Origin of the sequence: Streptomyces sp. SirexAA-E, from assembly GCF_000177195.2 — a bacterium.
Classification (GTDB): Bacteria; Actinomycetota; Actinomycetes; order Streptomycetales; family Streptomycetaceae; genus Streptomyces; species Streptomyces flavovirens.
Genome location: NC_015953.1, coordinates 624,934 through 1,544,780, shown reverse-complemented (window position 1 = coordinate 1,544,780; position 919,847 = coordinate 624,934). Strand labels below are relative to the sequence as shown.

Annotated in this window: 797 protein-coding genes, 8 tRNA genes, 6 rRNA genes, 15 pseudogenes and 5 riboswitches (2 of these 831 only partly in view); of the genes and pseudogenes, 518 read left to right on the top strand and 308 right to left on the bottom strand. The window is 72.0% G+C overall.

Translation table 11 applies throughout. The features are described 5' to 3' along the window. The 4 genes from uvrB to SACTE_RS06780 form a co-directional block, all read left to right on the top strand. A protein-coding gene (gene uvrB / locus SACTE_RS06795; protein WP_014045287.1) for an excinuclease ABC subunit UvrB crosses the window boundary here: on the top strand, positions 1-546 show its 3' end. It extends 1,593 nt beyond the left edge of the window; 546 of the gene's 2,139 nt are visible here — the last part of the coding sequence; the start codon falls outside the window, past its left edge; its stop codon occupies positions 544-546. A gap of 132 nt (positions 547-678) precedes the next feature. After that, positions 679-1,257, top strand: coding sequence for a TerD family protein (locus SACTE_RS06790; protein ID WP_014045286.1), 579 nt, complete (start codon positions 679-681; stop codon positions 1,255-1,257). 122 nt (positions 1,258-1,379) lie between these two features. Further along, complete coding sequence (locus SACTE_RS06785; protein WP_014045285.1) at positions 1,380-3,374, top strand: TerD family protein; 1,995 nt, start codon at positions 1,380-1,382, stop codon at positions 3,372-3,374. A gap of 264 nt (positions 3,375-3,638) precedes the next feature. Further along, the gene (locus tag SACTE_RS06780; RefSeq protein ID WP_014045284.1) at positions 3,639-4,640 is read left to right on the top strand and encodes a TerC family protein; all 1,002 of its coding nucleotides are present in this window, start codon (positions 3,639-3,641) and stop codon (positions 4,638-4,640) included. A gap of 79 nt (positions 4,641-4,719) precedes the next feature. On the opposite strand, the gene SACTE_RS06775 is transcribed toward SACTE_RS06780, so the two are convergent. Further along, entirely contained in the window at positions 4,720-5,376 is a 657-nt protein-coding gene (locus SACTE_RS06775; RefSeq protein WP_014045283.1) for an MBL fold metallo-hydrolase, read from the bottom strand. 10 nt (positions 5,377-5,386) lie between these two features. Continuing rightward, complete coding sequence (locus tag SACTE_RS06770) at positions 5,387-6,076, bottom strand: maleylpyruvate isomerase family mycothiol-dependent enzyme (protein WP_014045282.1); 690 nt, start codon at positions 6,074-6,076, stop codon at positions 5,387-5,389. A 175-nt stretch (positions 6,077-6,251) separates the two neighbouring features. On the opposite strand from SACTE_RS06770, the gene uvrA reads away from it, so the two are divergent. The 14 genes from uvrA to SACTE_RS06700 all read left to right on the top strand — a co-directional run bounded on the left by uvrA (position 6,252) and on the right by SACTE_RS06700 (position 23,508). Next, positions 6,252-9,272 (top strand): excinuclease ABC subunit UvrA, encoded by a 3,021-nt coding sequence (gene uvrA, locus SACTE_RS06765; RefSeq protein ID WP_014045281.1) that lies wholly within the window; start codon positions 6,252-6,254, stop codon positions 9,270-9,272. 308 nt (positions 9,273-9,580) lie between these two features. Continuing rightward, a complete protein-coding gene (locus tag SACTE_RS06760) occupies positions 9,581-10,009 on the top strand; it encodes a Rieske (2Fe-2S) protein (protein WP_014045280.1) in 429 nt (142 codons plus the stop codon). Between the two features lie 70 nt (positions 10,010-10,079). Then, positions 10,080-12,173, top strand: a complete 2,094-nt coding sequence (gene uvrC, locus SACTE_RS06755) for an excinuclease ABC subunit UvrC (protein WP_014045279.1) — start codon at positions 10,080-10,082, stop codon at positions 12,171-12,173. Next, a complete protein-coding gene (gene rapZ, locus SACTE_RS06750) occupies positions 12,170-13,159 on the top strand; it encodes an RNase adapter RapZ (RefSeq protein ID WP_014045278.1) in 990 nt (329 codons plus the stop codon). Before uvrC ends, rapZ begins: the two co-directional genes overlap by 4 nt. Further along, a complete protein-coding gene (gene yvcK / locus SACTE_RS06745) occupies positions 13,156-14,190 on the top strand; it encodes a uridine diphosphate-N-acetylglucosamine-binding protein YvcK (RefSeq protein WP_014045277.1) in 1,035 nt (344 codons plus the stop codon). The genes rapZ and yvcK overlap by 4 nt, the downstream gene beginning before the upstream one ends. Then, positions 14,181-15,170, top strand: coding sequence for a DNA-binding protein WhiA (gene whiA, locus SACTE_RS06740; protein ID WP_014045276.1), 990 nt, complete (start codon positions 14,181-14,183; stop codon positions 15,168-15,170). Before yvcK ends, whiA begins: the two co-directional genes overlap by 10 nt. A 602-nt stretch (positions 15,171-15,772) precedes the next feature. Next, the gene (gap, locus tag SACTE_RS06735) at positions 15,773-16,783 is read left to right on the top strand and encodes a type I glyceraldehyde-3-phosphate dehydrogenase (protein WP_014045275.1); all 1,011 of its coding nucleotides are present in this window, start codon (positions 15,773-15,775) and stop codon (positions 16,781-16,783) included. 108 nt (positions 16,784-16,891) lie between these two features. Continuing rightward, positions 16,892-18,103, top strand: coding sequence for a phosphoglycerate kinase (locus tag SACTE_RS06730; protein ID WP_014045274.1), 1,212 nt, complete (start codon positions 16,892-16,894; stop codon positions 18,101-18,103). Between the two features lie 6 nt (positions 18,104-18,109). Beyond that, positions 18,110-18,886, top strand: coding sequence for a triose-phosphate isomerase (tpiA, locus tag SACTE_RS06725; protein WP_014045273.1), 777 nt, complete (start codon positions 18,110-18,112; stop codon positions 18,884-18,886). Positions 18,887-18,997: 111 nt separating this feature from the next. Next, positions 18,998-19,234 (top strand): preprotein translocase subunit SecG, encoded by a 237-nt coding sequence (gene secG, locus SACTE_RS06720; RefSeq protein ID WP_014045272.1) that lies wholly within the window; start codon positions 18,998-19,000, stop codon positions 19,232-19,234. 108 nt (positions 19,235-19,342) lie between these two features. Beyond that, positions 19,343-19,678: an RNA polymerase-binding protein RbpA gene (locus SACTE_RS06715; protein WP_078492600.1), complete on the top strand. Its 336-nt coding sequence runs from the start codon at positions 19,343-19,345 to the stop codon at positions 19,676-19,678. 162 nt (positions 19,679-19,840) lie between these two features. Beyond that, positions 19,841-21,493 (top strand): glucose-6-phosphate isomerase, encoded by a 1,653-nt coding sequence (gene pgi / locus SACTE_RS06710; RefSeq protein WP_014045270.1) that lies wholly within the window; start codon positions 19,841-19,843, stop codon positions 21,491-21,493. Positions 21,494-21,496: 3 nt separating this feature from the next. Continuing rightward, positions 21,497-22,000: a PH domain-containing protein gene (locus SACTE_RS06705; RefSeq protein WP_014045269.1), complete on the top strand. Its 504-nt coding sequence runs from the start codon at positions 21,497-21,499 to the stop codon at positions 21,998-22,000. Continuing rightward, positions 21,997-23,508, top strand: coding sequence for a PH domain-containing protein (locus SACTE_RS06700; protein WP_014045268.1), 1,512 nt, complete (start codon positions 21,997-21,999; stop codon positions 23,506-23,508). Before SACTE_RS06705 ends, SACTE_RS06700 begins: the two co-directional genes overlap by 4 nt. Before the next feature lie 39 nt (positions 23,509-23,547). On the opposite strand, the gene SACTE_RS06695 is transcribed toward SACTE_RS06700, so the two are convergent. Continuing rightward, positions 23,548-24,540 (bottom strand): helix-turn-helix domain-containing protein, encoded by a 993-nt coding sequence (locus SACTE_RS06695; RefSeq protein WP_014045267.1) that lies wholly within the window; start codon positions 24,538-24,540, stop codon positions 23,548-23,550. Positions 24,541-24,592: 52 nt separating this feature from the next. Here SACTE_RS06695 and SACTE_RS06690 point away from each other — a divergent pair, with 52 nt between their 5' ends. Continuing rightward, the gene (locus SACTE_RS06690) at positions 24,593-24,988 is read left to right on the top strand and encodes a cupin domain-containing protein (protein ID WP_014045266.1); all 396 of its coding nucleotides are present in this window, start codon (positions 24,593-24,595) and stop codon (positions 24,986-24,988) included. An 81-nt stretch (positions 24,989-25,069) separates the two neighbouring features. On the opposite strand, the gene pgl is transcribed toward SACTE_RS06690, so the two are convergent. The 5 genes from pgl to tkt (SACTE_RS06665) are packed head-to-tail and all read right to left on the bottom strand — an operon-like array spanning position 25,070 to position 31,655. Continuing rightward, positions 25,070-25,852 carry a 6-phosphogluconolactonase gene (gene pgl, locus SACTE_RS06685; protein ID WP_014045265.1) on the bottom strand — a complete coding sequence of 261 codons (783 nt, stop codon included), beginning with the start codon at positions 25,850-25,852 and terminating at the stop codon, positions 25,070-25,072. After that, entirely contained in the window at positions 25,849-26,880 is a 1,032-nt protein-coding gene (gene opcA / locus SACTE_RS06680; RefSeq protein ID WP_014045264.1) for a glucose-6-phosphate dehydrogenase assembly protein OpcA, read from the bottom strand. Before opcA ends, pgl begins: the two co-directional genes overlap by 4 nt. Beyond that, entirely contained in the window at positions 26,877-28,409 is a 1,533-nt protein-coding gene (gene zwf / locus SACTE_RS06675) for a glucose-6-phosphate dehydrogenase (RefSeq protein ID WP_014045263.1), read from the bottom strand. The genes opcA and zwf overlap by 4 nt, the downstream gene beginning before the upstream one ends. Before the next feature lie 5 nt (positions 28,410-28,414). Beyond that, on the bottom strand, positions 28,415-29,533 hold the full coding sequence (gene tal / locus SACTE_RS06670) for a transaldolase (protein ID WP_014045262.1): 1,119 nt from the start codon (positions 29,531-29,533) through the stop codon (positions 28,415-28,417). Positions 29,534-29,567: 34 nt separating this feature from the next. Continuing rightward, a complete protein-coding gene (gene tkt, locus SACTE_RS06665) occupies positions 29,568-31,655 on the bottom strand; it encodes a transketolase (RefSeq protein WP_014045261.1) in 2,088 nt (695 codons plus the stop codon). A 291-nt stretch (positions 31,656-31,946) separates the two neighbouring features. On the opposite strand from tkt (SACTE_RS06665), the gene SACTE_RS06660 reads away from it, so the two are divergent. Together SACTE_RS06660 and SACTE_RS06655 are read left to right on the top strand one after the other, a co-directional pair. Beyond that, entirely contained in the window at positions 31,947-32,894 is a 948-nt protein-coding gene (locus SACTE_RS06660; RefSeq protein WP_026359023.1) for a heme o synthase, read from the top strand. 95 nt (positions 32,895-32,989) lie between these two features. Next, positions 32,990-33,346 (top strand): hypothetical protein, encoded by a 357-nt coding sequence (locus tag SACTE_RS06655; RefSeq protein ID WP_014045259.1) that lies wholly within the window; start codon positions 32,990-32,992, stop codon positions 33,344-33,346. 90 nt (positions 33,347-33,436) lie between these two features. Here SACTE_RS06655 and SACTE_RS06650 read toward each other — a convergent pair whose 3' ends face one another. From SACTE_RS06650 to SACTE_RS06640, 3 genes are all read right to left on the bottom strand, one after another. Next, a complete protein-coding gene (locus SACTE_RS06650; protein ID WP_019992799.1) occupies positions 33,437-34,426 on the bottom strand; it encodes a COX15/CtaA family protein in 990 nt (329 codons plus the stop codon). Between the two features lie 82 nt (positions 34,427-34,508). Further along, the gene (locus SACTE_RS06645) at positions 34,509-35,276 is read right to left on the bottom strand and encodes an ABC transporter permease (protein ID WP_014045257.1); all 768 of its coding nucleotides are present in this window, start codon (positions 35,274-35,276) and stop codon (positions 34,509-34,511) included. Next, positions 35,273-36,199 carry an ABC transporter ATP-binding protein gene (locus SACTE_RS06640; RefSeq protein ID WP_014045256.1) on the bottom strand — a complete coding sequence of 309 codons (927 nt, stop codon included), beginning with the start codon at positions 36,197-36,199 and terminating at the stop codon, positions 35,273-35,275. The genes SACTE_RS06645 and SACTE_RS06640 overlap by 4 nt, the downstream gene beginning before the upstream one ends. Positions 36,200-36,403: 204 nt before the next feature. Here SACTE_RS06640 and SACTE_RS06635 point away from each other — a divergent pair, with 204 nt between their 5' ends. The 9 genes from SACTE_RS06635 (at position 36,404) to SACTE_RS06595 (ending at position 43,425) form a co-directional block, all read left to right on the top strand. Beyond that, positions 36,404-37,153 carry a metalloregulator ArsR/SmtB family transcription factor gene (locus tag SACTE_RS06635; protein WP_019992801.1) on the top strand — a complete coding sequence of 250 codons (750 nt, stop codon included), beginning with the start codon at positions 36,404-36,406 and terminating at the stop codon, positions 37,151-37,153. After that, positions 37,150-38,571 carry a Fe-S cluster assembly protein SufB gene (gene sufB / locus SACTE_RS06630; RefSeq protein ID WP_014045254.1) on the top strand — a complete coding sequence of 474 codons (1,422 nt, stop codon included), beginning with the start codon at positions 37,150-37,152 and terminating at the stop codon, positions 38,569-38,571. The genes SACTE_RS06635 and sufB overlap by 4 nt, the downstream gene beginning before the upstream one ends. 59 nt (positions 38,572-38,630) lie before the next feature. After that, positions 38,631-39,812, top strand: a complete 1,182-nt coding sequence (gene sufD / locus SACTE_RS06625; RefSeq protein ID WP_014045253.1) for a Fe-S cluster assembly protein SufD — start codon at positions 38,631-38,633, stop codon at positions 39,810-39,812. Position 39,813: 1 nt separating this feature from the next. Further along, positions 39,814-40,131 (top strand): bifunctional 3-phenylpropionate/cinnamic acid dioxygenase ferredoxin subunit, encoded by a 318-nt coding sequence (locus SACTE_RS06620; protein ID WP_014045252.1) that lies wholly within the window; start codon positions 39,814-39,816, stop codon positions 40,129-40,131. Positions 40,132-40,138: 7 nt separating this feature from the next. Further along, the gene (sufC, locus tag SACTE_RS06615; RefSeq protein WP_014045251.1) at positions 40,139-40,903 is read left to right on the top strand and encodes a Fe-S cluster assembly ATPase SufC; all 765 of its coding nucleotides are present in this window, start codon (positions 40,139-40,141) and stop codon (positions 40,901-40,903) included. Beyond that, the gene (locus SACTE_RS06610; RefSeq protein WP_014045250.1) at positions 40,900-42,168 is read left to right on the top strand and encodes a cysteine desulfurase; all 1,269 of its coding nucleotides are present in this window, start codon (positions 40,900-40,902) and stop codon (positions 42,166-42,168) included. Before sufC ends, SACTE_RS06610 begins: the two co-directional genes overlap by 4 nt. Before the next feature lie 26 nt (positions 42,169-42,194). Beyond that, positions 42,195-42,650 carry a Fe-S cluster assembly sulfur transfer protein SufU gene (gene sufU / locus SACTE_RS06605; protein WP_014045249.1) on the top strand — a complete coding sequence of 152 codons (456 nt, stop codon included), beginning with the start codon at positions 42,195-42,197 and terminating at the stop codon, positions 42,648-42,650. After that, positions 42,647-42,985 (top strand): metal-sulfur cluster assembly factor, encoded by a 339-nt coding sequence (locus SACTE_RS06600; protein WP_014045248.1) that lies wholly within the window; start codon positions 42,647-42,649, stop codon positions 42,983-42,985. Before sufU ends, SACTE_RS06600 begins: the two co-directional genes overlap by 4 nt. A gap of 74 nt (positions 42,986-43,059) precedes the next feature. Next, complete coding sequence (locus tag SACTE_RS06595) at positions 43,060-43,425, top strand: VOC family protein (RefSeq protein ID WP_019992803.1); 366 nt, start codon at positions 43,060-43,062, stop codon at positions 43,423-43,425. A 29-nt stretch (positions 43,426-43,454) separates the two neighbouring features. Here SACTE_RS06595 and SACTE_RS06590 read toward each other — a convergent pair whose 3' ends face one another. Beyond that, the gene (locus SACTE_RS06590; RefSeq protein WP_014045246.1) at positions 43,455-44,612 is read right to left on the bottom strand and encodes a membrane protein; all 1,158 of its coding nucleotides are present in this window, start codon (positions 44,610-44,612) and stop codon (positions 43,455-43,457) included. A 116-nt stretch (positions 44,613-44,728) separates the two neighbouring features. Between SACTE_RS06590 and SACTE_RS06585 the strand changes: the two genes are divergently transcribed. The 3 genes from SACTE_RS06585 to dapD all read left to right on the top strand — a co-directional run bounded on the left by SACTE_RS06585 (position 44,729) and on the right by dapD (position 46,729). Then, positions 44,729-45,049, top strand: a complete 321-nt coding sequence (locus SACTE_RS06585; protein WP_014045245.1) for a multidrug efflux SMR transporter — start codon at positions 44,729-44,731, stop codon at positions 45,047-45,049. After that, positions 45,049-45,600 (top strand): TetR family transcriptional regulator, encoded by a 552-nt coding sequence (locus SACTE_RS06580; RefSeq protein ID WP_014045244.1) that lies wholly within the window; start codon positions 45,049-45,051, stop codon positions 45,598-45,600. Before SACTE_RS06585 ends, SACTE_RS06580 begins: the two co-directional genes overlap by 1 nt. A 130-nt stretch (positions 45,601-45,730) precedes the next feature. Beyond that, a complete protein-coding gene (gene dapD / locus SACTE_RS06575; RefSeq protein WP_014045243.1) occupies positions 45,731-46,729 on the top strand; it encodes a 2,3,4,5-tetrahydropyridine-2,6-dicarboxylate N-succinyltransferase in 999 nt (332 codons plus the stop codon). Here the strand turns inward: dapD and dapA are convergent. Then, positions 46,726-47,619, bottom strand: a complete 894-nt coding sequence (gene dapA, locus SACTE_RS06570; protein ID WP_026359024.1) for a 4-hydroxy-tetrahydrodipicolinate synthase — start codon at positions 47,617-47,619, stop codon at positions 46,726-46,728. The genes dapD and dapA overlap by 4 nt on opposite strands. 154 nt (positions 47,620-47,773) lie before the next feature. On the opposite strand from dapA, the gene SACTE_RS06565 reads away from it, so the two are divergent. The 4 genes from SACTE_RS06565 to SACTE_RS06550 all read left to right on the top strand — a co-directional run bounded on the left by SACTE_RS06565 (position 47,774) and on the right by SACTE_RS06550 (position 50,178). Then, entirely contained in the window at positions 47,774-48,424 is a 651-nt protein-coding gene (locus SACTE_RS06565) for a DUF4232 domain-containing protein (RefSeq protein WP_014045241.1), read from the top strand. A gap of 82 nt (positions 48,425-48,506) precedes the next feature. Then, positions 48,507-48,842, top strand: a complete 336-nt coding sequence (locus tag SACTE_RS06560; RefSeq protein ID WP_019992805.1) for an antibiotic biosynthesis monooxygenase — start codon at positions 48,507-48,509, stop codon at positions 48,840-48,842. Positions 48,843-48,981: 139 nt separating this feature from the next. Continuing rightward, a riboswitch (cobalamin riboswitch) is annotated at positions 48,982-49,129 on the top strand. A gap of 36 nt (positions 49,130-49,165) precedes the next feature. Then, a complete protein-coding gene (locus tag SACTE_RS06555; RefSeq protein ID WP_014045240.1) occupies positions 49,166-49,387 on the top strand; it encodes a CbtB-domain containing protein in 222 nt (73 codons plus the stop codon). Positions 49,388-49,407: 20 nt separating this feature from the next. Next, positions 49,408-50,178: a CbtA family protein gene (locus SACTE_RS06550; protein WP_014045239.1), complete on the top strand. Its 771-nt coding sequence runs from the start codon at positions 49,408-49,410 to the stop codon at positions 50,176-50,178. A 170-nt stretch (positions 50,179-50,348) separates the two neighbouring features. Here SACTE_RS06550 and SACTE_RS06545 read toward each other — a convergent pair whose 3' ends face one another. Then, positions 50,349-50,939, bottom strand: coding sequence for a histidine phosphatase family protein (locus SACTE_RS06545; RefSeq protein WP_014045238.1), 591 nt, complete (start codon positions 50,937-50,939; stop codon positions 50,349-50,351). Between the two features lie 281 nt (positions 50,940-51,220). Here SACTE_RS06545 and SACTE_RS06540 point away from each other — a divergent pair, with 281 nt between their 5' ends. Both SACTE_RS06540 and SACTE_RS34230 read left to right on the top strand, forming a co-directional pair. Next, entirely contained in the window at positions 51,221-52,696 is a 1,476-nt protein-coding gene (locus SACTE_RS06540; RefSeq protein WP_014045237.1) for a hypothetical protein, read from the top strand. A 357-nt stretch (positions 52,697-53,053) separates the two neighbouring features. Next, the gene (locus SACTE_RS34230) at positions 53,054-53,284 is read left to right on the top strand and encodes a hypothetical protein (RefSeq protein ID WP_014156926.1); all 231 of its coding nucleotides are present in this window, start codon (positions 53,054-53,056) and stop codon (positions 53,282-53,284) included. Between the two features lie 160 nt (positions 53,285-53,444). Here SACTE_RS34230 and SACTE_RS06530 read toward each other — a convergent pair whose 3' ends face one another. From SACTE_RS06530 to SACTE_RS06520, 3 genes are all read right to left on the bottom strand, one after another. Continuing rightward, positions 53,445-54,674: a TerD family protein gene (locus SACTE_RS06530; RefSeq protein ID WP_181464308.1), complete on the bottom strand. Its 1,230-nt coding sequence runs from the start codon at positions 54,672-54,674 to the stop codon at positions 53,445-53,447. 87 nt (positions 54,675-54,761) lie between these two features. After that, the gene (locus SACTE_RS06525) at positions 54,762-54,995 is read right to left on the bottom strand and encodes a hypothetical protein (protein ID WP_026359025.1); all 234 of its coding nucleotides are present in this window, start codon (positions 54,993-54,995) and stop codon (positions 54,762-54,764) included. Between the two features lie 75 nt (positions 54,996-55,070). Then, positions 55,071-55,880 (bottom strand): NAD(P)-dependent oxidoreductase, encoded by an 810-nt coding sequence (locus SACTE_RS06520; RefSeq protein ID WP_014045233.1) that lies wholly within the window; start codon positions 55,878-55,880, stop codon positions 55,071-55,073. Between the two features lie 312 nt (positions 55,881-56,192). Between SACTE_RS06520 and SACTE_RS06515 the strand changes: the two genes are divergently transcribed. Together SACTE_RS06515 and SACTE_RS06510 are read left to right on the top strand one after the other, a co-directional pair. Next, a complete protein-coding gene (locus SACTE_RS06515; protein WP_014045232.1) occupies positions 56,193-57,152 on the top strand; it encodes a 5-dehydro-4-deoxyglucarate dehydratase in 960 nt (319 codons plus the stop codon). After that, on the top strand, positions 57,149-58,327 hold the full coding sequence (locus tag SACTE_RS06510; protein WP_014045231.1) for a hypothetical protein: 1,179 nt from the start codon (positions 57,149-57,151) through the stop codon (positions 58,325-58,327). Before SACTE_RS06515 ends, SACTE_RS06510 begins: the two co-directional genes overlap by 4 nt. A gap of 61 nt (positions 58,328-58,388) precedes the next feature. On the opposite strand, the gene SACTE_RS34885 is transcribed toward SACTE_RS06510, so the two are convergent. After that, positions 58,389-58,706, bottom strand: a complete 318-nt coding sequence (locus SACTE_RS34885) for a hypothetical protein (RefSeq protein ID WP_019992808.1) — start codon at positions 58,704-58,706, stop codon at positions 58,389-58,391. A gap of 613 nt (positions 58,707-59,319) precedes the next feature. Here SACTE_RS34885 and SACTE_RS06495 point away from each other — a divergent pair. From SACTE_RS06495 to SACTE_RS06440, 12 genes are all read left to right on the top strand, one after another. Then, the gene (locus tag SACTE_RS06495; protein ID WP_014045230.1) at positions 59,320-59,976 is read left to right on the top strand and encodes a GntR family transcriptional regulator; all 657 of its coding nucleotides are present in this window, start codon (positions 59,320-59,322) and stop codon (positions 59,974-59,976) included. Between the two features lie 50 nt (positions 59,977-60,026). Next, positions 60,027-60,929, top strand: coding sequence for a dihydrodipicolinate synthase family protein (locus tag SACTE_RS06490; protein ID WP_019992810.1), 903 nt, complete (start codon positions 60,027-60,029; stop codon positions 60,927-60,929). Beyond that, the gene (gene araD, locus SACTE_RS06485; protein ID WP_014045228.1) at positions 60,926-62,665 is read left to right on the top strand and encodes an L-arabinonate dehydratase; all 1,740 of its coding nucleotides are present in this window, start codon (positions 60,926-60,928) and stop codon (positions 62,663-62,665) included. Before SACTE_RS06490 ends, araD begins: the two co-directional genes overlap by 4 nt. 132 nt (positions 62,666-62,797) lie before the next feature. Beyond that, positions 62,798-63,736: a sugar ABC transporter permease gene (locus tag SACTE_RS06480; protein ID WP_014045227.1), complete on the top strand. Its 939-nt coding sequence runs from the start codon at positions 62,798-62,800 to the stop codon at positions 63,734-63,736. Next, positions 63,733-64,644: a carbohydrate ABC transporter permease gene (locus SACTE_RS06475; protein WP_014045226.1), complete on the top strand. Its 912-nt coding sequence runs from the start codon at positions 63,733-63,735 to the stop codon at positions 64,642-64,644. The genes SACTE_RS06480 and SACTE_RS06475 overlap by 4 nt, the downstream gene beginning before the upstream one ends. Then, complete coding sequence (locus tag SACTE_RS06470; RefSeq protein WP_019992811.1) at positions 64,641-65,828, top strand: Gfo/Idh/MocA family oxidoreductase; 1,188 nt, start codon at positions 64,641-64,643, stop codon at positions 65,826-65,828. The genes SACTE_RS06475 and SACTE_RS06470 overlap by 4 nt, the downstream gene beginning before the upstream one ends. Then, positions 65,825-66,652, top strand: coding sequence for a PmoA family protein (locus SACTE_RS06465; protein WP_014045224.1), 828 nt, complete (start codon positions 65,825-65,827; stop codon positions 66,650-66,652). The genes SACTE_RS06470 and SACTE_RS06465 overlap by 4 nt, the downstream gene beginning before the upstream one ends. Then, complete coding sequence (locus SACTE_RS06460) at positions 66,649-68,175, top strand: glycoside hydrolase 43 family protein (protein WP_014045223.1); 1,527 nt, start codon at positions 66,649-66,651, stop codon at positions 68,173-68,175. Before SACTE_RS06465 ends, SACTE_RS06460 begins: the two co-directional genes overlap by 4 nt. A gap of 99 nt (positions 68,176-68,274) precedes the next feature. Continuing rightward, positions 68,275-69,609 (top strand): sugar ABC transporter substrate-binding protein, encoded by a 1,335-nt coding sequence (locus SACTE_RS06455; RefSeq protein WP_014045222.1) that lies wholly within the window; start codon positions 68,275-68,277, stop codon positions 69,607-69,609. Positions 69,610-69,761: 152 nt separating this feature from the next. Then, a complete protein-coding gene (locus SACTE_RS06450; protein ID WP_014045221.1) occupies positions 69,762-70,592 on the top strand; it encodes a rhamnogalacturonan acetylesterase in 831 nt (276 codons plus the stop codon). Positions 70,593-70,696: 104 nt separating this feature from the next. After that, entirely contained in the window at positions 70,697-72,034 is a 1,338-nt protein-coding gene (locus tag SACTE_RS06445; protein WP_014045220.1) for a pectate lyase, read from the top strand. Between the two features lie 106 nt (positions 72,035-72,140). Further along, entirely contained in the window at positions 72,141-73,238 is a 1,098-nt protein-coding gene (locus SACTE_RS06440; RefSeq protein WP_014045219.1) for a pectinesterase family protein, read from the top strand. 232 nt (positions 73,239-73,470) lie between these two features. Here the strand turns inward: SACTE_RS06440 and SACTE_RS06435 are convergent, their stop codons facing one another. The 6 genes from SACTE_RS06435 to SACTE_RS06410 all read right to left on the bottom strand — a co-directional run bounded on the left by SACTE_RS06435 (position 73,471) and on the right by SACTE_RS06410 (position 78,776). Continuing rightward, the gene (locus tag SACTE_RS06435; RefSeq protein WP_014045218.1) at positions 73,471-74,313 is read right to left on the bottom strand and encodes a pectate lyase; all 843 of its coding nucleotides are present in this window, start codon (positions 74,311-74,313) and stop codon (positions 73,471-73,473) included. Positions 74,314-74,420: 107 nt separating this feature from the next. Continuing rightward, positions 74,421-75,122 (bottom strand): anti-sigma factor, encoded by a 702-nt coding sequence (locus SACTE_RS06430; protein WP_014045217.1) that lies wholly within the window; start codon positions 75,120-75,122, stop codon positions 74,421-74,423. Then, positions 75,122-75,694, bottom strand: a complete 573-nt coding sequence (locus SACTE_RS06425; RefSeq protein ID WP_014045216.1) for a SigE family RNA polymerase sigma factor — start codon at positions 75,692-75,694, stop codon at positions 75,122-75,124. The genes SACTE_RS06430 and SACTE_RS06425 overlap by 1 nt, the downstream gene beginning before the upstream one ends. Before the next feature lie 269 nt (positions 75,695-75,963). Continuing rightward, on the bottom strand, positions 75,964-77,415 hold the full coding sequence (locus tag SACTE_RS06420) for a penicillin-binding transpeptidase domain-containing protein (protein ID WP_014045215.1): 1,452 nt from the start codon (positions 77,413-77,415) through the stop codon (positions 75,964-75,966). 106 nt (positions 77,416-77,521) lie between these two features. Then, positions 77,522-78,001 carry a GNAT family N-acetyltransferase gene (locus tag SACTE_RS06415; RefSeq protein ID WP_014045214.1) on the bottom strand — a complete coding sequence of 160 codons (480 nt, stop codon included), beginning with the start codon at positions 77,999-78,001 and terminating at the stop codon, positions 77,522-77,524. 4 nt (positions 78,002-78,005) lie between these two features. Then, positions 78,006-78,776, bottom strand: a complete 771-nt coding sequence (locus SACTE_RS06410; RefSeq protein WP_019992813.1) for an IclR family transcriptional regulator — start codon at positions 78,774-78,776, stop codon at positions 78,006-78,008. A gap of 193 nt (positions 78,777-78,969) precedes the next feature. Here SACTE_RS06410 and SACTE_RS06405 point away from each other — a divergent pair, with 193 nt between their 5' ends. The 3 genes from SACTE_RS06405 to SACTE_RS06395 all read left to right on the top strand — a co-directional run bounded on the left by SACTE_RS06405 (position 78,970) and on the right by SACTE_RS06395 (position 82,281). Then, positions 78,970-80,490: an aldehyde dehydrogenase (NADP(+)) gene (locus SACTE_RS06405; protein ID WP_078492598.1), complete on the top strand. Its 1,521-nt coding sequence runs from the start codon at positions 78,970-78,972 to the stop codon at positions 80,488-80,490. Beyond that, a complete protein-coding gene (locus SACTE_RS06400) occupies positions 80,487-81,098 on the top strand; it encodes a DUF1349 domain-containing protein (RefSeq protein WP_086021259.1) in 612 nt (203 codons plus the stop codon). Before SACTE_RS06405 ends, SACTE_RS06400 begins: the two co-directional genes overlap by 4 nt. A 208-nt stretch (positions 81,099-81,306) precedes the next feature. Beyond that, positions 81,307-82,281 carry a polysaccharide lyase family 1 protein gene (locus tag SACTE_RS06395; RefSeq protein ID WP_014045210.1) on the top strand — a complete coding sequence of 325 codons (975 nt, stop codon included), beginning with the start codon at positions 81,307-81,309 and terminating at the stop codon, positions 82,279-82,281. 342 nt (positions 82,282-82,623) lie between these two features. On the opposite strand, the gene SACTE_RS06390 is transcribed toward SACTE_RS06395, so the two are convergent. Beyond that, positions 82,624-83,418, bottom strand: a complete 795-nt coding sequence (locus SACTE_RS06390; protein ID WP_014045209.1) for a serine/threonine protein kinase — start codon at positions 83,416-83,418, stop codon at positions 82,624-82,626. A 1,069-nt stretch (positions 83,419-84,487) separates the two neighbouring features. On the opposite strand from SACTE_RS06390, the gene SACTE_RS06385 reads away from it, so the two are divergent. Further along, the gene (locus tag SACTE_RS06385; protein ID WP_014045207.1) at positions 84,488-85,552 is read left to right on the top strand and encodes an aminotransferase class V-fold PLP-dependent enzyme; all 1,065 of its coding nucleotides are present in this window, start codon (positions 84,488-84,490) and stop codon (positions 85,550-85,552) included. Between the two features lie 40 nt (positions 85,553-85,592). Here SACTE_RS06385 and SACTE_RS06380 read toward each other — a convergent pair whose 3' ends face one another. Then, positions 85,593-86,180 carry a MarR family winged helix-turn-helix transcriptional regulator gene (locus SACTE_RS06380; protein ID WP_014045206.1) on the bottom strand — a complete coding sequence of 196 codons (588 nt, stop codon included), beginning with the start codon at positions 86,178-86,180 and terminating at the stop codon, positions 85,593-85,595. Between the two features lie 183 nt (positions 86,181-86,363). Here SACTE_RS06380 and SACTE_RS06375 point away from each other — a divergent pair, with 183 nt between their 5' ends. Continuing rightward, complete coding sequence (locus SACTE_RS06375; RefSeq protein ID WP_014045205.1) at positions 86,364-87,431, top strand: alkene reductase; 1,068 nt, start codon at positions 86,364-86,366, stop codon at positions 87,429-87,431. A 13-nt stretch (positions 87,432-87,444) separates the two neighbouring features. Here SACTE_RS06375 and SACTE_RS06370 read toward each other — a convergent pair whose 3' ends face one another. Genes SACTE_RS06370 through SACTE_RS06355 form a run of 4 tightly spaced genes read right to left on the bottom strand, consistent with a single transcriptional unit; the run spans position 87,445 to position 91,618 of the window. Continuing rightward, positions 87,445-88,479, bottom strand: coding sequence for a LacI family DNA-binding transcriptional regulator (locus tag SACTE_RS06370; RefSeq protein ID WP_014045204.1), 1,035 nt, complete (start codon positions 88,477-88,479; stop codon positions 87,445-87,447). 45 nt (positions 88,480-88,524) lie between these two features. After that, entirely contained in the window at positions 88,525-89,382 is an 858-nt protein-coding gene (locus tag SACTE_RS06365) for a carbohydrate ABC transporter permease (protein ID WP_014045203.1), read from the bottom strand. Further along, a complete protein-coding gene (locus tag SACTE_RS06360) occupies positions 89,379-90,305 on the bottom strand; it encodes a sugar ABC transporter permease (protein ID WP_014045202.1) in 927 nt (308 codons plus the stop codon). Before SACTE_RS06360 ends, SACTE_RS06365 begins: the two co-directional genes overlap by 4 nt. After that, positions 90,302-91,618 carry an extracellular solute-binding protein gene (locus tag SACTE_RS06355; RefSeq protein WP_014045201.1) on the bottom strand — a complete coding sequence of 439 codons (1,317 nt, stop codon included), beginning with the start codon at positions 91,616-91,618 and terminating at the stop codon, positions 90,302-90,304. The genes SACTE_RS06360 and SACTE_RS06355 overlap by 4 nt, the downstream gene beginning before the upstream one ends. 230 nt (positions 91,619-91,848) lie before the next feature. On the opposite strand from SACTE_RS06355, the gene SACTE_RS06350 reads away from it, so the two are divergent. Further along, the gene (locus SACTE_RS06350) at positions 91,849-93,894 is read left to right on the top strand and encodes a beta-galactosidase (protein ID WP_014045200.1); all 2,046 of its coding nucleotides are present in this window, start codon (positions 91,849-91,851) and stop codon (positions 93,892-93,894) included. Positions 93,895-93,943: 49 nt separating this feature from the next. After that, a complete protein-coding gene (locus SACTE_RS06345) occupies positions 93,944-95,506 on the top strand; it encodes an arabinogalactan endo-1,4-beta-galactosidase (protein ID WP_014045199.1) in 1,563 nt (520 codons plus the stop codon). 28 nt (positions 95,507-95,534) lie between these two features. Here SACTE_RS06345 and SACTE_RS06340 read toward each other — a convergent pair whose 3' ends face one another. The 7 genes from SACTE_RS06340 to SACTE_RS06310 form a co-directional block, all read right to left on the bottom strand. Next, positions 95,535-96,044 carry a MarR family winged helix-turn-helix transcriptional regulator gene (locus SACTE_RS06340; protein ID WP_014045198.1) on the bottom strand — a complete coding sequence of 170 codons (510 nt, stop codon included), beginning with the start codon at positions 96,042-96,044 and terminating at the stop codon, positions 95,535-95,537. A gap of 112 nt (positions 96,045-96,156) precedes the next feature. Further along, positions 96,157-97,170 (bottom strand): VOC family protein, encoded by a 1,014-nt coding sequence (locus tag SACTE_RS06335; RefSeq protein WP_019992816.1) that lies wholly within the window; start codon positions 97,168-97,170, stop codon positions 96,157-96,159. 157 nt (positions 97,171-97,327) lie between these two features. Further along, the gene (gene thpD / locus SACTE_RS06330) at positions 97,328-98,221 is read right to left on the bottom strand and encodes an ectoine hydroxylase (protein ID WP_014045196.1); all 894 of its coding nucleotides are present in this window, start codon (positions 98,219-98,221) and stop codon (positions 97,328-97,330) included. Positions 98,222-98,224: 3 nt separating this feature from the next. Then, the gene (locus SACTE_RS06325) at positions 98,225-98,623 is read right to left on the bottom strand and encodes an ectoine synthase (RefSeq protein ID WP_014045195.1); all 399 of its coding nucleotides are present in this window, start codon (positions 98,621-98,623) and stop codon (positions 98,225-98,227) included. A 64-nt stretch (positions 98,624-98,687) separates the two neighbouring features. Beyond that, the gene (gene ectB, locus SACTE_RS06320) at positions 98,688-99,950 is read right to left on the bottom strand and encodes a diaminobutyrate--2-oxoglutarate transaminase (RefSeq protein WP_014045194.1); all 1,263 of its coding nucleotides are present in this window, start codon (positions 99,948-99,950) and stop codon (positions 98,688-98,690) included. 142 nt (positions 99,951-100,092) lie between these two features. Then, entirely contained in the window at positions 100,093-100,623 is a 531-nt protein-coding gene (gene ectA, locus SACTE_RS06315) for a diaminobutyrate acetyltransferase (RefSeq protein WP_014045193.1), read from the bottom strand. A 341-nt stretch (positions 100,624-100,964) separates the two neighbouring features. After that, positions 100,965-102,071 (bottom strand): aminotransferase class V-fold PLP-dependent enzyme, encoded by a 1,107-nt coding sequence (locus SACTE_RS06310; RefSeq protein ID WP_014045192.1) that lies wholly within the window; start codon positions 102,069-102,071, stop codon positions 100,965-100,967. Positions 102,072-102,183: 112 nt separating this feature from the next. Between SACTE_RS06310 and SACTE_RS06305 the strand changes: the two genes are divergently transcribed. After that, positions 102,184-103,284, top strand: a complete 1,101-nt coding sequence (locus tag SACTE_RS06305; protein ID WP_014045191.1) for an amidohydrolase family protein — start codon at positions 102,184-102,186, stop codon at positions 103,282-103,284. 330 nt (positions 103,285-103,614) lie between these two features. After that, positions 103,615-104,658 (top strand): SCO1860 family LAETG-anchored protein, encoded by a 1,044-nt coding sequence (locus tag SACTE_RS06300; protein WP_019992818.1) that lies wholly within the window; start codon positions 103,615-103,617, stop codon positions 104,656-104,658. Between the two features lie 104 nt (positions 104,659-104,762). Here SACTE_RS06300 and cobC read toward each other — a convergent pair whose 3' ends face one another. Next, positions 104,763-106,307 (bottom strand): Rv2231c family pyridoxal phosphate-dependent protein CobC, encoded by a 1,545-nt coding sequence (gene cobC, locus SACTE_RS06295; protein ID WP_014045189.1) that lies wholly within the window; start codon positions 106,305-106,307, stop codon positions 104,763-104,765. Between the two features lie 154 nt (positions 106,308-106,461). On the opposite strand from cobC, the gene SACTE_RS06290 reads away from it, so the two are divergent. Continuing rightward, the gene (locus SACTE_RS06290) at positions 106,462-107,187 is read left to right on the top strand and encodes a ZIP family metal transporter (RefSeq protein ID WP_014045188.1); all 726 of its coding nucleotides are present in this window, start codon (positions 106,462-106,464) and stop codon (positions 107,185-107,187) included. A gap of 2 nt (positions 107,188-107,189) precedes the next feature. Here the strand turns inward: SACTE_RS06290 and SACTE_RS06285 are convergent, their stop codons facing one another. The 7 genes from SACTE_RS06285 to SACTE_RS06255 all read right to left on the bottom strand — a co-directional run bounded on the left by SACTE_RS06285 (position 107,190) and on the right by SACTE_RS06255 (position 115,733). Further along, positions 107,190-108,545 (bottom strand): cobyrinate a,c-diamide synthase, encoded by a 1,356-nt coding sequence (locus SACTE_RS06285; RefSeq protein ID WP_014045187.1) that lies wholly within the window; start codon positions 108,543-108,545, stop codon positions 107,190-107,192. Beyond that, positions 108,539-109,138, bottom strand: a complete 600-nt coding sequence (cobO, locus tag SACTE_RS06280; protein ID WP_014045186.1) for a cob(I)yrinic acid a,c-diamide adenosyltransferase — start codon at positions 109,136-109,138, stop codon at positions 108,539-108,541. The genes SACTE_RS06285 and cobO overlap by 7 nt, the downstream gene beginning before the upstream one ends. After that, a complete protein-coding gene (locus SACTE_RS06275) occupies positions 109,138-111,171 on the bottom strand; it encodes a putative cobaltochelatase (protein ID WP_014045185.1) in 2,034 nt (677 codons plus the stop codon). Before SACTE_RS06275 ends, cobO begins: the two co-directional genes overlap by 1 nt. Then, positions 111,168-112,847, bottom strand: coding sequence for a cobyric acid synthase (locus SACTE_RS06270; RefSeq protein WP_014045184.1), 1,680 nt, complete (start codon positions 112,845-112,847; stop codon positions 111,168-111,170). The genes SACTE_RS06275 and SACTE_RS06270 overlap by 4 nt, the downstream gene beginning before the upstream one ends. After that, entirely contained in the window at positions 112,844-113,818 is a 975-nt protein-coding gene (locus tag SACTE_RS06265; protein ID WP_014045183.1) for a cobalamin biosynthesis protein, read from the bottom strand. Before SACTE_RS06265 ends, SACTE_RS06270 begins: the two co-directional genes overlap by 4 nt. A gap of 128 nt (positions 113,819-113,946) precedes the next feature. Further along, positions 113,947-114,077, bottom strand: a riboswitch (cobalamin riboswitch). Positions 114,078-114,236: 159 nt separating this feature from the next. Next, a complete protein-coding gene (locus SACTE_RS06260; protein ID WP_014045182.1) occupies positions 114,237-114,458 on the bottom strand; it encodes a hypothetical protein in 222 nt (73 codons plus the stop codon). A gap of 12 nt (positions 114,459-114,470) precedes the next feature. Further along, positions 114,471-115,733 (bottom strand): inorganic phosphate transporter, encoded by a 1,263-nt coding sequence (locus tag SACTE_RS06255; protein WP_014045181.1) that lies wholly within the window; start codon positions 115,731-115,733, stop codon positions 114,471-114,473. A 259-nt stretch (positions 115,734-115,992) separates the two neighbouring features. Here SACTE_RS06255 and SACTE_RS06250 point away from each other — a divergent pair, with 259 nt between their 5' ends. The 3 genes from SACTE_RS06250 to SACTE_RS06240 all read left to right on the top strand — a co-directional run bounded on the left by SACTE_RS06250 (position 115,993) and on the right by SACTE_RS06240 (position 119,345). Continuing rightward, positions 115,993-116,652: a class II aldolase/adducin family protein gene (locus SACTE_RS06250; protein WP_014045180.1), complete on the top strand. Its 660-nt coding sequence runs from the start codon at positions 115,993-115,995 to the stop codon at positions 116,650-116,652. A gap of 80 nt (positions 116,653-116,732) precedes the next feature. Further along, positions 116,733-117,860 carry an alpha/beta hydrolase gene (locus SACTE_RS06245; protein WP_014045179.1) on the top strand — a complete coding sequence of 376 codons (1,128 nt, stop codon included), beginning with the start codon at positions 116,733-116,735 and terminating at the stop codon, positions 117,858-117,860. Between the two features lie 183 nt (positions 117,861-118,043). Then, positions 118,044-119,345, top strand: coding sequence for a hypothetical protein (locus tag SACTE_RS06240; protein WP_014045178.1), 1,302 nt, complete (start codon positions 118,044-118,046; stop codon positions 119,343-119,345). 154 nt (positions 119,346-119,499) lie between these two features. On the opposite strand, the gene SACTE_RS06235 is transcribed toward SACTE_RS06240, so the two are convergent. Beyond that, positions 119,500-120,387: a neutral zinc metallopeptidase gene (locus SACTE_RS06235; RefSeq protein WP_014045177.1), complete on the bottom strand. Its 888-nt coding sequence runs from the start codon at positions 120,385-120,387 to the stop codon at positions 119,500-119,502. A 234-nt stretch (positions 120,388-120,621) separates the two neighbouring features. Between SACTE_RS06235 and SACTE_RS06230 the strand changes: the two genes are divergently transcribed. From SACTE_RS06230 to SACTE_RS06220, 3 genes are all read left to right on the top strand, one after another. Next, positions 120,622-122,220, top strand: a complete 1,599-nt coding sequence (locus tag SACTE_RS06230; RefSeq protein ID WP_014045176.1) for an ABC-F family ATP-binding cassette domain-containing protein — start codon at positions 120,622-120,624, stop codon at positions 122,218-122,220. A 350-nt stretch (positions 122,221-122,570) separates the two neighbouring features. Further along, positions 122,571-122,792, top strand: a complete 222-nt coding sequence (locus tag SACTE_RS06225; protein WP_006123601.1) for a helix-turn-helix domain-containing protein — start codon at positions 122,571-122,573, stop codon at positions 122,790-122,792. Positions 122,793-122,939: 147 nt separating this feature from the next. Continuing rightward, entirely contained in the window at positions 122,940-123,731 is a 792-nt protein-coding gene (locus SACTE_RS06220; RefSeq protein ID WP_014045175.1) for an enoyl-CoA hydratase/isomerase family protein, read from the top strand. Positions 123,732-123,769: 38 nt separating this feature from the next. On the opposite strand, the gene SACTE_RS06215 is transcribed toward SACTE_RS06220, so the two are convergent. Further along, positions 123,770-124,465 (bottom strand): hypothetical protein, encoded by a 696-nt coding sequence (locus SACTE_RS06215; protein WP_014045174.1) that lies wholly within the window; start codon positions 124,463-124,465, stop codon positions 123,770-123,772. Positions 124,466-124,560: 95 nt separating this feature from the next. On the opposite strand from SACTE_RS06215, the gene SACTE_RS06210 reads away from it, so the two are divergent. From SACTE_RS06210 to amaP, 5 genes are read left to right on the top strand one after another with little or no spacing between them, the layout of a single operon-like run. Then, complete coding sequence (locus SACTE_RS06210; RefSeq protein ID WP_014045173.1) at positions 124,561-125,055, top strand: Asp23/Gls24 family envelope stress response protein; 495 nt, start codon at positions 124,561-124,563, stop codon at positions 125,053-125,055. A 30-nt stretch (positions 125,056-125,085) separates the two neighbouring features. Further along, a complete protein-coding gene (locus SACTE_RS06205) occupies positions 125,086-125,277 on the top strand; it encodes a hypothetical protein (protein ID WP_014045172.1) in 192 nt (63 codons plus the stop codon). A gap of 5 nt (positions 125,278-125,282) precedes the next feature. Further along, complete coding sequence (locus tag SACTE_RS06200) at positions 125,283-125,636, top strand: Asp23/Gls24 family envelope stress response protein (RefSeq protein ID WP_026359029.1); 354 nt, start codon at positions 125,283-125,285, stop codon at positions 125,634-125,636. After that, positions 125,633-126,328 (top strand): DUF6286 domain-containing protein, encoded by a 696-nt coding sequence (locus tag SACTE_RS06195; RefSeq protein WP_014045170.1) that lies wholly within the window; start codon positions 125,633-125,635, stop codon positions 126,326-126,328. The genes SACTE_RS06200 and SACTE_RS06195 overlap by 4 nt, the downstream gene beginning before the upstream one ends. Next, positions 126,325-126,912 (top strand): alkaline shock response membrane anchor protein AmaP, encoded by a 588-nt coding sequence (gene amaP, locus SACTE_RS06190; protein WP_019992820.1) that lies wholly within the window; start codon positions 126,325-126,327, stop codon positions 126,910-126,912. Before SACTE_RS06195 ends, amaP begins: the two co-directional genes overlap by 4 nt. A 21-nt stretch (positions 126,913-126,933) precedes the next feature. Here amaP and SACTE_RS06185 read toward each other — a convergent pair whose 3' ends face one another. The 6 genes from SACTE_RS06185 to SACTE_RS34525 all read right to left on the bottom strand — a co-directional run bounded on the left by SACTE_RS06185 (position 126,934) and on the right by SACTE_RS34525 (position 132,001). Next, complete coding sequence (locus SACTE_RS06185; protein ID WP_014045168.1) at positions 126,934-127,689, bottom strand: SDR family oxidoreductase; 756 nt, start codon at positions 127,687-127,689, stop codon at positions 126,934-126,936. Positions 127,690-127,693: 4 nt separating this feature from the next. After that, a complete protein-coding gene (locus SACTE_RS06180) occupies positions 127,694-129,487 on the bottom strand; it encodes a glycoside hydrolase family 15 protein (protein ID WP_014045167.1) in 1,794 nt (597 codons plus the stop codon). Positions 129,488-129,546: 59 nt separating this feature from the next. After that, a complete protein-coding gene (locus SACTE_RS06175; protein WP_014045166.1) occupies positions 129,547-130,341 on the bottom strand; it encodes an SURF1 family protein in 795 nt (264 codons plus the stop codon). A gap of 68 nt (positions 130,342-130,409) precedes the next feature. Then, complete coding sequence (locus SACTE_RS06170) at positions 130,410-130,643, bottom strand: hypothetical protein (protein ID WP_078492597.1); 234 nt, start codon at positions 130,641-130,643, stop codon at positions 130,410-130,412. A gap of 63 nt (positions 130,644-130,706) precedes the next feature. Further along, entirely contained in the window at positions 130,707-131,714 is a 1,008-nt protein-coding gene (locus SACTE_RS06165; protein ID WP_019992821.1) for a DEDDh family exonuclease, read from the bottom strand. Between the two features lie 29 nt (positions 131,715-131,743). Beyond that, positions 131,744-132,001, bottom strand: coding sequence for a hypothetical protein (locus tag SACTE_RS34525; protein ID WP_019992822.1), 258 nt, complete (start codon positions 131,999-132,001; stop codon positions 131,744-131,746). Between the two features lie 665 nt (positions 132,002-132,666). On the opposite strand from SACTE_RS34525, the gene SACTE_RS06155 reads away from it, so the two are divergent. Both SACTE_RS06155 and SACTE_RS06150 read left to right on the top strand, forming a co-directional pair. After that, positions 132,667-133,569, top strand: coding sequence for a sterol desaturase family protein (locus SACTE_RS06155; RefSeq protein WP_014045163.1), 903 nt, complete (start codon positions 132,667-132,669; stop codon positions 133,567-133,569). Beyond that, positions 133,566-134,249: a lysoplasmalogenase gene (locus SACTE_RS06150; protein ID WP_014045162.1), complete on the top strand. Its 684-nt coding sequence runs from the start codon at positions 133,566-133,568 to the stop codon at positions 134,247-134,249. Before SACTE_RS06155 ends, SACTE_RS06150 begins: the two co-directional genes overlap by 4 nt. 57 nt (positions 134,250-134,306) lie before the next feature. Here the strand turns inward: SACTE_RS06150 and SACTE_RS06145 are convergent, their stop codons facing one another. Continuing rightward, positions 134,307-135,836, bottom strand: coding sequence for a S8 family serine peptidase (locus SACTE_RS06145; protein WP_014045161.1), 1,530 nt, complete (start codon positions 135,834-135,836; stop codon positions 134,307-134,309). A 307-nt stretch (positions 135,837-136,143) separates the two neighbouring features. Here SACTE_RS06145 and SACTE_RS06140 point away from each other — a divergent pair, with 307 nt between their 5' ends. From SACTE_RS06140 to moaA, 3 genes are all read left to right on the top strand, one after another. Further along, entirely contained in the window at positions 136,144-136,509 is a 366-nt protein-coding gene (locus SACTE_RS06140) for a DUF485 domain-containing protein (protein ID WP_014045160.1), read from the top strand. Beyond that, entirely contained in the window at positions 136,506-138,140 is a 1,635-nt protein-coding gene (locus SACTE_RS06135; RefSeq protein WP_014045159.1) for a cation acetate symporter, read from the top strand. Before SACTE_RS06140 ends, SACTE_RS06135 begins: the two co-directional genes overlap by 4 nt. A gap of 150 nt (positions 138,141-138,290) precedes the next feature. Next, on the top strand, positions 138,291-139,280 hold the full coding sequence (gene moaA, locus SACTE_RS06130) for a GTP 3',8-cyclase MoaA (protein ID WP_014045158.1): 990 nt from the start codon (positions 138,291-138,293) through the stop codon (positions 139,278-139,280). Here moaA and SACTE_RS06125 read toward each other — a convergent pair. Next, positions 139,263-139,511, bottom strand: coding sequence for a hypothetical protein (locus tag SACTE_RS06125; protein WP_014045157.1), 249 nt, complete (start codon positions 139,509-139,511; stop codon positions 139,263-139,265). The genes moaA and SACTE_RS06125 overlap by 18 nt on opposite strands. Before the next feature lie 217 nt (positions 139,512-139,728). Next, positions 139,729-140,103, bottom strand: coding sequence for a DUF3099 domain-containing protein (locus SACTE_RS06120; RefSeq protein ID WP_226995147.1), 375 nt, complete (start codon positions 140,101-140,103; stop codon positions 139,729-139,731). A gap of 209 nt (positions 140,104-140,312) precedes the next feature. Here SACTE_RS06120 and SACTE_RS06115 point away from each other — a divergent pair, with 209 nt between their 5' ends. Next, positions 140,313-140,597 (top strand): GlsB/YeaQ/YmgE family stress response membrane protein, encoded by a 285-nt coding sequence (locus tag SACTE_RS06115; protein ID WP_014045155.1) that lies wholly within the window; start codon positions 140,313-140,315, stop codon positions 140,595-140,597. Between the two features lie 79 nt (positions 140,598-140,676). Here SACTE_RS06115 and tyrS read toward each other — a convergent pair whose 3' ends face one another. The 3 genes from tyrS to SACTE_RS06100 all read right to left on the bottom strand — a co-directional run bounded on the left by tyrS (position 140,677) and on the right by SACTE_RS06100 (position 144,999). Further along, on the bottom strand, positions 140,677-141,945 hold the full coding sequence (gene tyrS, locus SACTE_RS06110) for a tyrosine--tRNA ligase (RefSeq protein WP_014045154.1): 1,269 nt from the start codon (positions 141,943-141,945) through the stop codon (positions 140,677-140,679). A 53-nt stretch (positions 141,946-141,998) separates the two neighbouring features. Next, complete coding sequence (locus tag SACTE_RS06105) at positions 141,999-143,393, bottom strand: metallopeptidase TldD-related protein (protein ID WP_014045153.1); 1,395 nt, start codon at positions 143,391-143,393, stop codon at positions 141,999-142,001. A gap of 82 nt (positions 143,394-143,475) precedes the next feature. After that, positions 143,476-144,999 carry a TldD/PmbA family protein gene (locus SACTE_RS06100; RefSeq protein WP_014045152.1) on the bottom strand — a complete coding sequence of 508 codons (1,524 nt, stop codon included), beginning with the start codon at positions 144,997-144,999 and terminating at the stop codon, positions 143,476-143,478. Between the two features lie 252 nt (positions 145,000-145,251). On the opposite strand from SACTE_RS06100, the gene fabG (SACTE_RS06095) reads away from it, so the two are divergent. The 3 genes from fabG (SACTE_RS06095) to SACTE_RS06085 all read left to right on the top strand — a co-directional run bounded on the left by fabG (SACTE_RS06095) (position 145,252) and on the right by SACTE_RS06085 (position 147,294). Beyond that, positions 145,252-145,971: a 3-oxoacyl-[acyl-carrier-protein] reductase gene (fabG, locus tag SACTE_RS06095; protein WP_014045151.1), complete on the top strand. Its 720-nt coding sequence runs from the start codon at positions 145,252-145,254 to the stop codon at positions 145,969-145,971. Positions 145,972-145,976: 5 nt separating this feature from the next. After that, positions 145,977-146,744: an enoyl-ACP reductase FabI gene (fabI, locus tag SACTE_RS06090; protein ID WP_014045150.1), complete on the top strand. Its 768-nt coding sequence runs from the start codon at positions 145,977-145,979 to the stop codon at positions 146,742-146,744. Between the two features lie 181 nt (positions 146,745-146,925). After that, entirely contained in the window at positions 146,926-147,294 is a 369-nt protein-coding gene (locus SACTE_RS06085; protein WP_026359030.1) for a hypothetical protein, read from the top strand. 11 nt (positions 147,295-147,305) lie between these two features. Here SACTE_RS06085 and SACTE_RS06080 read toward each other — a convergent pair whose 3' ends face one another. Next, positions 147,306-147,980, bottom strand: a complete 675-nt coding sequence (locus SACTE_RS06080; RefSeq protein WP_014045148.1) for a FadR/GntR family transcriptional regulator — start codon at positions 147,978-147,980, stop codon at positions 147,306-147,308. 130 nt (positions 147,981-148,110) lie between these two features. Here SACTE_RS06080 and SACTE_RS06075 point away from each other — a divergent pair, with 130 nt between their 5' ends. From SACTE_RS06075 to SACTE_RS06065, 4 genes are all read left to right on the top strand, one after another. Then, on the top strand, positions 148,111-149,397 hold the full coding sequence (locus tag SACTE_RS06075; protein ID WP_026359031.1) for an MFS transporter: 1,287 nt from the start codon (positions 148,111-148,113) through the stop codon (positions 149,395-149,397). A gap of 26 nt (positions 149,398-149,423) precedes the next feature. Continuing rightward, positions 149,424-149,534, top strand: a complete 111-nt coding sequence (locus SACTE_RS35390) for an SGM_5486 family transporter-associated protein (protein WP_019992825.1) — start codon at positions 149,424-149,426, stop codon at positions 149,532-149,534. A 148-nt stretch (positions 149,535-149,682) separates the two neighbouring features. Beyond that, complete coding sequence (locus tag SACTE_RS06070) at positions 149,683-149,892, top strand: hypothetical protein (RefSeq protein WP_014045145.1); 210 nt, start codon at positions 149,683-149,685, stop codon at positions 149,890-149,892. Between the two features lie 86 nt (positions 149,893-149,978). Then, complete coding sequence (locus SACTE_RS06065) at positions 149,979-150,503, top strand: histidine phosphatase family protein (RefSeq protein ID WP_014045144.1); 525 nt, start codon at positions 149,979-149,981, stop codon at positions 150,501-150,503. A gap of 70 nt (positions 150,504-150,573) precedes the next feature. Here the strand turns inward: SACTE_RS06065 and serB are convergent, their stop codons facing one another. Beyond that, positions 150,574-151,830 (bottom strand): phosphoserine phosphatase SerB, encoded by a 1,257-nt coding sequence (gene serB / locus SACTE_RS06060; RefSeq protein ID WP_014045143.1) that lies wholly within the window; start codon positions 151,828-151,830, stop codon positions 150,574-150,576. Positions 151,831-152,156: 326 nt separating this feature from the next. On the opposite strand from serB, the gene SACTE_RS06055 reads away from it, so the two are divergent. Beyond that, on the top strand, positions 152,157-154,703 hold the full coding sequence (locus SACTE_RS06055; RefSeq protein ID WP_014045142.1) for an FHA domain-containing protein: 2,547 nt from the start codon (positions 152,157-152,159) through the stop codon (positions 154,701-154,703). Between the two features lie 148 nt (positions 154,704-154,851). Here the strand turns inward: SACTE_RS06055 and SACTE_RS06050 are convergent, their stop codons facing one another. Next, on the bottom strand, positions 154,852-155,598 hold the full coding sequence (locus tag SACTE_RS06050; protein ID WP_026359032.1) for a transglycosylase SLT domain-containing protein: 747 nt from the start codon (positions 155,596-155,598) through the stop codon (positions 154,852-154,854). 468 nt (positions 155,599-156,066) lie between these two features. Between SACTE_RS06050 and SACTE_RS06045 the strand changes: the two genes are divergently transcribed. Continuing rightward, positions 156,067-157,212: a GAF domain-containing sensor histidine kinase gene (locus SACTE_RS06045; RefSeq protein WP_014045140.1), complete on the top strand. Its 1,146-nt coding sequence runs from the start codon at positions 156,067-156,069 to the stop codon at positions 157,210-157,212. Continuing rightward, positions 157,205-157,849, top strand: coding sequence for a response regulator transcription factor (locus SACTE_RS06040; RefSeq protein ID WP_014045139.1), 645 nt, complete (start codon positions 157,205-157,207; stop codon positions 157,847-157,849). The genes SACTE_RS06045 and SACTE_RS06040 overlap by 8 nt, the downstream gene beginning before the upstream one ends. A gap of 54 nt (positions 157,850-157,903) precedes the next feature. Here SACTE_RS06040 and SACTE_RS06035 read toward each other — a convergent pair whose 3' ends face one another. Next, the gene (locus SACTE_RS06035; protein ID WP_014045138.1) at positions 157,904-158,683 is read right to left on the bottom strand and encodes a hypothetical protein; all 780 of its coding nucleotides are present in this window, start codon (positions 158,681-158,683) and stop codon (positions 157,904-157,906) included. Positions 158,684-158,816: 133 nt separating this feature from the next. Here SACTE_RS06035 and SACTE_RS06030 point away from each other — a divergent pair, with 133 nt between their 5' ends. The 4 genes from SACTE_RS06030 to SACTE_RS06015 all read left to right on the top strand — a co-directional run bounded on the left by SACTE_RS06030 (position 158,817) and on the right by SACTE_RS06015 (position 162,023). Beyond that, positions 158,817-159,617 carry an ABC transporter ATP-binding protein gene (locus SACTE_RS06030; RefSeq protein WP_014045137.1) on the top strand — a complete coding sequence of 267 codons (801 nt, stop codon included), beginning with the start codon at positions 158,817-158,819 and terminating at the stop codon, positions 159,615-159,617. Positions 159,618-159,684: 67 nt separating this feature from the next. Then, the gene (locus SACTE_RS06025; RefSeq protein ID WP_014045136.1) at positions 159,685-160,113 is read left to right on the top strand and encodes an NfeD family protein; all 429 of its coding nucleotides are present in this window, start codon (positions 159,685-159,687) and stop codon (positions 160,111-160,113) included. 128 nt (positions 160,114-160,241) lie between these two features. Further along, positions 160,242-161,171 (top strand): SPFH domain-containing protein, encoded by a 930-nt coding sequence (locus tag SACTE_RS06020; RefSeq protein ID WP_014045135.1) that lies wholly within the window; start codon positions 160,242-160,244, stop codon positions 161,169-161,171. A gap of 78 nt (positions 161,172-161,249) precedes the next feature. Continuing rightward, a complete protein-coding gene (locus SACTE_RS06015; RefSeq protein ID WP_014045134.1) occupies positions 161,250-162,023 on the top strand; it encodes a sulfite exporter TauE/SafE family protein in 774 nt (257 codons plus the stop codon). Positions 162,024-162,082: 59 nt separating this feature from the next. Here the strand turns inward: SACTE_RS06015 and SACTE_RS06010 are convergent, their stop codons facing one another. From SACTE_RS06010 to SACTE_RS06000, 3 genes are all read right to left on the bottom strand, one after another. Then, entirely contained in the window at positions 162,083-162,589 is a 507-nt protein-coding gene (locus SACTE_RS06010; RefSeq protein WP_014045133.1) for an HNH endonuclease, read from the bottom strand. Between the two features lie 141 nt (positions 162,590-162,730). Beyond that, positions 162,731-163,264, bottom strand: a complete 534-nt coding sequence (locus SACTE_RS06005; protein WP_014045132.1) for a YbhB/YbcL family Raf kinase inhibitor-like protein — start codon at positions 163,262-163,264, stop codon at positions 162,731-162,733. A gap of 77 nt (positions 163,265-163,341) precedes the next feature. Continuing rightward, positions 163,342-164,124 (bottom strand): sporulation protein, encoded by a 783-nt coding sequence (locus SACTE_RS06000; RefSeq protein ID WP_014045131.1) that lies wholly within the window; start codon positions 164,122-164,124, stop codon positions 163,342-163,344. Between the two features lie 86 nt (positions 164,125-164,210). Here SACTE_RS06000 and SACTE_RS05995 point away from each other — a divergent pair, with 86 nt between their 5' ends. From SACTE_RS05995 to SACTE_RS34515, 6 genes and pseudogenes are all read left to right on the top strand, one after another. Beyond that, positions 164,211-164,855 (top strand): DNA-3-methyladenine glycosylase, encoded by a 645-nt coding sequence (locus SACTE_RS05995; protein WP_026359034.1) that lies wholly within the window; start codon positions 164,211-164,213, stop codon positions 164,853-164,855. A 603-nt stretch (positions 164,856-165,458) separates the two neighbouring features. Continuing rightward, a 16S ribosomal RNA gene (locus SACTE_RS05990) occupies positions 165,459-166,984 on the top strand. A gap of 304 nt (positions 166,985-167,288) precedes the next feature. Next, positions 167,289-170,413, top strand: a 23S ribosomal RNA gene (locus tag SACTE_RS05985). Between the two features lie 133 nt (positions 170,414-170,546). Next, positions 170,547-170,663, top strand: a 5S ribosomal RNA gene (gene rrf / locus SACTE_RS05980). Together the 16S, 23S and 5S rRNA genes form the textbook arrangement of a ribosomal RNA operon. Before the next feature lie 108 nt (positions 170,664-170,771). Continuing rightward, positions 170,772-172,040: pseudogene (locus SACTE_RS35555) on the top strand (hypothetical protein); the annotation flags it as partial. A gap of 282 nt (positions 172,041-172,322) precedes the next feature. After that, positions 172,323-173,111, top strand: a complete 789-nt coding sequence (locus tag SACTE_RS34515; protein ID WP_014045128.1) for a tetratricopeptide repeat protein — start codon at positions 172,323-172,325, stop codon at positions 173,109-173,111. Between the two features lie 106 nt (positions 173,112-173,217). On the opposite strand, the gene SACTE_RS05965 is transcribed toward SACTE_RS34515, so the two are convergent. Further along, positions 173,218-174,519 (bottom strand): DUF1015 domain-containing protein, encoded by a 1,302-nt coding sequence (locus SACTE_RS05965; protein ID WP_014045127.1) that lies wholly within the window; start codon positions 174,517-174,519, stop codon positions 173,218-173,220. A 67-nt stretch (positions 174,520-174,586) separates the two neighbouring features. On the opposite strand from SACTE_RS05965, the gene SACTE_RS05960 reads away from it, so the two are divergent. Then, positions 174,587-175,615 (top strand): HAD hydrolase-like protein, encoded by a 1,029-nt coding sequence (locus tag SACTE_RS05960; protein WP_014045126.1) that lies wholly within the window; start codon positions 174,587-174,589, stop codon positions 175,613-175,615. A 206-nt stretch (positions 175,616-175,821) separates the two neighbouring features. After that, positions 175,822-176,625, top strand: a complete 804-nt coding sequence (locus tag SACTE_RS05955; protein WP_014045125.1) for an ABC transporter ATP-binding protein — start codon at positions 175,822-175,824, stop codon at positions 176,623-176,625. 18 nt (positions 176,626-176,643) lie between these two features. On the opposite strand, the gene SACTE_RS05950 is transcribed toward SACTE_RS05955, so the two are convergent. Continuing rightward, positions 176,644-176,991, bottom strand: a complete 348-nt coding sequence (locus SACTE_RS05950) for an SCP2 sterol-binding domain-containing protein (RefSeq protein WP_014045124.1) — start codon at positions 176,989-176,991, stop codon at positions 176,644-176,646. 42 nt (positions 176,992-177,033) lie between these two features. Between SACTE_RS05950 and SACTE_RS05945 the strand changes: the two genes are divergently transcribed. From SACTE_RS05945 to SACTE_RS05915, 6 genes and pseudogenes are all read left to right on the top strand, one after another. Next, positions 177,034-177,360 carry a hypothetical protein gene (locus SACTE_RS05945; RefSeq protein ID WP_019993935.1) on the top strand — a complete coding sequence of 109 codons (327 nt, stop codon included), beginning with the start codon at positions 177,034-177,036 and terminating at the stop codon, positions 177,358-177,360. Between the two features lie 7 nt (positions 177,361-177,367). Then, a complete protein-coding gene (locus SACTE_RS05940; RefSeq protein WP_014045122.1) occupies positions 177,368-178,183 on the top strand; it encodes a TlyA family RNA methyltransferase in 816 nt (271 codons plus the stop codon). Beyond that, a complete protein-coding gene (locus tag SACTE_RS05935) occupies positions 178,180-179,133 on the top strand; it encodes an NAD kinase (protein ID WP_014045121.1) in 954 nt (317 codons plus the stop codon). Before SACTE_RS05940 ends, SACTE_RS05935 begins: the two co-directional genes overlap by 4 nt. Positions 179,134-179,207: 74 nt before the next feature. Continuing rightward, the gene (gene recN, locus SACTE_RS05930) at positions 179,208-180,953 is read left to right on the top strand and encodes a DNA repair protein RecN (RefSeq protein WP_026359270.1); all 1,746 of its coding nucleotides are present in this window, start codon (positions 179,208-179,210) and stop codon (positions 180,951-180,953) included. 229 nt (positions 180,954-181,182) lie between these two features. Further along, positions 181,183-182,271: a glycosyltransferase family 4 protein gene (locus SACTE_RS05925; protein WP_014045119.1), complete on the top strand. Its 1,089-nt coding sequence runs from the start codon at positions 181,183-181,185 to the stop codon at positions 182,269-182,271. A 1,518-nt stretch (positions 182,272-183,789) separates the two neighbouring features. Beyond that, positions 183,790-184,035: pseudogene (locus tag SACTE_RS05915) on the top strand (transposase); the annotation flags it as partial. Between the two features lie 141 nt (positions 184,036-184,176). Here SACTE_RS05915 and SACTE_RS05910 read toward each other — a convergent pair. Beyond that, entirely contained in the window at positions 184,177-185,979 is a 1,803-nt protein-coding gene (locus SACTE_RS05910; RefSeq protein ID WP_014045116.1) for a glycoside hydrolase family 15 protein, read from the bottom strand. Between the two features lie 427 nt (positions 185,980-186,406). Here SACTE_RS05910 and SACTE_RS05905 point away from each other — a divergent pair, with 427 nt between their 5' ends. From SACTE_RS05905 to SACTE_RS05845, 13 genes are all read left to right on the top strand, one after another. Next, positions 186,407-188,077, top strand: coding sequence for a CTP synthase (locus SACTE_RS05905; RefSeq protein WP_014045115.1), 1,671 nt, complete (start codon positions 186,407-186,409; stop codon positions 188,075-188,077). Between the two features lie 76 nt (positions 188,078-188,153). After that, positions 188,154-188,780, top strand: a complete 627-nt coding sequence (locus SACTE_RS05900; protein ID WP_014045114.1) for an NUDIX hydrolase — start codon at positions 188,154-188,156, stop codon at positions 188,778-188,780. Between the two features lie 214 nt (positions 188,781-188,994). Continuing rightward, entirely contained in the window at positions 188,995-191,061 is a 2,067-nt protein-coding gene (locus tag SACTE_RS05895) for a tetratricopeptide repeat protein (protein WP_014045113.1), read from the top strand. Between the two features lie 143 nt (positions 191,062-191,204). Next, positions 191,205-192,320 carry an alanine dehydrogenase gene (gene ald, locus SACTE_RS05890; protein ID WP_026359271.1) on the top strand — a complete coding sequence of 372 codons (1,116 nt, stop codon included), beginning with the start codon at positions 191,205-191,207 and terminating at the stop codon, positions 192,318-192,320. Between the two features lie 369 nt (positions 192,321-192,689). Then, positions 192,690-193,808 carry a ParA family protein gene (locus SACTE_RS05885; RefSeq protein ID WP_014045111.1) on the top strand — a complete coding sequence of 373 codons (1,119 nt, stop codon included), beginning with the start codon at positions 192,690-192,692 and terminating at the stop codon, positions 193,806-193,808. Then, entirely contained in the window at positions 193,793-194,380 is a 588-nt protein-coding gene (locus SACTE_RS05880; RefSeq protein WP_014045110.1) for a hypothetical protein, read from the top strand. The genes SACTE_RS05885 and SACTE_RS05880 overlap by 16 nt, the downstream gene beginning before the upstream one ends. Before the next feature lie 108 nt (positions 194,381-194,488). Beyond that, on the top strand, positions 194,489-195,592 hold the full coding sequence (locus SACTE_RS05875; RefSeq protein WP_014045109.1) for a ScpA family protein: 1,104 nt from the start codon (positions 194,489-194,491) through the stop codon (positions 195,590-195,592). Then, on the top strand, positions 195,589-196,239 hold the full coding sequence (scpB, locus tag SACTE_RS05870; protein WP_014045108.1) for an SMC-Scp complex subunit ScpB: 651 nt from the start codon (positions 195,589-195,591) through the stop codon (positions 196,237-196,239). The genes SACTE_RS05875 and scpB overlap by 4 nt, the downstream gene beginning before the upstream one ends. Next, a complete protein-coding gene (locus SACTE_RS05865; protein ID WP_014045107.1) occupies positions 196,239-197,387 on the top strand; it encodes a pseudouridine synthase in 1,149 nt (382 codons plus the stop codon). The genes scpB and SACTE_RS05865 overlap by 1 nt, the downstream gene beginning before the upstream one ends. A gap of 127 nt (positions 197,388-197,514) precedes the next feature. Next, a complete protein-coding gene (locus tag SACTE_RS34510) occupies positions 197,515-197,937 on the top strand; it encodes a hypothetical protein (RefSeq protein WP_019993941.1) in 423 nt (140 codons plus the stop codon). Further along, positions 197,934-198,677 (top strand): NUDIX domain-containing protein, encoded by a 744-nt coding sequence (locus SACTE_RS05855; RefSeq protein ID WP_014045106.1) that lies wholly within the window; start codon positions 197,934-197,936, stop codon positions 198,675-198,677. The genes SACTE_RS34510 and SACTE_RS05855 overlap by 4 nt, the downstream gene beginning before the upstream one ends. Next, complete coding sequence (locus SACTE_RS05850) at positions 198,674-199,696, top strand: ADP-ribosylglycohydrolase family protein (protein WP_014045105.1); 1,023 nt, start codon at positions 198,674-198,676, stop codon at positions 199,694-199,696. The genes SACTE_RS05855 and SACTE_RS05850 overlap by 4 nt, the downstream gene beginning before the upstream one ends. Before the next feature lie 122 nt (positions 199,697-199,818). Further along, on the top strand, positions 199,819-200,454 hold the full coding sequence (locus tag SACTE_RS05845) for a hypothetical protein (protein WP_014045104.1): 636 nt from the start codon (positions 199,819-199,821) through the stop codon (positions 200,452-200,454). Here the strand turns inward: SACTE_RS05845 and SACTE_RS05840 are convergent. Continuing rightward, the gene (locus tag SACTE_RS05840) at positions 200,441-201,136 is read right to left on the bottom strand and encodes a nucleotidyltransferase domain-containing protein (RefSeq protein WP_014045103.1); all 696 of its coding nucleotides are present in this window, start codon (positions 201,134-201,136) and stop codon (positions 200,441-200,443) included. The genes SACTE_RS05845 and SACTE_RS05840 overlap by 14 nt on opposite strands. A gap of 114 nt (positions 201,137-201,250) precedes the next feature. Here SACTE_RS05840 and aroH point away from each other — a divergent pair, with 114 nt between their 5' ends. The 5 genes from aroH to der all read left to right on the top strand — a co-directional run bounded on the left by aroH (position 201,251) and on the right by der (position 205,716). Beyond that, positions 201,251-201,613, top strand: coding sequence for a chorismate mutase (aroH, locus tag SACTE_RS05835; RefSeq protein WP_014045102.1), 363 nt, complete (start codon positions 201,251-201,253; stop codon positions 201,611-201,613). Then, entirely contained in the window at positions 201,610-202,695 is a 1,086-nt protein-coding gene (locus tag SACTE_RS05830) for a prephenate dehydrogenase (protein WP_014045101.1), read from the top strand. The genes aroH and SACTE_RS05830 overlap by 4 nt, the downstream gene beginning before the upstream one ends. Positions 202,696-202,809: 114 nt before the next feature. Next, entirely contained in the window at positions 202,810-203,526 is a 717-nt protein-coding gene (cmk, locus tag SACTE_RS05825) for a (d)CMP kinase (RefSeq protein ID WP_019993942.1), read from the top strand. Next, positions 203,523-204,179: a lysophospholipid acyltransferase family protein gene (locus tag SACTE_RS05820; RefSeq protein ID WP_014045099.1), complete on the top strand. Its 657-nt coding sequence runs from the start codon at positions 203,523-203,525 to the stop codon at positions 204,177-204,179. The genes cmk and SACTE_RS05820 overlap by 4 nt, the downstream gene beginning before the upstream one ends. A 67-nt stretch (positions 204,180-204,246) precedes the next feature. Further along, entirely contained in the window at positions 204,247-205,716 is a 1,470-nt protein-coding gene (gene der, locus SACTE_RS05815; RefSeq protein WP_014045098.1) for a ribosome biogenesis GTPase Der, read from the top strand. 66 nt (positions 205,717-205,782) lie between these two features. Here der and SACTE_RS05810 read toward each other — a convergent pair whose 3' ends face one another. After that, entirely contained in the window at positions 205,783-206,088 is a 306-nt protein-coding gene (locus SACTE_RS05810) for a hypothetical protein (RefSeq protein WP_014045097.1), read from the bottom strand. 223 nt (positions 206,089-206,311) lie between these two features. Beyond that, positions 206,312-207,091 carry a hypothetical protein gene (locus SACTE_RS05805; RefSeq protein WP_014045096.1) on the bottom strand — a complete coding sequence of 260 codons (780 nt, stop codon included), beginning with the start codon at positions 207,089-207,091 and terminating at the stop codon, positions 206,312-206,314. Positions 207,092-207,391: 300 nt separating this feature from the next. Here SACTE_RS05805 and SACTE_RS05800 point away from each other — a divergent pair, with 300 nt between their 5' ends. Both SACTE_RS05800 and SACTE_RS05795 read left to right on the top strand, forming a co-directional pair. Beyond that, positions 207,392-208,675, top strand: coding sequence for a glycosyltransferase family 4 protein (locus tag SACTE_RS05800; RefSeq protein ID WP_014045095.1), 1,284 nt, complete (start codon positions 207,392-207,394; stop codon positions 208,673-208,675). Positions 208,676-209,083: 408 nt separating this feature from the next. After that, positions 209,084-209,299, top strand: coding sequence for an I78 family peptidase inhibitor (locus SACTE_RS05795; protein WP_014045094.1), 216 nt, complete (start codon positions 209,084-209,086; stop codon positions 209,297-209,299). Between the two features lie 67 nt (positions 209,300-209,366). On the opposite strand, the gene SACTE_RS05790 is transcribed toward SACTE_RS05795, so the two are convergent. Beyond that, on the bottom strand, positions 209,367-210,473 hold the full coding sequence (locus tag SACTE_RS05790) for a phosphatase PAP2 family protein (RefSeq protein ID WP_014045093.1): 1,107 nt from the start codon (positions 210,471-210,473) through the stop codon (positions 209,367-209,369). Between the two features lie 504 nt (positions 210,474-210,977). Between SACTE_RS05790 and SACTE_RS05785 the strand changes: the two genes are divergently transcribed. After that, the gene (locus SACTE_RS05785; RefSeq protein WP_014045092.1) at positions 210,978-212,717 is read left to right on the top strand and encodes an MFS transporter; all 1,740 of its coding nucleotides are present in this window, start codon (positions 210,978-210,980) and stop codon (positions 212,715-212,717) included. Between the two features lie 72 nt (positions 212,718-212,789). Then, complete coding sequence (locus SACTE_RS05780) at positions 212,790-213,998, top strand: acyl-CoA dehydrogenase family protein (RefSeq protein WP_014045091.1); 1,209 nt, start codon at positions 212,790-212,792, stop codon at positions 213,996-213,998. A 40-nt stretch (positions 213,999-214,038) separates the two neighbouring features. Here the strand turns inward: SACTE_RS05780 and sepF are convergent, their stop codons facing one another. Then, on the bottom strand, positions 214,039-214,479 hold the full coding sequence (gene sepF, locus SACTE_RS05775) for a cell division protein SepF (RefSeq protein WP_014045090.1): 441 nt from the start codon (positions 214,477-214,479) through the stop codon (positions 214,039-214,041). Positions 214,480-214,791: 312 nt separating this feature from the next. Here sepF and SACTE_RS05770 point away from each other — a divergent pair, with 312 nt between their 5' ends. After that, complete coding sequence (locus SACTE_RS05770; protein ID WP_176724319.1) at positions 214,792-215,979, top strand: DUF5685 family protein; 1,188 nt, start codon at positions 214,792-214,794, stop codon at positions 215,977-215,979. A gap of 15 nt (positions 215,980-215,994) precedes the next feature. Here the strand turns inward: SACTE_RS05770 and SACTE_RS05765 are convergent, their stop codons facing one another. Next, the gene (locus SACTE_RS05765) at positions 215,995-216,933 is read right to left on the bottom strand and encodes an ABC transporter substrate-binding protein (RefSeq protein ID WP_014045088.1); all 939 of its coding nucleotides are present in this window, start codon (positions 216,931-216,933) and stop codon (positions 215,995-215,997) included. Between the two features lie 445 nt (positions 216,934-217,378). Here SACTE_RS05765 and SACTE_RS05760 point away from each other — a divergent pair, with 445 nt between their 5' ends. The 8 genes from SACTE_RS05760 (at position 217,379) to SACTE_RS05725 (ending at position 227,255) form a co-directional block, all read left to right on the top strand. Further along, positions 217,379-218,245: an amino acid ABC transporter permease gene (locus tag SACTE_RS05760; RefSeq protein ID WP_014045087.1), complete on the top strand. Its 867-nt coding sequence runs from the start codon at positions 217,379-217,381 to the stop codon at positions 218,243-218,245. Next, a complete protein-coding gene (locus SACTE_RS05755) occupies positions 218,242-220,092 on the top strand; it encodes an FAD/NAD(P)-binding protein (protein ID WP_014045086.1) in 1,851 nt (616 codons plus the stop codon). Before SACTE_RS05760 ends, SACTE_RS05755 begins: the two co-directional genes overlap by 4 nt. A 95-nt stretch (positions 220,093-220,187) precedes the next feature. After that, the gene (locus tag SACTE_RS05750; protein WP_026359272.1) at positions 220,188-220,940 is read left to right on the top strand and encodes an amino acid ABC transporter ATP-binding protein; all 753 of its coding nucleotides are present in this window, start codon (positions 220,188-220,190) and stop codon (positions 220,938-220,940) included. 68 nt (positions 220,941-221,008) lie between these two features. After that, on the top strand, positions 221,009-222,082 hold the full coding sequence (locus SACTE_RS05745; protein ID WP_026359273.1) for an LLM class flavin-dependent oxidoreductase: 1,074 nt from the start codon (positions 221,009-221,011) through the stop codon (positions 222,080-222,082). Further along, entirely contained in the window at positions 222,079-223,368 is a 1,290-nt protein-coding gene (locus SACTE_RS05740; RefSeq protein ID WP_014045083.1) for an NtaA/DmoA family FMN-dependent monooxygenase, read from the top strand. Before SACTE_RS05745 ends, SACTE_RS05740 begins: the two co-directional genes overlap by 4 nt. A 4-nt stretch (positions 223,369-223,372) precedes the next feature. Then, the gene (locus SACTE_RS05735; protein ID WP_014045082.1) at positions 223,373-224,179 is read left to right on the top strand and encodes a DUF1684 domain-containing protein; all 807 of its coding nucleotides are present in this window, start codon (positions 223,373-223,375) and stop codon (positions 224,177-224,179) included. Between the two features lie 256 nt (positions 224,180-224,435). Next, positions 224,436-225,350: a S1 family peptidase gene (locus SACTE_RS05730; RefSeq protein WP_014045081.1), complete on the top strand. Its 915-nt coding sequence runs from the start codon at positions 224,436-224,438 to the stop codon at positions 225,348-225,350. 819 nt (positions 225,351-226,169) lie between these two features. Then, the gene (locus tag SACTE_RS05725; protein WP_014045080.1) at positions 226,170-227,255 is read left to right on the top strand and encodes a S1 family peptidase; all 1,086 of its coding nucleotides are present in this window, start codon (positions 226,170-226,172) and stop codon (positions 227,253-227,255) included. Positions 227,256-227,336: 81 nt separating this feature from the next. Here the strand turns inward: SACTE_RS05725 and SACTE_RS05720 are convergent, their stop codons facing one another. From SACTE_RS05720 to SACTE_RS05710, 3 genes are all read right to left on the bottom strand, one after another. Next, positions 227,337-228,692, bottom strand: coding sequence for a hypothetical protein (locus SACTE_RS05720; RefSeq protein ID WP_014045079.1), 1,356 nt, complete (start codon positions 228,690-228,692; stop codon positions 227,337-227,339). 170 nt (positions 228,693-228,862) lie between these two features. Continuing rightward, on the bottom strand, positions 228,863-229,168 hold the full coding sequence (locus SACTE_RS35550) for a hypothetical protein (RefSeq protein ID WP_309251019.1): 306 nt from the start codon (positions 229,166-229,168) through the stop codon (positions 228,863-228,865). A gap of 342 nt (positions 229,169-229,510) precedes the next feature. Beyond that, positions 229,511-230,566, bottom strand: coding sequence for a membrane protein (locus tag SACTE_RS05710; protein ID WP_014045077.1), 1,056 nt, complete (start codon positions 230,564-230,566; stop codon positions 229,511-229,513). 184 nt (positions 230,567-230,750) lie between these two features. On the opposite strand from SACTE_RS05710, the gene SACTE_RS05705 reads away from it, so the two are divergent. The 3 genes from SACTE_RS05705 (at position 230,751) to SACTE_RS05695 (ending at position 236,271) form a co-directional block, all read left to right on the top strand. Beyond that, positions 230,751-234,215 (top strand): DNA polymerase III subunit alpha, encoded by a 3,465-nt coding sequence (locus tag SACTE_RS05705; protein ID WP_014045076.1) that lies wholly within the window; start codon positions 230,751-230,753, stop codon positions 234,213-234,215. After that, positions 234,212-235,210, top strand: coding sequence for a helix-hairpin-helix domain-containing protein (locus tag SACTE_RS05700; RefSeq protein WP_014045075.1), 999 nt, complete (start codon positions 234,212-234,214; stop codon positions 235,208-235,210). The genes SACTE_RS05705 and SACTE_RS05700 overlap by 4 nt, the downstream gene beginning before the upstream one ends. Positions 235,211-235,359: 149 nt before the next feature. Further along, positions 235,360-236,271, top strand: a complete 912-nt coding sequence (locus tag SACTE_RS05695; protein WP_014045074.1) for an alpha/beta fold hydrolase — start codon at positions 235,360-235,362, stop codon at positions 236,269-236,271. A gap of 53 nt (positions 236,272-236,324) precedes the next feature. Here SACTE_RS05695 and SACTE_RS05690 read toward each other — a convergent pair whose 3' ends face one another. Together SACTE_RS05690 and SACTE_RS05685 are read right to left on the bottom strand one after the other, a co-directional pair. Further along, a complete protein-coding gene (locus SACTE_RS05690; protein WP_014045073.1) occupies positions 236,325-237,356 on the bottom strand; it encodes a lytic polysaccharide monooxygenase in 1,032 nt (343 codons plus the stop codon). A gap of 192 nt (positions 237,357-237,548) precedes the next feature. Beyond that, positions 237,549-239,123, bottom strand: a complete 1,575-nt coding sequence (locus tag SACTE_RS05685) for an alkaline phosphatase D family protein (protein ID WP_014045072.1) — start codon at positions 239,121-239,123, stop codon at positions 237,549-237,551. A 183-nt stretch (positions 239,124-239,306) separates the two neighbouring features. Between SACTE_RS05685 and SACTE_RS05680 the strand changes: the two genes are divergently transcribed. Further along, on the top strand, positions 239,307-240,461 hold the full coding sequence (locus SACTE_RS05680; protein ID WP_014045071.1) for a methyltransferase domain-containing protein: 1,155 nt from the start codon (positions 239,307-239,309) through the stop codon (positions 240,459-240,461). A 136-nt stretch (positions 240,462-240,597) separates the two neighbouring features. On the opposite strand, the gene SACTE_RS05675 is transcribed toward SACTE_RS05680, so the two are convergent. Next, entirely contained in the window at positions 240,598-241,545 is a 948-nt protein-coding gene (locus tag SACTE_RS05675; protein ID WP_014045070.1) for a GNAT family N-acetyltransferase, read from the bottom strand. A gap of 78 nt (positions 241,546-241,623) precedes the next feature. Here SACTE_RS05675 and SACTE_RS05670 point away from each other — a divergent pair, with 78 nt between their 5' ends. Next, positions 241,624-241,998, top strand: coding sequence for a GntR family transcriptional regulator (locus tag SACTE_RS05670; protein ID WP_014045069.1), 375 nt, complete (start codon positions 241,624-241,626; stop codon positions 241,996-241,998). 68 nt (positions 241,999-242,066) lie between these two features. Here SACTE_RS05670 and SACTE_RS05665 read toward each other — a convergent pair whose 3' ends face one another. Then, positions 242,067-243,161, bottom strand: a complete 1,095-nt coding sequence (locus tag SACTE_RS05665; protein WP_014045068.1) for a DUF5925 domain-containing protein — start codon at positions 243,159-243,161, stop codon at positions 242,067-242,069. Positions 243,162-243,434: 273 nt separating this feature from the next. On the opposite strand from SACTE_RS05665, the gene SACTE_RS05660 reads away from it, so the two are divergent. Then, on the top strand, positions 243,435-243,698 hold the full coding sequence (locus SACTE_RS05660) for a hypothetical protein (RefSeq protein WP_026359274.1): 264 nt from the start codon (positions 243,435-243,437) through the stop codon (positions 243,696-243,698). Between the two features lie 351 nt (positions 243,699-244,049). Here SACTE_RS05660 and SACTE_RS05655 read toward each other — a convergent pair whose 3' ends face one another. From SACTE_RS05655 to hmgA, 3 genes are all read right to left on the bottom strand, one after another. Continuing rightward, on the bottom strand, positions 244,050-245,279 hold the full coding sequence (locus tag SACTE_RS05655; RefSeq protein WP_014045067.1) for a type ISP restriction/modification enzyme: 1,230 nt from the start codon (positions 245,277-245,279) through the stop codon (positions 244,050-244,052). A gap of 198 nt (positions 245,280-245,477) precedes the next feature. Next, positions 245,478-246,254: a GntR family transcriptional regulator gene (locus SACTE_RS05650; RefSeq protein ID WP_202434206.1), complete on the bottom strand. Its 777-nt coding sequence runs from the start codon at positions 246,252-246,254 to the stop codon at positions 245,478-245,480. Positions 246,255-246,297: 43 nt separating this feature from the next. Further along, positions 246,298-247,617 carry a homogentisate 1,2-dioxygenase gene (gene hmgA / locus SACTE_RS05645; RefSeq protein ID WP_014045065.1) on the bottom strand — a complete coding sequence of 440 codons (1,320 nt, stop codon included), beginning with the start codon at positions 247,615-247,617 and terminating at the stop codon, positions 246,298-246,300. A gap of 162 nt (positions 247,618-247,779) precedes the next feature. Here hmgA and SACTE_RS05640 point away from each other — a divergent pair, with 162 nt between their 5' ends. From SACTE_RS05640 to SACTE_RS05630, 3 genes are all read left to right on the top strand, one after another. Next, positions 247,780-248,547, top strand: coding sequence for a TetR/AcrR family transcriptional regulator (locus SACTE_RS05640; RefSeq protein ID WP_014045064.1), 768 nt, complete (start codon positions 247,780-247,782; stop codon positions 248,545-248,547). Between the two features lie 183 nt (positions 248,548-248,730). Beyond that, entirely contained in the window at positions 248,731-250,125 is a 1,395-nt protein-coding gene (locus SACTE_RS05635; RefSeq protein ID WP_014045063.1) for an aldehyde dehydrogenase family protein, read from the top strand. A gap of 41 nt (positions 250,126-250,166) precedes the next feature. After that, complete coding sequence (locus SACTE_RS05630; protein ID WP_014045062.1) at positions 250,167-251,246, top strand: Zn-dependent alcohol dehydrogenase; 1,080 nt, start codon at positions 250,167-250,169, stop codon at positions 251,244-251,246. 69 nt (positions 251,247-251,315) lie between these two features. On the opposite strand, the gene SACTE_RS05625 is transcribed toward SACTE_RS05630, so the two are convergent. From SACTE_RS05625 to SACTE_RS05610, 4 genes are all read right to left on the bottom strand, one after another. Further along, positions 251,316-252,299: a hypothetical protein gene (locus SACTE_RS05625; protein WP_014045061.1), complete on the bottom strand. Its 984-nt coding sequence runs from the start codon at positions 252,297-252,299 to the stop codon at positions 251,316-251,318. Between the two features lie 63 nt (positions 252,300-252,362). Next, positions 252,363-253,352, bottom strand: a complete 990-nt coding sequence (locus tag SACTE_RS05620) for a DMT family transporter (protein WP_202434207.1) — start codon at positions 253,350-253,352, stop codon at positions 252,363-252,365. 44 nt (positions 253,353-253,396) lie between these two features. Next, a complete protein-coding gene (locus SACTE_RS05615; protein ID WP_014045059.1) occupies positions 253,397-254,122 on the bottom strand; it encodes a winged helix-turn-helix domain-containing protein in 726 nt (241 codons plus the stop codon). 14 nt (positions 254,123-254,136) lie between these two features. Beyond that, complete coding sequence (locus SACTE_RS05610) at positions 254,137-254,811, bottom strand: TetR/AcrR family transcriptional regulator C-terminal domain-containing protein (RefSeq protein WP_019993949.1); 675 nt, start codon at positions 254,809-254,811, stop codon at positions 254,137-254,139. A 65-nt stretch (positions 254,812-254,876) separates the two neighbouring features. Between SACTE_RS05610 and SACTE_RS05605 the strand changes: the two genes are divergently transcribed. From SACTE_RS05605 to SACTE_RS05595, 3 genes are all read left to right on the top strand, one after another. Next, the gene (locus tag SACTE_RS05605; RefSeq protein WP_014045057.1) at positions 254,877-256,028 is read left to right on the top strand and encodes an acyl-CoA dehydrogenase family protein; all 1,152 of its coding nucleotides are present in this window, start codon (positions 254,877-254,879) and stop codon (positions 256,026-256,028) included. A gap of 81 nt (positions 256,029-256,109) precedes the next feature. Continuing rightward, positions 256,110-256,400: a YiaA/YiaB family inner membrane protein gene (locus SACTE_RS05600; RefSeq protein ID WP_026359275.1), complete on the top strand. Its 291-nt coding sequence runs from the start codon at positions 256,110-256,112 to the stop codon at positions 256,398-256,400. Between the two features lie 85 nt (positions 256,401-256,485). After that, positions 256,486-257,109, top strand: coding sequence for a TetR/AcrR family transcriptional regulator (locus SACTE_RS05595; RefSeq protein ID WP_014045055.1), 624 nt, complete (start codon positions 256,486-256,488; stop codon positions 257,107-257,109). Here the strand turns inward: SACTE_RS05595 and SACTE_RS05590 are convergent. Beyond that, positions 257,100-257,561, bottom strand: a complete 462-nt coding sequence (locus SACTE_RS05590) for a MaoC family dehydratase (RefSeq protein WP_014045054.1) — start codon at positions 257,559-257,561, stop codon at positions 257,100-257,102. The genes SACTE_RS05595 and SACTE_RS05590 overlap by 10 nt on opposite strands. Positions 257,562-257,757: 196 nt before the next feature. Between SACTE_RS05590 and soxR the strand changes: the two genes are divergently transcribed. Further along, positions 257,758-258,291: a redox-sensitive transcriptional activator SoxR gene (gene soxR, locus SACTE_RS05585; protein WP_014045053.1), complete on the top strand. Its 534-nt coding sequence runs from the start codon at positions 257,758-257,760 to the stop codon at positions 258,289-258,291. 150 nt (positions 258,292-258,441) lie between these two features. Here the strand turns inward: soxR and SACTE_RS05580 are convergent, their stop codons facing one another. Continuing rightward, positions 258,442-259,050, bottom strand: a complete 609-nt coding sequence (locus tag SACTE_RS05580; RefSeq protein WP_014045052.1) for a hypothetical protein — start codon at positions 259,048-259,050, stop codon at positions 258,442-258,444. A gap of 222 nt (positions 259,051-259,272) precedes the next feature. On the opposite strand from SACTE_RS05580, the gene SACTE_RS05575 reads away from it, so the two are divergent. Continuing rightward, entirely contained in the window at positions 259,273-262,101 is a 2,829-nt protein-coding gene (locus SACTE_RS05575) for a penicillin acylase family protein (RefSeq protein WP_014045051.1), read from the top strand. 246 nt (positions 262,102-262,347) lie between these two features. Continuing rightward, entirely contained in the window at positions 262,348-264,576 is a 2,229-nt protein-coding gene (locus tag SACTE_RS05570) for a peptidoglycan recognition protein (protein ID WP_014045050.1), read from the top strand. 248 nt (positions 264,577-264,824) lie between these two features. Here SACTE_RS05570 and SACTE_RS05565 read toward each other — a convergent pair. Then, positions 264,825-266,098, bottom strand: a pseudogene (locus tag SACTE_RS05565) (DUF1343 domain-containing protein). Between the two features lie 172 nt (positions 266,099-266,270). On the opposite strand from SACTE_RS05565, the gene SACTE_RS05560 reads away from it, so the two are divergent. The 5 genes from SACTE_RS05560 to SACTE_RS05540 all read left to right on the top strand — a co-directional run bounded on the left by SACTE_RS05560 (position 266,271) and on the right by SACTE_RS05540 (position 271,981). Then, complete coding sequence (locus SACTE_RS05560; RefSeq protein ID WP_014045048.1) at positions 266,271-267,035, top strand: SDR family oxidoreductase; 765 nt, start codon at positions 266,271-266,273, stop codon at positions 267,033-267,035. Further along, on the top strand, positions 267,032-268,699 hold the full coding sequence (locus SACTE_RS05555; RefSeq protein ID WP_014045047.1) for an AMP-binding protein: 1,668 nt from the start codon (positions 267,032-267,034) through the stop codon (positions 268,697-268,699). The genes SACTE_RS05560 and SACTE_RS05555 overlap by 4 nt, the downstream gene beginning before the upstream one ends. 51 nt (positions 268,700-268,750) lie before the next feature. After that, positions 268,751-269,344 carry a TetR/AcrR family transcriptional regulator gene (locus tag SACTE_RS05550; protein ID WP_014045046.1) on the top strand — a complete coding sequence of 198 codons (594 nt, stop codon included), beginning with the start codon at positions 268,751-268,753 and terminating at the stop codon, positions 269,342-269,344. A gap of 110 nt (positions 269,345-269,454) precedes the next feature. Then, complete coding sequence (locus SACTE_RS05545; protein WP_014045045.1) at positions 269,455-270,486, top strand: N-acetylmuramoyl-L-alanine amidase; 1,032 nt, start codon at positions 269,455-269,457, stop codon at positions 270,484-270,486. Positions 270,487-270,670: 184 nt separating this feature from the next. Next, positions 270,671-271,981: a M28 family metallopeptidase gene (locus SACTE_RS05540; RefSeq protein ID WP_014045044.1), complete on the top strand. Its 1,311-nt coding sequence runs from the start codon at positions 270,671-270,673 to the stop codon at positions 271,979-271,981. A 40-nt stretch (positions 271,982-272,021) separates the two neighbouring features. On the opposite strand, the gene SACTE_RS05535 is transcribed toward SACTE_RS05540, so the two are convergent. Further along, on the bottom strand, positions 272,022-273,236 hold the full coding sequence (locus tag SACTE_RS05535; RefSeq protein ID WP_014045043.1) for an acyl-CoA dehydrogenase family protein: 1,215 nt from the start codon (positions 273,234-273,236) through the stop codon (positions 272,022-272,024). Positions 273,237-273,244: 8 nt separating this feature from the next. Continuing rightward, positions 273,245-274,267: a phosphotransferase family protein gene (locus SACTE_RS05530; RefSeq protein ID WP_014045042.1), complete on the bottom strand. Its 1,023-nt coding sequence runs from the start codon at positions 274,265-274,267 to the stop codon at positions 273,245-273,247. A 140-nt stretch (positions 274,268-274,407) separates the two neighbouring features. Between SACTE_RS05530 and SACTE_RS05525 the strand changes: the two genes are divergently transcribed. Together SACTE_RS05525 and SACTE_RS05520 are read left to right on the top strand one after the other, a co-directional pair. Beyond that, entirely contained in the window at positions 274,408-275,697 is a 1,290-nt protein-coding gene (locus SACTE_RS05525; protein WP_014045041.1) for a glucarate dehydratase family protein, read from the top strand. 88 nt (positions 275,698-275,785) lie between these two features. Beyond that, positions 275,786-276,721, top strand: a complete 936-nt coding sequence (locus SACTE_RS05520) for an NADP-dependent oxidoreductase (protein WP_014045040.1) — start codon at positions 275,786-275,788, stop codon at positions 276,719-276,721. Positions 276,722-276,749: 28 nt separating this feature from the next. On the opposite strand, the gene SACTE_RS05515 is transcribed toward SACTE_RS05520, so the two are convergent. The 4 genes from SACTE_RS05515 to SACTE_RS05500 form a co-directional block, all read right to left on the bottom strand. After that, complete coding sequence (locus SACTE_RS05515; protein WP_014045039.1) at positions 276,750-277,061, bottom strand: DUF202 domain-containing protein; 312 nt, start codon at positions 277,059-277,061, stop codon at positions 276,750-276,752. Then, on the bottom strand, positions 277,058-277,432 hold the full coding sequence (locus SACTE_RS05510; RefSeq protein WP_026359263.1) for a DUF202 domain-containing protein: 375 nt from the start codon (positions 277,430-277,432) through the stop codon (positions 277,058-277,060). The genes SACTE_RS05515 and SACTE_RS05510 overlap by 4 nt, the downstream gene beginning before the upstream one ends. Positions 277,433-277,506: 74 nt before the next feature. Beyond that, positions 277,507-278,034, bottom strand: a complete 528-nt coding sequence (locus SACTE_RS05505; RefSeq protein WP_019993887.1) for an NUDIX domain-containing protein — start codon at positions 278,032-278,034, stop codon at positions 277,507-277,509. Between the two features lie 253 nt (positions 278,035-278,287). Then, complete coding sequence (locus tag SACTE_RS05500) at positions 278,288-279,184, bottom strand: DMT family transporter (protein WP_176724331.1); 897 nt, start codon at positions 279,182-279,184, stop codon at positions 278,288-278,290. Between the two features lie 171 nt (positions 279,185-279,355). Between SACTE_RS05500 and SACTE_RS05495 the strand changes: the two genes are divergently transcribed. Continuing rightward, positions 279,356-281,011 carry an FAD-binding dehydrogenase gene (locus SACTE_RS05495; RefSeq protein ID WP_014045035.1) on the top strand — a complete coding sequence of 552 codons (1,656 nt, stop codon included), beginning with the start codon at positions 279,356-279,358 and terminating at the stop codon, positions 281,009-281,011. Positions 281,012-281,065: 54 nt separating this feature from the next. Here the strand turns inward: SACTE_RS05495 and SACTE_RS05490 are convergent, their stop codons facing one another. After that, positions 281,066-281,491: an ASCH domain-containing protein gene (locus SACTE_RS05490; protein WP_014045034.1), complete on the bottom strand. Its 426-nt coding sequence runs from the start codon at positions 281,489-281,491 to the stop codon at positions 281,066-281,068. A 244-nt stretch (positions 281,492-281,735) separates the two neighbouring features. Here SACTE_RS05490 and SACTE_RS05485 point away from each other — a divergent pair, with 244 nt between their 5' ends. Together SACTE_RS05485 and SACTE_RS05480 are read left to right on the top strand one after the other, a co-directional pair. Next, positions 281,736-282,698: a hypothetical protein gene (locus SACTE_RS05485; RefSeq protein WP_014045033.1), complete on the top strand. Its 963-nt coding sequence runs from the start codon at positions 281,736-281,738 to the stop codon at positions 282,696-282,698. A gap of 35 nt (positions 282,699-282,733) precedes the next feature. Next, on the top strand, positions 282,734-284,302 hold the full coding sequence (locus SACTE_RS05480; protein ID WP_019993886.1) for an APC family permease: 1,569 nt from the start codon (positions 282,734-282,736) through the stop codon (positions 284,300-284,302). Positions 284,303-284,385: 83 nt separating this feature from the next. Here the strand turns inward: SACTE_RS05480 and SACTE_RS05475 are convergent, their stop codons facing one another. Further along, the gene (locus tag SACTE_RS05475; protein WP_014045031.1) at positions 284,386-285,783 is read right to left on the bottom strand and encodes a gluconate:H+ symporter; all 1,398 of its coding nucleotides are present in this window, start codon (positions 285,781-285,783) and stop codon (positions 284,386-284,388) included. An 11-nt stretch (positions 285,784-285,794) separates the two neighbouring features. After that, positions 285,795-286,304 carry a gluconokinase gene (locus tag SACTE_RS05470; RefSeq protein ID WP_014045030.1) on the bottom strand — a complete coding sequence of 170 codons (510 nt, stop codon included), beginning with the start codon at positions 286,302-286,304 and terminating at the stop codon, positions 285,795-285,797. A gap of 130 nt (positions 286,305-286,434) precedes the next feature. Between SACTE_RS05470 and SACTE_RS05465 the strand changes: the two genes are divergently transcribed. The 3 genes from SACTE_RS05465 to SACTE_RS05455 all read left to right on the top strand — a co-directional run bounded on the left by SACTE_RS05465 (position 286,435) and on the right by SACTE_RS05455 (position 288,926). After that, a complete protein-coding gene (locus SACTE_RS05465) occupies positions 286,435-287,136 on the top strand; it encodes an FCD domain-containing protein (RefSeq protein WP_014045029.1) in 702 nt (233 codons plus the stop codon). Between the two features lie 75 nt (positions 287,137-287,211). Further along, positions 287,212-288,297, top strand: coding sequence for an S-(hydroxymethyl)mycothiol dehydrogenase (locus tag SACTE_RS05460; RefSeq protein WP_014045028.1), 1,086 nt, complete (start codon positions 287,212-287,214; stop codon positions 288,295-288,297). Then, positions 288,297-288,926: an MBL fold metallo-hydrolase gene (locus SACTE_RS05455; protein WP_014045027.1), complete on the top strand. Its 630-nt coding sequence runs from the start codon at positions 288,297-288,299 to the stop codon at positions 288,924-288,926. The genes SACTE_RS05460 and SACTE_RS05455 overlap by 1 nt, the downstream gene beginning before the upstream one ends. A 15-nt stretch (positions 288,927-288,941) precedes the next feature. Here the strand turns inward: SACTE_RS05455 and SACTE_RS05450 are convergent, their stop codons facing one another. Beyond that, positions 288,942-289,886 (bottom strand): pseudouridine synthase, encoded by a 945-nt coding sequence (locus SACTE_RS05450; protein WP_014045026.1) that lies wholly within the window; start codon positions 289,884-289,886, stop codon positions 288,942-288,944. Between the two features lie 92 nt (positions 289,887-289,978). Further along, positions 289,979-290,066 (bottom strand) — tRNA-Leu (locus SACTE_RS05445). Positions 290,067-290,273: 207 nt separating this feature from the next. On the opposite strand from SACTE_RS05445, the gene SACTE_RS05440 reads away from it, so the two are divergent. The 3 genes from SACTE_RS05440 (at position 290,274) to SACTE_RS35510 (ending at position 292,929) form a co-directional block, all read left to right on the top strand. Then, positions 290,274-291,608 (top strand): M20/M25/M40 family metallo-hydrolase, encoded by a 1,335-nt coding sequence (locus SACTE_RS05440; protein WP_014045025.1) that lies wholly within the window; start codon positions 290,274-290,276, stop codon positions 291,606-291,608. Between the two features lie 145 nt (positions 291,609-291,753). Beyond that, positions 291,754-291,987, top strand: a complete 234-nt coding sequence (gene chpH, locus SACTE_RS05435) for a chaplin ChpH (protein ID WP_014045024.1) — start codon at positions 291,754-291,756, stop codon at positions 291,985-291,987. Positions 291,988-292,125: 138 nt separating this feature from the next. Then, a complete protein-coding gene (locus SACTE_RS35510) occupies positions 292,126-292,929 on the top strand; it encodes a chaplin (RefSeq protein WP_019993883.1) in 804 nt (267 codons plus the stop codon). A 69-nt stretch (positions 292,930-292,998) separates the two neighbouring features. Here SACTE_RS35510 and SACTE_RS05425 read toward each other — a convergent pair whose 3' ends face one another. Beyond that, positions 292,999-293,187 (bottom strand): DUF5703 family protein, encoded by a 189-nt coding sequence (locus tag SACTE_RS05425; RefSeq protein ID WP_014045022.1) that lies wholly within the window; start codon positions 293,185-293,187, stop codon positions 292,999-293,001. A gap of 47 nt (positions 293,188-293,234) precedes the next feature. Here SACTE_RS05425 and SACTE_RS05420 point away from each other — a divergent pair, with 47 nt between their 5' ends. Continuing rightward, entirely contained in the window at positions 293,235-293,891 is a 657-nt protein-coding gene (locus SACTE_RS05420) for a hypothetical protein (protein ID WP_014045021.1), read from the top strand. 90 nt (positions 293,892-293,981) lie between these two features. Here SACTE_RS05420 and SACTE_RS05415 read toward each other — a convergent pair whose 3' ends face one another. Further along, positions 293,982-296,309: a helix-hairpin-helix domain-containing protein gene (locus tag SACTE_RS05415; RefSeq protein ID WP_014045020.1), complete on the bottom strand. Its 2,328-nt coding sequence runs from the start codon at positions 296,307-296,309 to the stop codon at positions 293,982-293,984. Then, the gene (locus SACTE_RS05410; protein ID WP_014045019.1) at positions 296,306-297,289 is read right to left on the bottom strand and encodes an aldo/keto reductase; all 984 of its coding nucleotides are present in this window, start codon (positions 297,287-297,289) and stop codon (positions 296,306-296,308) included. Before SACTE_RS05410 ends, SACTE_RS05415 begins: the two co-directional genes overlap by 4 nt. Before the next feature lie 146 nt (positions 297,290-297,435). On the opposite strand from SACTE_RS05410, the gene SACTE_RS05405 reads away from it, so the two are divergent. Both SACTE_RS05405 and SACTE_RS05400 read left to right on the top strand, forming a co-directional pair. Further along, positions 297,436-298,488 (top strand): LLM class F420-dependent oxidoreductase, encoded by a 1,053-nt coding sequence (locus SACTE_RS05405; protein WP_014045018.1) that lies wholly within the window; start codon positions 297,436-297,438, stop codon positions 298,486-298,488. A gap of 196 nt (positions 298,489-298,684) precedes the next feature. Further along, a complete protein-coding gene (locus SACTE_RS05400) occupies positions 298,685-299,473 on the top strand; it encodes a hypothetical protein (protein ID WP_014045017.1) in 789 nt (262 codons plus the stop codon). A gap of 6 nt (positions 299,474-299,479) precedes the next feature. Here SACTE_RS05400 and corA read toward each other — a convergent pair whose 3' ends face one another. After that, positions 299,480-300,466, bottom strand: a complete 987-nt coding sequence (gene corA, locus SACTE_RS05395) for a magnesium/cobalt transporter CorA (protein ID WP_014045016.1) — start codon at positions 300,464-300,466, stop codon at positions 299,480-299,482. A 63-nt stretch (positions 300,467-300,529) separates the two neighbouring features. Here corA and SACTE_RS05390 point away from each other — a divergent pair, with 63 nt between their 5' ends. From SACTE_RS05390 to mshC, 4 genes are all read left to right on the top strand, one after another. Beyond that, on the top strand, positions 300,530-301,252 hold the full coding sequence (locus tag SACTE_RS05390; protein ID WP_014045015.1) for a histidine phosphatase family protein: 723 nt from the start codon (positions 300,530-300,532) through the stop codon (positions 301,250-301,252). Positions 301,253-301,356: 104 nt separating this feature from the next. After that, complete coding sequence (locus SACTE_RS05385; protein ID WP_014045014.1) at positions 301,357-301,950, top strand: DUF3090 domain-containing protein; 594 nt, start codon at positions 301,357-301,359, stop codon at positions 301,948-301,950. After that, positions 301,911-302,774 carry an SCO1664 family protein gene (locus SACTE_RS05380; protein ID WP_014045013.1) on the top strand — a complete coding sequence of 288 codons (864 nt, stop codon included), beginning with the start codon at positions 301,911-301,913 and terminating at the stop codon, positions 302,772-302,774. Before SACTE_RS05385 ends, SACTE_RS05380 begins: the two co-directional genes overlap by 40 nt. Before the next feature lie 131 nt (positions 302,775-302,905). Continuing rightward, positions 302,906-304,135 (top strand): cysteine--1-D-myo-inosityl 2-amino-2-deoxy-alpha-D-glucopyranoside ligase, encoded by a 1,230-nt coding sequence (gene mshC, locus SACTE_RS05375; protein ID WP_014045012.1) that lies wholly within the window; start codon positions 302,906-302,908, stop codon positions 304,133-304,135. A 77-nt stretch (positions 304,136-304,212) separates the two neighbouring features. On the opposite strand, the gene SACTE_RS05370 is transcribed toward mshC, so the two are convergent. Beyond that, entirely contained in the window at positions 304,213-305,274 is a 1,062-nt protein-coding gene (locus SACTE_RS05370; RefSeq protein ID WP_014045011.1) for a PAC2 family protein, read from the bottom strand. Positions 305,275-305,503: 229 nt separating this feature from the next. On the opposite strand from SACTE_RS05370, the gene SACTE_RS05365 reads away from it, so the two are divergent. Both SACTE_RS05365 and SACTE_RS05360 read left to right on the top strand, forming a co-directional pair. Then, positions 305,504-306,862 carry an enolase C-terminal domain-like protein gene (locus SACTE_RS05365; protein WP_014045010.1) on the top strand — a complete coding sequence of 453 codons (1,359 nt, stop codon included), beginning with the start codon at positions 305,504-305,506 and terminating at the stop codon, positions 306,860-306,862. Beyond that, positions 306,859-307,632 (top strand): SDR family oxidoreductase, encoded by a 774-nt coding sequence (locus tag SACTE_RS05360; RefSeq protein WP_014045009.1) that lies wholly within the window; start codon positions 306,859-306,861, stop codon positions 307,630-307,632. The genes SACTE_RS05365 and SACTE_RS05360 overlap by 4 nt, the downstream gene beginning before the upstream one ends. A 24-nt stretch (positions 307,633-307,656) precedes the next feature. On the opposite strand, the gene SACTE_RS05355 is transcribed toward SACTE_RS05360, so the two are convergent. The 7 genes from SACTE_RS05355 to SACTE_RS05325 form a co-directional block, all read right to left on the bottom strand. Beyond that, positions 307,657-308,328 carry a FadR/GntR family transcriptional regulator gene (locus SACTE_RS05355; protein ID WP_014045008.1) on the bottom strand — a complete coding sequence of 224 codons (672 nt, stop codon included), beginning with the start codon at positions 308,326-308,328 and terminating at the stop codon, positions 307,657-307,659. 42 nt (positions 308,329-308,370) lie between these two features. Then, positions 308,371-309,495, bottom strand: a complete 1,125-nt coding sequence (locus SACTE_RS05350) for an LLM class flavin-dependent oxidoreductase (protein WP_014045007.1) — start codon at positions 309,493-309,495, stop codon at positions 308,371-308,373. After that, the gene (locus SACTE_RS05345; protein WP_014045006.1) at positions 309,492-310,499 is read right to left on the bottom strand and encodes an LLM class flavin-dependent oxidoreductase; all 1,008 of its coding nucleotides are present in this window, start codon (positions 310,497-310,499) and stop codon (positions 309,492-309,494) included. The genes SACTE_RS05350 and SACTE_RS05345 overlap by 4 nt, the downstream gene beginning before the upstream one ends. Before the next feature lie 139 nt (positions 310,500-310,638). After that, positions 310,639-312,249 (bottom strand): glycerol-3-phosphate dehydrogenase/oxidase, encoded by a 1,611-nt coding sequence (locus SACTE_RS05340; protein WP_014045005.1) that lies wholly within the window; start codon positions 312,247-312,249, stop codon positions 310,639-310,641. A 5-nt stretch (positions 312,250-312,254) separates the two neighbouring features. Beyond that, on the bottom strand, positions 312,255-313,793 hold the full coding sequence (glpK, locus tag SACTE_RS05335) for a glycerol kinase GlpK (protein ID WP_014045004.1): 1,539 nt from the start codon (positions 313,791-313,793) through the stop codon (positions 312,255-312,257). 43 nt (positions 313,794-313,836) lie between these two features. Continuing rightward, on the bottom strand, positions 313,837-314,628 hold the full coding sequence (locus SACTE_RS05330; protein WP_014045003.1) for an MIP/aquaporin family protein: 792 nt from the start codon (positions 314,626-314,628) through the stop codon (positions 313,837-313,839). Between the two features lie 273 nt (positions 314,629-314,901). Beyond that, on the bottom strand, positions 314,902-315,666 hold the full coding sequence (locus tag SACTE_RS05325) for an IclR family transcriptional regulator (protein ID WP_014045002.1): 765 nt from the start codon (positions 315,664-315,666) through the stop codon (positions 314,902-314,904). Positions 315,667-315,905: 239 nt separating this feature from the next. Here SACTE_RS05325 and metH point away from each other — a divergent pair, with 239 nt between their 5' ends. The 3 genes from metH to SACTE_RS05310 all read left to right on the top strand — a co-directional run bounded on the left by metH (position 315,906) and on the right by SACTE_RS05310 (position 322,208). Further along, a complete protein-coding gene (gene metH, locus SACTE_RS05320) occupies positions 315,906-319,418 on the top strand; it encodes a methionine synthase (RefSeq protein WP_014045001.1) in 3,513 nt (1,170 codons plus the stop codon). 139 nt (positions 319,419-319,557) lie between these two features. Then, a complete protein-coding gene (locus tag SACTE_RS05315) occupies positions 319,558-320,259 on the top strand; it encodes an HAD family phosphatase (RefSeq protein WP_014045000.1) in 702 nt (233 codons plus the stop codon). A 362-nt stretch (positions 320,260-320,621) separates the two neighbouring features. Further along, a complete protein-coding gene (locus tag SACTE_RS05310; protein WP_014044999.1) occupies positions 320,622-322,208 on the top strand; it encodes an ABC transporter substrate-binding protein in 1,587 nt (528 codons plus the stop codon). A gap of 65 nt (positions 322,209-322,273) precedes the next feature. Here the strand turns inward: SACTE_RS05310 and SACTE_RS05305 are convergent, their stop codons facing one another. Further along, a complete protein-coding gene (locus tag SACTE_RS05305) occupies positions 322,274-322,945 on the bottom strand; it encodes a response regulator transcription factor (RefSeq protein ID WP_014044998.1) in 672 nt (223 codons plus the stop codon). A 9-nt stretch (positions 322,946-322,954) separates the two neighbouring features. Beyond that, positions 322,955-323,800, bottom strand: coding sequence for a PD-(D/E)XK nuclease family protein (locus tag SACTE_RS05300; protein ID WP_014044997.1), 846 nt, complete (start codon positions 323,798-323,800; stop codon positions 322,955-322,957). Between the two features lie 170 nt (positions 323,801-323,970). Between SACTE_RS05300 and SACTE_RS05295 the strand changes: the two genes are divergently transcribed. The 3 genes from SACTE_RS05295 (at position 323,971) to SACTE_RS05285 (ending at position 327,022) form a co-directional block, all read left to right on the top strand. Beyond that, positions 323,971-325,221 (top strand): site-2 protease family protein, encoded by a 1,251-nt coding sequence (locus SACTE_RS05295; RefSeq protein ID WP_026359262.1) that lies wholly within the window; start codon positions 323,971-323,973, stop codon positions 325,219-325,221. Between the two features lie 75 nt (positions 325,222-325,296). Then, positions 325,297-326,205, top strand: coding sequence for a tRNA (adenine-N1)-methyltransferase (locus tag SACTE_RS05290; RefSeq protein ID WP_014044995.1), 909 nt, complete (start codon positions 325,297-325,299; stop codon positions 326,203-326,205). 229 nt (positions 326,206-326,434) lie between these two features. Beyond that, entirely contained in the window at positions 326,435-327,022 is a 588-nt protein-coding gene (locus SACTE_RS05285; protein WP_014044994.1) for a hypothetical protein, read from the top strand. A 103-nt stretch (positions 327,023-327,125) separates the two neighbouring features. On the opposite strand, the gene SACTE_RS05280 is transcribed toward SACTE_RS05285, so the two are convergent. Next, positions 327,126-327,437 (bottom strand): ferredoxin, encoded by a 312-nt coding sequence (locus SACTE_RS05280; RefSeq protein WP_019993877.1) that lies wholly within the window; start codon positions 327,435-327,437, stop codon positions 327,126-327,128. A 241-nt stretch (positions 327,438-327,678) separates the two neighbouring features. Here SACTE_RS05280 and arc point away from each other — a divergent pair, with 241 nt between their 5' ends. From arc to prcA, 6 genes and pseudogenes are all read left to right on the top strand, one after another. Next, the gene (arc, locus tag SACTE_RS05275; RefSeq protein WP_014044992.1) at positions 327,679-329,445 is read left to right on the top strand and encodes a proteasome ATPase; all 1,767 of its coding nucleotides are present in this window, start codon (positions 327,679-327,681) and stop codon (positions 329,443-329,445) included. A gap of 235 nt (positions 329,446-329,680) precedes the next feature. Beyond that, a complete protein-coding gene (dop, locus tag SACTE_RS05270; protein WP_014044991.1) occupies positions 329,681-331,192 on the top strand; it encodes a depupylase/deamidase Dop in 1,512 nt (503 codons plus the stop codon). Positions 331,193-331,321: 129 nt separating this feature from the next. Beyond that, positions 331,322-331,540 carry a ubiquitin-like protein Pup gene (locus SACTE_RS05265; protein ID WP_014044990.1) on the top strand — a complete coding sequence of 73 codons (219 nt, stop codon included), beginning with the start codon at positions 331,322-331,324 and terminating at the stop codon, positions 331,538-331,540. A 117-nt stretch (positions 331,541-331,657) separates the two neighbouring features. Beyond that, positions 331,658-331,832: pseudogene (locus SACTE_RS34870) on the top strand (endonuclease domain-containing protein); the annotation flags it as partial. Continuing rightward, positions 331,784-332,629: a proteasome subunit beta gene (prcB, locus tag SACTE_RS05260; RefSeq protein ID WP_026359261.1), complete on the top strand. Its 846-nt coding sequence runs from the start codon at positions 331,784-331,786 to the stop codon at positions 332,627-332,629. The pseudogene SACTE_RS34870 and the gene prcB, both read left to right, overlap by 49 nt. A 55-nt stretch (positions 332,630-332,684) precedes the next feature. Then, entirely contained in the window at positions 332,685-333,548 is an 864-nt protein-coding gene (gene prcA, locus SACTE_RS05255) for a proteasome subunit alpha (RefSeq protein WP_014044988.1), read from the top strand. 99 nt (positions 333,549-333,647) lie between these two features. Here prcA and SACTE_RS05250 read toward each other — a convergent pair whose 3' ends face one another. Then, positions 333,648-334,673 carry a LacI family DNA-binding transcriptional regulator gene (locus SACTE_RS05250; protein WP_014044987.1) on the bottom strand — a complete coding sequence of 342 codons (1,026 nt, stop codon included), beginning with the start codon at positions 334,671-334,673 and terminating at the stop codon, positions 333,648-333,650. A gap of 128 nt (positions 334,674-334,801) precedes the next feature. On the opposite strand from SACTE_RS05250, the gene SACTE_RS05245 reads away from it, so the two are divergent. The 12 genes from SACTE_RS05245 (at position 334,802) to SACTE_RS05190 (ending at position 346,817) form a co-directional block, all read left to right on the top strand. Continuing rightward, a complete protein-coding gene (locus SACTE_RS05245; RefSeq protein ID WP_014044986.1) occupies positions 334,802-336,061 on the top strand; it encodes an MFS transporter in 1,260 nt (419 codons plus the stop codon). A 9-nt stretch (positions 336,062-336,070) separates the two neighbouring features. Continuing rightward, positions 336,071-337,432: a Pup--protein ligase gene (gene pafA / locus SACTE_RS05240; protein WP_014044985.1), complete on the top strand. Its 1,362-nt coding sequence runs from the start codon at positions 336,071-336,073 to the stop codon at positions 337,430-337,432. Positions 337,433-337,563: 131 nt separating this feature from the next. After that, positions 337,564-338,502 carry an FKBP-type peptidyl-prolyl cis-trans isomerase gene (locus SACTE_RS05235; protein ID WP_014044984.1) on the top strand — a complete coding sequence of 313 codons (939 nt, stop codon included), beginning with the start codon at positions 337,564-337,566 and terminating at the stop codon, positions 338,500-338,502. Between the two features lie 43 nt (positions 338,503-338,545). Continuing rightward, positions 338,546-338,920 carry an FKBP-type peptidyl-prolyl cis-trans isomerase gene (locus SACTE_RS05230; RefSeq protein WP_014044983.1) on the top strand — a complete coding sequence of 125 codons (375 nt, stop codon included), beginning with the start codon at positions 338,546-338,548 and terminating at the stop codon, positions 338,918-338,920. A 114-nt stretch (positions 338,921-339,034) separates the two neighbouring features. After that, positions 339,035-339,988 carry a WYL domain-containing protein gene (locus SACTE_RS05225; protein ID WP_014044982.1) on the top strand — a complete coding sequence of 318 codons (954 nt, stop codon included), beginning with the start codon at positions 339,035-339,037 and terminating at the stop codon, positions 339,986-339,988. Between the two features lie 15 nt (positions 339,989-340,003). Further along, the gene (locus SACTE_RS05220) at positions 340,004-340,960 is read left to right on the top strand and encodes a WYL domain-containing protein (protein WP_014044981.1); all 957 of its coding nucleotides are present in this window, start codon (positions 340,004-340,006) and stop codon (positions 340,958-340,960) included. A gap of 37 nt (positions 340,961-340,997) precedes the next feature. After that, the gene (locus tag SACTE_RS05215; protein ID WP_014044980.1) at positions 340,998-341,273 is read left to right on the top strand and encodes a hypothetical protein; all 276 of its coding nucleotides are present in this window, start codon (positions 340,998-341,000) and stop codon (positions 341,271-341,273) included. 36 nt (positions 341,274-341,309) lie between these two features. Continuing rightward, positions 341,310-341,507, top strand: coding sequence for a hypothetical protein (locus SACTE_RS05210; protein ID WP_014044979.1), 198 nt, complete (start codon positions 341,310-341,312; stop codon positions 341,505-341,507). Positions 341,508-341,722: 215 nt separating this feature from the next. Then, the gene (gene tatA, locus SACTE_RS05205) at positions 341,723-342,016 is read left to right on the top strand and encodes a Sec-independent protein translocase subunit TatA (RefSeq protein WP_014044978.1); all 294 of its coding nucleotides are present in this window, start codon (positions 341,723-341,725) and stop codon (positions 342,014-342,016) included. Positions 342,017-342,065: 49 nt separating this feature from the next. Further along, positions 342,066-343,025 (top strand): twin-arginine translocase subunit TatC, encoded by a 960-nt coding sequence (tatC, locus tag SACTE_RS05200; RefSeq protein ID WP_014044977.1) that lies wholly within the window; start codon positions 342,066-342,068, stop codon positions 343,023-343,025. Positions 343,026-343,043: 18 nt separating this feature from the next. Continuing rightward, positions 343,044-343,934, top strand: coding sequence for a diacylglycerol kinase (locus SACTE_RS05195; protein ID WP_014044976.1), 891 nt, complete (start codon positions 343,044-343,046; stop codon positions 343,932-343,934). 51 nt (positions 343,935-343,985) lie between these two features. Then, positions 343,986-346,817 carry a DEAD/DEAH box helicase gene (locus SACTE_RS05190; protein WP_014044975.1) on the top strand — a complete coding sequence of 944 codons (2,832 nt, stop codon included), beginning with the start codon at positions 343,986-343,988 and terminating at the stop codon, positions 346,815-346,817. Positions 346,818-346,922: 105 nt separating this feature from the next. Here the strand turns inward: SACTE_RS05190 and SACTE_RS05185 are convergent, their stop codons facing one another. From SACTE_RS05185 to SACTE_RS05170, 4 genes are all read right to left on the bottom strand, one after another. Further along, the gene (locus tag SACTE_RS05185) at positions 346,923-347,366 is read right to left on the bottom strand and encodes an SPW repeat protein (RefSeq protein ID WP_014044974.1); all 444 of its coding nucleotides are present in this window, start codon (positions 347,364-347,366) and stop codon (positions 346,923-346,925) included. 103 nt (positions 347,367-347,469) lie between these two features. Then, on the bottom strand, positions 347,470-348,480 hold the full coding sequence (locus SACTE_RS05180) for an ADP-ribosylglycohydrolase family protein (RefSeq protein WP_014044973.1): 1,011 nt from the start codon (positions 348,478-348,480) through the stop codon (positions 347,470-347,472). A gap of 29 nt (positions 348,481-348,509) precedes the next feature. Continuing rightward, the gene (locus tag SACTE_RS05175) at positions 348,510-349,157 is read right to left on the bottom strand and encodes a fasciclin domain-containing protein (RefSeq protein ID WP_014044972.1); all 648 of its coding nucleotides are present in this window, start codon (positions 349,155-349,157) and stop codon (positions 348,510-348,512) included. Between the two features lie 88 nt (positions 349,158-349,245). Next, positions 349,246-350,817: a molybdopterin-dependent oxidoreductase gene (locus tag SACTE_RS05170; protein ID WP_202434253.1), complete on the bottom strand. Its 1,572-nt coding sequence runs from the start codon at positions 350,815-350,817 to the stop codon at positions 349,246-349,248. A 253-nt stretch (positions 350,818-351,070) separates the two neighbouring features. On the opposite strand from SACTE_RS05170, the gene SACTE_RS05165 reads away from it, so the two are divergent. From SACTE_RS05165 to SACTE_RS05145, 5 genes are read left to right on the top strand one after another with little or no spacing between them, the layout of a single operon-like run. Continuing rightward, on the top strand, positions 351,071-352,342 hold the full coding sequence (locus SACTE_RS05165) for an FAD-dependent oxidoreductase (protein WP_014044970.1): 1,272 nt from the start codon (positions 351,071-351,073) through the stop codon (positions 352,340-352,342). Further along, positions 352,336-353,064 carry a DUF1365 domain-containing protein gene (locus tag SACTE_RS05160; RefSeq protein WP_014044969.1) on the top strand — a complete coding sequence of 243 codons (729 nt, stop codon included), beginning with the start codon at positions 352,336-352,338 and terminating at the stop codon, positions 353,062-353,064. Before SACTE_RS05165 ends, SACTE_RS05160 begins: the two co-directional genes overlap by 7 nt. After that, positions 353,061-354,383: a cyclopropane-fatty-acyl-phospholipid synthase family protein gene (locus tag SACTE_RS05155; RefSeq protein ID WP_014044968.1), complete on the top strand. Its 1,323-nt coding sequence runs from the start codon at positions 353,061-353,063 to the stop codon at positions 354,381-354,383. Before SACTE_RS05160 ends, SACTE_RS05155 begins: the two co-directional genes overlap by 4 nt. Then, complete coding sequence (locus SACTE_RS05150; protein WP_014044967.1) at positions 354,380-355,753, top strand: cyclopropane-fatty-acyl-phospholipid synthase family protein; 1,374 nt, start codon at positions 354,380-354,382, stop codon at positions 355,751-355,753. Before SACTE_RS05155 ends, SACTE_RS05150 begins: the two co-directional genes overlap by 4 nt. Next, positions 355,750-356,556 carry a DUF1295 domain-containing protein gene (locus tag SACTE_RS05145; protein ID WP_014044966.1) on the top strand — a complete coding sequence of 269 codons (807 nt, stop codon included), beginning with the start codon at positions 355,750-355,752 and terminating at the stop codon, positions 356,554-356,556. Before SACTE_RS05150 ends, SACTE_RS05145 begins: the two co-directional genes overlap by 4 nt. Before the next feature lie 73 nt (positions 356,557-356,629). On the opposite strand, the gene SACTE_RS05140 is transcribed toward SACTE_RS05145, so the two are convergent. Continuing rightward, positions 356,630-357,385, bottom strand: a complete 756-nt coding sequence (locus SACTE_RS05140) for an anti-sigma factor (protein ID WP_014044965.1) — start codon at positions 357,383-357,385, stop codon at positions 356,630-356,632. Continuing rightward, positions 357,382-357,966 (bottom strand): sigma-70 family RNA polymerase sigma factor, encoded by a 585-nt coding sequence (locus SACTE_RS05135; RefSeq protein ID WP_014044964.1) that lies wholly within the window; start codon positions 357,964-357,966, stop codon positions 357,382-357,384. Before SACTE_RS05135 ends, SACTE_RS05140 begins: the two co-directional genes overlap by 4 nt. A 204-nt stretch (positions 357,967-358,170) precedes the next feature. Here SACTE_RS05135 and SACTE_RS05130 point away from each other — a divergent pair, with 204 nt between their 5' ends. Beyond that, positions 358,171-358,875: a DUF2470 domain-containing protein gene (locus SACTE_RS05130; protein ID WP_014044963.1), complete on the top strand. Its 705-nt coding sequence runs from the start codon at positions 358,171-358,173 to the stop codon at positions 358,873-358,875. A 7-nt stretch (positions 358,876-358,882) separates the two neighbouring features. On the opposite strand, the gene SACTE_RS05125 is transcribed toward SACTE_RS05130, so the two are convergent. From SACTE_RS05125 to SACTE_RS05105, 5 genes are all read right to left on the bottom strand, one after another. Next, a complete protein-coding gene (locus SACTE_RS05125; protein ID WP_014044962.1) occupies positions 358,883-359,974 on the bottom strand; it encodes an iron chelate uptake ABC transporter family permease subunit in 1,092 nt (363 codons plus the stop codon). After that, positions 359,971-360,966 carry an iron ABC transporter permease gene (locus SACTE_RS05120; RefSeq protein WP_258403228.1) on the bottom strand — a complete coding sequence of 332 codons (996 nt, stop codon included), beginning with the start codon at positions 360,964-360,966 and terminating at the stop codon, positions 359,971-359,973. Before SACTE_RS05120 ends, SACTE_RS05125 begins: the two co-directional genes overlap by 4 nt. Before the next feature lie 55 nt (positions 360,967-361,021). Further along, positions 361,022-362,074, bottom strand: coding sequence for an iron-siderophore ABC transporter substrate-binding protein (locus SACTE_RS05115; protein ID WP_014044960.1), 1,053 nt, complete (start codon positions 362,072-362,074; stop codon positions 361,022-361,024). A gap of 529 nt (positions 362,075-362,603) precedes the next feature. Further along, a complete protein-coding gene (locus tag SACTE_RS05110) occupies positions 362,604-363,446 on the bottom strand; it encodes a siderophore-interacting protein (protein WP_014044959.1) in 843 nt (280 codons plus the stop codon). A 103-nt stretch (positions 363,447-363,549) separates the two neighbouring features. Further along, complete coding sequence (locus SACTE_RS05105; RefSeq protein WP_037759489.1) at positions 363,550-364,458, bottom strand: 5'-3' exonuclease; 909 nt, start codon at positions 364,456-364,458, stop codon at positions 363,550-363,552. Positions 364,459-364,725: 267 nt separating this feature from the next. Between SACTE_RS05105 and SACTE_RS05100 the strand changes: the two genes are divergently transcribed. The 4 genes from SACTE_RS05100 to SACTE_RS05085 all read left to right on the top strand — a co-directional run bounded on the left by SACTE_RS05100 (position 364,726) and on the right by SACTE_RS05085 (position 369,938). Continuing rightward, positions 364,726-365,826 carry a glycine betaine/L-proline ABC transporter ATP-binding protein gene (locus tag SACTE_RS05100; RefSeq protein WP_078492593.1) on the top strand — a complete coding sequence of 367 codons (1,101 nt, stop codon included), beginning with the start codon at positions 364,726-364,728 and terminating at the stop codon, positions 365,824-365,826. Beyond that, positions 365,819-368,458 carry an ABC transporter permease/substrate binding protein gene (locus tag SACTE_RS05095; protein ID WP_014044956.1) on the top strand — a complete coding sequence of 880 codons (2,640 nt, stop codon included), beginning with the start codon at positions 365,819-365,821 and terminating at the stop codon, positions 368,456-368,458. The genes SACTE_RS05100 and SACTE_RS05095 overlap by 8 nt, the downstream gene beginning before the upstream one ends. A 212-nt stretch (positions 368,459-368,670) precedes the next feature. After that, on the top strand, positions 368,671-369,216 hold the full coding sequence (locus tag SACTE_RS05090; protein WP_014044955.1) for a helix-turn-helix domain-containing protein: 546 nt from the start codon (positions 368,671-368,673) through the stop codon (positions 369,214-369,216). After that, a complete protein-coding gene (locus SACTE_RS05085; protein ID WP_014044954.1) occupies positions 369,213-369,938 on the top strand; it encodes a helical backbone metal receptor in 726 nt (241 codons plus the stop codon). Before SACTE_RS05090 ends, SACTE_RS05085 begins: the two co-directional genes overlap by 4 nt. Here the strand turns inward: SACTE_RS05085 and SACTE_RS05080 are convergent. Continuing rightward, positions 369,874-371,028, bottom strand: a complete 1,155-nt coding sequence (locus tag SACTE_RS05080) for a TDT family transporter (protein ID WP_014044953.1) — start codon at positions 371,026-371,028, stop codon at positions 369,874-369,876. The genes SACTE_RS05085 and SACTE_RS05080 overlap by 65 nt on opposite strands. A 169-nt stretch (positions 371,029-371,197) precedes the next feature. On the opposite strand from SACTE_RS05080, the gene SACTE_RS05075 reads away from it, so the two are divergent. Next, positions 371,198-372,085 (top strand): LysR family transcriptional regulator, encoded by an 888-nt coding sequence (locus SACTE_RS05075; protein WP_226995218.1) that lies wholly within the window; start codon positions 371,198-371,200, stop codon positions 372,083-372,085. A gap of 21 nt (positions 372,086-372,106) precedes the next feature. Here the strand turns inward: SACTE_RS05075 and SACTE_RS05070 are convergent, their stop codons facing one another. Both SACTE_RS05070 and SACTE_RS05065 read right to left on the bottom strand, forming a co-directional pair. After that, positions 372,107-372,850 carry a gamma-glutamyl-gamma-aminobutyrate hydrolase family protein gene (locus tag SACTE_RS05070; RefSeq protein WP_014044951.1) on the bottom strand — a complete coding sequence of 248 codons (744 nt, stop codon included), beginning with the start codon at positions 372,848-372,850 and terminating at the stop codon, positions 372,107-372,109. Between the two features lie 115 nt (positions 372,851-372,965). Beyond that, positions 372,966-373,703 carry an FCD domain-containing protein gene (locus SACTE_RS05065; protein ID WP_014044950.1) on the bottom strand — a complete coding sequence of 246 codons (738 nt, stop codon included), beginning with the start codon at positions 373,701-373,703 and terminating at the stop codon, positions 372,966-372,968. 77 nt (positions 373,704-373,780) lie between these two features. On the opposite strand from SACTE_RS05065, the gene SACTE_RS05060 reads away from it, so the two are divergent. The 3 genes from SACTE_RS05060 to SACTE_RS05050 are packed head-to-tail and all read left to right on the top strand — an operon-like array spanning position 373,781 to position 377,369. Next, entirely contained in the window at positions 373,781-375,142 is a 1,362-nt protein-coding gene (locus tag SACTE_RS05060) for a glutamine synthetase family protein (protein ID WP_014044949.1), read from the top strand. A gap of 7 nt (positions 375,143-375,149) precedes the next feature. Next, the gene (locus tag SACTE_RS05055; RefSeq protein ID WP_014044948.1) at positions 375,150-376,544 is read left to right on the top strand and encodes an aldehyde dehydrogenase family protein; all 1,395 of its coding nucleotides are present in this window, start codon (positions 375,150-375,152) and stop codon (positions 376,542-376,544) included. A 6-nt stretch (positions 376,545-376,550) separates the two neighbouring features. After that, positions 376,551-377,369, top strand: a complete 819-nt coding sequence (locus SACTE_RS05050; RefSeq protein ID WP_014044947.1) for a 3-oxoacyl-ACP reductase — start codon at positions 376,551-376,553, stop codon at positions 377,367-377,369. A 15-nt stretch (positions 377,370-377,384) separates the two neighbouring features. Here the strand turns inward: SACTE_RS05050 and SACTE_RS05045 are convergent, their stop codons facing one another. After that, positions 377,385-377,900 (bottom strand): cupin domain-containing protein, encoded by a 516-nt coding sequence (locus SACTE_RS05045; protein ID WP_014044946.1) that lies wholly within the window; start codon positions 377,898-377,900, stop codon positions 377,385-377,387. Between the two features lie 139 nt (positions 377,901-378,039). On the opposite strand from SACTE_RS05045, the gene SACTE_RS05040 reads away from it, so the two are divergent. The 10 genes from SACTE_RS05040 to ssuE all read left to right on the top strand — a co-directional run bounded on the left by SACTE_RS05040 (position 378,040) and on the right by ssuE (position 387,981). Continuing rightward, positions 378,040-378,471 carry an Rrf2 family transcriptional regulator gene (locus SACTE_RS05040; protein ID WP_014044945.1) on the top strand — a complete coding sequence of 144 codons (432 nt, stop codon included), beginning with the start codon at positions 378,040-378,042 and terminating at the stop codon, positions 378,469-378,471. After that, the gene (locus tag SACTE_RS05035) at positions 378,468-379,379 is read left to right on the top strand and encodes a DsbA family protein (RefSeq protein WP_014044944.1); all 912 of its coding nucleotides are present in this window, start codon (positions 378,468-378,470) and stop codon (positions 379,377-379,379) included. The genes SACTE_RS05040 and SACTE_RS05035 overlap by 4 nt, the downstream gene beginning before the upstream one ends. 472 nt (positions 379,380-379,851) lie before the next feature. Continuing rightward, the gene (locus SACTE_RS05030) at positions 379,852-381,408 is read left to right on the top strand and encodes an ABC transporter substrate-binding protein (RefSeq protein ID WP_014044943.1); all 1,557 of its coding nucleotides are present in this window, start codon (positions 379,852-379,854) and stop codon (positions 381,406-381,408) included. Positions 381,409-381,460: 52 nt separating this feature from the next. After that, positions 381,461-382,489: an ABC transporter permease gene (locus SACTE_RS05025; RefSeq protein ID WP_014044942.1), complete on the top strand. Its 1,029-nt coding sequence runs from the start codon at positions 381,461-381,463 to the stop codon at positions 382,487-382,489. A 2-nt stretch (positions 382,490-382,491) separates the two neighbouring features. Continuing rightward, positions 382,492-383,382 (top strand): ABC transporter permease, encoded by an 891-nt coding sequence (locus tag SACTE_RS05020; RefSeq protein WP_014044941.1) that lies wholly within the window; start codon positions 382,492-382,494, stop codon positions 383,380-383,382. After that, the gene (locus SACTE_RS05015; RefSeq protein WP_014044940.1) at positions 383,379-384,269 is read left to right on the top strand and encodes an ABC transporter ATP-binding protein; all 891 of its coding nucleotides are present in this window, start codon (positions 383,379-383,381) and stop codon (positions 384,267-384,269) included. Before SACTE_RS05020 ends, SACTE_RS05015 begins: the two co-directional genes overlap by 4 nt. Beyond that, on the top strand, positions 384,266-385,129 hold the full coding sequence (locus tag SACTE_RS05010) for an ABC transporter ATP-binding protein (protein ID WP_014044939.1): 864 nt from the start codon (positions 384,266-384,268) through the stop codon (positions 385,127-385,129). Before SACTE_RS05015 ends, SACTE_RS05010 begins: the two co-directional genes overlap by 4 nt. Positions 385,130-385,156: 27 nt before the next feature. Beyond that, complete coding sequence (locus tag SACTE_RS05005) at positions 385,157-386,500, top strand: LLM class flavin-dependent oxidoreductase (RefSeq protein WP_014044938.1); 1,344 nt, start codon at positions 385,157-385,159, stop codon at positions 386,498-386,500. A 41-nt stretch (positions 386,501-386,541) separates the two neighbouring features. Then, positions 386,542-387,342: a hypothetical protein gene (locus SACTE_RS05000; protein ID WP_014044937.1), complete on the top strand. Its 801-nt coding sequence runs from the start codon at positions 386,542-386,544 to the stop codon at positions 387,340-387,342. Positions 387,343-387,426: 84 nt separating this feature from the next. After that, positions 387,427-387,981: an NADPH-dependent FMN reductase gene (ssuE, locus tag SACTE_RS04995; RefSeq protein ID WP_014044936.1), complete on the top strand. Its 555-nt coding sequence runs from the start codon at positions 387,427-387,429 to the stop codon at positions 387,979-387,981. A gap of 45 nt (positions 387,982-388,026) precedes the next feature. Here the strand turns inward: ssuE and SACTE_RS04990 are convergent, their stop codons facing one another. Beyond that, positions 388,027-389,229, bottom strand: a complete 1,203-nt coding sequence (locus tag SACTE_RS04990; RefSeq protein WP_014044935.1) for an amino acid deaminase/aldolase — start codon at positions 389,227-389,229, stop codon at positions 388,027-388,029. A 441-nt stretch (positions 389,230-389,670) separates the two neighbouring features. Here SACTE_RS04990 and SACTE_RS04985 point away from each other — a divergent pair, with 441 nt between their 5' ends. Together SACTE_RS04985 and mycP are read left to right on the top strand one after the other, a co-directional pair. Next, the gene (locus SACTE_RS04985; RefSeq protein WP_014044934.1) at positions 389,671-390,534 is read left to right on the top strand and encodes a hypothetical protein; all 864 of its coding nucleotides are present in this window, start codon (positions 389,671-389,673) and stop codon (positions 390,532-390,534) included. Beyond that, positions 390,531-391,715, top strand: coding sequence for a type VII secretion-associated serine protease mycosin (gene mycP / locus SACTE_RS04980; RefSeq protein WP_014044933.1), 1,185 nt, complete (start codon positions 390,531-390,533; stop codon positions 391,713-391,715). Before SACTE_RS04985 ends, mycP begins: the two co-directional genes overlap by 4 nt. Before the next feature lie 25 nt (positions 391,716-391,740). Here the strand turns inward: mycP and SACTE_RS04975 are convergent, their stop codons facing one another. From SACTE_RS04975 to SACTE_RS04965, 3 genes are all read right to left on the bottom strand, one after another. After that, positions 391,741-393,462 carry an MFS transporter gene (locus SACTE_RS04975; protein ID WP_014044932.1) on the bottom strand — a complete coding sequence of 574 codons (1,722 nt, stop codon included), beginning with the start codon at positions 393,460-393,462 and terminating at the stop codon, positions 391,741-391,743. A gap of 59 nt (positions 393,463-393,521) precedes the next feature. After that, positions 393,522-393,971, bottom strand: coding sequence for a MarR family transcriptional regulator (locus SACTE_RS04970; protein WP_014044931.1), 450 nt, complete (start codon positions 393,969-393,971; stop codon positions 393,522-393,524). A 75-nt stretch (positions 393,972-394,046) separates the two neighbouring features. After that, positions 394,047-394,931 (bottom strand): serine hydrolase, encoded by an 885-nt coding sequence (locus SACTE_RS04965; protein WP_014044930.1) that lies wholly within the window; start codon positions 394,929-394,931, stop codon positions 394,047-394,049. Positions 394,932-395,017: 86 nt separating this feature from the next. Here SACTE_RS04965 and SACTE_RS04960 point away from each other — a divergent pair, with 86 nt between their 5' ends. Continuing rightward, positions 395,018-395,746, top strand: a complete 729-nt coding sequence (locus SACTE_RS04960; RefSeq protein WP_014044929.1) for an SseB family protein — start codon at positions 395,018-395,020, stop codon at positions 395,744-395,746. A 67-nt stretch (positions 395,747-395,813) separates the two neighbouring features. Here the strand turns inward: SACTE_RS04960 and SACTE_RS04955 are convergent, their stop codons facing one another. Next, complete coding sequence (locus SACTE_RS04955; protein ID WP_019993655.1) at positions 395,814-396,179, bottom strand: DUF1844 domain-containing protein; 366 nt, start codon at positions 396,177-396,179, stop codon at positions 395,814-395,816. Between the two features lie 397 nt (positions 396,180-396,576). Between SACTE_RS04955 and infC the strand changes: the two genes are divergently transcribed. From infC to SACTE_RS04910, 9 genes are all read left to right on the top strand, one after another. Next, entirely contained in the window at positions 396,577-397,239 is a 663-nt protein-coding gene (gene infC, locus SACTE_RS04950; RefSeq protein WP_078492682.1) for a translation initiation factor IF-3, read from the top strand. 119 nt (positions 397,240-397,358) lie between these two features. Then, a complete protein-coding gene (gene rpmI, locus SACTE_RS04945; RefSeq protein WP_014044927.1) occupies positions 397,359-397,553 on the top strand; it encodes a 50S ribosomal protein L35 in 195 nt (64 codons plus the stop codon). A gap of 107 nt (positions 397,554-397,660) precedes the next feature. After that, entirely contained in the window at positions 397,661-398,044 is a 384-nt protein-coding gene (gene rplT, locus SACTE_RS04940; RefSeq protein ID WP_014044926.1) for a 50S ribosomal protein L20, read from the top strand. Positions 398,045-398,224: 180 nt separating this feature from the next. Further along, positions 398,225-399,064 carry an RNA methyltransferase gene (locus tag SACTE_RS04935; protein ID WP_014044925.1) on the top strand — a complete coding sequence of 280 codons (840 nt, stop codon included), beginning with the start codon at positions 398,225-398,227 and terminating at the stop codon, positions 399,062-399,064. Positions 399,065-399,209: 145 nt separating this feature from the next. Continuing rightward, positions 399,210-400,358: an ATP-binding protein gene (locus tag SACTE_RS04930; RefSeq protein ID WP_014044924.1), complete on the top strand. Its 1,149-nt coding sequence runs from the start codon at positions 399,210-399,212 to the stop codon at positions 400,356-400,358. A 117-nt stretch (positions 400,359-400,475) separates the two neighbouring features. Further along, positions 400,476-401,603: a phenylalanine--tRNA ligase subunit alpha gene (gene pheS / locus SACTE_RS04925; RefSeq protein ID WP_014044923.1), complete on the top strand. Its 1,128-nt coding sequence runs from the start codon at positions 400,476-400,478 to the stop codon at positions 401,601-401,603. Continuing rightward, the gene (pheT, locus tag SACTE_RS04920; protein ID WP_014044922.1) at positions 401,603-404,116 is read left to right on the top strand and encodes a phenylalanine--tRNA ligase subunit beta; all 2,514 of its coding nucleotides are present in this window, start codon (positions 401,603-401,605) and stop codon (positions 404,114-404,116) included. The genes pheS and pheT overlap by 1 nt, the downstream gene beginning before the upstream one ends. Positions 404,117-404,516: 400 nt before the next feature. Next, entirely contained in the window at positions 404,517-405,857 is a 1,341-nt protein-coding gene (locus SACTE_RS04915; protein WP_014044921.1) for a hypothetical protein, read from the top strand. Positions 405,858-405,944: 87 nt separating this feature from the next. Continuing rightward, positions 405,945-406,475 carry an NUDIX domain-containing protein gene (locus SACTE_RS04910; protein ID WP_014044920.1) on the top strand — a complete coding sequence of 177 codons (531 nt, stop codon included), beginning with the start codon at positions 405,945-405,947 and terminating at the stop codon, positions 406,473-406,475. A gap of 64 nt (positions 406,476-406,539) precedes the next feature. Here SACTE_RS04910 and SACTE_RS04905 read toward each other — a convergent pair whose 3' ends face one another. Next, positions 406,540-407,400, bottom strand: coding sequence for a 3-hydroxybutyryl-CoA dehydrogenase (locus SACTE_RS04905; RefSeq protein WP_014044919.1), 861 nt, complete (start codon positions 407,398-407,400; stop codon positions 406,540-406,542). A 198-nt stretch (positions 407,401-407,598) separates the two neighbouring features. Between SACTE_RS04905 and SACTE_RS04900 the strand changes: the two genes are divergently transcribed. After that, positions 407,599-408,861: a family 10 glycosylhydrolase gene (locus SACTE_RS04900; protein WP_014044918.1), complete on the top strand. Its 1,263-nt coding sequence runs from the start codon at positions 407,599-407,601 to the stop codon at positions 408,859-408,861. Between the two features lie 92 nt (positions 408,862-408,953). On the opposite strand, the gene SACTE_RS04895 is transcribed toward SACTE_RS04900, so the two are convergent. Both SACTE_RS04895 and SACTE_RS04890 read right to left on the bottom strand, forming a co-directional pair. Then, entirely contained in the window at positions 408,954-409,157 is a 204-nt protein-coding gene (locus tag SACTE_RS04895; protein ID WP_014044917.1) for a DUF1918 domain-containing protein, read from the bottom strand. Positions 409,158-409,199: 42 nt separating this feature from the next. Further along, entirely contained in the window at positions 409,200-410,231 is a 1,032-nt protein-coding gene (locus tag SACTE_RS04890) for a DMT family transporter (RefSeq protein WP_014044916.1), read from the bottom strand. Here SACTE_RS04890 and SACTE_RS04885 point away from each other — a divergent pair. The 4 genes from SACTE_RS04885 (at position 410,230) to SACTE_RS04870 (ending at position 414,063) form a co-directional block, all read left to right on the top strand. Next, a complete protein-coding gene (locus tag SACTE_RS04885) occupies positions 410,230-411,687 on the top strand; it encodes a PLP-dependent aminotransferase family protein (protein WP_026359214.1) in 1,458 nt (485 codons plus the stop codon). The two genes, SACTE_RS04890 and SACTE_RS04885, sit on opposite strands and share 2 nt — an antisense overlap. A gap of 46 nt (positions 411,688-411,733) precedes the next feature. Then, positions 411,734-412,171: a GNAT family N-acetyltransferase gene (locus SACTE_RS04880; RefSeq protein ID WP_014044914.1), complete on the top strand. Its 438-nt coding sequence runs from the start codon at positions 411,734-411,736 to the stop codon at positions 412,169-412,171. Positions 412,172-412,238: 67 nt separating this feature from the next. Then, positions 412,239-412,814 carry a histidine phosphatase family protein gene (locus SACTE_RS04875; protein ID WP_014044913.1) on the top strand — a complete coding sequence of 192 codons (576 nt, stop codon included), beginning with the start codon at positions 412,239-412,241 and terminating at the stop codon, positions 412,812-412,814. Between the two features lie 85 nt (positions 412,815-412,899). Further along, the gene (locus tag SACTE_RS04870; protein WP_014044912.1) at positions 412,900-414,063 is read left to right on the top strand and encodes an EstA family serine hydrolase; all 1,164 of its coding nucleotides are present in this window, start codon (positions 412,900-412,902) and stop codon (positions 414,061-414,063) included. A 131-nt stretch (positions 414,064-414,194) separates the two neighbouring features. Here SACTE_RS04870 and SACTE_RS34865 read toward each other — a convergent pair. The 4 genes and pseudogenes from SACTE_RS34865 to SACTE_RS04850 form a co-directional block, all read right to left on the bottom strand. Then, positions 414,195-414,407 (bottom strand): annotated as a pseudogene (locus SACTE_RS34865) (LuxR C-terminal-related transcriptional regulator); the annotation flags it as partial. 177 nt (positions 414,408-414,584) lie between these two features. Continuing rightward, positions 414,585-415,748, bottom strand: a complete 1,164-nt coding sequence (locus SACTE_RS04860) for an acyltransferase (protein WP_226995145.1) — start codon at positions 415,746-415,748, stop codon at positions 414,585-414,587. 4 nt (positions 415,749-415,752) lie between these two features. Then, positions 415,753-416,709 (bottom strand): alpha/beta hydrolase, encoded by a 957-nt coding sequence (locus SACTE_RS04855; RefSeq protein ID WP_014044909.1) that lies wholly within the window; start codon positions 416,707-416,709, stop codon positions 415,753-415,755. A gap of 175 nt (positions 416,710-416,884) precedes the next feature. Next, the gene (locus tag SACTE_RS04850; protein WP_014044908.1) at positions 416,885-417,691 is read right to left on the bottom strand and encodes a LysR family substrate-binding domain-containing protein; all 807 of its coding nucleotides are present in this window, start codon (positions 417,689-417,691) and stop codon (positions 416,885-416,887) included. A gap of 65 nt (positions 417,692-417,756) precedes the next feature. Here SACTE_RS04850 and SACTE_RS04845 point away from each other — a divergent pair, with 65 nt between their 5' ends. Beyond that, complete coding sequence (locus SACTE_RS04845; RefSeq protein ID WP_014044907.1) at positions 417,757-418,167, top strand: DUF5997 family protein; 411 nt, start codon at positions 417,757-417,759, stop codon at positions 418,165-418,167. Between the two features lie 225 nt (positions 418,168-418,392). Here SACTE_RS04845 and SACTE_RS04840 read toward each other — a convergent pair whose 3' ends face one another. The 4 genes from SACTE_RS04840 to SACTE_RS04820 all read right to left on the bottom strand — a co-directional run bounded on the left by SACTE_RS04840 (position 418,393) and on the right by SACTE_RS04820 (position 423,404). Then, positions 418,393-419,697 carry an MFS transporter gene (locus SACTE_RS04840; protein WP_014044906.1) on the bottom strand — a complete coding sequence of 435 codons (1,305 nt, stop codon included), beginning with the start codon at positions 419,695-419,697 and terminating at the stop codon, positions 418,393-418,395. Positions 419,698-421,496: 1,799 nt separating this feature from the next. Next, positions 421,497-421,769 (bottom strand): hypothetical protein, encoded by a 273-nt coding sequence (locus SACTE_RS34360; protein WP_019993663.1) that lies wholly within the window; start codon positions 421,767-421,769, stop codon positions 421,497-421,499. Positions 421,770-421,936: 167 nt separating this feature from the next. Then, complete coding sequence (locus SACTE_RS34860) at positions 421,937-422,149, bottom strand: helix-turn-helix transcriptional regulator (RefSeq protein WP_019993664.1); 213 nt, start codon at positions 422,147-422,149, stop codon at positions 421,937-421,939. Positions 422,150-422,336: 187 nt separating this feature from the next. After that, positions 422,337-423,404 (bottom strand): barstar family protein, encoded by a 1,068-nt coding sequence (locus SACTE_RS04820; RefSeq protein ID WP_014044904.1) that lies wholly within the window; start codon positions 423,402-423,404, stop codon positions 422,337-422,339. 313 nt (positions 423,405-423,717) lie between these two features. Here SACTE_RS04820 and argC point away from each other — a divergent pair, with 313 nt between their 5' ends. From argC to SACTE_RS04795, 5 genes are all read left to right on the top strand, one after another. After that, a complete protein-coding gene (argC, locus tag SACTE_RS04815) occupies positions 423,718-424,746 on the top strand; it encodes an N-acetyl-gamma-glutamyl-phosphate reductase (protein WP_014044903.1) in 1,029 nt (342 codons plus the stop codon). 124 nt (positions 424,747-424,870) lie between these two features. After that, positions 424,871-426,025, top strand: coding sequence for a bifunctional glutamate N-acetyltransferase/amino-acid acetyltransferase ArgJ (gene argJ / locus SACTE_RS04810; RefSeq protein ID WP_014044901.1), 1,155 nt, complete (start codon positions 424,871-424,873; stop codon positions 426,023-426,025). After that, entirely contained in the window at positions 426,022-426,945 is a 924-nt protein-coding gene (gene argB, locus SACTE_RS04805; protein WP_014044900.1) for an acetylglutamate kinase, read from the top strand. Before argJ ends, argB (SACTE_RS04805) begins: the two co-directional genes overlap by 4 nt. Next, on the top strand, positions 426,942-428,138 hold the full coding sequence (locus SACTE_RS04800; RefSeq protein ID WP_014044899.1) for an acetylornithine transaminase: 1,197 nt from the start codon (positions 426,942-426,944) through the stop codon (positions 428,136-428,138). The genes argB (SACTE_RS04805) and SACTE_RS04800 overlap by 4 nt, the downstream gene beginning before the upstream one ends. A 10-nt stretch (positions 428,139-428,148) precedes the next feature. Further along, complete coding sequence (locus tag SACTE_RS04795; RefSeq protein ID WP_014044898.1) at positions 428,149-428,685, top strand: arginine repressor; 537 nt, start codon at positions 428,149-428,151, stop codon at positions 428,683-428,685. Positions 428,686-428,692: 7 nt separating this feature from the next. Here the strand turns inward: SACTE_RS04795 and SACTE_RS04790 are convergent, their stop codons facing one another. From SACTE_RS04790 to SACTE_RS04780, 3 genes are all read right to left on the bottom strand, one after another. Continuing rightward, positions 428,693-429,394, bottom strand: coding sequence for a L,D-transpeptidase family protein (locus tag SACTE_RS04790; RefSeq protein WP_014044897.1), 702 nt, complete (start codon positions 429,392-429,394; stop codon positions 428,693-428,695). 64 nt (positions 429,395-429,458) lie between these two features. Next, positions 429,459-430,061 (bottom strand): pyridoxamine 5'-phosphate oxidase family protein, encoded by a 603-nt coding sequence (locus tag SACTE_RS04785; RefSeq protein ID WP_014044896.1) that lies wholly within the window; start codon positions 430,059-430,061, stop codon positions 429,459-429,461. A gap of 42 nt (positions 430,062-430,103) precedes the next feature. Next, positions 430,104-431,324, bottom strand: coding sequence for a hypothetical protein (locus SACTE_RS04780; protein WP_014044895.1), 1,221 nt, complete (start codon positions 431,322-431,324; stop codon positions 430,104-430,106). Between the two features lie 208 nt (positions 431,325-431,532). Here SACTE_RS04780 and argH point away from each other — a divergent pair, with 208 nt between their 5' ends. The 5 genes from argH (at position 431,533) to SACTE_RS04755 (ending at position 438,805) form a co-directional block, all read left to right on the top strand. Beyond that, a complete protein-coding gene (gene argH, locus SACTE_RS04775; RefSeq protein WP_014044894.1) occupies positions 431,533-432,966 on the top strand; it encodes an argininosuccinate lyase in 1,434 nt (477 codons plus the stop codon). Positions 432,967-433,027: 61 nt separating this feature from the next. Continuing rightward, positions 433,028-433,999 carry an aldo/keto reductase gene (locus tag SACTE_RS04770; RefSeq protein ID WP_014044893.1) on the top strand — a complete coding sequence of 324 codons (972 nt, stop codon included), beginning with the start codon at positions 433,028-433,030 and terminating at the stop codon, positions 433,997-433,999. A 208-nt stretch (positions 434,000-434,207) separates the two neighbouring features. Then, a complete protein-coding gene (locus tag SACTE_RS04765; RefSeq protein ID WP_014044892.1) occupies positions 434,208-436,598 on the top strand; it encodes an excinuclease ABC subunit UvrA in 2,391 nt (796 codons plus the stop codon). Between the two features lie 105 nt (positions 436,599-436,703). Continuing rightward, positions 436,704-437,255, top strand: a complete 552-nt coding sequence (locus SACTE_RS04760) for a TetR/AcrR family transcriptional regulator (protein WP_014044891.1) — start codon at positions 436,704-436,706, stop codon at positions 437,253-437,255. Further along, positions 437,252-438,805 carry an MFS transporter gene (locus SACTE_RS04755; RefSeq protein ID WP_014044890.1) on the top strand — a complete coding sequence of 518 codons (1,554 nt, stop codon included), beginning with the start codon at positions 437,252-437,254 and terminating at the stop codon, positions 438,803-438,805. Before SACTE_RS04760 ends, SACTE_RS04755 begins: the two co-directional genes overlap by 4 nt. 75 nt (positions 438,806-438,880) lie before the next feature. Here the strand turns inward: SACTE_RS04755 and SACTE_RS04750 are convergent, their stop codons facing one another. Further along, the gene (locus tag SACTE_RS04750) at positions 438,881-439,552 is read right to left on the bottom strand and encodes a lysophospholipid acyltransferase family protein (RefSeq protein WP_014044889.1); all 672 of its coding nucleotides are present in this window, start codon (positions 439,550-439,552) and stop codon (positions 438,881-438,883) included. A gap of 233 nt (positions 439,553-439,785) precedes the next feature. On the opposite strand from SACTE_RS04750, the gene SACTE_RS04745 reads away from it, so the two are divergent. From SACTE_RS04745 to SACTE_RS04735, 3 genes are all read left to right on the top strand, one after another. Beyond that, on the top strand, positions 439,786-440,940 hold the full coding sequence (locus tag SACTE_RS04745) for a glycerophosphodiester phosphodiesterase (protein WP_014044888.1): 1,155 nt from the start codon (positions 439,786-439,788) through the stop codon (positions 440,938-440,940). A gap of 104 nt (positions 440,941-441,044) precedes the next feature. Beyond that, positions 441,045-441,566, top strand: coding sequence for a sigma-70 family RNA polymerase sigma factor (locus SACTE_RS04740; protein WP_014044887.1), 522 nt, complete (start codon positions 441,045-441,047; stop codon positions 441,564-441,566). A 36-nt stretch (positions 441,567-441,602) separates the two neighbouring features. Then, positions 441,603-442,106, top strand: a complete 504-nt coding sequence (locus SACTE_RS04735) for a GNAT family N-acetyltransferase (protein ID WP_014044886.1) — start codon at positions 441,603-441,605, stop codon at positions 442,104-442,106. A 21-nt stretch (positions 442,107-442,127) separates the two neighbouring features. Here SACTE_RS04735 and SACTE_RS04730 read toward each other — a convergent pair whose 3' ends face one another. After that, positions 442,128-442,571, bottom strand: coding sequence for a hypothetical protein (locus SACTE_RS04730; protein ID WP_014044885.1), 444 nt, complete (start codon positions 442,569-442,571; stop codon positions 442,128-442,130). Positions 442,572-442,573: 2 nt separating this feature from the next. Then, positions 442,574-442,933: a hypothetical protein gene (locus tag SACTE_RS04725; protein WP_014044884.1), complete on the bottom strand. Its 360-nt coding sequence runs from the start codon at positions 442,931-442,933 to the stop codon at positions 442,574-442,576. A 616-nt stretch (positions 442,934-443,549) separates the two neighbouring features. Here SACTE_RS04725 and SACTE_RS04720 point away from each other — a divergent pair. The 8 genes from SACTE_RS04720 to SACTE_RS04685 all read left to right on the top strand — a co-directional run bounded on the left by SACTE_RS04720 (position 443,550) and on the right by SACTE_RS04685 (position 454,400). Continuing rightward, the gene (locus SACTE_RS04720) at positions 443,550-444,620 is read left to right on the top strand and encodes an ATP-binding cassette domain-containing protein (protein ID WP_014044883.1); all 1,071 of its coding nucleotides are present in this window, start codon (positions 443,550-443,552) and stop codon (positions 444,618-444,620) included. Further along, the gene (locus SACTE_RS04715; RefSeq protein WP_014044882.1) at positions 444,617-445,288 is read left to right on the top strand and encodes a methionine ABC transporter permease; all 672 of its coding nucleotides are present in this window, start codon (positions 444,617-444,619) and stop codon (positions 445,286-445,288) included. The genes SACTE_RS04720 and SACTE_RS04715 overlap by 4 nt, the downstream gene beginning before the upstream one ends. Before the next feature lie 69 nt (positions 445,289-445,357). Beyond that, positions 445,358-446,224: a MetQ/NlpA family ABC transporter substrate-binding protein gene (locus SACTE_RS04710; protein ID WP_014044881.1), complete on the top strand. Its 867-nt coding sequence runs from the start codon at positions 445,358-445,360 to the stop codon at positions 446,222-446,224. A gap of 140 nt (positions 446,225-446,364) precedes the next feature. After that, positions 446,365-447,012, top strand: coding sequence for a GNAT family N-acetyltransferase (locus SACTE_RS04705; protein WP_014044880.1), 648 nt, complete (start codon positions 446,365-446,367; stop codon positions 447,010-447,012). A gap of 122 nt (positions 447,013-447,134) precedes the next feature. After that, on the top strand, positions 447,135-448,361 hold the full coding sequence (gene cbiE / locus SACTE_RS04700; RefSeq protein WP_014044879.1) for a precorrin-6y C5,15-methyltransferase (decarboxylating) subunit CbiE: 1,227 nt from the start codon (positions 447,135-447,137) through the stop codon (positions 448,359-448,361). A gap of 331 nt (positions 448,362-448,692) precedes the next feature. Then, positions 448,693-452,025 (top strand): nicotinate-nucleotide--dimethylbenzimidazole phosphoribosyltransferase, encoded by a 3,333-nt coding sequence (cobT, locus tag SACTE_RS04695; protein ID WP_014044878.1) that lies wholly within the window; start codon positions 448,693-448,695, stop codon positions 452,023-452,025. A 266-nt stretch (positions 452,026-452,291) separates the two neighbouring features. Continuing rightward, positions 452,292-453,533, top strand: coding sequence for a uroporphyrinogen-III C-methyltransferase (gene cobA, locus SACTE_RS04690; RefSeq protein ID WP_014044877.1), 1,242 nt, complete (start codon positions 452,292-452,294; stop codon positions 453,531-453,533). Between the two features lie 42 nt (positions 453,534-453,575). Beyond that, positions 453,576-454,400, top strand: coding sequence for an RNA methyltransferase (locus SACTE_RS04685; RefSeq protein WP_014044876.1), 825 nt, complete (start codon positions 453,576-453,578; stop codon positions 454,398-454,400). Here SACTE_RS04685 and SACTE_RS04680 read toward each other — a convergent pair. Then, positions 454,387-455,742 carry a serine/threonine-protein kinase gene (locus tag SACTE_RS04680; protein ID WP_014044875.1) on the bottom strand — a complete coding sequence of 452 codons (1,356 nt, stop codon included), beginning with the start codon at positions 455,740-455,742 and terminating at the stop codon, positions 454,387-454,389. The genes SACTE_RS04685 and SACTE_RS04680 overlap by 14 nt on opposite strands. A 628-nt stretch (positions 455,743-456,370) precedes the next feature. Between SACTE_RS04680 and SACTE_RS04675 the strand changes: the two genes are divergently transcribed. From SACTE_RS04675 to SACTE_RS04660, 4 genes are all read left to right on the top strand, one after another. Continuing rightward, the gene (locus SACTE_RS04675; RefSeq protein WP_014044874.1) at positions 456,371-456,577 is read left to right on the top strand and encodes a hypothetical protein; all 207 of its coding nucleotides are present in this window, start codon (positions 456,371-456,373) and stop codon (positions 456,575-456,577) included. 218 nt (positions 456,578-456,795) lie between these two features. Then, positions 456,796-457,788, top strand: coding sequence for an aminoglycoside phosphotransferase family protein (locus SACTE_RS04670; protein WP_014044873.1), 993 nt, complete (start codon positions 456,796-456,798; stop codon positions 457,786-457,788). A 64-nt stretch (positions 457,789-457,852) separates the two neighbouring features. Continuing rightward, a complete protein-coding gene (locus SACTE_RS04665; RefSeq protein ID WP_014044872.1) occupies positions 457,853-458,137 on the top strand; it encodes a zf-TFIIB domain-containing protein in 285 nt (94 codons plus the stop codon). A 126-nt stretch (positions 458,138-458,263) separates the two neighbouring features. Further along, a complete protein-coding gene (locus SACTE_RS04660) occupies positions 458,264-459,616 on the top strand; it encodes an OFA family MFS transporter (protein WP_014044871.1) in 1,353 nt (450 codons plus the stop codon). 155 nt (positions 459,617-459,771) lie between these two features. Here the strand turns inward: SACTE_RS04660 and SACTE_RS04655 are convergent. The 5 genes from SACTE_RS04655 to SACTE_RS04635 form a co-directional block, all read right to left on the bottom strand. Next, positions 459,772-459,843: transfer RNA gene (locus SACTE_RS04655), tRNA-Val, on the bottom strand. A 22-nt stretch (positions 459,844-459,865) separates the two neighbouring features. Continuing rightward, a tRNA-Val gene (locus SACTE_RS04650) sits at positions 459,866-459,937 on the bottom strand. A 34-nt stretch (positions 459,938-459,971) separates the two neighbouring features. Then, a tRNA-Val gene (locus SACTE_RS04645) sits at positions 459,972-460,043 on the bottom strand. A gap of 1 nt (position 460,044) precedes the next feature. After that, positions 460,045-460,118 (bottom strand) — tRNA-Cys (locus SACTE_RS04640). A gap of 37 nt (positions 460,119-460,155) precedes the next feature. Beyond that, positions 460,156-460,228 (bottom strand) — tRNA-Gly (locus tag SACTE_RS04635). Positions 460,229-460,391: 163 nt separating this feature from the next. Between SACTE_RS04635 and SACTE_RS04630 the strand changes: the two genes are divergently transcribed. From SACTE_RS04630 to SACTE_RS04620, 3 genes are read left to right on the top strand one after another with little or no spacing between them, the layout of a single operon-like run. Next, positions 460,392-461,447: a chorismate-binding protein gene (locus SACTE_RS04630; RefSeq protein ID WP_019993668.1), complete on the top strand. Its 1,056-nt coding sequence runs from the start codon at positions 460,392-460,394 to the stop codon at positions 461,445-461,447. Then, complete coding sequence (locus SACTE_RS04625; protein WP_014044868.1) at positions 461,444-462,265, top strand: aminodeoxychorismate lyase; 822 nt, start codon at positions 461,444-461,446, stop codon at positions 462,263-462,265. Before SACTE_RS04630 ends, SACTE_RS04625 begins: the two co-directional genes overlap by 4 nt. A 50-nt stretch (positions 462,266-462,315) precedes the next feature. Continuing rightward, the gene (locus tag SACTE_RS04620) at positions 462,316-463,149 is read left to right on the top strand and encodes a GNAT family N-acetyltransferase (protein ID WP_014044867.1); all 834 of its coding nucleotides are present in this window, start codon (positions 462,316-462,318) and stop codon (positions 463,147-463,149) included. A gap of 11 nt (positions 463,150-463,160) precedes the next feature. Here the strand turns inward: SACTE_RS04620 and SACTE_RS04615 are convergent, their stop codons facing one another. After that, on the bottom strand, positions 463,161-463,676 hold the full coding sequence (locus SACTE_RS04615) for a DsbA family protein (RefSeq protein WP_014044866.1): 516 nt from the start codon (positions 463,674-463,676) through the stop codon (positions 463,161-463,163). 198 nt (positions 463,677-463,874) lie between these two features. On the opposite strand from SACTE_RS04615, the gene SACTE_RS04610 reads away from it, so the two are divergent. From SACTE_RS04610 to SACTE_RS34505, 3 genes are all read left to right on the top strand, one after another. After that, positions 463,875-464,330: a hypothetical protein gene (locus SACTE_RS04610; protein WP_014044865.1), complete on the top strand. Its 456-nt coding sequence runs from the start codon at positions 463,875-463,877 to the stop codon at positions 464,328-464,330. Between the two features lie 270 nt (positions 464,331-464,600). Continuing rightward, positions 464,601-465,641, top strand: coding sequence for a LacI family DNA-binding transcriptional regulator (locus SACTE_RS04605; protein WP_014044864.1), 1,041 nt, complete (start codon positions 464,601-464,603; stop codon positions 465,639-465,641). 132 nt (positions 465,642-465,773) lie between these two features. Further along, positions 465,774-465,929, top strand: coding sequence for a hypothetical protein (locus tag SACTE_RS34505; protein ID WP_014044863.1), 156 nt, complete (start codon positions 465,774-465,776; stop codon positions 465,927-465,929). A gap of 34 nt (positions 465,930-465,963) precedes the next feature. Here the strand turns inward: SACTE_RS34505 and SACTE_RS04600 are convergent, their stop codons facing one another. Both SACTE_RS04600 and SACTE_RS04595 read right to left on the bottom strand, forming a co-directional pair. Next, positions 465,964-466,521, bottom strand: a complete 558-nt coding sequence (locus tag SACTE_RS04600) for a CGNR zinc finger domain-containing protein (protein ID WP_014044862.1) — start codon at positions 466,519-466,521, stop codon at positions 465,964-465,966. A gap of 361 nt (positions 466,522-466,882) precedes the next feature. Then, positions 466,883-467,296 (bottom strand): SsgA family sporulation/cell division regulator, encoded by a 414-nt coding sequence (locus SACTE_RS04595; protein WP_003959770.1) that lies wholly within the window; start codon positions 467,294-467,296, stop codon positions 466,883-466,885. A gap of 190 nt (positions 467,297-467,486) precedes the next feature. On the opposite strand from SACTE_RS04595, the gene SACTE_RS04590 reads away from it, so the two are divergent. The 6 genes from SACTE_RS04590 (at position 467,487) to SACTE_RS04565 (ending at position 472,068) form a co-directional block, all read left to right on the top strand. Continuing rightward, positions 467,487-467,942, top strand: a complete 456-nt coding sequence (locus SACTE_RS04590) for a TIGR02611 family protein (protein ID WP_014044861.1) — start codon at positions 467,487-467,489, stop codon at positions 467,940-467,942. Positions 467,943-467,996: 54 nt separating this feature from the next. Beyond that, positions 467,997-468,068: transfer RNA gene (locus SACTE_RS04585), tRNA-Val, on the top strand. Between the two features lie 247 nt (positions 468,069-468,315). Beyond that, the gene (locus tag SACTE_RS04580; RefSeq protein WP_014044860.1) at positions 468,316-469,599 is read left to right on the top strand and encodes an extracellular solute-binding protein; all 1,284 of its coding nucleotides are present in this window, start codon (positions 468,316-468,318) and stop codon (positions 469,597-469,599) included. A gap of 9 nt (positions 469,600-469,608) precedes the next feature. After that, complete coding sequence (locus SACTE_RS04575; protein WP_014044859.1) at positions 469,609-470,586, top strand: sugar ABC transporter permease; 978 nt, start codon at positions 469,609-469,611, stop codon at positions 470,584-470,586. Then, a complete protein-coding gene (locus tag SACTE_RS04570) occupies positions 470,583-471,443 on the top strand; it encodes a carbohydrate ABC transporter permease (RefSeq protein WP_014044858.1) in 861 nt (286 codons plus the stop codon). Before SACTE_RS04575 ends, SACTE_RS04570 begins: the two co-directional genes overlap by 4 nt. A gap of 52 nt (positions 471,444-471,495) precedes the next feature. After that, the gene (locus SACTE_RS04565; RefSeq protein WP_050986389.1) at positions 471,496-472,068 is read left to right on the top strand and encodes a hypothetical protein; all 573 of its coding nucleotides are present in this window, start codon (positions 471,496-471,498) and stop codon (positions 472,066-472,068) included. Positions 472,069-472,255: 187 nt separating this feature from the next. On the opposite strand, the gene SACTE_RS04560 is transcribed toward SACTE_RS04565, so the two are convergent. After that, entirely contained in the window at positions 472,256-474,745 is a 2,490-nt protein-coding gene (locus SACTE_RS04560; RefSeq protein WP_026359216.1) for a hypothetical protein, read from the bottom strand. Positions 474,746-474,836: 91 nt separating this feature from the next. Between SACTE_RS04560 and SACTE_RS04555 the strand changes: the two genes are divergently transcribed. Both SACTE_RS04555 and SACTE_RS04550 read left to right on the top strand, forming a co-directional pair. Further along, positions 474,837-475,283, top strand: coding sequence for an SRPBCC family protein (locus SACTE_RS04555; RefSeq protein ID WP_014044855.1), 447 nt, complete (start codon positions 474,837-474,839; stop codon positions 475,281-475,283). 39 nt (positions 475,284-475,322) lie between these two features. Beyond that, a tRNA-Val gene (locus tag SACTE_RS04550) sits at positions 475,323-475,394 on the top strand. Positions 475,395-475,454: 60 nt separating this feature from the next. Here the strand turns inward: SACTE_RS04550 and SACTE_RS04545 are convergent. Further along, positions 475,455-476,180, bottom strand: coding sequence for an exonuclease domain-containing protein (locus SACTE_RS04545; RefSeq protein ID WP_014044854.1), 726 nt, complete (start codon positions 476,178-476,180; stop codon positions 475,455-475,457). Positions 476,181-476,469: 289 nt separating this feature from the next. On the opposite strand from SACTE_RS04545, the gene thrS reads away from it, so the two are divergent. Beyond that, positions 476,470-478,446, top strand: a complete 1,977-nt coding sequence (gene thrS, locus SACTE_RS04540; RefSeq protein WP_014044853.1) for a threonine--tRNA ligase — start codon at positions 476,470-476,472, stop codon at positions 478,444-478,446. Positions 478,447-478,475: 29 nt separating this feature from the next. Here thrS and SACTE_RS04535 read toward each other — a convergent pair whose 3' ends face one another. Continuing rightward, complete coding sequence (locus tag SACTE_RS04535; protein ID WP_014044852.1) at positions 478,476-479,153, bottom strand: potassium channel family protein; 678 nt, start codon at positions 479,151-479,153, stop codon at positions 478,476-478,478. A 66-nt stretch (positions 479,154-479,219) separates the two neighbouring features. On the opposite strand from SACTE_RS04535, the gene SACTE_RS04530 reads away from it, so the two are divergent. Next, complete coding sequence (locus tag SACTE_RS04530) at positions 479,220-479,792, top strand: HIT domain-containing protein (protein ID WP_014044851.1); 573 nt, start codon at positions 479,220-479,222, stop codon at positions 479,790-479,792. Between the two features lie 52 nt (positions 479,793-479,844). Here SACTE_RS04530 and SACTE_RS04525 read toward each other — a convergent pair whose 3' ends face one another. After that, entirely contained in the window at positions 479,845-481,509 is a 1,665-nt protein-coding gene (locus SACTE_RS04525) for a membrane protein (RefSeq protein WP_014044850.1), read from the bottom strand. 396 nt (positions 481,510-481,905) lie between these two features. Between SACTE_RS04525 and pgsA the strand changes: the two genes are divergently transcribed. From pgsA to SACTE_RS04450, 15 genes are all read left to right on the top strand, one after another. Further along, positions 481,906-482,571, top strand: a complete 666-nt coding sequence (gene pgsA / locus SACTE_RS04520) for a phosphatidylinositol phosphate synthase (protein ID WP_014044849.1) — start codon at positions 481,906-481,908, stop codon at positions 482,569-482,571. Beyond that, complete coding sequence (locus SACTE_RS04515) at positions 482,568-483,527, top strand: phosphatidylinositol mannoside acyltransferase (RefSeq protein ID WP_014044848.1); 960 nt, start codon at positions 482,568-482,570, stop codon at positions 483,525-483,527. Before pgsA ends, SACTE_RS04515 begins: the two co-directional genes overlap by 4 nt. Further along, positions 483,524-484,687, top strand: coding sequence for a glycosyltransferase family 4 protein (locus tag SACTE_RS04510; protein WP_014044847.1), 1,164 nt, complete (start codon positions 483,524-483,526; stop codon positions 484,685-484,687). Before SACTE_RS04515 ends, SACTE_RS04510 begins: the two co-directional genes overlap by 4 nt. Before the next feature lie 111 nt (positions 484,688-484,798). After that, positions 484,799-485,344 carry a hypothetical protein gene (locus SACTE_RS04505; protein ID WP_014044846.1) on the top strand — a complete coding sequence of 182 codons (546 nt, stop codon included), beginning with the start codon at positions 484,799-484,801 and terminating at the stop codon, positions 485,342-485,344. 166 nt (positions 485,345-485,510) lie between these two features. Beyond that, the gene (pdxS, locus tag SACTE_RS04500; protein WP_014044845.1) at positions 485,511-486,425 is read left to right on the top strand and encodes a pyridoxal 5'-phosphate synthase lyase subunit PdxS; all 915 of its coding nucleotides are present in this window, start codon (positions 485,511-485,513) and stop codon (positions 486,423-486,425) included. Positions 486,426-486,431: 6 nt separating this feature from the next. After that, positions 486,432-487,025 carry a pyridoxal 5'-phosphate synthase glutaminase subunit PdxT gene (gene pdxT, locus SACTE_RS04495; protein ID WP_014044844.1) on the top strand — a complete coding sequence of 198 codons (594 nt, stop codon included), beginning with the start codon at positions 486,432-486,434 and terminating at the stop codon, positions 487,023-487,025. Positions 487,026-487,086: 61 nt separating this feature from the next. Continuing rightward, the gene (locus tag SACTE_RS04490; protein ID WP_014044843.1) at positions 487,087-487,839 is read left to right on the top strand and encodes a YebC/PmpR family DNA-binding transcriptional regulator; all 753 of its coding nucleotides are present in this window, start codon (positions 487,087-487,089) and stop codon (positions 487,837-487,839) included. 130 nt (positions 487,840-487,969) lie between these two features. After that, a complete protein-coding gene (gene ruvC / locus SACTE_RS04485; protein WP_014044842.1) occupies positions 487,970-488,503 on the top strand; it encodes a crossover junction endodeoxyribonuclease RuvC in 534 nt (177 codons plus the stop codon). Beyond that, the gene (gene ruvA, locus SACTE_RS04480) at positions 488,500-489,126 is read left to right on the top strand and encodes a Holliday junction branch migration protein RuvA (protein WP_014044841.1); all 627 of its coding nucleotides are present in this window, start codon (positions 488,500-488,502) and stop codon (positions 489,124-489,126) included. Before ruvC ends, ruvA begins: the two co-directional genes overlap by 4 nt. Before the next feature lie 95 nt (positions 489,127-489,221). After that, positions 489,222-490,307, top strand: coding sequence for a Holliday junction branch migration DNA helicase RuvB (gene ruvB, locus SACTE_RS04475; RefSeq protein WP_014044840.1), 1,086 nt, complete (start codon positions 489,222-489,224; stop codon positions 490,305-490,307). Between the two features lie 168 nt (positions 490,308-490,475). Continuing rightward, on the top strand, positions 490,476-490,949 hold the full coding sequence (gene yajC, locus SACTE_RS04470) for a preprotein translocase subunit YajC (protein ID WP_014044839.1): 474 nt from the start codon (positions 490,476-490,478) through the stop codon (positions 490,947-490,949). A 147-nt stretch (positions 490,950-491,096) separates the two neighbouring features. Continuing rightward, entirely contained in the window at positions 491,097-492,848 is a 1,752-nt protein-coding gene (secD, locus tag SACTE_RS04465) for a protein translocase subunit SecD (protein ID WP_014044838.1), read from the top strand. Between the two features lies 1 nt (position 492,849). Next, positions 492,850-493,956 carry a protein translocase subunit SecF gene (secF, locus tag SACTE_RS04460; protein ID WP_014044837.1) on the top strand — a complete coding sequence of 369 codons (1,107 nt, stop codon included), beginning with the start codon at positions 492,850-492,852 and terminating at the stop codon, positions 493,954-493,956. After that, positions 493,953-494,507, top strand: coding sequence for an adenine phosphoribosyltransferase (locus tag SACTE_RS04455; RefSeq protein WP_014044836.1), 555 nt, complete (start codon positions 493,953-493,955; stop codon positions 494,505-494,507). The genes secF and SACTE_RS04455 overlap by 4 nt, the downstream gene beginning before the upstream one ends. Before the next feature lie 188 nt (positions 494,508-494,695). Continuing rightward, positions 494,696-497,404 (top strand): bifunctional (p)ppGpp synthetase/guanosine-3',5'-bis(diphosphate) 3'-pyrophosphohydrolase, encoded by a 2,709-nt coding sequence (locus SACTE_RS04450; protein WP_014044835.1) that lies wholly within the window; start codon positions 494,696-494,698, stop codon positions 497,402-497,404. Positions 497,405-497,763: 359 nt separating this feature from the next. On the opposite strand, the gene SACTE_RS04445 is transcribed toward SACTE_RS04450, so the two are convergent. Further along, positions 497,764-498,993 carry a DUF349 domain-containing protein gene (locus SACTE_RS04445; protein ID WP_014044834.1) on the bottom strand — a complete coding sequence of 410 codons (1,230 nt, stop codon included), beginning with the start codon at positions 498,991-498,993 and terminating at the stop codon, positions 497,764-497,766. 188 nt (positions 498,994-499,181) lie between these two features. Then, entirely contained in the window at positions 499,182-499,967 is a 786-nt protein-coding gene (locus SACTE_RS04440; protein ID WP_014044833.1) for a peptidylprolyl isomerase, read from the bottom strand. A gap of 149 nt (positions 499,968-500,116) precedes the next feature. On the opposite strand from SACTE_RS04440, the gene SACTE_RS04435 reads away from it, so the two are divergent. The 4 genes from SACTE_RS04435 (at position 500,117) to SACTE_RS04420 (ending at position 504,429) form a co-directional block, all read left to right on the top strand. Then, positions 500,117-500,803 (top strand): MBL fold metallo-hydrolase, encoded by a 687-nt coding sequence (locus tag SACTE_RS04435; RefSeq protein ID WP_014044832.1) that lies wholly within the window; start codon positions 500,117-500,119, stop codon positions 500,801-500,803. Positions 500,804-500,819: 16 nt separating this feature from the next. Beyond that, positions 500,820-502,082, top strand: coding sequence for a histidine--tRNA ligase (gene hisS, locus SACTE_RS04430; protein ID WP_014044831.1), 1,263 nt, complete (start codon positions 500,820-500,822; stop codon positions 502,080-502,082). Between the two features lie 295 nt (positions 502,083-502,377). Further along, positions 502,378-503,013: a vitamin K epoxide reductase family protein gene (locus SACTE_RS04425; protein ID WP_014044830.1), complete on the top strand. Its 636-nt coding sequence runs from the start codon at positions 502,378-502,380 to the stop codon at positions 503,011-503,013. Between the two features lie 42 nt (positions 503,014-503,055). Continuing rightward, positions 503,056-504,429: a replication-associated recombination protein A gene (locus SACTE_RS04420; RefSeq protein WP_014044829.1), complete on the top strand. Its 1,374-nt coding sequence runs from the start codon at positions 503,056-503,058 to the stop codon at positions 504,427-504,429. A gap of 9 nt (positions 504,430-504,438) precedes the next feature. On the opposite strand, the gene SACTE_RS04415 is transcribed toward SACTE_RS04420, so the two are convergent. Next, the gene (locus tag SACTE_RS04415) at positions 504,439-505,140 is read right to left on the bottom strand and encodes a DUF2470 domain-containing protein (protein ID WP_026359218.1); all 702 of its coding nucleotides are present in this window, start codon (positions 505,138-505,140) and stop codon (positions 504,439-504,441) included. A gap of 188 nt (positions 505,141-505,328) precedes the next feature. Between SACTE_RS04415 and rpsD the strand changes: the two genes are divergently transcribed. Continuing rightward, on the top strand, positions 505,329-505,943 hold the full coding sequence (gene rpsD / locus SACTE_RS04410; protein WP_014044827.1) for a 30S ribosomal protein S4: 615 nt from the start codon (positions 505,329-505,331) through the stop codon (positions 505,941-505,943). A gap of 17 nt (positions 505,944-505,960) precedes the next feature. On the opposite strand, the gene SACTE_RS04405 is transcribed toward rpsD, so the two are convergent. Further along, positions 505,961-508,219: an AAA family ATPase gene (locus SACTE_RS04405; protein WP_014044826.1), complete on the bottom strand. Its 2,259-nt coding sequence runs from the start codon at positions 508,217-508,219 to the stop codon at positions 505,961-505,963. Positions 508,220-508,439: 220 nt separating this feature from the next. Here SACTE_RS04405 and SACTE_RS04400 point away from each other — a divergent pair, with 220 nt between their 5' ends. The 13 genes from SACTE_RS04400 (at position 508,440) to nusB (ending at position 521,716) form a co-directional block, all read left to right on the top strand. Further along, positions 508,440-508,880, top strand: a complete 441-nt coding sequence (locus tag SACTE_RS04400) for a DUF948 domain-containing protein (RefSeq protein WP_019993675.1) — start codon at positions 508,440-508,442, stop codon at positions 508,878-508,880. Positions 508,881-508,887: 7 nt separating this feature from the next. Continuing rightward, positions 508,888-509,232: a DUF6167 family protein gene (locus tag SACTE_RS04395; RefSeq protein WP_014044824.1), complete on the top strand. Its 345-nt coding sequence runs from the start codon at positions 508,888-508,890 to the stop codon at positions 509,230-509,232. Continuing rightward, entirely contained in the window at positions 509,232-511,901 is a 2,670-nt protein-coding gene (gene alaS / locus SACTE_RS04390; RefSeq protein WP_014044823.1) for an alanine--tRNA ligase, read from the top strand. The genes SACTE_RS04395 and alaS overlap by 1 nt, the downstream gene beginning before the upstream one ends. A 7-nt stretch (positions 511,902-511,908) precedes the next feature. Then, positions 511,909-512,382, top strand: coding sequence for a Holliday junction resolvase RuvX (gene ruvX / locus SACTE_RS04385; protein WP_019993676.1), 474 nt, complete (start codon positions 511,909-511,911; stop codon positions 512,380-512,382). Positions 512,383-512,482: 100 nt separating this feature from the next. Further along, positions 512,483-514,279: an endolytic transglycosylase MltG gene (mltG, locus tag SACTE_RS04380; protein ID WP_014044821.1), complete on the top strand. Its 1,797-nt coding sequence runs from the start codon at positions 512,483-512,485 to the stop codon at positions 514,277-514,279. Further along, positions 514,276-515,106: a shikimate dehydrogenase gene (locus SACTE_RS04375; protein WP_014044820.1), complete on the top strand. Its 831-nt coding sequence runs from the start codon at positions 514,276-514,278 to the stop codon at positions 515,104-515,106. The genes mltG and SACTE_RS04375 overlap by 4 nt, the downstream gene beginning before the upstream one ends. Before the next feature lie 125 nt (positions 515,107-515,231). Next, complete coding sequence (aroC, locus tag SACTE_RS04370) at positions 515,232-516,416, top strand: chorismate synthase (RefSeq protein WP_014044819.1); 1,185 nt, start codon at positions 515,232-515,234, stop codon at positions 516,414-516,416. Next, positions 516,413-518,059, top strand: a complete 1,647-nt coding sequence (gene aroB, locus SACTE_RS04365; RefSeq protein ID WP_014044818.1) for a 3-dehydroquinate synthase — start codon at positions 516,413-516,415, stop codon at positions 518,057-518,059. The genes aroC and aroB overlap by 4 nt, the downstream gene beginning before the upstream one ends. After that, positions 518,056-518,499, top strand: coding sequence for a type II 3-dehydroquinate dehydratase (aroQ, locus tag SACTE_RS04360; RefSeq protein ID WP_014044817.1), 444 nt, complete (start codon positions 518,056-518,058; stop codon positions 518,497-518,499). Before aroB ends, aroQ begins: the two co-directional genes overlap by 4 nt. A 119-nt stretch (positions 518,500-518,618) precedes the next feature. Then, positions 518,619-519,461 (top strand): Pro-rich N-terminal domain-containing protein, encoded by an 843-nt coding sequence (locus SACTE_RS04355; protein WP_014044816.1) that lies wholly within the window; start codon positions 518,619-518,621, stop codon positions 519,459-519,461. Between the two features lie 86 nt (positions 519,462-519,547). After that, positions 519,548-520,654 (top strand): M24 family metallopeptidase, encoded by a 1,107-nt coding sequence (locus SACTE_RS04350; RefSeq protein WP_014044815.1) that lies wholly within the window; start codon positions 519,548-519,550, stop codon positions 520,652-520,654. A 61-nt stretch (positions 520,655-520,715) separates the two neighbouring features. Further along, the gene (efp, locus tag SACTE_RS04345) at positions 520,716-521,282 is read left to right on the top strand and encodes an elongation factor P (RefSeq protein ID WP_014044814.1); all 567 of its coding nucleotides are present in this window, start codon (positions 520,716-520,718) and stop codon (positions 521,280-521,282) included. A gap of 2 nt (positions 521,283-521,284) precedes the next feature. Continuing rightward, the gene (gene nusB, locus SACTE_RS04340) at positions 521,285-521,716 is read left to right on the top strand and encodes a transcription antitermination factor NusB (RefSeq protein ID WP_014044813.1); all 432 of its coding nucleotides are present in this window, start codon (positions 521,285-521,287) and stop codon (positions 521,714-521,716) included. Between the two features lie 153 nt (positions 521,717-521,869). Here the strand turns inward: nusB and bldD are convergent, their stop codons facing one another. After that, on the bottom strand, positions 521,870-522,370 hold the full coding sequence (gene bldD / locus SACTE_RS04335; protein ID WP_014044812.1) for a transcriptional regulator BldD: 501 nt from the start codon (positions 522,368-522,370) through the stop codon (positions 521,870-521,872). Positions 522,371-522,590: 220 nt separating this feature from the next. Between bldD and pyrR the strand changes: the two genes are divergently transcribed. The 14 genes from pyrR (at position 522,591) to SACTE_RS04265 (ending at position 539,305) form a co-directional block, all read left to right on the top strand. Further along, complete coding sequence (gene pyrR / locus SACTE_RS04330) at positions 522,591-523,175, top strand: bifunctional pyr operon transcriptional regulator/uracil phosphoribosyltransferase PyrR (protein ID WP_014044811.1); 585 nt, start codon at positions 522,591-522,593, stop codon at positions 523,173-523,175. 91 nt (positions 523,176-523,266) lie between these two features. Then, the gene (locus tag SACTE_RS04325) at positions 523,267-524,274 is read left to right on the top strand and encodes an aspartate carbamoyltransferase catalytic subunit (protein WP_014044810.1); all 1,008 of its coding nucleotides are present in this window, start codon (positions 523,267-523,269) and stop codon (positions 524,272-524,274) included. A 2-nt stretch (positions 524,275-524,276) separates the two neighbouring features. After that, on the top strand, positions 524,277-525,563 hold the full coding sequence (locus SACTE_RS04320) for a dihydroorotase (RefSeq protein WP_014044809.1): 1,287 nt from the start codon (positions 524,277-524,279) through the stop codon (positions 525,561-525,563). Further along, positions 525,560-526,138 (top strand): hypothetical protein, encoded by a 579-nt coding sequence (locus tag SACTE_RS04315; protein WP_014044808.1) that lies wholly within the window; start codon positions 525,560-525,562, stop codon positions 526,136-526,138. The genes SACTE_RS04320 and SACTE_RS04315 overlap by 4 nt, the downstream gene beginning before the upstream one ends. After that, entirely contained in the window at positions 526,135-527,277 is a 1,143-nt protein-coding gene (carA, locus tag SACTE_RS04310; protein ID WP_014044807.1) for a glutamine-hydrolyzing carbamoyl-phosphate synthase small subunit, read from the top strand. Before SACTE_RS04315 ends, carA begins: the two co-directional genes overlap by 4 nt. Continuing rightward, the gene (carB, locus tag SACTE_RS04305) at positions 527,270-530,578 is read left to right on the top strand and encodes a carbamoyl-phosphate synthase large subunit (RefSeq protein WP_014044806.1); all 3,309 of its coding nucleotides are present in this window, start codon (positions 527,270-527,272) and stop codon (positions 530,576-530,578) included. Before carA ends, carB begins: the two co-directional genes overlap by 8 nt. A 61-nt stretch (positions 530,579-530,639) precedes the next feature. Continuing rightward, positions 530,640-531,749: a quinone-dependent dihydroorotate dehydrogenase gene (locus tag SACTE_RS04300; protein ID WP_014044805.1), complete on the top strand. Its 1,110-nt coding sequence runs from the start codon at positions 530,640-530,642 to the stop codon at positions 531,747-531,749. Next, positions 531,746-532,585 carry an orotidine-5'-phosphate decarboxylase gene (gene pyrF, locus SACTE_RS04295; RefSeq protein ID WP_014044804.1) on the top strand — a complete coding sequence of 280 codons (840 nt, stop codon included), beginning with the start codon at positions 531,746-531,748 and terminating at the stop codon, positions 532,583-532,585. Before SACTE_RS04300 ends, pyrF begins: the two co-directional genes overlap by 4 nt. A 244-nt stretch (positions 532,586-532,829) precedes the next feature. After that, positions 532,830-533,153 (top strand): integration host factor, encoded by a 324-nt coding sequence (locus SACTE_RS04290; RefSeq protein WP_014044803.1) that lies wholly within the window; start codon positions 532,830-532,832, stop codon positions 533,151-533,153. A 38-nt stretch (positions 533,154-533,191) separates the two neighbouring features. After that, positions 533,192-533,809, top strand: coding sequence for a guanylate kinase (gmk, locus tag SACTE_RS04285; protein ID WP_014044802.1), 618 nt, complete (start codon positions 533,192-533,194; stop codon positions 533,807-533,809). A 102-nt stretch (positions 533,810-533,911) separates the two neighbouring features. Beyond that, positions 533,912-534,184 (top strand): DNA-directed RNA polymerase subunit omega, encoded by a 273-nt coding sequence (rpoZ, locus tag SACTE_RS04280; protein WP_003970369.1) that lies wholly within the window; start codon positions 533,912-533,914, stop codon positions 534,182-534,184. Between the two features lie 195 nt (positions 534,185-534,379). Then, entirely contained in the window at positions 534,380-535,582 is a 1,203-nt protein-coding gene (gene coaBC / locus SACTE_RS04275; RefSeq protein WP_014044801.1) for a bifunctional phosphopantothenoylcysteine decarboxylase/phosphopantothenate--cysteine ligase CoaBC, read from the top strand. A 237-nt stretch (positions 535,583-535,819) separates the two neighbouring features. Next, on the top strand, positions 535,820-537,028 hold the full coding sequence (metK, locus tag SACTE_RS04270) for a methionine adenosyltransferase (RefSeq protein WP_014044800.1): 1,209 nt from the start codon (positions 535,820-535,822) through the stop codon (positions 537,026-537,028). A gap of 132 nt (positions 537,029-537,160) precedes the next feature. Next, entirely contained in the window at positions 537,161-539,305 is a 2,145-nt protein-coding gene (locus SACTE_RS04265; protein ID WP_014044799.1) for a primosomal protein N', read from the top strand. Positions 539,306-539,364: 59 nt separating this feature from the next. Here the strand turns inward: SACTE_RS04265 and SACTE_RS04260 are convergent, their stop codons facing one another. Continuing rightward, complete coding sequence (locus SACTE_RS04260) at positions 539,365-539,919, bottom strand: hypothetical protein (RefSeq protein ID WP_014044798.1); 555 nt, start codon at positions 539,917-539,919, stop codon at positions 539,365-539,367. Positions 539,920-540,151: 232 nt separating this feature from the next. Between SACTE_RS04260 and fmt the strand changes: the two genes are divergently transcribed. From fmt to SACTE_RS04240, 4 genes are all read left to right on the top strand, one after another. Further along, complete coding sequence (fmt, locus tag SACTE_RS04255; RefSeq protein ID WP_014044797.1) at positions 540,152-541,084, top strand: methionyl-tRNA formyltransferase; 933 nt, start codon at positions 540,152-540,154, stop codon at positions 541,082-541,084. An 83-nt stretch (positions 541,085-541,167) separates the two neighbouring features. Then, entirely contained in the window at positions 541,168-542,601 is a 1,434-nt protein-coding gene (locus tag SACTE_RS04250) for a transcription antitermination factor NusB (protein ID WP_014044796.1), read from the top strand. 121 nt (positions 542,602-542,722) lie between these two features. Beyond that, on the top strand, positions 542,723-543,406 hold the full coding sequence (gene rpe, locus SACTE_RS04245; RefSeq protein WP_014044795.1) for a ribulose-phosphate 3-epimerase: 684 nt from the start codon (positions 542,723-542,725) through the stop codon (positions 543,404-543,406). A gap of 131 nt (positions 543,407-543,537) precedes the next feature. After that, positions 543,538-544,530, top strand: a complete 993-nt coding sequence (locus tag SACTE_RS04240) for a sugar-binding domain-containing protein (protein WP_050986357.1) — start codon at positions 543,538-543,540, stop codon at positions 544,528-544,530. Between the two features lie 89 nt (positions 544,531-544,619). Here the strand turns inward: SACTE_RS04240 and SACTE_RS04235 are convergent, their stop codons facing one another. Next, on the bottom strand, positions 544,620-545,654 hold the full coding sequence (locus tag SACTE_RS04235) for a terpene cyclase (protein ID WP_014044793.1): 1,035 nt from the start codon (positions 545,652-545,654) through the stop codon (positions 544,620-544,622). A 295-nt stretch (positions 545,655-545,949) separates the two neighbouring features. Here SACTE_RS04235 and SACTE_RS04230 point away from each other — a divergent pair, with 295 nt between their 5' ends. The 3 genes from SACTE_RS04230 to SACTE_RS04220 all read left to right on the top strand — a co-directional run bounded on the left by SACTE_RS04230 (position 545,950) and on the right by SACTE_RS04220 (position 549,592). Then, on the top strand, positions 545,950-547,416 hold the full coding sequence (locus SACTE_RS04230) for a GuaB1 family IMP dehydrogenase-related protein (protein ID WP_019993684.1): 1,467 nt from the start codon (positions 545,950-545,952) through the stop codon (positions 547,414-547,416). Between the two features lie 162 nt (positions 547,417-547,578). Then, positions 547,579-549,039 (top strand): aldehyde dehydrogenase family protein, encoded by a 1,461-nt coding sequence (locus SACTE_RS04225; RefSeq protein ID WP_014044791.1) that lies wholly within the window; start codon positions 547,579-547,581, stop codon positions 549,037-549,039. 97 nt (positions 549,040-549,136) lie between these two features. Beyond that, entirely contained in the window at positions 549,137-549,592 is a 456-nt protein-coding gene (locus tag SACTE_RS04220; protein ID WP_019993685.1) for an Lrp/AsnC family transcriptional regulator, read from the top strand. Here SACTE_RS04220 and SACTE_RS34855 read toward each other — a convergent pair. After that, positions 549,568-549,912 (bottom strand): hypothetical protein, encoded by a 345-nt coding sequence (locus tag SACTE_RS34855; RefSeq protein WP_019993686.1) that lies wholly within the window; start codon positions 549,910-549,912, stop codon positions 549,568-549,570. The genes SACTE_RS04220 and SACTE_RS34855 overlap by 25 nt on opposite strands. A gap of 104 nt (positions 549,913-550,016) precedes the next feature. On the opposite strand from SACTE_RS34855, the gene SACTE_RS04210 reads away from it, so the two are divergent. Both SACTE_RS04210 and SACTE_RS04205 read left to right on the top strand, forming a co-directional pair. Further along, entirely contained in the window at positions 550,017-550,814 is a 798-nt protein-coding gene (locus tag SACTE_RS04210; RefSeq protein WP_014044789.1) for a carbon-nitrogen hydrolase family protein, read from the top strand. A 79-nt stretch (positions 550,815-550,893) separates the two neighbouring features. Next, the gene (locus SACTE_RS04205; RefSeq protein WP_014044788.1) at positions 550,894-552,585 is read left to right on the top strand and encodes an NAD(P)/FAD-dependent oxidoreductase; all 1,692 of its coding nucleotides are present in this window, start codon (positions 550,894-550,896) and stop codon (positions 552,583-552,585) included. A gap of 40 nt (positions 552,586-552,625) precedes the next feature. Here the strand turns inward: SACTE_RS04205 and SACTE_RS04200 are convergent, their stop codons facing one another. Next, positions 552,626-553,336 carry a DUF5995 family protein gene (locus tag SACTE_RS04200; RefSeq protein ID WP_014044787.1) on the bottom strand — a complete coding sequence of 237 codons (711 nt, stop codon included), beginning with the start codon at positions 553,334-553,336 and terminating at the stop codon, positions 552,626-552,628. A gap of 198 nt (positions 553,337-553,534) precedes the next feature. On the opposite strand from SACTE_RS04200, the gene SACTE_RS04195 reads away from it, so the two are divergent. Continuing rightward, a complete protein-coding gene (locus SACTE_RS04195; RefSeq protein WP_014044786.1) occupies positions 553,535-553,966 on the top strand; it encodes a cold shock domain-containing protein in 432 nt (143 codons plus the stop codon). Positions 553,967-554,093: 127 nt separating this feature from the next. Here the strand turns inward: SACTE_RS04195 and SACTE_RS04190 are convergent, their stop codons facing one another. The 4 genes from SACTE_RS04190 to SACTE_RS04175 all read right to left on the bottom strand — a co-directional run bounded on the left by SACTE_RS04190 (position 554,094) and on the right by SACTE_RS04175 (position 558,866). Continuing rightward, positions 554,094-554,774: a 4'-phosphopantetheinyl transferase superfamily protein gene (locus SACTE_RS04190; protein WP_014044785.1), complete on the bottom strand. Its 681-nt coding sequence runs from the start codon at positions 554,772-554,774 to the stop codon at positions 554,094-554,096. Beyond that, positions 554,771-555,622 carry a metallophosphoesterase gene (locus tag SACTE_RS04185; protein WP_014044784.1) on the bottom strand — a complete coding sequence of 284 codons (852 nt, stop codon included), beginning with the start codon at positions 555,620-555,622 and terminating at the stop codon, positions 554,771-554,773. Before SACTE_RS04185 ends, SACTE_RS04190 begins: the two co-directional genes overlap by 4 nt. 257 nt (positions 555,623-555,879) lie before the next feature. Next, the gene (locus SACTE_RS04180) at positions 555,880-557,265 is read right to left on the bottom strand and encodes a solute carrier family 23 protein (protein WP_014044783.1); all 1,386 of its coding nucleotides are present in this window, start codon (positions 557,263-557,265) and stop codon (positions 555,880-555,882) included. A gap of 374 nt (positions 557,266-557,639) precedes the next feature. Next, the gene (locus SACTE_RS04175) at positions 557,640-558,866 is read right to left on the bottom strand and encodes an MFS transporter (protein ID WP_014044782.1); all 1,227 of its coding nucleotides are present in this window, start codon (positions 558,864-558,866) and stop codon (positions 557,640-557,642) included. A gap of 140 nt (positions 558,867-559,006) precedes the next feature. Between SACTE_RS04175 and SACTE_RS04170 the strand changes: the two genes are divergently transcribed. Next, positions 559,007-560,209: an ROK family transcriptional regulator gene (locus SACTE_RS04170; RefSeq protein ID WP_014044781.1), complete on the top strand. Its 1,203-nt coding sequence runs from the start codon at positions 559,007-559,009 to the stop codon at positions 560,207-560,209. 78 nt (positions 560,210-560,287) lie between these two features. Here SACTE_RS04170 and SACTE_RS04165 read toward each other — a convergent pair whose 3' ends face one another. Beyond that, positions 560,288-562,645 (bottom strand): chitinase C-terminal domain-containing protein, encoded by a 2,358-nt coding sequence (locus SACTE_RS04165; protein WP_014044780.1) that lies wholly within the window; start codon positions 562,643-562,645, stop codon positions 560,288-560,290. Between the two features lie 255 nt (positions 562,646-562,900). Continuing rightward, a riboswitch (FMN riboswitch) is annotated at positions 562,901-563,031 on the top strand. A gap of 161 nt (positions 563,032-563,192) precedes the next feature. Between SACTE_RS04165 and ribD the strand changes: the two genes are divergently transcribed. From ribD to SACTE_RS04115, 10 genes are all read left to right on the top strand, one after another. Then, the gene (ribD, locus tag SACTE_RS04160; RefSeq protein ID WP_014044779.1) at positions 563,193-564,293 is read left to right on the top strand and encodes a bifunctional diaminohydroxyphosphoribosylaminopyrimidine deaminase/5-amino-6-(5-phosphoribosylamino)uracil reductase RibD; all 1,101 of its coding nucleotides are present in this window, start codon (positions 563,193-563,195) and stop codon (positions 564,291-564,293) included. Then, the gene (locus SACTE_RS04155; protein ID WP_014044778.1) at positions 564,294-564,914 is read left to right on the top strand and encodes a riboflavin synthase; all 621 of its coding nucleotides are present in this window, start codon (positions 564,294-564,296) and stop codon (positions 564,912-564,914) included. Continuing rightward, on the top strand, positions 564,911-565,555 hold the full coding sequence (locus tag SACTE_RS04150; protein WP_014044777.1) for a nicotinamide mononucleotide transporter family protein: 645 nt from the start codon (positions 564,911-564,913) through the stop codon (positions 565,553-565,555). Before SACTE_RS04155 ends, SACTE_RS04150 begins: the two co-directional genes overlap by 4 nt. Next, positions 565,552-566,832, top strand: a complete 1,281-nt coding sequence (locus SACTE_RS04145) for a bifunctional 3,4-dihydroxy-2-butanone-4-phosphate synthase/GTP cyclohydrolase II (protein ID WP_014044776.1) — start codon at positions 565,552-565,554, stop codon at positions 566,830-566,832. Before SACTE_RS04150 ends, SACTE_RS04145 begins: the two co-directional genes overlap by 4 nt. Before the next feature lie 24 nt (positions 566,833-566,856). Beyond that, positions 566,857-567,342 carry a 6,7-dimethyl-8-ribityllumazine synthase gene (gene ribH, locus SACTE_RS04140; protein ID WP_014044775.1) on the top strand — a complete coding sequence of 162 codons (486 nt, stop codon included), beginning with the start codon at positions 566,857-566,859 and terminating at the stop codon, positions 567,340-567,342. 34 nt (positions 567,343-567,376) lie between these two features. Beyond that, positions 567,377-567,649 carry a phosphoribosyl-ATP diphosphatase gene (locus SACTE_RS04135; RefSeq protein WP_014044774.1) on the top strand — a complete coding sequence of 91 codons (273 nt, stop codon included), beginning with the start codon at positions 567,377-567,379 and terminating at the stop codon, positions 567,647-567,649. Between the two features lie 49 nt (positions 567,650-567,698). Beyond that, a complete protein-coding gene (hisG, locus tag SACTE_RS04130; RefSeq protein ID WP_014044773.1) occupies positions 567,699-568,547 on the top strand; it encodes an ATP phosphoribosyltransferase in 849 nt (282 codons plus the stop codon). Positions 568,548-568,582: 35 nt separating this feature from the next. Next, positions 568,583-569,044, top strand: a complete 462-nt coding sequence (locus tag SACTE_RS04125; protein WP_014044772.1) for a PH domain-containing protein — start codon at positions 568,583-568,585, stop codon at positions 569,042-569,044. A gap of 187 nt (positions 569,045-569,231) precedes the next feature. Then, the gene (locus SACTE_RS04120; protein ID WP_014044771.1) at positions 569,232-570,602 is read left to right on the top strand and encodes a hemolysin family protein; all 1,371 of its coding nucleotides are present in this window, start codon (positions 569,232-569,234) and stop codon (positions 570,600-570,602) included. After that, positions 570,599-571,702, top strand: coding sequence for a hemolysin family protein (locus SACTE_RS04115; protein WP_014044770.1), 1,104 nt, complete (start codon positions 570,599-570,601; stop codon positions 571,700-571,702). Before SACTE_RS04120 ends, SACTE_RS04115 begins: the two co-directional genes overlap by 4 nt. A 57-nt stretch (positions 571,703-571,759) precedes the next feature. On the opposite strand, the gene SACTE_RS04110 is transcribed toward SACTE_RS04115, so the two are convergent. Next, entirely contained in the window at positions 571,760-573,670 is a 1,911-nt protein-coding gene (locus SACTE_RS04110; protein ID WP_019993688.1) for an AAA family ATPase, read from the bottom strand. A 398-nt stretch (positions 573,671-574,068) separates the two neighbouring features. Next, positions 574,069-574,683: a hypothetical protein gene (locus tag SACTE_RS04105; protein WP_014044768.1), complete on the bottom strand. Its 615-nt coding sequence runs from the start codon at positions 574,681-574,683 to the stop codon at positions 574,069-574,071. Positions 574,684-574,886: 203 nt separating this feature from the next. Between SACTE_RS04105 and SACTE_RS04100 the strand changes: the two genes are divergently transcribed. Next, positions 574,887-576,251: a peptidase C39 family protein gene (locus SACTE_RS04100; protein ID WP_014044767.1), complete on the top strand. Its 1,365-nt coding sequence runs from the start codon at positions 574,887-574,889 to the stop codon at positions 576,249-576,251. A gap of 134 nt (positions 576,252-576,385) precedes the next feature. Here the strand turns inward: SACTE_RS04100 and SACTE_RS04095 are convergent, their stop codons facing one another. Beyond that, entirely contained in the window at positions 576,386-577,549 is a 1,164-nt protein-coding gene (locus SACTE_RS04095) for a glutathione-independent formaldehyde dehydrogenase (RefSeq protein WP_014044766.1), read from the bottom strand. Between the two features lie 406 nt (positions 577,550-577,955). On the opposite strand from SACTE_RS04095, the gene SACTE_RS33925 reads away from it, so the two are divergent. Then, entirely contained in the window at positions 577,956-578,099 is a 144-nt protein-coding gene (locus tag SACTE_RS33925; RefSeq protein WP_014044765.1) for an SCO1431 family membrane protein, read from the top strand. 114 nt (positions 578,100-578,213) lie between these two features. Here SACTE_RS33925 and SACTE_RS04090 read toward each other — a convergent pair whose 3' ends face one another. Continuing rightward, positions 578,214-579,503 (bottom strand): glycoside hydrolase family 18 protein, encoded by a 1,290-nt coding sequence (locus tag SACTE_RS04090; protein ID WP_014044764.1) that lies wholly within the window; start codon positions 579,501-579,503, stop codon positions 578,214-578,216. A 343-nt stretch (positions 579,504-579,846) separates the two neighbouring features. Between SACTE_RS04090 and SACTE_RS04085 the strand changes: the two genes are divergently transcribed. After that, positions 579,847-581,019, top strand: a complete 1,173-nt coding sequence (locus SACTE_RS04085) for an acyl-CoA dehydrogenase family protein (protein WP_014044763.1) — start codon at positions 579,847-579,849, stop codon at positions 581,017-581,019. Positions 581,020-581,473: 454 nt separating this feature from the next. On the opposite strand, the gene SACTE_RS04080 is transcribed toward SACTE_RS04085, so the two are convergent. Next, positions 581,474-581,872: a hypothetical protein gene (locus tag SACTE_RS04080; RefSeq protein WP_014044762.1), complete on the bottom strand. Its 399-nt coding sequence runs from the start codon at positions 581,870-581,872 to the stop codon at positions 581,474-581,476. Positions 581,873-582,075: 203 nt separating this feature from the next. Here SACTE_RS04080 and SACTE_RS04075 point away from each other — a divergent pair, with 203 nt between their 5' ends. The 4 genes from SACTE_RS04075 to fxsA all read left to right on the top strand — a co-directional run bounded on the left by SACTE_RS04075 (position 582,076) and on the right by fxsA (position 586,234). Continuing rightward, complete coding sequence (locus tag SACTE_RS04075) at positions 582,076-582,516, top strand: Lrp/AsnC family transcriptional regulator (protein ID WP_014044761.1); 441 nt, start codon at positions 582,076-582,078, stop codon at positions 582,514-582,516. A gap of 69 nt (positions 582,517-582,585) precedes the next feature. After that, on the top strand, positions 582,586-584,226 hold the full coding sequence (locus SACTE_RS04070) for an amidohydrolase (protein ID WP_014044760.1): 1,641 nt from the start codon (positions 582,586-582,588) through the stop codon (positions 584,224-584,226). A 547-nt stretch (positions 584,227-584,773) separates the two neighbouring features. Next, positions 584,774-585,541, top strand: coding sequence for a polyprenol monophosphomannose synthase (locus tag SACTE_RS04065; protein WP_014044759.1), 768 nt, complete (start codon positions 584,774-584,776; stop codon positions 585,539-585,541). A 93-nt stretch (positions 585,542-585,634) separates the two neighbouring features. Continuing rightward, complete coding sequence (fxsA, locus tag SACTE_RS04060; protein WP_014044758.1) at positions 585,635-586,234, top strand: FxsA family membrane protein; 600 nt, start codon at positions 585,635-585,637, stop codon at positions 586,232-586,234. A gap of 112 nt (positions 586,235-586,346) precedes the next feature. Here fxsA and SACTE_RS04055 read toward each other — a convergent pair whose 3' ends face one another. From SACTE_RS04055 to SACTE_RS04040, 4 genes are all read right to left on the bottom strand, one after another. Next, a complete protein-coding gene (locus tag SACTE_RS04055; protein WP_014044757.1) occupies positions 586,347-586,721 on the bottom strand; it encodes an RNA polymerase-binding protein RbpA in 375 nt (124 codons plus the stop codon). A gap of 264 nt (positions 586,722-586,985) precedes the next feature. Next, on the bottom strand, positions 586,986-588,344 hold the full coding sequence (locus tag SACTE_RS04050; RefSeq protein WP_014044756.1) for an MFS transporter: 1,359 nt from the start codon (positions 588,342-588,344) through the stop codon (positions 586,986-586,988). 48 nt (positions 588,345-588,392) lie between these two features. Beyond that, positions 588,393-589,166: a glycerophosphodiester phosphodiesterase family protein gene (locus SACTE_RS04045; protein WP_019993691.1), complete on the bottom strand. Its 774-nt coding sequence runs from the start codon at positions 589,164-589,166 to the stop codon at positions 588,393-588,395. Positions 589,167-589,171: 5 nt separating this feature from the next. Further along, positions 589,172-589,837, bottom strand: coding sequence for a membrane protein (locus SACTE_RS04040; RefSeq protein WP_014044754.1), 666 nt, complete (start codon positions 589,835-589,837; stop codon positions 589,172-589,174). A 99-nt stretch (positions 589,838-589,936) separates the two neighbouring features. On the opposite strand from SACTE_RS04040, the gene SACTE_RS04035 reads away from it, so the two are divergent. Then, the gene (locus SACTE_RS04035; protein ID WP_014044753.1) at positions 589,937-591,433 is read left to right on the top strand and encodes a PLP-dependent aminotransferase family protein; all 1,497 of its coding nucleotides are present in this window, start codon (positions 589,937-589,939) and stop codon (positions 591,431-591,433) included. Positions 591,434-591,468: 35 nt separating this feature from the next. On the opposite strand, the gene SACTE_RS04030 is transcribed toward SACTE_RS04035, so the two are convergent. Together SACTE_RS04030 and SACTE_RS04025 are read right to left on the bottom strand one after the other, a co-directional pair. After that, on the bottom strand, positions 591,469-593,088 hold the full coding sequence (locus SACTE_RS04030; protein WP_014044752.1) for a membrane protein: 1,620 nt from the start codon (positions 593,086-593,088) through the stop codon (positions 591,469-591,471). Positions 593,089-593,125: 37 nt separating this feature from the next. Continuing rightward, a complete protein-coding gene (locus SACTE_RS04025; RefSeq protein WP_014044751.1) occupies positions 593,126-593,320 on the bottom strand; it encodes a hypothetical protein in 195 nt (64 codons plus the stop codon). A gap of 342 nt (positions 593,321-593,662) precedes the next feature. Here SACTE_RS04025 and SACTE_RS04020 point away from each other — a divergent pair, with 342 nt between their 5' ends. The 6 genes from SACTE_RS04020 to SACTE_RS03995 all read left to right on the top strand — a co-directional run bounded on the left by SACTE_RS04020 (position 593,663) and on the right by SACTE_RS03995 (position 607,036). Continuing rightward, positions 593,663-594,055: an ankyrin repeat domain-containing protein gene (locus SACTE_RS04020; protein ID WP_014044750.1), complete on the top strand. Its 393-nt coding sequence runs from the start codon at positions 593,663-593,665 to the stop codon at positions 594,053-594,055. Between the two features lie 394 nt (positions 594,056-594,449). Beyond that, complete coding sequence (locus SACTE_RS04015; protein ID WP_014044749.1) at positions 594,450-595,868, top strand: hypothetical protein; 1,419 nt, start codon at positions 594,450-594,452, stop codon at positions 595,866-595,868. Between the two features lie 111 nt (positions 595,869-595,979). After that, positions 595,980-599,618, top strand: a complete 3,639-nt coding sequence (locus tag SACTE_RS04010) for a hydantoinase B/oxoprolinase family protein (RefSeq protein ID WP_014044748.1) — start codon at positions 595,980-595,982, stop codon at positions 599,616-599,618. Positions 599,619-599,675: 57 nt separating this feature from the next. Continuing rightward, positions 599,676-601,202, top strand: coding sequence for a hypothetical protein (locus tag SACTE_RS04005; protein WP_014044747.1), 1,527 nt, complete (start codon positions 599,676-599,678; stop codon positions 601,200-601,202). A 115-nt stretch (positions 601,203-601,317) separates the two neighbouring features. After that, entirely contained in the window at positions 601,318-602,229 is a 912-nt protein-coding gene (locus SACTE_RS04000; protein ID WP_014044746.1) for a hypothetical protein, read from the top strand. A gap of 82 nt (positions 602,230-602,311) precedes the next feature. Continuing rightward, the gene (locus SACTE_RS03995; protein ID WP_014044745.1) at positions 602,312-607,036 is read left to right on the top strand and encodes a hypothetical protein; all 4,725 of its coding nucleotides are present in this window, start codon (positions 602,312-602,314) and stop codon (positions 607,034-607,036) included. Positions 607,037-607,158: 122 nt separating this feature from the next. Here SACTE_RS03995 and SACTE_RS03990 read toward each other — a convergent pair whose 3' ends face one another. Continuing rightward, positions 607,159-607,614, bottom strand: coding sequence for a hypothetical protein (locus tag SACTE_RS03990; protein ID WP_014044744.1), 456 nt, complete (start codon positions 607,612-607,614; stop codon positions 607,159-607,161). A 473-nt stretch (positions 607,615-608,087) separates the two neighbouring features. On the opposite strand from SACTE_RS03990, the gene SACTE_RS03985 reads away from it, so the two are divergent. From SACTE_RS03985 to SACTE_RS03970, 4 genes are read left to right on the top strand one after another with little or no spacing between them, the layout of a single operon-like run. Further along, positions 608,088-610,817 carry a nitrate- and nitrite sensing domain-containing protein gene (locus SACTE_RS03985; protein WP_014044743.1) on the top strand — a complete coding sequence of 910 codons (2,730 nt, stop codon included), beginning with the start codon at positions 608,088-608,090 and terminating at the stop codon, positions 610,815-610,817. Then, positions 610,814-611,257 (top strand): roadblock/LC7 domain-containing protein, encoded by a 444-nt coding sequence (locus SACTE_RS03980; RefSeq protein WP_014044742.1) that lies wholly within the window; start codon positions 610,814-610,816, stop codon positions 611,255-611,257. The genes SACTE_RS03985 and SACTE_RS03980 overlap by 4 nt, the downstream gene beginning before the upstream one ends. 9 nt (positions 611,258-611,266) lie before the next feature. After that, positions 611,267-611,701, top strand: coding sequence for a DUF742 domain-containing protein (locus SACTE_RS03975; protein ID WP_014044741.1), 435 nt, complete (start codon positions 611,267-611,269; stop codon positions 611,699-611,701). Further along, on the top strand, positions 611,682-612,287 hold the full coding sequence (locus SACTE_RS03970; RefSeq protein ID WP_014044740.1) for an ATP/GTP-binding protein: 606 nt from the start codon (positions 611,682-611,684) through the stop codon (positions 612,285-612,287). The genes SACTE_RS03975 and SACTE_RS03970 overlap by 20 nt, the downstream gene beginning before the upstream one ends. 128 nt (positions 612,288-612,415) lie before the next feature. Here the strand turns inward: SACTE_RS03970 and SACTE_RS03965 are convergent, their stop codons facing one another. Both SACTE_RS03965 and SACTE_RS03960 read right to left on the bottom strand, forming a co-directional pair. Next, entirely contained in the window at positions 612,416-612,763 is a 348-nt protein-coding gene (locus SACTE_RS03965; protein ID WP_019993696.1) for a DUF962 domain-containing protein, read from the bottom strand. A 111-nt stretch (positions 612,764-612,874) separates the two neighbouring features. After that, positions 612,875-613,681, bottom strand: coding sequence for a M15 family metallopeptidase (locus tag SACTE_RS03960; protein WP_014044738.1), 807 nt, complete (start codon positions 613,679-613,681; stop codon positions 612,875-612,877). Between the two features lie 61 nt (positions 613,682-613,742). On the opposite strand from SACTE_RS03960, the gene SACTE_RS03955 reads away from it, so the two are divergent. Then, complete coding sequence (locus SACTE_RS03955; RefSeq protein ID WP_014044737.1) at positions 613,743-614,240, top strand: NUDIX domain-containing protein; 498 nt, start codon at positions 613,743-613,745, stop codon at positions 614,238-614,240. Here SACTE_RS03955 and SACTE_RS03950 read toward each other — a convergent pair. Next, positions 614,231-616,561 carry a glycoside hydrolase family 31 protein gene (locus tag SACTE_RS03950; protein WP_014044736.1) on the bottom strand — a complete coding sequence of 777 codons (2,331 nt, stop codon included), beginning with the start codon at positions 616,559-616,561 and terminating at the stop codon, positions 614,231-614,233. The genes SACTE_RS03955 and SACTE_RS03950 overlap by 10 nt on opposite strands. Positions 616,562-616,788: 227 nt before the next feature. Here SACTE_RS03950 and SACTE_RS03945 point away from each other — a divergent pair, with 227 nt between their 5' ends. Further along, the gene (locus tag SACTE_RS03945) at positions 616,789-618,765 is read left to right on the top strand and encodes an acetoacetate--CoA ligase (protein WP_014044735.1); all 1,977 of its coding nucleotides are present in this window, start codon (positions 616,789-616,791) and stop codon (positions 618,763-618,765) included. Between the two features lie 166 nt (positions 618,766-618,931). After that, complete coding sequence (locus tag SACTE_RS03940; RefSeq protein WP_226995217.1) at positions 618,932-619,798, top strand: hypothetical protein; 867 nt, start codon at positions 618,932-618,934, stop codon at positions 619,796-619,798. Positions 619,799-619,886: 88 nt separating this feature from the next. Here SACTE_RS03940 and ptsP read toward each other — a convergent pair whose 3' ends face one another. Further along, positions 619,887-621,557, bottom strand: coding sequence for a phosphoenolpyruvate--protein phosphotransferase (ptsP, locus tag SACTE_RS03935; protein WP_014044733.1), 1,671 nt, complete (start codon positions 621,555-621,557; stop codon positions 619,887-619,889). A gap of 94 nt (positions 621,558-621,651) precedes the next feature. Beyond that, positions 621,652-622,101, bottom strand: a complete 450-nt coding sequence (locus tag SACTE_RS03930) for a PTS glucose transporter subunit IIA (RefSeq protein ID WP_014044732.1) — start codon at positions 622,099-622,101, stop codon at positions 621,652-621,654. A 704-nt stretch (positions 622,102-622,805) separates the two neighbouring features. Here SACTE_RS03930 and SACTE_RS03925 point away from each other — a divergent pair. The 13 genes from SACTE_RS03925 (at position 622,806) to SACTE_RS03865 (ending at position 638,199) form a co-directional block, all read left to right on the top strand. Next, positions 622,806-624,331 (top strand): 16S ribosomal RNA (locus SACTE_RS03925). A gap of 304 nt (positions 624,332-624,635) precedes the next feature. Beyond that, positions 624,636-627,760: ribosomal RNA gene (locus SACTE_RS03920) — 23S ribosomal RNA — on the top strand. Positions 627,761-627,838: 78 nt separating this feature from the next. Further along, a 5S ribosomal RNA gene (gene rrf, locus SACTE_RS03915) occupies positions 627,839-627,955 on the top strand. Positions 627,956-628,135: 180 nt separating this feature from the next. Continuing rightward, positions 628,136-628,744, top strand: coding sequence for a CDP-alcohol phosphatidyltransferase family protein (locus SACTE_RS03910; protein WP_014044731.1), 609 nt, complete (start codon positions 628,136-628,138; stop codon positions 628,742-628,744). 109 nt (positions 628,745-628,853) lie between these two features. After that, positions 628,854-631,349 (top strand): mannose-1-phosphate guanyltransferase, encoded by a 2,496-nt coding sequence (locus tag SACTE_RS03905; protein ID WP_014044730.1) that lies wholly within the window; start codon positions 628,854-628,856, stop codon positions 631,347-631,349. A gap of 111 nt (positions 631,350-631,460) precedes the next feature. Continuing rightward, a complete protein-coding gene (locus tag SACTE_RS03900; protein WP_176724355.1) occupies positions 631,461-632,381 on the top strand; it encodes a DUF881 domain-containing protein in 921 nt (306 codons plus the stop codon). Then, positions 632,378-632,710: a small basic family protein gene (locus tag SACTE_RS03895; RefSeq protein ID WP_003970459.1), complete on the top strand. Its 333-nt coding sequence runs from the start codon at positions 632,378-632,380 to the stop codon at positions 632,708-632,710. The genes SACTE_RS03900 and SACTE_RS03895 overlap by 4 nt, the downstream gene beginning before the upstream one ends. Positions 632,711-632,715: 5 nt before the next feature. Next, positions 632,716-633,534 carry a DUF881 domain-containing protein gene (locus tag SACTE_RS03890; protein WP_014044728.1) on the top strand — a complete coding sequence of 273 codons (819 nt, stop codon included), beginning with the start codon at positions 632,716-632,718 and terminating at the stop codon, positions 633,532-633,534. Between the two features lie 61 nt (positions 633,535-633,595). Further along, entirely contained in the window at positions 633,596-634,516 is a 921-nt protein-coding gene (locus tag SACTE_RS03885) for an FHA domain-containing protein (protein WP_176724356.1), read from the top strand. 41 nt (positions 634,517-634,557) lie between these two features. After that, complete coding sequence (locus SACTE_RS03880; protein ID WP_014044726.1) at positions 634,558-635,298, top strand: MerR family transcriptional regulator; 741 nt, start codon at positions 634,558-634,560, stop codon at positions 635,296-635,298. 53 nt (positions 635,299-635,351) lie between these two features. After that, a complete protein-coding gene (locus tag SACTE_RS03875) occupies positions 635,352-635,825 on the top strand; it encodes a bifunctional nuclease family protein (RefSeq protein ID WP_014044725.1) in 474 nt (157 codons plus the stop codon). A gap of 167 nt (positions 635,826-635,992) precedes the next feature. Continuing rightward, on the top strand, positions 635,993-636,610 hold the full coding sequence (locus SACTE_RS03870; protein WP_014044724.1) for a MerR family transcriptional regulator: 618 nt from the start codon (positions 635,993-635,995) through the stop codon (positions 636,608-636,610). 71 nt (positions 636,611-636,681) lie between these two features. After that, positions 636,682-638,199, top strand: coding sequence for a DNA polymerase IV (locus SACTE_RS03865; RefSeq protein ID WP_014044723.1), 1,518 nt, complete (start codon positions 636,682-636,684; stop codon positions 638,197-638,199). On the opposite strand, the gene SACTE_RS03860 is transcribed toward SACTE_RS03865, so the two are convergent. Next, positions 638,121-638,492, bottom strand: coding sequence for a PRC-barrel domain-containing protein (locus SACTE_RS03860; protein ID WP_014044722.1), 372 nt, complete (start codon positions 638,490-638,492; stop codon positions 638,121-638,123). The two genes, SACTE_RS03865 and SACTE_RS03860, sit on opposite strands and share 79 nt — an antisense overlap. A 132-nt stretch (positions 638,493-638,624) precedes the next feature. Then, positions 638,625-638,721: riboswitch (glycine riboswitch) on the top strand. Between the two features lie 195 nt (positions 638,722-638,916). On the opposite strand from SACTE_RS03860, the gene gcvP reads away from it, so the two are divergent. Further along, positions 638,917-641,802 (top strand): aminomethyl-transferring glycine dehydrogenase, encoded by a 2,886-nt coding sequence (gene gcvP, locus SACTE_RS03855; RefSeq protein WP_014044721.1) that lies wholly within the window; start codon positions 638,917-638,919, stop codon positions 641,800-641,802. A gap of 73 nt (positions 641,803-641,875) precedes the next feature. Here gcvP and SACTE_RS03850 read toward each other — a convergent pair whose 3' ends face one another. Together SACTE_RS03850 and SACTE_RS03845 are read right to left on the bottom strand one after the other, a co-directional pair. After that, on the bottom strand, positions 641,876-642,082 hold the full coding sequence (locus SACTE_RS03850) for a DUF5999 family protein (protein WP_014044720.1): 207 nt from the start codon (positions 642,080-642,082) through the stop codon (positions 641,876-641,878). Positions 642,083-642,374: 292 nt separating this feature from the next. Further along, positions 642,375-642,989, bottom strand: a complete 615-nt coding sequence (locus SACTE_RS03845; protein WP_014044719.1) for a hypothetical protein — start codon at positions 642,987-642,989, stop codon at positions 642,375-642,377. A 489-nt stretch (positions 642,990-643,478) separates the two neighbouring features. Between SACTE_RS03845 and SACTE_RS03840 the strand changes: the two genes are divergently transcribed. Then, positions 643,479-644,984: a glutamate-cysteine ligase family protein gene (locus SACTE_RS03840; protein WP_014044718.1), complete on the top strand. Its 1,506-nt coding sequence runs from the start codon at positions 643,479-643,481 to the stop codon at positions 644,982-644,984. A gap of 209 nt (positions 644,985-645,193) precedes the next feature. Beyond that, complete coding sequence (locus SACTE_RS03835; RefSeq protein ID WP_176727655.1) at positions 645,194-645,961, top strand: type II CAAX endopeptidase family protein; 768 nt, start codon at positions 645,194-645,196, stop codon at positions 645,959-645,961. A 16-nt stretch (positions 645,962-645,977) separates the two neighbouring features. Here SACTE_RS03835 and SACTE_RS03830 read toward each other — a convergent pair whose 3' ends face one another. Next, complete coding sequence (locus tag SACTE_RS03830; RefSeq protein ID WP_019993860.1) at positions 645,978-646,799, bottom strand: PhzF family phenazine biosynthesis protein; 822 nt, start codon at positions 646,797-646,799, stop codon at positions 645,978-645,980. Between the two features lie 147 nt (positions 646,800-646,946). On the opposite strand from SACTE_RS03830, the gene SACTE_RS03825 reads away from it, so the two are divergent. Both SACTE_RS03825 and SACTE_RS03820 read left to right on the top strand, forming a co-directional pair. Next, a complete protein-coding gene (locus SACTE_RS03825) occupies positions 646,947-647,615 on the top strand; it encodes a HEAT repeat domain-containing protein (protein WP_014044715.1) in 669 nt (222 codons plus the stop codon). Between the two features lie 6 nt (positions 647,616-647,621). Beyond that, the gene (locus tag SACTE_RS03820) at positions 647,622-648,626 is read left to right on the top strand and encodes a HEAT repeat domain-containing protein (protein WP_014044714.1); all 1,005 of its coding nucleotides are present in this window, start codon (positions 647,622-647,624) and stop codon (positions 648,624-648,626) included. A gap of 76 nt (positions 648,627-648,702) precedes the next feature. Here SACTE_RS03820 and SACTE_RS03815 read toward each other — a convergent pair whose 3' ends face one another. Continuing rightward, positions 648,703-649,380 carry a TetR/AcrR family transcriptional regulator gene (locus SACTE_RS03815; RefSeq protein WP_014044713.1) on the bottom strand — a complete coding sequence of 226 codons (678 nt, stop codon included), beginning with the start codon at positions 649,378-649,380 and terminating at the stop codon, positions 648,703-648,705. A 67-nt stretch (positions 649,381-649,447) separates the two neighbouring features. Here SACTE_RS03815 and SACTE_RS03810 point away from each other — a divergent pair, with 67 nt between their 5' ends. Beyond that, positions 649,448-650,884, top strand: a complete 1,437-nt coding sequence (locus SACTE_RS03810) for an FAD-dependent oxidoreductase (protein WP_014044712.1) — start codon at positions 649,448-649,450, stop codon at positions 650,882-650,884. A 412-nt stretch (positions 650,885-651,296) separates the two neighbouring features. Here SACTE_RS03810 and SACTE_RS03805 read toward each other — a convergent pair whose 3' ends face one another. Beyond that, complete coding sequence (locus SACTE_RS03805) at positions 651,297-651,836, bottom strand: YbhB/YbcL family Raf kinase inhibitor-like protein (protein WP_014044711.1); 540 nt, start codon at positions 651,834-651,836, stop codon at positions 651,297-651,299. A 154-nt stretch (positions 651,837-651,990) separates the two neighbouring features. On the opposite strand from SACTE_RS03805, the gene SACTE_RS03800 reads away from it, so the two are divergent. From SACTE_RS03800 to SACTE_RS03780, 5 genes are all read left to right on the top strand, one after another. Next, positions 651,991-652,695 (top strand): GntR family transcriptional regulator, encoded by a 705-nt coding sequence (locus tag SACTE_RS03800; protein WP_014044710.1) that lies wholly within the window; start codon positions 651,991-651,993, stop codon positions 652,693-652,695. Positions 652,696-652,753: 58 nt separating this feature from the next. Next, on the top strand, positions 652,754-653,617 hold the full coding sequence (locus tag SACTE_RS03795) for a hypothetical protein (RefSeq protein WP_014044709.1): 864 nt from the start codon (positions 652,754-652,756) through the stop codon (positions 653,615-653,617). A gap of 278 nt (positions 653,618-653,895) precedes the next feature. Beyond that, complete coding sequence (locus SACTE_RS03790) at positions 653,896-654,678, top strand: TnsA-like heteromeric transposase endonuclease subunit (protein ID WP_014044708.1); 783 nt, start codon at positions 653,896-653,898, stop codon at positions 654,676-654,678. Then, positions 654,666-656,756 carry a Mu transposase C-terminal domain-containing protein gene (locus SACTE_RS03785; RefSeq protein WP_014044707.1) on the top strand — a complete coding sequence of 697 codons (2,091 nt, stop codon included), beginning with the start codon at positions 654,666-654,668 and terminating at the stop codon, positions 656,754-656,756. The genes SACTE_RS03790 and SACTE_RS03785 overlap by 13 nt, the downstream gene beginning before the upstream one ends. Beyond that, positions 656,753-657,772: an ATP-binding protein gene (locus SACTE_RS03780; protein ID WP_014044706.1), complete on the top strand. Its 1,020-nt coding sequence runs from the start codon at positions 656,753-656,755 to the stop codon at positions 657,770-657,772. The genes SACTE_RS03785 and SACTE_RS03780 overlap by 4 nt, the downstream gene beginning before the upstream one ends. A gap of 1,098 nt (positions 657,773-658,870) precedes the next feature. On the opposite strand, the gene SACTE_RS03775 is transcribed toward SACTE_RS03780, so the two are convergent. Then, positions 658,871-659,443 carry a DinB family protein gene (locus SACTE_RS03775; protein WP_014044704.1) on the bottom strand — a complete coding sequence of 191 codons (573 nt, stop codon included), beginning with the start codon at positions 659,441-659,443 and terminating at the stop codon, positions 658,871-658,873. Between the two features lie 332 nt (positions 659,444-659,775). Here SACTE_RS03775 and SACTE_RS32875 point away from each other — a divergent pair, with 332 nt between their 5' ends. The 4 genes from SACTE_RS32875 (at position 659,776) to SACTE_RS03755 (ending at position 663,373) form a co-directional block, all read left to right on the top strand. Next, positions 659,776-660,390 carry a PadR family transcriptional regulator gene (locus SACTE_RS32875; RefSeq protein ID WP_014044703.1) on the top strand — a complete coding sequence of 205 codons (615 nt, stop codon included), beginning with the start codon at positions 659,776-659,778 and terminating at the stop codon, positions 660,388-660,390. Between the two features lie 211 nt (positions 660,391-660,601). Further along, positions 660,602-661,144: a Clp protease N-terminal domain-containing protein gene (locus tag SACTE_RS03765; RefSeq protein WP_014044702.1), complete on the top strand. Its 543-nt coding sequence runs from the start codon at positions 660,602-660,604 to the stop codon at positions 661,142-661,144. A gap of 69 nt (positions 661,145-661,213) precedes the next feature. Beyond that, the gene (locus tag SACTE_RS03760) at positions 661,214-662,254 is read left to right on the top strand and encodes an EamA family transporter (protein WP_014044701.1); all 1,041 of its coding nucleotides are present in this window, start codon (positions 661,214-661,216) and stop codon (positions 662,252-662,254) included. Positions 662,255-662,413: 159 nt separating this feature from the next. Next, positions 662,414-663,373 carry a DMT family transporter gene (locus tag SACTE_RS03755; RefSeq protein WP_014044700.1) on the top strand — a complete coding sequence of 320 codons (960 nt, stop codon included), beginning with the start codon at positions 662,414-662,416 and terminating at the stop codon, positions 663,371-663,373. Between the two features lie 51 nt (positions 663,374-663,424). On the opposite strand, the gene SACTE_RS03750 is transcribed toward SACTE_RS03755, so the two are convergent. Continuing rightward, positions 663,425-664,126 carry a pyridoxamine 5'-phosphate oxidase family protein gene (locus SACTE_RS03750; protein ID WP_014044699.1) on the bottom strand — a complete coding sequence of 234 codons (702 nt, stop codon included), beginning with the start codon at positions 664,124-664,126 and terminating at the stop codon, positions 663,425-663,427. A gap of 36 nt (positions 664,127-664,162) precedes the next feature. On the opposite strand from SACTE_RS03750, the gene SACTE_RS03745 reads away from it, so the two are divergent. After that, positions 664,163-665,494, top strand: coding sequence for an aminotransferase class I/II-fold pyridoxal phosphate-dependent enzyme (locus tag SACTE_RS03745; protein WP_026359258.1), 1,332 nt, complete (start codon positions 664,163-664,165; stop codon positions 665,492-665,494). On the opposite strand, the gene SACTE_RS03740 is transcribed toward SACTE_RS03745, so the two are convergent. Then, on the bottom strand, positions 665,481-666,497 hold the full coding sequence (locus SACTE_RS03740) for a DMT family transporter (RefSeq protein ID WP_014044697.1): 1,017 nt from the start codon (positions 666,495-666,497) through the stop codon (positions 665,481-665,483). The two genes, SACTE_RS03745 and SACTE_RS03740, sit on opposite strands and share 14 nt — an antisense overlap. 73 nt (positions 666,498-666,570) lie before the next feature. Between SACTE_RS03740 and SACTE_RS03735 the strand changes: the two genes are divergently transcribed. Further along, positions 666,571-667,527: a LysR family transcriptional regulator gene (locus SACTE_RS03735; RefSeq protein ID WP_014044696.1), complete on the top strand. Its 957-nt coding sequence runs from the start codon at positions 666,571-666,573 to the stop codon at positions 667,525-667,527. 74 nt (positions 667,528-667,601) lie between these two features. Here SACTE_RS03735 and SACTE_RS03730 read toward each other — a convergent pair whose 3' ends face one another. After that, on the bottom strand, positions 667,602-668,645 hold the full coding sequence (locus SACTE_RS03730) for an NAD(P)-dependent alcohol dehydrogenase (protein ID WP_014044695.1): 1,044 nt from the start codon (positions 668,643-668,645) through the stop codon (positions 667,602-667,604). 95 nt (positions 668,646-668,740) lie between these two features. Here SACTE_RS03730 and SACTE_RS03725 point away from each other — a divergent pair, with 95 nt between their 5' ends. Beyond that, positions 668,741-669,328, top strand: coding sequence for a TetR family transcriptional regulator (locus SACTE_RS03725; RefSeq protein WP_014044694.1), 588 nt, complete (start codon positions 668,741-668,743; stop codon positions 669,326-669,328). Positions 669,329-669,347: 19 nt separating this feature from the next. Here the strand turns inward: SACTE_RS03725 and SACTE_RS03720 are convergent, their stop codons facing one another. Both SACTE_RS03720 and SACTE_RS03715 read right to left on the bottom strand, forming a co-directional pair. Next, entirely contained in the window at positions 669,348-670,433 is a 1,086-nt protein-coding gene (locus tag SACTE_RS03720) for a PP2C family protein-serine/threonine phosphatase (RefSeq protein WP_026359257.1), read from the bottom strand. A gap of 219 nt (positions 670,434-670,652) precedes the next feature. Beyond that, positions 670,653-671,141, bottom strand: coding sequence for a MarR family transcriptional regulator (locus tag SACTE_RS03715; protein ID WP_019993850.1), 489 nt, complete (start codon positions 671,139-671,141; stop codon positions 670,653-670,655). A 115-nt stretch (positions 671,142-671,256) separates the two neighbouring features. Between SACTE_RS03715 and SACTE_RS03710 the strand changes: the two genes are divergently transcribed. Then, positions 671,257-672,747 (top strand): MFS transporter, encoded by a 1,491-nt coding sequence (locus tag SACTE_RS03710; protein ID WP_014044691.1) that lies wholly within the window; start codon positions 671,257-671,259, stop codon positions 672,745-672,747. 49 nt (positions 672,748-672,796) lie between these two features. Here SACTE_RS03710 and SACTE_RS03705 read toward each other — a convergent pair whose 3' ends face one another. Beyond that, positions 672,797-674,764, bottom strand: coding sequence for an ABC transporter ATP-binding protein (locus SACTE_RS03705; RefSeq protein ID WP_019993849.1), 1,968 nt, complete (start codon positions 674,762-674,764; stop codon positions 672,797-672,799). A gap of 466 nt (positions 674,765-675,230) precedes the next feature. Here SACTE_RS03705 and SACTE_RS03700 point away from each other — a divergent pair, with 466 nt between their 5' ends. Continuing rightward, the gene (locus SACTE_RS03700; protein WP_014044689.1) at positions 675,231-676,577 is read left to right on the top strand and encodes an APC family permease; all 1,347 of its coding nucleotides are present in this window, start codon (positions 675,231-675,233) and stop codon (positions 676,575-676,577) included. Between the two features lie 19 nt (positions 676,578-676,596). Here the strand turns inward: SACTE_RS03700 and SACTE_RS03695 are convergent, their stop codons facing one another. Continuing rightward, positions 676,597-677,304: an MBL fold metallo-hydrolase gene (locus SACTE_RS03695; RefSeq protein WP_014044688.1), complete on the bottom strand. Its 708-nt coding sequence runs from the start codon at positions 677,302-677,304 to the stop codon at positions 676,597-676,599. Between the two features lie 94 nt (positions 677,305-677,398). On the opposite strand from SACTE_RS03695, the gene SACTE_RS03690 reads away from it, so the two are divergent. Beyond that, positions 677,399-677,944 carry a TetR-like C-terminal domain-containing protein gene (locus tag SACTE_RS03690; RefSeq protein ID WP_014044687.1) on the top strand — a complete coding sequence of 182 codons (546 nt, stop codon included), beginning with the start codon at positions 677,399-677,401 and terminating at the stop codon, positions 677,942-677,944. Between the two features lie 231 nt (positions 677,945-678,175). Here SACTE_RS03690 and SACTE_RS03685 read toward each other — a convergent pair whose 3' ends face one another. After that, positions 678,176-679,180, bottom strand: coding sequence for an endonuclease/exonuclease/phosphatase family protein (locus SACTE_RS03685; RefSeq protein ID WP_014044686.1), 1,005 nt, complete (start codon positions 679,178-679,180; stop codon positions 678,176-678,178). Between the two features lie 123 nt (positions 679,181-679,303). After that, positions 679,304-680,047 (bottom strand): zinc ABC transporter ATP-binding protein AztA, encoded by a 744-nt coding sequence (gene aztA / locus SACTE_RS03680; RefSeq protein WP_014044685.1) that lies wholly within the window; start codon positions 680,045-680,047, stop codon positions 679,304-679,306. 15 nt (positions 680,048-680,062) lie between these two features. On the opposite strand from aztA, the gene aztB reads away from it, so the two are divergent. The 4 genes from aztB (at position 680,063) to aztD (ending at position 684,440) form a co-directional block, all read left to right on the top strand. Next, the gene (gene aztB / locus SACTE_RS03675; RefSeq protein ID WP_014044684.1) at positions 680,063-680,917 is read left to right on the top strand and encodes a zinc ABC transporter permease AztB; all 855 of its coding nucleotides are present in this window, start codon (positions 680,063-680,065) and stop codon (positions 680,915-680,917) included. Between the two features lie 21 nt (positions 680,918-680,938). Further along, positions 680,939-682,174, top strand: a complete 1,236-nt coding sequence (locus SACTE_RS03670) for a hypothetical protein (RefSeq protein WP_014044683.1) — start codon at positions 680,939-680,941, stop codon at positions 682,172-682,174. After that, positions 682,171-683,148, top strand: coding sequence for a zinc ABC transporter substrate-binding protein AztC (gene aztC, locus SACTE_RS03665; RefSeq protein ID WP_014044682.1), 978 nt, complete (start codon positions 682,171-682,173; stop codon positions 683,146-683,148). Before SACTE_RS03670 ends, aztC begins: the two co-directional genes overlap by 4 nt. Before the next feature lie 89 nt (positions 683,149-683,237). Beyond that, complete coding sequence (gene aztD, locus SACTE_RS03660) at positions 683,238-684,440, top strand: zinc metallochaperone AztD (RefSeq protein ID WP_014044681.1); 1,203 nt, start codon at positions 683,238-683,240, stop codon at positions 684,438-684,440. A 156-nt stretch (positions 684,441-684,596) separates the two neighbouring features. Here the strand turns inward: aztD and SACTE_RS03655 are convergent, their stop codons facing one another. Both SACTE_RS03655 and SACTE_RS03650 read right to left on the bottom strand, forming a co-directional pair. Then, positions 684,597-685,154 (bottom strand): TetR family transcriptional regulator, encoded by a 558-nt coding sequence (locus SACTE_RS03655; RefSeq protein ID WP_014044680.1) that lies wholly within the window; start codon positions 685,152-685,154, stop codon positions 684,597-684,599. 24 nt (positions 685,155-685,178) lie between these two features. Further along, a complete protein-coding gene (locus SACTE_RS03650) occupies positions 685,179-685,757 on the bottom strand; it encodes a sugar O-acetyltransferase (RefSeq protein ID WP_014044679.1) in 579 nt (192 codons plus the stop codon). 86 nt (positions 685,758-685,843) lie between these two features. Between SACTE_RS03650 and SACTE_RS03645 the strand changes: the two genes are divergently transcribed. The 8 genes and pseudogenes from SACTE_RS03645 (at position 685,844) to SACTE_RS03615 (ending at position 694,394) form a co-directional block, all read left to right on the top strand. Continuing rightward, positions 685,844-687,052, top strand: a complete 1,209-nt coding sequence (locus SACTE_RS03645) for an MFS transporter (RefSeq protein ID WP_014044678.1) — start codon at positions 685,844-685,846, stop codon at positions 687,050-687,052. Between the two features lie 701 nt (positions 687,053-687,753). Continuing rightward, positions 687,754-688,524 (top strand): MerR family transcriptional regulator, encoded by a 771-nt coding sequence (locus tag SACTE_RS03640; protein WP_019993843.1) that lies wholly within the window; start codon positions 687,754-687,756, stop codon positions 688,522-688,524. 48 nt (positions 688,525-688,572) lie between these two features. After that, a complete protein-coding gene (locus SACTE_RS03635) occupies positions 688,573-688,908 on the top strand; it encodes a YnfA family protein (protein WP_014044676.1) in 336 nt (111 codons plus the stop codon). 110 nt (positions 688,909-689,018) lie between these two features. Then, positions 689,019-689,160: pseudogene (locus SACTE_RS35545) on the top strand (DUF4429 domain-containing protein); the annotation flags it as partial. 318 nt (positions 689,161-689,478) lie between these two features. Beyond that, positions 689,479-691,002 carry a Y4yA family PLP-dependent enzyme gene (locus tag SACTE_RS03630; protein WP_014044675.1) on the top strand — a complete coding sequence of 508 codons (1,524 nt, stop codon included), beginning with the start codon at positions 689,479-689,481 and terminating at the stop codon, positions 691,000-691,002. Then, complete coding sequence (locus SACTE_RS03625) at positions 690,999-692,336, top strand: pyridoxal-phosphate dependent enzyme (RefSeq protein ID WP_014044674.1); 1,338 nt, start codon at positions 690,999-691,001, stop codon at positions 692,334-692,336. Before SACTE_RS03630 ends, SACTE_RS03625 begins: the two co-directional genes overlap by 4 nt. 5 nt (positions 692,337-692,341) lie before the next feature. Next, positions 692,342-693,547, top strand: coding sequence for an aminotransferase class V-fold PLP-dependent enzyme (locus tag SACTE_RS03620; protein WP_014044673.1), 1,206 nt, complete (start codon positions 692,342-692,344; stop codon positions 693,545-693,547). 79 nt (positions 693,548-693,626) lie between these two features. Next, positions 693,627-694,394, top strand: a complete 768-nt coding sequence (locus tag SACTE_RS03615; protein WP_014044672.1) for a class I SAM-dependent methyltransferase — start codon at positions 693,627-693,629, stop codon at positions 694,392-694,394. Between the two features lie 42 nt (positions 694,395-694,436). Here the strand turns inward: SACTE_RS03615 and SACTE_RS03610 are convergent, their stop codons facing one another. After that, positions 694,437-694,925 carry a GNAT family N-acetyltransferase gene (locus SACTE_RS03610; protein WP_019993841.1) on the bottom strand — a complete coding sequence of 163 codons (489 nt, stop codon included), beginning with the start codon at positions 694,923-694,925 and terminating at the stop codon, positions 694,437-694,439. A 409-nt stretch (positions 694,926-695,334) separates the two neighbouring features. Between SACTE_RS03610 and SACTE_RS03605 the strand changes: the two genes are divergently transcribed. From SACTE_RS03605 to SACTE_RS03585, 5 genes are all read left to right on the top strand, one after another. After that, positions 695,335-695,556 (top strand): ferredoxin, encoded by a 222-nt coding sequence (locus tag SACTE_RS03605; protein ID WP_014044670.1) that lies wholly within the window; start codon positions 695,335-695,337, stop codon positions 695,554-695,556. Positions 695,557-695,706: 150 nt separating this feature from the next. After that, positions 695,707-697,293, top strand: a complete 1,587-nt coding sequence (locus SACTE_RS03600) for an ABC transporter substrate-binding protein (RefSeq protein WP_014044669.1) — start codon at positions 695,707-695,709, stop codon at positions 697,291-697,293. Further along, positions 697,290-698,240, top strand: coding sequence for an ABC transporter permease (locus SACTE_RS03595; RefSeq protein WP_014044668.1), 951 nt, complete (start codon positions 697,290-697,292; stop codon positions 698,238-698,240). Before SACTE_RS03600 ends, SACTE_RS03595 begins: the two co-directional genes overlap by 4 nt. Then, a complete protein-coding gene (locus tag SACTE_RS03590) occupies positions 698,237-699,097 on the top strand; it encodes an ABC transporter permease subunit (protein WP_014044667.1) in 861 nt (286 codons plus the stop codon). Before SACTE_RS03595 ends, SACTE_RS03590 begins: the two co-directional genes overlap by 4 nt. Continuing rightward, complete coding sequence (locus SACTE_RS03585) at positions 699,094-700,659, top strand: ATP-binding cassette domain-containing protein (protein WP_014044666.1); 1,566 nt, start codon at positions 699,094-699,096, stop codon at positions 700,657-700,659. Before SACTE_RS03590 ends, SACTE_RS03585 begins: the two co-directional genes overlap by 4 nt. A 75-nt stretch (positions 700,660-700,734) precedes the next feature. Here SACTE_RS03585 and SACTE_RS03580 read toward each other — a convergent pair whose 3' ends face one another. Then, complete coding sequence (locus tag SACTE_RS03580) at positions 700,735-702,399, bottom strand: (2,3-dihydroxybenzoyl)adenylate synthase (RefSeq protein ID WP_014044665.1); 1,665 nt, start codon at positions 702,397-702,399, stop codon at positions 700,735-700,737. A 276-nt stretch (positions 702,400-702,675) separates the two neighbouring features. Here SACTE_RS03580 and SACTE_RS03575 point away from each other — a divergent pair, with 276 nt between their 5' ends. The 10 genes from SACTE_RS03575 (at position 702,676) to SACTE_RS03530 (ending at position 726,044) form a co-directional block, all read left to right on the top strand. Continuing rightward, positions 702,676-709,284, top strand: coding sequence for a non-ribosomal peptide synthetase (locus SACTE_RS03575; protein WP_232793490.1), 6,609 nt, complete (start codon positions 702,676-702,678; stop codon positions 709,282-709,284). Further along, the gene (locus SACTE_RS03570) at positions 709,281-714,830 is read left to right on the top strand and encodes a non-ribosomal peptide synthetase (protein ID WP_014044663.1); all 5,550 of its coding nucleotides are present in this window, start codon (positions 709,281-709,283) and stop codon (positions 714,828-714,830) included. Before SACTE_RS03575 ends, SACTE_RS03570 begins: the two co-directional genes overlap by 4 nt. Further along, positions 714,827-715,978 carry a saccharopine dehydrogenase NADP-binding domain-containing protein gene (locus SACTE_RS03565; RefSeq protein WP_014044662.1) on the top strand — a complete coding sequence of 384 codons (1,152 nt, stop codon included), beginning with the start codon at positions 714,827-714,829 and terminating at the stop codon, positions 715,976-715,978. The genes SACTE_RS03570 and SACTE_RS03565 overlap by 4 nt, the downstream gene beginning before the upstream one ends. Then, positions 715,975-718,035, top strand: coding sequence for a Gfo/Idh/MocA family oxidoreductase (locus SACTE_RS03560; protein WP_014044661.1), 2,061 nt, complete (start codon positions 715,975-715,977; stop codon positions 718,033-718,035). Before SACTE_RS03565 ends, SACTE_RS03560 begins: the two co-directional genes overlap by 4 nt. A gap of 8 nt (positions 718,036-718,043) precedes the next feature. Then, positions 718,044-719,297: a cytochrome P450 gene (locus SACTE_RS03555; RefSeq protein WP_014044660.1), complete on the top strand. Its 1,254-nt coding sequence runs from the start codon at positions 718,044-718,046 to the stop codon at positions 719,295-719,297. After that, complete coding sequence (locus SACTE_RS03550; protein ID WP_014044659.1) at positions 719,294-720,175, top strand: alpha/beta fold hydrolase; 882 nt, start codon at positions 719,294-719,296, stop codon at positions 720,173-720,175. Before SACTE_RS03555 ends, SACTE_RS03550 begins: the two co-directional genes overlap by 4 nt. Before the next feature lie 49 nt (positions 720,176-720,224). Continuing rightward, positions 720,225-720,953, top strand: coding sequence for a class I SAM-dependent methyltransferase (locus tag SACTE_RS03545; protein WP_014044658.1), 729 nt, complete (start codon positions 720,225-720,227; stop codon positions 720,951-720,953). Then, a complete protein-coding gene (locus SACTE_RS03540; RefSeq protein ID WP_014044657.1) occupies positions 720,950-722,821 on the top strand; it encodes an ABC transporter ATP-binding protein in 1,872 nt (623 codons plus the stop codon). The genes SACTE_RS03545 and SACTE_RS03540 overlap by 4 nt, the downstream gene beginning before the upstream one ends. Beyond that, complete coding sequence (locus tag SACTE_RS03535) at positions 722,818-724,575, top strand: ABC transporter ATP-binding protein (protein WP_014044656.1); 1,758 nt, start codon at positions 722,818-722,820, stop codon at positions 724,573-724,575. Before SACTE_RS03540 ends, SACTE_RS03535 begins: the two co-directional genes overlap by 4 nt. A 62-nt stretch (positions 724,576-724,637) precedes the next feature. Next, on the top strand, positions 724,638-726,044 hold the full coding sequence (locus SACTE_RS03530) for a salicylate synthase (RefSeq protein ID WP_014044655.1): 1,407 nt from the start codon (positions 724,638-724,640) through the stop codon (positions 726,042-726,044). A 341-nt stretch (positions 726,045-726,385) separates the two neighbouring features. Here SACTE_RS03530 and SACTE_RS03525 read toward each other — a convergent pair whose 3' ends face one another. Beyond that, entirely contained in the window at positions 726,386-727,429 is a 1,044-nt protein-coding gene (locus tag SACTE_RS03525; RefSeq protein ID WP_014044654.1) for an NAD(P)-dependent alcohol dehydrogenase, read from the bottom strand. A gap of 86 nt (positions 727,430-727,515) precedes the next feature. Between SACTE_RS03525 and SACTE_RS03520 the strand changes: the two genes are divergently transcribed. Then, complete coding sequence (locus SACTE_RS03520; protein WP_014044653.1) at positions 727,516-728,094, top strand: TetR/AcrR family transcriptional regulator; 579 nt, start codon at positions 727,516-727,518, stop codon at positions 728,092-728,094. A gap of 345 nt (positions 728,095-728,439) precedes the next feature. Here the strand turns inward: SACTE_RS03520 and SACTE_RS03515 are convergent, their stop codons facing one another. Beyond that, positions 728,440-728,793, bottom strand: coding sequence for a hypothetical protein (locus SACTE_RS03515; protein ID WP_014044652.1), 354 nt, complete (start codon positions 728,791-728,793; stop codon positions 728,440-728,442). Between the two features lie 146 nt (positions 728,794-728,939). Further along, a complete protein-coding gene (locus SACTE_RS03510; RefSeq protein ID WP_226995143.1) occupies positions 728,940-729,221 on the bottom strand; it encodes a hypothetical protein in 282 nt (93 codons plus the stop codon). Positions 729,222-729,458: 237 nt separating this feature from the next. Between SACTE_RS03510 and SACTE_RS03505 the strand changes: the two genes are divergently transcribed. Continuing rightward, a complete protein-coding gene (locus tag SACTE_RS03505) occupies positions 729,459-730,430 on the top strand; it encodes a hypothetical protein (protein WP_014044650.1) in 972 nt (323 codons plus the stop codon). Positions 730,431-730,541: 111 nt separating this feature from the next. On the opposite strand, the gene SACTE_RS03500 is transcribed toward SACTE_RS03505, so the two are convergent. Continuing rightward, positions 730,542-730,742: a hypothetical protein gene (locus SACTE_RS03500; protein WP_014044649.1), complete on the bottom strand. Its 201-nt coding sequence runs from the start codon at positions 730,740-730,742 to the stop codon at positions 730,542-730,544. Next, a pseudogene (locus SACTE_RS32865) lies at positions 730,717-730,923 on the bottom strand (transposase); the annotation flags it as partial. The gene SACTE_RS03500 and the pseudogene SACTE_RS32865, both read right to left, overlap by 26 nt. Positions 730,924-731,268: 345 nt before the next feature. Here SACTE_RS32865 and SACTE_RS03495 point away from each other — a divergent pair. From SACTE_RS03495 to SACTE_RS03445, 9 genes are all read left to right on the top strand, one after another. Continuing rightward, positions 731,269-732,143 (top strand): IS5 family transposase gene (locus SACTE_RS03495; protein ID WP_106707907.1). Its coding sequence is split into 2 segments (ribosomal slippage): positions 731,269-732,064 and positions 732,064-732,143, totalling 876 coding nucleotides; the frame shifts between segments, so codons are not numbered across the junction. A gap of 733 nt (positions 732,144-732,876) precedes the next feature. Next, positions 732,877-733,787 (top strand): IS5 family transposase gene (locus SACTE_RS32850; protein ID WP_264371053.1). Its coding sequence is split into 2 segments (ribosomal slippage): positions 732,877-733,225 and positions 733,225-733,787, totalling 912 coding nucleotides; the frame shifts between segments, so codons are not numbered across the junction. 228 nt (positions 733,788-734,015) lie between these two features. Next, positions 734,016-734,900, top strand: a complete 885-nt coding sequence (locus SACTE_RS03475) for a HipA family kinase (protein WP_014044645.1) — start codon at positions 734,016-734,018, stop codon at positions 734,898-734,900. Continuing rightward, positions 734,897-735,280: a DUF3037 domain-containing protein gene (locus SACTE_RS03470; RefSeq protein ID WP_014044644.1), complete on the top strand. Its 384-nt coding sequence runs from the start codon at positions 734,897-734,899 to the stop codon at positions 735,278-735,280. The genes SACTE_RS03475 and SACTE_RS03470 overlap by 4 nt, the downstream gene beginning before the upstream one ends. Before the next feature lie 203 nt (positions 735,281-735,483). Further along, positions 735,484-736,245, top strand: coding sequence for a 3-oxoacyl-ACP reductase FabG (fabG, locus tag SACTE_RS03465; RefSeq protein ID WP_014044643.1), 762 nt, complete (start codon positions 735,484-735,486; stop codon positions 736,243-736,245). Positions 736,246-736,267: 22 nt separating this feature from the next. Then, entirely contained in the window at positions 736,268-737,023 is a 756-nt protein-coding gene (locus tag SACTE_RS03460; protein WP_014044642.1) for an SDR family oxidoreductase, read from the top strand. 118 nt (positions 737,024-737,141) lie between these two features. Next, positions 737,142-738,722 (top strand): ABC transporter substrate-binding protein, encoded by a 1,581-nt coding sequence (locus SACTE_RS03455; protein WP_014044641.1) that lies wholly within the window; start codon positions 737,142-737,144, stop codon positions 738,720-738,722. Between the two features lie 87 nt (positions 738,723-738,809). Next, positions 738,810-739,493, top strand: a complete 684-nt coding sequence (locus SACTE_RS03450) for a uracil-DNA glycosylase (protein WP_014044640.1) — start codon at positions 738,810-738,812, stop codon at positions 739,491-739,493. A gap of 116 nt (positions 739,494-739,609) precedes the next feature. Continuing rightward, positions 739,610-740,101 carry a hypothetical protein gene (locus SACTE_RS03445; protein ID WP_014044639.1) on the top strand — a complete coding sequence of 164 codons (492 nt, stop codon included), beginning with the start codon at positions 739,610-739,612 and terminating at the stop codon, positions 740,099-740,101. Positions 740,102-740,215: 114 nt separating this feature from the next. Here the strand turns inward: SACTE_RS03445 and SACTE_RS34850 are convergent. Next, positions 740,216-740,343, bottom strand: a pseudogene (locus tag SACTE_RS34850) (Mini-circle protein); the annotation flags it as partial. Between the two features lie 61 nt (positions 740,344-740,404). Next, positions 740,405-741,052 (bottom strand): TetR/AcrR family transcriptional regulator, encoded by a 648-nt coding sequence (locus SACTE_RS03440; protein WP_014044638.1) that lies wholly within the window; start codon positions 741,050-741,052, stop codon positions 740,405-740,407. Positions 741,053-741,139: 87 nt separating this feature from the next. On the opposite strand from SACTE_RS03440, the gene SACTE_RS03435 reads away from it, so the two are divergent. Beyond that, on the top strand, positions 741,140-742,369 hold the full coding sequence (locus SACTE_RS03435; RefSeq protein WP_014044637.1) for an FAD-dependent monooxygenase: 1,230 nt from the start codon (positions 741,140-741,142) through the stop codon (positions 742,367-742,369). A gap of 19 nt (positions 742,370-742,388) precedes the next feature. Next, entirely contained in the window at positions 742,389-743,294 is a 906-nt protein-coding gene (locus SACTE_RS03430) for a Gfo/Idh/MocA family oxidoreductase (RefSeq protein ID WP_014044636.1), read from the top strand. On the opposite strand, the gene lnt is transcribed toward SACTE_RS03430, so the two are convergent. From lnt to SACTE_RS03420, 3 genes are all read right to left on the bottom strand, one after another. Beyond that, positions 743,218-744,864, bottom strand: coding sequence for an apolipoprotein N-acyltransferase (gene lnt / locus SACTE_RS03425; RefSeq protein ID WP_014044635.1), 1,647 nt, complete (start codon positions 744,862-744,864; stop codon positions 743,218-743,220). The two genes, SACTE_RS03430 and lnt, sit on opposite strands and share 77 nt — an antisense overlap. Before the next feature lie 408 nt (positions 744,865-745,272). Next, a complete protein-coding gene (locus SACTE_RS35370; RefSeq protein ID WP_019992830.1) occupies positions 745,273-745,398 on the bottom strand; it encodes a hypothetical protein in 126 nt (41 codons plus the stop codon). Between the two features lie 1,033 nt (positions 745,399-746,431). Continuing rightward, positions 746,432-747,295 (bottom strand): universal stress protein, encoded by an 864-nt coding sequence (locus tag SACTE_RS03420; protein WP_014044633.1) that lies wholly within the window; start codon positions 747,293-747,295, stop codon positions 746,432-746,434. Between the two features lie 293 nt (positions 747,296-747,588). Here SACTE_RS03420 and SACTE_RS32835 point away from each other — a divergent pair. Beyond that, positions 747,589-747,828 (top strand): annotated as a pseudogene (locus tag SACTE_RS32835) (sulfite reductase); the annotation flags it as partial. Positions 747,829-747,854: 26 nt separating this feature from the next. Here the strand turns inward: SACTE_RS32835 and SACTE_RS03415 are convergent. The 3 genes from SACTE_RS03415 to SACTE_RS03405 form a co-directional block, all read right to left on the bottom strand. After that, a complete protein-coding gene (locus tag SACTE_RS03415; RefSeq protein WP_019992833.1) occupies positions 747,855-748,778 on the bottom strand; it encodes an LLM class F420-dependent oxidoreductase in 924 nt (307 codons plus the stop codon). 208 nt (positions 748,779-748,986) lie between these two features. Beyond that, positions 748,987-749,859, bottom strand: a complete 873-nt coding sequence (locus tag SACTE_RS03410; protein WP_014044631.1) for an undecaprenyl-diphosphate phosphatase — start codon at positions 749,857-749,859, stop codon at positions 748,987-748,989. 170 nt (positions 749,860-750,029) lie between these two features. Continuing rightward, positions 750,030-750,752, bottom strand: a complete 723-nt coding sequence (locus SACTE_RS03405; protein WP_014044630.1) for a VTT domain-containing protein — start codon at positions 750,750-750,752, stop codon at positions 750,030-750,032. A gap of 48 nt (positions 750,753-750,800) precedes the next feature. On the opposite strand from SACTE_RS03405, the pseudogene SACTE_RS34840 reads away from it, so the two are divergent. The 3 genes and pseudogenes from SACTE_RS34840 to SACTE_RS03395 form a co-directional block, all read left to right on the top strand. Next, positions 750,801-751,153: pseudogene (locus SACTE_RS34840) on the top strand (DNA alkylation repair protein); the annotation flags it as partial. 320 nt (positions 751,154-751,473) lie between these two features. Next, entirely contained in the window at positions 751,474-752,643 is a 1,170-nt protein-coding gene (gene tuf, locus SACTE_RS03400) for an elongation factor Tu (RefSeq protein ID WP_014044629.1), read from the top strand. Between the two features lie 93 nt (positions 752,644-752,736). Beyond that, on the top strand, positions 752,737-753,582 hold the full coding sequence (locus SACTE_RS03395) for a fused MFS/spermidine synthase (protein WP_014044628.1): 846 nt from the start codon (positions 752,737-752,739) through the stop codon (positions 753,580-753,582). On the opposite strand, the gene SACTE_RS03390 is transcribed toward SACTE_RS03395, so the two are convergent. Both SACTE_RS03390 and SACTE_RS03385 read right to left on the bottom strand, forming a co-directional pair. Next, a complete protein-coding gene (locus SACTE_RS03390; RefSeq protein WP_014044627.1) occupies positions 753,544-754,842 on the bottom strand; it encodes an MFS transporter in 1,299 nt (432 codons plus the stop codon). The genes SACTE_RS03395 and SACTE_RS03390 overlap by 39 nt on opposite strands. 72 nt (positions 754,843-754,914) lie before the next feature. Next, positions 754,915-755,982 carry a hypothetical protein gene (locus tag SACTE_RS03385; RefSeq protein WP_014044626.1) on the bottom strand — a complete coding sequence of 356 codons (1,068 nt, stop codon included), beginning with the start codon at positions 755,980-755,982 and terminating at the stop codon, positions 754,915-754,917. A 109-nt stretch (positions 755,983-756,091) separates the two neighbouring features. Between SACTE_RS03385 and SACTE_RS03380 the strand changes: the two genes are divergently transcribed. Both SACTE_RS03380 and SACTE_RS03375 read left to right on the top strand, forming a co-directional pair. Then, on the top strand, positions 756,092-756,529 hold the full coding sequence (locus SACTE_RS03380; protein ID WP_014044625.1) for a DUF4442 domain-containing protein: 438 nt from the start codon (positions 756,092-756,094) through the stop codon (positions 756,527-756,529). A gap of 112 nt (positions 756,530-756,641) precedes the next feature. Continuing rightward, on the top strand, positions 756,642-757,370 hold the full coding sequence (locus tag SACTE_RS03375; protein WP_014044624.1) for a DedA family protein: 729 nt from the start codon (positions 756,642-756,644) through the stop codon (positions 757,368-757,370). Between the two features lie 4 nt (positions 757,371-757,374). Here SACTE_RS03375 and SACTE_RS03370 read toward each other — a convergent pair whose 3' ends face one another. Further along, a complete protein-coding gene (locus SACTE_RS03370) occupies positions 757,375-757,905 on the bottom strand; it encodes a gamma carbonic anhydrase family protein (protein WP_014044623.1) in 531 nt (176 codons plus the stop codon). A gap of 181 nt (positions 757,906-758,086) precedes the next feature. Here SACTE_RS03370 and SACTE_RS03365 point away from each other — a divergent pair, with 181 nt between their 5' ends. Beyond that, complete coding sequence (locus SACTE_RS03365) at positions 758,087-758,890, top strand: acyltransferase (protein ID WP_019992835.1); 804 nt, start codon at positions 758,087-758,089, stop codon at positions 758,888-758,890. 143 nt (positions 758,891-759,033) lie between these two features. Then, entirely contained in the window at positions 759,034-759,588 is a 555-nt protein-coding gene (locus tag SACTE_RS03360) for a YbaK/EbsC family protein (RefSeq protein WP_014044621.1), read from the top strand. A 99-nt stretch (positions 759,589-759,687) separates the two neighbouring features. Here SACTE_RS03360 and SACTE_RS03355 read toward each other — a convergent pair whose 3' ends face one another. Continuing rightward, a complete protein-coding gene (locus SACTE_RS03355) occupies positions 759,688-760,104 on the bottom strand; it encodes a CoA-binding protein (RefSeq protein WP_014044620.1) in 417 nt (138 codons plus the stop codon). Positions 760,105-760,186: 82 nt separating this feature from the next. On the opposite strand from SACTE_RS03355, the gene SACTE_RS03350 reads away from it, so the two are divergent. The 3 genes from SACTE_RS03350 to SACTE_RS03340 all read left to right on the top strand — a co-directional run bounded on the left by SACTE_RS03350 (position 760,187) and on the right by SACTE_RS03340 (position 765,217). Then, a complete protein-coding gene (locus SACTE_RS03350) occupies positions 760,187-760,822 on the top strand; it encodes a YigZ family protein (RefSeq protein ID WP_014044619.1) in 636 nt (211 codons plus the stop codon). Positions 760,823-761,000: 178 nt separating this feature from the next. Beyond that, positions 761,001-762,167 carry an exonuclease SbcCD subunit D gene (locus SACTE_RS03345; RefSeq protein ID WP_014044618.1) on the top strand — a complete coding sequence of 389 codons (1,167 nt, stop codon included), beginning with the start codon at positions 761,001-761,003 and terminating at the stop codon, positions 762,165-762,167. Then, complete coding sequence (locus SACTE_RS03340) at positions 762,164-765,217, top strand: SMC family ATPase (protein ID WP_014044617.1); 3,054 nt, start codon at positions 762,164-762,166, stop codon at positions 765,215-765,217. The genes SACTE_RS03345 and SACTE_RS03340 overlap by 4 nt, the downstream gene beginning before the upstream one ends. Here SACTE_RS03340 and SACTE_RS03335 read toward each other — a convergent pair. Continuing rightward, positions 765,207-765,575, bottom strand: a complete 369-nt coding sequence (locus SACTE_RS03335) for an Lrp/AsnC family transcriptional regulator (RefSeq protein WP_202435062.1) — start codon at positions 765,573-765,575, stop codon at positions 765,207-765,209. The two genes, SACTE_RS03340 and SACTE_RS03335, sit on opposite strands and share 11 nt — an antisense overlap. On the opposite strand from SACTE_RS03335, the pseudogene SACTE_RS34835 reads away from it, so the two are divergent. Next, positions 765,556-765,802: pseudogene (locus SACTE_RS34835) on the top strand (rhodanese-like domain-containing protein); the annotation flags it as partial. The gene SACTE_RS03335 and the pseudogene SACTE_RS34835 sit on opposite strands and share 20 nt — an antisense overlap. Before the next feature lie 66 nt (positions 765,803-765,868). Here SACTE_RS34835 and SACTE_RS03330 read toward each other — a convergent pair. The 3 genes from SACTE_RS03330 to SACTE_RS03320 all read right to left on the bottom strand — a co-directional run bounded on the left by SACTE_RS03330 (position 765,869) and on the right by SACTE_RS03320 (position 769,192). Beyond that, positions 765,869-766,738 carry an ATP-grasp domain-containing protein gene (locus SACTE_RS03330; protein WP_014044615.1) on the bottom strand — a complete coding sequence of 290 codons (870 nt, stop codon included), beginning with the start codon at positions 766,736-766,738 and terminating at the stop codon, positions 765,869-765,871. A gap of 106 nt (positions 766,739-766,844) precedes the next feature. Further along, complete coding sequence (locus SACTE_RS03325) at positions 766,845-768,533, bottom strand: DUF885 domain-containing protein (protein ID WP_014044614.1); 1,689 nt, start codon at positions 768,531-768,533, stop codon at positions 766,845-766,847. A 107-nt stretch (positions 768,534-768,640) separates the two neighbouring features. Next, a complete protein-coding gene (locus SACTE_RS03320) occupies positions 768,641-769,192 on the bottom strand; it encodes an Lrp/AsnC family transcriptional regulator (protein ID WP_014044613.1) in 552 nt (183 codons plus the stop codon). A gap of 59 nt (positions 769,193-769,251) precedes the next feature. On the opposite strand from SACTE_RS03320, the gene SACTE_RS03315 reads away from it, so the two are divergent. Further along, entirely contained in the window at positions 769,252-770,466 is a 1,215-nt protein-coding gene (locus SACTE_RS03315; RefSeq protein ID WP_014044612.1) for a PLP-dependent transferase, read from the top strand. Here SACTE_RS03315 and SACTE_RS03310 read toward each other — a convergent pair. From SACTE_RS03310 to SACTE_RS03290, 5 genes are all read right to left on the bottom strand, one after another. Then, the gene (locus tag SACTE_RS03310) at positions 770,402-771,793 is read right to left on the bottom strand and encodes a GNAT family N-acetyltransferase (protein ID WP_202435043.1); all 1,392 of its coding nucleotides are present in this window, start codon (positions 771,791-771,793) and stop codon (positions 770,402-770,404) included. The two genes, SACTE_RS03315 and SACTE_RS03310, sit on opposite strands and share 65 nt — an antisense overlap. Positions 771,794-771,962: 169 nt before the next feature. Continuing rightward, the gene (locus tag SACTE_RS03305) at positions 771,963-774,677 is read right to left on the bottom strand and encodes a DUF6493 family protein (protein ID WP_014044610.1); all 2,715 of its coding nucleotides are present in this window, start codon (positions 774,675-774,677) and stop codon (positions 771,963-771,965) included. Beyond that, a complete protein-coding gene (locus tag SACTE_RS03300; RefSeq protein ID WP_026359036.1) occupies positions 774,674-776,053 on the bottom strand; it encodes an SWIM zinc finger family protein in 1,380 nt (459 codons plus the stop codon). The genes SACTE_RS03305 and SACTE_RS03300 overlap by 4 nt, the downstream gene beginning before the upstream one ends. 138 nt (positions 776,054-776,191) lie before the next feature. Next, positions 776,192-777,772, bottom strand: coding sequence for an alkaline phosphatase D family protein (locus SACTE_RS03295; RefSeq protein WP_014044608.1), 1,581 nt, complete (start codon positions 777,770-777,772; stop codon positions 776,192-776,194). A gap of 175 nt (positions 777,773-777,947) precedes the next feature. Further along, positions 777,948-779,423: a PLP-dependent aminotransferase family protein gene (locus SACTE_RS03290; RefSeq protein WP_014044607.1), complete on the bottom strand. Its 1,476-nt coding sequence runs from the start codon at positions 779,421-779,423 to the stop codon at positions 777,948-777,950. Between the two features lie 47 nt (positions 779,424-779,470). Between SACTE_RS03290 and SACTE_RS03285 the strand changes: the two genes are divergently transcribed. The 3 genes from SACTE_RS03285 (at position 779,471) to SACTE_RS03275 (ending at position 782,636) form a co-directional block, all read left to right on the top strand. Further along, positions 779,471-780,520 carry a DMT family transporter gene (locus SACTE_RS03285; RefSeq protein WP_014044606.1) on the top strand — a complete coding sequence of 350 codons (1,050 nt, stop codon included), beginning with the start codon at positions 779,471-779,473 and terminating at the stop codon, positions 780,518-780,520. A gap of 140 nt (positions 780,521-780,660) precedes the next feature. Then, positions 780,661-781,551, top strand: a complete 891-nt coding sequence (gene sigJ / locus SACTE_RS03280; RefSeq protein ID WP_014044605.1) for an RNA polymerase sigma factor SigJ — start codon at positions 780,661-780,663, stop codon at positions 781,549-781,551. A 308-nt stretch (positions 781,552-781,859) separates the two neighbouring features. Next, positions 781,860-782,636: a GntR family transcriptional regulator gene (locus SACTE_RS03275; RefSeq protein ID WP_014044604.1), complete on the top strand. Its 777-nt coding sequence runs from the start codon at positions 781,860-781,862 to the stop codon at positions 782,634-782,636. Between the two features lie 64 nt (positions 782,637-782,700). Here SACTE_RS03275 and SACTE_RS03270 read toward each other — a convergent pair whose 3' ends face one another. From SACTE_RS03270 to SACTE_RS03260, 3 genes are all read right to left on the bottom strand, one after another. Next, positions 782,701-783,858, bottom strand: a complete 1,158-nt coding sequence (locus SACTE_RS03270) for an ROK family transcriptional regulator (RefSeq protein ID WP_014044603.1) — start codon at positions 783,856-783,858, stop codon at positions 782,701-782,703. 427 nt (positions 783,859-784,285) lie between these two features. Continuing rightward, positions 784,286-784,936 carry a response regulator transcription factor gene (locus tag SACTE_RS03265; protein WP_014044602.1) on the bottom strand — a complete coding sequence of 217 codons (651 nt, stop codon included), beginning with the start codon at positions 784,934-784,936 and terminating at the stop codon, positions 784,286-784,288. A gap of 4 nt (positions 784,937-784,940) precedes the next feature. Continuing rightward, complete coding sequence (locus tag SACTE_RS03260; protein ID WP_026359038.1) at positions 784,941-786,113, bottom strand: histidine kinase; 1,173 nt, start codon at positions 786,111-786,113, stop codon at positions 784,941-784,943. A 109-nt stretch (positions 786,114-786,222) separates the two neighbouring features. Here SACTE_RS03260 and SACTE_RS03255 point away from each other — a divergent pair, with 109 nt between their 5' ends. From SACTE_RS03255 to SACTE_RS03245, 3 genes are all read left to right on the top strand, one after another. Continuing rightward, a complete protein-coding gene (locus tag SACTE_RS03255) occupies positions 786,223-787,161 on the top strand; it encodes an ATP-binding cassette domain-containing protein (protein ID WP_014044600.1) in 939 nt (312 codons plus the stop codon). Positions 787,162-787,171: 10 nt separating this feature from the next. After that, a complete protein-coding gene (locus SACTE_RS03250) occupies positions 787,172-787,909 on the top strand; it encodes an ABC transporter permease (RefSeq protein WP_176724325.1) in 738 nt (245 codons plus the stop codon). A 189-nt stretch (positions 787,910-788,098) separates the two neighbouring features. After that, positions 788,099-788,536 carry a hypothetical protein gene (locus SACTE_RS03245; protein ID WP_014044598.1) on the top strand — a complete coding sequence of 146 codons (438 nt, stop codon included), beginning with the start codon at positions 788,099-788,101 and terminating at the stop codon, positions 788,534-788,536. A 344-nt stretch (positions 788,537-788,880) separates the two neighbouring features. Here SACTE_RS03245 and mug read toward each other — a convergent pair whose 3' ends face one another. From mug to SACTE_RS03210, 7 genes are all read right to left on the bottom strand, one after another. Continuing rightward, positions 788,881-789,456, bottom strand: coding sequence for a G/U mismatch-specific DNA glycosylase (gene mug / locus SACTE_RS03240; protein WP_014044597.1), 576 nt, complete (start codon positions 789,454-789,456; stop codon positions 788,881-788,883). Positions 789,457-789,476: 20 nt separating this feature from the next. Next, positions 789,477-790,910 (bottom strand): adenylosuccinate lyase, encoded by a 1,434-nt coding sequence (purB, locus tag SACTE_RS03235; protein ID WP_014044596.1) that lies wholly within the window; start codon positions 790,908-790,910, stop codon positions 789,477-789,479. Between the two features lie 352 nt (positions 790,911-791,262). Next, positions 791,263-792,099, bottom strand: a complete 837-nt coding sequence (locus SACTE_RS03230) for an SGNH/GDSL hydrolase family protein (protein WP_014044595.1) — start codon at positions 792,097-792,099, stop codon at positions 791,263-791,265. A gap of 106 nt (positions 792,100-792,205) precedes the next feature. Next, positions 792,206-793,225 (bottom strand): hemolysin family protein, encoded by a 1,020-nt coding sequence (locus tag SACTE_RS03225; protein WP_014044594.1) that lies wholly within the window; start codon positions 793,223-793,225, stop codon positions 792,206-792,208. Next, on the bottom strand, positions 793,222-794,559 hold the full coding sequence (locus tag SACTE_RS03220) for a hemolysin family protein (RefSeq protein ID WP_014044593.1): 1,338 nt from the start codon (positions 794,557-794,559) through the stop codon (positions 793,222-793,224). The genes SACTE_RS03225 and SACTE_RS03220 overlap by 4 nt, the downstream gene beginning before the upstream one ends. A gap of 203 nt (positions 794,560-794,762) precedes the next feature. Further along, positions 794,763-794,987 (bottom strand): DUF6461 domain-containing protein, encoded by a 225-nt coding sequence (locus SACTE_RS03215; RefSeq protein ID WP_014044592.1) that lies wholly within the window; start codon positions 794,985-794,987, stop codon positions 794,763-794,765. Positions 794,988-794,990: 3 nt separating this feature from the next. Further along, the gene (locus SACTE_RS03210) at positions 794,991-795,206 is read right to left on the bottom strand and encodes a DUF6461 domain-containing protein (protein WP_014044591.1); all 216 of its coding nucleotides are present in this window, start codon (positions 795,204-795,206) and stop codon (positions 794,991-794,993) included. Between the two features lie 76 nt (positions 795,207-795,282). Between SACTE_RS03210 and SACTE_RS34830 the strand changes: the two are divergent. From SACTE_RS34830 to SACTE_RS03200, 3 genes and pseudogenes are all read left to right on the top strand, one after another. Next, a pseudogene (locus tag SACTE_RS34830) lies at positions 795,283-795,453 on the top strand (MFS transporter); the annotation flags it as partial. A 23-nt stretch (positions 795,454-795,476) separates the two neighbouring features. Beyond that, complete coding sequence (locus SACTE_RS03205) at positions 795,477-795,704, top strand: hypothetical protein (protein WP_014044590.1); 228 nt, start codon at positions 795,477-795,479, stop codon at positions 795,702-795,704. Beyond that, complete coding sequence (locus SACTE_RS03200; RefSeq protein ID WP_014044589.1) at positions 795,701-796,072, top strand: hypothetical protein; 372 nt, start codon at positions 795,701-795,703, stop codon at positions 796,070-796,072. The genes SACTE_RS03205 and SACTE_RS03200 overlap by 4 nt, the downstream gene beginning before the upstream one ends. Positions 796,073-796,104: 32 nt before the next feature. On the opposite strand, the gene bioD is transcribed toward SACTE_RS03200, so the two are convergent. The 3 genes from bioD to bioB are packed head-to-tail and all read right to left on the bottom strand — an operon-like array spanning position 796,105 to position 799,271. Beyond that, positions 796,105-796,794 carry a dethiobiotin synthase gene (gene bioD / locus SACTE_RS03195; RefSeq protein ID WP_014044588.1) on the bottom strand — a complete coding sequence of 230 codons (690 nt, stop codon included), beginning with the start codon at positions 796,792-796,794 and terminating at the stop codon, positions 796,105-796,107. Between the two features lies 1 nt (position 796,795). Then, positions 796,796-798,100 carry an adenosylmethionine--8-amino-7-oxononanoate transaminase gene (locus tag SACTE_RS03190; protein ID WP_014044587.1) on the bottom strand — a complete coding sequence of 435 codons (1,305 nt, stop codon included), beginning with the start codon at positions 798,098-798,100 and terminating at the stop codon, positions 796,796-796,798. Then, entirely contained in the window at positions 798,093-799,271 is a 1,179-nt protein-coding gene (gene bioB / locus SACTE_RS03185) for a biotin synthase BioB (protein WP_014044586.1), read from the bottom strand. Before bioB ends, SACTE_RS03190 begins: the two co-directional genes overlap by 8 nt. A gap of 143 nt (positions 799,272-799,414) precedes the next feature. Here bioB and SACTE_RS03180 point away from each other — a divergent pair, with 143 nt between their 5' ends. Both SACTE_RS03180 and SACTE_RS03175 read left to right on the top strand, forming a co-directional pair. Then, entirely contained in the window at positions 799,415-800,563 is a 1,149-nt protein-coding gene (locus tag SACTE_RS03180; protein WP_014044585.1) for an 8-amino-7-oxononanoate synthase, read from the top strand. Positions 800,564-800,750: 187 nt separating this feature from the next. Beyond that, positions 800,751-801,182 carry an ATP-binding protein gene (locus tag SACTE_RS03175; RefSeq protein ID WP_014044584.1) on the top strand — a complete coding sequence of 144 codons (432 nt, stop codon included), beginning with the start codon at positions 800,751-800,753 and terminating at the stop codon, positions 801,180-801,182. A 3-nt stretch (positions 801,183-801,185) separates the two neighbouring features. Here SACTE_RS03175 and SACTE_RS03170 read toward each other — a convergent pair whose 3' ends face one another. Beyond that, positions 801,186-802,100, bottom strand: coding sequence for a LysR family transcriptional regulator (locus SACTE_RS03170; RefSeq protein ID WP_014044583.1), 915 nt, complete (start codon positions 802,098-802,100; stop codon positions 801,186-801,188). A gap of 72 nt (positions 802,101-802,172) precedes the next feature. Here SACTE_RS03170 and SACTE_RS03165 point away from each other — a divergent pair, with 72 nt between their 5' ends. Then, entirely contained in the window at positions 802,173-802,811 is a 639-nt protein-coding gene (locus SACTE_RS03165) for a LysE family translocator (protein ID WP_014044582.1), read from the top strand. Between the two features lie 50 nt (positions 802,812-802,861). Here the strand turns inward: SACTE_RS03165 and SACTE_RS03160 are convergent, their stop codons facing one another. The 3 genes and pseudogenes from SACTE_RS03160 to SACTE_RS03150 all read right to left on the bottom strand — a co-directional run. After that, entirely contained in the window at positions 802,862-803,332 is a 471-nt protein-coding gene (locus SACTE_RS03160) for a C40 family peptidase (RefSeq protein WP_014044581.1), read from the bottom strand. 2 nt (positions 803,333-803,334) lie between these two features. Continuing rightward, positions 803,335-803,503: riboswitch (cyclic di-AMP (ydaO/yuaA leader) on the bottom strand. 370 nt (positions 803,504-803,873) lie between these two features. Beyond that, positions 803,874-804,182, bottom strand: a complete 309-nt coding sequence (locus SACTE_RS03155; RefSeq protein WP_014044580.1) for a hypothetical protein — start codon at positions 804,180-804,182, stop codon at positions 803,874-803,876. 7 nt (positions 804,183-804,189) lie between these two features. Next, a pseudogene (locus SACTE_RS03150) lies at positions 804,190-804,679 on the bottom strand (ATP-dependent Clp protease proteolytic subunit); the annotation flags it as partial. On the opposite strand from SACTE_RS03150, the gene SACTE_RS03145 reads away from it, so the two are divergent. After that, positions 804,651-804,920: a type II toxin-antitoxin system prevent-host-death family antitoxin gene (locus SACTE_RS03145; protein ID WP_019992842.1), complete on the top strand. Its 270-nt coding sequence runs from the start codon at positions 804,651-804,653 to the stop codon at positions 804,918-804,920. The pseudogene SACTE_RS03150 and the gene SACTE_RS03145 sit on opposite strands and share 29 nt — an antisense overlap. A gap of 134 nt (positions 804,921-805,054) precedes the next feature. Here SACTE_RS03145 and SACTE_RS03140 read toward each other — a convergent pair whose 3' ends face one another. Then, entirely contained in the window at positions 805,055-806,065 is a 1,011-nt protein-coding gene (locus SACTE_RS03140; protein ID WP_014044579.1) for a hypothetical protein, read from the bottom strand. A 130-nt stretch (positions 806,066-806,195) separates the two neighbouring features. Between SACTE_RS03140 and SACTE_RS03135 the strand changes: the two genes are divergently transcribed. The 8 genes from SACTE_RS03135 (at position 806,196) to SACTE_RS03100 (ending at position 813,199) form a co-directional block, all read left to right on the top strand. After that, the gene (locus SACTE_RS03135) at positions 806,196-806,816 is read left to right on the top strand and encodes a TetR/AcrR family transcriptional regulator (RefSeq protein ID WP_014044578.1); all 621 of its coding nucleotides are present in this window, start codon (positions 806,196-806,198) and stop codon (positions 806,814-806,816) included. 139 nt (positions 806,817-806,955) lie between these two features. Continuing rightward, positions 806,956-807,258 carry an urease subunit gamma gene (locus tag SACTE_RS03130; protein WP_014044577.1) on the top strand — a complete coding sequence of 101 codons (303 nt, stop codon included), beginning with the start codon at positions 806,956-806,958 and terminating at the stop codon, positions 807,256-807,258. Positions 807,259-807,272: 14 nt separating this feature from the next. After that, the gene (locus tag SACTE_RS03125) at positions 807,273-807,584 is read left to right on the top strand and encodes an urease subunit beta (RefSeq protein ID WP_014044576.1); all 312 of its coding nucleotides are present in this window, start codon (positions 807,273-807,275) and stop codon (positions 807,582-807,584) included. Further along, positions 807,577-809,298, top strand: coding sequence for an urease subunit alpha (locus SACTE_RS03120; protein ID WP_014044575.1), 1,722 nt, complete (start codon positions 807,577-807,579; stop codon positions 809,296-809,298). Before SACTE_RS03125 ends, SACTE_RS03120 begins: the two co-directional genes overlap by 8 nt. Before the next feature lie 15 nt (positions 809,299-809,313). After that, positions 809,314-809,979 (top strand): urease accessory UreF family protein, encoded by a 666-nt coding sequence (locus SACTE_RS03115; RefSeq protein ID WP_014044574.1) that lies wholly within the window; start codon positions 809,314-809,316, stop codon positions 809,977-809,979. Positions 809,980-810,008: 29 nt separating this feature from the next. Next, positions 810,009-810,686 (top strand): urease accessory protein UreG, encoded by a 678-nt coding sequence (gene ureG / locus SACTE_RS03110; protein ID WP_014044573.1) that lies wholly within the window; start codon positions 810,009-810,011, stop codon positions 810,684-810,686. Next, complete coding sequence (locus SACTE_RS03105; protein WP_014044572.1) at positions 810,683-811,447, top strand: urease accessory protein UreD; 765 nt, start codon at positions 810,683-810,685, stop codon at positions 811,445-811,447. The genes ureG and SACTE_RS03105 overlap by 4 nt, the downstream gene beginning before the upstream one ends. Before the next feature lie 174 nt (positions 811,448-811,621). Beyond that, positions 811,622-813,199 (top strand): alpha/beta hydrolase, encoded by a 1,578-nt coding sequence (locus SACTE_RS03100; RefSeq protein ID WP_014044571.1) that lies wholly within the window; start codon positions 811,622-811,624, stop codon positions 813,197-813,199. A gap of 28 nt (positions 813,200-813,227) precedes the next feature. On the opposite strand, the gene SACTE_RS03095 is transcribed toward SACTE_RS03100, so the two are convergent. The 3 genes from SACTE_RS03095 to SACTE_RS03085 form a co-directional block, all read right to left on the bottom strand. Next, complete coding sequence (locus SACTE_RS03095; RefSeq protein WP_014044570.1) at positions 813,228-814,301, bottom strand: NAD-dependent epimerase/dehydratase family protein; 1,074 nt, start codon at positions 814,299-814,301, stop codon at positions 813,228-813,230. 93 nt (positions 814,302-814,394) lie between these two features. Then, positions 814,395-815,102 carry a lysophospholipid acyltransferase family protein gene (locus SACTE_RS03090; protein ID WP_014044569.1) on the bottom strand — a complete coding sequence of 236 codons (708 nt, stop codon included), beginning with the start codon at positions 815,100-815,102 and terminating at the stop codon, positions 814,395-814,397. 205 nt (positions 815,103-815,307) lie between these two features. After that, on the bottom strand, positions 815,308-816,255 hold the full coding sequence (locus SACTE_RS03085; RefSeq protein ID WP_014044568.1) for a methionyl-tRNA formyltransferase: 948 nt from the start codon (positions 816,253-816,255) through the stop codon (positions 815,308-815,310). A 251-nt stretch (positions 816,256-816,506) separates the two neighbouring features. Here SACTE_RS03085 and SACTE_RS03080 point away from each other — a divergent pair, with 251 nt between their 5' ends. From SACTE_RS03080 to SACTE_RS03045, 8 genes are all read left to right on the top strand, one after another. Further along, a complete protein-coding gene (locus SACTE_RS03080; RefSeq protein WP_014044567.1) occupies positions 816,507-817,862 on the top strand; it encodes a lysine N(6)-hydroxylase/L-ornithine N(5)-oxygenase family protein in 1,356 nt (451 codons plus the stop codon). A gap of 124 nt (positions 817,863-817,986) precedes the next feature. Continuing rightward, positions 817,987-819,045 (top strand): iron ABC transporter permease, encoded by a 1,059-nt coding sequence (locus tag SACTE_RS03075; protein WP_037758676.1) that lies wholly within the window; start codon positions 817,987-817,989, stop codon positions 819,043-819,045. 14 nt (positions 819,046-819,059) lie between these two features. Then, on the top strand, positions 819,060-820,130 hold the full coding sequence (locus SACTE_RS03070) for an iron ABC transporter permease (protein ID WP_026359040.1): 1,071 nt from the start codon (positions 819,060-819,062) through the stop codon (positions 820,128-820,130). Between the two features lie 28 nt (positions 820,131-820,158). Then, positions 820,159-821,016 carry an ABC transporter ATP-binding protein gene (locus tag SACTE_RS03065; RefSeq protein WP_014044564.1) on the top strand — a complete coding sequence of 286 codons (858 nt, stop codon included), beginning with the start codon at positions 820,159-820,161 and terminating at the stop codon, positions 821,014-821,016. Positions 821,017-821,120: 104 nt separating this feature from the next. Further along, the gene (locus SACTE_RS03060; protein ID WP_014044563.1) at positions 821,121-822,173 is read left to right on the top strand and encodes an iron-siderophore ABC transporter substrate-binding protein; all 1,053 of its coding nucleotides are present in this window, start codon (positions 821,121-821,123) and stop codon (positions 822,171-822,173) included. A gap of 40 nt (positions 822,174-822,213) precedes the next feature. Continuing rightward, entirely contained in the window at positions 822,214-824,001 is a 1,788-nt protein-coding gene (locus tag SACTE_RS03055; RefSeq protein ID WP_014044562.1) for an ABC transporter ATP-binding protein, read from the top strand. Positions 824,002-824,059: 58 nt separating this feature from the next. After that, positions 824,060-834,946 carry a non-ribosomal peptide synthetase gene (locus tag SACTE_RS03050; RefSeq protein ID WP_014044561.1) on the top strand — a complete coding sequence of 3,629 codons (10,887 nt, stop codon included), beginning with the start codon at positions 824,060-824,062 and terminating at the stop codon, positions 834,944-834,946. Beyond that, positions 834,933-836,633: an ABC transporter ATP-binding protein gene (locus SACTE_RS03045; RefSeq protein ID WP_014044560.1), complete on the top strand. Its 1,701-nt coding sequence runs from the start codon at positions 834,933-834,935 to the stop codon at positions 836,631-836,633. Before SACTE_RS03050 ends, SACTE_RS03045 begins: the two co-directional genes overlap by 14 nt. Before the next feature lie 139 nt (positions 836,634-836,772). Here the strand turns inward: SACTE_RS03045 and SACTE_RS03040 are convergent, their stop codons facing one another. Further along, positions 836,773-837,876 carry an alpha/beta hydrolase-fold protein gene (locus tag SACTE_RS03040; RefSeq protein ID WP_019992848.1) on the bottom strand — a complete coding sequence of 368 codons (1,104 nt, stop codon included), beginning with the start codon at positions 837,874-837,876 and terminating at the stop codon, positions 836,773-836,775. A 412-nt stretch (positions 837,877-838,288) separates the two neighbouring features. Between SACTE_RS03040 and SACTE_RS03035 the strand changes: the two genes are divergently transcribed. After that, on the top strand, positions 838,289-838,501 hold the full coding sequence (locus SACTE_RS03035) for an MbtH family protein (RefSeq protein ID WP_014044557.1): 213 nt from the start codon (positions 838,289-838,291) through the stop codon (positions 838,499-838,501). A 151-nt stretch (positions 838,502-838,652) separates the two neighbouring features. Continuing rightward, positions 838,653-839,174 carry a GNAT family N-acetyltransferase gene (locus SACTE_RS03030; RefSeq protein ID WP_014044556.1) on the top strand — a complete coding sequence of 174 codons (522 nt, stop codon included), beginning with the start codon at positions 838,653-838,655 and terminating at the stop codon, positions 839,172-839,174. Between the two features lie 100 nt (positions 839,175-839,274). Here SACTE_RS03030 and argB (SACTE_RS03025) read toward each other — a convergent pair whose 3' ends face one another. The 7 genes from argB (SACTE_RS03025) to SACTE_RS02995 all read right to left on the bottom strand — a co-directional run bounded on the left by argB (SACTE_RS03025) (position 839,275) and on the right by SACTE_RS02995 (position 845,555). Further along, complete coding sequence (argB, locus tag SACTE_RS03025; RefSeq protein ID WP_014044555.1) at positions 839,275-840,162, bottom strand: acetylglutamate kinase; 888 nt, start codon at positions 840,160-840,162, stop codon at positions 839,275-839,277. A 55-nt stretch (positions 840,163-840,217) separates the two neighbouring features. Next, positions 840,218-840,874 (bottom strand): isochorismatase family protein, encoded by a 657-nt coding sequence (locus SACTE_RS03020; protein ID WP_014044554.1) that lies wholly within the window; start codon positions 840,872-840,874, stop codon positions 840,218-840,220. 137 nt (positions 840,875-841,011) lie between these two features. Then, on the bottom strand, positions 841,012-841,170 hold the full coding sequence (locus SACTE_RS34500; protein ID WP_014044553.1) for a hypothetical protein: 159 nt from the start codon (positions 841,168-841,170) through the stop codon (positions 841,012-841,014). Positions 841,171-841,236: 66 nt separating this feature from the next. Then, positions 841,237-842,187: a cytochrome c oxidase assembly protein gene (locus SACTE_RS03010; RefSeq protein WP_014044552.1), complete on the bottom strand. Its 951-nt coding sequence runs from the start codon at positions 842,185-842,187 to the stop codon at positions 841,237-841,239. A 111-nt stretch (positions 842,188-842,298) separates the two neighbouring features. Next, positions 842,299-843,324 (bottom strand): 6-phosphofructokinase, encoded by a 1,026-nt coding sequence (locus SACTE_RS03005; RefSeq protein WP_014044551.1) that lies wholly within the window; start codon positions 843,322-843,324, stop codon positions 842,299-842,301. A 229-nt stretch (positions 843,325-843,553) separates the two neighbouring features. Then, positions 843,554-844,282 (bottom strand): glutamine amidotransferase, encoded by a 729-nt coding sequence (locus SACTE_RS03000; RefSeq protein WP_014044550.1) that lies wholly within the window; start codon positions 844,280-844,282, stop codon positions 843,554-843,556. 34 nt (positions 844,283-844,316) lie between these two features. Further along, the gene (locus SACTE_RS02995) at positions 844,317-845,555 is read right to left on the bottom strand and encodes a MurT ligase domain-containing protein (RefSeq protein WP_014044549.1); all 1,239 of its coding nucleotides are present in this window, start codon (positions 845,553-845,555) and stop codon (positions 844,317-844,319) included. A 115-nt stretch (positions 845,556-845,670) separates the two neighbouring features. Here SACTE_RS02995 and def point away from each other — a divergent pair, with 115 nt between their 5' ends. Continuing rightward, the gene (gene def / locus SACTE_RS02990; protein ID WP_026359042.1) at positions 845,671-846,216 is read left to right on the top strand and encodes a peptide deformylase; all 546 of its coding nucleotides are present in this window, start codon (positions 845,671-845,673) and stop codon (positions 846,214-846,216) included. 74 nt (positions 846,217-846,290) lie between these two features. Here def and SACTE_RS02985 read toward each other — a convergent pair whose 3' ends face one another. Continuing rightward, the gene (locus SACTE_RS02985; RefSeq protein ID WP_014044547.1) at positions 846,291-846,941 is read right to left on the bottom strand and encodes a TetR family transcriptional regulator; all 651 of its coding nucleotides are present in this window, start codon (positions 846,939-846,941) and stop codon (positions 846,291-846,293) included. A gap of 176 nt (positions 846,942-847,117) precedes the next feature. On the opposite strand from SACTE_RS02985, the gene SACTE_RS02980 reads away from it, so the two are divergent. Beyond that, positions 847,118-848,344 (top strand): acyl-CoA dehydrogenase family protein, encoded by a 1,227-nt coding sequence (locus SACTE_RS02980; RefSeq protein ID WP_014044546.1) that lies wholly within the window; start codon positions 847,118-847,120, stop codon positions 848,342-848,344. Between the two features lie 49 nt (positions 848,345-848,393). On the opposite strand, the gene SACTE_RS02975 is transcribed toward SACTE_RS02980, so the two are convergent. Further along, a complete protein-coding gene (locus SACTE_RS02975) occupies positions 848,394-848,885 on the bottom strand; it encodes a glutathione peroxidase (RefSeq protein ID WP_014044545.1) in 492 nt (163 codons plus the stop codon). Then, complete coding sequence (locus SACTE_RS02970) at positions 848,882-849,460, bottom strand: GNAT family N-acetyltransferase (protein ID WP_014044544.1); 579 nt, start codon at positions 849,458-849,460, stop codon at positions 848,882-848,884. Before SACTE_RS02970 ends, SACTE_RS02975 begins: the two co-directional genes overlap by 4 nt. A gap of 112 nt (positions 849,461-849,572) precedes the next feature. On the opposite strand from SACTE_RS02970, the gene SACTE_RS35365 reads away from it, so the two are divergent. Then, positions 849,573-849,707 carry a hypothetical protein gene (locus SACTE_RS35365; RefSeq protein ID WP_019992851.1) on the top strand — a complete coding sequence of 45 codons (135 nt, stop codon included), beginning with the start codon at positions 849,573-849,575 and terminating at the stop codon, positions 849,705-849,707. Between the two features lie 39 nt (positions 849,708-849,746). After that, the gene (locus SACTE_RS02965; RefSeq protein ID WP_086021281.1) at positions 849,747-849,950 is read left to right on the top strand and encodes a DUF6011 domain-containing protein; all 204 of its coding nucleotides are present in this window, start codon (positions 849,747-849,749) and stop codon (positions 849,948-849,950) included. A gap of 11 nt (positions 849,951-849,961) precedes the next feature. On the opposite strand, the gene SACTE_RS02960 is transcribed toward SACTE_RS02965, so the two are convergent. Both SACTE_RS02960 and SACTE_RS02955 read right to left on the bottom strand, forming a co-directional pair. Beyond that, positions 849,962-850,837 (bottom strand): acyl-CoA thioesterase II, encoded by an 876-nt coding sequence (locus tag SACTE_RS02960; RefSeq protein WP_014044542.1) that lies wholly within the window; start codon positions 850,835-850,837, stop codon positions 849,962-849,964. A gap of 31 nt (positions 850,838-850,868) precedes the next feature. Continuing rightward, positions 850,869-853,442 (bottom strand): DEAD/DEAH box helicase, encoded by a 2,574-nt coding sequence (locus SACTE_RS02955; RefSeq protein WP_014044541.1) that lies wholly within the window; start codon positions 853,440-853,442, stop codon positions 850,869-850,871. A 97-nt stretch (positions 853,443-853,539) separates the two neighbouring features. On the opposite strand from SACTE_RS02955, the gene SACTE_RS02950 reads away from it, so the two are divergent. Both SACTE_RS02950 and SACTE_RS02945 read left to right on the top strand, forming a co-directional pair. Continuing rightward, positions 853,540-854,331, top strand: a complete 792-nt coding sequence (locus SACTE_RS02950) for a metal-dependent hydrolase (protein ID WP_014044540.1) — start codon at positions 853,540-853,542, stop codon at positions 854,329-854,331. Positions 854,332-854,385: 54 nt separating this feature from the next. Next, positions 854,386-855,921, top strand: coding sequence for an ATP-dependent DNA ligase (locus tag SACTE_RS02945; protein WP_014044539.1), 1,536 nt, complete (start codon positions 854,386-854,388; stop codon positions 855,919-855,921). Between the two features lie 53 nt (positions 855,922-855,974). Here the strand turns inward: SACTE_RS02945 and SACTE_RS02940 are convergent, their stop codons facing one another. The 8 genes from SACTE_RS02940 to SACTE_RS02905 all read right to left on the bottom strand — a co-directional run bounded on the left by SACTE_RS02940 (position 855,975) and on the right by SACTE_RS02905 (position 870,140). Further along, the gene (locus SACTE_RS02940) at positions 855,975-857,336 is read right to left on the bottom strand and encodes an NAD(P)/FAD-dependent oxidoreductase (RefSeq protein WP_014044538.1); all 1,362 of its coding nucleotides are present in this window, start codon (positions 857,334-857,336) and stop codon (positions 855,975-855,977) included. 171 nt (positions 857,337-857,507) lie between these two features. After that, positions 857,508-859,265, bottom strand: coding sequence for an ABC transporter ATP-binding protein (locus SACTE_RS02935; RefSeq protein ID WP_014044537.1), 1,758 nt, complete (start codon positions 859,263-859,265; stop codon positions 857,508-857,510). Then, positions 859,262-861,025 (bottom strand): ABC transporter ATP-binding protein, encoded by a 1,764-nt coding sequence (locus SACTE_RS02930; protein WP_014044536.1) that lies wholly within the window; start codon positions 861,023-861,025, stop codon positions 859,262-859,264. Before SACTE_RS02930 ends, SACTE_RS02935 begins: the two co-directional genes overlap by 4 nt. Positions 861,026-861,080: 55 nt before the next feature. Beyond that, positions 861,081-862,862 carry an ABC transporter ATP-binding protein gene (locus SACTE_RS02925; RefSeq protein ID WP_014044535.1) on the bottom strand — a complete coding sequence of 594 codons (1,782 nt, stop codon included), beginning with the start codon at positions 862,860-862,862 and terminating at the stop codon, positions 861,081-861,083. Continuing rightward, complete coding sequence (locus SACTE_RS02920; protein WP_014044534.1) at positions 862,859-864,781, bottom strand: ABC transporter ATP-binding protein; 1,923 nt, start codon at positions 864,779-864,781, stop codon at positions 862,859-862,861. The genes SACTE_RS02925 and SACTE_RS02920 overlap by 4 nt, the downstream gene beginning before the upstream one ends. A gap of 180 nt (positions 864,782-864,961) precedes the next feature. Then, positions 864,962-866,422 (bottom strand): Gfo/Idh/MocA family oxidoreductase, encoded by a 1,461-nt coding sequence (locus SACTE_RS02915; protein ID WP_014044533.1) that lies wholly within the window; start codon positions 866,420-866,422, stop codon positions 864,962-864,964. A 286-nt stretch (positions 866,423-866,708) separates the two neighbouring features. Further along, positions 866,709-869,648, bottom strand: coding sequence for an FAD-binding and (Fe-S)-binding domain-containing protein (locus SACTE_RS02910; RefSeq protein ID WP_014044532.1), 2,940 nt, complete (start codon positions 869,646-869,648; stop codon positions 866,709-866,711). 45 nt (positions 869,649-869,693) lie between these two features. Next, entirely contained in the window at positions 869,694-870,140 is a 447-nt protein-coding gene (locus tag SACTE_RS02905) for a MarR family transcriptional regulator (RefSeq protein WP_014044531.1), read from the bottom strand. Between the two features lie 126 nt (positions 870,141-870,266). Between SACTE_RS02905 and SACTE_RS02900 the strand changes: the two genes are divergently transcribed. Then, positions 870,267-872,084 carry an ABC transporter ATP-binding protein gene (locus SACTE_RS02900; protein WP_026359044.1) on the top strand — a complete coding sequence of 606 codons (1,818 nt, stop codon included), beginning with the start codon at positions 870,267-870,269 and terminating at the stop codon, positions 872,082-872,084. 159 nt (positions 872,085-872,243) lie between these two features. On the opposite strand, the gene SACTE_RS02895 is transcribed toward SACTE_RS02900, so the two are convergent. Beyond that, positions 872,244-873,320, bottom strand: a complete 1,077-nt coding sequence (locus SACTE_RS02895; RefSeq protein ID WP_014044529.1) for an NAD(P)-binding domain-containing protein — start codon at positions 873,318-873,320, stop codon at positions 872,244-872,246. Between the two features lie 93 nt (positions 873,321-873,413). On the opposite strand from SACTE_RS02895, the gene SACTE_RS02890 reads away from it, so the two are divergent. The 3 genes and pseudogenes from SACTE_RS02890 to SACTE_RS02880 all read left to right on the top strand — a co-directional run. Continuing rightward, positions 873,414-873,836, top strand: a complete 423-nt coding sequence (locus SACTE_RS02890; RefSeq protein ID WP_014044528.1) for a YjbQ family protein — start codon at positions 873,414-873,416, stop codon at positions 873,834-873,836. Positions 873,837-873,997: 161 nt separating this feature from the next. Then, complete coding sequence (locus tag SACTE_RS02885) at positions 873,998-874,207, top strand: hypothetical protein (protein ID WP_141708029.1); 210 nt, start codon at positions 873,998-874,000, stop codon at positions 874,205-874,207. Between the two features lie 407 nt (positions 874,208-874,614). Beyond that, positions 874,615-874,884, top strand: a pseudogene (locus tag SACTE_RS02880) (IS5/IS1182 family transposase); the annotation flags it as partial. A gap of 102 nt (positions 874,885-874,986) precedes the next feature. On the opposite strand, the gene SACTE_RS02875 reads toward SACTE_RS02880, so the two are convergent. Beyond that, entirely contained in the window at positions 874,987-875,598 is a 612-nt protein-coding gene (locus SACTE_RS02875; protein WP_014044526.1) for a hypothetical protein, read from the bottom strand. Between the two features lie 700 nt (positions 875,599-876,298). Here SACTE_RS02875 and SACTE_RS32825 point away from each other — a divergent pair. Next, positions 876,299-876,586 (top strand): annotated as a pseudogene (locus tag SACTE_RS32825) (helix-turn-helix domain-containing protein); the annotation flags it as partial. A gap of 90 nt (positions 876,587-876,676) precedes the next feature. On the opposite strand, the gene SACTE_RS02860 reads toward SACTE_RS32825, so the two are convergent. After that, a complete protein-coding gene (locus SACTE_RS02860; protein WP_014044525.1) occupies positions 876,677-877,738 on the bottom strand; it encodes an acyl-CoA desaturase in 1,062 nt (353 codons plus the stop codon). Positions 877,739-878,349: 611 nt separating this feature from the next. Here SACTE_RS02860 and SACTE_RS02855 point away from each other — a divergent pair. Next, complete coding sequence (locus SACTE_RS02855; RefSeq protein WP_014044524.1) at positions 878,350-878,751, top strand: FKBP-type peptidyl-prolyl cis-trans isomerase; 402 nt, start codon at positions 878,350-878,352, stop codon at positions 878,749-878,751. Positions 878,752-878,991: 240 nt separating this feature from the next. On the opposite strand, the gene SACTE_RS02850 is transcribed toward SACTE_RS02855, so the two are convergent. The 3 genes from SACTE_RS02850 to SACTE_RS02840 all read right to left on the bottom strand — a co-directional run bounded on the left by SACTE_RS02850 (position 878,992) and on the right by SACTE_RS02840 (position 884,127). Beyond that, positions 878,992-881,697: a LuxR family transcriptional regulator gene (locus SACTE_RS02850; RefSeq protein WP_014044523.1), complete on the bottom strand. Its 2,706-nt coding sequence runs from the start codon at positions 881,695-881,697 to the stop codon at positions 878,992-878,994. Positions 881,698-881,838: 141 nt separating this feature from the next. Further along, positions 881,839-882,534, bottom strand: a complete 696-nt coding sequence (locus SACTE_RS02845; RefSeq protein WP_014044522.1) for an SRPBCC family protein — start codon at positions 882,532-882,534, stop codon at positions 881,839-881,841. 90 nt (positions 882,535-882,624) lie between these two features. Beyond that, positions 882,625-884,127 (bottom strand): multicopper oxidase domain-containing protein, encoded by a 1,503-nt coding sequence (locus SACTE_RS02840; RefSeq protein ID WP_014044521.1) that lies wholly within the window; start codon positions 884,125-884,127, stop codon positions 882,625-882,627. A 326-nt stretch (positions 884,128-884,453) separates the two neighbouring features. Between SACTE_RS02840 and SACTE_RS02835 the strand changes: the two genes are divergently transcribed. Next, on the top strand, positions 884,454-885,065 hold the full coding sequence (locus SACTE_RS02835) for a TIGR03086 family metal-binding protein (RefSeq protein WP_014044520.1): 612 nt from the start codon (positions 884,454-884,456) through the stop codon (positions 885,063-885,065). Between the two features lie 116 nt (positions 885,066-885,181). Then, the gene (locus SACTE_RS02830) at positions 885,182-886,375 is read left to right on the top strand and encodes a cytochrome P450 (RefSeq protein ID WP_014044519.1); all 1,194 of its coding nucleotides are present in this window, start codon (positions 885,182-885,184) and stop codon (positions 886,373-886,375) included. Positions 886,376-886,599: 224 nt separating this feature from the next. Here the strand turns inward: SACTE_RS02830 and SACTE_RS02825 are convergent, their stop codons facing one another. Next, the gene (locus SACTE_RS02825) at positions 886,600-887,247 is read right to left on the bottom strand and encodes a hypothetical protein (protein WP_014044518.1); all 648 of its coding nucleotides are present in this window, start codon (positions 887,245-887,247) and stop codon (positions 886,600-886,602) included. Positions 887,248-887,539: 292 nt separating this feature from the next. After that, complete coding sequence (locus SACTE_RS02820) at positions 887,540-888,586, bottom strand: medium chain dehydrogenase/reductase family protein (RefSeq protein WP_014044517.1); 1,047 nt, start codon at positions 888,584-888,586, stop codon at positions 887,540-887,542. A gap of 194 nt (positions 888,587-888,780) precedes the next feature. Between SACTE_RS02820 and SACTE_RS02815 the strand changes: the two genes are divergently transcribed. The 3 genes from SACTE_RS02815 (at position 888,781) to SACTE_RS02805 (ending at position 893,896) form a co-directional block, all read left to right on the top strand. Beyond that, a complete protein-coding gene (locus SACTE_RS02815; RefSeq protein WP_014044516.1) occupies positions 888,781-889,422 on the top strand; it encodes a TetR/AcrR family transcriptional regulator in 642 nt (213 codons plus the stop codon). 189 nt (positions 889,423-889,611) lie between these two features. Continuing rightward, positions 889,612-891,852, top strand: a complete 2,241-nt coding sequence (locus SACTE_RS02810; RefSeq protein WP_014044515.1) for a serine/threonine-protein kinase — start codon at positions 889,612-889,614, stop codon at positions 891,850-891,852. Between the two features lie 82 nt (positions 891,853-891,934). Further along, positions 891,935-893,896, top strand: coding sequence for an acyl-CoA dehydrogenase (locus SACTE_RS02805; RefSeq protein ID WP_014044514.1), 1,962 nt, complete (start codon positions 891,935-891,937; stop codon positions 893,894-893,896). A gap of 162 nt (positions 893,897-894,058) precedes the next feature. Here SACTE_RS02805 and SACTE_RS02800 read toward each other — a convergent pair whose 3' ends face one another. From SACTE_RS02800 to SACTE_RS02790, 3 genes are all read right to left on the bottom strand, one after another. Next, positions 894,059-894,931: a haloalkane dehalogenase gene (locus SACTE_RS02800; RefSeq protein ID WP_014044513.1), complete on the bottom strand. Its 873-nt coding sequence runs from the start codon at positions 894,929-894,931 to the stop codon at positions 894,059-894,061. Positions 894,932-895,067: 136 nt separating this feature from the next. Then, the gene (locus SACTE_RS02795; protein ID WP_014044512.1) at positions 895,068-895,472 is read right to left on the bottom strand and encodes a TIGR03618 family F420-dependent PPOX class oxidoreductase; all 405 of its coding nucleotides are present in this window, start codon (positions 895,470-895,472) and stop codon (positions 895,068-895,070) included. Then, entirely contained in the window at positions 895,469-896,161 is a 693-nt protein-coding gene (locus tag SACTE_RS02790; protein ID WP_014044511.1) for an NAD(P)H-binding protein, read from the bottom strand. The genes SACTE_RS02795 and SACTE_RS02790 overlap by 4 nt, the downstream gene beginning before the upstream one ends. A gap of 76 nt (positions 896,162-896,237) precedes the next feature. On the opposite strand from SACTE_RS02790, the gene SACTE_RS02785 reads away from it, so the two are divergent. Together SACTE_RS02785 and SACTE_RS02780 are read left to right on the top strand one after the other, a co-directional pair. Beyond that, positions 896,238-896,870 carry a TetR/AcrR family transcriptional regulator gene (locus tag SACTE_RS02785; protein WP_014044510.1) on the top strand — a complete coding sequence of 211 codons (633 nt, stop codon included), beginning with the start codon at positions 896,238-896,240 and terminating at the stop codon, positions 896,868-896,870. A gap of 260 nt (positions 896,871-897,130) precedes the next feature. Then, complete coding sequence (locus tag SACTE_RS02780) at positions 897,131-898,423, top strand: YeeE/YedE family protein (RefSeq protein ID WP_014044509.1); 1,293 nt, start codon at positions 897,131-897,133, stop codon at positions 898,421-898,423. Positions 898,424-898,531: 108 nt separating this feature from the next. On the opposite strand, the gene SACTE_RS02775 is transcribed toward SACTE_RS02780, so the two are convergent. Genes SACTE_RS02775 through SACTE_RS02765 form a run of 3 tightly spaced genes read right to left on the bottom strand, consistent with a single transcriptional unit; the run spans position 898,532 to position 900,947 of the window. After that, positions 898,532-899,314 carry an amino acid ABC transporter ATP-binding protein gene (locus tag SACTE_RS02775; RefSeq protein WP_014044508.1) on the bottom strand — a complete coding sequence of 261 codons (783 nt, stop codon included), beginning with the start codon at positions 899,312-899,314 and terminating at the stop codon, positions 898,532-898,534. Positions 899,315-899,328: 14 nt separating this feature from the next. Further along, a complete protein-coding gene (locus SACTE_RS02770; protein WP_014044507.1) occupies positions 899,329-900,129 on the bottom strand; it encodes an amino acid ABC transporter permease in 801 nt (266 codons plus the stop codon). Further along, positions 900,126-900,947: an ABC transporter substrate-binding protein gene (locus tag SACTE_RS02765; RefSeq protein WP_014044506.1), complete on the bottom strand. Its 822-nt coding sequence runs from the start codon at positions 900,945-900,947 to the stop codon at positions 900,126-900,128. The genes SACTE_RS02770 and SACTE_RS02765 overlap by 4 nt, the downstream gene beginning before the upstream one ends. A gap of 252 nt (positions 900,948-901,199) precedes the next feature. Here SACTE_RS02765 and SACTE_RS02760 point away from each other — a divergent pair, with 252 nt between their 5' ends. Further along, positions 901,200-901,724 (top strand): 3-oxoacyl-(acyl-carrier-protein)-like protein, encoded by a 525-nt coding sequence (locus SACTE_RS02760; protein WP_014044505.1) that lies wholly within the window; start codon positions 901,200-901,202, stop codon positions 901,722-901,724. Positions 901,725-901,804: 80 nt separating this feature from the next. On the opposite strand, the gene SACTE_RS02755 is transcribed toward SACTE_RS02760, so the two are convergent. Next, positions 901,805-902,401, bottom strand: coding sequence for a TetR/AcrR family transcriptional regulator (locus SACTE_RS02755; protein WP_014044504.1), 597 nt, complete (start codon positions 902,399-902,401; stop codon positions 901,805-901,807). 108 nt (positions 902,402-902,509) lie between these two features. On the opposite strand from SACTE_RS02755, the gene SACTE_RS02750 reads away from it, so the two are divergent. Next, on the top strand, positions 902,510-903,937 hold the full coding sequence (locus SACTE_RS02750; protein ID WP_014044503.1) for an MFS transporter: 1,428 nt from the start codon (positions 902,510-902,512) through the stop codon (positions 903,935-903,937). A 135-nt stretch (positions 903,938-904,072) separates the two neighbouring features. Here SACTE_RS02750 and SACTE_RS02745 read toward each other — a convergent pair whose 3' ends face one another. Further along, positions 904,073-904,819 carry a VWA domain-containing protein gene (locus SACTE_RS02745; protein ID WP_014044502.1) on the bottom strand — a complete coding sequence of 249 codons (747 nt, stop codon included), beginning with the start codon at positions 904,817-904,819 and terminating at the stop codon, positions 904,073-904,075. 252 nt (positions 904,820-905,071) lie between these two features. Between SACTE_RS02745 and SACTE_RS02740 the strand changes: the two genes are divergently transcribed. Continuing rightward, a complete protein-coding gene (locus SACTE_RS02740) occupies positions 905,072-905,644 on the top strand; it encodes a hypothetical protein (protein ID WP_014044501.1) in 573 nt (190 codons plus the stop codon). An 87-nt stretch (positions 905,645-905,731) separates the two neighbouring features. On the opposite strand, the gene SACTE_RS02735 is transcribed toward SACTE_RS02740, so the two are convergent. Then, positions 905,732-907,477: a BCCT family transporter gene (locus tag SACTE_RS02735; RefSeq protein WP_014044500.1), complete on the bottom strand. Its 1,746-nt coding sequence runs from the start codon at positions 907,475-907,477 to the stop codon at positions 905,732-905,734. Between the two features lie 103 nt (positions 907,478-907,580). After that, positions 907,581-908,459, bottom strand: coding sequence for an alpha/beta hydrolase (locus tag SACTE_RS02730; protein WP_014044499.1), 879 nt, complete (start codon positions 908,457-908,459; stop codon positions 907,581-907,583). 115 nt (positions 908,460-908,574) lie between these two features. Here SACTE_RS02730 and SACTE_RS02725 point away from each other — a divergent pair, with 115 nt between their 5' ends. After that, on the top strand, positions 908,575-910,530 hold the full coding sequence (locus SACTE_RS02725) for a BTAD domain-containing putative transcriptional regulator (protein ID WP_014044498.1): 1,956 nt from the start codon (positions 908,575-908,577) through the stop codon (positions 910,528-910,530). A gap of 141 nt (positions 910,531-910,671) precedes the next feature. On the opposite strand, the gene SACTE_RS02720 is transcribed toward SACTE_RS02725, so the two are convergent. Both SACTE_RS02720 and SACTE_RS02715 read right to left on the bottom strand, forming a co-directional pair. Beyond that, positions 910,672-912,489 carry a SpoIIE family protein phosphatase gene (locus tag SACTE_RS02720; RefSeq protein ID WP_050986387.1) on the bottom strand — a complete coding sequence of 606 codons (1,818 nt, stop codon included), beginning with the start codon at positions 912,487-912,489 and terminating at the stop codon, positions 910,672-910,674. 343 nt (positions 912,490-912,832) lie between these two features. Beyond that, positions 912,833-914,557: a serine/threonine-protein kinase gene (locus SACTE_RS02715; RefSeq protein ID WP_014044496.1), complete on the bottom strand. Its 1,725-nt coding sequence runs from the start codon at positions 914,555-914,557 to the stop codon at positions 912,833-912,835. A 229-nt stretch (positions 914,558-914,786) separates the two neighbouring features. Here SACTE_RS02715 and tkt (SACTE_RS02710) point away from each other — a divergent pair, with 229 nt between their 5' ends. Together tkt (SACTE_RS02710) and SACTE_RS02705 are read left to right on the top strand one after the other, a co-directional pair. Then, complete coding sequence (tkt, locus tag SACTE_RS02710; RefSeq protein WP_014044495.1) at positions 914,787-916,976, top strand: transketolase; 2,190 nt, start codon at positions 914,787-914,789, stop codon at positions 916,974-916,976. A gap of 227 nt (positions 916,977-917,203) precedes the next feature. After that, positions 917,204-919,847: the 5' portion of a cellulose binding domain-containing protein gene (locus SACTE_RS02705; RefSeq protein ID WP_343236534.1), read on the top strand. The gene runs 80 nt beyond the window's last position; 2,644 of the gene's 2,724 nt are visible here — the first part of the coding sequence; the start codon lies at positions 917,204-917,206; the stop codon falls past the right edge of the window.

The window sequence follows — 919,847 nt, the reverse complement described above, 5'->3', positions numbered from 1 at the left end:
AAGCAGGGGTTCCTGCGGTCCGGCACCTCGCTGATCCAGACCATCGGCCGCGCGGCGCGCAACGTCTCGGGCCAGGTCCACATGTACGCGGACCAGGTCACCCCGGCGATGGCCCAGGCCATCGACGAGACCAACCGGCGCCGCGAGAAGCAGATCGCGTACAACACCGAGCGCGGGGTCGACCCGCAGCCGCTCCGCAAGAAGATCAACGACATCGTCGCGTCCATCGCCCGCGAGGAGGTCGACACCGAGCAGCTGCTCGGTACCGGCTACCGCCAGACCAAGGGTGCCAAGACCCCCGTCCCCACACTCGGCGGCAAGACCGTCCCGGGCGGCGGTGCCACCGCCCGCGAGAAGGCCAAGGGGGAGCCCGTGGTGGCCACCGACCGGCCGGCCGCCGAGCTCGCCGGGATCATCGAGGAGATGACGGACCGGATGCGGGCGGCCGCCGCCGACCTGCAGTTCGAGGTGGCCGCGCGACTGCGCGACGAGGTGGGCGAGCTGAAGAAGGAACTGCGCCAGATGAGGGAAGCGGGACTGGCCTGACCTGTGGGAACCCGCAGTGTTGCAGGACCGACACAAAAACGGCCTATCCCTGCTGTTCGCCTCCGATGACTGCGTAGGGTGCGGGGAAACCGCACACCGACGGGTGCGGGGCAAGCGGAGAGGGGACAGCGCGTGACGGTCAACATGACCAAGGGCCAGGCCATCAGCCTGCAGAAGAGCGACGGGGGGACCCTGACCGCGGTACGGATGGGGCTCGGCTGGCAGGCGGCCCCGCGCCGTGGGCTGTTCGGTTCGCGCACCCGGGAGATCGACCTGGACGCCTCCGCGGTGCTGTTCGCCGACAAGCAGCCCGTGGACGTCGTGTTCTTCCGCCACCTCACCAGCGACGACGGCTCCGTCAAGCACACCGGCGACAACCTGGTCGGCGGCGCCGGCTCGGGCGGCGACGACGAGGCGATCCTCGTCGACCTCCAGCGGGTGCCGGTCCACATCGACCAGATCGTCTTCACGGTGAACTCCTTCACCGGCCAGACGTTCCAGGAGGTGCAGAACGCCTTCTGCCGCATCGTCGACGAGACCAACGGCCAGGAGCTGGCGCGCTACACGCTGGACGGCGGCGGCCAGTACACCGCCCAGATCATGGCCAAGGTGCACCGCGCGGGCAACGGCTGGCAGATGACCGCCCTGGGCAACCCGGCCAACGGCCGGACCTTCCAGGACCTGATGCCGGCGATCCTGCCGCACCTGTAGGGCCCGGCAGGACGGGCCCCGGCCCGGTCCGCCCATCTGTACGAGCAGCTCCCGGAGGCACCCGCCGCCGGGAGCTGCGCCCATGGCAGGGCACCACACCGAACGTCGAGGGGGACAGGGCGATGACGGCCGAACTGGTCCGGGGGCAGAACCACACCTTGCCCCGGACCCGTCTGGAGATCAGGGTGTCGGCGGGCTCGCCCGTCGTGGCCGGGGCCACGCTCGGGGACGAGCACGGCACGGTCCGGGGCGCCGAGTGGATCGCCCACCCGGGCTCGCCCCAGCTGCCCGGTCTGGAGGTGTCCCGGCAGGCGGCGGCCGACCACCGGCTGGCCGTGGACCTCGACGCCCTGCCCGAGACGGTCCACCGCGTCACCGTGCTCCTGGCCCTCCCCACCGGGGCCGGGCGGCCCGACAGGTTCGGCGCGGTCGCCGCGCCGTTCGTCGCGGTCACCGGCCTCGACGGCACCGAGATCGCCACCTTCACCCTCACCGGCCTGGACACCGAGTCGGCGGTGGCCGCCCTGGAGCTCTACCGCCGCCAGGGCGCGTGGAAGGTCCGCGCGGTCGGCCAGGGGTACGCGACCGGGCTCGCCGGCATGCTCGCCGACCAGGGGATCGACCGGGCGGCGGAGTGCGCCGCGGCGATACACGAAGCGGTCGCCGCCGGGTCGGCCCGCTCCGTGACGCCCCCACCGCCCCGTACCCCGGACGGCGAGCGCGTCCGACACCCCGCCGGGCCTTCGGCCCCGCCTGCGGGCGGGGGCCAGCCGGCCGCCCCGGCCCCCGGGGCGCTCGGCGACTCCGGCGCGGCTGCGGGCTCCACTGCCTCGGGAGCGGCCGGTCCGGGGGCCACGCCTCAAGGCTCCCCGACTCCGGGCTCCACGGCCGGTGGACCCATCGACTACGCGCACCCGCGCCGCCAGACCTCCGCTCCGCCCCCGCCGCCGCCCACGGTCCCGCCCGCCGCTCCCGGGGAGCCCGCCCGGCCCGTCGCGGGTGACGCCACCGGCTGGTCCATGGACGAGCGCCTCTACAACCAGATATGGGGCATGTTCGAGGACCTGGCCCGCGCCGTCGCCGCTTACCGCAGCGCCGTCGACTTCGCCGATTCCCGGATGGAGCAGGAGATCGACCGGGCCCTCGGTGACCCGCGCAACCGCATGGGCGGCGCGGGCGACCGGGCACGCGAGGAGGCCCGCGCCAAGCGCGAGGAACTGGCCGCCCGGGCGCGCGAGGCCCTGGACCGTGACCTGGCCCAGCTCGCCGCAGAATCGGCCGTGGTGGAGCCCGCGCTCCCCGCTGCGTACGCCGGCTGGGACAACCCCGTCTGGCACGGCTACCGCGTGCCGATGGAGATTCCCATGGCGTTGCGTGTCGGCGACCTCCACCTGCCCGAGCGGACCGATCTGCGCATCCCGCTGCTGGTCCGGCTGCCCCTGGAGCGCGGTATCTGGATCGACAGCGGACGTACGGCCTCCGAGGCCGCGGCGGCGGCGGACGGGGACGCGCTGCGCCGGTCGGCCGTGGAGACCGCCGTCGCGCTGGCCGCCCGGCTGCTCGCGGTCTACCCCGCGCACGAGTTCTCGGTGCACGTCATCGACCCCGCGGGCTCCGCCGCCGGTCCCCTCGCGCCGCTGACCGCCTCCGGAGTCCTGGCCGCACCGCCCGCCTCCGGCGCCGGGGGAGTGGCCGCGGTCCTCGCCCAGCTCACCCGCCGGGTCGACCTGGTGCAGATGGCCGTCAGGGCCGGGGCCGCGGACTCGCTGCCGCCGGACCTGGACGTGGGCGAGCACCTGCTGATCGTCAACGACTTCCCGCACGGCTTCGACGACCGGGCCGTCACCCAGCTGCGCTACCTCGCCGACGAGGGGCCCTCGGTGGGCGTGCACCTGATGATGGTGGCCGACCGCGAGGACGCCCGCGCCTACGGCCCCGTGCTCGACCCGCTCTGGCGCTCCCTGCTGCGTGTGACCCCCGTCGCCGACGACCACCTCGCCGACCCGTGGGTGGGCCACGCCTGGACGTACGAGCCGTCCCGGGCCCCGGAGGGCAGCCGCGTCCTGGAGCAGGTGCTGGCGCTGGTGGCCGCGGCACGCCGGACGGACCGCCGCTGAGAGCCGGGCCGTCTGGCGTCCACCCCGGCCAACCGCCTTGACCTGGGCTTTTGATCTGTCTTTGCCTATCGCTTTACCTTTTCTTGGTGTTTCCTGTACTGTTCTTCGAACGGAGGGGAGTACTCCCGATCGCGGCGTTCCCGTCAATACGGACTGTGACCGGTCCCGGGGCGCCGGCCCGGCGCGCAGCCCGCGTCCCGGGTGGAAGAGACCTCCGGCAGCGACGACGCTGAACCAGAGCCGTAGCGAACTGCCGGAGGCGCAGTGGACGTTTCATGGACCCTCTGGGCGCTGACCATTCTCGGTCTGGTCGCCCTCATCTCCGTCGACTTCTTCATCGGGCGCAAACCCCATGACGTGTCGACCAAGGAAGCCGGAATCTGGACCGTCGTCTGGATCGCGCTGGCCGTACTCTTCGGGCTGGGTCTGCTGGTCTTCGGGGAGAGCCAGGCGTCGGGTGAGTTCTTCGCCGGCTTCATCACCGAGAAGTCGCTCAGTGTCGACAACCTCTTCGTCTTCGTCCTGATCATGGCGAAGTTCTCGGTGCCCTCGCAGCTGCAGCAGCGGGTGCTGCTGATCGGTGTGCTGATCGCCCTGGTGCTGCGGGCGATCTTCATCGCGGCCGGTGCGGCGGTCATCGCCAACTTCTCGTGGATCTTCTACATCTTCGGCGCGTTCCTGATCTACACCGCCTGGAAGCTGATCCAGGAGGCGCGGGCCGACGAGGACGAGGAGGAGTTCGAGGAGAACCGCCTCCTGAAGTCGATCGAGCACCGCTTCGGCGTCGCCGACCGGTACCACGGCACCAAGCTCTTCATCCGTACCAACGGCAAGCGCGTGCTGACCCCGCTGATGGTGGTCATGCTCGCCATCGGCACCACGGACGTGCTCTTCGCGCTGGACTCCATCCCGGCGATCTTCGGCCTGACCCAGGACCCGTACATCGTCTTCACCGCCAACGCCTTCGCCCTGATGGGGCTGCGGCAGCTGTACTTCCTCATCGGCGGGCTGCTGAAGAAGCTGGTCCACCTCAGCTACGGGCTCTCGGTGATCCTCGGCTTCATCGGCGTCAAGCTGGTGCTGCACGCGCTGCACGAGTCCGGGGTGCACGTCCCCGAGATCTCGATCCCGTTCTCCCTCTCCGTCATCTGCGGTGTCCTTATGATCACCACCGTCACCAGCCTGATCGCCACCCGGAGGCAGGCGGCGGCGGAGTCCGCGAAGGCGGCCGGCGAGGAGAGCGAGAACGTCGGCGCCGACAAGTAGCCGACGGCGGGCCGGAGAGACACGGACACGGCGGCGGCCGGGGCCCCTCGGGGCACCCGGCCGCCGCCGTGTCGTGCGTTCACCACCCGCGCTTGCGCCACTCCGGCAGCTGCGGGCGCTCGGCGCCCAGCGTGGTGTCGCCGCCGTGGCCGGGATACACCCAGGTCTCGTCGGGCAGCGGGCCGAAGAGCTTGGTCTCCACGTCGTGGAGCAGGCTCGCGAACGCCTCCGGGTCCTGGTGGGTGTTGCCCACCCCGCCCGGGAAGAGGCAGTCCCCGGTGAAGAGGTGCGGGGCGCCGTGCGGGTCGTCGTAGACCAGGGCGATGGAGCCGGGGGTGTGACCGGTCAGATGGCGAGCGGTCAGCGAGACCCGGCCCACCCGGACCGTGTCGCCGTCGTCGACGAGAAGGTCCGTCGGGACGGGGATCCCCTCCGCGTCGTGCCTACCGGCGACGGTGCGCGCCCCGGTGGCGGCCACCACCTCGGCCAGCGCCTGCCAGTGGTCGGGGTGCCGGTGCGTGGTGACCACCGAGGCGATGCCGTCCTCGCCGATCAGCCGCAGCAGCGTCCCGGCCTCGGCGGCCGCGTCGATCAGCAGCTGCTCGCCGGTGGCACGGCACCGCAGCAGATAGGCGTTGTTGTCCATCCGCCCGACGGCGACCTTGGAGATCATCAGATCTGTCAGCTCGTGCACGTCCGCCGGTCCGCCGACCCTGACCGTTCCGCTGTACGTCATACGCCGCAGCCTATAGCGGGGGCAGCGCGGGAAGGCCGCCGCCTTCCACGGTGAGCCCGGAGCCGTCGCGGCGTCCGCACAGCCACCCGAGGATGTCCGCGGCCGTACCCCGCACGGTGACCGGCGTCCCGGCGGCACCGCCGCCCGTGGTCCAGATCCTGCCGTCCTCGGCCGTCGCCGACGTGGCGACCACCTGGGGATGTCCGGCGAAGCGCTCCGCCAGGAAGTCGTTCTCCCGGGACACGAACTCCTCCGGCAGGTCCTCCAGCTCGTAGCCGATCCCCAGGTCGACGTGGTGCAGCTCGACCTCGCCGCGCCGCCGGAAGGGAACGCGCCATGCCTGATCCGTCACACCGTTGCGGAGGGTGACCGTGCGGGACCAGTCGGCGGGCACGGCGGCGGCCGACTGGAAGGCCTCGGCGCTTTCCCGCAGGTCGGAGACCTGCGCGTCCAAGGGCCTGGAGGCGCCCCGCTCGATGTCGGCGTCCCGGTTTTCGCTGTTCGCGTACATCGGGCGTCCGCGGAGAACGTTTACGAGCGCGTCGGCGTTACGTGACAGGTGGGCCAGAACATGGCCGCGGCTCCAGCCCGGCAGCCGTGACGGTTCGCCGAGCGCGGCGTCGTCCCACGTGGCGGTGGCGGCGAGCAGCCGATCGGTCGCCTCCCGTAGGGCCGCCAGGTCATGCACGTGATCGATCATGGGCCGAGCGTAGCCTCCGACACTCGATCGGGTGAAGGTGTCTTCGGTCGGCCGTAAATCGAATGCGCGTGCTATACGCTCGAAGTCGAAAGCTTCCTACATCGCTGTGGCGCCGCCCATAACCTGGGGCAGGGGCTCAGTTCCCCGCTTCTCTCGAAGAAAGGTGCGGACCGGCGTGGCCGACCGTCTCATCGTCCGTGGCGCGCGCGAGCACAATCTGAAGAACGTCTCGCTCGACCTCCCCCGTGACTCCCTCATCGTCTTCACCGGGCTCTCCGGATCGGGCAAGTCCTCCCTCGCGTTCGACACGATCTTCGCCGAGGGCCAGCGGCGTTACGTGGAGTCCCTCTCCTCGTACGCCCGCCAGTTCCTCGGCCAGATGGACAAGCCGGACGTCGACTTCATCGAAGGTCTGTCGCCCGCCGTCTCCATCGACCAGAAGTCGACCTCGCGCAACCCGCGCTCGACGGTCGGCACCATCACCGAGGTCTACGACTACCTCCGGTTGCTCTTCGCCCGGATCGGCAAGCCGCACTGTCCCGAGTGCGGCCGGCCGATCTCCCGGCAGTCGCCGCAGGCCATCGTGGACAAGGTGCTCGGGCTGCCCGAGGGCAGCCGCTTCCAGGTGCTCTCCCCGCTGGTGCGCGAGCGCAAGGGGGAGTTCGTCGACCTCTTCGCCGACCTGCAGACCAAGGGGTTCAGCAGGGCCCGGGTGGACGGCGCGACGATCCAGCTGTCCGAGCCGCCCAAGCTGAAGAAGCAGGAGAAGCACACCGTCGAGGTGGTCGTCGACCGCCTCACGGTGAAGGAGAGCGCCAAGCGCCGGCTGACCGACTCGGTCGAGACCGCGCTGGGCCTGTCCGGCGGCATGGTCGTACTGGACTTCGTCGACCTGCCCGACGACGACCCCGAGCGTGAGCGGATGTACTCCGAGCACCTCTACTGCCCGTACGACGACCTGTCCTTCGAGGAGCTGGAGCCCCGCTCCTTCTCCTTCAACTCGCCCTTCGGCGCCTGCCCCGAGTGCACCGGCATCGGTACGCGCATGGAGGTCGACCCCGAGCTGGTCGTCCCCGACGAGGACAAGTCCCTCGACGAGGGCGCGATCCACCCCTGGTCGCACGGCCACACCAAGGAGTACTTCGGGCGCCAGATCAGCGCGCTCGCCGACGCCCTCGGCTTCCGCACGGACATCCCCTGGGCCGGGCTGCCGCAGCGGGCCAAGAAGGCGCTGCTGTACGGCCACAAGATCCAGACCGAGGTCCGCTACCGCAACCGGTACGGACGCGAGCGCGCCTACACGACCCCGTCCTTCGAGGGTGCCGTCCAGTACGTCAAGCGGCGCCACTCCGAGGCCGAGAGCGATTCCAGCCGGGAGCGCTTCGAGGGCTACATGCGTGAGGTGCCCTGCCCGTCCTGCGAGGGCACCCGGCTCAAGCCGATCGTGCTCGCGGTCACGGTGATGGAGAAGTCCATCGCCGAGGTCGCCGCGATGTCGATCAGCGAGTGCGCCGAGTTCCTGGGCCGGCTCAAGCTGAACGCCCGCGACAAGAAGATCGCCGAGCGGGTCCTGAAGGAGGTCAACGAGCGGCTCCGCTTCCTCGTCGACGTCGGCCTCGACTACCTCTCGCTCAACCGCGCGGCCGGCACCCTGTCCGGCGGCGAGGCGCAGCGCATCCGGCTCGCCACCCAGATCGGCTCCGGCCTGGTGGGCGTGCTGTACGTGCTGGACGAGCCGTCCATCGGCCTGCACCAGCGCGACAACCACCGGCTGATCGAGACCCTGGTGCGGCTGCGGGACATGGGCAACACGCTCATCGTCGTCGAGCACGACGAGGACACCATCAAGGTCGCCGACTGGGTCGTCGACATCGGCCCCGGCGCCGGTGAGCACGGCGGCAAGGTGGTCCACTCCGGCTCCCTCAAGGAGCTGCTGGCCAACGACGAGTCGCTCACCGGCCAGTACCTCGCGGGCAAGCGGGCCATCCCGGTGCCCGGCATCCGCCGCCCGGTCGACCCGAAGCGGCTGCTCACGGTGCACGGAGCCCGGGAGAACAACCTCCAGGACATCGACGTCTCCTTCCCGCTGGGTGTCCTGACGGCCGTCACCGGCGTCTCGGGCTCGGGCAAGTCGACCCTGGTCAACGACATCCTGTACACCCACCTGGCGCGCGAGCTCAACGGCGCCAAGTCGGTCCCCGGCCGGCACACCCGGGTCGACGGGGACGACCTCGTCGACAAGGTCGTGCACGTCGACCAGTCGCCGATCGGCCGTACACCGCGGTCCAACCCGGCCACGTACACCGGCGTCTTCGACCACGTCCGCAGGCTCTTCGCCGAGACGATGGAGGCGAAGGTGCGCGGCTACATGCCGGGCCGGTTCTCCTTCAACGTCAAGGGCGGCCGCTGCGAGAACTGCTCCGGCGACGGCACCATCAAGATCGAGATGAACTTCCTGCCCGACGTGTACGTCCCGTGCGAGGTCTGCCACGGAGCGCGCTACAACCGGGAGACGCTGGAGGTCCACTACAAGGGCAAGTCCATCGCCGAGGTGCTGGACATGCCGATCGAGGAGGGCCTGGAGTTCTTCGAGGCCGTCCCGACGATCGCCCGCCACCTGCGTACGCTCAACGAGGTGGGCCTCGGGTACGTCAGGCTCGGCCAGTCCGCGCCGACGCTCTCCGGCGGTGAGGCGCAGCGCGTGAAGCTGGCGAGCGAGCTGCAGAAGCGCTCCACCGGGCGCACGGTGTACGTCCTGGACGAGCCGACGACCGGTCTGCACTTCGAGGACATCAGCAAGCTCATCACGGTGCTGTCGGGCCTGGTCGACAAGGGCAACACGGTGATCGTCATCGAGCACAACCTCGATGTCGTCAAGACCGCCGACTGGGTCGTCGACATGGGCCCCGAGGGGGGCAACGGCGGCGGCCTGGTCGTCGCCGAGGGCACCCCGGAGGAGGTCGCCGCGGTTCCCGGCAGCCACACCGGCAAGTTCCTCCAGGACATCCTGGGGGCGGACCGGATCGCAGCCGGCACGTCGGCCCCGGCCGCGCGCAAGCCGGCCCGGAAGACGGCGGCCAAGAAGACGGTCGCGGCCAGGACGGCCCCGGCCCGCAAGACGGCCACGGCCCGGACGAAGAAGGCGGCGGCCGAGCCGCCCGCGGCCAAGAAGGCCACCCGCACGCGCAAGGCCTGACCGGCCCACGCGGCACCACCGGAGGCGGCCCCGGCCCGGGGCCGCCTCCGGTGTCCCCGGTGCAGGGCGTCGCCACGCCGGTGCCGGGCCGTCGACCGGACAGCGGCCCGGCGGCCGTCCGTCCGGGGCCCCGCCGGCCCGTCCCGGCCCCCGCTCCCGGAGCGGGGGCCGGTCGGAAGGACGGTGGTTCCCGCCGGTATCGTCAGGTCTGTCGCCGACGCCTCCGGGTGCGGCCGTGCCCGGTCCCCGTGGCACCGGCGCCCCCGACGCCGTCACGGCACTTCGTCCCGCCGACCCGTGGAGACCACATGTCCGGCCTGCCCGCCGCCCGCCGAACCGTACTGAAGGGCGCCGCTCTCGCCGGTGCCGCCGGGCTGGGTGCGGCCGCCTGCTCGACCGACTCCAAGCTCGGCCACGCCCAGACCCCGACGCCCACCGCCCCGGTGGAGCTCGGCTCCCCGGACGAGGTGCCGGTCGGCGGGGCGAAGCTCTACCGGGAGCAGCGGGTCGTCGTGAGCTGCCCGGCGAAGGGCCAGTACAAGGCGTTCAGCGCGCAGTGCACGCACGCCGGCTGCCTCCTGGACAAGGTCGAGGGCAACGAGGGCAACTGCCCGTGCCACGGCAGCCGGTTCGACATGACCACGGGCAAGGCCCTGCACGGTCCGGCCACCGTGCCGCTGCCCGCCGTGCCGGTCAAGGTCGAGGGCGGCAGGCTCGTGGCCGGTCCCGACGCCTGACCCCCGCGCCGGGGCCGCCGTTCCCCGGCGGAATGCCGTTGTGTCACTGCCCGCAAGTAGGGTGTGAGACATGGCAGACCCCTCCAGCTACCGCCCCAAGCCGGGACAGATCCCCGACTCCCCGGGGGTCTACAAGTTCCGCGACGAGCACCGCCGGGTGATCTACGTCGGGAAGGCCAAGAACCTGCGCCAGCGCCTGGCCAACTACTTCCAGGACCTGGCCGGCCTGCACCCGCGTACCCGCACCATGGTCACCACGGCGGCCTCCGTCGAGTGGACCGTCGTCTCCACCGAGGTCGAGGCGCTCCAGCTGGAGTACTCCTGGATCAAGGAGTTCGACCCCCGTTTCAACGTCAAGTACCGCGACGACAAGAGCTACCCCTACCTCGCGGTCACGCTGAACGAGGAGTTCCCGCGCGTCCAGGTCATGCGCGGCGCCAAGAAGAAGGGCGTCCGCTACTTCGGCCCGTACGGCCACGCCTGGGCCATCCGCGAGACGGTGGACCTGATGCTCCGGGTCTTCCCCGTGCGCACCTGCTCCGCCGGCGTCTTCAAGAACGCCGAGCGCACCGGCCGGCCCTGTCTCCTGGGCTACATCGGCAAGTGCTCGGCCCCGTGCGTCGGGCGGGTCACCCCCCAGGAGCACCGCGACCTGGCCGAGGACTTCTGCGACTTCATGGCCGGCCGCACGGGCACCTACATCCGCCGCCTGGAGAAGGACATGACGCGGGCGGCCGAGGAGATGGAGTACGAGCGGGCGGCCCGGCTGCGGGACGACGCCGAGGCGCTCAAGCGCGCCATGGAGAAGAGCGCCGTCGTCCTCGCGGACGCCACCGACGCCGACCTGATCGCCGTCGCCGAGGACGAGCTCGAAGCGGCCGTCCAGATCTTCCACGTCCGCGGCGGACGGGTGCGCGGCCAGCGCGGCTGGGTCACGGACAAGGTCGAGGCCGTCGACACGGCGGGCCTCGTCGAACACGCGCTCCAGCAGCTGTACGGGGAGGAGTCCGGCGACGCGGTGCCCAAGGAGGTCCTCGTCCCGGCCCTGCCCGAGGACACCGAAGCCGTCTCCCAGTGGCTCGCAGGCCGCCGCGGCTCCCATGTGAGCCTGCGCATCCCGCAGCGCGGCGACAAGAAGGACCTGATGGTCACGGTCCAGCGCAACGCCCAGCAGGCCCTGGGGCTGCACAAGACCAAGCGGGCGTCCGACCTCACGACCCGCTCCCGCGCGCTGGAGGAGATCGCCGAGGCCCTCGGGCTGGACACCGCGCCGCTGCGCGTCGAGTGCTTCGACATCTCGCATCTCCAGGGGGACGACGTCGTCGCGTCCATGGTGGTCTTCGAGGACGGCCTGGCACGCAAGAGCGAGTACCGCCGCTTCCAGATCAAGGGCTTCGAGGGCCAGGACGACGTGCGGTCGATGCACGAGGTCATCGGCCGCCGCTTCAAGCGCCACCTCCAGGAGAAGGAGCGCACGGGGGAGTGGGAGGGGGCCTCGGCGGCCTCCGGGCCCGTACCCGGCCCGGCGCCCAGCGGTCCCGTGCCGGCCCCGGCGGCCGCGTTCCCCGGGAGCGTGCCCGCCGGTCCGCAGGACGCCCCGCAGGACGCCCCGCAGGACGGCTCCCGTGAGGAGGACGGCCGCCCCAGGCGCTTCGCCTATCCGCCGCAGCTCGTGGTCGTCGACGGAGGACAGCCGCAGGTGGCCGCCGCCAAGCGTGCCCTGGACGAGCTGGGCATCGACGACATCGCCGTGTGCGGCCTCGCCAAGCGCCTGGAGGAGGTCTGGCTGCCGGACGACGACGACCCCGTCGTCCTGCCCCGCTCCAGCGAGGGCCTGTACCTCCTCCAGCGCATCCGCGACGAGGCCCACCGCTTCGCCATCACCTACCAGCGCGCCAAGCGGGCCAAGCGCATCCGCAGCAGCCCCCTGGACGACATCGCGGGGCTCGGCGAGACCCGCAAACAAGCGCTGATCAAGCACTTCGGTTCCGTGAAGAGGCTGCGGCAGGCGACAATCGAAGAGATCTGCGAGGTGCCCGGCATAGGCCGCCGGACGGCGGAATCCGTGGCCGTCGCCCTCGCCGGGGCCGCACCGCCCGCACCGGCCGTCAACACGGCCACAGGAGAGATCATCGAAGAGGACGACGGGGGCAGCACGTCATGACCGAGCACACGCAGGACCACGGTGACGAACAGGCGCCCGACCACGCCGACCGCACCGACCGAACAGACGGAGCAGCACACGTGAGTACGGGAAGCGCCCAGGACAAGGGCGACAGCGCCGTGCCGGCCATCCCGGAGCTGGTGATCATCTCGGGGATGTCGGGCGCGGGCCGCAGCACGGCGGCCAAGTGCCTGGAGGACCTCGGCTGGTTCGTCGTCGACAACCTGCCGCCCGCGCTGATCCCCACGATGGTGGAGCTCGGCGCCCGGTCCCAGGGCAACGTGGCCCGGATCGCCGTCGTCGTCGACGTACGGGGCCGCCGCTTCTTCGACAACCTCCGGGAGTCCCTCGCGGACCTGGAGGCCAAGCACGTCACCCGGCGGATCGTGTTCCTGGAGTCATCCGACGACGCCCTCGTACGCCGTTTCGAGTCCGTCCGCCGCCCGCACCCCCTTCAGGGCGACGGCCGCATCGTCGACGGCATCGCGGCCGAGCGCGACCTGCTGCGCGAGCTGCGCGGCGACGCCGACCTGGTCATCGACACCTCCAGCCTCAACGTGCACGAGCTGCGGGCCAAGATGGACGCCCAGTTCGCAGGCGACGAGGAGCCCGAGCTGCGGGCCACGGTGATGTCGTTCGGCTTCAAGTACGGCCTGCCGGTCGACGCCGACCTCGTCGTGGACTGCCGCTTCCTGCCCAACCCGCACTGGGTCCCCGAACTGCGCCCCTTCACCGGGCTCAACGAGGAGGTGTCCGACTACGTCTTCGACCAGCCCGGCGCCAAGGAGTTCCTCAACCAGTACACCGAGCTGCTCCAGCTGATCGCGGCCGGCTACCGCCGCGAGGGCAAGCGCTACGTGACGATCGCCGTCGGCTGTACCGGCGGCAAGCACCGTTCCGTGGCCATGTCGGAGAAGCTCGCCGCGCGGCTGGCCACGGAAGGCATCGAGACCGTCCTCGTCCACCGGGACATGGGGCGCGAGTGACCAGTCGCCCGCTGCGCCGGCACCGGCTGAGCAGGGCGACGGCCGCCCTCTCCGGCCGTAAGCGCGGCGCGCAGCCCAAGGTCGTCGCCCTCGGCGGCGGCATGGGCCTGTCCGCGTCGCTCAAGGCGCTGCGCCGGATCACCGGTGACCTCACGGCCGTGGTCACCGTCGCCGACGACGGCGGCTCCTCGGGCCGGCTCCGCGAGGAGTTCGGCGTGCTGCCCCCGGGCGACCTGCGCAAGGCGCTGGCCGCGCTCTGCGGCGACGACGAGTGGGGCCAGACGTGGGCCCGGGTGATCCAGCACCGTTTCGAGTCCGAGGGCGAGCTGCACGCGCACGCGGTGGGCAACCTGCTCATCGTCTCCCTGTGGGAACAGCTGGGCGACCACGTCCAGGCCCTCGACCTGGTCGGCAAGCTGCTCGGCGCGCACGGCCGGGTACTGCCCATGTCCGCCGTGCCGCTGGAGCTCCAGGCACTCGTACGGGGCCACCACCCCGACCGGCCCGACGACATCGTCACCGTGCGGGGACAGGCCACCGTGGCGCTCACCCCCGGCGAGGTCCAGTCCGTCCACGTCGTCCCGGCCGACCCGCCGGCCGTGCCCGAAGCGGTCGCGGCGGTCCTGGACGCCGACTGGGTCGTGCTCGGCCCGGGGTCCTGGTTCTCCTCGGTGATCCCGCACCTGCTCGTCCCGGAACTGCACGACGCCCTGGTCTCCACGAAGGCCCGCAAGGTGCTCTCGCTCAACCTCGCACCGCAACCCGGCGAAACCGAAGGCTTCTCACCGCAGCGTCATTTGGAGGTTTTGGGACGACACGCCCCTAAACTCGCCATGGACGTGGTGTTGGCCGACGAGGCCGCCGTGCCCGACCGCGAGTCCCTCGCCGACGCCGCCAAGCGGCTCGGAGCCGCGGTCGAGCTGGCCCCTGTGGCCTCACCCGACGGCGTTCCGATTCACGATCCGGAGCTGTTGGCCGCCGCGTACGACCGTATTTTTCGGATGCATGGAAGGATCGGCCCATGGCGATGACGCCAGCGGTGAAGGACGAAATCTCTCGGCTTCCCGTGACCCGGACCTGCTGCAGAAAAGCAGAGGTTTCGGCGATTCTTCGGTTCGCGGGCGGGCTGCACCTGGTGAGCGGCCGGATTGTGATCGAGGCCGAGCTGGACACCGCGATGGCGGCGCGCCGGCTCAAGCGGGACATCCTGGAGATCTTCGGGCACAGCTCGGAGCTCATCGTGATGGCCCCCGGCGGGCTGCGCCGCGGCTCCCGCTACGTCGTACGGGTGGTGGCCGGAGGCGATCAGCTGGCCCGCCAGACCGGCCTGGTGGACGGCCGCGGCCGTCCCATCCGCGGGCTGCCCCCGCAGGTGGTCTCGGGGGCCACCTGCGACGCCGAGGCCGCCTGGCGCGGGGCCTTCCTGGCCCACGGCTCGCTCACCGAGCCGGGCCGCTCCTCCTCGCTGGAGGTGACGTGCCCGGGCCCGGAGGCCGCCCTCGCCCTGGTCGGCGCCGCCCGCAGGCTCTCCATCGCGGCCAAGGCCCGCGAGGTGCGCGGCGTGGACCGCGTCGTCGTCCGCGACGGTGACGCCATCGGCGCGCTGCTGACGCGGCTGGGCGCCCACGAGTCGGTGCTCGCCTGGGAGGAGCGCCGGATGCGGCGCGAGGTCCGGGCCACCGCCAACCGCCTCGCCAACTTCGACGACGCCAACCTCCGCCGCTCGGCGCGGGCCGCCGTGGCCGCCGGGGCGCGGGTGGGGCGCGCCCTGGAGATCCTGGGCGAGGAGGTCCCGGAGCACCTCGCGGCGGCCGGACGGCTGCGCATGGAGCACAAGCAGGCCTCCCTGGAGGAGCTCGGCGCGCTCGCCGACCCGCCACTGACCAAGGACGCGGTCGCGGGCCGGATCAGGCGCCTGCTGGCGATGGCCGACAAGCGCGCCCAGGACCTCGGGATCCCGGGCACGGAGTCCACCCTCAGCGAGGAGATGGCCGACGGCCTCGTCGGCTGAGTGGCGCGGGGGGTCCGGCACGGGCATGCGACCGGACCCGGGCGGAGCCATTCGGGAAATCCGTTCCGGGCCTTTGCCGATCGCTTGAGTGGCCCCCCGCCCGATCGAGCGGGACCCGGATCCGCCACCGCCGTCGGCGCACCCCGAAAGGTGCGCCGACGGTATTTTCATCGCTTGAGTGGCACCCCGCACAATTGAGCGGGAAAAATGTGCGCGATCAACTGTCCGGGCGCCCCGAAAGTGTGGGGCCGCCGGCATTTTCCGGCCACCGGTGCCCGCGGGCGCAAGGGAGCTGAGCCCGCGTCAGTCACCTCGGGTGACAGGGGTACCGACGGCCGACGGCGGGTACGCGCTCACCGCAAGGGGCCTGGCCTCAGGGGGCGTTGACGCTCGGTGACCGCGCGGTGTGCGACGGTCGCCGTCGCGGGGCGCCCGGCCGGAGTATCCCTACCCCCTACTCGGGAGTACGGATATCCCCCTTCGCACCGGCCGCTCGATGTCACCCAAAAGCCTTCGGAGAGGTAGGGTCGGAGGCGGTCGGGGACATCCCTAATAAACTCGCCGGCATCTAAAACCGGCGTACCTAACGAGGAGATCGGTTCGTGACGATCCGCGTAGGCATCAACGGCTTTGGCCGCATCGGTCGCAACTACTTCCGTGCGCTGCTGGAGCAGGGTGCGGACATCGAGATCGTGGCTGTCAACGACCTGGGTGACACCGCGACCACGGCACACCTGCTGAAGTACGACACCATCCTGGGTCGTCTCAAGGCAGAGGTCAGCAACACCGCCGACACCATCACCGTCGACGGCCACACCATCAAGGTGCTCTCCGAGCGCAACCCGGCCGACATCCCCTGGGGTGAGCTGGGTGTCGACATCGTCATCGAGTCGACCGGCATCTTCACCAAGAAGGCCGACGCCGAGAAGCACATCGCCGGTGGCGCCAAGAAGGTCCTCATCTCGGCTCCGGCCAAGGACGAGGACATCACCATCGTGATGGGCGTCAACCAGGACAAGTACGACGCGGCCAACCACCACGTCATCTCCAACGCCTCCTGCACCACCAACTGTGTGGCGCCGATGGCCAAGGTCCTCGACGAGAACTTCGGCATCGTCAAGGGTCTGATGACGACGGTCCACGCATACACGAACGACCAGCGCATCCTGGACTTCCCGCACTCGGACCTGCGCCGCGCCCGCGCCGCCGCCGAGAACATCATCCCGACCACGACCGGTGCCGCCAAGGCGACCGCTCTGGTCCTGCCGCAGCTCAAGGGCAAGCTCGACGGCATCGCGATGCGCGTGCCGGTCCCGACGGGCTCCGCCACGGACCTGGTCGTGACGCTGCAGCGCGAGGTCACCAAGGACGAGGTCAACGCCGCGTTCAAGAAGGCCTCCGACGACGGCGACCTCAAGGGCTTCCTGACGTACACCGAGGACCCGATCGTGTCCTCGGACATCGTCGGCGACCCGTCCTCCTGCACCTTCGACTCCTCCCTGACCATGGTCCAGGAGGGGAACTCGGTGAAGATCCTCGGCTGGTACGACAACGAGTGGGGCTACTCCAACCGCCTTGTCGACCTGACCGTCTTCGTCGGCGGCCAGCTCTGATCCTAGGATCGGCAGGCATCTCGATGTGAGCAACGGGCTCGGGCGGCGCGATGAGGCGCCGCCCGAGCCCCTTGCATGCTTCCGTCCTTCCAAGGAGTACCGCTACAGATGAAGACGATCGACGAACTTCTCGCCGAAGGGGTCGCGGGCAAGCGGGTATTCGTCCGCGCCGACCTCAACGTGCCGCTGGACGGCACCACGATCACCGACGACGGCCGCATCCGCGCCGTCCGGCCGACGATCGCCCGGCTCGCCGAAGCCGGCGCGCGGGTCGTCGTCGCCTCGCACCTGGGCCGCCCCAAGGGCGCCCCGGACCCGGCCTTCTCGCTCGCCCCGGCCGCCGCCCGCCTCGGTGAACTGCTCGGCGCCGACGTCGCGTTCGCGACCGACACGGTCGGCGAGTCCGCCCGCTCCACGGTCGCCGCCCTCACCGACGGCCAGGTCGCCGTCCTGGAGAACCTGCGCTTCAACGCCGGCGAGACCTCCAAGGACGACGCCGAGCGCGGCGCCTTCGCCGACCAGCTCGCCGAGCTCGCCGACGTCTACGTCGGCGACGGCTTCGGTGCCGTCCACCGCAAGCACGCCTCGGTGTACGACCTCCCGGCCCGGCTCCCGCACGCCGCCGGCGACCTGATCGCCACCGAGGTCGGCGTCCTGAAGAAGCTCACCGAGGACGTCGCGCGCCCCTACGCCGTGGTGCTCGGCGGCGCCAAGGTCTCCGACAAGCTCGGGGTCATCGACCACCTGCTGGAGAAGGCCGACCGCATCCTCATCGGCGGCGGCATGGCGTACACCTTCCTCAAGGCCAAGGGCCACGAGGTCGGCATCTCGCTGCTCCAGGAGGACCAGGTCCCGGCCGTCCAGGGCTACCTCAAGCGGGCCGAAGAGCTCGGTGTGGAGTTCGTCCTGCCCGTCGACGTCCTGGTCGCGGGCGAGTTCCCGGACCTGAGGACGAAGGCCCCGGCGAACCCCACCACGGTCGCCGCCGACGCCATCCCGGCCGACCAGGAGGGCCTGGACATCGGCCCCGAGACCCGCAAGCTGTACGCATCGAAGCTCGCCGACGCGGCCACCGTCTTCTGGAACGGCCCGATGGGCGTCTTCGAGCACCCCGACTACGCCGAGGGCACCAAGGCGGTGGCCCAGGCCCTCGTCGACTCCGAGGCGTTCAGCGTCGTCGGCGGCGGGGACTCCGCGGCCGCCGTCCGCATCCTGGGCTTCGACGAGAACGCGTTCGGACACATCTCGACCGGTGGCGGCGCAAGCCTCGAGTACCTCGAGGGCAAGACGCTTCCCGGCCTCGCCGCACTGGAGGACTGACCTTTCATGACCACCCGCACCCCGCTGATGGCGGGCAACTGGAAGATGAACCTCAACCACCTCGAGGCCATCGCCCACGTCCAGAAGCTCGCCTTCGCCCTGGCCGACAAGGACTACGAGGCCGTCGAGGTCGCCGTCCTGCCGCCCTTCACCGACCTGCGCTCCGTGCAGACCCTGGTCGACGGCGACAAGCTGAAGATCAAGTACGGCGCCCAGGACATCTCGGCCCAGGACTCCGGCGCGTACACCGGTGAGATCTCCGGCCCGATGCTCGCCAAGCTGAAGTGCACCTACGTGGCCGTCGGCCACAGCGAGCGCCGCCAGTACCACGGTGAGAACGACGAGATCTGCAACGCCAAGGTCAAGGCCGCCTACAAGCACGGTCTGACCCCGATCCTCTGCGTCGGCGAGGGGCTGGACGTCCGCAAGGCCGGGGACCAGGTCTCCTACACGCTCGCGCAGCTCGACGGCGGCCTGAAGGACATCCCGGCCGAACAGGCCGAGTCCATCGTGATCGCCTACGAGCCGGTCTGGGCCATCGGTACCGGCGAGGTCGCCACCCCGGAGGACGCCCAGGAGGTCTGCGGCGCGATCCGCGGCCGGCTCGCCGAGCTGTACTCGCAGGAGCTCGCGGACGCCGTCCGTATCCAGTACGGCGGCTCGGTGAAGTCCGGCAACGTGGCCGCCATCATGGCGCAGCCCGACGTGGACGGTGCGCTCATCGGGGGCGCCGCACTGGACGCCGACGAGTTCGTCAAGATCGTCCGCTTCCGCGACCAGTGAGTATGCCCTAGCGCCGATCCGTCGTACCCTTGCGGGGGCCGAGGGCTCATACCCCCGGCCCCCGCTGTTCGTAGACGCAGTCCCGAGAATTCCGGAAAGTAGGAGCCAGCCGTGATTTTGGCGTTCGAGATCGCCCTGATCGTCTTCAGCCTGCTGCTGATGCTGCTGGTGCTGATGCACAAGGGCAAGGGCGGCGGCCTCTCCGACATGTTCGGTGGCGGAATGCAGTCCTCCGTCGGTGGCTCCTCGGTCGCCGAGCGCAACCTCGACCGCATCACCGTCGTGATCGGTCTGCTCTGGTTCGCGTGCATCGTGGTCCTCGGTCTGCTCATCAAGCTGGACGGCTGATCCGCCGTCGGCGATTCCCGTAACGGTGTAACTCCTTTCACTGGACGCGCGTTGGGCCTTACGTAGACTGGGGCAACCTCGAGCACCATCACGCAGGGAGTTACGACCGTGGCAAGTGGCAACGCGATCCGGGGAAGCCGGGTCGGAGCCGGGCCGATGGGGGAGGCCGAGCGGGGCGAGTCAGCGCCCCGCCTCCGCATCTCCTTCTGGTGCTCGAACGGGCACGAGACCCAGCCCAGCTTCGCCCATGACGCGCAGGTACCCGACACCTGGGACTGCCCGCGCTGCGGTTTCCCGGCCGGACAGGACCAGGACAACCCGCCGGACCCCCCGCGCACCGAGCCGTACAAGACGCACCTGGCGTACGTGCGTGAGCGGCGCAGCGACGCGGACGGCGAGGCGATCCTCGCCGAGGCCCTCGCCAAACTGCGCGGCGAGATCTAGAACCCGTACTGTTCACCGGCCGGACACCCCTGAGGTGTCCGGCCGGTCGCGGTATGCCCCCGCCCGGCCCCGTGATCGCCCCGTCGCACCCTCCAGATCAATTAGGTTGGAGGGGCAGCGGGGCATGTTGCAGGTACGAGAAGAAGTGGGCGGATTTCCGGGATGAACGCACAAAGCCGAACCAAGCTCAACCAGACGCCCGAGTGGGCGGCTCTCGCCGAGCACCGCGAGAAGTTCGGGCGGACACACCTGCGGCAGTTGTTCGCGGACGCGCCGGAGCGCGGGAGCGCGTACACCCTGCGCGTCGGCGACCTCCACATCGACTACTCCAAGCACCTGGTCACCGACGAGACGCTGCGCCTGCTGCGCGATCTCGCCGCCGCCACCGACGTCGCGGGGCTGCGGGACGCCATGTTCCGCGGCGAGAAGATCAACACCACCGAGGACCGCGCCGTCCTGCACACCGCGCTCCGCGCCCCCCGGGGCGCCGTGATCGAGGTGGACGGCGAGAACGTGGTGCCGGCCGTGCACGCCGTCCTCGACAAGATGGCCGCCTTCTCCGACCGGGTCCGGGCGGGCGAGTGGACCGGCCACACCGGCAAGCCGATCAAGAACATCGTCAACATCGGCATCGGCGGCTCCGACCTCGGCCCCGCCATGGCCTACGAGGTGCTGCGCTCCTTCACGGACCGCTCGCTGACCGTCCGCTTCGTCTCGAACGTCGACGGCGCCGACCTCCACGAGGCGGTCCAGGGCCTGGACCCGGCCGAGACGCTGTTCATCGTCGCGTCCAAGACCTTCACGACGATCGAGACCATCACCAACGCCACCTCCGCCCGCGACTGGCTGCTCACCGAGCTGAGTGCCGGTCAGGAGGCCGTGGCCAAGCACTTCGTGGCCCTGTCGACGAATGCGGAGAAGGTCGCGGACTTCGGCATCGACACGGCCAACATGTTCGAGTTCTGGGACTGGGTCGGCGGGCGCTACTCCTACGACTCGGCGATCGGCCTCTCGCTGATGATCGCCATCGGCCCGGACCGGTTCCGGGAGATGCTCGACGGCTTCCACCTCGTCGACGAGCACTTCCGCACCGCCCCCGCCGAGGAGAACGTCCCGCTGCTGCTGGGCCTGCTGGGCATCTGGTACGGCCAGTTCTTCGACGCCCAGTCGCACGCGGTACTGCCCTACAGCCACTACCTCTCCAAGTTCACCGCGTACCTCCAGCAGCTGGACATGGAGTCCAACGGCAAGTCCGTGGACCGCGACGGCAATCCGGTCGAGTGGGAGACCGGCCCGGTCGTCTGGGGCACCCCGGGCACCAACGGGCAGCACGCCTACTACCAGTTGATCCACCAGGGCACCAAGATCATCCCGGCGGACTTCATCGGCTTCGCGTCCCCGGTCCACGACCTGCTGCCGGGGCTGATCGCCCAGCACGACCTGCTGATGGCCAACTTCTTCGCGCAGACCCAGGCCCTCGCCTTCGGCAAGACGCCCGACGAGGTGCGGGCGGAGGGCGCGCCCGAGGAACTGGTGCCGCACAAGACCTTCCGCGGCAACCACCCGACGACCACGATCCTCGCCGAGCGGCTCACCCCCTCGGTGCTCGGCCAGCTCATCGCGCTGTACGAGCACAAGGTCTTCGTCCAGGGCGCCGTCTGGAACATCGACTCCTTCGACCAGTGGGGCGTCGAGCTCGGCAAGGTCCTCGCGAAGAAGATCGAGCCGGTCCTGACCGAGGGCACCGGCGGCGAGGGCCTGGACAGTTCCACCGCCCACCTCGTGGAGACCTACCGCAGCCTGCGCGGACGCTGACCCATGGCAACGGGGGAGGGGACGGTACGGCTGCGGCCGCCGCGCAACGCACCGGCCCGGCGGGCCGTCGGCTGGTGGCGGGTCCGGTGCCTGCTGCTGACGGCGGCCCCGGTGGCCGTGCTCGGTGTCCTGGGCGCGCTCATCACGCCCGCCAGGCCCTGGCTGCTGGTGCCCGCCGCAGTCCTGGCCGCCGTGGGCCTGTCGGTCACCGCCCTCCTCCCCCTCTGGTGGTTCCGCACCCACCGCTGGGAGGTCACCGACGAGGCGGTCTACGTACGGACCGGGGTCTTCCTGCGGGAGTGGCGGATCGCGCCGATGTCCCGCATCCAGACCGTGGACACCGTGCGCGGTCCGCTGGAACAGCTCTTCGGACTGGCCACGGTCACCGTCACCACCGCCTCCGCCAAGGGCGCCGTGAAGATCGAGGGCCTCGGCCACGAGACGGCCGCCGACCTCGCCGAACGGCTCACCCGGATCACCCAGGACACCCCCGGGGACGCCACATGAGCACCCCGGCCGACCGGGAAGGCCCGCCGTGGCGGCGGATCCACCCGCGTACGGTCCTGGTCACCGCGCTCGTCACGGCGGGGGTGGCGGTGGGCGCCGCGGTACCGGCCGTGGCGGCCCTGTCCGGACGGTTCGGGTACGCGGCGGCCGTCGGCTGGGCCCTCGCCGGGGCCGTGGTCCTGGTCGGCTGCGCCGCCGCCGGGGACTACGTACGGTGGCGGCGCACCCGCTACCGCGTCGGCGGTGAACGAGTCGAGCTGCACACCGGCCTCGTGCTGGTCAAACGCCGCTCACTGGCCCGCGAGCGGATCCGCAGTGTCGACCTCACCGCCCACCCGCTGCTGCGGATCCTCGGCCTGGTCACGGTCCGCATCGGCACCGGAGACCAGACCGGCGGCGAGTCCACCCTGGAACTCGACCCGGTGGACCGGGCCGAGGGCGAGCGGCTGCGCCGCGAACTGCTGGACCGTGTGGCCGCCCGGTCCTCCGGTACGCACCGTGAGGGCGAGCTGGCCGTGCTCGACCTCCGCTGGATCCGCTACGCACCGGTCTCCTTCCTCGCCCCCATGCTGGGCGGCGCGGCGGCCGGCGGCGTGATGCAGGTCAGCGAGTGGGTCGGTGCCCAGGGCGAGGTCATCGACTGGGTCGCCGACCGGTTCAGGAACACCTCGCTGGTCTGGGCGATCACCGTGCTGGTGGCCGCGGCACTGGCCGCCGGGGTCGTCGGGGCGCTGGGACTCTGGGCCGAGGGGTGGTGGAACTACCGCCTGGAGCGCGAGCCCGGCGGCACCCTGAGGGTCCGGCGCGGGCTGCTCACCTCGCGCTCGCTCTCCGTGGAGGAGCGGCGGCTGCGCGGGGTGGACCTGGTGGAACCCCTCGGCGTACGGCTGGCCGGGGCCGCCCGGGTGGACGCCATCACCACGGGCCTGGCCAAGGACGAGGAGACCCGGGGCGCCGACCACGACACCCTGCTGCCCGCCACGCCCCGCCCCTTCGCCGACGCGATCGCCGCCGAGGTGCTGCGCGAGCCCGTCGCGCCGACCGGTGCCCCGCTCACCGCCCACCCTCCGGCCGCCCGAGGGCGGCGGCTGCGCCGGGCCCTCGCGGCGGCCCTGGCCCCGGTGCTGGTCCTGGCGCTCCTGGGGGCCTGGCTGACGCCCGTACTGCTGTGGACCGCGCTCGGCTGCGCGGCCGTGGCCGTCCCCGTCGCGGTGGCCCTGGCACTGGACGCCTACCGGTCCCTGGGGCACACGCTGAGCGGCGGCTACCTCGTGACCCGCTCCGGGACGCTGCGGCGCTCCACGGCCGCGCTCCAGCGGGCCGGGGTGATCGGCTGGACCCTGCGGCAGTCCTGGTTCCAGCGCCGGGCGGGCCTGATCGCCGTCACCGCCACCACGGCTGCCGGAGCGGGCGCCTACACGGCGCGGGACGCCGACGCGACCGAGGGCCTGCTCTTCGCGGCCGAGGCCGTCCCGGGGCTGCTGGAGCCGTTCCTGGAGCGGGGCTGAGCGGCGGGTGTCACCCCGGTCCCGGAGGGCCCGCGGGTGTCATCCCGCTCCGGGGCCGAACCTGCTCCGGTACGCCGACGGGGTGATCCCCCTCTCGCGGCGCATCAGCGTCCGCAGACGGGCCGCGGTGCCGAGACCGCTGCGCCGCGCGACCACCTCGAAGCGTGACTCGCCGTGCTCGATCAGCCGGCAGGCCAGGGCGAGCCGTTGCCCCGTCAGCCAGGCCAGCGGAGTCGTGCCCAGCTGGGCCCGGAAGCGCCGGTGCAGGGTCGCCGGGCTGACCGCCGCGCGGGCCGCGAGGTCCGGCACGGTCAGCGGTGCCTCCAGCCGCTCCTGGGCCCAGTGCAGGACGGGCCCCAGCGACTCGTCCGGCAGATCGGGCATGGGGCGCTCCACGAACTGCCGCTGACCGCCGTCACGGTGCGCCGCGAAGACCAGCCGGCGGCTCACGGAGTTGGCGATCTCCGCCCCGTGGTCGGCGCGCACCACGTGCAGCCCGAGGTCGAGTGCGGCGGCGCTCCCGGCGGCGGTGAGGACGTCGCCGTCGTCCACGAACAGCACGTCCTCCTCGAACCGTACGCGGGGGAAGCGGGCCCGGAAGGAATCGGCCCACTGCCAGTGCGCGGTGGCCCTGCGGCCGTCCAGCACCCCCGCCTCGGCCAGGGTGAACGCACCGCTGCAGAAGCCGATCAGACGCGCGCCGCGTGCGTGGGCCCGCCGCACCGCGTCGAGCACGGCCGGACGCCGGGGCACCTCGACGTCCGGGCGGTTGGGGACGACGAGGGTGTCCGCCGTGTCGGCCGCCTCCAGCCCGTCGACCCCCGCGAGCGTGAAGAAGCCGTCCCGCATCAGGGTGCGGGGCTCGGGGGAGCAGAGCCGGAAGTCGTACAGTTCGCGGCCGATCTCGGGCCTGCGCAGGCCGAAGACCTCGGTCGCGCAGCCGAGTTCGAAGGGGTTGGAGTTCTCGTCCACGATCACGACCACCCGATGGGCGCCCGTGGCGGGGACGGCGTGCGAGGATCCGTTCGTCATATGCGATTCCTAGCACTCACCCCGCTCCAGGTGAACGGCCGAGGATGGGGCCATGAGCAAGGAACCCCTCTCCCTCGACACCGCACTGGCCTCCTTCGACGCCCTGTGGAGCCCCCGCATAGTGACCCGCGTCAACGACTACGACGTCCGGATCGCCAAGGTCGCGGGCGAACACCTCTGGCACGCCCACGACGACACCGACGAGTTCTTCCTCGTCCTCGACGGAGAACTGCACATCGCGCTGCGGGAGCCCGCGGGCGAACGCACGGTCCGGCTCCCCCGGGGCTCCGTCTTCACCGTCCCGCGCGGTACGGAGCACCGGCCGTACGCCCCCGCCGGCGCCGCCATCCTGATGTTCGAGCCCACCGGGACACCGACGGTCGGCGACCGCCACGAGGAGGTCCCCGACCACGTGGACGCGACGACCGGGCACGCGCTCGGCACCTGACCGCAAGCCCCGGGAACGGCGCAGGCCCGGCCCGCTCGAAGGGAGTGGACCGGGCCTGCGCCGTTCGGACGGTGCGGGGTCCTAGGCGGAAGCCCGCGGGTACAGCGCCCGGGGCAGCCGGGAGGCCGCCGCGGCGTCCAGCAGCCACAGCGTGCGGCTGCGGCCGTACGCCCCCGCGGCCGGGGCCTGGACCTCGCCGGCACCGGAGAGGGCGATACCGGCAGCCTCCGCCTTGTCCTCGCCGGCGGCCAGCAGCCACACCTCGCGCGCTGCCCGGATGGCCGGCAGCGTGAGCGAGATCCGGGTGGGCGGCGGCTTCGGGGCACCGTGCACCCCGACGACCATGCGCTCGGTCTCCCGTACCGCCGGAAGCTCCGGGAAGAGCGAGGCGACATGGGTGTCCGGCCCGACGCCCAGCATCAGCACGTCGAACGCCGGTACCGGACCGTCGTCCTCCGGACCGGCCGCCGCGGCCAGCTCGGAGGCGTACGCCGCGGCGGCGGCGTCCGCGTCCCCGGCGTACGGACCGTCCGAGGCGGGCATGGCGTGGACCCGTGAGGGGTCCAGCCCCACCGAGTCCAGCAGCGCCTCGCGGGCCTGCGTGTCGTTGCGTTCCGGATCGCCCTCGGGCAGGAAGCGCTCGTCCCCCCACCACAGGTCGAGCCGCGACCAGTCGATCGCGTCCCGGGCGGGCGAGGCGGCGAGCGCGGCCAGCAGCCCGTTGCCGTTGCGGCCACCGGTGAGGACCACCGAGGCGGTGCCGCGAGCGGCCTGGGCGTCCACGACCTCGGTGATCAGCCGCGCCGCCGTGGTCTGGGCCATCAGCTCCTTGTCGCGGTGCACGACGAGCTGCGGAGCACTCACTTCGACGCCGCCTTCTTGGCCGCGGCCTTCTTCGCGGCCGGGGCACCGGCACCCGCCGCGGCGGGAGCCTTCTGCCCGGAGCCGACGGACGACGCCTGAGCGGGTCCGCCGAGGCGTTCCACCCCGAACTTCACCGTCGACGCGTAGACGTTGTCCGGGTCCAGACGCCGCAACTCCTCCGCGAGGAGCTCCGCGGTCTCACGCCGCTTCAGCGCCACCGCGCGGTCCGGCTGGCCCACCATGCACAGCGTGGCGAGCGAACCGTCCGCCCGGTCCAGGACGATGACCCCGTTCTTGGTCTCCATCCGGACCGCCGTCAGCCCGGGACCGCCGGACAGGGTGCGTTCCACCGGGACACCGAGCCGGTCCGCGAGCCACATGGCCAGCAGCTCGCAGCTCGGGTTGTCGGACTCGCCCTCGACCGTGGCCGACACGACCTCGGCGGGCTGCTGGTCGAGCGCCGCCGCCAGCATCGAGCGCCACGGCGTGATGCGGGTCCAGGCCAGATCCGTGTCACCCGGCTGGTACGTCGCCGCACGCACCGCCAGCTCGTCGAGCGGGTGCTCGGCCGAGTAGGTGTCGGTGATACGGCGCTGCGCGAGCGCGCCCAGCGGGTCCTTCGCCGGATCCGCGGGGGCGTCCTCCGGCCACCACACCACCACCGGGGCGTCCGGCAGCAGCAGCGGCAGGACGACGGACTGGGCGTGGTTGGCCAGCTCGCCGTGCAGCCGCAGCACCACGGTCTCGCCCGAGCCCGCGTCGGAACCGACCCGGATCTCGGCGTCGAGCCGGGCGTCACGCCGGGCGCGCGGCGAACGGCTGACGCGCTTGATGACCGCGATGATCCGCGAGGGGTGCTCGCGCGAGGAGTCGCTCGCCGCCTTAAGCGCGTCGTAGGCGTTCTCCTCGTCGGTGACGATGACGAGGGTGAGCACCATGCCGATGGCCGGCGTGCCGATCGAACGGCGCGCCGAGACCATCGCCTGGTTGATCTTGCTGGACGTGGTTTCCGTGAGATCGATCTTCATGGCCGGCGCCAGCTCCGTCCGTCGCGTGCGAGCATCTCGTCGGCCTCGGCCGGTCCCCAGGTGCCGGCCGCGTACTGGGCGGGCTTGCCGTGCTTGTCCCAGTACTCCTCGATCGGGTCGAGGATGTTCCAGGAGAGCTCGACCTCCTGGTGGCGCGGGAACAGGTTGGCGTCGCCGAGCAGCACATCGAGGATGAGCCGCTCGTACGCCTCCGGGCTGGACTCCGTGAAGGACTCGCCGTAGGCGAAGTCCATCGTCACGTCCCGCACCTCCATGGAGGTGCCGGGCACCTTGGAACCGAACCGGACCGTGACCCCCTCGTCCGGCTGCACCCGGATGACCAGGGCGTTGCCGCCCAGCTCCTCCGTCGCACCGGACTCGAAGGGCAGGTAGGGAGCGCGCTTGAAGACGACCGCGATCTCCGTGACCCGGCGGCCGAGCCGCTTTCCGGTCCGCAGGTAGAACGGCACACCCGCCCAGCGGCGGTTGTTGATCGTCAGCTTGATCGCGGCGAAGGTGTCGGTCTTCGACTTGGGGTCGATGCCCTCTTCCTCCAGGTAGCCGGGCACCTCCTGGCCGCCCTGCCACGCGTGCGTGTACTGGCCGCGGACCGTGTGCTTGCCGAGGTCCTCGGGCAGCTCCACCGCCGTGAGCACCTTCAGCTTCTCGGCGACCAGGGCCTTCGGGTGGAAGGAGCCGGGCTCCTCCATCGCTGTCAGCGCCAGCAGCTGGAGCAGGTGGTTCTGGATGACGTCACGGGCGGCGCCGATGCCGTCGTAGTAACCGGCCCGGCCGCCGATGCCGATGTCCTCGGCCATCGTGATCTGGACGTGGTCGACGTAGGACCTGTTCCAGATCGGCTCCCACATCGTGTTGGCGAAGCGCAGCGCCAGGATGTTCTGGACCGTCTCCTTGCCGAGGTAGTGGTCGATACGGAAGACCTCGTTCGGCGGGAACACGTCGTGCACGAGCTGGTTGAGCTCCTGCGCGCTCTTGAGGTCGTGGCCGAACGGCTTCTCGATGACGGCCCGACGCCAGGTGTCCTCCTTCTGGTCGGCCAGCCCGTGCTTCTTGAGCTGCTGGACGACCTTGGGGAAGAACTTCGGCGGTACGGACAGGTAGAAGGCGAAGTTGCCGCCCGTGCCCTGCGCCTTGTCGAGCTCCTCGATCGTGGCCCTGAGGGTCTCGAACGCCACGTCGTCGTCGAAGTTGCCCTGGACGAACCGCATGCCCTGGCTCAGCTGCTGCCAGACCTCCTCGCGGAACGGGGTACGGGCATGCTCCTTGACGGCGTCGTGCACGACCTGGGCGAAGTCCTCGTCCTCCCAGTCGCGGCGCGCGAAGCCGATGAGCGAGAAGCCTGGCGGCAGCAGGCCGCGATTGGCCAGGTCGTAGACGGCGGGCATCAGCTTTTTACGGGACAAATCGCCCGTGACGCCGAAAATCACCAGACCCGACGGCCCCGCGATGCGCGGGAGCCGTCGGTCCTGGGCGTCACGGAGCGGGTTGGCTCCGGGAACACCAGACAAGGTGGTCAGCCCTTCGAAGGAGCGAGGCGCTCGAGCTCGGCCTCGGTCGACTTGAGCAGGTCGGTCCAGGACGCCTCGAACTTGTCGACGCCCTCGTCCTCCAGCACCTGCACGACGTCGTCGTAGTCGACGCCGAGCTTCTTGATCGCTTCGAGGTCGGCACGGGCCTGGTCGTAGCGGCCGGCGACGGTGTTGCCGGAGATCTCGCCGTGGTCGGCCACGGCCTCCAGCGTCGCCTCCGGCATGGTGTTGACCGTGTTCGGGGCCACCAGGTCGTCGACGTACAGGGTGTCCTTGAGGGACGGGTCCTTCACGCCGGTGGAGGCCCACAGCGGACGCTGCTTGTTGGCCTGCGCCTTGTCGAGGGGGGCCCAGCGCTCACCGCCGAAGACCTCCTCGTACGCCTCGTAGGCCAGCCGGGCGTTGGCCAGCGCGGACTTGCCCTTGGCGGCCTTCGCCTCGTCGGTGCCCACGGCGTCCAGCCGCTTGTCGATCTCGGTGTCCACGCGGGACACGAAGAACGAGGCCACCGAGTGGATCTTGGAGAGGTCCAGGCCCGAGGCCTTCGCCTTCTCCAGACCCGCCAGGTAGGCGTCCATGACCTCGCGGTAGCGCTCCAGCGAGAAGATCAGGGTCACGTTGACGCTGATGCCCCGCCCGATGGTCTCGGTGATGGCCGGCAGGCCGGCCTTCGTCGCCGGGATCTTGATGAGCGTGTTCGGCCGGTCCACCAGCCACGCGAGCTGCTTCGCCTCGGCGACCGTGGCCGGCGTGTTGTGGGCCAGGCGCGGGTCGACCTCGATGGAGACCCGGCCGTCCTGGCCGCCGGTGGCGTCGAAGACGGGGCGCAGGATGTCGGCCGCGTCGCGTACGTCCGCGGTGGTGATCATGCGGACCGCCTCCTCGACCGTCACCCTGCGGGCGGCGAGGTCGGTGAGCTGCTGGTCGTAACCGTCGCCCTGGGAGATCGCCTTCTGGAAGATCGAGGGGTTGGTCGTGACACCCACGACGTGGCTCTGGTCGATCAGCTCGGCCAGGTTGCCGGAGGTGATCCGCTTGCGCGAAAGGTCGTCCAGCCAGATCGCCACGCCCTCGTCGGAGAGGCGCTTGAGTGCGTCTGTCATGAGAATTGCATCTCCTACTAGTCGTATATCGGCGTCAGCGCTGCGCGGCAGCGAGAGATTCCCGAGCGGCGGCGGCCACGTGTTCGGCGGTGAAGCCGAACTCGCGGAACAGGACCTTGGCGTCGGCCGAGGCACCGAAGTGCTCCAGCGAGACGATCCGGCCCGCGTCGCCCACGTACCGGTACCAGGTCAGGCCGATGCCCGCCTCCACGGCGACCCGCGCCTTCACCGACCGCGGCAGCACGCTGTCCTTGTACGCCTGGTCCTGCTCCTCGAACCACTCGACACACGGCATGGAGACCACACGGGTCGGCACACCGGCCGCCTGGAGCTCGTCCCGCGCCTCGACGGCCAGGTGGACCTCGGAGCCGGTACCGATCAGCACGACCTCGGGCGTGCCGCCCTCGGCCTCGAAGAGCACGTACCCGCCCTTGGCGGCGTTATCGTTCGACGCGTAGGTCGGCACGCCCTGGCGGGTCAGCGCCAGACCGTGCGGGGCGCCCTTGCCGAACACCTTGGTGTACCGGCGCAGGATCTCGCGCCAGGCGATCGCCGTCTCGTTGGCGTCGGCCGGGCGCACCACGTTCAGGCCCGGGATCGCGCGCAGCGAGGCGATGTGCTCGACGGGCTGGTGCGTGGGGCCGTCCTCGCCGAGGCCGATCGAGTCGTGCGTCCACACGTACGTCACCGGCAGGTGCATCAGCGCGGAGAGCCGCACGGCGTTGCGCATGTAGTCGGAGAACACCAGGAAGGTGCCGCCGTAGACGCGGGTGTTGCCGTGCAGCGCGATGCCGTTCATGGCCGCGGCCATCGCGTGCTCGCGGATGCCGAAGTGGATCGTGCGGCCGTACGGGTCCGCCTCCGGCAGCGGGTTGCCCGCCGGGAGGAAGGACGACGTCTTGTCGATCGTGGTGTTGTTCGAGCCCGCGAGGTCGGCGGAGCCGCCCCACAGCTCGGGGATGACCCCGCCCAGCGCCTGGAGCACCTTGCCGGAGGCCGCACGCGTCGCGACGCCCTGGCCCTCCTCGAAGACCGGGAGCTTCTCCTCCCAGCCGGCCGGCAGCTCGCCCGCGGCGATCCGGTCGAAGTCGGCGGCGCGCTCCGGGTTGCCGGTGCGCCAGGCGGCGAAGGACTTCTCCCACTCGGCCCTGGCCTCGCGGCCGCGGTCCAGCGCCTGGCGGGTGTGCGCGATGACCTCGTCGGAGACCTCGAAGGTCTTCTCCGGGTCGAAGCCGAGCACCCGCTTGGTGGCCGCGATCTCCTCCTCGCCGAGGGCCGAGCCGTGCGAGGCCTCGGTGTTCTGGGCGTTCGGGGCGGGCCAGGCGATGATCGAGCGGGCCGCGATGAAGGAGGGGCGCTCCGTCTCGGCCTTGGCCGCCCGCAGGGCCCGGTACAGGCCCGCGGGGTCCAGGTCGCCGCTGGGCAGCTGGTCGACACGCTGGACGTGCCAGCCGTAGGACTCGTAGCGCTTGAGGGTGTCCTCGGAGACCGCGGTCTCCGTGTCGCCCTCGATCGAGATGTGGTTGTCGTCCCACAGCAGCACCAGGTTGCCGAGCTTCTGGTGGCCGGCCAGCGAGGACGCCTCGGCCGAGATGCCCTCCTGGAGGCAGCCGTCACCGGCGACGACCCAGATCATGTGGTCGAACGGGGAGGTGCCCGGGGCCGCCTCCGGGTCGAACAGCCCGCGCTCGTAGCGGGAGGCCATCGCCATGCCCACGGCGTTGGCGACGCCCTGACCCAGCGGCCCGGTCGTCGTCTCGACACCGGTGGTGTGGCCGTACTCCGGGTGGCCCGGGGTCTTGGAGCCCCAGGTGCGGAACGCCTTGAGGTCGTCCAGCTCCAGGCCGTACCCGGCGAGGTAGAGCTGGATGTACAGCGTCAGGCTGGAGTGGCCCGCGGAGAGTACGAACCGGTCGCGGCCGGTCCAGTCGGCGTCCGCCGGGTCGTGGCGCATCACCTTCTGGAAGAGGGTGTACGCGGCAGGAGCCAGGCTCATCGCCGTGCCCGGGTGGCCGTTTCCGACTTTCTGTACGGCGTCCGCGGCGAGAACGCGGACGGTGTCCACGGCCCGCTGGTCCAATTCGGTCCACTGGAGGTCTGTGGTGGTCGGCTTGGTGCTCACCCTGAGTCAGGGCTCCTCTCCACTGTCGTAAACCGGTGACTGGTTACCGCACCGGGCAATGCCGAGCCTACCCCCGAGGCAAGGCCCTACTTCTGCCCTTTCCACAGTGCGGGCGACCTGCGGAGTTCGCCTCCCGTATGAGCGCCGCCGCTCACTTCTGCGCCACTCCAACACGACACCACCCCCGCGAAGAGCGGCGTATGCGCAACGTCTACAGTGGTCTGGTTCGCGCAAGTCTTTACCGGGCCTTCATGCCCGGAGCTTGCTGGGATTTCTCTGTCAGGGGTGTGCGTGACGGCCGTCGAGTCCCGACCCGCAGGGGTCGCCTTGACTCCGAGCCCAGGGGGCCAACGCCCGTTCGGGGCCCGCATCAAGGCATTCGTGGCGCTTACGAAGCCGCGCATCATCGAGCTGCTGCTGATCACCACCGTCCCGGTGATGTTCCTGGCCGCTCAAGGCGTGCCCGACCTGTGGCTCGTACTCGCTACCACCGTGGGCGGATATCTCTCCGCGGGCGGTGCCAATGCGCTCAACATGTATATCGACCGGGACATCGACGCGCTGATGGACCGTACGTCCCAGCGGCCGCTCGTCACGGGGATGGTGTCCCCGCGCGAGTGCCTGGCGTTCGGAATCGCGCTCGGCGTGATTTCCACGGTCTGGTTCGGACTGCTGGTCAACTGGCTCTCCGCCGCTCTCGCGCTCGGCGCACTTCTGTTCTACGTCGTCGTCTACACGATGCTGCTGAAGCGGCGGACCTCGCAGAACATCGTCTGGGGCGGAATCGCCGGCTGCATGCCCGTGCTCATCGGGTGGTCCGCCGTCACGAATTCGATGTCCTGGGCCGCGGTCATTCTTTTCGCCGTCATCTTCTTCTGGACGCCGCCGCACTACTGGCCGCTGTCGATGAAGGTCAAGGACGACTACGCCCGGGTCGGCGTCCCGATGCTCCCCGTCGTCGCCACCAACCGGGTGGTGGCCCGCCAGATCGTGGTCTACAGCTGGGTGATGGTCGCGGTCTCGCTGCTGCTGACCCCGCTGGGCTACACGGGCTGGTTCTACACGACGGTGGCCGCGCTGACCGGCGGGTTCTGGCTCTGGGAGGCGCACGGCCTGCAGAACCGGGCGAAGGCCGGGGTCACCGGGGGCAAGCTCAAGGAGATGCGGCTGTTCCACTGGTCCATCACCTACGTCTCGCTCCTCTTCGTCGCCGTCGCGGTGGACCCCTTCCTGAGGTGACCCGCACGCACCGCCTTGTGACGGGCGGGGGACGTGGCCCAGGCCACGACCCCCGCCCGTCGTCATGTGGGCTACCCGTCGGTAGCATCCTCTGCATGGCAGAGACGGCTCAGACCCAGCAGACGGACGACAGCAGGCGGGCGGCCCGCGCGGAGCGCAAGGCCGGCAAGCTCGCCAAGGAGATCGGCGCCTTCGCCACGGCGCACGGCGGTGCCGAGGGGCAGCTCGCCTACCTCGGCCAGGCGGGCACCCGCATCGTCCTGGTCGGCGCGGACGGTGCCTGGGGCGACCTGGTGGCCCCCTCGTACGCCGTCGCCGAGAGCGCCACGGGGAAGGCGGGCATCACGGTGCACGAGGCGTTCGACGGCGACCTTGCGGCGAAGGTCCGCACCGGTCCGTACGAGTGGTCGCGAATGGCCGGGATCCAGGTCGGCGGCCCCTCGAACGGCTGAGCGGGCCCGGACGCACGGACGAGAGCCTCCGCCACCCGGCCCCGGCGAGGGGACATGGTGGCGGAGGCTCTCGTCCGTGCGTGCGAGGCGTCAGACCGCCGGCGCGTGCTCCTGCCGCTCTCCGGCGGCCGGGGCGGGCACATCGGCATCGGCCGCGGTGACGGCCGGACGCTCGCGCAGGGACAGCGCGAGGCGCAGGACCGCGATCCACATCAGGGACGACCCGAGCATGTGGAGGGCCACCAGGATCTCGGGTACGTCGCTGAAGTACTGCACGTACCCGATGGCGCCCTGGGCCAGCAGGACGATCAGCAGGTCCCTGGCCCGTGCCCGGGTGTCGACGGGGGCGTCCACGACCCGCAGGGCCACCCACATCGCCACGGCCAGGGCGCAGACCACCCAGGCGGCGACGGCGTGCACATGGGCCGCGGCGGTCCAGTCCCACGGCATACGGGGGACGTCGCTGCTGTCGCCGGCGTGCTTGCCGGAACCGGTCACCGTCGTGCCGAGCGCGATCAGGACCACCGAGGTGACGACGACCGCCCAGGACAGGTCGCGCACCGGCTTCGGCGCACGCGGTCGGGGCGTGCCGTCGCCCTCACCGATCCGGACCCAGGTGATGACGGCGACCGTCAGGAGGGCGTTGGCGAGCAGGAAGTGCCCGGCCACCGACCACGGGTTCAGGCCCACCCAGACCGTGATTCCGCCGATGACGGCGTTCCCCATCACGAGCCAGAACTGCAGCCAGGCGAACCGGGTCAGGCCACGCCGGCGGGGCTTCACGGACCGCACCGCGATGATCGCCCAGCCGACCGCGGCCGACAGGACGTAGGTGAGCATCCGGTTGCCGAACTCGATGGCCCCGTGCAGGCCCTGCTCGGACGTGGCGAAGAGGCTGTCGTCGGTGCACTTGGGCCAGGTGTCGCAGCCCAGACCGGAACCGGTCAGCCGGACGGCCCCGCCCGTGACGATGATGAGCACGGACACCATGACGGCGGTGAGCGCGGCACGCCTGGCCGTCCTGGCGGACGGCGTCCAGCGCTCGGCGATGTAGGAGAGGGGTGTTTCCACGCGCACCATCGTAGGCAACGGCTTGTGCATGTTTTCACGAGGGGTGTCGTTCCGGGACGGTTCGGACCGTCGGCGGGATGTCACCGCGCCCTCACTCCCAGCGGAAGAACTTCGCCGCCGCGCCCAGCCCCAGCACCGCCCAGACGGCCAGGATCCCGAGGTCTCCCCACGGCGTCGCGGCCCCGTGCTGGAGGACGTCCCGCAGCCCGTCGGAGAGCGCGGCGATCGGCAGCAGGCCCAGGACCGACTGCGCCGCCTCGGGGAACTTGTCCAGCGGTACGACCACGCCGCCGCCGACCAGCAGCAGCAGGAAGACGAGGTTGGCGGCCGCCAGCGTCGCCTCCGCCTTGAGGGTCCCCGCCATCAGCAGGCCGAGCCCCGAGAAGGCCGCCGTACCCAGCACCAGGAGCAGCAGCACCGGGAGCGGGCCGCCCTGGGGCGACCAGCCGAGCGCGAAGGCGATCACCGTGAGCAGGACGACCTGGAACACCTCGGTGACGAGCACGGCGAGGGTCTTCGCCGCCATCAGCGCCCAGCGCGGCAGCGGCGACGCGCCCAGCCGCTTCAGCACCCCGTACCGGCGCTCGAAGCCGGTCGCGATGGCCTGGCCCGTGAAGGCGGTGGACATCACGGCGAGGGCGAGGATGCCCGGCGTCAGGAAGTCGACCGGCTCGCCCGCCCCCGTGTCCACCACGTCGACCGCGCTGAACAGCACCAGCAGCAGCGCGGGAATGATCACGGTCAGCAGCAGCTGCTCGCCGTTGCGCAGCAGCATCCGCGTCTCCAGCGCGGCCTGCGCGGCGATCATCCGGGGCAGCGGGGCGGCGCCGGGGCGCGGGGTGTACGTACCGGCGCTCATGCGCGCAGCTCCTTGCCGGTCAGTTCGAGGAAGACGTCCTCCAGGGTGTGCCGCTCGACCGCGATGCCGTCGGGCATCACGCCGTTCTGGGCGCACCAGGAGGTGACGGTGGCCAGCAGCTCCGGGTCGACGGTCCCGGTGATGCGGTAGGCGCCGGTGGTGATCTCGGCGGCCTGGGTGCCGTCGGGGAGGGCCTTGAGCAGCGAGGCCAGGTCCAGTCCCGGGCGCCCGGTGAAGCGCAGGGTGTTCTCGGCGCCGCCGCGGCACAGTTGCTCGGGGCTGCCCTGGGCGATGACCCGGCCCGCGTCGATGACGGCGACGTCGTCGGCGAGTTCCTCGGCCTCGTCCATGAAGTGGGTGGTCAGGACCACCGACACGCCGTCCGCGCGGAGCTCGCGGATCAGTTCCCAGGTGGAGCGGCGGGCCTGCGGGTCCAGGCCCGCCGTCGGCTCGTCCAGGAAGACCAGCTCGGGGCGTCCGACGACGGCCATCGCCAGCGCGAGGCGCTGCTGCTGGCCGCCGGAGAGCCGGCGGTAGGTGGTGCGCCCGCAGCCGCCGAGGCCGAGCCGGTCCACGAGCGCACCCACGTCGAGCGGGTGGGCGTGCAGCTTGGCCATGTGGGTCAGCATCTCGACGGCGCGCGCGCCGGAGTAGACACCGCCGGACTGGAGCATCACGCCGATGCGGGGGCGCAGGGCCGCGGCGTCCGCCACCGGGTCCAGGCCGAGGACCCGGACCGTCCCGGCGTCCGGACGGCGGTAGCCCTCGCAGGTCTCGACGGTGGTGGTCTTGCCGGCGCCGTTGGGGCCGAGGACGGCGGTCACCGCGCCCGCCCTGACCTCCAGGTCGAGGCCGTCCACCGCGGTCTTGTCTCCGTACCGCTTCACCAGGCCCCTGGCCTGCACGACGGGCTCGCTGCTCATGGCGCGCAAGTCTAGGCGGGTGGGCGCCGGCCCCCGGGCGGCGGGTCGGCGGGGCGGAGGCCGCCTGTGCGCCCGCCACCTGCGAAGGTGTGAGGGGACCGGCATTTCCGCAGGTCAACTTAGGTTCGCCTAAGTGATGAACGGCACCGCGCCGTGTCCGGAGGCGGCTTGTCACTCCCGGAGGAATTACGCAACAATGGCGTTGTGAAATACACGGGCGAGGCTCCGCAGGAGGAACTCGCGACCGGTGAGCGCTCGACGCGCAACCGGGTCGCGCGGTCCATCCTGGACCACGGTCCGTCCACCGCCGCCGATCTGGCGAAGCGCGTCGGCCTCACCCAGGCCGCTGTACGCCGCCACCTCGACGCCCTGGTCACCGACGGCGTCGTCGAGGCGCGCGAGCAGCGCGTCTACGGCGCGCGCACCCGGGGCCGTCCCGCCAAGGTGTTCGCCCTGACGGACTGCGGGCGGGACGCCTTCGACCAGTCCTACGACAAGCTCGCCGCCGACGCCCTGCGCTGGATCGCCGAGACGGCCGGGGACGAGGCGCTGGTCGCCTTCGCCCGCGCCCGTATGGCGGCACAGGCCCAGACGTATCGCGCGGTGGTCGAGGCCGCGGACCCCGAGGCACGTACCCAGGCACTCGCCAGGGCCCTGTCGGCCGACGGGTACGCTGCTACGGCGCGCAGCGCGCCGGCCCCGCAGCAGGGCGAGCAGCTGTGCCAGCACCACTGCCCGGTCGCGCACGTCGCCGAGCAGTTCCCGCAGCTGTGCGAGGCGGAGACGGAATTCTTCTCCAGCCTGCTCGGGACCCATGTGCAGCGTCTGGCCACCCTCGCCCACGGCGACGGCGTGTGCACGACGTTCGTTCCGCGCAGCAGCCCCACGGCACCACAGACTGCACCGAACACCCATTCAGCATCCGCAAGCACGGCCGGGAGGAACCCCGCATGACGCTCCCCACGGAGACTGCCCACCCTGAGCTCGAGGGCCTGGGCACGTACGAATTCGGCTGGGCCGACTCCGACGCGGCAGGCGCGGCGGCGAAGCGCGGCCTGTCCGAGGCTGTCGTCCGCGACATCTCGGAGAAGAAGAACGAGCCGGAGTGGATGCTGAAGCTCCGTCTCAAGGGCCTGAAGCTGTTCGACAAGAAGCCCATGCCGAACTGGGGCTCGGACCTGTCGGGCATCGACTTCGACAACATCAAGTACTTCGTGCGCTCCACGGAGAAGCAGGCGGAGTCCTGGGAGGACCTGCCCGAGGACATCAAGAACACCTACGACAAGCTCGGCATCCCGGAGGCGGAGAAGCAGCGCCTGGTCGCCGGTGTCGCCGCGCAGTACGAGTCGGAGGTCGTCTACCACCAGATCCGCGAGGACCTGGAGGAGCAGGGCGTCATCTTCCTCGACACCGACACCGCGCTGAAGCAGCACCCGGAGCTCTTCAAGGAGTACTTCGGCACCGTCATCCCCGTCGGTGACAACAAGTTCGCCTCGCTGAACTCGGCCGTGTGGTCCGGCGGATCGTTCATCTACGTCCCCAAGGGCGTCCACGTGGACATCCCGCTCCAGGCCTACTTCCGTATCAACACGGAGAACATGGGCCAGTTCGAGCGGACGCTGATCATCGTCGACGAGGACGCCTACGTCCACTACGTCGAGGGCTGCACCGCGCCGATCTACTCCTCGGACTCGCTGCACTCCGCGGTCGTCGAGATCATCGTGAAGAAGGGCGGCCGCTGCCGCTACACGACCATCCAGAACTGGTCGAACAACGTCTACAACCTCGTCACCAAGCGCGCCGTGGCGTACGAGGGCGCGACCATGGAGTGGGTCGACGGCAACATCGGCTCCAAGGTCACCATGAAGTACCCGGCGGTCTACCTGATGGGCGAGCACGCCAAGGGCGAGACCCTGTCCATCGCCTTCGCGGGCGAGGGCCAGCACCAGGACGCCGGCGCCAAGATGGTCCACATGGCCCCGAACACCTCCTCCAACATCGTCTCCAAGTCGGTGGCACGAGGCGGCGGCCGCACCTCCTACCGCGGCCTGATCGAGATCGGCGAGGGCGCCCCCGGCGCCAAGTCCAACGTGCTCTGCGACGCGCTGCTCGTGGACACCATCTCGCGGTCCGACACCTACCCGTACGTCGACGTCCGCGAGGACGACGTGTCGATGGGCCACGAGGCGACCGTCTCCAAGGTCTCCGAGGACCAGCTCTTCTACCTCATGAGCCGCGGACTCACCGAGTTCGAGGCCATGGCGATGATCGTGCGCGGCTTCGTCGAGCCGATCGCGAAGGAGCTGCCCATGGAGTACGCCCTGGAGCTCAACCGGCTGATCGAGCTGCAGATGGAGGGTTCGGTCGGCTGACCCGCCCGCCGAACGCGCCCCAAGAGTTCTTGACTGAGAAAGCGAGCACTACGACAGCCATGGCTGAGGCTCAGAATTCCCCGGTGGGCTCCACCACCGCCGGTTCCATCGCGGTGGCCGCCGAGTCGACCGTCGCCACGCGCATGAGCGCACCCCCGTCCTTCGACGTCGCGGACTTCCCCGTCCCGCACGGCCGCGAGGAGGAGTGGCGCTTCACCCCGCTGGAGCGGCTGCGCGGACTGCACGACGGCACCGCGGTCGCCACCGGTGACGCCGTCAAGGTCGTCGTCGAGGCGCCCGAGGGCGTCACGGTCGAGACCGTCGGCCGGGACGACGCCCGGCTCGGCAAGGGGGGCACCCCGGTGGACCGCGTCGCCGCCCAGGCGTACGCGTCCTTCGAGCAGGCGTCCTTCGTCACCGTCGCCAAGGAGGCCGTGCTCACCGAGCCGATCCGGATCGCCGTGCACGGCGAGGGCGGTGTCGCCTACGGCCACCAGGTCATCGAGCTGGGCGCCTTCGCCGAGGCCGTCGTCGTCATCGACCACACCGGTGACACGGTGCTCGCCACCAACGTCGACTACGTCCTGGGTGACGGGGCGAAGCTGACCGTCGTCTCCGTCCAGGACTGGGACGAGAAGGCCGTCCACGTCGCCCAGCACAACGCGCTGGTCGGCCGTGACGCCTCCTTCAAGTCCGTCGTCGTCACCTTCGGCGGCGACCTGGTCCGCCTCAACCCGAGGGTCGCCTACGCGGGCCCCGGCGGCGAGGCCGAGCTCTTCGGGCTGTACTTCACCGACAAGGGCCAGCACCAGGAGCACCGCCTCCTGGTCGACCACAACACCCCGCACTGCAAGTCCAACGTGGCCTACAAGGGCGCGCTGCAGGGTGACGGCGCCCACGCCGTATGGATCGGTGACGTCCTCATCCAGGCCGCCGCCGAGGGCACCGACACCTACGAGATGAACCGCAACCTGGTCCTCACCGACGGCGCCCGGGTCGACTCCGTGCCCAACCTGGAGATCGAGACCGGCGAGATCGTCGGCGCCGGCCACGCCTCGGCGACCGGGCGCTTCGACGACGAGCAGCTGTTCTACCTCCAGTCCCGGGGCATCCCGGAGGAGGAGGCCCGCCGCCTCGTCGTGCGCGGCTTCTTCGCCGAGCTGGTCCAGCAGATCGGTCTGCCCGACGTCGAGGCCCGGCTCCTCGACAAGATCGAGGCCGAGCTGAAGGCGTCGGTCTGAGATGGCCTTCGTCCGCGCCTGTGCGCTGAGTGAGCTGGAGGACGACACCCCCAAGCGGGTGGAGCTCGACGGCACACCCGTCTCCGTCGTCCGCACCGAGGGCGAGGTGTTCGCGATCAACGACATCTGCTCGCACGCGAACGTCTCGCTGTCGGAGGGCGAGGTGGAGGACTGCTCGATCGAGTGCTGGCTGCACGGATCGAGTTTCGACCTCCGCACCGGCAAGCCGTCCGGTCTTCCCGCGACGCGCCCCGTCCCCGTATACCCCGTAAAGATCGAAGGGGACGATGTGCTCGTCTCCGTCACCCAGGAGTCCTGAGTCACCCATGGCAACGCTTGAAATCCGCGACCTGCACGTCTCCGTCGAGGCCGACAACGCCACGAAGGAGATCCTCAAGGGCGTCGACCTGACCGTGAAGCAGGGCGAGACCCACGCCATCATGGGCCCGAACGGGTCCGGCAAGTCCACCCTCGCCTACTCGCTCGCAGGCCACCCCAAGTACACGATCACGAGTGGCACGGTGACCCTGGACGGCGAGGACGTCCTGGAGATGTCCGTCGACGAGCGGGCCCGCGCCGGTCTGTTCCTCGCCATGCAGTACCCGGTCGAGATCCCCGGTGTCTCGGTTTCCAACTTCCTGCGCACCTCCGCCACCGCCGTCCGCGGCGAGGCGCCCAAGCTGCGTACGTGGGTCAAGGAGGTCAAGGAGACGATGGCCGGGCTCCAGATGGACCCGTCCTTCGCCGAGCGCAACGTCAACGAGGGCTTCTCCGGCGGTGAGAAGAAGCGCCACGAGATCCTCCAGCTGGAGCTGCTCAAGCCGAAGATCGCCATCCTCGACGAGACCGACTCCGGCCTGGACGTCGACGCCCTGCGCGTCGTCTCCGAAGGCGTCAACCGGGTCCGCGAGTCCGGCGAGGTCGGCACCCTGCTGATCACGCACTACACGCGGATCCTCCGCTACATCAAGCCCGACTTCGTGCACGTCTTCGCCAACGGCCGCATCGCCGAGTCCGGCGGCGCCGAGCTCGCCGACAAGCTGGAGAACGAGGGCTACGAGGCATACGTGAAGGGTGGCGCTTCCGCGTGACTGACGCCCGACAGGGGCTCTCCGGCCTCCTCGACACCGAGGCGATCCGCAAGGACTTCCCGATCCTGGACCGCACGGTCCACGACGGCAAGAAGCTCGTGTACCTGGACAGCGCGGCGACCTCGCAGAAGCCGCGCCAGGTCCTCGACGCGCTCAACGAGTACTACGAGCGGCACAACGCCAACGTCCACCGCGGTGTGTACACCATCGCGGAGGAGGCCACCGCGCTGTACGAGGGCGCTCGCGACAAGGTCGCGGCCTTCATCAACGCGCCCAGCCGCAACGAGGTGATCTTCACCAAGAACGCCTCGGAGTCGCTGAACCTCGTGGCCAACATGCTCGGCTGGGCGGACGAGCCCTACCGGGTCGACAGTGACACCGAGATCGTCACCACCGAGATGGAGCACCACTCCAACATCGTGCCGTGGCAGCTGCTCTCGCAGCGCACGGGCGCGAAGCTGAAGTGGTTCGGCATCACGGACGACGGGCGCCTGGACCTGTCGGACATCGACGAGGTCATCACCGAGAAGACGAAGATCGTCACGCTCACGCTGGTCTCGAACATCATGGGCACGATCAACCCGGTCGAGAAGATCATCCGGCGTGCCCAGCAGGTCGGCGCGCTGGTCTGCGTGGACGCCTCGCAGGCGGCCCCGCACATGGTGCTCGACGTGCAGGCGCTGCAGGCCGACTTCGTGGCCTTCACCGGCCACAAGATGGTCGGCCCGACCGGCATCGGCGTGCTCTGGGGACGGCAGGAGCTCCTGGAGGACCTGCCGCCGTTCCTCGGCGGCGGCGAGATGATCGAGACGGTGTCGATGCACTCGTCGACGTACGCCCCGGCTCCGCACAAGTTCGAGGCCGGTACGCCCCCGATCGCCCAGGCCGTCGGCCTCGGCGCGGCCGTGGACTACCTCTCGGCCATCGGCATGGAGAACATCCACCACCACGAGCAGGCGATCACCGCGTACGCGGTGAAGCGGCTCCTGGAGGTGCCCGACCTGCGGATCATCGGTCCGGCGACGGCCGAGGACCGCGGGGCGACGATCTCCTTCACGCTCGGAGACATCCACCCCCACGACGTGGGGCAGGTGCTCGACGAGCAGGGCATCGCCGTCCGGGTCGGACACCACTGCGCACGGCCGGTCTGCCTGCGGTACGGAATTCCTGCGACGACGCGAGCGTCGTTCTATCTGTACTCCACGCCGGCCGAGGTCGACGCCCTGGTGGACGGCCTGGAGCACGTGCGGAACTTTTTCGGTTAATTGGCACAGCGGCTGAGGGTTGACTGGTGAAGCTTGACTCCATGTACCAGGAAGTGATCCTGGACCACTACAAGCACCCCCACGGGCGTGGCCTGCGGGACGGCGACGCCGAGGTGCACCACGTCAACCCGACGTGCGGCGACGAGATCACGCTCCGCGTGAAGTACGACGGCGAGACCATCGCCGACGTCAGTTACGAGGGCCAGGGCTGCTCCATCAGCCAGGCCAGCGCGTCCGTGCTCAACGACCTCCTGGTCGGCAAGGAGCTGGGCGAGGCGCACAAGATCCAGGAGGCGTTCCTGGAGCTGATGCAGTCCAAGGGTCAGCTGGAGCCGGACGAGACGATGGAGGAGCTGCTGGAGGACGCGGTCGCGTTCGCCGGAGTCTCCAAGTACCCGGCACGGGTCAAGTGCGCGCTGCTGAGCTGGATGGCGTGGAAGGACGCGACGGCGCAGGCGCTGTCCGAAGGGAAGACGGCATGAGCGAGAACGAGACTCTTACCACCAAGCCGGCCTCCGAGGAGGAGGTCCGCGAGGCGCTGTACGACGTGGTCGACCCCGAGCTGGGCATCGACGTCGTCAACCTGGGCCTGATCTACGGCATCCACGTCGACGACGCGAACATCGCCACCCTCGACATGACCCTGACGTCCGCGGCCTGCCCGCTGACCGACGTCATCGAGGACCAGGCGAAGTCCGCGACCGACGGCATCGTCAGCGAGCTGCGGATCAACTGGGTCTGGATGCCCCCGTGGGGCCCGGACAAGATCACCGACGACGGTCGCGAGCAGCTTCGCGCACTGGGCTTCAACGTCTGATTCCGTACGGCTGATTCAGGCCCCGGATCGTCGCCGCACCACGAGCGGCCATGCCCCCAGGCAGACTGGCGGGCATGGCCGCTCGCTTGTACCACCTCGCCGTCGACGCCCACGACCTTCCCCTGCTGGCCCGCTTCTGGTGCGCGGTGCTGGACTGGAAGGTGCTCTTCGAGGACGCGGAGGAGATCGTCATCGGGGCCGACGAGTCCGCCTGGCCCGGGATGTGCTTCCTTCCCGTCCCGGAGGGCAAGACCGTCAAGAACCGGCTGCACATCGACCTGGCGCCCGACGACCGGGACACCGAGGTCGAGCGCATCATCGGGCTCGGCGCCCGGCGGGTGGACGTCGGGCAGGACCCCGGGGTGACCTGGGCGGTGCTGGCGGACCCCGAGGGCAACGAGTTCTGTGTGCTCAGCCCGAAGAACTCGCTGGTGGACTGACCGGGCCAACGGCAGGGCCTACGCCGCGTTCACCACTGCCCGGCTCCGTACGGGGGCGGATACGGCGGCGGGTACGGGCCGCCCTGCCGCGGTACGCCCGCGGCCTCGGCCAGGACCGGTCCCAGGTCCTCCGTGCGTATCCGCCGGTCCACGTAGAGGAGCGCGGTCACCAGCTGAGGGAACGTGGTGGAGACGATCTGGCTCGCCAGCTGGCCCAGCATCATCGCGACGAAGTAGCCGGCCGTCATGGCCAGGATCGCGGCGAGGGTCGGGTCGTCGTCCAGGGAGGCACTGCCGAGCATGCTGGGGAACAGGCCGAGGAACACGAACGGCAGTTGGATGAAGTAGCCCGCCACCGCCGCCATGACGTAGACGAGCAGCAGGACGCCGAAGACCCGCCACCAGTCGCCGCTCACCAGCCGCGAGGAGCGGCGCAGAGCGGTCACCGGCCCGCAGCGCTCGAAGACCACGATCGCCGGCGCCAGGGAGAGCTTCACCCAGAGCCACACGGCCAGCGGTCCCGTCGCCACGGCTCCGAGGATGCCGATCGTCAGGACCACGGCCCCGCCCGCGCCGCTCGCGGTGGAGAAGGAGGCGGCGATCACCCCGACGAAGCCGGCCATGAGCAGCGCCATGGGCACGAACGCGATCAGGATGGTGAGGAACAGCGTGCCCATGACCGGCATCAGCGCGGCCCGGGCGCGGCGCCACACCGTGGCGATGGTGACGGCCCTGCCCAGCACCGCCTCCTGCACCACCGCGGGGACCGCGGCGTACATCAGGCCCGTGACGGCGAGCATCGTGACGAAGGCGAGCAGGCCGAGGACGACGCCCGCGATCAGCAGGGCGGAGAGGTCGCCGGTGGCCGGCTCCTCGTCGTAACCGAGCGAGACCACCCGCTCCAGGCTATCGCCCACCGCACCGTAGGCGGTGGCGACCGCCAGTCCCATCAGCGCCAACGCGCCGCCGTACAGGGCGGCGGCCAGGCCGAACAGCTGCTTGCCGTACCGGCCCATCGTGGTGAACGCCCCGCCGAGCAGATCGCCCAGCCCCAGCGGGGCGAGGGGTATCACCCCCGGCTTCGGCGGCGGCACCCAGCCGCCCCATCCCGGTGGCCCCCCGTACGGCACCCCGCCGTGCGGTGCGCCTGTGTACGCACCGCCGCCCCACCCTGCGTCCTGCGCCACTACTGCTCCGTCATGTCGTGTGATGTGTTCGTCGTTCCATGTGACCGATCGGGGGACACCGTAGCGTCCCGCGCGGTTGTGTACGCCCGTACGCAACGATGTGTACGCTGGTACGCATGGGATACGCACTGCTGGCCGGGGCCATCGCGGCGGAGGTGACCGCGACGACGGCCATGAAGTACAGCGAGGGCTTCTCCCGGCTGTGGCCCTCGGTCGTCACGGCGGTGGGCTACGTACTGGCGTTCGCGCTGCTGGCCCAGACCCTCAAGACCCTCTCCATCGGCACCGCCTACGCGATCTGGGCCGGCGTGGGCACCGCCGCCGTCGCCCTCATCGGCATCCTGTGGATGGGTGAACCGGCGGGCGCCGCCAAGCTGGTCGGTCTCGCGCTGATCATCGTCGGCGTCGTGGTGCTCAATCTCGGCGGGACGCACTGATGGCACGCCGTTACGACCCCGAGCGGCGCGACCGGATCATCGAGGCGGCCATCCGGATCGTCGCGGACCGGGGCATCGCCGGTCTCAGTCACCGCACCGTCGCGGCCGAGGCCGACGTGCCGCTGGGCTCCACGACGTACCACTTCGCCTCGCTCGACGAGCTGCTGGTCGCCGCTTTGCGCCGGTGCAACGAGAACTTCGTCCGGACCGTACGGGAGAGCGCGCGTCTGGCCGACCCCGAGGCGGACCTGGCAGACGAGCTGACCCGGCTGCTGGGGGAGTGGTTCGCGGGCGAACGCGGGGCGATCGAGCTGGAGTACGAGCTGTACCTCGCCGCCCTGCGCAGGCCCGCCCTGCGCCCCGTCGCGGCGGAGTGGGCCGACGAGGCGGGCGAGCTGCTCGCCCGCCGGACCGACCCGGCGACCGCCCGCGCGCTCGTCGCCCTCCTCGACGGCATCAGCCTCCAGGTGCTGCTGGCCGGGGGCGACTTCGACGCCGCCTACACCCGGGAGATGCTGGCGCGGATCGTGGAGGGCGGCGGCCCCCGGTGAGGAGCGCGCCGTGCGGGCGCGGCCGTAGCGGCGGGGCGGGACACCGCCGCCCGGGGACGGGTGGGCGCGGGGCCGCCCGGACGGCGAGACCGGTTCGCCCGAGCGGCCCTCGGACGGTTAGGTTTCGTGCATGACCGACACGACTTCCCAGGGCTCCGCCCGCACCACCGGCGCCGTCGCCGCCGGCCTCGCCACCATCGCCGGTGACGGCACCGTCCTCGACACCTGGTTCCCCGCCCCCGAGCTCGTCGCCGACCGCGGCCCCGCCGGGACCCAGCGCCTGTCCCCGGACGAGGCGGTGAACCGGCTCGGAGAGGGCGCGGCGAAGGCCCTCGGGGTGGACGCGCGCCGGGGTGTCGAGGTCGTGGCGGTGTCCACGGTCATCTCCTCGCTGGACGACAAGCCGCTCGACGCGCACGACACCTACCTGCGGCTGCACCTGCTCTCGCACCGCCTGGTCCGGCCGCACGGCCAGAACCTCGACGGCATCTTCGGCTTCCTCGCCAACGTCGCCTGGACCTCGCTCGGTCCCGTCGCCGTCGACGACCTGGAGAAGGTCCGGCTCAACGCCCGGGCCGAGGGCCTGCACCTCCAGGTCACCTCGGTGGACAAGTTCCCCCGCATGACGGACTACGTCGCGCCCAAGGGCGTACGCATCGCCGACGCCGACCGGGTCAGGCTCGGGGCGCACCTGGCCTCCGGTACGACCGTGATGCACGAGGGCTTCGTCAACTTCAACGCGGGCACCCTCGGCACCTCCATGGTCGAGGGCCGGATCTCGGCCGGTGTCGTCATCGGCGACGGCTCCGACATCGGTGGCGGAGCCTCCACCATGGGCACCCTCTCCGGCGGCGGCAAGGAGCGCATCGCCATCGGCGAGCGCTGCCTGATCGGCGCGGAGGCCGGGATCGGCATCGCGCTCGGCGACGAGTGCGTCGTCGAGGCCGGGCTGTACGTCACGGCCGGGACCCGCGTCACGATGCCCGACGGCCAGGTCGTCAAGGCCCGGGACCTCTCCGGCGCCTCGAACATCCTCTTCCGCCGCAACTCGGTCACCGGAGCCGTCGAGGCCCGTCCGAACAACGCGGTCTGGGACGGGCTCAACGACATCCTGCACAGCAACGACTAATCGGTCGCGGCGAGGAGTTCCCCGTACGCCGCGCGCAGCCCGTCGACCGCCTCGCGGCCGGCGGGCTGCAGCGGTTCGCGGACCGGTCCGGCGTCCAGGAGTGCCTTCGCCGTGACGGTCCCGGGCAGACCGGCCGCCATCATCGCCTCCACCAGAGGGGCCGTCAGCTGGTTGAGACGGGCCGCCTCCGCGGTCTCACCGGCGTCGAACGCGTCGAGCACCGAACGCATCTGACGGGGCGCCACATTGGCGACCGTACTCACGTAGCCCGCGCCGCCGAGCGCGTACAGCGGCAGGTTCAGTTCCTCGCAGCCCGAGTAGTAGGCCAGCCGGGTCCGCGCCATCACCTTCGTCGCCGCGAGCAGGTCGTACGAGCAGTCCTTGACCGCCACCACACGCGGGTGTTCCGCCAGCCGCAGCAGCGTGCCCGTCCCGATCCGGGTACCGGTGCGGCCCGGGATGTCGTAGAGCATGAGCGGGACGCCCGTGGCCTCCGCGACCCGGAGGAAGTGGGCCTCGATCGCGGCCTGCGGAGGGCGGCTGTAGTACGGGGTCACCACCAGCAGGCCGTCCGCGCCCGCCGCCTCCGCCTCCTGGGCGAGCCGGACGGTGTGCCGGGTGTCGGCGCTGCCCACCCCGGCGAGGAGCGGGACGCCCTCGCCGACCGCCTCGCGCACCGCCCGCAGCAGCGCGGTCTTCTCGGCGTCGGTGGTGGTGGGCGACTCGCCCGTGGTGCCGCTCAGCACCAGCCCGTCGCAGCCGTCCGCGACCAGGGCGCGGGCGTGCCTGCGGGCGGCCTCCAGATCCAGGTCACCGGCGGGGCCGAACGGTGTGATCATCGCGCAGAGGGCGCGGCCGAAGGGCCCGGGCGTACGGGCGGTCGCTGTCATGACCGCAGTCTCGGCGGCCGGGCGGCGCAGGTCCACTTAGATCTGCTCCGGGTGAGGGCCAAGCGATGCTGAACAATCGACCGGGCTCCGCCAGGGCGTCTGGCATGATCGAACACGCAAGCGGCTGTTCGTTCCAGGGGCGGGGTCCACGGCGATGCGGGTACGGCACACGACGGCGGCGGTCCTCTGCTCGGCCACCGTGCTGACGCTCTCGGGCTGCGCCGGCTTCCTGGTCCCGGCGGGGGAGGGCGAACCGGCTCCGACACGGAGCCCGGCACAGGCCTCGGCGCCGTCCGGCACCGTCCGGGCCGAGACGCTGCCCGCCGTTCCGGACACCACGTCCGCACCTCCCCGAGGCGCCCCGGGCACCACCGCACCGGCCGGGGACTGTCCCGCCTCCGGGGCGAAGGTCGAGATGGGACCGGTGGAGGCGGCGATGTTCCACCGGGCCGTCGTGCTCACCCTGACCAACTGCGGCACCGGGACCTACCAGGTGAACGGCTACCCCGCCGTCCGGGCGCTCGACGAGGACGGCAGACGCATCCCCGTGCCGGTCAACCCGGGTGGATCGATGTTCGGCCAGGACCAGGGACCCAAGGCCGTCGCGCTCGAACCCGGTGGCACCGTCCGCTCGATCCTCGCCTGGGTCTCCACCCAGGAAGGCGGCGACCTGATCGAGGGCGACGCCCTGGAGATCGCCGCCGCCCCCGACGCCGGTGCCCGGATCTTCCCGCTGGAGGAACACGACGTGCGCCTGATGGACGAGTTGAACACCACCGCCTGGCGGGCCGACCTCCCCGAGTGACGCCTTGACCTCGAGCGCGCTCGACGTACGAGGGTGACGACCGAGGCGTACCCACGGTGTGCGCCCGGGAAGGACCACCGCCATGCCGTCCACCGAGACCGAGATCGCCCCGCGCCCCACCCTGGAGCCGTACCGCTCCAGGACCGCGGAGCACGACACCCGCGAGCCGGGCTGCGTCGTGATCGTCGACGTGCGGTTCGACGGACCGGATCCGGCCCGCCGACGGGACTGGGCGGACGCGGTGTTCGAGGCGCTGGGCACCGACCCGAAGCCCGCGTCCGGCGGTATCGCGGCGCACTTCCACGTCGGGACGGACGGGGCGCGGATGGTCAACTACGCCGTGTGGGAGACCGCGCGGGCCCACGTCGACGCGCTCGCCTCGGCCGGCGGCGGAGTCGGAGCGCCGACACCGCAGTGACGGCGGGTCCAGGGCTACCCGGGTCTGTCGGGCAGCGACGTGCGCCGCTGCACACCGGTGCTCGGCTTCGGACCCGCGCGCCGGCGCCGGGCGAAGGCACCGGCGGGAGAGGAAGGTCACGCCGAACGGCACGCCCTTGGCCATGCACCCGTCACGCGGTACCGTCGTGCCGATATGACGACGGCGAGACGGAAGCCGGTGGGAACCCGGCACGGTCGCGCCACTGTGTGCGAGGCCCTTGGGGCGCCTCGTGAGTCAGACCCGTGGCCGTCGTCCTTGTGCACCACCGATATGGGACGCGAACTCCCAGAGGAGGCCCTGCCATGGCGCAGCACGTCGCTCAGCCGACAGCCACCACACCCGTCGTACCCGCCACGCTGCCGCTGAAGGCGATAGCACCCTGGGCGGTCTTCTTCGGCATCCTGATGCTGATCCTCCTGTACTTCGTCGGCGCCGAACAGGGCGCCACCTCCGTGTTCAGCGGCACGGGCGTCCACGAGTGGGTACACGACGCCCGCCACCTGCTCGGCTTCCCCTGCCACTGACCTGAGGGACGCCGCACACCATGAACTCCGCAACCGTAAGAAACCTCCTCGTGCGGGGCATGCTCGCCGGTCTCGCCGCCGGTGTGCTCGCCCTGGTCGTCGCCTACTTCCTCGGGGAGCCGGGCGTCGACAGCGCGATCGGCCTCGAGGAGGCCCAGGCGCACTCCCACGGGGGCGCCCACGAGCACGAGGTCGAAGTCGTCTCCCGCTCCCTGCAGTCCACGGCCGGTCTCGCCACCGGCATCCTGGTCTACGGGGTCGCCTTCGGCGGCATCGCCGCCCTCGCCTTCTGCTTCGCGCTCGGCCGCATCGGGCGCTTCGGCCCCCGGGCGACCGCCCTGCTGCTGTCCGGATGCGCACTGCTGGCCGTGTACGTCGTGCCGTACCTGAAGTACCCCGTCAACCCGCCGGCGGTCGGTGACCCCGACACCATCGGCAAGCGCACGGCGCTGTACTTCCTGATGATGGTCCTCAGCGTGCTCCTCGCGATCGCCGCCACCCTCCTCGGCAAGCGGCTCGCCCCCCGGCTCGGCGCCTGGTACGCGACCGTCGTCGCGGTGGCCGCCTTCGGCGTCGTGATCGGGCTCGCCTACGCGTTCCTTCCGGTGATCAACGAGGTGCCGGACGACTTCCCGGCCACCCTGCTCTGGCGCTTCCGGCTCTCCGCCCTGGCCATCCAGGCCGTGCTGTGGGGCGGACTCGGCCTGTTCCTCGGCGAACTGGCCGAGCGGCTGCTGAACCCGAAGCCCGCCCAGGCCGCGCCCGGACGGGCGGTCCCGGCCGCGCGCTGAGTCCTTCCGGGACGCGGGACGCACCGCACGCCGAAGGCCCTCCGGAAGCTTCCGGAGGGCCTTCGGCGTCCTGCCGCGGACCGGCACGGGCCCGCACCGCCCGCCAGCCGAACCGCCGCTTCCTCGACCGGGATCGCTGCGCCGGACGGGCGGGCCCGTGCCGGCTCCGCTCAGTCGGCGAGGGCGGTGTCCGGCCCGACCAGCGGGCTTCCCAGCCGTAGGTTCCAGCGCGCGGCCCGTCCGCTGAGCTCCGTCGCGGTCAGCGGCGGCACGTCGATACGCCAGAAGGCCGCCACGGGCAGATCCAGCGCGTGCAGGACGGCCGCCCGCACGACCTCGGGCTCGACCACGGCGAGTGTGCGCCCGTCCAGCCGCGCCACCGAGTCCAGCCACGTGCCGACCCGCGCGCACACGTCCCGTACCGCCTCCCCGCCGTGCGGCGCGGACGCGGGATCGGACAACCAGCGCGCCACCGCCTCCGGTTCGCCGGCGCCGACCTCGTCGAGCGTCCGGCCGCGCCAGCGGCCCACGTCCAGGGGGGCCAGCTCGGGAGCGTCCTCGGCGCGCAGTCCGAGCTCCACCGCCGTCCCGCGGCACCGCGCACCGGGTGACGTGACGACCCGGAGCGCCCGGGGCAGCGAACCGGCCGCGGCACGGGCCCGCGCCGCTCCCCCCGCGTCGATCGGGCCGTCGGCGTCGAACCGGGCCTGGCGCAGCGCGGGGCTCGTCGCGGGAGAGATGAGGACGACACGGCTGGTCATGGGGGCGCGCCTCCTGCGGCTGCGGTCCTGGGGCACGGTGTCCACCAGGCACGGAAGGGTCTCGCCGCCCGGTGGCGTACCCGCGAAAATAGCATCCGGAACGCGCCCCGGGCGGCGGAGGAAGCACAGGTCCCCGGGCCTGGCGAGAACCGGGCGGCTCGGGACGAAATGCGTCTACGCTGGTGCGGCGGCCCACCCGGACTCCGTGAGCGGCGGGCCCTGCCCGTCGCGGCGGGCCGCCCCGCTCCCAGCCTGAGTACCGCCCCGAGGAGAACCCCCTGATGTCCGCAGAGCGCCCCTCCCTGCCGCCGGTGCGGCTGCACACCGAGGCCGAGTTGGCACGGGACGCGCTGTCCGCTCCGCTGCTCGCCCGAGCCGCCCGCCTCGCCCGCTGGGCGGGACCCGAGACCCGGGTCGGCGCCGGCGGCGAACTCGCGGAGGCACAACTCCCCGCAGCCGCGGAGCATCTCGGCCTCGCCGACGACGAGGACGGCGCCGCGTACGCCAGTGAGGCCTGGCGCCTCGCGGTCGACACCGGGCTGGTCGACGTCCAGGACCCGCAGGACGAGTCCGCCCCCGGCGAGGGGCCGGACGCCGACGCGGAGGGCACCGTCACCGTGGGCGAGAACCTGGCCCTGCTGACCGGCGGTTCACCGCAGGACGTCCTCGGGATCTGGCTCGACGGCCTGGACGCCGTGCACGCCGACGCCACCGCACCGGCCTTCGACGACTTCGCCGACCTCGTCAACGAGGACGGCAGCGTCGACTTCGACGCCCTGGACTGGGACCCGGAGACCGAGGCGGAGTTCCTCGACGGCGTACTCGGCAACCTGTACCTGCTGACCCTGGCGGAGGCCGGCCCCGGAGCGGCCCCCGTGCCGCTGCCCGCCCTCGCCGCGTCCGTGGTCGTCCCCGACGACATGGACGAGCCGACCGACGAGGTGCTGGAGCAGGTGTCGGAGGCGATGATGCGGCTCGACGACCAGTTCCGCGTCCTCGAACCCATCGGGATCGTCGAGTACCGGCCGGTGGACGAGACGCTGCTCAGCGGTGACGGCGAGGAGCCCGAGGCCGACGACGAGGACGTCACCCGCTACGGCATGGTCCGGCTGACCCCCCTCGGCCTCTACGGCATCCGGGAAAGGATGCTGGAGGCCGGGGTCGACGCCCCCGCCGTCGGCGACCTCGCGGACAAGGGCGCCGACGCCCTCCTCGACGGCATCGCGTACTACCCCGAGGACGCGGCCCGCTCCGAGGTGGTGCTGTGGCTCGGGCACCGCGGCACGGAGGGGGCGGCACAGGCCGCGGCCGAACTGCTCGCCGCCGCACGCGGATCGGACGGGGGCGCGCCGCTGCGCCGGCTGCACTGCCAGCAGGCGCTCGCGTCGGTGGGCCCGGAGGCCGAGCCCGCGGTGCGCGCGGTGCTGGACGATCCCGAACTCGGCGGACTGGCCAGGGTCTGGCTCGCGGAGCGGGGCGCGGCCGATGTGCCCGTGCCGCCGGAGTCGATGATCTTCTGGCTCGCCGTCGACACCATCGCGGCCCAGCTGGACGCCGACGGTGACATAGACGAACTCCAGGAACTGGTCGAGGGTCTCAGCAGCGGGCACAGCGGCTTCTTCGACGAGGTGTGGCGGGTGGACCACCCGGCCACGGCCGAGGTGCTGGAGGCGATGGGCCGCCTGCACCGCGACCGCAAGACGGCGAAGGACGCCCGCAAGGCCGCCTTCAAGGCCCGGTCGCACCACCGCCCGTAGAGGTCCGGGGCACCGCACACGGGCGGTGCCCCGGCCGTCCGGGGCACCGGGAGCGGCCGAGCGGTGCACGGCGAGATCCTGTCGCGGGCCGCGAAGCCGCCGAACCTCGCGGTGGCGGCCGTGCCGTCACACCCCTGGAGCCCGCCGGACACGGACCGGCCACGGGGCGTCGGGCAGTGGGAACCGCCACACCTTCGGGGGACCCACGGACGCGGCGTTCCGGACGGTGCCGCCGTCGGAGGCGGGCCGGAGGGCGGACCGGCCCCCCGGACCGGCTGATGACGAATGCGGCACGACTGCCGCCCCCGGGGTGACGGGCATGGCGTCGGGCGCCCCCAGGGCGCATACTTCGAGGTAATGAAACAGTCAGCCGGATCCCGGCGTCACCTGCCTTCCAGTCCCTTCAACCGCCCGGCCCAGGCGGCCCCACCGGTCGAGTGCTTCGATGTGGGCGACCGGGTGTCGCACGACCAGTTCGGACTCGGCCGAGTCCTAGCCGTCGAGGGCGACAACGACGCAGTGCTCATCGACTTCTCGGGGCGCCAGGGGAGGATCCTGAGCCCGTACTCCAAGCTGACCAAGCTCTGAGGCGTCGTTCGGCCGAGGCCGTGTCCGCACGGCCCCGCAGCGCCTCGCCAGGGCGCGGCCGCCGCTGTCTCGCGGACACGACCTCGGCCCCCGGAAGATGTTCCGGGGGCCCGAGTCGTGCCCGGGGGCCTGGGCCGTGCGCCGGGCGCCCGGGACCCGGCTACAGGGACTTCGCGGCGGGCTTCACCATGCCGCGGACGGTCCGTGACTTCACGAACTCGCCCATCGCGGTCATCTCCCACTCACCGGAGAACTGCTTGATCAGCTTGGCCATCATCACGCCGGTCTGCGGCTCCGCTCCCGTCAGGTCGAAGCGGACCAGCTCCTCGCCGGTGGCCGCGTCCAGCAGCCGGCAGTAGGCCTTCGCGACCTCGGTGAACTTCTGGCCGGTGAACGAGTTGACCGTGAAGACCAGGCCCGTCGCCTCCGCCGGGATCCGGCCCAGGTCGACGACGATCACCTCGTCGTCCCCCGCGCCCTCACCGGTGAGGTTGTCGCCGGAGTGCTTGATCGCGCCGTTCAGGATCGAGAGCTTGCCGAAGTAGCAGCTGTCCAGGTGGGTGCGGTCGGGCCCGTAGGCGATCACCGAGGCGTCGAGGTCGATGTCCTTGCCGCGGAACGCGGGCTCCCAGCCGAGACCCATCTTGACCTGCGAGAGCAGCGGGCGGCCGCCCTTGACCAGGGAGACGGTCTGGTTCTTTCGGAGGCTGACCCGGCCCTTGTCGAGGTTGATCCGGCCTGGCGCCGAGGGGGCCGAGGCCGGGGGAGCGGGCGGGGCCGGCGGCACGGGCGGGGCCGTCCGGGGGTCCAAGGGCGCGGCGGTCGGCGGGGCGGGCGGCGCGGGCGGCGCGGCGGGGGCCGGCGTCTGGGCGGCCGGAGCCGGGGCGGGCTCCTCGACCGAGACACCGAAGTCCGTGGCGATGCCCGCCAGCCCGTTCGCATAGCCCTGGCCGACCGCGCGGGCCTTCCAGGCGCCGTTGCGCAGGTAGATCTCGATGACCAGCAGTGCCGTCTCGCTGCCCAGCCGGGGCGGGGTGAACGTGGCGAGCGCGCTGCCGTCGTCCGCGTTGCGCACGGTGGCGGTGGGCTCGACGCCCTGGAAGGTCTGGCCGGCCGCGTCGGGGCTCGCGGTGACGACGATCTTCTCGATGCCGGCCGGGACCGCCGTGGTGTCCACCACGATCGCGTCGGGGGCGGAGCCACCGCCCGAGCGGTAGGTCACACCCGGGCCCGAGGGCTGGTTGTAGAAGATGAAGTCGTCGTCGGAGCGCACCTTGCCGTCGGCGGTGAGCAGCAGGCCCGAGACGTCGAGCCGCACCGGGGCGGCGACGTCCACCGCCACGCGGGCGGCGGAGAGAGGGATGTTCGAGCCGGGGGTCATTGCGGTCATGTCCGGGGTAACGAACGACCCGGCTTTGCCGTTCCCTTACCTTTCGGGACGTGATCCGTACGGCCCAGGGGCCCGGTCGGCGGGCCCTCAGCTCCTGCGCCCGGGCCGGTTGCGGGGGTGGGCGCGGGCCGTCCGTTCGTTGCCGTGCCTGTACGCCCCCGTCCAGCGCGCCATCACCAGCTGGGCGTCGCCCGAGGCCACCTCGGCGAGGAACTTGTCGGCCCGGCCGCCGCGCAACGTCCCCGCCGGGCGGCCGTGGTGGGTGATCGTGACGCTCGCGTCGCCGTGCTGCTCGTACTGGAATCCGGATGGTCTCGGCATGGCGCCCATGGTGACCGCGGGGGCCCGCCGCTGTCGCGTGAATTGCGCGCCGGTCCCGCGAGGTCCCCGGCCGGGTCAGTGCGGCCAGATCGGCGGGTTCGTCACGAAGTGGCCGCCGACGCGGGCGTGGTCGGGGTTGTCCGGGTCCAGCTCCCCGTGTTCGGCGACGAGCTTGTCCGCGTACTGCTCGGAGTCGTCCTGCGGCTCGTATCCCAGGGCGCGGGCGCTCGACAGGTCCCACCACAGGCGGGTGTTGGCGGAGGACCCGTGGACCACGGTGTGCTCCACGCCTTCGGCGGTCAGCGCCGCGTGGAAGAGGCGCGCGCCGTCGCCGGGGCTCATCCAGACGGAGAGCATCCGCACCGAGGTCGGCTCCATGAAGCAGGAGCCGATGCGCACGGAGACGGTCTCCAGGCCGTGCTTGTCCCAGTAGAGCTGGGCGAGGTCCTCGCCGAAGGACTTGGACAGCCCGTAGAAGGTGTCCGGGCGGCGCGGGGTGTCGACCGGGATCAGCGGGTCGCCGTCCTGGGGGCGCGGGGTGTAGCCGATGGCGTGGTTGGAGGAGGCGAACACGATCCGCCCGACCCCCTCCTCGCGCGCCGCCTCGTACAGGTTGTACGTGCCCTCGATGTTGGAGCGGAGGATCTTGTCGAACGGGGCTTCCAGCGAGATGCCCGCGAAGTGGATGATCGCGTCGACGCCCCGCACGGCCTCGCGCACCGCGTCCTTGTCGCAGAGGTCCGCGACGACGGCGTCCGGTTCGCCCTCGACGGGGACGACGTCGAAGAGGCGGAGCTCGTAGCCGTACGCGGGGAGCAGCCCCCGCATCAGGGTGCCGAGGCCGCCGGCGGCGCCGGTGAGCAGGACGGTGCGGGGAGCGGGCATACGGGATCTCCTCGGTGCGGGACACGGACGCGGTGCGCGGGCGGCGGTGCCGCGGGGCGGAGCGGACGGGGTGCGCGGCGGCCGGGCAGGGCGTGTCCGCGCGATGCGTCAAATCCATGGATGACATTCACATGCGTGGACAAGCTAGGAAGTCGCGGCCGATCCGTCAAGTGTGACCCGGAAGCACGGGTTCCGCATCGGGTCGGCCGCACTCGTCTTGACCGGCGCCGCGAGGCTGGCTTAGCGTGGCCGCGTTCAGAAATATGGACACCGATCATAATTGTGCACGCTGGATCTGCTCAGGGAGCGCCCGTGACCTCAGCCCCCCTCGCCGCCCGACTCACCGCTGTCGCCGGGCCGCTCTTCTTCCCCGTCACCGCCTACGGGCCGGACGGCGGCGTCGACCTCGCGGCCTTCCGCGCACATGTGCGGGCCGGGGTGGACGCCGGCGCCGCCGCGGTCTTCGCCTGCTGCGGCACGGGCGAGTTCCACGCGCTGACCCCCGAGGAGTTCCGGCTCGTGGTCGCCGCCGCGGTCGAGGAGACGGCGGGAGCGGTGCCCGTCGTCGCCGGCGCCGGTTACGGCACCGCACTCGCGGTCCGGTACGCGCGGCTCGCCGAGGAGGCGGGCGCCGACGGGCTGCTCGCCATGCCCCCGTACCTCGTCGTGGCCGACCAGGAAGGGCTGCTGGCCCACTACACCGCGCTCGCCGCCGCCACCGGCCTGGAGACGATCGTCTACCAGCGGGACAACGCCGTCTTCACCCCCGAGACCGTCCTCGCCCTCGCCCGGACCCCCGGGATCATCGGCCTCAAGGACGGCTACGGCGACCTCGACCTGATGCAGCGCATCGTCAGTGCCGTGCGCACCGGGCTGCCCGAGCAGGACTTCCTGTACTTCAACGGGCTGCCCACCGCCGAACTCACCGGCCTCGCCTACCGGGGCATCGGCATCACGCTCTACTCGTCCGCCGTCTTCGCCTTCGCCCCGGACATCGCCCTGGCCTTCCACCGGGCGCTGGGCAGCGGCGACGACGACCTGGTCAACGGGCTGCTGGACCACTTCTACCGGCCGCTCGTCGAGCTGCGGGCCAAGGGCCGCGGCTACGCGGTGTCGCTGGTGAAGGCGGGCGTGCGGCTGGGCGGCCTGGCCGTCGGCGAGGTGCGCACCCCGCTCACCGAACCCCCGGCCGCGCACATCGAGGAGCTGACCGGGATCATCGCGTCCGGGCGCGCCCTGCTGGAGAAGCACCGGGCGGGGGAGGCCAAGTGAGGGCCTCCGCCTTCGTCTACCCCTGGGACGTCGTCGGCGACCCGGACGCGGCGGCCCGTCTGGCCCGACTCGGCGTCCGGCAGGCCACCCTGGCCTCCGCCTACCACTCCACCCGGGCCCTGACCCCGCGCCACCCCGGCCACCGGATCGTCACCGCGGAACACGCCGCGGTGCTCTACCCGCCGGACGCGGCGCGCTGGAAGGGGCGCGACCTGCGCCCCTTCCCGCAGTCCTGGGTGGCGGGCGAGGACCCGTACGCCGAGGCGGCCGAGGCGCTGGCCGGCGCCGGGCTCCAGGTGCACACCTGGGTGGTGCTCGCGCACAACTCCCGGCTCGGCGCCGAGCATCCGGGGACCTCGGTGGTCAACGCCTACGGTGACCGCTACCCGTGGGCGCCGTGCATCGCCCAGGACGCCGTCCACGCCTACCTGGTGGACCTGGCCGCCGAGGCCGCCGTACGCCCCGGGGCGTCGGGGACCGAGCTGGAGTCCTGCGGCTGGTACGGCTTCGCCCATCTGCACGCCCACGACAAGACCGCCGGGGTCGGCCTCGGGGACGCGGCCCAGTACCTGATGTCGCTGTGCTTCTGCCCCGACTGCCGCTCCGGGTACGCGGGAACCGGGCTGGACGCCGGTGAGCTCGCCGGTGCGGTGCGGCGCGCCCTGGAACCGGTCTGGGCCGGACAGGGCTCCGGCGCTTCGGGCTGGTCCGGTGTCCGCGAGCTGCTCGGGGCCGGTCTCGCCGACGCCACCCGGCAGTGGCGCGACCAGGTCGCCCGCCGGCTCCAGGAGGCGGCCGTCGCCGCCGTACGGCGCGAGGCGCCCGACGGCTTCCAGGTCCTGCTGCACGCCGACCCGGCCCCGTACCGCACCGGCGCCAACGTCGGGGTGGACCCCGCGCACATCCTGTCCACCGCGGACGGGGTGGTGCTGCCCTGCACCGGCGGGGACGCGGCGCGTGAGGCCGTCCTCGGGCCCTTCGCCGGGCGCGGCGGGGTGCTGGCCGCCAACTTCGGTGTGGTCAGCGGCATGGGCGGGAGCCCCGCCACCCTGGAGCGGGACGCGGCGCACGCCCGCTCGCTGGGCGCCACCGAACTGCGCCTGTACCACGCGGGGCTGGCCTCCGGGCCGGACCTGGACGCCGTCGCGAGCGCGCTCGGCCGCCTCGCCGGATGACCCGGAGCGTCCGCCCGCCTCGCGGTGAGGTGACCGGAGCCCGGCGGCGGGCGCGCGCCGCCTACCGCCAGGCTCCGACGACCTCTCCCGGCCCCCGGACCAGGTCCGCGTCGACCGGCCCGTGCGTACCGGCCCGGGAGACGACGACCAGGCCCGACGACTCCGGGACGAAGCCCGGGACCTGGGCCGCCCCCTGCCGCAGTGCGGCGAAGTCGCGCTGGTCGAAGGGGCCGTCCAGCCACTTGACCGAGCCCGCGTAGAACACCGTCCGAGCCGCCGGCGTGCGGTCCGCGCCGATCAGGTCCACCGCCGGATCGAACCGCCGGTTCCACCGGCCTCCGACGGCCTCGGCGTCCGGCCACGGGAACACGTCCGCCACGGCGGCCAGTCCGAGCGCGTCCCTGACGAGGGGTTCGACGGCGCGGCCTCGCCCGGTCGTAGGCGGTGAACCTCTCCATCATGTGCAGGTCGCTGCCGAGCAGGAGCACCAGGACCGGCCGGTGGGAGAGGAGCCGGTCCCAGGCGGTCTGCGGCGCCCCGTCGAACACGGCGTCCTGCTCGGCCGGCCGGGGGAGCTCGTCGAGTACGACGACCGCCGGTGCGTCCGGGAGCGCGGAGGCGAGCATCCGGAAGGCGTCCGGCCAACTGGTGGGGGCCTGTTCCGGCACCACGTCCGGGTTCGGCGCCAGGGGTGATTCCCGCAGCTCGGCGGCGAAGTCGGCCAGCCCTTCGAGGGCGGACGCGCCTTTCGTGGCGGTGAAGAAGACGTACGGCTCCCGCGTCCGGTCACAGAACTCCTGGACCGGACGGGACTTCCCGACCTGCCGTCGGCCACGCAGGGCGACGGCCGATCCGGCGCCGCCGCGTACGTCTCCGGAACGTCTTTTGTCAGAAGCGTTGACGAAACATGGGGGGCGCTCTAGCTTCATCGGCGTCGTACTTCGTACGTCATATATGAGACGCGATACGCGAGATGCGAGAGCCCTGCACCCATGACCTTTGCGCCTGCCCCGATCCCGTCCCGGACCCAGTACGTGCTGGAGGCGATCAAGCACGCCATCCTCACCGCACAGCTGAGACCGGGCCAGGCGCTCGTGGAGACCGAACTCGCCGCGCAGTTCGGGGTGTCGAAGACACCGGTACGCGAGGCGCTGAAGACGCTCGCCGGCACGGGGCTGGTCGTCATGAGCCAGTACAAGGGCGCGACGGTGCGGCTCGTGGACGCGGCCATGGCCCGTGAGGTGTACGACGTCCGCCTGCTCCTGGAACCCGAGGCGCTGCGCCGTTCCATCACCCGCAGGGCTTCGCTCGAAGCGGCCCAGGAGGCTCTGGAACGCGCCGACTCGGCGATCGACAAGGCGGACAGGTCGCTGGCCAACCGGGATTTCCACCGGGCGCTGTACCTGCCCTGCGGGAACCCGCTGCTGGCCCGGATGCTCGACGAGATCCGCGACCAGGCCGCCCTCGTGTCGACCGTCGCCTGGTCCGCCAACCCGTCCTGGGAGCGCGAGGCCGCCGAACACCGCGAGATCCTCGCCCTCGCCCTCGCCGACGACGCGGCGGCCGCGGCCGGGGCTCTGCACGACCACATCGCGTCGTTCGTACGCCGCGCCTTCCCCGACGACGAAGACGGGGGTGACACGGCGTGAACCACCCGCTGGACCCGAACCACCAGCACCTCGACGAAAGGCCAGTCCGCATGGACCTCACCCCGCTCAAGGCGGCCCTCGCAGACGTTGTGGCGATCCCGGTGACCCCGTTCACCGAGGACGGGGGCATCGACACCCTCGTGCACCGCGCCCTGCTGCGCCGGCTGCTCGACGGAGGTGTCCGCATCGTCACCCCGAACGGCAACACCGGGGAGTTCTACGCGCTGACCCCCGACGAGCGGCGCACCGTCACCGAGCTGACCGTCGAGGAGGCCGCCGGCCGGGCCACCGTCCTGGTGGGTGTGGGCCACGACGTACCGACCGCCGTGGCCGCCGCCGAGCACGCCAGGGACGCCGGGGCCGAGATGGTGATGGTGCACCAGCCCGTGCACCCCTACGTCTCGCAGGACGGCTGGATCGACTACCACCGGGCCATCGCCGAGGCCGTCCCCGAGCTCGGGGTCGTCCCCTACATCCGCAACCCGCTGCTGTCCGGCGACCGCCTCGCCGAGCTCGCCGACAGCTGCCCCAACGTCATCGGCGTGAAGTACGCCGTCCCGGACGCCGCCCGCTTCGGCGCGTTCGCCCGGGACGCCGGCCTGGAGCGGTTCGTGTGGATCGCGGGTCTCGCCGAGCTGTACGCCCCCTCCTACTTCGCCACCGGCGCCACCGGATTCACCTCCGGTCTCGTCAACGTCGCCCCCGGGGTCTCGCTGGCCATGCTGGAGGCGCTGCGGGCCGGCGACTACGCGGCGGCGATGAAGGTCTGGGAGCAGATCCGCCGCTTCGAGGAACTGCGCGCGGACCGCCAGTCCGCCGACAACGTGACGGTGGTCAAGGAGGCCCTGGCCTCGCTGGACCTGTGCCGCCGCGACGTGCGCGCCCCGAGCCGGGTGCTGCCCGAGGCGCGGCGCGCCGAGGTCGCCGACCAGGTCGCCGGGTGGTCCATATGACCGAGGACACGGGCCGCCGCATCGCCCCCGAGGAGCTGCGCAGCCACCAGTGGTACGGCGCGGACGGGCTGCGTTCGTTCAGCCACCGCGCCAGGACCCGCCAGCTCGGCTACCTCCCCGAGGAGCACCTCGGCAAGCCGGTCGTCGCGATCCTCAACACCTGGTCCGACATCAACCCCTGCCACGTCCACCTCCGCGACCGCGCGCAGGCCGTCAAGCGGGGCGTCTGGCAGGCGGGCGGCTTCCCGCTGGAGTTCCCGGTCTCCACCCTCTCCGAGACCTTCCAGAAGCCGACCCCCATGCTCTACCGCAACATGCTGGCCATGGAGACCGAGGAGCTGCTGCGCTCCTACCCGGTCGACGGCGCCGTGCTGCTGGGCGGCTGCGACAAGTCGACCCCCGCCCTGCTGATGGGCGCCGCCTCCGTGGACCTGCCCACCGTCTTCGTGCCCGCCGGGCCGATGCTGCCGGGCCACTGGCGCAACGAGGTGCTCGGCTCCGGCACGGACATGTGGAAGTACTGGGACGACAAGCGGGCCGGGCTCATCGGCGACTGCGAGATGGGCGAACTGGAGAACGGGCTCGCCCGCTCGCCCGGCCACTGCATGACCATGGGCACCGCCTCCACGCTGACGGCCGCCGCCGAGGCCCTCGGCGTCACCGTGCCGGGCGCCTCCTCCATCCCGGCCGTCGACTCCGGGCACGACCGGATGGCCGCGCGGTCCGGCCTCCGGATCGTCGAACTGGTGTGGCAGCAGCTGACGTTGTCGAAGATCCTCACCGCCGACGCGTACGAGGACGCCGTCGCCACCGTGCTCGCGCTCGGCGGCTCCACCAACGCCGTCATCCACCTCATCGCGATGGCGGGCCGCTCCGGGGTGAAGCTCACCCTGGACGACTTCGACCGCATCGCCCGCACCGTCCCCGTCCTGGCCGACCTCCGCCCCGGCGGGAGGTACCTGATGGAGGACTTCCACTTCGCCGGCGGACTCCCCGGCTTCCTGGCCCGGCTCACCGACGTCCTGCACCTGGACCGCCCGACCGTCGCGCACACCACCCTGCGCGAGCAGATCGAGGGGGCGCTGGTGCACAACGCCGACGTCATCCGGGAACGCGGGAACCCGCTGGCCGAGGAGGGCGGCGTGGCGGTGCTGCGCGGCAACCTCTGCCCCGACGGCGCCGTCATCAAGCACATCGCCGCCGAACCGCACCTGCTGCGCCACACCGGTCCGGCCGTCGTCTTCGACGACTACAAGGAGATGCAGCGCACCATCAACGACCCCGCCCTGGCGCTCACCCCGGACCACGTGCTGGTCCTGCGCAACGCCGGGCCCAAGGGCGGGCCCGGCATGCCCGAGTACGGCATGCTGCCGATCCCGGACTACCTGCTGAAGCAGGGCGTACGCGACATGGTGCGGCTCTCCGACGCCCGGATGAGCGGCACCAGCTACGGGGCGTGCGTGCTGCACATCGCCCCCGAGTCCTTCGTCGGCGGACCGCTCGCCCTGGTCCGCACCGGTGACCTCGTCACCCTGGACGTCGAGGCGCGGCTGCTCCACCTCGACGTCACCGACGAGGAGCTGGAGGAGCGCAGGGCCGCCTGGACCCCGCCGCCCGCCCGCTACGGGCGCGGCTACGGGGCGCTCTACCAGGACCAGATCACCCAGGCCGACACGGGATGCGACTTCACCTTCCTGGCCCGGCCGGGAGAAGTGCCCGACCCGTACGCGGGCTGACCCCCAGGGCGAACAGGATTCCGCGCACCGCCTCGTCCGGGATACCGAACGGCATGCGGTAAGCGCTTGCACCACCCACCGAACACGGCACCCCAGCACCTCCCCGCACATCCCAGAGATCGGAGACGCGTCATGGCCCAATCCGCAGCCGTGGCCACACCGCCGCCCAAGGAGAAGGCGCCCCGGCGCCGCTCGGCGAGCCCCCGCCGCCTGCCGTATCTGCTGATCGCGCCCGCGGGCCTGCTGATGCTGGGCTTCATCGCCTATCCGGTGATCAGCGTCTTCTACTACAGCCTGCAGAACTACAACGTCACCAAGCCGTGGCGGAACGGCTTCGCCGGACTCGACAACTTCAAGCGGATCTTCACCGAGGACGACCAGTTCTGGTCGACGCTCGGCTTCAGCGCCCAGTGGGTCTTCACCCAGGTCACCCTCCAGCTCGCCCTCGGCCTCGCGCTGGCCCTGATCGTCAACCAGACCTTCATCGGCCGGGGCATCTCCCGGGCCATGGTCTTCTCGCCCTGGGCCGTCTCCGGCGTCCTGACCAGCACCATCTGGATCCTGCTCTACAACTCCTCGACCGGCTTCAGCCGCTACCTCGCGGACGCCGGGATCGGCGAGTACGGCACCTCGGTGCTCTCCGACACCGGGACCGTGTTCTGGGCGGCCACCGTCTCCGAACTCTGGCGCGGCGTCCCCTTCTTCGCCATCCTCATCCTCGCCGACCTCCAGTCCGTCTCCAAGGAGCTCTACGAGGCGGCGGCGGTCGACGGCGCCGGCCGGATGCGGCAGTTCTTCCACATCACGCTCCCGCACCTGCGCGACGCGATCATCCTCGCCACCCTGCTGCGCGGGGTCTGGGAGTTCAACAACGTCGACCTGCTCTACACCCTCACCGGAGGCGGACCCGCCGGCGAGACCACCACACTCCCGCTCTACGTCGCCAACACAGGCATCGAGGGCCACGACTTCGGATACGCCTCCGCGCTCACCACCGTCGCCTTCGTGATCCTCCTCTTCTGCTCGATCGTCTATCTGCGCCTGAGCAAGTTCGGAGGCGACCACAAGTGACTGCCGCACTCGCAGAGAAGAACAGCGCCCCGGGACACGCGGCGCGCCCCAGCGCCCCGCCGCCCTCCTCCACCCGCCGCACCGGGCGCGAGCGCGCCTTCGACGACGTACCGCGCTGGCAGATCTACCTGCCGCTCGGCATCTACCTGCTCTTCACGCTCATCCCCTTCTACTGGATGTTCCTGTTCGCCGTACGGCCGGCCGGATCCACCTCACTGGTGCCCTGGCCCATGACGGGCGAGCACTTCTCCAAGGTCTGGAACGAGCGCAGCTTCGGCCTCTTCTTCCAGAACAGCATGATCGTCGGCATCGCGACCCTGATCGCCACCACCCTCGTCGCCCTGGCCGGCGGCTACGCGCTCGCCCGCTTCGACTTCAAGATCAAGGGCGGCTTCATGCTGGCCCTGCTCTGCTCGCAGTTCATCCCGGGCGCGCTGATGCTCGTACCGCTCTTCGAGATCTTCAAGAACCTCCAGCTGATCAACTCACTGGTCAGCGTGGTCATCGCCGAGACCGTCTTCCAGCTCCCCCTGTCGATCATCCTGATCAGCGGCTTCATCAAGAACGTCCCGGTCACCCTGGAGGAGGCCGCCTGGGTCGACGGCTGCTCCCGCTTCCGGGCCTTCTGCGCGGTCGTGCTGCCGCTGCTGCGCCCCGGGCTGATCGCGGTGGGATCCTTCGCCTTCGTGCACAGCTGGAACCACTTCCTGTTCGCCCTGATGTTCCTCAGCGAACAGGACAAGCAGACGATCCCGGTCGGCCTCAACACCCTGATCGGCGCCGACAGCGTCGACCTGGGGGCGCTGGCCGCGGGCGGGGTGATCGCCGCGGTCCCCGTGGTGATCGTCTTCGCCTTCATCCAGAAGTGGCTCGTCACCGGCTTCAGCGCCGGCGCCGTGAAGGGATGACGGACATGCCCGCACACGCCACCACCCCCCTGCCGATCGTCCTCGCGGGAGCCCGCGGACACGGCCGCTGGCACCTCGCCAACATCCGCCGCCTCCAGCACCAGGGCCTGGTCCGGCTGGCCGGGGTCTGCGAACTCCAGCCGCTCACCGACGACGAACTCGCCGCCTTCGCCGGTGAGATGCCCGAGCAGTCCGCCGACCTCGGGGCCCTCCTGGACTCCACCGGGGCCCGCGCCGCCGTCATCTGCACCCCCATCCCGACCCACACGGACCTGGCCCTGACCGCGGCGGCCCGCGGCGTCCACCTCCTCCTGGAGAAGCCGCCCGCCGCGACCTGGGCCGACTACGCACGGATGGCCGACGGAGTACGGGAGGCGGGCATCGCCTGCCAGGTCGGCTTCCAGTCCTTCGGCTCGCACGCGGTGCCCGCCGTCAAGGACCTCGTACGCTCCGGGGCCATCGGCGCACTGCGGGGCATCGGCGCCGCCGGAGCCTGGGTCCGCGACGACGCCTACTTCCGGCGGGCGCCCTGGGCCGGGCGCCGCAGGCTCGGCGGCACCGACGTCGTCGACGGCGTCCTCACCAACCCGCTGGCCCACGCGGTCGCCACCGCCCTCGAACTCGCGGACCGGGGACGCGCCGAGGACGTGGCGTCCGTCGAGACCCAGCTGTTCCGGGCCCACGACATCGAGGCCGACGACACCAGCTGCGTCCGCGTCACCGCCACCGACGGCCTTCCGGTCACCACCGCCGTCACCCTCTGCGCCGAAGAGGCCGGCGAACCGTACGTGATCGTCCACGGCGAACGCGGCCGGGTCACCTTCTGGTACAAGCAGGACCGGGTCCTGGTCCAGCGCGCCGGACACGGGCCCGAGGAGGCCGTGCACGGGCGGACCGACCTCCTGGAGAACCTCGTCGACCACCTGGCACGGGGCACCGCGCTCCTCGTGCCCCCCGAGCGCACCGGCGCCTTCATGCGCGTCGTCGAAGCCGTACGCACCGCCCCCGAGCCCACCGCCCTGCCCCGGGACGCCTGGTACACCCGGCCCGCCGACAGCGGCAGCGGTGTACGGCGCGTCGTGCGCGGCATCGACGCCACCGTCGCCGCCGGGGCCGACACCCTCACCCTCTTCTCCGAACTGGGCGCCTCCTGGGCGCGACCCCGCGAGGTGAGCACACCATGACGACCACCGCACTCCTCAGCTGCGCCGGCCGCCCCGTCGGCCGCTACACCTACGCGCCCGAGCACGGCCCCCGCCCCTACCTCCACCCCGTCACCACCCTCGCCGGGACCCCCGTCACCGAGGAACGCCCCGCCGACCACCCGCACCACCTGGGCGCCTGCGTCGCCGTACCCGACGTCGCCGGGTACAACTTCTGGGGCGGGCGCACCTTCGTCCGCGACCAGGGCCCCACCGCGCTCGACAACCACGGGACACAGCGCCACCTCGGCTGGAAGCTCCGCGACCCGGACGGCTTCGTCCAGGAGCTCGGCTGGGAGGCCGACGGCACCGAGCTGCTCCGCGAACACCGCACGGTGGCCGTCGTCGCACTCACCGACACCGCCTGGGCACTGGACCTCTCCTTCTCGCTGACCAACCGCGGCGAGAGCGACCTGTCCATCGGCAGCCCCGCCACCAACGGCCGCCCCGGCGCCGGATACGGCGGCTTCTTCTGGCGCGCCCCCAAGGAGCCCGCAGCCCCCGCCGTGTTCACCGGGACCCTCGACGGCGAGGAGGCGGTGCACGGACGGACGGCCGACTGGCTGGCCCTGACCGGTGACGGCTGGACCCTGGTCTTCGCCGGGGCGACCGAGGAGACCCGCCGCGACCCGTGGTTCGTGCGGACCACCGAGTACCCGGGGGTCGGCTCCTCCCTCGCCGCCGGCCGGCGGCTGCCCGTGCCCGCCGGGGCCACCGTCGTACGCCGGATCGTCACCGTCGTCGCCGACGGCCGGCTCGACCGGGACACCGCCGCCGCGTACGCCCGCAAGGTGGCCACCGCATGAAACGGCCCTGGACCGCCGACCTCGGCGACGGCACCTACCGGAACCCGGTGCTGAACGCCGACTGGTCCGACCCCGACGTGGTGACGGTCGGCGAGGACCACTACCTCACCGCCTCCAGCTTCGGCCGGTTCCCCGGACTGCCCCTGCTGCACTCCCGCGACCTGGTCAACTGGACGCTGGTCGGCCACGCCCTGGACCGGCTGGAGCCGGCCTCCGACTTCGTCGTCCCCCGCCACGACTGCGGGGTCTGGGCGCCCTCGATACGCCACCACGCCGGGCGCTTCTGGATCTTCTGGGGCGACCCCGACCACGGCGTCCAGCAGGTCAACGCCGAGCGCGTCGAAGGGCCGTGGACCGCCCCGCACCTGGTCAAGGCGGGCAAGGGCCTCATCGACGCCTGCCCCCTGTGGGACGAGGAGACCGGCGAGGCCTACCTCGTGCACGCCTGGGCCAAGTCCCGCTCCGGCGTCAAGAACCGGCTGACCGGCCACCGGATGAGCCCCGACGGGCGTGAGCTGCTCGACGAGGGCACCACGCTGATCGACGGGGACACCCTCCCCGGCTGGTTCACCCTCGAAGGCCCCAAGCTCTACCGCCACGACGGCTGGTTCTGGATCCTCGCCCCGGCCGGCGGCGTGGAGACCGGCTGGCAGGGCGCCTTCCGCTCCCGCGACTTCTTCGGACCGTACGAGGAACGCGTCGTCCTGGAACAGGGCCGCACCGACGTCAACGGCCCCCACCAGGGCGGCTGGGTGCGGACCGCGGCCGGTGAGGACTGGTTCCTGCACTTCCAGTCCAGAGGCGCGTACGGGCGGGTGGTCCACCTCCAGCCGATGCGCTGGGAGGACGGCTGGCCGGTCATCGGCGACGCGGGCGAGCCCGTGTCCGTCCACCGCAAGCCCGCCGCCCCCGAGCAGCCCGTGACGGCACCGGCCTTCGACGACGACTTCCCCGGCGGCCGTCACGGCGGGCAGTGGCAGTGGACGGCCGACCCGGGACCCGGATGGGCGAAGGAACACGACGGGGACGGGCTGTGGCTTGCCTGCGTACCGACCGCGTACGCCCACGACCTGCGGGTGCTGCCGAACGTCCTGGTCCAGCGGCTGCCGGCCGAGGAGTTCACCGTCGAGGTGGACCTCGCCCTGGACAGCGCCGTGCCCGGCGCCAACGCCGGACTCGCCGTGCTGGGCGACGCGTTCAGCTGGATCGGCCTGGAGGCGGGACCGGACGGCTCGCCCCTGCTCGTGCACCGCCACGCCGAAGGGGTCGCCGAACACGAACGGGACGCGGCACACCCCCGGCCGGCCCCCGGCGGGAAGGCGACGCTCCGCATCGAGGTCACCGCGGGCGCCCGCTGCCGCTTCCACGCCGACACCGGCGACGGCTTCCGGCCCTCGGGCCAGGTCTTCGCCGCCACACCTCGGCGGTGGGTGGGCGCCCTGCTGGGCCTCTTCGCCACCGCACCGGCCGGGACGGGACCCGCCGGACACGCGCACGTCACCGCCTTCCGCACCGGCGCCTGAGCGCGCACCCCACAGACCGCCCCCCACGGCACGGACGCACCGAACAGCACCACAGACACCTGCGATCGAACCGACAGAACCGAGAGAGAAGAGCCGACGATGACCATCTCGAAGACGCAGCGGGGGCGTGCCGCGGCCGCGGTCTCCCTCACGGCGGTGCTCGCCCTGACGGCGACCGCGTGCGGTGACGACGGCAGCAGCTCCGGCGGCGACGGCAGCGGCAAGGGCGAGATCACCTTCTGGGACAACAACGGTGGTCCGCGCACCGCCATCTGGACCGAGATCATCAAGGACTTCGAGAAGAAGTACCCGGACATCAAGGTCAAGTACGTCCCGATCCCGATCGCCGACGTCCAGTCGAAGTACGACACGGCCATCGCGGGCGGCGGGCTGCCCGACGTCGGCGGTGTCGGCACCGCCTACCTCGCCAACATGGTGTCGCAGGAGGCCCTCGAACCGCTCAACAAGCGGCTGGAGGGCTCCACGCTCAAGGGCAAGCTCGTCGACAACATGGTGGAGAGCGTCACGGCCGCGGCCGGCCGCGGCGACGACATGTACTCCATACCGACCTCCGCCAACAACGGCGTCCTGTGGTACCGCACCGACCTGTTCGACGCGGCGGGCCTGGACGCGCCCAGCACCTGGACCAAGTTCTACGAGGCCGCGGAGAAGCTCACCGACGCCAAGAACAACAAGTTCGGCTACACCATCCGCGGCGGCGCGGGCTCCATCGCCCAGGCGCTCGACGCGATCTACGGCCAGAGCGGCATCACCTCGTTCTGGGACGGCGAGAAGACGACGCTCAACGACCCCAAGAACGTCGAGGCGCTCGAGAAGTACGCCGCCCTCTTCAAGAAGACGACGCCGGCCGCCGACGTCAACAACGACTTCACGAAGATGGTCGCCCAGTGGGACACCGGCACCATCGGCATGCTGAGCCACAACCTCGGCTCCCAGCAGGACCACCAGAAGGCGCTCGGTGAGGACAAGTTCGCCGGTATCCCCGCCCCCATCGGGGCGAGCGGCACCCGTGTCCAGGTCTCCAACCCCGTCGACGGCCTCGGCCTCTTCCGGTCCAGCAACAACAAGGACGCGGCCTGGAAGTTCATCGAGTTCGCCGCCTCCCACGAGTCGAACAGCAAGTGGAACAAGTCCGCGGGCGCCATACCGGCCAACACCGAGGCCGCCAAGGACCCGTGGATCGACGAGACCGAGTCCACCTCGCTGGCCGCCAAGGCACTCACCGACGGTTCCACCAAGATCGTCGACCTGCCGTACTACCTGCCCGACTGGAACAACATCAGCAAGGCCGACAACGAGCCGGAGTTCCAGAAGGTGCTGCTCGGCAAGACCACGGCCAAGGCGTTCCTGGACAAGGTGGCCGGCGAGCTCAACGAGTCCAACAAGGAGTGGCAGGAGCTGGGCAACGGCTGACCCCGTCCTCGCCCCGGCCGTCGCCCCGACGACCGGGGGACCGGCGGCGGTCCGGGTCGCGCCCCGCCGCCGGTCCCCCTTCTTCTCCCTGTGCACATCCGTACGGCATGACCTCCAGTGATCTCGTGAGATTTCGAGAGAGGCAGTTCCCTGTGTCACTGACGCGCAGACAGACGGCGGCCGCACTCCTCGCGCTGCCCCTCGCCCTCACCGCCACACCGGCCCTCGCCCACGGGGGCGCGGGCGGCGGACCCCGGGGCCGCACGCTGCACATCGCCGGCGACTCCACCGCCGCACAGAAGTACGCCGACGCCGCACCCGAGACCGGCTGGGGCATGGCCCTGCCGTTCTTCCTCGGCGGACCTCTGGCCGTCGCCAACCACGCGGTCAACGGCCGCAGTTCGCGGAGCTTCGTCGACGAGGGCCGGCTCACCGCACTCCTGGACGGCGTCCGCCCCGGCGACCTCGTCCTCGTCCAGTTCGGCCACAACGACGAGAAGACCGAGGACCCGGCCCGCGGCACCGATCCCTGGACCACCTACCAGGAGTACCTGCGGCTGTACCTGAAGGGCGCCCGCGAACGGCGGGCGCGACCGGTCCTGATCACCCCGGTCGAACGCCGCAGGTTCGCCGACGACGGCACCGCACGGCCCACCCACGGCGAGTACCCGGCGGCGATGCGCGCCCTGGCCGCCGAGGAGCGCGTCCCGCTGATCGACGTCCAGGCCCTCTCCCTCGCCCGCTGGCAGGAGCTCGGCCCCGACGGGACCGAGGCCCTCTTCAACTGGCTGGAGCCCGGCGCGTCGCCGAACTACCCCGACGGCCGGCAGGACAACACCCACTTCCGGCCGGCCGGCGCCATCGAGGTGGCCCGGACGACCGCCCGCGCACTCCTGGACGCGCGGGTGCTCGCCCCGCGCGACGTCCGCGGCCTCGACGCGCACGTCCCCGAACGCCGGATCACCTGGCCGCAGCCGGCCTGAGCCGCGCCCGCACCGCGTCCCGCCCGGTCGCGACCCGGTGCGCGCGTAGGCCCCCGTACCGCTTCCCCTTCACCCGTCCCGCGTACGACAGTTAAGGATCCGTCATGCCCGCACGCATGCGTCACCTCCGCGCCACCGCCGTGGTGCTGGGCACCGCCTCGCTCGCCCTCGCCGTGAGCGTCCCCGCCCAGGCCACCGTCCACCCCGCCCACGGCACCAAGGGCATCGAACGCGCCGTCCTTCCGGCGGGTGACGGCTGGGCCGCCGCCGAAGGCTCCACCAGGGGCGGCGCCGACGCCACACCCGACCACGTCTACACCGTCACCAACCGGGCCGAGCTCATCGCCGCCTTCGAGGACGCGGGCGACGCGCCCAAGATCGTCAGGATCGCCGGCACCATCCACGGCAACGCCGACGCCGAGGGCAAGCCGATCGGCTGCGAGGCGTACCAGCGGGACGGCTACACCCTGGAGAAGTACCTCGCCGCCTACGACCCGGCCGTCTGGGGCATGGACGAGGTCCCCTCCGGCCCGCTGGAGGACGCCCGGGTGGCCTCGGCGAAGCTCCAGGCCGCCGCGGTCGACGTCAAGGTCCCGTCCCACACCACCCTCGTCGGCGTGGGCAAGGACGCGAGGGTCATCGGCGCCGGCCTCCAGGTGAAGGGCGTCTCCGACGTCATCATCCGGAACATCTCCTTCGAGGACACCTACGACTGCTTCCCCCAGTGGGACCCCACCGACGGGGACACCGGCCACTGGAACTCCGAGTACGACAACCTCGTCGTCCACGGCTCCCGCCACGTCTGGATCGACCACAACACCTTCAGCGACGGCGACCGCCCCGACGCCGAACAGCCCCGTTACTTCGACGAGCTGTTCCAGCAGCACGACGGGCTCTTCGACATCGTGCGCGGCGCCGACCTGGTCACCGTCTCCTACAACGTCCTCAAGGACCACGACAAGACGATGCTCATCGGCAACAGCGACAGCGCCGGTGCCGACGACCGGGGCAAGCTCCGCGTCACCCTGCACCACAACCTCTTCAAGGACGTCAACGAACGCGCGCCCCGCGTCCGCTTCGGCCAGGTCGACTCCTACAACAACCACTTCGTCTCCACCAAGGGCAGCGCCTACGGCTACTCCTACGGCATCGGCGCCGAATCCCAGCTCGTCGCCGAACACAACGCCTTCACCCTCGACTCGGGCGTCGACAAGGCCACCATCCTCAAGAAGTGGTCCGAGTCCTCCCTCACGGCCGGGGACAACTACGTCAACGGCCGCAAGACCGACCTGATCGCCGTGCACAACGCGGGCGTGCCCGCGGAGCACCTCACCGAGGGCGCCGGCTGGAAGCCGAAGCTGCGCACCGAGGTCGACCACCCGCTCGTCGTCCCGCTGCTCGTCGCCCTCAAGGCCGGCGCGGGCCGGACGCTGATCGGCTGACCACCCCCGAAACCGGCCGGAGCGGCACCGCACGCCTTCCACCACCCCGGAAAGCGCCGCTCCGGCCTCCTTCTTCCCCGCACCCTCCCCCGCAAGGAGCACCGCCATGACCAGCAGACGCAGTGCCCTCTCCCTGCTCGCGGGCGCGGGCGCCGCCCTCGCCGTCGGCGCCCCCTCCGCCCACGCCCGGGCCGCCCGCCCCCGCCCCTTCGGCCGCCACGGTTCACCGGCCCGCCGCCTCGACGCCCGCACGCTGTACGTCGATCCGCACGGCAGGGGCGACCACACCGACGTACGGTCGGCCCTCGACGCCGCCACCGGCAGCGGCCGCACCCTGGTGATCGCCCCCGGCACCTACCGCGGCCCCGTCACCGTGCCCGCCGACCGGGCGGGCCTCACCCTGATCGGCGCGAGCGGCGACGCCCGCGACACCGTCCTGGTCCACGACAACGCGGCCGGCACGCCCAAGCCCGACGGCTCCGGCACCCTGGGTACCAGCGGTTCGGCCACCGTCACCGTCCAGGCCGCCGGCCTCACCGTCCGCGACGTGACCTTCTCCAACGACTGGCTGCGCTCCGACAACCCGGAGTACACCGGCACCCAGGCCGTCGCGATCAAGGTCCAGGGCGACCGCTCGGCGTTCTACGGCTGCCGCTTCCTCGGCCACCAGGACACCCTGTACGCCGACTCCCTCTCGCTGACCGCGTTCGCCCGCCAGTACTACCGCGACTGCTACGTGGAGGGCGACGTCGACTTCGTGTTCGGCCGCGCCACCGCCGTCTACGACCGCTGCCACTTCCGCACCCTGACCCGCACCGACCTCGCCTCGGCCCCGTACGGCTTCGTCTTCGCGCCCAGCACCGCCGGGGCCAACCCGCACGGCTTCCTGGTGCTGCGTTCCCGCGTCACCAGCACCGCCCCCGACGCGTACTACAAGCTGGCCCGCCCCTGGGTGCCGTCCTCCGACCTCACGGCCCACCCGATGCTGACCGTCCGCGACACGTACCTGGGCCCGGGCATCGACGCGGTCACCCCGTACGCCGACATGTCGGCCGACTTCCCGTGGCAGGAACAGCGCTTCGCCGAACACCGCAACACCGGCCCCGGCGCCCGCGTCACCGCCCCCGCCGACCGGCCGCAGCTCAGCGCGTCGGAAGCACGCGCGCACACCCCGGCCGGCTGGCTGGGGGACTGGCGCCCGTAGGTGCCGGTCCTCGGGCGGTGCCCGGCTCGGGCGGCCACCGCGTCCGCGGCTCGGTGCGGCGTGCGGCGGCCCCGGAGCCCCTGCCGCTGACGCACAGCCGTGTCCCGCCCGGGGCCTCGGCCAGGACCCGGGCGGGACACGACGGGACCGGAGGTGCTCCCAGGGCTTGTTCCGAAAGTCCCGCCTGTCCGGCCCCGCCCTCCGGGCGGACGGCGCTACTTACGAAAAAGCCCTAGTCGTAGCTCAGGTCCGAGGCGGTGTACTTGCAGTACGTGCCGTCCGGACCGCTGCCCGTCTCCTTCGGTTCCGCGCCCGTGCTGTTGCCGGTGTAGCGGACGCAGGGCTTGATCTTCTTGCTGCTGTCGCCGTGGACGCGCACCGAGCGCAGCGCCGCGGTGTCCCCGTAGTTGGTGTTGATGCCGACCAGGGACTTGCCCGGCGCCGTGACGTCGACGTCGTTGACGATGATCTCGCGCTTGTACTGCTTGGAGCAGTTGCCGCACGAGCGGACCAGCTTGCCGAAGTCGGCGACCTGGAACTTCGTCACGACCAGCTTGCCCGCGCCGTTGAACTGGAAGACCTTGTCGGAGGCCTTCTTCGCGCCGCCGCCGTACACCGTGTACACGGACGACGTGGAGGTGCCCTTGAAGGACGCGGCGTCCTCGCCGACGTCCTCCCACCAGACGTTCTGGATCGTGCAGCTGCCGGAGCAGTGGATGCCGTCGGCGGCCGGAGTGCCCAGGATGACGTTCTTGATCGTCGCCCCGTCCTTCAGCTTGAAGATCGGGTCCTGGCCCTCGTCCTGGCCACCGTCGCCCAGGTCACCGCTGCCGGTGAAGCGCTTCAGACCGCCGTCGTACGTCCCGGAGACCTCGATGGTCTTCGAGACGGACTGGCTGCCCGTGGCGGAGGGCCAGGCGGGGATCGCGGTGGTGGCCGCGCCGGCCGGCTGGAGCATCACGCCGGTGGCCAGTGCGGCGCCGGTGAGGCCCAGTGCCGCCGTCAGCGCGGTGGCGATGCGCCGGCGGCCGGGGCGGCGCCGGTGGGTACGTGGGGATGCGGCTCTTTCACTCATGTCCGGTGTTCCGTTCCTCGGGGTGGGGGAGTGTCGCGCTCCTTGGTCGCCACCGCCCGGACAGGGGTTGCCGGGGTCCCCGGTCTTTTTCGCCGGGCCGTGCGGCCTCAGCCCTTCGGTGCGAAGTCCCCGCCCACCAGGGACTGTTCACCGGACGCGTCGGCTCGTGCGGTGTAGTCGTCGCGTCCCGCGTCGCGGGTCCCCTCCGCGTGGTTGTACTGGCCGGCGAAGGTGTGGGTGCCGGGCGGGACGCTCCGTCCCTGTTTCAGCGTCCAGCGGTAGACGAGGAAGCCGCCCTCCTCCCGGGCCGAGGCCGTGAAGTCCTCCTCCGGCAGGGAACGCCAGAACCCGGTGGAGACGACCCCGCCGTTCAGCGCGACGCGGATCTCCACGGTGAGCCCGGTCAGCGGTCGGGCGGCCGTGACGGTCACGTTGTTCTGCGCCCAGTACCGGTTGCTGTGCGGGTCGACCACGCCGTCCGACCGCAGCGGTCCGCTCTCGGCGGGCAGCGCTCCGCCGCCCGCCGGGCCGTCGGACACCGGCGCGGGCGGTGCGGCCATCCGCTGCCCGCCCTCCCGCTGCCCGGAGCCGGTCTGCGTGACCGCGAACGCACCGGCCGCCAGCACCCCGCAGACGGCCACCGCCGCCCCGGCGACCCGCAGCCAGGGCGTCGGCCGACGCGGCGGCCGGGCGGTGCGGGCCGGGGGGTCACCGGCCATGCCCCGCTCGATCCGGGCCAGCATCCGCGCCCGGTCGGGGCGGTGCGAAGCGGCGGCCAGGTGCAGCCGCTTCCGCAGGTCCTCGTCCATCAATGCCTTCCTCCGGTGCGCTGCGCCGCGACGGCCACCTGGACCCGCACGGCCGGCGCCTCGGGCCCCAGCAGCCTCTGCAACTCCGCCATTCCGCGCGAGGTCTGGCTCTTCACCGTACCGACCGATATCCCCAGGACCAGAGAGGTGTCCCGCTCCGAGAGGTCGAAGGCGTGCCGCAGCACCACACACGCCCGCTTGCGGAACGGCAGCCGGCGCAGGGCGCCTTGGACGTCGACCACCGCCGACACGTCCGGGTCCTCCACGGCGTACCCGTCCCCGGCGCCGCGCGGCGCCCAGAACAGGGCGATCCTGCGACGCTCCCGGACGGCGCTGCGAATGCGCGTCCGGGCCAGGTTGGCGACGACCCCGCGCGCGTACGCCACCGGGTGGTCGGCGCCCCGGACGCGGTCCCAGCGGTGCCAGAGCGCCATCAGCGCGTCGGCCGCCAGATCGTCCGCCGCGTCTGCCTCACCGGTCAACAGGTGGGCCAGACGGGCGAGTTCGGCGTAGTGCGCCTCGAAGAACGCGTGGAACTCGGCGGCAGCGGCATCGTCCACGACTGTGCCCACGGGTACCTCTTCTCTGCACGGGATCCCTGCGTGCTCGACGAGCTGTCGGTAGGAAGCGGTGAAACACCGTTGTGTACGTTCCCAAGCCCGTCCACGGGGACGAGAGCGTACCAACGCGCACCCCGGAAGCGCTTCGACGCGGGTGCGTATCCCAGTAAGGCGTAACACCGCGAAAACGTGAAGACCCCGGAAGCGCCGAACCGCGCGGCGGACGCCGCGCGGTTCGGCGGGAAAGCCCCCCGCCCTTCGACTCGGGCGTCCGCCCCCCGTCACCGGCCCAGGGCCGCCGCCATCATCTTCTGGGCGATCGGGGCCGCCAGGCCGTTGCCGCTGACCTCCGAGCGGGCCGAGCCGGAGTCCTCGACGATCACGGCGACCGCCACCTGCTTGCCGGTGGAGTCGTCCTTCGCGTACGAGGTGAACCACGCGTACGGGGTGTTGCTGTTGTCCACGCCGTTCTGCGCGGTGCCCGTCTTGCCGCCGACCTCGGCGCCCTCGACGCGGGCGTTGGTGCCCGTGCCCTCCTCCACCACCGTGACCATCGCGCTGCGCAGCTGCTCGGCCGTCGACTCGGAGACGACGCGCTCGGTGTCGCCGTCCTCGTACGTCTGCAGGGCCGTGCCGCCGGAGTCCGTCACCTTGGAGACCATGTGGGGGGCCGCCAGCTCGCCGCCGTTGGCGAGGGCCGCCGAGACCATCGCCATCTGCATCGGCGTCGCGGTCACCTCGAACTGGCCGATGCCCGTCAGCGCGGTCTGCGCCTTGTCCATGCCGGTGGGGTAGACGCTCTCCGACGCGCGAACCGGGACGTCCAGCTTCTCCGTGTCGAAGCCGAACGCGTCCGCCATCTCCTTCACCTTGTCCTGGCCGAGATCGGCCGCGGCCTTGGCGAAGACGTTGTTGCAGGAGTACTGGAGCGCGGTGCGCAGGGTGGCGTTCTCGCAGGGGGCCGAGGCGCTCTCGTTGGACAGGACCGTGGTCGTGCCCGGCAGGGTGTAGGGGTTGGGGCTGTCCGTCGGCGTGTCGACCGAGTCGTACAGGCCGTTCTCCAGCGCCGCCGACGCCACCACCAGCTTGAACGTCGAACCCGGTGCGAGCGGCTGCCGCAACGCCCGGTTGACCAGCGGCTTGTCCTTCGCGGCGAGCAGCTTCTGCCAGGCGTCGCCGTCCGTGGTCCCGCTGATCGTGGAGGGGTCGTACGACGGGGACGAGACCATGCCCAGGATCCGGCCGCTGACCGGGTCCATCGCGACGGCCGCCCCCCGGTCGTCGCCGAGGGCCTCGAAGCCCGCCTTCTGGACGTCCGGGTCGATGGTCGTCACCACGGCGCCCGGGTCGGCCTGCTTGCCGGTCAGCAGGTCCGTGGGGCTGCCCAGCCGGTCGTCCGTACCGTCGAGCACGTCGCTGTAGATGCCCTCCAGCTGGGTGGCCCCGTACGCCTGGGAGCTGTAACCGGTGACGGCCGCGTACAGCTCGCCCTGGCCGTAGGTGCGCTTGTACCGCAGGTCGTCGTCGTCTGTCTCCTTCGAACCGGTGACCGGGGAACCGGCCACGATGATGTCGCCAAGCGGCTGCGCGTACTGCGCGATGGTGTTCCGCCGGTTGTGTTCGTCGTCCGCGAGCGCCCGTGCCTCGTACCCCTGCACCCAGGTCGCCCGCACCAGCAGGGCGAGGACCATCAGCAGACAGAAGACCGAGGCGCGCCTGATCGTCTTGTTCATCCCGGTGTGAGACGAACGGGGGCGGCCGGGGCGTTCCCGTTCGTGTCCCTTCTCACCGGTTTTTCACGTTCCGGACCCGGGATCTTCCGACCGTGACGCTCCGTGCCTACGGCCGCCCGTCCAGCCGGAACAGCAGCTCGTCGGTCTCCTCGCCCCGCGCCTCGGCGTATCCCCGGTCCGTGCCGGTCACCGTGAACCCGCACTTCCGCAGGACCCGCACCGACCCCGCGTTGTCCGCCGCGGCCCGGGCGTGCAGGGGGCGTTCCGGTACGGACTCCAGCAGCGCCCGCAGCGCGGCGGTCGCCAGGCCCCGGCCCCAGTGCGCCCGGTCGATCCAGTACGTCACCTCGCGCTCGTCGGGCGGACCGTACACACCGACGTTCCCCACTACCGCGCCGTCGGCGAGCACCGTCCGCATGACGACCGTGTCCGCGCCCCGGATGCGCTGCCAGTGGGCGTCGAACATCGCCCGGTCGGAGGGCTCGGCGCTGGTGAAGGCCGCCACCCGGGTCGCCTCGGGATCACTCATGTACGTGAAGAACAGGGGGAGGTCACCGTCCCGGACCTCGCGCAGGGTGACGCGCACCGGATCAGAGCCTCCGGGTCGCGAGGGTGAGCCGGTCGCGCGCGTCGAACAGCGCGTCCTTGACCGTCTGCTCGTGGGCGGGCGTGAGCCGGGCGACCGGCACCGAGCAGCTGATCGCGTCGCGCGCCGGGGTGCGGTAGGGGATCGCGACGCCGAAGCAGCGCAGACCGAGGGTGTTCTCCTCGCGGTCCACCGCGTACCCCTGCTCACGGACCAGACGCAGCTCCTCGATGAGCTTCTCGCGGTCGGTGATGGTGTGCTCCGTCAGCGCGGGCAGCGTCTCGGGCAGCATCGCACGGACCTGCTCGTCGCTGTGGGTGGCCAGCAGCGCCTTGCCCAGCGAGGTGGAGTGCGCCGGCAGCCGGCGGCCGACCCGGGTGAAGGGCCGCAGGTAGTGCTGGGACTGCCGGGTGGCCAGGTACACCACGTTCGTCCCGTCCAGCCGGGCCAGGTGGATGGTCTCCGTGGTGTCGTCGGAGAGCCGGTCCAGGGTCGGGCGGGCGGCGGCGACGACCTCGTCACCGTCGATGTAGGAGGTGCCGACCAGCAGCGCCCGCACCCCGATCCCGTACCGGGTTCCGGTGGCGTCGGTCTCCACCCAGCCGAGCTCCACCAGGGTGCGCAGCAGCATGTAGAGGCTGGACTTGGGGTAGCCGACGGCCTCCTGTACGGCGGCCAGCGAGTGCATGCCGGGGCGCCCCGCGAAGTATTCGAGGAGCTCCACCGTCCGTACCGCTGACTTGACCTGTGTCCCGCCGGCCTCGGCAACCGCCATCGCCCTGTGCCCCTTCCGCCTCATCTTGTACGACCCTGCCGGTACAGCGGCGCTGTACGTCCTGCGAGGCGCCGTGACTTCTTGCCAACACTGAACGCCCGGAAATAGAGTTCCCGTGTATTCACGATCAGGAACGCTGTTCAGAATACCGAACAACTCCTGAATGTGTGGCAGTGGACCGGAAGGAAACACGGTGGCAGCAGCACCAGTCTGGAGTGTCGACCCCCGAACCGGGAACCCGCGCGAGCAGGTTGCGGTGGAGGCTACAGCGGAGGAGGTCGACCGCGCGGTCCGGGCCGCGCACGCCGTACGCGACGCCCTGGCCGACCGCACCGTGCGCGCCGCGTTCCTGCGCACCGCGGCCGACCTGCTCACCGGGGCCGAGGAGCACGTCGTCGAGGCCGCCGACGCGGAGACCGCCCTCGGCCCGGCCCGCCTCACCGGGGAACTCGCCCGTACGGCCGCCCAGTTGCGGGCCTTCGCGGAGGTCGTCGAGGAGGGCGCCTTCCTCGACATCCACATCGACCACGAGGACGGCAGCAGGACCCCGCCCTGGCCGGACCTGCGCCGCATCAAGATCCCGCTCGGTGTCGTCGCCGTCTACGCCGCCAGCAACTTCCCCCTCGCCTTCTCGGTGCCCGGCGGGGACACCGCCAGCGCGCTCGCCGCGGGCTGCCCGGTCGTGGTCAAGGCGCACCCCGACCACCCCGCCACCTCCGAACTCTGCGCCTCGCTGCTGCGCAGGGCGGCCGTGCGGCACGGACTGCCCGAGGCCGTCGTGAACGTGGTGCACGGCTTCGACGCCGGCGTCGAGCTGGTCAAGCACCCGCTCGTCGCCGCCGCCGGGTTCACCGGTTCGGTCCGCGGCGGCCGGGCCCTCTTCGACGCGGCCGCGGCCCGCCCGGTGCCGATCCCCTTCCACGGCGAACTCGGCTCCCTCAACCCGGTCGTCGTCACCGAGGCCGCCGCCGCGGAGCGCGGCGAGCAGATCGGCGCGGGACTGGGCGGCTCCATGACCATGGGCTCCGGGCAGTTCTGCACCAAGCCCGGATTCGTCCTCGCCCCGTCCGGCGAGGCGGGCGACCGGCTGCTGAAGTCCCTCACCGAGACCGTCAGCGGCACGGGCTCCGGGGTCATGCTCGACCACCGGATGCGGGACGCCTTCGTCGCGGGCGTCGCCGAACGCGCCGCACTGCCCGACGTGGACGCGCCCGTCACCCCCGGGGCGGGCGGCGAGCACACCGTGTCCGCCGGCTTCCTCACCGTCCCCGCGCGGCGGCTGGCCGAGGCCGGCCCGCACGACGCCCTCCTGGAGGAGTGCTTCGGCCCGGTCACCGTCGTCGCCCGCTACGACTCCGAGGGCGAGATCACCGCCGTACTCTCCCGGCTCCCCGGCAACCTCACCGCCACTCTCCAGATCGCCACCGAGGAGGCAGACGGCGCCGCCGCCGGACTGCTCCGGGAGCTCACCCCGCTGGCCGGCCGGGTCCTCGTCAACGGCTGGCCCACCGGTGTCGCGGTCGCGCCCGCCCAGCACCACGGCGGCCCGTACCCGGCGACCACCTCCACCTCGACCTCGGTCGGCGCCACGGCCGTCGAGCGCTGGCTGCGCCCGGTCAGCTACCAGTCGACCCCCGAGGCCCTGCTGCCACCGGAACTGCGCGAGGACAACCCGCTGGGTCTGCCCCGCCGGGTCGACGGGCGGCGGAAGTGAGCCCCGTGCTGCCCGAGCTCCCTTTCGCACTTGAGGAGTTCGGGCCGGACGGTACGTGGACGTACACGGACGGCGTGCTGACCGGCCGGGCGGGGGCGCGGCAGGACCGCTTCGTCCCGCCGGGCGGCGACACCCTCGAACCCGCCTCGGACGCGCCGCGCCTGCTGGGCGCCGTGCCGGAGGGCGACTTCCGGCTCACCGCACGGGTGACGGTGGGATTCGAGGCCGCCTTCGACGCGGGCGTGCTCTACCTGCACGTGGGGGAGCGGGAGTGGGCGAAGCTCTGCCTGGAACTCTCCCCGGAACGCCCCACCGTCTGCACGGTCGTCACCCGCGGCCGGTCGGACGACGCCAACTCCTTCGAGGTGGACGGCCCCACCTGCTGGCTGCGGCTCAGCCGCACCGGTGGCGCGTTCGCCTTCCACGCCTCGGCCGACGGCGAGAAGTGGACCTTCGTCCGTGTCTTCACCCTCGGCACGGCCCGGGAGCGGGCGGCCGCCTGGGCCGGCTTCCTCGTCCAGTCGCCGACGGGGGAGGGCTGCGACGTGTCCTTCGACCACATCTCCTATCGGTCCGGCGGCCCGGCCGACCTCCGCGACGGCAGCTGAGGACGGACCCGGTCCACCCCGCCGATCCCTTCGCCCCCGGTCACGGTCACGGCCGGGGGCGAAGGCGTTCCCGCGCGTCCACGGCGATCACATACGCAAGTCCTGCACCACATACATGAATTTCTGGTCCCGACCCGGCAACCCGGCGCCGCCCGGCGACGACCCAGGAGTGCACACGCACCCCGTCGTACCGAGAAAGGGACCCCCCATGCGCATCACCTCCCTTCACAGCCGCCGAGGCCGCCTCACCGCGCTGGCAGCCGTCGCCGTCGCCGCACTCGCCGTCGGAACGCTCCCGGGCAGCGCCGGAGCGGCCGAGTCCGCGCCCGTGGGCTTCGGGGCGGGCACCACCGGAGGAGGCAGCGCCTCCGCCGTGACCGTCAGCACCCTGGCCGCCTTCACCTCGGCCGTGAGCGGCGACAGCGCCAAGACCGTCAAGGTGAGCGGTCTCATCACCCTCAGCGGCCAGGTCGACGTCGGCTCCAACACCACCGTGCTCGGCGTCGGTTCCTCCTCCGGATTCACCGGCGGCGGCCTGCGGCTCAAGGGCGAGTCGAACATCGTCATCCGCAACCTGAACATCAGCAAGCCGCTCGCCCCCTCCGACGGCATCACCGTCCAGAACTCCACCAGGGTCTGGATCGACCACAACTCCTTCTTCGCCGACCGGGACCACGACAAGGACTACTACGACGGTCTGCTGGACATCACGCACGCATCCGACGACGTCACCGTGTCCTGGAACACCTTCAAGAACCACTACAAGGGCAGCCTCGTCGGCCACAGCGACAGCAACGCGAGCGAGGACACCGGCCATCTGCACGTGACGTACCACCACAACCACTTCCAGAACGTCTACTCCCGCATCCCCAGCCTCCGCTTCGGCACCGGCCACTTCTACGACAACTACGTGCAGGGCGCGGACACGGCGGTGCACTCCCGGATGGGCGCGCAGATGCTGGTGGAGAACAACGTCTTCCGCGACACGAAGATCGCCATCACCACCAGCCGCAGCAGCAAGGAGGACGGTTACGTCGTCCAGCGCGGCAACGATCTCGGCGGCGCGGCCACCGAGATCTCACGGACCGGCTCCTTCAGCACCCCGCCGTACGCCTACACGGCCGAGCCCGCCTCGTCCGTCGTCGCCTCGGTGACCTCGGGAGCGGGTGCGGGCAAGATCTGACCCGCCCGCAGCGAGGCGTGTGCGGCCCGGACACGGGCCTGATCCGCACCGGCTGATCCCGGCACGCCGGGGCCCCGCACCGGCGGGCGGCTGCCGGGAATCAGCCGTCCGCGCCGGACGTTGAAGGGGCGGCGGAGGGTGCCTCCGCACCCGTACGGCAGAGCTGGAGAAGAGAAGAGTCATGCGCGTCGAGATCTGGAGCGACATCGCCTGCGCGTGAACCAACGGAACCATAGGTTATCGCGACGCTCTGACCAGCGTCTATGCGGCGGGAGTTGGGCAGCAGAAAGCCCCGCCCGCCTGCCCCTGGGAGAGGCTGACGGGCGGGGCTCGGTTCGAGTCCTACAGAACGCGTGCTAGCTCTCTGCTCACGTCGTCGGCCGTGGGCCGGTCACGGGGCAGCCGAGCCATCATGGCCGTGAGCAGGCTGCCCAACAGTCCGGGAATTTCGACGCGTTGGCGCGGGCCGTCCGCAATCGCTCTTCGCTGGTCTCTGCGGTCGGCGTCGTCGGGGTACTGCACATGCCGTTTTCCCGTCGCGCTGATCATCAGCGATGCGCCGAGCGCATAGATATCTGACTCCCGGGTCGGAATGGCGAATCCGGTTTGCAGCACGCTGCGCGCGATCTCCGGTGCCTCGTAGTGGACGAGGCACCCCCGATAGGCGAAGTCCACGTCATCGGGGACCGGCCCGCCCTGAGCTAAGGCAAGGTCGATGAGGAAGGTTCTTTCGCTGCCCATGATCAGGTGGGCGGGCTGAATGTCGCAGTGGACCCACCGCTTTCGGTGCAGTGCTGCCAGCGCTGCCACACATTGCGCGGCGTCTCTCAGGTCCGGTTCCGGGTACTCAGGTCCGGCACGGTGGTGTCCCCAGCGGTCATAGAGGCTGTTGCCGAACCTCCACGGTTGAGCGCCCCAGGTGCCGCGTTCCCACGTTCCGGAGAAGTGGGGTTCCGGGGTGAGCTGACGAAGGATGGAGATTTCACGGCCGGGAGCAAGGGCCGTCCACTGATGCCGCGAATGCGCGCTTTTCTGGCGGAGCAACGAGCGCACGCCTCCGCGCAGCTTGGAGAGCGCACAAAAGCGCTTAGGTATCTGCGAGAGGCCGAAGCGGCAATGGAAAAGGCTGAATCCCAATCAAAGGCGTTTGGCTCGTATAATCCGTCTTCCCTTACCTACCACGCGGGGCAAGTCCGGTACGAACTGGGCGACGTTCGGGGATCAGTCAAGGACCTTGAGGAATCCGATAAGCTGCGACACAGCTCCTTCAAGAGAAACCGGATTCGCTACCTGTTCATGCTTGCCGAACGTCAGCTAGACATTGGCCACCTCGAAAGCGCGTGTGCCACATGGGTCAAGGTCGTGGAAATTTACCCCGACGTTCAATCGGGGCAGTGCGACAAAGCTATGTCAACGATGCAAGCTCGGATTCGTCCCTACCTCAAGAATCAGGCTGCCCGTAGTCTCTACGAGCGTGCACGGCTTGTCACCCCACCACCGGTTGCGGCCTGAGCGTAAAACAAGAAAGCCCCCGCACGCATCATTCATCAGTGAATGATGCGCACAGGGGCGGGTGTTTCTGTTAGATCAGGTCGGGGTCACCTCCGCAGAAACGCCTCAATGAGCCATGCGAGTTTTTTGCCTCCCTGCCGTGCGACTTCGGGGAGGGGTGGGAGTCACCCCCTGGTCAGAACGGCGGGCGTTCGTTCGCCTCGCGCCGTGACCGTGCTTCCGCAGCGAATCCGCCCGGCTGATTACGTGCCGTCTCTCCGTTATGGCATTTGGCACACAGTGGACGCAGATGCTTTGCAGCATCCGGATTCCTCTCGCCCCGTGCGATGAGTTCCCGCCGGCTCAGGGGAAAATGGTCTGCAACATTTGCCGCCTGACCACACAGCACACACCATGGATTCGCGTACAGGTACGCACGGCGGATACGCGGCCAGACAGGCCCGTACGCGCTCGTCACCAGGGCGCACGCGGCAGCCGGCGCCCTGGTCATCCAGCGGCCTGCGAGCACCACCGCCCGGCGCAAGTGGGCGGCGCGGCGGGCGAGTTCGGCCGCCGGCGCGGGCCTGAAGGGTGCCGGGCACGGTCCGCGTACCGCCCCTCGCACACTCCTGACCAGCAGGAATAAGCCGCCCTTGGGTGATCCGTTCACGATCGCGTGATTGACGCCGGTACGGACCCCGGCCAGGCTGGAGCGATGGAGACCACCTCTTCGCTCGACCGCGTCAGGGCCACCGAGTTCGCTCCCGACACCACCTACCTCAACACCTCCAGCTGCGGTCTGCTGCCCCGCAGGACCGTGGAGGCCGTCAAGGACCTGGCCGAGGGCAACGCCCTGGGCCGCCTCGCGGGTGGCGGCAGCCACGAGGCGGTGGACCGGGCTCGCTCCGGCTTCGCCCGGATCGCCGGGGTCGACCCCGCCCGGGTCGCCACCGGTGGTTCGGTCGCCGGGCATGTGGCGCTCGTCGCGGCGTCGCTGCCGGCCGGGGCCGAAGTCGTCGCCCCGGAGGGTGAGTTCGCCTCGGTGGTCAGCCCGTTCGCCGTACGCGGTGACCTGAAGATGCGGTACGTGCCGCTGGAAGGCCTGGCCGAAGCCGTGCGCCCGGGGACCGCGCTCGTCGCCTTCTCGGCCGTCCAGTCCGCCGACGGCAGGGTCGCCGACCTGGACGCGGTCCGGGCCGCCGCCGCCGCGCACGGGGCCAGGACGCTGCTGGACGCCAGCCAGTCGGCCGGCTGGCTGCCGCTGGACGCGGCGGCGTACGACTACACGGTGACCGGGGCGTTCAAGTTCCTCCTGTGCCCTCGGGGCACGTCGTTCCTGACGGTGACCGAGGAGGCGCAGGAGGTGCTGCCGGTCCTGTACGCGGGCTGGCTGTCCGCGGAGGACCGCTGGAACAGCACCTACGGGCCGGTGGAGCGGCTGGCGTCCACGGCCAGGCGCTACGACGAGGCGGTGGCGTTCCTCGCGTACCACGGGGCGGAACACTCCCTCGCCCTGCTGGCCGAGGTCGGCATCGACGCGCTGCACGACCACGCCACCGGCCTCGCCGCGCGCTTCCGGGAGGGCCTGACCGCGCTCGGCCACCCGGCGGTGCCCGGCACGTCCGCGGTCGTGGCCGTGCCCGGACTCGGCGCCAGGGAGCCCGAGCTGACCCGGGCGGGGGTCGCGATCTCGAACCGGGCCGGGAACCTGCGGGCGGCCTTCCACCTGTACAACACCGAGGCGGACGTCGACCGCGCGCTGGACGTGCTCTCCCGCTGACGCGCGCCGGGCCCGGTCCGGCAGCCCTGCCGTCGGGCCGTCAGGCCGTCGGGACGGGGCGCTCAGGATCCTCGTGACCGTCCGGGCCTTCGTGGCGGTCCGGACCTTCGTGCCGGTCCGGGCCGGCCACGCCGGGGCACCCGGCGGTCTCCCGGCAGAGGTTCTCCTCCACCTTTCCGAGCAGTCGGGCCAGCTCCGTACGCTCCGCCGGGTCCAGCCCCGCGAGGGTGTGCTCCTCCAGGACCGACCAGGCCTCGCGCACCGAGGCGTGCAGCGCGCAGCTGTCCTCGGTGGCCTCGACCAGGACGGCCCGCCGGTCGTCCGGGTCGGGGCAGCGGCGCACGTGGCCGGCCTGGTCGAGCCGCTGGAGCATCTTGGTGACGGTGGAGGGGTCGAGGTCCACGGCCTTGATCAGCTCCGACTGGCGCACCGCACCGCCGGCCCACAGATGCGCCATCAGGAGCTCCTGGCCGGGGTACAGCCCGAGGCCCTTGAGCAGCTTGCCGGCAGCGATCCGGTGCAGCCTGGCGATCCGGGAGACCGCGTGGCTCACCGGGCCGCCGAGGGCCGCGCCGGGCAGTGGCTCCGTGCAGACGGGATCCACGGGGGCGGTGCTGTCTGCCTTCATCGGAACTCCTCGGGACGGTGGCGCTGCGCCCGGACTCTCACCCCGGGCCGGTGACGTTACCCGGCCCCGTGGATGCCCCGATCCGTGACGTCTCCATGAACTTTACCTTGGTCGGCCAAGTAATGGGTTAGAGTGGCGAACGCTTCTTTAGTTGGCCGACCATGTAACTGCCCTGGGGGCTCCATGACCACCGTGTTCGATCCCATCGACCTTGCCGGCGCCCGGCTCTCCAACCGCATCGCCCTGGCGCCGATGACCCGCAGCCGGGCCGGGGAGGGCGGTACGGTCACCGACCTCACCGTCACCTACTACACCCAGCGCGCCTCGGCCGGGCTGATCATCACCGAGGGCGTCCAGCCGTCGGCCGTGGGCCAGGGGTACCCCTCCACCCCCGGCCTGCACACCGCGGAGCAGGTGGCCTCCTGGCGCAAGGTGACGGACTCGGTCCACGCGGCCGGCGGACGGATCTTCGCCCAGATCATGCACGCGGGCCGGATCGGCCACCCGGTACTGCTGCCGGACGGGCTGATCCCGGTCGCCCCCTCGCCCGTAGCGGCGCCTGGCCAGCTCTACACCCACGAGGGCCCGAAGGACTTCGTGGAGCCGCACGAGCTGACCGGCGACGAGATCCGCGCGACCGTGGCGGACTTCGCCACCGCCGCCCGCAACGCGATCGACGCCGGCTTCGACGGGGTCGAGCTGCACGGCGCCAACGGCTATCTCATCCACCAGTTCCTGGCGCCCAACACCAACCTGCGGACCGACGAGTGGGGCGGGTCCGAGCAGGCCCGCATCCGGTTCGCCGTCGAGGTCGTCAAGGCGGTCGCCGCCGAGATCGGCCCGGAGCGCACCGGACTGCGCATCTCGCCCGGAAACCCGTACAACGGCATCGAGGAGCCCGCCCCGGACTCCCTCTACACCGCGCTCGTCGCGGAGATCGAGCCGCTCGGCCTCGCCTACCTGCACGTCAAGGAGGTGACGGAGATCCGCGCACTGACCCTCGCGCTGCGCAAGCAGTTCTCCGGTCCGTTCGTCGTCAACGTGCTGACCGAGGGGCCGACGGGGCCCGAGGACCACAAGGTGATCGACGACGGCGTCGCCGACCTCATCTCCTACGGCGCCCTCTTCCTCGCCAACCCGGACCTCCCGGCCCGGCTCAAGGCCGGAGGGCCGTTCAACACCCCCGACACGTCGACGTTCTTCGGCGGCGACGCGAAGGGCTACACCGACTACCCGGCGCTGGACGGCTGAGCGCGCGAAGACGCTACGCCGAGTCCCTGCGCACCAGTTCGGTGGGGAGGATGACCGCGGCCGGGTCCTCCCCGCCGATCTGCGCCAGCAGCACCCGCACCATCTCGGAGCTGATCCGGTCCCACGGCTGACGGACCGTCGTCAGCTCGGGGCGGGCCGCGAGCGCGGCGGGGGAGTCGTCGAAGCCGCCGACCGCGACGTCCTGCGGTACCCGCCTGCCCGCCCGTTCCAGCGCGGCCAGCACCCCCTGGGCCATCAGGTCGGACCCGACGAACACCGCGTCGATGTCCGGCGCACGCTCCAGCAGGAGCGAGGCGGCGGCCTCACCGCCCGCCCGGCTGTAGTCGCCGGGCACGACCAGCGCCTCGTCGTAGGGCAGCCCGCACTCGGCGAGCGTCGCCCGGTAGCCGGCCAGGCGCTCCACCCCGCCCGGGGTGTCCAGCGGCCCGGCGACCGTGGCGATCCGGCGCCGTCCGGACTCGTACAGATAGCGCACCATGTCCCGGGCGCCGCCCAGATCGTCGGCCGCGACGTAGCTGACCTTCGACCCCTGACCGGGCGGCTTGCCGCAGGCCACCAGGGGGACGCCGGCCTCGTGCAGCTGGGCGGCGACCGGGTCGCCGGAGTGGCTGGAGACCAGCAGCACCCCGTCCACGTGCCCGGCGATGTAGCGCATGTTGCGCCGCCGTTCCGCCTCCGTCCCCGCGATCATCAGCAGCAGCGGGATGTCGTGCGCGGCCAGCGCGGTGGTGCAGCCGCGCAGCAGCACGTTGAAGTTCGGATCCTCGAAGAACCTCTCCTGCGGCTCGGTCAGCAGGAACGCCACCGAGTCGGAGCGCCCGGTGATCAGGGACCGGGCGTGCCGGTTCACGGTGTAGCCGGTCCGGTGGATGGCGGACTGGACCGCGTCGAGCGCGGCCGGGCTGACGTTGTGACCGCCGTTGAGCACCCGGGAGACCGTGCCCCGGGAGACACCGGCCTCCCGGGCGACGTCGTGGATCGTCGGCGGCCTGCGGCGTCCCGCGCCGTTCTGTTCTGTGCGGCTCATGGTGCATGATCTTTCATCGGAAAGCGGAGCCCTGGTGAGGAGCAGTCAGGACTTTACGGCGCCGGAGAGCAGGTCGAGGCTCCAGAACCGCTGGATCACCAGGAACAGGGCGATCAGCGGGACGATCGCCAGCAGCGCGCCGGTGATGACCAGCGTGTAGAGGGCCGGGGTGTTCGCGCCCTGCTGGAGCAGCGTGTACAGCCCCAGGGTGACCGGGAACTTCTCGTCGTCGCCCAGCATGATGTAGGGCAGCAGGAAGTTGTTCCAGACCGCCACGAACTGGAACAGGAAGACCGTCACCAGCCCCGGCAGCATCATCGGCAGCGCGATGGCGCGGAAGATCCGCCACTCACCGCCGCCGTCCATCCGGCCGGCCTCGATCACGTCGGCGGGCACGGCCGCGGCGGCGTAGACGCGGGCCAGGTAGACGCCGTACGGGGAGAGGACCGCCGGCAGCAGCACCGACAGATAGGAGTCGGTCATGTCGGCCTCGGCCAGCAGCAGGTACTGCGGCACGGCCAGGATCACCGGGGGCATCAGCACCCCGGCGAGCAGGATGTTGAAGACGGTCTCCTTCCCGCGGAAGCGGTACACCGCCAGCGCGTACCCGGAGACCGCCGAGACCGCGGTGGACAGCAGGGCGCCCACCCCGGCGTAGAAGGCCGAGTTGGCCATCCACGTCCAGTACACGCCGTCCCGGTACGCCGAGAGGTCGGCGACGTTGTCGGCGAAACCGGAGCCGGGCAGGAAGGTGAACGTGGAGAACAGCTCGCCGCCGGACTTGGTCGAGGCGACCAGGACCCAGGCCACCGGCAGCAGGCAGTACACGGCACCGAACAGCAGGGCGGCGGTCGGCACCAGCGGGATCCGGCGGCGGCCGGCCGTGAGGGTCGGTGTGCTCATCGGGGATCCCCCTGCTTCGTACGGGAGTTGGCCGCCTTGAGGAAGCCGAAGGACAGGGCGAGGGTGGCCAGCGCGATGATCACGGCCTGTGCGGCAGCCGCGTGGACGTCGTTGTCGACGAAGGCGTCCTGGTAGACCTTCATCAGCGGACTCCAGGTGGTGGAGAGGGAGTTGGTGAGCGGCTTCAGGGTGGTCGGCTCGCTGAACACCTGGAGCGTGGCGATGATCGAGAAGAAGAAGGTCAGCACCAGTGAGGGCGCCACCATCGGGATCTTGATCCGCAGGGCGATCTGGAGCTGCGAGCAGCCGTCCAGCCGGGCCGCCTCGAAGATCTCGGCGGGGATGGCCCGCAGCGAGGTGTAGATGACGATCATGTTGAAGCCGGTGCCGCCCCACACCGCGATGTTCGCCAGCGCCAGGTACAACGGCCCGCCGTCCAGCAGATCGGGCTGCGGAAGCCCCGCCTTGCCGAGCAGGAAGTGGAAGGGGCTGACGTCGGGCAGGTACAGGAAGCCCCACATCAGCGCGGAGACGACGCCGGGGATCGCGTAGGGCAGGAAGATGGCGAGCCGGCTGAAGCCGCGCAGCCGGAGCCGGTCGGTGTCCAGGAGCAGGGCGAACAGCAGGGCGAGCCCCAGCATCACGGGGACGACGATCAATCCGTACCCCAGGATGCGCAGCGCCCCGTGCAGCAGCTCGGAGTCGGACAGGGCGTCGGTGTAGTTGGCCAGGCCCGCCCAGATCTCGTCGCGGGCTCCCTTGCCGAGGCCGAGTCCCTTGACCCGCGTCCTGCGGAAGCTGAGGTGGAGGGCGTAGCCGATGGGCAGGGCGAAGAAGAGCAGGAAGAGGACGGCGGCGGGGACCAGGAAGGCGTACGGGGCGCTCTTGACCCCGTACGGCCTCCTGCGGGGTGCGCGTGTCACTCGGAGACTCCGAAGCCCTGCTTCTTCAGGTCCGCGACGGTGGCGTCCTGCATCGCGGTCAGCGCGGGGCCGAAGTCCGACTTCTCCTTGGCGGCCTTCGCGAAGCCGTCCTTGAACGCGGAGTAGGCGACGTTGACGTTCGGGCCCCAGGCGGCGGGGGCGGTGCCCTGGGCGATCTCGGCGGCCCGGGTGTAGAAGTCGGGCTGGTCGGAGAAGTAGTCCGGGGCCTTCGCCAGCGCGTCGCCGGTCTGGGCGGCCGTGGCGGCCGGGTAGATCCCGCTCTCCTTCACGAGGGCGGCGAGCGCGGCGGGGTCGGTGTTGAGCCACTTGGCGAAGGCGGCCGCCGCCTTCCTGTTCCCGGAGTCGTTGGTGACGGCGGTGGAGGAGCCGCCCCAGCTGCCGGTGACGTTCTCGCCGGCCGTCCACTGGGGGAGCGGGGCCATCGCCCACTTGCCCTTGGTGCCGGGCGCGGCGGTGGTCAGGGTGCCGGGCGCCCAGACGGCGCTGACCCAGGCGATCTGCTTGCCGGTGTCGAGCGCCTTGTTCCAGGCGGGGGTGTACATCGGCTGGTTGTCGACGGCGCCCTCCTTCACCAGGCCGCCCCAGAAGTCGGCGACCTTCTTGGTGGCCGGGTCGTCGATCGCGACCTTCCACTTGTCGCCGTCCGTGGTCCACCACCGCGCGCCCGCCTGCTGGGCGAGACCGGCGAAGAGCCCGGAGTCGTTCGACGAGAAGGTGGTGAGGGCCTTCTCCGGCGCCTTCTTCTTCAGCGCGCGGGCGGTCTCGGCGAACTCCTCCCAGGTGGCGGGCACCTTCAGCCCGTACTCGTCGAAGAGGTCCTGGCGGTAGTAGAACATCAGCGGGCCGGAGTCCTGCGGCAGGGCGTACAGGGCGTCGGAGCCCAGCGTCGTCTGCTGCCAGACCCCCTCGGCGAACTGGCTCTTCGCGTCGCCCGCCTCCTTCGATATGTCCGCGAGCACGTCGTTGGAGACCAGCGTGGGGAGCGCCTGGTACTCGGCCTGGACCAGGTCGGGGGCCTTGTGCGCCTTGGCGGCCGTGATGATCTTGGTGACCAGGTCGTCGCCCGACGCCTGCTTCTTCACCGTGACCGTGATCCCGGCCTCCTTGCCGGGGCCCTTGTTCCAGATGTCCGCGACCTTGTCCAGGCCGGGCGCCCACGACCAGTACGTGAGCGAGGCGTGTCCGGAGGCCGCCGGCTCGTCGCCCCCGTCGTCCGAACCGCCGCAACCGGACAGCAGGGCGGTGGCGGCGAGAGCGGCGGCGGTGGACACCGCGACGGTGCGGTATTTCATGGTTTCTCCCCTGACGAGACGAGCGGACGCATCGGCGGACTGGCCGGAAGCACGCTGTGAGCGTTCACAGTAGAGAAACGAAACCGACACTTGTCAATGGTTGTTGCTGTGCGGTTATGTTGCTCCCGGCGCTGTCCGATGGGACCGCGTTGCCCGGCGCTTCACTAAACGCGTCTGTGCACGTTCCCAGAAATGGTGCCGTCGAGCCACCCCCGAGCCAGGAGACGTCCATGTCCCACCCAGAGCCCGCTCCCGCCCCGCTCGGCCTGCGCAAGCTGGCCTTCGGCGGCGACTACAACCCAGAGCAGTGGCCCGAGGAGGTATGGCACGAGGACGTACGCCTCATGCGGGAGGCGGGCGTGACCATGGTCAGCGTCGGGATCTTCTCCTGGGCCCTGCTCGAACCCGACCCGGGGCGGTACGACTTCGGCTGGCTCGACCGCCTGCTGGACCTGCTGCACGTCAACGGCGTCCGCGCCGACCTCGGCACCCCGACCGTGGCCCCACCGGCCTGGTTCTACCGCGCCCACCCCGAGGCACTTCCGGTCGGCCCGGACGGCGTCCGGTACGCCTTCGGCTCACGCGGCGCGATCTGCCACAGCTCGGCCGCCTACCGCGAGGCCGCGGCCGGCATCACCGAACAGCTCGCCCGCCGGTACGCGCACCACCCGGCCCTCGCGATGTGGCACGTCCACAACGAGTACGGCGTCCCGGTCAGCGCCTGTTACTGCGACAGCTGCGCCGCCCACTTCCGCCGCTGGCTCGCCGCCCGGCACGGCACGGTCGACGCCGTCAACGAGGCCTGGGGCACCGCCTTCTGGGGCCAGCGCTACCGCGGCCTCGACGAGATCGAGCCGCCCCGCACCACCCCGACCGTCGGCAATCCGGCCCAGCAGCTGGACTACGCGCGCTTCGCCGACGCCACGATGCGCGAGAACTTCACCGCCGAACGCGACATCCTGCACCGGCACGCCCCCGGCGTCCCCGTCACCACCAACTTCATGACCGCGCTCAGCCAGTGCCAGTCCGTCGACTACTGGGCCTGGGGCCGCGAGGTCGACCTCGTCACCAACGACCACTACCTGATCACCGACGGCCGCCGCACCCACGTCAACCTCGCGATGGCCGCCGACCTCACCCGCTCGGTGGCGGGCGGCGCACCCTGGCTGCTGCTGGAGCACTCCACCAGCGGCGTCAACTGGCAGCCCCGCAACCCCGCCAAGCGCCCCGGCGAGATGGCCCGCAACAGCCTGGCCCACGTGGCACGCGGCTCCGAGGGTGCGATGTTCTTCCAGTGGCGGCAGTCCCGGCGCGGCGCCGAGAAGTTCCACTCCGCGATGGTCCCGCAGGCCGGCACCGACTCCCGGGTCTGGCGCGAGGTGAGCGCCCTGGGGGCGGACCTCGGCCGGCTGGCGGGCATCCGGGGCACCCGGACCGTCGCCGACGTGGCGATGCTGTGGGACTGGCAGTCCTGGTGGGCCCAGCGGCTGGAGTGGCGGCCCAGCGAGGACCACGACGCCCGTGAACGCGCCGACACCTTCTACGCCTCGCTCTACGACCACCACCTCACCGTCGACTTCGCCCACCCCGACGCCGACCTGTCCGCCTACCCCCTGGTCGTCGTCCCCGCCCTCTACCTCGCCACCGAGGAGACCGGCCGCAACCTGCGCCGTTACGTCGAGGGCGGCGGCACCCTCGTCGTCTCGTACTTCTCCGGGATCGTCGACGCCGACGACGCCGTGCACCCCGGTCCCTACCCCGGCGCCCTACGGGACGTCCTGGGCCTGACCGTCGAGGAGTTCTCCCCCCTCCTCGACGGCGGCACGGTCCGCCTGACCACCCCCGAGGGCGCGCCCGAGGGCCCGGAGCTGACCGGTGACGTCTGGTCGGACGTGGTGATCCCGCGCGGCGCCGAGCCCCTCTGGTCGTACGCCGACGGCGTCCCGGCCGGCCGTCCCGCGATCACCCGCAACCGGCTCGGCGAGGGCAGCGCCTGGTACGTCTCCACCCGGCTGAGCGGCCCGGACCTGGACACCGTGCTGGGCCGGGCGCTCGCCGACGCGGGTCTCGCGCCGCGCACCGGTCTCGCCCGGGACGTCGAGGTCGTGCGCCGCACGGGGGAGAGCGGCACCTACCTCTTCGCGGTCAACCACTCCGACCGCGGGGCCGACGTGCACCTCGACGGCCCCGGCACCGAACTCCTCACCGGCGAGGGCGTGGTGGAGACGCTCGCCGTGCCGGCGGGCGCGGTCCGCGTCGTACGGCTCGACGGCTGAGGCGCACCCAAGTCCGTTACCCCGCACAACGCTCGAAGGGACATCGACGATGTACGGAACGACGCACCACACCCGCAGGAGAGCCGCAGGCGCGGTGGCCGCACTGACCGGCCTGCTGCTGGCCGCCCTGCCCGCCCAGGCCGCCCACGCGGCCACCACCCCCGCGAACCCCGGTTTCGAGTCGGGGGCCACCGGCTGGTCGACGTACTCGGCCACCGGCCAGGACGCCGCCTCCTTCACCGAGGCCGGCGGCCACGGCGGCTCCACCCGGCTCAGCCACTGGTCGGCCTCGGCCTACAAGGTCGAGACCTACCAGCACCTGACCGGGCTCGCCGACGGCACGTACACCCTCAGCGCCTGGGTCCGCTCCGGCGGCGGCCAGAACGCGGCCTACATCGCCCTGCGCGACTGCGGTTCCGCCGAGCAGCGCACCGACCTGCCGCCGACCGCCGGGAGCGACTGGGTGCGGATCGTCACCTCCGTGAAGGTGACCGGCGGGGCCTGCACGATCAGCCTCGACTCCGACGCGCGGGCCGGGCAGTGGGCCAACTTCGACGACATCACGTTCACCCCGGGCTCCACCGGGCTGAGCGTGCGCGGCGGCGACCTCTCCACCCTCCCGAAGAACGAGGCGCACGGCGCGGTCTACCGCGACGCGGGCGGCCGGGCCGGGGACGCCATGAGCATCCTCGAGAACTCCGGGATGAACTACGTCCGCCTCAAGGTCTGGGTGGACCCGGCCGACGGCTACAACGACAAGGCCCACGTCCTGGCCATGGCCAAGCGCGCCAAGGCGCTCGGCATGAAGACGCTCGTCGACTTCCACTACTCCGACGCCTGGGCCGACCCCGGCAAGCAGAACAAGCCCGCCGCCTGGGCCGGGCACGACTACGGCCGGCTGCGCACCGACGTCCACGACCACACCTACGACGTGCTGAACGCGCTGAAGGCCCAGGGCACCACCGCCGACATGGTGCAGATCGGCAACGAGACGAACGCCGGAATGCTCTGGCCCGAAGGCTCCACCTCGAACTGGTCCCAGCTGGCCGGACTCCTCACCTCGGGCGCGAACGCCGCCAAGGCGGTCTCCTCCACCACGAAGGTCGTCCTGCACCTCGCGGAGGGCGGCGACAACGCGGGCACCCGCTGGTGGTTCGACAACGCGGTGGCGCAGAAGGTGCCCTTCGACGTCATCGCCCTCTCCTACTACGGCTACTGGCACGGCTCACTGACCGAGCTCCAGACCAACCTGGACGACGCCGCGTCCCGCTACGGCAAGCCGGTGATGGTCGCCGAGACGGCGTACGCCCACACGCTGGCCGACGCCGACGGCCTGGAGAACAACGTCGCCACCTCCGACCAGCTCGTCGCCGGCTACCCGGCGACCCCGGCCGGCCAGGCGGCCAGCCTCCGCGACGTCATGAGCGTCGTCGAGGCCGTTCCGAACGGCCGTGGACTCGGCGCCGTCTACTGGGAACCGGCCTGGACCGCCGTGACCGGCAGCGGCTGGGACCCGGCCGACCCGTCGTCGGGCAACGCCTGGGAGAACCAGGCGGTGTTCGGCTACGACGGGACGCTGCTGCCGGCGGCGGGCTGGTTCTCGCACCGGTAGACCGACGGGCGCCGTCCGGCAGCCGCTGTCAGAGGGCGCCCGAACCCTCGATGTTGGCCGCCATCCTGCGGAGCACCTTCAGCGCGGCCACGTACTCCTCGTCGCCGATGCCCCGGTGCACCTCGGCGCGGACACCGGTCACCAGCTCACGCAGCCGCACCCGGGCGGCCTCCCCGTCGTCGGTGAGGCGCAGCCGCCCCTCGGCACCGGCGGCGAGCCAGCCGCGGTAGAGCAGTTGGTCGACGACCCGGGCGATGTCGTGCGGTCCGTCGGCCAGGGGCGTGAGCTGGGCCGCGACCTCCTCGCGGGTGGGCGCCGCGGGCCCGTCGCGCACCCGGTTCAGCACCCAGTACTGGGGCTGGGTGACATCGATCCCGGCCATGGCGTCCCGCAGGCGCCGGGTGACGGCGGCGTGGACCAGACCGCTCCAGTACCCGATGGGCTGGGTGGCCGACATGCCGTCGATGGTGGCGGCGGGGTCGGCGGGCGCCTGGTCCGTCGCCTGGTCCGTGAGCGGGGGAGGGGGCGGCTGTTCCATGGCCGCGACGGTACAGCCGCCCCGGTCGGGACGGCCGCGTGCCGCCCCGACCGGCCTCTTCCGGCCGGAGACGACCGGAAGACGACCGGAAGACGGCCGGATACGGGCGCCCTCAGCGGTCCAGGGGCGCTCCGTGCCACTTCCACGAGGTGACCCGCTCACGGCCGGGCAGGTCCGCGCGGCCGGTGCACCACAGCAGTACGGTCCACCGGTCGGCGTCGTCCGGCGCCTCGGGGAAGAGCCGGGCCAGGACCCGGTCGCAGAGGTCCCGGGGCGGTGTCCAGGCGAGCGAGAGCCCCGCGGCGACGTCATGGGTGTGCACGAGGGTCTCCACCACACCCATCGCGGCGAAGCCCTCCGGGTCGGAGACCCCGTGCGAGTGGTAGGAACGCAGATCGGGAGAGGCCGTCCGCACCATCGCGGTCAGGAGGGCGCCACTCGCCTCCAGCGTCTCGAGCAGCCCGACGGTCCCCGCCTCCGGGTCCGCGAAGACCGCGTTCCAGGGGCCGCCCTCGCGCCCGGGGGCCCAGCGGTAGGGGACCTCGTGCTTCAACGGGGGTTTGCGCGGACCGAGCTGGACGGCGTACGCGAAGAGGTCGTCGCTCAGGTGCTCCACCGTCTCCCAGCAGTCCCACGTCAACGTCCCCGCAGGGGCACGCCAGCCGTCCACCGGGGACTTCGCGAGGGTGTCGGCCGCGAGCCGCACCGCCAGCGTCACGTCGTCCGCGGTGACGGGCAGCCGGACCCCGGCCGACGCGGCCCGCTCCGCGGCGCCGCACTCCACACAGAACTCGTTGCCCTCGGGGTCGGCCAGGGTCGCCCAGCCCCGGCCGTCCGGCTTGCGGTGGTCGGCGGCCAGGGTGGCTCCGAGGGCGAGCAGCCGCTCGACCTCCTCGTCGCGGGTGCGGTCCGTGGGCCGCACGTCCAGGTGGACGCGGTTCTTGGCGCGCTTGGGTTCGGGCACCGTGACGAAGAGCAGTGCCACCCCCGGCGCCTCGACCAGCGCCTCCGGATCACCGGGCGCGTCGTCGTCGGACACGGACGAGTCGAGCACCTTGGCCCAGAAGACGGCCAGTTCGTAGGCGTCGGCGCAGTCGACGGTGATGTGCTGTACGAGCGAAGTCATGGACGCCACTGTCTCCCCCGGCACGGGCCGGGGTCCAGCGAGTTACGGACGCGTCCGCGAGCCAGGGCCGGGGAAGACCGCGCGCCCGCGCCGGGCCGACGGCACGCGGAAGGGGCGGGACGCCTACCGCGTCCCGCCCCTTCGAACCGCCCTACGGCTACTTCACCGGCGTGAAGTCCCGCGCCCCGATGAACTCAGGGCGGCGGATCGGAGCCGAGAAGGGCTCCTCGGCCGTGTTCTCCACACTGTTGAACACGATGAACACGTTGCTGCGGGCGTACGGGGTGATGTTGTCCCCCGAGCCGTGCATCGCGTTGCAGTCGAACCAGGTCGCCGAACCGGCCTTGCCCGTGAAGAGCTTGATGCCGTGCCGGTCGGCCATCTTCGTCAGCGCCTCGTCGGACGGGGTGCCGGCGTCCTGCATCTGCAGGGACTTCTTGTAGTTGTCCTTCGGCGTCTCGCCCGCGCAGCCGAGGAACGACTTGTGCGAACCGGGCATGATCATCAGCCCGCCGTTGGTGTCGAAGTTCTCCGTCAGCGCGATCGAGACCGACACGGTCCGCATGTTCGGCAGACCGTCCTCGGCGTGCCAGGTCTCGAAGTCCGAGTGCCAGTAGAAGCCGGAGGCGCCGAAGCCCGGCTTCACGTTGATCCGGGACTGGTGGACGTACACGTCGGAGCCGAGGATCTGGCGGGCCCGGCCCACCACACGCTCGTCGCCGACCAGACGGGCGAAGACCTCGCTGATCTTGTGGACCTCGAAGACGGACCGCACGCTCTGCGACTTCGGCTCGATGATCGAACGCTCGTCGGCGCGGACCGCCGGATCGGCGATCAGCCGGTCCAGCTCGTCGTGGTAGCCGGCCACCTCGTCCGGTGTGATGAGCTGGTCGATGGCGAGGAAGCCGTCGTGCTCGAAGGACTGGAGGTCCTTCGCGGCGATCGGTCCGGGCGCGCCCGGCGCGGACCAGATGACCGGGTCCTGGCGGGGAGTGGTCATCTCGGCGGCGCCGCGCGTGGGGTAGAGGTCGGTTCGTACCTGGGTGGTCATGGTTCAGGCCTCCTCTGTCAGCAGCGGGTAGACACCGTTCTCGTCGTGCTCCTCCCGCCCGGTGACGGGCGGATTGAAGACGCAGACGCAGCGGAAGTCGGTCTTCGGCCGCATGGTGTGGTGCTCGTGCCCGTCCAGCAGGTACATCGTTCCCGGCGTGATCCAGTGCTTCTCGCCGGTCTCGTCGTTGGTGAGTTCGGCCTCACCCTCGGTGCAGAGCACCGCCTCGATGTGGTTCGCGTACCACATGGAGGTCTCCGTGCCCGCGTACATCACGGTCTCGTGGAGCGAGAAGCCCACCTTCTCCTTGGCGAGCACGATGCGCTTGCTCTCCCAGGTGCCTGAGGCCGCCTTGATGTGCTGGTCGGTGTTCTCGATGTCACTGAACGATCGGACGATCACGGTGGGATGGTGCCTTTCTCTTCTTGTCCTGCTCAATCGGTGCCTGTCCCGGGCGCTGCCCGGGTCAGGCGGTCTCGCGGACGCAGCGGGCCAGCGTGCGCAGGCCCTCGTCCAGCTCCTCGGGGGTGATGGTCAGCGGCGGCAGCAGCTTCACGACCTCGCTCTGCGGGCCCGACGTCTCGAGCAGCAGGCCCAGCTCGAAGGCGCGCGCGCAGACGGCGGAGGCACGTGCCGGGTCGGTGAACTCCAGGCCCCAGACGAGACCGCGGCCACGGAACTGCGCGGTGGCCTCCTCGGCGCAGATCGCCAGCAGCGTCTGTTCCACCTGCTCGCCGCGGGCCAGGGTCTGCTTCTCCATCTGGCCGTCCGCCCAGTAGGCGTCGAGCGTGGCGGCGGCGGTGACGAACGCCGGGTTGTTGCCGCGGAAGGTGCCGTTGTGCTCGCCCGGCTCCCAGATGTCCAGCTCGCCCTTGAAGAGGCAGAGCGACATCGGCAGACCGTACCCGCTGATGGACTTCGACAGCGTGACGATGTCCGGGACGATGCCGGCCTCCTCGAAGGAGAAGAAGCCGCCGGTACGGCCGCAGCCCATCTGGATGTCGTCGACGATCAGCAGCATGTCCTGGCGGTGGCACAGGTCCTGGAGGGCACGCAGCCACTCGGCGCGGGCCACGTTGATGCCGCCCTCGCCCTGCACCGTCTCCACGATCACCGCGGCGGGCTTGTTGAGGCCGGAGCCCTGGTCCTCCAGGAGCCGCTCGAACCAGAGGAAGTCGGGGACCGTGCCGTCGAAGTAGTTGTCGAACGGCATCGGGGTGCCGTGCACCAGCGGGATGCCCGCACCGGCGCGCTTGAAGGCGTTGCCCGTCACCGCGAGCGACCCCAGCGACATGCCGTGGAAGGCGTTGGTGAAGGAGACGACGGACTCGCGGCCCTTGACCTTGCGGGCGAGCTTCAGCGCCGCCTCGACCGCGTTGGTGCCGGTCGGGCCGGGGAACATCACCTTGTACGGCAGGTCGCGCGGGCGCAGGATCACGTTCTCGAACGTCTCCAGGAACGCGCGTTTGGCCGTCGTGGCCATGTCGAGGCCGTGGGTGATGCCGTCGCGTTCGATGTAGTCGATCAGCGCGCGTTTCAGCACCGGGTTGTTGTGGCCGTAGTTGAGCGATCCGGCCCCGGCGAAGAAGTCGAGGTAGGAGTGGCCGTCCTCGTCGGTCAGGCGGGCGCCCTGCGCGCGGTCGAACACGGCGGGCCAGCCGCGGCAGTAGCTGCGTACTTCCGATTCGAGACTCTCGAAGACACTCAGGGCGGGCGGGGTGATGGTCACAGCGGATCTCCTGATCGAGGGTGTGACGGAAGGCGGGTGAGGCGTGCGGGCCCCGGGCGGGGCCGGGCCGGGTACGCGCCCCGGGCGGGGGCGGGACCCGATGCCGGTAGTACGTGCCGCCCCGGCGGGGCGGGCGACGGTCCTACGCGTGGAACGGGCCGATGCGGTACAGCACCTCCGGCAGGTGCGTTCCCTCGGGGAACAGCTCGCCGTCGAAGAGCACCTCGCGCTCCAGGGCCACGTCGTGGCGCTGCGCGTAGGAGGTGAACAGCCGGTCGGACGCGGTGTTGTCCGGGGTGATGGTCGTCTCCAGGGACGCCAGGCCCTGCTCGGCCGAGACACGGGCGGTCAGGGCGTCCAGCAGCTCACCGGCCAGCCCCTTCCCGCGGTGGGCGTCGTCCACGGCCACCTGCCAGACGACGAGCGTCTCGGGGCGGTCGGGCCGGATGTACCCCGTCACGAAGGCGACGGCTTCACCCTTCTCGTCGCGGGCGACCACGGAGGTCGCCGCGAAGTCACGGCACCACAGCAGGTAGCTGTACGAGGAGTTGAGGTCCAGGACCTCGGAGTCGCGGGCGATACGCCAGAGCGCGGCTCCGTCCTCCACTCGCGGGGTGTCGATTGTAAGGAATTCGCTTCGGGCACGGGCAAAATCTGCTGGTGCGGCGGTCATGCGAATTGAATTTACCCAGCAAAAATCGAAATTGCATCGCCGGGAAGGGTTGGGTGGCGCACGTGTCTGTGCTATCACGCGGGCGCGAGTCGAGCCGAAGCGGGCGGCGATTTCTCGTGATTTGACCGGAATTTAAGGGGCATAACGCCGTCTCTGTGGAGTCGGTCACAGGGTTGTAACTCTCCTGACACGTGTCCGGATTACGTAGATCGGCCGTCCCTCGAAAGTGGGGCGTTTAGGTCCGGTGATTGCGGGCAAAAGAATGCGGGGAGCTGCTCTCGATAAAGCAGCTCCCCGCTATTCTTTTCATATGTGTGCCGGTTCCGTCCGGCATATTCGCCTCAGTCGTTCGCCCATGTTTCCGATACGGCTTCGCGGGCAGCATCCAGGTCGGTCGTCCGGCCCGCCTCGGTGAGCGCGGAGCCCAGGGCGGCCAGCGACGAGAGCACGGCGCCCCGTGTCGCGTCCACGCCGTAGTGGTTGACCCGGATCATCTCCCGGGCGAGCGCCCCGCCGCCCGCCACCAAGGGCAGCGACGGGTCTGCCGCGAGTGCGCTCCGGACGAGCGCGGTGGCGTCGGTACCGGCCGGCACGCGCAGCGTCGTGGCGACCGGCGCGGCGTCCCGGGCCTCGTGGACGTACGGCTCCAGCCCGCCGCCGAGGGCGGACGCGCCCGCCCGGGTGGCGGCCGCCGCCGAGGCGTGCCGGGCCGTCAGCGTGTCCAGGCCCTCCGCCTCGATCCGCTCCACACAGGCATCCAGCGCCAGCATCTCCAGCTGGGCCGGGGCGTGCGGAAGAGCCGTGCGGCCCGCGTCGATCCACCGGTCCTTCCAGTCCAGCAGCGAGAGGTAGGACCGGCGGGGCGCCCGCGGGTTGTCCGCCAGCCGCTCCCACGCCCGCGCGCTCACCGACACCGCCGAGACACCGGCCGGGCCGCCCATCGCCTTCTGCGCCCCGATCACGCACAGGTCCACGCCCCAGGCGTCCGGCAGCAGGGGCTCGGCGCCCACCGACGCCACGGCGTCCAGCATGAAGAGGGCCCCGTGCGCCCGGACCACCTCACCGATCTCCGCGACCGGGTTGGTGTTGCCGGTCGCCGCCTCCGCGTGCACCAGCGACACGAAGTCGATCTCCGGGTGCGCGGCCAGCGCCTGTCCGACCTGCTCCGCGGTGACCGCCGCGTGGAAGGGCACCACCAGGTCGACGACCTCCGCGCCGCAGTCCCGCAGCCAGTTGCCGAAGGTCTGGCCGTACGGACCCGTCACGACGTTCAGCGCGGTCGAGCCGGGCCGGGCGCCGCCCCGGATGCAGCCTTCGAGGGGCAGCAGCGCCTCGCCCTGGGTGATGACGACGTCCTGCTCGGTGGCGAGGAGGCCGGCCACCCGCCGCTCGATCGCCGCGAAGTGGTCGGCGGTCAGCGGCGGGAGGTCGAGGAAGGGGTGCGTCACGGGGTGCTCTCTTCAGGTGTGTCGTTCGCGGTCGGCGCTCGGGGGCGCGTGCGTCCGAGAGTACCCAGCACACCCGGCGGCCCCCGGTGCCGTGCCTCGTACAGTGCTGTGCATGAGCGATCACGAGGCGGCGCGGATACTGCGGATCAAGGGGCGGGTGCTGCTCGGCCCCGACGACGTCAGGGACGAGATCTGGGCCGTGGACGGGCGGATCACCCACGAGCGGCCGCCGGGCGCCGACGGTGCGGCGGCCCTCTCCGGCTGGGCGCTGCCCGGCCTCGTCGACGCCCACTGCCACGTCGGCCTCGACGGGCACGGACCGGTCGACGCGGCGACGAGCGAGAAGCAGGCGCTCACCGACCGGGAGGCGGGCACCCTGCTCATCCGGGACGCGGGCTCGCCCTCCGACACCCGGTGGATCGACGACCGGGAGGACCTGCCGAAGATCATCCGGGCGGGCCGGCACATCGCCCGGACCCGCAGGTACATCCGCAACTACGCGCACGAGATCGAACCCGGTGACCTGGTCGCCTACGTCGCCCGGGAGGCGCGGCGCGGCGACGGCTGGGTGAAGCTGGTCGGCGACTGGATCGACCGGGACGCCGGGGACCTGACCGCCTGCTGGCCGCGCGGCGAGGTCGAGGCCGCCATCGCCGAGGCGCACCGCCTCGGCGCCCGGGTCACCGCGCACTGCTTCGCCGAGGACGCCCTGCGCGATCTCGTGGAGGCCGGGATCGACTGCGTCGAGCACGCGACGGGACTCACCGAGGACACCATCCCGCTCTTCGCCGAGCGCGGCGTGGCGATCGTCCCCACCCTGGTCAACATCGCCACCTTCCCGGACCTCGCGGCGGGCGGCGAGGCCAGGTTCCCCCGCTGGTCGGCCCATATGCGGCAGCTGTACGAGCGCCGTTACGACACCGTGCGGGCGGCCTACGACGCGGGCATCCCCGTCTTCGTCGGGACCGACGCGGGCGGCTCGCTGGCCCACGGTCTGGTGGCCGCCGAGGTCGCCGAGCTGGTCAAGGCGGGCATCCCGCCCCTGGACGCGCTCTCCGCGACGGCCTGGGGCGCGCGACGCTGGCTGGGCCGTCCGGTGCTGGAGGAAGGGGCCCCGGCCGACCTGGTGGTGTACGACGAGGACCCGCGCGCCGACGTACGCGTGCTGGCGGGTCCCCGGCAGGTGGTGCTGAACGGCCGCGTCATCGGCTGACGGGCCGCGGCGGCCGACGCGGGTGTGGGTGCGATGTTGACCGGCGGTGACCTGGTGCCGCCCTGGCTCGTTGGACCCTTTCGTGCCTCGTCGGGCCGAGGCGGCCGGTGCGCCGCCCGCGCTCGGTGAAACGGGTGACTCCGGGGAACTCCTGTGCCGAAGGATTCGAATACGTACGCGGAAACCCCCCTTTGGAGTGAACTGACGCCAGGTGTCTGTCAGTTCACCCTCCGTGCGTAAAGATTCACGGAGTCGAGGCCACCGGCGCCCGCGATGTCCCCCATTGGGCGGTGCCGGTGGCTCCATGTCTCTTGTGGGGGTTCCACCATCTTGAACAGCAACACCTTCCGTCTGGCCGCCCTGGCGGTCGCCGCCGCACCCGTCGCCCTGCTGGTCGCCGTCCCCGCGCAGGCAGCCACCGCGACGGCTCCGGCCACCCCGGCCGGCGGCCACGGAAAGGCGAGCGCCGTCGTGCTGCGCACCGGGCTCGACGTCTCGCTCCTCAGCAGGTCGGTCCAACTGCCGCTCAACGCCACGCTCAACGAGGTGCACGCCCCGGCCAGCGCGGAGAAGACCGCGCTCAGCGTGGAGCTCGGCGGGGTCGAGGAGGACCGCCCGGTGCGCGTGCTGCGGGCCGACGTCGCCACGGCGGACGCCACCGTGGACGAGCACAGGGCCGAGGGCAGCACGAATCTCGCCCACGCCCGGGTGCATGTGCCCGGACTGCCCGCGCTGTCCCTGATCGAGGTCGAGAAGGTCACCTCGAAGGCCCTGTGCGAGGCGGGGAAGAAGCCGGTCGCCGAGTCGAACGTGCTGGGGCACGTCTCGGTGCTCGGCAAGCGGGTGACCCTCTCCGCGGGCGGTACGACGAACGTCGAGGTCCCCGGAGTCGGTTCGGTCACCCTCGACCTGTCGAAGACCGCCACCACCACGAACACGGCCGCCGCGACGGCCCTCCAGCTCCGGGTGTCGGTGAACCCGCTCGCCCTCAACGTCGCCGAGGTGGAGGGGGAGGTCACGCTGGCCGAGGCGACCTGCGAGACCCCGAAGGGTGACGGCCCGGGCGACGGCGGGTCCGAGGACGGCGGTTCCGGGAACGGAGGCTCGGACAACGGCGGCTCGGGGAACGGAGGCTCGGGGAACGGCGGCTCCGGGAACGAGGGCGGCACCGGCGGCGACAGCGCCGGCAAGGGGGACGAGATCGGCGAGGTGAAGCCCCAGACCGGCACCGACAAGACCCAGGCGTCCGGCACCGGCGACCTCGCCGAGACGGGCTCCAGCTCCTCCACCCCGTACATCGCGGGCGGCGCGGCCCTGCTGCTTGCCGTCGGCGCCGGAGCCATGGTCGTCGCCCGCAGGCGCGCCCAGAGCTGACCCGGGGGACGGGGGGAGGGGAGCGGTGCTCACGTACCCGGGCGCCGTTCCCGCATCGGACCGGGAGCGGTGCTCACACGCATGAGCACCGCTCCCGCTTCCTCTCAGCCGGCCGGTCTGCGCGGCAGCCCCTGCAACGCCAGGTCGAGGGCCTGGAGGAAACGATTGGTCGTGGCCCGGTCGCGTACCGCCAGCCGCAGCCACTCGCGCCCCAGCCCGGGGAAGGTGTCCCCGCGCCGCGCCGCGAACCCCAGCGACCGCAGCCTCTCCCGGACCTCGTCCGCCCGCTCCAGCCGCACCAGGACGAACGGCCCCGCGGCCGGTTCCACCACCCGCACCTCGGCGAACTCCGCGAGCCCGGCCAGCAGATGAGCCCGGTCCACGGCGACCCGGTCGGCCGCGTCCGCCGCCTCGACCAGCGCACGCGGCTCCATGCAGGCCTCGGCCGCCGCCAACGCCGGTGACGACACCGGCCACAGCGGCTGCGCCTCCTGGAGCAGGGCCACGGTCGACGGATCGGCCAGGACGTAGCCGATCCGCAACCCCGCCAGCCCCCAGGTCTTCGTCAGGCTCCGCAGTACGACGAGCCCGGGCACGTCCGTACGCCCGCACAGGGCCTCGCGCTCCCCGGGCACGGCGTCCATGAACGCCTCGTCGACCACCAGCGTCCGGCCGGGCCGCGCCAGCCGTTCCAGCACACCGGCGGGGTGCAGCACGGACGTCGGGTTGGTCGGGTTGCCGATCACCACCAGATCCGCCTCCTGGGGCACCGCCTCCGGGTCCAGCCGGAAGCCGTCCTCGGGGCGCAGCACCACCCGCCCGACCTCGTGCCCGGCCGCCCGCAGCGCCGCCTCCGGCTCGGTGAACTGGGGATGCACGACGACCGGCCGCCGCGTCGGCACCGCACGCGCGAGCAGTACGAACGCCTCGGCCGCGCCCGCCGTCAGCAGCACCCGTTCCGCGGGCAGCCCGTGCCGCTCGGCGACCGCCGCCCGCGCCGGACCCCCGTCCGGGTAGGCGGCCAGCGAGCCCAGCGACGCGGCTATCCGCTCGCGCAGCCAGTCGGGCGGGGTACCGGTCCGGACGTTCACGGCGAGATCGGTCAGATCCAGCCCGCGTACCTCAGCGTCGCCGTGGTGCCGCAGGTCGGGCCCGGCGCTGTCGATGTGCTTCGTGGGGGGCAGCATGGCAGCCATGGTGAACGGCTCGGCGCCATTCGTCGACGCCGGGGTACCGATCGACCGAACCCCACGGGCCACCGCGCAGGTCGCCGACGCCGACTTCCGCTTGGTGACCAGCAGTTCGGCGGAGCCCCCCGCCCCCGCCCCACCAGAACCGCCCGCACCCGCCAGCGCCGCGGCCTCCGCCACCGAACCGGTGGCCACGGCGGCCCGCGCCGCCCGCGACGGGTTCGGCACCGGCACCCGCGCCAGCACCTCGGCCGGGTACGGGAGCACCGGCACCCCGAGACGCGCCGCCGCCCCGGTGATCCCCGCCTCCTCGGCCCGGACGTCCAGCGTCGCCAGCGCCACCACGTCCCGGACCCGCAGCCCGGCCGCCCCCAACGCCCCGATGACCAGCCCCAGCACCTCCCCGGCCGGTACACCACGGCGGGCGCCGACACCGACGACGAGCGCGACACGGGTCATGGCGGGGATCCTTCCAGGAACGGGCACGGAGGTACGGGCCGCCCGGGGCGGACGGACGGGCCGAGGCGGCACAGGGACGCGGGCCCGGCGACACGGGACACGGTGAAGGCGGCCTGAGGTGCGGGGAGCGGGGTCAATCCGCTAGCAAGGGCCCATGGCGGTATTCGTCGCGCTCGGCGCGTTCCTGATGACCCTGGCGGGCGGCTGGGTCGCGCAGCGCGTCAGCGACCGCAGGCACCTGGTGCTCGGCTTCGCAGGCGGCCTGATGCTGGGCGTCGTCGGCCTCGACCTGCTGCCCGAGGCGCTGCACGCGGCGGGCGGCGAGGTCCTCGGCGTCCCCGCAGCCCTGCTGCTCTTCGTGGGCGGCTTCCTGACGGCCCATCTCGTGGAGCGCTCCCTGGCGGTACGCCAGGCGGCACACGGAGCGGGCGAGGAACGGGTGCCGCAGGTCGGGCTGACGGCGGCGGCCGCGATGGTGGGCCACAGCCTGATGGACGGGGTCGCGCTCGGCGCCGCCTTCCAGGTCGGCGGCGGGATGGGCGCCGCGGTCGCGCTCGCCGTCATCACCCATGACTTCGCCGACGGATTCAACACGTACACGATCACCAGTCTCTACGGGAACGCCCGCCGCAAGGCCCTCCTGATGCTGTTCGCCGACGCCCTGGCCCCGGTCGCCGGCGCCGCGACCACCCTGTTCTTCACCCTTCCGGAGCAACTGCTCGGCTGTTACATCGGGTTCTTCGGCGGGGCGCTCCTCTACCTCGCCGCCGCCGAGATCCTGCCCGAGGCGCACCACGACCATCCGGCCCGCTCCACGCTGCTGTGCACCGTCGCCGGAGTGGGCTTCATCTGGCTGGTGGTCGGCGTCGCGGGGGAGTGAGGTCACACCGCCCGCCGACGGCAGTGCTCCACGAAGCGCCGGGCCACACCGGGGGACGCCGCCCAGTGCGTATGCACATAGCTGGCGTGGACACCCCGCTGGACGAAGCCCTCCACCCGCCGCTCCGGCTGGTGCAGCCCCCACGCGGGCACCGCCCCCGCGCCCGGCTCCAGGACCGTGCGGTGGAACTCGTGGCCCCGCAGTCTGGTGCCCGCCTCGGCCAGCACACTGTCCGACACCGCCACCGCCGACCGGTAGCCGAGCGTCAGCCGCTCCGACATCCGGGCCGAGGCGTCCAGCACCCCGCACATCGGCCGCCCGTCCAGCTCACGCGCCAGGTACAGCAGCCCCGCGCACTCCGCCGCGACCGGCGCGCCCGCCGCGGCCAGCTCGGTGACGGCCCGGCGCAGCGGCTCGTTCGCCGACAGCTCCGGGGCGTACACCTCGGGGAAGCCGCCGCCGATCACCAGCCCCGCCGTGCCCGCGGGCAGCTTCTCGTCGCGCAGCGGATCGAAGACGGCCACCTCCGCACCGGCCGCCGTCAGCAGCTCGGCGTGCTCGGCGTACGCGAACGTGAACGCCGCCCCGCCCGCCACGGCCACCACCGGCCGGGCCCCCTCCACGGGCTGCCGCTCCGGCTCCCACACCGCGCCGGGCAGCGCCGGAGCCGTACGGGCCAAGGCAAGCAGCGCCTCCAGGTCGCAGCCCGCCCGGACCCGCTCCGCCATCGCCGCCACGGCGCCCACCGCGTCGGCCTGCCGCTCGGCCACCGGGACCAGACCCAGATGACGCGACGGGGTCGCCACCTGCGGAGCCCGCCGCAACGCCCCCAGCACCGGCAGCCCCGTCTCCTCCAGGGCCTCCCGCAGCAGCGCCTCATGGCGGTCGGAGCCCACCTTGTTCAGGATCACCCCGCCGATCCGCACCTCCGGGTCCCAGGAGGCGAAACCGTGGACCAGCGCCGCGACCGAACGGGACTGCGAGGACGCGTCGACGACGAGCACCACCGGCGCCCGCAGCAGCTTCGACACCTGCGCGGTGGACGCCAGCTCCCCCTGCCCGGAGGCACCGTCGTACAGCCCCATCACCCCCTCGACGACCGCCAGGTCACACCCGGCGGCCCCGTGCCCGAACAGCGGGGCGACGAGCTCCGGACCGCACATGTAGGCGTCGAGGTTGCGCCCCGGACGGCCGGTGGCGAGCGCGTGGTAGCCCGGGTCGATGTAGTCGGGGCCCACCTTGTGAGGGGACACGGCGAGCCCGCGCCCCGCGAACGCCGCCATCAGGCCGGTGGCGACGGTGGTCTTGCCGCTGTTGGAGGCGGGCGCGGCGATGACCAGACGGGGGACACTCACCACTCGATGCCCCTCTGGCCCTTCTGACCGGCGTCCATCGGGTGCTTGACCTTCGACATGTCGGTCACCAGATCGGCGGCCTCGACCAGCTTCGCCGGAGCGTTGCGCCCGGTGATCACCACGTGCTGGGTCCCCGGACGGTTCCGCATCACCTCGACCACCTCGTCGGTGTCGATCCAGCCCCAGTGCATCGGGTAGGCGAACTCGTCGAGCACGTACAGCTTGTACGTCTCGGCGGCCAGGTCACGCTTGACCTGCTCCCAGCCCTCCCGCGCCTTCTCCTCGTTGTCCAGCTGGTTGTCGCGCTGGACCCACGACCAGCCCTCGCCCATCTTGTGCCAGTCGACCGTGCCGCCCTCGCCGCTCGCCCCGAGCACCTTCAGCGCGTTCTCCTCGCCGACCTTCCACTTCGCCGACTTCACGAACTGGAACACCCCGATCGGCCAGCCCTGGTTCCAGGCGCGCAGCGCGAGCCCGAACGCGGCCGTCGACTTGCCCTTGCCTATGCCCGTGTGGACGAAGAGCAGCGGGCGGTTGCGCCGCTGACGCGTCGTCAGTCCGTCGTCCGGTACCGATACCGGCTGTCCCTGTGGCATTACGCGGCCCTCCCGGCTGCGGTGACGTCCTTGACCAGCCCGGCGATCGAGTCGGCCCGCAGCTCGTCGAGCGTGACGGCGCTGCCTCCCAGTTCCCGGGCGAGCTGTGCGGCGAGACCGAGGCGTACGACGCCCGTCTCGCAGTCCACGACGACGGACGCCGTGCCCTCGGCGGCGTGCAGCCGGCCCGCCCGCGCGGCCAGCGCCACCGGATCGGGGCCGCCGGTCGCCCGGCCGTCCGTCACCACGACGAGCAGGGGACGCCGCGAGGGATCACGCAGCCGCTCCACCCGCAGCACGTCGTGCGCCTTCAGCAGCCCGGCGGCCAGCGGGGTACGCCCCCCGGTCGGCAGCGACTCCAGCCGGGCCGCCGCCGCGTCCACCGACGAGGTCGGCGGCAGGGCCACCTCGGCGTCCTTGCCCCGGAAGGTCACCAGCCCCACCTTGTCCCGCCGCTGGTAGGCGTCCAGCAGCAGCGACAGCACGGCACCCTTCACCGCGCCCATCCGCCGGCGGGCCGCCATCGACCCGGAGGCATCCACCACGAACAGCACGAGATTGCCCTCGCGCCCCTCCCGTGTGGCCTGCCGCAGATCGTCACGGCGCACCACGAGCCCGCGCCCCGACCGTCCGCGCGCCCGCTGGTGCGGAGCCGCCGCCTGCACGGTCGCCGCCAGGTGAAGCTTGGTCAGCGCCCCCTCGGGACGGCGCGCCCCGGTGGTCCGCCCGTGCTCGGTACGGGCCCGCGACCGCCGTCCGGCCGCGCCCTCGCCCAGTCCGGGCACGCTGAGCATCTTCGCCCGGAAGGGCTCCGTCGCGCCCACGGGCTGCTGCTCGGGGCCTGCCCCCCGGGCCGGGGCGGGCTGCTGCTGCCCGGACTCCGAGCCGCCCTCACCCACCACCGGCGCGTCGTCGCTCCCGGTCTCGCCCCGGTCCGGGGCGTCGGGACCGCCGCCCTGGGGCGGCACACCGCCTCCCCCTCCGCCGGGACCGTCGTCGCCGCCACCGTCGCCGTCGGAGTCGTCCCCCGCCTCGCGGAGGGTGTCGTCGAGCTTGTCCTCGTCCAGTCCGGGCGCGTCGAACGGGTTGCGGCGGCGCCGGTGGGGGAGCGCCAGGAGCGCGGCCTGCCGCACGTCGTCGGAGGTCACCTCCTCACGTCCCGCCCACGCGGCCAGCGCGGTCGCGGTACGGGCCATGACGATGTCGGCCCGCATCCCGTCGACCTCGAACGCCGCGCAGGTGGCGGCGATCTGCCGCAGCACCCCGTCGCCCAGCACCACCCGGGGCAGCAGGAGGCGCGCGGCGGCGATCCGCTCCCGCAGCGCGCCCTCCTCCTCGGCCCACCGGGCGGCGAACCCCTCCGGGTCGTCGTCGTAGGCCAGCCTGCGCCGCACGACCTCCACCCGCTGGTCGGTGTCCCGGGACGCGGCGACCTCGACGGTCAGCCCGAACCGGTCCAGCAGCTGGGGCCGCAGCTCGCCCTCCTCGGGGTTCATCGTCCCGACGAGCAGGAACCGCGCCGCATGGCGTACGGAGACGCCCTCACGCTCGACGTAGGAGGCACCCATGGCCGCCGCGTCGAGCAGCAGGTCCACCAGGTGGTCGTGGAGGAGGTTGACCTCGTCCACGTACAGGATCCCGCGGTGGGCGTCCGCCAGCAGTCCCGGCTCGAAGGCCTTCACGCCCTCCGAGAGGGCCCGCTCGATGTCGAGCGCGCCGACCAGCCGGTCCTCGGACGCGCCCACCGGCAGCTCGACGGTCCGCGCGGGCCGCGCGACACCCGCCCCGGCCTCGTGCGGCCCGTCCGGGCACGCCGGATCGGGCGCCGCCGGGTCGCACGAGAACCGGCACCCGGCCACGACCGGGACCTCGGGCATGAGGGCGGCCAGGGCGCGCACGGCGGTGGACTTGGCAGTGCCCTTCTCCCCGCGCACGAGGACGCCGCCGACGGCCGGGCTGACGGCGTTGAGCAGCAGCCCGAGCCTCAGATCGTCCTGCCCGACGATGGCGGTGAAGGGATACGGCGTACTCACAGGGCCTCCTCGTTCACAGAAACATCAGTGCCGGACCCCGGGGCCCGGGGCGACAAGTCGTTCCGGGGCGATCCCGGCCCGTCCGGGGACCGAGGACCCGGTTCCGGGGCAGAGCCCCGGTCACGGGAAGGGCCGGGGCGGGGAACCAGCCCCGCCGAAGGCGCCCCGGCCCCCGGTGCCCCCGGCGGCACGAACGGCAGCCCCGACGGCGCCCCCGACTCGATCAACCGCCACAACGCGTCCGTGTCCGCGTGTTCTTCGATCAGATCCCCCAGCCGGTCCAGCTGCTCCTCCCGCAGCGCCGCGAAACTCGTGTCCGGCGCGGCCGTGAACCGCCGCCCGGAAGCCCGTGCCACCTCACCCAGGAACGCCCGCCGGAACGCGTCGCTCTCCAGCGACCCGTGCCAGTGCGTCCCCCACACCGCGCCCACCCGGCACCCGTCCAGGAAGGGCTCACCGCCGCGCACCTCGGCGACGCCGTGATGGATCTCGTACCCCTCCACCGGCTCACCGAGCGCCGAACCCGTCGGCCGGGCCAGCACCTTCTCCCGGCCGAAGCGCACCCGCACCGGCAGCAGGCCCAGCCCCTCGACCAGCCCCGCCCGGGACTCCACCTCGTCATCGATCGACTCGCCCAGCACCTGGAACCCGCCGCAGACGCCCAGCACCGGACGCCCCTCGGCGGCCCGCCGCCGCAACGCGTCGGCCAGACCCCGTTCCCGCAGCCAGGCCAGCGCCCTGACGGTGCCACGGGTACCGGGCACGACCACCAGGTCCGCGTCGGACAGCTCCTCCGCCCGGTCCACGAAGCGCACCACCACACCCGGTTCGGCGGCCAGCGCGTCCACATCGGTGAAGTTCGACATCAGCGGCACCGCGCACACCGCGACCCGCAGCACGTCCTCGCCGTGCGGAGGCGCGACGACCGACTCCCGTACGGTGCCGCGCATCGACACCCGCAGCCCGTCCTCCTCGTCGATGCCCAGTCCGTGGGCGTACGGCAGGACCCCGTAGGTACGCCGCCCGGTGAGCCCGTGCAGCATGTCCAGCCCCGGCTCCAGCAGCGACACGTCGCCGCGGAACTTGTTGACGAGGTACCCGGCCACCAGGGACTGGTCCTCGGCGCTCAGCAGGGCCGTCGTGCCGAAGAACGAGGCGAACACCCCGCCCCGGTCGATGTCCCCGACGACCAGCACGGGGAAGCCGGCGGCCCGCGCGACGCCCATGTTCACGATGTCGGTGCGCCGCAGGTTGATCTCGGCGGGGCTCCCCGCCCCCTCGCAGATGACGGCGTCGTACGCGCCCCGCAGCTGCTCCAGACAGTCCACGACCGTCCCGAACAACGCCTCCTGGCGCCCGCCGTGGTAGCCGCGCGCACTCATCTCGCCGACCGGCCTGCCCATCAGGACCACCTGGCTGGAGCGGTCGCCGCCGGGCTTGAGCAGCACCGGGTTCATCAGGGCGGTCGGCTCCACCCGGGCGGCCTGCGCCTGCATCGCCTGGGCGCGGCCGATCTCCGCGCCCTCGCGGGTGACGAAGGAGTTCAGCGACATGTTCTGCGCCTTGAACGGAGCGACCCTCACCCCCTGGCGCACCAGCCACCGGCAGATCCCCGCCGTGACGACGCTCTTGCCCGCGTCCGAGGTGGTCCCCGCCACCAGCAGCCCGCCGCTCATGCCCGCCCTCTCCGTCCCGTGCGTCCCGCACGCCCCAGGTGTCCCACTGCCAACCGCCCGGCCACACACACCCCGAGGGCCAGCACACTCACCCTTCGGGAGAGCCGCACCGCGCGTTCCACGTCCTCGACCCGCACGTCCCGCCCGCTCTCCCCGTTGAGTACGGGCCGGTGCTCGACCCGCCCGCCGTACGCCAGGGTCCCGCCCAGCCGTACGCCCAGCGCACCGGCGAAGGACGCCTCCACCGGGCCCGCGTTGGGGCTCGGATGCTTCCCCGCGTCCTTCCGCCAGGCACGTACCGCCTGCGCGGGACGCCCGCCGGCGGCCACGGCGAGCGCGGCGGTGAGCCGGGCACCGGGCCAGCCGGCCAGGTCGTCGAGCCGGGCGGAGGCCCAGCCGTAACGGCGGTGGCGCGGTGACTTGTGGCCGACCATGGCGTCGAGCGTGTTGACGGCCCGGAAACCGACCAGACCCGGCACTCCGCCCAGCGCACCCCACACCAGGGCGCCCACCACGGCGTCGGAGGTGTTCTCGGCGACGGACTCCACCACCGCGCGGGCGATCGCCGGCCCGTCCAGGGAGTGCGGGTCGCGGCCGCACAGGTGCGGCAGCCGCTCGCGGGCCAGATCGACGTCACCGGCGGCGAGCGCGCCGCCGATGGCCCGGGCCTCGCGGCCCAGGGAGGTGCCCCCGACGACGGACCAGGTGGCGGCGGCGGTCAGCGCCACGGCGGCGGCGGGACGGCCACGCACCGCACGGGCGGCCAGCGCCGCGCCACCGGCGGCGCCTCCGGCGCAGACCAGGGTGTGCAGGGCGCCCCAGCCGCGGTGATCGCGCCACAGCCGGTCCTCGACGCCCGCAGCGGCACGCCCGAAGGCGGCCACGGGGTGGCCCCGGCGGGGATCACCGAGCAGCAGGTCGCCGATCAGACCGGCAGCGGCGCCGTACGCGAAGATGCGGTCGGCTCGCACGGTTCAGCCGGCCGTCGCGCCTCGTAGGGCGGACGGCACAAGGGGCGGGGGAACCGACGCACGGCGGCCGGGCATGGCAGATGTCCTCACTCAGGGTCCGCGCCCTGGTTCGACGTGACCGGCGACGAGAGTCTCCTGGCTTCCGGATCGGCAGTTCCCCCGGCCTTCCAGCCCGCGGTGGCGGGCCGTGACTTCCGTGTGGGGGACTGCTCCCCGGTGACAGTGGCGGGACCGCGCCGGATTCGCACCGGCTTCCTCTGCTGCCGCCGTACTTGGCCACGGCAGTCCACCACGCCCCCCGAACACCCGTCAACCTGCCGCTGACCTGCGGGGCCGAGTGTGCGCAGACGCACACCGGGCCGGACGCACGGCAGGTGCGTCCGGCCCGGTGGGAAGGGCGGGTGGAAGGGCGGGCGGGTCAGGCCACGATCAGATAGATCCCGTAGGCGACCGCCGCCGCGCACAGCGCGAAGCAGGCGTACGCACCGGCGCGCGCCCGTACCGGGGAGGCCGCGCCCTGTGCGGGCGACGCCTGCTTGGCGAGGGCGACGATGCCGAGGCTGAAGAGGCCGACCAGCGCGACGGTGACGACGAGACTGACGCCGAAGACGGAGGCGAGTGCTGCCCAGTCGATGTTCATGCGGATCTGTCCTTACACCGTGGCCGGTCGGGGCGGGTCGGCGGGGGCCTCGGAGGAGGGGGCCGGGGCCGGGATGGTGGTCTTGAGCTCCGGCACGCCCATGCCGACGGGCGGCGGGCTGACGGCGGCGATGGCGGTGGTGACGACGCCCGCGGGCTCGGCGTCGGCGGCGGTGACGTTGGTGTGGTCGACCGGCTTGCGGCGCGACAGCATCCAGATGGCGCCGGAGCCCGCGACGAGCAGCACCGCCACCACGGCGACGCCCCAGGGACCCTGCTTGGTCAGGAACTCCGCTCCGGCACCGACCAGTCCGGCGGCCGGCAGCGTCAGGCCCCAGGCGACGAACATCCGGGTGGCGGTGGACCAGCGGACCACGCCCCCCTTGCGTCCCAGGCCCGCGCCCATCACGGCGCCGGAGCAGGACTGGGTGGTGGAGAGGGAGAAGCCGAGGTGCGAGGAGGCCAGGATGACCGTGGCCGCGCTGGTCTGGGCGGCGAAGCCCTGCGGCGGCCGGAGTTCGGTGAGGCCGCTGCCCATGGTGCGGATGATGCGCCAGCCGCCGAGGTAGGTCCCCATCGCGATGGCGAGACCGGCGGAGGCGATGACCCACACCGGCGGGTTGGAACCGGGGGCGAGGACGCCGCCGGTGACCAGGGCCAGGGTGATGATGCCCATCGTCTTCTGCGCGTCGTTCGTGCCGTGGGCGAGCGAGACGAGCCCGGCCGAGGCGATCTGTCCGGCCCGGTAGCCCTTGGCCGTCGACTTCAGCTGGGCCTCGTCGGTGATGTTCCGGTTGATGCGGTACGTCAGCTTCGTGGCCAGCAGGGCGGCCACACCGGCGACGAAGGGGGCCGCGATCGCGGGCAGCAGGACCTTGGTGACGACGGTGCCGCCGTTGATCGAGGACCAGCCGGCCGACATGACCGCGGCGCCGATGAGGCCGCCGAAGAGTGCGTGGGAGGAGCTGGAGGGCAGGCCGACCAGCCAGGTCAGCAGATTCCACAGGATGGCGCCGACGAGCGCCGCGAAGATGACCTCGGTTCTGAGGCCGTTCTCGTTGACGATGCCGCCGGAGATCGTCTTGGCGACCTCCACCGACAGGAAAGCGCCGACCAGGTTGAGAACGGCGGACATGGCCACCGCGGTCTTCGGCTTGAGGGCACCGGTCGAGATGGTGGTGGCCATCGCGTTGGCGGTGTCATGGAAACCGTTCGTGAAATCGAACACGAGAGCTGTTACGACCACAATCGCAAGCAGCAGGGTGATGTGTTCCATTTACCCAGGCAATCGTTCGGCGTCATTGGCAGTTGGAACGTAGGCAAGCTGGGTGAACGGAAGATGAACTGGGCAGGGCGCTGTGGTGACCCCAAGCGTGCGGCGGCATTCCGTTTGTGCGCTCGGGAGGCGCCCGGCCCCTCCTGGTGCGGTGCGGGACCTGGCCTTTGCCCGGCCTTGGCGAACTCTTGGCGAAGGGTCTTTGTCCCGTTCGAGACTGTTGGGGAGACTTCTCTCACCCCCTGGCTACGATCCCCGCATGACGGACCGACGGCAGGACACGATCGCACAGGCATGGGAGGACGTCCTCGCGACGGCCCGCAGGACCGCCGCGGAGGGGCTGGTCGTCGGCACCTCGGGCAACGTCTCGGCCCGGGTCGGCGACGTCGTCCTGGTCACCCCCAGCGGAGTGCCCTACGACCGGCTCACCCCCGGCGACACGGTCGGCGTCGACCTGGACGGCCGCCAGGTGATCGGCCGTCTCGCCCCCACCAGCGAACTCCCCCTCCACCTCGCCGTGTACCGCGCCACCACCGCGGCCGCCGTCGTGCACACCCACGCCGTCCACGCCACCGCCGTCTCCACCCTCGTCACCGAGGTCCCGGCGGTGCACTACGCCACCGCCCTGCTCGGCGGCCCCGTCCGCACCGCCGCCTACGCCCGCTACGGCACCCGCGAACTCGCCGGCCACATGCTCGACGCCCTCCGCGACCGCACCGGCTGCCTCCTGCGCAACCACGGGACCGTCACCTACGGCGACTCCCTCGACCAGGCCTTCGAGCGCACCGCCCAGCTGGAATGGCTGTGCCGGCTCTGGCTGACCGCGAGCTCCGTGCCCGGCCACCGCCCGTCCCTGCTCTCCCCGGACCAGCTGCGCGACGTCCAGGACGCCCTCGAGGGCTACGGACAGCCCGGCTGAGCTCCCGCCCGGACGAAGACCCGGGCACCGGACGGCCCGGCCCACTGGCAACGCGGCCCCCGGCCCGCGAGACTGGGGCGATGCGCCCGGCAACAGCGACGGCAGCAGCCGTCACCACGATCCTCGGCATCGGCACGGCAGCGGTCGCGGCCGGCCGGTACGCCAGCGACGCCGCCCTCGCGGGGGGCCCGCACCCCTTCCCCGGCGACCGCAGGCTCACCGTCCACGCCACCGCCGCCGGACAGGTCACCCTGACCCGCTCCTTCGCGGCCCTGCGCCCCGGCACGTACGGACTGGCGGGCCGCGACGTCCACGCCATCGTCGGCCCGGTCCTCGGGCAGGGGCCGGACGGCTCCGCCGACACCGTCGTGCGCCGCCTGGAACGGGTCACCCGGGGCAGCCTGGAACCGGGCGCCAAGGTCCGCCTCACCCCGCAGCTGCACAGCGGCGACCCCCTGGACGGGCTCGGCCTCGCCTACGAGGACGTCGAGATCCCCGGTGAGCTGGGGGCCCTGCCCGGCTGGTTCCTCCCCGGCGACCGCGACACCTGGGTTATCACCGTGCACGGCCTCGGGACCACCCGCGAACAGCCGATGAACGTACTGGCCTTCCTGGAGTCCCAGCGGCTCCCCGTGCTGAACCTGGCCTACCGCGGCGACGCCGGCGCCCCCCGGTCGCCCGACGGACTGGCCCACCTCGGCGAGTCCGAGTGGCGCGACCTCGACGCCGCCATCCGCCACGCCGTACGCCACGGGGCGAAGAGCGTCGTCGTCCACGGCTGGTCCACCGGTGCCTCGATGGCCCTGCACGCCGCCGTCAACTCCGCGCTCCGCGACCGCATCGCCGGTCTCGTCCTGGACTCCCCGGTCATGGACTGGCAGGTCACCCTGCGCGCCCTGGCGGGCGCCTGCGGCGTACCGGCCGCGCTGCTGCCCCTCGCCGTCCGCGCCGCGCAGGGCCAGACCGGCCTGCACGGCGCCCCGCTGATGGACACCTCGGTGCCCACGGCCCTGCACGCGCCGACCCTGATCTTCCACGGCCCCGACGACACCCTCGCCCCCTGGCAGCCGTCCCGCGAGCTCGCCGCCCGCCGCCCCGACCTCGTCACCCTGCACCCCGTGGCGGACGCCCAGCACGGGGCGATGTGGAACGTCGACCCGGCCGACTACGAGGAGATCCTCCGGCGCTTCCTCACGCCCCTGATGTGAGCGGATGGGACGGAACGGCCCGGTTGGTGACGGGCCGGCGGACCGTCCCGTGACGCCGGATCCGGGCTCCGTTTGGGCTTTCGGGCCGTCAGAGGCAAGACTGCTCCCGTGACGTCCCGTACTCCGCGCGACTCCAGGCTGCGACTTGTCCGCCCGCGACCCCTTGCCACCGCCCGCAAGGCCGTGACCACCCGGCGCACCAGGCCGGCCCCCCGCCCGCCCGAGGGCACCCCGGCACCCGCCGAACTGGCCCGCCAGGCGAGAGCCGTGCTGGCCGACGCCGTACGAATCGCCCGCTGGGCCGCCGACGGCGCGGGCCCGGGCACCGCCACGCTCGCGACCCAGGCCCTGGAACGGGCCGCGGCCGCCATGGAACTGTCCCCGGCCCAGGTACGGGCCGGCTGGGACCGGGCCAGGCTCGCGGGGCTGATCGAACTGCACGGCGACACCGCGCGCCCCGGCTGGCGGCTACGCGCGTGGAACCGCGACGACTCCGCCGTACTGCGCGGCTGGGTGGCGCTCTTCGACGCCTGGTCGCTGGTGCACCCCTCGCCCGAGGGCATCGAGGCCACCGCCGTCGCCGAAGCCGTCGAGGCCGTCCCCCAGGTCCTCTCCCTCCTCCAGCTCTCCGCGGGCCCCGTCCCCGTGCCCGCCCTCCTCGACCTCCTCGGCCAGCGCGTCGCGGAACTCCACGAGGAGCGGTGCGAGGTGCCCTACGGGCCGCGGGAGCAGCCGGCCCCGGCGACCACCGAGACCTCGGCGGACCTCAACGCGCTGCTGCTCGACTGGGCGCTGGAAGGACTCGCCGCCGTCGGAGCCCTCACGCTCGGCGCGGGGAACGCCACCCTCACCCCCCTCGGAAACTGGGCGGTCTGGGTCAAGCTCGAACAGATCTGTGTGGCCGCCCAGAGCCCGGCCGGCAACATCGAGCAGCCCGCCGCCGACATGCTGCTCGGCTGCGCCCGGCTCACCCCGGGACCGGCCCGCGCCGAATACCGGGCCTGGCTCGCCGCCCGCCCCGTCGGCAGCGCCGTGACCGAGCTCCTCGCCGTCGCCCGCGGCGAGGACGCCCTGCTGCGCGGCCTGGCCTTCGAGGCGCTGCGTGTCGTCGGCGCCCCCGCCGAGCCCGTGGTCCGGTCGGTGGTCACCGAGGCGCCCCTGCGCCCCTACGCGCTGCTCTGGCTCGCCGAGTACGAGGGCGCCGACCCGGACGACGCCCAGGACGTCCTCAGCCGCGAGGAGGCGACCTGGCTCTGGGTGGACACCGCGGCCGCCGTCGCCGACCACGGCGAGACCGGACTGCTGGTCCGCCACCTGGACTCCGCCGTGCAGGGCACCGTCCCGGCGCTCCTGGACGAGGTACGGGCCGTGGGGCACCCGCGCACCGTGCAGGTGCTGGTGGCCCTCGCGGCGGCCCACCCCGACCCGGCCCTCGCCAAGGCCGTCCGCCGCGCGGCCTTCCAGGTGCACACCGGCGGCGCCTGACCCGGGGGCGCGGGGCACGGAGATCCCGGGGGAGCGGTCAGCCCGTGGCCCCCGGGGCGTACGTCCCGAAGCTCCACACGTTGCCCTCCGCCGAGGTGATCTCCGTCTCGGTCTCGTACCGGCCACCGACAACGCCCGTGCGCGCGGCCCCGGATCACCGGAAGGTGTCGCAGCGGCTCGCGTCCCCGGTACGGAAGCCGGTGGTGAACCACTGCTCGCGCTGGGCGGACGAACCGTGCGTCCAGGACTCCGGGTGCACGCCGCCCTGGAACTTCTCCTGGATCCGGTCGTCCCCGACCGCCGCCGCCGCGTCCAGCCCGTCCTGGATGTCCGCCTCGGTCAGCTCGGTGATCAGGGGGTGCCCGGACTCGTCCCGCGTGGTCGTCGCGTGGTTCGCCCAGACACCCGCGTAGCAGTCGGCCTGGAGCTCCACCTTCACGGAGGCGCTGTCGGCGCCCTGCCGCCCGTCCCCCGCCCGGTCGAGCGTCCCCAGCTGGTCCTGCACGTGGTGGCCGTACTCGTGCGCCACCACGTACGCCTCGGCGAACGGACCGCCGCCGGCCCCGTACGTCGTACGCAGCTCGTCGAAGAAGCCCAGGTCCAGATAGACCTGCCGGTCACCCGGGCAGTAGAACGGCCCGACCGCCGAGGTCGCGGCCCCGCAGGCGGTGGAGACCCGGTCGGCGAACAGCACGGTCTTCGCCGGGGTGTACGTCTCGCCGGCGCGGTCGAACTCCTGGCGCCAGTAGTCCTGCACGTTGTTGACCACCGCCACCGTGCGGCAGTCGTCCCGGGAGTTCGCGTCCGAGCCCTTCAGGCAGCTGCGCTGGACCCGCTCGGCCGAGGACGCGCTCGGCTCCGCCGCCGGATCGCCCGAGGAGAGGCCCAGCTGGTCGGGGCCCACCCCGAAGAACAGTCCCAGGACCAGCGCGACGATGCCCACGACCCCGCCGCCCACCGTGACCCTGCCGCCGGGGACACGGCTGCCGCGCACATCGCTGACCTCGGACGTGTCCAGATCGGCGTCGTCGTCGAACCGCACGGTCGCACCACCTCCGCCTGGCCGCGGGCCGTCCGCCGCCCTGCGCCGAGTATCCCGTTTCCGGCGGAACAATCCCCTGTCCCGTGCCGTCGGGCGGGTCAGAGGCACCCGGAAAAGCGAGTGGACAACGCCGGTAGAATGACCTCATGGCATTCCTCCCAGTGCATGAGTAACGGCGTCGAGTCGTGAGTCCGTAACCACCCTTCCGCCGTCCATACCGCTCTGGAGTTTTCCGTGATCACCGCTTCCGGCATCGAGTTGCGTGCCGGCGCCCGCATCCTCATCGAGTCCGCCTCCTTCCGCATCGCCAAGGGCGACCGCATCGGCCTCGTCGGCCGCAACGGCGCGGGCAAGACCACGCTCACCAAGTGCCTCGCCGGTGAGGGCACCCCGGCCGCCGGCACCATCACGTGCTCCGGCGAGGTCGGCTACCTCCCGCAGGACCCGCGCACCGGCGACCTCGACGTCCTGGCCCGCGACCGCATCCTCTCGGCCCGCGGCCTCGACGAGATCCTGCGCAAGATGCGGGAGAACGAGGAGCGGATGGCCAACGGCAAGGGCGCCACCCGTGAGAAGGCGATGAAGAGGTACGAGCGCCTGGAGACGGAGTTCCTCACCAAGGGCGGATACGCCGCCGAGGCCGAGGCCGCCACCATCGCCGCCGCGCTCAGCCTCCCCGACCGGGTGCTCGGCCAGCCGCTGCACACGCTCTCCGGCGGTCAGCGCCGCCGCGTGGAGCTCGCCCGCATCCTCTTCTCGGACGCCGACACCCTGCTCCTGGACGAGCCGACCAACCACCTGGACGCCGACTCCATCGTCTGGCTGCGCGACTACCTCAGGAACTACCGCGGCGGCTTCGTCGTCATCTCCCACGACGTCGAACTGGTCGAGACGGTCGTCAACAAGGTGTTCTACCTGGACGCCAACCGCTCCCAGATCGACATCTACAACATGGGCTGGAAGCTCTACCAGCAGCAGCGCGAGGCCGACGAGAAGCGCCGCAAGCGCGAGCGCCAGAACGCCGAGAAGAAGGCCGCGGCCCTCAACTCGCAGGCCGACAAGATGCGCGCCAAGGCCACCAAGACCGTCGCCGCCCAGAACATGGCCAAGCGGGCCGAGCGCCTGCTCTCCGGCCTGGAGGCGGTCCGGGTGTCGGACAAGGTCGCCAAGCTCCGCTTCCCGGAGCCCTCCCCGTGCGGCAAGACGCCGCTGATGGCCGAGGGCCTCTCCAAGTCCTACGGCTCGCTCGAGATCTTCACCGATGTGGACCTCGCCATCGACAAGGGCTCCCGGGTCGTCATCCTCGGCCTCAACGGCGCGGGCAAGACGACACTGCTGCGCCTCCTCGGCGGCGCCGAGAAGCCGGACACCGGCCAGGTCATCGAAGGCCACGGACTGAAGCTCGGCTACTACGCGCAGGAGCACGAGACCCTCGACCCGGAGCGCACCGTCCTGGAGAACATGCGCTCTGCGGCGCCCGACCTCGACCTCGTCGAGGTCCGCAAGACGCTCGGCTCGTTCCTCTTCTCCGGCGACGACGTCGACAAGCCCGCCGGAGTGCTCTCCGGCGGTGAGAAGACCCGGCTCGCGCTGGCGACGCTCGTCGTCTCGTCCGCCAACGTGCTCCTCCTCGACGAGCCCACCAACAACCTCGACCCGGCCAGCCGCGAGGAGATCCTCGGCGCCCTGCGCACGTACAAGGGCGCGGTCGTCCTCGTCACCCACGACGAGGGCGCGGTCGAGGCACTCCAGCCGGAGCGGATCATCCTGCTGCCGGACGGTGTCGAGGACCTCTGGGGCGCGGACTACCGCGACCTGGTCGCCCTCGCCTGAGGCCGCGCGAAGGCCGTCGCGCGGCCCGGTGATCCACCCCGTCCGCATCATTCGGCCGAGGTGTGGTCCGTCATCTGAGTGAGGACGTCTCGTACCCCGGAACTACGCCCGGCAGATACCTGCCGGGCGCACCCATATCCGGGCACTACCCCCGTACGGCCCTGACCTGCCCGTTCTTTCCGCCGCCCCGCCCGGACGCCTCCGGAGCCCCATGGAATGGAGCGTTCCGGTTGTGTCGGCCGGAATCAGGGCGGGGAATCGGGTCGTACGGACCTTGCCGAATGGGTGGCCAGGAAGCGCGCTAGGGGTGATCATGAGAGTCCAGAGCGCACTTCCTTGAGGAGGCACGGGTGGCCGAGACTCTGAAGAAGGGCAGCCGGGTTACCGGCGCCGCGCGCGACAAGCTCGCGGCAGACCTGAAGAAGAAGTACGACTCCGGTGCGAGCATCCGGGCGCTGGCCGAGGAAACGGGCCGCTCCTACGGATTCGTCCACCGGATGCTCAGCGAATCCGGTGTCACGCTGCGGGGACGCGGCGGAGCGACACGAGGCAAGAAGGCCGCTTCGGCCTGACGGTGGTGGTCCGGGGCAGGTGGAGGCCGGCCCCGGAGGTCCGCCGGAACACCGGGTGGCCACCCGGCCGACCGTGAGGTCGTCCGGGTGGTTACTGTTCAGTCACTTATCAGTACGTGCTGACTGCACCCGATCCGGAGGCGCCCCATGACCTCGCACGACTCTGTGCTCGACAAGGACGGCGTACGGCTCACCGTCGACGACGCGGTCGCCACGGTGACGCTCACCAACCCGGCCAAGCGCAACGCTCAGTCTCCCGCTCTGTGGCGGGCGTTGACCGAGGCCGGCCGGGCGCTGCCCGGCAGCGTCCGGGTGGTCGTGCTGCGCGGCGAGGGCAAGTCCTTCTCCGCGGGGCTCGACCGGCAGGCGTTCACCCCGGAAGGGTTCGACGGCGAGCCGTCCTTCCTCGACATGGCACGCGGGCCGCAGGACGAGCTCGACGCGACCATCGCCGCGTACCAGGAGGCGTTCACCTGGTGGCGCCGCAACGACCTCGTGTCGATCGCGGCCGTCCAGGGCCACGCCATCGGCGCCGGCTTCCAGCTCGCCCTCGCCTGCGATCTGCGGATCGCCGCCGACGACGTGCAGTTCGCCATGCGTGAGACCAGCCTGGGCCTCGTCCCCGACCTCACGGGTACCCACCCCCTGGTGAACCTGGTGGGATACGCCCGCGCGCTCGAGATCTGCGCCACCGGCCGCTTCGTGCACGCCGACGAGGCCGAACGCACCGGCCTGGCCAACCTCGTGGTCCCGGCCGACCAGCTCGACGCGGCGGCCCAGGACCTGGCCGCCGCGCTGCTCGCCGCCCCGCGCGACGCCGTGGTGGAGACCAAGGCCCTGCTCGCCGGCGCCGCCTCCCGCACCTACGAGGAGCAGCGCAGCGCCGAGCGGGCCGCGCAGGGCCGCCGGCTCCGTGACCTGGCGGGCATCAGCGACTGACTTCGCCGCGCCCCTGCCCCGTACCTCCCGGGCAGGGGTCAGTCCCGGTCCACCACGGCCGTGACCAGCACGGCGACCGTCGGGCCGCCCTCCACGGCCGCGGCGACCGCCCCGCGTACCGCCCGGGCCACGTCGAGGGCCCGGTGGTCCGAGGCCGTCGCGAGCTCCACCCGGACATGGCCGTCCGTGACGTGCACCGCGCTGCCCAGCACCCGGGTCAGCGACACGACCCCGGGCACCCCGGCAGCCGCCGCCCCCGCGGCCCCGTCCGGCTCGGCGGGACGGATGTCCACGGGCTCCGGCCGTGCCGGTGCGGGCTGCTCATCGAGCAGCTCCGTCACCTTCAGGTCCACCTCCTCGACCTCCAGCCCGAGCCGCGTCGCCGCCGCCGTCGCCAGGGCCGCCCGCAACGCCTGGGCCGTCGCGTGCAGCGGGTGCCGTGCCGTGGTCGCGAAACCGGCCTCGATCCGCAGCGGTCCGGGCGGCAGCGCGCTGGGCGGCGCCGGCACCGCGGGCGTACGGGAGTTCTCCGGGTCGGCCGGGGCGATCCTCAGCCGGCCCAGCACCGTGCCCGTGTCCACCGCCGTCCCTCTCAGTACGGCCTCGGCCGCACGTTCGGCGATCCATGCTCCGTCGTCGGCCCCACCCAGCGGCAGCAGTCGGCCCAGGCCGAGCCTCTGGCGTACCGCCGCGGTCCATCCGTCTGCCCGAAGAGGGCCCTCAGCCGTTGTCATTCCCCCAGCCTGCCGTATCCACGGCGCGGGACCGGGCAAGCGCACTTACGGTGGGCAACAGAAGTCAACCTTGCCCCCCGAAGGGAAGAGCGGCGATGACCGAGACCCCACAGCGGAACCGGCCCGACCACCCCGGCAGCGCGTCCGGAGGGGACGACGGCAGGGGGAGTTCCCTGAGCAAGCGCGGCGGCGGAGCCCCCGCCGGCCGAGGCCGCACCACCATCGCCGACGGAGTCGTCGAGAAGATCGCCGGAATGGCGGCGCGTGACGTCATGGGTGTCCACGCGATGGGCAGCGGCATCTCCCGCACGTTCGGCGCCGTCCGCGACCGGGTCCCCGGCGGCGGCAAGTCCGTGACCCGCGGAGTCAAGGCCGAGGTCGGCGAGTCCCAGGCAGCCCTCGACCTGGAGATCGTCGTCGAGTACGGCGTGGCGATCTCCGACGTCGCCGGCGAGGTCCGGGAGAACGTCATCGCGGCCGTCGAGCGTATGACCGGCCTGGAGGTCGTCGAGGTCAACATCGCCGTCAGCGACGTCAAGCTTCCCGACGAGGACGACGACGAGGACGAGTCCGAGTCACGCGTCCAGTAGTCCTCACCCCGAGGCAGTTGAGGAGCACAGATGAGCATGGCTGTGGTCGGCCTGATCGCCGGCATGGCGCTCGGCTTCGCCGGGTACTTCGGCGGATTCGGCGCATTCCTGCTGGTCGCCGCACTGGGTGCGGTCGGCTTCGTCGCCGGCCGGTTCCTGGACGGTGACCTGGAGCCCGGCGACTTCTTCCGGAGTCGCGAGCGCGGCGACCGGCGACGGTGACGGCGGTGACGGCGACGAAGGGCCGGGTCGCCGCGGCGGAGCGCGGGCAGACCCGGATCGCCGACCGGGTCGTCGCGAAGATCGCCGCGCAGGCGGCGAAGGAAGCCGTCGGCCCGTCGCCCGGGGACGCGTCCGCGCCCCGGGCGACGGTCAGCGTGCACCGGGACACCGCCCGGGTGCACGTCAGTCTCGAACTCGGCTATCCGAGTGACATCGGCCGCCGGTGCGGGGCGGTGCGTCGCCGTGTGACCGAACGGGTGGAGACCCTGGCGGGCATGGACGTACCCGAGGTGGCGGTGCAGGTCGAGCGGCTGCACGCCGTGGACACGGGTGCCGGAGCGGAGGGGAACGGCCGATGAGCGAACCCCATGACCCGCAGGACGGCACCCGGCGCCTGCCCACGACCGGTGCCGAACAGCAGGAAGCGCCCTCCGGTGACGTGCTGGAGGCCGAACGGGACGCGGACGGCCCGGCCTCCGAGCCCGATGCCGGGCCGGAACGTTCCGGCGGGCGGGCGCGCCGCTTCCGGTCCGGGCGCCGGATCCCCTCCGCGCTGGCGGCCCTGGTCCTTCTCGGAGCCGCCGGCCTCCTGCTCTACGACATCGCGGCGGTACGGGCCGACCACCCCGCCATGCAGTGGCGGCGCACGCTCGCCGACGAACTGGCGACCCGTCGCATCGACGACGTGTGGGTGCTCGCGGGATCCGCGGCGGCGGCCGCCATCGGCCTCTGGCTGCTCCTGCTCGCGCTCACCGCCGGGCTGCGTTCGCTGCTGCCGATGCGCCGCGAGCACGCCGGTGTGCGGGCGGCACTCGACCGGGAGGCCGCCGCACTCGTGCTGCGCGACCGCGCGGTCGAGGTGGCCGGGGTGCAGTCCGTGCGGGTGAAGGTACGGCGCCGCAAGGCGGCCGTGTCCGCGGTCTCGCACTTCCGTGAACTCGACGAGGTCCGGGACGACCTGGACACCGCACTGCGCTCGGGCATCGAGGAGCTGGGTCTCGCCAAGCCACCCCGGCCGTCCGTGCGTGTCCGTCGGCCGAAGAAGGGGTGAGCCGCGTGATCGGAAAGGTCAACCGGGTACTGCTCGGCCTGGTGGGGCTGATCCTGCTGGTCGTCGGTGGCGGCGTCCTCGTCACCGGGCTCGGGGTCTCCCTGCCGTCCTGGTGGCCCTTCGACGGCAAGGGCGACGTCCTGCTCAGCAAGGGCGACCGCGGCCGGTGGCGGGACGAGGGCTGGTGGTGGCCCGTTGTCATCGCGGTCCTCGCGGTCCTGGTGCTCCTGGCCCTGTGGTGGCTGCTGGCCCAGCTGCGCAGGGCCCGGCTGTCCGAGGTGCTGATCGACAGCGGTGACGGGGAAGGCGCGGTGCTCCGCGGCAAGGCCCTGGAGAGCGCGCTGGGCGACGACACGGCCGGGCTGGACGGGGTGGCCGACTCCAAGGTCCGGCTGGCCGGCCGGCGGAGGGCGCCCGAGGCCCGTATCCGGCTGCTGATGGAACCGCACGGAGCACCGGCGAAGGTGCTGCGCGAGCTGTCCGACGAGGCGCTCGCCCACGCGCGGTCCTCGGCCGGCCTGGACGAACTGCCGGCCGAGGTACGGCTCAAGGCGGTCAAGCACCGTGCGGAGCGGGTGACCTGACGGCCCACCCCGCACGGGGCGTCAGAAACCGTGCCGGGAACCTCCGTCGACCGGGACCATGATGCCCGTCAGATACGACGCCGCGGGGGAGAGCAGGAAGGCCGCGGTCTTCCCGAACTCCTCCGGGGTGCCGTAGCGGCGCAGCGGGATGCGCGCCTCGTTGGCCGTACGGGCCGCCTCCGCGTCACCGGACAGGGCGTCCAGCTCGCGGACCCGGTCCGTGTCGATGCGGGCCGGCAGGACCCCGACGACCCGGATGCCGAGCGGGCCCAGCTCGTCGGCGAGGGACTTGGCGAAGCCGGCGAGTCCGGGGCGCAGACCGTTGGAGATGGTCAGACCGGCGATCGGCTCGTGCACGGAACCGGACAGGACGAAGCCGATGACACCGCCCTCACCGAGTGCGGCGGCGGCCGTGCGGGCCAGCCGGACGGCCCCCAGGAAGACCGACTCGAAGGCCGACTGCCACTGGTCGTCGGTGTTGTCCGCGACGAAACCGGGAGCGGGGCCGCCGACGCTGATGAGGATGCCGTCCAGCCGGCCGAAGCGTTCCTTCGCCGTGTCCACCAGGCGCTGCGCGGCCGACGGGTCGGCGTTGTCGGCGACGACGCCGACGGCGTCCTCGCCCAGCTCGTCGGCGGCCGCCGTGACCCCCTTCTCGTCCCGGCCGGAGACGATCACCTTCGCGCCGTCCGCGGCCAGGGCGGTCGCCGTGGCGTTGCCCAGCCCGCGGCTCGCACCGGTGACGATGTACACGCGGTCCTTCAGTCCAAGATCCATGGCCCTATCCTGCCGTCTCGTGCAGTGCGAGGTCGACCGCGCTGTTGACCAGTCCGATGTGGCTGAAGGCCTGGGGGAAGTTGCCCAGCTGGCGCCCGGCCGCCGTGTCGTACTCCTCGGCGAGCAGACCCACGTCGTTGCGCAGGGAGAGCAACTCATCGAAGAGTTCCTCGGCCTCCTGCTTGCGGCCGGTGCGCAGCAGTGCGTCGACCAGCCAGAAGGAGCAGACGACGAAGGCTCCCTCCTCGCCCGGCAGACCGTCCACGGAGGCGCCCTCGGTGCTGTACCGGCGGACCAGGCCGTCGGAGGCGAGTTCCGCGCGGACGGCGTCGACCGTGCCGACGACCCGGGGATCGTCGGTCGGCAGGAAGCCGGTCCGCACGATGAGCAGGACCGAGGCGTCCAGCTCCTGTGAGCCGTAGTACTGGGTGAAGGTGTTCCGCTCGGGGTCGTAGCCGCGTTCGCAGACCTCCGCGTGGACCGCGTCCCGCATCGTCCGCCACCGGTCGGCGTCACCCGGCAGCTGGGGGTTCTCCTCCAGGGTGCGCACCGCGCGGTCGGCGGCCACCCAGGCCATCACCTTGGAGTGCACGAAGTGGCGGCGCTCGCCGCGGATCTCCCACAGTCCCTCGTCCGGCTCGCGCCAGGCGGACTCCAGGAAGCCGAGCAGGCTGAGCTGGAGGTTCCACGCGTGCGGCTTGTCGTCGAGGCCCGCCTCACGGGCCACTCGGAGCGAGTCGATGACCTCGCCGTACACGTCGAGCTGGCGTTGCCGCACGGCCGCGTTGCCGGTGCGGACGGGGCGGGAGTGCTCGTAGCCGTCGAGCCAGGGCAGTTCCGTCTCGGGGAGTCTGCGTTCGCCGGCGAGTCCGTACATGATCTGGAGGTCCGCCGGGTCGCCCGCGACGGCGCGGAGCAGCCAGTTGCGCCAGGCGCGGGCCTCCTCCAGATAGCCGGCCGAGATCATGGCGCCGAGGGTGAGGGTGGAGTCGCGCAGCCAGCAGTAGCGGTAGTCCCAGTTGCGTACGCCGCCGATCTCCTCCGGCAGCGAGGTGGTCAGGGCCGCGACGATGCCGCCGGTGGGGGCGTAGGTGAGGGCCTTCAGGGTGATCAGGGAGCGCATCACGGCCTGCCGGTGCCTGCCGTGGTACGTGCACCGGGCCGCCCACTTCGCCCAGTCGGTCAGGGTGTGTTTCAGCGCCTTGTGCGGGTCGATCAGCTTCGGGCGCGGGGAGTGGGAGGCGTGCCAGGTGAGGACGAACGCCACGGTCTCCCCTTCCTTCACCGTGAAGGAGGAACAGGTGCTGAACTGCTGGCCCCAGGTCTTGACCGGAGGTTCGCTGCGCAGCCAGACCGAGTCGGGCCCCGCGACGGCCACCCGGTGGCCCTGCGAGCGGCGCATCCAGGGGACGACCTTGCCGAAGTCGAAGCGCAGCCGGAGGACGGAGCTCATGTCGACGCTGCCGCTGACGCCCTCGACGATCCGCATCACGTCGGGCGCCTTGTCGCGCTGCGGCATGAAGTCGATGACCTTGACCGTCCCGGTCCGGGTCTCCCAGAAGGTCTCCAGGACCAGCGAGTCGTCCACGTAGGCGCGGCGGGTGCAGGTGTCGGTGGGGCCGGCGCCCTGGGGAGCGATCCGCCAGTGCCCGTTGTCCTCGTCGCCCAGCAGGGCCGCGAAGCAGGCGCCCGAGTCGAAGCGGGGCAGGCAGAGCCAGTCGACGGAACCGTTCCTGCCGACCAGGGCGCCGGTCTGGAGATCGCCGATGAGCGCGTAGTCCTCGATACGTGGTGTCACGTATCGGCGTCTTCCCGAACCGCGGCCCCGCTAAGCAGCGGGAGCGGGGTGAAGGCGTCTCAGGCGGTGGCCGGCTCCGGTTCCCCCGCGGTCTCGCTCTCCTTCGCCTGCTGCTCACGGTCGCGCTTCTCGCGCCGCAGAAGGATGACCCAGCCGACCGGGACGCCCGCGGCGAAGAGCCACCACTGGACGGCGTAAGCCATGTGCGGGCCGATGGAGCCGTCGTCGGGGGCGGCGATCGTCTCCGGGCTGCCGTCGGCCGGTTCGGGGCTCGTGAGCTCGACGTACCCGCCGAGGACGGGGTGGCCGAGCAGGTGTGCCTGCTGGGCGCTGTTGATGAGCATGACCTGGCGGTCCGGCAGGCCGGCCAGGTCCTTGATGCCGCTGGCGCCCGTCGTCTCGTCGGCCTTGAGCCGGCCGGTGACGGTGACCTCACCGGCGGGCGGAGCCGGGACGTCCGGGTAGCCCTCCTGGGTGTCGGCGGCGGGGACCCAGCCGCGGTTGACCAGGACGGTCCCGCCGCCCTTGAGGTCCAGCGGGGTCAGGACCAGGACGCCGATGCGTTCGTCCCGCGAGGTGCGGCGGCGTACGACGACCTCGTGCCGGGTGTCGAAGGTGCCGGTGGCCGTCACCGTCCGCCAGTAGTCGGAGCGCGGGACCGTGTGCCCGGGGGAGGTGAGCCGGGAGACGGGGACCGGGGCGGCTTCGAGGTTCTCGGTGATCAGCGCGTTCTGCTGGACCCGGTGTTCGTGCCGGTGCAGCTGCCAGAAACCCAGTTCGACCATCGTGGGAATCAGGACGAGGACGATGAGGGTGAGGATCACCCACTGCCGGGTCAACAGGAAGCGGTACACCCCATGACCGTACAACCGGGGCCATGGGGTGCGTCACGGAGGGTCCCTGTACGGGCCCGACCGGGCCGTCACACTTTGTCCACGATGCCCGTCCTTCCCTCGGCCCGGGCGCAGTGGCCGCCGCAGTACCAGTGGCCGTCGACCTCGACGCCCTGGCCGATGACCTGGACCCGGCAGTGCTCACAGATGGGCGCCATGCGGTGGATGGCGCAGGAGAAGCAGTCGAAGACGTGCACCGCGCCCTGCGCGTGCACCTCGAAGGACATCCCGTAGTCGTTTCCGCATACCTCGCAACGTGCCATGCGCCACAGGGTGGGATGCCGGGCGGCGGCGGGCGAGCGGATGCCGGGCGAGTCGCGGCCGGTTCACTCCGATGACGGTGACGGGGGCGGCACCGCCACGGACCTGGCCGGGGCCACGTCCCTCAGCAGATGGGTGAAGGCGCTCTCCTCCAGGATCGGCGTGCCGAACGACTTCGCCTTCACCGTCTTCGAGGTCGCCGCGTCCGGGTCGTTGGTGACGAGCAGGCTCGTCAGTCGCGAGACGCTGGTCGCCACGTGCAGACCGGCCTCCACGGCGCGGTCCTCCAGGAGTTCACGGTCGACCGAGGTGTCCCCGGAGAACGCCACCCGCATGCCCTGCACAAGCGGTTTGTCCGACTCGTAGCGTCCCGGGTTGGGGTACGGGCACGCGGGTCGCTTACGGGAGGCGCGCCACGTGCCCTGGCCGCGCGACGGCTGGTAGCCGACGCGCGGGGCGACCGGTGAGTCCGTCCACTCCGTCAGCGGCCGGCACTCCAGCAGCGGCAGCCGCACCCCGCCCCTGGCCGCGGCGTGCAGGCTCGGCCGGAACGCCTCCGCCAGCACCCGCGCGTCGTCCAGGGCGTGGTGGGCGCGCTGCTGGACCACGCCGAAGTGGGCGGCGAGCGATTCCAGCTTGTGGTTGGGCAGCGGGAGACGCAGCTCCTTGGAGAGCGCGATCGTGCACAGCCGCTGCCGCACCGGCGCGGTGATCGCCGCGCGGGCGTACTCCCGGGCGAGCATCGACCAGTCGAACGCCGCGTTGTGGGCGACGAGCACCCGGCCGTCGAGCCGCTCGGACAACTGGGCGGCGACCTCCGGGAAGAGCGGCGCACCCTCCAGGGCCTCGCTGGTGAGTCCGTGGATCCAGACGGGGCCCGGGTCACGTTCGGGGTTGACCAGTGTGTACCAGTGGTCCTCGACGTCGCCCAGCGCGTCCAGACGGTAGACCGCCGCGGACACTATCCGGTCGTCGCGGGCGAGTCCGGTGGTCTCCACGTCGACGACCGCGTACCCCTGGGGGTAGGCGGTCGGCCACGGCGCTGCGGTCTGACGGTCGTCGAGCATGGTCACAGAGAATACGGGCCGCGACTGACACCGCCCTATCCGGGCATCCCGGGCCCGTGAACCGTGAGCGGTCCGGCCGCCGTTGGCACCGGCCGGAGCGGCAGCGACCGCCGGGAGCGGGCCGGCGCCTGCTGCACCGTGACCGTCGCCCGGCCCACGTGGTCGCGGCCGTCGTGCCGACCGGGCTCCGCGCTCACCGCCAGTGAGATGTACGCCGCCTCCAGCGGCCAGTCGCCCGCGGACCGCCCCGGCGTCAGGCCGAACAGCCCCATCCCGCTGTGCGCCGTCGCCACGTACGCGGCGTACCGCTCCTCGAACGCGAGCGCCGCCGCGTCGGGAAGGGGCCGAGCCGGGCGCGTACGTCCTCCACCAGGTCCCGGGTGCGGGCCCCGGCGCGGGTCTGCTCCACGGCCGCGCGGGCGGTGGACGACGGCTGGGCGGTGAGCTGTTCAAGGAGGTGCGCGCGGCAGCGGAGCGGCAGGTCGTCGCAGAGCCCGGGATCCGGGGCGGAGAGTTCCGCGCGCGGCCGCGTCTCGTCCAGGTCCAGGGCGAACAGCCGCTCGGCGGTCAGCTCTCACCGGCCCGTGCGAAGGCGTCCTGTACGGAGGCGAGCGCGGCCAGCCGTTCGTGCTCGGGCAGGTCGGTGTACGAAGCCGTGAGCCGGGTGCCGAGACCCTCGCCGGCCGGTCCGGCTTCGCCTGGCGGGGGAGCGGGCGCACCGGGTCCGGGACCAGCCCGGCGCCCGTTCGCCGCGCCGATGACCGTGGTGGCGGCCAGCCGGAGCAGCGCAACTTCGGTACCGGGCCCGTCCGTTCCCCCCGCCGATGGCGTTCCTGGGCGGAATCCTACGATGCGGCGCTCTTGGTGGAATCTGCCAAACGCTGATGACTCCGCGTCTCACATACTTGTGGGTAACAACGTCTATCCGCCGCCCGCCCGACGGCTCTACGGTGCACGCATGGAGCCGAACCTGCCCGATGTCGTGCTGTGGTCGATCCCGGCCTTCGTCCTGCTGACCGTCCTCGAGATGGTGTCCTACCGGCTGCACCCGGACGACGAGGCCGCCGGGTACGAAGCCAAGGACGCCGCCACCAGCGTCACCATGGGGCTGGGCAGCCTGGTCTTCGACCTGCTGTGGAAGATCCCCGTCGTGGCGATCTACACCGCCCTGTACGAACTGACCCCGCTGCGCGTCCCCGTGCTGTGGTGGACGGTCCTGCTCATGCTGTTCGCCCAGGACTTCTTCTACTACTGGTCGCACCGCGGGCACCACGTCGTCCGGATCCTCTGGGCGTGCCACGTGGTCCACCACTCCAGCCGTAACTTCAACCTCACCACGGCGCTCCGCCAGCCCTGGACCTCGCTGACGTCCTGGCCCTTCTACCTCCCGCTGATCGCCCTCGGCGTCCACCCGGCCGCGCTCGCCTTCTGCTCCTCGGCGAACCTCGTCTACCAGTTCTGGGTGCACACCGAACGCGTCGGCAAGCTGCCCCGCCCCTTCGAGTACGTCCTCAACACGCCGTCGCACCACCGGGTGCACCACGCGTCCCAGGGCGGTTACCTCGACCGGAACTTCGGGGGCATCCTCATCGTCTGGGACCGGCTCTTCGGGTCCTTCGCCGCCGAGGCCGAGCGGCCCGTCTACGGCCTCACCAAGAACATCAGCACCTACAACCCGCTCCGCGTCGCCACCCACGAGTACGCCGCCATCGCCCGCGACGTACGGGCCGCCGGCAGCTGGAGCGAGCGGGCCGGGCGGGTCTTTCGCGGACCGGGGTGGCAGCCCGCCCGGACCGTGGCGCCGGCCGCGCCCGCCCCCCGTGAGGCGTCCGTGCGGCCCGCCGCCGAGCAGGCCCGGTGAGTCCGCGGCCGCGAGCGCCCCGGCTCGTCCGCCCGCTGCTCGTCGCCTTCCTCGCCGCCACCGCCGTCGACCTGGCGGGACTCCTGGCCGGGTCGCACACCGCCCACCTGGTCGCCAAGCCGTTGCTGATGCCGCTGCTCGCCGCCTACGCGGCTGCCCGCGGCGGTCCCCGGCTGCTCGTCGCCGCGCTGCTGTGCGGCTGGGGCGGGGACGTGCTGCTGATGCCCGGCGCGGACGCCGCGTTCCTCGCCGGGATGGGGCTCTTCGCCGCGGGCCACGTCTGCTACCTCCGGCTCTTCGGCCGCGCCCGCGCGTCCCTCCCCGCGGGTCTCGGGTACGCGGCGGCCCTCGCCGTCCTCCTCGTACTCCTGTGGTCGGACCTGCCGGGCGGGATGAGGATCCCGCTGACCTGCTACAGCCTGCTCCTGACCACCATGGCCTGGCGGGCCGGGGCCCTCGGGCGGTGGGCCGGCGCCGGCGGGGCGCTCTTCCTGCTGTCCGACGCGCTCATCGCCACGAGCATCGCCGCGTGGCCGCGGCTCCCCGCCCACGACTTCTGGGTGATGCTGACCTATGCGGCCGCGCAGTACCTGCTGACGGCGGGGGTGCTCGGGAGCCGGGACGGTGCCTCCCCGGCGGTCACCGGCGCCGACCGTACGGGCGGCGGGGTGCGGGTCTGAGAACGCCGGAGGGGCCGGGGAGCTGTGCCCCGGCCCCTCCTCACGTGTGTGCCGGGACTACCTGCGGACCGCGTCCAGCGCGTCCACCACACCGGCCCCGTAGAAGCCGTTGTAGCTCTTGCCGCCCTGGCAGACCGCGTCGACGGTGCCGTCACCGTCGATGTCGTACGGCGCACCGCACGCGGTGGCGTCCGCCTGGTGGGTCAGCAGGGCCTTCACCACCGCCGGCGAGGCGTACGGGTGGCTCGACCTGATCAGGGCCGCGACGCCCGCGACGTGCGGGGACGCCATGGACGTACCGGCCTTGTAGCCGAACTTGCCGCCGGGCAGCGTGGACAGGATCAGGCCGCTGGTGGCGGGTGCCTCGGGCGTCTGGTAGACGGTCGAGTCGCCGCCGGGGGCCGCCACGTCGATGACGCCCAGTCCGTAGTTGGAGTACGAGGACTTGAGGCCCTTCGCACCCGTCGCCGAGACCGTCACGACACCCGGCAGCATCGTCGGGATGTCGGGGCACAGGCGCGGGTCGACCGTGCGGGTCACCGTGGTCGAGTCGTTGGGGCTCGTGGTGTCCTCGATGGCGTGCAGGGCCAGGTCGTGGTCGGAGTTGCCGGCCGCGGCGACGTTCACGACGCCCCTGCCCTCGGCGTACCGGGTGGCCCGGGTGACCGCCTCGACCAGGGCGCCCTGGTCCGGGTCGTTCTTGCAGTTGAACAGCCACGGGTCGGTGTAATAGCTGTTGTTCGTCACGTCGACGCCGTGCTCGGCGGCCCATACGAAACCGCAGACGACGGCCTCGGTGTAGAAGAACCCGTCCGGGTTCGACACCTTGATGCCGGAGACCTTCACGCCCGGCGCGACGCCGGTGACGCCGGTGCCGTTCTTCGCCGCGGCTATGGTGCCCGCGACGTGCGTGCCGTGGTCGCTCTCGTTCGCGGCCGGCCGCCAGGCGCCGTCCGTCGTGTCCGGCGCGCCGGACACGCAGTTCACCGACGCCTTGCGGTCGAAGTTCGGCGCCAGGTCCGGGTGCGTGTCGTCCACGCCGGTGTCGATGACGCCGACCGTGACCCTGCTGCTGCCGAGCGACTTCTGGTGCGCCTTGTCCGCCTTGATCGCGGGCAGGTCCCACTGCAGGGGTTCCAGCTCGTCCTGGCCGGCCGTCGCCTTCGCCGACGCCGCCTCGGCCTGAGCGGCGGTGAGCGGCTGCGCGACCCCGATGTCCTTCGTGGCCTGCGGGACGATCGGGTTGGTGCGGGTCGCCCCGGCCGACTGCACGCCCCAGGACTTGCGTATCGCCGGTCCGAAGTCCGGGTTCTGCGAGTGGACGACGATCACGCCTATGCGGTCGTACGACGTGACGACGGTGCCGCCCGCCTTGGCTATCGCCTGCTTCACCTGCTTGACCGTGCCGAGACCGACGCGCGTGTTCACCACGTAGGACAGCTTCGGGCCGTCCGTCCGGACCGTCGCCGCCGGCGCCTTGCCCGGAGCGGCCGACGCGGTCCCCGGGAGGAAGCCGAGCGAGGCCGTGAGTGCCAGTCCGACGGGCAGCGTGAGTGCGCGTGTCCGTCTGGATGCCAGATGAGCCATGGGTTCTCCACATCATCCGTGCCCGTGGACCCGGACACGAGCGTGCCCGGGTCTGTACATGACCAGTGAAGCTATCGCTGATCATGCCGGAGCATCAACGAATGCGGGCAAGTGAGTTCGAGGTGTGACCTCGGGGCGACGGGTACGCCGTACGTGGGTTCGAAAAGAGCCAATCCGTGGTGAACCGCTTCGCCACGCCCTCCGTGCCGTTGTCAGGGAGTCGCATGCCAACCCCCACCGCGCAGAGGACTCCCCTCTTGTGAAATCCACCACCGAGACCGCCGCACCCGCGTCGCGAGGAGAATCCGTGGCTACCGATGCACCGCCGCCCCAGGGCAGTACGGACAACAGTCCCGCCCAACCGACGACCGAGGTCTTCGTCGAGACGCAGAAGAGCGCGGAGTTCGCCGAACTGCGGCGTGCTCACCGGTCGTTCGCGTTTCCCCTGACCGTCGGCTTCATCGCCTGGTACCTGCTGTACGTGCTGCTGTCCAGTTACGCCGGCGACTTCATGGGCACCACCGTCTTCGCCAACTTCAACGTGGCCTTCGTCTTCGGCCTCGCCCAGTTCGCCACCACGTTCCTCATCGCCTGGTTCTACTCGCGCCACGCCGCGACGAAGATCGACCCCAAGGCGGAGGCCATCAAGTCCCGTCTGGAGGCCGACGCATGAGCGCCGCAGCCCACTCCTCTTCCCTCGTCCTCGCCGCCTCGTCCACGACCGAGCACCGGCCGCTGATCATCAGCCTCTTCGCCGTCTTCGTCGCCGCGACCCTGGCCATCACGGTCTGGGCCGGACGGCAGACCAAGAGCGCCTCCGACTTCTACGCCGGCGGCCGCCAGTTCACCGCCTTCCAGAACGGCCTCGCCGTCTCGGGCGACTACATGTCCGCGGCGTCCTTCCTCGGCATCGCCGGTGCCATCGCGCTCTTCGGATACGACGGCTTCCTCTACTCCATCGGCTTCCTCGTCGCCTGGCTCGTGGCCCTGCTGCTCGTCGCCGAGCCGCTGCGCAACTCCGGCCGCTACACCATGGGCGACGTCCTCGCCTACCGGATGCGGCAGCGGCCGGTCCGCACCGCAGCAGGTGTGTCCACCATCGTCGTGTCGATCTTCTACCTGCTGGCACAGATGGCCGGCGCGGGTGTCCTCGTCGCCCTGCTGCTCGGCATCACCGGTGACACGGGCAAGATCCTCATCGTGGCGCTGGTCGGCGTCCTCATGATCCTCTACGTCACCATCGGCGGCATGAAGGGCACCACCTGGGTGCAGATGGTCAAGGCGGTGCTGCTCATCGCGGGCGCGCTGCTGATGACCTTCATGGTGCTGTGGAAGTTCGACTTCAACGTCTCCGACCTGCTGGGCACCGCGGCCGAGAAGAGCGGCCACGGGAAGGCGTTCCTGGAGCCCGGCCTCAAGTACGGCGCCACCGGCGTCTCGAAGCTGGACTTCATCTCCCTGGGCATCGCGCTGGTCCTCGGCACCGCCGGCCTGCCGCACATCCTGATCCGCTTCTACACCGTGCCCACCGCCAAGGCCGCCCGTAAGTCCGTGAACTGGGCCATCGGCATCATCGGCGCCTTCTACCTGATGACGATCGCCCTCGGCTTCGGCGCCGCGGCGCTCATCGGACCGGACGAGATCAAGGCGAAGAACCCGGCGGGCAACGCGGCGGCACCGCAGCTCGCCGAGTACCTCGGCGGGGTCGGCACCACCGGCGGCGCCGTCCTGCTCGCCGTGATCTCGGCGGTCGCCTTCGCGACGATCCTCGCGGTGGTCGCGGGACTCACCCTCGCCTCCTCGTCCTCCTTCGCACACGACATCTACGCCAACGTCATCCGCCGGGGGAAGGCCACCGAGAAGGAGGAGATGCGCGCCGCCCGCTGGGCCACCGTCGCGATCGGCATCGTCTCCATCGCCCTCGGCGCCATGGCCCGTGACCTGAACGTCGCCGGTCTCGTCGCGCTGGCCTTCGCCGTCGCCGCGTCGGCGAACCTGCCGACCATCCTCTACAGCCTCTTCTGGAAGCGCTTCACCACCCAGGGCGCCCTCTGGTCCATCTACGGCGGTCTCGCCTCGTCCGTCGTCCTCGTGCTGTTCTCCCCGGTCGTCTCCGGGAAGGCCAGCTCGATGTTCCCGGACGTCGACTTCGCCTGGTTCCCCCTGGAGAACCCGGGCCTCATCTCCATCCCGCTCGGCTTCCTGCTCGGCTGGATCGGTTCCGTCGTCTCCAAGGAGGAGCCGGACACCGACAAGTACGCCGAACTGGAGGTCAAGTCCCTCACCGGCACCGGGGCCCACTGACACCCACCGCGTGGCACGGCCCCGTCGTAGAGACCTACGACGGGGCCGTCCCCCACCTCGTGCCAATCGGCCACTCCCGTTGTCACCGCTCTCGCGTAGTGTCGAAGGCGTCAGACCACAACCGCGGTCATCACCGGGGAGGGGGCCCACGTGCTCATCGACACCTACGGCCGGGTCGCCACCGACCTGCGCGTCTCACTGACCGACCGGTGCAATCTGCGCTGCACCTACTGCATGCCCGAAGAGGGCCTGCAGTGGCTGGCCAAGCCCGACCTGCTCACCGACGAGGAGATCGTCCGGCTCGTCCGCGTCGCCGTCACCTCGCTCGGCATCACCGAGGTCCGCTTCACCGGCGGCGAACCGCTGCTGCGCCCCGGGCTCGTCTCCGTCGTCGAGCGCTGCGCCGCCCTGGAGCCCCGCCCCAGGATGTCGCTCACCACCAACGGCATCGGGCTCAAGCGCACCGCCGCCGCCCTGAAGACCGCGGGCCTCGACCGCGTCAACGTCTCCCTGGACACCCTGCGCCCGGACGTCTTCAAGACGCTCACCCGGCGCGACCGGCACAAGGACGTCCTGGACGGCCTGCGGGCAGCCCGCGACGCCGGACTCACCCCCGTCAAGGTCAACTCCGTCCTCATGCCCGGGCTCAACGACGACGAGGCCCCCGAACTGCTCGCCTGGGCCGTGGACCACGGCTACGAGCTCCGCTTCATCGAGCAGATGCCGCTCGACGCCCAGCACGGCTGGAAACGCGACGGAATGATCACCGCCGGGGACATCCTCGCCTCGCTGCGCACGCGCTTCACCCTCACCGCCGAGGACGAGGACGAGCGCGGATCCGCCCCCGCCGAGCGCTGGACGGTGGACGGCGGACCGCACCGCGTCGGCGTCATCGCCTCCGTGACCCGGCCCTTCTGCCAGGCCTGCGACCGCACCCGGCTCACCGCCGACGGCCAGGTCCGCACCTGCCTGTTCGCCCAGGAGGAGACGGACCTGCGCGGCGCCCTGCGCTCCGGCGCGCCCGACGAGGAGATCGCCCGGATCTGGAAGCTCGCCATGTGGGGCAAGAAGGCGGGCTCCGGCCTCGACGACCCCGCCTTCCTCCAGCCCGACCGCCCGATGTCAGCGATCGGAGGCTGAGGACTCCCACTCGGCCAGCGGTACGACGTCCTTCAGGAAACCGCGCACCCCGAGGAACGAGGAGAGGTGCTCTCGGTGCTCGTCGCAGGCGAGCCACGTCTTGCGGCGCTCAGGGGTGTGCAGCTTCGGGTTGTTCCAGGCGAGCACCCAGACCGCGTCGGCACGGCAGCCCTTCGCGGAGCAGACGGGTGCGCCGGCGGCGCTCTCGGCGGGAGTATCGGGGAAGTTCACGGCGTCAACCCTACGGGGCCGCACGCCGCGTCCCCGCCGGGGAAAAGGCGACGCCGGGCAGCCACGGGGGGAGCTGCCCGGCGTCGGTCCGTCGCTCCGACGGGGGATGCGGAGCGCGTACGAAGTATGCCACGGGCACCGGGGTGCGGTGCACAGGATCCCGATGATTGATCTGAGCTTTTCTTGAGCTTTCCAGTCGGTACAGACCCGGACGAACTCATTCCGGGCCGGGCGCACCTCCGGCGCTGCCGGCCCCACCCGAATCCGGGACAGGCCCGGCGGGTTCGGTCCCGGATGCCGCCCCCAGAGCGGGTCGCATCGGAGCGGGCACGAACGTCGAAGGAAGCCCAGGGGCGTTCTCGCGGCCCGCGTTGGCGATCACCACCGCGACGTAGGGGAGCAGGACACCCAGCGCGAGCGCCACCACCGCCACGTGCCTCTCGACGTTCCAGAGCGTCGCGGCCAGCACCACGGAGACGGTCCGCACGGACATCGAGATGATGTAGCGCCGCTGTCTGCCCCGCACGTCGTCGGCGAGCGACTGCCGGGCGCCGGTGATCCGGAAGACCAGCGCGCCCCTCTGATTCCGCATCATGTCCCACCACCAGATCGCTCCGCCGGCCATCTCCGACCGGGCCGCTCCTACGGTACGCCCGATATCCGCAGGCTCAGGGACCGGGGCGCCCGCCCGGCCGGGATCCGGGCCGCCGTGCCACGTACGGCCCTGCTCGGCATGCGCCGCGGCACGGGTGGGACGAGACTGGTCGAACGTGCGCACATCGCGCAGCACAAGGAGGCGACATGGGCTGGCTGTGGGCAATCATCGTGGGTCTCGTACTGGGTGTCATCGCCCGGGGGATCCTGCCGGGCAAGCAGAACATCCCTCTGTGGCTGACGGTGGTGTTCGGCATCCTGGGCAGCATCCTCGGTAACGCCGTCGCGGGCTGGCTCGGCGTCGCCGACACCAAGGGCATCGACTGGACGCGCCATGTGCTCCAGCTGATCGGCGCCATCGTGATCGTCGCGGTCGGCGACATGCTGTGGCAGGCGATCAGGGGCCGCAGGGGCGACCGGCAGAGGACCTGACCCGGACGGACAGAGCACCGAGGCCGGTCACGCATCCCGCGTGACCGGCCTCGGTGCTCGTGTTCCGGAACCGGAGGGGTCAGCCGGCCGTGACCTCGACGGCCGCCAGGTTCTTCTTGCCCCTGCGCAGGACCAGCCAGCGCCCGTGCAGCAGCTCCTCGCGGGCCGGTGCCGCCTCGCCGTCCGTGACCTTCGCGTTGTTCACGTAGGCCCCGCCCTCCTTGACCGTGCGGCGGGCTGCCGACTTGCTGGCCGACAGGCCGACCTCCACCAGGAGGTCCACCACCGGGCCGAGCTCGGTGACCCGGGCGTGGGGCACCTCGGAGAGCGCCGCGCCGAGCGTCGGCTCGTCCAGCTCGGCCAGGTCGCCCTGCCCGAAGAGCGCCTTCGACGCCGCGATGACCGCCGCGCACTGCGCACCGCCGTGCACCAGTGTCGTCAGCTCCTCGGCCAGCGCGCGCTGGGCCGAGCGCGCCTGCGGACGCTCCTGGGTGAGCTGCTCCAGCTCCTGGAGCTCCTCACGGCTCTTGAAGCTGAGGATGCGCATGTACGTCGAGATGTCCCGGTCGTCCACGTTCAGCCAGAACTGGTAGAACGCGTACGGGGTGGTCATCTCCGGGTCGAGCCAGACCGCGCCGCTCTCGGACTTGCCGAACTTGGTGCCGTCCGCCTTGACCATCAGCGGCGTCGCCAGCGCGTGGACCTGGGCGCCCGGCTCCAGGCGGTGGATCAGGTCGATGCCCGCCGTGAGGTTGCCCCACTGGTCGCTGCCGCCCTGCTGGAGGGTGCAGCCGTGCCGCCGGTACAGCTCCAAGAAGTCCATGCCCTGGAGCAGCTGGTAGCTGAACTCGGTGTAGCTGATGCCCTCCTGGGACTCCAGCCGGCGGGCGACCGAGTCCTTGGTGAGCATCTTGTTGACCCGGAAGTGCTTGCCGATGTCCCGGAGGAACTCGATCGCGGAGAGGCCCGCCGTCCAGTCCAGGTTGTTCACCATGGTGGCGGCGTTCGGGCCCTCGAAGGTGAGGAAGGGCTCGATCTGGCCGCGCAGCCGGTCCACCCAGGCCGCGATGGTCTCCGGGTCGTTCAGCGTGCGCTCCGCGGTCGGCCGCGGGTCACCGATCTGGCCGGTGGCCCCGCCGACCAGGGCGAGCGGCCTGAGGCCCGCCAGCTGGAGCCGGCGCATGGTGAGCACCTGGACCAGGTGGCCGACGTGCAGGCTGGCCGCGGTCGGGTCGAAACCGCAATAGAACGTGACCGGGCCGTCCGCGAGAGCCTTGCGCAGGGCGTCTTCGTCCGTGGACTGGGCGAACAGCCCGCGCCACTTCAGCTCGTCGACGATGTCCGTCACGGTCTTTTCTCTCCTCGAAGGGTTCGATCGGTTGTCCGGTCAGTCTATGGGGGTCACACGCCCCGGCTGACCGAGCTCATGTGGAAGTCCGGGATGCGCAGCGCCGGCATGGCGGCCCGGGTGAAGTAGTCGCCCCACTCGCGCGGCAGCGTCCGCTCCGTACGGCCCGCCTCCGAGGCCCGGGACAGCAGGCCGACCGGCGACTCGTTGAACCGGAAGTTGTTCACCTCGCCGACGACCTCGCCGTCCTCGACCAGATACACGCCGTCCCGGGTCAGCCCGGTCAGCAGCAGCGTGGCCGGGTCCACCTCGCGGATGTACCAGAGGCAGGTCAGCAGCAGGGCCCGCCCGGTCGTCGCGGCCACCATCTCCTCCAGCGACCGCTCACCGCCGCCGTCCAGGACGAGGTTGTCCAGGGCGGGCGTCACCGGCAGGCCGGTCAGACCCGCGGAGTGCCGGGTCGTGGTCAGCCGTTCCAGCCTGCCGTCCTCGATCCACCGGGTCGGCTCCAGCGGCAGCCCGTTGTCGAAGACGGAGGCGGCGTCGCCGGAGGAGTGGGCGACCAGGAACGGCGCGGACTCCAGGCCCGGCTCGTGCGGGTCGCTGCGCAGGGTCAGCGGCAGCTCGGACAGCTTCTCGCCGAGCCGCGTGCCGCCCCCGGGGCGCGAGAAGACCGTACGGCCCTCGGCGGCGTCCCGGGCGGAGGCCGACCAGTACTGGTAGATCAGCAGGTCGGCCACCGCGGTCGGTGGCAGCAGCGTCTCGTAGCGGCCGGCCGGGAGCTCGGTGCGGCGCTCCGCCCAGCGAAGGCGCTGGGCGAGCTCCGCGTCGAGCGCCGCCGGGTCCACGTCCTGGAAGTCCCGGGTGGCCCGGCCGGCCCAGGCGGACCGGGTGCGGTCGGGGGACTTCGCGTTCAGCTCCAGCGTCCCGTTGGGCTGGTCGTGGCGCAGCCGCAGCCCCGTCGACGTCCCCAGGTAGGTGGAGGTCATCTCGTGGTTGGCGAAGCCGTACAGCTCGCGGCCGCCGGAACGGGCCCGGGCGAAGGCGTCGCCCAGCGCCGGGGCGAAGGCGCCGAAGACGTCGGAGCCGGTCTCGGCCGGGGCGTCCGTGAAGCCGGGGGACGCCGGGACGCCCGAGACCAGCGGCTGGGCGTCCTCGGCCGGCCCGGCGCCGCGGGCGGCCGCCTCGGCGGCCCGTACGAGCGGCTCCAGGTCGTCCGGCGTGACGGCCGATCTGGACACCACACCGGAGGCCGTCCCCCGCGCGCCGTCGACCGTGGCGACGACGGTCAGGGTCCGGCCTCGTGTCACCCCGTTCGTGGTGAGCGCGTTGCCGGCCCAGCGCAGGTTGGCGGAGGAGTTCTCCCCCGCGATGACCACACAGCCGTCCGCGGTGGACAGTTCGAGTGCCCGCTCGACGATCTCGTGCGGCTTGCTGACGCGGCTCATCGCCCGCCCTCCTGCGTCGTGTTGAGACTGTGCTTGCCCGGGGGGCGACCCCCGGACCCCCGGCCGGAGACGGCGTACCGCGTCATCGCCCGCCCTCCTGCGTCGTGTTGAGGATGCTGACGCCCCGGAAGAGGGCGGAGGGGCAGCCGTGCGAGACGGCCGCGACCTGGCCCGGCTGGGCCTTGCCGCAGTTGAAGGCGCCGCCCAGGACGTAGGTCTGCGGGCCGCCGGCCTTCTCCATCGAGCCCCAGAAGTCGGTGGTCGTGGCCTGGTACGCCACGTCCCGCAGCTGGCCGGCCAGCCGGCCGTTCTCGATCCGGAAGAAGCGCTGCCCGGTGAACTGGAAGTTGTAGCGCTGCATGTCGATCGACCAGGAGCGGTCGCCGACCACGTAGATCCCGCGCTCCACCCCGCCGATCAGGTCCTCCGTGGACAGCCCGCCCGGGTCGGGCCGCAGGGACACGTTCGCCATGCGCTGTACGGGGACGTGGCCGGGGGAGTCCGCGTAGGCGCACCCGTTGGACCGGCCGAGGCCCGTCAGCTTCGCGATCCGCCGGTCCGTCTGGTAGCCCACCAGCGTGCCGTCCTTGACCAGGTCCCAGGACTGGGCCTCGACGCCCTCGTCGTCGTACCCGACGGTCGCGAGCCCGTGCTCGGCGGTGCGGTCGCCCGTCACGTTCATCACGGGGGAGCCGTACGTCAGCTTGCCCAGCTGGTCGAAGGTGGCGAACGACGTTCCCGCGTACGCGGCCTCGTAGCCCAGCGCGCGGTCCAGTTCGGTGGCGTGGCCGATCGACTCGTGGATGGTCAGCCAGAGGTTGGACGGGTCGACCACCAGGTCGTAGGTGCCCGCCTCGACGCTCGGCGCCCGCATCTTCTCGGCCAGCAGGCCGGGGATCCGCTCCAGCTCGGCGTCCCAGTCCCAGCCGGTGCCCGTGAGGTACTCCCAGCCGCGCCCGACCGGCGGCGCGATGGTCCGCATCGAGTCGAACTCGCCGGTCGCGGAGTCCACGGCCACGGCGGTCAGCTGCGGATGCACCCGCACCCGCTGCTGCGTGGTGACGGTGCCGGCGGTGTCCGCGTAGAACTTGTTCTCGTGGACGGTCATGAGGGAGGCGTCCACGTGCGCGACCCCGTCGGCCGCCAGCAGCCGCGCGCTCCACTCGGCGAGCAGCCCGGCCTTCTCCTCGTCCGGTACGGAGAACGGGTCGACGTCGTACGCGGACACCCAGGTCCGCTCGCCGTGCACCGGCTCGTCCGCCAGCTCCACGCGCTCGTCCGAACCGGCAGCCGCGATGACCTTCGCCGACAGCTTGGCCATCGCGACGGCCTGCGAGGCGACCTTCGCCGCCGCGTCCATCGTCAGGTCCACCCCGGACGCGAACCCCCAGGCCCCGCCGTGCACGACCCGGACCGCGTATCCGAGGTCGGTGGTGTCCGACGTCCCGGAGGGCCGGGCGTCCCGCAGCCGCCAGGAGGCGCCGCGCACCCGCTCGAACCGGAAGTCGGCGTGCGCCGCGCCCAGCGCACGGGCCCGGGCCAGCGCCGCGTCGGCGAGGGCCCGCAGCGGCAGGGCCAGGAACGACTGATCTACCTCGTGGGCCACGCGGGCCTCCCCTTCTCAGATGGTCCTGGCAGTGAATCATGAAGGGCGGTCCCGGCGGGCGGCTACCGGTTTGCGGGCGGGGAGCGCCCTCGTCGCCGGTGTCCCGGTCGCGTAGGGCGGCCCCGGGCGCGGTCCCGGCTGTAGGAACCCGACAGTGCCGTGCCGGAGGCGCTGTCAGGGGCCGAGTCTGCCCCGACGGCACGGTACCGATAGGTTTTCGACGTACCAGACCGTCAAGGAAAGGGTGATCCGTTGAGCCGCTCGGTTCTCGTCACCGGAGGAAACCGGGGCATCGGCCTCGCCATCGCCCGCGCCTTCGCCGACAACGGCGACAAGGTCGCGATCACCTACCGCTCAGGCGAGCCGCCCCAGGCGCTCACCGAGGCGGGCGTCCTCGCGGTCCGGTGCGACATCACCGACACCGAGCAGGTGGAGCAGGCCTACAAGGAGATCGAGGAGAAGCACGGTCCCGTCGAGGTGCTGGTCGCCAACGCCGGTATCACCAAGGACCAGTTGCTGATGCGGATGTCCGAGGACGACTTCACGTCCGTCGTGGACACCAACCTCACCGGCACCTTCCGCGTCGTCAAGCGCGCCAACCGTGCGATGCTGCGCGCCAAGAAGGGCCGCGTCGTCCTGATCTCCTCCGTCGTCGGCCTGATGGGCTCGGCCGGACAGGCCAACTACGCGGCGTCCAAGGCGGGCCTGGTCGGCTTCGCCCGGTCGCTGGCCCGTGAGCTCGGCTCGCGGAACATCACGTTCAACGTCGTCGCGCCCGGGTTCGTCGACACCGACATGACCCAGGTGCTCACCGACGAGCAGCGCAAGGGCATCGTGTCGCAGGTGCCGCTCGGCCGCTACGCGCAGCCCGCCGAGATCGCCGCCGCGGTGCGCTTCCTGGCGTCCGACGACGCGTCGTACATCACTGGAGCCGTCATTCCCGTTGACGGCGGATTGGGCATGGGTCACTGATCACCATGAGCGGAATTCTCGACGGCAAGCGCATCCTCATCACGGGTGTGCTGATGGAGTCGTCCATCGCTTTCCACGCCGCGAAGGTGGCTCAGGAGCAGGGCGCCGAGGTCATCCTGACGGCCTTCCCCCGGCCGACGCTGACCGAGCGCATCGCGAAGAAGCTGCCCAAGCCGGCCAAGGTCATCGAGCTGGACGTCACCAACACCGAGCACCTGGACCGGCTCGCCGGGCTGGTGCGCGACGAGCTGGGTTCGCTGGACGGCGTCGTGCACTCCATCGGCTTCGCCCCGCAGGACGCGCTCGGCGGCAACTTCCTGAACACGCCGTTCGAGTCGGTCGCCACGGCGATGCACGTCTCGGCGTTCTCGCTGAAGTCGCTCGCCATGGCCTGCAAGCCGCTGATGAACGACGGCGGTTCCATCGTCGGCCTCACCTTCGACGCGCAGTTCGCCTGGCCGCAGTACGACTGGATGGGCCCGGCCAAGGCGGCACTGGAGGCCACCTCCCGCTACCTCGCCCGCGACCTGGGCAAGGAGGACATCCGGTGCAACCTGATCTCCGCCGGGCCGATCGGCTCCATGGCCGCCAAGTCCATCCCGGGCTTCGGTGAGCTCGCGGACGTCTGGAACCACCGCTCCCCGCTGGAGTGGGACATGGCCGACCCCGAGCCGGCCGGCCGCGGCATCGTCGCGCTCCTCTCGGACTTCTTCCCGAAGACCACCGGCGAGATCATCCACGTCGACGGTGGCGTGCACATGATCGGCGCCTGACCCCGGCGGACCGCCCACGGCCGCGTACCGCTCCTGGCACCCGGGAGCGGCACGCGGCCGTCGTGCGTCCGGGAGGGGCCTGGTCGCGGGTCACGTCGTGTCTCAGGTCGAAAAGATGACCGCCTCACCGCAGAATGTGGAGGAACCGGACTTCTGGTCAGGCTGTGGGGAGGAGATGGTCGTGCGCTCCACACGTCGCCGAACCTGGGCCCTGGTGGCCGCGGCAGTGGCCGTCGCCGGCCTTCTCGCCCCGGTCGCCGTCAGCGCGGCGAGCCGGGCGGCCGGGGAAGGCGCGTCGTCCGCCCCGCCGTCCCCGGAACCCTCGGGCGCCGAATGCCGGACGACGGTCGACGGCTCCCGGGTCGTCGCCCACTGCCACAACCCCTACCCCGCGACGGATCTCGTCCAGCTGCACACCGAGTGCGCCCGCTGGTGGGACGTCGACGCCGACGCCGAAGCGGTCGCGGTGCAGCCGGGCCGCACCGTACGGCTCGAGGACCGCTGCTGGAAAGAGGTCGGCAGGGCCTGGGTCAGCCACCGGGTCTCGTGAGGGAGCGGCTCTCAGACCCGGTCCCGCAGGCAGTTCAGGGCGTGGCCGGCGGCCTCCGTCGCGGCCGTCTCCGCGTCGCCCGCCCGGATCGCCTCGACGAGCCGGGCGTGGTCCATGTGGTCCTGCGGGCGCAGCTCCGTGCCGACGTCGCCGCGCAGATAGTCGCGGAGCAGGTCGTTCAGGTCCGCGTAGAGCTCGGTCAGCACGTCGTTGTGGGAGGCGGCGACCACGGCCAGGTGCAGGGTCGCGTCGGCGGCGACGAATGCCTCGGCGTCCCCGGCGGCCCAGGTCTCCTCGCGCCGCGCCATCAGCGTGTCCAGCTGCCGCAGGTCCCGGTCGGTGCGCCGGAGCGCCGCCAGCCGGGCCGCCGACGACTCCAGGGTGGAGCGCAGCTCGGCGATGTGCCGGGGGTCGGCGTCCGCGAACCTGCGGTGCATCACACCGGCCAGCTCGCTGGTGGCGACCACGTACGTGCCGGAGCCCTGACGGATGTCCAGCAGCCCGTTGTGCGCCAGGGCGCGGACGGCCTCACGCACCGTGTTGCGGGCGACCCCCAGCTGTTCGACCAGCTCGGGTTCGGTGGGGATCCGAGAGCCCACGGGCCACTCGCCCGACGTGATCTGGTTCCTCAGCTGGGCAATCACCTGGTCGGCGAGAGCCGAACGCCGCGGAGACGTCAGCGTCATGGTGCTCCTTGCTCGTGGCCCCGGGAGAGGTGTTCCGGGGGGAGTGCGGCCCGTTGGATCGTCTGTCCGATTGTTCCAGCAGGTGGTCGAGGTGGACAGTCAATCATCCCATGATTCTATGATGGGCCTCATGCGTCATGACGAGTCACCGACCCTGAACACCGCTTCCGCCCCGCCCACGGCCGACGGCGGCGGCAAAGCCGCCCCGGGGCCGTCCCCCTGGCTGCTGCGCCTGGTCACCGTCGGCCTCGTCCTCGCCGCGATCAACCTGCGGCCCGCCATCACCAGCCTCGGGCCCCTCCTGAAGGAGGTCCGCGACGGGCTGCACATGAGCGGCAGCGTCGCCGGTGTCCTCACCTCCGTGCCGCCGTTCTGCTTCGCCCTCTTCGGGTTCATGGCGCCGCGGCTCGCCCGCCGGTTCGGTCCCGGCGCCGTCGTCTGCGCCGGCATGGTCGCCATCGCCGCCGGTCTGCTGATCCGCCCCTACATCGGCAGCACCGCGGGCTTCCTCGCCGCCAGTGCCCTCGCCCTGATGGGCATCGCCGTCAGCAACGTCCTGATGCCCGTCATCGTCAAGCGCTGGTTCCCCGACCGCGTCGGCTCCATGACCGGCCTCTACTCGATGGCGCTCGCCCTCGGCACGGCCTTCGCCGCCGCCCTCACCGTGCCCGTGACGAACGCGCTGGGCGGCAGCTGGAAGCCGGGGCTCGCCGTCTGGGCGGTCCCGGCGGTCATCGCCGTGGTGCCCTGGCTCGCGCTCGTACGGGATCGCGACGGTTCCACCGGACAGCGCCGGACGCGGCCCACGGCCGGGACCTCGCCGGAGCCCGCCCCCGCACTGAGGATCACCCGGAGCCGCACGTCCTGGGCGCTCGCCTGCTTCTTCGGCCTCCAGGCCACTGCCGCCTACATCACCATGGGCTGGATCCCGCAGATCTTCCGCGACGCGGGGGTCTCGGCCGGCACCGCGGGCGTCCTGCTCGCCGTGATCATGGCCATGGGCGTCCCCCTCGCCTTCGTCATCCCCCGGGTCGCCGCCCGGCTGCGGACCCAGGGCCCCATCGTCCTGGTCCTGGGCGGCTGCGGGCTCCTCGGCTACGCGGGCCTCTACCTGGCTCCGGCCGGGGGCTCCTGGCTCTGGGCGCTGCTGCTGGGCATCGCCAACTGCGCCTTCCCGCTCGCCCTCACCATGATCGGCATGCGCGCCCGTTCCGGCGCCGGGGTGGTCCGGCTCTCCGCCTTCGCCCAGTCCACCGGCTACCTCCTCTCGATCCCCGGTCCACTGCTCGTCGGCGTGCTCTACCAGCACAGCGGCGGCTGGGGTCTGCCGCTCGCCCTGATGGCGGGCCTCCTGGTGCCCCAGACGGTGGCCGGGGTACTCGCCGGGCGGAACCGGGTCATCGAGGACGAGTGCTGAGATGCGACACTGAGCCCATGAAGCCAGTGCTCGAGCCGAACCCCCAGAACGGCCAGAAGAAGCTTCTCCTCGTGCTCGGGGCGATGCTGCTCATCTCGGTGGTCATCGGAGTGATCGCCACGATCGCCTCCCCCTGATCCCGCCCGTCCACGCGTGATGGTGGGGCTGGCCCCACCATCCCCTAGGGGGCCAGGTTCAGGGTCCGGTGGGTGGGCCGCCGGATGGGCCCGCCTTCGAGAGGCCCGTAGGTTTTCGGTACCGGTACCGAAGACCCAGGAGGCGGCCATGACGGCCCGTACACAGACCCGGACCCGCCGTGCCGCCCCGGACGACGCCGTCGAGGCCCGGCTGCCCTGGTGGGCCGTCGTGCTGCCCGCCCTGGCCTTCGCCGCGCTCCTCCTGCTGATCGCGGGTCCCGGACAGGCCGAGGCCGCCACCGGCGACCCGGCGGTCGGCCGGCTGCTCGGGCTGATGGTCGGGCTCCTCTCCAGGTGACGGGGGTGCGGGCGTCCTTCCTCCGGACCGGGGGAGCATCCCAACACCCTGCGCCCGGGCGTGCGTTTCATGCGAAGCTGAGAGGTATGAGCGCCGAAACACCTCGCAGGATCGTCCTTCTCAGGCACGCAAAGGCGGAGTGGTCGCAGCAGTCCGACCACGAGCGGCCTCTCGCCGAACGGGGGCGCAAGGAAGCCCCCGTCGCCGGCCGCCGGCTCGCCGATTCCGGAATCGACTTCGATCTGGCTCTGTGCTCGACCGCCACCAGGACCCGTGAGACCTGGAAGCTCGCGGTCCACGAATTCGCGCAGCGCCCCAGGACCGTGTACGAGGAGAGGCTGTACGAAGCCTCCGTCGGCGAGCTGATCGCCCTGTTCGGCGAGATCCCCGACGACGTCCGCACGGTGCTGGTCATCGGCCACAACCCGGGCATGCACGGGGTGGCGGACGTCCTGGCCGGTCAGGCCGAAGGGGACGCGCTCACCCGGATGACCAGGGACGGCTTCTCCACCGCCGCCTACGCGGTCATCGACTTCCAGGGCCCCTGGAAGAGCCTGGAGCCCGGTGTGGGCAAGATCGCCGAGTACTGGGCGCCGAACGCCCGGGCGTGACGTACGAGGGCCCCGGCACAGCAGCTGTGCCGGGTCCCTCGCGTGTCCGGGACCGTCGGGCCCCGGCCGGTCAGTCGACGAGACCGTCGGCGGCCTCGACCTCTTCACGGGTGATGCCCAGCAGATAGAGCACGGTGTCCAGGAACGGCACGTTCACCGCCGTGTGCGCCGCCTGCCGGACCACCGGCTTGGCGTTGAACGCCACACCCAGCCCGGCCGTGTTCAGCATGTCCAGGTCGTTCGCGCCGTCCCCGATCGCCACCGTCTGCGCCAGCGGTACCCCGGCCTGCTCGGCGAAGCTCCGCAGCAACCGGGCCTTGCCCGCCCGGTCCACCACGTCACCCACGACCCGGCCGGTCAGTTTGCCGTCGACGACCTCCAGCGTGTTGGCGGACGCGAAGTCCAGCCCGAGACGCTCCTTGAGGTCGTCCGTGACCTGGGTGAAGCCGCCCGAGACCACGCCCACCTGGTAGCCGAGTCGCTTGAGCGTACGGATCAGGGTGCGGGCTCCGGGGGTCAGCCGGACCTCGGCCCGCACCTTGTCCACCACCGACGCGTCGAGCCCCGCCAGCAGCGCCACCCGCGCGTGCAGCGACTGCTCGAAGTCCAGCTCGCCGCGCATCGCCTGCTCGGTCACCTCGGCGACCTTGTCCTCGCAGCCGGCGTGCGCCGCGAAGAGCTCGATGACCTCGTCCTGGATCAGTGTCGAGTCCACGTCCATGACGACCAGCCGCTGGGCCCGGCGGCTCAGCCCGGCCGACACGACGGCGATGTCGACGCCGATGTCCGCGGCCTCGGTCGCCAGCGCGGTACGCAGCTCCTCGGTGGCCGTGCCGGACACGGCGAACTCCACCGCGGTGACCGGGTACTTGGCCAGCCGGAAGATACGGTCGATGTTGCCGCCGGTGGAGGTGATCCTGGCCGCTATGGCCGCCGTGGACTCGGCCGTCAGCGGGTTGCCCAGCACGGTCACATGGGAACGGCCGTAGCCGCGCGGACGGTTGTCGCCGGTGCCCGAGATGATCTCCGCCTGGAGCTTCAGCGACTCCGCCCAGCTGTGGACCGTGGACCGCAGGCCGCCCTCGGTCGCGCCGCCCGCCGCCGGGTCGGTCACCAGCGCGCACAGCACGATGCGGCCACGGGTGACGACCTGCTCGATGTCGACCACGTCGACGGAGAAGGCGGCGAGGGTGTCGAAGAGACCGGCGGTGATTCCGGGCCGGTCCTTCCCGAAGATCTTGACGAGAAGCGTTGGCGTGCCCGTGCCCTGCGGGGAATCGGGAAGCTCAGGAGACCGGGGTGACCGAGGGGGCTCAGATGCGCTCATGGTGGGACCACCGTATAGCGCCCGCCCGGCCGCTCCCACGCCTGTCCCGAGTGGCGGACAGCGGCAGGACGGACGGGGCGGGCCGAACTGACATCCGCCCGCGCGGAGCCTGGCGCGCCGGACGCGCGGAGCCGTCACGCCCCGGGCTCGGACGCCGGAACTTCCGTCGCGGTCCCATTCCTCCTGAGTCCGCCCCGCCCCCTCGGAGCCCGCGCGCGGTCTTCACGCCGCCCGGCTTTCCGTTCCGGGACCTGTCCTGGAATAGTTCCCCACGATGTTCAGCATCCCTAGGCCCTCCTCGACGGGGGCGACACGGGGGACAACTAGTGGGGCGCGGAGTGCCGGAACTCGTACTGGAATTCAACGGAAGGACCTGGACGCTCGATCCGTCCAGGCCGTACACCCTCGGACGTGATCCGCAGGGCGACCTGATGGCGGACGACGCCAGGGTGTCGTGGCGGCATGCCACGATCAGCTGGAACGGGCGGAGCTGGTCCATCGAGGACCACGGGAGCACCAACGGCACCTATGTACTGGGCCGGCGGGTCCAGCAGACGGAGATCGGCCCCGGGGTCGCGGTCAACCTGGGCAACGCCACCGACGGGCCGCGGCTGAGCTTCACGGCCGCCGCCGCCGGTGTGCACAGCGGCCAGCCGGCCGCCGCGCAGCCGGGTCCGGCGCATCCGCAGCAGGGCGCGCCCGTGTGGCCGGATCCGGCGCACGCGCAGCACCCGCAGCAGGCCGCCGCCCAGCAGCAGATGCACTACGCCCCTCCGGTCCCGCACCAGCAGGGGGGTCCCGGCCCGACGCCCGGTGCGGGCGCCCCCGGTGGCGCTTCGGGGGCCCCGCCGGTCTACGGCGACCGCAGCCCGACCACCTTCCACCAGCTGGACCTCGGCCGCGTCATGCGCATCGGTCGTGCCCTGGAGAACGAACTGGTCGTCTCCGACCTCCAGGTCTCCCGGCTGCACGCCGAATTCCGGGCGACGCCCGACGGCCGCTTCGAGATCCGCGACCTCGGCTCGCACAACGGCACGTACGTCAACGGTCTGCCGCTCAGCAAGTCCGGCTCGGCGCTCATCGGCCCCAACGACATCGTCGGCGTCGGTCACTCGACCTTCCGGCTGGTCGGGGACCGGCTGGAAGAGTTCGTCGACACCGGTGAGGTCTCCTTCTCCGCCCGCCACCTCACGGTGACGGTCGACGGCGGCAAGAACATCCTCAAGGACGTGTCGTTCGGCGTCCCGGAGAAGTCCCTGGTCGCGGTCATCGGCCCGTCGGGCTCCGGCAAGTCCACCCTGCTCAAGGCGCTCACCGGCTACCGGCCCGCCAACCAGGGCGACGTCCTCTACGACAACCGGAACCTGTACAAGCAGTTCGCCGAGCTGCGACAGCGCATCGGCCTGGTCCCGCAGGACGACATCCTGCACAAGGAACTCACGGTCAGCAAAGCCCTCGGATACGCGGCCAAGCTCCGTTTCCCCGCGGACACCACCGAGGCCGAGCGCACCGCCCGGATCCACGAGGTCCTCGCCGAGCTCAAGCTCGACATCCACAAGGACAAGAAGGTCACCTCCCTCTCCGGCGGACAGCGCAAGCGTGTCTCGGTGGCTCTGGAGCTGCTCACCAAGCCCTCGCTGATCTTCCTGGACGAGCCGACCTCCGGCCTCGACCCGGGCATGGACCGCGACGTCATGCAGCTGCTGCGCGGTCTGGCCGACGACGGACGCACGGTCCTGGTCGTCACGCACTCCGTCGCCGAGCTGGCGATCTGCGACAAGCTGCTGGTGATGGCACCCGGCGGGTCCGTCGCCTACTTCGGTCCGCCCGAGGAGGCGCTGAACTTCTTCGGCTACACCAGCTGGGCCGACGTCTTCTCCGCCTTCGAGAACTACCGCGACTACGACTGGGCGGGCCGCTGGCGCGGCTCGCAGCACTACCAGATGTACGCCGCGGACATCGACGCCGTCGCCGCCCAGTCCGTCCACATGCCCCCGGCGCAGCAGATGCGCCCGCCGAAGCCGCAGGGCTGGACGGCGCAGCTGCTGACGCTGATGCGCCGCTACATCTCGGTGATCGCCTCCGACAAGGGCTTCCTCGCCCTGATGGTGATCCTTCCGGCGGTGCTCGGCCTCGTCAGCGTGGTGATTCCCGCCGAGTTCGGTCTGGCGGCACCCGATGTGGCCGGCAAGCGGTTCAACAGCAAGGCCGGGACGATTCTGCTGATCCTCGCGGTCGGCATGTGCTTCGCCGGTTCGGCCAACTCCGTACGAGAACTGATCAAGGAGCGGGTCATCTACGAACGGGAACGGGCCACCGGCCTGTCCCGCTCCGCCTACCTGACGTCCAAGGTGATCGTCCTCGGTGTGATCACCGCCCTTCAGGGCGTGATCATCTGCGGCATCGGCCTGTCCACCCGGAAGCTGCCGGAGGAGGGGCTGTTCATGTCCCCGGCCGTGGAGATCTGCCTGGCGATCATCGCGCTCGGGTTCACCTCGATGATGGTCGGGCTGATGATCTCCGCGCTGGTGAAGACCGCCGAGAAGACCATGCCGCTGCTCGTCATGTTCGCCATCGTCCAGGTGGTCTTCACCGGGGTGCTCTTCCAGCTCTACGGCTCGCCCGGTCTCGAGCAGTTCGCCTGGCTAATGCCTTCGCGCTGGGCGGTCGCCGCGGCCGGGGCGACGCTGGACCTCGCCCACCTGATGCCGCCGTGGGACACGGACAACCCGACCGACCTGGACCCGCTCTGGGAGAGCTCGGCCGGCCAGTGGGGGATGAACATCGCGGTGCTGCTGCTCATGGCCGTGGTCCTCTTCGCCGTCGTCTCGCGGCTGCTGCGGCGCCACGAGCCCGAGGTCATGCGCAAGTAGGACCCGCGCCGGGCCGGTCGTACCGGCCCCGCCGGGCCCGGGAACGCCCGAGGGCGGCACCCCACGGGGTGCCGCCCTTCGGCATGTGCCGGCCGGTCACGCGACGCCGCGTACCGGTGGCCGCTCTGCCAGGCCTGTCCGGTGTGGCTCAGTACGCGCTGTCGACGTTGTCGATCGAGCCGTACTTGTCCGCGGCGTAGTTGGCCGCGGCGGTGATGTTGGCGACCGGGTCGTACTGGTCCTTCTTGGTGCCGGCAACGTGGTAGAAGTCGAACGTCGGCTTGATCACCTGGAGCAGGCCCTTGGACGGGATGCCGTTGATCGCGTTGATGTCCCAGTTGTTGATGGCACGCGGGTTACCGCTGGACTCACGCATGATGTTGCGGTGCAGGCCCTCGTACGTGCCGGGGATCTTCTTCTCGTGCATGATCGACAGGGCCTCGCGGATCCAGCCGTCGAGGTTGTCGGCGTAGACCGGCTTGCGGTCGGCCGCACGGCTCGACGTCGAGGAGGAACGCTTCTGCGCGTCCGCCTTGGCCTTCGCGGCGGCCTTGCTCTTGGCCTCGGCGACGGCCTTGGCCTTCGCCTCGGCCTGGTCGGCCGCCTTCTTCTCGGCGGCGGCGGCCTTCGCCTTGGCGGCGTCGGCGGCCTTCACCAGCTGCTCGGCGGTGGAGTGCTGCTCGATGATGCTGGCCTGGACGGAGTCGGTCTGTCCCTTGCCCGCGAACGCGACCGGTGCACCGGAGACGGCCTGGGGCTCGGTGGTCGCCGACGCGTCGTCGGGGACCAGGGAGAAGGCGACGGCGGCGGCGGCCAGGGTGGACACACCCGCGACGGAGAGCTTCTGCGCCTTGTTCAGGCGACGGCTACGGCTGGTGATGCGGGAGATGGACATACAGTCGTACCTCTTCGAATAGCAGGGGTCCTCGGCGAGGACGCGGACGGAAGCGCCGAAGCACATCTCCGTCGGGGACGCTTGCAATTCTTAGCGCCAGCAAAATGGGCTGGCAAAGGTGTGACGTACGAAGCTGGGTAGTGGAAGCGAGTGGCGTTCATACCCTCCTGTCCGTTTTGAGCCCAGCCCTAATGACCGTTTTGGTGCAACTATCCGGCTTCGTAAGTGACGTGCGTCCTATGCCTGGGCTCACACGGCGCGCCTCTCCGGTTCACGAAACGTTGCTCCTGTAATGCGGAGGGTGATGTTCCGGAAGGTGGGGTGCGGCGGGTCGGCGCCGCCGTCCGGAAGGGCCCGGCCGTACAGAGGGGACCCGTGCCGGAGCGCTCCGGCCTACTACCAGCGCCCTATACGGCAGGGGTCCCCGGGCCGATACGGCCGCCGTGACCCCGCCGGTACGGTGAGCACATGAGTCACCGCCCACCGTCGGGCCTCGCCGCGGTCAGCGCCGCGCTGCTCGCCATGAGCCGGCACCTGGAGATGAGCGACGTCCTCAAGACGATCGTGGCCTCCGCGCGCGAACTCCTGGACGCCGAGTACGCGGCCCTGGGCGTCCCGGACGACCACGGCGGCTTCGCCCGGTTCGTCGTCGACGGGGTCAGCGACGCGCAGTGGAAGGCCATCGGGCCGCTGCCGCGGCAGCACGGCATCCTCGCCGCGATGCTGAGCGACGCCACACCCCAGCGGCTCGCAGACGTCCGCACCGACCCCCGCTTCGAGGGGTGGCCCGACGCCCACCCCGACATGTCCGACTTCCTGGGCCTCCCGATCCAGGACGGCGACGAGACGATCGGCGCGCTCTTCCTCGCCAACAAGCGCTGCCCCAAGCCCTCGGGCGGCTGCGGCTTCACCGAGGCCGACGAGGAACTCCTGGGGATCCTCGCCCAGCACGCGGCGATCGCCCTCACCAACGCCCGCCTGTACGAGCGCAGCCGGGAGCTCACCATCGCCGAGGAGCGCTCCCGGCTCGCCCACGAGCTGCACGACGCCGTCAGCCAGAAGCTCTTCTCGCTCCGGCTGACCGCACAGGCCGCCACCGCCCTCGTCGACCGCGACCCGGCCCGCGCCAAGGGGGAGCTCCAGCAGGTCGCCGTCCTGGCGGCCGAGGCCGTGGAGGAGCTGCGTGCCGCCGTGGTGGAACTGAGGCCCGCGGCCCTGGACGAGGACGGCCTGATCGCGACCCTGCGCAACCAGATCCGGGTCCTGGACCGGGCCCACGCCGCCCGGGTCACCTTCGAGAGCTCAGGGGTACGGGCGCTGCCCTCCGCCCAGGAGGAGGCGCTGCTCCGCGTCGCCCAGGAGGCACTGCACAACGCCCTGCGCCACGCGGAGGCCGCGCACGTCTCGGTGAGCCTGGGCCGGCAGGGCCCGGCCGCGGTCCTGCGGGTCGTGGACGACGGAAGCGGCTTCGACGTCCACACGGTCCGGCGTGAGGGCCGCCACCTCGGCCTCGTCTCGATGCGGCACCGGGCCGGCAGCGTCGGCGGCAGGCTCACCGTCGTCTCCGAGCCCGGGAAGGGCACCACGATCCAGATGGAGGTCCCCGGTGGCTGACAAGATCATCAAGGTCCTGCTGGTCGACGACCACCAGGTCGTCCGGCGCGGCCTGCGCACCTTCCTGGAGATCCAGGACGACATCGAGGTGGTCGGCGAGGCCTCCGACGGTGACCAGGGCGTCACGGAGGCGGAGTCCCTGCGCCCCGACGTGGTGCTGATGGACATCAAGATGCCCGGCACCGACGGCATCGAGGCCCTGCGCCGCCTCCGCGAGCTGGACAACCCCGCCAAGGTGCTGATCGTCACCAGTTTCACCGAGCAGCGCACGGTCGTCCCGGCCCTGCGCGCCGGAGCCTGTGGCTACGTGTACAAGGACGTCGACCCGGACGCGCTCGCCGGTGCGATCCGCTCCGTCCACGCCGGCCACGTCCTGCTGCAGCCCGAGGTCGCCGGGGCCCTGCTGGCACAGGAGGACGCGGGCGGCGGCACCGGCCGGGGGAGCACCCTGACCGAACGGGAACGGGAGGTCCTGGGCCTGATCGCCGACGGCCGTTCCAACCGGGAGATCGCCCGGGCGCTGGTCCTGTCGGAGAAGACCGTCAAGACACACGTATCGAACATCCTGATGAAGCTCGACCTGTCCGACCGGACCCAGGCCGCCCTCTGGGCCGTACGGCACGGAGCGGCGGGCTGAGCCACCCCGGGTCCGCACGGTACGAGGGCGCGGCGGACGGCCCCGGGGGCCTCGTCAGCGTCCCCGTTCCTCCAGATACGCGTTGTAGGCCGCCACCTGCGCCCGCCTGGCGACCCGCTCCACCGGGCGCAGTGCCTCACTCCTGGCCGCGATCTCCGAAGCGCTCACCGCGCCCCCGTGGCCGTACCCATGGGCGACCGTCACCAGCAGCCCCACCCGCTGGGCCAGCTCCAGCACCCGCACCGCCCGAGGCGGATAACCCGGCGCCAGCACCTCGCGGCCCCGCTCCGCCCGCGCCCGGTACGCGTCCAGCGCCGCCTCCGCCACCGGCCCGGACGCGGCGACGTCCAGCCGCGACAGCACCGCCGTCGCGTCCCGCAGCGCCTCCGCCAGCTCCCGCTCGGCCTCGCCCAGCGACGGCACGTCGGCCGGTGGGGCCTCCCGTACCGGCAGGCAGTGCCACACCACCTCGACGTGCACGTCCCCTTCCGGCCCCGCCTCACTCACCTCCGGCACCAGGCCGTACGGAGCCCCGAAGGCGACCACCGCCTCCTGGGCGTCCAGCGCCCGCGCGTTGAAGTCCGGCGGCCCGCTGAGCCCCAGCGGATGCCCTGGCACGGGCAGCGCCACCCGGAATCCGGTCGCGCCGAGCGCCCGCAGCCGCCCGAGCGCCAGCGTGAGCCCGACCGGCCCCGCCTCGCCCGGCAGCCCCTCGACGCGGTGCACCGCGTCCCGGCCGACGATCGCCTGCGCCGCGTCGTCCGGCGGGACGAGTCCGGCGACAAGTGCGTTTCCCCATGCGGCGAGCCGCCCTGAGCGTGGTTCCGAAAGCATGCCCACAGCCTAGGGAACGGACCCGGGGAAAGACCCTGGAGCCGGAGCACTCTCCGGGTGGCGTAGGTTTTCCTTGGGAGCTGTGCCCACAGGCACGCGACGATCTCGACACTGCATGGGGAGACAACGCGCCATGAGCGATGTACTGGAGCTGGTGGACGTATCCGTGGTCCGCGACGGACGCGCTCTGGTGGACGACGTCTCCTGGTCGGTCAAGGAGGGGGAGCGCTGGGTCATCCTCGGGCCGAACGGCGCGGGCAAGACCACTCTGCTCAACATCGCCTCCAGCTATCTCTTCCCGAGCACCGGCACGGCCACGGTCCTCGGCGAGCGGCTCGGCGGCGTCGGCACCGACGTCTTCGAGCTCCGGCCCCGCATCGGAATCGCCGGTGTCGCGATGGCCGAGAAGCTGCCCAAGCGCCAGACCGTCCTGCAGACGGTCCTCACCGCCGCCTACGGCATGACCGCCACCTGGAACGAGAACTACGAGGCCGTCGACGAGGAGCGGGCCCGCGCCTTCCTCGACCGGCTCGGCATGACCGAGTACCTCGACCGGAAGTTCGGCACGCTCTCGGAGGGCGAGCGCAAGCGCACCCTCATCGCCCGCGCCATGATGACCGACCCCGAGCTCCTCCTGCTCGACGAGCCCGCCGCCGGACTCGACCTCGGAGGCCGCGAGGACCTGGTCCGCCGTCTCGGCCGCCTCGCCCGCGACCCGTACGCCCCCTCCATGATCATGGTGACCCACCACGTCGAGGAGATCGCTCCGGGCTTCACCCACGTCCTGATGATCCGCCAGGGCAAGGTGCTCGCCGCGGGCCCCATGGAGACCGAGCTCAGCTCCCGCAACCTCTCCCTCTGCTTCGGCCTGCCGCTCGTCGTCGAGCACCACGGTGACCGCTACACGGCCCGCGGACTGCCCCTCGGCAAGTAGGTTCCGCGCCACAGTCGGCTGCCCGGCGCCCTGTCGGGAAGGGCACCCGCGGTCCTACGATGGCGGGGTGGACATCGACGCGTGGGTGTGGTGGCTGATCGGCGCTGTGGGACTGGGCATCCCCCTCGTCCTGACCGCGATGCCCGAATTCGGAATGTTCGCCGTCGGGGCGGTGGCCGCGGCCGTCGTCGCCGCCCTCGGCGGTGGAGTCGTCGCCCAAGTCCTGGTGTTCGTAGGGGTGTCGGTGGCGCTGATCGCCGTCGTACGCCCGATCGCCGCCAGGCAGAGAGCCGGCCGGTCCGGGCACGCCAGCGGCATCGACGCGCTGAAAGGCCGTCAGGCCGTCGTCCTGGAACGGGTGGACGGCAGCGGCGGACGCATCAAGCTGGCCGGGGAGGTCTGGTCCGCCCGCGCGCTCGACGGCGACCAGAGCTTCGAAGCCGGCCGGCAGGTGGACGTCGTGGACATCGACGGCGCGACCGCCGTCGTCATGTGAGCGAACCGGTCACACGGCAGGCCGGGGTCTGCCACACTCGAAGTCGATCATCATGAGAATGCGATCGCCATGACCACGCGACCTCGATCATCGCGATCCGTCGGCAAACGAAGGGCTCGAGGCACACGATGCAACCGATCATCATCGTCCTGATCATTCTGGTGGTGCTCGTCTTCATCGCCCTGATCAAGACGATCCAGGTCATCCCGCAGGCCAGTGCCGCCATCGTCGAGCGCTTCGGCCGCTACACCCGCACCCTCAACGCCGGGCTGAACATCGTCGTCCCGTTCATCGACTCGATCCGCAACCGGATCGACCTCCGTGAACAGGTCGTCCCCTTCCCGCCGCAGCCGGTGATCACCCAGGACAACCTCGTCGTCAACATCGACACCGTCATCTACTACCAGGTCACCGACGCCCGCGCCGCGACGTACGAAGTCGCCAGCTACATCCAGGCGATCGAGCAGCTCACCGTCACCACGCTGCGCAACATCATCGGCGGCATGGACCTGGAGCGGACCCTGACCTCCCGCGAGGAGATCAACGCGGCCCTGCGCGGTGTCCTCGACGAGGCCACCGGCAAGTGGGGCATCCGCGTCAACCGGGTCGAGCTCAAGGCCATCGAACCGCCCACCTCCATCCAGGACTCGATGGAGAAGCAGATGCGCGCCGACCGTGACAAGCGCGCCGCCATCCTCACCGCCGAAGGCATCCGGCAGTCCGCGATCCTCACCGCCGAGGGTGAGAAGCAGTCCGCGATCCTGCGCGCCGAGGGTGAGGCCAAGGCGTCCGCCCTGCGCGCCGAGGGTGAGGCCCAGGCCATCCGTACGGTCTTCGAGTCCATCCACGCCGGGGACCCGGACCAGAAGCTCCTGTCGTACCAGTACCTCCAGATGCTCCCGAAGATCGCCGAGGGCGACGCCAACAAGCTCTGGATCGTGCCCAGCGAGATCGGCGACGCGCTCAAGGGCCTCAGCGGTGCCTTCGGCAACCTCGGCGGCGGCGTACCCGGCTTCAACACCGGGGCCGAGCGCAGGGAACAGCCCCCCGTGGAGTGACCAGGCCTCCCCTTCGTGCATGATCGGTCCGGCCCCTCGACCTCGATGGCGGGGAGGCGTCACTGACCACCGAAGGGGATGGCCTTGTCCATCTGGGAAATGCTCGCCGTGTTCGCGGCGGGACTCGGAGCCGGCACGATCAACACCATCGTCGGCTCCGGCACGCTGATCACCTTCCCCGTACTCCTCGCCACCGGCCTGCCGCCGGTCACCGCCACCGTCTCCAACGCGCTCGGCCTGATCCCCGGATCGATCAGCGGCGCCATCGGCTACCGCAAGGAGCTGGCCGGACAGCGCCGGCGCATCCTCAAGCTGGGCGTCGGCGCGCTGATCGGCGGCCTCACCGGCGCCACCCTGCTGCTCTCGCTGCCCTCCACCGCGTTCGAGACGATCGTCCCGGTCCTGGTGGCCCTCGCCCTGGTCCTCGTCATCCTCCAGCCGAGGATCAGCAAGGCGGTCCAGCGCCGCCGCGAACACACCGGAACCGTCGCCCGCCCCGACGGCGGCCCGCTCCTGTTCACCGGGCTGATGCTCGCCAGCGTCTACGGCGGCTACTTCACCGCGGCCCAGGGCATCATCTACCTCTCGCTGATGGGCATGCTGCTCGACGACACGATGCAGCGGCTCAACGCCGTCAAGAACGTCCTCGCGGCCATCGTCAACAGCATCGCCGCGCTCTTCTTCCTCTTCGTCGCGGACTTCGACTGGACGGCCGTCGTCCTCATCGCGGTGGGCTCGTCGATCGGCGGCCAGATAGGCGCCAAGGTCGGCCGGCGTCTCAGCCCGCGTCTGCTGCGCGGGCTCATCGTCGTGGTCGGCACCGCCGCCATCGTCCAACTGCTGCTGCGCTGAACGGAGTCGGCCCGCCCCTCAGGACGAGGGGTCGGGCCGTGGCTCATGCGTCCGGCGGGTCAGGCGGCGGACCGGGCGAGCCACTCGGGCAGCGAGGACCGGTCACCGGCTCCCAGCGCGAGCAGCATCGCGTCCGCCGGCGTCGGGACGAAGGGCTGCCGCAGCAGAGGCATGCCCGCCTGCTCCGGAGTACGGGCGGCCTTGCGGTGGTTGTCCTCCGCACAGGAGGCCACGGTGTTCAGCCAGGTGTCCTGGCCGCCCTGGGCGCGCGGCACCACGTGGTCGACGGTGCTCGCCCGCCGCCCGCAGTACGCGCACCGGTGCTGGTCCCGTATGAGCACCCCCCTCCTGGACCAGGGGGCGTGTCTTCGGAACGGCACCCGCACGTACCGGCAGAGCCTGATGACACGCGGAACCGGGATGTCGATGGCGGCACCCCGCATGCGGAGTCCGGGATGCGACTGCTCGACGACGGCCTTGTCCTGGAGGATCAGAACCACCGCGCGGTTGAGTGTCACCGTCGACAGCGGCTCGAAGCTCGCGTTGAGTACCAGTGTGTCGCGCATCCCGCCCACCTCCCGTGTGCTGCCCGCCGGCCGGCAGGCCCGGATCAACTCTGGCCGGGAGAGCCGTGAGGGACAACGCAATAAAAAGTGCCCTGCCTTGATCTCTCCAAGACCAGGGCAGGGCAAACAGCGGGTGAACCGTCAGCTGTCCGGAGCGGCGTACTCACCGATCAACTGGGCGCGCCCCAGGGTGTGGAAGCGCAGATTGAAACCCACCACCGCGGGCGACGCGTCGCTGTCGGGCCCGAGCTTCTCGGAGTCCACCGCGTACACGGTGAAGACGTAGCGGTGGTTCTCCCCGGCCGGGGGAGCGGCGCCCCCGAACTCCTTCGAGCCGTAGTCGTTGCGGGCGTGGACGGCTCCCGGGGGCAGGCCCTCGAACGTCCCGGTGCCCGCACCGGCCGGAAGCTCGTTGACGGTGGCCGGGATGTCGAAGAGCACCCAGTGCCAGAACCCGCTGCCGGTGGGGGCGTCGGGGTCGAAGCAGGTGACGGCGAAGCTCTTCGTCTCCGGGGGGAAGCCTTCCCACCGCAGCTGCGGGGAGGTGTTCCCCGCAGCCTGCACCTGGGCGTCGGCGAGTACGGCGCCGGGTGCGAGATCCTCGCTCACCACGGTGAACGAGGGCACCTCGGGATGGAAGTCGTGCGGCAGCGGCGCCTTCTTCTGCTCGGTCACGTCAGCACCTCTCCTGGTCGGCTGTGGATGGGACGTCTCACCTTCGACCCTAGAGGTCCCGCCGTCCGAGGGCCCCCTCAGAGCCAGTTGCGGCGGCCGCCGACCTGAGAGAGCCACTGGTTGAGATAGGCGGCCCAGTCGGTGCCCTGGTAGTCGTGCAGCCCGACCTTGAACGCGCGGTAGGAGTCGCTGCCCTCACTGAAGAGGCCCGGCTTCTTGTCCATCTCCAGGACGACGTCCATCTCGCGGTCGTCCGCGACGAAGGTCAGCTCCACCTGGTTCAGCCCGCGGTACTGCTGCGGCGGGAAGAACTCGATCTCCTGGTAGAAGGGCAGCCGCTGGCGCGTGCCGCGGATGTGGCCGCGCTCCATGTCCGCGCTGCGGAAGCCGAAGCCCAGCTGCCCGAAGGCGTCCAGGATGGCCTGCTGAGCCGGGAGCGGGTGCACGTTGACCGCGTCGAGGTCCCCGGAGTCCAGGGCACGGGCGATCTCCAGCTCCGTGGTCACCCCTATGTTCATGCCGCGCAGATGCTGCCCGGCGAACATCGTGATCGGCGTCTCCCACGGGATCTCCAGCCCGAAGGGGACGACGTGCACGGCGCCCGCCTGGACCTGGAAGGCACCGCCGAGACGCAGCTTGGTGAACTCGATGTCCTGCTTGGTCTCGTGGTCCCCGCTCTCGACCTCCACCCGCGCCTGCAGACCGACCGAGAGACCTTCGATCTGCTGGTCCACGGAACCGCCCTGGATGCGCACCTCGCCCTGGACGACTCCGCCGGGGACGACGTTGAGTTCGGTGAGCTCGGTCTCCACCGAGGCACCGCCGGCACCCATGCTCGCGAGCAGCCGCTTGAAGCCCATGTTTTTCCTCCTAGGTCCTGACCCCTACATACGCGCGATGACCGTAGCCGGTTCCCTCGCCGGCGGTCCCAGTACCCTCGGACGGCATGGAAAAGCCCATGGACCGCACACCGCTGACGCGGGACTTCTTCGACCGATCCGTCCTGGACGTGGCGCCCGACCTGCTGGGACGCGTCCTGGTACGCACCAGTGAGGAGGGCCCCATCGAGCTGCGCCTGACCGAGGTCGAGGCGTACGCGGGTGAGGTCGACCCCGGATCCCACGCGTTCCGCGGTCTCACGCCCCGTAACAGCGTGATGTTCGGTCCGCCGGGCCACTCGTACGTCTACTTCACCTACGGGATGTGGCACTGCCTGAATCTGGTGTGCGGCCCCGAGGGCATGGCGAGCGGGGTCCTGCTGCGCGCCGGCGAGATCGGGGTGGGGGCCGAGGTCGCCCGCAAACGTCGGTTCTCGGCCCGCAACGACAGGGAACTGGCCAAAGGCCCGGCACGTCTGGCCACGGCTCTCGACGTCGACCGCGCACTGAACGGAGCCGACGTGATCGCCGGTCCGCTGGGTCCGCTTTCCGTACTGCACGGCACCCCGCCGCCCCGTGACCAGGTGCGCAGCGGCCCCCGTACGGGAGTGGGAGGAGACGGGGCCCACCAGCCCTGGCGCTTCTGGATCGACGGCGACCCGACCGTCAGTCCGTACCGGGCCCATGTGCCGCGCCGCCGACGCACGTCTTGACCAACTTGACTCGCGTCTGCTGCTTCCCTAATGTAGTCCGAGCCGCTTGAACGGATGCAGTTGTTGTTGGCGTGGTCCATCGGACCAGGCCGAAGCACCGTGAGAGGGCGACCCACTACCTACGATTCACCCCTGGCGGGTGCGATTTCGGCGTGCCGGAATTCAGCCCGATCGACTCGATTATGAGTCGCCGAGGAAATCGGTTAACGTAGTGACCGCCGGAAAGGGAAACGCGAAAGCGAAGAACTGGAAAGCATGGTGGTGAATTAACCGCCGAGCAGGAACCCGCTTCGACCGGGAATCGGATACGAAAGAGTCTGATAGAGTCGGAAACGCAAGAACGAAGGGAAGCGCCCGGAGGGCCCCGGTGAAACGGGACCGAAGGAAGCGTCCGTTCCTTGAGAACTCAACAGCGTGCCAAAAGTCAACGCCAGATATGTTGATACCCCGGCCTGCTTCGGCAGGTTGGTGGTTCCTTTGAAAAGACCTGCCAGGCCCTTGGGTGCTGGTAGGCGAAACACAGCGAGGACGCTGTGAACGACCGGTCTTATTCCGACCTGGTCGTTCCGCTCTCGTGGTGTTCATCCCGATTACGGGAAAACATTCACGGAGAGTTTGATCCTGGCTCAGGACGAACGCTGGCGGCGTGCTTAACACATGCAAGTCGAACGATGAAGCCCTTCGGGGTGGATTAGTGGCGAACGGGTGAGTAACACGTGGGCAATCTGCCCTTCACTCTGGGACAAGCCCTGGAAACGGGGTCTAATACCGGATAACACTCTGTCCCGCATGGGACGGGGTTAAAAGCTCCGGCGGTGAAGGATGAGCCCGCGGCCTATCAGCTTGTTGGTGGGGTGATGGCCTACCAAGGCGACGACGGGTAGCCGGCCTGAGAGGGCGACCGGCCACACTGGGACTGAGACACGGCCCAGACTCCTACGGGAGGCAGCAGTGGGGAATATTGCACAATGGGCGAAAGCCTGATGCAGCGACGCCGCGTGAGGGATGACGGCCTTCGGGTTGTAAACCTCTTTCAGCAGGGAAGAAGCGAAAGTGACGGTACCTGCAGAAGAAGCGCCGGCTAACTACGTGCCAGCAGCCGCGGTAATACGTAGGGCGCAAGCGTTGTCCGGAATTATTGGGCGTAAAGAGCTCGTAGGCGGCTTGTCACGTCGGATGTGAAAGCCCGGGGCTTAACCCCGGGTCTGCATTCGATACGGGCTAGCTAGAGTGTGGTAGGGGAGATCGGAATTCCTGGTGTAGCGGTGAAATGCGCAGATATCAGGAGGAACACCGGTGGCGAAGGCGGATCTCTGGGCCATTACTGACGCTGAGGAGCGAAAGCGTGGGGAGCGAACAGGATTAGATACCCTGGTAGTCCACGCCGTAAACGTTGGGAACTAGGTGTTGGCGACATTCCACGTCGTCGGTGCCGCAGCTAACGCATTAAGTTCCCCGCCTGGGGAGTACGGCCGCAAGGCTAAAACTCAAAGGAATTGACGGGGGCCCGCACAAGCAGCGGAGCATGTGGCTTAATTCGACGCAACGCGAAGAACCTTACCAAGGCTTGACATATACCGGAAAGCATCAGAGATGGTGCCCCCCTTGTGGTCGGTATACAGGTGGTGCATGGCTGTCGTCAGCTCGTGTCGTGAGATGTTGGGTTAAGTCCCGCAACGAGCGCAACCCTTGTTCTGTGTTGCCAGCATGCCCTTCGGGGTGATGGGGACTCACAGGAGACTGCCGGGGTCAACTCGGAGGAAGGTGGGGACGACGTCAAGTCATCATGCCCCTTATGTCTTGGGCTGCACACGTGCTACAATGGCCGGTACAATGAGCTGCGAAGTCGTGAGGCGGAGCGAATCTCAAAAAGCCGGTCTCAGTTCGGATTGGGGTCTGCAACTCGACCCCATGAAGTCGGAGTTGCTAGTAATCGCAGATCAGCATTGCTGCGGTGAATACGTTCCCGGGCCTTGTACACACCGCCCGTCACGTCACGAAAGTCGGTAACACCCGAAGCCGGTGGCCCAACCCCTTGTGGGAGGGAGCTGTCGAAGGTGGGACTGGCGATTGGGACGAAGTCGTAACAAGGTAGCCGTACCGGAAGGTGCGGCTGGATCACCTCCTTTCTAAGGAGCACTTCTTACCCGGTTCGCTGGGTCAGAGGCCAGTACACCGGCGAATGTTCGGTGCTGGTTGCTCATGGGTGGAACGTTGACTATTCGGCACGACAGGTTGGTTGCTACTAGTACTGCTTCGGCGTGGAACGTGGTGATGGATCGGTCGGGTCGGGCACGCTGTTGGGTATCTGAAGGTACGGGCTCGTTTGAGTCTGTCCCTTTGGTTGCCGGCCCCAGTGCACTCGTTCGTCAGAACGGGGTGATGGGTGGCTGGTCGTTGTTTGAGAACTGCACAGTGGACGCGAGCATCTGTGGCCAAGTTTTTAAGGGCGCACGGTGGATGCCTTGGCACCAGGAACCGATGAAGGACGTGGGAGGCCACGATAGTCCCCGGGGAGCTGTCAACCAAGCTTTGATCCGGGGGTTTCCGAATGGGGAAACCCGGCAGTCGTCATGGGCTGTCACCCGCTGCTGAACACATAGGCAGTGTGGAGGGAACGAGGGGAAGTGAAACATCTCAGTACCCTCAGGAAGAGAAAACAACCGTGATTCCGGGAGTAGTGGCGAGCGAAACTGGATGAGGCCAAACCGTATGCGTGTGATACCCGGCAGGGGTTGCGCATGCGGGGTTGTGGGATCTCTTTTTCACAGTCTGCCGGCTGTGAGGCGAGTCAGAAACCGTTGATGTAGGCGAAGGACATGCGAAAGGTCCGGCGTAGAGGGTAAGACCCCCGTAGCTGAAACATTAACGGCTCGTTTGAGAGACACCCAAGTAGCACGGGGCCCGAGAAATCCCGTGTGAATCTGGCGGGACCACCCGCTAAGCCTAAATATTCCCTGGTGACCGATAGCGGATAGTACCGTGAGGGAATGGTGAAAAGTACCGCGGGAGCGGAGTGAAATAGTACCTGAAACCGTGTGCCTACAAGCCGTGGGAGCGTCGCTGTTGTTCTTCGGAACAGCAGTCGTGACTGCGTGCCTTTTGAAGAATGAGCCTGCGAGTTAGCGGTGTGTAGCGAGGTTAACCCGTGTGGGGAAGCCGTAGCGAAAGCGAGTCCGAATAGGGCGTTTGAGTTGCACGCTCTAGACCCGAAGCGGAGTGATCTAGCCATGGGCAGGTTGAAGCGGAGGTAAGACTTCGTGGAGGACCGAACCCACCAGGGTTGAAAACCTGGGGGATGACCTGTGGTTAGGGGTGAAAGGCCAATCAAACTCCGTGATAGCTGGTTCTCCCCGAAATGCATTTAGGTGCAGCGTCGTGTGTTTCTTGCCGGAGGTAGAGCACTGGATAGGCGATGGGCCCTACCGGGTTACTGACCTTAGCCAAACTCCGAATGCCGGTAAGTGAGAGCGCGGCAGTGAGACTGTGGGGGATAAGCTCCATGGTCGAGAGGGAAACAGCCCAGAGCATCGACTAAGGCCCCTAAGCGTACGCTAAGTGGGAAAGGATGTGGAGTCGCAGAGACAACCAGGAGGTTGGCTTAGAAGCAGCCACCCTTGAAAGAGTGCGTAATAGCTCACTGGTCAAGTGATTCCGCGCCGACAATGTAGCGGGGCTCAAGCGTACCGCCGAAGTCGTGTCATTCATACACATATCCTCAACGGGAGTATGGATGGGTAGGGGAGCGTCGTGTGCCGGGTGAAGCAGCCGCGGAAGCGAGTTGTGGACGGTTCACGAGTGAGAATGCAGGCATGAGTAGCGATACACACGTGAGAAACGTGTGCGCCGATTGACTAAGGGTTCCTGGGTCAAGCTGATCTGCCCAGGGTAAGTCGGGACCTAAGGCGAGGCCGACAGGCGTAGTCGATGGACAACCGGTTGATATTCCGGTACCCGCTTTGAAACGCCCAGTACTGAATCAGGCGATGCTAAGTCCGTGAAGCCGGCCCGATCTCTTCGGAGTTGAGGGTAGTGGTGGAGCCGATGAACCAGACTTGTAGTAGGTAAGCGATGGGGTGACGCAGGAAGGTAGTCCAGCCCGGGCGGTGGTTGTCCCGGGGTAAGGGTGTAGGACGCACGGTAGGCAAATCCGTCGTGCATATAGTCTGAGACCTGATGCCGAGCCGATTGTGGTGAAGTGGATGATCCTATGCTGTCGAGAAAAGCCTCTAGCGAGTTTCATGGCGGCCCGTACCCTAAACCGACTCAGGTAGTCAGGTAGAGAATACCGAGGCGTTCGGGTGAACTATGGTTAAGGAACTCGGCAAAATGCCCCCGTAACTTCGGGAGAAGGGGGGCCATCACTGGTGAGGGGACTTGCTTCCTGAGCTGGGGGTGGCCGCAGAGACCAGCGAGAAGCGACTGTTTACTAAAAACACAGGTCCGTGCGAAGCCGTAAGGCGATGTATACGGACTGACGCCTGCCCGGTGCTGGAACGTTAAGGGGACCGGTTAGTGCGCTTTCGGGTGTGCGAAGCTGAGAACTTAAGCGCCAGTAAACGGCGGTGGTAACTATAACCATCCTAAGGTAGCGAAATTCCTTGTCGGGTAAGTTCCGACCTGCACGAATGGCGTAACGACTTCTCGACTGTCTCAACCATAGGCCCGGTGAAATTGCACTACGAGTAAAGATGCTCGTTTCGCGCAGCAGGACGGAAAGACCCCGGGACCTTTACTATAGTTTGATATTGGTGTTCGGTTCGGCTTGTGTAGGATAGGTGGGAGACTTTGAAGCAGCCACGCCAGTGGTTGTGGAGTCGCCGTTGAAATACCACTCTGGTCGTGCTGGATGTCTAACCTGGGTCCGTGATCCGGATCAGGGACAGTGTCTGATGGGTAGTTTAACTGGGGCGGTTGCCTCCTAAAGAGTAACGGAGGCGCCCAAAGGTTCCCTCAGCCTGGTTGGCAATCAGGTGTTGAGTGTAAGTGCACAAGGGAGCTTGACTGTGAGACCGACGGGTCGAGCAGGGACGAAAGTCGGGACTAGTGATCCGGCAGTGGCTTGTGGAAGCGCTGTCGCTCAACGGATAAAAGGTACCCCGGGGATAACAGGCTGATCTTCCCCAAGAGTCCATATCGACGGGATGGTTTGGCACCTCGATGTCGGCTCGTCGCATCCTGGGGCTGGAGTCGGTCCCAAGGGTTGGGCTGTTCGCCCATTAAAGCGGTACGCGAGCTGGGTTTAGAACGTCGTGAGACAGTTCGGTCCCTATCCGCTGTGCGCGTAGGAATATTGAGAAGGGCTGTCCCTAGTACGAGAGGACCGGGACGGACGAACCTCTGGTGTGCCAGTTGTCCTGCCAAGGGCATGGCTGGTTGGCTACGTTCGGAAAGGATAACCGCTGAAAGCATCTAAGCGGGAAGCCTGCTTCGAGATGAGTATTCCCACCACCTTGAGTGGTTAAGGCTCCCAGTAGACGACTGGGTTGATAGGCCAGATGTGGAAGCCCGGTAACGGGTGGAGCTGACTGGTACTAATAGGCCGAGGGCTTGTCCTCAGTTGCTCGCGTCCACTGTGTTGTTCCCAGGCCACGAACGGTCGTGCTGGTTGAACAACTACTTAAACTGAAAAGTGTGCTTGTTCGCTAAGTGCCGATATCCCCGCTCTGTGTGGGGACTGGCCGATAGTGTTTCGGTGGTCATTGCGTTAGGGAAACGCCCGGTTACATTCCGAACCCGGAAGCTAAGCCTTTCAGCGCCGATGGTACTGCAGGGGGGACCCTGTGGGAGAGTAGGACGCCGCCGAACAATCTTTCAGGGCCCTTGGTCCCAGCGTTCAACGCTGGGACCAAGGGCCCTTTTGTTTTTTCGAAGCGCGTCGGATCGTCGACTGCGCGAGAATGTCTGTGGTACCCGATGACAGGAGTCACCCCCATGTCCACCAACTCTTCCGACGATCGTCCGGAGCGCGAGCCGCGTCGCCGGGAAGACGGTGACAGGGGCGGCTACCGAGGAGGCCGCGACGACCGCTCCTCCGCGCCCCGACGTGACGGTGACCGAGGCGGTTTCCGTCGTGATGACCGTGACCGGGACCGTGGCCCGCGTCGAGACAGCGGCCGAGGCGCCGGCCCCGGCTCGGGTGGCGGCGGTTTCCGCCGTGACGACCGCGCCCCCCGCCGTGACGACGACCGTGGTGGCTACCGCGGCGCCGGTGGTTCCGACCGTCGTGACGACCGCCCGCGTGGCCCGCGTCGCGACGACGACCGGCCCGGTGGTTTCCGTCGCGACGACAGCCGAGGTGACAACCGCAGCGGTGGCGGCTTCCGTCGTGACGACCGCGCCCCCCGTCGGGACGACGATCGGCCCGGCGGTTTCCGTCGTGACGACAGCAGGGGCGGCAGTACCGGTGGTGGCTTCCGCCGTGACGACCGTGACCGGGACCGCGCTCCGCGTCGTGAGGACGACCGTGGCGGCTACCGGGGTGGCGCTCCGCGTCGTGAGGACGACCGTGGTGGGTATCGCGGTGGTTCCGACCGTCGTGACGACCGCCCGCGTGGCCCCCGCCGCGACGACGACCGGCCCGGTGGTTTCCGTCGCGACGACAGCCGGGGAGACAGCCGCAGCGGTGGCGGCTTCCGCCGTGACGACCGCGCCCCCCGTCGGGACGACGATCGGCCCGGCGGTTTCCGTCGTGACGACAGCAGGGGCGGCAGTACCGGTGGTGGCTTCCGCCGTGACGACCGTGACCGGGACCGCGCTCCGCGTCGTGAGGACGACCGTGGCGGCTACCGGGGTGGCGCTCCGCGTCGTGAGGACGACCGTGGTGGGTATCGCGGTGGTTCCGACCGTCGTGACGACCGCCCGCGTGGCCCCCGCCGCGACGACGACCGGCCCGGTGGTTTCCGTCGCGACGACAGCCGAGGTGACAACCGCAGCGGTGGCGGCTTCCGCCGTGACGACCGCGCCCCCCGTCGTGAGGACGACCGTGGCGGCTACCGGGGCGGCGCTCCGCGTCGTGAGGACGACCGTGGTGGGTATCGCGGCGCCGGTGGTTCCGACCGTCGTGACGACCGCCCGCGTGGCCCCCGCCGCGACGACGACCGGCCCGGTGGCTTCCGTCGCGACGACAGCCGGGGAGACAACCGCACCGGTGGTGGCGGGTTCCGCCGTGACGACCGTGACCGGGACCGCGCCCCCCGTCGCGACGACGACCGTGGCCCGCGCAGGGACAACGACCGGGGCAACAGCCGCGGCGGCTACCAGGGGCGCGACGACCGCGGTGGCTACCGGGGCCGCGACGACCGCGGTGGCTCCCAGGGGCGTGACGACCGTGGTGGCTACCGGGGCCGTGACGACCGTGGTGGCTACCAGGGTCGTGACGACCGCGAGCGTGAGCCGATCAAGCGCCTCCCGATCCCCGACGAGGTCACCGGCGACGAGATCGACAAGGACGTGCGGCAGGAGCTGATGAGCCTGCCGAAGACCCTCGCCGAAGACGTCGCGCGCAACCTGGTCGTGGTCGCCCGCCTCATCGACGAGGACCCCGAGCAGGCCTACGCCTTCTCGCGTATCGCCCTGCGCCTCGCCTCCCGCGTCGCCGCGGTGCGTGAGGCCGCCGGCTTCGCCGCCTACGCGACCCAGAGGTACGCCGAGGCGCTGGCCGAGTTCCGGGCGTCGCGCCGTATGACCGGGTCCGTCGAGCTGTGGCCCGTCATGGCCGACTGCGAGCGCGGCCTGGGTCGGCCCGAGCGTGCCATGGCCATGGCCGGTGAGCCCGAGGTGCAGAAGCTGGACAAGGCAGGACAGGTGGAGATGCGCCTCGTCGCGGCCGGGGCCCGGCGGGACATGGGACAGCTCGACGCGGCCATCGTCACCCTGCAGAGCCCCGAACTCGCCTCCAACGCCGTCCACTCGTGGACGCCCCGTCTGCGGTACGCCTACGCGGACGCCCTCCTGGAGGCCGGGCGCGAGGACGAGGCCCGTGAGTGGTTCGGGAAGGCCCTGGAGGCCGACAAGGACGGCTCCACCGACGCCTCGGACCGGCTTGCCGAGCTCGAGGGCGTCGAGTTCGTCGACGCTCTGGGTGAGGACGACGAGGACGTCCAGGACACCGCTCAGGACGACGCACGGCCCGCCACGGACACCGACAGCGGCAGTGACGTCGACGCCGGTAGCGACGAGACGCAGGCTCACCCGGGTGATGAGGCGGAAGCCGACGTCGAGGACGACTCGACGGACGGCCCCGCAAAGGCGTAGCCGCCGTGGCGACACGACGGCAGGACGGTAGAACAGCGGCATGAGGAGAGGGCGGCACCCGCGTACGGGTGCCGCCCTCTCCTCGTTGCGCTCAGCTGACGCCGTGTCAACTCACGTCCGGGCCGCCCGCGTCCGTACCGAGACTGCGCAGCACCAGCCCCGTCGCCGGCTTCGGGCCGAACGATGTCGACTTGCGGGGCATGGTGACGCCCTGCCTGGCCAGGTCTCGTACGACGTCCTCGCCCACCGGGTGCATCAGGACCGCCGTGGCGCCGTTCCGTTCGGCCTGCTCGACGGCCGCCTCCGTGTCGTGGATGTAGGCGATGTGCTCCGGGGCGTCGGGGATCCGCCACACCTCGTCCAGCAGCGTGGAATGCAGCACCGTGGCGTCCAGTTCGCGCCATGCGGCCGGTCGGTCGGCGGGCACCGTGCGGGCCAGCAGCCGTTCGTCCGGCCGGTCGACGAGGTGGAAGCCCCCGTCGCCCGCGAGCAGGAAGGCGTTGCCCGAGGCCGCGGCCTCGGCCAGGGCGTCGAGCGCCCGGGGGAGCGGCCCCTCGACGTCCCGGACCCGGGCGCGTCCGTCGAGCGCCTTGAGCGCGTCCACGACCGGAAGGCGGTGCAGCAGACGGTGGATGGCGCGTACCCGCAGCGGATAGCGGGCCGTGTCCACGAGCAGCACGAGCCCGAAGTCCCACGGGCCCGGGCCCGATTGTTCCTGCTGGAGTCTCAGATAGGTGGCCCAGCGGTGGTGGCCGTCGGCGATGAGCGCCTGGCGCTCCGCGAGGTCCGCCTCGATACGCGCCCGGTCCGCGGGGTCGGTGACGGCCCAGAGCCGGTGGGCGACACCGTCCTCGGTGGTCGTCGTCAGGAGCGGGCTCTGCTCCACGGTCCGCTCGACGACCGCCGTCGCACCCGCCGGCCGGCCGTCCCCGGCGTAGCTGAGGAGCAGGGGTTCGAGATGGGCCCCGGTCGTACGCATCAGGTCGGCGCGGTCCGCGACGACGTCCGCCATGACGTCCTCGTGCGGCAGTACGATCCCGTCGGACGCGGGCGACAGGGCCAGCGCCCCGATCACCCCGCGCTGAAGGACGTCCCCGGCCCGCTGCTCGTAGACGTAGAGCACCGGATCCGGATCCGCGGCCAGGACGCCCTCGGCCAGCCAGCGCTTCAGGGTGGAGGCGGCCTGCTGGTGGCGTTCCGTGGCGCTGCCCGCCTGGGGAAGGATCAGGCGCACGATGTTGTACGGATCCAGCGACTCCAGGTGGTGCAGACCGTCGGGCCGTACGACCACGTCGTACGGCGGTGACGTCACCGCGGCCAGGCTGCCGACCCGTTCGGGGACGTACCGCAGCCCGCGGAAGGGGATCAGCCGCAGCCCGTGATCGGTGGTGCGCCCTGATGTGTTCATTTGGGCATCGTATGTGCGCACCCGTGATGCGCGATGATCGGGGGAGAAGCTTGGAAAGAGGAGCGCGATGAGTCAGCAGTACAGGTCCCGCCCGAGCGGAAACGGCACGCCGCTGAGCGAGGCGTACGACACGGCCCTGCTCGATCTCGACGGAGTGGTGTACGCGGGCGGGCACGCCGTCGTGCACGCCGTCGAGTCGCTGGGCGCCGCACGTGACCGGGGGATGCGGCTGGCGTACGTGACCAACAACGCCCTGCGGACCCCGGACGCGGTGGCCGAACACCTGACGGAGCTGGGGGTGCCCGCCGAACCCACCGATGTGATCACCTCCGCGCAGGCAGTGGCGCGACTGATGGCCGATCAGTTGCCGTCGGGCTCACGGGTCCTGGTCGTCGGCGGGGAGGGACTGCGCGTCGCGCTCCGGGAGCGGGGCCTGGTGCCCGTCGAGTCGGCGGACGACGCCCCGGTCGCGGTGGCCCAGGGCTTCGGCGGCCCCGACCTCCCGTGGGGGCGGTTCGCGGAGGCCGCGTACGCGATCGCGGGCGGGGCCGCGTGGTTCGCGTCCAACACGGACCTGACCATCCCCTCCGCCCGGGGCATCGCGCCCGGCAACGGCGCGGCCGTGGAGGTCGTACGCATCGCCACGGGCGCCGAACCCCAGGTCGCCGGCAAACCGCTGCCGCCGATGCACCGCGAGACCGTGCTGCGGACCGGAGCGGAGCGGCCGCTGGTCGTCGGGGACCGGCTGGACACGGACATCGAGGGCGCGTTCAACGGCGGTGTGGACTCGCTGCTGGTGCTCACCGGGGTGACCGACGCCGCGCTGCTGCTCGCGGCCGCGCCCCACCACCGGCCGACCTACGTCGACCGGGACCTGCGCGGGCTGCTCACCGGCCGGCCCGAGGTGACGGCGGAGGACGACGCGTTCCGGTGCGGCGGCTGGACGGCCACCGTGCGCGGCGACGCACTGGCGCTGGACGGCGACGGCGACCCGGTGGACGGGCTGCGAGCCCTGTGCGGGGCGGCCTGGACGCAGGGCGGGGACGCCGCGTGCGAGCTGGACGCGGAGGCGGCGGTGGCCCGGCTCGGACTGTAGGGACGCGAGGGCCTCGGGTGGTGCGAGAGACGCGAGAAGCACGGGGGACCCGGCTCCGGCCGCCGTACGCCCGTACAGCGGCCGGGAAGGAAGGATAGGTTAGCCTCACCTCGTGTCGGTCGAGAGTCCCCCTACCGAGGTCCGGCGCCGCGGCCATGCCCCGGGCGCACCCTCCGACGCACGCCACCCACACCAGGAGTACGACCATGCAGCGCCTCACCGCGGACTCGGTGACCCTCGGCTACGACCGGCGGACCATCGCCGAGAACCTCTCGGTCGAGATCCCGGACAACTCCTTCACGGTCATCGTCGGCCCCAACGCCTGCGGCAAGTCGACCCTGCTGCGGGCGCTCTCCCGGATGCTGAGGCCCGAGAGCGGCGAGGTCCTGCTCGACGGGCAGTCCATCCACCGGCTGCCCGCGAAGAAGGTCGCCCGGATGCTCGGGCTGCTGCCCCAGACCTCCATAGCCCCCGACGGCATCACCGTCTTCGACCTCGTCTCGCGCGGCCGGTACCCCCACCAGGGGCTGCTGCGGCAGTGGTCGCCCGAGGACGAGCGGATCGTGCGGGAGTCCATGGAGTCGACCGGCGTCGCCGAACTCGCCGGCCGGTACGTCGACGAGCTCTCCGGCGGCCAGCGCCAGCGTGTCTGGATCGCCATGGCCCTCGCCCAGCAGACCCCGCTCCTGCTGCTCGACGAGCCGACGACGTACCTCGACATCCAGCACCAGATCGAGGTGCTCGACCTCTGCGCCGAACTGCACGAGACGCAGGGCCGCACCCTGGTCGCCGTCCTGCACGACCTCAACCACGCCGCTCGGTACGCCACCCACCTCATCGCCATGCGGCAGGGCCGGATCGTCGCCGAGGGCGCGCCTGGGGAGGTCGTCACCGCCGGCCTGGTCGAGCAGGTCTTCGGCATGCGCTGCCAGGTCATCGACGACCCGGAGACCGGTACGCCCCTCGTGGTCCCGGCCGCCCGCAGGAAGCGCGCGGCGGCGGCCGCCTGACCGGATCCGGCGCAGCCCTCAGAGCAGTGACCTCAGCTTCAGCAGATCGCGGAAGCCCGCCTCCAGCCGGACCCGCCCCGAGCTCCAGGCCTTCGCGAAGTTCAGCTCGCCGTTCACCATGGCCACCAGGTCGTCCCCGGTCATCGCGAGCCGGATCTGGGCCTTCTCGCGGGGCGGCCCATCGAGGGTGTCCAGCACCTGGATCCGGCCGTCCGTCAGCCGCCCGGTGAACGTCACGTCGAGGTCCCGGACGTGGCAGCTCAGCGAACGGTCGAGCTCGGCGGCACCGCGGACGTCGCCGTCCGCCCCCGCGAGGTTGTCGGAAAGTGTGTCGAGTGCGCTGCGGCACTCCGCCATGGTCGCCATCGTGACCGACGGTACACCGGCCCTTCGCGGTAGCGTTCCGGCATGAGCGACTGGATGCCGGAGCCGGACACGACGCCCGGGGCCGCCCCCGACACCGAGGCACCCGAGCCCGTTGCCGGCCCGGAGGCCGAGGCCTCCGTGCCCTCCCACGACCCCGCACCGCCCGCCCCGCTCGGCGTCCCGCGTACTCCCACCGGACACCCGGGGGTGGACGTCCGGCTGGAGCGGCTGGCCGATGCCGACCACCTCCCGGCGGACGGGCACACCGAGGTGTACGAGGATGTACACCGTGGGCTGCGCGACGAGCTGACCGCTCTGGACGCCCGCCCCGCACCCGCACCGACGCCCGCGCACGACATCAGGAGCTGAACCGAACGTGGCAGGAGTGGCACGTCGCCGCCTCGACGCCGAGCTGGTACGCCGCAAGCTCGCCCGCTCACGCGAGCACGCGAGCCAGCTGATCGCGGCCGGGCGGGTGACCGTCGGCGGCAACACCGCGACCAAATCCGCCACCCAGGTCGAGACCAGTGCGGCACTCGTCGTCGTCAAGGACGACAGCGACCCCGAGTACGTCTCGCGCGGCGGGCACAAGCTCGCGGGCGCGCTGGCCGCCTTCACCCCCCTCGGGCTGGAGGTACGGGGGCGGCGTGCGCTGGACGCCGGAGCGTCGACCGGCGGCTTCACCGATGTACTGCTGCGGGCCGGAGCCGGACACGTCGTCGCCGTCGACGTCGGCTACGGGCAGCTCGCCTGGTCGCTCCAGTCCGACGAGCGCGTCACCGTCAAGGACCGCACGAACGTACGCGAGTTGACGGTGGAGCAGATCGACGGGCAGCCGGTGGACCTGGTCGTCGGTGACCTGTCGTTCATCCCGCTCGGCCTCGTGCTGCCCGCCCTCGCCCGCTGCGCCGCGCCTGACGCGGACCTGGTCCTCATGGTCAAGCCGCAGTTCGAGGTGGGCAAGGAGCGCCTCGGCAGCGGGGGCGTGGTGCGCAGCCCGGAACTGCGCGCCGAAGCAGTACGGGACGTGGCGCGCCGGGCCTGGCAGCTGGGCCTGGGCGTCCGGGGCGTGACCGCGAGCCCGCTGCCCGGGCCCTCGGGGAACGTCGAGTACTTTCTGTGGCTGCGGGCCGGAGCACCTGAACCGGATCCCGCGGATGTCGATCGCGCAGTGGCGGAGGGGCCTCGTTGACGACACAAGCGGCACAAGAGAACCCGGAACCGGGCACGCCGGCACAGGGGGGCGACGCGGACCGGACCGTCTTCCTGCTCGCCCATACCGGCCGCCCCGCGGCCATCCGCAGCGCGGAGCTCGTCGTCCAGGGGCTGCTCCGCAACGGCCTCGGCGTGCGGGTGCTGGCCGCGGAGGCGGCGGACCTGCCGCTGCCCCCGTCCGTGATGACGGTCACCGACGCCACACCCGCGGCCGTCGAAGGCTGCGAACTGCTGATCGTGCTCGGTGGGGACGGCACCCTGCTGCGCGGCGCCGAGATCTCCCGGGCCTCCGGCGTGCCGATGCTCGGCGTCAACCTGGGACGCGTCGGCTTCCTGGCCGAGGCCGAGCGCGACGACCTGGACAAGGTCGTCGACCGGGTCGTCACCCGCGCCTACCAGGTCGAGGAGCGCATGACGATCGACGTCCTGGTGCACAGCAACGGCGATGTCGTGCACAGCGACTGGGCGCTCAACGAGGCAGCCGTGCAGAAGGTCTCGCCCGACCGGATGCTGGAGGTCGTTCTGGAGATCGACGGCCGGCCGGTGACCGGCTTCGGCTGCGACGGAATCGTCTGCGCCACCCCCACCGGCTCGACCGCGTACGCCTTCTCGGCCGGCGGCCCCGTCGTCTGGCCGGAGGTCGAGGCCCTGCTGATGGTGCCGATCAGCGCGCACGCGCTCTTCGCCAAGCCGCTGGTGACCTCGCCCACGTCCGTCCTGGCCGTGGAGGTCCAGCCGCACACCCCGCACGGCGTCCTGTGGTGCGACGGGCGCAGGACCGTCGAACTGCCCGCCGGTGCCCGGGTCGAGGTGCGGCGCGGCGCGGTTCCCGTACGGCTCGCACGGCTGCACCAGGCCTCCTTCACCGACCGGCTGGTCGCCAAGTTCGCGCTCCCCGTGCAGGGCTGGCGGGGCGCACCGCACTGACCGTCAACACCGTGTGAGGAGATCGTGCCGCCCGGCAGGCCGTTAGCGCGGCGGGGTCCGGACCTCGTATGGTCATGTCCGTGTTGGAGGAGATGCGGATACGGTCGCTCGGGGTCATCGACGACGCGGTGGTGGAGCTGTCGCCCGGTTTCACCGCGGTGACGGGCGAGACCGGCGCGGGCAAGACGATGGTCGTGACCAGCCTCGGGCTGCTGCTCGGCGGACGCGCCGACCCCGCCCTGGTGCGGGTCGGCGCCAAGGCCGCGGTCGTCGAGGGCCGGATCACGGTGGCCCCGGGGGACGCGGCGGCCCTGCGCGCGGAGGAAGCGGGCGGAGAGATCGAGGACGGGGCGCTCATCGTCAGCCGGACCGTCTCGGCGGAAGGCCGCTCCCGCGCGCACCTCGGGGGCAGATCCGTGCCCGTCGGGGTCCTGACCGAACTCGCCGACGAGCTCGTCGCCGTGCACGGCCAGACCGACCAGCAGGGGCTGCTCAAGCCCGCCCGGCAGCGGCAGGCCCTCGACCGGTACGCCGGTGACGGCGTGAGTGTGCCGCTCGCGGCGTACACGGCCGCCTACCGGCGGCTGCGCGCCGTCGTCACGGAGCTGGACGAGCTGACGGTCCGGGCCAGGGAGCGGGCCCAGGAGGCGGATCTGCTGCGCTTCGGCCTCGACGAGGTCGCGGCCGTCGAGCCGCTGCCCGGGGAGGACGTCGAGCTCGCCGCCGAGGCCGAGCGGCTCGGCCACGCCGAGGCCCTCGCCTCAGCGGCGGCCCTCGCGCACGGGGCGCTCGCGGGCAACCCGGAGGACCCCGAGGCGGTGGACGCCACCACGATCGTCGCGGCGGCCGGACAGGCACTGGACGCCGTACGCGCCCACGACCCCGCGCTGGCAGCGCTGGCCGACCGCACCGGTGAGATCTCGATCCTGCTCGCCGACGTGGCCGGGGAGCTCGCCGGATACGCCGACCAGCTGGACGCCGACCCGCTGCGGCTCGCCGCCGTCGAGGAGCGCCGCGCCGCGCTCACCGCCCTCACCCGCAAGTACGGCCAGGACATCGGTGCCGTCCTCGCCTGGACCCAGGAGAGCGCCGCCCGGCTCACCGAGCTGGAGGGCGACGACGACAGGATCGAGGAGCTCACGGCGGAGCGCGACGCGCTGCGCGCCGAGCTCTCCGGGCTCGGACAGGCGCTGACCGACGCGCGTACGGAGGCCGCCGCCCGGTTCGCCGGGGCGGTCACCGAGGAGCTGGCCTCGCTCGCCATGCCGCACGCCCGGGTCTCCTTCGCCGTCCGGCAGATCGAGGCCGCGGACGACGCGTCCGGCATCGACGTCGGCGGCCGCAGCGTCGTCCACGGGCCGACCGGGGCCGACGAGGTCGAGCTCCTGCTGGCCCCGCACCCCGGCGCCCAGCCGCGGCCGATCGCCAAGGGGGCGTCGGGTGGTGAGCTGTCCCGGGTGATGCTCGCCGTCGAGGTGGTCTTCGCGGGCTCCGACCCCGTGCCGACGTACCTCTTCGACGAGGTCGACGCCGGGGTCGGCGGCAAGGCGGCCGTCGAGGTCGGCCGGCGGCTGGCCAAGCTGGCCCGGTCCGCTCAGGTCGTCGTGGTCACCCATCTGCCGCAGGTGGCGGCCTTCGCCGACCGTCAGCTGCTGGTCGAGAAGACCGTGGACGGATCGGTGACCCGGAGCGGCGTCAAGGTCCTCGAAGGCGAGGACCGGGTACGGGAACTCTCCCGGATGCTGGCCGGCCAGGAGGACTCGGAGACGGCCCGGGCACACGCGGAGGAGCTGTTGGCGACCGCGCGGACGGACGGCTGAGGGCTGTCCCCGCCGGCCCGCCGCCCGGTTGCCGCACCATGTGATGCGGCAACCGGGCGGCGGGCGTCAACTTTCGGCCGCTGAACCCACCCGGAAGAGTGGGGTGGTCCGATTTCTGGTCGCCATCGGCAGGGGAACAACGTTTCGCCGGATCCGGAACGCGCGTACGGGCTGGCATCCTTGGCGCTGTACATTCCGCCGACTCGGGAGCCCCGGGGAGCCATTCGACGTGTCACAGCTGCGTACGGTCCAAGTACTGGGCGGCGGTGCCGGAAGCAGCGCTCATGTCACCTCGCTCGCCACGGGCCTGGTGGCGCGAGGGGTGCAGGTCACCGTCTGCGCCCCGGCCGACGGTGAGCGTGCCCACGCCTTCCCCGCGACGGGCGCCCGCTTCGCCCCCGTGCCCCGGCGCAGTGACCCCGCCGCCGTCGCCGCCCTGCGCGCCGCGTGCGCCGGGGCGGACGTCGTCCACGCCCACGGGCTGCACGCCGCCGTGCGCGCCGGGCTCGCGCTGAGCGGGCGCAGTACGCCGCTGGTGGTGACCTGGCACTCCCGGCCCCAGGTGGAGGGAGCCCGCCGACGGATGCTGCATCTGCTGGAGCGACGGGCCGCCCGCGCGGCGGCCGTCGTGCTCGGCACCTCGTCGGAGCTGGTCGACCGGGCCCGGACACGGGGCGCCAGGGACGCCCGGCTCGCTCCCGCCCCGATCCCGGCGAGTCGGCCGCCCGTCGTCCACGACGGCAAGGCGCGTGCCGAACTGGGCGCCGTGGGAAGGCCGTTACTCGTCTCGTCCGGCACCCTCGCCCCGCACCACGGATACGACACACTGCTGGACGCCGCGCACGCCTGGCGTGAGCTGGATCCCGTACCGCTGCTGGTCCTGGTGGGGGAGGGCAGCTCGGAGGAAGCGCTGCGCCACCGGGTCCTCGACGAGGGGCTGCCCGTCGTCCTGGCCGGCCGCCGGGACGATCCGTCAGAGCTCCTCGCCGTCGCGGACCTCGCCGTGCTGCCCGGCCGCGAGGAGCCCCGGCCGCTCGTGGCCCGGGAGGCACTGCGCCTCGGGGTGCCCCTGGTGGCCGCCGACTCCCGCGGGCTGCGCGATCTCGTCGGCGGCGCCGCCGAACTGGTGCCGTACGGGGACGCCGGAGCGCTGGCGGGCGCCGTCGTCCGACTCCTCGGCGACCCGGGCCGGTGGGAACGGCTCGCCGAGGCGGGACGGCGGCAGACGGCGGGATGGCCCACCGAGGAGGACACCGTCGCCCATGTGCTGTCCGTCTACGACGAGTTGGTCCAGCCGCTGTCGGCGGGCCGTGCGTGACCCGGACCTGACGTGACGGGGAGCCGGGCCCCGTACCCCCCGCACGGCCCCGTGGCGGCGGAGGAACGGACCGCCGTGGCGCCGCCGCCCGTCGGCCGGGAGCACCGCCGGGGAATGGCCCGCCGCCCGTGCCGCGGCCCGTCGCCGCCCCACGGTGGGGAGCAGTCCTCGTGGAGATCAGGCCGGAGTGCAGAATCCGACCTCCGCGAGGCACTCCCTGATCAGCTGGCGCAAGTACTCCCGGCTGGGGGTGTCACCGGGGTCTCCCTTCAGGCCCCTGGGCCCCCGCGGGCCCAGGGCACCGACGGGCCCGGGGTCACCCTGGGGTCCCTGGGGCCCGCGCGGCCCGGGAGGACCCTCGCGACCGTCGGCACCGGCCAGCCCGTGCGCACCGGGCTTCCCGTCCCTGCCGTCCCTGCCCGGCGGACCTTCGGCTCCCTCGGGCCCCTGGGCGCCCTCGGGACCCGGCGGGCCGCAGGGGCCTTCGGGGCCCGCCGGACCCTCGACCCCCCTCGGCCCTTGCGCGCCGGGCGGTCCTTCCGGCCCGGGAGGACCGGCGGGACCCGCGCATCCCGCCCCGCCCGCCGGCCCGGTGGGACCGGCGGGGCCGGTGCACCCTGTGCGTCCGGGCGGTCCCTGGGGGCCGGGAGGACCCTGCGGACCCGAAGGCCCCTGGGGGCCGCACGGCTGTTCCGGTGGCTGTTGCGGAGGGACACACGCCGGGCCCGGAGAAGGTGCGGCGGAGGCGTCGGGCGAGTGGGCCGTCTGTGCGGTGGTGGTCGGGGGATGAGATGTCGGCGGTGTGACCATGGTGCCTCCCGTATGGTTCTCCACACGCTGGGTCCGTGATGGCCGTCCCGCAGCAGAAGCGACTGCCGACGGTCAGGGCGACGTTCTCGCCACATGGCCGAAGAAGAGCCCCAGTCCATGTGCTTATGCGTTCGGATGGCTGAATCGACGCCGGTCGTAAACGTTGGGCTTCGATTTACCTGCTCACCATGGATATCCCCAGCCTTTTGCTCCGGCAACCCGCTCCGGGATATCGGAGAAAAGTAATATTTAGGTTAATTCAAGGTCGGAACTTTTATGGAAGCCTCCTCTTCTGTCCGGGAAATCCGCGGGCTGATGAGGAAGTGCGTACCGGCCCGCCCGCCGATCGCGGTCGTGCGTCCGACGGGGAACGCGTCGCGCCCCGGAGGTGGCTGACCGGGCCGGGTGCGAGCCGCTCCGCCACCGCCGGCGTGAGGAGCGGCGACCCCGGCCGAGTGTTTTGGTTATTTCCAGGGCGCTTTGGCGTGTTCCGGAGGCCGGGTCCGGCACGGGGCAAATTATCTGGCCTGTGTGCTACGGGTATTGCGCGGAGCTATTACCGTTCGATGGTCGACTTTTGTGCGGAGGTCTTGTCTCGATTACGGGTGCGCCCCCTGTGCGGGTGAAAGCGAAAGCATCGGGTCCAATGCCTCCAGCGACCCCTCGCGCGCCCTCCCGTAAAGCCGTCGGGACCGATATCCCAGCAGCATGCGACCGCGCACGCCTTACCCCAGCGACCTGTCCGACGCACGGTGGGAACTCATCCGCCCGACGCTCGAGACCTGGCGCCGGGACCGCGCCGGGATCCGCAGACCCACCCACGACCTCAGAGTCCTGATGGACGCCATCCTCTACGTCGACCGGACCGGCATCCCCTGGCGCTACCTGCCCCACGACTTCCCGCCCTGGCAGAGCGTCTACGGCTACTTCGCCCACTGGCAGACCGACGGGGTCCTCGACCGCCTCACCGGTCTGCTGGGGAGCCGGGAGCCCTCTCACGGCCCCTCCCACAGCAAGCGGTGAGACCCGGCGGCACGCCTGTGGGGCACGGCGGAGAGTGCCCGCCGTGCCCCACAGGGTCCGTCCGTCTTCCGGTCAGCCGACGTATGCGCCGCTCGCCGTAAGCCGCAGCGCCGTGTCGATCAGCGGGACATGGCTGAAGGCCTGCGGGAAGTTCCCCACCTGGCGCTGCAGCCGGGAGTCCCACTCCTCGGCCAGCAGACCCAGGTCGTTGCGCAGGGACAGCAGCTTCTCGAAGAGCTGGCGCGCCTCGTCGACCCGCCCGATCATCGCCAGATCGTCCGCCAGCCAGAACGAACAGGCCAGGAACGCGCCCTCGTCGCCCTCCAGACCGTCCACACCGGCCTCGTCGCCGTCGGTCGGGTAGCGGAGCACGAAGCCGTCCTCCGTGGACAGCTCACGCTGGATCGCCTCGATCGTGCCGATGACCCGCTTGTCGTCCGGGGGCAGGAAGCCCATCTGCGGGATCAGCAGCAGCGACGCGTCGAGCTCCTTCGACCCGTAGGACTGGGTGAAGGTGTTGCGCTCCTTGTCGTAGCCGCGCTCGCAGACGTCGCGGTGGATGTCGTCGCGCAGCTGGAGCCAGCGCTCCAGCGGCCCGTCCGCGTCCCCGGCCTCGATGAGCTTGATCGTGCGGTCCACCGCGACCCAGGCCATCACCTTGGAGTGCACGAAGTGCCGGCGCGGCCCGCGCACCTCCCAGATGCCCTCGTCCGGCTCCTCCCAGTGCTTCTCCAGGTACTCGATCAGCTTGAGCTGGAGGCCCATCGCGTAGTCGTTGCGGGTCAGACCCGTCATGTGCGCCAGGTGCAGCGCCTCGGTGACCTCGCCGTACACGTCGAGCTGCAACTGGTTCGCGGCGCCGTTGCCGACCCGGACCGGCCCCGAGTTCTCGTAACCCGGCAGCCAGTCCAGCTCCGCCTCGCCGAGCTCACGCTCGCCCGCGATCCCGTACATGATCTGGAGGTTCTCCGGGTCGCCCGCGACGGCCCGCAGCAGCCACTCGCGCCAGGCGCGGGCCTCCTCGCGGTAGCCGGTGCGCAGCAGCGAGGAGAGGGTGATCGCCGCGTCCCGCAGCCAGGTGTAGCGGTAGTCCCAGTTCCGTACGCCACCGATCTCCTCCGGCAGCGAGGTCGTCGGGGCCGCCACGATGCCGCCGGTCGGCCCGTACGTCAGCGCCTTCAGCGTGATCAGGGAGCGGACCACGGCCTCCCGGTAGGGCCCGTGGTACGTGCACTGCTCGACCCACTCCTGCCAGAACTGCTCCGTCGCCTCCAGGGACCCCTCGGGGTCCGGCAGGGCGGGCGGCTCGTGGTGCGAGGGCTGCCAGCTGATGGTGAAGGCGATCCGGTCGCCCGGGGCCACGGTGAAGTCCGCGTACGTGGTCAGGTTCTCCCCGTACGTCTCGGCCTCGGTGTCCAGCCACACCGAGTCCGGGCCCGCGACGGCGACCGTACGGCTGTCCACCTTGTGCACCCAGGGCGTGACCCGCCCGTAGCTGAAGCGCATGCGCAGCTCCGAGCGCATCGGCACACGGCCGCTGACGCCCTCCACGATGCGGATCAGCTGGGGCGCTCCGTCGCGGGGCGGCATGAAATCCGTCACGCGGACGGTCCCGCGTGAGGTGTCCCACTCCGATTCGAGGACGAGCGAGTCGCCCCGGTAGCGGCGCCGGTCGGCGGCCGGCGGCTCGGCCCCTTCCGGACGGGCGGGTCCCAGCCGCCAGAAACCGTGCTCCTCCGTGCCGAGGAGTCCGGCGAAAATGGCATGCGAGTCGAAGCGGGGCAGGCACAGCCAGTCTGCTGTGCCGTCCCGGCAGACCAGGGCGGCGGTCTGCATGTCTCCGATGAGTGCGTAATCCTCGATGCGCCCGGCCACGTGTATCTCCAGTCGAACGGCCAGTCGCCCCGTGGGGCGCTAACTGCTGGTCAAGGGGTCGTTGTAAGAAACCGACGAGCTCTTGCGCGGGTGTAGCGGGCTGGAATGATGCCGCTGGGCCGGCCGACTCGGCAGCGAGTGTCCGAGCAGGATACGACGCAGCACGAAGATCCGCGCGACGCTGTTCATATGTTGTCCGCGCAGGGCGGTTGTGAGGTAGAGGGGCTGCGGCGACCCTGTGACCTTCGTGTGACGGGTACGGCCGGAAGCAGCCCCTCTCCGTCGCTGATACCCTGGTAGCCCGTGGACCGGTGGTCGTCCCGAAGTGGACGAGGCCCCCGAACCGCAGCGACGGCACCCCCGGAATTCTCCGAGCGGCACGCCGGTACGCACCTCACGATCGCGACCACGGGAGCCCCCTTTGGCTATGCAGCCCACATCCACGACGACCAAGCACATCTTCGTCACCGGGGGTGTCGCCTCCTCCCTCGGCAAGGGTCTGACTGCCTCCAGCCTGGGTGCCCTGCTCAAGGCGCGCGGCCTGCGGGTCACCATGCAGAAGCTCGACCCCTATCTCAACGTGGACCCCGGGACGATGAATCCCTTCCAGCACGGTGAGGTGTTCGTCACCAACGACGGCGCCGAGACCGACCTGGACATCGGCCACTACGAGCGCTTCCTCGACGTCGACCTCGACGGCTCGGCCAACGTCACCACCGGCCAGGTCTACTCGCAGGTCATCGCCAAGGAGCGGCGCGGCGAGTACCTCGGAGACACCGTCCAGGTCATCCCACACATCACCAACGAGATCAAGCACCGCATCCGCCGCATGGCCACCGACGACGTCGACGTCGTCATCACCGAGGTCGGCGGCACGGTCGGCGACATCGAGTCCCTGCCCTTCCTGGAGACGGTCCGCCAGGTCCGCCACGAGGTCGGCCGCGACAACGTCTTCGTCGTGCACATCTCGCTGCTGCCCTACATCGGCCCCTCCGGCGAGCTGAAGACCAAGCCCACCCAGCACTCCGTCGCGGCCCTGCGCAACATCGGTATCCAGCCGGACGCCATCGTGCTGCGCGCCGACCGCGAGGTCCCCACCGCCATCAAGCGCAAGATCTCGCTGATGTGCGACGTGGACGAGACCGCCGTGGTCGCCTGCCCCGACGCCCGGTCGATCTACGACATCCCCAAGGTGCTGCACACCGAGGGTCTGGACGCCTACGTCGTCCGCAAGCTCGACCTGCCGTTCCGCGACGTCGACTGGACCACCTGGGACGACCTGCTGGACCGCGTCCACAACCCCGACCACGAGGTCACCGTCGCCCTGGTCGGCAAGTACATCGACCTGCCCGACGCCTACCTCTCGGTCACCGAGGCCATCCGGGCCGGCGGCTTCGCCAACCGGGCCCGGGTCAAGGTCAAGTGGGTCGCCTCCGACGACTGCAAGACCCCGGCCGGCGCCCAGCAGCAGCTCGGTGACGTCGACGCGATCTGCATCCCCGGCGGCTTCGGCGAGCGCGGGGTGATCGGAAAGGTCGGCGCCATCCAGTTCGCCCGCGAGAACAAGGTGCCGCTGCTCGGCCTCTGCCTCGGCCTGCAGTGCATCGTGATCGAGGCCGCGCGCAACCTCGCCGGCATCCCCGACGCCAACTCCACCGAGTTCGACGCCGCCACCGCCCACCCCGTCATCTCGACGATGGAGGAGCAGCTCGCGTACGTCGAGGGCGCCGGTGACCTCGGCGGCACCATGCGGCTCGGCCTCTACCCGGCGAAGCTCGCCGAGGGCTCCCTCGTGCGCGAGGCGTACGCCGGCGAGCCGTACGTCGACGAGCGCCACCGCCACCGCTACGAGGTCAACAACGCCTACCGCGCGGAGCTGGAGAAGAAGGCCGGCCTGGTCTTCTCCGGCACCTCCCCGGACAACAAGCTCGTCGAGTACGTCGAGTACCCGCGCGAGGCCCACCCCTACCTGGTCGCCACCCAGGCGCACCCGGAGCTGCGGTCCCGCCCGACCCGCCCGCACCCGCTCTTCGCCGGTCTGGTGAAGGCGGCCGTGGAGCGCCAGGTCGCGGCCCGCGGGACGGGTGCCGACGCGTAAGGCGATACGGTTGACCGGGGTACGGATCCTTCGACGGATGCGTGCCCCGGTTCTCGTTTTCCGTGGAAGGACGTACATGGGTTTCCAGGACACCCCCGAGGAGTGGCAGGTCACCGCGACGGTGACCCCCTTCACCGGCAACAAGACCAGCGTCCGCACCGATGACGTGGTGATGCCCGACGGCAGCGTCCACAGCCGCGACTACCAGGTCCATCCCGGCTCCGTCGCCGTCCTCGCGCTCGACGAGGAAGGACGGGTGCTCGTCCTGCGGCAGTACCGGCACCCGGTGCGCCACAAGCTGTGGGAGATCCCGGCCGGACTCCTGGACGTGCCCGGTGAGAACCCGCTGCACGCCGCGCAGCGTGAGCTGTACGAGGAGGCGCACGTCAAGGCCGAGGACTGGCGGGTGCTGACCGACATCTACACCACGCCCGGCGGCTGCGACGAGGCCGTCCGCGTCTTCCTGGCCCGGGACCTCTCCGAGGCCGAGGGCGAGCGCTTCGCGGTCGCCGAGGAGGAGGCCGACATGGAGCTGGCCCGGGTGCCGCTGGAGGAGCTGGTCCGGGGCGTGCTCGCCGGGGACCTGCACAACAGCTGCCTGGTCGTGGGCACCCTCTCGCTCACCGCCGCCCTCGCCGGCGACGGGGTGGACGCACTGCGCCCGGCCGAGGCGCCGTGGCCGGCCCGGCCCTTCGAGTCCTGAGAGCGGTGCCCGTGTTCCCCCGGGACGGCCGGAGGAGACGCCGGCCCGGCCCGGGGGACAGGGCCACACGGGGCCCTGTCGTACGAAACGCTCATCCGATCGAGGGACCCGGCCGCCGCGCTCGGCCGTGATCGTCCGCATCACTGAACTACGCTCGAAAAGGCCGGCCGGAGTACCGGCGGGCAACCGCGTGCAGTGAAGTGGAGCGTGCCCCGTGACCGATCAGGCGGTGGACACCAGCGGCCCGGCCGAAGCGGCCGGGACAGTCACGGCTGACGAGCCGTCAGGTGCCACCCCACCTCGATTCTTCGGCCGTGAACGGGAGTTGAAAGACCTTCAGGCGGACATCGGGCGGGCCGGACTGGACACCCTGGCCGGCCGCAAGGCCGCCCGCGCCCGGGTCCTGCTGATCGCGGGCCGGCCCGGATCCGGACGCACCGCCCTCGCCGCCGAACTCGCCCGCCGGCTCGCCGGGGACCACCCCGACGGGGTGTACCGGATCGCGCTCACCGAACCGGGCGGCGAACGCGTCCCCGGCGAGCGCACCGCCCGCGAACTCCTGGACCAGCTCGGCGTCACCGCACCGCCCGGCGCGGACGAGGACGAGCTCTCCGGGATGGTCCGCGAGGCCTTCGCCGCACGCCGCGCCCTGATCCTGCTGGACGACGCCGTGGACGCGGAACAGGTGGACCCGCTGCTCCCGGACAATCCGGACTGCCTGGTCGTGGCCACCTCCACCGGACCGCTGACCGGGATCCCCGGGGTCCGCCCGTGCACCGTCGGAGGCCTGGAGGCGGGCCCGGCGGTCCGGTTGCTCGCCGACGCCGTCGGCCAGGTCCGGATCACCGTCGACCCGCGTGCGGCCGAGACGCTCGCCGAGGAGTGCGGAGGGCAGCCCGCCGCCCTCACCCTGGTCGCCGGCTGGCTCGCGGCCAGCCCGGGCGCGTCCGTCGCGGACGTCACCAAACAGCTCCGAGAGGTGCCGGAGGACACGGACCAGCCCTTGGCCGTACGCCCCTTGGCCCGCGCCCTCCGGCTGGTCCACGCGTCGCTGCCGCCGGCCACCGCCCGGACCCTGCGCCTGCTCGCCCTCGCCCCCGCCGGACTGGCCGACGCCCACACCGCCTCCGCGCTGGCCGGGTGCTCGGTCTCGGTGGCCCGCGGCGTGCTGGAGGAGTTCGTCCGGCTCGGGCTGCTGCGGACCAACGGCGCGGACCGGCCGCAGTACGAGGTGCCCGGCTGCCTGGCCCCGCTGCTGCGCGCCCTGATGGACGAGCTGGACCGGCCCGGCGAGATCCAGCTCGCCCGGGCCCGGATGCTGGAGCGGACCGTACGGCAGCTCCAGTCCTGCCGGGCGGTCACCGAACCGGAGGGCTCCCCGGCCCGCCGCAAACTCGCCGGACTGCCGCGCTCGCTGCGCTTCCCCAGCCCGGAGGCGGCCGCCGAGTGGCTGCGGATGCGGCAGCCGGCGCTGCTGGCCTCCGCCCGGCTGGCCGTCCGGGACGGGGGGCTGGACACCCTGGCCCGCCGACTGGTGGCCGCCCTCGTGCGGGCGCTGGCCGTCCACCGCGGTACCGAGGAGGCGGCGCCGGAGCTGTACGGGCTGCACGGACTGGTCCTCGACGTCGCCGAGCGCCGGAGCCTGCCCAGGGAGAAGGCCGCCGCCCTGCTCAACCTCGCCGACCTGGACGCCAGGACGGGACGCACCGAGGAGGCGCTGGCCCGCTACCGGGCGGCCCTGGACGCCGGACGCGAGGCGAAGGACCTCTACGCGACCGGCCGCGCCATGGAATCCGTGGCGGGCGCCCACGCGGAACTGGGCGACTTCAGCCGGGCCTCGGACTGGTACGGCCGGGCGCTGGCGCAACGGCTCACGCACGGTGAGCGGGCCGACGCGGCACGGCTGTACGGGCGGCTGGGCGCCGTCCACACCTACCAGGGGCGCTACGGGGAGGCCCTGCGGAACTGGCGGGCCGCGGCGGCGGGCCACCGCAGGCTCGGCGACCCCGCCGCCCAGGCGCGGGCGCTCAGCGAGGCGGCCAGGGTGCAGGAGTACGCGGGGCGGCCGCAGGAGTCGCTGCAGACCTGCCGCGAGGCGGTCGGCCTGGCGCGAGGGGCGGGCGACGTACGGCTGCAGGCGGCCCTGGAGCTGAGGCTGGCGGACACCTTGGACCGGCTCGGCGACCCCGCTGCCGCGAGACTGCACAGGGCGACGGCCGACCGATTGCTGGGGGACGCGGGCATGGCCTACGAAACCAGCGGTACTTCGTCAGAAACTTAATGCTTTGTAAGGCTAGACAGCGGGAAGCCCTTCATTAATGATGGTTGCGCCGCGTATCCCTGCGGTGCTTCCCCCTATGCTGGGTTCATGCGGGTACCTCCCGTCATGTCCGAGCTACCTTCGAGCCAAGGACCGTGATCGACGTGAAGGTCGGCATCCCCCGCGAAGTCAAGAACAACGAGTTCCGGGTGGCGATCACACCCGCCGGAGTGCATGAACTCGTCCGTCACGGCCACCAGGTCCTCGTCGAGCGGCACGCGGGCGAGGGCTCCTCCATTCCGGACGAGGAGTACCTCGCCGCCGGCGCGCGGATCCTGGCCACCGCCGACGAGGTCTGGGCCGCCGCCGACCTGCTGCTCAAGGTCAAGGAGCCGGTCGCCGAGGAGTACCACCGCCTCCGCAAGGGCCAGACGCTCTTCACCTACCTGCACCTCGCCGCGTCCCGCGCCTGCACCGACGCCCTGCTGGAGTCGGGTACGACCGCCATCGCCTACGAGACGGTCGAGACCGCGAACCGCGCGCTGCCGCTGCTCGCCCCGATGTCCGAGGTCGCGGGCCGGCTCGCCCCGCAGGTCGGCGCGTACCACCTGATGCGCTCGGTCGGCGGGCGCGGTGTGCTCCCCGGCGGTGTCCCCGGCACCGGCTCGGCCCGTGCGGTCGTCATCGGCGGCGGCGTCTCCGGCTGGAACGCCACGCAGATCGCCGTCGGGCTCGGCTTCCACGTCACGCTGCTCGACAAGGACATCAACAAGCTGCGTGAGGCCGACCGGATCTTCGGCACCAGGGTCCGCACCGTCGTCTCCAACGCCCTCGAACTGGAGAAGGCCGTCGTCGAGGCCGACCTCGTGGTGGGAGCCGTGCTGATCCCCGGGGCGAAGGCGCCGAAGCTGGTCACCAACGAACTGGTCGCCCGGATGAAGCCCGGAAGTGTTCTTGTCGACATCGCGATCGACCAGGGCGGCTGCTTCGAGGACTCCCACCCGACCACCCACGCAGACCCGACCTTCACGGTCCACGACTCGGTCTTCTACTGCGTCGCGAACATGCCGGGCGCGGTGCCCAACACCTCGACCTACGCGCTCACCAACGCCACGCTGCCCTACATCCTGGAGCTCGCCAACCGCGGCTGGGCCGAGGCGCTGCGCCGCGACGCCGCACTGGCCAAGGGGCTCAACACCCACGACGGTCAAGTGGTTTACCGCGAGGTGGCGGAGGCGCACGGGCTCGACCACGTCGAACTGGACACGCTTCTCGGCTGAGTGGTCAACACCCTCCGTCAACCTCATGCGCCCGGCCGGACCTTGCACCGCGAGGTCCGGCCGGACGTGCGCCGGGCCGCTGACGCGCCCCCCGCCAACTCGCCGGAGACGTAACCCTCTACCCTTTTTGCACCCCGGCGAATGGTGCACGCCGGGCGCCGTGCACTCTTGACAGGAGGGTGTTCGATTGCCGACACATCGGGCCGGGTCCGGCGGATTGTGTTGCTGCGAACCGGTGACACGCCATAGAGTCGCCAATCGTCGGCATGGTGCCACGCTGACCTATCGATAAGTTTCCTGGTCCCATCCAAGGAGGTAAGACGACTTGTGAATGAGTCGACAATTACTCCCGGGGGTGGTCGACCAGGGATGCCTGTACGGGGTCTGAGCCCGAGCGGGCTCGAAGCTGTCGGCTCCGTCGCAGTCCGCACCTTCGCCACCCACCAGCACATGACGACAGCCCCCCAGATGATGGACGGCCTACACGTGAACGCCATGGCCGGCAACGAGAGTGGCCGAGATTCCGCCCACCTCGCCGACTTCGCCGAAGTGCCCGAGGGGCACTTCTACGACCCCGATGCCGAGTACGAGCCCGACCCGGAGTACGCGGCCACCCTCGCGCCCGACGCCGCTCGCCAGCGTCGCGAGCGGATCGGCCCGACCGGCCGGCCGCTGCCGTACTTCCCGATCCCCGGTCCGCTGACCGATCACGGTCCCGCCAAGATCATCGCGATGTGCAACCAGAAGGGCGGCGTCGGCAAGACCACGTCGACCATCAACCTGGGCGCGGCACTCGCGGAGTACGGACGACGCGTCCTGCTCGTCGACTTCGACCCGCAGGGTGCCCTGTCGGTCGGCCTCGGGGTCAATCCGATGGAGCTCGACCTCACGGTCTACAACCTGCTCATGGAGCGGGGCATGGCCGCCGACGAGGTCCTGCTGAAGACCGCCGTGCCCAACATGGACCTGCTCCCGAGCAACATCGACCTCTCCGCCGCCGAGGTGCAGCTGGTGAGCGAGGTGGCCCGTGAGTCGACGCTGCAGCGCGCCCTCAAGCCGCTGATGGCCGACTACGACTACATCGTGATCGACTGTCAGCCCTCGCTCGGCCTGCTCACCGTGAACGCCCTGACGGCGGCGCACAAGGTGATAGTCCCGCTGGAGTGCGAGTTCTTCGCGCTGCGCGGTGTGGCCCTGCTCACCGAGACGATCGAGAAGGTCCAGGAGCGGCTCAACCCGGAGCTGGAGCTCGACGGCATCCTGGCCACCATGTACGACTCCCGCACCGTGCACAGCCGAGAGGTGCTGGCACGCGTCGTCGAGGCCTTCGACAACCACGTCTACCACACGGTCATCGGCCGTACGGTCCGCTTCCCGGAGACCACCGTCGCCGGTGAGCCCATCACCACGTACGCGTCCAACTCGGTCGGTGCCGCCGCCTATCGCCAGCTCGCCAGGGAGGTGCTCGCCCGGTGTCACGCCGAGTGAGTCTGCCCGGTGCCGACGAGCTGTTCCGTACGACCGGGGGCACGGGCCTGCAGGCCTCTTCCCCCGCCGACCGGCGACGCAAGGCGAACGGCGAGGCGCAGGCGCCCGCCCCGGGCGGGACGAACGACTCCCCGGCGGCGGACAGGGCGGACCAGGGCGAGGCGCGGAAGCCCGCCGGGGGCCCGGCGGCGGGCTCGCCCCGGGAGGAGCACTCCACGGCCGGCTCCGGGAGCGGCACACCCCACCGGCGCGCCGATCCCGCCCCGCCGCAGCCCCGCAGCGCGCCGCAGCAGGAGGCGGCGCCCACCGTCCAGCCGCAGCGCGGACGCGGAGGCGGGCGTGGGGCCAACCGCCGGCCCAGTGGCCGGGAACGCCACGACGAGAAGATCACCGTCTACGTGTCGGCCGAGGAACTGATGGACCTCGAACACGCGCGGCTCGTCCTGCGCGGTGAGCACGGCCTGGCCGTCGACCGCGGCCGTATCGTCCGCGAGGCGGTCGCCGTGGTGCTCGCCGACCTGGAGTCGCGGGGCGACGCGAGCATCCTCGTCCGGAGGCTGCGGGGCCGCTGACCGGCGCGGCGCCGGTAGCCTGCGGGGGAGACGGCCGCCGAACGGGGCGGCCCGGCCCTTCGGGCCCCTCCGCGCCCGACCCACCGCCGCACCCCTGGACCCCAGCACATGCCGACAGCCGACGACCCGCCCCGCCCCGCCCGCCGTGCCCTCGGCCGCGGGCCGCAGCCGAGGGCCGTGCCGGCGGTCGACACGGCACCGGCGCCGGGCACGCCCGTCGCGCCGGCCCGGCAGAGCGGCGAGACCCTGGAAGCCGGTACCGCCCCGTCCGACGCGCCGGGCGCGGTCCGCACGGTGGACCGGACGCCCCCGGAGGCCGTTCCCGTCCCGGAGGCCGCGGCCGCCCCGCAGGACGAGGCCGCCCGCCCCGCACCCGCTGTCCCTGGGGACGGGGGAGGAGGCGACGAGCGGCGCTTCACCGTGCGGCTGGTCAATTTCGAGGGCCCCTTCGACCTCCTGCTCCAGCTGATCTCCAAGCACAAGCTCGACGTGACCGAGGTCGCCCTCTCCAAGGTCACCGACGAGTTCATGGCCCACATCCGCGCCATGGGCCCCGACTGGGACCTCGACCAGACCACCGAGTTCCTGGTCGTCGCCGCCACCCTGCTCGATCTGAAGGCCGCCCGGCTGCTGCCCACCGCCGAGGTGGAGGACGAGGCGGACCTCGCCCTCCTGGAGGCGCGTGACCTGCTCTTCGCGCGGCTGCTCCAGTACCGCGCGTACAAGCGGATCGCCGAGATCTTCCAGGACCGGCTGGACTCCGAGTCCCGCCGCCATCCCCGTACCGTCGGGCTGGAACCGCACCACGCGGAGCTGCTGCCCGAGGTCGTGATCAGCATCGGCCCGGAGGGTTTCGCCCGGCTCGCGGTCAAGGCGACGCAGCCGAAGGCCAAGCCGCAGGTCTACGTCGACCACATCCACGCCCCCCTGGTCAGCGTCCGCGAGCAGGCCGAGGTCGTCGTGGCGCGGCTGCGGGCCGAGGGGGAGATCAGTTTCCGGGTACTCACCGAGGACGCGCCGGACACCCTCACGGTCGTCGCGCGCTTCCTGGCGCTGCTGGAGCTCTACCGGGAGAAGGCCGTCGCCCTCGACCAGGAGGAGGCGCTCGGCGAGCTCCTGGTGCGCTGGGCGGGCGCCGAGGGGGCCGAGCCGGTCGTGACCGACGAGTTCGACCAAGAGGTGCGCGAGGCGCCGGAGGAGGTACGGGAATGAACGCAGACGACGACGGGCCCGGGACCGGGGTCGCCGGGCTCGACCTCAGGCCGGCGCTGGAGGCCGTCCTCATGGTCGTCGACGAGCCCGCCACCGAGGAGCACCTCGCCAAGGTCCTGCGGCGGCCCCGCCGGGCGGTCGCGGACGCGCTGCGGGAGCTGGCCGACGAGTACACCGTCCAGGGCCGCGGCTTCGACCTGCGGCTCGTCGCGGGCGGCTGGCGCTTCTACACCCGCCCCGCGTACGCCGAGGCCGTGGAGGGCTTCGTCCTGGACGGCCAGCACGCCCGGCTCACCCAGGCCGCGCTGGAGACACTCGCCGTGGTCGCCTACCGACAGCCGGTGAGCCGGTCCAGGGTCTCCGCGGTGCGCGGGGTGAACTGCGACGGCGTCATGCGGACCCTCCTGCAGAGGGGTCTGGTGGAGGAGGCGGGCGCGGAACCCGAAACAGGTGCGATCCTGTACAGGACGACGAATTACTTTCTGGAGCGCATGGGCCTGCGTGGCCTGGACGAGCTCCCGGAACTCGCGCCCTTCCTTCCGGAGGCGGACGCGATCGAGGCTGAGACGCCAGAGGGTGTGCCGTCGTTCGATCCGGACGCACCGGACACCCCGGAAACTCACGCAGACGACAAGACGGAATTTTGATGCGAAGCAGTGGCAGGAACAGCGGAAGCGGCGGCGGCGGCAAGAGCGGCGGCAACCGGAATCCCCGGAGCGGCTCGGGCGGCTCCTTCCGGCCGAAGGCCGCGGGAGGCACCCAGGGCGCGAGCGGCGCGGGAGGCCGCGACGACAAGCGGGAGCAGCGGCCCCGTAAGCCCCGTCCCGAGGAGCGCCGCTACGACGTGGGCGCCGACGAGCCGGGCAGCGGTCCCCGCAAGGGCCGTGGCACGGCCGCGCGCGGTGGCGCCAAGGGCGGCCCGAAGTCCGCACAGAACGTGAGCAAGGGCGGCCGTCGTCAGGGCGCGCCCGCCCGGCCGCGCGAGCTCGACGCCAAGATCGAGCAGCGCAACCGCGACCGGTACGCCGACAAGCCGGAGATCCGGACGCCCCGGACCAACCCGGGCGCCGAGCAGGAGGGCGAGCGGCTGCAGAAGATCCTCGCCCGGGCCGGCATGGGCTCGCGCCGGGCGTGCGAGGAACTGATCGAGCAGGCCCGCGTCGAGGTCAACGGCGAGATCGTCCTGGAGCAGGGCAAGCGGGTGGACCCGCAGAAGGACGAGATCAAGGTCGACGGCCTGACCGTGGCGACCCAGTCGTACCTCTTCTTCGCCCTGAACAAGCCCGCCGGGGTCGTCTCCACCATGGGGGACCCGGACGGCCGCCAGAACCTCGGCGACTACGTCACCAACCGTGAGACGCGGCTCTTCCACGTCGGCCGGCTGGACACCGAGACAGAGGGCATCATCCTGCTCACCAACCACGGTGAGCTGGCCCACCGGCTGACGCACCCCAGGTACGGGGTGAAGAAGACCTACCTGGCCGCCATCCAGGGACCGCTCCCGCGCGACCTCGGCAAGCGGCTCAAGGACGGCATCCAGCTGGAGGACGGATACGCCCGCGCCGACCACTTCCGGGTCGTCGAGAACACCGGGAAGAACTACCTGGTCGAGGTGACCCTCCACGAGGGCCGCAAGCACATCGTCCGCCGGATGCTGGCCGAGGCCGGCTTCCCGGTCGAGCGCCTGGTGCGTACGTCCTTCGGTCCGATCCCGCTGGGCGACCAGAAGTCCGGCTGGCTGCGCCGGCTGACCAACACCGAGGTGGGCATGCTGATGCGCGAGGTCGGCCTGTAACCACCCGGTACCCCGACGGCCCGCGGCCGGTTCCCGTTCTTTTCTTCGGACGGAGAACCGGCCGCGGGCCTTTCGCCGTGGCCGTTCCTTCTTTATAGTCAGGGTGACCATTAAGGGAGGGGGCGGCGTGGCACTCGCGGACGTCGTCGGTCCCCTGCGGCGGCGGCCCCTGGCGACCGTCCCGCGGATCGTCCTCACCGACCTCGCCGTGTTCGGCCGGTGGACCTGGACCCACGGGGGTGGACCAGGTGCATCCGTCCTGCCGGTGCGCACGAGGACGCGCACCGGACGGGCCCGGCCGGTCACGGCGGGGGCGGTGGGGGCCCTCGCCTTCACAGGTGCGCCCTCCGAGGACGACGGACTGCGCGACGGTCAGGAGCCGCGGCCCTGGACGACGGGCCGTTTCCATGCCGAACTCATCCGTACCGGGAGCCCGTTCGCGGGCATCGCCGGAGCGCACCGCCTTCGTTCGGCCGTCGCCGTCGCCTCCGTGGACGCGCCCCTCGCCCACGGCCGGCACCTCACCGCGCCCCTCCCGGAGACACCATGAGCACCGCCCCCGAGGGGTACGACCCCCACGCCTTCGTCCCCTTCGCCGTCACCGTCGACCTCGCCGTCTTCACCGTCCGCGAAGGCCGGTTGCACGTCCTGCTCGTGGAACGGGGTGAGGCCCCCTACGAAGGCCACTGGGCGCTGCCCGGCGGATTCGTGCTGCCCCGCGAATCCGCGGAGGAGGCCGCCCGGCGCGAACTCGCCGAGGAGACCGGCCTCACCCGGAGATCCTCCCGCGCCTTCCACCTCGAACAACTGCGCACCTACAGCGATCCGGACCGCGATCCCCGGATGCGGGTCGTCTCCGTCGCGTACGCCGCGCTCGTCCCCGACCTGCCCGAACCACGGGGCGGCGGGGACGCGGCGCGCGCCCGGTGGTGGGAGACGGGCCGCACCGGCCCCCTCGCCTTCGACCACGACCGCATCCTGTCCGACGCGCACGACCGGATCGGCGCCCGGCTCGAGTACACCTGCCTGGCGACCGCCTTCTGCCCCGCCGAGTTCACCCTCGGCGACCTCCAGCAGGTCTACGAGACCGTCTGGGGCGTCGAGCTCGACCGCCCCAACTTCCGGCGCAAGGTCCTCACCACGCCCGGCTTCGTCCAGGCCGCGGAGGGACCGCCACGCCGTACCGGCGGACGGGGCAAACCCGCCGCCCTCTACCGGGCGGGTGCCGCCACCGCCCTGCACCCACCACTCCTGCGCCCGGAAGGACGCCGGGAAGGACGGACACCATGATCCCGACAAGGACATCCACCCCGCTCGCGGCCACCGGCACGCTGACCGGGCTCGCGCTCGGCGACGCGCTGGGCTTTCCCACGGAGTTCAACGACGTCCCCTCCATCCTCGCCAAGTGCGGGCCTTGGCGGCAGATGCAGCTCCCCGAGCCGGCGTTCGTCACCGACGACACGCAGATGACGCTCGCCCTGGGGCGCGCCATCCGCACGGCTGTGGACGAGGGACTGCTCACACCGGAGCGGCTGGTCGCGCCCCTGCGCGAGGAATTCGTCGACTGGTCGCGCTCGCCGGAGAACAACCGTGCTCCCGGCCGTACCTGCATGACGGCGTGCGGGCTGCTGGCGGGCGACCGGCCCTGGCAGGAGGCCAGCCAGATCGGGTCCAAGGGCTGCGGTGCCAACATGCGCGTCGCCCCCGTCGGGCTCGTCCCCGGCCTCAGCGAGGAGCAGCGCTCCGGCGCCGCCCAGCTCCAGGCCGCCCTCACCCACGGCCATCCCACCGCCCTGGCCGCCTCCGACCTCACCGCGCGGGCGGTGTTCCTGCTCGCCCGGGGCGCCGAACCGATGGGCCTGATCGGCCGGTTGCGCAGCTACGCCTACGAGAACGGCGACCGCTACCCGCACCGCTGGCTCGGCGATCTCTGGCGGTACGCGGGCGACCCCTCGCCCGAGGCGTACATCCGGCGCGGCTGGGACGAGTGCCTGACGGCCCTGGACACCGTCCAGGAGGCCCTGCGCCACCCGTCCCCGGAGACCGATCCCTGCGAGCGGACGGGGGACGGCTGGATCGCGGAGGAGGCCATCGCCACGGCCCTGCACTGCTTCCTGCTCTTCCCCGGGGATCCCGTCACCGCTCTGCGCCGGGCCGCCTGCACCCGGGGCGACTCCGACTCGCTGAGCTGCCTGACGGGGGCGCTGGCCGGGGCCCATCTGGGGGCGGCGGCCTGGCCCCAGGAGTGGGCCGAGCGCATCGAGTACCGCAGCGATCTGCTGTCCCTGGGGGCGCTCTGGGACGCGTGAGCGGTCCGTACGGTGGGCCCCGTGCGGGATCCGGAATCCGGGGTTCTTCGCTTGGCCGGGTGAACGTGGCAGTGCCGGGCCCGGCACGGGAACCCGGTGCTTCCACCAGGAGTTGACCGGACATGGCTGTCATCCACAGAACGACCATGGAGCCCGGCAAGCTGGAGCTCCTCAGCGCCTGGCTGCCCACCCGTCCCTGGTACACCGGGTCGGCGGCCGAGCCCCGACTCGCCCGGGTCGGCGGGTTCCGGCTCGACGATCCGCAGGGCGAGGTGGGTATCGAGTTCATGGTGGTCACCGACACCTCGGGCGACGTGCCCGTGTCGTACCACGTGCCGCTCACCTACCGCGCGGCACCGCTCGACGGGGCGGACCAGGCGCTCGTCGGCACCTCCGAGCACGGGGTCCTCGGGCGGCGCTGGGTGTACGACGGGGCCCATGACCCCGTGCTGGTCGACCAGGTGCTCGCCCTGCTCCGGGGGCAGGCCGAGCCGCAGGCCCAGAGCGTGAGCGACACACCTGACCCGACCGTCACCGTCCGGCCCGCCGACGGCCTGGCCGCGATGGCGTCCACGGCCGTCCAGGACGCGAAGCACGGCACCGACGTCGTGCTGGACGAGGGGGCAGCGACCCTCGTGGTCGCGCGCGTCCTGGAGCCGGGCTCTCCCGGCGACGCGGAGGCTCCAGGGCAGGTGACCGCGGTGTGGCGCCCGGCGGACGGTGACGAGGTCCGCGGGGTGTTTCTCACGCTCGGCTGACCGACGCCCTCCGGGTCCGGATCAGGAAGTCCTCCACACGGGCGCGGTCCGGACCAGGGGGCAGGGGCGAGCGCGCCACCGCCTCGTCGTTCTCCTCGGCGAGACGGTTCATCCGGCGCTCCACCTCGGGCCACGGGACCTCGCCCCGTTTCACCGCGAGCAGTTCCTCGCGGGCGTCGCCGACCTCGATCCTGAGCTCTCCCGTGCGCAGCAGGTCCCGTCCGCTCGCCAGCAGGCGCAGCAGGTGCATGGCGTGCTTCCAGCGCGGGGCGCCGTGCACCCGGACGTCCGCCTCCAGCTTCCGGCGCTGGCCGCGCGCGTACCGCACGAAGGTCTCGTGGGAACGTCGGGACAGGAACGCCCCGCGCAGGTCGAGGAGTTCGCGGCCGGTGGCGTCGATCCGCTCGACGAGAGGGGAGTGCAGGCACTCCAGCACGTTGGGGTTGGCCCGGAGCGCCAGCTCGCAGAAGCGTTCCAGCTCCCAGGAGAACTGCTCGTCGGCCGGGCCCTCGACGTGCGTCGGCGGCTTGGTGAAGCGCCAGAACAGCGGGGTCGGTGCGAGGAAGACCCCGCGCCGGTCGGTATCGCTGCCGCCGGTGGCCAGTCCGAAGGCACGCGAACCCATCACGCACGCGTAGACGGTGTGATCGCGGACCAGCGCCGCCGCCTCAGGGGTGATCATGCGCGTGAGGGTAGCGCCCGCGGTCCCGTCTCACCCACGGAGCACGGTGACCGCCGCCCCCGCCGCCCCTCTAGGCTGGACGCGCACGCAGGACGAAGGAACGAGGGGTACGACGTGGCGGTACGAGCGGTCCGTGGAGCCGTCCAGCTGGAGCGGGACGAGGCCGGACACATGGACGAGCGGGTGAGCGCCCTGCTCACCGCGGTCCTGGAGCGCAACCGGTTCGTCGCCGACGACCTGATCAGCGTCTGGTTCACCGCCACCCCGGACCTGCACAGCGACTTCCCGGCCGCTGCCGCGCGGGGGCTCGGCATCGTCGACGTACCGCTGATCTGCGCCCAGGAGCTCGACATCACCGGGGCGATGCCCAGGGTCGTCCGTGTCCTCGCCCATGTGGAGACCTCTCTCTCCAAGGCCGAGATCAGCCACGTCCACCTCGGCGCCACCGGCGCCCTCCGCAAGGACATCGCCCAGTGAGAACAGCAGTCGTCATCGGTACCGGACTCGTCGGTACCTCCGCAGCGCTCGCCCTCTCCGGGCGGGGCGTCCAGGTCCACCTCGTCGACCGGGACCCCTCGTCCGCGGGGACGGCCGCCGCGCTCGGAGCGGGGACGGAAGAGGCCCCGGAGGGACCCGTCGACCTCGCGGTCGTCGCCGTACCGCCCGCGCACACCGCCTCCGTGCTCGCCGGTGCCATGCGGGACGGCGTCGCCCGCGGGTACCTGGACGTCGCCAGCGTGAAGGGCGGCCCGCGCCGCGAGCTGGAGGCGCTGGGCATCGACCTCACGGCGTACATCGGCACCCACCCCATGGCCGGCAAGGAGCGCTCCGGGCCGCTGGCCGCCACCGCCGACCTCTTCGAGGGCCGGCCCTGGGTGCTGACCCCGACCCCGCACACCGACACCGAGGTCCTCAACCTCGCCCTGGAGCTGGTCGCGCTCTGCCGTGCCGTCCCCGTCGTCATGGACGCCGACGCCCACGACCGCGCGGTGGCCCTGGTCTCCCACACCCCGCAGCTGGTCTCCTCGATGGTCGCCGCCCGGCTGGAGGAGGCCGACGAGACCGCCGTACGCCTGTGCGGACAGGGGATCAGGGACGTCACCAGGATCGCGGCCTCCGACCCGAGGATGTGGGTGGAGATCCTCTCCGCCAACCCCGGCCCCGTCGCGGACGTGCTGGCCCGGATCGCCGCCGACCTGGACGAGACGGTCCGGGCCCTGCGCGGCCTGGAGTCCGCCGACGCGGACGAGCGGCGTACGGGCGCCGACGGCATCGAGGACGTCCTGCGCCGGGGCAACGCGGGCCGGGTCAGGGTGCCCGGGAAGCACGGGGCGGCCCCGGCGGCGTACGAGGTCGTGGCCGTGCTCATCAGTGACCGGCCGGGCGAGCTGGCCGGTATCTTCGCCGACGCCGGAAGGGCCGGGGTCAACATCGAGGACGTCCGCATCGAGCACGCGACCGGGCAGCAGGCCGGCCTGGTCCAGCTCATGGTCGAGCCGAGCGGTGCCCCCGTGCTGAGCGCGGCGCTCAGCGAACGGGGCTGGCCGGTCCGTCCGTAGGCGCGGGGCCCCGGGCCGGCCGGGGGCAGGGGTGCAAGGGCGCCGCGCGCACTCGGTAACCTTGGGGGAGGCCGTCCCGTGGCCCCGCTATGCCCGCCCCCGTGTACCAGGAAGGTGTCCACCACCGTGGAAACCGTAAGCGCCGCCGCCCGGACCGCCCCGGCCGCAGTGATCGTCGCCATCGACGGACCCTCCGGCACCGGGAAGTCGAGCACCTCCAAGGCCGTCGCCGCCCAGCTCGGCCTGAGCTACCTGGACACCGGCGCCCAGTACCGCGCGATCACCTGGTGGATGCTGAACAACGGCGTCGACGTGAGCGACCCGGCCGAGATCGCCACTGCCGCGGCCAAGCCCGTCATCGTCTCCGGCACCGACCCGCTGGCCCCGACGATCACCGTGGACGGCGAGGACGCCTCCGGCCCGATCCGCACCCAGGAGGTCACCTCCAAGGTCAGCGCCGTCAGCGCCGTCCCGGAGGTCCGCACCCGGATCACCGAGCTCCAGCGGGCCATCGCCGCCGGTGCCGAGAAGGGCATCGTCGTGGAGGGCCGTGACATCGGCACCACCGTGCTCCCCGGGGCCGACATCAAGATCTTCCTGACGGCCTCCCCGGAGGCCCGCGCCGCCCGCCGCAGCGGTGAGGTCAAGGGATCCGACCTCGCCGCGACCCGGGAGGCGCTGGTCAAGCGGGACGCCGCCGACTCCGGCCGCAAGACCTCGCCGCTGGCCAAGGCCGCCGACGCGGTCGAGGTGGACACCACCGAGCTGACGCTTTCCCAGGTCATCGAGTGCGTCGTCACCCTCGTCGGGGAGAAGCAGGTCGCCAAGTGACCGAAGCCACCACCGCGCCCGGCCCGCGCGGAGCGGCCGTCGGGCGCGGGATCGGCATCGGGCTCATGTACGGGCTGTTCCGGCCCCGGGTGCTCGGTGCCTGGCGCGTGCCCACCGCCGGACCCGTCATACTCGCGGTGAACCACGCGCACAACATCGACGGGCCGATGCTGATGGGCACCGCGCCCCGGCCCGTCCACTTCCTGATCAAGAAGGAGGCGTTCGTCGGTCCGCTCGACCCGTTCCTGCGCGGGATCGGTCAGCTGAAGGTGGACCGCACGACCGTCGACCGCACCGCCATCACCCAGGCCCTCGGTGTCCTGGAGGCCGGCGGGGTCCTCGGGATCTTCCCCGAGGGCACGAGGGGCGAGGGCGACTTCGCGTCCCTGCGCGCGGGCCTCGCGTACTTCGCGGTACGCGCCGGGGCGCCGATCGTCCCCGTGGCGGTCCTGGGAAGCACCGGACGCGGTGGCCGGTTGATATCGGCACTGCCTCCGCTGCGCAGCCGGGTCGACGTCGTCTTCGGCGACGCCTTCGAGGCCGGTGACGGCAGCGGCCGGCGGACCAGGAAGGCGCTCGACGAGGCGACGCTGCGGATCCAGGGGAAGCTGACCGCGCACCTGGAAAACGCCAGGCGCCTCACCGGGCGCTGAGCGAGACTTGAGTAGTGGGCCGCGCGATCGTGGCCCATCGATGATGATGCAAAGAGGAACGGACTTCATGAACGACCAGATTCACTCCGAGGGCTCGGACCACGAGCACGGAGCACTTGGCGATGCCGAGTACGCGGAGTTCATGGAGCTCGCCGCGCAGGAGGGGTTCGACCCCGAGGAGGTCGAGGGGGCCCTCGGTGAGGCCGGCCACGGACCGCTTCCCGTGCTCGCCGTCGTCGGCCGCCCCAACGTCGGCAAGTCGACCCTGGTGAACCGGATCATCGGCCGCCGCGAGGCCGTCGTCCAGGACAAGCCCGGCGTCACCCGTGACCGCGTCAGCTACGAGGCGGAGTGGGCCGGCCGGCGCTTCAAGGTCGTCGACACCGGCGGCTGGGAGCAGGACGTGCTGGGCCTCGACGCCTCCGTCGCCGCCCAGGCCGAGTACGCCATCGAGACGGCCGACGCCGTCGTCTTCGTGGTGGACGCGACCGTCGGCGCGACCGACACCGACGAGGCCGTCGTCAAGCTGCTGCGCCGGGCCGGCAAGCCCGTGGTGCTCTGCGCCAACAAGGTCGACGGCCAGAGCGGCGAGGCCGACGCCACCGCCCTCTGGTCGCTGGGTCTCGGCGAGCCGCACCCGGTCTCCTCGCTGCACGGCCGTGGCACCGGCGACATGCTCGACGCCGTGCTGGAGGCGCTGCCCGAGGCGCCCGCCCAGACCTTCGGCACCGCGCTCGGCGGCCCGCGCCGTATCGCGCTCATCGGCCGCCCCAACGTCGGCAAGTCCTCGCTGCTGAACAAGGTGGCGGGTGAGGACCGGGTCGTCGTCAACGCCCTCGCGGGCACCACCCGTGACCCGGTCGACGAGCTGATCCAGCTCGGCGGGATCACCTGGAAGTTCATCGACACGGCCGGTATCCGCCGCCGTGTGCACCTCCAGGAGGGCGCGGACTACTACGCCTCGCTGCGGACGGCGGCAGCCGTCGAGAAGGCCGAGGTCGCGGTCATCCTGATCGACGCCAGCGAGTCGATCAGCGTGCAGGACCAGCGGATCATCACCATGGCGGTGGACGCGGGCCGCGCCATCGTGGTCGCGTTCAACAAGTGGGACACCCTCGACGAGGAGCGCCGCTACTACCTCGAGCGCGAGATCGAGACGGAGCTCGCCCAGATCGCCTGGGCGCCGCGCGTCAACGTCTCGGCCGTCACCGGCCGGCACATGGAGAAGCTGGTACCGGCGATCGAGACCGCGATCGACGGCTGGGAGACCCGCGTCCCCACCGGCCGGCTGAACGCCTTCCTGGGCGAGATCGTCGCCTCCCACCCGCACCCCGTGCGCGGTGGCAAGCAGCCCCGGATCCTCTTCGGTACGCAGGCCGGCATCAAGCCGCCCCGGTTCGTCCTCTTCGCCTCCGGCTTCCTGGAGCACGGCTACCGCCGCTTCGTCGAGCGACGACTGCGCGAGGAGTTCGGCTTCGAGGGGACACCGCTGCACATCTCCGTGCGGGTGCGTGAGAAGCGCGGCCGCAAGAAGTAGGGCACCGACGGCGAAGCCCCGGGCCACCCGCTCACCTGCGGGGGCCCGGGGCTTCGCCGTGCACTCTCAGGCGTCCGTGACCCCCGGAGGCAGCGCCGCCGGCCTGGGGCGCCCCGCGTGCCGTCCGACGCGCTGCCACGCACCCGGATTCGGGGCGTGCGTGCTCTGGCTGCCCTGGCTGTTCGCCGCAGCCCGGCCGCTCAACGGCGCGCGGCCGGGGAACAGCCCGGTCCCGAAACCCCGGAAGCCGAGACCCTCCTCGCCGGTCCGGTCCCCGGGGAGCGCCCTGAACGACCGGCGGAACTCTGCGTACAGCGCGTCGTAGATCGGGGTGGGGGACCTGCCGGCCGAGGGGTCCCGGGCGGGACGCATGGCCGGGATCGGGCTCTGCCGCTGGCGAGAAGGGTCGTATGAGTGCACATAGGTGCCAACGACTCCACCGCCCGTCGGATGCGGGCGGAACGGAGAAAACGGTGCGGGCCCGCTGCGGGGCACGCGCGCCGAAACAGGCCGCGGCGGCCGGTGTGGGGACCGGCCGCGGGCACGACAAAGGCCGTCCGGGGGCGCGCACACGCCCCCGGACGGGGAGGGACGGTCAGGTCCCGGCCAGCGGCATCGACGCCGCGACCAGCAGCCCGTTGACCGCCGCCTTGTCCAGCGCGTCACGCAGCAGGTCCTCGCGCGGCTGCTGACCGATCGAACCGGCCGGGGCGGCGAAGACGAGTACGGTCTGCGACTTGTTCACCGCCGCACGCCAGCCCTCGGTCACCTGGAGCGGCTGATGGGCCTGCCACCAGGCGACCTGGCCACCCTCGGGCCCCGGCTGGAGCACGGCGTGCAGCCGGCCCACCGCGAGCAGGACCGACCAGCCGGGGAGCACGCCCGGCAGCCGGTTCAGGTCCTGGGTGGGCTGGAACCCCTGCTCCAGCAGCAGCTGGAGGAACTGGTCGCCGCCGCGACCGTCCGTGCCGGGCCGGGCGATCGGTCCGGTCGGTTCGACGACCAGGGCGGGGCGCAGGTCGTCCTCGATCAGGACGAGACCGCTGGTGACGCCGAGCACGGCCTGTTCGGGCACGAGCCCCTCCGGGGTCGGCGACTCGTCGCCGGTGATGGAGCGCATGGCGCCCTTGAGCTGGTCCTCCGCGACCCTGACGACCTGTGAGGGGATGCAGGTGGCGTGGGCGAAGGCGAGCACGGCGGTCTCGTCGCCGACGAAGAGCACGGTGCTGGTGCGCTCCTGAGCGGAGTCGCCGGGGGTGCGGCAGGACGTGCAGTCGTAACTGCCTGGTGCGCTGTCGCCGACGAGCAGCCGGTCGGCTTCGGCGTCGCCGATCTCGGCACGTACGTCCTCGCTGACGTCGAGCATGCGCGGCACGGGTGGCTCCTCGAACTCGGTGCGTGGGCCGGGCAATTCCCGGTTCATGAAGACAACGTTCGATCCGGGGCGGGGGTCACGCGCGAATCGGCACCGGACGCCCCGCGTGTCGGCAGGGAGACAGGTCGACAGATCGGGAAAGCGATTCGCGGGGCGGCGCGTCCGTACCGCAGGGCCTCGGAGCGTTCGCCAGTTCGAATTGTCACGAGTCTGTACGACTCCTGTGCGCACGCCATGAGCCGTCCCGGTGCCCGCGTAGGGTCCGACACAGACCAGTCGACCAGGGGAAACGACCGAGTGATGCACATTTCATTCCTGCTCCACAACGCATACGGCATCGGGGGAACGATCCGGACCACCTTCACGCTCGCGAGCACCTTGGCACAGCACCACGACGTGGAGATCGTCTCCGTCTTCCGGCACCGCGAGAGCCCCACGCTGGGCGCGCCCGACGGCGTGCGGATGCGCCACCTCGTCGACCTGCGGAAGAAGAGCCCGGGGTACGACGGCGAGGACCCCGAGCACGCCCGGCCCGCCACCGTCTTCCCGCGCGGGGACACCCGTCACAAGCAGTACAGCAGGCTCACCGACAGCCGCATCGCCGCGCACCTCGGCGCCCTGGAGGCGGACGTCGTCGTCGGCACCCGCCCGGGGCTCAACGTCCACATCAGCAGGCAGGCGCGGCGCGGTCCGGTGCGCGTCGGCCAGGAGCACCTGACCCTGCAGAGCCACGGCTACCGGCTCCGCAGGGAGATACGGCACCGCTACGGGCTGCTCGACGCGGTCACCACGGTCACCGAGGCCGACGCCCGGGACTACCGGACGGGACTGCGGCTGCCCGGCGTACGCATCGAGGCCATCCCCAACAGTGTCCCGGCGCCTTCGGGGCCGCCCGCCACGGGCGACGACAAGTGGATCGTGGCGGCGGGCCGGCTGCACCGGGTGAAGCGGTACGACGTCCTGGTCCGGGCCTTCGCCGAGGTGGCGGCCGCCCGCCCGGAGTGGCGGCTGCGGATCTACGGGGCCGGTGACGCGACCGGCAACGAGCAGCAGGCCCTGCGCGGGCTCGTCGACGAGCTCGGTCTGCGGGAGCGGGTGCATCTGATGGGGTCGGTCCACCCGATGGAGGCGGAGTGGCCCAAGGCGTCCATCGCCGCCGTCACCTCCGAGCGGGAGTCGTTCGGCATGACCATCGTGGAGGCGATGCGCGGGGGCCTGCCGGTCGTCGCCACCGACTGCCCGCACGGACCGGCCGAGATCATCCAGGACGGCACGGACGGACGGCTGGTGCCGCTCGGGGACACCCAGGCCTTCGCCGCCGCGCTCCGCTCACTGGTCGACGACGACGACCTGAGGCACCGGATGGGGCGCGCCGCGCTGGCCTCCTCCGCCCGGTTCGACCCGGAGCCGATCGCCGGACGGCACGAGAGGCTCTTCACCGAGCTGATCGCCCGGGGGTCCGGGAGCCGGTCGCAGAGTGCGCTGCGCACCGCGCTGCACCGCTCCAAGGGCTCCGTGCTGGACGGCGCGTACGCGCTCAGGTACAAGGCGGCCGCCGTCGTCCGGGGCGGGACGGGACGCTGACCCCGGCGGCCCCTCCGTCCGCTCCCGGCGGCCGGGCTGTTCGATTCTGGATAGGACGCCGGGCCCCGGGTGCCCTGGCGGACGCCGTCCGGGCAGAGATATAAGTCCCGTACAAGGGAGTATGAATTCCAGGTGGCGCGCGTCTTCACCTTTATCGTCCAACGGTGAAAAAGGTGAGGGCGGGCGCCCCGGTGCATTTTCTCTCCACGCACGCCGTGGAGGCCTTTCCCGGAAGCCGGGGCAATTCTTTTTCCGATCGCGGGACTGCCCGTTCGGGTGAAGCGGAAGCAAGGGAACAGGCGTGGGGATCCTGTGACACAAGCGTGACCGTCCGGGTACACGAGCATGCGACGGGTCCCGGGGCGGCCCCGCTTCCGTCACGGTGCGCCGCCCCCTACGGTGAGGGGTATGGCATCTGTACCGACCCCTCCCGCCCAGCCGGACGACACCCCCGAGTCGTACGTCGGACTCGACGCCGAGACCGCCGAACAGCGCGCCAGAACGCGAGGCTGGACCACGGTCCGGGCCCTGGCGCCGGGCACGGTCATCACCATGGAGTTCCGTGGCGGACGGATCAACTTCGAGGTCGCCGACTCGACCGTGACCCGCTGCTGGGTCGGCTGACGACGCCCGTGAAACGTCTGGAGCCCCGACACGTGTCGGGGCTCCAGACGTTTCACGGGCGGTCGGCTCAGGGAGCGACCGGCCCGCCGGTCACCGGGCGGGCCGGGGCCGCGCCGCTCCGGGGCGTACGGTCCGCGTGCGGCGGACGGCGGGAGGCGGCCGGGCCGGGCGGTGTCCGCTCCGCGCGCACGCCGTGGGCGGAGTGGGCCCGCGAGCGGCCCGCCGTCCCCGGGGGGCCGCCCGCCCCGGGAGGCTCGGTGGCGGGACCGGGGGCGCTCTCGGGCTCCTGCGGGCCGTCGAGGGCCTGCGAGGTGCTGCCCGGGAGGCCGGGGCCCTCGGTCTCGCTGCGGGCGGTGGCCCCGTCGCCGACGCCTTCCAGGGTCCGCGGCACCAGGACCGGCACCGGCTCGCCCGGGACGCCCGCGGAGGGGCCGCCGAGCGTGCGGCGGGCCCGCCACGAGGCGCGTACCGAGAGGATCCAGATCTCGGCGCGGGTGATGAGCGGCTCGAACCAGGGCAGGGCCAGCATGATCAGCAGGCCGGCCGCCCAGCCCAGCAGGACGTCGCTGAGCCAGTGGGTGCCGATGTAGACGGTCGTGAGGCCCACGCCCAGCGAGACGAACGCCGAGACGGCCGACAGATAGCGCCGGGCCCGCGGCGTGGTGGCCAGGTAGGCCAGGATTCCCCAGGTCACTACGGCGTTGGCGGTGTGACCCGAGGGAAATATATCGCCGCCCGCGAACATCTCGGCCGAGCCGATCTGCGTGGCGTAGTGCGGTCCGAGCCGCCCCAGACCCAGCTTGACCGCGCCCACCGAGATGTTGAGCAGCAGGAGTGACGTCCCCAGGGTGAGCAGCGGACGCAGCGTGTGCTGCCGCCAGGAGCGCCAGCCGAGCCACGCGGCGACCATCACGGCCGTGGGGCCGCGCTGGCCGAGCACGACGTAGTAGTCGAGGAAGGCGTGGAGCTCGGGCCACTGCTGGTACGGCCGGAAGAGCATGACCTTCCAGTCGAGGGCCACCAGCCAGGACGAGTCGAGCACGGCGACGACGATGGCGAGATAGAACACCAAAGTCCCGCCGAAGAGAGCGATGCGGTGACGACTCATCCGCGGGATCTCTATCTTCGGCGGTTCCGGCTCCCGGTCCAGACGGGCAAAGATGTCGGTACGCACGCAATGGACGTTACAGCGAGTGAGTGTGTGATCCGGTCCATCCCGCCTCTTTGTGATGACGATGTGATGTGGACTTTGTCTCAGACCGGCATCTATTCCGTACGGCCCGGAGAATCGGATCCGTGTGCGCGGGCTATTCCTTCCGGCCATTAATTCGCAGACATGTTTGGTCTTCGATGAACGGCCCGACGGGCCTCTCCGCCATTCGCCGGAGGACTCCCGCGGACCGTCCGGACGGTCCGCGGCGCGCTTACGGAGGCAGTCGGCCGCACCGCTCGTAGGCTGATGGCGCCGGTTCCGGCAAGTGCCCCGGCGTGAGGCTCCGGTGTGGCCTACGCCACACTCCGGAGCGGGCGGTGGTATGAGATGGGCCACGTGTGACCAGAGGGGACTCGCGTACGCTGACGGCTCACTCGCCCGTCGATGCCGGGCCTGGGGGATGCCGTGAGCCAGGTCCCCGGGAGGCCTGCCGAGCGCGAGGGACACACTGTGGGAGGTACGCACATGACGGGGACGTCCACGGCCGTGACACGGCTGCGCACAGCGGCCGGCGGTGGAAACCGGTGGGTCGTCCTGGTCGTCCTCTGCCTCAGTCTGCTGGTGGTCGCCCTCGACGCGACCGTGCTGCACGTCGCCGTGCCGGCCGTCACCGAGGACCTGAGGCCGAGCGCCGTGGGCCTGCTGTGGATCGTGGACGCCTATCCGCTGGTCTGCGCCTCGCTGCTCATCCTCTTCGGCACGCTCGGCGACCGGATCGGACGGCGGCGCGTCCTGCTGTCCGGATACGCGCTCTTCGGCATCGCCTCCGCGCTCGCCGCCACGGCCGACACCCCCACCGTCCTGATCGCGGCGCGCGCCCTGCTCGGCGTCGGTGGCGCGATGATCATGCCGGCGACGCTGTCGATCCTCCGCCAGGTCTTCCCCGACCGCCGCGAGCGCGCCCTGGCCATCGGGGTGTGGACCGCGGTCGCCGCCGTGGGCGCCGCCACCGGGCCGGTCATCGGCGGATTCCTCGTCGAGCACTTCTGGTGGGGTTCGGTCTTCCTGATCAACATCCCGCTGATGGCCGTGGTCCTGCCGGTCGGCCGCTGGCTGCTGCCCGAGTCCCGCGGCGCCGACGACGGACCCTGGGACGTACTCGGCGCGCTGACGGCCGCGGCCGGGGTGCTCGGTGTCGTCCTCGGGATAAAGCGCCTGGGCAGCGGGGGAGCGGTGCCGGACGCCGCCACGCTCGTGCCGCTGCTGGCGGGCGCCGCGCTCCTCGTCCTCTTCGTCCGCAGGCAGCGGCGCCGCGTCCATCCGCTGATCGACATCGCGATGTTCTCCCGGCCCGCCTTCACCACCGCCGTCGGCTGCATCGTCCTGGCCATGCTGGCCCTGGTCGGCCTGGAGCTGATCGCCGTCCAGTACCTGCAACTGGTCCTCGGGCTCAGCCCGCTGGAGACCGGTCTGCGGCTGCTCCCCCTGACCTTCGCCGCGATGGCGGCCGGTGCCACCGGCTCGTACACGCTGCGCCGCGTCGGCCCGCGCCGCATGGTCGGCTGGGGCTTCGTGCTCACCGCCGCCTCGGTGCTCCTGCTGACCCTGATGGGCCAGCACGACCGGCCCGTGCTGCTCACCGCCGGCTTCGTCCTGCTGGGCTTCGGGCTCCAGTCCACGCTCTTCGGGGCCTACGAGTCGATGCTGAGCGAGGCGCCCGCCGAACGGGCGGGCGGGGCGGCCGCGATCGGCGAGACCTCCTACCAGCTGGGCGCGGGCATGGGGATCGCCCTGCTCGGCAGTGTCATGAACGCCGCCTACGCCCCCGGCCTCTCCCGGCTCCACGAGGAAGGCGTCCCCGCCGCCGCGGGGACGGCCGCCTCCCACTCGCTCGGCGAGGCCTACCAGGTGGCCGGCCGGCTCGGGGGCCCCGTGGGGCACGTGCTGCGCACCACCGCCCGGCACGCCTTCGTCGACGGGCTGCATGTGACGCTGCTGGTCAGCGCGGGTCTGCTGCTGCTGGGGGCGCTCGCCGCGCTGCGGCTGCCGCGGGCCATGGACTGCGGCCAGGAGGCGGGGGAGTGCCGGGACGCGGCCCCGCAGGCCGCCGTCCCGGAGCGGAGCGCCTCCCGTCAGGCCGACCCGGACCGGCCCCGCCCGGAGGCCCGTACGTTCCCGGCGCAGGGCGGGCCGGGAAGCCGCCACAGGGCGGCCGGGCGGCGCGAGGTAGCCGAGGCCACCGGCTCTGGACGGGCGGGGCGCTGAGCCGTAACGTCAGCACGACGCGATAACTACCACTGCTAGTTTTTGGTACCGTGCGAGCCGCCGGAGGCACCCTTGTCCGCGAAGCCGACGAAACTCCCCCCGTTCGACCCGGCCGATCCCCTCGGCATCGACGACCTCCTCGACCCGGAGGACCTCGCGATCCGCGACACCGTGCGCACCTGGGCCGCCGACCGGGTCCTGCCGCACATCGCCGAGTGGTACGAGAAGGGCGAGCTACCCGGCATCCGGGACCTCGCCCGCGAACTGGGCGCGCTCGGCGCACTCGGCATGTCACTCCAGGGATACGGCTGCGCCGGTGCGAGCGCCGTCCAGTACGGCCTGGCCTGCCTGGAGCTGGAGGCCGCCGACTCGGGGATCCGCTCCCTGGTCTCGGTGCAGGGATCCCTCGCCATGTACGCCATCCACCGCTTCGGCTCGGAGGAGCAGAAGCAGCGCTGGCTGCCCGGCATGGCGGCCGGCGAGACCATCGGCTGCTTCGGCCTCACCGAGCCGGACCACGGGTCGGACCCGGCCGGGATGCGCACCTACGCCGAGCGCGACGGCACGGACTGGATCCTCACCGGCCGCAAGATGTGGATCACCAACGGTTCGGTCGCCGGGGTCGCCGTCGTCTGGGCGCGGACCGACGAGACGGCGGGCGGCTCGGGCATCCGCGGTTTCGTCGTACCGACGGACACCCCGGGTTTCTCCGCGCCGGAGATCAGGCACAAGTGGTCGCTGCGCGCCTCGGTCACCAGTGAACTGGTCCTGGACGGTGTGCGGCTGCCCGCCGACGCCGTCCTGCCGGAGGCCACGGGGCTGCGCGGACCGCTCAGCTGTCTCAGCCACGCCCGCTACGGCATCGTCTGGGGCGCGATGGGCGCGGCGCGCGCCAGCTTCGAGGCGGCCGTGGACTACGCGCGCACCCGGGAGCAGTTCGGCAGGCCGATCGGCGGCTTCCAGCTCACCCAGGCCAAGCTCGCGGACATGGCGGTGGAGCTCCACAAGGGCATCCTGCTCGCCCATCACCTGGGCCGGCGGCTCGACGCGGGCAGGCTCCGTCCGGAGCAGGTCAGTTTCGGAAAGCTGAACAACGTGCGGGAGGCGATCGAGATCTGCCGCACCTCGCGCACGATCCTCGGGGCCAACGGCATCTCGCTGGAGTACCCGGTGATGCGGCACGCGACGAACCTGGAGTCGGTGCTCACCTACGAGGGCACCGTGGAGATGCACCAGCTGGTGCTGGGCAAGGCGCTCACCGGCCTCGACGCCTTCCGTTGATGCCCCGAGGGGCGCCGGAGGCGTGAGGCGAGCGCCCTGCTCAGCTCTGGTTGAAGAAGCCGTCGGCGGGCCGGCCGGCGGCTTCGCCGTTCACCACCTGGGTGTGGGCGGGGGTCAGCAGGAAGACTCTGGTGGCCACGCGCTCGATCGAGCCGCGCAGTCCGAAGGTCAGCCCCGCGGCGAAGTCCACGACGCGCTTGGCGTCGGTGGGGTCCATGGCCGTGAGGTTGACGATCACCGGTACGCCGTCCCGGAACAGCTCACCGAGGGCGCGTGCGTCCCGGAAGCTGTCCGGCGTCACGGTGGCGATCCGCCGGCCCGTGTCCACCGCCTTCTCGGAGGCGACCTGCACCCGCGGGTCGGTCACCCATGCCTGGTTCGAGCCGGTATCGGCATCCTCGGTGTACTCGTCGTCGTAGTACCGCTCGTCGTTGTCCTCCACGAGGCCCAGCCAGGCACTTGCCTTGCGCACCGATCCCATGGACGCCTCCTCTCACCGCGGTTCTGTGGTGTTCCGCATCTCTTTCCTATCCCTATGGTCGTCCATGATGCGGATCGTGCGCCAAGGGGATAGTCGGCGCGCAGGGGATTCGTGACGCTACTGGTGCAGATCATGTGGCGGTTCGTCAGGTTTCCACCCATATAAGGGGCCTTGCGGAAAGAAAATATGATGCTCCAGTCCGTACGGGTGACATGGGGGACGTACGGGTGAACGGGTCACTCGATACGATGCACGCCGCGCGCGGCGGCACGGGCGCGCCCGGTCAAGGGGAACGGCGTACGGGGGACAGACGTGTTCGGAATGGTGAGGCCCTGCACCCATCGGTTGTCCGACGGGTTGAGGACGGAATGGATGGCGCATCTCTGCGGGCTCTGCCTCGCGCTGCGCGCCGACCACGGACAGTTCGCCCGGATCGTCACGAACTACGACGGCCTGATCGTCTCGGTCCTGACGGAGGCTCAGGCGGAGCGCACCCCGGAAGGTCGGCGCACCGCGGGCCCCTGTCCGCTGCGCTCGATGCGCACCGCTCCCGTCGCCCGCGGGGAGGGCGCCCGGCTCGCGGCAGCCGTCTCGCTCGTCCTGGCCTCGGCCAAGGTGCGCGACCACGTGGCGGACCGGGACGGGCTGTTGAAGCGCCGCCCGGTGGCCGCAGCGGCGCGCAGGGTCGCCGCCGGATGGGACAGGGCAGGCGCGCGTACGGGGGCCGAGCTCGGCTTCGACACCGCGGTCCTGGTCGACGCCGTGGACCGGCAGACCGGCATCGAGTCGCTCGCCGGCCCCGGCACCAGCCTGACGGCCGTCACCGAGCCCACCGAGACGGCGACCGCCGCGGCCTTCGCGCACACCGCCGTACTCGCGGGAAGGCCGCACAACGCGGGGCCGCTCGCCGAGGCCGGCCGGCTCTTCGGGAGGCTCGCCCATCTCCTGGACGCCGTCGAGGACCGGCAAGCTGACGCCGCGTCGGGTGCCTGGAACCCGCTCACCGCGACCGGCACCCCGCTCACCGAGGCCCGCCGGCTCTGCGACGACGCGCTGCACGGGATACGCCTCGCCCTGGCGGACGCGGAGTTCACCGACGGCAAGCTGGCCCATGTGCTGCTGGTCCACGAACTGCGGCGCTCGGTGGACCGGGCGTTCGGCTCCACCGCGTGCGGGCACGGGCACGACGGGCGGCCGGCGGGCGGCTTCGGCCCGCCGCCCGGCAACCCGTACGCTCCGACGCCGCCCGGCCCCCCGCTGCCGCCCGAGCCGCCCCGCAACCGCCGTGGCCTGATCGCCGGCTGCCTGGTCTGGGCCGGGCTCGCCTGTACCTGTCAGCTGTGCTGTGCCGGCACCTTCCACGACCCCTGGAGCGGACAGCGGCGCGAAGGGCTCTGCCACAAGGACGACTGCTGCGAGGGCTGCTGCGAGGGCTGTGACTGCTGCGGCAACTGCTGCAGCTGCTGCGGTGACGGCTGCGACTGCGGCTGCGACTGCTGAGAGGGTCCCGCCGGTTCACCTGATCTCGGGCGGCGAGATCCGCGACTCGTCGATCGCGGACTCGTCGGTGCCCCACTTCTTCAGGATGCGGTCGTACGTCCCGTCCTTCTTGAGCCCGTTGACCGCGGCCTGGAAGGCCGGGGCGAGCGGGGTGCCCTTCTTGAAGGCGAAGCCGACGTCGAGCCGCTTGAACTCGCCGAGGAAGCGCAGCCCCTCCTGCTGGGCCACGGCGTAGCGCAGTCCGTTGATCGTCGACATGACGACATCGCTGCGGCCCTGCCGGAGCGAGATCCACAGGGCGCCCTGGTCGGTGTAGGTCTTGACGTCGTACGCCTTCTCGCCCGCGTCGGCGCACACGGACTTGTTCGCCTCCAGCGTCGCCTCGAACGTGGTGCCGGCGTTGGTGGCGACCGTCAGGCCGCAGAGCTGTGCGAGGGCGGTGACCTTCTTCAGGTCGCTGTCGTCCCGGACGGCGAAGCCCTGACCGTCGTTGATGTACGTCACGAAGTCGATGGTCTTGCGGCGCTCGTCGGTCACGCCGAAGTTGCCCGTGCCGACGTCGTACTTCCCGCTGCCGAGCGCGGGCAGGATCGCGTCGAAGGAGGCGACCTCGCGGTTCAGCTTCAGACCGAGTGCCCGGGCGACCGCGTCGGCGAAGTCGACGTCCGCCCCGGCGAGGGTCCTGCCGTCCTCCCGGTAGAACGCCCCGGGCGGGGCCCCGACACTGGTGGCCAGGTCGAGGGTGCCCGAGGCGCGGACCTCGGCGGGCAGCAGCCGGGCGGCGGCCTCGTCCTTCCGCACCGCGGAGACCACGTCGGTCGTCGGGATCTCCACCTTCTGCGCGTTGCCGGCACCGGCCGGTGCGGCCGCCGGGTCGCCCGAGCCGCACGCGGTGAGCGTCAGCGCGGCGACGGTGATCAGGGCGAAGGCAGCGGTGTGCCGGGTTCGGGGCATGGCTCGGTAACTCCGGTCTACGTCGACCGCTCCACGCCGGGACGGCGGGGAGCGACGGGGCGGGAGATCAGCGGAACGAGGGGAGGGGGTACGGCGGTGTTGTGGACGCGAAGACACGCGGGAAGAAGCGCTCAAGCGCCGGTGGCGGCGCGAGCGGGGTGAAGGCGCAGGGGGTCAGCTCAACAGGAGGACGACCACACACGACCGAAGTCGATGTGCGATCGGGTGACCAGCCACTGCTGTGCGTACATGGCCTCAGTGGAACAGGCATCCGACGGCACGTCAACCACGCCGAGACGCACGGCTCACAGTGTGGACACGCTTGACAACACGCCCCGAGGGGCGCTTTTCTCGGAAACGGACCGGCGCTGAGGGGCCCGGTCCACGTTGTGTCCCACGCGAAGGCACATCCCGTGTTCGATCTCTGCATCCACGGAGCCTTCGCATGTCCGCGCAGACAGACACCCTCCCGCAACCCCTCCCCGCGCCCCCCGCCGAGGACGCGACGGCATCCACACCGCGTATCGTCCCCCTACGCCGGACAGGCCAGTGGGCGGCGGCCGTCGCCGTCCTCGCGCTGCTGGCCGCCGGACTGACGTCCGTCGTCCGCAACGACGCCTTCCAGTGGGACGTCGTCGCCGACCACCTCACCACCGCCTCCGTGCTCCGCGGTCTCGGCCTCACCCTGTGGCTCACCGCGCTGGTGATGGCGCTCGGCTTCGCACTCGGCACCCTCCTGGCCATGGGCAGGCTCTCCAGGAACCCGGTCCTGAGGTCCGTGAGCTGGGGATACATCTGGCTGTTCCGGTCCACGCCGATCCTGGTCCAGCTGCTCTTCTGGTTCAACATCGGCGCCCTGTACCCGCAGATCCTCGGCGTCGACACCGTCCACCTGCTCGGTCCGATGGCCGTCGCCGTCATCGGCCTCACCCTCCACGAGGCCGCGTACGCCGCCGAAGTGGTCCGCGGCGGCATCCTCTCCGTCGAACGCGGACAGCTGGAGGCCGCCCAGTCGCTCGGGCTCGGCCCGTGGCGCCGGCTGCGGCGCATCGTGCTGCCGCAGGCCATGCGCGCCATCGTCCCGCCCGCCGGCAACATGCTGATCGGCACCCTCAAGGGCACCTCGATCGTCAGCATCATCGCCGTCCAGGACCTGCTCTACTCCGTACAGCTCGTCTACCACCGCACCTACCAGGTCATCCCGCTGCTCCTGGTCGCCACCCTCTGGTACGTCGCCGTCACCTCGCTCCTGTCCGTCGGCCAGTACTACGTCGAGCGGCGCTACGCACGCGGCACGGCGGAGGCCCGGTGAGCGCCGTCCCCGCGCTCGTCGTCATCGGCGCCGGACCACGCGGCACCGGGGTCGTCGAACGCATCGCGGCCAACGCCCCCGAGCTGTACGCCGGCCGCCGCCTCGACATCCACCTCGTCGACCCGCATCCGCCCGGCGGCGGCCGCATATGGCGGCAGGGCCAGTCCCCGCTGCTCCGGATGAACTCCATGGCCGAGGACGTCACCATGTTCACCGACGACACGGTGGAACAGGACGGCCCCGTACGGCCGGGCCCGGACCTGCACACCTGGGCCCAGGACGTCCGGGCGGGCCGGGCCACGGCCGACGCCGACCCGGCCGTCCTGGCCGAGATCCACGGACTCGGCCCCGCGGAGTTCCCCAGCCGGCGCCTGCAGAGCGCCTATCTGCGCTGGGTCCACGAGCAGGCCGTGGCCGCCCTCCCGCCGGGCATCACCGTCCACGAGCACCGCGGACACGCCACCCGCGTCTCCGGCTCCCGCACCGGCCGGCAGCAGGTGTGGATCCAAGGCCGTACCACGCCGCTCCTCGCCGACCTCGTCGTCCTCACCATCGGCCATCTCGACGCCGAACCCGACGCCGAACAAAAGCAGTTGGCCGACTTCGCCGACCGCCACGGACTCGTCCACCTGCCGCCCGACTTCACCGCCGACAGCGACCTGTCCGCCCTGCCCGCCGGTGAACCCGTCATCGTGCGCGGCTTCGGCCTCGCCTTCGTCGACCTGATGGTGCTGCTCACCGAGGGCCGCGGCGGACGGTACGAGAACGGCACCTACGTCCCCTCCGGACGCGAACCCGTGCTCCACGTCGGATCACGGCGCGGCGTCCCGTACCACTCCAAGATCGGCTACCCCTGGCAGGGCGAACGGCCGCCCCTGCCCGCCCACTTCGGATCCGGCGAGGTCGCCGCGCTGCTGGAGCGGCCCGGCCCCCTCGACTTCCGGCGCGACCTGTGGCCCCTGGTCGCCAAGGAACTCGGATTCGCCCACTACCACCGGCTGTTCACCGCCCACCAGGAGCGCACCACGACCGCCTGGACCGACTTCGAGGAGAAGTACGCCGTCGCCGAGCCGGGCAGCCCCGAGCTGGAGACCCTGATCGCCGAGGCCGTCCCCGACCCGGCCGACCGGCTCGACCTGGAGGCGCTCGACCGGCCCCTGGACGGCGTCCGCCACGCGTCGTACGACACCCTTCAGACCGCCCTGCGCGACCACATCACCGCAGACCTCGCGCGCCGCCACGACCCCCGGCACAGCCCCGACCTCGCGGTCTTCCTCGGGCTGCTGTCCGTATACGGGCAGCTGACCCGGGTCGGCGACATCGGCGGGCCCGGCGCCTGGTGGCACGGCTTCTTCAGCTATCTGGCCTCCGGGCCTCCTGGACCGCGTCTGCGCAGCCTTCTCGCCCTCTCCGAGGCCGGGGTGGTCCGCTTCCTGGGGGCCGGGATGACCGTCGCGACCGACGAGGACCAGGGTCTCTTCCGGGCCGGCAGCGCCACCGTCCCCGGGCAGTACGTCACCGCCCGGGCCCTGGTCGAGGCCCGGCTGCCCGACCCCTCCACGGACCGGACCCGCAGCACCCTGCTGCGCGCCCTGTACGAGGACGGAGCGGCCGGCACCGACGGCGGGCTGCTCCGCGTCGACCCCGCCGACGGCCGCGTCCTGGACCGCGACGGCAGCCCGCACCCGCGCCGCTTCGCCCTCGGCCCGTACACCACGGCACGCTCAGCCGGCGCCTTCACCCGGCCCCGTACCGGCGGCCCGGCCTTCCGGCAGAACGACGCCACCGCCCGCGCGGCGCTCACGTTCCTGACGGGCGCCTCCTGTCGCGACCGCCCCACGGCCTGAGCGCGACACCCCACGCGAACCCCTCGACGAAGGAAGCCACTCCCATGCCACCGACCAGCGCCCCGCCCCCCGCCCCCGGGACGGCGGCCCACCCCATGGTCGAGATCCGCTCCGTGCACAAGAGCTTCGGCTCGCTCCACGTGCTCCGAGGCATCGACCTGACCGTACGCACCGGGGAGGTCACCGTCGTGCTCGGCCCCTCGGGGTCCGGGAAGTCCACCCTGCTGCGCACCATCAACCACCTGGAGAAGGTGGACCGGGGCTGGGTCGGCGTCGACGGCACCCCGGTCGGCTACCGCAGGTCCGGCGACAAGCTGTACGAGCTGCGCGAACGGGAGGTGCTGCGCCGGCGTACCCAGATCGGCTTCGTCTTCCAGAACTTCAACCTCTTCCCCCACCTCACGGTCCTCGACAACCTCGTCGAGGCACCGACAGCCGCCCTCGGCCGGCCGCGCAAGGAGGCCGTCGCCTCGGCGCTGGCCCTGCTGGCGAGGGTCGGACTCGCCGACAAGGCCCAGGCCTACCCGAAACAGCTCTCCGGCGGACAGCAGCAACGCGTCGCCATCGCCCGCGCGCTCGCCCTGGAACCGAAGCTGCTGCTCTTCGACGAGCCGACCTCGGCCCTGGACCCCGAGCTCGTCGGCGAGGTGCTCGACGTGATCAAGGACCTGGCGCACCAGGGCACCACGATGATCATCGTCACCCACGAGATCGGCTTCGCCCGCGAGATCGCCGACACCGTCGTCTTCATGGACGAGGGCCGTGTCGTCGAGCAGGGCCCGCCCGCCCAGGTGCTCGACCACCCCGTCCAGGAACGCACCCGCGCCTTCTTCTCCAAGGTCCTGTGAGCGTGTCCGGCAACCCCGCGGTGCCGGACGGCCCGACCGGCACCGAGAACCGAACCGAGAGGTCCCGCATGCCCGCCACCAGGCCACTCCATCTCGCCGCCGAGATCGGCGGCCCACCCCGCTACGACGCCGCCTCCCACGTCGCGCTCGCCCGGCTCGCCGAAGGGGGCGCGCTGGACTTCGTCACGCTCAGGGACTCCTTCGCCCGCCCCGGCCTCGACGCGGCGGCCGTGCTCGCCCGGGTCGCCCCCGAGACGGCCCGGGTCGGACTCGTACCGACCCTCACCACCACGCACACCGAGCCGTTCCACGTCTCGTCCGCCGTCGCCACCCTCGACTGGGTCAGCCGCGGCCGGGCCGGCTGGCACGCCGACGTGTCCACCACCGAGGCGGAGGCCCGGCTGTTCGGCCGCCGCCCGGCCGCCCCCGCCCCCGCGCTCTGGCAGGAGGCGGGCGAGGTGGCCGACGTCGTAGCCCGGCTCTGGGACAGCTGGGAGGACGACGCCGAGATCCGTTCCGTCGCCACCGGCCGGTTCGTCGACCGCGACAAGCTGCACCACATCGACTTCGAGGGCAGCACCTTCTCCGTCAAGGGCCCCGCCATCGTGCCCCGCCCCCCGCAGGGCAGGCCCGTCACCGTCATCGACGCCACGACCGCCCCGGCCGGGCGGGTCGCCGCCCGGCACGCCGACGTCGTGTACGTACGGGCCTCCTCGCCCGAGCAGGCGGCGGCCCTGCGCGCGGAGGTACACCGCTCGGCCGCCCGGCACGGCCGGGACCCGCAGGCCGTACGGGTCCTGGTCGCGCTCACCGTCGACCTCGGGGACGCCGAGACCGCGCCCGAACCCGGACTGGAGAGCGGCCCGCAACTCGCCGGGCACGGCACCTACTTCCGCGGCGGCCCCGTCGACCTGGCCGAACTCATCACCCAGTGGTACCGGGCCGGGGCGGTGGACGGCTTCCACCTCACCCCCCTCAGCCCCGCACGCGACCTCGAAAGGATCGTCAACGGCACCGTGGCCCTCCTCCAGCACCGCAGCCTCTTCCGCACCTTCTACCCCGGGGGCACGCTCCGCGAGCACCTCGGACTGACCCGTCCGGCCAACCGCTACGCGGCGCCCAGGACGGAGGCCGCCTCATGAAGCAGATGCATCTCGCCGCCCACTTCCCGGGCGTCAACAGCACCACCGTCTGGGCCGACCCCCGCTCCGGCAGCCAGATCGACTTCGCCTCCTTCGAGCACCTCGCCCGCACCGCCGAACGCGGCAAGTTCGACTTCTTCTTCCTGGCGGAGGGGCTGCGCCTGCGCGAGCACAACGGCCGGATCCACGACCTGGACGTGGTCGGCCGCCCGGAATCCCTCACCCTGCTCAACGCCCTGGCCGCCGTCACCGACCGGCTGGGCCTCGCCGCCACCGTCAACGCCACGTTCAACGAACCGTACGAACTCGCCCGCCGCCTCGCCACGCTCGACCACCTCAGCGAGGGGCGCGCCGCCTGGAACGTCGTGACCTCCTCCGACGCCTTCACCGGGGAGAACTTCCGCCGCGGCGGTTACCTCGACCGGGCGGACCGGTACACCCGGGCCGCCGAGTTCGTCGCCACCGCACGGGAGCTGTGGGACTCCTGGACACCGGACGGGACCCCGCGCCCGTTCGCGCACACCGGGCGGCACTTCGACATCTCCGGGGAGTTCACCGTCCCCCGCTCCCCGCAGGGGCACCCGGTCGTCATCCAGGCCGGGGACTCCGACGAGGGCCGGGAGTTCGCCGCCTCGGCCGCCGACGTCATCTTCACCCGGCACGGCACCCTGGAGGCCGGACAGGCCTTCTACGCCGACGTCAAGGCACGCCTGGCGAAGTACGGCAGGCGGCCCGGCGACCTGACGATCATGCCCGGGGTCACCGTCGTCCTCGGCGACACCGACGCGGAGGCCCAGGAGAACGCCACCGAGATCCGCCACCTCCAGGTATCCCCGCAGAACGCCCTGCTCGCCCTGGAACAGGTCTGGGGCCGCGACCTCTCCTCGTACGATCCCGACGGCCCCCTCCCCGACATCGACCCCGACCCCGAATCCGACCTGGTGCAGGGCAGGGTCAAGGTGGCCGATCCGCTCGCGGTGGCCGCGAAGTGGCGCGCGCTGTCCGAGGCCAAGGGGCTCTCCATCCGCCAGACCGTCGTCGAGGCCACCGCCCGGCAGTCCTTCATCGGCTCCCCGCGGACCGTGGCCGGCGAGCTGGAGGCGTTCGTCGAGGCGGAGGCGGCCGACGGCTTCATCCTCGTACCCCACCTGACCCCGGGCGGCCTGGACGACTTCGTCGACCGGGTCGTCCCCCTCCTCCAGGAACGCGGATCCTTCCGCTCCGAATACACCGGCACCACGCTCAGGTCGCACCTCGGGCACGCCGAACCCGTGTGGAAGGGTTGACCGCATGAGCACGGACGCAGAACAGGACGGCCAGAGCCTCGCCGACTGGCGGCGCTGGCACGAGGAGCGCATCGTCGCCGTGGCGGCACCCCACGGCCCCCTCTCCCTCACCGGGACCCACTGGCTCTCGGACCACCCGGACGGCCGGATCCCCGGCGTGCCCGGACGATGGCGGGAGGACGGCGACGAGGTGCTGCTCACCGCCGACCCCGAGGACGGACTGACCCTCGACGCGAAACCGCTGACCGGCGAGGCGCGCCTGGGCCCGGACCGCGGCCCGATCGACACCTCGCGGGTCGCGCGGGGCGAACGCCGGCTGGTCGTGCTGCGCCGCGAAGGCCTGTGGGCGGTACGGGACTTCGACCCGGCCTCACCCGCCCGGCACGCCTTCCGGACCATCGAGGCGACCCCGTACGACCCGCGCTGGTCGCTGGACGGCGTCTTCCGCCCGTACGACTCCGACCGGACCGTCCGGGTCGGGAACGCCGACGGACGCGAGCGGGGGCTCGGACTCGGCGGGGAGATCGCCTTCACCCTGGACGGCGCCGCGCACACGCTCCAGGTCGCGGTGGAGCCCGACGGGTCGCTCTGGGCCGTCTTCGCCGATGCCACCAGCGGAAGCGGCAGTTACCGCTTCCGCTTCCTGCGCCCGGCGGCCCCGGACGCCGAGGGCAGGGTGCGTGTCGACTTCAACCGGGCGCTCCTGCCGCCCTGCGCCTTCGCCGACCACTTCATCTGCCCCTTCCCGCCGCCGGGCAACACCCTGCCGGTCGCGGTCGCGGCCGGGGAACGGAACCGCGTCGACGCCTGATCCCTCCCGGCACGGGCGCCCCGCGTGACCGGGGCGCCCCACCTGTCCCTTACGGGAAAGATGTCCGAAAAGGCGTTCTTGCGCGCCCTGTCGGGCGGCCCCGATACTCCCGGTCAGCGCATGTCAGGAGCACGGAGCACCCCGAACTCGCAGTCGAAGACGTCCGCGCCCGGGGCGCGGGTGTTCCTCCTGACCGCGTCTCACGGGTCCGGCCACCCCACAGCGGACCCCAGATCCCGCTCGGGAGGAACGAAAAGTGAGGATCAAGCGCACCACCACCCCCCGCAACGGAAAATCCCGACGAACCAGGACGGCCGCCGTGGTCGCCGCCGCCGTCGCCGGCCTCGCCGCCGTGACCGCGCAGGCCGCGCCCGCGGCCGGCGCCGGCACGGCCGAGACCTACAGCGCCGACCAGCTCGCCGCCGCAGGGCAGGCCGTACTCGACGCCGACGTCGCCGGCACCGCCTGGCACCTCGACCCGGTGGGCGAGCGGCTCGTCGTCACCGTGGACAGCACCGTCCCGCAGACCGGCATCGACAGGATCAAGCGGACCGCGGGCGCCCAGGCGGGCGCCCTGCGCATCGAACGCACCCCCGGAAAGCTCCGCGAACTCATCTCGGGCGGCGACCCGGTCTACACCGACGGCTGGCGGTGCTCCCTCGGCTTCAACGTCCGCAACGGGGACACCTACTACTTCCTGACGGCCGGCCACTGCACTGAGGGCGCCGGCACCTGGTACGCGGACCCCGGGAAGACCGTCGTCCTCGGCACCACCTACGGCTCCAGCTTCCCGGGCGACGACTACGGCATCGTGCGCTACACCAACGACTCCGTCCCGAAGGAGGGCACGGTCGGCAGCCAGGACATCACCGGCGCCGCCGCGGCCACGGTGGGCATGCCCGTCACCCGCCGGGGCTCCACCACCGGCATCCACAACGGCACCGTCACCGGCCTGAACGCCACGGTCAACTACGGCAACGGTGACATCGTCCAGGGCCTCATCCGCACCAACGTCTGCGCGGAGCCGGGCGATTCCGGCGGCCCGCTCCACTCCGGCCCCCGCGCCATCGGTCTCACCTCCGGCGGCAGCGGCGACTGCACCACGGGCGGCACGACCTTCTTCCAGCCCGTCACGGAGGCGCTGAACGCGTACGGGGTCAGCGTGTACTGACCCCGAGCGGCTCCTTGCCGACGCCGCTTCCCGACGCCGCTGCTCCGGCGCGTCGTCGCGGCGTCGGCCCCTGCGATCCCCGGGGTCCGCCTGCACGAGCCGTCAGGACATGCCCGGCCGTCCTGACCGAACGGGACCCGCGAGCCCGGCTGGTACCTGGCGAGCGGCGGGAATCACGAGACCGAGGCGGATCGAGGACGCCTCGGACCGGGCGGTGGCCGATCGCCCGACGCGGGGCCAGGGCCTCCTGCCGCGGCAGCGAGCCGAGCGCCCCGGGCAGCACGGCCGGCGCGTCGAAGTGCGCGGCGGTTCGAGTACGGCGGTGGCGCACCGGGTCCGGCCGGCGGAAGCGGGCGACGGGTCTACGGGTCTACGGGTCCGAGGACGCCCTTCGTCCGGACGGCCGCGCACTCCGCCTCCTCCACTCGGTCGCCCCGCCCCCGCCTCGTCCGGTCCGGCCACCGGGGCTCCCTGCCGGAGGGAACTCGTGTATGGCCCGTGGCCTGTGGTGCCCTCACCGGCGCGGCGCGCGCCCCGTATCCGGAGGCACGACCCCAGCATCCGGACCGTGAAGGTCGGAATCCGGACAGGGCGAACGCATGCCTGCCGCCGATTCCGGCCCGCACGTGATGTTCGCGATACGAAATCCACACCCTTTGACCTGGCCGTGTGAACGCGGGGAGTGCGCGGTGTTGTTGTCATGTGTGCGTCCGGAAGGCGACCTTGTGTGCTATCGGCCGCATCGGAATAGTGGGCGCCCCATCCTCCGTGTACGGGCACCCCACTTGCCTGTGCGCGGCCCCCCACAGGAGGTCGAAGTTGAGTCACCGACGCATATCCAGGAAGCGTGCGGCCCTCGCGGGTTCGGCGGTCGTGGCCCTGGTCGTCACAGGAGTCTCCTTCCAGACTGCGAACGCCAGCGATGACGTTCCCCAGTTCACCGCCCGGACGCTGACGGCGCAGGCGGCCGGAAATCTCGCCACCACCCTCGACAAGACCCTCGGCGCCGACGCGGCGGGCGCCTACTACGACGCCGAGGCGAAGCACCTCGTCGTGAACGTCCTCGACGAGGCCGCCGCCGAGCAGGTCCGCCAGGCGGGCGGCACGGCCAGAATCGTCCAGAACTCCGTCGCCGAGCTGAAGGCCGCCCGGCAGACCCTGGCCGACCGGGCGACCGTCCCCGGCACCTCCTGGGCGGTCGACCCGGTCAGCAACAAGGTCGTCGTCACGGCCGACCGCACGGTCGACAGCGCGTCCTGGGACAAGCTCGGCGCGGTCGTGAAGGGCCTCGGCGGCAAGGCCCAACTCAACCGTACGGCGGGCGAGTTCAAGCCGCTCATCGCGGGCGGCGACGCGATCTGGGGCAACGGCGGGCGCTGCTCGCTGGGCTTCAACGTGGTCAAGGACGGCGAGCCGTACTTCCTGACGGCCGGTCACTGCACCGACGCCATCACCAGCTGGTCCGAGACGCAGACCGGCGCGGAGATCGGCGCCAACGAGGACTCCAGCTTCCCGGACAACGACTACGGCCTGGTCAAGTACACCTCCGGCACCGCCCACCCCAGCGAGGTCGACCTCTACAACGGCTCCACCCAGAAGATCACCAAGGCGGGCGAGGCGACCGTCGGCATGACGGTGACCCGCAGCGGCTCGACCACCCAGGTCCACGACGGCGAGGTCACCGCCCTGGACGCCACGGTCAACTACGGCAACGGCGACATCGTCAACGGGCTCATCCAGACCACGGTCTGCGCCGAGCCGGGCGACAGCGGCGGCTCGCTCTTCGCGGGCGACACCGCCATCGGCCTGACCTCGGGCGGCAGCGGTGACTGCTCGGCGGGCGGCACCACCTTCTTCCAGCCGGTGCCCGAGGCACTGGCGGCGTACGGGGCCGAGATCGGCTGACGCCCCTTCCGCGCACCCGGCTCCACACGGCCCGTTCCGCACCCCTCGCGCGGGGTGCGGAACGGGCCGGCCGCGTGGGGGTCAGCCGATCTCGACCGTCCGGGCCCAGTCGGGCGGGGCGTCCGGGAGGGGGCCGTCACGCAGCAGCGCGCCGGGGCCCAGCAGCCCCTCGACGACGGCCAGCGCACCGGCGACGTCCCCGTGGTCCAGCCGCTCGCGTACGCCGCTGAGGCAGTCCGGCCTGCGGTGCGCCTCGTCGATCGCGCGCAGGCAGGGGAGCGGGGTGCCGGTCAGGGCGACCAGCAGCTCCTCCCGGCGGATCTCGGCCGGGTCGTGGTCCAGCGGGACCAGGACCCCGTCGACCAGGCCGATCCGGTGCCGGGCTCCCCGGCACTCCACGACGCGGGGCCGCCCCGCCCCGTCCACGACCGGCGGTGGGCCGGCCGCGGGCGGACGCCCCGGCAGCAGCGCGCGGGCGACCAGCGGGTGCAGCAGGCCGGCATCGATCGCGCCGGTACGGAGCAGCTCCAGGTCGGGCAGCACCCAGGTCGCCGCGTCGGGCAGGACCGGCAGGGAGGTGGCGTCCCCGTCCGGCGGGGGCGGTGCCGTGCGCAGCACGGATGGGCCGGTGGCGTCCCCGCCCCCGGCCAGCTCCAGGAACAGCCGCCGCCGGCCGCCGAGCCGCACGGCGAAGGCCCCGGTGGACCGGCCCTCGGCGCGGAGCAGGATCCCGGCCTCGGCCGTCCACCGGCCAATGGCGCGGCGGAGCTCCGGAGGCACCGCTTCCCGTACCTCCGGGGGCACCGGCTCCCGCACTTCAAGGGGCACCGACTCCCGTGTCCCCGGGGCCGGTTCGCCTCCGGCTCCGGCATCGGAGGGTGACAGGTCCGCCCCGGACCTGACCCTCAGGTCGTCGGCCCTGCGGGCGTCCCACAGGTGGCGGTGCAGGTCCAGGCGGAAGCGCGGGCCGGGACGCGGGTGCGGGTGGCGGTGTGCGTGGGGTTCGGAGCGGGAACCGTCCCACAGCGCCAGGCTGATCCGCTGACCGGCGTCCGCCCAGGCGGGCGGGGTCCGCACCACGAGGTGCACCGGGCGTACGCCGTCGCTGCCGTCGAGGTCGTACCGGGCCAGCGAGACCGTCAGACCCGGGCGCAGCAGGCCGTGGGGAGCGATCCTCGGCATGTGCCAGCGCAGCAGGTCGGGGGCCAGATGGCGCAGGTCGGCCCGGAGCCGGGCCGTGAGGTCAGGTCCGTGGGCGCGTGCCACGGACCGCAGGTCGAGATCGACGTCGACGCCGGCCGCGGCGCACGCCCCCGCCCAGTCCCCGGCCTCGCGGCGGGCGGTGGCGGTCTCGATCATGGAGGGCGGCACGGCGAACTGTCGCACGCGCGGACAGAAGGACGATCGGGAATCCTCGTACGCGTTCTGAGTGAGCATCAGCACTCACCTTGCGCGGACGGGGCCCCCATTCTGCTGAAGGAATGAGTGGTCATCGCGGGCACAGTACCGCTCCGCGCGGCGGCCCGCCAGCAATTTTCATGCCAGGGCTTTCGGTGCGGGGGCCGGGACGGGACACGGCCCGCCCGGCCTCATGTGGTGCTCGCGCCCTATTCCACGACGCTCACCGGCGTGCCCATCTCGGCGAAGTCCCACAGGGCGAGGCCGTCGGCGGCGCTCTCCCTGATCGCACTGGTCCGCAGGCCGGGGTCCGGCGAGGGGGAGGAGCCGTCCACCGCGTTCGAGAAAGCGGAATTGGCGCCGAAGTAGACGGCGTGCTCTATCGGCACGCCGTCCGATCCGGTCCCGGTCTCCCGGCGGAAGGAGACCTTGTAGGAGCCGGGCTCGGGAGGGATCGTGCCGGGCCACACGGTGAAGGTCTTCAGGGACGCGTCCTTGTCGTCGACCAGCCACACACGCTTCTGCTGTATCGAATAGACGACCCGCCGACCGGTTCCGGATTCGGCGGGTATCGGATTCCGCGGTTTCGGGGTGGCGGTCGGGGACGGTTTCGCACTCGGCTCGGAGGTGACGGTGTGCGAGGCTTCTTCCGGCAAGCCGCTTCGCGCGTGCACGGCCAGGACAGTCACTGCAGCCAGGGCGCCCGCAAGCAGGACGGTTATCCAGGCACCCGAAGGAACTCTACGGCTCGACACTCGGTTATTCTCCACAATTGACCTATAACGGGCCCATGGATGGCCCGCAGTGTGCTCAGGCTAGTACTCCGGCCCGGCTTCGAAACGCCCGGTGGCGTCCGCTCAGGCAAGGCTCGAACCGCCCGGGGCCGCCGCCTCCCGGGCTCCGTCCGCCCCCTCCGGCCCGGTCGGCCGGCGCCGCATCGACAGCAGCAGGTTGAGCGCGATTCCCACGACCGCCCAGGCGGAGAGGACCAGGAGCGGGCCGGTGAGCGCGTTGCCCCGGAAGTAGGCGATCGAGCGGGCCGCCCAGGTGCCCGCGCCCGGCGGCAGGGCGGGGCCGATCGCCCGCCAGAATTCGGGCAGCATCGGCAGCGGGAAGGCGCCGCCCGCGCTCGGGTTGCCCGCGATCACGACGATCAGTACGGCCAGGCCGATGCCGACGATGCCGGTGAGCGCCTCCAGGGCCAGCGTGATCATTCCGACCGCGAAGACGATCAGGGCGCCCAGCCCCGAGAGCCCCCACAGGCTGCCGGGGAGCGCGCCGAGGACCGGTCCGACGATGATCGCGCCGCCGATCCCGCCCGCGATCGAGTACAGCGCCATGACCCCGGTGCGGATCAGCGCGCGCTGCCGGTTGGCCGGCTTGGCCCCCGCGCTGATGGCCAGGATCGAGGCGCAGAGGTAACCACCGACGCACCAGCCCACGACCAGGTAGAACGACGAGAGGCCGTTGAAGTCGTCCGGGGACGCCGGGGCCACGTCCACGGTCCGTACCGTGCGGTGCTGCGGTGCCTCCGCCTGCTTGACGATCTTGCCGAGGGAGTTCGCCAGGACGGTGCCGCCGCCCGAGGCGACGAGCAGGGTGTCGGTCGTGCCTCCGGGGTCGACGATCAGGGCACCGTCCAGGTCGCGGTTCATGACCTGCTTGTGCGCCTCGGCGGCGTCGGAGACCGCGCGGGGGTCCAGCGGGCCGCCCGGCAGGCCGTCCAGCTGGGTGACGAGCTGCTTGGACGCCTGCTTCGGGGCGACGACCCCGAAGGGGACGTCGGTCGGGTCGGGGCGGTGCAGCGCCCCGACGTACGACGCGATGAACAGCAGCTGGAGTGCCAGGACCCCGATGACGAGCAAGGCGGCCCGCACGGTGACGGCGTTCTTCACTTCCCCGGCGAAAGTCATGTCCCCACGGTCCGGGCGGCCCGGCGTCCGTGCAGGCGGGGCGGGGCCGAATGGCGGATGGGGCGGCCGGGGTGCCCGAGGCGGCCCGGGGTGCCCTCGCTTCGGTTATCGTACGAACGTTCGAAACTTGGTTTATGGTGGAGAGCGAGGGGGTGGCGAGTACGGAACGGTCCAGGAGGTGCGGGTGCCAGGCTTCACGCATCTGCATACCGTCTCCGGGTTCTCCCTGCGGTACGGGGCCTCGCACCCGGAGCGGCTGGCCGAGCGCGCCGCCGAACGGGAGATGGACGCCCTCGCGCTGACCGACCGCGACACCCTCGCCGGCACGGTCCGCTTCGCCCGGGCCTGCGAGGACGCCGGGATCCGGCCGCTGTTCGGTACGGAGCTCGCGGTGGCGCCGTTCGCCGGGGGCGGGGGAGCGGGGCGTACGCACCGGCCGCGCACCCCGGTCCGCGGTGGTGCCTTCGTCGACGAATCCGCGCCCCGGGTCACCTTCCTCGCCCGGGACGGCGCACACGGCTGGGCCGAGCTGTGCCGGCTGGTCACCGCCGCCCACGCCCCGGACATGGGGGCCGCGGACACCGGGCAGCCGCTGGTCGGCCGGGCCGCGCTGCCCGCCGAAGGGCTCACCGTGCTCCTCGGCCCCGCCTCCGAGGTCGGGGCGGCCCTCGCCGCGGGCCGCCCCGACCGGGCCGCCGCACTGCTCGCCCCCTGGCGGGAGCTCTACGGTGACGCCCTGCGCCTCGAAGCGGTCCACCATGGCCGCGCGGGCACCGGGCCCGGATCGCTGCGGCTCGCCGCCCGTACCGTCGGCTTCGCCGCCGACCAAGGGGTGCGGGCCGTGCTGACCAACGCCGTCCGGTACGCCGATCCCGGCCAGGGCCCGGTCGCCGACGTGCTCGACTCCGCCCGCAGGCTCGTCCCCGTCGACCCGCGCCGCTCCCCCCTGGACAGCGGGGAGCGCTGGCTCAAGGACGCCCGCGCCATGCGGGAGACCGCCGAGCGGATCACCTCGGCGGCCGGCCTCGGCCCGGGCGCGGGGGAGCGGCTGCTGGCCGAGACCCGGCACACCGCCGACGCCTGCCGCGTCGATCCCGTGGACGACCTGGGGCTGGGCAGCGTCCACTTCCCCGAACCGCACCTCGTCGGCGCCGAGCGGCGCACCGCCCAGCGGGTGCTGGCCTCACGCGCCGCCGCCGGCATGGTGCTGCGCGGCCTGGACGGCAGGCGCGACTACTGGGAACGGATGCACCACGAGCTGGACATCATCGCCCACCACGGCTTCGCCTCCTACTTCCTGACGGTCGCTCAGGTGGTGGACGACGTGAAGGGGATGGGAATCCGGGTCGCCGCGCGCGGTTCCGGTGCCGGGTCCCTGGTCAACCACCTCTTGGGCATCGCGCACGCCGACCCCGTCGAACACGGGCTGCTCATGGAGCGCTTCCTGTCCAAGCGGCGCTTCGTGCTGCCCGACATCGACATCGACGTGGAGTCGGCCCGGCGCCTGGAGGTCTACCGCGCGATCATCGGACGCTTCGGTGCCGAACGGGTCGCGACCGTCTCCATGCCCGAGACCTACCGGGTGCGCCACGCCATCCGGGACGTCGGCGCCGCGCTCTCCATGGACCCCGCCGAGACCGACCGGCTCGCCAAGGCCTTCCCGCACATCCGGGCCAGGGACGCCCGCGCCGCGATGGAGGAGCTGCCCGAACTGCGCGAGGTCGCCGGGCGGAAGGAGAGGTACGGCCGGCTCTGGGAGCTGGTGGAGGCGCTGGACGCGCTGCCGCGCGGTATCGCCATGCACCCGTGCGGGGTGCTCCTCTCGGACGACTCGCTGCTGCGGCGTACGCCCGTCGTGCCCACCAGCGGCGAGGGCTTCCCGATGGCGCAGTTCGACAAGGACGACGTGGAGCACCTCGGGCTGCTCAAGCTCGACGTGCTCGGCGTACGGATGCAGTCGGCGATGGCGCACGCGGTCACCGAGCTGGAGCGGGCCTCGGGGCAGGAGGTCGACCTGGACGCCGTGCCGCCGGACGACCCGGAGACCTACCGGCTGATCAAGAGCACCGAGACGCTGGGCTGCTTCCAGATCGAGTCGCCGGGCCAGCGCGACCTGGTCGGCAGGCTCCAGCCCGCCACCTTCCACGACCTGGTGGTCGACATCTCGCTGTTCCGCCCCGGGCCCGTCGCCGCCGACATGGTGCGGCCGTTCATCGAGGCCCGGCACGGCCGCGCGCCGGTCCGCTACCCGCACCCCGACCTGGAGGGGCCGCTGCGCGACACCTACGGGGTGGTCGTCTTCCACGAGCAGATCATCGAGATGGTCGACATCATGACCGGCTGCGGCCGGGGCGAGGCCGACCGGGTGCGGCGCGGGCTGTCCGACCCCGAGTCGCAGGGCCGGATCAAGGTCTGGTTCGCGCTGCGGGCGGCGGAGCGGGGGTACGGGGCGGAGGTGGTCGACCGGGCCTGGGAGATCGTCGAGGCGTTCGGCAGCTACGGCTTCTGCAAGGCGCACGCGGTCGCCTTCGCCGTACCGACGTACCAGTCGGCGTGGCTCAAGGCCCACCACCCGGCGGCCTTCTACGCCGGGCTGCTCACCCACGACCCGGGGATGTACCCCAAGCGGCTGCTGCTCGCGGACGCGCGGCGGCGCGGGGTGCCGGTGCTGCCGCTGGACGTGAACCGGTCCGCGGCCGCTCATGGAATCGAACTGGTGTCTGAGAAGGGGGTGTGGGGGCTGCGGCTCGCCCTCTCGGACGTCCACGGCATCAGCGAGGCCGAGGTCGCCCGGATCGAGGCCGGGCAGCCCTACTCCTCGCTGCTGGACTTCTGGCAGCGCGCCCGCCCCGGCAAGCCGGCCGCCGAACGCCTGGCCCAGGTCGGGGCGTTGGACGCCTTCGGCGCCAACCGCCGGGACCTGCTGCTGCACCTGTCCGAGCTCCACCGCGCCCAGCGGGGCGCCGGGGCCCGAGGCGGCGCGGGCGCCCAGCTCCCGCTCGGCGACGGACACCGGACCGGGACCGTCGGCCTGCCCGACCTCAACGACGCGGAACGCCTCAGCGCCGAGCTCGGCGTCCTCAGCATGGACGTCTCCCGTCACCTGATGGGGGATCACCACACCTTCCTGGAGGAGCTGGGCGCGCTCTCCGCCAAGCGGCTGCGGGAGGCCGCGCACGGGGAGACCGTGCTGGTCGCGGGCGCCAAGGCAGCCACCCAGACCCCGCCCGTCCGCTCCGGGCGACGGGTCGTCTTCACCACCCTGGACGACGGCACGGGCCTGGTGGACCTGGCCTTCTTCGACGACAGCCACGCCGCCTGCGCCCACACCGTCTTCCACTCCTGGCTGCTGCTGGTGCGCGGAGTGGTCCAGCGGCGCGGCCCGCGCAGCCTGAGCGTGGTGGGATCGGCGGCCTGGAACCTGGCGGAACTGGCCGAACTGCGGCGCACCGGCGGGCTCGACGCGGTCGCGGCACGGCTGGCGGAGGTGCCGGGGACGGAGGAGGGCGAGGCGCCGTCCGACGGCGGACGCCGGATCCAGCTGCCGACCGGATACGAGATGAACCCCTGGGCCGACCTCCAGCCGGCGGGCGAAGGGAAGCCCACCGGAAGGAAGCTGTGGCACCAGAGCCCGGGGAGCGCGGGATGAGCGGGCGGCCGACGGTCCTGTGCCTGCGGTTCCGGCGGATCGGCGGCGGGCAGCCGGACGGGGCGGCCTACGAGGGACTGCTCGCGCTCCTCGGCGCTTTCACCCCGGTCGTCGAGGCCGCGCCGCCCGACGGGGCACTCGCCGATGTCGGCGGCTCGCTGCGCTACTTCGGGCAGGACGCGGCGGGGCTCGCCTCGGTGATCCGGGTCCGCGCGCTCGCCCTGCACGGCGTGGACTGCGCGATCGGCGCGGCCCCCAACCCCATGCTGGCCCGGATGGCGGCGCGCCAGGCGGCACCCGGGACCACCTTCACGGTGCCCGGGGACGGGGCGGCCGCCTTCCTCGACGCCAAACCCGCCGCCGCGCTGGACGGGGTCGGCCCGGCGACCGCGCGGACCCTGTGCGGGTACGGGCTCGACTCCGTCGGCCGGATCGCCGCCGCGCCGCTCGCCACCCTGCAGCGGATCACCGGGGTGCGGACCGGCCGTGACCTGTGGGAGCGGGCCAACGGCATCGACCGCACCCGGGTCCTGCCGAACGCCGCAGCCCGGTCCATCGGCGCCGAACGCTCCTTCCCCCGCGACGAACTGGACCCCGAGCAGCACCGCCGCGCCCTCCTCTCGCTCACCGAGGAGCTGGGGGCCAGGCTGCGCGTCGACGGACAGGTCTGCCGCTCGCTCGCCCTCTCCGTGCGGTACGCCGACCGCACCGGTTACGCGACGCTGACCCGCAGCCGCACGCTCCCCGAGCCCACCGCCCACTCGGCGGCGCTCACCGCGCTCGCGTACCGGATCCAGGACTCGTTCGCACTGCAGCGGGCGCGGGTGCGGGGGATCGGGCTGCGGGCGGAGGGGCTGCACGACGCGGAACGGGCCAGCCGTCAGCTCTCCTTCGACCCGGTGGACGAGCGGGCCCGGCGGATCGAGGCGGTCTCCGACCGGGTGCGGGCGAAGTTCGGCCCGCAGGCCGTGAAGCCGGGGCGGCTGGCTGCCTGACCTCCGCACCATTTTTTACCGACGCGTAACTTCCCGCGCCACCCTACTCACGCGTAATTTGGCATGAGCACGTAATGCATCTCACTTGTGGTCCGGACCGCAGGGCGCACCGACATCGCCACTCCCTTGAGCCGCAAGGAGATCACCCGATGCTGCCCCGGTCCCCCGCCCCGCGCACCCCACGCGCTCGCCGAACCCTCGTCGCACTGCTGCTCGCCGCCCTCACGCTCGTCGTCCCCACGGCGACCGCGACGGCCGCCTCCGCCTCCGCCTCCGCCTCCGCCTCCGCGCAGGCCACCACGTCCCGTGGCTGGAACGACTTCTCCTGCAAGCCCTCCGCCGCCCACCCCCGCCCCGTCGTCCTGATCCACGGGACCTTCGCCAACTCGGTCGACAACTGGCTGGTCCTCGCCCCCTACCTCGTCGACCGGGGCTACTGCGTCTTCTCGCTCGACTACGGACGGCTCCCCGGGGTCCCGCTCATCGGCGGCCTCGGCCCCATCGACGCGTCGGCCGAACAGCTCGCCGCCTACGTCGACCGGGTGCTCGCCGCCACCGGAGCCCCCGAGGCCGACCTCGTCGGCCACTCGCAGGGCGGCATGATGCCCCACTACTACCTGAAGTTCCTCGGCGGAGCCGCCAAGGTGAACGCCCTCGTGGGGATCGCGCCCGACAACCACGGCACCACCCTGCTCGGACTCACCGCGCTGCTCCCGTACTTCCCCGGCGTCGGGGACCTGCTGACCGAGAACACCCCGGGCCTCGCCGACCAGGTCGCCGGCTCCCCCTTCATCACCCGGCTCACGGCCGGCGGTGACACCGTGCCCGGCGTCCGCTACACCGTCATAGCGACCCGGTACGACGAGGTCGTCACCCCGTACCGCACACAGTTCCTGGACGGGCCGAACGTACGCAACGTCCTGCTCCAGGACCTGTGCCCGCTCTCCTTGTCCGAGCACGTCGCGATCGGGACCATCGACCGGGTCGCCTTCCACGAGGTGGCCAACGCCCTCGACCCGGCGCACGCCACCCCGACCACCTGCGCCTCGGCGATCGGCTGAGGACGGGCCGGGCCCCCACGCGGTCAGGTGCGCGGGGGCCCGGCGGCCGGTGCTCAGCGCCGGTGCGTTCCGGCGGCCGCCCGGCGCCGGGCCGAGGCGAACAGGACGCCCGCCCCCACGGCCAGCGCGGCGGCACCGCCGATCGCGAGAGAGGTGGTGGAGTCGTCGCCGCCGGTCTCGGCGAGGCGTTCGCCCGTGGCGGCGCTGTCCGGCTCCGGGGCGTTGGCCGACAGGGCCGGGGCGGTGGTCGCCGGGGCGGTGGCGGCCGGGGCGGCCGGAGCCGCTCGTGTGACCTCCGCACCGGTCGAGGCGTCGTCGTCACCGTGTCCGCCGTGCTCGACGGACGACTTGGCGGCGCCCGCGTCGATGTCCTGCTCGGACGGGGCCGACGCGGCCGGGGCCGGGACGGCCGCGACCGAGCCGCTGCCGGAGCCCTCTCCGCCGAAGACCACGTCGGAGCAGGCGTAGAAGGCCTCCGGGGAGTCCGACCGCTGCCAGACCGTGTAGACAAGCTGACGCCCCGTCGCCTCGGGGACGGTGCCGTCGAAGACGTACGACCCGTCCTCCAGCGACGGGTCGGTGGCCGTGGCGAACGGCTTCTCCTGGAGGTCCGACCACTTCAGGGGCTGCGCCGGGTCGTAACCGGCCTTGGTCAGGTACAGCTCGAAGGTGCCCTTGTGCGGGGCGGTGGCCCGGAACCGGAAGGTGTGGCCGCCCGCCTCCATCGGGGTGGACGGCCAGTCGGCGCGGGGCAGGTCGAGCCCCTTGAACTTGTCGTTGCCCGCGCTGCACAGCTTGCCGTCCGGGATCAGCTCGCGGTGCTTGCCGGCCGCGTTCGCGATGTTCACGCCGTTCCAGTCGTACAGCGCCTGGGTGCCGCCCGCCGCCACGGCCGCCTGGCACGCGGCCGACCGCGGACTCTCCGGACCCTCCGCGAAACAGGCCGAGACCCGGCTCACCGGGTCGCTCAGCGAACCGTGCGCTGCGGCCGGGGCGGCGGACAGACCCGTCAGGGCGAGCGGCACGACGCCGAGCGCGACGACGCCTGAGGCGAGCCTGCGGCGGGCGGTGGTGATGACGGCCATGGTGGTGGTTCTCCTTCGGCGGACACGTCTGGGTGACCAGGACGTTAGCCGCCGGCGAGGAGGGGATCGGCCGTGGAAAGCCGCAGGTGGGGATCGTTATGGTGGGCTTAAGGGTCGGTTAGGGGAGGGATCGGGAAGACCCGCCGGAGGCCTCCGGGACGGCGCCCGGAGACCTCCGGACGTGACCGGGTGTCAGACCTGGACGCCCGGCGTCCCGTCCTCCACGACCACGCTCGCGCGCGTGCTGATCGGCGCGTCCGGCTTCGTCACGAAGGGCAGGACGCGGAAGTCGCTCGTCCAGCGGTCACGGTCCACCGTGACCCGCACGTAGCCGCGCTGGTTGTTGAAGAACTTCATGTGCGGGTTGGCCGCGAGGAACTTCTCGCCCTCGGCCGTCATGTCGTCGCCGTCGCCGCCGCTCGTGATCGAGGTGCCCACGAACTCCGAGCCCACGGTCGCCGATTCCGGGTCGGAGTAGTCGCGCTTCAGGTCCCACGCGTAGTTCTGGTGCCGGTCGCCCGTGACGACGACCAGGTTGCGCACCCCGCGGGTGTCCGCCTCGGCCAGCAGGCGGTTGCGCTCGGCGACGTAGCCGTCCCACGGGTCCGTCCAGACCGTCGTGCCCGGGCCCGGGTCCTGGTCGGTCTGGCCCATCGGCGCCTGGTTGCCGAGGATCTGCCAGCGCGCCCGGGAGCGGCTGAAGCCCTTGAGGACCCAGTCCCGCTGCCGGGCGCCGAGCAGGGTCCGGTCCGGGTCGAACCGTTCGGCGCAGTCGGCCGACGAGCCGTCGCCGCAGGCCTGGTCGTCGCGGTACTGGCGGGTGTCGAGCATCGTGAAATCGGCGAGCCGCCCGTACGGGAGCCTGCGGTACATCTGCACGTCGGGGCCTTTGGGCAGCTGCGTGTGGCGCAGCGGCGCGTGCTCGTACAGGGCCTGGAACGCGTCGGCCCGGCGGAGCAGGAAGGCCGCCGGGTCGTCGTTGTTCTCGGAGGTCTCGTCCGCCCAGTTGTTCTCCACCTCGTGGTCGTCGAAGGTCATGATCCACGGGAAGGCGGCGTGTGCCTCGCGCAGCGGCGCCTCGGACTTGTAGAGGCCGTACTGGAGGCGGTAGCGGGCCAGGTCGAGGGTCTCCGTGTGGAACCTCGGGTCGGTGCTCACCCCGCGCTTGTTCGTCTTGACGCCGTACTCGTACAGGTAGTCGCCCAGGTGCACCACCAGGTCCAGGTCCTCCTGGGCCATGTGCCGGTAGGCCGTGTAGTAGCCGTCCTGCCAGGCCTGGCAGGAGGCGAAGGCGAACCTCAGCCGGCGCGGGGAGTCCCACGGCGCCGGGGTGGTGCGGGTGCGGCCCACGGGGGAGATCTCCGAGCCCGCCCTGAAGCGGAACCAGTACGTGCGGTCGGGGGCGAGGCCGTGCACCTCGGGGTGGACGGAGTGCGCCAGTTCGGGGGTCGCGACGACACTGTCCCGGCGTACGACGCGGCGGAACCGCTCGTCCAGCGCCACCTCGTAGTGGACGCGGACGGGAGCAGGCGGCATACCGCCGAGGCCGTCCTCGGCGAAGGGGTCGGGAGCCAGCCGCGTCCACAGCACGACGCCGTCCGCCGTCGGATCACCGGAGGCGACCCCCAGGGTGAACGGATCCCCCTTCAACGCGGGCGCGGCGAACGCGGAATGCGTCTCCCACGCACCCGTTCCGAGCATCAGTGCGGCGGCCGCGGCCCCGCCGAATCCGAACATCTGCCGACGGGAGACGGAACGGTCGATCACGGGTCCTCCTCGGTTGATGTGCGCCAACCTCGAAGACACTGCCGGGTGTTGGTGTCATGCCCACGTTCGACGCGTGACCGGGGGCCGAGCGACATGTGAACACGGCACCCGCCCTCCGGCGTTCCCCTCCCCGCCCGTGCCCGGTCCTGACGGATTGTCGGTGGCGGCTGAGAGGATCGGAGCATGACCACGATCGACTGGGACGCCGCCGCCGACTCCTTCGACCACGAGCCCGATCACGGCCTCCTCGACCCGGCCGTCCGCAACGCCTGGGCGCGGCGGATGGAGACCTGGCTGCCGACGGCCCGGTCCGCGGTGCTCGACCTCGGATGCGGCACCGGCAGCCTGGCGCTCCTGGCCGCCGGCCAGGGGCACCGGGTCACCGCCGTCGACCGGTCGCCGCGCATGGCCGCACGGGCACGGGCCAAGCTCGCCGGGACCGGCGCCGAGGTCCTCGTGGGCGACGCGGCCCAACCGCCGGTCGGCCCCCGGCGCTTCGACGTGATCCTGGCCCGGCACGTGGTGTGGCTGCTGCCCGACCCCGAAGCCGCCCTGCGCCACTGGTTCTCCCTGCTGAGGCCGGGCGGCCGGCTGGTGCTGATCGAAGGGGTGTGGGGCGGTACGGGCCTGTCGGCGGCCCGCCTCACCGCGCTGCTCGCCCCTTTCGCCGAGCGCATCCACCACGAGCCGCTCTCCGGTGACGCGCGGCTCTGGGGCAAGGAGGTCGACGACGACCGGTACGCCCTGGTGGCCCGCGCCGAACCGCCGCACCGGCACACGGAGGTGGTGGACGTCCACCTCCTCCTGCGGCGCGGCCCCGAGGTGCTGCTCGCCCGGCGGGCGGGCACGGGATACGCGGACGGACTGCTCCACGCCCCCTCGGGCCACGCGGAGGACGGCGAGGACGTCCGCGAGGCCGTGATCCGGGAGGCGGCCGAGGAGATCGGCGTCGAGCTGGACCCGGACGAACTGCGGGTGGCCCTGGTCATGCAGCACCGCGGCCCCGGCGGTGACCCGCGGATGGGCTGGTTCTTCGAGGCCGAGTACGACCCGGAGCGGCCCCCGCGCAACGCCGAACCCGAGAAGTGCTCCGAGCTCGCCTGGTACCGGCTGGACGCACTGCCCGACGACATGGTCGCCTACTGCCGGGCCGGCCTCGACGGATACCGCGCCGGGGAGCGCTTCCTGATCCACTGGCACCAGGACGGCGACACCGTCGCCCACGACCCGGGCCGGATCGCACGCGCCGTACCGCTGCCGCTGTCCGCCGTCCCCGCCGCACAGCTCCCCCACATCGGGCCGCGGGTGCCCGATCTCGCGGAGGCGGAGGCGGACTGACGGCGACCATGAAGTCGGGGGTGGTGAAGAGGCCGGTGTCCGGGGCGAGCTTCCAGTCGTCCTCGGCCGGCTCCGCGAAGGGCCGCACCGGGAGGCGCCGGCGTTGTCGCGAGGGCGCCGAGCTCATCGAAGCGCGTCATAGCACCGTGGGCGTGTTCCCGGGCCGGACGAGGGGGCGCACGTGACGTACCTCCGTGGCGCAGACGGTGTATCCGAACCAGGTGTTGATCGCCAGCATCGGGGCGTTGCCCGCGTCGTTGCCGGTGTAGGCGTCGGTGTAGCCGGCGGCCCGCGCGCGGCGCAGCGAGTCGGTCTTGGCGAGCTTGGCCAGGCCCCGGCCACGGTAGGCCCGCCGGGTTCCGGTCATGGCCGTCCCGTACCGGCTCTCCCCGTCGGTCTGGGCGGCGCTGAACGCCGCCACCTCCCCGTCCACCACCACGACCGAGGTGAGGCCGTGGTCCAGGGAGGGCCGGTGCCACGTCGTGGCCAGCCAGTCCTCGTAGTCGGACAGCTCCGCGGGGACGTCGGACGGTTCGTCCGCCGTCGCCTCCGCGTCCGCCCGGAACAGCGGGCGCGGGTCGCCCGCGAAGTCCGCCCCGGTCCGCAGCTCCACACCGGCGGGAAGATCCGGGAGCGGCGGCAGGGTGCCGTGTGCCAGGTCGAGGCGCAGGAAGTGCGCCCGGCGGCGCGGCTCGTACCCCCGCTTCGCGGCGAACGCGCGATTGGCCGGCTCGTCCAGCACCCAGGTGTAGACGGAGGTGGCGCCCACCCCGGCGAGATACTCCTCGGCCGTCCGCACGAGCAGCGAACCGGCGCCCCTGCCCCGGTGGTCGGGATGTGTGTACGGGGTGCAGAAGCCCTGGCCCGGCACCGGGCTCTCGTGGGCGACACCCACCTGCGCGGTGCCGATCACCTCGCCGTCCTCCTCCGCGACCAGCAGGCGGTAGCGCCTGTCGGGATGCGCGTCGGCCAGGTCGCGCACGACCTGCTCCGCGGTCGTCACCATGTAAGGGAGCGCCGCCCGCCGCACCCGTACGAAGTCCTCGGCGTCGGCGGGGAGGAGGTCGCGAACTTTCACCGTCATGCGCCGGACGCTACGCGGACGGGCGGGGCGGCCGCCTCCGAATTTCCGGCCGTGGGGTCCTGGGGGGAGAATCGGCCCGTGACCCTGACGATCGCCCTTGACCCGGACTCCGCCGTCGCGCCCTACGAGCAACTGCGCGCCCAGCTCTCCGAACAGGCCCGCTCCGGCACCCTGCCCGTCGGCTTCCGGCTCCCTACGGTGCGCGGCCTCGCCGAGGAACTGGGCCTCGCCGCCAACACGGTGGCCAAGGCCTACCGCGCCCTGGAGGCCGACGGGGTCATCGAGACCCGGGGCCGCAACGGGACCTTCGTCGCCGCCGCGGGCGGCACGGCCCGGCGCAAAGCGGCCGCCGCGGCCCAGGAGTACGCCGAACAGGCCAGGCGCCTCGGCCTGTCACGCGCCGAGGCCCTGTCCGGGGCCGAGGACGCGGTCCGGGCGGCCTACGGGGGCTGAAGGGCCTGCCGGGTGGCCTGCGGCCGTGCGGACGAAGGCCACCCGGCGGGCTCCGATCGGGGGCAGGCTCAGAGGTACAGGCCCGCGTCCGCCCCCGCGTCCTGCTTCGGGACCGACGCGGGGCCGCTGCCGCGCCGCAGCGCGAACAGCTCGGCGAGGGTCGTGCCCTCCCGGCCGAGCCCTTCCTGGGTACCCAGCCAGGACACCGACTCGGCACGGGTCAGCGGGCCGACCTCGATCCGGGCCAGGCAGCGGCCCGGCCTGACGACCGCGGGGTGCAGCCGCTCCAGGTCCTCGTTGGTCGTCACCCCCACCAGCACGTTGCGGCCCTGGCCCAGCAGACCGTCCGTCAGGTTCAGCAGCCGGGACAGCGCCTGCCCCGCCGTGTGCTTGGCCTCGCCGCGGATCAGCTCGTCGCAGTCCTCCAGGAGCAGCAGCCGCCAGCGGCCCTTCGCCGAGCCCTCGTCCTCACCGATGGCGATGTCCATCAGATAGCCGACGTCGTTGAAGAGGCGCTCCGGGTCCAGCACGCAGTCGACCTGGCACCAGTCCCGCCAGGAGCGGGCGAGGGTGCGCAGCGCGGAGGTCTTGCCGGTGCCCGGCGGGCCGTGCAGCAGGAGCAGCCGTCCGGCGATGTCGTCCGGGGTGACCTTCATCAGCCGGTCCATCGCGTCGGCAACCGGCGCCGTGTAGTTGTTCCGGACCTCGTCCCAGGTACCCGCGGCGATCTGCCGGGTCGTCCGGTACGGGCCGCGGCGCGGGGAGACGTACCAGAAGCCCATCGTCACGTTGTCGGGCTGCGGCTCCGGTTCGTCCTGGGCCCCGGCGGTCGCCTCGGTGAGGACCTTCTCGGCCAGCTCGGGGGTGGTCGCGGTGACCGTCACGTCGGCGCCCCGGTTCCACCGCGAGACCAGCAGCGTCCACCCCTCGCCCTCGGCCAGCGTCGCGCTGCGGTCGTCGTCACGGGCGGCCCGCAGCACCGTCGCCGCCTCGGGCAGCAGGGTGGCCCCCGCTTTCACCCGGTCGAGCGAGGAACTGTGCGCGTACGGCTGCTCGCCCGTCGCGAAACGGCCGAGGAAGAGGGCGTCCACGACATCGGACGGTGAATCACTGTCGTCGATGGTGAGCCGGATCGGCAGAGCGGACTCGGGGGTGGCAGACATGGCGCCCATGATCCGTCACGGCGGCACCCGGCGCACGCAGGTTTCGCGAGCCGCCCCCGCGATGTCCCGTCGCCGCGGGGGCGCGCGTCGGGCCGGAAGACCCGTCGGCGTGCCGGTCCTCCGGGGGCGGTCCGGAACCGGTCGTCATCGGTAACGGGACGTCAACACCCGTGTACACGTGTGCAATCACGCAGCCGGGATACACGAGTGTCACCGCGGGACGATAGGGTTAACCTGCCCGGGCCGGGTGCCCTCGTACGGGTGGGGAGTGACATGGAACAGATAACGGTGCGCAGCAGGCCGCGTGTGCCTGCCATTACATGTGGGAGCAGTGCGACCAGTTCGCGGCTCGACCGCCATCTCGCAGTGCTGGGCGGCCCTGCCGTGCCGCAGGGCGATTCGGCGGAAGCGACGCTGCTGATGCTGGAGCTGACCTCGCGCGACGCCTCGCACAGCCGGAGGAGCAGAAGCGCGCGTGTCTCGCTCTTCGCGCCGCTGCGGCGGCTGAGGCGCTCGCTCTTCGGCAGCCGCCGCTGACCGACGGCGCTCACACGGTCCGGCCCGCCGCTCCGGGCCGTGTCCGAGACCACTTCGTCCCGGCGCAGTGCTGCGATCCGCTCGCCCGTCATCCCCAGGGCCCGCAGCGTTGCGTCGGTGTGTTCCCCCGGCGCCGGTGCGGCACCCATCGGCGTCCTCGCCCCACCCGGCAGCGTGCATCGGCAGAAGCAGCGCCCGCGGCGCCCCCACGAGTGAGCCCCCTCCTGCCTGCGGCCCCGCGCGGCCGGCCGCGGACGGGCCGCGACATCGGCGACCGTGTTCGGCCCGGTGCGGGCGATCCCCGTTCGCCGTGCGGGAGGCAGCCCCACGACACCCGGCTCCCACCCGGACTCAGAGCAGCGCGAACTGCCCCTCCGGACCCTCCTCCCGGTGGTCCAGCACGGAGGCGGGACGCCGGGCCGGTGCGGGCGGCGGGAGGACCCCGGCGGCGTACAGGTCCTGTCGGCTCACGGCGGGCGACCGGTCGAGCCGGTCCCGCAGCGCCTCCTGCCGGGGCCGCACCCCGTCGAGCAGGGCGAGCACGGTGATCAGCTCCAGCAGCTCCGAGGTCCACTCCTGCGGCCAGACGCGCGGGCGCAGCGCCGCCAGGCCCTCGGCCCCCTCCGGCGCGGTGCGGCGGGCGAACCACAGCTCCAGCATCCGCACACCGCCCACCCGGAACTCCCAGGCCCCTGCGGGCACGGGCGAGACGCGGCCCTCGTCCAGGGCGAGTGTCCGGGTCTCCGGGTCGTAGTCCAGCGCGCGGGGCCGGGGCGGGATCGCGGCCCGTACGTAGGGCCGGTGGCCACCGGGGAGGCGGGGCCGCTCCCCGCCGCGCGCCCCGCGCAGCTGGAGCCGCAGCAGCTCCCGGCCGAGCTCCACACCGTCCGCCCACAGGGCGCCGTCGGCGGGGAGCGGCACGAGCGGTCCGGCGGGCGAGGGGCGGGCCGCGGCCAGCGCCCAGGCCAGGACCGCCGGGGCGGTGACCGGGGCGCCGTACCGGCGGTGCAGCAGCTCCGGCAGCCCCGGCGTGAGATTGGGCTCCAGGCCGCCCGGCCGCCGGTAGAGGGGCCGGATCCGGCCCGGGCGGCCCGCGGGTGAGTGGCCGTCGGGCAGCAGCGCGGTGGCCGACAGGGCGGGTCCGGCCGCGGCGGGCACGTACCCGTGCTCCACGGCGAAGATCTGGTGGCCGTCGGCGACCCGCCACAGCTCGGGCCGGGCCGCGTCGAGCAGCCGGTGGTCGGGGATCATCCACTGCTCGTCGAAGGGACCGTGCAGGATCCGTACGGGGTCGGGGTACGGGCCGGGGTCACGGGCGAAGGCACCCGTCCCGGTGGACCGGCCCGGCAGCGCGGTGGCCGCCGTCCACGGCGTACGGGAACGGGTGGGCCCGAACAGCCGCTCCCGCTCGGCGCCCTCGGCCCGGACCAGCCGGTCCCACCGGGCCCGCAGGCAGGCCGCGTCGGGCGCCGTCACCCAGGGGCGCCCCGTCCGCAGCGGCCGCACCGACCAGGGCATCAGGTCGTCCAGCGACGGGATCCCCGCGCTCGCGTCGGCCCCGGCCGCCTCGTGCGATGCCACCGTGCGGTCCTCCCCTCGACCCGTCCGCCGCCCTCGGCATCGTAACGACCCGGCGTACGACGGCGAACGGGTCCGCGGCGCCCCGCCTCTGCCGTGGACCGGAAGCCGCACGCCGCGCCCGCGGGCCGGCCCTTCCCGTAGACCAGGTCGTGGCGGGGCCGCCGGGTCCGGCGGGAGACGGCCGGTGCGCGCACCCGGTCAGTGCGCGTCCACCGTCACGGAGAACGAGAAACGGTCCCCTCGGTAGCGGATGCGCGCCACATCCACCACCCGGCCGTCCTCGTCGTACGCCACCCCCGTGCAGTGCAGGATCGGGCTGAGCAGCGGCACCTGGAGCAGCTCGGCGGTGGCCGGGTCGGCGAGGCGGGCCTCGACCGTGTCCGTGATCCGGGCGATCCGTACGCCGACGCCGTCGCGCAGCACCTTCGTCATCGGCCACCGCTCCAGATCGGCCACGTCGATACGGTCCGCGAGGTCGCGGCGCACCGCGTTCTCGGCCCAGTTGGTGGGCTCTCCGGTCGCCTCCTCGCAGCGCAGCCGCCGGTAGGTCATCACCTCGGCGCAGTCCGGGAAGAACTCCGCCAGGTCCCCCGGCACCGGGGCCGGGCCGTGGCCGAGTACGGTGGTCCGCTCGCCGGACTGCTGGGCGACGATCGCGTCGATCGAACCCAGCAGCCGGACCGGTGACACCCGCCGGGCGCGCGGCTCGATGAACGTGCCGCGCCTGCGGTGCCTGCTGATCAGGCCCTCCGACTCCAGCTCCTTGAGCGCCTGGCGCATGGTGAGCACGCTGACGCCGTAGTGCGCGGCGAGCTGCTCCTCGGTCGGCAGCCGTGAGGAGGCGTCCTGCGGGCGGCCCAGTACGGACGCCCGCAGGGACTGCGAGACCTGGTACCAGAGCGGCAGCTTCCGGTTGAGCACCAGGGAGTCAGGGGCGAAGGCGGGCGCGGGGCGCGCCTCGTTCACCTGGTCCATCCGGTTCACCCGGCCTCTCCGCTCGATGACCGGCCGCGGGGGCTCACGGCCGGAAGTCGCGGCTCAGACCCTGCCACACGTCGTCGTACCCGCGCTGGAGATGGTCCGCTCCGGCGGCCTGCGCCGTCGCCGTGACCGGCCAGCGCGTCTCGAACATGAACGCCAGCCCGTCGTCGATCTTCTGCGGCTTCAACTCGGCCGCCCCGGCCCGCTCGAAGGTCTCCCGGTCCGGGCCGTGCGCCGACATCATGTTGTGCAGCGACCCGCCGCCGGGCACGAACCCGGCCGCCTTCGCGTCGTACGCGCCCTCGATCAGCCCCATGTACTCGCTCATCACGTTGCGGTGGAAGTACGGCGGGCGGAAGGTGTCCTCACCGACCAGCCAGCGGGGCGCGAAGACGACGAAGTCGACCCCGGCCAGCCCCGGCGTGTCGGACGGGGAGGTCAGCACCGTGAAGATCGACGGGTCGGGGTGGTCGTAGCTGATGCTGCCGATCACGTTGAAGCGGCGCAGGTCGTAGACGTACGGCGTGTGGTTGCCGTGCCAGGCGACGACGTCCAGCGGCGAGTGGTCGTACGTCGCCGACCAGAGGTTGCCGCAGAACTTGTTGACCACCTCGACGGGGCCCTCGCGGTCCTCGTACGCGGCGACGGGGGCCAGGAAGTCCCGCGCGTTGGCGAGTCCGTTGGCGCCGATCGGGCCGAGGTCGGGGAGGACGAACGGCTGCCCGTAGTTCTCGCAGACGTAACCCCGGGCGGTGGCGTCCAGGAGCTCGACCCGGAAGCGGACGCCCCGGGGGATCAGCGCCACGTGCCCGGGCTCCGCGCGCAGCAGGCCCAGCTCGGTCCGCAGCAGCAGTCCGCCCCGCTCGGGGACGATCAGCAGCTCGCCGTCGGAGTCGCTGAACACCCGGTCGGTCATGGAGGTGTCGGCGCTGTACAGGTGGATGGCCATGCCGGTGCGCCGCGTGGCGTCGCCGTTGCCGCCGAGCGTCCACAGGCCGGCCAGGAAGTCCGTGCCGGGTGCCGGGTCGGGCAGCGGGTCCCAGCGCAGCCGGTTGGGGTCGGTGACCGTCTCGGTGAACGGCGCGGTCCGCAGGGTGCCGTTGTCGGTGCGGGTGAACGCCGGGTGCGCGGCCGAGGGGCGGATCCGGTAGAGCCAGGAGCGCCGGTTGCGGGCGCGGGGCTCGGTGAACGCCGAACCGCTCAGCTGCTCCGCGTAGAGCCCGAGGGGGGCGCGCTGCGGTGAGTTGCGGCCGTGCGGCAGTGCGCCCGGGACGGCCTCGGAGCTGTGTTCGTTGCCGAAACCGGCACTGTGCGCGAGGCCTTCGGCCGCTTTCCTCGTCTCTTCGATGCCGCTCATCATGCGCTCCCGGTGCGATCACGTGGCTGGACCGGATCCCTGACGAGGAATCCTATGGGCAACCGTAGGAATCCGGGAGCTGCCCGTCAACGGCATTCGTGGCGCAGCCGGGTGTGTCCTCGGGCGGCACCGCGCGGAACCGGCCGCCGTGCCCACGGCATCATGGAGAGCGTGCCTCCTCACCCCCACGCGAACCTCCGGCGTGTCCCCGTCCAGCAGCGCAGCGCCGAACGGCTGGCCCGCATCCTGGACGCGGGGGCCGAGTTGCTCGACGAGACCGGATACGAGCAGCTGTCCACCCGCGCGGTCGCCGACCGGGCCGGGGTGCCCATCGGCTCCGTCTACCGCTTCTTCCCCAACAAGCGGGCGCTGGTCGACGCCCTGGCCGAACGGAACCTGGACGTCTACGCCGAGCGGATAGCCGGCCGCCTCGCGGACATCCCGGCCTCCGAGTGGCGTGCGGCGATCGATGCCGTCCTGGACGAGTACCTGGCGATGAAGCGCGCGGTGCCGGGCTTCGGCCTGGTCGACTTCGGGCCGCCCGTGCCCGTCGCGGACGCGCCCGACGAGGCCAACCGGCGGGTCGCCGGGCGGCTGGCGGCGCTGCTGGCCGGACACCTCGTCCGGGCGCCGGGCCGGGCCGCCGCCGTCTTCGGCCGGGGGGTGGAGCCGGTCGCCGGCCCGGAACCGGGGCCGGACGCGGACGCGGGCCCGGACGTGGCGGACGGCCCCGGCGGTTCCGGCGCGGAGCCCGGCCCAGGTGACCCCGCGCCCGCCGACCCCGCCCTCCTGCGTGCCGTCCTCGTCTGTGTGGAGGCCGCCGACGCCCTGCTCCAACTCGCCTTCCGCACCGACCCGTCGGGCGATCCCGCGCTGATCGCCGAGACCCGGGTGCTGCTCCGCGCCTACCTCGCCCAGGTCTTCGGCTGAGAGGCCCGCGGGCCTCTTCCGCCCCGCCGGAACGGAGAACACGCACCTTCCGCGCGTGACCTGTGTCTCCGGCCGATCCCTGGCGCCCAAAAACTAACGGCGCTAGTTTGGGGCGGCGGGAGGGAACCGTCCGTACGGCGCACGGCTCCGGCGGCAGGCACAGCGAACCCGGGAGGAACTGCCATGAAGGCACACGAGGGCATGTACATCGGCGGCCGGTGGCGGCCCGCGCGCGGCCAGGACACGATCGCGGTCGTGAACCCGGCGGACGAGCAGGTCATCGGGCACGTCCCGGCCGGCACCGCCGAGGACGTCGACGCCGCAGTACACGCCGCACGGGCCGCCTTCCCCGGCTGGGCGGCCACCCCGCCCGCCGGGCGCGCGGCCAGGATCGCGGCCCTGCGTGACGTGCTGGCGGCCCGCAAGGACGAGATCGCGGAGACCGTCACCGCCGAGCTCGGCTCCCCGCCGCCGCTCTCCCAGGCGGTGCACGCCGGGGTCCCCGTGCTGGTCGCGGGCTCGTACGCCGAACTGGCCGCCTCCTACTCCTTCGAGGAGGAGCTGGGCAACTCCACCGTCCTGCTGGAGCCCGTCGGAGTCGTCGGGGCGATCACCCCCTGGAACTACCCGCTCCACCAGATCGTCGCCAAGGTGGCCCCCGCCCTCGCCGCCGGCTGCACCGTCGTCCTCAAGCCCGCCGAGGACACCCCGCTCACCGCCCAGCTCTTCGCCGAGGCCGTCGAGGAGGCGGGCCTGCCGGACGGCGTCTTCAACCTCGTCACCGGCCTCGGTCCGGTCGCCGGACAGGCACTGGCCGAGCACGAGGGCGTCGACCTGGTCTCCTTCACCGGCTCGACGGCCGTCGGCCGGCAGATCGGCGCCACCGCCGGCGCCGCCGTCAAGCGCGTCGCCCTGGAGCTCGGCGGCAAGTCAGCCAACGTCATCCTGCCCGGCGCCGACCTCGCCAAGGCCGTCAACGTGGGCGTCGCCAACGTCATGTCCAACTCCGGCCAGACGTGCAGTGCCTGGACCCGGATGCTGGTCGACGCCGAACGGTACGAGGAGGCGGTCGCCCTCGCGGCCGCCGCCGTCGCCAAGTACGTACCCGGGGAACGGGTCGGCCCCCTCGTCAACGCCAAGCAGCAGGCCCGGGTGCGCGGCTACATCGAGAAGGGCGTCGCCGAGGGCGCCCGCCTCGTCGCCGGCGGCCCCGAGGCCCCCAGGGAGCGGGGCTACTACGTCAGCCCCACCGTGCTCGCCGACGTCACCCCCGAGATGACCGTCGCCCAGGAGGAGATCTTCGGCCCGGTGCTCTGCGTCCTGCGCTACGAGGACACCGAGGACGCCCTCAGGATCGCCAACGGCACCGTCTACGGGCTGGCCGGTGCCGTCTGGGCCGCCGACGACGCCGAGGCCGTCGCGTTCGCCCGCCGGATGGACACCGGACAGGTGGACATCAACGGCGGCCGCTTCAACCCCCTTGCCCCCTTCGGCGGTTACAAGCAGTCGGGGGTGGGGCGCGAGCTCGGCCCGCACGGCCTCGCCGAGTACCTCCAGACCAAGTCCCTCCAGTTCTGAGCTGTTCCGAGCCGCCCGCCGATCCACCGAGGAGTCTGTTCGTGGTCCGCGCCGCCGTACTGCCCGCCGTCGGAGCTCCGCTGGAGATCACCGACATCGAACTGCCGGAGCCCGGCCCCGGCCAGGTGAGCGTCGCCCTCGCCGCCGCCGGGGTCTGCCACTCCGACCTGTCCCTGTCCGACGGCACCATGCGCGTGCCCGTCCCCGCCGTCCTCGGGCACGAGGGCGCCGGCACGGTGCTCGCCGTCGGCGAGGACGTCACGCACGTCGGCCCCGGCGACGCCGTGGTCCTCAACTGGGCGCCCTCCTGCGGAGCGTGCTTCCACTGCGGGATCGGCGAGGTCTGGCTCTGCGCCGACGCACTCAAGGGCGCCGGGAACATCCACGCCCGCACGGCCGACGGCACCGAGCTCCATCCGGGGCTCAACGTCGCCGCGTTCGCCCAGGAGACCGTCGTCGCCGCCAACTGCGTGCTGCCCGCCCCGGCCGGTATCCCGCTCACCGACGCCGCGCTGCTCGGCTGTGCCGTCCTGACCGGGTACGGGGCCGTCCACCACTCCGCCCGGGTCCGCGAAGGGGAGAGCGTCGTCGTCCTCGGCATCGGCGGGGTCGGCCTCGCCGTGCTCCAGGCCGCGCGCATCGCCGGGGCGTCGAGGATCATCGCCGTCGACGTGTCCCCGGAGAAGGAGGACCTCGCCCGCCGGGCGGGGGCCACCGACTACGTGATCGCCTCCGACACGACCCCGCGCGCCGTCCGCAAGCTGACGGCTGGTCAGGGGGCGGACGTCGCCGTCGAGTGCGTCGGACGCCCCGCCACCATCCGCGGGGCGTGGGAGTCGACCCGCCGGGGCGGGCGCACCACGGTCGTCGGCATCGGCGGCAAGGACCAGGTGGTGACCTTCAACGCCCTGGAGATCTTCCACTGGGGCCGCTCGCTCACCGGCTGCGTGTACGGCAACAGCGATCCGGCCCGCGACCTGCCCGTCCTCGCCGAGCACATCAGGCAGGGGCGCTTCGACCTCTCCATGATGGTCACCGAACGCATCGGACTGGAGGGCATCCCGGCCGCGTTCGACCACATGACCGCGGGCAGGGGCGGGCGCGCGCTGGTCGTCTTCTGAGAGCTGTCGCGTCATACCCGGCGGGCGGGAAGGCGCCGCCTCCGGAACGCGCCCCGGGCCTGACGGCCCTCATCTCCCCACGCGCCGCAGCACCTCGTGCTGCGGCCGCCGGGGCGCGGCGGGCGGCCGGGTCAGCGGGTAGCCCATCCGCAGCACCATCTGCGGATGCCCGAAGTGCGCGGCGCTGCTGGAGACCTCCTCACGCAGCTCCGCGTCCTCCAGCGGCTGGTTGGCGAACGAGGCGGCGATCCCGTGCCCGGTGGCCTCCAGCAGCAGCCGCTGGAGCGCCTGCCCCGCCGCGACCCAGGACGCCGGACCGTCCTCGGCCGTCTCCAGGACGGCGAGTTCCGGGTGCGGTTCGAAGGCGGCCGTGCCGCGCCCGGGCAGCGCCAGATCCGGCGCCAGGTCGCGTACGGCACCGCTGTCCGTGCCGTCGCGGCGCGGCACCGGACCCAGGTTCTCCACCGGGACGGCCGGCGGGACCCCGGTGGTGAGCCGGTCCGTCCGGTCCTCCCGTACGGCGTCGTCCTCGGCCAGGGACGCCCGGCGGATCAGCGTCAGCACCCGCTGGTACTCCGGTTCCGCGTCCAGCCGGCGCAGCGTCGCGCCCTCGTGCTCCGCCGCCCCGCTCAGCAGCGCCAGCACCCCGGCCGGGACGGGCTCGGGCCGGAAGGGGTAGCGGTTCGTACGGCGGTCGCCCACCCAGCGGTACAGCGCCGCCGCCTCCGGGTCCCCACCGTCACCGGTCACCGTGACCCGGGCGACGAACAGCGGGTCCCCGGCCTCCGGCAGCACCGACACCCGCACCGCGCGGTCCAGGCGCGCCAGGGCGGCCCGTACGGTGAACAGCGCCGCCCCGCACGAGAGGTACACATCGCGCTGTGCCGACGCCGTCGCCGTCGGCGCCCTGCGCGGGTCGGCGTGCACCTCCACCCCCTGCGGGCCGGTGGTGAACAGCCATGGCTGGGAGTTCAGGACCGAGGGGGCCGAGGCCGCGGCGGCCGCCACGGCGGTCTGCTCCGGCACGTCGAGGGCGTGGTCGGGGTACGGCATCTCGCAGGCCTCCTGCGGCTGGGTCCCGTGCGGCCGGGCACACCGCCCGCACCTGACGCTGGGTCACTTCCCAGCATCGGGCTCCCGCGCGGCCGGCGTCAGGGGCGTGTGGCCCTCGCCGGAGGGCCGTTCGGCCCTGTTCCCGGACGCCGGCCTCCCGCGGCCCCGGCTCCGTGAGACGGCCACGCCGACGAGGCAGAGCAGGCCGCCGGCCACCGTGAGCGGTGCGGGCACCTCGTCGAGCAGTAGCCACGACATCAGCACCACGATCGCGGGTACCGCGTAGGTCGTGGCGCCCATCCGGCCCGCGGTGGTGCGGGCCAGCGCGTACGCCCAGGTGGTGAAGGCCAGCGCGGTCGGGAAGGCGCCGAGGTAGATCATGTTCAGGGTCGCGGAGGCCGGGGCGTCGGCCGCCTCGGAGACCAGCACCCCGGTGAACGGCAGGCACCCGGCCGCGCCGATCAGGCAGCCGAAGGTGGTCACCTGGAGCGGCGATCCGTACGACAGCGAGGGCTTCTGGCTGATCACCCCGCCCGCGTACGCCACCGCCGCCAGCAGGCAGAGCAGCACCCCCAGCACCGACGAGCCGCCGTGCCCGGACATCGACAGCCCCACGACCACCGCACCCGCGAACGACACCCCCATCCCCGTGAGCAGCCGGCGTGACAGCGGCTCACCCAGCAGCGCGGCGCCCAGCAGGGCCATGAGGATCGGCCCGATGTTCACCAGCATCGCGGCGGTGCCGGCGTCCACCTCCCGCTCACCCCAGTTGAGCACCACCATGTACAGCCCGAACCACAGCAGCCCGGACTTCACGATGCCCGGCCACGCCGCCCGCGCGGGCAGCCCCTCGCGCCGTACGAGCAGGATCACGCCGAGCGTCAGCGCGCCCGCGAGCAGCCGGCCCAGGGCCAGCGCCCCCGGTGAGTAGGCGCCGCCCGCGCTGCGGATGGAAACGAAGGCGGAGGCCCACAGGACCACGGTGGTGCAGGCGGCGGCCGGGGCCCGCCAGTCGTGGCGCGGAACGGCTGCCGAGGCCGGTGTCGTCGTCATGGCCACGACCGTAGGTCCTCGACGGTTCGGCACCTACCGAATTGTCAGGGAGCGTCAATCGTCGAGGGCGCGATACCCAGCAGCTCCTCCAGCGCCCGCAGCCCGTCCGGTGTGGCCCGCACCGCGCGCCCCGTCCCGAACCGCTCGCACCATCCGGCGTCCAGCGCGTGCCGGCACAGGGCCGCGCCCGCCGCACCCGCCAGATGCGGCCGCCGCTCCGTCCAGTCCAGGCAGCCACGGGCCAGCGGCCGCCGTGCCGAGGCGTCCAGCGGGCGGCCCAGCGCGCCGAACCACTCCAGGCCGTCCTCGGTGAGGGCGAAGCCGGTGTCCTGGCGCAGGAGCCCGCGCTCGGTCATCGCCTCGGTGATCCGGATGCCCAGCCGCCCCGCGAGGTGGTCGTAGCAGGTGCGCCCCCGGGCCAGCGCGTTGCCGATGCTCGCCGCGCGCAGCGAGCGGGCGGGTGCCTGCGGGCCGGGGGCGGCGTGCGCGGCCAGCTCCTCGACCAGCTGCGCGACCTGTCGGCCGGCGAGGCGCAGATAGCGGTGGCGGCCCTGGCGCTCCTCGGTCAGCAGCCCGCCGGCCACCAGCTTCCCCAGGTGCTCGCTGGCGGTCGAGGGGGCCACGCCCGCGCCGCGGGCCAGTTCGCCCGCGGTCCAGGCCCGGCCGTCCAGCAGGGCGAGGCAGAAGCGGGCGCGGGTCTCGTCGGCCAGCAGCCCGGCCAGGGCGGCGAGCCGGGACGCCTGCGGATCGTGCGGTGTCGTACGGGCCATGGGTCCAGGATGCGTCAGCCGCCGTTCGGCGACCGCCGAACGGTGCGGCCGGTGACCGTCCGCTCGTACTGCTGGGCCAGGCCGTCCAGCAGGGCCCGCAGCCCGGTCTCGAAGGCGCCCTCGTCGACCTGCTGGCGGCGCTCGGCCAGCAGATGGGCCTGGCCCAGGTGCGGGTAGTCGGCCGGATCGTACGCCGTCTCGTCGTCCACGAAGCCGCGGGCGAAGGAACCGAGCGCCGACCCGGTGACGAAGTAGCGCATCAGCGCCCCGATGTACGTCGCCTGGGCGGGCGGCCAGCCGGCCCGGACCATCGCGCCGAACACCGCGTCGGCGACCCGCAGCCCCGCCGGGCGGCGCCCCGGCCCCTGGGCGAGGACGGGGACGATGTGCGGGTGCGCGGCGAGCGCGGCCCGGTAGGAGACCGCCCAGTCGTGCAGGGCGGCCGGCCAGTCGCGGGCGTCGGACTCCTCGAACATCGACAGGTCGACCTGGGCCGAGACCGCGTCGGCCACCGCGTCCAGGATCTCGTCCTTGTTGCGGAAGTGGTTGTAGAGCGAAGGCCCGCTGACCCCCAGCTCCGCCGCCAGCCTGCGGGTCGAGACGGCGTCCAGCCCTTCGGCGTCCACGAGGGCGCCCGCCGCCTCGACGATGCGGTCTCTGCTGAGGAGGGGCTTGCGCGGTCGGGCCATGCGGCACATAGTAAGGCCTGCGCAGGGAAAACTAGCAGTGCTAATTAAAAGTGGGGTGTCACAGGATGAACCTGGAGCTGAGCGAGGAGCAGGAAGCCGTACGGGAGCTCGCCGAGGACTTCGTCGCACGCGAGATCACCCCGCACGTCGTCGCGTGGGACAGGGCCGAGAGTGTCGACAGGTCGATCGTGAGGAAGCTGGGCGCGCTCGGCTTCCTCGGGCTCACGATCCCCGAGGAGTACGGCGGCTCGGGCGGGGACCACCTGGCGTACTGCCTGGTGACGGAGGAGCTGGGACGCGGCGACTCCTCGGTCCGCGGCATCGTCTCCGTCTCGCTCGGCCTGGTCGCCAAGACCGTCGCGTCCTGGGGGAGCGAGGAGCAGAAGCGGCAGTGGCTGCCCCGGCTGACCTCGGGCGAGGCCCTCGGCTGCTTCGGCCTCACCGAGCCGGGCACCGGCTCCGACGCCGGCAGCCTGGCGACGAAGGCGGTACGCGACGGCGACGACTACGTGATCAACGGCTCCAAGATGTTCATCACCAACGGCACCTGGGCCGATGTCGTCCTGCTCTTCGCCCGTACCGGCGACACACCCGGCCACCGGGGTGTCTCCGCCTTTCTGGTGCCGGCCGACGCGCCGGGGCTGACCCGCCGCACCGTGCACGGCAAGCTCGGCCTGCGCGGCCAGGCCACCGCCGAGCTGGTCCTGGAGGACGTCCGCGTCCCGGCCACCGCCCTCATGGGCCCCGAGGGCAAGGGGTTCTCGATCGCGATGTCGGCCCTGGCCAAGGGGCGGATGTCGGTCGCCGCGGGCTGCGTCGGCATCGCCCAGGCCGCCCTGGACGCCGCCGTGCGGTACGCGGGCGAGCGTGAGCAGTTCGGGAAGTCCATCGCGAGCTACCAGCTCGTCCAGGAACTGATCAGCGACATCTCCGTGGACGTCGACGCGGCCCGCATGCTGACCTGGCGCGTCGCCGATCTCGTCGACCGCGGCCAGGACTTCGCGACCGCCGCCTCCACCGCGAAGCTCTTCGCATCCGAGGCGGCCGTCCGCGCGGCCAACAACGCGCTCCAGGTGTTCGGCGGTTACGGGTACATCGACGAGTACCCGGTCGGCAAGCTGGTCAGGGACGCCCGCGTGATGACCCTGTACGAGGGCACCAGCCAGATCCAGAAGCTGATCATCGGCCGCGCCCTGACGGGGGTCTCCGCCTTCTGAGCCGCCCCGCCCGCCGCCCTGAGTACCGGCTGAGTACGCCTACGGATGCGGCGGACGCCGCCGCGCCGGATGCTGTGCGGCATGAGTGAGACGACTTCGGTCAAGCAGCAGAGCACCACGGCCTTCTACGGCCAGGCCGTCCTGTCCTTCGGCGTGGCCCTGGGCGCGGTGGCCCTCGGCATCCTCTTCCTCGACGCCGACGCCTGGGTGCGGGCCTTCCTCGCCGTCGGTGTCCTCTACCTCGTCACCTCCTGCTTCACCCTGGCCAAGATCGTCAGGGACCGCCAGGAGGAGGGGCGGATCTCCAGCCGGGTCGACCAGGCCAGGCTGGAGAAGATCCTCGCCGAGCACGACCCCTTCCAGAAGCTCTGACCGCCGCGCCCGCCCCGTCCCCCTAAGCGCTTGCTCAGCTTCGGGGTATGGTGTTCGTCCTGCGAGGGGAAAGGGGCACGTGGCGATGAGCGCGGCGGAGGAGACGGGCGTCGAGGACGCGCCGTGGAGCGAGGTCACACCCGAGGCGGCCCGGCGACTGCTCGTCGCCGCCGTCGAGGCCTTCGCCGAACGCGGCTACCACGCGACCACCACCCGTGACATCGCCGGCCGGGCCGGGATGAGCCCCGCGGCGCTCTACATCCACTACAAGACGAAGGAAGAGCTGCTCCACCGGATCAGCAGGATCGGCCACGACCGGGCCCTGCGCCTCCTGGAGGCGGCGGCCGAGGGCGAGGGCACGGCGGCCGACCGGCTGGCCGACGCCGTACGGTCCTTCGTCCGCTGGCACGCCGAACGCCACACCACGGCGCGGGTGGTGCAGTACGAGCTCGAGGCCCTCGGCGAGGAGCACCGGGCCGAGATCGTCGGCCTGCGCAGGAAGACCGACGCGGTGGTGCGCGGGATCATCGGCGAGGGTGTGCGGGCGGGGGAGTTCGACGTCCCCGACGTGCCCGGCACCACGCTGGCCGTGCTGTCGCTCTGCATCGACGTGGCGCGCTGGTTCAACGCCCAGGGCAGCCGGACGCCCGACGAGGTCGGCACGCTCTACGCCGACCTCGTCCTGCGCATGGTCGGCGCTCAGAAGTAGTAGCGCGACACCGACTCGGCGACGCAGGCCGGCTTGTCGCCGTCTTCGCGCTCGACCGTGACGAGAGCGGTCACCTGGACCCCGCCGCCCGCCTCCTCGACGCTTCTGAGCACGGCCGTGGCGCGCAGCCGCGAGCCCACCGGCACAGGCGAGGGGAAACGGACCTTGTTGGTGCCGTAGTTGATGCCCATCTTCGCCCCCTCGACCTGGAGGACCTGCGGGACGAGGACGGGCAGCAGCGAGAGCGTCAGGTAGCCGTGCGCGATCGGCCTGCCGAAGGGGCCGGCCGCGGCGCGCTCGGGGTCCACATGGATCCACTGGTGGTCGCCGGTCGCCTCGGCGAACCGGTCGATCCTCGTCTGATCGATCTCCAGCCAGTCGCTGTGGCCCAGCTCCTCGCCCACCGCGTCCCGCAGCTCCTGTGCGGACGTGAAGATCTTCGGCTCTGCCATGGTCCCGCTCCCTGCCTTCCCGTGCCTACGTCTGTGAGCGTCCCGCTCCAGGGTGATGTCTAAGCGCTTGCTCAGCATGCTCGGGAGGTGCGTCCCTGTCAACGACGGACCGGCCGGGGCGCGGGAAGCGGTGGGCGGGTGCGCGGTGCGGGAAGCGGTGGGCGGGTGCGCGGTGCCGGCCAGTAGGCTCGGTGGGGTGCCACAGATCCCGCAGACGCTCCACGAACTCACGGTCGGTCAGCTCTCCGCGCGCAGTGGGGCCGCCGTCTCGGCCCTGCACTTCTACGAGTCCAAGGGCCTGATCAGCAGCCGCCGCACCAGCGGCAACCAGCGCCGCTACACCAGGGACGCCCTGCGCCGGGTCGCGTTCGTCCGCGCGGCGCAGCGCGTCGGCATCCCGCTCGCCACCATCAGGCAGGCGCTCGCCGAACTCCCCGACGAGCGCACCCCGAACCGCGACGACTGGGCGCGGCTCTCCCGGGCGTGGCGCTCCGAACTGGACGAGCGGATCGAGCAGTTGGGGCGGCTGCGCGACCACCTCACGGACTGCATCGGCTGCGGATGCCTGTCGCTGGAGGCCTGCGTGCTCTCCAACCCCGACGACATCTCGGGCGAGAAGATCGCCGGGTCGCGCCTCATGCCGGAGCGCCGGGCCGGGAAGACGCCCCCGGAGCCGAGGCCGGACCCCGCCCAGGACCCGGCCGGGCCCTGTGCCGATCCGTGTCCCTGAGGGGCCGTCCACGCGGGCGTCGCCGCACCGGGGGCCGCCGGGGACGGGGCCGGTTCCCCGTCCCGGACGCGGTGCGCTTCGCTCCCGGCGGCCGGTTCCCCGCCCCGGACGCGGTGCGCTTCGCTCCCGGCGGCCGGTTCCCGTGACGCCTCAGGCGGCGGACGCGAGTGCCCCGGGCCGTCGGCGTGCCCGCTCCAGGGCCCTGCCGGTCAGCACCGACTGCGGGACCACGATGCCGCACCCGGTGCAGACCGGTCCGAACCACGGTTCACGTTCGAGGTCCTGCCGCCAGACGATCCCCTGGTCCGCGCAGACCGGGCAGGCCGTCCCCGGCTCACCGTCCAGGGCCGCGATCAGCCGGTCCAGCACCTCCGCGAGCGGTGCGTCCGGGTGGACCCCCGGGTCGTCGCAGGGCGCGATGTCCCTGCCGCCCCAGGTCCGCCGGTGCCAGTCGTCGAAGGTCCCCGGCCGGCGCAGCCCGTCGTGCTTCTCCCGCCGCCGCCGCTCGGCGAACCCCGTCTCGTACGCGAGCCAGACCGCCCGCGCCTCCTCCAGCTCCTCCAGGGCCCGGATCAGGCGCTCAGGGTCGGGCGCCCGGTCCTCCGGCCCGATACCGTGCCGCGCGCACAGATGATCCCAGGTCGCCCGGTGCCCGTAGGGGGCGAACCGCTCCAGGCATTTGCGCAGCGAATACCGGCGCAAGGCCAGATCGCCCCGTGGATCGCGGACCTGTCTCGCAAGACTCCGGAAACCGGCCATAGCACTGCCACCTCCGTCGCTCGGTACTTCGGCGTCAAGGGATGGACGTACGAGTGCCCGATTCGGCTCCATCGAAAGGCGAAAGGCGTCCATTTCCTGAGATGACATGGTGAGGAAGGCGCCACCGCATGTGTCGATTCGGAAAAAGTGACTGATGTTCATCTTAACGAGGGGTCTGTACCGCCAGTAACCTCCGCGCATCGGCCATCCGGAGGAGCACGCATGCCCCCACGCACCCGCACGCTCAGAGCCGCCACAGTCGCGGCCGTCCTCGCTCTCGGCACGTCTCTGCTCGCCTCGGTCCCGCAGGCCGGCGCGGCACAGCCCGAACCCGCCGCCGTCACCGACCACTGCCAGGGGCAGTGCGCCGACATCCTGCCGCCCGGCGAGAACGGCAACGCCACCCTCGTCGAGATCCTCGGCAACAAGGCCTTCGGCACCCACCCCGCCCACAGCGACGACCAGCTCGACCGCTACAACGGCCTGGTCGCGGGTCATACGGGCCTCACCGACCAGAAGCTGACCGACTTCTTCAACGACGCCTCGTTCGGTGTCCCCGCCAACCAGGTCGAGTCCGTCACCCAGCCCCGCGAGGACGTCACGATCACCCGTGACAAGAAGACCGGCGTCCCTCACATCAAGGGCACCACGCGCTACGGCACCGAGTACGGCGCCGGGTTCGCCGCCGGGCAGGACCGGCTGTGGCTGATGGACCTCTTCCGGCACATCGGACGCGGCGAGCTGACCTCCTTCGCCGGCGGAGCGCTCGCCAACCAGGGCCTGGAACAGCAGTTCTGGCCGCAGGCCCCCTACACCGAGGCGGACCTGGAGGCGCAGGTCGAGCGGATCAGGACCACCGAGGGCGCCCGCGGTGAGCAGGCCATGGCCGACGCGCAGGCCTACATCGACGGCATCAACGCCTACCGGGAGAAGTCCAAGAAGGGCCGCTACTTCCCGGGCGAGTACGTCCTCACCGGCAAGATCGACTCCATCACCAACGTGGGCGAGATCCAGCCGTTCAAGCTGACCGACCTCATCTCGATCGCCTCGGTGGTCGGCGGGCAGTTCGGCGGGGGAGGCGGCGGCGAGGTCCAGGCCGCGCTCTCGCTGCTGGCCGCCCAGCAGAAGTACGGGCTCCAGGAGGGCACCCGGGTCTGGGAGTCCTTCCGCCAGCGCGACGACCCCGAGGCCGTCCTGACCATCCATGACGGCACCTCCTTCCCGTACGCGGGCAAGCCCGACCAGGCGCGCGGCACCGCCCTCCCCGACGCGGGCTCCGTCACCCCCGAACCGCTGATCTACGACCGCACCGGCTCGGCGGGTACGAACAAGAAGGCCGCGGTCGACGCACCGGCGGACCTCGCACCGGCGCAGGGCATCTTCGACGACGGGGTCATCCCGGAGGGATCGCTGCCCGGCACCGGCGACGGCGCCGCCAAGCGCGGCATGTCCAACGCCCTGGTGGTCTCCGGCGAGCACACCGCGAGCGGCAACCCCGTCGCGGTCTTCGGCCCCCAGACCGGCTACTTCGCGCCCCAGCTGATGATGCTCCAGGAGCTCCAGGGGCCGGGCATCAGCGCCCGCGGCGTCTCCTTCGCCGGTGTCGGCATGTACATCCAGATGGGCCGGGGCCAGGACTACGCCTGGAGCGCCACCTCGGCCGCCCAGGACATCACCGACACGTACGCCGTCGAACTCTGCGAACCGGACGGCTCCGCGCCGTCCGGGAGCTCGACCCACTACCTCTCCCGCGGCGTCTGCGCCCCGATGGAGAAGATGGAGCGCACCAACTCCTGGAAGCCCACCGTCGCCGACTCCACCGCGAAGGGCTCCTACCGCATGCAGGTGTGGCGGACCGACTACGGCATCGTCACCCACCGGGCCACGGTCGGCGGCAAGCCCGTCGCCTACACCTCACTGCGCACCACCTACCGCCACGAGGCCGACTCGATCATCGGCTTCCAGCTGCTCAACGACCCGGCGTACGTCACCGACGCGGCCTCCTTCCAGCAGGCGGCCTCCCACATCGACTACGCCTTCAACTGGTTCTACGCGGACTCCCGCACCACGGCCTACTACAACAGCGGGATGAACCCGGTCCGGGCGCCGGGCGTGGACGCCGCCCTGCCGGTCAAGGCCGAGAAGGCGTACGAATGGCGGGGCTTCGACCCGGCGGCCAACACCACCGACTACACCCCGTTCGCCGAGCACCCGCACTCCAGCGGGCAGGACTACTACATCTCCTGGAACAACCGCCAGGCCAAGGACTACGCCGCCGCCGCGTTCGGCTTCGGCGCGGTGCACCGGGGCGACCTGCTCGACGACCGGGTGGCCGCGCTGGTCGCCGACGGACAGGTGACCCGGGCGTCCCTGACCCGTGCCATGGAGGAGGCCGCCCTCACCGACCTGCGGGGCGAGCAGCTGCTGCCGGAGCTCCTGAAGGTGATCCGCTCCCAGCCGGTCACCGACCCGGCGCTGAACGCGGTGGTGCAGCAGCTGGACTCCTGGCGGGCGGCCGGCGCCCAGCGCAAGGAGACGGCCGAGGGGTCACACACGTACACGCACGCGGACGCGGTCCGGATCATGGACGCCTGGTGGCCGAAGCTCGTCGAGGCGGAGTTCCGCCCCGGTCTGGGTGACGACCTCTACGGGGCGTTCACCGCGAGCCTGGCCACCGACGAGTCCCCGGCGGCCAGCCACGGACCCAGCGGGGCACACAGCGGCTCCGCCTTCCAGTACGGCTGGTGGGGCTTCGCCGACAAGGACCTGCGCCAGGTGCTCGGACAGCCCGTCAGGGGGCCGCTGGCCAAGACGTACTGCGGCGACGGCGACCTCGGCGCCTGCCGTGACGCGCTGCTGACCACCCTGAAGCAGGCGGCGGCGGTGCCGGCGACGACCGTCTATCCGGGCGACGACAGTTGCAAGGCCGGCGAGCAGTGGTGCGGCGACGCCATCGTCCACCGCCCCCTGGGCGGGATCGGGCACAAGACGATCCACTGGCAGAACCGCCCGACCTACCAGCAGGTCGTGGAGTTCCCCTCGCACCGCTGAGTCCACCCGGCCGGGGAGGCGCGGATGTGATCCGTGACCGCGTCCACCCCGGCCGGCAGGGCGGCACAGGAGGCCCCTCGCACAGCCGTTCGGCCCGGCGCGGGGGGCCTCGCCATGCCCCGTCCGTGGGCGTCCCGGCCGCCCCGGCCTTCGGGACCGGTGGGGCGGCCAGTAGCATTTCGGGGTTCACCAGTGTCATGTACATCAAGGGGTGGGGACAACTTGAGACCGAATCGAGTGCGCGGCATGGCTGTGGCCACCGCGCTCGGAGTCGTCGCCGTTCTGGGATTCCAGAACGCCGCGAGCGGCGCCGGAGCGGGAGAGGCGCGGGCCGAGGTACGGCCGGCCGCGGGGGCGGGCGCGTACAGTGCCGCCGCCGAGGGGGACGGACCGGTCAGGAGCGAGGTGCACAAGCTCGCCCTGAAGTCCGAGGGGCACGGCGAGGCCCGCCTCGCTCGGCGTACGACGGAGCCGTTCGGCATGCTGGGCGTGTCCTGGCCCGACGCCGACGCGAAGATCAAGGGCACGATCGAGGCCCGGACCCGCAGCGCGGAGACCGGTGAGTGGTCCGACTGGATCGCCCTGGAGCCGTACCTGCCCGGCCTCGACGGCGAGCGCCCCGCGGAACGCGGCTCCACCGAGCCCGTCTGGGTCGGCCGCTCCGACGGCGCCGAGGTGCGGGTGAGTGACACAGCGGCCTCCGGCACACTGCCGGCCGGCCTCCGGCTCGACATGATCGACCCGGGCACCGGGCGGAGCGCGGCACAGAGCGGCGCGGCGAAGGCGGAGCCCGCCGCCTTCGCCGCCTCGGCGACCGACCCCGGCCCGCCCTCGACGGTCCCGCAGCCCCCGGTCGTCAGCCGCGCCCAGTGGGGCGCCGACGAGTCGCTGAACGACGAGGGCCCGATCTATCTCGAGAACGGCGTCATCAAGGCCGTCTTCGTGCACCACACCACGGACGGCGCCTACAACTGCGCCGACTCCGCGGCCGTCGTGCGGGCCCTGCACGTCTACCACGTGAAGACGAACGGCTGGCGCGACCTCGGCTACAACTTCCTGGTCGACAAGTGCGGAACGATCTTCGAAGGCCGTCAGGGCGGCATCGACCAGCCCGTCATGGGCGCGCACACCTACGGCTTCAACAGCGAGTCCACCAGTGTCGCGATCATCGGCGACTACACGAAGGCCGGGGCGTCGAACGCCGCCCTGGAGGCGACCGCCCGGGTGGCCGCGTACAAGCTCGGGCAGTACGGCGGTGACCCGGCGGGCAGCACCACGCTGGTGGCCGGTGCCACGCAGAAGAACTACGCGGGCAAGGACTTCGTCGCCGGGCAGTCCTACTCCTTCAGCCGGATCTCGGGTCACCGGGACGGCTTCAACACCGAGTGCCCGGGTATGAAGCTCTACCCGCAGCTCCCGGACATCCGGACGCTGGCCGCGGGCCCGGTGCAGGGCCTCAAGGTCACCTCGGTCGGCGGCGGGGCGTTCCCCGTGGACTCCGGCTACGAGACCCCGGGTCCCGTCTCGGTGAACTGGTCGACGACCACTCCGACCTCGCTGATCAGCGGGTTCGAGCTGCTCGTCGACGGCCGGAAGGTGGCCGGCGTGGCCGGCAAGGCCCGTACCGCCTCCACGACGCTCGTCCCGGGCAGTCACAAGATCACGGTGAAGGCCGTCCACCAGTCGGGACTGAGCACGGTCACCACCGCGGTGAACGTGAGCGTGCCAAGCCCGAAGAAGTTCGTACCGGTCACCCCGCAGCGGCTGATGGACACCCGCACGGGACTGGGTGTGCCGAAGGCGCCGGTCGGACCCAAGGGCGTGGTGACGCTCCAGGTGACGGGGGCCAACGGCATCCCGGCCACCGGCGTGGGCGCCGTCGTGCTGAACGTGACGGCGGCGAACGTGACGGGGACGAGTTATGTGTCGGTGTACCCGGACGGGACGACGCGGACGAGTGCGTCGAACCTGAACGTGGTGAAGGGGCAGGTCGTCGCCAACCTCGTGGTCGTGCCGGTGGTGAACGGCAGGGTGAGTTTCTACAACAACGCGGCCGGTCTCGATCTGATCGCGGACATCACCGGCTACTTCACCTCGGTCGGTGAGGGCGCCTCGCACGTCAATCTCGGTCCGAAGCGTGTGATGGACACGCGTACGGGGCTGGGTGTGCCGAAGGCGCCGCTGGGGGCGAAGGGCGTGGTGACCCTCCAGGTCGCCGGTGTCGACGGTGTTCCGGCCGAGGGTGTCACGGCGGTCGTGCTGAACGTGACGGCGGCGAACGTGACGGGGACGAGTTATGTGTCGGTGTACCCGGACGGGACGACGCGGACGAGTGCGTCGAACCTGAACGTGGTGAAGGGGCAGGTCGTCCCGAACCTCGTGGTCGTGCCGGTGGTGAACGGCAGGGTGAGTTTCTACAACAACGCGGCCGGTCTCGATCTGATCGCGGACATCACCGGCTACTTCCGCAAGTGAGCTGACACAGGCGGGGTGTTCCGGACAGGTCCCGGAGCACCCCGCCTTCGTGCGCGGCCGGCCCGCGTATCCGGTGCCCGCCGATCGACCCCGCCGAGCAGGCGGTATCCGGTGGCTGGTCTGCGACGGGGATCGGGTCGTGGGGTTCGTGAGGGCGTTCTTCGACCTCCCCCTCGACCACGACGCGCACACCCCCGGCGCCCCGCCGCGCTCAGGACTCCGGCGGCTCGCCGTGGCCGCCGCGGACCTCACCGGTAGAGCAGGTACTCCCGCCGCACCCTCCGGAACGCCGCCAGATCCCGGGCCCAGGCCCCCACCACCTCGTCCGTGTCCGCGCCCGCGTCGATCATGGTGCGGACCCGTGTGCTGCCCGTGAGCTTGTCGATCCAGTCGTCCGAGCGCCAGGCGAACCCGCTCCACGTCCGCTTCGCCGTGACCAGCAGCGCGATCCCCGTACGGACCGGGTCGAAGGCCTCCCGGTCGTGGACGTGCAGCTGCACCCCGCCCACCGTCCTCCCCTCGAACTTGGAGAACACCGGCGCGAAGTACGCCTCGCGGAACGCCACCCCCGGCAGCTCCAGCGCGTTCACGGCCGCCGCCCACCGGTGGTCGATCCCCTCCGCGCCCAGCAGCTCGAAGGGCCGGGTGGTGCCCCTTCCCTCGGAGAGGTTCGTACCCTCGAACAGGCAGGTGCCCGAGTAGACCAGCGCCGTATCGGCCGTCGGCATGTTCGGGCTCGGCGGCACCCACGGCAGGCCCGTTGCGTCGAAGAAGTCGGAGCGCCGCCAGCCGGACATCTTCACGACGTCCAGTTCCACCGGCCGCGCCGCCAGGAACTCCTCGTTGAACAGCAGCGCCAGCTCGGCGACGGTCATCCCGTGCGCCTGGGCGATCTCCCGGCGCCCCACGAACGTACCGAACGCCGGATCCAGCACCGGCCCCAGCGCGGCCCGCCCGGACACCGGGTTCGGCCGGTCCAGGACGACGAACCGCTTGCCCGCGAGCGCCGCCGCCTCCATGCAGTCGTACAGCGTCCAGATGTACGTGTAGAAGCGCGCCCCCGCGTCCTGGATGTCGAAGACGACGGTGTCCACACCGGACGCGGTGAAGATGTCCGCCAGCTCCTGACCGCTCTTCAGGTACGTGTCGTACACGGGCAGTCCGGTCGCCGGGTCGTCGTACCGGCCTTCCGAGCCGCCCGCCTGCGCCGTCCCCCGGAAGCCGTGCTCGGGGCCGAAGACCGCGGTCACCGCCACCCGGCGGTCCGGGTGCATCACGTCCACGACGTGCCGCACGTCGGCGGTGACCCCCGTCGGGTTGGTGACCACCCCGACCTTCTGCCCGGCCAGCAGCCGGTACCCGTCGGCGGCCAGCCGGGCGAAGCCGGTACGGACGCCGGAGCGTCCGGCTCCGGGCCCTCCGCCGCGCCCTGAGGCGGCCGCCGTACCGGACCCGGCCGCGGTGGCCGCGAGCGCCCCACCGCGCCGCCGACGGCCAGCACACCACGTCTGGACAGGGTCATTCCGCTACCTCCATGATCGCGCCGACTGTCATGGTCACGCACGCTAGCGCGGGCGCGCGCCAGGCGGAACGTCCACGACCGGGCAGTTTCCGCGTCCTGGTCCACGCCCCTTCCCGGATCACATACCGACTGGTTAGTCTGCCGGGAGGACGGCTGAGAGAGGCGGGAGCAGATGAGTACCGTGCAGGGTGCCGGCGTAGTGGTGACCGGGGCCGGAGGCGGCATCGGCGCCGCTCTGGCCCGCAGATTCGCCGCGGAGGGCGCCCGGGTCGTGGTCAACGACCTCGACGCCGCCCGGATCGCGCCGCTCGCCGAGGAGATCGGCGCCGCAGTCGTGGCCGGCGACGCCTCCGGCATCGTGGACGCCGCACGCGACGCGCTCGGCGGCACGGTGGACGTCTACTGCGCCAACGCCGGCCTCGCCTCGGGAGGCGACGCCTTCGCCGACGAGGACGTCTGGGCGGCGGCCTGGGACGTCAACGTCATGGCGCACGTCCGCGCGGCCAGGGCGCTGCTGCCCGACTGGCTGGAACGCGGCAGCGGCCGTTTCGTCTCCACCGCGTCGGCGGCCGGGCTGCTGACGATGATCGGGGCCGCCCCGTACAGCGTCACCAAGCACGGCGCCGTCGCCTTCGCCGAATGGCTCGCCCTGACCTACCGGCACCGCGGGATCAAGGTCCACGCGATCTGCCCGCAGGGCGTGCGTACGGACATGCTCACGGCGGCCGGAACCGCCGGCGAGCTGGTGCTCGCCCCCACCGCGATCGAACCCGAGGCCGTCGCCGACGCCCTGTTCGACGCCATGGAGCAGGACCGCTTCCTGGTCCTGCCGCACCCCGAGGTGGCCGGGTTCTACCGGGCCCGCGCCAAGGACCCCGACCAGTGGATCGGCAACATGAACCATCTGCAGCGGAAGTGGGAGGAGACCGGAGCGTGACCGAGTCGATCTACGCGGCAAAGCCCTGGACCGCCCTGCTCAGCGAGGCGCAGCTGGCCCCCGTCCACCCGGCCGAGACCCTGGTGCACGCCTTCCGGGCGGCCGTCGGGCGCGCCCCGGAGCGCACCGCGCTCGCCTACTTCGACGGACGCCTCACCTACCGCGAGGCCGACGCCCTGTCCGACTCGGTGGCCGGGCACCTCGCCGCCGAGGGGCTGGAACGAGGCGACCGGGTCGCGATCATGCTCCAGAACACCCCGCACTTCGTCCTCGCGCTCCTCGGCGCCTGGAAGGCCGGCGCCACCGTCGTACCGCTCAACCCGATGTACAAGTCCGGCGAGGTCGGCCACGTCCTCGACGACGCGGGCGTGACCGCGCTGGTCTGCTCCGACCGGGCCTGGGCGTCCTACCTGCGGGCCACCGCCGAAGCCGCGCCAGGTGTGCGGATCGCCCTCACCGCCTGCGAGCTCGACCTCCAGTCCACCGACGACCCCCGGGTGCTCGGCTTCGAACGGCTGCCCGCACCCGGTCCCCGGGACCTCGCCGCCGACCTCGTGGCCGTGGCCCGGCAGGGACGCGCGGCCCCCGAGGGGCGGGAGCTCACCGCGGGCGACACCGCCCTGATCAGCTACACCTCCGGGACGAGCGGTACCCCCAAGGGCGCCATGAACTCGCACGGCAACATCATGGTCAACGCCGAGCGGCAGCGGGCCGGCCACCCCGTCGAGGAGGGCTCCGCCTACTTCGCGCTCGCCCCGCTCTTCCACATCACCGGCATGGTGTGCCAGCTCGCCGCCTGCGTCGCCAACGCGGGCACCCTGGTGCTCGCCCACCGCTTCGAGGCGGGCGTCGTCCTGGATGCCTTCGCCGAGCACCGGCCCGCCTACACCGTGGGCCCGTCGACCGCCTTCATGGCGCTGGCCGCGCACCCGGACGCCACCCCCGGGCACTTCGCCTCCTTCCAGGTGATCTCCTCCGGCGGCGCCCCGCTGCCGCCCGCCCTGGTCGAGAGGTTCCGGGACGGCTTCGGACCGTACATACGCAACGGCTACGGCCTCACCGAGTGCACGGCGCCCTGCGCCTCCGTACCGCCGGAGCGCGAGGCCCCCGTCGACCCCGTCTCCGGGACCCTCTCCGTCGGCGTGCCCGGACCCGACACGGTGGTCCGGATCATCGACGAGAACGGCGACGACGTGCCCTTCGGCGAGCAGGGCGAGATCGCCGTGCGTGGACCGCAGGTCGTCTCCGGCTACTGGAACCTCCCCGAGGCCACGGAGGCCGCCTTCCCGGACGGGGAGCTGCGCACCGGAGACATCGGCTTCATGGACGCCCAGGGCTGGCTCTACGTCGTCGACCGCAAGAAGGACATGATCAACGCCTCCGGGTTCAAGGTCTGGCCCCGGGAGGTGGAGGACGTCCTCCACACCCATCCAGCGGTCCGCGAGGCCGCCGTCGTCGGCGTCCCCGACGCCTACCGCGGCGAGAGCGTCCGGGCCTACGTCAGCCTGCGCCCCGGAGCCGAGGTGGACCCGGCCGCCCTGGGCGCCTACTGCAAGGAGCGGCTCGCCGCGTACAAGTACCCGCGCGAGGTGGAGATCCTGACGGAGCTCCCCAAGACGGCGAGTGGGAAGATCCTCAGGCGGGAACTGCGTCCACCCCGTTAGACGCGGGACGCGAGACGGTCCATGGACAGTACGAGAGGGCAGGTGGCGGCAATGGCCAAGGCGATGGACGGGAACGGTACGCCCGTCCCCCAGAGGCTGCTGGCCGCCGCCACCCGGCTCTTCGCCGAGCAGGGCTACGACCGCACGTCGGTCCAGGAGATCGTCGAGGCGGCGGGCGTCACCAAGGGGGCCCTGTACCACTACTTCGGTTCCAAGGAGGACCTCCTCCAGGAGGTCTACGCCCGGGTCCTGCGACTCCAGCAGGAGCGGCTCGACGCCTTCGCGAACGCCGAGGCGCCGATCGAGCGGCGGCTGCGGGACGCGGCCGCCGACGTGGTGGTCACGACCATCGACAACCTCGACGACGCCTCGATCTTCTTCCGCTCGATGCACCACCTGAGCCCGGAGAAGAACAAGCAGGTCCGCATGGAGCGCCGCCGCTACCACGAACGCTTCCGCGCGTTGATCGAGGAGGGCCAGCGGGCCGGGGTGTTCTCCACCGCGACCCCCGCCGACCTGGTCGTCGACTACCACTTCGGCTCGGTCCACCACCTCTCCACGTGGTACCGCCCGGGCGGACCGCTCACCCGCCAGCAGGTCGCCGACCACCTGGCGGACCTGCTGCTGCGGGCGCTGCGCCCCTGAGGGGCCGTCAGGAATCGCCGGGGGCAGGCGTGCTGCGGATCGAACACATGACGCAGAGCTAAAAGCCGTGCGGGATGGGGATGCTTCAGGCATCCCGCAAGGAGGCGCCCATGGCCACCCCACTGTCCGCGACGACTCTCCTCAAGGCCCTGCGCGCCGAAGGCGTCGCCGTCACCGAGGTAGGCGCTTGGCGCACGCACAACCGCAACCACGTGGGCGCCTGGGGCCCGGTCAACGGCAGCATGGTCCACCACTCGGTCACCCGCGGAACCGCGTCGACGGTGGCCATCTGCCGGGACGGGTACGCCGACCTGCCCGGCCCGCTGTGCCACGGCGTGATCGCCAAGAACGGCCGGGTGCACCTCGTCGGCTGGGGCCGCGCCAATCACGCCGGAGGCGGGGACCCCCGGGTGCTGGAACAGGTGATCGCCGAGTCGTACGGCACCCGGCCCTCCCCGCCGACCAAGGGCAACAGCGACGGCGTCGACGGGAACGCGCGGTTCTACGGCTGGGAGTGCGAGAACATGGGCGACGGCAAGGACCCGTGGCCCGCCGCCCAGTACGGCGCGATCGTCCGTGTCCAGGCGGCCCTGTGCCGCGCGCACGGCTGGAGCGCGAAGAGCGTGATCGGACATCTGGAATGGTCCGACGACAAGATCGACCCCCGCGGCTTCGGCATGCCGGCCCTGCGCGCCGACATCGCCGAGCGGCTCGAGCACCCCGCCGGCTGGAACCCGGGCACCGGCCCGGGCGAGGAGGACGACATGCCCGCACGCGTCAATCCGTCGGTCAAGCAGACCAAGAACCGCCCCCAGGGCGACTGGCTGCCCGTCCCGTTGGCCGCCGCCCTGGTCACCGGCCCCGCCGACTACTCCGGCACCGTGTACCTCCGCCTGTCCGGCGTACCCGCGGGGGCGACGATCCAGTCCCGCTTCTACGAGACCAAGGGCGGCAAGAAGTCGAAGAGCGGCCAGATCACCGAGCACCTGGCCACCAGCGGCGACACCTTCGTCGCGGTGACCAACGCGGGCGGCCACTGCGACTCCGGGGCGTCCCTGGGCGTCGAGTACCTCGTCCTCGACGGCGCGGGCGGCACCCACGACCTGGTCTCGGGGCAGGCCCAGCTCCTCTACTGGAAGTAGGGCCGGGACCTCGTACGTCCGATAATCGAACAAGGCTGTCCGGATTCCACTCTTGACCGTACTCGGTCACGGGGTCGAGCATCGGGGGCGCACAACGCACCCCCAGCTCCAGGCCCCGGCCGCGCACGGCCGGGGACCCCCCCGCACGTTCCGTCAGTCCCCGAACGGAATCCGGAGCCCTTCGATGAGATCCTCCCGTCACAGATCCCTCCTGGCCGCCGCCCTCTGCGCCGCGGCCCTGGTCGCGTCCGCCGCCCCGGCGGTTCAGGCCGCCCCCGCCCCGGCGGCGTCCGCCGCCCCGGACATCCCGCTCGGCAACGTCAAGGCGCACCTCACCCAGCTCCAGTCGATCGCCACCGCCAACGGCGGGAACCGCGCCCACGGCCGGGCCGGCTACCGGGCGTCCGTCGACTACGTGAAGGCCAAACTGGACGCGGCCGGATACACCACGACGCTCCAGCAGTTCACCTCCGGCGGAGCCACCGGGTACAACCTGATCGCCGACTGGCCGGGCGGAGACCCGAACCGGGTCCTGATGGCCGGCTCCCACCTCGACTCGGTGACCTCCGGCGCCGGTATCAACGACAACGGATCGGGTTCCGCCGCCGTGCTGGAGACGGCCCTCGCCGTCTCCCGGGCGGGGCTCGCACCCGACAAGCACCTGCGCTTCGCCTGGTGGGGCGCAGAGGAGCTGGGCCTCGTCGGTTCGAAGTACTACGTCGCCAACCTGGCCGCCGCCGAGCGTGCCAAGCTCGCCGGATACCTCAACTTCGACATGATCGGCTCGCCCAACCCCGGCTACTTCGTCTACGACGACGACCCGGTCATCGAGCAGACCTTCAAGGACTACTACGCGGGCCTGTCGATACCCACCGAGATAGAGACCGAGGGCGACGGCCGCTCCGACCACGCCCCGTTCAAGAACGCCGGGGTCCCGGTGGGCGGGCTCTTCTCCGGAGCCGACTACAAGAAGACCGCCGCCCAGGCCCAGAAGTGGGGCGGCACGGTGGGCCAGGCCTTCGACCGCTGCTACCACTCCTCGTGCGACACCACGGCCAACATCGACGACACGGCCCTGGACCGCAACAGCGACGCCATCGCCCACGCCGTCTGGACCCTGTCCGCGGGAGGGACCACCCCGCCGGCCGGCTCGGTGTTCGGCAACACGGCCGACGTCGTCATCCCCGACAACGGGGGAGCCGTCACCTCGTCCGTCTCCGTCACCGGCCGCACGGGCAACGCCCCCGCGGCCCTCAAGGTGGCCGTCGACATCAAGCACACCTTCCGCGGTGATCTCGTCGTCGACCTGCTGGCTCCCGACGGCAGCGCGTACCGGCTGAAGAACTCCAGCGGCTCCGACTCGGCCGACGACGTCATCGCCACGTACACGGTCAACGCCTCGGCCGAGAGCGCCAACGGCACCTGGAAGCTCCAGGTGCGGGACGTCGCCGCCCGGGACACCGGCTACATCGACAGCTGGCAGCTCACCTTCTGAGCACCTCGCGGGCACCCCGCGCGGGGTGCCCGCACCCGGCTCAGAGGTACTTCTTGATCTCCCGCCGCGCCAGCGACCGCTGGTGCACCTCGTCCGGGCCGTCCGCCAGCCGCAACGTGCGGGCGGAGGCCCACAGTTCGGCCAGCGGGGTGTCCTGGCTCACCCCGCCGGCGCCGTACAGCTGCACCGCCTGGTCGAGGACGGACACGACCGCCCGGGGCGTCGCGATCTTGATGGCCTGGATCTCGGTGTGCGCGCCCCGGTTGCCGACCGTGTCCATCAGCCAGGCCGTCTTGAGCACCAGCAGCCGCAGCTGTTCCACCGTCACCCGGGCGTCCGCGATCCAGTTGTGGACGACGCCCTGCTGGGCGAGCGTCTTGCCGAAGGCCGTACGGGCCACGGCCCGCCGGCACATCAGCTCGATCGCGCGCTCGGCCATCCCGATCAGCCGCATGCAGTGGTGGATCCGGCCCGGACCCAGCCGCGCCTGGGCGATGGCGAAGCCGCCGCCCTCCTCCCCGACCAGATTCGCGGCGGGCACCCGCACATCGGTGAAGACGACCTCGGCGTGCCCCCCGTGGGAGTGGTCCTCGTAGCCGTACACCCGCATCGCGCGGCGCACCTCGACACCCGGGGTGTCCCGGGGGACCAGGATCATGGACTGCTGGCGGCGGATGTCCTCGCCGTCCGGATCCGTCTTGCCCATCACGACGAAGACCGCGCAGCCCGGGTTCATCGCTCCGGAGATGTACCACTTGCGCCCGTTGACGACGTAGTCCCCGCCGTCCCGGGCGATCCTCGTCTCGATGTTCGTCGCGTCCGATGAGGCCACCTCGGGCTCCGTCATCGCGAACGCCGAGCGGATCTCACCGGCCAGCAGCGGCTCCAGCCACTGCTTCTTCTGCGCGTCCGTGCCGAACTGGTGCAGCACCTCCATGTTCCCGGTGTCCGGGGCCGCGCAGTTCAGCGCGGTCGGCGCCAGGTGCGGGCTGCGGCCGGTGATCTCCGCCAGTGGTGCGTACTGGAGGTTCGTCAGCCCGGCGCCGTACTCCGCGTCGGGCAGGAAGAGGTTCCACAGCCCCTGCCGGCGCGCCTCGGCCTTCAGCTCCTCGACCACCTGCGGGGTGTCCCACGGGGAGGCGAGCCGCGCGCGCTGCTCCTCGGCGATCCGCTCGGCCGGGTACACGTGCTCGTCCATGAACGCGAGCAGCCGGGTGCGCAGCTCCTCGGTACGGGCGTCGAATGCGAAGTCCATGGGATGGATCAGCCTTCCTGGAGGGTGGTGAGGCCGTGGGCGATGAAGACCGGCACCAGGTCGCCGATGCGGTCGAAGCCGGCCCCGACGGTCTGGCCGAGGGTGTAGCGGTAGTGGATGCCCTCCAGGATCACGGCGAGCTTGAACCACGCGAAGGCCGTGTACCAGGAGATGGCCGAGGCGTCCCGGCCGGAGCGTGCGGCGTAGCGTTCGATCAGCTCGGCCGGGCGCGGGTGGCCCGCCGCGCCGCTGGTGGTGGAGACCGGCGACCGGGGCAGACCCAGGTCGGAGCTGTACATCACCAGCAGTCCGAGGTCGGTGAGCGGATCGCCGAGCGTGGACATCTCCCAGTCCAGGACCGCCTTGATCCGGTCGTCCTGGCCGATCAGCACGTTGTCCAGGCGGTAGTCGCCGTGCACGACCGTGGGGGCGGGGGAGTGGGGGAGCTCCCGGCCGAGCGCGGCGTGCAGCTCGTCGATGCCGGGCAGCTCACGGTTGCGGGAGGCGTCCAACTGCTTCCCCCAGCGGCGTAGTTGCCGGTCCAGGAAGCCCTCGGGTCGACCGAAGTCACCGAGGCCGACCGCGGCGGGGTCCACGGCGTGCAGGTCCACCAGGGTGTCCACGAGCCTCAGCACGGCCGTCCGGGTGCGCTCCGCGCCGAGCGGGGCGAGCTGTTCCGCGGTCCGGTACGGAGTGCCCTCGACGTACTCCATGACGTAGAAGGGGGAGCCGATGACCGAGTCGTCCTCGCAGAGCAGCAGCGGCTCGGGCACCGGCACCGCCGTCGGGTGCAGGGCGCTGATCACCCGGTGCTCGCGCTTCATGTCGTGCGCGGTGGCCAGCACGTGCCCCAGCGGGGGGCGGCGGACGACCCAGCGCCCGGCACCGTCCGTCACGATGTACGTCAGGTTCGAGCGCCCGCCCTCGATCAGCCGGGCGTCGAGCGGTCCGTTCACCAGACCCGGCCGCTCGCGGTCGAGGTGACCGCGCAGCCGGTCGAGATCGAGTCCTGGCGGGTGGACTGGGCTCATGGTGCGTACCTCCGGGGCGCTCGAACGGTCGGCACCATGATGCCGACCAGTCGGTATGTCGTCCAGTACCCGCCCGGAATCCGAAGGCGATCTCGGCGGACACTCTGGTGTTCAGTCGCATCCCTGAATAGAGTTCACGTATGGATACCGCCTTGTTGATCGACGACGTCCGGCTCACCCCGATCCTCATCGCCGATCCGCCCCTGCTGAACACCCAGGGCGTGCACCAGCCCTACACCCCGCGGCTGGTCGTGGAGGTCGTCACCCGTGGCGGCGTGACCGGGATCGGCGAGACCTACGGCGACGGCGGCTACCTGGAACTGGCCGAGCCCCTCGCCCGTGCCCTGCGCGGCCGCCCGGTCAGCGATGTGAACGGCCTCTTCGCGCTGGCCGACGAGGTGTGCGGCGACTCACGCGCCGCCGACGACCGGGTGGACGCGGGCGGACTGCGCGGGGTGCAGACCGCCGACAAGCTGCGGCTCTCCGTGGTCTCCGGCTTCGAGGTCGCCTGCCTGGACGCCCTCGGCAAGGCCCTCGGGCTCCCGGTGCACGCGCTGCTCGGCGGCAAGGTCCGCGACCGGGTCGAGTACAGCGCGTACCTCTTCTACCGCTGGGCCGCCCACCCGTCCGGCGGCGAACAGGACGACTGGGGAGCCGCTCTCGACCCCGCCGGTGTCGTCGCCCAGGCCCGGCGCTTCGCCCGCGACCACGGCTTCACCTCCTTCAAGCTCAAGGGCGGTGTCTTCCCGCCCGACCAGGAGATCGCCGCCGTCCGTGCCCTGGCGGAGGCCTTCCCCGGGCAGCCGCTCCGCCTGGACCCCAACGGTGCCTGGTCCGTGGAGACCTCCCTGCGCGTCGCGGAGCAGCTGGGGGACGTCCTGGAGTACCTGGAGGACCCGGCGAGCGGCACAGCGGCGATGGCGGAGGTCTCCGCGGGCACGGACCTGCCGCTCGCCACCAACATGTGCGTCACCACCCTCGCCGAGCTGCCCGAGGCCTTCGCCCGCGACGCGGTCCAGATCGTCCTCTCCGACCACCACTACTGGGGCGGACTGCACCGCACCCGCGAACTGGCCGGGATATGCCGGGCCTTCGGCGTCGGCCTCTCCATGCACTCCAACACCCACATGGGCATCAGCCTGGCCGCGATGACCCACGTCGCCGCCACCGTGCCGAACCTCGACCACGCCTGCGACAGTCACTACCCCTGGCAGACCGAGGACGTCCTCACCACCCGCCACACCTTCCAGGACGGACACCTGGCCGTCTCCGACGCCCCGGGCCTCGGCGTCGAACTGGACCGCGACCGCCTCGCGGCGCTGCACCGGCGCTGGCTGGAGGACGACGGCACGATGCGCGCCCGCGACGACGCGGCCGCCATGCGCGAGGCCGACCCGCGGTGGGTCACCCCGGCCGTCCCGCGCTGGTGACGACCGGCGCGCGGGCACTTTGCTGCCGCCCTCCACGGCGGTGACGGCCTGAGTTGCGTGGCCGACCGGCCGCGCCGATGGTCGAAGGATGAAGGCGATCAGCTACAGCAGGTACGGCTCGGCCGACGTCCTGGAGTACGGCGAGCGGCCCGACCCGAAGGTCGGCCCCGACTCGGTGCTGGTGAAGGTGCGGGCCGCCGCCGTGAACCCGGTGGACTGGAAGGCCCGCGAGGGCTACCTCCAGGCGAGCCTGGAACCCGTCTTCCCCGTCGTCCCCGGCTGGGACGTCTCCGGGGTCGTCGTGCAACCGGGCGCCGCCGTCGACGAGTTCGAGGTCGGCGACGAGGTCATCGGTTATGTGCGCGAGGACTTCCTCTCGCGCGGCACGTTCGCCGAGTACGTCGCCGCCCCCGTCCGCACCCTGGCCCGCAAGCCGCTCAGCGTGGGCTTCGAGGAGGCCGCCGGGCTGCCGCTGTGCGGGCTGACCGCCCAGCAGGTGCTCCACAAGGTGCTGAGGGTCCGGGAGGGCGAGACCGTCCTGGTGCACGCCGCCGCCGGCGGGGTCGGATCGCTCGCCGTCCAGCTCGCCCGGCACGCGGGCTGCCGCGTCATCGGGACCGCGGGCCCCCACAACCACGAGTACGTACGCCGACTCGGCGGCGAACCCGTGGAGTACGGCGACGGCCTCGCCGACCGGCTGCGGGCCATGGCCCCGGACGGCATCGACGCCGCGTTCGACACCGTCGGCGGCGAGGCGCTGCGTGTCTCCGCCGCGACGCTGGCCCCCGACGGCCGGCTCGCCTCGATCGCGGACGCCGAGGTCTTCTCCTACGGCGGGCGCTACGCCTTCGTGCGCCCCGACGCCGAGGACCTCGCACATCTGGCCGGACTGGCCGAGCAGGGCATCGTCTCCGTCCACGTGGACCGGACCTTCCCGCTGGAACAGGCCGCGGACGCCTACCGGCTCAACGAGCGGGGCCGCACCCGAGGGAAGGTCGTCGTCACCGTCGACTGGGACACCTGACCGCGCCCGCACGGATCCACGGGAGCGATCAGAACAGCATCACCGCGGCGCACACGGCCAGCACGACCGTGCAGACGGCGGCCGCCAGCGCGTGCCGCACCATCAGCGGCGCGGGCTCGGCGGCGCCCATGCCGCCGACCCGCCGGTGCGCCACCCGCAGGAACCCCAGCCAGGCCAGCAGGCCCAGCGCCAGGGCGACCGTGCCGGCCGCACCGAGCCCGGCCCGCAGCACCTGCCGGAGGGCGAGCAGCGCCACCACCGTGAAGGACAGCGTCGTACGCCGCCAGGCCAGCCGCGTCCGCTCCGGCTGGAGACCCGGATCGCGTGCCCCGCCCGTCACCGGCCCTCCCAGCCGAACAGGACCACCACCACCATCGCGACCGCCACCACCGCGACGGCCAGGCTCAGCAGGACCGGGAAGCGGGACACCGGCAGATCCTCGCCACGCCGCATCGCCCGCTCGCAGCGCACCCAGTGGTTGACGGCCCGCAGCGCGCACAGGACCCCGGCCGCCAGCAGGGCGAGCGCGAGCCCGGCCCGGACGCCCCATGCCAGGTGCGGAAGGAACTGGTCGACGGCGAATCCCCCGCCGATCAGCGCCAGCGCCGTCCGGATCCAGGCGAGGAAGGTGCGCTCGTTGGCGAGGGAGAAGCGGTAGTCGGGGGTGTCGCCCTCCTCGCGGACCCGCTGCGGCGCGAACCACAGCCGCAGCCCGCGCCCGGGGCCGCCCCGGCGGGCCGGTTCGTCCGGGCCGCCGGTACAGGGGCCCGAGTCGTTCGTCCCGCTCACGCCGTGGACCCTGCCTCCCCGGCGCGGAACGCCCGCAACCGGTGATAGGTCTCCAGCCCGTCCGGCACCCAGGTCCATTCGGGAAGCCGGCGCTCCAGCTCCGCGTCGGTCAGAAAGGTGTGCCAGGCCACCTCCTCCGCCTGCGGCCGCACCGGCAGCTCGCACCGCAGCCGGTACACGTAGGACCACCAGGTGTGCTCGGCGCTCTCGTAGAGGAACGTGAAGAGCCGCTCGGGGCGGGGGAGACCGGGGACGCCCAGCTCCTCCTCCGCCTCCCGCAGGGCGGCGTCGTCGCACGCCTCGCCCGCGCCCACGACGCCGCCGACGAACATGTCGTGGTGGGAGGGGAAGACCAGTTTCGTGGGCGTTCTGCGGTGTACGAAGATCCGGCCCTCCGGGTCCCGGGCCTCGATGAAGACGCAGCGGTGGCGCAGCCTGCGCGCGGTCGCCTCACCGCGCGGTGCCTGCCCGACGACCTCGTCGTTCTCGTCGACGATGTCCAGGATCTCGTCAGCCGGATTCATGCTCCTCATCCAACCGTTCCTCATCAGTGAGCAGGAGTGGGTCGTGCCCCCACATCCTGGCACCGCGGACATCCCGAACGGTTCCGGGTGTCCTGGTCGTCCGCGCTCTCTCCGCGTCCGGTGGCACGGATCGTGTCCGTGGTCCGTGGTCCGTGGTCCGTGGTCCGTGGTCCGTGGTCCGGGGACGCGGCGGCGGGACCCTTGACGCCCAGGGACACGCCGGTCGGTCCGGACGGTCCGATGCCTCACACGATCACTCCGGTCGTGCAGCCGTGGACCCGTGCGCGGCGTCGGTCTTGCCGGGCGGCATCGCGGGGTGCCGGCCGAGCATCACGATGCCCGTCACGATCGCGACGAGCCCCGCCGCCTGCCCGGCCAGGGCGAGCGGGTCGGTCCGTACGTGGTCGCCCAGGAAACCGATCCCGCAGACGATCCCGGCGAGCGGCTGCGCGGCGGTCAGCGGGGGCAGCGACACCCGCAGCGGGCCCGCCTCGAAGGCGCTCTGGACCATGATCAGACTGGTCACGCCCATCACGACGAGCGCGTACGGCTCCCAGCTCGTGAACAGCGAGACCCACCCCTCGTCGGTCAGCCGCAGCCCGCAGACCCGGGTCAGGGCGTCCTGGAGCCCGTACAGCAGCCCGCCCGCGAGTCCGAGCAGGGCGGGGGTCCAGGGCGCGCGCGGATGCCGGGCGAACGCGGTCAGCAGCAGCGAGAACCCGGCCACCACACCGATCACCAGCCACCGCCGCAGCGGCTGAGAGACCTCCTCCCCGCCCTGCGGCTGACCGGCCAGCAGGAACACGGCGACGCCGCAGGCCAGCAGCCAGAGCCCGCCCCAGCCCTGCCGGCCGAGCCGCTGGCCGGTCAGCCAGCGTGACAGGCTCATGGCGAAGAGCAGGTTGGTGGCCATCAACGGCTCGACCACCGACACCTCGCCCTGGCCCAGGGCGAGGGCGCCGAGGACCATGCCGCAGATCATCAGTCCGATACCGGCCAGCCAGCTCGGTACCCGCATGAGGTCGAGCAGCAACCGGGGGGAGAGGAAGTCGCCGGGCGGCGCGGTACGGGCCGCCGCCTGTTGCAGGACGAAACCGAGGCCCAGACAACACGCGGCGCCGACGGAGAACAGGACGACCAGCAAGGACACGTTTCCGACGATAGCCCCGAGGACGTACGAGATCCGTGAGGCCGTCCCGGCGGAACGGTTGACGTGGGGGCGGGCGGTGCCGAAGATCTGACGCACGAGTAACCTGGCGCCCCGCCGCCGTCCCGCCCCCCGCCCCACCGCTCCCGCATCCGCCCCCGGAGGACGAAACCCATGGCGTACGACGCTGACGTGATCGTGATCGGGGCGGGACTGGCGGGTCTGGTCGCCACCGCCGAGCTGGCCGACGCGGGACGCACGGTGATCCTGCTCGACCAGGAACCCGAGCAGTCCCTCGGCGGCCAGGCGCACTGGTCCTTCGGCGGCCTCTTCCTCGTCGACTCGCCCGAGCAGCGCCGGATGCGGATCAAGGACAGCCACGCGCTCGCCCTCCAGGACTGGTACGGCACCGCGGGCTTCGATCGCGCGGAGGACCACTGGCCGCGCAAGTGGGCCGAGGCGTACGTCGACTTCGCGGCCGGCGAGAAGCGGTCCTGGCTGCACGCCCAAGGGCTGCGGCTCTTCCCCGTCGTCGGCTGGGCCGAGCGCGGCGGTTACGACGCGGGCGGCCACGGGAACTCCGTACCCCGCTTCCACATCACCTGGGGCACCGGCCCCGGGATCGTCGCCCCCTTCGAGCGGCGGGTCCGGGCCGGGGTCGCCAAGGGCCTGGTCCAGCTGCGGTTCCGGCACCGGGTGACCGGGCTGAGCCGCACGGCCGGTGCGGCCGACACGGTCACCGGCGAGATCCTCGAACCGAGCGGCGCCGCCCGCGGCACGGCGAGCGGCCGCGAGGTCGCGGGCGCCTTCGAGCTCCGGGCCCAGGCCGTGATCGTCACCTCCGGGGGCATCGGAGGCAACCACGACCTCGTACGCGCCCAGTGGCCCGACCGGCTGGGCACCCCGCCCGAGAAGATGCTCTCCGGGGTCCCCGCCCACGTCGACGGACTGATGCTGGGCATCGCGGAGAAGGCGGGCGCCCACCACATCAACCGCGACCGGATGTGGCACTACACCGAGGGCATCGAGAACTGGAACCCGATCTGGGCCAGGCACGGCATCCGGATCCTGCCCGGACCGTCCTCCCTCTGGCTGGACGCCCGCGGCAAGCGGCTCCCGGTCCCGCTCTTCCCCGGCTTCGACACGCTGGGCACCCTCGAACACATCATGCGCTCCGGATACGGCTACACCTGGTTCGTCCTCGACCAGAAGATCATCGGCAAGGAGTTCGCCCTCTCCGGCTCCGAGCAGAACCCGGACCTGACCGGCAAGTCGGTCCGCGACGTGATCGGCCGGGCCCGCGCCGACGTCCCCGCACCGGTGAAGGCGTTCATGGACAAGGGCGCGGACTTCGTCGTGGAGAAGGACCTCGGCGCGCTGGTGAGGGGCATGAACGCGCTGACCGGTGAAGCACTGGTCGACGAGGACGAGCTGCGCCGTGAGATCACCGCCCGCGACCGGGAGATCGCCAACCCGTTCACCAAGGACCTCCAGATCACGGCGATCCGCGGAGCCCGCACCTACCTGGGCGACAAGCTGATCCGCACGGCGAAGCCCCACCGCATCCTGGACCCGGCGGCCGGCCCGCTGATCGCGGTACGGCTGAACATCCTGACCCGCAAGTCCCTGGGCGGCCTGGAGACGGACCTGTCCTCCCGCGTCCTGACGGCGGACGGCACCCCGCTGCCCGGCGTCTACGCGGCGGGGGAGGCGGCGGGCTTCGGCGGCGGCGGGGTCCACGGCTACCGCTCCCTGGAGGGCACGTTCCTGGGCGGCTGCATCTTCTCCGGCCGGGCGGCGGGCCGGGCGGCGGCCACGGCGACGGCGTAGGAGCCCGGCCGCCGCTCCGGCGGAGGCGGGCGAGGCCCGGGCGGACCCCGGGCCTCAGTCCAGCCGCTCCACCACCCGGAACCTCTCCGCCACCACCATCGTGTCGTCGTCCACCGTGAACGTCGGGTCCCCCAGCCCCTCCCGCATCTCGGCGCTGTGCCAGAACGCCTCGTGCGCCGTCCGCCACGCGGCGACCGAGGTGTACCCCTCGCCCTCGTCCAGCGCGTGCCGCAGGTCCACCGACCCGAGCGGCAGCACCCGTACCTCCGTGAGCTCGACCACCGCCACCTCCCGTCCGCCGGAGTCGATCAGCGCGGACCGTTCGCCCACCGGCGGCAGTTCCTCCCTCTCCGCCTCGTACTCCGCGAGCAGCCCGGTCGTCGACACCTTCTCCCCGCGGAGTACGGCCTCCACCAGCTGATCGCGCACCGGTCCCGGGAAGGCGAGCAGGAGCGGTTTGAGCGGTTCTCGGTTCTCCATGGCCGCAGTGTGGCACGCGTCACCTCCGCACCTTCCGCCACGTCCGTCCCGCACTCCCCGGGGCGAAGAGCTGCGCCGATGGCCGGCCCGCTCCCGATCGGCAGCCCAACTGCGCGGCGCGCCCGTGCCGTTGAGGAAAGACGGCCCTTGACGTGGAGCACTCCCTACCGCTTTGCTGTGCGCGATCAACTGCTCGCGCAGAGCAGCGAGCAGCTCGCACGTCGCGTCGAAAAGGAACCTGCGGATGTCTCCGCCTCCGCCGCCCCTGGGCCGCGCCCGCCGAAGGGGAGGGCGCTCGGACCACGCCTTCGACCCGGCCCTCGACGACAGCGAACTCGTCGACGTACGCCACCAGTTCGCCCAGGGCAGATGGACCAGGGCACGCACCCTGCTCGCCGGGACCGGCACCGACTGGGACCGGCGCGGCCACCGTGTCATGGCCCTGGCCGAGGTGCCGTCCGCCGCCGGCTGGGCCGGTGACTGGCTGCTCGCCGAGCCGGACAGCCCGGACGCCACCACACTCCTCGCCTGCGCCGGTGTCGTACGCGCCCTGCGACCGCAGGCCAAGACCGCCGAACGGGACCGGGCGCGCGAGGCATGCCGGGCCGCCGCGGCCCTGGACCCGGCCGACCCCACGCCCTGGCTCGGCCTGATGACCCTGGACCGCGCCCACGGCAGCCAGGACGACACCGGCGCGGACTTCGAGCAGATCCGTTCCCGGCACCCCGAACACCACCAGGCGCACCACCTCATGACGGCCCGGCTCTCGGAGGCGGGCTCCGGCAGCGACCCCCTCCACGAGGTCTACGACTTCGCGGCCTGGGCCGCCGAGCGGGCGCCCGCCGACTCCCCGCTGGCCGTACTGCCCGTCGTCGCGCACGCCGAGCGCTACCGCGTCCTGGCCGCCGAGGGCGGGGCCCCCGACGACCCGGCGGCTTCCGGCCACTGGAACGGGCGCCGGGCCAGGCAGGTGATGAAGGCCGCCTTCGACTGGTGGCTGGAATGGGAGCGCGAGGACCACCCCCGGTACTGCGTCGACCTCAACTTCCTCGCCCACGCCAAGGTCTGCGAGGGCCGCCCCGCCGAGGCCGCCGCCCTCTTCCACCGCATCGGCCCGCACGCGACCGCGGCCCCCTGGTCGTACTCGGGCCGCGACCCGTACCCCGCGTTCCTCGCCGCGCGCGACCACGCGCTCGGCGCCCCGTGATGCACGTTGCCTCCAACGAAGGGACCACCCCCGCCATGTCGACGGGCAGAACAGACACGAGAGAGACCGGCGGCACACCGCGCGGCACCGGCGGCATCAACACCTACAAGGGCGAGGAACGCGCCCTGCGCGCGGACCGCCTGGGCACCCCCGGTCTGCTGCTCTCGGTCCTCGCCGCCAGCGCCCCGCTGATGGTCGTCGCCGGGGTGATGCCCACCGTCTTCGGCGTCATGGGCATCGTGGGACAGCCCCTGCTCTACGTCATCCTCGGCCTCGTCCTGATGCTGTTCAGCGTCGGCTACGCGGAGATGAGCCGGCACGTCCACAACGCCGGTGCCTTCTACGCCTACATCGCCCGCGGCCTCGGCCCGACCGCCGGTGCGGGTGCCTCGCTCGTCGCCCTGGTCGCCTACAGCGCCATGCAGGTCGGCATCTACGGCATCCTCGGCTTCGAGGTCTCCGGACTCTTCGCCACGTACCTCGACATCGAGCTGCGGTGGTGGATCCCGGCCCTCGTCGCGGTGGGCGTCGTCGGTGTACTCGGCTGGCTGAAGATCGATCTCAACGCCAAGGTGCTGGGCGTGCTGCTCGTCATCGAGTGCGCCCTGGTCGTCATCTTCGACATCGCCGCCGTCGGCAAGCCGGGACCCGAGGGCCTGTCCCTGCACGCCTTCAACCCGGACACCCTCACCGGAGCCGGGCTGGGCACCGCGCTCTGCTTCTGCATCGCCGCCTTCGTCGGCTTCGAACAGGCCCCGGTGTACGCCGAGGAGACCAGTCGCCCGCAGATCGTCGTCTCCCGGGTGATGTTCCTGGCCGTCGGCTACGCGGCGCTCTTCCTGGCCATCAGCTCCTGGGCCCTGACCGTCGCGGCCGGCCCCGGCTTCATCGCGGACACCTCGCTGAAGGAGGGGCCGGGCATGCTGTTCGGCCTCACCGAGGACCGGCTCGGCACCACGTTCACCGACGTCCTGCACGTGCTGTTCGTCACCGGCATGTTCGCCGCGCTGCTCAGCTTCCACAACGTGGTCGCCCGTTACGCCTTCGCGATGGGACGTGAGGGGCTGCTGCCCGCCGCGTTCGGCCGGACCAACAAGGCCAGCGGCGCGCCCGCCACCGGGTCCGTGCTCCAGTCCGCGGTGTCCGCCGTCGTCGTGCTGGCCTTCGCCCTCACCGACGACGGCCCGGTCGGCGACCCCACCGCCCCGGTCCTCCACCTCTTCACCTGGATGGGCAACGTCGGGGCCCTCGGGGTGATCGTCCTGATGGCGGCGGCCTCGTTCGCCGTCATCGCCTTCTTCGTACGCCGCGGCGCCGGCCGTGCCCAGGCCGCCCGGCTCGTCTGCTCCGGGCTCGCCGGGCTCGCCCTGCTGGCGATCGCCGTGTTCACGGTGCGGGACTTCGACGTACTCGTCGGCTCGGGCCCCGGCTCCGTACTGAACTGGCTGCTGCCGGGCGTCATCGTCCTCGCCCTGGTCGCCGGCCTGGTGTACGGGGCGGTGCTGCGCTCCACCAAACCGCAGGTGCACGCCCGGATCGGGCTCGGCAACGAGGCGTTCCAGCTGGAGAAGGCGGCGGAGGACACCGCGTCGGCCCCGCGCTGACCCGGCCCCGGACGCGGATCACCCGCGGTCCCCCGGGCGGGGGCCGCGGGTGATCCGCGTCGTCGGCCGGGCCGGCCGTCCGGTCAGAACAACAGGGACAGCAGCAGGATGAAGACCAGCGAGACGACCGAGATGATGGTCTCCATCACCGACCAGGTCTTCACGGTCTGTCCGACGTCCATGCCGAAGTACTCCTTCACCAGCCAGAACCCCGCGTCGTTGACGTGGCTGAAGAAGAGCGAGCCCGCGCCGACGGCGAGGACCAGCAGCGCCGCCTCCGGGGTGGACATGTCCGCCGCGAGCGGGGCGACCAGACCGGCCGCCGAGATGGTGGCCACCGTCGCCGAGCCCGTCGCCAGCCGGATCGCGACGGCGATCAGCCAGCCGAGCAGCAGCGCCGGGATCGACCAGTCCTCGGAGAAGTCCAGGATCATCTCGCCGACACCGGCGTCGATGAGGGTCTGCTTGAAACCGCCGCCCGCGCCCACGATCAGGAGGACACCCGCGATCGGGGCGAGCGACTTCTCGACGGTGGTGGAGAGCCGGCCCCTGGTGAACCCGGCGGCCCGTCCCAGCGTGAACATGCCGACCACGACGGCCGCCAGAAGGGCGACCAGCGGCGAGCCGATGACGTCGGTGACCTTCTGGACGCCGTTCTCGGGGTCGTCCACGACGATGTCGACCAGTGCCTTGACGAGCATCAGCACGACCGGCAGCAGGATGGTCGCCAGGGTCGCGCCGAAGCTCGGACGGCGGTCCAGGTCCTCGGACGGGCGCTGCGGGACCATCTTCTCCGGTGCCTCGATGTCCACCCAGCGGGCGGCGTACCGGGAGAAGACCGGGCCCGCGAGGATCACGGTCGGAACGGCGACCACGACCCCGAGTGCCAGGGTGACGCCCAGGTTGGCGCCGAGCGCGTCGATCGCGACCAGCGGGCCGGGGTGCGGCGGGATCAGCCCGTGCATCACGGACAGGCCGGCGAGCGCCGGGATGCCGATCCGCATCAGGGAGTAGTTGCCGCGCTTGGCGACCAGCAGCACCACCGGGATCAGCAGCACGATGCCGACCTCGAAGAACAGCGGAAGCCCGATGATCGAGGCGATCAGCACCATCGCCCACGGCATCGCCCGCCCGCTCGCCTTGGCGAGGATCGTGTCGACGACCTGGTCCGCGCCGCCGGAGTCGGCGAGCAGCTTGCCCAGGATCGCGCCGAGCGCGATGAGCACACCGACACCGGCGACGGTCGAACCGAGGCCCGAGGTGAAGCTGGCGATCGTCTTGGCGGGCGCGGCCCCGGCGAACGAGCCGAGCGCCAGCGAGCCGATGGTCAGCGCGAGGAACGCGTGGACCTTGAGCTTCGTGATGAGCAGGACGATGACGGCGATGCCCGCCAGTACGGCGATGCCCAGCTGTGCGTTACCTGCCGATGTGATGGGTTCGACGGCATCCGCTGCCAGCATCTCGACGCTGAGACCGGTCACGGTGGTGATCCTTAGTTCTCGAGCCGGCGCAGCGCGGCGACGGCCCGGTCGGTTATTTCCTCAGGGGTGCCGGACACGTCCACGGCGACACCGGCCTCGTCCTCCCGCAGCGGCTGCAGGGTGGCGAACTGCGAGTCGAGCAGGGCGGTCGGCATGAAGTGGCCCTTGCGGTCCGCCATGCGGCGTTCGATGAGGGCCCGGTCGCCGGTCAGATGGAGGAAGACGGCACCGGGCGCCTCGGCCCGCAGCCGGTCGCGGTAGGCCCGCTTGAGCGCGGAGCTGCTGACGACCCCGCCGAGTCCCGCCCTGCCGTGCGCCCACTGCCCGATGGCGTCCAGCCAGGGCCAGCGGTCGGCGTCCTCCAGCGGCGTACCCGCCGACATCTTGGCGATGTTGGCGGGCGGATGGAAGTCGTCGCCCTCGGCGTAGGGAACGCCGAGTGCGGCGGCGAGCAGGGGGCCGATCGTGGTCTTGCCGGTCCCTGCCACGCCCATCACCACGACGACGTGGGGGGTGCTCATTGGTGCCTCGCTGTCTTCTTCGACATCGGTCCGTCGCGCTACTGAAACCCATTACGTACGACTTATTCAAGAGGGTGTGACATAAACGTCTTACTTTTCCGCTACCCGGGCCGCACCGTAGGCTGTGGCCGTGACCGCACGGAGCCAGGGACTGCATACGCGTGTGCTGGACACCCTGGGACGGGAGATCTCCTCCGGCGACTTCCCCCCGGGGTCCGTCCTACGCACCGACGAACTCGCCCAGCGCTTCGAGGTCTCCCGCACGGTCGTCCGCGAAGTGGTCCGCGTCCTGGAGTCGATGCATCTGGTCGAGTCCCGCCGCCGGGTCGGCGTGACCGTGCGGCCCACCGAGGAGTGGAACGTCTACGACCCCCAGGTCATCCGCTGGCGGCTGGCCGGCGCCGACCGCCCCCGGCAGTTGCGCTCCCTGACCGTGCTGCGGTCCGCGATCGAGCCGGTCGCCGCAGGGCTCGCCGCCCGCAACGCCACCCCCGAGCAGTGCGCCGCGCTCACCGAGTGCGCGCTCGGCATGGTCGCCACCTCGCGCGGCCAGCAGCTGGAGGGATATCTCCGGCACGACATCGCCTTCCACCGGATCGTGCTCAACGCCTCCGGCAACGAGATGTTCGCCCGGCTCGGCGACGTCGTCGCCGAGGTCCTGGCCGGCCGCACCCACCACCAGGTGATGTTCGAGGACCCCGACCCCGCCGCCGTCACCCTGCACGTCCGTCTCGCCGAGGCCGTCCGCGAGGGCGCCGCCGCCGACGCCGAGCGGCTGACCAAGGAGATCGCGGTAGGCGCCCTGCACGAACTCGACGTGCTGGCGCCTTGAGGACCCCGCCCGCCCCGGTACGGTGGTCGTTCGATCTTCGGAGAGACCGCAACGGTCGGGATGGGAGTCCGCGTCATGGCGCAGCAGGTACAAGGGGTCATCGCGCCGGGTAGGAACGAGCCGGTGCGGGTGGAGACGATCCTCGTGCCGGACCCGGGACCCGGTGAGGCCGTGGTCAGGATCCAGGCGTGCGGCGTCTGCCACACCGACCTGCACTACAAGCAGGGCGGCATCAACGACGACTTCCCGTTCCTCCTCGGCCACGAGGCCGCGGGCGTCGTGGAGTCGGTCGGCGACGGCGTCACCGACGTCGCCCCGGGCGACTTCGTCGTCCTCAACTGGCGTGCGGTGTGCGGCCAGTGCCGGGCCTGTCTGCGCGGCCGCCCCTGGTACTGCTTCGACACCCACAACGCGAAGCAGAAGATGACCCTCCTGGACGGCACGGAGCTCTCCCCGGCCCTGGGCATCGGCGCGTTCGCCGAGAAGACCCTCGTCGCCGCCGGCCAGTGCACCAAGGTCGACCCCGAGGTCTCCCCGGCCGTCGCCGGACTGCTCGGCTGCGGCGTCATGGCCGGCATCGGCGCCGCCATCAACACCGGCCAGGTCGGCCGGGGCGACTCCGTCGCCGTCATCGGCTGCGGAGGTGTCGGCGACGCCGCGATCGCCGGGGCCCGGCTGGCCGGCGCGGCGAAGATCATCGCGGTGGACATCGACGACCGCAAGCTGGAGACGGCGAAGACGATGGGCGCCACCCACACCGTCAACTCCCGTACCGGTGACCCGGTCGAGGCGATCCGCGCCCTCACCGACGGCAACGGCGCCGACGTCGTCATCGAGGCGGTCGGCCGCCCGGAGACGTACAAGCAGGCCTTCTACGCCCGCGACCTCGCGGGTACCGTCGTCCTCGTCGGTGTGCCCACGCCCGAGATGCAGCTGGAGCTCCCGCTCCTCGACGTGTTCGGCCGCGGCGGCTCCCTCAAGTCCTCCTGGTACGGCGACTGCCTGCCCTCCCGCGACTTCCCGATGCTGATCGACCTGCACCAGCAGGGCCGCCTCGACCTCGGCGCTTTCGTCACCGAGACCATCGGGATCGGCGACATCGAGCAGGCGTTCGGCCGGATGCACGACGGCGACGTCCTGCGCTCGGTGGTGGTCTTCTGATGACCGCCCGCATCGACCACCTGGTCACCTCCGGCACCTTCGCCCTCGACGGCGGCGAGTGGGACGTCGACAACAACGTCTGGATCGTCGGCGACGACACCGAGGCGGTCGTCATCGACGCCGCCCACGACGCCGCCGCGATCACGGCGGCGCTCGGCGGACGTACCCTGCGCGCGATCATCAGCACCCACGCGCACAACGACCACATCGACGCCGCCCCGGCCCTGGCCGACGCCACCGGCGCCCCGATCCTGCTGCACCCGGACGACCTGCCGCTGTGGCGGCAGACCCACCCGGACCGTGCCCCCGACGCCGAACTGGCCGACGGACAGGAGCTGGAGGTCGCGGGCGTCCGCCTGAAAGTCCTGCACACCCCGGGGCACGCACCCGGCGCGGTCTGCCTCTACGCCCCGGAGCTGAACACCGTCTTCACCGGCGACACCCTCTTCCAGGGCGGGCCGGGCGCCACCGGGCGGTCGTTCTCGCACTTCCCGACGATCGTCGACTCCATCAGGGGCCGCCTGCTCTCGCTCCCGCCGGACACCGTCGTACGCACCGGACACGGCGGCTCCACCACCGTCGGCGCGGAAGCCCCGCACCTTCAGGAGTGGATCGCCCGGGGTCACTGACCGGCGGGGCGGAGGTCACCGGTCCGGCCACTCGGAGAGCCGCAGCCCGCTCTCGAAGCGGTGCGGCCGGCCGGTGACCGGATCGGTGAACTCCAGCACCCGGGCCAGCAGTTGCAGAGGGCGCGTGTAGTCCTCCCCGCCCGGTTCCGGCTCGGGCAGCACCGCAGGGTAGACCGGGTCGTGGACGAGCGGCAGCCCCAGCGCGTTCATGTGGACCCGCAGCTGGTGGGTGCGCCCGGTCGCGGGCAGCAGGCGGTAGCGGCCGAGGCCCGCCCGGTGCTCCAGCAGCTCGATCCGGCTCTCGCTGTTCGCCTCGCCCGGCTCCACCCGGGCGGCCATGACCCCGCGCTCCTTGACGATCCGGCCGCGTACGGTGCGGGGGAGCGCCACCTCGGGGTCGTACGGCGCAACCGCCTCGTACTCCTTGCGCACCAGCCGGTCCCGGAACAGCGTCTGATAGGCGCCCCGCTCCTCGGGCCGCACGACGAAGAGCACCAGCCCCGCGGTCAGCCGGTCCAGCCGGTGGGCGGGCTGGAGCTCCGCGATCCCCAGGTGAGCGCGGAGCCGGGCCACCGCGGTCTCGGTGATGTGCCGGCCGCGCGGTGTGGTGGCCAGGAAGTGCGGCTTGTCCGCCACCACGACGTGCTCGTCCCGGTGGACCACCCCCACCGGGAACGGCACCGGCGCCTCGGGCGCGAAGTCCCGGTGGAACCAGAGATGCCGCCCGGCGGTGTACGGCTCGTCGGCGCCCACCGCCACGCCGTCCGCGCCGACGAACCGGCCCTCGGCCAGCATGGCCTCCACCCGCCCGGCGCCGATCGCACCCCCGAAGCGGTCGAGCAGATGATCACGGACGGTCGGCCACGCCCCGACGGGGTCCTGGGGCAACCGCACCCGCACCGGGTCGACACCGGAGCGCTGCGGCAGCGGGGCGGCGGGGGGCTTGGCCCGTCCTCTCATCGCGTCGGCCTTTCTCGCCGGTGGGAGAACCCGGGGGCCGGGGGCAACGGGCCCGGACATGCAAAAAACCCCAGATCGACTGGGGTTCTCGCTGGTGTCCGAGGGGGGACTTGAACCCCCACGCCCGATAAAGGGCACTAGCACCTCAAGCTAGCGCGTCTGCCATTCCGCCACCCGGACAAGGTGTCTGTCTCGCGGGCCCTGGCCCGTTCCGACGTGGAAAACCATAGCAAACATTCGGGGGTGCTCGATCACGCCCCCGGTCCCCGCGGCCGGGGGCCCGGGGCGTGTGAAGGGCGGATGTCGGGTGGCGGACGGTCTTGGGTGCGCGGGGGCAGGCGCGCGAGGATGAGGGCAAGCACCACCGCGACAGTGGAAGGAAACAGCGTGAGCGAGAGCAGCACGGCCGGGACCGTCTCCGGCGGATCCGCCGAGAATGAGGTCGTGGACCTCTGTCGTGACCTGATCCGGATCGACACCAGCAACTACGGCGACCACTCCGGTCCCGGTGAGCGGCTCGCGGCGGAGTACATCGCCGAGAAGCTCGCCGAGGTCGGGCTGGACCCGAAGATCATCGAGTCGCACAAGGGCCGGGCCTCCACCGTGGCCCGTATCGAGGGCGAGGACCCGTCCAAGCCCGCCCTGCTGATCCACGGGCACACCGACGTGGTGCCGGCGAACGCGGCGGACTGGACGCACGACCCGTTCTCCGGGGAGATCGCGGACGGATGCGTATGGGGCCGTGGCGCGGTCGACATGAAGGACATGGACGCGATGACCCTCGCGGTCGTCCGCGAGCGCATGCGCACCGGCCGCAAGCCCCCGCGCGACATCGTGCTGGCCTTCCTCGCGGACGAGGAGGCGGGCGGCACGTTCGGCGCCCGCCACCTCGTCGACCACCACCGGGATCTCTTCGACGGCGTCACCGAGGCGATCGGCGAGGTCGGCGGCTTCTCGTTCACCGTCAACGAGAACCTGCGGCTCTACCTGGTGGAGACCGCGCAGAAGGGCATGCACTGGATGCGGCTGACCGTGGACGGCACCGCCGGTCACGGCTCCATGACCAACGACGACAACGCGATCACCGAGCTCTGCGAGGCCGTCGGACGGCTGGGGCGGCACACCTGGCCGGTCAGGGTCACCAAGACCGTCCGGTCCTTCCTCGACGAGCTGTCCGACGCGCTGGGCACCCCGCTCGACCCGGAGGACATGGAGGCCACGCTCGCCAAGCTCGGCGGGATCGCCAAGATGATCGGCGCCACCCTGCGCAACTCGGCCGCGCCCACCATGCTCGGCGCCGGCTACAAGGTCAACGTGATCCCGGGGCAGGCCACCGCCCACGTGGACGGCCGCTTCCTGCCCGGCCACGAGGAGGAGTTCCTCGCCGACCTCGACCGGATCCTCGGGCCCCGGGTGAAGCGCGAGGACGTGCACGGCGACAAGGCGCTGGAGACGAGCTTCGACGGGTCCCTCGTGGACGCCATGCAGCTCGCGCTGAAGGCCGAGGACCCGATCGCCCGCGCCGTGCCCTACATGCTCTCGGGGGGGACGGACGCCAAGTCCTTCGACGACCTGGGCATCCGCTGCTTCGGCTTCGCGCCGCTCAAGCTGCCGCCGGAGCTGGACTTCGCCGGGATGTTCCACGGCGTGGACGAGAGGGTTCCGGTGGACGGCCTGACCTTCGGCGTTCGCGTGCTCGACCGGTTCATCGACCATTCCTGAGCGCACCGGCGGGCGGATTCGCCAGTGTGTACGTGCATAACCAGAACGAGTGAAAGGGGCGATTCGCTCGTAGCCCCGTCACTCCCTCCTCGTTACAGGTGATGCGGTCCGCGGCTGGGACCGCACTTACCAACCAGGAGGAATAATGATCAAGAAGGTCGTCGCCATCGCGGCTGCCACCGGTGGTCTCGTGCTCGCGGGTGCGGGCATGGCTTCCGCCGACGCCGGTGCCCAGGGTGCCGCCATCGGCAGCCCCGGCGTGCTCTCGGGCAACGTCGTCCAGGTCCCGATCCACGTCCCGGTCAACGTCTGCGGCAACACCATCGACGTCATCGGGCTGCTGAACCCCGCCTTCGGCAACGTCTGCATCAACGACTGACGTCGAACGTCAACCCGTAAGGGTGTGAGTCCGGTCGGCCCCGGAGTGCGCGCCATGCACTCCGGGGCCGCTGGGCATTCGGCCCCGCACGGTTGTGCCGGGGGGTATTTCGAAAGCCAGAAGGCAGGAAAGCAACCTATGCGACAGGTCACACGTAAAGGCCTGATCACGATGGCGGCGGCGGGCGGCGTGCTCGCGCTCGGCGGGGGGTACGCACACGCGGACGCGGGTGCGGCGGGCGGTGCCACCAATTCGCCGGGCGTGCTCTCGGGGAACTCGATCCAGGTCCCGGTCGACGTCCCCGTCAACGTCTGCGGTAATTCCGTCAACGTCGTCGGCGCGCTCAATCCCGTGAGCGGAAACGACTGCGGAAACGGATCGGCACAGGCCGGGCACACGTCGGCCGACGCCGGACACGGACCGGCGGACGCCGACCGCACACAGACCTCGGACGAGGGCTCCGGGTCCGGTCACAGCTCCGCGGACCAGGGGTCCGGCAGCCACGCGGCCGGATACGACGAGGCGCGCGACAACGGCGAGGGGACCGGCAGGCACCGCGCGTCCGGCGCCTCGGCCCAGGGCGAGGCGACGGGCTCACCCGGCATCCTCTCCGGCAACCAGGTGCAGGTGCCGGTCTCCGTGCCCCTGAACGTCTGCGGCAACGGCATCAGCGTCGGCGGACTGCTCAACCCGGTCTTCGGCAACGGCTGCGAGAACGAGTCCGAGCCGGTCGTCCCCGAGGCCCCGCCGGCGCCTCCCGCACCGGAGAAGCCGGCCGAGACGCCGCCGCAGCCGCACGCACCCGAGCCCCAGCTCGTGCCGGGCCAGGAACTGGCCCACACCGGTGCGGGCGGGCTCGACGTGCTGATCCCGGCGAGCGCCGGAATGCTGCTGGCGGGCGCGGGCGCGGTCCTCTACCGGCGGTCACGCAGCGCCGCGTAACGCCACCACGGCATCGCCGTGCGGTACGTCGAAAGGAGCGGGTCCCGCGGTCGCGGGGCCCGCTCCCCGCTACCAGGTCGCCCGGAGCTGGCGGATGATCCGGCGCCGTAGCCGCACCCTGCGGCTGCCGTCGAGGCGCAGCGTCAGTCGGTCCAACTCCCAGTGCCCGTACTCGGCATGGTCGGTCAGCAGGCGGGTCGCGTCCTTGCGGGAGACCCCGCGGGGCACGTACACGTCGATAAATTCGTATTCCGGCATCGCATCTATTGTGCGGGCAGAGCCCCGGTACGGATAGCGTCTGCACTATGTCTGATGCTGCGCAGCCCACCGCTGCCGAGGTACGCGCCGCCGCCGATGCAGTCAAAACCGCGCTCGACCGCCACCTCGAGGCCGTCGAACGCCGTACCGGGGACGACGATCCAGCCGTTTACGAGGCTTTCAACGCACTGGCCGCCGCCGCCGAGGTCTACGACGAACTCCTCTACGACCGTTACGACGAGGTCACGCCCTTCGAGATCCCCGGCGCGGACGACTCCCTGCCGCCGTACGCCGGTCCGGAGGAGCCGCACGCCCTCAGCGTGCTGATCAGGCGTGACTACGCGGTGGCGGAGCCCCAGCGGCTCCTCGCCCAGGCACAGCGCCTCGCCGACCTCGACCCGGACCAGCCGGACGGCACCGCCGTGCCGGTGGTCGGGGTCAGTGTGCACGCCGCTCTCGGGGTGCTCTTCGGTGAGTACGAGGCGGACGAGATCGCCTCCCGGCACAAGGAGTTCGGACTGGAGGAGGGGGACTCCACGCTCTGGGTCTCGGCGGTGGACGAGCTCCCCGAGCCGGGGGAGTGGCTGGGGGCGCCGTTCGAGGACGCCGACCCCTCGTCGGTGGTGTGCCGCTTCGACGTCAGCGCGGTCTTCGACGACGACGAGGACACCGACGCGGACGGCACGGCACAGCGCCGCGTCTGATCCCGTGCCGTCCCGGCTCCGGTGCGCGACGCGGCGGGAGGCCGGTGCGGTCCGTCGCGCGGCACCGGGCCGACGGACCGCACCGGCGCGCTACACCTGGGTGGCGTCCGGCACCGGCAGTGCCTCCAGCAGGGGGCGGAGCCTGGTCGTCCGCTCCTGGACCGGGATCTCGGCCACCGCGCGCGGCAGGGCCTGGTCCACGCCGTGCACCACGGACAGATGCCGCTCACCACGGCTGAACGCGGTGCAGACCCAGGGCCGGCTCAGCCCCGGGGCCGCGTCACCCGGCAGCACGACGACCACGGCGGGCCAGCGCATCCCGGCCGCCTGATGGGCGCTGAGCGCCCAGCCGAGCCGGACGGAGGACTCCACCGCGTCCGGGCGCACGACGACGGACGTCCCCGAGCAGTCCAGGCGCAGGCCCTCGGCGTCGGCCGACACCACCGTCCCGGGCACCACCCTCCCCGGAGCGGGCACATGGACCACCCGGTCACCGGGGTCGAAGCCGCCGAACCGTCCGGGCCCCGGGTTGAGCCGCTGCTTCAGCGCCGCGTTCAGCGCCGTGGTGCCGGCCGAGCCCCCGTGCCCGACCGTGACGACCTGGGTGTCGGACGGCGGTACGCCGATGGCGCGCGGTACCGAGTCGGCGACCAGTTGCACCGTGCGGTGGACCGCCTCGCCCGCGTCCCGGACGGGCACGATCACGACCTCCTTGCCGGGGGCCTCGACCTGGTGGAGCTCCCCGATACCGATGCCCGAGACCAGCTCGCCGATCGGGCCCGGGTCGGGGGTGCGCGACACCACCACCGGGCAGGCGCGCGCGGCGAGCACGTCCGCGAAGACCCGCCCGGCACCGGCCGAGCCGAGCACCCCGGGGTCACCGCTGAGCACCAGCCGGGTGCCGTCGGCGAGTGACTCCACGAGCATCGCGCCCGCCTCCACGTCGAGCTGCGGGGCGTCCAGCACCACCAGCAGATCGACGGCGAGCGCGCCGTCCGCGTCCCGGCCGGGACCGGCCGCACCGGAGAGCAGATCGGCCAGGACGACGGCGGACGCCGGATCGCCGACGGCATCGGCCAGCCTGCGCATCCCGTCCGCGCTGTGGGCGCTCCCCACGGCCCGCAGCCCGAGGGCGCGGGCGGCGGCGATCAGGGCGGCGGGTTCGGCACGGGCGCTCTCGCCGCCGCTGTGGGCGACCAGCCCGGCGGCCGCGGTCGCACGGATCAGCTCGGCGGCCGACGGGGAGGGAGCGGCAGCGGCGGCGTCGGACCAGTCGGCGGCCTTCTCGCAGGTGTTGAGGATGCGGGCCAGGCCGTCGGCGAGGGCCTCCTCGGCCAGGGCGTACCGGTCGAGCCCCAGCAGGACCGTCACCGGCTCCTGGTCGCCCTGTGCGCCGTCGGCGCCCTGGGCGGCGTCGGCGGTGTCCTCCTCGTCGGCGCTCCCGGCCTCCCCGGCGTCCGCCGCGTCCAGGCCGTCCTGGAAGACCAGGACGACGCCTTCGGCGACGGCGTGCTGCACGGCCGCCTCGGGATCGGTCACCGCGAGCCCGGCGAGCGCCGCCCGGACCTCCGTGGCGTCCAGCGCGGTGTGGCCCCGCAGGGCACCCCGCTCCAGCAGCCATCCCACCAGTGCGGCCGTGCGCCGCCCGTCGTCCGGACCGCACTCGGCACCGAGCAGGGCGCGGGCGAAGCCGTCGGCCTGCTCCGGGCGTACGCCGGGTACGGACAGCAGCTGCCACGGGTCCTCGACCAGGAGGTCCGCGGCCTGCTCGCCGAGGGTGGTGGCCGCCGCCTGCGCCAGCGACGCGGGGGCACCGCCCCGGGTGAGCACCGCCGCCACCGCGTCCGCCGCCTCGGGGGAGGCGGACCGCGCGGCGGGCGCGGTGGCGGACCCGGGAGGCCGCACCGGCGCGGGTGCGGCCGCCGGTGCCGCCCGGCGGGGGGCCGGGGCGGCCGCGGGGGAGTCGAAGAAGGCCGTGGCCGGCTTCTCGCCGCTCTCCACGGCCCGCACGGCGGCGAGGAGGTCGGCGGCGGGGCCGCTCAGCTTCGCCCCGGCGGCGACGGGTCCTTCCTTCTGCGCCTTGCGCCTCTCGATCCGCTCCCGCAGCTCCCGCTGCGCGGCCAGCTCAGCCTCGGCCTCCGACAACACGGGGGCCTCGGCGGCCTCCGGGGTCCCGGGGGCGGCCCCGGCCTCCGGTGTCGCCTCAACGGGGTCTCCGGCCGCCTCCGGGGCGTCGTCCGGGACCGTCCCGGAGGCGGCCCGTTCCGTCGTCCGTGCGCCGTCAGGGACGCTCCCGCTGTCCGGGCCGTCTTCGCCGCCGGGCGCGTCGGCGGAGGCGGCGGCCTCCTCGCCGGCCTCGCGGACCTCGTCGTTCTCGGCCGCGGGGTCCGGGGTCTCTCCCCGGTCAAGCGCAGTCACAGCGTGCTCCAGTCCTGGTCGGGATAACGGTGCACGGGCGCCGACACGTCGTCGAGCGCCTGGCAGATCTCGTCAGGAAGACTAAGCGCCTCCACTGACAACGCCTCGGTCAGCTGTTGTGCGTTGCGCGCGCCGACGACCGGGGCGGCCACTCCGGGGCGGTCCCGGATCCAGGCGAGCGCGACGTGCAGGGCCGTCGTCGCCAGACCGTCCGCCGCCGTCGCCACGGCGTCCACGATCCTGCTCGCCGCGTCGTCGAGGTACGGCTCGACGAACGGGGCCAGCACCTCCGAGGCGCCGCGCGAGTCGGACGGCGTGCCGGTGCGGTACTTGCCGGTCAGCACCCCGCGCCCCAGCGGGGACGACGGCAGCAGTCCCACCCCCAGGTCCAGTGCCGCCGGGAGCACCTCCCGCTCCACGCCCCGCTGCAACAGGGAGTACTCCATCTGGGTGCTCGCCAGCCGGGTCCGCACCCCGGGCGAGGCGAGCTGCCAGGTCGCGGCCTTCGCGAGCTGCCAGCCGCTGAAGTTCGACACGCCCGCGTAGCGGACCCGGCCCGACGACACCGCCAGGTCCACGGCCTGCAAGGTCTCCTCCAGCGGTGTCACCGAGTCGAAGGCGTGGATCTGCCACAGGTCGACGTAGTCCGTGCCGAGCCGCTCCAGGGACGCGTCCAGCGCCGCGAGGAGGTGGCCGCGCGATCCGTCGAAGCGGCGGTAGGGGTCCGGCACGCTTCCGGCCTTCGTGGCGATGACCAGATCCTCCCGCGGCACCAGGCTGTCGACGAGCCGCCCGAGGAGGTGCTCGGCCTCCCCGCCGCCGTACACGTCGGCGGTGTCGACGAGCGTGCCGCCCGCGTCCCAGAAGACCTTCAGCTGTTCGGCGGCGTCGTGCTCGTCGGTGTCCCGGCCCCAGGTGAGGGTGCCGAGCCCGATCCGGGACACGCGAAGGCCGGTGCGGCCGAGATGCCTCTGCTCCATGGGCGCTGAGATTACTGGCCGGGACCGCACGGGGGTGAGGGCCTGTGGACAACCACACGTCGCGCGAGGGGGCCTGCCGCATCCCGGTCGGCCGCGCTAGAGTCCGGTTCGTACGTACGTTACTGATCGGTAGAGGGAGCGTGACCATGCGGCTCGGCATCAATCTCGGTTACTGGGGAGCCGGTATGGACGGGGACAATCTCGCCGTCGCCCAGGAGGCGGACCGCCTCGGCTACGACGTCTGCTGGGCGGCCGAGGCCTACGGATCCGACGTACCGACCGTGCTGTCCTGGGTCGCCGCGCAGACCGAGTCCATCGACGTCGGCTCCGCCATCATGCAGATCCCGGCCCGCCAGCCCGCGATGACGGCCATGACCGCCGCCACCCTCGACTCGCTCTCCGGCGGCCGCTTCCGCCTCGGCCTCGGGGTGTCGGGCCCGCAGGTCTCCGAGGGCTGGTACGGCGTCCAGTTCGACAAGCCGCTGGCCCGCACCCGTGAGTACGTCGAGATCGTGCGCAAGGCGATGTCCCGGGAGCGCCTGTCGTACGAGGGCGAGCACTGGACGCTGCCGCTGCCGGACGGCCCCGGCAAGCCCATCAAGCTCACGGTCCACCCGCAGCGCGAGCACATCCCGCTCTACATCGCCGCCATCGGGCCGAAGAACCTGGAGCAGACCGGCGAGATCGCCGACGGGGCGCTGCTGATCTTCCCGTCCGCCGACCACCTCGAGGACACCGCGGTCAAGCACCTGCGCGCCGGGCGCGAGAAGGCCGGCAGGACCATGGACGGCTTCGACGTCTGTCCGACGCTGCCGCTCGCGGTCGGCGAGGACGTCAAGGGCCTCGCCGACATGTTCCGCCCCTACACCGCGCTGTACGTCGGCGGCATGGGCAGCCGCAAGCAGAACTTCTACAACAACCTCGCCCAGCGCATGGGCTACGAGAAGGAAGCCGCCGAGATCCAGGACAAGTACCTGTCCGGCGACAAGAGCGGCGCGGCCGCCGCGGTCCCGCACGAGCTCATCGACCGCACCACCCTGCTCGGCCCCGTCGAGCGCATCGCCGACCGGATGCAGGCCTACGCCGCCGCCGGTGTCACCACGCTGACGCTGGCCCCGGCCGGCTTCACCCTGGACGAGCGGCTCGCCGCCCTGCGGGCCGGAACCGACGCCCTGGAGCGCTCCGGTCTCGCCGCCTGACCCGGGGCGCGTCCGGACAGCACCACGGCCGTGGTGGGGGCTCGGGGGTCCTCCCCGCCACGGCCGTCACCCGGGACAACGCGCCGGGCGCCGCACGGTTACGCCCGGTCCCCCCGGCGGCCCCGTTCGCGTTGCCTACCGCCCGGTACCGAATTTGACTGTCGCTCCGCGGACACCGGTGCGAAAGGCGGCAGTGATGCTCTCGGCGAAGAGTCTGTTCCAGGAGATCCTCGACAACGACGACGCGTTCCGCCTGTTCTGCTCGATCGCCGCCGGCGGAGAGGCCCAGGGAGGCTGGGAGAACGGCCGGATCGCCGCCCTCGTCCCCGCGGGCCTGCGCGAACTCGGCCCCAAGATCGCCCGGCACGGAGCCGACGAGGACAAACACGGCCGGATCTTCAACGCGCTGCTCAAGCAGCGCGGACTGATGCCCGCCCAGGTGCCCCTGGAGACCGACTACACGCTGCTCCTGGAGCGCCGGGGCATCGGTCTCGCCCACGACCGGCTCAGCCGCGAGGTACCGCTCACCGAGCGGGACGTCATCGTCTACCTGTCCCACAGCCGGGTCACCGAACAGCGCGCCTCCGAGCAGATGAGGCTGCTGCTGCGGCTCTTCGGGGACCACCCCGCCCTGGGGCGCGCGGTGAGGATGATCTCCCGGGACGAGGACAACCACCTCGCCTACTGCCACGAGGAGCTGCTCCGCCTCGCCGCCGCCGGGCACGGCCGCACCATCCACGCGGTCCTGCGGGAGTGCGCCCTGGCCGAGATCCGGGTCTACCGGGACGTCGGTCTCGCCGTGATGCGCCACATGGGAGCCGTGCTGCGCTGGCCCCGCCCCAAGGCGGCCCTGCTGGCCGCCGGGATCCACGCGACGTACGTGTACGAGCGGCTGGGCGGCTGGCGGCGCATGGTGAGCCTCCGCCAGCCCGCCCGGCGCGACGCGCTGGGCACCCCGCCGGTGCCGGAGGCGGAGTATGCCTGAGGGGCGCTACAGCCACCCGCGGTGCTTGAACTGGCGGTACAGGCCGAAGACCGCGAGGGCCATCAGCGCGATCACCGCCGGATAGGACCACACCCAGTCCAGCTCCGGCATGTGCTCGAAGTTCATGCCGTAGATCCCCGCGACCATGGTCGGTACGGCGGCCATGGCCGCCCACGCCGAGATCTTCCGCATGTCGTCGTTCTGCCGCACGCCCACCTGTGCCAGGTGCGCCGAGAGAATGTCCGAGAGCAGCCGGTCCAGCCCCTCCACGTGCTCGTTGGCGCGTGTCAGGTGGTCGCTCACGTCCCGGAAGAACGGCCGTGAGTGGGCGTGGACGAACGGAACCCCCGCGCTCGCCAGCCGCTCGACCGGCGCCGCCAGCGGGCCGGTCGCCCGGCGGAACTCCAGCAGCTGCCGCTTGAAGGTGTAGATGCTCGCGGCGGTGTTCTTCGTGTCCGTTCCGTTCTCCGGGGCGAACACCTCGGCCTCCAGCTCCTCCAGGTCCGTCTGGAGCTCGGCCGCGACCTCGATGTAGTGGTCCACCACCGCGTCACTGACCGCGTAGAGCACCGCCGTCGGGCCGTGCTTGAGCACCTCCGGCTCGGCCTCCAGGCGGCGCCGTACGGCCGTCAGCGGGGCACCCTCGCCGTGCCGGACCGTCACCACGAAGGAGTCCCCCACGAAGAGCATCAGCTCGTCGGTGGTGACCGCGTCGCTCCCCGAGTCGTAGACCACCGGCTTGATGACCGCGAAGAGCGAGTCGTCGTAGACCTCCAGCTTGGGCCGCTGATGGGCGCGCAGGGCGTCCTCCACGGCCAGCGGGTGCAGTCCGAACTCGCTGCTGACGCGGTCGAACTCCTTCTCGGTGGGCTCGTGCAGGCCGATCCAGACGAATCCGTCCGCGGCGGCACGGGCCTCGTCGAGGGCGGCGGAGAAGTCCGAGGGCCCCTCGGTCCTGCGCCCGTCCTGGTAAATGCCACAATCCACGATCACGCGCGCATTCTTCCCTGCCGTCGGCTTCCGTGCACCAGTCCGGTGCCCTCTACGCTGGCAGGTATGCCCACGCTCATCCTCGTACGCCACGGACGCTCGACCGCCAACACCTCCGGAGTGCTCGCGGGGCGTACCCCCGGTGTCGCGCTCGACGAACGCGGCGCGTCGCAGGCCGCCGCCCTCCCCGGCAGGCTGGCCGGCATCCCGCTCGTGGCCGCCGTCAGCAGCCCTCTGCAACGCTGCCGCGAGACGCTCCGGCCACTGCTCGACGCCCGCCCCGGCCTGCCCCTGCACACCGAGGACCGGATCAGCGAGTGCGACTACGGCGACTGGTCGGGGCGCAAGCTGGCCGAACTCTCCGACGAGCCGCTGATGTCCGTGGTGCAGCAGCACCCCTCGTCCGCGGCGTTCCCCGGGGGCGAGTCGATGCGGGCCATGCAGGCGCGCGCCGTCGACGCCGTACGGGAGTGGAACGCCCGCGTCGAGGAGGAGCACGGGGACGACGCCGTCTACGTGATGTGCTCGCACGGCGACATCATCAAGGCGCTGGTCGCCGACGCGCTGGGCATGCACCTCGACCTCTTCCAGCGCATCCACGCCGATCCCTGCTCGGTCACCGCGATCCGCTACACCCGGCTGCGCCCCTTCCTGCTGCGCCTGGGAGACACCGGCGACCTGGGGTCGCTGGCGCCGCGCGAAGTGGCCCTGGGAGCCGACGCGGACGGGGGCACGGCGACGGACACGGCATCGGACGCGGCCGTCGGGGGCGGCGCGGGAGCACCGTGATCGCTCCGCGCAGTAGGGTGGACGCGCCGTAGCGGCCTTGCGGGGGTCATCCCCCAGGGCCCTGGCCGCCCCCATTCGCCTTCCTATCTCAAGGGAGACAGGACGTGTCCCGTCAGGTGTTCCTCTACGACCCCCCGGACCGTTTCGTGGCCGGTACGGTCGGGCTGCCTGGCCGCCGTACGTTTTTCCTGCAGGCATCCTCGAGGGGCCGGGTCACGAGCGTGGCCCTGGAGAAGACCCAGGTCGCCGCGTTGGCCGAACGGATCGACGAACTCCTCGACGAGGTCGTCCGGCGGACCGGCGGCAATTCACCGGTGCCCGCCGTGGCACCCATGGAGGTGGCCGACACCGCGCCCCTCGACGCCCCCGTCGAGGAGGAGTTCCGGGTCGGCACGATGGCGCTCGCCTGGGACGGTGAGGAACAGCGCATGATCGTCGAGGCGCAGGCCCTCGTCGAGCTGGACGCCGACTCCGAGGACGACCTCGCCGAGGCCGAGGAACGCCTCCTCCAGGACGAGGAGAACGGCCCGCCGATGCTGCGCGTCCGCCTCAGCGGCGCCCAGGCGCGGGCGTTCGCCAAGCGCGCCCTGGACGTCGTCAACGCCGGCCGGCCGCCGTGCCCGCTGTGCAGCCTCCCCCTCGACCCGGAAGGACACGTATGCCCGCGTCAGAACGGATACCGGCGCGGGGCCTCCTGACCGGGGCCGCGCTGCGCACCCTGCTCGCCGAGGGCGAGCTCACGGTCCTGGGACAGGTGCGCGGCGCGTCGAACGCGGTGCTGTACTGCACGGTCGCCCACGAGGGCGAGGAACGCCCCTGCGTCTACAAGCCGGTCGCAGGGGAGCAGCCCCTGTGGGACTTCCCGGACGGCACGCTCGCCCAGCGCGAGGTGGCCGCCTACGAGATCTCCGAGGCCACCGGATGGGGCCTCGTGCCGCCCACGGTGCTCCGGGACGGGCCCTACGGTCAGGGCATGTGCCAGCTGTGGATCGAGGCGGACGAAGCGGCCGAGGCCGCCGAGGAGGGTGCGGCCGTCCTGCCGCCGCTGCTCGCGCTGGTGGAGGACGAGGAGCCCGGGGAGGGCTGGAAGGCCGTCGGCTTCGCCGAGGTGGGGGAGGGCCGGACGGCCCTGCTGGTGCACGCGGACGACCCCCGTCTGCGCCGGCTCGCGGTCCTGGACGCGGTGATCAACAACGGCGACCGCAAGGGCGGGCACCTGCTGCCCGCGCCCGGCGGCCGGCTGTACGGCATCGACCACGGCGTCACGTTCAACGCGGACGACAAGCTGCGGACCCTGCTGTGGGGCTGGGCCGGAGAGCCGCTCACCGCCGAGGCCGTCGAGGTGCTGGACCGGCTCGCCGTCGGCCTGGAGCCGGGCACGGGGCTGGCCACCCGGTTGGCGGAACTGATCACGGAGGCGGAACTGGACGCCCTGAGGGAGCGGGTGGCGGCCCTGCGCGCGTCCGGCCGGCACCCGCAGCCGAGCGGGGAGTGGCCCGCCATTCCCTGGCCCCCCGTGTGAGGCCCGGGCGTCCCGGGACGCGGGACGGGTTACCCCGTAGGCCAGAAGGGGCAACCGCGCAAGACCGCCTATTCGGCCAGGATCTCCGGACCGGTTCGTATCCGGAAGCATCGTCCGGTTACGCTCATGACATGCATGCCTGGCCCGCTTCTGAGGTCCCCGCCCTGCCCGGCAAGGGCCGCGACCTTCGGATCCACGACACCGCGACCGGCGGACGGATCACCCTTGACCCCGGTCCCGTCGCCCGCATCTACGTCTGCGGCATCACGCCGTACGACGCGACCCACATGGGTCATGCGGCGACCTACAACGCGTTCGACCTCGTGCAGCGCGTGTGGCTCGACACCAAGCGTCAGGTCCACTACGTCCAGAACGTCACCGACGTGGACGACCCGCTGCTGGAGCGGGCCGTGCGCGACGGCGAGGACTGGGCGGAGCTCGCCGAGCGCGAGACCGCCCTGTTCCGTGAGGACATGACCGCCCTGCGCATGCTTCCCCCGAAGCACTACATCGGGGCCGTGGAGGCGATACCCGGCATCGTCCCGCTGGTGGAACGCCTGCTGGACGCGGGCGCCGCCTACGAGCTCGACGGCGACGTGTACTTCTCCGTCGGGTCCGACCCGCACTTCGGAGGGGTCTCCCACCTCGACGCCGAGGCCATGCGCCTGCTCTCCGCCGAGCGCGGCGGCGACCCGGAGCGCCCGGGCAAGAAGAACCCCCTCGACCCGATGCTGTGGATGGCCGCCCGTGACGGCGAGCCGAGCTGGGACGGCGGCCGCCTCGGCCGTGGCCGGCCCGGCTGGCACATCGAGTGCGTGGCCATCGCCCTGGACCACCTCGGCATGGGCTTCGACGTCCAGGGCGGCGGTTCCGACCTGGTCTTCCCGCACCACGAGATGGGCGCCTCCCACGCCCAGGCGCTGACCGGCGAGTACCCGTTCGCCCAGGCCTACGTGCACGCCGGCATGGTCGGCCTGGACGGCGAGAAGATGTCCAAGTCCAAAGGCAACCTGGTCTTCGTCTCCGCGCTGCGCCGCGACGGCGTCGACCCCGCCGCGATCCGGCTCTCGCTGCTCGCCCACCACTACCGCTCCGACTGGGAGTGGACCGACCAGGTGCTCGCCGACGCCGTCGAGCGGCTCGCCCGGTGGCGTGCCGCCGTCTCCCGGCCCGACGGGCTGCCCGCCGACGCACTGGTCGACGAGGTGCGCGAAGCCCTGGCGGACGACCTGGACTCCCCGGCCGCCCTGGCCGCCGTGGACCGCTGGGCCGAGCGGCAGACCTCCGGCGGCGGTACGGACGAGGGCGCGCCCGGTCTCGTGTCGCGCACCGTCGACGCCCTGCTGGGTGTCGCGCTGTAACACCGCCCATCCGAACGCGGCCGGCCCCGGACCTCTCGACGAGGTCCGGGGCCGGTCTTCTGTGTGCTGATACCCCGTCAGCCGGTCGGCGGGGTGTCGTCGTCCGGTCCGGTGGACGGGTCCTCGGGCGCATCGCCCTCCTTGGCGCTTCCGGCGTCCGGCCGTGCGCCGCCGGGGCGCCCCTTCTCCGGGCGCTGCGGGCGGGGCGGTCTCGTCCGCTCACCGGCGGTGTCCCGCAGATAGGGCGACATGTCGCCGCTCTCCGTGGCATGGCCGCCGGGCGCCTGTCCCGGGCCGCCGACGTCCCGGCGCCGCAGGTACCGCTCGAACTCCCGGGCGATGGCCTCGCCGGACGCCTCGGGCAGCTCCGCGGTGTCGCGTGCCTCCTCCAGGGTCTGCACGTACTCCGCCACCTCGCTGTCCTCGGCGGCCAGCTGGTCGACGCCCAGCTGCCAGGCGCGGGCGTCCTCGGGCAGCTCGCCCAGCGGGATCCGCAGGCCGAGCAGGTCCTCGAGGCGGTTCAGCAGCGCCAGCGTCGCCTTGGGGTTGGGCGGCTGCGACACGTAGTGCGGCACCGCCGCCCACAGGCTCACCGCGGGCACGCCCGCGTGGGTGCAGGCCTCCTGGAGGATGCCGACGATGCCGGTCGGGCCCTCGTACCGCGTCTCCTCCAGGTCCATCGTGCGGGCCAGGTCCGGGTCGGACGTGACCCCGCTGACCGGGACCGGCCTGGTGTGCGGGGTGTCGCCGAGCAGCGCTCCCAGGATGACGACCATCTCGACGCCGAGCTCATGGGCGAAGCCCAGGATCTCGTTGCAGAACGAACGCCAGCGCATCGACGGTTCGATGCCACGGACCAGGACCAGGTCGCGCGGCTTGTCGCCGCCGACACGGACCACGGACAGGCGCGTCGTCGGCCACGTGATCTTGCGGGACCCGCCCTCCATCCACACCGTGGGCCGGTTGACCTGGAAGTCGTAGTAGTCCTCGGCGTCGAGCGCCGCGAAGACCTCGCCCTTCCATTCCCGGTTCAGATGTCCGACCGCTGTGGAGGCGGCGTCACCGGCGTCGTTCCAGCCTTCGAACGCGGCCACCATGACCGGGTCGATCAGCTCGGGTACCCCCTCGAGCTCGATCACCCAGGCCTCCTTCCGAAGTTCCCTTGCGTACGCCCCAACCTTACGGCTTACCCGCCCTCCCGCCGCAGTGCGTTTGCGCCGACGAGTGAAGCGTGCCAGCAGCCGATTCATCCGAGCTGTACCCATCGAAACCGGTCCGAAATCCCTACGGCCCTGGACCCGAGGGGTCTTGCAGGGATATACATCGGATGACCAAGAAGAGGTCCGATGTTATCCCCTGGGAGCGTTCATGAGTCAGACCGTCACGGATCTCGAGGTCCATGACATCCGGTTTCCCACCTCGGAACAGCTCGACGGCTCGGACGCCATGAACCCCGACCCCGACTACTCCGCCGCCTACGTCGTCCTGCGGACGGACGGGCCGGACCCGGCGCGCGGTGGCCCGGGGCAGGAGGGCAAAGCCCCCGAGGGGCACGGCTTCTGCTTCACCATCGGGCGCGGCAACGAGGTCATGGCCGCCGCCATCGAGGCCCTCCGCCTCCATGTGGTGGGCCGCCCCGTCCCCCGCGACGCCGCCGCGCTCGGCGACCTCTACCGCGACCTCACCCGCGACTCCCAGCTGCGCTGGCTGGGGCCCGAGAAGGGCGTGACGCACATGGCGGCCGGCGCGGTCGTCAACGCCGCCTGGGACCTCGCGGCGAAGCTGGCCGGGCAGCCCGTCTGGCGGTTCCTGGCCGGCATGACACCCGAGGAACTGGTCTCCCTCGTCGACTTCCGGCACCTCACCGACGCCCTCACCCCCGACGAAGCGCTGGCCGTCCTCCGCGCCGCCGAACCGGGCCGCGCCGAACGCACCCGGCGGCTGCTGGCCGAGGGGTACCCCGCGTACACCACCTCGCCGGGTTGGCTGGGGTACGACGACGACAAGCTCGTGCGACTCGCCCGGGAGGCCGTCGCCGAGGGTTTCACCCAGATCAAGCTGAAGGTGGGCGGCGAGATCAAGGACGACGTCCGCAGGCTGTCGCTGGCCCGCGAGGCCGTCGGCCCGGACATCCGGATCGCCGTCGACGCCAACCAGCGCTGGGACGTCGCCGAGGCCGTGGAGTGGATGACCGCGCTCGCACCGTACGACCCGTACTGGATCGAGGAACCGACCAGCCCCGACGACGTACTCGGCCACGCCGCGGTGCGCGCGGGCCAGCCGGTCAAGGTGGCCACCGGCGAACACGCCGCCAACCGGATCGTGTTCAAACAGCTGCTCCAGGCCGGTGCGACCGACTTCGTCCAGATCGACGCGGCCCGGGTCGCCGGGGTCAACGAGAACCTCGCGATCCTGCTGCTCGCCGCCAAGTACGGCGTCCCGGTCTGCCCGCACGCCGGCGGCGTCGGCCTCTGCGAACTGGTCCAGCACCTGGCGATGTTCGACTACGTCGCCGTCTCCGGCACCCGTGAGGACCGGGTCATCGAGTACGTCGACCACCTCCACGAGCACTTCGCCGACCCGGCCGTCATCGAGGCCGGGCGCTACGTCGCGCCCCGCGCCCCGGGCTTCTCCGCCCGGATGCTCCCTGCCTCGATCGCCGGCCACCGCTACCCCGAGGGCCCTGTCTGGCAGGCCCGCCGTACCCCCGAGGAGACCGACCGATGACCGGCACACAGGACTTCGACGGACTGTCCGCCCTCGTGACGGGCGGTGCCTCCGGCATCGGCGCCGCCGTGGCGGCGCTCCTGCTCGCCCGCGGGGCACGCGTCGCCGTGCTCGACCGGGAGACGACGGGCGCCCCCGACGGGGTGCTGGCGATCGAGGCCGACGTGCGCGACGACGACGCCGTCCGCGCCGGTGTCGAGCGGGCCGCCGCCGAACTGGGCGGCCTGCACACCCTCGTCCCCAACGCCGGGATCGGCGCCGTCGGCACCGTCGAGGACAACGACGACCCGGAATGGGCGCAGGTCCTGGACGTCAACGTCCTCGGCATGGTCCGCACCGCCCGCCACGCCCTGCCCCATCTGCGCCGGGCGGCCGCCGACCGGCCCGGCGCCGTGTCGATCACCCAGACCTGCTCCGTCGCGGCCACCGCCGGGCTGCCGCAGCGCGCCCTGTACAGCGCGAGCAAGGGGGCCGTGCTCGCCCTCACCCTCGCCATGGCCTCCGACCACGTCCGGGAAGGAATCCGGGTCAACTGCGTCAACCCCGGCACGGCCGAGACCCCGTGGATCGGCCGGCTGCTCGCGCGGGCCGAGGACCCCGCGGCCGAACGCGCCGCCCTCGACGCCCGCCAGCCGATGGGCCGGCTGGTCTCGGCGGACGAGGTCGCCGCCGCCGTCGTCTACCTGGCGAGCCCGGCGGCCGCGTCCGTCACCGGGACCGCGCTCGCCGTCGACGGGGGGATGCAGGGGCTGCGGCTGCGCCCCGCCTGAGCCGGACGCGCGGTCCGGGCCGCCTCACAGCGTCGAGCGCAGCCACTGCTCCACGCTCGCCACGTGCACCGTCGCCCAGGACCGGGCCGCCTCGGCGTCCCGGTCCCGCAGCGCCGCGAGGATCGCCCGGTGCTCGTGCAGGGTGCGGCTGACCGCGTCCTCCTGGGTGAGCCCGCGCCAGACCCTGGCCCGGGTCGTCGGCCCGGACAGGCCGTCCAGCAGGGAGCACAGGACCGAGTTGCCGGAGGACTGGACGATGCCCCGGTGGAACTCCAGGTCGCAGGCGACCAGCTCCTCCACCGACGGGCTCGGCCCCAGGGCGTCCAGCTGCGCGCCCAGGGCGTCGAGCCGCTCCTCCCCGATGCGCAGGGCCGCCATCGCGGTGGCCGCCGGCTCCAGGATCCGGCGGACCGCGAGGAACTCCAGCACCGTGTCGTCGCGGTGGAAGTCCACCACGAAGCTGAGCGCCTCCAGCAGGAGCTGCGGGTCCAGGCTCGTGACGTAGGTGCCGTCGCCCTGGCGTACGTCGAGGATGCGGATCAGCGAGAGCGCCCGCACCGCCTCACGCAGCGAGTTGCGCGAGAGCCCCAGCTCGGCCGCCAGTTCGCTCTCCTTGGGAAGCCGGTCGCCGGGCGCCAGGGCGCCCGAGACGATCATTCCCTTGATCTTCTCGATCGCTTCGTCGGTGACGGCCATAAGGGGCCTCCTCGCGCACAAGACATCCGATGTATGGAGTCATTATGCGGCCCGCCGTTCTCCCACCGGCCACCCGTGTACCACCGGGGCCCTGGGGCACGGGGCGGGGCGGTCCCAGAGAGAGGACGGCGCCTCCCGCCGGACCACCGGCGCGATCTCCTCCGCGAACCGCTGCAGGGTCTCCAGCTGCTCGGCGTGGGGGAGACCGAAGCCGTCCACCGTCACCGACTGGAGGTCGTGCCGGTACAGCGCGTGGTAGCCGAGGATCTTGTCGATGATCTGCTGCGGCGAGCCGATCAGCTGCGGGCCGTCCGCGACGGCCTCCTCGATGGTGCGGAACGGCGTGTTGTAGCCGGCCCGCCCTTCCAGGTGCGGCTTGAAGGACTGGGCGACCTTCGCCTCGTACACCTCCTTGTAGCGCTCCACGGCCCGCCGGGAACTGTCCGCGATCAGCAGGCCGCCGGATCCGGCCGCCACCCGCGCGGCGGCCGGATCGTGCCCGTAGGCCTCGAACCGCTCCCGGTAGTGGGTGATCAGCCGTGCATAGGCCTCACGCGGCTGGATCGCGTTGGCCGTGAACAGCGGATCGCCGTGCTTCGCCGCGAGCTCGGGGGAGTTGAGGCTGGTGGCCGAGCCGTGCCAGACGCGCGGCGGCCCCGCATACGGACGCGGGAGGGTGGTCACGTTCTTCAGGGGCGGGCGGAACTCGCCCTCCCAGTCGACCCCCTCCTCGGTCCACAGCCGCCGCAGCAGCTCGTACTTCTCCTTCTGGAGGTCCCACTGACGCTCCTCGTCGAGCCCGAAGAGGTCGAAGTGTCCCGCCTCCGCCCCCTTGCCCACGACCAGCTCGATCCGGCCGCGCGTGATCTGGTCGAGTGTCGCGAAGTCCTCCGCCACCCGTACGGGGTCGAGGACGGCGACGACCGTGACACCGGTGAGCAGCCGGATCGAACCGGTACGGGCCGCCAGTGCGCCCAGCACCACGCTCGGACTGGACGAGAGGAACGGACCGGTGTGCCGTTCGCCGACCGCGTACGCGTCGAAGCCCAGCCGTTCCGCCGCCACCCCGGTCTCGATCACCTCGGCGAAGCGGTCGGCGGCGGAGGGGAGGTGGCCGGTGAGCGGATGCGGGGCATGACCGATGAGGGAGAGCACGGAGAACTTCACAGGGGGGTCCTTCTCTCGTCCACGGGGGAGCCGGGGCCTCGGAGGGCGGCGAGGCCGAGATGGCCGCGCAGCGTCCGGGCGGTGTACGCGGTGCGGAAGAGTCCGCGCTCCTGCAGGAGGGGCACCAGCCGGGTGGCGACGGTGTCCAGGTCGTCGGGCAGGACGGCCGGCCGCAGCCGGAAGCCGTCGGCGCCGCCCTCGCGGTGCCAGGACTCCAGCAGGTCGGCCAGGTGCTCGGGCGTACCGGTGAAGACGGCGGCGTCCGAGGTGAAGGGCGTGCCGGCGGCCTCGTCCAGCCGCGCCCTGCGGGCGTCGGCCTCCTCCCGGCTGCCGCCCAGCACGACGTTCACGTCGGCCAGGACGCGCAGGGACCCGGCCGGGCGGCCCGCCTTCGCCAGCAGCGTCCCGATCTCCTGGCGGATCGCCACGAGGTCGGCCGTGTCCTTCGGAGTGACGAAGACGACGTCGGCGTGCGAGACCGCCAGCCGGTAGGGCACCGTGGCGTGCGCCAGGACGGCCAGCGGGGGCCTGCCCTGCGGAGGGTGGACGAGGGTGCCCCACGCGCCGGTCGCGGCGTCGAGGAACTCGGCCGCCCGCCCGAAGAGCCGGGCCACGAGCCGCTCTCCCTCCGGGGTGCCCAGCGCACCCACCAGCCGCGCGTGCTCGGCGTTGCCGGCGGAGACCCGAGGCCGTACGCCCGCCCGCCCCGCACTGAGGTGGTCGAGCGTCGCGACGCGGGTCGCCCAGGCCTCGGGATCACCCGCGGCCGGACCCAGCGGGACCAGCCCGATCCGGTCGGTCACGGCGGCGGCCAGCGCCAGCAGCAGGGCGGAGTCCAGCCTTCCCGGGCCGTCCTCCACGGTGACGAAGTCGAGGAGGCCGGACTCGGCGGCGCGTATCAGACGGGCGTACGCCTCGGGCGTGAAGGGCTTCTCGGGCGCCGCCGGGTGGGATCCGGCGCCGTCCAGTGCGGCCGCCAGATGGAAGTTCCGTGGAAGGGACATCCCTCCACTGTCGCGGCGCCACATTGCCGCCGTGTGGCGGGCGTATGGCACCCCGGACGGGGCCCCGGCACGAGAACCGGGGCCCGGACACGCCGAGGGGCGGCCCCCGCAGGAGCCGCCCCTGGACCGTGCGAGCCGGTCAGTCCCGCTCGGCCAGCAGCTTCTCGACCCGGCCGCGAAGGTCGTCCGTCGCCAGACCCCGGATCGTCAGCGTCGTACGGCGGCGCAGCACGTCGTCCGCGGTCTCGGCCCACTCGCGGTCGCGGGCGTAGACCACCTGCGCCCAGATCTCCGGGGCGTCGGGGTGGATGCGCTCGGCGAGCGCCGGGTCCTCGTTCGCCAGGCGGGCGATGTCGAAGGAGAGCGAGCCGTAGTGGGTGGCGAGGTGCCGGGCGGTGTCGGCGGCCATCCTCGGTCCCGGCGTCCCGCCGTCGACCAGTAGCCGGTGCGCCACCGCGTCCGGGTTGGCGATGCCGGGCAGCGGCAGTTTCTTCGGCAGCCGCGCCATCGGCTCCATGTCCTCGGCGAGCGGGTGCCCGGGGAGGGCGGCCAGCTTGTTCATCACCGTACGGCCGATGTGGCGGAAGGTCGTCCACTTGCCCCCGGCGACCGACAGCATCCCGCCGCGGCCCTCCGTCACGACCGTCTCCCGCTTGGCCTTGGAGGTGTCCCCGGGACCGCCGGGCAGCACCCGGAGCCCCGCGAAGGAGTAGGTGATCAGGTCACGCGAGAGCTGCTGGTCGCGGACGGAGAACGCCGCCTCGTCCAGGATCTGCGCCGTGTCCTTCTCGGTGACGGAGACATCGGCCGGATCGCCCTCGTACTCCTCGTCGGTCGTGCCGAGGAGCAGCATGTCCTCCCACGGCAGGGCGAACGTGATGCGGTACTTGTCGATCGGGGTGGCCAGCGCCGCCTTCCAGGGGCGGGTGCGCCTGAGGACCAGGTGCGCGCCCTTGGACAGGCGTATCGAAGGCGCCGCGGCCGGGTCCTCCATCTTCCGCAGGTGGTCCACCCACGGGCCCGTGGCGTTCAGGACGAGGCGGGCGTCCACGCCGAACTCGGTGCCGTCCTGACGGTCCGTGAGCTCCGCGCCGGTGACCCGGCCCCGGGTGAAGCGCAGCCCGGTGACCGCGGCGTGGTTGAGGACGACGGCGCCCGCGTCGACCGCGGCGCGGACCGTCATCAGCGCCATCCGGGCGTCGTTCATCTGGTCGTCGCCGTAGACGGCCACGGCCTTCAGGTTGTCCGTGCGCAGCTCCGGCACGTCGCGCCGGGCCCGCGACGGGCTGATCACATGGCCGACGCCGTCGCCGAACGCGGACAGTGCCGAGTAGGCGAAGACGCCCGCGCCGAGCTTGGCCGCGCCGTGCGGTCCGCCCTTGTAGACGGGCAGGTAGAAGGTGAGCGGGTTGGCCAGGTGCGGGGCGACCTGCCGGGAGACCGCACGCCGCTCGAAGTGGTTCTCGGCCACCAGCTTCACCGCGCCGGTCTGGAGGTAGCGCAGACCGCCGTGGAGCAGCTTGGAGGAGGCGGAGGAGGTGGCGCCGGCGAAGTCACCGGCGTCCACCAGGGCCACCCGCAGTCCGGACTGCGCGGCGTGCCAGGCGGTGGAGATGCCCAGGATGCCGCCGCCGATCACCAGGAGGTCGTACGTCGCCTTGGAGAGCTGGTCCCGGGTCTCGGCCCGGCTCGGAAGGGAGCCGGAGGCCGGGTGCGTCCCGAGGGCGGGAACGCTCTGCAGGGTGGTCATGTTCTCTACTCCTCTGCTGCGGTGTCTTCGTCGAGCCAGCTCATCGACCGCTGGACGGCCTTGAGCCAGCTCTTGTACTCGCGGTCACGGGTGGCCGCGTCCATACGGGGTGTCCACTCGGCGGCCCGGCGCCAGTTGGCGCGCAGCGCGTCGGTGTCGGGCCAGAAGCCGACGGCGAGGCCGGCGGCGTAGGCGGCGCCGAGGCAGGTGGTCTCGGCCACCATGGGGCGCACCACGGGGGCGTCCAGGAAGTCCGAGAGCGTCTGCATCAGCAGGTTGTTGGACGTCATGCCGCCGTCGACCTTCAGGGCGGTCAGCTCGACGCCGGAGTCCTTCGTCATGGCGTCGCTGATCTCGCGGGTCTGCCAGGCGGTGGCTTCGAGCACGGCACGGGCGATGTGCGCCTTGGTGACGTAGCGGGTGAGGCCGGTGATGACCCCGCGGGCGTCGGGGCGCCAGTACGGGGCGAACAGCCCGGAGAAGGCGGGTACGAAGTACGCGCCCCCGTTGTCCTCGACCGAGGACGCGAGCGTCTCGATCTCGGCGGCGGACTTGATCAGACCCATCTGGTCGCGCATCCACTGCACCAGCGAACCGGTGACCGCGATGGACCCCTCCAGGGCGTACACCGGCTTCTGGTCGCCGATCCGGTACCCGACGGTCGTCAGCAGCCCGTTGTACGAGTTCACCGGGGTGTGGCCGGTGTTCATCAGCATGAAGGTGCCGGTGCCGTACGTGGACTTGGCCTCGCCCTCGGCGAAACAGGTCTGGCCGAACAGGGCGGCCTGCTGGTCACCGAGCGCGGAGGCCACCGGCACACCGTCGAGCACGCCGCCCTTGGCGTTGCCGTACACCTCGGCGGAGGACCGGATCTCCGGCAGCACCGCGGTCGGCACCCCGATGGAGCTGCAGATCCGCTCGTCCCACTCCATGCGGCTCAGGTTCATCAGCATGGTGCGCGAGGCGTTGGTCACGTCCGTGACGTGGACACCGCCGTCGGTGCCGCCGGTCAGGTTCCAGATGACCCAGGAGTCCATCGTGCCGAAGAGGATGTCGCCCCGTTCGGCGCGCTCGCGCAGCCCCTCGACGTTGTCGAGCAGCCAGCGGACCTTGGGGCCGGCGAAGTACGAGGCGAGCGGCAGGCCGGTCTCGCGGCGGAAGCGGTCCTGGCCGACGTTGCGGCCGAGCTCCTTGCACAGGGCGTCGGTGCGGGTGTCCTGCCAGACGAGGGCGTTGTGGACCGGCTCACCGGTGTTCTTGTCCCACAGCAGCGTCGTCTCGCGCTGGTTGGTGATGCCGATCGCCTTGACGTCGGCGGAGGTGACCCCGGCCTTGACGATCGCCCCCGCGACGACCTCCTGGACGTTCTCCCAGATCTCCTTGGCGTCGTGCTCGACCCAGCCGGGCTTCGGGAAGATCTGCTCGTGCTCCTTCTGGTCGACGGAGACGATCCGGCCGTCCTTGTCGAAGACGATGCAGCGGCTGGAGGTGGTGCCCTGGTCGATGGCCGCGATGAACGGGCCGGTGGTGTGTGCGTCGGTCACGGTGTGCTCCCGGAGAAGTCTGTGTGGTGGTGAAGGTCGCGCCTCAGGCGAAAGCGAGGTTGTAGAGCCCGCCGGCCAGTGCGCCGCCGAGCAGCGGTCCCACTACCGGTACCCAGGCGTAACCCCAGTCGGACCCGCCCTTGTTCGGCAGGGGCAGCAGTGCGTGCACGATGCGCGGTCCGAGGTCGCGCACCGGGTTGATGGCGTAGCCGGTCGGCCCGCCGAGCGAGAGGCCGATACCGACGACGACCAGGGCGGTGATCAGCGCGCCGAGCGGGCCGAGGCCGTTGCCGTCGTCGTTGAGGCCCTGGGTGAGGATCGCCAGGATCAGCACCGCCGTCGCGATGACCTCCGTGACCACGTTCTGCACCGCGTTGCGGATCTCGGGGCCGGTGGAGAAGACACCGAGCACCGGGCCCGCCTTCGGGGCCGTCGACTGGTCGACCATGCCCTCCTCGGCGGGCTGCGCCTCGACGACCTCGGGGTCGGTCAGATGCGCGTGGAGCTGTCCGTAGTACACCGCCCAGACCAGCACCGCGCCGATCATCGCGCCGAGGAGCTGCGAGGCCAGGTACAGGGGGACGTCGCCCCACGGGGTGCCGCCCTGGATCGCCAGGCCCAGGGTGACGGCCGGGTTGAGATGGGCGCCCGACACGCCGGTGGAGATGTACGCGCCGGTCAGGACGGCGAAGCCCCACCCGAAGGCGATGGCCACCCAGCCGGCGTTGTGCGCCTTCGAGCGCTTGAGCGTGACGGCGGCACAGACACCGCCGCCGAGCAGGATCAATACGGCGGTACCGATGGTCTCGCCGATGAAGATGTCGGAGCTGGACACCGCGACTCCTTTGTCCTTCGTCCAGGGGAGCGCGATCCCTCGAAGTCCCTCCGATGGACCGCGCCCCAGGTGGGTATCCCTCATACGCGGGCACTCACCTGTAGAGGGCTTGACCGGCCCTCGGCACTGTCACACCCTAACTCTTATTGCCGTTAGGTGTTCGACAATGCCGACCGGTGAACGGCAGTGTTTCTCTCCGGGCGGGACGCGTCAAGGGTTCCGGGCAGCCCAATGCGCTGGGGATCCGCCTCGTCACACGGGGTTCGGCGGTGCTCAGAAGCGGTTGGCGCCCAGGTCGCGGGAGACGGCGCGGGCGCAGTCCCGCACCGCGGTGATCAGCTCGGGGCGCAGCTCGCCCCCGGGGCGGACGCGCTCGACCGCTCCCGTCACGGCCACCGCGCCCACGGGCATGCGGCGCCGGTCGTGGACGGGCGCGGCCACGGCGGCCACGCCCTCCCAGGTCTCCTCCGCGTCCGCGGCCCAGCCCCGCGCGCGTACGGTGTCCAGCAGCGCCTCGAACTCCTGCTCGCCGGTCACGGTGCGCGGGGTGAAGGACTGCCGCTCGCCCTCGGTGACCTCGCTGTGGGCGACCGGGTCGTAGGCGCAGAGCACCTTGCCCAGGGCGGTGGAGTGCAGCGGGTGCATGGCTCCGACCTCCAGGACCTGGCGGCTGTCGTCGGGCCGGAAGACGTGGTGGACGATCAGCACGCCGTGCTGGTGCAGGACGCCGAGGTGGACGCTCTCGCCGCTGGAGCGGGCCAGGTCGTCGGTCCACACCAGGGCGCGGGCCCGCAGCTCGTGGACGTCCAGGTAGCTGTTGCCCAGCCTCAGCAGCTCGGCGCCGAGCTGATAGCGCCCGGACGTGGGGTCCTGCTCGACGAATCCCTCGTGCTGGAGGGTGCGCAGGATGCCGTGCGCGGTGCCCTTGGCCAGACCCAGCGCGGAGGCGATGTCGGACAGCCCGAGCCGGCGCTCGCCCCCCGCCAGCAGACGCAGCATCGCCGCTGCCCGCTCGAGCGACTGGATGTTCTTGGCCATCGCGCCGTACTCCTCCACCTCGGTTCGACAATGCTGAACACTATCGGTCGATGCCGAACTTTGTCCGGTGGTGCGATGTGTTCGCGCCGTCATCCGACCCGGTCGGCTCCCCGCACAGCATGCAGTCCGTTTCGTGGGACACGACGACCGGCCCTCGCCCTCCCCCGCTACCCTGGCCGCGTGCCCCTTCCGCTGAAGGGCGCAAAGCCGACAGCCGTCGCATCCCAGGGAGAACACCCATGGCCTCGTTGCCGACCCCCTCCGCTGACAGCCGGAACCGAGCCGCAGCCCTCCGTGAGGCACTCGCCACCCGCGTGGTGGTGGCCGACGGTGCCATGGGCACCATGCTGCAGGCCCAGGACCCCACCCTCGACGACTTCCAGAACCTCGAGGGCTGCAACGAGATCCTCAACGTCACCCGACCCGACATCGTCCGCTCCGTGCACGAGGAGTACTTCGCGGTCGGCGTCGACTGCGTCGAGACGAACACCTTCGGCGCCAACTTCGCGGCGCTGGGCGAGTACGACATCCCCGAGCGGGTCTTCGAACTCTCCGAGTCCGGCGCGCGCATCGCCCGCGAGGTGGCGGACGAGTTCACCGCCTCCACCGGACAGCAGCGCTGGGTGCTCGGCTCCATGGGTCCGGGGACCAAGCTGCCGACCCTGGGACACGCCCCGTACGTCAAGCTCCGCGACGCCTACCAGCAGAACGCCGAGGGCATGATCGCCGGCGGCGCCGACGCCCTCCTGGTGGAGACCACCCAGGACCTGCTGCAGACCAAGGCCTCCGTCATCGGCGCCCGGCGCGCCCTGGAGGCCACCGGCGCCGATCTGCCCGTCATCTGCTCCGTGACCGTCGAGACGACCGGCACCATGCTGCTGGGCTCCGAGATCGGGGCCGCGCTGACCGCGCTGGAGCCGCTCGGCATCGACATGATCGGCCTGAACTGCGCCACCGGACCGGCCGAGATGAGCGAGCACCTGCGCTACCTGGCCCGGCACTCCCGCGTCCCGCTCTCCTGCATGCCGAACGCGGGCCTGCCGGTCCTCGGCAAGGACGGCGCCCACTACCCGCTCTCCCCCGAGGAGCTCGCGGACGCCCAGGAGACGTTCGTCGCCGACTACGGCCTCTCCCTGGTCGGCGGCTGCTGCGGCACGACGCCCGAGCACCTGCGCCAGGTCGTGGAACGGGTACGCGGTCTCGCGCCCACCGCCCGTGAACCGCGCCCGGAGCCGGGCGCCGCCTCGCTCTACCAGAGCGTCCCCTTCCGCCAGGACACCTCCTACCTGGCGATCGGCGAGCGTACGAACGCCAACGGGTCGAAGAAGTTCCGCGAGGCCATGCTGGAGGCGCGCTGGGACGACTGCGTGGAGATGGCCCGCGACCAGATCCGCGAAGGCGCCCACATGCTCGACCTCTGCGTCGACTACGTGGGCCGCGACGGGGTCGCCGACATGGAGGAGCTCGCCGGCCGCTTCGCCACCGCCTCGACCCTGCCGCTCGTGCTGGACTCCACCGAGCTGCCGGTCCTGCGCGCGGGCCTGGAGAAGCTGGGCGGGCGGGCCGTGCTCAACTCCGTCAACTACGAGGACGGTGACGGCCCCGAGTCGCGGTTCGCCAAGGTCAGCGCCCTGGCCGCCGAACACGGCGCGGCGCTGATCGCCCTGACGATCGACGAGGAGGGCCAGGCCCGCACCGCCGAGCACAAGGTCGCCATCGCCGAGCGGCTCATCGAGGACCTCACCGGGAACTGGGGCATCCACGAGTCGGACATCCTCATCGACTGCCTGACCTTCACGATCTGCACCGGTCAGGAGGAGTCCCGCAAGGACGGCATCGCCACCATCGAGGCGATCCGCGAGCTGAAGAAGCGTCACCCCGACGTCCAGACCACGCTCGGCCTGTCGAACATCTCCTTCGGACTCAACCCGGCCGCACGCGTCGTCCTCAACTCCGTCTTTCTCGACGAGTGCGTCAAGGCCGGTCTGGACTCGGCGATCGTGCACGCCTCGAAGATCCTGCCGATCGCCCGGCTGGAGGAGGAACAGGTCAAGGTCGCGCTCGACCTGGTCTACGACCGGCGCGCCGAGGGCTACGACCCCCTGCAGAAGCTCATGGAGCTCTTCGAGGGTGTCAACATGAAGTCGATGAAGGCGGGCAAGGCGGAGGAACTCCTCGCCCTTCCGCTGGACGAGCGCCTCCAGCGCCGCATCATCGACGGCGAGAAGAACGGTCTGGAAGCGGACCTGGACGAGGCGCTGCTGACCCGGCCGGCCCTGGAGATCGTCAACGACACTCTGCTCGCCGGCATGAAGGTCGTCGGTGAGCTGTTCGGTTCAGGCCAGATGCAGCTGCCGTTCGTCCTCCAGTCGGCCGAGGTGATGAAGGGCGCGGTGGCCCACCTCGAACCGCACATGGAGAAGACCGACGACGAGGGCAAGGGCACCATCGTGCTCGCCACGGTGCGCGGCGACGTCCACGACATCGGCAAGAACCTCGTCGACATCATCCTCTCCAACAACGGCTACACCGTCGTCAACCTGGGCATCAAGCAGCCCGTCTCGGCGATCCTGGACGCCGCCGAGGAGCACAAGGCCGACGTCATCGGCATGTCCGGCCTCCTGGTGAAGTCCACGGTGATCATGAAGGAGAACCTGGAGGAGCTGAACCAGCGCAAGATGGCGGCCGACTACCCGGTGATCCTGGGCGGCGCCGCCCTCACCCGGGCCTATGTCGAGCAGGACCTCCACGAGGTCTACGAGGGCGAGGTCCGCTACGCCCGCGACGCGTTCGAGGGGCTGCGCCTGATGGACGCCCTGATCGCGGTCAAGCGCGGGGTGCCGGGCGCCACGCTCCCCGAGCTGAAGCAGCGCAGGGTACCCAAGCGGGACACCCCGCTGGTGGAGGAGGCCCGGCCGGAGGAGGGGGTGCGCTCCGACGTCTCGGTCACCAACCCCGTGCCCGAGCCGCCGTTCTGGGGCACCCGCGTCGTCAAGGGCATCCAGCTCAAGGAGTACGCGTCCTGGCTGGACGAGGGCGCCCTGTTCAAGGGGCAGTGGGGCCTCAAGCAGGCCCGGGCCGGCGACGGGCCCACCTACGAGGAGCTGGTGGAGACCGAGGGCCGTCCGCACCTGCGGGGCTGGCTCGACAAGCTCCAGACCGAGAACCTGCTGGAAGCAGCCGTCGTCTACGGCTACTTTCCGTGCGTGTCCAAGGGCGACGACCTGATCCTGCTCCACGAGGACGGCTCCGAGCGCACCCGCTTCACCTTCCCCCGCCAGCGCCGCGGCCGCCGTCTGTGCCTCGCGGACTTCTTCCGCCCCGAGGAGTCGGGGGAGCGGGACGTGGTCGGCCTCCAGGTCGTCACCGTCGGCTCGAAGATCGGCGGCGAGACCGCCAAGCTCTTCGAGGCCAACTCCTACCGCGACTACCTGGAGCTGCACGGCCTGTCCGTCCAGCTCGCCGAGGCCCTCGCCGAGTACTGGCACGCCCGCGTCCGCAGCGAGCTGGGATTCGCCGGCGAGGACCCCTCGGACGTGGAGGACATGTTCGCGCTCAAGTACCGCGGCGCGCGGTTCTCCCTCGGCTACGGGGCCTGTCCCGACCTGGAGGACCGGGCCAAGATCGCCGCGCTGCTGGAGCCGGAGCGCATCGGCGTCCAGCTCTCGGAGGAGTTCCAGCTCCACCCTGAGCAGTCCACCGACGCCATCGTCATCCACCACCCCGAGGCCAAGTACTTCAACGCACGGTAAGGCGCTGTTCGACGCGCGGTGAGCTCAGCTCCGCGCGCCGTACCCGCACGAGTCGTACACTTATCGGTCCAGTGCAGGCCGGTCGCCGCTCCCACCGGGACGGCGGCCGGCCTTCTCGTCCCTCATGGAGGTGTACCGGATGACCAGTACGGTCCCCGCGTCCTTGACCCGTACGGCCGAAGGCTCCGCGCTGCAGGCCGTCCTGCTCGACATGGACGGAACACTGGTCGATACCGAGGGCTTCTGGTGGGACGTGGAGGTCGAGGTCTTCGCCGACCTCGGCCACCGTCTCGACACCGCCTGGCGCGACGTGGTCGTCGGCGGACCGATGACCCGCAGCGCCGGCTACCTCATCGAGGCCACCGGTGCCGCGATCGGCATGGAGGAGCTCACGGTGCTGCTCAACGACCGTTTCGAGAAGCGCATCGGACGCGGGGTTCCGCTCATGCCGGGGGCCGCCCGGCTGCTGGCCGAGCTCGCCGCCCACGAGGTGCCCACCGCGCTGGTCTCCGCCTCGCACCGACGGATCATCGACCGCGTGCTGGACTCGGTCGGCCGTCACCACTTCGCGCTCACGATCGCCGGTGACGAGGTGACGCGGACGAAGCCCCACCCCGAGCCCTACCTCGCCGCGGCGGCCGGCTTCGGGGCCGATCCGTGGCGCTGCGCGGTCGTCGAGGACACCGCCACCGGAGTCGCGGCGGCGGAGGCGGCGGGCTGCCGGGTGGTCGCGGTGCCGTCCGTCGCACCGATCGCGCCCGCGCCGGGACGGGCGGTCGTTCCGTCCCTCGAACATGTGGATCTCGCTTTTCTGAAAGGCCTGGTCACCGAAGTGCGATGACCCGGACACCGAGTGTTCTCCTGTGAATGAACGGCAAACCTATTGCCGTGGAAATGTGTGGTCCGGCTTTCGGAATCCACCTAAATCAGGTTCATGACAACCAGTCGACCGGGGCTCCGGGAGTGAGCTTCATCACTCCCGGTGACCCCTGATGCCTGGTACCCGCGGCCTGCCCGTCCCTTGCGGGCGGACAAAAGTCCGGGTTCATGAAGGGCTGTACGAAACATTCCCGAGCGTGTCGTGGACATCCCGTCATGGGTGCTCACCGAGTGAATACGCCGCCCGGTTGCACCGGTCAACCACCCCTGCGGCGCCTACTAATCTCGGTTTTCTCACATGACGGAATGAGGGAGAACGGCCAGATGAACCGCAAGACGCTGGTGCTGCCCGCCGTGGTGGGCCTGCTCGCGCCCGTACTCGCCGCCTGTGGCGGGTCGGACGGCGGCGGCGATGCCATCGTCGTCGGGACCACGGACCAGTTCGTCGCCTCGAAGGACAACCCGGCCCCGCTCGATCCGGCGATCGGCTACGAGGCCGGGGTCTGGAACGTCCTGCGCCAGACCGTGCAGACGCTGACCCACATACCGCGCGGCGGCGGTGAGCCGGTGCCCGAGGCGGCGGAGAGCTGCGAGTTCACCGACACGGAGAACGAGAGCTACCGCTGCACCCTGCGCAAGGGCCTCACCTTCGCCGACGGCACGGCCCTCACCCCCGAGGACGTGAAGTACTCCCTCCAGCGTGTCATCGACATCAAGGAAGAGAGCGGCCCGGTCGGTCTGCTCGACAACATCGACACGATGGAGACCAAGGGGGAGGACCAGATCGTCTTCCACCTGAGCACCCCGGACGCGACCTTCCCCTACAAGCTGGCGACCCCGGCGGCCGGGATCGTCCAGAAGGACAAGTATCCGGCCAAGGCCCCCCGCGAGGGCTTCCAGGTCGACGGCTCCGGCCCCTACATGATGGAGCCCGAGGTCGAGGGCGACCGGGTCGTCAAGGTGGTCTTCACCAGGAACCCCAAGTACAAGGGCGACCTCAAGGTCCTCAACGACAAGGTCGAGCTGAACCTCTTCCCCGACTCCACGGCGATGGGCAAGGCGCTCGACGACAAGAAGATCGACATGATGACGCGCACCATGTCGCCCGAGCAGTCGCAGAAGATGCTCGTGGAGCCCCAGGAGGGCGTCAAGCTCACCGAGATGCCCGGCCTCGCCATCAGCTACCTCGGCTTCAACACCAAGGACCCGGTGGTGGAGGACAAGGCGGTGCGCCAGGCCATCGCCCAGGTCATCGACCGGGGGGAGATCGCCGGTGACGTGTACGGGAGCACGGCCGAGCCGCTCTACTCGCTGATCCCCTCCGGCATCACCGGGCACACCAACTCGTTCTTCAACACCTACGGCGAGCCGAGCACCACCGCGGCGGCCAGGACCCTGACGAAGGCCGGGATCAGCACCCCGGTCTCCTTCACGCTGCACTACACGACCGACCACTACGGCTCCGCCACCGCCACCGAGTTCAAGGCGCTGGCGAAGCAGCTCAACGCCTCCGAACTCTTCGACGTCGACGTCAAGGGCACCCCGTGGTCGAAGTTCCGCGCCGCCCAGAAGAAGGGTGACTACGCGGTCTACGGCATGGGCTGGTTCCCGGACTTCCCGGACCCGGACACCTACGCGGCGCCGTTCCTGGACAAGAACAACTTCCTGAACTCGCCGTACCAGTCCTCCCTCATCCAGGAGACGCTCATCCCCGACTCCCGCAGCGCGGCCGACCGCAGCGAGGCGTCCCCGATCTTCGAGAAGATCCAGGACATCGTTGCCAAGGACGTCCCGCTCCTCCCCGTCTGGCAGGGCAAGCAGTACGTCGCCTCGCTCGAAGGGCTGACCGGAGTGGAGTGGGCCGTCACCTCCTCCGCCGACCTCCAGCTCTGGGAGCTCGGTAAGGCCTGACGTGAGAACGGTCCGGCCCGGGGCTCTTCACCGCCCCGGGCCGGACCCATGTGCTCAGCCGTCTCTCACTGGGCGCCGGGACGCACCAGCCCGCTCTCGTACGCGTAGACGGCGGCCTGCACGCGGTCGCGGAGGCGCAGCTTCGTCAGCACGTGGCCCACGTGCGTCTTGACCGTCGTCTCGCTCACGAACAGGTCCGCCGCGATCTCCGCGTTGGACAGACCGCGCGCCACCAGCTTCAGCACCTCCACCTCACGCTCCGTGAGGGTGTGCAGCGCGTCCGGGACGGGCTCCTCGCCCGAGGGCAGGTGGTCCGCGTACTTGTCCAGCAGCCGGCGCGTGATGCTGGGCGCCAGCATCGCCTCGCCCGCGGCCACCACGCGGATGGCCTGCACCAGCTCATGGGCGGGGGCGTCCTTCAGCAGGAAGCCGCTGGCCCCCGCGCGCAGCGCCTCCACCACGTACTCGTCGAGGTCGAACGTTGTCAGGACCAGCACCTTGGCCGGACCGTCCCGGTCCGGGCCGGTGATCTGGCGGGTCGCCTCCACGCCGTCCATCCGCGGCATCCGGATGTCCATCAGCACCACGTCGGGCTGGAGCGCCCGCACCTGGTCGATGGCCTGCAGACCGTCACCGGCCTCGCCGACCACCGCGAGGTCGCCCTCCGCCTCCAGGATCATCCGGAAACCGGTACGCAGCAGCGGTTGGTCGTCGACCAGCAGGACGCGGATAGCCACAGAATCTCCTTAAAGGCCTTCGAGGGCCACCGTCGGTCCGGCCTCGGCCCGGACCGGCTCCATTCTGCCCTGCACACCCTGCACCGGTTCGGCCGGGCGGACGGACAGCGGATATACCGGGGGAGTCCCGCCGAACTCCGGACAGACCGACTGGTGGTCGCACCAGCCGCACAGCTTGGTCGGCCGGGGCCGCCACTCGCCCGTCTCGGTGGCCAGCCGGATCGCGTCCCACAGCGCCAGCAGCTTGCGCTCCACCCGCTCCAGATCGGCGGGGACCGGATCGTAGGTCAACACGTCGCCGCTGCCCAGGTAGACCAGCTGGAGGCGGCGCGGGACCACCTTCCTCAGGCGCATGATCACCAGGGCGTAGAACTTCATCTGGAACAGCGCGCCCTCGGCGTACTCCGGGCGCGGGGCCTTGCCCGTCTTGTAGTCGACGATCCGGACCTCCCCGGTGGGGGCCACGTCGACCCGGTCGATCACGCCCCGCAGCCGCAGCCCCGAATCGAGCTCCGTCTCGACGAACATCTCCCGCTCGGCCGGCTCCAGGCGCGTCGGGTCCTCCAGCGAGAACCACCGCTCCACCAGCCGCTCCGCCTCACCCAGCCACCCGGCGAGCCGCTCGCCCTCCGGATCCCCGGCGAAGAGCTCGGTCAGCTCCGGCTTCGACTCCAGCAGCCGGTCCCACTGCCCCGGGATCAGCGCCTTGGCACGCGGCGCCGTACGCTCCGCCGCCGGTGCGTCGAACAGCCGCTCCAGCACCGCATGCACCAGCGTGCCGCGGGTAGCCGCCTCGCTGGGCTTCTCGGGCAGTCTGTCGATGACCCGGAAGCGGTAGAGCAGGGGGCACTGCATGAAATCGCTCGCGCGCGACGGCGACAGGGACGAGGGTGGCTGAGGCGGGCGCGGTACGGACGTCATGTCGCAGACCCTACGGCCCCCCACCGACACCGAGCGGCATACCATCGACCACAGAGCTCGCACACAGCAGACGTGTGGTGTACGCCACCGACCGAAGGGACCACGTGGACGAGAGCGGCGACAGCGGGCGCCCGCAGCCCGGCGCAGGGGGCGGCGACCCCGGCACCGGGCCGGACAAGGGCAGACCGCGCCGCCCCGAGGACCCGGGTGGCGGCCTCCTCATGGGCCGCCCCTTCGGCGTACCGGTGTACGTCGCTCCCAGCTGGTTCGTCGTCGCGGCCCTGATCACCTGGGTCTTCGGCGGCCAGCTCGACCGCGTCCTGCCCGAGCTCGGCGCCGCCCGCTACCTGGTGGCGCTCTTCTTCGCCATCGCCTTCTACGCCTCGGTGCTCGTGCACGAGCTGGCCCACACCGTCGCCGCCCTGCGGTACAAGCTGCCGGTGCGCCGGATCCAGCTCCAGTTCTTCGGCGGTGTCTCGGAGATCGAGAAGGAGTCGGAGACCCCCGGCCGCGAGTTCGTCCTCGCGTTCGTGGGGCCGCTGCTCTCGCTCGTCCTGGGCGGCCTCTTCTACATCCCCCTGCAGTTCGTCGAGGCGGGTACCGTCCCCGGCGTCCTGCTCGCCGGACTGATGGTCTCCAACCTCATCGTCGCGGCCTTCAACCTGCTGCCGGGCCTCCCCCTGGACGGCGGCCGCATGCTCCGCGCCGTCGTGTGGAAGATCACCGGCAGGCCCATGAGCGGCACCGTCGCCGCCGCCTGGGTCGGCCGCGGTCTCGCCGTCACCGTCCTCGTCGGGCTCCCGCTGCTCACCCACACCGGCGCGCTCGGCAGTGCCACCAGCGACATCGGCGGCGTGGAGACCGTCACCGACGCCCTGCTCGCGGCGATCCTGGCCGCGATCATCTGGACCGGCGCGGGCAACAGCCTGCGGATGGCCCGGCTCCGTGAACACCTCCCGGACCTGCGCGCCCGCACCCTCACCCGGCGCGCGGTGCCCGTCGAGTCCGCCACACCGCTCTCCGAGGCGCTCCGCCGCGCCAACGAGGCCGGCGCCCGCGCCCTGGTCGTCGTGGACGGGCAGGGCCACGCCAAGGGCGTCGTCCGTGAGGCGGCCATCGCCGGTGTCCCGGAGCACCGCAGGCCCTGGGTGGCCGTCAGCGGGCTGGCCCAGGACATCACCGAGGGCATGCGGGTCCCCGCCGAGCTCGCCGGAGAGGCCCTCCTCGACCGGCTCAAGGCCACCCCGGCCACCGAGTACCTGGTCGTCGAGGAGACCGGCGAGATCTACGGCGTCCTGTCCACCACGGACGTGGAGCGCGCCTTCGTGGCCGCGATGGCCCGCCCCGCCGCCTGAATGCCGCAGCCCGCCCGCACCGGCCCGGCGGGAACCCCGGAAAGAGGCCCCCGGGAATACCGGTAGGCTGGGCGCATGTCCGAACCGACCGGTGCCGCCCGCCGTCGCGGCCCATTCAAAGTCGGGGACCAGGTCCAGCTCACCGACCCCAAGGGACGCCACTACACCTTCACGCTCGAAGCCGGAAAGAACTTCCACACCCACAAGGGTTCTTTCCCGCACGACGAGCTGATCGGTGCTCCCGAGGGCAGTGTTGTCCGTACCACGGGAAACGTCGCCTACCTCGCGCTGCGCCCCCTGCTCCCCGACTACGTCCTGTCCATGCCCCGCGGTGCCGCCGTGGTCTACCCCAAGGACGCGGGGCAGATCCTGGCCTTCGGCGACATCTTCCCCGGCGCCCGCGTCGTGGAAGCCGGCGTCGGCTCCGGATCGCTCAGCACCTTCCTGCTGCGCGCCATCGGTGAGCAGGGCATGCTGCACTCCTACGAGCGCCGCGAGGACTTCGCCGAGATCGCCCAGCAGAACGTCGAGCGCTACTTCGGCTCGCCGCACCCCGCCTGGCAGCTGACCGTCGGCGACCTCCAGGACAACCTCTCGGACACCGACGTCGACCGCGTCGTCCTGGACATGCTCGCCCCGTGGGAATGCCTGGAGGCCGTCTCCAAGGCCCTGGTGCCCGGCGGCATCCTCTGCGCGTACGTCGCGACCACCACCCAGCTCTCGCGGACCGTCGAGTCCATCCGGGAGATCGGCTGCTTCGCGGAACCCCAGCCCTGGGAGTCGATGATCCGCAACTGGCACGTCGAAGGCCTGGCCGTGCGCCCCGACCACCGGATGATCGGCCACACCGGCTTCCTGGTCACCGCCCGCCGCCTCGCCGACGGCGTGGAGCCGCCGGTGCGCCGCCGACGCCCCTCCAAGGGCGCCTACGGCGAGGACTACGACGGTCCCGGCAGCCGCAGCGGATCCGCCGCCCGCGACTGACCCCTGCCACCCGGCAGACCAGTGACAACGCACGGGCGCCGCCGCCGAGTTCCCCGGACCGACCCGGGAACCGGCAGGCGGCGCCTTTTCGTTGGCCCCGGAGACCCGGCACGACCCCGCCGTTCCCTCGCGGTGTGAGGTGTGGCACGATGCTGGCCACCCCGCCGCCGCCGACGACCGGCCGGCAGCAGCCTCACCAGGCCTCCAGGAACCACAGGAGACATACCGCGTGCAGACCTCCGCGCTCCCGGACCTCGCGCACACCGGTGCCAAGCCGGTGCACTGGCTCGCCACGGCCGCGGCCATGGCCGCCGTGGTCGCCCTCGCGGGGCTGCTCCAGCCCGAGGCGGCCACCGCGACCGCCCAGGCGTCCGAGCACGCCACCACGGCCGGAAACAACGGTTCCGCCCCGGCCACCGCACCTGATCCGGCCGGCGTCGTCTTCCCGCTCGAATGCGGCGGCGCGGGACAGACCGTCGCCGACCGCGCGCCCGGCGACCTCGACGGCGACGGCAGGCCCGAGACGGTCGTCTCGGTCCACTGCACCGCGGGCTCGGGCACGCCGCCCGGCGGCGTCTACGTCCTGACACAGGCGAGCGGGGCCGCACCCCGGGTCGTGGCGACCCTGGTGGACCCCGCGGACAACCTCACCGTCACCGGCCTCGCCGTCCAGGACGGCACCGTCTCGGCGACCCTGCTCGGCTACTCCTCTACCGAGGTGCCGCGCTGCTGCCCCGACGAGCGGGAGAGTGCGGCCTGGACGTGGAAGGGGAGTGCGTTCGTCCGGTCCGCCGGTGACAGCTCGGCGCTCGCCTGAGAGCCTGCCGGATGGCCTGCGATCGGGTGGCCCGCGACCGGGCGGACGCGCCCCGGGCCGCGTCCGCTCTCCGGCCGGAGGCCGCCCGACGGGCCGCGAGCGCTCAGTCCGCGTCCGGACCGAAGACCTCCACGTTGTCCGAAACGCGCCGGACGTGGATGCAGTCTCCCGGGCACTCCTTGGCCGAGTCCACCACGTCCTGGAGCAGCGGCAGCGGCACCGGGGTGGTGGCGCCCTTGTCCTGGAGAAGCTCGTCCTCCGCGCTCTTGACGTACGCGAGACCGTCGATGTCCAGCTCGAACACCTCGGGTGCGTACTGCACACAGATGCCGTCGCCCGTACAGAGGTCCTGGTCGATCCAGACCTCGAGGTCCTGTGTGTCGCTGTCGCCCGGAGCGTCCTGCTGCACGGTCATGTGTCCTGCCGTTTCCCTGCGTATGCGAACCAATTGAAGCCAGCCCTGACGGGTGTTGAACGCTTCGACGATACAACCGGCCGCTTTCCCGGGGCGAAGGGTGGGTATTCCTTGGCGTGAGGGAGAGCGCAAGGGTGAAGATCGGACACGCCCCCATCTCTTTGTGATCTAGGGGTTTCAATCATCACCCACCCAGGTAGGGTCAGGAAGCGTCCAGCTCCCCTTGGAGGAGGTGAGGACCGTGGCAGCCCACGACGACGACATCAACCGCGGCATCCGGCCCGGGCGGGGGTCCGATGACCCAGCCGGCCAGGTTGCCTTTCTCGAGCAGGAAATCGCCGTCCTGCGACGTAAGCTCGCCGACTCTCCTCGGCATTCGAGGATTCTCGAAGAGCGGATCGTCGAGTTGCAGACCAATCTGGCAGGCGTGTCCGCGCAGAACGAGCGGCTCGCAGGCACACTCCGCGAGGCACGCGACCAGATCGTGGCCCTCAAGGAGGAGGTCGACCGGCTCGCACAGCCGCCGGCCGGCTTCGGTGTCTTCCTGCAGGCCAACGAGGACGGCACCTGCGACATCTTCACCGGGGGCCGCAAGCTCCGGGTGAACGTCAGCCCCAGCGTCGAGCTCGACGGCCTCCGGCGAGGCCAGGAAGTCATGCTCAACGAAGCGCTCAACGTGGTCGAGGCCATGGAATTCGAGCGGGCCGGGGACATCGTCACCCTCAAGGAGATCCTCGAGGACGGCGAGCGTGCCCTGGTCATCGGACACACCGACGAGGAACGGGTGGTGCGGCTCGCCGAGCCTCTGCTGGACATCACCATCCGCCCCGGCGACGCGCTCCTGCTCGAACCCCGGTCCGGCTACGTCTACGAAGTGGTCCCCAAGAGCGAGGTCGAGGAGCTCGTCCTCGAAGAGGTCCCGGACATCGACTACGACAAGATCGGCGGTCTGGGCGACCAGATCGAGCTGATCCGCGACGCGGTCGAGCTCCCGTACCTGCACCCGGACCTCTTCAAGGAGCACGAACTCCGTCCGCCGAAGGGCATCCTGCTCTACGGCCCGCCCGGCTGCGGCAAGACGCTCATCGCCAAGGCCGTGGCCAACTCCCTGGCCAAGAAGGTCGCCGAGGTGACCGGACAGCCCGCGGGGAAGAGCTACTTCCTCAACATCAAGGGCCCCGAACTCCTCAACAAGTACGTCGGTGAGACCGAGCGGCACATCCGCCTGGTCTTCCAGCGCGCCCGGGAGAAGGCGAGCGAGGGCACCCCCGTCATCGTCTTCTTCGACGAGATGGAATCCCTCTTCCGCACCCGCGGCTCCGGTGTCAGCTCGGACGTGGAGAACACCATCGTCCCCCAGCTGCTCGCCGAGATCGACGGCGTGGAGGGGCTGGAGAACGTGATCGTCATCGGCGCCTCCAACCGCGAGGACATGATCGACCCCGCGATCCTGCGACCCGGCCGTCTCGATGTGAAGATCAAGATCGAGCGCCCGGACGCGGAGGCGGCGAAGGACATCTTCGCCAAGTACCTGACACCTTCGCTGCCGCTGCACGCGGACGACCTGGACGAGCACACCGGTTCCAGGGAAGCCGCCGCCCACGCCATGATCCAGTCGGTCGTGGAGCGGATGTACACGGAATCCGAGGAGAACCGCTTCCTCGAGGTCACGTACGCCAACGGCGACAAGGAAGTCCTGTACTTCAAGGACTTCAACTCCGGAGCCATGATTCAGAACATCGTGGACCGGGCGAAGAAAATGGCCATCAAGGCATTCCTCGAGCAGGGCCAGAAGGGCCTGCGTGTCTCCCACCTCCTCCAGGCCTGCGTGGACGAGTTCAAGGAGAACGAGGACCTGCCCAACACCACCAACCCGGACGACTGGGCCAGGATTTCCGGAAAGAAGGGGGAGCGGATCGTCTTCATCCGCACCCTCGTCACCGGAAAGCAGGGCGCGGACACCGGTCGTTCCATCGACACGGTGGCGAATACCGGACAGTACCTGTAAAACGCAGACCGGCTGCGGATGCCCGGCAGGGCATCCGCAGCCGGCCGTTTTCCCGGAAGCCCCGGTCCCACCCGAACAATGACGTAATTGATCTCCCCACCGGCGCGGAGGCGCTCTAGGCTCTGCCGTACCGCCGATTTCGCGCCTGCGGGGACGGGCACCGCACGCGCGGGGACCAGCAGCGGTACTTGAGCGCCGCTCCCGGACGGGAGCGCCGCCGGGCAAGGAGGGCCGCATGACCGTACGGCGAGTAATGGGCATCGAGACGGAGTACGGGATCTCCGTCCCCGGTCAACCCAACGCCAATGCCATGCTCACCTCGTCCCAGATCGTCAACGCCTACGCGGCGGCGATGCACCGGGCGCGCCGCGCCCGCTGGGACTTCGAGGAGGAGAATCCGCTGCGCGACGCGCGAGGCTTCGACCTCGCCCGCGAGACCGCCGACTCCAGTCAGCTGACCGACGAGGACATCGGCCTCGCCAACGTCATCCTGACCAACGGCGCACGGCTGTACGTCGACCACGCGCACCCGGAGTACAGCTCGCCGGAGATCACCAACCCGCTGGACGCGGTGCTCTGGGACAAGGCCGGTGAGCGGGTGATGGCGGAGGCGGCCGAACGGGCCGCCGCGATCCCCGGGGCCCAGCCGATCCACCTCTACAAGAACAACACCGACAACAAGGGCGCCTCCTACGGGACGCACGAGAACTACCTGATGAAGCGCGAGACCCCGTTCTCGGACATCGTGCGCCATCTGACGCCCTTCTTCGTCTCGCGCCAGGTGGTCACCGGCGCCGGCCGCGTCGGGATCGGCCAGGACGGCCATGAGCACGGCTTCCAGCTGAGCCAGCGCGCGGACTACTTCGAGGTGGAGGTCGGCCTCGAGACCACGCTCAAGCGCCCCATCATCAACACCCGCGACGAACCGCACTCCGACGCCGAGAAGTACCGCAGGCTGCATGTGATCATCGGCGACGCGAACCTCTCCGAGATCTCGACCTACCTCAAGCTCGGCACCACCTCGCTGGTCCTCGCGATGATCGAGGACGGCTTCATCAACGTCGACCTCGCCGTCGACCAGCCGGTACGCACCCTGCACCAGGTCTCGCACGACCCGAGCCTCAGGCAGCTGGTCACGCTCCGCAGCGGCCGGACACTCACGGCCGTACAACTCCAGATGGAGTACTACGAGCTGGGCCGCAAATACGTCGAGGAACGGTACGGCGCGGACGCCGACGAGCAGACCAAGGACGTCCTGGCCCGCTGGGAGGACACCCTGAACCGCCTGGAGAGCGACCCGATGAGCCTCGCGGGCGAGCTGGACTGGGTGGCCAAGCGGGAGCTCATGGAGGGCTACCGGCGCCGTGACGGCCTGGACTGGGACGCCCCGCGCCTGCACCTGGTCGACCTCCAGTACGCCGACGTGCGCCCCGACAAGGGGCTGTACAACCGTCTGGCGGCCCGGGGGCGGATGAAGCGACTGCTCGACGAGAGCGACGTCGAGCGCGCCCGTACGAAGCCGCCCGAGGACACCCGGGCCTACTTCCGGGGCCGCTGCCTGGAGCAGTACGCGGACGACGTCGCCGCGGCCTCCTGGGACTCGGTCATCTTCGACCTGCCCGACCGCGACTCACTGCAACGGGTGCCCACGATGGAGCCCCTGCGCGGTACGCGCGAACACGTCAAGGACCTCCTGGACCGCTGCCGCACCGCGGAAGAGCTGGTCCGCACGCTCACGGGGGGCTGAAAGGCGCGCCGAAGGGGAATCAATCAGATGACCTGGAGACGTTGAGAAAAGTACCGGGCCGATGTCGGACCCCGTGGGTAGGGTCTGATCAAGAGCTTCGAATGCTTCGAACCGAGCGGGGTGAGCTACATGGCGACCAAGGACACCGGCGGCGGACAGCAGAAGGCGACGCGCTCCACTGAGGAGACCGAGGAGCAGGTGCAGGACGCGCAGGCGTCCGAGGACCTCAAGGAGCGGCAGGAGAAGCTGAGCGACGACGTCGACGACGTCCTCGACGAGATCGACGACGTCCTCGAGTCGAACGCCGAGGACTTCGTGCGCTCGTTCGTACAGAAGGGCGGCGAGTAGCGGCCGGATCCCCGGTCCGCCGGGCCCGTCGGCCGGCCCGCACCGTCGGCCGACGCTTCCGCGGGGTGCCCGTACCCGTACCGGCATCCCGCGGAAGCGCTTCTGCACCGGGATCGTGTTGATCACCGTCGACAGACGGGTAGGGTCCGTGGCGTAGTGCTTCAACTGCAATTCGGCCATCGGCAAGTTGGGGGATGATCCTGACACCTTGCGCAGGGCCATCGCATACCTGGAGGGAAACGCGTGGAAGCCAACACTCGTAGCACCGGGCGTCTACCAGCTGCGTTCCTGACGCCGGGTTCGTCCTCGTTCATGGACTTCCTGACCGACCACTCGCCCGAGATCCTGCCGGGCAACCGCAGTCTCCCGCCCGTACAGGGCGCGTTCGAGGCGCCGCACGGCACCACGATCGTGGCGGCCACGTTCCCCGGCGGGGTGGTGCTCGCCGGTGACCGGCGCGCCACCATGGGGAACATGATCGCCCAGCGCGACATGCAGAAGGTCTTCCCGGCCGACGAGTACTCGGCGGTGGGCATCGCCGGCACGGCCGGACTCGCCATCGAGATGGTCAAGCTGTTCCAGCTGGAGCTGGAGCACTTCGAGAAGGTCGAGGGCACCACGCTCTCCCTGGAGGGCAAGGCCAACCGCCTGTCCACGATGATCCGCGGCAACCTCTCGATGGCCATGCAGGGCCTGGCCGTCGTCCCGCTCTTCGCGGGCTTCGACGTCGACCGGGAGAAGGGCCGCATCTTCTCCTACGACGTCACCGGCGGCCGGTCCGAGGAGCAGGGGTACGCGGCCACCGGCTCCGGCTCCCTCTTCGCGCGGGGCTCGATGAAGAAGCTCTACCGCGACGACCTGACCGAGGAGCAGGCGCTCACCCTCGTGGTGCAGGCGCTGTACGACGCGGCGGACGACGACTCGGCGACCGGCGGTCCCGACCTGGCCCGTCGGCTCTTCCCGATCGTCACCGTCATCACCGACGAGGGCTTCCGGAAGCTGACCGACACGGAGTCCTCCGCGGTCGCGCGCTCGGTCGTGGAGCGGCGGCTCCAGGAGCCCGACGGCCCGCGTGCCGCCCTGCTCTGACCGTCCCGACGCTTCTCCGATGCACTCGTCACTGACAGAAAGGGACGGATAGCCGGTGTCGACGCCGTTCTATGTCTCACCCCAGCAGGCCATGGCCGACCGGGCGGAATACGCCCGGAAGGGCATCGCCCGTGGTCGCAGCCTGGTCGTGCTGCAGTACGCCGACGGCATTGTGTTCGTTGGCGAGAACCCGTCCCGTGCGCTGCACAAGTTCAGCGAGATCTACGACCGGATCGGCTTCGCGGCCGCCGGCAAGTACAACGAGTACGAGAACCTCCGCATCGGCGGCGTCCGTTACGCGGACCTGCGGGGGTACACCTACGACCGCGACGACGTGACGGCCCGTGGGCTCGCCAACGTCTACGCGCAGACGCTGGGCACCATCTTCTCCAGCGCGGCCGAGAAGCCGTACGAGGTGGAGCTGGTGGTCGCCGAGGTGGGCGCCGGGCCCGAGGGCGACCAGATCTACCGGCTGCCGCACGACGGTTCCATCGTGGACGAGCACGGCTCGGTCGCGGTCGGCGGCAACGCGGAGCAGATCAGCCAGTTCCTCGACCAGCGCCACCGTGACGGGATGTCACTCGCGGAGGCGCTGAAGCTGGCCGTGCAGGCACTCTCGCGCGAGGCCAACGGCAACGAGCGGGAGATCCCCGCCGAGCGGCTGGAGGTCGCGGTCCTGGACCGGACCCGGCCGCAGCAGCGCAAGTTCAAGCGGATCGTCGGACGGCAGCTGACCCGGCTGCTCGACGCGGACGGCGCGGGGGCGACCCCGACCGACGCCCCGTCCGACACCGAGGACACCGACGTCCCGCCCGTGGTGGACGCGGGCGGCACCGGGCCGGAGAGCACCGGTGACAGCGGTGCCGGGAAGACCGGCGAGGAAGACACCGAAGGCACGGAGGGGTCCGCGAAGGAGTAGCCCTCCCGCGAGGCGACCGAGCGTCGGACGCCCCCGGCAGCCCTGTAGGGCGGCCGGGGGCGCCGTCGTACCGCTCCCTCGGAGGAGGGCGCCGTGCCGTCAGGACCGGGCGGCCGCCGTCGAGCCGCGGGGCACCAGACGGACCGGCAGGTCGCCCTGGGCGGCCGGGCGGCCGTCCAGCACCGCGAGCAGCGCCTCCATGCCGTGCCGGCCGACCTGCTCGGCCGGCAGCCGCACCGTGGTGAGCTCGGGCTCCACCGCCGTGGCGAGGGCCAGGTCGTCGAAGCCGGTCACGGAGATGTCGTCGGGCACCCGCAGCCCGCGCCGCCGTACCGCCTTGCAGGCTCCCGCGGCCAGGATGTCGTCGTCGCAGACGATCGCCGTCGGCCCCGGCCCCGGCCCGGCCAGGACCGCTTCGGCGGCCTGTGTCCCGGCCCGTACGTCCAGGGCGGCGGTCACCGTCCGGGCGGTGGCGTCCGGGGCGGCCCGCAGCGCCTCGTGGAAGGCGCGGGCCCGCACCGTGAAGGTCCAGGTGTCCACCGCGGAGGCGAGGTGGACGAAGCGGCGGTGGCCCAGGCCCAGCAGATGCTCCGTCACCTGCCGCATGCCGTCGGCGATGTCGAGGTTCACCCACGCCGCCGCTCCGGCGTCCCCGGGATCGCTGTCCAGCATCACCAGGGGCAGCCCCGCGTCCCGCAGTGCCCCGAGCGCGTCGGCGGCCATGGAGGAGGCGATCACCCCGTCCAGCGCCGTCCGGGAGGAGGCGAACGGGTCCCGGGCCGGGCCGGTGCCGTCGGGCGACGGATAGAGCACCACACCGAAGTCGTGCTCCGCGGCGACGGCGGCCGCGCCCGTGTACACCCGGGCGAAGAACTCGTTGGTGAGCGCCGGGACGACGAGCAGAGCCGTACGGGTGTCGCCCAGGCGGAGACTGCGTGCGGCGAGATTCGGCCGGTAGCCCAGCTCCCGAACGCTGTCCCGGACCCGCCCGGCGGTGGTCTCGGACACCCGGCCGCGCCACTTGCCGCCGAGCACCAGCGACACCGTGGCCTGCGAGACCCCCGCGTCCCGGGCCACGTCGCGGCTGGTGGGCCGGGACGTGGCGGGCCGCCGCGCGCTGCTCACTGGTGCCTCCTGCTGGAACCGGACAGATGCCGCGGGATGGACCCACGGGCTGCGCACATGGTACGTATGGACTCCGAAGTTATACGTAAAACCCCGGGTGCGAGGCAGACCGGGGGAGAGGGGCGGGCATGGCCGCGGGCTATCTGGACATCCTCCGGGCGCGGCACGCGGCCAGACTGCTGGCCGGGACCCTGGTGGGGCGGCTGCCCAACGGCACCGCCCCGATCGCGATCGTCCTGTTCACCCGGGCCGAGGGCGGCAGCTACACCCTGGCCGGGGCGCTGGCCGCCGCGTACGGACTGGCCACGGCCGTCGGGCAGCCGCTGCTGGGGCGGGCCGTGGACCTGTACGGCCAGCCGCGCGTGCAGCTGCCCGCCGCCGTCGTCTCCGCGCTCGGCATGGCCGTCCTGGCGGTCGCGGGCCTCGGCACGCTCCCGCTCGCCTGTGCGGCGGTGATCGTCGCCGGTCTCTTCACCCCGCCGCTGGAAGGCGGCCTGCGCGCCCTGTGGCCGAGCGTGCTCGGCCGCGAGGACCGGGTGCACCGGGCCTACGCGATGGACGCGGTGGCCCAGGAGGTGATGTTCACCGTCGGCCCGCTCCTCGTCACCGTCCTGGTGTCGCTCTGGTCGCCGGTGGCGGCGCTCCTGGTCATCAACGCCCTCGGGGTCCTCGGCGCGCTCTGGGTGGTGCTCAGCGAGCCCTCCCGCGCCTGGCGCTCCGCCCCCCGTGAGGCGCACTGGCTGGGCGCGCTGCGCTCACCCGGACTCCTGGCCCTGCTGGGCGTGTTCTTCTTCGTCGGACTCGCGCTCGGCTCGATCACGGTGGCCGGCGTGGCCTACGCGGACGACCACGGCCGGGAGTCGGTGTACGGCTGGCTGATGGCCGCGCTCGGGCTCGGTGCGCTGATCGGCGGCGCGCTGTACGGGGCCCGGCAGTGGGCCGGAGCGCCCGAGCGCCGGCTGCGGGGCATCGTCGCCCTGCTCGCCCTGTGCTACCTGCCGTTGACGCTGACGCCCGGTGTGGCCGCCATGACCGCGCTGGCCGCGCTCGCCGGGGTGTTCCTGGCTCCGGCCATCGCCTGCTCCTTCATCGTGGTGGACCGGCACGCGCCGCGGGGCACGGTCACCGAGGCGTTCTCCTGGCTCGTGACGACCTTCGGCGTGGGCGCCGCGGCCGGAACGGCCGTCGCCGGCCCGGCCGTCCAGCTCGGCGGTACGGCCCAGGGGTTCGCCGTCGCCGGGGCCGGTGGAGCGGCCGCGCTGCTGGTGCTGCTCGCCACCGGGAAGGTCCTCGCAGCTCCCGGCCGCACCCCCGAGGTCGTGGCCGGATCGGAAAATGATCGCAACGGTGCTGCCGAACCCGGTTTCAGCTCAGGCCATAAGGCGTAATGTTCAGTCATGGACCGCCGCATTTTCGGGCTGGAGAACGAGTACGGCGTCACGTGCACGTTCAGGGGACAGCGCCGACTGTCACCTGACGAAGTGGCGCGCTACCTCTTCCGCCGTGTTGTGTCATGGGGCCGCAGCAGCAATGTCTTCCTGCGGAACGGCGCCCGCCTGTACCTCGACGTGGGATCGCATCCGGAATACGCAACCCCCGAATGCGACAACGTGACCGAACTGGTCACGCACGACAAGGCCGGCGAGCGCATTCTCGAGGGCCTGCTCGTCGACGCCGAACGCCGCCTGCACGAGGAGGGAATCGCGGGCGACGTCTATCTCTTCAAGAACAACACCGACTCGGCGGGAAACTCCTACGGGTGCCACGAGAACTACCTCGTCGCCCGGCACGGAGAATTCTCCCGGCTCGCGGACATCCTCATTCCGTTCCTCGTCACCAGGCAGCTCATCTGCGGTGCCGGCAAGGTGCTCCAGACGCCGCGCGGAGCCGTCTACTGCGTGAGCCAGCGTGCCGAGCACATCTGGGAGGGCGTCAGTTCCGCGACGACGCGCTCCCGGCCGATCATCAACACCAGGGACGAGCCGCACGCCGACGCGGAGCGCTACCGCCGGCTGCACGTCATCGTCGGCGACTCCAACATGTCCGAGACGACCATGCTGCTCAAGGTCGGCGCCACCGACCTGGTGCTCCGCATGATCGAGGCCGGCACCGTGATGCGTGACCTGACCCTGGAGAACCCGATCCGGGCGATCCGCGAGGTCAGCCACGACACCACCGGCCGCCGCAAGGTGCGCCTCGCCAGCGGCCGGGAGGCCTCGGCCATAGAGGTCCAGCGCGAGTACTACGAGAAGGCGGTCGACTTCGTCGAACGCCGGGGCATCCGCACCGGCACCGTCGAGAAGGTCCTGGAGCTCTGGGGCCGCACGCTGGACGCCATCGAGGCGGAGGACCTCGACCGGATCGGCACCGAGATCGACTGGGTCATGAAGTACAAGCTCATCGAGCGGTACCGGGCCAAGCACAACATGACCATGTCGAACCCGCGGGTCGCGCAGATAGACCTCGCCTACCACGACATCCACCGGCGCCGCGGGCTCTACTACCTGCTGGAGCGCAAGGGCCAGGCCGCCCGCATCTGCAACGACCTGAAGATCTTCGAGGGCAAGTCGGTGCCCCCGCAGACGACCCGGGCCCGGCTGCGCGGCGACTTCATCCGGCGGGCCCAGGAGCAGCGCCGGGACTTCACCGTCGACTGGGTCCACCTCAAGCTCAACGACCAGGCGCAGCGCACCGTGTTGTGCAAGGACCCGTTCCGCTCGGTCGACGACCGGGTGGAGAAGCTCATCGCCGGCATGTAGCGGTCCGGGCCGAACCCCACGGCCGTGACGTGATCGGGCCCCGTACGTTCTCCGTACGGGGCCCTTCGCTCGTGCTACGGCCTAGAGTGGCCCGGATCCCCTATACGTGCCGTCTGAGATCTGAGGAACCAGTGCGCCGACTTGCCGGCCTTCTCGTCGTCCCCCTACTGCTGCTGTCCGCGGTGGCATGCGGCGACGACAAGGCCTCCGACTCCGCCTCGTCCACGAACGGAGCGCCCGCGATCACCGCGGGCGAGAAGTTCGGCGAGAAGCCCACCCTGGCGAAGGGCGAGGGCGATCCACCCAAGGAACTGAAGACCGAGGTCGTCAGCGAGGGCGACGGCGCGAAGCTCAAGAACGGCGACGCGATCCAGGTGAACTACCTGGGGCAGGCCTGGGACTCCACCAAGCCGTTCGACAACAGCTTCGACCGGAAGCAGCCCTTCGACCTGACGCTCGGCGCGGGCATGGTCATCCAGGGCTGGGACAAGGGCCTCGTCGGCCAGAAGGTCGGCAGCCGCGTCGAGCTGGTCATCCCGCCGGACCTCGGCTACGGCAAGCAGGGCCAGGGCGAGGACATCAAGCCCGACGCCACCCTGGTCTTCGTCGTCGACATCCTGAAGGCGACCCAGATCCCCGCCTCCGCCAAGGGCACCGCGGTCGCCCAGGACAACATCGACCTGCCCAAGGTCGGTACGAACACCGACGGCAAGGCCCCCTCGGTGAAGATCCCCAAGGTCGACCCGCCGAAGAAGCTCGTCTCCGACTACGTGCTGGAGGCCAAGGGCGACGTCGTCAAGGAGACCGACAGCGTCGTCGTGAACTACGTGGCCCTGGTGTGGAAGGACGGAAAGACGTTCGACAGCACCTACCAGACGGGCAAGACCCAGACCTTCCCGCTGGCCCAGGTCACCCTCAAGGGACTCAAGGACGGCCTGATCGGCAAGACGGTCGGCAGCCGGGTGCTGCTCGTCGTCCCGCCGGACCAGGGATTCGCCGACCAGGAGCAGCAGGGCATCCCCGCGAACTCCACCCTCGTCTTCGCCGTGGACATCCTCGCGAAGATGTAAGACTGTCCCGGTTGCCCAGTACATCAGTAAGAGGAGCAAGTCAGTGAGCATCGAGAAGCCCGAGATCGACTTCCCGGGTGGCGAGCCGCCGGCCGACCTGGAGATCAAGGACATCTGGGAAGGCGACGGACCGGTGGCCGAGAAGGGCCAGACCGTCTCCGTGCACTACGTCGGCGTGGCCTTCTCCACCGGCGAGGAGTTCGACGCCTCGTGGAACCGCGGCACCCCGCTGCAGTTCCAGCTCGGGGCCGGACAGGTCATCGCGGGCTGGGACCAGGGCGTGCAGGGCATGAAGGTCGGCGGCCGTCGCCAGCTGACCATCCCCGCGCACCTCGCGTACGGCGACCGCGGCGCCGGTGGCGGCCGTATCGCCCCGGGCGAGACGCTGATCTTCGTCTGCGACCTGGTCGCCGTCTGACCGCAGGGTGACAGCAGCGAGGGCCCGTGCCGCAAGGCGCGGGCCCTCGCTTTGGTCCGGACACCCCGGGGCGGTACGGTCGAGCGTCGTAGCGCACGTACAGAAAGGGCGTCGATGGCGATCGCCAAGGCCGAACGGCTGATGAACCTGGCGCTGTGCCTGCTGGGTACCCGGCGCCCGCTGAGCAAGCGTGAGCTCCGCGGGTCCATCGAGGCCTACCTGGAGGCGGGGTCCGACGACTCCTTCAACCGGATGTTCGAGCGCGACAAGGACGATCTGCGCGAACTCGGCCTGGTCATCGAGACCGTGGAGAACCTGGACGGCGACACGGGCTACCTCGCCCGCCGCGACAGCAACCGGCTGCCCCCCATCACCCTGGACGCCGAGGAGGCCGCCGCCCTCGGACTGGCCGCGAAGGTCTGGCAGCAGGCCCGGCTCGCCGGGGCGGCCAGCGGCGCCCTGCAGAAGCTGCGGGCCGCCGGGATGCCGGAGGCCGAGGACGCCTACGAGGTGCACAGCGCCCTGGAGCCCCGGATCCCGGTCCACGAAGCCGCCTTCGAACCGCTGATGCTCGCCTGCCGTGACCGCCGTCCCGTCACCTTCGACTACCGCAAGGCCAACGCCGCCCGCCCCGAGCAGCGCCAGGTCGAACCCTGGACGCTGGAGTGCTGGCGCGGCCACTGGTACCTGGCCGGCTGGGACCGTGAGCGGGGCGCCGAGCGGGTCTTCCGGCTGTCCAGGATCTCCGGCCGGGTCCGCTCCCGTGCCGGGGCGTTCACCGCGCCGGTGCCCGACGTGGTGACCGTCCGCGAGACGGTGGAGAGCTGGGCGGGGGAGACCGCCACCCGGACCGCCAGGATCAGACTGCGCACCGGCGCCGGCTACCCGCTGCGCGCCCGGGCGACCTCGGTGCGGGAGCTCGGTGACGGCTGGGAGGAGCTGGAGATCCCGTACGGACACGGACTGGACGCCTGGCTCGTCGAATTCGGGCCGGACGTCGTCGTCAGCGAGCCCGCCGACCTGCGGGCCGACGTGGTGGACCGGCTGCGCGCCGTGGCCAAGGACTGAGGGGGACCCGTACTCGTGGCCACGAACGCGATCGACCAGACCAGGCGGATGCTCTCCCTGGTGACCTATCTGCGGGAGCGTCCCGGCGCGCACGTCCAGGACGTGGCCCGGGCCTTCGGGATCACCGAGGACGAGCTGATCTCCGACCTCGACGTCCTGCCGATGTGCGGGACCAGCTTCCGCGGCGGTGACCTGCTCGACATCGACACCGACGGCGACCGGATCTGGTGGCACAACCCGGACGACGTCGCCGAGCCGCTGCGGCTGGCCGCCGACGAGGCGACCGCGCTGCTCGTCGCGGCCCGGGCGGTGGCCACCCTGCCGGGCCTGCGCGAGAGCGACCGGGCAGCACTGGTGCGGGCGACCGCGAAGCTGGAGACGGCGGCCGGTGAGGTGGGGGCCGCGAGCTCGCGGCTCTCGGTCACCTTCGAGTCCGAGGGCGGGGTCTTCGCCGACGTCGACCGGGCCATCTCCGAGCGCCGTCGGCTCTGGCTGCGCTACTACTCGCCCGCCCGCGACGAACTCACCGAGCGCGAGGTGGACCCGATCCGGCTGTTCGCCGTCGGCCACACCTACATGGAGGGGTGGTGCCGTCTCAGCGAGGCCCGGCGCACCTTCCGGCTGGACCGGGTCGCCGAGATCCGGCTGCTGGACGCCCCGTCCGCCCCGCCCGAGCTCGAACTGCGCGACTTGTCCGAGGGGCTGGTGCAGCCGGCGGCCGAGGACCCGGAGGTCGTGATCGAGGTCGGCCCCGGCGGCCGGTGGGTCGCGGAGTACTACCCGCACGACAGCGCGGAGGAGCTGCCCGACGGCGGCATGCGGATCACCCTGCGCACCCCCGACCCCGCCTCGCTGCGGCGGCTCGCCCTCCGGCTCGGCGGCGAGGGGCGCATCACCGCCCCCGAGGAGCTGGCCGAGAGCGCCCGGCAGGCGGCCCGTGAGGCGCTGGCCGCCTACGACGGCGCGCTCTGAGCGGCGGCCACCGGTGTACACAGGAGACAGACCTCACATGACCGCACCGCCGCGCACCCACTCCGGACCGGTCACCGTCCCGGTGCCCGCCGCCGTACAGTTCAGGGCTGCCTGCCCGGGCTGCCGCGCCCGGTTCGAGCTCGGCGCGGAGGCCCTCAGGCTGGCGATAGGCGCCAGCCGCCGTACGACCTTCTACTCCTTCACCTGTCCCGAGTGCGGCTCGGCCGTCCGCAAGCCGGCCGGGGAGCGCATCGTGGAACTCCTCACCGGCGGCGGGGTGCGGACCCTGCGTCTGCACACCGCCGCGCGGTGACCCGCACGGCAACGAGAGAACTTCGAGGCTCCGTCCATGTTCTGGCCCATGCTCGCCATCGCTCTGGGATTTCTCGGTCTGGCCGTGCTCGGCGTCCTGGCCGTCAAGGTCTTCGTCGAGGCGCAACGGCTCGGCAGACAGGTCGCCGAGACCACACAGCGGATCAACCGGGCGGCCGAGGACCTCGAACGGGCGGCCACCACCCTCGCCGACACCGGTGAGGCCCTGCGATAGCGGGGGCGGGGCCTCCAGATTCGCGGTGCCGGAGGGTACGCTGCTGGAGTGGCCCAGGCAGGGAGGTGCGGGCCGCGAGCGGGAGTACGCACAGGCATTGCCCGGCGTTTACCCCTGCGGGTTACGATCGCTGCCAGCGCGAGGGTCGGACGTATGTCCGGCCGTACGGGTAGCGAGCCCACCCTCCAGTCGCCTCAGTGAGAAGGAAGTCGCACATGATCGGCAATCTGAAGCCCCTCGAGATCGTTCTGATCATCGCTGTCATCCTGCTTCTCTTCGGTGCCAAGAAGCTTCCTGACATGGCGCGTTCGCTCGGCAAGTCGGCCCGCATCCTCAAGAGCGAGGCCAAGGCCATGAAGAAGGACGACGCGGAGCCCGCGGCGCCCACCACGGAGACCGTCGCGGACACCGCGCCGCCGGCCGCCTCCGCGCGCACGATCCAGGCCGCGCCCGGGGACGTCACGAGTTCCCGCCCGGTCAGCGAGCCCAAGCCCACCACCCAGAGCTGACAGCTGACCCGCACCACCGACGGCTGCCGCACGAGACGAGGGAAGTGGGTTGCTCAAGTCTGCCCGCAAGCAGGAGAAGGACGACGAAGGGCGGATGCCCCTCCTCGATCACCTGCGTGAGCTGCGCAACCGGCTGCTGAAGTCGGTCCTGGCCATCGTGGTCGCCGTCATCGCGGCAGCCTTCGTCTACCGGGACATCTTCGAGTTCCTGATGGACCCGATCCTGTCCTCGGTGGGCTGCAAGAACGGTGCCGTGACCATGATCAACGGCCGGCCGTGCGCGGAGATGACCACCAACGGTCTGCTGTCCCCCTTCACCATCGCGCTGAAGGTCTCGCTCATGACGGGTGTGCTGGTGGCCACCCCGGTGTGGCTGTACCAGCTGTGGGCGTTCGTCGCCCCCGGTCTGCACAAGCAGGAGAAGCGCTACTCGATGGCCTTCGTGGCCGCCGGCGTCCCGCTCTTCGTGGCGGGCGCCTACCTGGCGTACGCGATCCTGCCGCAGACCGCCGAGATCATGCTCGGCTTCACGCCCGAGAACGTGAAGAACCTGCTGCCGCTCGACGACTTCCTGGACCTGATCACCCGCATGGTGATCGTTTTCGGGCTGGCCTTCGAACTGCCGCTGCTGCTGATACTGCTGAACATCACGGGCGTCCTCAGCGGTGCGCGCATGCTGCGCTGGTGGCGCGGGATGATCGTCGGGCTCACCGCCTTCGGGGCGATCGCGACCCCGGGTGGCGACCCGCTGTCGATGATCCTGCTGGCCGGGCCGCTCGCGGTGCTCTACTTCATCGCCGTCGGCTTCTCCCTGCTCAACGACAAGCGCCGGCGCCGCAACAACCCCGACGCCGGACTCGACGACGACGAGGCGTCCGAGCTGGACCTCACCCCCGAGCCCATCGGCCCGGTGGGCGGCGGCGCGCGGGCGGCCCTGCCCGAGCAGGCGGGCGGCGACGCGGACGGCGGGCGGTCGCACCGGCTCAACGGTTACGACGACATCACCTGACCTTGTAAGGTCCCGCTGGTGACCAGCGAGATCACCCTTTTCGTCAATCCCACCGCGGGAAGCGGCCGGGGCGCGCGTGCCGCGCAGCCGGCCGCTTCCGCGTTGCGGGACGCCGGATTCTCCGTGCGTACGGTGCTCGGCGAGGACGCCGACGACGCCCTGCGGCGGGCCAAGGACGCGGTGGCCGGCGGGACCGGCGCCCTGATAGCCGTGGGCGGGGACGGCATGATGTCCCTCGCCCTCCAGGCGGTCGCCGGCACCTCGACCCCGCTCGGGGCCGTCGCCGTGGGGACCGGCAACGACTTCGCCCGCGCCCTCGGGCTGCCCGTTCGCGACCCGGCCGCGGCGGGACGGCTGGCCGCCGACGCGCTCAAGGCGGGCACGGCCCGTGCGATCGACCTCGGCCGGGTCGGGGAGCGCTGGTTCGGCTCCGTCCTCGCCTCCGGGTTCGACTCCCGGGTCAACGACCGGGGCAACCGGATGCGCCGGGTCGGCGGCCGGTTCAAGTACGACCTGGCGATCCTGGCCGAGCTGGCGGCCTTCCGTCCCGTCCCGTACCGGGTCCGGCTGGACGGCGGCCCGGTCCGGGAGATCGAGGCCACGCTGATCGCGGTGGGCAACGGCACCGCGTACGGCGGCGGCATGCGGATCTGTGCGGACGCCGTCATGGACGACGGACTCTTCGACGTGACCGTGGTCGGCGCGTGCAGCCGCACCACCCTGCTCAAGGTCTTCCCCCGGGTCTACAAGGGGACGCACCTCAACCACCCCGTGGTGAGCGTGCACCGGGTCTCCTCGATCGAACTGGCGGCGGCCGGGGTCACCGCCTACGCCGACGGCGAGCCGCTGGGCGCCCTGCCGCTCACCGCCACCTGCGTGCCCGGTGCCGTCCGCGTCCTGGCGGGGTGAAAAATAAGACCGGGCTGACTGTCGTACCCGGCGGGTAGGCTCGTACGCAAGATGACAGAGGACCTCTCACCAGCTGAGCGATACCAGGCGTCCCGGGTCCGTGCGGCCGAAGCGGCCACGGCTCTCGGCCCCTTCCGCGACCTGTACGACTTCCCGCTGGACCCGTTCCAGATCGAGGCGTGCAAGGCGCTGGAGGCGGGCAAGGGCGTGCTGGTCGCCGCCCCCACCGGGTCGGGCAAGACGATCGTCGGCGAGTTCGCCGTGCACCTGGCCCTGGAGCAGGGCCGCAAGTGCTTCTACACCACGCCCATCAAGGCGCTGTCCAACCAGAAGTTCGCCGACCTGGCCCGGCGGTACGGTGCGGACAAGGTCGGCCTGCTGACCGGAGACAACAGCGTCAACGCGGACGCGCCCGTGGTCGTCATGACCACCGAGGTGCTGCGCAACATGCTGTACGCCGGGTCCCAGGCGCTCGTCGGCCTGGGGTACGTGGTGATGGACGAGGTGCACTACCTCTCCGACCGCTTCCGCGGGGCCGTGTGGGAGGAAGTGATCATCCACCTGCCGGCGTCGGTGACCCTGGTCTCCCTCTCCGCGACCGTCTCCAACGCCGAGGAGTTCGGTGACTGGCTGGACACGGTGCGCGGCGACACCCAGGTGATCGTCTCCGAGCACCGCCCGGTGCCGCTGTGGCAGCACGTCATGGCCGGGCGCCGGATGTACGACCTCTTCGAGGAGGAGACCGACCACGGCGGCCGGGGCACCGGCCGCCGTGAGGTCAACCCCGACCTCGTGCGGCTCGCCCGGATGGAGAACCAGCGCGGCTACAACCCGCGTGAGCGCCGCCGCGGCAAGATGGTCCGCGAGGCGGACCGCGAGCGCGAGCGGCGCGCGCGGAGCCGGATCTGGACGCCGTCGCGGCCCGAGGTCATCGACCGGCTCGACGCCGAGGGGCTGCTCCCGGCCATCACCTTCATCTTCAGCAGGGCCGCCTGCGAGGCTGCCGTCCAGCAGTGCCTGGCGGCCGGTCTGCGGCTCAACGACGAGGACAAGCGCCGGCTGGTGCGGGAGATCGTCGAGGAGCGGACCGCGTCCATCCCCGGCGAGGACCTCCACGTCCTCGGCTACTACGAGTGGCTCGAGGGGCTGGAGCGGGGGATCGCCGCCCACCACGCGGGCATGCTGCCGACCTTCAAGGAGGTCGTCGAGGAACTGTTCGTGCGGGGCCTGGTCAAGGCCGTCTTCGCCACCGAGACGCTGGCGCTCGGCATCAACATGCCCGCACGCTCCGTGGTGCTGGAGAAGCTCGTCAAGTGGAACGGCGAGCAGCACGCCGACATCACCCCCGGCGAGTACACCCAGCTGACCGGCCGGGCCGGGCGCCGGGGCATCGACGTCGAGGGCCACGCGGTCGTCCTGTGGCAGCGGGGCATGGACCCGACCGGGCTCGCCGGTCTGGCGGGCACCCGTACCTATCCGCTGCGGTCCAGCTTCCGGCCCTCGTACAACATGGCCGTCAACCTCGTCCACCAGTTCGGGCGGCACCGGTCGCGTGAGCTGCTGGAGACCTCCTTCGCGCAGTTCCAGGCCGACCGGTCCGTGGTCGGGATCTCCCGCCAGGTCCAGCGCAACGAGGAGGGCCTGGAGGGCTACCGGGAGGGCATGACCTGCCACCTCGGGGACTTCGAGGAGTACGCGCGGCTGCGCCGCGACCTCAAGGACCGCGAGACGGAGCTGGCCAAGCAGGGAGCGGCCCAGCGGCGGGTGGCCGCCGCGTCGTCCCTGGAGAAGCTCAAGCCGGGAGACGTCATCCACGTCCCGACCGGCAAGTTCGCCGGGCTCGCCCTCGTCCTCGACCCGGGCCTGCCGGCGGGACGGACCAACGGCCACCGCGGTGTCGAGTACCACGACGGACCGCGCCCGCTGGTGCTGACCGCCGAGCGGCAGGTCAAGCGGCTGGCCCAGATCGACTTCCCGGTGCCGGTCGAGGCGCTGGAGCGGATGCGGGTGCCCAAGTCGTTCAACCCGCGCTCCCCCCAGTCGCGCCGCGACCTGGCCTCCGCGCTGCGGAGCAAGGCGGGGCACATCGATCCGGGCCGGCACCGCAAGCAGCGCTCCGCGGCGGCCGACGACCGGGAGATCGCCCGGCTGCGCACGGAGCTGCGGGCGCACCCCTGCCACGGGTGCGACGAGCGCGAGGACCACGCGCGATGGGCCGAGCGGTACCACCGGCTCCAGCGGGACACCCGTCAGCTGGAGAAGCGCATCGAGGGCCGGACGAACACCATCGCCCGCACCTTCGACCGGATCGTGGCGCTCCTGACCGAGCTCGACTACCTTCGGGGCGACGAGGTCACCGGCAACGGCCGACGGCTGGCGCGTCTGTACGGGGAGCTCGACCTGCTGGCGAGCGAGTGCCTGCGCGACGGGGTCTGGGAGGGCCTGAACCCGGCGGAGCTGGCCGCGTGCGTCTCGGCGCTGGTCTACGAGGCCCGGCAGGCCGACGACGCGGTCGCGCCCAAGCTGCCCTCCGGGCCGGCGAAGGTGGCGATGGGCGAGATGGTCCGTATCTGGGGCAGGCTCGACGCCCTGGAGGAGGACTTCAAGATCAGCCAGACGGAGGGGGTCGGCCAGCGCGAGCCCGACCTCGGCTTCGCCTGGGCCGTCTACATGTGGGCCTCCGGCCGGACGCTGGACGAGGTGCTGCGCGAGGCGGAGATGCCCGCCGGCGACTTCGTCCGGTGGTGCAAGCAGGTCATCGACGTGCTCGGCCAGATCGCGGCGGCCGCGCCGCGCGAAGGCGGCTCCACGGTGGCGAAGAACGCGCACAAGGCGGTCGACGCGGTGCTGCGGGGCGTGGTGGCGTACAGCTCGCTGGGCTGAGGCCCGGGCGGACGTGGAAGTGGCCGAGGGCCCGGAGCTGTCCGGCCTTCGGCCACGTCTGTTCGCGGTCCTCCGCCTCGGGGCGGTGGGCCGGGGCGGGTTCTCCTACGTCCTCCGCTTGTTCATCACGGCCACCCCCGCACAGACGGCCCCCAGTACGACCGTCAGACCTCCGACGATCACATTGCTGAGGACCACACCCATGTCGGGGCTCTGGCCCACGATCCAGGTCGACGCGATCAGCCAGGCGCCCAGCGCGCAGATGGCCAGGCTCATCCCGGTCATCCGTTCCGGCATGGCCGTGAAGCAGAGTGCCAGGACCGCGATGGCGAGACCGATCACGACGTTGTGGACCACCAGCGACGGCTGGTTCGCCGTGAAGTGAAGCACCCAGGGCGACACGGCGGCGTACAGACCGGCCAGGAAAACCGGTGCGTCCGCGAGGGCGGTGCTCCGGCCGCCGCCGCGCATCACGCGGTCATGACGTTCCCGCATCTCCGGGGCGTCGGGGTGACTCGATATGTCACTCCGGTGTGAGACGTTACTCATGGACTCCGTCTCTGGACTCCGTCTCCTTCCTACGGTGGAAGGGCGACCGCGCAACCTCCGTGCGGCCCTTGCACTCTCTCACCAGTGTGCCCTTATTTGTCCCTTATGTGCAGGTATCTGGGACAGGGATTTCCGCGCTTCCGTCGAGCCGGTCGGCCAGTGCCACGAGATCGGCCGTCCGCAGCACACGGCCCCCGTGGCCGGGCAGCGGCACATGCAGGATCCGCGTCCAGCGTTCCGGGACGGCGCCGAGGCCGTGGACCGCGCCCGCCAGCGTCCCGGTGACCGCGGCCACCGTGTCGGTGTCGCCGCCCACGTCGACGGCCGCGGCCAAGGCGCCTTCGAAACCGGTGGTGGTGCGGAGCGCCCAGAGGGCGGTGCCCAGACACGGCCAGACCGCGCCGTTGAACTCGGTCGCGTCGTCCGGGTGCCAGCCGGGCGCGAGTACGGCCGCCCACCGGGCCCGGTGGTCCGGGTGGACCTCGGCCAGCGCCGCCTCTACCGCCGCGAGCGGATCGGCTCCGCCCAGGGCCACGCGGACCAGCTCGTGGAGCACGGCCGTGCCCTCCCACGCGGCCCGGTCACCGTGGGTCAGTGCGGCGATACGGCGGGCGGCGGCCATGGTCGCCGCCCGGCCCCGGCGTGCGAAGTACACCGCGGAGGTGGAGGCCCGCATCAGCGAACCGTTTCCGGCCGCGCGTGCGTTGACCTGGAAGTGCAGGGCGGCCGCCAGGTCCCACGGCTCCCCGCTCGTCAGGACGTCCTCGGTCTGCAGCCCGATGTCCTTCGGATCGCCCGCCGCCCACCGCCTGAAACGGGCGAAGACGTCGGGCAGTTCGAGCCCACCGCACTCGACCAGCGACTCCCCGACCAGGACCGCCATCTGCGTGTCGTCCGTCGCCTCGCCAGGGTCCCAGCCGCCGCCCCCGCACAGCGTCCCCACGCCGTCCGGGAACCGGGCGGAGAAGACACCGGGCGGCCCGAACTCGAAGGGGGCGCCCAGCGCGTCACCGGCCGCCGAGCCGACCACGGCACCCCGCACCCGGTCACGGCGGCCCCCGTCCCCCCGCACGGGCGGGACGGGGGCGCGGTGTCGGGGGGCCCGAGGACTCATCCGGGCATCCTACGGACCCCGCGACGGGGTCAGTTCATCGGCATGAGCACGGTGTCGATGATGTACACGGTCGCGTTGGCGGTCTGGACGTTGCCGCAGACCACCTTCGCCGAGTCGTTCACGGTGTACGTCATGTCCGAACCCGACGTCGTGAGCTTCGTCTTGGCCAGGGTGTCGAAGGAGCCCTTCTCCAGCTGCTTCGGCGTCAGCTTCTGGCCCACCACGTGCGAGGTGAGCACCTTGGTGAGCTGCGCCTTGTCGGCGAGCAGCTTGTCCAGGTCGGCCTTCGGGATCTTGGCGAAGGCGTCGTTGGTCGGGGCGAACACCGTGATGTCCTGGGCGTTGTTCAGCGTGTCGACGAGGCCGGCCTGCTTGACGGCCGTGACCAGCGTGGACAGGGCCGGATTGTGGGACGCCGCCGTCGCGACCGGGTCCTTCGCCATGCCGTCGAAGGAGCCCGCGCCGTCCTTCGGCACGGTCGAACAGGCCGGACCGAACGGCTGGTCCATCGGCATGGTCTCCTCGGCCGGCGCACTGGAGGAACTGGCCTTCGCCGAGCTGGCGTCGGAGCCGGACGTGGAGGTGTCGCTGTCGCCGGAGCAGGCGGTGAGGGCCAACGGGAGCACGGCGGCGGCGGACACGGCGAGGGCGATGCGACGGAAGTGACGGGTGTTCATGGTGTTCTCCTGAAGTGGTGATCGGTCATGCGGTTCGGAAAGGACTTCGGAAAGGGCTTCGGAAAGGAACGAGGGGGGCGGGCCGGGGTCAGGTCACGTCGACCACCACCGAGTGCCATCCGGTCGCGCCGTCGGGGACGGTGCCGACCCGCTCGTCGGTCTGGGTGGCGCCTGTACGGTCCGTCGCGCGGACCTCCAAGGTGTGGTGGCCGCGGGTGGCGGGCCACTCCCACACCCACTGGCGCCAGGTGTCGTGCCCGGCCTCCGCCCCCAGGCGTGCGGTGTGCCAGGGTCCGCCGTCCACCCGGACCTCGACCCGGGCGATCCCCCGGTGCTGGGCCCAGGCGACCCCGGCCACGGGGACGGTGCCCGCGCCCGGTGAGGCGAAGGGGCGGGGGGTGTCGATGCGCGACTCGGTCTTGATCGGAGCCTCGCGTGCCCAGGTGCGCTTCACCCAGTACGCGTCGTAGGCGTCGAACGTCGTGAGTTCGATGTCCTGGATCCACTTGCAGGCCGAGACATAGCCGTAGAGCCCCGGGACGACCATCCGGACGGGGAAGCCGTGGTCGAACGGCAGGGGTTCGCCGTTCATCCCGAGCGCGAGCAGGGCGTCGCGGCCGTCCATGACCGCCTCGACCGGGGTGCCGATCGTCATCCCGTCGACCGAGCGCGCCACGATCTGGTCGGCGGGCCCGCCCCGCGACGGGGGCCTCACCCCCGCCTCGCGCAGCAGGTCGGCCAGGCGCACGCCGATCCAGCGGGCGTTGCCGACGTACGGGCCGCCCACCTCGTTGGAGACGCAGGTGAGGGTGATGTCGCGTTCGACGAGTTCCCGGTCCAGCAGGTCCTGGAAGCCGAGGGTGACGGGTCGCGTCACTCCCTTTCCGTGGATCCGCAGCCGCCAGGAGCCCGCGTCGACCCGGGGGACGACCAGGGCGGTGTCCACCCGGTAGAACTCCTTGTTCGGGGTGGTGAAGGGGCCGACGCCCCGGATCCCCAGATCCGCTCCCCCGGGGAGCGGGGCGGCGGGCGAGGACGGCGCCGGGAGCGTGATCGCGCCGCGCGAGGCGGAGACCCCGGCCAGCTGGGACGCCTGGAGCCGACGGCCCAGGATCCCGGCACCGGCCGAGGCCGCCGCCGCGGCGGTCGCCGCGAGCACGAACCCGCGGCGGTCGAAGGCGCCCTGCTCCCCGGCGCCCGCCTGGCCGCAGGCGGGCGCGGGGGCACCGCTCTCCGTCTCCCCAGCCGCGGGAGACGGGGCGGCGTACGGGGTGAGCCGGCCGGCCAGCGTGTACAGCAGGCCTGCGGCCACGAGGGCGCCCACGGCCGACGGCAGCGCGTCGAGGGCCCGGCCCTCGGGACGTCCCGCCGCCGCGGCCGCCCCGGCGGCACCGAAGAGCAGGACGGCCGCGGCGCCCGCGGCCCGGTGGCGCAGCGTCAGGAGTCCCACCGTCACGGCGAAGACCGCCAGCAGGACGAGGATCCCGAGCTGCAGAACCAGCTTGTCGCTCGTGCCGAAGTTGCGTACGGCGAAGTCCTTGACGGCCGGGGGCGTGCGGTCGATGACCGCCCCGCCCACCGCCGTGACCGGACCGGCCTCGGGACGCACGGCCGCGGCGACGAGCTCGGCCACGCACAGGGCGGCGAAGGCGGCGATCAGACCGCCGAGCGCGGCGAACGCGGCACGCGTCCGGCGGGAGGACCCGGACGGCGCGGCCTCCTGCTCCTGCGAAACGTATCGGTCTGTGCTCACACCGGGTCTTCGGCGCGGGGCCCCTCGGCGGATTGGTCGTTCACCCGATCGAGGGAAGTCCGATCATCGGCCAATCCGCCGGGGCCCCTGGCACGAATGACCCGCGAGGGGCCTCTGGGAACAGACCCCGGTCGGACGTGGAACACCGGGAGGGACCCGAATGACGAGTCAGCGGCGGCGCACGGCGGTGGTGGGGGCCGGAGTGGCGGGACTGACCGCCGCACACGTCCTGGGGCGGGACCACGACGTGACGCTGTACGAGGCCGACACCCGCCTCGGCGGCCACGCGCACACCCACGAGCTGACCTCCTCCGACGGCGGCACGCACCGCGTCGACTCGGGGTTCATCGTGCACAACCGGCGCACCTACCCGTATCTGCTCCGGCTCTTCGGCGAACTCGGCGTCGCGACACAGGAGTCCGAGATGAGCATGTCCGTGCGGTGCGAGGGGTGCGGCCTGGAGTACGCCGGTGCCCGGGGCGCCGCCGGACTGTTCGCCCGCCCCCGGTCCGCGCTGCGCGGACCGTACCTGCGGATGCTGACCGAGGTGCCGCGCTTCCACCGGGCGGCCCGTGCCCTGCTCGGCCGCCCCGAGGGCGGATCCCCGCTGACGCTGGGGCAGTTCGCGGCGCGCGGCCGGTTCTCCCCGTACTTCACCGCCCACTTCCTGAAACCGATGGTCTCCGCCGTCTGGTCGTGCGACCCGGTGACCGCCATGCGCTACCCCGCCCGTTACCTCTTCCGGTTCCTGGACCACCACGGGATGCTCTCGATCGGCGGCTCGCCGACCTGGCGCACCGTCACCGGCGGCTCGCACGCCTATGTCGAACGGGTCGCCAAGCAGGTGCACTCCGTGCGCACCGGGACGCCCGTCAGAGCCGTACGCCGGCACGGCGACGGCGCGGAGATCGTCACCGAGGACGGTGGCACCGAGGAGTACGACTCGGTCGTCCTCGCCACCCACCCCGACCAAGCGCTGCGGATGCTCGCCGACCCCACCGACGAGGAACGCGGCATCCTCGGCGCCTTCCGGTACTCCCGCAACCCCACGCTGCTGCACACCGACACCGCCCTGCTGCCGCGCAGCCGGGGGGCCGCGGCCTCCTGGAACTACCTGATGCCGTCCTGCGCGGCAGACGCCGACCGGGTCACCGTCAGCTACGACATGAACCGGCTCCAGCGCCTGGACGCGCCCGAGCGGTTCGTCGTCACGCTGAACGGCGCCGACCGGGTGGATCCCGCCCTCGTGCGGGCCCGCATGGTCTACGAACACCCCGTCTTCACCCCGGAGTCGGTCGCCGCCCAGGACCGTCTGCCCGGCCTGTCGGGCCCGGTCACCGCCTACGCCGGGGCGTACCACGGCTGGGGGTTCCACGAGGACGGCTGCCGCTCCGGTGCGCGGGCCGCCGCGGCGCTGGGGGTGAGGTGGTGAACAGCGCCCTGTACCCCTGCTCCATCACCCACATACGCACCGCACCCCGCCGGTACGCCCTGCGGCACCGCACCTACCTCTGGCTCATCGACCCGGACCGGCCGCCCCGGCTGCCGCGCGCCCTTCGCCCGCTGGCCCGGTTCGAGGCCCGCGACCACTTCGGCGGGACGGCCCCCACGGTGCGCGCCGGACTGACCCGGTTCCTGCGGTCCCGGGGTGTGGAACTCGGCGACGGCACCGTCACCATGCTCACCCAGGCCCGGGTCCTCGGCCACGTCTTCAACCCGCTGACCGTCTACTGGTGCCACCGCCCCGACGGCACCCCGCTCTGCGTGGTCGCCGAGGTCCACAACACCTACGGGGAACGCCACTGCTACCTGCTGCGCACCGACGCGGCGGGCCGGGCGGTGACCGGCAAGGACTTCTACGTCTCGCCGTTCTTCCCGGTGGACGGCGCCTACCGGATGCGGCTGCCCGAACCCGGCCCCCGGCTCGACCTGACGATCCATCTGGAACGGGACGGCGGCCGCCCGTTCACCGCGACCGTACGCGGCACCCGGCGCCCCGGCACGTCCGCCCAGCTGCTGCGTCTCGCCCTGCGCCACCCCCTGTCCACCGCGGCCGTCTCCGCGGCAATCCGGCTGCACGGCGTCCGGCTCTACCTGCGCCGGCTGCCCGTCCAGCCCCGTCCCCGCCATCGCACCCAGGAAGGCATGCAGTGAAGGTGCCCACCACGTCCCACCCCCGCCCCGGCATCCCGGACCAGGCGGGCCGGTCACGGCCCGCCCCCTCCCGTGCCCAGGCCGCCCCGAGCGCGCGCGTCGACCCGGAGCGCTGGCCCGGCGTCGCCGCCCAGCCGGCTGCCTCATGGGCCCGGACCGCCGTGGCCGAACGCCTCGTCCGGCACGCCCTGGGCGGGCTGCCCCTGCGCGTCCGGATCGCCGGGCACGACGGCATCGGCCAGGGCGGGCCGCTCATGGAGATCCGACGGCCCGACGCCTTCTTCCGGCGGATCGGGGCCGACGGGCTGGTCGGCTTCGGCGAGTCGTACATGGCGGGCGAGTGGGACGCCCCCGACCTCGTCGGCGTCCTGACCGTCCTCGCCGGGCACGCGGCCGACCTCGTCCCCGCGCCGCTCCAGCGGCTGCGCCGCCTGTGGGCCCCGCGCAAACCGGCGGAGCAGACCAACACCCCCGGGGGCGCCCGCGCCAACATCAGCCACCACTACGACCTGTCGAACGACCTCTTCGCCCTCTTCCTCGACGAGACCCTGTCCTACTCGGCCGCCGTCTTCCGCGGCTTCCCGGCCGAGCACGACCTCCTGCCCGCCGCCCAGCACCGCAAGATCGACCGGCTGCTGGACCTCGCCGGCGTCGGCCCCGGCACCGAACTGCTGGAGATCGGCACCGGCTGGGGCGAACTCGCCGTCCGCGCGGCCGCCCGCGGAGCCCGCGTCACCACCCTCACCCTCTCCCGGGAACAGCGTGAGCTGGCCCGGGAGCGGATCCGCGAGGCCGGCCACCAGGACCGGGTCGACGTCCGGCTCCTCGACTACCGGGAAGCCACCGGCCGTTACGACGCCGTCGTCAGCGTGGAGATGATCGAGGCGGTCGGGGAGGAGTTCTGGCCGGAGTACTTCCGCACGCTCGAACGGTGCCTCGCCCCGGGAGGGCGCGTCGCGCTCCAGGCCATCACCATGCCGGACGACCGGATGCGCGCCTCACGCTCCACCTACACCTGGATCCACAAGTACATCTTCCCCGGCGGGACACTGCCCTCCACCGAGGCGCTGGACCAGGTGACCACCGCCCACACCGGCCTGCGGACGCGGCGCCGCGACAGCTACGGCACGCACTACGCCGAGACGCTGCGGCTGTGGCGTGAGCGCTTCACCGAACGGGCCGAGGAGGTCGACGCGCTCGGCTTCGACGCGGTCTTCCGCCGGATGTGGACCTTCTACCTCGCCTACTCGGAGGCCGGATTCCGGTCCGGCTACCTCGACGTCCAGCAGATTCTCCTGACCCCTGAGGACCACGTGTGAGCAGCCTTCCCGAGAAGACCCTCGACCGGCCGGCGGCGGGACCCGGCGCGGCACAGCGGATCGCCCCCGTCATCGAGCAGTTCCTCGGCGGCCCCGCGCCGGTCAGGATCCGGATGTGGGACGGCAGCGAGACCGGCCCCGCCGACGCTCCCCTCGTCCACGTACGGTCCCGGCGAGCCCTGCGCCGGCTGCTCTGGGCGCCCGGCGAACTCGGGCTGGCCGAGGCCTACATCACCGGTGACATCGACATCGCCGACAACCTCGCGGACGGGCTGCGCGCCATGCGCCGCGCGTCCCGGGACCAGGGCCTGCGCCCGCCGCGGCCCGGTGTCGCCGGCCGGCTCCGCGCCGTCGGCACCGCGCTCCGCCTCGGCGCGATCGGGCCCCGGCCGCCGGTTCCCGCCGCCCGCGCCGGACTCACCGGCGCCCTGCACAGCAAGGCCCGGGACCGGGCCGCCATCAGCCACCACTACGACCTCTCCAACGCCTTCTACTCGCTGCTGCTCGACGAGACCATGGCGTACTCGTGCGGCTACTGGACCGACACCGCCCCGGAGTACGGGCCGGCCGACGCCCAGCGCGACAAGCTGGAGCTGATCTGCCGCAAGCTCGGGCTGGGCCCGGGTGCCCGGCTGCTCGACATCGGCTGTGGGTGGGGCTCCCTGACGCTCCACGCGGCGGCCCGCCACGGGGCCGAGGTCACCGCCGTCACACTGTCGCGGCAGCAGGCCGACCATGTGCGCGGCCAGGTCGAGGCGCGCGGCCTGGGACACCTCGTCGAGGTGCACCGCTGCGACTACCGCGACGTCACCGGGCTGCCCGGTTTCCGGGGCGGCTACGACGCCGTGTCCACCGTGGAGATGGGGGAGCACGTCGGCGACGCCGAGTACCCGGCCTTCACCGCCCTGCTCCACTCGGTGCTCCGGCCGCGGGGACGCGCCCTGGTCCAGCAGATGTCCCGGGGCGACACGGCACCCGGCGGGGGCGCGTTCATCGAGTCGTACATCGCGCCCGACATGCACATGCGCCCACTCGGCGAGACCGCCGGGCTGCTCGAAGGGGCAGGTCTGGAGGTCCGCCACGTCGAGTCGATGCGGGAGCACTACGTACGGACGGTCGAGGCCTGGCACCGCACCCTGGAGGAGCGCAGGCCCGAGTTCGTGGCGCTGGTGGGCGAGGAGACCGTGCGGGTGTGGCGGCTCTACCTGGTGGGCGGGGCGCTCGCCTTCGAGGAAGGGCGCATGGGCGTCGACCAGATCCTGTGCGTACGTCCCGGCGCCGACGGCGCGTCGGGGATGCCGGCCACCGGTCGCGGGTGGCACGCGGGTCGGGGCGCCCTCCCCACCGAGCAGCCGGGGCCCGTGCGGTGAACGGCGTCGACTGGGACGGATTCGGGTGGAACCTGGCGGCGGGGGCCGGCGCCGCGGCGGCCGTCATGCTCGTGACGTTCCTGATCGCGCTGCGGATGGGGGTGCACCGGGTCGTCGACGTGGCGTGGGGGCTGGGCTTCGCGGCCGTCGCCCTCGTCTCGTACGCCCTGTCGTGGGGCGACGGCGACGGGGCGCGCCGGGTCCTGGTGACCGTGCTGACCGTCGTCTGGGGTGGCCGGCTGGCCGTGCACATCGGACGCCGGGGGCGCGGTCACGGGGAGGACCCGCGGTACGCGGACATGCTCGCCAAGGCGCCGGGCGACCCCGACCTGTACGCCCTGCGCAAGGTCTACCTCCTCCAGGGCGGGCTGGTCTGGCTGGTCTCGCTGCCGGTCCAGGCCGCGTACCACCTGACGGGCCCGATGGGCTGGTGGGCCTGGGCGGGCACCGTGCTCTGGGCGGTGGGGCTCGGCTTCGAGGCGGTCGGTGACGCGCAGCTCGCCCGGTTCCGGCGCGATCCGGCGAACAAGGGCCGGATCATGGACCGGGGGCTGTGGGCCTGGACCCGGCATCCGAACTACTTCGGTGACTTCTGCGTCTGGTGGGGGCTCTTCCTGATCGTCTGTCAGGTGCCCGTGGTGGCCGCGGCGACCCTCGTCTCGCCCGTCGTGATGAGCCTGCTGCTGACCAAGGGGAGCGGGAAGGCGCTGCTGGAGCGGCACATGGAGGGGCGGCCGGGCTTCGCCGAGTACCGCGCCCGCACCAGCGGGTTCTTCCCGCTGCCGCCGGGCCGCCGCGGCTGAGGCCCCGCACGTACGCGCCCCCGGCCCGTGCGGGCCGGGGGCGCGTGCACGGGCGTCACCGCACGACAGGCTCTCAGGCGGCCGGGAATCCCATCAGGCCCAGGGGCTGGGTGGTCGGCCGGGCGGATCCGCCCGCCGGCTCCACCGTGATGCCCATGCCCGAGGCGCGGTCCACCGGTCCGTCCATGAGGACGGCCTCGTCGGTGTCCGAGGCCTCCACCAGCCCGGCCGAGCGCATGGTCCCGCCGTCGTCGAACCACAGCTGGTACACCTTGCCGCCCGGTGGACGGGCGAGGCCGGAGGCCGCGAACACCGCGCGGTTCTCGCTCTGCGAGACCACCACGGTGCCCCGCGCACCGCCCTCCAGCGCCGCCGAGACGGTCCTGGCGTCCGGAGCGGCCAGCACCCGCGACAGCTGCGTGTTGTGCTCCCGGGCCTGCCGCGCCTCCTGGCGGGCGTCCTGGGCGAGCTGGTTCTGCCACACGGCGACCCCGCCGAGGGCAGCGGCGGCGGCGACGCAGGCGGCGAGCGCGTACGTCGTCCAGCGGCCGGCCCGGCCCCGGGCGGCCCCGGCGCGGGAGATCCGGCCGTGCGACGGCGGCTCCTGCCGTACGGTCGTGATCTCCCGCAGCACCCGTGCCCGCATCGCGCCCGGCGCCGTCGCGGACACCGCCAGACCGAGCCGGGCGGCGGTGGCCGACAGCTCGCGTACCTCCTGGGCGCACGCCTCGCAGGCGCCCAGATGCCTCTCGAACGAGAGGCGTTCGTCCTCCGGCAGCGCGTGCAGGGCATAGGCGCCGGTCAGCGTGTGCAGTTCCGCCGTGCTCATGCGTTCACCCCCAGGCAGTCGCGCAGCCGGATGAGTCCGTCGCGCAGGCGGGTCTTGATGGTCCCCAGGGGGACGGACAGCAGTTCGCCGACCTCCCGGTAGGTCAGTCCGCGGTAGTAGGCCAGGGTCACCGACTCGCGCTGGATCTCGGAGAGCGTGCGCAGACAGCGCCGGACCTGTTCCCGTTCGAGCCGGGTCTCGACCTGCTCGGAGACCTCGTCGAAATCGGGGGTGCGGTCGAGCAGGGCGGCCTTGTGCTCCCGCACGGCCGCGGCCTGTGCGGAGCGGACGCGGTCCACGGCCCGGTGGTGGGCCAGGGTCAGCACCCAGTTCATCGCGCTGCCCCGGGACGGCTGGAAGCGCGGTGCGGTGCGCCAGACCTCGACCAGTACCTCCTGAGCCACCTCCTCGGACTGGGCCGGGTCGCGGAGCACGCTCCGGACCAGGCCGAGGACCGGGCCGCTGACCTGGTCGTACACCTGCGTGAAGGCGTCCTGGTCGCCGCGGGCGACCTGGACCAGCAACTCCTGCAGATCAGGCCCCGGCGAGGGAATCCCACTGATGTGTACGGCTTCTTTCACGCGGACGTTCCTCCCGGGCACGTGACGGTTTCCTGCTGTCATTCGGAGTCGACTGCCCAGCGGATTGGCCTGTGGCCGGAAATCCTCGCACGCCTTTGCGTACGGGCCCCCCGCCCTATCCGAACCTCTGCGGTGTGAGTTAGGTTAGGCATACCTAAGTGACCGATGTCCGGTCGCCCCCGGCCCGCCCATTGGAGAACCCGGATGCGCCCCTTCAGCAGCCGCGCCGTAGAGCCGACCCCCGCCGAGCGGGTGCGGTCGATCCTGGCCGCCGCCCGCTCGATGTCCGTGCTGACCGACGGGGTGTCCACCGAGGTGCACCACCTCGACGGCACCGGCGTGATGGGACACCTCCACCTGCACGAGCCGTCCGAGACCGCGCCCGCCGCCTCGGCCGTGCGCATCCCGATCAGACTGGAGCTCACCGACATCGCGCCCACCCCGGTCCGCGACCGGCTGCGCGCCCGCGTCACGCTGACGGGGCTGCTGGCGGCCCCGTACGACGCGGAGTCCACCGAGAGCACGTGCATGGAGTTCGGCCAGGCGGTCCTGGAGGACGGCACGGGCCGCACGTTCGTCTCCCTCGACGACCTCCAGGCCACCACCCTGGACCCGCTGGCCACGTGCGAGGCCGGCATGCTGACCCACCTCCTGGACGGCCACGGCGAACTGGTCCCGCTGCTGCTGCGCCTCGTCCGGCCGCAGCCCCGCCGGGGCCTGCTGCGGGCCGTCCCCGTCGCGCTGGACCGCTACGGCGTCACCCTGCGCCTGGAGTACCCCGACGGCTACGAGGACGTCCGGCTGCCGTTCGCCACCCCGGTGACCGACATCGACCACGCGGGCTCACGGATCCACGGCCTGCTGACCGCGGCCCGCCGGGCGTCCCACCCGAACCGCCTGCTGGCCTGACGTCGTCTCACACCGCCGGGCGGCGCCACTCCCGTACCAGGAGCCAGCCGAGATAGGCGCCGCCGACGGCCATCGTGTACAGGCCGACCGGCAGGTTGTCGAAGAACGGGAGCTGCTGCGCGGCGAGGTCCGCCACTACCAGCAGGAGCGCGCCGAGCAGCGTGGACATCATCAGATGCGGTCCACCGCCGCGCGTGACCCGCTTGGCGATCTGAGGCGCCGTCAGTGAGACGAACGCGATGGGGCCGGCGACGCTCACCGCACCCGCCGACAGCACGATCGACAGCAGGACGGCGGCGGTCGTGATCCGCCCCGGCCGCGAGCCGAGCCCGGTGGAGATGTCGTCGCCCATCTCCCCGATGCCCAGCGGTCGCGCGAGGAGCGCGGCGAGCGGCAGGCAGACGAGCAGGACGGTCCAGATGGTGGCGGCGTCGTCCCAGGACCGGGCCGCGAGACTGCCGTTGATGTACGCGGTCAGCGCGCTCGCCTTGTCCCGTTCGACGGCGTAGACGACGTACTGGGTCAGCGCGGTCGCCATCGCGGCCACGCCGATGCCCGCGACGACCAGCCGTCCGGGACTGCGGAAACCGGTGCCGGTGGAGACGTAGACCAGGGCCATGGCGAGCACCGCGCCGAGCAGGGCGCCCACCGAGACCGGAAGGGTGTCGGGCAGGAACAGGGCCGTGGCCGCCGCCCCCGCACCGGCGCCCGCGCCGAGGCCGATCACGTCCGGGCTGCCCAGCGGATTGCGGGTGACGGACTGGAACAGAGCCCCGGACAGCCCGAAGGCCGCACCGGTCGCCACGGCCACCACGAGCCGGGGGCCGCGCAGCCGGTTCAGCACGAAGGCGTCCTTGCCCGTGGCCTCCCCCATGAGGGCGGAGGGCAGTTCGGCGAGACCGATGCCGAGCCGGCCCAGCGTCAGCGTCGCCACCGCACAGGCGCACAGCAGGACCAGCGCGACGGCGCCGGCGACCAGGGTCGACCGGCGCACGGGCACCGACACCCAGGGGCCGATCCGCACCACGCCGCGGCGCTGTCGGGGGGCCGGGTGGCTCCGGGCCGCCTCTGCGGTCCCGGCCGGACGGGCCGTGTTCATGCGGGTCCCCTCATACGGCGGACGGCGAGGAGCAGGGCGGGCGCTCCGACGAAGGCGGTGACGACACCGACCATGAGCTCCTCCGGTCGCAGCAGCACCCGCCCGACGACGTCGGCGAGCAGCAGCAGCGAGGGCCCGACCAGGGTGGAGAAGGCGATCTGGAGCCGGAAGTCGGCCCCCACCACCATCCGGACCAGGTGCGGAACGGCCAGGCCCACGAAGGCGATCGGCCCCACCGCGGCGGTGGCCGCCGCGCTGAGCAGAGTGGCGGCGAGCAGCCCCGCCCCCTTGATCCGGACCGGGCTGACGCCCAGTGAGGCCGCCTTGTCGTCACCCATCGCCATGGCGTTGAGGCCCGGCGCCAGCACCAGGGCCAGCAGGAGACCGGCGACGGCGAACGGCAGCACCGACCAGGCGGCGTCGAAACCGCGCCCGCCGAGCGCCCCCACCACCCAGTACCGGTAGGTGTCGAAGACCCGCGGCCGGGAGAGAGCCACCCCCTGGATGTACGCGCCGAGGACCGCGGAGAGCACCGCGCCGGCCAGCACCAGCCGGACCGGGCTGCTGCCGCCCCCGGCCGTGCCGATGGCGTACACCGCGACGCCCGTCACCAGCGCGCCGGCCAGCGCCCACCACACGGTGTCCCGCTGGCCGGAGACGCCGAGGAACGCGGTGGCGGAGACGACGCCCGCCGACGCCCCCGCGTTGATGCCGAGGATGCCGGGCTCGGCCAGCGGATTGCGCGTGATGCCCTGCATGAGCGTGCCGGCGACCGCGAGGCAGAGGCCCGCGAGCACCCCGAGGACGGTGCGCGGGTAGCGGCTCTCGACGACCGTACGGAGGTACTCGTCCCCGCCCCCGGTGACCACCCGCAGGACATCGGCCGCCGGTGTCTGTTTGCTGCCGAACATCACGCTCGCGAAGAGCGCGAGGGCCAGCAGGACCAGGCACACCAGGGCGGCGAGGGAGAGCGCGGCCGGGCCCCGCCGCAGGGCGGCGGGGCCCGGCCGGGCCGACGTGGACACGGTCACGCCCAAAGCTCCGTGACTACTTTCCGGCCTTGGCGACGGCCTTGTCGATCATCGGCAGGTAGCGCTCGATGCTGTACGGCACGGTCAGCGGGTTGATCATCGACGAGGCGGTGACGAACGGCTGGTCGGAGCTGTGGACCAGCGCACCCTTCTTCACCGCGGGGATCGCCGCGTACAGCGGCTGCGCCTCGATCTCCTCGCGGCTCTTCTCGTCGCTGTAGAAGGTGAACACGACGTCGCTGCCGGAGAGCTTGTTGGCGTTCTCCAGGCCGATCAGGGCGGAGTCGGTGCCCTCGGTCTCCTTGAAGGTGTCCACGACCGGGTCGACCTTCAGACCGAGCTTGCTCAGCACCTCGACGCGCTGCTCCTCGGGCTTGAACACACCGAGGGAGCCGGGGCCGGAGGTGTAGATGTACGAGAACGTGACGTTCTTGTAGTCGGGGCGGGTCGCCGCGGCGTCGGAGAGCTGCTTGTCGATCTTCGACGTCAGCTCCTTCGCCTTGTCCGGCTGACCGAGCGCCTTCGCGACGATCTCGATCTGCTGGTCCCAGTTGGTGCTCCACGCCTTGTCGGGATAGGCGACGGTCGGCGCGATGTCCTTGAGGATGTCGTACTGCTTCTGCGTGATGCCCGACCAGGGGGCGAGGATGACGTCCGGCTCCAGCTCGGTGATCGCCTCGATGTCGAGCTCCTCGCCGCCGTCGAACTGCTCGGGCAGGGTCCCGCCGGACTTCGTCACGGCGTCGTGGATCCACGGCAGGTAGCCGGACTTGTCGCTGCCCCAGGCGTAACTCTCGATGCCGACCGGGACGTTGCCCAGTGCGATGGCCGTCTCCGCCGAGCCCTGGCCCAGGGTGACCACGCGCTTCGGCGCCTTCTCGATCACGGCGTCGCCCAGGGCGCTCCTGATCGTGACGGGGAACGCCCCTGCCTCGGCCTTCGCCCCGGTGTCCGCGGCGTCCTCGTCCGCGTCGTCCGAACCGCAGCCGCCCACCAGCAGGCCGAGCGAGACCGCGGCCGCGCCCGCGGCGAGAACGCGGCGGCGAAGAGGGGTGAACAGAGAGGGCATGACGGTTCCTTGTCTGCGAGCAGGGGTGAAGCGCCTGTCCGCACGGCCGCCCGGTGGACGCGGACGGACCTCGGGCGGACGCCTGTACCGAGGCGCTTGTTAGGTAACCCTAATTGATGAGAACCGGGGTGGATGCGGAGGGGGAGGCGATCCGGGCGGGCCGCGGGGGCCGCCGCGGCGACGGGCGCCGGTAGCGGGCGGCCGGCCGTCGGCCGGTGGTCGGGACCGCTCGTGGTCCACAGCACCCCCCGGGGCGTGAAGGCGTCGCGCTTGAAGGGGAGTTGAGGTGAGGCGGCCCCGACGCCGGTGCCGCAGGAGACGTGGGGCGGCCCCGCCGGGCCGCCTGGCCGGGCGCGACGGGGCGGCGGCCACGCCCGCGGATCGAGACGGATCCGTGCCCTTCGGGCCTCGAAGTGACGCCCCTTACGCCGCGCCGGTCACACCGCACGGCGCCCGCACACACGAAGCCCGGCCGGCGTCCTGTCGGGGACGGCGGCCGGGCTCCGGGGCGCTTCGGCGGTGGCCGGTGCTACGCGGCGCTCTCCTGCTCGCGCTCCACCTGCTCGTTCCACTCGCGCTTCACCGCGCGCCAGGCGTCGTCGTTCTGGCCGAGCCGCCAGTAACCCGAGATCGACAGCTGCTGGACCGGGATCTGCCGCTCCAGGCGCAGATGGCGCCGGATCTCCTTCACGAAGCCCGCCTCGCCGTGGACGAAGGCCTGCACCTCGCCCTCGGGGAACTCCAGCGCCTTCACCGCCTCGGTGAGCAGCTCACCGACGGGACGCCCGCCGCGGTGCAGCCAGGTGACCTCGACCCCGTCCGGCGTGAGGAGCTTCTGCTCCTCCGAGGCGTCCGGCACCTCGACGAAGGCGTGCACCGGCGCGCCCGCCGGCATCTGCTCCAGGGAGGCGGCGATCGCCGGAAGGGCGCTCTCGTCACCGACCAGAAGATGCCAGTCGGCCGAGGCCTCCGGCACGTAACCCCCGCCGGGGCCCAGGAAGGTCACCTGGTCACCGGGCCGGGCACGGGCCGCCCAGGGGCCGGCGAGTCCCTCGTCGCCGTGCACCACGAAGTCGACGGCCATCTCCCGTGCGTCGGGGTCCCAGGAGCGCACCGTGTACGTACGGGTGGTCGGCCACTGCTCGCGGGGGTACTCCTCGCGGATCCGGGCCATGTCGAAGGGGTGGGAGTAGTCCGCGCCCTCGGGGGCGAAACACAGCTTGATGTAGTGATCGGTGAATCCGGCGAGGGCGAAGTCCGCCAGACCGTCGCCGCCGAGGACCACGCGCACCATGTGCGGGGTGATCTGCTCGGTGCGCACGACCTGCGCGCCCTGTGCCTTCGGTGCCCGGCGGGCCGGCCGCTCTGCCACGAGGTTCTCCCTGCTCTGGAAATGTACGGATCCCGGTGTACGGGGCTCACACGTGTGCGGAACCGGGTACGCAGATGTACTTAGGTCTACCTAAGTTAGCACTTCACGCCTGAAGGGTGACGAGCAGGCGCTGGAGCGACCCGCCCAGGCCCCACCGCGCCGCGAGCGCTTCGAGCGCCGCCGGGTCGCGCGGCTCCCGGGGGAGCGCGGGGTCGAAATCGGGCAGCGGCACGTCGTCGGCCACCCGTACGACCTTCGGCGCGACCGCCACGTACGCCCGCGCCTCGTCCAGCCGCCTGCGCTGCGACGGTGTCAGCCGGGCCGCCGGATCGTCCACCGCGGCCATGATCCCGGCCAGGTCGCCGAACGCGTCCAGCAGCTTCGCCGCCGTCTTCTCGCCGATCCCGGGGACTCCCGGCAGGCCGTCGCTGGGATCGCCGCGCAGCAGCGCCAGGTCGACGTACCCCGCGCCGTCCACGCCGTACTTCTCGCGCAGCCACGCCTCGTCCGTCATCTGGAGCGTCCCCACCCCCTTCACCGGGTAGAGGACCCGGATCCCGCGGGCGTCGTCGACCAGCTGGTAGAGGTCGCGGTCGCCCGTGACGATGTCGACCGGGCCCGTGGCCCGTCCGGCCAGCGTGCCGATCACGTCGTCCGCCTCGTAGCCCGCCACGCCCACCCGGGCGATCCCCAGGGCGTCCAGGACGTCCTCGATGACCGGGACCTGCGGGGAGAGCGTGTCGGGGACCTCCTCCTCGTCGGGCAGGCCGGCGGCGGTCTCGGTCGCCACCCGGTGCGCCTTGTACGTGGGGATCAGGTCGACCCGCCACTGCGGACGCCAGTCGGCGTCCATGCAGGCGACCAGCTCGTCGGGCCGGTGGTCCTGCACCAGGCGTGCGATGAAGTCGAGCAGCCCGCGCGCGGCGTTCACGGGGGTGCCGTCCGGTGCGCGCACCGAGTCCGGGACGCCGAAATAGGCGCGGAAGTAGAGGGAGGCGGTGTCGAGGAGCATCAGGCGTCGCGTCACGCTCCCGATCATGCCGCACGGCACCGACAGGATCCCGGGCGGCGAGCGTGCGGTTCCCGCATACACAGGCTTCCGGAGTGAGCTGGGTCACACATGTGTTTGCCTCGTGTAAGTGGGGGCAGGCGCGCCATCGGAGCGGACCACGTCCATTTTTCAACCAATGCGCGTGCTCTGCGGACCGAATCCGCCCGCTCCACGGTCTGCCGTAGGGGGTGGCAGACCGTTTTTCGGTTCAACGCGCGTGAGGTGTATGTGTCAAGGCTGCAAGCCGAGCACTTGTACAAGGTGTTCGGCAGACGACCCGATCAAGCCGTGCAGAAGCTCGAGAACGGTGCGAACCGTGAGGAGTTGCGCGCCGACGGAACGACCGCAGCGGTGATCGACGCATCGTTCACCGTGGAGCCGGGACATATCTTCGTCGTCATGGGGCTCTCCGGTTCGGGGAAGTCGACCCTGCTGCGCATGCTCAACGGGCTCCTGGAGCCGACCGCCGGCCGTGTGCTCTTCGACGGGGAGGACCTGACGGCGCTGAGTCCGCGAGATCTGCGGGACGTCCGCTCCAAGAAGATCAGCATGGTCTTCCAGCACTTCGCGCTCTTCCCGCACCGGAGCGTGCTGGAGAACGCCGCCTACGGCCTGGAGGTCCAGGGCGTGTCGCGCGTCGTGCGCGAGGAGCGCGCCGCCCAGGCCCTGGAGCTGACCGGCCTCGCCGGCTGGGAGAAGTCCTGGCCCGACGAGCTGTCCGGCGGTATGCAGCAGCGTGTGGGCCTGGCCCGCGCGCTCGCCACCGACGCCGACCTGCTGCTGATGGACGAGTCCTTCAGCGCGCTCGACCCGCTGATCCGGCGCGACATGCAGGACCAGCTCCTGGAGCTCCAGAAACGGCTGAAGAAGACCATCGTCTTCATCACCCACGACCTCAACGAGGCCATGCGCCTGGGCGACCGCATCGCCGTCATGCGGGACGGCCGGATCGTGCAGCAGGGCACCGCCGAGGACATCCTGGTGCGGCCGGCCAACGACTACGTGGCCTCCTTCATCCAGGACGTGGACCGCTCCCGGGTGCTCACCGCCGGTTCGATCATGGAGGCGCCCGAGAAGGGCCGCTCCCACGAGGACCTGGTGGCCGAGGCCCCCGCGACCGTGACCGCCGAGACGCCGGTCGCCGAACTGTTCACCCCCTGCTCGACCAGCGGGCTCGCGGTCGCCGTGACGGACGCCGACGGCGGCCTCATCGGCATGGTCCCGCGCACCCGGCTGCTTGCCGCCCTCGGCGAGGAACCGCAGATCGACGAGGTGCCCGCCGTCCCTGCTGCCGCGGGCGAGGTCAAGAAGGTGAACGCCGATGCCTAGGTTCTCCTTCGGCGAGTGGGTCGAGGACGCGGTCGACTGGCTCCAGTCGAACCTCACCTGGATCTTCGACGCCATCAAGACCGTCCTCGGCGGTATGTACGACGGCGTCAACGCCGTCCTGGGCGGCGGTGAGCCGCTGCTGATGGCCGCGATATTCGCCGTTCTCGCGTTCTGGCTGCGCGGGATCATCCCGGCCGTCCTCACCTTCGCGGGCTTCGCGCTCATCGACTCCCTCGCCCTGTGGGACGAGGCGATGGCCACGCTGTCGCTGGTGATCGTGGCCGCTGTCATCACCATCGTGATCGCGGTGCCCATGGGTATCTGGGCCGCTCGCAACAGCAAGGTCAGCGCCACGCTGCGGCCGGTTCTCGACGTCATGCAGACGATGCCGGCCTTCGTCTACCTGATCCCCGGCGTCATGTTCTTCGGCGTCGGCGTCACCCCCGGTGTGATCGCCACGATCGTCTTCGCGATGCCGCCCGGCGTCCGTATGACCGAGCTGGGCATCCGCCAGGTCGACGGTGAGCTGGTCGAGGCGGCCGAGGCCTTCGGCACCACGCCGAAGCACACCCTGACCCGGGTCCAGCTGCCGCTCGCCCTGCCGACGATCATGGCCGGGATCAACCAGGTCATCATGCTGGCCCTGTCGATGGTCGTCATCGGCGGTATGGCCGGTGCCGGCGGTCTCGGCGAGAAGGTCTACGCGGCCATCACCCAGCTCCAGGTCGGCCTCGCCGCCGAGAGCGGGATCGCCGTGGTCATCCTCGCCATGTACCTCGACCGGATGACGGGCGCGCTCAACGAGCGGGTCTCCCCGCTCGGCCGGCGTGCCGCGGCCAAGGCCGCCGCCGGTGCGCGGCGCATGAAGTTCGCGCACTACAAGCCCGGCACCGCCGTCGCCATGGTCGGCGTCGTCGTGCTCGCGCTCGTCGCGGGCGGGCTGAACATCGCGGGCTCCTCCGACGACTCCAAGGGCTCGCAGGCCGCCGCCGGCGACGTCGGCAAGGGCCAGAAGATCAACATGGGCTACATCCCGTGGGACGAGGGCATCGCCTCGACCTTCCTCTGGAAGGAGATCCTGGAGCAGCGCGGCTTCGACACGGGCGTCACCCAGCTCGACGCGGGCCCCCTCTACTCCGGCGTCGCCCGCGGCGACATCGACTTCCAGACGGACGCCTGGCTGCCGACCACGCACAAGGACTACTGGGACAAGTACAGCGACCAGCTGGAGGACTACGGCTCCTGGTACGGGCCGACCTCGCTGGAGCTGACGGTTCCCTCGTACGTGAAGGGCATCGACTCGCTCGAGGACCTCAAGGGCCAGGGCAAGAAGTTCAACGGCAAGATCATCGGCATCGAGGCCAGTGCCGGGATGATGGGCACCCTCAACAAGCAGGTGCTCAAGGAGTACGGCCTGGAGGGCGAGTACGAGGTCGTCTCCTCCAGCACCTCCTCGATGCTGGCCGAGCTCAACGCCTCCATCAAGAAGAAGGAGCCCGTCGTGGTGACCCTGTGGTCGCCGCACTGGGCCTACGGCGCGCACGACCTGAAGAAGCTCAAGGACCCCAAGGGTGCCTGGGGCAAGGGCGAAGAGGTCCACACCGTCGCCCACAAGGGCTTCGCCGAGAAGTCACCCGTCGTCGCCGACTGGCTGAAGAACTTCGAGCTCACCGAGAAGCAGCTCACCGGCCTGGAGAACAAGATCCAGGAGGCCGGACAGGGCAAGGAGCAGGACGGCGTACGCGCCTGGCTCAAGGAGAACCCGGACGTCGTCGACAAGGCGGCCCCGCTGCCCGCCGGCAGCGACGGCGGTCGGCCCGCGCAGGGCAAGGACGCGGGCAAGACCGTCAACATGGGGTACTTCCCGTGGGACGAGGCCATCGCCTCCACCTACCTCTGGCAGAACATGCTGGAGGACCGGGGGTACAAGACCACGGTCAAGCAGCTCGACCCGGGCCCGCTCTACACCGGTCTCGCCCAGGGACAGCTGGACGTCCAGTTCGACTCCTGGCTGCCCACCACGCACAAGGACTACTGGAACCGGTACAAGGACAACCTCACCGATCTCGGCTCCTGGTACGGGCCGACCTCGCTGGAGCTGACGGTTCCCTCGTACGTGAAGGGCATCGACTCGCTCGAGGACCTCAAGGGCCAGGGCAAGAAGTTCAACGGCAAGATCATCGGCATCGAGTCGAGCGCCGGGATGATGGGCACCCTCAACAAGCAGGTGCTCAAGGCGTACGGCCTGGAGGGCGAGTACGAGGTCGTCTCCTCCAGCACCTCCTCGATGCTGGCCGAACTGAACCGGTCGATCAAGAAGAAGGAGCCGGTCGTGGTGACCCTGTGGTCGCCGCACTGGGCCTACGGCGCGCACGACCTGAAGAAGCTCGAGGACCCCAAGGGTGCCTGGGGCGAGGGTGAGCAGATCCACACGGTCGCCAAGAAGGACTTCGCCAAGGACTTCCCGGAGCTGACGGGCTGGCTGAAGGACTTCAAGCTGAGCGAGGACCAGCTGGCCTCCCTGGAGGTCGAGCTCCAGAAGGGCGGTGCGGGCAAGGAGAAGGAGTCCGCCCGGCACTGGATGGACGCCCACCCCGACGTCGTGGAGCAGCTGACGCCGGTCACCGGCTGATCAACGGCAGTCACCCCGAGGGGGACGGCCCCGGTAGCGCACCGGAGCCGTCCCCCTCAGGCTTGTCCGCAGGAGCTCTCCCGCGGGCAGGACGGGACGGCACCCGGGAAGCCCCGGGAGGTCTTCGTCCGACCACTTCCGCGTCATCCCGCGAAGGACATGCGTAGGGTGCTGGCAACCGGGAGGATGGCGATCCGGGGAGGGAGCCGGACATGGACGACAAGGAAGCCCTTCGAGTGGGTGCCGCGGTCCGCCGACGGCGCAGGGCCCTCGGGCTCACCCTGGCCGCGGTGGCCGGGCGCAGCGGCCTGTCCGTACCGTTCCTCAGCCAGATCGAGAACGAACGGGCCAGACCGAGCCCCGGCTCGCTGGACCGGGTGGCCCAGGCGCTGGAGACGACCACCGAACGGTTGCGCGCCGCGGCGGACTCGGCACGCTCCGTGGAGGTCGTACGGGCCCACGAGGACGACGGCGTGCACCGGCTGGTGCACGGCCGCCACCAGCTCAGCGCCCTGGAGTTCGTGGGTGAGCAGGACCTCGGGCGCGAGTTCCAGCACCGCAACGACGAGGTGATGTACGTGGTGGAGGGCGCCCTGGAGATCGAGGCCGAGGGCCGGGCCCACCGGCTGGGACGCGGCGACACCCTCTTCCTCTCCGGCGGGGTGCGGCACCGGTGGCGGGCGACCGAGCCGGACACCCGGCTCCTGGTCGTCTCGGTCGCCGAGCACATCGACGCGACCTACGACTCCCGCCGGTGAGCGGCCGTCCCCGGCGGGTCGTCTCGCTGGTCCCCTCCCTCACCGAGGCGGTCGCCGTCACCGCGCCGGGGCTGCTGGTCGGGGTCACCGACTGGTGCACCCACCCGGCGGGACTGACCGCGGAGCGGATCGGCGGCACGAAGAACCCCGACATCGCCGCGATCACGGCGCTGCGCCCCGATCTGGTCGTCGCCAACGAGGAGGAGAACCGGCCGTCCGACCTGGACGCCCTCCGCGCGGCCGGGCCGGAGGTCCTGGTCACCGAGGTCCGTACCCTGCCGCAGGCCTTCGACGAGCTGGAGCGGGTCCTGGTCACCGGGTGCGGCCTGGCCCGCCCGCGCTGGCTGGACGAGGCGGAGGCCGCCTGGGCGGCGCCGCCGGCCGCCCCTGCGCCGTGCTCGGCGGTCGTACCGATCTGGCGCAGGCCCTGGATGGTGCTGGGCCGCGACACCTTCGCGGGTGACCTGCTCGCCCGCCTGGGGGTGCGGAACGTGTACGCGGAGCACCCCGAGCGCTATCCGCGGGTGCCGGTCGAGGAGCTGAACGCGTCCGGGGCCGACCTGGTGGTGCTGCCCGACGAGCCGTACCGCTTCACGGCCTCCGACGGGCCCGAGGCCTTCCCCGCGCTGCCCGCCGTCCTCGTCGACGGGCGCCACCTCACGTGGTACGGGCCGTCGCTGGCCGAAGCGGCGGGGGCGCTGCGAACAGCGCTCCGCCGATGAGCCCGCGGGCCGTCCGGGCGCCCGCCACCGCCCAGGCCGTGACCAGCAGGGCGTAGAGCGCGACGGCCAGCCAGGTGAACGCGGTCAGCCCGGTGTGCCGTGCCAGGCCCGCCGCGCCCGTCACACACGTGCCGACGGGGAAGGTGAACCCCCACCACGTCATCGTGAACGTCATGCCGCGCCGCAGGGCACGCGCCACCATCGCGGCGGACAGCGCCAGCCACAGCAGCGCGAAGCCCATGACCGGCACCCCGTACAGCACCGCGAACGCGCCGAACGCGGAGGCGTACACGGGCCCCACGGCGTCCGGGGCCACGTCGGCGAGCTGCCCGACGGCGGTGGTGGACTGCCCGAGCGGACCGAGCACCAGGAACAGCGTGGGGGTCAGCGCGAGCGGCAGCGGGCCGTGGTGCAGCAGGCGCCCGAGGACCAGCGGGAGCAGCGTCAGCGTCGCCAGGGACGACAGGCCGAACATCGCGTAGCAGGCCAGCAGCAGCGCCGTGCGCCACTGGCCGGGCGGCAGCTCCGGCACCAGCGCCGGGCCGACGGCGGCCGAGACCATCGGCGCCACCAGCGGGAGCAGCCAGACGGGCGAGGCCGTGCCCGGCGCCGGGCGGTGGCGTACGACCATGAGGTACGGGATCACCACGGCGGCACCGAGCCCGGCCGCCGTCCCCAGTACGAACAGCACCGAGTCCACCGCGACGGCGGCCGGACGGCCGATGGCGTCCCGGCCGACCGCCAGCGTGCTCGCGCCGACCGCGAGGAGGGCCATCGACAGGCAGCCGTAGAACGGGGCGACGGCGGCGTCCCGCAGATGGGCGCGCGCCTGGTCCCGGTGCAGGGCCCAGTGCCCGGCGCGCGCCGCGAGGACGACGACGAGCAGGACCGAGGCCAGGGCCCACACCGCGACGCAGGCGCCGCGCAGCCCCGGCACCCGCACGGGCAGGGCCGCACCGGCGGTCGCGACGACGGCGGTGCCCATGACCGTGGCGTACCAGTTGGGGCCGAGGTGCCGCAGGGCGGGGAACCGGTACGGGAGGGGCGGGGGAGCGGGCGCCGGTGCCTGGACCCGCGAGTAGATGGCCATGCCACGATTCTCCGGGGGCGGTGCGAGCCCCACCAGGGAGCGCGGACCTATGAGGTCATAAGCTGTCTTTATGTCCAGTCCGCTCCGGCCCGCCGATCCCGCCCCCTCCGACTCCGGCGGTGCCCGGCCCCCGCGCTCGCTGCCGCACCGGGTGCCGGACCTCGGCGCGATGGTGCTGCTGCTGTCCGTCGCCCGGCACGGCAGCCTGGGGCGCGCGGCGCGGGACGTCGGGATCACCCAGCCCGCCGCCTCCAGCCGTATCCGCTCGATGGAACGGCAGCTCGGGGTCGCCCTGCTGGACCGTTCGCCGCGCGGTTCCCGGCTCACCGACGCCGGCGCCCTGGTCACGGACTGGGCCCGGCGGGTGGTGGAGGCCGCCGAGGCGTTCGACGCGGGGGCGCAGGCGCTCCGCGACCGCCGCGACTCCCGGCTGCGGGTGGCGGCCAGCATGACGATCGCGGAGTACCTGATGCCGGGCTGGCTGATCGCCCTGCGCGCCGACCGTCCGGACACGGCCGTCTCGCTGCTCGCCGGGAACTCGGCGGCGGTCGCCCTGCGGCTGCTCGCGGGCGAGGCGGATCTGGGCTTCGTGGAGGGGCTGTCCGTGCCGGAGGGGCTCGACGGCACCGTCATCGCGCACGACCGGCTCGTCGTCGTGGTCGCCCCGTCCCACCCGTGGGCCCGCCGGCGTACCCAGCTGACGCCCCGGGAGCTGGCGGCGACCCCGCTGATCCTGCGGGAGCACGGGTCGGGCACCCGGCAGGTGCTGGACGCGGCGCTCGCCGTGCACGGCGGCCTGGCGCTGCCCCTGCTCGAACTCTCCTCGACCACGGCGGTCAAGGGCGCGGCCGAGAGCGGTGCCGGTCCCTGCGTGCTCAGCGAACTCGCGCTGGACGAGGAGCTGTCGGCCCGGCGCCTGGTCGAGATCCCGGTCGCGGGGGTGCGGCTGCGGCGGCAGCTGCGCGCGGTCTGGCCCGCCGGACACCGCCCGGCCGGCCCGGCCCGCGACCTGCTCTCCCTGACGGCGCACCCGTCGTCCGGCCCGGGCCACGGCTGACGGGGCCGCCCCGCCACGCTCTCAGGCCGGTGCGGTGACCGAGGGTTCTGCCGTCGCGCGGGTGGCGGCCGCCGTACGTGCCGCGTCCACCAGCGCCCGCATCACCCGGAGGTCGTCGCCCATCTCCGGGTGCCACTGCACGCCCATCACCCACGGTGTCCCGCCGGGCAGTTCGACCGCCTCCACCGTGCCGTCCGCCGCGTGGGCCGACACCACGAGGCCCGGGGCGAGCCGCTCCACCGCCTGGTGGTGATAGGTGGGCACGGACGTCTCCTCGGGCACGAGCGAGGCGTACCGCGTCCCCGGGACCGGCACCACGGGGTGCTCGCCGAGGACCCCCGCCTTGCCGAACGGGCCGGTGTGGCCGTCCAGGTGCTGGGTCAGGGTGCCGCCGAGGGCCACGTTCAGCAGCTGCATCCCCCGGCAGATGCCCAGCACCGGGACACCGGCCGCCATCGCGGCCCGCAGCAGGGCGACTTCCCAGGTGTCGCGCTCGTGCGCCGGCGGTCCCGTCCGGAAGTCGCGCTCCGCTCCGTACAGTTCAGGATCGATGTCGGCGCCGCCCGCGATCACCAGGCCGTCCAGCCGGGCCACGACCGTCGCGGCCCGTTCCGCCTCGTCCGGCGGGAGCAGGGCCGCCAGGCCGCCGGAGCGCTGGACCAGCTGCGGATACGCGGAGGGCAGGACCGCCGCGGGCAGCTCCCACACCCCCCAGCGGGCCGCCGGCTCCAGATAGGTGGTGATGCCGATGAGCGGTTCGTGCATGGTGCGGTCCCTCCGGCGGGCGGCGGTCTGCCCACCGGCCCAGTGCAATGGTGATGGGCCATACCTTTGTGCGTGCGGGACCGGCGCGCAAGAGACGTGATCCGGAAGGGCGGGTTCAAGCCAGGAAGCCCCGCAGGAGGGCCGCCGTCCCCGCGCAGTGTTCGCGCGCCACCGCGCGCGCCGTCGCCTCGTCGCCGGCCAGCACCGCGTCCACGAGCAGCGTGTGCTGGTGCTGCGAGTGCTCCAGGTTCCGCACCAGCAGCGGGATGCAGTCCAGCAGGTCGTTGACCGTCGCCCGTACGGCGGCGTACTGGGCGCTCAGGGTGGGCGAACCGGAGAGCTCGGCCAGCGTCAGGTGGAAGAAGGTGTCACGCCTGCGGTAGTCGGGCAGAGGTGCTTCGTGTGTCGCCCCCAGAGCCGTACGCAGCCGGTCCGCGCCCTCCTCGTCGAGGCCGTGCGCGGCGCACAGCCCGGCCGCCCCCGCCTCCAGGACCTCACGGAAGCGCAGCACGTCCGTCAGGTCGACCTCCTCGACGCGGCGGCGCAGCTCGTCGCCGTCGGCCGGGCGGCTGCGGGGGAGGACGAACGTACCGCCGTACCGACCGCGTCTCGCCTCCACCAGACCCTGGTCCTGGAGCACCTTGAGCACCTCGCGCAGCGTGACGCGGCTGATGCCGAGGTGCTCGGCCAGCTCGCGCTCCGGCGGCAGCCGCTCGCCGCCGGGCACCAGGCCGAGCCGGATCACCTGGAGGACCTGTTCCAGCGCCTCCTCGAACCCGTTGCCGCCGCGCACCGGCCGCAGCACGGGCAGCAGCCGCGTGAAGGACCCGGACGGACCTGTCTCTTCCGTCATGTCGCGATATCCCCTTCCCCCCAAAGGTTTTCTCCCATACCTTAAGCCCACAGCCCGGCCGACCGAGGAGCACCCCCGTGGCAGACCGCACCCCCCCGCTCCGCACCGAGGAGCTGCGCGCGCTGGTCGCGGGCGGTGACGTCGACACCGTCGTCCTCGCCTTCACCGACATGCAGGGCCGGCTCCAGGGCAAACGCTTCGCGGCGTCCTTCTTCCTCGACGAGGTGCTGGAACACGGCACCGAGGGCTGCAACTACCTCCTCGCCGTCGACACGGACATGAACACCGTGGACGGGTACGCGATGTCCTCCTGGTCCAACGGCTACGGCGACTTCGCCATGCACGCCGACATGGCCACCCTGCGCCTGATCCCCTGGCACCAGGGCACCGCCCTGGTCATGGCCGACCTCGCCTGGGAGGACGGCTCACCGGTCGCCGCCGCCCCCCGGCAGATCCTGCGACGGCAGCTGGAGCGGCTGGCCGGGCACGGCCTGACCGCCCACGTGGGCACCGAACTCGAGTTCATCGTCTTCAAGGACACCTACGAGCAGGCCTGGGACCGGAACTACCGCGGCCTCACCCCCGCCAACCAGTACAACATCGACTACTCCGTCCTCGGCACCGGCCGCGTCGAGCCCCTGCTGCGCCGGATCCGCAACGAGATGGCGGCGGCGGGCCTCACCGTCGAGTCCGCCAAGGGCGAGTGCAATCCGGGCCAGCACGAGATCGTCTTCCGCTACGACGAGGCTCTCGTCACCTGCGACCAGCACGCCGTCTACAAGACCGGCGCCAAGGAGATCGCCGCCCAGGAGGGCACGGCGCTCACCTTCATGGCCAAGTTCAACGAGCGCGAGGGCAACTCCTGCCACATCCACCTCTCGCTCCGGGACACCGACGGGCACGCGGCCATGACGGGTGAGGACGGCACGATGTCGCCCCTCATGCGGCACTTCCTGGCCGGGCAGCTGGCCGCCCTGCGCGAGTTCTCCCTGCTGTACGCGCCCAACATCAACAGCTACAAGCGGTTCCAGCCCGGATCCTTCGCCCCCACCGCCGTGGCCTGGGGGCACGACAACCGCACCTGCGCCCTGCGCGTCGTCGGACACGGCCCGTCCCTGCGCTTCGAGAACCGGCTCCCCGGCGGCGACGTCAACCCCTACCTCGCGGTCGCCGGACTCGTCGCGGCCGGACTCCACGGCATCGAGCACGGACTTGAGCTCCCCGAGCCGTGCGAGGGCAACGCCTACACCGCCGGATACGACCGGGTCCCCGCCACCCTCCGCGAGGCCGCCGAACTCTGGGAGGGCAGCGCCCTGGCCCGGGAGGCCTTCGGAGAGGAGGTCGTCGCGCACTACCGCACCATGGCGCGGGTCGAACTGGAGGCCTTCGACTCCGCGGTGACCGACTGGGAACTCCGCCGCTCCTTCGAACGCCTGTGAGGCACCCGTGACCCCTCCCACACCCCCGGTGCGCCCCGCCGTCACCGAGCACCACGTACTCGACCCCGCCACCGAGGAACTGGTCGCCACCGTCCCCGCCACCACCGCCGCCGAGGTCGACACCGCCGTCGCCAGGGCCGCCGCGGCCCAGCGCACCTGGGCCGCGCTCGCCCCCGCCGACCGGGCCAGGCTGCTGCGCCGCTTCGCCGTCCTGGTCGACGAGGACATCGAGCCGCTCGCCCGCCTGGAGGTCACCGAGGCCGGCCACACCCTGGGCAACGCCCGTTGGGAGGCGGCCAACGTCCGGGACCTGCTCGACTACGCGGCCGGGGGAGTGGAGCGTCTGACCGGGCGGCAGATCCCGGTCCCCGGCGGCGTCGACCTCACCCTCCTCGAACCGCTCGGCGTCGTCGGGGTGATCGCCCCGTGGAACTTCCCCCTGCCGATCGCCGCCTGGGGAACCGCCCCGGCCCTCGCCGCCGGCAACGCCGTCCTCCTCAAACCGGCCGAGACCACCCCGCTCACCGCGCTGCGGCTGGCCCGGATCGCCCTGGAGGCGGGGTTGCCCGAGCACCTCTTCCAGGTGCTGCCCGGAGCCGGCGACGTCGCCGGGAACGCCCTCGTCGAGCACCCCGGCGTCGCCAAGATCGTCTTCACCGGCTCGACCCGCGTCGGCAAGCGGATCATGGCCCGGTGCGCGGACCGGGTGAAGCGGCTGACCCTCGAACTCGGCGGCAAGAGCCCCAACATCGTCTTCGCCGACGCCGACATCGAGGCCGCCGCGGCCGCCGCCCCCATGTCCTTCCTGGACAACGCCGGCCAGGACTGCTGCGCCCGTTCCCGCGTCCTCGTCCAGCGGACGGTGTACGACCGGTTCATGGAGCTCCTCGCCCCCGCCGTGGAGGCGGTCGTCGTCGGCGACCCGGCGGACGAGCGGACCCAGATGGGCCCGCTGATCTCCCGGGCCCAGCTGGAGCGGGTCCGCGGATACGTCCCCGACGGCGCGGACGCCCTCCGGGGCGGCGCACCCGCCGGACCCGGCTTCTGGTTCCCGCCGACCGTCCTCACCGGCGTGAGCGCCGACGCGCCCGTGGCCACCGAGGAGGTCTTCGGACCGGTCGCCGTCGTGCTGCCCTTCGAGGACGAGGCCGACGCGGTCCGGCTGGCGAACGCCACCGACTACGGACTGGCCGGATCGGTCTGGACCCGTGACGTCGGCCGCGCGCTGCGCGTCTCGGGCGCCGTCCGGGCGGGGAACCTCTCCGTCAACTCCCACTCCGCCGTCCGCTACTGGACCCCGTTCGGCGGCTGCAAGCAGTCCGGACTCGGCCGCGAACTCGGGCCCGACGCCCTCGCGGCCTTCACCGAAACCAAGAACGTCTTCATCGGCACGGAGGCCTGAACGCGCATGAGCACCGACCTGACGTCCGATCAGCACGCCGCCGAGTCCCCCGGGGCGGTCTGCCGCCGCCTGGTCGGCCGTACCGCCGTCGTCACCGGCGCGGGCAGCGGCATCGGCCTGGCCACCGTCCGAAGGCTGGCCTCCGAGGGCGCCCACGTCGTCTGCGGCGACATCGACGAGGAGGCGGGCACGGCCGCCGCGGCGGAGGCCGGCGGCACCTTCGTACGCGTCGACGTCACCGACCCCGTACAGGTCGAGGCCCTCTTCCAGGCCGCGCAGGACACCTACGGCAGCGTCGACGTGGCCTTCAACAACGCGGGCATCTCGCCGCCCGAGGACGACTCCATCCTCACCACCGGCCTGGAGGCGTGGAAGCGCGTCCAGGAGGTCAACCTCACCTCCGTCTACCTCTGCTGCAAGGCCGCTCTGCCCCACATGCGGCGCCAGGGCCGCGGCTCGATCATCAACACGGCCTCGTTCGTGGCCAGGATGGGCGCGGCCACCTCCCAGATCTCGTACACCGCGTCCAAGGGCGGGGTGCTGGCGCTCTCCCGCGAACTGGGCGTGCAGTTCGCACGCGAGGGCATCCGGGTCAACGCCCTGTGCCCGGGGCCGGTCGACACCCCGCTGCTCCGCGAGCTGTTCGCCAAGGACCCGGAGCGCGCCGCGCGCCGGCTGGTGCACATCCCCCTCGGCCGGTTCGCCGAGGCGACCGAGATCGCCGCCGCGGTCGCCTTCCTGGCCAGCGACGACTCCTCGTTCGTCAACGCCACGGACTTCCTCGTGGACGGCGGGATCTCGGGTGCGTACGTGACCCCGCTGTAGGGTCCGGCGCCGGCCCTACTCCGTGCCGCCCTCGTCCGCCGCGAGCGCGTACAGCCGGGGCAGGTTGACCACGATCGCCTCCTGCGTGCTGCGGGCGATGACGACCACGGCCTCCTCGGAGGGGTCCGGGTTCTCCTCCCGGTGCGGTACGAACGGCGGGACGAAGACGTAGTCGCCGGGTGAGGTGCGCAGGCGCACCTCCTGGGGTTCCTCGCCCGAGTCGTCCACGAAGACGAACTCCGGGTGCCCGCTGACCACATGGATGGCGGTCTCGGACGCCCCGTGGTGGTGGTCGGAGGACGCCGTGGAGGGTGCCACGTGCGTCTGGCCCATCCACAGCTTCTCCGAGCCGACGGTGCCGCCGCTGACGGCGGCGAACCTGCGCATGCCGCCGGTCTGCGCCGTGTCCCCGTCCAGCGCGTCGGCGCGGATGTGGTGCAGGCGCGTGTGCAGGGGTGCCGCGGTGCGGCCCGGGGTGTCGTGGAGATGAGGGTGGAAGCCTTCACCGGGGGTTGTCGACGGCTCGCTCATGGCTGGGACGCTAAAGCGGCGCCGGAAAGGATGTCAAGAGGTGTCCTTTGCCCTTCACCTGCGGCAATGTTGCCGTAACAGAGAAGGGGAACCAGCCGGTTCCGGCCCCGAGCGCCGGTCGTGCGGGCATGATGTCCGCATGCATATCTCCGCGAAGGCGGACTACGCCACGCGCGCTCTCCTGGAGCTCGCCTGTGAGCCCGGCCGTCCGCTCACCTGCGAGGCCATCGCCTCCTCGCAGGGAATCCCGTTCCGTTTCCTGAAGTCCGTCGTCGGTGAGCTGCGCAAGGCCGGCCTGGTGCGCAGCCAGCGTGGCTGCGAGGGGGGTTACTGGCTCGGCAGGCCCGCCGAGGACATCACCCTCCTGGACGTCGTGCGCGCCGTCGACGGCGAAGTGCTCACCCTGCGGGGCGAGCCCCTGGCCGACCTCGACTACCCCGGCCCCGCGCACCCCCTGCCCGGGGTCTGGCGCGAGGTCGAGGCGCGCGCCGCCGCGCTCCTCGGCGGGCAGTCGCTGACCGCGCTGCTGGCCTCCGGCGCCGCGCGCCTGCCCCGGAGCGACGCCGCGTGACGGGCGTGCCCGAGCCCGCCGTGGAGGTGGTCGAGTACACCGATCCGCTGTGCCCCTGGGCCTGGGGGTCGGAGCCCGTCTTCCGTGCCCTGGCGGCGGCGCTGGCCGGCCGGGTGCGCCGACGCCGCGTCTACGCCGTCCTGTTCGACCACGACGACGACCCGCCGCCCGATCCGGCGGCCGAGACCGCCTGGTACGCCCGCCACGTGGCGGAGATCAGCACGCACACCCGGGCCCCGTACGCCGTCACCCTGAGCCGGGTGGCGGCCAGTTCCTGGCCCGCCTCCCTCGTCGCCAAGGCCGCCGAACTCCAGGGCGCCGAGGTGGCCGAGCGGGTGCTGCGGCGGCTGCGCGAGAGCGTCTTCGCGTGCGGCGAACCGGCCGACACCGCGGAGCTGGCCCTGTCCGCGGTGCGCGGGGTGCCGGGCCTGGACCCGGCGCGGCTGCGGGCCGACGCCGCGTCACCCGGCACACTCGCGGCCGTGCGCGCCGACCGTGCGGAGGCCCGCCGGCCGGTCCGGGAGGTGCTCGCGGTGCGCGGCGGTTCGCCGCACCCCGGTACGGCCAAGGAGACCGACGACGGCGGCCACCGCTACGCGCTGCCGACGCTGCTGGTCCGTTCCCCGGCCGGGCACCGGGCGGTACCCGGCTGGCGGCCGTACGAGGCGTACGCGAGCGCCGTCGAGGCGCTCTCCCCGGGGCTGCTCCGGCCCGTCGAGCCGCTCGCCCCGGCGCTCGCGCTGGAGCGCTACCGCAGCCTGACCGAACCCGAGTTGCGGCTGCTGACCGGAGGGGAGCGCCCCTCCGGTGCCGTACGGGTGGACACCGGAAACGGGCCCGTGTGGCTCCACCCGGAGGAGGCCGCGACGCATCCCGCCGTCGTTCCTCCGGCCGCCGCAGGGCCCTGAGCTGCGGGCGGAGGACGTTTCGCGGAATGAGACACCAATTGGTGTCCATTGACAGCCGCCGACACCTGCCCCCAGGATGTGCACCATGCTCACGACGCACCCCGGCGTGGTGTGCCGCTACGTGGACCTGCGGCGCACCTCCAGCGCTCTCTGTCGCTGACCGCCCGCCGCTCCCGGCCCACAGGCGCCGTCCGAACGCGCGGCAGCCCGCCGCTCCTTCGCCGGCCGCGCCTGTCCTCCCCCTCTTCGCCGCGTCCCCGCCTCCGCGGGGCCCCGCGTAACTCCGCGCCCCTCGCGCACCTTCTCCGCGGCCTCGCACGGCAGGACCCCGGGCACCGCCGCCCCGGTCCGCCCCCGTGCAGGGGTACATCGACGTACCCGGGGGACGGGCGCGGGTGCGTGCCGAGCCTTCGCCGTCCCCTGATCCCGCATGCCCTGAGCCGGGCCGGGGGTCATCACAGAGAGTAATCACATGTTTACACGAACGACGCACCGCCGTCTCCGGCCCGCCGTCCGTCCGGCCCGGCGCGCCGCGGTCCTCGCCACCGCCTTCGTCGCCCTGCTGGCCCCCGCCCTGACCGCCTGCGGCGGCGGAGCCTCCTCCGCGACCGGTGACGGCGCCCTCAAGTGGGCCTCCTCCTACTTCCCGGCCCACTGGGACCCGGTGGTCTCGGGCAGTGGTGCGCAGTTCCGTGAACTCGCTCTGGTCTATGCCTCGTTGACCCGCACCGACGAGAGCGGCAAGGCCGTCCCGGACCTCGCCGAGAGCTGGGAGTACAACGACACCGGCGACCGGATCACCTTCCATCTGCGCTCCGGTCTCACCTTCAGCGACGGCGAGCCGGTCGACGCCGCCGCGGTCAAGGCCGCGATCGAGCGGGCCAAGAAGCAGAAGAACTCCGCGCTCTTCGGCGACCTGACCTCCATCGAGTCGGTGGAGGCGGACGGGCTGGACGCGGTGCTGCACCTCTCCCAGGTCGACCACCAGATCCCGCAGCTGCTCGGCCAGCGCGTCCTGCAGATCGCCAGCCCCAAGGCGGCGGCCGCCCCCGAGAATCTGGACCAGAACCCGGTCGGGGCCGGGCCGTTCGTCGTCAAGCAGCTGATCCCCGGCACGAAGGCCGTCCTGGAGAAGAACCCGGACTACTGGGACGCCGACAACATCCACATCGAGGACGTCGAGCTGGTGTCGGCCCCGGACGCGTCGACCGTCGTCTCCGGGCTGCGGACGGGCGTCTACAACTTCGCCGACCTCGACCCCAGCCAGGCGGACGCCGCCGAGAAGGCCGGCCTCGACGTCTTCGTCCAGCCCGGCTTCAACGCCTCCAACATCAGCCTGAACATCAACAAGGCGCCGTTCGACGACGACCGGGTCGTCGACGCGATCCGGCACGCGGTCAACCGCAAGGAGTTCGTCGACAAGCTGACGTTCGGTCACGGCGAAGCGACCGACCAGCCGTTCCCCAAGGGGTACGAGGCCTACGACCCGGAGTCGGAGAACGCCTACCCGTACGACCCGGCGAAGTCGAAGAAGCTCCTCGCCGAGGCCGGCCACGCCCCGGGGGACATCAAGCTCGACCTGGTGATCCCGTCGGAGGACCCGCAGGCGGAGATCGTCCAGTCGCAGCTGGCCGCGGTCGGCATCACCGTCACCATCAAGATCGACAAGAACTGGGCCACCCCGTTCTTCGCCAAGGACCTGGCCTTCTCGCTGTACTCGACCACGGGCCGCGACTCGGCGGTGCAGACCCTCACCGCCCACTTCGGTCCCGACGGCCCGCTCAACCTCAGCTCGCCGTACGAGCCGGACGGATTCGAGGAAGCCGTCGCGAAGGTCCGTCAGACCCCGCTGGACGACCCGGAGTACAAGACGGTCCTGCGGGAGGCCACCCGGGCGGGGCTGGAGAGCAAGGCGCTGGTCTTCACCTACTCCTCCCCGAACCTCATGGTCAAGAGCAGCGCCGTCTCCGACCTGCCGAAGAACCCGGCCCACATCGACTGGACCGGCGTGACCGTCTCGGGCCGCTGACCCCGTACGTCCGGAACAGACACGCACACACCAACAGAGAGGAGGCAACCCGATGACCACGACCGTGCTCCGGGCCGTGCCCGGTGAGCGCCGCGGCGCCGCCCTCGCCCGGCTGCGGCACACGCTCGGCCGCGTCCTGGGTGTCCTCGCCCGGTCGGTCGCGATCTTCGTGCCCGTGTTCCTGGTGGCGACCTTCGTGACGTTCGCGTTGCGGTCGCTGAGCGGACTCAGCCCGGCGCGGATCCAGCTCGGCGAGGAGGCGACCCCCGAGGCGATCCAGCGGATCGAGGCCCAGTGGGGGCTCGACAAGCCGTTCCTGACGCAGTACTGGGACTGGATCACCGGTGTCCTGCACGGCGAGCTCGGCGTCAGCTGGGTCAACGGCGCCGACATCTCCACCCTCATCGGCCTCGGCCTGGGCGTCAGCCTCTCGATTGCCACGTTCGCCCTGCTCATCGGGGTCGTCGTCGGATTCGCGCTGGGCACCCTGGCCGCCCTGCGGCCCACCACCCTGATCGACCGCGGGATCACCGGACTGGTCACCGTCATCTCGGTGATGCCGCCCTTCGTCGTCGGCATCGTCCTGGTCGCGGTCCTGGCGGTCGGCCTCGGCCTCTTCCCGTCGGCCGGCTACGTCCCGGCCGAGGCGGGGACCGGCCCGTGGCTCGCGCACATCACCCTGCCCGCGCTCGCGCTCAGCTGCGACGTGGTCGCCGACGTCGCCCGCCAGCTGCGCACCGGTCTCGTCACGGCCCGCGGCGAGAACTACGTGACGGGCGCGGTGGTACGGGGACTGAGCCCGCGCCGGATCTTCTTCGGCCACATCCTGCGCAACGGGATCGGCCCGGCGCTGGCCACCCTCGGCCTGAAGTTCCCCGCGCTGGTCGGCGCCTCGGTCGTCACGGAATGGATCTTCGGCCTGCAGGGGTTCGGCCGGTTCGCCAACGACTCCGCCCAGGCCGGGGACGTGCCCGCGGTGCAGGGCGTCCTCGTGGTGTCGATCGTGCTCGTCGTCTCCTTCAACCTGATCGTCAACCTGGTGCTGGCGCGTGTGACGCCGGCCTCTCAGCGGGGGGTGTGACCATGGTGCGCCGCGTCCTCGCACTCACGTCCGGCCGGATCGCCGTCGCCGTCCTCGCCGTGATCGCCCTGCTGGCGGTCCTCGGCCCGTGGCTCGCCCCGCAGGACCCCCTCGCCACCAGCGACAACACGCTGGCCGCCGCGTCCGGCGCCCACTGGCTGGGCACCGACCACCTCGGCCGCGACGTGTTCAGCCGCCTGCTGGACGGCTCCCGCGTCAGCGTCCTCGGCTCGCTCGAGGTCGCCCTGGTGGCCCTGGTCGTCGGCGCGATCCCCGGCATCCTGTCCGTCTACCTCGGCCGGGTCTTCGAGTGGATCACGCTCCGGCTGGCGGACACGCTCGTCGCCCTGCCGTTCCTGCTGTTCGCCGTCGCCGTGATCGCCCTGCTCGGCAACGGCCTCACCCAGGCCATGGTCGTCACGGGCGCGCTGGTCTCGCCTCTCTTCTACCGGGTGGCCCGCGCCGCGACCCTGTCCGTCGCCCGCTCCCCGTACGTGGAGGCGGCGCTCGTCGCCGGAGCCTCCACCGGCTGGATCATCCGCCGCCACGTCCGGGTGAAGGTGCTCCCGCCGATCGCGGTCGCCCTCGCCCAGACCATCGGCGTCGGCTTCGTCATCGTGTCGAGCCTGACCTTCCTCGGCATCGGCGTCCAGCCGCCCCAGCCGACCTGGGGCGGGCTGCTCGCCTCGGACCTGGGCTACCTCAGCCACCGGCCGTGGGGGCCCGTCACGCCCGCGCTGCTGATCATGGTCACCGTCTGGGCCTGCAACCTCCTGGCCGACGCGATCCGCGACGTCTCGGGCGAGGCGGGCCGCGCGCTGGTCAACGACCGCAAGGCCCGGGCCAACCGCCTCGCCAAGGGCCGCCCCGTCTCCGCAGGAGGTGCACGATGACGACACTGTCCCCGAACGCCGCGCCCGAGCGGTCCCCGCGGACCGCGCCCGGCCCCACGGACACACCCGAGGACCCGCCGGTGCTCGCCGTACACGACGTACGTATCAGCGACGGGGTCACCGACCGCGAGATCGTGCACGGGGTGAGCTTCACGCTCACCCCGGGCAAGGCGGTCGGCATCGTCGGCGAGTCCGGCAGCGGCAAGACCCTCACCTGCCGGGCCGTACTCGGCATCCTGCCCCCGCACTTCGAGGTCACCGCCGGCTCCGTCGAGATCACCGGGACCGACATCACGACCCTGACCCCCGCGCAGTGGACCGCCCTGCGCGGAACCACGATCAGCGCCGTCTTCCAGGACCCGGCGTCCTACCTCAACCCCTCCGTCAAGGTGGGCGCCCAGATCGCCGAGGTCCTCCGCGTCAAGAAGGGGCTGAAGCGGCGCGAGGCACGCCACCGGGCCGTCGCACTGCTGCGGGCGGTGCATCTGCGCGACCCGGAACTGGTCTACGGCCAGTACCCGTACGAACTCTCCGGAGGCATGCTCCAGCGCGTCCTGATCGCGGCCGCCGTCGCCGCCGAACCGCGGGCCCTGATCGCCGACGAGGCCACGACCGCGCTCGACGTCACCGTCCAGGCCGAGATCCTCGACCTGCTCGCCGAACTGCGCGAGGAGAGCGGCCTCGCGCTCGTGGTCGTCTCCCACGACCTGGCCGTCGTCGCCCAGCTGTGCGACGAGGTCCTCGTGATGCGGCAGGGCGAGGTGGTCGAGCACGGCCCGACGCACGCGGTGCTGCACGACCCGCGGCACGCCTACACCCGGCTGCTCGTCGCCGAGCACGAGCAGTACGGACCGGACAAGTTCCTCGACCCCGAGGAGGCCTCGTGACCACCGCAGCACCCGGCGCGGTCGGACCGCTTGCGAGCCCGCGCCCCGCCCTGGAGGTCACGGACCTCGACGTGTACTACGGACGGGGCCGCGGGCGCCGTCAGGCGCTGAGCGGCGTCTCGCTGAGCGTCGCACCCGGTGAGACGGTCGGCCTCATCGGCGAGACGGGCTCCGGGAAGTCCACCCTCGCCCGCACCGTCCTCGGCCTGGTGCGCGCCGGAGCCGGGTCGGTCCGGGTCGCCGGCGAGGACGTCACCGGGCACGGCGGCCGCCGGTGGCGGGCCCTGCGCAGGCGCGGTGTGGTCCAGTACGTCTTCCAGGACCCGCTGCGCAGCCTCGACCCCGACCTCACCATCGAGGACTCGCTGACCGAACCGCTGCTCATCCAGGGCACGGGGCGGGCGGAGGCGAGCGCGCGCGCCCGCGCGCTCCTGGACCGCGTGCGCCTCTCCGAGGACCTGCTGGAGCGGCTGCCGGGCGAACTCTCCGGCGGACAGCGCCAACGCGTCGCCGTGGCCCGCGCCCTGATCACCGGACCCGAGCTGATCATCCTCGACGAGCCGGTCAGCGCCCTGGACTCCGCCAACCGCGTCCAGATCCTGGAGATCCTCAAGGAACTCCGCGCCGGTGGGGTGGCCCTCCTGCTCATCTCCCACGACCTCGGATCCGTCGCCGGGACCGCCGACCGCGTCGCCGTCCTCTACCGGGGCGAACTCGTCGAGACCGGCACCGCCCGCCAGGTCGTGGGCGACCCGCAGCACCCCTACACCCGCCTGCTCGTCGGCTCCGCCCCGACCCTGCGCGGCGCCTCGGCCGACCGGGCCGAACGCGAAGCCCTGCGCGCGCTCCTGCACACCTGAACCCGCACCCCCGAGAGGAACACACCCATGCCCCGCACGATCCACCTCGCCCTGCACCCCTACGGCGTCGGCGGCCCCGGCCAGCACGGACTCTGGAAGGACCCGCGCGTCGCGAAGAACTCCAGCATCGACGTCAACCACTACATCCAGCAGGCCAAGGCCGCAGAACACGCGCTCTTCGACGCCCTCTTCATCGTCGACAGCCAGTTCATCAACGCCACCTACCCGGCGCACTACCTGAACCGCCTGGAGCCGCTCACCCTCCTGTCCGCGGTCGCCACCCACACCTCGCGCATAGGCCTGGTCGGAACGGCGAGCTCGACGTACAACTCGCCCTTCAACCTCGCCCGCAGGTTCGCCTCCCTCGACCACATCAGCGGGGGGCGCGCCGGGTGGAACGTGGTGACCAGCTTCGACACCGGAACCTCCAGGAACTTCGGGCTCGACGAGCACCTCGACTACGCCACCCGCTACGGCCGCGCCCTGGAATTCGTCCAGGTCGCCCGCGGACTGTGGGACTCCTACGAGGACGACGCCTTCCCGGCCGACGTGGAGCGGGGCGTCTTCCTCGACCCGGACAAGCTGCACGCCCTCGACCACGACGGCGAGCACTTCAAGGTGGCCGGCCCGCTCAACATCTCCCGTTCGCCGCAGGGCCAGCCGGTCATCTTCCAGGCCGGGGTGTCCGAGGAGGGGCGCGACCTCGCCGCCCAGGTCGCCGAGGGGATCTACGCTCCGGGCGGCTCGCTGGAACAGGCACAGGAGTACTACGCCGACGTCAAGAAGCGCACCGCGTCCTACGGCCGCGACCCCGAGCACATCAAGATCTTCATCCACGGCGGCCCGGTCGTCGCCGCGACCGACGAGGCCGCCCGCGGGCGCGAGAGGGAGATCTTCGAGGAGGACAACGACTTCGACCGCAACCTCGCGCTCCTGGGCCGCTCGTTCGGGGCGTACGACTTCAGCCGGCACGACCTGGACGCGCCGTTCCCCGACGTGGCCCACCTCGCCGAGAAGGGCGGCCGGACCGGTGCCGGGAAGATCATCGAGCGCGCCCGCCGGGAGAAGCTGACGCTGCGCCAGGTCGCGGACTCGCTCAACTCGTTCCGCGAGGCCCCGTTCGTCGGCGCCCCCGCCACCGTCGCCGACAGCATCGAGCGGTGGTTCGAGGCGGGCACCTTCGACGGCATCAACCTCGCCTTCCGCACCGCCGAGGACCTCGACCTCTTCGTCGACGGCGTCGTCCCGATCCTCCAGAAGCGCGGGCTGTACCGCACCGCCTACGAGGCCGACACCCTCCGCGGCCACCTCGGCCTGCCCGTACCCGCCAACCGGCACACCCTGGCGCGCGGTCTCCACGCGGACGCCTGAACGACGCCCCGCCACCCCGCCCGAACCCCCGGAGAGACGAGATGACCGACCCCACCGACCGCACCCCACCCACGGGCCGCACCGACGTCACGGACCACCACGGACCCGAAGGGCTCCGCGTCCGCGCCACGGTCGTCGTGGTGCCCGGCCGCGGGGAGACCCGGTCGACCTACGCCCGGCTGGGCGCCCGCCTCGCCGCCGACGCCTACCGGGTCCGCGTCGTCGACGCCCCGGACCTCGACCCCGACGACCCGACCGGCTCGCTGGACCGGCTCGGCGCCCGGCTCGCCGAGGCGGCCGCCACCACCGCCGACGACGGGGCCGCCCGCCCCGTCGTCTGGGTGGGTGCCGACACCGGAGCCGTCGCCCTCGCGGCGCTCCTGGCACGCGAGGCGTCCGAGCCGGAGGCGGCGCCGGACGCCGTCGTCCTCGCGGGGCTGCCGGGCCACACGGCCGCCGCCGCCGGCGGGTGGGACGAGGAACTCGACGTCCGCACCTCCTGCCCCGTCCACCGGACCAGGCTCACCGACGACCCCCAGGTGCGGCGGGGCTCGCTCGGCGACCCGGTGCCGGACGCACTGCTCGACGCGGCCTACGGCGCCGGGAGCGGCCTGCCCACCCTGCTCCTGACCGGCGACGCCGACCCGCTCGCGGACCACGAGGCGCTGCTCCGCGCCGCGAAGGCACGGCCCCGCGCCCGGCTCTCCGTGGTCCGCGGCGCCCACCACGACGTCCTCAACGACATGCAGCACCGCGCGGTGGCCGCCGAGATCGTCACCTTCCTGGAAGCCCTGCGCAACGACCTGGTGCCGGTGGTCGCGGTGGAGGCGAGCGCCTGGTGAACGCCGCCGCCACCCGCGCGCCCTGACCGGGCCCGCAGCGCCGACCCGTACCCGCACACCTCACCCCGAACCCGGAAGGTCCCCATGGCCGCCATCCTGTCCGTCTCCGGAAGCCCCTCCGCGACGTCCCGCACCGCACGGCTCCTGCGCCACCTCGACGACCGCCTCAGGCTCCAGGGCCACGAGGTCACCTCGCTGGAGGTCCGCACCCTGCCCCCCGGCCCCCTGCTCGGCGCCGACTTCCGGCACCCCGCCGTCGTCGAGGCGGCGGCGCTGTTCGAGCGGGCGGACGGCGTGGTGATCGGCACCCCCGTCTACAAGGCCGCCTACTCCGGCCTGCTCAAGTCGCTGCTCGACCTGCTCCCGCAGTACGCGCTGACCGGCAAGACCGTGCTGCCCCTGGCCACCGGCGGCAGCACCGCCCACGTCCTGGCGATCGACTACGCACTGCGCCCCGTCCTGAGCTCCATGGGCGCCGCGCACATCGTCCCCGGCTGGTTCACCCTCGACACGGACCTCTCCGTGGCCGACGACGGCACCCTGACCGTCGCCCCGGGCGCCGCCGAGGCCCTGGGCCAGGTGACGGACCGGTTCTCCGCCGTACTGGGCGGCCGGACCGCGGTGCCGGCCGCCGCGTGAGCGAAGGCCGTGCCACGGCGACGGGCCGCCCCGGGCGGGCCGCTCTCACAGGAACGTACGGCCCTCGCCCCGGTACGTCGGCACCGTCGCCGTGATCCGGTCGCCCTCGATCAGCCGCAGCTCGTCGAAGCGCTCACACAGCTCACCGGCCTTGGCGTGCCGGAACCACACCTTGTCGCCGATCAGCAGATCGTCGGCGGGGGAACCCAGCAGCGGCGTCTGCACCTCGCCCGGCCCCTCCTGCGGGTCGTACCGCAGCCCCTCGGGCAGATACGGGACCGGGAGCCGGTCCGGACCGGCCGCCCCGGACGCCGGGTAGCCGCCGCCCAGCACCGTCACCACGCCCACACCCGGCCTGCGGACCACGGGCTGGGCGAACAGGGCTGCCGGACGGCCGGTGAACGAGGTGTAGTTGTCGAACAGCCGCGGTACGTACAGCCCCGACCCGGCCGCGATCTCCGTCACCGCGGCCTCTGCGGCCGTGTGCTGCACACTGCCGGTGCCCCCGCCGTTGACGAACTCCAGCTCCGGCGCCACCGCCCGTACCGCCCGCACGACCTCGGCCCGCCGGACGGTCAGCTCCCTTCGGGCGGTGGCCTGCATCAGCCGGATCGCCCGGGACCGCAGCGGGCGCCCGGCCACCGAGTCGCCCACCCCGGCCACATGGCCCTCGTACGCCATGAGCCCGACCAGCCGGAAGCCCGGCCTGCGGGCCACCGAGCGGGCCAGCTCCGCCAGTTGGGCGGGGGAGCGCAGCGGGGAGCGCAGCGCGCCGACCCGCACCCGGCCGCCGAGCAGCCGCAGCGAGGTGTCCAGCTCCAGGCAGACCCGGACCTCCTGCGTCCCGCCGGCCCGCGCCGCGTCGATCAGCTCCAGCTGCGCGGGGTCGTCCACCATCACGGTCACGGCCGCCGCGAGCTTCGGGTCGGCGGCCAGCTCGGCGTAGGCGGCCCGGTCGGCCGACGGGTACGCCAGCAGCACGTCGTCGAAGCCCGCCCGGGCCAGCCAGAGCGACTCCGCCAGCGTGAACGACATGATTCCGGCGAATCCCGGGCGCGCCAGCACCCGTTCGAGCAGGGCGCGGCAGCGTACCGACTTGCTCGCCACCCGGACGGGCTTCCCGCCCGCCCGGCGCACCAGGTCGTCGGCGTTGGCATCGAAGGCCTCCAGGTCCACCACGGCGACGGGGGCGTCGAGGTGGGCGGTGGCCCGGTCGTAACGGGTCCGGTCAGCGGCGCGGGCAGTCATGGGCGCAGCTTGCCAGACGGCCGTACCGCTGGGTAGGGGGATGTTCGGGGCAGACCGCCCGGCACCCGGCGTCCCGTCCCACGGGGCGCCCCGCACCCCGTAGAGTGACGCTCGGGCGATCGACCGGCCACCCTTGTCCGGGACGGTGGACCGCCGGCGGTGCGGGGACGTGAACCAGGGGGGCGGATGAGTACCGAGGCGCAGCGCGCTCCACTGCCGCCCCGCCCGACCACACCGCCGCCCGTGCCCCCGCGGCCCCCGGCCGGGCCCGTGCCGTCCGCGCCGCTCCCCGGCGGACCCCGGCAACCACCGCACACCCCCGCGGAGACGACCGCCCGACTGCGCCCCATACCGTCCGAGCGCCACACACCGCCCCCGCCGCCAGCCCGCCCCTGTACGCCACCGCCGCCCGCCCCGACCCGGCGCAGACCCGTCGGAGCGGTGGACCTCACCCCACGCCCCGGGCAGCGGCCCGCCCCGGCCGGTCCCTCCTACGCGTACGCCGAGACGCCCGCCGAGACCACCACCCGGCTGCGCCCCGTCCGCCCCCGGCACCCGGCCAGGACCGCCTCGGCCGCCGTCTCGGCCGTGCTCGGCCTCGGACTGATCGGCGGCGCCGTCACCGGCACCTGGCTCATCCAGGACCCGGCGGCCGACGCCAAGGCCCCGAGCGCCTACACCGTGGGCCGTTCCGCCTGGCACAGCGTCCCCGTCGACACCCTCTTCCCCCGCACCCTCAAGGGCGACGGCGCGGGCCCGGGGGCCACCGACCGGGTCTGGACCCGGATCGGGGTCGCCGCCGACAGCGGCTGCGCGGCCGGACTTGACCCGCTGCTCCTCAAGACGCTCCGCCCGGTCGGCTGCGAGCGCCTGGTGCGCGCCACCTACACCGACGCCACCCGGAGCAGCGTCACCACCGTCGGCCTGGTCTTCACCGAGGCCGGCACCGACGCGATGAGCGCCCTCGACGCCCGGTTCACCACCCAGCACCTCGACGACCGCACGGATCTGATGCCCCGTGCGTACCCGGTGAAGGACACCGCGGCCGCCGGCTTCGGTGACGCGCAGCGCGCCAGCTGGAGCGTCCACGTGCTGACCGAGGTGCCCGTCGTCGTCCTCTCCGTCTCGGGCTTCGCCGACGGACGGACGGTCGCCGAACCGCAGCCCGCCGCCGCCGCGATGAAGTCGGGCGCCACCACGGCGGTGGCCGAGGCCGGTCTCGGCCACGAGGCGAAGGGCGTCGCCGACCGGGTGGAGCGCACCCTGCGCCGGACGATCACCGACCTCACGGAGCAGCCGGAATGACCCGTCCCCACCGGCTCCGCGCGCTCGGCGCGGTGGCCGCGGCCTCCGCGTTCGCGGTGCTGCCCGCCGTACCCGCCCAGGCGGACGCCATCCGTGACCAGCAGTGGGGGCTCGAGGCCCTGCACACCGGCCGGGCCTGGCAGACCACGAAGGGCGAGGGGATCACCGTCGCGGTCCTGGACACCGGGGTCGACGGCAGCCACCCGGACCTGACGGGACAGGTCCTGGAGGGCAAGGACTTCATAGGGTTCGGCGCCGGGAGCGGCGACCGGTCCTGGGCCCTGCACGGCACGGCGATGGCCGGCATCATCGCGGGCCACGGCAACGGCGCCGACGGGAGCGAAGGCGTCCTCGGGGTCGCGCCGGAGGCCAAGATCCTGCCGGGCCGGGTGATCCTGGAGTCCACCGACCCCTCCCGTGCCAAGGCCCGCGAGTCACGCGGCACCGCCCTCGCCGACGGGATCCGCTGGGCCGCCGACCAGGGCGCCGACGTCATCAACCTCTCCCTCGGCGACGACAGCGAGTCCGCCCACCCGGAACCCAGCGAGGACGCGGCCGTCCAGTACGCCCTGTCCAAGGGCGTCTCCGTGGTCGCCTCGGCCGGCAACAGCGGGGACAAGGGCGACCGCCCCTCGTACCCGGCCGCCTACCCGGGCGTGATCGCCGTCGCCGCCGTCGACAAGTACGGCACGCACGCCGCGTTCTCCACCCGCCGCTGGTACGCCACGGTCAGCGCGCCCGGGGTCGACATCGTCGTTGCCAACCCCGACCGGCACTACTACATCGAGTGGGGCACCTCCGCCGCCTCGGCGTTCGTCTCCGGCGCGGTGGCCCTGGTGCGCGCCGCCCATCCGGGGCTGTCGCCCGCGCAGATCAAGACCCTGCTCACGGACACCGCCCGCGACGCACCCCAGGGCGGGCGGGACGACGCCCGGGGGTACGGGCTGGTCGACCCGGCCGCCGCGATCGAGGCCGGGGCCGAGCTGAGCCCCGCCGGGCTGCGGGCCGAGGCCGCGGCCGGCTACCGCAAGCGGTACTTCGGCAGCGGGCCCGACCCGGAGGAGGAGCACGCGGAGCCGGCCGGTTGGCTGGCGCCGGCCGCCGGCGTGGCCGGCGCCGCCCTGCTGGCCCTGGCCGTGGTGCTGTGGCGGGCCGGGACCGGCGGTCCCGGCCGCCGCTGACGCGGTCCTCGGGGGCGGGCCCGGCTCAGAGGGTGCTGCCGCGCAGTTCCGCCAGCGTGTCCGCCGTCAGGTGACGGGACGTGTCGTCGGCCTCGACGAGGACGACGGTGCACCCGGCGGCGTGGGTGAGGGCGGTGGTGAAGCTGCCCTCGGCGAACTGGACGAGGGCGCCGCGCGGGGAGCGGCCGACCGCCACGGTACGGGCCCCGATGGCGGTGGCGTGCCGGGCCAGGGCCCGTCCGGCGGCCGCGTGGTCGCCGACACCGGTCAGGATCAGGCCGGTGGCGGTGACGCCGTCGGCGGCCAGCCGGTCGAGGTGGGAGGTGACCGCGGCCCGCGCCTGCTCGTCGGTCTCCGTGTCGACGGCCTGTTCCTCCACGACGGCGGTCCGCCGGACGTGGACGACCTCGAGCGGGCTGCCCGTGTCGCGGGCGAGGCGGGCGGCGGCGTCGACGACGGCGGCGGCCCGTTCGTGGCCGCCGACCGCGACGACCACCGGACGGCCGCCCGGCTCCGCCGGGGCGCCCACGGGGACCAGGGACGGGCCGACCGGCGTCTCCTCGCCGGTCGAGCGCTCTGCCTCGGCGAGCAGGCGGTGGCCGCTCGCCAGGACCGGGATGGCCAGGAGGAAGGTGGCCGCCCCGACGTAGAAGGGGACACCGAGGTCGGTGGCGTCGGCGAGCTTGCCGGCCACGTACGGGGCGAGACCGCCGCCGATGAAGCGCAGGAAGCCGTAGGCGGAGGAGGCGACCGGACGCTCGACGGGGGAGACGAGCATGACGGCCTGGGTGGTGAGGGTGTTGTTGATGCCGATGAACGCGCCGCTGGCGATGACCGCGACGATCACCACCGTCGGTGTGCCGACGCCCGCCGCGATGACGGCCATCACGACACCCAGGCCGAACAGGTTGGCGTACAGCACGGGGGCCGTGCCGAAGCGGGCTTGCAGGCGCGGGGCGAAGAAGACGCTGAAGGCCGCGACCAGCAGACCCCAGCCGGTGAAGACCAGCCCGAGCTGATGGGCCTCCAGCTCCATGGGGTAGGGCGCGTAGCCCAGCATGGTGAAGAAGCCCCAGTTGTACAGCAGGGCCATGATGCCCATCGTCAGCAGGCCGCGGTGGCGCAGGGCCTTGAGCGGGGCGATCGGTGAGGTCGGCCGCTCGGGCTTGGGCGTGGAGGGGACGAGGAGGAGGGTCGCGACCAACGCGACGGCCATCAGGACGGCGACGCCGAAGAAGGGGCCGCGCCAGCTGATGGCGCCGAGCTCGCCGCCGAGCAGGGGGCCTACGGCTATCCCCAGACCGAGGGCCGTCTCGTAGAGGATGATCGCGCCGCTGAACCCGCCGCTGGCCGAGGCGACGATGACGGCCAGGGACGTGGCGATGAACATCGCGTTGCCCAGCCCCCAGCCCGCGCGGAAGCCGACGATGCCGTTGATGGAGCCGGTGGCGCCGGCCAGTGCGGCGAAGACGACGATGACGGCCAGTCCGGCCACCATGGTGCGCTTGGCGCCGATGTGGCTGGAGATCCAGCCGACGAAGAGCATCGCGACGGCCGTGACGATCAGGTAGCTGCTGAAGAGCAGGGAGACCTGGCTGGGTGTGGCGTCCAGGCTGTCGGCGAGGGCGGGCAGGATCGGGTCGACGAGACCGATGCCCATGAAGGAGATGACACAGGCGAAGGCGACGGCCCAGACGGCCTTCGGTTGCCTGAACAGGCCGGGGGACTTTCCGTGCGAGGTACTCATGCGCGTTCTCTCCAGCGTCTGAGGACGGTCGGATGTGAGCGGATCCCGGGAGAAGACGGTCAGGGGCCGGGGGCCTGGTCCTCGATGACGCGGGCCAGGGCGGGCAGCGCGGTCTCCACCGCGCGCCGCTCCGGCTCGCTCAGCTCGTCGACCAGCCGACGGAGCGCCTCGGCCCGCTCGGCGCGGCGCTGCCGGAAGACCGCCAGGCCGTGGTCGGTGGCCTCCACCAGCACCCCGCGCCCGTCCCGCGCGTCGGCGACACGACGGGCCAGGCCGTCCCGCTCCATGCGGTTGACCAGCTGGGTCATGTTCGGCTGGGAGACGCCCTCGTCGCGGGCCAGATCCGTCAGACGCCGCGGTCCCTCACGACCCAGACGCCCGAGCGTCGACGCGGCCGTGGGACTGAGCCCTCCGGCGCGCGAGCTCCGGCGCACGTGGCGGACCAGGTGCTCGGCGGCGACCGCGAGGTCGTCCCCGGGGCCGGATCCTTCCGTGTCCCGCTCATACATAAGGACATGATGCATCTAGATGTACGATGCAGCAAGATTGCTTTCCGTAGTGGTTCCGGTGGGATCCGTACGCGGTCACCGGGCGCCCCGGGCCACCACGGACACCGCCGTCTTCGCCACCGCCTCCACCAGGCCGACGCCCGCCTCCTGCGACGCGTGGCCCCGCGACAGCACCGCCACCAGACAGGTGTGCCCGCCGCTCGTCACCCGGCCGATGCTGTTGACGTCCCACAGCCCCGTCGTCGTACGCGGCATCCAGCCGTTCTTGAGCGCCCAGTCGTCGCCCGCGGCGGAGATCCCCCACTGCTGGTCCGCCTCCACCTCGCCCATCAGCCCCGTGAGGTACGCGCGAGAGGCCGCGGTCAGCTCCGAATCCGTACCGAAGACCGCCTCCAGCAGCCGGAGCCGGTCCGCCGCCGTGGTCTGCGTCAGGCCCCACGCGTGCACGGCCCGCGTCTCCGTCAGCCCGAGCCGCGCGTTCGCCGCGTCCAGCCCCTCGGCGCCGCCGACCGCCTTCAGCAGCTCGGTGGCCGAGGTGTTGTCGCTGCGCCGGATCATGGCGTCCGCGTACGCGAGTTCCGCGCCGTTCAGCCGCCGCCCCTCGTCCTGGGTGAGCAGCAGCAGGGCCGCCAGGATGTCGACCTTCACCACGCTCGCCGTGTCGTACGCCCCGTCGCCGTACACCGCACGCGCCCCGGTGTCCGGGTCCAGCACGGCCACCGACACATCGGCCCCGTCGGCCACCGTTGCCAGGGCGGCGGCCAGTTCCGCGTCGAGATCCACCTCGGGCTCCTCACTCGTCTGCGGGGTGGACGATACGGGCGGGGAGGACGCGGCGGCGGGCGCGGCGTCCGTGACGCGCTCCATCAGGTACGCGCCACCCGCCGTGGAGCCTGCCAGCAGGACCGCGGCCGTCAGTGACACGGACAGGGCGGATCTGCGTGTTCTGTGGCGGGGCATGGCCCGGACGCTAGGAACCGGAGCTGGCAGCGGGCTGTGCCCGACCTGTCGCGGGGATGAGAATCCGGACCCACTAGGCTCGCCGTGTGGAGCTCAAGAACATCCCGGACCCCGGTTTCTCCGACGACGACGGCTCGGCCGCGCCCGAGCTGACGGCCGCGCTGGCCGCGTGGTCCGAGGACCGGAGCGCCGTCGGCCCGGTCCTGACGGCGCTGCGGGACGCCCGGCTGCTCGTCCCCGTCGTCGCCGTCCTCGGCGAGGTCGAGGAGGACGAGAACGGTCTGCGCCGCGAGAAGACCAGCGACATGGCCGTGCCGACGCTCCAGGCCGGCGACCGGCGGGCGCTGCCCGCCTTCACCTCCACCGGGACGCTGGCCCGCTGGGACCCGCAGGCCCGGCCCGTCGCCGTCCCCCTGCACCAGGCGCTGCGGGCCGCCGCGCACGAGAAGGCCGACACGGTGGTGCTGGACCTCGCGGGTCCCGTCGCCTTCGAGCTGACCGGTCCGGCGCTGCTGGCCCTGGCCGAGAACCGCACCAGCACCGATCCGCTGGAGGACCCGCAGGTGGTCGCCGCCGTACGGGAGATCGCCGCCGCCGAACCGGCCGTGGTCCGCGCCCACCTCGGCCCCGGCCGGGCCGACGGCACCCTCGCCCTGGTCCTCGCCCCGGACGCGGTGGTGCCCGAGGCGGGCCGCCGGGTCGCCGACGCCCTGGCGGCCAGCGAGGTCCTGCGCGCCCGGCTGGTGCGCGGCCTCGATCTCGCGCTGCTCCCGGCCGGCGCGACGGCGCCCGGAGAACCGCTCTTCAGCCGCTGAACGCGAACGGAAGAGCCCGCCACCCCACGGTGGCGGGCGGCGGGCTCGGGGCGGGTACGGGCTGCGGCTAGCCGTAGATCGGGCCGGTGTACTTCTCACCCGGGCCGTGGCCGGGCTCGTCCGGTACGAGCGAGGCCTCGCGGAAGGCCAGCTGGAGCGACTTGAGGCCGTCCCGCAACGGGGAGGCGTGGAAGGTGCTGATCTCGGTGGCGCTCGCGTCGAGCAGCCCGGCCAGCGCCTGGACCAGCTTGCGGGCCTCGTCCAGGTCCTTGTGCGCCTCGCCCTCCTCGGTCAGACCGAGCTTCACCGCGGCGGCGCTCATCAGGTTGACCGCGACCGTCACGATCACCTCGACCGCGGGGACCTCCGCGATGTCGCGGGCCATGTCGTCGAAGCCGGGGCTGTCGCTGCTGGGGGTGGTCGCGTCACTCATGCCCCACACGATAAGGCCAGGCCGGACGCCTCCTTCCGGCGGGAGGCGGGCCGGGACGGCCGGGGAACAGGGGATTAGCGCACGCGCGAGCGGGCTGCTAACCTTGTGTAACGACCGGCCGGACACCTATGTGCCCGGCCCACAAGTGGAGGCTCCGATCTCCCACCTGACCGTCCCCTGGGACGGTGGGTCACCGGTCAGGCGGTAGCCATCGTTCCGTACGGACGATGGAGCCGCCCGATGCGCCCCGCGGTTGCCGCGGCGGTGTTCCGGTATCACCAGGAGCCCCGCCTGTGTCCCGTCCGGGGCATTTTTCGTCTCCCGGCTCGGTTGGTCTCAAACCAGACGTTACGCGGCTGTCCGCCAGGCGGTCGCGTGGTGCTACCGAGGAGGATCCATCAGCGCCGAGCCCCGCATCAACGACCGGATTCGCGTTCCCGAGGTGCGACTTGTCGGTCCCAGCGGCGAGCAGGTCGGGATTGTTCCGCTTGCCAAGGCCCTTGAGCTCGCACAGGAGTACGACCTCGACCTGGTCGAGGTGGCGGCGTCCGCCCGCCCCCCTGTGTGCAAGCTCATGGACTACGGGAAGTTCAAGTACGAGTCCGCCATGAAGGCCCGTGAGGCGCGCAAGAACCAGGCGCACACGGTCATCAAGGAAATGAAGCTCCGGCCGAAGATCGACCCGCACGACTACGACACCAAGAAGGGTCACGTCGTCCGGTTCCTCAAGCAGGGGGACAAGGTCAAGATCACGATCATGTTCCGCGGCCGTGAGCAGTCCCGCCCCGAGCTGGGCTTCCGACTGCTCCAGCGTCTCGCTTCGGATGTCGAGGACCTCGGGTTCATCGAGTCCAACCCCAAGCAGGACGGCCGGAACATGATCATGGTTCTCGGCCCGCACAAGAAGAAGACCGAAGCCATGGCCGAGGCCCGTGAGGCCCAGGCCGCCCGCAAGGCGGAGCGTCAGGGGACCACCCCGGACGCCGAAGCCGAGGGCGATGTCGCTGAGGCTCCCGCCGCAGCGGCCGAGGCTCCGGGCGAGACACCTTCCGAGGCGTGACCTCTGGGGGCGCCAGCCAGGCGCCCCCGGGTCCCTCGGAACCACCCAAAGATCTGACGCCCCTGCAGTCCGGTGCTCCGCACCGTGAGGGGCGCCACTGACGAGGAGATAACGGCGCGATGCCGAAGAACAAGACGCACAGCGGTGCCAGCAAGCGCTTCAAGATCACCGGCTCCGGCAAGGTGCTGCGCGAGAAGGCCGGCAAGCGCCACCTGCTCGAGCACAAGTCGTCGAAGAAGACCCGCTCGCTGACCGGTACGACCGTCGTGGCTCCGGCCGACGCCAAGAAGATCAAGAAGCTTCTCGGCAAGTGAGGACGCGGCTTCCGGCTGAGCCGGAGGCGCGCCCTCGACCCGTCCGGGACCCCATTCGTTTCCGGGCCGTGTGAGTACGACCACGGCCCCGCTGCAAGGAGTTAAAAGTGGCACGCGTCAAGCGGGCAGTAAACGCACACAAGAAGCGCCGGGCGATCCTCGAGGCCGCCAGCGGTTACCGCGGACAGCGTTCGCGCCTGTACCGCAAGGCCAAGGAGCAGGTCACCCACTCCCTGGTCTACAACTACAACGACCGCAAGAAGCGCAAGGGCGACTTCCGTCAGCTCTGGATCCAGCGCATCAACGCCGCTGCCCGCCAGAACGGCATGACGTACAACCGCCTCATCCAGGGTCTGAAGGCCGCCAACATCGAGGTGGACCGCAAGATGCTGGCCGAGCTCGCGGTCAACGACGCCAACGCGTTCGCCGCGCTCGTCGAGGTCGCCCAGAAGGCGCTCCCGAGCGACGTCAACGCCCCGAAGGCCGCCTGATCCAGGCCGCTCTTCGAGAGTTCCGAGCCGGACCCGCAGGCGGCAGCCGTCTGCGGGTCCGGTGCGTTGCGCGACGTGTGCGCACCCCGGGGCCCGTGCACGGCCGCCGTACGTAGAGGTGCGTACGCAGAGAAACGTACGCAGAGAAGCAGAGTTACGCAGAGAGGCTCGCCGCCGACCATGGGCACCCCCGAACTGATCTCCGCCCGTTCGCCGCGCGTCGCGGCCGCACGCCGGCTGGCCAGGCGCAACTTCCGCGGCAAGGAGCGCCGGTTCATCGCCGAGGGGCCGCAGGCCGTACGCGAGGCGGCCGCGCACCGGGGGAGCGACGGCACGTCCACCCTGACCGAACTCTTCGCCACCGTCGAGGCCGCCGACCGGTACGCCGACATCGTCGGCGCCGCGCACGCGGCCGGGGCCCGGGTCCACCTCGCCGACGCCGACGTGCTCGCGGACGTCTCGCAGACCGTCACCCCGCAGGGGCTGATCGGCGTCTGCCGCTTCCTGGACTCGCCCTTCGAGGAGATCCTCGCCGCGAAGCCCACCCTGGTCGCCGTGCTCGCCCACGTACGCGACCCCGGGAACGCCGGTACGGTGCTGCGCTGCGCCGACGCGGCCGGAGCGGACGCCGTCGTGCTCACCGACGCCTCCGTGGACCTCTACAACCCCAAGTCCGTGCGCGCCTCGGTCGGCTCCCTCTTCCACCTGCCGGTGGCCGTCGGCGTACCCGTGGAGCAGGCCGTCCAGGGGCTCCGCGGCGCCGGCGTGCGCATCCTCGCGGCCGACGGCGCGGGCACCGACGACCTCGACGACGAACTCGACGCCGGCACCATGGGCGGGCCCACCGCCTGGGTCTTCGGCAACGAGGCGTGGGGCCTGCCCGAGGAGACCCGCGCGCTGGCCGACGCGGTCGTCCGGGTCCCCATCCACGGCAAGGCGGAGAGCCTGAATCTCGCCACCGCGGCCGCCGTCTGCCTGTACGCCTCGGCGCGCGCCCAGCGCCCGCGCCGCACCGGCTGAGCCACCCCCGCGGCGCCCCGTCACCGATCGATACACGCCACACCCCCCGGTGCGCCGCCGCAGGGTGTCGCTCGCCGTCCGACGCCTAGTAGGGTGACGAACTCGGGGGCCCACTGCACCGGTTCGAGAGGTGGGGTACGGGAGAATGGCTGTCGGCATGAGCAGGCCGCGTCACACACACACGGCAGCCGTGCGCGCCATCGACGACCTGGACGGCACGGACGACGCCGTCGGCGGCCTCGTCGGCGCCATCGACCCCGACCATCTCCCCGACGGTCTCGTCGTCGCCGACGAGAGCGGCCGTGTCATCTGCTTCAACACCGCCGCCGCCCGGATCACCGCCACCCCGCGGGCCGCGGCACTCGGCCGCGACCTGGAACACGCGCTGCCCCTGGAGGACCTCAAGGGACGGCGCTGGTGGACCCTGACCGACCCGTACGGCGGGCTCGCCACCCGGGTCGGGCAGCCCGAGCGCAACCTGCTGCTGCCGGGCGGCCGCGAGGTGCTGGTCTCCGCCCGTTACGTACGCGAGGCGCCCAAGGGTCCCGTCCGCCGGGTCGTCGTCTCGCTGCGCGGCACCGAGGCCCGCCGGCGTACCGAGCGCAGCCACGCCGAGCTGATCGCCACCGTCGCCCACGAACTGCGCTCGCCGCTCACCTCCGTCAAGGGGTTCACCGCGACGCTGCTGGCCAAGTGGGAGAGGTTCACCGACGACCAGAAGCGGCTGATGCTGGAGACCGTCGACGCCGACGCCAACCGCGTCACCCGCCTCATCGCCGAGCTGCTCGACATCTCCCGCATCGACTCGGGCCGGCTGGAGCTGCGCCGCCAGCCCGTGGACATCTCCGCCGCCGTCGAACGCCACGTCCAGGCGCTCACCGCCGCCGGCCAGGCACCCGACCGCTTCCTCGTCCGTACCCGGCAGCCGCTGCCCGATCTGTGGGCGGACCCGGACAAGGTGGACCAGGTCCTCGGCAACCTGCTGGAAAACGCGGTGCGCCACGGCGAGGGAACCGTCACCATCGACATCTCACCCGCACCCGGCGGGAGCGAGACGAGTGCGACGGCGGTCACCGTGAGCGACGAGGGTCCCGGCATCCCCGAGGAGTCGATGGGCCGCGTCTTCACCCGCTTCTGGCGGGGGAGCAAGCGCGGCGGCACCGGCCTGGGCCTGTACATCGTCAAGGGCATCGTCGAGGCGCACGGCGGCACGATCACCGTGGACCGCGGCCCCGGAGGCGGGGCGGAATTCCGATTTATCCTGCCCGTGAGCGCGCCGGCCTACCTGGTCTGAGCGGCCCACGGGCTTCTTCGCCCACCGGCGGCCCGTAGACTCGACCTTTGGCACCTTCGCGCCCTCGGTCGTCGAGTCGGAGGTCGCGCCACCAGCCAATCGGAAGCACGGGAAGAGATGTCGGCACCGAACAAGTCGTACGACCCGGTCGAGGTCGAGGCACTGAAACCGGAAGAGATCGAGCGCATGCGGGACGAGGCGTTCGCCGCCTTCGCGGCCGCGGGTGACCTCGACGCGCTCGCCCAGGCGAAGACCGCGCACACGGGCGGCACCTCGCCCCTGTCGCTCGCCAACCGGGAGATCGGGGCCCTGCCGCCGCAGGCCAAGGCCGAGGCGGGCAAGCGCGTGGGCCAGGCCCGCGGCGCCGTCTCCAAGGCGCTGGCCGCCCGGCAGGCGGAGCTGGAGGCCGAGCGGGACGCCCGGGTGCTCGTCGAGGAGGCGGTGGACGTCACACTGCCCTACGACCGCACCCCGGCCGGCGCGCGCCACCCCCTGACCACTCTCATGGAGCGTGTCGCGGACGTCTTCGTCGCCATGGGCTACGAGATCGCGGAGGGCCCCGAGGTCGAGGCGGAGTGGTTCAACTTCGACGCCCTGAACTTCGTGCCCGACCACCCGGCCCGGCAGATGCAGGACACCTTCTTCGTCCAGGGCGCGGACGGCGCGAAGAGCGACGAGTCCGGTGTCGTCCTGCGCACGCACACCTCACCGGTCCAGGCCCGCTCGCTGCTCAGCCGCAAGCCCCCCGTCTACGTGGTCTGCCCCGGCCGGGTCTACCGCACCGACGAGCTCGACGCCACGCACACCCCGGTCTTCCACCAGATCGAGCTGCTCGCGGTCGACGAGGGCCTCACCATGGCCGACCTCAAGGGCACCCTCGACCACATGGTCCAGGCGCTCTTCGGACCGGACATGAAGACCCGGCTGCGGCCGAACTTCTTCCCGTTCACCGAGCCGTCCGCCGAGATGGACATGGTCTGCTACGTCTGCCGCGGCGAGTCCGTCGGCAACCCGGACCGCCCCTGCCGCACCTGCGGCAGCGAGGGCTGGATCGAGCTCGGCGGCTGCGGCATGGTCAACCCCAAGGTGCTCACCGCCTGCGGCGTCGACCCCGAGAAGTACAGCGGCTTCGCCTTCGGGTTCGGCATCGAACGGATGCTGATGTTCCGCCACAACGTAGAAGACATGCGAGACATGGTCGAAGGTGACGTCCGTTTCACCCGGCCGTTCGGGATGGAGATCTGATGCGCGTCCCGCTTTCCTGGCTGCGGGAGTACGTCGACCTGCCGGCGACGGAGACCGGCCGTGACGTACAGGCCAAGCTGGTGGCCGTCGGCCTCGAGGTGGAAACCGTCGAGCGGACCGGTGCCGGCCTCAAGGGCCCGCTGGTCGTCGGACAGGTGCTGACCATCGAGGAACTGGAGGGCTTCAAGAAGCCCATCCGCTTCTGCACCGTCGACGTCGGCGACGCCAACGGCACCGGCGAGCCGCAGGAGATCGTCTGCGGCGCCCGCAACTTCTCGGTCGGCGACAAGGTCGTCGTGGTCCTCCCGGGCGCCGTCCTGCCCGGCGACTTCGCGATCTCCGCGCGCAAGACGTACGGCAAGACCTCGCACGGCATGATCTGCTCCACCGACGAGCTCGGCATGGGCGACGACGGCACGCACGGCATCATCGTGCTGCCGCCGGAGTACGAGCCGGGCACCGACGCGATCGAGCTCCTGGAGCTCGTCGACGAGATCCTCGACATCGCCGTCACCCCGGACCGGGGCTACTGCCTGTCGATGCGCGGTGTCGCCCGTGAGGCCGCCATCGCCTACGGCCTGCCGCTGCGCGACCCGGCCCTGCTGGACGTGCCCGCGCCGAACGCCTTCGGCCACCCGGTCCGGGTGTCCGACCCGATCGGCTGCAGCCGGTTCACCGCGCGCACGGTCACCGGGCTGCGGCCCGAGGCCCGCTCCCCGATCTGGCTGCAGCGCCGTCTGCAGAAGGCCGGGATGCGCCCGATCTCGCTCGCCGTCGACGTCACCAACTACGTGATGCTCGAGCTCGGCCAGCCGCTGCACGCCTACGACCGCACCCGCGTCGAGGGGCCGATCGGCGTGCGCCGCGCCCAGCAGGGCGAGAAGCTCACCACGCTCGACGGCACCAAGCGCGTCCTGGACGCCGAGGACCTCGTCATCACCGACGACCGCGGGCCGATCGGCCTCGCGGGCGTCATGGGCGGTGCCGACACCGAGATCGCCGACGCGGCCACCGAGGACGCCGGCACCACCGAGGTCGTCATCGAGGCCGCGCACTTCGACGCGATCTCGATCGCCCGGACCGCGCGCCGCCACAAGCTGTCCTCCGAGGCGTCCAAGCGCTTCGAGCGCGGCGTCGACCCGCAGGCCGCCGCCGCTGCCGCGCAGCGCACCGTCGACCTGCTGGTCCTCCTCGCGGGCGGTACGGCGGAGGCGGGCGTCACCGAGATCAGCGCCCCGTCCGCGCCCCGCACCATCGCGATGCCGGCCGACCACCCCGACAAGGTCGCCGGGGTCTCCTACGGCCGCGAGACCGTCGTACGCCGCCTCCAGGAGGTCGGCTGCGACGTCTACGGGCAGGACGAGCTGATCGTCACGGTCCCGTCCTGGCGCCCCGACCTCGCCGCGCCGAACGACCTCGCCGAAGAGGTCATCCGTCTGGAGGGGTACGAGAACCTCCCGTCCACCCTGCCCACCCCGCCGTCCGGACGCGGGCTGACGGAGCGTCAGCGGCTGCACCGGCGCGTCGGCCGGGCGCTGGCCGGTGCCGGTTACGTCGAGGCGCTCAGCTACCCGTTCATCGGCGAGGCCGCCCTCGACCGGCTCGGCCTGGAGAAGGGCGACGCGCGCCGCCGCACGGTCACGCTCGTCAACCCGCTCTCCGACGAGGAGCCCTCGCTGCGCACCACGCTGCTGCCGGGCCTCCTCGCCGCGCTGCGCCGCAACGAGGGCCGCGGCAGCCACGACCTCGCGCTCTTCGAGACCGGGCTCGTCTTCAGGCCCACCGGTGAGGAGACGAAGGCCGTCCGGCTGCCCGTCGACCGCCGTCCCACCGAGGAGGAGATCGCCGCCCTGGACGCGGCGCTCCCGCGCCAGCCGCGCCGCGCCGCCGTCGTCCTCGCGGGCGCCCGCGAGCAGGCCGGCTGGTGGGGCAAGGGCCGGCCCGCCGACTGGGCGGACTCCGTCGAGGCGGCCCGCACGATCGCCCGCGAGGCGGGCGTCGAGGTCATCGTCCGTGCCGACCGGCACGCACCCTGGCACCCGGGCCGGTGCGCCGCGCTCTACGTCACGGTGAACGGCCAGGAGGTCCTCTTCGGGCACGCGGGCGAACTGCACCCGCGCGTCGTCAAGGACCTCCACCTGCCCGAGCGGACCTGCGCCGCGGAGGTCGAGCTCGACGTCCTGGAGCAGGCCGTGGACGGCGCGCTCCAGGCGCCGCGGATCTCCACCTTCCCGGTGGCGACCCAGGACGTGGCGCTCGTCGTCGGTACGGACGTACCCGCCGACGCGGTGGAGAAGGCCCTGCGCGAAGGCGCCGGTCCGCTGCTCGAATCGCTGCGGCTGTTCGACGTCTTCACCGGCGAGCAGATCGGCGAGGGCAACAAGTCCCTGGCGTACGCGCTGCGGTTCCGTGCCGCGGACCGCACGCTGACCGTCGAGGAGGCCACCGAGGCCCGCGACAGCGCGGTCGCGCTGGCCGCCGAGCGCACGGGCGCGGTGCTGCGGGGCGCGTAGCCCGGCAGCGCCATCGGCGCGCGCAGAAGTGCGGGAGGGGCGCATCCGGCCACCGGGTGTGCCCCTCCCGCTGTCTCGCCGGGCGGCCCCGGGGACCGCACGCGGGCCGGGAGCACCGGCCCTTCGGCCACCCTCCTTCGTCGGGGCGGCGGACGCGTGCGGTCCGGCGCCGTCCGCTCCGCCTCGGAGTGTCGGGCAGGTCGGCGGAACGGACGGCGCGGATTCGGGTCGTCGAGCTGATACGAGGGGGAGCCGACGACCCGGCCGCCTCTTGCGAGACGTTCATTCAAGCGGCCGGCCGGCCGGGGCGGCAGAGCGCACAGCCGGACGGTTCGGGCATTTGATTCACACCCCGTGTGAATCACCCCTAAGCTCGTCCCGACGCGCATATGGGGGGGCAATGGAGCCCAATGTCCTGCTCGAATCCCTGATCGACGAGGCGGGTGTGTCCCGTGCCGGGCTCGCCGGTCACATCAACCTGGCCGGCCGGGCCCGCGGCCTGGTCCTGCGGTACGAGCACACGGCGGTCGCCCGCTGGCTCAAGGGCCAGCGCCCCCGCGGCCAGGTCCCGGACCTGATCTGCGAAGTGCTGGCCGGACGGCTGGGCCGCCCCGTCACCCTCGACGACATCGGCATGGGCACCTGCGGACCGTACGCGCAGACGCGGCCGGCCGGCCTCTCCGGGTTCGTCGAGCACGCCACCGCCCTGTGGCGCTCCGACGACCAGCGGCGCCCCCGCCTCGCCGCGGCGCCGGTCGCCACCGGCACGGGGGCGGTGATGCCCGTCTGGGAGTGGGAGAACCCGCCGGAGGACACCGACGTCTCCCGCCCGGGGCCCCGCCGGGTGAGCGCGGCGGACATAGAGATGCTCCGGGCCGCCCGCACCCACTACGAACAGATGTACCGAAAGGCCGGCGGCATCGCGACCAGATCCCGGGTCGTCAAGTTCCTCAACGCCGAGACCGCCCCCCTGCTGCGCGCCGGATACGACGACGCCGTGGGGCGCCGGCTGCACCGGGCCGTCGGGGGCCTGGTCGCCGTCGCCGGTATCTGCGCCTACGACTCCGACGCCCACGGCCTCGCCCAGCGCTACTTCCACCAGGCCCTGCGGCTCGCCAAGGCGAGCGGGGACCGGGGGCTCGGCGGCTATGTGATCGCCCTGCTGGTCAACCAGTCGCTGTTCCTGGCCGACTACCGCCGGGCGGTCGCCTTCGCCGAGGCCGCGCTGCGGGCGGCGGGGCCGCACATCACCCCGGCGCTGGCGGCCGACCTGTACGCGATGCAGGCCAAGGCCTACGCCCGCCTCGGCGATCCCCGCAGCGCCCTGGAGCGCATCCACCGCGCGGAGTCCGAGGCGGGGCGCATCAGCCCGGGCCGGGAACCGGAGGAGACGGGCTACGTCCAGCCCGGCCTCGTCGACGTCCAGGTGGCGGAGGCACTGCTCGGCCTCGGGGACCTCTCCGCGGCCCGGGAGCACGCGTCGGCGGCCGTACGCTCCCCGGCGCACGCCCGGGGGCGGGTGCACCGGCTGGCGCTGCTCACCCATCTCGAACTGCTCCAGGGAGAGGCCGACCGGGCGGCCGGGACCGCCTCCGAGATGGCCGAACACGCCCGGGGGATGGAGTCCCGGCGGCTGAGGGACCGGCTGCGGGCGGTCCGCGAGCACCTCGCCGCCAGCGGCTGTGCCGACGCGGAGGCGGCGGCCGGTCTGATCGACGGGGCGCTGCGCGTGCCTCTGTGAGCCCTCCGGGGAGGGGCCGCGCGCATTCCCCGGCGGGAACCCTCCTGCTCGGATGTTGCCACCAATCAGGCGGAAGGTGGCAGAACCATGCAGTGGAAGAACCTGAACGAACAGACTGTGTACGAGAACCCGTGGTTCCGGGTCAATCTGGCCGACGTCGCACTCCCCGACGGCCGGCATCTCGACCACTTCCTCATCCGGCTCAGGCCCGTCGCCGTGGCCACGGTCGTCAACGAGGCCAACGAGGCCCTGCTGCTGTGGCGGCACCGCTTCATCACCGACAGCTGGGGCTGGGAGCTCGCCGCCGGTGTGGTCGAGGACGGTGAGGACGTCGCCGCCGCGGCGGCCCGGGAGATGGAGGAGGAGACCGGCTGGCGCCCCGGCGCGCTGAGCCCGTTGATGACGGCCGAACCGGCCAACGGGCTCATCGACGCCCGCCACCACTTCTTCTGGACGCGGGAGGCCGCCTACACAGGTCCTCCGGCGGACGGCATCGAGTCCTCGCGCCGTGAGTGGGTACCGCTCAAGCTCGTCCCCGACCTCGTCGCACGCGGCGAGATACCGGCGGCCAACATGGCGGCCGGACTGCTGATGCTCCGTCACCTGCTGCTGGGCTGAGCCCCCGCGACACGCCGGAGGCCGGCCGGGAAGGTCCCGGCCGGCCTCGGGTGCGGTGCCCGGGTCAGGCGTACGGGTAGAAGCCCGAACCCGTCTTGCGGCCGAGGCGGCCGGCGTCGACCATCCGCTGGAGCAGCGGGGGAGCGGCGTACAGCGGCTCCTTGTACTCGGCGTACATCGAGTCGGCGACCGAGGCCACGGTGTCCAGGCCGATCAGGTCGGCGAGCTTGAGCGGGCCCATCGGGTGGGCGCAGCCGAGCTCCATGCCGTTGTCGATGTCCTCGCGGCTGGCGATGCCCGACTCGAACATCCGGATCGCCGAGAGCAGGTAGGGGATCAGCAGGGCGTTGACCACGAACCCGGAGCGGTCCTGGGCGCGGATCGCGTGCTTGCCCAGCACCCCCTCCACCACGGCCTCGGCGCGCTTGATCGTCTCGTCCGACGTGGTCAGAGCCGGGATCAGCTCGACGAGCTTCTGCACCGGGGCCGGGTTGAAGAAGTGGATGCCGATGACCTGGTCGGGCCGGGAGGTGGCGACGGCCAGCTTCACCAGGGGGATGGAGGAGGTGTTCGAGGCGAGGATCGCGTCCGGCCGGGTCACCACCTGATCGAGCACCTGGAAGATCTCGGTCTTGACCTGCTCGTTCTCCACGACGGCCTCGATGACGAGATCGCGGTCGGCGAACTCACCGAGGTCGGTGGTGAAGCTCAGGCGGCCGAGCGTCTCGTCGCGCTCCTCCTCGGTGATCTTGCCGCGTTCGGCGGCCTTCGAGAGGGAGTTGTGCAGCCGGGTGCGGCCGATCTCCAGCGCCTCGCCGGTGGTCTCGGCCACCTTGACCTCGAGGCCGCTGCGGGCGCACACCTCCGCGATGCCTGCGCCCATTTGGCCACAGCCCACCACTCCGACGCGTGCAATGTCGGCCATAGAGTCCGTCACCTCGTGCCTTTCGCTGATCTCCTGCGGCCCTTCCCGTTTGATTCCGGGTGCCCGCCTCGACCCCACGACGTTACTCCGAGACCCGGCAACGGTGTCCCGCGGGTCGCGGCCCGAGGCGGGCATGATCCGCGTCACGCGCGGCTGCCGCGGTGACGCACAGGGACGGAGTGACGAGAGGTGGAGCAGATGCGGCGTATGGGACGAAGGTCGTTCGTGCTGGGAGCGGCGGGGACGGTGGCCGCGCTGGTCACGGCGGGTGACGCCGTGGCCCGCCCCGGCCCCGCCGCCCGCCCGGGGCCCCCGGCGGTCCGCCGGGCGGCGGCGGCCGAGCTGCGCGGGGTGTGGATCGGCACGGTCGGCAACCTGGACTGGCCGTCCAAGGCGGGCCTGACCGCCGCGGCCCAGCAGGCGGAGCTGGTCGCGCACCTGGACCGCGCGGTGGAGCTGCGGCTGAACGCCGTGGTCCTCCAGGTCCGGCCGACGGCGGACGCCCTGTGGCCCTCCCCGCACGAGCCCTGGGCCGAGTGCCTCACCGGGACCCAGGGCAAGGACCCGGGCTGGGACCCGCTGGGCACCGCCGTGAAGGAGGCCCACGCCCGCGGGCTGGAGCTGCACGCCTGGTTCAATCCGTACCGGGTGGCCAACCACACCGACCCCGCGCGTCTGAACGCCTCCCACCCCGCCCGGGTGCACCCGGACTGGGTCCTCCCGTACGGCGGGAAGCTGTACTACAACCCGGGCCTGCCCGAGGTGAGGAAGTTCGTCCAGGACGCGATGCTCGACGCCGTCGGCCGCTACGACGTCGACGCGGTGCACTGGGACGACTACTTCTACCCCTACCCGGTGGCGGGGCAGACCTTCGACGACGACACCGCCTACGCCCGCCACGGGTCGGCCTTCCCGAACAAGGCCGCCTGGCGCCGCGACAACATCGACCGGCTGGTCCGGGAGACGGCCGAGCGCATCACGGGGCTCAAGAAGGACGTCCGCTTCGGGATCAGCCCGTTCGGCGTATGGCGCAACGCCGCGACCGACCCGCTGGGCTCGGACACCCGGGGCGGGGTGCAGACCTACGACGACCTGCACGCCGACACCCGCAAATGGGTGAAGGAGGGCTGGATCGACTACATCGCGCCCCAGGTGTACTGGGAGATCGGCAACTCCGCCGCCGACTACGGCAAACTCGTCGCCTGGTGGGACACGACGGTACGGGGCACGGGCGTCGACCTGTACATCGGCGAGGCCCTGTACAAGTGCGGCGACCCAGCTCAGCCCGCCGCCTGGCAGGACCCCGCCGAACTCTCCCGCCACCTCGACCTGGCCGACGGGCACGACGGGGTGGACGGGCACATCTTCTTCTCGGCCAAGCACGCGAAGACCGACCCCACCGGCGCCCTGGCCCGGGTGGTGGCCGACCACTACCAGGTCCGGGCGCGCACCCCGCGCTGACGCGACCGCGTGCGCCGGGGGCCACGCGAGGCCCCCGGCGGACCCGGGTCTCGGCGGCGTGTCACCGCCGCGGCCCGGGTCTCAGCGGCGTGTCACCGCTCCTCGCGCCGGCAGGCGGTGTGCTGGACCACGCTGTCGGGGCCGGGCGACACGAGCGACTCGTGCCCGTCCTCGTCGCGCAGCCGGTACGGGGGGCTTCCCCCGGCTCCCAGCACCTCGACGATCTCTGCGACCCGGTCCTGCTGCCCCACGGTCCTGCCGTGTGTCAGCAGCCGGTCACCGGTGTGTGCCTCCATCGGGAGCGACCTCCTCACGGGTGGCGGTCCATGTCGACAAGTCTATGACGCGGCACGGCCGCCGTCCCGGCCGCTGTTTCGGCCGCCGCCCAGGCCGCCGTCCCGGGTGCCCTTCCGGCCGCCGGGCGCCCCGCGGTCCGGCCTGCCGCGACCCGCGCGCTGGGTCACGGCGATGCACAGCAGCACCGCCACCGCGGCCACCGGGGCGGCGGCCGACACCTCCTCGCCCAGGGCCAGGAACGACCAGACCAGGGTGAGCAGCGGCTGCGCCAGCTGGAGCTGGCTGGCCCGGGGCACCCCGATCTCCGCCATGCCCCGGTACCAGACGTACAGGCCGAGGAAGGTGGAGCCCGCCGCGACCCAGACCAGGCCGACGACGCCGTGGGCGGTGAGGTGGACCGGTTCGAAGGGCAGGGCCACCGCGGCGCCCGTCACCGCGAGCGGCAGGGCGAGGACCAGCGCCCAGCCGATCACCTGCCAGCCCGGCATGAGCCGGGCCAGCCTGCCGCCCTCGGTGTACCCGGCAGCGCAGACCAGCAGCGCCCCGAACAGATACAGGTCGGCTGCGGAGAGCGCACCGCCGCTCTGCTGGACCGTGAACACGATGACCACGGCCGCCCCCGCGAGCGCGGCGGCCCAAAAGGCGCGCGGAGGACGCGAGCCCGTGCGCAGTGCCGAGAGGAGCGCGGTCGTCAGCGGCAGCAGACCCACCACCACGGCCGCGTGCGAGCTCGTCGACGTCCGCAGCGCCAGCGAGGTCAGCAGCGGGAAGCCCACGACCACACCGCCCGCGACGACCGCCAGTCCGGCCAGATGCTCCCGCCCCGGCAGCGGCACCCGGCCCACCAGCAGCGCGCAGCCCGCGATCAGCGCGGCGAGCACGCTGCGCAGCGCCACCAGCGACCAGGGGCCGAAGCTCTCCAGCCCCCAGACCGTGGAGGGGAAGGTCAGGGAGAACGCGACGACGCCGAGACCGGCGAGCAGGACACCTGCGCGCCCGGACGCCTCCGGTGCCTTCCCGGCCAGGTCGACTGCTATCGCCGTGTGTTCAGTAGCGCTATCCTGTGCTGTCATGCATGAGCGTAGCAGCGTGGCTGACCTGGTGAGTTCGCTGAAGAGCGAGCTGGACCGCTACTCGCCCGGTGGGAAGCTGCCATCCAGTCGGGCGCTCGTCGAGCGCTTCCGGGTCAGCCCGGTGACCGTCTCCCGGGCGGTCGCGCAGCTCGCCGCCGAAGGCTTGGTCGTCACCCGGCCCGGCTCCGGCGCCTTCCGGTCCGAGTCCCGCGCCGGTGTGCCCGAGCCGGGCGACACCTCCTGGCAGGAGGTGTCGCTCAGCGGTGACGGCGGACCCGAGGTCGTGCCCCGCACCGTCGACGCCTCCGGTGTCCTCGTCACGCTCGCCGCGCCGCCCGCCGGAGTCGTCGAACTCAACGGCGGTTACCTCCACCCCGGCCTCCAGCCCGAACGGGCCCTCGCCGCCGCCCTCGCCCGGGCGGGCCGGCGCCCCGGCGCCTGGGGCAGGCCCCCCACCGACGGGCTGGACGAGCTGCGGGCCTGGTTCGCCCGGGAGATCGGACCCGCGCACACCCGGGACGACGTCCTGATCACCGCCGGCGGGCAGAGCGCCCTGGCCACCGCCCTGCGGGCCCTCGCACCGCCCGGTGCCCCCGTCCTCGTCGAGTCGCCGACCTACCCCGGCATGCTGGCCGCCGCCCGCGCCACAGGACTGCGGCCGGTGCCCGTCCCGGTGGACGCCGACGGGGTGCGCCCGGACCTGCTCGAAGCCGCCTTCCGGGCGACCGGGGCCCGCGTCTTCGTCTGCCAGCCGCTCTTCCAGAACCCGACCGGCGCGACCCTCGCGGCCGGCCGGCGTGAACAGGTCGTGCGGGCCGCCCGGGCGGCGGGCGCCTTCGTCGTCGAGGACGACTTCGCCCGCCGCCTCGTCCACCACGACGCCGGCCCGCTCCCCGCGCCACTGGCCGCCCACGACCCGGACGGCGTCGTCGTCCACGTCCGCTCCCTCACGAAGATCACCTCGCCCAGCCTCCGCGTCGGCGCACTGGCCGCCCGGGGGCCCGTCCTGGAACGACTGCGCGCCATCCAGGTCGTCGACAGCTTCTTCGTGCCGCGCCCGCTCCAGGAGGCGGCCCTCGAACTCGTCGGCTCCCCGGCCTGGGAGCGCCATCTGCACGCGGTGGCCGTCGAACTCGGCGCCCGCCGCACCGCCATGACGGCCGCCCTCGGCACCCGGCTGCCCGAACTCGCCCTGCCGCACGTCCCGTCGGGCGGTGGCAGCCTCTGGCTCAGGCTCCCCGGACCGGCCGCCGAGGAACCCGCCCTGGTGTCCGCCGCCCTGCGTGCCGGGGTGGCCGTGGCCCCCGGCCGGCCGTACCACTGCGCCGAACCCCCGGCCGGGCACATCCGGCTGAGCTTCGCGGCCGTCTCCGGCGCGGCCGAGATCGCCGAGGGGGTACGCCGACTGCGCGCGGCCGTCGACGGGTTGCGGGCGACCGGACGCCGGACCCGGTGAGGCGAGGGCCAGGCCCTCCGGCGGACCGGAGCGGTAACCTCCCGGCATGACCGTCCACGCCACGCCCCCGTCGCGTTACGAGATATCGCCCGACCCGTCCCGGCTCGACGCGGAACGCGTCCACCGCTGGCTCTCCACGGACGCCTACTGGGCCCTCGGCCGCACCCGCGAGCAGCAGGACCGGGCGATCGCCGGATCCCTCAACTTCGGTGCCTACGACCGCGTGTCGGGCGAACAGGCGGCCTACGCCAGGGTGGTGACCGACCACGCCTCCTTCGCCTGGGTCTGCGACGTGTACGTGGACCCGGCGGCCCGCGGCCACGGGCTGGGCACCCGCCTGGTCACCGCCGTCCGCGACCACCTGGCCCCGCTGGGCGTGCGCAGGTTCGTGCTCGCCACCAAGGACGCCCACGGGGTCTACGCGAAGCTCGGATTCACCCCGCTCGCGGACCCGGAGATGTGGATGGCCCTCCAGGTCGACTGAGCCCGGCACCCACGGACGCCGCGCCGCCCTCTTGACCGGCGCGGCGCCGCGCCCCACGATCGCGGCCATGAGTGTTCGGGTCTCGCTGGTCGCCGCAGCACGCAGCTCCGCTCTGCTCGCCGAGCGTTTCGGCGACGACCGGCCGCTCGACCACGCGGGCTGGCGCGAGATCCAGTTCGCCGCGCACGCCCTCGTCCCCCTGGGCGCCGCCGAACTGCGCTACTGCTCACCCACCCCGCGCAGCCGCGCCACCGGCGACGCCCTCGGATACGCGCCGTTGTCCCAACCCGCCCTGCGCGACTGCGACATGGGCCGCTGGAACGGCCTGACCCTGGCGGAGGTGGCCGCCCACGACCCGGCCGCCGTGAACACCTGGCTCGGCGACCCGCGTACGGCCCCGCACGGCGGCGAATCCCTGCTGGCGTTCATCTTCCGCATAGGGGGCTGGCTGGACACCCGCCCCGTCCAGGACGGATCCGTCGTCGCCGTCGCCGAACCCGGCGTCGTCCGCGCCGCCCTGGTCTACGCCCTGGGCGCACCGCCGTCGGCGTACTGGCACGTGGACGTCCGGCCGCTGTCCGTCACCACGATCACCGGGGCGCCGGGGCGCTGGCACCTCAGTGTGGAAGCGCTCCCGGGGTGAGCGGCGCGCGGTGCCTTCCCACCTGTCCGACCAGTCGGTATGGTGCCGGTCCGGCAGGTGCGCAGTCCCGAGTCGAGGAGAGACCGTGTCGCAGATCCATGGCCACTGTGACCACCGGTTCGCCGCCGTGCGCGACGCGTTCGTCGGCAACTTCGCCGCTCACGGGGAGGTGGGCGCGGCCGTGACCGTCCTCCTGGACGGTGAGCCGGTGGTAGACCTCTGGGGCGGCTGGGCCGACGTGGCCCGCATCCGCCCCTGGGAGCGCGACACCGTCGTCAACGTGTGGTCCACCACGAAGGGGCCGACCGCGCTCTGCGCCCACGTCCTGGCCGACCGGGGGCTGCTGGACCTGGACGCCCCCGTCGCGGCGTACTGGCCCGAATTCGCCGCCGCGGGCAAGGAGTCCGTCCTCGTGCGCCACCTGCTCTCGCACCGCTCGGGCGTCGCGGGACTGCGCGAGCCGCACAGCCTGGCCCAGCTGTACGACTGGGAGGCGACCACGGCCGCCCTCGCCGCTACCGAACCCTGGTGGGAGCCGGGCACCCGCTCCGGGTACCACGCCATCTCCTACGGCTTCCTGGTCGGCGAGGTCGTCCGCCGCGTCACCGGCCTGCTGCCGGGGGAGTTCCTGCGCAAGGAGATCACCGGGCCGCTGGACATCGACTTCACCATCGGCCGCCCGGAGAAGGACGCGCACCGCGTCGCCGAACTCGTCCGGCCGTACACGGTCGTACGGGAGCAGGCCGCCCTCTTCGCCCGGATGGAACCGGTGGCCATCGCCTCCCTGCTCAACCCCGGTACGGGCACGGAGGCCGCCAACACCCCCGAGTGGCGGGCCGCCGAGATCCCCGCCGCCAACGGCCACGGCACCGCCCGCGCGGTCGCGGCCCTCTACGGGATCGTCGCCGGACGCGGCAGCCTGAACGGCCGGCGGATCCTCTCCGCGGAGGCCGCCGAGCGGATCCGCGAAGGGCAGGGCAGCTGCCGCGACCTGGTCCTGGGCGCGGGCTTCACCCACGAGACCGAACTGGGCCTCGGCCTCTGGCTCAGTGGCCCGAACGGCTCCTACGGCCCCAATCCGCGCGCGGTCGGCCACGACGGGGCGGGCGGATCCTGCGGCCTCGCCGACCCCGAGGCGGGGATCGCCCTCGGATACGTCATGAACCGCATGGGCCCGCACATCGCCGACGACCCCCGCAAGACGACCCTGGTCGACGCCGTGTACGGCTCGCTGGAGGAGGCCCGGTAACGTGCCCGCCCCGGCCGCGGAGCGTCGGTGGTCCCGGGTCCCGGGTCCCGGGTCCCGGGTCCCGGGTCCCGGGGGCCGTGGGCCGTGCCGCGGCTCGGTGGCCCCGGGTCCGTGGACCGTGCGGCGGCGGCTCAGTGGCCCGCCGGACGCATCAGCCCGCTCTCGTACGCGTACACCGCCGCCCGGGTGCGGTCGCGCAGCCGGAGCCTGGCCAGCCTCCGGCTCACATGGGTCCTCACGGTCTGTTCCGCCACGACAGGCCGGCCCGCTGTCTCCCTGTCGGACAGTCCCTGCGCCACGAGGGACAGCACCTGTGTCCCGCGCTCCGTCAGGTCGCCGACCCGCCGAGGGTCAGCAGCAGCCCGAACACCGGCCGCCAGACCGGCGCTCCGGGCCGCCCCCGGCGCCGGCAGCGGGCCGACGGGCGAGGCCCACAGGCCCTCGCACAGCCGGCGCGGGAACGCGCGCACCCGGGCCGCCAGCCCCCTTCCCACCCCTGACGCCCCGTCATGCCGCTCAGCTCAGGCATGGCGCGACTTCGGGGTCAGGGCCGGGGAACCGCCCCTGTGGACCACCCGTGAACGGCCCCCGCCCCGCGTCTCGTACGCGGAGAAAGCGGCCCGGAACACCAGCAGCACCAGGGCGAACACCGGCAGCCAGGCCAGCCGGGCCGCCACCCAGCCGGGGGAGTCGGGCACGGTGTGCAGGCCGGGCAGCGGACCGGCCAGGAACAGGGCGGTGGACGTGACCGTGATCATCGCGGTCTGGTGCCACAGGAATATCGTCATCGCCGACAGGTTCACCAGCGCCACCGCCGCCCAGACCCCGGGCCGGGCCAGGGCCCGTCGCAGCGGGCCGAGCAGCAGGAGCGCGCCCCCGCACTGGGCGAGGCCGAAGGTGACGGCGGCCGTCGTCGGCGGGTCCAGGTTGGAGAGCGTGCCGCCCGGCACCCCGACCATCGAGGCCGGGTACCCGGCGAACAGGACCAGCCCGGCCGTCGCCACCGCGCCCCCGCCCAGCAGCGCCCACCCGGTCCGCCGGTCGCGCAGCCCGCCCCGGGCCCAGGCGGCTCCCAGGCAGTACGGGACCAGCCAGCCCGCCGCCACGTTGATCCAGCCCAGCCACCGGGGCCCGTCCAGCCCCAGCCGGAACAGGTCCACGTGCAGCACCACGGCCAGCGGCCACAGCGGGTGCAGCCGCGCCACCAGCGGGGTGGCGGCCGTCAGTGCCGTGAAGACCAGCAGGAACCACAGCGGCGACCACACCAGCTTGCCCAGCGCGCGGACCGTGTCCGGGTCCACCTCGGAGACCAGCATCACTCCGGCCGCCACCGCCCACACGGCCAGGACCACCAGTACCGGGCGGAACAGCCGGCCCGTCCGGGCCCGCATCCACCGGCCGTACGACTCGCCCCGGGCCCGCGCCGAGGCGTACCCCCTGGCGCCGACCGCACCGCCCACCAGGAAGAACACCGCGAGTGTCTGGAACACCCAGGAGACGGGCGTGAGTTCGGGCATGTACCGGAGCGGGCTCGCCCCGTGCACGGTGCCGCTGTCGGCGACCAGCGCGGTCACCAGCCAGTGGCCGCACACCACACCCAGGATCGCGAAGGCGCGCAGCGCGTCGAGCGCGCGGTCGCGGCCGGCCGGTGTCGCCGCGTCGATACGCCGGACGAGGTCACGCACGGCGTCACCCACGGCCGTCCGCCGTCCCCGCGACGATCCGGGCCAGGCTGCGCAGCGAGACCGATCCGGGTCTCAGGTAGTCGCTGTGGCCGCCGTCGCCCGCGTCGAAGACCTTCGCGCCGAACTCCGGTGCGACCGGGTCCGTGCCGAAGCCGACGGTGGTGAAGGCCAGGTCCAGCCGGACGTGCGGCACGTGCGCGATCCAGTCACCGCCGCCCCGGCCGGCCCGGACGGTGGCACCGGTGTGCAGCTCCTCGGCGGTGGCGGCCCCGGTGCCCGGGCTGCCGTAGAGCACGAGGTCGGCGACCAGGAGACCGGACGCGCCCCGGGCACACACGACCGACCCGTAGGAGTGGCAGAGCAGCGAGACGCGGGCCCCGGGCCGTGCTTCGGTCAACTCACGTACGAAGGAGACCAGTCGGGGCGCGGCTTCGTCGGCCCGGCCCGCTGTCACCGCATCGGGGCTCACGGTGGACGGCGTCCGGTACCCGAGCCACGCGACGACGGCCGACCCCTCGCCCAGCTCGGCGGTGAGCGCTTCGGCGTCCCGCTTCAGCCGCCAGTAGTGATCGAGGTCCACGCCCGCCCCCGGCACCAGGACCGCGATCCGCGCGGCCCCGGACAGATCGCCGAAGACCTCCGCGGTCCGGCCCCCGTCGCGCCCGTCGAACGCCAGGAAGTGGCGCCCCGGGCCCGCCATGGCCCGCAGGGCGTCCGCCCGCCGCCGGTCGCCGTGACCGGAGGCCATCCGCAGTGCGTCGCGCACCGCGTCCCGGGTGGCCGCGTACCGGGCGTCCAGGGCCGCGGGGGTGGCGGCCACCAGCGGGGCGAGGGCGGCGGGGGCGGGGGCCGCGACAGCGGCGGGACGGGCCGCCCCCGACACCGGCAGGGCCACGGACGCGGTGACGAGGAGCGTCAGCAGCGCGCGGCGAAGACGGCGGGTGTGTGGGCGGGACGCCATGGAAGGTCCTTCCGTACCGGGGTTTCGGTGAATCCGGTACAGAAGCTATGGACCGACCCGCGTCGTCGGCGTCACGCCCGGGAGCTCACCCGCCGGGTAGCTCCTGGGTACTACGGGTAGGGGGTCGGTCGGCCCGGCGTCCGGGGCCGGGCAGCCGTGACTTCCGAAGCGCGCTTCAGCCCCGGCGGCGGGGCTTCCCGCCCCTGCCCCCGTTCTTGCCGCTCCCGGACCGGGCGCCGCCCCGGGAGGCGGAACCGCCCTTGCCGCCCGAGGGCTTGCGCGGGGCGCCGCCCCCCTTGCGCTCGGGGCGCCCGGCGGTCTTCTTCTGCTCCGCGGGCGGCTTCCGCGGCCCCCGGGTGCTGTTGACGGTGCGCCCGCGCACGATCCCGATGAACTCCTCCACCAGGTCGGTGGTCCTCGCCTCGGGCCACGACAGGGCGACGCGGGACTCCGGAAGGCCGGACGCGCCGTCGGCCGCCTCCGGCGCCGTGAGCGGCCGGTAGGTCAGGTCCTTGCGGTGGTGCAGCCGGGCCAGCGACTGCGGCACGACCAGCAGCCCCACGCCCGCCGCCACCAGCTCGACGGCGTCGGCCGTCGTGGCCGGCCGTTCGAACGCGGGCCGGCCGGGCGGACGCTCCCAGCCCAGGGTGTCGTCGAGGGGGTGCAGCACGACCTCGTCGGCGAGGTCCTCGACCGACAGCTCCTCGACGGCCGCACCGGCGTGATCCTTGGGGATCACCACCACGGTCGTCTCGGTGTAGAGCGGGATCGCGCTGAGGTCCGTACGGTCCACGGGCAGCCGCAGCAGACCGGCGTCGGCGTCGCCGCGCCGCAGCGCGTCTGCCGCCTCGTCGGCGGGCACGCCCACGAGGGCCAGCGGGACGCCGGGCAGCCGCTCGTTCCAGATCCGCACCCACTTGGTCGGGGTCACGCCCGGGACGTAGGCGAGCCGGAACGACGGGGGAACATCGGAGCCTGTCACCCCGCCAGGTTACCGGGGCTTCCGCCATGGTCGGAGCCCTCTCCGACGGTCGATACCCTTGACCCATGACGTCGCACCAGAGCACCCAGACCATGAAGCCCGCCACGGCGGCGAAGAAGCTGGGTGTGTACCTCGAGGCCACCCCCGCCGAGTTCCAGGAGGGCCTCGTCACGCGCACCGAGCTGAACGCGCTGCAGTCCGACCCGCCGGCCTGGCTGCAGGAGCTGCGCCGCAACGGTCCGCACCCCCGGCCGGTCGTCGCGTCGAAGCTCGGCGTCTCCATCGCCGGCCTCGCCCGCGGCGGGGTCACCGAACCGCTCACGACCGAGCAGATCGACGCGCTGAAGCAGGAGAACCCCGAGTGGCTCCAGAAGGAGCGCGCCACCCAGGCGGAGGTCCGCAAGGAGGCGGCACGCATCAAGGAGCGTGACGCGGCCCGGGCCGCCGAGCGGTCCGGCGACGACGCGCGCGCCTGACCCGGACGAGCTGACCCGGGGGCCCGGCCCGTACCGCCCCGGCCGTGCCGCCCCGCCCGTGCCGGGGCCCGGGGGTACGCACGGCAGCCCTTCCGGACGGGAGCGCGCGCGGCGGCGGACCGGGCTCAGGCGTTCCTGACCCGGCTCGGGCCGCTCGGGCCGGCCGGCGGCGCGATGCCCGGCGGAGCGAACCCCAGGCACGGCGGTGACCCGGGCCGAGAACCCTCACGCGGGCGGGGCCGCGCTCCCCGGCGGAGCGGGAAGCGTCCGTCCCAGGCGGGCGAGCGGGGACAGGGCCATCACCACCGGTGACAGCAGCATGCCCGCGGCAGCCACCAGGAGGCCGGTCCGCGTCCCCCACCCCTGCGCGAGAAAGCCGCCGAGCAGGGAGCCGAGCGGGGTCAGCCCCATACCGACGAAGTTGATCGTCGCGGCCGCGCGGCCCTGCATCCCGTCCGGGGTGACGGCCTGACGGACGGCCATGAGCGTGACGTTCACCAGCTGGCTGAAGGCCCCGAAGACGAGGTTGACCGCGAGGAGCGCGGGAAACGTCACCACGGACGAGCCGGGCAGCGCCGGCACGCACAGGAACACGCCGTCGCCCAGTGCCGCCGCGGACACGAGCACAGCGCCGTGTCCGAAGCGGCTCGGCAGGCGGGCGGCCAGCAGCGAGCCCAGGAGCGCGCCCGGCCCGGTCGCCGCGAGTGCCAGCCCGACGGCGGTGCCCGACAGGTGCAGGTCCCGGGGCAGGAGCAGCAGATAGGCGGTCATCGCGGCCGCGAAGAAGAGCTGGAAGGCGGCCGAGGCGAGGCACACGGTCCGCAGCGAGGGGTCGCCGACGACGAAGCGGAGGCCCTCGTGGATGCGCCGCCACACCCGAGGGGGAGAGGAGGAGCGCTCCGGTACCGACTCGCGGCGGCCGATCCGCCGGATCGACAGGAACGACAGCGCGAAGAACAACGCGCCGGAAGCGGCGGCGACCGGCGCCGACAGCACGGACACCAGCGCACCGCCGAGGGCCGGGCCGCCGATCTGGGCGGCGGACCGGCTGCCTTCGAGCGCGCTGTTGCCCCGCACCAACTGATCGCGCCTCACCAGCCGTACCAGGAAGGCCTGGTAGGCCACGTCGAAGAACACGGACAGAGCCCCGACGGCGAAGGCGACCACGAACAGCGCCGGCAGCCCGAGCACGCCGCAGAGGCCCGCCACGGCTGCGGCGCCCAGCGCCAGCGCACGGCCGGCGTCCGTCAGCACCATCACCGTACGGGCCCGCCACCTGTCCACCCACGCGCCCGCGAAGAGCGACAGCAGCAGGATCGGCGCCTGCCCCACCGCACGCAGGACGCCCAACTCGCCGGCACCGGCGCCGAGCGTCAGGACGGCGAAGAGCGGCAGCACCACGAGGCTGGTGTGCTCGCCCAGTTGGGAGGCCGTCTGGCCCACCCAGAACCTGCGGAAGTCGCCGTCCCGCCACAGGCTCGTCGGAACGGACCGACCCGAAGCGGAGGCGGCGGAGTAAGCAGACGGCACAGGGATCCCTCGGACGACGGGAGGCGAGACCCGGCGGCGGCGCACGCGTGGTGCGCCGACCGCTTCAGGCAGCGGGAAAGAAAGGCTCGCTGTGCCGCGCGTCTGAGGCGGCACGCGATGACGGGCCGGTAAGGGCCTGGGACGTCAACGCGTGCTCGGACGACCGACCATGTCCTCGCTCCTGGTGGGTTTCTTGATCCGCGATCCCTGAGGGCTGTCTCGTCCTGTCTGGCGGGCGCGCGACGACAGCCACGGCATCTCGCACGTCGCCGGAACGCCCGCACACCCAGTATGCGGGCGTCCCTCCGCCTGCGGTAGATCGCGTCCGACGCCGGTTCACGCCGTCGGGAGCCCGAAACAGGCCGTTGAGACCTTGCATTGCGCTTGGCGGGTTGTGCGCGATGTTTGGCGGGCAGGGTAGCGATCGAAGTGTGCAGTCGGCGCGGTTTTGGGGGAATCTGCGCGCCGAGGTTCGAGCAACGGTGTCCTGGTGTCATGAACGCCACATCTCATGCCGGGAGCACGGACTCCTCTGTGGTCTGGTCACACCAGTGCACCCTTGATGATCTGAAGGCTCCGTACACGGTGCCGGAGTCGGCTGTACGCGAGCTCGACAGTGACACGGGGTGGACGCGCCGGTGGATGACGACGTGGAAGACCGGCAGAGCTGATGTCTATTGCCCGGTTCGGGAATTGGCCAGGGCGCCTGTGCCGTGGTCCGTCCCTGCGCGGAGGTTCTCTTGGCGCCCTGGCCAAGTTCATCGTCCCGGTCTTGAGTGCTTGGTGTCGACGGGGCGCCAGCACGGATTAGAAAGCCTCGCGGAGCGACGACTGCTTCTGGCGCTTGATTTCGCTGGGAGGCTGGGCGAGGTGCTGTCGCAACCGTTTCGACTGCAGTTCACCTCGACGGACGGGGCGGGTGAGCACACGCCGGACTACCTGGCTCTGGGGCCGGAGGCGGTGTGGCTGCTGGATGTTCGGCCCGGGGCGAGGACCAAGCCGGAAGACGAGCTGCGCTTCGCTGCGGCCGCCCAGGCCGCTGCTTCGGCGGGCTGGCGCTATGCAGTCGTGACGGGCTGGAGGCGGCAGGTGATCACGGGTATCGACACCTTGTCCGCCCGCCGCAGGAGTATGACCGACCGGCTTGGCCTGCGGCAGCAACTGCTGGACGGAGTACGCGGACAGCCGCAGCGTTTTGGTGACCTTGGGCACCTCCTTGCCCCAGGTCGCCCGCACACAAGCCATCCATCTGCTCTGGCACCGCCGCCTGGCTATGGACTTGGCCCAACCTTTCGAAGACGCAACCTGGATCTATCAGGTGGGAGGCCGGGATGGCTGAGAAGCGCCAGCCGCGGCAGATCGATGACCTTGATGAGGTCCATCAGGACCGGGCGCGAGCCCGGATGGCGCATCTTCTCGAGGCCGAGACGGGGTTCCGTAGTGGTAGCTCCTTCTGGCCCGAGCCCGGTGAGCCGCGCCCTCAGTACGATCCCGAACGGACCACGCTGACACAGCGCCGTCAGGCGAAAGTGGCCGAGCTGCGTGCTCTGCATCCGCAAGATGCCAAGTTGCTTGGCCTAGGAAAGATCAGCTTTCGAACCCTGGAGCGGATGGCCGCCGCACTAGGGCTTGTTTCGAAAGTCCCGCCTGTCCGGCGGCGCCTGGCACGCACACTCGCTGCGTTGTCGGTATCGCCCCGATACATCCAGTATCGGGGCGACCCTCCGCCTTGCGATCGCACGCACCAGACGCCGCCGGGCCCGCCCTCCGGGCGGACGGCGCTACTTTCGAAACAAGCCCTAGATGAGGGCGGTCTGATGGGGCTTGCCGACGGTCGATGTTGCCCGCAGGGCGATCCAGGCTGCGGAGAACAGCTTCAGGATTTTTCCGGGACGCTCTTCGAGAAGGCTGAGCCACTCCTCCTCATAGCGTTCTGCAGCTTCCTGGCTGCCGATCCGTTGTGCGGCGGTTCTCAAGATCCGGCGGGCAAGCCACGGAGAAATCTCAGTGCATTCGGTCAGGATCATGGCGGTGATCAGCGCGATCACGGGTTGAGACAGGAAATCGTTCACCAGGCTGCTCCCCAACGCTCCAGGGAGCCGAACGCCGGGCGGGGACGCTGTGGCCGCGCGGAGGTCTGCGGGGTTGGCAGCTCACCGCGGCGTTCGAGGACAATGGCCCGGGCGGCGTGGCCCCCGTGCGACGTAAGAACGTAAAAGCGCCTGCGGGGACGGCCCTCTTACGAGTGCTCGGTCTCCCAGTGGCTGTCGAGCCAGCCGGCCTGCTCAAGTCGGGCAAGGATCGGGTAGACGCTGCCAGTGGGCTTGCCAGCGGCTTTGGCGACCGCGAAGCCGTGCAACTCCTCTTGGGAGCTCAGGAAGGCTTCGAGAACGTCAAGCGTGGTCGACGTGATACGAAACAGGCTCTTCGCGACGCCAACTCTACATATCAAGGACTAGGGGAGTGGCGGAGTCGATGAATCCGTAAGTGAAGCTTCGCTGGGGCGAGTTGATTGCCGCGTGAAATCTCGAAAGAACCTCCTGGCGTCACCGGGCTGCCCAGCTACGAAGGCATTCTCGGCTCGTTGAGTGCCTGTGCTGATTGGCCGGGTGCCGCCTTGATGGGTGCAGGTGGTCGGTTCATGCCAGGGTGACGTCCACGCCGCCCTCGGTAAGGGTCTGAAGGGCAGCGGCGAACAGGTCGTAGGGCTGGCCGTTCGGGGTCAGGACGTTGGACAGGTACTCGCGTGCAGTCGCGGCGCCTCGCCAGAGCAGGGTGGCGGGGCGGGTGTAGCCGAACGTGCCGCGCAGGCAGTCGTCAAGGGCGGCCAGGCACCCGCCGAAGTAGCCGCCCGGCCCGTTGACCGCTTCGCCGAGTGCCAGGTAGAGCGCTGGTTCATCGGTTATGTACCGACCGTCGAGTTCGTACGCGTGACCGGCCGGCCTGCCACGGTGTGATCGTCGGCAGGCCCGCTCCCGGACGAGGTCGTGCCATGCCCCGCGATGACGGGTATCGAGGCTGGCCCAGGCGTTCACGTCGTCCGGTGGTCCAGCGAGCCACCGCTCCCAGATGGGCCGGGCGTACTCGGGAACAGGTGTGAAGCGGCCGCTATCGAGTTCCAGGTCGATTAGGTCCGCCCCGCAGGAGGATGGGCGCCAGGCGCTGATCGTGGCCCACAGCAGCCGATCAGTAAGCAACTCGCCTCGGCTGTCTCGTATCTCCAGAGCGGCCTCCTCCAGATCCAGTGCCCGCCGGGTGCCCTTCATCAGTGCCGCCCTCAGCTGATCGCTCGGCGCGAGCCCCCGCAGGACAAGTGGTGGAGGCGCCTGCTCAGGCGACACGACCCTGGCGAACTCCCGGCAGGAGCCCAGCCAGCGGTGCCCGTCGTGCACTCGAACGCGACCTCTGTACCCTTCGGGTGGACTTTCGTAGTCGTCCAGACCGGTGAGGAGCAGACTGCCCGTAGGGCCCCGTCCCATGCTCTCCGCATCCTCCAGCAGCCAGGCATCGAGTGTCTCGTCGTCCGGCACTAGCCACACCCGGCTACCCACCCAAGCGGGCATTTCGACTTTCTCCCGAACCCATTCGAACAGTTCGTACGTCCTCCGCTGGGGCTCTCCGAACAGTCCCTCTAGGTCGGCGCAGATGCCCCAGGCGTGGCCATGCTCCGCCTCGGTCAGCGTGTACCGCGCGCGCTCGCGCGTCATCTCATCCTCATGCACAGCAGAAAGGATGCCCCGTCGTGTTCCGACGCCGAAGCCGGGATTCTCTGCTGGATGGGGGTTCAGGGGCCCCTGCCGGACGGTGCACGTGCTCGGTGTCGGTTGGCGCGGCTCGATGTCGTCCGTCTCGAAGAGGCGCGTGAACGCCTTCGAAGCCTCACGCGCAACCCGCCAGGTCATCTGCAAACCCGCCAACCGAAGCGCAACGTCACAGCCGTCCTCGGCGACGGCCCCCTGAAAGTCTTTGCATAAAACTGCGGCATTGCGTATAGTCATGCCATCAACGAGGAGGGTTCCGATGGTGGTACGTGCGGCAGTGGCAGGGGCGAGCGGATACGCCGGCGGGGAGCTGCTGCGTCTGCTCCTGGCCCATCCCCAGGTCGAGATCGGCGCGCTCACCGGACACTCCAACGCGGGTCAGCCGCTCGGCGCGCTCCAGCCGCACCTGAGGCCGCTGGCCGACCGGGTGCTGGAGCCGACCACGGCCGAGGTGCTGGCCGGGCACGACGTCGTGTTCCTGGCCCTGCCGCACGGGCAGTCGGCCGCCGTCGCCGAGCAGCTCGGTGACGGAGTGCTCGTGGTGGACATGGGGGCCGACTTCCGGCTGAAGGACCCCGCCGACTGGGAGAAATTCTACGGCTCCCCGCACGCCGGGACGTGGCCGTACGGTCTGCCCGAGCTGCCCGGGGCCCGCGGCGCCCTGGAGGGCACCAAGCGGATCGCGGTGCCCGGGTGTTACCCCACCGCCGTCTCCCTCGCCCTCTTCCCGGCGTACGAGGCGCGGCTCGCCGAACCCGAGGCGGTCGTCGTCGCCGCGTCCGGCACCTCCGGCGCGGGCAAGGCGGCCAAGCCCCACCTGCTCGGCTCCGAGGTCATGGGCAACATGTCCCCGTACGGCGTCGGCGGGGTCCACCGGCACACCCCCGAGATGATCCAGAACCTCAGCGCCGCCGCCGGTGAGGCCGTCACCGTGTCGTTCACGCCGACCCTCGCGCCCATGCCCCGGGGCATCCTCGCCACGTGCAGCGCGAAGGCGAAGCCGGGGGTGGACGCGCAGTCGCTGCGGACCGCCTACGAGAAGGCCTTCGCCGACGAGCCCTTCGTCGACCTGCTGCCCGAGGGGCAGTGGCCCGCCACCGCCGCCGTGTACGGCTCCAACGCCGTCCAGGTCCAGGTCGCCCTCGACGCGGCGGCCGGCCGGATCATCGTGATCAGCGCCATCGACAACCTCGCCAAGGGCACCGCGTCCGGTGCCCTGCAGAGCATGAACATCGCCCTCGGATTCCCCGAGGAGACGGGCCTGACCACGGTCGGAACCGCCCCGTGACCGAGGCGGGCCCCCGCCCGGACGCGGGCACGGACCCAGGCACAGACGCGGCCCCCGGGCTGCGGACATGGACGGACGCCGCACAGGGGTGCGGCGCGGACGCGGAAGCGAACGAGGAGAAGCAGTGAGCGTCACGGCAGCCAAGGGATTCACGGCGGCGGGCATCGCCGCCGGGATCAAGGAGAACGGGAACCCCGACCTGGCCCTCGTGGTCAACAACGGGCCCCGACGGGCGGCCGCGGGCGTCTTCACCTCCAACCGCGTCAAGGCCGCACCCGTCCTCTGGTCGGAGCAGGTGCTCAAGGGCGGTGAGGTGAGCGCCGTCGTCCTCAACTCCGGCGGCGCCAACGCCTGTACGGGCCCCCTCGGCTTCCAGGACACCCACGCCACCGCCGAGAAGGCGGCCGAGGTGCTCCCCGGCCACAGCGCCGGCGAGATCGCGGTCGCCTCGACCGGGCTCATCGGCCTGCGGCTCCCCATGGACAAGCTGCTGCCCGGCATCGAGCAGGCCGCCGCCGCACTCAGCGAGCACGGCGGCGAGAAGGCCGCACTCGCCATCAAGACCACCGACACCGTGCACAAGACGGCCGTCGCGGGCGGCGACGGCTGGAACGTCGGCGGGATGGCGAAGGGCGCGGGCATGCTCGCCCCCGGCCTCGCCACCATGCTCGTCGTCCTGACCACCGACGCGGACGTCGACGCCCCCGCGCTCGACAGCGCGCTGCGCGCCGCCACCCGCACCACCTTCGACCGGGTCGACTCCGACGGCTGCATGTCGACGAACGACACCGTGCTGCTCCTCGCCTCCGGCGCCGCCGGGATCACCCCCGCGCAGGCCGAGTTCGAGCAGGCCGTGCAGAGCGTCTGCGCCGACCTCGCCCGGCAGCTGATCGGTGACGCCGAGGGCGCCTCCAAGGACATCCGCATCGAGGTGATCAACGCGGCGAGCGAGGACGACGCCGTCGAGGTCGGCCGGAGCATCGCCCGTAACAACCTCCTCAAGTGCGCCATCCACGGAGAGGACCCCAACTGGGGCCGGGTCCTCTCCGCCATCGGCACCACCAAGGCCGCCTTCGAGCCGGACCGGCTGAACGTCGCCATCAACGACGTCTGGGTCTGCAAGGACGGCAGCGTCGGCGAGGACCGCGACCTGGTCGACATGCGCTACCGGGAGGTCCGGATCACGGCCGACCTCGCCGCGGGCGACGACAGCGCCGTCATCTGGGCCAACGACCTCACCGCCGAGTACGTGCACGAGAACAGCGCGTACAGCTCATGAGCGCCGCGAGGAAGCACACCGCGCTGCCGAAGGCCCAGACCCTCATCGAGGCGCTGCCCTGGCTGACCCGGCACAACGGCAAGACCGTCGTCATCAAGTTCGGCGGCAACGCCATGGTCGACGACGAGCTGAAGGCCGCCTTCGCCCAGGACGTCGTCTTCCTGCGGCAGGCCGGGCTCAAGCCGGTCGTCGTGCACGGCGGCGGCCCGCAGATCAGCGCCCAGCTCGACAAGCAGGGCCTCGTCAGTGAGTTCAAGGCCGGACTGCGCGTCACCACGCCCGAGGCGATGGACGTCGTCCGTATGGTGCTCGCCGGACACGTCCAGCGCGAACTCGTCGGGCTGCTCAACGAACACGGCCCGCTCGCCGTCGGCATGACCGGCGAGGACGCCCACACCATCACCGCCACCCAGCACCGGCCCGTGATCGACGGCGAGGCCGTCGACATCGGCCGGGTCGGGGAGATCACCGCCATCGACACCGGGGCCATCCGGGCGCTGCTGGACGACGGCCGGATCCCGGTCGTCTCCTCCATCGCCCGCTCGGCCGAGGACAACCACGTCTACAACGTCAACGCCGACACCGCGGCCGCCGCACTCGCCGCCGCGCTGGACGCCGAGACCCTGATGGTCCTCACCGACGTCGAGGGCCTCTACGAGGACTGGCCGAACAGCGACGACGTGATCAGCCGCCTCACCGCCACCGAGTTGGAGAAGCTGCTGCCCGACCTCTCCAGCGGCATGGTCCCCAAGATGAAGGGCTGCCTGCACGCCGTACGCAACGGTGTCCAGACCGCCCGCGTCATCGACGGACGCGTCCAGCACTCGATCCTGCTGGAGATCTTCACCGACGAGGGCATCGGCACCATGGTCGTGCCCGACGCACCACAGGAACCGCGGGAAACACAGGGGGAGTCATGAGCAACGCAGCGTACACACAGCGGTGGCAGGGCGCGCTGATGGACAACTACGGCACCCCGCAGCTGCCGCTGGTCCGCGGCGCCGGCGCGAAGGTGTGGGACGCCGACGGCACCGAGTACCTCGACTTCGTCGCCGGTATCGCGGTCAACGCGCTGGGCCACGGCCACCCGGCGATCGTCGAGGCCGTCACCGCCCAGGTCGCCTCCCTCGGCCATGTCTCCAACCTCTTCGTCGCCGAACCGCCCGTCGCCCTCGCCGAACGGCTCCTGACGCTCCTCGGCCGGCCCGGCAGGGTCTTCTTCTGCAACTCCGGGGCCGAGGCCAACGAGGCCGCGTTCAAGATCGGCCGGCTCACCGGGCGCACCCACATGGTCGCCACGGAAGGCGGCTTCCACGGCCGGACCATGGGCGCCCTGGCGCTCACCGGACAGCCGGGCAAGCGCGACGCCTTCCAGCCGCTGCCCGGTGACGTCACACACGTGCCGTACGGCGACGTGGAGGCGCTCCGGGCCGCGGTCACCACCGACACCGCGCTGCTGATCGTCGAGCCCGTGCAGGGCGAGAACGGCGTCGTCGTCCCGCCCCCGGGCTACCTGGAGGCGGCCCGGGAGATCACCCGGGCCACCGGCACCCTGCTCGTCCTGGACGAGGTGCAGACGGGTGTCGGCCGGTGCGGCCACTGGTTCGAGCACCAGGCCCACCAGGACGTCGAGCCCGACCTCGTCACGCTCGCCAAGGGGCTGGGCGGCGGGCTGCCCATCGGGGCGACCGTGGCCTTCGGCCCCGCGGCCGACCTGTTGAAGCCGGGCCAGCACGGCACGACGTTCGGCGGCAACCCGGTCGTCTGCGCCGCCGGTCTCGCCGTCCTGGACACGCTGGCCGCCGACGGCCTCCTCGACGGCGTCAAGCGGCTCGGTGAGAAGATCAGGGACGGTGTCGAGGCGCTGGGACACCCCCTGGTCTCCCATGTCCGCGGCTCCGGTCTTCTGCTGGGTATCGTGCTCACCGGGCCCCTCGCACCCCAGGTGCAACAGGCGGCCCAGGGTGCCGGGCTCCTGGTGAACGCGCCCGCACCCGACGTCGTACGGCTCATGCCGCCGCTGATCATCGGTGACGCGGAGGTGGACGCGTTCCTGCGGATCCTGCCGGGAGCACTCGACGCGGCATACGGGGACGGACGATCCGGAGAATGAGGCGACGACGATGACCGAGGCGCAGGACACCGAGCACGGCGGGCCGTCGGTGCCGCAGACCCGCACCGCACGCCACCGCAGGATCGTGGACATCCTGAACCGCCAGCCGGTGCGCTCACAGAGCCAGCTGGCCCGGCTGCTGGCCGACGACGGGCTGAGCGTCACCCAGGCGACGCTCTCCCGCGACCTCGACGAGCTCGGCGCGGTCAAGATCCGCAACACCGGCGGGGAGCTGATCTACGCGGTGCCCAGCGAGGGCGGGTTCCGCACGCCGCAGGCGCCGCTCGGCGAGTCCGCCAAGGAGGAGCGGATGCGCCGTCTCTCCTCCGAACTGCTCATCTCCGCGGAGGCGTCGGCCAACCTGGTGGTGCTGCGCACGCCGCCGGGGGCCGCCCAGTTCCTGGCCTCGGCCATCGACCAGGCCGAGCTGCGCGAGATCCTCGGCACGATCGCGGGGGACGACACGCTGATGCTGATCAGCCGCGACCCGAACGGCGGCCAGGCGCTCGCCGACCACCTGCTGCGGCTGGCCCAGAACGACCGCTGACCAGGCGTCAGTAACGCGTCACCGCGGTCGGACCGGAGACGGTGCCGACCGCGATGTGCGGACGCCGGGCCGGATCCGCCCAGGCCAGGATCCGGTCCATCGCGGCCCCCGGCACGGAGACGCAGCCGGCGGTCGCGCCCTTCCCGTTGACGTGGAGGAAGATCCCCGCGCCCCTGCCGCGCACCGGCCGGCGGTAGTTGAAGCCGATGACGAGGGCACGGGCGTACTGCGTGGCGTACGACGCCAGGTGCTCCGACTCCTGCGCCCGGCAGTCGGCGGGCAGCGGCTCCACCCAGCGGTTGTACGCGGCCGATCCGTTGTCCTGGCACCACCACGAGCGGTCGTTCACCAGACGGTACGGGGAACGGGTGCCGGCCGGCGCGGGCCGGGTCCCGAAGGCGTACGGCAGGCCGTACAGCCCGGTCGGCGTGGTGTTCGTGCCCTGGACACGGGTGGCGCCCTCGGTGAGGCCGCCCGACCCGAAGCGCGCCGGTGCCCTGTCGGCCTCCACCCACCGGCCGTGCCGCCGCTCCCACCAGATGACCGTGCCCGTGGTGGAGGCGGCGTCCGGGGCGACGGCGGTGATCAGCTGGCTGCCGCCGCCCGTGTCGGCCAGCCGCCGGGGGAGGGGCGGCGCACCGCCGGGCGAGGCCGCGACGGAACCGGCCAGCACGAACAGGACGGACACGGTCACCAGGGATCTGCGCATGGACCGGACCGTACGGGGAGGCGCGGTGCGTCCCCACCGCACCTGCTCCGTACGGCCCAGCGCCTCACCCGGCGGCGGGCGCGGTGGGCAGGGCGGGCAGCGGCAGGGGGAGCCCCGGAAGCCCGTCGATGCTGGTGGCGATGTGGTCCTTCTTCTCGAAGTAGGCGCTCAGGCCGGCGTCGTCCTCCCGCCCGAAGCGGTCGCTGAGCAGCGTGCGGTCCTTGTCGTAGGTCATGAAGGGCACCGCGTAACCGCAGCTGTCCCGGATCAGTTCGGCCTTCACCACGATGATCGCCCGCAGCCCGTACGAGGCGGGGTCCGCGGCGGTGAAGCGGCCGAGCAGCGCGGTGAAGCGGGGGTCGTCACGGAACACCGGCTCACCGCGGCCGTGCACCCGGACGATGGTGGGCGGCCCCTGGAAGGCGCACCACATCAGCGTGAGGCGGCCGTTCTCCCGGAGGTGGGCGACGGTCTCCGCGTTGCTGCCCGCGAAGTCGAGGTAGGCCACGGTCCGTTCGTCGAGGACCGCGAAGGAGCCCCTGACCCCCTTGGGGGAGAGGTTGACCGTGCCGTCGGCGTCCAGGGGCGCCGTCGCGGTGAAGAAGACCGGCTGCTCCTCGATGAACGTCCTCAGCCGGCCGTCGATGCGTTCGTATGTCTTTCCCATGAGCGCATTCTCGTCCCGTCCCGCCCGCGGAAGCGGGTGATTTCACCGTGCCGGGCGCAGCCCGCGGGTCCGCGCGCGGTCCTGGGCGACCACGAGCCGCCGTGCGGCGAGCCGTGTGGGAGCCGGCACTTCCGGCGCGGTCCGTGCGAGCAGCCAGTCCCGCTCCAGCCCGGCGGCGTACGGCCGCAGAGCCAGGCAGGCGGCTCGGACCACGGGGGCCGCCGGGTCGTCGAGCAACGGACGTATCCGGTCGGGCCGTACGGCGTCGAGGGCGCGCAGCCCCGCGACGGCCCGGGCGCGCACGGCGGAGACCGGATGTGCCGTCAGGCCCCACAGCGTTTCGGCGTCCTCGCCCGTGCCGCACTCGCCGAGCCCGGCGGCCGCCGCGGGCTGTTCCGCGGGGTCGGCGCACCATTCCCGGTAGAGGGGGAGCGGATCGGTGCCCACCTGCCGCAGGACGTACCGGGCGCAGGCCCGGACGACACGCGCCCGGTCGGCGAGGAACGCGACCGCCTCGCCGTGCCGGCCGGCCCGCCGCAGCCCGGTCACACCGGCGGAGCGGACCTGCGGTGAGCGCGCGGACAGCAGCGGATCCAGCACGTCGTCGACGTCCGCGTCGCCCATCGTGGCGAGCGCGGCCTCCGCACAGAGCGTCTGGACGCGTATGTCGTCGGACGCGGCGGCGGTGCGGGCGAGTTCCGCCGAGGTCAGCAGGCGCCGGTCCACGGCGACGCGGTGGGCGAGCCGGCGCACCGCGCGGTCCCCGCTCGTCAGGAGATCGACGACGTCCGTGCCAGGTCCCTCGCGCAGCGCGCGGTCCAGCAGCTCCCGTGCGGAACCTCCCCGCTCACGCCGGGCCAGGAACAGGATCAGGCCCGCCAGCGGCACGAGTCGCCGCCCGGAGACCTCCGCCAGCAGTTCCCGGGCCCGGTGACTCACCGGCGCGACCCAGTCGGCGCAGCGCACCACCAGCAACGGCCGCAGGACAGCCGCTCCGGCCGCCCGCTCCAAGGCGGCCAGGCGGACCCGGCCGTTGGGGTGGCACAGGGCGAGGGCGATCCTGGACGCCGCGGCCGGAGAGGGCACCCCGGCCGGAAGGTGCCTGAGTTCGTTGCGCGTGGGCAGCAGGGCCGCGGCGCCGGGGGCCAACTGACGGACCCCGGAGTCCAGCGTGACCCAGTCCGCCGGAGAGGTGGTGTCCAGTGCCTCGTGCACCGGTACGCCGCGGGCGACGCGCTCGGCCGCCCCGTGTCCGTCATTCATCCGGCCCCCCTGGAAGTGCGCGTGCCCGGTCGAGGGAAAGGCGCGTGTGGTGGATCCCGATCGTAGGGGCCGGCCGGGTCCACGCCCCAGTGATTTACGGTCTCTGACCGGCAGCTTTGACAAGGCATACGGGCCATTGCATAGTTATGCCATACGTGATCGCGTCGCGAGACGGACGCGCACCCCTTGCACTCCCGAGGAGCACGCAGTGAGCAACGGCACCGGCAACAGCGACGTACGCCTCTGGGGCGGGCGTTTCGCCGACGGTCCGGCCGAGGCGCTGGCCAAGCTGTCCGCGTCCGTCCACTTCGACTGGCGGCTCGCGCCGTACGACATCGCGGGTTCCCGCGCCCACGCCCGTGTGCTCAACAAGGCCGGACTGCTCACCGACGACGAACTGTCCCGGATGACCGCCGGACTGGACGCTCTCGAAGCCGACGTGGCGAAGGGCTCGTTCACCGGCACCATCGCCGACGAGGACGTCCACACCGCCCTGGAGCGCGGGCTCCTGGAGCGCCTCGGCGCGGAGCTCGGCGGCAAGCTGCGGGCCGGCCGGTCGCGCAACGACCAGGTCGCCACCCTCTTCCGGATGTACCTGCGCGACCACGCCCGGATCATCGGCGGGCTGCTCGCCGAGCTCCAGGACGCCCTGGTCGCTCTGGCCGAGGCCCACCCGGACGTCGCCATGCCGGGCCGGACGCACCTCCAGCACGCCCAGCCGGTCCTGTTCGCCCACCACGTCCTGGCACACGCGCAGTCCCTGTCCCGGGACGCCGAGCGGCTGCGGCAGTGGGACGAGCGCACCGCGGTCTCCCCGTACGGCTCCGGCGCGCTGGCCGGGTCGTCCCTCGGCCTGGACCCGGAGGCGGTCGCGGCCGACCTCGGCTTCGAGCGCGGGTCGGTCGCCAACTCCATCGACGGCACCGCCTCCCGGGACTTCGTCGCCGAGTTCGCGTTCATCACGGCGATGATCGGCGTCAACCTCTCCCGGATCGCCGAGGAGATCATCATCTGGAACACGAAGGAGTTCTCCTTCGTCACCCTCCACGACGCCTTCTCCACCGGCTCCTCGATCATGCCGCAGAAGAAGAACCCGGACATCGCCGAGCTGGCGCGCGGCAAGTCCGGCCGCCTCATCGGCAACCTGACGGGTCTGATGGCGACGCTGAAGGCGCTCCCGCTGGCGTACAACCGGGACCTCCAGGAGGACAAGGAGCCGGTCTTCGACTCCTGCGACCAGCTGGAGATCCTGCTCCCCGCCTTCACCGGAATGATGGCCACGCTCACCGTCCACCGGGAGCGCCTGGAGGAGCTGGCTCCGGCCGGCTTCTCGCTCGCCACGGACATCGCCGAGTGGCTGGTCAAGCAGGGCGTCCCGTTCCGGGTGGCGCACGATGTCGCGGGCGAGTGCGTGAAGGTGTGCGAGCAGCAGGGCATCGAGCTCGACGAGCTGACGGACGAGCAGTTCGCGAAGATCTCCGAGCACCTCACCCCGGAGGTCCGCACCGTCCTGAACGTGCCCGGCGCGCTCGCCTCCCGCGACGGGCGGGGCGGGACGGCCCCCTCCGCCGTCGCCGTCCAGCTCACCGAGGTGAAGGCCGACCTGGCGACACAGCACGCCTGGGCCACCGCGCGCGGGTGACCCGGAGGCATCGCGGGCTACGTTGGACGGGAAGGTGCGAACCCGACCGGAGGAGCCCGCGATGCCTTTCGCCCGCCTGGACCGAGCGACCACCCCGACCGCCCGCATCGGGCTCGGCCTTGCCGCCGTCGGAAGGCCCGGCTACATCACCCCGCACCGCGACCGCGACCTGCCCGCCGACCGCGGGGTCGACGCGCTGCGCGAGCGCACCCACGAACTCCTGGACGCCGCCTACGCGCAGGGCGTCCGGTACGTCGACGCGGCCCGCTCCTACGGCCGTTCCGAGGAGTTCCTCGCCGGATGGCTCGCCGCCCACCCGGAGGCGGACGACGTCGTCGTCGGCAGCAAGTGGGGCTACACCTACACCGGCGACTGGAACACCGACGCCGAGACGCATGAGGTGAAGGACCACAGCCTCGCCGCCTTCGAGCGCCAGCGCGCCGAGAGTGCCGAACTGCTCGGCGACCGCCTCGACCTCTACCAGATCCACTCGGTGACCGCCGACAGCCCGGCCCTGACCGACACCGCCCTGCACGAGCGGCTGGCCCGGCTCGCCGAGCAGGGCGTCACCGTCGGGTTCTCCACCAGCGGGCCCGCCCAGGCCGACGCCATCCGCGCCGCCCTCGCCGTGACGGTCGACGGGACGCCCCTCTTCCGTACCGTCCAGGCCACCTACAACGCCCTGGAGACCTCGGCCGGACAGGCGCTCGCCGAGGCCCATGACGCCGGGCTCACCATCCTCGTCAAGGAGGCCGTGGCCAACGGCCGGCTCGCCGGTACCGAGGCACCCGCCGTCGTCCGCGAGATCGCCGCCGACGAGGGCCTGGAGGCCGACGCCGTGGCCCTGGCGCTGGTCCTGCGCGAACCGTGGGCGGGCGTCGTCCTGTCCGGAGCGGCGACCGTGACCCAGCTCGCCGCCAACCTCCACGCCCCGCTCCTCGACCTCGACCCGGAACGCCTGGACCGGCTGAGCGCCCTCGTGGAGGAACCGGAGGCGTACTGGCGCTACCGCTCCTCGCTCCCCTGGACCTGACCGCGTGCCGGGAAGGCCTCACGGGCGCGCCGGACCGCGCCGCCCGGAGGCTCCCCGGGGCGCCGTGCACGCCCGTGCGACCGGTCAGGAAAGAAGAAGCGCGACCGGCCGCCCACTCAGTAGCGTCGGCGGCACCGGTGAGGACGCGACCGGGCCGGTGGAGCCGGCGGGGACGCGAGGACGGCCCCGCCCGACAGATGGAGACGCGATGAGCAGGGCCACGACGACGGACACCCAGGCGTCCGCGCCGCACGCCGCCGACAGCCACGACCTGATCCGCGTGCACGGGGCGCGCGAGAACAACCTCAAGGACGTCAGCATCGAGATCCCGAAGCGGCGCCTGACGGTGTTCACCGGGGTCTCCGGCTCGGGCAAGAGCTCGCTGGTCTTCGACACGATCGCCGCCGAGTCCCAGCGGATGATCAACGAGACCTACAGCGCCTTCGTCCAAGGCTTCATGCCTACCCTGGCCCGCCCCGAGGTGGACGTGCTCGAAGGGCTGACGACGGCGATCATCGTCGACCAGCAGCGGATGGGCGCCGACCCCCGCTCCACCGTCGGGACCGCCACCGACGCCAACGCGATGCTGCGCATCCTCTTCAGCCGGCTCGGCGACCCGCACATCGGCCCGCCCAGCGCGTACTCCTTCAACACCGCCTCGGTCCGGGCGAGCGGCGCGATCACCGTCGAACGCGGCGCCAGGAAGACGGTGAAGGCGACCTTCAACCGCACCGGAGGCATGTGTACGCGCTGCGAGGGCCGCGGCACGGTCTCCGACATCGACCTCGCCCAGCTCTACGACGACTCCAAGTCGATCGCCGAGGGCGCGTTCACCATCCCCGGCTGGAAGTCGGACAGCTTCTGGACCGTGCGGACCTACGCCGAGTCGGGCCTCCTCGACCCGGACAAGCCGATCCGCGACTTCACCGAGCAGGAGATGCGGGACTTCCTGTACCGCGAGCCGACCAAGGTGAAGGTCGAGGGGGTGAACCTCACCTACGAGGGGCTGATCCCCAAGATCCAGAAGTCGATGCTCTCCAAGGACAAGGAGGGGATGCAGCCGCACATCCGGGCGTTCGTGGACCGGGCGGTCACCTTCACCGCCTGCCCCGAGTGCGACGGCACCCGGCTCGGCGAGGGCGCCCGGTCCTCGAAGATCGGGGGGATCAGCATCGCCGACGCGTGCGCGACGCAGATCAGCGACCTGGCCGAGTGGGCGCGCGGCCTCGACGAGCCGTCCCTGGCGCCGCTGCTCACCACCTTGCGGCAGACCCTGGACTCGTTCGTGGAGATCGGTCTCGGCTACCTCTCGCTGGACAGGCCCGCGGGCACGCTGTCCGGCGGCGAGGCGCAACGCGTCAAGATGATCCGCCACCTCGGCTCCTCGCTGACCGATGTCACCTACGTCTTCGACGAGCCCACCGCTGGCCTGCACCCGCACGACGTCCAGCGGATGAACAACCTGCTGCTGAGGCTGCGGGACAAGGGCAACACGGTGCTGGTGGTGGAACACAAGCCCGAGGTGATCGCCGTCGCCGACCACGTCGTGGACCTCGGCCCCGGCGCGGGCACCGGGGGCGGCACCGTCTGCTTCGAGGGGACCGTCCAAGGGCTGCGCGCCGGTGACACGCTCACCGGCCGCCACCTCGACGACCGGGCCTCGGTGAAGGAGACGGTGCGCAGGCCCACCGGTGCCCTGGAGATCCGCGGCGCGACGGCCAACAACCTGCGCGACGTCGACGTGGACATCCCGCTCGGGGTGCTCGCCGTCGTCACCGGGGTCGCGGGCTCCGGCAAGAGCTCGCTCGTCCACGGATCGCTCCCCGCGGGCGAGGACGTGGTGTCGATCGACCAGAGCCCGATCCGGGGATCGCGGCGGAGCAACCCGGCGACGTACACCGGGCTCCTCGACCCGGTCCGCAAGGCGTTCGCGAAGGCCAACGGAGTGAAGCCGGCGCTGTTCAGCGCCAACTCCGAGGGCGCCTGCCCGGCCTGCGACGGCGCCGGGGTCGTCTACACCGACCTGGCGATGATGGCGGGTGTGGCGACCACCTGCGAGGACTGCGAGGGCAAGCGGTTCCAGGCCTCGGTGCTGGAGTACCACCTAGGGGGCCGCGACATCAGCGAGGTGCTCGCCATGCCGGTGAGCGAGGCGCGTGACTTCTTCGGCGGCGGCGAGGCCCGGACACCCGCGGCGCACCGGATCCTCGACCGGCTCGCCGACGTCGGACTCGGCTACCTTACCCTCGGCCAGCCGCTCACCACGCTCTCCGGCGGCGAGCGTCAGCGGCTCAAGCTGGCCACCCACATGTCCGACAAGGGCGGTGTCTACGTCCTCGACGAACCGACGACCGGTCTTCACCTGGCCGACGTCGAGCAGCTCCTCGGTCTGCTCGACCGGCTCGTGGACGCGGGCAAGTCCGTCATCGTCGTCGAGCACCACCAGGCGGTCATGGCGCACGCCGACTGGATCGTGGACCTCGGTCCGGGAGCCGGACACGACGGCGGCCGGATCGTGTTCGAGGGCACCCCCGCCGATCTCGTGGCCGCCCGCTCGACCCTCACCGGCGAACACCTGGCCGCCTACGTCGGAGCCTGACCGGACGGTGCGGGTACCCGGCCGCCGGGGCCCCGCACCGCTGCCGGGTGGCGCCGCTCGCCCCACGGTGAGACATTGGCGTCTCAAATGAGTTAGTCTCGTCTCATGACTCTTGATCGTGAGCAGGTGCTGCGCAGCGCGGCCGCCCTGCTCTCCCGGAAATCCACCGCCACCATGGACGAGGTGGCCAGGGCCGCCGGTATCGGCCGGGCCACCCTGCACCGCCACTTCGCGGGGCGGGACGCCCTGGTCAGAGCGCTGGAGAACCTCGGCATCCAGGAGTTCGAAGCGGCCCTGGACGCCGCGGCACTCGACGAGGGCAGCGCCGAGGAGGGCCTGCGACGGCTCGTGATCGCCGTCGAGCCCGCCGCCGGACTGCTGTCCTTCCTCGTCACCGAGAACCAGCTCTTCGAGGGCGACGACCTCAACGAGGGCTGGGACCGGCTGGACGCCCGGGTCGCCGCCTTCTTCCGGCGCGGCCAGGAGAGCGGCGAGTTCCGGATCGACCTCACCCCGGCCTGGCTGACCGAAGCGCTCTACGCCCTCATCGGCGCCGGCGCCTGGGCCGTCCAGGTCGGACGCGTCGCCGGACAGGACTTCCCGCACATGATCGCCGAGTTGCTGCTCGGCGGAGCACGTCGGAGCGTGGAGCAGTGAGCACCCCCAGCACACCCCCTCATGAGGCCCCGACGCCGGACGAGCTGCGCCCCCCGGGGCGGTGGATCGCCCTCACCGTCCTCGTCCTGGCCGTCCTGCTCGTCGCCGTCGACGCCACCGTCCTCGGCCTGGCGACGCCGTTCCTCAGCGAGGACCTGAAGCCGACCGGCACCCAGCTGCTGTGGATCGGCGACGTCTACTCCTTCGTCATCGCCGGCCTCCTGGTCTCCATGGGCAGCCTCGGCGACCGCATCGGACGCAAGAAGCTGCTGCTCAGCGGCGCTCTGGCGTTCGGCGCGGTCTCCGTGCTCAACGCCTACGCGACCGGTCCCGCGATGATGATCGTGGCGCGGGCCCTCCTCGGCGTCGCCGGTGCCACCCTCATGCCGTCCACGCTCGCCCTCATCCGCAACCTCTTCCACGACCCGCGCGAACGCAGCCTCGCCATCGGCATCTGGGGCGCCATGGCCTCCGCCGGCGCGGCCGTCGGCCCCGTCGTCGGCGGTGTCCTGCTGGAGCACTTCTGGTGGGGCTCGGTCTTCCTGATCAACCTGCCGGTCATGGCGGTCCTGGTCGTCGTCGGCATCAAGATGATCCCCGAGTCGAAGAACCCGTCACCCGGTCCCTGGGACCTGCTCAGCGTGGTGCTGTCCCTCGTCGGCATGGTCGGCGTCGTCTACGCCGTCAAGGAGGCGGCCGCGCACGGTGTGAGCTGGGGCGTCGCCGGGGCCGCCGTCGGCGGGGTGCTCGCCCTCGTCGGGTTCGTCCGGCGGCAGTTCCGCCTCCCCTCGCCGCTGCTGGACATGCGGCTCTTCCACCACCGGGGCTTCTCGGGCGCGGTCCTCGCCGACCTGCTGACCATCCTGGGACTGTCCGGCCTGGTCTTCTTCCTCTCCCAGTTCCTTCAGCTGGTCCAGGGCCGCAGCCCGCTGGAGGCCGGCCTCGCCGAACTGCCCGCCGCCGTCGGCGCGGTGGTCGCCGGACTGCTGGCGGGCCGGGCCGCCCGCCGCTTCTCGGTCCGCTCGGTGGTCTCCGGCGGGCTCGCCGGGATCGGCCTGGCCCTCGCCGTCGTCACCGTCATCCACCAGGAGACGGGCTATCCGCTGCTCGGCGCCGTGCTCCTGGTCGTCGGCGTCGGCGCGGGCCTCTCCTTCACCGTGACCGCCGACGTGATCCTCTCCAGCGTCCCCAAGGAACACGCGGGCTCCGCGTCCGCCGTCTCGGAGACCGCGTACGAGCTGGGGGCGGCGCTCGGCATCGCGCTGCTCGGCTCCGTCGTCACCGGGGTCTACCGGGGCTTCGACACCCCGGGCGGTGTCCCCGCCCCGACCACGGCCGCCGCGCACGAGTCGCTGGGCGGCGCCGTGGAGGCGTCCCAGACCCTGCCCGCCCCCCAGGCGCACGCACTCGTCTCGGCCGCGCAGCACGCCTTCGTGGACGGCCTGGCCGCCGCTGCGGGCGTCGGCGCCGCGGTGCTGCTGGCGACCGCCGTCGCCGCGTGGTTCCTGCTGCGGGGGCAGAGGCTGGAGGACGGCGTGGAACATCCCTGACCCGGCGTCCGCCGGTACGCGAAAGGGCCCGTGCCCGGGGACCGCTCCCCGGACACGGGCCCTTCGGCCGGCCTCTCAGGCGGCCTTGGCCTTCGTCGCGTACATGTCCACGTACTCCTGGCCGGACAGCTGCATGACCTCGGTCATCACCGAGTCCGTCACGGCGCGCAGCACATAGCGGTCGCGGTCCATGCCCTCGTAGCGGGAGAACTCCATCGGCTCGCCGAAGCGCACCGTGACCTTGCCCGGCCGGGGCAGGCCGGAACCGCTGGGCTGGAGCTTGTCCGTACCGATCATCGCGAACGGCACCACCGGCGCGCCCGTCATCAGCGTCAGCCGCGCGATGCCCGTGCGGCCCCGGTAGAGCCGGCCGTCGGGGGAGCGGGTGCCCTCCGGGTAGATGGCGAAGGCGTGGCCCTCCTCCAGCACCCGACGGCCCGTCATGAGCGCCGCCACACCGCCGCGTCCGCCGTCCCGGTCCACCGGGATCATGCCGCAGCCGGTGAAGAACCAGGCCATCAGACGGCCCTTGATCCCCTTGCCGGTGACGTACTCGTCCTTGCCGATGTAGAACACCGGCCGGTCGCAGCAGATCGGCATGATCATCGAGTCGATGAACGTCAGATGGTTCCCCGCGAGGATCACCGGCCCGGTGCCCGGAATGTTCTCGGCGCCCTCCACCTGCGGGCGGAAGAGCAGGCGCAGGATCGGGCCGAGCACTGCCTTGATGACCGTGAGTCGGGACAACGCATCCTCCGGGGTCGTGGCCGGCCCGGCCGGGTCGGAATCGTGCAAGGGTCTGTGCAGGTGAGGACGATACTCGCGGCCCCCGCCCCCACGCACATCGGGTTCACGGAACGGATACGCGGTGTTGACGTGTGTTTCCGCCGTGTTCGTCCAGCGTGCGTCCTTCCGATGGCGTAGTTCCCTACGATCGCACTCGCTCGACAGGTGCCGGACATCACACGCGAGGAGCATCCATGACACAGCGCGCGCAGTCAGGTCCCGGACGGCGGACCCTCCTGGGAGCGGCGGCCGTCCTCGGTACGGCGGGACTCGCGTCGGCCGGTACGGCGGCAGGCCCGGCGCACGCCGCCGAGCGCGGCCGGGGCTCGTACCGCGACCTGCCCGTGCCGACCGTCGTCGGCCACCGCGGCGCCAGCGGCTACCGGCCCGAGCACACGCTCGGCTCCTACCAGCTGGCCCTGGACATGGGCGCCCACATCATCGAGCAGGACCTGGTCCCCACCAAGGACGGCCACCTCGTCTGCCGCCACGAGAACGACATCACCGGCACCACCGACGTGGCCGGCCACCCCGAGTTCGCGAGCCGGAGGACCACCAAGAAGGTCGACGGCGTCAGCCTCACCGGCTGGTTCACCGAGGACTTCACCCTGGCCGAGCTCAAGACACTGCGCGCCACCGAGCGCATCCCCGGCAACCGCCAGGAGAACACCGTCTACGACGGCCGCTGGGAGGTGCCCACCTTCGAGGAGGTCCTGCGCTGGGCCGACCGGGAGGGCCGCCGCAGGGGCGCGCCCGTCTGGCTGTACGTCGAGACCAAGCACCCCTCCTACTTCCGGAGCCTCGGCCTCGGCCTGGAGGAACCCCTCGCACGGCTGCTGCGCCGCCACGGCCGGCACCGCGCCGGCTCCCCGCTGCTCCTCCAGTCCTTCGAGCCGGGATCCATGCGGCGGCTGGCGAAGCTGGTCGCCACCCCGCGCGTCGTGCTGCTGTCCGGCCCCACCGAGCGGCCCTGGGACTTCGTCGAGTCCGGCGACCCGCGCACCGTGGCCGACCTGGTGACGCCCGCCGGACTGAAGTGGATCGCCTCCTTCGCCCAGGGCATCGGCCCCACCCTGGACCTGGTCATCCCCAAGGACGCGGCGGGCCGGCTCACCGAGCCCACCACCCTCGTCACCGACGCCCACGCGCGCGGCCTGGTCCTGCACCCGTACACCATGCGCAACGAGAACACCTTCCTGCCCGCCGACTTCCGGCGCGGCACGGACCCGAACGCGTACGGCGACGTGTTCGGCGCCTTCCGGGCGTACTTCGAGACGGGCATCGACGGAATCTTCTCCGACAACCCGGACACCGCCCTGCTCGCCGCGGCGGACTTCGGGAAGCGCTGACGGACCCACCGGCCCGCCGCGTCAGCCACCCGGCCGGGATGCCCCGGTCGGGTGGAGCCGCGCCCGTACGGCAACCGCCCGCCCGCGGTGCACGTTGACGGGGTATGACGCTTCTCGCCCTCGTCCGCGCGCTGCACCCGCTGGTGCGGGCCGAGACCGCGGCCGAGGCCCCGGCCGCCGGGATCGAGGCGGCGGACCTCGAACAGTCCGTCTGGCTGCGGCTGCTGGAGCGCCAGGCCGGGCACGGGCAGCCGGCCGACCCCGCCCGCTGGGTGCGCGCCGCCGTACGCGCGGAGGCCCGCTCCGCCCGGCGCAGGGCACTGCGTGAGCGCTCCTGCCGGGGCGACGACCTCCCCGGTGACTCGGGCGGCCGGCCCGAGAGGATCGCCGAAAGCGCCGACGAGCGCCGGGCGTTGCGGGCCGCGGTGGAGCGGCTGCCCGGGAAGTGTCCCCGGCTGCTCGGCGCGATACTGGCCGACCACGACCCGACGTACCGAGAAATCGCAGGGGAGTTGGGTATCTCACAGGGGAGTTTGGGTCCGATGCGTTCCCGTTGCCTTGGATGTCTGCGCAGAATGCTCGCGGCGGAGGTTGTAGCTCCTGAACCGCGGGGAAAGACGCGGTAGACAACCGGCGGACCAGGTGAGCGGGAGAATGCGCACATGGGCATGAGCGTGACCATCTCGGCGGCGACGGCGCAGGACGCCGAGCAGATCTTCAGACTCCAGTACCTCTGTTTCCAGAGCGAGGCGGAGCTCTACGGCAACTACCGGATCGACCCGCTCGTCCAGACCCTGGAGTCGGTCCGCGACGAGATCGCGGCCGACCTCGTGTTCGTCGCCCGGCTCGGCGACGAGGTCGTCGGCTCGGTGCGCGGCTCCATCGACGGCGAGGGCGTAGGCCGGATCGGCCGGCTCTGCGTCCACCCGCGCCTCCAGGGGCATGGGCTCGGCACCCGGCTGCTGCGTGCGGCTGAGGCCGGCCTGGCGGGCGAACGGGCGGCCAAGCGCTTCCAGTTGTTCACCGGCGAGCGCAGCGAAGGCAATCTGCGGCTCTACCGCAAGGCGGGGTACGCACGGGTGGGTGACACCACCGGTGAGGACGGCGTCCGCCTGATCACGCTGGAGAAGGAAGCCGCGGCGCCGGAGTTCGTCACCAGCGCCTGAACCGCCCTCGCGGTCCAGGGGTCACACCCGGCGGGCCCGGCGCAGCCAGATCATCCCGGTGACCGGCAGGATCACCGGGATGAACAGGTAGCCCATGCCGAAGTCCGACCACACCGTGGCGTCCGGGAACGCGGACGGCTTCACCAGCGTCCACGTGCCCACGACCAGGACACCGGCCAGTTCGGCGGCGCAGCACACGAGCGCCGCCCGCCGGGCCTTCTCGCCGCCCCGCACCAGCGAGTAGGTGATGAAGCCGTACACGACGGCGGCCACGGCCGACAGGATGTACGCCAGCGGCGCCTTGTCGAAGTCCAGGATCATCTGGACGACCGAGCGGGAGGCGGCGGCCACGGTGAACACCCCGTAGAACCAGACCAGTACCCGTCCGGGCCCGGTGCCCAGCTCGAACTGCTGCTTCTGCGCGGACGTGGAGGCCGGGGCCCCGGTGCGGTCGGTGTCGGTCACGGTCAGCTTCCCCAGATGTCGTAGAGCCGCACTTCCAGGACGGCCAGCACGACCGCGCCGGCCGCCACCGTCACCGAACCCCAGCGGGTCCGCTCGGTCAGCGACAGGAACCCCGCCGCCGGCACGGCCGCGAAGGCGCCGATGAGATAGGCGATGAAGATGGTCATGCCCTGGTCCGGCCGCTCGCCGCCGGCCAGCCGCACGACACCGACCACCAGCTGGGCCAGGGCCAGTACGGAGACGACGGCCATCCCGATGAAATGCCAGTCCTTCGTGGGCTGGTCCCGGTAGGCGGCGAATCCGCACCAGGCGGCGAGGGCGAGCGCGGTCACGGCGACCGCGACCGTCAGGGCGACGAGCATGGACCGAGGGTATTACGGACGGCCGGGGCCGCCGCGTGCGGCCCCGGCCGTCCGGGCGGTGTCCGGCGGGCGGAGGCCGGGTGGGGGTCCTGTCCAGGAATCGTGGCCTTGACCACAGACAACCCCCGGCGGCACTTCGCGGGCCCTCTCCTGAGCGCTTCGGTCCGCATGTCGTCGCCGCAGGTCAGAGCCGTATGGCAGACGCTTTCGGTGCGCCCGTACGCCTCTCGGGACACCCATCCACGGCTGTCCGCTATGCGGACGGTCCGGATCACGGGAACGTTACGTCTGTTTTACTGGGGCGCATGACCACGACGAGCTGCCGCACCCCTGCGACCGAGGCGACCCTGACGCCCGGTGCTCGTTGTATGTGTCGAATGCGCGCCTTCTGAGGGCCCCCGCCTGAGCCTCGCGCCCCGAAGCGAGACCGAGCCCGTGCCGTCCGCGCCCCGCGGACCGAGCCTGCCCGGGTGCGAGCCGCGCCCGGACACCCCGGGCCGGGCCGTGCCGAGACTCCCACCGGTCGACCACCCAGACCCCTGAGCACAGTCTCTTCAGACGAACGCCCCGTGCCCGGCGGACCCCGCGCCGTGCACTCGACAGTGACGGAAACCCTGTGATCACCACCTCGGGCCTCACGAAGGTCTACCAGTCACGCGGCCGTGAGGTCACCGCCCTGGACGGCGTGGACCTGCACGTACGCGAAGGCGAGGTCTACGGCGTCATCGGACAGAGCGGCGCCGGCAAGTCCTCCCTCATCCGCTGCGTCAACCTCCTCGAACGCCCCACCTCCGGGACCGTGACGGTCGCCGGACAGGACCTCACCGCGCTCGCCGGACGCGGCCGCCGGGCGGGCAAGGGGCTCCGCGAGGCGCGCAGCCGCATCGGCATGGTCTTCCAGCACTTCAACCTGCTGTCCTCCCGCACCGTCCGGGGCAACGTCGAGCTCCCCCTGGAGATCCTCGGGATATCCGGACAGGCCCGCAGCCGCAAGGCGCTCGAACTCCTCGACCTGGTCGGCCTGGCCGACAAGGCCAAGTCCTACCCGGGCCAGCTCTCCGGCGGCCAGAAGCAGCGCGTCGGCATCGCCCGCGCCCTGGCCGGCGACCCGAAGGTGCTGCTCTCCGACGAGGCGACCTCGGCGCTCGACCCCGAGACCACCCGTTCCGTCCTCCAGCTGCTGCGGGACATCAACCAGCAGCTCGGCCTCACGGTCCTGCTCATCACGCACGAGATGGACGTCGTCAAGACCGTCTGCGACTCGGCCGCGCTGATGAGGCAGGGCCGGATCGTCGAGTCCGGCACCGTGGACGGGCTGCTGGCCACCCCCGGCTCCGAACTGGCCCACGCGCTCTTCCCCGTCGGCGGCGCCGCCACCGGCCCCGACCGCACGGTCGTCGACGTCACCTTCCTCGGCGAGGCCGCCGCCCGCCCGGTGATCTCCCAGCTCTCCCGCACGTACAACATCGACATCTCGATCCTCGGTGCCGCCATGGACACCGTCGGCGGCCGGCAGATCGGGCGCATGCGCATCGAGCTGCCCGGCCGCTACGAGGACAACGTCGTCCCCATCGGCTTCCTGCGCGAGCAGGGCCTCCAGGCCGAGACCGTGGACGCCCCGTCCGACGGCAGCCCCGACGTCCCCGCGCGGACCGCCGACCCGCTCACCAAGGAGGTGGCCAAGTGACCTGGTCCGAAATGCAGCCACTGCTCAGCCAGGGAACCGTCGACACCCTCTACATGGTGCTCTGGTCCGCCCTCGTCACCGTCATCGGCGGACTCCCGCTGGGCATCCTGCTGGTCCTCACCGACAAGGGCGGGCTCCTCCAGAACGTCGTGGTCAACAAGGTCGTCGGCGCGATCGTGAACATCGGCCGCTCGCTGCCGTTCATCATCCTGCTGATCGCCCTCATCCCCTTCACCACCTGGGTCGTCGGCACCTTCATCGGCCCGTCCGCGATGATCGTGCCGCTCGCCGTCGGCGCCATCCCCTTCTTCGCCCGGCTCGTCGAGACGGCCGTGCGCGAGGTCGACCACGGGCTCGTCGAGGCCGTCCAGTCGATGGGCGGATCCGTCCCCACCATCGTCCGCAAGGTCCTGCTGCCGCAGGCCCTGCCGTCGATCGTCTCCGGCGTCACCACCACCGTGATCGTGCTCATCGGCTACTCCGCGATGGCCGGCGCGGTCGGCGGCGAAGGGCTCGGCTCCAAGGCCGTCACCTACGGATTCCAGCGCTTCGACAACCAGTTCATGCTCATCACCGTCGTGCTGCTGGTCGTCATCGTGACCGTGGTCCAGCTCATCGGCGACCTCGCCGTACGCCTGCTGGCCCGCCGGGGCCGCGCCACATCCTGACTTCCTTCTCCCCGCAAGCCCGAACTCCTTGTCCGGGCGCACCGTCACCACCGGAAAGAGGCACTCTTCGTGCGTAAGAACATCAAGCTCACCGCCGCTGCCGCCGCCACCGCCGCGCTCGCCCTCGGGCTCAGCGCCTGCGGCACCGACTCCGACCCCGCCTCCAAGAGCGAGTCGGGTGCGAACGCCGACACCTCCAAGGCGCTCGTCGTCGCCGCGTCCCCGACGCCGCACGCCGACATCCTGAACTACGTCAAGAAGAACCTGGCGGAGAAGGCCGGACTCAAGCTGGAGGTGAAGGAGTTCACGGACTACGTCCTGCCGAACACCGCCACCGAGAACGGCCAGGTCGACGCCAACTTCTTCCAGCACAAGCCCTACCTGGACGACTTCAACAAGAAGAACAAGACCCACATCGTCCCGGTGGTCGACGTCCACCTGGAGCCCCTCGGTCTCTACTCCAAGAAGATCAAGGACATCAAGGACATCAAGTCCGGCCAGACCGTCGCCGTGCCCAACGACACCACCAACGAGGGCCGCGCGCTCCAGCTGCTCGCCGACAACGGCCTGATCACGCTGGAGGACGGCGTCGGCACCGACGCCAAGCTCAGCGACATCACGGACAAGAAGGGCCTGACCTTCAAGGAGCTGGAGGCCGCCACCGTGCCCCGCGCCCTGAACGACGTCGACGCCGCCGTCATCAACGGGAACTACGCCCTCGAGGCCGACCTGAAGCCGGCCACGGACTCGCTGGCGCTGGAGAAGGCCGACGGCAACCCGTACGCCAACTTCCTCGCCGTCAAGGAGGGCAACGAGAAGGACCCGCGCGTCCAGAAGCTCGCCGAACTCCTCAACTCCGACGAGGTCAAGAAGTACATCGAGGACACCTACCAGGGCTCCATCGTCCCCGCCTTCGGCGCCCCCGCCACCTCCTGACCCCGGCACGCCGCACACCGGCCGAGCCCCGTACACCCGCACCGGGTGCGCGGGGCTCGGCCGCGCACCCGGCCATGCGCGTCACCCGTCCGATGCTGCATGCTGGTGCCTTTACACGGTCTTGAGGCATGGAGCTGCGCATGACTACCACCTTCCCGTCCATCTCCATCAGCACGGACAGGTTGGTGCTGCGCCCCTTCGACATGGCCGACGTGCCCGCGTACATCGAGATGATGAACGACGAACAGGTCGTGGCCTGGACCGACGCACCCCACCCCTACACCCAGGTCGACGCCGAACGCTGGGTCCGCAGGATCGCCGCCGCCGAGCGCACCCAGGGCCACGGCATCGTCTTCGCCGTCACCGAGTTCCTCACCCAGCGCCTGGTCGGCTCCGTCCGGCTGCTGAACACCGACTGGCGCACCCGGGCCACCGAGGTCCGCTACATCACCGCACCCTGGGCGCGCGGCGAGGGGTACGCCACCGAGTCCGTGCTCGCCGTCGCCGAATGGCTCTTCCGCGACCAGACGTTCGAGCGCCTGGAGTTGCGCACCCACGCCGACAACACCGCCTCCCAGCAGGTCGCGCAGAAGCTGGGCTGCATCAGCGAGGGCGTCCTGCGCAACGCGCGCATAGCGCGGACCCGCACCGACAACGGCACGGACGGCGGCTGGACCGACATCAGGACCGACCTCATCGTCTGGGGGCTGTTGCCCGAGGACCTGGAAGGGGTCGCCGAACAGCTCGCCGACGCGGGCGGCTACGCCACCTACGACGACTGGAACTGACCCCGCCCCGTCTCCCGGAAGCCCCCGGCCGGGCCCCGGCGCCGACCGGATACGCTCACCCTGGCTCCGCCTACCCGGCACGGAGCGCCCCCGCCTGCGACACCCCCTGGAGACTGACGACGATGTCCGACCGGGTCACGGTGATCGGCTGGGACGGCTCGCCACTGACCACAGCGGCCACCGCCGCGCTCTCCGCCGCCACGCTCGTCGCCGGAGCCGGCCACCACCTCGCCCTGCCCGAGGTGCCGGTCGGCGCGGAACGGATCCGCCTCGGCAGCGTCGACCTGGCCGCACGCAGGATCGCCGGCCACCGCGGCAGCGCCGTCGTCCTCGCCGACGGGGACCCCGGCTTCTTCGGCGTCGTACGCAGCCTGCGCGCACCCGAACACGGCTTGGAGGTCGAGGTCGTGCCCGCCGTCTCCTCGGTGGCCACCGCCTTCGCCCGCGCCGGGATGCCCTGGGACGACGCCCAGGTCGTCGTCGCCCACCCCCGCACCCTGCGCCGCGCGGTCAACGTCTGCCGAGCCCACCACAAGGTCGCCGTCCTCACCTCACCGGGCGCCGGACCCGCCGAACTCGCCCTCCTGATGGAAGGCGTCCACCGCACCTTCGTCATCTGCGAGGAACTCGGCACCGCACGCGAGCGGGTCACGGTGCTCACCTCCGACAAGACCGCCGACCACGCCTGGCGCGACCCGAACGTCGTCATCGTCATCGGCAGCGGCCCCGAGACCACGGCCACCGGTGCGTGGATCGCGGGCCGCCGCCCCACCGGTGTCCCCGGCACCCGTGGATGGGCCCTGCCGGCCGGGTCCCACGGGCCCCGCGCCGGCGCCCCCGGCGAGGGCGAGTCGCCCGGACTGCGCGCCGCCCAGCTGGCCCGCCTCGGGCCGCGCACGGGCGACCTCGTCTGGGACATCGGCTCCGGATCCGGCGCCTTCGCGGTGGAGGCCGCCGGCTTCGGGGCGGCGGTCCTCGCCGTGGACGACGACCCGGACGCGTGCGCCCGTACGGCGGCGGCCGCCCGCACCTGCCAGGTGGCCCTCCAAGTGGTCCAGGGCCGGGCCCCGCACGTCCTGGAACGCCTGCCGGAGCCCGACGTGGTGCGGATCGGGGGCGGCGGCGTCCCCGTCGTCACCGCGGTCGCCGCGCGCAGGCCGGAACGCGTCGTCACGCATGCCGCGAACCGCGACGAGGCCGAGGCCCTGGGCGCGGCCCTCGGCGAGAACGGGTACGCCGTCGAATGCGTGCTGCTCCAGTCCGTCGCACTGGACACCTCCGCCTGGACGGAACGCGAACGCTCCGTCGTGTTCCTGCTCTCCGCGGTCCGTTCCGACCTCGCCCCCTGACCCGCTCGCGGTGGAGCGCGAGGTAGGCTGAGCGATTGTTGTACCGCACCCGGCCGTTCGACGGTTCGTTCGTCAATGTCCGGAAAAGGGGACCGTTTTGGTCCGCGATGTGGTACAGCGCAACCGGGGGACGCGCAACGTGGCGCAGTCCACAGCGAGCCGTCGCGGAACGGTCCGGCACGGCGGCGAACGACCGCCGACGGACGGTACCGCGCGCGTTCCGTGCCGCGCGGCGAGCCCGCTCGTTCTAGTTGACGAGCACCGGCGTGCCGTGGTTCGGGCATCCCGGGCGAAGGGCCGAAGGAGCACTGACGATGGGCGAGGGGTACGCATGACTGACACCGGCCAGATCCCGGGCGAGGGACTGCCGGAGCACGCAGGCATGGTGGAGCAGCCGGGCGTCCCCGCCCCGGACGCCTACACCTTCCTCGACCCCTCCGAGCAGGCCCCCGAGGACGACGACCTCCTGCTGATGCCCGCACCCCAGGGCGCGTGGAGCGACGCTCCGACCGCACCGGGCGAGCACCCCGCGCAGGGCCAGGCCCCGGGCGGCGCGTACGACACGGGCTCCGTCGACCTCGACGGGGCGCGGATCCCCGCGCCCGCGCCCGTGCAGACGCCCGCCCAGGTCCCGGTGTCGGTCCCGGCGGCCCCGCCCACCCGCCGACCGCTGCACCGGGGGCCCGTCGAGGCCCCGTCCTACGGCGGGAACGCCACCGGGGGAGTCGTCCGCTCACTGGCCGACCGCGGCCCGGCCGGTTCCCCGCAGACACCCGCGCCCGTACGGCACGCCGGTCCGCCCACGGCCGGCCCCGAGTACTTCGACGCCCCGGCCGACGCGGCGGGGCTCCTGCCCGGCCCGCAGCTGGGGGAGATCCCGCCGCAGGGCGCGACCCCGTGGGCCGCCCAGGCGCCCGGGACGGCGCCGGCCCAGCCGGTGGCCGAGGCCCCCGCCGCCGCCGAGGCCGTCCAGGAAGTGGCTCCCGCGCCGGAGCCCGCTCCCGCACCTGCCCTGGTGGACCCCGCACCTGCCCCGGAGGCCGCACCCGCACCCGCTCCGGAGACCGCGCTGCCGGAGCAGGCGGCCCCCGCAGAAACGGTCGTCCCGGAGGCGGCCCCGGAGCAGCCCGCCGCCGCCGTGGCCCTGCCTCAGGCTCCGGCGGAGCCGCACGCCGAGCCCGCCCGGACGCTGCCCGAGTCCGCCGTCGAGGCGGCGCCCGAGTCCGCCGTCGAGCCCGACGCCCAGCCCGCCGGTCCTTCTGCGGAGGAGGCCGCTCAGGCGCCCTCTGCCGGGACCATGGGCGGCCAGTTCGTCGCCGTGGACGCTGCCGCCCCCACGGACGCGCACCTCGCCCCCGCCCCCGCCCCGGAACCGGCCCCCGCCGTCGAGCCGGAGCAGGAGCCGCGGCCCGAGGAGGCGCAGCAGCCGGAGGCCGAGACGGAGCCGGTCACCGCCGGGCCGGTCACCACCGAGCCCGCGCCGTTCGTCGAGGCCGCGGCCGCGCGTGCCGCCGAGGCCGCCCCCGAGGCGCAGGAACCGGTGGCCGCGCAGGTGGCCGAGGAGGTCGCCGCCCCGGAGCCCGAGCCGGAACCGGAGATCGTCGAGACACCGGAAGCCGAGGCACCGGAAGCCGAGACACGGGAAGCCGAGGCACCCGAGCCGGCGGCGGACGGACCCGCGCCCGAGGCCGAGGCGCAGGCCCCCGCCCCCGCCGGGGAGCCGGACGGGACGGCCCCGGAGATGCGGCCGGTGGCCGAGGAGCAGCCGGTGGCCGAGGAGCAGGCGGAACAGCCGGAGCAGGACGCGACGGCCACCGAGCCGACGGCCGAGGCGCCGGCAGCCGCCGAGCAGGCGCCCGCCGCCGACGAGACGCCCACCGCCGACGAGACGCCCGCCGCCGAGGAGCCGCCGGCCCAGGAGGCCCCCGTCTCCCCGCCCGCCCCCGGCTACGACGACGCCGAGCGCGAGGCCGTCCTCCGCGTCATGCGCGAGCGTCGCGACATCCGCAACGGCTTCCGCAGCGACCCCATCCCGCACGAGGTGCTGCTCAGGGTCCTGGAGGCCGCCCACACCGCTCCGAGCGTCGGCCACTCGCAGCCCTGGGACTTCGTCGTCATCCGCTCCGCGGAGACCCGCCGCTCCATGCACGAACTGGCCCAGCGCCAGCGCGAGGCGTACGCCAAGTCGCTGCCCAAGGCCCGGGCCAAGCAGTTCAAGGAACTGAAGATCGAGGCCATCCTCGACACCCCGGTGAACATCGTCGTCACCGCCGACCCCACCCGGGGCGGCCGGCACACCCTCGGCCGGCACACCCAGCCGCAGATGGCCCCGTACTCCTCCGCGCTCGCCGTCGAGAACCTGTGGCTGGCCGCCCGCGCCGAAGGGCTCGGGGTCGGCTGGGTGAGCTTCTTCGACGAGCGGGAGATGGTCCGCGAACTCGGCCTGCCCGAGCACCTGGAGGTCGTGGCGTACCTGTGCGTCGGCTACGTCGACGAGTTCCCCGAGGAGCCCGAGCTGATGCAGGCGGGCTGGTCCAAGCGCCGCCCGCTGTCCTGGGTCGTGCACGAGGAGACCTACGGCCGCCGCGCCCTGCCCGGTGAGGAGCCGCACGACCTGCTCCAGGAGACCATCGCCAACATCCGCCCGCTGGACGCCAAGGCGCTCGGCGAGGCGTGGGAGCGCCAGAAGCGGATGACGAAGCCCGCGGGCGCGCTCGGCATGCTGGAGATCATCTCGGCCCAGCTGTCCGGCCTCTCCCGGATGTGCCCGCCGCCGATTCCCGAGCCCGCGGCCGTCGCGATCTTCGCCGGGGACCACGGGGTGCACGCCCAGGGGGTCACCGCCTGGCCCCAGGAGGTCACCGGCCAGATGGTCGCCAACTTCCTGAGCGGCGGGGCGGTCTGCAACGCCTTCGCGGCCCAGGTGGGCGCCGAGGTCTGCGTCGTCGACGTCGGTGTCGCCGCCGAGCTGCCGGCGTCCCCCGGACTGCTGCCCCGCAACGTCCGCCGTGGGACGGCCGACTTCACGACCGGCCCCGCGCTGACCCGCGAGGAGGTGCTCGCGGCGATCGAGGTCGGCATCGAGACCGCCCGCGATCTGGTGGCGGCCGGCAACAAGGCCCTGGTCACCGGCGAGATGGGCATCGCCAACACCACGGCCTCCGCCGCGCTGATCTGTGTCTACACGGGCTTGGACCCGGCCGAGGTCACCGGGCGCGGCACCGGCATCAACGACGAGATGCACGCCCGCAAGGTCGATGTGGTCCGCCGTGCCCTGGAACTGCACCAGCCCGACCCCACCGACCCCATCGGGGTGCTGGCCGCGGTCGGCGGTCTGGAGCACGCCGCCATGGCGGGCTTCCTGCTCGGCGGCGCGTCCCTGCGGACGCCGGTGATCCTGGACGGCGTGAGCGCCGGCGCCTCGGCCCTCGTGGCCCGGGCCGTCGCCCCCGAGGCGCTCGCCGCCTGCATCGCCGGACACCGCAGCGCCGAGCCCGGCCATGTGGCGGCCCTCAACAAGCTGGGCCTGCGTCCGCTCGTCGACCTGGACCTCCGGCTCGGTGAGGGGACCGGCGCCCTGCTGGCGCTCCCCATCGTGCAGAGCGCGGCACGCGCCATGCACGAGGTCGCGACGTTCGACTCGGCGGGCGTCACCGAGAAGTAGACCGGACCCGCCGGGCGCCACGGCGCCCGGCGGGACTCCGGTCACGGCGGAGGGGCGGGGGCCAGGGGCACCCGCCCCACCACCCCGTATCGTGGTCCCACGCCGGAACCCGGGCGCCCGCACCGGGCGCTCCCGAGCACCCGCCGACGGGCCACGCCCCGACGCCACCAGCCCCGCCCCGTCACCACCGCCTCACCGCCGCTCCACCGCCGCAGCGGCCCGCAGCACATCGCACCCTGCATCCCGCACGAGGAGCCGCACGAGCCATGCCCGAGTACGACGATCACCCCGCCTACCCCGTCGGACTGCGGCTGACCGGCCGCCGCGTCGTCGTCGTCGGCGGCGGTCAGGTCGCGCAGCGCAGGCTCCCGGCCCTCATCGCGGCCGGGGCGGACATCACCCTGATCTCCCCGTCGGCCACCCCGTCCGTCGAGGCCATGGCGGACACCGGCGAGATCCACTGGGAGCGGCGCCGGTACCAGGACGGTGACCTCGCCGACACCTGGTACGCCCTGATCGCGACCACCGACACCGCCGCCAACGACGCCGCGTCCGCCGAGGCCGAGCGCACCCGCACCTGGTGCGTCCGCAGCGACGACGCCGAGGCCGCGACCGCGTGGACGCCGGCCACCGGACGCAGCGAGGGCATCACGGTCGCCGTCCTCACCACCACCTCCCACGGCCGTGACCCCCGCCGCTCCGCGGCCGTCCGGGACGCCATCGTCGAGGGCCTGCGCGACGGCACCCTCGCCGCCCCGCACCACCGCACCCGCGCCCCCGGCGTCGCCCTGGTCGGCGGCGGCCCCGGCGACCCGGACCTCATCACCGTCCGCGGCCGCCGCCTCCTCGCCGAGGCCGACGTCGTCATCGCCGACCGGCTCGGCCCCCGTGACCTGCTCGACGAACTCCCCCCGCACGTCGAGGTGATCGACGCGGCGAAGATCCCGTACGGCCGGTACATGGCGCAGGAGGCCATCAACCAGGCACTGATCGACCACGCCAAGGCGGGCAAGGCCGTCGTCCGACTCAAGGGCGGCGACCCCTACGTCTTCGGCCGCGGCATGGAGGAGGCCCAGGCGCTGGCCGCCGAAGGCATCCCCTGCACCGTCGTCCCCGGCATCTCCAGCACCATCTCCGTGCCCGGAGCGGCCGGGATCCCCGTCACCCACCGCGGTGTGGCCCACGAGTTCACCGTGGTCAGCGGCCACGTCGCCCCCGACGACCCGCGCTCCCTGGTCGACTGGGAGGCCCTCGCCCGGCTGCGCGGCACCCTGGTGCTGCTGATGGCGGTCGACAAGATCGGCGCCATCGCCCAGGCGCTCGTCGCCCACGGCAAGTCCCCGGACACCCCCGTCGCCCTCGTCCAGGAGGGCACCACCGCCGCCCAGCGCAGGGTCGACGCGACTCTCGCGACCGTGGGGGAGCGGGCCGCCGCCGAGGACGTACGCCCCCCGGCGGTCATCGTCATCGGCGAGGTCGTCACCGTCGGCGCCGGTCTCGCGGGCTGACCACCCACCCATCCTCCCGACCGAAACAAGGCAGTACGAGCCGTGGCTGAACTCCTCACCGTCGACGACCCCGACGACCCGCGCCTGAGCGACTACACGGACCTGACCGACGTCGAGCTCCGGCGCCGGCGCGAACCCGCCGAGGGCCTCTTCATCGCCGAGGGCGAGAAGGTCATCAGACGGGCCAGGAACGCCGGGTACGAGATGCGGTCCATGATGCTGACCGCCAAGTGGTTCGACGTCATGCGCGACGTCATCGACGAGGAGCGGGCCCCGGTCTACGCGGTCACCCCGGAGCTCGCCGAACGCGTCACCGGCTACCACGTCCACCGCGGAGCCCTCGCCGCGATGCGGCGCCGGCCGCTGCCGGCCGTGGACACCCTCCTCGCCCCCGCGACCGGGGACGTACGCCGGGTGGCCGTGTTCGAGGACATCGTCGACCACGCCAACCTGGGCGCCGCCTTCCGCAACGCCGCGGCCCTCGGCGTCGACGCCGTCCTGCTCACCCCGCGCTGCGCCGACCCGCTGTACCGGCGGGCGGTCAAGGTGTCGATGGGGTCCGTCTTCCACGTCCCCTGGACCCGGCTGGAGTCCTGGCCCGACGACCTCGCGCTGCTCGGCGCGGCCGGGTTCACCACCGCGGCCCTCTGCCTCAGCGACCGCTCGATCACCCTGGACGCACTCGTTGCCCGTGCCCACGAGAAGCTGGCGCTGATCTTCGGTACGGAGGGCGACGGGCTCACGGCCCAGGCGCTCGCCGCGGCCGACGCCCACGTCCGTATCCCGATGGACGCCGGGGTCGACTCCCTCAACGTCGCCGCCGCCTCCGCCGTCGCCTTCTACGCGACCCGCGTCACGCGGCCCTGACCGCGTCCGGCCCCGATCCGTACGCCGGTACCGCGACGCCGTCCCGGACCGGCACCGGCGTACCGCCCATCCCGCGCGCCGGACCCTGGCAACCCTGGGCGGCCGCGATCCCCAGGGCCACCAGCAGCGTCACCACCACGAAGACGACGAGCCGCTGGCGCAGCAGCCGAGGATTGGCGGGCCGCCGCGGGCCGCTCCTGCCCGTCCCCGTGGTCCGGGGACCCGGCCGGGTGCCGGGGCGGCCCTTCGTCCCCGCCCCTCCGGCCGCTCCCGTGGTGTGCGGGCGCTTCCCGGGGCGTGCGCCGCCCCGGGACACCTGCGGCCGAGGCCCGGACCCGCCCGTACGGGGCGCGGCACCCGACCGCGACGGCGCGGGCCGCCTCGCGGACGGGCGGGGCGCGGAGGCGGGCCCGCTCGACCGCCGGGTCTGCTGCTCGGTGTACGGGCCCTCCAGCCGGCCGGTCGGCCGGTCCAGTTCCTGGCCACGGCGCTGCGCGGGAGGCCGCCGCTCATGCAGCCCCTGCGCCTCACGCGCGGCGATCTCCTTGAGCCGCATGGACAGCTGCAGGGTGCTGGGCCGCTCCTCGGGGTCCTTCGCGAGACAGGCCCGGACCAGCGGGGCGAGCGCGTCGTGCACATCGAGGAGATGCGGCTCCTCGTGCACCACGCGGTAGAGCATCACCTCGGAACTGCCGTGCCCGAACGGCGAATCGGCCATCGCCGCGTACGCCAGCGTGGCGCCCAGAGAGAACACGTCCGTGGCCGGTGTCACCGCCGCGCCCCGCACCTGCTCCGGTGCGAGGAAGCCCGGAGAGCCCACGGCGGTACCGACGTGGGTGAGCGTGCTGGCCCCGGTCGCCCAGGCGATCCCGAAGTCGATGATCCGGGGGCCCTTCGGGGAGAGGAGAATGTTCGAAGGCTTCAGGTCCCGGTGGACGACCCCCGCCTCGTGCACCGCCACGAGCCCTTCGGAGAGCGCCGCCCCGACGGAGGCCACCTCGGCCGCCGACAGCGGACCCTCCTCGGCGACCTTGTCGTGCAGCGACGGCCCGGGGACGTACTGGGTCGCGAACCACGGGCGGTCCGCCTCCAGGTCGGCCGCCACCAGACGGGCCGTACACCCGCCGCGGATCCGCCGGGCCGCGGACACCTCGCGGGCGAAGCGCGAACGGAACTCCTGGTCCTCCGCGAGGTCGGGCCGGATCACCTTCAGCGCGACCCGCTGGCCCCTGCGGTCGGAGCCCAGGTAGACGACGCCCATGCCGCCCGCGCCGAGCCGCCGGTGGAGCCTGAACGAGCCGACGACACGCGGGTCCTCGCGCCGGAGCCGCATCATCGCCATCGTCTGCCCATCCCCGCTGCCTGGTCCGCCTGACGAGGCACAGCTTACGTACCCGTGGCGCGGCGCGCTCAGAGGCCGCGCCCTCGCTCCCGGAACGATTGCCGGTGCGCGGTGGGCGGGGTGAGTCGGGGTCAGCGGGGCCCGGGAGTACGGCCGGCCGCGGGCCGGCGTTCTCAAGGCACGGCCGACGGAGGGGTATTGCGTCAGTGACGGTCAGTCAGGCCCAGGACCGTCCGGTACGGGGGGCGCCGGAGGCACGGGCGGGCCCCACTCTCCGGGAGGGGGCCCCGGGGTGGGGACCGCCCCACCCCGGGGCCCCCTGGAGTGAGTGAAGTCACCCTCTTCCACGGCCTCTCACGCCCGGCCCCTTCCGGTCCCGGCAACCCGCCACGGGGAGGACACCCCCCGTACGTCCCCTCCGGGAAGTCCCCAGGGCCGAGCGGTCCGTCTCCACCCAGGGGAGTACGCCCGAGGGAGCCGGCTCATCCTCCGGGAGGCCCGCCAATCGGTACGCGGGCATGACGCCGGGCGGACCCCGTATCCCTAGTGTTGGGGTCAAGCGGCGGGTGCGGAACTCGTCCCCCGAGGCCAGACGCCCGCCGCTCCGGAACGAGTCAGGAGAGGAACCATGGCGGACACGGCTACGCGGACCATGATCCGCACACGGAGCCGCAAGGCGTACGCCTCCTTCGGCGTACGCCCGTCCGGTCGCCGCCACCCGGTGGTGGCGACGGCCATGGTGCTTCCCCTGGCGGCCCTGCTCGTCGTCGTCTTCGGCGGCTGGGACGCAGTGGTCACACAGGCGTCGTCCGTGGGCGTGATGCTGGGGCGCTGAGCGGCGCCCCGGGTCCGGAAGAGCGGTCCGGACCGGGACATCCGGCCAACAACCCCGTGGGGACGGGGGTGCGGCGGACGGCAGCGTTTGTCCGGCCAGCTGGGGAGCTGGCCGGACATCGCGCTGTCCGGGGCCTGTGCGGTCCGGCGCTCCGCGTAGGCTCGTCGCCCGGGCCGGCCGCGCGGCCGGCCGTCCCGCCGCCCGGGGGAGCCGTACCCATGACCACCAGCCCTGCCGTGCGCGCGCTGGGCGACCTCGCGCACCAGGGCGCCCACGCGCCCGCCGCCTGCGACTGCGCACCGCCCGGGGTCCTCGCGGACCGGCCCGACGGCACGGTGGTCCGCAGCGGCCCGGTGGTGGCCAAGGCGCACGCGCCGGACGCGGACGCCCCGGCCCTCACGGCCCGGCTGGCCCTGGCCGCATCGCCCGCACTGGCGGGCATCCTGCTTCCTCCGCTCGCCGTACCACCCACGCCGGACGGCCTCGGGCAGGCCCGCACCCTGGAGGGCCGGACCGTGACGCTCTGGCCCTACGGCGTGCCCGTGGACCCGGCGGACCCCGACGCGGCCCCGTGGGAGGAGACGGCCGTCCTCCTGGCCCGGCTGCACCGCGCCCGGCCCCCGCACCCCCTCCCGCCGATGCGGGGACCGGCGAAGGCGGCCCGAGCCGTCGCCCGTATGCGCGCGGCCCGCGCCCGGACTCCGGGAGGTGCCGCCGCCGGGGGCATCGCGCCCGTGCTGGCGGCCTGGCGAGGACTGCCCGGCTGGGCGCGTGACGAGGCCCCCGCCCCCGCCCACCGGGCCGGCTTCCTCTGCCACGGAGACCTGCACCTCGGCCAGCTCGTCCGGCACCCCGTCCCGGACGGCCCCTGGCTGCTGATCGACGTCGACGACGCGGGGCTGGGCGACCCCGCCTGGGACCTGGCCCGCCCCGCCGCCTGGTACGCCGCCGGACTGCTCGCCCCCGAGGTCTGGCTCCGCTTCCTGGACGCCTACCGCGCCGAGGACGGACCTGCCGTACGCCCCGACGGGGATCCGTGGCCCGAGCTGGACGTCCCCGCGCGAGCCCTCACCGTGCAGACGGCCGCGCTCGCCGTGGCCAAGTCCCTGGCCCAGGACCGGAGTCCGGACGAGGTGGAACAGCTGATGATCGACGCCTGTGCCCGAATCGCGTGCCGGTCGGCCGAGTTGGGCGCCGCGTCCACGTCGTAGGGTGAACCGGCGGACGCCGGGCATGCATTCCGGCGACCTCGAAGCGACGGTGAGGAGCCGACCGATGTTCCAGTGCCCCAAGTGTCACGCCCAGATGCACACGTACAACCGCAACGGTGTCCAGATCGAGCAGTGCAGCGGCTGCCGCGGGATATTCCTCGACTACGGCGAGCTGGAGTCCCTGACCCGCATGGAGTCCCAGTGGGTGCAGCAGGCGCCGCCCGCCCCGCCCGCCCCGCAGGCCTACCCCGCGGCCCCGGCCCCCGCCTGGGGCGCACCGCACCAGGGCGGGCACTACGGCGGCCACCACCGGCACAAGAGTTTCGGCCGGATGCTCTTCTCCTCCTGAGCCCGCCGGAGCCGTGCGCGGGTGCGGGCGGGGGAGCCCCTGGTCCGTACCCGCGCGGACGTCCGCGGAAAGCGCTTCCGTCCATGATCTGGTCATGCGCATGGCCGATGCCTAAAGTGCGGGCCCATGAACTACCTGGACCGGTCCCGCACCGTCGCACCCCCGGGCTGGAGCCGGTGGCTCGTGCCACCCGCCGCGCTCGCCGTGCACCTCTCCATCGGCCAGGCCTACGCCTGGAGCGTCTTCAAACCCCCGCTCGAATCCGCCCTGGACCTCTCGGGCACCGCCAGCGCACTTCCGTTCCAGCTGGGCATCGTCATGCTGGGCCTCTCCGCGGCCTTCGGCGGCACCCTCGTCGAACGCAACGGCCCACGCTGGGCGATGTTCGTCTCCCTGGTCTGCTTCTCCTCCGGCTTCCTCGTCGCCGCCCTCGGCGCGTCCACCGGCCAGTACTGGCTCGTGGTCCTCGGCTACGGCTTCATCGGCGGGATCGGACTCGGCATCGGCTACATCGCGCCCGTGTCCACCCTGATCAAGTGGTTCCCCGACCGGCCCGGCATGGCGACCGGCATCGCCATCATGGGCTTCGGCGGTGGCGCGCTCATCGCCTCCCCCTGGTCGACCGCCATGCTCGACGCCTTCGGCGCCGACCGCTCCGGCATCGCCACCGCCTTCCTCGTCCACGGCGTCGTCTACGCCGCGTTCATGGCGCTCGGCGTCGTCCTCGTACGGGTGCCGCCCGACGGCTGGCTCCCCGCCGGCCGGCAGCCGCACCAGAAGGCCCGCGGGCTCGTCACCACCGCCCAGGTCTCCGCCCGCAACGCCCTGCGCACCCCGCAGTTCTGGTGCCTGTGGGTCGTGCTCTGCATGAACGTCACCGCGGGCATCGGAGTCCTGGAGAAGGCCGCCCCGATGATCACGGACTTCTTCGCCGGAACGTCCGCCGCGGTCAGCACCTCCGCGGCGGCGGGCTTCGTCGCCCTGCTCTCGCTCGCCAACATGGCCGGCCGCATCCTGTGGTCCTCCACCTCGGACCTGATCGGCCGCAAGAACATGTACCGCGTCTACCTCGGTGCCGGAGCGCTCATGTACATCCTGATCGCCCGGCTCGGCAACGACTCCAAGCCCCTCTTCGTCTGCTGCGCGCTGGTGATCCTCTCCTTCTACGGAGGCGGGTTCGCGACCGCACCCGCCTACCTCAAGGACCTCTTCGGCACCTACCAGGTCGGCGCCATCCACGGCCGGCTCCTGACCGCCTGGTCCACCGCCGGGGTACTCGGGCCACTGATCGTCAACCGGTTCGCCGACGCGGGGGAGCGCGCCGGACACAGCGGCCCCAGCCTCTACACGACGTCCCTCACCGTGATGACCGTGCTGCTGGTCGTCGGCTTCGTCGCCAACGAGTGCATCCGCCCGGTCCACGCACGCTTCCACGAGGCGCCGGAAGAAAGGACTCCCCGTGTCCACCAGGACTCGTAAGCCGCTCATGGTGTTCGTCTGGCTCTGGGTCGCCGTGCCGTTCTGCTACGGCCTGTACGAACTCGTCCGCAAAGCCACCCAGCTGTTCACCGGCTGAACCGCCCGACCCGAACACGACGAAGCCCCGGTCATCGGATGACCGGGGCTTCGGACGGTGCGCGATACTGGGATTGAACCAGTGACCTCTTCCGTGTCAGGGAAGCGCTCTCCCGCTGAGCTAATCGCGCAGGTGACCCTGCGTGTACTGCGTGCGCGATACTGGGATTGAACCAGTGACCTCTTCCGTGTCAGGGAAGCGCTCTCCCGCTGAGCTAATCGCGCGGGGATCCTTGCGGACCAGATCCTTCCGGACCAGTGGACGATACTGGGATTGAACCAGTGACCTCTTCCGTGTCAGGGAAGCGCTCTCCCGCTGAGCTAATCGTCCTTGGAGGTGGAGACGGGATTTGAACCCGTGTAGACGGCTTTGCAGGCCGTTGCCTCGCCTCTCGGCCACTCCACCAGGGATGGGAGCTCGGGAAGATCCCCCACCTTCTGCGAGCGGACGACCAGGTTCGAACTGGCGACCTCAACCTTGGCAAGGTTGCGCTCTACCAACTGAGCTACGTCCGCTTGTCTTTCCCGGTCCGCTTGCGCGTCCCGGCGACGTGTTGAACTCTAGCGGATTCCCGGGCCAGCACAAAAACGCGTTTGCGCAGCGTGCTGCGCCCCCGTCGCCCCGCCGCAGGTCACCGGCGGCCGTCCTACACTCGTCCGCGTGCACGACCACGCCCCCATGGCCCGCTTCGGCGGCCTCGTCGCCTCCGGCCTGCAGGACGTCACCAGCGACCCCTCGGCCCTCGAATCGTCCGGCTTCTGGGCCGTGTGCGCCGACTTCGAGGGGCGCCTGACCTGCGCGCGCTTCGCCACCGTACGGGCCGGGCAGGTGCCGCCGCCCGTCCCCGGGGCCTGGCGCGGACCGGCCCCGGGTGACTGGACCTCATCACTCGACGAGGACGCCTACACGGCCGGTGTACGGCGGATCCGTGAACACATCGCGGCCGGCGAGGTCTACCAGGCCAACCTCTGCCGCGTCCTGACCGCGCCGCTGCCCGACGCCGCCGCCGACGTGGACGCCCTCACCGCCCTGCTCGCGCGCGGCAACCCCGCCCCGTACGCCGGGACGATCAGGCTGCCCGCCCACGGGGTGGAGATCGCCACCGCGTCCCCCGAGCTCTTCCTGAGGCGCGACGGCCGCACCGTCGAGTCGGGACCGATCAAGGGCACCGGGCGGACCGAGGACGACCTGCTGGACAAGGACCACGCCGAGAACGTGATGATCGTGGACCTGGTCCGCAACGACCTGGGCCAGGTCTGCGCGACCGGCAGCGTCACCGTTCCCGACCTGTGCGTGGTGGAGAAGCACCCCGGGCTCGTCCACCTCGTCTCCACCGTGCGAGGGCGGCTCGCCGACGGCGTCGGCTGGCCGGAACTGCTCGCCGCCGCCTTCCCGCCCGGCTCCGTGACCGGCGCCCCCAAGTCCAGTGCCCTGCGCGTCATCCGCGCCCTGGAGACCACGCCGCGCGGCCCCTACTGCGGCGGCGTCGGCTGGGTCGACGCCGACCGGCGCACCGCCTCGCTGGCCGTCGGCATACGGACCTTCTGGATCGACCGCACCGGCCCCGCGCCCCTGCTCCGCTTCGGCACCGGGGCCGGGATCACCTGGGGCTCCGACCCCGGCCGCGAATGGGCGGAGACCGAGCTGAAGGCGTCCCGGCTGCTCGCTGTAGCGTCGGGCGCGTACGACCCGGGCGAACCCGGGGACGAGGACACGGAAAGGACCGGGGCATGAGGATCTGGGTCGGCGGCGGACTGCGGGACGCCGATGACGCGCGGGTGTCGGTGCTCGACCACGGACTGACCGTGGGGGACGGCGTCTTCGAGACGGTCAAGGTCACCGAAGGCCGTACCTTCGCCCTCACCCGGCATCTCGACCGGCTGACCCGCTCCGCGCGCGGCCTGGGCCTGCCCGACCCCGACACGGACGAGCTCCGCCGCGCGGTGGCCGCCGTCGTCGAGGCCAACCCCGTGCCGCTCGGCCGGCTGCGGATCACCTGCACCGGCGGCCTCTCCCCGCTCGGCTCCGACCGAGGCGACGCGGGACCGGGTCTGGTCGTCGCCCTCGACGAGGCCGCGCGCCGCCCCGACAGCACGGCCGTGATCACCGTCCCCTGGACCCGCAACGAACGCGGCGCGCTGACCGGCCTGAAGACCACCTCCTACGCCGAGAACGTCGTCGCCCTCGCCCGCGCCCGCGAGCACGGGGCGTCCGAGGCACTGTTCCCCAACACCGTCGGACAGCTCTGCGAGGGCACCGGCTCCAACGTCTTCGTGGTCCTGGACGGCGAGATCCACACGCCCCCGGTCTCCTCCGGCTGCCTCGCCGGCATCACCCGCGCGCTCGCCGCCGCCTGGACCGGCGCCCGGGAGACCGAGCTCCCGCAGGACGTCCTGGAGCGGGCCGACGAGATCTTCCTGACCTCCACACTCCGCGACGTCCAGGCCGTCCACCGGGTCGACGGACGCGAGCTGCCGGGCGCCCCCGGGCCGGTCACGGCGAAGGCCATGCGGATCTTCGACGAGCGCGCGGCGGACGACCTCGATCCGTGACCTGCCGTAATCCGGGTGACAGGCCGCTCCCGGGCGGATAGAAAGCCCTGATGACCACGACACTGCGGCCCTCGGGGCCGATCGACGAAGGCGCCGACGGCGCGCGGGCCCGCACGTACGACGTGTGCGACAACGGGCACCCCGTCGGCGCAGTCGAGATCGGCACCGACCCCCGCTTCGGCCCCACGGCGGCCGTGCTGCGCTCCCTGCGGATCGACGAGGCCCACCGCAGGCGCGGCCGGGGCACGATCGCCGCGCTCGCCGCCGAGGAGGTGCTGCGCGGCTGGGGCTGCACCCAGGTCCGGCTGGAGGCGCCCGCGGACGACCCGGCGGCCCGGGGGCTCGCCGCCGTGCTCGGCTACACCGCGCGCAGCCGGAACATGCTCAAGGACCTCCGCGAGCCCGCGCCCGCACCGCCCGACGGCCTCACCGGACGCCCCATGACCGAGCGGGAGTTCGCCGTCTGGCTGAGCACCGCCGTGGACACGTACGCCCAGGAGTGGACCCGGCGGGGCATCCCCGAGGAGCAGGCCCGGCGCAAGTCGGAACTCGACCACGCCACGCTCCTGCCGCAGGGCCTGGCCACCGAAGGCACGAGCTTCCACGTCCTGGCCGCCGGGGACGACGTGGTCGGCCACGTCTGGGTGGCGCGGGAGACGCAGCGGGGCGAACCGATCGGCTTCGTCTTCGACGTCGAGGTCCGAGAGGACCGGCGCGGCCACGGCCACGGCCGCACGCTGATGCGCCTGGCCGAGGACGTCACCCTCTCGGCGGGCCTGGACCGGCTCGGCCTGCACGTCTTCGAGTCCAACACCCCGGCGCTGCGGCTGTACGAGTCGCTCGGCTACACCACGACCCGGTACCACCTGGCCAAGGCCCTCTGAACGCCAGGCGGTCAGCCCCGTTCCGCCAGCAGCCGGTCGGCGATCTCCTCGATCCGCTCCCGCAGCCCGTCCTGGCTCTTCCCGCCGTCCAGCCGCTCGTCACCGATCACATACGTCGGTGTCCCGGTGACCCCGATCGCCTTTCCCTCGGCCTGGTCCGCGTCGACGATCAGCAGGTGCCGGCCGTCGATCAGCGCCGTGTCGAACTCCTCGGCGTCCAGACCGAGTTCCGCGGCCACCTCGAGCAGCACCGGCTCACCGCCACGGGCGACGGAGTCGGTGCGCGCGAGCACGGCCTCGGCGTACGGCCACCCCTGGCCCTGGACGGCGGCCTCCTCGGCGGCCTGCGCCGCGGCGTAGGCGTGCTTGTGCTTCTCCAGCGGGAAGTGGCGCAGCCGGACCTCCAGCCGGTCGCCGTAGCGGGCGCGCAGGGCGCGGACGTCATGGAGGGCCAGATGGCAGTCGGGGCATTCGAGGTCGCACCAGAGGTCGAGGACGACCGGCGCCGCGGAGGGGGAATCGCTCATGGGGCCCAGTCTTCCAGGCCGGTGGGCGGCTTCCGCACCTGGTCCGACCAGCACCCGGGAACGGGCGAAGCGGACCGCCGGCAGTCCTCAGGGAGGAGCGAGGCCCTGAAAAGCCCCTGATGTCGTCCCGAGCCGTGGCCCCGACGCGGTGAACCGGTGCACGATGGAAGGGACGTTCCCGATGCGCTGGAGGCCCTGATGCTTGCCGAGACCATCTGTTCCGCCGTGTCGGCGGCGGGCCTGGGCATCGCCGCCGTCACCGCGTACCGCAAGCGCTTCCTCACGGCGACCCGGATCGCGGCGTACTCGCTGGTGCCGGTCGGCCTCGTGATGACCGGGGTCGTCGCCTGGGTCTCGGGCATCGTCTTCAAGCCGAGCGTCTGGATCGGCTTCGGGCTGCTGGCCGTGGCCTGGCTGCTCTTCATGACGACGCGGGCCGTGGAACGCAGAGGCGGCACGACGCGCAAGGAGCGCAGGGCCGCCCGGGCGGCCTCCCAGGACACCGCCGTCGCCCCCGGCGCCTCGTCGCCCTCCCTGACGAGCGGGAACCCCGTGCCGGACACCCGGCCGCAGGGCGCGGCGAGGAAGAAGCCGGCCGAGAGCGGGGACGACTTCAGCGACATCGAGGCGATCCTCAAGAAGCACGGCATCTGAGGCCCTGCGAACCGCGCCGCCCCCTCCGGGATGTGAATCGATTCATGTCCGGTGGGGGCGCTGCCGTGCCCCCGTGCGGCGCCGGTATATTCGGACGGGCCGCCGCGATCTTGACGGCGCCCGGAGGGCGTGCCTACCGTCCCGGATCGGATTGAATCAATTCACTCCCCTCTCCGGCGGACGGGCCATGACGCGGCGAACCGCCCGGACGCCGTCCGGACGGCTGGGACACGCCGCGCGGCGGCCGGACGCATCAGTGGGGCAGGGCAAGTGGGGCGTGTGGCAGGAATCAAGGACGTGGCCCGGCGGGCCGGGGTCTCGGTCGGCACGGTCTCCAACGTGATCAACCGTCCCGAGGCGGTGCTGCCGGACACCCGCGCCCGGGTCCTCGCGGCGATCGAGGAGCTCGGCTACGTACGCAGCGAGTCGGCCCGGCAGCTCCGGGCCGGTCGCAGCCGCATCATGGCGCTGCTCGTCCTGGACATGGGCAACCCCTTCTTCGTGGACATCGCCCGCGGCGCCGAACGCGCCGCCCGGGAGGCCGGCCTCGGCGTCATGGTCTGCAACAGCGACCAGAGCCAGGAGGAGGAGGCCGAATACCTCGGCCTCTTCGCCGAGCAGCGGGTCTGCGGCGTCCTGGTCACCCCGGCCGACGCCACCGGCGGCAACCTGGAGGCGTTCGCCCGCCACCGCATCCCCTACGTCCTGGTCGACCGGGTGGCGGCGAGCACCGAGCACTGCGCGGTCTGCGTGGACGACGTACGCGGAGGCATGCTGGCCGTCGGCCACCTCGTCTCGGCGGGCCACCGCTCCGTCGCCTATGTGAGCGGCCCCGACGACCTGTACCAGATCAGGGACCGACGCCAGGGGGCCCTCGCGGCCCTCGCGGAGGCCGGGCTCGGCCCGGAGGCGCTCGTGGAGATCCCCTCCGACCGCCTGGACGTGGCGGCGGGCCGGGACGCCGGAGCCCGGCTGCTCGGCCTCGTCCCGCGGCCCACCGCGGTCTTCTGCGCCAACGACCTGCTGGCCCTCGGCGTCCTCCAGTCCCTGTACGCCGCCGGGGTCCGGGTGCCGCAGGACATCGCCATCGTCGGCTACGACGACATCGAGTTCGCGGCCGCCGCGGCCGTACCTCTGACCTCCGTGCGGCAGCCCGCCACGGTGATGGGCAGGATGGCCGCCGAGATGCTTCTGGAGGAGGCGGACGACACGGGCGGCGTGCACCGGCACCGCAGCGTCGTCCTCCAGCCCGAGCTGGTGGTCCGCGCCTCCAGCTCCGCCCCGCGCGGGCCCGTGCGTCCCACTCCGTGATCCACAGGCCGCACACATGACCGCCCCTCGGACGCCGGAGCGAATCCGCGCAGCCCGGAGAGAGTGAACTCACCGCTAGGACAACGATGTCGGCCATGGGCACAGGCCGGACTGCGTCATGATCGTTCCGAGATGGTGGACACATTCCGGGGCGAGGCCCCCGCACCCCCTGCCGAAGAGCCCCGTGGCTGCCTCTTCGCGCTGTCCCAGCCGCCGCTGATGATCTTCCTGACGGTGGTCGGAAGTCTGCTGCTGATGGCCGCACTGCACGATCTCTTCCTGCTGTGAGCGGGCCGGGGGACGGGCCGGCGCGCCGCTCCGGTCAGCGCGCCGCTTCCCGGCGCCGGGCCCGGTACGCGGCGACGTGGAGCCGGTTGCCGCAGGTGCGGCTGGAGCAGTAACGGCGCGAACGGTTCCGCGACAGGTCGACGAAGGCGTGCCGGCAGTCCGGCGCCTCGCACCGTCGCAGCCTCTCCTGCTCACCGGCCACGACGAAGAAGGCGAGCGCCATGCCGCAGTCCGCCGCGAGGTGGTCCGAGAGCGAGGCGTCCGGTGCGAAGTAGTGCACGTGCCAGTCGTAGCCGTCGTGGTTGGTGAGCTGCGGCGTGGTGCCGGCGGCGGCCACGAGCCGGTTGACGAGCCCGGCGGCGGTGGGCGCGTCCGGAGCGGCGAATATCTCCGCGAACCGGGCGCGTACGTCGCGCACGGCGTACAGGTCCTTCTCGGTGAGGACCCCGACACCGCTGATGTGGTGCCGTTCGGCGAAGCCGTGGAGCGCCTCGATGTCCGCGAGCCCGTCGCCGGGCCCGCCCTCCGGCGCGGTGTTCACCAGATCCACCACCGTGTCGAGGGCGATCCGGGTGTCGTGTGGGATCAGCACGCTTCGCTCCCTGGCCTCCGGCGGGCGGGCGCCCGCCGATGGCGGATGACTCTACTGGCTCGCCGGATCCCCCCACGGCCCGGTGCGGGCCCGGGGCCGCGTGGCGGGCGCCCCCGGGAGGCACTGTGGGAGGCTTCGGGGCCCCAGGAGGCCGCGAGGCGCCCCGACGGGCCGTTCGGCCGGTGCGTGTGGGGTCTGTGCGACGCGAGGGGTGTGCGACACGGGGGTGCGGGCCTGCGGACGCACCGGCGCCGTCGCCGCGGTGGGTTCCGCGGCGACGGCACCGGTGTCCGCCGTATGAGGTTGTCCGCGCGACGCCGTCTCCCCGAGTCGGACGGCGTCCCGCAGCTCTCGGCCTGGCTCAGCTCTCGGCCAGGATGTGCGAGAGCTCCGTATCGAGGTCGAAGTGACGATGCTCGGTGCCGGGCGGGACCGCGGCGTCGGTCCTTTTCAGGAACGACTCCAGGGCCCGTGCCGGGGCCTCGAGCAGTGCTTCGCCCTCCGGGGAGCTCAGCGCGATGCAGACGACGCCTTGGCCGTGACTCCGGGATGGCCAGACGCGGACGTCTCCGGTGCCGGTGGGCCGGTGCAGCCCCTCGGCGAGGAGGTCACGGGCGAAAACCCACTCGACCGTCTCCTCCGCTCCGGTGTGGAAGGTGGCGTGCACGGCATAGGGATCGGCCGTGTCATACCGCAGGCCCGCGGGTACAGGCAGTGAGGACTCGCTCGACACAACGAGGCGCAGGTGCAGCTCGCAGCTGACCGTGGTGTTCATAAGCGCCAGGGCCTTTCGCTCAGTGTGCGCTCGGGGATTCGCACGTCGGCGAAATCGACATGCCACCTACGGTGGCGTTGTAAACCCCTCTGACCTATTTGTGAGGCTTCGGGTCACTCGTCCGGCGGTGTGCTGCTTTGGGGTATGCGTCCATTCCGGTGACGGACGCCGTTCCGGTAGGTTGGGCAGCATGGATGCGGAGAGTGACGAGCGGGGAGAGGTCGCCGTGTCGTCGGCGCCCCGGCCCGCGACGGGGGACGCGCGGTCCGGGGAGCGGGTGCTGGGATCGCGGGCGCCCGCGTACATCAGGTCGTCCCGGGTGCTTCACCTGAGCTGGCAGGTCGGGATCTTCGTGGTCGGCCTCGCGGTCGTGGGCGCGGGCATCGTGATGCTTCCGCTGCCCGGGCCGGGGTGGCTCGTGATCTTCGGAGGCATGGCGATCTGGGCGACCGAGTTCGTCTGGGCGCAGCTCGTGCTGCGCTGGACGAAGCGCAAGGTCACCGAGGCCACCCAGCGCGCCCTCGATCCCAAGGTGCGCCGTCGCAACATCATCCTCACCACCGTGGGACTCGTGATCATCGCGGTGCTGGTGGGGGTCTACGTCTGGAAGTTCGGGATCACCATGCCGTGGAAGATCGAACGGTGACCCGGAGGTGGTCCGGGGGCGCCGCTGACATGGGGTAATGTTTGCGGTGCGCCGGGGCGATTAGCTCAGTGGGAGAGCGCTTCGTTCACACCGAAGAGGTCACTGGTTCGAACCCAGTATCGCCCACCCCGACCGATGGCCGGAAGCTTCGAAAGAAGCTTCCGGCCATCGGTGTTTTCCGTAGGCGCCCACGCCCGGGGCCTCGGCGTCCCGTGGCCCCGTTGCCCGCTCGGGTGTCCGAGCGTGCCGTTCCGCCGTCGGCCCGCTCGCCCGGCGATTTTCGTCCGAACCGTTGACGGGCCCGGTGTCGCTCCCTACTTTGACCCAGCAAGCGCTTTCTAAAACGATTCAATGCGAATGGTGGGGGCGAGCTATGTCTCGGAACAACGGCATGGACCGGCGGCAGCTGCTGAAGCTGGCGGGCCTCTCGGCGGCCGGTCTGGGGCTGACCGCCGCCGGCTGCGGCGCGGGCAGCGGTTCCGGGGGCACGGTCACCATCCGGCACTCCTGGTGGGGGGCCGACGACCGGGCGAAGAAGGTCCAGCAGTGCGTCGCCCTCTTCGAGAAGAAGCACCCGAAGATCAAGGTCAAGACGGACTTCCAGCAGTACGCGGACTTCTGGAAGAAGTTCAACACCCAGGCAGCCGGGGGCAACCCTCCCGACGTCATCCAGAACGCCGTGACCTTCCTGCGCAAGTACGAGGCGAAGAACGTCCTGCTCGACCTCGCCCCCCAGGCCGAGAAGGGCAACCTCGGCCTCGACGGCTTCCGCGCCGGCCTGGAGAAGTTCGCCGAGATCGACGGCAAACTGCTCGGCGTGCCGGTCGGAAGCAACTCGATGGCCCTGGTCATCGACGAGGACGCCTTCGAGAAGGCGGGCGTCACCCCGAAGCTCGGCTGGACCTGGGACGAGTGGTACGCCGGTCTGGAGAAGATCAGGAGCACCCAGAAGCTCGCCGGCGACTCCGGCCCGCACGGGGTGATGTACCTCTACGACATGGTGCTCCGGCAGAACGGCAAGGCGTTCTTCACCGAGGACGGCATGGGCTTCTCGGAGGCCGAACTGCTGCCGTACTGGACCGAGGCGCTCGCACGCGTCAAGGACGGCGTCTACGCGGACCCCAAGAAGATCGAGCAGATCAAGCCCGCCCTGGCGCTCGCCAAGGGCCTGTCCGCAGGCGAGTTCAACTGGGACAACTTCTCCGTACGGTACGGGGCGGAGGGCAAGGGGCGGTACGGCCTCGCGCCCGTGCCCAGCACCGACGGGAAGAGGACCGGCCAGTACCTGGGCTCGCTCATGCTGAGCGGCACGGCCCGCACCAAGCACCCGGCCGAGGTCGCCACCTTCATCGGTTTCATGACCCATGACCCGGAGGTCGCGCGGATCATGGGCTACGACCGGGGAGTCCCCGCCACCACCGCCCAGTTCGAGGCCTACCAGCCCGCGGACGCCCCCAACAAGGCCGTCGCCGCGTACGAGACCGAGATCGCCGACGCCGGGGTCCTGGAGCCGATCACCCCGCACCCGGCCGGCGCCGATGTGATCGAGGCGGCCTTCCTGCGCATCGGCACCGACCTGTCCCTGGGCAAGGCCTCGCCGCAGGACTCGGTGAAGCAGTTCTTCACCGAGGCCGAGACCGCCCTCGCCTCCAACTGAGAGGCCGCGGTGACTCACATCCAGACGTCCCCGGGCACGCTCACGCCCGCGGCCGAGCGGAACGGTCCCGCGGCCGAGGCGCCGCCCGGCGGCCGCGAGCGTACCGGCGGCCGGGAGAACCTGGCCGGCTATCTCTTCATGTCGCCCTGGATCGCCGGCTTCCTGTTCCTGATCGCCGGGCCCATGGTGTTCTCGCTGTACCTCTCGTTCACCGAGTACAACCTGTTCGACGCGCCCCGCTGGATCGGTCTGCGGAACTTCACCGACATGTTCGCCGACCCCCGGTGGCGCCAGTCGGTCAAGGTCACCTCGTGGTACGTACTGATCGGCACCCCCGTCAAGCTGGCCGCGGCCCTCGCCGTCGCCGTGCTGCTCGCCCGGAAGCGGTGGGGCCAGGCCTTCTACCGGGCGGCGTTCTACGCCCCCTCGCTGATCGGCGCGTCCGTGTCGGCGGCCATCGTCTGGCGGGCGCTGTTCTCGGACGGCGCCCTCGTCGACCGTACCCAGAAGGTGTTCGGCGTCGAGGTCGGCGGCTGGATCGGCGACCCCCAGATGATCATCTACGCGCTGGCCGCCCTCACCGTCTGGCAGTTCGGCGCCCCGATGGTCATCTTCCTGGCGGGCCTCAAGCAGGTCCCGCGCGAACTGTACGAGGCGGCCGAGGTGGACGGGGCCGGGCCCTGGCGCAGGTTCTTCCACATCACCCTGCCGATGATCTCGCCCGTGCTGTTCTTCAACGTCCTGCTGGAGACCATCCACTCCTTCCAGATCTTCGGCTCCGCCTACATCGTCAGCAACGGCACCTGCGGCCCGGCCGACGCCACGCTCGTCTACACCTGTTACCTGTACGAACAGGGCTTCGTGAACAGCCGTATGGGCTTCGCCTCCGCCATGGGCTGGCTGCTCCTCGTCACCGTCGGCCTGGTCACCGCCGTCCTGTTCCGGTCCCAGAAGCGCTGGGTGCACTACGAGGAGGGCGGCCGATGAGCCTCCTGGCAACAGCCGTACGACGCCGTGGGCCCGGTGCCCTGGCCTGGCACCTCGGCGCGCTCGTCCTCCTCGCCGTGGTCCTCTACCCGGTGGTGTGGACGATCGGGGCCTCGTTCAAACCCAGCGCGGACATCATCGGTGGCCCGGACCTGTTCCCCGCCGACCCGATCACCGACAACTACGCCCGGCTCACCGAGGGCATCGCCGACATCCCCATCTCCACGTTCTTCCTGAACTCGGCCTACGTCGCCGTCGGTTCGGTCGTCGGCGTGGTGCTCTCCTGCTCGCTGACGGCGTACGCCTTCGCGAAGGTCCGCTTCGCCGGCCGCAACGTCATGTTCGCGGTCATGATCGGCACCCTGCTGCTGCCGTACCACGTACTGATCATCCCGCAGTACGTGCTGTTCCAGAAGCTGGAGCTGATCGACACCTTCACCCCGCTGCTCATCGGCAAGTACCTCGCCACCGACGCCTTCTTCGTCTTCCTGATGGTGCAGTTCATGCGCGGTCTGCCCAGGGAACTCGACGAGGCCGCCCGGCTCGACGGCTGCGGGCACCTGAGGATCTACTGGTCGATCGTCATGCCGCTCTGCCGGCCGGCGCTCATCACCAGCGCGATCTTCACGTTCATCAACGCCTGGAACGACTTCATGGGTCCGCTGCTCTACCTCAACGAGCCGGACAAGTACACCGTCTCCATGGGGCTCAAGATGTTCATCGACCAGGACGCCGTCGCCGACTACGGCGGCATGATCGCCATGTCACTGGTCGCCCTGCTGCCGGTGCTGGCCTTCTTCCTGGCCTTCCAGCGCCATCTGATCGACGGCATGGCCACCTCCGGTCTCAAGGGCTGAGGGGGACGCCGTGCAGAACGATGCCCGTACGAGGGTGGCCCGTCCGCGCTTCATGGACCGCTTCGGCCTGTTCTCCGAGTGCCTGCTCACCGGCGTGTGGATCGCCCTGGCCGCCCTGCCGCTCCTCACCTTCCCCGCAGCCCTCGCCGCCGGGACCCGGCACCTGCGCCGCCACCTGGCGGGGGAGCGCGGCGGCTTCCGCGCCTTCGTCACCGACGCACGCGCGGCGGCACGTGGCGGCTGGCTCGTCGGCGCGTCGGTGGGGGCCGCGGGGGTGCTGCTCCTGACGGACCTGGCGGCCGTACGGGCAGGACTGCCGGGCGGGCCCCTCGTGGGGGCCGTCGGCATCCTCGCCCTCATCGGCCTGCTGGTCGCGGTGGTCCGCGCCGCCGCCCGCTGGGAGCCCGGTGACACCTGGCGGGCGCTGCTGGCCGACGCCGGCCGGTGCACGGTCCGTGACCCGGCCGGTTCCCTGCTGCTCGTCTGCGGCATGGCCGTCGTCGTACTGTCCGGCGCCCTGGTCCTGCCGCTGGCCGTCCCTGTCCTCGGGGCGCTCGCCGCCGCGGCCACCGCCGTCGAAGCCCGCCGGTCCGCCCGCCGACCTGCCGGTGACCGATACGCCTGAGGGCTGTCCCGTATCCCTGGCGGGCGCGCGACGACGGCTACGGCACCTCGCCGCGTCGTCGGAACGCCCGAATACTCCCCCTGAGCTTCGTCTGGGAGGGGCCCATGCGTATGCGGACGTCCTCCCGCCTTGCGACGCACCGCGTCCGACGCCGCACGCCGATCCACCAGGTATTGCGGGACAGCCCTCAGCGCATCCGCCCGAGGCTCTCCCGCACCCGGCGCGCGTCGCGCAGCCGCTGCTCGTACGTCGCTCCGAGCGCGAGCAGCAGCAGCCCGGCGAGCGCCGGGAACGCCCAGCGGGGGAGCGCGTCGAGCACCTGCGCCACATGCGGGGCCAGCTCGTGCAGCGCGTCCAGTGCCAGCACCGAACCGCCCAGCACCAGCGGGGCCTGGAGCCGGCGCCGGGCCCCCACCAGCGTCACCACCAAGGCCGCCACGCCCAGCAGCAGCGGGCGCGCCCAGTGCGGGTCGGGCCAGGCCGTCACGAGGCTCGGCAGCAGCGTCACGGCCAGCCCCGGACCGTACGCCACCCAGGACGAGGCCTCCGGGTCCCCGCGCCGGCGCAGGAAACCGACGCCGCAGGCGACCACCGAGACCGGCAGGGTGTACGCCTCCGGATCCGCCACTCCCGAGGCCCCCAGCCGTACCCACGTCGCCGCCACGAACAGCCCCGCCGCCAGGTACCCCGCACCGGGCCGGCGCTCCGGGCGCAGGGCGGTCGCCGCCGCCAGCACCCCGCACAGCCCCAGCACCAGCGCGAGGTACGGCGCGTCCGGCACCGACAGCCCCACCGCCACCAGCGCGCCGAACGCCCCCGCGATCTCCAGCGACAACGACAACGACAACGACAGCGACAACGGCCGTGACAGCGGCGGTGACGGCGAGAGCGTCGGCGCCGCCGCCCGCAGCCGCAGCCCGAGCCCCACCGTCACCGCCGGGACGGCCAGCACCGCCACAGCGGCCCGGGGCGCGCTCCACCCCAGCGACGCCCCCACCGCCCCGGCCACCACGAGCGCGCACAGCACCGAGGCGACGGCCGCGACCGACCGGACCGCAGCCACCCGCGACCGGACCGCCACCCCGGCGAACAGCACCACCAGAGCACCGAACACCGCGTGCGTGGCGGGCTCGGCGGCCAGCGCCGGCAGCCCCGTACCCACCGCCCCGACCAGCGCGCACCCCAGAGCGGTCCACGCCACAGCGTCCGGCGCCCGCCGCACCGCGACCTCCGACAGCCCCGCCACCAGCAGCAGTCCCACCACCACCGCCACCGCGTACGACGCGTCCACCACGACGGGCAGCACCACGGCCCCCGCCCAGCCCAGCCCCAGCGCCCCGCAACCGGCGGCGGCCCACCAGCCCGTGCGCGGACCGCCCGCCCGGCCCCGGGCCGCGTACGCCGCGCCCAGCAGGGCCGCCGACACCAGCAGCACCACCGGCGCGGGCCCCGCGTCCGGCCATCGCACCGACGCGCCCACGGCGCCCCGTACACCCTCCGGCGCCCCGGACCACACGTCCGTCACCAGCGACGCCGGACCGAACAGCACGGCCGCCACCACGGGCAGCACCACCAGCACCGCGGCCCCCGTCACCGCGACCGAGGCCCCCACCACCCCCCGCACCACCGGGCGGGGGACCGCCCGCAGCCGCACCACCGCCGACAGCGCCGCACCGCACAGCAGGTACACCACGACCGCCCAGCTCCACGGCACACCCGTGCGCAGCACACCGCCCACCCCGGCCACCGCCGAGCCACCCGCCACCACGCCCCCGGTCACGGCCCACTCCCGCGGCGCCCGCCACCCGGCGGACAGCGCCACCACCGCACCGGCCAGCAGCAGCGCCCCCGGCCCCACGGCGGCCACCGCGCCACCCGCCGACAGCGACGTCACCAGACCGATCAGCAGTGCCACCGACCCGGTCACAGCGGCCCCGGACCAGGCGGCGACCCGCACCGCGAGCCGGCCGCCCCACGACGCCACCGCGACGTCCGCCGCTGCCGTCACCAGCAGCGCCCACCCGAAGGCGACCGCGGCCCCGTCGGCGTACCAGGCCCACAGCACCAGCGGGAACTGGCCCGCCACCACCGCCGCGGGCAACGGCAGCCGGAGCCGCCCGAGCCCCAGTCCGTACGCCGCCCACGCCACGGCGAGCACCGCCGACGAAGCCGCCGCGAAGCCCAGGCCGTCCGTGTCCGGCAGCACCGCCGCGTGCAGCGCGTAGGTGTCCAGCACCGTCAGCACCAGCGCGACCGCGGCCAGCGCCTCCGCCGTCGAGGAGAGCCGCCGGCCGAGCAGCGGGGCGGGCGCCACCAGCGCACCGGCCGTCACCGCCGTCAGCACCGCCGAACGGCCCGCGATCCCCATCTCGCCCCAGCTGAACAGGGTGAAGGCGATGGCCGCGACCGCCAGCAGCAGGCCGCCCAGGCCCAGCAGCACGTTCTGCGCACCGCGCGCACCGGTGGCCGGCGCGGCCTGCCGCGGAGGCCCCCAGGCGAACGGGGCCGCGACCGGCCGGAATCCGGGCGGCGGGGGCGACAGCGGCGCGACCGGCGGCCGCAACACGGCGACCAGCCAGGAGCGTCGGCTCAGCAACTGGAGGCGACGGGCGTCCAGCCGGGCCAGTTCACGGTCGAGGAGCGCCAATTCCTCGGCGGGCGGCGGCACATGTTCCATGTACCGGAGTGTGGCGGCGGCCACAGGCGCGTACATGCGCTCGGGTACTCACTTCCACCGCTGAGTAGGCCCCCACCCGCAGACTGGGCCCATGGACTGGAACCACTACCGCTTCACCACTGTCTGGGACCTGCCCGTCGGCCCCGACACCGCCTTCACCGCGCTCGAACACCCCGAGGACTACCCCCGGTGGTGGCCCCAGGTCCGCGCGGTCACCCGCGTCGACGACTCCACCGCGACGGCGCGCTTCCGCTCGTCCCTCCCGTACAGCCTGGTCGTGACCCTCCACCGGCACCGGCGCGACCCGGCCGCGCGGATCCTCGAGGCCGCCATGAGCGGCGACCTCGACGGCTGGGCCCGTTGGACCGTCACCCCGCGCGACGGCGGCAGCCGGATCGTCTACGAGCAGGAGGTCGATGTCCGCACCGCGCTGCTGCGCCGTCTTGCCGTGCCCGGACGGCCCGTCTTCCGCGCCAACCACACCCTGATGATGCGCTCGGGGCGGCGGGGGCTGACGGCGTGGCTCCGAACGGTTTGAACACAGCCCGTCGGGCCCTGTATGGTTCAACCCGTTCCCGGGCGATTAGCTCAGTGGGAGAGCGCTTCGTTCACACCGAAGAGGTCACTGGTTCGAACCCAGTATCGCCCACCCGGGAAGAGCCGGTCCGTCGGCGTCACCGACGGACCGGCTTTCCCGTACCCGCGCCCCTCAGGCCGCCGCGGGCAGTTCCGGACGCAGCGGCCAGGCCGGCTCCGGCGTCTGCGGAACGCCGCTCTTCTCGAACCACGCCTGAGTGCCCCGCGCCTGCGCCGCGTGCCACCGCGCCTGCAAGGTGTGCAGCTCCGCCGGGCTCAGTCGCTCCAGCCGGGCCGAGAACCTTCGGCCCAACGCGCGCACCAGCTCCAGCGAGGCCGCCGCGTCGGCGGCGGCGCCGCGCGTCCCGTCCAGCTCCACGCCGTACAGCTCCAAGAGGTCGTCCAGCGCGCGGCGGCCCTTGCGGTAGCGGTCCAGGTGGCCGTCCAGTACCCGTGGGTCCAGCACGCACAGCGGCTGGTCGCCCAGGTACCCGGCCAGCGACGACGCCCGGTGACGCCTCAGCTCCCGGTCCAGCAGGGTCAGGCCGAACGGTGCGTCCATCACGACGACCGGGCGCCGAACCGCACACTGCTCGGCCAGCGCGCGGGCCAGCTCCTCCATCACCGGGGCGGGCCACCGGCCGTTGCGCTGCAGGTGGTCGTCGGTCAGCCCGTGGATCTCCGTCGCCCCGGCGGGCACCGGGATCCCCGGACTGACCAGCCATCGGGTGACCCGGAACCGTCCACCCGTCGTGTCCTGGATGACGAGGGCGGCCGAAACGATCCGGTCCTCCTCGACGTCCGCGCCTGTCGTCTCCGTGCCGAAAGCGGCCAGTGGGCCGTCGAACCAGTGGATCATCCCCGAACTCCTCGCCCCTGAGCGGCAGATGACGGCATTCCTCTGCCCGGTTCGGTGATACCCGGGCCGTTTGCCCGGTACGCCGCTCACGGGCGCCGTCCTGCGGCGGTGACCCGCGTCACAGGTCCGGACGGCCCGCGGCCGTGCCGCCCGCCCGGCCGCGGGGTGCCCCCGCGCGGGGGCGGGGAGGAGGCGGGCCGGTATCCCTTTCGCGTCGAGGGCCCGTGGCTCGGTACGATTCCTCTTGCGTCCGCGACAGGCGGCGCGCCCCCTCAGTCAGGAGAGACCGGTGTCAGACGTCCGTGTGATCATCCAACGCGATTCCGAGCGGGAAGAGCACGTGGTGACGACGGGCACGACGGCCGCCGAGCTCTTCCCCGGGCAGCGCACCGTCGTCGCCGCACGGGTCGACGGCGAGCTGCGGGACCTCGCGTACGCGCCGAAGGACGGCGAGGTCGTCGAGCCCGTCGAGATCACCTCCGAGGACGGCCTGGACATCCTGCGGCACTCCACCGCGCACGTGATGGCCCAGGCCGTGCAGGAGCTCTTCCCCGAGGCCAAGCTGGGCATCGGCCCGCCGGTCAAGGACGGCTTCTACTACGACTTCGACGTGGAGAGGCCCTTCACGCCCGAGGACCTCAAGGCCGTCGAGAAGAAGATGCAGGAGATCCAGAAGCGCGGTCAGCGCTTCTCGCGCCGCGTCGTCACCGACGAGGCCGCCCGCGCGGAGCTCGCCGACGAGCCGTACAAGCTGGAGCTCATCGGCATCAAGGGCTCCGCGTCCTCGGACGACGGCGCGGACGTCGAGGTGGGCGGCGGCGAGCTGACCATCTACGACAACCTCGACCCCAAGACCGGTGACCTCTGCTGGAAGGACCTCTGCCGAGGCCCGCACCTGCCCACCACCCGGTTCATCCCCGCGTTCAAGCTGATGCGCAACGCGGCGGCGTACTGGCGGGGCAGCGAGAAGAACCCGATGCTCCAGCGCATCTACGGCACCGCCTGGCCCACCAAGGACCAGCTCAAGGCGCACCTGGAGTTCCTGGAGGAGGCCGCCAAGCGCGACCACCGCAAGCTCGGCAACGAGCTGGACCTCTTCTCCTTCCCCGACGAGATCGGCCCCGGCCTCGCGGTCTTCCACCCCAAGGGCGGCGTCATCCGCCGGGCCATGGAGGACTACTCGCGGCGCCGCCACGAGGAGGAGGGCTACGAGTTCGTCTACAGCCCCCACGCGACCAAGGGCAAGCTCTTCGAGAAGTCCGGTCACCTGGACTGGTACGCCGACGGCATGTACCCGCCCATGCAGCTCGACGACGGGGTGGACTACTACCTCAAGCCGATGAACTGCCCGATGCACAACCTGATCTTCGACGCGCGTGGCCGCTCCTACCGCGAACTGCCGCTGCGTCTCTTCGAGTTCGGCACGGTGTACCGGTACGAGAAGTCGGGCGTCGTGCACGGCCTGACCCGCTCGCGCGGCTTCACGCAGGACGACGCGCACATCTACTGCACCCGTGAGCAGATGGCCGAGGAGCTGGACCGGACGCTCACCTTCGTCCTCAACCTCCTGCGCGACTACGGCCTCACCGACTTCTACCTGGAGCTCTCCACCAAGGACCCGGAGAAGTTCGTCGGCTCGGACGAGGCCTGGGAAGAGGCCACCGAGACGCTGCGCCAGGTCGCCGAGAAGCAGGGCCTCCCGCTCGTCCCGGACCCGGGCGGCGCCGCCTTCTACGGCCCGAAGATCTCGGTGCAGTGCAAGGACGCCATCGGCCGCACCTGGCAGATGTCGACCGTGCAGCTCGACTTCAACCTGCCGGAGCGCTTCGACCTGGAGTACACCGGCCCGGACGGCACCAAGCAGCGCCCGGTCATGATCCACCGTGCGCTGTTCGGCTCCATCGAGCGCTTCTTCGCGGTGCTCCTGGAGCACTACGCCGGCGCGTTCCCCGTGTGGCTGGCCCCCGTCCAGGCGGTCGGCATCCCGATCGGCGACACCCACATCCCGTACCTCCAGGAGTTCGCCGCCGAGGCGCGGAAGAAGGGGCTGCGGGTCGAGGTGGACGCCTCCTCGGACCGGATGCAGAAGAAGATCCGCAACCACCAGAAGGCCAAGGTCCCGTTCATGGTCATCGTCGGCGACGACGACATGAACGCGGGCACGGTGTCCTTCCGCCACCGCGACGGATCGCAGGAGAACGGCATCCCCCGCGACGAGGCCATCGCCAAGCTCGTCGACCTGGTGGAGCGCCGCGTCCAGGTCTGACCCGCACCGCGTGAGAGGCCCCCGGAGAGCTACCCGCCCTCCGGGGGCCTCGTGGCGTCCTGCCGGCTGAACACCTGGACCAGCCACGACGAGAACGACCCCGTCACCGCTCCCAGGAGCGCCAGCCCGCACGCCATCAGCCCCGCCGCGATCACCCGCCCCACCGGGGTCACCGGCACCGCGTCGCCGTAGCCCACGGTGGTGAGCGTCGCGCAGGCCCACCACACCGCGTCGCCGAAGGTACGGATCGTGGAGCCCGGGGCGTCGTGCTCCTGCTGGTACACGGCCAGCGAGGCGGAGAAGCCCAGCAGCAGTGCCGAGGTGCCGGCGTACGCCATGACCCGCGCGTACAGGCTGAGCAGCGGCCGTTCCCGGCGCAACTGGAAGCGGGTGTACAGCTGGACCACCCGCAGCGGGCGCAGCGGGGGGAGCAGCAGGACCAGGGTGTCCAGCCAGTGGGTGCGGACGAAGCGCCGGCCCTGGCCGCTGAGCCGGAGCCGTACGCCGTAGTCCGCGGCGAAGAGGAGCCAGGTGGCGGCGACCAGGACGAGGACGACGTCGCGCCAGGGCTGGATGGGGCGCGGGACGAGGACATGCACCGCGTAACCGGCGAGGTAGACCAGGGACGCGACGAGCAGCGGCATCTCCGTGCGGCGTTCCCATTCCGCGAGCCGGTGGGGGACGGGGGCGGTGGGGCGGTCGCTCATGGCGTCAGCATCGCGGTGCGCCGCCGGGGTCGGCCCCGGCGACACGCGCGGCGGAGGCGAAGCAATATGCTGGCGGGCATGACGAGTGAGCCGGAACAGCAGATCGGAGTGGGGACGCCCGACGCGTTCCAGCGCCTGTGGACGCCCCACCGGATGGCGTACATCCAGGGTGAGAACAAGCCGAGCGGGTCGGAGGCCGGCGACGGCTGTCCGTTCTGCGAGATCCCGTCGAAGTCGGACGAGGACGGGCTCGTCGTCGCGCGGGGCGAGAAGGTGTACGCCGTGCTGAACCTGTACCCGTACAACGGCGGGCACCTGATGGTGGTGCCCTACCGGCACGTCGCCGACTACACGGACCTGGACGGCCCGGAGACCGCGGAGCTGGCCGACTTCACCAAGCGTGCGATGGCCGCGTTGCGGGCGGCCTCCGGGGCGCACGGATTCAACATCGGGATGAACCAGGGGGCGTCCGCGGGCGCCGGTATCGCCGCCCACCTGCACCAGCACGTGGTGCCGCGGTGGGGCGGGGACACCAACTTCATGCCGGTGGTCGGTCACACGAAGGTGCTGCCGCAACTGCTGGGGGACACCCGGTCGATGCTGGCCGCGGTGTGGCCGGCCCGGCCGCTCTCCGCCTGAGCGGACTCACGGCGAGGACGTACGGGGTGCCCCGGGGCACCCCGTACGGCGTTCACGCGTCGTAGACGTCGGCCTTCTTCGGTGCCGCGTCCTGGACGGCGCCGCTGAGGGCCATGGAGCGGCTGGTGAAGCGCTCGGTGTCGACCCCGTGCTCCTTGAGCACCTGCATGGCCGCGGAGTGCACGACCCGCAGGACGGGGGTCGCCGTCCGCATGGCGTCGTCCGCCATGAAGCGGTGGCCCCAGGGCTTGGCCGCCCAGGCGTGGCGCAGCCCGAAGGGCTCCGGAAGCGCTATCTTCCCGCCGAGGTAGTCCAGCAGCGGCGGGTACCAGGTCAGCGGGGCGCGCAGGGCGAGCCTGACGACCTCGTTCGCCTTGACCAGGGGCAGGGTGATGGAGCGGGTCTCCCAGAACCTGACGGCCTTCTTGACCGTCTTCGTCTCGGCGGCGGGCTTGGTCAGGAAGAGCGGGTGGACCGGACCCAGCGCATGGCCCGTGACCTCGATGCGCAGGGTCTCGTGGAGCACCGTGACGGTGATCAGCATGGTCAGGACGAGCTGGCCCTCCCAGAGGACGAACTGCACGCCCAGGTAGTGCCGGTCGCCGCTGCCGAACTGCTGGTGGTTGCAGATGCGCTGGATCTCGTGGGGCTTGACCTGGAAGGTCGCGACATCCTCGCCCTCGGGGCGGGAGACCGAGCCGGCGTCCTCCCCGACGGGCGAGACGATCCAGTGCTTCACGGACGGCGGGGTGAAGCCGCCGGTGTTCAGCGGGCCGCGCTCCAGCATCTTGAGCTGGTCGTGGATGGCCCGCACCACGTCCCAGCTGCGGAACTGGTGGATCTCCTTGGACGGGTCCGCCGGGTGCAGCTCCTCGGCGAGATGCCAGCTGCCCCAGCGGGTGCCCATGCCGAGGATGCCCTTGGGGCCCGCGTAGAAGACCGAGTTGGACTGCTGTTCGGCGGAGAGCTTCTCCAGGCTCTGGCGCAGGGCCTCGCGTGACGTCTCGTTGGGATTCTTCGGGGCCGCCTCGGGGATCTTGGCGATGACACCCGATCCGCTGAGCAGTCCTTCCCAGCGGGCCCGCATGTCCTTGGCGGACGCCTCCGCGATCCGTTTGGCGAGCAGCCAGCCGATGACCGGGGCGACGACCGCGGCACGCAGATAGAGCGCGATGAAGCCGGTGAGCGGCATGGCGACCAGGAACAGGACCGAGAGCCCGCCCACGACGAGGAGCAGTACGGTCCCCAGGGCCCGGAAGGCGACGTCCTTGGACTTGTTGAAGGAGTCGCGCAGCCGGAAGGTCAGGACCCACAGGAGGAAGCCGGGCAGGAAGAGGATCCCGAAGACGGCCGTGACCAGGGTGAGCTTGCTGTCCCGGGCCTTGCGGAGCCGGGTGGCGGACAGGCAGTGCTCCACCACGGTCTGGGGGTCGAGGCCGAAGGACTGGATGAGGGCGCCGCGGCCGCCGCCGAGCATGCGCTCCTGGACGGCGCGGGAGAAGGCCTCACCGAGATTCGGCTTGAAGTACTCGGACTTGAACAGCTTGGAGCTGCCCGCCTTCACCTCGGACTTGTGCCATTCGCTGTTGGCCTTGAGGATCTCCGTCACATCGCTGTCGCGATACGCGGCGGAGGCGAGGGCGTTGGTCGCCACCGCCTGTCCGCCCGAACCCTGAAGCGGGATCTGCGCTCCGGGAGAGAAATCGAATCCGTCCATCGCTGCTGTCGCCCCCACTCGCCCGCACGGCCTGCTCCTGCGGCTGTTCCCAACTACCGTGTCTCGCACACCTGCTGAGCTGGGGTCAACAGCGTAGCGTCCGGAACGTGCCACCGCCCGTGATTGGGTGGGCGGGGCACGGCCGGATACGGCCCGCCGGTGGGTACATGTACGGTTCGCCCCGCTATGGAGTGGTACGCGGAGGCGCCCGGCGCGCAGCCGCAGTGCGGTTCCGCGCCCGGCGTACGCCCCGTCGAGGCCGGCCGCGAAGGGCGTGCGCCGCCGTCCGGACCGGCGGGGACGGGGTGCCCCGCCGTGGGACGGCACGGCTCGTGACTACGATGGGCCCGCCGGTGGCCGAAGGGGCCGCGCGGCCCGCCGAACCTCGGGAAGGCCATGCTGAACAAGTACGCGCGTGCATTTTTTACGCGTGTCCTCACACCGTTCGCCGCACTGCTGCTCCGCATCGGGGTCAGCCCCGACGCGGTCACGCTCATCGGTACGGCGGGCGTGATGGCAGGAGCGCTGGTCTTCTTCCCGATGGGGGAGTTCTTCTGGGGCACGATCGTCATCACGGTCTTCGTCTTCTCCGACCTGGTCGACGGGAACATGGCCCGGCAGGCCGGGATCTCCAGCCGGTGGGGCGCGTTCCTGGACTCGACACTCGACCGTGTCGCGGACGGGGCGATCTTCGGGGGCTTCGCGCTCTGGTACGCGGGCGGTGGCGACGACGACGTGCTGTGCGCGGTCGCGATCTTCTGCCTGGCCAGCGGTCAGGTGGTCTCGTACACGAAGGCCCGCGGTGAGTCGATCGGTCTGCCGGTCGCGGTCAACGGGCTGGTTGAGCGAGCCGAGCGGCTGGTGATCTCGCTGGTGGCCGCCGGACTCGCCGGGCTGCACGCCTTCGGGGTGCCCGGCATCCAGATCCTGCTGCCGATCGCCCTGTGGATCGTCGCCGCGGGCAGCCTGGTCACCCTGGTCCAGCGTGTCGTGACCGTGCGCAGGGAGTCGGCCGAGGCCGACGCCGCGGCGGCGGAGCAAGGGAGCGAGGCCGCCCAGTGAGCGACGGTGGGGCGGGGGAACCGGGCCGCGGTGCCGGTGACGGCGGGTCCGGTCTGAAGGACCGGCTGAGCGACGGGCTGTACGGGCTCGGCTGGGGCGCCGTGAAGACGCTGCCCGAACCGGTGGCCGAGGCGCTCTTCCGCACCCTGGCCGACCAGGTGTGGAAGCGGCGCGGGAAGTCCGTGCTGCGACTGGAGTCGAACCTGGCCCGGGTGGTCCCCGACGCGGACGCCGCGCGTCTCGCACAGCTGTCGAAGGCCGGGATGCGCTCCTACATGCGCTACTGGATGGAGTCGTTCCGGCTGCCGACCTGGTCCCCGCAGCGGATCAAGGCGTCGGCGAAGGTCCACGACGTCCACCTCCTCACCGAAGGGCTGGACGCCGGACGCGGGGTCGTCCTGGCCCTCCCGCACCTGGGGAACTGGGACCTCGCGGGAGCCTGGGTCACCACCGCTCTGGAGGTGCCCTTCACCACGGTCGCCGAGCGGCTCAGGCCTGAGTCCCTGTACGACCGGTTCGTGGCCTACCGGCAGGGGCTCGGCATGGAGGTCCTGCCGCACGACGGAGGGGCCGCGTTCGGGAAGCTGGCCCGGCGGCTGCGTTCGGGCGGACTGGTCTGCCTGGTCGCCGACCGGGACCTGTCGGCCTCCGGGGTCGAGGTGCGGTTCTTCGGCGACACCGCGCGGATGCCGGCCGGACCGGCGCTGCTGGCCCAGCAGACCGGCGCGCTGCTGCTGCCGGCCACACTCTGGTACGACGGCACCTCCGTGATGCAGGCCCGGGTCCATCCGCCGATCCCCGTCCCGGAGTCAGGCACCCGGCGGGAGAAGACGTCCTCCATGACACAGGCGCTGGCCGACGCCTTCGCCGCCGGGATCGCCGAACATCCGGAGGACTGGCACATGCTGCAACGGCTCTGGCTCTCCGATCTGGAACCCCGAGGGGAAACGCCGTGAAGATCGGCATCGTCTGCCCGTACTCCTGGGACGTACCGGGCGGAGTGCAGTTCCACATCCGGGACCTGGCCGAACACCTGATCCGGCTGGGGAACGACGTCTCGGTGCTGGCGCCCGCCGACGACGAGACGCCGCTGCCGCCGTACGTGGTGTCGGCGGGGCGGGCCGTGCCCGTGCCGTACAACGGGTCGGTGGCCCGGCTGAACTTCGGGTTCCTGTCCGCCGCGCGGGTGCGGCGCTGGCTGCACGACGGCACCTTCGACGTCATCCACATCCACGAGCCGACCTCACCGTCGCTCGGTCTGCTGACCTGCTGGGCGGCGCGGGGGCCGATCGTCGCCACGTTTCACACCTCGAACCCCCGTTCCCGGGCGATGATCGCCGCGTATCCGATCCTCCAGCCCGCCCTGGAGAAGATCAGCGCGCGGATCGCCGTCAGCGAGTACGCGCGGCGCACCCTGGTCGAGCACCTCGGCGGGGACGCGGTGGTCATCCCCAACGGCGTGGACGTGGACTTCTTCGCCCGTGCCGAGCCGAAGGCCGAGTGGCAGGGCGGCACGCTCGGCTTCATCGGGCGCATCGACGAGCCCCGCAAGGGGCTGCCCGTCCTGATGAGGGCGCTCCCCGCGATCCTCGCCGCGTGCCCGGAGACCCGGCTGCTGGTCGCGGGCCGCGGTGACGAGGAGGAGGCGGTCGCCTCGCTGCCGAAGGAGATGCGGCAGCGCGTCGAGTTCCTCGGCATGGTCAGCGACGAGGACAAGGCGCGGCTGCTGCGCAGCGTCGACGTGTACGTCGCGCCGAACACCGGCGGCGAGAGCTTCGGCATCATCCTGGTCGAGGCCCTGTCGGCGGGTGCCCCGGTGCTCGCCAGCGACCTGGACGCCTTCGGCCAGGTGCTGGACCACGGCGCCGCCGGCGACCTCTTCGCCAACGAGGACGCCGACGCGCTGGCCGCGGCGGCGATCCGGCTCCTGGGCGACCCGGAACGGCGGGAGGGACTGCGCGTGCGCGGCAGCGCGCACGTACGCCGGTTCGACTGGTCGACGGTCGGGGCGGACATCCTGGCGGTGTACGAGACGGTGACGGACGGGGCGGCGGCGGTCGACACCGACGAACGGCCGGGGCTGCGGTCGCGGTTCGGGCTGGCCGCGCGGGACTGAGCTCCCGGGCCGGCCGTCGTGCGACCACCAGGACGCGGTGTCGCCTGCCCCGCGCCCCGGGGGGAAGGGGTGCGTGCCCCGGGCCCCGGACGGCGCCGGTAGCCTCGGCGCGTGATCGAAACCCTCGTCTGGATCGCCGTCGCGCTCTTCGCGATCGGCCTGTACCTCAGCTGGACCGCCGGCCGGCTCGACCGGCTCCACGCCCGTATCGACGCGGCACGCGCGGCCCTCGACGCCCAGCTGCTGCGCCGCGCGTCGGTCACCCAGGAACTGGCCACCTCCGGCGTCCTGGATCCCGCGGCGTCGATCGTGCTGTACGAGGCGGCGCACGCGGCCCGGCAGGCCGAGGAGGAGCAGCGTGAGGTCGCCGAGAGCGAGCTGAGCACCGCGCTGCGGGCCGTGTTCGGCGAGAGCGCCCAGGTGGAGGCGGTGAAGGAGTACCCCGGCGGGGAGGACGCGGCGGGTGAACTGGCCGCCGCCGTACGCCGCGTACCGATGGCCCGGCGCTTCCACAACGACGCGGTGCGGGCCGCCCGGGCGCTGCGCCGGCACCGGACGGTACGGCTGTTCCGGCTCGCCGGGCACGCGCCGTTCCCGCTGGCCTTCGAGATGGACGACGAGCCGCCGGTGGCCCTGGCGGCCCGGCCCGTCAGCTGACCGGCCCGTCAGCTGACCGGCCCGTCAGCTGACCGGCCCGTCCGGGAGGCGGACGGCGGCGGGGAAAACGATCCACGGGCTCCTCATTGGCCCTTGCTGTGGACCGGTCCGGGGGCGTTTCCTCAGGACCGCAGCATCCAGCGTCTTTCCACCCCAGTGAGGTCCCGTGTCCACGCTTCCCAGCACCCCGCAGTCCGCCCCGGCCACCGGCACCGCCCGCGTGAAGCGCGGCATGGCCGAGCAGCTCAAGGGCGGCGTCATCATGGACGTCGTCAACGCCGAGCAGGCGAAGATCGCCGAGGACGCGGGCGCCGTGGCCGTCATGGCCCTGGAGCGGGTGCCGGCCGACATCCGCAAGGACGGCGGGGTCGCCCGGATGTCCGACCCGAACATGATCGAGGAGATCATCGGGGCCGTCTCCATCCCGGTCATGGCCAAGTCGCGGATCGGCCACTTCGTCGAGGCCCAGGTCCTCCAGGCGCTCGGCGTCGACTACATCGACGAGTCCGAGGTCCTCACCCCGGCCGACGAGGTCAACCACAGCGACAAGTTCGCCTTCACCACCCCCTTCGTCTGCGGCGCCACCAACCTCGGCGAGGCCCTGCGCCGCATCGCCGAGGGCGCCGCGATGATCCGCTCGAAGGGCGAGGCCGGGACGGGCAACGTCGTCGAGGCCGTCCGTCACCTGCGCCGGATCAGGGGTGAGGTCGCCCGGCTGCGCGGCTACGACAACAACGAGCTGTACGCCGCGGCCAAGGACCTCCGTGCCCCGTACGAGCTGGTCAAGGAGGTCGCCGAGCTCGGCAAGCTGCCCGTCGTCCTCTTCTCGGCCGGCGGCGTCGCCACCCCCGCCGACGCGGCGCTGATGCGCCAGCTCGGCGCCGAGGGCGTCTTCGTGGGCTCGGGCATCTTCAAGTCCGGCGACCCCGCCAGGCGCGCCGCGGCCATCGTCAAGGCCACCACCTTCTACGACGACCCGAAGGTCATCGCCGACGCCTCCCGCAACCTCGGCGAGGCCATGGTCGGCATCGACTGCGACACGCTGCCCGAGGGCGAGCGCTACGCCAACCGCGGCTGGTAGCCCCCGATGACCGGCACCCCTGTCATCGGCGTCCTGGCACTCCAGGGCGACGTACGGGAGCACCTGACCGCCCTGGCCTCGGCCGGTGCCGAGGCCAGGGCGGTCAGGCGGCCCGAGGAGCTCGCCCGGGTCGACGGGCTGGTCCTGCCCGGCGGCGAGTCCACCACGATGTCCAAACTGGCCGTGCTCTTCGGCATGATGGAGCCGCTCCGTGAGCGGGTCGCGGCCGGGATGCCGGTCTACGGCACCTGCGCCGGGATGATCCTGCTCGCCGACAAGATCCTCGACCCGCGCTCGGGCCAGGAGACCGTCCAAGGCATCGACATGATCGTGCGCCGCAACGCCTTCGGACGGCAGAACGAGTCCTTCGAGGCCGCCGTCGCCATCACCTCGGTGCCCGGCGGGCCGGTGGAGGGCGTCTTCATCCGGGCCCCCTGGGTGGAGTCGGTGGGCGCCGGGGTGGAGGTGCTCGCGGAGCACGGCGGGCACATCGTCGCCGTACGCCAGGACAACGCGCTGGCGACCTCGTTCCACCCCGAGCTGACCGGGGACCACCGGGTGCACGGCCTCTTCGCCGACATGGTGCGCGCCGTGGGCTGACTCGATCCCGGTAGGATCTCTCGGGTTCGGATCGATTTTGGTGACGCGAAGGAGAAGGCAGATGTCCGGCCACTCTAAATGGGCTACGACGAAGCACAAGAAGGCCGTGATCGACGCCAAGCGCGGCAAGCTCTTCGCGAAGATGATCAAGAACATCGAGGTCGCGGCCCGCACGGGCGGCGCGGACGTGTCCGGTAACCCGACCCTCTTCGACGCCATCCAGAAGGCCAAGAAGAGCTCGGTCCCGAACAAGAACATCGATTCGGCGGTCAAGCGCGGTGCCGGCCTCGAAGCCGGTGGCGCCGACTACGAGACGATCATGTACGAGGGTTACGGCCCGAACGGTGTCGCGGTGCTCATCGAGTGCCTCACCGACAACCGCAACCGCGCCGCGTCCGACGTCCGGGTCGCCATGACCCGCAACGGCGGTTCGATGGCCGACCCGGGCTCGGTCTCCTACCTGTTCAACCGCAAGGGCGTCGTGATCGTCCCCAAGGGCGAGCTGTCCGAGGACGACGTCCTGGGCGCGGTCCTCGACGCGGGCGCCGAGGAGGTCAACGACCTCGGCGACACCTTCGAGGTGCTCAGCGAGGCCACCGACATGGTCGCGGTCCGCACCGCGCTGCAGGACGCCGGCATCGACTACGACTCGGCCGAGGCCAACTTCGTCCCGACCATGCAGGTCGAGCTGGACGAAGAGGGCGCGCGGAAGATCTTCAAGCTGATCGACGCGCTGGAGGACAGCGACGACGTGCAGAACGTCTTCGCCAACTTCGACGTGTCCGACGAGGTCATGGAGAAGGTCGACGCCTGAGACGCGGCGTACGGCACGGCGGCGGGCCGGCGGGGACACACCCCGCCGGCCCGCCGCATTGTCGGTGCGAGCCGATAGCCTGCCGGAACAGGTGACCGAACGGTACGGGCAGTGAGGACGAGGGGGAGCCATGCGGGTGCTCGGCGTGGACCCGGGGCTGACCCGGTGCGGTGTCGGAGTCGTCGAGGGCGTGGCGGGACGCCCGTTGACCATGGTCGGCGTCGGCGTGGTGCGCACCCCGTCCGACGCCGAGCTCGGCCACCGGCTGGTCGCCGTCGAACGGGGCATCGAGCAGTGGCTCGACGAACACCGGCCCGAATTCGTCGCGGTGGAGCGCGTGTTCAGCCAGCACAACGTGAGCACGGTGATGGGCACCGCCCAGGCCAGCGCCGTCGCCATGCTCTGCGCGGCGCGCCGCGGCATCCCGGTCGCCCTGCACACCCCCAGCGAGGTCAAGGCCGCCGTCACCGGCTCCGGACGCGCCGACAAGGCCCAGGTCGGGGCCATGGTGACCCGGCTGCTCCGGCTCGACGCCCCACCGAAGCCGGCCGACGCCGCCGACGCGCTGGCCCTCGCCATCTGCCACATCTGGCGCGCGCCCGCGCAGAACCGACTGCAGCGGGCCGTCGCCGCACACCGCACGCTGAAAGGCCGCACCGCATGATCGCCTTCGTCTCCGGCCCGGTGGCCGCCCTCACCCCGAACACGGCCGTGATCGAGGTCGGCGGCATCGGGATGGCTCTCCAGTGCACCCCGGGCACCCTCTCCGGGCTGCGCGTCGGCCAGGAGGCCAGGCTCGCCGCCTCCCTCGTGGTACGCGAGGACTCGCTCACCCTGTACGGCTTCGCCGACGACGACGAGCGGCAGGTCTTCGAACTGCTCCAGACCGCCAGCGGTGTCGGCCCGCGGCTCGCCCAGGCCATGCTCGCCACGCACAGCCCCGACGCCCTGCGGATCGCCGTCGCCACGGGCGACGAGAAGGCGCTCACCGCCGTGTCGGGCATCGGCAAGAAGGGCGCCCAGAAGCTCCTCCTGGAACTCAAGGACCGGCTCGGCGAGCCGGTCGGCGCGCACATCGGTCAGCAGGGCATCGGCACGGCCGTCAGCTCCTCCTGGCGCGACCAGCTGCAAGCCGCCCTGATCGGCCTCGGCTACGCCACCCGCGAGGCCGACGAGGCGGTGTCCGCGGTGACACCGCAGGCCGAGGCGGCCGTCGCCGACGGCGCACAGCCGCCCGTGCCGCAGCTGCTGCGCGCCGCACTGCAGAGCCTCAACCGGGCACGCTGACCCGACCGCGCACGCTGATCCAGGGGCCCGAAGCCCCGTACGCCGGCCGGGACACCGCACGGCCGGGCACCGAAACACCCGAGGCGGGACACGAGATGAACTGGGACGAGACCGGGCCCGACACCGGCGAGCTGACCGACGAGCGGTTCCACGACCGCCTGGTCGACGGTGGGGCCGACGGCGAGGACACCGCGGTCGAGGCCGCCCTGCGCCCGAAGGACCTGGGCGAATTCATCGGCCAGGAGAAGGTCCGCGAACAGCTCGACCTGGTCCTCAAGGCCGCCCTGGCCCGCGGCGCCACCGCCGACCACGTCCTGCTCTCCGGCGCCCCCGGCCTCGGCAAGACCACCCTCTCCATGATCATCGCCGCCGAGATGAACGCCCCGATCAGGATCACCTCCGGCCCCGCCATCCAGCACGCCGGAGACCTCGCGGCGATCCTCTCCTCCCTCCAGGAGGGCGAGGTGCTCTTCCTGGACGAGATCCACCGCATGTCCCGGCCCGCCGAGGAGATGCTCTACATGGCGATGGAGGACTTCCGGGTCGACGTCATCGTCGGCAAGGGCCCCGGCGCGACCGCCATCCCGCTGGAACTCCCGCCGTTCACCCTCGTCGGCGCCACCACCAGGGCCGGACTGCTGCCGCCCCCGCTGCGCGACCGGTTCGGTTTCACCGCCCACATGGAGTTCTACGCCCCCACCGAACTGGAACGGGTGGTCCATCGCTCGGCCGGCCTCCTCGACGTGGCCATAGACACCGACGGCGCCGCCGAGATCGCCGGACGCTCCCGCGGCACGCCCCGCATCGCCAACCGGCTGCTGCGCCGCGTCCGCGACTACGCCCAGGTCAAGGCCGAGGGCCGGATCGACCGGGAGATCGCGGCCGCCGCCCTGCGGGTCTACGAGGTCGACGAACGGGGCCTGGACCGGCTGGACCGGGGGGTGCTCGAAGCCCTGCTGAAGCTCTTCGGCGGCGGCCCCGTCGGCCTGTCCACCCTCGCGGTCGCGGTGGGGGAGGAGCGCGAGACGGTCGAGGAGGTCGCCGAGCCCTTCCTCGTACGGGAAGGCCTGCTGGCCAGGACGCCGCGCGGCCGGGTCGCCACCCCCGCCGCCTGGGCCCACCTGGGGCTCGTACCGCCGCAGCACGCCGCAAAGGGACAACAGGGCCTGTTCGGGGCGTGATGCGTCACAGGTTTTCCCGAAGGGGAACCAGGGTGTCATGCTGGGCGTTGTTCCAATGATGCGGACTCGCTTAGACTCCGCCGATGCCGCCCGTACAGAGGGCCGGTGTACCCACCCCCGTAGTCCAGGCCGCATTCCAGCGCGGTCGTGCGAAGGAAGTACCGTCCCGTGAGTATCGTGACCCTCCTCCCCTTCATCGTGCTCATCGGGGCCATGTTCCTGATGACCCGGTCCGCCAAGAAGAAGCAGCAGGCGGCTGCGCAGATGCGCGACGACATGCAGCCCGGCACCGGCGTCCGCACGATCGGAGGCATGTACGCCACCGTCAAGGAGATCCAGCACGACACGGTCCTCCTCGAGGTGGCGCCCGGCGTCCACGCCGTCTACGCGAAGAACGCCATCGGCGCGGTGCTCGACGACGCGGAGTACAACCGCATCGTCCACGGTGACGACGACCTGGGCGTCGAGGGCACGGTCGTGCCCGACGACGCCTCCTCGCTCACCTCCGGGCAGGCGGACGACACGGCCGACGACGCGGACGACGCGAAGATCGACCTGGGCAAGAAGGCCGAGGAGGACGTCGCTCCGAAGGAGGTCGAGGCCAAGGACGCCAAGGCCGACGGCGAGAGCGACGCCAAGTAGTTCCACGATCCAGGGACGCCGGGCACCCACAGGTGTCCGGCGTCCCGCGGGCCGTGAGGTCTTCTGCGGGGCGGGGTCCCCACACCACTTCATGGCCGCTCGGGCGCGTACCCGGCGCGGGGCGGTTGGACAGGGAGAAACGAGAAGGTGGCAGCACCGAAGAAGGGCAAAGGGCGCGCCGGCGGTCAGAGCAGGCCGGGGCGTGCCCTGGCTCTGATCCTGATCGCCATGGTCGCGCTCACCGGCGGGATGTTCTTGTCGGGCCACACCACGCCTCGGCTTGGTATCGACCTGGCGGGCGGGACCTCGATCACGCTCCAGGCCAAGAACCAGCCCGGTAAGCCGAACGCCATCAACAAGACCAACATGGACACCGCGGTCAGCATCATCGAACGCCGTGTCAACGGTCTCGGCGTCTCCGAGGCGGAGGTTCAGACCCAGGGCGATCGCAACATCATCGTCAACATCCCCAAGGGGACGAACTCCAAACAGGCCCAGGAGCAGGTCGGCACGACGGCCCAGCTGTACTTCCGGCCCGTGCTCACGGTGGCCGACGGGGCGCCGACGCCCGCCGGGTCCGAGAGCCCTTCGGCGACCGGCTCCGACAAGCCGACCGCGACGCCCAGCGCGGAGAAGAGCGCCGACGAGACGGCCTCCGGCTCCGAGACCACGCCCTCGCCGAGCTCCACCACCCAGGGCCGTGCGGTCACCGGCGCGCTGAAGGCGGACGCCACCCCGACCCCCGGCGCCTCCGACGAGGCGGCCGACACCCCCGCGGCGACGGAGACCCCCGACGCGGCGACCGCGGCGCTGGAGAAGAAGTTCACGGAGCTCGACTGCTCCGACGCGGCCGCCCGCGCGACCGCCGGTGACGGCGTCAAGCCCGAGGACCCCACGGTCGCGTGCAGCTCCGAGGGTGACGCCAAGTACCTCCTCGGCCCGTCCGAGGTGTCCGGCACGGACGTCGACGACGCCAAGGCGCAGTTCGACCAGCAGCGCGGCATCTGGCTCGTCTCCATGGAGTTCACCAGCAAGGGCTCCAAGAAGTTCCAGGCGATCACCAAGAAGCTGTCCGCCCAGCAGTCCCCGCAGAACCAGTTCGCCATCTCCCTGGACGGCGAGGTCGTCTCCGCCCCCCAGGTGAACGAGACCCTCAGCGGCAGCGCCGAGATCTCCGGCAGCTTCAACCAGCAGTCCGCCGAGGACCTGGCCAACGTGCTCTCGTACGGGGCGCTGCCGCTCTCCTTCCAGGAGCAGAGCGTCACCACCGTCAGCGCCGCCCTCGGTGGCGACCAGCTGAAGGCCGGTCTCATCGCCGGCGCCATCGGCCTGGCCCTCGTCGTGATCTACCTGGTGGCCTACTACCGCGGTCTGGCGCTCATCGCGCTGCTCAGCCTCGCCGCCTCCGGTGTGCTGTCCTACACGATCATGGCGCTGCTCGGCCCGGCTATCGGCTTCGCCCTGAACCTGCCCGCGGTCTGCGGAGCGATCGTGGCGATCGGTATCACCGCGGACTCCTTCATCGTGTACTTCGAACGTGTACGGGACGAGATCCGCGAGGGCCGCACGCTGCGCCCGGCGATCGAGCGGGGCTGGCCGCGTGCCCGCCGCACGATCCTGGTCTCCGACTTCGTGTCGTTCCTCGCCGCCGCGGTGCTCTTCCTGGTCACCGTCGGCAAGGTCCAGGGCTTCGCTTTCACGCTCGGCCTGACCACGCTGCTCGACGTCGTCGTGGTGTTCCTGTTCACCAAGCCCGTCCTGACGATGATGGGCGGCACGAAGTTCTTCTCGAGCGGTCACCCCTGGTCCGGTCTGGACCCGAAGCGGCTCGGTGCCAAGCCGCCGCTGCGTCGCTCGCGCCGTGTCAACGCCCCCATCGACCACCCGAAGGAGGCGTGAGATGTCGCGACTCGGCAATCTCGGCGCCCGGCTCTACCGCGGTGAGGTCGGATACGACTTCATCGGCAAGCGCAAGATCTGGTACGGCGTCTCGATCCTGATCACCATCACGGCCATCGTCGGCCTGGCGGTCAGCGGCCTCAACATGGGCATCGAGTTCAAGGGCGGCGCGGTCTTCACGACCGACGAGAAGCCCAAGGTCTCCGTCTCCCAGGCACACGAGAGCGCGGTCGAGGCCTCCGGCCACGAGGCGATCGTCCAGGAGCTGGGCGACGGCAACCTGCGCATCCAGATCACCGAGGTCGACACGGCCAAGGCCAACGAGGTCAAGACGCAGCTCTCCGACGACCTGGGCATCCCCGAGTCGAAGATCAACGCGGACCTGGTCGGCCCCAGCTGGGGTGAGCAGATCGCCAACAAGGCCTGGACCGGCCTCGGCATCTTCATGGTCCTCGTCGTCGTCTACCTGGCGATCGCCTTCGAGTGGCGCATGGCCATCGCGGCCCTCGTCGCGCTGATCCACGACATCACCATCACCGTCGGCGTCTACGCGCTCGTCGGCTTCGAGGTCACCCCGGGCACCGTCATCGGTCTGCTGACGATCCTCGGTTACTCCCTGTACGACACGGTCGTGGTCTTCGACAGTCTCAAGGAGAGCACGGTCTCGATCACCAAGCAGACCCGCTGGACCTACAGCGAGATCGCCAACCGGTCCATCAACGGCACGCTGGTGCGCTCCATCAACACCACCGTCGTGGCGCTGCTGCCGGTCGCCGGCCTGCTGTTCATCGGGGGCGGTGTGCTCGGCGCGGGCATGCTGAACGACATCTCGCTGTCGCTCTTCGTCGGCCTCGCCGCCGGTGCGTACTCCTCGATCTTCATCGCCACCCCGCTGGTCGCCGACCTCAAGGAACGCGAACCGCAGATGAAGGCGCTGAAGAAGCGGATCCTCGCCAAGCGGGCCGCCGCCGCGGCCAAGGGCGAGAGCGCCGAGGACGAGCAGGACGACGCGCGGGACCTTGACGAGGGCCCCGAGACCGCGGGAGCCGTCGTCGGGCAGCGCGGCCGTCCCCGTGGCCACGGCCGGACGCCGGGGAACCGCCGATGAACACCGCCACCAGCGAGGCGACCCGGGAGCTGCTCCTCAGCAGGATCCGGGACGTGCCGGACTACCCGAAGCCCGGAGTGCTGTTCAAGGACATCACCCCGCTGCTCGCGGACCCGGTCGCCTTCGGCGCGCTCACCGACCTCTTCGTGGAGCTGTGCGCCCGGCACGGCGCCACGAAGGTCGTCGGCCTGGAGGCACGCGGCTTCATCCTGGCCGCCCCGGTCGCCGTACGGGCCGGGCTCGGCTTCGTACCGGTCCGCAAGGCCGGGAAGCTGCCCGGCGCGACGCTCGGACAGGCGTACGAGCTGGAGTACGGCACCGCCGAGGTCGAGATCCACGCCGAGGACCTGTCCGCCGACGACCGGGTCATGGTCATCGACGACGTCCTGGCCACCGGCGGCACCGCGCAGGCGTCGCTGGAACTGATCCGGCGCACCGGCGCCCAGGTCGCCGGGGTGTCAGTGCTCATGGAGCTCGGCTTCCTGTCCGGCCGCGAGCGGATCCGCTCCGCGCTGGCGGGAGCCCCGCTGGAAGCGGTGATCACGCTCTGAGCGTCCCTCCGCCCGGTGAGGCGGACAGGACGGTGTGAGGACGGCCCAGGACGGGCACCCGGGGAACACCTGGGTGCCCGTCCTGCGTTGTCAGGTGATCCGGCGTCCCACCGTCCCCGGGCGAGGACCGGCCGGGGGATCGATACCATGGGCTTTCCGGGTAGCCCGGATCCGCACGAGGAGCGCTCTTGCCAGACGAGGCCCGTCCAGTCGCCGCCGCGCAGCCCGACAAGCCCGCGGTGGCTCCCGCCACGCCCGAGAAGGCGCAGCCCGCCCCGGCGGGCGACACCGCGGCGCGCGAGCCCGCGGACGGCCTGGCCCCCGAGGCCGCCTCCACCCACGCCGCGCAGCCGACGCCGCCCCCCGGGCCCGGCGCGGACCCGGCGCGGCCCGCAGCGGAGACGTCCACCCCCGAGGCCGACGCCCAGGGCGCCGCCGCCCCGGAGAGCGCCACGGCGGGGCCCAAGCCCCCGGCGCCCGCCCCGGCCGTCCAGCCCGCTCCGCCCACCGCCCAGCCCGCCGTACCGGCGGTGGCGCCGAGATCGCCCGCGCCGAAGCCTCCGGCCCCGGCCCCCGCGCCGACCGTACGCTCCGGCGGCTCCTCCAGCCGCGTCCGGGCCCGTCTGGCCCGCCTCGGCGTCCAGCGCTCCAGCCCGTACAACCCGGTCCTGGAACCGCTGCTGCGGACCGTCCGCGGCAACGACCCCAAGATCGAGAGCGCGACCCTCCGCCAGATCGAGCGCGCCTACCAGGTCGCCGAGCGCTGGCACCGCGGCCAGAAGCGCAAGAGCGGCGACCCGTACATCACCCACCCGCTCGCCGTCACCACGATCCTCGCCGAGCTCGGCATGGACCCGGCGACCCTGATGGCCGGGCTGCTGCACGACACGGTCGAGGACACCGAGTACGGCCTGGACACCCTGCGCAAGGACTTCGGCGACCAGGTCGCGCTGCTGGTCGACGGGGTCACCAAGCTCGACAAGGTGAAGTTCGGCGAGGCGGCCCAGGCCGAGACCGTACGCAAGATGGTCGTCGCCATGGCCAAGGACCCCCGGGTCTTGGTCATCAAGCTCGCCGACCGGCTGCACAACATGCGCACCATGCGTTACCTCAAGCGGGAGAAGCAGGAGAAGAAGGCCCGCGAGACCCTGGAGATCTACGCGCCGCTCGCCCACCGCCTGGGCATGAACACCATCAAGTGGGAGCTGGAGGACCTCGCCTTCGCGATCCTCTACCCCAAGATGTACGACGAGATCGTCCGCCTCGTCGCCGAGCGCGCGCCCAAGCGCGACGAGTACCTCGCCATAGTGACCGACGAGGTCCAGTCCGACCTGCGCGCGGCCCGCATCAAGGCCACCGTCACCGGCCGGCCCAAGCACTACTACAGCGTCTACCAGAAGATGATCGTGCGGGGCAGGGACTTCGCCGAGATCTACGACCTGGTGGGCATCCGTGTCCTCGTCGACACCGTCCGCGACTGCTACGCGGCGCTCGGCACCGTCCACGCCCGGTGGAACCCGGTACCGGGGCGGTTCAAGGACTACATCGCGATGCCCAAGTTCAACATGTACCAGTCACTGCACACCACGGTGATCGGTCCCAGCGGCAAGCCCGTCGAGCTCCAGATCCGCACCTTCGACATGCACCGCCGCGCCGAGTACGGCATCGCCGCGCACTGGAAGTACAAGCAGGAGGCCGTCGCGGGAGCCTCCAAGGTCCGCACCGACGTGCCCAGGAACACCGGCGGCGGCCGGGGCCAGGACACCGTCAACGACATGGCGTGGCTGCGCCAGCTCCTGGACTGGCAGAAGGAGACCGAGGACCCCAGCGAGTTCCTGGAGTCCCTGCGCTTCGACCTGTCGCGCAACGAGGTCTTCGTCTTCACGCCGAAGGGCGACGTGATAGCGCTGCCCGCCGGCGCCACACCCGTCGACTTCGCCTACGCCGTCCACACCGAGGTCGGCCACCGGACCATAGGGGCACGGGTCAACGGGCGGCTCGTACCGCTGGAGTCGACGCTCGACAACGGCGACCTGGTGGAGGTCTTCACCTCCAAGGCGGCCGGGGCCGGGCCCTCGCGCGACTGGCTCCAGTTCGTCAAGTCGCCCCGGGCGCGCAACAAGATCAGGGCGTGGTTCTCCAAGGAGCGGCGCGACGAGGCGATCGAGCAGGGCAAGGACGCCATCGCGCGGGCCATGCGCAAGCAGAACCTGCCGATCCAGCGGATCCTGACCGGCGACTCCCTGGTCACCCTGGCCCACGAGATGCGCTACCCCGACATCTCGTCGCTGTACGCGGCGATCGGCGAGGGGCACGTCGCTGCGGCCGGCGTCGTGCAGAAGCTCGTGCAGGCACTGGGCGGCGAGGACGCGGCCAACGAGGACCTGGCGGAGAGCTCGCCGCCCTCGCACGGCCGCAACAAGCGCCGGGCCAAGGCCGATCCGGGCGTGGTCGTCAAGGGCGTCGAGGACGTCTGGGTCAAGCTGGCCCGCTGCTGTACGCCCGTCCCCGGCGACCCGATCATCGGGTTCGTCACCCGCGGCAGCGGTGTCTCCGTGCACCGCGCGGACTGCGTCAACGTCGACTCGCTCTCGCAGCAGCCGGAGCGGATCCTCGACGTCGAGTGGGCGCCCACCCAGTCCTCGGTCTTCCTCGTCGCCATCCAGGTCGAGGCGCTGGACCGCTCGCGGCTGCTCTCGGACGTCACCCGGGTCCTCTCCGACCAGCACGTGAACATCCTGTCGGCGGCCGTGCAGACGTCCCGCGACCGGGTGGCCACCTCGCGCTTCACCTTCGAGATGGGCGACCCCAAACACCTCGGCCATGTCCTGAAGGCCGTACGGGGTGTGGAGGGCGTCTACGACGTGTACCGGGTGACCTCGGCCCGTCGGCCCTGAGGACCGGATTGCGTACGCCCGCCGGCGACGAGGCCACGGCCACGTCGCCGGCGGGCTTTCGCGGGGAAGTGCCGTCGGTGGCCCGGACAGGGGGCCCTGATCTGTCGGACTTGAGGTCGTGATCCGACCGACCGACGTGCCCGGGGCCTCGATGTGCGACTCGCGGTCCGTGCCGTGACCGGTGAGCCGCAGCCGCGACGGGCGGGGCGCGTCGACCGGGGACGAGAGCCCTCACGACGCCGACCGCCGTCGTGACGGCTTCGAGCGGGATGCCGCGTCCGTCGTGGGTGACGAGCGCCAAGCGAAAGGGGCTCCCGCACGCGACGTGTACGGAAGCCCCTTCGACAGGGTGGAACGGCTCAGCCGCCGAACTCCTCCAGGCCCTTCAGCGCCTGGTCCAGAAGTGCCTGCCGGCCCTCCAGCTCACGGGAGAGCTTGTCGGCCCGGGCGTTGTTGCCCGACGCACGCGCCGCGTCGATCTGCGTACGCAGCTTGTCGACGGCGGCCTGGAGCTGACCGGTCAGACCCTCGGCACGTGCCCGCGCCTCCGGGTTCGTCCGGCGCCACTCGGCCTCCTCGGCCTCCTTGAGCGCCCGCTCCACCGCGTGCAGCCGGCCCTCGACCTTCGGACGGGCGTCACGCGGCACGTGGCCGACGGCCTCCCAGCGCTCGTTGACCGAACGGAACGCGGCCCGGGCCGCCTTCAGATCCGTCACCGGCACCAGCTTCTCGGCCTCGGCGGCGAGCTCCTCCTTGAGCTTGAGGTTCTCGCCCTGCTCGGCGTCCCGCTCCGCGAAGACCCCGCTGCGCGCGGCGAAGAAGACGTCCTGCGCCCCGCGGAAACGGTTCCACAGATCGTCCTCGGCCTCGCGCTGGGCGCGGCCCGCGGCCTTCCACTCGGTCATCAGGTCGCGGTAACGCGCGGCCGTCGCACCCCAGTCCGTCGACCCGGACAGCGACTCCGCCTCGGCGACCAGCTTCTCCTTCGCCTGGCGGGCCTCCTCGCGCTGGGCGTCCAGCGACGCGAAGTGCGCCTTGCGGCGCTTGGAGAAGGCGGAACGCGCGTGCGAGAAGCGGTGCCACAGCTCGTCGTCCGACTTGCGGTCCAGCCGCGGCAGCCCCTTCCACGTGTCGACCAGCGCCCGCAGACGCTCACCCGCCGAACGCCACTGCTCGCTCTGCGCCAGCTCCTCCGCCTCGGTGACGAGCGCCTCCTTGGCCCGCCGGGCCTCGTCGGTCTGCTTCGCCTTCTGGGCCTTGCGCTCCTCGCGCCGCGAGTCGACCGTCGCGACGAGCGCGTCCAGCCGCGTGCCGAGCGCGGCGAGGTCGCCGACGGCGTGGTGCTCGTCGACCTGCTGACGCAGGTGATCGATCGCCGCCGTCGCGTCCTTCGCCGACAGGTCGGTCGTCTTCACCCGACGTTCGAGGAGGCCGATCTCGACCGCCAAGCCCTCGTACTTGCGCTCGAAATAGGCCAGTGCCTCCTCGGGGGAACCGGCCTGCCACGATCCGACGACCTTCTCGCCGTCGGCTGTACGCACGTACACGGTGCCTGTCTCGTCGACACGGCCCCACGGGTCGCTGCTCACAGCGCCTCCTCCACCTGATGCCCGCGAGGGGGTTCGCCCCTCTGGCATCGTCCACAGTTTCCTGGGGCGGGCAGCGCCCGCCCTGCACAACGCCAATCTAGGCGACCGGCCACCCGGCTGTCCGCACTCAGCGCGGCTGAAATTATCCGGCTCGCGCGGGACGGGCCGGGCGGACCGGTGCCCGGAGGTCAGGACTTGTCGACGGTGACCTTCTCGACCTCGACCGCCTTCTTCGGTGCTCCGTCGGGAGCCCCGCCCTCGGCGCCCGCCTCGGCGATCTTCTTGACGGCCTTCAGCCCCGCGTCGTCCATCGTGCCGAACGGCGTGTAGGTGGGCGGGAGTTCGGTGTCCTTGTACACGAGGAAGAACTGGCTGCCGCCGGAGTTCGGCTGGCCGGTGTTCGCCATCGCGACCGAACCCGCCGGGTACGTCACCGCACCGCCGTCGCCCGCCTTGCCGAGCGCGGTGAGGTTCTCGTCCGGGATCGTGTAGCCGGGACCGCCCGTCCCGTCGCCCTGCGGATCGCCGCACTGGAGCACGAAGATGCCCTCCGTGGTCAGCCGGTGACACTTCGTGCCGTCGAAGAAGCCCTTGTCCGCGAGCGACTTGAAGGAGTTCGTGGTGTGCGGAGTCTTCGCCGCGTCCATCTCGACGGCGATGTCACCCTGGCTCGTCTTCAGCGACATCGTGTACGTGGCCTTCTTGTCGATCTTCATCGCCGGCTCGGGCTCGCTGCTCGGCGTCGGCGAGGGGCTCGCGCTCGGGCTCGCCGCCGCGTCCGCGACGTCCTTCGCGTCGTCGTCGCCGTCGAGCGAGAGGTACGCGCCCACGCCGATGACCGCGACCACGGCCACCGACGACGCGATGATCGCGGTCAGACGCCGGGTCCGCCGGCGCGCTTCCTCCCGCCGCTGCTGCTGCCGCTCGAACTTCTCCCGGGCGAGCTGCCGCCGCCGCTGATCGCTGCTGACCACCGGTTGGTCTCCTTGTACGTCGTGTGATCGGGCCTGGATTGCCCCGTACGGTATATGGGTTAGCTGTGGAATGAGGAGCGCCGGTAGGCTTCTGGTCTGCCGCATCCCTCTCCGCGGCCCGCCCCGTCGGACGAACACTAAGGACGAACGTGCTGATTGCCGGGTTCCCCGCCGGGGCCTGGGGGACCAACTGCTACCTGGTCGCCCCCGCCGCAGGCGAGGAGTGCGTGATCGTCGACCCGGGCCATCAGGCCGCCCAGGGAGTCGAGGACGCGCTGAGGAAGCATCGGCTCAAGCCCGTCGCCGTCGTCCTCACCCACGGCCACATCGACCACGTCGCCTCGGTCGTCCCGGTCTGCGGCGCCCATGACGTCCCCGCCTGGATCCACCCCGAGGACCGCTTCATGATGAGCGACCCGGAGAAGGCGCTCGGCCGCTCCATCGGGATGCCGCTCATGGGCGAGCTGACCGTCGGCGAACCGGACGACGTCCGCCGGCTCGACGACGGCGCGGTCCTGGAGCTGGCGGGCCTGGAGTTCGGCGTCGCGCACGCGCCCGGCCATACGAAGGGGTCGGTGACGTTCAGGATGCCCGAGGCCGCGGACGTACCGCAGGTCCTCTTCTCGGGCGACCTGCTCTTCGCCGGCTCCGTCGGACGCACCGACCTGCCCGGCGGCGACCACGCCGAGCTCCTCGAGTCGCTGGCCCGTGTGTGCCTGCCGCTCGACGACTCGACCGTGGTGCTGTCCGGCCACGGACCCCAGACGACCATCGGCCGTGAGCGCGCCTCCAACCCGTACCTGCACGGGCTGGACGCGCCCCGCCGAGGAATGTGACGAGAGAACAGAAGCTGTGAGCACCTTCCAGGCCCCCAAGGGCACGTACGACCTGATCCCGCCGGACTCCGCGAAGTACCTGGCGGTGCGCGAGGCCCTCTCCGCGCCCCTGCGCAACTCCGGCTACGGCTACATCGAGACGCCCGGCTTCGAGGACGTGAACCTCTTCGCACGAGGCGTCGGCGAGTCCACCGACATCGTGTCCAAGGAGATGTACGCCTTCGAGACCAAGGGCGGCGACAAGCTCGCGCTGCGCCCCGAGGGCACCGCCTCCGTGCTGCGCGCCGCGCTGGAGGCCAACCTCCACAAGGCGGGCAACCTCCCCGTCAAGCTCTGGTACTCCGGCTCGTACTACCGCTACGAGCGTCCGCAGAAGGGCCGTTACCGCCACTTCTCGCAGGTCGGTGCCGAGGCCATCGGCGCCGAGGACCCGGCGCTCGACGCCGAGCTGATCATCCTCGCCGACCAGGCGTACCGCTCCCTGGGGCTCAGCGAGTTCCGGATCCTGCTGAACTCGCTGGGCGACAAGGAGTGCCGCCCCGTCTACCGGGAGGCGCTCCAGGGCTTCCTGCGCGACCTCGACCTGGACGAGGAGACCCGGCGGCGCATCGAGATCAACCCGCTGCGCGTGCTCGACGACAAGCGGACCGAGGTCCAGAAGCAGCTGACCGGCGCCCCGATGCTGCGCGACTACCTCTGCGACGCCTGCAAGGCGTACCACGAGGAGGTCCGCACGCTGCTGACGGCGGCGGGCGTGGTGTACGAGGACGACGAGAAGCTGGTCCGCGGCCTCGACTACTACACCCGCACCACCTTCGAGTTCGTGCACGACGGGCTCGGCTCCCAGTCCGCGGTGGGCGGCGGCGGCCGCTACGACGGACTGTCCGAGATGATCGGCGGCCCGGCGCTGCCGTCCGTCGGCTGGGCGCTCGGCGTGGACCGCACGGTGCTCGCCCTGGAGGCGGAGGGCATCGAGCTCGACATCCCCGCCACCACCAGCGTGTACGCCGTACCGCTCGGCGAGGAGGCGCGGCGCGTGCTCTTCGGCCTGGTCACCGAGCTCCGCAAGGCCGGCGTCGCCACGGACTTCGCGTTCGGAGGCCGGGGGCTCAAGGGCGCGATGAAGAGCGCGAACCGCTCCGGCGCCCGCTACACCGTCGTGGCCGGTGAGCGGGACCTTGCCGAGGGCAACGTCCAGCTCAAGGACATGGAGTCCGGCGATCAGCGGCCCGTCGCGGTCGGCGATCTGGTGGCCGTGGTCCAGGGCGAGCTGGCCTGACCCCGGAGCCGTTCACGGTGCCCGCCCGGTCCGTCCGGGCGGGCACCGTGCGTAAGGGCCGGTCGCCGAGCGCCGCAGTCCCCGGGCGACGTCAACTCGGCGAGGCGCCGTTCACACCCCCGACAGATTCCCCGTCACGGGCTCGCACGGCGGGCCCGTGACGGGGAAGGGCCGCCTCGGGGCGCGTCGTCCGACGCCCGGCCCGTACGTCTTTCTGTTCATCGAACGGATGCTCCCGTCGGTGGTGCGGCACAATGGCCCTGCCCGGCTGGCTACTCAGTGATGGAACGGCGATATGACGATGGCAGCGGTAGACCACCCCTCCTCCCGGCAGGACGAGGACAGCGGGACGAGCACCTTCGGCAGCGGGCGCGCGTTCGCACTGCTGCTGGTGATCACGGGAGCGGCCGGTCTGCTCGCCGCCTGGGTGATCACCATCGACAAGTTCAAGCTGCTCGAGGACCCGAGCTTCACCCCGGGCTGCAGCCTGAACCCGGTGGTCGCGTGCGGCAACATCATGAAGAGCGAGCAGGCGTCCGCCTTCGGCTTCCCCAACCCGATGCTCGGCATCGCCACCTACTCGGTGGTCATCGGCATCGGCATGGCGCTCCTGGCCGGCGCACGCTTCCGCAGGTGGTACTGGCTCGGACTCAACGCGGGCACCCTGTTCGGCGTCGGCTTCTGCACCTGGCTCCAGTACCAGTCGCTGTACAACATCAACTCGCTCTGCCTCTGGTGCTGCCTGGCCTGGGTCGCCACGATCACCATGTTCTGCTACGTGACCGCGCACAACGTCAAGCACCGCATCCTGCCCGCCCCGGCCTGGCTCAGGAACGGCCTCACCGAGTTCCACTGGGTGCCGCCGGTGCTCTGGATCGGGATCATCGGGATGCTGATCCTGACCCGCTGGTGGGACTTCTGGACCAGCTGAGCGGCCGGGGCGCTGTCAGTGGGGTGACATAGGCTTCCTCGCGTGGAGCCCGATCTCTTTACCGCAGCAGCCGAAGACCGCCAGGAGAAGGACCCGTCCAGCAGCCCCCTCGCTGTCCGGATGCGTCCGCGTACGCTCGACGAGGTCGTCGGCCAGCAGCATCTGCTCAAGCCCGGCTCACCTCTGCGCCGTCTCGTCGGCGAGGCCGGCGGGGGACCGGCCGGCCCCTCGTCGGTGATCCTCTGGGGGCCACCCGGCACCGGCAAGACCACGCTCGCGTACGTGGTCAGCAAGGCCACCAACAAGCGCTTCGTCGAGCTCTCCGCGATCACCGCGGGCGTCAAGGAGGTCCGGGCCGTCATCGAGGGCGCGCGCCGCGCCACCGGCGGCTTCGGCAAGGAGACCGTCCTCTTCCTCGACGAGATCCACCGCTTCTCCAAGGCCCAGCAGGACTCGCTGCTCCCCGCCGTGGAGAACCGCTGGGTGACCCTCATCGCGGCCACCACCGAGAACCCGTACTTCTCGATCATCTCCCCGCTGCTGTCGCGCTCCCTGCTGCTGACGCTGGAGCCGCTCACCGACGAGGACCTGCGCGCGCTGCTGCGCCGGGCCGTGTCCGACGAGCGCGGGCTGACCGGCGCGGTCGCCCTGCCCGAGGACGCCGAGGCGCACCTGCTGCGGATCGCGGGCGGCGACGCCCGGCGCGCGCTGACCGCACTGGAGGCGGCCGCCGGAGCGGCCCTCGCCAAGCACGAGGCGGAGATCACGCTGGAGACGCTGGAGGAGACCGTCGACCGCGCCGCCGTGAAGTACGACCGGGACGGCGACCAGCACTACGACGTGGCGAGCGCCCTGATCAAGTCGATCCGCGGCTCCGACGTGGACGCGGCCCTGCACTACCTGGCGCGGATGATCGAGGCGGGGGAGGACCCGCGGTTCATCGCCCGGCGGCTGATGATCTCCGCCAGTGAGGACATCGGGCTGGCCGACCCGACGGCGCTGCCCACCGCGGTGGCGGCCGCCCAGGCCGTCGCGATGATCGGCTTCCCGGAGGCCGCGCTCACCCTCAGCCACGCCACCATCGCGCTGGCACTGGCCCCGAAGTCCAACGCCGCGACGCTGGCGATCTTCGCCGCGCAGGAGGACGTGCGCAGGGGCCTCGCCGGCCCGGTCCCGGCCCATCTGCGCGACGGCCACTACAAGGGCGCGGCCAAGCTCGGCCACGCCCAGGGCTACATCTACCCGCACGACGTGCCCGGAGGCATCGCCGCCCAGGAGTACGCCCCGGAGGCCGTCCGCGGCAGGAAGTACTACGAGCCCACGCGGTACGGCGCCGAGGCGCGGTACGCGGACGTGGCGGACCGGGTCCGCGAGCGGCTCGGCCGCGGGGAGCAGGGCGGCGCCCCGTCCGCGTGACGCCGGCGCTCAGCAGGCGGCCGCCTCGAAGAGGGTGTGCATCGCGCGGCGCAGCTCGCCGATGTCGCCTACGGGGTCGGGGAATTCGAACCGGGCGTCGAAGCAGGCCGTGCCGCCCTCGACGAACCGGACCCGCAGCCCGAAGCGGTCCAGCGCGACCGGGACGGCACAGGGCAGGCCCTCCGTGCGGCCGTCGGCGCTCCGCTCGCCGAGCAGCGTGGACAGCGTGGCCATCTGCTCGGAGTGGGCCGCGTGCAGATGCTGGAGGAGCTCGGCCTCGTGGGCGACGAGCGGGTCCGCGACGGCGTCCCGGAAGTCCTCCGGCTCCACCGACTCGGCGCCCCACAGGTCGTCGACGGACGCCTCGCCGAACTCCAGCCGCAGCATCATCCGGCCCGGTCCCGCGAGGCCGGGGACGGTGGTGAGCCACCCGCCGATCCGGGCCCGGCCGCGGATCCGGTGCGGGACGGAGACGGGCGCGACGTCCGTGATCTCCAGCACGGCGGTCAGCTCGTCGCCCTGGGCGTGGGTGGCGGCCCGTACGAGCGGGGAGTCGGCCGGGAACCCGAGGAACAGGTCCCCCTCCGGACCGACCGCCCGGCTGTCCGGCATCAGCTGCACCGGATGGACCACCTCCAGCCCTGGTACGAGCAGTACCGACGAGCAGGTACTCTGTACGAGAGTTCGTGTGCGCTCGGCTGCTGACGGCAGCCGGGTGGTTTCTAGCCCGCTGGGACGCGGCTGACCACGATCAGATCGGCCTTCCGTCGTTACGGCGCCTTCGTGTGCGCCGTCGCTGTCAGTGCTGTCCGTGATGTGAGTGGTGTTCCCAGGGCGAGACATACGATCTCCTTGAGTAAGGTAAGCCTAACCTAACCTACAACGGAGGTCTGGAGAACGTGCCTAACCAGTCGCGTCCCAAGGTCAAGAAGTCGCGTGCCCTCGGCATCGCCCTGACGCCGAAGGCTGTCAAGTACTTCGAGGCGCGCCCCTACCCGCCGGGCGAGCACGGCCGTGGCCGCAAGCAGAACTCGGACTACAAGGTCCGTCTGCTCGAGAAGCAGCGTCTGCGCGCCCAGTACGACATCAGCGAGCGCCAGATGGCGCGTGCCTACGACCGCGCCCGTAAGGCCGAGGGCAAGACGGGCGAGGCGCTGGTCGTCGAGCTCGAGCGCCGCCTCGACGCCCTGGTCCTGCGGTCCGGCATCGCCAAGACCATCTACCAGGCCCGTCAGATGGTCGTCCACGGCCACATCGAGGTCAACGGTGGCAAGGTCGACAAGCCGTCCTTCCGCGTGCGCCCCGACGACGTCGTGCAGGTCCGCGAGCGCAGCCGCTCCAAGGTCCCCTTCCAGGTGGCCCGCGAGGGTGGTTACGACACCGAGGGCGAGACGCCGCGCTACCTCCAGGTGAACCTGAAGGCCCTGGCCTTCCGCCTGGACCGTGACCCGAACCGCAAGGAAATCCCGGTCATCTGCGACGAGCAGCTCGTCGTCGAGTACTACGCCCGCTGATCCAGGCGTAGTCACCGTCAGAGCTCGGGCCCGCCCCTCCCTGTTCTCCGGGAGGCGGCGGGCCTTCGCACGTCCGGGGCCGTGTCCGGGCCGGGCACCTCGTCGTCCGCCCCCGGGTCCGTCCGCCCGGACCCGCCGCCCGGACCGCGGGAGGCCGTGCCGCCCTGCCGTCCGCCGGACGGCCGGGCGCCGACCGCCCGCGCCACGGCGGCCTCCGGCGCCAGCCGCCCTCCGGCGTGCCGCTGTGCCTCGTACCGCCCACCGCCGAGCGCCGTCCGGGCCAGCTCCGCGCACCGGGCCCTGGGCCGTCCGTAGTGGGTCGAACCGAAGAGCGGCAGTCCCACCGAGGGCCAGATCCGCTCGGCCGCCCCCTGGAGCACCGCCGCTTCCGCCGCGTCCCTCTCGACCGCGGTGACCAGGGCCATCAGCTCCAGCGAGAGCACCGTGCCCAGCAGGTCATGGAACGCGTGCGCGACGGTCAGGCACTCCCGGAGCATCAGCCGGGCCCGGCCGGGATGTCCGTCCTCCAGGGCGACGTAGGCCAGCACGTACAGCGCGTAGGCGCGCGCCCAGCGCTCACCGTGGTCCTCGCAGATCTCCCGGACCTCCTGGCAGATCTCCGCGGCCCCGGCCAGGTCGCCCCCGAACGCCACCGCCATCGCCAGCTCGACCTGTGCCATCAGCACGTTGCTGTTCAGCTCCCCGGCCTCCCGGTACCGGGCCAGTGCCTCGCGCAGCAGCGCCTCGGCGCGCGGCAGGTCGTCCCTCACGAGGGACAGGCAGCCCGTGCGGTGCACCGCGTAGGCCACGGCCGACAGGTCCCCCGAGAGCTCCCCGGCCTCGCGGCACTCCAGCAGGGCGGCGACCGCGCCGGCCGAGTCGCCCTGCAGCACGGCCACGTAACCCAGCACCCGCAGCGCCTTCAGCCGGCCCGCGTCGTAGCCGGGCCCCTCCTCGTCGAGCACCTGGTCCAGCCAGTGGCGGCCCTCCGCGAGGCGGCCGCAGCCCGCCCAGTAGAACCAGAGCGTGCCCGCCAGGTACTGCGCGAGACGGACGTCCTCGGGGCTCTCCATCGAGCACTCCATCGCCTGGCGCAGATTGGGCAGCTCCGCGTCGACACGGGCCGCCGCCTGGGCCTGCCGCGGGCTGAACCAGTCCAGTTCGCACCACGTCGCGAGCCCCAGGAACCAGTCCCGGTGCCTGCGGCGCATCCGCTCGGTGTCCCCGGCCGCCTCCAGCCACCGGGCGCCGTACTCCCGCAGGGTCTCCAGCAGCCGGTAGCGGGTGGCCGCCCCGAGGTCCTCCCGCCCCACCACGGACTGCGCCAGCAGAGCGTCGAGCACGTCGAGCACCGATTCGGCCGGCAGGCCGTGGCCGCCGCAGACGTACTCGACGGCCTCCAGGTCGAACGAACCGGCGAACACCGACAGCCGCGCCCACAGCAGCCGCTGCCGCGGCGTGCACAGCTCATGGCTCCACCCGACGGCCGTGCGCAGGGTCCGGTGGCGGGGGAGCGCGCTGCGGCTGCCCCCGGTCAGCAGCCGGAACCTGTCGTCCAGCCGGTGCAGCACCTGCTCCATCGACAGCGCGCGCATCCGTCCCGCGGCCAGTTCCAGGGCGAGCGGGATGCCGTCGAGGCGCCGGCACAGGTCCCGCGCCGTCTCCCGGTCCGCCCCGGTCGGGCGGAAGTCCGGTCGCACGGCGCGGGCGCGCAGGACGAAGAGCGCCACCGCGTCCTCGTCCGTCATCGGCGCCAGCGTGAAGGTGTGCTCGCCGTCCAACCGCAGCGGTCGCCGCCCCGCCGCGAGCACCCGCAGCCGCGGCGCCCGGCGCAGCAACTCCTCCACCAGCCGGGCACACGCGTCGACCAGGTGCTCGAATCCGTCGATCACCAGGAGGAGTTGGCGCTCGGCGCAGTACTCCAGCAGCGCCGTGCGGGGAGGCCTGCCCGTGTGGTCGGTGACCCCCAGCGCCTCGGCCAGAGCGTGGTCCAGCAGGGCCGGGTCGTGGACGTCCGCGAGCCCGGCGATCCGCACCCCGTCGCAGTACCGTTTCTCCACCAGTGCCGCGATCCTCGTGGCGCAGCGGGTCTTGCCGACCCCCGCCACTCCCGCCAGCGTCACCAGCCTCGACTCCCCGAGGAGCGCCCCGATCCGGGCCAGTTCCTCCTCGCGCCCCACGAACGCGCTCAGTTCGGCGGGGAGGTCCGCCCGCCCGGACACGGACGGGGGCCGCGCGTCGTCGGGCCAGGGGGAGGAGCGCTGAGGGCGTCTCATGGGACACGCAGAGTACTGGCACACATGCGGTGCGTACAAAACGCCCCGTTCCCGCCCGCCGGTAATGCGGTACGGGGGCCGACGCCCGGCGCGATAGGCTCAAGGGAAGACGATCGGCCGTGGTGGCGGTACGCGCAGGCCCGACCGACGCAGGCCGAGGACGGAGCCCTGTCCTGGGTGATCGACGAGCAGAGAGCGGTGCGCTGTGTCCGGTGGAGAGGTGGCCGGGATCCTGGTGGCCGTCTTCTGGGCGATCCTGGTGTCCTTCCTCGCCGTGGTGCTGGTGAGACTGGCCCAGACGCTCAAGGCGACCACCGCGTTGGTGGCGGACGTGACCGAGCAGGCCGTGCCGCTGCTCGCCGACGCCTCCGCGACGCTGCGTTCCGCGCAGACCCAGCTCGACAAGGTGGACGCGATCGCGAGCGACGTCCAGGAGGTCACCTCCAACGCCTCGGCGCTCTCCACCACCGTCGCCTCCACCTTCGGCGGACCGCTCGTGAAGGTCGCCGCGTTCGGGTACGGCGTGCGGCAGGCCCTCGGCCGCCGGACCGAGCCCGAGCCCGACCGGCGGGCCCCCCGCCGTACGGTGGTCGTCGGCCGTACCGTGCCGTCCGCCCGCAAGAGGCGGAACGGCCGAAGCTCCCGCGGACAGAAGGACTGACGCAGCGATGTTCCGCCGTACGTTCTGGTTCACCGCCGGCGCAGCCGCCGGTGTCTGGGCCACCACCAAGGTCAACCGCAAGATCAGGCAGCTGACCCCCGAGAGCCTCGCGGCGCAGGCCGCGGACAAGGCGATCGACGCGGGCCACCGCCTGAAGGACTTCGCCCTCGACGTGCGCGAGGGCATGGTCCGCCGGGAGGCCGAGCTGGGCGGGGCGCTGGGTCTCGACGCACCCGTCGACCCCGAACTCCCGGTGATCCGCCACACCGCCGTCGAGGCGCCCGGCCCGGACCGCGCCACCGTCCACCGCACGCTTCCCTACAACTCGAACAACCGGAATGAGGACCACTAATGGAGTCGGCTGAAATTCGCCGCCGCTGGCTGAGCTTCTTCGAGGAGCGCGGTCACACCGTCGTGCCTTCGGCGTCGCTCATCGCGGACGACCCGACTCTGCTGCTGGTCCCCGCGGGCATGGTCCCCTTCAAGCCGTACTTCCTCGGCGAGGTCAAGCCGCCCGCCCCGCGCGTCACCAGCGTGCAGAAGTGCGTGCGCACGCCGGACATCGAAGAGGTCGGCAAGACCACCCGGCACGGCACGTTCTTCCAGATGTGCGGCAACTTCTCCTTCGGGGACTACTTCAAGGAAGGCGCCATCCAGTTCGCCTGGGAGGCCCTGACCAACTCCGTCGAGGACGGCGGCTTCGGCCTCGACCCCGAGCGCCTGTGGATCACGGTCTACCTCGACGACGACGAGGCCGAGCAGATCTGGCGCGAGAAGATCGGCGTCCCGGCCGAGCGCATCCAGCGCCTGGGCAAGAAGGACAACTTCTGGTCCATGGGCGTCCCCGGACCCTGCGGCCCGTGCTCCGAGATCAACTACGACCGCGGCCCCGAGTTCGGCGTCGAGGGCGGCCCGGCCGTCAACGACGAGCGCTACGTGGAGATCTGGAACCTGGTCTTCATGCAGTACGAGCGCGGCGCCGGCGAGGGCAAGGACGACTTCCCGATCCTCGGCGACCTGCCGTCGAAGAACATCGACACCGGTCTCGGCCTGGAACGTCTCGCGATGATCCTCCAGGGCGTACAGAACATGTACGAGACCGACACCCTGCGCGTCGTCATGGACAAGGCCACCGAGCTCACCGGCGTCCGCTACGGCGCCGAGCACGGCTCCGACGTCTCGCTGCGCGTCGTCGCCGACCACATCCGTACGTCCGTCATGCTCATCGGCGACGGCGTCACCCCCGGCAACGAGGGCCGCGGCTACGTGCTGCGCCGCATCATGCGCCGCGCCATCCGCAACATGCGCCTGCTGGGCGCCACCGGGCAGGTCGTCAAGGACCTGGTCGACGTGGTGATCGACACGATGGGGCAGCAGTACCCGGAGCTCGTCACCGACCGCAAGCGCGTCGAGACCGTCGCGCTCGCCGAGGAGGCTGCCTTCCTCAAGGCCCTCAAGGGCGGCACGAACATCCTCGACACCGCCGTCAGCGAGACCAAGGCCACCGGAGGCAAGGTCCTCGCCGGCGACAAGGCGTTCCTGCTCCACGACACCTGGGGCTTCCCGATCGACCTCACCCTGGAGATGGCCGCCGAACAGGGCCTCTCGGTGGACGAGGACGGCTTCCGCCGCCTGATGAAGGAGCAGCGGGAGCGCGCCAAGGCCGACGCCAAGGCCAAGAAGACCGGCCACGCAGACCTGTCCGCCTACCGCGAGGTCGCCGACAACTCCGGCCTCACCGAGTTCACCGGCTACACCTCCACCCAGGGCGAGTCGACCATCGTCGGCCTGCTCGTCGACGGTGTGCCCTCGCCTGCCGCCACCGAGGGCGACGAGGTCGAGGTCGTCCTGGACCGCACCCCGTTCTACGCCGAGGGCGGCGGCCAGCTCGCCGACCAGGGCCGCATCCGGCTCGACACCGGCGCCGTCATCCAGGTCCGCGACGTGCAGCAGCCCGTCCCGGGCGTCTCGGTCCACAAGGGATCGGTGCAGGTCGGCGAGGTGACGGTCGGCTCCTCCGTCCTCGCAGCCATCGACACCACCCGCCGCCGGGCCATCGCCCGCGCCCACAGCGCCACGCACCTCACGCACCAGGCGCTGCGCGACGCGCTGGGCCCGACCGCCGCCCAGGCCGGTTCGGAGAACTCGCCCGGCCGCTTCCGCTTCGACTTCGGCTCGCCCGCCGCCGTACCCGGCACGGTCCTCACCGACGTCGAGCAGAAGATCAACGAGGTCCTCGCCCGGGAGCTCGACGTCCAGGCCGAGGTCATGTCCATCGACGACGCCAAGAAGCAGGGCGCCATCGCCGAGTTCGGCGAGAAGTACGGCGAGCGGGTCCGTGTCGTGACCATCGGCGACTTCTCCAAGGAGCTGTGCGGCGGTACGCACGTCCACAACACCGCCCAGCTCGGGCTGGTGAAGCTGCTCGGCGAGTCGTCCATCGGGTCCGGGGTGCGCCGCATCGAGGCCCTGGTCGGCGTCGACGCGTACAACTTCCTCGCCAAGGAGCACACGGTCGTCGCCCAGCTCCAGGAGCTGCTCAAGGGCCGGCCCGAGGAGCTCCCCGAGAAGATCTCCGGCATGCTCGGCAAGCTGAAGGACGCCGAGAAGGAGATCGAGAAGTTCCGCGCGGAGAAGGTGCTCCAGGCCGCCGCCGGACTCGTCGAGTCCGCCAAGGACGTCCGGGGCGTCGCCCTGGTCACCGGGCAGGTGCCGGACGGCACCTCCGCCGACGACCTGCGCAAGCTGGTCCTCGACGTACGCGGCCGCGTCCAGGGCGGCCGGCCGGCCGTCGTGGCCCTGTTCACCACGGCCAACGGCCGCCCGCTGACGGTCATCGCCACCAACGAGGCCGCCCGGGAACGCGGCCTCAAGGCCGGTGACCTCGTCCGTACCGCAGCCAAGACCCTCGGCGGCGGAGGCGGCGGCAAGCCGGACGTCGCCCAGGGAGGCGGCCAGAACCCGGACGCCATCGGGGACGCCGTCGCCGCCGTCGAGCGCCTCGTCACCGAGACGGCGTGACGGCGGGATGACGCAGATGCGCCGCGGACGCCGACTGGCGATCGACGTCGGGGACGCCCGGATCGGGGTCGCCTCGTGCGACCCCGACGGGATCCTCGCCACGCCGGTGGAGACCGTGCCGGGACGCGACGTCCCGGCCGCCCACCGGCGGCTCGGCCGGATCGTCGAGGAGTACGAGCCGATCGAGGTCGTCGTCGGTCTGCCCCGCTCGCTGGGCGGCGGCGAAGGCCCCGCCGCCGTCAAGGTCCGCGCCTTCGCCCAGGTGCTCGCCCGTGCGATCGCGCCGGTCCCGGTGCGCCTCGTGGACGAGAGGATGAGCACGGTGACGGCCACTCAGGGGCTGCGCGCCTCGGGGGTGACGTCCAAGAAGGGCCGTTCCGTCATCGACCAGGCTGCCGCCGTGGTGATCCTCCAGAACGCTCTGGAGTCCGAACGGGCGTCAGGCGCGGCCCCTGGTGAGGGCGTCGAAGTGGTTGCCTGATCGCGATACGGTAACGTTCCGCGCGATGCGCCGGTGTTCGAACAGACACCGCACAGCTAAGCGAAGAGACGGAACGTCGTCTCGCGGCTCTAGGGGATCGATGACTGAGTATGGCCGGGGCCCCGGCTCCGAACCGTGGCACCCTGAGGACCCGTTGTTCGGGGACCAGGGTTGGAGTGGCCAGCAGGCCGCCCCCGGCCACGGCCAGGGCCAGGGCCGGTACGAAGGTCAGCAGCAGCCCTACGCGCAGGACCCGTACACCCAGCAGGGCTACCCGCAGGACCCGTACGCGCAGCAGCATCAGCAGGACCCGTACGCCCAGCCGCCCCAGCAGCAGTACGGGCACCAGCAGGATCCGTACGCCCAGCCGCCCCAGCAGTACTACGGGCAGCAGCAGGACCCGTACGCCCAGCAGCAGCACCAGCAGCAGCCGCAGTACGGCGGTGGCTGGGACACCGGTCAGCAGACCGCGATGCCGTACGACCCCCAGGCCGCCTCGTACGGCGCCGGACCGGGCGGCTACGGCGACCAGCCCGACCATTACGGCACCCCCGAGGCCTACCCGCCTCCGCAGCCCCCCGGCCACCGGCCCCAGCAGCAGGAACCGGAGCCGGAGCCCGCGGGCCGGAACACGGACTGGGACCCGGACGCCCCGCAGGAGGAGACGCACCCCTTCTTCACGGGCACGGACGCACCGGCCGACGACCGTGACGCGCGTAGCCGCTCCCGCCGGGACGACGACGATGACGACCACGAGGACGGCTCGCGCGCTCCCCGCAGGAGCGGCGGCGAGCGCCGTGGCAAAGGCAAGAAGAAGAGCCGCAACGGCTGCGCCTGCCTCGGCGTCGCGGTGGTCCTCGTCGGCGGCCTCGGCGGAGTGACCTATCTCGGCTACTCGTACTACCAGGACAGATTCGGCGCGGCCCCGGACTACGCGGGCAGCGGGTCGGGCTCGGTCGAGGTGGAGATTCCCGAGGGCGCGTACGGCAACGAGATCGCGAACATCCTGAAGAAGGCCGGCGTCGTGAAATCGGCCGACGCCTTCATTTCCGCTCAGAACGGGAATCCCAAGGGGAAGTCCCTGCAGGCCGGTGTCTATCTCCTGAAGAAGGAGATGTCGGCGAAGAGTGCCGTCGAACTGATGCTGAGTCCGAGCAGTCAGAACGCCTTGGTCATTCCCGAGGGTACGAGTACCGCAGGCGTCTACCAGATCATCGACAAGCGGCTTGAGCTCAAGGAAGGGACGACTGCGGAGGTCGCCAGGACGAGGGCCGAAAGTCTCGGCCTCCCCGAGTGGGCCGACGACGATCCGAAGATCAAGGATCCCCTGGAGGGCTTCCTCTTCCCGGCGGCGTACCCCGTCAAAAAGGGGTCGAAGCCCGAGGACGCCTTGAAGAAGATGGTCACCAGGGCAAACAAGGAATACGCCAAGCTCGACCTGGCGGAGAGTGCGGCGAAGCTCAACCTCAAATCACCGCTCGAACTCCTCACCGTCGCAAGCCTGGTGCAGAAAGAGGGCAAGTACAAGCACGACTTCGACAAGGTCTCCAGGGTCGTCTACAACCGGCTCAAGCCGGACAACACTCAGACAGCCGGACGGCTCGAGTTCGACTCGACGATCAACTACATCCGGCAGGAGAGCACCCTGGACATCGGTGCTGTCGACGAAGTGCGCAAGATCGAGGACCCGTACAACACGTACAGCATCAAGGGGCTTCCGCTCGGTCCGATCACCAATCCCGGAATCGATGCCCTGCAGTCGGCGATCAAGCCTGCGGACGGCCCCTGGTACTACTTCGTGTCGATCAACGAGGACAAGACACTGTTCGCCGTCACGAACGACGAGCACAACAGGAACCGCGCGGAGTACGAGGAGCAGAAGAAGGCCGACCAGTGACTGTCACCAGCCGGGCGGCCGTCCTCGGCTCGCCCATCGCCCATTCCCTCTCCCCGGTCCTGCACAGGGCCGCCTACGCGGAGCTGGGCCTCGACACCTGGTCGTACGACCGCTTCGACGTCGACGAGGCGGCTCTGCCCGGCTTCGTCGAGGGCCTGGACTCCTCGTGGGCGGGTCTCTCCCTCACCATGCCGCTCAAGCGGGCCGTCATCCCGCTGCTGGACCGGATCAGCGAGACCGCCGCCTCCGTGGAGGCCGTCAACACCGTCGTCCTCACCGAGGACGGCCGCAGGACCGGCGACAACACCGACATCCCCGGCATGGTCGCGGCCCTGCGCGAACGCGGCGTCGACAAGGTGGAGTCCGCGGCGATCCTCGGCGCCGGCGCCACGGCGTCCTCCGCACTGGCGGCCCTGGCCGGGATCTGCACCGGTCCCGTCACCGCGTACGTCCGCAGCGCGGCACGCGCCGACGAGATGCGCGGCTGGGGCGAACGCCTCGGCGTCGACGTCCGCACGGCCGACTGGACCGACGCGGCGCTGGGTCTGCGGGCGCCGCTGGTGATCGCCACCACACCCGCGGGGACGACGGACACGCTGGCACAGGCCGTCCCCGAGACCCCCGGCACGCTGTTCGACGTGCTGTACGAGCCGTGGCCGACGGTGCTGGCGTCCCGCTGGGCCGAGGCCGGGGCCCCCGTCGTGGGCGGCCTCGACCTGCTCGTGCACCAGGCCGTCCTCCAGGTGGAGCAGATGACGGGACGTGACGCGCCTCTCGCGGTCATGCGCGCGGCAGGGGAAGCCGCGCTGGCGGCGCGGGGACGGTAGGAACGTCCGCCTGACGGACCGGCGGCCGTCGGGTCCTTCGGCCGTGGGAGGATCAGGGGTGGCGGGCCAGGGCCGCGCACCCGGTCGCGCCGTTGCAGTTTCAGGCGCGAGCATGAGGAGCACCGTTGAGCAGGTTGCGCTGGCTGACCGCCGGAGAGTCGCACGGCCCCGCACTGGTGGCGACGCTGGAGGGTCTTCCCGCCGGTATCCCGATCACCACCCGGATGGTGGCGGACGCGCTCGCCAGGCGACGGCTCGGTTACGGGCGCGGCGCCCGGATGAAGTTCGAGCAGGACGAGGTGACCTTCCTCGGCGGCGTCCGGCACGGCCTGACCATGGGCTCGCCCGTCGCCGTCATGGTGGGCAACACCGAGTGGCCCAAGTGGGAGCAGGTCATGTCGGCCGACCCGGTCGACCCGGACGTGCTGGCCGAGCAGGCGCGCAACGCCCCGCTGACCCGGCCCCGCCCCGGCCACGCCGACCTCGCCGGGATGCAGAAGTACGGCTTCGACGAGGCCCGCCCGGTCCTGGAGCGCGCCAGCGCCCGGGAGACCGCGGCCCGTGTCGCCCTCGGCGCCGTCGCCCGCTCCTACCTCAAGGAGACCGCCGGCATCGAGATCGTCTCCCACGTCGTCGAGCTGGCCGCGGCCAAGGCGCCCTACGGCGTCTACCCCAAGCCCTCCGACGTCGAGCGCCTCGACGCCGACCCGGTGCGCTGCCTGGACGCCGACGCGTCCGAGGCGATGGTCGCGGAGATCGACCAGGCCCACAAGGACGGTGACACCCTGGGCGGCGTCGTCGAGGTACTCGCGTACGGCGTCCCGGTCGGCCTCGGTTCGCACGTGCACTGGGACCGCAGGCTCGACGCCCGGCTCGCCGGCGCGCTGATGGGCATCCAGGCCATCAAGGGCGTCGAGGTCGGCGACGGCTTCGACCTCGCCCGGGTCCCCGGCTCGAAGGCGCACGACGAGATCGTGGCGACCGAGAACGGCATCAGGCGTGCGTCCGGCCGCGCGGGCGGTACCGAGGGCGGCCTGACCACCGGCGAACTGCTGCGGGTGCGCGCCGCGATGAAGCCCATCGCCACCGTGCCCCGCGCGCTCGCCACCGTCGACGTCGTCACGGGCGAGGCGGCCAAGGCCCACCACCAGCGTTCCGACGTCTGCGCCGTCCCGGCCGCCGGGATCGTCGCCGAGGCGATGGTCGCCCTGGTGCTGGCCGACGCCGTCGCGGAGAAGTTCGGTGGCGACAGCGTGGCCGAGACCCACCGCAACGTGCAGTCGTACCTCTCCCACCTCCAGATCCGGTGAGCGGCCCGCTGATCGTCCTGGTCGGCCCGATGGGGGTCGGCAAGTCCACCGTGGGCGAACTCCTCGCCGAACGGCTGGGCACCACCTACCGCGACACCGACGCGGACGTCGTGGCCACGGCGGGCAAGGCCATCGCGGAGATCTTCTTCGACGAGGGCGAGGAGCACTTCCGGGAGCTGGAGCGGCGGGCCGTACGCGAGGCCGTCGAGCGGCACACCGGTGTCCTCGCCCTCGGCGGCGGCGCGGTGCTCGACGCGGAGACCCGCGCCCTGCTCGCCGGCCGTCCGGTCGCCTATCTCGCGATGGACGTGGAGGAGGCCGTGAGGCGGGTCGGGCTGAACACCGCCCGCCCGCTGCTCGCCGTCAACCCGCGACGGCAGTGGCGCGAGCTCATGGACGCCCGGCGGCATCTGTACGAAGAGGTGGCCCGCACGACCGTCGCCACCGACGAACGCACCCCCGAAGAGGTCGCCCAGGCGGTCCTCGACGCACTGGAACTGCTGGAGGCCGTGGCGGAGCCCGTGGCCTCCGGCCGGGAGAACACATCCATGACCGAGCAGGCCACCACGCGCATCCAGATCGCCGGCACGGCGGGCACCGACCCGTACGAGGTGCTCGTCGGCCACCAGCTCCTCGGCGAACTGCCGAACCTCATCGGCGACCGCGCCAAGCGGGTCGCCGTGCTGCACCCCGAGGCGCTCGCCGAGACCGGTGAGGCGGTACGCGAGGACCTGGCCGGCCAGGGCTACGAGGCCATCGCGATCCAGCTGCCCAACGCCGAGGAGGCCAAGACCGCCGAGGTCGCCGCCTACTGCTGGAAGGCGCTCGGCCAGACCGGCTTCACCCGCACCGACGTCATCGTCGGCGTCGGCGGCGGGGCCACCACCGACGTCGCCGGCTTCGTCGCCGCCACCTGGCTGCGCGGGGTGCGCTGGATCGCCGTTCCCACGACCGTCCTCGGCATGGTCGACGCGGCCGTCGGCGGCAAGACCGGCATCAACACCGCCGAGGGCAAGAACCTCGTCGGCGCCTTCCACCCGCCGACCGGGGTGCTCTGCGACCTCGCCGCACTGGACTCGCTGCCGGTCCACGACTACGTCTCCGGCATGGCCGAGATCATCAAGGCCGGTTTCATCGCCGACCCCGTGATCCTCGACCTCATCGAGGCGGACCCCGAAGCCGCCCGCACGCCCGCCGGACCGCACACCGCCGAGCTCATCGAGCGTTCCATCCGGGTGAAGGCCGAGGTGGTCTCCAGCGACCTCAAGGAGTCCGGCCTGCGGGAGATCCTCAACTACGGCCACACCCTGGGCCACGCCATCGAGAAGAACGAGCGCTACAAGTGGCGCCACGGCGCCGCCGTCTCCGTCGGCATGGTCTTCGCCGCCGAACTGGGCCGGCTCGCCGGACGCCTCGACGACGCCACCGCCGACCGGCACCGCGCCGTCCTCGAGTCCGTCGGGCTCCCGCTCACCTACCGCGGCGACCAGTGGCCCAAGCTGTTGGAGAACATGAAGGTCGACAAGAAGTCCCGGGGCGACCTGCTCCGCTTCATCGTCCTCGACGGCATCGGCCGGCCCACCGTGCTGGAAGGACCCGACCCGGCGATCCTGCTCGCCGCCTACGGGGAGGTCTCCGCGTGAGCGCACGCACGGTCCTCGTGCTCAACGGCCCCAACCTCGGCCGTCTCGGCTCCCGGGAGCCCGACGTCTACGGGGCCACCTCCTACGCCGGTCTCGTCGAGACCTGCCAGGCGCTCGGCAAGGAGCTCGGGTTCGACGTCGACGTCCGCGAGACCAACGACGAGGGCGAACTCATCCGCTGGCTCCACGAAGCCGCCGACGGGTCGATTCCGGTCGTTCTCAACCCCGGTGCCTTCACGCACTACTCGTACGGCATGCGGGACGCGGCGGCCCAGCGCACCGCGCCGCTCATCGAGGTGCACATCTCGAACCCGTACGCGCGTGAGGAGTTCCGCCACACCTCCGTGGTCGCGCCCGTCGCCACCGGCACCGTGGCGGGCTTCGGCATCGGCTCCTACCGGCTGGCCCTGCGGGCGCTGGCCGAGGAACTGACGGACTGACAGGGACCGGCCACCGGGCACCTCCCACCGCCCCCGGACGTTCACGCGATGACGACCGGGGGCGGTACCGTTGGCCCTCGACCAGCGCCAGTTGCCTGTACGAGACGGAGTGGCACCGGATGCAGCACGCAGTGGGGGCCCCGCTGCCGCCGCCCCACGGTCCCGGAAACGGACCCTGGACGCACCAGGCCCAGCACACAGGCCACCCCGGTCCTTTGCCGGGGCAGCCGCCGATACCCCCCGCCCCCGGGGCGCCTCCGCCCGGACAGGGACAGGGGCCCGGATGGGCCCCCGCTCCGCAGCCCGCGCCCGGCCCTCCCGCCAGGGAGACCACCGGGCACGTCCAGCTCCCGCCCGGCGAGCCCGTCCCGCTTCCCGCGCCGCCCGCCGAGCCCGGCACCGGCACCGCCACCCTCGCGGTCCTGCTGATCGGCCCGGCCGGCGCCGGCAAGACCACGGTCGCCAAGCTCTGGGCCAGCCGCCGTCGCGTCCCCACCGCGCACGTCTCCCTGGACGACGTCCGCGAATGGGTCTGCTCCGGCTTCGCCGACCCGCAGGCCGGATGGAACGACCACTCCGAGGCCCAGTACCGCCTGGCCCGCCGCACCTGCGGTTTCGCCGCCCGCAACTTCCTCGCCAACGGCATCTCCTGCATCCTGGACGACGCCGTGTTCCCGGACCGGCCCGTCGTCGGCCTCGGCGGCTGGAAGCGCCACGTGGGACCCGGCCTGCTGCCCGTCGTCCTGCTGCCCGGCCTGGAAGTCGTCCTGGAGCGCAACGCCGCCCGCAGCGGCAACCGACGCCTCTCCGACGAGGAGGTCGCCCGGATCCACGGCCGGATGGCCGGCTGGTACGGCTCGGGGCTGCCGATCATCGACAACTCGACGTACGACGTCGAGACGACCGCACGCGTCCTGGACGACGTACTGGCCCGCTCCATAGCCAGCCCGCCGGCCTGGTAGCGGTCCTGACCCGCCGCGGAGAGCCGGAGCCCCGGTCGGATGCGCTGACCGGGCGGGCCGCCGCAGCCGCTCGTACGCTCGGAAACATGTCAGAGGTGTACGCCGTCCGACGCGGGCTGCTGCGCGACCGGTACGCCGCCGCCGGATCCGCGGCCGCCCTGGTCTCCCGCCCCGCCAACGTCCGCTATCTCGCGGGCGGGGCCCCGCCCGGCGCCGTGCTGCTGCTCGGTCCCGGCGAGGACGTCCTGCTCTGCCCCCGCGCCCCGACCGGAGACCCCGCCCACGGGCGCCCCGACGAGCGACTGCGGGTGGACGTCCTGCCCGCGCCCGACGCCGATCCGGTCGTCACCGCCGCGGGCCTCGCGCTCGGCCTGGACGCGGACTGCCTGGCCGTCGAGGAGCACGACCTCACGGTCTCCCGCCACCGCGCCATGTCCGCCGTCGCCCCGCGGCTGCGCCTCGCGGACCTCGGCAGCGCGGTCGAACAGCTCAGGCTGGTCAAGGACGAGGAGGAGATCGCCTGTCTGCGGATCGCCGCCGAGATCACCGACCAGGCACTTGGCGAACTGCTGGAATCCATCCTGGTGGGCCGTACCGAGCGTCACCTCGCGCTGGAGCTGGAGCGCCGCCTGGTGGACCACGGCGCGGACGGGCCGGCCTTCGCCACCTCCGTGGGGACGGGTCCGCACTCGGGCCTGGGCCGTCACCGGCCCACCGACCGCAGGGTCGAGGAAGGCGATTTCCTCTCCGTGTGCCTCGGCGCCAACTACCGCGGCTACCGCTGCGAGATCGGGCGGACGTTCGTCATCGGCACCGCACCGGCGGACTGGCAGATCGAGCTCTACGACCTCGTTTTCGCCGCTCAGCGGGCCGGACGGGAAGCCCTCGTGCCGGGCGCCGCCTACCGCGACGTGGACCACGCGGCTCGCCATCTCCTGGACTCCGCGGGCCACACCGACGGGCTTCCGGCCGCCACCGGGCACGGGGTCGGACTCGAAATCGACGAGGACCCGCAGTTGGCACCGGCAGCCATGGGTAAACTGGACGCTTGCGTGCCGGTCACCGTCGAACCGGGGGTCCACCTCCCGGGCCGGGGCGGTGTCCGGATCGATGACACGCTCGTCGTACGCCCCGAGGCGGACGGCGGACCCGAGCTACTCACCATTACGACCAAGGAGCTGCTCGCGCTCTAGGAGAGATCCTCGCGCGCATCCTTTGTCGTCCACCAGCTTCAGTCCAGGAGATTCCGCAACCGTGGCTTCCACGAACGACCTCAAGAACGGCCTGGTGCTCAAGCTCGACGGAGGCCAGCTCTGGTCCGTCGTCGAGTTCCAGCACGTCAAGCCCGGCAAGGGCCCCGCCTTCGTGCGCACCAAGCTCAAGAACGTGCTCTCCGGCAAGGTCGTCGACAAGACGTTCAACGCCGGCGTGAAGGTCGAAACGGCCACCATTGACCGCCGCGACATGCAGTTCTCGTACATGGACGGCGAGTACTTCGTCTTCATGGACATGGACACGTACGACCAGCTGATGGTCGACCGCAAGGCCGTCGGCGACGCCGCCAACTTCCTGATCGAGGGCTTCACCGCCTCCGTCGCGCAGCACGAGGGCGAGGTGCTCTACGTCGAGCTGCCCGCCGCGGTCGAGCTGACCATCCAGCACACCGACCCGGGCGTGCAGGGCGACCGCTCCACCGGTGGCTCCAAGCCCGCCACCCTGGAGACCGGCTACGAGATCGGTGTCCCGCTCTTCATCACCACCGGCGAGAAGATCAAGGTCGACACCCGCACGGGCGACTACCTCGGCCGGGTGAACAGCTAACCGTGGCTGCCCGGAACAAGGCCCGCAAGCGCGCCTTCCAGATCCTTTTCGAGGCCGACCAGCGCGGTGAGTCCGTGCAGACGGTCCTCGCGGACTGGGTACGGCTCTCGCGGACCGACGACCGTCAGCCGCCGGTCGGCGAATTCACGATGGAGCTCGTCGAGGGGTACGCGCAGTACGCGGACCGCATCGACGACCTCATCGTCACCTACGCGGTGGACTGGGAGATAGACCGCATGCCGGTCGTCGACCGGAGCATCCTGCGGCTCGGCGCCTACGAGCTGATCTGGATGGACTCGACCCCCGACGCCGTGGTGATCGACGAGGCCGTCCAGCTCGCCAAGGAGTTCTCCACGGACGACTCACCGTCCTTCGTGAACGGCCTGCTGGCCCGCTTCAAGGACCTCAAGGCGAATCTGCGCCGCGAGCAGTAGCACGCGGTGGCGTACGCCCCACGAAGGGCCCACGGCCGAGCGGCCGTGGGCCCTTCGGCATGAGCGCGGGCCCGGTCCCCGGAAACGACGGACGCCGGGCGGTCGGGGCGTCTGCCCCGCCTGCCCGGCGTCCTGGGTGCGGTGTGAGGCCGGTCAGCCCTCTTCGTGGGCCACCGCGCGGCGCGCGTCGGCGTCCAGCACGCCCCAGCTGATCAGCTGCTCCGTGAGCACGGACGGCGACTGGTCGTAGATCACGGCCAGGGTGCGCAGGTCGTCCTGGCGGATCGACAGCACCTTGCCGTTGTAGTCGCCGCGCTGGCTCTGGATCGTCGCCGCGTAGCGCTGGAGCGGGCCGGCCTTCTCCGGCGGGACGTGGGCGAGGCGCTCCAGGTCAAGGACGAGCTTCGGCGGCGGCTCGGCGGCCCCGCCGGGGGTCGTGCCGGGCAGGAGCTCCTGCACCGGGACCCCGTAGAAGTCGGCCAGCTCGGCGAGACGCTGTACGGTCACCGCGCGGTCGCCGCGCTCGTACGAGCCGACCACGACGGCCTTCCAGCGGCCCTGCGACTTCTCCTCCACGCCGTGGAGGGAGAGGCCCTGCTGGGTGCGGATGGCGCGGAGCTTGGCCCCGAGCTGCTTTGCGTATTCGCTGGACATAAGGCTCCCCGGACGCTGGACATTCTGCGGCTGGGCCGCGTGGCTGGTAACTCACTGTGAGGTTACGCAGCGTTACTTGCTCGCGTCAAGCCGAAAGGTCCGGACCCGCGGCCCCCGGGGGCGCGGCCGGGACGTCGTGCCCGCCCTGGTAACGTATCGGACGTACATCCGACGTCCTTTAACGACCGTCCAGTGAGGCGGAGAAGGAGGTCCGTTTCTTATGGACACGCAGCATGACCAGCCCGGCGACACCGCCCGGCCCGTTCTCGAGGCCCCCGACATCGCCCGGGTCCTCACCCGCATCGCCCACGAGATCGTCGAACGCGCCAAGGGCGCCGACGACGTGGTACTGCTCGGCATCCCGACGCGGGGCGTCTTCCTCGCCCGCCGGATCGCCGGGAAGCTCGAGGAGATCACCGGACGCGCGACGCCCGTCGGATCGCTCGACATCACGATGTACCGCGACGACCTGCGCATGCGCCCCGCCCGCGCCCTCGCCCGGACCGACATCCCCGCCGACGGCATCGAGGGACGGCTCGTCGTCCTCGTCGACGACGTGCTCTTCTCCGGCCGCACGATCCGTGCCGCCCTGGACGCGCTCGGCGACATCGGCAGGCCCCGCGCCGTGCAGCTCGCGGTCCTCGTCGACCGCGGTCACCGCGAACTCCCGATCCGCGCCGACTACGTCGGCAAGAACCTCCCCACGTCGCTGCGGGAGACGGTCAAGGTCCAGCTCGCCGAGGAGGACGGCCGCGACGCCGTGCTGCTCGGTGTCAAGCCGGCCGTCCCGGCAGGCGAGCAGTAGCTTCCCGCACCCCGTACGCCCTCTCGGCGGTACGGCTGCTTCCGCACGCCCGCATGCCTGAATCCTCCACCTTCCACGGAGCCCCTCCCAGATGCTGCGCTCTCCCGGGGGAAACCCCCGTCACCTCATCTCGGCCGCGGACCTCACCCGCGACGACGCCGTCCTGATCCTCGACACCGCCGAGGAGATGGCCCGGGTCGCCGACCGGCCGATCAAGAAGCTCCCCACCCTGCGCGGCCGTACCGTCGTCAACCTCTTCTTCGAGGACTCGACGCGCACCCGCATCTCCTTCGAGGCCGCCGCCAAGCGGCTCTCCGCCGACGTCATCAACTTCTCCGCCAAGGGCTCGTCGGTCTCCAAGGGCGAATCCCTCAAGGACACCGCCCTGACCCTGGAGGCCATGGGCGCCGACGCCGTCGTCATCCGGCACGGCTCCTCCGGGGCCCCGTACCGCCTCGCCACCTCGGGCTGGATCGACGGCGCCGTCGTCAACGCCGGTGACGGCACCCACGAGCACCCCACCCAGGCGCTGCTGGACGCCTTCACGATCCGCCGCAGGCTGGTGGGTGCCGACGCCGGGCTCGGCAAGGACCTCGACGGCCGCCGGGTCACGATCGTCGGCGACATCCTGCACAGCCGTGTCGCCCGTTCCAACGTCCACCTGCTGACCACGCTCGGTGCCCAGGTCACCCTGGTGGCCCCGCCCACCCTCGTACCGGTCGGTGTCGAGCGGTGGCCCTGCGAGGTCAGCTACAGCCTGGACGACGTGCTGCCCGCCTCGGACGCCGTCATGATGCTCCGGGTGCAGCGCGAGCGGATGAACGCCGCGTACTTCCCGACCGAGCGCGAGTACTCCCGCCGCTACGGCCTGGACGGCCTGCGCATGGCGAAGATGCCGGAGCACGCCGTCGTGATGCACCCCGGCCCGATGAACCGCGGCATGGAGATCACCGCCGAGGTCGCCGACTCCGGCCGCTGCACCGCCGTCGAGCAGGTCGCCAACGGGGTGTCCGTCCGCATGGCCGTCCTGTACCTGCTGCTGGGCGGTTCCGAGACCGCCCTGCCGTCCGCCGCCGCCCGTACCGAGGAGAACAAGTAACCATGAGCACGATCCTGATCCGCGGCGCGAAGATCCTCGGCGGCGAGCCGGCCGACGTGCTGATCGAGGGCGAGAGCATCACGCAGGTCGGCACCGGCATCGAGGCCGGTGACGCCACCGTGGTCGAGGCGGCCGGCCAGATCCTGCTGCCCGGCCTCGTCGACCTGCACACCCACCTGCGCGAGCCCGGCCGCGAGGACTCCGAGACCGTCCTCACCGGCACCAGGGCCGCGGCCGCGGGCGGCTTCACCGCCGTGCACGCCATGGCCAACACCTTCCCCGTCGCCGACACCGCCGGCGTCGTCGAGCAGGTCTGGCGGCTCGGCAAGGAGTCCGGCTACTGCGACGTGCAGCCCGTCGGCGCCGTCACCGTCGGCCTGGAGGGCAAGCAGCTCGCCGAGCTCGGCGCCATGCACGACTCCGCCGCCGGCGTGAAGGTCTTCTCCGACGACGGCAAGTGCGTCGACGACGCCGTGATCATGCGCCGCGCCCTGGAGTACGTGAAGGCGTTCGACGGTGTCGTCGCCCAGCACGCCCAGGAGCCCCGCCTCACCGAGGGCGCCCAGATGAACGAGGGCGTCGTCTCGGCCGAGCTCGGTCTCGGCGGCTGGCCCGCCGTCGCCGAGGAGTCGATCATCGCCCGTGACGTCCTGCTCGCCGCCCACGTCGGCTCCCGGGTCCACATCTGCCACCTGTCGACCGCCGGCTCCGTGGAGATCGTCCGCTGGGCCAAGTCCAAGGGCTGGGACGTCACCGCCGAGGTCACCCCGCACCACCTGCTCCTCACCGACGAGCTCGTACGCTCCTACGACCCCGTCTACAAGGTGAACCCGCCGCTGCGCACCGAGGCCGACGTCATGGCCCTGCGCGAGGCCCTCGCCGACGGCACGATCGACTGCGTCGCCACCGACCACGCCCCGCACCCGCACGAGGACAAGGACTGCGAGTGGGCGGCGGCCGCCATGGGCATGGTCGGCCTGGAGACCGCGCTCTCGGTGGTCCAGCAGACCATGGTGGACACCGGACTGATCGACTGGGCGGGTGTGGCCGACCGCATGTCGGTCCGCCCGGCGGCCATCGGACGCCTCGAAGGACACGGCCGGCCCGTCTCGGCGGGTGAGCCCGCCAACCTCACTCTGGTCGATCCGTCATACCGTGGAACGGTGGACCCCGCGGGCTTCGCCTCGCGCAGCCGCAACACCCCCTACAAGGGTCGCGAGCTGCCGGGCCGAGTGACCCACACCTTCCTGCGGGGCCGTGCCACGGTCGTCGACGGGAAGCTCGCGTGACAACACTCAACCCCCTGTACCAACTGGCCGCCGAGCAGAAGTCGGCCGATGTGACGGACTGGTCCGCCCGCATCAGCTGGGTCGTCGGACTGATCCTCTTCATCGCCTTCGTCTACTGGCTGATGCGCCAGGGATGGAAATGGCGCGGAAGGCTCCAGTCCGGCCTGCCCGAGCTCGCCACCACCCCGGACGGCTTCGCGGACCGCGAGCCGCTGCTGACACTCCACGGCCGCTACCACGCCTCGACGACGGCGGGCCAGTGGCTCGACCGGATCGTCGCCCACGGCCTCGGCACCCGCAGCCGGGTCGAGCTCACCCTCACCGAGCAGGGCCTGGACGTCGTACGTCCCGGCGCGGCCGACTTCTTCGTCCCGGCCGCCGCCCTGCGCGAGGCCCGGCTCGACAAGGCGCTCGCCGGGAAGGTCCTGCCCGAGGGCGGCCTCCTGGTCATCACCTGGGCCCACGGCGAGACGCTGGTCGACTCCGGGTTCCGCTCCGACCACGCGGCCGAGCACCAGGCCTGGGTCGACGCCGTCAACCACCTCACCAGCACTACGGAAGGCACCGCACGATGACGACCTCCACCCGGGGAGCCGCCGAAGCTCCCGCCGTACTCGTCCTGGAGGACGGCCGCTCCTTCCGCGGCCGCGCCTACGGGGCCGTGGGGGAGACCTTCGGCGAGGCGGTGTTCTCCACCGGCATGACCGGCTACCAGGAGACCCTGACCGACCCCTCGTACCACCGCCAGGTCGTCGTGATGACCGCCCCGCACGTCGGCAACACCGGCGTGAACGACGAGGACGCCGAATCGCGGCGGATCTGGGTCTCCGGATACGTCGTACGCGACCCCGCCCGCCTCCCCTCGAACTGGCGCTCGCGCCGCACCCTGGACGAGGAGCTCGCCGCCCAGGGCGTCGTCGGCATCAGCGGCGTCGACACCCGCGCGCTCACCCGCCACCTGCGCGAGCGCGGCGCGATGCGCGTCGGCATCTTCTCCGGCAACGCGGTCGAGGACGAGGGCGTGCTCCTCGCCAAGGTGCGCCAGGCCCCCGAGATGAGCGGTGCCGACCTCTCCGCCGAGGTCGCCACCAAGGAGGCCTACGTCGTCCCCGCGATCGGCACCAAGAAGTTCACCGTCGCCGCGATCGACCTCGGCATCAAGGGCATGACCCCGCACCGGATGGCCGAGCGCGGCATCGAGGTGCACGTGCTGCCCGCCACCGCCACCCTCGACGAGGTCTACGCGGCCGGACCGGACGGCGTCTTCTTCTCCAACGGCCCCGGCGACCCGTCCACCGCCGACCACCCCGTCTCCCTCATGCGGGGCGTCCTGGAGCGGAAGACCCCGCTCTTCGGCATCTGCTTCGGCAACCAGATCCTCGGCCGCGCCCTCGGCTTCGGCACCTACAAGCTGAAGTACGGGCACCGCGGCATCAACCAGCCCGTGCAGGACCGCACGACCGGCAAGGTCGAGGTCACCGCGCACAACCACGGCTTCGCCGTCGACGCACCCCTCGACAAGCCGTCCGACACGGAGTTCGGCCGCGCCGAGGTCTCCCACGTCTGCCTGAACGACCAGGTCGTCGAGGGGCTCCAGCTCCTGGACCGGCCGGCCTTCAGCGTCCAGTACCACCCCGAGGCGGCCGCCGGCCCGCACGACGCCGCGTACCTCTTCGACCGCTTCGTTTCCCTGATGGAGGGCCAGCGTGCCTAAGCGCTCCGATATCCGGTCCGTCCTGGTCATCGGCTCCGGTCCGATCGTCATCGGGCAGGCCGCCGAGTTCGACTACTCCGGCACCCAGGCCTGCCGCGTCCTCAAGGCCGAGGGCCTGCGCGTCATCCTGGTGAACTCCAACCCGGCGACGATCATGACCGACCCGGAGATCGCCGACGCCACCTACGTCGAGCCGATCACCCCCGAGTTCGTCGAGAAGATCATCGCCAAGGAGCGCCCCGACGCGCTGCTCCCCACCCTCGGCGGCCAGACCGCGCTGAACACCGCGATCTCCATGCACGAGAACGGTGTCCTCACGAAGTACGGCGTCGAGCTCATCGGCGCCAACGTCGAGGCCATCAACAAGGGCGAGGACCGCGACCTGTTCAAGGGCGTCGTCGAGGCCGTCAAGGCCAAGATCGGCTACGGCGAGTCCGCCCGCTCGGTGATCTGCCACTCCATGGACGACGTCATCGCGGGCGTCGACACCCTCGGCGGCTACCCCGTCGTCGTCCGCCCCTCCTTCACGATGGGCGGCGCCGGTTCCGGCTTCGCCCACGACGAGGAGGAGCTGCGCCGTATCGCCGGACAGGGCCTCACACTCTCCCCGACCACCGAGGTGCTCCTGGAGGAGTCCATCCTCGGCTGGAAGGAGTACGAGCTGGAGCTGATGCGCGACCGGAACGACAACGTCGTGGTCGTCTGCTCCATCGAGAACTTCGACCCGATGGGCGTCCACACCGGTGACTCCATCACCGTCGCCCCGGCGATGACGCTCACGGACCGTGAGTACCAGCGGCTGCGCGACATCGGCATCGCGATCATCCGCGAGGTCGGCGTCGACACCGGCGGCTGCAACATCCAGTTCGCCGTCGACCCCGCCGACGGCCGGATCATCGTCATCGAGATGAACCCGCGCGTCTCGCGCTCCTCGGCGCTGGCCTCCAAGGCCACAGGCTTCCCGATCGCCAAGATCGCCGCCAAGCTGGCCGTCGGCTACACGCTCGACGAGATCCCCAACGACATCACCGAGAAGACCCCGGCCTCCTTCGAGCCGACCCTCGACTACGTCGTCGTCAAGGCCCCGCGCTTCGCCTTCGAGAAGTTCCCGTCCGCCGATTCCACCCTCACCACCACCATGAAGTCGGTGGGCGAGGCCATGGCGATCGGCCGCAACTTCACCGAGGCCCTCCAGAAGGCCCTGCGCTCCCTGGAGAAGAAGGGCTCGCAGTTCGCCTTCACCGGCGAGACCGGCGACAAGGCCGAGCTGCTCGCCGAGGCGGTCCGCCCCACGGACGGTCGCATCAACACCGTGATGCAGGCGATCCGGGCCGGTGCCACCCAGGAAGAGGTCTTCGACGCCACGAAGATCGACCCCTGGTTCGTCGACCAGCTCTTCCTGATCAAGGAGATCGCCGACGAGCTGGCCGCCGCCGAGCGCCTCGACACCGACCTCCTCGCCGAGGCCAAGCGGCACGGCTTCTCCGACGCGCAGATCGGTGAGATCCGCGGCCTGCGCGAGGACGTCGTCCGCGAGGTCCGGCACGCGCTCGGCATCCGCCCGGTCTACAAGACGGTCGACACCTGCGCCGCCGAGTTCGCCGCGAAGACGCCGTACTTCTACTCCTCCTACGACGAGGAGAGCGAGGTCGCCACCCGCACCAAGCCCGCGGTGATCATCCTCGGCTCCGGCCCCAACCGCATCGGCCAGGGCATCGAGTTCGACTACTCCTGCGTCCACGCCTCCTTCGCGCTGAGCGACGCGGGCTACGAGACCGTGATGGTCAACTGCAACCCGGAGACCGTCTCCACCGACTACGACACCTCCGACCGGCTGTACTTCGAGCCGCTCACCCTGGAGGACGTGCTGGAGATCGTGCACGCCGAGTCGCTCGCAGGCCCGATCGCCGGTGTCGTCGTCCAGCTCGGCGGCCAGACCCCGCTCGGCCTCTCGCAGGCGCTCAAGGACAACGGCGTACCGGTCGTGGGCACCTCCCCGGAGGCCATCCACGCCGCCGAGGACCGCGGTGCCTTCGGCCGGGTGCTCGCCGAGGCCGGTCTGCCCGCCCCCAAGCACGGCACCGCCACCACCTTCGCCGAGGCCAAGGGCATCGCCGACGAGATCGGCTACCCCGTCCTCGTCCGCCCCTCGTACGTGCTCGGTGGGCGCGGCATGGAGATCGTCTACGACGAGACCCGGCTGGCCGCCTACATCGAGGAGTCCACCGAGATCAGCCCCACCCGGCCGGTCCTGGTCGACCGCTTCCTCGACGACGCCATCGAGATCGACGTCGACGCGCTCTACGACGGCACCGAGCTCTACCTCGGCGGCGTCATGGAGCACATCGAGGAGGCGGGCATCCACTCCGGCGACTCCGCCTGCGCCCTGCCCCCGATCACCCTGGGCGGCTACGACATCAAGCGGCTGCGCGCCTCCACCGAGGGCATCGCCAAGGGCGTCGGGGTGCGCGGACTGATCAACATCCAGTTCGCGCTCTCCGGCGACATCCTCTACGTCCTGGAGGCCAACCCCCGCGCCTCGCGGACCGTCCCCTTCACCTCGAAGGCCACCGCGGTCCCGCTCGCCAAGGCCGCCGCCCGCATCTCGCTGGGCGCGACCGTGGCCGAGCTGCGCGAGGAGGGGCTGCTGCCTCGGCACGGCGACGGCGGCACCCTGCCGCTGGACGCGCCGATCTCCGTCAAGGAGGCCGTCATGCCGTGGTCGCGCTTCCGCGACATCCACGGCCGCGGCGTCGACACGGTCCTCGGTCCGGAGATGCGCTCCACCGGCGAGGTCATGGGCATCGACTCGGCCTTCGGCACGGCGTACGCCAAGTCGCAGGCCGGTGCCTACGGCCCGCTGCCCACCAAGGGCCGCGCCTTCATCTCCGTCGCCAACCGCGACAAGCGCTCGATGATCTTCCCGGCGCGTGAACTCGTCGCCCACGGCTTCGAGCTGATGGCCACCTCCGGCACCGCCGAGGTCCTCAAGCGCAACGGCATCAACGCCACCGTCGTGCGCAAGCAGTCCGAGGGCGAGGGCCCGAACGGCGAGAAGACCATCGTCCAGCTGATCCACTCCGGCGAGGTCGACCTCATCGTCAACACCCCGTACGGGACGGGCGGCCGGCTCGACGGATACGAGATCCGCACCGCGGCCGTCGCCCGGTCCGTGCCCTGCCTCACCACGGTCCAGGCGCTGGCCGCCGCGGTCCAGGGCATCGACGCGCTCCACCACGGGGACGTCGGCGTGCGCTCCCTCCAGGAACACGCGAAACGCCTCACCGCGGCCCGCGACTGAGGCCCCGCCGCCCCCAGGGGGACACCGGAAACGGTGTCCCCCTCTTCATGAGGACACCGTGATGTACAAACTCTTCTTCCAGCTCGTCTTCAAGCGGATGGACCCGGAGCAGGCGCACCACCTCGCCTTCCGCTGGATCCGCCTGGCCGCCCGCGTCCCCGTCCTGCGCACCTTCGCCGCCGCCGCGCTCGCACCCCGCTACGAGGAGCTGCGCACCGAGGCGTTCGGGCTGCGGATGCACGGTCCCTTCGGGCTGGCCGCCGGCTTCGACAAGAACGCCGTCGCCATCGACGGCATGTCGATGCTCGGCTTCGACCACGTCGAGATCGGCACGGTCACCGGCGAACCCCAGCCCGGCAACCCGAAGAAGCGGCTGTTCCGCCTCGTCGCGGACCGGGCGCTGATCAACCGCATGGGCTTCAACAACGAGGGCTCCGCGGCCGTCGCGGAGCGCCTGGCCGCCCGCACGCCCGTCTTCCGTACGACGGTCGGCGTCAACATCGGCAAGACCAAGACCGTCCCCGAGGCCGAGGCGGCCGCGGACTACGTGAAGTCCACCGAACGGCTCGCCGCCCACGCCGACTACCTCGTCGTCAACGTCTCCTCGCCCAACACCCCCGGCCTGCGCGACCTCCAGGCCACCGAGGCGCTCCGCCCGCTGCTCACCGCCGTACGCGAGGCCGCCGACCGGACCGTCACCGGCCGCCGCGTGCCGCTGCTCGTCAAGATCGCCCCCGACCTGGCCGACGACGACATCGACGCGGTCGCCGACCTCGCCGTCGAGCTCGGCCTGGACGGCATCATCGCCACCAACACCACGATCGCCCGCGACGGACTCGGCCTGAAGTCGTCGCCGGCCCTGGTCGGGGAGACCGGCGGGCTCTCCGGCGCACCCCTCAAGGAGCGGTCCCTGACGGTCCTGAGCCGCCTGTACGCCCGGGTGGGCACCCGGATCACCCTGGTCGGTGTCGGAGGCGTCGAGAACGCCGAGGACGCCTGGCAGCGCATCCTCGCCGGCGCCACGCTCGTCCAGGGCTACAGCGCCTTCATCTACGAGGGCCCGTTCTATGCCCGCGCCATCCACAAGGGGCTGGCCGCACGCCTGGCCGCCTCGCCCTACGCCACCCTCGCCGAGGCCGTCGGCGCCGAGACACGGAAGGCCGTGCAGTGACCCCCGAACCCTTCGGCGCCCGGCTGCGCCATGCCATGGACACCCGCGGGCCGCTCTGCGTGGGCATCGATCCGCACGCCTCGCTCCTGACCTCCTGGGGCCTGAACGACGACATCACCGGCCTGGAGCGCTTCACGCGGACCGTCGTGGAGGCGCTGGCCGACCGGGTCGCCGTGCTCAAACCGCAGTCCGCCTTCTTCGAGCGGTTCGGCTCGCGCGGCGTCGCGGTCCTGGAGAAGGCCGTCGAGGAGGCGCGGGCCGCCGGGGCCCTCGTCCTGATGGACGCCAAGCGCGGCGACATCGGCTCCACGATGGCCGCCTACGCGGCCACCTACCTCGACAAGGACTCGCCGCTGTTCTCCGACGCGGTCACGGTCTCGCCCTACCTCGGCTTCGGCTCGCTGCGCCCGGCGCTCGACGCCGCCGCCGTCTCCGGCGCGGGGGTCTTCGTCCTCGCCCTCACCTCCAACCCGGAGGGCGCCGAGGTACAGCGCGCCACCGCCGCGGACGGCCGGTCGCTGGCCCAGGTGATGCTCGACCACATGGCCGCCGAGAACGCGGGGGCCACCCCGCTCGGCTCCGTCGGCGCGGTCGTGGGCGCCACGCTCGCCGACGCGGGCGCGGACCTCGCGGTCAACGGGCCGCTGCTGGCTCCCGGCATCGGTGCCCAGGGCGCCACCCCCGCGGATCTGCCGCGCGTCTTCGGCGCCTCGGTGGGCAACGTGGTGCCGAGCGTGAGCCGGGGCGTGCTGCGCCACGGACCGGACGCGTCAGGGCTGCGCGAAGCCGCCGGACGGTTCGCGGACGAGGTCCGTACGGCCGTCTCGGAAGGCTGACGATGCCACGTGACATCGAGTTGACGGAATCCTGACCAAAAAACAGGGTCGTTATGACCGAAAAGTCCTAGTCGGGTAAGGCTGACCAGGACTTTTCGTCCGTTCTCGCTGACTCCGGCGGCCATGGCCGCTAGTCTCCGTCGAGAGCCAACGCGCACAACGTGCCCGTTGCTCACCAGGTGGGCAGCCATGAGGTTTCTCACCGGTCCGTATCCGACAGATCGACATCCGAGGTGACGTAGGCGTGGCTCTTCCGCCCCTTACCCCTGAACAGCGCGCAGCCGCGCTCGAAAAGGCCGCCGCGGCTCGCCGGGAGCGGGCCGAGGTCAAGAATCGACTCAAGCACTCCGGCGCCTCCCTCCAAGAGGTCATCAAGCAGGGCCAGGAGAACGACGTCATCGGCAAGATGAAGGTCTCCGCCCTCCTGGAGTCCCTGCCCGGCGTGGGCAAGGTCCGCGCCAAGCAGATCATGGAGCGGCTCGGCATCTCCGAGAGCCGACGGGTCCGGGGTCTCGGCTCCAACCAGATCGCATCCCTGGAGCGTGAGTTCGGCGGCACCGCCGCCTGACGTTCTCAGGCACTCCTGAGAACCTGGATAATCGCTCCATGGCTGCAACATCCCGGGGGACGTCCCCCGTACCCCCGGACGTACGTCCGCGGCTGACCGTGCTCTCCGGCCCCTCGGGGGTCGGCAAGAGCACGGTCGTCGCCCATATGCGCAAGGTTCACCCCGAGGTCTGGCTCTCGGTGTCGGCCACGACCCGCAAGCCCCGGCCCGGCGAACGCAACGGCGTCCACTACTTCTTCGTGGACGACGAGGAGTTCGACAAGCTGATCGCCAACGGCGAGCTGCTGGAGTGGGCCGAGTTCGCGGGCAACCGGTACGGCACGCCGCGCCGGGCCGTGCTCGACCGCCTGGAGGCGGGCGAGCCGGTGCTGCTGGAGATCGACCTCCAGGGCGCCCGGCTGGTACGCCAGTCGATGCCCGAGGCGCAGCTGGTCTTCCTGGCGCCGCCGACCTGGGAGGAGCTGGTGCGCCGGCTCACCGGCCGGGGCACCGAGGCGCCCGACGTGATCGAGCGCCGGCTCACGGCCGCGAGGGTCGAGCTGGCCGCCGAGGCCGAGTTCGACACCACGCTGGTCAACACCTCCGTCGAGGACGTGGCACGCGAGCTGCTAACGTTGATGCTGCAGGCTTCCGGCCTCCCCGGCACCGACGACTGAGCTCACCCCCCGAGTCGACGGCCGCGGACGCAGAGCAGCACCACTGCGGAACCAGCATGATCAAAGATCTCTTTGATCTCTATCCCCTTCGGAAGGCAGAGAGTGTCCTCTTCCATCACCACGCCCGAGGGCATCATCAACCCGCCGATTGATGAGCTCCTCGAGGCCACCGACTCGAAGTACAGCCTCGTGATCTACGCCGCCAAGCGCGCGCGCCAGATCAACGCGTACTACTCGCAGCTCGGCGAAGGCCTCCTCGAGTACGTCGGTCCGCTCGTCGACACCCACGTGCACGAGAAGCCGCTCTCGATCGCGCTCCGCGAGATCAACGCGGGCCTGCTCACCTCCGAGGCCATCGAGGGCCCGGCGCAGTAGCGGGAACCACGTCCCGCACCAGCGGGGAACGCACCTTCACCCCAGGCCCGGCGGCCCGAACCGCCGGGCCTGGGGTGTGTCCGGAGCCGGGGCCGCCGCGGCTCGTGCCGTGCGGTGAGGCAGCATGGAGCGCGTACGCCACGGTGCCGCAGCGCACCGGCCGGGTGCACGGAGACACGAGTGCGGGGAGACGCAGTGGAGAAGCCGAAGGTCGTCCTGGGGGTCAGCGGGGGCATCGCCGCCTACAAGGCGTGCGAGCTGCTGCGCAGGCTGACCGAGTCGGGCCACGACGTGCGGGTCGTACCGACCGCGTCGGCCCTGAACTTCGTGGGGGCCGCCACCTGGTCGGCGCTCTCCGGCCACCCCGTCTCGACCGAGGTGTGGGACGGCGTGCACGAGGTGCCGCACGTCCGGATCGGCCAGGGTGCCGACCTCGTGGTGGTCGCCCCGGCCACCGCCGACATGCTCGCCAAGGCCGCCCACGGCCTCGCCGACGACCTGCTCACCAACACCCTGCTCACCGCCCGCTGTCCGGTCGTCTTCGCACCGGCCATGCACACGGAGATGTGGGAGCACCCCGCCACCCAGGAGAACGTCGCGACGCTGCGCCGGCGCGGCGCCGTCGTCATCGAGCCGGCCGTCGGCCGGCTCACCGGCGTGGACACCGGCAAGGGGCGGCTGCCCGACCCCGGGGAGATCTTCGAGGTCTGCCGCCGTGTCCTGGACCGCGGGCCCGCCGAGCGTGACCTGGCCGGCCGTCATGTCGTCGTCAGCGCCGGCGGCACCCGGGAGCCCCTGGACCCGGTCCGCTACCTCGGCAACCGCTCCTCGGGCAAGCAGGGCTACGCCCTGGCGCGCACCGCCGTCGCCCGGGGGGCCCGGGTGACCCTGGTCGAGGCGAACACCGGGCTGCCCGACCCGGCCGGCGCCGACGTCCTGCGTGCCGGGACGGCCGTCCAGCTGCGCGAGGCCGTGCTGAAGGCGGCGGCCGACGCGGACGTCGTGGTGATGGCGGCGGCGGTCGCCGACTTCCGGCCCGCCGCGTACGCCACCGGCAAGATCAAGAAGAAGGACGGCCAGGAGCCCGCCCCCGTCGCGCTGGTCCGCAACCCCGACATCCTCGCCGAGGTGGCCGGCGAGCGGGCCCGCCCGGGACAGCTCGTCGTCGGATTCGCCGCCGAGACCGACGACGTCCTCGCCAACGGCCGGGCCAAGCTGCGCCGCAAGGGCTGCGACCTGCTGGTCGTCAACGAGGTCGGTGAGCGCAAGACGTTCGGCTCCGAGGAGAACGAGGCGGTCGTGCTCGGCGCCGACGGCTCCGAGACGCCGGTGCCGTACGGGCCGAAGGAAGCACTCGCCGACGTGGTCTGGGACCTCGTGACGGCCCGGTTGGGCTAGATTGCCTATGCGCCGCTCCGGCGGGCAGAAGCCTGAACCAGCACGTGTCACCGCGCCCGGAAGGAGTGATTGTCGTACCGCAGTCAACAGTGCCGCAGGTCACAGGGCTCCCAAGGGGCGAGACACGTGACCCATCCGCCGGAAGCGACCGATAAACTGGTCGACGGACGTGCCGGGCGCAGCTCCCGGCCGTCCACCCATGATCAGCCAGCAGCCGCTGCAACCCCAGGGAGCGATGTGTCCCGCCGTCTCTTCACCTCGGAATCCGTCACCGAGGGCCACCCCGACAAGATCGCTGACCAGATCAGCGACACGATTCTCGACGCGCTCCTGCGCGAGGACCCCTCCTCGCGCGTCGCCGTCGAGACCCTGATCACCACCGGTCTGGTGCATGTCGCGGGTGAGGTCACGACCAAGGCCTACGCCGACATCCCCAACCTCGTGCGCAGCAAGGTGCTCGAGATCGGCTACGACTCCTCCAAGAAGGGCTTCGACGGAGCTTCCTGTGGTGTCTCGGTGTCCATCGGGGCGCAGTCCCCGGACATCGCGCAGGGCGTCGACACCGCCTACGAGAAGCGCGTCGAGGGCGACGAGGACGAGCTCGACAAGCAGGGCGCGGGCGACCAGGGGCTGATGTTCGGCTACGCCTGCGACGAGACGCCCGAGCTGATGCCGCTGCCGATCCACCTGGCGCACCGGCTCTCGCGCCGCCTCTCCGAGGTCCGCAAGAACGGCACCATCCCCTACCTGCGGCCCGACGGCAAGACCCAGGTCACCATCGAGTACGACGGCGACAAGGCGCTCCGCCTGGACACGGTCGTGGTCTCCTCGCAGCACGCGTCCGACATCGACCTGGACTCGCTCCTCGCGCCCGACATCCGCGAGTTCGTCGTCGAGCACGTCCTGAACCAGCTCGTCGAGGACGGCATCAAGCTCGACACCGAGGGCTACCGCCTCCTGGTGAACCCGACGGGCCGCTTCGAGATCGGCGGCCCGATGGGCGACGCCGGCCTGACCGGCCGCAAGATCATCATCGACACCTACGGGGGCATGGCCCGCCACGGCGGCGGTGCCTTCTCCGGCAAGGACCCGTCCAAGGTCGACCGCTCGGCCGCCTACGCCATGCGCTGGGTCGCCAAGAACGTCGTCGCCGCCGGGCTCGCCGCCCGCTGCGAGGTCCAGGTCGCCTACGCGATCGGCAAGGCCGAGCCGGTGGGCCTGTTCGTCGAGACCTTCGGCACCGCCGCGGTCGACACGGAGAAGATCGAGCACGCGATCGGCGAGGTCTTCGACCTGCGCCCGGCCGCGATCATCCGCGACCTCGACCTGCTGCGCCCGATCTACGCCCAGACCGCGGCCTACGGCCACTTCGGCCGGGAGCTCCCCGACTTCACCTGGGAGCGCACCGACCGGGTGGACGCGCTGCGCACGGCCGCAGGGCTCTGAGGTCCCGCCGCCGCCGTCACGTACGCCGGGGCCCGGACACCGCACGACGGTGCCCGGGCCCCGGTGCGTGCGGGGCGCCGCGGGCCCGGCCGGGCCCCGCCGCTGTCAGTGGGGTCTGGTAGGAAGGTGGCTGTGAGCAGCGACAACGAGCGGTCCGAGGAGCCCGACGCCGGGGCACCGGAGCAGCTTGCGCTGATCCGGGAGACCGTACGCCGGGCCAAGGTGCCCCGCGCGAAGCCCCGGACCTGGCGGGGCGCCGCGCTCGCCGAGGAGCTGCCCGTCGCCCGCGTCCTGGTCAACAAGGGCGCGCTCCACCTCGACCAGTACTTCGACTACGCCGTCCCCGAGGAGCTCGACGCCGACGCACAGCCCGGCGTCCGCGTCCGGGTGCGGTTCGGCGCCGGCGGGCGGCAGGTGCGCGGCGGACGGCGCGAGGGCGGCGGGCTCATCGACGGGTTCCTCGTCGAGCGGCGCGCCTCCTCCGACTACCAGGGCGCCCTCGCGGCCCTGGCCTACGTCGTCTCGCCCGAGCCGGTGCTCGGGCCCGAGCTGCTCGCCCTCTGCCGTGCCGTCGCCGACCGCTACGCGGGCAGCCTCGCCGACGTGCTCCAGCTCGCCGTGCCCCCGAGGAACGGCAGGGCCGAGTCCAAGGCCTCGCCCGCGCCCCTGCCGCCGCCGCCCGTCCCCTCGCCCGGGACCTGGGAGCGGTACACCCAGGGACCCGGCTTCCTGCGGGCGCTGGCCGAGGGCGGGGCGCCCCGGGCCGTGTGGACCGCGCTGCCCGGCCCGCACTGGCCCGAGGAGATCGCCCGGGCCGTCGCCGCGACCCTGGCGTCGGGCAGGGGCGCGCTCGTCGTCGTACCGGACGGCCGGGCGGCGGGGCGGGTGGACGCGGCGCTCACCGCGCTGCTGGGCAAGGGGCACCACGCGCTGCTCACCGCCGACTCCGGGCCCGAGAAGCGGTACGGGCAGTGGCTCGCGGTCCGGCGCGGGTCCGTGCGCGCGGTGGTCGGGACCCGGGCCGCGATGTTCGCCCCCGTGGCCGATCCGGGACTGGTGGCCGTCTGGGACGACGGCGACTCCAGCCACAGCGACGACAACGCCCCCTTCCCGCACGTCCGGGAGGTACTGGAGCTGCGGGCGGCGCACGGCCGGTGCGGATTCCTGCTGGGCGGGATCAACTGCACGGTGGAGGCCGCCCAGTTGGTCGAGAGCGGCTGGGCGCTGCCGCTGCGTGCGGAACGGGAGCGGCTGCGGTCAGCAGCACCCCTCGTGCGTACGGTCGACGACGGCGAGCTGGCGCGCGACGGGGCGGCGCGTTCGGCGCGGCTGCCCAGCCTGGCCTGGCAGACCGTCCGGGACGGGCTGCGCGGCGGCCCGGTGCTCGTCCAGGTGCCGCGCCGCGGTTACGCGCCCCGGCTGGCCTGCGAGCGCTGCCGCGAACCCGCGCGGTGCCGGCACTGCGCGGGCCCCTTGCAGGCCACCGACCGGCAGGACCTCGACTGCGCGTGGTGCGGGAGGGCCGAGACGGCCTGGCGGTGCGGAGCCTGCGGTGGCGTGCGGCTGCGGGCGCAGATCGTCGGCGCCCGCAGGACCGCGGAGGAGCTGGGGCGGGCGTTCCCGGCCGTTCCCGTGCGGACGTCGGGCCGCGACCATGTGCTCGATTCCGTACCGGACCAGCCCGCGCTGGTCGTCAGCACACCCGGGGCCGAGCCGGTGGCCGAAGGGGGCTACGCGGCTGCGCTGCTGCTGGACGGCTGGGCGATGGTGGGCCGCCCCGACCTGCGGGCGGGGGAGGAGGCGCTGCGGCGCTGGACGGCGGCGGCCGCCCTGGTGCGCGGCCGGTCCGAGGGAGGCACGGTGGTGGTCGTCGCCGAGCCGACCCTGCGGCCCGTGCAGGCGCTGGTGCGCTGGGACCCGGTGGGCCACGCCCGCCGTGAGCTCGCCGAACGGGCCGAGCTCGGCTTCCCGCCGGTGTCACGGATGGCGTCGGTGACGGGCCCGCCCGAAGCGCTCGCCGCGTTCCTGGCCACGGCGGAGCTGCCGGCACAGGCCGAGGTCCTCGGGCCCGTACCGGTGCCCGCGACGGCGGCCGGGCGGCCCCGCAGGCCGGGGGACGCCCCGCCGGGCGAGGTCTGGGAGCGGGCACTGATCAGGGTGCCGCCGGGGCGCGGAGCGGCGCTCGCGCACGCGTTGAAGGCTGCGTCGGCGGCGCGTACGGCCCGGGGGAGCGGCGACCCGGTGCGGATCAGGATCGATCCGCCGGACATCGGCTGAGGGGGGCGAGGACCGGGCGCACCACGGTGGGCTGCCCCGGTGCGGGCAGCCCGGTACCGTCAGCCGTTGCGCGGGCCCGGGAAGGCACCGGGCCGCAGTTCCTCGCGAGGTGCCGCACGGTCCGTCGGGGAAGCCGGTCCGGGAGAGGGCTGCGGCGGCATGGAGCGGGCCGCCGGCACGACGGGCAGTGCGGCCGAAGTGCCCGCCGGGGCGGGCTGTTTGCGGGCCGCCGTCTCCGCCGCCTCACCCGCCGCCGACTGCGCGGTCGTGCGGCGCGAACCGTAACGGCGGTGCACCGCCTGCTTGGTGACGCCGAGGGCGGAGCCCACCGCGTCCCACGAGAAGCCCAGCGAGCGGTCGAAGTCCACCGCGGCCGTCACCAGCGTCTCCACGCTGTCCCGCAGTTCCTGCGCGAGCCGGACCGTCGGGGCGGGGGCCCTCCCGTAGACGACGAAGCCCGCGGACGGGCCGGAGCGGCGCGGACGGTAGACGTTGCCCAGCTGCGCGGTCAGCGTGCGCAACGCGTCCACCTGCCGCCGGACCCGCTCGATGTCCCGCACCAACAGGTGCAGACTTGCACGCGCTTGGGCGTCGTGGGTTGCGTGGTCGGCCATGAACAAGCCTCTCGAACCGGCGTTGAAGGGATCGGACCGCGTACGACGGTCCGCTTCGGTCAATCTCACTTGACCAACGCCGCACCTGGCCTCGGGGTCACGCAACAGGGGCGTATGCGCATATGCGCGGGGCGCACGGGCGTGCGTACGCCCCCCGCCGCCGTACGGGGCAGCGCTTAGACTGGTGCGCTGCTCGCCCGTACGTCCCGCCCCGAGAGGCAGTGCGCCACCCATGAAGCTGGTCTTCGCAGGCACCCCCGAGGTCGCCGTCCCCGCCCTGGACGCCCTGATCGCCTCCGAGCGCCACGAGGTGGCGGCCGTCGTCACCCGCCCCGACGCTCCCGCCGGGCGCGGCCGCCGGCTGGTCGCCAGCCCCGTGGCCGAGCGGGCCGAGGAGGCCGGTATCGAGATCCTCAAGCCGGCCAGGCCGCGCGACGAGGACTTCCTGGCCCGGCTGCGGGAGATCGCCCCGGACTGCTGCCCGGTCGTCGCCTACGGCGCGCTGCTGCCCAAGTCCGCCCTGGAGGTGCCCGCCCGCGGCTGGGTCAACCTGCACTTCTCCCTGCTGCCCGCCTGGCGCGGCGCCGCCCCCGTCCAGCACTCGGTGATGGCCGGCGACGAGGTGACCGGGGCGTCGACCTTCCTGATCGAGGAGGGGCTGGACTCCGGGCCCGTCTACGGCGTCCTCACCGAGGAGGTCCGGCCCACCGACACCAGCGGCGACCTGCTCACCCGGCTGGCCTTCGCGGGCGCCGGACTGCTCGCGGCGACCATGGACGGCATCGAGGACGGCACCCTGCACGCCGTCCCGCAGCCCGCCGAGGGCATCACCCTCGCCCCCAAGATCACCGTCGAGGACGCCCAGGTGCGGTGGGCGGAGCCGGCGCTGCGGGTCGACCGCGTCGTACGCGGCTGCACCCCCGCACCGGGGGCCTGGACGCTCTTCCGCGGCGAGCGCCTCAAGCTGGTCCAGGCCGTCCCCGTCCCCGACCGCACCGACCTGGCCCCCGGCGAACTGTCCGCGGGCAAGAACAACGTGTACGTGGGCACCGGCTCGTACGCCGTCGAGCTCCTCTGGGTCCAGCCGCAGGGCAAGAAGCCGATGCGCGCCGCCGACTGGGCCCGCGGTGTGCGCATCGCCCACGGGGAGCTGCTGGGGGCCTGAGCGGGCGCGGGCGCGGACCCGGCGGCGGCCCGACGTACGCTGGAGGCGATCGTCCCCTCACCCTCAAGCGGAGCACCTTTCACGTGAACGACCAGCAGCGTCGCCGTCCGGCCAAGCAGCACCGCCGCCCCGAGAAGGACCCCGTCCGGTTCCTCGCCTTCGAAGCGCTCAGGGCCGTCGACGAACGCGACGCGTACGCCAACCTCGTCCTGCCGCCGCTGCTGAAGAAGGCGCGCGCCAAGGGCGACTTCGACGGCCGCGACGCGGCGCTGGCCACCGAGCTGGTCTACGGCACCCTGCGCCGCCAGGGCACCTACGACGCGATCGTCGCCGCCTGCGTCGACCGGCCGCTGCGCGAGGTCGACCCCCCGGTGCTGGACGTCATCGAGATGGGCGTGCACCAACTGCTCGGCACCCGCATCCCGACGCACGCGGCCGTGTCCGCCAGCGTCGAGCTCGCCCGGGTCGTGCTGGGGGAGGGGCGCGCGAAGTTCGTCAACGCGGTGCTCCGCAAGGTCTCGGCCCATGACCTCGACGGCTGGCTGGAGCGGGTCGCCCCGGCCTACGACGAGGACGCCGAGGAGCACCTCTCCGTCGTCCACTCCCACCCCCGCTGGGTGGTCTCCGCCCTCTGGGACGCGCTGGGGGGCGGCCGGGCCGGGATCGAGGACCTGCTGGAGGCCGACAACGAACGCCCCGAGGTGACGCTGGTCGCCCGTCCGGGCCGCTCCACCACCGACGAACTGCTGGCGGCCCTCGGTGAGGAGAGCGGGCTGGCGGGCCGCTGGTCCCCCTACGCCGTACGCATGGCCGAGGGCGGCGAGCCCGGCGCCCTGACCGCCGTCCAGGAGGGCCGGGCCGGGGTGCAGGACGAGGGCAGCCAGCTCGTCGCGGCCGCCCTCGCCCAGGCGCCCGTCGAGGGCCGCGACAGCCGCTGGCTCGACGGCTGCGCGGGCCCCGGGGGCAAGGCCGCCCTGCTGGGCGCGCTCGCCGCCGCACGCGGCGCCACCCTGCTGGCCGCCGAGAAGCAGCCGCACCGCGCCCGCCTCGTCGAGCGCGCGCTGGCCGGCAACCCGGGCCCGCACCAGGTGATCACCGCCGACGGCACCCGGCCGCCGTGGCGGCCGGGCTCCTTCGACCGGGTCCTGATGGACGTCCCGTGCTCGGGCCTCGGCGCGCTGCGCCGCCGGCCGGAAGCCCGCTGGCGTCGCCGGCCGCAGGACCTGGAGAGCTTCGCCCCCCTGCAACGCGGTCTGCTGCGCGAGGCGTTGAAGGCCGTCCGGGTCGGCGGCGTGGTCGGCTACGCGACCTGCTCCCCGCACCTCGCGGAGACCCGGGTGGTCGTCGAGGACGTGCTCAAGGGACGCGGCGGTGCGAGCGCGGAGGCGGAGTGGGTGGACGCCCGCCCGCTGCTGCCGGGCGTACCGGCGCTGGGCGACGGCCCCGACATCCAGCTGTGGCCGCACCTGCACGGCACCGACGCGATGTACCTGGCCCTGCTGCGCCGGACGGCCTGAGCGCCGCACACCTCGCTGCGGGCAGGGTGAAAAGCCGGAATTGTGCGAACCGTAATGATCCCGTGAGGCTTTGGGGCGCACCGAGGCGGGGAAGTGGGCCGGAGCATGGCAGGCTTGGTCCATGGCGCAGATCAACCCCAGCATCCTGTCCGCCGACTTCGCACGTCTCGCCGAGGAGGCGAAGGCCGTCGAGGGAGCCGACTGGCTGCACGTCGATGTCATGGACAACCACTTCGTCCCCAACCTGACCCTCGGCGTGCCGGTGGTGGAGGCGCTGAGCAAGGCGACGGACACCCCGCTGGACTGCCATCTGATGATCGAGGACGCGGACCGCTGGGCCCCGCAGTACGTCGAGGCCGGTGCGGGCTCCGTCACCTTCCACGTCGAGGCCGCGGCGGCGCCCGTACGGCTGGCGCGGGAGATCCGGGCGAAGGGGGCGCGCGCCTCGATGGCGCTCAAGCCCGCGACGCCCGTCGAGCCCTACGAGGACCTGCTCCCCGAGCTCGACATGCTGCTGATCATGACGGTGGAGCCGGGGTTCGGGGGCCAGGCGTTCCTCGACATCATGCTGCCGAAGATCCGCCGCACCCGTGAGCTGATCTCCAAGCACGGGCTCGAACTGTGGCTCCAGGTCGACGGCGGGGTCTCGGCGTCCACCATCGAGCGGTGCGCGGAGGCCGGTGCGGACGTCTTCGTGGCGGGCTCGGCGGTGTACGGGGCGCAGGACCCGGCCGACGCGGTCCGGGCGCTGCGCGCCCGGGCGGACGCGGCCACGGCCGGGGCCACCTGGGCCTGCGGCCATTGAACAAAGGGCAGATGAACGCGGCCCCACGGGCCTGATCAAGGATCGCCGGATCTGACAGGATGACGGCGTATCGAGCGCGTAGAGAGTTGAAGGAGATCGCGGTGTCTGGCATCTCGGCGGGTCGGTCAGCCATGCGGATGGGACCCGCGGAGCTGGTGCAGGCGGCGGCCATGGCCCGCCGGTTCTACCTCGAGGGAAAGTCGAAGATCCAGATCGCCGAGGAGTTCGGCGTCAGCCGCTTCAAGGTGGCCCGGGTCCTGGAGACGGCCCTGGAGCGTGATCTCGTACGGATCGAGATCCGGGTACCGGCGGAGCTCGACGCGGAGCGCTCCGACGCGCTCCGCGCACGGTACGGCCTGCGGCACGCGGTCGTGGTGGAGTCCCCGGCGGAGGAGCAGGACGACGCCGCCGATCCGGAGAACCTGGGCGAGGTCGCCGCCGACCTGCTCGGCGAGCTGGTGAACGAGGGCGATGTGCTGGGCCTGGCCTGGGGCCGGTCCACCATCCACATGGCGGCGGCGCTCGACCGCCTGCCCCCGTGCACCGTGGTCCAGCTCACCGGGGTCTACGACGCCGGGACCGCCGAGCGCGGCTCCGTCGAGGCGGTCCGCCGCGCGGCACAGGTGTCCGGCGGCGAGGCCCACCCCATCTACGCGCCCATGCTGCTGCCCGACCCGGCGACCGCCGCGGCGCTGCGCCACCAGACGGGGATCGCCCGCGCCTTCGAGTACTTCGACAAGGTGACGGTCGCCGCGGTCTCGATCGGTTCCTGGGAGCCCGGCATCTCCACCGTCCACGACATGCTCTCGGACGAGGAGCGGGCGCACTACGCCTCGCTCGGGGTGGCGGCGGAGATGTCCGCCCACCTCTTCGACTCCGACGGCCGCCGGGTCGGCCGCGACCTCGGCGAGCGGTGCATCACCGTGGAGGCGGACCGGCTGCGCCGGATCCCCGAGGTCGTCGCCATCGCCGGGGGGCAGCGCAAGGCCGCGGCGATCGGGGCGGTCCTGCGCTCCGGCCTGGTCACCAGCCTCGTCACGGACACGGCCGCCGCCGACTACCTGCTGACGGAGTCCGCCGCGGGGCAGCGCCCGGCACTGGAGCGGGCCGACCCCGACGACTGACCCGTGCCCGCGGCTCCGCGCGGGCACGGCGAAGGCCGGTCACCCCAGGGGGTGACTGGCCTTCGCCGTGCCGTTCGCCGCCCGGCCGCTCAGTGGCCCGCCGAGTCCGTGGCCACGCCGAGCACCGTCTCCTCCAGGTACTCCCCGGGCGCCGTGTACTGGCTGACGGCCGCCGGGTTGTAGCGGGGGGTCTGCCGCGACCAGTCGAGGTTGCCGCGCATCCAGCTCCGCATCCCGTCGAGATAGGGCACGAGCAGGTCCGTGAGCTGCGGGTACATGTCGATCAGCTCGTCCTCGGCGGTCAGGAACCGCTCGGTCTCCGCGGCTATCTCGGCGCAGACATGGTCGAGCGCCCGCTGCTCACCGTAACCGCGGTGGTGGCGCACCAGGTGGACGAGGTTGTGGATCTCGCCGAGCACCTGCTCCTTCTCGTAGGAGTAGACGTCGTTGGCCCAGCAGACGACGTTGCACGATGCCTCCAGCGCCGTGATGAACCGGGGATCGTTGTGGAGGGACTCGGGCGCCTCTATGCCCGCCACGATCTCGATCAGGTCCATGCACACGTGGATCGCGCCCGTGTGGCGGCGCTTGGCGATGTACGTCGCCTCGCTCGGCACCACACCGCCGGCCCGGTTGCCGGCCTCCCAGGTGGTGGCGGTCGTCAGGTACGTCATGAGGTGCCAGGTGAAACGGGTGCGCCAGTGCGGGGCCGCCCGCGGGACCGTACGTTCCCACAGGTCGCAGAGGGCGACGACGGCCGCGGGCGGCTCCTCGCCGGGCAGCGGGTGCGGAGCGACGCCCTCGACCACGGCCCGCATCCGGGCCACCACGTCGCGTACGCGCTCGGGGCTGCGGCCCAGATGGCCGTCGTCCAGCTGGTCGTCGACGAGGAAGAGCCAGACGAACCAGTCGGCGACCAGGTCCAGGTGCTCGCTGCCGGCCGTCGGATGGACCATGCCGACGAACGCACCGAAGTCGGCCTGCTCGAAGCGCTGTCTCGCCGAGTCCCGGTGGACCAGGCCGGTGGAGCGCGTCCAGGTGTCGAGGTGCGCGCGGGTGGCCGCGACGTGCGGGTTGCTCCGCTGCGGGAACGGGCAGTAGATGTCAGGCAGTTCGCTCTCCACAGGTGGATCTGGATCCTCTCCGGTCGAACGCGTGACGGTGTTCCGGGCATCCGTGAGCGGTGCGCCGGTTACCACGGATCCTGCGGTGGTGAAGCTACCTGACCCCTCGTCACCTGGTCCAGGGATCGTGATCACGATTGGTTGAATCCTGTTCGGGTAAGGTCCCCGGGTAAGGCAGGTTCCGCTTGTCCCGGCCCCCCCGGTCGCCTCTTCGGAGGAACATACGAACGCGGGGGTTCATTGCTGTGTCTTCGGAGAAACGACCTGCACCGTTTCGTATGAAAAAATGAGTGTTATGCGTTTTCTTGAGCCCGGCACCGGTCGTCACACGGCCTCCCCCTCGGTCCCCTACGACCTCACGTACGACGACGTCTTCATGGTCCCCGGCCGTTCCGCCGTAGGGTCCCGGCAGGCGGTGGACCTCTCCTCGCCGGACGGCACCGGCACCACCATCCCGCTCGTCGTCGCGAACATGACCGCGATCGCCGGCCGCCGGATGGCCGAGACGGTGGCCCGCCGCGGCGGCCTGGTCGTCATCCCGCAGGACATCCCGCTCGAGGTCGTCACCGAGGTGATCGGCTGGGTCAAGAAGCGTCACCTCGTGCTCGACACCCCGATCGTGCTGGCCCCGGGGCAGACCGTCGCCGACGCCCTGTCGTTGCTGCACAAGCGGGCGCACGGGGCGGGCATCGTCGTCGACTCGGAGAACCGGCCGGTCGGCGTCGTGACCGACCACGACCTGAGCGGTGTGGACCGCTTCACCCAGCTGTCCGAGGTCATGTCCAAGGACCTGGTGGTGCTCGACGCCGGCATCGAGCCCCGGGACGCCTTCAACACGCTGGACGGGGCCAACCGCAAGCTCGCCCCCGCCGTCGACGCGGACGGCCGGCTCGTCGGCATCCTCACCCGCAAGGCGGCGCTGCGGGCGACGCTCTACACCCCGGCGACGGACGACGCCGGACGGCTGCGGATCGCCGCCGCCGTCGGTATCAACGGGGACGTCGCCGGCAAGGCCCGGCAGCTCCTCGACGCGGGGGTGGACACCCTCGTCGTGGACACCGCCCACGGCCACCAGGAGTCCATGCTCGGCGCGGTCGCCGCGGTGCGGGCGCTCGACCCCGGGGTGCCGCTGGTCGCGGGCAACGTCGTCGCGGCCGAGGGTGTGCGCGACCTCGTCGAGGCCGGTGCCGACATCGTCAAGGTCGGCGTGGGCCCGGGCGCCATGTGCACCACCCGGATGATGACCGGTGTGGGTCGGCCTCAGTTCTCGGCCGTCCTGGAGTGCGCCGCCGAGGCGCGCAGGCACGGCAAGCACGTCTGGGCCGACGGCGGTGTCCGGCACCCGCGTGACGTCGCCATGGCCCTGGCCGCCGGTGCGTCCAACGTGATGATCGGTTCCTGGTTCGCCGGTACGTACGAGTCGCCGGGCGACCTCCAGCAGTCCGCGGACGGCCGGTACTACAAGGAGTCCTTCGGGATGGCCTCGGCCCGTGCGGTCAGGAACCGCACCTCTGAGGAGTCCGCCTACGACCGTGCCCGCAAGGGGCTCTTCGAGGAGGGCATCTCCACCTCCCGGATGTTCCTCGACCCGGCACGCCCGGGTGTGGAGGACCTGATCGACTCGATCATCGCCGGGGTCCGCTCGTCGTGCACCTACGCCGGTGCCGGCTCGCTGGAGGAGTTCGCCGAGAAGGCGGTCGTGGGCGTGCAGAGCGCGGCCGGTTACGCGGAGGGCAAGCCGCTGCACGCCAGCTGGAACTGATCCCCGCACCGCCTCGCACGTGGCCCCTCCCGGAGTGTTCCGGGAGGGGCCACGCGCATGAGTTCCGGCCGAACCGCCAGGGCCGGACGGTCCTTCAACTCAGCTGATTTATAAGTAATATGAGCGGCAATCAGCTGCCCCCCCTCTGCGGTAAGGGAACTCATGTCCTCCTTCTTCACCGACCTGGCCCTTCAGTACGTCGACGGCGAGTGGAGGCCGGGGAAGGGGTCCTGGGACATCATCGACTTCAACCCGTACGACGGGGAGAAGCTCGCGTCGATCACCGTGGCCACGGCCGGTGAGGTGGACCAGGCGTACCGGGCGGCCGAGCGGGCCCAGCGGGGCTGGGCCGACACCAACGCGTACGAGCGCCGGGCCGTGATGGAGAAGGCGCTGCGGGTCGTGGAGGAGCGGGAGGCGGAGATCGCCGAGGCGATCGTCGCCGAGCTGGGCGGCACCCGTCTGAAGGCCGCGTTCGAACTGCACCTGGCCAAGGAGTTCCTGCGCGAGGCAGTCCAGCTCGCGCTGCGGCCCACCGGGGAGATCCTGCCGTCGCCGGTGGAGGGCAAGGAGAACCGCGTCCACCGCGTCCCCGTGGGCGTCGTCGGGGTCATCAGCCCCTTCAACTTCCCCTTCCTGCTCTCGCTCAAGTCCGTGGCGCCCGCCCTGGCGCTCGGCAACGCCGTCGTCCTCAAGCCGCACCAGAACACCCCGGTCTGCGGCGGCACGCTGCTGGCCAAGGTGTTCGAGGAGGCCGGCCTCCCGGCGGGGCTGCTGAACGTCGTGGTCACCGACATCGCCGAGATCGGCGACGCGCTGCTGGAGCACCCCGTCCCGCAGCTCATCTCCTTCACCGGCTCGGACAAGGTCGGGCGCCACGTCGCCACGGTGTGCGCCGCCCACCTCAAGCGGGCCGTACTCGAACTCGGCGGCAACAGCGCCCTGATCGTCCTCGACGACGCCGACATCGACTACGCCGTCGACGCCGCCGTCTTCAGCCGGTACGTGCACCAGGGCCAGGTCTGCATGGCTGCCAACCGGATCCTCGTCGACCGCGCGGTCGAGGAGGAGTTCACCGAGAAGTTCGTCGCCAAGGTCGCTTCCCTGCGCGTCGGCGACCCCGCCGACCCGGCGACCCACATCGGCCCCCTGATCAACTCCTCGCAGGCCGACGCGGTGTCCAAGATCGTCGACCGCACGGTGGAGGAGGGTGCCACGGCGCTGCTGCACGGCCGCGCCGACGGCAACCTGGTGAGCCCCTCGGTGCTCACCGGCATTCCCGCCGGATCCCCGGTCCTGCACGAGGAGATCTTCGGCCCCGTGGCCCTGCTGGTGCCCTTCGACGGCGAGGACGAGGCGGTCCGGATCGCCAACGACACGCCCTACGGACTCAGCGGCGCCGTACACACCGGCAACATCGAGCGCGGCGTACGGGTGGGCCGCCGCATCCACACCGGCATGATCCACATCAACGACGGCACGGTCCACGACGAGCCCGTCGTACCGTTCGGCGGCGAGAAGAACTCGGGCCTCGGCCGTCTCAACGGCGACGCCACCCTGGAGGCCTTCACCACCCAGAAGTGGATCTCGGTGCAGTACGGCCGTTCGCGGTTCCCCTTCTGACCCGGCGGGCTCGGGCAGGTCACCGGGTCCCGTGGTCTACTTCGGGGGCGGCCCGCGCCGCCCCCGAATCCGACCGCAGAGAAGTGATCCGCCCGACGTGCGCCTGAACGACCTCGATGAACGCATCGTCCACGCCCTCGCCGAAGACGCCCGGCGCTCCTACGCCGACATCGGAGCGCTCGTCGGCCTGTCCGCCCCCGCCGTGAAGCGCCGGGTGGACCGGCTGCGCGCCGAAGGAGCCATCACCGGCTTCACCGTCCGGGTGGACCCGGCCGCGCTCGGCTGGCAGACCGAGGGCTTCATCGAGATCTACTGCAGCCGCAACACCGCCCCCGAGGCGATCAAGCAGGGACTGGCCCGCTTCCCGGAGGTCGCCTCCGCCTCCACCGTGACCGGGGAGGCCGACGCGGTCGTCCAGGTCTTCGCCGCCGACATGCGCCACTTCGAGCAGGTACTCGAACGCATCGCGGGCGAGCCCTACATCGAGCGCACCAAGTCCGTCCTGGTGCTGTCGCCGCTGCTGCGCCGCTACTCCCAGGGACCGCCCGCCTGAGGAAGATCCGTCCGCGGCGGGGCCGCACTGCCCTCGGTCTCGGCCCGTAGCTTCTCCGCACGCCCGGCGGGGCCGTAGCCGGGGCCGACGCCCTCGATCAGCACCATGCCGCCGGGCCGGCCTCCCTCCAGGACGGCGGCCGGCGGGCCGTGGACGACGAAGCGGCCCGGGTACGGGTCGAGGGCGGTCGAGTACGTCCGGGTGGTGGCGGCGGTCGCGGAGGTGGGCGAAGCCGTAGGCGGACACCGACCCAGATCACCCTTCTGACCTGCGACGACGCGCCGTGCAACGAATCGCCGCCACAGCGCCTTCTCGCGCAACGAATCGACGGTGGATGCGCAACATCCACGCCTTGTCGGGCCCGAGCGCCGCCCCGTACCGTCGATACGTCTCCCCGCCCCGCCCGTACCGTCCGAGGTCAGCCATGCCGTCGTTGCGTACCGCCCTGCTCCAGAGCTCCGGACGCCCCGGCTTCGTGGAACACAATCTCGGCCTGATCGACGAGGCGGCCGGGCGGGCCGCCGCCGCCGGCGCCCGGCTGCTGGTCTGCTCCGAGCTGTTCCTCACCGGATACGCCCTCGGCGACGACCTCCCCAGCCTGGCCGAACCCGCCGACGGACCCTCGGCGCAGGCCGTCTCCGAGCTCTGCGCACGGCACGGCATCGCCGTCCTCTACGGCTACCCGGAGCGCTCCGGCGAGCTGGTCTTCAACGCGACACGGCTGGTCGGCCCGGACGGGACGGCGCTCGCCGACTACCGCAAGACCCATCTCTTCGGCCCCTTCGAACAGCGCTGGTTCACCCCCGGCGACCGCCCGGTGGTCCAGGCCGAGCTGGACGGCGTCCGGATCGGGCTGCTGATCTGCTACGACGTCGAGTTCCCGGAGAACGTCCGGGCGCACGCGCTCGCCGGGACCGGGCTGCTGCTGGTGCCGACCGCGCTGATGCACCCCTATCCGTTCGTCGCCGAATCGGTCGTGCCGGTCCGCGCGTTCGAGAACCAGATGTACATCGCCTACGTGAACAGGACCGGCCCGGAAGGCGAGTTCGAGTTCATCGGGCTCAGCTGCCTGGCCGGCCCCGACGGCACCGCGCGGGTCCGGGCCGGTCGCGGCGAGGAACTCCTCGTCGGCGACGTGGACCCCGGCCTGCTCGACGCCTCGCGCACGGCCAACCCGTACCTCCGGGACCGCAGGCCCGCGTTGTACGGCGCGCTCGCCTGAGCACCCGCTCCGGGCGACCATGGGAGAACGGCCTCTCCCCCCGACCTCACGCTGCCATCCGCCAAGGAGTCCGTACCCCATGACGTCCACGGTGCCCAACGCCGTCCAGCACACCGACGCCCAGCCGCCGATCACCATGTTCGGGCCGGACTTCCCGTACGCGTACGACGACTTCCTTGCCCACCCCGCGGGCATCGGCCAGGTACCCGCCACCGAGCACGGGGCCGAGGTCGCCGTCGTCGGCGGCGGGCTCTCCGGCATCATCACCGCCTACGAGCTGATGAAGATGGGCCTGAAGCCGGTCGTCTACGAGGCGGACCGGATCGGTGGCCGGCTGCGGACCGTCGGCTTCGAGGGCTGCGACCCCTCGCTGACCGCCGAGATGGGTGCGATGCGCTTCCCGCCCTCCTCGACGGCGCTCCAGCACTACATCGACCTCGTGGACCTGGAGACCAGGCCGTTCCCCAACCCGCTCGCACCGGCCACCCCGTCCACCGTCGTGGACCTCAAGGGCGAGTCGCACTACGCGCGGACCATCGACGACCTGCCCCAGGTCTACCGCGACGTGGCCGCGGCCTGGAACACCTGCCTGGAGGAGGGGGCCGACTTCTCCGACATGAACCGGGCGATGCGCGAGCGCGACGTACCGCGCATCCGGGAGATCTGGTCGAAGCTGGTCGAGAAGCTCGACAACCAGACCTTCTACGGCTTCCTCTGCGCCTCGGACGCCTTCACCTCCTTCCGGCACCGTGAGATCTTCGGCCAGGTCGGCTTCGGCACCGGCGGCTGGGACACCGACTTCCCCAACTCCATCCTGGAGATCCTGCGGGTCGTCTACACCGAGGCCGACGACCACCACCGCGGGATCGTCGGCGGCAGCCAGCAGCTTCCGCTGCGGCTCTGGGACCGCGAGCCGCAGAAGATCACGCACTGGCCGCTCGGCACGTCGCTGTCCTCCCTGCACGGCGGGGAGCCCCGGCCCGCCGTGACCCGGCTCGACCGCACGGCGGGGAACCGGATCACCGTCACCGACGCCGCCGGCGACATCCGCAGCTACCGTGCCGTGGTCTTCACGGGGCAGTCATGGCTGCTCCTCTCCAAGATCGCCTGCGACGACGCGCTCTTCCCGATCGACCACTGGACGGCGATGGAGCGCACCCACTACATGGAGTCGTCCAAGCTGTTCGTCCCCGTCGACCGGCCGTTCTGGCTGGACAAGGACGAGACGACCGGCCGCGACACCATGTCCATGACCCTCACCGACCGGATGACCCGGGGCACCTACCTGCTGGACGACGGCCCCGACCGGCCCGCCGTCATCTGCCTCTCGTACACCTGGTGCGACGACAGCCTGAAGTGGCTCCCGCTCTCACCGAACGAGCGCATGGAGGTCATGCTCAAGTCGCTCGGGGAGATCTACCCGGGCGTCGACATCCGCTCGCACGTCATCGGCAACCCGGTCACCGTGTCCTGGGAGAACGAGCCGTACTTCATGGGCGCGTTCAAGGCCAACCTGCCGGGCCACTACCGCTATCAGCGGCGCCTGTTCACCCACTTCATGCAGGACCGGCTGCCCGCCGACAAGCGCGGCCTGTTCCTGGCCGGCGACGACATCTCGTGGACCGCGGGCTGGGCGGAGGGCGCCGTGCAGACCGCGCTCAACGCCGTGTGGGGCGTGATGCACCAGTTCGGCGGCGGCACGGACCCGTCGAACCCCGGCCCCGGCGACGTCTTCGACGAGATCGCCCCGGTCGAACTGCCCGAGGACTGAGGCAGGGGGCGCGCGGGAGAGGGGCGGGTGGCGAGACGTCTCAGCGGCACGGGGTGAGCAACAGGCGCCCCACCAGGCCCACCCCCGCGTCCATGCGCGTCCGGAACTCCTCGGCGAGCGGCGGTACCCCGCGCAGCCGCCACAGCACCCGGGCCGCCGCCCAGGACGCCTCCCGGGCGCGCTCCAGACTCCAGGTGCTCGCCAGATGGGTCAGCGGATCGGCGATCTCCAGCAGGTCGGGCCCCGGCATCAGGTCCTCGCGGATCTCCTCCTCCAGCGTCACCAGGAGGTCCCCCACCCGGCGGAACTCGCCCTCCAGGTCCTCCGGGGCGCAGTCGAGCGCACGGCAGGTGTCCACCACGGCCAGGGCGAGGTCGTGACCGATGTGCGCGTTGATCCCGGCAAGGGCGAACTGAAGCGGGCGCACACCCGGATGGCGCCGGTAGGCGAAGAGCGCCCGCCAGCAGTCGGGTGCCCGCCCGCCGGAGGCCTCGGTCTCCACGGCCGTCAGATAGAGCTCCGCGAAGCGGACGTCCAGAACGGAGACGGCTTGCGGGTCCGCGAAGGAACCGTCGGCGATCCGCCCGCCGACGGCCTCGGTCACCGTCAGATAGACCTGGTTGAAGACGGCGACGCCGTCCTGGGGAGGCCACCTGGAGCGATAGGCGCGCATCCGCGCGATCACCGTGCCGACATCGGCCGCCGGGCCGCCCGGGACGGCCGGAACCGCGCACTGCTCGAACCGGTCCATGCCGGCAGCGTCCCAGCCCGGCGGCCGGCCGGAGCGCCGACCGGCCGGGACGTTCATCGGAACGGACGAACACCGGGGGCCGGGTGCCGCGCGTACGGCGCGGTGGCGTCGAGCCCGCCGCGGCCGTGACCTCGGGGAGGGATGTGATTACGATCGGGGCCAAACGCCGGGCGGGTGTGCGAGTAGTGAGGGCTGGGGATGGCTGCAGGTCGGGTGATCCGTTTCGACGGAATGCGTGGGTACGGGTTCATCGCGCCGGAGCACGGTGGGGAAGACGTCTTCATGCACGTGAACGATCTGCTCATCCCCGAGTCGGCGGTGCGCGCCGGGCTCATGGTGGAGTTCGAGATCGAGGACGGCGACCGAGGGCTCAAGGCGTCCGAGGTGCGGCTGGCCTCTGAGGCCGAGGGCCTGACGGGCGTCCCGCCGGTCCCGCGGACCCCGGTGGCCCCCGCTCCCTTCACGGAGGGCCAGGAGCCGATGTGCGACGTGCTCAGCTCGGCGGAGTACCTCCGTGAGGTGACCGAGCTGCTGCTGACCGCCGCCCCGGACATGACGGGCCATCAGATCAAAGCGGTGCGCAAGCAGTTCGCGCTGCTCGGCACCCGGCACGGGTGGATCGAGGACTGACGGCACGGGCGCGGCCCCGGGGGAGCGCTTCGGCGGTCGCGTGACTCCCTTCGACGGGCGCGGCCGTCCGGCGGCCCCGCCTCGGCCGTTCGTTCGGCACGTCCGTACCGGTCCCGCGGGGCGGTGATCAGGTGTGGTGGACCGTCACCGCGGTGGTGACCAGGCCCTGGCGGACGATCCACCGGCCGTCGAAGTGACCGAGGCGCCGGGCGCCCACCACCGGCCCCGGGACGAGCAGCCGGGCGCGGAAGCGGCCGCACGGCTCCGTGCCGGGATCCGGGTGGATCTCGATGTCGGCCTCCTCGAAGCCCAGCCACATCCCCGTCAGAGGGAACCACGCCTTGTAGACGGACTCCTTCGCACTGAACAGCAGCCGGTCCCAGTGGACGGCGGGCAGGCGGGTGGCGAGCAGGGCCAGCCGCTCCTGCTCGACGGGGAGCGCGACACTGCGCAGGACCCCCTCCGGGAGCGGACCGTGGGGCTCGGCGTCGATGCCGAGCGAGGCCAGATCGGTGGCGCGGACCAGGGCGGCGGCACGGTAGCCGTCGCAGTGGGTCATACTGCCGCGCAGACCGTCCGGCCAGCGCGGCGCGCCGCGCTCACCAGGCAGGACGGGCTGGGGCGGCACACCGAGCTTCTCCATGGCGCGGCGGGCGCAGGTGCGCACAGCGGTGAACTCGCGGCGGCGCTTGTCCACCGACCGGGCCACCACCGCCTCCTCCCCGGGGTGGAGCGGTGCCTGGTCGGCCCCGTCGTCCCCGTAGGACTCCACGGCCACCACGGAGTCCGGGAACAGTTCCTCGATCACCTGTCCTGTCCTTCCACCGGCAGGATGCGGCGCGGTCTGCCGGGCGTCCCCGGGCGCTTGCGCCACTCACGGGGATAGCCCACCGACACCTCTTCGAAGCGGACGCCCTCGTGCCGGGTCGTACGCGGGATGTGGAGATGGCCGTAGACCATGGCGGCCACCCGGAACCGGCGGTGCCAGTCGGCGGTGAGCCGGGTGCCGCACCACATGGCGAACTCCGGGTACCACAGGACTTCCATGGGATGGCGGTCCAGCGGATAGTGGTTGACGAGGACCGTCGGCATGTCCTCGGGGAGCGCGGCGAGCCGCTGCTCGGTCAGGGCCACCCGGTCACGGCACCAGGCCTCGCGGCTCGGGTAGGGATCCGGGTGGAGCAGGTACTCGTCGGTGCAGACGACGCCCGTCCTGTGCGCGTAGGCGAGCCCCTCGTCCTTGGTGGCGCAGCCGGCCGGCAGGAAGGTGTAGTCGTACAGCAGGAAGAGCGGAGCCACGGCGACCGGGCCGCCGGGGCCGTCCCAGACCGGGTAGGGGTCCTCGGGCGTGACCACGCCGAGCTCGCGGCACATCTCGACCAGGTACTCGTAGCGGGCGGTGCCGCGGAGGGTGACGGCGTCGCGCGGGTGGGTCCAGAGCTCGTGGTTGCCGGGAGCCCAGACGACCTTGCGGAAGCGGCCGGCCAGCGTCTTGAGGGCCCATCGGATGTCGTCCACGGTCTCGGAGACGTCCCCGGCGACGATCAGCCAGTCGTCCTCGGAGTCCGGCGCCATGCGCTCGACGAAGGCGCGGTTCTCCGCGTGGCTGATGTGCAGGTCGCTGATGGCCAGCAACTGCCCGCTACCGTCGGCCACTCGATCTCCCCCGCCCCCGCACGCTCCTGACCGGAACCACGAGACCACACCTCGCCCCACCCGGGCAAGGGCGCTCAGCCGCCGCCCGGCGGGGGGCGGAAGGAGCAGGGGGCCCTACGGGTGGACGGCGCGCGGCGCGGCGCCCCGGGTGACACAGGCGGTGAGGACGAGGCCCCCGGGCGGCGCTGTACGGGCCTGGACGTACGGGAGGGTGGGGGCAGGGCCCATCCCCCCCGGCGCCCACGTGCCGTGGGCGCTCAGGAGCCTTCGGTGCGCCCCCGGTCGTACCCCGGGTTGTCCGCGGCGCCGAGCGGGGGCTCCTGCTTCATGTGGGCCGGAGCCAGGGCCCGCAGGGCGTGGTAGCCGATGACGACGATCAGCGTCCCCAGCGCGATGCCGCTCAGCCGGAAGTTGTCGGTGAGCGACAGGCTGACGTCGCCGATGCCGACGATGAGCCCGGCGGCCACGGGCACGAGGCGCAGCGGGTTGGACAGGTCGACGCGCGAACGCACCCAGATCTGGGCGCCCAGCAGGCCGATCATGCCGTAGAGGATGACGGTGATCCCGCCGAGCACGCCGCCGGGGATGGCCGCGACGACGGCGCCGAACTTGGGGCAGAGCCCGAACAGGATCGCGAAGCCGGCCGCGCACCAGTAGGCGGCGGTCGAGTAGACGCGGGTGGCTGCCATGACGCCGATGTTCTCGGCGTACGTGGTCGTGGCGGGACCGCCGGCCGACGTGGACAGCATCGTGGCCGCACCGTCGGCCATGATCGCCGTGCCCAGCTTGTCGTCCAGCGGGTCACCGGTCATCTCGCCCACGGCCTTGACGTGACCCGCGTTCTCGGCGATGAGCGCGATGACGACGGGCAGGGCGACCAGGACCGCGGAGAGCGAGAAGCCGGGGGCGTGGAAGGTGGGCAGGCCGACCCAGTGGGCGTCGGCCACCCCCGAGAGGTCGAGCCGCCAGTGGTCGACCGACTCGGTGCCGCCCGCGGGGGAGTGGATCTTGCCGAAGACGCGGTCGAGGAGCCAGGAGACCAGATAGCCGAAGGCCAGGCCGAGGAAGATCGCGATACGCGACCAGAACCCGCGCAGGACGACGAGGGCGAAGCCCGTGAAGAGCATCGTGAGCAGCGCGGTCCACTGGTCCTGGGGCCAGTAGGTGCCCGCGGTGACGGGAGCCAGGTTGAACCCGATGAGCATGACCACCGCACCGGTGACCACCGGCGGCAGGACGGTGTGGATGACACGCGCGCCCAGGGCGCGCACGACGGCCCCGCACAGGAAGAGGACCGCGCCGACGACCAGCAGCGCACCGGTGAGGGTCGCCGCGTCACCGCCCTGGGTCTTGATGACGGCGGCCACGCCGATGAACGAGAGGCTGCTGCCGAGGTAGCTGGGAATCCGGCCGCGGGTGATGAGCAGGAAGAGGATGGTGGCCACACCCGACGCCATGACGGCGAGGTTGGGGTCAAGACCCATCAGGACCGGGGCGACGAAACAGGCCCCGATCATGGAGACCACGTGCTGCGCGCCGAGGCCGGTGGTGCGCCCCCAGGTGAGCCGCTCGTCCGGTCTCACGACCTCGCCCGGCGCGAGGCTCTTGCCGTCGCCGTGCAGCTTCCAGCCGAAGGCCGCCATGGTCTTGCTCCTCGATGTGTCGCTGGGTGGTGCCGAGCCCCGGCCGACGGGGCCGGGCAGCTTCGATCATTGGCGGGAGGGCCGGTTCACACACAGGACGCCAGGGGCGGCCCCGGGGGGAGCACCCGCCTGGCGCACTCCCGCTCCGCGGGGGAACGGGGACCGCCGGTGCCCGTCACGGGTGCGGGGGCGTCACACGCGCGGGTGTTCTCCCGTCGCCGTGCGGGTTCCGGCGCACGCCGAAGCCGCCCATGGTCGCTCCCTGTGTGGGGTGTGCGGCGTGTCCACTCGTCGGCCACCGCGGAAAAGATCAGAGCCATGGTAGTGCCGTACCACCGCGCCCCGGCGGGCGGCCCCGTGCGGCCGCCCGCCGGTCAGCTCTCGGCCCGGCTCTTCTCCGGTGCGGTGCGGGCCCCGCCCCCGGCCACCGTACGGTCACCGGCGCGCAGCACCCCCGCGCCCAGCACCAGCCCGAACGCCAGCACCGTCACCAGGCCGAAGGAGACCAGCAGCGAGGTAGCCTCGGCCAGCGATCCGATCGCCGACGGGGCGACGAGCCCCGAGGTGTACGTGATGGTGGCGACACCCGCGATGGCCCGGCTCGGGTTGTCCCCGGCCCGCCCGGCGGCGGCGAAGGCCAGCGGGACGACGACGGCGACGCCCAGCCCGAGCAGGCCGAAGCCGCACAGGGCCAGCGGTACGTTCGGCGCGAGGACCACCAGCAGGCCGCCGAGCGTGGCCAGCACTCCGCCCACCCGCACCGTCAGCACCGCGCCGAAGCGGTCGACGACCTTGTCGCCGGCGATCCGGGCCACCGCCATCGTCAGGGCGAACGCCGTGGTCGAGGCCGCGGCGACCCCGGCCGAGCCGCCCAGGACGTCCTTGAGGTAGACCGCCGACCAGTCCAGGCTCGCCCCCTCCGCGAACACCGCGCAGAACCCGACGGCGCCGATGACCAGAGCGGACTTCGGAGGCAGGGTGAAGCGCGGCGGCGGCTCCTCGTCCGGCTCGCTGCGCAGATCCAGCACTCTCTGGCAGGCGGCCAGACCGAGGGCCGTGAGCACCAGCGCGGCCACGGCGTGGTGCAGCCGGGCATCGGCGCCCAGGTGGGCCGCCACCGTGCCCGCCGCCGAACCCAGCAGCGCGCCCACACTCCACATGCCGTGCAGTCCGGACATGATCGACCTGTCGAGGCGGTTCTCCACCTCCACCCCCAGGGCGTTCATCGCCACGTCCGACATCCCGGCGGACGCCCCGTACACGAAGAGCGCCGCGCAGAGCGTCAGCAGGTTCGGGGCCAGGGACGGCAGGATCAGCGCCAGCGTCCACAGCGCCAGCAGCCCGCGCAGCGCGGCCCGGGAGCCGAAGCGGTGGCTGACCCGGCTCGCCAGCGGCATGGCCAGCGACGCGCCGATGGCCGGGAAGGCGAGCGCCAGGCCGAGCTGGCCCGCACCGACCGAGGCGTGGTCCTGGATCCAGGGGACCCGGGTGGCGAAGCTGCCGGTCACCGCCCCGTGCACGGTGAAGACCGCGGCGACGGCGTAACGCGCCCGTCCGATCTGCTCCGTGCCGAAGACGGTGGCCGTGGAATCGGTCGTCATGTGCCGTGCCCTCCCCTTGTGTGCGACGCGTACGCCGGGGCTTCGGCGCCCCTGTGCGGTGCGCGCAGTAAACTATCAGGAACCTTGCCTGATAAATAGCCCGCGGTCTCCGGCGGGCAGTGATCTGGAAGGATCCCGGCATGCCCGCATCCCCGAGTACCGCCCGGGCCATCAACGACCGCCTCGCCCTGCGACTGCTCCAGCAGGACGGGCCGCTGACGGCCGGCCAGCTCAAGACCCTGACCGGACTCTCCCGGCCCACCGTCGCCGACCTGGTGGACCGGCTCCAGGAGGCCGGGCTGGTCCGGGTGGTCGGCGAGAGCGGCTCGCAACGGCGCGGACCCAACGCCCGGCTCTACGGGATCGTCGCCGACCGGGCCCACCTGGCGGCCCTCGACGTCCGGACCGACAGCGTCGCCGTGGTCGTGGCGGACCTCCTCGGCGTCACGCTGGCGGAGGCCACCCTGTCGATCCGCGGCGGCACCCCCGCCCGCCCCGCCGTCGAGCAGGCCGTCGCGGCGGTCGAACGCACCGCTCGTTCGGCCGGTACCGCCCCGCTGCACAGCGTCGCCGTCGGCGCCCCCGGCCTGATCGACCCCGTCTCGGGGGAACTGCGGGACACCGCGGGCCTCCCCGCCTGGCACCGGGGCCTGGTCAAGGAGCTCCAGCACCGGCTGCCGGCGACCGTGATCGTGGAGAACGAGACCAACCTTGCCGCCGTGGCCGAGCACCGCGGCGGGGCCGCGCCGGACCGTGACACCTTCGCCCTGCTCTGGCTCGGCCACGGCATCGGGGCCGCCGTCATGCTGGACGGGGTCCTGCGGCGCGGTGCCTCGGGAGGGGCGGGGGAGATCGGCTTCCTCCCGGTCCCCGGTACGGCGGGGGTGCCCTCGGCCGTCAACTGCGAGGGCGGATTCCACTCGCTGGCGGGCTCGGCCGCCGTACTGGACCTGGCCGCGGCCCACGGCATCGAGGCGCACGGCCCGGCCGGTACGGGCCAGGAACGGGACCCGGGCGCCGCCTTCGCGGTCCGGGCCGCGCTGGCGGACGGAGGGTCCCGGGGCGAGGCGTTCCTGGCGGAGCTGGCCGACCGCATCGCGCTGGGTGCCGCCTCCGTCGTCGCCGTCCTCGACCCGGGCTGTGTGGTGCTGGCCGGCGAGGTGGGACGCGCGGGCGGCGACGCGCTCGCCGCCCGCGTCGAGGAGCGGCTGGCCCGGATGTCCCCGCTGCCCACGGAGGTCCGGGCGGGCACCCTGGGCGGCGGCGCGGTCCTGCGCGGTGCCGTCATCGCCGCCCGCGAGGCCGCCCAGGACGCGCTGTTCGCCCCGGAGGGCGCCCTCTGACGTGAGGCCCCGGGGCGCTGAGGAGCCCGGCGGTGGCGGGCCTGTGCCGTCGCCACCGCCGGGCGGTCGGTAAGGGGCTCAACAGGCCCCGAGGTCCTGCCAGACGCCCCACTCACCGGTGGAGCCGGGCGTCTCGCCCTTGGTCCACCACTTCGCCTTCCAGGTGTGGGAGCCGTGGCTCACCGTCGCACCCGTCCCGTACTCGGCCGTGGCGCTCCACGCCGCCGGGGAGCACGTGCCGCCGCCCGGGTCAGGGCTGGGGGACGTGCCGGGGCCGGTGCCGGGTCCCGCACCCGGCTGGACCACCGTGGTCCCGCGCGCCAGGTCACCGGCGAGGGCGTACGTCGACCCGTCGAAGGCGACCGTCCAGTTGGACGGGGTCGACGTGGGCAGGTAGTAGACGAAGTCCAGCCGGACCGAGGCTCCCGGCGCCAGCGTCTGCCAGGCGGGCAGCTTCAGCGAGACGCGGTTGTAGTCGCCCTTCAGCCCGCCGACGTTGCCCGCCGCCGTGTGGTCGCTGCGGACGACGGTCGTACCGAAGCCCGACTGGTCCTTGGCGTTGGCCGGGGCCGAGGTCGCGTAGTCGAACCGGAACTCCGTGCCGCCCGGCAGGGTCGCCGTCGTGTTGTTGGTGATCCTCAGCTTCGGACCGATCGGATAGTTCGAGTCGCCCAGCGCGAACTGCTCGAACGACACGTCGATGTCGAGCGCCTGGGCCGGCAGGTCGATCGTGGAGCGCGTCGCACCGTACGGGGAGGCCGCCTTGAACTTCTCGTACATCGCCGAGGTCAGCGTGGAGCCCTGCTCGTACTGCCCCTTGGCCGCGTCCCAGCCGTAGTCGCCGGCCAGCTCCCAGATCATCGTGCCGCCGATGCCCTTGTCGACCACGTAGTCCGCCTTGGCGGCCACCGACTGCTCGTCCTCGGTGGACAGGAAGACCTTCTTCTGGGCGTTCCACAGCCACGGCGCCACCAGGGTGGAGTCGTACTTGCGCGTGTAGGTGCCGGTCAGCGTGGTGTCCGCGGGGAAGCCGTACTGCGTGACGTAGTCGCCGACGATCCCCTTCTCCAGGTTCTTCGCGTGCCACATCGGGTTGGAACCGGCCGGGGACTCCTTGCCGTTGGCGTCCAGGTCGTGCCAGAGGTTGTCGATGCCGACCGCGCCGTCACCGCACTTCGTGAGTCCGGCGCCCGCCGGGCAGTCGGTGGTGGCGGCCTTGCCCCACAGGCCGTCGGTGCCGCCCTGCACGTTCTTGAAGCCGCGGGTGTAGTACGGCAGCCCGATGTTGATCCGGCCGGCCGGCATGGAACCGCGGAAGTAGTGGTAGGCCCAGTCGGTGTTGAGGTAGCCGACGCCGCCGTACTGGGACGTCGAGTACACGCCCGCCTGGGCCAGTTCGGCGTCCTTGCCGTCGTCGAAGAGCGAGGCGTTGGGGCCGACGTACTCGTTCCAGGCGCCGTGCAGGTCGTAGGACATGATGTTCACGTAGTCCAGGTACTTCTGGACCTGGAAGGTCTCCATGCCGCGCAGCAGATAGCCGGAGGAGGGCGCGGCGACGGTCAGCAGGTAGTGCGTGCCGTCGGCGGCGGACGCGCGGTCGAGCTTCTCGCGCAGGGTCTTCATCAGGGCGCCGTACCCCTTGACGAGACCGGCCCGGCGCGCGTTGGCCAGGGTGTGGTCCAGCGGGTTGCCCGCGTCCTTCATGGTCGTCGGGTACTCGTAGTCGATGTCGACGCCGTTGAAGCCGTACTTCTTGATGAAGGCGACGGTGGAGTCCGCGAAGGTGTCGATGCCCTTCTGGTTGACCGATCCGTCGGCGTTCGTGGCCATCGAGTAGAAGCCGCCGGAGTCCACCCGGTCGCCGTTGTCGTCGAAGTAGCCGCCCGTCTCGGCCCAGCCGCCCACCGAGACCAGCGTCTTCACGTCCGGGTGCTGCTTCTTGAACTTGCTCAGCAGGTTGAAGTGGCCCTTGTAGGGGAGCGCGGGGTCCATCTCGGCGCCCGCCACGCCCGGCCAGGTCATCCCCGTGGAGGCGTTCCGCGGGCCGTCGGAGCCGACGGAGATCTTGTTGTCACCGTCGACGTGCGCGAACGCGTAATTCAGATGGGTGACCTTGTCCCAGGGGATGTCCGAGGCGAGGTAGGCGTCCTTGCCGTCCTTGCCGGTACGCCAGCTGGTGAAGTAGCCGATGACGCGCCGCTGGTGGTCGGCGCCCATCTTCTCGCGGCCCTCGGTGTCGTACACGGAGCAGTAGGGCACGTCGACGCCGGGCGTCCGGTACAGCCCGTCGGGACGACAGGACTCCTGGTCGGCGGTGGCGGCCGACGGGGTGGCGGCGGCGGTCGAGGGGATGACGGCGAGCGCGCCCAGCAGCAGTCCGGCGACGGCCGCGACGGCTGCCGGCAGGGTGGGTCTCGCTCGGGTGGGGGACAGCATGTGTTGTTCCTCCTGGGGAGGTCGGCTGAACACAACTGGCAAGGAGATGAGTCGCACGGGGATCCGGGTGTGCGCACACCCGGGCAGACGTTCCTCGGAGGTGACGCAGAGATTAAGAGGACTAGACCAGTGAGTCAATAGGTCTGGACCATTCCGCCCTCCAGCCGTTCGCCGGCCCCGCCCTGTGAGCCGCGCCACAGGAGGCACCCGTTCGGCCCGAAGTCGACCGTGGCACAATGAGTCCTGTACCAGCAGCAGCGCACTCCGGGGTCGGTGCAATTCCGAACCGGCGGTTACAGTCCGCGACCCGTCCGCATCCAGCGGCCGGTTGACCAGGTGAGATTCCTGGACCGACGGTTAAAGTCCGGATGGGAGGCAGTGCGCGGCGGGCCGTCACAGGTACGCCGCCGTCGGCGGACGGGCTTGTCGGGGTTTCCCGGCGCAGCCGCGTCCTCGCCATCGGTTCCGGCGTCCCCTGTTGCGTTCCGCTTCATCTGTCGTCATCGACAGGCCCCGGAGTCCGTGCCCGAAGAGGCAGGAGGACCCGGTGGGCACCACGGCCGACATCACCGCCATGCGGCGCGCGATCGCGCTCGCGGCCCGCGGTCTCGGCGCCACCAGCCCCAACCCGGTCGTCGGCTGTGTCGTCCTCGACGCCGCCGGGCAGCCGGCCGGCGAGGGCTTCCACCGGCGCGCCGGAGGGCCGCACGCCGAGATCCACGCCCTGCGCGAGGCCGGCGAGAGGGCCCGCGGCGGCACCGCCTACGTCACCCTCGAACCCTGTAACCACACGGGCCGCACCGGCCCCTGTGCCCAGGCGCTCCTGGACGCCGGGATCCGCCGTGTCGTGTACGCGGTCGGCGACCCGAACCCGCAGGCCACCGGTGGCGCGGACACCCTGCGCGCGGAAGGCGTCCAGGTGGAGCAGGGCCTCCTCGCCGACGAGGCGGAGACCGGCAACACCGCCTGGCTCACCTCGGTGCGCCTCGGCCGCCCGTACGTGCTGTGGAAGTACGCCGCCACCCTCGACGGCCGGGTCGCCGCCGCCGACGCCACCAGCCGCTGGATCACCTCCGCCGAGTCCCGCGCCGACGTCCACCGGCTGCGCGCCGAGGCCGACGCCGTCGTGGTCGGTTCCGGCACGGCCCGCGCCGACGACCCCCAGCTGGGCGTACGCGGCATCGACGGCGCCGTCCAGCCGCTCCGGGTGGTCGTCGACACCGGCGCCACCGCCGTGAAGCCCGGCGCCCGGGTCCTCGACGGCTCCGCGCCCACGCTGGTCGCCGTCGCCGAGGACGCCGACGCCTCCCACCTCCCGAAGGACGCCGTGCTCCGGCTGCCGCGCGCCGCCGACGGCCGCGGCCTCGACGTCCCGGCACTGCTCGCCGCCCTGCACGCGCGCGGCGTCCGCTCCGTACTCCTCGAAGGCGGCCCCGTGCTGGCCGGCTCCTTCGTCGCCGCGGGAACGGTCGACACCGTCGTCGGCTATCTCGCCCCGGTCCTCCTCGGTGCGGGCCCCGCCGCCCTCGCCGACGCCGGAATCACCACCCTCTCCCAGGCGTTGCGCCTCGCAGTGACCGAGACCGTCCGCATCGGCCCCGATCTGCGCGTCACCGCCGTCCCCGTCCCTGCTCGGAAGGGAAACTGAGTGTTCACCGGAATTGTCGAAGAACTGGGTGAGGTCACCGCCGTCGAGAAGCTCGACGACGCCTCCCGCTTCCGACTGCGCGGCCCGGTCGTGACCGAGGGCGCCAAGCACGGCGACTCCATCGCCGTCAACGGCGTCTGCCTCACCGTCGTGGACCTGGACGGGGGCGAGTTCACCGCCGACGTGATGGCCGAGACCCTCGACCGCTCCAGCCTCGGCGCGCTGACCACCGGCTCCCGGGTCAACCTGGAGCGCCCCATGGCACTCGGCGGCCGGCTCGGCGGCCACATCGTCCAGGGCCACGTGGACGGCACGGGCCGGATCGTGGAGCGCACACCCTCCGAGCACTGGGAGCTCGTGAAGGTCTCCCTCCCCGGCGGCCTGGCCCGTTACGTGGTCGAGAAGGGCTCGATCACGGTCGACGGCGTGAGTCTGACGGTCGTCGACGCCGGCGCCGACCACTTCACCGTCAGCCTGATCCCCACCACCCTCGCCCTGACCACGCTCGGCATCAAGGGCCCCGGTGACCCGGTCAACCTGGAGGTGGACGTCCTCGCGAAGTACGTCGAGCGGCTGCTCGGCGCGAGCTCCGCGACAGAGCCGGGGGAGCCGGTCGCATGAGCGCCGTCGACTGGCTGAACTCCGAGGCGTTCACCGCCGTCGGGCAGCACATCATCTGGTCGGACATGCTCGGCAACACCATCGGCCTGTTCGCCCTGGCCCTCGGCTGGCTCCGCTCGGTGTGGACCTGGCCCGCCCAGCTCCTGTCCGGCCTCGTCCTCGTCGCCGCCAACGTCTCCGTCCAGCAGGCGGGCAGTGTCGGCAAGCAGCTGATCGTCATCGCCGTCGCCGTGTGGGGCTGGCAGCAGTGGACCCGCGGCAGGCGGCAGGCCCAGGACGGCTCCCTCGCCGTGCGCTTCGCCACCTGGCGCGAGCGCGGCTACCTGCTCGGCGCCGCCGCCCTCGGCACCCTCGCGGTCGGCGGGCTGTTCACCGCGTTCCCCTCGCTCTCCTGGAGCCCGTGGGCGGACGCGTACATCTTCGCCGGCACCCTCGTCGCGATGGTCGCCCAGGCCCGCGGCATGGTCGAGTTCTGGTTCGCGTGGCTGCTCGTCGACCTCGTCGGCGTCCCGCTCAACTTCCACAGCGGGCTCGCCTTCTCCGGTCTCATCTACGTCGTCTACGGCGCCCTCGTCCTGTGGGGTATGCGCGACTGGTGGCTGCGCACGCGGACACCCGCTCTGGAAGGAGCCACGGCATGAACGCCGCCCCGCACGACCTCTTCGCCGATGAGCTGAAGCTCGACCCCGTCGCCCAGGCGGTCCGCGACATCGCGGCCGGACGGCCCGTCGTGGTCGTCGACGACGAGGACCGGGAGAACGAGGGCGACCTCGTCGTCGCCGCCGAGAAGGCGACCCCCGAGATCGTCGCGTTCATGATGAGCGAGTGCCGCGGCCTGATCTGCGCGCCCATGGAGGAGGAGGAGCTGGAACGCCTCGAACTCCCGCAGATGGTCGCCCACAACACCGAGTCGATGAGGACCGCCTTCACCGTCTCCGTCGACGCCGGGGCCGCCCACGGCGTCACCACCGGCATCTCCGCGGCCGACCGCGCCACCACGCTGCGGATGCTGGCGAACGGCAAGGCCGTTCCCGGCGACTTCGTACGCCCCGGCCACATCTTCCCGCTGCGCGCCCGGGCCGGCGGCGTCCTCGTCCGCAACGGCCACACCGAGGCCGCGGTCGACCTCGCCCGGCTCGCCGGACTGCGGCCCGCCGGAGCCATCGTGGAGATCGCCGGCGAGGACGGGGTGATGCTCCGGCTGCCCGAGCTCGTCCCGTTCGCCCGCAAGCACGGCCTGACGATCATCTCCATCGAGGACCTGATCGCCTACCGCCGCAGCGCCGAGCCGACCGTCCGCCGCGAGGCCGAGGTCCGGCTGCCCACCGCGTTCGGCCCGTTCACCGCGTACGGGTACCGCTCCACCGTCGACGGCGTGGAGCACGTCGCCCTCGTGCACGGGGACATCGGCGACGGCCAGGACGTCCTGGTCCGGGTCCACTCCGAGTGCCTGACCGGCGACATCTTCGCCTCCCAGCGCTGCGACTGCGGCCCCCAGCTGCACGCCTCCATGGACCGGGTCACGGCGGAGGGGCGCGGCGTCGTCGTCTATCTGCGCGGCCACGAGGGCCGGGGCATCGGACTGCTGTCCAAACTCCGCGCGTACGAGCTCCAGGAGCGCGGCACCGACACCCTCGACGCCAACCTCGAACTCGGTCTGCCCGCCGACGCCCGCGACTACGCGGCCGGCGCGCAGATCCTCACCGATCTCGGGGTGCGCACCCTGCGGCTGATGACCAACAACCCGGACAAGACCGCGGCCCTCGTCCGGCACGGGCTCGGCATCACCGGCCGCGTCCCCATGCCCGTCCAGGCCGGCGAGCACAACCTGCGGTACCTGCGCACCAAGCGCGACCGTATGGGACACGACCTGCCCTGGCTCGACGCGCCCGCCGCGTCGGCCTGCGGCAACCAGTAAGCACCGACGAACACCAGGAGAGACATGAGCGGCAAGGGCGCACCCGAACTGTCCGTACGCAACTGCGGCGACCTCCGGGTCGCGGTGATCGCGGCCCAGTGGCACGAGAAGGTCATGGACGGACTCGTCGACGGCGCCCTGCGCGCCCTGCACGACCTGGGCATCGACGAGCCGACACTGCTGCGGGTACCCGGCAGCTTCGAACTCCCGGTGGTCGCCAAGGTCCTCGCCGGCCGCGGCTACGACGCGATCGTCGCCCTCGGTGTGATCATCCGCGGCGGCACCCCCCACTTCGAATACGTGTCCCAGGGCGTCACCAGCGGCCTCACCCAGGTCACCGTGGACACCGGGGTCCCCGTCGGATTCGGTGTCCTCACCTGTGACACCGAGGAGCAGGCGCTGGACCGGGCCGGGCTGGAGGGCTCCAACGAGGACAAGGGGCACGAAGCGGTCACCGCGGCCGTCGCCACCGCCGCCACCCTGCGCACCGTGAGCGAACCCTGGCGCTGAGCGGCCACCGGCACCCCGTATTCTGAGGACCATCATGGCGAACAAAACCTTCGAAGAGCTCTTCGCCGAGCTCCAGCTCAAGGCCGCCGAAGGCGACCCCTCCACCTCCCGCACCGCCGAACTGGTGGACAAGGGCGTGCATGCCATCGGCAAGAAGGTCGTCGAGGAGGCCGCCGAGGTCTGGATGGCCGCCGAACACGAGGGCAAGGAAGCCGCCGCCGAGGAGATCTCGCAGCTGCTCTACCACGTCCAGGTGATGATGGTCGCGCGGGGGATCTCCCTCGACGACGTCTACGCCCACCTCTGAGCACACCCGCACACCCCCGACTCCCTCCGCACGAAGGAAAGCTGACCTCATGCTGCGCATCGCCGTCCCCAACAAGGGTTCACTCTCCGGGCCTGCGATGGCGATGCTCCATGAGGCCGGCTACCAGCAGCGCAAGGAGTCCAAGGAGCTCGTCCTCGTCGACCCCGTCAACGAGGTCGAGTTCTTCTATCTGCGCCCGCGCGACATCGCGATCTACGTCAGCTCCGGCCGCCTCGACATCGGCATCACCGGCCGTGACCTGCTCCAGGACTCCGGGGCCGAGGCCGAGGAGATCCTCCAGCTCGGCTTCGCCCGCTCCACCTTCCGCTACGCGACCAAGCCCGGCACGGCGACCGGCCCGCAGGACTTCGGCGGCATGACGATCGCCACCTCCTACGAGGGCATCGTCGCGGCACACCTGGCCGACGCGGGCGTCGAGGCCTCCGTCGTCCACCTGGACGGCGCCGTCGAGACCGCCATCGAGCTCGGCGTCGCCCAGGTCATCGCGGACGTCGTCGAGACCGGCACCAGCCTGCGCAACGCGGGACTGGAGGTCATCGGCGAGCCGATCATGACCTCGGAGGCCGTGGTGGTCCGCCGCAAGGGCGCCGTCGGCGACGACCCGAAGGTGCAGCAGTTCCTGCGCCGCCTCCAAGGTGTCCTGGTCGCCCGCAGCTACGTGATGATGGACTACGACTGCCGCGTCGAGCACCTGGAGCGCGCCGTGGCCCTCACCCCCGGTCTGGAGTCGCCGACCATCTCCCCGCTCCACCACGAGGGATGGGTCGCCGTACGCTCCATGGTCGCCGCCAAGGAAGCCCAGCGGATCATGGACGACCTGTACGAGCTGGGCGCCCGCGCCATCCTCACGACGGCCATCCACGCCTGCCGCCTCTGACGGCAGGGACCCCCAGCCACGAAGGACGCACCCGCATGTCCGCCCCCCTCCCCGCCCTTCCGGCCACCTTCCGGCCCACCCGCACCCGGGTGGTCCTGCTGACCGTGGGACTGGCGATGTTCGTCGTGATCACCGCCATCGCGATGCTCCTGGAGAACCTGAGCCCGGGGGAGCGGACCAGCTTCGTCTTCGTCGCCCTGCTCTTCTTCGCCGTCCTCGCCCTGCTCAGCAGACCGAGGATCGTCGCCGACGAGAGCGGGGTCACGGTCGTCAACATCACCCGGACGCGCCGGCTGGCCTGGGCCGAGGTCGTCCGCGTCAACCTGCGGGCCGGCGACCCGTGGGTCTTCCTCGACCTCAGCGACGGGACCAGCCTGCCCGCCCTCGGCATCCAGCCCGGAATCGCCCGGGAACACGCCATCCGCGACGCCCGCAGCCTGCGCGCACTCGCCGAGATCCACGGCAGCGGAGTGGACGAGGGCACGCGCAACGGCTGAGCCCCCTGCCCCATACGGCCTCTTCTTGATTACTCTGGAGGACGGCGGCGCCCAGTGCGCGCCCCGCCCCGCACCAGAAGGTCCATGAGACCCGCGGGGCATTCCTGCGACCCAAGGAGTGACTCCCTCCAGCAATGGACGGATCGTCCGGTAGTACCTGCGCCGCCCTCTCCCCGGAGGCGGCGGCATGACCACCCCCCTGTTGCTGCTCACCGCGGCATTCCTTCTCATCCTCGCCAACGGATTCTTCGTGGCCGCCGAATTCGGTCTCGTCACGGTGGAACGGGCGGACGCCGAGCGCGCCGCCGCCGAAGGCGACCGCCGGGCCCGCACCGTCGTCGGTGCCCTGCGTGAACTCTCCTTCCAGCTCTCCGGCACCCAGCTCGGCATCACCATCACCTCACTGGTCGTGGGCATGCTCGCCGAACCGGCGCTGGCCCAGCTGCTGGCCGGACCGCTCACCGCCACCGGTCTGCCCCGAGGGGCCGTCCCCGGCGTGAGCGTCGTGATCGGCATGCTGCTCGCCTCCGCCGTCCAGATGGTGATCGGCGAGCTCGTCCCGAAGAACTGGGCGGTCTCCCGGCCGCTCCAGGTCGCCCGGTTCGTCGCCGGACCCCAGCACCGCTTCTCCGCCGCCCTGCGCCCGGTGATCAGCGTGCTGAACACCGCCGCCAACCGGCTGGTGCGACTGCTGGGCGTGGAGCCCACCGACGAGCTGGCCTCCGCCCGCACCCCCGGCGAACTGGTCTCCCTGGCCAGGCACTCCGCCGAGGCGGGCACCCTGGAACAGGACACCGCCGACCTCTTCGTACGGACACTCTCGCTGGCCGGGCTGACCGCCCAGCACGTGATGACCCCCCGGGTGAAGGTCAGCGCCCTCCAGTCCTCGGCGACCGCCGCGGACGTCCTCAACCTCACCCGGGCCACCGGCCTCTCGCGCTTCCCCGTCTACCGGGAGCGCATCGACGAGGTCGTCGGCATGGTGTACCTCAAGGACGCGCTGGCCGTCCCCGCGGGGGACCGGCAGCGCACCCCCGCCGGCCGCATCGCCGTGGCCCCGCTCCTGGTCCCGGAGACCCTGCCCGTGGAGGAGCTGCTCCGGTGGCTCCGCAAGGAGCAGCCCATCGCCGTCGTGGTCGACGAGTACGGCGGCACCGCCGGTGTCGTCACCCTCGAGGACATCATCGAGGAGCTCGTCGGCGAGGTGCGCGACGAGCACGACGCCGAGGGCGCCGACCGCCCCGACATGACCCCCGTCGTCGCCGACGACGGACGTTCCGGCTGGGACGTCGAGGGCAGCTGCCGGGTGCTCACCCTGCGGCGGATAGGCCTCGACGTGCCCGAGGGGCCGTACGAGACGGTGGCCGGGCTGGTCGCCGACCTGCTGGGCCGCATCCCGGCCCCCGGCGACCGGGCCGAACTGCCCGGCTGGCGGATCTCCGTCCGCCAGGTCGGCCACTACCGCGCCGAGCGGGTGCGCCTCGTCCGGCTCACGGACCTCCCGGCGGGCACGGCACCGCACGAGCCCGCCCCGGTGCTGCTGGAGGCCGTGCGATGAGCCTCGTACAGCTGGTCTTCGCCGCCCTGCTGGTCCTGGCGAACGGCTTCTTCGTCGGGGCCGAGTTCGCGCTCGTCTCCGTACGGCGCAGTCAGATCGAACCCCTCGCGGCGGGCGGATCGGGCCGGGCCAGGCAGGTCCTGTACGGCCTGGAGAACCTGCCGCAGATGATGGCCGCGGCACAGTTCGGCATCACCGTCTGCTCGCTCACCCTCGGCGCGGTCGCCGAGCCGACCGTCGCCCACCTCCTGGAGCCGGTCTTCCACGCGGTCCACGTGCCCGAGGGGCTCATCCATCCGCTCGGCTTCGTGCTGGCCCTCGTCTGCGTCGTCTTCCTCCACCTCGTCATCGGCGAGATGGTCCCGAAGAACCTGGCGATGGCCGCCCCCGAGAGGACCGCCCTGTGGTTCAGCCCCGGCCTGGTCGGCTTCGCCCGGCTCTGCCGGCCGGTCACCGCCGGACTCGGCGCCTGTGCCCGAGGCGTGCTGCGGCTCTTCGGCGTGGAGCCGAAGGACGAGGTGGAGGCCGTCTTCACCAGTGAGCAGCTCAACCGTCTGGTGGAGGACGCCGGACAGGCGGGGCTGCTGGAACCCGAGGCGCAGGAGCGTCTGGAGGACGCCCTGGAGCTGGGCAGCAGGCCCGTCACCGACGTCCTGCTGGAACGCGCCTCGCTGGTCACCGTCGACCCGTCCGTCACCCCGCGGCGGATCGAGGAGCTGACCGTCGCGACCGGCTTCTCCCGGTTCCCCGTCTGCGCGGAGGGCGGCGGCCCCTTCATGGGCTACCTGCACGTCAAGGACGTCCTGGAGCTGGAGGACGGCGAGCGTGCCGTCCCGCAGCAGATCTGGCGCCCGATGGCGACCGTACGGGCGGAACTCCCGCTGGACGACGCCCTCACGGTCATGCGCCGCGCCGCGACGCACCTCGCCCAGGTGGCCGACGCCTCGGGCCGGGTGCTCGGGCTGGTCGCCATGGAGGACGTGCTGGAGATGCTGGTGGGCGAGGTCCGCGACCCCGCGCACCGTGTCTCGGTTCCGCGCCGCACGGTTCAGGTGCCGACGGAGCAGAAGGCGATGGCCCCGCTGGGACTCACCGGCTGATGCGCCACCCGTCCCGCCGGCCGGCCGAGAAGGGAACGGCCGGCGGGACGCGTACCGTCACAGGGCCCCCGGCTCCTGTGTGCCCCGGCCCGCCGGGCCCCGCCCGGACAGCACCTCGCCGTACGCCTGCATCAGGTCCGCCAGCCGCAGTGTCGACAGGTCGGTCCGCGTCGGGGCGGCCGTGCAGCCGGAGAGCCGCAGGTCACGGTAGGCGCAGCTCTTCTCGTAGAGCGTGCGCAGGAAGCGGCCGTTGCCCAGCTCGTCGATCCAGCCCTGGCCCACCACGTGCCCGCTGATCGAGCGCAGCTCCTCCAGCGACTCCTCGTCCCAGACGTCGCCGTTCTCGGCGGCCAGGACCTCCCCGATGGCGGTGAGTTCCAGGGGGCGGTAGCTGGGGAAGTCGACCCGGGTCGTGAACCGGGAGGACAGGCCCGGGTTGGTGGAGAGCAGCCGGTCCATGCCCTCCGGGTAGCCGGCGAGGATGACGACGAGATGGTCCCGGTTGTCCTCGGCCCGCTTGAGGAGGACCTGCAGAGCCTCGTCGCCGTACGCGTCCCCCTTGCTGTAACCGGAGTTGGAGAGGCTGTACGCCTCGTCGACGAAGAGGACCCCGCCCAGCGCCGAGTCGATCAGCTCGTTCGCCTTCACCGCCGTCTGCCCGAGGAACTCGCCCACCAGGTCGGAGCGCTGGGCCTCCACCAGGTGGTCGCCGCCCAGCAGGCCGAGCGCGTAGAACACCCGGCCGAGAATGCGGGCCACCGTGGTCTTGCCCGTTCCGGACGGGCCGGAGAAGACGAAGTGCCGCTTCGGGGGCTGCACCGGCAGCCCCTGCTCGGCCCGCAGCCGCGCCATGTTCAACTGGGCGGAGAGCGCCTTGACCTGGCGCTTCACGGGTTCGAGCCCCACCATGCGTTCGAGCTCGGCCAGTGCCTCGGCCAGCAGGGCCGGATCGCTCGGCCCCGCAGGGAAGACCGGCGCGGGCGGCCGCCCCTTGCCCCGCGGCTTCTCGCGCGCCCCGCCCGTCCGGGGTGGCGGCACCGCCGCGCCGGGGATCTCCCGCGGGTCCCCGCCCAGCCAGGGTTCGGGCCCGTCCACCAGATCGGTGCCCAGCACCATGTCCCCGTCCGGCAGCGCCTCCGCGCCCGTACCGTCCGAGCCGAAGCCGGCCAAGGACATCGGGGCCAGGTCGGCCGTCTCGTCGTAGCCGTCGCCCTCGGAGATCGCCGCGAGCCGGGCCGAGGTGTCCATGAACGCCGGGTCGACGCGGTGCACCGCCCGGTACAGCGGCAGGGCCGCGGCGCTGCGGCCGGTGCCCTCGTGGGCCCGCGCCAGCCAGTAGCGCAGCTCTTTGCGCTGCGGCTGTTCGCTGCGACAGCGCATCAGGGCGGCGGACAGCAGGGGTTCGGCCTGGCCGTACATCTCCAGCCGGACCCGGGCCATGCCGCCGAAGAGCCCCGCCTCGATGCCCAGCAGCGGGTCGTCCACGAGAGGCTCGGTGGTGCGTACGAGCTGTTCCCAGTCCTTGACCAGATAGGAGCGGCAGGCGTGCAGGAACCGCACCTGCGGATCCGTGTCCACCGGCGGCAACCCCGCCAACGCCCGGTCCAGCTCCGGCACATGGCGTCCGTCCAGCCAGTGCGACGCGTGCGCGAGCAGCAGGTCGCGCGGGCTCTCCAGCACCGGCTGCACCCACCAGCCCAGCCAGTACCAGGAGTTCAGCGTGCGCCGGTGACGGCTGCGCTGCTCGCCGAAGCGGTCGCGATGGCGGTACATGCGTAACAGCGCGGTCGTCGTGTCGATCCGCAGGGCATGGAGGCCGAGCCAGCCGTCGGCCATGCCGGGATCGAGGCGTACCGCCGCTCTGAACTCCTCCTCGGCCTGCGGGTAGGCGCCCATCGTGTAGGCGTCCACGCCACGCAGCCAGGCGAGGTCGGCCGGGGCCTGCGCGCCCTGCATGCCGATGTCCATCAGGTCCCCCACAAACCGTGCCCCCAGAATGTCCCAGCCCGCACAGCATGCCCACCGGGGCGCTCCGAATCACCGTGCGAGGAAAGGGAATTGCCCACACCCGGGTGCATCGTACCCGTGTGGTCACCGGGCGGGAGAGGGGCTGATCGGTGCTCTCGGAGGTGACGCACGGTGAAAAAGGGGTGTCGTGGGGCGGCTTCCGGGCGGCCGGAAGGCGAGGTGCGAGGGCAGAACGAAGCCCCCGATCACGGGGGAACAACCGGGGGCTTCGCGTCCGCGGGGCTCCGAAAAGCCGCACATTCAGAACGTAAGACCTGTACACCCCCTGGGTCAAGCCGAGTTGAGGGAGTGGTGAGGCGATTCGTGGAGGGTTTTCCGACCGTCCTTACCGGGCCCTCTCATTCCTCACCCTGTGTGATGATCCGACTCTTCCCTGCCGTCGCCCGAGGCCCTTCCGTCCACACATAACCTTCGGGAACCTGACGGATCACCACGTCCGCACAGGGGTACGACGGGTCCCGCGCGAAATGCCGCTCCTCGGCGACGGTCCAGCCGTCCCAGAACTCCGTGAGACCGGGACCGTCGCGGAGCCTGCCCCGCTCCCAGGACCTCGTACGGTCCAGCTCGATCCACAGCAGCGCCGCGAGGTACGGCCGCAGCGCGGCCCGGCCGGCCCCCACCCCCTCGATCAGCACCACCGGGGCGGGAGGGAGCGTCCGAGGCGGGCCGAAGCGCCGGGCGGTCCAGTCGTACGGCGCGTACCGCGCGGGCTCCCCCCGCGACAGGGGGACGAGCACCTGGTCCCGCAGCCGGTCCGTCCACGCGAAGAGCTCCTCGTGCGTGGCCAGGTCGTCCAGATGAAGCACGGGGGCGCCGCCGAGCGCGGTGGCCAGCCGGGCGGCGAACGTGGTCTTGCCCGAGCCCGCGTGGCCGTCGACCGCGATCAGCCGCACCGGCCCCGTGGACGGCGGCAGTCGGAGCAGCCGCCGGGCGGGGCCCGCCAGATCGTCCATGCGTCCACCCTAAGGGCCGCCCGTCGGTGCCCCGTCGGGCGGCCACCCGTCCGGAGCAGTCGCAGGTCACGTCAGTGGAGCAGACCAATATTGCTTCGGCGGCACAGGCCGAATCACTGGTCGGATCCGGCCGTGACCCGCGATAGTTGGCCCACCGATCGGTACCGCAGCCCCATACCCGTCCACGACCGGGGGTCTCGCCCATGACCAGACCGACTTCACGCAGGTCCGTCCTCACCGCCGCGCTCGCGGCCGCGGCCGGAGCGGGCACGGTGGCCGCCGCCGGTCCCGCGGCGGCCGCCCCCACCCGTACCTCCTCCTCGTCACCGGGGGCCGCCTCGCTCGTGGACAACCGTTTCTGGAGCACCCGCACCGACTGGACACGCGGCTTCGCCGCCGGAACCCGCGTGGTGGCCGGCCCCCGCCCCGGCCTGGTCATCGGCACCGCCACCGCGACCACCGACTACACCGACCCGCACACGGGCGTGACCACCACCTGGGAGTACGCGACCTGGACCTCGCCGGTCCACCGCACCGCCGTCCCCGCCACCGAGGTGATCGCCTCCTGGAACGCGCACACACCCGCGGGCACCTGGATCCAGATCGAACTGCGCGGCCGCTACGACGACGGCACCGACACCCCCTGCTACGTCATGGGCCGCTGGGCCTCGGGCGACGGGGACGTCCGGCGGACCTCCGTCGACGACCAGAGCGACGGGCGGAGCTCGGTCTGGACCGACACCCTCGCGGTGGACGACGCGGCGAACGGGGTGCGGCTCGTCTCCTACCGGCTGCGGCTCACCCTCCACCGCACCCCCGGTAGCCGCCTCACCCCCACGGTCCACCGCGCCGGCGCGATGTCCTCCGCCGTCCCGGACCGCTTCACGGTCCCGGCCGCCCCCTCCGCCGTCGCCCGTGAGCTGGCGGTGCCCCGCTACTCGCAGAACGTCCACGTGGGGGAGTACCCCGAGTACGACAACGGAGGCGAGGCGTGGTGCAGCCCCACGTCCTCCCAGATGATCATCGAGTACTGGGGGCGCGGGCCCTCCGCCGACGACCTCGCCTGGGTCAAGCCGGGCATCGCCGACCCCCAGGTCTGCCACGCGGCCCGGTACACCTACGACCACCAGTACGAGGGCTGCGGCAACTGGCCCTTCAACGCCGCCTACGCAGCGACCTACCGCGACATGAACGCGGTGGTCACCCGGCTCGGATCCCTGACCGACGTGGAACGTCTGATCGGCGTGGGCATCCCGGTCATCACCTCGCAGTCCTTCCTGAAGGAGGAGCTGACCGGGGCCGGTTACGGCACATCGGGCCACCTGATGACGGTCATCGGCTTCACCGCCGACGGCGACGTGATCGCCAACGACCCCGCCTCGCCGGACAACGAGGCGGTGCGCCGTGTCTACCGTCGGCGCGAGTGGGAGAACATCTGGCTGCGGACGAAGCGCTACGACGCGAACGGCCAGGTCAGAAGCGGTACGGGGGGTGTGTGCTATCTGTACTGGCCGACACGCCCGACACTCGGTCAGCAGCGCGTGCTGCGGTCGTTGGGGGTGCTGTGAAGTCCTCGCCCCACAAGGGGCTCCGCCTCCCGGCGGCAGCGGACTCCCTCGGCTCCACCCGCGGGACCGTGCTCAGGGCCGCGCACGCCCGGGCACGGTCACCGGCCCGGCGGCGGGAAGCGGCCGACGAGGCGCTAAGCCGACGCGCTCCCCGGGTGCAGCACCACCTTCGTCCAGCCCGGCTCACGCGCGTCGAACTTCTCGTACGCCTCCGGGGCCCGGTCGAGCGGGAGTTCCTGCGAGACGAGGAACGACGGCTCCGCCACCCCGCCCGCGATGAGGTCCCGCAGCGCGCGGTTGTACCGCTTGACCGGTGCCTGGCCGGTCCCCATCGCCTGGCCCTTGAACCACATGAGCCCGTAGTCGAACGGCACCTTGCCCTTCGCCTCCAAGGCGTTCTGCGCCTTCTTCCCGCCCGGGTCCTCCGGCAGGAACACCCCGACCACCCCGATGCGGCCGGTGAACCGCACGGAGTCGACGAGCTGATTGAGCGTCAGCGCGGCGTCCTCCTCGCCCTGGGGGTCGTGCGCCTGGTAGCCCACGCACTCGCAGCCGTTGTCCGCGCCGAGCCCCAGGGTCGCCTCCTTGACCACCTCGGCGGGGTCCTGCTCCCTCGTGTCGATCGGGATCGCCCCCACCTGCTCGGCCAGCTCCAGCCGGTCTTCGTGGTGGTCGGCGACCCATACGCTGCCCGCCCCCTTCAGGACGGCCGAGTACGCGGCCATCAGGCCGACCGGGCCGGCCCCGAAGACCACCGTCCGGTCACCCGGCTTCACTCCGGCCATCTCGGTGGCGTGGTAACCCGTGGGGAAGATGTCCGCGAGCATCACGTAGTCGTTCTGCCGCGCCGCCGCGTCCTCGCCGAGCCGCAGGGCGTTGAAGTCGCCGTACGGCACCCGCAGGTACTCCGCCTGACCGCCGGCGTACGGGCCCATCTCGGCGAACCCGTAGGCGGCGCCGGCCAGGGCCGGTTCGGGCTGCATGGTGAGGCAGTAGTTCGTCAGCCCTCGTTCGCACTGCTTGCAGAAGCCGCAGGCGATGTTGAAGGGCAGGACGACGTAGTCACCCACCTTCACCTTGCTCACCCCGGGGCCGGTCTCCACCACCTCGCCCATGTTCTCGTGCCCGAGGCTGCGGCCGGGCTCGAAGGACGTACGGCCCTCGTACATGTGCAGATCGGAACCGCAGATGTTGGTGGAGGTGACCCGGACGACGATGTCGTTCGGGTCCTCGATCCTGGCGTCGGGGACCTCGGTGACGCTGACGTCACGCGGGCCGTTGTAGACCACTGCCTTCATGCCGAACCGCACTTTCCGACCACGCACCGCGTCCCGGGCCGCCGTCCCGGCAGCACGGGCTGCGGGTGGTCCGCTTGGTTGTCGCGGGTGCCCGGCGCAGGTCGTCCCGGGGACGCGTACCCGCGTCGGGCTCACCCCTCCAGCGTGGCACCGGCCACGCGGCGTGGCGACCGCTGAGGGGCCCGCGCGGAGGGCCGGGGACCGTGTGGTGTCGCCCACAGCCCGAGCGGCCCGCCCGGCCGCTCCGGACCCGTGGGCGCGGTGCGGCGGCGGGGCGGAGCGGGAAGCGGAGGGGCGCGGAGGACCGGGGCGCTGTGACGCGGATCTCTACCCCGCGGCCCCCTTCCGCTGGCACTGTGGTCGGGTCACGGGGGACCCCCACTGCCGAACGACCGAGTGAGATGCCATGACCGCGACGACTGCCGCCGAGAACCTCCGCCGCGCCCGTACCGGCGGCCCCGACGACGGGCCGAAGGTGCTGGAGCACATCCTGGGCTGGACCCTCGTCGTGGTCCTCGCCATGTTCGTCACGCAGGCCGGGCTCATGTGACCCCGGGCCGTACGACGGCCGCCGCGGCCCGAGCGGCCGCGGCACGCGGAAGGGCGGGGCGCCCGCCCGGCACCCCGCCCCTGCCCACCCTGCTGTGCGTGTACCCCGTCGGCGCTAGTTGATGGCCTTGATCAGCTCGCCGTCCGACGTGTCACCGCTGAGCTCCCAGAAGAAGGTGCCGCCCAGCCCCTGCTGGTCCTTGTACTCCATCTTCGTGGCGATGGTCGCGGGGGTGTCGTAGCTCCACCAGTCCGAGCCGCAGTGGGCGTACGCCGTCCCGGCCACGGTGCCCGTGACGGGGCAGCTGTCCTTGAGGACCTTGTAGTCCTCGATGCCCGCCTCGTACGTCCCCGGGGCGGCCCCGGTCGCCGTACCGCCCGGCTCCGCCTGGGTCACGCCGGTCCAGCCGCGCCCGTAGAAGCCGATGCCCAGCAGCAGCTTCTCCGGCGGGATGCCGAGTCCCTTGAGCTTGGAGATCGCCGCGTCGCTGTCGAAGCCCTCCGTGGGGATGCCCGGGTACGAGGTCAGCGGGGAGTGCGGAGCCGTCGGGCCCTGCGCCGCGAACGCGCCGAAGAAGTCGTACGTCATCGGGTTGTACCAGTCCAGGTACTGCGCCGCCCCCGCGTAGTCCACGGCGTCGATCTTGCCGCCGTCCGAACCGTCGGCGGTGATGGCCGAGGTGATCAGATTGCCGGTGCCGAACTTCGCCCGCAGGGCGGCCAGCAGCTCGCCGTAGGCGTCGCGGCCACTGGTGTCGCAGGTCAGACCGCAGGCGTTCGGGTACTCCCAGTCGATGTCGATGCCGTCGAAGACATCGGCCCAACGGGGGTCCTCCACCAGGTCGTAGCAGGACTCGGCGAAAGCCGCCGGGTTCTTCGCGGCGTCGGCGAAGCCGCCGGACCAGCTCCAGCCGCCGAACGACCAGATGACCTTCAGGTCCGGGTGCAGCTTCTTCAGCTTGCGCAACTGGTTGAAGTTGCCGCGCAGTTCCTGGTCCCAGGTGTCGGCCACGCCGTCCACCGACTGGTCGGCTGTGTAGGCCTGCTCGTGGTCGGCGTAGCTGTCGCCGATGGTGCACTTGCCGCCCTGGACGTTGCCGAAGGCGTAGTTGATGTGCGTGAGCTTGTCCGCCGAACCCGACGTCTCGACGTCCTTGACGTGGTAATCACGGTCGTAGACACCCCAGTTGGTGAAGTATCCGACCACCTTGTCGCCGGCCGCCGTGGGGACGGCCTCTGTGGCCGCGGAGGTGGCCGCGGAGGTGGCCGCGGCGGGGACCGCGGCGGGGGTCGCGCCCGCCGGTGACGTACCCGCGACTCCGAGCAGGGCGGCGCCGAGCGCGCCGGCGCAGGCGGTTGCCGCGAGCGCCTTGAGGCGGGTGCGGGAACGGTGAATTCCGGTCATTCTGGCTCCTCGTGGGGGAGGGCTTCCGTGGTTGCCGGGCTCGGGTCCGCGCTTGGCATGGACGCGATGAGGCATGGGGGAGACCGTAGGAGGACTAGACCAGTTGGGTCAATGGTGCGGACCAATTTTCCTGATCATCGGACACCGCGACCCGGTGACGGGGACGCTCCGATCGGGCATACTCAAGCCGCCACAGCCGCTGGCCAGCGACTCTCGCGATCCGAGAGGGCAGGATTCGGCTGGGGAGACATGGATGTCCGGGCATCGCCCGGGACCACCCGGCGGCGCCGCTCATACCCCGCGCGTGCCCGTCGCAACGCCCGACAGGGAGGAGAGCGCCGTCATGTCCGACCGTGCCCCGCAGCCGGTGGAACGCCGACTGCCCACCGAGGAGTCCCGGCAGCTCGTCGCGCTCGTACGCGACATCGCGTCGAAGGAGATCGCTCCCCGGGCCGCCGAGGAGGAGGAAGCGGGCCGTTTCCCGCGCGAGGTCTTCACCCTCCTCTCCGCATCCGGCCTCCTCGCCCTGCCGTACGACTCCGCGTCCGGCGGCGGCGACCAGCCGTACGAGGTCTACCTCCAGGTGCTCGAAGAGCTGGCCGCGGCCCGGCTCACCGTCGGCCTCGGCGTCAGCGTCCACTCGCTGGCCTGCCATGCCCTCGCCAACTTCGGGACCGGTGCACAGCGGGCCGCCCACCTCCCGGCGATGCTCACGGGCGGCCTGCTGGGCGCCTACTGCCTCTCCGAGCCCGCCTCCGGCTCCGACGCCGCGTCGCTGCGCACCAAGGCCGTACGGGACGGCGACGACTGGGTCCTCACCGGTACCAAGGCCTGGATCACGCACGGTGGGATCGCCGACTTCTGCACGGTCCTGGCGCGCACCGGGGTGGAGGGCCCGCGGGGCATCACCGCCTTCCTGGTGCCCGGTGACGCCGAAGGGCTCGGCGCCGCGCCGCCGGAGAAGAAGATGGGCATGAAGGGATCGCCCACGGCCCAGCTGCACTTCGACGGGGTGCGGATCGGCGACGACCGCCGGATCGGCGACGAGGGGCAGGGCTTCGCCATCGCCCTGTCCGCGCTCGACTCGGGGCGGCTGGGAATCGCCGCCTGCGCCGTCGGGGTGGCCCAGGCGGCCCTCGACGAGGCGGTCGGATACGCCACCGGGCGTCGCCAGTTCGGCCGCCCCGTCGCCGACTTCCAGGGCCTGCGCTTCATGCTCGCCGACATGGCCACCCGCATCGAGGCCGGGCGCGCTCTCTACCTGGAGGCCGCCCGGCTGCGCGACGCCGGTCTGCCGTTCTCACGGCAGGCGGCGATGGCGAAGCTCTTCTGCACCGACGTGGCCATGCAGGTCACCACCGACGCGGTCCAGGTGCTCGGAGGGTACGGCTACACGCTCGACTTCCCCGTCGAGCGGCTGATGCGCGAGGCCAAGGTGCTCCAGATCGTCGAGGGCACCAACCAGATCCAGCGGATGGTCATCGCCCGCCACCTCGCGGGTCCCGAGTCCCGCTGAGCCGTACGGGCCGGTCCGACCAGACCGGTGTCGTCATGATCCGGTTCCACTCGTGGTCCTGGCGGCCCGGCAGCGTCCGGCCCGTACTCTCCCAATGCCGCGACAGGGCCCGGTAGACGGGCGGATCGGTGGTGTGCGGCGCGGACTGCGGGGGTGCCTCGGAGGAGGGCCGGGCAGGTTGCGGAATCGATTCTTCCGGTGCCGGAACGGTGAGACGGCGGCGCGCGGGTCCGGCCGACGAGGGCAGCGTGGTCATACCGGAACAACGCGCGAAGAACCCCGGGGTCACCCTCCCGCGCACTTCCTCGCCGTATGCCCGACTCCGGGCGGATACGGGCCGGAAGGGGCCTCTCGCCCGCCCGGAGCGTGGCCGCACGGGCGCCTCGCCCCGGCCCCGGACGCACGGACGCCGCCGCGCGGACCAGGTCCGGGCGGCGGCGGAAGGCGCTCCGCGTCAGGCGGCGCGGCGCTGCACGGGCGGCAGCCGCAGGGGGCGCGAGCCCGGACCCCCGGCGTGCGAGAAGGGCTGCATCCGCCAGTCGAGGCCCTGAGGGAGCGTCAGCAGCAGCCCGGCCTCCTGCTCCTGGACCTCCGGCGACTCGTCGGCCGGACGCGCCTGGGAGGCGGTACGGCCGGTGCCGGCGCAGACGGTGAGTACGAACGGGTTCCACGGAGTGGGGCACAGCGCGTGCTCGGGCAGCACGTCCTCGTCCGCCAGCAGGGCGATGGGCTGTGTGCAGTCCGGGCAGATCACGCGGTACATCTCGAAGGTGTCGTACGCGTCGGGAGCGGTGTCCTCGTCCGGATCGACGGGCTCCGGTTCGATACGTCCGGTGAGCTTCAGGCTCTGCATGGGATATTCCCCCCTCGGGTGGGCCGGCTCGGCGCCACGGCCTCGACCACAGCAAGCACTTCCCGTCGGCAGTCGGCCGTAACCTCCAGGTCGGCGGCTACCCATCCGTAGCTCTGTGGTGTTGGTCACATGCCACCCGAACGCGTGCTTCCGGAGCTCCTACGGCTGTGCCTGGAGGCACTCGGGGCCATAGGTTGATCCGCATGGAGGAGCTGGACCGTCAGATTGTGGAGTTGCTCGTCAAGGACGGGCGGATGAGCTACACCGACCTGGGCAAGGCCACCGGCCTGTCCACCTCGGCCGTTCATCAGCGCGTCCGCCGGCTGGAGCAGCGCGGGGTGATCCGCGGCTACGCCGCGGTCGTCGACCCCGAGGCCGTCGGCCTGCCCCTCACCGCGTTCATCTCGGTGAAGCCGTTCGACCCGAGCGCCCCGGACGACATCGCCGAACGGCTTGCCGGAGTACCGGAGTTGGAGGCCTGCCACAGCGTCGCCGGCGACGAGAACTACATCCTCAAGGTGCGGGTCGCCACCCCCCTGGAGCTGGAGCACCTGCTGACCCGGATCCGCTCGCTGGCCGGCGTCTCCACCCGTACGACCGTCGTCCTGTCCACCCCGTACGAGGCGCGGCCCCCGAGGATCTGAGGCGCCGGCCGGGGCTTGTCGGAGGGGGGCGCGGGCTCAGACGTTCCGCGCAGGCGCGAGACTGTTCCCATGACCGAGAGCACCGCCCCCCAGAGCGAACACCGCACCGTGCTGCTGCGCGGTGGAGACGTCCACAGCCCCGCCGATCCGTTCGCCACCGCGATGGTCGTCGAACGCGGCCATGTCGCCTGGGTCGGGTCCGAAGGCGCGGCCGACGCCTTCTCCAGCGGCGTCGACGAGGTGATCGACCTGGAAGGCGCCCTGGTCACACCCGCCTTCACCGACGCGCACGTCCACACCACCGCGACCGGCCTCGCCCTCACGGGTCTTGACCTGTCCGGCGCCTCCACCCTCGCCGACGCCCTGAGCCTGGTGCGTGCGTATGCGAACGGCGACACCTCCCGGCGGGTCGTCCTCGGCCACGGCTGGGACGCCACGCGCTGGCCCGAGCAGCGGCCGCCCAGCCGCGCCGAACTCGACGAGGCGGCAGGCGGCAGGCCCGTCTACCTGCCCCGGATCGACGTCCACTCGGCCGTCGTGACCACCGCGCTCCTCGACCTCGTCCCGGGCGTCAGGGACCTGGCCGGCTACCACCCCGACGCCCCGCTGACCGGAGCCGCCCACCACGCGGTACGCGCGGCCGCCCACGCCGCCGTGACTCCCGCCCAGCGCGCCGAGGCGCAGCGGGCGGCCCTGGCGCACGCGGCCTCGCTCGGCATCGGCACCGTCCACGAGTGCGCCGGTCCGGAGATCTCCGACGAGGACGACTTCACCGGCCTCCTGGCCCTCGCCGCCGAGCGGACCGGGCCCCGGGTCTTCGGCTACTGGGCCGACCTGATCGAGGACGGGAAGGGCGCCCGGCGCGTCCGCGAACTCGGCGCCGTCGGCGCGGCCGGAGACCTCTTCGTCGACGGCTCCCTCGGCTCGCACACCGCCTGTCTCCACGAGCCGTACGCCGACGCCCCGCACACCGGCACCGCCCACCTGGGCGCGGGGCGGATCGCCGCCCACGTCACCGCGTGCACCGAGGCCGGGCTGCAGGCCGGCTTCCACGCCATCGGCGACGCGGCGCTGACCGCCGTCGTCACGGGCGTACGGGCGGCCGCCGAGACCCTGGGTCTCGCCCGGGTCCGGGCCGCCCGGCACCGCGTGGAGCACGCCGAGATGCTGACCCCCGAGACGATCGCGGCCTTCGCCGAACTCGGCCTCACCGCCTCCGTCCAGCCGGCCTTCGACGCGGCCTGGGGCGGCGGGGAGGGAATGTACGCCCAGCGCCTGGGCGCGGAACGGGCCGCCACACTCAATCCGTACGCGGCCCTGCTGCGGGCAGGTGTGCCGCTGGCCTTCGGCTCGGACTGCCCGGTGACCCCGCTGGACCCGTGGGGGACGGTCCGCGCCGCCGCCTTCCACCGGACCCCCGCACACCGCGTCTCTGTGCGGGCCGGTTTCACCGCGCACACCCGGGGCGGCTGGCGGGCCGTCGGCCGTGACGACGCGGGCGTGCTGGTCCCCGGCGCACCGGCCGACTACGCCGTCTGGCGCACCGGTGACCTGGTGGTCCAGGCCCCCGACGACCGGGTCGCCCGCTGGTCGACCGATCCCCGCTCCGGCACCCCTGGCCTGCCCGATCTCACCCCGGGTGAGGCCCTTCCGGTCTGCCTGCGGACCGTGGTCGGCGGACGGACCGTCCATGTGAGGCCGAACGAGTGACGTCGGGGCGTTCCGTACCGCCGATCGTAGGCGCGGGCACTCCGCGGCGCCCTCGGGCGCCCCGGCACTGACCAGGCGTTTTGCGCAGAAACCGCAGGTCGCGCGGGTGTTGACAGAAAGCGCCCGGAGGCCGGTAGGTTCGGCCGGGTCCACCACTGGACGTCCGGCCGGGCAGACCTCCACGCAGTCGTCGAACGCCGCTGGGTCACGGGGTGGTGTGCCGCACCGGCACACCACCACTGACAGCCAGGTTCAGCGCCCGCGCCTCGGGGGCGAGGGAAGGTCTCGTCCGGACGGCAGGTGCGACCCGGGTGGGGCCCGGCGGTTCAGTAGACAACGGCTTTCGGTCGACCCGCAGCCAGCGGGTCCCAGGTCGGCCCGAAGGACACCGGGCCCCCATCCGCAGATCCTTCCGTTCTGTCCGTGTATCCACGCTTCTCCCGCCCCGCGGCCGACGATCCGCGGCGACACCTTTCGACCGCGTCGGAGTCCGGGTGCCGCGCGCTGGATATGGTGTGCACCTGCGTACGGACATTAAGGGGCAGTAGTGAACGACGGCGGTCAGAGGCAGTTCGGCCCGCTCGGCAAAGTCTTGGTGATCATTCCGACCTACAACGAGGCCGAGAACATCAAGCTGATCGTCGCCCGGGTGCGCGCCGCCGTTCCGGAAGCCGACATCCTGGTCGCCGACGACAACAGCCCCGACGGCACCGGCAAGGTCGCCGACGAGCTCGCCGCGGACGACGGCCAGATCCATGTGCTGCACCGCAAGGGCAAGGAAGGGCTCGGCGCCGCCTACCTGGCGGGTTTCCGGTGGGGCTCGGAACACGACTACGGCGTGCTCGTCGAGATGGACGCGGACGGCTCCCACCAGCCCGAGGAGCTGCCCCGGCTCCTGACCGCGCTCAAGAGCGCCGACCTGGTGCTCGGCTCGCGCTGGGTCCCCGGCGGCCGGGTGGTCAACTGGCCCCGGCACCGCGAGATGATCTCCCGCGGCGGAAGCTTCTACTCCCGGATGCTGCTGGGCCTCACGGTCCGGGACGTCACCGGGGGCTACCGGGCCTTCCGCACGGCGACCCTCCAGGGCCTCGGGCTCGAGGAGGTCGCCTCCCAGGGCTACTGCTTCCAGGTCGACCTGGCCCGCCGTGCCGTGGAGGCCGGCTACCACGTCGTCGAGGTGCCCATCACCTTCGTGGAACGCGAGATCGGCGACTCCAAGATGAGCCGGGACATCCTGGTCGAGGCCCTGTGGAGGGTCACCAGCTGGGGCGTCACGGGCCGCGCGGACAAGATCCTGGGCCGCAAGAAGACCTGAGCCCCAGGGCGCCGCGCCGCCGTACCCGGGCCGGGTGCCGTTCATGATCACCCCCTTACGCCGCTCGGACGCGCGGGCAGGCACACTGGGGGCATGACGACCGGCACCCCGCCCACGAACCGTCCACGACGCTCGCGCGCCCGCTCCTTCCTGCCGCTGGCCCTCGCCGCCTGGCTGGTGCTGGAGATCTGGCTGCTCACCCTGGTCGCCGGAGCGGCCAACGGCTTCACCGTGCTGCTGCTCCTGGTCGCCGGGGCCGTGCTCGGGGCCGTGGTCGTCAAGCGGGCGGGACGACGAGCCTTCCGCAACCTCACCGAGACGCTCCAGCAGATGCCCGGGCAGCCGGGCGCTCCGGCCACCGGAAAGCCCGCCGCCACCGGGAGCAAGGGCAACGGCTTCCTGATGCTGGGCGGTGTGCTCCTGATGATCCCCGGCATGATCTCGGACGTCGCCGGCCTGCTGCTCCTGCTGCCCCCGGTCCGCTCGATGCTCGGCCGGTACGCCGAGCGCTCGCTGGAGCGCCGGATGCGCGTGGTGGCTCCCGGAGGCTTCTCGGACGCCTTCCAGCAGGCCCGGATGCACCGGCCGGACGGAAAGGTGGTCCAGGGTGAGGTCATCCGGGAGGACGGCACGGACGCCCGCCAGGGCCCCGAAGACGGTGCGGGGGACCACCGGCCGCCGCTCGGCCGCTGACGCCGGGGAGCGGCCCGCCGGGCGCTCCCTCCGCGCACGGCAAGAGCCGAGGGCCGTGACACCTGGTCGGTGTCACGGCCCTCGGCTCTTGTGCTGCGCCCCTGCGTGCGGGTCAGGCGGACTTCCTGCTGTCCCGCGGGTGCACTGCGATGTTCATGGCTCCGGAGCGGAGGACGGCCAGCCTCTCGGCCAGCACCTCCTCGAGTTCCTCGCGGGTGCGCCGCTCCATGAGCATGTCCCAGTGCGTACGCGCAGGCTTGCCCTTCTTCTCCTCGGGGCCGTCCCCGTCCACCAGGAGTGCCGTGGCGCCGCACGCCTTGCACTCCCACTCCGGCGGAATTTCCGCCTCTACCGAGAACGGCATCTCAAATCGATGGCCGTTCGGGCATGCGTACTCCACCGCCTGGCGCGGGGCCAGATCGATGCCGCGGTCCGTCTCGTAGCTGGTAACCACGAGTCGCGTGCCGCGGAGAGCTCGCTCACTCATGAATCGTGCCTCCCGGGCTTGTCGCCCACAGGACAGGTGTCGCTGTCGTCGTCATCCGGTCAACGTCCGGTCGGCGGTAAAGATTCCCGTTGCCGGTCCTGCGTCGCCCGTCGTGCCGCTGCATTATCAGGGTTGAGTACCCACTGCCGCCCGGTTTGTCACCTGTGGCGGAAGTTGTCACCCAACGGTTCGGCTTCTTCCGCTCGCAGTAACGGTCCTCCGGGCAGGCCAAAGGCGTACACTACCGGCCTTTCACTTCAACGTCTAAATCCGGTCCGGAACGGGATTCCCCGCGGCGGCCACACCGGCCCGCACGGGGACCCGCGCCAGCAGCACGGCACCGAGCGCGAAGAAGATCACCAGGGACAGGATGGCATCCCGGTAGCTCCCGGTCAGCTGATACCCGAGACCGAACACCAATGGCCCCAACCAGCTGAGGCCGCGGTCGCTCATCTCGTACGCCGAGAAGTACTCCGCCTCCTTGCCGCTCGGCACCAGATGCGAGAACAGCGAGCGCGAGAGAGCCTGGCTGCCGCCCAGCACCAGGCCGATCGCCGCCGCCAGGGTGTAGAAGAACACCGGCGCGTCCGCCGGCATGACGAAGGCCCCGGCCAGGATCAGCGTCCAGACGACCAGCGACGCGAGGACCGTGCGCTTCGCGCCGTGCACCTGGGCCAGCCGTCCCATCCCGAGCGCCCCGGCCACCGCCAGCACCTGGACGAGCAGCACGGCGGTGATCAGCGTCGTCTGGTCGAGGCCCAGTTCCTCCGAGCCGTACACCGAGGCCTGGGAGATCACCGTCTGGATGCCGTCGTTGTAGACGAGGTAGGCCAGCAGGAACGCCAGGGTGACCGGATGGCGGCGCATGTCGCGCAGGGTCGCCAGCAGCTGCCGGCGTCCCGACCCCACCGCCCCCTCACCGGTCGGCGCCACACGCCGGTCGCGCAGCCGGCGCAGGGGGACCACGGTGAAGACACCCCACCACACACCCGCCGATGCGAGGCAGACCCGGACCGCGTCCGGCTCGGACAGGCCGAAGGAGTCGTGGCCCGTGTAGAGGACCAGGTTCAGTACGAGCACGAGCGCGCCCGAGGTGTATCCGAACGCCCAGCCACGTGAGGAGACCGCGTCACGCTCCTCGGAGGTGGAGATCTGCGGCAGATAGGCGTTGTACAGGACCATCGACACCGAGACCGACGCGTTCGCCACGATCAGCAGGAACGCGCCCAGCAGATAGCGCCCGCCGTCCAGGAAGAACATGCCGGCCGTCGCCGACGCCCCGATGTACGCGGCCGCCGCGAGCAGCGGCTTCTTGCGCCCCGTCCGGTCCGCCACCGCCCCCGCCAGCGGCATCACGAGCACCGCGACCACGATGGAGACCGACACCGAGTAGGCGAAGAGGGACCCCGCCCGCACCGGTATGCCCAGGGGGTGCACATATCCGTCCGCGTCGGCGGCGGCCTTCGCGACCGACGTCAGATAGGGGCCGAGGAAGACCGTGAGGACGCTGGTGGAGTAGACGGAGCACGCGAAGTCGTAGAAGTACCAGCCGCGCTGTTCCCTCTTCCGGTCCGCCGCCGGGTCTGCCGTTCCCTCGGTACCCGTATCGGTGCCGGTGCTCACGCGGCGCCCCCTCGCTCGTCCTGTGCGGACGCGGCCGGCCCGGCGTCGTCAGGCCCAGGCCCCCCGGTCGCTCAGCACCGTGCGCAGCGTCTCGATGTGATCGGTCATGATGCCATCCACCCCGAGATCCAGGAGAGCCGCCATCCGTTCCGGTTCGTTGACGGTCCAGACGTGGACCTGGAGGCCCCGGGAGTGCGCGGTGCGGACGAACGCCCGGTCCACCACCCGGATGCCGTTGCTGCTCTCCGGGACCTGGACGCACACCGCCCCCGCCCGAACCGCCGCCGGAAGGCCGTACGAGCGCAGTCGCAGGCCGAGCACGCCCCGCACCCCGTAGGAGGTCGCCAGCCGCTCGCCCCCCAGGCGGTGCGCCCGGGCGACCCGCGCTTCGGAGAACGAGCCCACGCACACCCGGTCCCAGGTGCCGGTCCGGCGGATCAGGTCCAGCAGCGGGGCCAGGGCGGGCTCCGCCTTGACGTCCACGTTCCAGCGGGCGTCGGGGAACTCCTCCAGCAGCTCCTCGAAGAGCGGCAGCGGCTCGCTTCCCGCGACCCGCGCCCGGCTCACCTCGCTCCACGGCAGCCGGCCGATCCGGCCCCGGGCGTCCGTCACACGGTCCAGCGTGGCGTCGTGGAAGGCGACCAGGCGGCCGTCGGCGGTGGCGTGCACATCGGTCTCGAAGTAGCGGTAGCCCGCGTCCGCGGCCCGGCGGAACGCGGCCGCCGTGTTCTCCCGCCCGTCCGCGGCCCCGCCCCGGTGGGCGAAGGGGATCGTCGACGGGTGGTCCAGATAGGGGTGGCGTCCCCGGGACGCCTCGTTCACTGCTGTCACCGCGGAAGTATCGCCCCCGGGGGCGCCGTAACGGCAGCCGCAGGGACGGCGCCGGGTGCGGGGAGGGCGAAGACGCGCAGGAAGAACTGGGCGAGCGGGCCGATGGCCAGCGCGTACAGCACGGTCCCGGCACCGAGCGAACCGCCGAGCAGGAAGCCGGTCGCCACGACAGCCACCTCGATCGCCGTACGTACGAGCCGGATGGAACGCCCGGTCAGCCGGTGCAGGCCGGTCATCAGCCCGTCGCGCGGCCCGGGGCCGAAGCGCGCGGAGATGTAGAGCCCCGTCGCGACACCGTTGAGCGCGATGCCCGCGAGCAGCACCGCGATCCGTGCGGCGAGCCCGCTCACATCCGGTACGAGGGCCAGGGTGCCGTCCATCGCGAGGCCGACCGCGAAGACGTTGGAGACGGTGCCGAAGCCGGGACGCTGCCTGATCGGGATCCACAGGAGCAGCACGACCGCCCCGACGACGATCGAGACGACGCCGATGGACAGGCCCGTCCGCCCGGCCAGGCCCTGGTGCAGCACCCCCCACGGCTCCATCCCCAGACCGGCCCGGACCATGAGCGCCGAGCTCGCCCCGTACAGCGCGAGCCCCACGAAGAGATGGGTGAGCCGCCGGACGGCACGTATCCCACTCGGAGCGGTGCTGTCGGCCATGTGGTACCCCCTGTGGTGTGAGTGGACTGCTGCGTGTCACTCTGTGGCGGAGGATCGGCCACCAACTAGGGCCAATTCGAGGAAGGTGGACTGATTTCTGTGGCGCAGTGGACATCGACGGTGGGTGCCGCACAGCTGGCCCGTCAGCTCCGGGCTCAGCAGCCCCGCCCGCTGCCCCCGGGCAGCCGCAAGCCCCCCGCCTACCGCGCCCTGGCCGACGGCGTGCGCCTGCTCGTCCTGGAGGGCCGGGTCCCGGTCGCCGCCAGGCTGCCCGCCGAACGGGAGCTGGCGCTCGCCCTGTCGCTCAGCCGGACCACCGTCGCCGCCGCCTACGAGGCGCTGCGGACCGAGGGCTTCCTGGCGTCACGGCGCGGCGCGGGCAGCTGGACGGCCGTCCCGGCGGGCAATCCGCTGCCGGCCCGCGGCCTGGAACCGCTGCCCCCGGAGGCGCTCGGCTCGATGATCGACCTGGGCTGTGCCTCACTGCCCGCCCCCGAACCGTGGCTGACCCGGGCCGTGCAGGGCGCCCTGGAGGAGCTGCCGCCGTACGCCCACACGCACGGCGACTACCCGGCGGGCCTGCCCGACCTGCGGCGGATGATCGCCGACCGCTACACCGGACAGGGCATCCCCACGATGCCCGAACAGATCATGGTGACCACGGGCGCGATGGGCGCCATCGACGCGATCTGCCACCTCTTCGCCGGGCGCGGCGAACGCATCGCCGTGGAGTCCCCCAGCTACGCCAACATCCTCCAGCTGATGCGGGAGACGGGCGCCCGGCTGGTCCCGGTGGCCATGGAGGAGGGGCTGGGCGGCTGGGACATGAACCGCTGGCGCCAGGTCCTGCGCGACACCGCGCCCCGCCTGGCCTACGTCGTCGCGGACTTCCACAACCCCACCGGCGCCCTGGCCGACGAGCAGCGGCGTCGCGCCCTGGTCGAGGCGGCCCGCTCCGCCGGGACGGTACTGGTCGTCGACGAGACGATGAACGAGCTGCGCCTGGACCCCGTCGACATGCCCCGCCGCGTCTGCGCGTTCGACCCGGCGGGCAGCACCGTCGTGACCGTCGGCTCCGCGAGCAAGGCCTTCTGGGCGGGCATGCGGATCGGCTGGGTCCGGGCGGCCCCGGACGTCATCCGCAGCCTGGTGGCGGCCCGTGCGTACGCCGACATGGGGACGCCGGTGCTGGAGCAGCTCGCCATCAACTGGCTGATGCGCACCGGCGGCTGGGAGGAGGCCGTGGCCCTGAGGCGCGATCAGGCCCGCGTGAACCGGGACGCGCTGGTGCGGGCGGTGCGGCGGGACCTGCCGGAGTGGGAGTTCGAGGTGCCGCACGGCGGGCTGACTCTTTGGGTGCGTACCGGCGGGATCTCCGGCTCGCGCCTCGCGGTGGCCGGGGAACGGGTGGGTGTCCGGGTGCCCTCGGGGCCCCGGTTCGGCGTCGACGGGGCCTTCGAGGGCTATGTGCGGCTGCCGTTCACCGTGGCGGGCCCGGTCGCGGACGAGGCGGCGGTGCGGCTGGCGGCCGCGGCGGATCTGGTCGTCTCCGGTGCGAGCGCCGGTGCGGAGACGCCCCGCACGTTCGTGGCCTGAACGGCGGGGGCCGTCACCCCGGCCGTCCGGCCCGGTCAACCCTCCGCGGCGGCCGGAGCCACGGTCAGCGGGTCCTTGTGCACGGCGACGGGACCGGCCGTCCCGTACCCATCGCCCCGCTCGGCCTCCTGCGCCCGTTCGACGGCTCCCTGCCCGCCGGGCAGCAGGTCGAGGACCGCCTGCCGGTGCGTCTCACTCGTGGCCGCGTCGTAGGGGTCCGGGGTCGCCGGCACCTGGAGCCGCAGCACGGCCCCCGTGCCGAGCCGGGCGTAGCCACGGCCCGGGGGCACCTGGGGGGTCGGTGTGGTGTGCGGCTCGGTCCCCAGCACCGTCTCGACCTGGTCGCGGGTGGCGGGACCCAGGACGGCGCGGGCCCGGGTGTGGACGCGCACGGTCTCCGAGAGGGCGTCCAGGCTGTCGAACTGCTCCGCGACGACGACCGTCACCCCCGCGGCCCGGCCGTGCCGCAGCGGCACCTGGAGCAGATCCTGTGGGTCGGGCCTGCCCTCGGAGGCGGCCAGATGACCCAGGGCGCTCGGCCGGTCCAGCAGGATCCACAGGGGCCGCCCGACGTCCTCGGGCGCCGGGTGGCCGGCCTGGCGGGCCCGGTCGGCCGCGATCAGGCGGCGCTCCGTCTCGTGCGCCGCCCATTCGAGCGTGGCCAGCGCCCCGGACAGGCCGCGCTCGACGGCCAGGACGCCGTCGCGTCCGGCCAGGCAGCCGTACTCCCCGGTGCCGCCGCCCTCGACGACGAGGACGTCGCCGTGCTGGAGGGCCTGCAGGGCCAGGGACCGCAGCAGGGTCGTGGTGCCGCTCCCGGGATGCCCGACGGCCAGCAGGTGCGGCTCGGTCGACCGCGGACCGGTGCGCCAGATCACGGGTGCGGCGTCCCGGACCGCGTCGCCGTCCCGCACCGGGACGGTGCGGCACACCGCGTCGGCGTCCGTGAAGCCGAGAACCGTCTCACCCGGTGCGGTGACGAAGCGCTGGGCGGCGATCGTGGTCGGCAGCGGGTCGAGCACCGTCATCGAGAGACGGTTGCCCTCCTCGTCCCAGACGAAGTGGTACTCCCGTCCCCGGCCCGACTTGGCGTCCAGGACCCGTTCGACGCGGGTGCGGGACGCGGCGTCGCCATCGGGGAAGTACGCCGGGTAGGTCACCTGGAGCCGGGTCAGCCGGCCGTCGCCGTCGAAGGCGTACGACGAGCCGAAGGCCTTGTCCCAGTCGCCGCCGTGGGAGAACAGCGGACCGGGGTCCTCGGCCACCGAGAAATGCGGCACCAGGGCCTCGTACAGCGACCGGAGCCGCGCCGACTCCGCCTCGTCGGGGCCGGTCCTCGCGGGGGTCCGTTCGCGGCCCTTCCAGGCCGCCGCGCCCATCACCGAGACGAGCGCCAGGAAGGATCCGTAGGGGATGAGTGCCATCCCCAGTACGCAGGCCGCGACCAGGAACAGCACGTGCCCGCGCCGGTCCCTGGGCGTCGCGGCCCACTTCTGCCGTCCCGCTCCCGCCAGCAGCCGCAGGCCCCGGGTGACCGTGATCAGCGGATGGAGGACGTCGGTGGCACTGTCGGCGGCCGTGCGCGCGAACTCGCGTCCGCGAGTGATCGAGGCGCTGCCGCTGCTCAGAATGCGGGGGAGTGGTCGCCGGGCCACATCGGTCTCCTGGAGAGGTGGGAGCGGTCGCGGAGCGTCAGAACTTGATCCCGCCCAGCATGCTGGCGAGGCTCGCCCCGCCGGCGGTGATGCTGGGAGCGATGGCGGTGCCGGCGAGGTAGAAGCCGAACAGCGCGCAGATGAGGGCGTGGGAGGCCTTGAGCCCGTCCTTCTTGAAGAACAGGAAGACGATGATGCCGAGCAGTACGACGCCCGAGATGGAGAGGATCATGAGCGGTTCTCCTGGTTGAGGGGGACGGTCACCATGAGTACTTCCAGCATCACAAGATGTGCCTGTATGGATAAAGGTGCAATCGAGTGAATAGAGATACTTTTCACTCGACCGGGGGGTGAAAAGTGGGTGCCCGGTTCCGCCGTGACGGCACCCGGGGCGGACTCGGTCCGTGAACGTTCCGGAAAGAACCACCGCCCGTGGTGACCTTCCGCCCGGTCCGGGCAGGCTCACGTCGGTTACGGAGCAGTACCCTGTCGGTTCATTCGTACGGCTCCCGCCGTACTTGCACCCACCAGGCCGGCGACGGCGCGAACGGTTACACGGAAGGCGGTCCGTCCGATGAGCGAAACCCCCGATCCCGAGGTGGTCGAGCTGGCGACCAAGGTCTTCGACCTGGCCCGCCGCGGTGAGACCGACTCGCTGGCCGCCTACGTCGACGCGGGCGTCCCGGCGAACCTCACCAACGACCGGGGCGACTCGCTGCTGATGCTCGCCGCCTATCACGGGCACGCCCCGGCCGTCACCGCACTCGCCGGGCGCGGAGCCGATCCGGACCGCGCCAACGACCGGGGGCAGACGCCGCTCGCCGGGGCCGTCTTCAAGGGCGAGCGCGCGGTGATCGAGGCGCTGCTCGCCGCAGGGGCGGATCCGGCCGCGGGAACACCCTCCGCCGTGGACACCGCGCGCATGTTCGGCAAGGACGACCTGCTGGAACTCTTCGGTGCCCGCTGAGACGCCGCGGGGACGCGTGGATGACCGGTGCGTCGTAAATGTGGTCGCGTCGGCGAAATGGCTGGGTCATCATGACGTCGCGGGTCCGCTCCGGACCACCGACGAGAGGCAGGGGAAGATGAGCACCAGGCAGAGGACGACGGCCGGCCGATCATGTTGTCGCGCGGGTTCCGGCGGGTCCTGACCATGGTCGCGACGCACGGCGCGGTACCTCGCGGCGTCGCCGGGGGCATCCGGATCGCTCCGCGATGCGGACGCCGCGGCGCCCCACGACGCACCGCTCCTGCCGCCGCGACCTGACCGGTCCCCACTCGCCGGACACTCCCCGGCTCCCCCCGGCACGTGGAACAGCACAGTCCCGGTCGCGTCGACAGCTTGATGTGAGGCTTTCCCCATGTTCGATCCGTTCATAGCGCCGAGCGGCACCCTGCTCGGTCTGCTGCAGAGGGGCCGTGGCGACGGCACGCTCCACGCGCTCGCCGCACCCCGCCCCGAGGCCCTCGCAGCGCTCAACCACTGCGTCCTGAGTGATCCGCGCCACGACTGGCAGGTGGAGAACCGCTCCCTCTACTACGCCCGTCTCTATCTCGATCTCGACGGCGGCACCGACGAGATCGAGCGCCACCTGTGGGCCCCCGAGGACCACCTCGACACCGATGACTCCCGCACGGGTCTCGCCCTCGCCGTCCTGGGTCACCTCGCCTCGTACGGCCGCGACGACGCCCTGGTCCTCCTGCGGCGCTACGCCGCCACCGGTGCCAACTGGGCCTGGGCGCTCGACGAACTGGCCCTGCGCGACGACGACGCCGGGCTGCGCTCGCTGGCCGGACCCGTGACGGACCGCTTCCCCGCCACCCCGGAGGGGGACGCCGAACTGGCCGCCGCCGTGCGTGACGCGTTCGAGCCGCGCCCCTGGCGGCTCTGGGCGGACGACCCGCGACCGGCGATCGGCGCCCGGATCCGCGCCGCCGGGGAGCAGGGCTCCTTCGACCGGTGGCAGCGGCAGATGCGCCCCGGAGGGCCCCGGCCCGGGTGGAGCGTGCAGGCGGTCTTCGACTGGGCCCAGCAGGGACTCGAGCGCGGCAGCGTGCTCCACGTCCCCGCGGCCCGCTGCCTGACCGCCGTCGCCGGCGCCGAGGACCGGCCCCTCATCGTCGAGGCCGCCCGCGGCGGCCCGGACGGCGCCCGGTGCGCGGCCCTGCACTACCTCGCCGAGGCGCAGGACCCGGCCGTACTGGACCTGATCGAGCAGGCAGCCGTGGACACCTCCCGGACCGTCGCGGACGCGGCCGTCGCCGCCTTCGAGCGCATGTGCGGAGACACGGCCGTGGAGCGGGCCCGCCGCTGGGCGCACCGGCCCGACGCCCTCGGCGCCTCGGCGTCCGGGGTGCTCGCCTGCCGGGGCGTGGCGCAGGATGCCCCGCTCGTCCTCGCGGCGCTGCGCGAGGCGGTCCGCGGAGACGGCCCCGACGCTCCCCGCCTGTGGACCCTCGTCGACGGCACCGGCCGCCTGGAGATCGCCTGCGCCGCCCCCGTGCTGCGCCACATCTACCGGGAGACGTCCTCCTCGCACCTGCGCGGCCGGGCCGCCCAGGCCCTGGCCGCCACCGATCCGTCCTTCGCCACCGGCTTCGCCGTCGAGTGCCTCTGGGACTGCGAGGAGACCACCCGGGAGGTGGCCGCCCTCCACGCGGAGACCGGGGACATCCGGGTCGCCGAACGCCTGCGCAGGCTGGCCGCGGACCCCGCCGAGGAGGCCGAGGTGCAGACCGCCGTACGCAGCCGGATCGGCCCGGACGCGCCCGCCGTCTGATTCCGGGGGCCGTGCCCCGGGGCGACGCGTCCAGGCGCCCCGGGGCACGTGGCCGCACGCCGTCCACGCGCCCCCTCTGCGCGGCGCCCGCCCTCGCGCCAGAATGGACGGGTGACCGGACGCTGGGAGTTCTGGATCGACCGGGGCGGCACCTTCACGGACGTGGTGGGCCGGGATCCCGGCGGGCGCCTGGTCTCCCGCAAACTTCTCTCGCACGACCCGGAGCGCTACGACGACGCTGCCGTCGCCGGGATCCGCCTCCTGCTCGGCCTCGGTCCCGGCGACCCGGTCCCGGCGGACCGGGTCGCCGGGGTCAAGATGGGCACCACCGTCGCCACCAACGCCCTCCTGGAGCGGCGCGGTGAGCCGACCGTCCTCGTCGTCACCGAGGGCTTCCGGGACGCGCTGCGGATCGCGTATCAGAACCGGCCGCGCCTCTTCGACCGGCGGATCCTGCTGCCCGAGGCCGTGTACGACCGGGTGATCGAGGTCCCTGAGCGCCTCGACGCCTTCGGCCGGACGGTGAGGCCCCTCGACCGCGACGCCGTCGCCGGACTGCTCCGCGAGGTCAGGGCGGACGGGATCCGCAGCGCCGCGGTCGTCCTGACGCACGGCTACCGCCACCCCCGGAACGAGAAGGCCGTCGCGGAGACGGCCCGGGAGGCGGGGTTCACCCAGGTCAGCTGCTCGCACGAGGTCAGCCCGCTGATCAAGCTCGTCCCGCGCGGGGACACCACGGTCGTCGACGCCTACCTCTCCCCGGTCCTGCGCCGCTACGTCGACCGGGTGGCCGCCGAACTGCCCGGCATCCGTCTGATGTTCATGCAGTCCAACGGCGGGCTGCGCGAGGCCGACCACTTCCGCGGCAAGGACGCGGTGCTCTCCGGCCCCGCCGGGGGCGTCGTCGGCATGGCGCGCACCTCCGCCCAGGCGGGACACGACCGGGTGATCGGCTTCGACATGGGCGGCACCTCCACCGATGTGTCCCACTACGCGGGCGAGTTCGAGCGTGAACTCGGGACCCAGGTGGCCGGTGTGCGGATGCGCGCGCCCATGATGAGCATCCACACCGTCGCGGCGGGCGGCGGATCGGTCCTGCACTTCGACGGCCGGCGCTACCGGGTCGGTCCCGACTCGGCGAGTGCGGACCCCGGCCCCGCCTGCTACCGCCGAGGTGGTCCGCTCACCGTCACCGACGCCAACGTGATGCTCGGCCGGATCCGGCCGGACCACTTCCCGGCCGTCTTCGGACCCCGGGGCGACGAGCCGCTCGACACGGACGTCGTCCGGCGGCGCTTCGAGGAACTGGCCCAGGAGGTCACCGCCGCCACGGGGCGCCCGCGCACAGCGGCCGAGGCCGCCGCCGGGTTCCTGGAGATCGCCGTGCTGAACATGGCGAACGCCATCAAGGAGATCTCCGTCCAGCGGGGCCACGACATCACCCGCCACGCCCTCACCAGCTTCGGTGGGGCCGGCGGACAGCACGCCTGCGCGGTCGCCGACGCCCTCGGCGTCGACACCGTCCTGGTGCCCCCGCTCGCCGGCGTCCTGTCGGCCTACGGGATCGGTCTGGCCGACGCCACCGCCATGCGCGAGGAGTCCGTCGAGGCCCAACTGGACGAGGAGAGCAGGGCCCGTGCCCAGGACGTCTCCGACCGGCTGGAGGCCCGGACCCGCGCCGAACTCCGCGCCGACCACATTCCCGACGGCGCCGTCTCCACCCGGACGCGGGTCCTGCTGCGCTACGCCGGGACGGACGCGAGCCTCCCCGTCGCGCTCGGCGGCGTCGGCGCGATGACCGAGGAGTTCACCGCCGCCCACCGCACCCGCTACGGCTTCGTCATGGACAAGCCGCTGGTGGTCGAGACGGTCTCCGTCGAGGCGACCGGGCGGGCGGGGCCGGGCGGCCCCGCCCGGGAAGCCGAGGACACCGGCCGCTCCGGGGCGCCGAGCCCGCTCGAAACGGTCAGCGTGTTCACCGACGGCGCGTGGCAGGACGCCGGCCTCCACCGGCGCCGGGACCTGCGCGGCTCCACCGGCGTGGACGGCCCGGCCGTCGTCACCGAGGACGACTCCACCACCGTCGTCGACCCCGGCTGGCACGCCGCCGCGGAACCCTCCGGCCACCTGGTGCTGCACCGGGTGCGCCCCCGCACCGGACGGACCGCCGTCGGCACCCGGGTCGACCCCGTGATGCTGGAGGTGTTCACCAACCTCTTCATGTCGATCGCCGAACAGATGGGCGTCCGCCTGAGGAACACGGCGCACTCCGTCAACATCAAGGAGCGGCTGGACTTCTCCTGCGCCCTCTTCGACGCCGACGGCGGCCTCGTCGCCAACGCCCCGCACATCCCGGTGCACCTCGGCTCGATGGGGGAGTCCATCAAGGAGGTACTGCGGCGCAACCGGGACTCCATGCGGCCAGGCGATGTCTACGCCGTCAACGACCCGTACCACGGAGGCACCCACCTGCCCGATGTCACGGTCGTGACGCCTGTGTTCGACGAACCCGACGACGGCGCGGACGAGGGGCCGGACGGCGTACGGCGGACCGGGCCGCGCTTCCTGGTGGCCTCCCGGGGGCACCACGCGGAGATCGGCGGCATCACCCCGGGGTCGATGCCCGCCTTCAGCCGCACCATCGACGAAGAGGGCGTCCTGTTCGACAACTGGCTCCTGGTACGGGACGGCCGGCTCCGCGAGCGGGAGACCAGGGAACTGCTCAGCACGGCCCCGTACCCCTCGCGCGACCCGGACAGCAACCTCGCCGACCTCCGCGCCCAGATCGCCGCCAACGAGAAGGGCATCGCGGAACTGCGTCGCGTCGCAGGCGAGTTCGGGCAGGACGTCGTGGACGCCTACATGGGCCACGTCCAGGACAACGCCGAGGAGTCGGTACGCCGGATCGTGGCCGGACTGCGCGACGGCTCCTGCCGCTACGAGACCGACGACGGCGCCGTCGTCGCGGTGAAGGTCACCGTGGACCGCGAACGCCGTGCCGCCGTCATCGACTTCACCGGCACGTCCCCGCAGCAGCCGGGCAATTCCAACGCCCCCACGTCCGTGGTGACGGCCGCCGTCCTCTACGTCTTCAGGACGCTCGTCACCCAGGACATCCCGCTCAACAGCGGCTGCCTCATCCCCCTGGACGTCCGCGTCCCCGCCGGATCGATGCTGGCGCCGGTCCACCCCGCGGCCACCGTCGCCGGCAACGTGGAGACCTCCCAGGCCGTCACCGGCGCCCTCTACGCGGCGCTCGGCGTCCAGGCCGAGGGGTCGGGCACCATGAACAACCTCACCTTCGGCAACGACCGCGTCCAGTACTACGAGACCGTCGCCAGCGGTTCCGGCGCGGGCGACGGATTCGACGGCGCCGACGCCGTGCAGACCCATATGACCAACTCCCGGCTCACCGACCCCGAGATCCTGGAATGGCGGTACCCGGTGCTGCTGGAGAGCTTCCGCGTACGGGAGGGCAGCGGCGGAACGGGCCGGTGGCACGGCGGAAGCGGTGTCGAACGCCGCATCCGGTTCCTGGAACCCGTCACCGTGGCGCTGCTGTCGGGCCACCGCCGCGTCCCGCCGTACGGCATGGCGGGAGGCGGGCCGGGAGCGCTGGGCGAGCAGTACGTCGAACGGGCCGGCGGCGGGGCCGTGACCCCGCTGGAGGGCCGCGACACGGCGGAACTGGGCGCCGGTGACGTACTGGTGCTGCGGACCCCGGGCGGAGGCGGCTACGGGGCGGCGTAGCCGGTCGCTTCCGCACCGTTTCGACCGTTGTCGGTGCGAGGACCTAATCTGTGCAGCGTGACTTCGCCTGCCGACACCCACACCGCTGCGTCGCAGCTCAGCGCGGGGCCGCGGCCCGCACCGGGCCCGGCCGCCGACGAGGGGCTCTCGCGTCGGCTGCGCGCGCTCGCCTGCACCGCCCCGCTGCACGACCTGGACGCGCGCAAGGCGAATCTGGCCGGCGCGTACACGGTCTACGCGATGGCCGAAGTCGCCCTCTCGGCCATCGACCTGGTCACCCTCAACATGGACTTCGACACCGGGGCCGACCACGACCAGATAGTGGCCAGACTCCTCCCGCGGATCGCCGCCCAGGCGCCGGACCGACCCGTCACCGAGCACGAACGGGTCGCCCGCTGGGTCCTGGAGAACCTGATCAACGTGGGCAGCGTGGACCGAGGCTTCCGCGCGGTGTACGGCACCTTCGGGGCGGACGGTGTGTACGTCCGCCGGGACTACGACTTCAAGCTCGTCGAGGAGGTCCCCGGGCCCGGCGGCGGCGTCTACCTCCGTGCCACCGACGAGGCGGTCAACGTCCTGGTCGGCGCCCTGGACACCGACGTCACCAGCGCGCAGATCGCCGCCGAGGTGAAGCTGGAGGTACTCATCAGCCGTGGCCGCCTCGCCGACGCCCAGCTCGCCGCCGAACAGGCCCGCTACCGCACCGTCCAGTACGCCGAGACGCTCCGCAGGACGCTGGAGGCGACCCGGCGCAACGTCCGCGCCGTCGACTGGCTCAACGCGGTCCCCGACATGATCGCCGAGGCGCTCGACCACGTCGCCGACCGCTACCGCCACGAGAACGCGATCCTCACCAACATCCGCAAGGCCAGGGACGAGGCGGAAGAGCCCGAGCACAAGCGGCGCGCCGCCGAGCTCGTCGACATCGTCAAGGACTGCATCCGCCGCCACACCCAGCTGCAGTCCCGGCTGCTGGAGGCCGGGCCGCTCTTCCGCGCCGAACAGGACCGGCAGGCGTTCGCCGCCCCCACCGCGCGCGCGGGCCTCGACCTGTACGGCCAGCTCGTCGCCCCCCTGCTGCCGCTCCCGGTCGACCAGGCCACCCGGGCCACCGACGCCTTCTTCGCGCACGGCACCGGACTGCGCACCCCGGTCTCCGTGCGCGTCGGCGACCTCGTCGACCTGCTGCTCACGCCCCCGGTCGAACGGGAGCACCTGGGCGCCGAGATGCCCGAGCCCGACCTCGTCGCCACCCCCGACGACAGCAGGTTCAGCGAGGAGCAGCTCGCCCACGCCATGGAGCTGCTCGACCTGGAGCACGACGCGCCCCGCCGGCTCTCCGGGCTGCTGGCCGAGGCGCGGCTCCAGGACCCCGAGCTGCCCTACCTGGTCGCCCTGCTCGCGGTCCACGCGGCGAGCCCGCCGGTCGGCACCGCCTACCGGCAGGGCGAGCGCAGGCTCCTCTTCGCGGTCGACGACGGCGCCACGCTCGACGACCCGGAGTTCGGCGGTGCCGACCTGATAGTGGGCACGGCCCTGCTGGACGCCGCAGGCATGGCCGCGGACCGCAAGGACGCCTCATGAGGGCCCCCGCCCGCCGCCCGGGGAGGCGCCCGGCTCCGACCCGCCCTCCGATTCGCCGGGCATCCCCTGGGACGCACCGGGAGCGCCGCACCACCCGTACCGAGGAGCCACCGCAGTGACCGAGCAGCACGCCGAGCCCGACGACGCGTGGGGCGAACCGCAGCCCGCGTACCCGGCGGAGGCCGCCCCGCCGGCCGCTCCCGCGTCCGTCACCCCCGCCGACGCGGCCGACGCGGCCCGCCTGGTCTCCTTCGGACTACAGCCCAAGCTGATGCCGGCCCGCGACGCCGAGTACGGCGAACTGCTGCGCCGCTACCGCGAGGAGCCCGCCTTCGCCCGGCTCGCCGACGCCGTCGCCACCGGGCTCGGACTCGTCGTCCTGGAGGTCTCCACCCGCGCCGGCATGGCCGTGACCGCGGGCGAGGACTCCGTCTTCGCCGTACGCATGGGCGACTACGCCCGGCGCGCCTCCTCCGACACAGCCGACCGCTTCCTGCACGGACTGGCCCACCTCGCCGTCGCCGCCATGGCCTTCCCCCGCCCCGAGGACCTCGCCGACGACGCCTACATCGGCCGCATCACGGTCAACGGGGTCGACGCCTTCGTCCGCCAGGCCTGCCACCGCCTGGAAGAGCGCGCGGCGGAACAGGGCGACAACACCGACCCGGCCACCGACGCCCCCGGCCTGGAGTCCGGCTGGCGCGTCTACGCCCGCCGCAGCTCCACGGGAGCCACCAAGGACGCCCGCCGGCTCGCCGGGTCCACCACCGGCATCATCGGCAAGGCCGCCGCCTTCCTCGCCGACTCGGGCTTCCTTCAGCGCACCGGGGACGACGCGGGCGGCACCTACCGGACCACCGCCCGCTACCAGCTCCAGGTGCGCGACATGGCGGGCAGCGCGGCGATGGCCGAGCTGCTGGAGCTCGGCGTCGTCCCGGTCACCGACGGTTCGGCCACGCTGCTGCCCCCGCCCGACACCGACGGCCTGGAGCTGGCCGCCGACGCGGGTCTGCCCTTCCACTCCTGACGCAGAGCCCGCCCCCCAGCCTCCGCGCGCGCCGTCGGCGCCGCTGCCCCACCCGCTTCCTGAACGACGAGAGTCCGCCGCCATGTACGAGTTGTCCCGGGTCCGCCTCTACTCGATCGGACCCGCCGGCGCGCGCTACGCCGACACCGTGCTCGACCTGCGCGGGGTGGGGGAGCCCGTCCCCGACCCCGCCCCGGCCCAGGCGGAGTTCTTCGAGGAGGAGCCGGTCGGGCCGCCGCGCCGCCCCGCGCCCGCGGGTGTGCTCTTCCTGGAGAACGGCGGAGGCAAGTCCGTCCTGCTCAAGCTGATCTTCTCGGTGATGCTGCCGGGCCACCGCAACACCCTGGGCGGCGCCAGCTCCGGCGTCCTGCGCAAGTTCCTGCTCGCCGACGACTGCGGACACGTCGCGCTGGAGTGGCAGCACACCCTCACCGGCGAGTGTGTGGTCGTCGGCAAGGTCAGCGAATGGCGCGGACGCCAGGTCTCCAACGACCCGCGCAAGTTCGCCGAGGCCTGGTACTCCTTCCGCCCCGGACCCGGGCTCAGCCTCGACAGCCTGCCCGTCGCCGAGGCCACCTCGGTGGCCCGCCCCGTCGAGGGGGCCTCCGGGGCCCAGGGCCGGCGCCGCACCATGAAGGGCTTCCGGGACGCCCTGATGGACGCCGGGAAGTTCTACCAGCACCTCGACGTGCACTGGGAGGAGATCCACGACCGCTGGAACGAACACCTCGGCGACCTGGGCCTGGACCCCGAACTCTTCCGCTACCAGCGCGAGATGAACGCCGACGAGGGCGAGGCGGCCGGTCTGTTCGCCGTCAAGAAGGACTCCGACTTCACCGATCTCCTGCTGCGCGCCGTCACCGACACCCGGGACACCGACGGCCTCGCCGACCTGGTCGGCGGCTTCGGCAACAAGCTCGGCCGCCGCGCCGAGCTCACCGCCGAACGCGACTTCACCGCCGGGTCCGTCGACCTGCTCGGCCGTATCGTCGACGCCACCGCCACCCGGGCCCGCAGCCGAGACGTCCACGCCGCCGCCGAACGGCGCACCCGCACCCTGGCCCGCAGGCTCTTCGCCCGCGCCGCGGAGGAGCGCGGCCGCACCGCGGAACTCGCCGAGCAGGTCACCGCCGCCGCCCACACCGTCACCGCGGCGGAGACCGCCCGGGGCCACCGTGATCTGGTCGCCGCCGAACTCGCCTACCGCCACGCCTCGCTCGCCCTCGCGGCGGCGGAGAAGGGCGCGGCGGCCCAGCGCCGTGAACTGGGCGACGCCCGGACCCTGCACGCCGCCTGGCAGGCCGCCGAAGCGGTGCTGCGGCACCGGGCGGCCGCCGACCGCTCGGCCAGGGTCGCCGTCGCCATCCGCGAGGCCGAGCGGGACGCCGCACCCGCCCTCGCCGCCCGCGCCACGGCCGCCGCCGACCTCGTACGCGCCCTGCACACCGCGGCCGAGGCCGGCGAACGCGTCGCCGACGAGGAGGAGGAGCGCTCCGCGACCCTCCAGGCCACCGGGGAGACGGCGCACCGCGACGCCACCACCGCCGCCACCGAGGCCCAGCGGGCCCGCAGCGAGGCCGGGCACCTCCGCCAGCGTCTGACCGAGGTCGAGCAGGAGACCGCCGAAGCGGTGCGGGCGGGCTGGCTCGACGACACCGCGCCCGACGCCGACCCCGCCCGTGCCGCCCTCGCCGCGAACGACGCGGAGAAGACCGCCGTCGCCGCCTGGGACACCGCCAGGGACGCGGCCAGGGCCACGGCCGACCACGCGAGGGAGGCGGCGGCGGCCGAGAGCCGGGCCGAACTCGCGGCGGCCCGGGCCGCCGACGGCGCCCGCGGCGCCGAACAGTCCTACGAGGCCGAGCGCAGGGCCGCCGAGTCCATCGCGGCCGACCGCCGTCTCGCCGATCTGCTGGGCATGCCCTCGGCCGGTGGCGTCCCCCATCCCCGCAGAGCGGCCGGAAACCCCCAGGAACCGGCCGCTCCGGAGGGCTCCCAGCCGCTCACCGCCGAGGAGCTCGACCAGAACGCCGACGAACTGCGCGAGCTGCTCGACCAAGGCGTCGCGGCTGCCGAACGCAGGCTCTTCGACCTGCGGACGGCGGCCGCGGACGACTCCCGCATCCTCGGCGCCCTCGGTGACGGCGGACTGCTGCCGCCCGGCCCGGACGTCCTCGCCACCGTCGAGTACCTCGGCGAACACGGCATCCCGGCCCTGCCGGGCTGGCGCTACCTCGCCCAGGCCGTCGACCCCGCCGACCACGCGGCCGTGCTGGCGGCCCGCCCCGAGCTGGTCGACGGGGTCGTCATCACCGACCCCGACGCACACACCCGGGCCCGTGACGTACTCGGCACCGCCGCCCTGCTGCCCCGCTCCGCCGTGGCCGTCGGCACCACCGCGGCCCTCCTGGCACCGGTCCCGGCGGGGGAGACCCCGGCCGCGGACGGTGTCTTCCTGGTCCCGCCGAACCCGGCGATGCACGACGAACACGCCGCCGACGAGGAGCGGCAGGAGCTCAGGGCCCGGGCGGCCGCGCGCGACGAGGACATCAGGACGCTCGCCGCCCGGCTCGGCGCCGACCGTGCCCTCGCCGCCCGGATCGGTTCCTGGCGCGCCGACTGCCCGCCCGGCATGCTCACCGAACTCCGGGAAGCCGCCCTCACCGCGCGCGCCGCGGCCGAGACCGCCCAGGCCGCGCTCGCCGAGGCCCGCACCGTCCGGGCCGAGGCCGACGAGGCCGCCGCCGACGCCGCGCGCGTCCGCGACGAGCGCCAGGAGGCCGCCCAGCGCGCCCGCCGCACCGCCGACGCGCTCGCCGGTCTCGCCCACCGCCTCCGCGACCGGGCCGCCTGGCAGGCCAGGCTCCGGGAACTGACCGACGAGGCGGCCGAGTCCGAGGCACGCGCCGCCTCCTGCCTGGACCGGGCGCGCGCCGCCGACGAGGACCGCAGGGCCGCCCAGCGTGCGGCGGACGACGCCCACCGCACGGCCCGCGCCCTGCGCGCCGAACGCGCCGAGATCGCGGGGGCCCCGGAATCGCTCCCGGAACCCTCCGCCGACAGCGCGCGCACCTCCCTGCCCGCCCTGCGCGAGGCCTACCGTGCCGCCTCCCAGCTGTACGAGAAGGTCGGCGTCGGTGCCGACCTGCGCGCCGAACAGGCCCGCGCCGAGAGCGACGAGAGTGCCGCCCTGGCGGAGCTCGACCGCCTCACCAACAAGGTCCGCACCCGCGCCGCGGCCCTCCTGGAAGGCACCGACGGAGCGGACGGGCCCTCCCGGCAGGCCGCCGCGGCACGCGCCGAGTCCCTCGTCCAGCTGCTGGAGACCCGGGCCTCCACGGCCAGCGAGCAGCTCGGCCGGCTGCGCGGCGAAGCCGAACGGCTCGCCCCGGCCGACGGCGAGCCCCACCACACCGAACTCCCCGAGGACCTCGTCCCGGCCGACGCGGACCAGGCGCAGGGCCTGCTGCGCGCCGCGACCGCCGAACTGGCCTCCGCCACCGAGGCCCTGGACACGGCGCGCGCCGCCCACGCCCAGTTGCTCCGCGCCCACCGCACGGCCGAGGACTCCGCCGGAGGCTTCGACGAGACCGCGGCCCTGCTGCGCGACCTGCTCAGGGACCACACGCCCGACGAAGAGGCCGAAGCCCCCGAGCCGTATCCCGGCACCCTCGACGAGGCCAGGCAGTCCGCCGCCGAGGCCCGGCGCTCACTGCGCGGCTGCGCCGCCGATCTCTCGGCGGCCGAGGCATCCGTGCGCGAGGCGAGCGACGTGCTCGTACGGCACGCCAACTCCACCCGCTACGAACAGGTCCGTACCCCCGCCCGGCAGCAGATCCGCGAACTCCCGGCCGCCGCCCTGCCCGACCACGCGGAGAAGTGGGCCGTCGCGTTCGCGCCCCGGCTCCGGGTGCTCACCGACGAACTGGCCCAGCTGGAGCGCAACCGCGACTCCATCGTCGACCGGCTGCGCGGTCTGGTGGAGTCCGCGCTCACCACGCTGCGGTCCGCCCAGCGGCTCTCCCGGCTTCCCGAGGGACTGGGGGAGTGGTCGGGACAGGAATTCCTCCGGATCCGCTTCGAGGAACCCGACCAGGCCACCCTCACCGAACGGCTCGGCGAGGTCGTCGACGAGGCCACGCACGCCGCCCTGAAGAAGAACTCCGACCTGCGCAGGGACGGCATGTCCCTGCTGCTGCGCGGAGTCGAGGCGGCGCTGCGGCCCAAGGGCATCGCGGTCGAGATCCTCAAGCCGGACGCGGTGCTCCGGGCCGAGCGGGTGCCCGTGGGCCAGATGGGAGACGTCTTCTCCGGCGGCCAGCTGCTCACCGCGGCCATCGCGCTGTACTGCACCATGGCGGCTCTGCGCAGCAACGACCGGGGACGCGACCGGCACCGGCACGCCGGGACGCTCTTCCTCGACAACCCCATCGGCAGGGCCAACGCCACGTATCTGCTGGAGCTCCAGCGTGCCGTCTCCGACGCGCTGGGCGTCCAACTGCTGTACACGACCGGCCTCTTCGACACCACGGCGCTCGCCGAATTCCCGCTCGTGATCCGCTTGCGCAACGATGCGGACCTGCGCGCGGGGCTGAAGTACATCAGCGTCGAGGAGCACCTGAGGCCCGGGCTTCCGCAGCAGGACCCCGACGGCGAGACGGTGCACGGCGAGATCACCGCGACCCGCATGTTCAAGCGGACTCCTCAGCCCGCCGATGTTCCGGGGACCGCGCCTGTCCCGGAGATGCGCTCGGAGACGGACGTCCGCGCGTCGGCGGACGCGTCACCGGACCCACAGGGACGCTGAGCCGGAAGCCGGAAGCCGGAAGCCGAGCGGGGCCGACGGGGCGGGGTGGCGCGACAGGCGGGCGCCGCCCCGTACCCACTGGTGCGGGGCCGGGACGCCACAGGCGAGCCGGCCTGCCGCGGTCAGGCCGCCCGGGAGAGGCCGCCCGCACCCCGGCGGCGTATTCGGTCGGTCCGGCGGTCCTGCGCCCGGGCGGCGGCCCTGGCCCTGCGCCGCTCGCGCCGCATCTGCCGCGCCGTGCTGCTCGGCACCGAGACGACGCCGTGCCGCTGGTTCCACACCTGCCGGGTCACCCACACGTCCAGCACCGACCAGGTGGCGACCACCGTGCCGGCCACCCCGCCGAGCACCATCGGAAACGCGAGCCACGCCCCCGCCAGGGTGCACAGGAAGGCCACCATGGCCTGGATGAGCGTCAGCGACATGATGAGCACCGCCCGCACGGCCGCGGTGCGCACCGGATCCGGCATCCGCCGCCGTAGCGCCGGTTCCTCCACCCACAGCTGCTGCCGGGGGATTCCACCACCGCCCGCCGGTACGGCCGTCGCCGGCGTACTCCGGCGTTCATCCGTCTTCACGGACCTTCAACTCCCCTCCGCCTACGAACTCAGGGGTGGCTGCCCGGCGCGCGCCCGTTCTACGCCGGCGGAGCGTTCCGCCGTGCCACGCGTACCCCACAAGGTCGTCTGCCCCCGTACAGCTGGACGAACGCCGGGGCGTGAAGATTCCCGCCGAACACGCTCAATCGGCACCGAAAGCCATGGAACGAAGACTTCCAGCCAACTGACCGGCGTGAACAAGCGGGCTACGGCCTGGCCTTCTGTGTCACATGCGCGAATTTCTTCGCCGTGTATACCGGGACAACTGGTAATCAACACGGGAAAGGGCGGCTGAAAATCGTCCGGACGTGCCTTCGAGTTGTCTGTGGGTCAGTAGTAGGCTCGCGCCGTTTGTTGACGGAACACCGATGGACCTCCGGTGCGCCACTGCCGGAAGACCGGAAACACCGACACGACCACCCCCGCGGTGCGGGGTCGAGCTGGGGGAGGCCATGCGCTTTCGCGGGAAGTCCATCCGCAGGAAGATCGTGGCGTTGCTCCTGGTGCCGCTCGTCTCCCTCACCGGCCTGTGGGTCTTCGCCACCTACATCACCGGCCGCGATGCCCGCGACCTGCTCGGTGCCGGTTCCATCATGGAGAACGTCGGGCACCCCCTGGAGGACACCGTCCGTGCCGTCCAGGACGAACGCCGGCAGACCCTCGTCTTCCTCGCCGATCCCCGGGCCTCCGACTCCCTGCCGCTTCTGCTGCGCCGACGCGCGGCGACCGACCGGGTCGTGGCGGACGTCCGGCGCAGTGCCGGACGCGACGACGTACGGGACGCGCTGAGCCCGGAGGCCGCGGTGCAGCTCGACTCGATCCTCAGCGAGGTCGACGGCCTGGACGCCCTGCGGTCCTCCGTCGAGCGCCGCACCATCGACCGGACCCGGGCGCTCGATTTCTACAACGGCCTCGTGGACCCCTGCTACCGCTTCCTCAACGGCCTCCACACCATGGAGAACGTCTCGGCGGACAAGCAGTTCCGGGCGCTGGTCGGCGTGTCGCGGGCACGCGAGATGCTCTCCCGCGAGGACGCCCTGGTGGCGTCCGGGCTGATCGCCGGCCGCCTCGGCGCCCCCGAACTGCGCGCCGTGTCCGACCTCGCCGCCAACCGCCGCCTCCTCTACGAGGTCAACCTGGAGCTCCTGCCGGCCACCGAGCGCGGCCGCATGGAGCAGTACTGGTCCGGGCCCGACACCGAACCGCTGCGCACGGCGGAGCAGAAGCTCATCGCGGCCGGGCCGTTCAAGAAGCCCGGAGCCGTCGACGCGCAGGGCTGGCAGCAGGTGGCCCCCACGGTGCTGGACCACCTGGCCAACGACAACACGGAGATGGCCAACCGCTTCCAGGACCGTGCCGAGCCCGCCGGCTATCGGATCCTGATCCAGGCCGGTGTGGCCGGTGTCCTCGGGTTCCTCGCCCTGGTCGTCTCGGTCTTCGTCTCCGTACGCGTCGGCCGCGCCCTGATCCGCGACCTCTCACGGCTCCGCAAGGACGCCCACGAGGTCTCCGGGGTCCGGCTGCCGAGCGTGATGCGACGGCTGGCCGCGGGCGAACAGGTCGACGTGGAGACCGAGGCCCCGCACCTGAGTTACGACAAGGACGAGGTCGGCCAGGTCGGCCAGGCGCTCAACACGCTCCAGCGGGCCGCCGTCGAGGCCGCCGTCAAGCAGGCCGACATGCGCCGCGGCGTGTCCGAGGTCTTCGTCAACCTGGCCCGCCGCAACCAGGTGCTCCTGCACCGCCAGCTGACGCTGCTGGACGCCATGGAGCGCCGCACCGAGAACGGCGACGAACTCGCCGACCTCTTCCGCCTCGACCACCTCACCACCCGCATGCGACGCCACGCCGAGGGCCTGGTGATCCTCTCCGGCGCGGCACCGTCCCGGCAGTGGCGCAAGCCCATCCAGCTGATGGACGTGGTGCGCGCGGCGGTCGCCGAGGTGGAGGACTACGAACGCATCGAGGTCAGGCGGCTGCCCCGCATCGGAGTGGGCGGCCCCGCCGTGGCCGACCTGACCCACCTGATCGCCGAACTCCTGGAGAACGCCACCGTGTTCTCGCCCCCGCACACCGCGGTCCAGGTGCACGGCGAACGCGTGGCCAACGGCTTCACCCTGGAGATCCACGACCGGGGCCTCGGCATGGCCCCCGAGATCCTGCTGGACGCCAATCTCCGGCTCGCCGAGACCCCCGACTTCGAGCTCTCCGACACCGACCGGCTGGGCCTCTTCGTGGTCAGCCGGCTCGCCCAGCGGCAGAACGTACGGGTCTCGCTGCAGACCTCGCCCTACGGCGGCACCACCGCCGTCGTCTTCATCCCGGGGCAGCTGCTCACCGACGCTCCTGACACCCACGGCACCGGCTTCCGCCTCGACCGCAGGGCCGAGAAGGCGATCGGCGGCCGGGCGGCCGGGACGGCGTCCTCCCGGGGCACCGCGGACACGGGCAGGTCCCCCGGGCTCGCGCCGGTACCCACCGGGCTCACCGACCCCACCGCGCTGGACGGCCCGGTCGAGCTGGAAGGCCCCGTCGGGGCGCTGGAGCTCGCCGACGACCCGGCCCTGGCCCGGGACCTCGATCCGGCGCTCGGGCCCGTCCTCGACGGGGTGTCCGACCTGGAGGACACCGAGAGCGAGCGGGGCGGCATCTTCCGCGCCCGGGACCTGCGCCGGAACACGGAGCGCGACCAGCACCAGCAGGCGTCGGACCCGGCACAGGAGCACACGGCGGACGTCCGCCCCATGCGCCCCGCCGGTCCCGTCCCGCTGCCCCGGCGCAAGCCGCCGACGCTGGTCACCGACCGGGGCCGCCGGGTGTCCGAGGCAGGCCGCTCGCACCCCGCTCCCTCCGAGGACCGTGTCGCGGACCGCCGCTCCGCGACCGAACGGCCGCCCGCCCAGGCACCGGACAGTGCGCCCCGGGACACCGTCGGCGGCCTGCCGCGCCGGGTCCGGCAGGCCAGCATCGCCCCACAGCTCCGGGAGAACGCCGCAGGGCGGGCTCCCGGCCACGCCCCCGCGGACACCGCCGATGACTTCGAACGGGACGCGGACGACGTACGCAATCGCATGGCCTCGCTCCAACGAGGCTGGCTGCGCGGTCGTCGGCAGAACGCCGAGGACGCGACCGGCCCCGGCGAGACAGCACCAGGAACCACTCCGGGAGGGGACGGTCCATGACCGCACCGAACGCCGCAGCACCCGACGCCGCACGCCAGGGCTCCGGCCAGCTCAACTGGCTCCTCGACGAACTGGTCGAGCGCGTATCGAGCATCCGCAAGGCGCTGGTGCTCTCCAGCGACGGCCTTGCCACCGGCGCCTCGCAGGACCTCACCCGTGAGGACAGCGAGCACCTCGCAGCCGTCGCCTCCGGATTCCACAGCCTCGCCAAGGGCGTGGGCCGCCACTTCGAGGCGGGCAGGGTCCGGCAGACCGTCGTCGAGCTCGACGAGGCGTTCCTCTTCGTCACGGCGGCCGGTGACGGCAGCTGCCTCGCCGTCCTGGCGGACGCCGACTCGGACGTCGGGCAGGTGGCGTACGAGATGACCCTGATGGTCAAGCGGGTGGGGGCCCACCTGGCCAACGCACCCCGGACGACCGGTATGTCAGCCGGAGGGTGAGGGGATGGCATGAGCGCCGAATCCGCCCGGGAGACCCCCGGATCGCCCCGCGCGTCGGCCGGCGCGGGTTCCTCGCGCTGGTACGACGCCGAAGCGGGACCGGTGGTCCGCCCCTACGCCATGACCCGGGGGCGTACCAGCAGTGCGTCCCGCCACCGTCTCGACCTGATCGCGATCGTCGTCCCGGAACCCGCGGCCGACGATCGCGGCCGGGACCAGACGCTCTCCCCGGAACACGTGGAGATCGTCGAACTGTGCAGCGACATGCCCCAGTCGATCGCCGAGCTCGCCTCCGGACTGGACCTCCCCGTCGGGGTGGTCCGCGTCCTGGTCGGTGACCTCGTCGAGGAGGAGCTGGTGCACGTCACCCGTCCCGTTCCGCCGGCCGAGCTGCCGGACGTGAACATTCTTCGCGAGGTGATCAATGGCCTTCGGGCGCTCTAGCCGCAGAAAGCGGCCCGTGGAGCCCGTTACCCTGAAAATCCTGGTGGCGGGCGGCTTCGGTGTGGGCAAGACGACCCTGGTGGGGGCGGTCAGCGAGATCCGGCCGCTGCGCACGGAGGAGAGGCTGAGCGAGGCCGGCCGGCCGGTCGACGACCTCGTCGGCGTCGAGGGCAAGAGCACCACCACGGTGGCCATGGACTTCGGGCGCATCACCCTGCGCGAGGACCTGGTGCTCTACCTGTTCGGAACCCCCGGGCAGGACCGTTTCTGGTTCCTCTGGGACGAACTGGCCCAGGGGTCTCTGGGCGCGGTCGTCCTCGCCGACACCCGGCGGCTGGAGGACTGCTTCGCGGCCGTCGACTACTTCGAGCGCCGCGGTATCCCTTTCACCGTCGCGGTCAACCTCTTCGAGGGGGCCGAGCGGTTCCCGATCGAGACGGTACGGGCGGCCCTCGACCTCGACCCGGAGGTGCCGGTGCTCCTGTGCGACGCGCGCGACCGCTCGTCCGTACGGGACGTGCTCGTGGCCGTCGTGGAGGACGCGATGGCACGCGCGGACGTGCCCAGGGAGCCCGCCAGGACCTGAGGAGTCCGTACGAGAGCGCGGCCCGTACCCCCGCCGACCGGGGTACGGACCGCGCGCACGGGGCCGGAGCCGTGGCAGGAGTCTTCACCCGGGGTGAACGGCCGTCAACCCTGTACGCGATGCGGGTCTCAGCGGTTCTCCGCGAGCCACCCGGCAGCGGTCTCGGCCAGTTCCCGGTCCCGTCCCGCGAGCATCATCCGGATCATCCGCACATCCCCGCGCAGCGACCAGGCGGGGTGCCCGAAGGTCGCCGGATTGTTCCCCTCGACGAGGAAGTGGGCCGGCCACGCGGTCCCGTAGCCGATCAGCGGCAACGCCGCCGCGTACCGCTTCCTGCCCCGGGCGAGCCCGTACGCGGAGACGGCGAGGCCGGTCAGGGTGCCGGTCAGATGGACCCACCGGGTCGCCGCCTTCGAGTGCATCGCGACGTAGTAGGGCCAGAACTCTTCATATGATCCGAACGTCTGCTGTGGCATACGGGCACCGTAACGGCTCCACTGGCCACCGGGCACGGCCCTTCCGCGTCCGACGGGAGGGACGCGCGGCCGGGGCCCACGGGGGAGCCCCCGCCTGTCCGGCGTCCGGACTCAGCGGCCCGTGACGGACCGCCTGTCCACCGGGAAGTCGAAGTAGGTGTCCGGGAAGGTCTCCGGCTTGTAGGTGAAGTGCCACCACTCCTCGGCCAGGTTCACGAAGCCGAGGTCCGTCAGCGTCCTCCTGAGGAACTGCCGGTTGGCGCGCTGCGCACCCACCACACGCGGGTCGTCCGTGTGGGACAAGGTGTCGAAGCAGTCGAAACCCGTGCCCATGTCCACCGAGTTGTCCGGGAAGCGCTCGCTCCTCGGGGCGAAGCACGGTGCCGGCCTCTCGCCCGGCACGTACGGCCGGGTCGGTGCCGCGGGCAGTTCCACCAGGGTGAGGTCGACCGTGGAGCCGCGGCTGTGCCCGGACTTCTCCGCGATGTAACCGTCCTCGAACAGCCGCGACTTGTCGACCTGAGGATAGAACTCGCCCTTCATGGCCTGGTCGTCGAGGTCCTTCGCCCAGCGCACGAAGTGGTCCACCGCCCGCTGCGGCCGGTAGCAGTCGTACACCTTCAGCGAGTACCCCTGGCGCAGCAGTCGCCGCTGCGCCGTGTGCAGCGCGCGGGCGGCGGGGCGGGTCAGCAGGCAGACCGGCTGCCGGTAGCCGTCCACCTGCTCTCCCATGAAGGTGTGCGCGGTGGCGTACCGCATCTCCGTGATGATCGTCGGATCGACCGACCGCAGATCGACGAACTCCCTCGGCGCCTTCGGCGCAGGGGCCGCGCGCGCGGCGGGAGCGAGGGCGGTCGCGGCGAGAAGGGAGGCGGCGACGGCGGCCAGAACGCGGAACGTACGAGCGATTGCTGTCATGGGCACATCGTCTATCAGCTCCGGCGACCCCGGAGAAAGGTGATCGGATACAGTCCCGCCCGTGAAGGACTCCCACTGCGGCGCCTGCGGAGCCCGCTCGCACGCCGACACCTGGCCCCGCACCTGTGCCGACTGCGGCCACACCGCCTACCGCAACCCGCTGCCGGTCGCCGTCGCCCTGCTCCCCGTCACCGGACCGGACGGCACCGGCCTCGTCGTCATCACCCGTGACATCCCACCGCACCGCGGCGAGGTCGCCCTGCCCGGCGGATACATCGACCACACAGAGGACTGGCGGCACGCCGTCGTACGCGAACTCCGCGAGGAAACCGGCATCCACGCCGACGAGAGGGACGTGCGGCTCGCCGACGCCCTCAGCTCCCCGGACGGCCACCTGCTCCTCTTCGGTCTGCTCCCGGCCCGCCCCGCCGCGGACCTCCCGCCCTCCGCCCCCACCGACGAGACGCAGGGCCACGGAGTCCTGCGCGCCCCCGACGAACTGGCCTTCCCGCTGCACACCGAGGCCGTACGCAACTGGTTCGCCGGCCGCTACCGCTGACCCGGCGCAGCCGCCCCACGCACCCGCACCGGACACGGCACCGGCCCCTCGCCACCGTCCCGCTCGACCACCACCCGCCCCTCCACGAGCCGCGAGGTGTACCGCTCCACCTCCGCCCGCTCCCACCCGTCACCCGGGTCCCGCACGACCGCCCCGCCCCCGCCGCGCCCCGCCGCCGGAGCCCACACCTCCAGCTCCAGGCCACCGCCCGCACCCCGTACCGGAATCACCGCACCGGCCCGTGCCAGCACCGGCACACGCTCCGGCGGCGCCTCCACCTCCACCTGCCCCGGCCCCTCGTACGCCCGACCCGTGACCGTGTCGTACCAGCGCCCCCGCGGCAGCCGCACCACCCGGCGGACCGCACCGCACTCCAGCACCGGCGCCACCAGCAGACCGTCACCCAGCAGGAACGCGTCCTCGCAGTCCCGCAGCGCCCGGTCACCGGGCGAGCCCCACCACACGGGCCGCACGCAAGGGGCGCCGGAGAGCCGCGCCAGATGGGCGAGCGACACGAAGTACGGATGCAACCGCTCCCGTTCCACCAGCACGGCCCTCGCGTCCGCCAGCACCCGTCCCCCTGACTCCCACGGCTCCCGCCGCCCCCCACGTGAACGGAAGAAGGGCAGATACGCCCCCAGCTGGAGCCGGCGCAGATACAGCTCGGGCGACGGCGATCCCTCGAAGCCGCCCACGTCCGGACCCGAGTAGGGCAGCCCGCACAGCCCCGCCCCCAGGACCAGGGCCAGCGACGCCCGCAGCCCCGGCCAGCCCTCCGTCACCTCACCGGACCGGACGCCCCCGTACCGCTGGCTCCCCGCCCAGCCGGAGCGCGAGAGCAGGAACGGCCGCTCCCCGGGCCGCCGTCCGCGCAACCCCTCGTACCCGGCCCGCGCCATCGCGAGGGCGTACACGTTGTGCGCCTCACGGTGGTCGCCGCCCCGCCCCTCCAGCGCGTGCCGGGCCGAGCGCGGCAGCGCCGGAGCCGGCCCGCTCCCGCCGTGCCACACCCCGGAGAAGCCCTGGGCCAGCCGCTCCTCGTACAACGTGCCCCACCACTCCCGTACCGCCGGATCCGTGAAGTCCGGACAGACGCACGCGCCCGGCCCCGCCTCGCCCAGCACCTCACGCCCCCGAGGGTCACGGACGAACGCCCCGGCGGCACCGACACGCCGCCCCGCCTCGTACACCGCGCTGCCCGGTGCCGCCCGCACCGCGGGGTCCACCGCCGACACCAGCCGTACCCCGTCCTCACGCAACTCCTTCGCCAGCCCCGGCAGATCGGGAAACCGCTCACGCTCGGCCGTACGGCGGGCACCGGGACGCCCGGTGTCCAGATGCAGTGCCGTCAGCGGCAGTCCGTGCTCCCGGTGACCCGCCACCACCCGCCGCACCTCCCGCTCGTCCACGGACCCGCACCGGGCCTGCTGCGGACCCAGCGCCCACGACGGCGGCACCGCGGGCGCCCCGGTCAGCGCCGTCCACCCCCGCAGCACCCGGGCGGGCGTACCCGCCACCGCCCAGCAGCGCAGCGGACCGCCCTCCATCCGCACCTCGCAGGTGCCGGGCCGGTCGTGCCCGGAACCGGCACCCTCCTCGCCCTCGCGCAGCGTCACCCGGCCCGCCCAGGTGTTGTCGTGGAACAGCAGATGCGTCCCCGCGTCCGACACCACCACCTGCACCGGCATCGTCAGGGACGGCGGATCCCCCACCGGCCCGGACCGGGCCCCCGGACCCGAGTTCCACAGCCCGTACGTGCCCCCGCGCAGCCGCGGCCCGTCCGCCCGGGCGCCCAGCCCGAAGAACCGCGCGTCCGCCGGCACCTGGGACCGCTGCACCCACCGCGCCATGCCCCCGTCGACCGGCTCCCACCAGCGCGGCGGCAGCTCACGACGCAGCAGCACCCCGCCCGGCGTCCGCAGCTCCACCGCCCCCTGCCGTGACACCGCCACCGTCAGCCGCTCCGACACCACCTGCCAGCCGCCGTCGGTGTCCGGCTCCAGCCCCGCCCGCGGATCCGGCTCCGGCGCGGCTCCCGGCAGGGCGTACGAGGGGAGTGGCCCGGCATCGTCCCAGGACCAGAAGACCGCTCCACCGACCGCCACGTGGATCCGCAGCCGCGAACGGACGAACCGCACGATCCCGCCGCCCGGCTCCGGCTCGGCGCTCACCAGGAGACCGGGCACCCGCGCCCGCTCCGCGCCCCGGGACGCCAGCGCCCGCGCGTCCGCCCGCCGGTTCCGCCAGGCCGAGCGCACCGCCCGCATCCCCCGCACCGATCCGACCAATCTCACCGAGCCCACCAGGCCACGACCGTTCATGCGGGCCACCCTGCCAGCCGCACGGCCGGCAACGGGCTCCGTTCAGCATCCGTTCACCTGCGCCCCACGCCGGGGCCACCCGGCCGCGGCGACGGCCACCCCCGGCGGACCCTGGTGCGAAAGACGATCACATGGCATCGTCCGTAACTGCCGCTCACGCGCACACCCCGCCCGTGCGCGAGAGACGCCCACCCCGCGTACCCGTAGAAAGGCCAGGGAGCCGCCCCATGACCTCACCAGCCAGCGAAGCCCCCCTCTGGCAGCCCGACCCCGGACGCATCGAGGCCGCGGCCGTCACCCGCTTCCAGCGCTGGGCGGCCGAGCGGTACGGAGCCCCGGCCGACGGCGGTTACGCCGCACTGCACCGCTGGTCCGTCGACGCGCTCGACACCTTCTGGCAGGCCGTCGCCGACTGGTTCGACGTCCGCTTCTCCACCCCGTACACGACCGTGATCGGCGACCGCGCCATGCCCGGCGCCCAGTGGTTCCCCGGATCCACCCTCAACTACGCCGAACACGCCCTGCGCACGGCCGAGGACCCCTTGCGCGCCGACGCCCCGGCCCTGCTGCACGTCGACGAGACCCACACCCAGGTCCCGGTCAGCTGGAGCGAACTGAGGCGCCAGGTGGGCGCGCTGGCCGCCGAGCTCCGGGCGCTCGGCGTCACCCCGGGCGACCGGGTCAGCGGCTACCTGCCGAACATCCCGCAGGCCGTCGTCGCCTTCCTCGCGACCGCCGCCGTCGGCGGGGTCTGGACCTCCTGCGCCCCCGACTTCGGCGCCCGCAGCGTCCTGGACCGCTTCCAGCAGGTCGAACCCGTCGTGCTGTTCACCGTCGACGGCTACCGCTACGGCGGCAAGGAGCACGACCGCACCGACACCGTGGCCGAGCTCCGCCGCGAACTGCCCACCCTCCGCGCGGTCGTCCACATCCCCCTCCTCGGCACCGAAGCGCCCGAGGGCACCCTGGAGTGGTCCGCGCTCACCGCCTCCGACACCGAGCCGGTCTTCGAGCAGCTCCCCTTCGACCACCCGCTCTGGGTGCTGTACTCGTCCGGCACCACCGGCCTGCCCAAGGCGATCGTCCAGTCCCAGGGCGGCATCCTCCTGGAACACTTCAAACAGCTCGGCCTGCACTGCGACCTCGGCCCGGACGACCGCTTCTTCTGGTACACCTCCACCGGCTGGATGATGTGGAACTTCCTCGTCTCCGGCCTGCTCACCGGCACCACGGTCGTCCTCTACGACGGCAGCCCCGGCTTCCCCGACGTCAGTGCCCAGTGGCGGGTGGCCGAACAGACCGGCGCGACCCTCTTCGGGACCTCGGCCGCCTACGTCATGGCCTGCCGCAAGGCCGGCACCCACCCCGGCCGCGACTTCGACCTCAGCCGGATCCAGTGCGTCGCCACCACGGGCTCGCCCCTTCCGCCCGACGGGTTCCGGTGGCTCCACGACGAGGTGGCCGAGGACCTGTGGATCGCCTCCGTCAGCGGCGGCACCGACGTGTGCAGCTGCTTCGCCGGCGCGGTCCCCACCCTGCCGGTCCACATCGGCGAACTGCAGGCCCCGTGCCTCGGCACCGACCTCCGGTCCTGGGGCCCCTCGGGCGAGGACCTGACCGGCGAGGTCGGCGAACTCGTCGTCGCCGCCCCCATGCCCTCCATGCCGATCCGCTTCTGGAACGACCCCGACGGCAGCCGCTACCACGACAGCTACTTCGACATGTACCCCGGCGTCTGGCGCCACGGGGACTGGATCACCCTCACCGACCGGGGCTCGGTCGTCATCCACGGCCGCTCCGACTCCACCCTCAACCGCCAGGGCGTACGGATGGGTTCCGCGGACATCTACGAGGCCGTCGAACGACTCCCCGAGATCCGGGAATCGCTCGTCATCGGCGTCGAGGAGCCGGACGGGGGGTACTGGATGCCGCTCTTCGTGCACCTCACCGAAGGCGCCACGCTCGACGACGACCTGCGCGCCGCCATCAAGCGGACCATCCGCGAGAACCTCTCCCCGCGCCACGTGCCCGACGAGGTCATCGAAGTCCCCGGCATCCCGCACACCCTGACGGGCAAGCGCATCGAGGTCCCCGTCAAGCGCCTCCTCCAGGGCACGGAACTCTCCAAGGCCGTCAACGCCGGATCCATCGACGACGTCGGACTGCTGCGCTTCTACGAGCAGCTCGCCCGCACGCGCCGCTGACCGACCCCGTTGTCAGTCCCCCTGATTACGCTGAGTGAGCAACGATCAACCGTGCACAGGGGGACTCATGACGCACACCAGGAACCACCGGAACACCAGGGACGCCGGGACCGGAAAGAACGGCCGGAGCAGGGCGCGCGCCCGCCACCGGCCGGGCGATCCGTCCATGCGCCGCGCGCTGCGCCGCGAAGCACCCAGCACCGTCGGCCTCCTGGTGGACGCCGAGGACTTCGCGGCCATGCGCCACTACCGCAGCTTCACCTTCGACGACCACTCGGTCTATCTGCGGCAGGTCGAAGGCCTGCTCAGGACCTTCACCGCGCAGGGCAGGCACGCCACCGTCGCCCTCTTCGATCCGCAGGACTACGCGGAGTACTGCGCCGAAGCGGGCATCGACGCCGATCTCCACACGAGCCGCAGCCGCTTCACCGCGGAGGTCGCCGCCACCGGGGCCACCGTGGCGTACACGGGCCAGCCCATCGACACATTGATCCCGCTCCTCGTCTCCCGTGCCGTTCGCCGGGCCACCTGGGAGTACGCCACGATGCTCCTCGCCGATCTCGGGGACTGTTCGGACTGCGGGCAGGAGATCGGCCGAGCGGCGTTCGACCGGGCGTCCCACCTGCTGGCGCGCCTGCTGGAGACAGCGGGGCCGGGCACACACCACGTGGTGTGCAGCGTGCCCACGGAGGACGAACAACTCCTCGCGATCGTGCACACCGCACGGGACCCGGACGGCGGCCCCGCTCAGCTCGAAGCGTCGGAGGGCGCCGAGTTCGCCAGCGTCCTCGCCGTGGGCGTCGCACTGGAGTCCAGGGGCGGCGTCGTCCTGCGCACCACCGCACCGGACACCGCCGACCGCGTCCACGGCTGGCGGCTGGTCCGGGGAAACCTCGTCCCACTGACGGCCGGTGAGGTCTTCGACGCCTATTGCACGGACGCCGACACAGGTGAGCCCGTGTCACCGGAGTCGGGCGTCGAGTACTGCGCGGGCTTCGACCTGGGCGCCGACGAACCGGAGGCGCACCACTGACCTGACAGGCAGACAGAAGGGGTCCCCGCCGAGACGGCGGGAACCCCTTCCACTGCCCGGCCGCGCGCACCGGCGCGGCCGTGACGCCTCACTCGCCCGACAGCACCGCCTGCGCCGCGAGCCGAGCCTCTTCGGCGGAGTCCGCCGCACGCGCGGCGGAGGCCGCACGCTCGCACTGCGCGAGTGTGTGCTTCGCCAGCGTCGCCCGGACGTAGGGGATGGACGCGGCACCCATCGACAAGGAGGTGACCCCGAGACCGGTCAGCACACAGGCCAGCAGCGGATCCGAGGCGGCCTCACCGCAGACACCGCAGCTCTTGCCCTCCGCGGCGGCGGCCTCGGCCGACAGCGCCACGAGGTCCAGCAGCGCGGGCTGCCACGGGTCCTGCAGCCGCGACACGGCACCGACCTGACGGTCGGCGGCGAAGGTGTACTGCGCCAGGTCGTTGGTGCCCAGCGACAGGAACTCCACCTCCTGCAGGATCGAACGCGCCCGCAGCGCGGCGGACGGAATCTCCACCATCGCACCGAACTTCGCCTGCAGTCCGGCCTCGCGGCAGGCGTCGGCGAACGCCTTGGCGTCGGCGCGGTCGGCCACCATGGGCGCCATGACCTCGAGGTAGACGGGGAGCCCCTGGGCGGCCTTGGAGAGCGCCGTCAGCTGCGTCCGCAGCACGTCGGGGTGGTCCAGCAGGCTGCGCAGACCCCGCACACCGAGTGCCGGGTTGGGCTCGTCCGCAGGAGTCAGGAAGTCCAGAGGCTTGTCCGCACCCGCGTCCAGCACCCGCACGACCACGCGCCCCTCGGGGAACGCCTCGAGCACGGCACGGTAGGCCGCGATCTGCTTCTCCTCGGACGGTGCCTGCTTGCTGTCGTCCAGGAACAGGAACTCCGTACGGAACAGCCCGACACCCTCGGCGCCGGCCTCCAGCGCCGCCGGGACGTCACCGGGTCCGCCCACGTTGGCCAGCAGCGGCACCTTGTGCCCGTCGGAGGTCGCACCGGGTCCGGTCACGGCGGACAGTGCGGCCTTGCGCGCCGCTGCGGCACTCCGCATCTCCGCGCGGCGGCCCTCGGCCGGCTCGACGAAGACCTCACCGCTGCTGCCGTCGACCGCGACGACCGTCCCCTCGGCGATCTCGCCCGCACCGGGAAGGGCCACCACGGCGGGCACCCCGAGCGCCCGCGCGAGGATGGCGCTGTGGCTGGTCGGCCCGCCCTCCTCGGTCACGAACCCGAGCACGAGCGCCGGGTCCAGCAGCGCCGTGTCGGCGGGCGCGAGGTCGCGCGCGATCAGCACGTACGGCTCGTCGCTGTCCGGGACACCGGGCATCGGCACACCGAGCAGCCGCGCCACGATCCGGTTGCGCACGTCGTCGAGGTCGGCGACGCGCCCCGCCAGGTACTCCCCGGCGTTGGCCAGGAGAGCCCGGTACGCCGCGAACGCGTCGTACACGCCGCGCTCCGCGGTGCTGCCGACGGCGATGCGTCGCTCCACATCGGCGATGAGCTCGGGATCCTGCGCCATCATGGCCTGGGCCTCGAGCACGTGCTGTGCCTCGCCCCCGGCCAGATTGCCCCGCGCGATCAGGTCGGCCGCCACAGCTTCCACGGCCTGGCGGGCACGCCCCTGTTCGCGCTCGGCCTCCTCCGCGGGAATCTGTTTGGCCGGCGGTTCGAGCACCGCCGTACCCATGTGCCGAACTTCGCCGATCGCCACACCGTGGCTCACGCCGACGCCTCGCAGCGTTGTCTCCATTTCACCCGTCTCCGATTGTGCGGCGGCTGTGCCACCGCGGTGTATGTCCAACTGGCTGTCGCTCCGTCTCCGGCGCTTCACCGCGCCGAGGGTGTCACTGCCAGCCGAACAGCGTCTCGCCGGCCTTGACCTCGCCGCTCTCACGTACCTCGGAGAGCGAGTCGGCGGTCGCCTCGAGAGCCACCACGGGACAGACGGGCGACTTGCCGGCCGCCTCGACCGCCGCCGGGTCCCACCGGACGACGGCCTGGCCCCGGGTGACCGTGTCCCCCTTGTTCACCAGCAGCTCGAAACCCTCGCCGTTGAGCTGCACCGTGTCGATCCCGAGGTGGGTCAGAACGCCGTGGCCCTGGTCGTCCACGACGACGAACGCGTGCGGGTGAAGGGAGACGATGATGCCGTCGACCGGCGACACGGCCTCGGACGGCTCGCGCACGGGATCGATCGCGGTACCGGGACCCACCATGGCTCCGGCGAACACGGGGTCCGGGACCTCGGTGAGTCCGATGGCACGACCGGCAAGAGGGGACGTCACTGTGGTCATGGGGGGCCTCCCAGGGGGTGGAGATATAGAGGTCGCCGCCGCAGCGGATGGAGGACGGCGTACTGATCAGCAGCGTAAGTCATACGAAGTCCCGGTTCCGCCCGAGACCTACCGCTTGACGGACCTAGCGACGCACCCAGAACGATTTGCCTCGACTCACAGGGGCCTGTACTGTCGTACCCCTGCCTGGCCCCATCACGACTCGTGAGTCGGGGCCGGCGGCGACTCCCAAGCACAGACCCTAACTCTGATCCGTGCTCCTGCATGCCCGCAGGACGTGGTCAAGGGAATAGCGAAAAGGCTGATAGAGTCGGACTCGCCGGAAAGGGAAACGCGAAAGCGAAGAACTGGAAAGCATGGTGGTGAATCAACCGCCGAGCAGGAACCCGCTTCGACCGGGAATCGGACACGAAAGAGTCTGATAGAGTCGGAAACGCAAGAACGAAGGGAAGCGCCCGGAGGGCCCCGGTGAAACGGGACCGAAGGAAGCGTCCGTTCCTTGAGAACTCAACAGCGTGCCAAAAGTCAACGCCAGATATGTTGATACCCCGGCCTGCTTCGGCAGGTTGGTGGTTCCTTTGAAAAGACCTGCCAGGCCCTTGGGTGCTGGTAGGCGAAACACAGCGAGGACGCTGTGAACGACCGGTCTTATTCCGACCTGGTCGTTCCGCTCTCGTGGTGTTCATCCCGATTACGGGAAAACATTCACGGAGAGTTTGATCCTGGCTCAGGACGAACGCTGGCGGCGTGCTTAACACATGCAAGTCGAACGATGAAGCCCTTCGGGGTGGATTAGTGGCGAACGGGTGAGTAACACGTGGGCAATCTGCCCTTCACTCTGGGACAAGCCCTGGAAACGGGGTCTAATACCGGATAACACTCTGTCCCGCATGGGACGGGGTTAAAAGCTCCGGCGGTGAAGGATGAGCCCGCGGCCTATCAGCTTGTTGGTGGGGTGATGGCCTACCAAGGCGACGACGGGTAGCCGGCCTGAGAGGGCGACCGGCCACACTGGGACTGAGACACGGCCCAGACTCCTACGGGAGGCAGCAGTGGGGAATATTGCACAATGGGCGAAAGCCTGATGCAGCGACGCCGCGTGAGGGATGACGGCCTTCGGGTTGTAAACCTCTTTCAGCAGGGAAGAAGCGAAAGTGACGGTACCTGCAGAAGAAGCGCCGGCTAACTACGTGCCAGCAGCCGCGGTAATACGTAGGGCGCAAGCGTTGTCCGGAATTATTGGGCGTAAAGAGCTCGTAGGCGGCTTGTCACGTCGGATGTGAAAGCCCGGGGCTTAACCCCGGGTCTGCATTCGATACGGGCTAGCTAGAGTGTGGTAGGGGAGATCGGAATTCCTGGTGTAGCGGTGAAATGCGCAGATATCAGGAGGAACACCGGTGGCGAAGGCGGATCTCTGGGCCATTACTGACGCTGAGGAGCGAAAGCGTGGGGAGCGAACAGGATTAGATACCCTGGTAGTCCACGCCGTAAACGTTGGGAACTAGGTGTTGGCGACATTCCACGTCGTCGGTGCCGCAGCTAACGCATTAAGTTCCCCGCCTGGGGAGTACGGCCGCAAGGCTAAAACTCAAAGGAATTGACGGGGGCCCGCACAAGCAGCGGAGCATGTGGCTTAATTCGACGCAACGCGAAGAACCTTACCAAGGCTTGACATATACCGGAAAGCATCAGAGATGGTGCCCCCCTTGTGGTCGGTATACAGGTGGTGCATGGCTGTCGTCAGCTCGTGTCGTGAGATGTTGGGTTAAGTCCCGCAACGAGCGCAACCCTTGTTCTGTGTTGCCAGCATGCCCTTCGGGGTGATGGGGACTCACAGGAGACTGCCGGGGTCAACTCGGAGGAAGGTGGGGACGACGTCAAGTCATCATGCCCCTTATGTCTTGGGCTGCACACGTGCTACAATGGCCGGTACAATGAGCTGCGAAGTCGTGAGGCGGAGCGAATCTCAAAAAGCCGGTCTCAGTTCGGATTGGGGTCTGCAACTCGACCCCATGAAGTCGGAGTTGCTAGTAATCGCAGATCAGCATTGCTGCGGTGAATACGTTCCCGGGCCTTGTACACACCGCCCGTCACGTCACGAAAGTCGGTAACACCCGAAGCCGGTGGCCCAACCCCTTGTGGGAGGGAGCTGTCGAAGGTGGGACTGGCGATTGGGACGAAGTCGTAACAAGGTAGCCGTACCGGAAGGTGCGGCTGGATCACCTCCTTTCTAAGGAGCACTTCTTACCCGGTTCGCTGGGTCAGAGGCCAGTACACCGGCGAATGTTCGGTGCTGGTTGCTCATGGGTGGAACGTTGACTATTCGGCACGATGAGCACGGTTTCGTTAGTACTGCTTCGGCGTGGAAAACGGGAACGGGTTGGTCGGGTCGGGCACGCTGTTGGGTATCTGAAGGTACGGGCTCGTTTGAGTCTGTCCCTTTGGTTGCCGGCCCCAGTGCACTCGTTCGTCAGAACGGGGTGATGGGTGGCTGGTCGTTGTTTGAGAACTGCACAGTGGACGCGAGCATCTGTGGCCAAGTTTTTAAGGGCGCACGGTGGATGCCTTGGCACCAGGAACCGATGAAGGACGTGGGAGGCCACGATAGTCCCCGGGGAGCTGTCAACCAAGCTTTGATCCGGGGGTTTCCGAATGGGGAAACCCGGCAGTCGTCATGGGCTGTCACCCGCTGCTGAACACATAGGCAGTGTGGAGGGAACGAGGGGAAGTGAAACATCTCAGTACCCTCAGGAAGAGAAAACAACCGTGATTCCGGGAGTAGTGGCGAGCGAAACTGGATGAGGCCAAACCGTATGCGTGTGATACCCGGCAGGGGTTGCGCATGCGGGGTTGTGGGATCTCTTTTTCACAGTCTGCCGGCTGTGAGGCGAGTCAGAAACCGTTGATGTAGGCGAAGGACATGCGAAAGGTCCGGCGTAGAGGGTAAGACCCCCGTAGCTGAAACATTAACGGCTCGTTTGAGAGACACCCAAGTAGCACGGGGCCCGAGAAATCCCGTGTGAATCTGGCGGGACCACCCGCTAAGCCTAAATATTCCCTGGTGACCGATAGCGGATAGTACCGTGAGGGAATGGTGAAAAGTACCGCGGGAGCGGAGTGAAATAGTACCTGAAACCGTGTGCCTACAAGCCGTGGGAGCGTCGCGCATCGAGCTTGCTCGGTGCGTCGTGACTGCGTGCCTTTTGAAGAATGAGCCTGCGAGTTAGCGGTGTGTAGCGAGGTTAACCCGTGTGGGGAAGCCGTAGCGAAAGCGAGTCCGAATAGGGCGTTTGAGTTGCACGCTCTAGACCCGAAGCGGAGTGATCTAGCCATGGGCAGGTTGAAGCGGAGGTAAGACTTCGTGGAGGACCGAACCCACCAGGGTTGAAAACCTGGGGGATGACCTGTGGTTAGGGGTGAAAGGCCAATCAAACTCCGTGATAGCTGGTTCTCCCCGAAATGCATTTAGGTGCAGCGTCGTGTGTTTCTTGCCGGAGGTAGAGCACTGGATAGGCGATGGGCCCTACCGGGTTACTGACCTTAGCCAAACTCCGAATGCCGGTAAGTGAGAGCGCGGCAGTGAGACTGTGGGGGATAAGCTCCATGGTCGAGAGGGAAACAGCCCAGAGCATCGACTAAGGCCCCTAAGCGTACGCTAAGTGGGAAAGGATGTGGAGTCGCAGAGACAACCAGGAGGTTGGCTTAGAAGCAGCCACCCTTGAAAGAGTGCGTAATAGCTCACTGGTCAAGTGATTCCGCGCCGACAATGTAGCGGGGCTCAAGCGTACCGCCGAAGTCGTGTCATTCATACACATATCCTCAACGGGAGTATGGATGGGTAGGGGAGCGTCGTGTGCCGGGTGAAGCAGCCGCGGAAGCGAGTTGTGGACGGTTCACGAGTGAGAATGCAGGCATGAGTAGCGATACACACGTGAGAAACGTGTGCGCCGATTGACTAAGGGTTCCTGGGTCAAGCTGATCTGCCCAGGGTAAGTCGGGACCTAAGGCGAGGCCGACAGGCGTAGTCGATGGACAACCGGTTGATATTCCGGTACCCGCTTTGAAACGCCCAGTACTGAATCAGGCGATGCTAAGTCCGTGAAGCCGGCCCGATCTCTTCGGAGTTGAGGGTAGTGGTGGAGCCGATGAACCAGACTTGTAGTAGGTAAGCGATGGGGTGACGCAGGAAGGTAGTCCAGCCCGGGCGGTGGTTGTCCCGGGGTAAGGGTGTAGGACGCACGGTAGGCAAATCCGTCGTGCATATAGTCTGAGACCTGATGCCGAGCCGATTGTGGTGAAGTGGATGATCCTATGCTGTCGAGAAAAGCCTCTAGCGAGTTTCATGGCGGCCCGTACCCTAAACCGACTCAGGTAGTCAGGTAGAGAATACCGAGGCGTTCGGGTGAACTATGGTTAAGGAACTCGGCAAAATGCCCCCGTAACTTCGGGAGAAGGGGGGCCATCACTGGTGAGGGGACTTGCTTCCTGAGCTGGGGGTGGCCGCAGAGACCAGCGAGAAGCGACTGTTTACTAAAAACACAGGTCCGTGCGAAGCCGTAAGGCGATGTATACGGACTGACGCCTGCCCGGTGCTGGAACGTTAAGGGGACCGGTTAGTGCACTTTCGGGTGTGCGAAGCTGAGAACTTAAGCGCCAGTAAACGGCGGTGGTAACTATAACCATCCTAAGGTAGCGAAATTCCTTGTCGGGTAAGTTCCGACCTGCACGAATGGCGTAACGACTTCTCGACTGTCTCAACCATAGGCCCGGTGAAATTGCACTACGAGTAAAGATGCTCGTTTCGCGCAGCAGGACGGAAAGACCCCGGGACCTTTACTATAGTTTGATATTGGTGTTCGGTTCGGCTTGTGTAGGATAGGTGGGAGACTTTGAAGCAGCCACGCCAGTGGTTGTGGAGTCGCCGTTGAAATACCACTCTGGTCGTGCTGGATGTCTAACCTGGGTCCGTGATCCGGATCAGGGACAGTGTCTGATGGGTAGTTTAACTGGGGCGGTTGCCTCCTAAAGAGTAACGGAGGCGCCCAAAGGTTCCCTCAGCCTGGTTGGCAATCAGGTGTTGAGTGTAAGTGCACAAGGGAGCTTGACTGTGAGACCGACGGGTCGAGCAGGGACGAAAGTCGGGACTAGTGATCCGGCAGTGGCTTGTGGAAGCGCTGTCGCTCAACGGATAAAAGGTACCCCGGGGATAACAGGCTGATCTTCCCCAAGAGTCCATATCGACGGGATGGTTTGGCACCTCGATGTCGGCTCGTCGCATCCTGGGGCTGGAGTCGGTCCCAAGGGTTGGGCTGTTCGCCCATTAAAGCGGTACGCGAGCTGGGTTTAGAACGTCGTGAGACAGTTCGGTCCCTATCCGCTGTGCGCGTAGGAATATTGAGAAGGGCTGTCCCTAGTACGAGAGGACCGGGACGGACGAACCTCTGGTGTGCCAGTTGTCCTGCCAAGGGCATGGCTGGTTGGCTACGTTCGGAAAGGATAACCGCTGAAAGCATCTAAGCGGGAAGCCTGCTTCGAGATGAGTATTCCCACCACCTTGAGTGGTTAAGGCTCCCAGTAGACGACTGGGTTGATAGGCCAGATGTGGAAGCCCGGTAACGGGTGGAGCTGACTGGTACTAATAGGCCGAGGGCTTGTCCTCAGTTGCTCGCGTCCACTGTGTTGGTTCTGAAATAACGAACTGCCGTGTTTTCTCCGGTGTTGGTTAATTTCATAGTGTTTCGGTGGTCATTGCGTTAGGGAAACGCCCGGTTACATTCCGAACCCGGAAGCTAAGCCTTTCAGCGCCGATGGTACTGCAGGGGGGACCCTGTGGGAGAGTAGGACGCCGCCGAACTATTATTCCGGGAAAGCCCCGTGCCCTTGTGGCACGGGGCTTTTCTGCGTTTCCCCCTCCGGAGACCGCATCCGACGGTCCCCCTTCCCCTTGTCCTCGCCACCCCCATGCGTCTGCCGGCACGGGCTGAGGGTAGGGTCATGGGGCATCATCGGCACATTCTTCACAGGAGGCCCCCGGGTGGAGGTCCAGGAGACTCGAGTTCAGACGGACCGAGTACTCACCATCCCCAACATCCTCAGCATGGCTCGCCTCGTCGGCGTACCACTCTTCCTGTGGCTGATCCTCCGCCCCGTGTTCGGAGGCCCCAACAGCGACGGCTGGGCCCTGCTGGTGCTGATGCTGAGCGGCGTTAGCGACTACCTCGACGGCAAGCTCGCTCGCAAGTGGAACCAGATCAGCAGCCTCGGGCGACTCCTGGACCCGGCGGCCGACCGCCTGTACATCCTGTCGACGCTCGTCGGACTCACCTGGCGGGAGATCCTCCCCCTCTGGCTCACCGCGGCGCTGCTCGCCAGGGAGCTGATGCTGCTCGTCATGGTCGGAATCCTCCGCCGTCACGGCTATCCGCCGCCGCAGGTCAACTTCCTCGGTAAAGCTGCAACCTTCAACCTGATGTACGCCTTCCCCTTGTTGCTGCTCAGCGACGGAAGTGGTTGGCTGGCATCGCTGGGCGCCATTTTCGGATGGGCGTTCGCAGGATGGGGTACAACCCTCTATTGGTGGGCAGGGATCCTGTATGTGGTCCAAGTCCGCCGACTCGTCAAGGCGGACGTAGTAGCCGATTAGCTCGTTGATGCGGTGCCGTGCAGTGTCGCCGGCACGCAGCGGATGCTGAGGTTTTCCCCGACGGGTGAAGTCGGCTGGACCGTCGTCTCTCAAGGAGGACGTTACCGACATGAAGGCCGTCGTGATGGCAGGTGGCGAAGGCACACGTCTTCGCCCCATGACCTCGAGCATGCCCAAGCCACTCCTGCCGGTTGCCAACCGGCCCATCATGGAGCATGTGCTGAAGCTGCTCAAGCGTCATGGGCTCAACGAGACCGTGGTGACCGTACAGTTCCTCGCCTCGCTCGTGAAGAATTACTTCGGCGACGGCGAAGAACTCGGCATGGAGCTCAGCTACGCCAATGAGGAGAAGCCACTCGGTACCGCCGGAAGCGTGAAGAACGCCGAGGACGCCCTGAAGGACGACACCTTCCTGGTCATTTCCGGCGACGCTCTTACCGACTTCGATCTGACCGATCTCATCGCCTTCCACAAGGAAAAGGGGGCGCTGGTCACGGTCTGTCTGACACGGGTCCCCAATCCATTGGAATTCGGGATCACGATCGTCGACGAAGAGGGCAAGGTCGAACGCTTCCTGGAGAAGCCGACCTGGGGCCAGGTCTTCTCCGACACGGTCAACACCGGCATCTACGTCATGGAACCCGAGGTCTTCGACTACGTCCAGGCCGACACCTCCGTGGACTGGTCCGGTGACGTCTTCCCCCAGCTCATGAAGGACGGGAAGCCGATCTACGGCTACATCGCCGAGGGCTACTGGGAAGACGTGGGCACTCACGAGAGCTATGTGAAGGCCCAGGCCGACGTGCTGGAACGCAAGGTCGACGTCGAGCTGGACGGCTTCGAGATCTCCCCCGGTGTCTGGGTCGCCGAAGGCGCGGAGGTCCACCCCGACGCCGTGCTCCGCGGACCCCTGTACATCGGGGACTACGCGAAGATCGAAGCCGGGGCCGAAATCCGCGAGCACACGGTCGTGGGATCCAACGTGGTCGTCAAGTCCGGTGCCTTCCTGCACCGGGCGGTCGTCCACGACAACGTGTACGTCGGCCAGCAGAGCAATCTCCGCGGCTGCGTGATCGGCAAGAACACGGACGTCATGCGGGCGGCCCGGATCGAGGACGGCGCCGTCATCGGCGACGAGTGTCTGATCGGTGAAGAATCGATCATCCAGGGCAACGTCAGGGTCTACCCGTTCAAGACCATCGAGGCCGGTGCCTTCGTCAACACCTCGGTGATCTGGGAGTCCCGCGGCCAGGCCCACCTCTTCGGCACGCGCGGTGTCTCCGGGATCCTGAACGTCGAGATCACCCCCGAACTGGCCGTCCGACTCGCGGGCGCCTATGCCACCACCCTGAAGAAGGGCTCGACGGTCACCACGGCCCGTGACCACTCCCGAGGTGCCCGCGCGCTCAAGAGGGCGGTGATCTCCGCCTTGCAGACCAGCGCCATCGACGTCCGTGACCTGGAGAACGTGCCGCTGCCGGTCGCCCGTCAGCAGACCGCGCGGGGCAGCGCCGGCGGCATCATGATCCGCACGTCGCCGGGGGTGCCCGACTCGGTCGACATCATGTTCTTCGACGAGCGGGGCGCCGACCTCTCCCAGGCCCGTCAGCGGAAGCTCGACCGGGTCTACGCCCGTCAGGAGTACCGCAGGGCGTTCCCCGGAGAGATCGGGGACCTGCACTTCCCGTCCAGCGTCTTCGACTCGTACACGGGCTCCCTGCTCCGCAACGTCGACACCGAGGGCATCGCGGACGCGGGCCTCAAGGTCGTCGTGGACGCCTCCAACGGCAGCGCGGGGCTTGTTCTGCCCAGCCTCCTCGGGAGGCTCGGCGTGGACGCGCTGACCATCAACCCCGGCCTCGACGAGTCCCGGCCCACCGAGTCCGCCGAGACCCGCAGGGCGGGCCTGGTCCGGCTCGGCGAGATCGTCTCGTCCGCGCGGGCGGCCTTCGGGGTGCGCTTCGACCCCGTCGGCGAGCGGCTCTCCCTCGTCGACGAGCGAGGACGCATCATCGAGGACGACAGGGCCCTGCTGGTCATGCTCGACCTCGTGGCCGCCGAGCGGCGCAGCGGCCGTGTCGCCCTGCCGGTGACCACCACACGCGTCGCCGAGCAGGTCGCCGCCTACCACGGCACCCAGGTGGAGTGGACGACCACCTCCCCCGACGACCTGACGCGGGTCGGCCGCGAGGACACCACCATCTTCGGCGGGGACGGGCGCGGCGGCTTCATCGTTCCCGAGTTCAGCAGTGTCTTCGACGGTGCGGCCGCGTTCGTCCGGCTCATCGGGCTGGTGGCCAGGACGCAGCTCACGCTCAGCCAGATCGATGCCCGTATCCCGCGCGCCCATGTGCTGCGCCGGGATCTGGCCACGCCGTGGGCGGTCAAGGGGCTCGTCATGCGCCGGGTCGTCGAGGCGGCCGGAGACCGCAACGTGGACATCACCGACGGCGTCCGCGTGGTCGAGACCGACGGCAGGTGGGTCATGGTGCTGCCCGACCCGTCGGAGGCCGTGACGCACCTGTGGGCCGAAGGCCCTGACGACGCCTCCGCCCAGGCGCTGCTCGACGAATGGGCCGCGGTCGTGGACAGCGCGGGGGACTGACCCCGGGCACCACCACCCACGCCCGCCGGAAGGGAAGCCGCTTACCGCGGCTTCCCTTCCGGCGGTGGGGCCATTCGGCGGCAGTCGCCATGACGTGCGACGATGTGCGGCATGTCGCAGCCGCCCCCCGATCGGAGTAGCGCACCGCCGCCTCCTCGCCCCGACGCGTCCATGTCGCTGCTGACCACGGTCATGGAGCACAGCCTCGACGAGGGGTACGCCGAGGCCTCCGCCCGGCGTGAGGCCGAGGGCCGGGCAGGCATGCCCCGCACGCTCAAGGCGAAACTGGGCCTCGCGGCCGGTCTCGTCCTGGCCGCCCTCGTGGTGACCCTGGGGGCGGCCGAGGCACGGGTGGCCGCACCGGTCGTCGCCAAGGAGCGCGAGGAGCTGATCGACCGCGTCAACGCGGAGACCGCGAAGGCCGACACGCTGGAGGCCGACGTAGAGGAACTGCGCAAGGACGTCGGTGAACGTCAGCGCAAGGCACTCGAGGAGCACGGCGGGGACCAAGGGGGCCTGGTCGCCCTGCTGTCGGGGGCGACGGCCGTCGAAGGTCCGGGGATCAAGCTGGTCGTCGACGACGCCGAGGACACCGACCAAGGCGGCGGCGGACCCCGGGAGTCGACCGGCTTCGCCGACACCGGGCGGGTACGCGACCGCGACATGCAGCGGGTCGTCAACGGCCTGTGGCAGTCCGGGGCCGAGGCGGTCGCCATCAACGGACAGCGGCTGACAGCCCTCTCCGCCATCCGCGCGGCCGGCGACGCCATACTGGTCGACAACAGGCCTCTGGTGCCGCCCTATACGGTGCTGGCGGTGGGGGACGCCGCACGGCTCGCCTCCGCGTTCCGGGACAGCGCGGACGGCCAGTACCTCCAGGCACTGCGTGAGAGCTTCGACATCCGCACCAGCATCTCCGAGCAGAAGCAGGTGCGCCTGCCGGCCGCGCCGAGCCTGATCGTACGTACAGCAGAGCCTCGGGCCGCAGACACGGGAAGTGGTGCGGCAGACACAGGGAAGGGCACATCGTGATCGCCGTACTGGGCCTCGTCGTGGGAGTCGTGGTCGGACTGTTGGTCCGGCCCGAAGTGCCGGCGGTGGTCGAGCCCTACCTGCCGATCGCCGTCGTCGCCGCGCTCGACGCCGTCTTCGGCGGCCTGCGCGCCATGCTCGACGGGATCTTCGTGGACAAGGTCTTCGTGGTCTCGTTCCTGTCGAACGTCGTGGTGGCCGCCCTCATCGTGTTCCTCGGCGACAAGCTCGGGGTCGGTGCCCAGCTCTCCACGGGCGTGGTGGTCGTCCTCGGTATCCGTATCTTCTCCAACGCTGCGGCCATCCGCCGCCACGTCTTCCGGGCCTGAGGCCGATGACCAACGAAGAGCATCCGCACATCCCTGGACGCGGCGCGCTGCCGCCCGAAGTGCCCATGCCGCCGCCCGCGGCCGCGCAGGCGCCGAAGGACGCGTCGGACGGGCGCCGGCGCCTGCTGGCGGGCCTCTGGCCTCCCCGGGTCACCAGGGCCCAACTCGTCGTGGCACTGCTGTTGTTCGTCCTCGGCCTGGGCCTGGCCATCCAGGTCAGGTCCAACAGCGACAACAGCGCCCTGCGCGGCGCTCGCCAGGAGGACCTGGTCCGCATCCTCGACGAGCTCGACAACCGGACCCAGCGTCTGGAGGACGAGAAGCAACGCCTCGACGACCAGCGCAAGGAGCTGGAGAACAGCTCAGACCAGGCGGAGGAGGCCCGTAAGCAGACGCTGGAGAAGGAGCGTCAGCTCGGCGTCCTCGCCGGTACCGTGGCGGCCCACGGACCGGGCATCACCCTGACCGTCGAGGACCCCTCGGGCGCTGTGAAGGCCGACATGCTCCTGGACGCCGTCCAGGAGCTGCGCGCCGCGGGAGCCGAGGCGATCGAGGTCAACGGTGTGCGGGTGGTGGCCGATACATACTTCTCCGGTGACGGGGGAGAGCTGAGCGTCGACGGCCGCAGGATCCGGGCCCCGTACGCGTTCAAGGTCATCGGCAAGCCGCAGGACCTGGAGCCGGCTCTCAACATTCCGGGCGGAGTGGTGCAGACGTTGGAGAAGGAACAGGCCACCGCGGAGGTGACCCGCTCCGACGACATCGTCGTCGACGCCTTGCGACCTGCGAAGCAGCCTGACTACGCTCGGTCGTCGTCACAGTGAGGCCGTCGCGTGCGGCGCTCGGAGGACACGGGGGAGAGGTAGCGGGGGGTCGCCGCATCGGATCGGTGACCTGTGGTGGAAACTGTCGGGTGGATACGGACGTTGTGAGGGTGTCCGGGTCGGCAGGTGTGTTCGTTCAGGGTTCGTCCTGCCCCACGGGCGGGTCTATTTCGGTCAAGGGGAAACGCCCGTGAAGTTTTTTGCGAAGTTGTTCGGAAAGAGTTCCCGCGAGGACAGCAACAGCGCTGCTCGCCACCGCGCTCCGCGGGACGGCCAGGGAGCCGACGAGCAGGGTGCCGAGCGCCCGCTCTTCCGCGACGAGGTGCAGGGAGGTCCCGCCGGCGGGACCGGCGCGTCGTCCGTTGACCCCCACGGTGCCGGACGCATAGGTTTCGGGGATTCAGCGACCTCGGGTACGGGTGGAGGATTCGCCTCCGCCTCGGAGGGTTCGTCCATGTCGGTATGTACGAGGTGCGGTCACCGCAATGCCGCGGACAGCCGGTTCTGCTCCAACTGCGGCGCGCCGCTGAGGGGCGGAGTGCCCGAGCGTGCCTCGGAGACGACCTCGACCATCTCGATCTCCGGCATCGAGGCGTACGAGGCCGAGGCGACGGGCCAGACGGCTCTGCCCTCCCTCTCACCCGAGGCACAGGCCGCCGTCGATGCCCTGCCGGCCGGTTCGGCGCTCCTGGTGGTGCGCCGTGGCCCCAACTCCGGCAGCCGATTCCTGCTGGACAGCGACCTGACCACGGCCGGCCGCCACCCGCAGAGCGACATCTTCCTCGACGACGTGACCGTGTCGCGGCGCCACGTGGAGTTCCACAGGAGCCCGGACGGTAGCTTCACGGTGGGGGACGTCGGCAGTCTCAACGGCACCTACGTCAACCGCGAGCGCATCGATTCCGTCGCGCTGACCAACGGCGACGAGGTCCAGATCGGTAAGTACCGGCTGGTCTTCTACGCGAGCCAGCGGAGCGCGTGACCCTCCCCCGGACTCTGTCCGGGGGGACCCCAGGAAGGTCCATGCTGCGAACACCCACAGGCGGTGCCGGCCACGGCACCGCCGCCGCGGACGAACGCGCCATGAGCATCGGCACCGTGCTGCTGCGCCTGCGCGACGAGTTCCCCGAAGTCACCATCTCCAAGATCCGCTTCCTGGAGGCCGAGGGGCTCGTCGAGCCGCAGCGGACACCCGCCGGGTACCGCAAGTTCAGCCCGGCGGACGTCGACCGGCTGGCACAGGTGCTGCGGATGCAGCGGGACCACTACCTTCCGCTCAAGGTCATCAGGGAGCATCTGGACGCCCTCGCCAGGGGCGAGCGCGTCTCGCTCACCCCTGCCGGGCAGGGGGAGATCGCCGACGGCGTCTGGGACCAGGACCGCGAACAGGCCACGGCCGCCAGAATCGGCCGCTCGGAGCTTCTCGCCACCGCGGAGGTCACCGAGGACCAGCTCACCGAGTGGGAGTCCTACGGGCTGATCTCGGCCGGTCCCGGAGGCAGCTACGAGGCCGAGGCGGTGACCGTGGCGCGGCTCGTCGCCGACCTGGGCCGGTTCGGTCTGGAACCCCGGCATCTGCGGGCCGTCCGAGCCGCCGCCGAGCGTGAGGCCGGGTTGGTCGAACAGGTGGTCGCGCCCCTGCGCCGGCACAGGAATCCGCAGACCAGAGCCCATGCGGAGGCCACCGCGAAGGAGCTCGCCGAGCTGTCGGTGCGACTGCACGCCGCGCTCGTGCAGACGGCCCTGAAGGTGCGTTTCCACTGACCGTGGAGGAGCCCGACTATCCAAACACCTCGGGCACGTCCTAGGGTTGCTGTGTGAACGAGCTCGACGTTGTGGGTGTCCGGGTGGAAATGCCTTCCAACCAACCGATCGTGCTCCTGCGTGAAGTGGGAGGCGACCGGTACCTCCCGATCTGGATCGGCCCTGGTGAAGCGACCGCGATCGCCTTCGCCCAGCAGGGCATGGCTCCGGCCAGGCCGCTGACCCATGATCTCTTCAAGGATGTGCTCGAGGCCGTCGGCCAGGAGCTCACCGAGGTCCGTATCACGGACCTCAGAGAAGGGGTCTTCTACGCGGAGCTGGTCTTCGCCAGTGGGGTCGAGGTGAGCGCGAGGCCGTCCGACGCCATAGCGCTCGCCCTGCGCACCGGCACGCCGATCTACGGCAGTGACGGGGTGCTGGACGACGCGGGTATCGCCATCCCGGACGAGCAGGAGGACGAGGTGGAGAAGTTCCGCGAGTTCCTCGACCAGATCTCGCCGGAGGACTTCGACACCAACAGTCAGTGAGCGTGGCGCGGGCCGCCGTCAGCGCATCCGAGAAGCCGTTCCCCGCCACGAGTCACGGGAAACCACCCTCAGGGTGATTATCACTCGGCGTGCCGAGTGTGGCGATCGTTGACGCACCCCTGGTGACTGCCTACCTTCGAGATGGCAGGTCAAGGACGGAGGTCGGCGTGAGAAGCAGCGGCGACGGTACGGCTGCGGGTGGGTTGTACCGGCAGCACGGCAGTGCGGCCGACCAGACCATCAGACAGCCGGTGAAACCGGCGGTAGTGGTGGCGGACGGTGTGACAACGGCGGAGGGCATCGGCTACCGGGGGCCGACGGCGTGTGCGGCGGCCGGGATCACCTACCGGCAGCTGGACTACTGGGCGCGCACGGGGCTCGTGGAGCCGAGCGTACGTCCGGCGTACGGGTCGGGGACGCAGCGCCTCTACAGTTTCCGGGACGTGGTGCTCCTCAAGATCGTCAAGCGGTTCCTGGACACGGGTGTCGCTCTGCAGAACATCCGCACCACGGTCCAGCACCTCAGGGCGCGTGGGTTCACCGATCTGGAGCGGATGACCCTCATGAGCGACGGCGCGACGGTCTACGAGTGTTCTTCGCCCGACGAGGTGGTGAGCCTCCTCCAGGGGGGCCAGGGGGTCTTCGGGATCGCCGTCGGCGTCGTCTGGCGGGACGTGGACGCGGCCCTCTCCCAGCTCCACGGGGAGCGGGTCGACACGGGGGAGACGCTGATCGGCCACAACCCCACCGACGAGCTGGCGCGGCGGCGCAACCGCGCGGGCTGAGGCGTGTGCCCGGTGCCTCACCGGCGCCGGCACAGGCCCCGTTGTCAGTGGCGTAGGGCAGCATCGGTGGTGTGAGAGCAGCGCCCACCATCCTGCATCTGGACATGGATGCCTTCTACGCCTCTGCGGAGCAGGCGGCGAAGCCGAGTCTGCGCGGCAAACCGGTGGTGGTGGGCGGTCTGGGGATGCGCGGGGTGGTCGCCACCGCGTCGTACGAGGCCCGGCGGTTCGGTGTGCACTCGGCGATGCCCATGGCGCAGGCCAGGCGCCTCGCCCCCAACGCCGCCTATCTGGTGCCCCGCTTTTTGCTCTACCGGTCGGTCAGCGACCAGGTGATGGAGCTGCTGGGGCGGTTGTCCCCGCTGGTCGAGCCGCTGAGCCTCGACGAGGCGTTCGTCGACCTCGAGGCCGGCGGGGTCGCCGACGACTCCCGGTCCGCACGTGCCGTCGGTGAGCAGCTCCGGCTCGTCATCCGGGCCGTGACCGGCCTCAGCGGCTCCGTAGGCCTGGCCGGTTCGAAGATGCTGGCCAAGATCGCCTCGGAGGAGGCCAAGCCGGACGGGCTCCTGCTCATCGAGCCGGGGACCGAGCGTGAACTCCTCGCACCGATGTCCGTGCGGATCCTGCCCGGGGTCGGCCCGGCCACCGGTGACCATCTCAGACGTGCCGGGATGACGGTGGTCCACGACCTGGTCGAAGCGGGCGAGGCCGAGCTCGTCCGTCTGCTGGGCCGGGCGCACGGCGCCGCGCTGCACCGGATGGCGCTCGGGTACGACGACCGGCCGGTCGTCGCGGAACGCGACGCGAAATCGGTCTCGGTGGAGGACACCTTCGATGTGGACCTGCACGACCGGGTGCGGGTCCGCACCGAGGTCGAGCGGCTCGCCGACCGCTGTGTGCAGCGCCTGAGGGGAGCGGGCCGGTCGGGGCGGACGGTGGTGCTGAAGGTCCGCCGGTACGACTTCTCGACACTGACCCGCTCCGAGACCCTGCGCGGTCCCACGGACGACCCCGTGGTGGTCAGGGAGGCGGCCGCCAGGCTTCTGGAGGCCGTCGACACCACCGGAGGCGTTCGGCTGCTCGGGGTGGGCGTCACCGGGCTGGCCGACTTCACGCAGGAGGACCTCTTCGCGCAGGCGGCCGACGCGAGACAGGCGGCCGAAGCGAAGCAGGCGGCCGATGCCCGGGAGACCGCCGGGGCGGAGCCCCCCGGAGACAGCGGGCCGGACGCCGAGGGGCCGATGGCCGCCGGTGCGGAGGGTGCGGGGTCCGCGGCGGACGATCCGGCCCCGGAGGCCGTCGACGGCGCGGCCGCCCGGCGGTGGTCCGCCGGACACGACGTACGGCACGACGTCCACGGGTACGGCTGGGTGCAGGGCAGCGGGGTCGGGCGGGTCACCGTGCGCTTCGAGGAGCCCGGCTCGACGCCCGGCCGGGTGCGGACGTTCAGGGTCGACGATCCGCAGTTGCGGCCGTCCGACCCGCTGCCGCTGGTCAGTGACCCGGTGGACTACTCCTCGTGGCCGGCGAGCTTGCCGAAGTCCCTGTCCGGGGCCGTGCCCGAGGGGGTGGCGGAGTCCAGCCCGTAGTGGCGGTAGAGCTGAAGCTCCTGCTCCGGGGAGAGGTGGCGGCCGACACCGAAGTCGGGCGCGTCCTTGATCAGGGCGCGGTCGAAGGGGACGTGCAGCCGGCCGTCGACGAACGCGCTCGGCTCCAGCGGGACGAACGCGTCCCGGGTGAAGAGGCCGGTGCGGACGGCGGCCCACTCGGGCGCGCCGGTGGCGTCGTCGAGGTAGACCTCGTCCACCGTCCCGATCTTGGCGCCTGCACGGTCGAAGGCCTTGCGGCCGATCAGGCTGCGCGGATCGATGTCGGTCTGCACGGTGCCTCCCACTGGTCGCAACAGCATCGGCGTGGTCGCAACTGCTCCACAGGCTCTACGAAAGGCCAGAACCGGGGGTTCGGCCACTCGAGACTGCCGCTGCCGGCCCGCTGGTAGGCTGGAGCCGGCTGCCGACCCCGTGCGGGAGAGTCCTCCGGACATCGTCCGGAGGCGCCGAAGGAGCAACTCCTCCCCGGAATCTCTCAGGCCCCCGTACCGCACGGACGAAGCCACTCTGGAAAGCAGGGCGGGATCCGGACCGGCGAACGTGCCGGGACGAGCCCGGCCTCACCGACGGTGAAAACCGGCACGCCGCGAGGTGGGCCGGTGAAGCTCTCAGGTCGAGATGACAGAGGGGGAGGCCGTTCGGGCAGCCACGCCGTGGTGCCCCTCGCAGGTCGTGACAGACCAGGAGGCCTCCATCATGACCCCCCGTCGCACTCCGCTCTCCCAGCTGGAGCAGGGCATCCCCTTCGAGCAGCGCCATATCGGTCCCGACGCCGAGGCCCAGGCGAAAATGCTCGCGCAGGTCGGCTACGGATCCCTCGACGAGCTCACCGCCGCCGCGGTGCCCGACGTGATCAAGAGCGCCGAGGCGCTGAACCTTCCGGGCGCGCGCACCGAGGCCGAGGTCCTGGCGGAGCTCCGGCGCCTCGCCGACCGCAACCAGGTGCTGACCCCGATGATCGGGCTCGGCTACTACGGCACGTTCACCCCGCCCGTCATCCTGCGCAACGTCATGGAGAACCCGGCCTGGTACACGGCCTACACGCCGTACCAGCCGGAGATCTCCCAGGGGCGGCTCGAGGCCCTGCTGAACTTCCAGACGGTGGTGGCCGACCTGACCGGGCTGCCCACCTCGGGCGCCTCCCTCCTCGACGAGGGCACCGCGGCCGCCGAGGCCATGGCCCTGGCACGGCGCGTGGGCAAGGTGAAGGACGGCGTCTTCCTGGTCGACGCCGACACCCTGCCGCAGACCGTCGCGGTGATCCTGACCCGTGCCGAACCGACCGGCGTCGAGGTGGTCGTCGCCGACCTGAGCCAGGGCGTCCCCGCCGAGGCCGCCGAGCGCGGTGTCTTCGGCGTGCTCCTGCAGTACCCGGGCGCCTCCGGGGCCGTACGCGACATCAAGCCCGTCATCGACGAGGCCCACGAGCTGGGTGCGATCGTCACCGTCGCCGCCGACCTGCTGGCACTGACCCTGCTCACCTCGCCCGGCGAGCTCGGCGCGGACGTCGCCGTCGGCACCACGCAGCGTTTCGGTGTTCCGATGGGCTTCGGCGGTCCGCACGCGGGATTCATGGCGGTCCGCGAGAAGTTCGCGCGCAGCCTGCCCGGTCGCCTCGTCGGGGTCTCCGTCGACGCGGACGGCGACAAGGCGTACCGGCTGGCCCTGCAGACCCGTGAGCAGCACATCCGCCGCGAGAAGGCCACCAGCAACATCTGCACCGCGCAGGTGCTGCTCGCCGTCATGGCGGGGATGTACGCCGTCTACCACGGGCCGGAGGGCCTGCGGACGATCGCCCGCCGTACGCACCGCTACGCGGCGATCCTCGCCGAGGGGCTGCGTGGTGCGGGCGTCGACGTCGTCCACGAGAACTACTTCGACACGCTCACCGTGCGTGTCCCGGGCGGCGCCGCGGACGTGGTGGCGGGCGCGCGCGAGCGCGGGGTCAACCTGCGTCTGGTCGACGCCGACCACGTCTCCGTCGCCTGTGACGAGACCACCACCCGGAGCCACGTGGCCGCCGTCTGGGCGGCCTTCGGCGCGGACGGTGACATCGAGGCGCTGGACGCCGGGACCGCCGACGCGCTGCCCGAGGGGCTGCTGCGCTCGGACGAGGTCCTGGCCCACCCGGTCTTCCACCAGTACCGGTCCGAGACCGCGATGCTGCGCTACCTGCGCCGGCTCGCCGACCGCGACTACGCGCTGGACCGCGGCATGATCCCGCTCGGCTCCTGCACCATGAAGCTGAACGCGACGGCCGAGATGGAGTCGATCACCTGGCCCGAGTTCGGCGCGCTGCACCCCTTCGCGCCCGCCGAGCAGGCCCAGGGCTTCCTCACGCTCATCCGCGAGCTGGAGGAGCGGCTGGCCGAGGTCACCGGCTACGACGCGGTCTCCCTCCAGCCGAACGCCGGCTCGCAGGGCGAGTTCGCCGGCCTGCTGGCCGTCCGCGCCTATCACCGGGCCAACGGTGACGAAGGGCGTACCGTCTGCCTCATCCCCTCCTCCGCACACGGCACCAACGCCGCGAGCGCGGTGATGGCCGGTATGAAGGTCGTCGTCGTGAAGACCGCCGACGACGGCGAGGTCGACATCGAGGACCTCCGCGCCAAGATCCAGAAGCACCGCGACGAGCTCGCCGTCCTGATGATCACCTACCCCTCCACGCACGGTGTCTTCGAGGAGCACGTCGCCGACATCTGCGGCGAGGTGCACGACGCCGGCGGCCAGGTGTACGTGGACGGGGCCAACCTCAACGCCCTGGTCGGGCTCGCCAGGCCCGGCAAGTTCGGCGGCGACGTCTCGCACCTGAACCTGCACAAGACCTTCTGCATCCCGCACGGCGGCGGCGGCCCGGGTGTGGGCCCGGTCGGCGTCCGTGCCCACCTGGCTCCCTACCTGCCCAACCACCCGCTCCAGCCCGCCGCGGGGCCCGACACCGGCGTCGGCCCCATCTCGGCCGCTCCGTGGGGTTCGGCGGGCATCCTGCCCATTTCGTGGGCGTACGTGCGCCTGATGGGCGGCGAGGGGCTGAAGCGGGCGACGCAGGTGGCCGTGCTGGCCGCCAACTACATCGCCAAGCGCCTGGAACCGCACTTCCCGATCCTTTACACCGGTCCGGCCGGTCTGGTCGCGCACGAGTGCATCGTCGACCTGCGCCCGATCTCCAAGGCGACCGGCGTCAGCATCGACGACGTCGCCAAGCGGCTGATCGACTACGGTTTCCACTCGCCGACCATGTCGTTCCCGGTGGCCGGGACGCTGATGATCGAGCCGACCGAGAGCGAGGACCTCGCGGAGCTCGACCGGTTCTGCGACACGATGATCGCCATTCGCGCCGAGATCGAGAAGGTCGCCTCCGGAACCTGGAGCGCGGACGACAACCCGCTGCGCAACGCCCCGCACACGGCCGCCGCGCTCGGTGGTGAGTGGGAGCGCCCGTACAGCCGTGAAGAGGCGGTCTTCCCGGCCGGGGTCCTGCCGTCGGACAAGTACTGGCCGCCCGTCCGCCGGATCGACGGTGCCTTCGGCGACCGCAACCTCGTGTGCTCCTGCCCGCCGCTGGACGCGTACGACCGGTAGGAACGCGTGGGGGCCGGTGCGGACGTCCGTCCGGGCCGGCCCCTTCTCCTTCCGCCGGGTCGCGGCCCGGCGGTCAGGCCGCCCTCATCACCTGACCGGACCTCAGCGTCCGGTGCGGGGCGATGATCTGGCCGTCCGGAAGCAGCTCACCGGTGTCCTCGAAGAGCAGGACGCCGTTGCACAGGAGGCTCCAGCCCTGTTCCGGGTGGTGCGCCGTCAGGCGGGCGGCCTCCCGGTCGTTGGAGTCCGCGGTCGGGCAGGGTGGCTGGTGCTGACACATGGATGGTTTCTTTCGCTGCGTCGAGTCGGGTGTGCGTGGTGACGATGCGTGCATGGCCGCCCCCGTATCAAGTCGGTCCGGTACCAGTGTTGCCCTACGGGCGCCGTTCCGCAGGGATTTCGCCGCAGCCCCCGTTCCCCGCCCCTGACACGTCACCCGGCCGGAGGGTTGACGGCAACTGCACTGTCTCTTCGGGTGGTTCGGGGTGACCTGACCGGGCTAGCCCGCATGGGCGCAACGCGCGCCCCCGCCGAGGATCCGGCAAGGGCGCGCGGTGGGACGACCGGGACGGTCAGGCGGGCGACCCGAGCAGCCCGGGGACGCCCGGAAGACCCGGGAGCTTGGGCGGGGTGACACGCAGTGTCATGACCGGGAGCAGTGCGGCGACCCGGTGAGGACGGTGGGCGGTGATACCGGTGGGCGCGGGCGCCAGCGGCACCAGCACATCGGTCGGGGCGAGGGTGCCGCCCGCCGCGTCGTCCTCGGTGTCCTCGTGCAGCCACAGGGTCAGCATGTAGAGCTCCGGCACCGACAGCAGCCGCGCCTGGTAGGGCGTCGCCGACGACTCCGCCTGCCTGACGGCGAGTTCGGTCGAGGCCAGGTAGGGGCCCTCGAAGAAGTGGGAGAAGGTCCATCCGTCGGCCGTGAGCACGGTGTCCGCGGCGGCGACGGTGCGCTCGCCGTCGCGTACCAGGAAGCGCCAGCCGGCGAGGCGGGTGGACGGGGCCGTCTCGGTCGGTGCGATCCGGTCGAGCACATGGACGGGAAGCGGGAGTTCGGGGCTCAGCGGTCCCTGGACGGACCGGAGGGCGGGTGTGTGGGCCTCGCGGACTGCGGTGGGAGAACCGAGTGCCGCGAGAACGCTGCGCAGTGCGGGCGCGGGAGCCGGAGAAACAAGCAGCGGCATAGTGGGTCGCCTCTCACTTGGGAGACACGGTGAAGCGTGGGCGGGTGCAGACGGCGGTGTCGGCTGCGGGGCCAGAGGAAGGCCGGTGACGGGCGGCCGGGCCGGTGCGTCAACTCTCTGCCCCGTGCGCAGAGTTTATACGACAAATGTTCACACGGTGTTTCGGCTAGCCGTCCCGCGTATTGCCCGCAAGGCGGTTTCGAGCCTTGGAAATGCGGTGTTCCTGTGGGTTCGGGCCGTTCGCCGAGCCCTTCGCCAGGTATTTTCCCTATGCAGCGGTCGGCCGAAAATCGCCGGTGTTTCCCCTGCGCCGCACCTGTCCGGTACTGCATATGCCGCATGCCGTTGGAATGTGCCCGAGGCCGCCGTCCACAGACTACTGGGTACCGACCTGCCGTGGAGGCGTTACGGATCACTTCCTCGGGGCATTATCGATCGTGATAAGAGCGGCCTGTGCCGCGGGCCGTCCACTCGAGGAGGGACCCTTCGATGGGTGAGAAGGTCGTGGCGGGCACCTTTGACCTGTCCGATCGGCAGGAGTACCGCACGAAGCTCACCCGGTGTCTGGAGGGGCTGGAGCTGCTCCTGGCGGACCGGCGGTTCGACCGGCCCAGGAATCTCATGGGCCTGGAGATCGAGCTGAATCTGGCGGGCTCGGACGGTATGCCGAGGATGCGGAATGCAGAGGTGCTCCAGCGCATCGCCAGCCGGGATTTCCAGACGGAACTGGGGATGTTCAATCTGGAGGTGAACATTCTTCCGCACCGGCTGAGCGGCCGGGTATTCGATCAGCTCGCGGAGGAGCTGCGGACCGGGCTCGCATATGCCCACCGCAAAGCCGCCGAGGTCGACGCCGGGATCATGATGATCGGCATCCTGCCGACGCTCGGCCGCCACGACGTGGTGTCGGCGAACCTGTCGAACGTGGACCGGTACACCCTCCTCAACGATCAAATGGCCGCTGCCCGCGGCGAGGATTTCGTCCTCGATATCGAGGGCGTCGAACGGCTGGTCTCCACCTCTTCCTCCATTGCCCCGGAATCGGCCTGTACATCCGTGCAGTTGCATCTGCAGGTGACGCCGGAACGATTCGCCGACGTGTGGAACGCCGCACAGGCGGTCGCCGCGGTGCAGATCGCCCTCGGCGCCAACTCGCCGTTCCTGTTCGGCAAGGAGCTGTGGCGGGAATCCAGGCCCCCGCTGTTCCAGCAGGCCACCGACGTACGGCCGCCCGAGATCAGGAACCAGGGGGTGCGTCCCCGGACCTGGTTCGGCGAGCGGTGGGTCGGCTCGGCGTACGAGCTCTTCGAGGAGAACGTGCGCTACTACCCGCCGCTGCTGCCGATCTGCGACGACGAGGACCCGCTCCAGGTGCTCGACGAGGGAGGTGTGCCGACCCTGGCCGAGCTCGTCCTGCACAACGGGACCATCTACCGGTGGAACCGGCCGGTGTACGGGCTCGCCGACGGCGTGCCCCATCTGCGGGTGGAGAACAGGGTGCTGCCCGCCGGGCCCACGGTCGTCGACGTGATCGCCAACGCCGCCTTCTACTACGGCCTGGTGCGCGCACTGGCCGACGAGTCGAGGCCGGTGTGGACGAAACTGCCCTTCGAGGCGGCGGCGGAGAACTTCGACACCGCGTGCCGCCACGGCATCGACGCGGAGTTGCTGTGGCCGCGCCCGGGACGTTCGGGCGGGGTGACGAAGGTTCCGGCCGTCAAGCTGGTGCGGGACGAACTGCTGCCGCTGGCCGCCGCAGGACTCGACGCCTGGAACATCGAGCCCGCGGACCGTGACCTGTATCTGGGGGTCATCGAGCAACGCTGCCGACGCCGGATCAACGGAGCCTCCTGGCAGGCCGACACCTACCACCGGGCACGGGAGGCCGGCCTCGAACGGGAGGGTGCGCTGGCCGCCACCACCCGGCGTTACGGCGATCTGATGCAGTCGGGGGAGCCCGTGCACACCTGGCCGATCGGCTTTCCCGCACGCTGAGGTGGTGGGCCGCCGAATCGGGCGGCCCACCACGCCGGGCCCGCGCCCCGTCGTCGTACCGTGCCTGTCCCCGTGCGTACCGCCGCTTCCGTGCCCCGTGGCAGGCCGGGCGGTGATCGTCGGGCAAGCTAGTGCCCGGTGCGGCACCGGGGCGCACCGCGGTGCCGACGGTGGGTGTACGGGTGGAGGCGAAGCACGTGGCGGGAACCATGGCTCACGAGGGGGTTCCGCGGCGGACCCTGGCGTCGGAGACCGTGCTGGTGCTGGCACTCTCGCTCGGGGCCAGCGGGGTGTCCGCCCTGATCAGCTTCATCGGGTCGCTGACGAAACCCGGTGGACTCAAGGACCAGGCCGCGACGCTGAACGGTTCGCACGCGCCCGGCCGGCCGTGGCTCGACCTCGCCTGGCAGCTGTTCGGCATCAGCACGGCGCTGGTGCCGGTCGCGCTCGTCGCCCATCTGCTGCTGCGGGAGGGGGCCGGGCTGCGGTCGCTCGGTCTCGACCGGACCCGGCCCTGGACCGACCTCGGCCGTGGGGCACTGGTGGCGGCGGGAATCGGCAGTGCCGGACTGGCCTTCTACCTGGCGGCGCGGGCAGGCGGGTTCAACCTGACGGTGGTGCCGGAGTCGCTGCCCCCGGTGTGGTGGAAGTTCCCGGTGCTGATCCTCTCGGCCGTGCAGAACTCCCTCCTGGAGGAAGTGATCGTCGTCGGCTATCTGCTGCGGCGGCTCGGTCAGCTGGGGTGGACGCCGATGGCCGCGCTGGTGGCCAGCTCCGTCCTGCGCGGCTCGTACCACCTGTACCAGGGGATCGGCGGCTTCATCGGCAACCTGGTGATGGGTGTGGTCTTCGTCCTGCTGTACCGGCGCTGGGGGCGTGTCGGGCCGCTGGTCGTCGCCCATGCCCTGCTGGACATCGGGGCGTTCGTCGGTTACGCGCTGCTCGCGGGGAAGGTGGGCTGGCTGCCCACCCTGTGAACGGTCCCCGGCCGCCTCAGAGCGGCGCCAGCAGTTCGCCCTCGATGACGGTGACCGCCTGCCCGGTCAGCCAGGTGCGCTCGCCACGCAGCGAGGTGCGGACGAGGCCCGAACGCGCCGACGCCTGGAGGCCGGTGAGGTCCGTACGGCCGAACCGCGCCGACCAGAAGGGGGCCAGAGCGGTGTGGGCGCTTCCGGTGACGGGATCCTCGTCGATGCCGACACGGGGGAAGAAGCCGCGCGACACGAAGTCGTAGCCGTCGGACGGGTCGCCTGCGGCCGCGGTGGCGATGACGCCGCGCCGCGAGCAGGCCACGAGCGAGGGGAAGTCCGGCCGGAGCGCGCGTACGGCCGCCTCGTCGGCGAGCTCCACCAGAAGGTCGCCCACGTTGTCCCCGGTGTCGTGGACGGAGAGGGGCACCGCGCCGAGCGCTTCCGCCAGGCCGGGCGGGGCGGTGACCGGTGTCAGCGGAGCCGTCGGGAAGTCCAGGGTGAGGGAGCCGTCCTGATGAGCGGTGGTGCGCAGGACGCCGGAGCGGCTCGCGAAACGCACCGTGCCCTCCGCGACGCCCGTGGTGCGCAGGACATGGGCGGCGGCGAGCGTGGCGTGCCCGCAGAGGTCGACCTCGGTGGTGGGCGTGAACCAGCGCAGTGCCCAGTCCGCCTGACCGCCCGGCGGGAGCGGATGGGCGAAGGCGGTCTCCGACAGGTTGACCTCCGCCGCGACGCGCTGGAGGCGGTCGGGCCCGGGGAAGCGGTCGGATTCCAGGAGCAGGACCCCGGCGGGGTTGCCGGCGAAGGGCCGGTCGGTGAACGCGTCGACGATGCGAATCTTCATGCGCCGACCGTAAACGGGGCGCTCGCGCGGGGTCCAAGGCCAATTGCGGGTGGTTGGCATCGGGGAGCCCGTCTCTCCCCGGGCACGGTTCCGCTTGACCTTGCCACGGTGACAAGCTCTTCACTGGGAGCCGAGGAGGTGGTCCCGATGACCATGCCGGAAGAGGACACCAGGACGGTGCGAGCTCTGCGGGCGTTGGAGAACGCCGACGCGTCGGTACGGCTGAAGGCGGCCCTGGCGGTCGGCACGACCCCGGATCCGCGGTTCGTCGGCAAGCTCGTCGAACGATGCGCCGTCGAGCCCGAGTTCTACGTGCGCGAAATGCTCACCTGGGCACTCACCCGCCACCCCTCGTCGACCACGGTCCCCGGGCTCGTCGACGAGCTCGGCTCGGAACGGGCGCAGGCTCGGAGCCAGGCACTGCACACGCTCTCCAAGATCGGGGACCGGCAGGCGTGGCCGGCGATCACCCGGGCACTCCTGACGGATGCCGACGACGAGGTGGCGCGGAGCGCCTGGAGAGCGGCGGTCGTCCTCGTGCCCGACGGTGAGGAGACCGGGTTGGCCGGGGTGCTGGTCACGCAGCTCGGGCGGGGCGAGCGGGAGACGCGGCTGAGCCTCAGCCGGGCGCTGATCGCGCTCGGTGAGGTGATCACGCCGGCCCTGCGGGGCGCGACGGCGGACGCCGACCCCCGCGTGCGTCAGCACGCGATCGCCACGGAACAGCTGTGGCGTGACCCGGATGCGGGGTTCGAGTCCGCGGTGGAGGAGGCGAAGCGCACCGTGGCCCTGGGCACGAGTGGCGAGGAGGGGTGACAACCGGTGTTGATCGGTGACGTGGCACGACGGTCCGGAGTCAGCGCCCGGATGCTCAGGCACTACGAGTCGCTCGGCCTGGTACGGCCGACCGGTCGTAACGGTGCGGGCTACCGGGAGTACTCGGGCGAGGACATCCGGCGGATCTTCCACATCGAGAGCCTGCGGTCGCTGGGGCTGTCCCTGCGTGACGTCGGGCGCGCGCTGGACGATCCGGGTTTCCGTCCCTCGGAGCTCGTCGAGGACCTGATCCGCCGGACCCGGGAGCGCATCGCCGACGAGACGGTCCTGCTGACACGACTCCGCCGGATCGACGCCGCGGAACCCGCCGACTGGGAGGACGTCCTCCAGAGCGTCGCACTCCTCCAGGCGCTGGGGTCGAAGAGCGCCGGGACGCGCCAGCGTGCGGCCCTGTCCCTGGACCACGAGGTACCGGGCGGGGTGGAGGTCCTGGTCGAGGCGGCGCTGAGCGAGACGGACCTGAACGTCGCCGGAGCCCTTCGCTGGGCCCTGGCGCGCCGGGGCGACGGCGGACCGGCCCTGCTCGCCGAGGGCCTCGGCTCTCCGCTGGCCGAGGTCCGGAAACGTGCCGTCCAGTCCATCGTCGAGTTGCCCGGCGACGAGGCGACGGCCCTGCTGCGGGAGGCGCTGGAGCATCCCGACGTCGTGGTCCGCCGGTACGCGGCTCTGGCGCTCGGGACACGCGGAGTCGCCGACGCCGTTCCGACGCTGATCGGCATGGTCGACGAGGACGTCAACGACGTCGACGCGGCCGATGCGCTGAGCACCCTCGCATGTGATCCGGCGTCGGCGGACCGGATCGCCACCGGGCTCGTCGACCGCCTCGCCCACGGCACCGCCGCCGCGTCCGCGCGCCGACGGCTGACCCAGGCGCTCGCCGGCATCCCGGGTCCGGCGGCGGCACGTGCCCTCGCGGACCTGTCCCATGACGAGGACCGTGGCGTCGCGCTGACCGCGATCTACGTCCTGGGGATACGCGACGACCGATGACGCCTTCCGGGGTCCGGCCGCCACGGCACACCCCGCCACGAGGAGCGTTCCGTCGCTCCCGGCGGAGGTGAACGTCTCACTGAGGTCTGGGCACTTGCTCGGATCGTGGGGCCGGGGGAGCGCCGGAGGCTTTGTCACCCACCCCATGACTCAGCAGGTCGAAGGCGCGCTCAGCCGCCCGGACAGCCTCCGGATGACGTTCGCCGGCGGACTCGCCGGCCGTGAGGCAGGTGTGGTTCATGACGGCCAGTTCGTGCTGCACCACGAGCACCTGAGCCGCTGTGAGGCGCGCGACCAACGGATCCGCCCCCGCCTCCCGCAGCGCCTCTGCCAGCGCGTCGATGCCGCGTGACGCGTACCGCGTCAGCCGCACCGCCAGACTCTCGGTGCCGAGGATCATCCCGAAGAAGGCCTTGGCCTCCGGGTCGTCGGTCAGCCCGGTGTTCGGGTCCCGCTGCTCCAAGGCCGCCAGCAGGGCTTCCCGCAGGGCCTCCAGCGGATCCTGCCCGGCCGGGCGGGAGCGCACGATGCGGGCGGCCTCACTCTCGTGGTCGGCGAAGCGCTGCAGCACGAGGTCTTCCTTCGTCGGGAAGTAGGCGAACAGGGTCCGCCGGGAGACCTCCGCCGTGGCGGCGACCTCCGTGACCGAGACCTGGTCGAACCCCTTCGCCAGGAACAGGCGGATCGCCGTTTCCGCGATCGTCTCCCGCGTCCGCTCCTTCTTGAGCTCCCGCAGGCCCACAGGTTCATTCATGCACTCAGTCTACCCCATGGTAGACTGAGTGCATCTTTGCACTGGATGCAGGAGGAAGGGGAGTGGCATGCGTACCGAGGTGATCGTGGTGGGCGCCGGGCCGACCGGGTTGATGCTGGCCTACGAACTGACCCTGGCCGGGGTGCCGGCGGTGGTCCTCGAGAAGCAGCGCGAGCGCGGCACGCAGTCCCGTGCGGGCGGACTGCAGCCGCGCACGGCAGAGGTGCTCGACCTGCGCGGGATCCTGGGCCCACTGCTCGACGGCGTGCTGCCCGACGACCCGGCCGGCGGCCACTTCGCCATGCTTCCCGTCGCGTTGGACTGCCGCCCGTGGCGTACCCGTCACCCGTCCCCGGTCACGCTTCCCCAGGCGCGACTGGAGGCCTACTTGGAACGGCTCCTCGTCAGCCGGGGTGTTCCGGTGCTGCGCGGTCACGAGGTGTCGGAGGTCGAGCAGGACGAGGACGGCGTAAGGGTCGGGGACGTCCACGGCAGCTATCTGGTCGCCTGCGACGGTGCGCACAGCACCGTCCGCTCCCTGCTGGGCGTGCCCTTCCCGGGAAGGTCGGGCCGGATGGCGGCAGTGGCCGCCGACCTCACTCTCGCGTCCCTGTCCGACGCCGTCCCGACCACGCGCGGGCACTTCAGCCGGTATCCGCGCTCCGGGGGTGGCTTCTTCACGATCCTGCACCCCCTCGACGGCGGCCTGTACCGCATGCTCTTCGGCAAGCTGTCCGGTGACGGTCCGGGGCGCGAGGAGCCCGTCACCGCCGAAGAGGTCGGCGAGGCTCTCCAGGCCGTGTACGGGCCGGAGGTGGAGCTGGGGGAGTTGCGGGCGGCGTCGCGGTTCGGCGACGCCGCGCGGCAGGTCGAGCGCTACCGCGAGCACCGTGTGTTCTTCGCGGGGGACGCCGCGCACATCCATATGCCGATCGGTGGCCAGGGGGTGAATCTGGGCGTACAGGACGCCGTCAACCTCGGCTGGAAGCTCGCCGCAGCGGTGCACGGCTGGGCGCCCGCCGGCCTGCTGGACAGCTACCACGACGAACGGCATCCCGTGGCCGCGCGCGTGCTGCGACACACCCAGGCCCAAAGCCTGATCATGAATGCCGGTCGCGACGAGGACACCGACGCGGTCCGCGACCTGATGACGGAGCTGCTGCGCCTGCCCGATGCCAACCGCTACGTCTCCGGAATGATGTCAGGGCTGGACCTCCGCTATCCGGGTGTCGGCCCCCGTCTCATCGACTACCGCCTCACCACGGAAGAGGGCTCCATCCGCGCCAGCGACCTGATGCACACCGGCCAGGGGCTGCTCCTCTCCCTCGACGGCAAGGAGAGGCCACTGGGAGCCCACTCCGGCCGGGTTCGACACGTCGTCGCCGAAACCGACGAGGACACGTGCGGCGCCGTGGCCCTGCTCGTCCGGCCCGACGGTTACGTCGCCTGGTCCAGCACGGACGCGGAACCCCTCGAAAGCGCCCTCACCCGGTGGTTCGGCTGAATCCCCCAGCCCCGGCCCAGCCGCAGGCGCCGTCTCGGCCCCCGTCGCGATGAGCGGGGCACCGTGCGGCCGGTCACACCGTCAGGTGACCCGCACCCGGGCCGACGGCGTCGGCGAGGTCCGACCGGCGCCCGCTGTGCCGGGCGGCCGGGGCCAAGGTGCGAGCAGCGAGCGCCCGGATCGCGTTCGGGACCCGAGAGACCCGAGAGGACGGCATCCCGCTCGGCCGCCGCACGGCCCCTCGCCCTCTACTCGCCCCGGCCTGAGCCGCCGGAACCGGGAGCCGCGCAAGACCACCGCCCGCAGGGCCCGTCACGTGGTCCACATCGACGTGAAGAAGGCCGGTCGGGACCTCCGCGATACGGCTCCCGGCCGTGACGGCGGTCAGCGGGCGTCACCCCGTGGCTGTCCGTCAGGCGGGAGTCTCCGCGGTGGCGGTCAGGACAGCCCGGCCGAGCACGTGACCGGCGATGGTGAAGCCGAGAGCGGCCGGGGTGGCATCCGCCGGGACTCCGATGGCGTCGACGTCGAGGGCGTGCACCACGGTGAAGTAGCGGTGCGGGCCGTGCCCGGCCGGCGGGGCGGCGCCGATGAAACGGGCAGCCCGGGCGTCGTTGGGCAGCTGGAAGGCGCCCTCGGGCAGGCCCGAGCCGCTGTCGTCGCCTGCCCCCTCGGGCAGTTCGGTGACGGTGGCGGGGATGTCGGCGACCGCCCAGTGCCAGAACCCGGAACCGGTGGGGGCGTCGGGGTCGAAGACCGTGACGGCGTAGCTCTTGGTGCCTTCCGGGGCACCGCTCCAGGACAGCTGGGGGGACACGTCCTTCCCGCCGGGAACGCCGGAGAGGCCGGAGTACTGCTCGATCGACCAGGTCCCGCCGTCGGTGACGGTGGTGCTGGTGACGGTGAAGGAGGCCGCCTCGGGAAGGCGGGCGAAGGGGTCGTTGGTGCTCATCGTCGTTCCTTTCGGGCCGTGCTGCGGGGCGGGTGGAGAGATGCGGCCTCCAAGAGGCCCCACCGCGAGGCCCCACCGCCCCGTCTCGCTCACTTACGAGGATCGACCATAGCAGTAATAATCGATTATTGAACCGATCGTCTATTGTGGAACCATGACTCAGACAACCCACCCGTCGGCCTCGGCGGGGAAGCAGATGCTCTCCGAGCAGGTCTACGCACACCTGCGGGACGCGATCATGCGCGGGGATCACGCTCCTGGTGATCCCCTCAAGCCCCAGGACCTCGCCAAGGAGCAGGGTGTGAGCCTGGCCGTCGTGCGCGAGGCGCTGGTGCGGGTGGTCGGCGAGGGACTCGCCGACCGGCTGCCCAACCGCGGCTTCGCCGTCCCCGCCTTCTCCGACCGCCGCTGGCAGGAGATCACGGAGGCCCGCCGGACCGTGGAACCGGTCATGCTGCGCATGTCCGTCGAACGCGGCGATGTCGACTGGGAAGCCCGCGTGCGAGCCGCTCACCACCGTCTGGCCCGCACCCCGGCGTACGTACCGGAGGAGGGTGAGCACTACAGCAGCACCTGGGCCGAGGCCCACCGGGTCTTCCACCGCACCCTGCTGGAGGGATGCGGCAACCCTGTCCTCCTGGAGACCTTCGACCGGATGTGGACCGCGAGTGAGCTGGCCCGGCGCTGGTCGGCGCACCGTAACCCCGGCCGGGACGGCGTCCTGGAACACCGCCGGCTGGAGGAGGCCGCGCTCGCCCGTGACGCCGACACCGCGGCTGAGGTCCTGACCCGGCACCTCACCCAGACCGCGGCGGGACTGACCGAATGCCCCCGGCGCGAACCCACGAACGAAGCCTGATGCGCCCTGTACGCCCGGCCGCACGACCGCACCTGATCACCGAAACCGGAGTCACGGCATGACCATCCCCGAGGCGAGCTCGGGCCGCCACTGTCACAACGCCGTCAGCCCCCTGCACGTATCCATGTACTTCGCGCCGGAGTTGGAGGACGAACTGGCCGCACTCGGGCTGGAGCGCGGGGCCATGGTCTACCTCGCGGGCCGCGCGGCACCGCTCGGGGCCGTCGACGCGGGTACCGTCACGGCGACGTTCTACAACTTCGACCACGAGCATGTGCGGCGGTACATCCCCGCCGCGTGGACCGTCACGACACCGGAGGCGGTGCTGACGGCGCGGCTGCGCGGCGCGGACCGGACGCTGCGGCGGCTACTCGGAAAGGAGGCTCTCGCCTCCGCGGAGATGGCCGAGGCCGCCGAACTGGCGCTGCGCGCCACCGAAGCATGCCGCCGGGAGGCGCGGCCGCTGTACGCGGCCAACGCCGACCTCCCCGTACCCGAAGAGCCCCACCTGGCCCTGTGGTACGCCGCGACACTGCTGCGCGAGCACCGGGGTGACGGTCACCTCGCCGCCCTGACGGTCGCCGGCCTGTCCGGCATCGAGGCGCTGATCCTGCACAACGCCACCGGAACGGCACCGACCTCGGCACTGTTCAGGCGGACGCGTGGTTGGTCCTCGCGGCAATGGGACACCGCCCGGCACCAGTTGTGCGACCGAGGTCTGCTGGACGAGGCGGGCGACCTCACGCGGGCGGGCGCGGCCCTGCGTGGCGAGACCGAGGCGCTCACCGACCAACTCGATACCGCCCCGTACGATCACCTCGGCCCTGCCGCCACCGCACGCCTCACCGAACTGGCCGGCGGATTCGCCGGAGCCCTCAGGGCGGCGGGCGCCTTCCCCGCGGTGCACTTCGGCAAGGGCTGAGGGCTGAGCGACGGGCCGAGCACTCGGCCTCGTCCGCGCCCCACGCCGCGCACGGCGTCCCAGCCACGGCCGCTGCCGATGTGCGTGACGGTCGGTGCGCGAAGGGACAGGCCGTGAAAGCCCCAGAAACGGTCAGGGTCCATCGGGGGCCGGAGGAGCCGGCGGCCACGATCAGGACGATGACCATCACGCCCAAGTGACCTGTGCCAGTGATCGCTGATCGATTGCCACTGAAGGATGATCAACGCTAGTTTGTGCCACCGCAGGTTGATCATTTGATGTACAGGTACGCGGGGGACGTGGTGGAGGCACCTGTCGGTGTGTTCGGCGAGACTGCCCTTGCAGCCTTTGACCTGGCCTTTTCCGTCAACGGCACGCTCGTGCGCCGATCGCTGGGGGGCAGCTGGGACATGCCGTTCGAGGCCATGGACTCGGTGCGGGAGTTCAGCTGGCACAAGGACAGTCACGGATTCGCCGGCTGGTACTACTCCTCGACGATGCGGGATCACGTGGGCTACGAATCGTGGCTGGAGAGAGACCAGCTGATCCTGCTGGACCGTGATCCACAGGTGGTCGCGATCGCCTCGCAGCCGTTCTGGCTGCACTGGCACGACGGCACACGCAAGCGTCGGCACGCTCCCGACTATTTCGTCCGGCTGTCCGACGGCCGCGGTCGCATCGTTGACGTCCGGGCCGCGGACGAGATGGATGAGGCGACGCGGGAGGCGTTCGACGCGACCGGGCATGCCTGCGGGGCCGTGGGCTGGGAGTTCGAGTGGGTCGGGCGGCCTGAGCCGGTGTTCATGGCGAATGTCCGCTGGCTGTCCCGGTATCGGCGGGCCCGCTGCGGGCGGCCGGTGCTGGTGGCGAATCGGCTGCTGGAGGTCTTCCGTGAACCGATGGGGCTCTGGGACGGCGCCGGGCTGGTCGGAGACCGTCTGCAGGTTCTGCCGGTGCTGTTCCATCTGCTGTGGTCCGGTGCCTTGAAGACGGACCTGGTGGGAGGGCTGATGGAGACCGACAGCCTGGTCTGGACGGAAGGAAACACATGGGCAGCCTGAAGCGGCCGCCGGCCTTGGCGGTCGGCCAGCGGGTCCGGTTCGAAGGCCAGATCAGGGGGGTTCTCGAGGTCACCGCACAGGCGGCGGTGCTGGAGGACACCGAGACACCGCACCGAGTGGTCGCTCTGATCGACCTGTTCGAGACGGCGGACTTCGAGATCCTTTTCCAGCCCGAACGCATGCCGCTGCCCCCGTCCGGCCTGCTGGAGACCTTCGCTCCCGACGTGATGAAGCGGGCACTTTGGTGGGAGGGGCACATTCTCGAGGTCCTGCACGGCCTGCCACCCGGCGTCGAACCCGGCACACCGCCGCGGCCGGGTTACGGGCCGGGCACGTCGGTGACCTCACGCCAGAAGACCAAGGCTGCCGAACTCGCGGCCCTCGGCCACGAGATCAAGTCCGGGGCGGTCGGACTGCGGCGACGCCGTTACACGGAGGACGGCCTGGTCGGACTGGCCAGGCTCGTGGACCACCGTTCGGTCCGCAAGCGCAAGGAGTTCGGCGACACGCCGGACGCTGTCATCGAGGCGATGCGGCAGGCAATCAAAGAGGGCGTCGAGACGTCGACACGCAACGGGGCCTACCTGATCTGGAGGACGGGGGAGATCCTCCGGGAGAACGGCGGGGACCTGGCCGAACTGCCGTCGCGGCGAACGCTCTACCGCCTGCTGGACAGGCTGGCGGCGGGCACGCACACGACCGGGTCGGCGGTCACCCGCAGGTCGAAGGCCCACGGGGCCGCTGCCCCGTTCGGAGAGCTGACGGTGTCGGCTCCGGGCGAGGTCATGCAGATCGACTCCACTCCGCTGGACGTCATGGTCCGCCTCGACGACGGAGTGGTCGGCAAGGTCGAACTGACCGGCATGATCGACGTCGCGTCCAGGACGCTGACCGCGGCGGTGCTCAGGCCCACCACGAAGTCGGTCGACGCCAGCGTGCTGCTGGCCCGGACGGTCACGCCGGAACTGATGCGGCCGGGTTGGATCGACGCACTGAAGATGTCGCGCTCGGTGCTGCCGCACCGCCGCCTGCTGACCATCGACGAACGCCTCGAGCATGCTGCGGCCAAGCCGGTGATTGTCCCGGAGATGATCGTCTGCGATCACGGCAAGGTGTTCGTCTCGCACAACTTCCGGGCTTCCTGCCGGTTCCTGGAGATCGACTTCCAGCCCACGCACAAGGGCTCGCCCTTCGAGAAGGGCCACATCGAGAAGATGCTGGGCTCCGTCGCGACGATGTTCGCCCAGTTCCTCCCCGGCTACACCGGCCGCAACACCGACCACCGAGGTCGGCACCCGGAGGAGGAGAACCTGTGGTCACTGCCTGAACTCCAGGACCTGCTGGACGAGTGGATCGTCGCGAAGTGGCAGAACCGCCCGCACGAGGGGCTGCGTGATCCCGACCACCCGGGACGCTTGTTCACCCCCAACCAGAGGTACGCCGCCCTGGTCGAGGCCTGCGGCTACGTCCCGGTCGCGCTCAGCGGCCAGGACTACATCGAGCTCCTGCCCGCGGCCTGGCGGGCCGTCAACTCCTATGGCATCCGGATCAACAACCGCACCTACGACGCCCCCGAACTCGGGCCGATGCGACGGCGAGACTCGGGCATCACCGCCAAACGCGGGCTCTGGGAGGTCCACCGTGACCCCTACGACGTCTCCCGCGTCTGGGTACGCAATCACCGCGGCAGCGGCGAATGGGTCCAGGCGACCTGGAAATACCTGAACCGGGCTCCGGTCCCCTTCGGCGACCTGGCCTGGGACCACGTCAGCCACCAACTGCCCAAAGCCACCGAGGAAGAACTCGCCGAGGCCGTCGCCGCCCTGCTTACCCGCGCACACGCCGGCCCCGACCGGCCGACGGCGAAGAAGAGCAGGAAGGCCGCAACGGCCAAGAAGGACCGCCGCGTCGCGGCCCGCACCAAGGCCACCACGCCGACGGCGGCGGCAACACCGCCACCGCCGAGCACGCAGAACGAACTCGCCCCGCATGAGTCGGCGGAGGGCGACGAAACCATGGCCGAGGTGATCCCGCTGGGGCTCTTCGACCCGCTCGAGGACCCCTGGAAGAGATCATGACGACGATGCCCGACAGTGGCCCGCACGACGACTTCGGCCAGTACCTGACCGTCCTGCCGGGCTGGCAGCAGTTTGTCGCGTCGACGACCAGCACCACGATGACCGTGCTGACGAAGAACGAGTACGACGCCCTGAGCAAAGAGGAAAAGTACGACTACGACGAGGACCGGCTCGACCACCACGCCCGTCTCCAGGTGGTCGCCACCTCCACCGTCCGCCGCACCGTCACCTGCGGACGTCGCCTGACCGTCCTCAACCGCGGTGCCATCAGCGCACGCCGCGGCTTGATCGTCACCGGTCCGGCCAACACCGGCAAGACGATCGCTCTGACCCAGCTCGGCCTGGCCCACGAACTCCAGGACCGTCGCCGGCACCCCGGCCAGGACGAGCGCATACCGGTCATCTACATCACCGTCCCGCCCGCCGCGACACCCCGCATGATCGCTGCCGAGTTCGCCCGGTTCCTCGGTCTCCCGGTCCTGCGAAGCTCCAACATCACCGACCTCACCGAAGCCGTGGTCGGCGTCTGCACCAAGGCCCGCACCGGCCTCGTCCTGGTCGACGAGATCCACAACATCTCGCTGCAGACCCGCACCGGAGCCGACGCGTCCGACACACTCAAGTACTTCTCCGAGCGGATCCCGGCGACCTTCGCCTACGCGGGCATCGACATCGAGGACAGCAGTCTCCTGACCGGAACCCGCGGCGACCAGATCGCCGCCCGCTTCACAGCAGTGGACACCCACCCCTTCCCCTACAACGCGGAATGGAAGGCCCTGGTCGCCCAGTTGGAGGCGAACCTCCTGCTGCACCAGCACAAGCCCGGCACCCTCACCCGCCTGGACCGGTTCCTGCACACCCGCACCGGCGGCATGATCGGCACTCTGTCCCACCAGCTCCGCGGGGCCGCCGTCGACGCCATCCTCACCGGCACCGAAAAGATCACCAAAGCAGGACTGCTGGCCGTCGACCTCGATATCGCCTCCCGCCGCAAGCAGCCCGGCACCGACGGATGACATCGCTGGCCTCGGACACCGATGTCGCCCGTCTTCCGTTCAAAGTCCGTCCGCAACGCGGAGAAGGAGCCGCCTCCTTCATCACACGCCTGGCCCAGGCCAACCACCTTCCTCCCGCCTACCTGCGGAAGTACCTCACCGAACCGCCCCTGCACCGCGGCAAACCGACATGGCCCCGCATCGCAGCGGCCGCTGGCCGAGACCTGACGGATCTCCAGCTGATCCTGAACACGGTCGAGTGCAAGGAATGCGGAGCCCCGATCCAGGCCAAGTCGATGTTCGGCCCCAAACCCCTGACCTGCTCAAGAGCCTGCCGCCAGAAGAGATACCGCAAGCGCTACCCGGCCAGCGAATGGCGCCGCGAACCCTGCCGGATCTGCGGAAAACTCATGAAGATGCAGATCGGGCAGCGCCGCCCACTCTGCTCATCGGCCTGTCGGCGGACCGCCTACCTCGAACGACAACAACGCAAGCAACAGGTCGCTGAGGTGTCTTCGAACACGGAGGGCGACTCACCGCCGGCCTGCCCGATCTGCGAAGGCCCCCTGGCACCGAGCACCACGAAGAGCCGACGACGCACGTGCTCGCAACGCTGCCGCCAGTCCGCCTACCGCTGGAGAACAACACCACCACGTCCACCCCGTCCACCGGCCCCGCCCCGCAAACCGGCACCGACGCCTGCCCGCACATGCGAGATCTGCGAGCAGCCCCTACCTCCTGGCCACGGACGGTCACGGCGCCGCACGTGTTCAGCCCGATGCCGTCAGCGGGCCTACCGGTCGTCCGAAGAACAACGTGCTCAGCAAGCCGCTCCGGCGACAACCCCCAGCCCCGTCCCGTTGCCTGGACCTGCGGCTTCACCCAATACGGCCGGGGCGAGGGCTGACGCCCTCGCCCCGGCCCGCAACGAACCCCTTGAAACACCGCCCTGCCCGGTCTGTTCAGGCCCTATGCCAGAAGGAAGCCGCAGGTCACAGCGCCGGACATGCTCCCAGCGCTGCCGCCAGAAGGCATATCGACGGCGGAAGGCGACGCAGCCCCGATAGAAGATCGTCGCCGCTGTCCCGTCTTATCGAAGGTTGGGCGGTCTCAACGCGTCTACGCGCGGTGGGTGTCGGCCGCCGCCTGGATGCGGGCGTGATACTGCTGCCACTTGGCATCGTCGCCGAAGCCATCGTGATCTGGTCCGGCTTTGCCGTCGATGAGCTCTCGCAGGACATCGGCGTGGCCAGCATGCTGGGCAGTCTCGGAGACCATGCGGACGAGCAGCACGCCCAAGGTGGTGGCCCGGCGGTCTTCGGGCCAGTGCGGCACCTGGCCCGGGGTTTCGAGTGCGAGATCCGCGATGGTCCGGTCGGCATGCGCGCAGGCACGTTGATAGAGCCCGACGATGTACTTGCTGGACTCATCGGGCCTGGCCCACATATCTGCGCCTTCCCAGATTGAACCGTCCTCGACCCAGGCCAGCGGCTCTGGTGCCGGGCGGTCGAACGATTCGCCGAGATATCCGTACTCAAGGCCTGCCAGATGCTTGACCAAGCCCAGCAGGTTTGTGGCGGTGGGCGTCATGGGCCGGCGCATGTCGTATTCGGTGAGTCCCTCCAGCTTGGAGAGCAGGCCGGCCCGTCCTGCCTGCAGCTTGCGGTGCAACTCCGCTTTGAGATCGGTCACGTGGTCCTCCTTCAAGGATGCGGCCACCCAACCACGTGGCTCTGACAAGAAGCCGGCGATGCGCCCGAGGCTGACGACGGCCGACACTCACCGCCAGCGGTCATCCTCCACTGTCACAAACCCATAAGCGGTCAGCTCTAACTGGCACAGAAGTTAGTCGGTCGCCCTTCGCTGGCAATCAATCAACGTTCACTGGCACAGGTCACCAAGCCCATATCGGCGGGGCCTTGCCATGCGATACCTTCCGATATATCGTTGAGGCATCGCGACAGATCAACGACAGGAGTCGCGACACGAACAGCTCGGAAGACACATGAGAGAGGAGCGCAGTCATGCGTTCACATGGACACGACCACGGACACGAGCACGGATACGGCGCGGGACGTCGAGGCCCCGGTAGGGGTGACTTCGACGGTGGGCGCCCCGCCTTCGGGCCGTTCGGCCCGCCTTTCGGCGGTGGCGGCCCCTTCGGAGGCGGCGGACGCGGCAGGGGTGGCGGCCGAGGGAGGGCCAGGCGCGGCGACGTACGCGCGTCCATCCTCGCGCTGCTCAAGGACCGCTCGATGCACGGCTACGAGATGATCCAGGAGATCGGCGACCGCAGCGGCGGGGCCTGGCGGCCCAGCCCCGGATCGGTCTACCCCACCCTCCAACTGCTGGAGGACGAAGGACTCATCGTCAGCGTGAGCGAGGGCGGCAAGAAGCTGTTCACGCTCACCGAGACGGGGCGCACGGAGGCCGAGTCCGGCCCCGAGGCGCCCTGGGAGGACGCCGGGCGCGGCGTCGACTGGGAGGGCATGAACGAGATCCGGCAGGCCGGCTTCGGTCTGATGGAGGCGTTCGGTCAGGTCTGGAAGACCGGATCGGCCGACCAGCGGGAGAAGGCGCTCGCCGTGATCAACGAGAGCCGTAAGAAGCTCTACCTGATCCTGGCGGACGAGAGCTGAGCCGTGCCGTACGGACAGCGGCAGGGCAGGGGCCCGCAGCGCATCACCGGAACCGGGGTCGCTGCGGGCCCCGCCCGTACGAGGGGCCCGTATGAGGGTGCGGTCTCATCCCGGAGGATGAGGGACCACTCCCGCCGCCCACCTTTCGCGGGATGTGCGGATGGGCCGTCCAGGCGACGATTCCGGCCGCGGGAAATGGTGGAGTAAGAGGGTGCACCACCGGACGACATGGACACCCGTACAACCCCCGCCCAGCCCCACCGCCGACACGACGCGGCTCACCGCCGAGCTGGCCGTGGTGGCGTCCGGTGCCCGCAGGCGCGCTGTCCGGGACGGCGACCGGCAGACCGACACGGCCCATCTCCTGCACTCCCTCGTGGAGTCCGACCCCGAGGTCAGGGAGATGTTCGACGGCGGCCCCCAGCTGGCCAGGGTCCTCGGCTACCTCGTGCAGCGCAGCATCGGGTACGGGCTGCGCTGGCAGGGCACCCGTGAGGACTCGGGAGCGTTCCCCGCGCTCCCGGAGCCAGGCGCGGGAACCTGGTCGCCCTCGGCCGCCGCCGCACTCGACCGCGCCGTCCGCGGCGCGGCGCTCCGCGGGGAGCCCCGTGCCGGTGGCCTCGATCTGCTCGCGGCCCTGGTCGCGGACCCACGCTGCCGTGCCGTCGAGGTCCTGGAGCGGGCGGGCGCCGACGCTGCCAGGGTCGCGCTCCGGGCGGCGGGACGTCTCGCCGAGGCCCGCCGTGCCGGATGACCCCGGGCGTGACCGCGCGACAGGCGCGACGGGGGTGACGCTGCTGACGCCGACTGCCATGATGTGCCGATGCACGCGACTCACGGCAGAAGTGCCGGACTGGGCCTCGCCCTTGCCTCGGCGTTCGCATTCGGTGGTTCGGGGGTCGCGGCCAAACCGCTGATCGAGGCGGGTCTTGATCCGCTGCACGTGGTGTGGCTCCGAGTGGCCGGCGCCGCCCTGATCATGCTGCCGGTCGCCTGGCGGCACCGGGGCCTGGTGCGGGAACGGCCCGCCCTGCTGGCCGGATTCGGGCTGTTCGCCGTCGCGGGGGTGCAGGCCTGCTACTTCGCCGCGATCTCCCGCATCCCCGTCGGGGTCGCCCTCCTCGTCGAATACCTCGCTCCGGCCCTGGTGCTGGGCTGGGTGCGCTTCGTGCAGCGCAGGCCCGTCACGCGGGCCGCAGCCGCCGGGGTGGTCCTGGCGGTCGGCGGACTCGCCTGCGTCGTCGAGGTGTGGGCGGGGCTGAGCTTCGACGCCCTCGGACTCCTGCTCGCTCTCGGCGCGGCCTGCTGCCAGGTCGGCTATTTCGTCCTGTCCGACCAGGGAAGCCAGGGCGGGACCGGTGAGCGGGCGGAGCCCCCGCATCCGGTCGGCGTGATCGCGTACGGGCTGCTCGTCGGGGCGGTGATCCTCACCGTCGTGGCCAGACCCTGGGGCATGGACTGGGGCACCCTCGGCGCGAATGCCGTCATGAACGGCCACGATGTGCCGGCCTGGCTGCTGCTCGGCTGGATCGTGCTGCTGGCCACCGTCCTGGCCTACGTGACCGGTGTGGTGTCCGTGCGGCTGCTGTCCCCGCAGGTGGCGGGCGTCGTCGCGTGCCTGGAAGCGGTGATCGCGACCGTGCTCGCCTGGGTGCTGCTCGGCGAACACCTCTCCGCCCCCCAACTCGTGGGCGGAGCGGTGGTGCTGGCCGGGGCGTTCATCGCGCAGTCGTCCGCACCCAGGCCGCCGTCCGGGCCGGTGGCGGCCGGTCCCGGCGCACCGGGGCTCGCGGTGCACGGCGGCGCGGACGGCGATGCTTCCAGCGGGGCCGGAGGCTTGTCCGGGCGCCGGAGCACGCCGTAGGGTGCCGATCATGAGGCTCACCGTCCTTCCGCCGCCCGCTTCCTAGTCCGCGGCGGCCACTCCTGACGAAGACCGGGCCCGGGTACGCCCCGGGCGGTCCGTCGCTGCCCGCACGCGGAGCCGAGCGACCACCACCCCCTCTTCGTGCGGAGAACTCTCGTGTCCCACCCTGCTTTCGGCCTGCCCGTCGGGCGGAGCCTCTTCTATCTCGTCGTCGCCGGTATCGCCTGGGGGACGGCGGGCGCCGCCGCCTCGCTGCTGTACCGGGACAGTGATATCGGCCCGTTGTCCCTGTCCTTCTGGCGGTGCGCGGGCGGACTGGTGCTGCTGGCCGCGGTGCTCGTGGTGCGCCCGCGCCGTCCTCGCGCCCAGGCCGAGTCCGGCCGTCGGCGGCTGCTGCGCATCCTGGGGACCGGTCTCGGGCTCACCGTGTTCCAGAGCGCCTACTTCGCCGCGGTCGAGGCGACCGGACTGGCCGTCGGAACCGTCATCACCCTGGGGGCCGGGCCCGTCCTCATCGCGGTGGGGGCGCGGCTGATCCTGGGGGAGCGCCTGGGCCGGGGCGGGATTGTCGCCGTGGCCGGTGCGCTCGCCGGGCTCGCGGTGCTGGTCCTCGGCGGTGAGACGGCGGACGTACGGCCCACGGGTGTGCTGCTGGCGCTGCTGTCCGCCTCGGGCTACGCGGCGATCACCCTGCTCACCCGGTGGCTGGGCCGCGACGGTTCGTCCGGTGACGCCCTCGCCACCAGCGCCTGGGCCTTCGGTATCGGTGCGGTCGGGCTGCTGCCCCTGGCGTCGGCCGAAGGGCTCGTGCCGCACACCGCCGCGCCGGGGCAGGTGCTGTGGCTGATGGTCTACGTGGCGGCGGTGCCGACCGCCCTCGCCTACGCCCTCTACTTCACCGGGGCCGCCGTCGTCCGGTCGGCGACCGTCTCCGTGATCATGCTGCTGGAGCCGGTGAGCGCGGCGTTGATCGCGGTGACCGTGCTGGGGGAGCGGCTCACCGCCGCCACGGTCACCGGCACGCTGCTGCTGCTCGCCGCGGTGGCGGGGCTGGCCTTCGCCGAGACGCGGGACGCGGCGAAGGCCGGCCGGAGCCGGCCCGCCGTGCCGGCCTGACGCGGGGCCGGGCCGAAGGTACGTCGGCACCGGGTGAGGCAGTCCGCGCGGTCAGACGGTCCGCGCGGTCAGATAGTCCGGCGCGCGGACGGCCGGGTCCAGGTCGTCGGCCGGCACCGGCGCACCGTACCCGCGGGCCAGCGGGACCACGCCCGCCCAGTACGGCAACGACAGGTCCCCCGGCTCGTCGTTGGGTCCGCCGGTGCGCACCTTCGCGGAGAGCTCGTCGAGATCGAGGCGGACGACGGCGGTGGCGGCGAGCTCCTTCGCGTCGGCCGGGCGGGAGTCCTTGGAACGGCCGGGTACGGCCTGGTCGACGATGGCGTCGAGCGCGAGGCGCCGCTCCCCGGGGTCCGTCACTGTGACCGCGGTGCCGTGGACCACCACCGAGCGGTAGTTGATCGAGTGGTGGAAGGCGGAACGGGCCAGCACCAGACCGTCGACGTGGGTGACCGTCAGGCACACCGGCAGACCCGGGTCCGCGGCCCCCGTCTCGCGCAGCGGACGGGAGCCGGTGGACCCGTGCACGTACAGCCGCTCGCCGACCCGTGCGAAGAGCGTGGGCAGGACGACCGGCGCACCGTCGCGCACGAAGCCCAGATGGCAGACGTATGCCTCGTCGAGTATCGAGTGGACCAGCTCCCTGTCGTACGACGCGCGCGCACGGCCCCGGGTCGGGGCCGTGCGCGCGGTCGGCGTGTAGGAAGCGGTGGTCTCCTGAGCCCTGTCCTCGGGCGGTGCGGTCTCCGGCATGTACCTACTCCATTGCACTAGTGCATAATGTCTTTTGTGCTAGGAGAGTACTGGATCAGTGGGCGCCGCGCATCGGAGATTGCCGCGAGTGTCGAGAGCGGGGTCGGCTCGGGCGCGCTGCCGCCCGGCCAAGTCCTGCCCCCCATGCGGGAGTTGGCGGTGCGGCTGGGCGTCAACCCGAACACGGTGGCCGCCGCCTACCGCACGCTCCGGGAACGCGGTGTCATCGAGACCGCGGGGCGCCGGGGGAGCCGGGTGCGCCCCCGCCCCGCGGGGACGGCGCGCGGCTCGCTGCGTGTCGAGGCGCCCCCGGGGGTGCGCGACCTCGGCGAGGGCAACCCGGACTTCGCGCTGCTGCCCCCTCTCGGTGAGGCGCTGGCCGCGGCCGCGCAGGAGTACGCGCGCCGGCCCGGCCGGTACGGCGAGGAGGCGGTGCTGCCCGAACTCGCCAGGTTCGCCCGGGCGGAGCTGGACGCCGACGGGGTCCCCGCCGGGCCGGTGGCCGTGACGTCCGGCTCGCTCGACGCGATCGAGCGGGTGCTCGCGGCCCACCTCAAGCCGGGTGACGTGGTCGCCGTGGAGGACCCGGGGTGGGGAGCCCTGCTGGACCTCGTCCCCGCGCTCGGCCTGCGTGCCGCCCCCGTCGCGCTCGACGAGGACGGCCCGCTGCCCGCCGAGGTGGAACGTGTCCTGCGCGCCGGGGCCAAGGCGCTGGTGGTCACCGACCGGGCGCAGAACCCGACGGGGGCGGTCGTGGGAGCGGACCGGGCGGCGGAACTGCGATCGGTGCTCGCCCGGTATCCCGGCACCCTCCTCGTCGAGGACGACCACGGCCACGGCATCGTCGACCTCCCGCTGCACCCTCTCGCCGGTGTCACCGAGCACTGGACGCTCGTACGGTCCGCCGCCAAGGCGTACGGTCCCGATCTGCGGCTCGCCGTGCTCACCGGGGACGCGCTGACCATGGACAGGGTGACGGGGCGTCTGCGGCTCGGGCCCGGCTGGGTCAGCCGGCTGCTCCAGCGGACCGTGGTGCACCTGTGGACCTCGGGGGCCGTCGATCCGAGGGTGGTCGCACGGTCCTACGGGGAGCGGCGGGAAGCGCTGGTGGCCGCGCTGGCCGAGCGGGGGGTGGCGGCGTACGGCCGCAGCGGCATGAACGTCTGGGTGCCCGTCAGCGACGAGACGGGTGCCGTGACCAGGCTGCTGCGCGCGGGATGGGCGGTGGCCCCGGGGGCTCGCTTCCGGACCGATTCGCCACAGGCGGTGCGCCTGACGGTGTCTCCGCTGACGGCCGCCGACATCGAGCCGCTGGCGGACGCGGTGGCGGCCGCGGCGGGGCCGGTCCGTCCCGTCAGTTACGGCTGACCGGGCGGGGTGCCCGCGCCGCCTTCCGGTGGCCACGGCTCTGGGTCAGGGCGGCGCCGGCGAGGACCACGAGGGCGCCGGCCGGGGTGTTCCAGCTCAGCTGCTCGCCGAGCACGGCCACACCGGCGGCGGTGGCGATGACCGGGATGAAGTAGGTCACCATCTGCGCCGTCGTGGGGCCGACCTCCTGGACGAGGCCGTACTGGAGCAGGACGGCGAGCCCGGTGCCCAGTGCACCCAGCGCCACGACCGCGAGCGTCGGCAGAAGCGGGAAGCGGGTCGGCATCGAGGTGAACACCGGTGTGATCACAGCCAGTTGCACCGTACCGAGAAACAGTTGGCTGCCCGTCAGAGCGAGGGCGGAGGGACCGGTTCCCGCCAGGGTGCGGCGGACGTAGATCCAGCCGACGGGGTAGCTCAGGGACGCCAGCAGCGCCATCGCCGTACCGCCGAAGTCCAGACCCGAGAAGCCCTGCCAGGCCCCCAGCACCGTCAGGACACCGAGGAAGCCGAGGCCCAGCCCGGCGACCCGGCGGCGGGTCGGCCTGTCCTCGGAGAGCGCGACCATCGAGAGGGCCATGCCCCAGAGCGGTGAGGTCGCGTTGCAGATCCCGGCCAGGGTGGACGGGATGGTCAGCTCGGCGTACGCGAACAGCGAGAACGGCAACGCGTTGAGGAGGAACGCGGCGACGAGGAGGTGGCCCCACGTCCGGGCGGAGCGCGGCACCCGCTCACGGCGCACCGCCATGGCGGCGGCGAGGACCGCCGCCCCGAACAGCAGCCGGCCGAGGGTGACCTGGAAGGGCGCGTACCCGTCGGTGCCGACCTTGATGAGCAGGAAGCTGAACCCCCAGATGAGCGACAGCGCCACGAAGCGCAGCCGCCAGTCGACCGACCGGCGGGAGTCCGGCACCGCGGGCGCGGCATCGGCGGGCGCGGACACGGCGGGGGCCGGGGTGAGGGGTGGGCGGGGTGCGGTCGGTGGCGCCGTAGGGGTGCTCATGGTTCAACGATGACGGGCACCTCTTCGTAGGACAAGTGAGACCTTGTCGGTGTGACTGTGTAGCATCGCTTACATGTTGAACCTGGAGCGCCTGCGGACGCTGGACGCCCTCGCCCGGCACGGCTCGGTGAGCGGCGCCGCCGACGGTCTGCACGTCACCACGTCCGCGGTCTCCCAGCAGATGTCCAAGCTGGAGCGCGAGGTGGGTCAGCGGCTGCTCGCCCGGAACGGCCGGGGGGTCCGCCTCACCGATGCCGGCCGGCTGCTCGCCGACCATGCCGCCAGAATCCTCTCGCAGGTGGAGCTGGCCCAGTCCGACATCGAGGCGCAGCGCGGCGAGGTGGTGGGCGAGGTCAGGCTCGCGGCCTTCCCGACCGCCGCCCGCGGGCTCTTCCCGGCGGCTCTCACCACGCTGCGTGCCGATCACCCCGAACTCACGTTGCGTACGACGGAGCTGGAGCCCGAGGCGGGGATCCGAGCGGTGCTCCGGGGGGACGTCGACCTCGCCGTGGTGCTCGACTGGAGCAACAAGCGGCTGCCGGTCCCCGGAGGTCTGACCAAGGCCGAACTCCTGGAAGACGCACCGGACATCGCCATGCCGGCCGACCACCCGCTCGCGGAGCGCGCGGAGGTCGGGCTGGAGGACTTCGCCGACGACGACTGGGTGTCGTGGCCGGAGGGCGAGTTCTGCCACGACTGGCTGATGTTCACTCTGCGTTCCAAGGGGATCGAGCCGCGCATCGCCCATCTCGCGGGCGAGCATCACACCCAACTCGCCCTCATCGCCGCCGGGTTCGGTGTCTGTGTCGCACCCCGGCTGGGGCGCGGGCCGGTCCCGGAAGGGCTGCGGCTGGTGCCCGTGCGGCAGACGATGCGTCGGCACGTCCACGCGGTGTGGCGCACGGACGCGGACCGGCGGCCCTCGATCAGGGCGGCGGTATCGGCTCTGCGCGCCGCGGGCCGGGCGCTGCACGAACCCGCCCCGGCGGGGGCCCCGGACGGCTCCGGGGAACGTGCGGAACTCCCCTGAGACGTCGTCGGCGGGCATTTCGCGGATGAGGCGGGCGGATCCCGGAGGGGCCCCGCGCCGCCGCCCGCCGGTGTTCAGTCCAGGTCGGACAGGTCGAGGACGTAGCGGTAGTGGGCCTCGTTGCGCCGGAGGCCGTCGAGGGCGTCGTTCACCCGTGCCGAGGGGAGCAGTTCGATGTCGGCGGTGATGCCGTGCTCGGCGCAGAAGTCCAGCAGCGCGGCGGTCGCGGGGCTGCCGCCGCTGCCGGCGGAGCTGAGCTTCTTGCGGCCCACCAGCAGATCGAGGGCCTCCACGGTGACGGGCCCGAGGTGCCCGAGGAGGCTGAGGGTGCCGTCCATGGCGACCAGTGACAGGTAGGGGCCGAGGTCGTGCGGTGCGGAGATCGTGTCGATGAGGACGTCGAAGCGGCCCCGCGCCTCGGCCATCCGCTCCGGGTCCGACGACACGACGAACCCGTGCGCGCCGAGGCGGCGCGCGTCCTCCGCCTTGCCGGGTGAACGGCTCAGCACCGTCGTCCGGGCGCCGAGCGCCACCGCGAGTTTGACCGCGAGATGGCCCAGGCCGCCCAGTCCCGCCACGGCCACCCGCGTCCCGGGCCCGACGCCGAGAGCGCGCAGCGGCTCCCAGACGGTGACGCCCGCGCAGAGCAGCGGGGCGGCGGCCGCCGGGTCCAGGCCCTCGGGCAGCCGGTAGGCGAACCGGTCGCGGACGACGTACTCGCGGGAGAACGCGCCCTGGGTCGGCGTCCCGTCGTGGCGGTCGGTGCCGCCGTAGGTGAGGGTCGGGAAGGAGTGGCAGAAGTTCTCCTGGCCGGCCCGGCACATGGCACACGTGCCGCAGGAGTCGACGATGTTGCCCACCGCCACCGGGTCCCCGGCGGTGAAGCGGGTGACCTCGGACCCGGTCGCGGTCACCACTCCCGTGAACTCGTGTCCCGGCACCAGTGGCTCGTCGGCCGCGCCGTCCCGGCTCTCGACGGCGTGCAGGTCGGTGTGGCAGACGCCGCAGTAGTCCACGCGGACGGCCACGTCGTCGGCGCGCAGGTCACGCCGTCGCAGCGGGGCCCGCCGGAGCGCGCGGCCGGAGCCCGTCGCCTGCCATCCCACAGTGGTCCTCATGTCGACTCCTCCCAGACAGACTGTTCGGTCTGTCGGAGGGTAGGCTCCGAGACCCGGACAGGCAAACCAACTGTTCTGTTTGATAGCGTGCGGACATGACCGAGGAGCCTCTGACCGCCCGCGGAGCGGCCACCTACCGGCGGATGATCGAGGTGGCGACGCGGGAGTTCGCGGAGCACGGGATCGCCGGTGCCCGCGTCGAGCGGATCGTGGCCGGCGCCCGGACCAACAAGGCGCAGCTCTACGCCTACTTCGGGAGCAAGGAAGGCCTTTTCGACGCCATCTTCTTCGGCTCCCTCGAACGGATCGTCAACGTCGCCCCGATCGACGCCACCGACCTCGCGGACTGGGCCGTGCGCCTGTACGACGAGTACCTGCGCCGGCCGGACCTCATCCGGCTGGCCACCTGGGCACGCCTGGAGCGGCGCCCGGCAGGCCACCTGGTGGACGATCCGGACCGTCTCGACGACGTCAAACTGCGCGCGATCGCCGAGGCGCAGGCCGCCGGGCTGGTCCGCGCGGGTGACCCGTTCGATCTGATGGCCCTGGTGATCGCCATGTCCATGGCCTGGTCGCCGGTCAGCAACGTCTACGCCGCCACCGCCGACGAGCCCGCGGAACTGCACGAGAGGCGCCGCGCCCTGCTCCGTGACGGCGTCCGCCGCGCCGTGGCGCCCGACTGAGACACCAGGGCGAACGAGATCACGGCGCGGGGGACGGCGCCACATGGGTGATCGCGAGGATGCCCTGGTCGTCCTTGGGCCGCCCGTGGCTGTGGCGCTCCACGTCCTCCGCGAGGAGCCGCAGCAGCTCGGCGGGGCCCGAGGGGCGGCGGGCGAGGAGCGACAGCCTCTGCTCGGGCTGGTAGAAGCGTCCCAGGGGGTCCCGCGCCTCCGTGACCCCGTCGGTGATGCACAGCAGGGTCGAGCCGGGCGGGAAGGCGAACCGGTCGATGGGCGCGGGTACGACGCCGAGGACCGTCATCCCCAGGGGCGGCGCCTCCTGGGAGGGGTCGAGCGACCGCACCCGCCCCGTGCGGTCGAGGAGCAGCGGTGCCGGGTGCCCGCGGTTGAGCAGGGCCACGGTGTGCGTCACGGGATCGAACTCCACCAGGAGTGCGGTGGTGAAGCCCTCCGACTGCTCCAGACCGGCCCGGCGCTCACCCTCGCGTTCCAGGTGGCGGTCGAGCCAGCCGGCCAGCTCCGTCACGTCCTCGGCGTAGTCGGCGTAGGAGTGGAAGGCGCCCACCATCACGGAGGCCGCCTGGACCGCGGCCATTCCCTTGCCCCGCACGTCGCCGAGGATGGCGCGCGTGCCACGGGCCGTCTCCCGTACCGCGTAGAAGTCGCCGCCGATCAGGGCTTCGTCCTCGGCCGCGATGTACGACGCCGCGATCTCCAGGGCGCCGATGCGGGCCGGAGGGGTCGGCAGGACGGCCTTCTGGGCGACCTCGGCGACACGCTCGGCCCGTCGGGCGCCCTCCTCGCGGCGCCGCAGCATGCGGTGGAGGCCGACGGCCAGCACGGTCACCGCGGCGAGCGTCAGCTGGTTGGCGATCCCGAGCCGCCATCCGAACGTGTGGTCGACGCCGGCGAGAAAGACGTGGACGACCATCGCGGCCAGGCCGACACCGACGATGGTGCGGGTGCGGCTCAGCGGTGCGGCCGTCACCGGCGCGGCGGCCAGCAGGGGGGCGGTGCTGACGTCCGTCGGTGTCGCGAGGTCGGCGACCACGGCAATCACGATGATTGCCCACGGGATCATCTCTACGCCGCGCCGCCAAGACATATGGGACATGATGCCCGCATGCCACCGTCGGTGACAGTCGTCCTGCCGGGTGTCGCCGTTCTGCCGCCGTCGCGGCGCGGAGGCTCGGGCCCTCCCGCTCCGTCCTCTCTCCTTCGCTCTCCTCCGCCGGTGCGGTCGGCCGTGGGCGGCCGCAGGGGTGACGGCCGGCCCTCGGGCATGCGGCACCGACGGGCGGTGCCGGGTGGACGGCGCGGGCCGTCAGGTCCCGTCGGCCCGCTCGGCGAGGTGGGCGTCCAGGGCGGCGTTCAGATCGGACACGAAGGACTCGAACCGGTCCAGGAGCTCCGGGGGGTAGGGGGTCATCGAGGCGTCCAGCCGGCGGGCGAGCGGGCCGAAGAACTCGTCGGCCCGCTCCTGGATGTGCGCGCCGCTGCGCAGGGTGACGACCCGCCGGTCGGAGTGCTCGCGGGTGCGGGTGATGTGCCCTGCCGCTTCCAGGCGGTTCAGGAGCGCGGTTGTGGCTCCCGTGGACAGCGAGATGCGCTCGCTCAGCCGGGCAGGTGAGAGCGGGGTTCCCCGCTCCTCCGCCGCGGCGATCTCCAGCGCCGCGGTCGCGTCCGTGGAGTGCAGGCCCAGCCAGGCGGCGAAGCGCCGCCCGAGCTCGGCGTAGTGGCCGCCGTAGATCCTCAGTCCTTCGATCAGCCGCTCGCGCTGCGCCGTCACGTCACCGCGCATCGGTTCCTCCATGGAGGCACGCCACCTTCCGCTCTGTCGCTCGGCCCCGCGTCGGTGGCCCGCTTTGACAACCTACCGTCGCCAATTTACCTTCACCGTGGAATTACTTCACCATGGAGGTACCGAGATGCGCGACCCTTCCCCCGCCACCGACGGGACAGATACGCCCTACCGGTGGCGATGGCTGATCCTGGTGGTCATGCTCGTCGCGGAGATCATGGATCTTCTGGACGCCTCGATCGTCAACGTCGCCGGACCGGCCCTGGAGGAGTCCCTCGGCGCGGGCCCGGTGGGCCTCCAGTGGGTGATCGGCGGTTACGCCCTCACCCTGGGGGCCGGGCTCGTGCTCGGCGGCCGGCTCGGTGACCGCTACGGACGCCGCCGCATGTTCCTGCTCGGGCTGTCCGCCTTCACGGCGTCCTCGCTGCTGTGCGCGCTCGCACCGGACATCGGGTCCCTGATCGCCTTCCGGCTGGTCCAGGGCACGGCCGGGGCCATGCTCCTGCCCCAGGGCCTCGGACTGCTGCGGGAGAACTTCTCCGGGCCCGAGCTCACCAAGGTCTTCGGGATCTTCGGCCCCGTCCTCGGTCTGGGCGGCATCATCGGCCCGGTCCTGGGCGGCGGCCTGATCCAGGGGGACATCTTCGGACTCGGATGGCGGTCGGTCTTCCTCGTCAACCTGCCCATCGGGATCGCCGCCCTGGCGGTCGCCGCACGGTTCGTCCCGAAGAAGTCCGGCGACCGCACGGTGCGGGTCGACATGACCGGGGCGGCCCTCGTCGCGGTGTCCTGTGCCCTGCTGGTCCTGCCGCTGAACCAGGGGCAGGAGGACGGGTGGCCGCTGTGGACCTGGCTGTCCATGGCCGCGTCCGCGCTCGGGTTCGCCGGGTTCGCGCTCCAGCAGCGCCGTACGGCCGCGGCGGGCCGTGAGCCGCTGGTGACCCCCGCGCTGCTGCGCAAGCCCGCCTTCACCGTGGGGCTCGGCGGCATCGCCCTGTTCTTCGCCGGGCTCGTCGGCACCCAGCTCGTGCTGACCCTCTACCTCCAGATCGGGCGCCAGTTCACCGCCGGGGAGGCCGGTCTGGGCAATCTGCCCCTCGCCCTCGGTACCGCGATCGGCGGAGCGGTCAGCGGTGCCGTGCTCGCCGACAGGATCGGCCGCAAGGTGCTCCAGATCGGCCCGCTCGTGCAGCTCGCGGGCGCGGTCCTCCTCTGGTTCGAACTCGACGGTCTGGCTACCGCGTCCTTCTCGGTCCGGGACATCGCCCCGGGCGTCACCGTCGCCGGTATCGGAGCGGGCATGGTCATCGCCGCCCTGTTCAGCTTCGTCCTGGCGGCCGTCGACGACGACGAGATCGGCTCCGCCTCCGGTGTCCTGTCGGCCGTGCAGTCCGTCGGCGGCTCCATCGGTGTCGCCGTCTTCGGTTCGGTGTTCTTCGCCCAGGCCACGTCCGGCGACTTCACCGGCGGCTTCCATCGGGCCCTCGTCGTCCAGGCGTGCCTGCTGGTCGCGTTCCTCGCCATCACCCTCCTGCTGCCGAAGAGGGGCCGGCCCGAGGACGAACAGCACGGCCTCTCCACCGACGCCCCCGCCGGCACGGAGCGCGCCGTCGTGTGACCTCTGCCGGTCACACGACGGCGCGCGGCGACCGGCCGCCGGGGAAGCGTCAGGAGGGTTCCGGAACCGGCGGGGCGCTGGGGTGCGGTACGCCGGTGCGCGGCCCGGGCGCGTACTGGGCGGCCTGGGTGTCGAACATCGCGGCGTAGCGGCCGCGGGCGGCCATGAGCGTGTCATGGCTGCCCTGTTCGGCGAGACGGCCCCGGTCGAGGACGTAGATGGTGTCTGCGTGGCGGACGCCGGACATGCGGTGGGTGACCAGCACGACCGCCCGGTGCGGGCCGGCCAGCCGGCGGATGGCGTCGAAGGCGGCGATCTCGGCCTCCGGGTCGAGGGCCGAGGTGGGTTCGTCGACGATCAGCACACTGTCCGCGGCGCAGGTCTCGGTACGCCAGTGCGTACGGGCCAGGCCGATCTTCTGCCATTCGCCGCCGGAGAGTTCACTGGCCCCGCGGAACATACGGGCCAGCAGCGTCCGCAGACCGTGGGGGAGCTTCGCGACGACCGGGGCGGCCCCCGCGTAGTCGACGGAGGGCTGGAGCTCCGCGTCCGCCGCCTTTGTCGCGGGGCGGCCGATACGGATGTTGAGTGCGGCGGTCACCGGCCAGCGCTGGAAGTCCTGGGTCAGCAGGGAGACGCGGTCGAAGACCTGCGAGCGGTCGAGGCCGGTCAGGTCCACCCCGCCCCAGCGCACGCTGCCGCCCTGCGGCAGCAGCAGACCGGCGAGAACCTTCATCAGCGTGCTCTTGCCCGAGCCGTTCTCACCCACCACTGCGGTCACCGACCCCATGGGCAGCACGAGCGAGACCCCGTCCAGGGCGGGCTCGTCACGGTCGGGATAGCGGTAGGTGACCCCGTCGAGGACCACCCCGTCCAGCCGTTCCGGCAGGTCCTGTCCGGCGGTGGGGATGCCCCGACGGGCCGCCTCCACCAGGAACCGGTCGTGGTCCTGCACGTAGAGGCTCTCCTCGTGCAGCTGGTTGACGTTCATCACCAGGGCGCCCAGGCTCGCCGAGCCCGTTCGCACGGCGATCACCGCGGTCCCGGCCACCGCCAGCCCCATGTGCCCGGACAGGATCAGCCCCAGCATCACGCCGTAGGTGCCGGCCATCGCCAGGCCGGACAGCCCGGCCGCCATCAGCTCCGTCAGCGCCTTGCCGTCGGCGAGCCGCTTCTGCTCGGCCTCCGCGCTCTCCGCCATGCCTCGGTACTTCTCCAGGAGGTACGTCCCCACCCCGTGGATCCGTACCTCCTGGGCCGCGTCACGCTCGGTCAGCAGATTGCCGATCAGGCGGCCGGCCCGTACGTGCTCGACCCAGTTCATCACCGACACGTACCGCTCCTGCGCCACCCGCATCGCGCCCCAGCCGCGCGGAGCCGCGATCAGCAGCAGCATGGGCAGCAGGGCCGGGTGCAGGACGGTCAGGATGCCGGCCGTCGCGACCAGGGAGATCGTGCCGTTCAGCGCGGCGACGCAGGCACCGATCATGCGCCGGGCGGAGGCGGCCCCGTACTGGGCCACGTCGATCAGGCGGCGGAACTCCGGGTCCTCGATGGCCTCCAGCTCGACGGCGGTGGCCGCTTCCAGGTACTCCGTCGTCGCGATCCGCTCCACCAGGGGTTCCAGGCGTCCGGCGCGGGACGTCGACAGCCCGGCGAGGCCGGCGTTCACCACCGCGACCAACGCGCCCGCGACCAGTGCGGGCAGGGCGGCGTGCAGCCGGTCGACGGGCTCGCCGCCGCCGAGCAGGGCGTGCATCACGGCGTTGACCGCCAGCAGACCGACCGCCGCCGCGATGCCCTGGCCGACCTCGCTCGCGGCCACGACGAGCAGGGCCGGCCGATCGGCCGCCCAGGCCCGGCGCAGTGTCCCGCCGACCAGCCGGGGCATGGCCCGGATCGCCGAGAGCATCGTCAGATCGAGCCAGGCGCGTTCGTGCTCGGCCCATCCCGCGTCGTAGCGCAACGGCCCGCCGAACAACTCCCGCTCGGCATCGGAGACCGCCGGCTCGGCCATCCGGACCCGTCCCAAGAACCTCTTCACTCGCTGCCTCCCCGCACCCGGTCCGCTCCATGGTGTGCCCGCCCGGCCGGCCGCCGGTATGGGTCGACCTCGCTTCCTGTGAGGGCACTTGGTCATGCCATGAGCACCAACGACGGGGCCGGGTGTTCGCACGCGTGTGTTTCGGACGCGGCGGGATCGCGGTGGACGTGGGAAGCAACGTATGAGGGATGCACCGACCCGTGTGCGGGACGGGGGCGGACCGCGGCCACGGTGGCCGGAACACGGAGACCGGTATGCCTGACCGCTCCGTGGGGACAGCCCTCGGGCGTGGTTGTGCAGCTGCCCGCCCTCGCCCGGTGGTGGCGGGCGAACGGTCGCCGTGGCCGCCGTCGTCGAGGTACCGGGGGAGCGGTGCGCCCTGCCCCGCCATCCGGGGGAGTCGTCGTCTGCCTGCCCCCGATCCGGGTAGACGGCCCCAGTGAACTCACCCCGCACGCGCTCGGACGCGCCGGACTCCGCGACGCCCCTCAAGAAGACCCTGACGACTCCGCTGCTCTACTTCTTCATCCTCGGAGACGTGCTCGGCGCGGGTGTCTACGTGCTGGTGGGCGAGGTCGCGGGCAAAGCGGGGGGAGCCGTCTGGGCGCCTCTCCTCGCCGCGCTCTGCCTCGCGCTGCTCACCGCGGCCTCGTACGCCGAACTGGCCACCAAGTACCCGCGCGCCGGCGGCGCCTCCCACTACGCGACCCTGGCGTACGGGCCGTTCACCGGCTTCATCGCCGGCTACTGCATGCTCACCGCCGGCATCGTCTCGGTCGCCGCGCTCACCCGTGGCTTCGCCGGCGACTATCTGACCGAGTTCGTCACCCTCCCCGTCGCCCTCGTCGCGGTCGTCTTCCTCGCGGCCCTCGCGCTGCTCAACGCGCGGGGCATCCGGGAGTCGACCCGGGCCAACGTGGTCGCCACGCTCATCGAGGTGGGCGGGCTCGTCCTGGTCGTCGCGCTCGGTGCCTGGATCATCCTGCGCGGCGACGCGGACCTCGGACGTCTCACGGAGCTGGGCACCCCGTCAAAGGGCCCGGCGACCGCGGTGCTGAGCGGGGCGGTGCTGGCGTACTACTCGTTCGTCGGCTTCGAGACGTCCGTGAACGTGGCCGAGGAGACCCGCGATCCCCGGCGCTCCTACCCGCGAGCGCTCTTCGGCGCCCTGCTCACCGCGGGAGCGGTGTACGTCCTGGTCGGTGTGGCGGCCTCGGCGGCGGTGCCCACCGGGGTCCTGACCGAGTCCGGTGGCCCGCTGCTCGAAGTGGTCAAGGTGGCGGGCGGAGTCCCGACCGGCCTGTTCAGCGTCATCGCCCTGATCGCCGTCGCCAACGGGGCACTGCTCACCGGGATCATGTCGTCCCGGCTCGCCTACGGCATGGCGCGGGACGGACTGCTTCCACGGTTCCTGACCAGGGTCCTGCCGGGCCGCCGTACCCCCGTCGCCGCCGTCGTCACCACCACGGTGCTGTCCCTGCTCCTGGCCCTGACCGGGGACGTGGCCACGCTCGCCTCGACCCTGGTGCTGCTGCTCCTGGTGGTCTTCTTCATCGTCAACACCGCGGCCCTGGTGCTGCGCGGTGACGGCGGCGTACCCGGTCACTTCCGGGTACCCGTGGTGATCCCCGTCCTCGGTGCCGCCTCGTGTGTCCTGCTCGCCACCCGGATCGAGGCGGACGTGTGGCTGCGCGGGCTGATCGTGCTCGCGGTCGGCGTGGTGCTCGCCGTCTTCGCCGCGGTACGGAAGCGACGCGCGGCTCCGCGGACGCCGTCCGACTCCTGACCGGCGGGCGCCCCGGACCTCAGCTCTTCCTGATCGTCTCGCCCACCTGCGCCGGTGAGGCGCGCCAAGGAGCACCGTGGCCCGGGAGCACCCAGGATGCGGACAGGTGGGCGATCCGGTCGAGGGAGGCGAGCGCCTCGGCCGGATCGTCGGTGAAGGGAGCGGCCTGTGGGCCGGTGCGCCCGGTGAGGACGTGCCGGGTGGTGAGGGCGTCGCCGACGAACACCGCGTCGGCCTGCGGGACGTGGACCGCCACGCTTCCCGGGGAGTGCCCCGGCATGCCCACGATCACCGGTGCCCCGGGCAGGTCCAGCACGTCGCCGTCACCGATCTCCGCCACGGCGCCGACCTGGGGGGTGCGGAGGGCGTTCTTGAGCAGTGAGTACCCGAAGAACGTGAGCGTCGGCCCCGGGCGCATGGGGCCGGCCGGGGTCTTGGGCTTGTCGCCCGTGCGGGCGCGCGCGGCGTCGGCGGCATGCACGAACACCGGCACGCCGTACCGGCTTCGCAGGCGCTCGGCGAAGCCGATGTGGTCGGAGTCGCCGTGGGTCAGTACGAGTCCGCGGATGTCCGTCAGGGACTTGCCCAGGGCGGCCAGCTCGCGCCGCAGGTCCCGCCAGTGTCCGGGCATGCCCGCGTCGACGAGCGTGATGCCCTCGGGGGTGTCGATGAGGTAGCAGGCCACCAGGTCGTTGCCGAGTCGGTGCAGGTGGGGTGCGAGTTTCACGGAGGTTCTCCTCTGGCGGGACCGGGACTGTTGATGGCTAAGCTACTTAGCTATGATGGCTAACGTCAATAGCCATAAGTGCGGAGGGTGGAGCATGCCGACCCCTGAGAAGACCTCGCTCGACAAGATCGTCGCCGCGGGCCGCGATCTGCTGGAGGCCGGCGGCCGGCAGGGTCTGACGATGCAGAAGGTCGCCGAGCGGGTGGGAGTGAGGGCTCCGTCGCTGTACAAGCACGTCGGCAACCGCGCGGCCCTGCTGGCCGCCGTCGCCGAGGCCACCGTGGACGACCTGGCGTCGCGGCTGGAGGCGACCGACGGCTCGCTGGAGGAACTGCTGCGCCGCTACCGGCGGTTCGCGGGAGCCCGGCCCGAAGGATTCCGGCTGATGCACTCCGCCTACGTGTCACCCCGGTCCCTCGCACGGGCGGCGGGTCCGGTGCTGCGCACCTGCCGGGAGCTCGCGGGCGCGCGGGACGCGCTCGACGCCGCGCGCCTGGTGACGGCCTGGGCGACCGGCTTCATCGAGATGGAGATCAGCGGCGCCTTCCGGCTCGGGGGCGACGTCGACCGTGCCTTCGAGTACGGCCTGGCCGGCGTGCGTCGAGCGGTTACGGACGGTCAGGGGGCCCGGCCCGAGTGAGCAGCGGCGCCGCCGCCCCCGCCCCGCCGGTAGGTGCGTGCCGAGCGACGTCGGCCGGTTCCGCTCCGCACGCGCCGCATCCGCACGGCGCGTGGGCCCGGCCTGCCCCGGCACCCCGCTCGGATCAGGGGATCCGTGCGGCAGCCCCTGGCGCTTGTCTCGAACGTAGCGCCGTCCGCCCGGAGGGCGTGCCAGGCGTCGCCGGACAGGCGGGACTGTCGAGAACAAGCCCTAGGTGGGCAGCAGCGCCAGCACCGCGACGACGGCCCGGTGGTCCGTACCCGGCAGGGTGCGCTCGGCGACGGAGACCCCGGTCAGGCCGGAGCCGTACAGGACGTGGTCCAGTTGGATCAGGGGTGGGACGAGGGCGTGGCCGACGGGCCAGGTGCGCGCCCATCCGCGGCCGAGTGCGTCGTGGGTGTCCGTGAGACCGGCCGCGAGCAGTCTCCGCATCGGGGTGTGGTCGAGCGAAGCGTTGAAGTCGCCCAGGAACACCGTGTCCGGGCCGCTCCGCCCGGCCAGGGAGGTGAGGGCGGCCATGTCCCGCGTCCAGCGCTTCGGGTCTCCGAGCGGGTAGTAGGTGTGGACGGCCACGAGCTCCACCCTGCGCCCGCCGACCGTGACCTGGGCGGTGGTCTGGGGCCACGCGGTATCGATCCGCGTCGTGCCGGCGTGGGACAGCGGGTGCCGTGAGTAGATCGAGGAGTCGTACTCGGGGTGCAGTTCCCGGTACGGCATCAGCGCACCCAGCCCCGCTCTGTCGAGCGCGTCCGAACCCCGCGACGGCGTCTGCTCCACGGCCAGTACGTCGATCCGCCCGGTGCGCACCAGGTCCACCAGCGCGTGGGGATCGACGCGGCCGCCGTCGGTGTTGACGGTGGCGACGCGCAACTGGACCGATCCCGGGGGTACATACCTGCTCTCGGCCACGAACCGGGGCATCAGCAGCGCCACCTGGGCGGCCACCAGAGCCGCGACGACGGCCACGGCCCACCACGACCGCAGGGTGGGGACGGCGACCATCACGCCCAGCACCAGCACACAGAGAGCGGTCGACCAGGGAAAGAACACCATGGGCATCGCGAACGGTGTCCCCGCGTCGAGCCCCGTCAGCCGGACGGCGAGCAGTGTGGCGGGTGCGGCGAGCACGACGCCGCAGCCCAGCAGTCCCCATGCCCGCCCGCGTGCCCGTCGCCGGGCCGCGGTGCGCGGGGCTCCAGCAGCAGTGCCTGTCATTCGTCCCCACCCTGGAATCCACCCGGCGGCATCATCATGATCACCGGTTACCGGTAGGGGACGCCGGCACGGGCCCGCACGGTTCCGGGCGCCTCCGGCTGCCCGGGCGATCCGCCGGGTGGTTCAGAGCGGTTGCCACAGGCGCGCCAGTGCCGACGTGGTGAGCACCTGGTCGGGATGCCCTTGTCCGGCGAGGCGGCCGTCCTGGAGCAGGAGGCACGCGTCCGCCGCACGCGCGGCCTCCAGGTCGTGCGTCGCCTGGACGACCGTCACGCCCTCGGCGACGAGCGCGGTCAGCAGCGCGCCGATCCGTTCCCTCGCCTCCGGGTCGAGGCCCGTGGTCGGTTCGTCGAGAAGCAGCAGGTCCGATTCCTGCGCCAACCCCTGGGCGATGAGGGCGCGTTGACGCTGCCCGCCCGACAGCTCCCCCAGTTGGCGTGAGGCGAGCTCGCCGATCTGGAGCCGGCCGAGAGCGAGGTCCACCGCCGTGTGGTCCCGGCGGGTCAGCCGGCGCCAGGGCCCGCGCTCGCCCCAGCGCCCCATCTCCACGGTCTGCCGCACGGTGAGGGGCAGCGTGTCGCCCACGGCTCCGCGCTGCGGTACGAACGCGGGTGCCCGGCCCTCGTCGTGGTGCAGTTCGCCGGATGTCGGCCGGATCACACCGGCGAGGACGCCGAGCAGGGTCGACTTGCCGCTGCCGTTCGGGCCGACGAGTGCGGTCGCCTGCAACCTGGGTATCTCCGCGCTGACTTGGCGTAGTACGAGTCGTCCTGAGTAGCCGGCGCACAGCTCGGTGAAGCGGACACGGGGAATCCGTTCCCGGGTCGCGGCGGCCGAGTGGGCGGGTTTGTTGAACATGATTTTCATTGTACTGTCCTCGGCATGGAATGGTTGACGGCACCGTTCGAGGTGTCCTTCGTGCAGCGAGCCCTGTGGGGCGGGATGCTCGTGTCCGCGATCTGTGCGCTGGCGGGCACCTGGGTCGTGCTGAGGGGGATGGCCTTCCTCGGCGACGCCATGTCCCACGGTCTGCTGCCGGGGGTCGCGCTGGCGGCGCTGTTCGGCGGGAACCTGTTGGTGGGCGCGGTGGCCAGCGCCGCCGTCATGACGGCCGGAGTCACCGTGCTCGGACGTACGCCGAGGCTGTCCCAGGACACGGGCATCGGGCTGCTGTTCGTCGGCATGCTCTCGCTCGGCGTGATCATCGTGTCGCGCTCGCAGTCCTTCGCCGTGGACCTGACCGGCTTCCTGTTCGGCGACGTGCTCGCCGTCCGGCGGCAGGACCTCGTCCTGCTCGCGCTGGCGCTGTTCGCGGCGTTGTCGGTGTCGGTCCTGGGCCACCGCGCCTTCCTCGCCCTGGCGTTCGACCCACGCAAGGCCACGACCCTCGGGCTCCGGCCTCGCCTGGCCCACGCCGTGCTGCTCGGTCTGCTCGGCCTGGCGATCGTGGCCTCGTTCCACATCGTGGGGACGCTGCTCGTCCTCGGCCTGCTCATCGCTCCGCCGGCGGCGGCCCTCCCGTGGGCGCGGGGCGTCCGCGGGGTCATGGCGCTCGCCGCGCTCCTCGGTGTCACCGCCACCTTCGGCGGGCTGCTGCTCTCCTGGCACCTGGGCACCGCCGCCGGGGCGACCGTCTCGGCCCTCGCGGTGAGCCTCTTCTTCCTCTCCCACGTGGCATCGGGCCTGCGTCACCGCCGTACGCGCCTCGTCCACGTCCCCACCGCACACGTCGACTGAAAGAAGCCTGAGGCGATCGTCATGACCGTCCGCAGAAACGTCACTCCATGGGTGTCGGCCGCCCTGGTGCTCACCGCGCTGCTCACCGCGAGCTGTGCGGGGGAGACGGACAAAAGCTCCCGGCCCGAAGCGAGTTCCCCGTCCGCCACTCCGCACGGGTACGTCGAAGGAGCCCAGGAGGCCGCCGAACAGCAGTCCCGCCTGCTTCTCAACGATCCCGGCAGCGGAAACAGCCGGGTCCTCGACCTCGTCACCGGAGAGGTGCACAGGACGGCCCGGACACAAGGCGCCGTCCGGCTGGGCACGGACGGACGGTTCGGCTACCTCCACGCCCCCGGTGGCACACATGTGCTCGACAGCGGGTCCTGGACGGTGGATCACGGGGACCACGTCCACTACTACAGCGCGGCGGTACGCGACGTCGGCGAACTTCCCGTGGGCCGCCGGGCCGAGGTGCGCAGCGACGTCGCCGTGACCGCCGTGACCGACGAGGACGGGAAGACCGTCCTCTACGACCGCGGCGAACTGGAGAAGGGCGGGATCGCCCCGTCCAGGACGCTGGAGGGCACCTACACCGGGGCCGTCGTGCCGTACGAGGAGCATCTGCTCGCCTTCGCGGACGAGGGCGGTACCGCGAAGCTCGTCGTGCTCGACCGCAAGGGCGCGCGCGTCTCCTTCCCGGACGTGAAGTGCGAGGAACCGCGAGGCGACGCCCTCACCCGGCGCGGCGTCGTCCTGGGCTGCGCCGACGGCGCCCTGCTCGTCCGCGAGGAGGACGGGGCCTTCACCGCCGAGGAGATCCCCTACGACCAGGACGTGCCGGCGGCAGAGCGGGCCACCTCCTTCCACGGCCGCCCCGGCAGCGACACCCTCACCGCGCCGGCCGGGGACCGCGCCGTATGGGTCCTGGACGTCACCGAGCGGAGCTGGACCCGGATGGACACGGGGCGCGTCGTCGCCGTCAACACCGCCGGAGAGGGCTCCCCGCTGCTCGTCCTGGAGACCGACGGTTCGCTGCACGGCTACGACATCGCCACGGGGAAGCGGACCGCGCGGACCACGACGCTGCTGACGGGAGGGGAGCCGGCCGGCACCGGCGGCAGCACCCCCGTCATCGAGGTCGACCGCGGCCGCGCCTACGTCAACGACCCCAAGGGAAAAAGGGTGTTCGAGATCGACTACAACGACGACCTGCGTATCGCCCGCTCCTTCGAGCTGGACATCGAGCCGGTCCTCATGGCGGAGACGGGCCGATGAGCCGGGCAGCGGCGAAGCGGCGCTTGAGGGTGGGCGCGGCACGGCTGCGCCATCTGATCGCAGGTCTGCTCGCTCTCACCACGGCGGCAGCCGCCTCCGCCTGCACGTCGGGCGAGGAGCGGCCCCGGATCGTCGTCACGACGAACATCCTCGGCGACATCACCCAGGAGATCGTCGGTGACGAAGCCGCCGTCACCGTCCTGATGAAGCCCAACGCCGATCCCCACTCCTTCGGCCTGTCGGCGGTGCAGGCCGCCGAGCTGGAGCGCGCCGACCTCGTGGTCTACAACGGTCTGGGGCTGGAGGAGAACGTCCTGCGGCACGTGGACGCCGCCCGCGAGTCCGGGGTCGCCGCCTTCGCGGTCGGCGACGCGGTCGACCCGCTCACCTTCCGGACGGCCGACGACGGAGGCCCCGAGGAGGGGGGAGGGCACCCCGACCCGCACTTCTGGACCGATCCCGACCGGGTACGGAAGGCGGTCGGCCTGATAGCCGACCAGGTGATCGAGCACGTCGACGGCGTGGACGACCGGGCCGTACGCGCACACGCCGCCCACTACGGCGATCAACTCGCCGGCCTGACCGCATGGATGGAGAAGTCCTTCGACCGCGTCCCCGAGGACCGGCGATCCCTGGTGACCAACCACCACGTCTTCGGCTACCTCGCCGACCGCTTCGGCTTCCGGGTCATCGGCGCGGTCATTCCCAGCGGCACCACGCTGGCCTCACCCAGCTCCTCCGACCTGCGCTCGCTCACCGAGGCGATGGAGGAGGCCGGGGTGCGCACCGTGTTCGCCGACTCCTCCCAGCCGACACGGCTCGCCGAGGTCCTGCGCACGGAACTGGGCGGCACGGTCCAGGTCGTGGAGCTGTACTCGGAGTCGCTGACCGCCGAGGGCGAGGGCGCCGACACCTACCTGCGGATGATGCGCGCCAACACCACCGCCATGGCCGACGGCCTGACCGGCGGCTGACGTCGGAGCCCGCGACGGGCACCGGCCGACCGGGCCGGAACCACCACACACCCACTGCCGCCACCGGGCGGCGCGGAAGGAACACACTGATGCACAAGTCGATACGCACCAGGGCACTCACCGGGACGGCACTCGCCCTGGCGGTGTCCACGGTACTGACCGCCTGCGGAGGAAAGGACTCCACCGGGGACGCCGCCGAGGCCGGGGGCGCCGCGAGCGCGAAGCCCGCCACCGCGGTCAAGGACCCGCTGGTCGCCACCTTCGACGGCGGCCTCTACATCCTGGACGGCAAGAGCCTCGCACTGACCGGGACGATCGAGCTGTCCGGTTTCAACCGGGTCAACCCCGCCGGTGACGCCGACCACGTCATCGTCTCCACCGACACCGGCTTCCGGGTGCTGGACGCCACCGGGCAGGCCCTCACCGGTATCGAGTACAAGGGCGCCAAGCCCGGGCACGTCGTACGACACGGGGGCAGGACCGTGCTCTTCACCGACGGCACCGGCGAGGTCAACGTCTTCGACCCCGCCGACCTGGGCAAGGGCGAGAAGCCGGAAGGGCGTACCTACACCTCCGCCGAGGCACACCACGGTGTCGCCATCGAACTGGCCGACGGTGAGCTGCTCAGCACCCTGGGTACCGAGGAGAAGCGGACCGGCGCGCTCGTGCTGGACGGGAACGACAAGGAGATCGCGCGCAACGAGACGTGCCCGGGTGTGCACGGTGAGGCGGCCGCCCGGAACGAGGCCGTCGCCGTCGGCTGCGAGGACGGCGTCCTGATCTACCAGGACGGGAAGTTCACCAAGGTGGACGCCCCCGACGACTACGGCCGGATCGGCAACCAGGCCGGCAGCGACGCCTCCCCGATCCTGCTGGGCGACTACAAGACCGACCCCGAGGCCGAGCTGGAGAGGCCCACCCGGGTCTCCCTCATCGACACCGAGAAGAAGAAGTTGAGCCTGGTCGAGCTGGGCACCAGCTACTCCTTCCGTTCGCTGGCCCGCGGCCCCCGGGGCGAAGCCCTGGTCCTCGGCACCGACGGCGCCATCCACGTCATCGACCAGGACAGCGGCAAGGTCGAGAGGAAGATCCCCGCCGTGGGCAGGTGGCAGGAACCGCTGGACTGGCAGCAGACCCGGCCCGCCCTGTTCGTCCGCGGCGGCACCGCGTACGTCTCCGAGCCCAGCGAAAAGGCCCTGCACGCCATCGACCTGGAGACCGGCAGGAAGATCACCTCGGTGACCCTGCCGAAGAGCACCAACGAGCTGTCGGGCGTCGTCGCCGGAGACTGACCGCGCACACCGCCCCTGCCGCCTCGAGGGCCGCGGGGGCGGTGCGGGCGCCACACACACCCTCACCGGCGGGTCCGATCGGCGTCCGCCGCGGACGGGAGACCTGGCCGGCACCCCGGTCAGGTGGGTTGCCGGCCAGGGGACTTGAGGCGCGCGTCAGGAACGCGCGCAGGGGCTCCGGGTGATGCGAGCGATCGCCTCGACGGTCAGGGCACGGTCGTGCGGCTCGGTCTCCAGGGCGCGGTGGATGGACAGGCCTTCGATCATCGCGTCGAGCTGGCGGGCCGTCGCCGGGTCGAAGTGCCGCTCCAGGGCGACGCGGCTGCGGCGCATCCACTCCCGGGTCAGCTCGCGGTAGACGGGCTCGCGGGCGGCGAGCGTGTACAGCTCGTGGGTGAGCACGAGCTCGCGCTGATTGCCGCCGGACAGGTGGTGGACCAGATCGGCGACCGCCTCCCGGGCCTCGTCGGTGGTGGAGGCGGCGCCGAGGCGCTCCTCGAAGACGGCGACGATGCCGCCGGAGAAGCGTGTGAACGCCTCTCGCAGCAGCTCGCCCATGCCGTCGAAGTGGTACGTCATCGAGCCCAGCGGCACACCGGCACGAGCGGCGACCTTGCGGTGCGAGGTCCCCGCGACCCCCTCCTCCGCGATCAGGTCGAGCGCGGCGGCGATGATGCGTTCCCGCCGCTCGGGGTCGTTCTGTCCGGTCGCCACGGTGCTTCCTTCTGCGTCGAACTGCTAGATCGAGCGGATCACCCGGGCCGGATTGCCGACGGCGATCACACGGGCGGGTACGTCCTTGGTGACGACGGCTCCGGCGCCGATGACGCTGTTGTCCCCGATGGTCACCCCGGCCAGCACCGTCGCGCCACCGCCCAGCCAGACATTGTCGCCGATCGTGATCGGCCTGGCCGCCTCCAGCTTGTCCCGGCGGGGCTCCGGTTCCACCGGGTGGGTGGGGGTGAGCAGTTGTACGTTCGGCCCGATCTGACAGTCACGGCCGATGGTGATGGGGGCGACGTCCAGGGCGGTGAGGTTGTAGTTGACGAAGGTGTCCTCGCCGACCGTGATGTACGAGCCGTAGTCCACGAACAGCGGCGGCCGGATGTGGGCACCGGCCCCGAGGCCGCCGAGGAGTTCGCCGAGGACGGGCCGCGCGGCGTCGGGGTCCTCGGCGTAGGCGGCCAGATAGCGGGCGGCGAGGCGCACGGCACGCCGCTGGGCCTCCGCGATGTCGGGATCGTCGGCGATGTAGAGGTCCCCGGCGAGCATCCGCTCGTGGTTCGTACGGGGGTCTCCCGCGAAGTGGTCCGTCATGAGTACGATCGTACACTCCAGGAGTACGGTCGTACGCTCCCTGCTCCTCCGCCCGTTCCCGATCCGTCTGCCGAGGCCCCGCTGCCATGGATTCCGCCACACGCCGCTGGCGTGCCGCTCTGTTCCTCTTCATGCTCGCCGCCGGCACCGGCATGGCCTCGTGGGTGGCGCGCACCCCGGCGGTCAGGGACGGCCTCGACGTGTCCACCGGCGCGATGGGCCTGGTGCTGTTCGGACTCTCGACCGGTTCGATGGCCGGGGTCACGGCCTCCGGCCCACTCGTCCGCCGCTACGGGGGCCGGGTGACGATCAGCGCCGGTGCGACGCTCGTCGTCGCCGGGCTGCTCGTCGTCGCCGCCGGCGCGAGTCTGTCGCTGGCGGCCGGGGTCTTCGGCGGACTGGCACTGTTCGGTGGCGGGATGGGACTCGCCGAGGTCGCGTTCAACATCGAGGGAGCGGCCGTCGAGAGCGTCATCGGCCGGCCCGTCCTGCCGGTGCTGCACGGCTGCTTCAGTCTGGGCACCGTCGTCGGAGCCCTGTTGGGCATGGCGCTGACCGCCGTCGAGTTCCCCGTCGGGTGGCATCTGACGGCCGTCGCGGCTCTCATCGCCGCCGCCGCTGTGCGGTCGGTCCTCTCCCTCCCGCAGGGCACGGGCAAGGAGGCGCCCTTCGGCGGCTCCCCGCAGCAGGGCGGCACACAGGGGCGGTCGCGCGTCTGGCGGGACCGGCGGCTCCTCCTCATCGGGGTGATCGTGCTGGCCATGGCCTTCGCGGAGGGGGCGGCCAACGACTGGCTGCCGCTGCTCATGGTGGACGGCTACCACGTCAGCGCCACCGCGGGATCGCTGACCTTCCTGGCCTTCGCCTCCTCCATGGCGCTCGGCCGGTTCGCCGGCGGGCCCCTCCTGGAGCGCTACGGCCGGGTCCAGGTCGTCCGGGTCAGCGCCGTGACCGCGGCCCTCGGCCTGGTGGTGGTGATCGTCTCGCCCAGCCCGCTGATGGCGGGCGCCGCCACGATCCTGTGGGGGCTGGGCGCGTCGCTCGGCTTCCCCGTCACCCTGTCCGCGGCGGGCGACCACCCGCACGACGCGGCGGCGCGTGTCGGCGCGGTCGCCACGACGGGATACGTCGCCTTCCTGGTCGGGCCGCCCGCGCTCGGCTTCCTCGCGGACCGCGTCGGACTCCGGCTCACGATGACCGTCGTCCTCGCCCTGCTGGTCGTCGCCTCCACGCTGGCCGGAGTGCTCGCCCCCGGCCGCCGCGCGGATGCGGAGGCCGAGCCCGCTTCGGCCTGACCCACGCGGCGGCTCGCCGGCCCGGCCGCCACTGCCACCCGGCGAGGAACCCGGCAACACGGGAACGCCGACGCGTACGGGGCCGGGTGGGACACGCCCTCGCCCGAATGCACAGCTGACGGTTCTGTGTCTCGTGGTCGGCGGACAGGGATGGCCGGCCGTCGCGGGCCGGATCAGGCGCCGTCGAGTTGGTCGAGCAATGCCCGAGCCTCGACGGTCCGGCGGTGGACCGGACCGAAAGGCCGGACAGGCATCGTGAGCGCCGCCGGGCCGGACCCGGGCTTCGCCATCGCGGCCCAGCCCCAGGAGGGCGGTGGCCACGACCAGCTCCACGGATCCGACCTCCTGACCGCGCTGCTCCGAGGCACCGATCGGGAGTGCCGCGACGGTCAGCGCCAGCGGCACATCCCCCCTGTCGTCACGCGGGTGCGACCGGACCACGGTGCTCGCCTCCGCATCCGCCTCGGCGTAACGCCCGGGCTGATACAGATCCAAGGCCCGGAACGCAGGAGATGGCTACTTGGTACGTCCGACCCGGGATCGGCAGAATTTCATGCCCGCGGGTTATGGGGACGTCGTGTGCCGTTCGGTGACGGGTCGGGCGACTCTGCCGCTCGGGATACCCGTGACGCCGCACCGCTCACGCCGGTGGACGCCAGGGCTTGACCTTCGAGCCGGGTCGAGGGTCTACCGTCGGAGGCATGACCATGCGGATCTCCCAGCTCGCCGAACGGAGCGGTGTACCGGCCACCACCCTGCGCTTCGACGAGAACGTCGGTCTGTTGCCCGCCGACCGGACACCGGGCGGCCACCGCTCCTACAGCGAGGACGCCGTGGAGCGATTGGCTTTCATCGGTGCCGCCAAGCTCCTCGGCCTGCCCCTGGAGGAGATCGGCGAACTGCTCGGCATCGGGGAGAGCGGCGCCTGCCACGAGGTCAAGGCCGACCTCCGGCCCCGGATCGCCGGCCGTCTCGGCGAGGCGGAGCGGCGCGCCGCAGAGCTGACCGCGTTCACCGACTGCCTGCACTCCGCGTCGGAGCACCCGGATGCCCTGCCCGATCGGGCAGGGCGTTGCGACCTGGAGTGCGGCTTCCTCGGCCGGCCGGTCAGGACCGTCGCACGGCCGGTCGACGTGGCGGTCGCCCCCAGCCGCCGGGCCGCAGCGGCGGAACCGGAGTCCTGGCGTACCGCCCCTGTGGCCTGCTCGCTGACCGGCGGCGCGTACTCCGAGCGCGCCGACCTATGGCACCAGGTCCTCGAAGGGGCCGAGCGACGGGCCGTCGACGACGGAATCCGGCTGACCCTGCCCGCCGACCGGGCCGGAGCGGTCGCCGAACTCGCAGCCGACGAGCAGCAGTGCTGCCGCTTCTTCGACTTCCGCCTCCACCTCGACGGCCACCGGCTGCGTCTGGAGGTACGCGCGCCCGCGGACGCCGCGCTCGTCACCGAATTGTTCGGCACGGCTTCCTGACCACACCCGAACCGCCCTCACTACCCGCCTGCCAGAGAGACCATTGACGTGCTCGTCGCCCGCTCCATCGCCCTGTTCGTCGTCGCCGCCCTGTTCGAGATCGGAGGGGCCTGGCTGGTCTGGCAGGGCATCCGCGAACACAAGGGATGGATCTGGATCGGCGCCGGAGTGATCGCCCTCGGTCTCTACGGTGCTGTCGCGACCTTCCAGAGTGACGACGACTTCGGGCGCATTCTCGCCGCGTACGGCGGGATCTTCGTCGCCGGGTCGATCGCCTGGGGCATGATCGCCGACGGGTACCGACCCGACCGCTTCGACGTGATCGGCGCCCTCGTGTGCCTCGCGGGAATGGCCGTGATCATGTACGCCCCGCGCGGCAACTGACACCTCACCTCGTCGAGGCGAGGTCGCCTGGCCCAGGTGCCCGAGAGGCGGGCCAGGTCGGCAGGGCTGACCAGCGCCGGGACGGGCCCTGCCCAGCCCGTCACCGTCCGGGTGGCGACGGCACGGCCTCCTTCGACGGCGAGACCGTCCGGCTGACCTGCACCTGGAAGGCCGGAGTCCAAGACCAACGGGGGCCCGGACACCCTCCCGCTGTCGCGGATCGCGCGGGCAGGCCCACGCCGGGCACCTGCCGGGAGCGACCAAGTCGTCGTGGTGACGGCTGAGCCGGAGGGGCGGCGCGCACGCGCACACTCCTCGCCTCGCTGCCGACCATGGCGTGCGGTTCCGCCGTGCCGACCGCGGTGGGCGTCAGCAGCCCGGTCGCGGAAGCGTCCCGTGAGTGACGCGATGGCCGCGGCGGCCGTGTCCGGGCCGGGCCAAGAGCGCGGACCGAGATGGGGCGACGGCGCACGCAAGATGAGGCTTAGCGTCGCGTGTAGGTGGAAACGACTAACCCGGGAACGATTGTCGTCACCATGAGGCGGCGACACGTGAAGGTGGGGAGGGTACGTGGAAAAGGACGCGCCTCTGTATCTGAGGCCGCGGGTGCAACCGCCGCTCGCCGCGCTGCTCGGGGAGGTGAGGTTCCTGCACTCGCTGGTGGACGCACTCGGCTCACCGCTGAACGTGTTGCTCCCCGAAGTGGTCGCCGAGAACGCCGCACGCTTCCTCTCCGTGTACCGCCGCCACCGCCTTTCCGGCAGGGTGTACTTCGCGCACAAGGCGAACCGGTCCAGTGCCTTGGTGCGGAGGCTGGCCGGGTGCGATCCGGCAGCAGTCGGCGTCGACGTGGCCTCCTTGGGAGAGCTTCGACACGTGTTGGCCTGCGGGTTCACAGGGGATCGGGTGATGGCCACCGGCCCCAAGGACCCGCAGTTCCTCTGGCTCGCGGCCCGGGTGGGAGCCACGGTCAACGTGGACTCGGCCGATGAGCTGCGGGAGTTGGCCGGGCTCGTCCGCGGGCACGGCCTGAGCAGGACGCGGGTACTGGCGCGCCTGTCGGGGTTCGAGTCGGACGCCGGGTACGGCGGTGTCGGCACACGGGTCCTGTCGCGTGGCAGTCGGTTCGGCACGCCGGTCGCCGAGGCCGAGACGCTGTGGTCGGCACTGGAAGAGCACATGGACGCCGTCGAACTCATCGGCCTGGCCTACCACTTGGACACCACCGGTCTGGAGGAGAAGGCCCGCGCCCTGGAAAGGTGTGTGCTGCTGATGGACGAGTGCCGGGAGCGCGGCCTGACGCCGGGTGCCGTCGACATCGGCGGGGGGTTCGGTGTCGGATACGTCGCCGAGGCCGCCGAGTGGGAGAGCTGGACCACCGCGCTGAGCGAGGCCGTGCTCGGGGTGCGCTCGCCGCTGACCTGGCGCGGCCACGGCTACGGGCTTCGCGCCGAGGGCGGCACGGTGCGGGGCACGGCCGCGCTGTATCCCGCCCACAGGACCGTCGCAGGGCCCCGCTACCTCGACGAGCTGCTCTCCCGCCCGGCCCCGGCCCTCGGCCGTTCGCCGGCCACCCTGCTGCTCGAGCACCTGAACGACCTGTACATCGAACCGGGACGGGCCCTGGTCGACCAGTGCGGGGTGTCACTGGCTCGGGTGCTGGAGGTCCGGCGCACGAACGACGCTCCCGACCGGTACCTGGTGCGCCTGGGCATGAACGCGGGGGACGTCAGTCTCGAGGAGCACGGTGTACTCGTGGACCCCGTCCTGCTGCCCCGCGACGGAGCCCCGGGCGGGCCGGACGGTGACGGGGCCGGGGGCGGCCGCCCGGTCGGGGTCCACCTGGTCGGAAACCTGTGTCTGGAGGCCGACCTGATCACCCGGCGACTGGTGTACCTGCCGCGGTTGCCCCGTGCCGGAGACGTTCTGGCCTTCGTCAATACCGCTGGATACGCCATGGACTTCCACGCCCACCAAGCGCAACGGCAGCCCGTCGCAAGGACGGTGGCGGTCACACAGGACGCCGGCACCTGGCGGTGGTGCCCCGATGAGGACTACTGGCCACTCATACACCCGCGGAAGGGTTCGTCTTGAGGTACGACAGCATCACCGACGCCATCGGCAACACACCGCTGGTCCGCATCGACGCGGCCGTCCACGGACTGAGGAACATCGACCTGTACGCCAAGCTGGAGATGCTCAACCCCTTCGGATCCGTCAAGGACCGCCCCGCCTGGCACATGGCTCGTCCGTTGCTGTCGGAGGCGGCGGGCGGCGACGGCACGGTCGTGGAACTGTCCAGCGGCAACACCGCGAAGGCCCTCGCGCTCCTGGCCGGCCTCAACGGGCTGAGGTTCAAGAGCGTGACCAACCGGATGCGTGTTCCCGAGATCAAGGAACTGCTGCTCCTGCTGGGTGCGGAGATCGAGGAACTGCCCGGACGGAGCGAGTGCCTGGACCCCACGGACACCGACGATCCGCTGACCCGATTCCACCAGGCGCTCTCCGAGCCCGGCAGCACCTACCTGCACACCGATCAGTACTTCAATCCGCGCAATGTCGAGGCGCACGCGACCGGGACCGGGCCTGAGATCGTCAAGGACCTGGACGGCCGGGCCCCCGACTGGTTCGTGGCTTGTGTGGGCACAGCGGGCTCTTCGACCGGTGTCGCCAAGGTGCTGCGCGAGCACGACCCGCAGGTGCGCGTGCTCGGGCTGGTGGCCGACAAATCTGACTTCATCCCGGGCATCCGCACCATCGACGAGGTGCACCAGGTAGGGCTCTTCGATCCGGCGACCTACGACTCCATCGCCTCGGTGACCTCCCAGGAAGCCATCGACGGCATGGTCACCCTGATCCGCCGCTGCGGGCTGCTGTCCGGGCCGACGGGAGGCGCGGCCTACCAGGGAGCGGTCCGCCAACTCGCCGCAGTCGACGCCGAACTCGCGGGAACCGGAGACCGGCAGACCGCCGTGTTCATCGTCTGCGACCGGGCCGAGAGCTACCTGAGCTATGTACGCGACCGCCGACCCGAGCTGCTCGGCAGGACGCGGCGCGGCCACTCGTCCGCGTCGCTCACCGACGCCGAGATCCGTGCCGACGCGCGTACCGTCGCCGTAGAGGAGGCGCGGCAGTGGCTTGCCCGGGGAGAACCCCGCCCGCTGGTGATCGACCTGCGCGGTCCGCACGCCTACGCGACCCTGCACATCGAGGGAGCGACCAACATCGTCGACGAGGTCTTCGAGGAACTGGTGCGGAGCGGACTGCCGTTCAGCAAGCGTACCCCGGTACTGCTCGCCTGCCCTGTGGGGGAGAAGTCGCTGCGCTACGCCGCACTTCTGACCCGCATGGGCCACCCCGATGTGCGCAGCCTCGCGGGCGGCATCGTGGCCTGGCGGGACGCGGGCGCACCGCTGGTGAGGGAGTGAGCCCGATGCGCGGCGAGATCCCCGATGCCGACGAGGCCTGGCAGGCCCTGGCGCGTGCCCAGTTCCCCATCCTCACCGCGGACCCGGAGCTGGTGTACCTGGACAGCGCGGCGACGTCGCAGAAGCCGCAGGCCGTCCTGGATGCAGTGCACACCTATCTGACGACGACGAACGCCAATGCGGGACGCGGCACCTATCCGTGGGCCAACCGGACCACGGAGCTGGTCGAACAGGCCCGGGAGCGGGTCAAGTCCTTTCTCGGAGACCCCGCGCCGGATCGTTCCACCGTGCTCTTCACCGGCGGGACCACCGAGGGCCTGCGCACTGTCGCCCGCGACTGGCTCACCCGACACCTCGCCGACGGCGACGAGATACTGGTCCCGTTCGCCGACCACCAGGCCAACCTCGAACCATGGCTGGAGGCCCAGCGTCTGCTCCTTGAGCGTGGCACCGAGGTGCGGGTGCGTGCCCTGCCCCGGCAGGCTTCAGGCGACTACGACCACCGCGCCTTCGCCGAGGCCGTCGGCCCCCGCACCCGGTTCGTCGCCGCGACCCACGTGCACCACGTCTACGGCGGCGACATGAACGTCCACCGGATCCGCGCCGCCGTCGGCTCCGATGTGCCGATCTGCCTGGACGCGGCGCAGAGCGTCGGCCACCTGCCGCTCCGGCTCGACGACCCCGCGCTCGACGTCGACTTCGTCGTCTTCTCCGGGCACAAGGCGCTGGCGTTGCCCGGCACCGGGGCGGTGTGGGCACGCAACACCCGGGGGCCGGCTCTGCGGCCCCGGGGCTGGCAGGGCACCCCCAACACCGCGGGGGTGGTGTCGCTGCTGGCGGCGTTCGACTGGCTGGACGCGGTCGGCGTCGACCGTATCTCCGCCCACGTCTCCCGGCTGGCGAGCCGCCTGACCGACCACTTGCGCCGACTGGACGCCTACGAGGTCCTCGGCTGCCCCGCCAGTCTGGCCGCCGACTCGTCGCTGCCCGCGGCCCAGCGACGGCACGGCATCGTCACCTTCCGACACCGAGACATACCCTCCGACGACCTGGGCTTCATCCTCTTCAGTCATGGCTTCATGGTCCGGGCCGACAGCCTCTGCCAGGCGGGCGCGGACGAGAAGGAGGGGTCCGTCCGGGTGAGCCTGCACGTCTACAACACCGACGAGGAGATCGATCGCCTGCTGGACGTGCTGGTTGCCTTGGAGTGAATGGCTATTGATAACCGTTTCCACCTGTAGATTACGCGGTAGTCGCAAGAGTGTGGAAGACGGAAGAGGTGCGCGACCGGTGGGCGTGAGCGTGGAGACGGCCAGGACCTGGGTCGAGCGCTGGGAGCGGCAGCAGCGGCGATACGCGCTGGACCGCGAGGAGCGTTTCACCGTCATCTGTGACGTCGTGGAGCACGTGTGCGTCGACCGTCCCCGGCCGACCCTGCTCGACCTGGGCTGCGGGCCCGGATCCTTGTCCGCACGACTTGCGCGACGGCTGCCGGAGGCGGAGATCGTCGCGGTCGACATGGACCCCATGCTGCTGGAACTGGCGCGCGCGCATCACGCGGACGTCGCGCGCTGGGTGAATGCGGTGATCGGCGAGGCCGGTTGGACCGACGCTCTCGGCCTGGAGCGCGGGCTGGACGGCGCCGTCACGACGACGGCCTTGCACTACCTCCAGGCCCCCGCCCTGCTGAAGACCTATCAGAGCCTCGCGGCCCTGCTGCGCCCGGGGGGAGCGCTGGTCAACGGAGACCACTTCCCGCCGGACGCGCGCTCCTGCTCCGACCTCACCGCCCACGTGGGACGCCGTCGGGCCGAGCGCGCGGGTGACGGAGGCGACGAGGACTGGGAGTCCTGGTGGTCGGCGGCGGCCGCGGACCCGGAGCTGGCGAACCTCTTCGAGCAGCGTGAGCGTAGTCGCTCGTCGTCCAGTGACGGAGGCGAGAACTGGCACCTGCCGGTGCGCCGCCACGCCGAACTCCTGCGGGAGGCGGGGTTCAGCCGTGTCACGCCGGTGTGGCAGGTGGGGGACAGCTGCGTGCTGGTGGCCTTGAAGGACTGAGAGCGCCCGACCGGCTCGTAGTACCGACCCGATCCGGCTCGCTCACAGGGCAAGGCTCATCAGGATCTCGTCGCGGTCGTCGCCGGGTGCCAGGCGTAGCGCGCCCGGCCACCGTCCGACCTCCGTCCAACCGGCCTTGCCGTAGAAGTCCTCGAGCCCCAGGCCGGACCGCACTGTCAGCTTGAGTCGCTCCAAGCCCATCTCCTCGCGCGCGATCCGACGGACGCGGTGCATCAGTGCGGTCCCCACCCCTGATCTCCGGAACCGCACGTGCGTTTGCACGTGGTTCACCGTGCCGCAGTGCGCTTCGAGCGGATGTGCCTCACGTCGGACGAGCAGCCAGCCCGTGAGGACGCCGTCGACCGTGGCCACCAGGAGCCTGCTGTGTTCGGGTGTCAGTTCACCGGCGATCCGGTCCACGGCGGCTTTCGTGTGCGTGGGGGTCAGTGGTGGCAGCGGGCAGTCCGCCGGGAGGACCGCCCCGCCGGCGTTGACCACCGCGGCCCAGCAGGCGGCCAGTTCACGTCTCATCGACAACGGCAGCTCGGACGGCCGAGTGAGCTGGGTGAACGTGGGTGCGGGGGCTTCGGATGCTGTCACGCGCACCAGCGTGTCACGTGGCTTCGCATCTCTTTCCCACCGGACCTCCGGCGGGCGGCGAGGGCGCCGCGGCTTCGCCGGTCACCGTCGAGCCCGACCAGGAGGCCGAGCAGCACACGGCAGGGGAGAGGGCCGCCTTCACCGCCCAGGTGAAGAACGCACTGCACGCATCGTGGCCGAGAGCGAGGTACCCACACCGGGGGGTGGTTGACGGGTGGCGTGGGCGCTGTCGCAGGCGCCGGGATGAAGGACGGGACCTTTGTTGAATATGGAAGTCGTTTTCGTCTATCGTCTGGTTGTCGTGCCGCCGATGGCGTGCGCGGCTACAGGGGAGGGCCTCATGACTTTGTCGGGCCAGGCGTCCGCACGCGAGAGAGTCGTTGCGGAGCGGGACCGGTGCGTGGGCGCGGGACAGTGCGTGCTCGCCGCGCCCACCGTCTTCGATCAGGGCGAAGAGGACGGGCTTGTGCTCGTCCTCGCCGAGAGGCCGCCGGCGTCCCACCGGGATGCCGTACGTGAGGCCGTGTGGTCCTGCCCGTCCGGAGCTCTCACCCTGCGGTAGCCCTCGGCCGGGCCGCTCGCTGTCGACGCCGTGACCCGTCCGTGGGCGTGCCCGTCATCCACCGGGCCATCCGCCCTCGTCCGGGCCTGAGTTCATGTGCCGTGGAGACCTCCCGGTGCTCGGTTCGCTTGCAGAACGTCAAGGAGAAACATGTCCAGACAGCTCGATCGCCGTGCCTTCCTCCGTCGAGGCGCGGCAGGTGCCGCGGCTCTGGCGGTGGGGCCCGGCCTGCTGGCCGCGTGCTCCACCGACCGGCCTCGCTCCGAGGGGAAGACCGGAGCCGGTGCCTCGCCCCGCTCGGGCGGCACACTGCGAGCCGCTTTCGTCGGTGGCGGCGCCTCCGAGTCCCTCGACTTCTTCAACGGCCCTTCCGCACTGGATCTCGTGCGCGCCCGCGCCTGGCACGGCACGCTCGGCAATCTCGACCCCAGCGGAGCCGACGGGGTGCGTTACGGAGTGCTCAAGGGCATCGACATCTCCGACGACCTGTCGACCTACACACTGCATGTGCGGCCCGGCGTCCGCTTCACCGACGGCTCCGAACTGACCTCCGCCGACATCCTGCACTCTCTCAGCGCCCTCGCGGCCAAGAGCACCCTGCCCGTGTACCGGCTCGCCGCCGCCGACTTCGATCTCGCACATGCCAAGGCCGACGGTGACCTGAAGGTCGTCCTGCCCACGCTCCGGCCCATCGCCGACGGCCGAATGGTCCTCTGCCAGGGCAACTTCCTCGTCGTCAAGAACGGCACGAAGGCCTTCCGCGAGGGCATGCCCAGTTGCGGTCCCTTCCGGCTGACGGACTTCGCCGCGGGCCAGGGCTCGGCGTTCGAGCGCTACGACGACCACTACGGCCACGTGCCTCTCCTGGACGGTCTGGAGCTGCGGTCGATCGCGGACTCGACCGCCAGGGCCGGTGCACTCACCAGCGGCGACATCGACTTCGCACACGACCTGTCACCCGTCACCGCGCGCACGCTCGACGACAACGGGAAGGTCGAACTCGTCCCCACGAAGAGCCCCTATCTCGTAGGTCTCTCCTTTCAGATGAACATGAGCGCCAAGCCCTTCGACGACCCCCGGGTGCGAGAGGCGTTCAAACTCGCCGCCGACCGGCAGACCATGGTGAAGACCGTGTTCCACGGCAACGCCCAGGTCGGCAACGACCTCCCTTCCATCGGTTTCCCCGACTACGCCCAGGGTCTGCCCCAGCGTGCCCACGACCCGGAGCGGGCACGTGTGCTGCTCAAGGAGGCGGGGGCCGACGGGATGAAGGTGACGCTGACGACCGGCCCGGAGACGCCGGGCATGGTGGAGATGGCCACCCTCTTCGTCGAGGACCTGAAAAAGGTGGGTGTCCGCGCGTCCGTCCGGGAACTGCCCGCAGGACAGCTGTACGCGGACTTCCCCGCCTACGCGGCGCTGCCGTTGGCCGGCTCCTACCAGATGCCCGTCCCCGCCCTGTCGACCTACCAGATGAGTACGGCGGGCGGATCGCCTTCGGCGTTCGGGTGGAAGGAGTCCGCGACCGACGCCCTCGTCGCCGAGGCACGTGCCGAGAGCGACAGCCGTGAGGCGAAGAGGGTGGGCACCCAGGCGCAGCGCAGGCGCTGGGAGGACGGCAACCAGGTGCTGCCGGTCTTCAAACCGAACTTGAACGCCCAGGCCAAGGGGGTCTCCGGGGTCCGCGACGACCTCTTCGAGCAGTTCCCAGGTTTCTCCCAGGCCTCACTGGCGTGAACCTGGCCGCCTTCGTCGGCCGTCGCCTCGCGGCGGCGACCGTCCTGCTCGTCCTGCTGTCGGCCGTGATCTTCGCAGCGACGGCGGTTCTCCCCGGGGACGCCGTAAGCGCGGTCGCCGGAGTGGACGCTTCCGCAGCGCGGCGCGCCGAGGTCCGGGCCGAGCTCGGCCTGGACCGGCCGGCCGCCGAGCGGTACGCGGACTGGGTCGCGGGTGCGGTCCAGGGAGACCTCGGCCGTGGTTTCGTGGGGGACCGGCCGGTCACCGAGGTCCTGGCGACCCGACTGCCGAACAGCCTGCTCCTGGCCGGACTGACACTGGCGATCACTGCGCCGCTCGCCACGCTGCTGGGGCTGTGGACCGGTCTGCGGGGCGGCGGCGCCGACCGCTTCGTCTCGACGGCCGCCCAGACCTTGGCCGCGGTACCGGAGTTCGTCATCGCCGCGCTGCTCGTCGCCGTTCTGGCCGTGTGGCTGGAAATCCTGCCCCGGGTCTCTGTCATCCCCCTGGGTGGGACGCCGCTCGACGTGCCGCACGCGCTGATCCTGCCCGTTCTGACGCTCAGCGCGGTCGGTCTCGCGGTGGCCACCAGGCTGCTGCGGGTCTCCGTCACCGACGTGGCGGCCAGCCCCTACTGCGAAGCCGCACGGCTCAACGGAGTTCGCGGGGTGCGGCTCGCCGTCCGCCACATTCTGCCCAACGCCGCGGGACCCGCCGTCCAGGCGCTCACCCTCACCACAGGGGCGCTGGTCGGCTCGGCGGTGGTGGTGGAGAACGTCTTCGACTACCCGGGGATCGGCCGTGAACTCCAACTTGCCGTCGCAGCCCGGGACATACCCATGGTGCAGGGCATCGCCACCGCGCTCGCCGGGGTGATGCTCGCGGTCCTGCTGGCGGGCGACATCTGCGCGCGTCTGCTGGGCGCAAGGGAAGGACACAGACGATGACGACGATTCTCGCCCCACCGGGGAGACGCGTGCGCGACAACCGGCCGGATACACCACGACGTCGGCGGTCTCCGCTGATCACGGGGGCGGGCACGCTGCTCGTCATCCTGTTCGCCCTGCTGGGTCCGCTGGTCGCTCCGTACAGTCCGACCGCGCAGCTCGCCGCACCTTTCCAGCAGCCCGACGGCCAGTTCCTCCTCGGCACCGACGTGCTGGGCCGTGACGTGGCGAGCCGGGTGCTCGGCGGAGGCCGCACCATTGTCCTCACCGCCCTGGCCGGTACGGCGGCGGCCGGAGCCGTCGGGATGGCCGCAGGCGTGCTGGCGGCCCTGGCCTCCCGCCGATCGGGTGACCTGCTGCTCCGCTGCGTGGACGCCCTCGCGGTGCTTCCCGGCCTCCTGGTCGTCCTCGTCCTGGCCGCGGGGTTCCCCGGTAGCCACGCCGCCCTGGTGGCGGCGGTCGCCCTGGCCACCGCCCCGTTCTCCACCCGTGTGCTGCGTGCTGCGGCGGACACCGTTCTCCGGAGCGGGTACGTCGAAGCCGCCCTGGCCCGGGGCGACGGCCGCTGGGCCGTGCTGCGCCACGACGTGCTGCCCAACATCGCCGGACCGGCCCTGATGGACACCGCGCTGCGCCTGGTCGCCTCCCTGCACCTCAGCGCCACCGCGGGATTCCTGGGCCTGGGACCGGGCGGGGCAGCGCCCGACTGGGGACGCATGGTGAGTGAGAACGTCCCAGGAGCGGCACTGGCCGTCACGCCGTTCCTCGCTCCGGCGCTGTTGCTGGTGCTGTTGTCCGTCGCTGTCGGCCTGCTGGCCGGGCGGCTGGCGGACCGGGCGGGGCGGGGTGCCGCATGACCGGCCGTGTGACCGTCGGCCCGTCGGACGGTGGGACGCTCGCCGAGGTCAGCGGGCTGACGGTGGGCCCCGCGCTCGGTGGGCCGCCCGTCCTGAGCGACGCCTGCCTCTCGGTGCCGGCCGGGCAGGTGCTGGGCGTCGTCGGCCGGTCGGGGTCGGGTAAGAGCAGTCTGGCGCACGGCCTGCTCGGACATGTGCGTCCCGGGCTGGAGGTCCGGGCCGGAACCGTCCGGGTGGCCGACCTCGATCCGTTCGACCGGGGGGACGCTCGCCGGCTGCGTGGCAGGGTCGTTTCCTTCCTGGGCCAGGATCCGGCCTCCTCGCTGAATCCCGCGCTGCGGATCGGCACCCAGATCGCCGAGGCAGTGCGACTGCGCTCGGCCGTGGCAGGCGGAGAGGGCGTCCGCGCGCGGGTGGAGGAACTGCTGCTGTCCGTGCGGTTGCCGGCCGACAAGGAGTTCAGGCAGCGGCTGCCCCGGGAGCTGTCGGGCGGGCAGGCCCAGCGGGTGGCCCTCGCGCTGGCCTTGGCGGGCCGGCCCGGCCTGCTGGTCCTCGATGAGCCAACCAGCGGGCTCGACCCCGTCCTGGCGGACGGGATGCGCGGTCTGCTGGCCGAGACCCTGCGGGAGGGCGACCGCGCCGCATTGCTGGTCAGCCACGACCCGGCCTGGCTGGGAACGGTGTCGGACGACGTGATCCGCCTGGACGGGGGGCGGATCGTCGGGCGCGGGATGCCGGTCGCGCCGTTGCCCGTGCAGCCGTCCGGTGCTTCCTCGGACGGCGCCCCCCGTGCCACTGCTGCCGACCCCGGCGTGGTCGGCGGGCTCTTCGTACGGGGACTTCATGCCGTCCAGGGTCGGTCCACCGTGCTGCACGACGTCTCCCTCGTCGTCCCGGCGAGCTCCTGCACCGCCGTCGTGGGGGCGTCGGGGTCGGGGAAGACCACCCTCGCCCGTTGCCTTGCGGGGCTTCATCCGGGAATGGAGGGGAGTGTCGAGTGGCGGAGCGACGGAACGGCCCAGGGGCGTGGGGCCCCGGTGCAGCTTGTCGCGCAGGACTCCCGCGGTGCTCTCAACCCGCGGGAGTCCGTGGACGCCGCGCTCACGCGCCCGCTCAGGAGGGTGGGAGGCCGGTCGGCGCGGGACGCGTCTGACGAAGCGGCGCGGCTCCTGGGGCTGGTCGGGCTGGACGAGGACGTACGGGGGCGCCGGTCGGGGGAGTTGTCGGGGGGCCAACGTCAACGCGTGGCACTGGCGCGGACGCTTGCCGCCGGACCGCGTGTCCTCGTCTGTGACGAGATCACTTCGGCGCTCGACCCGGAGACGGCGGGCCGCGTCCTGGACCTGCTGGACGAGCTGCGGCGGACACTGGGCCTGACCGTTGTCATGGTGACGCACGACCTGGCGGCCGCGGCCTCCCGGGCGGACCAGGTCGTCGTCCTGGACGAGGGCCGGGTGGTGGAAGCGGGCCGGGCCGACCGCGTACTGGTGAACCCGGAGCACGCCGTCACCCGGAACCTGCTCGCCCATGAGGGCGGTGAGGGTCTCACCGTGCCGAAGTAGGCACGGTTGACGGGCTTCGCACGGTGGCCCGGACGGGCGCTCGGCACAGAGGCGGGCGCCCCTCCGGGCCGCGCGTCACGGGCGGAGCAACTCCCGTGCCAGCGTGGCCTTGTCGACCTTCCCGACGGCGGTGAGCGGGAGGCCGGACACCTGGACGACCTCGTCCGGCGCCTTGTACTCGGCGAGTCCGCGCTCCTTCAGATGGGCGGCCACCTCCCGCACGCCGGGAGCCTCGCCGTCGCAGACCACGAAGGCGACGGTCCGCTCACCCCTGTGCTCGTCCGGCACACCCACCAGTGCGGCCGCGGTGATCGCCGGATGTACGAGCAGCTGCTCCTCCACCTCGACCGCGGCGATCTTCTCGCCACCGCGGTTGATCTGGTCCTTGATCCGACCCACCACGACGAGGTGCCCTGACGGCAGCCGCCGCACCACGTCGCCGGTCCGGTAGTAGCCGTCCGGTGTGAACGCCGTGCGGTCGTGCTCCTCGGCGCGGTAGTAGCCACGCAGCGTGTACGGGCCCCGGGTGAGCAGTTCACCCGCCGACCCGTCCGGCACGGGCCCGCCGTCGGTGTCCACCACCAGGATCTCGTCGTCCGGCGAGACGGGACGGCCCTGGGTGGCGCAGACGAGGTCCTCGGGATCATCGAGCCGCGTGAGGTTGATCAACCCCTCCGCCATGCCGAAGACCTGCTGCACGGTCACTCCGAGTGCCGGGCCGAGCTTCCGGGCCTGCTCCTCCGGCAGCCGGGCCCCGCCCACCTGCACCACGGCGAGGCCGGCGAGGTCCCAGGAGCCGGAGGCGGCCTCGTCCATCCAGGGGGAGACGAGCGGGGGCGTGAGGGAGGTCAGGGTCACGCCCTCCCGCTCGACGAGGGCGAACGCCGTCTGCGGGCTGGGATCCGGGGCGACCACGACCGTACCGCCGGCCATGAGGGTGCCGAGTACGCCGGGGCAGGCGAAGGCGAAGTTGAAGCCGAGCGGCAGCACCGCCAGATAGACGGTCCGGTCGTCGAGTGCGCAGACCTCGGCGCACGCGCGGGCGTTGTACGCGTAGGCGTCGTGCGTGCGCGGGATGAGCTTGGGAAGGCCGGTGGTGCCGCCGGACAGCAGCAGGAGGGCGACGTCGCCGGGGTCCGCTCCGCCGTCGTCGTCGGCCGCGGTCGGCAGAGCGTCCGGCGAGGTGTGACCGGGCGACGAGGGAGGAGCCGCCCGCAGCGCCTCGAACGAGACGAATCCGTCCTCCTGGCCGGGATCGCCGACCACCACGACCGTCAGCGGCGAGCGGTTCGGCCCGCTCTCCGCCCGCACCGAGCGCATCAGGTCACGGTGGTCGAACCGCGCGTGCCGGTCGGGCACCACACAGGCCACCGCACCGGACACGCGCACCAGATGACCGATCTCCCGGCGCCGGTGGCCGGGCATGGCGTGCACCGGGACCGCTCCGAGGCGCTGCAGCCCGAACCAGACGAGCACGAACTCGGCACGGTTGGGGAGCTGGACCACGACGCGGTCGCCCTGCCCGACGCCGAGCCCGCGCAGTCCGTGGGCGACGCGGTCGGCCTCGGCGTCCAGGTCCGCGTATGTCCACCGGCGGTCTCCGTCGACCAGGGCGACACGGCTGCCGTGGTCCGCCGCCGCCCGCCGCAGGCGTGCGCCGAAGGTGACCCCCTGCCAGTGGCCGACGGCCCGGTAGCGCGCCGATTCCGCCTCGGGCCAGCGCTGTTCAGTCTCGGTCATGGGGCTCTGCCTTTCATCGCCGGGCCGCGGACTCTGGCGCCACGGTCCCTTGTGTGACTACGATGTGAAGTATAGAAATGAAAATCATTTCTATCTAGTGTGGCTTCGGTCCCTCGGACGGAGCCCCGCCGCGGACGCGGCCACCTCGCCCACCCCTCAGACCGGAAGGCCCCATCAGTGAGTGACGAAGCAGTCGTCCCAGCGCGAACAGCGAAAGGTGAGCGGTCCCTCCACGCGCCGGACGCCGTGCGTGAAGCGGTGGCACACGCGCTGGAGATGGCGCCGCACGAGCTGGACGACGACCGTGACCTCTTCGAACTCGGTCTCGACTCACTGATATTGATGTCCCTGGTCGGCACTTGGCGGCGCGCAGGCAGTACGGTCACCTTCCAGGAGCTGACCCGCACCCCGACCCTCGACGCATGGACGGCCCTGCTCGCGCACGAGCGTTCCGTCGAGGCACCGACGAGTCCCGCGCCGGCCGGTCCGGCCACCGCGCTCCAGGCGCCCACCGACGGGGAGCCGGCGGAGCCCTTCCCGCTGGCGACGATGCAGCACGCCTACTGGATCGGACGCCAGGACGGCCAGCCGCTCGGCGGCGTCGCCGCGCACTTCTACGTCGAACTCGACGGCCATGACGTCGACCCCGGCCGGCTCGACACCGCCCTGCGCGCCCTCGTGCTCCGCCACGGCATGCTGAGGGCAGTCTTCGACGGGGAGGGCCGGCAGCGCTTCGGCCCGCCGGGAACGCCCCTCACCGTCCACGACCTGCGTGACCGCGCTCCGAAGGACGCGGAGAACGAGCTGGAGCTGCTGCGCGAACGCAACACCCACGCCCGCCCCGACATCATCTCCGGCGACGTCTTCCGCGCGGCCCTGTGCCTGCTCCCCGACGGGCGGACGCGGCTGCAGATCGACCTGGACATGATGGCCGGCGACGCTCTGAGTCTGCGCGTCCTCCTGTCCGATCTGCGCCGCCTCTACGACTGTCCCGACGACCAGCCCCCCGCACTCGGCCTCGACTACCGCACGTACCTCGCGGAGCATGACGCCCGACGGAGGACGGAACGCGAGCGGCACGCGGCCTGGTGGCGCGAGCGCCTGCCGGAGCTGCCCCGTGCGCCGCGCCTGCCGACGACCGTCGACCCGCTGACCCCCGTCAGCGCCGACGACACCACGCTCACCCACTCGCGCCGCCTGCACCACTGGCTGGGCCCCGCCGACAAAGCGGCACTGATCGGCGCCGCACGACGGCACGGCATCACCCCCGCCGCTGCCCTTGCCACCGCCTTCGCCGAGGTCATCGCCGCCTGGAGCGACAGTCGCCGCTTCCTGCTCAACCTCCCCCTGTTCGACCGCGAGATGTTCACCCCGGATGTGGCCGGTCTGGTCGGGGACTTCAGCAGCTCGGTCCTGCTCGACACGGACATGAGCCAGTCCCTGCCGTTCTCCCGGCAAGCCCGCGGTCTTCAGGAACGCCTTCAGGAAGGCATCTCCCACGGCGCGTACGGCGGCGTCGAGGTCCTGCGCGACCTCGCCCGCGCCGAGGGAGCCCCGGTGCTGGCCCCGGTCGTCTACACCAGCGCCATCGGACTGGGCGAAATCTTCGAGCAGGACGTCCAGAAGTCCTTCGGCCGCCCCTCCTGGATCATCTCCCAGGGCCCCCAGGTCCACCTGGACGCCCAGGTCACCGAACTCGACGGCGGCCTCCTCCTCAACTGGGACGTGCGCGACGGCGTATTCGAGGCCCGGGTGCCCGACGCCGCGTTCGACGCGTACCGCGGCCTCATCACCCGTCTGATCACGGACCCCGACACCTGGGCCCGGCCGGTGGACGGCCTGCTGGCCCCCGACGTCCTGCCGGGGCGCGCGGTGGCGGCGCTGCCCCCCACGCCCGTGCCCGACCGCGCTCTGCACACCCGCTTCTTCCAGCTAGCCGAGACCGACCCGCGCCGCGTCGCGGTCGTCCGCACCGGTGGCGACACCCTCACCTACGGCGAACTCGCCGACTCCGCGCGGAGGATCGCCGCGCTGCTGCGCGGCCACGGCGTGCGTGAGGGCGACACCGTCGCGCTCACGCTGCCCAGGAGCGCGGACCAGATCACCGCCGTCCTCGGCATCCTGGCCGCGGGCGCCGCATACGCCCCCGTCGGCGTCGAGCAACCCGCCGTACGGCGCGGACGCATCCACTCCATGGCGGGCGCCTCCGCCGTGCTCACCGACCGGGAACACGCGCCGCTCTGCCAGACGGTCTCCGCGGCCCCGGTGCTGCTCCTGGAGGACGCCCGAACGCACGAACCCGCCCCAGTCGTCCGGCCGGACCCCGCCCTGCCCGCCTACGTGCTGTTCACATCCGGCTCCACCGGGCTGCCCAAGGGCGTCGAGGTGTCGCACCGCGCGGTCGTCAACACCGTCGAGGCGATGGAGGCGCAGCTCGGACTCGGCCCCGCGGACCGGGCCCTCGCGATCTCCGCGCTCGACTTCGACCTCGCCACCTGGGACATCTTCGCCCCGCTGTCGCTCGGCGGTCAGGTGGTGACCGTAGGACAGGAGCACCGCCGGGATGCCCACCACTGGGCCCACCTGGTGCGTACGCACGGGGTGACACTGGTGCAGTGCGTGCCCGCCCTGTTGGACCTGCTGTTGGCCGCAGGCGAGGACGAGGGTCTCGGCGACTGCCTGCGCATGGTCCTGCTCGGCGGGGACTGGGTCGGCCTCGACCAGCCCCGCAGACTGCGTGCCCTCGTGCCCGGCTGCCGTTTCGTGGCGCTCGGCGGCATGACGGAGGCCGCCGTCCACTCCACGGTGTTCGAGGTCGAGGAGACCGATCCCGCCTGGAAGTCCGTCCCCTACGGCGTTCCGCTGCGCAACATGCGGGCCCGGGTCGTGGACGGACGGGGGCGCGACTGCCCGGACCTCGTCCCCGGCGAGCTGTGGATCGGCGGACCCGGTGTGGCCAACGGCTACCGCGCGGACCCCGAACGCACCGCCGAACGTTTCGTCGAATACGACGGCGAACGCTGGTACCGCAGCGGCGACCTGGCCCGCTACCGGCCCGACGGCGTACTGGAATTCCTCGGCCGTGCCGATCACCAGGTGAAGATCGGCGGTCACCGGATCGAGCTCGGCGAGGTCGAGTCCGCCCTGGAGGACGACCCCGCCGTGCTGCACGCGGTCGCCTGTGTCCTCGACACTCCCGCACGGCACCTCGCAGCCGCCGTGTCAGCCGCCGGCGAGGCACCGGATCCCGACCGGGTACGCCTGCGGGCGGCGCAGCGTCTTCCCGCCTACATGGTCCCCGAGCGACTGCTCGTCCTGCGGAACCTGCCGCTGACCGCCAACGGAAAGCTGGACCGGGCGGCCGTGCGCCGGGCGCTGACCGAGGCGGCCGGGGACGACGGTCCCCGCGCCTCGGCCCCGGTCGGACCGGTGGAGACCGCGGTGGCGGCCGAGTGGGCCGAACTGCTCGACGTGCCCGAAGTGGGCCGGGAGAGCAGCTTCTTCCTGCTCGGCGGGGACTCGCTCGTCGCGACCCGGATGATCGGCCGGCTGCGTGCCGCCGGATTCTCCGGCGCGCGCGTGGCCGACCTCTTCGCCCACCCCGTGCTGCGGCACTTCTGCGGGACGCTGCGCCCCCGGGCGGCCACCGACGCACAGCCCGTACCCGCCACCGCGCCGGTCCTCGTGCCCGACCCGGACCGCGCCCACGAGCCCTTCCCACTCACGGACGTCCAGTCCGCCTACCACACCGGCCGCGACCCCCGTTTCACCCTCGGAGGCGTCGGCACCTGGCACTACACCGAGTTCGACGGCGCGGACGTCGACCTCGACCGACTGGAGCACGCCTGGAACACCCTGATCCGCCGGCACGGCATGCTCCGCGCGGTCGTGGAGGACGGACACCAGCGTGTCCTGCCCGATACACCGCCCTTCCGCATCCCGGTGGCGGACGTCCCGGACGGCGACGCGCCCGAGGCGCTGGCCGGCCTGCGCGCCCGTCTGTCCCAGCAGGTGCGCGACCCCGCCCGGTGGCCCCTCTTCGCGGTCGAGGCGGTGCGATACCACGACGGGGGCGCCGCCCGCACACGCATCGGCATCGGTCTGGACTACCTGGTCCTCGACGCCCTCTCCATCACCACGCTCTACGCCGAACTGAACGCGCTCCACGCCGACCCCGAGCATGAACTGCCGCCCGTCGACGTGTCGTTCCGCGACTACCTCACCGGACTCCCCACCGACCCGGAGTCGGCCGAGCCGGCCCGCGCCCACTGGCGCAAGCGGCTGTCCGAACTCCCGCCCCCGCCGGCCCTGCCTCTCGACCGGGACCCGGCGACCCTCGACGTGCCCGCCTTCACCCGGCGCCGGCTGAGCCTGCCCGCCGAGGACTGGCAGGCCGTCAAGCGAGAGGCGGCCCGGCACGGCCTCACCCCGTCCACCGTCCTGCTGGCCCTGTACGCGGAGGTCCTGGAGGCCTGGAGCGGGACGGACGCGCTGACCGTCACGCTCACCCTCTTCAACCGCCGCGACGTCCACCCCCACATCCACCGGGTTCTGGGTGACTTCACCTCCCTCTCGCCGGCGGGGCACCGGCGCGACGGAGCGTCCTGGCTGGCGGCGGCCGAGGCACTGCAACGCCGCCAGGCGGAGGACCTGGACCACCTGAACGTCCCGATCGACTGGCTGCTGAGGGAGTTCGGTCGCCGTACGGGCACCGTGGACGCTGCCGCGCCCGTGGTGTTCACCAGTGCCGTCGGAGTCGGTGACGCGACGCTGGCCGGACCCGGCTCAGGCTTCCCCGCGAAGGTCTGGGGCATCTCGCAGTCCCCGCAGGTGTGCTTGGACAACCAGGTCACCGAAGAGTCCGGGAACCTGGTCGTCACCTGGGACGCTGTGGAGGAACTCTTCCCCGAGGGCGTGCTGGACGCGATGTTCGGCGCCTACGAGAGGCTGCTGGGGTACGTCGTCGCCGGTGACTGGGACGCGCCGTTGCCCGACCTGCTGCCCGCTTCCCACATGGAACGGCGGGCCGCCGTCGCACGGGAGGCCGCCCTGGAGCCGGTGGCCCCGCGCCCGCTGCACGCGGCGTTCTTCGCCCACGCCGAGGCCGTGCCCGACCGGACCGCACTCGTCACGGCCGCGGGGGAGAAGGTGACGTACGGAGTCCTCGCCGACCAGGCGCTGCGCACAGCCGCCGCGCTCGGTGACGCCGGCGTGACTCCGGGCGAACTGGTCGCGGTGACCCTGCCCAAGGGGCCGGAGCAGGTCGCCGCGGTCCTCGGTGTCCTCGCGGCCGGCGCCGCCTACGTACCGCTGAGCCTCGAACAGCCCGCCGCACGGCTGGAGAGGGTGCACGCCACCGCAGCCTTCCAGGTCGTCGTTGGCCACTGGCCCGCTCCGGGGGGAACGGCTCCCCGCGCTCTGTCCGTAACGGACACACAGGCCCTCGATCCGCTGCCCGCACCGTCGGAAACGTCTACCGAAGCACTCGCCTACGTCATCTTCACCTCGGGTTCCACCGGTGAGCCGAAGGGGGTGGAGATCACCCACGCGGCCGCCTGGAACACGATCGCGGACATCAACGCCCGGCACGGCATCGGCGACGACGACCGGGTCTTCGCCCTGTCGTCGCTGGACTTCGACCTGTCCGTGTACGACATCTTCGGGATGCTCGGCGCGGGCGGCTCCCTCCTCCTTCCCACCGAGGACCAGCGTCGGGAACCGGCCCGCTGGCCGAGCCTGCTGGACCGTCACGGGGTGACCGTCTGGAACACCGTCCCGGCCCTCCTCGACCTGCTCCTCGACGCCGACGAGCAGGAGGCGCCGGAAGGCGGGCGCATCGCGGGGCTGCGGACCGCACTGGTCTCCGGCGACTGGATCGGGCTCGACCTGCCCGGCCGCCTGCGGGCACGCACCGCGCGCCCCTGCGCCTTCGTCGCGATGGGCGGCGCGACCGAGGCCGCCATCTGGTCCAACACGCTCACCGTCGAGGAGCCGGACCCCGGGTGGGTCTCCATCCCCTACGGCCGCCCCCTGACCGGGCAGCACTACCGCGTGGTCGACCGGGACGGACGGGACTGCCCCGACTGGACGCCCGGCGAACTGTGGATCGGCGGTGCGGGACTGGCCCGCGGCTACCTGGCCGACCCCGTCCGCACCGCCGAGAAGTTCGTCCGACGGGACGGGCAGCGCTGGTATCGGACCGGTGACCTGGGCCGGTTCCGGGGAGACGGCCTGCTGGAATTCATGGGCCGCCTCGACAGCCAGTTGAAGATCGCCGGCCACCGCGTCGAGGCCGGTGAGATCGAGGCCGCGCTGGAGTCTCACCCGGCCGTCGCCCGAGCCGCGGTCGTGGCGGTAGGGGAGCGTACCGCGAAGCGCCTGGCCGCCTTCGTCGTACCGCACGAGCGGACATCCACGGAGTCCGTCGGCCCGACAGTGCGGGATACCGAAGACCTCACCCGGAGCCTCTTCGCCCTGCTGGCCGAGCGCGTGCCCGTCTACGCGGTTCCCGCCCGTATCCAGACGCTGCCGTCCCTGCCGCTCACCGCGAACGGCAAGGTCGACCGGGGCGCCCTGGCCGCTCTGACGGGACCGGAAACGGTGTCCGCCGTGGCCGAACCACCGCACGGGGAGACCGAGACGGCCCTTGCCGGTCTGTGGAGCGAGCACCTGCCGCACTGGACGCCCGACCGTAACGCCAACTTCTTCACCGCGGGCGGCGACAGCCTCACCGCCCTGCGCCTGCTCACCGCGATGGAGCGCCGCCTCGGGGCCACCGTGCCCGCCCGGCGCTTCTTCGCCGCACCGACCATCGCCGCGCTCGCCGCGGACATCACCCGAACGCCGGCGGCCCACGGGACCGCCTACGAGACCGGAGAGCTGTGAACATCGCTGAACTGCTGGCCCGTTACGCCGACGAAGGCGTGGTGCTGTGGGCCCAGGACGGACAACTGCGCTTCCGCGCCCCGCAGGGCCGCCTCACCGAGGACCACCGAGCCGAACTGCGGACCCACAAGGAAGCCGTCCTGCGCCACCTGGAGGCGGAGGAACCGACGCTGCGGGCCGACCCGGACAACTGCCACGCGCCCTTCCCGCTGACGGACGTCCAGGCCGCCTACCTGATCGGCCGCACCGGCGCCTACGCCTACGGCGGCGTCGGCTGCCACGCCTACGTCGAACTCGAATATCCCGACCTGGACGTGGACCGTGTCACCGCGTCGTGGCGGGAGCTGGTCCGGCGGCATGACATGCTCCGCGCCGTCATCCACAACGACGGCTACCAGCAGGTCCTGGCCGACGTACCCTCCCTCGTCGTCGAAGCCGACGACCTGACCACCCTGGCACCGGACGCCGCCGAGGCGCAGGTGGCACACACCCGGGCGCGGCTGTCCGCCCGCGAGGCACCCACCGACCGGTGGCCGCTCTTCGAGGCGCACGTGAGCCGGACCGCGGAGCGGGCCGTGCTCCACCTCTCCTTCGACATGCTGGTCGTCGACCACGCCAGCCTGCGCATCCTGCTCGCGGAGTTCCAGCGGAGCTACGGCGGTGAACCCCTCTCCGAGGCACCCCGGATCGCCTTCCGCGACTACGTCCTGGCCCGCCGCGCCCTCGCCGACTCCGGCGCGCTCACCCGCGACCGCGCCTACTGGACCGAACGGCTCGACACCCTGCCGCCCGCGCCCGAGCTGCCCCTTGCCGAAGCCTGGGAGGCGGCCGTCGGCGACCCGGGGGAGACGGCCCGAACACCGGCTTCCGCAGACTCCGTCACCTTCCGCAGGCTGGAGGTCCTGTTGCCCGCGGCCGACCGGGACCGTCTCACCGAGAGGGCCGCGCGGCGCGGGCTGACCCTCTCCACCGCGCTGCTCACCGCGTACGCCGAGACGGTCGCCCGCTGGTCGCGTACCAGCCGCTTCATGCTCAACGTGCCCACGGTGGACCGCCCCGAACTGCACGAGGACATCGGCCGCCTGGTCGGAGACTTCACGTCGCTGGAACTGCTCGCCGTGGACCTGGACCAGCCCGCCGCCTTCGCGGAGCGGACGCGTTCCGTCGGAGCGCAGCTCCTGGACGACCTCGCGCATCCCCTGTTCACCGGTTCCGATGTGCTTGCCGAGCTGTCCCGCAGGGCCGGCGCCCCGGTGCTGATGCCGGTCGTCTTCACCAGCGCACTGGGCACCGGCGCCACCTCCGAGGGCGTGCCTCCCGAGGTGACGTACGCCCTGACCCGGACCCCGCAGGTGTGGCTCGACTGCCAGGTCATGCACCGCGGCGACACGCTGAGCCTGTCCTGGGACATCCGCGAGGGCGCGCTCGCCCACGGGGTGGCCGACGCCATGTTCGAGGCGTACACGGCACTCGTACGGGCCCTGTCGGCCGAGGGCGAAGCCGGCGATGCCGCGTGGGACGCACCGGCACGTATCCCGCTTCCCGAGGTACAGGCGGTGCGCCGCGATGCGGTCAACGCGACCGGGGGGCCTCTGCCGGACGCCCTCCTGCACGAACCCGTACTCGCCCAGGCCCGGGCCACACCGCAGGCCATCGCGGTCCGTACTCCCGAACGGGCCCTCACCTACCGGGAGCTCGTGGCCCGGGCGAGCGTTCTCGCCGAGGCGCTGACCGAGTCCGGACTGCGCCCCCGGGAGCCCGTGGCGATCTGGGCGGACAAGGGCTGGGAGCAGGTCGTCGCCGTCTTCGGCACGCTCATGGCGGGCGGTGCCTATCTGCCCGTCGACACGGCCCAGCCACCGGCCCGCCGGGACACGATCATCGCTGACTCGGGCGTCCGCACGGTCCTCACCCAGTCCTGGCTGGCCGAGATCGACGACCTCCCGGCGGACGTCACGGCACTCGCCGTCGACCTGCTCCCCGAGGACGCCGTGGCCACGCCCGGTGAGACCGCGGCTCGGCGCGACCCGGACGACCTCGCGTACATCATCTACACCTCGGGCTCCACCGGGACGCCCAAGGGCGTGATGATCAGCCACCGAGCCGCCCTCAACACCGTCGAAGACATCAACCGCCGCTTCACCGTCACCGGGCGCGACCGGGTCCTCGGTATCGCGGGGCTCGGCTTCGACCTCTCCGTCTACGACCTGTTCGGACCGCTTGCCGTCGGTGCCACCCTCGTCCTGCCCCACGCCGACCGGCGCGGCGACCCCTCCCACTGGGCCGAGCTGGTCCGCGACTTCGGCGTCACGGTGTGGAACTCCGTCCCCGGCCAGCTCCACATGCTGTGCGACTGGCTTCGCTCCGTGCCCCCCACGGACGACGCCTCGCTGCGTCTCGCCCTGATATCCGGCGACTGGATACCGGTCGCCCTGCCGGACCAGGCTCGCGAACTCCTTCCCGGGTTGGAGGTCATCTCCCTCGGCGGAGCGACCGAGGGATCGATCTGGTCCATCGTCCATCCCATCGACAAGGTCGACACCGCACGCCCGAGCGTCCCGTACGGCACCCCGCTGACCAATCAGACGTTCGCCGTGCTCGACCGGCACCTGCGTCCACGGCCCGAATGGGTGCCGGGCGAGCTGTACATCGGGGGTGCCGGTGTCGCCCTGGGCTACTTCGGTGACGAGGGCCGCACCGCGGAGCGGTTCCTCACCGACCCCGCCACCGGGGAGCGGCTCTACCGCACCGGTGATCTCGGGCGGTACCTCCCCGACGGCACCATCGAGTTCCTCGGCCGGGAGGATGCCCAGGTCAAGATTCGCGGCTACCGGGTCGAACTGGCCGAGGTCGAGGCCGCCGTGCAGGCCCACGCCCGGGTCGCGGCGGGCGCCGTCATCGTCGACGACTCGGCGGCCGGAGGCCGACGCCTTGCCGCATACGTGGAGACGGCCCGCAAGGACGGCACGGCGGACGTGGACCGTGCCGGAACCCCCGCGACGCGGACACAGGCGCGCGCGGCCGCGGCCGACGCCGTGCGGGAAGCCGCCGCGGCCGTCGACGCCGCGCGGCTGAAGGAGTTCCTGGCCGCCCTCGACGACGTGGCCCTCGCGGAGATGACGCGTGTCCTCGACGCCTCCGGGGTGTTCGCGGACGGCACGCCGCGTACGGCCGAGGAGGTGGGCACGGCCCTGCGTGCCACGCCCCGCCACCGGCACATCGTGCGGCGATGGCTGCGCGCTCTGGCAGCACGCGACCGCCTCTTGCACCGCGGCTCCGACGACACCTACACCGGTCTCGTCGCCGTCCCGGAGAGCCGAGCGGAACGTGGCCGGCGGCGGGCCGCGGAGCTGGAACACGAGGTCGGCTGGAGCACGGAACTGCTCACCGTCATGCGCACCTGCGCCGAGCGGCTGCCCGAGCTGGTCTCCGGGGAGACGGGCATCCGGGAGCTCCTCTTCCCCGGCGCGGCGACCGAGGCCGCGGATGCCGCCTACCGGGACAACCTCGCCATCCGGCACCTCAACCGCGCGGTGGTCGCCGCGCTGCGCGAGATCGCCGCCTGCCACACGGGTGAGGAGCGCTTGCGCATTCTGGAGGTGGGCGGCGGCGTCGGCGGCACCACGGGCGAACTGGTGCCCGCTCTCGCCGAGTACGGCGTCGACTACCTGTTCACAGACGCCTCCGCGTTCTTCCTGAACGAGGCCCGCGAGCGCTTCGCCGATCACGCCTGGGTCCGCTACCAGCGCTTCGACGTCGACGAGGACCCGCGCGCCCAGCACCTGTCGCCCAACACCTTCGACGTGGTGCTCTGCGCCAACACCCTGCACGCCGCAGCCGACGCGGACGCGGCCGTGGGCCGGCTGCGGGAACTGCTGGTCCCGGGCGGACAGCTCGTGTTCGTGGAGAACACCCGCGACGAGAACCTGCCGCTGCTGGTCTCCATGGAGTTCCTCGAGGTCGCGGGACGGACGTGGACCGACGTGCGCGAACACACAGGGCAGTCCTTCCTCACCCACGCGCAGTGGTGTGAACTCCTCGACGCGCACGGCGCGTCCGAGGTCACCTCGTTGCCCGCCGCCCGGGAGGCGCTGGCCCTGACCGGCCAGGAGGTGTTCTTCGCCACGCTGAAGGACGACCGCCACCACGTCCCGGTCGGTGAACTGGCCCGCACGGCGGCGACCCGGCTCCCGGAGTACATGCTCCCCTCGGTGTGGCAGGTCGTCGACTCCCTGCCCCGCACGGCCAACGGCAAGACCGACCGAGGGTGCCTGCGGAGCTGGCTGCCCCGCGAGAGCGGCCCGCCCGTCGTGGACGAGAAGCCCATGGACGACCTGGAGAACGGCCTCGCCGAGCTGTGGTCGGAACTCCTCGCGGTCGGGAGTGTCACCCGCAACGACGACTTCTTCGATCTCGGCGGCGACTCGCTCCTCGTCGCTCGCATGGTGGGGCTGCTGCGTGAACGCGTACCGGAGGCAGCCGACCTTGAGTGGGAGGTCGTGCTGCGCCACATGCTGCGCCGCCCGACGGTCGCCGGGCTCGCCGCGTTCCTGCGGGGGCTCGCGGGCACCGGGGACGCGCCGGCCGCCGGTGCCGTGCGCACGGACCCGGTGATCCACCTGCACGGCGCTCGCTCCGGGGACGAGCCGACCACCGTTCTGGTGCACGCCGGAACCGCGACGATCATGCCGTACCGAGCGCTGATCACCGAGATCCGGCGCCGCTCACCGGGGACCGCCGCGGTCGTGGGCGTGGAGGTCCCGGACCTGAACGGCTTCCTCGCCGCCCCGCCGCAGGGGCTCATCGAGCGGATGGCGGCCGACTACGCCCGCGCCCTGACGGCCGACGGCCGCAGCCGTTTCCACGTCGTCGGCTACTGCCTGGGCGGCCTGATCGCCACCGAGGTGGCCCGCAACCTCGCCGAGGCCGGGGCGGAGGTGGAGAGCCTCACCGTCATCAGCAGCCACAGCCCCCGTTTCCGCCTGGACGACGAACTGCTCGCCGAGTACTCATTCGCCGTCATGATGGGCATCGACCCGGCCGACCTCGGCTTCCCGGACGACCAGTACCGGGTGGCCGCGGCGGCCGACGCGGTCCTGGCCACCAGCCCCGGCGTCCTGCCGGACGGCGGCCTTGCCGCGCTGCCCGAGGAGTTCGCGGACGTCGCGGGCCGCTTCCGGGAGCTGACCGGCGTCCCCCGCGCCACTCGCATCGCGCGGATGTGCGAGGCGGTGCCCGCTTCGGCCGGCACCTACGAACCCGACCACATGACACGGCTCTTCCTCGCCTTCCGGCAGAGCGTCTTCGCCATCACCCGCTACGACGCCGAGCCGTACGCCGGTGACATCACCTTCCTGCGCCACGACGGCGCGTACCCCTTCCCGGGCAGCAAGGACGCCGTCACCACCTACTGGGAGGAACTCACCCTGGGCGACCTGGACATCGTCGACATCGGCGGCGACCACTACAGCTGCCTGTCCGTCGAGCACGCGCCCGGCATCCTCAAGACCCTTGCCGAGCTGACCCAGGGGGCGATCACCCGATGACCAAGCCAGTGATCGGGGTCCTGGGCGCCTCCGGCGCGGTCGGGCGGGCCGCCGTACACGAACTGCACGCCCTCGGCCACAGCGGCCTGCGGCTGGGCGGTCGGACCGCGTCGGCCCTGTGCGAGGTCGCCGAGAACGACCCCGGCGGCCACGACGAGACGGTCTGGGCCGACGCCACCGCACCGGATGGTCTGCGTGCCTTCACCGAGGGCTGCGACATCGTCCTCAACTGCGTCGGCCCCACCTACCGGCTCCGTGCCACCGTGGCGTTCGCGGCACTGGACGCCGGTGCGCACTGCGTCGACGTGGCCGGCGACGACCCGGCAGCCGAAGACCTTCTCAAAGGCGGCGAGCCGGCCCGCGACACTCGCACGGTCGTCCTGTCCGCGGGCGCACTGCCCGGTCTGTCCAGCCTCCTGCCTCGCTGGCTGGCCCGACAGGGCCTGGACAGCGTCGCCGCGTTGACCGCCTACTGCGGGGGGCTGGAGCCCTGTTCGCCCACGGTGGCGCACGACTTGATGCTCTCCCTCAGCTCGGGCGGCGCGGACGGCGCGGCCTACGGCGAGGCCTTGGCGGCCGTCCGCGGCGGCCGCCGCGCGCCACGAGCCCTGCGCGCCGACGAGGACACCGTGCACCAGGCGTTCCCCGGCCGGGTCGCCGTGCAGCCCTACCTCAGCGGCGAGAGCGAACGCCTCGCCTCCGTCCTGGGCCTCGACCGGCTCGACTGGTACAACGTCCACCCGGGTCCCGCCGTACGCGCCCTGCTCAACCTCCTGCCCGGCCGCCTCGCGGCCGGAGAGGAGCAGGGCCGCCTGGCGGAGCGGCTGATCCTCGCCGCCGACCTCGACCTGGCCGGGCGCAAGCCCTACTACGCCATGGACTTCGCGCTGTCGGGCACCGCTTCGGGGGCACCCGCGACCGCCGGACTGACCCTGCGCACGGCCAGCAGCTACCGGCTCACCGCCGCCGTGGGAGCCCTGGCAGCGGACGCGGTACTGCGGAGTGAGGTCCCGGCGGGCGTCCACTTCGCCTGCGACGTGCTGGACCCCGAAACCGTGGTACGGCACCTGCGCTCCCACGGCGTCGCCGACCTCCGGCTCACAGGGACGGCTGCCGGACCCGAGCGGGACGAGGAGGGGATCCTGTGAACGCCCCGGCGCCCCTGCGTGTGCTGGTCTGCGGCACCAACTTCGGCCGCTTCTACGCCGAAGCCGTACGCCGACGCCCCGGGTACACCCTGGCCGGCATCCTGAGCCGGGGATCGCAAGCCTCCAGGGAGTACGCGGCGAGCCTGGGCGTCCCCTTCCATGCCGACGTCGACGACCTCCCCGGTGACATCGACGCCGCCTGTGTGGCGGTGAGTTCCTCCATCTCGGGCGGCCAGGGAACCGACCTGGCCCGGGCGCTGATGGACCGGGGCATCCACGTGCTCCAGGAACACCCCGTGCACCTGACCGAGCTGACGGACAACCTCAGGCACGCGCGCCGCCGGGGCGTGCGGTACCGCCTCAACACCCATTACCCGGACGTCGCCCCGGTTCGCGCCTTCATCGAGGCGGCCCGTCGGCTCGTCGCCCAGCAGCGACCGCTCTTCGTGGACGCCGCCACCCCCATCCACCTCATGCACCCGCTGGTGGACATCCTCGGGCAGGCCATGGGCGCCCTGCGGCCCTGGGGCTTCGCGGATCCGGCACCGCTGCCCGCCGGCATCGGGCCGCAGCCGTTCCGCTCCCTGCACGGCGTGTTCGCCGGGGTCCCCCTCACCCTGCGGGTCCACCACCAGCTCGATCCCTCCGACCGGGACAACCACGCGTTCCACTGGCACCGGATCTCGCTCGGGACCGAGGGCGGAGTGCTCACCCTCGCGGACACCCACGGCCCCGTGCTGTGGAGCCCCCGGCTGCACATCGGGCGGGACACCGACCGGCGCTTCGTCCTGGACGGTCCTGGCACCGGCAGCCTGGGACTCGGGAGCACGGCGGTGGTCGGAAGCACGGGCTCCTTCCGCACCGTCTTCTCCGACCTGTGGCCGGAAGCCATCGGCAGTGCCCTCGACGGGCTCCGCGACGCCGTGGCGCGGGGCGGCGACGCTCTGCGCGCGGGCCAGTACGAGCTGGCCGTGTGCCGCATCTGGACCGACCTCGCGGCCCGACTGGGACCGCCCGAGATCGTCCGGCCGGCCACGCCGCGCCCCCTGGCGGTGAGCGACGTCTTCCCCACGCAGGCGCGGTTCCGCGACACCGCCGATCCCCGTCCCGCCCCGGCCCCGCCTCTCGGCGCGTGGACCGGGGCGGGTCCCGGCTCCGCCGGAGTGCCGGTTGGCCCCGCAGCGGAAACGCCATCGGCCCGACCGCCGGACACCGCGTACTCCCCGTCGGCCGAGTTCTTCGACCTCGTCGCCACCGGACACACCGCGACCGCGAGCGCCCCGGCCGTGGCCGCCCTCCTGGCCGACGCCGACCTCGGCACCGGGCCTGTGGTGGACATCGGCGCCGGCACCGGTCTCCTGACCGATGCCGTCGCCCGGGCCCGGCCGGACGCGGAGATCATCGCCTGCGAACCGTCGGTCGGCATGCGCGCCGTGCTCACCAGCAGGGTGTTCAGCGACGAGGACCTGCGGACCAGGGTGACCGTCACCGCGGACGCCGCTCCCGATCTCGATCTCCCCGAGCGGATCAGCGTCGTCCTGCTCTGCGGAGTCCTCGGCCACCTCGACGCCGAGGAACGGGCCAAGCTGTGGCGGCGGGTGACCCGGCGGCTGGCCCCCGGCGGGCTCGTGATCGTCGAACTCATGCAGTTCGAGGAGCCGATGACCCTTCCCGAGACCCGGCTCGCCACCGCGACCGCCGGGCGCCACCGCTACGAATGGTTGTTCAAAGGCGCACCGGACGAGGCGGAGAACGGCACCATGCGCCTGCACTCCACCTGGCGGGTCTACCGGGACGGGGCCCCGCACGCGGAACGCGAAGTACACGACGCCTACCGCTGGGAGCCCTTCGGGCTGAAGGACGTCGTCGCCGAGTCCGGCATGACCGCACGCATCCTGCCCACCCGACCCGGAGCGCCCCCGCTGGCCGTGCTCACCCTGACACCGGACACGTCCGCCCCGACCGCCGGACCGCACGTGCCGCGCGGTCCCAGCACACCGGGCGTCCCGGCACCCCCCGGCAGCCCGCTCCTCTCCTCCTTCCCCACCGACGACTAGGACCCTCCATGACCAGCCCGGAAACCCCGACGGCGCCCCAGCACCTCGGCGATCCCCACGCGGACACCGCGACCCCGCCCCGGGACTTCCCCATCCAGCGCGGTTGCCCCTTCGCGGCGCCGGCGGAGTACGACGCGCTGCGCACCCACGATCCGGTCGCCCGCGTCACCCTGCCGACCAAGCGCGAAGCCTGGGTGGTCACCCGCTACGACGACGTACGGGAACTGCTCTCCGACCCCCGGGTCAGCGCCGACATCCGCCGTCCCGACTTCCCGGCCCTCGGAGAGGGCGAGCAGGAAGCCGGGGCGAAGTTCCGCCCCTTCATCCGCACCGACGCCCCCGAGCACACCAAGTACCGGCGCATGCTCCTGCCGGTGTTCACCGTGCGCCGGGTGCGTGCGATGCGCCCGGTCGTCCAGGCCCGCGTCGACGAGATACTGGACGGCATGCTCGCCGCCGGCGGCCCGGTGGACTTCGTCTCCGCGTACGCCAACGCGGTCTCCACCTCGGTGATCTGCGAACTGCTCGGCATCCCGCGGGAGAACCTGGAGTTCTTCCGGGACGTCACCCGGATCTCCGGCTCCCGCCACAGCACGGCCGAGCAGGTCTCCGAGGCCCTCGGTGGTCTCTTCGGCCTGCTCGCCGAGCTGATCGGTGAGCGACGGGAAGAGCCCCGCGACGACCTGACCTCCAAGCTCGTCACCGAGCACCTCGTCCCCGGCCACGTGACCATGGACCAGCTCCTGTCGACTCTCGGCATCACGATCAACGCCGGCCGCGAGACCACCACCAGCATGATCGCCCTGAGCACGCTGCTCCTGCTGGAGCGGCCGGAGTTGCTGGAGGAACTGCGCCGAGACCCCTCCCTGATGCCGGCCGCCGTCGACGAATTCCTGCGTGTCCTGTCCGTCGCCGACTCCATCCCCCTGCGAGTGGCCGCCGAGGACATCGACCTGTCCGGCCGGACGATCCCCGCCGACGACGGCGTCATCGCCCTCCTGGCCGGGGCCAATCACGATCCCGAGCAGTTCGACGAGCCGGAGCGGGTCGACTTCCACCGCACCGACAACCACCACGTCGCGTTCGGCTACGGCGTCCACCAGTGCGTCGGGCAGCACCTGGCCCGGCTGGAACTGGAGGTCGCCATGGAGACGCTCATCCGCCGCGTCCCCACGCTCCGCCTCGCGGGTGACCGGGAGGACGTCGTGGTCAAGCACGACTCGGCCACCTTCGGCCTCGAAGAACTGAGGGTTGCCTGGTGACCGCGCCCTTCCCGCCGAGCGCGTCCTTGCAGCCCTCGGCCCGCCCCGCGACGCGCCCCGGTGCCCGGCCCCCCGCCCGCGCCACCCGTGGCGACAGCCCGTGGATCAGACGGTGGAGCGGTGGCGCCGCACCCCGGTTCACGCTGATCTGCCTTCCGCACGCGGGTGGCAGCGCCGGCTTCTACCGGCCCTGGGCGGCACTCATGCCCCCCGAGGTCGAGCTCCTCGCCGTCCAATACCCCGCCCGCGAGGACCGCCTCGGTGATCCCGAGGCGGCCGACATGGGTGAGCTGACGGCAGCGGTGGCCGACGCCGTCGCGCCGCTGCTCGACCGGCCGTACGCCCTCTTCGGACACAGCATGGGCTCCGCCGTGGCCTGGGAACTCGCCCACGAGCTGAACCGCCGCGGGCTCCCGGGCCCGCGGCGCGTATTCGCGTCCGGACGGGCCGCCCCCGGCACGGCCGTCACCGGGCAACTCCACCGCCAGGACGACAAAACCCTGAGCGCCGAACTCGCCCGGCTGGGCGGCACCAGCCAAGAAGTCCTGGACGACCCCGGACTGCGACCCCTGATCCTCACCGCCGTACGCCACGACTACCGGATCATCGAGACGTACCGGCCACCCGACCGGGAGCCACTGTCCTGCCCCCTGCACGTCCTGACCGGCAGTACGGACCCGGAGCTCGGCGAGGAACGGAGCCGCGACCGGGCCGGCGGCTGGGCGGACCTCACCACCGCCCGCACCGAGGTACGCGTCTTCCCCGGCGACCACTTCTACCTCACCCCGCGACGCCGTGAGGTCGTGGCCACCGTCCTGCGCAGGCTGGACCCTTCGCTGACCACCGGCGGCGTACACGCCTGGCCGAGCACCCCGTGAGCCGCCGCCCCGGGCACGCCCGCCCGGTCCTCCGAACCCGGAGAGCATCGTGATCGACTACTACTCCACCTCGGCCGAGTTCTACGAACTGGTCGCCACCCGGCACACCGCCAGCAGTGGTCCGCCCCTGACCCGTCTCCTCACCGGCCTCGACGTCTCCCACGGACCCGTCCTGGAGATCGGCGCGGGAACCGGCCGCGTCACCGAGGTCATCGCCGCCGCCCTGCCGGACGCCGAGATTCTCGCCGCCGAGCCGTCCGCCAGCATGCGCGCCATGCTCACCTCCCGGGTCGCCCGCGACCCGGACCTGCGCCGGCGCGTCACCGTCGTGGACGGGGCCGCCCAGGACCTCGTCCTGCCCGACCGGCTCTCCGCCGTCGTCATCTTCGGCGTGGCCGGTCATCTCACCGTCCCCGAACGCGTGGCCCTGTGGAAACGGCTGGCGGACCGCCTGCCGGACGGGGCGCCCATCGTCGTGGAACTGATGGGGGTCTCCTCGCCACGCGTCATCCCCCCGGTCATGTCCCTGAGGGAGACCATCGGCCGTCAGACGTACGAGTGGTGGATCGGCGGCGAACCCACCGAGGGCGACGGGATGCGGTTCACGACCACCTGGAAGGTCATGCGCGACGGCCGCACCGTGCGCGAGGTCGCCGACAGCTACGACTGGCACACCTTCGACGTCGCCCGGCTGGCCCGCGAGGCCGGCATGACCAGCCGCCGCGTCACCGAGGCGGGCGGCAGGCCCATCCCTGAAATCGGAGTTCTCGTCAAGTGAAGTCACAACCACCCGAACCGGGCCGGGCCCCGGACGCCGCAACCGCCGACGCCCGCCCCACCCCGCCACCGTTGCGCACGCTGGCCGAGCCCGTACGCGAACGACTGGCTCTCGCCGTAGGCCTCCAGGCCTTTGCCGCCCTCTGCGGAGTGGTCCCGTTCATCGCCGTCTCCCGCATCGCCGGGCGCCTCACCGCAGGGGTCCCGGCCGACGGCTCCGCGCTCTGGCCGCTGGTGACGCTGGCCTGCGTGTCGGGCCTCGTCGCCCTCGTGTGCGGCACGGCGGCCGGCACCCTCGCCCACATCGCCGACAACGACCTTCAGCTCTCCCTCCGCCGCCGGCTCGCCCGGCACATCGGGCGGCTCCCGCTCGGCCGGCTCACCGGACGAGGAACCGGCGAGGTCAAGCAGGCCGTGCAGGACGACGTGAGCGCGCTGCACACCCTGTTCGCCCACACCCTCCTGGATGTCGTCTCCGTGCTCGCCGCCCCGGTGCCCATCCTGGTCTACCTGTTCACTGTCGACCGGCGCCTGGCCCTGGTCAGCGTGGTGCCCCTGCTGCTGGGCGTGTTCCTGTTCAGCCGAGCCATGGCCGGGGCCGCGGCCCAGATGACCGAGTTCGGTGCCGCGGTGGGCCGGATCTCCGCCGCCGCCGTGGAGTTCGCCTCCGGCATCGCCGTCTTCAAGAGCTTCGGACGCGGAGGCAAAGCCCACGAGCGCTTCGTCCGCGCGACCGAGGGTTTCGCCGACTTCTTCTCCGGCTGGGTCCGCTCCACCCTGCTCACCTCCACCGCCGCGATCCTTGTGGTCGCCCCGGCCGTGGTCCTGCTGCTCCTGACCGTGCTGGGCGCGGTCTTCGTCACCCAGGGTTGGACGACTGGGGCCGAACTCGTCCCCTTCCTCCTGCTCGGCCCGGCCGTCGCCGCCCCCATGGGCGTCGTGGGGCCCCGCATCCAGCAGATCCGGGCCGGCCAGGCCGCCGCCGTACGCATCACCGAACTGCTGGATGCGCCCACCCTGCCGGAGCCGACGACGGCCGTCCTTCCCGACGGCCACCACGTCTGTTTGCGGGAGGTCTCCTTCTCCTACGACGGGAACACCGACGTCCTGAGCGGCGTGGACCTCGACCTCGCGCCCGGCACGGTCACCGCGCTGGTAGGTCCCTCCGGCTCGGGCAAGTCCACCCTGGCGTCTCTGCTGCCCCGCTTCCACGACGTCACGGCCGGCACGGTCACCCTCGGCGGTGCCGACCTGCGGGACATTCCCGCCACCGAGCTGTACCGACGGGTCGGCTTCGTCCTCCAGGACGTACGGCTGCTGCGGGCAAGCGTCGCCGACAACATCCGCCTGGGGCGGCCTGACGCCACCGACGAGGAGGTCGAGCGGTGCGCCCGCGCCGCACGCATCCACGACCGGGCCATGGAGCTGCCCGACGGCTACGCGACCGAGATCGGCACGGCCGTCACCCTCTCCGGCGGAGAGGCGCAACGGCTGTCCATCGCACGGGCGCTGCTCGCCGACGCACCCGTCCTCGTGCTCGACGAGGCGACCGCCTACGCCGACCCGCACTCCGAGGCACTGATTCAGGACGGCCTGTCGGCACTCGCGGCCGGTCGCACCCTCCTCGTCATCGCCCACCGGCTGCCGACCATCCGCACCGCCGACCGGATCGTGGTGCTGGAGGACGGACGCGTCACGGAACAGGGCCGCCACGCCGACCTGCTCGCCGCCGGTGGCCGGTACGCCGCGCTGTGGGAGGCCCAGCGGACCGCGGGCCCGGACGAGACCGACGGCGCGGCACACCACCGGTCCGCACCCGTGGGGGCCGACCACGCCGCGGACGACATCCGAGAGGGAAGTGCACGATGATCCGTCAGCTCTACCGCGTCCTGGGGCCGGAGGGCTCCCGCCCACTGAACCGGCTGGTGCTCCTCCAGTCCGGAGCGGCCGTCCTCCAGGGCGTCGCCTTCGCCCTCCTCGTGCCCGTCCTGAAAGCCCTGCTCAGCACGGACCCCGACGACGTCTGGCCATGGCTGACAGCGTTCACCGGCTGTGTACTCGTCTACGCGGCGCTTCAGGGCGCGGCCATCAGCGGCGGTTTCGCGGTCGGTTCCCAGCTCTCCCGGGTACTCCATCGCCGTATGGCGGACCAGGCACTGAGCCTGCCCCTCGGCTGGTTCACCGCCGGTCGTACGGCCGAGTTCAGCAGGCTCGCCGGACAGAACGTCATCCAGGTGATGAGCACACCGGCCCACCTGCTCCGCCCGTTCCTCACCTCCCTGCTCACCCCGGTCACGCTGGTCGTCGCGACCTTCTTCTTCGACGCTCGCACTGCCTTGGTGCTCCTGGCCTGCGTGCCGGTGCTGTTTGCCGTGCAGCAGGCGAGCACGGCGCTGATGCGCCGGCTCGACCTCGGCCGTGACGCCGCGATCGGAGAGTCCGCCGACCGGGTTCTGGAGTACACGCGCAACCAGCCGGTCCTGCGGGCGTTCGGCCGGACCGCGGATGGCTACGGGGCGCTGGACGATGCCCTGGCGGCCGAGGCGCGCGCCGACCGGCGGCTCATCGTCCGCGGCCTGCCCGGCCTGGTCTCCTTCACCTTCGCGACCCGGCTCGTCTTCGCCCTGCTGCTCGCACTCGGGGTTTCCTGGCAGCTCGAAGGGTCGCTCACCGCCCCCACCCTCCTGGCACTGCTGGTGCTGCTGGTCCGCCTCATCGACAGCGTGGCGTCCGCCGCCGAAGCCGGCGCGGGCATGCGCATCGCCCGCAACACCCTGGAACGCCTCGGCGCCGTCCTCGACGAGCCGCCCTTCCCGCAGCCGGCCGAGCCGAAGACACCGCGCGACGCGAGCGTGGAGTTCTCCGGCGTCGGCTTCCGCTACGACACCGGGGCGGCGGACGGAGCTTCGGCGCGTCCGGTCCTGAACGACGTGACCTTTCGGCTGCCCGAGCGCAGCATGACCGCCCTGGTGGGACCCTCCGGCGCCGGCAAGACCACGGTCGCCTCGTTGATCGCCCGTTTCCGGGACGCCACGGAAGGCACCGTCCGCATCGGCGGCGTCGACGTACGAGAGATCGCCGCCGACGACCTGGCGGCACACGTCTCCCTCGTGTTCCAGGACGTCTACCTGTTCGACGGCACCATTGAGGAGAACGTCAGGATCGCCGCCCCGGACGCCGAGCCCGCGGAACTGGCCGAGGCCGCATCCCTGTCCGGACTCGACCGGGTGCTCGAAGAACTGCCCGACGGCTGGGGCACCAAGGTGGGGGAGGGAGGTGCACGCCTGTCCGGCGGACAGCGCCAGCGCGTGTCCGTCGCCCGCGCCCTGCTCAAGGACGCCCCCGTCCTCGTCCTCGACGAGGCCACCGCCGCACTTGACCAGGAGAACGAGGCGCTGTTCGCCGAAGCCGTACGCACCCTCGCCGACCGCAAGACCCTGCTGGTCATCGCACACCGGCTGAGCACCGTCGTCCACGCGGACCAGATCCTCGTCCTGGAGGACGGGGAGATCACCGAACGTGGTACGCACAACGACCTGGTCACGGCAGACGGCACCTACGCCTCCTTCTGGCAGCGCCGGAGCCGGGCCCACGGCTGGCGGCTGGAGGCGGCACGCTCGTGACCTCGCACCCGGCGCCTGATTCACCGGCCTCAGCGGCAGCGGCACAAGGAAGGCACGACACGATGCGCAATCGCCCCCGGAACACCTGGGACTCATGGGCGGGTTCCGTCCCGCCGCTCGAATCCGTGGGCACCATGGAACCCAGCAACGACGCCGCAGCTACAGCGACCCGCCTCGCCCGGGCGGGCCTCGCCGACCAGTACATGGTGTACGAGGCGGAAGGCGGCATCTGGCACTTCGCGGCCGGTTCCGCCGTCAGCCTCACTGCGGACGCCACCGGCATCACCGCGCGGGCGATGGGGCAGACGTGGACCTCTCGCACCGACGGCGGGCCCTTGACGGCGTTCGCGACCGCGCTGAACACCCTGTCCGCTGCATACGGCGCGCAAGCCGGTGGACGCCACTTCTACGGCTGGGCGACCTTCGAACTAGCCCATCTCCTCCACGCGGACCCTGCGGCCACCGGTGACGGCCCGCTGCTGCACGCGCTGATCCCTTCCGTCGAGGTGACGCTCACCGAGAAGGAGACCGTGGTCCGCGCGGTGGACGAGGCGTGGCTCGGCAAGGTCGCCGGCCTGCTCGCCGAACCGACCCCTCGACAGCCGCCGCCCGACGGGACGACGCCGGAGGGAGCCGAACGCATCATCGCCGCCGGCACCGCCGCCTACGGGAGTGCGGTGGCCCGGACGGTCGAAGACATCCACTCCGGTCTGCTGGAGAAGGCCGTGATCTCCCGCAAGGTCCCACTGCCCGCCGGGCTGGCCGTGGACTTCCCGGCGACCTATCTCGCGGGCCGCCGTTCCAACACCCCGGCCCGCTCCTATCTGCTGGATCTCGGCGGTTACCGGGCGGCCGGTTTCAGCCCGGAGACTGTCCTCGAGGTCGCGGAGAACGGCCGCGTCAGCACCCAGCCGCTCGCCGGCACCCGTGCATACGGCCCCGACGAGGAGGAGAACGAGCGCCGACGCGTGGAACTGCTCGGCGACCCCAAGGAGATACACGAGCACGCCGTCTCCGTACGCCTGGCCTGGGAGGAGATGGAGGCGGTCTGCCGGCCCGGCTCCGTCGCCGTCGAGGAGTTCATGAGGGTCCGGCCGCGCGGTTCGGTGCAGCACCTTGCCTCGCGGGTGACGGGCCGGCTCCGGGAGGACGCCGGACCGTGGGATGCCTTCGCCTCCCTCTTCCCCGCGATCACTGCCACCGGTGTCTCCAAACCCGCAGCGCTCCAGGCCCTGGCCCGTCATGAGGAAGGGCCTCGAGGTCTGTACGGTGGCGCGGTCTTCCGCGGCAGCTTCGCGGGCGCTCTCGACGCCTCCCTCGTCCTGCGCACCCTCATCGGAGAGGGTGAGGAGTCATGGCTGCGCGCGGGCGCGGGGGTGACCGCCCAGTCCCTCCCCGAACGCGAGATCGAGGAGACCTGCGAGAAACTCCGCAGCGTCGCCCCGCATCTGCGGTACTCCGGAGGCTGACGGGACGCCCGCCTGCCTGCTCGTCGCCGACGGGTGTACGCCCGGTTCTGGCGGGCGCGCGTGGATGCCGTCGGCCGGCAACGTCCCACACAGCCGAGGATGTCCTGCGCACCCGCCGCCCGGCGGCCCCTGCCCCGCCTCAGCGACGGACCACGGAACCTCCTGCGACCGGCGCCGGAGCGGAGATCGGTACCCCACGGCCGACATGACGGTCCGCAGCCGGTGAGCGACGATGATCACTGTCCGGTCGGTACGGATAGCGACCTCGGTAGGCCGTGTTCCAAAGGCGAGGCCAGGGTTCGGCCGTACTGTGCCTTGGGCCCTGGCCTCGCGGAGGTCGCCTACTTGTCGAGGTCGGACATGTCCAGCACGAACCGGTAGTGGACGTCGCCAGCAGCAAGGCGGTCCAGAGCGGTTTCGATCTCGCTCGAAGGAAGGGTTTCGACGTCGGCTGTGATGCCGTGCTCGGCGCAGAACTCAAGCATCTCCACGGTCTGCCGCAGCCCTGCCGTGCCGGAGGAGGTGAGCTTCTTGCGGCCCGCTCCCAGTTCCCAGAGCTTCGGCCCGGCCAGCAGAGGGTTTCCGAGGACGCACAGGGTCCCGTCGAGGCCCAGCATGCCGATGAGCGGTGAAAGCTCGTGGTCGGCCGAGATGGTGTCGAGGATGAAATCGAAACGGCCCCGGGCGGCGGCGACCTGTGCCTCGTCGGCGGTCACGAGCAGTCCGCTGGCCCCCAGGCTCCGAGCGTCCTGCTCTTTGGCCGTGCTGCGGCTGAGGACGGTGACCTCGGCTCCCAGCGCGGCGGCGAGCTTGACCGCGATGTGGCCGAGCCCTCCCAGCCCGGCGACAGCTACACGGCTGCCTGGGCCGACACCAGCGGCCCGCAGCGGCTCCCAGACGCTGACGCCGGCGCACAAGAGCGGCGCCGCGGCGGCCGGGTCGAGCGCGTCGGGCAGATGAAAGGCGAACTTCTCGCGCAGGACGTACTCGCGGCTGTAGGCACCCTTGGTCGGGGTGCCGTCGATGCGGTCGGTGCCGCCGTAGGTGGTGGTAGGCCGGCTGTAGCAGTAGTTCTCCTGCCCGGCCTCGCACATGGCGCACTCGCCGCACGAGTCGATGATCGTGCCGATGGCGACCCGATCGCCCACGGCGAAGCCGGTGACGGCCTGACCGACGGCGACGACGACGCCGGTGGCTTCGTGGCCGGGGACGAGGTCCTTCTCGCCGAGCATCCCGTGAATGCGGTGCAGGTCGCTGTGGCAGACGCCGCAGTAGTCGATCCGCACGGCAATGTCATCCGAGCGCGGATCACGCCGCTCGAAGGTGACGCGAGTCAGTGCGTTGCTGGTCGGGTCCAGGCTCTGCCAGCCGGTCGTGGTCCTCATGAGCAGGTCCTCCTCATCAAAACGGAATCTGTATTCACTTTAACACGGTGCGGAATCCTGATTCCGGTTTGAGTACACTCGGGCCGATGAGCCCACGAACCAGCCCTTCGGCCGCCCCCCGCACCCCACGCCGGGACGCGCTGCGCAACGATGCGATCGTCATCAACGCCGCACGTGCGGTTTTTGCCGAGCAGGGACCGCAGGCGAGCATGGAGGCCATTGCTGCCCGTGCCGGTCTGGGCGTCGGTACGATCTACCGGCGGTTCGCGGGCAAGGACGCTCTCCTCGATGCCATCGCGCGGCTCTTCGTTGAGGAAATGGACCGGGCCGCAGCGACCGCGCTCGAAGATCCCGATCCCGCCGCCGGTCTTGAGTGGTTTCTGGACTTCGTGGGGACCTTCAACGCGGAGAAGCGCCGTTACGCGGCCTCCCTGACGGACCGCGTGCCCAGTGACGACGACGTGAGCGCGCGGACCGCGGACCGCGTCCGGCAGTTGACGCAGAATGCGGTCGAGTCGGGGTATCTGACGCAGGGTGTGACGGGAGACGACGTCAAGGCCCTCATCGTGGCCATACGCGGGGTCGTCGCCGCTTCACCGGACGGAGACGACGGCCCCTGGCGTCGTTTCGTCCGCATCCATCTTGCAGGTCTCCGCGCCGACTGATCCTGCGGCACGGCCCTATGGGCGCTACCTCGGTTTCTCGAGCGGAAGTTCTCGTTCTCGATTTCGCGCGTCATGACGCCGGTAGATCGGGAGCGGTTCCAAGGCACCCCGTTTCTGAGCTGCGTCAGGGGCGCCCATCCCTGTCAACAACGCTCGTGGCCCATACAGCTAGGGCTTGTTGCGAAAGTAGCGCCGTCCGCCCGGAGGGCGGGACCGGCGGCGTCTGGTGCGTGCGATCGCAAGGCGGAGGGTCGCCCCGATACTGGATGTATCGGGGTGATACCGACAACGCAGCGAGCGTGCGTGCCAGGCGTCGCCGGACAGGCGGGACTTTCGAAACAAGCCCTAGGTGGCTTCGCCCAGAAAGTGCTGCCAAGAAGTGTCGCAGCCCCGCGCCAGCGCGGCACCGTCACCGTCCACGGCACGCAGCAGCTGGTGCCGGAGGTTACCGGGCAGCAGGACCGGATCGTCGGCCTCGGTCCACAGCTTGAACCAGAAGTCCTGAGGCTCTTCGCTGGGCACGGGCGGGCTCCGCATCAGCGCGACCAGCCGGGCCGTACCCGTGTAGGCGGGAGCCTGGGCCCCGGTCAGCAGCGCCAGGTTGGCCACCTGCTCCGCCTCCAGGCGCCCGGCCTCGAAGCCCGGCGTGAGATTCAGCCGCCGCTCCAGCAACTGCGCGAACGAATCCGGTTGATACACCGGGGAACCAGCGACGTCTTCACCCTCTCCCTCACGGACAGCTCAGCGGGTCCTGATCACCGCAGCCGGTGATCGCAACCCGCCGAACGTCCGCAGGAGTTGGCCGGAACGGTCGCACCCGGCCGGGAACCACCGGCAAGGCGCCTTCAGGTACGCCTGTCGTCCAGGTGGGCCAGAGCGTGGGCGTAGGAGCTGGGGTGGGCCAGGGCGTAGGCGTACTCATCGGGGTGACGGGTGAGACGGGCCACCACCCACGCGGTCTGCGCGTCCATTCCGGGGGCCGCCGCGGCCAGGCGGCGCGCGTGCCACATGGTGCGCGGAGTGAGAAGCCACCGGGCCATCGAAAGCCGGACCCGCCCGGTGCTGGAGGCTACCGGGCCGGGCCCGGCCGTGGCGGGGAGGTCGTTAGGGGCGAGGCCGTCTGTCACGTCCGCGAGTGTGGCCACGAACGCACCTCACGGAACGGAAGCCGATGCGGAGGTCACTGGAAAGGACGACCGGGCAGGCGGCAGGTTGACACCGAGGGTCGGCGCACCGCGGTGTCCCTGCCGTTCGGAGAGCGGGGGTGTAGTCCCGGCCAGAGGAAGGGCCGGAAAGTGGCGCGTCACATGGAGTGTTTATGGGGAGATACGGCCGGTTGCAGCTCTGAGTGACCAGGGGGTTACGTGAAGTGGAAAGACGCGTTCGGCAGCGCGATGGAGGAACTGAAGGCGATACGGGCCCTGCTGGCGCCGGTCGGTCGTCTTGATGACCCGACGGTCGGGCTGACGGCCCTGCACGGTGAGCTCACCCAGACCCGCCTGAAGATCCTGGAGGTCGTGCAGGGAGGTGTCACCGGGCTGCGGGAGGAGAACCGGGAGGTACGCCGTCGCCAGGACCGGATGATCAGCGACCTCAGCGAAACCCGCGGCGAGCTCCGCCAGCTGCTGGAACTCGCCGAGACCCTCCGCCCCCTCGCGGAACTCCAGAGGCCGGCCGACGAACCGGACCCCGGCGCACCGACACCGGTGGGGCCTGCGGCCCCGGAGCCCGGCCTTGAGCCCGGCCACGAGCCCGCCGCCTTCGCAACGGCACCGCCCACCTCATCCGACACCGACTTCCAGGGGGGAACCATGGAGAGCAGCCAGCAGCAGCCACAGCCGGAACCGGAGCGCCAGAACCGGGATCAGGACGACGCTCTCAAGCGTGCGATCCAGGCTGCCTACCAGGGCAACGGCACACCCAGCCCGCCCACTTCCGCCGTCGCCCCGCCGACCGGCGGCGAGGACCCGCGGGTCAACCACGGGGTCCTGCTGCTGAAGGCCGCCGGGGTGGCCTCCGTGGACCTCATCGCGCACCGCGACACCTGGGAATGGCTCACCGCCCTGGCCGTCGACCACGACCACTTCCGCACCCCGCCCTCGGTCGAGGACGTCAAGGAAGGACGCGTCCAGACCGTCCTGTCCGGCCGCTCCCTCATCGGCCTGCTCATCAAGCTGTGGGACACCCGCCACGCCACCACCCCGCTCGAGGCGGACTGGGCGCTGGCCACCACCGCCTACAACCGGATCGCCGCCGAACTCACCGGCGTCGACGGAGAAGGCCAGACCATCCGTATCGTCCTGGACGACGGGATCCCCCACGAGACCGGCGACTGACACCACCCCGCACCTGGGCCGGCGGCTGTCCGTACCGGCCGGGACGGCCATCGGCTCGCCGTGGCACGGCAGGAGGCCCTCACCGCGATCGATGAGGGCCTCCCTGGTGTTTCAGAGTGCGGGTGTGAAGCCCCAGCCGGGATCAGGATCCTGACGGTGTACGTTGATCGCCGCCGCGCTGGCTTCCGCGATCTCCTGTGCGTCGCCACCGGCCGTCACCAGGTACACCTCCCGGGTGCCGGCCTCCGCGACCGCCCGCAGCAGCCCCGCCTCGCGCAGCTCGGCGATGCTCCACGACGTGGTCGCGGACATCGTCGAGGACCTCATCGGCGTCCCAGACGCACCGGTTCAACAGCCGGTGTATCCGATCAGGAGCCGCGTGGCCGGCCTCCTCCGCCAGCGTCCAACCGTTCTTCCGCTCCGACGGAGCGATCAGCCCCCGCATGTAAGCCAGCGCCGACTCCCGCGGCTCCGACCGAGCAAATCGGTGCACGAACCGCTCATGCGACTCGCCCGGACCCGCTGTCCACGCCCTGACCTCACCGAGTGCGCACCTGTATTCGGATCAACGACTCTCCTGGCCACCAGTCACACCAGACGCCGTTGCGGTACTAGGGCTTGTTTCGAAAGTCCCGCCTGTCCGACGACGCCTGGCACGCACGCTCGCTGCGTTGTCGGTATCGCCCCGATACATCCAGTATCGGGGCGACCCTCCGCCTTGCGATCGCACGCACCAGACGCCGTCGGACCCGCCCTCCGGGCGGACGGCGCTACTTTCGAAACAAGCCCTAGGCCGTGTGTCGAACGTGGATCTTGGGCCTGTGAATGATCACGGTTCATGGGTCGGGGAGATCTCACGGACGAGCAGTGGGCGGTGCTGGAACCGCTGTTGCCGAAGGGTGCCAGGACGGGGCGGCCGCCTGTCCGGCCTCGGCGGCAGTTGATCGACGGCATGCGGTTCCGGGTCCGGACCGGAGTTCCGTGGCGGGACGTCCCGGTGGAGTACGGGCCATGGGACCGGGTCTACGACCTGTTCCGCCGGTGGCAGCGGAACGGCACCTGGCAGCGGATCCTCACCCGGCTCCAGTCCCTGGCCGACGCGAAAGGCGCGATCGTCTGGGACCTGAGTGCCGACTCCACGGTGTGCCGCGCCCATCAGCACGCGGCCGGGGCCCGCAAGGAGGGCCACCTGCAGAAGGAACCACCGGCCGGCATCTTCACCGAGCCCCTTGACCACGGGCTGGGACGGTCGCGCGGCGGGTTCACCACCAAGCTCCACCTGGCCGTCGAGCAACGTCAGAAACCCATGTCCATCGTGGTGACGGCAGGACAGCGCGGCGACTCACCGCAGTTCGAACCCGTGCTGGAGAAGGTCCGCATGCCCCGCATCGGACCGGGTCGGCCACGCGTCCGCCCCGACCGCGTGCGGGCCGACAAGGCGTACGCCTCCCGCAGAAACCGCGCCTACCTGCGCCGACGCGGAATCCGCTGCACCATCCCGGACAAGGCCGACCAGGCACGCAACCGCCAGAAGCTCGGCTCCCGCGGCGGCCGGCCGCCGTATTTCGACCCGGTCGACTACCGCGAGCGTCACGCGGTCGAGTGCGGGATCAACCGCATCGAGCGGCACCGGCTGTCGCCACGCGGTACGACAAGCTGGCAGTCCGCTACGAGACGACCGTTCTCGTCGCGGCCATCAACGAATGGTTGTGACCAGGGCCTTCAAAGCCCATAAGGGCCGCCCCGGAAATACATACTCCTGTGCGCGCGGGGACGGTCACCACGCCCGTGCGCGGCATCGGAGCGGTCAGCAGGTGCCATCCGTTTCGCCAGCTCCCGCAGTGTTTCGAGACCGGCCAGCACCTCCGAGCGATTGTCCGCCCTTTTCATCCATGCTGGCAGTCGCGCGAACATCGACATCGTCGGCCGCACGCCACCGCGTTCTCGCAATTGCGCCCCGACGTAAGCAGACAACTCGTCGACATGCTCCTCGCTGTAGGCCCACAAGATGTGGCTAGCGCAACGGGTCTGTAGCCACAGCGGCTGCTGGAAGAACGGGTCTTCACTACCGCCCAACACCGCGCCGACCAGCCCAGCCCCCTGCACCTCAGGTTTCCAGTCGGCGACGGCACCGCACCCTCCGCAAGCCAGACGACGCGGCTGGAACAGGAGCTCGCTGAAGTATCTGGGGTCAGGAAGGCCAGGCCGGGGGATCACGAGAGCACGGCCCCCGCATCGCGGACAGACCACAAGCACCCGACCCGCGAACCGAGCCAGAATGCCCCCTGGGTCATAGTGACGGACGAGATCAGTACGTGGCTCGGAATCCATGCAGACACCATCGCAGGCCCGCGATACGAGCAGCTACCGGATTCTCGAGCATGCCCACAGCTCGCTACCAGCCACTTTCGATACCCGGCCTAGGTCCTGTCTGATAATTGAACTTGTGGTGGGTCGTGGTGAGCTGACGAATGCGGCGTGGGAACGGATCGAGCCCCTGCTGCCGGGTATTGACGGTCGTGGGCGGCCGTGGCGAGATCACCGGCAGGTGATCAACGGGGTGTTGTGGCGGTTGCGGACCGGTGCCCCGTGGCGTGACCTGCCGGAACGCTACGGGCCGTGGCAGACGGCCTATGAACGGTTCGCCCGCTGGGAAGCGGACGGCACCTGGGCCCGTCTGCTCGAACAGGTCCAGGTCCGCGACGACTCCGTCGGAGCCGTGGAGTGGACGGTGTCGGTGGACTCCACGATCAACCGGGCCCATCAGCACGCCGCCGGCGCCCGCAAAAAGGGGCGACGGCGGGGGACGAACTGGAAAATCCGGCACGCGCGTCGGCTGGTCAGGCGCTGGGCCGGTCCCGCGGCGGGGTGACCACGAAAATTCATCTCGCCTGCGACGGCCGGGGCCTGCCCCTGGCCGTCGTCGTCACGCCCGGCAACGTCAACGACTCCACCGTCTTCGACACGGTCATGGACGAGTTGCGGGTGCCCCGGGGCGGTGCCGGGCGGCCCCGCCGCAGGCCCGACGCGGTCATCGCGGACAAGGCTTACTCGTCCCGGGCAATCCGCCGGGTCCTGCGCAGGCGAGGCATCCGGGCCGTGATCCCGGAACGGGCCGACCAGAAGGCCAACCGCCTGCGGCGAGGGAAGGCCGGGGGCAGACCGCCGGCCTTCGATCGCGAGCTCTACAAGGCACGCAACGTGGTCGAACGCTGCTTCAACCGTCTCAAGCAGTTCCGCGCGATCGCCACCCGCTTCGACAAACTCGCCGCCCGCTACAAGGCCGGAGTCCACCTCGCCGCACTCATCCTCTGGCTCCGCGAACCCGCCCAAGATCCTTTGTCAGACAGGACCTAGGGCACCCCTCGCCCACGATCACTCTCGGTTACTATGCTCACTTCATGCCGGAGGCCGGTAGGAAGGGGCGTGGCACCATCGACGGTCTGCTGGGGAAGCGCGGGGCATCGGCTTGCTGGCCGAAACCCCCAGATTCTCCCCAGCGTCATCGACCGGCGATTCCCGCCTCTACGCCCAGGAGGAGCCCTCCGTTGAATGTAAGGCTGAAAAGATGGGTGGCCTGGGAAAGTGTTGGAAGAAGTAGTAGCGACCCGCTATGTCACGCCCTTGCGTGAGGGCGGCTCGCTTCCCGGGATCGTCGAGGCCGACGACCTGGGCACGTACGTCATGAAGTTCACCGGAGCGGGGCAGGGCCGCAAGACCCTTGTCGCGGAGGTCATCTGCGGAGAGCTCGGCAGGCGGCTGGGGCTCAGGGTCCCCGAGCTGGTGACCATCCAGCTCGACCCCGTCATCGGCCTCGCCGAGCCGGACCAAGAGGTCCAGGAGCTCCTGCGGGCGAGCGCCGGACTGAACCTGGGTATGGACTACCTGCCCGGATCGCTCGGCTTCGACCCGCTCGCCTACGAGGTCGGCCCGGCCGAGGCCGGGAAGGTCGTCTGGTTCGACGCTCTCATCAACAACGTGGACCGGTCGTGGCGCAACCCCAACATGCTGGTGTGGCACGGTGATCCGTGGCTGATCGACCACGGGGCCACCATGATCTGGCACCACAACTGGCCGGGCGCCCAGGCATCCGCCGCGAAGCCGTACAACGCCTCCGACCACGTCCTCGCACCGTTCGGCCCCGACATCGAGGCCGCCGCGGCCGAGCTCGCCCCGCTCGTCACCGAGGAACTGCTCACCGAGGTGGCGGCCGAGGTCCCCGACGCATGGCTGGAGGGTGAGCCCGGCTTCGACTCGACGGACCAGCTGCGCCGTGCGTACGTGGAGCCGCTGCTGGCCCGCGCCGGGAGCATCCACGAGCGCATCGAGCGGGACGCGCCCACGAAGGCGCGGCCCTCCCAGGCTCCGGGCTGGCTCACCGAGCACCTCACCCCGTGGCCCCACCCCACCAAGAAGGATCGCGCGGCGCAGGCGGACGCCGGGCGCGCGGGCAAGGACGGCGGCCGATGAGCGAGCGCGATGTCTTCGAGTACGCGGTGCTGCGCGTCGTGCCCCGGGTCGAGCGGGGCGAGTGCTTCAACGCCGGGGTGCTCGTGTACTGCCGAGCCAAGTCCTTCGTCGCGGCGCGGACGCACCTGGACGAGCGCAAGCTCCTCGCGCTCGACCCGGCCGCCGACGTGGTCGGGGTCCAGGCCGCCCTGCGCGCGGTCGAAGGGGTCTGCTGCGGCGGCGACGCCGCCGGTCAGGCGGCCGGCGACGACGCGGGCAGGCGGTTCCGCTGGCTGATCGCGCCGCGTTCCACCGTCGTCCAGCCGGGCGTCGTGCACAGCGGCCTCACGGCGGACCCCGAGGCCGAGGTCGGGCGCCTGCTCGACCTGCTGGTGCGCTGACCCCGGGCCCGGTGGCGCCGCCCGTGACGTCTCCGGCCGCGGCGCCGCCGGGTGTGACATGCGCCCCTGCCGCCGTGCGCCGTTGACACCGGGTGCCAGGGCTTCTAGCGTCTCGTCCTGCTGAAGGTACTAAGCGGTTGCTCAGTTATCGGGAACTTCCTGACGTCCGCTGAGCCGCGATCCAAGGGCGAGGAGAACCAAGCATGTCCACCACCGAGCAGCGCGTCGCCATCGTGACGGGAGCGGCACGGGGCATCGGCGCCGCCACCGCCGTACGCCTGGCGGCCGAGGGCCGCGCCGTCGCCGTACTCGACCTCGACGAGGCGGCGTGCAAGGACACGGTCGAGAAGATCACCGCCGCGGGGGGCACCGCCCTCGCCGTCGGCTGCGACGTGTCGGACAGCGCCCAGGTGGAGGCCGCCGTCGCGCGTGTCGCCGCCGAGCTCGGCGCCCCGACGATCCTCGTCAACAACGCGGGTGTGCTGCGCGACAACCTGCTCTTCAAGATGAGCGAGGACGACTGGGACCTCGTGATGAACGTGCACCTCAAGGGCGCGTTCCTGATGGCCAAGGCCGTCCAGTCGCACATGGTGGAGGCGAAGTTCGGCCGGATCGTCTCGCTGTCGTCCTCCTCCGCCCTCGGCAACCGCGGCCAGGCCAACTACTCCGCCGTCAAGGCCGGTCTCCAGGGCTTCACCAAGACGCTCGCCAAGGAGCTCGGCAAGTTCGGTGTCACCGCCAACGCCGTCGCCCCGGGCTTCATCGTCACCGAGATGACCGCGCAGACCGCCGCCCGCGTCGGCATGGGCTTCGAGGAGTTCCAGGCCGCCGCCGCCACCCAGATCCCGGTCCAGCGGGTCGGCCGTCCCGAGGACATCGCGAACGCCATCGCCTTCTTCACCGGCGACGACGCCGGCTTCGTCTCCGGGCAGGTCATGTACGTCGCCGGCGGACCGCTCAACTGACCCGGGAAGGGCAACCGACACCATGACTGTGCAGGACAGCGGCAAGGTCGCGCTCATCACGGGTGCGAGCCGCGGCATCGGCTACGGGATCGCCCAGGCGCTCGTCGCCCGGGGCGACCGGGTCGTCATCACCGGCCGGGGCGAGGACGCGCTCAAGGAGGCCGTCGAGAGGCTCGGCGCCGACCGGGCCGTCGGCGTCGCCGGCAAGGCGCACGACGAGGCGCACCAGGCGGCGGCCGTCGAGCGGGCCATGGAGGTGTTCGGCCGCGTCGACTTCCTGATCAACAACGCCGGTACGAATCCGGTCTTCGGGCCGATGGCCGAGCTGGACCTGGGCGTCGCCCGCAAGGTCTACGAGACGAACGTGATCTCCGCGCTCGGATTCGCCCAGCGGACGTGGAAGGCCTGGCAGAGGGAGAACGGCGGGGCGATCGTCAACATCGCCTCCGTCGCCGGCGTCTCCGCGTCGCCCTTCATCGGCGCTTACGGCATGAGCAAGGCGGCCATGGTCAACCTGACCCTCCAGCTGGCCCACGAGTTCGCGCCGGTCGTGCGGGTCAACGCGATCGCCCCGGCCGTGGTGAAGACCAAGTTCGCCGAGGCGCTGTACGAGGGGCGCGAGGCCGAGGCCGCCGCGGCCTATCCGCTCGGCCGGCTGGGCGTTCCCGAGGACATCGGGGGCGCGGCCGAGTTCCTCACCTCCGAGAAGTCCGGCTGGATCACCGGGCAGACCCTCGTGATCGACGGCGGCATCTTCCTGAACGCCGGCGTGGGCTGAGATCGGCCTGGGTCGGTTTGGCCGCGATTGCCTCAAGTGCCCTGCCAGGCCTAGGGATTGACCTGGTAGGGCGCTGCGGTATGGTCTGCCGACCCATGGCTGATCGAGGAGCGTGCACGTGTTCTACCGGGCCAGTCTGCAGGCCACTGCAGCCTTTGCTTCCCTTTCTTTGCTGGCAGGCTGCGGTCTGTTCTCCGACAGCGGTTCGAAGACGGACCAGCGGATAACCGTCGGGACGACGAGTTCCCCGTCGACACTCGATCCTGCCGCTGCCTGGGACGGCTCATGGGAGCTGATGAGGAACGTCTTCCAGACCCTGGTGAGCTTCCCGACCGGTGCGACCAGCCCGGAACCGGACGCGGCGGAGTCCTGCGAGTTCACCGACATGTCGAGCATGGCCTACCGGTGCACGCTCCGTGAGGGCCTGCGCTTCTCCAACGGCGAGAAGGTCGATGCCGAGGCCGTGAAGTACTCCGTCGAGCGGATCCTCAAGATCAAGGTGAAGAGCGGCCCGGCCGGCCTCCTGGGCTCCCTCGACCATGTGGAGACCAAGGGCGACGACAAGGTCGTCTTCCATCTGAACAAGGCGGACGCCACCTTCCCGTTCATCCTGGCCACCCCGGCGATGTCGCTCGTCGCGCCCGGCGACTACCCCGCCGACAGGATCCGTGACGACGGCAAGGTCACCGGCTCGGGTCCCTACCTCCTGGACTCGTACGAGGCGGGGAACAAGGCGGAGCTGGCCAAGAACCCCGACTACAAGGGCTTCGCCAACCGCAAGAACGACGCGGTCACCATCCGTTACTTCAAGGACTCCGCGCCCATGGTGGACGCCCTGAAGAAGAACGAGATCGACGCGACCTACCGAGGGCTGACCGCCGACGAGGTCGTGGCCCTGGAGGACGGCAAGGCGGACGACAAGGGCCTGCAGATCGTCGAGACCGTCGGCGCGGACATCCGCTTCCTCGTCTTCAACCCCGACGACCCGGCGGCCGGGAAGCTCGCCGTCCGCCGGGCCATCGCGCAACTGGTCGACCGGGACGCTCTCGTCGCCAAGGTCTACCAGGGCACCGCGGAACCCCTGTACTCCATGGTCCCCAAGGGCATCGCCGGACACGCCACCAGCTTCTTCGACTCCTTCGGCGAACCGGACAGGAAGAAGGCCGCGGCGCTCCTGGACGACGCGGGTGTCGAGACCCCCGTCCCGATGACGTTCTGGTTCACCACCGACCGTTACGGCTCCTCCACGGCACCCGAGTTCGCCGAGCTGAAGCGTCAGCTGGAGAAGTCCGGGCTCTTCAAGATCAAGCTGAAGAGCGCGCCGTGGACGGCCTTCCAGGAGGGCTTCAGCAAGGGCGAGTACCCGGTCTTCGGGCGGGGCTGGTTCCCGGACTTCCCGGACCCCGACAACTTCATCGCCCCGTTCGTCGGCAAGGACAGCGTGACCGGCACCCCCTACCTGACCGACGAGATCACCAAGGAACTGCTGCCGGAGTCCCGCGAGGAGAGCGACCGCGGAGCCGTCTCCACGCAGTTCAAGCGGGCCCAGGCGATCCTCGTCGAGGACGTACGGCTGCTGCCGCTGTGGCAGGGCAAGCTCTACGTCGCCGCGGGCGACGACATCGGAGGCGGTGAGCGCGCACTGGACCCGCAGACGGTCATGCAGATGTGGGAGCTGTACCGCAAGGCCAGCTGGTAGCACGCGGAGGGCTCGGGCAGCGGCGTTGTCAGTGGCCCCCGGTAGGTTCTGGGAGCAAGAACCGATTGCTTACCGGAGGTTGTGCACGTGACCGACACCGACCTGCTGCCCGAGTCCTGGCGCGGCGTCCTCGGCGAAGAGCTGCAGAAGCCCTATTTCAAGGAGCTCATGGACTTCGTCGAGGAGGAGCGGGCCAACGGGCCGGTGTACCCGCCGCGCGAGCAGGTGTTCGCAGCGCTGGAGGCGACGCCGTACGACCGGGTGAAGGTGCTCGTCCTCGGCCAGGACCCGTACCACGGCGAGGGACAGGGGCACGGGCTCTGCTTCTCGGTCCGACCCGGTGTCCGGACGCCCCCCTCCTTGCGCAACATCTACAAGGAGATGAACGACGAGCTGGGGCTGCCGGTCCCGGACAACGGATACCTCATGCCGTGGGCCGAGCAGGGTGTCCTGCTGCTCAACGCGGTGCTGACGGTCCGCGGCGGTGAGGCCAACTCGCACAAGTCCAAGGGCTGGGAGAAGGTCACCGACGCGGTGATCCGGGCGGTGGCGGACCGTCCCGACCCGGCGGTCTTCGTCCTCTGGGGCAACTACGCGCAGAAGAAGATCCCGCTCATCGACCAGGAGCGCCACGTGATCGTGAAGGGCGCGCACCCCTCGCCGCTCTCCGCGAAGAGGTGGTTCGGGTCCCGTCCCTTCACCCGGATAAACGAGGCCGTGGCCGCCCAGGGCCACGAGCCCATCGACTGGCGCATCCCCGACCTGGGCTGACGGCCCGGCCCGGCACGAGAGGCGGCTCCGGCCCGCGCCTGAGCGCGATCTCGGGCGGCTGCGGCTAGCGTCGGACCGACCGGAACAGGCCGGACCACCCTCAGGAGACCTCTGTCGTGGAGCAGCGGGAAGCGTCGAAGGACGCCGTCATGACCAGGATCGGCCAAGCGGTCATGCTGCTCCACGGAGGGGACCGGGAGGAGGCCCGCAACCGGTTCGGGGTGCTGTGGGCCGAGATCGGGGAGCGGGGCGACGCCCTGCACCGCTGCACCTTGGCCCACTACATGGCCGACACCCAGGACGACCCGGAGGACGAGCTGGCCTGGGACCTGCGTGCGCTGGCCGCGGCCGAAGGGCTGGCAGGCACCCGCCCCACCGAGCCCGCGGTCTCCCGGGACGCGCTCGCGGTGCGGGCCTTCTTCCCTTCGCTGCACCTCAACCTCGCGGCGGACTACCTCACGCTGCGACGCACCGAGGCCGCCCGGGCACACCTGGACCGGGCGTGGGAGGCGGTGGGCGCGCTCGACGACGACGGGTACGGGGGAGGGGTCCGCGCCGCCCTCGGGCGGCTGGAGCTGCGTATGGGGGGAAGCGGGACACAGCGGTGACGGCCCACCTGGGCAGGGTCGGCCCGGCCGGACAGGGCGTCCCGTCCTGTCGGTGTCCGGCGCCCGTGGCTCCGTCGATCCCAGCGCGGCGGTGTTCGCCACGGCCGCCACGCCCTCCGCGAGCCAGGTGGTCCTGGCACCTCGTCCCAGGTGTCCGCCTCGGTCACGTGGAACTCCCCGTCCGGCTCCTCGTCCGTGCCGTGGATCGGCGGAACGTCCTCGACGGCGAGAACCTCGCGGAACTCGCTCGTCCGTCGTCATGCGGGCCCACCGTCGCTCGCCCCCGGACCGGCTGACCACCGATCACGGAGCCACGGGCGTCTTCGCGCCGTCCGCCCCGAGCATGCCGCGCAGCAGCTCGGCGTATCCCGTCCGCAGCTGGGCCTCGGTCGGTACCGAGCCGTGGTACGCGCCGGCGGCGCAGGAGAACATCATCCCCTCCGACCAGGCCACCACCGACAGGGCGTGGCGCTCCGGCTCGGCGGAGCCCGCCGCGGTCATCAGTGCCACCAGCGGTTCGCGGAAACGCCGTCCGGCGGCGTCGAAGAAGGCCCGCAGCTCCGGCCGCCTGGTGGCCTCCAGCGCCAGTTCGTACCGGCAGACGAGCAGGTCGGTGCGGCCGGTCAGGTAGGCGTGCAGGGCCTGGGCCAGTGCGGCGGCCGGGGGCCGGGCCCCGTCGCCCTGGGGCCCCGGTGGCGGCTCGGGGAGCAGTCCCGGGGCGAGCACCCGCGCCTCCAGCTCGGCGAGCCGCAGCACCGCCGACTCCAGCAGGGCCTGGCGGGTGCGCGCGTGATTGGACGTCGAGCCCTGGGGGAGCCCGGCGCGTTCGTCCACCGCGCGATGGGTGAGACCGCGCATACCGCGTTCGGCGAGCAGGGTCAGCGCGGTGTCGGCGATCAGATCGGCGCGGGCGGAGACCCCAGGTGTGCGGGCGGTGGTGCGTGCGGGCATGCGGCCAATCTACCGCCCTCACTACACCTGTAGTACGGTGAGGGTGTCGCTACTACAGGTGTAGTTTCTCCCAAAGGAGGCTCGGCCATGACGACGCCCCGGACGTCCCACGCGGTGGTCATCGGCAGCGGGATCGGCGGGCTCACCGCCGCGGTGGCGCTGCACCGGTGCGGCTGGCAGGTCACCGTGCTCGAACGGGCCGGTTCCCTGGAGCAGGCCGGTGCGGGCATCAGCCTCGCCCCCAACTCCCAGCGGGCCCTGGACGTCATCGGACTGGGCGACGCGATCAGGCCCCTCGCGGCCTGGCAGGGCGACGGAGGAATGCGCACCCCGTCGGGACGGTGGCTCTCGCGTACGGACAGCGCCGCCGCGGCCGAGCGGTTCGGCGGGCCACTGGTCCTGCTGCACCGCTCCACCCTGATCGACCTGCTCCGTGCCGGGACACCCGAGGGCGCGGTCCGCACCGGTACGCCCGCGGAGCTGGCCGACCCGGGGGCACCCGGCGGCCGCCGCGCCCTCGTCCGCACGGCCGACGGAGAGCTGGAGGCCGACCTGGTGGTCGGCGCCGACGGCATCGGGTCCTCCGTGCGCACCGCGCTCTTCCCGGGACACCCCGGCCCCTCGTACAGCGGGTGCACCACCTGGCGCGTCGTCGCCCCGGCGCTCGGCCGGCCCTTCAGCCCGCACGAGACGTGGGGCAGGGGCGCGCTGTGGGGCAGCCATCCGCTGAAGGACGGACGGGTCTACGCCTACGCGGCCGCCGCCGCCCCCGCCGGAGCCCGGGCCGACGACGAGCGGGCGGAGCTGCTGAGGAGGTTCGGCACCTGGCACGATCCGATCCCCGCGATCATCGGTTCCGTCGCGCCCGGGCAGGTGCTGCGCCACGACGTGTACCAGATGACCGACCCCCTGCCCGCCTTCCACCGGGGCCGCACCGTGCTCCTCGGCGACGCGGCGCACGCCATGGCGCCCTCACTGGGCCAGGGAGGCAACCAGGCCGTCGAGGACGCCGTGGTGCTCGCCCACCACGCCACCCCCGGCGCCGACCACGGGGCCGCGCTCGCCGCGTACAGCGCGGACCGGCTGCCCCGCACGACCGCGATCGTCCGCAAGGCGGCACAGGCATGCCGGCTGACGCGGCTGTCCGCCGCACCCGCCGTGGCACTCCGCGACGGGCTGATGTCCGCCGTCTCCCGTCTCGGCCCCGGGACCGTCCTGCGCACCTTCGACGGCATCGCCGACTGGCGGCCGCCGCAGCGCACGTATGCTGCCGGGACCAATGACGCGGGTGACGCGGCCGTGACACGGCCGCGGTGAGGTCTCCAGGGAGATATACGTGAAGGTCGGCTGCATCGGGCTCGGCGACATCGCACGGAAGGCGTACCTGCCGGTACTGACGGCGCTGCCCGGGATCGAGCTGCACCTGCAGACCCGCACCCCGGCCACCCTCACGGGCCTCGCCGCCGACCACCGGATCCCCGCCCGGCAGCGCCACGCCGACCTCGACTCGCTGCTGTCCGCGGGCCTGGACGCGGCCTTCGTGCACGCCGCGACCCTGGCCCACCCGGAGATCGTCGGCCGGCTCCTGGAAGCGGGCGTACCCACCTATGTGGACAAGCCGCTCGCCTACGAACTCGCCGACTCCGAGCGGCTGGTGGCCCTCGCCGAGGAACGCCGCACCGGCCTCGCCGTCGGCTTCAACCGCCGCCTCGCCCCCTCCTACGCCCAGTGCGCCGACCACCCGCGCGACCTGATCCTCCTGCAGAAGAACCGGGTCGGGCTCCCCGAGGAGCCCCGCACCCTGGTCCTGGACGACTTCATCCACGTCGTCGACACCCTGAGGTTCCTGCTCCCGGGCCCCGTCGACAGCACGATCGTCCGGGCACGGATCGTCGACGGCCTGATGCACCACGTGGTGCTCCAGCTGTCCGGGGACGGGTTCACGGCGATCGGCTCGATGAACCGGCTGAGCGGTTCCACCGAGGAGATCCTCGAGGTCTCCGGCCAGGACAGCAAGCGACAGGTCCTCAACCTCGCGGACGTCGTCGACCACAAGGGCCAGCCCAGCCTGCGGCGCCGTGGCGACTGGGTGCCGGTCGCCCGCCAGCGGGGCATCGAGCAGTGCGTGGTGTCCTTCCTGGACGCGGTCCGGGCCGGCGAAGTCCTCAGTGCGCGGGACGCTCTGGAGACCCACCGGCTGTGCGAACGCGTGGTCCGCGACGCCCTGGAGCAGGCGTCCTGACCGCACGCGCCCCGGCGACGCCGAGGAAGCCGGCCAGCACCGCCAGTGCCCCGTACACGGGCCAGGCGCCCAGCCGGACGTAGAGCGTGGTGCCCCGGGCGAGCGGTACGTCGTACACGGCGGTCCCGCTCGCGTCCGTGCCGAGCGGCGCGCCCAGCCGTTCGCCCCGCGGGCCGTACACCGCGCTGACGCCCGTGAGAGTGGCGTGCACCATCGGCCGCCCCGTCTCGGCCGCCCGCAGCGCTCCGAGCGAGGCGTGCTGGGCGGGCGCCCAGCTGTGCTGGAACGTCGAGGTGGACGACTGCGCCACCAGCACCTGCGCCCCGTCCCGGACCAGGTGCCTGCTCATGTCGGGGAACGCCGTCTCGAAGCAGACGAGCGGCCCGATCCGCAGTCCGCCCGCGTCCGGCAGGTCCATCACCACCGGAGCCTCGCCGCGCAGCCGGTCCTCGCCCGCCGCCTTGCCCACCGAGGTCGCCCAGCCGAGCAGGGCGCGGGCCGGGACGTACTCACCGAACGGCACCAGGCGCATCTTGTCGTACCGGTCGCCCGTGGGACCGTTCGGCCCCACCAGCACCGCGGATTTGAAGATGCCGGTGCGCCCCGGGGCGTCCGTGCGCCGGGCGTCCATGTTGACCAGCACATCGGCCCCGACCGTGCGGGACAGAGCCGCCAGCCTGGCGGCCGTCCCGGGACTGCGCGTCAGGTCAACGCCCACACTGCTCTCGCCCCACACCACGAGACCGACGCCCCGGCCCGCGAGCGTACGGGTCAGCTCCTCGCTCCGCGCGAACCTGCGGTCGACACTCCCGGGGCCTTCGACCACGCCGGGCTGCACGACGGCGATCCGGGTCGTCCCGGTGCTCTCCGGCCGCGGCGCCCAGGCCCAGATCGCACCCACACCCAGGGCGCAGACCACCAGGCAGGCCGCCGCGGCCGTACGCACGGCGGGCCGGCCGACGAGCTGGACGACCGCGGTGTTCACGGCCACCACCAGCAGGCTGACCAGCCACACACCGCCCACCGACGCGGTACGCAGAGCGGGCGCGAACTCCCATTGGCTCGCGCCCAGCAGACCCCAGGGCCCACCGAGCCCCTCCCATGAGCGGATTAGCTCGATCATCAGCCACCCGGACGGCACCACGGCGACGGCGGCCACCGAACGCCTCAGGGACGGCGCACCACCGAGCACCCGGGAGACGAGCAGCCCCCACGGGGCCCACAGCAGACCGAGCAGCGCCGCGAGCACCAGGATGAACACGTGCAGGCTCGGCATCAGCCAGTGGTGCACGGCGAGCATGAAGCCGGTGCCGCCGAGCCAGCCGTCCAGCGCGGCGCGGCGCCCGCTGTCCGCCGACCGGATCAGCAGCAGCCAGGGCACCAGCGCGACGTAGGCCAGCCACCAGAGCGACGGGGCGGGGAACGCGAGGGCGGGCAGGGCGCCCGCGAGGAGTGCGGCGGCCCCGCGCCCCACGCGCGTGTGGAGCAGCCCGCCGCGCAGCCCGGTTCCGTGTGCCTCCGGGGCGCCTGCCGACCGGTCCACCGAAAGTCCGCCGCCCTGCTTCGGCATGCCGTGTCCTCCTCGCCCGTGCCGGTCCGCCGGTGTCCGGGAAACGCGCGCCGGCGGCCGTGGGTCCGCGCCCGGTGACCGTCCGGTCCGGGTCACGGACATACCCGTGAGCCCGTACCCGCAAGCAGTCGGCTTCTCACCTGCGTGGTCCCACGATCCGCCGTCCCGGCGGACCCGCGGGACGAGGAAGGGGCCCGCCGCCCGGAACGCGGGCGTGATTGCCGGGATCCGGCAACGTACCGCGACGTGAACCGGGTGGTTCCGGCCCTGTGATTCCCCGCGGAAGGGACAGTACGTTCCACTCGCCAGCGGGGGCCACCAACGGACTCCCCGGCGCACGGGAGAGTGATTCGCGCTCATGACGCTTCCGCCCCCGAGCCGGCCCCAGCCACCGTGGCAGCAGCCCTCCTACGGACCGCCCGCCGCGCCCGGCCCGCAGATGTTCCCGTCGCCGCCGGTCAGCGGGTTCGCCATCGCCTCGCTCGTCTGCTCGCTCGTCTGCCTGGCGCCCCTGGGACTCGTCTTCGGAATCATCGCGCTGGTCCGGACATCCCACCGTGGCGAGCGTGGCAAGGGACTCGCGGTGGCCGGCGTCGCCGTCTCCGGCGCGGTACTGGTCCTCGCCTTCCTGACGCTGGTCGGTGCGCTGCGTTTCTCGGCCTGGTCGAGTGGCTCACCGGCCGGGCCGGTCAGGGGGACCGCGGGAGGAGCGTCTTCGCCCTGGAGACGGGGGACTGTTTCACCCCGGCCACCGAACCGACACAGGACAACCAGGGGTCGATCAGGAACGGCGCGGCGGAGCGGCTGTCCTGTGAAGAGCCGCACCGCGGCGAGATCTACGGCCGCTTCGAGCTGACCGGCCGGAAGGCGTTTCCGGGTACCGAAGAGGTCATGAAGGCCTCTCGTGACCGGTGTGGGCCGCTTCTCCCGCACTACGCGGTGCACTTGACGGCTCACGGCCCGCTGCAGACGTACTTCTCCCACCCGGACCGGGCCGGGTGGGAGCGCGGTGGGCGCACCGTCCTGTGCTGGGCCGGGGCACCGCGGGGGGACCTCGACGAGCCGATACGGAAGGAGGAAAGCGCGTTCGCACCGGCCCAGCTCGCGTACGTCTCGGCGTTCCGGCCCCTGTGGGAGGCGCAGCTCCGGGCCCCTCAGCGGGGACCGGAGGAAGACCTGGCCACGGCGAGCCGATGGGCCGGGCAGATGGCCGCGGCGTACGCGGAGGCCGCCCGGCTGCTCGGGGATGCCCGAGGAGGGCTGCCGGGAGACGTCCGGGAACCGGCGGGGGAGATCGTGGTGGTCTTCGAAGCGGCCGTTCCGCGCTGGGAGCGGGCGGCGCGGGCCGCGGACAGTGACGCGTACCTGGCGGCGATCGAACAAGCGGGCCGGGACAACGACCTGGCCGTGGGGCTGGATGCCGAGATCCGGAAGGGCGTGGGGCTCCCCGTTCCCCGGTCCCATCGGACCGGGCGACGGCCGGGGCGGCGGGGCGGGCCGGGGCGGCGGGCCGGCGTCCGTCCCGTCCCGGATCCCGCTGCGCCGCTCGGCCGAAGAGCCCGTGGACTCAGCAGGGGACGACGGCCACCGGCCCCAGGGCGTGTGTCACCGTCGTCTGCGCCACCGGGGCCAGTCCCAGCCCCAGCGACTCGCCTCCCCTGCGGCGCCCGACCACGGTCAGCGCGGCCGTGGCGGATGCGGTCACCAGGGTGCGCGAGGCCGATCCGCTGACCGGTTCGCGTGCGACCTCCACCTGCGGGTACTTCTCGATCCAGGCCGCGGTGAGTCCGGTGAGGGTGCGCTGCGCGGCGTCCGCTGCGGCCGCCCGGTCCAGGACCGGCCCGCCCGACAGCATCGAGGAGAACATCGTCCAGCCGTGTACCAGCCGCAGCCGGGCGCCGGGCCGGGAAGCGGCGGCCTCGAAGGCGAACTCCAGGACCGCGTCGCTGCTCTCGTCCGCCGCCACACCCGCCACGATGTCGGGGAACGCATCGGCCGCCTCCTCCTCGTCCTCGGCGGTCCGGCCGCTGTGGACGACGACCACCGGGCACTGCGCCATCGACGCGGTAGCCAGGCTGTCGGAGCCGATCAGCAGCGAGCGGAACCCGCCGAGCCCCCGGGAGCCGACGACCACCATCGAGGCGTCACGGCTGAGCGAGGTCAGTGCGGCCGAGGGGAAGTCCAGCGGAGCCAGGGTGGAGGTGGGCAGCTCGGGGGCGAGCCCCGACGTGCGCAGCACGGCCTGGTCGAGCAGCTCCTGGGCCTCGGCCGACTGGACCTCCTCGGCGGTACGCCGGGTGAGCGGCCGCACGTGCACGATCAGCAGCGGCAGGGAACGCCGTACGGCCTCCTGGGTGGCCCAGTCGAGCGCGTCCCAGCTGTGCGAGGAACCGTCGACAGCGGCGATCACGGGAAGGTCGTGGGCGGTCATGCGTGCCTCCAGGCGCCGGTGGAAGACCTCCCCGCCCGGCCCGCACCGTGGGCGACGCCCGGACGGGGGTCATCGGCGATTATGACCCGCCGGCCCGTGCCCCGGCCGGGCGGCCCGGTACCCGAGGCACCCCCACCGGCCGGTCCCGAGCGCTGTGCGGCGGACGTGACCCCGCCCGATCGTCCGGTGCGACACCCGGGAAGCGGGCCTTTCGTACGGCCGCCGGAACCGGCCCCCCGACGAGAGGCCGACCATTGACCGCGCCGAGCCCCCAGCCGGACACCGCCACCCAGATACGCTTCCTCGACGAACGGCGTGCCCTCGGGCACCAGGGCGCCAACTGGTAGTTCTTCGGTGAACAGCGCGCGGCCACCGGCTTCTACCACCGCGAGGAACTCGACGCCCTGCGCGCGGACGGCCCCCTTGCCCTGCGGGGCATCGCCGTGGCCCACGGAGGGCTGACGCGGGAGGCCGCGACGGCGTACGTCGAGCAGCCGGCCGCCGACAAGAGGTACGCCCGCGACGTGTACTGAGCGGCCCGGCGACGCGCCGCCCCCGCTCAGCCCGCGAGCGCCCCGAGCACGTCCCAGGTCCGGCGGCGGTCGGCGTCACCGGCGACCTCCGTACCGGAGAACACCACCTCCGTCGCCCCGGCGTCCCGGTAGCGCCGGACCTCGTCGGCGATCCGCCTCTCGTCACCGATCACCGCCACGTCGGCGGCCCGCCGTCCGCCGGAGAGTTCGATCACCCGTGCGTAGGAGGGGATCTGCTCGTAGAACGCGAGCTGTTCGGTGACCTTCTCGCGCACGGCGTCGACGTCGTCGGTGACCACACCGGGCACCAGGGCGACGATGCGGGGCGCGGGCCGCCCGGCGGCCTGAGCCGCGGCGGTGACGGCCGGGACGATGTGCTCGGCGAGTGCGCGCGGACCCGCCAGGTAGGGGAGGATCCCGTCCGCCAGCTCGCCGCTCGCCCGCAGCGCCTGAGGGCCCATCGCGGCGACGAGCAGCGGAACGCCCGCCTCCGCGCCCGGCACCCGTGCCGGGACCGGTGTGTGCGCGGTGAGCAGCTCGCCGTGGAAGTCGGCGGTGCCGGTCTCGGTCAACTGCCGCAGGGCGGTGAGGAACTCCCGCAGGCGGGCGACGGGCCGCTCGAAGGGGATACCGAAACCGCCCTCGGTCAGGAGCTTCGTCCCGAGTGCCAGCCCGAGGTGGTAGCGGCCGTGCGTGGCCGCCTGAGCCGTCTGCGCCTGACTGGATACCACCAGTGGATGGCGGCCGAACACCGGGATCGCGGACGTCCCCACCTGGAGGCCGGGGACCTCGCGCCCGACGATCGCCGCGAGCTGGGGTGAATCCGCACCGAAGGTCTGCCCGAACCAGGCCGATCGCAGCCCGGCGGCCGATGCCTCGTGCGCGAGCCGCACGGTGGCGTCGATCTGGTTGTCCGCGTCGATCGCGTGGAGTGCTACGCCAGTAGTCATGCCCTCACCAACCGCCATCGGACGCCGGTGCATTCCGTCCCTGTACGACAGCCTTCTGTCAGTCGTGTGAACAGAGCCGTGGCCGCTCGCCCGGAAGGCCGTGCCCGACGGCGCGACGTAGGGCACGACAGGCCCACGGTGTCGATCCGGTCCTGACGGTGACCCGGACGCCGGCCCGCTCCGGGGCCGGCGGAACCCGCTGAGCTTCTCAGCCCGCCGACTCACCCGCGTGCGGGCTCAGTACACCCGCGCTGACCAGGATGAACAGGGCGATGCCCAGAACCACCCGGTACACGACGAACGGCATGAAGCTCTTGGTGGTGATGAACTTCATGAACCATGCGATGACCGCGTACCCCACCGCGAACGCGATGACGGTCGCGAAGATGGTCGGCGGCCAGGAGACGTGCCCCTCGCCGGCGTCCTTGAGCTCGTAGACGCCCGAGGCGAGCACCGCCGGGACGGCCAGCAGGAAGGAGTAGCGGGCCGCCGCCTCGCGGGTGTACCCCATGAGCAGGCCACCGCTGATCGTGGCGCCCGAGCGGGAGACACCCGGGATCAGTGCCATCGCCTGGCAGAAGCCGAAGATCAGCCCGTCCTTGACGCCCAGCTCCTTGAGCGACTTGCGCTCCCTGATCGCCCGGTGCTTGCCGCCCGTCTCGTCGCGCGCCGCCAGGCGGTCCGCGACCCCGAGGACGACGCCCAGCACGATCAGCGTGGTCGCGATCAGGCGCAGATCGCGGAAGGGGCCCTCGATCTGGTCCTTCAGCGTGATGCCGAGCACGCCGATCGGGATCGAGCCGATGATGACCAGCCAGCCCATCTTGGCGTCGTGGTCGCCGCGCATCGAGCGGTTCGTCAGCGACCGGAACCACGCCGAAAGGATCCTGCCGATGTCCTTGCGGAAGTAGATGAGGACCGCGGCCTCCGTACCGATCTGCGTGATGGCGGTGAACGCCGCACCCGGGTCGTGCCACCCCGCGAACGCGGCGGTCAGCCGCAGATGCGCGCTGGAGGAGATCGGCAGGAACTCGGTCAGTCCCTGAACGAGGCCCAGGACGAATGATTCGAACCAGCTCATGGGGCTTTGGCCATCCCGGAAGTGCTCGTGCAACGGCGGACGGGCACGAAGGCCGTCAGCAGCGTGCGGATCTGGTCAGAAAAGAGGACGGGACGCCACGGCCCCGGACATCCTCTGTCGGTCGCGGGCAGCGTATCGCCTGAAGGTGAACGGAGCCCGGCTACCCCCGGCTACGCGGCGTCGCCCGCCGCGCCCAGCCGGTGACGCCTTCGCCACGCGACCACCGCCCCGCCCGCCCCGGACAGGACGATGAACGCCATCGCCGCCAGGAACACCGGGGAGGTCGGCGAGGACGCCGAGCCGCCGGCGACGACGTACGCCGCCGTGTTGGGGATCGAACCGATCCCGGTGGCCAGGAGAAACGGCGGGTAGCCCATCCGGGAGGTCGCCGCGCAGTAGTTGGCCGCGGCGAACGGAACACCCGGGAAGAGCCGCAGCGCCAGCATGGAACGGAACCCGTGCCGGCTCAGCAGCCCGTCCGCGGCCCGCAGCCACTTGCCGCGCAGCAGCGTACGGAGGGCGTCCTGGCCCAGGACCCGGCCCAGCATGAACGACACGCCCGCGCCGAGGACCGTGCCGGCGATGGCCGCGGCCAGGCCCGCCTGCGCCCCGAAGAGCGCGCCGGCGGCCAGATTCAGCAGCGGCCGCGGCACGAAGGCCACGGTGCACACGCCGTACGCGAGGGCGAACAGCATCACCGCCGCCGAACCCGTGAGTTGTGGCGGCCAGCCGGACGCCAGCAGCCGCTGTGGTTCGAACAGCAGCATCGTGGAGGCGGCAGCCAACAGCAGTGCCACGAGCAGGGAGAGACGGGACCAGGGGGAGAGCAGCAGCCTCGTGCAGCGGACCACGAGACCGCCGGCAGGCCGGTCGGCGGGGACGGGCTCGAACATTTGGGGAGAGTAACCGAAACAGGTGTGTGATCGCCGTAATGTGCCGTCATGAGGCCCTCGGCGCAGTCCGCCCCCGGCGTACCGGACAGCGCTCCGGCAGACACCGTGCCGTACCGCCTCACCAGGGTGTATCCGGAGGCCGCCGACCCCGAACGCGCCATCGACACCGTCGTGTACATGAGAAACGTCGCACCCTTCCTCGGTATCCCCGCCCCGCACCGGCGCGCCCTCCGAGGGCCGTCCTGGCAGGCACGGGCCGCCCGGACGGGGCCGACCGCACGGCGGTCGGCCTGCGCCGCTGGGAGCTGCCGGAGCGCGAGTACCACTACTTCGCCGCTGACTTCCCGCGCCGTCATCTCGGGCCCCGCACCCCGGGCTTCGCACCCGTCCTGCGCCACCTCCCAAGAACCTCGCCCGAGGCCGCAGGGCCGGGCCCGCCCGAAAACCGTTCGACGCCGCCGTCCTGTTCCGCCATGCTCAAGGGCATGTCCCGGTACGCCTTCCTCGCAGCACGGCCCGCAGTCGCGGCCGTGCCGAAGGCTGCCGTGAGCCTCGCGACCGTGCCGGCAGCAGCAGCTGACGCAGCGTTCGCCGTTGCCGCAGCGCCCATCGGCGGCGCCCGAAGCTGACCCTCCCCCGACAGTCCGGCGGACCCCGCAAGGGGAGGGTCGGCGGGGCCCTGGGGTCTTCTCACTCAGCTTCGAGCACCAAGGAACGAGCCATGCCCAAGACGGCATACGTGCGCACCAAGCCGCACCTGAACATCGGCACCATGGGCCACGTCGACCACGGCAAGACCACCCTGACCGCCGCCATCACCAAGGTCCTCAGCGACCGCGGCACCGGCACCTTCGTGCCGTTCGACCGCATCGACCGGGCGCCGGAGGAGGCGCAGCGGGGCATCACCATCAACATCTCGCACGTCGAGTACGAGACCGACACCCGGCACTACGCGCACGTCGACATGCCCGGACACGCCGACTACATCAAGAACATGGTCACCGGCGCGGCGCAGCTCGACGGGGCGATCCTCGTCGTCTCCGCGCTCGACGGGATCATGCCGCAGACCGCGGAGCACGTCCTGCTGGCCCGTCAGGTCGGTGTCGACCACATCGTCGTGGCCCTCAACAAGGCCGACGCGGGCGACCCCGAGCTGACCGACCTGGTCGAGCTGGAGGTCCGCGAGCTGCTGACCGCTCACGGCTACGGCGGGGACACCGTGCCCGTCGTACGGGTGTCGGGGCTCGGCGCGCTCCAGGGCGACCCGCGCTGGACCGCCGCCGTGGAGGGCCTGCTGGACGCGGTCGACACGTACGTACCGATGCCGGTGCGCTACACCGACGCGCCGTTCCTGCTGTCCGTGGAGAACGTGCTGACCATCACGGGCCGCGGCACCGTCGTCACCGGTGCCGTCGAGCGCGGCACGGTGCGGGTCGGCGACCGGGTGGAGGTGCTCGGCGCGGACGTCGAGACGGTCGTCACCGGCCTGGAGACCTTCGGCAAGCCGATGGAGTCCGCCGAGGCCGGCGACAACGTCGCGCTGCTGCTGCGCGGGGTCGAGCGCGACCGTGTCCGCCGCGGCCACGTGGTGGCGGCGCCCGGCAGCGTCACCCCGAGCCGCCGCTTCACCGCGCAGGTGTACGTCCTGTCGGCGAAGGAGGGCGGCCGCACCACACCGGTGGCCACCGGGTACCGGCCGCAGTTCTACATCCGGACGGCGGACGTCGTCGGGGACGTGGACCTCGGCGAGGCGGCGGTGGCACGGCCCGGTGACACGGTCACCATGACCGTCGAGCTCGGCCGTGAGGTCCCGCTGGAGGCCGGACTCGGCTTCGCCGTCCGCGAGGGCGGCAGGACGGTCGGCGCGGGCACCGTCACCGGACTGCTCTGACGGCGGCCGGCACCACCGCGGAATCCGTCCCCGCACGAACGGGGACGGATTCCGCGGGCCGGAGCAGCCCCGCGGACAGGGAAGAATGGGGGCGTGAACGAGTCGATACCCGTCATCCGCTCCACCGACCGCGGCACCGCCCGGCTGCTGCCCGACGTGGACCGGGAGCGGGCCTGGCTGCTCACGGTCGACGGCGCCCCGCAGTCCTACGTCGACCTCGACGCGCCGGAGCACCTCGAGTTCGAGTACGTGCGCAGGCTCGCCCACGTCGTGGACCTGGTGGCGGAACCGGAAGCGCCGGTGGACGCCGTGCACCTCGGAGGCGGCGCGCTCACGCTGCCCCGGTACGTCGCCGCCACCCGTCCCGGCTCCCGGCAGGAGGTCGCCGAGGCGGACGCCGCGCTGATCGCACTCGTCGAGGAGCACCTGCCGTTGCCCGAGGGGGCCCGGATCGCCGTGCACGGCGTCGACGCCCGGAGCTGGATCGAACAGGCACCCGAGGCGTCGGCGGATCTGCTGATCGCGGACGTCTTCGGCGGGGCGCGGGTGCCCGCCCAGCTCACCTCGCTGGACTACGCGCGCGCCGCCGCCCGGGTGCTGCGGAAGGACGGCGTCTACGCGGCCAATCTCGCCGACGGCGCGCCCTTCGGCTTCCTCCGCTCCCAGCTCGCCAACGCCGCCGAGGTGTTCGCCGAGCTCGCGCTGATCGCCGAACCGGCGGTCCTGCGCGGCAGGCGCTTCGGCAACGTCGTGCTCCTCGCGGGGCAGGAACCGCTCGACCTGGCACGGCTGACCCGGCTGTGCGCCGCCGACGCGTTCCCCGCCCGGGTCGCGCACGGAGAGGCGCTCACCCGGCTCATGGGCGGAGCGCGGCCCGTACGGGACGGCGACGCCGTGGCGTCACCCGAGCCGCCCGACGGCGCCTTCTCCCTCGGCTGACACCGTCGGGGGGACGGGTCCGGCCGCCACCGTCTCCTTCACGGTGCCGCGGCGCGTCAGATTGCGTACGTCCGGGACGAGCAGCACCCCCGCCGTCACCACCACGATCAGCGCTGCACAGCCCCAGAGCGCCTGGCTCCGGCCGACCAGGGACTCCACGGGCCCGGCCGCCGCGGTGGCCAGCGGCACCATCGCCACCGACCCGAACCAGTCGTACGCCGAGACCCGGGACAGCTTGTCCTCGGGGATCTCCTGGTGCAGGGCCGTCATCCAGGAGACGCCGAACACCTCGATGGCGACGCCCGTCACGAACATCACCCCGCACAGCACGGTCGCCGGCACCGGAACGGCGAGGCTCGCGGACGGCAGGGCCAGCGGGAACACGCACAGCGTCCCGGCCAGCAGCAGCCGGCGGGGCTTCCAGCGCATCATCAGCAGCGCCCCGAGCAGTGTGCCCACCCCGAACGCGGCCAGCGCGAACCCCCAGGGGCGCGCGCCCCCGAGCTCGTCCCGGGCGACCAGGGGGCCGTACACCGCCTCGGCGGCGCCCACGACGGCCACGACTACCGAGAACTGCAGCACCACGGCCCAGAGCCAGGGCCGCCCGGCGACCTCACGCCAGCCGTCCCGCAGATCGGTGAGCAGACCCCCGCCGCCGGTCCGGTCGGGGATGTGGCTCACGTCGAGGAACGCCCGGAGCGCGCCGGCCACCGCGAAGGCGGCTGCGTCCACCGCCAGCACCCAGCCCGGGTCCATCGCCGCGATCATGGCGCCGCCGAGCGCCGCCCCGCCGATGGCGGCGCCGTGCATCGACATCCGGAAGAAGGCGAAGGCCTTCGCCGCCTGCTCGCCCGTGACGCTGGACAGGAGCATGCCCTCGGCCGCCGGGTTGAAGAACGCCTGGCCGGTGCCGCACAGGGCCGTCAGCAGCATCATCTGCCAGAGCCGGGCGTCACCGCTCAGGACCAGCCAGGCGAACGCCGCCTGGGAGACGCAGTTGAGGGCGTTCGCCGCGACCATCACCCGGTGGCGCGGCAGCCGGTCGGCGACCGCTCCGCCGATCAGCAGGAAGAGCACCAGGGGCGCGGTGCGCGCGGCGGCGACCAGCCCGACGTCACCGGCGCCGCCGCCCGACTCCAGGACCGCGAAGGCCGCCGCGATCAGCGCGCCATGGGTACCCAGGCCCGTGATGACGGCGGCGGCGGTCAGCAGACCGTAGTTGCGGGAGGCGGCGGCGCGCGAGGTGTCGGCGGAGGTCACCAGGGGACTATCGCCGCCCGGCCCCCGCCCTGCCAAATGGAATCGGCCGGGACAGGGGCGTCCTGCGGGACATCAGGACGTGCTGTCCGCCAGGCGTACGGTGCTGAGGATCTTCTGGATCGTGGTGTCCGGGAGCTCGTCGTCGACCCCGGCGGCGGTGAAGAGGACCCAGGTCGAGTACTCGCCCTTGCCGTTCTTGAAGCTGAAGGCGATCGACTTCCCGTCGGTGTCGCACTTGGTCTTCTTGGCCAGCCCGGTGGCGGTGGCCGTCACGACACTGCCGGACAGACCCGACTCGGTGGTGTAGGGCTCGGCCTTGCCGATCTTGACCTTGTCCTTCGGGTCCTCCTGCGCATAGGCGGCCCAGACCCAGTTGGCGGCCTCGTTGGTGGCCGCCTCGTCGGTGTTCTTGGCGCCCTGGGCGCCCTTGGTACCGACGCCGGCCAGCTCGGTCTCCTCCTTCTTGCCGTCCTTGTCGGCGTCGTCCACGCACCACTTGCTCTTGTAGTAGGCGGGTGCGGAGAAGCCGGCGGCGGGAGCACCGGTCGGGTCCTTGACGTCCTCGAAGCCCGCGAACACGCCGGTTCCCGCGACCTCCCAGTCCCCGGGCACGTCGAACTGCGTGCCCCACTTGGGATTGGTCACGACCTTCCACCCCGGGACGGTCGGTGCGGCGTCCTCACCGCCCCGCGGGTTCGCGGCGGGGGAGGAGGTGGTCTCGGACGGCTTCGCGGACGGCGAGGCCTTCTTGCCGTCGGCGACGTCCTTGCCGCCGTCGTCGTTGCCCAGGACGAGGTACCCGGTCACGGCAGCGGCCACGACGACCGCGGTCGCCGCGACGATCGCCACGATCGTGGTCTTCTTCTTGTCGTCCGGCGCCTTCGGACCACCGGGCGGACCACCCGGCACGGCGTACTGCGGCACGGTGGGCTGCTGGTACGGGTTCGGCTGCGGATACCCCGGCTGGCCCGTCTGACCCGGCTGACCCCCGGACTGTCCCTGCGGGTACCCGTAGCCCTGCTGCTGATATCCCGGCTGCTGATAGGGATTCGGCTGCTGGTACCCCGGCTGCTGGTACGGGTTCTGATTCTGGTCCTGCGGGTTTTGCTCGCCCCCGGGCGGCTGCTGTCCTGGCCACATGGCCAGTAACCATAGAGGGACGGGGGCAGGGCCTGCTACGGCCGCCCCTGTGAGGGGATGGTCAAAGTGTGCTACCCGCAAGTAACATCCGGCCATGAGCACTGAAGAGATGACGGTCGGCGCGATGCTGACCGCGAGCGTCCCGATGGTCCGCACCCTGAACCTCGAGTACCTGGAGACGACCGCGGAGCGTGCCGTCCTGTCCCTCCCTGACCAGGCCGACTACCACAACCACCTCGGCGGACCCCACGCCGGAGCGATGTTCACGCTGGCGGAGTCCGCGAGCGGCGCGATCGTCATCGCCGCGTTCGGAGACCAGCTGGCCCGGGCCGTCCCGCTGCCCGTCACCACGGAGATGGCGTTCAAGAAGGTCGCCATGGGCACGCTCACCGCGACCGCCACGCTGGGGCGGCCGGTCGCCGACGTCGTCGCCGAGCTGGACGCGGGCGAGCGGCCCGAGTTCCCGGTGGCCGTCGAGATCCGCCGCGCGGACGGCGCGGTGACCAGCGAGATGAGCGTCGTCTGGACCCTGCGTCCCCACCGCTGACCCCGGCGGCCCCTCCGGTCCCGGCGGAGCCCGCTCCCGGAGGGACGGGTAGGCTGCACGCCGTGCACGACGCGTGTGCACGGCGGCGCATGTCTTACGGGAGGAACCGGCCTTGCACGTCCAGGAGTGGCTCGAGACCGTGCCCGCGGTCAGCATTTACCTCCTGGTGGGGGTCGTCATCGGTCTCGAGAGCCTGGGCATTCCGCTGCCCGGCGAGATCGTTCTCGTGAGTGCCGCCCTCCTCGCCTCCCAGCACGGCGAGATCGACCCGGTGGTGCTCGGCGCCTGCGCGTCGGCGGGGGCGATCATCGGTGACTCCATCGGCTACGCCATCGGCCGCAAGGGAGGCAGGCCCCTGCTGGCCTGGCTCGGCGGGCGGTTCCCCAAACACTTCGGGCCGGCCCAGATCTCCGTGGCCGAGCGCTCCTTCGAGAAGTGGGGCATGTGGGCCGTCTTCTTCGGCCGCTTCGTGGCGCTGCTGCGGATCTTCGCCGGCCCGCTGGCCGGTGTGCTGCGCATGCCCTACTGGAAGTTCCTGACCGCCAACGTGCTCGGCGGCATCCTCTGGGCCGGGGGCACCACGGCCGTCATCTACTCGGTCGGTGTGGTCGCGGAGGCATGGCTCAAGCGCTTCTCGTGGCTGGGCCTGCTGCTCGCCGTCCTCATCGGCCTCGGCTCGATGCTGATCCTGAAGAACCGGGCCAGGAAGGCGGGGCAGCAGACGGCGGACAGCCCGGCGGCCGACAAGTCGGCAGCGGCGGCCGGGGACACCTCGGCGCCGACGGCCGCCGGACCGGTGGCCCCGGCGGCCGAGCCGGACGCGGTGCCCGCCGCCGACTGAGCCGTCAGGCCTCGTGCGCCGAACGGTGCGCCTTCGCCAGCTCCACGTAACCGGCCGCGTTGAACGCGATGCCCTCGCGCTCCTCCGCGGTCAGTTCCCGCTTGACCTTGGCGGGCACACCGGCCACCAGTGACCCCGGCGGCACCCGCATGCCCTGCGGTACGAGGGCCTGCGCGGCGATCAGTGAACCGGCCCCGATGTGCGCCCCGTTGAGCACGGTGGCGCCCATGCCGACCAGGACGTCGTCCTCGATGACACATCCGTGCAGGACCGCGTTGTGGCCGACGGACACCCGGGCGCCGACGGTCAGCGGGAACCCGGGGTCGGTGTGCACGCTGCAGTTGTCCTGGATGTTGCTGTCGGGGCCCAGCGAGATCGGGCCGCAGTCGGCCCGCAGCACCGCCTGGTACCAGACGCTCGAACCCGGTGCCATCGCCACCTCGCCGATGACGACTGCGGTCGGCGCCACGAAGGCGTCCGGGTCGATGTCCGGCTCCTTGCCGCCGACGCCGGTGATCAACGCCTGCTCTGCCATCGCGTGCTCCTTCGCTGCCGCCGCTGTGGTCGCCGTCCCGCCGAGGGCTCCCGCCGGGCTCCGCCCAGGGATCCTCGTGCCACAGGCACCGTAAGCGACGGCCCCCGGGGCCCCGGCGGGTGGGGTGAACATCACAGCCGGGGGCGCGGATGGACCCGGCCCGGCGGACTACCGTGATCAGGTGCCGAAGAACCGCAACACGTCCTCCCCGCTGAGCCGCTGGAGGCGCCGGGTCCTGTCCCGTGCCGTCCACCGGGGCTGGGCCTGGGTGCAGGAGGCCGGTGCGGTCACCGCGCAGCACCCCGGACGGCTGCGGTTCGGCCGCATAGGCACGGGCACCCGGCTCGCCTTCCCCCAGGGCACCGTTTTCGGTGAGCCGTGGATCGAGCTCGGCGACCACTGCGTCATCGGGGAACAGGTGACGCTCACCGCGGGGCTGATGCCCGGTCTCGACCTGGGGGCGGACCCGATCCTGACCCTGGGCGACGGGGTCGTCCTCGGACGCGGCAGCCATGTCGTGGCCGACACCACGGTGACGATCGGCTCCGACACGTACTGCGGCCCGTACGTCTACGTCACCTCGACCAACCACAGTTACGACGATCCGCACGAGCCCGTCGGCAAGCAGTGGCCGCGCATGGAGCCGGTGGTGATCGGGCCAGGCTGCTGGATCGGCACCGGGGCGGTGATCCTCCCGGGAGCCAGACTGGGCCGGAACGTGGTGGTCGCGGCGGGCGCCGTCGTGCGCGGAACGGTGCCCGACCACGCGGTCGTGGCGGGGGCGCCGGCCCGGGTCGTGCGCAGCTGGGATCCGGAGAAGGGGTGGCAGCCGCCGCTGCGGACTCCGGCTCCGGTGCCGATTCCCGAAGGGGTCACCCCCGAGCAGTTGCTGGCGGTGGCGGACCTGGCCGACGGGAACACCTCACGGACGGATGACGGGGATGCCCCACGGATGGAGGGGGACTCCTCACGGGTGACCGGGTGAGGCTGTCCCGGGGTCACCGCGACGGCAGTACGGAACCGGGCCCGCTGACCTCGGGCGTGTCCGTCCACCGGTGCCACGAAACAGCACCGCGGGCGCCACGGAACAGCAACTGATCTGGCCTCGGCGGCTGTTAGCGTGACCGCATGCGCGCACCCCTGGGCTCCTTCGAGGACGTCTCGCCCGCCGCCGACCGGCTCGACCTGCTCACCCCGCCCGTGGCGGACGTGGTGGCGGAGGGCTGGGGCGGCCTCCCCTCCGACCGGATCGTCTACGTCGACACGGACCCGGCGATCGCCGACACGGCCGTCCTGGTCGAGCACCACGGTCCGGAGCTGCTCGACCGGTCCGCCAACTGCCTGGTCGTCAAGGCCAAGAGGGGCGGAGTCGCCACCTTCGCCGCGTGCGTGGTGCTCTCCCGTACGCGCGTCGACGTGAACGGGGCGGTGCGCCGTCACCTCGGGGCCCGACGGGTGACCTTCGCCCCGGTGGACACGGTGGTCGAGGAGAGCGGCATGGAGTACGGAGGGATCACGCCGATCGGGCTGCCCGCGACCTGGCCCCTGCTGGTGGACCCCGCAGTGGTCGACGAGGAGTGGGTCCTGCTCGGCAGTGGTCGCCGCCGCGGCAAGCTGATCGTCCCGGGCAAGGCCCTGGCCGCTCTCCCGGGAGCCGTCCTCGTCGAGGGCCTGGGGATCTGACCCGGCCGGTGGACCGGGTGCGCGGGGCTCCCGGTCCGAGGCCGCCCACCGACACCACGCCTCCCCGGCCGGGAAGGCCGCCTCAGGGCAGACGCGTCATCACGCGCGGCCGTCCAGGCGGGGTATCTCGATGGCGGGGCAGCGGTCCATGACCATGTCCAGGCCCGCCGCGCGCGTCCGCTCGTACGCCGCCTCGTCGACCACACCCAGCTGGAACCAGACCGCCTTGGCGCCCGTGGTGACCGCCTCGTCGGCGACCCGGCCGGCGAGGTCGCTGTTGACGAAGACGTCGACCACGTCGACCGGGAAGGGTATGTCCGCCAGCGAGGCGTACCCCTGCTCGCCGTGGACCGTCTCGGCCTTCGGGTGCACCGGAACGATCTTCTTGCCGAACCGCTGCAGGACCGCGGCCACCCCGTACGCCGCCCGGGAGCGGTTGTCGGACAGGCCGACCACGGCCCAGGTGTCACCGGTGTCGAGAAGAATCCTGCGGACTGTCTCATCGTCTGCGTACATGCCCGGACAACGGACGGTGGCCTTGGACCATTCCCCACGTACGGGTGAACGAGGCGGCGGGCCGGGCGCATAGGGTGGCCTGATGCAGGAGCAGTACCGGACCGTCGCAGGCGCGGGCGTACACGAGACCGAGATCAACCGATCGCGGTTCCTGTGCGCGCTGGGCCCCGCCGCCACCGAGGAGGAGGCGCAGGCCTTCGTCGCGCGTGTCCGCGCCGAGCACCCCACCGCCACCCACAACTGCTTCGCGTACGTGATCGGTGCCGACGCCTCCGTGCAGAAGGCCAGTGACGACGGCGAGCCCGGCGGCACCGCCGGGGTGCCCATGCTGCAGATGCTCATGCGCCGCGAGGTGCGGTACGCGGTCGCCGTCGTGACCCGTTACTACGGCGGGGTCAAGCTGGGCGCGGGCGGGCTCATCAGGGCATACGGGGGAGCGGTCGGCGAAGCCCTCGACGCGCTGGGCACGATCACCCGGCGGCGGTACAGGCTCGCCAGCGTCACCGTCGACCACCAGCGCGCCGGGAAGCTGGAGAACGACCTCCGGTCCACCGGCCGGGCGGTGCGCGAGGTGCGGTACGCCGAGGCCGTGACCATCGAGATCGGCCTGCCCGACGCCGACGTCGAAAGTTTTCGCGCCTGGCTGGCCGACACCACGGCCGGCTCCGCGACGTTCGAGCTCGGTGGCGAGACCTACGGGGACGGCGTGCCCGGATGAGGACGGCCCCACGGCCCCGCGCCGCCCCGAGCGCGCGGAGGGGGCCCGGAGGGCAGGGCCGGTCGCGGTGGCAGACTGAGGGCCCTGAGGAACAGGCGCCGACCAGGCCGGAGGAAGGGGCCGGCGGCGGTGAGGGCGGAAGCGGAGCGAGGGCGGACATGCGGGTCGGAGCGGTACGTTGAGGATCCTGCACACCTCCGACTGGCATCTGGGGCGGTCCTTCCACCGCGTCCCGCTGCTCGACGCCCAGGCCGTCTTCCTCGACCACCTCGTGGAGACCGTGGCCCGGCACGAGGTGGACGCGGTCGTCGTGGCCGGTGACGTGTACGACCGCGCGGTGCCCCCGCTGACCGCCGTGCGCCTCTTCGACGACGCGCTGCACCGGCTCGCCGCCGCCGGTGTGCCGACCGTCATGATCTCCGGCAACCACGACTCGGCGCGCAGGCTCGGCGTCGGGGCGGGACTCATCGCGCGGGCCGGGATCCACCTGCGGACCGACCCGGCCGACTGCGCCACCCCCGTCGTCCTGCCCGACGCCCACGGGGACGTGGCGTTCTACGGGCTGCCCTACCTGGAACCCGCCCTCGTCCGGGACACCCTCGGCGCGGACAGGGCAGGACACGAGGCCGTCCTCACCGCGGCCATGGACCGGGTCCGCGCCGACCTCGCCACCCGGCCGGACGGCACCCGCTCCGTCGTGCTGGCCCACGCGTTCGTGGCGGGCGGCGAACCCAGTGACAGCGAACGCGACATCACCGTCGGCGGTGTCGCCGCCGTCCCCGCCGGCGTGTTCGACGGCGTCGACTACGTGGCGCTCGGGCATCTGCACGGCTGCCAGACGGTCACCGACCGCGTGCGCTACTCGGGGTCACCGCTCGCGTACTCCTTCTCCGAGCACACCCACCGCAAGACGATGTGGCTGGTCGACCTCGGGCCCGCCGGAGAGCCGGCCGCCGAGCGCCTCGACTGCCCCGTACCGCGTCCCCTCGCCCGGCTGCGGGGCCGCCTCGCCTCGCTGCTGGAGGACCCGGCCCTGGAACGGCACCGGGAGGCGTGGGTCGAGGCCACGCTCACCGATCCCGTCCGGCCCGACGAGCCGATGGCCCGGCTCACCGAGCGCTTCCCGCACGTCCTCGCCCTGGTCCTCGACCCCGAACGGGCTCCCGAGGACCCCCGGGCCTCCTACGCGCAGCGCCTCGACGGACGCGACGACCACCAGATCGCCGAGGACTTCGTGGCCCACGTACGGGGCGGGAGCGGGGCCAGTGAGCAGGAACGCGCCGTGCTGCGCGCCGCGTTCGACGACGTACGGGTGAACGACACGGTGAACGAGGTGTCCCGTTGAGGCTGCACAGACTGACCCTCACCGCCTTCGGCCCCTTCGGCACCACCCAGGAGGTCGACTTCGACGCGCTGTCGTCAGCCGGCCTCTTCCTTCTCCACGGGCCGACCGGCGCGGGCAAGACCAGCATCCTGGACGCGGTCTGCTACGCGCTGTACGCGGCGGTTCCGGGCGCCCGGCAGAGTCCCGGAGCCCCCCTGCGCAGCGACCACGCCCCCGCCGGCCTGCCCACCGAGGTCCGCCTGGAACTGACCGTCGGCGGGCGCAGGCTCGAAGTCACCCGGCGGCCCGCCCAGCCCCGCCCCAAGAAGAGGGGCGGCGGCGTCACGACGGAGAAGGCGCAGAGCTGGCTTCGTGAATACCGGCCCGAGGACGGCTGGCAGGGGCTCAGTCGCTCCCACCAGGAGATCGGCGAGGAGATCTCCCAGCTCATCGGCATGAGCCGGGAACAGTTCTGCCAGGTCGTGCTGCTGCCCCAAGGGGACTTCGCCCGTTTCCTGCGCGCCGACGCCGAGGCGCGCGGCAAGCTGCTCGGCCGGCTCTTCGACACCCGCAGGTTCGCCGCCGTCGAGGAGCGCCTGGCCGAACTGCGCCGCGCCGCCGAGGCACGGGTGCGGACGGCCGACGAACAGATCCTCGCCCTCGCCCAGCGCATCGCCCAGGCGGCGGGGCCCGCGGCCGCCGAGGCGGAGCTGCCGGAGGACCGGCCCGGCGAACCCGGGCTGGCCGAAGGGGTACTGGAATGGGCCGCCGTCGCGCGCAGCGGGGCGCGCGAACGGCTCGGTATCGCCCGGTCGGTCCTGGCCGAGGCGGAGCGCCGCAACGACGACGCCCGCGGTGCCCTCGACGACGCCCGCGAGCTGGCCCGGCTCCAACAGCGGTACGCCGAGACCCGCCGCCGCGCCGCTGGACTCGAGGAGCGCCGCGCCGAGTACGACCGTTGCCGCGAACAACTGGCACGTGCCCGCAAGGCGGACCTGGTCGCCCCGGCACTCGAACTCCGCGACGAGGCCGATCGCGCACACCGTGCGGCAGGTGAGGCCCGTGACCGAGCCCGCGCCTCGCTGCCGCCGGAGCTGGCCGACGCGGGCGCCGAGCAGCTGGCCGAACGGGAGCGCGAACTTCGGGCCGAGCTCGGCGCGCTCGACGCCGCCCGCCGAGCCGAGCGGCGCAGCAGGGAGATCGACACCGAACGGGCCCGCGTCGACCGGCAGTCCGGAGCCGACGGCGAACTGATCCGGGAGACGGCCGACTGGCTGGCCGGCTGGGACACGGTCCACCAGGAGCTGCGGTCGCGCGTGGAGCGGGCCCAGGAGGCCGCGACCCGGGCCGAGCAGCTGGCCGGGCTGCTCGCCCCCGCGCGCCGCAGACTGGAGGCCGCCCGCAGGCGCGACGCGCTCACCGAGCAGAAGGCCGAGGCCGAGGACGCGCTGACGACGGCCCGCGAACGCGCGCTCGCCGCGCACGAGACGTGGCTCGGACTGCGGGAGCGACGCCTGAAAGGCATCGCCGCCGAGCTGGCCGTCCAGCTCGTCGACGGAGTCGCCTGCACGGTGTGCGGATCCGCCGACCACCCCGAGCCCGCCCGTGCGGGTGACGGCCACGTGGACCCGGCCACCGAGGAGGCCGCGCTCGCCGCCCACCGGCGCGCCGAGGAGGCGCGTGCGGAGGCGGAGCGCCACCTCGGTCTGATCGGCGAACGCCTCGACGCGGCGCTGGCCGCGGTGGCGGAGGCACCGGGGGACACGGACGACACCGCGGGCGCGGCCGGCACGGAGCCGGTGACCGAACTCGACGACCTCGTCGCACGGCTGACCCGGGAACACACCGATGCCCACCGCCTGGCCGCCGGCACACACGCCGCCCAGGAGTCTCTCGCGGCGGCCGAGCGTGAGCACCTCGAACGCCTCGACGCCCGGCAGCGGGCCGAGAGCCGTGCCGCCGCCCGTACCTCGGAGCGTGAAGCGCTCGACCGTGAACAGAGTGCGCTGGAAGCCGAACTGGCCGAGGCCCGGGGCGCGTCGGATTCCGTGGCCGCCCGTGCCGCGCTCCTGGAGCGCCGGGCGGGACTGCTCGCCGACGCGGCCGAGACGGTCCGCTCCGAGCGGCGCGCGGACCGGCAGCGCAAGGAGGCCGACGGCCGACTGGCCGACGCCGCCTTCCGGGCCGGATTCGACACCCCGCAGGCTGCCGCCGCGAAGCTCCTCGACGACACCGCGCAGCGCGAACTCCAGCACCGGATCGACGCCTGGCAGGCCGAGGCCGCCGCCGTAGCCGACCGGCTCGCCGAGACCGACGCCCGGGAGGCCGCCGAACGCCCGCCGGCGGCCCCGGACACCGCGCAGGCGGCGTACGACCGGTCCGCACGGGAGCTGCGCGAGAGTGCCACCGCACTCGCCGCCGCCCAGGAGCGCTGCACGGAGCTCGACCGGCTTTCCCGGCGCGCCGAGGACGAGGTGCGTGCGCTGGGGCCGTTGCGCCAGGAGTACACCCGGGTGGCCCGCCTCGCCGGGCTGACCGCGGGCACCTCGGCGGACAACGAACGCAAGATGCGGCTCGAGGCGTACGTACTCGCGGCGCGCCTCGAACAGGTGGCGGCCGCGGCGACGGCCCGCCTCCGGCGGATGTCGTCCGGCCGCTACACCCTGGTCCACTCCGACGCCCGGAGCGGCGGGGGCCGCAGGGCGGGGCTCGGACTGCACGTCGTCGACTCCTGGACGGGCCGGGAACGCGACACCGCGACCCTGTCCGGGGGCGAGACGTTCTTCGCCTCACTCGCGCTGGCGCTCGGACTCGCCGACGTGGTGACGGACGAGGCGGGAGGCGTGCGGCTGGACACGCTCTTCATCGACGAGGGTTTCGGAAGCCTCGACGACCAGACCCTGGACGAGGTGCTCGACGTGCTGGACTCCCTGCGGGAACGGGACCGCAGCGTGGGCATCGTCAGCCACGTCGCCGACCTGCGCCGCCGCATCCCCGCCCAGCTCGAAGTGGTCAAGGAGCGGGACGGGTCGGCGGTACGGCACCGTGCCACCGGGACACTCAGCGGCTGATCGCCCGGTGGGGGAGCGGGGACGAGTACACGACACTGGTGGTCACGGAGCCAAGGGTGCCGATCGGCCCCGTCACCTCCTCCAGATGCCGCATCGACCGGGCGGTCACCTTCAGTACGAAACAGTCGTCCCCGGTCACATGGTGTGCCTCCACGATCTCCGGCGTCGTCTCCACGAGGTCGTGGAACGGCTTGTCGTTGCTGCCGTTCGGATACCGAAGTCGTACGAGGGCCAGGATCGGCAGCCCGAGCCGTTCCGGGGCGACCACCGCGGCGTATCCGCTGATCACGCCGGTCTCCTCCAAGCGGCGCACCCGTTCGGTCACCGCGTCCGGGGACATCGCCACGGCGCGGGCCAGCTCGGCGAAACCGGCGCGGCCGCCGCGTACTTCGGGGCGATCCTGGCGTCCCACGCGGACGTCTCCGACGTGGCCGCCGTGCTCGCTGCCGGGGACGACCCCGGCTTCGTCGCCTCGTCGTCGTGGACTCCAGGTCCACCGCCGCCTGGGACCAGGGACGTGTGCCGGGCGCGGTACACCTGCCGACCGACCTGATCTCCCGGCAGGCGGCCGCTCTTCTGGCCCCCCGACCGGCTCACCGCACCGCTCGGTGCCGACGACTGCGGCTGCTGAACCCGCCCGCCGACGACGCCTCAGACCGCAGGCAGCGCGGCGAAGAGCGCCTCGCCGTCGTCCCCGGCGGGCAGGCCGCTGACCTGGCCGTCACCCACCTCCACCACGCGCCACGCCCCGTCCTCGCGCAGGGCCAGATCGGTCGTCACCCAGCGGCAGCCGAGACGCCGCACGGCCTCGCCGACGGCGTCGAGAGGCGGGGAGGGGACCTGGCCCGGGGTGTCGGGGTGGGCGGTCACCCGCACCGGGCGGCCGTCCACCCACCACACCCGGGCCTCGCCGCCCGCCACGAAGGGTTCGTACGCCCGCAGCACCACACCGCCCGCCAGGAAGTCATCCTGGAGCTCGACGAAGCGGGTGACGACCGCGGACAGCCGGGCGGTGTCCGCCAGTTCCGGTACGAAGCAGGCCTCGTGCCACTCGTGCTTGCGGGACTTGACGAAGTCCTTCACCACGCCCGGCCCGGGACCGAGGGGCGCGGCGAGGCGGGCCAGGGCGGCGGGCGGGGGAGAGGCGGCGCCGGTGGGCAGAGAGCACCAGACGCTCTTCGGGGTGAGCCCTGCGAAGGACGCGTACCAGCCCGGGAGTTCATGAGCGGTGCGATAGGCGTCCACGCCCGTCAGCAGGGAGTGGCCCCGCTCGGTGAGCGAGCGTTCCAGCGCCTCGTAGCGGTCCGGCGGGACCATCCAGCCCCGGTACCAGTACGCGGCCGAGCCCTCGCCCAGCCGGCCGAGGGCGGTCTGCGCGTTGCCCGCGAGCAGCGCGTCATGGTCGACCAGGTCGACCCGGGCGCCGTTGGCACGGGCCACGGCCGCCTCATGGGCGAACCCGGGGTCCGGGCGGCCCGGCCGCAGGGGGTCCGAACAGAACAGGAACGAGGCCGGGGGCATGGCGGCTCACCCTTCGGGGCGTGTCGGGGTGGGGGAGACGTCGGGCCGGGGCCCGGCGCGGGCGGGAGGGCCGACGCGGTGTGCGTCGGCCCTCCCGGGACCGGGATCAGAGCGCGGACAGCTCTTCCACCAGGTCGTCCAGCCCCAGCGAACCCTGGGACAGCGCCGCCATGTGCCAGGCCTTCAGGTCGAACGCGTCGCCGTGCGCCTTGCGGGCGTTCTCCCGGCCCAGCAGCCAGGCCCGCTCACCCAGCTTGTAACCGATGGCCTGGCCGGGCATCGACAGGTAGCGGGTCAGCTCGCTCTCCACGAAGTCGGCCGGCCGGCCGCTGTGGTTGCCGAAGAACTCCTCGGCCAGCTCAGGGGTCCAGCGCTCACCGGGGTGGAACGGCGAGTCCGCGGGGATCTCCAGCTCCAGATGCATGCCGATGTCCACGATCACCCGGCAGGCGCGCATCATCTGCGCGTCCAGGTAACCGAGCCGGCGCTCGGCGTCGGGAAGGAATCCCAGCTCGTCCATCAGCCGCTCCGCGTACAGCGCCCAGCCCTCGGCGTTGGCGCTGACATGACCGATCGACGCCTGGTAGCGCGAGAGGCTGTCGGCGACGTGCGTCCACTGCGCGATCTGCAGATGGTGACCGGGCACACCCTCGTGGTACCAGGTGGAGACCAGGTCGTACACGGGGAAGCGGGTCTCGCCCATGGTGGGCAGCCAGGTGCGGCCGGGACGCGAGAAGTCCTCCGAGGGGCCGGTGTAGTACGGGGCCGCGGCCCCGCCCGCCGGGGCGATCCGGGACTCCACCTTCCTGACCCGCTCGGCGAGTTCGAAGTGGGTGCCGTCCAGCGCCTCGATGGCCTCGTCCATCAGGCTCTGCAGCCACTCCCGTACCTCCTCCACGCCCTCGATGTGCTTGCCGTGCACGTCGAGGTGGGCGAGCGCCTCCCACGGGCCCGCGCCGGGAAGGATCTTCCCGGCCTCGGTCCTCATCTCGGCCAGCAGGCGGTGGTACTCGGACCAGCCGTACGCGTAGGCCTCGTCCAGGTCGAGATCCGTGCCGTTGTACTGGCGCGACCAGCGGGCGTACCGCTCACGGCCCACGGTGTCCGGAGCGCCCTCGACGGCCGGGGCGTAGACCTCGCTCATCCACTCCCGCAACGCCACCAGCCCCGCCGTCGCCTCTCCGGCGGCCGCGTCCAGTTCCGCGCGCAGCGTGTCCGGGCCGGGAGCCACGAACTCCCGGAAGAATCCCCGGCCGTCCTCCCCGGACGCCCAGACGCCCAACTGCTCGATGAACGTGGCGGTCGGGCGGGGACCGCCGTACAGCTTGCGCTCCAGACCGAGCGCCAGGGAGGCGCGGTAGCCCTCCAGCGAGGCGGGGACCGCCCGGAGACGGGCCGCGACGGCCGCCCAGTCCTCCTCCGTCGCGGTGGGAGTCGCCGTGAAGACCTCCCGGATGCTGTGCGCGGGGGAGTGGATGTTGGAGACGGCCCGCAGGCCCTCGTCGGTCTCGTGGATGGCGAGCTCGGCGGTCAGCCGTTCGCGGAGGAGGCGTGCGCAGCGCTTCTCGGCGTCGGTCTCCGCGCCGGGCACCTGCTCCGCCGCGTCGAGCTCCGCCAGGGTGCCGCGGATCAGCTCGGCCTGGGCGGCCTGTCCCGCCGGCGAGAAATCGGGCAGCTTGCTGGAGCTTTCCGCGATACCGAGATAGGTACCGGTGATCGGGTCGAGTTCGATGAATGCGTCGACGTAGGCGTCGGCGACCTGGCGGGGCAGTGCGCTGCTCGATGTATCTGACATGGAGACATCCTCGTACGCTCAGGGTTCCCGCGTCACCGGTATGCGGTACGGGAACCCGGAAGTTCCGTCACCGCCCCTTCCCCGAGGGGCCGTGCGCGGGCATCGGCTCACGGCCCCGCCTCCGTCGGCGCGGCCGCCGCACCCGTCGTCGCGGGGCCGGGGCGCGGGCCCGGGACAGGCGGGTCCGGCGCGGGAGGCAGCAGGGGTCCGCACTCCCACTGCTGGAAGATCAGCCGGGTCTCCACCCGTGCGACCTCTCGCCGCGAGGTGAACTCGTCCAGGACCAGCCGTTGCAGACCGGCGGTCCCGGAGACCGCCACGTGCACCAGGTAGTCGTCCGGACCGGTGAGGTGGAACAGGGCGCGCGATTCCGGCAGCGCACGGATCCGCTCGACGAACGGGCCGATGAGCTCCCGGCGGTGCGGCCGGACCTGCACCAGCAGCAGCGCCTCCAGGCCTCGGCCCAGCCGTGCCGGATCGAGCCGCAACTGGTGCCCGAGGATCACCCCGGAGCGGCGCAACCGCGCCACCCGGTCCAGGCACGTGGAGGGCGCCACACCGACCTCGGCCGCCAGCTCCCGGTACGTCGTCCGGGCATCGTTCTGAAGAAGGCGCAGGATATGCAGATCCACCGGGTCCAGAGCGACAGATTCGGGCATGCGGCGAACGTTACACGGAGGGTGCCCGCGCCGGACCGGTCGTTGTTCAGAGTGGTGTCATGGACGCCGAAGCCACCTCGCTGACCTCCCCTGCACCTGACCGGTCCAGGGCGCTCGCCACCGAAGCCGTGCACGCCGGACGCGACGACCTCGCCTCTCTCGGACTGCACGCCGCGCCGATCGACCTGTCCACCACCTATCCCTCGTACGACTCCCGGGCCGAGGCCGAACGCATCGACGCCTTCGCCGCCACCGGTGCGCAACCGGACGGCCCGCCCGTCTACGCCCGTCTGGACAACCCCACGACGGCCCGCTTCGAGAAGGCGCTGGCCACGCTGGAGGGGACAGGGAGCGCGGTCGCCTTCGCCAGCGGGATGGCCGCCCTCTCGGCGGTGCTGCTGGCCCGCGCGAGCGCCGGGCTCAGGCACGTGGTCGCGGTACGCCCGCTCTACGGCTGCAGCGACCACCTGCTCGGCTCCGGTCTGCTCGGCACCGAGGTGACCTGGACGGACCCGGCCGGCATCGCCGACGCCATCCGCCCCGACACCGGGCTGGTGATGGTCGAGACACCGGCCAATCCCACCCTCGCCGAGATCGACATCCGGGCGGTGGCGCACTCCTGCGGGACCGTACCGCTGCTCGTCGACAACACCTTCGCCACGCCCGTGCTCCAACGGCCCGTCGAACACGGGGCCAGGATCGTGCTGCACAGCGCGACCAAGTACCTCGGCGGGCACGGGGACGTGATGGGCGGGGTCGTCGCCTGCGACGAGGAGTTCGCGGCGACGCTTCGGCAGATGCGGTTCGCCACCGGCGGGGTGCTGCACCCGCTGGCCGGCTATCTGCTGCTGCGCGGCCTGTCCACGCTCGCCGTGCGGGTCCGGGCGGCGTCGGCCTCTGCCGCCGAACTCGCCCGCAGGCTCACGGCCGACCCTCGCGTCTCACGGGTGCACTACCCCGCGCTGGGCGGGGCGATGGTCTCCTTCGAGGTGTACGGAGACCCGCACCGGGTGATCGCGGGGGTCGGCCTGATCACCCCGGCGGTGAGCCTCGGCAGCGTGGACACCCTCATCCAGCACCCGGCCTCCATCAGCCACCGCATCGTGGACGAGGGAGACCGGCGCGCGGCGGGCGTCGGCGACCGGCTGCTGCGGATGTCGGTCGGCCTGGAGGACGTCGAGGACATCTGGGCCGACCTGTGCCAGGCGCTCAGCCGCGGAGCCGGGGCCGCTCCTGCTCCTGTGCCGCATGCGGCTGGGCAGGGGAGGCGGTGAGCCGGGCGGTGATGACCAGGGTGCCTTCCTCGATCTGGTAGTCGAGGGGCAGCGAGAGCGCGCGCATGGCCGCGACCATCCCCGTGTTGTGCGCCTGCGTCACGGCGTACACGCTCTCGCAGCCCGCCTCGGCCGCCATGGCCACCAGCCGGCCTAGGAGCTCCGAGCCGATGCCCCGGCGCTGCCAGTCGTCCTCCACCAGCAGGGCGACCTCGGTCTCGTCACCGTCCCAGAGCAGGTGGCCGAGGGCGACGAGCCGGCCCGACGCGGTCTGCACGGTGAGCGTGCGGCCGAACCGCGGGTTCAGCAGGTGGTCCAGATAGCGGTCCGCGTCCCGCACCGGTCCGTGGTAGCGCAGGCCGAGCGTCCGCTCGGAGCAGCGGTCGTGCATGGCCCGCGCTGCGGCCAGGTCCTCGCCGTCAGCACGCCGTACCGTGATCTCGTTGCCCTCCGGGAGGGTGAGCACGTCCTCACTGCGCGGTACCCGGGGGCCGAGCCGGGCGTCGAGCTCGACCAGGGCCCGGGCGCGGGCGAACTCGGTGGGCGTGAACGGAAGATACGGGCGCTCGACCGTGATGACTCCGCCCGAGGGGTCCCGCAGCTTCATCACGGTGTCCTCCAGGACGCCTTCCACCGGGGCGCTCGCACCGGTGGGGCGTCCGGAGACCGTCAGCGCGGGCACCGAGTGGATGGTGCACCGGCCCAGCAGCTGCCTGAGCGCGAGGGGGAGTTCCGCCGCGTCCAGTGCCGTCCGGGTGGCGAGACCGAGCACCCGGGTCGGGGTGTCCACCAGGTCGTGCGCGTCGGCGCGCTCGATCCAGGTGGAGGTCCCGCCGGCTGCCGAGATCTCCCGGCGGAGGTGCTGGGCCGGCAGGGACTCCGGCACGCGCAGCAGGAACTCGTCCACGGTGCCCTGCGCCAGCGGGTGGGTCTGCAGGGTGAGGATGTCGATCCGGTGCCGGGCGAGGACGGTGCAGAGCGCCGCCAGGGCCCCGGGGGCGTCCCGCACCGTCGTCCGCATCCGCCACAGCACCGTCTCGACGGCCTGCTCGGGCGCCCCGGCCGGTCCCGCCGTCTCGCCGGGGCCGTCGGCATCGGGCGGCGGTGCGTGGCTGTGCCTTCGTGCCCACCATGTGTGGAACGCGGCGGTGGCGACCAGCGCCACCGCCGCGGCGATGAGCAGATACGGCCCGTCCGGCTGGTGCCCGATCAGATTCGCGATCGCGTCGGCCACGGCGACCGCCGTGAAGAGCGCGGCCAGCTCGATCACGTCCCGCCGCCAGTGGTGGGGGCGACGGGCATTCTTCGCGGATGTCACATCAGTCATGTCCTCACTGTGACCGAACGGTGTTGCCTGATCACGAACGCATTGTGACTGATGGGTTACGTGTGGATCTGGTCGCCTATCAACACCTTCCGCCCTTCGTCCGCTGCTTCCGGCATCCGCCTTTCCTGTCGGTTTGCCCGGCGGGTGCCGGGCACCTCCGCCCGTCCGGTCACCTCCCCGGAGCCCCTCCCCACGCCGCCAGCAGACGGCCGGCCTGCCGGACCAGCTGCGAGGTGCCGCCACGTCCCGCCGCGGCGGCGAGCCCGGCTGCCGGCTCGTCCGCCACCGGACCGCAGCGTTCCGCGCATTCGGCCGCGACCGCGAGGATCTCACCGAGTCCGCGCGGCGCCGGCTCGTGGGCCAGGAGCGTCGGCAGTACCGACGACAGCACCGCCAGCACCGTCCGGTACGCACCCGTCGAGGCGGCGGTACGGGCCGAGTCCGCCAGCCGGTTGATCTTCAGCAGCTGGTGGTCGACGAGTATCGCCAGCTCCCGGCCGAGCAGAGCCGGATCGAGACGGCCCTGTGCCGCGAGCAGGAGCAGTGCGTCGACCGCCGACAGCCGGTCCTCCGGATGCCGGGCGCCCAGTCCGTACGCCAGTGCCAGATGTGTGGCCTCCCCCGCCGGGCGCCCTTCGGCGGATCCGTCGCGGGCCTCCACGAGCCTCGGCAGGAACCACGCACTGCCGCGCATCCCCTCCTCCGCCCCGTACATGAGAGTGGGCGTCATCCAGGCGGCCACGGAGTCGGGGTCCTGCGGCAGGGCCGCCAGCCAGTGCTCCGAACGGGCCGAGAACTCGTGATGGCACAGGTCCCCGTGCGCGTGACGCGCGTGGCCGAGCCAGTGGAAGGCGCGCGGGAACTCCGCCGCCGTCACGCTGCCCTCGGCGGTGGGGAGCAGCACCCGGCGGGCCCCCGGGGCGCCCCGCCCGTGCCGGTCGCCCCGGGTGGGGCGGTCGCTGTCCAGGCCGTGGGGCAGCACAGGGGCCACCGGCCCGGCCGTGCGCAGCCAGGTGGCCAGCCGGTCACCCTCCGCCGTACCGAGCAGGGCCGCTTCCTCGGCGACGTGGTCCGCGCCGGACCGGTTCACGCGCAGCAACGCCTGCCCGAAGTCGACGGGCCCCGGCAAGGCGCCGAGATCCCGGTAGGTCCGCAGCCGCTCCACCAGCTCCGCGGCGTCCAGCGCCCCGGTGTGCCAGGTCGGCGTCGCCAGCAGGAACGGCACCGGATGCGCTCGGCGATCCGCCCGCACCAAGGACGCCGCCTCCCACAGACGGGCGTACAGCACACCGTCCAGTGCGGCGTGGGCGCATCTGCCGGTGGCCGTCCGGCGGGCACGGCCGTCCTTGACGGCATCGGCCGAGACGCGGCCGAGCAGAGCGGCCGCGACGATGTCGAGCCCCCGGGGGCTCGAGGTGGTGAACCAGCGGTCGACCTGGCTCCGCGGCTGGTCCTCCAGCCACCACTGGCCGGCGAGCGCGTCACGGAGGGCTTCGGTCAGGGCCGTACGGTCGGACCGGCTGTGGCGGATCAGACCGTCGAGCGCCCGCTCGAAGGGCGTGGTCTCCAGGCTGCCCGTCTTGACCAGGGCGGCCACCTCCTCCACCAGCTCCGACACCGTGGCGACGGCGGCACCGAGGGGGCGGAGGGCCGGGACGGGCGGCAGTGCCTCTTCGTACGGCGGTGCCTGCCGCTCGTCGTCCAGCAGATCGCCGAACAGCTCCCGCGCCAGCTCCCGGTGCATCGGGCCCAGCTGCGCGGCGGCGGGCGCGAGCTCCTCGATCAACGATGCCGGTGCCGTGGTCAGGTGGCGGGCCGTCAGCTTGAGCGCGCGCTCCCGGATGTCCATGTCCTCGTGGCCGAACGCCTCGGCGACCACGGGGAGCAGTGGTTCGACGCTCGCCGGGTCACGACGCAGCACCTTGCCCAGCAGGACGAGTTGGGCCCGTACGAGCTTCTTCTCCGTACGGAACAGGATCGAGGCCGAGACGTCGGCGAGGTCGGACGTGGTCAGCCTGCCCAGGGTGTCCAGCCGGGTGAGCACGCCCTGCGCGTGACCCGCGACCGGAGCTACGCCGTCCGCCGCCATGGCGATCCAGTCGGGAACCCGCTCGGCCTCCTCGTCCGCGGTCAGCTCCAGCGCCCGCACCACGGCCAGCGAGAACCGCAGGTCGCCGGGTCTGCCCCCACGCAGCAACCGGTTCACAGCACCGTCGATCAGTGCTCCGCGCTCCACCAGGCCTTCGCCGGCCAGCGTCGCGAGCACCGTCGGCCACCCGTCGGCACCCACCGCGTCACCGTGGTCGTACCAGTACAGGCCGGAGGGGGGCTCGATGCCGTCGAACAGCCTCGGTGCCAGGACGCCGAGATCCGCCTCCTCCCGCAGGACGCCGATCAGGGTCTGGTGCTTCCTGTCGTGCAGGCGGACGGTGTTGACCGAGGCCACCCACGCCTCGACGACGCTCGCCGTCACCGGGAGAGGACACCGGGCGATGCGCGCCAGCTCCTGGACGAGCTGGAAGTCCGTGCCGGAGGTGGCCGTCGGGCGCGCCGCGAGCCGGTGGGACAGATCGCCGAGCCAGACGGGGTCCCGGTCGGCCAGCACCTTCAGCAGCAGCTTGTGCGGTATGCCCGACCAGTCCCGCAGGTCCTGGCCACCGATCCAGGCGGCGCAGGCGGCGGCGCCTGTGTGGCAGCCGGCGCCCGCCACCAGCAGCGGGTGCCGCACCTTGGTCCGCTCGCGCCAGTCCCAGCCGCGCGCCTCCTTGCGCAGGAGCTTCAGCCCGGCCAGCGCCTCCTTGCGCCCGGCCCGGTCCAGGCCGGCCACCAGCAGCGCCGCATCCCGCGTGCGTCCGTCCCGTACGGCGGTGAGCAGCTCGTTCATCGGGACCCTCCGGCGACCGCGGCGCCGCGGCGGACCATCCGGACCGCGAGCGCGTGTTTGCACGGGCCCCGGCGTCCCCGGTGGTCCGCCCACCACCGGCAGGTGCAGCTGAGCACCCCGTCCGCCTCCCGTACCTGGTAGCGGCGGTCAGCGGAGGCGACGGCCGCCAGAGCACCGTCGAGGGCGACAGCCCCCGAGGCGGCCAGCTCCCGTGCCGCGACCAGACGGGGGTTGTGCCGCTCGGCGCGGTGCGCGTCGTAGGGCAGCTCCCGGTGGAAGTAGGCGGCGTCCGCGAGGTCGTAGCCCACGCGCCCGGCGGTCCCCAGCCGGGTGAGCGCCGCGCGCACCCGCTCCACGGACAGGCCGGCCCGCTCCGCGAGGTCGGCGGGCTCGATCCGGGGTTCCCACGCCAGCAGGACCGAGACCAGCTCGGCATCCGCCTCCGCGTCGTCCGTGGCCAGTGCCTCCAGGACGCCGCCCTCACCCGAGAATCCGCGGGCCGCCTCCGGTGACAGGGTCAGCGTGAGCCGCATTCCCGGCAGCACCACCTCCCAGGCGCTCGCGGCGGCGGCCGTGCCGGCCACCACCGGCCCGTAGACCCGCAGGGCCGTGGCGTGGCGCAGCACCCGCTGGAGGGCGGCCAGCCGCTCCGGTCCCGGCAGGCACACCGCACCCGCCACCGGTCGGGTCGTCGGCCGCAGGGTGTTCCCGACGGGCACCACCCACCGCGCGCCCCGCGACGCGTTGGCCGACGTGCGCGGCAGCGAACGCAGGAAGCGCACCGCCTCGGCCGCCGGGAGCTCCGCACGCAGATCGAAGCCGGCCGACACCACCTGCGCCTCGGCGAAACCGCGCAGCCAGCGGTCCGGCAGCGGCACCTTCTTCTCCACCACCGGGCCGTCCGTCGTGGTCACCGCCATCTCGCCGGGTCCCACCCGCAGATGCAGCGGATCGTCCGCCGTTATCCGGGAGAGCGCCTCCCGCAACGGCTGGTTGACATCCACGTTGGTCGTACCGTGGCCGGTCTCCGCGCCGTCGAGCCCGTCGCGCAGCACGTCCAGGCGCGCGTACACCCCGCAGCAGCCGGAGAACGACTCGAAGCGCAGCCGGTCGCCGTTGCCCGTCACCACCGGGTCCAGGGACGAGAGGAGGGTCCGCCGGTAGTAGCGTGTGGACGCCACGTCCGCGACGGCCAGGAGGCCGCGTGCGGCGATCCTCGGCGAGGTGAGGAAACCGGTGAAGAACCGCGGGTGCGCCTCGGCGCCGCGCGGGGTGAGGCCGCCGGAGGTCTCCAGACCGAGCAACTGCCCCCCGGCCTGCGAGGTTTCCAGTGCGGACGCGCGTGAGTAGGCCAAAGCCTGTACGGATCGGGTCATGGGAAAAACCGTAGGACCCACCACTGACATTGATGCTGGTACTCAGGTCCCGGTGGTTGTGGCTCTACCACTGACTGACGCCCTGCTGGGCTGTCAACGGCCCCGGACGAACGCCGGGGCCGCTCCGCGCGGTGTGATCTACTGCCCGACGCGCCCTGGCTGAAGTACCTTGCGGAACAGGACCGATCCGCCCTGCGCCCGTAGACTCACCGCCAACTCGCCGCTCTCCCCGTCGATGTCGACCTGGCCGAACAGCTGCGGCGACTCCATCGGCGACACGTTCGGCCGCTCCGGTGCCCGCACGAAGACCTGGTCGGGGCCGAAGGTGCCGTCGAGGGCGTTGGCGGGGAACTGGCCCGCAGCCAGCGGCCCCGAGACGAACTCCCAGAACGGGGCGAAGTCCTTGAAGGCCGCCTGCTCGGGGAGGTAGTGCTGCGCCGAGGTGTAGTGCACGTCGGCCGTCAGCCAGACCGTCCCGGTGATCCGCCGGTGCTTGATGTGGCGCAGCAGTTCGGCGATCTGGAGCTCCCGGCCCAGCGGCGCGCCCGGATCGCCCTGTGCCACGGCCTCGAAGTCGGTCTCACCGTCCGGGACGACCAGGCCCAGCGGCATGTCCGCGGCGATCACCTTCCACACCGCCCGCGACCTGGACAGCTCTCGCTTGAGCCAGCTCAGCTGCTCCGCACCCAGGATGCCCGTGGTGTCGTCGGGCTGCCGGCCGGGGGAGTTGGCGTTGCGGAAGGAGCGCATGTCCAGGACGAACAGGTCCAGCAGGGGGCCGTGCCGGACGACGCGGTGCACGCGCCCCTCCCGGCCGGCGCCGTGCAGCGTGGAGACCGGGAAGTACTCCCGGAACGCCCGCACGGAACGTGCCGCCAGGACGTCCACGTTCTTCTCCGTGTACCGGTCGTCGTCCAGGATCTGCCCCGGGTACCAGTTGTTGCGCACCTCGTGGTCGTCCCACTGCACGATCGACGGCACCTGCGCGTTGAACGCGCGGGCGTTGGTGTCCAGCAGGTTGTAGCGGAAGTTCCCCCGGTACTCGTCGAGGCTCTCCGCCACCTTCGACTTCTCGGGCGTCGTGACGTTCCGCCAGGTCCGGCCGTCGGGCAGGGTGACGCTCGGCTCCAGCACCCCGTCCGCGTAGACGGTGTCACCGCTGCACAGGAAGAAGTCCGGGTCCAGGCGGCGCATCTCCTCGTACACGCGATAGCCGCCGATGTCCGGGTTGATGCCCCAGCCCTGGCCCGCGATGTCCCCCGACCAGAGGAAGCGCACGTCGTCACGGCGGTGGGCCGGAGCGGTACGGAAGGTGCCGTACACGGGCGCGCCCGTCCGGCGCGGGTCGAACGGGTCGGCGAGCGTCACGCGGTAGTGGACCTGTGTACCGGCCGGAAGCCCGAACAGCGGCACGGTCCCGGCGAAGTCGGTCCCGGTGCCGAGCAGCGGGCCGCGCCACGTCCGCGCACGGCGGAACGACTCCGTCGCCGAGGTCTCCACGAGCATCCGCGCCGGCCGGTCGGAGCGTACCCACACCAGCGCCGACGAAGCCGTCACATCACCGACCTGCACACCCCACGACGCGTTCGGCCGCCCGGAAAGGGCCAGGGCGGGCGCGGCGGTGAGGGCGGTGGGCACGGCCGCGGCGGCCGAGGCGAGCAGCGTGCCACGCAGCACGGTGCGGCGGCCCGGAGCCGGGACACGGGGACGGTACGACATCGAAGGCCCTCCAGGGCGGGACGAGGCGGACCGGGACTCTCCGAACCGCGGGACGTACGTGGCTGATCTCCGCCCCATGCCTAGTCGCCGGGAGCGACCGCTACCCCAACGCCGGATGAACAGCGCGCCCCGCGGCGAACGGGCGCCGGACTCGGCCCCCGCGCCCGGACGTTGATCATTCTTGCCAGGAGGACCGGCGCGCCGCGGCGGCGAGCAGCCGCACACCGCGCGTGATGTCCGCCGGGTTCAGATGCGCGTAGCCGAGGACCAGACGGACGGTGCCGTCCCCGGCCCCACGCGGCGTCCCGCAGTCGCTGAGCGGCCGCAACGCGATACCCGCCGCGTCCGCCCGGCGGAGAAAGGCCGGCTGGGGGCCGAACCGGTCCGGCAGACGCGCGATGATGTGCAGCCCGGCGGCGATGCCGGTGACCTCGGTGCCGGGGAAGTACGCGTCCAGGGCCGCCGTCAGGGCGTCCCGGCGCTCCCGGTACGCCCGCTGGCAGCGGCGCAACTGGCGGTCGTACTCGCCCCGCCGTACGAAGTCGGCGAGCACCGCCTGGTCGACGGCGGGGTTGCCGAGGTCCATGGTCCGCTTGCGGGCCACGATCTCCTCGGTCATCGCGGCGGGCGCGATCAGCCAGCCCAGCCGCAGCCCCGGAGCGAGCGACTTGCTCACCGAACCCGTGTACAGCACGTGTTCGGGGTCCAGCCCCTGCAACGCCCCCACCGGAGCCCGGTCGTAGCGGAAGTCGCCGTCGTAGTCGTCCTCCATGATCACGCCGGAGGACTCCCGGGCCCAGTCGAGCAGCCGGCCGCGCCGCTCGGCGGAGTAGGCGACGCCGGTGGGGAACTGGTGGGCCGGCGTCGTCACCAGGGCGCGTACGCCGGAGCGCGCCAGCGGTTCCGGTGCGAGCCCCTCGTCGTCGAGAGGCAGGGGTGTCACGCGCAGTCCCGTCGAGGCGAACAGAGCCGTGTGCTCCGGACTGCCGGGGTCCTCGACACCGACCGCCTCCGCGCCGCGCCCGCGCAGCACGAAACCGAACAGGGTCGTCGCCTGGGCCACCCCCGAACACACCACCACGCGCTCGGGATCGGCCACCACACCGCGTCGCCGGGTCAGCAGGGCGGACAGCGCCTCCCGCAGTTCCGGCAGCCCGCGCGGATCCGGGTAGCCGAGGGACCGGTGCGGCAACCGGGCCAGCACCGCCCGCTGGGTCGCCGCCCAGGCGGCTCGTGGGAACAGGGACAGATCCGGGGTCCCGGGCCGGAAGTCCACCCGGACATCGGGCGCACGCGGTGCCAAGTCCCGTGCCGGGCCCAGGGCAGAAGGCCGAACCGCGTCGCTGACCCAGGTGCCCGCGCCCCGCCCGCTGCGCAGATAGCCCTCCGCCGTCAACTGCTCGTAGCACTCGGTCACCAGGCCGCGTGACACACCCAGATCGGCCGCGAGCTCACGGCTGGCCGGGAGGCGGGTGCCCGGGAGCAGCCGGCCCGCACGCACGGCCTGACGGAGCGCCGACTGCAACACGCGCCCCCGCTGACGCGCCGGCGCGAGAACGGCGGGCAGCAGCAACTCCCAGGCCGGGTGCGCGCCTCCACCCGTCTCGGCCGCGTCCGGCCCCGCACCCGGATTGGTCCCCGAAGACGTCATGGAAGTGGACCTTAAACGGGACCGTCCCTGAACCTAGCGTCGCCCCCATGAACGCCACACCGCTCCGCGGGGCCCTTCTCGCGGCCTTCGCCTGCACCCTGGTCGGTGCCTCCTTCACCGCGAACAGCGTCCTCGGCGACTACCCGTACGCGGGCGGACAGGCGCTGCGCTACGGCCTCGCGGCGCTCCTGCTCCTGCCTCTGCTGCGTTCCCGTCACGGATCGAGCCCCCGGGCCCGTCTGCGCACGCTCACGTGGCCTCAACGGATCCGCCTCGCCGCGCTCGCGGCCATCGGCATGGTCGGGTTCAACCTGGCCGTGCTGGCTGCGGAACGTTCCGCCGAACCAGCGGTCCCGGGGGTCTTCGTCGGCTGCGCGCCCGTCGTCGTGGGCGTCCTCGTCCCCACGCTGGAAGGACGCCGCCCCTCACGGACCGTGCTGTACGCCGCCGGTCTCGTCGCCGCCGGCGCGTTCACCGTGCAGGGCTGGGGCCGCACGGACCTGGGCGGCATTCTGTTCTCGGTGGGCGCGCTCGCCGGTGAGGTCGGCTTCGCGGTGCTCGCCGTGCCGGTCCTGCGCCCGCTCGGCCCGAAACTTCTGTCGGCGGCGGTCTGCGCCGTGGCGGCCGTGGAATCGGTGCTTCTCGGGGTACTGCTCGACGGGCAGCGATTCCTGCGGCTCCCCACCGGGCACGAGGCCCTGGCCCTTCTGTGGCAGGCGGCCGTGGTCACGGTGATCGGCTTCGTCTGCTGGTACAGCGGGATGCGGCAGATCGGTGCCGAACGCGCCACCCTCTTCTCCGGTCTGATCCCCGTGTCGGCAGCGCTCACCGCGCCGCTCGCAGGGGCCGGGACGTACGGAGTCGGACAGGGCGCCGGCAGCCTTCTCGTGGGCGCGGGTGTGGCTCTCGGCTCGGGGGTGCTGGCGCGCCGCCGGGGAGCGGGGGGAAACGCGACGGTGACCGGTGGCGCCGGTGGAGGCCATGCCACGCCCCCTTCCGCCGGGCAGCGGCGGAGCCACGCGGCACGACCGTCTCACGCGTGGCGGCGCCGGCTGAACGGAGGCCGGGCCGGGCACGGCCGCCGCCGGGCGGTGTGAGGTGACCGGACCCGTCGGAAGTGAGCGTGGCGTCGGCTCGCGGACCCACGACCGCCGTCGGCCGGCCCCGAGTTCGGGGACCCGGCCGACCCCGGCGATTCCCGCTGGACACCGTCCGGCCTGTGGGCTGGGATGGGGCCGTGACCGCCGACACCCTGACCGATCTGTTCGAAGAAAACCGGGCCGTCCTCACCGGGGTCGCCTACCGCATGCTCGGCCGCGTCGCCGACGCCGAGGACGTGGTGCAGGAGGCGTGGCTGCGCTGGTCTTCTGCCGCGGATCGTGAGGACGTACGGGAGCCGCGGGCCTTCCTCGTACGGGTCACCACCCGGCTGGCCATCGACCGGCTGCGGCACGTGCAGTCCCGACGCGAGGCGTACGTCGGCCCCTGGCTGCCCGAGCCGGTCGTCACCGCCTACGGGCCGTCCGCCCCGGACACCGCGGAACGCGCCGTGCTCGCGGATTCGGTGTCCTTCGCCGTACTGGTCGTCCTGGAGTCCCTCTCGCCACTGGAACGGGCCGTCTTCGTCCTGCGTGAGGCCTTCGGTTTCCCGTACGCGGAGATCGCCACGACGCTCGACCGGTCCGAGGCGGCGGTACGGCAGCTGGCCGGCCGTGCCAGGCGGCACGTGGAGGAGCGCAAGCCGAGGTACGACGTGGACCCCGCCGTACGCCGCGACCTCACCGAGCGCTTCCTCGCCGCGGCCGGCGGCGGCGACCTCGAAGAGCTGCTCGCGTTGCTGGCCCCCGATGTCCGCCTCGTCAGCGACAGCGGCGGCAAGGCCAAGGCGCCGCGACGCGTCATCGAGACCGCGGACAAGGTGGGGCGCTTCCTGTTCGCCGTGGCGCACGACCCGGGCACCACGAACCTGGAGGCCCGGATCGTCGAACTCAACGGCGGCCCCGCGCTGGTGCTCACTCTCGACGGGAAGGCGGACACCGTCTTCCAGGTGGAGGCCGTGGGCGGGGTCATCCAGGGCGCCTACATCATCCGCAACCCCGACAAGCTCGCCGGGCTGACGTTCGCCTGAGGTCGGCGGGGCGGCCCGACGCGGTCGAAGCCGAGCGCGCTCGGATCGCCGGCCCTGCGCTCATTTGTGGCCCTCCATCGGCGGCCCCACGCCCAGGACCCCACCGGACGTGGGGCTTTGTGCTGCGCAGGACCACGGCACCGCGAACGTCCTGTGAACGCTCTGCGGCAAGAGGCCGTTTCGCTCCGTGACCGCGCGAGGATTGGTCTTGACCAAGGTGGTGGGCACCCCTAAGGTCGACACGTTAAGACAGGAACCTTTAATAAATAACGTCGCGGAAAAGACGCCGGGTGATTGCGGAGGACAGGGTGGGGACCACGCAGCTGGAATCGGTACAGGAGCCGAAGTACTGGCATCTCAAGACCGTGCTCAGTGAGGCGCTCGACTCGGACTTCGCGGTGGGCGAGATCCTGCCCAACGAGCGCGATCTGGCGGCGCGTTTCGGCGTCGCCAGGGCCACGCTGCGGCAGGCCCTGGAGCAGCTGGAGCTGGAAGGCCGTCTTCAGCGGCGCCGTGGCGTGGGCACGACCGTCGCACCTCCGCGGGTCGGGGTCGCCGTCGCGGCCGTACAGCACGACTGGGCGGACGGTGGCGACACGGACGAGGCCTGGCAGCCCGTCGAGTGCACCACCGCGACCGCACCGGCGTCCGTGGCCGCCCTCCTTGACATCGTTGCCGACGCTCCGGTGCACGTGGTGCGCCGCATCCGTCTCACCCACGGGCAGGCCGTCGCGGCGGAACTCCTGTACGTCCCGACGTCGTCCGTGCCCGAACTCTCCGCGATCGACGTGCCTTCGGGCCCGGCCCGGGCCCGCAGCGTCCTGCGTGAGCTCCACCGGCGGGGGCTCGACGGCCAGGACCGCTCCGTGGAGCTCGGCTCGGCCCGCGCGGACGACGCCAAGGAACTGGACCGCCTCCCGGGTGCGCCGGTCCTCGTGGTCACGACACGCTACTTCGCCGCCCCCGGCACCGTGGCCGTGTCCGTGGCGACCTACCGCGCGGACACCTGCCGTCTCACCTTCGGCGACTCCGGGGCCCTGGAGATCAGCCACGACGAACAGGTGGAGACGCGCCAGGCATCCTGACGCGAGGGCACCGCGGGCCCCGCGCAACACCCGCTCCACGCCCCGTACGGCCCGTCGTTCGCAGTCAGCGGCGGGCCGTCACCGTTCCCTCCACCGCGAAGAGCTGCTCCTCGACGTGGTCCAGCGCCAGCCGCAGGGCGCCCGTGGCGACGGCCGCCTCACCCAGCAGGGAGAGTGCCACCCGGGGCGGACGCAGGCAGTAGCGAGCCAGCTCGTCCCGGAGCGGATCCAGCACTCCGTCGAGCCCCGCGGCCCAGCCGCCGACGACCACCAGCTCGGGATCGAGCGCCAGCGCGAGGGCCGCGACGTCGTGCACCAACCGCTGGATGAAGCGCTCGACGGCGGCCCGCGCACCCGCGTCACCGTGCCGTGCCTCGGCGAACACGGCGGCGACCGCATGCTCGTCCAGCGGGTCCAGCGGGGTGTCCGTCGTGGAGAGCAGGTGCTCGGGCGTGACGTCCCGGCCCAGCAGATGCAGCGCCCCGATCTCGCCGGCCGCACCGCCGAACCCTCGGTGCAGCCGCCCCCCGATCAGCGAACCGGCCCCCGGGCTCAGCCCCGCCAGGACGAAGACGATGTCGTCCGACTCGGTCGCCGCGCCCTTCCAGTGTTCGGCCACAGCGGCCGCGTTGGCGTCGTTCTCGACCAGTACTGGGCACCGGAAGGAACGGCGCAGCCGCTCACCGAGCGGAAGCCCCGTCCAGTCCGGGAGCGCCGTCCCGAGCCGCACGGTGCCGTCCGCCTCCACGATCCCGGGGCTGCCGACGCCGACCGCGCGCAGACTGCTGCGGGCGACACCGGTGCGCCGCAGCACATCGGCTATCACCCCTCTGACCTGGTCGAGTCTGTCGTCCGCGCATGCCGTCTCGGAGACTTCCCGGGATCCGGCACCGATGATCCGGCCGTCCAGCCCGGACAACAAGGCGGAGACCCGGTGCGAGCCGATCTCGACGCCCAGCAGGTATCCGGCCTCGGCACGGAACCTGAAACGCCGGGCAGGGCGCCCCTGCCGACGCGCCGCGCCGTCCTCGGGCCCGGCCTCGACCACCAGACCCGCCTCGAAGAGTCCTTCGACCACACCCTCGACCGTGGGGCGGGAGAGCCCGGTGATGCGCGTGAGGTCCGTGAGCGTCGGCGAATGAGCCCCTCGCAGGGCATGCAGCACCACCGCGGAATTGATCCGCCGCAGCAGAGACGGGTCCCCACCGGTCAGCCGGCCCACCGTGTGTCCTCCCAGGTCGTGCGCGTGTCTGCGGATCGTACTCGCTGCCCCGCCCCGGAGCGACAGACCCCGGAAGCCGGTATCGAGAGGTGACCTTGGCCGCTTCCGCGAGGCGGTCCGGTACGCCGTCCGGGGTGCCCCGGAGCACCATGGGAAGCCTGCCGGTGTTGTGTACGGGGACCGGGCGGAAGGACTGGACGAGGGTCCGCGCAGGGCGGCTCGGTGCGGGGGGTAGGGGCAGAGGGACCGGTCCGGCAACTGCCCGCGAGCGCTCCCGGCCGCCGGCCCCGGCAACGGCCCCGGGCCGGGCTGCTCCGGGCAGTCGGCCCGGGTGCCGCGTCGCCTGTCCGGCCTCAGGTGATCGCCCAGGGCCACGCGGTCACCGCTGCGGGGGAAACCCGGAAGGCGGAGCGGAGGGCGCCCCTCGTCAGCGCGGCGCCACGAAGCCGGACTCGTAGGCGGCGATCACCGCCTGGGTGCGGTCCCTGGCGCCCAGCTTGGCCAGTACGGCGCTGACGTGGGTCTTCACCGTCTGCACGCCGACGACCAGTTCGGCGGCGATCTCCGCGTTGGACAGCCCTCGTGCCATCAGCCGGAGCACCGCGGACTCGCGCTCGGTGAGCGCCGCTCGATCCATAGCGGCCCTGGCCTCGCTCGTGCCGTACTCGGCGGCGAGCTGCCGGACGGCCGCCGGGAACAGCAGCGACTCTCCCGACGCCACCAGCCGCACCGCGTGGACGATCTCGGCGGGCCGGGCCCGCTTGAGGAGGAAACCGTCGGCACCGGCCCGCAACGCCTCGTACACGTACTCGTCGTTCTCGAAGGTCGTCACCACGAGGATCTTCGGCGGCTGGGGTACGGCACGCAGCACCGCTCGCGTCGCCTCGATCCCGTCCATCAACGGCATGCGCACATCCATCGCGATGACGTCAGGCGTCAGTCGGCGTACCAAGGGGATGACAGCCGCTCCGTCGGCAGCCTCACCCACCACCTCGATGTCCTGCTGAGCCTCCAGGACCGCGCGCAGTCCCGCACGCACCAGAGGTTCGTCGTCGACCAGAAGAACGGAGACCGCCATCAGGTCAGCGTATGCGGTCGAGCGGGAGCTTCACCCGCACCGTCCACTGTCCTTCGCGTGGACCCGCCTCGGAGCTGCCCCCCAACAGGGCTGCCCGCTCTCGGATGCCCCGCAGGCCGCTGCCGCCGCCCGAGCCCCGCACCGAAGCAGGCAGGGGATTGACGATCTCCAGCTCCAGCCACCCGCCCGCGACGCCGATTCTCACCCGCACGGGAACGGAGCCGGCGTGACGCAGCACATTGGTGAGAGCCTCCTGAAGAATGCGGTACCCCTCACGGGACACCGGCCCGGGAACCAGTGTCAGAGCCCCGGACACCTCCGCGTCGACGTCGGCCCCGGAATCACGGGCCGAATCCAGCAAGCGGTCCGCCTCGGCCAGGGTCGGGCGTGCCGAGACGGGCGAGTCGGATTCCCGCAACACCTTCAGGACTCTCTCCAGGTCGTCCAGCGCGTGGCGGCCGGTCTCCTCGATGGCCGCCAACGCCCGGGCCGTGAACACCGCGTCGCCCGCCGCCCGGGCGGCGCCGGCCTGTACCACCGCGATGGTGAGCGCGTGTCCGATCGAGTCGTGGAGCTCGCGCGCCATCCGGTTGCGCTCGAGGAGGCGCTCGGTGCGCTCCTCCAAGGCGGTCATCCGCTCCGTCGCGGACGGCCCCAGCAGCTGACGGGCGACGGCGGTGACGAGATCCCCGCCCGCCACGACGACGCAGAGCAGCAGGACGATCGGCACGAGTGCGAGGGGAGCGCACCACCAGCCTGCCTGGATCCCGCGAGCCAGCCACTCGTCGCTCGGCTGCGAACCGAGCGCACCCCGGACCAGATCCACGGTGGTCGCCGAGAGGAAGACCGTCGCGAAGCCGACCGCCGCGGTGAGGAGCAGCCGCACCTCCAGCCAGACCACCGTGCGCCAGCGGTCGCTCCACGTCGCGGACGGAGCGGTGGAGATCGCGGCCCCCGGGTGTCCGCGCTCCTCGGGCCTGAGGAGGTGCTGCGCCTGGACCCCCTCGGCGAGCCGCACTGCGGGAATCAGGCCGACGGGCACGGCTACGACCATGGGCACCCATGGCGTGTCCATGTTGATGAACAGCCACACGCTGACGGCCGTGCCCGGAATGAGCAGATGCAGCCAGCGGCTGTACGTGGCCGGGAGGGCCAGCGGTCTGAGGATGCGGCGCATGCGGGCCATCGTGCCAGCGTGGGGGTGGCGCACGGCTCCCCCGTGAGAGGGAGACGGTCCACTCCGGCGGGGGAGGTGCCGGGTAGGGGCAGGCCGCCAGTCTGAGGTCATGACCAGCATCGACGTCCACGAACTCACCAAGGACTACGGGCCGACCCGAGCCGTGGACACCCTCACGTTCAGCGTGCGGCCCGGCCGTGTGACCGGCTTCCTCGGGCCGAACGGCGCGGGAAAGTCCACCACCATGCGTCTCGTCCTCGGACTGGACAGGCCCACCGCCGGCAGCGCCACGCTCGGCGGGCAGGCCTACGCCCGCCTCGGCAACCCCCTGCTCAGCGTCGGCGCCCTGCTCGACCCTCAGGCGGCACACGGCTCGCGGACGGCACGCGACCACTTGACGGCGCTGGCCACGAGTAACGGCATAGGCCGCAGCAGAGTGGAGGAGATGATCGAGCAAACCGGCCTCGGGCCGGTCGGCGGTCGGTGTATCAAGACCTTCTCCCTCGGCATGCGTCAGAGGCTGGGAATCGCGGCGGCGCTGCTCGGCGACCCGGGTGTCGTGATGCTGGACGAGCCGTCCAACGGGCTGGACCCCGAAGGCATCGTCTGGATACGCGAACTGATGCGGAAGCTGGCCGGGGAAGGGCGCACGGTCCTGGTCTCCAGCCATCTGATGAACGAGACCTCCTCGTTCGCCGACCACCTGATCGTCCTCGGCAAGGGCCGACTCCTCGTCGATCTGCCGACTCGGGAGTTCCTGGAATTCCGGAGCCGGGCCGGAGCCCGCCTCCGTACCACCGAACCCGCGCTGCTCCGCCAGGCCTTGGCCCGCCGGGGATACACGGCGGTGGAGGGCAGGGACAGAGACGGCTGGTGGACGGTCGACGAAGCCGGAGCGGAGGAAGTCGGCGCCCTGGCCGCCGCCGAGGGCATACCTCTGCTCGCACTCACCGACCGGAGACCGACCTTGGAACAGGCCTATCTCGCCCTCACGGCGAACGAAGCCCCCTTCGCCGCACAGCCGACCCACGACACCCCGGAGGACTGATCCCGTGACGATGTCGACGACTGCCGTACTGCGCTCCGAGTGGATCAAGATCAGATCCGTGCGGTCGGTCTCCGGTTCTCTCATAGCCGTTTTCGCCGCGACTCTGCTCGTCACTCTGCTCACGTTCTCGACCGTGGGGCAGGCGGAGGCGGACGCCCCGGGCCATGACCCGGTCTTCTCCGCCTTCTACGCGCTCAACTTCGGCCAGATCGCGGCCATGAGCTTCGGCGCCACCGCCGTGTCGTCCGAGTTCCTCAACGGCGCGCTGCGGATATCACTCTCGGCCGTCCCGCGCCGGGGTCTCTTCTACACGGCCAAGATGGCGGTGATCGGCACGCTCGCCCTGGTCGTCGGATCGGTCACCAGCCTGAGCACCTTCGTCTTCGGACAGCTGTTCATGGGGGAGTACGCGATCGGCCTGGGGGAGCCGGGAGCCATGCGTGCGGTCATAGGGGGCGGCATCTATCTCGCCCTGATGACCCTGCTGGCGTCGGGGCTGACAGCGCTGTTGCGCAGCGCGGTCGCCGTGCTTTCGTTGCTGGTCCCGTTCGTCCTGATCGTGTCCTTCGTCGTCGGGGACATCGCCGGCGGGGCGGCCGAGTATCTGCCGGACCGAGCCGGACAGCTGATCCTCCACCAGGCGCAGGACGGAAGCCTCGGCCCCTGGACGGGACTTGCTGTGACAGCGGGATGGGCGGGGCTCGCCCTGCTGGCCGGCTGGTGGGCCGTGAGCACGAGGGACGCCTGACGAGTCGTCGGGGCCACCGCCCGGAACCACCGTTCGCTCGGGGCCGCCTGGCGGGAACCGTGGTCCGAACGGCCACTGTGGCACCGGCGGTCGAGGCGCACCGCCGCAGCCAGACGGCTCCGGTCGGCTGGGCGTCGGCGGGGACGGGGGCGAAGCCCATGTGTCAGTGGGAGGCGGTTTACTGACGGTATGACCACCGCACATCACCTTCGCCTCATCGACGGAATGCGCTCCCGGGAATTCCCCTCGGTGCGTACCGTGTCGGGCTCGGGAGTCAGCGGGCCCGGGTTCCACACCGTCCACCTGTACGGGGAGGAGGTGCTGTGGTCCGGCGACGAGGGGGACCACATGGAACGGCGGGCGCAATGCCAGGCGGAGCACGACGCCTTGATCACCCTGCTCACTCTGCGATGGGGCGAGCCCCAGGTCATCAGCCTGTGGAGCGCGCAGGAGCGCATGCTCGCGGGGGAGGAGGTGGCGGAGCCCTGGGCCGACTCCGTCGCCGGCTGCGAATACCTTCCGCTGTGGCGGGTCGACGACCGGTGGATAGCTGTGTCACTCCACCTCGAGCGCGACGGGCCCGGCTGCGATCTGAGCGTCCTGGTGACGGCCGTCGACCCTCCCTGACCGTCCCGGCCACGACGGCTGGCATGCGCCACCACGGCTAACAGGCGCCCCAACGGCCGGCAGGTGCCGCGACGGTCGGGACGCGCCGCGCAGGGCGGGACGGCGGCGTCCGCAGGGATGGCCACGCCGGCGGCCGACGCCGACGGCTGTGACGGTCGGGATGGTCCAAGCGGGGGCGCGTGCTGCGCGAAGAGCCGGAGCGCGGCGCGTGTGTGCGTGGCATCCGCGCCGGCGGTGCCGCTCGGCGCCAGGACGACGGGGCAGACCCGACCGCACGAAAGGCGGCCCGCAGCCAGGATCGAACGGCGGCTCCGGCTGCGCTCCTACGCCCTCCCCCCTACGCCTTATGCCTCACGTCTCATGTCATACGCGGACGGGCCTGCTCCCTGATCGACGGCCGCCCGCAGCCGGGCGTACTCGGCCGCCATCGTCGTCACCGTCCAACCAGCGTTGAGACCACTGGGATTGGGCAGCGCCCAGACCCGGGCACCACCGACGGTGCGCTCCTGGGGGCCGATGCGGGCACGGCGTTCACCGAAGGCCGTGCGGTAGGCGGTGACACCGACGACGGCGAGCCAGAGCGGCCCCAGCTCCGCCACCTTCGCCGACAGAGCCTCCCCGCCCGCGCGGTATTCGTCGGTGCTCAGCTCGTCCGCCCGGGCCGTGGCCCTGGCCACCACGTTGGTGATGCCCAGCCCGTAGCCCAGCAGCTCGCTCTGCTCCGACGGTTGCAATCGACGAGGGGTGAAGCCCGACAGGTGAAGGACCGGCCAGAACCGATTGCCGGGATGGGCGAAGTGGTGCCCCGTCACGGCCGTCGTCAGGCTCGGGTTGATACCGCAGAACAGCACGCGCAGGCCGCCCGTGACCACGTCGGGCACGACGCGGTCACGGGCGGCCTGGAGCTCCTCGGGTGTCATCGGGCAGTGGGAAGTGGCCGTCAGAGGATGGAGCCCGGGATGTAACCGGCGGCTTCCGGATACTGCTCGGCGATCTTCTCGATCCTGGCCACCAGCGCGGTGACCTGGTCGCCGGCCGCACCGGTGAAGGAGAGCTTGTCCTCCATCAGCGCGTCCAGCTGCGCACGGTCGAGCGGGATACGTGCGTCGGCGGCCAGCTTGTCCAGCAGTTCGTTGCGCTCGGCACCCTGCTCACGCATGGCCAGCGCCGAGGCCACCGCGTTCTCCTTGATGGCCTCGTGGGCGACCTCGCGGCCGACCCCCGCGCGCACCGCTCCCATCAGCACCTTGGTCGTGGCGAGGAACGGCAGGTAGCGGTCCAGCTCGCGCGCCACGACGGCGGGAAACGCGCCGAACTCGTCGAGGACGGTGAGGAAGGTCTCCAGCAGGCCGTCGAACGCGAAGAAGGCGTCCGGCAGCGCCACCCGGCGCACCACGGAACAGGAGACGTCGCCCTCGTTCCACTGGTCGCCCGCCAGCTCGCCCGTCATCGACGCGTAACCGCGCAGGATCACCATCAGGCCGTTCACACGCTCACAGGAGCGGGTGTTCATCTTGTGGGGCATCGCCGACGACCCGACCTGGCCGGGCTTGAAGCCCTCGGTCACCAGCTCGTGCCCGGCCATCAGCCGGATCGTCTTGGCGACCGACGAGGGCGCGGCGGCCAGCTGCACCAGCGCCGTCACGACGTCGTAGTCGAGCGAACGGGGGTAGACCTGGCCGACGGAGGTGAAGGACTGTGTGAAGCCGAGGTGCCCGGCGATGCGCTGCTCCAGGTCGGCGAGCTTGTCCGCGTCGCCGCCGAGCAGGTCCAGCATGTCCTGCGCCGTACCCACGGGACCCTTGATGCCGCGCAGCGGGTAACGGTCCAGCAGGTCCTCCAGCCGCCCGTAGCCCACCAGCAGCTCGTCCGCGGCGGTCGCGAAGCGCTTGCCCAGCGTCGTGGCCTGCGCGGCCACGTTGTGCGAGCGGCCCGCGAGGACCAGCTCGCGGTATTCGGCCGCCAGTTTGCCGAGACGCGCCAGCACCGCCACCGTCCGGTCGCGCATCAGTTCCAGCGAGAGCCGGATCTGCAACTGCTCGACGTTCTCGGTCAGGTCCCGGGACGTCATGCCCTTGTGCACCTGCTCATGGCCGGCGAGGGCGTTGAACTCCTCGATCCGGGCCTTCACGTCATGGCGCGTGATCTTCTCGCGCTCGGCGATCGAGGCGAGGTCGACCTGGTCGACCACCCGCTCGTAGTCGGCCAGCGCCGCGTCGGGTACCTCGATCCCGAGGTCCTTCTGAGCGCGCAGCACCGCCAGCCACAGCCGGCGTTCCAGCTTCACCTTCTGCTCGGGGGACCAGAGGACGGCCAGCTCCGTAGAGGCATAGCGGCCGGCCAGGACATTGGGGATGCGAGGCTTCGCAGACACAGCAGTCACGTAGCCGGAGTTTACCGGTCGTCCATACAGGCTCCGAACCGTCTCGATGACGTAGGAACCTCCAGGTCCGGGGCCTTCCGGCCCGGCCCTGACAGGTCAGGGCTCCTGGGGCCGGACACCTCCGGAGCCGCACGGTGAGCGGCTGCCGGGCGCAGGACCCCCTCGGTCGGCAGGGCCGCGGGACCCGCTTCCGCGAGCCGTTCCTCGGTGGTGTCCTGTCTCAGGGCCGGAGCCGCCCGACGGCGAGGCCGTGGCGCCCGGCCGCCTGTCTGATCCGATCGCACACCACACGTGCTGACGCCGGCCGGGAACGTCCACCGGCATCGGTGGTGACCGGTGGAGGTCAGCCGTCCAGGCGGCGCCAGCCCGCCACGGGCCCGGGGGCGTCCAGATCCTCCGGGGTGATCCAGAAGGCCGTTCCGAGCGCCGCGTCGAACTGGGCTCCCGCCCGCCCGTCACCGGACGACCTGCCCGTGAGGCGCCGCCCGATCCACGGCATCAGGTGCTGACGGGCGAACCGCACGTCGTCCACCCGTCGCGTGGCCCAGCGCACCGGCGGTGTCACGGGCATCGGCTCACGCCAGTCGCACTCCGCCGGAAGGCCGAGCGTCTGCCAGACCGCTTCGGCGACCCGGCGGTGCCCCTCGGCCGTCAGGTGGAGGCGGTCCACGTCCCACATCCGCGGGTCGGCGAGCGACGGCGCACCGTAGAGATCGACCACCAGCGCCCCGTGCCGGGCGGCGAGCTCGTCCACCAGGGAGAAGAGCTCCTCCATCCGGGGGCGGAAGCGCTCCAGCACCGGTCCGTTCCGGCCGGGACTCCGCATCAGTACGAGCGTCCCGCAGGCCGGGGCCAGCCGCTCGACCGCCTCTTCCAGCCGGCCCCGCACCATGCCCATGTCGCACTTCGGGCGAAGCGTGTCGTTGAGACCGCCGACGAGCGTGACGACGTCCGGCTTCAGCGCGGCGGCCACGGGTACCTGCTCGTCGACGATCTGGCCGATGAGCTTGCCGCGCACCGCGAGATTGGCGTAACGGAAGCCCGGCGTCCGGGCCGCGAGCCGGGAGGCGAGGACGTCGGCCCAGCCGCGGTACGAACCGTCGGGCAGCAGGTCCGACATGCCTTCGGTGAAGGAGTCACCGACCGCGACGAGACTGGTGTAGGAGGCATTCAATTCCATGGCGGTTGCGATCGTACCGCGACGCGGGCCGGGACCGGGGGCCCGGAAGACCCCGGCCCCGCCCGCGTCACGGAACGGATGCCCGTACGCCCGCCGCCGTGCCCGGTCAGTGGGTCTGGTGCCGGCCCACCAGCTCGCGCAGCACGTCCTCCATCGTGACCAGGCCCGTCGGCCGGTTGTCGTCGTCGACGACGACCGCCAGGTGCGTACGGCTCCGGCGCAGCGCCGTCAGCACGTCGTCGAGGGGGGTGGTGGCCCGCACCCGGGCGATCGGGCGCAGCGCCGACACCGGGAACGGAACGTCCCGGGGAGTGGCGTCCAGGGCGTCCTTCACATGGAGGTACCCGAGGATCCGCTGCTTGCTGTCCATCACCGGGAAACGCGAGAACCCCGACTCCCAGGACAGCCGCTCCAGCTCCTCCGGTGTCGTGCCGACCCGGGTGTACAGCACCTTGTCGATCGGCAGCAGCACGTCACGCACCGGGCGCCGGCCCAGCTCCAGGGCGTGCCGCAACCGCTCCGCGGAGCGGTCGTCGACGAGTCCGGCGTCCCCGGCGTCCTTGACGAGCAGCGCGAGTTCGTCGTCGGAGAAGGTCGCGGACACCTCGCTCCTGGTCTCCACCCGCAACAGCTTGAGCAGGGCGTTGGCGAACGCGTTGATGGCGAAGATCACTGGGCGCAGCGCCCTGGAGAGGGCCACCAGCGGCGGCCCGAGCAGCAGTGCGGTGCGCGCGGGCTCGGCCAGCGCGATGTTCTTCGGCACCATCTCGCCGAGCAGCATGTGCAGATAGGTCGCCAGCGCCAGGGCGATCACGAACGAGGCCGGGTGGACCAGTCCGTGCGGCACACCCACCGTGTCGAACACGGGCTCCAGCAGGTGGGCGATGGCGGGTTCGGCCACGATGCCCAGGACCAACGTGCAGAGCGTGATGCCCAGCTGCGCGGCCGCCAGGAGCGCCGAGACGTGTTCGAGTCCCCAGATCACACTGCGCGCCCGCTTGTCGCCGGCCTCCGCCTCCGGTTCGATCTGGCTGCGGCGTACGGAGATCAGGGCGAACTCCGCGCCGACGAAGAAAGCGTTCACGACCAGCGTCAGCAGGCCGATGAAGAGCTGGAGAGCGATCATCGTGCCTCCTCCGTCGGCTCGTCGTTCCCGGGCAGCGGTGCGTGCAGCAGGGCGCGCGCGGCGCGGTGCCCCGAGGCGTCCACCACATCGATCCGCCAGCCGCCGAGCTCGACCGTGTCGCCGACCACCGGGATGCGTCCGACGTCGGTGGCGATGAGCCCGGCCAGCGTCTCGTAGGGCCCGTCCGGCACCCGCAGCCCCACGGTCCTGAGCTGGTCGGTGCGGGCGGCGCCGTCCGCCGACCACAGGGTGCGCCCGTCGGCGTCCTCGCCGGCCGGCGCCAGGTCGGGTGTCTCGTGCGGATCGTGCTCGTCCCGCACCTCGCCGACGACCTCCTCGACGATGTCCTCCAGCGTGACCACGCCCGCCGTCCCGCCGTACTCGTCGATGACGACCGCCATGGCGAGTTTGCCCGACAGCCGGTCCAGCAGTTCGTCCACCGCGAGCGTCTCCGGTACGAGCAGCGGCTCGCGCAGCATCTCGGAGACCCTCTTGCGGGGCCGCTCGGCGGCCGGGACCGCCAGGACGTCCTTGATGTGTGCCACACCGACGACGGTGTCCAGGCTGCCCCGGTAGACCGGGAACCGGGAGAGACCGGTCGCCCGGGTGGCGTTCGCGACGTCCTCCGCGGTGGCCAGCACGTCCAGCGCCGTGACCTGGACGCGAGGCGTCATCACGTTCTCGGCGGTCAGCTCCGAGAGGCTGAGGGTCCGCACGAACAGCTCGGCCGTGTCGGCCTCCAGAGCCCCCTCCTTCGCGGAGTGACGCGCCAGGGCCACCAGCTCCTGAGGGCTGCGCGCCGAGGCCAGCTCCTCGGCCGGTTCCAGGCCGAACCGGCGCACGATGCGGTTGGCCGTGTTGTTGAGGTGGCCGATGAACGGCCGGAAGACGGCCGTGAACATCCGCTGCGGCGTGGCGACGTTCTTGGCGACGGCCAGCGGCGACGAGATGGCCCAGTTCTTCGGTACGAGCTCACCGACCACCATCAGCACGACGGTGGACAGTGCCGTACCGATCACCAGCGCGAGCGAGGACGACACACCGGGCGAAAGCCCCGTGGCCTCCACCGGGCCGCGGATCAGCGCGGCGATGGACGGCTCGGAGAGCATGCCGACCACCAGATTGGTGACCGTGATGCCGAGCTGGGCGCCGGAGAGCTGGAAGGTGAGGCTGCGGACGGCCTTGAGGGCTCCCTCCGCGCCCCGCTCTCCCCGCTCGACGGCCCGTTCGAGCTCGCTGCGCTCGACGGTCGTCAGAGAGAATTCGGCCGCCACGAACGCGCCGCAGGCCAGGGAGAGCAGCACGGCCACCAGGAGCAGAAGCACTTCGGTCATCGGTTCACCTCCGTCCCATGATCGGACAGGGGCAGGAGGTTCGCGCGATGTCGGAGGCCCGCGCGACGACGGCGGTACCGGCTACTGGGAGGCTCGCCCATGGGCGGACGTTCACACCTTTCGAAGAATCGAACAGCGGGAAGCCATTCTAGGAGGACGGCAAAGCGCCAGGAGGCGTGAGCCGGTACCGCTCGTGAGCGGGCTCAGAGCCGTTCCGGCCGGAACGTCACGTGGGTCCGCTCACCGTACGCGTCGGTGACGTCGGCCGTGACGCCCCGCCACTCCTCGTCCGGCTCCTCCGCCACCCGGTACTCCGTCTGCCCCAGCAACCGCTCGGTCACCCCCACGCCCGTCAGACGGTCGGTCAGCGCGAGGGTCCAGTCGCCGCCGGCACCCGGCACGGTGGACGCGCGGGCGAGGAACGACACGGGTCAGTCGTCGCATTCGTCGGTGAACACGCCGTGCCGCCCGATCAGTTCGGCGAGCCCCTCGCACGTGCCGAGCGGCTCCGCAACCGCCAGCCGGAACAACTCCGCGGGCGGGACGCCCCCCACCGGCGTCAGGGCGTATCCGGAGTCGAGCACGTACGCGAAGAGCGAGGACGAGGACCGTATCCAGCTGTAGTCGGCCGCCGTGGGTGGGTTCATACCGGCATCGTGCCGTCGGCCACCGACACCGGGCCGCGATCAGCGCCGGGCGGCCCGGACGCACAGCGGCTCGCCCGCCCGCGACGCGTTCGGGACCTACGACCCCGTATGGGTCGCCGTGGGCGGCCTGTGCGCCGTCGCAGCCGTGCTGTCCCTGTTGGTCCGCCGCTCTCCCGCTCACGGCCCGCAACGGTCCGGGGAAGAACAGGTGTACGGGACACGATCCCGGTCCTCTTGCCGGTGCTAGCACCCTCGCGCTAGCGTGAAAGCGTGCCCAAGACCCAGCTGAACGTCCGAGTGGACGAGGCCACCGCCGAGACGGCGCGGCAGCGCGCGCTGCAACGGGGAGTGAGCGTGAACCGCTACATCGAAGAGCTCGTCAGACAGGACGCGGGCGAGGTGGGACACACCTTCGTCGAGGCCGCGGCCGACTTCATGAAGCAGTACGAGTCGGTGTTCGCCGAGGAGTTCGGCCCGGAGCGCGAAGGCAGCCGTTGAACCTGCGGATCGACCTCGCCTGGCTGCTCATGGTGGCCGAGCACAAGACGCCCGGTGATCCGCAGGTCGCCGACTGGGGAGCGCTGGTCGCCGCGGTCAGCAGGCACGAGGCGGAGATATTCGGCAGCCCCGTGTACAGCGACCCGCAGGCCAGGGCTGCCGCGCTGCTCCAGCTCCTGCTGCACGTCCCCGCGCTCGAACACTCCAACGCGATGTTCGCGTCCGCCGTCGCCTACGGCTACCTCGTCGCCTCGGGGCTGAAGGTCGTCACCTCCCCCGAGCGGGTACGCGACCTCGCCCGGCTGGTGAAGGAGGGCAAGGCGGACGTCCGGGCCATCGCCGACGAACTGCGTCGGTGGAGCCTGTGATCCGGCCCTGACCCGCCGCCCCGCCCCGCCGCTCAGCCGGGCTGCCGGTGGCCGCCGAGCGAGGGGGCCAGCCAGCTCGCCGCCCGCGCACGGAAGTCGGACGGGGCGAGCGATCCCGCTCCGGCGGGCACGACGCCCAGCAGCGGGACACCCGCGGCGACCGGAAGGTCCTCGACGTTGCACCGGGACGCCAGGTCCGGTTCGGCCGGCATGCTGCCCACCACCACGCCGGGGCATTCCAGGCCGCGTGTCCGCAGCGCCTCCGTCGTCAGTGCCGTCGCGTTCAGCGTGCCGAGACCCGCGGGGGCCACGAGCAGCACCGGCGCTGCCAGCAGCCGGGCGGCGTCCGCGAGCGTGGAACCCGCACCGTCGAACCGTACGAGCAGCCCGCCCGCGCCCTCGACCAGCACCAGATCGTGCTCGGTCGCCATCTTCTGTGCCGCCTCGGCGATCTCGTACGGGCGGACCGGGGCCATACCCGCCCGGCGCGCCGCGGTCTCGGGGGCCAGCGGCTCGGGGAAACGGGCCAGCTCCACCGCGGTGACGTGCGCGCCCGCCAGCCGGGCCACCTCCGCGGCGTCCCCCGGCTCCCCGGGCGCGAGCCCCGTCTGCGCGGGCTTGAGCACCGCCACACGGCGGTCTTGGAAGGCGGCCGCCACGGCCGCCGTCACGACGGTCTTCCCGATCTCCGTGCCCGTACCGGACACCACCAACACGGTCATCTCAGCCCCTCTCCGCAGCCGCGCACACGGCCCGGCAGATCCTCGCCACGTCGTCGTCACCGGTGACGTACGGCGGCATCGTGTACACCAGGTCGCGGAACGGGCGCAGCCACACGCCCTCGCTCACGGCGGCCCGTGTGGCGGCCTCCATGTCCACCTCGTGGTCCAGCTGCACGACCCCGATCGCGCCCAGCACCCGGACGTCTCGGACCCCGGGCAGCGCGGCGGCCCCGGCGAGCCCCTGCTCCAGCCCGGCGCCGATCCGCTTCACCTCCGCCTCCCAGTCCCTCTCCAGCAGCAGGTCCACCGAGGCGCAGGCCACCGCCGAGGCGAGCGGATTGCCCATGAAGGTGGGCCCGTGCGCCAGCACCGGCACCTCCCCGCGGGAGATGCCCTCCGCCACCCGCGAGGTGCACAGCGTCGCCGCCAGTGTCAGATAGCCGCCGGTCAGCGCCTTGCCGACGCACATGACGTCGGGGGAGACCCCCGCGTGCTGCGCCGCGAAGAGCTTCCCGGTGCGGCCGAACCCCGTGGCGATCTCGTCGAACACCAGCAGGACGTCGTTGGCGTCGCACGCCTCCCGCAGCACCCGGAGGTACGCGGGCGAGTGGAACCGCATCCCGCCCGCGCCCTGCACCACCGGCTCCACGATCACCGCGGCCAGCTCATGGGAGTGGTCCGCGATCAGCGTGCGCAGATGCCGTGCGTATGCCTCGTCCGGCTCCGCGTCGAAGCCGTCCGGCGGGGCGTCCGCGAAGACCTGCCGGGGCAGGGCCCCCGACCACAGCTCGTGCATGCCGCCCTCGGGGTCGCACACCGACATGGGCTGCCAGGTGTCCCCGTGGTAGCCGCCGCGCCAGGTCAGCAACCGGTGCTTGCCGGGCCGCCCGGCCGAACGCCAGTACTGCAGGCACATCTTCACCGCCACCTCGACGGAGACCGAACCCGAGTCGGCGAGGAAGACGTGCCGCAGCGGGGCCGGGGTGATCTCCACCAGGCGGGCGGCCAGCCGGACCGCGGGCTCGTGGGTGAGCCCGCCGAACATCACATGGCTCATCCGGTCCAGCTGGCCGCGGGCAGCCTCGTTGAGCACCGGATGGTTGTAACCGTGCACCGCCGACCACCAGGACGACATACCGTCCACCAACTCCCGCTGGCCGTACGCGGGTTCGGCGAGCCGGAGCCGCACCCCGGACGCGGACTCCACGACCAGCGGCTCCTGCCGGCCCGGCATCGGGCCGTAGGGGTGCCAGACGTGCGCCCGGTCCAGGGAACGGAGTTCGGCGGGGGAGAGCGGATCAGGCATTGGGCGCGATGTCCGTACCGGCCCCGCGACGGCGGACCGCCACCAGATCCGTACGCGCCGACGACGCCTCGGCGCCGGACGGCGCCCCTTCGGAGGCGGTCTCCGGCGTGTCACCGCAGGGGGCGCAGCCGCCGCCGTGCGATCCGCAGCCGTCCTCCGCCGCCGGCACGCGGTGCCCGGGCAGCGTCGTCGTGCCGGCGCCCTCCACCTCGAAACCGGCGTCGGCGATCATGTCGAGGTCCGTCTGGCCGGCCTGGCCCTCGCTGGTCAGGTAGTCGCCCAGGAAGATGGAGTTGACCAGGTGCAGGGCCAGCGGCTGGAGCGAGCGCAGATGGACCTCGCGCCCGCCGGCCAGCCGCACCTCGGCGTCCGGACAGACGAAGCGGACCATGGCGAGGATCCGCAGGCACCGCTGCGGGGTCAGATGCCACTCCTCGGCGAGCGGCGTCCCCTCCATGGGGATCAGGAAGTTCACCGGCACGGAGTCGGGGTCCAGCTCACGCAGCGAGAACACGACGTCCACCAGATCGGCGTCGCTCTCGCCCATGCCGGCGATCAGACCGGAACACGCGGACAGCCCGGCGGCCTGGGCCTGCTGCACGGTGTCCACGCGGTCGGCGTAGGTGTGGGTGGTGGTGATGTCCCCGTAGGTGGCCTCCGAGGTGTTCAGGTTGTGGTTGTACGCGTCGGCGCCGGCCGACTTCAGCCGTTCCGCCTGGCCCTCGGAGAGCAGGCCGAGACAGGCGCAGACCTCGACGTCCTCGTGCCGGTCCTTGATCGCCTCGATGGTCTTCGACACCCGGTCCACGTCCCGGTCCGTGGGCCCCCGGCCGCTGGCCACCAGACAGACCCGCTTCGCGCCCCCGGCCACCCCGGCGGCGGCGGCCTTCGACGCCTCGTCCGGCTTCAGCCAGGTGTACTTGAGGATCTCCGCCTTGGAGCCCAGCCGTTGCGAGCAGTACGAGCAGTCCTCGGGGCAGAGCCCGGACTTCAGATTCACCAGGTAGTTGAGCTTCACGCGCCGCCCGAACCACTGGCGGCGCACCTTTCCGGCCGCGGCCACCACGTCGAGCAGTTCGTCGTCGGAGGTCGCCAGCACGGCGAGCGCTTCTTCACGGGTCGGCAGTTCGCGCCGCAGCCCCTTGTCCACCAGCGTGTTCAGCAGGTCCATGAGCCTGATCCTGGCCTACCGCACGGCCATCGGCCAAGGAGGAACCGGACAGGAGAGACGGCCGATGGTGTGTGCCTTGCCACACCCTGCCCTGCTCCGCGCCCCGCTAGGGTCTGTGAGCTGCCTACAAAAGGGACCCAGCCATGTCCTCCGCCCCGTTCGACTGGATCGACGACGAGGCCCGGCGCCGCGCCGGAGCCGGACTCGTCAGGAACCTGCGCCCCCGGCCCGCCGGGACCGGTCCGCTGGACCTCGCGAGCAACGACTACCTCGGCCTCACCCGCCATCCGCGGGTCACCGAGGCGGCGGCCGAGGCGGCCAGGCGCTGGGGAGCGGGATCGACCGGTTCACGGCTGGTCACCGGGTCCACCGCCCTGCACGCCGAACTGGAGGGCGAGCTGGCGCGTTTCTGCGGCTTCGAGGCCGCGCTGGTGTTCTCCTCCGGCTACGCCGCCAACCTCGCCGCCCTGACCGCCCTCACCGGACCCGGGGCGCTGATCGTCTCCGACGCGGGCAATCACGCCTCCATCGTGGACGGTTGCCGTCTCTCCCGGGCCGGCACCGCCGTCGTGCCGCACGCGGACCCCGACGCCGTACGCAAGGCGCTCGACGGGCACCCCGGACGAGCCCTGGCCGTCACCGACTCCGTGTTCTCGGTGGACGGCGACGCCGCTCCGCTCACCGCGCTCGCCGGCGCCTGCCGGGAGACGGGAGCCGCCCTGCTGGTCGACGACGCGCACGGACTGGGCGTCCTGGGCGAGGGCGGACGGGGAGCGCTCGCCGCCGCCGGACTCGCGGGAGCGGACGACGTCGTCGCCACGGTCACCCTCTCCAAGTCCCTCGGCAGCCAGGGCGGGGCGGTCCTCGGCCCCGCCCGCGTCATCGACCACCTGGTCAACACCGCCCGTACGTTCATCTTCGACACCGGACTCGCCCCCGCCGCCGCAGGCGCCGCCCTCGCCGGCCTGAGGCTGCTGCGCGACGAGCCGCACCGCGCGGACCGGGCCCGCGCGGTCGCCGCCGAGCTGTACGAGCGGCTGACCCGGGCGGGGCTCACCGCCGTACGTCCCGACGCGGCCGTCGTCTCCGTCCGGGCCCCGTCCGCCCACCAGGCGGTCACCTGGGCCGCCGACTGCCGTGCGGCGGGGCTCGCCGTGGGCTGCTTCCGGCCGCCGTCGGTCCCCGACGGCGTCTCCCGGCTGCGGCTGACGGCCCGCGCAGACCTGACGGAGCGGCAGATCACCACCGCGGTGGCCACCGTGGTGGACACCGCACCCCTGGCGGCCGACTGACGCGGCCCGGCGAAGGGGCCCGGGGTGCCGATATCCGGCTTCTCGGGTGCGGTTCACCGTATCGAGCGACAGATATCTGCACATCTTGGCTCATCGTCCTGACCGGGCGCGGGATCGGTGGCAGGCTGGCGCGCAGAACAGGCCAGGCCGGTCGCGCATCGGCCGGGGCGGAAAGGGACGGCTCGCCATGGCAGACCAGCAGGAATCCACCGTCACCCTGCCGAGCGATCCGGCCTCGGTCTCCCGGGCCCGCAGACACGTGGCCCGTGTCCTGGCCGAATGGGGCCTGCCCGAGGCCACCGACGCCGCCGACGCCCTCCGGCTGATCGTCTCCGAGCTCACCACCAACGCCGTCCAGCACACCTTCGGCCAGTCGCCCACCTTCACCGTGGACCTGCGCCTGGACCGGGACGCCGTGCTGCACCTCGGGGTGACGGACAGTCACCCGCGGCGGCCCCAGCGGCTGCCCGCGGCGGTCCGGCAGGACAACGGACGGGGCCTGGTCATCGTCCGGGCACTCGCCAAGGAGTGCGGCGGCCGGCTCGCCGTCCGTCCGACCCGGGACGGCGGCAAGACCGTGGCGGTCACCGTGCCCTGGCCCGCTCCCACCCTCGCCTGACCCTCACGGCGCGGCGGACCGCCCGAAACCGCCACGCAGCAGCGCCCTCAGTGTCGTGGCCGCGGAGGTGTCACGCTCACCCCGGTGCACCACCGAGATCGTGCGCCGGAAGGAAGCAGGCTCGAGACGGCGTACGGCGACGGGCGCGGGTGACATCGCGGCGACCATCTCCGGTACCACCGCCACCCCCAGGGCGGCGCTCACGAGCGCGCACACCAGGGCGTACCCGGGGGACTCGCAGACCACCGCGGGCGTCGCCCCGGCCTCGGCCAGCGCGCGTTCCACACCGCGCCGCGGCGGATGCCCGGGAGCGCTGCTGATCAGGGGGCGGCCCGCCAGTTCGGTCACGGGCAGCGGACCGGTGCCCTCGGACAGCATGTGCCCGACCGCCGAGATCAATACCAGCTCCTCGACGAGCAGCGGTTCGACCGACACCCCCGCGGGCATCGGATCGGGCGCCGCGGGTTCGTAGGCATGGGTCAGCGCCAGATCCACCTCACCCGACGCCACGGCCGCGACCCCGCTCGGCGGTTCGTAGTCCCTCACGCTCAGCTCCACATCCGGATGGGCACGCCGGAAGGCGCTGAGCACCGGGGGCAGCAGATGGATCCCGGCCGTGGTGAACGTACCGACGCGCAGCCGGCCGCCCGACAGGCCCGCCAGCCGGGCCAGCTCGTGCCGGGCCTGGTCCATCTCGTCCAGCACCCGCCGGGCGCGTCCGGCCAGCAGCTCACCGGCCGCCGTCAGGCGTGCCCCGCGGTGGTGACGGACCAGGAGTGCGGCACCGGCCTCCCGCTCCAGCTTGGCCAGCTGCTGCGAGAGCGCGGGCGCGGTGTAGCCCAGCCGAGCGGCCGCCCGGGTGATCGAACCGGCCTCGGCCACCGCCACGAGCGCGGCGAGCCGCGTCGGGTCGTACATGAAGCGTTCCTTTAGGCAGACCCAGAAGATTGCAAGTACACGCTAAAGGGTCTGCCGGGCCAGGGTGGACCCATGGACGCACAACTGCTCGCCTTCGTCGCCGTCGCCGCCGGGATGGTCGCCCTGCCCGGCGCGGACTTCACCGTGGTCGTACGCAACGCCCTCGTCTCACGCCGCGCCGGGCTCGCCACGGCTGTCGGGGTCGCCGGGGGCCTGCTGGTGCACACCGCCCTGGCCGTGGCAGGGCTCGCCGCGGTGCTGGTGGCGGTGCCCGCCCTGTTCCGCACGGTGCAGCTGCTCGGCGGCGCGTACGTCCTCCACCTCGGGCTCCGCGCGCTGTACGCGTCGTGGCGGCGGCGCGGTACCGGGGCCGACGAGGGCGGGCCGGAGGACCGGACGCGGACCGGACACCGCCGGGCACTGCGCCAGGGGTTCCTCACCAACGCCCTGAACCCCAAGGCACCCGTGCTCTTCCTCAGCCTGCTGCCGCAGTTCGTCCCGCAGGGGCAGCCGCCCCTGCCCAGGACGCTGCTGCTCGCCGCCGTGGTCGTGCTGCTGGCGCTGATCTGGTTCCCGGCCGTCGCTCTGCTGGTGGACCGTCTCGGCCGGTGGCTGCGCCGGCCGCGTACAGCCCGGGCGATCGAGGGCGGCAGCGGGGTGGCGCTCACCGCGCTGGGGCTGGCCCTGGTGGCCGGCCCCCAACTGCACTGAGGCGCTCCGCTCCGCCGGACACCCCCGTACGAGGTGTCCGGCGGGTCTTCCTACCGGACTCTTCCGTACCAGACGTTGTTCGCCCAGATCTTCTCCAGGCGGACCACGGCCCCAGTCTTCGGCGAGTGCCAGATCTTGCCCCCGCCCGCATAGATCCCCACGTGGTAGACGTTGCTACCGGAATGAAAAAAGACCAGGTCACCGCGTTGCCGCTGTGACCTGGTCAGGTGCCGTGTCGAGTTGTACTGCTGCTGGGCGGTGCGGGGAAGTTTTTTCCCCGCCTTCTTGAACGAATAGAGCGTCAGGCCGGAGCAGTCGAACCGGTGGGGGCCCGCGGCGCCCCATCTGTAGGGCGCGCCTTTCTTCGAGGCGGCGATCCTGAGCGCTTTCGCGGAGTGGGTCGCGGCCTCGGCGTCGTTCACCATGCCGGGCGCCAGCATCGTGGTGCCGACGGCGATGGTGAGGACCGAGGCGGTGCCGACCCGGGCGAACAGAGACGGGACATGAACCTGCGCAGTCATGCGCAACCCTTCGTCAGCCGCCTGTGAAGGATGACCTGTCGGGTTCGGGCTGGCGAAGTTGCCCGGCCGCACACGGCGGCTTCACCCCAAGGGCTGACCGGAAGTCCGGTCGGCCCGATGTGCTCGGGTCCTCCACTCCTGCCGATCCACTTGTGTCGACCAGTCATCCGGGCGGCGGCAGGACTCGGCGTCCGCCCGGACCGCCCCGCCGCGGTGGCGGGGGCTTGTCGTCCCAGGGATCTTTACGCACGGACCGCCGGATTTCCGAGCTGAAAAGGCGTGATGTGAGAGTGGTCACGACTGATCCGTTCAGGTGGCCGGAGCGGGCGCGGCGCCCTCGTGGCGGGCGCCGACCAGCCCTCAACCAGCGACGGAACAACAGATTCCGCTCAGTGTCCGCCCCCGTTGCGCAAGTTGACCTGTCGCTCGCACGGGGGGCGGCCTACGCCGAACGAGCGAGGAAAACCGATCCCGCCGTTGGGCGTGTCGTGAAACCGGGTCGAAACACCGGCGCGGTGGGGGAGTCGGGCGGGGATGCCGGTCAACTCCCGGACGCCGGGGGAAGGGCGCTCCGGCCGGCCCGTCGTTCCCCGTCCAGCAGCCGCAGCGTGCGGGTCAGCGTGCCCGCGTGGAGCCGGCTCTCGCCCCGGTCGTGCATCAGCGCAAGAGCGTCGCGCAGCGCGGTGGCCCGGGAGGCAAGTGCCTGGGCGGCGCGCAGGGCGCCGTAGGTGTCACCGCCGTGGGCCGGGTTGATCCGGCCCACCTGGTCGAGGACTTCCAGATAGCAGTCGATGAACTCGGCCTCGGCGCGGGTCAGTGCGGGAAGTGGCGGGAGCTGGGGGGAGAGCATCGGCGATTCACCTCGCGGGGTGCGGCGTGCGGTTCTCGATGACGTGGTCGATCAGCCCGTACGCCTGCGCGGCTTGGGCGTCGAGGACGGTGTCCCGTTCGAGGTCGGCGTCGACATCCTGCGCCGGACGTCCCGTGTGCCTGGCCGGCATCGCGGTGAACGTCTCGCGCATGTGCGTCAACTCGCGTGCCCGGGTCTCGAGATCGGAAGTCTTTCCTCGCACCGGCTCGTCCAGTGAGGGCTGCTGGATGACTACCCGGGCGCCGGGCAGGGCATGTCGCCGCCGCGGCGCGCCGGCCGCGAGCGGACGGCGGCGCCGGAGCCCGCCTGGCCGAGGCGGAAGGTCTCCAGGTCGCAGCTGAGGAAGCGCACGGTGTCGTAGACCGCCGTCATCGCGTCGAACGAGCCGCCGGGGGAGTTGATGTACAGGGAGACGGGCCGGCCTCCGGCTCGGCGTGCTCCAGGTAGATGAACGGGGCGATCAGGTCGCTCGCCGAACTGATCAACCGTGTCGTCTACGCCGGTGAACGCGTCGTCGTGACCCGTCACGGAAAGCCCCTGGTGGCTCTGATCTCCGCCGCTGACCTGGGAAGGCTGGAAGCCGCGGAGGAAGAGGCGGCGCAGGAGCAGGTGATCGGCCCGGTCTCCTCGCTGGGTCGTGTGGCGTCCGCTCCGGGCGTACGGCTGCGCTTCGGGACCTCGGCCGGGCACCGGGGCGGGCGCGACCGAGAGGGCTGACCCCCCGCTGACGTCTCCGGCCGTCGTGCGGCGGTCGGGCGGCGGTGGGGCGGGCGGCGCCACGGCGGAAGCCGTGCGGTCCGGCCCGTGAGGGCGGAAAGCACGGCTTCCAGGGGTGTGCCGACGGGGGCTGCTCAGCCCACGCGCGCGGCCTCGGGCTCGCGGACGGGGGAGTCGGCGGTCTCCGGGTCGGTGGCGGTCGTGTCGGGCCGCTTCCGGCCGCCACCGAGCACCACCGCGGTCAGCCCCAGCAGCGCCCAGAGGGCCAGGGTCAGCACGGAGCCTCCCGCCGCGTTCCCTTCGAAGAAGGCGACCGACCGGAGGAGCGAACCGCCCGCCCCCGGCGGCAGCCACTGGCCGATCGCGCCCACCGGTTCGGGCAGCAGTTCGGGCGCGCTGGTGACGCCGGAGAACGAATTGCCCAGCAGCACGATGAGCACGGCGCCCAGTCCGATGCCCCGCGTCCCCAGCAGGGCCGCGAGACCGGCGACGGCCGCGCCGATCGCCAGCACCGTGAGCCCGACGGCGCCCGCCTCGGTCCACCAGTCGCCCGCGAGGACGCCCAGCCAGCTGTGGGCGATCGCCGCGGCGACGACCCCCACCAGTACCGAGGCGCCGGTCAGAGTCAGGGCCGCCCGGACGCCACGCAGTCCCAGGAGGGTGACGATCGCCCCCGCGGCGACACCCGCGAGGGCCAGCGGCAGGATGCTCGCCCCGAGCGCGCTGCCGCGCGGGTCCGCGTCCGGTGCCGCGACGACGTCCGTGACCGGCACCTGGGTGCCGGGCGGGGCCGCCTCGGCCGCCGCCGCGGTCAGCAGCTGGGACACGACCGGGCTCGCCGCGGACGCGGTGAGCAGTTCCGGTCCCTTCGGTGTGACCACCAGGGCGCCGTATACGGCCCGGTCCCGGATCGCGGCGCGCGCGGCGGCCGCGTCCTCGTAGCGGTGGACCTCGAAGGCGCCGTCGCGCTCCTCGAACCGCTTCTGGAGCTGGTCCGCCGCCGGGGCGGAGCCGGCGACGCCCACCGGGAGATCGCGGGGCGCGATCCTGGCAGCCGGCCACGCGAAGGCCCAGAGCGAGAGGGTGACCAGCAGGGGGACGAGCAGGACGACCGCCACCGCACGGCGGTTGGGTGCAGCAGGCATGACGGATGCCTCGATTCAAGGAGAGGTTCAAGAAGAGGTGCAAAGAGAAGGATCGTTCGTTTTACCTCGCTCACTGTCGGCCGTCGGGGCTCCGGTTGTCAAGAAGGAATGTTCGTTTTACGATTCTCGTATGGCACGCGTATCCCAGGAGCACCTCGACGCCCGCCGCCGGCAGATCCTCACGGGTGCCGCGCGATGCTTCGCCCGCAACGGCTTCCACGGCACCTCGATGCAGGACGTGCTGAAGGAGGTCGGACTGTCGGCGGGGGCCGTCTACCGCTACTTCGCCGGCAAGGACGACCTGATCGCGGCCATCGCCGACGAGGCCTTCCAGTACATCCGGCACGCCTTCTCCGAGGCGGCGGAGATCAGCCCCCCGCCCACCCCCGACGTGCTGCTCGGCCGGGTGGTGCGCGGGGTGTTCACCGGTCAGGTGTACGGACTGGAGCGGCGCACCTGCGCCGCGCTGATCGTCCAGGTGTGGGCCGAGTCGATGCGCAACGAGCGTCTGGCGAAGACGCTCGGCGAGGGGTACGGGGGCATGCGGGCCGGTTGGGCGCAGCTGGTGGAGGCCTACCGGACGGCGGGGCTCCTGCGCGCCGACGTCCCCGCCGACGACGTGGCCCGGACGATGATCGCCACCGCGCAGGGATTCATCGCCCAGGAGGCGCTGTTCGGCGGGGTCGAGCCTGAGGCGCTGGAGAACGGGCTGCGGGGCCTGATGTCCATCGATCCGCAAAGGATCAGTTAACGCGCCGGAAAAACTTCCGCCCTAACGTGCAATACCTGGCCGCGGGGCCCCTCTTCGCTGTTCAACAAGGTGTTGAAGGCGGATAAGGTCCCGCTGCGCCCGGGGCCGGTACCGGGCGGAAGACGAAGAGGGTGGAAGCGTGCAACTGACCCCGCACGAACAGGAACGCCTGCTCATCCACGTGGCGGCCGACGTCGCCGAGAAGCGCAAGGCGCGCGGACTGCGCCTCAACCACCCCGAGGCGATCGCGCTGATCACCTCCCATCTGCTCGAAGGCGCCCGGGACGGCCGGACCGTCGCCGAACTGATGGCCTCCGGCAGGAAGGTGCTCGCCCGTGAGGACGTCATGGACGGCATCGCGGAGATGATCCACGACGTCCAGGTCGAGGCCACCTTCCCGGACGGCACCAAGCTCGTCACCGTCCACGACCCGATCGTCTGACGGGGGAGCGAGCGATGACCCCCGGAGAGATCCTGTACGCCGACACCCCGGTGCCGCTCAACGAAGGACGCCCCGTCACCCGGCTCACCGTCCTCAACGCCGCCGACCGGCCCGTGCAGGTCGGCTCGCACTACCACTTCGCCGAGGCCAACCCCGGCCTGGACTTCGACCGCCGTGCCGCCCACGGGCTGCGGCTGCACATCGCGGCGGGAACCGCCGTCCGCTTCGAGCCCGGCATCCCGGTCGACGTCGAGCTCGTCCCGCTCGCGGGTCTGCGCCACGTCCCCGGACTGCGCGGCGAAACCGGAGGACCCCTCGATGCCTGAACTCAGCCGCCCCGTCTACGCCGACCTGTTCGGGCCGACCACGGGGGACCGCATACGCCTCGCCGACACCGACCTGGTCGTCGAGATCGAGGAGGACCGCTCGGGCGGACCCGGCCGGGCCGGTGACGAAGCCGTGTTCGGCGGCGGCAAGGTGATCCGCGAATCCATGGGCCAGGCGCGGACCACCCGTGCGGAAGGCGCGCCCGACACCGTGATCACCGGTGCCGTCGTCCTCGACCACTGGGGCGTCGTCAAGGCGGACATCGGGATACGCGACGGCCGGATCACCGGCATCGGCAAGGCGGGCAACCCGGACACGATGGACGGGGTCCACCCCGACCTGGTCATCGGCCCGGAGACCGAGATCATCGCGGGCAACGGCAAGTTCGTCACCGCCGGCGCCATCGACGCCCACGTCCACTTCATCTCGCCGACCCTGGTCGACCAGGCCCTCTCCTCGGGCATCACCACCCTCGTCGGCGGCGGCACCGGACCTTCCGAAGGGACCAAGGCCACCACCATCACCCCAGGCCCCTGGCATCTCGCCCGGATGTTCCGTGCGCTGGAGAACAGCCCGGTCAACATCGGGCTGCTGGGCAAGGGCAACACGACGTCCCGCGAGGCCATGCACTCCCAACTACGGGCCGGCGCGCTGGGATTCAAGATCCACGAGGACTGGGGCGCCACCCCGGCCGTGATCGACGCGTGCCTGGGCGTCTGCGAGGAGACCGGCGCCCAGCTCGCCATCCACACCGACACGCTCAACGAGGCCGGATTCGTCGCCGACACACTGGCCGCGATCGCCGGCCGCTCCATCCACGCGTACCACACCGAGGGTGCCGGCGGAGGGCACGCCCCCGACATCATCAGCGTCGTCTCGGAGCCCAACGTCCTGCCCAGCTCCACCAACCCGACCCGGCCGCACACCGTCAACACCATCGAGGAACACCTCGACATGCTGATGGTCTGCCACCACCTCAACCCCGCCGTCCCGGAGGACCTCGCGTTCGCCGAGTCGCGGATCAGGCCCTCGACCATCGCGGCCGAGGACATCCTCCACGACCTCGGCGCCATCTCGATCATCTCCTCCGACTCCCAGGCGATGGGACGCGTCGGCGAGGTGATCCTGCGCACCTGGCAGACCGCCCACGTCATGAAGCGGCGCCGGGGGGCCCTGCCGGGCGACGGCCGCGCCGACAACCACCGGGCACGTCGCTATATCGCCAAATACACCATCAACCCCGCGGTCGCCCAAGGGCTGGACCGCGAGATCGGCTCGGTCGAGACGGGCAAGCTCGCCGACCTGGTGCTGTGGGAACCCGCCTTCTTCGGCGTCAAACCGCAGACGGTGATCAAGGGCGGCCAGATCGCCTACGCGCAGATGGGGGACGCCAACGCCTCGATCCCCACCCCGCAGCCCGTCATGCCACGCCCCATGTTCGGCGCGATGGGCCGGGCCCCCGCCGCCAACTCCGTCACCTTCGTCTCGGCCGCGGCCGTCGAGGACGGGCTGGCCGAGCGCCTCGGGCTGGAGAAGGAGTTCGTGCCGATCACCAGCACCCGGGGCGTCACCAAGGCGGACATGCGGGAGAACGACGCCCTGCCCAGGGTCGAGGTCGACCCCGACAGCTTCGCGGTCACCATCGACGGAGAGCCGGTCGAGCCCGCGCCCGCCGCCGAACTCCCCATGGCCCAGCGCTATTTCCTCTTCTGAGGGCCGTCAGCTCCCATGACGACACGAGCCGCACTCCTCGTCCTCGCCGACGGCCGGTTCCCCGCCGGTGGCCACGCCCACTCCGGCGGGGCCGAACCCGCCGTCGCGGCGGGACGCATCCGCGACGCCCAGGACCTGGCCGACTACTGCCTCGGGCGCCTCCACACCACCGGACTCACCTCGGCCGCACTCGCCGCGGCCGCCGCCCACGGCCTCGACCCGCTCGCCCTCGACGAGGCGGCCGACGCCCGGACCCCCTCACCGGCACTCAGGGCCGTCGCCCGCAAGCTGGGCCGCCAGCTGATGCGGGCCGCCCGGGCCACCTGGCCCAGCGCCGAACTGGCCGCCCTCGCCGCGGCCAGGCCACGCGGAGCCCACCAGCCGGTGGTCCTCGGCCTCACCGCCCGTGCGGCCGGCCTCGGACCCGAGGACGCCGCCCACTGCGTCGCGTACGAGACGGTCAGCGGGCCGGCCACCGCGGTCGTCCGGCTGCTCTCCCTGGACCCCTTCGAGGCCACCGCCGTCCTCGCCCGACTGACACCCGCGCTCGACCGGGTCGCCGCACAGGCCGCCGCTGCCGCCCGTGAGGGCATCGGCGCGCTGCCCGCCGCCTCCGCACCGCTGCTCGACATCACCGCCGAGGCCCACGCCGCCTGGCCGGTACGCCTGTTCGCGTCCTGACCCCCTTCGACCACCCTGGAGCCGTACCCATGCACCTGGACCACACCCACCAAGGCCCCGCGGCCGTCGGCGCGGACGCCGCGCGGCCCGACGGCACCCGGCGTGCCCTGCGGATCGGCCTCGGCGGGCCCGTCGGTTCGGGCAAGACCGCCACCGTCGCCGCCCTGTGCCGCGCCCTGCGCGACCGGCTGTCCATCGCCGTCGTCACCAACGACATCTACACCCGCGAGGACGCCGCCTTCCTGCTCCGCAACGCCGTCCTGCCGCCGGAGCGCATCCAGGCCGTCGAGACCGGAGCCTGCCCGCACACCGCGATCCGCGACGACATCTCCGCCAACCTCGAAGCCGTCGAGGACCTGGAGGACGCGGTGGGCCCGCTCGACCTGATCCTGGTCGAGTCCGGCGGAGACAACCTCACCGCGACCTTCTCCAAAGGGCTCGTCGACGCCCAGGTCTTCGTCATCGACGTGGCCGGCGGTGACGACATCCCGCGCAAGGGCGGCCCCGGGGTCACCACAGCGGACCTCCTCGTCGTCAACAAGACCGACCTCGCCCCCTACGTCGGCTCCGACCTGGACCGGATGGCCCGGGACGCGGCCGCCCAGCGCGGTGAACTCCCCGTCGTGTTCACCTCCCTGACCTCCGCCGAGGGCGTCGCACCGGTCGCCGACTGGGTGCGCGCGCAACTCGCCGCCTGGACCGCATGAGCGTCCAGGCCACCGCCCGGATCACCGCAGCCCCAGACGGGTGCGGCTCCACCGCGCTCCCCGTCCTGGAGAGCGACGGCCCGCTCGCCCTGCGCCGCACCCGGTCGGCCGCGGCGGGACGGGCCAGGGTCACCGTGGTCGGCGCGATGAGCGCGCCGCTCGGCGGCGACCGGCTGGCCGTAGAGGTGCGCGCCGAGGCGGGGGCGCGGCTGACGGTGGACTCCGCGGCGGCCACCGTCGCCCTGCCCGGCGCCGCGCAGGACGCGGGCCCCGCCTCGTACGACATCCGCATCGAGGCGGGCCCGGGGGCGGAGGTCCGCTGGCTCCCGGAACAGCTCGTCTGCGCCCACCGGAGCGCACTCACCATGACCACACGGGCCGAACTGGCTCCCACGGCCCGCCTGGTCCTGCGCGAGGAACAGGTCCTCGGCCGGCACGGCGAGCCCACCGGAACCCTCACCACCCGGCTGACCGTCCACCGGGCCGGACGGCCGCTGCTGGACCAGCAGCTGGCCTACGGACCCGGCGCATCCGGCGGCTGGGACGGCCCGGCCGTCCTCGGCGGCCACCGGGCCGTCGGCCAGTTGCTGGTCGTCGACCCCGCGTACGAGGAGGAACCGGTCCCGCCGACGTCGCTCGGTCCCACCGCCGTACTCACCCCGCTGACCGGGCCCGGAGTCCTGGTGACCGCGCTCGCGCCCGACGCACGGCTGCTGCGGGGGCTGCTGGACGAGGCGCTGGAACGGCTGTCGCCCAGGTGACCGCACGTGTGCGGGGCGGGAGTTCGCTCAGCGGGACCGGATGCACCGGTTATTGGTTCGGTAAAGAAACACACGTACGCCCTGTTCTCAGGAACCCCACAGACGAAAGGATCCGCTGACGCACGAACAACGGCGCCGCCACGAGCGGCACCTCACACAGGGGGAGGTTTCATCTTGCGACGCACAGCAGTGCTCGGCTCCGCCGGCACCCTGATCGCGGGCACGCTCATAGCGGGGGCGATAGCCGCACCCGCCGCCAGCGCCCACGACCGCCACCACGGCGACCGGGAGGCGCGCGGAGTCCAGATCGCCGCGGCCAGAGCCGCCAAGGCCGGAATCGACTGGGCCGACTGCCCGGCCGACTGGGCCATCGCCGCACCCGTCCAGTGCGGCTGGGTGACCGTACCGCTCGACTACGCGGAGCCCGACGGCAAGAAGATCAAGCTCGCCGTCGACCGGCACGTCAGCACCGGCACCAAGAAGGAGCGCCAGGGGGCGCTCGTCTACAACCCCGGCGGCCCCGGCGGTTCGGGCATGGCGTTCCCCAAGCGCGTCGCCACCAAGAACCCGCTCTGGACGAAGACGGCGAAGGCGTACGACTTCGTCGGCTTCGACCCGCGTGGAGTCGGGCACTCGGCCCCGATCTCCTGCGTGGACCCGCAGGAGTTCGTGAAGGCCCCCAAGGCCGACCCGGTCCCCGACAGCGAGGCCGACAAGCGCGCCCAGCGCAAGCTCGCCGCCGAGTACGCGGCGGGCTGCGCCGAACGCAGCGGCGACATGCTGCCGCACATGACGACGCCGAACACCGCACGCGACCTCGACGTCATCCGTGCCGCACTGGGGGAGAAGAAGCTCAACTTCCTCGGCGTCTCCTACGGCACCTACCTCGGCGCGGTCTACGGCACGCTCTTCCCGTCCCACGTGCGCCGCATGGTCGTCGACAGCGTCGTCAACCCGGCGAAGGACAACATCTGGTACCAGGCGAACCTCAACCAGGACGTCGCCTTCCAGACGCGCTGGGAGGACTGGAAGGCCTGGGTCGCGAAGAACGACGCGACCTACCACATCGGTGACACGCCCGCGAAGGTCGAGAAGGCGTGGCTGACCCTGCGCGCGGCGGCCAAGAAGAACCCGATCGGTGGCGTCGTCGGCCCCGCCGAACTCATCGGCTTCTTCCAGAGCGCGCCCTACTACGACTCCATGTGGGCTCCCATCGCCCGGACCTGGAGCGACTACCGGGGCGGCGACACCCAGGCGCTGATCGACGCCGCGGCCCCCGACCTGTCGGACACCGCGGGCAACGCCTCCTCGGAGAACGGCAACGCGGTCTACACGGCCGTCGAGTGCGCGGACGCCAAGTGGCCCACCAGCTGGCAGAGGTGGGACCGCGACAACACCCGGCTGCACCGGGACCACCCGTTCATGACGTGGGCCAACGCCTGGATGAACCTGCCCTGCGCGACCTGGCCGGCCAAGCAGCGGACCCCGCTGGACGTCCGTACCGGAAAGGGCCTGCCCCCGGTGCTCATCGTGCAGTCCACACGTGACGCCGCCACGCCCTACGAGGGCGCCGTCGAGCTGCACAAGCGGTTCAAGGGCTCCCGCCTCGTCACCGAGAAGAACGCCGGGTCGCACGGGGTGACCGGCCTGGTCAACCCCTGCGTCAACGAGCGGGTGGACACCTACCTGCTCACCGGCCGGACCGACCGGCGCGATGTGACGTGTGCCCCGCACGCCACGCCGACGCCGTGAGCACCGTCTGATCCGCGGGAGCGGGCGTTCACGGCCCCCCAGCCGGCCGCCCGCTCCCGCCCGGTGTGCCGCTGACCCGGCACCGCCGGTCGTACCGCTCCAGCCAGGCGTCCTCCGCCGCGTAGTCGAAGAGGGTCTCCCCGTAGCTCCGCCGCATCGCGGGGAATGCCTGCGACCATGTGCTCCCCCGGAGCTCGGAGGCTATCCACTCGACCGTCCCCGGCAGCGACGCGGTGTACCCCGTCACCGGCCGGTAGCCCAACTCCCTCTCGGCGGCCGCCATGTCGTAGACGATCGGATGCGGGGCGCTCCACGGGGTCAGGCCGACACCGTCCTCGGGCGGCCCGTCCACCGTCACCGTCTCGGTCTCCACGCCCAGCACCGCGTCGACGGCGGCGCCCATCTCGGCAACCGTCGGGGCCTCCGGATCCCCGGCGTTGAGCACCCGTGAGCCCGGCCGCAGCGCGGCGAGCCGGATCAGCTCGGCGAGGTTGGACACATGGACCGGATGGAACCGGGACGTCCCGCCGTGGGCGAGCACCCGCCGACGGCGCCCGTCGAGCGCGCGCTTGACGAAGTACAGCTCGCGCGGGCCCCTGCAGTACGGGCCGTGCACCGCCCCCGCCCGCAGCAGCGTCACCGGCAGGGATGCGCCGGCCGCGAGCAGCCCCCGCTCCAGCTGGATCTTCCGCGTCGCGTACGTGGCGTCGCCGGGCGCGACGGTGGGCTGGGTCTCCGGGATCGGCACCGGATAGCGCGCGGCACCGTCCGGCTCGTCCTGGGTGTCGAAACCGCGCCCGCCGTCGTCCACGTACACCGCGCCGCTGGATATGACGACCGCCGAACCGATCCGGCCGGACAGGCCGGCCAGCTGAGCGGCGTGCCCGCCGCCGTACGCGACCATGTCGACCAGCACGTCGCACCCGTCGCCGAGCGCGGCCGCCAACGCCCCCTCCGCGTCACGGTCCAGCGCCACGGAGCGGGTGTCCGCGTCCCACGAGGCGTCGCGGCCGCCCCCGCGCGATGCGGCCGTCACCTCCCAGCCGTCCTCGGCCAGGGCCCGTACCGCCGCCCGCCCGATCTGCCCGGTGGCGCCCAGCACACATGCTCGTCCTCTGCTCATGAGGACGACGCTAGGGGCGGTGCCCGTCCGGTGAACAGAGCGGTCTGCCGTCAGCAGATTCCCCGCTCGGCGTCACGGCCGTGGGAACTTCTTGTCCTGCTGCCCGGCCGCGGCCGCCTTCACGTCCGCCGCGTACGCGTCGACGTACTCCTGACCGGACAGGCCGAGGACGGCGTACATGATCTCGTCCGTCACCGCGCGGACGGCGGCCTTCTGGTCCTCCATGCCCGCGTAACGCGAGAAGTCCAGGGGCTTCCCGAAGCGGATCGTGACCCGCCTGATCCGGGGGACGACCTTGCCGGGCGGCTGGATCTCGAAGGTGCCGACCATCGCGCACGGGACCACCGGCACGCCCGCCTTGATCGCCATGACCGCGACCCCGACCTTGCCCTTGTACAGGCGGCCGTCGTGCGAGCGGGTGCCCTCGGGGTAGATCCCGAGCAGCTCGCCCTTCTCCAGTACTCCCAGCCCCTCGCGGATCGCCGCCTGGCCGGCGTTCCTGCCGGACCGGTCGACCGGGATCTGCCCGATGCTGTGGAAGAAGGCGGCCGTCAGCTTCCCCTTGATGCCGGGGCCGGTGAAGTACTCGGCCTTCGCGAGGAAGGTGATGCGGCGCCTGAGGATCGCCGGCATCAGGAAATGGTCGGAGAACGACAGATGGTTCCCCGCGACGATGGCCGCACCGTCGTCCGGAACATGCTCCAGACCCTCGATACGGGGCCGGAACGCCAACCGGAGCAGGGGCCCCAGCACCACGTACTTCAGGACGTAATAGAACACGATCGTCTACCCACTCTGCTGGACCGGGCCGGTGGCCGGGACGCCGGCCGGGGCCGGCGTCCTTGTCGAGCGACCGATCGTAGCCCGGTCCCGGGCGCCTTCGCCCGGTCGTGCGCGGCACGCCGCGCACGACCGACGGCGGGCGGGCCCGCACGTGACGGGGCCGTCCGGTCCGGCCGACCGGCCCCGCGTGCGATCCGGTGGGTCAGGGGCGGCCGGTCAGATAGCCGCCCATGGAGGTGAAGTACTCCGTCGCCGGTATCTCGCGGCCGTCCTCGGTGCGTACGCGCCGGATGGCCAGACCGTGGTTGCGGCCCGTGCGCGCGTCGGCCCCCGCGACGATCACCACGCCGTCGCCCTCGCGGTAGAAGATGCGGCCCGGCGTACCCCCGTAGCGGTTCTCGGACACCGCCGCGGCGAGCACCTCCAGCCGCTTGCCCTTGTGGTAGGTGAAGGCGCTCGGGTAGGGCTCGGACTGTGCGCGGACCAGGCGTTCGAGGTCCTCGGCGGGCCAGTTCCAGTCGATGCGGATGTCCTCTGCGGACCGCTTGTGGAAGAAGGTCGCCTGGGAGCGGTCCTGCTCGGTGAAGTCGGTCCGCCCGGAGGCGATGAGGTCGAGTGCGCCGATGGTGACGGGGGCGATCAGCTCGACGGTCTTGTGGAAGAGGTCGGTGGTGGTGTCCGTCGGTCCGACCTGGACGGCCTCCTGCCGGACGACGGCACCGGCGTCGAGCTCGTCGTTCATCATGTGCGCCGTGACGCCCACTTCGGACTCGCCGTTGATCAGGGCCCAGATCAGCGGGGAGAACCCGGCGTACTTCGGCAGCAGCGAGTCGTGGACGTTCAGCGTGCCGTGGCGCGGGAGGCGGAAGATGCGCGGAGGGATCCAGGTCCGCCAGTTGTTGGCGACGATGATGTCCGGGGCGGCCTCCTCGAGGCGTCGGAACAGCTCGTCGTCGTCCGGGCGGTTGCGGATCAGGACCGGGACGCCGTGGTCCTCGGCGAGGTCGGCGACGGAGTCGCTCCAGATCTTCTCGTACGCGTGCTCGCTCTTGGGGTGCGTCACCACCAGGACCACGTCGTGTTCGGAGTCCAGGAGGGCTTGAAGGGTGCGGTGCCCCCAGGTCTGGTATCCGAACATGACGACCCGCATGGGGTTCCTCCTCAGAGCAGGGACTGATGGAGGCCCAGTAAAGCAAGGCTTACCTTAGCTCGCAACACGCGCATAGCGGATCGTAGTTGACGCTCGCCGTCGGTGAGGGGTGACCTCCGTGCGGTATCGACAGCTCCACAGGATTAGCTTAGGCTCACCTAAGTTCCATGTGGGTCGCTCTGTCGGTGTGCCCGCATTCCGCTCTTTTTCCCCCACGCTTCACAGCGGCTTCCCCGCACGATGGGAGTGACATGTCACAGGTTCGTCCTGGCGACGTACCAACGGTCCACGACCTCATTGGCATCGGTTTCGGACCGTCCAATGTGGCCATGGCGATCGCCCTCGCCGAGCACAACGCCCGCGCCGGCACCCAGGAGGCGGTCACCGCTCACTTCTTCGAGCAGCAGCCGCGCTTCGGCTGGCACCGCGGCATGCTGATAGACGACGCGACGATGCAGGTGTCCTTCCTCAAGGACCTGGTGACGCTGCGGAACCCGAGCAGCGAGTTCAGCTTCCTGTGCTACCTGCAGAGCCAGGGCCGGCTGGTCGACTTCATCAACCACAAGAACCTGTTCCCGCTCCGCGTGGAGTTCCACGACTACTTCGAGTGGGCCGCGGCCAAGGTCGACGACATGGTCTCCTACGGCCACGAGGTCGTCGGCGTCACGCCGGTCGTCCGCGACGGCGCCGTGGAGTACCTCGACGTGACGGTCCGCTCGCCGGAGGGCCTCGCGCTCCACCGGGCCCGCAACCTCGTCATCGGCACCGGGCTGCGCCCCCTCATGCCGGAAGGCGTGGAACGCGGCGACCGTGTCTGGCACAACTCCGACCTGCTGGCCAAGGTCGACGGGCTGAACGGCACCTCGCCCTCCCGGTTCGTCGTCGTCGGCGCCGGCCAGAGCGCCGCGGAGAACGTCGCCTACCTGCACCGCCGCTTCCCCGAGGCCGAGGTCTGCGCGGTCTTCTCCCGCTACGGCTACAGCCCCGCCGACGACAGCAGCTTCGCCAACCGGATCTTCGACCCCGGCGCGGTCGACGAGTACTTCGCCGCCCCCGAGGAGATCAAGCGCCGGCTGATGGGCTACCACGGCAACACCAACTACTCCGTCGTGGACATCGACCTGATCGACGACCTGTACCGGCAGAGCTACCGGGAGAAGGTCCTCGGCACCGAGCGGCTGCGCTTCCTCAACGTCTCCCGGCTCGTCGGCGTCGAGGAGGCACCGGACAAGGTCAGCGCCACGGTGAAGTCCCTCGTCACGGGGGAGGAGACACTCCTGGACGCCGATGTCGTGGTCTTCGCCACCGGTTACAGCCCCGTCGACCCCGTCGGCCTCCTCGGCGAGGTCGCCGACCACTGCCTCCGCGACGACGAGGGCCGCGTCCGCGTCGAGCGCGACTACCGCATCGCGACCGACCCCGGCCTGCACTGCGGCATCTACCTGCAAGGCGGTACGGAGCACACGCACGGCATCACGTCGGCCCTGCTGTCCAACACCGCGATCCGGGTCGGGGAGATCCTCGACTCGCTGGTCGGCCAAGGCGTCAAGGCCGCTTCCGACGAGGCCCGGCCGGTCGTCGACGGGACCGGCACCGCCGCACGCTGAGGGCTGTCCCGTACCCTCCCCCCCGACAAAGGCCGGGACAACAGGCGGCGGCGCCGGCCCGCCCCCTGTGAGAGGGCCAACTGCCGTGTCCGGCCGGTGGATCCAAGGGATAACGTACGTCGACATGAGCACGACTGCAGTGGAGCGTCCCGCGCTCAGGGGGACGATGGACATCCGTCGAAGACGGGTGCTGGGGGTGGGCGTCCTGGTGGTGATCCTCGTGGTCGCCGGGGCGTTGTCGTTGGCCGTCGGTGCGCGCGCGTTGAGTCCCGCCGAGGTGTGGCACGGCCTGTTCGCCGCCCCCGATTCCGACCGGCGGCTCACCGAGATCAGGCTCATCGTGCAGACCGTGCGGGTGCCCCGCACGGTGCTCGCGGTCGTGGCGGGCGTCGCGCTCGGGGTCGGCGGTGCGCTGATCCAGGGGTACACGCGCAACCCGATCGCGGACACGGGGCTGCTCGGGGTCAACAGCGGCGCCTCCTTCGCCGTGGTGTCGGCGATCGCGCTGTTCGGCTTCACCGACCCGTTCCAGTACGTCTGGTTCGCCTTCCTGGGAGCGGCCGTCGCCGGGGTGGTCGTGTTCGGACTGGCGAGCATCGGCCGGGGAGCGGGCAATCCGCTGACGCTCGCGCTGGCGGGGCAGGGAGTCACCGTCTTCCTCGCCGCCATGACGACGGCGGTCGCGATGTCGGACCTGAAGTCGCTGAACGCGCTGAGGTTCTGGAACGCCGGCTCGGTGGCCGGCGTCGGATTCGACGTCATCTGGCCGGTGACCGGGTTCGTCGCGGCCGGGCTGGTGTCGGCCCTGTCCACGCTGCCCTCCCTCAACCTCCTCAACCTGGGCGTCGACGTGGCGCGCGGGCTGGGGGTGAACGTCGCGCTGAGCCGGACCGTGGGCATCGTCTCGATCACCCTGCTGGCGGGAGCGGCGACGGCGGCCTGCGGCCCCGTCGCGTTCCTCGGCCTGATGGTGGCCCATGTCGCCCGTTACCTCACCGGTCCGGACTACCGCTGGCTGGTGCCGTACGCGGGTCTGCTCGGGGCCGTCGTCCTGCTCGTCTGTGACATCGTGGGCCGACTGGTCGTACGCCCGGGCGAGTTGGACGCGGGAGTCGTCGTCGCCCTCCTCGGCGCCCCGTTCTTCGCGGCCCTGGTGTGGCGAGGAAAGTTCAAGAACGCATGAAGGTCCAGGAGCCTGTGAACGGGACAGCGGTGAAGCCTTCGGTGGCGCCGGGAGTACGCCTCGGCCTTGTGTCGTTCGTCTGGCGGCCCTGGCTCGTCCTGGTCACGCTGCTGCTGACGGCGGCGACCTTCCTGGTGTTCTGCCTGTCCATCAGCATCGGTGACTTCCCCGTCGACCTGTCCCGGGTGATCGCCACACTCCTCGGCGGGGGCGAGCCGGTCGACGAGTTCGTGATCATGGATCTGCGGATGCCGCGCGCTCTGGCCGGACTCGTCGTGGGCATCGCCCTGGGGGTGTCCGGGGCGATCACGCAGTCCGTCGCGCGCAATCCGCTGGCCAGCCCCGACATCCTGGGGATCACCGGGGGCGCCGGCGCGGTCGCGGTGTTCCTGGTCACCGTGTCCGGCGGGGCGAGCGCGGCCGTCATCAGCTCGGTGGGCCTCTCCGCGGCGGCGCTCGCGGGCGGTCTCGGTACCGGTCTGCTGGTGTACTTCCTGGCCTGGCGGCGCGGTATCGACGGATTCCGGCTCATCCTCATCGGGATCTCGGTGAGCGCCGTCATGGAGGCGATCACGACCTGGCTCCTGGTCGGCGCCGACATCCGGGACGTGGCCCGCGCGCAGGCATGGCTGGTCGGTTCGCTGGAGAACCGGTCGTGGGACGAGGTGGGGGTGGCCCTGTGGTGCACGCTCGCCCTCCTGGCCGTCGTGGCGTGCGTCGCGTTCCAGTTCAAGCCGATGCACCTGGGCGACGAGGTCGCGGCCGGCCTCGGCGTCCGGTTCTCCCGGGTACGCGCGGTCCTGCTGCTGTGCGCGGTGCTGCTGGCCGCCGTGGGGGTGAGCGCGGCGGGGCCGGTCCCGTTCGTCGCGCTGGTGGCGCCGCAGGTGGCGATGCGCCTGGCCAGGTTCCCCACGCCGCCGATGGTGGCCTCGGGCCTGGTGGGGGCGCTGCTGCTGATCGGTTCGGACCTGGTCGCGCGCACGGCGTTGCCGATGACCCTGCCCGTCGGCGTGGTCACCGCCGCGATCGGCGGTCCCTTCCTCGTCCACCTGCTGGTGCGGGCGAACCTCAGACAGAGCACGTGAAGGTCATCACCTAGACAGAGGGGGGCCTGTGGCCACTCAGCACATCATCGGGAGCGGGTCGGGGGCCGGCGGCGAGCCGCGACTGGCGGCCGAGGGCGTCACCGTCGGATACGGCACCCGGACCGTCATCGACGCCCTCGACGTGACGATCCCCTCAGGGGTGGTCACCACCATCATCGGCCCCAACGGCTGCGGGAAGTCGACGCTGTTGCGCACCCTGACACGGCTGCTCAAGCCGGCGAAGGGGGCGGTCGTGCTGGACGGCGAGGACATCGGCACGCTCAGGACCAGGGACGTGGCGAAGAAGCTCGGGCTGCTGCCCCAGGCCCCGGTCGCGCCGGAGGGGCTGACGGTGGCCGACCTGGTCGCCAGGGGGCGCCATCCGCACCAGAGCTGGCTGCGGCAGTGGTCGTCGGACGACGCCGCCGTGGTGGAACGCGCGCTCGCCATGACAGGGGTGTCCGACCTGGCCGACCGCCCGGTCGACTCTCTCTCCGGGGGACAGCGGCAGCGCGTCTGGATATCCATGACGCTGGCTCAGGGAACCGACCTGCTGCTGCTGGACGAGCCGACCACCTACCTGGACCTGGCGCACGCCATCGACGTACTCGACCTGGTGGACGACCTCCACGAGTCGGGGTGCACCGTCGTCATGGTGCTGCACGACCTCAATCTGGCCACGCGCTACAGCGACAACCTCGTCGTCATGCGGGCTGGAGCGATCCTGGCGCAGGGCCACCCCCGTGACGTGATCACGGCCGAGCTGCTCCACGAGGCGTTCGGGCTCAGCGCCCAGGTGATCGACGACCCGGTGGGGGACCGGCCGCTCATCGTGCCGATCGGCCGTACGCATGTCCGTCCCTCGCTCAACTGGTCGACGAATTAACGTCGATGGGAAGGTAAGGCTAGGCTAACCTCACCACGTCGGGTTAAGGTTTGGCTGCCCTGGAACAGGGGTGCAGCGGACGGCGCTAAAGCAAGGGATTCGGAATGCTCATCCACAGAACGACGGTCACGAAGCCACGGCGCAGGCTGGCGGTGATGCTGTCCGCCGCGACCCTCGGCATCGGCCTTCTCTCGGGATGCGGTTCCGACTCGGCGAAGACGCCGGGCGACGACGCCCCGGCCGCCGCCACCGGTGCGTTCCCGGTCACCGTGGAGCACGCGTTCGGGTCCACGGAGATCACCAAGGCCCCCCAGCGCGTCGTCTCCGTCGGCTACACGGACGACCAGGCCGTCCTGGCGTTCGGGATCAAGCCGGTCGGCATGGTCGACCAGTACCCGAACCCGGATGGCCGGTCCCCCGACATCAACACCCAGTGGCCCTGGGTGAAGGACAAGTGGGGCGACACCGAGCCCGAAGTCATCATGAGCAACGGTGACTCGGGCCCCAACTACGAGAAGATCGCCTCCCTGCGGCCGGACCTGATCGTCGCGGTCTACTCCGAGATCGACCAGGCCGCCTACGAGAAGCTCTCCAAGATCGCCCCCACGGTCGGCCGCACCAAGGGCGAGAAGGAGCCCTTCAGTGCCCCGTGGCAGGACAACGCGGTGCACATCGCCAAGGCGCTCGGCAAGGAGGACGAGGGCAAGGCGCTGGTGAAGGGCATCCAGGACAAGATGGCCGCGGCGGCCGCGGCCCACCCCGAGTTCGCCGACCAGACCGCCGTCGCGCTGTCCTGGTACAAGGACTCGCTCGCGCCGTTCACCACCACCGACGTACGCGGACGCCTCATCACGGGCATCGGCTACAAGGGCGCCACGAAGATCGACGAGATCGCCGAGGGCAACTTCTTCACCGTGCTCTCCCCGGAGCGCGTCGACCTGGTCGACGTCGACCGCATCTTCGTCATCAACGACAAGGCGGACACGGACGCGCTGAAGAAGTTCGAGCTGTTCACCAACCTCTCCGCGGTCAAGAACGACAAGGTGTCCTACCTGCTCGACAGCGAGGGCCCCGCGGTCGGTGCGGCCATGTCCCAGGGAACGCTGCTCTCCCTGCCGTACGCCATCGACGAGCTCGTCAAGTCGGTCGACCGGTGACACCGTTCCACCCGTCCCGCCACCATGCCCCGGTGTCCGGGTGAGCGGCACCGGCACGCGCGTCGCCCCGGCGGCCCTGCGCACGGCGACCGGACGTGAGGCCACCCGGTGGGTCTTCGCGCACTGTCGCGCGGTGCCCTGGCTGACGGCCGCCACCGTGCTCAGCACGGTGGCCGGGGCGATGCTCCAGGTGCTTCCGGTGCTGCTGCTCGGCCGGGTGGTCGACGGGGTGGTGGACGGTGCCTCGGGTTCGGTCCTGGTCACGGTCGGGGTCCTGATGGGGGCGGCCGCGCTGCTCGGCGCGGCCGCCACCGCCCTGTCGACGTATCTGATCGGGCGGCTGGGCGCGGACCTGCTCGCACGGCTGCGGGAGAACGCCGTCCGGGCGGTCCTGGGCATGCCGAGCGCGCGGATCGAACAGGTCGGCCGGGGGGATGTGCTCTCCCGGGTCGGTGACGACGTGGCCGTGCTGTCCAGGGGAATCCGGGCGGCCATCCCCACGGTGTTCACGGCGGGGGTGCTCGTCGCCATCGCCACCGTCGGGATGTTCGGACTGGACTGGAGGCTCGGACTGGCGGGCGCCGGGGCACTGCCCGCGTACGCGCTGGCGCTGCGCTGGTACCTCCCCCGGTCGGCCCCGCTCTACCGGCAGCAGCGGGCGGCCCAGGCCGACCGTGCGCAGGCCTTGATCAGCGGTCTGAACGGGATCGACACGGTCCGGGCCTACCGCCTGGAGGGCGCCGTCCGCGAGAAGGTCACCAGCGAGTCGTGGCGGGTGCGCGATCTCGGCATCGACGTGTTCCGCTTCTTCGGCCGGTTCGTCGGCCGGGAGAACCGCGCCGAGTTCATCGGCCTCGTCCTGATCCTCCTGGTGGGGTACGCACTGCTGGAGGCCGGCGCAGCCAGCCTCGGCGAGGTGTCGGCGGCCCCGCTCATGTTCCACCGGCTGTTCACCCCGCTGGGCGCCATCATGTTCACCTTCGACGAGGCGCAGAAGTCGGGCGCGAGCCTGACCCGGCTGGTCGGGGTGCTGGGGGAAAAGGCGGAGGACCGGCTGGTGGGTGACGCCTCCGTCGCACCGGCCGAGGACGTGCCGTACCCGGTGAGCGTGGAGGGGCTGACCTTCCGTTACCCCGGCGGCGAGAGTCCCGTCCTCCAGGACGTCAGTCTGACGATCCCGGCCGGCGGTTCGCTCGCCCTGGTGGGGGCGACGGGTGCGGGCAAGTCGACGCTGGCCGCGCTGATCGCGGGCATCGGTGCCCCGGAGGCCGGGTCGGTGCGCGTCGGGCCGACGGATCTCGCCGCTCTGGACGAGGCCGGCGCGCGGGCGCTGGTGAGCATCCTGACGCAGGAGACCCATGTCTTCTCCGGACCGCTCGCCGAGGACCTGCGGCTGTCCGCACCCGGGGCGGACGACGCGGAGCTGATGGACGCCCTCCGCACGGTCGGCGCCGGGGAGTGGGTCGAGGCGCTGCCCGAGGGGCTGCACACCCCGGTCGGTGAGGGCGGCGAGCGCCTGGACGTCACCAAGGTCGCCCAAGTGGCCCTCGCCCGGCTGGTGCTGGGCCGGGCGCCCGTGGTGGTCCTCGACGAGTCGACCGCGGAGGCGGGCAGCGAGGGGGCCGCCGAGCTGGAGCGTGCCGTGCTGGCCGCGTGCGCGGGCCGGACCACGTTGTTCGTGGCCCACCGGCTGACCCAGGCGATGGCGGCGGACCGGATCGCCGTCCTGGACGCGGGACGCGTCGTGGAGCAGGGCACACACGAGGAGTTGGTGGCCATGGGCGGGCGGTACGCACGTCTGTGGCGAGCGTGGCGAGAGGGTAGTTAGGCGACCCTCAGTTAGGTTAGCCTCACTTTCCTACCTTGGAAGGGATGCTGTGTCTTCGATGATGGAACCGATCGCCCGTCTCGTCACGCTCACCCCCGCGAGCCTGGCCGGCATACGCCGGCGGACCGGTGACCACGCCGACAGGACGATCGCCGAGGCGTGCGCCATCGGCCTGTCGTACTGGGCCACGGGCGAGAGCCCCGACGGCCTCGACCTCACACCGGGCACCCTTTTCACCGACGTCCTGGCGTGGACCGGCAACGGCGGTACGGCGCCCTGCGGTTGGGAGGCCGGGGCGGACGGCCGGAGCATCGCCCTGCCCGAAGGAGTCGACCGGCCGGACGCGCAGCTCGCGCTGGACGACCTCGCCGACTTCCCCGACCGCCCCCTCGGCACCATCCGGCCCTCCGGTGCGGCCGCGCGGCTGGCGGCCCTGGCCGAGTGGAACGACACCCGGGCCGACCGGGACCGCCCGACCGTCGTGGAGATGTTCCGCGAGCAGGCACGGACCAGGCCGGACGCCGTCGCCGTCGTCGACGGGCACCGGTCCCTGACCTACGGTGAGGTGGCCCGGCTCTCCGCCCAGTTGGCCCACCACCTGATCGGGCGGGGACTCACCTGCGAACAGGTCGTCGGCATCTCGCTGGGCCGCTCCGCCGACATGGTGATCGGGCTGCTCGGCGTCCTCCAGGCCGGGTGCGCGTTCGTACCGCTCGACCCGCAGTGGCCGGCCACGCGCCGCGCCGTCGTCGTCGAGGACGCCCGGGCCGTGCTCCAGATCAACGAGTCGGGCGAACACGCCCCGGGCGAGCCGGAAGCCGTCGCCGTCGACCTGGGCGACTGGCGCTTCGGCTCCTGCCCCACCGAGGCGCCCGAGGTCACCGTCCCCGGCGACGCCCTGGCCTACGTGATCTTCACCTCCGGCTCGACCGGCCGCCCCAAGGGGGCGATGATCCGGCACGAGGCGATCAGCGAGCGTCTGCTGTGGCAGGGCGGCGAGATCCTGTCCTTCGGCCACGACGACGCCTCCCTGTTCAAGGCGCCGCTCTCCTTCGACATCTCCGTCAACGAGATCTTCCTGCCGCTGGTACGCGGCGGCAGGCTGGTGGTCCTGCGGCCCGGCGGCGAACGCGACCCGCACCACCTGCTGGGCGTCATGGCCGAGCAGCGCGTCACCTTCACCTATCTCGTCTCCTCCATGCTGGACGTGCTGCTGGAGATCGCGGGCGACTCCGGCCGGCTGGACAGCCTGCGCCACGTCTGGTGCGGCGGCGAGGTGCTGACCCCGGAGCTGTACGAACGCTTCCGCTCCCGGCTCGGCATCCCCCTCTACCACGGCTACGGCCCCGCCGAGACGACCATCGGCGTCTCGCACGTCATCTACCGGGGAGCCGCGGAACGCCTCTCCACCTCCATCGGGAGGGCCAACCCCAACACCCAGCTGTACGTACTGGACGACGAGCTGCGCCCCGTCCCCGTCGGCGTCGGCGGCGAGCTGTACGTGGGGGGCCTGCTGCTCGGACGCGGATACGTCAACGCGCCCGGCCTGACGGCGTCCCGGTTCGTCGCGAACCCCTTCGCCGAAGACGGTTCGCGGCTCTACCGCACCGGCGACCTGGCCCGTTTCGCCCCCGACGGATCGCTGGACTTCCTCGGCCGGGCCGACAACCAGGTCAAGATCCGCGGGATGCGGCTGGAGATCGAGGACGTCGAGGCGGGTCTCGCCGAGCACCCCGGAGTACGCCACACCTGTGTCGTCGCAAGGAAGAACTCCGCGGGCGGCACCTACCTGGTGGGATACGTGATCCCCGTATCCGGCGGCGAGGACCTGCGGGCGGACGACGTCACGGCGTGGGCCGCCGAGCACATGGTCGAGTACATGGTGCCCGCCCACGTCGTCGTCACGAAGGAGTTCCCGCTCACCGCGAACGGCAAGATCGACCGGGGCGCCCTGCCCGAACCCGTCACCGGTACGGGCCCGCTCGTGGCGCCCGCCACCGAGAACGAACGTCTGGTGTGCGCGGCGGTCGCGCAGGTGCTGGGACTGGACGAGGTCGGCGCCGACCAGGACTTCTTCCGGCTCGGCGGGGACAGCATCCTGGCGATCTCGCTGCTGGGAGCGTTGCGCGAGGCGGGTCTGCACGTCACCACGGGGCAGATCTTCGCCCACGGGGTCGTGGGGGCGCTGGCGGCCGTGGCGAGCCGTGAGGACGTCTCACCGACGGACCACGGCGACGTCCCGACCGGCACGGTCGTGGGATCGCCCGTCGTGCAGTGGCTCGGCGAGAGCACCGACGCGATCGACGGCTTCGTGCAGTCGGTGGTGCTGAACACCCCGGCGGAGCTGACCTCCGACGCCCTGGAGGCGGTCCTCACGGCCGTGGTCGCACGGCACGACATGCTGCGGGCCAGGCTGGTGCGAGGCGACCGCTGGGGCTTCGACATCCCGGAGGCCGGCCAGGCCGTCGCCCGGTGGCAGGAGAGCGACCGGCCGCTCGACGCGTGCGTCGCGCTCGCCACCGACGGACTCGACCCGGACCACGGCGTGATGCTGCGCGCCGTCTGGCGCCGTGCCGCACGGCAGCTGGTCGTGGCCGTCCACCACGTGGTCGTCGACGGCGTGTCCTGGCGGATCCTGATGGAGGACCTGGCCACGGCGTGGCGGCAGTTCGCGGCGGGCGCGCCCGTCGCGCTGCCCCCGGTGGGCACCTCCTTCCGGCGCTGGACGCAGCTGCTGGAGCAGGCGGCACCCGGCGCGGACCGCGCCTGCTTCCGGCGCCCGCTGCCGGGCCCTGACCACCTGCTGGGCAGACGCGCGCCGACCGGGGACGACACCGTCGCGCGGGAGCGGACCCGGACCGTCGCGGTCGGCCCCGAGGTCACGTCCGCGCTGCTGGGCGAGGTCCCCGCGAAGTTCCACGCGGGCGTCAACGACGTACTGCTGACCGCGCTCGCCGTCACGCTGGCCCGGTGGCGGCGCGATCTCGGGCAGGACCAGACGTTCGCTCACATCGAGCTCGAAGGCCACGGCCGCGAAGGGCGGTTCGTGGCGGACACGGCGGGCTTCGAGCCGGACCTGTCGCGGACCGTGGGCTGGTTCACCACCCTCTTCCCGGTCACCGTCGACCCCGGTCCCGCGGCCGATCCCACCGCACCCGCCTACCTTGCCGCCGCGCTCAAGGCGGTCAAGGAGGACCTCGCCCGGGTGCCCGGCAACGGCCTCTCCTACGGCGTCCTGCGGTACCTGACCGACGACGGGCTCGACACGCCCGCACCCCAGGTGCTGTTCAACTACCTCGGCCGCTTCGACTCGGGCGCACCCGGTGACTGGCGGTTCGCCGGTGCCGCGGGCCAGCTGGGGGAGAAGCGCGACCCGAGGATGCGTCTGCCGCGCGCCCTGGAGTTCAACGCCATCGCCGAGCCCTCCCCGGCGGGGGCGTACGAGCTGGTCACCACCGTCTCCTGGCCCGAGGGCGTGTTCACCGACGAGGACATCACCACCCTCGCCACGTACCTCCAGGAGGCCCTGGCCGGGCTGGCCGCGCTCGACCACGGCGGCCACACCCCCAGCGACTTCGGCCTCGTGCCGCTCACCCAGGCCGACGTCGACGTCCTGGACGGCCCGGCGCTGCGCGACATCCTGCCGTTGACCCCGTTGCAGGAAGGCCTGTACTTCCACTCGGTCTTCGACGACGACTCGGCCGGCGGCTACGTCGAGCAGCAACTGCTCACGCTCGAAGGCCCGGTGGACGCCGACCGGCTCTCGGCGGCCGCGACCCGGCTGCTGACGCTGTACCCCAACCTGGCAGCACGGTTCACGGCCCTCGCCGACGGACGCGTGGTCTCCGTCCTGGAGAGCGGGGCCCGTGCCCCCTTCACCACGCTGGACCGGCCCGGCATCACCGACGCCGAGATCCGCGACCTCGCCGAACGGGACCGCCGCGCCGGCTTCGACCTCGCCGCCGGCCCGCTGATGCGGTACACGCTCGTCCGGGCCGGCGGCGGACGGAACGTGCTGGTGCAGACCGTGCACCACATCGTCGCCGACGGCTGGTCGGTGCCGCCGATGCTCCGCGCGCTGCTGGCCGAGTACCACGCGCCGGGCACCGTGCGCGTGGCCGGCGGCTTCCCCGACTACGTGCGTTGGCTCGCCGGACGGGACGACGACGAGGGCGACCGGGTCTGGCGCGAACAGCTCGCCGGACTGCCCGGCCCGTCCCTGGTCGCCGAGGGACACACCCCGTCCGACCGGTTCGCCGACACCGCCGTGGAGCCGGCGGACGACGTCGACGCGGCCGCCCGCACGGCCGGGGTGCCGCTGAGCGTGGCCGTGCACAGCGCCTGGGCGCTCACACTGGGCGGTCTCCTGCACGGCGACGACGTGGTGTTCGGCTCCACGGTGTCCGGGCGCGACGCGGATGTTCCCGGCATCGAGGACATGGTGGGCCTGTTCATCAACACCGTCCCCGTACGGGCCCGGTGGAGCCGCACCACCACGGCGGGCGACCTGCTCGCCTCGGTACGGGAGCACCAGGGCGCGGTCCTGCCCCACCAGCACGTCTCGCTGGCCAGGACCGGCCGCCGGACCGGGGCCCTGTTCGACACGCTGGTGGTGTTCGACGTCGCGACCGACGTGGCCGCACTGCGGGCCCCCGGCCACGAGCTGGCCGTCGCCGCCATCGTGAACGAGGGCGCCCCGCACTACCCGTTGACCCTGGTGGCGGAGCGCACCACCGACGGCCGCCCCCGCTTCAACCTGATCTACGACGCCGAACTGCTGCGCGAGGCGGGCGCCCAGGCGATCCTGGGGACGTTCACCCGTATCCTCACCGGCCTGCTCACCACCCCGGACGCCCTGGCCGAGGAACTGGCGGCCGAGGACACCCGGCGCCCGGCCCCCACCACCCCGGCCACCCTCGGCGGGCTGTTCGACGCCGCCGCCCGCCGCGACCCGGCGGCCACCGCGCTCACCCAGTGCGCCCTCGACGGCACCACCCGGTCACTGACCTACGGCGAACTCGCCGCCGAGAAGGACGAGCTGGCCTCCGTGCTGCGCGCGGCCGGTGCCGGACCGGGCGCACGCGTCGCCGTCGCCGTCCCGCGCTCCCTGGAACAGGTGGTCGCCCTGGTCGCCGTCGTCACCGCGGGCGGCGCGTACGTACCGCTGGACCTCGCGTACCCGGACGAACGGCTGGAGTACATCCTCGCCGACGCCGCTCCGCAGGCCGTCCTCGTGGACCGCGAGCACCGGAGCCGTTTCACCCGGCTCCTGGAGCGTGCGGGCGTGCGGGCCCGGGTGCTCGTCCAGGGGGACGAGCCGCCGCCGGCCACCGACGTGCCCGGGGCCGCCGGGCCGCACGACCCGGCGTACGTCATCTACACCTCCGGGTCGACCGGCAGGCCCAAGGGCGTCGTCGTCCCGCACTCCGCCGTGGTGGCACTCCTGGAGAACACCCGGCCCGCCATGGACTTCGGGCCCCACGACGTCTGGGTCCAGTTCCACTCCTACTCCTTCGACTTCGCGGTCTGGGAGCTGTGGGGCGCGCTGGCGCACGGCGCCGAACTGCTGGTCCCGGAGTACGCCCTCACCCGCTCCCCGGTGGACTTCCACCGACTGGTCCGCGAGCGCGGAGTGACGGTGCTCAACCAGACGCCGTCGGCCTTCCACCAGTTCGCCGAGGCCGACCGGCACGCCGGCGCACCGGCCACCGCCCTGCGCCGGATCGTCTTCGGCGGCGAGGCGCTGGATCCCACGCGGCTGCGCGGCTGGGTCGAGCGGCACGGCACCCGCGCCCCCGAGCTGGTCAACATGTACGGCATCACCGAGACCACCGTCCACGTCACCCACCGGGTGCTCACCGACGAGGACTTCGAGGACGACACCAGCCCCATCGGCGGGCCGATCCCCGGCCTGGCCACCCACCTGCTCGACGACCGGCTCCGGCCGGTGCCGCCGGGCCGGGTGGGCGCCGTCTACGTCGCCGGGGACCAGGTGTCCCTCGGTTACCTGGGCCGGCCGGGACTCACCGCCGGCCGGTTCGTGGCGAACCCGTTCGCCAACGACGGCTCCCGCATGTACCACACGGGCGACCTCGCCCGCCGCACGCTGAACGGCGAGCTGGAGTTCGCCGGCCGCGCCGACGACCAGGTGCAGCTCAAGGGGTTCCGGATCGAGCTCGGCGAGGTGGAGTCCGCGATCAGGGAGCTCGACGGCGTCGTCGACGTGGCCGTCACCGTGGCGGCCGGGGGCGACCACCTGGTGGCGCACGTGGTGGGCCGGGTGCCCGGCGACCTCACCGCGCTCCTGACCGCCAAGCTGCCCGTCCACATGGTGCCGGGCCGCGTGCTGGGCGTCGAAGCCCTGCCGCTGACGGTCAACGGCAAGCTGGACCGCGCGGCCCTGACCGAGCATGCCGCGCAGGACGCCGCGCAGGACGCCGTGCCGGTGACCGCCGGTGACTCCGCGCTCGACGCACTGGTCGAGATCTTCGCCGAGGCACTGCCCGGCACCGTGGCCGTGGACGGCGACACGGACTTCTTCGCGGCCGGGGGCGACAGCATCGTCGCCATCACCGTGATCAACCGGGCCAGAGCGCTCGGCCTGCCGATCGCGCCCCGGGACGTGTTCCTGCGCAAGACACCCCGCGCGCTCGCCGCCCACCTGGGCACGAGCACCCCGCAGGCCGCACCCCCCGCGCCCGCCCGCCCCACGGACGGCCCGCTGCCGGCGACCCCGATCATCCTGCGCCTGCGCGAGCTCGGCGTCTCCCTCGCCCGGTTCGCCCAGGCCAGGGCGCTGACCGTGGCCGAGGGCACCGGCCTCGCCGATGTCCGGCGCGCCGCGGACGCCGTCGTGGCCGCCCACCCGGCCCTCAGACTGCGGCTGCGCGTGGAGCACGGCGTATGGAGCCTGCGGACCGAGCCCGCCCGCGAGGCCACCGTCGTGGCGGCGGACACCGCCGACGCGGCGGCCGCGGCGAACGAGGCCGCCGGACGGCTCGACCCCGAGTCCGGCGACGTGATCGCGTTCTCCTGGATCGAGGCGAGCCGCACCCTGGTGGTCACCGTGCACCACCTGGCCGTCGACGCGGTCTCCTGGCTGATCCTCCTCGACGACCTGGCGACCACCCTCCGCGGCGAGGCCCTGGCACCGCCGACCACCTCCTACACCGAGTACGCCGAGGCACTGGCGGCGCGCTCCGCACAGGGAGCCGACGACGTCGGCCCCTGGCTCACCACACTCCAGGCGCCCCCGCTGCTGCCCGAGGTACGCGACCCGCGCCGGACCACGGTGGTGCTCGCGCCCGAGGTGAGCGACCGGGTGACCCGCACCGCGCCCGCCGCACTCGGCCTGGGCCTCACCGAGCTGCTCTGCGGCGCCCTGCGCACCGCACTGACCCGCATCCAGCCCGCGCCCACCGACCTCGCGATCGAACTGGAGCGGCACGGGCGGGTCCCGGCCCGGGAACACCACGACTACACGCGCACCGTCGGCTGGTTCACCTCCATCGCACCGGTGCGCCTCACCGCGCACACCGACCCCGTCGCGGCGGCCCGCGAGCTCACCGCACGCCAGCCGGACGAGCACGGGCACGTCGCCTACGGCCGGCTGCGCCACCTCGACCCGCAGACGGCCCCGCTGCTCACCGTCCGCCCCCAGGTGCTGTTCAACTACCTGGGCCGCGGGAGCGAGTCCCAGGCGCTGCGGCTCACCGGAGACGACCAGGTCAGCCCGTACGCCGTCGAGGTCAACGCCTGGACCGACGACGCCACCGGCCGCCTGCACGCGGAGTTCACGCTCGCCGACGGCGTCCCCGACGCGCTCACCGACCACTGGCGCACCGCCCTGGAGCACCTCGCGGACACCGCCGCGACCGCCGAGCGCACCGCACCGGTCACCCCGCTCCAGCGCGGCCTGTTCTTCCAGGCCCAACTGGCGGGCACCGCCGGACACTACGTCGCGCAGAGCTGGTTCACCTTCGACCGGCGCCTGGACCCCGACGCGCTGGCCGAAGCGGCGGCGTACGTCATCGCCCGGCACCCGGTCGCGGGCGCCGGCTTCACCACCGACGACGAGGGCAACCCCGTCCAGGTACTCAAGGCGGGCCGCCGCGCCGACGTCCGCACCCTCACCCCGGCCTCGGACGCCGAGGTCGAGGCCCTGCGCGCCCGGGACCGCGCGTCCGGGTTCGACCTGGACCGGCCGCCGCTCGTCCGGCTCACCGTGGTGCGCCTGCCCGACGGCCGCGACGGCCTGCTGTTCAGCTACCACCTGCTGCTCTGGGACGGCTGGTCCCGCGAGATCGTGCTGCGCGACCTCTTCGACGCGTACGAGGCCGTGGTGGCGGGCGAACCGCTCGACGCCTCCCCGGCCGAGCCGGGCTTCGAGCACTACGCGCGGATGCTCGACGCCCGGGACCCGGCGGCCTCCGACCGCTTCTGGGCGGAGCACCTGGCGGGCCTGTCCGGTCCGACACTGCTCGCCGGACCCGCCCCGGACCTCTCCGACGACCTGCCGCCCGCGCTCACCGAGACACTCTCCGCCGCACTGTCCGAGCTGCTGCGGGACACCGCCAAGGCGCACGGCGTCACCCTGAACACCGTGCTGACCGGAGCGTTCGGCCTGCTGCTCGGCTCCCGTACCGGCCGGAGCGACGCCGTGTTCGGCGTCACCGTCTCGGGCCGGGAGGGCGAGGGGCACGAGGGCATCGTCGGGGTGCTGCTCAACACCGTTCCCCAGTGGACCCGGGCCCGCCCCGACGCCACGGTGGGCGACTACCTGGCGGCCGTGCAGGCCGACCGGGTCGCGGCCATGGAACACGAGCACCGCGGACTCGGCGAGATCCAGCGGGCCGCCGGCCACGACACCCTCTTCGACAACCTGTTCGTCCTCCAGAACTTCCTGGACCTGGACGCCCTCGCCGAGATGAACGCCCGGCACGGCATCACCTCGGTGCGGGCCGACGACTCCACGCACTACCCGTTCACCTGGGTCGTCACCCCCGGCGACCGGCTCACCGTCAAGCTGGAGCACCGCGACGGCGACCCCGACGGCGCCCGCCGTCTGCTGGACGACTACCTCCGCGTCCTGGAGGACCTGGCCCGCGCGACCGGACCGCTGGGCGCGCTTCCCGGACCGGCCCCGGCCCCCGAGCCCGCCGAGCGTACCGACATCGGTACGGACACCGTGGTCGACCGCTTCGACCGGGCGGCGGACCGCCACCCGGAGCGGGTCGCGCTCGTCGCCCGGGACACACAGCTGACGTTCGGTCAACTCCGGGACCGCAGCCGGGCGGTGGCCGGCGTGCTGGCGCGCCGGGGGATCGGGCCCGAGACGGCCGTGGGCCTCGCGATCCCGCGCTCCCCGGACTGGATCGTGGCACTGTTCGCCGTGCTGCGCGTCGGCGCCGCGTACGTACCGCTGGAACTGGACCACCCGGACGAGCGGATCGCGGCCGTCGTCGCGGACGCCCGGCCCGAGGTGACCCTCACCGTGAGCGCCGTGGCGCCCCGGCTGTCCGGCGAGCTGATCGAGCTGGACCGCCCGCTGCCCGAGGCCGAGCCGTACGTGACGTTCGCGCCCGGCGACCCGGACCGCCTGCGGCACCCCGCGTACACGATCTACACCTCGGGGTCGACCGGGAAGCCCAAGGGTGTGGTGACCGAGTACGCCGGGCTCACCAACATGCTGATCAACCACCGGCGCCGCGTCTTCGGACCCGTCCTCGCCGAACACGCCGACCGGGTCTTCCGGATCGCCCACACCGTGTCGTTCGCGTTCGACATGTCGTGGGAGGAGCTGCTGTGGCTCGCCGACGGCCACGAGGTCCACATCTGCGACGAAGAACTCCGCCGGGACGCGCCCCGGTTGGTGGCGTACTGCCGTGACCACGGCATCGACGTCGTCAACGTGACCCCGACCTACGCGCAGCAACTGATCGCCGAAGGACTCCTCGACACCCCCGGGCGGCGCCCCGCACTGGTGCTGCTCGGCGGCGAGGCCGTCACCCCGGCCCTGTGGCAGCGGCTCACGGACACCGAGGGCACCGTCGGATACAACCTGTACGGGCCCACCGAATACACCATCAACACCCTCGGCGTCGGCACCTTCGAATGCCAGGACCCGGTGGTCGGGGTGCCCATCGACAACACCGAGGTGTACGTCCTGGACCCGTGGCTGCGCCCGCTGCCCGACGGCGTCCCCGGTGAGCTGTACGTGTCGGGCGTCGGGATCGCGCGCGGCTACCTCGGACAGAGCGCCCAGACCGCCCACCGCTTCGTCGCCTGCCCGTTCGGCGGACCGGGCGAGCGCATGTACCGCACCGGTGACCTGGTGGTCCGCCGGTCCGACGGGAACCTCGCGTACCTGGGCCGCACCGACCAGCAGGTCAAGATCCGGGGGCACCGCGTCGAACCGGGAGAGGTCGAGGCCGCGTTCGCCGCCCACCCGGCTGTCCGGTTCGTCGCCGCGGTCGCCCAGCCCGACCCGCAGGTCGACGGGGCGTACCGGCTGGCGGCCTACCTCGTGCTGGACGGGGCCGACCTGGCGGCGGTCGCCGCCGAGGTGGGCGCCGGGCTGCCGGACTTCCTGCGCCCGACACACTTCGCCCAGGTCGACCGCATCCCGCTCACGGTGAACGGGAAGGCCGACACCAAGGCGCTTCCGGAGGCCAAGCCGCTGGGCGTGCTGACCACGGGTGGAGAGCGCGGCCCGGAGACCGGCACCGAGACCGTGGTGTGCGAGTTCTTCGCCGAGGCACTGGACCTGGACGACGACGAGGTGAGCGCGGTGAGCGACTTCGTGTCCCTGGGAGGACACTCCATGCTGGCGGTGCGGCTGATCGGGCTGCTCCGCCGGGAGTACGGTCCGGTGATCACGATCCGAGACCTGCTCACCCTACGAACCCCGGAAGCGATTGCCCGCCATCTCGATGACCACTCCTGACACGAAGCGGCCCCGTCCGGGGTCCGACATCCTCCGTACCGCCCTGCGCCGCAACATCGGCGCCATGGCCTGGGGCACCGTCCTCATGGGCCTGTACCAGGCGGGTGAGACGGCCTTCCCCATCGCGCTCGGCCTGATCGTCGAGCACACCCTGCAACACAGGAGCCCGGGCGCGCTCGGCCTGTCGATCGCCGCGCTGGCCGTGATCATCACGACCGTGTCGCTGTCGTGGCGGTTCGGCATGCGCGTCCTGCAGAAGGCGAACACGACCGAGGCGCACCGGTGGCGGGTGCGGGTCGCGGCCTGCGGGCTCCAGCCGGTGGCCAGGGACGTCGACCTCAAGTCCGGCGAGGTGCTGACCATCGCCACGGAGGACGCCGACCAGACCGCCGACATCATCGAGGTGGTGCCGCTGTTGGTCAGCTCGCTGGTCGCGGTGCTGGTCGCCGCCGTAGCGCTGGGCGTCGCCGACATCCGGCTCGGCCTGCTGGTGATCGTGGGAACCGTCGGGATCCTGTCGATCCTCAGCGTGATGTCCAGACGGATCGGCTCCAGCACCCGCGAACAGCAGGCCCGGGTGGCACGGGCCGGTGCGAAGGTCGCCGACCTGATCACCGGCCTGCGACCACTGCACGGCTTCGGCGGCAACCACGCCGCGTTCCTGTCGTACCGCAAGGTCAGTACGGACGCGAAACACCAGGCGGTCACCGTCGCCAAGGTGAACGGCGTGTACGCGGGTACCGCGCTGGCCCTCAACGCGGTCCTCGCCGCCGCCGTGACCCTGACGGCGGGCCGGCTGGCCTTCGACGGGCAGATCACCGTCGGGGAACTCGTCATGGCCGTGGGGCTGGCCCAGTTCATCATGGAGCCGCTCAAGCTGTTCTCCGAGATGCCGAAGTACGTCATGATGGCGCGCGCGTCGGCCGAGCGGATGGCGCTGGTACTGACGGCGCCGCCGGTGACGACCCCGGGGCCCGAACGCCCGGCGCCCGGGGCGGGACTGGACATCGACTGCGTCCGGTACGGGGCGCTGCGCGAGCTGAAGTTCCACGTCTCCGCGGGCGAGTTCGTGGCCATCGCCGCCTACCAGCCGCGCGCGGCCGCCGACCTGGCGTCGATCCTGGCCGTGAACACCCCGCCCCAGGCGTACGAAGGTGTGGTCCGGATCGGCGGACGGGAGATCGCGGACCTCTCGATCGAGGCGGTCCGCACGCACATGCTGGTGAACCCGTACGACGGGGAGATCTTCGCCGGCACACTGCGCAGCAACATCGACCCGTCGGGCACCAGCCGAACGGTCGCCGAGGCCGTCGAGGCGTCCATGCTGACCGATGTCGTCGCCCTCCACCGCGCAGGACTCGACCACGCCGTCCGCGACCGCGGTGCCAACCTCTCCGGTGGGCAGCGCCAACGGCTCTCCCTGGCCCGCGCCTTGGCCGCCGACAGCGACATCCTGGTGCTGCACGACCCGACGACAGCCGTCGACGCGGTCACCGAACAGCTCGTCGCGCGCAACATCGCCGAGCTGCGCCGGGGCCGCACCACCGTCGTACTGACCAGCAGCCCGGCCCTCCTGGACGCCGCCGACCGGGTGCTCGTGCTGGACGACGGCGCCGTCACCGCCGAGGACACCCACCGCAACCTCCTGGCCACGGACGAGGGTTACTGCCTGGCCGTGGCCCGGTGACCGGCCCGGGGCCGCGTCGGAGCGGGTGAGCCGCGTCGTCGGAGCCGCCCCGGCACATCGGTGCCGGGGCGGCCCTCCGCCTTGCGACCCACCGCATCCGACGCCGCGCGCTGATCCACCAGGTATGACAGGACAGTCCCTAGGCGAGCGCCCAGGCGACGTCCCTGAGCAGGGCGTGCCGCCAGCCGGCCCGGTCGTGGCCGGACGGAGACCGGGACACCCGCACGGTGGCCCCGGCCTTCGCGGTCAGGGTCTCGGCCAGTTCGCAGTGCGGCAGCATCCGCGTCTCGTGCTCCCCGACGTCGAACGCGACCCGTAGGCCGGACAGGTCGGGGCACTCCCGCAGGCGCGCGGCGACGGCGCCGCCGACCGGGCCGGCCAGCGGGTCCGCCCCCGCGCCCCGGATACCGGACGACCACCAGAACGAGGCCGACTGACAGGCGACACGGGAGACCAGGCCGGGGAATTCCAGGGCCGCGTACATCGCGCTCAGCCCCCCGAGGCTCTGGCCGGCGACCACCAGCCGGTCCAGGTCGGCCCGGACGCCCGAACCGGCCACCAGCGGCAGCAGTTCGTCCCGGACCGCCTCCCACAGCGCGGGGCTGCACCCGAACTCGGACCTCCTGTCCTTGGCCGGAAGGAAGACCAGGGTCACCGGAGGCATCTCACCGGCGGCCACGGCCGAGTCGAACGCCGTCATGGCCGGGTGCAGGTACAGCCAGTCGTCCCCGTCGAGCAGCAGGACCACCGGTCCGCCGCCGCCGGCCGGGTGGATGTGCACCGTGCGCCGCCCGCCGATCCGTTCGCTCCTCCAGCGGACCCGGGTGCTCGGGACGGGCAGCACGTCATCGGCGCCGACGGTGGGCCAGTGCGGCTGGGCCGGAGCGTCCGGGGTCGCGGCGAGGGACCGGTCACCGCCCGCACCGGCCGGGTTGAACGGGTCGGCGTACGGGGCGCCTTCCACCAGGAACCGGTAGGTCACCCGCAGCCGGGCGGGCATCCGCACCTCGGCGTACCAGCAGTCGGTGCCGCCCCACCGGGCCAGAGGGACGGGCTCGGACCAGCTTTCGAAGTCGATGCTCGCCGGAGATCCGCGCCAGAGGAACAGGGTCACCCAGCCACCGTCGCCGGAGGGCACCGACACGGGCGTCCGCACCGCCGCCCAGAACGCGTCGCCGCCTGGCTCGCCGGGCAGCCCGAACGCGGCGAAGGGGCCGTTCCCGTCGGCCGTGGGGCCGGACACGCGCCCGGTCACGGCCGGCCGGCGAGGCGGTCGCGCACGGCCCGGGAGGGCCCGCCGTCGGGCATGTCCGGGCCGCCCCGGGCGGGGACCCGTGCGATCAGCAGGCTCATGAACGTCTCCTTGTGAGAGGGAGGGTGAAAAGCTAAGCTCGCCTCGATTAGGCGAGCCTAACCTAAGCGTGACCTTCCTTTCCATCCCCGACCCCTGCCCCGGACGGGCCCTCGCGGCTTCGCCGGGGAGGCCCGTAAGTGGCGGGCACGGCCGGGCCGTTGGGTGGAGATCGCGGTACGGGAGTCCCGAGGGCGGGCCGCCGACCCGACATCACCGGGCCCGGTGCCGACCGCGCCGGACGGCCCGGCACGCACGCCCGACGCGGCCACCGCCGGCCCGTCGTACCGAGGAGGCAGCGACAATGAGCACCAATCCGTTCGACGACCCCGAAGGCCGTTTCCTGGCCCTGGTGAACGACGAGGGTCAGCACTCGCTGTGGCCGTCCTTCGCCGAGGTGCCCGGAGGGTGGACGATCGCCTTCGAGGAGAACACCCGTCAGGCGTGCCTGGAGTTCGTCGAGGCCCGCTGGACCGATCTGCGCCCCCGGTCCCTCGCGGCGTCCATGGACGCCTGACCCGCCGTCAGGGGGTGTGTGTCGCCTCCGGGTGCGGCCGTGCCCGGAGGTGCCATTGGACTCGGCATTTAGGTAAGGCTAACCTAACCACGTGCTCGCGGGGTGATGCGGCGACGAGCCGTATCGACCGTGGAAACGAGGAAGGTACGCCTTGATCACGGTTGAACCGCACCCCGCCCCGGTGCCGCACGGGCCTCTCGCGCCGACGACCCGCGTGCGTTCTGCCCGCGCGGAGGACGCCGCCGCGCTCGCCGAGCTGTCCCGGCCCTTCGTGTGCTCGGGGGCGCTGCGGGAGAGGCCCGTCCCGCTCTACGCCGCGCACGCGGCCGACTTCCTCGTGGCCGAGGCCCCCGGCGGTGACCTCGAGGGCTGTGTGGGCCTGCGCGTGTACCCGGCCGGCCCGGGGGAGTGCCGTGAGCCGGCGGGCGTCCTGTACAACTTCTGCGTGGCCGGGCCCAGTCAGGGGTGCGGAGTGGGAGCCGTGCTCCTGCGGGCCGCGCTGGCCGCGGCGCGCGCCCGGTCGCTCGGCGGCCTCTTCACGGCGACGACGGGCACCGGCGCCCTGTTCCTCCGCCATGGATTCACGCCCTGTGACGCACGCCTGGCGCCCCGGTCCTGGGCCCACTCCCTGGACCCCCGGCGCGGCGCGCGGGTCCTCGCGCGGACCCTCTGACCACCACCGGGCCGCGTCCACGGGTGAACGTCCGCCGGGCGCGGCGGAGTTCGCCGCGCCCACCGGACCGCGCCCGGCCCGTGTCAGCGCCGCCCGGCGGTCACACGGGACTCCCGGCGCGGTCGGGACTGCGGTCGGGGACCACGGTGGTGCCGGGGCCGTTCTCGTCGAGGACGCCGCGCAGCACCGCGTGCGGCACACGTCCGTCGAGCACCCGCGCACTGCCCACGCCGCCACGGACGGCCCGCAGGCAGCCCTCCATCTTCGGCAGCATCCCGCCGGCCAGCCCCGGCAGCCGCTCGTCCAGCGCACCGGCGGTCAGCCGCTCGATCACCTCGTTGCTGCGCGGCCAGTCGGCGTAGAGGCCCTCCACGTCGGTGAGCACCACCAGCCGCTCGGCCCCGAGCGCCACGGCCAGGGCCGACGCCGCGAGATCGGCGTTGACGTTGTAGACCTCTCCGCCCTCACCGCGCGCCACGGGGGAGAGGACCGGGATGTGCCCCTGGTCCAGGAGGGCGCGCACCATGCCCGGGTTCACGTCGACGACGTCACCGACGAGACCGATGTCCACCGGACGGCCGTCCACCAGCGCGGGCCGCCGCACGGCCGTCATCGTGTGCGCGTCCTCGCCCGTCATCCCCACGGCGAAGGGCCCGTGGGCGTTGATCTGGCCGACCAGCTCCCGCTGGACCCGGCCGGTCAGCACCATGCGGACCACGTCCATGGTCTCCGGTGTGGTCACCCGCAGACCGGCCTCGAAGCGGGTCTGCAGGCCCAGGCGGTCGAGCATGGCGCTGATCTGGGGTCCGCCCCCGTGTACGACGACCGGGCGCAGCCCCTTGTGCCGCAGTTCCACCACGTCCCGGGCGAACGTCCGCCGCAGGTCCGCGTCCACCATGGCGTTGCCGCCGAATTTGACGACGACCGTACCGCTCGGCCGTATCTCTCCGTCGGTCGGGACTTCGGCTCCGGCGGCGCGTTCGGTCATGGGCTCCGTCTCTCGTGGTGTCGGCGTGTCCGCTCCCTGCCGTGCCGCGCGGTGATCACGCGCGCTCCGGCTCCCGGGGCGGAAGGAGTGCTTCCAGCAGGCCGCCCGTCGTACAGACCACGCCGCTGCGCGCGGCCCAGCGAAGCGCCAGTGCGTGCTCCTCGGCGGAGACGTCGGCCACCGCGTCGGCGACGACGAACGGCTGGATGTCGTTCATGAGGGCGTCCGCGGCGGTCAGCAGGACGCCGAGGTGGGCGTACACCCCGCAGACGATCAGCTGATCGCGCCCCTCGGAGCGCAGCAGCCTGCCCAGGTGGCTGCGCAGGAAGGCGTTGGGGCGGACATGCGTCAGCAGGTGCTCGCCGGGGCGGGGGGTGAGGGGCGCGACGATCGCGGCGGCGTCCGGCTCGTCACCGATGCCGGGGCCCCACAGGTCACCGAGGAGTCCGCGCTGTCCGGGCGGCTGCCCGGCGGGCTCCGCCCCGAAGACGACCGGGATGCCGAGCCGCCCCGCGCCCTCCCGGAGCGCCGCGACGTTGCCGACGAGCTCCACCACGGGAGAACGCCCCGCCGGGAACGCGCCGACGAAATGATTCTGCATGTCCTGGATCAACAGCGCCGCGCGTGCGGGGTCGATGCTCCAGGGGGCGCGGGACCGGGGGAGTGCGGCGTCGGCCGGCATGGGATACGGGCGGACGGCGGGCGCACTCATGCCGATCACCCTCCCCTGATGACGCACGCGCTCGGCGTCGGCCTGCCATGGCTTATTAGCTTAGCCTAACCTAAATCGGCGGCAGGCCACAGAGGCGGCGCACCGCCTCAGGTGCCACGGGTGGCCGGCACCCCGCCTCAGGTGTCGCGGGTCGCCAGCATCCCCAGGGTGGCCATGCCCAGCACCACCCACCCGAACCAGAGCCAGCCGTTGCTCCCCAACGCCACCGTGTACGCGGTCACCGCGACCAGCGCCCCTACGGTGAGTACTCCCATGGTCTTCGTGGATCCCGGCATGAGCACACGCTCCTCACAGGCCGCACGGCCATCGCAGCCATGGTCACCCGGAGGGCACCCCCACCGCTACCGTCCGCGGGCTTGCAATGAGGCGAGATACGCGTTGTACGCGTTCAGCTCCTGGTCACCGTCACGGTCCGCGGCACGGTCGGAGCGCCGGGCCGTCCGCTGCTCGGAGCGGTACCACTGGAAGACCAGCGCGATCAGCACCAGCACCGACGGGATCTCGCTGAAGGCCCAGGCGATGCCGCCCGCGGCGGACTGATCGGTCAGCGCGTCGATCCCCAGCGAGGACGGGGGGTTCTTGTACGCCTCCACCATCGGCTGGCTCGCCATCATCAGGGCGATGCCGAAGAACGCGTGGAAGGGCATGCCCGCGAACAGCTCCAGCATCCGCATCACGTACCCCGGCCGGTGCGGGCCCGGGTCCACCCCCATGATCGGCCAGAAGAAGACCAGTCCGACCGCGAGGAAGTGCACCATCATCGCGATGTGCCCGGTCTTCGAGCCCATGAGGAAGTCGAAGAGCGGGGTGAAGTACAGCCCGTACAGGCTGGCGATGAAGAGCGGGATCGTGAAGACCGGGTGCGTGACGATCCGCATGTAATGGCTGTGGAGCAGCTTGAGCAGCAGCTCGCGCGGCCCCGTACGCCCCCGTCCGGCGACCGGCAGCGCACGCAGCGCCAGCGTCACCGGGGCGCCCAGCAGCAGCAGGATCGGCGACAGCATGCTGATCACCATGTGCTGCACCATGTGCACGCTGAACATGACCATGCCGTAGTCGTTGAGCCCGGTGCACATCACCAGGGCGATGGTGAGCACCCCGACGACGAAGAGGACGGTCCGGTTGACCGGCCACGCGTCGCCCCGCCGGCGCAGCCGCAGCACCCCGTACCCGTACAGGGCGAGCGCCGCGACGCAGCCGACGAGGAAGAACGGGTCCGCGGAGAATCCCAGCCCACGTCCCAGCGTGAACGGCGGCAGATCCATGTTCATGCCGTGCCCGCTGTGGTCCATCTGTTCACTCCCGCTGGGGACGTCCCCGATTCGTGCCGGTTGTCCGGACCAGAGTAGAACCGCCCCCGGCCGCGAGTGCGGCCGGGGGCGGTTCGTCGGGCTTCGTGTCGGTCAGAGCACGCACTGGGCCTCGGCGTAGCGCTCGGCCGGGACGGTCTTCAGCGTCTCGACCGCCGCCGCCAGCGGCACCATCGAGATGTCCGTGCCGTGCAGCGCCGTCATCATCCCGAACTCACCTCGGTGCGCCGCCTCCACCGCGTGCCAGCCGAACCGGGTCGCCAGCACCCGGTCGTAGGCGGTCGGCGTACCACCGCGCTGCACATGGCCGAGGATCACCGGCCGGGCCTCCTTGCCCAGGCGCTGCTCCAGCTCGCCCGAGAGCCGCGTGGCCACACCCGCGAAGCGCTCATGACCGTAGATGTCCTTCGTGCCCTGGGCGAACTCCATCGAACCGGCGCGCGGCTTGGCGCCCTCCGCGACGACGACGATCGCGAACTTCTTGCCGTCGGAGAACCGCTGCCCGACGAGAGCGGTCAGCTCGTCGATGTCGAAGGGGCGCTCCGGTACCACGATCGCGTGCGCTCCGGCGGCCATGCCCGAGTGCAGGGCGATCCAGCCGGTGTGGCGGCCCATGACCTCCACGATCAGCACCCGCTGGTGCGACTCGGCCGTCGTCTTCAGCCGGTCGAGCGCGTCCGTCGCGACACCGACGGCCGTGTCGAAACCGAAGGTCACGTCGGTCGAGGCGATGTCGTTGTCGATGGTCTTGGGCACCCCGACGATGGGCAGCCCGGCCTCGGACAGCAGATTCGCCGCCTTCAGCGTGCCCTCGCCGCCGATCGGGATGATCGCGTCCAGGCCCAGGTCCGCGACGTGGCCCCTGGCCCGCTCCACCCCGTCACGCAGGTGTGCCGGCTGGACCCGGGAGGAACCGAGAATCGTGCCGCCCCGGGCGAGGATGCCGCCGACCGCGTCGAGGTCGAGCTTGCGGTAGTCGCACTCGAGCAGGCCCTTCCACCCGTCGTGGAAGCCGATGACCTCGTCGCCGTGGTCGACCACCGCGCGGTGCACGACGGAACGGATGACGGCGTTGAGGCCGGGGCAGTCGCCGCCGGACGTGAGCACACCAATTCGCATTGCCCGGGAAACCTTTGCAACGTGGGCCGACGACCGGACCACGTCGTCCGGTTGGATCCCCGCCACCCTACCGGCGCCGGGTGCCCGGACCGAACCCACCGTCCGCCTGCTGGACGCCCTCCGGCCGCCACGCGAGCCCCCGGTCCGGACCGCCCGTCAAGGGGGCGGTCCGGACCGGGAGTACGTGACGGCCGGAGGGCGTACGCGGGCGGGGAGCCGCCCGCCGGTGTCAGGCGGGCTGCGTGGCGGCGGCGATCCGCTCGGCGCGCAGCGCCTCGTACCAGCGGTCGTCGCACGGCGGCAGCGCGTTCACGTCGAGCGCCAGCTTCAGCAGGTGGTCGGCGATCAGCGGATTGCGCGCCAGCACCGGACCGTGCATGTAGGTGCCGAACACGGTGTCGTTGTACGCGCCCTCCGTACCGTCACCGGTGCCGTTGCCCCGGCCGATCCGGGTGCGGGCGAACGGCCGGGCCGTCGGGCCGAGATGGGTGACGCCCTGGTGGTTCTCGAATCCGGTCAGCGGCGGCAGGCCCAGCGCCGGGTCGAGGTCGCCGAGCACGTCGCCGACGCACCGTTCGCCCTCGCCCCGGGTGGAGACGACGTCGAGCAGCCCGAGGCCGGGCTCGCGCTCGCCCAGGTCGTTGATGAACTCATGGCCGAGGATCTGGTAACCGGCGCAGACCGAGAAGATGATCGCCCCGTTGGAGGCGGCCCTGCTCAGCCCGCCGTCACGGCGCAGCCGCTCCGCGGCCAGCCGCTGCGGACGGTCCTCACCGCCCCCGATCAGGTAGATGTCGCCCGAGGTCGGGATCGGCTGGTCGCTGCGCACGTCGACGCGTGACACGTCGAGGCCGCGCTGCCGTGCCCGGCGCTCCACCACGAGGGCGTTGCCCTGGTCGCCGTAGGTGCTGAGGAGGTCGGGGTAGACCCACACCAGCCGCAGGCCGTTGTTGCTCATGCTTCGTCCTCTCCGGGGGTCGCCCGCGCGGGGGTCAGTTGCCGACACGACGGCGCAGATCCTGGAAGGCGGTGTAGTTGGCGATGACCTCGATGCGGCCGGGCGGTGCCATCTGGACGGCCTCGTCCAGCGACTCGCAGACGCGGAAGTCCAGCCCGGCGACCTCCAGCCGGACCGCGAGGTCCAGCTTGCGGTCACCGAGCACGAAGATGGGGTGGCCGTACAGCTGGGTGTAGTCCACGTCCCACAGCCAGGAGGTGTCCGTGCCGTCGGCGCCGCGGGCGTTGACCGAGAGGATCACCGGGGTGGGCGGCGGATCGATCAGGGAGAACGTCTCCAGCCACCCGGCCGGGTTCTTCGCCAGCAGCAGCCGCAGCTCGCGGCCCATGAAGGTGATCACGTCGTAGCGGCCGGCCACCGCCTGCACCTGGTACATGCGCTCCAGGGCGACCTGCGGCGGCACCCCGAACACCGCGGCGACGGCGGCCGAGCTGGTCGCGTTCGCCTTGTTGGCGCGGCCCGGCAGCTGGAGGTGGATCGGCCACGCCGAACCGTGCGGGTCCAGCACGTAGTCCCCGTTGAGCGCCCAGCTCGGCGCGGGACGGCGGAAACCGCACTCGCCGCAGAACCAGTCGTCGCCGGGGCGCTGCATCACACCGCCGCAGGACGGGCAGGACCAGGCGTCGTCCTTCCAGGCCTGTCCCGCCGCGACCCACACCACGTTGGGGGAGGAGGAGGCGGCCCAGACGATGAGCGGGTCGTCCGCGTTGGCCACGATCACGGCCTTCGAGCCGGACAGCCCCTCACGCCACTTCTCGGCCAGCATCCGGGTCTCCGCCGCCCGGTCCAGCTGGTCGCGGGAGAGGTTGAGCAGCGCGATCACCTTCGGGGTGGTGTCGCGGGCGACACCGGCGAGGTACTTCTCGTCGACCTCGATCACGCCGTACTTCGCGTCCGAGCCGCCGGCCAGCGCGGAGGTGATCCCCGCGGGCATGTTGGCGCCGAGCGCGTTCGACACGACGGGTCCGGCGGCCCGCAGGGCCTCCGCGATCAGCCGGGTCGTGGTCGTCTTGCCGTTCGTCGCGGACACGAGGATCACGTCCAGGTGCTGCGCCAGCCGCCCGAGCAGGTCGGGGTCGAGCTTGAGCGCCACCCGGCCGCCGATCACCGATCCGCTGCCGCGCCCCGCGGCGCGCGACACCGCCGCCGCGGCCTTGCCCGCCGTCACGGCGAGCTTGGCCCGCGGCGACAACGGCTCCGTGTTGCCTGCCATCGTCCTAGATCCTCCTTGCGTCAGTCCGCGCCCCAGCCTATCGATGTCCGGCGGGCCGACCGCACCACGGCACCACGCGATACGTGGAGGTCACGTGGAACGTACGCTTCTCCCCATGCGAAATCGCCCGATCCCCGGCAGTTCCGGACTGGTTCGTGCCATGAGTCTGCTCGGCGACCCGGTGCTGCACAGCCCCTGCGAGGAGGTCACGGACTTCGGGCCCTCCCTCGCCCGGCTGGTCGAGGACATGTTCGCCACCATGTACGCGGCGCACGGTGTCGGGCTCGCCGCCAACCAGATCGGCGTCCCGCTCAGGGTGTTCGTGTACGACTGCCCGGACGACGACGAGGTCAGGCACCTGGGCCATCTCGTCAACCCGGTGTGCGTGGAGGCGGACGGGATCACCGTACGCGGTCCGGAGGGCTGCCTGTCGCTTCCCGGCCTGGAGGCGGGCACCCCGCGCTTCGACCGGACGGTGGTCGAGGGCCGGACGGTGACGGGCGAGCCGGTGCGCGTCACCGGCACCGGCTGGTTCGCCCGCTGCCTCCAGCACGAGTGCGACCACCTCGACGGCACGGTCTACCCGGACCGGCTGACCGGTCTGCGGCGGCGCCGGGTGCTGCGCGCGGCCCGGCGGGCGTCATGGGCGCGTACCGACTGATTCCCGCCACCCCGGGCGCGGGGCCGCGAGGGAGGGCGGTACGCCGGGAGGCCTCGCGCCGATCCGCCGGTGCCTCAGAAGACGGGGCCGCCCGGCAGGTCGCCGACCTCGGCCAGTCTGCCCCAGAGCAGGTCGGCCAGGCTGCGTACCAACTGCTCGCGTGAGCAGGGGCGGTCGCCGAGCCACCAGTCGCCCGCCGCGTGCATCATGCCGACGATGCCGTGGCCCCAGATCCGGGCCGTCTGTTCGCCGTCCGGGCCCAGGTCGACGCGCTCGGCGATCACCTTGCCCAGCTCCTCGCCGAGCCGGCGCAGCAGCGGGGCCGAATGGCGGCCGACGTCGAATCCCTGCTCGGGGGAGGGTGCCGCGTCGTCGGCGGGGTGCATCAGGAAGCGGTAGACCTGCGGACGGGCCTCGATGGCCGCCAGATAGGTGTCCAGCGTCGCCTCGACCCGCTCCCGCCGGTGCGCGGGCGCGTCGAGCGCGGCCCGCAGGGCGCTCAGCAGGGCGTCCGTGTGGCGCTGGGCGAGTGCCCGGTACAGGCCGCCCTTGTCGCCGAAGTGGCGGTAGAGGATCGGCTTGGTGATCCCGGCCTCGGCGGCGATCGCGTTCATCGACGCCTGCGGACCGTCCCTGAGCACCACCCGGTCCGCGGCCTCGAGCAGTTCCCGGCGGCGGTGCTCGGCCGCCGTCCGCTGCCGCTCGGCCCCTCGTGTGGTCTCCATGTGGTCTCTCCCCGCCCGCCCGGCTGTCCGCGATCTCTTGGTGCCCGGGAAACGTAACACCCTGTGTCGCGGAGCGCGGATGGCGAGCCGGGCGGTTGACAGCGGCTACTTGCTGGTAACAGACTGTTGTTACCGCAGGTAACGCATGGTGTTGTCCGGAAGTGCATGGAGGGAACATGGCCGAGTTCACGCTCGAGCTCAACGACGACCAGAAGCAGGTCCGTGACTGGCTGCACGGCTTCGCAGCGGACGTGATCCGCCCGGCCGCCTCCGAGTGGGACGAGCGTGAGGAGACGCCCTGGCCCGTCATCCAGGAGGCCGCCAAGGTAGGCATCTACTCCCTCGACTTCTACGCCCAGCAGTACTTCGACCCTACGGGCCTGGGCATCCCCGTGGCCATGGAGGAGCTGTTCTGGGGCGACGCGGGCATCGCCCTGTCCATCGTCGGTACGGGCCTGGCGGCCGTCGGCGTCCTCGCCAACGGCACCGAGGAGCAGATCGGCACCTGGATCCCGCAGATGTACGGCGACGCCGACGACGTGAAGCTCGCCGCCTTCTGCTCCTCCGAGCCGGACGCCGGTTCGGACGTCGCCTCGATGCGGACCCGCGCGGTGTACGACGAGGCCAAGGACGAATGGGTCCTCAACGGCACCAAGACCTGGGCGACCAACGGCGGCATCGCCAACGTCCACGTCGTGGTCGCCGTCGTCGACCCGGAGCTCGGCTCCAAGGGCCACGCCTCCTTCATCGTCCCGCCGGCCACCCCGGGCCTGTCCCAGGGCCAGAAGTTCAAGAAGCACGGCATACGCGCCTCGCACACCGCCGAGGTGGTCCTGGAGGACGTGCGCATCCCCGGCAGCTGCCTGCTCGGAGGCAAGGAGAAGCTGGACGAGCGCCTCGCCCGGGCCCGTGAGCGCGCCAAGTCCGGGGGCGAGCGCGTGAAGAACGCAGCGATGGCCACCTTCGAGGCCTCCCGCCCGGCCGTCGGCGCCATGGCGGTCGGCACCGCCCGCGCCGCGTACGAGGTGGCCCTGGACTACGCCAAGACCCGCAGCCAGTTCGGCCGCCCGATCATCGACAACCAGGGCATCGCCTTCCAGCTCGCCGACATGCGCACCCGGATCGACGCGGCCCGGCTCCTGGTGTGGCGTGCCTCCTGGATGGCCACCGCGGGCAAGCAGTTCACCTCGGCCGAGGGGTCGATGTCCAAGCTCTTCGCGAGCGAGACCGCGAAGTCGGTGACCGCGCAGGCCGTCCAGATCCTCGGCGGCAACGGCTTCACCCGCGAGTACCCGGTCGAGCGGATGCACCGGGACGCGGCGATCTACACGATCTTCGAGGGCACCAGCGAGATCCAGCGCCTGGTGATCGCCCGCACCCTGTCGGGCATGCCGATCCGCTGACCGGCCGAGGGGCCCAGGGGGCGGACCGCGGTCCGCCCCCTGGCGCGTCCTACCGCTGCGGCAGGTTCGCCTCGATCACGGAGACGACCTCGGGTGCCTCCGGCTCGACACCCGGGCGGATGCGGGCGACCGGCTCACCGGCCGGCGAGATCAGGAACTTCTCGAAGTTCCACTGGACGTCGCCCGCCGTGCCCTCGGCGTCCGTGAGCTTCGTCAGCTCCGCGTACAGAGGGTGCCTGCCCTCGCCGTTGACCTCGGTCTTCTCCAGCAGAGGGAAGCTCACGCCGTACGTCGTGGAGCAGAACGTCTCGATCTCCTCGGCGCTGCCCGGCTCCTGGCCCGCGAACTGGTTGCAGGGTACGCCGACCACGGTGAACCCCCGGCCCGCGTACTCCTTCTGCAGGCGCTCCAGGCCCGCGTACTGCGGGGTCAGCCCGCACTGGGACGCGACGTTCACCAGCAGCACCGCCGAACCCTCGAAGGCGCCCAGCGTGGTGGGCTCGCCGGCGAGGGTGCGCAGAGGGATGTCGTGCAGAGTCATGCGTGCTCTCCTCGGTCGTGTGACGTACCGGTCCATTGTCGCGCGGTGCCGGTGGACGGGCCGATCACCCGGTAGTAGAACGTGGTTGCTTTCAGCGCACCCGACGGGTCACCGGCGTACGCCGGGATCGAACCGCACTCCGTCCACCCCGCCGACCGGTAGAGCTCCTCGGCGAGGCTCCCCGTCTCGGTGTCCAGGACGAGCAGGCTCAGCCCGTCCGCGGCGGCCGACCGCTCGACGGCCGTCAGCAGGGCCCGGCCGACACCCAGGCCCCGGGCCGACGGACGGACCATCAGCTTGGCGACCTCGGCGCGGTGGCGGGCGTTGGGCAGGGGGGCTCTCACCAGGCCCACCGTGCCGACCACCCGCTCGTCGTCCCGGGCGATCCAGACCTGGTGGTCCCCCGACTCGACGAGGGCGGCGCGCCTGCGCCACCAGTCGGCGGCGGCCTCCCGGTCGAGCGGGGCGAGGAAACCCACCGAGGAGCCGCCTTCCACGGTCTCCACCAGCAGGGCGGCCAGTTCATCGGCGTACGTGACCAGTTCGGGTCCGGTCACGGGAACGATCTCGGTCATGCCCCGGATCCTTTCACGTCCGCACCGGCCCGCCGGGCAGGGGCGGAAGGACGCTCCAGCCGCGACACGGGGACGCAGGAGACCACCACCGCCACGAACCAGCGGCATCACGGTGACGCCCTCACGGCCCGGCAGCAGCGTGGCCGACGGCACCGAGGTCGTCGGCAGCCTCGGCATCGCCGCGCCCATGGCCGCGATGCCCGGGGCGACCCCGCCGTCACGGTCAGCCCCGGCCCGCCGCGCCTGAGAGGATCCGGGGGTGGAATCCCCCGAGCCGCTTCCCGGACTGACGCCCGACCCGCCGGCCGGCCCCGCGCGGCCCGCCGCCCGCCGCCCGGTGCGCTGCGCCCTGTGCGGGCGCCCCCTCACCGGGGCCGAGTCACGCCGTACCGGACTCGGCCCCGACTGCGACGCCAAGCTGCACCCACCGGGGCCGGACATCCGCACCCGCCGTCACGAGGTGGAGCAGGACCCGCTGCCCGGCACCTGAGAGCAGCCGGGCTACGCGCCGTCCAGACGCCGGAACAGCCCCTCCTGCACCACGGACACCAGCAACCGGCCCTTGCGGTCGTAGATCCGGCCCCGGGCCAGCCCGCGCCCGCCCGTCGCGATCGGCGACTCCTGGTCGTACAGGAACCACTCGTCGGCCCGGAACGGCTGGTGGAACCACATCGCGTGGTCCAGCGACGCCATGTCGAAGCCGCGCGGACCCCAGAGCGGCTCCACCGGGATGCGGACCGCGTCCAGCAGCGTCATGTCGCTCGCGTACGTCAGCGCGCACGTGTGCACCAGCGGGTCGTCGCCCAGCGGGCCCACCGCGCGCATCCACACCGCGCTGCGGGGCTCGGCGCCCTCGACCTCCTCCCGCGACCAGCGCAGCCGGTCGACGTAGCGGATGTCGAAGGGCTGGCGCCGGGCCATCCGCTCCAGCGCCTCCGGCAGGCCGCCCAGGTGCTCGCGCACCTCGTCCGCGACCGTCGGCAGCTCCTCCGGGCCCGGGACCTCACGGGCCGGCGGCAGCTGGTGCTCGAAACCCGCCTCCTCCGGCCTGTGGAAGGAGGCCGTCAGATTGAAGATCGTCCGGCCCTGCTGCACCGCCGTGACCCGGCGGGTCGTGAAGGACCGGCCGTCGCGCACCCGCTCCACGTCGTACACGATCGGCACCCCCGGCCGGCCGGGCCGCAGGAAGTACGCGTGCAGCGAATGGACCGGGCGCTCCCCGTCCGTCGTGCGGCCGGCCGCGACCAGCGCCTGACCCGCCACCTGCCCGCCGAAGACCCGTTGCAGGGACTCCTCGGGGCTGCGGCCACGGAAGATGTTGACCTCGATCCGCTCCAGGTCGAGCAGGTCGACCAGGCTCTCGGCGGGGTTCGTCATGCGGTTCTGCTCCACTCTCCGGGACGCGCCGTCACAGCTGCCCCACCTGCGTGACCCGGACGACCGCCCGGCCCTCCTCGTCGGAGGCCGCCAGATCGACCTCCGCACGGATCCCCCAGTCATGGTCGCCCGCCGGGTCGGCGAACGCCTGCCACACCCGCCACAGACCGTGCTCCGGGTCCTCCTCGATCTTCAGCAGCTTCGGGCCGCGCGCGTCCGGACCCGTCCCCAGGTCCTCGTGCGCGTCCCAGTAGGCGTCCATCGCCTCGCCCCACGCGTCCTCGTCCCAGCCCGAGCCCGCGTCCAGCTCACCGAGGTCACGCACCCGGTCCAGGGCGGCCAGCTCCACCCGGCGGAACATCGCGTTGCGCACCAGCACCCGGAACGCCCGGGAGTTCGCCGTGACCGGCTTGACCTCGTCGGCCCGCTCCTGCGCCTGCTCGGCCGTCTCCACCTCCGGATTGGCCAGCTGCTCCCACTCGTCCAGCAGACTGGAGTCCACCTGGCGCACCAGCTCACCCAACCAGGCGATCAGGTCCTGGAGGTCCTCGGACTTCAGGTCGTCCGGGACCGTGTGCTCCAGCGCCTTGTACGCGCTCGCCAGATAACGCAGCACGATGCCCTCGGTGCGGGCCAGCTCGTAGTTCGAGGTGAACTCCGTGAAGGTCATGGCCCGTTCGTACATGTCCCGGACCACCGACTTCGGCGACACCGGGTGGTCGCCGACCCACGGGTGGCTGGTGCGGTAGACGTCGTACGCGTGCCAGAGCAGCTCGCTCAGCGGCTTGGGGTAGGTGACCTCCTGGAGCCGCTCCATCCGCTCCTCGTACTCGACGCCGTCCGCCTTCATCTGCCCGACGGCCTCGCCCCGCGCCTTGTTCTGCTGGGCGGCGAGGATCTGGCGGGGGTCGTCGAGCGTCGACTCGACCACGGAGACCATGTCCAGGGCGTACGACGGGGACTCGGCGTCCAGCAGGTCGAACGCCGCCAGGGCGAACGTGGACAGCGGCTGGTTGAGCGCGAAGTCCTGCTGGAGGTCGACGGTCAGCCGCACGATCCGGCCCTCCGCGTCGGGCGTCTCCAGCTGCTCCACCACACCGCCGTCGAGCAGCGAGCGGTAGATGGCGATGGCCCGCCGGATGTGCCGCAGCTGCGCCCTGCGCGGCTCGTGGTTGTCCTCCAGAAGGTGGCGCATCGCCTCGAAGGCGTTGCCCGGACGCGCGATCACCGAGAGCAGCATCGTGTGGGTGACCCGGAAGCGGGAGGTCAGCGGCTCCGGCTCGGACTGGATCAGCTTGTCGAAGGTCGTCTCCGACCAGGCGACGAACCCCTCGGGGGCCTTCTTGCGGACCACCTTGCGCTTCTTCTTGGGGTCGTCGCCCGCCTTCTTGACGGCCTTCTCGTTCTCGATGACGTGCTCGGGCGCCTGAGCGACGACGAAGCCCGCCGTGTCGAACCCGGCCCGCCCGGCCCGGCCGGCGATCTGGTGGAACTCGCGGGCCCGCAGCGTGCGCACCCGGGTGCCGTCGTACTTGGTGAGCGCCGTGAACAGCACCGTGCGGATGGGGACGTTGACGCCGACGCCGAGCGTGTCCGTACCGCAGATCACCTTCAGCAGGCCCGCCTGCGCCAGCTTCTCGACGAGGCGGCGGTACTTGGGGAGCATGCCCGCGTGGTGGACCCCGATGCCGTGGCGCACGTAGCGGGAGAGGTTCTGGCCGAACTTGGTGGTGAAGCGGAAGCTCCCGATCAGATCGGCGATCTTCTCCTTCTCCTCCTTGGTGCACATGTTGATGCTCATCAGCGACTGCGCCCGCTCCACGGCCGCGGCCTGCGTGAAGTGCACGATGTAGACGGGCGACTGCCGGGTGTCCAGCAGCTCGGTCAGCGTCTCGGTGATCGGCGTCAGCCGGTACTCGTAGCTCAGCGGCACCGGCCGCGTCGCCGAGCGCACCACGGACGTCGGGCGCCCGGTGCGCCGGGTCAGGTCCTCCTCGAACATCGAGACGTCGCCGAGCGTCGCCGACATCAGCACGAACTGTGCCTGCGGAAGCTCCAGCAGCGGGATCTGCCAGGCCCAGCCGCGGTCCGGCTCGGCGTAGAAGTGGAACTCGTCCATCACGACCTGGCCGATGTCGGCGTACCTGCCGTCACGCAGCGCGATCGACGCCAGCACCTCGGCGGTGCAGCAGATGACCGGGGCGTCGGCGTTGACCGAGGCGTCGCCGGTCAGCATCCCGACGTTCTCCGTGCCGAAGAGCTTGCACAGGTCGAAGAACTTCTCCGAGACCAGCGCCTTGATCGGCGCGGTGTAGAACGTGACCTTGTCCTGGGCCAGCGCGGTGAAGTGCGCACCCGCCGCCACCAGGCTCTTTCCGGAACCGGTGGGGGTGGAGAGGATCACGTTGGCTCCGGAGACCACCTCGATCAGCGCCTCCTCCTGAGCCGGATAGAGGGTGATGCCCTGCGATTCGGTCCATGACGAGAAGGCCTCGAAGAGGGCGTCCGGGTCGGCGGTCGGGGGCAGCTGATCGATTAGGGTCACGCCCCCATCTTGCCTGCCCCACGTCCCGATCAGGGAACCGGCGGACCGGGCGAAGATCATGGACGATACGCTTCCTCCTTCAACTCGGCCGCCGCGTACAGGCGATGGCGGCCCGGCCGTGGACGCGGCCGGATCACGATGGGGGCGGGCAGAAGCGATGATGGGACCGGCACACTCGCTGTCAGGAGCGGCGGCCTGGCTGGGGGTGGGTGCCGCGGCCGCGGGCGCGGGCCACGCGATGCCCTGGCCCGTCCTGGTCGTCGGGGCGCTGATCTGCGCGGGCGCCGCGCTCGCCCCGGACCTGGACCACAAGTCCGCCACCATCTCGCGGGCCTTCGGCCCCGTGTCCAAGGGTGTCTGCGAGGTCGTCGACAAGCTCTCGTACACCGTCTACAAGGCGACCAAGGGACCCGGCGACCCGCGCAGGACCGGCGGTCACCGCACCCTGACCCACACCTGGCTGTGGGCGGTGCTGATCGGCGGCGGCTGCTCCCTCGCCGCGGTCACCCTCGGCCGGTGGGCCGTGCTGGCCATCCTCTTCGTCCACCTGGTGCTCGCCGTCGAGGGCCTGCTGTGGCGGGCGGCCCGGGTCTCCAGCGACGTCCTGGTGTGGCTGCTCGGCGCGACCAGCGCGTGGATCCTGGCCGGAGTGCTGGACGAGCCGGGCAACGGCTCCACCTGGCTGTTCTCCGAACCCGGCATGGAGTACCTGTGGCTCGGCCTGCCGATCGTGCTCGGCGCCCTCGTCCACGACATCGGTGACGCGCTCACCGTCTCCGGCTGCCCGATCCTGTGGCCCCTGCCGATAGGCCGCAAGCGCTGGTACCCGCTCGGGCCGCCGAAGGCCATGCGGTTCCGGGCGGGCAGCTGGGTCGAGATCAAGGTGCTGATGCCGGTCTTCATGGTGCTCGGCGGAATAGGCGGCATCGCGGCGCTCAACCTCGGCTGACGGCACCGAGCCGTTCCGGGGGCGGCGCCCGCGTGCGCGTAGCACCATGACTGCATGCTGCTCGCCCGGCTCGCCCACGTGTCCCTGGAGGTCGCCGCGACCTCGGCCCGGAACCGCAAGGTCGCCCTGCTGGCCGGTCTCTTCCGGGAGACCGGGCCCGACGACGTCCCGACCGTCATCCCGTACCTGGCGGGCCGCCTCCCGCAGGGCAGGCTCGGCATCGGGTGGAGCGCCCTCTCCGATCCGCCCCGACCCGCGGACACCCCCGTACTGACGGTGGCGGAGGCCCACGCCGAGCTCACGGCCGTCGGGGCGCTGTCCGGTCCCGGCTCGCAGGCGGCACGCAAGGAGCGGCTGCGGCGGCTGTTCGCCGCGGCCACCGCCGACGAACAGCACTTCCTTCGCGGACTGCTCACCGGCGAGCTGCGCCAGGGTGCCCTGGAGGCCCTCGCCGCCGACGCCCTGGCCGCCGCCACCGGGGCGCCGCCCGCCGACGTGCGCCGGGCGGTCATGCTCGCCGGGTCGCTCCAGTCCGTCGCCCGGGCCCTGCTCGCCGACGGTCCCGAGGCCCTCGCGGCCTTCCGCCTCACCGTCGGCCGTCCGGTCCTGCCGATGCTGGCCCACACCGCCGGTTCGGTCACCGAGGCCGTCGACAAGCTGGGGCCGTGCGCCGTGGAGGAGAAGCTCGACGGCATCCGCGTCCAGGTCCACCGGGACGGCGCCGGGGTGCGGATCTACACCCGCACCCTCGACGACATCACCGACCGGCTGCCGGAGCCGGCCACGGCCGTCGCCCGCTTCCCCGGCGAGCGGTTCGTCCTGGACGGCGAGGTGATCGCCCTCGGACCGGACGGGCGCCCCCGGCCCTTCCAGGAGACGGCCGCCCGGGTCGGGTCCCGGCGGGACGTCGCCACCGCCGCGGCGGCGGTCCCCGTCGTCGCGGTCTTCTTCGACGTCCTCGCGCTCGACGGACGCGAACTCATCGACCTCCCCTTCACCGAACGGCACACGGCCCTGGACACGCTGGTGCCCGAGCCCATGCGGGTACGGCGCGTCACCGTCACCGACCCGCGGGACCCGGCAGCGCGCCGGGCCGCCGAGGAGTTCTTCGAGGCCGCCCTGGGCCGCGGCCACGAGGGCGTGGTGGCCAAGGGCGCGAGCGCCCCGTACAGCGCCGGACGGCGGGGCGCGTCCTGGCTGAAGGTGAAACCCGTCCACACCCTGGACCTCGTCGTGCTCGCCGCCGAATGGGGCCACGGACGGCGCACCGGCAAGCTGTCCAACCTGCACCTGGGCGCACGCCGCCCGGACGGCACCTTCGCGATGCTGGGCAAGACCTTCAAGGGCCTCACCGACACGATGCTCGCCTGGCAGACCGAACGGCTCCTGGAACTGTCCACCGGCGACGACGGGCACGTCGTGACGGTCCGCCCGGAACTCGTCGTGGAGATCGCCTACGACGGGCTCCAGGACTCCACCCGCTACCCGGCGGGCGTCACCCTGCGGTTCGCCCGGGTCCTCGGCTACCGCGAGGACAAGCCGCCCGAGGAGGCGGACACCGTCGACACGGTCCTCTCGCGCCGGGCATGACGGCGGGCCCCGTCCCCACACGAGGGACGGGGCCCGCCGTCACACCCGGACCGCTACCCGTGCAGGACCGCCGAGGCGGTGTGCGCGCGGACCTCGTCGGGCGTCATGTAGGCGTCCGTGTACTCGAAGTCGCGCAGGGTCGCCCGCTTCCGCGCCTGGAAGCCGGTGCGGACGAAGTCGTCACCGGCGATCGCGTTCAGCATCCAGTTGGTCATGACCCGGGTCTTGGCGACATTGGTCCGCAGCGCCGACCAGTGGTAGCCGCGTGCCACGGCCTGCGCGGGCATGCCCTTCAGCTCGATGCCCAGCGGCCGGGACACGGCGTCCCGGCCACCGAGGTCCACGACCAGGCCGAGGTCCTTGTGGACGTACGGCTGGAGCGGCCGGTTGCGCAGCGAGGCGATGAGGTTGTCGGCCAACGCGCGGCCCTGGCGCATGGCGTGCTGCGCGGTCGGCGGGCAGATCGCCCCGTCGTCCTTGGTCAGGTCCGGCACCGCGGCCGCATCACCGAGCGCGAACACGCCGTCCGCGCCGGGCACCGACATCTCGGGGCTCACCGCGAGCCGGCCGCGTACCGTCTCGGCGTCCAGCGTGGCGACGAGCGGACTGGCCGCGACGCCGGCGGTCCAGATCAGGGTGCGGCAGGGAAGGACCCGGCCGTCGGTGAAGGTCACCTTGTCCGGACCCGCCTCCGCCACGGAGACGCCCAGCGAGACCTCGATGCCCCGGTCGCGCAGGATGTCGAGCGCGGCCAGGCCGAGCTTGTCGCCGAGCTCCGGCATGAGCTTGGGCGCGATGTCGATCAGATGCCACTTGATCAGCTTCGGGTCCAGCCGGGGGTAGTGCTTGAGGGCGTTGGTGGTGAGCCGCTGCAGACAGGCGGCGGTCTCCGTACCGGCGTACCCGCCGCCCACCACGACGAACTGCAGCCGGGACGCCCGCTCCGCCTCGTCCTGGCTGGCATCGGCCAGATCGAGCTGGGAGATGACGTGGTCCCGGATGTAGGCGGCCTCGGCCAGCGTCTTCATGCCCCGGGCGTTCTCCACCAGCCCCGGGATGTCGAACGTCCTGGTCACGCTGCCGGCGGCCAGCACGAGATAGTCGTACGGCTCGTTCACGATCTCGTCGGTGATCTTCCGTACGACGCAGACCTTCGCCTTGGGGTCCACCCCGATCGCCCCGCCGGGCACGATGCGGGTGCGGTGGCGCCGGCTGCGCCGCAGCGAGACGGCGACCGACTGGGGAGTGAGCACCCCGGAGGCGACCTGCGGAAGCAACGGCAGGTAGAGCTGGTAGGAGAACGGGGTGACCAGCGCGATGTCCGCCTCACCCGGAGCGAGGCTGCGTTCCAGCCGGCGTACGCACTCGATCCCGGCAAAGCCGGCGCCGACAACGAGAATCCTGGGTCGTGCCACGGTGTGCGTCCCTTCTCGGGTTTACGCGGTCATCGCTCGCCTGCCCCGGATCCGGGGCCAGTCACTCCTCATCCTCACCGCAGGTGACGGACTTCGCCTCTTGTGCGGGCCGCGGCGGCGTGCTTCCGCCCCCGGGGAGCGGCCAGTCCCGGGGGCGGGAGGGAGGCCGGCTCAGCAGGAGGAGGACGGCCCCTCTCCGTGCCAGGAACGCCACAGCGCGGCGTAGGCGCCGTCCGCCGCCACCAGCTCGTCGTGGGTGCCGAGCTCGGTGAGCCGGCCGTCCTCCATCACGGCCACCCGGTCGGCGTCGTGCGCCGTCTGCAGTCGGTGCGCGACGGCGATGACGGTCCGGCCTTCGAGGACGGCGGCCAGTGCCCGTTCCGTGTGCCGTGCGGTCCTGGGGTCCAGGAGCGCGGTCGCCTCGTCGAGTATCAGTGTGTGCGGGTCGGCCAGCACCACCCGCGCCAGGGCGAGCTGCTGCGCCTGGGCGCCGTCCGGCCGGTACCCTCCGGGGCCCAGGTCGGTGTCCAGGCCGTCCGGCAGTTCGTCGGCCCACCCGGCTCCGACGGTGGCGAGTGCCGCGCGCAGTTCGTCGTCGGTGGCGTGGGCGGAGGCGACCCGGAGGTTGTCCCCGACCGTGCCGAGGAACACGTGGTGCTCCTGGGTGACGAGGACGACGTGCCGGCGCAGCCGCTCGGGGTCGAGGCCGGCGACCGGGACCCGTCCCACGGTCACCGAGCCGGTGCGCGGCCGGTCCATGCCCGCCAGCAGCCGGCCCAGCGTGGTCTTGCCCGCACCGGAGGGGCCGACGATCACCAGCCGCTCGCCGGGCCGGACCGTCAGGTCGACCCCGTGCAGGACGTCGCCGCCGCCCTCGTAGGCGTAGCGCACCGCGGACACCTCGATCCGGTCGTCGGCCGGTACGGGGGAGGAGGCCGGCGGCGCCTGCGCCGCCAGGCCGAGGCCCTCGACCCTGGCGAACGAGGCGCTGCTGCTCTGCACCTGTTCCATCTGCTGCAGGACGGTGTCCAGGGGCTGGGACAGCTGCCGCAGGTACAGGGCCGAGGCGACCACCGCGCCCAGGCTCATGGAACCGTGGTCGTGCAGCACCGCGCCGAGCAGCAGGACACCCGCCACGGGAACGACGTAGGAGACGTCCACGGCCGGGAAGAGGACACTGCGCAGGAACAGCGTCCGGACCCGTGTGCTCCGGCACTCCGCGATCGTCTTCTCGCTCGCCGCGACACGGCGCCGCTGGAGCCCGAGGGCCTCGACGGTGCGGGCACCGGCGGCGGTGGCCGCCAGCTGCTCCGCGAGAGCCGAGTTGGCGGCTCCCTCGGCCAGGTACGCGTCGAGCGCCCGGCGCAGATACCAGCGGGCGGCGAACCAGATGCCGCACAGGCCCAGCACCCCGCACGCGCCGAGCAGCGGGTCGAGCGCGAAGACCGCGCCGAGGATGAAGAGCGCCTGGGCCGCGGCGATGAGGATCTCGGGTCCGGCGTCCCGGAGGGTGGCGCCGACCGCGGCGACATCGGTGGTGCCGCGGGTGAGCAGGTCGCCCGTGCCGGCGCGCTCGACCACCGTGGCGGGCAGGGCGAGTGCCCGGTCGGCGAACTGCTCGCGGATACGCGCCAGGGTCCGTTCGCCGAAGCGGTGCCCGAGGTGACCGGCGTAACGGACCAGAAGGAGCTGCACCAGGGCGAAGACGAGGATGGCGAGTGCGAGGCGGTCCACCGCGGCGACCGAAGCCCCCGCCCTGACCTCGTCGATGATGCGGCCGAGCAGCCAGGGGCCGACGAGCCCGGCACCGGCGGCCGACGCGTTGAGGCCGATCACGGCCGCGAAGGCACGGCCGTCCTGCCGGACCAGCCGGAGCGCCGCCCGGCGGACGGCCGAGGGCCCGGCGACGGGAAGGGAACCGGCGGTCATCGCACGGCCTCCCGGAGCGGCGGGACGGGGCCTTCACCGACCCCGTCACCGCCCTCGTCGTCATCCGCGCCGCGTGACACGAGGAGGCGGTAACCGCGCTCCGTCTCCAGGAGTTCACGGTGGTCGCCCACGGCCGCGACGGACCCGTCGACCAGGTAGTACACGGTGTCCGCCCGGTCCAGCAGGAGCGGTGACGTACTGGTGACGACCGTGGTGCGGCCGGACCGCGCGGCGCGCAGCCGGGTCGCGACAGCAGCCTCGGTGTGCGCGTCGACCGCCGAGGTCGGCTCGACCGCCAGGAGCACCTCCGGGTCGGCCAGCAGGGCCCGGGCCAGGCGGACGCGCTGCCGCTGGCCACCGGAGAGGTTGCGGCCCTGCGCCTCGACGAGCGAGTCGAGGCCGTCCGGCAGCCCGCGGACGATGTCCTGGGCCACGGCCGCGCGGACAGCGCTGCCGATGGCCTCCTCGTCCCGGTCCGAAGCGCCGCCGACCACCTCGCGGAACGGACCGGCGAACAGGTCGGCCTCGTTGTCCGCGACGAGGATCCGACGGCGGACCTGGGTCAGATCGATGTCGTCCAGGCGTGTCCCGCCCCAGGTGACGGCCGACGGGGCGAACCGGCCGAGGCGGTCGACCACCGCCGCGGACTCCGAGGGGCTGGCGCTGACCAACGCGGTCAGCCTCCCGGGCTCGGCCTCGACGCCGGATTCCGGGTCGCGCAGCGTGGACGGCGCCCCGGGACCGGCCGAGGCCGCCTTCCCGCCGACGGGATCGGGCTCCAGGGACAGGAACCGTACGACCCGGCGGGCTGCCACGAGTCCGCGGCTGAGGTCGTAGCCGCCCTCGATGAAGAACGAGACCGGAACCACCAGCACCGCGGCATAGCCGTAGACCGCGACCAACTCGCCGACGCTGATCGTCCCCTGAGCGGCCATCCGGGCCGCGAGCCAGGTCACGGCCCCGAGGAACAAGGTGGGAAGACCGACACCGAGGGCGTGGATCCAGCTGGTCACCGTGCCGACGCGGTACCCCTCCGCCCGGAGTTCCCGGGAGCCGCGCCGGTAGCGCTCGGCGTACACGTCCTTGCCGCCGATGCCGTTGAGGACGCGCAGGCCCTTGACCATGTCCTCGAAACGGGCGGCGAGCCCGCCCTGCCGCTCCCGGTACGTCGCCTCGACGCCCTGCAGCCGCCCCAGCAACGGGCCGACCGCCAGGGCGAGCAGCGGCACCCCGAGCAGCACCACCACGGCGAGCAGCGGCGACACGGTCAACAGCAGGACGGCCACGACGACATAGGCGAGGACCGCTCCGACACCGGGGCCGGTGATCGTGAGCGTGTTGGCGATGACGGCGACGTCGCCGAACCCGATCGTGACGACCTCCCCGGCAGTGACCCGGCCCGGAAGCGCCCCGCCGAGGCGGGTCGCCTGTGCGACCACGACCCGCACGGACCGGAAGACGGCGTCCAACCGCACCCTGGTCATCGTGCGGTGGCGCATGATGGCCAGCCACGCGTTCAGCACCCCCACACCCAGCAACGCCGCCACCCAGCCGGCCAGGGCGGACCACCGGCCGGACTCCAGCCCGTCGTCGATGGCGCGTGAGAGCAGGTACGGCGGCACCGTCAGACAGACCATCCAGGCACTGCCCAGCAGCGCACCGGCGGCGATCCGGCGGCGCTGACGGGTGATCAGCCAGAGCAGGTATCGCGCGGCGCTACGACAGTCCGGGGTCCCCGGATCTTTGTACGAATCCGTCATGGCCGCACCCTAAGGGCTGTCCACGGCAGATATGCCGGGACAGCCCTCGGTGGGCTCACCCGTGCCAGGAGCGCCACAGGGCCGCGTACGCGCCGTCCGCCGCGACCAGCTCGTCGTGACTGCCCAGTTCGGCGATCCGGCCGTTCTCCACGACCGCGATCACGTCCGCGTCGTGAGCCGTGTGCAGCCGGTGGGCGATCGCGATCACCGTACGGCCGTCCAGCACCTGGGCCAGGGAACGCTCCAGGTGCCGGGCCGCCCGCGGGTCGAGCAGTGAGGTCGCCTCGTCCAGCACCAGCGTGTGCGGGTCCGCCAGCACCAGCCGGGCCAGGGCGATCTGCTGCGCCTGCGCCGGGGTCAGCGACACGCTTCCCGAGCCGACCTCGGTGTCCAGGCCGTCGTCCAGCGCCTTGGCCCAGCCGTCCGCGTCGACCGCCGCGAGCGAGGCCCACAGCTGCGCGTCCTCGGCGTCCGTACGGGCCAGGAGCAGGTTGTCCCGGAGCGTCCCCACGAACACGTGGTGCTCCTGGTTGACCAGGGCCACATGGCTCCGCACCCGCTCGGCCGTCATCCGGGACAGCTCGGCCCCGCCGAGGGTGACCTCGCCGCTCCGGGGAGCGTAGATCCCGGCCAGCAGACGGCCCAGAGTGGACTTGCCCGCCCCCGACGGCCCGACCAGCGCCACCCGCGTGCCCGGGGCGACAGCCAGCGACACGTCGTGCAGGACGTCCACACCGGCGCGGTAGCCGAAGCGCACCTCCTCCGCCCGGACCTCCCGGCCGTCCGGCCCGACCCGGTCGTCCCCGGCGTCGGGCTCGATCTCCCGCACGCCGACGAGCCGGGCCAGCGACACCTGGGCGACCTGCAACTCGTCGTACCAGCGCAGGATCAGGCCGATCGGATCCACCATCATCTGCGCCAGCAGCGCCCCCGTCGTCAGCTGCCCGACGGTGAGCCACCCCTCGATCACGAACCAGCCGCCGAGCAGCAGCACCGCGCCCAGGATCGTCACATAGGTGGCGTTGATGACGGGGAAGAGCACCGAGCGCAGGAAGAGCGTGTACCGCTCCCACGCGGTCCACTGAGTGATCCGGCGGTCCGACAGGGCGACCCGGCGGGCCCCCAGACGGTGGGACTCCACGGTCCGCCCGGCGTCCACCGTCTCGGCCAGCACCGCGGCCACCGCCGCGTATCCGGCGGCCTCCGAACGGTACGCGGACGGCGCCCGCCGGAAGTACCACCGGCAGCCGACGAGCAGCACCGGCAGGGCGATCAGCACCGCGAGGGCCAGCGGCGGGGCGGTGACGGTGAGCGCGCCGATCAGCAGCCCCACCCACACCACACCGATCGCCAGCTGCGGCACGGCCTCCCGCATCGCGTTGGCCAGCCGGTCGATGTCCGTGGTGATCCTGGACAGCAGATCACCGGTGCCCGCCCGCTCCAGTACACCCGGGGGCAGTCCGACCGAGCGGACGAGGAAGTCCTCGCGCAGATCGGCGAGCATCTCCTCGCCGAGCATCGCGCCGCGCAGCCGCATGGTCCGGGTGAAGACGGTCTGCACGACCAGGGCCACCGCGAACACCGCCACGGTGCGCTCCAGATGGAGGTCCCCGACGCCGTTCGACAGGTCCTCGACCAGGCCGCCCAGCAGATAGGGACCGGTGATCGAGGCGATCACCGCGACCGCGTTGGCCGCGATCAGCACGGCGAACGGCCTGCGGTGACGCCGAAGCAGGGAACGGACGTACGTGCGTACGGTCGTGGGCGTGCCGACCGGCAGAGTCGTCGCCGACTCCGGTGCGGCCGGGTCGTACGCCGGTGGTGCGAGGCCGGTCATGCCCTCTCCTCGATGTCCTCGATGGCTGCGGCCGTCCGCGACGCGTCGATCGAGGCGAGCCGGTCCTGTGCGTCCTGGGCGGCCGGGGCCGCGGTGCCGTCGTCGCTCTCCCGGGTGACGACGGCACGGTAGTACGGCTCGTCCCGCAGCAGGTCACGGTGGGTACCGGCTGCCACGACCCGGCCGCCGCGCACCAGCGCCACCCGGTCGGCGAGGTCCAGCAGCAAGGGGGACGAGGAGAACGCCACCGTCGTGCGGCCCCGCCGCAGTCGCTTCACACCGGCGGCGACCCGGGCCTCCGTGTGCGAGTCGACGGCGGACGTCGGCTCGTCCAGCACCAGTGCCTCGGGATCGGTGACCAGGGAGCGCGCCAGCGCGAGCCGCTGCCGCTGACCGCCGGAGAGGGAGCGGCCCCGCTCGGTGATCCGGGTGTTCATGGGATCGCCGTCCGCGTCGACGGACGCCTGGGCCAGCGCGTCCAGCACGTCGGCACACTGCGCGGCTGCCAGGGCGTCCTCAGCGGCCACCGTGCCCGCCGACGGTACGTCCAGCAGTTCGCGCAGCGTCCCGGAGAGCAGCACCGGGTCCTTGTCCTGCACGAGCACCGCGGTCCGGGCCGAGTCGAGCGGCAGCTCGTCCAGGGCCACGCCACCCAGCAGGACCGAGGGGAGCGGCCGTGGACCGGCACGGTCCTGCCCGGTGCCGTCCGCTCCGGCCGTGTCCGCCTCGCCGCCCCCTTCGCCGCCGTCCGCCCGTGTGCTGTCCGGCTCGGCGTGGCCGCCGAGCCGGTCGGCCAGTCGGCCCGCCTCGTCGGGGTCGCCGCAGACCACGGCGGTGAACAGGCCCCGAGGCGCCAGCAGTCCGGTCACCGGGTCGTAGAGGTCACCTTCCGGGACCATGGCACCGAGCGTCGACGGCTGGGTGCTGCGCTTCAGGGCCAGCACCCGGACGGCCCGCTGCGCGGAGGGCCGGGAGAAGGAGTACGCCATGGCGATCTCCTCGAAGTGCCGCAGCGGGAAGAGCATCAGTGTCGCGGCACTGTAGACGGTGACCAGCTGCCCGACCTCGATCCGGCCGTCCTGGACCAGTGCGGCCCCGTACCGGACCAGTGCGATCAGCAGCAGCCCGGGCAGGAGCACCTGGACCGCCGAGATCAGGGCCCACATGCGCGCGCTGCGCACCGCCGCCTCGCGCACCTCCTGGGAGGCGCGCCGGTAGCGGCCGAGGAACAACTCCTCGCCGCCGATCCCTCGCAGCACCCGGAGCCCCGCCACCGTGTCGGAGGCCAGCTCGGTGGCGTGACCCGCCTTCTCACGCTGGACGTCCGCCCGCCGGGTGGCCCGGGGGAGGAGCGGCAGGACCGCGAGGGCGAGGGCGGGCACCGCGAGCGCGACCAGCAGGCCCAGGGAGGGGAGGTAGAGGACGAGCCCCACGCAGATCAGGACGAGGGCGACCGCGGCGGCGGCGAATCGTGACAGTGCCTCGACGAACCAGCCGATCTTCTCGACGTCCCCGGTGGAGACGGCGACGACCTCACCCGCCGCGACCCGCCGGGTCAGCGCCGACCCCAGCTCGGCCGTCTTGCGCGCCAGCAGCTGCTGCACCCGGGCCGCCGCGGTGATCCAGTTGGTGACCGCCGTCCGGTGGAGCATGGTGTCACCCACCGCGATCAGGACGCCCAGCGCGGCGATGAGCACCCCGGCGATCGCGAGAGAGCGGCCGGAGCGTTCGACGACGGCCTGGACCGCGAGTCCCACGCCGAGCGGCAGCCCGGCGATCGCGCACTGGTGCATCAGCCCCCAGAAGAGGGACTTGAGCTGGCCGGTGAGCTGACCGCGGCCCAGCCACAGGAGGAAACGTGGACCCGACCTGACGTCGGGATCGCCGGGATCCGAGTACGGAAGATCGCGAATCTGCATGACGTCCCAAGGATCGGAAGGAGCGGAGACCCGTAGGGATCTCGTGGAACAGGGGGAGCAAACCGTGCAAGGTTCGCTTCCCGCCCCTCTGCGAGGCAAGCGATTTATTTCGCCGTGACAGCCTCTGCCGGTCCCGGGACAGGCCCCGCCGCCGCAGGGGCGGCGGGGCGTCGAACGCACCTACTCCACGGGCTCGGTGGAGTCCATGCCGGAACGGGCCTTCCTCCACTCACCCCGGGTGAAGTCGGGTATCTGCTGCGGTGCGCCCTTGGCCTTGATGGAGAGGTGGCTCAGCGGTACGGGCGCGGTCCAGGTGGCGGCGTCGTACACGTCGAAGTCGGGGGCGAGGCCCAGACGCATGCACTGCATCAGCCGGAACACCATCATGTAGTCCATGCCCCCGTGACCGCCGGGCGGGTTGGCGTGGTTCTTCCACAGCCAGTGGTCCCAGTCGGCGTACGCGGAGAAGTCCGCCCACTCGTCGTTCGTGTGGTCGGGTTCGAGGTAGATCCGCTCGGGATAGTCCTCGAACACCCCCTTCGTACCGCCGAGGCTGTTGATCCGTGAGTAGGGGTGGGGCGTCGACACGTCGTGCTCCAGGCGGATCACCCGGCCCTTGGCGGTCTGGACGAGACTGATCGTGCGGTCGCTCTCGATGTACGTCTCCTTCCAGCTCGGGTCACCGGCCGGCATGTGCTCCTTGCGGTAGGCGGCCAGGCCGAGCGAGGGGGAGCCGACACTCGTGATGCTGACCGCGCGGTCGCCGCGGTTGACGTCCATGTAGTTGGCGACCGGGCCGAAGCCGTGGTTGGGGTACAGGTCCCCCCGCAGCCGGGTGTGCCACAGCCGCCGCCAGGGGCCCTCGTAGTAGCCGGGGTCGAACATCAGGCCGCGCAGATCGTGGTTGTACGCGCCCGCCCCGTGCAGCAGGTCGCCGAAGAGACCGGCGTGCGCCATGCGCAGTACACGCATCTCGTTGCGGCCGTAACAACAGTTCTCCAGCTGCATGCAGTGGCGGCGGGTCCGCTCCGAGAGGTCGACCAGCTCCCAGAGCTGGTCCAGTCGCAGGGCGACGGGGCACTCGACCCCGACGTGCTTGCCGTTGAGCAGGGCGGTCCTGGCCATCTCGAAGTGGAAGTCCCACGGAGTCGCCACGTAGACGAAGTCGATGTCCCCGCGCCTGCACAGGTTCGCGTAGTCGTCCTCCCCGTGCGCGTACACCGCGGGGGCCGGCTGACCCGCGGCCGTCACCTTGGCGGCGGCACGCTCGGCCTTGTCCTTCACGGGGTCGCACACGGCGACGACCCGCACCCCCTCGACGGCGAGGAAGAGATCGATCATGCTGCCGCCGCGGTTGCCCAGGCCGACGATGCCCACCCGTACGGTCGAACGCCGGTCGAAGCGGACCCCGGCCATGGTGGCGCCCCTGCGGGCCGGTACGGACAGGGGGTCGGCGTCCGCCGTGTGCTCCGCGGCCGACGCCGAGCCGGTGCCGAGCGCTCCGAGCCCGAGCCCGGCGCTCGCGGCCCCGACCACACCGGCGGTGGTGCGAAGCACGGAACGACGGCTCGGCGAGCCGTCGTTCGTGGTCTGCGGGTCCTGGCCCCGAGGGTCCAGGCCCCCAGGTACGTCGTCATTCATCGAGCCTCCACAAAAGGGGATCTGACGGTGCGCGTACGGAGGCACCGGCCCGCGTGGACAGATGGCTGCGGCGGGTCGGAACCTCGGTAAGGACCCTGGACGGTGGGGCTGTTGCGACGCAAGGAAAGCGATTGGACTCCCGCGTCCAAACCATGGACTTTTCGCGGGTGAGGGCTGCCCCGTCGTACCTGGCGGGACAGCCCTCACGCGATCGGGCACGGCGGGACGCGGCCGGCCGCGGTGCCCGATCGGGCCTGGGGCGGCACGCCCACGCGCTGATCGCCCGTCAGAGCACCGGCCGGGTGGCCCGCTCCAGCTCGATGAGCACGGAGCGGTAGCGGTGCCCGGTGGCCCGGTCCATCCCGATCTCACACATCCGGTTGGCCGACAGATGGGCGCCGTACTCCCGGGCGGCCACCTCCGCGCCCTCCTTGGCGGTCGCCGAGTCGGTGAGCTCCTTGTGCAGCATGCCGCGGTCGCCGGCGAATCCGCAGCAGCCCGCGTCGTCGGGGATCACGACCTCGTCGGCGCAGGCCTCGGCGACCGTGCGCAGCTGCGCCACGTCGCCCAGGTGTTCCATGGAACAGGTGGGGTGCAGGACGGCGGAGCCGACCGTGCGGAACACGGTCAGCGTCGGGAGCAGTTCCTCGGCGGCCCAGACCAGCGAGTCGACGACGGTCAGCTCGCTGTGCAACTCCCTGTTGTCGTCGGTGAGGTACGGCACCACCTCATGAGCGATGCCCAGGGTGCAGGAGGACGCGTCGACGACCAGGGGCAGCGTGCCGCCCGCGGTCCAGCCCCAGGCGGCCTCCACGATGCGGTTGGCCATCACGGCGTTGGCCGCGAGGTACCCCTTGGAGTGCCAGATGGTCGCGCAGCACGTCCCGCGGACGTCGTCGGGGATCCAGACGGGCCTGCCGGCCCGGGCCGACAGGGAGACCACGGAGTCGGCGAGCGAGAGCGCCCCGGCGTCCTCGGGTCCCGCGAAGATGCGGTTCACGCAGGCCGGGTAGTAGACGGCGTGCGCACCGGCGCGCGACGTGGGAGGCAGTCGACGCGGGGCGGCGCCGGGGATCTCGGGCAGCCACTCCGGCACCAGGTCCGGGCGTACGGCCTTGCGGGCGAGCCGGGTCACGGACTCCAGCAGCCGGTCACCGACCCGGTCGGTCAGGACGTCGGCCGCGGCGACCGCGAGCCGGGCCGAGGCCTCCAACGCCTTGAAGTGCTTCGCGGTGAGCGTGGCGACGCGCTCCTCGCGGGGTGTGTGCCGGTGGTGGCGGAAGTCCTTCATCATCGCGCCGGTGTCGATGCCGACGGGGCAGGCCAGCTTGCAGGTGGAGTCCCCCGCGCAGGTGTCCACGGCGTCGTACCCGTACGCGTCGAGCAGGCCCGTCTGCACGGGGGAGCCGTCCGGCTGGCGCATCATCTCGCGGCGCAGCACGATGCGCTGGCGCGGGGTGGTGGTCAGGTCCTCGCTGGGGCAGGTCGGTTCGCAGAAGCCGCACTCGATGCAGGGGTCGGCGACCGGTTCGACCTTGGGGATCGTCTTGAGGCCGCGCAGATGGGCCTTCGGGTCGCGGTCCAGCACGATCCGCGGGGCCAGCACCCCGTCGGGGTCGATGACCTGCTTCGTACGCCACATCAGCTCCGTCGCCCGGGACCCCCACTCCAGCTCCAGGAACGGCGCGATGTTGCGGCCGGTGGCGTGTTCCGCCTTCAACGACCCGTCGAACCGCTCGACGACCAGGGCGCAGAAGTCGTCCATGAACGCGGCGTACCGCTCGACGTCGGACGGCTTCGCGGCGTCGAAGGAGAGCAGGAAGTGCAGGTTCCCGTGGGCCGCGTGGCCGGCGACCGCGGCGTCGAAGCCGTGCACCTCCTGGAGCTCCAGCAGGGCCTCGCAGGCCTCGGCGAGCCGGGAGGGCGGTACGGCGAAGTCCTCCGTGATGAGCGTCGTACCCGCGGGGCGCGAGCCGCCGACGGCGGTGACGAACGCCTTGCGGGCCTTCCAGTACCCGGCGACGGTGCCGGGGTCCCGGGTGAACCCGTTGGTCACGGAGGGCACCGGCACCACCAGGTCGAGCCCCGCGACGGCCGCCGCCGCCCGCTCGTACGCCGCCAGCGCGGACTCGTCCGGAGCGCGGAACTCCACCAGCAGCGCGGTCGTCCCGGCCGGCAGCCCCGCCCAGTCGGCGGGGACGCCCTGGACACTGACGGAGGCGCGCAGCGTGTTGCCGTCCATCAGCTCCACGGCTACGGCACCCGCCTCGTTGAACCGGGGGACGGCCGCCGCCGCCGCGGGCAGCGACGGGAAGAACAGCAGCGCGGAGGAGACGTACCGGTCCAGGGGCAGGGTGTCGAAGACCACCTCGGAGATGAACCCGAAGGTGCCCTGGGAACCGACCATCAGACCCCGCAGGATCTGGACGGGCGTGGCACCGTCCAGGAACGCGTCGAGGCGGTATCCGTTGGTGTTCTTGATCTCGTACTTGGCGCGGATCCGGGCGGTCAGCGCCTTGTCCCGCTCGATCTCGGACTTGAGGGCCAGCAGCCCGTCGCAGAGATCCGGCTCCGCCCGCCGCAGCAGGCCGTCGGCGTCCGGGTCACCCGTGTCGACCACCGTGCCGCTCGGCAGGACGAAGGTCAGCGAGGCGACCGTGCGGTAGGAGTTGCGGGTCGTCCCGGCGGCCATCCCCGAGGCGTTGTTCGCGACGACACCGCCGACGGTGCAGGCGATCGCGCTGGCCGGGTCGGGGCCGAGCAGCCGACCGTGCCGGGCGAGGGCGGCGTTGGCCCGCATGACGGTCGTCCCGGGGCGGATGCGGGCCCGGGTGCCGCCGTCCAGCACCTCGATCCCGGTCCAGTGGCGGCGTACGTCCACGAGGATGTCCTCGCCCTGCGCCTGGCCGTTGAGGCTGGTGCCGGCGGCCCGGAAGACCACGTTGCGGCCGTGTCCGTGGGCGTAGGAGAGGACCGCCGAGACGTCGTCGATGTCCTCCGGGACCACCACGACCTGGGGCAGGAAGCGGTAGGGGCTGGCGTCGGAGGCGTACCGCACGAGGTCGGAGATCTTCCACAGCACCTTCTCCGGACCGAGCAGGGCCGCCAGACCCTCCCGCAGGGGAGCGGGGGTGCCCGGCGCCTGGCGGGCGGGCACCCGGTCGGGCGCGGGCTCCCGCGCCGTGTCCGGGCGGAGGGCTTCGGGCTTCGGCTCGAACAGCGGCATCTCGTGATCCCTCGACGACGGGGTGCGGCGGCCGCACCGTGTGCCTCAGCGGTGGTGGCGCTCCGGCATCCCGTCGACCAGAGCGGTCAGCAGCCCGCCGAGCACCTCACGCTGTTCGGCGGTCAACGGAGCCAGGATCTCCTGCGCGGCGGCCCTGCGCGCGTCGCGCAGGGAGCGCAGCACCGCACGGCCCTCCTCGGTGATCTCGATGCGGACCACCCGACGGTTGGTCGGATCCGGGGCGCGGCGGACGCGGCCGCTCGCCTCCAGACCGTCCACCAGGGTGGTCACCGCGCGCGGCACGACGTCGAGCCGAAGGGCCAGATCGGCCATCCGGGGCGGCTCGTCGTAGTGCGCGACGGTGCGCAGCAGCCGGAACTGGGCCGGTGTGATGCCTATCGGCTCCAGCTGCCTGCTCTGGATGCGCTGGAGCCGGCGCGTGAGCCGCAGCAACTGCTCGGCCAGGAGGCCGTCGGAGTCGGGGGAGTCCATGGGGGAACAATAACAGGACCTTGTTCATTGTGAGTACAGGTAACAATGAGCTATCCTCTCGAAGAGGCCGGCTCCCTGTCCTTCCTGATCCCGTTTCCGCCCGCCTCGTCCCGGTCGAAGGAGCCCATGAAACCCGACGAACCTCTGTGGACACCCCCCGCGCGGGACGGCGGCCAGCCGCCCGCCGAGCTGCGCCGCATCTTCCGCCTCTTCCGCCCCTACCGCGGCAGGCTCGCCCTGGTGGGGCTGCTGGTCGGCGCCTCCTCGCTGGTGTCCGTCGCCTCCCCGTTCCTGCTCCGCGAGATCCTGGACACCGCGATCCCGCAGGGGCGCACGGGGCTGCTCACGCTGCTCGCGCTCGGTATGGTCCTCACGGCCGTGACCAACAGCGTGTTCGGCGTGCTGCAGACCCTGATCTCCACGACGGTCGGCCAGCGGGTCATGCACGACCTGCGCACCGCCGTCTACACCCAGCTCCAGCGCATGCCGCTCGCCTTCTTCACCAGGACCCGCACCGGTGAGGTCCAGTCCCGCATCGCCAACGACATCGGCGGGATGCAGGCGACGGTCACCTCGACCGCGACCTCGCTGGTCTCCAACCTCACCGCGGTCATCGCCACCGTGGTCGCCATGCTCGCGCTGGACTGGCGGCTCACCGTCGTCTCGCTGCTCCTGCTGCCCGTCTTCGTGTGGATCAGCCGCCGCGTCGGCCAGGAGCGCAAGAAGATCACCACCCAGCGCCAGAAGCAGATGGCCGCGATGGCGGCCACGGTCACCGAGTCGCTCTCGGTCAGCGGCATCCTGCTCGGCCGCACCATGGGCCGCTCGGACTCGCTCACCAAGGCGTTCGCCGAGGAGTCGGAGCGGCTGGTCGACCTGGAGGTGCGTTCCAGCATGGCGGGCCGCTGGCGCATGTCCACCATCGGCATCGTCATGGCGGCCATGCCCGCCGTCATCTACTGGGCGGCCGGCCTCACCCTCCGCTCCGGCGTGACATCGGTCTCCCTCGGCACCCTGGTCGCCTTCGTCTCGCTCCAGCAGGGCCTCTTCCGCCCGGCCGTGAGCCTGCTCTCCACCGGCGTGCAGATGCAGACGTCCCTCGCCCTCTTCCAGCGGATCTTCGAGTACCTCGATCTCGACGTGGACATCACCGAGCCCGAGAAGCCCGTCCGGCTGGAGAAGGTCCGCGGTGAGATCGCCTTCGAGGACGTCACCTTCAGCTACGACGGGCAGTCCGCTCCGACCCTGAGCGGCATCGACGTGACCGTGCCGGCCGGACACAGCCTGGCGGTCGTCGGGCCCACCGGTTCCGGGAAGTCCACGCTGAGCTATCTGGTGCCGCGGCTGTACGACGTCACCGGCGGCCGGGTCACCCTCGACGGCGTCGACGTCCGGGACCTGGACTTCGACACCCTGGCCCGGGCCGTCGGTGTGGTCTCCCAGGAGACCTACCTCTTCCACGCCTCCGTCGCGGAGAACCTCCGCTTCGCCAAGCCGGACGCCACCTCCGAGGAGATCGAGGCCGCGGCGCGCGCCGCCCAGATCCACGAGCACATCGCGTCCCTGCCCGACGGCTACGACACCCTGGTCGGCGAACGCGGTCACCGCTTCTCGGGCGGCGAGAAGCAGCGGCTGGCCATCGCCCGCACCATCCTGCGGGACCCGCCCGTCCTCATCCTCGACGAGGCGACCAGCGCCCTCGACACCCGTACGGAACACGCCGTGCAGCAGGCGATCGACGCGCTGTCGGCGGGCCGCACCACCCTGACCATCGCCCACCGCCTCTCCACCGTCCGCGACGCCGACCAGATCGTCGTCCTGGACGGCGGCCGCGCCGCCGAGCGCGGCACCCACGAGGAACTCGTCGAACAGGACGGCCGGTACGCCGCGCTGCTCCGCCGCGACGGCAGCACGGCCCCCGCCCCGGCCCCCGCGGTCACCTGACGGCGCGGCCCCACCCCATGGGGCCGTGACCGCATCCGCGAGTGCGTGGAGGCCGGTTGCCGGGTGCCGGGTGTGGAGGGTGCCGGGCGTCGGCAGCCGGCGGGCCCGGCAGGACCGCACGCGGCCGTCGCCGTACGCCCCGCTCGTCCTACGACCGGTTCAGGCGGGCACGCGGTCCAGCAGCCGCCCGACCGAACGGATCGCGGCGCGCCCCGCCCGGTTGGCGCCGACCGTGCTGGCGGACGGCCCGTACCCGACCAGGTGCACCCGTGGGTCCCGTACGGCCCGGGTGTCCTCGACGCGGATGCCGCCCCCGGGCTCGCGGAGCCTCAGCGGCGCCAGATGGTCGACCGCGGGCCGGAAACCGGTCGCCCACAGGATCACGTCGGCCTCGGCCGTACGGCCGTCGGCCCACGCCACCCCGTCCTTCGTGATCCGCTCGAACATGGGGAGCCGGTCGAGCACGCCCTGCTCGCGGGCGCGCCGGACGGTGTCGTTCAGCGGAAGCCCGGTCACGCTCACCACGCTCTGCGGCGGCAGCCCGCGCCGTACCCGCTCCTCCACCATCGCGACGGCGGCCCGCCCCTGTTCCTGGCCGAACGGCCCCTCGTGGAACACCGGGGGCCGGCGGGTCACCCAGTACGTCGCGGCCGCCACCTCCGCGATCTCCATCAGATGCTGGGTACCCGAGGCGCCACCGCCGACCACGACCACCCGCAGACCGGCGAACTCCTCCGGCCCTGGATAGTCCGCGGTGTGCAGCTGCCGCCCCCGGAAGGTCTCCTGGCCCGGGTAGCGCGGCCAGAACGGCCGGTCCCAGGTGCCCGTCGCGTTGATCAGCGCGCGCGGGGCGTACGCACCCTCCAAGGTCTCGACGAGCAGCCGCCCGCCCTCGCCCTGGCGCACGGCGCTCACCTCGACCGGCCGGTGCACCCGCAGTCCGAATCGGCGTTCGTACGCCGCGAAGTAGGCACCGATGACCTCGGACGAGGGGCGGCTGTCATCGGCGTCCGTCAGCTCCATGCCGGGCAGGGAGTGCATGCCGTGCACCTTGCCGTACGTCAGTGAGGGCCACCGGAACTGCCAGGCGCCGCCCGGCCGGGGGGCGTGGTCGAGGACGACGAAGTCGCGGTCCGGCTCGGATCCGGCGCGCCGCAGGTGATACGCGGCGGACAGCCCCGCCTGCCCCGCGCCGATCACGACCACGTCCAGCTCACGCGCCCCAAAGTTGTTCACTCTTCTACCAACTCTGTCCTGCGCCCGGATCTTCCCGGCGGCCCGGCCCCGCCGGAGCCACGCCCGGACAGGCGGTGGAGCCAGAATGGGGCCATGTCTGATTCCTTCGCCACGCACCTGCTGAGCCTCACGACCGGACGGACCGAGACGGTCACCGACCTGACGGGCGACTGCGAACAGTTCCTCACCCGAGCCGCCGAGGGCAGGGACGGCCTGCTCAACATCTTCGTCCCGCACGCGACCGCGGGGATCGCGATCCTGGAGACCGGCGCCGGCAGCGACGACGACCTCCTCGCGGCGCTGAAGGACCTGCTCCCCGCCGACGACCGCTGGCGCCACCGCCACGGCCACCCTGGCCACGGCCGCGACCACGTCCTGCCTGCCCTGGTACCGCCGCACGCCACGCTGCCGGTGATCGGGGGGCGGCTGGAACTGGGGACGTGGCAGTCGGTCTGCCTGGTCGACACGAACGTCGACAACGCGGAGCGGCAGGTGCGGTTGTCGTTCCTCGGGTAGCTCCGGGGGCGGTCGCTACTTCCCGGGTGATGTCCGGCCGTACCGAGTGAGAGCCCGCCCGGCTCTGACCGTGGTCGCGCGAGCGGTCCTGGATGCCGATGCCACGGGTGCGAGGAAACGGGCCCGAGTGGTCGGTGGCGAGGTCCGACTCGCATGCGGTGGTGTCACCGGTCGAGGTGGCGGCGCCGTGCCCGCTCAGGCTCCGTGCTGATCTGAACGACCTCGTCGGCAAGGGCCAGTCGGAGCGGCGATTCGTGTTCCGCAAGGGAACCTCTACCGGCTTTCTCGCGCCGGTGAACTGGAGGCGCAGCGGCTCTTGCACCTACGACGCGGCTCCGAAGGGCGCCGGCAACATGCCCGCGACGACCTGACATCCGCAGCTTCCCGCGCCTCCTACAGCCCCACCATCGGTCTCGAAGCTTTCCTCGAGATGCCGCAGTCGCAGGTATACGGCGACTCCTTGACCCTCGACGGGGTGCTGGAGTCTCTTGCACGGCACTCCACCGACGGTTTCGCGCAGCTCCTGCACGAAACCGGCCGCAGCCTCCTTTCCTGACCGGGAGGAGGCGGGTCCCCCTTAAGAAGCCGTTGTCTCACCGACCTTGCCGGGCGCCAGTTCGAGAGCAGTGACTCGGTCGCGTGACCTTCGGATCCGGCAGGCATGAAGGCGGGGCCACCTGTCCAGTTCGGAATTGTCGAAGTCCGAACGACCTGAACAGGAGGCCCTTGTGTCGCGGCCTCGTGGGTCCGTGCCGGTGCAAGCCAACTCGGTTGCCCGGTGTGGGCCGACGGCGGCTACACAGGCCGCCTGGTCATCTGGACAAAGGAAGAACTCCAGCTCACCGTGCAGATCGTCACACGCTCGGACGACGTATCGGGGTTCATGGTGCTGCCGAGGCGCTGGTGCGTGGAGCGGACGTGCGCGTGGTTGTTCCGCTCGCGCCGGCTGGTACGCGACTACGAGACGCTGCCCACCGTCCACGAGTGGATGGTCATGTGGTCGATGACCATGCTCATGAGCCGCAGGCCGGCCCATCGGCGAGCGTGAACCGGCGCAGGGCCGATACGTTGTCGCGTTGACCGAGCAGATCATGGCTGATCAGGTTGGTCTGCACCGAGCAGAGACGAGGTGTGGCCGGTACGCCTGCGGTCACACCTCCAGATACTCCTTTTCGAGCCAACGGCACACGAACGCGGCCACCTCGGCGGCCGACATACCGCTCGTCTCGACGACCAGGTCGGGTTTGGTGGCCTGCTTGGGCAGGCTGTTCTGATGCAGTGAAAGGCCGACCGGATGAGAGTGGCGGCGCTGCCGGTCAGCCAGCGGCTCGTCGTCGACCGCGAGCTCGATGAAGGCGACCCGGGCCAGCCCCCGTGCACGCAAGTCCAGGAGTCGGCCTTCGAGGTCTGTGTTGACGACGGGCTCGAACGCCTGACCGTCGACGATCACACCGACGCCGGCGCTGAGAATTCCCACGATCCCCGCGTTCATCGCGTGGAGCATGGCAATGGCGTCGACACCGTTGTTGATCCGGCGCGCTCCAGGCATGGACGGAACATCCTGGTAGGTGAAACCGCGTTCAGCGCATCGGGCATCTGCAACGCCACCGGCCCATTGTCCGGGAACCATTTGGTAAAGCTCGTCCACTCCGAAGCGCAGCAGGGGCTCACGGGCGTGCTCCTGGATGGCGCCCGCCAACGTCGACTTCCCGGCGGCGGAAGGCCCGGTGATCACGACGCACAGTGGGGGCTTGCCGTCCATGGAGAACTTCCCTTGTCTCAATGCTCATGAGCCGCGGGATGGCCCGTCGGCGAGGGTGAACCGGCCAGGGGTCAGCTCGGTTGCCCAGCCGCGGTCCACAAGGCGCTTCATCTTCGACCGTACCCCTTCCACACCGGCCGGCCCCGGCGTCAGCCCGAGTACGCCGGCGATCTCCTGGCACGTCATCACCGCCGTCCTCCTTCGTGCGGCGTTCCGCCAGGGCGGCAAGGATTCGCTGGTGGTCCACTGCAAGCACATCCGCGGTCGGCGCGGGCCGCCACACCGGCACGATTGCACCCGCCGGCGCGGCCCTCAGCGCGGGCGTCCCGACGGACGGAACCTCGGTCGCCGCCACTGGCTCCGGCACACACGAGTTCTCGACCGAGACGGGACCGACTGCTCCCGTCTCAGAGCGCCGGGGCGCGGACAAGTCCTCGTCCACGCGCTGCTGGGCGATCAGCCATTCCTGCCACCGTCTCCGCCTGGGCGAGCTCGGCCAGTACTCGGTCCGCTTCCTCCCGCGATCCCTCCACGCGCACGCGCGCGGCCGGCTCGCGGCCCTCCAACAACCTTACGACCGACGCCATCAGGCACCTCACCGACGAGAGAGAACGATAGGCTGAGTCAGCCTCGCCGGCCCCGACGTCATGCCTGACCTGGGGAACACGTCCATCAAGCTCGGTACGACAACGCCTTCTCACACCAACTACGCGGCATCAGCGAGAAGATGCTCGCCCAGACCCTGCGGGCGCTTGTCCAGGACGGCCTGGTCCGGCCGGAGGTCGAGCCGACGGCGCCGCCTCAGGTCACCTATGGGCTGACCGAGTTCGGCAGGGACGCCGGCGAGCCGCTGGCGGAGCTTTTCGACCGGATCACACGGCGGCTGTCGCCGGGCGGCGCGCAAGAGCGTGGGAGCGGGCCGGCGCACATCCGCGACGCGATGGGCGACCTGCTGAGCCGGCATGCGCCCGGCCGGCTCGAGACGTGATGCCGTGTCACTCCGCACTGCCTCGGAGTGACGTCGGGCCGTCTGCGCCCGCTTCGTCAGGGGGCGGTCGCACCTTCGGTGTCACTGGCGTCAGACGAGACGCGACTGCTGCCGCAGCGGGCTGCTTGCCTTGTGCAGACTCCTGAGCGCCTGCCCGTAGGAGGCGATGAGCGAGGTCTGGAGGTAGGCCACGCCCAGCTCGTCGCAGTAACGGTGCACGAGGAGCTGTGCCTTGCGCAGATTCGGCGAGGGCATGCTCGGGAACAGGTGGTGCTCGATCTGGTAGTTCAGTCCGCCCAGCACCACGTCCGTGAACCAGTTTCCGCGTACATTGCGGGAAGTGAGGACCTGCCTGCGCAGGAAGTCGGGCCGGTCGCCGCCGGTGAGCGTGGGCATTCCCTTGTGGTTCGGGGCGAAGATGGCTCCCAGGTAGACCCCGAACAGGCACTGGTGCACGACGAGGAACACCACGGCCTTCCCCGGGGACAGCACGAGGAACAGCGCGCCGAGATACAGGACGAAGTGAGCGACGAGCAGAGTTCCTTCGATCCGGCGCTGCTTGAGGCTGCGGTCCGCCAGCGCTCGCATCCCCGAGACGTGCAGGTTGAAGCCCTCCAGCGTCAGCAGCGGGAAGAACAGATACGCCTGTACCTTGCCGAGCATGCGGGGCAGGCCGGTCGCCTTGCGGGCCTGGGCCTGACTCCAGACCAGGATGTCGGGCGCCACGTCCGGGTCGAGCTCTTCGTGGTTGGGGTTCGCGTGGTGGCGGGAGTGCTTGTCCTGCCACCAGCCGTACCCCATGCCGATCCCCATGTTGGCGGCGAGCCGCCCGATCAGCGCGCTCGAACGGCTACGTCGGAACACCTGACGGTGACCGACGTCGTGCGCGACGAGTGCGACCTGCCCGAAGACCGCAGCGAGGAACACCGCGGGGAGCAGCGTCCACCAGCTGTCGCCGACCGTCACGAAGGCCAGCCAGCCGACCGCGTAGGCCGCGGTCACCAGCGCCATGCGCACGCCGTAGTAGAAGGGGCGACGCCGCAGCAGCCCGGCATCCTTGATCTGCTTGGAGAGACGCGAGAAGTCACTGCCCGCGCGTCGTTCCCGAACCGGTGCGGTGTCGCTCGCGTATCGCGTCGTGTCTGTGGTCATCGTCGGTCCTGTCGTTCGCGAACGGAGCGGGGACGGACGGTCGTCGAAGGAGGACGAGTGGTCGGCATGATGCCTCGTTTTCCGGCGCCGGCCCGCGCGCGGACGACGTCACAACGGCACGCCGTACACGGAGTCGGGTCGGGGCGGTAGGGGGATTGCATCTGCGACGCCGCCGTGGCGAGGCGTCCAACAGATCGGTTCCACACTGTGCCGGCACAGCACTGGCATTCAGCGCGCGTCACAAAGTCGGCGCGGACGCCAGTACTTCCCCCAAGGTCCGGGAAGAGCAGCCATGCGCCGGGGCGTCCTGACTTTAGGGTACACAAGGCGATGTAGGGACCGAGTGTGGCCGGAATCGGGCCACGCCCCTGCCGGGCAACGTGGCAACGAAGAGGTGAGGGCTCCGGTACGGGCGCCCTGCTGCCACCTCCCCAGCGGCAGGGCGACCTGCTGCTCCGGCCGTACGCTCCTTCGGTCCCCGACCCGGCTCCGGCGGCCGGGGTGCACCTTGAGGCACGGGCATTGCCGTAGCGTGACCGCCTGCCGCATGGAATGCCCATGTGTCCGGTCGGCCCGTACGAGCCGTTCCGGTGGCGAGCGATGGGACCGTGATGAGTGAACTGACGAAGCCCGTGATCGTGGTTCCGGAGGGTGTCACGACCACCGAGTTGACGATCCGGGACCTCGTGGTCGGGGAGGGGGCCGAGGCGCAGCCGGGCAACGTGGTCCAGGTTCACTACGTAGGGGTCACGCTCGCGTCCGGGAAGGAGTTCGACTCCTCCTGGGAGCGGGACCGGCCGTTCAAGTTCGCCGTGGGCGGTGGCAAGGTCATCAAGGGCTGGGACCGGGGGGTAAGGGGCATGAGGGTCGGCGGCCGACGCGAGATCATCGTTCCCCCGCGTCTCGGATACGGCAGGCAGTCACCCTCCCCGTTGATCCCGGCGGGCTCGACGCTGCTCTTCGTCGTGGACCTGCTCACGGTGGTGGGCCCGCCGGAGCGAGGCTCGGTTTGACCGGCCGGTCCCGGATCCCGGCACGTGAGGTACAGCAGGCGATGCCCGGTGTTCACCAGGCGGGCGGTGGCGGTGAACAGCCGGAGCCGGAACCGCTCGGGCCCCAGCGGCGGGCAGCACCGGTGAGGGCAAGCGGTGAGACCAGGCTTCTGCGGACCACTCTGCGTCGCGCCGTCGGAGCGCGCTCGAACTCAGCGGCGTCCGACATCCCCGCCGGACCCGTTCTCCGGGCGGACGGTGCTACGTTGCGGACAGCCCTTGGTCGGCAGGCCGCAAGTCGGGCCGGTCCCTGAGCTGCCTGCGGGAGTTGATGCCCAGCTTCCGGTAGATGTTGCGCAGGTGGGTGTCCACGGTCCGTGGGCTGAGGAACAGCCGGGCGGCCACCTCTTTCGACGTCGCGCCGGTGGCGACCAGCCGCGCTATGTGCAGCTCCTGCATGGTCAGCTGGTCGCGGGCGTGACCGGTGCGGCTGCGCGCCGTCTCGCCCGTGGCGCGCAGTTCGTCGGCCGCGCGCCGGCCGAACGCCTCGAGCCCGGCGCCGGAGAACAGCTCGTGCGCGGTGCGCAGGTGCGGCCGGCAGTCCTGCCTCCGGCCCTGCCGCCGCAGCCATTCCCCGTACAGGAGGTGGGCCCTGGCCCGGTACGGGAGCATCGGTGTGTCGGTGAGGTGGGCGACCGCTTCCCGGTAGTCGTTCTCCTCTCCCGTCACCAGCGCTCGCGCGTAGGCGGCGATCCCCAGGCCCGAGGGGGTTCCGCAGGCCTCGGTGCGCTCGGTCAGCGACTCCAGCGCGGCGACGGCGGTGGCGTGTTCGCCGCACCGTACGGCGGCCTCCACCAGCTCCGGCAAGGCGAACCCCGCGGTGAAGAGTTCCCCGTCCGCGGTGGCACGGCGTGCGGCGGCCAGCGCCTCCTGGTAGTCGGCCAGGCCGTTGTTGAGCACGGCGCTCGCCCAGTGGACGTTGGACACCACCTGCCCCGTGGCGGTGGCCGTCGTCATGACGGCTTCGAACAGCGCGGACGCCTCCTCGCGGCGTCCGCGCATCGCGGCCAACTGCAGCCGGTGGTAGATGATCGGAGGCGCACCGGTCGCGTCGGCGATCGCCTCCTCCTCGGCGATCGCGGCCATGGCTCCGTCGAGGTCGCCGGTGAGCGCGGCGGCGGAGGCGGCCTGCGCGAGACCGAGCCGCAGGACGAGCGGCGATCCCGACTCACGGCCGGATTTCAGGAGCCACTCGATGACCCGCGTATGGGTGTCCGGGTCCCACAGCTCGGCCGCGAGGATGATCCCGAGCGCGGGGTGCCGGGTCCAGAGGGGACCCTCCGCCCCGTCGAGGGCCTCCTTGATCAGGGGTACGGCTGCCCGGTGCCCGTTCGTGGTCAGGATGTCCAGCGCGTCCAGGATGTCCGGTGGGTGCGGCGGCGCGGATCCCGCCTCGGCGAGGACCGCGTCCATGACACCGTTCGCGCGTCCCACGAGCAGACTCGACTCGAGGGCTTCCAGGTAGCTCTCCCGGGAGCGCTCGGGATCCAGGGGCGCGAGCCGCCGCGCGGCACGCAGCATCCATGCCGGGCCCTCGCTGTCGTCGACCCGGACCAGGGCGATCCGGCCCCGCAGCAGGTCGGTCTCCGCCTGCTGGAGCTCGTCGAGCCCCGCGCTCTCGGCTGTCCTGAGCAGCGTGGCCGCCTTGTCGGTGGCACCCGCGTCGAGGTGGGCGCGCGTGGCAGCGAGGGTCCGTTCGATCCGCTGTGCGGCGTCGAGCGACAACTCCGCGGCGCGTTCGAGGAAGGCGGCCGTGGCCACCGCACCACCACGCGCCTGTGCCCGGGACGCCGAGCGCTCCAGCTCGGCGGCGACGTCCTCGTCGGGGGCGGCGGCGGCCTGGGCGCGATGCCACGCGCGCCGGTCGGGGTCGGCGACCGGGTCGGTGACGTCGGCGAGCACGCGATGGGCCAGCAGCCGTTCGCCCGCCGCGGCGGCGTCGTACGCCGCGGCCCTGGCCAAGGGGTGGTAGAAGCGCACCCGGGTGCCGAACTCGACCAGTCCGGTCGCGGTGGCGGCCGCACCGGCGGCCGGCAGGTCGATGTCCAGACGACGCGCGGCGGGCCAGAGCAGCCCGGGGTCGCCGGTCGGGTCGGCGCCGGCGATGGTGAGCAGGAGCCGCGCCTGCGCGGGCAGGCCGGAGAGCGTGGCCCTGAATTGCTGTCCGACCCGGGTCGGTACCGGGGTGAGTCGCGGCGGGGCGAACCCACCGGCTCTGGGCAGGGCGAGCAGGGCCAGGGGATTGCCCCGCGCCTCGGCCACGAGCCGGTCACGCACCTGTTCGTCGAGCGTCTCGTGGCTCTGCGCGGCGAGCAGCGCCCGTGCGTCGGCGTCGCTCAGCCCGCCGACGCCCAGGCTCGGCAGGACGTCCAGTTCGCCTGCCTCGTACGGCAGCCGGACGGCCAGCACCATGGCGACCGACTCGGCGGAGACGCGCCGGGCGAGGAACGCCAGTGCCTTCGACGAGGCCGCGTCGAGCCAGTGCGCGTCGTCGACCACACAGAGCACCGGGCGCTCCTGGCCCGCTGCGTTCAGCAGCCCCAGGGTCGCCAGGCCCACCCGGAACACGTCCGGTGTCCCGGACGCCAGGTCGAAGGCGACCCGGAGCGCCCGGCGGTGTTCGGCGGGCAGCCCGGTCAGATGCCCCAGCACCGGAAGGCAGAGCTGGTGCAGTGCGGCGAACGGCAGCTCCGCCTCGAGCTCGGACCCACCCGCGCGGAGTACACGGAATCCGGACGCGGCCTCTTCCACATGCTCCAGCAGCGTGCTCTTGCCGATCCCCGCCTCACCACGCAGGACCAGAGCGCCGCCCCGGCCCGTCCGTGCCGCCCCGATCAGCTCGCGGAGGCGCCGTGTCTCCAACTGCCTGCCGAGCAGGGGACCGTGAGGAGGAGCCGACGTTCGCACAGCGCGTAGGCTACAGCGCGCAGGTCATCGCCCCGGCCCGAGGGCACCGAGTCGGCCGCGGGGTCGTCGAGCCGTCCCAGGGCCGTCCGGACGGCCCGGGGCGTCGTCGGCTCCGCCGTACAGGGCGGCGCGGTACGGCCGTCAGTTCGCCGGGGCCTCGACTTCGGCCTTCAGCGCCTGGAGCCAGACCTCCAGCCCTCCGCCCAGCATGTCGGCGACGGCGTCACGGTCGGCGCCTTGCAGCGAGTCCAACAGCGGGGCGTCCCAGGACTCCTGGGTGTGTACGTGGGTGCCCTTGTCGGTCTTGGTGAAGATCCAGAGGTGTGTTCCCTTGTCGATGGTGATCGCCTTGCCCTTCGCGGGCCCTTCCCAGATCACGCACCTGCCGGACTCCACGTGCTTGACGCCCGACGTGATCGTCAGGGTGTCCGCCGGAGCGAATTCCGACGCGGGGACGGGCGTGGTCCACCGGAACCGGGACGTGGAGGAGAAGGCGCCGGAGTCGAGGCGTTCGACGGTCAGGACCGCGTCCTGCCACTCCTTCCACCTCACGACGTCGGTGTGCACGTCCCAGACCTGTTCGGCGGGAGCGTCGATGTCGATGTCGGCAGAGCGGGTGACGGCCGCCCCGGAGTCCGTGCTCCTCCCGCCGCACCGGTCGTCCTGGGCCTGTCCGGCCGCCCCGGTGGCGGAAGCGGCGGGGGTCCTGGCGTCCTGGGTCCCTGGCCCGGAGTCGCCGGAGGCGCAACCGCGGAGGGCGATGGACAGGGCCACGGCCGCGGCGACCGTCGCGGCGGCCTTCCTGGCGGGGTGACGCGGGGAGGCGGAGATGTGCATGGAGATCCTTGTCTCTCGTCGTGGTGGAGATGCCGGAGGGCGGCGGAGATGCCGAGTGGCGGTGGAGGTGCCGGAGAGGCGGTGGAGATGTCAGGAGTGGTGGTGTGACCGCGGCACCGCGCCGACCTTCTCGCCCTCGCCCAGGACGACGAACTGGCCCATCATTCCGTCGTCCTCGTGCCGCAAGAGGTGGCAGTGGTACATGTACGGGGTGTTCGGGTCGGTGTGGCCGTGGAAGCGCATCGCCAGCCGGTAGTGCTTTCCCTGTGCCAGCAGGACGGTGTCCTTCCAGCCGCGCAGGTGTGGTTCCGGCTTCCCGCCGTCGACCGCCAGCACCTGGAACCGCACGTCGTGGACGTGGAAGTTGTGCAGGAACCCGTTGTCGTTGACCACGTCCCACACCTCGACGGTGCCCTCGCGGACACCGAAGTCGATGCGGTCCATCGCCATCGACCGGCTGTTGATCCGGTCCGAGGCGAGTACGAAGGAGCGTTCTCGCGCGACCTCTTCGCCGGCGAGGTCCGGCGCGATTCCGAGCGAGGCAGGTATGCCGGCGCCGTCGGACAGGGTGGCCGCGGCCCGGAACTGGCAGATGTCGAGACGGTCGTCGAAGCCGTCGACCCGTCCCAGGGTGCCGCCGTACTCGGACGGGTAGGAGCGCAGTTCGACCCGTTCTCCCGGCTTGAAGGCGACCACGATCTCGGCGCGTTCCCCCGGTGAGAGGTACAGGCGCTCGGTGTTCCACGGTCTGGCGAGCAGACCGCCGTCGGTGGCCACGAGCGAGAACGTCCGGTCGTCGGAGAACCCGAAGTGGTACAGGCGGGCGTTGGAGCCGTTGAGGAGCCGCAGCCGTACGAGCTCGGTCGTGACGTCGACGTACGGGCCGATCGTGCCGTTGACGAGCACCTCGTCGCCGATCACGCCCAGCGAGCCGCCCAGCGGCACCCGCTCCCGGAACTGGTTGTCCCCGTCGAACGCACGGTCCTGAACGACCATCGGGAGGTCGTCGACGCCGTACTCGGACGGCAGCGTCGACGCCTCGGAGTCCTCGTCGTCGACGATGAACAGTCCGGCCAGGCCCCGGTACATGTGGTCGGCGGTCGAGCCGTGTACGTGCGGGTGGTACCAGAGCGACGCGGCGGGCTGATCGATCGTCCACCCTGGTCGCCAGGTCTCTCCGGCCGCGACGGTCTGGTGCGGTCCGCCGTCCATGGCCGCGGGCAGGTGCATCCCGTGCCAGTGGATCGAGGTCTCCCGGTCCAGGCCGTTGTGCACGGCGAACTCGACCCGCTCGCCGCGCCGTGCGCGGATCGTCGGACCGAGGTAGGTACCGTTCACGCCCCAGGTGCGGGTGGCCGACCCGGCCTTGAACCGGGTCCTGCCCGACCGGATGCCGAGCGTGAGGACCCGGGTACCCGTGGAGTCGACCGTCGACTCCGCCAGCGGCGGGACCGACAGGGCCGTGTCGAAGGTGACCTCGCCGACCGTGTCCTGCTTCGCGGCGGCGTAGTAGACACCGTAGCCACCGCCGGTGAGGACGGCCGCGCCCCCGATGCCGAAGCCGAGTGCCTTCAGCGCTGTGCGTCGTTTCATAGGGACACCGTCCCGGCGCGGACGGATCCTTCGCGTCGGCATGAATTACGTAGACCCAGGGGTCCCGCGTGTACGCAGGGCAGCGGGGCCGGTCGCGACCGAGCGGACGCCCGCGCGCCTCGGGCAGCGCGGTGCGCGCCCACGTACGTACGTAGTTCTTGCCGACGCGAAGGATCCCCCGTCGCGGGATGCTCTTCCGGTCCGGCGTCCAGCGCCTCGGCGGCCGTGGCCGCGTTCGGTGGGTTCGCCGTCGCCGCACCGCTGCCGGACGCCGGACGCCTCCTCATCCCGCTGTCCGTGTTCACCCCGACGAACGAAGGGGACCGATGTCCTCCCATCCGGTGCTTCCCGTCCTGGACCACCTGGCACGCGTGATCGGCGCGACGACTCCCCGGCAGGACACGGCGCCCACGCCCTGTACCGGTCTCGACGTGGCCTCGCTGCGCCGGCATCTGCTCGGCGGAATCGGGTACTTCACCATCGTCCTGGCCGACCCCGACGGCGACCGGCGGCCGGACCCGCGGGCCTACACCGGTCCCGACGGGCCCGAGGTCCTGGTCGCGGCGATCCGGGAACTCTCGGCGGCCGTGCGTGCCGCCCTGGCCGACGGCATCGAAACGGCTTCCGTGCGGGTGCCCGCGCTGGGCGGCACGTTCCCCGGTGACCGCGTGCTGAGCATGCTGGTGGCCGAAGCCGTGGTGCACGGCTGGGACATCGCCCGCGCCACCGGTCAGGAATGGCAGCCCGATCCCGCGGCGTCGGAGCGGGCACACGCGCTGCTCGCCGACCGGATCGAACCGGAGTACCGGGGCGGCGCCGGCATGCCGTTCGCCCCCGAGGTGCCGGTGAGTCAGGACGCCCCGGCGCTGGACCGGTTGCTGGGCTTCGCCGGCCGATCACCGCACTGGACGCCCACGCCCGTCACCGAGGGCGGATGACCGAGGCCGGGCGCGACCGGTCCGTGCGGGCCTTCGGCCTTCCCCGCTCTCCCTTCCGCCCGGCACCAGCACACCGGTCGCCGCCGCCTTCGCTCCACCCGCCTCCTGGAGGCCCGTTGTCCCCCGTACCCACCAGCGGCACACCCACCAGTGACGTCGATCCGTACACCGAATCGGCGCGCATCGACCCGTACGACGTCTACGCCGAGCTGCGGGCTCTCGGGCCCGTGGTGTACCTGTCCCGCCACGGGCTCCACGCGTTGCCCCGCTACGACGAGGTGCGGGCCGCCCTGATGGACTGGCAGACGTTCTCCTCGGCGCGGGGGGTGTTCGTGGATCCGGAGGTGAACGCCCGACTGGAGGGGATCACGCTCTGCAGTGATCCGCCCGAGCACACGGCGATGCGCTCGGTGCTGGGGCGGCCGCCGCGGCCGGATCGGATGCGTGAGGTGACCCCGCGGAGCGAGGCCGAGGCCGACCGGGTCGTCGAGCGGCTGGTCGGCAGGGGCCGGTTCGAGGTCGTCACCGAACTGGCGGAGTACCTGCCCATGACCGTGGTGTCGGATCTGGTCGGGCTCCCCGATCACGGGCGGGAGAAGATGCTGGAGTGGGCCGAGGCCATCTGGAACACCCAAGGACCCGCGGACGACCGGGCGGCCGCGGCGGGACCCGCCGTCGAGGAGTTCATGGCATTCGCCGTGCATGACGCCGTGCCCGGGAAGATCGACCCCGACGGCTGGGCCGCACAGCTCTACGAGGCCGCCGACCGTGGCGAGATCCCGCACGCGAAGTGCCCGGCGAGGATGCTCGACTACGTCACTCCCAGCCTGGACACGACGATTCTCGCGATCACCAACGCGGTCGCGTTGTCCGCCGAGAACCCGGACCAGTGGGATCTGCTGCGCGCCGACCGCTCGTTGATCCCGCACGCGATCAACGAGTCGCTGCGTCTGGAGACCCCGGCGCCCCAGTTCGGCCGGGTGCTCACCGAAGACCACGAGACCGGTGGAGTCCGGCTGGCCGCCGGGTCACGGGTCGCGCTGCTCCACGCATCCGCCAACCGCGACGAGCGTCACTACCCGGACCCCGCGCGCTTCGACATCACCCGCCGCCCTTCGGACCACCTCGCCTTCGGACGGGGAGAGCACGTCTGCGTCGGGATGCATCTCGCCAGGCCGGAAATGAGCGCACTGCTGACAAGACTCGCGGACCGGGTCGCCGGCTTCGGCGTACTCGGACGCCGACCGCTGATCAACAACGGGTCGCGCGGCCTCGACCGCCTGGAAGTGGCGATCCGACCCGCGACCTGACGCTCGGCACCGCATCGCGGAAGGCTCCCGCCAGGCCGCCGCGGTGCGACAGGCGGCGGCCCGGGGCGAGTTCACGGAGTCCGGGTCGGCGGTGCGGCCCGCCGTACGGTGCGTGGCGGTCGGGCAGGCGGGGATCCCGCCCGGGCCTTCGGCGGTCACGCCCCGGCGTGCCTCTCCTGACGGTGTCTTCCGCCGTGCGGGCGGAGTGGCGGCGTGGTTTCGGCTCAGGCGACGCCGCGGGTGCCGGGGCGTCCTGCGGGGGAGGAGGTGCGGCGGTGCTCGGCGAGGGTGGCGACGGCGTAGGCACCGCCGCCGGCGACGGTGAGGACCCAGTAGAGGCCGGGGGTGCCGAGGAGGAGCGCCGCGGTGGAGGTCAGGGCGAGCCAGCTGCCGAGGCCGTAGTGGAGCAGGTTGCGGCGTTGGGCGCCTTCCGCGATGTAGAGCAGGCCGACGACGAAGCCGGAACCGGTGGGCCAGAGCAGGGATTGCACGTCGGGCAGGCCGAGGGTGGACGTCAGGCCCGTGATGGCGAGGTACAGGGCGGCGAAGCCGGTGACCCAGGCGGCGCCGAGGAGTTTGCCGGAGAGGACGTCGTCGGGTTCCGTGGCGGCGCGCTGGGCACGCAGGGCGGCGGCGGTGGCCTGGACGGTGCCGACGGCGAGTCCGGCACCGAGAAGGGTCGTGGGCAGCCAGCCGGGCAGGCCGAGCAGCGGGGCGTCACCCTGGGAGACCGCGGCGGAGCCGTGGCCGAGCACGTAGGCGAACCCGAAGCTGATGTAGGTCGCGCGGTTGTCGACATCGGCCGGGCGGCGTGCCGCGGCCGGGCGGCCGGGGGCGGTGGAGGCCGGGGTGAGTGGGGCGGTGACGGACATGGCGGGGTTCCTCCGGAGTCAGGGCGGAGCGTCGGAGGGCGCGTGAGCCCACGAGGCGTCACCCAGGTGTTCGAGCGCGGAGCGGGGGACGGCGTGGGCCCGGTGGGCCGGCGCCTGGCGGGGCCGGTGTGCGGCCTTGGTGTCACGAGCCGGCCGAGGTCCGCCGGCCGCCCCGATCGAGCAGGGCGGTCGCGGCCGGCGGGACGCCGACGTGTGCGATGTGTCCTACCGGCGGCGGCGGTCACGCGCACAGACCGCCGGCGTGGCGGGGAGTCGGTTCGGCGTGCGGATGTCACGCCTCAGGGACGATGACGATCTTGCCGGCGACGGTGCGGGACTCGGCCAGGGACAGCGCCGATGCGGCGTCCGGCAGCGGGTACGTCGCGGCGATCTGCGGAGTGAGGGTGCCGTCGGCCACCAGGCGCAGCACCTGGGTGAGGTCCTCGGTCATCCGCCGCTGCCAGGAGGCCCGGCAACGGCGCTTCCCGGCCCAGAAGTTGTAGAAGTGCGCGCTCTTGCCGTTGGGCAGGGAGTTCCATGCGGCGAGCCGTCCGAACAGCTTCAGTACCGGAAGCTGTGAGTTGCCTTCGTCGTTCTTGGAGGCCGCGGTGCCGTAGGAGACGAGTGTTCCGCCCTTGCGCAGCAGCTGCCATGACTGCTCCACTCCGGCGCCACCGACGTGGTCGAAGACCGCGTCCACGCCGTCCGGTGCGAGCTCGCGGATCCGGCCGTACATGTCCGGGTCGCGGTAGTCGACCGGGGCCGCTCCCAGTTCGCGCACGGTCGTGTGGTGGCGCGCCGACGCGGTGCCGATCACCGTGATCCCGGCGTGGCGGGCCAGCTGTACGAGGGTGGAGCCGACTCCGCCGTTGGCGCCCAGCACCACGATCGTCCCGCCGGGGCGGACCCCGGCGACGCGGTGCAGCATCTGCCAGGCGGTGATGCCGTTGACGGTCACGGTCTCCGCGGCGGCCGCCTCCACCTCGTCCGGTACGGGCATCAGGTCCACGGCGTCGACGAGCAGATGGCTGGCCCACGCGCCGGTCTTGGTGACCGCGGCGAACCGGCGGCCGACGAGCGCGGCGTCCGTCTCCGGGCCGACCGCCGTCACGGTGCCGACCACGTCGTAGCCGGGCACGAAGGGGAACGGCGGCTGGTCGTAGTAGGTACCGCGCCGCATCTGCTGCTCGGCGAACGAGACGCCGGTGGCGTCCATCCGCAGGACGACCTGGCCCTTGGCCGGGTCGTCGAGCGCGCGGGTCCGGAGCTCCAGGCCGTCCGGCTCGACGGCGCCGGGCAGGACGATCTCGGTGACGGAGGTGGTGACGGTGCTGTTCATCGCGTACCCCTTGGAGGTTTCTCCCGTGTGCTTACGGCCGTAAGGCTACGCGCGTTAGTTCTAAGTCGGCAAGTGGCGGTCCCGATGAACTTCGCGGTGTGGGGCGACGGGTGTCGGCGCCGCCTCTTCTCGGGTGGGACACCCATGGGCTCGCAAAGGGAACACCCATAAGCTTCACGCCGTAAGGTGACGGCATGGGAGACGAGACCTCAGCACCACACGTCCGCGTCCGCAACCGTCGTGGGGAGGGTGACAGGCTCCGGGGCGAGATCGTGGCGGCGGCGGTCGCCCTGCTCGACGAGACCGGTGACGAGAGCGCCGTCACCCTGCGATCCGTCGCTCGCCGCGTCGGGATCGCCGCCCCTTCGATCTACCGCCACTTCTCCGACCAGCCCGCCATCATGCTGGCCGTGGTCCGCAACGCCTTCGCCGAACTGGACGAACAGTTGCGCACCGCCGTGGAGGCGGCGGACGCCGAGCCCCGTGAGCGACTCATGGCCGTGTGCCGGGGGTATCTGCGGTTCGCCCAGGCGCATCCCGGGCGCTACCGCACGATGTTCGGAGGGCTCTGGGCGCCGGATCCGAACGAGAGCTCCGTGACCCAGGAGGACCTGGCCGCACTCGGTCTGGCGAGCATGCGGCGACTGACCGAGGCGCTCCGGGACTGCGTCGCAGCCGGCTGCGCGACCAGCACCGACGTGTCCGCCGACGCGGTCGCGCTGTGGCTGGGGCTGCACGGACTCGCCCACCAGCGAGCGGTCGCCCTGTCGTTCCCCTGGCCGCCCGACATCGACGACCGTGTCATCACCGCACTCGCGCACCTCACGGACGGCTGAGGCGACGACCTCGTGCGGCCTCGCCCCGCGCGTTCCCGATCGGCCTCCGAGCACCGGTAGGGACGGACCTGGCCCCCCTGTTCCTCACCCGCATTGCCCTGCCGTACCACCCTGCGGCTAGTTTGGGTGCGGGACAGGTACGCAGGCCCGTGGCGGCAGAGGCGCGCGGGGGACGGGAGGTCGGGAAGAGTGTCGCTGCGCGGAGGTGATCCAGCCGAGATCGGCGGCTATCCGCTCGAGGCGCGGCTCGGCTCGGGTGGCATGGGCACGGTCTTCCTGGCCCGTACGAGCTCGGGGCGGCCCGTCGCGATCAAGCTGATCCACCAGCAGTTCGCGGGGGACGACGAGTTCCGCATCCGTTTCCGGCAGGAGGTGGCGGCGGCGAGGCGGGTGAGCGGCGCGTTCACCGCCGCCGTGGTCGACGCCGCCCCCGAGGCCGAGCAGCCGTGGATGGCGACGACCTACATCGAGGGAGACACGCTCGCCCAACACATCGCCGCGAAGGGCCCGCTGGACGGAGCGGAGCTGAGAAGGCTCGCCATCGGGCTGGCGGAAGCGCTGCGCGACATCCACCGGGTGGGGGTCGTCCACCGCGACCTGAAGCCCTCGAACGTCGTGCTCTCGCCCGAGGGCCCGCGCGTCATCGACTTCGGCATCTCGCGCGCCGTGGACCAGCAGACACTGACGATGACGGGGCGGGTCATCGGTACGCCGCCCTTCATGTCGCCGGAGCAGTTGCAGGCGCCGCGCGGGGTGGGGCCGGGGTCCGACGTCTTCTCGCTGGGGACGCTGCTGGTGTACTCGGCGACGGGCCGCGGGCCCTTCGACGCGGACAGTCCGTACATGACGGCGTATCAGGTCGTGCACGAGGAGCCGTCGCTGGGCGCCGTGCCGGCGGCTCTGCGCGCGGTCGTCGAGTCGTGCCTGGACAAGGAGCCCGAGCGGCGGCCCTCGGCGGACGCGCTCCTCGTGCTGCTCCGGGACCTGCCGGCCGACCTCGGCGGGACCGACGCGGACGGAGGCGGCGCCGGCTGCACCCGCGACGTGATCACCCAGCACCACTTCTCGACGGCCACCCCGGCGCCGACCGCTCCGCCCGCCGCTTCGGCCGCTCCCGGCCCAGAGCAATCCGCGGCCCCCGTCGGCCGCCGCCTGCGTCACCGCTGGCGCCCCGCGCTCGCGACCGCGGTCGCGGTGGCGGCGATCGGCGGAGGAGTCGCCGCGCTCACGGCGGGCGACTTCCAGGCGGACGGCGGCGGCGACAAGGGGCACGGCGTCGCGGCTGCGGGTGCCGCGCTTCCGGAAGGCTTCGAGGCCTGGCGCACGACCGTGCGGGGCGGCGCCGAGGACATCCCCGACGAACTGCGTTGCGTCGCGCGCGGCGACGCGTTGTTCTGCGGGGGCGGCGGCGTCGTCGCGACCCGGATCAGCGCGGCGGACGGCTCGCGGGTGTGGACGGTGAAGAGTCCGGGCGTCCCCGTCCAGGGCATGCACCTGGTGGGTGCCACCGCGGACACGGTCCTCGGTTACCGCTTCGCCGCCCAGGACGACCCGCAGGGCCCTCCCCGCGAGGTGGTGGCCGTCGACGCGGACACCGGCCGGGAGCTGTGGTCGGTACCCTCCGGCGCCCAGTCGCAGGCCGTCACGGGCCGGAGCCAGGACGCCCTCGTGGTCGGCTCCACCGTGGTGACCGTCGACGCGTCCGACTCCGGCTTCGAGGCCCGGGACGCGCACAGCGGTGAGATCACCTGGACGACGCCGTTCCCCGCGGGCAAGCGATGCGCCCCCGTCCCCGTGGGCCCACAGCTCCTCGCGATGTGCGCGACGGACGCGGAGCTGGACGCCTTGGAGGTGCGCCACCCCACCCTGTACTCGGTCGACCGCGCCTCGGGAACACTGGGCAGGCCCATCGCGGTCGACGGTCCCGCCGTGCCCATGGGTGTCGCCGACGGCACGCTCGTGCTCCTCCAGGAGCACAGGGAGGGGGCCGATCTGACCGGTTACGACGGGGTGGCGCGGGTCGACCCGGCCTCGCGGAAGGTCACCTACTCCCGACTGGCCAGGACGTACGGAGGGACCCCCGGCATGGCGGACGGCACCCTGTACGTGAGCGGGCAGACCGGTCTGGTGACGGCGCTCGACCCCGCCACCGGCCGGAAGAAGTGGTCGCGGCAGACGAGCGTGGAGGGGGCGTCGGGTCCCGTCGCGGGTTCCGACGCGCTGTACTTCAGCTCGGCCACCGGCCGGGTGGTCGCGCTGTCGCCGCAGGACGGCACACCCCTGTGGACGACAGACCCGCAGGCCGACGGACTGACGGGTGAGCAGGGCGCGAGCCCGCGCGTGACCGTCGCGGGGCGCGCGGTGATCGTGGCCGCAGCCGAGAACACCCTCTTCGCCTTCGACGCGCAGAAGCCGCCGAAGTCGGGCTGACGCGCGGTCGTCCTACCCCCGGATGGCCCTCAGAGCACCCCTCCTCCCGCTTGATCGTCCTTACGCGGGGTAGCGAGGTGGCATGGCCACTGACAACGCACACACTGCCACGAGCGGATATGTAGAGCCCGAGGTCGACGTCCGGGCACTGACCGAAGTGCTCGACGGCGAGTACGCCGAGATCCGCGACCTCGTCCGGACCAACCTGGTGACGTACGCCTCCGTCCTGGAGGAGGCCGAGGAGCTCGGCGTCGACGCGTATCGCGAGCGGGTGCGTGAGCTGGTGGTCGAGATGGCCGCGACGGGCCAGACCGGCATGGGCTTCCCGGGCAGGTACGGAGGGGGAGGCGACATCGGGGCCTCGATCGCCGCGTTCGAGACGCTCGCCTTCGGTGACCTGTCGGTGCTGGTGAAGGTCGGCGTGCAGTTCGGACTCTTCGGCGGAGCGATCCTCCAGCTCGGCACCGAACGCCACCACGACGCCTATCTGCCGGACCTGATCACCGGGCGGCTGATGGGGTGCTTCGCGATGACCGAGACCGGGCACGGCTCCAACGTCCAGGCGCTCGGCACCCTCGCGCGGTACGACGCCGAAGGCCAGGAATTCGTCATCACCACGCAGGGTGACCAGGCGCGCAAGGACTACATCGGCAACGCGGCCCGCCACGCGGAGCTGGCGGTCGTCTTCGCCCAGCTGGAGGTGGCCGGGAAGTCCGAGGGGGTGCACGCGTTCGTCGTGCCGATCCGGGTCGACGGCGAGGTGGCTCCCGGCGTCCGGATCGAGGACGACGGCCGCAAGATGGGCCTCAACGGTGTGGACAACGGCCGTATCCGGTTCGACGGTGTGCGGGTGCCGCGCGAGGCGCTGCTCAACCGGTTCGCCGACGTCACCGCCGAAGGCGTCTACGAGAGCTCGATCGACAACCCCGACCGGCGCTTCTTCACGATGCTCGGCACGCTGGTCCAGGGCCGGGTCAGCGTCGGCGGGGCCGGTGTCAACGCCGCCAAGGTCGCGCTGGCGATCGCCACGAAGTACGCCGTGCGGCGCCGGCAGTTCGAAGCGGCCTCGGGCGCGGAGGAGCAGCGGCTCCTCGACTACGGCCTCCACCAGCGGCGTCTGCTGCCGCTCGTCGCGCGTACCTACGCGCTGCACTTCGCGCAGGACGTCGTGCGCACGCAACTGCACGAGGTCTTCTCCGGCATCGAGGACGACGCTCAGGCGCGGCGCCGGCTGGAGTCGCGGGCCGCGGGCACCAAGGCACTCGGTACCTGGCACGCCACCCGGGTCGTCCAGGAGTGCCGCGAGGCGTGCGGCGGCGCCGGCTATCTCAGCGTCAACCGGTTCGCCGCGCTGAAGGCCGACAGCGACATCTTCACCACCTTCGAGGGCGACAACCACGTCCTGTTGCAGCTCGTGGCCAAGGGACTGCTCACCCATTACGCGAGTGAGTTCGAGGACCTGGACCAACTCGGCACCGTCCGCTACGTCGCCGGTCTCGCCGTCGAGACGGTCATGGAGAAGACGTCGGCCCACAAGCTGCTCGAACGGGTGCGTGACCTGCTGCCGGGCGGTGACGAGTGGGACCAGGAGGCCGGGCTGCTCGACTCGGAGTACCAGCTCGCCATGCTCCGCTACCGCGAGGAGCACATGCTCGCCGGTGTGGCCCGCCGGCTCAAGCGCGGGGTCGACCAGAAGGGGAATCCGGGCGTCGTCTTCTCCCAGGTGCAGGACCACGTCATCGCGGTCGCGCACGCGCACGTCGAACGGCTGGTGCTGGAGGCCTTCGTCGAGAAGGTGCGTGCGCTGCCCGACAGCGGCAACAAGGTCGCGCTGGGCTTGCTGTGCGACCTGTTCGCCCTGTCGACGATCGAGGCTGACCGGGCGTGGTTCATGGAGCACGGCCGGCTGACCGTCCAGCGTTCCAAGGCGATCAGCCGCGAGGTGAACGACCTCTGCCGTAAGGTCCGGCCCCTCGCGGTCGACCTCGTCGACGCCTGGGGCATCCCGTCCGAGATGCTGCGTGCCCCGGATCTGGTGGGCTGATCCGGCGGCGCGGGCACGCCGTCGGCCGGGGCGGTTCTCGCGTGGGGCAGGCGCGAATCGCCCTCATGGTGTCCCGTCTTCTGACGGTCCGCGGCGAGCGCGTGCTCGGCCTCATGGCGTTCGAAGAGATCCTCGCCGCCCACATCGAGGCCGCGGCCGGCCTTACGCGCGGGTCAGCCCGTGGTGGTCCGCCCAGGTGTTGATCGCCGCGGCCAGTTCCACGGGGCGGTCCTCCGGGGAGTGGTGGCCGGCGAGGCCGTTGCGGGACACCTCCAGGCCCGCGATGTTCTCCTCGCACCAGGCCACGGCCCCCCGGTCGGTCATCGCTCCCGGGCCCGGTTCGAACGCGACGAGCAGCTTGGGGACCTCGGGGCTGGTGGCCAGCCAGGCGTCGAAGTGCTCGATGCGGGCCACGATGTCCGCCGGCTCGCCGTCCAGCGGCATCATGCGCGCCCACTCCAGCACCGGGCGGCGGCTCCTGGGTGTCGGGAAAGCGCGGCGGTAGACCTCCAGGTCCGCGGGGTCGAGGGTGGTGGCGAGCGTGGCCGGAAGGCCCTCGACGAACATCGACTTCTCCAGGACCATCTCCTCGCCCACCCCGGGGGTGCGCAGGAGCTCGAACAACTGCCGCCCGGCCGGGGGGAACTCGTCGCCGTACAGCGGCTTGACGATCGTCTCCGTGAAGGCGAGGCCGCGGACCCTGTCCGGCAGACGGGCGGCGCGGTCGAAGGCGAGTGTGCCGCCCCAGTCGTGGCCGACCAGCACGGCCTCGGTGATCCCGAGCGCGTCGAACCAGGCGTCGAGGTGACGGGCGTGGTCGTCGAAGGAGTAGGCGAGGTCGGGCTTGCCGGAGTCGCCCATACCGACGAGATCGGGGGCCAGCAGGCGGCGGCCGGGCGCGGCCACAGCCGGCAGGACGTTCCGCCAGAGGTGGGAGGAGGTGGGGTTGCCGTGGAGGAAGACGAACGGCAGCCCCTCGGGGTCGCCGGACTCGCGGTGGTGCAGGGTGGTACCGAGGACGGGCAGGGTGGGCACGACGGTGTCACTTCGCTTTCGTCGGAAGGATGCGGAGGGTGCGCGAGACCAGGGGCGACGCGCGCTCAGAGGGCGATGCGGGCGCAGAGGGTGACGCCCACTCGGCGGGTGATGCGCGAGCAGAGGGTTCCGCGGATCAGAGGTTGAGGCTCAGGACGCGGTCGACGACGATCTCGACGACGACCAGGTCCGGTGGAGCGGGCGGGGCCGTGCGGTAGCGGAGGGTGTAGCGGTGGACCGCCTCGGACACGCGGGCCGGGTCGTCGGTGACGGTGGATCGGCCTTCGAGGGTGGCCCACCGGAAGCCGTCCGCCTGGCAGAGTGCGGCACGGGCCGCCTCGCCACCCGTCGCCACGTTGCGGGCCTTCACGGCCCGGGCCCTGGTGGTCACCCGGGCCGTGCCGGTGGCCGGGTCGAAGGTGAAGCGGACGGGGGCGACGTGCGGGGAGCCGTCAGGGCGGAGGGTCGTGAGGGTGGCGGTCCGGGGCAGAGCGAGGAACTCCCGCGTGCCGTCCGTGAGCCCGGCGGGGCACCGGCTCACCTCTTCTTCACCCCCTCGGTCCAGATCAGCTTGGCGATGTTCGGCCGTGCGGCCGTGGTGACGACGCCCATGGCCGTACGGACGTACCGCCGCTCCTCCAGCTCGCGCAGCATGCTCGCGGCCAGGTCGGCGCGGGCGGTGAAGACGCCGTCGGCACTGGTCTCGGCCGTGTGGTAGTCCGTGACGCGGGGATGGTCGAAGAGGCCCGAGGGCCGGACGAGCGTCCAGTCGAGGTCCGTCCGCCGGATCACGGTCTCCATGCGGCGCATGTCCTCGTGGAGGGTGCGGCCGAGACGCCGGTTCACCAGCGGGTCGAGCACATGGTTGAAGAAGTGCGCTCCGGTGGGGCGCCACGCGGGGTCGGCGACGCTGGAACTGACGGCGAGCAGCCGTTCGACGCCGTGGCGCTCCATGGCCCCGGTGATGGCCGTGGCACTCGCCGAGTACGTGGTGACGGCGGCCTTGTCGAAGCGCGCGCCCAGTACGGAGAGCACGGCGTCCGTCCCGCCGATCGCGGCGTCGACGGCCGCCGGGTCGGTGGCGTCGGCGACGGCCACCGTGAGGCCTGTCCGGGCGGGCAGAGCGCCGGGGCGGCGGACGACGGCGACGACCTCGTGGCCGCCGTCGAGTGCCTGGTCCGTCAGCTGGCGCCCGGTGGGTCCGGTGGCGCCGAAGACTGCGATACGCATGGTGTCGGGTCATCCCTTCGTGTGGTGGCCGGAACACCCTTGACTGTGCTGATCAGCGCACGCAGGCTCAACGCCGATGAATAAAGACACTCCCGCCTCCGCCCGCACCCGGGGCCGCCCCCGCGGCAACCCGCCGACCCGCGAGTCGATCGTCTCCGCGGCCCACGCGCTGTTCCTGGAACGTGGCTACCGGGGCACCACCCTGCGTGCGGTGGCCGGCGCGGCCGGGGTCGATCCGGCGCTCATCGCGTACCACTTCGGCTCGAAGAAGGGCCTGTTCGCGGACGTGATGCAGTTCCAGTGCGCCAACGCGCTGGCCGTGGACGCCGTCCTCGGCGGCGACCGGGCCACCCTGCCCGGGCGGCTGGTCGACGCGGTGACCGGCCTCTGGGAGGACGCCGACTTCCTCCGGCTCACGGCCCAGGGCGAGGAGGCCGCCGCGGTCATCCGCGAGTACCTGGAACACGAACTGCTGGCCCGGCTCGTTGAATTTCTCGGCGGGCGGGACGCCACCGCCCGCGCGACGGCCGTGGTGACGGTCCTCGGCGGCCTCATCTACACCCGTTACCTCAACCCGCTTCCCACCCCCGCCGCCCTCACCCCGGCCGAGACCCGCCGCGTCCTCACCCCCGTCCTGCGCGCGGCGCTGAGCCCGCCGCGTGTTGCGACGGCCGACGCCGCGGGCCGACGGGGCGCCGGCCGGCCCTGACCGGCGCAGAGGCCGGCGGCCGGAGGCGTCGTCCCGGGAAGCCATCCGCATGGCGAGACGGCACGGCATCCGGAGGAACAGCCTCCGTATGGTCGTACGTATGTCTGTACCGGCTCCGTCGCTGTGCCTCGCGCTGTTCGCGCACTCGGCATGGTGCGTCGACGACGGACTCTGACGCGTCGAGTCCCGTGCCGGCCGCGTGTCCAGCGCGGCCGGCCAGCAGTGCCGCCGTCCGCCGTGCACCCTTCCGGAGACCTTCCGTGACCACCGCCCCACCCGCAGGGCCGGCCGCGCCGTCGCGCGCGCTGCCCTCCCCGTTCGTCCCTTCCCCCACCTCCGCGCCGCGCCCGCAGGCCCCGCCGCTGCCTCCGGTGCGCAGGACACCGCTCGTCGTGTCGGGGCTGCTCGCCGTGGCCCTGACCGCTTACGTGTGGTCCGCGCACGGAGCCCGACCGGGGGTGCTGCTCCTGCTCGGGCTCGGCCTGGGCGTCGCCCTGTTCCATTCCAGGTTCGGCTTCACCTCCGCCTGGCGGCAGCTCATCGCGGTCGGCAACGGCACCGGACTGCGGGCGCACGCGCTGCTGCTCGGTACGACCGCCACCCTCTTCGCCCTGATCATCGGCACGGGCACGGGGCTGTTCGGCGCGCAGCCGGCCCCGTCCGGCGGGTCGATCGGGGTCGGACTCGCCGTCGGCTCGCTGCTCTTCGCCATCGGGATGCAACTCGGCGGCGCCTGCGCCTCGGGCACTCTCTTCGCCGTCGGTTCGGGGCAGAGCTCGGTGCTGCTGACCCTCGGCGGATTCATCGTGGGCGCCACGTTCGCCGCCTGGCAGTTCGACCTGTGGAAGGACCTTCCCGCCTGGGAGCCGGTCGTCCTGTCCGACCACATCGGCTGGCCCGGTTCCTGGGCCGTGACGATCGCCGTGCTCCTGCTGGTGGTCGCGGTCACCCGGCGCGTCCAGGCCCGCCGCAACCCACCACCGCTCGGACCGGTGCCCTCGGCGCGCGACGCCGCCGTCCGGGCCGTCCGCGGCTCCTGGCCGCTGGCCGTCGGGGCCCTGGTGCTGGCGGTGCTCGGAGCGGGCGTACTGCTCGTGTCCGGCGGCGCCTGGGGCGTCACGAGCGCCTTCTCCCTGTGGGGCTCCGAACTGGTGGGTGCGCTCGGCGGCCACCCGGAGAACTGGACGTGGTGGCAGCAGTCCGGCAACGCGGAGATGCTGGCGGGCCCGGTCCTGGCCGACAGGACCAGCCTCACCGACATCGGCATCATGATCGGGGCGGCGGTGGCTGCGGCGCTCGGCGGCACCTGGGCCCTGCACCGCGGCATCCCCTGGCGCACCGCCGTCGCGTCCGTGCTCGGCGGAGTGCTGATGGGCATCGGCGCCCGGCTGGCCGGCGGCTGCAACATCGGTGCCTACCTGGCGGGCATCGCCTCGGGCAGCCTGAGCGGCTGGCTGTGGGGCGCCGTCGCGCTGGGCGGGACCTGGATCGGGATCAGGCTCCGCCCGCTGTTCGGCCTGGGCAACCCGAAGCCGGGCGACGGCGTCTGCTGAACGCCTCCCGCGGATGGTCGGCGGATCGCCGGCCGTCCGCACGGGACGGGGCGTCCCCGGGACCGGGGCGGGGACCACGCGGCCCCCGCGTGAGCGGCCCGTCGCGGGTCAGAGCTCCGACGCCGCCGGGTCGAGGATGCGGGTGAGGAAGTTACGGGTGCGCTCGTGCCGCGGGGAGCCGACCACCTGCGCCGCCGGGCCCTGTTCGACGACCCGGCCCTCGTCCATGAACACCACCCGGTCCGCGACCTCGCGGGCGAAGCTCATCTCGTGGGTGACGACCATCATCGTCATGCCGTCCGCCGCCAGCGAGCGCATGACCGCCAGTACGTCGCCCACCAGTTCCGGGTCGAGCGCGGAGGTCGGTTCGTCGAAGAGCATCACCCCCGGGTCCATGGCCAGTGCCCTGGCGATGGCCACCCGCTGCTGCTGGCCGCCGGAGAGCTGCGCGGGGTAGGCCCCTGCCTTGTCCTCCAGGGCGACCCGTCGCAGGTTCTCCTGTGCGACGCGGGCGGCGGTCCGCTTGTCCCGGCCCAGCACCCGGCGCTGGGGCAGGACGAGGTTGTCGGCGACGGTGAGGTGGGGGAAGAGGTTGAACTGCTGGAAGACCATGCCGATACGGCGGCGGGCGGCGTCGATGTCGACGTCCGGATCGGTGATGTCGGTGCCGGACACCACGATCCGCCCGCGGGACGGTTCCTCCAGGAGGTTGACGCAGCGCAGCAGGGTGGACTTGCCGGAGCCGGAAGGCCCGATGACGCAGACCACCTCGCCGGACGCCACCTGGAGGTCGATGCCGCGCAGCACCTCGGTGGCGCCGAAGGACTTGTGCAGATCGCGGATCTCGATCTCCGCCGGCTGCGGGGTCGCGTCGTTGTCGTCGGATGCCATGGCTTCCTTCACCTTCACCTGGCTCGGGCGGCGCGGGCTTCGAGGCGTCGGACCACGAAGCTCAACGGAATGGTCACCAGGAGGTAGCAGAGCCCGGCGACGAGGATGGGCGTGGAGTTGGCGGTCTGGCTCGCCAGGTCGCGGCCGAACTTGGTCAGTTCGCGCTCCTGGAGGGTGACGCCGAGGAAGAGGACCAGCGAGGAGTCCTTGAAGAGCAGGACCAGTTCGTTGGTGAGCGGCGGGACGACGACGCGGAGTGCCTGCGGGATGACGACGGAGACCATCGCCCGCGCGTGCGAGAAGCCCAGCGAACGGGCCGCCTCCATCTGGCCCTTGGGCACCGCCTGGATGCCCGCGCGGAAGGTCTCGGCCATGTAGGCGGCGGCGACCAGCCCCAGGCCGAGCGCGACCTTCCCGTAGGTGCCGCCGGGTATCTCCGTGCCGGGGAAGGCGAGCGGGACGGCCACACCGACGAAGATGAAGATCAGCAGCGCGGGCAGACCCCGGAAGATCTCGATGTACACACCGGCCGCCCAGCGGTACGGCGCCACCGACGACAGCCGCATCAGCGCGACGACCAGTCCGAGCACCAGGCCGAAGAGGAACCCGGAGGCGGTGTAGACGACGGTGTTGACCAGGGCGGTGGTGATGATGTCGGGGAACAGCCGGGCGACCAGGTCCGTCTGGGCGAACTGGTTGCCCAGCTGCTTCCAGTCGGCCAGCGCGACCAGGAGGGCGACGACGGCGAAGAACAGCACGTACTGCACGACGCGGGACACGCGGCGCCACTGGCGCCGGGAGAGCCGGGAGGTCACGAGCGGCCCTCGGGAAGCGGCCCGATCCACTGCTCGTAGAGCTTGTCGTACGTGCCGTCGGCGCGGGCGTCGGTGATCGCCTTGTCGATCGCCGCCTTCAGCTCGGTGTTGCCCTTCTTGACCGAGAAGCCGTACTGCTCGCCGGTCTCGATGTTCTCGCCGAGGGCGAAGGCGTCCGCGTTCGCCTTGTCCTTCAGCCAGCCCTGGACCACCGGGTAGTCGATGACGACGGCGTCGACCTGGCCGGTACGCAGGCCGTTGAGCACGGCGTCGGAGCTCTCGAAGGCCACCGGGTCGAAGCCCTGACCCGTGGCGTAGCTCTCGCCGGTGGTCTCGGCCTGGGCGCCGAGCTTGAGCTTCTTCGACTTCACGTCGGCCAGCGCCGTGACGCCGCTCTTCTTCGTGGTCAGCAGCGCCTGGGTGGCGTCGAAGTACGGGACGGAGAAGTCGACGTTCTTCTTCCGCTCGTCGGTGATCGTCATACCGGCGGCCGCGAGGTCGCACTCGCCCGAGTTGAGGAAGGCGCCGGTCTTGAAGTTCTCGAACGGGGTGTCCAGGATCTTCTGCTCGACGTCCAGGTTCTTCGCGACCAGGTCGACCAGAGCCACGTCGAAGCCGACGACCTTGCCGTCCTGCTCGGACTGGAAGGGCGGGTAGGGCAGGTGCGTGCACGTGGTCAGCTTGTCCTTCTCCACCACGTCCACGCCGCCCTTGGCCTGCCCGGGCCCGTCGCCGGACGACGAGCAACCGGTGGTGAGGACCAGTCCGACCACCGCGGCGCAAGCGGTGAGAACTGCGGGGACGCGGACACGCGGCACTGTTACCTCCTGGGACGGGGGCCGGCCGGGAGGTGCCGACCGTACGAGCGCCGATCGTAGGCCAAGGCATCACTGCTTTTCGCCGTACGGACCGGTTACCCGCCCAGCACCGGCATTCGTTCACATGATCGTCATATGACGAGGCCTCAGGCCGCACGGATCCGCGGCAACGGCGGGGAGGGTGGAAGCACTTGGTCCCTCTTTAGGCGGCGACCTTGGCGTCCGGAATCGGTAGCGCGAAAGGAGTCCGCCATGAGTGACCGCACGGTGCGCGTCCTGTCGGTGGGATCGGCGCTGCCGGGGCCCCCGATCGACACCGCCGCCCTGGCCGTACGCTTCGGAACGGACCGGCTCTGGCGGCAGTGGGTCGACACGTTCATCGGGACGAGGACCCGGCACCTGGCCGTCGACCTGGCCACCGGCCGCCCGGGTCAGTCATGGGCGGACCTCGGTGAGATCGCCGCCGCGCGCGCCCTGGCCGGTGCCGGGCTCGGTGCCGGGGACGTCGATCTCGTGGTGCTCGGCACGGCGACCCCCGACACCCTGATGCCCGCCACGGTCAACGTGATCGCCGACCGGCTGAGGATCGACGGCATCCCGACGTTCCAGCTCCAGTCCGGCTGCTCGGGCGCCGTGCAGACCGTCGACGTGGCGTCGCCGCTGCCGGCCACCGGACGCGCGTTCTTCGGGGAGCAGACCATGGGTCGCTTCAGGCCGAGGACGCGGCCGGCGCCGAGGCGGCCGGAAAGGCGCTGTGGGACTACCCGGACGCGCTGATCACCGCTCAGGAGCGCCGCCCCGGCGGGACCGGGGTGGTCGGCACGCTCGCGGGGCGGATCGGTGGCGGGGCGGCCCGGTCAGCCGGCCGCGGGGCGGGTCACGATGCCCTCCAGGACCATCTGGACGAAGCGGGGGCTGCCGTCGCGGTCGGCCAGGGCGTTCTCCCGCACCCAGGCGGCCCCGCTCAGCAGGTCGAACAGCTCGTCGGCGGTGAGGTCCTCGCGTACCCGCCCGGCCTCCTGGGCGGCGCGCAGCAGATGTGCCCCGCTGCTGTGCATGGCGCTGCACGCGGCGTGCGACGGTGTGCCCTCGTCGTACATGCTCCGGGTCAGGATGCCGACCAGGCCCCGGAAGGTGCTGATGTGCCGTACGGCCCGCCGCATCCACTCGTCCAGGGCGGCCAGCGGGTCCTCCGTGCCCGCCAGGGCCTCGGCCCGGCTGATCAGCTCCGCCAGCCCCTCCCTGGTGGTCGCCTCGACCAGGGACGCCCTGGTGGGGAAGTGCCGGTAGAGCGTGCCGATCGCCACCCCCGCCTGTCCGGCGATCTCCTCCAGCGAGGCGTCCGCGCCCTGGGTCTCGAAGGCCTTGCGGGCCGCGGAGAGGATCGCGTCGTAGTTGCGGGCACCGTCGGCCCGCTTGGGCCGCCGGGCGATGTACGGCTGGGCGTCTGACACGGGTACCGCCTCCACTTGACTACCTGAGGTTGCCTCAGGTTAACTGCCTCCACTTAACCTGAGGCCATCTCACCATATAACCCGGGCCGTCGAACGTGGAGGACATCCATGACCACCGACACCGTCTCCGACGGGGTTCCCGCACCCCAGGCGCCGTCCAGGCCCTGGGCCCTCGCCCTGACGGCGATCGTCGGAGCGGAGTTCATGCTCCAGCTCGACGGCACGATCGTGAACGTCGCCCTGCCCACGCTCCAGGACGACCTGGGGGTCTCCGCCACCAGCGGCTCCTGGGTCCCGAACGCCTTCCTGCTCGCCTTCGGGGGGCTGCTGCTGTTCGCCGGACGCCTCGGTGACGTGCTGGGCCACCGGAAGGTCTTCCTCGGCGGGATCGGCCTGGTGGTGATCGCCTCCCTGGTCGCCGGCCTCGCCCCCGACCTGGAGGTCCTGCTGGTAGGCCGCGTGCTCCAGGGAGCCGGGGCCGCCATCGCCGGACCGACCGGACTGGCCCTGCTGGCCGTCGTCTTCGACGGGGAGCGGCGCCGGCGCGCCTTCGGCCTCTACTCCACGGTGACCGGACTCGGCGCGTCCGCGGGCATGGTCCTCGGCGGTGTACTGACCTGGGCGGGGGACTGGCGCTGGAGCCTGCTCGTCAACGTCCCCGTCGGCCTGGTCGTCATCCTCATCGGCCTCCGCGTCCTCGGGCTGAAGGACGACAGCACACAGACCCGCTCGCTCGGCCTGCCCAGCGCCCTGCTGGTCACCCTCGCCGTCACCGCCGGCGTCTACGGACTCGTGCACGCGGCCGAGAAGGGCTGGGGCGACGGCACGACGCTCGGCGCGCTCGCCGCGTCGGTGGTCCTGTGGGCGGTCCTGCTCGTGGTGGACCGGCGCACCGCCGAACCCCTGCTGCCGGGCAAGATCTTCACCGACCGGACGCGCGCCGGAGCCTTCCTCGACCTGCTGCTCCTCGCGGCGGTCCTCACCAGCTTCCTGATCTACCTGGTGCAGTACCTCCAGAACGTGCTCGGCTTCAACGCCCTGGGAAGCGGGCTCGCGATCCTGCCCTTCGGTGTCGCCCTGCTGCTGACCACGCAGGTACTGACCAGGTTCGTCGCCGCCGTCGACCTCAAGATACGGGCGGTCGGCGGTCTCGTCGTCGTCCTGGCCGGGGTCGGCTGGCTGACCCTGCTGGACGGTGACAGCTCCTACGCGAGCGGAGTGCTGCCGCAGATCGTACTGATCGGCATCGGGGTCGGTGTGGCGATCATCCCGTTCAACATGGTCATCCTCACCACGGCGCCGCCGGAGCACGCCGGCGTCACCGCGGGCATCCTGCAGACCGCGCTCACCATCGGCGGATCCGTCGGACTCGCCGTCCTCCTCGTCCCCTTCACCGACGGAGCGGGAGCCGCCGACACCATCTCCCAGGTGTTCGTCTGGGCCTCGCTGATCACCGCGCTGGCCATCCTGACGGCGCTCGTCTTCTTCTTCGGCCCCGGAGCGAGGAAGAAGGAGTCCCCGGCCGCCGCCGAGTGAGACGGCGGGTCTGAGCGGCGCCGGTACCGCCGAACCGATACCCCGGGGTCCCTGCTCAGCCGCCACCGCGCTGCTCGGAGACCCCTTTTTCCGGCCAGGCCCCGCGTGCACCCCGGGTGCCGACCGCGCAACCCTTCACCGTATGACACCCAGGGAACGGGCGGCCGACAGCCAGTCGGGGAACTCGTGCAGCAACTGGTCGTAGAGCTCGTGGTCGGCCGTGCTCCTCGGGGTGCGGCCGGCATGGAAGAAGCCGGCGTTGTCGACGACGCGGTCGGCGGGGACCGCCAGGGTGTCCAGTCGCCGCAGGAACGCGAACTCGTTGCTGTCCGGGTCGCCGAAGCCGACGAACTGCCAGAAGAGCGGCAGCCGCGCCGCCTTGCAGAGGTAGCGTTCGGCGGCGAACCTGCTGGTGGGGCCGCCGTCGGTCTGGAAGACGACCAGCGCGGGAGCGGAACTCCCGGACTCCAGGTAGTGGTCGATGACCTCGTCCATGGCCCAGTGGTAGTTCGTGCGGCCCATGTGGCCGAGGTTCGCGTGCAGCTTGTCCACACGCCTGCGGTGGCCGCCCAGCGTCAGGTCGGTGGACCCGTCCACGTCCGTGGAGAAGAACACCACCGGCACGATTCCGTCGTCGTCCAGATGGGCCGACAGCGACAGGACCTGTTCGGCCAGGTGCTGCATGCTCCCGTCACGGTAGTAGGGGCGCATGGATCCGGACCGGTCCAGCACGAGATACACCGCGGCCCGGACCCCCTCCAGCCCGTGCCGGCGGACCCGGTCGCCCGCGACCTTGTACAGGCTCACCAGGTCGGGCGCGCGCTCCCGCACCTTGGAAAGGCTGATGGCGGAGGCGGGCCGGCTGCTGTTCGTCGTGGTCACGCCTCATGGTCGCGCACGCGTGTTCGTTTCGGGCCCGCTCGGCGTGATCCGCCGGCTGTCCCCGGGGCGACAGGGCCCGACCACCCGGCGCCCTCGAAACACCGGCCGAAACGGCGCGCACCGCCCGCTACGGTGGCACCACCCGGCCGACGGCGTGCCCGACACGACGGGCGCACGGCCGGGGGAAGTCGGGGACTCGGGGACTCGGGGGAGACAGCATGGGCACACGCGCACACCGACCGGCCGGCCGGCATGGCTGACGGGTTCATCCGGTGGTACCGCGAATCGGCGGCCACGTCGGTCTTCGCCGAACAGGCGGAGGTCTTCGAGAAGTACGGCATCATGCTCCGGCACCCGGTCAGGGGCGCGGCCGTCGTACTCGACGTCGAGGGCGACGACGTCCTCGTGCCCGAGGAGGAGCTCGGCCGCCTGCTCGCCCTGCGCATCGCGTCCGTCACGATGAACTGGTGGCTCTCGGCGGACACCGACGTGACCGACCAGTACGTGTACGAGCCACTCGGCTGCGAGATCCAGACGCTCTGGCTGGACGGCCTGTACCCCGACGAGGCGCGGCGTGTGGAGGCCGCGGTCGTCGAGGCCGTGGCGGCCCTGGACGTACCGACGCGCGCGGTGATCGTCGACCGGCGCGGTGTCTCGGACCCGGCCGACTGGGACCCGATCATGTTGTACGGCGCAGAGAAGGTCCCGCCGGTCCCCGACGGCGTGATCGCCCAGGGGCGGATCGCCGAGAAGATCCTGCGGGCCTCGCCCCACCTGGGGAGCCAGGATCTGCCGGGTGGCCTGAGGCGCCTCACCCCCGCGTAGCCGCGGCCGCCCGCCCCACCTACCGCCCGGCGAGGCGAGGCCGGGGAACGCCGGTCGCGGCCACCCGCCCCGGCCGGGCCCGCGGTCCTACGCCTCGCCATCCTCCTCCTGCTCCTCGTCCTGCCGCTGCGCCCGGGTCTTCGCCACCCGGCGCAGCCGGGGATGCGTGGGCGCGGGTGGGACGCCTTCGGAGACGGTCTCGCCGATCATCTTCCGGATCGCGTCGCGCAGCCCGTGCAGCGCCTGGCCGCGGGGCGGCCCCGCGCTCGGGTCCTCGCGGAGTTCACGCACGGTGGCCCAGCACAGCCCGAGCATCACGACGACGAACGGCAGGGCCACGAGGATGGTCGCGGACTGAAGTGAGTCCAGACCGCCCGAGACGAGCAGCGCGGCGGCCACGGCGGCCATCAGGATGCCCCAGGTGACGTTCAGCCAGGCACGAGGGTTGAGGGCACCACGGCTGGTGAGCGACCCCATCACCAGGGAGGCGGAGTCGGCGCTGGTGATGAAGTACATCATGATCAGGATCATGGCGAACCACGACGTGACCGCCGAGAGCGGCAGCGCGTCGAGCATGGCGAACAGCGTCGCCTCGGTGCCCTGGGACTCCTTCTGCGCCATGTCGACCACGCCGGTCTCGTCGAGGCGGATACCCGTGCCCCCGAGGACGCAGAACCAGACGGCGGAGGCGCCGGAGGGGACCAGCAGCACCGTGAGGAGGAACTCACGGATCGTACGGCCCTTGGAGATACGGGCGATGAACGTGCCGACGAAGGGCGCCCAGGAGAGCCACCACGCCCAGTAGAAGATCGTCCACTCCCCGAGCCAACCGCCGTCCGTGAAAGCACCGGTGCGGCTCGCCATCGGAATGAGCTGGTTCAGATAGCCGCCCACGCTCGAAGGCATCACATCGAGGAGATAGACGGTGGGACCCACGACGAAGACGAAGACCATCAGGACGGCGGCCATCACCAGATTCACGGAACTGAGCCATTTCACCCCGCCGTGGAGACCGGTGAAAGCCGAAGCCACGAATGCCGCGCCGAGGGAAACGATGATGATCAGCTGGAGGCCCGTGGTATTGGCGATTCCCGCGGTCAGATGCAGTCCCGTGGCGATCTGGAGTGCCCCCACACCGAGGCTGGTCGCGGTCCCGAACACGGTGGCGAAAACGGCCAGGAGGTCCAGCAGCCGCCCCACCACCCCGTCGGCCAGCCGCTCACCGATCAGCGGCACGAAGACCGCGCTGAGACGGTTCCCCCGCCCCAGGCGGAACGTCGTGTAGGCGAGCGAGAGGCCGACGACTCCGTAGATGGCCCACGGGGTCAGCGTCCAGTGGAAGAAGGAGTACTCCAGGGCCGTACCCGCGGCCTCCGGGGTTCCGGCCCGCACACCCGTGGAGGGCGGCGGCACCAGGTAATGGGTGACCGGTTCGCCCACGCCGTAGAAGATCAGGCCGATGCCCATACCGGCGGCGAACATCATCGACACCCAGGCGAAATCCGTGAACTCCGGTTCCACGCCGTCGTCACGGCCGAGACGGATCCGGCCGAAACGGCTGAAGGCGATGAGCACGCACAGGACGAGGAAGACGTCCGCCGCCACGACGAAGAGCCAGGCGAAGTTCTTCAGCACCCACGGGAGGGCGCTGTCGGAGAAACCCTGGAAGGACGCCCCTCCCAGACTCGCCCACAGCACCACGGCGACGATCCCGGCGATTCCGATCGCGACGACCGGACCGTCCGGCCGTGACGGATGACCGGGATTCTCGGGCGACTCGGGGCCGGGGCCGGGGCCGTCGGGAGGCGAATCGGCGATGTCGGTGGCGCTCATAGCGCCCCACTATGATCCACCCGCCCGACGCCAGGTCAGATCCCACGCCGCAGGCCCGCCGACTCGCACCGAGCCGGAGGGCGCGGCCCCGGTCCGCCCGCCCTCAGCGCCGCATGAGCGCCCGGAGGCTCCGGGTGACCTCGGCGGGGTCCTCCTCGGCCATGAAGTGACCGCAGGTGACCGTGGCGTGGTGCAGGTCGGCCGCCCAGGGCGACCACAGGGCGGCGGCCTCGAAGCCGAGGGCCGCGCCCCAGTCCTGCTGGAGCACGGTGACCGGCATCCGCAGCCGGTTGCCCGCCGCCCGGTCAGCCTGGTCGTGCTCGATGTCGATACCGGCGGAGGCGCGGTAGTCGGCGACGATCGAGGGCACCGCTTCCCGGCAGGCCCTGAGGTACGCGGCCCGGATGTCGTCGGGAACGGCACCCGAGGAGCCGCTCCACAGGTCGAGGAAGTACCCGAAGAACGCGTCGGGGGCGGCGGCGATCATCTGCTCGGGCAGGCCCGGCGGCTGGGCCATGAGATAGAGGTGGAAGCCGACGGCCGCGCCGACCCCGTGCATCACGTCCCACATGTCGAGGGTCGGCAGCACGTCGAGGGAGGCCAGGTGTGTGACGCGGCCGGGGTGGTCGAGGCCGGTACGGAAGGCGACGAGGGCGCCCCGGTCGTGTCCCGCGAGCGCGAACCGTTCGTGTCCCAGGGCTCCGGCCAGGGCGACGACGTCCGCCGCCATGGTGCGCTTGGAGTAGACGGTGCCGTCCGTGTCGAGAGGCTTGTCGCTGTCCCCGTAGCCACGCAGATCGGGGCAGATCACGGTGTGGTCGGCCGCGAGATCGGCGGCCACGTGCCGCCACATCAGATGGGTCTGCGGAAAGCCGTGCAGCAGGACGATCGCCGGGCCCGAACCCATGACGGCGGTGTTCAGGGCGACCCCGTCCGCGACGGTGATCCGCCGGTAGTCGAAGCCGGTGCCGGTGGGTGTCATGATCAGACTCTTTTCTCGCGACGAGCAGGTGTCTCCACCCTGGGTGCCGCGGATGAGCATCCGATGAGCGACCGCTAGCGTGACCAGGCACAGGAAAGAAAGCAGGTCATGGGCAGTGAGCGTCTCGTTCGGGATTCTGGGGCCGGTGGTCGCCTGGGACGGCGGGGCGGTCCCGCTCGACCTGAAGGGACCCCGCCACCGTGCGGTACTGGCCCGGCTGGTCATCGCCCAAGGACGCGTCGTCCCGGTCACGCGCCTGGTCGAGGACCTGTGGACAGAGCCCCCGGCGGGCGGGGTCGGCGCCGTACGCACCTTCGTGTCCGCGCTGCGGCGCGCTCTCGAACCCGAGCGTCCGCCCCGCGCCCCGGCCCGGCTGCTGGTCACCGAAGGACCGGGGTACGCCCTGCGGGCCGAGCCCGGCGCCGTCGACGGCCGGCGGTTCGAGGACGCGCTCGCCGACACCGCCGCGCTGCCGCCCCGTGAGGCGCTGCCCCGGCTGGACGAGGCCCTCGGCACCTGGCGGGGGCCCGCCCTCGCCGACTTCGCCGAGGAGGAATGGGCCCGGGCCGAGCGCGCCCGCCTGGGGGAGCTGAGGCTGCACGCCGTGGAGCGGCGGGGCGAGGCCCGGCTGGCCCTGGGGCAGGCGGCCCGTGCGGTGGCGGACCTGGACGCCCACGTGGCGGAGCACCCCTGGCGCGAGGAGGGGTGGCGGCTGCTGGCCCTCGCGCTGTACCGCAGCGGCCGGCAGGGCGACGCGCTGGCCGTACTGCGCCGGGCGCGTGGACTCCTGGTCGACCGGCTCGGGCTCGAACCCGGTACGGCGCTGCGCCGGCTGGAGGCGGACATCCTCACCCAGGAACACCGCCTGGAACCGGACACCTCCGCCGAGCAGGTATGGGCCGGCGCCGCGGCCGACTACGACCGCACCGTGCGGCACGGGTCCCGGGCACGGCTGGAGTCGGCCGTCGGGCTGCTGCGCAACCTCGCCGTGACCGGCGGCGGCGGCCTGGAGGCCGCCCGCCGCCACCGTTCGGCCACCGTCACGGCCGCCGAGGAGCTGGGCGACGCGGAGCTGACCGCCCGCGTGATCGGCGCCTACGACGTACCGGCGATCTGGACCCGTGTCGACGACCCGCAGCACGCGGCGGACGTGGTCGCGGCGGCCGAGCGCACGCTGAAGGACCTCCCGCCCGGGCGGCACGAGGCCGCGCGAGCCCGACTGCTGGCCACGATCGCCCTGGAGTCGCGGGGTACCCGGTCGGCCCGGGGGCCCCAGGCCGCCCGGCAGGCGGAACACATCGCACGGCGCCTGGACGACCCGGCCCTGCTGGCGTTCGCCCTCAACGGCGTCTTCATGCAGACCTTCCACCGAGCGGGCCTCTCCCCACGCCGCGACGCGACGGGGGCCGAACTCGTCGCCCTCTCCGGCCGGCACGACCTGCCCACCTACACGGTGCTCGGCCACCTCGTCCGCATGCAGGCGCGCGGCGCGCTGGCCGACTTCGAGGGAGCCGAGGAACACGCGACGGCGGTCGACCGCCTGGCCGCACACCACGAACTCCCGCTCGCCGGGGTGTTCACCACGTGGTTCCGCGCCCTGCGCCTCGCCGCGACCGGGCCCGAACAGGCGGCGGAGGAGGCGTACAGGGACGCGGCCGCCCAGCTCGACGGCGTCGGCATGCCCGGCCTCGAAGAAGGCCTGCTCCCGCTGGCCCTGCTCTGCCTGCGCGTCCGGCACGGCCGGCCCGCGCCGGACGGCACCTCCACGGACTGGGGGCCCTACGCACCCTGGGCCACGCCCCTCGTCCTGCTCGCGCGGGACGCGCCCGACCGGGCGGCCGCACACCTGCGCCGACTGCCCGACCCGCCTCCCGGCCTGCTCCTCGAAGCGCTGTGGTGCCTCACGGCACAGGCGGCCATCGCCGTGTCGGACCGGGCCACGATGGAGCGAGCCGCCCGCGCGCTCGCCCCGGCGAAGGCGGAGGAGGGCGGCGCCGGCGGACTGCTCACCGCCGGGCCCGTCGCACGTCACCTCGCCGAACTCGCCGCCGCGCTCCGCGACGCGCCGTAGGAAGGCCCCGAGCGGTCCGTGAGCCGGGCGCCCCCGGACGGATCCCGTGCCCACCGACGACGGAGCCTGCGAGCAGGCGGACGGCACCGGCTCCACCGACGCGGCGGTGGCAGGCAACCCCTGACCGGAGCCGGACGCCCGTCAGGCCGGGTCGTCCGCCGGGGGCCCGCCGGGTGCGGGATGCTCCGGTTCGGAGGTGTCCCGGACGGGCGTGTCCTCGACACGGGAGCCGGGGGCGCTGCGGTTGGCGGCGGCGGGGCTGTGCGCGTGCTGCCGCGGTGGCTCGTCCTCCGTCCCCGCGGGCGGGATGCGCAGCGCCAGCAGCGCGACGTCGTCCCCGCTGGGCCCGATACGGGCGAGGAGCTCGTCGAGGAACTCCTCGATGTCGCGGCGGGCCAGGGCGGCCGCGTGCCGGCGCAGTGTCGCGAGACCGGCCTCGATGTCACGGGAGCGGCTCTCGACGAGGCCGTCGGTGTAGAGCAGGAGCGTGGACCGGGCCGGAAGGTCCGCGTGCGCGTTCGGCCAGCCCAGACCCATGTGCAGGGCGGAGCTGAGACCGAGCAGCGGGCCGTGGCCTTCCTCCAGGAAACGGGTGTGGCCGTCCGCAGTGATCAGGAGGGGCGGAGGGTGCCCGGCGTTGACCCAGTGCAGCCGCCAGGGCCCTTCCTCCGGGCCCTCGATACGGGAGAAGACACAGGTGGCCATCGGCGCGTCGCTGGTGTGGGTCATGGCCTCGTCCAGGCGGCGCATGATCAGGCTGGGCGGTTCCGTACGGTCCCACGCCAGGGCACGCAACATGTTGCGGACCTCGGCCATGTGCGCGGCGGCCTTCAGGTCGTGCCCCACCACGTCCCCGATCACCATCGTCAGGACGCCGTCGCCGAGCAGGAACGAGTCGTACCAGTCCCCGCCGATCTCGGCGGCGCTCTGGGCGGGCAGGTAGCGGGCCGCCATCCTCAGGTTGCCGACCTGCGGCAGCGGGGTGAGGAGCTGGCGCTGCATCGTCTCCGCCACGTGGCGCTGCTGCTCGAAGAGTTCGGCACCCTCCATCACCAGCCCGGCCCGCCGGGCCAGGTCCGCCAGTACGAGGAGTTCGGCCTCGGAGTAGGAGGACCCGGGTGCGGTGCGGGCCACCGTCAGCGCGCCGAACACCTGCCGCCGGGTGTGCAGCGGCACCACGACGGCACTGGTGCCGCCCAGACGCTCGAAGAGCTCCCGGTGGGCGACGTCGAGGGGCGCCTCCGGCCGCTCCGCGAGCGCGTCCGCGTCCAGGACGACGGGCTGCGCGCTCCGCAGTGCCCGTGCCAGCGCCGAGCGGGAGGACTCCGGGAGCGGCGGCAGCGGGCCCGTGAGCGACCGGGCCGCCGCGTGGCCACCGAGGGCGTGCACGGCGACGCGCTGCAACTCGCCCGTCTGCCCCGGCGTACGGACGTCCACCGCCGCCCAGTCACCCATGTCCGGCACCAGCAGTCCGGCCAGCCGGTTGAGCATGTTGGACATGTCCATGGTGGAGATCAGGACCGTGGAGACCTCGGCCACCATGGACAGCCGGGCGGTGAGCCCCTCCAGGGCCGCCAGGTGGGCCGCGGTCTGCTGGGCGGCGTCACGGTGCAGGCTGAAGTCGTGGAAGACGATCACCGCGCCCTCCGTGGCACCGTCGTGCCGCAGCGGGGTGGCCGCCCAGATGATCGGCAGGAGGCTGCCGTCCCCCCGCAGCAGGAACTCCTCGCTCCCCTCGTTGGGCTGGCCGTCGTCGAGCACGGTCAGCATGGGGCACCGGCCCCGCGGCACCTCGCCGCCGTCCGACCCCCGGTGCAGCAGATCGTGCATGTCCGAGCCGAGCAGGTTCTCGCGCGAACGGCCGAGGAGCCGCCGCGCACGCGGGTTCGCCGTGGTGAGCCGGCCGGTGGGGTCGATGACGAAGACCCCCGCCCCCAGGCTGTCGAACACGGCCCGCATGAAACCGATCTCCGGCGCGCTGTCCTCGCCGTTCACCGGGCGGCTCCCGCCGGGACCGCCCCGGTGCCCCCATGGGCTCCTCCGCCCGCCGGAGCGCCGGGGGACGGCGCCCCGGCGGGCGGTACGCGGTCCGCCGCGCGGGAAGCGGTCTGGGAGGTCATGCGCTCATGCCCTTCCGGTTCGGGGTCGGAGCGCGGACGTGCCGTCCGGCGGGGGAGCCGGGCCGGCACCCGCGGCACCGCTGCCTGAGCCCCATCATTCATCCGCCCGGCCGTCCCCGCCGCTCGGGACACCCCGGGGGACGGCCCTCACCGGCCTCCCGGAACAGGCCCGCCGGCCAGGATCAGGCGTGGAAGCCGTTGCACGCGACGGAGGTGTACTCGGTGGGCCCGCCCTCGACGTGGTACAGCACCACCGTCCAGTCCCCACGGTCGTCACCCACCGGCAGTGCCTCGACCGTCCGGTCGGCGAAGTGGCCCCGGAAGTCGTCGGGGTAGCGGAAGGAGAGGGTGCCGTCGGGGGACCCGCCGGAGAAGATGTCCACCGGCTTGCTGGTGAAGCCGATGCCCTCGCTGACGGCCTCGGTGGGCCGGCCCGTGGCCCGGTCGGTGCCGTGCGGGGGCCGCACTCCCACCGCCACGTAGTAGGGCGCCCGCTCGCCCTTCGCGGCCTTCCCCGGTCGCAGGGTCACCGTCGCCGTGTCCGACCCCGTGGTGTGCCCGACGGAAGACTGGAGGTTCCCGGGCAGACCGGTCGCCACGGACAGCCGGCTCAGGTCGCAGGAGCCCATGCCCTGGGCGGCCTCGGCCGGATCCTCGGACAGCGTCCAGCGGTCCTGCGAGACACGGTCGTCGACGATGTGGTCCGGTGGGCCGGCGGAGGCGCCGCCGGTGGGCTTTGGGGACACGGCCGTGCCGCCGGTGGGCGAGGCCGCCCCGGATCCGCCCCCACCGGTGTCCCCGCCGTCCGGTTCCGACAGCTGCCAGGCCGTCACCGCGACGGCGCCCGCCACCGCGCAGGCCAGCGCCGCCCGGAGCCCCCGGCGCCGCGCACGCCCGGCCCGGTCGTAGGGGGTCGGGCCCAGGTCGCTCCCGGGCGGGACGGACGCGTCCTCCGGCGGTGCGGGCGCGTCCTCGGACGGTGCGGGCGCCCGGCCCGTCGCCGGGTGGCCCGGCAGGAGCGCGGTGGCCGCGAGCCCTCCCGCGGGCACGGGCCTGTCGGCCCGCTCCAGCGCCAGCGCACGGTAGTGAGGGTCCATCGCGAGGGCCGAGTCCACCGCGCACCGCGCGATCACCGTCGCCGGGTCCGGCCGGTGCGCGGGGTCCTTGGCGACGCAGTCCCGGATCAGGGCGGCGAGCGAGGGCTCCACCCCGGCGAGGTCGATGTCCTCGTGCACGGCCCGGTAACTCACCACCGCCGGGTCGCCGGTGCCGTACGGAGGGCGGCCCGTCGCCGTGTACGCGAGCGTGGCCCCCAGCGCGAAGACGTCCGCCGCCGGCCCCGCCTCGTTGAACCGCACCACCTCCGGCGCGGCGAACCCCGGGGTCCCCGACGCCATCCCCTCACGGGTGAGCACCGTCTGGTCGAGGCCCCGGGCGATCCCGAAGTCGATCAGCTGCGGTCCCTGCGGGGCGAGGATCACGTTCTGCGGCTTGAGGTCCCGGTGGGTGACCCCGTGCGCGTGCACGGCCACCAGGCCCTCGGCGAGCGCGGCGAGCAGCCGTACGGCGCTGCCGGGCGGGAGGGGCCCGGCCGCCTCCACCGCCTGGCGCAGCGTGGGCCCCGCGACGTACTCGGTGGCCAGCCAGTAGGGCGGGGTGTCGAGCGAGGCGTCGACCAGCTGCGCGGTGCAGTTGCCGCGCACGGTCCGGACGGTGGCGACCTCCCGCCGGAACCGGGCCAGGGCCTCAGGGTGATCACTGATCTCGGCACGGATCACCTTCACCGCGACCAGGCGCCCGCCCGGGGACCGGCCGAGGAACACCAGTCCCATGCCGCCCGCGCCCAGCCGGGCGAGGAGCGCGTAAGCGCCGATGTGCGAGGGGTCCTGGGGCCGAAGCTCGTCCACGCGGACGACTCTGCCACACCGCTCACCCGCCCGACCCGGTGTATCCGCAAACCTGCACGGCCGACGCGGTCCGCCCCCTGAGCGGCACGGCCGCACCGCGCCGTCGCCGCCGTCACGGGATGCGGGGCGGCCGGAACGAATCGAGGATGCCAAAGAGGGAACGAGGCGTTTGGGCCGGTTCCACGAACCGAGAAGCGACACAGCGACATCTCGAGGGAGACGAACACCGATGGCACCTCAGCAACCCTCTTCCGGCATCACCGCATCCCGCGACCCCGGGCTCGCCCGTCCGGTGGCCGACGAGGCGGGGTGGAGCGAGGTGGACCTGCGCGCGGTGGACACCGTCCGGGTGCTGGCCGCCGACGCCGTGCAGAAGACCGGCAACGGACACCCCGGTACGGCCATGAGCCTGGCCCCCCTCGCCTACCTGCTCTTCCAGCAGGTCATGCGACACGACCCCACCGACGACCAGTGGCTGGGCAGGGACCGTTTCGTCCTGTCCTGCGGTCACACCAGCCTCACCCTCTACATCCAGCTCTACCTGGCCGGCTACGGCCTGGAGATGAAGGACCTGGAGGCCCTGCGGACCTGGGGTTCGGCGACCCCCGGACACCCGGAGTACCGGCACACCCGGGGCGTGGAGATCACCACCGGCCCGCTGGGCCAGGGCATGGGCTCCGCCGTCGGCATGGCGATGGCGGGACGCCGCGAACGCGGCCTCCTCGACCCGGACGCGGCGCCGGGCACCAGCCCCTTCGACCACCACGTGTACGTGCTGGCCTCCGACGGCGACATGATGGAGGGCGTCGCGTCCGAGGCCGCGTCCCTGGCCGGTCACCAGCAGCTCGGCAACCTCGTGGCGTTCTACGACTCGAACCACATCTCCATCGAGGACGACACCGACATCTCCTTCAGCGAGGACGTCCCGGCCCGCTACGCCGCGTACGGCTGGCACGTGCAGACGGTGGACTGGATGCGCACGGGGGACTACGTCGAGGACGTCGACGCGCTGCTGGCCGCCGTCGAGGCGGCCAAGCGGGAGCGGTCCCGGCCGTCCCTGATCATGCTGCGTACCATCATCGGCTGGCCCGCCCCCACCAAGCGGAACACCGGCAAGGCCCACGGCTCGGCCCTCGGCGACGAGGAGGTCGCGGGCACCAAGCGGCTCCTCGGCTTCGACCCGGAGGTGTCCTTCGCCGTCGAGGACGAGGTCCTGGCCCACACCCGCGAGGTCAAGGAGCGCGGCCGGGCGGCACGGGAGCGCTGGACACCGCGGTACGAGGACTGGCGGAAGGCCAACCCCGAGCGTGCCCGCCTGCTCGACCGGCTGACGGAGCAGAAGCTGCCCGACGGCTGGACGGACGCCCTGCCCGTGTTCGCCGCCGACCCGAAGGGCATGGCCACCCGCAAGGCGTCCGGCGAGGTGCTCACCGCCCTCGCCCCGGTGCTGCCGGAGCTGTGGGGCGGCTCCGCGGACCTGGCCGGCAGCAACAACACCACCATGGAGGGCGAGCCGTCCTTCATCCCGGAGAACCGCCAGACCGAGGAGTTCTCCGGCAACCCCTACGGCCGGACCCTCCACTTCGGCATCCGCGAACACGCCATGGGCGCCGTACTCAACGGCATCGCCCTGCAGAGCCTGACGCGGCCCTACGGCGGCACCTTCCTGACGTTCAGCGACTACATGCGGCCCGCCGTCCGCCTCGCCGCCCTGATGAACCTCCCGGTCACCTACGTCTGGACCCACGACTCGATCGGCCTCGGCGAGGACGGCCCCACCCACCAGCCCGTCGAGCACCTCGCCGCACTGCGCGCGATCCCCGGCCTGGACGTCGTACGCCCGGCCGACGCCAACGAGACCACCGTCTGCTGGCGGATGGCCCTGGAGCACACCGACCGCCCCACCGGACTCGTCCTGACCCGCCAGAACCTGCCGGTGCTCGACCGCGAGGACGGCACCCTCGCGTCCGCCGAGGGCGCGGCCCGCGGCGCGTACGTGCTGGCCGGGGGGTCCGAGCCCGAGCCCGACGTCATCCTGGTGGCGACGGGCTCCGAGGTGCACATCGCCCTGGAGGCCCGGGCGGCTCTCACCGGCGAGGGGCTGGCCGTCCGGGTGGTCTCCATGCCCTGCCGTGAATGGTTCGCCGAACAGCCCCTGTCCTACCAGGACGAGGTGCTGCCGCCCGCCGTGCGTGCCCGGGTCAGCGTCGAGGCCGCCGTCGGTCAGGGCTGGCGCGAGGTGGTCGGCGACGCGGGCCGCATCGTGAGCCTCGAACGCTACGGCGCCTCCGCCGACTACGAGCGGCTCTACAAGGAGTTCGGCATCACCGCCGAAGCCGTCGCGGCGGCCGCGCGCGACAGCATCCGCGACGCCACCGAGCCGACCCGGCCCGGGGGCCGTCGCGGAGAGGCGGGCTGAGCGCGCCGCCGCACCGACCGCACGGCCCCCGCCGGACGAAGGTGTCCGGCGGGGGCCGTTTGTGTCCCTCCGGCCGACGGCCCGTCCAGTCATCCGATGAAAGCTGTGCACGACCCTTCTCCAGGAAAGGGGGCGACGCTACGATCACGGTGTTCTGGGAGCGCTCCCATGTGTATGCCATGCCCTCCACCGCCCCTGCGGCGGTCCAGTCCGGAGAGGACGCTCCCGTGCGTTCAAGCCCCAGACCCTTCGCCGCCCTGCTGGCGGCGCTCGCCCTGACCGCAGGGTTGTCACTCATCGGAACCCCTGCCGTGGCGCGCTCCGACGAGGCACCTGCTGCGACAGAAGCATCGGATGTGTCCATAGCCGCGGACACCTACACCTGGAAGAACGCCCGGATCGACGGCGGCGGCTTCGTCCCCGGGATCGTCTTCAACCGGTCCGAGAAGAACCTCGCCTACGCCCGGACCGACATCGGCGGCGCCTACCGCTGGGACCAGTCCGGCAAGCAGTGGAAGCCCCTGCTGGACTGGGTGGACTGGGACCGCTGGGGCTGGACGGGCGTGGTGAGCCTCGCCTCCGACACGGTCGACCCCGACAACGTGTACGCCGCCGTGGGGACGTACACCAACAGCTGGGACCCGACCGACGGCGCGGTCCTGCGCTCCTCGGACCGGGGCGCCTCCTGGAAGGCGGCCACCCTCCCGTTCAAGCTCGGCGGCAACATGCCCGGACGCGGCATGGGGGAGCGGCTCGCGGTCGACCCGAACAAGAACTCCGTGCTCTACCTGGGCGCGCCCAGCGGCAACGGCCTCTGGCGGTCCACCGACGCGGGAGTCAGCTGGTCCGAGGTGACGGCCTTCCCCAACCCCGGGAACTACGCGCAGGACCCGTCGGACACCAGCGGCTACGGCAACGACAACCAGGGCATCGTCTGGGTGACCTTCGACGAGCGTTCCGGCAGCGCGGGCAGCGCCACCCAGGACATCTACGTCGGGGTCGCCGACAAGGAGAACACCGTCTACCGCTCCACGGACGGCGGCGCCACCTGGTCGCGGATCCCGGGCCAGCCCACCGGCTACCTCGCGCACAAGGGCGTACTCGACTCCGCGACCGGCCACCTCTATCTGACGCTGAGCGACACGGGCGGCCCCTACGACGGCGGCAAGGGCCGGATCTGGCGGTACGACACGGCGTCCGGCGCCTGGCAGGACGTCAGCCCGGTGGCGGAGGCCGACGCCTACTACGGCTTCAGCGGGCTCTCCGTGGACCGGCAGAAGCCCGGCACCCTGATGGCCACCGCCTACAGCTCCTGGTGGCCCGACACCCAGATCTTCCGCTCCACGGACAGCGGTGCCACCTGGACCCAGGCCTGGGACTACACCGGCTACCCGAACCGCTCCAACCGCTACACGCTGGACGTCTCCTCCGTGCCGTGGCTCTCCTGGGGCGCTTCCCCCGCACCGCCCGAGACCGCCCCGAAGCTGGGCTGGATGACGGAGGCGCTGGAGATCGACCCGTTCGACTCGGACCGGATGATGTACGGCACCGGAGCGACGGTCTACGGCACCGAGGACCTCACGTCCTGGGACTCCGGCGGCACGTTCAGGATCACCCCCATGGTGAAGGGGATCGAGGAGACGGCCGTCAACGACCTGGCCAGCCCGCCCTCCGGGGCACCGTTGCTGAGCGCACTCGGTGACATCGGGGGCTTCCGGCACACCGACCTCGACGCCGTGCCGGACCTGATGTACACCTCCCCGAACCTCGACTCGACCACCAGCCTGGACTTCGCGGAGAGCTCGCCCGGCACGGTCGTCCGGGTCGGCAACTCCGACGCCGCGCCCCACATCGGCTTCTCCACCGACAACGGGGCCAACTGGTTCCAGGGCTCGGAGCCTTCGGGCGTCACCGGCGGCGGCACGGTCGCGGCGGCGGCGGACGGCAGCGGCTTCGTGTGGAGCCCGGAGGGCGCGGGCGTCCACCACACCACCGGCTTCGGCACCTCCTGGACCGCCTCCACCGGCATCCCGGCCGGTGCCACGGTCGAGTCCGACCGGAAGAACCCCGAGAAGTTCTACGGATTCGAGGCGGGCACCTTCTACGTCTCGACCGACGGCGGGGCGACCTTCACCGCCGAGGCCACCGGGCTGCCCGCCGAGGGCAACGTCCGCTTCCAGGCACTGCCCGGGACGGAGGGCGACATCTGGCTCGCGGGCGGCTCCGACACCGGGGCGTACGGTCTGTGGCGCTCCACCGACTCCGGGGCGACGTTCACGAAGTCCGCCGGCGTCGAGCAGGCGGACAGCGTGGGCTTCGGCAAGGCCGCCCCGGGCGCCTCGTACCGGACGGTGTTCGTCAGCGCGAAGATCGGCGGGGTGCGCGGCATCTTCCGGTCCACCGACGCCGGGGCGAGCTGGACCAGGATCAACGACGACGCCCACCAGTGGGGCTGGACCGGCGCCGCGATCACGGGCGACCCCAGGGTCTACGGGCGCGTCTACGTCTCCACCAACGGGCGCGGGATCCAGGTGGGCGAGACCTCCGACAGCGGCGGCGGAGGCACGGACCCCGGCACCGATCCCGGCACCGATCCCGGCACCGATCCCGGTCCGGAGCAGCCCGCGGACGCCGCCTGTGCGGTGACGTACGCGGTCACCAACCAGTGGCCGGGCGGCTTCCAGGCCGATGTGACGGTCACCAACACGGGTGACGCCGCGTACAACGGCTGGAAGCTCGGCTGGTCGTTCCCCGGCGGGCAGCAGATCAGCCAGATCTGGAACGCCTCGCACCGGCAGGACGGGGTGAAGGTCACCGTCACGGACGCCGGCTGGAACGGCACGGTGGCGCCCGGCTCGTCGGCGGGCTTCG

Excerpts from the sequence above, each read along its gene's own strand:
- SACTE_RS06785 (WP_014045285.1), top strand. The coding sequence starts at position 1,380 with ATGACGGCCGAACTGGTCCGGGGGCAGAACCACACCTTGCCCCGGACC.
- SACTE_RS06775 (WP_014045283.1), bottom strand. The coding sequence starts at position 5,376 with ATGACGTACAGCGGAACGGTCAGGGTCGGCGGACCGGCGGACGTGCAC.
- SACTE_RS06770 (WP_014045282.1), bottom strand. The coding sequence starts at position 6,076 with ATGATCGATCACGTGCATGACCTGGCGGCCCTACGGGAGGCGACCGAT.
- SACTE_RS06760 (WP_014045280.1), top strand. The coding sequence starts at position 9,581 with ATGTCCGGCCTGCCCGCCGCCCGCCGAACCGTACTGAAGGGCGCCGCT.
- uvrC (WP_014045279.1), top strand. The coding sequence starts at position 10,080 with ATGGCAGACCCCTCCAGCTACCGCCCCAAGCCGGGACAGATCCCCGAC.
- rapZ (WP_014045278.1), top strand. The coding sequence starts at position 12,170 with ATGACCGAGCACACGCAGGACCACGGTGACGAACAGGCGCCCGACCAC.
- whiA (WP_014045276.1), top strand. The coding sequence starts at position 14,181 with ATGGCGATGACGCCAGCGGTGAAGGACGAAATCTCTCGGCTTCCCGTG.
- SACTE_RS06730 (WP_014045274.1), top strand. The coding sequence starts at position 16,892 with ATGAAGACGATCGACGAACTTCTCGCCGAAGGGGTCGCGGGCAAGCGG.
- tpiA (WP_014045273.1), top strand. The coding sequence starts at position 18,110 with ATGACCACCCGCACCCCGCTGATGGCGGGCAACTGGAAGATGAACCTC.
- pgi (WP_014045270.1), top strand. The coding sequence starts at position 19,841 with ATGAACGCACAAAGCCGAACCAAGCTCAACCAGACGCCCGAGTGGGCG.
- SACTE_RS06705 (WP_014045269.1), top strand. The coding sequence starts at position 21,497 with ATGGCAACGGGGGAGGGGACGGTACGGCTGCGGCCGCCGCGCAACGCA.
- SACTE_RS06700 (WP_014045268.1), top strand. The coding sequence starts at position 21,997 with ATGAGCACCCCGGCCGACCGGGAAGGCCCGCCGTGGCGGCGGATCCAC.
- SACTE_RS06695 (WP_014045267.1), bottom strand. The coding sequence starts at position 24,540 with ATGACGAACGGATCCTCGCACGCCGTCCCCGCCACGGGCGCCCATCGG.
- SACTE_RS06690 (WP_014045266.1), top strand. The coding sequence starts at position 24,593 with ATGAGCAAGGAACCCCTCTCCCTCGACACCGCACTGGCCTCCTTCGAC.
- opcA (WP_014045264.1), bottom strand. The coding sequence starts at position 26,880 with ATGAAGATCGATCTCACGGAAACCACGTCCAGCAAGATCAACCAGGCG.
- tal (WP_014045262.1), bottom strand. The coding sequence starts at position 29,533 with ATGACAGACGCACTCAAGCGCCTCTCCGACGAGGGCGTGGCGATCTGG.
- SACTE_RS06655 (WP_014045259.1), top strand. The coding sequence starts at position 32,990 with ATGGCAGAGACGGCTCAGACCCAGCAGACGGACGACAGCAGGCGGGCG.
- SACTE_RS06650 (WP_019992799.1), bottom strand. The coding sequence starts at position 34,426 with ATGGTGCGCGTGGAAACACCCCTCTCCTACATCGCCGAGCGCTGGACG.
- SACTE_RS06645 (WP_014045257.1), bottom strand. The coding sequence starts at position 35,276 with ATGAGCGCCGGTACGTACACCCCGCGCCCCGGCGCCGCCCCGCTGCCC.
- SACTE_RS06640 (WP_014045256.1), bottom strand. The coding sequence starts at position 36,199 with ATGAGCAGCGAGCCCGTCGTGCAGGCCAGGGGCCTGGTGAAGCGGTAC.
- sufB (WP_014045254.1), top strand. The coding sequence starts at position 37,150 with ATGACGCTCCCCACGGAGACTGCCCACCCTGAGCTCGAGGGCCTGGGC.
- sufD (WP_014045253.1), top strand. The coding sequence starts at position 38,631 with ATGGCTGAGGCTCAGAATTCCCCGGTGGGCTCCACCACCGCCGGTTCC.
- SACTE_RS06620 (WP_014045252.1), top strand. The coding sequence starts at position 39,814 with ATGGCCTTCGTCCGCGCCTGTGCGCTGAGTGAGCTGGAGGACGACACC.
- sufC (WP_014045251.1), top strand. The coding sequence starts at position 40,139 with ATGGCAACGCTTGAAATCCGCGACCTGCACGTCTCCGTCGAGGCCGAC.
- SACTE_RS06600 (WP_014045248.1), top strand. The coding sequence starts at position 42,647 with ATGAGCGAGAACGAGACTCTTACCACCAAGCCGGCCTCCGAGGAGGAG.
- SACTE_RS06595 (WP_019992803.1), top strand. The coding sequence starts at position 43,060 with ATGGCCGCTCGCTTGTACCACCTCGCCGTCGACGCCCACGACCTTCCC.
- SACTE_RS06585 (WP_014045245.1), top strand. The coding sequence starts at position 44,729 with ATGGGATACGCACTGCTGGCCGGGGCCATCGCGGCGGAGGTGACCGCG.
- SACTE_RS06580 (WP_014045244.1), top strand. The coding sequence starts at position 45,049 with ATGGCACGCCGTTACGACCCCGAGCGGCGCGACCGGATCATCGAGGCG.
- dapD (WP_014045243.1), top strand. The coding sequence starts at position 45,731 with ATGACCGACACGACTTCCCAGGGCTCCGCCCGCACCACCGGCGCCGTC.
- dapA (WP_026359024.1), bottom strand. The coding sequence starts at position 47,619 with ATGACAGCGACCGCCCGTACGCCCGGGCCCTTCGGCCGCGCCCTCTGC.
- SACTE_RS06565 (WP_014045241.1), top strand. The coding sequence starts at position 47,774 with ATGCGGGTACGGCACACGACGGCGGCGGTCCTCTGCTCGGCCACCGTG.
- SACTE_RS06560 (WP_019992805.1), top strand. The coding sequence starts at position 48,507 with ATGCCGTCCACCGAGACCGAGATCGCCCCGCGCCCCACCCTGGAGCCG.
- SACTE_RS06555 (WP_014045240.1), top strand. The coding sequence starts at position 49,166 with ATGGCGCAGCACGTCGCTCAGCCGACAGCCACCACACCCGTCGTACCC.
- SACTE_RS06550 (WP_014045239.1), top strand. The coding sequence starts at position 49,408 with ATGAACTCCGCAACCGTAAGAAACCTCCTCGTGCGGGGCATGCTCGCC.
- SACTE_RS06545 (WP_014045238.1), bottom strand. The coding sequence starts at position 50,939 with ATGACCAGCCGTGTCGTCCTCATCTCTCCCGCGACGAGCCCCGCGCTG.
- SACTE_RS06540 (WP_014045237.1), top strand. The coding sequence starts at position 51,221 with ATGTCCGCAGAGCGCCCCTCCCTGCCGCCGGTGCGGCTGCACACCGAG.
- SACTE_RS34230 (WP_014156926.1), top strand. The coding sequence starts at position 53,054 with ATGAAACAGTCAGCCGGATCCCGGCGTCACCTGCCTTCCAGTCCCTTC.
- SACTE_RS06530 (WP_181464308.1), bottom strand. The coding sequence starts at position 54,674 with ATGACCGCAATGACCCCCGGCTCGAACATCCCTCTCTCCGCCGCCCGC.
- SACTE_RS06525 (WP_026359025.1), bottom strand. The coding sequence starts at position 54,995 with ATGCCGAGACCATCCGGATTCCAGTACGAGCAGCACGGCGACGCGAGC.
- SACTE_RS06520 (WP_014045233.1), bottom strand. The coding sequence starts at position 55,880 with ATGCCCGCTCCCCGCACCGTCCTGCTCACCGGCGCCGCCGGCGGCCTC.
- SACTE_RS06495 (WP_014045230.1), top strand. The coding sequence starts at position 59,320 with ATGACCTTTGCGCCTGCCCCGATCCCGTCCCGGACCCAGTACGTGCTG.
- SACTE_RS06490 (WP_019992810.1), top strand. The coding sequence starts at position 60,027 with ATGGACCTCACCCCGCTCAAGGCGGCCCTCGCAGACGTTGTGGCGATC.
- araD (WP_014045228.1), top strand. The coding sequence starts at position 60,926 with ATGACCGAGGACACGGGCCGCCGCATCGCCCCCGAGGAGCTGCGCAGC.
- SACTE_RS06480 (WP_014045227.1), top strand. The coding sequence starts at position 62,798 with ATGGCCCAATCCGCAGCCGTGGCCACACCGCCGCCCAAGGAGAAGGCG.
- SACTE_RS06470 (WP_019992811.1), top strand. The coding sequence starts at position 64,641 with ATGACGGACATGCCCGCACACGCCACCACCCCCCTGCCGATCGTCCTC.
- SACTE_RS06465 (WP_014045224.1), top strand. The coding sequence starts at position 65,825 with ATGACGACCACCGCACTCCTCAGCTGCGCCGGCCGCCCCGTCGGCCGC.
- SACTE_RS06460 (WP_014045223.1), top strand. The coding sequence starts at position 66,649 with ATGAAACGGCCCTGGACCGCCGACCTCGGCGACGGCACCTACCGGAAC.
- SACTE_RS06455 (WP_014045222.1), top strand. The coding sequence starts at position 68,275 with ATGACCATCTCGAAGACGCAGCGGGGGCGTGCCGCGGCCGCGGTCTCC.
- SACTE_RS06445 (WP_014045220.1), top strand. The coding sequence starts at position 70,697 with ATGCCCGCACGCATGCGTCACCTCCGCGCCACCGCCGTGGTGCTGGGC.
- SACTE_RS06440 (WP_014045219.1), top strand. The coding sequence starts at position 72,141 with ATGACCAGCAGACGCAGTGCCCTCTCCCTGCTCGCGGGCGCGGGCGCC.
- SACTE_RS06435 (WP_014045218.1), bottom strand. The coding sequence starts at position 74,313 with ATGAGTGAAAGAGCCGCATCCCCACGTACCCACCGGCGCCGCCCCGGC.
- SACTE_RS06430 (WP_014045217.1), bottom strand. The coding sequence starts at position 75,122 with ATGGACGAGGACCTGCGGAAGCGGCTGCACCTGGCCGCCGCTTCGCAC.
- SACTE_RS06420 (WP_014045215.1), bottom strand. The coding sequence starts at position 77,415 with ATGAACAAGACGATCAGGCGCGCCTCGGTCTTCTGTCTGCTGATGGTC.
- SACTE_RS06410 (WP_019992813.1), bottom strand. The coding sequence starts at position 78,776 with ATGGCGGTTGCCGAGGCCGGCGGGACACAGGTCAAGTCAGCGGTACGG.
- SACTE_RS06395 (WP_014045210.1), top strand. The coding sequence starts at position 81,307 with ATGCGCATCACCTCCCTTCACAGCCGCCGAGGCCGCCTCACCGCGCTG.
- SACTE_RS06385 (WP_014045207.1), top strand. The coding sequence starts at position 84,488 with ATGGAGACCACCTCTTCGCTCGACCGCGTCAGGGCCACCGAGTTCGCT.
- SACTE_RS06380 (WP_014045206.1), bottom strand. The coding sequence starts at position 86,180 with ATGAAGGCAGACAGCACCGCCCCCGTGGATCCCGTCTGCACGGAGCCA.
- SACTE_RS06375 (WP_014045205.1), top strand. The coding sequence starts at position 86,364 with ATGACCACCGTGTTCGATCCCATCGACCTTGCCGGCGCCCGGCTCTCC.
- SACTE_RS06370 (WP_014045204.1), bottom strand. The coding sequence starts at position 88,479 with ATGAGCCGCACAGAACAGAACGGCGCGGGACGCCGCAGGCCGCCGACG.
- SACTE_RS06365 (WP_014045203.1), bottom strand. The coding sequence starts at position 89,382 with ATGAGCACACCGACCCTCACGGCCGGCCGCCGCCGGATCCCGCTGGTG.
- SACTE_RS06355 (WP_014045201.1), bottom strand. The coding sequence starts at position 91,618 with ATGAAATACCGCACCGTCGCGGTGTCCACCGCCGCCGCTCTCGCCGCC.
- SACTE_RS06350 (WP_014045200.1), top strand. The coding sequence starts at position 91,849 with ATGTCCCACCCAGAGCCCGCTCCCGCCCCGCTCGGCCTGCGCAAGCTG.
- SACTE_RS06345 (WP_014045199.1), top strand. The coding sequence starts at position 93,944 with ATGTACGGAACGACGCACCACACCCGCAGGAGAGCCGCAGGCGCGGTG.
- SACTE_RS06340 (WP_014045198.1), bottom strand. The coding sequence starts at position 96,044 with ATGGAACAGCCGCCCCCTCCCCCGCTCACGGACCAGGCGACGGACCAG.
- SACTE_RS06335 (WP_019992816.1), bottom strand. The coding sequence starts at position 97,170 with ATGACTTCGCTCGTACAGCACATCACCGTCGACTGCGCCGACGCCTAC.
- thpD (WP_014045196.1), bottom strand. The coding sequence starts at position 98,221 with ATGACCACCCAGGTACGAACCGACCTCTACCCCACGCGCGGCGCCGCC.
- ectA (WP_014045193.1), bottom strand. The coding sequence starts at position 100,623 with ATGACCGCCGCACCAGCAGATTTTGCCCGTGCCCGAAGCGAATTCCTT.
- SACTE_RS06305 (WP_014045191.1), top strand. The coding sequence starts at position 102,184 with ATGAGCGATCACGAGGCGGCGCGGATACTGCGGATCAAGGGGCGGGTG.
- cobC (WP_014045189.1), bottom strand. The coding sequence starts at position 106,307 with ATGACCCGTGTCGCGCTCGTCGTCGGTGTCGGCGCCCGCCGTGGTGTA.
- SACTE_RS06290 (WP_014045188.1), top strand. The coding sequence starts at position 106,462 with ATGGCGGTATTCGTCGCGCTCGGCGCGTTCCTGATGACCCTGGCGGGC.
- cobO (WP_014045186.1), bottom strand. The coding sequence starts at position 109,138 with ATGCCACAGGGACAGCCGGTATCGGTACCGGACGACGGACTGACGACG.
- SACTE_RS06270 (WP_014045184.1), bottom strand. The coding sequence starts at position 112,847 with ATGAGCGGCGGGCTGCTGGTGGCGGGGACCACCTCGGACGCGGGCAAG.
- SACTE_RS06260 (WP_014045182.1), bottom strand. The coding sequence starts at position 114,458 with ATGAACATCGACTGGGCAGCACTCGCCTCCGTCTTCGGCGTCAGTCTC.
- SACTE_RS06255 (WP_014045181.1), bottom strand. The coding sequence starts at position 115,733 with ATGGAACACATCACCCTGCTGCTTGCGATTGTGGTCGTAACAGCTCTC.
- SACTE_RS06250 (WP_014045180.1), top strand. The coding sequence starts at position 115,993 with ATGACGGACCGACGGCAGGACACGATCGCACAGGCATGGGAGGACGTC.
- SACTE_RS06245 (WP_014045179.1), top strand. The coding sequence starts at position 116,733 with ATGCGCCCGGCAACAGCGACGGCAGCAGCCGTCACCACGATCCTCGGC.
- SACTE_RS06220 (WP_014045175.1), top strand. The coding sequence starts at position 122,940 with ATGACCTCGCACGACTCTGTGCTCGACAAGGACGGCGTACGGCTCACC.
- SACTE_RS06215 (WP_014045174.1), bottom strand. The coding sequence starts at position 124,465 with ATGACAACGGCTGAGGGCCCTCTTCGGGCAGACGGATGGACCGCGGCG.
- SACTE_RS06210 (WP_014045173.1), top strand. The coding sequence starts at position 124,561 with ATGACCGAGACCCCACAGCGGAACCGGCCCGACCACCCCGGCAGCGCG.
- SACTE_RS06205 (WP_014045172.1), top strand. The coding sequence starts at position 125,086 with ATGAGCATGGCTGTGGTCGGCCTGATCGCCGGCATGGCGCTCGGCTTC.
- SACTE_RS06195 (WP_014045170.1), top strand. The coding sequence starts at position 125,633 with ATGAGCGAACCCCATGACCCGCAGGACGGCACCCGGCGCCTGCCCACG.
- SACTE_RS06185 (WP_014045168.1), bottom strand. The coding sequence starts at position 127,689 with ATGGATCTTGGACTGAAGGACCGCGTGTACATCGTCACCGGTGCGAGC.
- SACTE_RS06170 (WP_078492597.1), bottom strand. The coding sequence starts at position 130,643 with ATGGCACGTTGCGAGGTATGCGGAAACGACTACGGGATGTCCTTCGAG.
- SACTE_RS06155 (WP_014045163.1), top strand. The coding sequence starts at position 132,667 with ATGGAGCCGAACCTGCCCGATGTCGTGCTGTGGTCGATCCCGGCCTTC.
- SACTE_RS06145 (WP_014045161.1), bottom strand. The coding sequence starts at position 135,836 with ATGGCTCATCTGGCATCCAGACGGACACGCGCACTCACGCTGCCCGTC.
- SACTE_RS06135 (WP_014045159.1), top strand. The coding sequence starts at position 136,506 with ATGAGCGCCGCAGCCCACTCCTCTTCCCTCGTCCTCGCCGCCTCGTCC.
- SACTE_RS06120 (WP_226995147.1), bottom strand. The coding sequence starts at position 140,103 with ATGCGGAATCAGAGGGGCGCGCTGGTCTTCCGGATCACCGGCGCCCGG.
- SACTE_RS06115 (WP_014045155.1), top strand. The coding sequence starts at position 140,313 with ATGGGCTGGCTGTGGGCAATCATCGTGGGTCTCGTACTGGGTGTCATC.
- SACTE_RS06105 (WP_014045153.1), bottom strand. The coding sequence starts at position 143,393 with ATGAGCCGCGTCAGCAAGCCGCACGAGATCGTCGAGCGGGCACTCGAA.
- fabI (WP_014045150.1), top strand. The coding sequence starts at position 145,977 with ATGAGCGGAATTCTCGACGGCAAGCGCATCCTCATCACGGGTGTGCTG.
- SACTE_RS06080 (WP_014045148.1), bottom strand. The coding sequence starts at position 147,980 with ATGACGCTGACGTCTCCGCGGCGTTCGGCTCTCGCCGACCAGGTGATT.
- SACTE_RS06075 (WP_026359031.1), top strand. The coding sequence starts at position 148,111 with ATGCGTCATGACGAGTCACCGACCCTGAACACCGCTTCCGCCCCGCCC.
- SACTE_RS06070 (WP_014045145.1), top strand. The coding sequence starts at position 149,683 with ATGACGGCCCGTACACAGACCCGGACCCGCCGTGCCGCCCCGGACGAC.
- SACTE_RS06065 (WP_014045144.1), top strand. The coding sequence starts at position 149,979 with ATGAGCGCCGAAACACCTCGCAGGATCGTCCTTCTCAGGCACGCAAAG.
- serB (WP_014045143.1), bottom strand. The coding sequence starts at position 151,830 with ATGAGCGCATCTGAGCCCCCTCGGTCACCCCGGTCTCCTGAGCTTCCC.
- SACTE_RS06050 (WP_026359032.1), bottom strand. The coding sequence starts at position 155,598 with ATGTCCATCTCCCGCATCACCAGCCGTAGCCGTCGCCTGAACAAGGCG.
- SACTE_RS06045 (WP_014045140.1), top strand. The coding sequence starts at position 156,067 with ATGAGTCACCGCCCACCGTCGGGCCTCGCCGCGGTCAGCGCCGCGCTG.
- SACTE_RS06035 (WP_014045138.1), bottom strand. The coding sequence starts at position 158,683 with ATGCTTTCGGAACCACGCTCAGGGCGGCTCGCCGCATGGGGAAACGCA.
- SACTE_RS06030 (WP_014045137.1), top strand. The coding sequence starts at position 158,817 with ATGAGCGATGTACTGGAGCTGGTGGACGTATCCGTGGTCCGCGACGGA.
- SACTE_RS06020 (WP_014045135.1), top strand. The coding sequence starts at position 160,242 with ATGCAACCGATCATCATCGTCCTGATCATTCTGGTGGTGCTCGTCTTC.
- SACTE_RS06015 (WP_014045134.1), top strand. The coding sequence starts at position 161,250 with ATGGCCTTGTCCATCTGGGAAATGCTCGCCGTGTTCGCGGCGGGACTC.
- SACTE_RS06010 (WP_014045133.1), bottom strand. The coding sequence starts at position 162,589 with ATGCGCGACACACTGGTACTCAACGCGAGCTTCGAGCCGCTGTCGACG.
- SACTE_RS06000 (WP_014045131.1), bottom strand. The coding sequence starts at position 164,124 with ATGGGCTTCAAGCGGCTGCTCGCGAGCATGGGTGCCGGCGGTGCCTCG.
- SACTE_RS05995 (WP_026359034.1), top strand. The coding sequence starts at position 164,211 with ATGGAAAAGCCCATGGACCGCACACCGCTGACGCGGGACTTCTTCGAC.
- SACTE_RS34515 (WP_014045128.1), top strand. The coding sequence starts at position 172,323 with ATGAGCCTGCCGAAGACCCTCGCCGAAGACGTCGCGCGCAACCTGGTC.
- SACTE_RS05965 (WP_014045127.1), bottom strand. The coding sequence starts at position 174,519 with ATGAACACATCAGGGCGCACCACCGATCACGGGCTGCGGCTGATCCCC.
- SACTE_RS05960 (WP_014045126.1), top strand. The coding sequence starts at position 174,587 with ATGAGTCAGCAGTACAGGTCCCGCCCGAGCGGAAACGGCACGCCGCTG.
- SACTE_RS05955 (WP_014045125.1), top strand. The coding sequence starts at position 175,822 with ATGCAGCGCCTCACCGCGGACTCGGTGACCCTCGGCTACGACCGGCGG.
- SACTE_RS05950 (WP_014045124.1), bottom strand. The coding sequence starts at position 176,991 with ATGGCGACCATGGCGGAGTGCCGCAGCGCACTCGACACACTTTCCGAC.
- SACTE_RS05945 (WP_019993935.1), top strand. The coding sequence starts at position 177,034 with ATGAGCGACTGGATGCCGGAGCCGGACACGACGCCCGGGGCCGCCCCC.
- recN (WP_026359270.1), top strand. The coding sequence starts at position 179,208 with ATGTCCGTGTTGGAGGAGATGCGGATACGGTCGCTCGGGGTCATCGAC.
- SACTE_RS05905 (WP_014045115.1), top strand. The coding sequence starts at position 186,407 with ATGCAGCCCACATCCACGACGACCAAGCACATCTTCGTCACCGGGGGT.
- SACTE_RS05900 (WP_014045114.1), top strand. The coding sequence starts at position 188,154 with ATGGGTTTCCAGGACACCCCCGAGGAGTGGCAGGTCACCGCGACGGTG.
- SACTE_RS05885 (WP_014045111.1), top strand. The coding sequence starts at position 192,690 with ATGCCTGTACGGGGTCTGAGCCCGAGCGGGCTCGAAGCTGTCGGCTCC.
- SACTE_RS05875 (WP_014045109.1), top strand. The coding sequence starts at position 194,489 with ATGCCGACAGCCGACGACCCGCCCCGCCCCGCCCGCCGTGCCCTCGGC.
- scpB (WP_014045108.1), top strand. The coding sequence starts at position 195,589 with ATGAACGCAGACGACGACGGGCCCGGGACCGGGGTCGCCGGGCTCGAC.
- SACTE_RS05865 (WP_014045107.1), top strand. The coding sequence starts at position 196,239 with ATGCGAAGCAGTGGCAGGAACAGCGGAAGCGGCGGCGGCGGCAAGAGC.
- SACTE_RS05855 (WP_014045106.1), top strand. The coding sequence starts at position 197,934 with ATGAGCACCGCCCCCGAGGGGTACGACCCCCACGCCTTCGTCCCCTTC.
- SACTE_RS05850 (WP_014045105.1), top strand. The coding sequence starts at position 198,674 with ATGATCCCGACAAGGACATCCACCCCGCTCGCGGCCACCGGCACGCTG.
- SACTE_RS05845 (WP_014045104.1), top strand. The coding sequence starts at position 199,819 with ATGGCTGTCATCCACAGAACGACCATGGAGCCCGGCAAGCTGGAGCTC.
- SACTE_RS05840 (WP_014045103.1), bottom strand. The coding sequence starts at position 201,136 with ATGATCACCCCTGAGGCGGCGGCGCTGGTCCGCGATCACACCGTCTAC.
- der (WP_014045098.1), top strand. The coding sequence starts at position 204,247 with ATGAACGACCAGATTCACTCCGAGGGCTCGGACCACGAGCACGGAGCA.
- SACTE_RS05810 (WP_014045097.1), bottom strand. The coding sequence starts at position 206,088 with ATGCGTCCCGCCCGGGACCCCTCGGCCGGCAGGTCCCCCACCCCGATC.
- SACTE_RS05800 (WP_014045095.1), top strand. The coding sequence starts at position 207,392 with ATGCACATTTCATTCCTGCTCCACAACGCATACGGCATCGGGGGAACG.
- SACTE_RS05795 (WP_014045094.1), top strand. The coding sequence starts at position 209,084 with ATGGCATCTGTACCGACCCCTCCCGCCCAGCCGGACGACACCCCCGAG.
- SACTE_RS05785 (WP_014045092.1), top strand. The coding sequence starts at position 210,978 with ATGACGGGGACGTCCACGGCCGTGACACGGCTGCGCACAGCGGCCGGC.
- sepF (WP_014045090.1), bottom strand. The coding sequence starts at position 214,479 with ATGGGATCGGTGCGCAAGGCAAGTGCCTGGCTGGGCCTCGTGGAGGAC.
- SACTE_RS05765 (WP_014045088.1), bottom strand. The coding sequence starts at position 216,933 with ATGCCCCGAACCCGGCACACCGCTGCCTTCGCCCTGATCACCGTCGCC.
- SACTE_RS05760 (WP_014045087.1), top strand. The coding sequence starts at position 217,379 with ATGTCCGCGCAGACAGACACCCTCCCGCAACCCCTCCCCGCGCCCCCC.
- SACTE_RS05750 (WP_026359272.1), top strand. The coding sequence starts at position 220,188 with ATGGTCGAGATCCGCTCCGTGCACAAGAGCTTCGGCTCGCTCCACGTG.
- SACTE_RS05745 (WP_026359273.1), top strand. The coding sequence starts at position 221,009 with ATGCCCGCCACCAGGCCACTCCATCTCGCCGCCGAGATCGGCGGCCCA.
- SACTE_RS05740 (WP_014045083.1), top strand. The coding sequence starts at position 222,079 with ATGAAGCAGATGCATCTCGCCGCCCACTTCCCGGGCGTCAACAGCACC.
- SACTE_RS05735 (WP_014045082.1), top strand. The coding sequence starts at position 223,373 with ATGAGCACGGACGCAGAACAGGACGGCCAGAGCCTCGCCGACTGGCGG.
- SACTE_RS05720 (WP_014045079.1), bottom strand. The coding sequence starts at position 228,692 with ATGCTCACTCAGAACGCGTACGAGGATTCCCGATCGTCCTTCTGTCCG.
- SACTE_RS05710 (WP_014045077.1), bottom strand. The coding sequence starts at position 230,566 with ATGACTTTCGCCGGGGAAGTGAAGAACGCCGTCACCGTGCGGGCCGCC.
- SACTE_RS05700 (WP_014045075.1), top strand. The coding sequence starts at position 234,212 with ATGAGCGGGCGGCCGACGGTCCTGTGCCTGCGGTTCCGGCGGATCGGC.
- SACTE_RS05695 (WP_014045074.1), top strand. The coding sequence starts at position 235,360 with ATGCTGCCCCGGTCCCCCGCCCCGCGCACCCCACGCGCTCGCCGAACC.
- SACTE_RS05690 (WP_014045073.1), bottom strand. The coding sequence starts at position 237,356 with ATGGCCGTCATCACCACCGCCCGCCGCAGGCTCGCCTCAGGCGTCGTC.
- SACTE_RS05680 (WP_014045071.1), top strand. The coding sequence starts at position 239,307 with ATGACCACGATCGACTGGGACGCCGCCGCCGACTCCTTCGACCACGAG.
- SACTE_RS05675 (WP_014045070.1), bottom strand. The coding sequence starts at position 241,545 with ATGACGGTGAAAGTTCGCGACCTCCTCCCCGCCGACGCCGAGGACTTC.
- SACTE_RS05665 (WP_014045068.1), bottom strand. The coding sequence starts at position 243,161 with ATGTCTGCCACCCCCGAGTCCGCTCTGCCGATCCGGCTCACCATCGAC.
- SACTE_RS05660 (WP_026359274.1), top strand. The coding sequence starts at position 243,435 with ATGGAACAGATAACGGTGCGCAGCAGGCCGCGTGTGCCTGCCATTACA.
- SACTE_RS05650 (WP_202434206.1), bottom strand. The coding sequence starts at position 246,254 with ATGGACCAGGTGAACGAGGCGCGCCCCGCGCCCGCCTTCGCCCCTGAC.
- hmgA (WP_014045065.1), bottom strand. The coding sequence starts at position 247,617 with ATGAGCGGCATCGAAGAGACGAGGAAAGCGGCCGAAGGCCTCGCGCAC.
- SACTE_RS05640 (WP_014045064.1), top strand. The coding sequence starts at position 247,780 with ATGGAGAGCGTGCCTCCTCACCCCCACGCGAACCTCCGGCGTGTCCCC.
- SACTE_RS05635 (WP_014045063.1), top strand. The coding sequence starts at position 248,731 with ATGAAGGCACACGAGGGCATGTACATCGGCGGCCGGTGGCGGCCCGCG.
- SACTE_RS05625 (WP_014045061.1), bottom strand. The coding sequence starts at position 252,299 with ATGCCGTACCCCGACCACGCCCTCGACGTGCCGGAGCAGACCGCCGTG.
- SACTE_RS05620 (WP_202434207.1), bottom strand. The coding sequence starts at position 253,352 with ATGACGACGACACCGGCCTCGGCAGCCGTTCCGCGCCACGACTGGCGG.
- SACTE_RS05615 (WP_014045059.1), bottom strand. The coding sequence starts at position 254,122 with ATGGCCCGTACGACACCGCACGATCCGCAGGCGTCCCGGCTCGCCGCC.
- SACTE_RS05610 (WP_019993949.1), bottom strand. The coding sequence starts at position 254,811 with ATGGCCCGACCGCGCAAGCCCCTCCTCAGCAGAGACCGCATCGTCGAG.
- SACTE_RS05605 (WP_014045057.1), top strand. The coding sequence starts at position 254,877 with ATGAACCTGGAGCTGAGCGAGGAGCAGGAAGCCGTACGGGAGCTCGCC.
- SACTE_RS05600 (WP_026359275.1), top strand. The coding sequence starts at position 256,110 with ATGAGTGAGACGACTTCGGTCAAGCAGCAGAGCACCACGGCCTTCTAC.
- SACTE_RS05595 (WP_014045055.1), top strand. The coding sequence starts at position 256,486 with ATGAGCGCGGCGGAGGAGACGGGCGTCGAGGACGCGCCGTGGAGCGAG.
- SACTE_RS05590 (WP_014045054.1), bottom strand. The coding sequence starts at position 257,561 with ATGGCAGAGCCGAAGATCTTCACGTCCGCACAGGAGCTGCGGGACGCG.
- SACTE_RS05580 (WP_014045052.1), bottom strand. The coding sequence starts at position 259,050 with ATGGCCGGTTTCCGGAGTCTTGCGAGACAGGTCCGCGATCCACGGGGC.
- SACTE_RS05575 (WP_014045051.1), top strand. The coding sequence starts at position 259,273 with ATGCCCCCACGCACCCGCACGCTCAGAGCCGCCACAGTCGCGGCCGTC.
- SACTE_RS05570 (WP_014045050.1), top strand. The coding sequence starts at position 262,348 with ATGGCTGTGGCCACCGCGCTCGGAGTCGTCGCCGTTCTGGGATTCCAG.
- SACTE_RS05560 (WP_014045048.1), top strand. The coding sequence starts at position 266,271 with ATGAGTACCGTGCAGGGTGCCGGCGTAGTGGTGACCGGGGCCGGAGGC.
- SACTE_RS05550 (WP_014045046.1), top strand. The coding sequence starts at position 268,751 with ATGGCCAAGGCGATGGACGGGAACGGTACGCCCGTCCCCCAGAGGCTG.
- SACTE_RS05545 (WP_014045045.1), top strand. The coding sequence starts at position 269,455 with ATGGCCACCCCACTGTCCGCGACGACTCTCCTCAAGGCCCTGCGCGCC.
- SACTE_RS05540 (WP_014045044.1), top strand. The coding sequence starts at position 270,671 with ATGAGATCCTCCCGTCACAGATCCCTCCTGGCCGCCGCCCTCTGCGCC.
- SACTE_RS05535 (WP_014045043.1), bottom strand. The coding sequence starts at position 273,236 with ATGGACTTCGCATTCGACGCCCGTACCGAGGAGCTGCGCACCCGGCTG.
- SACTE_RS05530 (WP_014045042.1), bottom strand. The coding sequence starts at position 274,267 with ATGAGCCCAGTCCACCCGCCAGGACTCGATCTCGACCGGCTGCGCGGT.
- SACTE_RS05525 (WP_014045041.1), top strand. The coding sequence starts at position 274,408 with ATGGATACCGCCTTGTTGATCGACGACGTCCGGCTCACCCCGATCCTC.
- SACTE_RS05520 (WP_014045040.1), top strand. The coding sequence starts at position 275,786 with ATGAAGGCGATCAGCTACAGCAGGTACGGCTCGGCCGACGTCCTGGAG.
- SACTE_RS05505 (WP_019993887.1), bottom strand. The coding sequence starts at position 278,034 with ATGAATCCGGCTGACGAGATCCTGGACATCGTCGACGAGAACGACGAG.
- SACTE_RS05495 (WP_014045035.1), top strand. The coding sequence starts at position 279,356 with ATGGCGTACGACGCTGACGTGATCGTGATCGGGGCGGGACTGGCGGGT.
- SACTE_RS05490 (WP_014045034.1), bottom strand. The coding sequence starts at position 281,491 with ATGGAGAACCGAGAACCGCTCAAACCGCTCCTGCTCGCCTTCCCGGGA.
- SACTE_RS05485 (WP_014045033.1), top strand. The coding sequence starts at position 281,736 with ATGTCTCCGCCTCCGCCGCCCCTGGGCCGCGCCCGCCGAAGGGGAGGG.
- SACTE_RS05480 (WP_019993886.1), top strand. The coding sequence starts at position 282,734 with ATGTCGACGGGCAGAACAGACACGAGAGAGACCGGCGGCACACCGCGC.
- SACTE_RS05470 (WP_014045030.1), bottom strand. The coding sequence starts at position 286,304 with ATGAGCACCCCCCACGTCGTCGTGGTGATGGGCGTGGCAGGGACCGGC.
- SACTE_RS05460 (WP_014045028.1), top strand. The coding sequence starts at position 287,212 with ATGGCGCAGCAGGTACAAGGGGTCATCGCGCCGGGTAGGAACGAGCCG.
- SACTE_RS05455 (WP_014045027.1), top strand. The coding sequence starts at position 288,297 with ATGACCGCCCGCATCGACCACCTGGTCACCTCCGGCACCTTCGCCCTC.
- SACTE_RS05450 (WP_014045026.1), bottom strand. The coding sequence starts at position 289,886 with ATGAGAGGACGGGCCAAGCCCCCCGCCGCCCCGCTGCCGCAGCGCTCC.
- chpH (WP_014045024.1), top strand. The coding sequence starts at position 291,754 with ATGATCAAGAAGGTCGTCGCCATCGCGGCTGCCACCGGTGGTCTCGTG.
- SACTE_RS35510 (WP_019993883.1), top strand. The coding sequence starts at position 292,126 with ATGCGACAGGTCACACGTAAAGGCCTGATCACGATGGCGGCGGCGGGC.
- SACTE_RS05425 (WP_014045022.1), bottom strand. The coding sequence starts at position 293,187 with ATGCCGGAATACGAATTTATCGACGTGTACGTGCCCCGCGGGGTCTCC.
- SACTE_RS05420 (WP_014045021.1), top strand. The coding sequence starts at position 293,235 with ATGTCTGATGCTGCGCAGCCCACCGCTGCCGAGGTACGCGCCGCCGCC.
- SACTE_RS05410 (WP_014045019.1), bottom strand. The coding sequence starts at position 297,289 with ATGGAGCAGAGGCATCTCGGCCGCACCGGCCTTCGCGTGTCCCGGATC.
- SACTE_RS05405 (WP_014045018.1), top strand. The coding sequence starts at position 297,436 with ATGCGGCTCGGCATCAATCTCGGTTACTGGGGAGCCGGTATGGACGGG.
- SACTE_RS05400 (WP_014045017.1), top strand. The coding sequence starts at position 298,685 with ATGCTCTCGGCGAAGAGTCTGTTCCAGGAGATCCTCGACAACGACGAC.
- SACTE_RS05390 (WP_014045015.1), top strand. The coding sequence starts at position 300,530 with ATGCCCACGCTCATCCTCGTACGCCACGGACGCTCGACCGCCAACACC.
- SACTE_RS05380 (WP_014045013.1), top strand. The coding sequence starts at position 301,911 with ATGCCCGCGTCAGAACGGATACCGGCGCGGGGCCTCCTGACCGGGGCC.
- mshC (WP_014045012.1), top strand. The coding sequence starts at position 302,906 with ATGCATGCCTGGCCCGCTTCTGAGGTCCCCGCCCTGCCCGGCAAGGGC.
- SACTE_RS05365 (WP_014045010.1), top strand. The coding sequence starts at position 305,504 with ATGAGTCAGACCGTCACGGATCTCGAGGTCCATGACATCCGGTTTCCC.
- SACTE_RS05360 (WP_014045009.1), top strand. The coding sequence starts at position 306,859 with ATGACCGGCACACAGGACTTCGACGGACTGTCCGCCCTCGTGACGGGC.
- SACTE_RS05355 (WP_014045008.1), bottom strand. The coding sequence starts at position 308,328 with ATGGCCGTCACCGACGAAGCGATCGAGAAGATCAAGGGAATGATCGTC.
- SACTE_RS05345 (WP_014045006.1), bottom strand. The coding sequence starts at position 310,499 with ATGTCCCTTCCACGGAACTTCCATCTGGCGGCCGCACTGGACGGCGCC.
- SACTE_RS05340 (WP_014045005.1), bottom strand. The coding sequence starts at position 312,249 with ATGACCACCCTGCAGAGCGTTCCCGCCCTCGGGACGCACCCGGCCTCC.
- SACTE_RS05325 (WP_014045002.1), bottom strand. The coding sequence starts at position 315,666 with ATGGCCAAGAACATCCAGTCGCTCGAGCGGGCAGCGGCGATGCTGCGT.
- metH (WP_014045001.1), top strand. The coding sequence starts at position 315,906 with ATGGCCTCGTTGCCGACCCCCTCCGCTGACAGCCGGAACCGAGCCGCA.
- SACTE_RS05315 (WP_014045000.1), top strand. The coding sequence starts at position 319,558 with ATGACCAGTACGGTCCCCGCGTCCTTGACCCGTACGGCCGAAGGCTCC.
- SACTE_RS05310 (WP_014044999.1), top strand. The coding sequence starts at position 320,622 with ATGAACCGCAAGACGCTGGTGCTGCCCGCCGTGGTGGGCCTGCTCGCG.
- SACTE_RS05300 (WP_014044997.1), bottom strand. The coding sequence starts at position 323,800 with ATGCAGTGCCCCCTGCTCTACCGCTTCCGGGTCATCGACAGACTGCCC.
- SACTE_RS05290 (WP_014044995.1), top strand. The coding sequence starts at position 325,297 with ATGTCCGAACCGACCGGTGCCGCCCGCCGTCGCGGCCCATTCAAAGTC.
- SACTE_RS05280 (WP_019993877.1), bottom strand. The coding sequence starts at position 327,437 with ATGACCGTGCAGCAGGACGCTCCGGGCGACAGCGACACACAGGACCTC.
- dop (WP_014044991.1), top strand. The coding sequence starts at position 329,681 with ATGACCGTACGGCGAGTAATGGGCATCGAGACGGAGTACGGGATCTCC.
- SACTE_RS05265 (WP_014044990.1), top strand. The coding sequence starts at position 331,322 with ATGGCGACCAAGGACACCGGCGGCGGACAGCAGAAGGCGACGCGCTCC.
- SACTE_RS05245 (WP_014044986.1), top strand. The coding sequence starts at position 334,802 with ATGGCCGCGGGCTATCTGGACATCCTCCGGGCGCGGCACGCGGCCAGA.
- pafA (WP_014044985.1), top strand. The coding sequence starts at position 336,071 with ATGGACCGCCGCATTTTCGGGCTGGAGAACGAGTACGGCGTCACGTGC.
- SACTE_RS05225 (WP_014044982.1), top strand. The coding sequence starts at position 339,035 with ATGGCGATCGCCAAGGCCGAACGGCTGATGAACCTGGCGCTGTGCCTG.
- SACTE_RS05215 (WP_014044980.1), top strand. The coding sequence starts at position 340,998 with ATGACCGCACCGCCGCGCACCCACTCCGGACCGGTCACCGTCCCGGTG.
- SACTE_RS05210 (WP_014044979.1), top strand. The coding sequence starts at position 341,310 with ATGTTCTGGCCCATGCTCGCCATCGCTCTGGGATTTCTCGGTCTGGCC.
- tatA (WP_014044978.1), top strand. The coding sequence starts at position 341,723 with ATGATCGGCAATCTGAAGCCCCTCGAGATCGTTCTGATCATCGCTGTC.
- SACTE_RS05190 (WP_014044975.1), top strand. The coding sequence starts at position 343,986 with ATGACAGAGGACCTCTCACCAGCTGAGCGATACCAGGCGTCCCGGGTC.
- SACTE_RS05185 (WP_014044974.1), bottom strand. The coding sequence starts at position 347,366 with ATGAGTAACGTCTCACACCGGAGTGACATATCGAGTCACCCCGACGCC.
- SACTE_RS05180 (WP_014044973.1), bottom strand. The coding sequence starts at position 348,480 with ATGAGTCCTCGGGCCCCCCGACACCGCGCCCCCGTCCCGCCCGTGCGG.
- SACTE_RS05175 (WP_014044972.1), bottom strand. The coding sequence starts at position 349,157 with ATGAACACCCGTCACTTCCGTCGCATCGCCCTCGCCGTGTCCGCCGCC.
- SACTE_RS05165 (WP_014044970.1), top strand. The coding sequence starts at position 351,071 with ATGACGAGTCAGCGGCGGCGCACGGCGGTGGTGGGGGCCGGAGTGGCG.
- SACTE_RS05140 (WP_014044965.1), bottom strand. The coding sequence starts at position 357,385 with ATGAGCACGGCGGAACTGCACACGCTGACCGGCGCCTATGCCCTGCAC.
- SACTE_RS05130 (WP_014044963.1), top strand. The coding sequence starts at position 358,171 with ATGCGCCCCTTCAGCAGCCGCGCCGTAGAGCCGACCCCCGCCGAGCGG.
- SACTE_RS05125 (WP_014044962.1), bottom strand. The coding sequence starts at position 359,974 with ATGAACACGGCCCGTCCGGCCGGGACCGCAGAGGCGGCCCGGAGCCAC.
- SACTE_RS05115 (WP_014044960.1), bottom strand. The coding sequence starts at position 362,074 with ATGCCCTCTCTGTTCACCCCTCTTCGCCGCCGCGTTCTCGCCGCGGGC.
- SACTE_RS05105 (WP_037759489.1), bottom strand. The coding sequence starts at position 364,458 with ATGCTCCTCGACACCGCCTCCCTCTACTTCCGCGCCTATTTCGGCGTC.
- SACTE_RS05095 (WP_014044956.1), top strand. The coding sequence starts at position 365,819 with ATGCCTAGGTTCTCCTTCGGCGAGTGGGTCGAGGACGCGGTCGACTGG.
- SACTE_RS05090 (WP_014044955.1), top strand. The coding sequence starts at position 368,671 with ATGGACGACAAGGAAGCCCTTCGAGTGGGTGCCGCGGTCCGCCGACGG.
- SACTE_RS05080 (WP_014044953.1), bottom strand. The coding sequence starts at position 371,028 with ATGGCCATCTACTCGCGGGTCCAGGCACCGGCGCCCGCTCCCCCGCCC.
- SACTE_RS05075 (WP_226995218.1), top strand. The coding sequence starts at position 371,198 with ATGGTGCTGCTGCTGTCCGTCGCCCGGCACGGCAGCCTGGGGCGCGCG.
- SACTE_RS05070 (WP_014044951.1), bottom strand. The coding sequence starts at position 372,850 with ATGCACGAACCGCTCATCGGCATCACCACCTATCTGGAGCCGGCGGCC.
- SACTE_RS05065 (WP_014044950.1), bottom strand. The coding sequence starts at position 373,703 with ATGACGGAAGAGACAGGTCCGTCCGGGTCCTTCACGCGGCTGCTGCCC.
- SACTE_RS05050 (WP_014044947.1), top strand. The coding sequence starts at position 376,551 with ATGAGCACCGACCTGACGTCCGATCAGCACGCCGCCGAGTCCCCCGGG.
- SACTE_RS05045 (WP_014044946.1), bottom strand. The coding sequence starts at position 377,900 with ATGAGCGAGCCGTCGACAACCCCCGGTGAAGGCTTCCACCCTCATCTC.
- SACTE_RS05040 (WP_014044945.1), top strand. The coding sequence starts at position 378,040 with ATGCATATCTCCGCGAAGGCGGACTACGCCACGCGCGCTCTCCTGGAG.
- SACTE_RS05030 (WP_014044943.1), top strand. The coding sequence starts at position 379,852 with ATGTTTACACGAACGACGCACCGCCGTCTCCGGCCCGCCGTCCGTCCG.
- SACTE_RS05025 (WP_014044942.1), top strand. The coding sequence starts at position 381,461 with ATGACCACGACCGTGCTCCGGGCCGTGCCCGGTGAGCGCCGCGGCGCC.
- SACTE_RS05020 (WP_014044941.1), top strand. The coding sequence starts at position 382,492 with ATGGTGCGCCGCGTCCTCGCACTCACGTCCGGCCGGATCGCCGTCGCC.
- SACTE_RS05015 (WP_014044940.1), top strand. The coding sequence starts at position 383,379 with ATGACGACACTGTCCCCGAACGCCGCGCCCGAGCGGTCCCCGCGGACC.
- SACTE_RS05005 (WP_014044938.1), top strand. The coding sequence starts at position 385,157 with ATGCCCCGCACGATCCACCTCGCCCTGCACCCCTACGGCGTCGGCGGC.
- SACTE_RS05000 (WP_014044937.1), top strand. The coding sequence starts at position 386,542 with ATGACCGACCCCACCGACCGCACCCCACCCACGGGCCGCACCGACGTC.
- ssuE (WP_014044936.1), top strand. The coding sequence starts at position 387,427 with ATGGCCGCCATCCTGTCCGTCTCCGGAAGCCCCTCCGCGACGTCCCGC.
- SACTE_RS04990 (WP_014044935.1), bottom strand. The coding sequence starts at position 389,229 with ATGACTGCCCGCGCCGCTGACCGGACCCGTTACGACCGGGCCACCGCC.
- mycP (WP_014044933.1), top strand. The coding sequence starts at position 390,531 with ATGACCCGTCCCCACCGGCTCCGCGCGCTCGGCGCGGTGGCCGCGGCC.
- SACTE_RS04975 (WP_014044932.1), bottom strand. The coding sequence starts at position 393,462 with ATGAGTACCTCGCACGGAAAGTCCCCCGGCCTGTTCAGGCAACCGAAG.
- SACTE_RS04970 (WP_014044931.1), bottom strand. The coding sequence starts at position 393,971 with ATGTATGAGCGGGACACGGAAGGATCCGGCCCCGGGGACGACCTCGCG.
- SACTE_RS04965 (WP_014044930.1), bottom strand. The coding sequence starts at position 394,931 with ATGCCCCGCCACAGAACACGCAGATCCGCCCTGTCCGTGTCACTGACG.
- SACTE_RS04955 (WP_019993655.1), bottom strand. The coding sequence starts at position 396,179 with ATGAGTGACGCGACCACCCCCAGCAGCGACAGCCCCGGCTTCGACGAC.
- rpmI (WP_014044927.1), top strand. The coding sequence starts at position 397,359 with ATGCCGAAGAACAAGACGCACAGCGGTGCCAGCAAGCGCTTCAAGATC.
- SACTE_RS04935 (WP_014044925.1), top strand. The coding sequence starts at position 398,225 with ATGGGCACCCCCGAACTGATCTCCGCCCGTTCGCCGCGCGTCGCGGCC.
- SACTE_RS04930 (WP_014044924.1), top strand. The coding sequence starts at position 399,210 with ATGGCTGTCGGCATGAGCAGGCCGCGTCACACACACACGGCAGCCGTG.
- pheS (WP_014044923.1), top strand. The coding sequence starts at position 400,476 with ATGTCGGCACCGAACAAGTCGTACGACCCGGTCGAGGTCGAGGCACTG.
- pheT (WP_014044922.1), top strand. The coding sequence starts at position 401,603 with ATGCGCGTCCCGCTTTCCTGGCTGCGGGAGTACGTCGACCTGCCGGCG.
- SACTE_RS04915 (WP_014044921.1), top strand. The coding sequence starts at position 404,517 with ATGGAGCCCAATGTCCTGCTCGAATCCCTGATCGACGAGGCGGGTGTG.
- SACTE_RS04910 (WP_014044920.1), top strand. The coding sequence starts at position 405,945 with ATGCAGTGGAAGAACCTGAACGAACAGACTGTGTACGAGAACCCGTGG.
- SACTE_RS04905 (WP_014044919.1), bottom strand. The coding sequence starts at position 407,400 with ATGGCCGACATTGCACGCGTCGGAGTGGTGGGCTGTGGCCAAATGGGC.
- SACTE_RS04900 (WP_014044918.1), top strand. The coding sequence starts at position 407,599 with ATGCGGCGTATGGGACGAAGGTCGTTCGTGCTGGGAGCGGCGGGGACG.
- SACTE_RS04895 (WP_014044917.1), bottom strand. The coding sequence starts at position 409,157 with ATGGAGGCACACACCGGTGACCGGCTGCTGACACACGGCAGGACCGTG.
- SACTE_RS04885 (WP_026359214.1), top strand. The coding sequence starts at position 410,230 with ATGCATGAGCGTAGCAGCGTGGCTGACCTGGTGAGTTCGCTGAAGAGC.
- SACTE_RS04890 (WP_014044916.1), bottom strand. The coding sequence starts at position 410,231 with ATGACAGCACAGGATAGCGCTACTGAACACACGGCGATAGCAGTCGAC.
- SACTE_RS04880 (WP_014044914.1), top strand. The coding sequence starts at position 411,734 with ATGACCGTCCACGCCACGCCCCCGTCGCGTTACGAGATATCGCCCGAC.
- SACTE_RS04875 (WP_014044913.1), top strand. The coding sequence starts at position 412,239 with ATGAGTGTTCGGGTCTCGCTGGTCGCCGCAGCACGCAGCTCCGCTCTG.
- SACTE_RS04855 (WP_014044909.1), bottom strand. The coding sequence starts at position 416,709 with ATGGCGTCCCGCCCACACACCCGCCGTCTTCGCCGCGCGCTGCTGACG.
- SACTE_RS04845 (WP_014044907.1), top strand. The coding sequence starts at position 417,757 with ATGACGTCGCACCAGAGCACCCAGACCATGAAGCCCGCCACGGCGGCG.
- SACTE_RS04820 (WP_014044904.1), bottom strand. The coding sequence starts at position 423,404 with ATGACGCGCGAGCGCGCGCGGTACACGCTGACCGAGGCGGAGCATGGC.
- argC (WP_014044903.1), top strand. The coding sequence starts at position 423,718 with ATGGTGGTACGTGCGGCAGTGGCAGGGGCGAGCGGATACGCCGGCGGG.
- argB (WP_014044900.1), top strand. The coding sequence starts at position 426,022 with ATGAGCGCCGCGAGGAAGCACACCGCGCTGCCGAAGGCCCAGACCCTC.
- SACTE_RS04800 (WP_014044899.1), top strand. The coding sequence starts at position 426,942 with ATGAGCAACGCAGCGTACACACAGCGGTGGCAGGGCGCGCTGATGGAC.
- SACTE_RS04795 (WP_014044898.1), top strand. The coding sequence starts at position 428,149 with ATGACCGAGGCGCAGGACACCGAGCACGGCGGGCCGTCGGTGCCGCAG.
- SACTE_RS04790 (WP_014044897.1), bottom strand. The coding sequence starts at position 429,394 with ATGCGCAGATCCCTGGTGACCGTGTCCGTCCTGTTCGTGCTGGCCGGT.
- SACTE_RS04785 (WP_014044896.1), bottom strand. The coding sequence starts at position 430,061 with ATGGGAAAGACATACGAACGCATCGACGGCCGGCTGAGGACGTTCATC.
- SACTE_RS04780 (WP_014044895.1), bottom strand. The coding sequence starts at position 431,324 with ATGAATGACGGACACGGGGCGGCCGAGCGCGTCGCCCGCGGCGTACCG.
- SACTE_RS04770 (WP_014044893.1), top strand. The coding sequence starts at position 433,028 with ATGCCTTTCGCCCGCCTGGACCGAGCGACCACCCCGACCGCCCGCATC.
- SACTE_RS04765 (WP_014044892.1), top strand. The coding sequence starts at position 434,208 with ATGAGCAGGGCCACGACGACGGACACCCAGGCGTCCGCGCCGCACGCC.
- SACTE_RS04760 (WP_014044891.1), top strand. The coding sequence starts at position 436,704 with ATGACTCTTGATCGTGAGCAGGTGCTGCGCAGCGCGGCCGCCCTGCTC.
- SACTE_RS04745 (WP_014044888.1), top strand. The coding sequence starts at position 439,786 with ATGACACAGCGCGCGCAGTCAGGTCCCGGACGGCGGACCCTCCTGGGA.
- SACTE_RS04740 (WP_014044887.1), top strand. The coding sequence starts at position 441,045 with ATGACGCTTCTCGCCCTCGTCCGCGCGCTGCACCCGCTGGTGCGGGCC.
- SACTE_RS04735 (WP_014044886.1), top strand. The coding sequence starts at position 441,603 with ATGGGCATGAGCGTGACCATCTCGGCGGCGACGGCGCAGGACGCCGAG.
- SACTE_RS04725 (WP_014044884.1), bottom strand. The coding sequence starts at position 442,933 with ATGCTCGTCGCCCTGACGGTCGCGGTCGCCGTGACCGCGCTCGCCCTC.
- SACTE_RS04705 (WP_014044880.1), top strand. The coding sequence starts at position 446,365 with ATGACTACCACCTTCCCGTCCATCTCCATCAGCACGGACAGGTTGGTG.
- cbiE (WP_014044879.1), top strand. The coding sequence starts at position 447,135 with ATGTCCGACCGGGTCACGGTGATCGGCTGGGACGGCTCGCCACTGACC.
- cobT (WP_014044878.1), top strand. The coding sequence starts at position 448,693 with ATGACTGACACCGGCCAGATCCCGGGCGAGGGACTGCCGGAGCACGCA.
- cobA (WP_014044877.1), top strand. The coding sequence starts at position 452,292 with ATGCCCGAGTACGACGATCACCCCGCCTACCCCGTCGGACTGCGGCTG.
- SACTE_RS04680 (WP_014044875.1), bottom strand. The coding sequence starts at position 455,742 with ATGGCGATGATGCGGCTCCGGCGCGAGGACCCGCGTGTCGTCGGCTCG.
- SACTE_RS04675 (WP_014044874.1), top strand. The coding sequence starts at position 456,371 with ATGGCGGACACGGCTACGCGGACCATGATCCGCACACGGAGCCGCAAG.
- SACTE_RS04670 (WP_014044873.1), top strand. The coding sequence starts at position 456,796 with ATGACCACCAGCCCTGCCGTGCGCGCGCTGGGCGACCTCGCGCACCAG.
- SACTE_RS04665 (WP_014044872.1), top strand. The coding sequence starts at position 457,853 with ATGTTCCAGTGCCCCAAGTGTCACGCCCAGATGCACACGTACAACCGC.
- SACTE_RS04660 (WP_014044871.1), top strand. The coding sequence starts at position 458,264 with ATGAACTACCTGGACCGGTCCCGCACCGTCGCACCCCCGGGCTGGAGC.
- SACTE_RS04630 (WP_019993668.1), top strand. The coding sequence starts at position 460,392 with ATGGCCCGCTTCGGCGGCCTCGTCGCCTCCGGCCTGCAGGACGTCACC.
- SACTE_RS04625 (WP_014044868.1), top strand. The coding sequence starts at position 461,444 with ATGAGGATCTGGGTCGGCGGCGGACTGCGGGACGCCGATGACGCGCGG.
- SACTE_RS04620 (WP_014044867.1), top strand. The coding sequence starts at position 462,316 with ATGACCACGACACTGCGGCCCTCGGGGCCGATCGACGAAGGCGCCGAC.
- SACTE_RS04615 (WP_014044866.1), bottom strand. The coding sequence starts at position 463,676 with ATGAGCGATTCCCCCTCCGCGGCGCCGGTCGTCCTCGACCTCTGGTGC.
- SACTE_RS04610 (WP_014044865.1), top strand. The coding sequence starts at position 463,875 with ATGCTTGCCGAGACCATCTGTTCCGCCGTGTCGGCGGCGGGCCTGGGC.
- SACTE_RS34505 (WP_014044863.1), top strand. The coding sequence starts at position 465,774 with ATGGTGGACACATTCCGGGGCGAGGCCCCCGCACCCCCTGCCGAAGAG.
- SACTE_RS04595 (WP_003959770.1), bottom strand. The coding sequence starts at position 467,296 with ATGAACACCACGGTCAGCTGCGAGCTGCACCTGCGCCTCGTTGTGTCG.
- SACTE_RS04590 (WP_014044861.1), top strand. The coding sequence starts at position 467,487 with ATGGATGCGGAGAGTGACGAGCGGGGAGAGGTCGCCGTGTCGTCGGCG.
- SACTE_RS04580 (WP_014044860.1), top strand. The coding sequence starts at position 468,316 with ATGTCTCGGAACAACGGCATGGACCGGCGGCAGCTGCTGAAGCTGGCG.
- SACTE_RS04570 (WP_014044858.1), top strand. The coding sequence starts at position 470,583 with ATGAGCCTCCTGGCAACAGCCGTACGACGCCGTGGGCCCGGTGCCCTG.
- SACTE_RS04565 (WP_050986389.1), top strand. The coding sequence starts at position 471,496 with ATGGACCGCTTCGGCCTGTTCTCCGAGTGCCTGCTCACCGGCGTGTGG.
- SACTE_RS04560 (WP_026359216.1), bottom strand. The coding sequence starts at position 474,745 with ATGGAACATGTGCCGCCGCCCGCCGAGGAATTGGCGCTCCTCGACCGT.
- SACTE_RS04555 (WP_014044855.1), top strand. The coding sequence starts at position 474,837 with ATGGACTGGAACCACTACCGCTTCACCACTGTCTGGGACCTGCCCGTC.
- SACTE_RS04545 (WP_014044854.1), bottom strand. The coding sequence starts at position 476,180 with ATGATCCACTGGTTCGACGGCCCACTGGCCGCTTTCGGCACGGAGACG.
- SACTE_RS04535 (WP_014044852.1), bottom strand. The coding sequence starts at position 479,153 with ATGAGCGACCGCCCCACCGCCCCCGTCCCCCACCGGCTCGCGGAATGG.
- SACTE_RS04530 (WP_014044851.1), top strand. The coding sequence starts at position 479,220 with ATGCTGGCGGGCATGACGAGTGAGCCGGAACAGCAGATCGGAGTGGGG.
- SACTE_RS04525 (WP_014044850.1), bottom strand. The coding sequence starts at position 481,509 with ATGGACGGATTCGATTTCTCTCCCGGAGCGCAGATCCCGCTTCAGGGT.
- pgsA (WP_014044849.1), top strand. The coding sequence starts at position 481,906 with ATGCTGAACAAGTACGCGCGTGCATTTTTTACGCGTGTCCTCACACCG.
- pdxT (WP_014044844.1), top strand. The coding sequence starts at position 486,432 with ATGACCGGCACCCCTGTCATCGGCGTCCTGGCACTCCAGGGCGACGTA.
- SACTE_RS04490 (WP_014044843.1), top strand. The coding sequence starts at position 487,087 with ATGTCCGGCCACTCTAAATGGGCTACGACGAAGCACAAGAAGGCCGTG.
- ruvC (WP_014044842.1), top strand. The coding sequence starts at position 487,970 with ATGCGGGTGCTCGGCGTGGACCCGGGGCTGACCCGGTGCGGTGTCGGA.
- ruvA (WP_014044841.1), top strand. The coding sequence starts at position 488,500 with ATGATCGCCTTCGTCTCCGGCCCGGTGGCCGCCCTCACCCCGAACACG.
- ruvB (WP_014044840.1), top strand. The coding sequence starts at position 489,222 with ATGAACTGGGACGAGACCGGGCCCGACACCGGCGAGCTGACCGACGAG.
- secF (WP_014044837.1), top strand. The coding sequence starts at position 492,850 with ATGTCGCGACTCGGCAATCTCGGCGCCCGGCTCTACCGCGGTGAGGTC.
- SACTE_RS04455 (WP_014044836.1), top strand. The coding sequence starts at position 493,953 with ATGAACACCGCCACCAGCGAGGCGACCCGGGAGCTGCTCCTCAGCAGG.
- SACTE_RS04425 (WP_014044830.1), top strand. The coding sequence starts at position 502,378 with ATGACGATGGCAGCGGTAGACCACCCCTCCTCCCGGCAGGACGAGGAC.
- SACTE_RS04405 (WP_014044826.1), bottom strand. The coding sequence starts at position 508,219 with ATGAGACGCCCTCAGCGCTCCTCCCCCTGGCCCGACGACGCGCGGCCC.
- SACTE_RS04395 (WP_014044824.1), top strand. The coding sequence starts at position 508,888 with ATGTTCCGCCGTACGTTCTGGTTCACCGCCGGCGCAGCCGCCGGTGTC.
- alaS (WP_014044823.1), top strand. The coding sequence starts at position 509,232 with ATGGAGTCGGCTGAAATTCGCCGCCGCTGGCTGAGCTTCTTCGAGGAG.
- ruvX (WP_019993676.1), top strand. The coding sequence starts at position 511,909 with ATGACGCAGATGCGCCGCGGACGCCGACTGGCGATCGACGTCGGGGAC.
- mltG (WP_014044821.1), top strand. The coding sequence starts at position 512,483 with ATGACTGAGTATGGCCGGGGCCCCGGCTCCGAACCGTGGCACCCTGAG.
- SACTE_RS04355 (WP_014044816.1), top strand. The coding sequence starts at position 518,619 with ATGCAGCACGCAGTGGGGGCCCCGCTGCCGCCGCCCCACGGTCCCGGA.
- SACTE_RS04350 (WP_014044815.1), top strand. The coding sequence starts at position 519,548 with ATGTCAGAGGTGTACGCCGTCCGACGCGGGCTGCTGCGCGACCGGTAC.
- bldD (WP_014044812.1), bottom strand. The coding sequence starts at position 522,370 with ATGTCCAGCGAATACGCAAAGCAGCTCGGGGCCAAGCTCCGCGCCATC.
- pyrR (WP_014044811.1), top strand. The coding sequence starts at position 522,591 with ATGGACACGCAGCATGACCAGCCCGGCGACACCGCCCGGCCCGTTCTC.
- SACTE_RS04325 (WP_014044810.1), top strand. The coding sequence starts at position 523,267 with ATGCTGCGCTCTCCCGGGGGAAACCCCCGTCACCTCATCTCGGCCGCG.
- SACTE_RS04320 (WP_014044809.1), top strand. The coding sequence starts at position 524,277 with ATGAGCACGATCCTGATCCGCGGCGCGAAGATCCTCGGCGGCGAGCCG.
- carA (WP_014044807.1), top strand. The coding sequence starts at position 526,135 with ATGACGACCTCCACCCGGGGAGCCGCCGAAGCTCCCGCCGTACTCGTC.
- SACTE_RS04300 (WP_014044805.1), top strand. The coding sequence starts at position 530,640 with ATGTACAAACTCTTCTTCCAGCTCGTCTTCAAGCGGATGGACCCGGAG.
- gmk (WP_014044802.1), top strand. The coding sequence starts at position 533,192 with ATGGCTGCAACATCCCGGGGGACGTCCCCCGTACCCCCGGACGTACGT.
- SACTE_RS04260 (WP_014044798.1), bottom strand. The coding sequence starts at position 539,919 with ATGGCCGACCACGCAACCCACGACGCCCAAGCGCGTGCAAGTCTGCAC.
- fmt (WP_014044797.1), top strand. The coding sequence starts at position 540,152 with ATGAAGCTGGTCTTCGCAGGCACCCCCGAGGTCGCCGTCCCCGCCCTG.
- rpe (WP_014044795.1), top strand. The coding sequence starts at position 542,723 with ATGGCGCAGATCAACCCCAGCATCCTGTCCGCCGACTTCGCACGTCTC.
- SACTE_RS04240 (WP_050986357.1), top strand. The coding sequence starts at position 543,538 with ATGCGGATGGGACCCGCGGAGCTGGTGCAGGCGGCGGCCATGGCCCGC.
- SACTE_RS04230 (WP_019993684.1), top strand. The coding sequence starts at position 545,950 with ATGCGTTTTCTTGAGCCCGGCACCGGTCGTCACACGGCCTCCCCCTCG.
- SACTE_RS04225 (WP_014044791.1), top strand. The coding sequence starts at position 547,579 with ATGTCCTCCTTCTTCACCGACCTGGCCCTTCAGTACGTCGACGGCGAG.
- SACTE_RS04210 (WP_014044789.1), top strand. The coding sequence starts at position 550,017 with ATGCCGTCGTTGCGTACCGCCCTGCTCCAGAGCTCCGGACGCCCCGGC.
- SACTE_RS04205 (WP_014044788.1), top strand. The coding sequence starts at position 550,894 with ATGACGTCCACGGTGCCCAACGCCGTCCAGCACACCGACGCCCAGCCG.
- SACTE_RS04200 (WP_014044787.1), bottom strand. The coding sequence starts at position 553,336 with ATGGACCGGTTCGAGCAGTGCGCGGTTCCGGCCGTCCCGGGCGGCCCG.
- SACTE_RS04195 (WP_014044786.1), top strand. The coding sequence starts at position 553,535 with ATGGCTGCAGGTCGGGTGATCCGTTTCGACGGAATGCGTGGGTACGGG.
- SACTE_RS04180 (WP_014044783.1), bottom strand. The coding sequence starts at position 557,265 with ATGGCGGCCTTCGGCTGGAAGCTGCACGGCGACGGCAAGAGCCTCGCG.
- SACTE_RS04175 (WP_014044782.1), bottom strand. The coding sequence starts at position 558,866 with ATGACGACCGATTCCACGGCCACCGTCTTCGGCACGGAGCAGATCGGA.
- SACTE_RS04170 (WP_014044781.1), top strand. The coding sequence starts at position 559,007 with ATGCCCGCATCCCCGAGTACCGCCCGGGCCATCAACGACCGCCTCGCC.
- SACTE_RS04165 (WP_014044780.1), bottom strand. The coding sequence starts at position 562,645 with ATGCTGTCCCCCACCCGAGCGAGACCCACCCTGCCGGCAGCCGTCGCG.
- SACTE_RS04150 (WP_014044777.1), top strand. The coding sequence starts at position 564,911 with ATGAGCGCCGTCGACTGGCTGAACTCCGAGGCGTTCACCGCCGTCGGG.
- SACTE_RS04145 (WP_014044776.1), top strand. The coding sequence starts at position 565,552 with ATGAACGCCGCCCCGCACGACCTCTTCGCCGATGAGCTGAAGCTCGAC.
- ribH (WP_014044775.1), top strand. The coding sequence starts at position 566,857 with ATGAGCGGCAAGGGCGCACCCGAACTGTCCGTACGCAACTGCGGCGAC.
- SACTE_RS04135 (WP_014044774.1), top strand. The coding sequence starts at position 567,377 with ATGGCGAACAAAACCTTCGAAGAGCTCTTCGCCGAGCTCCAGCTCAAG.
- hisG (WP_014044773.1), top strand. The coding sequence starts at position 567,699 with ATGCTGCGCATCGCCGTCCCCAACAAGGGTTCACTCTCCGGGCCTGCG.
- SACTE_RS04125 (WP_014044772.1), top strand. The coding sequence starts at position 568,583 with ATGTCCGCCCCCCTCCCCGCCCTTCCGGCCACCTTCCGGCCCACCCGC.
- SACTE_RS04120 (WP_014044771.1), top strand. The coding sequence starts at position 569,232 with ATGACCACCCCCCTGTTGCTGCTCACCGCGGCATTCCTTCTCATCCTC.
- SACTE_RS04115 (WP_014044770.1), top strand. The coding sequence starts at position 570,599 with ATGAGCCTCGTACAGCTGGTCTTCGCCGCCCTGCTGGTCCTGGCGAAC.
- SACTE_RS04110 (WP_019993688.1), bottom strand. The coding sequence starts at position 573,670 with ATGGACATCGGCATGCAGGGCGCGCAGGCCCCGGCCGACCTCGCCTGG.
- SACTE_RS04105 (WP_014044768.1), bottom strand. The coding sequence starts at position 574,683 with ATGGACGATCTGGCGGGCCCCGCCCGGCGGCTGCTCCGACTGCCGCCG.
- SACTE_RS04100 (WP_014044767.1), top strand. The coding sequence starts at position 574,887 with ATGACCAGACCGACTTCACGCAGGTCCGTCCTCACCGCCGCGCTCGCG.
- SACTE_RS04095 (WP_014044766.1), bottom strand. The coding sequence starts at position 577,549 with ATGAAGGCAGTGGTCTACAACGGCCCGCGTGACGTCAGCGTCACCGAG.
- SACTE_RS33925 (WP_014044765.1), top strand. The coding sequence starts at position 577,956 with ATGACCGCGACGACTGCCGCCGAGAACCTCCGCCGCGCCCGTACCGGC.
- SACTE_RS04090 (WP_014044764.1), bottom strand. The coding sequence starts at position 579,503 with ATGACCGGAATTCACCGTTCCCGCACCCGCCTCAAGGCGCTCGCGGCA.
- SACTE_RS04085 (WP_014044763.1), top strand. The coding sequence starts at position 579,847 with ATGTCCGACCGTGCCCCGCAGCCGGTGGAACGCCGACTGCCCACCGAG.
- SACTE_RS04080 (WP_014044762.1), bottom strand. The coding sequence starts at position 581,872 with ATGCAGAGCCTGAAGCTCACCGGACGTATCGAACCGGAGCCCGTCGAT.
- SACTE_RS04075 (WP_014044761.1), top strand. The coding sequence starts at position 582,076 with ATGGAGGAGCTGGACCGTCAGATTGTGGAGTTGCTCGTCAAGGACGGG.
- SACTE_RS04070 (WP_014044760.1), top strand. The coding sequence starts at position 582,586 with ATGACCGAGAGCACCGCCCCCCAGAGCGAACACCGCACCGTGCTGCTG.
- fxsA (WP_014044758.1), top strand. The coding sequence starts at position 585,635 with ATGACGACCGGCACCCCGCCCACGAACCGTCCACGACGCTCGCGCGCC.
- SACTE_RS04055 (WP_014044757.1), bottom strand. The coding sequence starts at position 586,721 with ATGAGTGAGCGAGCTCTCCGCGGCACGCGACTCGTGGTTACCAGCTAC.
- SACTE_RS04040 (WP_014044754.1), bottom strand. The coding sequence starts at position 589,837 with ATGGCCGACAGCACCGCTCCGAGTGGGATACGTGCCGTCCGGCGGCTC.
- SACTE_RS04025 (WP_014044751.1), bottom strand. The coding sequence starts at position 593,320 with ATGATCCTCTCCATCTCGGGCGTCGTACTGCTCGGCATCATCGTCTTC.
- SACTE_RS04020 (WP_014044750.1), top strand. The coding sequence starts at position 593,663 with ATGAGCGAAACCCCCGATCCCGAGGTGGTCGAGCTGGCGACCAAGGTC.
- SACTE_RS04015 (WP_014044749.1), top strand. The coding sequence starts at position 594,450 with ATGTTCGATCCGTTCATAGCGCCGAGCGGCACCCTGCTCGGTCTGCTG.
- SACTE_RS03995 (WP_014044745.1), top strand. The coding sequence starts at position 602,312 with ATGTACGAGTTGTCCCGGGTCCGCCTCTACTCGATCGGACCCGCCGGC.
- SACTE_RS03985 (WP_014044743.1), top strand. The coding sequence starts at position 608,088 with ATGCGCTTTCGCGGGAAGTCCATCCGCAGGAAGATCGTGGCGTTGCTC.
- SACTE_RS03980 (WP_014044742.1), top strand. The coding sequence starts at position 610,814 with ATGACCGCACCGAACGCCGCAGCACCCGACGCCGCACGCCAGGGCTCC.
- SACTE_RS03975 (WP_014044741.1), top strand. The coding sequence starts at position 611,267 with ATGAGCGCCGAATCCGCCCGGGAGACCCCCGGATCGCCCCGCGCGTCG.
- SACTE_RS03970 (WP_014044740.1), top strand. The coding sequence starts at position 611,682 with ATGGCCTTCGGGCGCTCTAGCCGCAGAAAGCGGCCCGTGGAGCCCGTT.
- SACTE_RS03965 (WP_019993696.1), bottom strand. The coding sequence starts at position 612,763 with ATGCCACAGCAGACGTTCGGATCATATGAAGAGTTCTGGCCCTACTAC.
- SACTE_RS03960 (WP_014044738.1), bottom strand. The coding sequence starts at position 613,681 with ATGACAGCAATCGCTCGTACGTTCCGCGTTCTGGCCGCCGTCGCCGCC.
- SACTE_RS03950 (WP_014044736.1), bottom strand. The coding sequence starts at position 616,561 with ATGAACGGTCGTGGCCTGGTGGGCTCGGTGAGATTGGTCGGATCGGTG.
- SACTE_RS03945 (WP_014044735.1), top strand. The coding sequence starts at position 616,789 with ATGACCTCACCAGCCAGCGAAGCCCCCCTCTGGCAGCCCGACCCCGGA.
- SACTE_RS03940 (WP_226995217.1), top strand. The coding sequence starts at position 618,932 with ATGCGCCGCGCGCTGCGCCGCGAAGCACCCAGCACCGTCGGCCTCCTG.
- ptsP (WP_014044733.1), bottom strand. The coding sequence starts at position 621,557 with ATGGAGACAACGCTGCGAGGCGTCGGCGTGAGCCACGGTGTGGCGATC.
- SACTE_RS03930 (WP_014044732.1), bottom strand. The coding sequence starts at position 622,101 with ATGACCACAGTGACGTCCCCTCTTGCCGGTCGTGCCATCGGACTCACC.
- SACTE_RS03905 (WP_014044730.1), top strand. The coding sequence starts at position 628,854 with ATGAAGGCCGTCGTGATGGCAGGTGGCGAAGGCACACGTCTTCGCCCC.
- SACTE_RS03900 (WP_176724355.1), top strand. The coding sequence starts at position 631,461 with ATGTCGCAGCCGCCCCCCGATCGGAGTAGCGCACCGCCGCCTCCTCGC.
- SACTE_RS03890 (WP_014044728.1), top strand. The coding sequence starts at position 632,716 with ATGACCAACGAAGAGCATCCGCACATCCCTGGACGCGGCGCGCTGCCG.
- SACTE_RS03880 (WP_014044726.1), top strand. The coding sequence starts at position 634,558 with ATGCTGCGAACACCCACAGGCGGTGCCGGCCACGGCACCGCCGCCGCG.
- gcvP (WP_014044721.1), top strand. The coding sequence starts at position 638,917 with ATGACCCCCCGTCGCACTCCGCTCTCCCAGCTGGAGCAGGGCATCCCC.
- SACTE_RS03850 (WP_014044720.1), bottom strand. The coding sequence starts at position 642,082 with ATGTGTCAGCACCAGCCACCCTGCCCGACCGCGGACTCCAACGACCGG.
- SACTE_RS03845 (WP_014044719.1), bottom strand. The coding sequence starts at position 642,989 with ATGCCGCTGCTTGTTTCTCCGGCTCCCGCGCCCGCACTGCGCAGCGTT.
- SACTE_RS03840 (WP_014044718.1), top strand. The coding sequence starts at position 643,479 with ATGGGTGAGAAGGTCGTGGCGGGCACCTTTGACCTGTCCGATCGGCAG.
- SACTE_RS03835 (WP_176727655.1), top strand. The coding sequence starts at position 645,194 with ATGGCTCACGAGGGGGTTCCGCGGCGGACCCTGGCGTCGGAGACCGTG.
- SACTE_RS03830 (WP_019993860.1), bottom strand. The coding sequence starts at position 646,799 with ATGAAGATTCGCATCGTCGACGCGTTCACCGACCGGCCCTTCGCCGGC.
- SACTE_RS03825 (WP_014044715.1), top strand. The coding sequence starts at position 646,947 with ATGACCATGCCGGAAGAGGACACCAGGACGGTGCGAGCTCTGCGGGCG.
- SACTE_RS03815 (WP_014044713.1), bottom strand. The coding sequence starts at position 649,380 with ATGAATGAACCTGTGGGCCTGCGGGAGCTCAAGAAGGAGCGGACGCGG.
- SACTE_RS03810 (WP_014044712.1), top strand. The coding sequence starts at position 649,448 with ATGCGTACCGAGGTGATCGTGGTGGGCGCCGGGCCGACCGGGTTGATG.
- SACTE_RS03805 (WP_014044711.1), bottom strand. The coding sequence starts at position 651,836 with ATGAGCACCAACGACCCCTTCGCCCGCCTTCCCGAGGCGGCCTCCTTC.
- SACTE_RS03800 (WP_014044710.1), top strand. The coding sequence starts at position 651,991 with ATGACTCAGACAACCCACCCGTCGGCCTCGGCGGGGAAGCAGATGCTC.
- SACTE_RS03795 (WP_014044709.1), top strand. The coding sequence starts at position 652,754 with ATGACCATCCCCGAGGCGAGCTCGGGCCGCCACTGTCACAACGCCGTC.
- SACTE_RS03790 (WP_014044708.1), top strand. The coding sequence starts at position 653,896 with ATGTACAGGTACGCGGGGGACGTGGTGGAGGCACCTGTCGGTGTGTTC.
- SACTE_RS03785 (WP_014044707.1), top strand. The coding sequence starts at position 654,666 with ATGGGCAGCCTGAAGCGGCCGCCGGCCTTGGCGGTCGGCCAGCGGGTC.
- SACTE_RS03780 (WP_014044706.1), top strand. The coding sequence starts at position 656,753 with ATGACGACGATGCCCGACAGTGGCCCGCACGACGACTTCGGCCAGTAC.
- SACTE_RS32875 (WP_014044703.1), top strand. The coding sequence starts at position 659,776 with ATGCGTTCACATGGACACGACCACGGACACGAGCACGGATACGGCGCG.
- SACTE_RS03760 (WP_014044701.1), top strand. The coding sequence starts at position 661,214 with ATGCACGCGACTCACGGCAGAAGTGCCGGACTGGGCCTCGCCCTTGCC.
- SACTE_RS03750 (WP_014044699.1), bottom strand. The coding sequence starts at position 664,126 with ATGCCGGAGACCGCACCGCCCGAGGACAGGGCTCAGGAGACCACCGCT.
- SACTE_RS03740 (WP_014044697.1), bottom strand. The coding sequence starts at position 666,497 with ATGAGCACCCCTACGGCGCCACCGACCGCACCCCGCCCACCCCTCACC.
- SACTE_RS03735 (WP_014044696.1), top strand. The coding sequence starts at position 666,571 with ATGTTGAACCTGGAGCGCCTGCGGACGCTGGACGCCCTCGCCCGGCAC.
- SACTE_RS03730 (WP_014044695.1), bottom strand. The coding sequence starts at position 668,645 with ATGAGGACCACTGTGGGATGGCAGGCGACGGGCTCCGGCCGCGCGCTC.
- SACTE_RS03725 (WP_014044694.1), top strand. The coding sequence starts at position 668,741 with ATGACCGAGGAGCCTCTGACCGCCCGCGGAGCGGCCACCTACCGGCGG.
- SACTE_RS03720 (WP_026359257.1), bottom strand. The coding sequence starts at position 670,433 with ATGTCTTGGCGGCGCGGCGTAGAGATGATCCCGTGGGCAATCATCGTG.
- SACTE_RS03715 (WP_019993850.1), bottom strand. The coding sequence starts at position 671,141 with ATGGAGGAACCGATGCGCGGTGACGTGACGGCGCAGCGCGAGCGGCTG.
- SACTE_RS03710 (WP_014044691.1), top strand. The coding sequence starts at position 671,257 with ATGCGCGACCCTTCCCCCGCCACCGACGGGACAGATACGCCCTACCGG.
- SACTE_RS03705 (WP_019993849.1), bottom strand. The coding sequence starts at position 674,764 with ATGGCCGAGCCGGCGGTCTCCGATGCCGAGCGGGAGTTGTTCGGCGGG.
- SACTE_RS03690 (WP_014044687.1), top strand. The coding sequence starts at position 677,399 with ATGCCGACCCCTGAGAAGACCTCGCTCGACAAGATCGTCGCCGCGGGC.
- SACTE_RS03685 (WP_014044686.1), bottom strand. The coding sequence starts at position 679,180 with ATGACAGGCACTGCTGCTGGAGCCCCGCGCACCGCGGCCCGGCGACGG.
- aztA (WP_014044685.1), bottom strand. The coding sequence starts at position 680,047 with ATGAAAATCATGTTCAACAAACCCGCCCACTCGGCCGCCGCGACCCGG.
- aztB (WP_014044684.1), top strand. The coding sequence starts at position 680,063 with ATGGAATGGTTGACGGCACCGTTCGAGGTGTCCTTCGTGCAGCGAGCC.
- SACTE_RS03670 (WP_014044683.1), top strand. The coding sequence starts at position 680,939 with ATGACCGTCCGCAGAAACGTCACTCCATGGGTGTCGGCCGCCCTGGTG.
- aztC (WP_014044682.1), top strand. The coding sequence starts at position 682,171 with ATGAGCCGGGCAGCGGCGAAGCGGCGCTTGAGGGTGGGCGCGGCACGG.
- aztD (WP_014044681.1), top strand. The coding sequence starts at position 683,238 with ATGCACAAGTCGATACGCACCAGGGCACTCACCGGGACGGCACTCGCC.
- SACTE_RS03650 (WP_014044679.1), bottom strand. The coding sequence starts at position 685,757 with ATGACGGACCACTTCGCGGGAGACCCCCGTACGAACCACGAGCGGATG.
- SACTE_RS03645 (WP_014044678.1), top strand. The coding sequence starts at position 685,844 with ATGGATTCCGCCACACGCCGCTGGCGTGCCGCTCTGTTCCTCTTCATG.
- SACTE_RS03640 (WP_019993843.1), top strand. The coding sequence starts at position 687,754 with ATGACCATGCGGATCTCCCAGCTCGCCGAACGGAGCGGTGTACCGGCC.
- SACTE_RS03620 (WP_014044673.1), top strand. The coding sequence starts at position 692,342 with ATGCGCGGCGAGATCCCCGATGCCGACGAGGCCTGGCAGGCCCTGGCG.
- SACTE_RS03610 (WP_019993841.1), bottom strand. The coding sequence starts at position 694,925 with ATGAGACGTGAACTGGCCGCCTGCTGGGCCGCGGTGGTCAACGCCGGC.
- SACTE_RS03605 (WP_014044670.1), top strand. The coding sequence starts at position 695,335 with ATGACTTTGTCGGGCCAGGCGTCCGCACGCGAGAGAGTCGTTGCGGAG.
- SACTE_RS03600 (WP_014044669.1), top strand. The coding sequence starts at position 695,707 with ATGTCCAGACAGCTCGATCGCCGTGCCTTCCTCCGTCGAGGCGCGGCA.
- SACTE_RS03590 (WP_014044667.1), top strand. The coding sequence starts at position 698,237 with ATGACGACGATTCTCGCCCCACCGGGGAGACGCGTGCGCGACAACCGG.
- SACTE_RS03585 (WP_014044666.1), top strand. The coding sequence starts at position 699,094 with ATGACCGGCCGTGTGACCGTCGGCCCGTCGGACGGTGGGACGCTCGCC.
- SACTE_RS03580 (WP_014044665.1), bottom strand. The coding sequence starts at position 702,399 with ATGACCGAGACTGAACAGCGCTGGCCCGAGGCGGAATCGGCGCGCTAC.
- SACTE_RS03575 (WP_232793490.1), top strand. The coding sequence starts at position 702,676 with ATGGCGCCGCACGAGCTGGACGACGACCGTGACCTCTTCGAACTCGGT.
- SACTE_RS03565 (WP_014044662.1), top strand. The coding sequence starts at position 714,827 with ATGACCAAGCCAGTGATCGGGGTCCTGGGCGCCTCCGGCGCGGTCGGG.
- SACTE_RS03555 (WP_014044660.1), top strand. The coding sequence starts at position 718,044 with ATGACCAGCCCGGAAACCCCGACGGCGCCCCAGCACCTCGGCGATCCC.
- SACTE_RS03535 (WP_014044656.1), top strand. The coding sequence starts at position 722,818 with ATGATCCGTCAGCTCTACCGCGTCCTGGGGCCGGAGGGCTCCCGCCCA.
- SACTE_RS03530 (WP_014044655.1), top strand. The coding sequence starts at position 724,638 with ATGCGCAATCGCCCCCGGAACACCTGGGACTCATGGGCGGGTTCCGTC.
- SACTE_RS03525 (WP_014044654.1), bottom strand. The coding sequence starts at position 727,429 with ATGAGGACCACGACCGGCTGGCAGAGCCTGGACCCGACCAGCAACGCA.
- SACTE_RS03520 (WP_014044653.1), top strand. The coding sequence starts at position 727,516 with ATGAGCCCACGAACCAGCCCTTCGGCCGCCCCCCGCACCCCACGCCGG.
- SACTE_RS03500 (WP_014044649.1), bottom strand. The coding sequence starts at position 730,742 with ATGTCCGCGACCACGTCGTGGAGCATCGCCGAGCTGCGCGAGGCGGGG.
- SACTE_RS03470 (WP_014044644.1), top strand. The coding sequence starts at position 734,897 with ATGAGCGAGCGCGATGTCTTCGAGTACGCGGTGCTGCGCGTCGTGCCC.
- fabG (WP_014044643.1), top strand. The coding sequence starts at position 735,484 with ATGTCCACCACCGAGCAGCGCGTCGCCATCGTGACGGGAGCGGCACGG.
- SACTE_RS03460 (WP_014044642.1), top strand. The coding sequence starts at position 736,268 with ATGACTGTGCAGGACAGCGGCAAGGTCGCGCTCATCACGGGTGCGAGC.
- SACTE_RS03440 (WP_014044638.1), bottom strand. The coding sequence starts at position 741,052 with ATGCCCGCACGCACCACCGCCCGCACACCTGGGGTCTCCGCCCGCGCC.
- SACTE_RS03435 (WP_014044637.1), top strand. The coding sequence starts at position 741,140 with ATGACGACGCCCCGGACGTCCCACGCGGTGGTCATCGGCAGCGGGATC.
- lnt (WP_014044635.1), bottom strand. The coding sequence starts at position 744,864 with ATGCCGAAGCAGGGCGGCGGACTTTCGGTGGACCGGTCGGCAGGCGCC.
- SACTE_RS35370 (WP_019992830.1), bottom strand. The coding sequence starts at position 745,398 with ATGATTCCGAAGACGAGTCCCAGGGGCGCCAGGCAGACGAGCGAGCAG.
- SACTE_RS03420 (WP_014044633.1), bottom strand. The coding sequence starts at position 747,295 with ATGACCGCCCACGACCTTCCCGTGATCGCCGCTGTCGACGGTTCCTCG.
- SACTE_RS03415 (WP_019992833.1), bottom strand. The coding sequence starts at position 748,778 with ATGACTACTGGCGTAGCACTCCACGCGATCGACGCGGACAACCAGATC.
- SACTE_RS03410 (WP_014044631.1), bottom strand. The coding sequence starts at position 749,859 with ATGAGCTGGTTCGAATCATTCGTCCTGGGCCTCGTTCAGGGACTGACC.
- SACTE_RS03405 (WP_014044630.1), bottom strand. The coding sequence starts at position 750,752 with ATGTTCGAGCCCGTCCCCGCCGACCGGCCTGCCGGCGGTCTCGTGGTC.
- tuf (WP_014044629.1), top strand. The coding sequence starts at position 751,474 with ATGCCCAAGACGGCATACGTGCGCACCAAGCCGCACCTGAACATCGGC.
- SACTE_RS03385 (WP_014044626.1), bottom strand. The coding sequence starts at position 755,982 with ATGTGGCCAGGACAGCAGCCGCCCGGGGGCGAGCAAAACCCGCAGGAC.
- SACTE_RS03380 (WP_014044625.1), top strand. The coding sequence starts at position 756,092 with ATGACGGTCGGCGCGATGCTGACCGCGAGCGTCCCGATGGTCCGCACC.
- SACTE_RS03370 (WP_014044623.1), bottom strand. The coding sequence starts at position 757,905 with ATGGCAGAGCAGGCGTTGATCACCGGCGTCGGCGGCAAGGAGCCGGAC.
- SACTE_RS03360 (WP_014044621.1), top strand. The coding sequence starts at position 759,034 with ATGCGCGCACCCCTGGGCTCCTTCGAGGACGTCTCGCCCGCCGCCGAC.
- SACTE_RS03355 (WP_014044620.1), bottom strand. The coding sequence starts at position 760,104 with ATGTACGCAGACGATGAGACAGTCCGCAGGATTCTTCTCGACACCGGT.
- SACTE_RS03350 (WP_014044619.1), top strand. The coding sequence starts at position 760,187 with ATGCAGGAGCAGTACCGGACCGTCGCAGGCGCGGGCGTACACGAGACC.
- SACTE_RS03330 (WP_014044615.1), bottom strand. The coding sequence starts at position 766,738 with ATGCCCCCGGCCTCGTTCCTGTTCTGTTCGGACCCCCTGCGGCCGGGC.
- SACTE_RS03325 (WP_014044614.1), bottom strand. The coding sequence starts at position 768,533 with ATGTCAGATACATCGAGCAGCGCACTGCCCCGCCAGGTCGCCGACGCC.
- SACTE_RS03320 (WP_014044613.1), bottom strand. The coding sequence starts at position 769,192 with ATGCCCGAATCTGTCGCTCTGGACCCGGTGGATCTGCATATCCTGCGC.
- SACTE_RS03315 (WP_014044612.1), top strand. The coding sequence starts at position 769,252 with ATGGACGCCGAAGCCACCTCGCTGACCTCCCCTGCACCTGACCGGTCC.
- SACTE_RS03310 (WP_202435043.1), bottom strand. The coding sequence starts at position 771,793 with ATGACTGATGTGACATCCGCGAAGAATGCCCGTCGCCCCCACCACTGG.
- SACTE_RS03305 (WP_014044610.1), bottom strand. The coding sequence starts at position 774,677 with ATGAACGAGCTGCTCACCGCCGTACGGGACGGACGCACGCGGGATGCG.
- SACTE_RS03300 (WP_026359036.1), bottom strand. The coding sequence starts at position 776,053 with ATGACCCGATCCGTACAGGCTTTGGCCTACTCACGCGCGTCCGCACTG.
- SACTE_RS03295 (WP_014044608.1), bottom strand. The coding sequence starts at position 777,772 with ATGTCGTACCGTCCCCGTGTCCCGGCTCCGGGCCGCCGCACCGTGCTG.
- SACTE_RS03290 (WP_014044607.1), bottom strand. The coding sequence starts at position 779,423 with ATGACGTCTTCGGGGACCAATCCGGGTGCGGGGCCGGACGCGGCCGAG.
- SACTE_RS03285 (WP_014044606.1), top strand. The coding sequence starts at position 779,471 with ATGAACGCCACACCGCTCCGCGGGGCCCTTCTCGCGGCCTTCGCCTGC.
- SACTE_RS03265 (WP_014044602.1), bottom strand. The coding sequence starts at position 784,936 with ATGGCGGTCTCCGTTCTTCTGGTCGACGACGAACCTCTGGTGCGTGCG.
- SACTE_RS03260 (WP_026359038.1), bottom strand. The coding sequence starts at position 786,113 with ATGCGCCGCATCCTCAGACCGCTGGCCCTCCCGGCCACGTACAGCCGC.
- SACTE_RS03255 (WP_014044600.1), top strand. The coding sequence starts at position 786,223 with ATGACCAGCATCGACGTCCACGAACTCACCAAGGACTACGGGCCGACC.
- SACTE_RS03250 (WP_176724325.1), top strand. The coding sequence starts at position 787,172 with ATGTCGACGACTGCCGTACTGCGCTCCGAGTGGATCAAGATCAGATCC.
- SACTE_RS03245 (WP_014044598.1), top strand. The coding sequence starts at position 788,099 with ATGACCACCGCACATCACCTTCGCCTCATCGACGGAATGCGCTCCCGG.
- mug (WP_014044597.1), bottom strand. The coding sequence starts at position 789,456 with ATGACACCCGAGGAGCTCCAGGCCGCCCGTGACCGCGTCGTGCCCGAC.
- SACTE_RS03230 (WP_014044595.1), bottom strand. The coding sequence starts at position 792,099 with ATGGAATTGAATGCCTCCTACACCAGTCTCGTCGCGGTCGGTGACTCC.
- SACTE_RS03225 (WP_014044594.1), bottom strand. The coding sequence starts at position 793,225 with ATGATCGCTCTCCAGCTCTTCATCGGCCTGCTGACGCTGGTCGTGAAC.
- SACTE_RS03220 (WP_014044593.1), bottom strand. The coding sequence starts at position 794,559 with ATGACCGAAGTGCTTCTGCTCCTGGTGGCCGTGCTGCTCTCCCTGGCC.
- SACTE_RS03210 (WP_014044591.1), bottom strand. The coding sequence starts at position 795,206 with ATGAACCCACCCACGGCGGCCGACTACAGCTGGATACGGTCCTCGTCC.
- bioD (WP_014044588.1), bottom strand. The coding sequence starts at position 796,794 with ATGACCGTGTTGGTGGTGTCCGGTACGGGCACGGAGATCGGGAAGACC.
- SACTE_RS03190 (WP_014044587.1), bottom strand. The coding sequence starts at position 798,100 with ATGCCTGATCCGCTCTCCCCCGCCGAACTCCGTTCCCTGGACCGGGCG.
- bioB (WP_014044586.1), bottom strand. The coding sequence starts at position 799,271 with ATGGACCTGCTGAACACGCTGGTGGACAAGGGGCTGCGGCGCGAACTG.
- SACTE_RS03180 (WP_014044585.1), top strand. The coding sequence starts at position 799,415 with ATGTCCTCCGCCCCGTTCGACTGGATCGACGACGAGGCCCGGCGCCGC.
- SACTE_RS03175 (WP_014044584.1), top strand. The coding sequence starts at position 800,751 with ATGGCAGACCAGCAGGAATCCACCGTCACCCTGCCGAGCGATCCGGCC.
- SACTE_RS03170 (WP_014044583.1), bottom strand. The coding sequence starts at position 802,100 with ATGTACGACCCGACGCGGCTCGCCGCGCTCGTGGCGGTGGCCGAGGCC.
- SACTE_RS03165 (WP_014044582.1), top strand. The coding sequence starts at position 802,173 with ATGGACGCACAACTGCTCGCCTTCGTCGCCGTCGCCGCCGGGATGGTC.
- SACTE_RS03160 (WP_014044581.1), bottom strand. The coding sequence starts at position 803,332 with ATGACTGCGCAGGTTCATGTCCCGTCTCTGTTCGCCCGGGTCGGCACC.
- SACTE_RS03155 (WP_014044580.1), bottom strand. The coding sequence starts at position 804,182 with ATGCTCTCCCCCCAGCTCCCGCCACTTCCCGCACTGACCCGCGCCGAG.
- SACTE_RS03145 (WP_019992842.1), top strand. The coding sequence starts at position 804,651 with ATGAACGGGGCGATCAGGTCGCTCGCCGAACTGATCAACCGTGTCGTC.
- SACTE_RS03140 (WP_014044579.1), bottom strand. The coding sequence starts at position 806,065 with ATGCCTGCTGCACCCAACCGCCGTGCGGTGGCGGTCGTCCTGCTCGTC.
- SACTE_RS03135 (WP_014044578.1), top strand. The coding sequence starts at position 806,196 with ATGGCACGCGTATCCCAGGAGCACCTCGACGCCCGCCGCCGGCAGATC.
- SACTE_RS03125 (WP_014044576.1), top strand. The coding sequence starts at position 807,273 with ATGACCCCCGGAGAGATCCTGTACGCCGACACCCCGGTGCCGCTCAAC.
- SACTE_RS03120 (WP_014044575.1), top strand. The coding sequence starts at position 807,577 with ATGCCTGAACTCAGCCGCCCCGTCTACGCCGACCTGTTCGGGCCGACC.
- SACTE_RS03115 (WP_014044574.1), top strand. The coding sequence starts at position 809,314 with ATGACGACACGAGCCGCACTCCTCGTCCTCGCCGACGGCCGGTTCCCC.
- ureG (WP_014044573.1), top strand. The coding sequence starts at position 810,009 with ATGCACCTGGACCACACCCACCAAGGCCCCGCGGCCGTCGGCGCGGAC.
- SACTE_RS03105 (WP_014044572.1), top strand. The coding sequence starts at position 810,683 with ATGAGCGTCCAGGCCACCGCCCGGATCACCGCAGCCCCAGACGGGTGC.
- SACTE_RS03085 (WP_014044568.1), bottom strand. The coding sequence starts at position 816,255 with ATGCGGGTCGTCATGTTCGGATACCAGACCTGGGGGCACCGCACCCTT.
- SACTE_RS03080 (WP_014044567.1), top strand. The coding sequence starts at position 816,507 with ATGTCACAGGTTCGTCCTGGCGACGTACCAACGGTCCACGACCTCATT.
- SACTE_RS03075 (WP_037758676.1), top strand. The coding sequence starts at position 817,987 with ATGAGCACGACTGCAGTGGAGCGTCCCGCGCTCAGGGGGACGATGGAC.
- SACTE_RS03060 (WP_014044563.1), top strand. The coding sequence starts at position 821,121 with ATGCTCATCCACAGAACGACGGTCACGAAGCCACGGCGCAGGCTGGCG.
- SACTE_RS03050 (WP_014044561.1), top strand. The coding sequence starts at position 824,060 with ATGATGGAACCGATCGCCCGTCTCGTCACGCTCACCCCCGCGAGCCTG.
- SACTE_RS03045 (WP_014044560.1), top strand. The coding sequence starts at position 834,933 with ATGACCACTCCTGACACGAAGCGGCCCCGTCCGGGGTCCGACATCCTC.
- SACTE_RS03035 (WP_014044557.1), top strand. The coding sequence starts at position 838,289 with ATGAGCACCAATCCGTTCGACGACCCCGAAGGCCGTTTCCTGGCCCTG.
- argB (WP_014044555.1), bottom strand. The coding sequence starts at position 840,162 with ATGACCGAACGCGCCGCCGGAGCCGAAGTCCCGACCGACGGAGAGATA.
- SACTE_RS03020 (WP_014044554.1), bottom strand. The coding sequence starts at position 840,874 with ATGAGTGCGCCCGCCGTCCGCCCGTATCCCATGCCGGCCGACGCCGCA.
- SACTE_RS34500 (WP_014044553.1), bottom strand. The coding sequence starts at position 841,170 with ATGCCGGGATCCACGAAGACCATGGGAGTACTCACCGTAGGGGCGCTG.
- SACTE_RS03010 (WP_014044552.1), bottom strand. The coding sequence starts at position 842,187 with ATGGACCACAGCGGGCACGGCATGAACATGGATCTGCCGCCGTTCACG.
- SACTE_RS03005 (WP_014044551.1), bottom strand. The coding sequence starts at position 843,324 with ATGCGAATTGGTGTGCTCACGTCCGGCGGCGACTGCCCCGGCCTCAAC.
- SACTE_RS03000 (WP_014044550.1), bottom strand. The coding sequence starts at position 844,282 with ATGAGCAACAACGGCCTGCGGCTGGTGTGGGTCTACCCCGACCTCCTC.
- SACTE_RS02995 (WP_014044549.1), bottom strand. The coding sequence starts at position 845,555 with ATGGCAGGCAACACGGAGCCGTTGTCGCCGCGGGCCAAGCTCGCCGTG.
- def (WP_026359042.1), top strand. The coding sequence starts at position 845,671 with ATGCGAAATCGCCCGATCCCCGGCAGTTCCGGACTGGTTCGTGCCATG.
- SACTE_RS02985 (WP_014044547.1), bottom strand. The coding sequence starts at position 846,941 with ATGGAGACCACACGAGGGGCCGAGCGGCAGCGGACGGCGGCCGAGCAC.
- SACTE_RS02980 (WP_014044546.1), top strand. The coding sequence starts at position 847,118 with ATGGCCGAGTTCACGCTCGAGCTCAACGACGACCAGAAGCAGGTCCGT.
- SACTE_RS02975 (WP_014044545.1), bottom strand. The coding sequence starts at position 848,885 with ATGACTCTGCACGACATCCCTCTGCGCACCCTCGCCGGCGAGCCCACC.
- SACTE_RS02970 (WP_014044544.1), bottom strand. The coding sequence starts at position 849,460 with ATGACCGAGATCGTTCCCGTGACCGGACCCGAACTGGTCACGTACGCC.
- SACTE_RS02960 (WP_014044542.1), bottom strand. The coding sequence starts at position 850,837 with ATGACGAACCCCGCCGAGAGCCTGGTCGACCTGCTCGACCTGGAGCGG.
- SACTE_RS02955 (WP_014044541.1), bottom strand. The coding sequence starts at position 853,442 with ATGATCTTCGCCCGGTCCGCCGGTTCCCTGATCGGGACGTGGGGCAGG.
- SACTE_RS02950 (WP_014044540.1), top strand. The coding sequence starts at position 853,540 with ATGATGGGACCGGCACACTCGCTGTCAGGAGCGGCGGCCTGGCTGGGG.
- SACTE_RS02945 (WP_014044539.1), top strand. The coding sequence starts at position 854,386 with ATGCTGCTCGCCCGGCTCGCCCACGTGTCCCTGGAGGTCGCCGCGACC.
- SACTE_RS02935 (WP_014044537.1), bottom strand. The coding sequence starts at position 859,265 with ATGACCGCCGGTTCCCTTCCCGTCGCCGGGCCCTCGGCCGTCCGCCGG.
- SACTE_RS02930 (WP_014044536.1), bottom strand. The coding sequence starts at position 861,025 with ATGACGGATTCGTACAAAGATCCGGGGACCCCGGACTGTCGTAGCGCC.
- SACTE_RS02925 (WP_014044535.1), bottom strand. The coding sequence starts at position 862,862 with ATGACCGGCCTCGCACCACCGGCGTACGACCCGGCCGCACCGGAGTCG.
- SACTE_RS02920 (WP_014044534.1), bottom strand. The coding sequence starts at position 864,781 with ATGCAGATTCGCGATCTTCCGTACTCGGATCCCGGCGATCCCGACGTC.
- SACTE_RS02915 (WP_014044533.1), bottom strand. The coding sequence starts at position 866,422 with ATGAATGACGACGTACCTGGGGGCCTGGACCCTCGGGGCCAGGACCCG.
- SACTE_RS02910 (WP_014044532.1), bottom strand. The coding sequence starts at position 869,648 with ATGCCGCTGTTCGAGCCGAAGCCCGAAGCCCTCCGCCCGGACACGGCG.
- SACTE_RS02905 (WP_014044531.1), bottom strand. The coding sequence starts at position 870,140 with ATGGACTCCCCCGACTCCGACGGCCTCCTGGCCGAGCAGTTGCTGCGG.
- SACTE_RS02900 (WP_026359044.1), top strand. The coding sequence starts at position 870,267 with ATGAAACCCGACGAACCTCTGTGGACACCCCCCGCGCGGGACGGCGGC.
- SACTE_RS02890 (WP_014044528.1), top strand. The coding sequence starts at position 873,414 with ATGTCTGATTCCTTCGCCACGCACCTGCTGAGCCTCACGACCGGACGG.
- SACTE_RS02875 (WP_014044526.1), bottom strand. The coding sequence starts at position 875,598 with ATGGACGGCAAGCCCCCACTGTGCGTCGTGATCACCGGGCCTTCCGCC.
- SACTE_RS02860 (WP_014044525.1), bottom strand. The coding sequence starts at position 877,738 with ATGACCACAGACACGACGCGATACGCGAGCGACACCGCACCGGTTCGG.
- SACTE_RS02855 (WP_014044524.1), top strand. The coding sequence starts at position 878,350 with ATGAGTGAACTGACGAAGCCCGTGATCGTGGTTCCGGAGGGTGTCACG.
- SACTE_RS02845 (WP_014044522.1), bottom strand. The coding sequence starts at position 882,534 with ATGCACATCTCCGCCTCCCCGCGTCACCCCGCCAGGAAGGCCGCCGCG.
- SACTE_RS02840 (WP_014044521.1), bottom strand. The coding sequence starts at position 884,127 with ATGAAACGACGCACAGCGCTGAAGGCACTCGGCTTCGGCATCGGGGGC.
- SACTE_RS02835 (WP_014044520.1), top strand. The coding sequence starts at position 884,454 with ATGTCCTCCCATCCGGTGCTTCCCGTCCTGGACCACCTGGCACGCGTG.
- SACTE_RS02825 (WP_014044518.1), bottom strand. The coding sequence starts at position 887,247 with ATGTCCGTCACCGCCCCACTCACCCCGGCCTCCACCGCCCCCGGCCGC.
- SACTE_RS02820 (WP_014044517.1), bottom strand. The coding sequence starts at position 888,586 with ATGAACAGCACCGTCACCACCTCCGTCACCGAGATCGTCCTGCCCGGC.
- SACTE_RS02815 (WP_014044516.1), top strand. The coding sequence starts at position 888,781 with ATGGGAGACGAGACCTCAGCACCACACGTCCGCGTCCGCAACCGTCGT.
- SACTE_RS02805 (WP_014044514.1), top strand. The coding sequence starts at position 891,935 with ATGGCCACTGACAACGCACACACTGCCACGAGCGGATATGTAGAGCCC.
- SACTE_RS02790 (WP_014044511.1), bottom strand. The coding sequence starts at position 896,161 with ATGCGTATCGCAGTCTTCGGCGCCACCGGACCCACCGGGCGCCAGCTG.
- SACTE_RS02785 (WP_014044510.1), top strand. The coding sequence starts at position 896,238 with ATGAATAAAGACACTCCCGCCTCCGCCCGCACCCGGGGCCGCCCCCGC.
- SACTE_RS02775 (WP_014044508.1), bottom strand. The coding sequence starts at position 899,314 with ATGGCATCCGACGACAACGACGCGACCCCGCAGCCGGCGGAGATCGAG.
- SACTE_RS02760 (WP_014044505.1), top strand. The coding sequence starts at position 901,200 with ATGAGTGACCGCACGGTGCGCGTCCTGTCGGTGGGATCGGCGCTGCCG.
- SACTE_RS02750 (WP_014044503.1), top strand. The coding sequence starts at position 902,510 with ATGACCACCGACACCGTCTCCGACGGGGTTCCCGCACCCCAGGCGCCG.
- SACTE_RS02740 (WP_014044501.1), top strand. The coding sequence starts at position 905,072 with ATGGCTGACGGGTTCATCCGGTGGTACCGCGAATCGGCGGCCACGTCG.
- SACTE_RS02735 (WP_014044500.1), bottom strand. The coding sequence starts at position 907,477 with ATGAGCGCCACCGACATCGCCGATTCGCCTCCCGACGGCCCCGGCCCC.
- SACTE_RS02730 (WP_014044499.1), bottom strand. The coding sequence starts at position 908,459 with ATGACACCCACCGGCACCGGCTTCGACTACCGGCGGATCACCGTCGCG.
- SACTE_RS02720 (WP_050986387.1), bottom strand. The coding sequence starts at position 912,489 with ATGCGGGCCGTGTTCGACAGCCTGGGGGCGGGGGTCTTCGTCATCGAC.
- tkt (WP_014044495.1), top strand. The coding sequence starts at position 914,787 with ATGGCACCTCAGCAACCCTCTTCCGGCATCACCGCATCCCGCGACCCC.